Origin of the sequence: Bacillus sp. es.036, assembly GCF_002563635.1 — a bacterium.
In the GTDB taxonomy this organism is placed as follows: domain Bacteria; phylum Bacillota; class Bacilli; order Bacillales; family Guptibacillaceae; genus Guptibacillus.
The window spans coordinates 2,244,139-3,166,884 of the sequence record NZ_PDIZ01000001.1; the positions used below are offsets into that span (position 1 = coordinate 2,244,139).

882 protein-coding genes, 2 tRNA genes, 1 other RNA gene, 7 pseudogenes, 10 riboswitches and 5 other annotated features (2 of these 907 cut by a window edge) are annotated in these 922,746 nt (G+C 40.1%); of the genes and pseudogenes, 211 read left to right on the plus strand and 681 right to left on the minus strand.

All coding sequences use genetic code 11. The annotated features are described in order from the left end of the window. The 8 genes from ptsP to ATG70_RS11575 form a co-directional block, all read right to left on the minus strand. A protein-coding gene (gene ptsP / locus ATG70_RS11540; RefSeq protein ID WP_098444445.1) for a phosphoenolpyruvate--protein phosphotransferase crosses the window boundary here: on the minus strand, positions 1-1,345 show its 5' portion. The gene continues 383 nt to the left of window position 1, outside the view; 1,345 of the gene's 1,728 nt are visible here — the first part of the coding sequence; the start codon lies at positions 1,343-1,345; its stop codon lies beyond the left edge, outside the window. Then, the gene (locus tag ATG70_RS11545) at positions 1,345-1,611 is read right to left on the minus strand and encodes a phosphocarrier protein HPr (protein WP_098444446.1); all 267 of its coding nucleotides are present in this window, start codon (positions 1,609-1,611) and stop codon (positions 1,345-1,347) included. The genes ptsP and ATG70_RS11545 overlap by 1 nt, the downstream gene beginning before the upstream one ends. A gap of 31 nt (positions 1,612-1,642) precedes the next feature. Then, positions 1,643-3,679: a glucose-specific PTS transporter subunit IIBC gene (gene ptsG, locus ATG70_RS11550; protein ID WP_098444447.1), complete on the minus strand. Its 2,037-nt coding sequence runs from the start codon at positions 3,677-3,679 to the stop codon at positions 1,643-1,645. A gap of 165 nt (positions 3,680-3,844) precedes the next feature. After that, entirely contained in the window at positions 3,845-4,684 is an 840-nt protein-coding gene (gene glcT / locus ATG70_RS11555) for a glucose PTS transporter transcription antiterminator GlcT (RefSeq protein ID WP_098444448.1), read from the minus strand. A 341-nt stretch (positions 4,685-5,025) separates the two neighbouring features. Then, entirely contained in the window at positions 5,026-5,253 is a 228-nt protein-coding gene (locus ATG70_RS11560; protein ID WP_369810531.1) for a helix-turn-helix domain-containing protein, read from the minus strand. Between the two features lie 239 nt (positions 5,254-5,492). Further along, positions 5,493-6,251, minus strand: a complete 759-nt coding sequence (sdhB, locus tag ATG70_RS11565) for a succinate dehydrogenase iron-sulfur subunit (protein WP_098444449.1) — start codon at positions 6,249-6,251, stop codon at positions 5,493-5,495. Next, the gene (gene sdhA / locus ATG70_RS11570; RefSeq protein ID WP_098444450.1) at positions 6,251-8,014 is read right to left on the minus strand and encodes a succinate dehydrogenase flavoprotein subunit; all 1,764 of its coding nucleotides are present in this window, start codon (positions 8,012-8,014) and stop codon (positions 6,251-6,253) included. The genes sdhB and sdhA overlap by 1 nt, the downstream gene beginning before the upstream one ends. Before the next feature lie 75 nt (positions 8,015-8,089). Continuing rightward, a complete protein-coding gene (locus tag ATG70_RS11575) occupies positions 8,090-8,698 on the minus strand; it encodes a succinate dehydrogenase cytochrome b558 subunit (RefSeq protein ID WP_098444451.1) in 609 nt (202 codons plus the stop codon). A gap of 306 nt (positions 8,699-9,004) precedes the next feature. On the opposite strand from ATG70_RS11575, the gene ATG70_RS11580 reads away from it, so the two are divergent. Then, positions 9,005-9,445: a YslB family protein gene (locus ATG70_RS11580; protein ID WP_098444452.1), complete on the plus strand. Its 441-nt coding sequence runs from the start codon at positions 9,005-9,007 to the stop codon at positions 9,443-9,445. 38 nt (positions 9,446-9,483) lie between these two features. Here the strand turns inward: ATG70_RS11580 and ATG70_RS11585 are convergent, their stop codons facing one another. The 21 genes from ATG70_RS11585 to zapA all read right to left on the minus strand — a co-directional run bounded on the left by ATG70_RS11585 (position 9,484) and on the right by zapA (position 33,822). Further along, positions 9,484-10,719: an aspartate kinase gene (locus ATG70_RS11585; protein WP_098444453.1), complete on the minus strand. Its 1,236-nt coding sequence runs from the start codon at positions 10,717-10,719 to the stop codon at positions 9,484-9,486. A gap of 230 nt (positions 10,720-10,949) precedes the next feature. After that, positions 10,950-11,138, minus strand: a riboswitch (Lysine riboswitch). A 79-nt stretch (positions 11,139-11,217) separates the two neighbouring features. Beyond that, the gene (gene uvrC, locus ATG70_RS11590; protein WP_098444454.1) at positions 11,218-12,999 is read right to left on the minus strand and encodes an excinuclease ABC subunit UvrC; all 1,782 of its coding nucleotides are present in this window, start codon (positions 12,997-12,999) and stop codon (positions 11,218-11,220) included. Between the two features lie 77 nt (positions 13,000-13,076). Further along, a complete protein-coding gene (locus tag ATG70_RS11595; RefSeq protein WP_098444455.1) occupies positions 13,077-14,576 on the minus strand; it encodes a hypothetical protein in 1,500 nt (499 codons plus the stop codon). A 115-nt stretch (positions 14,577-14,691) separates the two neighbouring features. Beyond that, on the minus strand, positions 14,692-15,633 hold the full coding sequence (locus ATG70_RS11600; protein WP_098444456.1) for an FTR1 family iron permease: 942 nt from the start codon (positions 15,631-15,633) through the stop codon (positions 14,692-14,694). A 30-nt stretch (positions 15,634-15,663) separates the two neighbouring features. Then, positions 15,664-16,428, minus strand: a complete 765-nt coding sequence (locus ATG70_RS11605; RefSeq protein ID WP_098444457.1) for a hypothetical protein — start codon at positions 16,426-16,428, stop codon at positions 15,664-15,666. Positions 16,429-16,492: 64 nt separating this feature from the next. Next, the gene (locus tag ATG70_RS11610; protein WP_098444458.1) at positions 16,493-17,266 is read right to left on the minus strand and encodes a glycosyltransferase family 2 protein; all 774 of its coding nucleotides are present in this window, start codon (positions 17,264-17,266) and stop codon (positions 16,493-16,495) included. Beyond that, positions 17,263-18,726, minus strand: a complete 1,464-nt coding sequence (locus tag ATG70_RS11615) for an alkaline phosphatase family protein (RefSeq protein ID WP_098444459.1) — start codon at positions 18,724-18,726, stop codon at positions 17,263-17,265. The genes ATG70_RS11610 and ATG70_RS11615 overlap by 4 nt, the downstream gene beginning before the upstream one ends. Beyond that, a complete protein-coding gene (locus ATG70_RS11620; protein ID WP_098444460.1) occupies positions 18,723-19,664 on the minus strand; it encodes a lysylphosphatidylglycerol synthase transmembrane domain-containing protein in 942 nt (313 codons plus the stop codon). The genes ATG70_RS11615 and ATG70_RS11620 overlap by 4 nt, the downstream gene beginning before the upstream one ends. After that, entirely contained in the window at positions 19,637-20,584 is a 948-nt protein-coding gene (locus ATG70_RS11625) for a GDP-mannose 4,6-dehydratase (protein WP_098444461.1), read from the minus strand. Before ATG70_RS11625 ends, ATG70_RS11620 begins: the two co-directional genes overlap by 28 nt. A gap of 86 nt (positions 20,585-20,670) precedes the next feature. After that, positions 20,671-21,873: a hypothetical protein gene (locus ATG70_RS11630; RefSeq protein WP_098444462.1), complete on the minus strand. Its 1,203-nt coding sequence runs from the start codon at positions 21,871-21,873 to the stop codon at positions 20,671-20,673. A gap of 146 nt (positions 21,874-22,019) precedes the next feature. Then, positions 22,020-22,331 (minus strand): thioredoxin, encoded by a 312-nt coding sequence (trxA, locus tag ATG70_RS11635; RefSeq protein ID WP_098444463.1) that lies wholly within the window; start codon positions 22,329-22,331, stop codon positions 22,020-22,022. Positions 22,332-22,582: 251 nt separating this feature from the next. Continuing rightward, positions 22,583-23,560 carry an electron transfer flavoprotein subunit alpha/FixB family protein gene (locus tag ATG70_RS11640; RefSeq protein WP_098444464.1) on the minus strand — a complete coding sequence of 326 codons (978 nt, stop codon included), beginning with the start codon at positions 23,558-23,560 and terminating at the stop codon, positions 22,583-22,585. A gap of 13 nt (positions 23,561-23,573) precedes the next feature. Next, positions 23,574-24,344 (minus strand): electron transfer flavoprotein subunit beta/FixA family protein, encoded by a 771-nt coding sequence (locus ATG70_RS11645; protein ID WP_098444465.1) that lies wholly within the window; start codon positions 24,342-24,344, stop codon positions 23,574-23,576. A 29-nt stretch (positions 24,345-24,373) separates the two neighbouring features. Next, on the minus strand, positions 24,374-25,147 hold the full coding sequence (locus ATG70_RS11650; RefSeq protein ID WP_098444466.1) for an enoyl-CoA hydratase: 774 nt from the start codon (positions 25,145-25,147) through the stop codon (positions 24,374-24,376). Positions 25,148-25,199: 52 nt separating this feature from the next. Continuing rightward, positions 25,200-25,793 carry a TetR/AcrR family transcriptional regulator gene (locus ATG70_RS11655; RefSeq protein ID WP_098444467.1) on the minus strand — a complete coding sequence of 198 codons (594 nt, stop codon included), beginning with the start codon at positions 25,791-25,793 and terminating at the stop codon, positions 25,200-25,202. 242 nt (positions 25,794-26,035) lie between these two features. Next, positions 26,036-27,724: a long-chain-fatty-acid--CoA ligase gene (locus ATG70_RS11660; protein ID WP_373560783.1), complete on the minus strand. Its 1,689-nt coding sequence runs from the start codon at positions 27,722-27,724 to the stop codon at positions 26,036-26,038. A gap of 372 nt (positions 27,725-28,096) precedes the next feature. Then, positions 28,097-28,504, minus strand: coding sequence for a DUF350 domain-containing protein (locus ATG70_RS11665; RefSeq protein ID WP_098444469.1), 408 nt, complete (start codon positions 28,502-28,504; stop codon positions 28,097-28,099). Positions 28,505-28,521: 17 nt separating this feature from the next. Beyond that, positions 28,522-30,867, minus strand: coding sequence for an endonuclease MutS2 (locus tag ATG70_RS11670; protein ID WP_098444470.1), 2,346 nt, complete (start codon positions 30,865-30,867; stop codon positions 28,522-28,524). A 30-nt stretch (positions 30,868-30,897) separates the two neighbouring features. Continuing rightward, a complete protein-coding gene (polX, locus tag ATG70_RS11675) occupies positions 30,898-32,613 on the minus strand; it encodes a DNA polymerase/3'-5' exonuclease PolX (protein WP_098444471.1) in 1,716 nt (571 codons plus the stop codon). Between the two features lie 399 nt (positions 32,614-33,012). Then, positions 33,013-33,555, minus strand: a complete 543-nt coding sequence (locus ATG70_RS11680; protein ID WP_098444472.1) for a CvpA family protein — start codon at positions 33,553-33,555, stop codon at positions 33,013-33,015. A gap of 6 nt (positions 33,556-33,561) precedes the next feature. Further along, positions 33,562-33,822 (minus strand): cell division protein ZapA, encoded by a 261-nt coding sequence (zapA, locus tag ATG70_RS11685; RefSeq protein ID WP_098444473.1) that lies wholly within the window; start codon positions 33,820-33,822, stop codon positions 33,562-33,564. Positions 33,823-33,973: 151 nt separating this feature from the next. Between zapA and rnhC the strand changes: the two genes are divergently transcribed. After that, positions 33,974-34,924 carry a ribonuclease HIII gene (gene rnhC, locus ATG70_RS11690; RefSeq protein WP_098444474.1) on the plus strand — a complete coding sequence of 317 codons (951 nt, stop codon included), beginning with the start codon at positions 33,974-33,976 and terminating at the stop codon, positions 34,922-34,924. Positions 34,925-34,971: 47 nt separating this feature from the next. Here the strand turns inward: rnhC and ATG70_RS11695 are convergent, their stop codons facing one another. Next, entirely contained in the window at positions 34,972-35,946 is a 975-nt protein-coding gene (locus tag ATG70_RS11695) for a nucleoside hydrolase (RefSeq protein WP_098444475.1), read from the minus strand. Positions 35,947-36,007: 61 nt separating this feature from the next. Then, a riboswitch (purine riboswitch) is annotated at positions 36,008-36,107 on the minus strand. Positions 36,108-36,246: 139 nt separating this feature from the next. Continuing rightward, a riboswitch (purine riboswitch) is annotated at positions 36,247-36,349 on the plus strand. A gap of 138 nt (positions 36,350-36,487) precedes the next feature. Between ATG70_RS11695 and ATG70_RS11700 the strand changes: the two genes are divergently transcribed. After that, complete coding sequence (locus tag ATG70_RS11700) at positions 36,488-37,678, plus strand: NupC/NupG family nucleoside CNT transporter (protein ID WP_098445797.1); 1,191 nt, start codon at positions 36,488-36,490, stop codon at positions 37,676-37,678. Positions 37,679-37,721: 43 nt separating this feature from the next. Here the strand turns inward: ATG70_RS11700 and pheT are convergent, their stop codons facing one another. The 3 genes from pheT to ATG70_RS11715 form a co-directional block, all read right to left on the minus strand. Beyond that, positions 37,722-40,130: a phenylalanine--tRNA ligase subunit beta gene (gene pheT, locus ATG70_RS11705; RefSeq protein WP_098444476.1), complete on the minus strand. Its 2,409-nt coding sequence runs from the start codon at positions 40,128-40,130 to the stop codon at positions 37,722-37,724. Between the two features lie 28 nt (positions 40,131-40,158). Then, positions 40,159-41,193 (minus strand): phenylalanine--tRNA ligase subunit alpha, encoded by a 1,035-nt coding sequence (gene pheS, locus ATG70_RS11710; protein ID WP_098444477.1) that lies wholly within the window; start codon positions 41,191-41,193, stop codon positions 40,159-40,161. 65 nt (positions 41,194-41,258) lie between these two features. Next, positions 41,259-41,484, minus strand: a binding site (T-box leader). Positions 41,485-41,538: 54 nt separating this feature from the next. Further along, positions 41,539-42,291, minus strand: a complete 753-nt coding sequence (locus ATG70_RS11715; protein ID WP_098444478.1) for a TrmH family RNA methyltransferase — start codon at positions 42,289-42,291, stop codon at positions 41,539-41,541. Between the two features lie 138 nt (positions 42,292-42,429). On the opposite strand from ATG70_RS11715, the gene sspI reads away from it, so the two are divergent. Beyond that, positions 42,430-42,636, plus strand: a complete 207-nt coding sequence (gene sspI, locus ATG70_RS11720) for a small acid-soluble spore protein SspI (RefSeq protein WP_098444479.1) — start codon at positions 42,430-42,432, stop codon at positions 42,634-42,636. A gap of 39 nt (positions 42,637-42,675) precedes the next feature. Here sspI and ATG70_RS11725 read toward each other — a convergent pair whose 3' ends face one another. Then, positions 42,676-43,761 carry a M42 family metallopeptidase gene (locus tag ATG70_RS11725; RefSeq protein ID WP_098444480.1) on the minus strand — a complete coding sequence of 362 codons (1,086 nt, stop codon included), beginning with the start codon at positions 43,759-43,761 and terminating at the stop codon, positions 42,676-42,678. 80 nt (positions 43,762-43,841) lie between these two features. Next, complete coding sequence (locus ATG70_RS11730) at positions 43,842-44,324, minus strand: dUTP diphosphatase (protein ID WP_098444481.1); 483 nt, start codon at positions 44,322-44,324, stop codon at positions 43,842-43,844. Positions 44,325-44,420: 96 nt separating this feature from the next. Between ATG70_RS11730 and ATG70_RS11735 the strand changes: the two genes are divergently transcribed. Then, positions 44,421-44,816, plus strand: a complete 396-nt coding sequence (locus tag ATG70_RS11735; RefSeq protein ID WP_098444482.1) for a sigma-w pathway protein ysdB — start codon at positions 44,421-44,423, stop codon at positions 44,814-44,816. Between the two features lie 61 nt (positions 44,817-44,877). Here ATG70_RS11735 and ATG70_RS11740 read toward each other — a convergent pair whose 3' ends face one another. Then, positions 44,878-45,450 carry a TVP38/TMEM64 family protein gene (locus ATG70_RS11740; RefSeq protein ID WP_098444483.1) on the minus strand — a complete coding sequence of 191 codons (573 nt, stop codon included), beginning with the start codon at positions 45,448-45,450 and terminating at the stop codon, positions 44,878-44,880. A 140-nt stretch (positions 45,451-45,590) separates the two neighbouring features. On the opposite strand from ATG70_RS11740, the gene ATG70_RS11745 reads away from it, so the two are divergent. After that, complete coding sequence (locus tag ATG70_RS11745; RefSeq protein WP_098444484.1) at positions 45,591-46,913, plus strand: cytochrome ubiquinol oxidase subunit I; 1,323 nt, start codon at positions 45,591-45,593, stop codon at positions 46,911-46,913. A gap of 33 nt (positions 46,914-46,946) precedes the next feature. Then, complete coding sequence (locus ATG70_RS11750; protein WP_373560763.1) at positions 46,947-47,987, plus strand: cytochrome d ubiquinol oxidase subunit II; 1,041 nt, start codon at positions 46,947-46,949, stop codon at positions 47,985-47,987. 39 nt (positions 47,988-48,026) lie between these two features. Here the strand turns inward: ATG70_RS11750 and ATG70_RS11755 are convergent, their stop codons facing one another. From ATG70_RS11755 to ATG70_RS11865, 23 genes are all read right to left on the minus strand, one after another. Continuing rightward, complete coding sequence (locus tag ATG70_RS11755) at positions 48,027-48,305, minus strand: DUF1294 domain-containing protein (protein WP_373560764.1); 279 nt, start codon at positions 48,303-48,305, stop codon at positions 48,027-48,029. Positions 48,306-48,378: 73 nt separating this feature from the next. Next, complete coding sequence (gene rplT / locus ATG70_RS11760) at positions 48,379-48,735, minus strand: 50S ribosomal protein L20 (RefSeq protein ID WP_098444486.1); 357 nt, start codon at positions 48,733-48,735, stop codon at positions 48,379-48,381. Positions 48,736-48,780: 45 nt separating this feature from the next. Further along, positions 48,781-48,981, minus strand: coding sequence for a 50S ribosomal protein L35 (gene rpmI, locus ATG70_RS11765; RefSeq protein WP_048312400.1), 201 nt, complete (start codon positions 48,979-48,981; stop codon positions 48,781-48,783). Positions 48,982-49,003: 22 nt separating this feature from the next. Beyond that, positions 49,004-49,522: a translation initiation factor IF-3 gene (gene infC, locus ATG70_RS11770; RefSeq protein WP_373560784.1), complete on the minus strand. Its 519-nt coding sequence runs from the start codon at positions 49,520-49,522 to the stop codon at positions 49,004-49,006. Positions 49,523-49,596: 74 nt separating this feature from the next. Then, positions 49,597-49,718, minus strand: a sequence feature (ribosomal protein L20 leader region). Positions 49,719-49,895: 177 nt separating this feature from the next. Beyond that, positions 49,896-51,833 (minus strand): threonine--tRNA ligase, encoded by a 1,938-nt coding sequence (gene thrS, locus ATG70_RS11775; protein ID WP_098444488.1) that lies wholly within the window; start codon positions 51,831-51,833, stop codon positions 49,896-49,898. 41 nt (positions 51,834-51,874) lie between these two features. Further along, positions 51,875-52,090, minus strand: a binding site (T-box leader). A 56-nt stretch (positions 52,091-52,146) separates the two neighbouring features. Then, positions 52,147-52,983: a putative sporulation protein YtxC gene (locus ATG70_RS11780; RefSeq protein ID WP_179886255.1), complete on the minus strand. Its 837-nt coding sequence runs from the start codon at positions 52,981-52,983 to the stop codon at positions 52,147-52,149. Positions 52,984-53,079: 96 nt separating this feature from the next. Then, positions 53,080-54,012, minus strand: coding sequence for a primosomal protein DnaI (gene dnaI / locus ATG70_RS11785; RefSeq protein WP_098444490.1), 933 nt, complete (start codon positions 54,010-54,012; stop codon positions 53,080-53,082). Between the two features lie 15 nt (positions 54,013-54,027). Continuing rightward, positions 54,028-55,380: a replication initiation and membrane attachment family protein gene (locus ATG70_RS11790; protein ID WP_098444491.1), complete on the minus strand. Its 1,353-nt coding sequence runs from the start codon at positions 55,378-55,380 to the stop codon at positions 54,028-54,030. Between the two features lie 132 nt (positions 55,381-55,512). Then, a complete protein-coding gene (gene nrdR, locus ATG70_RS11795) occupies positions 55,513-55,971 on the minus strand; it encodes a transcriptional regulator NrdR (protein WP_098444492.1) in 459 nt (152 codons plus the stop codon). A gap of 74 nt (positions 55,972-56,045) precedes the next feature. Continuing rightward, a complete protein-coding gene (locus tag ATG70_RS11800; RefSeq protein ID WP_098444493.1) occupies positions 56,046-56,435 on the minus strand; it encodes a cytosolic protein in 390 nt (129 codons plus the stop codon). Positions 56,436-56,587: 152 nt separating this feature from the next. After that, the gene (gene speD / locus ATG70_RS11805) at positions 56,588-56,977 is read right to left on the minus strand and encodes an adenosylmethionine decarboxylase (RefSeq protein WP_098444494.1); all 390 of its coding nucleotides are present in this window, start codon (positions 56,975-56,977) and stop codon (positions 56,588-56,590) included. 361 nt (positions 56,978-57,338) lie between these two features. Next, complete coding sequence (locus ATG70_RS11810; protein WP_098444495.1) at positions 57,339-58,367, minus strand: glyceraldehyde-3-phosphate dehydrogenase; 1,029 nt, start codon at positions 58,365-58,367, stop codon at positions 57,339-57,341. Positions 58,368-58,540: 173 nt separating this feature from the next. After that, positions 58,541-59,140, minus strand: a complete 600-nt coding sequence (gene coaE / locus ATG70_RS11815) for a dephospho-CoA kinase (RefSeq protein ID WP_142329574.1) — start codon at positions 59,138-59,140, stop codon at positions 58,541-58,543. A 10-nt stretch (positions 59,141-59,150) separates the two neighbouring features. Further along, a complete protein-coding gene (ytaF, locus tag ATG70_RS11820) occupies positions 59,151-59,783 on the minus strand; it encodes a sporulation membrane protein YtaF (protein ID WP_098444497.1) in 633 nt (210 codons plus the stop codon). A 65-nt stretch (positions 59,784-59,848) separates the two neighbouring features. Next, a complete protein-coding gene (gene mutM / locus ATG70_RS11825) occupies positions 59,849-60,679 on the minus strand; it encodes a DNA-formamidopyrimidine glycosylase (RefSeq protein ID WP_098444498.1) in 831 nt (276 codons plus the stop codon). A gap of 20 nt (positions 60,680-60,699) precedes the next feature. Continuing rightward, entirely contained in the window at positions 60,700-63,327 is a 2,628-nt protein-coding gene (gene polA / locus ATG70_RS11830; RefSeq protein ID WP_098444499.1) for a DNA polymerase I, read from the minus strand. Positions 63,328-63,595: 268 nt separating this feature from the next. Then, on the minus strand, positions 63,596-65,014 hold the full coding sequence (pnpS, locus tag ATG70_RS11835) for a two-component system histidine kinase PnpS (RefSeq protein ID WP_098444500.1): 1,419 nt from the start codon (positions 65,012-65,014) through the stop codon (positions 63,596-63,598). Beyond that, entirely contained in the window at positions 65,011-65,730 is a 720-nt protein-coding gene (locus tag ATG70_RS11840; RefSeq protein WP_098444501.1) for a response regulator transcription factor, read from the minus strand. Before ATG70_RS11840 ends, pnpS begins: the two co-directional genes overlap by 4 nt. Positions 65,731-65,923: 193 nt before the next feature. Continuing rightward, positions 65,924-66,403 carry a MaoC family dehydratase gene (locus ATG70_RS11845; RefSeq protein WP_098444502.1) on the minus strand — a complete coding sequence of 160 codons (480 nt, stop codon included), beginning with the start codon at positions 66,401-66,403 and terminating at the stop codon, positions 65,924-65,926. A 77-nt stretch (positions 66,404-66,480) separates the two neighbouring features. Next, complete coding sequence (mdh, locus tag ATG70_RS11850; protein WP_098444503.1) at positions 66,481-67,419, minus strand: malate dehydrogenase; 939 nt, start codon at positions 67,417-67,419, stop codon at positions 66,481-66,483. Between the two features lie 44 nt (positions 67,420-67,463). Then, positions 67,464-68,735 carry an NADP-dependent isocitrate dehydrogenase gene (icd, locus tag ATG70_RS11855; protein ID WP_098444504.1) on the minus strand — a complete coding sequence of 424 codons (1,272 nt, stop codon included), beginning with the start codon at positions 68,733-68,735 and terminating at the stop codon, positions 67,464-67,466. 62 nt (positions 68,736-68,797) lie between these two features. Continuing rightward, entirely contained in the window at positions 68,798-69,913 is a 1,116-nt protein-coding gene (gene citZ / locus ATG70_RS11860; RefSeq protein ID WP_098444505.1) for a citrate synthase, read from the minus strand. A gap of 252 nt (positions 69,914-70,165) precedes the next feature. Further along, a complete protein-coding gene (locus ATG70_RS11865) occupies positions 70,166-70,633 on the minus strand; it encodes a DUF441 domain-containing protein (protein ID WP_373560765.1) in 468 nt (155 codons plus the stop codon). Positions 70,634-70,772: 139 nt separating this feature from the next. Here ATG70_RS11865 and ytvI point away from each other — a divergent pair, with 139 nt between their 5' ends. Further along, on the plus strand, positions 70,773-71,891 hold the full coding sequence (ytvI, locus tag ATG70_RS11870; protein ID WP_098444506.1) for a sporulation integral membrane protein YtvI: 1,119 nt from the start codon (positions 70,773-70,775) through the stop codon (positions 71,889-71,891). Positions 71,892-72,024: 133 nt separating this feature from the next. On the opposite strand, the gene ATG70_RS11875 is transcribed toward ytvI, so the two are convergent. The 11 genes from ATG70_RS11875 to ATG70_RS11925 all read right to left on the minus strand — a co-directional run bounded on the left by ATG70_RS11875 (position 72,025) and on the right by ATG70_RS11925 (position 84,602). Continuing rightward, positions 72,025-72,321 carry a putative quinol monooxygenase gene (locus tag ATG70_RS11875; RefSeq protein ID WP_098444507.1) on the minus strand — a complete coding sequence of 99 codons (297 nt, stop codon included), beginning with the start codon at positions 72,319-72,321 and terminating at the stop codon, positions 72,025-72,027. A gap of 29 nt (positions 72,322-72,350) precedes the next feature. Further along, on the minus strand, positions 72,351-72,986 hold the full coding sequence (locus ATG70_RS11880; protein WP_098444508.1) for a nitroreductase family protein: 636 nt from the start codon (positions 72,984-72,986) through the stop codon (positions 72,351-72,353). A gap of 27 nt (positions 72,987-73,013) precedes the next feature. Continuing rightward, positions 73,014-73,448, minus strand: a complete 435-nt coding sequence (locus ATG70_RS11885) for a MarR family winged helix-turn-helix transcriptional regulator (protein WP_179886256.1) — start codon at positions 73,446-73,448, stop codon at positions 73,014-73,016. Between the two features lie 259 nt (positions 73,449-73,707). Then, on the minus strand, positions 73,708-74,100 hold the full coding sequence (locus ATG70_RS11890; RefSeq protein WP_098444509.1) for an FxsA family protein: 393 nt from the start codon (positions 74,098-74,100) through the stop codon (positions 73,708-73,710). 180 nt (positions 74,101-74,280) lie between these two features. After that, complete coding sequence (gene pyk / locus ATG70_RS11895; RefSeq protein ID WP_098444510.1) at positions 74,281-76,035, minus strand: pyruvate kinase; 1,755 nt, start codon at positions 76,033-76,035, stop codon at positions 74,281-74,283. A 118-nt stretch (positions 76,036-76,153) separates the two neighbouring features. Continuing rightward, on the minus strand, positions 76,154-77,113 hold the full coding sequence (gene pfkA, locus ATG70_RS11900; RefSeq protein ID WP_098444511.1) for a 6-phosphofructokinase: 960 nt from the start codon (positions 77,111-77,113) through the stop codon (positions 76,154-76,156). A gap of 115 nt (positions 77,114-77,228) precedes the next feature. Beyond that, the gene (accA, locus tag ATG70_RS11905; RefSeq protein WP_098444512.1) at positions 77,229-78,206 is read right to left on the minus strand and encodes an acetyl-CoA carboxylase carboxyl transferase subunit alpha; all 978 of its coding nucleotides are present in this window, start codon (positions 78,204-78,206) and stop codon (positions 77,229-77,231) included. Beyond that, a complete protein-coding gene (accD, locus tag ATG70_RS11910; RefSeq protein WP_098444513.1) occupies positions 78,206-79,063 on the minus strand; it encodes an acetyl-CoA carboxylase, carboxyltransferase subunit beta in 858 nt (285 codons plus the stop codon). The genes accA and accD overlap by 1 nt, the downstream gene beginning before the upstream one ends. A 31-nt stretch (positions 79,064-79,094) precedes the next feature. Continuing rightward, the gene (locus ATG70_RS11915) at positions 79,095-79,742 is read right to left on the minus strand and encodes a FadR/GntR family transcriptional regulator (protein WP_098444514.1); all 648 of its coding nucleotides are present in this window, start codon (positions 79,740-79,742) and stop codon (positions 79,095-79,097) included. 140 nt (positions 79,743-79,882) lie between these two features. Then, positions 79,883-81,121, minus strand: coding sequence for an NAD(P)-dependent malic enzyme (locus ATG70_RS11920; RefSeq protein ID WP_373560785.1), 1,239 nt, complete (start codon positions 81,119-81,121; stop codon positions 79,883-79,885). 133 nt (positions 81,122-81,254) lie between these two features. Beyond that, positions 81,255-84,602 (minus strand): DNA polymerase III subunit alpha, encoded by a 3,348-nt coding sequence (locus tag ATG70_RS11925; RefSeq protein ID WP_098444516.1) that lies wholly within the window; start codon positions 84,600-84,602, stop codon positions 81,255-81,257. A 177-nt stretch (positions 84,603-84,779) separates the two neighbouring features. Between ATG70_RS11925 and ATG70_RS11930 the strand changes: the two genes are divergently transcribed. The 3 genes from ATG70_RS11930 (at position 84,780) to ATG70_RS11940 (ending at position 85,936) form a co-directional block, all read left to right on the plus strand. Next, positions 84,780-85,145 (plus strand): YtrH family sporulation protein, encoded by a 366-nt coding sequence (locus ATG70_RS11930; protein WP_224883343.1) that lies wholly within the window; start codon positions 84,780-84,782, stop codon positions 85,143-85,145. After that, positions 85,142-85,648, plus strand: coding sequence for a sporulation membrane protein YtrI (gene ytrI, locus ATG70_RS11935; protein WP_098444517.1), 507 nt, complete (start codon positions 85,142-85,144; stop codon positions 85,646-85,648). The genes ATG70_RS11930 and ytrI overlap by 4 nt, the downstream gene beginning before the upstream one ends. A 96-nt stretch (positions 85,649-85,744) precedes the next feature. Beyond that, complete coding sequence (locus ATG70_RS11940) at positions 85,745-85,936, plus strand: hypothetical protein (RefSeq protein WP_098444518.1); 192 nt, start codon at positions 85,745-85,747, stop codon at positions 85,934-85,936. A 53-nt stretch (positions 85,937-85,989) separates the two neighbouring features. Here ATG70_RS11940 and ATG70_RS11945 read toward each other — a convergent pair whose 3' ends face one another. After that, on the minus strand, positions 85,990-86,925 hold the full coding sequence (locus ATG70_RS11945) for a DHH family phosphoesterase (RefSeq protein WP_098444519.1): 936 nt from the start codon (positions 86,923-86,925) through the stop codon (positions 85,990-85,992). 108 nt (positions 86,926-87,033) lie between these two features. On the opposite strand from ATG70_RS11945, the gene ATG70_RS11950 reads away from it, so the two are divergent. Continuing rightward, a complete protein-coding gene (locus ATG70_RS11950) occupies positions 87,034-87,339 on the plus strand; it encodes a YtpI family protein (RefSeq protein ID WP_098444520.1) in 306 nt (101 codons plus the stop codon). A 44-nt stretch (positions 87,340-87,383) separates the two neighbouring features. On the opposite strand, the gene ATG70_RS11955 is transcribed toward ATG70_RS11950, so the two are convergent. The 13 genes from ATG70_RS11955 to ATG70_RS12015 form a co-directional block, all read right to left on the minus strand. Further along, a complete protein-coding gene (locus ATG70_RS11955; protein WP_098444521.1) occupies positions 87,384-88,694 on the minus strand; it encodes a DRTGG domain-containing protein in 1,311 nt (436 codons plus the stop codon). Positions 88,695-88,801: 107 nt separating this feature from the next. Continuing rightward, positions 88,802-89,038 (minus strand): hypothetical protein, encoded by a 237-nt coding sequence (locus tag ATG70_RS11960; protein WP_098444522.1) that lies wholly within the window; start codon positions 89,036-89,038, stop codon positions 88,802-88,804. Positions 89,039-89,142: 104 nt separating this feature from the next. After that, positions 89,143-89,823, minus strand: coding sequence for a metal-dependent hydrolase (locus ATG70_RS11965; protein WP_098444523.1), 681 nt, complete (start codon positions 89,821-89,823; stop codon positions 89,143-89,145). A gap of 98 nt (positions 89,824-89,921) precedes the next feature. After that, entirely contained in the window at positions 89,922-91,466 is a 1,545-nt protein-coding gene (locus ATG70_RS11970; protein WP_098444524.1) for a polyamine aminopropyltransferase, read from the minus strand. A 30-nt stretch (positions 91,467-91,496) separates the two neighbouring features. Beyond that, complete coding sequence (locus tag ATG70_RS11975; protein WP_098444525.1) at positions 91,497-91,892, minus strand: DUF350 domain-containing protein; 396 nt, start codon at positions 91,890-91,892, stop codon at positions 91,497-91,499. Positions 91,893-91,911: 19 nt separating this feature from the next. Then, a complete protein-coding gene (locus tag ATG70_RS11980; protein WP_098444526.1) occupies positions 91,912-92,472 on the minus strand; it encodes a DUF4247 domain-containing protein in 561 nt (186 codons plus the stop codon). 26 nt (positions 92,473-92,498) lie between these two features. Continuing rightward, a complete protein-coding gene (locus tag ATG70_RS11985; RefSeq protein ID WP_098444527.1) occupies positions 92,499-93,170 on the minus strand; it encodes a PspA/IM30 family protein in 672 nt (223 codons plus the stop codon). Positions 93,171-93,184: 14 nt separating this feature from the next. Beyond that, a complete protein-coding gene (locus ATG70_RS11990) occupies positions 93,185-93,691 on the minus strand; it encodes a DUF4178 domain-containing protein (RefSeq protein WP_098444528.1) in 507 nt (168 codons plus the stop codon). 56 nt (positions 93,692-93,747) lie between these two features. Then, positions 93,748-94,212, minus strand: coding sequence for a DUF3939 domain-containing protein (locus tag ATG70_RS11995; RefSeq protein WP_098444529.1), 465 nt, complete (start codon positions 94,210-94,212; stop codon positions 93,748-93,750). A gap of 133 nt (positions 94,213-94,345) precedes the next feature. After that, positions 94,346-95,464: an alanine dehydrogenase gene (gene ald / locus ATG70_RS12000; protein WP_098444530.1), complete on the minus strand. Its 1,119-nt coding sequence runs from the start codon at positions 95,462-95,464 to the stop codon at positions 94,346-94,348. Between the two features lie 120 nt (positions 95,465-95,584). Further along, entirely contained in the window at positions 95,585-95,923 is a 339-nt protein-coding gene (locus tag ATG70_RS12005; RefSeq protein WP_098444531.1) for a fluoride efflux transporter FluC, read from the minus strand. A 2-nt stretch (positions 95,924-95,925) separates the two neighbouring features. Further along, positions 95,926-96,294: a fluoride efflux transporter FluC gene (locus tag ATG70_RS12010; protein WP_179886257.1), complete on the minus strand. Its 369-nt coding sequence runs from the start codon at positions 96,292-96,294 to the stop codon at positions 95,926-95,928. A 56-nt stretch (positions 96,295-96,350) separates the two neighbouring features. Then, positions 96,351-96,725 (minus strand): hypothetical protein, encoded by a 375-nt coding sequence (locus ATG70_RS12015; protein WP_098444533.1) that lies wholly within the window; start codon positions 96,723-96,725, stop codon positions 96,351-96,353. A 125-nt stretch (positions 96,726-96,850) separates the two neighbouring features. Between ATG70_RS12015 and ATG70_RS12020 the strand changes: the two genes are divergently transcribed. Continuing rightward, positions 96,851-98,176 (plus strand): purine-cytosine permease family protein, encoded by a 1,326-nt coding sequence (locus ATG70_RS12020; protein ID WP_098444534.1) that lies wholly within the window; start codon positions 96,851-96,853, stop codon positions 98,174-98,176. A 50-nt stretch (positions 98,177-98,226) separates the two neighbouring features. Here the strand turns inward: ATG70_RS12020 and ATG70_RS22515 are convergent, their stop codons facing one another. From ATG70_RS22515 to sppA, 10 genes are all read right to left on the minus strand, one after another. Next, positions 98,227-98,385, minus strand: coding sequence for a hypothetical protein (locus ATG70_RS22515; protein ID WP_179886258.1), 159 nt, complete (start codon positions 98,383-98,385; stop codon positions 98,227-98,229). A gap of 157 nt (positions 98,386-98,542) precedes the next feature. Then, on the minus strand, positions 98,543-99,049 hold the full coding sequence (locus ATG70_RS12025; protein ID WP_098444535.1) for a MogA/MoaB family molybdenum cofactor biosynthesis protein: 507 nt from the start codon (positions 99,047-99,049) through the stop codon (positions 98,543-98,545). Next, positions 99,039-99,890: an EcsC family protein gene (locus tag ATG70_RS12030; RefSeq protein ID WP_257147777.1), complete on the minus strand. Its 852-nt coding sequence runs from the start codon at positions 99,888-99,890 to the stop codon at positions 99,039-99,041. Before ATG70_RS12030 ends, ATG70_RS12025 begins: the two co-directional genes overlap by 11 nt. A 118-nt stretch (positions 99,891-100,008) precedes the next feature. Beyond that, positions 100,009-101,196 carry an acetate kinase gene (locus ATG70_RS12035; RefSeq protein ID WP_098444537.1) on the minus strand — a complete coding sequence of 396 codons (1,188 nt, stop codon included), beginning with the start codon at positions 101,194-101,196 and terminating at the stop codon, positions 100,009-100,011. A gap of 175 nt (positions 101,197-101,371) precedes the next feature. Next, positions 101,372-102,364, minus strand: coding sequence for a class I SAM-dependent methyltransferase (locus tag ATG70_RS12040; RefSeq protein ID WP_098444538.1), 993 nt, complete (start codon positions 102,362-102,364; stop codon positions 101,372-101,374). 175 nt (positions 102,365-102,539) lie between these two features. Next, a complete protein-coding gene (gene tpx, locus ATG70_RS12045; protein ID WP_098444539.1) occupies positions 102,540-103,037 on the minus strand; it encodes a thiol peroxidase in 498 nt (165 codons plus the stop codon). Between the two features lie 119 nt (positions 103,038-103,156). Then, a complete protein-coding gene (gene ytfJ / locus ATG70_RS12050; RefSeq protein WP_098444540.1) occupies positions 103,157-103,693 on the minus strand; it encodes a GerW family sporulation protein in 537 nt (178 codons plus the stop codon). A gap of 28 nt (positions 103,694-103,721) precedes the next feature. After that, positions 103,722-104,321, minus strand: a complete 600-nt coding sequence (locus tag ATG70_RS12055) for a DUF2953 domain-containing protein (protein ID WP_098444541.1) — start codon at positions 104,319-104,321, stop codon at positions 103,722-103,724. Between the two features lie 98 nt (positions 104,322-104,419). Next, positions 104,420-104,893, minus strand: a complete 474-nt coding sequence (locus tag ATG70_RS12060) for an RDD family protein (RefSeq protein WP_098444542.1) — start codon at positions 104,891-104,893, stop codon at positions 104,420-104,422. 13 nt (positions 104,894-104,906) lie between these two features. Further along, on the minus strand, positions 104,907-105,902 hold the full coding sequence (gene sppA, locus ATG70_RS12065; RefSeq protein WP_098444543.1) for a signal peptide peptidase SppA: 996 nt from the start codon (positions 105,900-105,902) through the stop codon (positions 104,907-104,909). Between the two features lie 282 nt (positions 105,903-106,184). Here sppA and ATG70_RS12070 point away from each other — a divergent pair, with 282 nt between their 5' ends. Continuing rightward, a complete protein-coding gene (locus ATG70_RS12070; RefSeq protein ID WP_098444544.1) occupies positions 106,185-106,982 on the plus strand; it encodes an NAD kinase in 798 nt (265 codons plus the stop codon). 59 nt (positions 106,983-107,041) lie between these two features. Here ATG70_RS12070 and ATG70_RS12075 read toward each other — a convergent pair whose 3' ends face one another. Beyond that, the gene (locus ATG70_RS12075; RefSeq protein ID WP_098444545.1) at positions 107,042-108,634 is read right to left on the minus strand and encodes an amidohydrolase; all 1,593 of its coding nucleotides are present in this window, start codon (positions 108,632-108,634) and stop codon (positions 107,042-107,044) included. Between the two features lie 165 nt (positions 108,635-108,799). Between ATG70_RS12075 and ATG70_RS12080 the strand changes: the two genes are divergently transcribed. Continuing rightward, positions 108,800-109,867, plus strand: coding sequence for an undecaprenyldiphospho-muramoylpentapeptide beta-N-acetylglucosaminyltransferase (locus tag ATG70_RS12080; protein ID WP_098444546.1), 1,068 nt, complete (start codon positions 108,800-108,802; stop codon positions 109,865-109,867). A gap of 62 nt (positions 109,868-109,929) precedes the next feature. Here the strand turns inward: ATG70_RS12080 and mbcS are convergent, their stop codons facing one another. From mbcS to ATG70_RS12100, 4 genes are all read right to left on the minus strand, one after another. Beyond that, a complete protein-coding gene (gene mbcS, locus ATG70_RS12085; protein ID WP_098444547.1) occupies positions 109,930-111,507 on the minus strand; it encodes an acyl-CoA synthetase MbcS in 1,578 nt (525 codons plus the stop codon). Positions 111,508-111,663: 156 nt separating this feature from the next. Beyond that, entirely contained in the window at positions 111,664-111,864 is a 201-nt protein-coding gene (locus ATG70_RS12090) for an alpha/beta-type small acid-soluble spore protein (RefSeq protein WP_098444548.1), read from the minus strand. An 89-nt stretch (positions 111,865-111,953) separates the two neighbouring features. Next, positions 111,954-113,150 (minus strand): tRNA uracil 4-sulfurtransferase ThiI, encoded by a 1,197-nt coding sequence (gene thiI / locus ATG70_RS12095; protein ID WP_098444549.1) that lies wholly within the window; start codon positions 113,148-113,150, stop codon positions 111,954-111,956. A gap of 5 nt (positions 113,151-113,155) precedes the next feature. Beyond that, positions 113,156-114,295, minus strand: a complete 1,140-nt coding sequence (locus tag ATG70_RS12100; RefSeq protein ID WP_098444550.1) for a cysteine desulfurase family protein — start codon at positions 114,293-114,295, stop codon at positions 113,156-113,158. A 282-nt stretch (positions 114,296-114,577) separates the two neighbouring features. On the opposite strand from ATG70_RS12100, the gene brnQ reads away from it, so the two are divergent. Further along, positions 114,578-115,897, plus strand: coding sequence for a branched-chain amino acid transport system II carrier protein (brnQ, locus tag ATG70_RS12105; protein WP_098444551.1), 1,320 nt, complete (start codon positions 114,578-114,580; stop codon positions 115,895-115,897). A gap of 113 nt (positions 115,898-116,010) precedes the next feature. On the opposite strand, the gene ezrA is transcribed toward brnQ, so the two are convergent. Next, entirely contained in the window at positions 116,011-117,708 is a 1,698-nt protein-coding gene (gene ezrA / locus ATG70_RS12110) for a septation ring formation regulator EzrA (RefSeq protein WP_179886259.1), read from the minus strand. Between the two features lie 229 nt (positions 117,709-117,937). Here ezrA and hisJ point away from each other — a divergent pair, with 229 nt between their 5' ends. Further along, positions 117,938-118,765, plus strand: a complete 828-nt coding sequence (gene hisJ / locus ATG70_RS12115) for a histidinol-phosphatase HisJ (RefSeq protein WP_098445802.1) — start codon at positions 117,938-117,940, stop codon at positions 118,763-118,765. Here hisJ and refZ read toward each other — a convergent pair. After that, a complete protein-coding gene (refZ, locus tag ATG70_RS12120) occupies positions 118,752-119,405 on the minus strand; it encodes a forespore capture DNA-binding protein RefZ (protein WP_098444553.1) in 654 nt (217 codons plus the stop codon). The two genes, hisJ and refZ, sit on opposite strands and share 14 nt — an antisense overlap. A 150-nt stretch (positions 119,406-119,555) precedes the next feature. On the opposite strand from refZ, the gene ATG70_RS12125 reads away from it, so the two are divergent. Further along, positions 119,556-120,041: a GAF domain-containing protein gene (locus ATG70_RS12125; RefSeq protein WP_098444554.1), complete on the plus strand. Its 486-nt coding sequence runs from the start codon at positions 119,556-119,558 to the stop codon at positions 120,039-120,041. 80 nt (positions 120,042-120,121) lie between these two features. On the opposite strand, the gene megL is transcribed toward ATG70_RS12125, so the two are convergent. Then, positions 120,122-121,303 (minus strand): methionine gamma-lyase, encoded by a 1,182-nt coding sequence (gene megL, locus ATG70_RS12130; protein WP_098444555.1) that lies wholly within the window; start codon positions 121,301-121,303, stop codon positions 120,122-120,124. A 345-nt stretch (positions 121,304-121,648) separates the two neighbouring features. On the opposite strand from megL, the gene rpsD reads away from it, so the two are divergent. Further along, positions 121,649-122,251: a 30S ribosomal protein S4 gene (gene rpsD, locus ATG70_RS12135; RefSeq protein ID WP_048312305.1), complete on the plus strand. Its 603-nt coding sequence runs from the start codon at positions 121,649-121,651 to the stop codon at positions 122,249-122,251. Between the two features lie 108 nt (positions 122,252-122,359). Here rpsD and tyrS read toward each other — a convergent pair whose 3' ends face one another. Next, complete coding sequence (gene tyrS / locus ATG70_RS12140) at positions 122,360-123,625, minus strand: tyrosine--tRNA ligase (protein ID WP_098444556.1); 1,266 nt, start codon at positions 123,623-123,625, stop codon at positions 122,360-122,362. Positions 123,626-123,705: 80 nt separating this feature from the next. Then, positions 123,706-123,928: a binding site (T-box leader), on the minus strand. 139 nt (positions 123,929-124,067) lie between these two features. Between tyrS and ATG70_RS12145 the strand changes: the two genes are divergently transcribed. Further along, the gene (locus ATG70_RS12145) at positions 124,068-127,202 is read left to right on the plus strand and encodes a transglycosylase domain-containing protein (RefSeq protein ID WP_098444557.1); all 3,135 of its coding nucleotides are present in this window, start codon (positions 124,068-124,070) and stop codon (positions 127,200-127,202) included. A gap of 44 nt (positions 127,203-127,246) precedes the next feature. On the opposite strand, the gene acsA is transcribed toward ATG70_RS12145, so the two are convergent. Further along, on the minus strand, positions 127,247-128,962 hold the full coding sequence (gene acsA, locus ATG70_RS12150; RefSeq protein WP_098444558.1) for an acetate--CoA ligase: 1,716 nt from the start codon (positions 128,960-128,962) through the stop codon (positions 127,247-127,249). 165 nt (positions 128,963-129,127) lie between these two features. Here acsA and ATG70_RS12155 point away from each other — a divergent pair, with 165 nt between their 5' ends. The 3 genes from ATG70_RS12155 to ATG70_RS12165 are packed head-to-tail and all read left to right on the plus strand — an operon-like array spanning position 129,128 to position 131,578. Further along, entirely contained in the window at positions 129,128-129,760 is a 633-nt protein-coding gene (locus tag ATG70_RS12155; protein WP_098444559.1) for a GNAT family N-acetyltransferase, read from the plus strand. Positions 129,761-129,782: 22 nt separating this feature from the next. Next, on the plus strand, positions 129,783-130,430 hold the full coding sequence (locus ATG70_RS12160) for an acetoin utilization AcuB family protein (RefSeq protein ID WP_098444560.1): 648 nt from the start codon (positions 129,783-129,785) through the stop codon (positions 130,428-130,430). Then, a complete protein-coding gene (locus ATG70_RS12165; protein WP_098444561.1) occupies positions 130,427-131,578 on the plus strand; it encodes an acetoin utilization protein AcuC in 1,152 nt (383 codons plus the stop codon). Before ATG70_RS12160 ends, ATG70_RS12165 begins: the two co-directional genes overlap by 4 nt. 25 nt (positions 131,579-131,603) lie before the next feature. On the opposite strand, the gene ccpA is transcribed toward ATG70_RS12165, so the two are convergent. The 12 genes from ccpA to ATG70_RS12225 form a co-directional block, all read right to left on the minus strand. Further along, on the minus strand, positions 131,604-132,614 hold the full coding sequence (gene ccpA, locus ATG70_RS12170) for a catabolite control protein A (protein WP_098444562.1): 1,011 nt from the start codon (positions 132,612-132,614) through the stop codon (positions 131,604-131,606). A gap of 361 nt (positions 132,615-132,975) precedes the next feature. Beyond that, positions 132,976-134,076: a bifunctional 3-deoxy-7-phosphoheptulonate synthase/chorismate mutase gene (locus ATG70_RS12175; RefSeq protein WP_098444563.1), complete on the minus strand. Its 1,101-nt coding sequence runs from the start codon at positions 134,074-134,076 to the stop codon at positions 132,976-132,978. A 143-nt stretch (positions 134,077-134,219) separates the two neighbouring features. Further along, complete coding sequence (gene ytxJ / locus ATG70_RS12180; protein ID WP_098444564.1) at positions 134,220-134,555, minus strand: bacillithiol system redox-active protein YtxJ; 336 nt, start codon at positions 134,553-134,555, stop codon at positions 134,220-134,222. Between the two features lie 105 nt (positions 134,556-134,660). Next, complete coding sequence (locus ATG70_RS12185) at positions 134,661-135,077, minus strand: YtxH domain-containing protein (RefSeq protein WP_098444565.1); 417 nt, start codon at positions 135,075-135,077, stop codon at positions 134,661-134,663. 12 nt (positions 135,078-135,089) lie between these two features. Beyond that, positions 135,090-135,533: a DUF948 domain-containing protein gene (locus ATG70_RS12190; protein ID WP_098444566.1), complete on the minus strand. Its 444-nt coding sequence runs from the start codon at positions 135,531-135,533 to the stop codon at positions 135,090-135,092. A 234-nt stretch (positions 135,534-135,767) separates the two neighbouring features. Beyond that, entirely contained in the window at positions 135,768-137,072 is a 1,305-nt protein-coding gene (gene murC, locus ATG70_RS12195; protein WP_098444567.1) for a UDP-N-acetylmuramate--L-alanine ligase, read from the minus strand. Between the two features lie 195 nt (positions 137,073-137,267). Then, complete coding sequence (locus ATG70_RS12200) at positions 137,268-138,365, minus strand: nicotinate phosphoribosyltransferase (RefSeq protein WP_098444568.1); 1,098 nt, start codon at positions 138,363-138,365, stop codon at positions 137,268-137,270. Positions 138,366-138,510: 145 nt separating this feature from the next. Further along, positions 138,511-141,267: a DNA translocase FtsK gene (locus ATG70_RS12205; protein ID WP_098444569.1), complete on the minus strand. Its 2,757-nt coding sequence runs from the start codon at positions 141,265-141,267 to the stop codon at positions 138,511-138,513. Positions 141,268-141,462: 195 nt separating this feature from the next. Further along, positions 141,463-142,071, minus strand: coding sequence for a YtpR family tRNA-binding protein (gene ytpR / locus ATG70_RS12210; protein ID WP_098444570.1), 609 nt, complete (start codon positions 142,069-142,071; stop codon positions 141,463-141,465). A gap of 27 nt (positions 142,072-142,098) precedes the next feature. Further along, complete coding sequence (locus tag ATG70_RS12215; RefSeq protein WP_098444571.1) at positions 142,099-142,896, minus strand: DUF1444 domain-containing protein; 798 nt, start codon at positions 142,894-142,896, stop codon at positions 142,099-142,101. 103 nt (positions 142,897-142,999) lie between these two features. Then, complete coding sequence (locus ATG70_RS12220) at positions 143,000-143,314, minus strand: thioredoxin family protein (RefSeq protein WP_098444572.1); 315 nt, start codon at positions 143,312-143,314, stop codon at positions 143,000-143,002. A gap of 16 nt (positions 143,315-143,330) precedes the next feature. Next, complete coding sequence (locus ATG70_RS12225; RefSeq protein WP_098444573.1) at positions 143,331-144,344, minus strand: PTS transporter subunit IIC; 1,014 nt, start codon at positions 144,342-144,344, stop codon at positions 143,331-143,333. A gap of 168 nt (positions 144,345-144,512) precedes the next feature. Between ATG70_RS12225 and ATG70_RS12230 the strand changes: the two genes are divergently transcribed. Then, positions 144,513-144,959 (plus strand): YtoQ family protein, encoded by a 447-nt coding sequence (locus tag ATG70_RS12230; RefSeq protein ID WP_098444574.1) that lies wholly within the window; start codon positions 144,513-144,515, stop codon positions 144,957-144,959. On the opposite strand, the gene ATG70_RS12235 is transcribed toward ATG70_RS12230, so the two are convergent. Together ATG70_RS12235 and ATG70_RS12240 are read right to left on the minus strand one after the other, a co-directional pair. After that, positions 144,956-145,459 (minus strand): DUF84 family protein, encoded by a 504-nt coding sequence (locus ATG70_RS12235; protein ID WP_098444575.1) that lies wholly within the window; start codon positions 145,457-145,459, stop codon positions 144,956-144,958. The two genes, ATG70_RS12230 and ATG70_RS12235, sit on opposite strands and share 4 nt — an antisense overlap. 67 nt (positions 145,460-145,526) lie before the next feature. Beyond that, positions 145,527-146,594 (minus strand): M42 family metallopeptidase, encoded by a 1,068-nt coding sequence (locus ATG70_RS12240; RefSeq protein WP_098444576.1) that lies wholly within the window; start codon positions 146,592-146,594, stop codon positions 145,527-145,529. A gap of 162 nt (positions 146,595-146,756) precedes the next feature. On the opposite strand from ATG70_RS12240, the gene ATG70_RS12245 reads away from it, so the two are divergent. Then, the gene (locus ATG70_RS12245; RefSeq protein WP_098444577.1) at positions 146,757-147,071 is read left to right on the plus strand and encodes a PepSY domain-containing protein; all 315 of its coding nucleotides are present in this window, start codon (positions 146,757-146,759) and stop codon (positions 147,069-147,071) included. 78 nt (positions 147,072-147,149) lie between these two features. Here the strand turns inward: ATG70_RS12245 and ATG70_RS12250 are convergent, their stop codons facing one another. The 7 genes from ATG70_RS12250 to trmB form a co-directional block, all read right to left on the minus strand. Then, positions 147,150-147,689, minus strand: a complete 540-nt coding sequence (locus ATG70_RS12250; RefSeq protein WP_098444578.1) for a hypothetical protein — start codon at positions 147,687-147,689, stop codon at positions 147,150-147,152. Positions 147,690-147,883: 194 nt separating this feature from the next. After that, on the minus strand, positions 147,884-148,726 hold the full coding sequence (gene proC / locus ATG70_RS12255) for a pyrroline-5-carboxylate reductase (RefSeq protein ID WP_098444579.1): 843 nt from the start codon (positions 148,724-148,726) through the stop codon (positions 147,884-147,886). A gap of 316 nt (positions 148,727-149,042) precedes the next feature. Continuing rightward, positions 149,043-150,950, minus strand: coding sequence for a PTS fructose transporter subunit IIABC (locus ATG70_RS12260; protein WP_098444580.1), 1,908 nt, complete (start codon positions 150,948-150,950; stop codon positions 149,043-149,045). Next, on the minus strand, positions 150,947-151,879 hold the full coding sequence (gene pfkB / locus ATG70_RS12265; RefSeq protein WP_098444581.1) for a 1-phosphofructokinase: 933 nt from the start codon (positions 151,877-151,879) through the stop codon (positions 150,947-150,949). The genes ATG70_RS12260 and pfkB overlap by 4 nt, the downstream gene beginning before the upstream one ends. After that, on the minus strand, positions 151,876-152,628 hold the full coding sequence (locus ATG70_RS12270; RefSeq protein WP_098444582.1) for a DeoR/GlpR family DNA-binding transcription regulator: 753 nt from the start codon (positions 152,626-152,628) through the stop codon (positions 151,876-151,878). The genes pfkB and ATG70_RS12270 overlap by 4 nt, the downstream gene beginning before the upstream one ends. 196 nt (positions 152,629-152,824) lie before the next feature. After that, positions 152,825-153,667 carry a YtnP family quorum-quenching lactonase gene (locus ATG70_RS12275; protein ID WP_098444583.1) on the minus strand — a complete coding sequence of 281 codons (843 nt, stop codon included), beginning with the start codon at positions 153,665-153,667 and terminating at the stop codon, positions 152,825-152,827. 89 nt (positions 153,668-153,756) lie between these two features. Continuing rightward, the gene (gene trmB / locus ATG70_RS12280; RefSeq protein ID WP_098444584.1) at positions 153,757-154,398 is read right to left on the minus strand and encodes a tRNA (guanosine(46)-N7)-methyltransferase TrmB; all 642 of its coding nucleotides are present in this window, start codon (positions 154,396-154,398) and stop codon (positions 153,757-153,759) included. 175 nt (positions 154,399-154,573) lie between these two features. On the opposite strand from trmB, the gene cydS reads away from it, so the two are divergent. Both cydS and ATG70_RS12285 read left to right on the plus strand, forming a co-directional pair. Continuing rightward, entirely contained in the window at positions 154,574-154,669 is a 96-nt protein-coding gene (gene cydS / locus ATG70_RS22970) for a cytochrome bd oxidase small subunit CydS (RefSeq protein WP_373560766.1), read from the plus strand. Between the two features lie 101 nt (positions 154,670-154,770). Beyond that, the gene (locus ATG70_RS12285) at positions 154,771-155,049 is read left to right on the plus strand and encodes a YtzH-like family protein (RefSeq protein ID WP_098444585.1); all 279 of its coding nucleotides are present in this window, start codon (positions 154,771-154,773) and stop codon (positions 155,047-155,049) included. Here the strand turns inward: ATG70_RS12285 and ATG70_RS12290 are convergent. From ATG70_RS12290 to thpR, 5 genes are all read right to left on the minus strand, one after another. Further along, a complete protein-coding gene (locus ATG70_RS12290; RefSeq protein WP_098444586.1) occupies positions 155,030-155,830 on the minus strand; it encodes a phosphotransferase family protein in 801 nt (266 codons plus the stop codon). The genes ATG70_RS12285 and ATG70_RS12290 overlap by 20 nt on opposite strands. Before the next feature lie 133 nt (positions 155,831-155,963). Further along, positions 155,964-158,105 carry a type I pullulanase gene (pulA, locus tag ATG70_RS12295; protein ID WP_098444587.1) on the minus strand — a complete coding sequence of 714 codons (2,142 nt, stop codon included), beginning with the start codon at positions 158,103-158,105 and terminating at the stop codon, positions 155,964-155,966. Between the two features lie 94 nt (positions 158,106-158,199). Then, on the minus strand, positions 158,200-158,886 hold the full coding sequence (locus tag ATG70_RS12300; protein WP_098444588.1) for an LrgB family protein: 687 nt from the start codon (positions 158,884-158,886) through the stop codon (positions 158,200-158,202). Then, on the minus strand, positions 158,883-159,263 hold the full coding sequence (locus ATG70_RS12305) for a CidA/LrgA family protein (RefSeq protein ID WP_179886260.1): 381 nt from the start codon (positions 159,261-159,263) through the stop codon (positions 158,883-158,885). The genes ATG70_RS12300 and ATG70_RS12305 overlap by 4 nt, the downstream gene beginning before the upstream one ends. Continuing rightward, a complete protein-coding gene (gene thpR / locus ATG70_RS12310) occupies positions 159,247-159,795 on the minus strand; it encodes an RNA 2',3'-cyclic phosphodiesterase (protein WP_098444590.1) in 549 nt (182 codons plus the stop codon). The genes ATG70_RS12305 and thpR overlap by 17 nt, the downstream gene beginning before the upstream one ends. A 222-nt stretch (positions 159,796-160,017) precedes the next feature. On the opposite strand from thpR, the gene cysK reads away from it, so the two are divergent. Continuing rightward, positions 160,018-160,947 (plus strand): cysteine synthase A, encoded by a 930-nt coding sequence (gene cysK / locus ATG70_RS12315; RefSeq protein ID WP_098444591.1) that lies wholly within the window; start codon positions 160,018-160,020, stop codon positions 160,945-160,947. 73 nt (positions 160,948-161,020) lie between these two features. On the opposite strand, the gene pepV is transcribed toward cysK, so the two are convergent. Together pepV and ATG70_RS12325 are read right to left on the minus strand one after the other, a co-directional pair. Then, the gene (pepV, locus tag ATG70_RS12320; RefSeq protein WP_098444592.1) at positions 161,021-162,430 is read right to left on the minus strand and encodes a dipeptidase PepV; all 1,410 of its coding nucleotides are present in this window, start codon (positions 162,428-162,430) and stop codon (positions 161,021-161,023) included. A gap of 1 nt (position 162,431) precedes the next feature. Continuing rightward, complete coding sequence (locus tag ATG70_RS12325; RefSeq protein ID WP_306472705.1) at positions 162,432-163,442, minus strand: potassium channel family protein; 1,011 nt, start codon at positions 163,440-163,442, stop codon at positions 162,432-162,434. Between the two features lie 411 nt (positions 163,443-163,853). On the opposite strand from ATG70_RS12325, the gene ATG70_RS12330 reads away from it, so the two are divergent. After that, on the plus strand, positions 163,854-164,093 hold the full coding sequence (locus ATG70_RS12330) for a DeoR family transcriptional regulator (protein ID WP_098444594.1): 240 nt from the start codon (positions 163,854-163,856) through the stop codon (positions 164,091-164,093). A 124-nt stretch (positions 164,094-164,217) separates the two neighbouring features. Here the strand turns inward: ATG70_RS12330 and ATG70_RS12335 are convergent, their stop codons facing one another. Then, complete coding sequence (locus tag ATG70_RS12335) at positions 164,218-164,829, minus strand: PRC-barrel domain-containing protein (protein WP_098444595.1); 612 nt, start codon at positions 164,827-164,829, stop codon at positions 164,218-164,220. 68 nt (positions 164,830-164,897) lie between these two features. Next, positions 164,898-165,602, minus strand: a complete 705-nt coding sequence (locus ATG70_RS12340) for a pseudouridine synthase (RefSeq protein ID WP_098444596.1) — start codon at positions 165,600-165,602, stop codon at positions 164,898-164,900. A 116-nt stretch (positions 165,603-165,718) separates the two neighbouring features. Between ATG70_RS12340 and ATG70_RS12345 the strand changes: the two genes are divergently transcribed. Both ATG70_RS12345 and ATG70_RS22675 read left to right on the plus strand, forming a co-directional pair. After that, entirely contained in the window at positions 165,719-166,144 is a 426-nt protein-coding gene (locus ATG70_RS12345; RefSeq protein ID WP_098444597.1) for a DUF6884 domain-containing protein, read from the plus strand. A 75-nt stretch (positions 166,145-166,219) separates the two neighbouring features. Then, positions 166,220-166,435, plus strand: a complete 216-nt coding sequence (locus ATG70_RS22675) for a hypothetical protein (RefSeq protein WP_098444598.1) — start codon at positions 166,220-166,222, stop codon at positions 166,433-166,435. Between the two features lie 54 nt (positions 166,436-166,489). On the opposite strand, the gene ATG70_RS12355 is transcribed toward ATG70_RS22675, so the two are convergent. Further along, positions 166,490-168,127: a putative polysaccharide biosynthesis protein gene (locus ATG70_RS12355; protein WP_098444599.1), complete on the minus strand. Its 1,638-nt coding sequence runs from the start codon at positions 168,125-168,127 to the stop codon at positions 166,490-166,492. A gap of 194 nt (positions 168,128-168,321) precedes the next feature. Between ATG70_RS12355 and ATG70_RS12360 the strand changes: the two genes are divergently transcribed. After that, positions 168,322-169,596 (plus strand): NAD(P)/FAD-dependent oxidoreductase, encoded by a 1,275-nt coding sequence (locus tag ATG70_RS12360; RefSeq protein ID WP_098444600.1) that lies wholly within the window; start codon positions 168,322-168,324, stop codon positions 169,594-169,596. 66 nt (positions 169,597-169,662) lie between these two features. On the opposite strand, the gene ATG70_RS12365 is transcribed toward ATG70_RS12360, so the two are convergent. From ATG70_RS12365 to ATG70_RS12390, 6 genes are all read right to left on the minus strand, one after another. Then, positions 169,663-170,910, minus strand: coding sequence for a DEAD/DEAH box helicase (locus ATG70_RS12365; protein WP_373560767.1), 1,248 nt, complete (start codon positions 170,908-170,910; stop codon positions 169,663-169,665). A 178-nt stretch (positions 170,911-171,088) separates the two neighbouring features. Then, a complete protein-coding gene (locus ATG70_RS22935; protein WP_098444602.1) occupies positions 171,089-171,700 on the minus strand; it encodes a lytic transglycosylase domain-containing protein in 612 nt (203 codons plus the stop codon). A 186-nt stretch (positions 171,701-171,886) separates the two neighbouring features. Continuing rightward, positions 171,887-172,228, minus strand: coding sequence for a rhodanese-like domain-containing protein (locus tag ATG70_RS12375; RefSeq protein ID WP_098444603.1), 342 nt, complete (start codon positions 172,226-172,228; stop codon positions 171,887-171,889). A 25-nt stretch (positions 172,229-172,253) separates the two neighbouring features. Beyond that, positions 172,254-172,562 carry a rhodanese-like domain-containing protein gene (locus tag ATG70_RS12380; RefSeq protein ID WP_098444604.1) on the minus strand — a complete coding sequence of 103 codons (309 nt, stop codon included), beginning with the start codon at positions 172,560-172,562 and terminating at the stop codon, positions 172,254-172,256. Positions 172,563-172,788: 226 nt separating this feature from the next. Beyond that, entirely contained in the window at positions 172,789-175,203 is a 2,415-nt protein-coding gene (leuS, locus tag ATG70_RS12385; protein ID WP_098444605.1) for a leucine--tRNA ligase, read from the minus strand. A 63-nt stretch (positions 175,204-175,266) separates the two neighbouring features. Next, positions 175,267-175,496 (minus strand) — a binding site (T-box leader). Between the two features lie 162 nt (positions 175,497-175,658). After that, entirely contained in the window at positions 175,659-175,871 is a 213-nt protein-coding gene (locus tag ATG70_RS12390) for a hypothetical protein (RefSeq protein WP_098444606.1), read from the minus strand. A gap of 215 nt (positions 175,872-176,086) precedes the next feature. Between ATG70_RS12390 and ATG70_RS12395 the strand changes: the two genes are divergently transcribed. Beyond that, the gene (locus ATG70_RS12395) at positions 176,087-176,659 is read left to right on the plus strand and encodes a class I SAM-dependent methyltransferase (RefSeq protein WP_179886261.1); all 573 of its coding nucleotides are present in this window, start codon (positions 176,087-176,089) and stop codon (positions 176,657-176,659) included. 29 nt (positions 176,660-176,688) lie between these two features. On the opposite strand, the gene ATG70_RS12400 is transcribed toward ATG70_RS12395, so the two are convergent. The 3 genes from ATG70_RS12400 to ATG70_RS12410 all read right to left on the minus strand — a co-directional run bounded on the left by ATG70_RS12400 (position 176,689) and on the right by ATG70_RS12410 (position 178,958). Next, complete coding sequence (locus tag ATG70_RS12400) at positions 176,689-176,991, minus strand: hypothetical protein (RefSeq protein WP_098444608.1); 303 nt, start codon at positions 176,989-176,991, stop codon at positions 176,689-176,691. 66 nt (positions 176,992-177,057) lie between these two features. Continuing rightward, a complete protein-coding gene (locus ATG70_RS12405; RefSeq protein WP_098444609.1) occupies positions 177,058-178,128 on the minus strand; it encodes a tetraprenyl-beta-curcumene synthase family protein in 1,071 nt (356 codons plus the stop codon). A gap of 17 nt (positions 178,129-178,145) precedes the next feature. Then, positions 178,146-178,958 carry an alpha/beta hydrolase gene (locus tag ATG70_RS12410; RefSeq protein ID WP_098444610.1) on the minus strand — a complete coding sequence of 271 codons (813 nt, stop codon included), beginning with the start codon at positions 178,956-178,958 and terminating at the stop codon, positions 178,146-178,148. 91 nt (positions 178,959-179,049) lie between these two features. Between ATG70_RS12410 and ATG70_RS12415 the strand changes: the two genes are divergently transcribed. The 5 genes from ATG70_RS12415 (at position 179,050) to ATG70_RS12435 (ending at position 183,019) form a co-directional block, all read left to right on the plus strand. Next, positions 179,050-179,565, plus strand: a complete 516-nt coding sequence (locus ATG70_RS12415; protein ID WP_098445803.1) for a gamma carbonic anhydrase — start codon at positions 179,050-179,052, stop codon at positions 179,563-179,565. 71 nt (positions 179,566-179,636) lie between these two features. Further along, positions 179,637-179,855, plus strand: coding sequence for a hypothetical protein (locus tag ATG70_RS12420; protein ID WP_098444611.1), 219 nt, complete (start codon positions 179,637-179,639; stop codon positions 179,853-179,855). Between the two features lie 140 nt (positions 179,856-179,995). After that, the gene (locus ATG70_RS12425; protein ID WP_306472722.1) at positions 179,996-180,514 is read left to right on the plus strand and encodes a phosphatase PAP2 family protein; all 519 of its coding nucleotides are present in this window, start codon (positions 179,996-179,998) and stop codon (positions 180,512-180,514) included. A 16-nt stretch (positions 180,515-180,530) separates the two neighbouring features. Beyond that, positions 180,531-181,676 carry a glycosyltransferase family 4 protein gene (locus ATG70_RS12430; RefSeq protein ID WP_098444613.1) on the plus strand — a complete coding sequence of 382 codons (1,146 nt, stop codon included), beginning with the start codon at positions 180,531-180,533 and terminating at the stop codon, positions 181,674-181,676. A gap of 14 nt (positions 181,677-181,690) precedes the next feature. Beyond that, positions 181,691-183,019: a nucleotide sugar dehydrogenase gene (locus ATG70_RS12435; RefSeq protein ID WP_098444614.1), complete on the plus strand. Its 1,329-nt coding sequence runs from the start codon at positions 181,691-181,693 to the stop codon at positions 183,017-183,019. On the opposite strand, the gene ATG70_RS12440 is transcribed toward ATG70_RS12435, so the two are convergent. Together ATG70_RS12440 and metK are read right to left on the minus strand one after the other, a co-directional pair. After that, positions 183,013-183,663, minus strand: coding sequence for an MSMEG_1061 family FMN-dependent PPOX-type flavoprotein (locus tag ATG70_RS12440; RefSeq protein ID WP_257147679.1), 651 nt, complete (start codon positions 183,661-183,663; stop codon positions 183,013-183,015). The two genes, ATG70_RS12435 and ATG70_RS12440, sit on opposite strands and share 7 nt — an antisense overlap. Positions 183,664-183,749: 86 nt before the next feature. Continuing rightward, positions 183,750-184,946 carry a methionine adenosyltransferase gene (metK, locus tag ATG70_RS12445; RefSeq protein ID WP_098444615.1) on the minus strand — a complete coding sequence of 399 codons (1,197 nt, stop codon included), beginning with the start codon at positions 184,944-184,946 and terminating at the stop codon, positions 183,750-183,752. A gap of 209 nt (positions 184,947-185,155) precedes the next feature. Beyond that, a riboswitch (SAM riboswitch) is annotated at positions 185,156-185,265 on the minus strand. 884 nt (positions 185,266-186,149) lie between these two features. On the opposite strand from metK, the gene pckA reads away from it, so the two are divergent. The 5 genes from pckA to ATG70_RS12475 all read left to right on the plus strand — a co-directional run bounded on the left by pckA (position 186,150) and on the right by ATG70_RS12475 (position 191,565). Continuing rightward, complete coding sequence (gene pckA, locus ATG70_RS12455; protein ID WP_098444617.1) at positions 186,150-187,733, plus strand: phosphoenolpyruvate carboxykinase (ATP); 1,584 nt, start codon at positions 186,150-186,152, stop codon at positions 187,731-187,733. Positions 187,734-187,966: 233 nt separating this feature from the next. Beyond that, positions 187,967-188,962 carry an ABC transporter substrate-binding protein gene (locus tag ATG70_RS12460; RefSeq protein WP_098444618.1) on the plus strand — a complete coding sequence of 332 codons (996 nt, stop codon included), beginning with the start codon at positions 187,967-187,969 and terminating at the stop codon, positions 188,960-188,962. A gap of 11 nt (positions 188,963-188,973) precedes the next feature. Further along, positions 188,974-189,750, plus strand: a complete 777-nt coding sequence (locus tag ATG70_RS12465; protein ID WP_098444619.1) for an ABC transporter ATP-binding protein — start codon at positions 188,974-188,976, stop codon at positions 189,748-189,750. Then, a complete protein-coding gene (locus tag ATG70_RS12470) occupies positions 189,731-190,531 on the plus strand; it encodes an ABC transporter permease (protein ID WP_257147680.1) in 801 nt (266 codons plus the stop codon). Before ATG70_RS12465 ends, ATG70_RS12470 begins: the two co-directional genes overlap by 20 nt. A 179-nt stretch (positions 190,532-190,710) precedes the next feature. Next, positions 190,711-191,565, plus strand: a complete 855-nt coding sequence (locus ATG70_RS12475) for a cation diffusion facilitator family transporter (RefSeq protein ID WP_098444621.1) — start codon at positions 190,711-190,713, stop codon at positions 191,563-191,565. A gap of 66 nt (positions 191,566-191,631) precedes the next feature. On the opposite strand, the gene ytkD is transcribed toward ATG70_RS12475, so the two are convergent. Together ytkD and ATG70_RS12485 are read right to left on the minus strand one after the other, a co-directional pair. Beyond that, on the minus strand, positions 191,632-192,102 hold the full coding sequence (gene ytkD / locus ATG70_RS12480) for an RNA deprotection pyrophosphohydrolase (protein ID WP_098444622.1): 471 nt from the start codon (positions 192,100-192,102) through the stop codon (positions 191,632-191,634). A gap of 144 nt (positions 192,103-192,246) precedes the next feature. Beyond that, entirely contained in the window at positions 192,247-192,774 is a 528-nt protein-coding gene (locus ATG70_RS12485; protein ID WP_142329575.1) for a hypothetical protein, read from the minus strand. A 216-nt stretch (positions 192,775-192,990) separates the two neighbouring features. On the opposite strand from ATG70_RS12485, the gene ATG70_RS12490 reads away from it, so the two are divergent. Beyond that, a complete protein-coding gene (locus tag ATG70_RS12490; RefSeq protein ID WP_179886262.1) occupies positions 192,991-194,151 on the plus strand; it encodes an ABC transporter permease in 1,161 nt (386 codons plus the stop codon). Positions 194,152-194,242: 91 nt separating this feature from the next. On the opposite strand, the pseudogene ATG70_RS22795 reads toward ATG70_RS12490, so the two are convergent. The 3 genes and pseudogenes from ATG70_RS22795 to ATG70_RS12505 all read right to left on the minus strand — a co-directional run. Then, a pseudogene (locus ATG70_RS22795) lies at positions 194,243-194,338 on the minus strand (YjcZ family sporulation protein); the annotation flags it as partial. Positions 194,339-194,505: 167 nt separating this feature from the next. Continuing rightward, the gene (locus ATG70_RS12500) at positions 194,506-194,844 is read right to left on the minus strand and encodes a hypothetical protein (RefSeq protein WP_098444626.1); all 339 of its coding nucleotides are present in this window, start codon (positions 194,842-194,844) and stop codon (positions 194,506-194,508) included. Between the two features lie 22 nt (positions 194,845-194,866). Next, positions 194,867-195,091, minus strand: a complete 225-nt coding sequence (locus ATG70_RS12505; RefSeq protein ID WP_098444627.1) for a hypothetical protein — start codon at positions 195,089-195,091, stop codon at positions 194,867-194,869. 139 nt (positions 195,092-195,230) lie between these two features. On the opposite strand from ATG70_RS12505, the gene ATG70_RS12510 reads away from it, so the two are divergent. The 3 genes from ATG70_RS12510 (at position 195,231) to ATG70_RS12520 (ending at position 198,917) form a co-directional block, all read left to right on the plus strand. Beyond that, complete coding sequence (locus ATG70_RS12510) at positions 195,231-197,402, plus strand: UvrD-helicase domain-containing protein (protein ID WP_179886263.1); 2,172 nt, start codon at positions 195,231-195,233, stop codon at positions 197,400-197,402. Between the two features lie 129 nt (positions 197,403-197,531). Further along, the gene (locus ATG70_RS12515; protein ID WP_098444629.1) at positions 197,532-197,720 is read left to right on the plus strand and encodes a hypothetical protein; all 189 of its coding nucleotides are present in this window, start codon (positions 197,532-197,534) and stop codon (positions 197,718-197,720) included. Between the two features lie 900 nt (positions 197,721-198,620). Continuing rightward, a complete protein-coding gene (locus ATG70_RS12520; protein WP_098444630.1) occupies positions 198,621-198,917 on the plus strand; it encodes a DUF3817 domain-containing protein in 297 nt (98 codons plus the stop codon). 44 nt (positions 198,918-198,961) lie between these two features. On the opposite strand, the gene menC is transcribed toward ATG70_RS12520, so the two are convergent. The 6 genes from menC to ATG70_RS12550 all read right to left on the minus strand — a co-directional run bounded on the left by menC (position 198,962) and on the right by ATG70_RS12550 (position 206,389). Continuing rightward, positions 198,962-200,062 (minus strand): o-succinylbenzoate synthase, encoded by a 1,101-nt coding sequence (menC, locus tag ATG70_RS12525; RefSeq protein ID WP_098444631.1) that lies wholly within the window; start codon positions 200,060-200,062, stop codon positions 198,962-198,964. Beyond that, positions 200,059-201,519 carry an o-succinylbenzoate--CoA ligase gene (locus tag ATG70_RS12530; protein ID WP_098444632.1) on the minus strand — a complete coding sequence of 487 codons (1,461 nt, stop codon included), beginning with the start codon at positions 201,517-201,519 and terminating at the stop codon, positions 200,059-200,061. The genes menC and ATG70_RS12530 overlap by 4 nt, the downstream gene beginning before the upstream one ends. 72 nt (positions 201,520-201,591) lie before the next feature. Continuing rightward, positions 201,592-202,407, minus strand: a complete 816-nt coding sequence (gene menB, locus ATG70_RS12535; RefSeq protein WP_098444633.1) for a 1,4-dihydroxy-2-naphthoyl-CoA synthase — start codon at positions 202,405-202,407, stop codon at positions 201,592-201,594. A gap of 31 nt (positions 202,408-202,438) precedes the next feature. Beyond that, positions 202,439-203,263 (minus strand): 2-succinyl-6-hydroxy-2,4-cyclohexadiene-1-carboxylate synthase, encoded by an 825-nt coding sequence (gene menH / locus ATG70_RS12540; RefSeq protein WP_098444634.1) that lies wholly within the window; start codon positions 203,261-203,263, stop codon positions 202,439-202,441. After that, complete coding sequence (gene menD / locus ATG70_RS12545) at positions 203,260-204,993, minus strand: 2-succinyl-5-enolpyruvyl-6-hydroxy-3-cyclohexene-1-carboxylic-acid synthase (protein ID WP_098444635.1); 1,734 nt, start codon at positions 204,991-204,993, stop codon at positions 203,260-203,262. The genes menH and menD overlap by 4 nt, the downstream gene beginning before the upstream one ends. Then, a complete protein-coding gene (locus ATG70_RS12550) occupies positions 204,986-206,389 on the minus strand; it encodes an isochorismate synthase (protein WP_098444636.1) in 1,404 nt (467 codons plus the stop codon). The genes menD and ATG70_RS12550 overlap by 8 nt, the downstream gene beginning before the upstream one ends. 274 nt (positions 206,390-206,663) lie before the next feature. Here ATG70_RS12550 and ATG70_RS12555 point away from each other — a divergent pair, with 274 nt between their 5' ends. The 3 genes from ATG70_RS12555 (at position 206,664) to ATG70_RS12565 (ending at position 208,908) form a co-directional block, all read left to right on the plus strand. Next, on the plus strand, positions 206,664-206,942 hold the full coding sequence (locus ATG70_RS12555) for a hypothetical protein (protein ID WP_098444637.1): 279 nt from the start codon (positions 206,664-206,666) through the stop codon (positions 206,940-206,942). A 245-nt stretch (positions 206,943-207,187) separates the two neighbouring features. Continuing rightward, positions 207,188-208,120, plus strand: coding sequence for a 1,4-dihydroxy-2-naphthoate polyprenyltransferase (locus tag ATG70_RS12560; RefSeq protein ID WP_257147779.1), 933 nt, complete (start codon positions 207,188-207,190; stop codon positions 208,118-208,120). A gap of 407 nt (positions 208,121-208,527) precedes the next feature. Continuing rightward, on the plus strand, positions 208,528-208,908 hold the full coding sequence (locus ATG70_RS12565) for a hotdog fold thioesterase (RefSeq protein WP_098444639.1): 381 nt from the start codon (positions 208,528-208,530) through the stop codon (positions 208,906-208,908). A gap of 445 nt (positions 208,909-209,353) precedes the next feature. Here ATG70_RS12565 and ATG70_RS22520 read toward each other — a convergent pair whose 3' ends face one another. Then, the gene (locus ATG70_RS22520) at positions 209,354-209,512 is read right to left on the minus strand and encodes a hypothetical protein (RefSeq protein WP_159783968.1); all 159 of its coding nucleotides are present in this window, start codon (positions 209,510-209,512) and stop codon (positions 209,354-209,356) included. Between the two features lie 74 nt (positions 209,513-209,586). Here ATG70_RS22520 and ATG70_RS12570 point away from each other — a divergent pair, with 74 nt between their 5' ends. Beyond that, a complete protein-coding gene (locus tag ATG70_RS12570) occupies positions 209,587-210,303 on the plus strand; it encodes a thermonuclease family protein (protein WP_098444640.1) in 717 nt (238 codons plus the stop codon). 87 nt (positions 210,304-210,390) lie between these two features. After that, positions 210,391-210,945 carry a DUF3231 family protein gene (locus tag ATG70_RS12575; RefSeq protein ID WP_098444641.1) on the plus strand — a complete coding sequence of 185 codons (555 nt, stop codon included), beginning with the start codon at positions 210,391-210,393 and terminating at the stop codon, positions 210,943-210,945. 29 nt (positions 210,946-210,974) lie between these two features. On the opposite strand, the gene ATG70_RS12580 is transcribed toward ATG70_RS12575, so the two are convergent. The 5 genes from ATG70_RS12580 to ATG70_RS12600 form a co-directional block, all read right to left on the minus strand. After that, complete coding sequence (locus ATG70_RS12580) at positions 210,975-212,999, minus strand: ABC transporter ATP-binding protein (RefSeq protein ID WP_098444642.1); 2,025 nt, start codon at positions 212,997-212,999, stop codon at positions 210,975-210,977. After that, positions 213,000-214,751 carry an ABC transporter ATP-binding protein gene (locus ATG70_RS12585; protein WP_098444643.1) on the minus strand — a complete coding sequence of 584 codons (1,752 nt, stop codon included), beginning with the start codon at positions 214,749-214,751 and terminating at the stop codon, positions 213,000-213,002. Between the two features lie 352 nt (positions 214,752-215,103). Next, positions 215,104-216,150, minus strand: a complete 1,047-nt coding sequence (locus tag ATG70_RS12590; protein WP_098444644.1) for a M20/M25/M40 family metallo-hydrolase — start codon at positions 216,148-216,150, stop codon at positions 215,104-215,106. 130 nt (positions 216,151-216,280) lie between these two features. Further along, positions 216,281-217,237 carry an aminoimidazole riboside kinase gene (locus tag ATG70_RS12595; protein WP_098444645.1) on the minus strand — a complete coding sequence of 319 codons (957 nt, stop codon included), beginning with the start codon at positions 217,235-217,237 and terminating at the stop codon, positions 216,281-216,283. 102 nt (positions 217,238-217,339) lie between these two features. Beyond that, positions 217,340-218,710 carry an aldehyde dehydrogenase gene (locus ATG70_RS12600; protein ID WP_098444646.1) on the minus strand — a complete coding sequence of 457 codons (1,371 nt, stop codon included), beginning with the start codon at positions 218,708-218,710 and terminating at the stop codon, positions 217,340-217,342. A 178-nt stretch (positions 218,711-218,888) separates the two neighbouring features. On the opposite strand from ATG70_RS12600, the gene speD (ATG70_RS12605) reads away from it, so the two are divergent. Beyond that, the gene (gene speD, locus ATG70_RS12605) at positions 218,889-219,281 is read left to right on the plus strand and encodes an adenosylmethionine decarboxylase (protein ID WP_098444647.1); all 393 of its coding nucleotides are present in this window, start codon (positions 218,889-218,891) and stop codon (positions 219,279-219,281) included. Between the two features lie 45 nt (positions 219,282-219,326). Here speD (ATG70_RS12605) and ATG70_RS12610 read toward each other — a convergent pair whose 3' ends face one another. Then, positions 219,327-221,147, minus strand: coding sequence for a terpene cyclase/mutase family protein (locus tag ATG70_RS12610; protein ID WP_098444648.1), 1,821 nt, complete (start codon positions 221,145-221,147; stop codon positions 219,327-219,329). A 131-nt stretch (positions 221,148-221,278) separates the two neighbouring features. On the opposite strand from ATG70_RS12610, the gene ATG70_RS12615 reads away from it, so the two are divergent. Further along, positions 221,279-222,781, plus strand: a complete 1,503-nt coding sequence (locus ATG70_RS12615; RefSeq protein ID WP_098444649.1) for a hypothetical protein — start codon at positions 221,279-221,281, stop codon at positions 222,779-222,781. A gap of 41 nt (positions 222,782-222,822) precedes the next feature. On the opposite strand, the gene proC (ATG70_RS12620) is transcribed toward ATG70_RS12615, so the two are convergent. The 5 genes from proC (ATG70_RS12620) to ATG70_RS12640 form a co-directional block, all read right to left on the minus strand. Next, positions 222,823-223,620, minus strand: coding sequence for a pyrroline-5-carboxylate reductase (gene proC / locus ATG70_RS12620; protein WP_098444650.1), 798 nt, complete (start codon positions 223,618-223,620; stop codon positions 222,823-222,825). 74 nt (positions 223,621-223,694) lie between these two features. Further along, positions 223,695-225,341 carry a b(o/a)3-type cytochrome-c oxidase subunit 1 gene (locus ATG70_RS12625; RefSeq protein WP_257147681.1) on the minus strand — a complete coding sequence of 549 codons (1,647 nt, stop codon included), beginning with the start codon at positions 225,339-225,341 and terminating at the stop codon, positions 223,695-223,697. After that, complete coding sequence (locus ATG70_RS12630; RefSeq protein WP_098444651.1) at positions 225,338-225,811, minus strand: cytochrome c oxidase subunit II; 474 nt, start codon at positions 225,809-225,811, stop codon at positions 225,338-225,340. The genes ATG70_RS12625 and ATG70_RS12630 overlap by 4 nt, the downstream gene beginning before the upstream one ends. Before the next feature lie 21 nt (positions 225,812-225,832). Then, positions 225,833-225,991, minus strand: coding sequence for a cytochrome c oxidase subunit 2A (locus ATG70_RS12635; RefSeq protein ID WP_098444652.1), 159 nt, complete (start codon positions 225,989-225,991; stop codon positions 225,833-225,835). Positions 225,992-226,177: 186 nt separating this feature from the next. After that, complete coding sequence (locus tag ATG70_RS12640; RefSeq protein WP_257147682.1) at positions 226,178-226,903, minus strand: Crp/Fnr family transcriptional regulator; 726 nt, start codon at positions 226,901-226,903, stop codon at positions 226,178-226,180. Between the two features lie 175 nt (positions 226,904-227,078). Between ATG70_RS12640 and mobA the strand changes: the two genes are divergently transcribed. Together mobA and ATG70_RS12650 are read left to right on the plus strand one after the other, a co-directional pair. Beyond that, positions 227,079-227,612 carry a molybdenum cofactor guanylyltransferase gene (gene mobA, locus ATG70_RS12645; RefSeq protein ID WP_098444653.1) on the plus strand — a complete coding sequence of 178 codons (534 nt, stop codon included), beginning with the start codon at positions 227,079-227,081 and terminating at the stop codon, positions 227,610-227,612. Positions 227,613-227,781: 169 nt separating this feature from the next. Beyond that, complete coding sequence (locus ATG70_RS12650) at positions 227,782-228,909, plus strand: CapA family protein (protein ID WP_098444654.1); 1,128 nt, start codon at positions 227,782-227,784, stop codon at positions 228,907-228,909. A 60-nt stretch (positions 228,910-228,969) separates the two neighbouring features. Here ATG70_RS12650 and ATG70_RS12655 read toward each other — a convergent pair. Together ATG70_RS12655 and ATG70_RS12670 are read right to left on the minus strand one after the other, a co-directional pair. Then, positions 228,970-229,713: pseudogene (locus tag ATG70_RS12655) on the minus strand (SDR family NAD(P)-dependent oxidoreductase). Positions 229,714-230,065: 352 nt separating this feature from the next. Further along, on the minus strand, positions 230,066-230,251 hold the full coding sequence (locus ATG70_RS12670) for a hypothetical protein (RefSeq protein ID WP_098444657.1): 186 nt from the start codon (positions 230,249-230,251) through the stop codon (positions 230,066-230,068). Positions 230,252-230,333: 82 nt separating this feature from the next. Here ATG70_RS12670 and ATG70_RS12675 point away from each other — a divergent pair, with 82 nt between their 5' ends. Continuing rightward, entirely contained in the window at positions 230,334-230,798 is a 465-nt protein-coding gene (locus ATG70_RS12675; protein ID WP_098445807.1) for a divergent PAP2 family protein, read from the plus strand. A gap of 372 nt (positions 230,799-231,170) precedes the next feature. On the opposite strand, the gene ATG70_RS12680 is transcribed toward ATG70_RS12675, so the two are convergent. After that, a complete protein-coding gene (locus ATG70_RS12680; RefSeq protein ID WP_098444658.1) occupies positions 231,171-231,419 on the minus strand; it encodes a hypothetical protein in 249 nt (82 codons plus the stop codon). A 214-nt stretch (positions 231,420-231,633) separates the two neighbouring features. On the opposite strand from ATG70_RS12680, the gene ATG70_RS12685 reads away from it, so the two are divergent. Beyond that, positions 231,634-232,755, plus strand: coding sequence for a DEAD/DEAH box helicase (locus tag ATG70_RS12685; protein ID WP_098444659.1), 1,122 nt, complete (start codon positions 231,634-231,636; stop codon positions 232,753-232,755). A 77-nt stretch (positions 232,756-232,832) separates the two neighbouring features. Here ATG70_RS12685 and ATG70_RS12690 read toward each other — a convergent pair whose 3' ends face one another. Together ATG70_RS12690 and ATG70_RS12695 are read right to left on the minus strand one after the other, a co-directional pair. Further along, positions 232,833-233,624 carry a TIGR00266 family protein gene (locus ATG70_RS12690; RefSeq protein ID WP_098444660.1) on the minus strand — a complete coding sequence of 264 codons (792 nt, stop codon included), beginning with the start codon at positions 233,622-233,624 and terminating at the stop codon, positions 232,833-232,835. A 106-nt stretch (positions 233,625-233,730) separates the two neighbouring features. Further along, the gene (locus ATG70_RS12695; protein ID WP_098444661.1) at positions 233,731-234,117 is read right to left on the minus strand and encodes a response regulator; all 387 of its coding nucleotides are present in this window, start codon (positions 234,115-234,117) and stop codon (positions 233,731-233,733) included. A 282-nt stretch (positions 234,118-234,399) separates the two neighbouring features. Between ATG70_RS12695 and ATG70_RS22805 the strand changes: the two genes are divergently transcribed. Next, positions 234,400-234,528, plus strand: coding sequence for a hypothetical protein (locus ATG70_RS22805; protein ID WP_255461919.1), 129 nt, complete (start codon positions 234,400-234,402; stop codon positions 234,526-234,528). A gap of 97 nt (positions 234,529-234,625) precedes the next feature. Here ATG70_RS22805 and ATG70_RS12700 read toward each other — a convergent pair whose 3' ends face one another. From ATG70_RS12700 to ATG70_RS12725, 6 genes are all read right to left on the minus strand, one after another. Then, entirely contained in the window at positions 234,626-235,567 is a 942-nt protein-coding gene (locus ATG70_RS12700) for an IS3 family transposase (RefSeq protein WP_142329577.1), read from the minus strand. Continuing rightward, positions 235,453-236,016 carry a helix-turn-helix domain-containing protein gene (locus ATG70_RS12705; RefSeq protein ID WP_098443716.1) on the minus strand — a complete coding sequence of 188 codons (564 nt, stop codon included), beginning with the start codon at positions 236,014-236,016 and terminating at the stop codon, positions 235,453-235,455. Before ATG70_RS12705 ends, ATG70_RS12700 begins: the two co-directional genes overlap by 115 nt. A 67-nt stretch (positions 236,017-236,083) precedes the next feature. Then, positions 236,084-236,725 carry a YtxH domain-containing protein gene (locus ATG70_RS12710; RefSeq protein ID WP_098444663.1) on the minus strand — a complete coding sequence of 214 codons (642 nt, stop codon included), beginning with the start codon at positions 236,723-236,725 and terminating at the stop codon, positions 236,084-236,086. Then, complete coding sequence (locus tag ATG70_RS12715; RefSeq protein WP_098444664.1) at positions 236,712-237,167, minus strand: DUF948 domain-containing protein; 456 nt, start codon at positions 237,165-237,167, stop codon at positions 236,712-236,714. Before ATG70_RS12715 ends, ATG70_RS12710 begins: the two co-directional genes overlap by 14 nt. 88 nt (positions 237,168-237,255) lie before the next feature. Then, on the minus strand, positions 237,256-237,810 hold the full coding sequence (locus ATG70_RS12720; RefSeq protein WP_098444665.1) for an HD domain-containing protein: 555 nt from the start codon (positions 237,808-237,810) through the stop codon (positions 237,256-237,258). Further along, the gene (locus tag ATG70_RS12725; RefSeq protein WP_142329578.1) at positions 237,797-238,987 is read right to left on the minus strand and encodes a DUF418 domain-containing protein; all 1,191 of its coding nucleotides are present in this window, start codon (positions 238,985-238,987) and stop codon (positions 237,797-237,799) included. Before ATG70_RS12725 ends, ATG70_RS12720 begins: the two co-directional genes overlap by 14 nt. A 271-nt stretch (positions 238,988-239,258) precedes the next feature. On the opposite strand from ATG70_RS12725, the gene ATG70_RS12730 reads away from it, so the two are divergent. Both ATG70_RS12730 and ATG70_RS12735 read left to right on the plus strand, forming a co-directional pair. After that, positions 239,259-239,789 (plus strand): sigma-70 family RNA polymerase sigma factor, encoded by a 531-nt coding sequence (locus tag ATG70_RS12730; RefSeq protein ID WP_257147683.1) that lies wholly within the window; start codon positions 239,259-239,261, stop codon positions 239,787-239,789. A gap of 11 nt (positions 239,790-239,800) precedes the next feature. Continuing rightward, the gene (locus ATG70_RS12735) at positions 239,801-240,406 is read left to right on the plus strand and encodes a hypothetical protein (protein WP_098444668.1); all 606 of its coding nucleotides are present in this window, start codon (positions 239,801-239,803) and stop codon (positions 240,404-240,406) included. A gap of 34 nt (positions 240,407-240,440) precedes the next feature. On the opposite strand, the gene ATG70_RS12740 is transcribed toward ATG70_RS12735, so the two are convergent. Both ATG70_RS12740 and ATG70_RS12745 read right to left on the minus strand, forming a co-directional pair. After that, positions 240,441-241,733 (minus strand): DUF2254 domain-containing protein, encoded by a 1,293-nt coding sequence (locus ATG70_RS12740; protein ID WP_098444669.1) that lies wholly within the window; start codon positions 241,731-241,733, stop codon positions 240,441-240,443. 116 nt (positions 241,734-241,849) lie between these two features. Next, positions 241,850-242,410 (minus strand): methyltransferase family protein, encoded by a 561-nt coding sequence (locus ATG70_RS12745; protein ID WP_098444670.1) that lies wholly within the window; start codon positions 242,408-242,410, stop codon positions 241,850-241,852. 419 nt (positions 242,411-242,829) lie between these two features. On the opposite strand from ATG70_RS12745, the gene proB (ATG70_RS12750) reads away from it, so the two are divergent. The 4 genes from proB (ATG70_RS12750) (at position 242,830) to ATG70_RS12765 (ending at position 248,099) form a co-directional block, all read left to right on the plus strand. Then, positions 242,830-243,972: a glutamate 5-kinase gene (proB, locus tag ATG70_RS12750; RefSeq protein ID WP_098444671.1), complete on the plus strand. Its 1,143-nt coding sequence runs from the start codon at positions 242,830-242,832 to the stop codon at positions 243,970-243,972. Positions 243,973-244,005: 33 nt separating this feature from the next. Then, positions 244,006-245,271: a glutamate-5-semialdehyde dehydrogenase gene (locus ATG70_RS12755; protein ID WP_098444672.1), complete on the plus strand. Its 1,266-nt coding sequence runs from the start codon at positions 244,006-244,008 to the stop codon at positions 245,269-245,271. Between the two features lie 182 nt (positions 245,272-245,453). Then, a complete protein-coding gene (locus tag ATG70_RS12760; RefSeq protein WP_098444673.1) occupies positions 245,454-246,563 on the plus strand; it encodes an oxidoreductase in 1,110 nt (369 codons plus the stop codon). Between the two features lie 195 nt (positions 246,564-246,758). Further along, complete coding sequence (locus tag ATG70_RS12765) at positions 246,759-248,099, plus strand: DUF2252 domain-containing protein (protein WP_098444674.1); 1,341 nt, start codon at positions 246,759-246,761, stop codon at positions 248,097-248,099. 32 nt (positions 248,100-248,131) lie between these two features. On the opposite strand, the gene ATG70_RS12770 is transcribed toward ATG70_RS12765, so the two are convergent. From ATG70_RS12770 to ATG70_RS12795, 6 genes are all read right to left on the minus strand, one after another. Further along, positions 248,132-248,770: a YczE/YyaS/YitT family protein gene (locus tag ATG70_RS12770; RefSeq protein ID WP_098444675.1), complete on the minus strand. Its 639-nt coding sequence runs from the start codon at positions 248,768-248,770 to the stop codon at positions 248,132-248,134. Between the two features lie 216 nt (positions 248,771-248,986). Beyond that, positions 248,987-249,925 carry a peptidoglycan-binding protein gene (locus ATG70_RS12775; RefSeq protein ID WP_098444676.1) on the minus strand — a complete coding sequence of 313 codons (939 nt, stop codon included), beginning with the start codon at positions 249,923-249,925 and terminating at the stop codon, positions 248,987-248,989. Positions 249,926-250,237: 312 nt separating this feature from the next. Further along, the gene (cydC, locus tag ATG70_RS12780; RefSeq protein ID WP_098444677.1) at positions 250,238-251,992 is read right to left on the minus strand and encodes a thiol reductant ABC exporter subunit CydC; all 1,755 of its coding nucleotides are present in this window, start codon (positions 251,990-251,992) and stop codon (positions 250,238-250,240) included. Beyond that, on the minus strand, positions 251,992-253,707 hold the full coding sequence (cydD, locus tag ATG70_RS12785; protein WP_098444678.1) for a thiol reductant ABC exporter subunit CydD: 1,716 nt from the start codon (positions 253,705-253,707) through the stop codon (positions 251,992-251,994). The genes cydC and cydD overlap by 1 nt, the downstream gene beginning before the upstream one ends. Next, positions 253,707-254,720 carry a cytochrome d ubiquinol oxidase subunit II gene (cydB, locus tag ATG70_RS12790; protein ID WP_098444679.1) on the minus strand — a complete coding sequence of 338 codons (1,014 nt, stop codon included), beginning with the start codon at positions 254,718-254,720 and terminating at the stop codon, positions 253,707-253,709. Before cydB ends, cydD begins: the two co-directional genes overlap by 1 nt. Beyond that, the gene (locus ATG70_RS12795; protein WP_098444680.1) at positions 254,717-256,111 is read right to left on the minus strand and encodes a cytochrome ubiquinol oxidase subunit I; all 1,395 of its coding nucleotides are present in this window, start codon (positions 256,109-256,111) and stop codon (positions 254,717-254,719) included. The genes cydB and ATG70_RS12795 overlap by 4 nt, the downstream gene beginning before the upstream one ends. Before the next feature lie 430 nt (positions 256,112-256,541). Between ATG70_RS12795 and ATG70_RS12800 the strand changes: the two genes are divergently transcribed. Continuing rightward, complete coding sequence (locus ATG70_RS12800; protein ID WP_098445808.1) at positions 256,542-257,444, plus strand: EamA family transporter; 903 nt, start codon at positions 256,542-256,544, stop codon at positions 257,442-257,444. A 45-nt stretch (positions 257,445-257,489) separates the two neighbouring features. Here ATG70_RS12800 and ATG70_RS12805 read toward each other — a convergent pair. From ATG70_RS12805 to ATG70_RS12815, 3 genes and pseudogenes are all read right to left on the minus strand, one after another. Continuing rightward, positions 257,490-257,795 (minus strand): annotated as a pseudogene (locus ATG70_RS12805) (TerD family protein); the annotation flags it as partial. A gap of 127 nt (positions 257,796-257,922) precedes the next feature. After that, positions 257,923-258,153 (minus strand): hypothetical protein, encoded by a 231-nt coding sequence (locus tag ATG70_RS12810; protein WP_257147684.1) that lies wholly within the window; start codon positions 258,151-258,153, stop codon positions 257,923-257,925. Continuing rightward, positions 258,134-259,684 carry a sodium:solute symporter family protein gene (locus ATG70_RS12815; RefSeq protein ID WP_098444683.1) on the minus strand — a complete coding sequence of 517 codons (1,551 nt, stop codon included), beginning with the start codon at positions 259,682-259,684 and terminating at the stop codon, positions 258,134-258,136. The genes ATG70_RS12810 and ATG70_RS12815 overlap by 20 nt, the downstream gene beginning before the upstream one ends. 510 nt (positions 259,685-260,194) lie before the next feature. Here ATG70_RS12815 and ATG70_RS12820 point away from each other — a divergent pair. Genes ATG70_RS12820 through essA form a run of 6 tightly spaced genes read left to right on the plus strand, consistent with a single transcriptional unit; the run spans position 260,195 to position 270,035 of the window. Beyond that, complete coding sequence (locus tag ATG70_RS12820; protein WP_098444684.1) at positions 260,195-260,488, plus strand: WXG100 family type VII secretion target; 294 nt, start codon at positions 260,195-260,197, stop codon at positions 260,486-260,488. Positions 260,489-260,544: 56 nt separating this feature from the next. Continuing rightward, a complete protein-coding gene (locus ATG70_RS12825) occupies positions 260,545-260,787 on the plus strand; it encodes an EsaB/YukD family protein (RefSeq protein WP_098444685.1) in 243 nt (80 codons plus the stop codon). A gap of 14 nt (positions 260,788-260,801) precedes the next feature. Continuing rightward, on the plus strand, positions 260,802-262,064 hold the full coding sequence (gene essB / locus ATG70_RS12830) for a type VII secretion protein EssB (protein WP_098444686.1): 1,263 nt from the start codon (positions 260,802-260,804) through the stop codon (positions 262,062-262,064). 15 nt (positions 262,065-262,079) lie between these two features. Further along, positions 262,080-266,531, plus strand: coding sequence for a type VII secretion protein EssC (gene essC / locus ATG70_RS12835; protein ID WP_098444687.1), 4,452 nt, complete (start codon positions 262,080-262,082; stop codon positions 266,529-266,531). Then, positions 266,528-269,566: a type VII secretion protein EsaA gene (esaA, locus tag ATG70_RS12840; protein ID WP_098444688.1), complete on the plus strand. Its 3,039-nt coding sequence runs from the start codon at positions 266,528-266,530 to the stop codon at positions 269,564-269,566. The genes essC and esaA overlap by 4 nt, the downstream gene beginning before the upstream one ends. Then, positions 269,556-270,035, plus strand: coding sequence for a type VII secretion protein EssA (essA, locus tag ATG70_RS12845; protein WP_098444689.1), 480 nt, complete (start codon positions 269,556-269,558; stop codon positions 270,033-270,035). The genes esaA and essA overlap by 11 nt, the downstream gene beginning before the upstream one ends. Before the next feature lie 52 nt (positions 270,036-270,087). Here the strand turns inward: essA and ATG70_RS12850 are convergent, their stop codons facing one another. Next, positions 270,088-271,113 (minus strand): serine hydrolase domain-containing protein, encoded by a 1,026-nt coding sequence (locus tag ATG70_RS12850; protein WP_257147685.1) that lies wholly within the window; start codon positions 271,111-271,113, stop codon positions 270,088-270,090. A gap of 231 nt (positions 271,114-271,344) precedes the next feature. Between ATG70_RS12850 and ATG70_RS12855 the strand changes: the two genes are divergently transcribed. Continuing rightward, the gene (locus tag ATG70_RS12855) at positions 271,345-273,000 is read left to right on the plus strand and encodes a M4 family metallopeptidase (RefSeq protein WP_098444691.1); all 1,656 of its coding nucleotides are present in this window, start codon (positions 271,345-271,347) and stop codon (positions 272,998-273,000) included. A 201-nt stretch (positions 273,001-273,201) separates the two neighbouring features. Continuing rightward, entirely contained in the window at positions 273,202-274,356 is a 1,155-nt protein-coding gene (locus ATG70_RS12860) for an aminotransferase-like domain-containing protein (RefSeq protein WP_098444692.1), read from the plus strand. A gap of 133 nt (positions 274,357-274,489) precedes the next feature. Here ATG70_RS12860 and ATG70_RS12865 read toward each other — a convergent pair whose 3' ends face one another. Continuing rightward, the gene (locus tag ATG70_RS12865) at positions 274,490-274,984 is read right to left on the minus strand and encodes a lactoylglutathione lyase family protein (protein ID WP_098444693.1); all 495 of its coding nucleotides are present in this window, start codon (positions 274,982-274,984) and stop codon (positions 274,490-274,492) included. Positions 274,985-275,120: 136 nt separating this feature from the next. On the opposite strand from ATG70_RS12865, the gene ATG70_RS12870 reads away from it, so the two are divergent. Continuing rightward, positions 275,121-275,453, plus strand: coding sequence for a winged helix-turn-helix transcriptional regulator (locus tag ATG70_RS12870; RefSeq protein ID WP_306472709.1), 333 nt, complete (start codon positions 275,121-275,123; stop codon positions 275,451-275,453). A 59-nt stretch (positions 275,454-275,512) separates the two neighbouring features. Here ATG70_RS12870 and rpiA read toward each other — a convergent pair whose 3' ends face one another. Continuing rightward, positions 275,513-276,184, minus strand: coding sequence for a ribose 5-phosphate isomerase A (gene rpiA, locus ATG70_RS12875; RefSeq protein ID WP_098444694.1), 672 nt, complete (start codon positions 276,182-276,184; stop codon positions 275,513-275,515). Positions 276,185-276,351: 167 nt separating this feature from the next. Here rpiA and ATG70_RS12880 point away from each other — a divergent pair, with 167 nt between their 5' ends. Beyond that, a complete protein-coding gene (locus ATG70_RS12880) occupies positions 276,352-276,768 on the plus strand; it encodes a cytochrome-c oxidase (RefSeq protein WP_257147686.1) in 417 nt (138 codons plus the stop codon). A gap of 116 nt (positions 276,769-276,884) precedes the next feature. On the opposite strand, the gene ATG70_RS12885 is transcribed toward ATG70_RS12880, so the two are convergent. From ATG70_RS12885 to ATG70_RS12920, 8 genes are all read right to left on the minus strand, one after another. Next, positions 276,885-278,384, minus strand: a complete 1,500-nt coding sequence (locus tag ATG70_RS12885) for a glycoside hydrolase family 32 protein (RefSeq protein ID WP_257147687.1) — start codon at positions 278,382-278,384, stop codon at positions 276,885-276,887. A gap of 42 nt (positions 278,385-278,426) precedes the next feature. Beyond that, positions 278,427-279,023 (minus strand): YesL family protein, encoded by a 597-nt coding sequence (locus ATG70_RS12890; protein ID WP_098444695.1) that lies wholly within the window; start codon positions 279,021-279,023, stop codon positions 278,427-278,429. A 36-nt stretch (positions 279,024-279,059) separates the two neighbouring features. Then, positions 279,060-280,085, minus strand: coding sequence for a LacI family DNA-binding transcriptional regulator (locus ATG70_RS12895; protein WP_257147688.1), 1,026 nt, complete (start codon positions 280,083-280,085; stop codon positions 279,060-279,062). 214 nt (positions 280,086-280,299) lie between these two features. Next, on the minus strand, positions 280,300-286,212 hold the full coding sequence (locus ATG70_RS12900; protein ID WP_098444696.1) for a GH32 C-terminal domain-containing protein: 5,913 nt from the start codon (positions 286,210-286,212) through the stop codon (positions 280,300-280,302). A 166-nt stretch (positions 286,213-286,378) separates the two neighbouring features. Beyond that, a complete protein-coding gene (locus ATG70_RS12905; protein WP_098444697.1) occupies positions 286,379-288,598 on the minus strand; it encodes a GH32 C-terminal domain-containing protein in 2,220 nt (739 codons plus the stop codon). A gap of 70 nt (positions 288,599-288,668) precedes the next feature. Further along, the gene (locus ATG70_RS12910) at positions 288,669-290,267 is read right to left on the minus strand and encodes an ABC transporter substrate-binding protein (protein ID WP_257147689.1); all 1,599 of its coding nucleotides are present in this window, start codon (positions 290,265-290,267) and stop codon (positions 288,669-288,671) included. 99 nt (positions 290,268-290,366) lie between these two features. After that, positions 290,367-291,284, minus strand: coding sequence for a carbohydrate ABC transporter permease (locus ATG70_RS12915; protein ID WP_237438729.1), 918 nt, complete (start codon positions 291,282-291,284; stop codon positions 290,367-290,369). 13 nt (positions 291,285-291,297) lie between these two features. Next, the gene (locus tag ATG70_RS12920; protein WP_098444698.1) at positions 291,298-292,254 is read right to left on the minus strand and encodes an ABC transporter permease; all 957 of its coding nucleotides are present in this window, start codon (positions 292,252-292,254) and stop codon (positions 291,298-291,300) included. 359 nt (positions 292,255-292,613) lie between these two features. Between ATG70_RS12920 and ATG70_RS12925 the strand changes: the two genes are divergently transcribed. Further along, entirely contained in the window at positions 292,614-293,747 is a 1,134-nt protein-coding gene (locus tag ATG70_RS12925) for a zinc-dependent alcohol dehydrogenase (RefSeq protein WP_098444699.1), read from the plus strand. 112 nt (positions 293,748-293,859) lie between these two features. Here ATG70_RS12925 and ATG70_RS12930 read toward each other — a convergent pair whose 3' ends face one another. The 3 genes from ATG70_RS12930 to ATG70_RS12940 all read right to left on the minus strand — a co-directional run bounded on the left by ATG70_RS12930 (position 293,860) and on the right by ATG70_RS12940 (position 296,209). After that, the gene (locus tag ATG70_RS12930; protein ID WP_098444700.1) at positions 293,860-294,669 is read right to left on the minus strand and encodes a cytochrome c oxidase assembly protein; all 810 of its coding nucleotides are present in this window, start codon (positions 294,667-294,669) and stop codon (positions 293,860-293,862) included. Beyond that, positions 294,670-295,146 carry a DUF2243 domain-containing protein gene (locus ATG70_RS12935; RefSeq protein WP_098444701.1) on the minus strand — a complete coding sequence of 159 codons (477 nt, stop codon included), beginning with the start codon at positions 295,144-295,146 and terminating at the stop codon, positions 294,670-294,672. Positions 295,147-295,339: 193 nt separating this feature from the next. Further along, positions 295,340-296,209 carry an alpha/beta fold hydrolase gene (locus ATG70_RS12940; protein ID WP_098444702.1) on the minus strand — a complete coding sequence of 290 codons (870 nt, stop codon included), beginning with the start codon at positions 296,207-296,209 and terminating at the stop codon, positions 295,340-295,342. 290 nt (positions 296,210-296,499) lie between these two features. Between ATG70_RS12940 and ATG70_RS12945 the strand changes: the two genes are divergently transcribed. Next, positions 296,500-297,885, plus strand: coding sequence for a trypsin-like peptidase domain-containing protein (locus ATG70_RS12945; protein ID WP_098444703.1), 1,386 nt, complete (start codon positions 296,500-296,502; stop codon positions 297,883-297,885). 89 nt (positions 297,886-297,974) lie between these two features. Here the strand turns inward: ATG70_RS12945 and ATG70_RS12950 are convergent, their stop codons facing one another. Then, positions 297,975-298,562 carry a TetR/AcrR family transcriptional regulator gene (locus tag ATG70_RS12950; protein WP_179886264.1) on the minus strand — a complete coding sequence of 196 codons (588 nt, stop codon included), beginning with the start codon at positions 298,560-298,562 and terminating at the stop codon, positions 297,975-297,977. 706 nt (positions 298,563-299,268) lie between these two features. On the opposite strand from ATG70_RS12950, the gene ATG70_RS12955 reads away from it, so the two are divergent. Then, positions 299,269-300,837, plus strand: a complete 1,569-nt coding sequence (locus ATG70_RS12955) for a sodium:solute symporter family protein (RefSeq protein ID WP_098445815.1) — start codon at positions 299,269-299,271, stop codon at positions 300,835-300,837. 629 nt (positions 300,838-301,466) lie between these two features. Here ATG70_RS12955 and betA read toward each other — a convergent pair. After that, a complete protein-coding gene (gene betA, locus ATG70_RS12960; protein WP_098444705.1) occupies positions 301,467-303,146 on the minus strand; it encodes a choline dehydrogenase in 1,680 nt (559 codons plus the stop codon). Positions 303,147-303,317: 171 nt separating this feature from the next. Then, positions 303,318-304,790 carry a betaine-aldehyde dehydrogenase gene (betB, locus tag ATG70_RS12965; protein ID WP_098444706.1) on the minus strand — a complete coding sequence of 491 codons (1,473 nt, stop codon included), beginning with the start codon at positions 304,788-304,790 and terminating at the stop codon, positions 303,318-303,320. Positions 304,791-305,075: 285 nt separating this feature from the next. Here betB and cudC point away from each other — a divergent pair, with 285 nt between their 5' ends. From cudC to ATG70_RS12980, 3 genes are all read left to right on the plus strand, one after another. After that, positions 305,076-305,627: a choline uptake/conversion transcriptional regulator CudC gene (cudC, locus tag ATG70_RS12970; protein ID WP_098444707.1), complete on the plus strand. Its 552-nt coding sequence runs from the start codon at positions 305,076-305,078 to the stop codon at positions 305,625-305,627. Positions 305,628-305,800: 173 nt separating this feature from the next. Then, a complete protein-coding gene (locus ATG70_RS12975; protein WP_098444708.1) occupies positions 305,801-306,682 on the plus strand; it encodes a glycine betaine ABC transporter substrate-binding protein in 882 nt (293 codons plus the stop codon). Between the two features lie 268 nt (positions 306,683-306,950). Further along, a complete protein-coding gene (locus ATG70_RS12980; RefSeq protein ID WP_098444709.1) occupies positions 306,951-307,682 on the plus strand; it encodes a general stress protein in 732 nt (243 codons plus the stop codon). 159 nt (positions 307,683-307,841) lie between these two features. On the opposite strand, the gene ltaE is transcribed toward ATG70_RS12980, so the two are convergent. The 42 genes from ltaE to ATG70_RS13180 all read right to left on the minus strand — a co-directional run bounded on the left by ltaE (position 307,842) and on the right by ATG70_RS13180 (position 352,903). Next, positions 307,842-308,867 (minus strand): low-specificity L-threonine aldolase, encoded by a 1,026-nt coding sequence (ltaE, locus tag ATG70_RS12985; protein WP_098444710.1) that lies wholly within the window; start codon positions 308,865-308,867, stop codon positions 307,842-307,844. A gap of 77 nt (positions 308,868-308,944) precedes the next feature. Next, positions 308,945-311,104, minus strand: coding sequence for a GDYXXLXY domain-containing protein (locus ATG70_RS12990; protein ID WP_098444711.1), 2,160 nt, complete (start codon positions 311,102-311,104; stop codon positions 308,945-308,947). A 238-nt stretch (positions 311,105-311,342) separates the two neighbouring features. Beyond that, positions 311,343-311,774, minus strand: a complete 432-nt coding sequence (locus ATG70_RS12995) for a pyridoxamine 5'-phosphate oxidase family protein (protein WP_257147690.1) — start codon at positions 311,772-311,774, stop codon at positions 311,343-311,345. Between the two features lie 171 nt (positions 311,775-311,945). Next, on the minus strand, positions 311,946-312,695 hold the full coding sequence (locus tag ATG70_RS13000; protein ID WP_098444712.1) for an SDR family NAD(P)-dependent oxidoreductase: 750 nt from the start codon (positions 312,693-312,695) through the stop codon (positions 311,946-311,948). A gap of 668 nt (positions 312,696-313,363) precedes the next feature. Beyond that, on the minus strand, positions 313,364-314,458 hold the full coding sequence (locus ATG70_RS13005) for a GerAB/ArcD/ProY family transporter (RefSeq protein ID WP_179886265.1): 1,095 nt from the start codon (positions 314,456-314,458) through the stop codon (positions 313,364-313,366). Further along, on the minus strand, positions 314,458-314,628 hold the full coding sequence (locus tag ATG70_RS22525; protein ID WP_179886266.1) for a hypothetical protein: 171 nt from the start codon (positions 314,626-314,628) through the stop codon (positions 314,458-314,460). The genes ATG70_RS13005 and ATG70_RS22525 overlap by 1 nt, the downstream gene beginning before the upstream one ends. Next, entirely contained in the window at positions 314,615-315,820 is a 1,206-nt protein-coding gene (locus tag ATG70_RS13010; RefSeq protein ID WP_098444714.1) for a Ger(x)C family spore germination protein, read from the minus strand. Before ATG70_RS13010 ends, ATG70_RS22525 begins: the two co-directional genes overlap by 14 nt. A gap of 1 nt (position 315,821) precedes the next feature. Then, complete coding sequence (locus ATG70_RS13015) at positions 315,822-317,315, minus strand: spore germination protein (RefSeq protein ID WP_179886267.1); 1,494 nt, start codon at positions 317,313-317,315, stop codon at positions 315,822-315,824. Between the two features lie 427 nt (positions 317,316-317,742). Then, positions 317,743-318,039, minus strand: coding sequence for a hypothetical protein (locus tag ATG70_RS13020; RefSeq protein ID WP_098444716.1), 297 nt, complete (start codon positions 318,037-318,039; stop codon positions 317,743-317,745). Beyond that, a complete protein-coding gene (locus ATG70_RS13025) occupies positions 318,039-318,395 on the minus strand; it encodes a hypothetical protein (protein WP_098444717.1) in 357 nt (118 codons plus the stop codon). Before ATG70_RS13025 ends, ATG70_RS13020 begins: the two co-directional genes overlap by 1 nt. 49 nt (positions 318,396-318,444) lie before the next feature. Further along, a complete protein-coding gene (locus ATG70_RS13030; RefSeq protein WP_098444718.1) occupies positions 318,445-318,975 on the minus strand; it encodes a PadR family transcriptional regulator in 531 nt (176 codons plus the stop codon). Between the two features lie 119 nt (positions 318,976-319,094). Continuing rightward, positions 319,095-319,829 (minus strand): SDR family NAD(P)-dependent oxidoreductase, encoded by a 735-nt coding sequence (locus tag ATG70_RS13035; RefSeq protein ID WP_098444719.1) that lies wholly within the window; start codon positions 319,827-319,829, stop codon positions 319,095-319,097. A gap of 72 nt (positions 319,830-319,901) precedes the next feature. Continuing rightward, positions 319,902-321,080, minus strand: a complete 1,179-nt coding sequence (locus ATG70_RS13040) for a Ger(x)C family spore germination protein (protein WP_098444720.1) — start codon at positions 321,078-321,080, stop codon at positions 319,902-319,904. Next, the gene (locus ATG70_RS13045; RefSeq protein WP_098444721.1) at positions 321,077-322,543 is read right to left on the minus strand and encodes a spore germination protein; all 1,467 of its coding nucleotides are present in this window, start codon (positions 322,541-322,543) and stop codon (positions 321,077-321,079) included. The genes ATG70_RS13040 and ATG70_RS13045 overlap by 4 nt, the downstream gene beginning before the upstream one ends. Then, a complete protein-coding gene (locus tag ATG70_RS13050; RefSeq protein WP_098444722.1) occupies positions 322,540-323,619 on the minus strand; it encodes an endospore germination permease in 1,080 nt (359 codons plus the stop codon). The genes ATG70_RS13045 and ATG70_RS13050 overlap by 4 nt, the downstream gene beginning before the upstream one ends. 253 nt (positions 323,620-323,872) lie before the next feature. Then, positions 323,873-325,351, minus strand: a complete 1,479-nt coding sequence (gene argH / locus ATG70_RS13055; RefSeq protein ID WP_257147691.1) for an argininosuccinate lyase — start codon at positions 325,349-325,351, stop codon at positions 323,873-323,875. A gap of 213 nt (positions 325,352-325,564) precedes the next feature. Next, the gene (locus tag ATG70_RS13060) at positions 325,565-326,416 is read right to left on the minus strand and encodes a DegV family protein (RefSeq protein WP_098444724.1); all 852 of its coding nucleotides are present in this window, start codon (positions 326,414-326,416) and stop codon (positions 325,565-325,567) included. A gap of 424 nt (positions 326,417-326,840) precedes the next feature. Next, complete coding sequence (locus tag ATG70_RS13065; RefSeq protein WP_098444725.1) at positions 326,841-327,527, minus strand: DUF421 domain-containing protein; 687 nt, start codon at positions 327,525-327,527, stop codon at positions 326,841-326,843. Between the two features lie 353 nt (positions 327,528-327,880). Continuing rightward, positions 327,881-328,816 (minus strand): aldo/keto reductase, encoded by a 936-nt coding sequence (locus tag ATG70_RS13070; RefSeq protein ID WP_098444726.1) that lies wholly within the window; start codon positions 328,814-328,816, stop codon positions 327,881-327,883. A gap of 705 nt (positions 328,817-329,521) precedes the next feature. Next, the gene (locus ATG70_RS13075; protein WP_098444727.1) at positions 329,522-331,375 is read right to left on the minus strand and encodes a nuclease domain-containing protein; all 1,854 of its coding nucleotides are present in this window, start codon (positions 331,373-331,375) and stop codon (positions 329,522-329,524) included. Further along, positions 331,359-333,425, minus strand: coding sequence for an McrB family protein (locus ATG70_RS13080; protein ID WP_142329579.1), 2,067 nt, complete (start codon positions 333,423-333,425; stop codon positions 331,359-331,361). Before ATG70_RS13080 ends, ATG70_RS13075 begins: the two co-directional genes overlap by 17 nt. Beyond that, on the minus strand, positions 333,425-334,705 hold the full coding sequence (locus ATG70_RS13085; protein ID WP_142329580.1) for a hypothetical protein: 1,281 nt from the start codon (positions 334,703-334,705) through the stop codon (positions 333,425-333,427). Before ATG70_RS13085 ends, ATG70_RS13080 begins: the two co-directional genes overlap by 1 nt. A 685-nt stretch (positions 334,706-335,390) precedes the next feature. Continuing rightward, positions 335,391-336,857 (minus strand): ImmA/IrrE family metallo-endopeptidase, encoded by a 1,467-nt coding sequence (locus ATG70_RS13090; protein WP_098444730.1) that lies wholly within the window; start codon positions 336,855-336,857, stop codon positions 335,391-335,393. Then, on the minus strand, positions 336,844-337,125 hold the full coding sequence (locus ATG70_RS13095; protein ID WP_098444731.1) for a hypothetical protein: 282 nt from the start codon (positions 337,123-337,125) through the stop codon (positions 336,844-336,846). The genes ATG70_RS13090 and ATG70_RS13095 overlap by 14 nt, the downstream gene beginning before the upstream one ends. 68 nt (positions 337,126-337,193) lie before the next feature. Continuing rightward, positions 337,194-337,601: a hypothetical protein gene (locus ATG70_RS13100; RefSeq protein ID WP_098444732.1), complete on the minus strand. Its 408-nt coding sequence runs from the start codon at positions 337,599-337,601 to the stop codon at positions 337,194-337,196. Positions 337,602-337,611: 10 nt separating this feature from the next. Continuing rightward, a complete protein-coding gene (mobP2, locus tag ATG70_RS13105) occupies positions 337,612-338,787 on the minus strand; it encodes a MobP2 family relaxase (RefSeq protein WP_098444733.1) in 1,176 nt (391 codons plus the stop codon). Further along, positions 338,784-339,041, minus strand: a complete 258-nt coding sequence (locus ATG70_RS13110; RefSeq protein ID WP_098444734.1) for a hypothetical protein — start codon at positions 339,039-339,041, stop codon at positions 338,784-338,786. Before ATG70_RS13110 ends, mobP2 begins: the two co-directional genes overlap by 4 nt. 249 nt (positions 339,042-339,290) lie before the next feature. After that, positions 339,291-340,154: a hypothetical protein gene (locus ATG70_RS13115; RefSeq protein ID WP_098444735.1), complete on the minus strand. Its 864-nt coding sequence runs from the start codon at positions 340,152-340,154 to the stop codon at positions 339,291-339,293. A gap of 14 nt (positions 340,155-340,168) precedes the next feature. Next, entirely contained in the window at positions 340,169-340,729 is a 561-nt protein-coding gene (locus ATG70_RS13120) for a hypothetical protein (RefSeq protein WP_098444736.1), read from the minus strand. 14 nt (positions 340,730-340,743) lie between these two features. Beyond that, a complete protein-coding gene (locus tag ATG70_RS13125) occupies positions 340,744-341,844 on the minus strand; it encodes a lysozyme family protein (RefSeq protein WP_098444737.1) in 1,101 nt (366 codons plus the stop codon). A 2-nt stretch (positions 341,845-341,846) separates the two neighbouring features. Continuing rightward, positions 341,847-343,769 (minus strand): VirB4 family type IV secretion system protein, encoded by a 1,923-nt coding sequence (locus tag ATG70_RS13130; RefSeq protein WP_098444738.1) that lies wholly within the window; start codon positions 343,767-343,769, stop codon positions 341,847-341,849. Positions 343,770-343,786: 17 nt separating this feature from the next. Next, entirely contained in the window at positions 343,787-344,425 is a 639-nt protein-coding gene (locus ATG70_RS13135) for a hypothetical protein (RefSeq protein WP_098444739.1), read from the minus strand. After that, complete coding sequence (locus tag ATG70_RS13140; protein ID WP_242057247.1) at positions 344,426-344,737, minus strand: DUF5592 family protein; 312 nt, start codon at positions 344,735-344,737, stop codon at positions 344,426-344,428. Positions 344,738-344,772: 35 nt separating this feature from the next. Continuing rightward, the gene (locus ATG70_RS13145; protein ID WP_098444741.1) at positions 344,773-346,353 is read right to left on the minus strand and encodes a pLS20_p028 family conjugation system transmembrane protein; all 1,581 of its coding nucleotides are present in this window, start codon (positions 346,351-346,353) and stop codon (positions 344,773-344,775) included. A gap of 25 nt (positions 346,354-346,378) precedes the next feature. Further along, positions 346,379-348,901 (minus strand): VirD4-like conjugal transfer protein, CD1115 family, encoded by a 2,523-nt coding sequence (locus ATG70_RS13150; RefSeq protein WP_373560768.1) that lies wholly within the window; start codon positions 348,899-348,901, stop codon positions 346,379-346,381. A 6-nt stretch (positions 348,902-348,907) separates the two neighbouring features. Continuing rightward, positions 348,908-350,017: a hypothetical protein gene (locus tag ATG70_RS13155; RefSeq protein ID WP_098444743.1), complete on the minus strand. Its 1,110-nt coding sequence runs from the start codon at positions 350,015-350,017 to the stop codon at positions 348,908-348,910. Between the two features lie 14 nt (positions 350,018-350,031). Beyond that, positions 350,032-350,295: a hypothetical protein gene (locus ATG70_RS13160; protein WP_098444744.1), complete on the minus strand. Its 264-nt coding sequence runs from the start codon at positions 350,293-350,295 to the stop codon at positions 350,032-350,034. Between the two features lie 13 nt (positions 350,296-350,308). Next, a complete protein-coding gene (locus tag ATG70_RS22530; protein ID WP_179886268.1) occupies positions 350,309-350,482 on the minus strand; it encodes a hypothetical protein in 174 nt (57 codons plus the stop codon). A 66-nt stretch (positions 350,483-350,548) separates the two neighbouring features. Beyond that, positions 350,549-350,986: a hypothetical protein gene (locus ATG70_RS13165; protein ID WP_098444745.1), complete on the minus strand. Its 438-nt coding sequence runs from the start codon at positions 350,984-350,986 to the stop codon at positions 350,549-350,551. Between the two features lie 403 nt (positions 350,987-351,389). Next, positions 351,390-351,626, minus strand: coding sequence for a hypothetical protein (locus ATG70_RS13170; RefSeq protein ID WP_098444746.1), 237 nt, complete (start codon positions 351,624-351,626; stop codon positions 351,390-351,392). Between the two features lie 35 nt (positions 351,627-351,661). After that, positions 351,662-352,678 (minus strand): DnaD domain-containing protein, encoded by a 1,017-nt coding sequence (locus tag ATG70_RS13175; protein ID WP_098444747.1) that lies wholly within the window; start codon positions 352,676-352,678, stop codon positions 351,662-351,664. A gap of 39 nt (positions 352,679-352,717) precedes the next feature. After that, the gene (locus ATG70_RS13180) at positions 352,718-352,903 is read right to left on the minus strand and encodes a helix-turn-helix domain-containing protein (protein WP_098444748.1); all 186 of its coding nucleotides are present in this window, start codon (positions 352,901-352,903) and stop codon (positions 352,718-352,720) included. Between the two features lie 384 nt (positions 352,904-353,287). Between ATG70_RS13180 and ATG70_RS13185 the strand changes: the two genes are divergently transcribed. After that, positions 353,288-353,686, plus strand: a complete 399-nt coding sequence (locus tag ATG70_RS13185; protein WP_098444749.1) for a helix-turn-helix domain-containing protein — start codon at positions 353,288-353,290, stop codon at positions 353,684-353,686. Between the two features lie 132 nt (positions 353,687-353,818). Here the strand turns inward: ATG70_RS13185 and ATG70_RS13190 are convergent, their stop codons facing one another. Together ATG70_RS13190 and ATG70_RS13195 are read right to left on the minus strand one after the other, a co-directional pair. Then, entirely contained in the window at positions 353,819-354,784 is a 966-nt protein-coding gene (locus tag ATG70_RS13190; protein WP_098444750.1) for a hypothetical protein, read from the minus strand. Between the two features lie 180 nt (positions 354,785-354,964). After that, complete coding sequence (locus ATG70_RS13195; RefSeq protein ID WP_098444751.1) at positions 354,965-355,414, minus strand: hypothetical protein; 450 nt, start codon at positions 355,412-355,414, stop codon at positions 354,965-354,967. A gap of 578 nt (positions 355,415-355,992) precedes the next feature. Here ATG70_RS13195 and ATG70_RS13200 point away from each other — a divergent pair. Then, a complete protein-coding gene (locus ATG70_RS13200) occupies positions 355,993-356,718 on the plus strand; it encodes a hypothetical protein (RefSeq protein WP_098444752.1) in 726 nt (241 codons plus the stop codon). Positions 356,719-357,073: 355 nt separating this feature from the next. Here the strand turns inward: ATG70_RS13200 and ATG70_RS13205 are convergent, their stop codons facing one another. From ATG70_RS13205 to ATG70_RS13410, 40 genes are all read right to left on the minus strand, one after another. Continuing rightward, on the minus strand, positions 357,074-358,099 hold the full coding sequence (locus ATG70_RS13205) for an HNH endonuclease (RefSeq protein ID WP_098444753.1): 1,026 nt from the start codon (positions 358,097-358,099) through the stop codon (positions 357,074-357,076). Between the two features lie 411 nt (positions 358,100-358,510). Next, on the minus strand, positions 358,511-359,221 hold the full coding sequence (locus ATG70_RS13210) for a hypothetical protein (protein WP_098444754.1): 711 nt from the start codon (positions 359,219-359,221) through the stop codon (positions 358,511-358,513). 497 nt (positions 359,222-359,718) lie between these two features. Continuing rightward, on the minus strand, positions 359,719-360,330 hold the full coding sequence (locus ATG70_RS13215; protein ID WP_098444755.1) for a hypothetical protein: 612 nt from the start codon (positions 360,328-360,330) through the stop codon (positions 359,719-359,721). Between the two features lie 281 nt (positions 360,331-360,611). Beyond that, positions 360,612-361,436 (minus strand): S1 family peptidase, encoded by an 825-nt coding sequence (locus ATG70_RS13220; RefSeq protein ID WP_098444756.1) that lies wholly within the window; start codon positions 361,434-361,436, stop codon positions 360,612-360,614. 256 nt (positions 361,437-361,692) lie between these two features. Then, the gene (locus ATG70_RS13225; RefSeq protein WP_142329581.1) at positions 361,693-362,142 is read right to left on the minus strand and encodes a cupin domain-containing protein; all 450 of its coding nucleotides are present in this window, start codon (positions 362,140-362,142) and stop codon (positions 361,693-361,695) included. Positions 362,143-362,333: 191 nt separating this feature from the next. Next, entirely contained in the window at positions 362,334-362,507 is a 174-nt protein-coding gene (locus ATG70_RS13230) for a serine kinase (protein WP_098444758.1), read from the minus strand. 188 nt (positions 362,508-362,695) lie between these two features. Further along, complete coding sequence (locus tag ATG70_RS13235) at positions 362,696-363,334, minus strand: DUF1349 domain-containing protein (RefSeq protein ID WP_098444759.1); 639 nt, start codon at positions 363,332-363,334, stop codon at positions 362,696-362,698. Positions 363,335-363,418: 84 nt separating this feature from the next. Next, complete coding sequence (locus ATG70_RS13240) at positions 363,419-363,952, minus strand: GrpB family protein (RefSeq protein WP_098445816.1); 534 nt, start codon at positions 363,950-363,952, stop codon at positions 363,419-363,421. Between the two features lie 144 nt (positions 363,953-364,096). Further along, the gene (locus ATG70_RS13245) at positions 364,097-365,170 is read right to left on the minus strand and encodes a DUF4030 domain-containing protein (RefSeq protein WP_098444760.1); all 1,074 of its coding nucleotides are present in this window, start codon (positions 365,168-365,170) and stop codon (positions 364,097-364,099) included. Beyond that, positions 365,160-365,729, minus strand: coding sequence for a sigma-70 family RNA polymerase sigma factor (locus ATG70_RS13250; protein ID WP_098444761.1), 570 nt, complete (start codon positions 365,727-365,729; stop codon positions 365,160-365,162). The genes ATG70_RS13245 and ATG70_RS13250 overlap by 11 nt, the downstream gene beginning before the upstream one ends. A gap of 1,123 nt (positions 365,730-366,852) precedes the next feature. Further along, positions 366,853-367,923 carry a DUF4030 domain-containing protein gene (locus ATG70_RS13255; protein WP_098444762.1) on the minus strand — a complete coding sequence of 357 codons (1,071 nt, stop codon included), beginning with the start codon at positions 367,921-367,923 and terminating at the stop codon, positions 366,853-366,855. After that, positions 367,916-368,479: a sigma-70 family RNA polymerase sigma factor gene (locus ATG70_RS13260; protein WP_179886269.1), complete on the minus strand. Its 564-nt coding sequence runs from the start codon at positions 368,477-368,479 to the stop codon at positions 367,916-367,918. The genes ATG70_RS13255 and ATG70_RS13260 overlap by 8 nt, the downstream gene beginning before the upstream one ends. Positions 368,480-368,669: 190 nt before the next feature. Then, complete coding sequence (locus ATG70_RS13265) at positions 368,670-369,719, minus strand: DUF4030 domain-containing protein (protein WP_098444764.1); 1,050 nt, start codon at positions 369,717-369,719, stop codon at positions 368,670-368,672. Beyond that, positions 369,703-370,218 (minus strand): RNA polymerase sigma factor, encoded by a 516-nt coding sequence (locus tag ATG70_RS13270; RefSeq protein ID WP_257147692.1) that lies wholly within the window; start codon positions 370,216-370,218, stop codon positions 369,703-369,705. Before ATG70_RS13270 ends, ATG70_RS13265 begins: the two co-directional genes overlap by 17 nt. A gap of 483 nt (positions 370,219-370,701) precedes the next feature. After that, positions 370,702-371,151, minus strand: coding sequence for an ASCH domain-containing protein (locus ATG70_RS13275; RefSeq protein ID WP_098444765.1), 450 nt, complete (start codon positions 371,149-371,151; stop codon positions 370,702-370,704). A 606-nt stretch (positions 371,152-371,757) separates the two neighbouring features. Beyond that, positions 371,758-372,090, minus strand: coding sequence for a hypothetical protein (locus tag ATG70_RS13280; RefSeq protein ID WP_098444766.1), 333 nt, complete (start codon positions 372,088-372,090; stop codon positions 371,758-371,760). A gap of 645 nt (positions 372,091-372,735) precedes the next feature. Next, positions 372,736-373,197, minus strand: a complete 462-nt coding sequence (locus ATG70_RS13290) for a hypothetical protein (protein ID WP_098444768.1) — start codon at positions 373,195-373,197, stop codon at positions 372,736-372,738. Between the two features lie 39 nt (positions 373,198-373,236). Then, complete coding sequence (locus tag ATG70_RS13295; protein ID WP_098444769.1) at positions 373,237-375,243, minus strand: peptidoglycan D,D-transpeptidase FtsI family protein; 2,007 nt, start codon at positions 375,241-375,243, stop codon at positions 373,237-373,239. 25 nt (positions 375,244-375,268) lie between these two features. Then, on the minus strand, positions 375,269-376,834 hold the full coding sequence (locus ATG70_RS13300) for a hypothetical protein (protein ID WP_098444770.1): 1,566 nt from the start codon (positions 376,832-376,834) through the stop codon (positions 375,269-375,271). Next, positions 376,827-377,381 carry a sigma-70 family RNA polymerase sigma factor gene (locus tag ATG70_RS13305; RefSeq protein ID WP_257147693.1) on the minus strand — a complete coding sequence of 185 codons (555 nt, stop codon included), beginning with the start codon at positions 377,379-377,381 and terminating at the stop codon, positions 376,827-376,829. The genes ATG70_RS13300 and ATG70_RS13305 overlap by 8 nt, the downstream gene beginning before the upstream one ends. 602 nt (positions 377,382-377,983) lie before the next feature. Then, positions 377,984-379,123, minus strand: coding sequence for a VanZ family protein (locus ATG70_RS13310; protein WP_098444771.1), 1,140 nt, complete (start codon positions 379,121-379,123; stop codon positions 377,984-377,986). A gap of 125 nt (positions 379,124-379,248) precedes the next feature. Next, entirely contained in the window at positions 379,249-380,658 is a 1,410-nt protein-coding gene (locus ATG70_RS13315; protein ID WP_098444772.1) for a sensor histidine kinase, read from the minus strand. Between the two features lie 3 nt (positions 380,659-380,661). Continuing rightward, positions 380,662-381,363, minus strand: a complete 702-nt coding sequence (locus ATG70_RS13320) for a response regulator transcription factor (RefSeq protein WP_098444773.1) — start codon at positions 381,361-381,363, stop codon at positions 380,662-380,664. A 113-nt stretch (positions 381,364-381,476) separates the two neighbouring features. Then, positions 381,477-381,827 (minus strand): YxeA family protein, encoded by a 351-nt coding sequence (locus tag ATG70_RS13325; RefSeq protein ID WP_098444774.1) that lies wholly within the window; start codon positions 381,825-381,827, stop codon positions 381,477-381,479. A 15-nt stretch (positions 381,828-381,842) separates the two neighbouring features. Continuing rightward, positions 381,843-383,780, minus strand: coding sequence for an ABC transporter permease (locus tag ATG70_RS13330; RefSeq protein ID WP_098444775.1), 1,938 nt, complete (start codon positions 383,778-383,780; stop codon positions 381,843-381,845). Further along, positions 383,767-384,534, minus strand: a complete 768-nt coding sequence (locus tag ATG70_RS13335; protein WP_098444776.1) for an ABC transporter ATP-binding protein — start codon at positions 384,532-384,534, stop codon at positions 383,767-383,769. The genes ATG70_RS13330 and ATG70_RS13335 overlap by 14 nt, the downstream gene beginning before the upstream one ends. A gap of 472 nt (positions 384,535-385,006) precedes the next feature. Continuing rightward, the gene (locus ATG70_RS13340; protein ID WP_179886270.1) at positions 385,007-385,228 is read right to left on the minus strand and encodes a hypothetical protein; all 222 of its coding nucleotides are present in this window, start codon (positions 385,226-385,228) and stop codon (positions 385,007-385,009) included. 126 nt (positions 385,229-385,354) lie between these two features. Next, positions 385,355-385,543, minus strand: coding sequence for a hypothetical protein (locus tag ATG70_RS13345; RefSeq protein ID WP_098444778.1), 189 nt, complete (start codon positions 385,541-385,543; stop codon positions 385,355-385,357). A 488-nt stretch (positions 385,544-386,031) separates the two neighbouring features. Beyond that, the gene (locus tag ATG70_RS13350) at positions 386,032-386,580 is read right to left on the minus strand and encodes a DUF4269 domain-containing protein (protein WP_257147694.1); all 549 of its coding nucleotides are present in this window, start codon (positions 386,578-386,580) and stop codon (positions 386,032-386,034) included. A gap of 497 nt (positions 386,581-387,077) precedes the next feature. Next, on the minus strand, positions 387,078-387,509 hold the full coding sequence (locus tag ATG70_RS13360; protein WP_098444781.1) for an NUDIX hydrolase: 432 nt from the start codon (positions 387,507-387,509) through the stop codon (positions 387,078-387,080). A gap of 51 nt (positions 387,510-387,560) precedes the next feature. Further along, a complete protein-coding gene (locus ATG70_RS22975; protein WP_098444782.1) occupies positions 387,561-387,857 on the minus strand; it encodes a TIGR04104 family putative zinc finger protein in 297 nt (98 codons plus the stop codon). 489 nt (positions 387,858-388,346) lie between these two features. Continuing rightward, positions 388,347-388,577: a hypothetical protein gene (locus tag ATG70_RS13375; RefSeq protein ID WP_098444783.1), complete on the minus strand. Its 231-nt coding sequence runs from the start codon at positions 388,575-388,577 to the stop codon at positions 388,347-388,349. A 165-nt stretch (positions 388,578-388,742) separates the two neighbouring features. After that, a complete protein-coding gene (locus ATG70_RS13380) occupies positions 388,743-388,979 on the minus strand; it encodes a DUF3953 domain-containing protein (protein ID WP_098444784.1) in 237 nt (78 codons plus the stop codon). A gap of 560 nt (positions 388,980-389,539) precedes the next feature. Further along, the gene (locus tag ATG70_RS13390) at positions 389,540-390,559 is read right to left on the minus strand and encodes a DUF4179 domain-containing protein (RefSeq protein ID WP_098444786.1); all 1,020 of its coding nucleotides are present in this window, start codon (positions 390,557-390,559) and stop codon (positions 389,540-389,542) included. Beyond that, a complete protein-coding gene (locus ATG70_RS13395) occupies positions 390,549-391,079 on the minus strand; it encodes a sigma-70 family RNA polymerase sigma factor (RefSeq protein WP_098444787.1) in 531 nt (176 codons plus the stop codon). The genes ATG70_RS13390 and ATG70_RS13395 overlap by 11 nt, the downstream gene beginning before the upstream one ends. Positions 391,080-391,295: 216 nt before the next feature. Further along, positions 391,296-393,299, minus strand: a complete 2,004-nt coding sequence (locus tag ATG70_RS13400; protein WP_098444788.1) for an ABC transporter permease subunit — start codon at positions 393,297-393,299, stop codon at positions 391,296-391,298. 340 nt (positions 393,300-393,639) lie between these two features. After that, positions 393,640-395,412: a group II intron reverse transcriptase/maturase gene (gene ltrA, locus ATG70_RS13405; RefSeq protein ID WP_179886331.1), complete on the minus strand. Its 1,773-nt coding sequence runs from the start codon at positions 395,410-395,412 to the stop codon at positions 393,640-393,642. A gap of 884 nt (positions 395,413-396,296) precedes the next feature. Beyond that, on the minus strand, positions 396,297-396,464 hold the full coding sequence (locus ATG70_RS22980) for a UvrD-helicase domain-containing protein (RefSeq protein WP_179886271.1): 168 nt from the start codon (positions 396,462-396,464) through the stop codon (positions 396,297-396,299). Positions 396,465-396,929: 465 nt separating this feature from the next. Further along, complete coding sequence (locus ATG70_RS22535; protein WP_179886272.1) at positions 396,930-397,106, minus strand: hypothetical protein; 177 nt, start codon at positions 397,104-397,106, stop codon at positions 396,930-396,932. Positions 397,107-397,167: 61 nt separating this feature from the next. Beyond that, positions 397,168-398,049: a type II toxin-antitoxin system SpoIISA family toxin gene (locus ATG70_RS13410; RefSeq protein ID WP_098444789.1), complete on the minus strand. Its 882-nt coding sequence runs from the start codon at positions 398,047-398,049 to the stop codon at positions 397,168-397,170. Positions 398,050-398,820: 771 nt separating this feature from the next. Between ATG70_RS13410 and ATG70_RS13415 the strand changes: the two genes are divergently transcribed. Further along, on the plus strand, positions 398,821-400,047 hold the full coding sequence (locus tag ATG70_RS13415; protein ID WP_098444790.1) for a tyrosine-type recombinase/integrase: 1,227 nt from the start codon (positions 398,821-398,823) through the stop codon (positions 400,045-400,047). Positions 400,048-400,113: 66 nt separating this feature from the next. Here the strand turns inward: ATG70_RS13415 and ATG70_RS13420 are convergent. Continuing rightward, positions 400,114-400,186 (minus strand) — tRNA-Ala (locus ATG70_RS13420). A 186-nt stretch (positions 400,187-400,372) separates the two neighbouring features. After that, positions 400,373-400,552 carry a hypothetical protein gene (locus ATG70_RS13425; protein WP_098444791.1) on the minus strand — a complete coding sequence of 60 codons (180 nt, stop codon included), beginning with the start codon at positions 400,550-400,552 and terminating at the stop codon, positions 400,373-400,375. 159 nt (positions 400,553-400,711) lie between these two features. Here ATG70_RS13425 and ATG70_RS13430 point away from each other — a divergent pair, with 159 nt between their 5' ends. Beyond that, on the plus strand, positions 400,712-401,305 hold the full coding sequence (locus ATG70_RS13430; RefSeq protein WP_098444792.1) for a Crp/Fnr family transcriptional regulator: 594 nt from the start codon (positions 400,712-400,714) through the stop codon (positions 401,303-401,305). Here ATG70_RS13430 and ATG70_RS13435 read toward each other — a convergent pair. Next, on the minus strand, positions 401,302-402,009 hold the full coding sequence (locus ATG70_RS13435) for a DUF4386 domain-containing protein (protein ID WP_098444793.1): 708 nt from the start codon (positions 402,007-402,009) through the stop codon (positions 401,302-401,304). The genes ATG70_RS13430 and ATG70_RS13435 overlap by 4 nt on opposite strands. 346 nt (positions 402,010-402,355) lie before the next feature. On the opposite strand from ATG70_RS13435, the gene ATG70_RS13440 reads away from it, so the two are divergent. Continuing rightward, positions 402,356-403,138 (plus strand): carbonic anhydrase, encoded by a 783-nt coding sequence (locus tag ATG70_RS13440; RefSeq protein WP_098444794.1) that lies wholly within the window; start codon positions 402,356-402,358, stop codon positions 403,136-403,138. A 104-nt stretch (positions 403,139-403,242) separates the two neighbouring features. Here the strand turns inward: ATG70_RS13440 and ATG70_RS13445 are convergent, their stop codons facing one another. Continuing rightward, the gene (locus tag ATG70_RS13445) at positions 403,243-403,551 is read right to left on the minus strand and encodes a YggT family protein (RefSeq protein ID WP_098444795.1); all 309 of its coding nucleotides are present in this window, start codon (positions 403,549-403,551) and stop codon (positions 403,243-403,245) included. 122 nt (positions 403,552-403,673) lie between these two features. On the opposite strand from ATG70_RS13445, the gene ATG70_RS13450 reads away from it, so the two are divergent. After that, the gene (locus ATG70_RS13450; protein ID WP_098444796.1) at positions 403,674-404,666 is read left to right on the plus strand and encodes a potassium channel family protein; all 993 of its coding nucleotides are present in this window, start codon (positions 403,674-403,676) and stop codon (positions 404,664-404,666) included. On the opposite strand, the gene ATG70_RS13455 is transcribed toward ATG70_RS13450, so the two are convergent. From ATG70_RS13455 to ATG70_RS13465, 3 genes are all read right to left on the minus strand, one after another. Continuing rightward, a complete protein-coding gene (locus tag ATG70_RS13455; RefSeq protein ID WP_098444797.1) occupies positions 404,657-405,067 on the minus strand; it encodes a YugN-like family protein in 411 nt (136 codons plus the stop codon). The genes ATG70_RS13450 and ATG70_RS13455 overlap by 10 nt on opposite strands. A gap of 102 nt (positions 405,068-405,169) precedes the next feature. Next, the gene (locus ATG70_RS13460) at positions 405,170-406,531 is read right to left on the minus strand and encodes a glucose-6-phosphate isomerase (protein ID WP_098444798.1); all 1,362 of its coding nucleotides are present in this window, start codon (positions 406,529-406,531) and stop codon (positions 405,170-405,172) included. A gap of 369 nt (positions 406,532-406,900) precedes the next feature. After that, positions 406,901-408,064, minus strand: coding sequence for an iron-containing alcohol dehydrogenase (locus ATG70_RS13465; protein ID WP_098444799.1), 1,164 nt, complete (start codon positions 408,062-408,064; stop codon positions 406,901-406,903). A gap of 296 nt (positions 408,065-408,360) precedes the next feature. Between ATG70_RS13465 and ATG70_RS13470 the strand changes: the two genes are divergently transcribed. Continuing rightward, complete coding sequence (locus tag ATG70_RS13470; protein WP_098444800.1) at positions 408,361-408,591, plus strand: DUF378 domain-containing protein; 231 nt, start codon at positions 408,361-408,363, stop codon at positions 408,589-408,591. A 46-nt stretch (positions 408,592-408,637) separates the two neighbouring features. Here ATG70_RS13470 and yugI read toward each other — a convergent pair whose 3' ends face one another. Beyond that, a complete protein-coding gene (gene yugI / locus ATG70_RS13475; protein ID WP_098444801.1) occupies positions 408,638-409,054 on the minus strand; it encodes a S1 domain-containing post-transcriptional regulator GSP13 in 417 nt (138 codons plus the stop codon). Between the two features lie 313 nt (positions 409,055-409,367). Here yugI and ATG70_RS13480 point away from each other — a divergent pair, with 313 nt between their 5' ends. Together ATG70_RS13480 and ATG70_RS13485 are read left to right on the plus strand one after the other, a co-directional pair. Next, on the plus strand, positions 409,368-410,708 hold the full coding sequence (locus tag ATG70_RS13480) for a sodium-dependent transporter (protein WP_098444802.1): 1,341 nt from the start codon (positions 409,368-409,370) through the stop codon (positions 410,706-410,708). Between the two features lie 203 nt (positions 410,709-410,911). Then, positions 410,912-411,742: an alpha/beta fold hydrolase gene (locus ATG70_RS13485; protein WP_179886273.1), complete on the plus strand. Its 831-nt coding sequence runs from the start codon at positions 410,912-410,914 to the stop codon at positions 411,740-411,742. Positions 411,743-411,760: 18 nt separating this feature from the next. Here the strand turns inward: ATG70_RS13485 and ATG70_RS13490 are convergent, their stop codons facing one another. Beyond that, positions 411,761-412,090 carry a hypothetical protein gene (locus ATG70_RS13490; protein ID WP_098444804.1) on the minus strand — a complete coding sequence of 110 codons (330 nt, stop codon included), beginning with the start codon at positions 412,088-412,090 and terminating at the stop codon, positions 411,761-411,763. A gap of 394 nt (positions 412,091-412,484) precedes the next feature. Here ATG70_RS13490 and ATG70_RS13495 point away from each other — a divergent pair, with 394 nt between their 5' ends. From ATG70_RS13495 to modB, 6 genes are all read left to right on the plus strand, one after another. Continuing rightward, positions 412,485-413,204, plus strand: coding sequence for a cell wall-active antibiotics response protein (locus tag ATG70_RS13495; protein ID WP_098444805.1), 720 nt, complete (start codon positions 412,485-412,487; stop codon positions 413,202-413,204). Positions 413,205-413,221: 17 nt separating this feature from the next. Continuing rightward, complete coding sequence (locus ATG70_RS13500; RefSeq protein WP_257147696.1) at positions 413,222-414,250, plus strand: sensor histidine kinase; 1,029 nt, start codon at positions 413,222-413,224, stop codon at positions 414,248-414,250. A 2-nt stretch (positions 414,251-414,252) separates the two neighbouring features. Next, entirely contained in the window at positions 414,253-414,894 is a 642-nt protein-coding gene (locus ATG70_RS13505; RefSeq protein WP_098444807.1) for a response regulator, read from the plus strand. A gap of 81 nt (positions 414,895-414,975) precedes the next feature. Then, positions 414,976-415,857, plus strand: coding sequence for a vanadium-dependent haloperoxidase (locus ATG70_RS13510; protein WP_179886274.1), 882 nt, complete (start codon positions 414,976-414,978; stop codon positions 415,855-415,857). 134 nt (positions 415,858-415,991) lie between these two features. Then, on the plus strand, positions 415,992-416,750 hold the full coding sequence (modA, locus tag ATG70_RS13515) for a molybdate ABC transporter substrate-binding protein (protein ID WP_098444809.1): 759 nt from the start codon (positions 415,992-415,994) through the stop codon (positions 416,748-416,750). Next, positions 416,743-417,402, plus strand: coding sequence for a molybdate ABC transporter permease subunit (gene modB / locus ATG70_RS13520; RefSeq protein WP_098444810.1), 660 nt, complete (start codon positions 416,743-416,745; stop codon positions 417,400-417,402). Before modA ends, modB begins: the two co-directional genes overlap by 8 nt. Before the next feature lie 69 nt (positions 417,403-417,471). Here modB and ATG70_RS13525 read toward each other — a convergent pair whose 3' ends face one another. Next, positions 417,472-418,182 carry a hypothetical protein gene (locus ATG70_RS13525; RefSeq protein WP_098444811.1) on the minus strand — a complete coding sequence of 237 codons (711 nt, stop codon included), beginning with the start codon at positions 418,180-418,182 and terminating at the stop codon, positions 417,472-417,474. 169 nt (positions 418,183-418,351) lie between these two features. Between ATG70_RS13525 and ATG70_RS13530 the strand changes: the two genes are divergently transcribed. Continuing rightward, positions 418,352-418,936: a YiiX/YebB-like N1pC/P60 family cysteine hydrolase gene (locus ATG70_RS13530; protein WP_098444812.1), complete on the plus strand. Its 585-nt coding sequence runs from the start codon at positions 418,352-418,354 to the stop codon at positions 418,934-418,936. Positions 418,937-419,037: 101 nt separating this feature from the next. After that, positions 419,038-420,417: an N-acetylmuramoyl-L-alanine amidase gene (locus tag ATG70_RS13535; RefSeq protein ID WP_098444813.1), complete on the plus strand. Its 1,380-nt coding sequence runs from the start codon at positions 419,038-419,040 to the stop codon at positions 420,415-420,417. Between the two features lie 40 nt (positions 420,418-420,457). Here the strand turns inward: ATG70_RS13535 and ATG70_RS13540 are convergent, their stop codons facing one another. The 3 genes from ATG70_RS13540 to ATG70_RS13550 form a co-directional block, all read right to left on the minus strand. Beyond that, complete coding sequence (locus ATG70_RS13540) at positions 420,458-421,192, minus strand: STAS domain-containing protein (RefSeq protein ID WP_098444814.1); 735 nt, start codon at positions 421,190-421,192, stop codon at positions 420,458-420,460. A 233-nt stretch (positions 421,193-421,425) separates the two neighbouring features. Continuing rightward, positions 421,426-422,022, minus strand: a complete 597-nt coding sequence (locus ATG70_RS13545) for a sulfite oxidase-like oxidoreductase (RefSeq protein ID WP_098444815.1) — start codon at positions 422,020-422,022, stop codon at positions 421,426-421,428. Positions 422,023-422,148: 126 nt separating this feature from the next. Continuing rightward, the gene (locus tag ATG70_RS13550; RefSeq protein ID WP_098444816.1) at positions 422,149-423,471 is read right to left on the minus strand and encodes a Na+/H+ antiporter family protein; all 1,323 of its coding nucleotides are present in this window, start codon (positions 423,469-423,471) and stop codon (positions 422,149-422,151) included. Between the two features lie 296 nt (positions 423,472-423,767). On the opposite strand from ATG70_RS13550, the gene ATG70_RS13555 reads away from it, so the two are divergent. Both ATG70_RS13555 and ATG70_RS13560 read left to right on the plus strand, forming a co-directional pair. After that, entirely contained in the window at positions 423,768-424,250 is a 483-nt protein-coding gene (locus tag ATG70_RS13555) for a divergent PAP2 family protein (protein ID WP_098444817.1), read from the plus strand. Positions 424,251-424,265: 15 nt separating this feature from the next. After that, the gene (locus tag ATG70_RS13560; protein WP_098444818.1) at positions 424,266-425,069 is read left to right on the plus strand and encodes a cobalamin-binding protein; all 804 of its coding nucleotides are present in this window, start codon (positions 424,266-424,268) and stop codon (positions 425,067-425,069) included. A 48-nt stretch (positions 425,070-425,117) separates the two neighbouring features. On the opposite strand, the gene ATG70_RS13565 is transcribed toward ATG70_RS13560, so the two are convergent. The 5 genes from ATG70_RS13565 to ATG70_RS13580 all read right to left on the minus strand — a co-directional run bounded on the left by ATG70_RS13565 (position 425,118) and on the right by ATG70_RS13580 (position 428,705). Further along, positions 425,118-425,708, minus strand: a complete 591-nt coding sequence (locus ATG70_RS13565; RefSeq protein ID WP_257147780.1) for a 3D domain-containing protein — start codon at positions 425,706-425,708, stop codon at positions 425,118-425,120. A gap of 121 nt (positions 425,709-425,829) precedes the next feature. Continuing rightward, positions 425,830-426,147 (minus strand): YuiB family protein, encoded by a 318-nt coding sequence (locus ATG70_RS13570; RefSeq protein WP_098444820.1) that lies wholly within the window; start codon positions 426,145-426,147, stop codon positions 425,830-425,832. 325 nt (positions 426,148-426,472) lie between these two features. Beyond that, on the minus strand, positions 426,473-426,613 hold the full coding sequence (locus ATG70_RS22540) for a YuiA family protein (protein ID WP_160920744.1): 141 nt from the start codon (positions 426,611-426,613) through the stop codon (positions 426,473-426,475). Between the two features lie 188 nt (positions 426,614-426,801). Next, complete coding sequence (locus ATG70_RS13575; protein WP_179886275.1) at positions 426,802-427,278, minus strand: NUDIX domain-containing protein; 477 nt, start codon at positions 427,276-427,278, stop codon at positions 426,802-426,804. A 224-nt stretch (positions 427,279-427,502) separates the two neighbouring features. After that, complete coding sequence (locus ATG70_RS13580; protein ID WP_098444821.1) at positions 427,503-428,705, minus strand: NAD(P)/FAD-dependent oxidoreductase; 1,203 nt, start codon at positions 428,703-428,705, stop codon at positions 427,503-427,505. Between the two features lie 369 nt (positions 428,706-429,074). Here ATG70_RS13580 and ATG70_RS13585 point away from each other — a divergent pair, with 369 nt between their 5' ends. Further along, positions 429,075-430,082 carry an NAD(P)/FAD-dependent oxidoreductase gene (locus tag ATG70_RS13585; protein ID WP_098444822.1) on the plus strand — a complete coding sequence of 336 codons (1,008 nt, stop codon included), beginning with the start codon at positions 429,075-429,077 and terminating at the stop codon, positions 430,080-430,082. Positions 430,083-430,105: 23 nt separating this feature from the next. Next, positions 430,106-430,234, plus strand: a complete 129-nt coding sequence (locus ATG70_RS22810; RefSeq protein ID WP_257147698.1) for a hypothetical protein — start codon at positions 430,106-430,108, stop codon at positions 430,232-430,234. Positions 430,235-430,286: 52 nt separating this feature from the next. On the opposite strand, the gene ATG70_RS13590 is transcribed toward ATG70_RS22810, so the two are convergent. Further along, positions 430,287-430,481 carry a hypothetical protein gene (locus ATG70_RS13590; protein WP_098444823.1) on the minus strand — a complete coding sequence of 65 codons (195 nt, stop codon included), beginning with the start codon at positions 430,479-430,481 and terminating at the stop codon, positions 430,287-430,289. A gap of 188 nt (positions 430,482-430,669) precedes the next feature. On the opposite strand from ATG70_RS13590, the gene ATG70_RS13595 reads away from it, so the two are divergent. Next, complete coding sequence (locus ATG70_RS13595; protein WP_098444824.1) at positions 430,670-431,491, plus strand: SDR family oxidoreductase; 822 nt, start codon at positions 430,670-430,672, stop codon at positions 431,489-431,491. A 44-nt stretch (positions 431,492-431,535) separates the two neighbouring features. Here the strand turns inward: ATG70_RS13595 and ATG70_RS13600 are convergent, their stop codons facing one another. The 14 genes from ATG70_RS13600 to ATG70_RS13665 all read right to left on the minus strand — a co-directional run bounded on the left by ATG70_RS13600 (position 431,536) and on the right by ATG70_RS13665 (position 444,847). Next, the gene (locus tag ATG70_RS13600) at positions 431,536-432,504 is read right to left on the minus strand and encodes a sugar phosphate isomerase/epimerase family protein (RefSeq protein ID WP_098444825.1); all 969 of its coding nucleotides are present in this window, start codon (positions 432,502-432,504) and stop codon (positions 431,536-431,538) included. A 21-nt stretch (positions 432,505-432,525) separates the two neighbouring features. Then, a complete protein-coding gene (locus ATG70_RS13605) occupies positions 432,526-433,566 on the minus strand; it encodes a Gfo/Idh/MocA family protein (protein WP_098444826.1) in 1,041 nt (346 codons plus the stop codon). 4 nt (positions 433,567-433,570) lie between these two features. After that, complete coding sequence (locus ATG70_RS13610) at positions 433,571-434,599, minus strand: Gfo/Idh/MocA family protein (protein ID WP_098444827.1); 1,029 nt, start codon at positions 434,597-434,599, stop codon at positions 433,571-433,573. A 24-nt stretch (positions 434,600-434,623) separates the two neighbouring features. Beyond that, positions 434,624-435,343 (minus strand): ThuA domain-containing protein, encoded by a 720-nt coding sequence (locus tag ATG70_RS13615; RefSeq protein WP_098444828.1) that lies wholly within the window; start codon positions 435,341-435,343, stop codon positions 434,624-434,626. 21 nt (positions 435,344-435,364) lie between these two features. Beyond that, positions 435,365-436,192 (minus strand): carbohydrate ABC transporter permease, encoded by an 828-nt coding sequence (locus tag ATG70_RS13620; protein WP_098444829.1) that lies wholly within the window; start codon positions 436,190-436,192, stop codon positions 435,365-435,367. Positions 436,193-436,228: 36 nt separating this feature from the next. Beyond that, complete coding sequence (locus ATG70_RS13625) at positions 436,229-437,575, minus strand: carbohydrate ABC transporter permease (RefSeq protein ID WP_098444830.1); 1,347 nt, start codon at positions 437,573-437,575, stop codon at positions 436,229-436,231. Between the two features lie 153 nt (positions 437,576-437,728). Beyond that, the gene (locus ATG70_RS13630) at positions 437,729-439,045 is read right to left on the minus strand and encodes an ABC transporter substrate-binding protein (RefSeq protein ID WP_098444831.1); all 1,317 of its coding nucleotides are present in this window, start codon (positions 439,043-439,045) and stop codon (positions 437,729-437,731) included. 91 nt (positions 439,046-439,136) lie between these two features. Further along, the gene (locus tag ATG70_RS13635) at positions 439,137-440,126 is read right to left on the minus strand and encodes a LacI family DNA-binding transcriptional regulator (protein WP_098444832.1); all 990 of its coding nucleotides are present in this window, start codon (positions 440,124-440,126) and stop codon (positions 439,137-439,139) included. A 129-nt stretch (positions 440,127-440,255) separates the two neighbouring features. Then, the gene (locus ATG70_RS13640; RefSeq protein WP_098444833.1) at positions 440,256-441,008 is read right to left on the minus strand and encodes a sugar phosphate isomerase/epimerase family protein; all 753 of its coding nucleotides are present in this window, start codon (positions 441,006-441,008) and stop codon (positions 440,256-440,258) included. A gap of 388 nt (positions 441,009-441,396) precedes the next feature. Continuing rightward, a complete protein-coding gene (locus ATG70_RS13645; protein ID WP_098444834.1) occupies positions 441,397-441,753 on the minus strand; it encodes a HesB/IscA family protein in 357 nt (118 codons plus the stop codon). Between the two features lie 145 nt (positions 441,754-441,898). Next, the gene (gene dapF / locus ATG70_RS13650; protein ID WP_142329612.1) at positions 441,899-442,756 is read right to left on the minus strand and encodes a diaminopimelate epimerase; all 858 of its coding nucleotides are present in this window, start codon (positions 442,754-442,756) and stop codon (positions 441,899-441,901) included. A 22-nt stretch (positions 442,757-442,778) separates the two neighbouring features. Next, positions 442,779-443,018 carry a hypothetical protein gene (locus ATG70_RS13655; protein ID WP_098444836.1) on the minus strand — a complete coding sequence of 80 codons (240 nt, stop codon included), beginning with the start codon at positions 443,016-443,018 and terminating at the stop codon, positions 442,779-442,781. Between the two features lie 136 nt (positions 443,019-443,154). Then, entirely contained in the window at positions 443,155-444,378 is a 1,224-nt protein-coding gene (locus ATG70_RS13660) for a NupC/NupG family nucleoside CNT transporter (protein ID WP_098444837.1), read from the minus strand. Between the two features lie 238 nt (positions 444,379-444,616). Next, positions 444,617-444,847, minus strand: a complete 231-nt coding sequence (locus ATG70_RS13665; RefSeq protein ID WP_257147699.1) for a DUF1450 domain-containing protein — start codon at positions 444,845-444,847, stop codon at positions 444,617-444,619. 212 nt (positions 444,848-445,059) lie between these two features. Here ATG70_RS13665 and ATG70_RS13670 point away from each other — a divergent pair, with 212 nt between their 5' ends. Next, the gene (locus ATG70_RS13670; RefSeq protein WP_098444838.1) at positions 445,060-446,124 is read left to right on the plus strand and encodes an NAD(P)/FAD-dependent oxidoreductase; all 1,065 of its coding nucleotides are present in this window, start codon (positions 445,060-445,062) and stop codon (positions 446,122-446,124) included. A 45-nt stretch (positions 446,125-446,169) separates the two neighbouring features. On the opposite strand, the gene ATG70_RS13675 is transcribed toward ATG70_RS13670, so the two are convergent. Then, positions 446,170-446,478 carry a DUF1462 family protein gene (locus ATG70_RS13675; protein ID WP_098444839.1) on the minus strand — a complete coding sequence of 103 codons (309 nt, stop codon included), beginning with the start codon at positions 446,476-446,478 and terminating at the stop codon, positions 446,170-446,172. Between the two features lie 236 nt (positions 446,479-446,714). On the opposite strand from ATG70_RS13675, the pseudogene ATG70_RS13680 reads away from it, so the two are divergent. After that, positions 446,715-446,936, plus strand: a pseudogene (locus ATG70_RS13680) (NifU family protein); the annotation flags it as partial. A 46-nt stretch (positions 446,937-446,982) separates the two neighbouring features. Here the strand turns inward: ATG70_RS13680 and ATG70_RS13685 are convergent. Continuing rightward, the gene (locus tag ATG70_RS13685) at positions 446,983-447,978 is read right to left on the minus strand and encodes a hypothetical protein (protein ID WP_098444841.1); all 996 of its coding nucleotides are present in this window, start codon (positions 447,976-447,978) and stop codon (positions 446,983-446,985) included. Between the two features lie 169 nt (positions 447,979-448,147). On the opposite strand from ATG70_RS13685, the gene ATG70_RS13690 reads away from it, so the two are divergent. After that, positions 448,148-448,645, plus strand: a complete 498-nt coding sequence (locus ATG70_RS13690; protein ID WP_257147700.1) for a phosphatidylglycerophosphatase A family protein — start codon at positions 448,148-448,150, stop codon at positions 448,643-448,645. Between the two features lie 52 nt (positions 448,646-448,697). On the opposite strand, the gene ATG70_RS13695 is transcribed toward ATG70_RS13690, so the two are convergent. The 4 genes from ATG70_RS13695 to ATG70_RS13710 all read right to left on the minus strand — a co-directional run bounded on the left by ATG70_RS13695 (position 448,698) and on the right by ATG70_RS13710 (position 451,534). Further along, positions 448,698-449,639: an IS3 family transposase gene (locus ATG70_RS13695; protein WP_142329564.1), complete on the minus strand. Its 942-nt coding sequence runs from the start codon at positions 449,637-449,639 to the stop codon at positions 448,698-448,700. After that, positions 449,525-450,088: a helix-turn-helix domain-containing protein gene (locus tag ATG70_RS13700; protein ID WP_098443716.1), complete on the minus strand. Its 564-nt coding sequence runs from the start codon at positions 450,086-450,088 to the stop codon at positions 449,525-449,527. Before ATG70_RS13700 ends, ATG70_RS13695 begins: the two co-directional genes overlap by 115 nt. A 65-nt stretch (positions 450,089-450,153) precedes the next feature. Next, entirely contained in the window at positions 450,154-450,918 is a 765-nt protein-coding gene (locus tag ATG70_RS13705; RefSeq protein ID WP_098444842.1) for a TIGR01457 family HAD-type hydrolase, read from the minus strand. A 169-nt stretch (positions 450,919-451,087) separates the two neighbouring features. Continuing rightward, positions 451,088-451,534, minus strand: coding sequence for a DUF86 domain-containing protein (locus ATG70_RS13710; RefSeq protein ID WP_098444843.1), 447 nt, complete (start codon positions 451,532-451,534; stop codon positions 451,088-451,090). A 154-nt stretch (positions 451,535-451,688) separates the two neighbouring features. Between ATG70_RS13710 and ATG70_RS13715 the strand changes: the two genes are divergently transcribed. Both ATG70_RS13715 and ATG70_RS13720 read left to right on the plus strand, forming a co-directional pair. Further along, positions 451,689-451,961: a DUF3055 domain-containing protein gene (locus tag ATG70_RS13715; RefSeq protein ID WP_098444844.1), complete on the plus strand. Its 273-nt coding sequence runs from the start codon at positions 451,689-451,691 to the stop codon at positions 451,959-451,961. A 48-nt stretch (positions 451,962-452,009) separates the two neighbouring features. Further along, positions 452,010-452,279, plus strand: coding sequence for a hypothetical protein (locus ATG70_RS13720; protein ID WP_098444845.1), 270 nt, complete (start codon positions 452,010-452,012; stop codon positions 452,277-452,279). Positions 452,280-452,290: 11 nt separating this feature from the next. Here the strand turns inward: ATG70_RS13720 and ATG70_RS13725 are convergent, their stop codons facing one another. Further along, on the minus strand, positions 452,291-452,596 hold the full coding sequence (locus ATG70_RS13725; protein ID WP_098444846.1) for a YutD family protein: 306 nt from the start codon (positions 452,594-452,596) through the stop codon (positions 452,291-452,293). Between the two features lie 125 nt (positions 452,597-452,721). On the opposite strand from ATG70_RS13725, the gene ATG70_RS13730 reads away from it, so the two are divergent. Then, positions 452,722-453,381 carry a YhcN/YlaJ family sporulation lipoprotein gene (locus tag ATG70_RS13730; RefSeq protein WP_098444847.1) on the plus strand — a complete coding sequence of 220 codons (660 nt, stop codon included), beginning with the start codon at positions 452,722-452,724 and terminating at the stop codon, positions 453,379-453,381. A gap of 46 nt (positions 453,382-453,427) precedes the next feature. Here ATG70_RS13730 and lipA read toward each other — a convergent pair whose 3' ends face one another. Beyond that, the gene (gene lipA / locus ATG70_RS13735) at positions 453,428-454,315 is read right to left on the minus strand and encodes a lipoyl synthase (protein WP_098444848.1); all 888 of its coding nucleotides are present in this window, start codon (positions 454,313-454,315) and stop codon (positions 453,428-453,430) included. A gap of 183 nt (positions 454,316-454,498) precedes the next feature. On the opposite strand from lipA, the gene ATG70_RS13740 reads away from it, so the two are divergent. Continuing rightward, a complete protein-coding gene (locus tag ATG70_RS13740) occupies positions 454,499-455,485 on the plus strand; it encodes a M23 family metallopeptidase (protein WP_257147701.1) in 987 nt (328 codons plus the stop codon). A 37-nt stretch (positions 455,486-455,522) separates the two neighbouring features. On the opposite strand, the gene ATG70_RS13745 is transcribed toward ATG70_RS13740, so the two are convergent. The 14 genes from ATG70_RS13745 to ATG70_RS13810 all read right to left on the minus strand — a co-directional run bounded on the left by ATG70_RS13745 (position 455,523) and on the right by ATG70_RS13810 (position 470,315). Next, the gene (locus ATG70_RS13745) at positions 455,523-455,627 is read right to left on the minus strand and encodes a methionine/alanine import family NSS transporter small subunit (RefSeq protein WP_098444849.1); all 105 of its coding nucleotides are present in this window, start codon (positions 455,625-455,627) and stop codon (positions 455,523-455,525) included. 1 nt (position 455,628) lies between these two features. Beyond that, positions 455,629-457,155, minus strand: coding sequence for a sodium-dependent transporter (locus ATG70_RS13750; RefSeq protein WP_098444850.1), 1,527 nt, complete (start codon positions 457,153-457,155; stop codon positions 455,629-455,631). A gap of 236 nt (positions 457,156-457,391) precedes the next feature. After that, positions 457,392-458,966, minus strand: a complete 1,575-nt coding sequence (locus ATG70_RS13755; protein WP_098444851.1) for a Na+/H+ antiporter NhaC family protein — start codon at positions 458,964-458,966, stop codon at positions 457,392-457,394. 149 nt (positions 458,967-459,115) lie between these two features. Continuing rightward, a riboswitch (Lysine riboswitch) is annotated at positions 459,116-459,296 on the minus strand. Between the two features lie 71 nt (positions 459,297-459,367). Next, positions 459,368-460,147, minus strand: coding sequence for a sporulation protein YunB (gene yunB, locus ATG70_RS13760; RefSeq protein WP_159784581.1), 780 nt, complete (start codon positions 460,145-460,147; stop codon positions 459,368-459,370). A gap of 141 nt (positions 460,148-460,288) precedes the next feature. Continuing rightward, positions 460,289-460,591, minus strand: a complete 303-nt coding sequence (locus ATG70_RS13765; protein ID WP_098444853.1) for a YunC family protein — start codon at positions 460,589-460,591, stop codon at positions 460,289-460,291. Between the two features lie 83 nt (positions 460,592-460,674). After that, complete coding sequence (locus ATG70_RS13770) at positions 460,675-462,063, minus strand: bifunctional metallophosphatase/5'-nucleotidase (RefSeq protein ID WP_257147703.1); 1,389 nt, start codon at positions 462,061-462,063, stop codon at positions 460,675-460,677. A 15-nt stretch (positions 462,064-462,078) separates the two neighbouring features. Further along, the gene (locus ATG70_RS13775; RefSeq protein WP_224882420.1) at positions 462,079-462,900 is read right to left on the minus strand and encodes a sulfite exporter TauE/SafE family protein; all 822 of its coding nucleotides are present in this window, start codon (positions 462,898-462,900) and stop codon (positions 462,079-462,081) included. 11 nt (positions 462,901-462,911) lie between these two features. Then, a complete protein-coding gene (locus ATG70_RS13780) occupies positions 462,912-463,766 on the minus strand; it encodes a DUF72 domain-containing protein (protein WP_098444854.1) in 855 nt (284 codons plus the stop codon). 171 nt (positions 463,767-463,937) lie between these two features. Then, the gene (gene sufB, locus ATG70_RS13785; RefSeq protein ID WP_098444855.1) at positions 463,938-465,335 is read right to left on the minus strand and encodes a Fe-S cluster assembly protein SufB; all 1,398 of its coding nucleotides are present in this window, start codon (positions 465,333-465,335) and stop codon (positions 463,938-463,940) included. 101 nt (positions 465,336-465,436) lie between these two features. Continuing rightward, on the minus strand, positions 465,437-465,880 hold the full coding sequence (sufU, locus tag ATG70_RS13790; RefSeq protein ID WP_098444856.1) for a Fe-S cluster assembly sulfur transfer protein SufU: 444 nt from the start codon (positions 465,878-465,880) through the stop codon (positions 465,437-465,439). Next, a complete protein-coding gene (locus ATG70_RS13795; RefSeq protein ID WP_098445825.1) occupies positions 465,870-467,090 on the minus strand; it encodes a cysteine desulfurase in 1,221 nt (406 codons plus the stop codon). Before ATG70_RS13795 ends, sufU begins: the two co-directional genes overlap by 11 nt. Positions 467,091-467,093: 3 nt before the next feature. Next, positions 467,094-468,401, minus strand: coding sequence for a Fe-S cluster assembly protein SufD (sufD, locus tag ATG70_RS13800; protein ID WP_098444857.1), 1,308 nt, complete (start codon positions 468,399-468,401; stop codon positions 467,094-467,096). 18 nt (positions 468,402-468,419) lie between these two features. Then, on the minus strand, positions 468,420-469,205 hold the full coding sequence (gene sufC / locus ATG70_RS13805) for a Fe-S cluster assembly ATPase SufC (protein ID WP_098444858.1): 786 nt from the start codon (positions 469,203-469,205) through the stop codon (positions 468,420-468,422). A 738-nt stretch (positions 469,206-469,943) separates the two neighbouring features. Then, the gene (locus ATG70_RS13810) at positions 469,944-470,315 is read right to left on the minus strand and encodes a carboxymuconolactone decarboxylase family protein (protein WP_237438472.1); all 372 of its coding nucleotides are present in this window, start codon (positions 470,313-470,315) and stop codon (positions 469,944-469,946) included. Positions 470,316-470,494: 179 nt separating this feature from the next. On the opposite strand from ATG70_RS13810, the gene ATG70_RS13815 reads away from it, so the two are divergent. Next, a complete protein-coding gene (locus ATG70_RS13815; RefSeq protein ID WP_098444859.1) occupies positions 470,495-471,445 on the plus strand; it encodes an L-lactate dehydrogenase in 951 nt (316 codons plus the stop codon). A gap of 38 nt (positions 471,446-471,483) precedes the next feature. Here ATG70_RS13815 and ATG70_RS13820 read toward each other — a convergent pair whose 3' ends face one another. The 14 genes from ATG70_RS13820 to metX all read right to left on the minus strand — a co-directional run bounded on the left by ATG70_RS13820 (position 471,484) and on the right by metX (position 487,856). After that, positions 471,484-472,323: a MetQ/NlpA family ABC transporter substrate-binding protein gene (locus ATG70_RS13820; protein WP_098444860.1), complete on the minus strand. Its 840-nt coding sequence runs from the start codon at positions 472,321-472,323 to the stop codon at positions 471,484-471,486. 17 nt (positions 472,324-472,340) lie between these two features. Continuing rightward, positions 472,341-473,009, minus strand: a complete 669-nt coding sequence (locus ATG70_RS13825) for a methionine ABC transporter permease (RefSeq protein WP_098444861.1) — start codon at positions 473,007-473,009, stop codon at positions 472,341-472,343. Then, a complete protein-coding gene (locus ATG70_RS13830; RefSeq protein ID WP_098444862.1) occupies positions 473,002-474,024 on the minus strand; it encodes a methionine ABC transporter ATP-binding protein in 1,023 nt (340 codons plus the stop codon). Before ATG70_RS13830 ends, ATG70_RS13825 begins: the two co-directional genes overlap by 8 nt. Before the next feature lie 157 nt (positions 474,025-474,181). Further along, positions 474,182-474,291, minus strand: a riboswitch (SAM riboswitch). A gap of 135 nt (positions 474,292-474,426) precedes the next feature. Next, on the minus strand, positions 474,427-475,437 hold the full coding sequence (gene ilvA, locus ATG70_RS13835) for a threonine ammonia-lyase (RefSeq protein WP_257147704.1): 1,011 nt from the start codon (positions 475,435-475,437) through the stop codon (positions 474,427-474,429). Next, entirely contained in the window at positions 475,434-476,024 is a 591-nt protein-coding gene (leuD, locus tag ATG70_RS13840; RefSeq protein WP_098444863.1) for a 3-isopropylmalate dehydratase small subunit, read from the minus strand. The genes ilvA and leuD overlap by 4 nt, the downstream gene beginning before the upstream one ends. Before the next feature lie 16 nt (positions 476,025-476,040). Further along, the gene (leuC, locus tag ATG70_RS13845) at positions 476,041-477,453 is read right to left on the minus strand and encodes a 3-isopropylmalate dehydratase large subunit (protein WP_098444864.1); all 1,413 of its coding nucleotides are present in this window, start codon (positions 477,451-477,453) and stop codon (positions 476,041-476,043) included. Positions 477,454-477,480: 27 nt separating this feature from the next. Next, positions 477,481-478,587: a 3-isopropylmalate dehydrogenase gene (gene leuB, locus ATG70_RS13850; protein ID WP_098444865.1), complete on the minus strand. Its 1,107-nt coding sequence runs from the start codon at positions 478,585-478,587 to the stop codon at positions 477,481-477,483. Positions 478,588-478,603: 16 nt separating this feature from the next. Beyond that, positions 478,604-480,145, minus strand: coding sequence for a 2-isopropylmalate synthase (locus ATG70_RS13855; RefSeq protein ID WP_098444866.1), 1,542 nt, complete (start codon positions 480,143-480,145; stop codon positions 478,604-478,606). After that, positions 480,132-481,157 (minus strand): ketol-acid reductoisomerase, encoded by a 1,026-nt coding sequence (gene ilvC, locus ATG70_RS13860; protein ID WP_098444867.1) that lies wholly within the window; start codon positions 481,155-481,157, stop codon positions 480,132-480,134. Before ilvC ends, ATG70_RS13855 begins: the two co-directional genes overlap by 14 nt. Before the next feature lie 34 nt (positions 481,158-481,191). After that, positions 481,192-481,713 (minus strand): acetolactate synthase small subunit, encoded by a 522-nt coding sequence (gene ilvN, locus ATG70_RS13865; RefSeq protein ID WP_098444868.1) that lies wholly within the window; start codon positions 481,711-481,713, stop codon positions 481,192-481,194. After that, entirely contained in the window at positions 481,710-483,425 is a 1,716-nt protein-coding gene (gene ilvB / locus ATG70_RS13870) for an acetolactate synthase large subunit (protein ID WP_098444869.1), read from the minus strand. Before ilvB ends, ilvN begins: the two co-directional genes overlap by 4 nt. Positions 483,426-483,782: 357 nt before the next feature. Further along, the gene (ilvE, locus tag ATG70_RS13875) at positions 483,783-484,688 is read right to left on the minus strand and encodes a branched-chain-amino-acid transaminase (protein WP_098444870.1); all 906 of its coding nucleotides are present in this window, start codon (positions 484,686-484,688) and stop codon (positions 483,783-483,785) included. An 818-nt stretch (positions 484,689-485,506) separates the two neighbouring features. Further along, positions 485,507-486,769 (minus strand): O-acetylhomoserine aminocarboxypropyltransferase/cysteine synthase family protein, encoded by a 1,263-nt coding sequence (locus ATG70_RS13880; protein ID WP_098444871.1) that lies wholly within the window; start codon positions 486,767-486,769, stop codon positions 485,507-485,509. Between the two features lies 1 nt (position 486,770). Beyond that, positions 486,771-487,856, minus strand: a complete 1,086-nt coding sequence (metX, locus tag ATG70_RS13885; RefSeq protein WP_098444872.1) for a homoserine O-acetyltransferase MetX — start codon at positions 487,854-487,856, stop codon at positions 486,771-486,773. Between the two features lie 95 nt (positions 487,857-487,951). Then, a riboswitch (SAM riboswitch) is annotated at positions 487,952-488,062 on the minus strand. Positions 488,063-488,243: 181 nt separating this feature from the next. On the opposite strand from metX, the gene ATG70_RS13890 reads away from it, so the two are divergent. Next, complete coding sequence (locus ATG70_RS13890) at positions 488,244-488,663, plus strand: TlpA family protein disulfide reductase (protein ID WP_098444873.1); 420 nt, start codon at positions 488,244-488,246, stop codon at positions 488,661-488,663. Between the two features lie 63 nt (positions 488,664-488,726). Here the strand turns inward: ATG70_RS13890 and ATG70_RS13895 are convergent, their stop codons facing one another. The 5 genes from ATG70_RS13895 to ATG70_RS13915 all read right to left on the minus strand — a co-directional run bounded on the left by ATG70_RS13895 (position 488,727) and on the right by ATG70_RS13915 (position 492,576). Further along, positions 488,727-490,064 (minus strand): anti-sigma factor domain-containing protein, encoded by a 1,338-nt coding sequence (locus ATG70_RS13895; protein WP_098444874.1) that lies wholly within the window; start codon positions 490,062-490,064, stop codon positions 488,727-488,729. Between the two features lie 22 nt (positions 490,065-490,086). Then, positions 490,087-490,851, minus strand: coding sequence for an RNA polymerase sigma-I factor (sigI, locus tag ATG70_RS13900; RefSeq protein WP_224882387.1), 765 nt, complete (start codon positions 490,849-490,851; stop codon positions 490,087-490,089). A gap of 352 nt (positions 490,852-491,203) precedes the next feature. Then, positions 491,204-491,506: a thioredoxin domain-containing protein gene (locus ATG70_RS13905; protein ID WP_098444875.1), complete on the minus strand. Its 303-nt coding sequence runs from the start codon at positions 491,504-491,506 to the stop codon at positions 491,204-491,206. A 72-nt stretch (positions 491,507-491,578) separates the two neighbouring features. Beyond that, complete coding sequence (locus ATG70_RS13910) at positions 491,579-491,908, minus strand: toprim domain-containing protein (RefSeq protein ID WP_098444876.1); 330 nt, start codon at positions 491,906-491,908, stop codon at positions 491,579-491,581. 140 nt (positions 491,909-492,048) lie between these two features. Further along, positions 492,049-492,576: a TraR/DksA C4-type zinc finger protein gene (locus ATG70_RS13915; RefSeq protein WP_179886276.1), complete on the minus strand. Its 528-nt coding sequence runs from the start codon at positions 492,574-492,576 to the stop codon at positions 492,049-492,051. A gap of 139 nt (positions 492,577-492,715) precedes the next feature. On the opposite strand from ATG70_RS13915, the gene ATG70_RS13920 reads away from it, so the two are divergent. Further along, the gene (locus tag ATG70_RS13920; protein ID WP_098444878.1) at positions 492,716-493,219 is read left to right on the plus strand and encodes a peroxiredoxin family protein; all 504 of its coding nucleotides are present in this window, start codon (positions 492,716-492,718) and stop codon (positions 493,217-493,219) included. 202 nt (positions 493,220-493,421) lie between these two features. Here the strand turns inward: ATG70_RS13920 and ATG70_RS13930 are convergent, their stop codons facing one another. From ATG70_RS13930 to ATG70_RS13970, 9 genes are all read right to left on the minus strand, one after another. After that, positions 493,422-493,670 (minus strand): YusG family protein, encoded by a 249-nt coding sequence (locus ATG70_RS13930; protein WP_179886277.1) that lies wholly within the window; start codon positions 493,668-493,670, stop codon positions 493,422-493,424. A gap of 156 nt (positions 493,671-493,826) precedes the next feature. Further along, positions 493,827-494,216 carry a glycine cleavage system protein GcvH gene (gene gcvH / locus ATG70_RS13935; RefSeq protein ID WP_098444881.1) on the minus strand — a complete coding sequence of 130 codons (390 nt, stop codon included), beginning with the start codon at positions 494,214-494,216 and terminating at the stop codon, positions 493,827-493,829. A gap of 97 nt (positions 494,217-494,313) precedes the next feature. Continuing rightward, a complete protein-coding gene (locus ATG70_RS13940; protein ID WP_098444882.1) occupies positions 494,314-494,673 on the minus strand; it encodes an arsenate reductase family protein in 360 nt (119 codons plus the stop codon). A gap of 241 nt (positions 494,674-494,914) precedes the next feature. Next, positions 494,915-496,699, minus strand: coding sequence for an acyl-CoA dehydrogenase family protein (locus ATG70_RS13945; RefSeq protein WP_098444883.1), 1,785 nt, complete (start codon positions 496,697-496,699; stop codon positions 494,915-494,917). 26 nt (positions 496,700-496,725) lie between these two features. Next, positions 496,726-497,901 carry an acetyl-CoA C-acetyltransferase gene (locus ATG70_RS13950; protein WP_098444884.1) on the minus strand — a complete coding sequence of 392 codons (1,176 nt, stop codon included), beginning with the start codon at positions 497,899-497,901 and terminating at the stop codon, positions 496,726-496,728. A gap of 19 nt (positions 497,902-497,920) precedes the next feature. Further along, the gene (locus ATG70_RS13955) at positions 497,921-500,317 is read right to left on the minus strand and encodes a 3-hydroxyacyl-CoA dehydrogenase/enoyl-CoA hydratase family protein (protein ID WP_098444885.1); all 2,397 of its coding nucleotides are present in this window, start codon (positions 500,315-500,317) and stop codon (positions 497,921-497,923) included. Positions 500,318-500,508: 191 nt separating this feature from the next. Next, positions 500,509-501,423 carry a proline dehydrogenase family protein gene (locus ATG70_RS13960; RefSeq protein WP_098444886.1) on the minus strand — a complete coding sequence of 305 codons (915 nt, stop codon included), beginning with the start codon at positions 501,421-501,423 and terminating at the stop codon, positions 500,509-500,511. Between the two features lie 334 nt (positions 501,424-501,757). Next, positions 501,758-502,030 (minus strand): YusU family protein, encoded by a 273-nt coding sequence (locus tag ATG70_RS13965; protein WP_098444887.1) that lies wholly within the window; start codon positions 502,028-502,030, stop codon positions 501,758-501,760. A gap of 45 nt (positions 502,031-502,075) precedes the next feature. Beyond that, positions 502,076-502,408 (minus strand): hypothetical protein, encoded by a 333-nt coding sequence (locus ATG70_RS13970; RefSeq protein ID WP_098444888.1) that lies wholly within the window; start codon positions 502,406-502,408, stop codon positions 502,076-502,078. A 337-nt stretch (positions 502,409-502,745) separates the two neighbouring features. Here ATG70_RS13970 and ATG70_RS13975 point away from each other — a divergent pair, with 337 nt between their 5' ends. From ATG70_RS13975 to ATG70_RS14015, 9 genes are all read left to right on the plus strand, one after another. Then, positions 502,746-504,233 (plus strand): phytoene desaturase family protein, encoded by a 1,488-nt coding sequence (locus ATG70_RS13975; protein ID WP_098444889.1) that lies wholly within the window; start codon positions 502,746-502,748, stop codon positions 504,231-504,233. Between the two features lie 61 nt (positions 504,234-504,294). Continuing rightward, positions 504,295-504,474 (plus strand): hypothetical protein, encoded by a 180-nt coding sequence (locus ATG70_RS13980; RefSeq protein WP_098444890.1) that lies wholly within the window; start codon positions 504,295-504,297, stop codon positions 504,472-504,474. Between the two features lie 63 nt (positions 504,475-504,537). Then, a complete protein-coding gene (trhA, locus tag ATG70_RS13985; protein ID WP_098444891.1) occupies positions 504,538-505,188 on the plus strand; it encodes a PAQR family membrane homeostasis protein TrhA in 651 nt (216 codons plus the stop codon). Positions 505,189-505,302: 114 nt separating this feature from the next. After that, on the plus strand, positions 505,303-506,166 hold the full coding sequence (locus ATG70_RS13990; protein ID WP_098444892.1) for an ATP-binding cassette domain-containing protein: 864 nt from the start codon (positions 505,303-505,305) through the stop codon (positions 506,164-506,166). After that, positions 506,163-508,418 (plus strand): ABC transporter permease, encoded by a 2,256-nt coding sequence (locus tag ATG70_RS13995; protein ID WP_098444893.1) that lies wholly within the window; start codon positions 506,163-506,165, stop codon positions 508,416-508,418. Before ATG70_RS13990 ends, ATG70_RS13995 begins: the two co-directional genes overlap by 4 nt. After that, the gene (locus tag ATG70_RS14000) at positions 508,415-508,975 is read left to right on the plus strand and encodes an RNA polymerase sigma factor (RefSeq protein ID WP_098444894.1); all 561 of its coding nucleotides are present in this window, start codon (positions 508,415-508,417) and stop codon (positions 508,973-508,975) included. The genes ATG70_RS13995 and ATG70_RS14000 overlap by 4 nt, the downstream gene beginning before the upstream one ends. Continuing rightward, positions 508,962-509,762 carry a hypothetical protein gene (locus tag ATG70_RS14005; RefSeq protein ID WP_098444895.1) on the plus strand — a complete coding sequence of 267 codons (801 nt, stop codon included), beginning with the start codon at positions 508,962-508,964 and terminating at the stop codon, positions 509,760-509,762. Before ATG70_RS14000 ends, ATG70_RS14005 begins: the two co-directional genes overlap by 14 nt. 10 nt (positions 509,763-509,772) lie before the next feature. After that, a complete protein-coding gene (locus tag ATG70_RS14010; RefSeq protein WP_098444896.1) occupies positions 509,773-510,654 on the plus strand; it encodes an ATP-binding cassette domain-containing protein in 882 nt (293 codons plus the stop codon). Positions 510,655-510,750: 96 nt separating this feature from the next. Further along, positions 510,751-511,506 carry a potassium channel family protein gene (locus tag ATG70_RS14015; RefSeq protein ID WP_179886278.1) on the plus strand — a complete coding sequence of 252 codons (756 nt, stop codon included), beginning with the start codon at positions 510,751-510,753 and terminating at the stop codon, positions 511,504-511,506. A gap of 354 nt (positions 511,507-511,860) precedes the next feature. Here ATG70_RS14015 and ATG70_RS22815 read toward each other — a convergent pair. The 4 genes and pseudogenes from ATG70_RS22815 to ATG70_RS14035 all read right to left on the minus strand — a co-directional run. Then, positions 511,861-512,316: pseudogene (locus tag ATG70_RS22815) on the minus strand (cupin domain-containing protein); the annotation flags it as partial. Positions 512,317-512,481: 165 nt separating this feature from the next. Then, complete coding sequence (locus tag ATG70_RS14025; protein WP_098444899.1) at positions 512,482-513,486, minus strand: S8 family peptidase; 1,005 nt, start codon at positions 513,484-513,486, stop codon at positions 512,482-512,484. A gap of 111 nt (positions 513,487-513,597) precedes the next feature. Next, entirely contained in the window at positions 513,598-514,959 is a 1,362-nt protein-coding gene (locus tag ATG70_RS14030) for a PhoH family protein (protein WP_142329582.1), read from the minus strand. Positions 514,960-515,097: 138 nt separating this feature from the next. Continuing rightward, positions 515,098-515,865: a GNAT family N-acetyltransferase gene (locus ATG70_RS14035; protein ID WP_098444901.1), complete on the minus strand. Its 768-nt coding sequence runs from the start codon at positions 515,863-515,865 to the stop codon at positions 515,098-515,100. 152 nt (positions 515,866-516,017) lie between these two features. Between ATG70_RS14035 and ATG70_RS14040 the strand changes: the two genes are divergently transcribed. Further along, a complete protein-coding gene (locus ATG70_RS14040; protein WP_098444902.1) occupies positions 516,018-516,176 on the plus strand; it encodes a Fur-regulated basic protein FbpA in 159 nt (52 codons plus the stop codon). Between the two features lie 130 nt (positions 516,177-516,306). Next, positions 516,307-516,579 (plus strand): HU family DNA-binding protein, encoded by a 273-nt coding sequence (locus tag ATG70_RS14045; protein WP_098444903.1) that lies wholly within the window; start codon positions 516,307-516,309, stop codon positions 516,577-516,579. 151 nt (positions 516,580-516,730) lie between these two features. On the opposite strand, the gene ATG70_RS14050 is transcribed toward ATG70_RS14045, so the two are convergent. The 3 genes from ATG70_RS14050 to ATG70_RS14060 form a co-directional block, all read right to left on the minus strand. Continuing rightward, positions 516,731-517,375, minus strand: coding sequence for an MOSC domain-containing protein (locus ATG70_RS14050; protein ID WP_098444904.1), 645 nt, complete (start codon positions 517,373-517,375; stop codon positions 516,731-516,733). A gap of 88 nt (positions 517,376-517,463) precedes the next feature. Continuing rightward, positions 517,464-517,583 (minus strand): FbpB family small basic protein, encoded by a 120-nt coding sequence (locus ATG70_RS14055; RefSeq protein ID WP_370314259.1) that lies wholly within the window; start codon positions 517,581-517,583, stop codon positions 517,464-517,466. A 116-nt stretch (positions 517,584-517,699) separates the two neighbouring features. Next, positions 517,700-518,311 (minus strand): TetR/AcrR family transcriptional regulator, encoded by a 612-nt coding sequence (locus ATG70_RS14060; protein WP_179886279.1) that lies wholly within the window; start codon positions 518,309-518,311, stop codon positions 517,700-517,702. Positions 518,312-518,458: 147 nt separating this feature from the next. Here ATG70_RS14060 and ATG70_RS14065 point away from each other — a divergent pair, with 147 nt between their 5' ends. From ATG70_RS14065 to ATG70_RS14085, 5 genes are all read left to right on the plus strand, one after another. Next, positions 518,459-519,346 (plus strand): ABC transporter ATP-binding protein, encoded by an 888-nt coding sequence (locus ATG70_RS14065; protein ID WP_098444907.1) that lies wholly within the window; start codon positions 518,459-518,461, stop codon positions 519,344-519,346. Beyond that, positions 519,343-520,149, plus strand: coding sequence for an ABC transporter permease subunit (locus ATG70_RS14070; protein ID WP_098444908.1), 807 nt, complete (start codon positions 519,343-519,345; stop codon positions 520,147-520,149). Before ATG70_RS14065 ends, ATG70_RS14070 begins: the two co-directional genes overlap by 4 nt. 26 nt (positions 520,150-520,175) lie before the next feature. Further along, positions 520,176-520,637: an NUDIX hydrolase gene (locus ATG70_RS14075; protein WP_098444909.1), complete on the plus strand. Its 462-nt coding sequence runs from the start codon at positions 520,176-520,178 to the stop codon at positions 520,635-520,637. Positions 520,638-520,809: 172 nt separating this feature from the next. Beyond that, positions 520,810-521,925, plus strand: coding sequence for a hypothetical protein (locus ATG70_RS14080; protein ID WP_098444910.1), 1,116 nt, complete (start codon positions 520,810-520,812; stop codon positions 521,923-521,925). Between the two features lie 130 nt (positions 521,926-522,055). Then, positions 522,056-522,217, plus strand: coding sequence for a DUF4021 domain-containing protein (locus ATG70_RS14085; protein WP_098444911.1), 162 nt, complete (start codon positions 522,056-522,058; stop codon positions 522,215-522,217). Between the two features lie 55 nt (positions 522,218-522,272). On the opposite strand, the gene ATG70_RS14090 is transcribed toward ATG70_RS14085, so the two are convergent. From ATG70_RS14090 to ATG70_RS14100, 4 genes are all read right to left on the minus strand, one after another. Then, positions 522,273-522,821, minus strand: a complete 549-nt coding sequence (locus ATG70_RS14090) for a GNAT family N-acetyltransferase (protein ID WP_098444912.1) — start codon at positions 522,819-522,821, stop codon at positions 522,273-522,275. 61 nt (positions 522,822-522,882) lie between these two features. Beyond that, positions 522,883-523,194, minus strand: a complete 312-nt coding sequence (locus tag ATG70_RS22985) for a TIGR04104 family putative zinc finger protein (RefSeq protein WP_098444913.1) — start codon at positions 523,192-523,194, stop codon at positions 522,883-522,885. A 139-nt stretch (positions 523,195-523,333) separates the two neighbouring features. Then, positions 523,334-523,489, minus strand: a complete 156-nt coding sequence (locus ATG70_RS22545) for a hypothetical protein (protein ID WP_179886280.1) — start codon at positions 523,487-523,489, stop codon at positions 523,334-523,336. 49 nt (positions 523,490-523,538) lie between these two features. Further along, positions 523,539-523,928 (minus strand): hypothetical protein, encoded by a 390-nt coding sequence (locus ATG70_RS14100; RefSeq protein WP_098444914.1) that lies wholly within the window; start codon positions 523,926-523,928, stop codon positions 523,539-523,541. A 479-nt stretch (positions 523,929-524,407) separates the two neighbouring features. Here ATG70_RS14100 and ATG70_RS14105 point away from each other — a divergent pair, with 479 nt between their 5' ends. Beyond that, on the plus strand, positions 524,408-524,863 hold the full coding sequence (locus tag ATG70_RS14105) for a LytTR family DNA-binding domain-containing protein (RefSeq protein ID WP_098444915.1): 456 nt from the start codon (positions 524,408-524,410) through the stop codon (positions 524,861-524,863). Beyond that, positions 524,864-525,277, plus strand: a complete 414-nt coding sequence (locus ATG70_RS14110; protein WP_098444916.1) for a DUF3021 domain-containing protein — start codon at positions 524,864-524,866, stop codon at positions 525,275-525,277. It abuts the gene before it with no gap. Positions 525,278-525,326: 49 nt separating this feature from the next. On the opposite strand, the gene ATG70_RS14115 is transcribed toward ATG70_RS14110, so the two are convergent. The 8 genes from ATG70_RS14115 to ATG70_RS22550 all read right to left on the minus strand — a co-directional run bounded on the left by ATG70_RS14115 (position 525,327) and on the right by ATG70_RS22550 (position 529,623). Next, positions 525,327-526,169, minus strand: a complete 843-nt coding sequence (locus ATG70_RS14115; RefSeq protein WP_098444917.1) for a tyrosine-type recombinase/integrase — start codon at positions 526,167-526,169, stop codon at positions 525,327-525,329. Between the two features lie 202 nt (positions 526,170-526,371). Then, the gene (locus ATG70_RS14120) at positions 526,372-526,620 is read right to left on the minus strand and encodes a YuzF family protein (RefSeq protein WP_257147705.1); all 249 of its coding nucleotides are present in this window, start codon (positions 526,618-526,620) and stop codon (positions 526,372-526,374) included. A gap of 205 nt (positions 526,621-526,825) precedes the next feature. Further along, entirely contained in the window at positions 526,826-527,083 is a 258-nt protein-coding gene (locus ATG70_RS14125) for a hypothetical protein (RefSeq protein WP_098444918.1), read from the minus strand. Positions 527,084-527,085: 2 nt separating this feature from the next. Next, positions 527,086-528,192, minus strand: a complete 1,107-nt coding sequence (locus tag ATG70_RS14130; RefSeq protein WP_306472710.1) for a helix-turn-helix transcriptional regulator — start codon at positions 528,190-528,192, stop codon at positions 527,086-527,088. Between the two features lie 113 nt (positions 528,193-528,305). After that, positions 528,306-528,479, minus strand: coding sequence for a serine kinase (locus tag ATG70_RS14135; RefSeq protein ID WP_098444919.1), 174 nt, complete (start codon positions 528,477-528,479; stop codon positions 528,306-528,308). A gap of 131 nt (positions 528,480-528,610) precedes the next feature. Then, positions 528,611-528,802: a hypothetical protein gene (locus ATG70_RS14140; RefSeq protein ID WP_098444920.1), complete on the minus strand. Its 192-nt coding sequence runs from the start codon at positions 528,800-528,802 to the stop codon at positions 528,611-528,613. Between the two features lie 93 nt (positions 528,803-528,895). Continuing rightward, positions 528,896-529,348, minus strand: coding sequence for a hypothetical protein (locus tag ATG70_RS14145; protein WP_098444921.1), 453 nt, complete (start codon positions 529,346-529,348; stop codon positions 528,896-528,898). A 119-nt stretch (positions 529,349-529,467) separates the two neighbouring features. Continuing rightward, complete coding sequence (locus ATG70_RS22550) at positions 529,468-529,623, minus strand: hypothetical protein (RefSeq protein ID WP_179886281.1); 156 nt, start codon at positions 529,621-529,623, stop codon at positions 529,468-529,470. Positions 529,624-530,027: 404 nt separating this feature from the next. On the opposite strand from ATG70_RS22550, the gene ATG70_RS14150 reads away from it, so the two are divergent. Further along, positions 530,028-530,561, plus strand: coding sequence for a TlpA family protein disulfide reductase (locus ATG70_RS14150; RefSeq protein ID WP_098444922.1), 534 nt, complete (start codon positions 530,028-530,030; stop codon positions 530,559-530,561). A gap of 126 nt (positions 530,562-530,687) precedes the next feature. Here the strand turns inward: ATG70_RS14150 and ATG70_RS14155 are convergent, their stop codons facing one another. The 8 genes from ATG70_RS14155 to ltrA (ATG70_RS14195) form a co-directional block, all read right to left on the minus strand. Next, positions 530,688-530,921: a hypothetical protein gene (locus ATG70_RS14155; protein WP_098444923.1), complete on the minus strand. Its 234-nt coding sequence runs from the start codon at positions 530,919-530,921 to the stop codon at positions 530,688-530,690. 146 nt (positions 530,922-531,067) lie between these two features. Further along, positions 531,068-531,976, minus strand: a complete 909-nt coding sequence (locus ATG70_RS14160) for an alpha/beta fold hydrolase (protein WP_179886282.1) — start codon at positions 531,974-531,976, stop codon at positions 531,068-531,070. A gap of 145 nt (positions 531,977-532,121) precedes the next feature. Next, a complete protein-coding gene (locus ATG70_RS22990; RefSeq protein ID WP_098444925.1) occupies positions 532,122-532,412 on the minus strand; it encodes a TIGR04104 family putative zinc finger protein in 291 nt (96 codons plus the stop codon). Between the two features lie 329 nt (positions 532,413-532,741). Further along, positions 532,742-533,095 (minus strand): hypothetical protein, encoded by a 354-nt coding sequence (locus ATG70_RS14170; RefSeq protein ID WP_098444926.1) that lies wholly within the window; start codon positions 533,093-533,095, stop codon positions 532,742-532,744. 724 nt (positions 533,096-533,819) lie between these two features. After that, complete coding sequence (locus tag ATG70_RS14180; RefSeq protein WP_098444928.1) at positions 533,820-535,049, minus strand: GNAT family N-acetyltransferase; 1,230 nt, start codon at positions 535,047-535,049, stop codon at positions 533,820-533,822. A gap of 241 nt (positions 535,050-535,290) precedes the next feature. Further along, the gene (locus ATG70_RS14185) at positions 535,291-535,929 is read right to left on the minus strand and encodes a hypothetical protein (RefSeq protein ID WP_098444929.1); all 639 of its coding nucleotides are present in this window, start codon (positions 535,927-535,929) and stop codon (positions 535,291-535,293) included. 361 nt (positions 535,930-536,290) lie between these two features. Continuing rightward, a complete protein-coding gene (locus tag ATG70_RS22820; protein WP_098444930.1) occupies positions 536,291-536,776 on the minus strand; it encodes a group II intron maturase-specific domain-containing protein in 486 nt (161 codons plus the stop codon). Next, positions 536,659-537,582 carry a group II intron reverse transcriptase/maturase gene (ltrA, locus tag ATG70_RS14195; protein WP_257147706.1) on the minus strand — a complete coding sequence of 308 codons (924 nt, stop codon included), beginning with the start codon at positions 537,580-537,582 and terminating at the stop codon, positions 536,659-536,661. Before ltrA (ATG70_RS14195) ends, ATG70_RS22820 begins: the two co-directional genes overlap by 118 nt. A gap of 715 nt (positions 537,583-538,297) precedes the next feature. On the opposite strand from ltrA (ATG70_RS14195), the gene ATG70_RS14200 reads away from it, so the two are divergent. Both ATG70_RS14200 and ATG70_RS22825 read left to right on the plus strand, forming a co-directional pair. Then, a complete protein-coding gene (locus ATG70_RS14200) occupies positions 538,298-539,245 on the plus strand; it encodes a hypothetical protein (RefSeq protein ID WP_098444932.1) in 948 nt (315 codons plus the stop codon). A 20-nt stretch (positions 539,246-539,265) separates the two neighbouring features. Then, the gene (locus tag ATG70_RS22825; protein ID WP_257147707.1) at positions 539,266-539,394 is read left to right on the plus strand and encodes a hypothetical protein; all 129 of its coding nucleotides are present in this window, start codon (positions 539,266-539,268) and stop codon (positions 539,392-539,394) included. A gap of 444 nt (positions 539,395-539,838) precedes the next feature. On the opposite strand, the gene ATG70_RS14205 is transcribed toward ATG70_RS22825, so the two are convergent. The 3 genes from ATG70_RS14205 to ATG70_RS14215 form a co-directional block, all read right to left on the minus strand. Next, on the minus strand, positions 539,839-540,471 hold the full coding sequence (locus ATG70_RS14205) for a type 1 glutamine amidotransferase family protein (RefSeq protein ID WP_098443868.1): 633 nt from the start codon (positions 540,469-540,471) through the stop codon (positions 539,839-539,841). A 74-nt stretch (positions 540,472-540,545) separates the two neighbouring features. Continuing rightward, positions 540,546-541,508: a helix-turn-helix transcriptional regulator gene (locus ATG70_RS14210; RefSeq protein ID WP_098444933.1), complete on the minus strand. Its 963-nt coding sequence runs from the start codon at positions 541,506-541,508 to the stop codon at positions 540,546-540,548. A 660-nt stretch (positions 541,509-542,168) separates the two neighbouring features. Further along, positions 542,169-542,609, minus strand: a complete 441-nt coding sequence (locus tag ATG70_RS14215) for a hypothetical protein (protein WP_098444934.1) — start codon at positions 542,607-542,609, stop codon at positions 542,169-542,171. Between the two features lie 264 nt (positions 542,610-542,873). On the opposite strand from ATG70_RS14215, the gene ATG70_RS14220 reads away from it, so the two are divergent. After that, the gene (locus ATG70_RS14220; protein ID WP_179886283.1) at positions 542,874-543,479 is read left to right on the plus strand and encodes a TetR/AcrR family transcriptional regulator; all 606 of its coding nucleotides are present in this window, start codon (positions 542,874-542,876) and stop codon (positions 543,477-543,479) included. Between the two features lies 1 nt (position 543,480). Continuing rightward, a complete protein-coding gene (locus tag ATG70_RS14225; protein WP_257147708.1) occupies positions 543,481-544,080 on the plus strand; it encodes a hypothetical protein in 600 nt (199 codons plus the stop codon). Between the two features lie 68 nt (positions 544,081-544,148). Here the strand turns inward: ATG70_RS14225 and ATG70_RS14230 are convergent, their stop codons facing one another. The 4 genes from ATG70_RS14230 to ltrA (ATG70_RS14245) all read right to left on the minus strand — a co-directional run bounded on the left by ATG70_RS14230 (position 544,149) and on the right by ltrA (ATG70_RS14245) (position 548,407). After that, entirely contained in the window at positions 544,149-544,688 is a 540-nt protein-coding gene (locus ATG70_RS14230) for a 2'-5' RNA ligase family protein (RefSeq protein WP_098444936.1), read from the minus strand. Between the two features lie 923 nt (positions 544,689-545,611). Beyond that, positions 545,612-545,809: a hypothetical protein gene (locus ATG70_RS14235; protein ID WP_098444937.1), complete on the minus strand. Its 198-nt coding sequence runs from the start codon at positions 545,807-545,809 to the stop codon at positions 545,612-545,614. A gap of 381 nt (positions 545,810-546,190) precedes the next feature. Next, on the minus strand, positions 546,191-546,376 hold the full coding sequence (locus ATG70_RS14240; RefSeq protein ID WP_098445832.1) for a hypothetical protein: 186 nt from the start codon (positions 546,374-546,376) through the stop codon (positions 546,191-546,193). A gap of 258 nt (positions 546,377-546,634) precedes the next feature. Further along, positions 546,635-548,407 (minus strand): group II intron reverse transcriptase/maturase, encoded by a 1,773-nt coding sequence (gene ltrA / locus ATG70_RS14245; RefSeq protein ID WP_179886331.1) that lies wholly within the window; start codon positions 548,405-548,407, stop codon positions 546,635-546,637. Positions 548,408-549,385: 978 nt separating this feature from the next. Between ltrA (ATG70_RS14245) and ATG70_RS22830 the strand changes: the two genes are divergently transcribed. Next, entirely contained in the window at positions 549,386-549,682 is a 297-nt protein-coding gene (locus ATG70_RS22830) for a hypothetical protein (RefSeq protein WP_098444938.1), read from the plus strand. 63 nt (positions 549,683-549,745) lie between these two features. Here ATG70_RS22830 and ATG70_RS14255 read toward each other — a convergent pair whose 3' ends face one another. Next, positions 549,746-550,468 carry a YebC/PmpR family DNA-binding transcriptional regulator gene (locus ATG70_RS14255; RefSeq protein ID WP_098444939.1) on the minus strand — a complete coding sequence of 241 codons (723 nt, stop codon included), beginning with the start codon at positions 550,466-550,468 and terminating at the stop codon, positions 549,746-549,748. A gap of 191 nt (positions 550,469-550,659) precedes the next feature. Between ATG70_RS14255 and ATG70_RS14260 the strand changes: the two genes are divergently transcribed. Then, positions 550,660-551,676: a DmpA family aminopeptidase gene (locus ATG70_RS14260; protein ID WP_098445833.1), complete on the plus strand. Its 1,017-nt coding sequence runs from the start codon at positions 550,660-550,662 to the stop codon at positions 551,674-551,676. 40 nt (positions 551,677-551,716) lie between these two features. Here ATG70_RS14260 and ATG70_RS14265 read toward each other — a convergent pair whose 3' ends face one another. Further along, on the minus strand, positions 551,717-552,475 hold the full coding sequence (locus ATG70_RS14265) for an SDR family NAD(P)-dependent oxidoreductase (RefSeq protein ID WP_098444940.1): 759 nt from the start codon (positions 552,473-552,475) through the stop codon (positions 551,717-551,719). 94 nt (positions 552,476-552,569) lie between these two features. On the opposite strand from ATG70_RS14265, the gene ATG70_RS14270 reads away from it, so the two are divergent. After that, positions 552,570-552,935, plus strand: a complete 366-nt coding sequence (locus ATG70_RS14270; RefSeq protein WP_098444941.1) for a MerR family transcriptional regulator — start codon at positions 552,570-552,572, stop codon at positions 552,933-552,935. Between the two features lie 49 nt (positions 552,936-552,984). Here the strand turns inward: ATG70_RS14270 and ATG70_RS14275 are convergent, their stop codons facing one another. The 8 genes from ATG70_RS14275 to ATG70_RS14310 all read right to left on the minus strand — a co-directional run bounded on the left by ATG70_RS14275 (position 552,985) and on the right by ATG70_RS14310 (position 564,860). Then, on the minus strand, positions 552,985-554,088 hold the full coding sequence (locus ATG70_RS14275; protein WP_098444942.1) for a glycerate kinase family protein: 1,104 nt from the start codon (positions 554,086-554,088) through the stop codon (positions 552,985-552,987). Positions 554,089-554,105: 17 nt separating this feature from the next. Then, on the minus strand, positions 554,106-556,721 hold the full coding sequence (gene mngB / locus ATG70_RS14280) for a mannosylglycerate hydrolase (RefSeq protein ID WP_098444943.1): 2,616 nt from the start codon (positions 556,719-556,721) through the stop codon (positions 554,106-554,108). 22 nt (positions 556,722-556,743) lie between these two features. Beyond that, positions 556,744-558,687 carry a PTS 2-O-a-mannosyl-D-glycerate transporter subunit IIABC gene (gene mngA, locus ATG70_RS14285; RefSeq protein WP_098444944.1) on the minus strand — a complete coding sequence of 648 codons (1,944 nt, stop codon included), beginning with the start codon at positions 558,685-558,687 and terminating at the stop codon, positions 556,744-556,746. Between the two features lie 119 nt (positions 558,688-558,806). Then, positions 558,807-559,538 (minus strand): MurR/RpiR family transcriptional regulator, encoded by a 732-nt coding sequence (locus ATG70_RS14290; protein ID WP_098444945.1) that lies wholly within the window; start codon positions 559,536-559,538, stop codon positions 558,807-558,809. A gap of 154 nt (positions 559,539-559,692) precedes the next feature. After that, entirely contained in the window at positions 559,693-560,787 is a 1,095-nt protein-coding gene (gene proB, locus ATG70_RS14295; protein ID WP_098444946.1) for a glutamate 5-kinase, read from the minus strand. Between the two features lie 353 nt (positions 560,788-561,140). Beyond that, positions 561,141-561,455, minus strand: coding sequence for a hypothetical protein (locus ATG70_RS14300; RefSeq protein ID WP_098444947.1), 315 nt, complete (start codon positions 561,453-561,455; stop codon positions 561,141-561,143). A gap of 121 nt (positions 561,456-561,576) precedes the next feature. Next, positions 561,577-562,614: a ribonucleotide-diphosphate reductase subunit beta gene (locus ATG70_RS14305; protein WP_098444948.1), complete on the minus strand. Its 1,038-nt coding sequence runs from the start codon at positions 562,612-562,614 to the stop codon at positions 561,577-561,579. Positions 562,615-562,628: 14 nt separating this feature from the next. Further along, entirely contained in the window at positions 562,629-564,860 is a 2,232-nt protein-coding gene (locus tag ATG70_RS14310; RefSeq protein ID WP_098444949.1) for a ribonucleoside-diphosphate reductase subunit alpha, read from the minus strand. 136 nt (positions 564,861-564,996) lie between these two features. After that, positions 564,997-565,172: riboswitch (cobalamin riboswitch) on the minus strand. A gap of 221 nt (positions 565,173-565,393) precedes the next feature. Here ATG70_RS14310 and ATG70_RS22835 point away from each other — a divergent pair. Beyond that, a complete protein-coding gene (locus ATG70_RS22835) occupies positions 565,394-565,516 on the plus strand; it encodes a hypothetical protein (RefSeq protein WP_255639996.1) in 123 nt (40 codons plus the stop codon). Between the two features lie 5 nt (positions 565,517-565,521). On the opposite strand, the gene ATG70_RS14315 is transcribed toward ATG70_RS22835, so the two are convergent. The 4 genes from ATG70_RS14315 to ATG70_RS14330 all read right to left on the minus strand — a co-directional run bounded on the left by ATG70_RS14315 (position 565,522) and on the right by ATG70_RS14330 (position 569,364). Next, the gene (locus ATG70_RS14315) at positions 565,522-566,847 is read right to left on the minus strand and encodes a sensor histidine kinase (RefSeq protein ID WP_179886284.1); all 1,326 of its coding nucleotides are present in this window, start codon (positions 566,845-566,847) and stop codon (positions 565,522-565,524) included. After that, positions 566,834-567,514 (minus strand): response regulator transcription factor, encoded by a 681-nt coding sequence (locus ATG70_RS14320; protein WP_098444951.1) that lies wholly within the window; start codon positions 567,512-567,514, stop codon positions 566,834-566,836. Before ATG70_RS14320 ends, ATG70_RS14315 begins: the two co-directional genes overlap by 14 nt. 133 nt (positions 567,515-567,647) lie before the next feature. Then, positions 567,648-568,175 carry a hypothetical protein gene (locus ATG70_RS14325; RefSeq protein ID WP_098444952.1) on the minus strand — a complete coding sequence of 176 codons (528 nt, stop codon included), beginning with the start codon at positions 568,173-568,175 and terminating at the stop codon, positions 567,648-567,650. 103 nt (positions 568,176-568,278) lie between these two features. Next, complete coding sequence (locus tag ATG70_RS14330) at positions 568,279-569,364, minus strand: mechanosensitive ion channel family protein (RefSeq protein WP_257147709.1); 1,086 nt, start codon at positions 569,362-569,364, stop codon at positions 568,279-568,281. 110 nt (positions 569,365-569,474) lie between these two features. Here ATG70_RS14330 and ATG70_RS14335 point away from each other — a divergent pair, with 110 nt between their 5' ends. Further along, positions 569,475-570,365 carry a DUF4349 domain-containing protein gene (locus ATG70_RS14335; RefSeq protein ID WP_098444953.1) on the plus strand — a complete coding sequence of 297 codons (891 nt, stop codon included), beginning with the start codon at positions 569,475-569,477 and terminating at the stop codon, positions 570,363-570,365. 10 nt (positions 570,366-570,375) lie between these two features. Here the strand turns inward: ATG70_RS14335 and ATG70_RS14340 are convergent, their stop codons facing one another. From ATG70_RS14340 to ATG70_RS14360, 5 genes are read right to left on the minus strand one after another with little or no spacing between them, the layout of a single operon-like run. After that, on the minus strand, positions 570,376-571,317 hold the full coding sequence (locus tag ATG70_RS14340; protein WP_306472723.1) for an ABC transporter permease: 942 nt from the start codon (positions 571,315-571,317) through the stop codon (positions 570,376-570,378). A gap of 1 nt (position 571,318) precedes the next feature. Continuing rightward, on the minus strand, positions 571,319-572,245 hold the full coding sequence (locus tag ATG70_RS14345) for an ABC transporter ATP-binding protein (RefSeq protein WP_098444955.1): 927 nt from the start codon (positions 572,243-572,245) through the stop codon (positions 571,319-571,321). A 1-nt stretch (position 572,246) separates the two neighbouring features. Then, positions 572,247-572,945, minus strand: a complete 699-nt coding sequence (locus ATG70_RS14350) for an ABC transporter ATP-binding protein (protein WP_098444956.1) — start codon at positions 572,943-572,945, stop codon at positions 572,247-572,249. Then, positions 572,942-573,322 (minus strand): GntR family transcriptional regulator, encoded by a 381-nt coding sequence (locus ATG70_RS14355; protein ID WP_098444957.1) that lies wholly within the window; start codon positions 573,320-573,322, stop codon positions 572,942-572,944. The genes ATG70_RS14350 and ATG70_RS14355 overlap by 4 nt, the downstream gene beginning before the upstream one ends. A gap of 3 nt (positions 573,323-573,325) precedes the next feature. Beyond that, a complete protein-coding gene (locus tag ATG70_RS14360; RefSeq protein ID WP_098444958.1) occupies positions 573,326-574,096 on the minus strand; it encodes a hypothetical protein in 771 nt (256 codons plus the stop codon). Positions 574,097-574,284: 188 nt separating this feature from the next. Between ATG70_RS14360 and ATG70_RS14365 the strand changes: the two genes are divergently transcribed. Next, the gene (locus tag ATG70_RS14365) at positions 574,285-575,265 is read left to right on the plus strand and encodes a class F sortase (protein ID WP_142329584.1); all 981 of its coding nucleotides are present in this window, start codon (positions 574,285-574,287) and stop codon (positions 575,263-575,265) included. 51 nt (positions 575,266-575,316) lie between these two features. On the opposite strand, the gene ATG70_RS14370 is transcribed toward ATG70_RS14365, so the two are convergent. From ATG70_RS14370 to ATG70_RS14405, 8 genes are all read right to left on the minus strand, one after another. Next, positions 575,317-576,726, minus strand: a complete 1,410-nt coding sequence (locus ATG70_RS14370; protein ID WP_179886285.1) for an alanine/glycine:cation symporter family protein — start codon at positions 576,724-576,726, stop codon at positions 575,317-575,319. A gap of 204 nt (positions 576,727-576,930) precedes the next feature. Then, positions 576,931-577,569 carry an SDR family oxidoreductase gene (locus tag ATG70_RS14375; RefSeq protein WP_098444960.1) on the minus strand — a complete coding sequence of 213 codons (639 nt, stop codon included), beginning with the start codon at positions 577,567-577,569 and terminating at the stop codon, positions 576,931-576,933. Positions 577,570-577,651: 82 nt separating this feature from the next. Further along, on the minus strand, positions 577,652-578,698 hold the full coding sequence (locus tag ATG70_RS14380; protein WP_098444961.1) for a GGDEF domain-containing protein: 1,047 nt from the start codon (positions 578,696-578,698) through the stop codon (positions 577,652-577,654). A 201-nt stretch (positions 578,699-578,899) separates the two neighbouring features. Next, positions 578,900-580,003: an NADH:flavin oxidoreductase gene (locus ATG70_RS14385; protein ID WP_098444962.1), complete on the minus strand. Its 1,104-nt coding sequence runs from the start codon at positions 580,001-580,003 to the stop codon at positions 578,900-578,902. 241 nt (positions 580,004-580,244) lie between these two features. Next, positions 580,245-580,712: a divergent PAP2 family protein gene (locus tag ATG70_RS14390; protein WP_098444963.1), complete on the minus strand. Its 468-nt coding sequence runs from the start codon at positions 580,710-580,712 to the stop codon at positions 580,245-580,247. A gap of 118 nt (positions 580,713-580,830) precedes the next feature. Next, the gene (locus ATG70_RS14395; protein WP_098445836.1) at positions 580,831-581,202 is read right to left on the minus strand and encodes a VOC family protein; all 372 of its coding nucleotides are present in this window, start codon (positions 581,200-581,202) and stop codon (positions 580,831-580,833) included. Positions 581,203-581,306: 104 nt separating this feature from the next. Further along, entirely contained in the window at positions 581,307-583,229 is a 1,923-nt protein-coding gene (locus ATG70_RS14400) for an endonuclease MutS2 (RefSeq protein ID WP_098444964.1), read from the minus strand. A 413-nt stretch (positions 583,230-583,642) separates the two neighbouring features. Continuing rightward, positions 583,643-584,410 carry an SDR family NAD(P)-dependent oxidoreductase gene (locus ATG70_RS14405; protein ID WP_098444965.1) on the minus strand — a complete coding sequence of 256 codons (768 nt, stop codon included), beginning with the start codon at positions 584,408-584,410 and terminating at the stop codon, positions 583,643-583,645. A 198-nt stretch (positions 584,411-584,608) separates the two neighbouring features. On the opposite strand from ATG70_RS14405, the gene ATG70_RS14410 reads away from it, so the two are divergent. After that, on the plus strand, positions 584,609-585,961 hold the full coding sequence (locus ATG70_RS14410; RefSeq protein WP_159784818.1) for an alanine/glycine:cation symporter family protein: 1,353 nt from the start codon (positions 584,609-584,611) through the stop codon (positions 585,959-585,961). Positions 585,962-585,996: 35 nt separating this feature from the next. Here ATG70_RS14410 and ATG70_RS14415 read toward each other — a convergent pair whose 3' ends face one another. The 7 genes from ATG70_RS14415 to ATG70_RS14445 form a co-directional block, all read right to left on the minus strand. Continuing rightward, positions 585,997-587,751: an ABC transporter ATP-binding protein gene (locus ATG70_RS14415; protein ID WP_142329585.1), complete on the minus strand. Its 1,755-nt coding sequence runs from the start codon at positions 587,749-587,751 to the stop codon at positions 585,997-585,999. A gap of 149 nt (positions 587,752-587,900) precedes the next feature. Continuing rightward, a complete protein-coding gene (locus ATG70_RS14420; protein ID WP_098444968.1) occupies positions 587,901-588,536 on the minus strand; it encodes a nitroreductase family protein in 636 nt (211 codons plus the stop codon). A gap of 102 nt (positions 588,537-588,638) precedes the next feature. Further along, complete coding sequence (locus ATG70_RS14425) at positions 588,639-589,136, minus strand: Crp/Fnr family transcriptional regulator (protein ID WP_098444969.1); 498 nt, start codon at positions 589,134-589,136, stop codon at positions 588,639-588,641. Between the two features lie 70 nt (positions 589,137-589,206). After that, a complete protein-coding gene (locus ATG70_RS14430) occupies positions 589,207-589,623 on the minus strand; it encodes an RrF2 family transcriptional regulator (RefSeq protein WP_098444970.1) in 417 nt (138 codons plus the stop codon). A 70-nt stretch (positions 589,624-589,693) separates the two neighbouring features. Then, a complete protein-coding gene (locus ATG70_RS14435; protein WP_098444971.1) occupies positions 589,694-590,044 on the minus strand; it encodes an IDEAL domain-containing protein in 351 nt (116 codons plus the stop codon). Positions 590,045-590,129: 85 nt separating this feature from the next. Beyond that, positions 590,130-591,137 (minus strand): LLM class flavin-dependent oxidoreductase, encoded by a 1,008-nt coding sequence (locus ATG70_RS14440; protein ID WP_098444972.1) that lies wholly within the window; start codon positions 591,135-591,137, stop codon positions 590,130-590,132. 197 nt (positions 591,138-591,334) lie between these two features. Continuing rightward, positions 591,335-592,096, minus strand: a complete 762-nt coding sequence (locus ATG70_RS14445) for a DeoR/GlpR family DNA-binding transcription regulator (RefSeq protein ID WP_098444973.1) — start codon at positions 592,094-592,096, stop codon at positions 591,335-591,337. Positions 592,097-592,313: 217 nt separating this feature from the next. Here ATG70_RS14445 and purU point away from each other — a divergent pair, with 217 nt between their 5' ends. After that, positions 592,314-593,180 carry a formyltetrahydrofolate deformylase gene (gene purU, locus ATG70_RS14450; RefSeq protein WP_257147711.1) on the plus strand — a complete coding sequence of 289 codons (867 nt, stop codon included), beginning with the start codon at positions 592,314-592,316 and terminating at the stop codon, positions 593,178-593,180. 43 nt (positions 593,181-593,223) lie between these two features. On the opposite strand, the gene ATG70_RS14455 is transcribed toward purU, so the two are convergent. The 5 genes and pseudogenes from ATG70_RS14455 to ATG70_RS14475 all read right to left on the minus strand — a co-directional run bounded on the left by ATG70_RS14455 (position 593,224) and on the right by ATG70_RS14475 (position 595,642). Next, positions 593,224-593,328, minus strand: a complete 105-nt coding sequence (locus ATG70_RS14455; protein WP_098444975.1) for a YjcZ family sporulation protein — start codon at positions 593,326-593,328, stop codon at positions 593,224-593,226. 104 nt (positions 593,329-593,432) lie between these two features. After that, positions 593,433-593,531, minus strand: a pseudogene (locus ATG70_RS22840) (YjcZ family sporulation protein); the annotation flags it as partial. A 308-nt stretch (positions 593,532-593,839) separates the two neighbouring features. After that, positions 593,840-594,457 carry a flavodoxin family protein gene (locus tag ATG70_RS14465; protein ID WP_098444977.1) on the minus strand — a complete coding sequence of 206 codons (618 nt, stop codon included), beginning with the start codon at positions 594,455-594,457 and terminating at the stop codon, positions 593,840-593,842. 119 nt (positions 594,458-594,576) lie between these two features. Then, on the minus strand, positions 594,577-594,879 hold the full coding sequence (locus ATG70_RS14470) for an EthD family reductase (RefSeq protein ID WP_179886286.1): 303 nt from the start codon (positions 594,877-594,879) through the stop codon (positions 594,577-594,579). An 82-nt stretch (positions 594,880-594,961) separates the two neighbouring features. Next, positions 594,962-595,642 (minus strand): TVP38/TMEM64 family protein, encoded by a 681-nt coding sequence (locus ATG70_RS14475; RefSeq protein ID WP_098444979.1) that lies wholly within the window; start codon positions 595,640-595,642, stop codon positions 594,962-594,964. Between the two features lie 205 nt (positions 595,643-595,847). Between ATG70_RS14475 and ATG70_RS14480 the strand changes: the two genes are divergently transcribed. Next, entirely contained in the window at positions 595,848-597,134 is a 1,287-nt protein-coding gene (locus ATG70_RS14480; RefSeq protein ID WP_098444980.1) for a hemolysin family protein, read from the plus strand. Positions 597,135-597,182: 48 nt separating this feature from the next. Here the strand turns inward: ATG70_RS14480 and ATG70_RS14485 are convergent, their stop codons facing one another. The 10 genes from ATG70_RS14485 to msrB all read right to left on the minus strand — a co-directional run bounded on the left by ATG70_RS14485 (position 597,183) and on the right by msrB (position 603,270). Next, the gene (locus ATG70_RS14485) at positions 597,183-597,962 is read right to left on the minus strand and encodes a sulfite exporter TauE/SafE family protein (protein WP_098444981.1); all 780 of its coding nucleotides are present in this window, start codon (positions 597,960-597,962) and stop codon (positions 597,183-597,185) included. Between the two features lie 57 nt (positions 597,963-598,019). Beyond that, positions 598,020-598,247 (minus strand): sulfurtransferase TusA family protein, encoded by a 228-nt coding sequence (locus tag ATG70_RS14490; protein WP_098444982.1) that lies wholly within the window; start codon positions 598,245-598,247, stop codon positions 598,020-598,022. Positions 598,248-598,263: 16 nt separating this feature from the next. Then, positions 598,264-599,385, minus strand: a complete 1,122-nt coding sequence (locus ATG70_RS14495) for an MBL fold metallo-hydrolase (protein ID WP_098444983.1) — start codon at positions 599,383-599,385, stop codon at positions 598,264-598,266. Between the two features lie 77 nt (positions 599,386-599,462). Beyond that, on the minus strand, positions 599,463-600,026 hold the full coding sequence (locus ATG70_RS14500; protein ID WP_098444984.1) for a sulfurtransferase TusA family protein: 564 nt from the start codon (positions 600,024-600,026) through the stop codon (positions 599,463-599,465). 20 nt (positions 600,027-600,046) lie between these two features. Further along, complete coding sequence (locus tag ATG70_RS14505) at positions 600,047-600,355, minus strand: rhodanese-like domain-containing protein (RefSeq protein ID WP_098444985.1); 309 nt, start codon at positions 600,353-600,355, stop codon at positions 600,047-600,049. A 14-nt stretch (positions 600,356-600,369) separates the two neighbouring features. Next, the gene (locus ATG70_RS14510; protein ID WP_098444986.1) at positions 600,370-600,729 is read right to left on the minus strand and encodes a rhodanese-like domain-containing protein; all 360 of its coding nucleotides are present in this window, start codon (positions 600,727-600,729) and stop codon (positions 600,370-600,372) included. A gap of 12 nt (positions 600,730-600,741) precedes the next feature. Further along, positions 600,742-601,221: a DsrE/DsrF/DrsH-like family protein gene (locus tag ATG70_RS14515; protein WP_098444987.1), complete on the minus strand. Its 480-nt coding sequence runs from the start codon at positions 601,219-601,221 to the stop codon at positions 600,742-600,744. Positions 601,222-601,271: 50 nt separating this feature from the next. Continuing rightward, positions 601,272-601,532 (minus strand): metal-sensitive transcriptional regulator, encoded by a 261-nt coding sequence (locus tag ATG70_RS14520; protein WP_098444988.1) that lies wholly within the window; start codon positions 601,530-601,532, stop codon positions 601,272-601,274. A 137-nt stretch (positions 601,533-601,669) separates the two neighbouring features. Then, positions 601,670-602,038 carry a YidH family protein gene (locus ATG70_RS14525; protein ID WP_098444989.1) on the minus strand — a complete coding sequence of 123 codons (369 nt, stop codon included), beginning with the start codon at positions 602,036-602,038 and terminating at the stop codon, positions 601,670-601,672. 104 nt (positions 602,039-602,142) lie between these two features. Then, entirely contained in the window at positions 602,143-603,270 is a 1,128-nt protein-coding gene (gene msrB / locus ATG70_RS14530) for a peptide-methionine (R)-S-oxide reductase MsrB (protein WP_098444990.1), read from the minus strand. A 256-nt stretch (positions 603,271-603,526) separates the two neighbouring features. On the opposite strand from msrB, the gene ATG70_RS14535 reads away from it, so the two are divergent. Beyond that, entirely contained in the window at positions 603,527-603,895 is a 369-nt protein-coding gene (locus tag ATG70_RS14535; RefSeq protein WP_098444991.1) for a winged helix-turn-helix transcriptional regulator, read from the plus strand. A 41-nt stretch (positions 603,896-603,936) separates the two neighbouring features. Here the strand turns inward: ATG70_RS14535 and ATG70_RS14540 are convergent, their stop codons facing one another. Next, entirely contained in the window at positions 603,937-604,914 is a 978-nt protein-coding gene (locus ATG70_RS14540; protein ID WP_179886287.1) for an acyltransferase family protein, read from the minus strand. Positions 604,915-605,253: 339 nt separating this feature from the next. Here ATG70_RS14540 and ATG70_RS14545 point away from each other — a divergent pair, with 339 nt between their 5' ends. Further along, a complete protein-coding gene (locus ATG70_RS14545; protein WP_098444993.1) occupies positions 605,254-606,696 on the plus strand; it encodes a carbon starvation CstA family protein in 1,443 nt (480 codons plus the stop codon). Positions 606,697-606,719: 23 nt separating this feature from the next. Here the strand turns inward: ATG70_RS14545 and ATG70_RS14550 are convergent, their stop codons facing one another. The 3 genes from ATG70_RS14550 to ATG70_RS14560 all read right to left on the minus strand — a co-directional run bounded on the left by ATG70_RS14550 (position 606,720) and on the right by ATG70_RS14560 (position 609,086). Further along, on the minus strand, positions 606,720-607,316 hold the full coding sequence (locus tag ATG70_RS14550; RefSeq protein ID WP_098444994.1) for a nitroreductase family protein: 597 nt from the start codon (positions 607,314-607,316) through the stop codon (positions 606,720-606,722). A gap of 109 nt (positions 607,317-607,425) precedes the next feature. Beyond that, a complete protein-coding gene (locus tag ATG70_RS14555) occupies positions 607,426-608,421 on the minus strand; it encodes a Gfo/Idh/MocA family protein (RefSeq protein ID WP_098444995.1) in 996 nt (331 codons plus the stop codon). Beyond that, positions 608,418-609,086, minus strand: coding sequence for a GTP pyrophosphokinase (locus ATG70_RS14560; RefSeq protein WP_098444996.1), 669 nt, complete (start codon positions 609,084-609,086; stop codon positions 608,418-608,420). The genes ATG70_RS14555 and ATG70_RS14560 overlap by 4 nt, the downstream gene beginning before the upstream one ends. Positions 609,087-609,210: 124 nt before the next feature. On the opposite strand from ATG70_RS14560, the gene ATG70_RS14565 reads away from it, so the two are divergent. Further along, positions 609,211-609,414: a hypothetical protein gene (locus ATG70_RS14565; protein WP_098444997.1), complete on the plus strand. Its 204-nt coding sequence runs from the start codon at positions 609,211-609,213 to the stop codon at positions 609,412-609,414. Between the two features lie 69 nt (positions 609,415-609,483). Here the strand turns inward: ATG70_RS14565 and ATG70_RS14570 are convergent, their stop codons facing one another. Both ATG70_RS14570 and hpaB read right to left on the minus strand, forming a co-directional pair. Then, positions 609,484-610,809 (minus strand): short-chain fatty acid transporter, encoded by a 1,326-nt coding sequence (locus tag ATG70_RS14570; protein ID WP_098444998.1) that lies wholly within the window; start codon positions 610,807-610,809, stop codon positions 609,484-609,486. 134 nt (positions 610,810-610,943) lie between these two features. Further along, the gene (gene hpaB / locus ATG70_RS14575) at positions 610,944-612,386 is read right to left on the minus strand and encodes a 4-hydroxyphenylacetate 3-monooxygenase, oxygenase component (RefSeq protein WP_098444999.1); all 1,443 of its coding nucleotides are present in this window, start codon (positions 612,384-612,386) and stop codon (positions 610,944-610,946) included. Between the two features lie 188 nt (positions 612,387-612,574). On the opposite strand from hpaB, the gene ATG70_RS14580 reads away from it, so the two are divergent. Next, positions 612,575-613,303: a SurA N-terminal domain-containing protein gene (locus ATG70_RS14580; protein WP_179886288.1), complete on the plus strand. Its 729-nt coding sequence runs from the start codon at positions 612,575-612,577 to the stop codon at positions 613,301-613,303. A gap of 28 nt (positions 613,304-613,331) precedes the next feature. Here ATG70_RS14580 and ATG70_RS14585 read toward each other — a convergent pair whose 3' ends face one another. Beyond that, positions 613,332-613,745: an acyl-CoA thioesterase gene (locus ATG70_RS14585; RefSeq protein WP_098445001.1), complete on the minus strand. Its 414-nt coding sequence runs from the start codon at positions 613,743-613,745 to the stop codon at positions 613,332-613,334. Positions 613,746-613,936: 191 nt separating this feature from the next. Here ATG70_RS14585 and ATG70_RS14590 point away from each other — a divergent pair, with 191 nt between their 5' ends. Next, the gene (locus tag ATG70_RS14590; RefSeq protein ID WP_098445002.1) at positions 613,937-614,359 is read left to right on the plus strand and encodes a VOC family protein; all 423 of its coding nucleotides are present in this window, start codon (positions 613,937-613,939) and stop codon (positions 614,357-614,359) included. 206 nt (positions 614,360-614,565) lie between these two features. Here ATG70_RS14590 and ATG70_RS14595 read toward each other — a convergent pair whose 3' ends face one another. The 3 genes from ATG70_RS14595 to ATG70_RS14605 form a co-directional block, all read right to left on the minus strand. Beyond that, positions 614,566-615,549: a nuclease-related domain-containing protein gene (locus tag ATG70_RS14595; protein WP_098445003.1), complete on the minus strand. Its 984-nt coding sequence runs from the start codon at positions 615,547-615,549 to the stop codon at positions 614,566-614,568. 135 nt (positions 615,550-615,684) lie between these two features. Beyond that, positions 615,685-617,379, minus strand: a complete 1,695-nt coding sequence (gene ilvD, locus ATG70_RS14600) for a dihydroxy-acid dehydratase (protein ID WP_098445004.1) — start codon at positions 617,377-617,379, stop codon at positions 615,685-615,687. A 227-nt stretch (positions 617,380-617,606) separates the two neighbouring features. After that, entirely contained in the window at positions 617,607-617,765 is a 159-nt protein-coding gene (locus ATG70_RS14605; RefSeq protein ID WP_098445005.1) for a DUF1540 domain-containing protein, read from the minus strand. A 162-nt stretch (positions 617,766-617,927) separates the two neighbouring features. On the opposite strand from ATG70_RS14605, the gene ATG70_RS14610 reads away from it, so the two are divergent. After that, positions 617,928-619,130: an MFS transporter gene (locus ATG70_RS14610; protein WP_098445006.1), complete on the plus strand. Its 1,203-nt coding sequence runs from the start codon at positions 617,928-617,930 to the stop codon at positions 619,128-619,130. A 77-nt stretch (positions 619,131-619,207) separates the two neighbouring features. Further along, entirely contained in the window at positions 619,208-619,750 is a 543-nt protein-coding gene (locus tag ATG70_RS14615) for a DUF6944 family repetitive protein (RefSeq protein WP_098445007.1), read from the plus strand. Positions 619,751-619,790: 40 nt separating this feature from the next. On the opposite strand, the gene ATG70_RS14620 is transcribed toward ATG70_RS14615, so the two are convergent. Continuing rightward, the gene (locus ATG70_RS14620; protein WP_098445837.1) at positions 619,791-620,234 is read right to left on the minus strand and encodes a DJ-1/PfpI family protein; all 444 of its coding nucleotides are present in this window, start codon (positions 620,232-620,234) and stop codon (positions 619,791-619,793) included. A gap of 184 nt (positions 620,235-620,418) precedes the next feature. Between ATG70_RS14620 and ATG70_RS14625 the strand changes: the two genes are divergently transcribed. Genes ATG70_RS14625 through ATG70_RS14635 form a run of 3 tightly spaced genes read left to right on the plus strand, consistent with a single transcriptional unit; the run spans position 620,419 to position 622,331 of the window. Beyond that, complete coding sequence (locus ATG70_RS14625; RefSeq protein ID WP_098445008.1) at positions 620,419-621,297, plus strand: LysR family transcriptional regulator; 879 nt, start codon at positions 620,419-620,421, stop codon at positions 621,295-621,297. 16 nt (positions 621,298-621,313) lie between these two features. Continuing rightward, entirely contained in the window at positions 621,314-621,829 is a 516-nt protein-coding gene (locus ATG70_RS14630; protein WP_142329586.1) for a PadR family transcriptional regulator, read from the plus strand. Positions 621,830-621,833: 4 nt separating this feature from the next. Then, a complete protein-coding gene (locus ATG70_RS14635) occupies positions 621,834-622,331 on the plus strand; it encodes a DUF4188 domain-containing protein (protein ID WP_098445010.1) in 498 nt (165 codons plus the stop codon). Positions 622,332-622,417: 86 nt separating this feature from the next. On the opposite strand, the gene ssrA is transcribed toward ATG70_RS14635, so the two are convergent. From ssrA to rpoN, 13 genes are all read right to left on the minus strand, one after another. Then, positions 622,418-622,776: a transfer-messenger RNA gene (gene ssrA / locus ATG70_RS14640) on the minus strand. A 101-nt stretch (positions 622,777-622,877) separates the two neighbouring features. Next, positions 622,878-623,345, minus strand: coding sequence for an SsrA-binding protein SmpB (smpB, locus tag ATG70_RS14645; protein WP_048311765.1), 468 nt, complete (start codon positions 623,343-623,345; stop codon positions 622,878-622,880). Between the two features lie 94 nt (positions 623,346-623,439). Beyond that, the gene (gene rnr / locus ATG70_RS14650; RefSeq protein WP_098445011.1) at positions 623,440-625,767 is read right to left on the minus strand and encodes a ribonuclease R; all 2,328 of its coding nucleotides are present in this window, start codon (positions 625,765-625,767) and stop codon (positions 623,440-623,442) included. Positions 625,768-625,805: 38 nt separating this feature from the next. Next, positions 625,806-626,552, minus strand: a complete 747-nt coding sequence (locus ATG70_RS14655; protein ID WP_098445012.1) for an alpha/beta hydrolase — start codon at positions 626,550-626,552, stop codon at positions 625,806-625,808. A 319-nt stretch (positions 626,553-626,871) separates the two neighbouring features. Continuing rightward, positions 626,872-627,102, minus strand: a complete 231-nt coding sequence (gene secG / locus ATG70_RS14660; RefSeq protein WP_098445013.1) for a preprotein translocase subunit SecG — start codon at positions 627,100-627,102, stop codon at positions 626,872-626,874. 366 nt (positions 627,103-627,468) lie between these two features. Continuing rightward, positions 627,469-628,758 (minus strand): phosphopyruvate hydratase, encoded by a 1,290-nt coding sequence (gene eno / locus ATG70_RS14665; protein WP_098445014.1) that lies wholly within the window; start codon positions 628,756-628,758, stop codon positions 627,469-627,471. Positions 628,759-628,784: 26 nt separating this feature from the next. Further along, complete coding sequence (gene gpmI, locus ATG70_RS14670) at positions 628,785-630,317, minus strand: 2,3-bisphosphoglycerate-independent phosphoglycerate mutase (protein WP_098445015.1); 1,533 nt, start codon at positions 630,315-630,317, stop codon at positions 628,785-628,787. Further along, positions 630,310-631,071: a triose-phosphate isomerase gene (tpiA, locus tag ATG70_RS14675; RefSeq protein WP_098445016.1), complete on the minus strand. Its 762-nt coding sequence runs from the start codon at positions 631,069-631,071 to the stop codon at positions 630,310-630,312. The genes gpmI and tpiA overlap by 8 nt, the downstream gene beginning before the upstream one ends. Before the next feature lie 41 nt (positions 631,072-631,112). Further along, complete coding sequence (locus ATG70_RS14680; RefSeq protein WP_098445017.1) at positions 631,113-632,297, minus strand: phosphoglycerate kinase; 1,185 nt, start codon at positions 632,295-632,297, stop codon at positions 631,113-631,115. A 125-nt stretch (positions 632,298-632,422) separates the two neighbouring features. After that, positions 632,423-633,430, minus strand: a complete 1,008-nt coding sequence (gap, locus tag ATG70_RS14685) for a type I glyceraldehyde-3-phosphate dehydrogenase (protein ID WP_098445018.1) — start codon at positions 633,428-633,430, stop codon at positions 632,423-632,425. Between the two features lie 47 nt (positions 633,431-633,477). Further along, on the minus strand, positions 633,478-634,509 hold the full coding sequence (locus ATG70_RS14690; protein WP_098445838.1) for a sugar-binding transcriptional regulator: 1,032 nt from the start codon (positions 634,507-634,509) through the stop codon (positions 633,478-633,480). Between the two features lie 150 nt (positions 634,510-634,659). Beyond that, entirely contained in the window at positions 634,660-634,896 is a 237-nt protein-coding gene (locus ATG70_RS14695; protein ID WP_098445019.1) for a glutaredoxin family protein, read from the minus strand. An 84-nt stretch (positions 634,897-634,980) separates the two neighbouring features. Continuing rightward, entirely contained in the window at positions 634,981-636,276 is a 1,296-nt protein-coding gene (gene rpoN / locus ATG70_RS14700; RefSeq protein ID WP_098445020.1) for an RNA polymerase factor sigma-54, read from the minus strand. Between the two features lie 190 nt (positions 636,277-636,466). Between rpoN and ATG70_RS14705 the strand changes: the two genes are divergently transcribed. After that, positions 636,467-636,742 (plus strand): hypothetical protein, encoded by a 276-nt coding sequence (locus tag ATG70_RS14705; RefSeq protein WP_098445021.1) that lies wholly within the window; start codon positions 636,467-636,469, stop codon positions 636,740-636,742. A gap of 160 nt (positions 636,743-636,902) precedes the next feature. Here the strand turns inward: ATG70_RS14705 and ATG70_RS14710 are convergent. After that, positions 636,903-636,981, minus strand: a tRNA-Arg gene (locus tag ATG70_RS14710). A 174-nt stretch (positions 636,982-637,155) separates the two neighbouring features. Here ATG70_RS14710 and ATG70_RS14715 point away from each other — a divergent pair. Together ATG70_RS14715 and clpP are read left to right on the plus strand one after the other, a co-directional pair. Beyond that, on the plus strand, positions 637,156-637,542 hold the full coding sequence (locus ATG70_RS14715) for a hypothetical protein (RefSeq protein WP_098445022.1): 387 nt from the start codon (positions 637,156-637,158) through the stop codon (positions 637,540-637,542). Positions 637,543-637,706: 164 nt separating this feature from the next. Then, positions 637,707-638,291, plus strand: a complete 585-nt coding sequence (clpP, locus tag ATG70_RS14720) for an ATP-dependent Clp endopeptidase proteolytic subunit ClpP (protein WP_098445023.1) — start codon at positions 637,707-637,709, stop codon at positions 638,289-638,291. A 114-nt stretch (positions 638,292-638,405) separates the two neighbouring features. On the opposite strand, the gene ATG70_RS14725 is transcribed toward clpP, so the two are convergent. The 16 genes from ATG70_RS14725 to ATG70_RS14795 form a co-directional block, all read right to left on the minus strand. Further along, complete coding sequence (locus ATG70_RS14725; RefSeq protein WP_098445024.1) at positions 638,406-638,660, minus strand: HPr family phosphocarrier protein; 255 nt, start codon at positions 638,658-638,660, stop codon at positions 638,406-638,408. Positions 638,661-638,916: 256 nt separating this feature from the next. Further along, positions 638,917-639,858 carry a DNA-binding protein WhiA gene (whiA, locus tag ATG70_RS14730; protein ID WP_098445025.1) on the minus strand — a complete coding sequence of 314 codons (942 nt, stop codon included), beginning with the start codon at positions 639,856-639,858 and terminating at the stop codon, positions 638,917-638,919. 40 nt (positions 639,859-639,898) lie between these two features. Further along, a complete protein-coding gene (locus ATG70_RS14735; protein ID WP_098445026.1) occupies positions 639,899-640,867 on the minus strand; it encodes a gluconeogenesis factor YvcK family protein in 969 nt (322 codons plus the stop codon). Between the two features lies 1 nt (position 640,868). After that, positions 640,869-641,759: an RNase adapter RapZ gene (gene rapZ / locus ATG70_RS14740; RefSeq protein ID WP_098445027.1), complete on the minus strand. Its 891-nt coding sequence runs from the start codon at positions 641,757-641,759 to the stop codon at positions 640,869-640,871. Positions 641,760-641,804: 45 nt separating this feature from the next. Next, positions 641,805-642,278 carry an 8-oxo-dGTP diphosphatase gene (locus ATG70_RS14745; protein ID WP_224882158.1) on the minus strand — a complete coding sequence of 158 codons (474 nt, stop codon included), beginning with the start codon at positions 642,276-642,278 and terminating at the stop codon, positions 641,805-641,807. Positions 642,279-642,650: 372 nt separating this feature from the next. Continuing rightward, entirely contained in the window at positions 642,651-643,601 is a 951-nt protein-coding gene (gene trxB, locus ATG70_RS14750) for a thioredoxin-disulfide reductase (protein ID WP_098445028.1), read from the minus strand. 104 nt (positions 643,602-643,705) lie between these two features. After that, on the minus strand, positions 643,706-645,304 hold the full coding sequence (locus tag ATG70_RS14755) for a tetratricopeptide repeat protein (protein WP_098445029.1): 1,599 nt from the start codon (positions 645,302-645,304) through the stop codon (positions 643,706-643,708). A 183-nt stretch (positions 645,305-645,487) separates the two neighbouring features. Next, positions 645,488-645,625 carry a hypothetical protein gene (locus ATG70_RS22555; RefSeq protein WP_165994973.1) on the minus strand — a complete coding sequence of 46 codons (138 nt, stop codon included), beginning with the start codon at positions 645,623-645,625 and terminating at the stop codon, positions 645,488-645,490. A 68-nt stretch (positions 645,626-645,693) separates the two neighbouring features. Continuing rightward, entirely contained in the window at positions 645,694-646,317 is a 624-nt protein-coding gene (hisIE, locus tag ATG70_RS14760) for a bifunctional phosphoribosyl-AMP cyclohydrolase/phosphoribosyl-ATP diphosphatase HisIE (protein WP_098445030.1), read from the minus strand. Continuing rightward, the gene (gene hisF, locus ATG70_RS14765) at positions 646,314-647,072 is read right to left on the minus strand and encodes an imidazole glycerol phosphate synthase subunit HisF (protein WP_098445031.1); all 759 of its coding nucleotides are present in this window, start codon (positions 647,070-647,072) and stop codon (positions 646,314-646,316) included. Before hisF ends, hisIE begins: the two co-directional genes overlap by 4 nt. Positions 647,073-647,074: 2 nt before the next feature. Continuing rightward, positions 647,075-647,794 carry a 1-(5-phosphoribosyl)-5-[(5-phosphoribosylamino)methylideneamino]imidazole-4-carboxamide isomerase gene (gene hisA / locus ATG70_RS14770; protein WP_098445032.1) on the minus strand — a complete coding sequence of 240 codons (720 nt, stop codon included), beginning with the start codon at positions 647,792-647,794 and terminating at the stop codon, positions 647,075-647,077. A gap of 1 nt (position 647,795) precedes the next feature. Then, on the minus strand, positions 647,796-648,431 hold the full coding sequence (gene hisH, locus ATG70_RS14775) for an imidazole glycerol phosphate synthase subunit HisH (protein WP_098445033.1): 636 nt from the start codon (positions 648,429-648,431) through the stop codon (positions 647,796-647,798). Then, positions 648,432-649,025 carry an imidazoleglycerol-phosphate dehydratase HisB gene (gene hisB, locus ATG70_RS14780; protein ID WP_098445034.1) on the minus strand — a complete coding sequence of 198 codons (594 nt, stop codon included), beginning with the start codon at positions 649,023-649,025 and terminating at the stop codon, positions 648,432-648,434. It lies immediately after the preceding gene. After that, positions 649,022-650,296: a histidinol dehydrogenase gene (hisD, locus tag ATG70_RS14785; RefSeq protein ID WP_098445035.1), complete on the minus strand. Its 1,275-nt coding sequence runs from the start codon at positions 650,294-650,296 to the stop codon at positions 649,022-649,024. Before hisD ends, hisB begins: the two co-directional genes overlap by 4 nt. Next, on the minus strand, positions 650,283-650,924 hold the full coding sequence (gene hisG / locus ATG70_RS14790; RefSeq protein WP_098445036.1) for an ATP phosphoribosyltransferase: 642 nt from the start codon (positions 650,922-650,924) through the stop codon (positions 650,283-650,285). Before hisG ends, hisD begins: the two co-directional genes overlap by 14 nt. 2 nt (positions 650,925-650,926) lie before the next feature. Then, a complete protein-coding gene (locus tag ATG70_RS14795) occupies positions 650,927-652,105 on the minus strand; it encodes an ATP phosphoribosyltransferase regulatory subunit (protein ID WP_098445037.1) in 1,179 nt (392 codons plus the stop codon). A gap of 300 nt (positions 652,106-652,405) precedes the next feature. Here ATG70_RS14795 and cax point away from each other — a divergent pair, with 300 nt between their 5' ends. Together cax and map are read left to right on the plus strand one after the other, a co-directional pair. Next, positions 652,406-653,491, plus strand: a complete 1,086-nt coding sequence (gene cax / locus ATG70_RS14800; protein ID WP_179886337.1) for a calcium/proton exchanger — start codon at positions 652,406-652,408, stop codon at positions 653,489-653,491. A gap of 150 nt (positions 653,492-653,641) precedes the next feature. Beyond that, complete coding sequence (gene map / locus ATG70_RS14805; protein WP_098445039.1) at positions 653,642-654,397, plus strand: type I methionyl aminopeptidase; 756 nt, start codon at positions 653,642-653,644, stop codon at positions 654,395-654,397. A 34-nt stretch (positions 654,398-654,431) separates the two neighbouring features. Here the strand turns inward: map and ATG70_RS14810 are convergent, their stop codons facing one another. The 14 genes from ATG70_RS14810 to uvrB all read right to left on the minus strand — a co-directional run bounded on the left by ATG70_RS14810 (position 654,432) and on the right by uvrB (position 670,523). Next, positions 654,432-654,938 (minus strand): acyltransferase, encoded by a 507-nt coding sequence (locus tag ATG70_RS14810; protein ID WP_098445040.1) that lies wholly within the window; start codon positions 654,936-654,938, stop codon positions 654,432-654,434. Continuing rightward, positions 654,935-655,579: a pyrophosphatase PpaX gene (gene ppaX, locus ATG70_RS14815; RefSeq protein WP_098445041.1), complete on the minus strand. Its 645-nt coding sequence runs from the start codon at positions 655,577-655,579 to the stop codon at positions 654,935-654,937. The genes ATG70_RS14810 and ppaX overlap by 4 nt, the downstream gene beginning before the upstream one ends. Further along, positions 655,569-656,516, minus strand: a complete 948-nt coding sequence (locus ATG70_RS14820) for a nucleoside recognition domain-containing protein (RefSeq protein WP_098445042.1) — start codon at positions 656,514-656,516, stop codon at positions 655,569-655,571. The genes ppaX and ATG70_RS14820 overlap by 11 nt, the downstream gene beginning before the upstream one ends. A 13-nt stretch (positions 656,517-656,529) precedes the next feature. Next, positions 656,530-657,342, minus strand: coding sequence for a prolipoprotein diacylglyceryl transferase (gene lgt / locus ATG70_RS14825; protein ID WP_098445043.1), 813 nt, complete (start codon positions 657,340-657,342; stop codon positions 656,530-656,532). Between the two features lie 36 nt (positions 657,343-657,378). Beyond that, positions 657,379-658,317, minus strand: coding sequence for an HPr(Ser) kinase/phosphatase (hprK, locus tag ATG70_RS14830; protein ID WP_098445044.1), 939 nt, complete (start codon positions 658,315-658,317; stop codon positions 657,379-657,381). A 177-nt stretch (positions 658,318-658,494) separates the two neighbouring features. Continuing rightward, a complete protein-coding gene (locus ATG70_RS14835; protein ID WP_098445045.1) occupies positions 658,495-660,168 on the minus strand; it encodes a glycerol-3-phosphate dehydrogenase/oxidase in 1,674 nt (557 codons plus the stop codon). Positions 660,169-660,442: 274 nt separating this feature from the next. Beyond that, positions 660,443-661,939, minus strand: coding sequence for a glycerol kinase GlpK (gene glpK / locus ATG70_RS14840; protein WP_098445046.1), 1,497 nt, complete (start codon positions 661,937-661,939; stop codon positions 660,443-660,445). A gap of 30 nt (positions 661,940-661,969) precedes the next feature. Next, positions 661,970-662,797, minus strand: a complete 828-nt coding sequence (locus ATG70_RS14845) for an MIP/aquaporin family protein (RefSeq protein ID WP_098445047.1) — start codon at positions 662,795-662,797, stop codon at positions 661,970-661,972. 205 nt (positions 662,798-663,002) lie between these two features. Then, a complete protein-coding gene (locus ATG70_RS14850; protein ID WP_098445048.1) occupies positions 663,003-663,563 on the minus strand; it encodes a glycerol-3-phosphate responsive antiterminator in 561 nt (186 codons plus the stop codon). A 180-nt stretch (positions 663,564-663,743) separates the two neighbouring features. Then, a complete protein-coding gene (locus tag ATG70_RS14855) occupies positions 663,744-664,106 on the minus strand; it encodes a phage holin family protein (protein WP_098445049.1) in 363 nt (120 codons plus the stop codon). A gap of 63 nt (positions 664,107-664,169) precedes the next feature. Further along, complete coding sequence (locus ATG70_RS14860; RefSeq protein ID WP_098445050.1) at positions 664,170-665,222, minus strand: DUF4097 family beta strand repeat-containing protein; 1,053 nt, start codon at positions 665,220-665,222, stop codon at positions 664,170-664,172. Positions 665,223-665,267: 45 nt separating this feature from the next. Continuing rightward, entirely contained in the window at positions 665,268-665,561 is a 294-nt protein-coding gene (locus tag ATG70_RS14865; protein WP_098445051.1) for a DUF4870 domain-containing protein, read from the minus strand. A gap of 110 nt (positions 665,562-665,671) precedes the next feature. Further along, positions 665,672-668,539: an excinuclease ABC subunit UvrA gene (gene uvrA / locus ATG70_RS14870; protein WP_098445052.1), complete on the minus strand. Its 2,868-nt coding sequence runs from the start codon at positions 668,537-668,539 to the stop codon at positions 665,672-665,674. 7 nt (positions 668,540-668,546) lie between these two features. Further along, entirely contained in the window at positions 668,547-670,523 is a 1,977-nt protein-coding gene (uvrB, locus tag ATG70_RS14875; protein WP_098445840.1) for an excinuclease ABC subunit UvrB, read from the minus strand. A gap of 201 nt (positions 670,524-670,724) precedes the next feature. On the opposite strand from uvrB, the gene ATG70_RS14880 reads away from it, so the two are divergent. Then, on the plus strand, positions 670,725-671,597 hold the full coding sequence (locus tag ATG70_RS14880) for a sulfite exporter TauE/SafE family protein (protein WP_098445053.1): 873 nt from the start codon (positions 670,725-670,727) through the stop codon (positions 671,595-671,597). A 3-nt stretch (positions 671,598-671,600) separates the two neighbouring features. Here the strand turns inward: ATG70_RS14880 and ATG70_RS14885 are convergent, their stop codons facing one another. The 17 genes from ATG70_RS14885 to ATG70_RS14965 form a co-directional block, all read right to left on the minus strand. Beyond that, the gene (locus ATG70_RS14885) at positions 671,601-671,831 is read right to left on the minus strand and encodes a DUF2198 family protein (RefSeq protein ID WP_098445054.1); all 231 of its coding nucleotides are present in this window, start codon (positions 671,829-671,831) and stop codon (positions 671,601-671,603) included. 124 nt (positions 671,832-671,955) lie between these two features. Further along, positions 671,956-672,510: an acyl-CoA thioesterase gene (locus ATG70_RS14890; protein WP_224882113.1), complete on the minus strand. Its 555-nt coding sequence runs from the start codon at positions 672,508-672,510 to the stop codon at positions 671,956-671,958. A 73-nt stretch (positions 672,511-672,583) separates the two neighbouring features. Continuing rightward, on the minus strand, positions 672,584-672,928 hold the full coding sequence (locus ATG70_RS14895) for a hypothetical protein (RefSeq protein WP_098445055.1): 345 nt from the start codon (positions 672,926-672,928) through the stop codon (positions 672,584-672,586). A gap of 252 nt (positions 672,929-673,180) precedes the next feature. Beyond that, the gene (locus ATG70_RS14900; protein WP_098445056.1) at positions 673,181-674,266 is read right to left on the minus strand and encodes a PDZ domain-containing protein; all 1,086 of its coding nucleotides are present in this window, start codon (positions 674,264-674,266) and stop codon (positions 673,181-673,183) included. A 257-nt stretch (positions 674,267-674,523) separates the two neighbouring features. Then, positions 674,524-675,963, minus strand: a complete 1,440-nt coding sequence (locus ATG70_RS14905; protein ID WP_179886338.1) for a S41 family peptidase — start codon at positions 675,961-675,963, stop codon at positions 674,524-674,526. Between the two features lie 161 nt (positions 675,964-676,124). Next, the gene (locus ATG70_RS14910) at positions 676,125-677,498 is read right to left on the minus strand and encodes a murein hydrolase activator EnvC family protein (RefSeq protein WP_257147713.1); all 1,374 of its coding nucleotides are present in this window, start codon (positions 677,496-677,498) and stop codon (positions 676,125-676,127) included. 53 nt (positions 677,499-677,551) lie between these two features. After that, positions 677,552-678,445 carry a permease-like cell division protein FtsX gene (gene ftsX, locus ATG70_RS14915; protein ID WP_098445058.1) on the minus strand — a complete coding sequence of 298 codons (894 nt, stop codon included), beginning with the start codon at positions 678,443-678,445 and terminating at the stop codon, positions 677,552-677,554. Next, positions 678,435-679,121: a cell division ATP-binding protein FtsE gene (gene ftsE, locus ATG70_RS14920; RefSeq protein WP_098445059.1), complete on the minus strand. Its 687-nt coding sequence runs from the start codon at positions 679,119-679,121 to the stop codon at positions 678,435-678,437. Before ftsE ends, ftsX begins: the two co-directional genes overlap by 11 nt. A 331-nt stretch (positions 679,122-679,452) precedes the next feature. Then, on the minus strand, positions 679,453-679,833 hold the full coding sequence (locus ATG70_RS14925) for a c-type cytochrome (protein ID WP_179886289.1): 381 nt from the start codon (positions 679,831-679,833) through the stop codon (positions 679,453-679,455). 41 nt (positions 679,834-679,874) lie between these two features. Continuing rightward, positions 679,875-680,672, minus strand: coding sequence for a YitT family protein (locus tag ATG70_RS14930; protein ID WP_373560786.1), 798 nt, complete (start codon positions 680,670-680,672; stop codon positions 679,875-679,877). A 308-nt stretch (positions 680,673-680,980) separates the two neighbouring features. Next, positions 680,981-682,091, minus strand: a protein-coding gene (gene prfB, locus ATG70_RS14935; RefSeq protein ID WP_098445061.1) for a peptide chain release factor 2 whose coding sequence is annotated in 2 segments (ribosomal slippage) — positions 680,981-682,018 and positions 682,020-682,091 — 1,110 coding nt in all. Because the reading frame shifts where the segments join, the coding sequence is not laid out codon by codon here. Positions 682,092-682,163: 72 nt separating this feature from the next. Next, on the minus strand, positions 682,164-684,677 hold the full coding sequence (gene secA / locus ATG70_RS14940) for a preprotein translocase subunit SecA (protein ID WP_098445062.1): 2,514 nt from the start codon (positions 684,675-684,677) through the stop codon (positions 682,164-682,166). A 220-nt stretch (positions 684,678-684,897) separates the two neighbouring features. After that, positions 684,898-685,461, minus strand: a complete 564-nt coding sequence (gene hpf, locus ATG70_RS14945; RefSeq protein ID WP_098445844.1) for a ribosome hibernation-promoting factor, HPF/YfiA family — start codon at positions 685,459-685,461, stop codon at positions 684,898-684,900. A 242-nt stretch (positions 685,462-685,703) separates the two neighbouring features. Next, positions 685,704-685,904 carry a cold-shock protein CspD gene (gene cspD, locus ATG70_RS14950; RefSeq protein WP_098445063.1) on the minus strand — a complete coding sequence of 67 codons (201 nt, stop codon included), beginning with the start codon at positions 685,902-685,904 and terminating at the stop codon, positions 685,704-685,706. Positions 685,905-686,044: 140 nt separating this feature from the next. Beyond that, positions 686,045-686,767 (minus strand): ComF family protein, encoded by a 723-nt coding sequence (locus tag ATG70_RS14955; RefSeq protein WP_098445064.1) that lies wholly within the window; start codon positions 686,765-686,767, stop codon positions 686,045-686,047. Continuing rightward, positions 686,755-688,296 (minus strand): DEAD/DEAH box helicase, encoded by a 1,542-nt coding sequence (locus tag ATG70_RS14960; protein ID WP_257147715.1) that lies wholly within the window; start codon positions 688,294-688,296, stop codon positions 686,755-686,757. Before ATG70_RS14960 ends, ATG70_RS14955 begins: the two co-directional genes overlap by 13 nt. Continuing rightward, entirely contained in the window at positions 688,271-689,119 is an 849-nt protein-coding gene (locus tag ATG70_RS14965; RefSeq protein WP_098445065.1) for a DegV family protein, read from the minus strand. The genes ATG70_RS14960 and ATG70_RS14965 overlap by 26 nt, the downstream gene beginning before the upstream one ends. 309 nt (positions 689,120-689,428) lie before the next feature. Between ATG70_RS14965 and ATG70_RS14970 the strand changes: the two genes are divergently transcribed. Further along, positions 689,429-690,349 (plus strand): C40 family peptidase, encoded by a 921-nt coding sequence (locus ATG70_RS14970; protein WP_098445066.1) that lies wholly within the window; start codon positions 689,429-689,431, stop codon positions 690,347-690,349. Between the two features lie 71 nt (positions 690,350-690,420). Here ATG70_RS14970 and ATG70_RS14975 read toward each other — a convergent pair whose 3' ends face one another. Both ATG70_RS14975 and ATG70_RS14980 read right to left on the minus strand, forming a co-directional pair. Beyond that, the gene (locus ATG70_RS14975) at positions 690,421-691,125 is read right to left on the minus strand and encodes a response regulator (protein WP_098445067.1); all 705 of its coding nucleotides are present in this window, start codon (positions 691,123-691,125) and stop codon (positions 690,421-690,423) included. A gap of 3 nt (positions 691,126-691,128) precedes the next feature. Further along, the gene (locus ATG70_RS14980) at positions 691,129-692,280 is read right to left on the minus strand and encodes a sensor histidine kinase (RefSeq protein WP_098445068.1); all 1,152 of its coding nucleotides are present in this window, start codon (positions 692,278-692,280) and stop codon (positions 691,129-691,131) included. Positions 692,281-692,552: 272 nt separating this feature from the next. On the opposite strand from ATG70_RS14980, the gene ATG70_RS14985 reads away from it, so the two are divergent. Both ATG70_RS14985 and ATG70_RS14990 read left to right on the plus strand, forming a co-directional pair. Next, positions 692,553-693,185 (plus strand): YigZ family protein, encoded by a 633-nt coding sequence (locus ATG70_RS14985; RefSeq protein ID WP_098445069.1) that lies wholly within the window; start codon positions 692,553-692,555, stop codon positions 693,183-693,185. 222 nt (positions 693,186-693,407) lie between these two features. Beyond that, positions 693,408-694,466, plus strand: coding sequence for an MraY family glycosyltransferase (locus ATG70_RS14990; RefSeq protein ID WP_098445846.1), 1,059 nt, complete (start codon positions 693,408-693,410; stop codon positions 694,464-694,466). Between the two features lie 94 nt (positions 694,467-694,560). On the opposite strand, the gene ATG70_RS14995 is transcribed toward ATG70_RS14990, so the two are convergent. The 19 genes from ATG70_RS14995 to ATG70_RS22560 form a co-directional block, all read right to left on the minus strand. Beyond that, the gene (locus ATG70_RS14995; protein WP_098445070.1) at positions 694,561-695,529 is read right to left on the minus strand and encodes an LCP family glycopolymer transferase; all 969 of its coding nucleotides are present in this window, start codon (positions 695,527-695,529) and stop codon (positions 694,561-694,563) included. A 44-nt stretch (positions 695,530-695,573) separates the two neighbouring features. Continuing rightward, positions 695,574-696,689 (minus strand): glycosyltransferase family 4 protein, encoded by a 1,116-nt coding sequence (locus ATG70_RS15000; protein WP_098445071.1) that lies wholly within the window; start codon positions 696,687-696,689, stop codon positions 695,574-695,576. Further along, positions 696,686-697,912: a glycosyltransferase family 4 protein gene (locus tag ATG70_RS15005; protein ID WP_098445072.1), complete on the minus strand. Its 1,227-nt coding sequence runs from the start codon at positions 697,910-697,912 to the stop codon at positions 696,686-696,688. Before ATG70_RS15005 ends, ATG70_RS15000 begins: the two co-directional genes overlap by 4 nt. A gap of 189 nt (positions 697,913-698,101) precedes the next feature. Next, complete coding sequence (locus tag ATG70_RS15010) at positions 698,102-699,166, minus strand: glycosyltransferase family 4 protein (RefSeq protein WP_098445073.1); 1,065 nt, start codon at positions 699,164-699,166, stop codon at positions 698,102-698,104. Beyond that, positions 699,163-700,854 (minus strand): hypothetical protein, encoded by a 1,692-nt coding sequence (locus tag ATG70_RS15015; protein ID WP_098445074.1) that lies wholly within the window; start codon positions 700,852-700,854, stop codon positions 699,163-699,165. Before ATG70_RS15015 ends, ATG70_RS15010 begins: the two co-directional genes overlap by 4 nt. Positions 700,855-701,045: 191 nt before the next feature. Continuing rightward, positions 701,046-701,744, minus strand: a complete 699-nt coding sequence (locus ATG70_RS15020; RefSeq protein ID WP_179886290.1) for a glycosyltransferase — start codon at positions 701,742-701,744, stop codon at positions 701,046-701,048. Positions 701,745-701,769: 25 nt separating this feature from the next. Beyond that, positions 701,770-703,893, minus strand: coding sequence for a glycosyltransferase (locus ATG70_RS15025; protein WP_098445076.1), 2,124 nt, complete (start codon positions 703,891-703,893; stop codon positions 701,770-701,772). A 23-nt stretch (positions 703,894-703,916) separates the two neighbouring features. Then, a complete protein-coding gene (locus tag ATG70_RS15030) occupies positions 703,917-705,287 on the minus strand; it encodes a nucleotide sugar dehydrogenase (protein WP_098445077.1) in 1,371 nt (456 codons plus the stop codon). Positions 705,288-705,299: 12 nt separating this feature from the next. Then, on the minus strand, positions 705,300-706,583 hold the full coding sequence (locus tag ATG70_RS15035) for a nucleotide sugar dehydrogenase (protein WP_098445078.1): 1,284 nt from the start codon (positions 706,581-706,583) through the stop codon (positions 705,300-705,302). 63 nt (positions 706,584-706,646) lie between these two features. After that, positions 706,647-707,855 (minus strand): glycosyltransferase, encoded by a 1,209-nt coding sequence (locus ATG70_RS15040; RefSeq protein WP_098445079.1) that lies wholly within the window; start codon positions 707,853-707,855, stop codon positions 706,647-706,649. Then, positions 707,852-708,577 carry an ABC transporter ATP-binding protein gene (locus ATG70_RS15045; RefSeq protein ID WP_098445080.1) on the minus strand — a complete coding sequence of 242 codons (726 nt, stop codon included), beginning with the start codon at positions 708,575-708,577 and terminating at the stop codon, positions 707,852-707,854. Before ATG70_RS15045 ends, ATG70_RS15040 begins: the two co-directional genes overlap by 4 nt. Next, positions 708,578-709,357, minus strand: coding sequence for an ABC transporter permease (locus ATG70_RS15050; protein ID WP_098445081.1), 780 nt, complete (start codon positions 709,355-709,357; stop codon positions 708,578-708,580). A gap of 323 nt (positions 709,358-709,680) precedes the next feature. Then, positions 709,681-710,289 carry a hypothetical protein gene (locus ATG70_RS15055; protein ID WP_098445082.1) on the minus strand — a complete coding sequence of 203 codons (609 nt, stop codon included), beginning with the start codon at positions 710,287-710,289 and terminating at the stop codon, positions 709,681-709,683. Between the two features lie 31 nt (positions 710,290-710,320). Then, positions 710,321-712,402 (minus strand): cell wall-binding repeat-containing protein, encoded by a 2,082-nt coding sequence (locus ATG70_RS15060; RefSeq protein ID WP_098445083.1) that lies wholly within the window; start codon positions 712,400-712,402, stop codon positions 710,321-710,323. Between the two features lie 201 nt (positions 712,403-712,603). Then, positions 712,604-713,746, minus strand: a complete 1,143-nt coding sequence (gene wecB / locus ATG70_RS15065) for a non-hydrolyzing UDP-N-acetylglucosamine 2-epimerase (protein ID WP_098445084.1) — start codon at positions 713,744-713,746, stop codon at positions 712,604-712,606. Positions 713,747-713,850: 104 nt separating this feature from the next. Further along, positions 713,851-714,642 carry an SGNH/GDSL hydrolase family protein gene (locus tag ATG70_RS15070; protein ID WP_098445085.1) on the minus strand — a complete coding sequence of 264 codons (792 nt, stop codon included), beginning with the start codon at positions 714,640-714,642 and terminating at the stop codon, positions 713,851-713,853. A 120-nt stretch (positions 714,643-714,762) separates the two neighbouring features. Continuing rightward, the gene (locus ATG70_RS15075) at positions 714,763-718,911 is read right to left on the minus strand and encodes a cell wall-binding repeat-containing protein (protein ID WP_098445086.1); all 4,149 of its coding nucleotides are present in this window, start codon (positions 718,909-718,911) and stop codon (positions 714,763-714,765) included. Between the two features lie 279 nt (positions 718,912-719,190). Continuing rightward, positions 719,191-721,212: a cell wall-binding repeat-containing protein gene (locus ATG70_RS15080; protein ID WP_179886292.1), complete on the minus strand. Its 2,022-nt coding sequence runs from the start codon at positions 721,210-721,212 to the stop codon at positions 719,191-719,193. Positions 721,213-721,429: 217 nt separating this feature from the next. After that, a complete protein-coding gene (locus ATG70_RS22560; RefSeq protein WP_159785129.1) occupies positions 721,430-721,579 on the minus strand; it encodes a hypothetical protein in 150 nt (49 codons plus the stop codon). 215 nt (positions 721,580-721,794) lie between these two features. On the opposite strand from ATG70_RS22560, the gene ATG70_RS15085 reads away from it, so the two are divergent. Together ATG70_RS15085 and ATG70_RS15090 are read left to right on the plus strand one after the other, a co-directional pair. Continuing rightward, complete coding sequence (locus ATG70_RS15085; RefSeq protein WP_098445088.1) at positions 721,795-723,057, plus strand: helix-turn-helix domain-containing protein; 1,263 nt, start codon at positions 721,795-721,797, stop codon at positions 723,055-723,057. 253 nt (positions 723,058-723,310) lie between these two features. Beyond that, on the plus strand, positions 723,311-724,087 hold the full coding sequence (locus tag ATG70_RS15090; RefSeq protein ID WP_098445089.1) for an HAD family hydrolase: 777 nt from the start codon (positions 723,311-723,313) through the stop codon (positions 724,085-724,087). Positions 724,088-724,109: 22 nt separating this feature from the next. Here the strand turns inward: ATG70_RS15090 and ATG70_RS15095 are convergent, their stop codons facing one another. The 5 genes from ATG70_RS15095 to ATG70_RS15115 form a co-directional block, all read right to left on the minus strand. Further along, complete coding sequence (locus ATG70_RS15095; RefSeq protein ID WP_098445090.1) at positions 724,110-725,102, minus strand: Gfo/Idh/MocA family protein; 993 nt, start codon at positions 725,100-725,102, stop codon at positions 724,110-724,112. A 203-nt stretch (positions 725,103-725,305) separates the two neighbouring features. Continuing rightward, a complete protein-coding gene (locus ATG70_RS15100) occupies positions 725,306-725,593 on the minus strand; it encodes a hypothetical protein (RefSeq protein WP_098445091.1) in 288 nt (95 codons plus the stop codon). A gap of 142 nt (positions 725,594-725,735) precedes the next feature. Continuing rightward, positions 725,736-727,970, minus strand: coding sequence for a cell wall-binding repeat-containing protein (locus ATG70_RS15105; protein ID WP_098445092.1), 2,235 nt, complete (start codon positions 727,968-727,970; stop codon positions 725,736-725,738). 198 nt (positions 727,971-728,168) lie between these two features. Further along, complete coding sequence (locus tag ATG70_RS15110; RefSeq protein ID WP_098445093.1) at positions 728,169-728,654, minus strand: VanZ family protein; 486 nt, start codon at positions 728,652-728,654, stop codon at positions 728,169-728,171. Between the two features lie 52 nt (positions 728,655-728,706). Continuing rightward, positions 728,707-729,162: an SRPBCC family protein gene (locus ATG70_RS15115; protein WP_098445094.1), complete on the minus strand. Its 456-nt coding sequence runs from the start codon at positions 729,160-729,162 to the stop codon at positions 728,707-728,709. A gap of 746 nt (positions 729,163-729,908) precedes the next feature. Continuing rightward, positions 729,909-729,998: riboswitch (cyclic di-GMP riboswitch) on the plus strand. Positions 729,999-730,046: 48 nt separating this feature from the next. Between ATG70_RS15115 and ATG70_RS22565 the strand changes: the two genes are divergently transcribed. Beyond that, complete coding sequence (locus ATG70_RS22565) at positions 730,047-730,184, plus strand: hypothetical protein (protein ID WP_159785156.1); 138 nt, start codon at positions 730,047-730,049, stop codon at positions 730,182-730,184. A gap of 63 nt (positions 730,185-730,247) precedes the next feature. On the opposite strand, the gene ATG70_RS15120 is transcribed toward ATG70_RS22565, so the two are convergent. From ATG70_RS15120 to ATG70_RS15125, 3 genes are all read right to left on the minus strand, one after another. Then, positions 730,248-730,664, minus strand: a complete 417-nt coding sequence (locus ATG70_RS15120; protein ID WP_098445095.1) for a hypothetical protein — start codon at positions 730,662-730,664, stop codon at positions 730,248-730,250. A gap of 92 nt (positions 730,665-730,756) precedes the next feature. Continuing rightward, positions 730,757-730,909, minus strand: a complete 153-nt coding sequence (locus tag ATG70_RS22570) for a hypothetical protein (RefSeq protein WP_179886293.1) — start codon at positions 730,907-730,909, stop codon at positions 730,757-730,759. A gap of 179 nt (positions 730,910-731,088) precedes the next feature. Beyond that, positions 731,089-732,420 carry a UDP-glucose dehydrogenase family protein gene (locus tag ATG70_RS15125; RefSeq protein ID WP_098445096.1) on the minus strand — a complete coding sequence of 444 codons (1,332 nt, stop codon included), beginning with the start codon at positions 732,418-732,420 and terminating at the stop codon, positions 731,089-731,091. Positions 732,421-732,630: 210 nt separating this feature from the next. Here ATG70_RS15125 and ATG70_RS15130 point away from each other — a divergent pair, with 210 nt between their 5' ends. Then, a complete protein-coding gene (locus ATG70_RS15130; protein WP_179886294.1) occupies positions 732,631-733,089 on the plus strand; it encodes a VanZ family protein in 459 nt (152 codons plus the stop codon). Between the two features lie 24 nt (positions 733,090-733,113). On the opposite strand, the gene ATG70_RS15135 is transcribed toward ATG70_RS15130, so the two are convergent. The 8 genes from ATG70_RS15135 to ATG70_RS15170 all read right to left on the minus strand — a co-directional run bounded on the left by ATG70_RS15135 (position 733,114) and on the right by ATG70_RS15170 (position 743,332). Beyond that, the gene (locus tag ATG70_RS15135) at positions 733,114-733,644 is read right to left on the minus strand and encodes a DUF1641 domain-containing protein (protein WP_098445098.1); all 531 of its coding nucleotides are present in this window, start codon (positions 733,642-733,644) and stop codon (positions 733,114-733,116) included. Further along, positions 733,628-736,594: a formate dehydrogenase subunit alpha gene (gene fdhF, locus ATG70_RS15140; protein ID WP_098445099.1), complete on the minus strand. Its 2,967-nt coding sequence runs from the start codon at positions 736,592-736,594 to the stop codon at positions 733,628-733,630. The genes ATG70_RS15135 and fdhF overlap by 17 nt, the downstream gene beginning before the upstream one ends. A gap of 156 nt (positions 736,595-736,750) precedes the next feature. After that, the gene (locus ATG70_RS15145) at positions 736,751-737,617 is read right to left on the minus strand and encodes a transglutaminase family protein (protein ID WP_098445100.1); all 867 of its coding nucleotides are present in this window, start codon (positions 737,615-737,617) and stop codon (positions 736,751-736,753) included. Next, the gene (locus ATG70_RS15150; RefSeq protein WP_098445101.1) at positions 737,614-738,579 is read right to left on the minus strand and encodes an alpha-E domain-containing protein; all 966 of its coding nucleotides are present in this window, start codon (positions 738,577-738,579) and stop codon (positions 737,614-737,616) included. The genes ATG70_RS15145 and ATG70_RS15150 overlap by 4 nt, the downstream gene beginning before the upstream one ends. 20 nt (positions 738,580-738,599) lie before the next feature. Continuing rightward, positions 738,600-740,045: a circularly permuted type 2 ATP-grasp protein gene (locus ATG70_RS15155; RefSeq protein ID WP_098445102.1), complete on the minus strand. Its 1,446-nt coding sequence runs from the start codon at positions 740,043-740,045 to the stop codon at positions 738,600-738,602. A 157-nt stretch (positions 740,046-740,202) separates the two neighbouring features. Next, positions 740,203-740,955, minus strand: a complete 753-nt coding sequence (locus ATG70_RS15160; RefSeq protein WP_373560787.1) for a carbohydrate ABC transporter permease — start codon at positions 740,953-740,955, stop codon at positions 740,203-740,205. Between the two features lie 68 nt (positions 740,956-741,023). Beyond that, positions 741,024-741,965: a carbohydrate ABC transporter permease gene (locus tag ATG70_RS15165; protein WP_373560788.1), complete on the minus strand. Its 942-nt coding sequence runs from the start codon at positions 741,963-741,965 to the stop codon at positions 741,024-741,026. Between the two features lie 74 nt (positions 741,966-742,039). Then, positions 742,040-743,332, minus strand: a complete 1,293-nt coding sequence (locus tag ATG70_RS15170; protein ID WP_098445105.1) for an ABC transporter substrate-binding protein — start codon at positions 743,330-743,332, stop codon at positions 742,040-742,042. Positions 743,333-743,545: 213 nt separating this feature from the next. On the opposite strand from ATG70_RS15170, the gene ATG70_RS15175 reads away from it, so the two are divergent. After that, positions 743,546-744,148 (plus strand): YdcF family protein, encoded by a 603-nt coding sequence (locus ATG70_RS15175; protein ID WP_179886295.1) that lies wholly within the window; start codon positions 743,546-743,548, stop codon positions 744,146-744,148. A 107-nt stretch (positions 744,149-744,255) separates the two neighbouring features. Here the strand turns inward: ATG70_RS15175 and ATG70_RS15180 are convergent, their stop codons facing one another. The 9 genes from ATG70_RS15180 to ATG70_RS15220 form a co-directional block, all read right to left on the minus strand. Continuing rightward, on the minus strand, positions 744,256-745,062 hold the full coding sequence (locus ATG70_RS15180) for an alpha/beta fold hydrolase (protein ID WP_098445107.1): 807 nt from the start codon (positions 745,060-745,062) through the stop codon (positions 744,256-744,258). A gap of 177 nt (positions 745,063-745,239) precedes the next feature. Continuing rightward, positions 745,240-746,793, minus strand: a complete 1,554-nt coding sequence (locus ATG70_RS15185) for a helix-turn-helix domain-containing protein (protein WP_179886296.1) — start codon at positions 746,791-746,793, stop codon at positions 745,240-745,242. Next, the gene (locus ATG70_RS15190) at positions 746,786-748,234 is read right to left on the minus strand and encodes a sensor histidine kinase (RefSeq protein ID WP_098445109.1); all 1,449 of its coding nucleotides are present in this window, start codon (positions 748,232-748,234) and stop codon (positions 746,786-746,788) included. The genes ATG70_RS15185 and ATG70_RS15190 overlap by 8 nt, the downstream gene beginning before the upstream one ends. Continuing rightward, complete coding sequence (locus ATG70_RS15195) at positions 748,231-749,229, minus strand: sugar-binding protein (RefSeq protein WP_098445110.1); 999 nt, start codon at positions 749,227-749,229, stop codon at positions 748,231-748,233. The genes ATG70_RS15190 and ATG70_RS15195 overlap by 4 nt, the downstream gene beginning before the upstream one ends. 210 nt (positions 749,230-749,439) lie before the next feature. Further along, a complete protein-coding gene (locus tag ATG70_RS15200) occupies positions 749,440-752,826 on the minus strand; it encodes an SCO7613 C-terminal domain-containing membrane protein (RefSeq protein WP_098445111.1) in 3,387 nt (1,128 codons plus the stop codon). Between the two features lie 169 nt (positions 752,827-752,995). Next, positions 752,996-754,753, minus strand: coding sequence for an ABC transporter ATP-binding protein (locus tag ATG70_RS15205; RefSeq protein ID WP_098445112.1), 1,758 nt, complete (start codon positions 754,751-754,753; stop codon positions 752,996-752,998). Next, entirely contained in the window at positions 754,728-756,464 is a 1,737-nt protein-coding gene (locus ATG70_RS15210) for an ABC transporter ATP-binding protein (protein ID WP_098445113.1), read from the minus strand. Before ATG70_RS15210 ends, ATG70_RS15205 begins: the two co-directional genes overlap by 26 nt. A gap of 138 nt (positions 756,465-756,602) precedes the next feature. Continuing rightward, entirely contained in the window at positions 756,603-757,565 is a 963-nt protein-coding gene (gene manA / locus ATG70_RS15215) for a mannose-6-phosphate isomerase, class I (protein WP_098445114.1), read from the minus strand. Positions 757,566-757,576: 11 nt separating this feature from the next. After that, on the minus strand, positions 757,577-758,503 hold the full coding sequence (locus ATG70_RS15220; protein WP_098445115.1) for an ROK family protein: 927 nt from the start codon (positions 758,501-758,503) through the stop codon (positions 757,577-757,579). A 210-nt stretch (positions 758,504-758,713) separates the two neighbouring features. Here ATG70_RS15220 and ATG70_RS15225 point away from each other — a divergent pair, with 210 nt between their 5' ends. Together ATG70_RS15225 and ATG70_RS15230 are read left to right on the plus strand one after the other, a co-directional pair. Then, a complete protein-coding gene (locus tag ATG70_RS15225; protein WP_098445116.1) occupies positions 758,714-759,304 on the plus strand; it encodes a DUF5317 domain-containing protein in 591 nt (196 codons plus the stop codon). 178 nt (positions 759,305-759,482) lie between these two features. Further along, positions 759,483-761,312 (plus strand): bifunctional diguanylate cyclase/phosphohydrolase, encoded by a 1,830-nt coding sequence (locus ATG70_RS15230; RefSeq protein WP_098445117.1) that lies wholly within the window; start codon positions 759,483-759,485, stop codon positions 761,310-761,312. A gap of 150 nt (positions 761,313-761,462) precedes the next feature. On the opposite strand, the gene ATG70_RS15235 is transcribed toward ATG70_RS15230, so the two are convergent. Together ATG70_RS15235 and pcp are read right to left on the minus strand one after the other, a co-directional pair. Further along, entirely contained in the window at positions 761,463-761,762 is a 300-nt protein-coding gene (locus ATG70_RS15235; RefSeq protein WP_098445118.1) for a TIGR04104 family putative zinc finger protein, read from the minus strand. 96 nt (positions 761,763-761,858) lie between these two features. Beyond that, a complete protein-coding gene (pcp, locus tag ATG70_RS15240) occupies positions 761,859-762,485 on the minus strand; it encodes a pyroglutamyl-peptidase I (protein WP_098445119.1) in 627 nt (208 codons plus the stop codon). Between the two features lie 228 nt (positions 762,486-762,713). Here pcp and ATG70_RS15245 point away from each other — a divergent pair, with 228 nt between their 5' ends. Together ATG70_RS15245 and ATG70_RS22575 are read left to right on the plus strand one after the other, a co-directional pair. Then, entirely contained in the window at positions 762,714-763,916 is a 1,203-nt protein-coding gene (locus ATG70_RS15245) for an iron-containing alcohol dehydrogenase (RefSeq protein ID WP_098445120.1), read from the plus strand. Positions 763,917-764,013: 97 nt separating this feature from the next. Continuing rightward, entirely contained in the window at positions 764,014-764,181 is a 168-nt protein-coding gene (locus ATG70_RS22575) for a hypothetical protein (RefSeq protein WP_159785234.1), read from the plus strand. Positions 764,182-764,278: 97 nt separating this feature from the next. Here the strand turns inward: ATG70_RS22575 and ATG70_RS15250 are convergent, their stop codons facing one another. Beyond that, positions 764,279-765,682, minus strand: coding sequence for a zinc ribbon domain-containing protein (locus ATG70_RS15250; RefSeq protein ID WP_098445121.1), 1,404 nt, complete (start codon positions 765,680-765,682; stop codon positions 764,279-764,281). Between the two features lie 175 nt (positions 765,683-765,857). Here ATG70_RS15250 and ATG70_RS15255 point away from each other — a divergent pair, with 175 nt between their 5' ends. Then, entirely contained in the window at positions 765,858-766,340 is a 483-nt protein-coding gene (locus tag ATG70_RS15255) for a zinc ribbon domain-containing protein (RefSeq protein ID WP_098445122.1), read from the plus strand. Between the two features lie 330 nt (positions 766,341-766,670). Then, positions 766,671-767,903, plus strand: a complete 1,233-nt coding sequence (locus tag ATG70_RS15260) for a hypothetical protein (RefSeq protein WP_142329587.1) — start codon at positions 766,671-766,673, stop codon at positions 767,901-767,903. Between the two features lie 90 nt (positions 767,904-767,993). Here the strand turns inward: ATG70_RS15260 and ATG70_RS15265 are convergent, their stop codons facing one another. The 12 genes from ATG70_RS15265 to ATG70_RS15320 form a co-directional block, all read right to left on the minus strand. Beyond that, entirely contained in the window at positions 767,994-769,073 is a 1,080-nt protein-coding gene (locus ATG70_RS15265; protein ID WP_098445124.1) for a M24 family metallopeptidase, read from the minus strand. After that, the gene (galE, locus tag ATG70_RS15270) at positions 769,070-770,062 is read right to left on the minus strand and encodes a UDP-glucose 4-epimerase GalE (RefSeq protein ID WP_098445125.1); all 993 of its coding nucleotides are present in this window, start codon (positions 770,060-770,062) and stop codon (positions 769,070-769,072) included. The genes ATG70_RS15265 and galE (ATG70_RS15270) overlap by 4 nt, the downstream gene beginning before the upstream one ends. A 59-nt stretch (positions 770,063-770,121) precedes the next feature. Beyond that, the gene (locus ATG70_RS15275) at positions 770,122-772,131 is read right to left on the minus strand and encodes a beta-galactosidase (RefSeq protein ID WP_098445126.1); all 2,010 of its coding nucleotides are present in this window, start codon (positions 772,129-772,131) and stop codon (positions 770,122-770,124) included. A 72-nt stretch (positions 772,132-772,203) separates the two neighbouring features. After that, on the minus strand, positions 772,204-773,736 hold the full coding sequence (gene galT, locus ATG70_RS15280) for a UDP-glucose--hexose-1-phosphate uridylyltransferase (RefSeq protein WP_098445127.1): 1,533 nt from the start codon (positions 773,734-773,736) through the stop codon (positions 772,204-772,206). A 25-nt stretch (positions 773,737-773,761) separates the two neighbouring features. Beyond that, positions 773,762-774,940: a galactokinase gene (locus ATG70_RS15285; RefSeq protein ID WP_098445128.1), complete on the minus strand. Its 1,179-nt coding sequence runs from the start codon at positions 774,938-774,940 to the stop codon at positions 773,762-773,764. Positions 774,941-774,959: 19 nt separating this feature from the next. Then, entirely contained in the window at positions 774,960-775,943 is a 984-nt protein-coding gene (locus ATG70_RS15290; protein ID WP_098445129.1) for a LacI family DNA-binding transcriptional regulator, read from the minus strand. A 16-nt stretch (positions 775,944-775,959) separates the two neighbouring features. Further along, positions 775,960-778,158, minus strand: a complete 2,199-nt coding sequence (locus ATG70_RS15295) for an alpha-galactosidase (protein WP_098445847.1) — start codon at positions 778,156-778,158, stop codon at positions 775,960-775,962. 13 nt (positions 778,159-778,171) lie between these two features. Beyond that, positions 778,172-779,890 carry a glycoside hydrolase family 35 protein gene (locus ATG70_RS15300; protein WP_098445130.1) on the minus strand — a complete coding sequence of 573 codons (1,719 nt, stop codon included), beginning with the start codon at positions 779,888-779,890 and terminating at the stop codon, positions 778,172-778,174. 12 nt (positions 779,891-779,902) lie between these two features. Then, the gene (locus ATG70_RS15305) at positions 779,903-780,694 is read right to left on the minus strand and encodes a carbohydrate ABC transporter permease (protein WP_048312872.1); all 792 of its coding nucleotides are present in this window, start codon (positions 780,692-780,694) and stop codon (positions 779,903-779,905) included. A gap of 107 nt (positions 780,695-780,801) precedes the next feature. Beyond that, entirely contained in the window at positions 780,802-781,653 is an 852-nt protein-coding gene (locus tag ATG70_RS15310; RefSeq protein ID WP_098445132.1) for a carbohydrate ABC transporter permease, read from the minus strand. A 61-nt stretch (positions 781,654-781,714) separates the two neighbouring features. Continuing rightward, positions 781,715-782,995 (minus strand): ABC transporter substrate-binding protein, encoded by a 1,281-nt coding sequence (locus tag ATG70_RS15315; RefSeq protein WP_098445133.1) that lies wholly within the window; start codon positions 782,993-782,995, stop codon positions 781,715-781,717. Between the two features lie 237 nt (positions 782,996-783,232). Then, on the minus strand, positions 783,233-784,522 hold the full coding sequence (locus ATG70_RS15320) for an ABC transporter substrate-binding protein (protein ID WP_257147718.1): 1,290 nt from the start codon (positions 784,520-784,522) through the stop codon (positions 783,233-783,235). 336 nt (positions 784,523-784,858) lie between these two features. Here ATG70_RS15320 and ATG70_RS15325 point away from each other — a divergent pair, with 336 nt between their 5' ends. Together ATG70_RS15325 and ATG70_RS15330 are read left to right on the plus strand one after the other, a co-directional pair. After that, positions 784,859-786,283: an MBOAT family O-acyltransferase gene (locus ATG70_RS15325; protein WP_098445134.1), complete on the plus strand. Its 1,425-nt coding sequence runs from the start codon at positions 784,859-784,861 to the stop codon at positions 786,281-786,283. 21 nt (positions 786,284-786,304) lie between these two features. Then, positions 786,305-787,528, plus strand: coding sequence for a DHHW family protein (locus ATG70_RS15330; protein ID WP_098445135.1), 1,224 nt, complete (start codon positions 786,305-786,307; stop codon positions 787,526-787,528). A 131-nt stretch (positions 787,529-787,659) separates the two neighbouring features. Here ATG70_RS15330 and ATG70_RS15335 read toward each other — a convergent pair whose 3' ends face one another. From ATG70_RS15335 to ATG70_RS15375, 9 genes and pseudogenes are all read right to left on the minus strand, one after another. Then, positions 787,660-788,217: a class I SAM-dependent methyltransferase gene (locus ATG70_RS15335; protein WP_098445136.1), complete on the minus strand. Its 558-nt coding sequence runs from the start codon at positions 788,215-788,217 to the stop codon at positions 787,660-787,662. Between the two features lie 149 nt (positions 788,218-788,366). Continuing rightward, complete coding sequence (galE, locus tag ATG70_RS15340; RefSeq protein WP_098445137.1) at positions 788,367-789,410, minus strand: UDP-glucose 4-epimerase GalE; 1,044 nt, start codon at positions 789,408-789,410, stop codon at positions 788,367-788,369. A 204-nt stretch (positions 789,411-789,614) separates the two neighbouring features. Beyond that, a pseudogene (tagH, locus tag ATG70_RS15345) lies at positions 789,615-790,400 on the minus strand (teichoic acids export ABC transporter ATP-binding subunit TagH); the annotation flags it as partial. 15 nt (positions 790,401-790,415) lie between these two features. Continuing rightward, positions 790,416-791,219 carry an ABC transporter permease gene (locus tag ATG70_RS15350; protein WP_098445139.1) on the minus strand — a complete coding sequence of 268 codons (804 nt, stop codon included), beginning with the start codon at positions 791,217-791,219 and terminating at the stop codon, positions 790,416-790,418. Between the two features lie 2 nt (positions 791,220-791,221). Continuing rightward, positions 791,222-792,424: a CDP-glycerol glycerophosphotransferase family protein gene (locus ATG70_RS15355; RefSeq protein WP_179886297.1), complete on the minus strand. Its 1,203-nt coding sequence runs from the start codon at positions 792,422-792,424 to the stop codon at positions 791,222-791,224. 121 nt (positions 792,425-792,545) lie between these two features. Beyond that, positions 792,546-794,705: a bifunctional glycosyltransferase/CDP-glycerol:glycerophosphate glycerophosphotransferase gene (locus tag ATG70_RS15360; RefSeq protein WP_098445140.1), complete on the minus strand. Its 2,160-nt coding sequence runs from the start codon at positions 794,703-794,705 to the stop codon at positions 792,546-792,548. A gap of 47 nt (positions 794,706-794,752) precedes the next feature. Next, entirely contained in the window at positions 794,753-795,148 is a 396-nt protein-coding gene (gene tagD / locus ATG70_RS15365; RefSeq protein WP_098445141.1) for a glycerol-3-phosphate cytidylyltransferase, read from the minus strand. Between the two features lie 131 nt (positions 795,149-795,279). Then, a complete protein-coding gene (locus ATG70_RS15370; RefSeq protein ID WP_098445142.1) occupies positions 795,280-796,053 on the minus strand; it encodes a CDP-alcohol phosphatidyltransferase family protein in 774 nt (257 codons plus the stop codon). Next, positions 796,013-797,068: a glycosyltransferase family 2 protein gene (locus ATG70_RS15375; RefSeq protein ID WP_224881968.1), complete on the minus strand. Its 1,056-nt coding sequence runs from the start codon at positions 797,066-797,068 to the stop codon at positions 796,013-796,015. Before ATG70_RS15375 ends, ATG70_RS15370 begins: the two co-directional genes overlap by 41 nt. Positions 797,069-797,900: 832 nt before the next feature. On the opposite strand from ATG70_RS15375, the gene galU reads away from it, so the two are divergent. Next, complete coding sequence (gene galU, locus ATG70_RS15380; protein ID WP_098445143.1) at positions 797,901-798,791, plus strand: UTP--glucose-1-phosphate uridylyltransferase GalU; 891 nt, start codon at positions 797,901-797,903, stop codon at positions 798,789-798,791. Positions 798,792-798,868: 77 nt separating this feature from the next. Here galU and ATG70_RS15385 read toward each other — a convergent pair whose 3' ends face one another. Further along, positions 798,869-799,246 carry a DUF4870 domain-containing protein gene (locus ATG70_RS15385; RefSeq protein WP_257147721.1) on the minus strand — a complete coding sequence of 126 codons (378 nt, stop codon included), beginning with the start codon at positions 799,244-799,246 and terminating at the stop codon, positions 798,869-798,871. Positions 799,247-799,384: 138 nt separating this feature from the next. Here ATG70_RS15385 and ATG70_RS15390 point away from each other — a divergent pair, with 138 nt between their 5' ends. Continuing rightward, positions 799,385-801,358, plus strand: coding sequence for a LuxR C-terminal-related transcriptional regulator (locus tag ATG70_RS15390; protein WP_098445144.1), 1,974 nt, complete (start codon positions 799,385-799,387; stop codon positions 801,356-801,358). 57 nt (positions 801,359-801,415) lie between these two features. Beyond that, positions 801,416-801,982, plus strand: a complete 567-nt coding sequence (locus tag ATG70_RS15395) for a histidine phosphatase family protein (protein WP_098445145.1) — start codon at positions 801,416-801,418, stop codon at positions 801,980-801,982. 59 nt (positions 801,983-802,041) lie between these two features. On the opposite strand, the gene ATG70_RS15400 is transcribed toward ATG70_RS15395, so the two are convergent. Further along, positions 802,042-802,539 (minus strand): DUF6843 domain-containing protein, encoded by a 498-nt coding sequence (locus ATG70_RS15400; RefSeq protein WP_098445146.1) that lies wholly within the window; start codon positions 802,537-802,539, stop codon positions 802,042-802,044. A gap of 260 nt (positions 802,540-802,799) precedes the next feature. Here ATG70_RS15400 and ATG70_RS15405 point away from each other — a divergent pair, with 260 nt between their 5' ends. Genes ATG70_RS15405 through ATG70_RS15415 form a run of 3 tightly spaced genes read left to right on the plus strand, consistent with a single transcriptional unit; the run spans position 802,800 to position 804,186 of the window. Further along, positions 802,800-803,363, plus strand: coding sequence for a helix-turn-helix domain-containing protein (locus tag ATG70_RS15405; protein WP_098443716.1), 564 nt, complete (start codon positions 802,800-802,802; stop codon positions 803,361-803,363). An 8-nt stretch (positions 803,364-803,371) separates the two neighbouring features. After that, a complete protein-coding gene (locus tag ATG70_RS15410) occupies positions 803,372-803,713 on the plus strand; it encodes an IS3 family transposase (RefSeq protein WP_179886298.1) in 342 nt (113 codons plus the stop codon). Next, on the plus strand, positions 803,710-804,186 hold the full coding sequence (locus ATG70_RS15415; RefSeq protein WP_179886299.1) for an IS3 family transposase: 477 nt from the start codon (positions 803,710-803,712) through the stop codon (positions 804,184-804,186). The genes ATG70_RS15410 and ATG70_RS15415 overlap by 4 nt, the downstream gene beginning before the upstream one ends. A gap of 59 nt (positions 804,187-804,245) precedes the next feature. On the opposite strand, the gene ATG70_RS15420 is transcribed toward ATG70_RS15415, so the two are convergent. From ATG70_RS15420 to ATG70_RS15445, 6 genes are all read right to left on the minus strand, one after another. Then, positions 804,246-805,640 (minus strand): L-cystine transporter, encoded by a 1,395-nt coding sequence (locus tag ATG70_RS15420; RefSeq protein WP_098445149.1) that lies wholly within the window; start codon positions 805,638-805,640, stop codon positions 804,246-804,248. A 546-nt stretch (positions 805,641-806,186) separates the two neighbouring features. Next, positions 806,187-807,284 carry an iron-containing alcohol dehydrogenase family protein gene (locus ATG70_RS15425; RefSeq protein ID WP_098445150.1) on the minus strand — a complete coding sequence of 366 codons (1,098 nt, stop codon included), beginning with the start codon at positions 807,282-807,284 and terminating at the stop codon, positions 806,187-806,189. Between the two features lie 161 nt (positions 807,285-807,445). Continuing rightward, on the minus strand, positions 807,446-808,120 hold the full coding sequence (locus ATG70_RS15430; protein WP_098445151.1) for a methionine ABC transporter permease: 675 nt from the start codon (positions 808,118-808,120) through the stop codon (positions 807,446-807,448). Beyond that, entirely contained in the window at positions 808,110-809,144 is a 1,035-nt protein-coding gene (locus ATG70_RS15435; RefSeq protein WP_098445152.1) for a methionine ABC transporter ATP-binding protein, read from the minus strand. The genes ATG70_RS15430 and ATG70_RS15435 overlap by 11 nt, the downstream gene beginning before the upstream one ends. Positions 809,145-809,165: 21 nt before the next feature. Further along, complete coding sequence (locus ATG70_RS15440) at positions 809,166-809,975, minus strand: MetQ/NlpA family ABC transporter substrate-binding protein (RefSeq protein ID WP_098445153.1); 810 nt, start codon at positions 809,973-809,975, stop codon at positions 809,166-809,168. A 171-nt stretch (positions 809,976-810,146) separates the two neighbouring features. After that, positions 810,147-810,255: riboswitch (SAM riboswitch) on the minus strand. A 94-nt stretch (positions 810,256-810,349) separates the two neighbouring features. After that, positions 810,350-812,383 carry a S9 family peptidase gene (locus ATG70_RS15445; protein ID WP_218925492.1) on the minus strand — a complete coding sequence of 678 codons (2,034 nt, stop codon included), beginning with the start codon at positions 812,381-812,383 and terminating at the stop codon, positions 810,350-810,352. Between the two features lie 346 nt (positions 812,384-812,729). On the opposite strand from ATG70_RS15445, the gene ATG70_RS22200 reads away from it, so the two are divergent. Further along, positions 812,730-812,879, plus strand: a complete 150-nt coding sequence (locus ATG70_RS22200; RefSeq protein WP_142329588.1) for a BH0509 family protein — start codon at positions 812,730-812,732, stop codon at positions 812,877-812,879. A gap of 113 nt (positions 812,880-812,992) precedes the next feature. Here ATG70_RS22200 and murQ (ATG70_RS15450) read toward each other — a convergent pair whose 3' ends face one another. The 24 genes from murQ (ATG70_RS15450) to ATG70_RS15565 all read right to left on the minus strand — a co-directional run bounded on the left by murQ (ATG70_RS15450) (position 812,993) and on the right by ATG70_RS15565 (position 839,704). Continuing rightward, positions 812,993-813,895 (minus strand): N-acetylmuramic acid 6-phosphate etherase, encoded by a 903-nt coding sequence (murQ, locus tag ATG70_RS15450; protein WP_098445155.1) that lies wholly within the window; start codon positions 813,893-813,895, stop codon positions 812,993-812,995. Positions 813,896-813,913: 18 nt separating this feature from the next. Beyond that, the gene (locus tag ATG70_RS15455; protein ID WP_098445156.1) at positions 813,914-814,882 is read right to left on the minus strand and encodes an N-acetylglucosamine kinase; all 969 of its coding nucleotides are present in this window, start codon (positions 814,880-814,882) and stop codon (positions 813,914-813,916) included. Further along, positions 814,869-815,693, minus strand: coding sequence for a carbohydrate ABC transporter permease (locus tag ATG70_RS15460; protein ID WP_098445157.1), 825 nt, complete (start codon positions 815,691-815,693; stop codon positions 814,869-814,871). The genes ATG70_RS15455 and ATG70_RS15460 overlap by 14 nt, the downstream gene beginning before the upstream one ends. Positions 815,694-815,705: 12 nt before the next feature. After that, complete coding sequence (locus ATG70_RS15465; protein WP_098445158.1) at positions 815,706-816,662, minus strand: carbohydrate ABC transporter permease; 957 nt, start codon at positions 816,660-816,662, stop codon at positions 815,706-815,708. 12 nt (positions 816,663-816,674) lie between these two features. Beyond that, on the minus strand, positions 816,675-817,955 hold the full coding sequence (locus ATG70_RS15470) for an ABC transporter substrate-binding protein (RefSeq protein ID WP_257147722.1): 1,281 nt from the start codon (positions 817,953-817,955) through the stop codon (positions 816,675-816,677). Positions 817,956-817,971: 16 nt separating this feature from the next. Beyond that, a complete protein-coding gene (locus ATG70_RS15475) occupies positions 817,972-818,991 on the minus strand; it encodes a serine hydrolase domain-containing protein (protein WP_098445159.1) in 1,020 nt (339 codons plus the stop codon). Then, positions 818,984-819,835 carry a MurR/RpiR family transcriptional regulator gene (locus ATG70_RS15480; RefSeq protein WP_098445160.1) on the minus strand — a complete coding sequence of 284 codons (852 nt, stop codon included), beginning with the start codon at positions 819,833-819,835 and terminating at the stop codon, positions 818,984-818,986. Before ATG70_RS15480 ends, ATG70_RS15475 begins: the two co-directional genes overlap by 8 nt. A gap of 60 nt (positions 819,836-819,895) precedes the next feature. Then, positions 819,896-820,801 (minus strand): N-acetylmuramic acid 6-phosphate etherase, encoded by a 906-nt coding sequence (gene murQ, locus ATG70_RS15485; RefSeq protein ID WP_098445853.1) that lies wholly within the window; start codon positions 820,799-820,801, stop codon positions 819,896-819,898. A 4-nt stretch (positions 820,802-820,805) separates the two neighbouring features. Next, positions 820,806-821,861, minus strand: a complete 1,056-nt coding sequence (locus tag ATG70_RS15490; protein WP_257147782.1) for a DUF871 domain-containing protein — start codon at positions 821,859-821,861, stop codon at positions 820,806-820,808. Positions 821,862-821,883: 22 nt separating this feature from the next. Continuing rightward, positions 821,884-823,284, minus strand: a complete 1,401-nt coding sequence (locus ATG70_RS15495) for a PTS transporter subunit EIIC (protein ID WP_098445162.1) — start codon at positions 823,282-823,284, stop codon at positions 821,884-821,886. A gap of 234 nt (positions 823,285-823,518) precedes the next feature. Then, the gene (locus tag ATG70_RS15500) at positions 823,519-824,790 is read right to left on the minus strand and encodes an exo-beta-N-acetylmuramidase NamZ family protein (protein WP_098445163.1); all 1,272 of its coding nucleotides are present in this window, start codon (positions 824,788-824,790) and stop codon (positions 823,519-823,521) included. A 63-nt stretch (positions 824,791-824,853) separates the two neighbouring features. Continuing rightward, positions 824,854-826,944, minus strand: a complete 2,091-nt coding sequence (locus ATG70_RS15505; RefSeq protein ID WP_098445164.1) for a glycoside hydrolase family 3 protein — start codon at positions 826,942-826,944, stop codon at positions 824,854-824,856. Between the two features lie 24 nt (positions 826,945-826,968). Then, on the minus strand, positions 826,969-828,648 hold the full coding sequence (locus ATG70_RS15510) for a serine hydrolase domain-containing protein (RefSeq protein ID WP_098445165.1): 1,680 nt from the start codon (positions 828,646-828,648) through the stop codon (positions 826,969-826,971). A 376-nt stretch (positions 828,649-829,024) separates the two neighbouring features. Next, a complete protein-coding gene (locus ATG70_RS15515) occupies positions 829,025-829,951 on the minus strand; it encodes a nucleoside hydrolase (protein WP_098445166.1) in 927 nt (308 codons plus the stop codon). A 76-nt stretch (positions 829,952-830,027) separates the two neighbouring features. Continuing rightward, positions 830,028-831,305 carry a serine hydrolase gene (locus tag ATG70_RS15520; RefSeq protein ID WP_098445167.1) on the minus strand — a complete coding sequence of 426 codons (1,278 nt, stop codon included), beginning with the start codon at positions 831,303-831,305 and terminating at the stop codon, positions 830,028-830,030. Between the two features lie 12 nt (positions 831,306-831,317). After that, complete coding sequence (locus ATG70_RS15525) at positions 831,318-832,505, minus strand: phosphopentomutase (protein WP_098445168.1); 1,188 nt, start codon at positions 832,503-832,505, stop codon at positions 831,318-831,320. 1 nt (position 832,506) lies between these two features. Further along, positions 832,507-833,661, minus strand: coding sequence for a YhfX family PLP-dependent enzyme (locus ATG70_RS15530; RefSeq protein ID WP_098445169.1), 1,155 nt, complete (start codon positions 833,659-833,661; stop codon positions 832,507-832,509). A gap of 50 nt (positions 833,662-833,711) precedes the next feature. Further along, complete coding sequence (locus ATG70_RS15535) at positions 833,712-834,806, minus strand: aminotransferase class V-fold PLP-dependent enzyme (RefSeq protein ID WP_257147725.1); 1,095 nt, start codon at positions 834,804-834,806, stop codon at positions 833,712-833,714. A 2-nt stretch (positions 834,807-834,808) separates the two neighbouring features. Further along, the gene (locus ATG70_RS15540; RefSeq protein WP_098445170.1) at positions 834,809-835,726 is read right to left on the minus strand and encodes a phosphotriesterase family protein; all 918 of its coding nucleotides are present in this window, start codon (positions 835,724-835,726) and stop codon (positions 834,809-834,811) included. A gap of 14 nt (positions 835,727-835,740) precedes the next feature. Beyond that, complete coding sequence (locus tag ATG70_RS15545; RefSeq protein ID WP_098445171.1) at positions 835,741-837,036, minus strand: YhfT family protein; 1,296 nt, start codon at positions 837,034-837,036, stop codon at positions 835,741-835,743. A 20-nt stretch (positions 837,037-837,056) separates the two neighbouring features. Beyond that, a complete protein-coding gene (locus ATG70_RS15550; RefSeq protein WP_098445172.1) occupies positions 837,057-837,416 on the minus strand; it encodes a DUF2620 domain-containing protein in 360 nt (119 codons plus the stop codon). After that, the gene (locus ATG70_RS15555; RefSeq protein WP_098445173.1) at positions 837,417-837,791 is read right to left on the minus strand and encodes a PRD domain-containing protein; all 375 of its coding nucleotides are present in this window, start codon (positions 837,789-837,791) and stop codon (positions 837,417-837,419) included. Between the two features lie 56 nt (positions 837,792-837,847). Beyond that, positions 837,848-838,780 (minus strand): GntR family transcriptional regulator YhfZ, encoded by a 933-nt coding sequence (gene yhfZ / locus ATG70_RS15560; RefSeq protein ID WP_098445174.1) that lies wholly within the window; start codon positions 838,778-838,780, stop codon positions 837,848-837,850. A gap of 117 nt (positions 838,781-838,897) precedes the next feature. Beyond that, positions 838,898-839,704, minus strand: coding sequence for a histidinol-phosphatase (locus tag ATG70_RS15565; RefSeq protein ID WP_098445175.1), 807 nt, complete (start codon positions 839,702-839,704; stop codon positions 838,898-838,900). A 375-nt stretch (positions 839,705-840,079) separates the two neighbouring features. On the opposite strand from ATG70_RS15565, the gene ATG70_RS15570 reads away from it, so the two are divergent. Beyond that, positions 840,080-840,973, plus strand: coding sequence for a glycerophosphodiester phosphodiesterase (locus ATG70_RS15570; RefSeq protein ID WP_098445176.1), 894 nt, complete (start codon positions 840,080-840,082; stop codon positions 840,971-840,973). 57 nt (positions 840,974-841,030) lie between these two features. Here ATG70_RS15570 and ATG70_RS15575 read toward each other — a convergent pair whose 3' ends face one another. Beyond that, entirely contained in the window at positions 841,031-841,999 is a 969-nt protein-coding gene (locus tag ATG70_RS15575) for an ankyrin repeat domain-containing protein (RefSeq protein WP_098445177.1), read from the minus strand. Between the two features lie 154 nt (positions 842,000-842,153). Between ATG70_RS15575 and ATG70_RS15580 the strand changes: the two genes are divergently transcribed. After that, positions 842,154-842,630: a hypothetical protein gene (locus ATG70_RS15580; protein WP_098445178.1), complete on the plus strand. Its 477-nt coding sequence runs from the start codon at positions 842,154-842,156 to the stop codon at positions 842,628-842,630. Positions 842,631-842,699: 69 nt separating this feature from the next. On the opposite strand, the gene ATG70_RS15585 is transcribed toward ATG70_RS15580, so the two are convergent. Next, positions 842,700-843,326 carry a transposase gene (locus tag ATG70_RS15585; RefSeq protein ID WP_306472715.1) on the minus strand — a complete coding sequence of 209 codons (627 nt, stop codon included), beginning with the start codon at positions 843,324-843,326 and terminating at the stop codon, positions 842,700-842,702. Between the two features lie 222 nt (positions 843,327-843,548). Between ATG70_RS15585 and ATG70_RS15590 the strand changes: the two genes are divergently transcribed. Continuing rightward, positions 843,549-844,499 (plus strand): polysaccharide deacetylase family protein, encoded by a 951-nt coding sequence (locus tag ATG70_RS15590; RefSeq protein WP_098445179.1) that lies wholly within the window; start codon positions 843,549-843,551, stop codon positions 844,497-844,499. A 99-nt stretch (positions 844,500-844,598) separates the two neighbouring features. Here the strand turns inward: ATG70_RS15590 and ATG70_RS15595 are convergent, their stop codons facing one another. Continuing rightward, positions 844,599-845,561 carry a 2-hydroxyacid dehydrogenase gene (locus ATG70_RS15595; RefSeq protein ID WP_098445856.1) on the minus strand — a complete coding sequence of 321 codons (963 nt, stop codon included), beginning with the start codon at positions 845,559-845,561 and terminating at the stop codon, positions 844,599-844,601. Positions 845,562-845,729: 168 nt separating this feature from the next. Between ATG70_RS15595 and ATG70_RS15600 the strand changes: the two genes are divergently transcribed. After that, complete coding sequence (locus ATG70_RS15600; RefSeq protein ID WP_098445180.1) at positions 845,730-846,167, plus strand: acyl-CoA thioesterase; 438 nt, start codon at positions 845,730-845,732, stop codon at positions 846,165-846,167. A gap of 155 nt (positions 846,168-846,322) precedes the next feature. Here ATG70_RS15600 and ATG70_RS15605 read toward each other — a convergent pair whose 3' ends face one another. From ATG70_RS15605 to ATG70_RS22580, 6 genes are all read right to left on the minus strand, one after another. After that, positions 846,323-847,567 carry a M20 family metallo-hydrolase gene (locus tag ATG70_RS15605; protein ID WP_098445181.1) on the minus strand — a complete coding sequence of 415 codons (1,245 nt, stop codon included), beginning with the start codon at positions 847,565-847,567 and terminating at the stop codon, positions 846,323-846,325. A gap of 397 nt (positions 847,568-847,964) precedes the next feature. Then, entirely contained in the window at positions 847,965-848,057 is a 93-nt protein-coding gene (locus ATG70_RS22845; protein ID WP_224594651.1) for a putative holin-like toxin, read from the minus strand. Between the two features lie 186 nt (positions 848,058-848,243). Further along, on the minus strand, positions 848,244-849,617 hold the full coding sequence (locus ATG70_RS15610; protein WP_257147726.1) for a M28 family peptidase: 1,374 nt from the start codon (positions 849,615-849,617) through the stop codon (positions 848,244-848,246). A gap of 358 nt (positions 849,618-849,975) precedes the next feature. Further along, the gene (panF, locus tag ATG70_RS15615) at positions 849,976-851,442 is read right to left on the minus strand and encodes a sodium/pantothenate symporter (protein ID WP_098445182.1); all 1,467 of its coding nucleotides are present in this window, start codon (positions 851,440-851,442) and stop codon (positions 849,976-849,978) included. Continuing rightward, positions 851,439-851,723 (minus strand): YhdT family protein, encoded by a 285-nt coding sequence (locus ATG70_RS15620; protein WP_257147728.1) that lies wholly within the window; start codon positions 851,721-851,723, stop codon positions 851,439-851,441. Before ATG70_RS15620 ends, panF begins: the two co-directional genes overlap by 4 nt. A 171-nt stretch (positions 851,724-851,894) precedes the next feature. Next, positions 851,895-852,056, minus strand: coding sequence for a hypothetical protein (locus ATG70_RS22580; protein WP_168212306.1), 162 nt, complete (start codon positions 852,054-852,056; stop codon positions 851,895-851,897). 164 nt (positions 852,057-852,220) lie between these two features. On the opposite strand from ATG70_RS22580, the gene ATG70_RS15625 reads away from it, so the two are divergent. Together ATG70_RS15625 and ATG70_RS15630 are read left to right on the plus strand one after the other, a co-directional pair. Further along, positions 852,221-853,243, plus strand: coding sequence for a glycosyltransferase (locus ATG70_RS15625; protein WP_098445183.1), 1,023 nt, complete (start codon positions 852,221-852,223; stop codon positions 853,241-853,243). 13 nt (positions 853,244-853,256) lie between these two features. Further along, positions 853,257-853,865: a polysaccharide deacetylase family protein gene (locus ATG70_RS15630; RefSeq protein ID WP_098445184.1), complete on the plus strand. Its 609-nt coding sequence runs from the start codon at positions 853,257-853,259 to the stop codon at positions 853,863-853,865. A 63-nt stretch (positions 853,866-853,928) separates the two neighbouring features. On the opposite strand, the gene ATG70_RS15635 is transcribed toward ATG70_RS15630, so the two are convergent. The 4 genes from ATG70_RS15635 to ATG70_RS15650 all read right to left on the minus strand — a co-directional run bounded on the left by ATG70_RS15635 (position 853,929) and on the right by ATG70_RS15650 (position 857,111). Then, positions 853,929-854,603 (minus strand): MgtC/SapB family protein, encoded by a 675-nt coding sequence (locus ATG70_RS15635; RefSeq protein ID WP_098445185.1) that lies wholly within the window; start codon positions 854,601-854,603, stop codon positions 853,929-853,931. 160 nt (positions 854,604-854,763) lie between these two features. Then, entirely contained in the window at positions 854,764-855,438 is a 675-nt protein-coding gene (locus ATG70_RS15640) for an MgtC/SapB family protein (RefSeq protein ID WP_098445186.1), read from the minus strand. A gap of 153 nt (positions 855,439-855,591) precedes the next feature. Beyond that, positions 855,592-856,404: a YitT family protein gene (locus ATG70_RS15645; protein ID WP_098445859.1), complete on the minus strand. Its 813-nt coding sequence runs from the start codon at positions 856,402-856,404 to the stop codon at positions 855,592-855,594. 368 nt (positions 856,405-856,772) lie between these two features. Then, the gene (locus ATG70_RS15650) at positions 856,773-857,111 is read right to left on the minus strand and encodes a hypothetical protein (RefSeq protein WP_142329589.1); all 339 of its coding nucleotides are present in this window, start codon (positions 857,109-857,111) and stop codon (positions 856,773-856,775) included. A 431-nt stretch (positions 857,112-857,542) separates the two neighbouring features. Between ATG70_RS15650 and ATG70_RS15655 the strand changes: the two genes are divergently transcribed. Next, the gene (locus tag ATG70_RS15655; protein ID WP_098445188.1) at positions 857,543-858,964 is read left to right on the plus strand and encodes a peptide MFS transporter; all 1,422 of its coding nucleotides are present in this window, start codon (positions 857,543-857,545) and stop codon (positions 858,962-858,964) included. Positions 858,965-859,050: 86 nt separating this feature from the next. Here the strand turns inward: ATG70_RS15655 and ATG70_RS15660 are convergent, their stop codons facing one another. Then, positions 859,051-859,785 (minus strand): GntR family transcriptional regulator, encoded by a 735-nt coding sequence (locus ATG70_RS15660; RefSeq protein WP_098445189.1) that lies wholly within the window; start codon positions 859,783-859,785, stop codon positions 859,051-859,053. Positions 859,786-860,058: 273 nt separating this feature from the next. On the opposite strand from ATG70_RS15660, the gene ATG70_RS22850 reads away from it, so the two are divergent. Next, the gene (locus ATG70_RS22850; protein ID WP_257147729.1) at positions 860,059-860,781 is read left to right on the plus strand and encodes a hypothetical protein; all 723 of its coding nucleotides are present in this window, start codon (positions 860,059-860,061) and stop codon (positions 860,779-860,781) included. Between the two features lie 110 nt (positions 860,782-860,891). Here ATG70_RS22850 and ATG70_RS15670 read toward each other — a convergent pair whose 3' ends face one another. The 4 genes from ATG70_RS15670 to ATG70_RS15685 all read right to left on the minus strand — a co-directional run bounded on the left by ATG70_RS15670 (position 860,892) and on the right by ATG70_RS15685 (position 864,954). Then, positions 860,892-861,422 carry a chromate transporter gene (locus ATG70_RS15670; RefSeq protein WP_098445190.1) on the minus strand — a complete coding sequence of 177 codons (531 nt, stop codon included), beginning with the start codon at positions 861,420-861,422 and terminating at the stop codon, positions 860,892-860,894. Beyond that, positions 861,419-862,000 carry a chromate transporter gene (locus tag ATG70_RS15675; protein ID WP_098445191.1) on the minus strand — a complete coding sequence of 194 codons (582 nt, stop codon included), beginning with the start codon at positions 861,998-862,000 and terminating at the stop codon, positions 861,419-861,421. The genes ATG70_RS15670 and ATG70_RS15675 overlap by 4 nt, the downstream gene beginning before the upstream one ends. Positions 862,001-862,033: 33 nt before the next feature. Continuing rightward, entirely contained in the window at positions 862,034-863,644 is a 1,611-nt protein-coding gene (locus ATG70_RS15680) for a gamma-glutamyltransferase family protein (protein ID WP_098445192.1), read from the minus strand. Positions 863,645-863,838: 194 nt separating this feature from the next. Next, a complete protein-coding gene (locus ATG70_RS15685) occupies positions 863,839-864,954 on the minus strand; it encodes an NAD(P)/FAD-dependent oxidoreductase (RefSeq protein ID WP_098445193.1) in 1,116 nt (371 codons plus the stop codon). A 182-nt stretch (positions 864,955-865,136) separates the two neighbouring features. Between ATG70_RS15685 and ATG70_RS15690 the strand changes: the two genes are divergently transcribed. Next, positions 865,137-865,787: a cyclase family protein gene (locus tag ATG70_RS15690; RefSeq protein WP_098445194.1), complete on the plus strand. Its 651-nt coding sequence runs from the start codon at positions 865,137-865,139 to the stop codon at positions 865,785-865,787. Between the two features lie 144 nt (positions 865,788-865,931). Here ATG70_RS15690 and ATG70_RS15695 read toward each other — a convergent pair whose 3' ends face one another. Further along, on the minus strand, positions 865,932-867,365 hold the full coding sequence (locus tag ATG70_RS15695; protein WP_098445861.1) for an aldehyde dehydrogenase family protein: 1,434 nt from the start codon (positions 867,363-867,365) through the stop codon (positions 865,932-865,934). A gap of 19 nt (positions 867,366-867,384) precedes the next feature. After that, positions 867,385-868,746: a 4-aminobutyrate--2-oxoglutarate transaminase gene (gabT, locus tag ATG70_RS15700; RefSeq protein ID WP_098445195.1), complete on the minus strand. Its 1,362-nt coding sequence runs from the start codon at positions 868,744-868,746 to the stop codon at positions 867,385-867,387. A 148-nt stretch (positions 868,747-868,894) separates the two neighbouring features. Here gabT and ATG70_RS15705 point away from each other — a divergent pair, with 148 nt between their 5' ends. The 7 genes from ATG70_RS15705 (at position 868,895) to ATG70_RS15735 (ending at position 877,272) form a co-directional block, all read left to right on the plus strand. Then, positions 868,895-870,304, plus strand: a complete 1,410-nt coding sequence (locus ATG70_RS15705) for a sigma-54 interaction domain-containing protein (RefSeq protein ID WP_098445196.1) — start codon at positions 868,895-868,897, stop codon at positions 870,302-870,304. Positions 870,305-870,447: 143 nt separating this feature from the next. After that, positions 870,448-871,425: an agmatinase gene (gene speB, locus ATG70_RS15710; protein ID WP_098445197.1), complete on the plus strand. Its 978-nt coding sequence runs from the start codon at positions 870,448-870,450 to the stop codon at positions 871,423-871,425. Positions 871,426-871,502: 77 nt separating this feature from the next. Continuing rightward, positions 871,503-872,918, plus strand: coding sequence for a sodium:solute symporter (locus ATG70_RS15715; protein WP_306472716.1), 1,416 nt, complete (start codon positions 871,503-871,505; stop codon positions 872,916-872,918). Beyond that, on the plus strand, positions 872,915-874,369 hold the full coding sequence (locus ATG70_RS15720) for an aldehyde dehydrogenase family protein (protein ID WP_098445198.1): 1,455 nt from the start codon (positions 872,915-872,917) through the stop codon (positions 874,367-874,369). Before ATG70_RS15715 ends, ATG70_RS15720 begins: the two co-directional genes overlap by 4 nt. Before the next feature lie 71 nt (positions 874,370-874,440). Continuing rightward, a complete protein-coding gene (locus tag ATG70_RS15725) occupies positions 874,441-875,814 on the plus strand; it encodes a purine-cytosine permease family protein (protein ID WP_098445199.1) in 1,374 nt (457 codons plus the stop codon). Between the two features lie 3 nt (positions 875,815-875,817). Continuing rightward, positions 875,818-876,609 (plus strand): carbon-nitrogen hydrolase family protein, encoded by a 792-nt coding sequence (locus ATG70_RS15730; protein ID WP_098445200.1) that lies wholly within the window; start codon positions 875,818-875,820, stop codon positions 876,607-876,609. Between the two features lie 12 nt (positions 876,610-876,621). Further along, entirely contained in the window at positions 876,622-877,272 is a 651-nt protein-coding gene (locus ATG70_RS15735) for a cyclase family protein (protein WP_098445201.1), read from the plus strand. Between the two features lie 149 nt (positions 877,273-877,421). Here the strand turns inward: ATG70_RS15735 and ATG70_RS15740 are convergent, their stop codons facing one another. Both ATG70_RS15740 and ATG70_RS15745 read right to left on the minus strand, forming a co-directional pair. Beyond that, the gene (locus tag ATG70_RS15740; protein ID WP_098445202.1) at positions 877,422-878,867 is read right to left on the minus strand and encodes a sodium:solute symporter family protein; all 1,446 of its coding nucleotides are present in this window, start codon (positions 878,865-878,867) and stop codon (positions 877,422-877,424) included. A 21-nt stretch (positions 878,868-878,888) separates the two neighbouring features. Beyond that, on the minus strand, positions 878,889-879,989 hold the full coding sequence (locus ATG70_RS15745) for an NAD/NADP-dependent octopine/nopaline dehydrogenase family protein (protein ID WP_098445203.1): 1,101 nt from the start codon (positions 879,987-879,989) through the stop codon (positions 878,889-878,891). Positions 879,990-880,160: 171 nt separating this feature from the next. Between ATG70_RS15745 and ATG70_RS15750 the strand changes: the two genes are divergently transcribed. Then, positions 880,161-880,883, plus strand: coding sequence for a FadR/GntR family transcriptional regulator (locus ATG70_RS15750; RefSeq protein ID WP_098445204.1), 723 nt, complete (start codon positions 880,161-880,163; stop codon positions 880,881-880,883). Between the two features lie 130 nt (positions 880,884-881,013). On the opposite strand, the gene ATG70_RS15755 is transcribed toward ATG70_RS15750, so the two are convergent. Together ATG70_RS15755 and ATG70_RS15760 are read right to left on the minus strand one after the other, a co-directional pair. Then, positions 881,014-881,385 carry a hypothetical protein gene (locus tag ATG70_RS15755; protein WP_098445205.1) on the minus strand — a complete coding sequence of 124 codons (372 nt, stop codon included), beginning with the start codon at positions 881,383-881,385 and terminating at the stop codon, positions 881,014-881,016. 74 nt (positions 881,386-881,459) lie between these two features. Further along, positions 881,460-882,653, minus strand: coding sequence for a Ger(x)C family spore germination protein (locus tag ATG70_RS15760; protein ID WP_098445206.1), 1,194 nt, complete (start codon positions 882,651-882,653; stop codon positions 881,460-881,462). 140 nt (positions 882,654-882,793) lie between these two features. Between ATG70_RS15760 and ATG70_RS15765 the strand changes: the two genes are divergently transcribed. Genes ATG70_RS15765 through ATG70_RS15780 form a run of 4 tightly spaced genes read left to right on the plus strand, consistent with a single transcriptional unit; the run spans position 882,794 to position 886,834 of the window. Further along, positions 882,794-884,362, plus strand: a complete 1,569-nt coding sequence (locus ATG70_RS15765) for a spore germination protein (protein ID WP_098445207.1) — start codon at positions 882,794-882,796, stop codon at positions 884,360-884,362. A 30-nt stretch (positions 884,363-884,392) separates the two neighbouring features. Then, positions 884,393-884,608: a hypothetical protein gene (locus ATG70_RS15770; protein ID WP_098445208.1), complete on the plus strand. Its 216-nt coding sequence runs from the start codon at positions 884,393-884,395 to the stop codon at positions 884,606-884,608. A gap of 21 nt (positions 884,609-884,629) precedes the next feature. Next, positions 884,630-885,721 (plus strand): GerAB/ArcD/ProY family transporter, encoded by a 1,092-nt coding sequence (locus ATG70_RS15775; RefSeq protein WP_179886300.1) that lies wholly within the window; start codon positions 884,630-884,632, stop codon positions 885,719-885,721. Positions 885,722-885,736: 15 nt separating this feature from the next. Next, the gene (locus tag ATG70_RS15780) at positions 885,737-886,834 is read left to right on the plus strand and encodes a GerAB/ArcD/ProY family transporter (protein WP_098445210.1); all 1,098 of its coding nucleotides are present in this window, start codon (positions 885,737-885,739) and stop codon (positions 886,832-886,834) included. A 76-nt stretch (positions 886,835-886,910) separates the two neighbouring features. On the opposite strand, the gene ATG70_RS15785 is transcribed toward ATG70_RS15780, so the two are convergent. Next, positions 886,911-887,738: an alpha/beta fold hydrolase gene (locus ATG70_RS15785; protein ID WP_098445211.1), complete on the minus strand. Its 828-nt coding sequence runs from the start codon at positions 887,736-887,738 to the stop codon at positions 886,911-886,913. Positions 887,739-888,044: 306 nt separating this feature from the next. Here ATG70_RS15785 and ATG70_RS15790 point away from each other — a divergent pair, with 306 nt between their 5' ends. Further along, positions 888,045-889,388: an AMP-binding protein gene (locus tag ATG70_RS15790; protein WP_098445212.1), complete on the plus strand. Its 1,344-nt coding sequence runs from the start codon at positions 888,045-888,047 to the stop codon at positions 889,386-889,388. 121 nt (positions 889,389-889,509) lie between these two features. Here ATG70_RS15790 and ATG70_RS15795 read toward each other — a convergent pair whose 3' ends face one another. The 8 genes from ATG70_RS15795 to ATG70_RS15830 all read right to left on the minus strand — a co-directional run bounded on the left by ATG70_RS15795 (position 889,510) and on the right by ATG70_RS15830 (position 898,131). After that, positions 889,510-890,553 (minus strand): Gfo/Idh/MocA family protein, encoded by a 1,044-nt coding sequence (locus tag ATG70_RS15795; RefSeq protein ID WP_098445213.1) that lies wholly within the window; start codon positions 890,551-890,553, stop codon positions 889,510-889,512. Positions 890,554-890,577: 24 nt separating this feature from the next. Beyond that, positions 890,578-891,666 (minus strand): Gfo/Idh/MocA family protein, encoded by a 1,089-nt coding sequence (locus ATG70_RS15800; protein ID WP_098445214.1) that lies wholly within the window; start codon positions 891,664-891,666, stop codon positions 890,578-890,580. A 35-nt stretch (positions 891,667-891,701) separates the two neighbouring features. Next, positions 891,702-892,523 carry a carbohydrate ABC transporter permease gene (locus tag ATG70_RS15805; RefSeq protein ID WP_098445215.1) on the minus strand — a complete coding sequence of 274 codons (822 nt, stop codon included), beginning with the start codon at positions 892,521-892,523 and terminating at the stop codon, positions 891,702-891,704. Beyond that, entirely contained in the window at positions 892,523-893,458 is a 936-nt protein-coding gene (locus tag ATG70_RS15810; protein WP_098445216.1) for a carbohydrate ABC transporter permease, read from the minus strand. The genes ATG70_RS15805 and ATG70_RS15810 overlap by 1 nt, the downstream gene beginning before the upstream one ends. A gap of 52 nt (positions 893,459-893,510) precedes the next feature. Next, a complete protein-coding gene (locus ATG70_RS15815; protein ID WP_098445217.1) occupies positions 893,511-894,785 on the minus strand; it encodes an extracellular solute-binding protein in 1,275 nt (424 codons plus the stop codon). A 44-nt stretch (positions 894,786-894,829) separates the two neighbouring features. Next, positions 894,830-895,585 carry a sugar phosphate isomerase/epimerase family protein gene (locus tag ATG70_RS15820; RefSeq protein WP_098445218.1) on the minus strand — a complete coding sequence of 252 codons (756 nt, stop codon included), beginning with the start codon at positions 895,583-895,585 and terminating at the stop codon, positions 894,830-894,832. Between the two features lie 201 nt (positions 895,586-895,786). After that, complete coding sequence (locus ATG70_RS15825) at positions 895,787-896,788, minus strand: LacI family DNA-binding transcriptional regulator (protein WP_098445219.1); 1,002 nt, start codon at positions 896,786-896,788, stop codon at positions 895,787-895,789. A gap of 278 nt (positions 896,789-897,066) precedes the next feature. Further along, positions 897,067-898,131, minus strand: a complete 1,065-nt coding sequence (locus ATG70_RS15830; RefSeq protein ID WP_098445220.1) for an acyltransferase family protein — start codon at positions 898,129-898,131, stop codon at positions 897,067-897,069. 311 nt (positions 898,132-898,442) lie between these two features. Between ATG70_RS15830 and ATG70_RS15835 the strand changes: the two genes are divergently transcribed. Both ATG70_RS15835 and ATG70_RS15840 read left to right on the plus strand, forming a co-directional pair. Beyond that, on the plus strand, positions 898,443-898,661 hold the full coding sequence (locus ATG70_RS15835; protein ID WP_098445221.1) for a DUF1659 domain-containing protein: 219 nt from the start codon (positions 898,443-898,445) through the stop codon (positions 898,659-898,661). A 45-nt stretch (positions 898,662-898,706) separates the two neighbouring features. After that, positions 898,707-898,925 (plus strand): DUF2922 domain-containing protein, encoded by a 219-nt coding sequence (locus tag ATG70_RS15840; protein ID WP_098445222.1) that lies wholly within the window; start codon positions 898,707-898,709, stop codon positions 898,923-898,925. Between the two features lie 58 nt (positions 898,926-898,983). Here ATG70_RS15840 and ATG70_RS15845 read toward each other — a convergent pair whose 3' ends face one another. The 15 genes from ATG70_RS15845 to ATG70_RS15915 all read right to left on the minus strand — a co-directional run bounded on the left by ATG70_RS15845 (position 898,984) and on the right by ATG70_RS15915 (position 917,724). Continuing rightward, positions 898,984-899,253 (minus strand): hypothetical protein, encoded by a 270-nt coding sequence (locus ATG70_RS15845; protein ID WP_098445223.1) that lies wholly within the window; start codon positions 899,251-899,253, stop codon positions 898,984-898,986. Positions 899,254-899,415: 162 nt separating this feature from the next. Next, entirely contained in the window at positions 899,416-900,489 is a 1,074-nt protein-coding gene (locus tag ATG70_RS15850) for a plasmid pRiA4b ORF-3 family protein (protein ID WP_098445224.1), read from the minus strand. A gap of 25 nt (positions 900,490-900,514) precedes the next feature. Continuing rightward, entirely contained in the window at positions 900,515-902,677 is a 2,163-nt protein-coding gene (locus tag ATG70_RS15855; protein WP_098445225.1) for a PAS domain-containing sensor histidine kinase, read from the minus strand. 189 nt (positions 902,678-902,866) lie between these two features. Further along, positions 902,867-903,061 carry a hypothetical protein gene (locus tag ATG70_RS15860; protein WP_098445226.1) on the minus strand — a complete coding sequence of 65 codons (195 nt, stop codon included), beginning with the start codon at positions 903,059-903,061 and terminating at the stop codon, positions 902,867-902,869. Between the two features lie 26 nt (positions 903,062-903,087). Then, positions 903,088-903,624 (minus strand): DUF6241 domain-containing protein, encoded by a 537-nt coding sequence (locus tag ATG70_RS15865; RefSeq protein ID WP_098445227.1) that lies wholly within the window; start codon positions 903,622-903,624, stop codon positions 903,088-903,090. Between the two features lie 39 nt (positions 903,625-903,663). After that, positions 903,664-904,353 (minus strand): DUF6241 domain-containing protein, encoded by a 690-nt coding sequence (locus ATG70_RS15870; RefSeq protein ID WP_098445228.1) that lies wholly within the window; start codon positions 904,351-904,353, stop codon positions 903,664-903,666. Next, positions 904,354-904,881, minus strand: a complete 528-nt coding sequence (locus ATG70_RS15875; protein WP_179886301.1) for a sigma-70 family RNA polymerase sigma factor — start codon at positions 904,879-904,881, stop codon at positions 904,354-904,356. A 210-nt stretch (positions 904,882-905,091) separates the two neighbouring features. Continuing rightward, positions 905,092-906,360 carry a glycosyl hydrolase family 18 protein gene (locus tag ATG70_RS15880; RefSeq protein WP_098445230.1) on the minus strand — a complete coding sequence of 423 codons (1,269 nt, stop codon included), beginning with the start codon at positions 906,358-906,360 and terminating at the stop codon, positions 905,092-905,094. A 199-nt stretch (positions 906,361-906,559) separates the two neighbouring features. After that, complete coding sequence (locus ATG70_RS15885) at positions 906,560-910,168, minus strand: pullulanase (RefSeq protein ID WP_098445231.1); 3,609 nt, start codon at positions 910,166-910,168, stop codon at positions 906,560-906,562. Between the two features lie 372 nt (positions 910,169-910,540). Next, on the minus strand, positions 910,541-911,257 hold the full coding sequence (locus ATG70_RS15890) for a MurR/RpiR family transcriptional regulator (RefSeq protein WP_179886302.1): 717 nt from the start codon (positions 911,255-911,257) through the stop codon (positions 910,541-910,543). Between the two features lie 152 nt (positions 911,258-911,409). Beyond that, complete coding sequence (locus tag ATG70_RS15895; RefSeq protein WP_098445233.1) at positions 911,410-912,843, minus strand: FGGY-family carbohydrate kinase; 1,434 nt, start codon at positions 912,841-912,843, stop codon at positions 911,410-911,412. Positions 912,844-912,856: 13 nt separating this feature from the next. Beyond that, positions 912,857-914,329 (minus strand): FAD-binding oxidoreductase, encoded by a 1,473-nt coding sequence (locus tag ATG70_RS15900; protein WP_098445234.1) that lies wholly within the window; start codon positions 914,327-914,329, stop codon positions 912,857-912,859. Between the two features lie 39 nt (positions 914,330-914,368). Next, positions 914,369-915,163 carry an SDR family oxidoreductase gene (locus tag ATG70_RS15905; protein ID WP_098445235.1) on the minus strand — a complete coding sequence of 265 codons (795 nt, stop codon included), beginning with the start codon at positions 915,161-915,163 and terminating at the stop codon, positions 914,369-914,371. Between the two features lie 258 nt (positions 915,164-915,421). Then, positions 915,422-916,474 carry a M14 family metallopeptidase gene (locus ATG70_RS15910; RefSeq protein ID WP_098445236.1) on the minus strand — a complete coding sequence of 351 codons (1,053 nt, stop codon included), beginning with the start codon at positions 916,472-916,474 and terminating at the stop codon, positions 915,422-915,424. A gap of 62 nt (positions 916,475-916,536) precedes the next feature. After that, positions 916,537-917,724 (minus strand): M14 family zinc carboxypeptidase, encoded by a 1,188-nt coding sequence (locus ATG70_RS15915; protein WP_098445237.1) that lies wholly within the window; start codon positions 917,722-917,724, stop codon positions 916,537-916,539. Between the two features lie 525 nt (positions 917,725-918,249). Between ATG70_RS15915 and ATG70_RS15920 the strand changes: the two genes are divergently transcribed. Further along, complete coding sequence (locus ATG70_RS15920) at positions 918,250-919,821, plus strand: ATP-binding protein (RefSeq protein WP_098445238.1); 1,572 nt, start codon at positions 918,250-918,252, stop codon at positions 919,819-919,821. A gap of 82 nt (positions 919,822-919,903) precedes the next feature. Here the strand turns inward: ATG70_RS15920 and ATG70_RS15925 are convergent, their stop codons facing one another. Further along, positions 919,904-921,538: a DUF2207 domain-containing protein gene (locus tag ATG70_RS15925; protein WP_098445239.1), complete on the minus strand. Its 1,635-nt coding sequence runs from the start codon at positions 921,536-921,538 to the stop codon at positions 919,904-919,906. 405 nt (positions 921,539-921,943) lie between these two features. Here ATG70_RS15925 and ATG70_RS15930 point away from each other — a divergent pair, with 405 nt between their 5' ends. Continuing rightward, positions 921,944-922,746: the 5' portion of an SLC45 family MFS transporter gene (locus ATG70_RS15930; protein WP_098445240.1), read on the plus strand. The gene runs 556 nt beyond the window's last position; only the first 803 of its 1,359 coding nucleotides appear in the window; the start codon lies at positions 921,944-921,946; its stop codon lies off the right edge, out of view.

A 922,746-nucleotide genomic window follows, 5' to 3' on the forward strand; every position in this document is an offset into this window, starting at 1 on the left:
AGTCAACTTCTTTAGCAAAAACGTCTGCCATAGCAGCAGTTGCTGGAATTTCAACCATCATTCCAATTTCGATCTCCTCTGAAACTTGGATCCCTTCACCAATTAGCTCCTCTTTAACAGTAAGAAGCATTTCTTTCGCTTGACGGAATTCACCAACAGTGGCGATCATTGGGAACATCACTTTCAGATTTCCAAATACACTAGCACGAAGAAGTGCGCGAAGCTGCGTACGGAAAATCTCAGTCTCTTCCAAGCAAAGACGAATCGCACGGAACCCAAGGAAAGGATTCATTTCTTTTGGAAGATTTAAGTAAGGTAACTCTTTATCTCCACCAATATCAAGCGTACGAATGACAACGGGTTTGCCGTCCATTTTCTCAAGAACTTCTTTATAAGCATTGAACTGCTCTTCTTCTGAAGGCAATTCATTACGCCCCATATAAAGGAATTCAGTACGGTAAAGACCAACACCTTCGCCGCCATTTTCAAGAACTCCTTTAACGTCTTCAGGTGTTCCAATGTTCGCAGCTAGCTCAACATGTTTTTCATCTTTCGTAGTTGTAGGCTCATTAACAAGCTTAGCCCACTCTTGCTTTTTGGCTTCAAAGTGCTCTTTTTTCTTCGTATACTGTGCGATTTCTTCATCAGAAGGATCTACAATCACGTTACCATCGATTCCATCAATGATAACCATCTTCCCTTCCACATCTTCAGAAGTAATCGTTTTCGTTCCAACGACAGCTGGAATTTCCATTGATCGAGCCATGATTGCAGAGTGAGATGTTCTGCCGCCAATATCAGTAGCAAATCCTTTAACAAACTGCTTATTTAGTTGAGCAGTGTCAGAAGGTGTTAAGTCTTCAGCAAGCACAATCACTTCATCTGTAATCGCTCCAGGGGAAGTAAACGTAACGCCTAGTAAATGAGCAAGCACACGTTTAGATACGTCACGAATATCAGCAGCACGTTCTTTCATGTACTCGTTATCCATGTTCTCAAACATGCTAATAAACATATTCGAAACGTCGCTCATTGCACTTTCAGCATTTACGTTCTCGTTATTCACTTTATCTTTAACCGCATTCAACAACTCAGGATCAGATAAAACGAGAAGATGAGCAGCGAATATCGCTGCTTTATCTTCTCCGAGCTGTTCATTGGCGTGATTCTTAATAACTTCAAGTTCTTCTTTAGCGCGATGAACAGCTGCTTCAAAACGTTCGATTTCAGCTCCAGCATCAGTAATTGAAGTTTTTTCAATTTCTAGTGCTGGGTTTTCAAGTACGAATGCTTTCGCAATAGCTATTCCCGCAGAAGCGCCAATTCCAGTCAACTGATTTGACATTACTTGCCTAGACCTTCGTTTTCCATAACTTCTGTAAGTCCTGCAATCGCCTCGTCAGCATCTGATCCTTCTGCTTTGATAGTGATTTCAGAGTTTTGTTGAATGCCAAGGCTCATTACGCCCATAATTGATTTAAGGTTTACAGACTTTCCATTATAATCAAGCGTTACGTCAGAGCTATATTGACCTGCTTTGTTTACTAGTGCTGTTGCTGGACGTGCATGAATTCCTGATTCACTTGTTACTGTGAAATTTTTCTCTGCCATTTTAAATTCCCTCTTTCAATTGTTATATTTTTTATTTTGATATTGTGATAATATCTTTGTCTTCCCGAGAAACAGTACCTTCTTTTGAAAGGTCAATCGTTTCTCCCTCTTCAAGGTTTGTGAACACAATAGGCGTGATTGTTGAGGTTGCATTTTCTTTAATATAAGCGAGATCAACTTTCATTAGCTTTTGGCCCTGTTTAATTTCATCACCTTCGCTAATAAATACTTCGAAACCTTCACCTTTGAGATTAACCGTATCAATTCCAACGTGAATCAGAATTTCACGACCATTAACAGACTCAATACCAATTGCATGCTTCGTTGGGAACACATTCATTATTTTGCCATCAACCGGTGCAACAATCAAGCCATCAGTTGGTTCAATCGCAAAACCGTCACCCATCATCTTACCAGAGAAGACCTGATCAGGCACTTCCGTAATTGGCATGATTTTTCCTTCTAAAGGAGAGATGAGATGATCTTTTCCTTTAACACCAGAAGGTTTTTCAGACTCTTCTTCTTTCTTCTGATCCTGAAGTGGTTTTGGTGTTTTCCCACTAATAATGTCTCTAATCTGGCCTTTCAGCCCATCAGATTGTGTTCCAAAGATTGCCTGAATGTTATTTCCTACTTCCATAACACCTGAAGCACCAAGGCGTTTTAGACGTTTATTGTCAACTTCACCTTTATCTGCCACAGAAACACGTAGTCGCGTAATACAAGCATCCAAGTTCGTGATATTGCTTTCGCCACCAAGAGCTTGAAGCACATTGTAGGCTAGCGCAGTATTTTCTTGGCCGTCGTCTGCAATTTCATCTTCTTCATCTTCTTCACGTCCTGGCGTCATTAAGTTAAACTTACGAATCGCAAAACGGAAGCCGAAGTAGTAGATTAAAGCAAACACTAATCCTACTGGAATAACTAACCACCACGCTGTTCTACCTTGTAGAACTCCGAATAGAAGGAAGTCAATAACACCACCGGAGAAAGTCATACCAATTTTAACATCAAGTAATGCCATAGTCATAAAGGAAAGTCCTGCAAAAATAGCATGAATACCGAAAAGAACTGGTGCAACGAATAAGAATGAGAACTCAAGTGGCTCAGTAATTCCTGTTAAGAAAGATGTCAGCGCAGCTGACCCCATAATACCCGCTACAACCGCTTTCTTTTCAGGTCTAGCTTCATGGTACATTGCAAGTGCTGCTGCAGGAAGTCCAAACATCATAAACGGGAATTTACCGGTCATGAACGTTCCAGCTGTAAGCTCAGCACCATCTTTTAATTGTTCAAAGAAAATCTTTTGATCTCCACGGATTATCTCACCAGCAGCATTTGTGTACTGTCCAAACTCAAACCAGAAAGGTGAGTAGAAAATGTGGTGAAGACCGAATGGAATCAATGAACGTTCAATGACACCGAATACAAATGCTGCAAGAGCAGGATTCGCATCAAGCATGTTGTGAGAAAATGCATTTAGTCCTGATTGAATTGGCGGCCAAACAAAAATCATGATGACGCCAAGTATCAAAGCTGAAACCGCCGTAGCGATTGGAACAAAACGTTTCCCAGCGAAGAAGCCAAGATATTGAGGAAGTTGAATATTATAATACCGTTTATACATATAGGAGGCAAGAATACCGACAATTATTCCTCCAAATACCCCCGTTTGAAGAGTAGGTATTCCTAATACATTCGCATATGATGCGCTTTCAGCTACTTGATCAGCCGAAACGCCTTCAAGGACGCCCATCGTAATATTCATAACAAGGAAACCAACAATTGCGGCAATACCAGCAACTCCGTCTCCATCTGATAACCCAATCGCTACACCAACCGCAAATAGTAGAGCAAGGTTAGCGAATACAATCCCACCAGACTCTTCCATTACTGTAGCGAGAAGTTGAAACCATTCTGCGGACATGAATGGTAATTTTTCAAGCAATGTTGGATTTTGAAAAGCATTACCAAATCCAAGTAGAAGACCAGCAGCAGGTAATATCGCCACTGGCAGCATTAGTGCTTTACCAACGCGTTGTAAAACCCCGAAAGCTTGTTTAAACATTTGTTTTCCTCCTTTTATTTTTCCCCTAAAGAATATAAATATAAAAAAGGCATGAGTGACGGTACGACAATTCAATCAGGATATACTATACCCCAATCAATTTTTGTCATTCCGGTTTCACTCATGCCTGATCGTATCAGTAACACGTTACCGTTAAGTATTTAGTTATTTAGGAGAAAGCCTTTGCAAGTGCATTGTTAAGTAAACTGCTTCTGCATCAGGAAAATTCGTACGAAGTTCCTTTTGCATTATCTTAATCAACTTCCATGACAGATTATAGCACACAGGATATTCTTCTTTCAATACTTTTTCTAAACGTTCGTGAGCTTCAACTGGCTGATTCAATTCACTTCGTTCAATCGCATGTCTCAGATGACGAACAAGTCGTAAATAATCAATACCAGTTCGATCAATGACAAGATGTAGTGAGTCTTCAATCACATTTACCAATTGATTGATTAAAGCTGAATATTTATTAAGCTTTCCAACACTACGATTTGTAATGGCGCTATGGATATGCAGTGCAACAAAGCCGATTTCTCCATCTGGAAGAGCGACATCTAGCTTATGGTTAATGTGCTGAATCACTTCTTCAGCAACTGTATATTCTTTTGGATACATCGTTTGCGTTTCTACCAAAAAAGGATATTTTACATCTAGGCCTTGACGAAGACGTTTAATTGCAAAAGAAAGATGGTCTGTTAATGACACATGAATATGTTCATCAAGTTGAGAATCTAATTTATCTTCAATCAAAGATATCGAATCATTCATAATGGCAATAAAAGATTCCGAAACATTCGGTACCAATAATTTGTATTGTTCTTGCTCATGCTTATCGATAAGAACAAAATACTTGTCTACTTTTGATTCATCGAGCCTTTCGCCCTGTTTCTGATTAAATCCGATACCTTTCCCAGTTAATACTACCTCAGTATTTTGGTCAGAAATAGCAATAACGACGTTGTTATTCAGAATTTTTTTAATTTCAAATCCACCATTCATGTTCAAGTTCCCCTCATTAAACCGGTTTCATTTGTGATTATGAACGTACTAATGATAGTAAATTACAGGTATTTCGTCAATGAGAAAACGTTCCAATCGATCGTCTTCCCTCCATCATAAACGTTTTGGGAATATTTTTCACCTTTACGGATTATATTTCTTTTCTGTCGTTATTATTGCAGTCTCTATATTTACAAGTGCCTCTAAATCGATAAGCTACCTTTAGTTATTGAAAACGACCCACGAAAATTTATCTATACCGTTATCTTAGTATAGTTTAATAACAATCTAACAAATCTCTAAACTTAATAGGAAAAACCGGCTTTATTAAGCCGGTTCAACTAAATTTCTAACTCTCCCAGTCGAAGCAATTCAACAACAGCCTGAGAACGCCCCTTTACTCCAAGCTTTTGCATCGTGTTCGAAATGTGGTTTCGAACTGTTTTTTCGCTAATAAACAGTTCTTCTGCAATTTCTCTTGTTGTTTTGTCTTGAACAAGTAGTTCGAAAACTTCTCTTTCTCTTTTGGTTAATAGTGGCTTTGGTCGGTAGTGGTTCCCTTTCAACATTCCACCCTCCTCGATAGGGCAACAAAGCTACTTCAACTGAAATCATATAGTCCATACAATATATGAATTTCTATCATACGTGTTACATTTATTCACATTTTCAACCTGATATCTTTAATAAAACCAATATGACAACCTTCGCTCTTGTTCATCATTTCCTGAGAAATATCGTAAGTAAAAGGAGATGCATACATCCACAACTATCTTCATCAAAAAAGATCCCCAAAAGGGGATCTTTTTTAGTGATCACTTCCAAAGAAGTTTTTAAATGTTTGGAGTGAAGTCGCTCGATTCATTGCAGCAATAGAAGTTGTTAATGGAATGCCCTTCGGACAGGACTGCACACAGTTTTGCGAGTTACCGCAATTTGCGAGGCCCCCATCTCCCATTAAACCTTCAAGACGTTCCTCTTTGTTCATCGCACCTGTTGGGTGGGCGTTAAATAAGCGTACTTGAGATACAGCCGCCGGTCCAATAAATTCAGAACGGCTGTTTACGTTCGGACATGCTTCAAGGCAAACACCGCAAGTCATACATTTTGATAGCTCATAAGCCCACTGACGTTTGTTCTCTGGCATTCTTGGACCCGGACCAAGATCATAAGTTCCATCGATCGGAATCCAGGCTTTTACTTTCTTAAGCGCATCAAACATTCTACTTCGGTCGACTGCCAAATCACGCACGACAGGGAATGTTGTCATTGGAGCCAAACGAATCGGCTGTTCAAGTTGATCTAAAAGAGCTGTACAAGATTGGCGTGGTTTACCGTTAATCACCATTGAACAAGCTCCACAAACTTCTTCAAGACACCCCATTTCCCAAATAACTGGAGTTGTTTTCTCACCATTCGCATTAACAGGATTACGACGTATTTCCATTAAAGCAGAAATCACGTTCATGTTTTGACGATATGGAATTGTAAACGTTTCTTCATACGACGCAGAATCAGGGCCATCCTGCCTTTTTATTTTAAGAGTAACGGTTTTCTTTTCACTCATCATTTATTCCCCGCTTTCTTCTTAGAATAATCACGTTTACGAGGTGTAATTAATGATGTATCTACTTCTTCGTAGTAAAACTCTGGTTTGTTGTTAACTGCATCGTATTTCGCCATGGTTGTTTTCAACCACTCTTCATCATTACGTTCAGGGAAATCAGGCTTGTAATGTGCTCCACGACTTTCGTTACGATTTAAAGCACCGATTGTAATCACTCGTGCTAACTGCAGCATGTTTGAAAGCTGTCGAGTGAACGAAGCCCCTTGATTACTCCATTTGGACGTATCATTAATATTGATATTCTCGTAACGCTCCATCAATTCTTGGATCTTTTCATCCGTTTCTTTCAACTTATCATTATTACGCACTACTGTAACGTTGGCAGTCATCCATTCGCCAAGCTCTTTATGAATTTGATAAGCATTTTCTGTTCCATCCATCTTCATAATCGCATCTTGTTTAGCTTGCTCTTCTTGTTGGTGTTTCTCAAATAGAGAAGAAGAAAGATCTTCCACCGTTGATTCTAGTCCATTAATGTAATCAACTGCATTCGGACCTGCAACCATTCCACCATAAATAGATGATAGAAGAGAATTTGCTCCAAGACGATTACCACCATGTTGAGAATAGTCACATTCCCCAGCTGCAAACAATCCTGGAATATTTGTCTGCTGATTAAAATCAACCCATAGTCCACCCATTGAATAGTGAACAGCTGGGAATATTTTCATAGGTACTTTGCGTGGATCATCTCCCATGAATTTTTCATAGATTTCAATAATACCGCCAAGTTTAACATCTAGCTCTTTCGAATCTTTGTGAGAAAGATCAAGGTAAACCATGTTTTCCCCATTAATTCCAAGCTTTTGACTAACACAAACATCGAAGATTTCTCTTGTCGCAATATCTCGCGGAACAAGGTTACCATAAGCCGGGTACTTTTCTTCAAGGAAATACCATGGCTTCCCATCTTTATAAGTCCATACACGGCCACCTTCTCCACGTGCAGACTCACTCATGAGACGAAGTTTATCATCACCTGGGATTGCAGTTGGATGAATTTGAATAAATTCACCATTTGAATAAATCGCTCCTTGCTGATAGAGCGCTCCAGCTGCAGATCCAGTATTAATTACTGAGTTTGTACTCTTACCGAAAATAATACCCGGTCCACCTGTCGCCATAATAACCGCATCAGCTTCAAAGCTTCGGATTTCCGAAGTCGTTAAATTTTCACCAACCACACCGCGACAAACACCATCATCGTCGAGAATAGCTGATAAGAACTCCCATCCTTCATACTTCGTAACAAGTCCTGCTACTTCATGACGACGCACTTGTTCATCTAGCGCATAAAGAAGCTGCTGACCAGTCGTAGCACCCGCAAACGCAGTACGGTGATGCTGTGTACCACCAAAGCGGCGGAAATCAAGAAGACCTTCAGGTGTACGGTTGAACATAACACCCATTCGATCCATTAAATGAATAATACCTGGTGCCGCATCACACATTGCTTTTACAGGAGGCTGATTTGCAAGAAAGTCTCCTCCATAGACAGTGTCGTCAAAATGTTCCCAGGGAGAGTCACCTTCCCCTTTTGTATTAACAGCCCCATTTATCCCCCCCTGTGCACATACAGAGTGAGATCGTTTAACTGGAACGATGGAAAGTAGATCCACGTTCATTCCTGCTTCAGCAGCTTTGATGGTTGCCATTAATCCTGCTAGGCCGCCTCCAACTATCACTAATTTACCTTTACTCATAAGAACGGTTCCCCCTTAAATGCTGGCTCTGTCTGAAAAATTATGTATCAGACGTGGTGAAGACAGTTCACTTTCTTACACAAATGCAAACAATGCGCGCATGCCTACTACTGAAAGTGCAACGAAAATAATCATTGTGACATAAGTCATCACACGCTGTGATTTAGGTGTTACTGTAAAGCCCCAGCTTACGAAGAATGACCATAAGCCATTGGCGAAGTGGAATACTGTACCAAGTACACCGATAATATAAAAGATCATCATGGCTGGATTTGATAAGATATCAACCATCATTTGGTAGTTCACTTCAGCTCCCATTGCGGCCTGTAATCTCGTTTGCCAGACGTGCCATGTTACAAAGATTAATACGACCACGCCTGAGATCCGCTGCAAGTAAAACATCCAGTTACGTAGATAGCCGTAGCGACTAACGTTATTTTTGGATTGAAATGCGATATAAACACCGTAAATCGCATGAAATAAGAGCGGTAAGAAAATGACAAAAATTTCGAGCACATACCTGTATGGAAGACTCTCCATAAAGTGAGCTGCGTCATTAAATGCTTCGGGCCCTCTTGTTGCAAAATAGTTAACTGTTAAATGCTGAATAACGAAGAGTCCGAGTGGAATTACTCCTAGAAGCGAATGCAATTTTCGGCTTACAAAGTCTCGACTTGCGGCCATGTTTTGTGTGTCCCCCTTTTAAGTTGTTAAGCTACCATCTGCCAGTGCATTTTTTCTATTAAAGAAGTCTTTGCATGCACAGAAATCATCGCTTTCTGTCGATTATATTGTGACATACCCATTGTACTCCCATCATTTAGGACCGTCAAGAAAACGCGTACATTTTGAGTTTTCAAAATTGCTTTGCAAGACTTTTATTTCTATCTATTGAATACGCTTCCTTTGTTGTAAATTCTATCGTTTATGCTATGGAGGATTTTACTATTAAACGTTATAATAATTTAGTAGAAAAGCTGGGAGGAATTTATGTTTAAGAAGCGTACAAACTCGATTGATTACAGCCATGAACTAGAAACAACTGCTTTTGGGTATGAATTCTACCGAGAAATTCTTATTCCTGAACTTCTTGGAAGTGAGCAGCCTGCTGTTTTATATTGGACTGGAAAAGAAATGGCCAGACAGTTCCCTCTCTCCACACGAGAAGAGATTGAAGAGTTTTTTCAGCGTGCTGGTTGGGGGCGATTATCAATTGTACAAGAAAAAAAGAATGAAATAACGTTCGATCTTCATTCAGAACTCATCACAGAACGAAAAAAAACAAGTCGTATTGCCTGTTATCAACTAGAGGCAGGCTTTCTTGCTGAACAATATCAAAACATGCTCCATTGCATTGCTGAGGCCTATGAAATTGATAAAAAGAATGACATTCAATTCACAGTAAAATGGGACCCGAAAGATCAGATTTGATTGATAAAAAGGAGACCACGGCGTGGTCTCCTTTTCGATTACATTTGATTAACAGGTGTTCTCTCATCTAACTGGAATTTGTCATGTAGTGACTCAATTGCATAAATCATTTTTTCTTCTGGGACGATCGTTGATACTTTGATTTCTGATGTGCTTACCATCTTCATTTCAATTCCATGTTCAGCAAGCACCTCAAACATCTGTGCGGCAACGCCTGGATTTGAAATCATACCAGATCCGACTATTGATACTTTAGCTAGATCTGATTCATGATAAATATGTTCATAAGGAAGTTTCACTTTGATACGACGAAGGACATCTAGCGTTAACTCGAGAGAAGCAGTTTCAATTGAAAACGAGATGCTCGTTGTATTTTTCTCTCCTGTGCTTTGAATGATCACATCTACGTTAATGCCATTTGAAGCAAGGGATGAAAATAGAGATGGGAGCGTTGTAAGCTCATTCGGTAAACCTGAAATTGTTATTTTTGTAACATTACTTTCAAAAGCAAGACCTCTAACCACCAAATTTTGTTCCATTGATACGACCTCCTCAATTAGCGTTCCAGGTTCATTTGTAAAACTCGAGCGTACCTCGAGCAGAATATTGTAGTTTTTTGCGAATTCTACCGCTCTCGGATGCAGAACACCAGCTCCAAGATTGGCTAGCTCAAGCATTTCATCGTATGAAATGGTAGAAAGCTTTCTTGCACCTTTTACGTAGCGAGGATCGGTCGTATATACGCCATCTACATCCGTATAGATTTCACAACGATCTGCCTTAAGAGCGGCTGCAATTGCGACAGCTGTTGTATCAGAACCACCGCGGCCAAGCGTTGCAATGTCAGATGTATCTGTTAGTCCTTGGAATCCTGCAACAATCACGATTTTCCCTTCAGCAAGGTGTTGATTCATCCGGGAAGCATCTATATCAAGAATTCTTGCATTACCATGAAACGTTTCGGTTTTAATTCCAGCCTGCCAGCCTGTTAGTGAAATAGCATCGTATCCTTCTTCATTTAAGGCCATTGAAAGAAGTGCTGTTGTCACCTGTTCACCAGTCGTGAGGAGCATATCAAGCTCTCTTGGAGATGGTTTAGAAGTAATTCCTTTTGATAACCCCACAAGTTCATCCGTTGTTTTCCCCATCGCGGAAACAACTGCTACAACCTCGTCTCCATTGTTTACAGCTTCCATTAGTCTTTTGGAAACATTTTTAATTTTGTCTACATCTCCAACAGACGTACCTCCGAATTTCAATACACGTAGTCCCACTCTCTCCATCCTTTCTTTCATACAGCTTGGTTATCCCTATGCGTTTTACTCGCATCTTACTCATACTCACGAATTTAAGAGTCGAAATGGATAAATTGCTTCGCCAATAAAAAGCGATGCCTCTGTTTTTTTATATACTTTAATGTTTCTTTTCGCTATTAAAGTATAAAAAAACAACAATGAGAAAAACCTCACTGTTGTTTTCATAACAAATCCAAGAAAACGTCCCTATGTGAGATAGTTCTCCATCCAATTCCCGGGTAGGTATTGGATGACAGCTCTGCATTTATTCAATACAGATCCAGTTTCAGACGGATAAGCGCCTTTCCACTTCGGCAAATTCCCCTTTCAACTACGATCAACGAGTCTTAACACTCTCCCGTAAGCTTACTAATGGTTTTTGCGCCTCTACCATCACTTCAACTTTCGAAGTGTGGAACTATTAAATTTCACTCATTATAACGAACTTACGTGAATGCCGCAAGATGTTCTTGAAAATTAATTTGATTGATTTTCAAATCGAGCCACAACTTCCTCCGCTACATTCATTGGTAATCCGGCATTATGAAGATCTTCTGCAGTTGCTTCTTTCATCCTTTTAATGGATCCAAAATGATTCAACAACTTCTTTTTTCTTTTCTCGCCTATACCTGGGATGTCATCAAGGCTTGATTTAAGCATTGATTTACCTCGAAGCTGCCGATGAAATGTAATAGCAAACCGATGCACTTCATCCTGAATTCGCTGTAAAAGATAGAATTCTTGGCTATTTCTTGGCAAGAATACACCCTGTGGAGGATCACCAATAAGAAGGTGAGACGTTTTATGTTTCTCATCTTTAGTAAGAGAGCAAACCGGAATTTCAAGACTAAGCTCATTCTCAAGGACGTCTTTTGCTGCTTGTATTTGAGCAATACCGCCATCAATGATAATTAAATCAGGGAGTGGTCCACTTTCCTTTAACACTCTCGAATATCTTCTTCTAACAACTTCCTTCATTGATCCTACATCATTTGGACCATCAACCGTTCTTATTTTATACTTTCGATATTCATTTTTCTTTGGTTTTCCATCAATAAACACCACCATCGCTGAGACGGGGTTGGTTCCCTGGATATTTGAGTTATCAAAAGCTTCAATTCGAAGAGGTGCGTCTATACCGAGCTGATCGCCCAAATTTTCAATAGCATCAATCGTTCTCTTTTCATCCCGTTCGATTAATGAGAATTTCTCATTAAGTGCAATGGTTGCATTTTTCATCGTAAGCTCTACAAGCTCTTTTTTCTTTCCGCGCTTAGGTTGAAGAACAGGAATTTGAAGAAGTTCTTCAACCATCTGAGCATTTACCTGCTGAGGAAGTAAAACCTCTTTCGGTTTAGGATGATTTTGCTGAAGGTAGAACTGACCGATATAGGTTAAGAAATCTTCTTCAGCGTCATTATAGAAAGGAAAAAGCGAAACATCTCTTTCAATTAATTTCCCCTGTCGTACAAAGAAAACTTGGACACACATCCATCCTTTGTCAAAGCTATAGCCGAATATATCTCGATCGATGCCATCATTGGATTGGATTTTTTGAACTTCCATTACTTTATCGATATGAAACATTAAATCTCGGAACTCTTTTGCTCGCTCGAAATCCATGTTTTCTGAAGCAGTCATCATTTTTCGTTCGATATCTTCTTTTACTTCTTGATGACCACCGTTTAAAAAGCGGGTAATGCCTTCAATCATTTCTTTGTTTTGTTCCTTCGTAATGTCGTTAACGCAAGGTGCAAGACATTGTCCGATATGATAGTAAAGGCAGACCCGATCGGGCATCTTTCGACACTTCCGCAACGGATAGAGACGGTCCAATAATTTCTTTGTTGCACTAGCTGCATATGCGTTTGGATATGGACCAAAATATTTTCCTTTATCTTTTTTGATTTTGCGTGTAGTAATTAAGCGGGGCTGCTCTTCAGCCGTTATTTTAATATAAGGATAACTTTTGTCATCTTTAAGCATGACGTTATATTTTGGATCATGTTTTTTGATTAAATTAAGCTCTAAAATAAGAGCTTCAAGGTTTGTAGATGTAACGATATATTCAAAATCGCGTATTTCGCCTACTAGACGCTGTGTTTTCCCATCGTGTGATCCGCTAAAATACGAACGAACTCTATTTTTTAACACTTTCGCTTTCCCGACATAAATGATCGTTCCCTGGCGATCTTTCATCAAGTAACACCCGGGTTGGTCAGGAAGAATCGCTAGCTTATTTTTAAGATGTTGTTCCATACTGACTCACCTCTTTACTCCCTTTCAAGGCGTATCTATGTTCCCCTTTTATTGTATCATAGTCACTCTTCAACCGATTACTTTAGAAACTCATAAAACACAATGTCATGATAGACAGGGTCATATAGCTTTGAAGAATGAAATGTTTGGATTCGTTTCACTTGATCTTCAATCGGTATCCCTTGTTTTGCAAACCCTTCAACTACTTGCTCTGTTAAATATACACGATGATTTTCATAATAACGAAGATCTGCGAGAAAAGTTGAATAGGTGTAAATTTGTTCATGTTCAAATGAAACACGATTAAAAGACATTACCCTTGTTTCTTCCCAAGTATACACAATAAGCGGTTCACTCTCGTCTTCTAAGTAATCAATTAATTGATAAACAGCCGCTGGATCGTTTGCTTCCTTCATGGTTATATAAGAAACCGCTGACTGCACGCTAATAATGACGGCTAACAATAGCAACATTCTTTTCGACCCATCACATTGTTTTTTTAATCCAAACCATAGAAATCCAAGCAATACCATTCCTGGAAGCGGGAGAATATGTCGAGGCTTATCTATATTCTGTGCAAATAAAGCCCAAAGAAAATAACTAAAGATCATACTGGCAAACGCCCATCCAAACCAAGAGACTTCCGTAATCCTTATTGGTTTCTTCACTCGAACCATTGTTAAGTATACGAAGAGTGCTACGAGTAATAACAATACGAAAAGGTTTTGCCCACCAATCCCTGTCCATACAATATTATTTAGAAAAAGATGAGATAGACGCTCAATAAAAGAACTCGATGCGGAAACAGCTGTTCCTCCCCATTCTTCAAAGTGACCTTGAGAGAAGCCTAATGCTAGCTGAAGAAAAGCAGCGACCCCTCCTTCAGAAACAGCAAGGCCACCAACCCAAATGAACTGAAAAGCTGCAGCTACTAGCACTTGCATCATTAAAAAAGAGAGATATTCTTTAGCTGTGAATTTGTTTTTTCGATGAATTAATAGCAACACGAAACCAATTCCGAACGGTAAATACGATAATCGCACTCCTAGTAATAAACTAAAGAAAAATGAAGATATTACGATCCAAACAGTTGAATGTTTAGTAAAGGCATGTTGTAAACTCCACAAATACCACCAGAGCATTGCAACCGCTGAAGCTTCACTCATCGGTTGAACAGTTAGCACATTTATAAACACCATAGATTGAATAAGAGCAACTGCTACAATGCTAAACGTCTTTGAGAGAAACGATCGACTTATTATATACATTGGATATATGGCAAGTAGCATAAGAAGAGAATTCCAGGATGCAAGTGCCTCAGCTGGATTAGAAATCCATTTATTCAGCCAAATGCCTCCAAGAATAAAATAAGGATACCCTGGAAAATGTGGCTGCATTGCAAATAAATCAAAACGATCGAGGGCTAAAGTAAAATCAACCTGATCCCAGGAACGTGGTGACTCGATTGCATAGATAAATCTCCACCATACGAGTAATATAAGACTAATGAGTGACAAAACCCATACCAGGGTATGAATGGCATACCGTTCCTTTCGATTTCTAAAAGCTCGATTCATTTTGTATCATCCTTTTCAGTTTCAAACAGAGGCGCAAAGCTATCTAAACATCGTTTGCGGTACTAATGATGAAAAAAAGCACAAGACGATTTATTCCGCCTTGTACTTAGTGAGTTTATTTTACTGCAGATTCATTCATCTCGTTCGTTGTTTTAAAAACAGCTTTATTATTAGGTTCTTTTACTTCTGTTTTTACTGGCTCTTTCTGGTGATTGACGAGCAAGTAAATCACGGTAAAGTAACCGACATACGCTATAATTTCTTCAATGGAAGGCATTGAGGAATAACCAAACAATGCTTTAAAGAAGATACCGATATCACCAGAGAGTAACGGAGCTACCCCTTGATCTCGCACGTAATGGGCATAGTCAATTGGATGCTCAGGTAAAAACCATGTTAAGTCATACACATGAGGCATAACACTGCCAATTAATTTAATATCTTGCATCATTGATATTCCCTGTACAAATAACCCACCTGCAATGAGTACAATAAAAATACCAGTGATTTTAAAGAAGGATTTAAGTGGAATACGCATCGTACCTTTAAAGAAAAAGTATGAAACGGCTGAAGCAATTAAGACTCCAGTAATCGCTCCCCATCCTTCAAATCCTTTACCGATGTCTCCTCCAGTAATAGCTGCAAAGAAGAAAACAGTTTCGACACCTTCTCGTAGAACAACTAAGAAAGAGTGAATTACCATGCCAATAACATTACCTGTCGTAATGTATTCCGTCATCTTCCCCTCGGTTTTACTTTTAAGGTTACGGCTATGCGAAGCCATCCAGAATACCATTTGAGTTAATAAAACAGCTGAGATAAGCATAATGGAAATCTTCAGGTAGATCTCGCTTCCCATTGCAGCGAATCCTGTGAAAACAACCTGAAATAGCATGGCAACGCCAATACTTGCTACTACGGCAAGACCGGCTCCTAACCAGACAAACTTGTTATACTGGCACTGTCCCATTCGTTTCATATAAGTCGTTATGATTCCAATAATGAGAAGCGCTTCAAGTACTTCTCTGAACATGATCAGTAATGCCTGAATTTCCATTAAACTTTCCCCTTTCTACAAACAAATACTTTACGAGCGACGACGCTTTCTAGTTGTATAAATGACAACTCCAACAATTATTGCTACAAGAATGATGAGCGGGATCCAATTCGAGAGTTGACCTAAATCAGTCCAATCTGTTTTCCCACTCGACGTTTCTTCTTCAGTCGCACTTTCACCAAAGTGACCGATCTCAACCGATTTCATTTCAAAATGATCTTGTAATCCATCAAGAATAACTTTCTTGCTTTCAGCAAACTGTTCTTCATTCGATTCTTTCTCACCAACCCCAAACAAACCAGGATTACCGAGAGAATCAAGTATAACTTCAAACTCATTTTTTATTTTTTCGTCAAGTTCAGGATTTGTATCTTTCACTACTGGAGAGAGCGTTTTATATGTAGCATCTGCTTTTCCAACCAATTTTCTTGTCGTATCATACTCTTCAAAATCTTTCTCTACATTTTCAAGTCTTCTAGAGATATTAAGCACAAGAATTTGCTGCATATTTGTCATCACAGCTTCTTCATTCTCATTGTCTAATTCAGTTTGAACAGCCTGAACCGCATCATCACCCATATGTAATTGTATTTCTTCTTTTACAGAAGAAAATATTTCGTTGGCTTGATTAAAATTAGGAGGAGATTCATTTAATTTAGCAGACATTTCACTATAGGCTTCAGCTACTTTTTCTTCAGTAGGATCACCATAGGAATAAGCTTGAGCAAGATCTGGTACAGCAAGAGTACAAATTAGTGTTAGTAAAAAGAATGATGATAGAATGCGTTTTTTCATTAGAAATCCTCCTCATTGATAATGATAATGATTATCATCATTGAAGTCAATAACAGATCGGTAATTAGTGTGACTTTTCTGCCATGATTGCTTCCATCTTGTTAAGATCGAGATCATGGGCATGATAGTTGATCGCTACCTTCTGAACGGGGCGAGTCATTTCCTTAAAGATCGCTGGTAAAACGGAAGTTAAATACGCTTTAAATTTAATATAGGATTCACCAGTCGAGCGTACTTGATAAGTGATTGGCACTTCCTTAACTCTAAATCCTTTTCTAACAAGATTTAATGTTAATACCTGAGCATAGTTGTAATCATGAATAATTTCACTGTGCTCCATCGCCTGTCTTGAAAAAACCCTCATTCCTGATTGGCCATCATAGATCCACTTTTGCAAAAGGAGTGATTGAAGAAACGTAAAACAATAATTGCCCAGTCGCCGATGTAATCGCATGCCATCAATCGTTCCTTTAAACCGAGATCCCATCACATAGTCTGCTTCGCCATTAAAAACAGGTTCGAGTAGGTCTGGTAATTGCCATGCCGGGTATTCATTATCAGCATCAAGCATAACGCCAATGTCTGCGCCAAGTTCGACTGAGTGAGAAATTCCTTTTCGAACCGCGGCACCAAGTCCTTGATTTGTTTTAAAAGAATAAATGTAGTCTGCACCCGCTGATTTTGAAACTTCTACAGTTCGGTCCGTAGATCCATCGTCTATCACTAATACACTTACGCGAACGGTAGGATGAATATCTCTTGGGATTTGTTTGATTACTTCCCCAATGGAATCCTCTTCGTTGTGTGCAGGTAAAAAAACAATGACGTGTTGCTTCATTTTATTACTTCTTCCTTCCTATCTTGAAAAGCTTCCTCTAAAATTGCTCCCCTACTATGCGATGGAATTGGAGCTCCAAGTAAATGTGCCACAGTCGGTGCAACAGACGTAAGGCTATGTTTTTCTTCGACAATTTTTCCTTTAGCAATCGATGGGCCATTTAAGAAAAATGGCACGAACCGTTCCCCTTCATCAAGATGGCCATGTCCCCCGATTCCATCTGCCTGTCCATGATCCGCGCACACAATCAAAGTTGTGTTTTCCATAAATCCATTTTCATGTAAGAAGTGAACATAATCTTCTACTAATTTATCCGCTTCTTCAATTTTTTGAATGTAATCATCATACAGTACACCTCTTGCATGTCCTGTTTGATCAGTACCAATTAGCTGTACCGTAAAGAAGTCAGGGTTTTTATCTAGCATAATTTGACGAGCACCCTCCATAATTTTCGTATCCGCCACATCATTGTTCATAACAGCCGTTACAGTATCAACATCATCACCCATCGCATCAACAAGGTGAGCAATTCCGAGAAGCCTTCCTGTCTTTCCAACCTTTCGTAGTGAATCAAAAATCGTTTCTACTTTTACACCTAGATTCCAAACCATATTGGACTTGATACCGTGCTCAAGTGGATATGTACCTGTCATCATAGAAGAAAAGCAAACAACAGTACGAGCTGGATAAACAGTTTCCATTTGACTGTATTCTGTCCCATTTTTCTTTAAAGAATCAAGGAATGGCGTGTTCGCTTCCTGAAATCGTTCTTTCCGCATCCCATCAATCACGATCATAATGACTCGCTCGTTTGTAGGAGTAAATTTCACTGGTTTTGTGTAATCCGATTTCACCGCTGGTTTCCAGTCAAACAGGTAATGATGAAGAATAAAGCTAAACAACCATATTCCTGCATAAAAGAAAGCAAGTGTTGTCCAATCAAACGTACCTCTATTCGTGAGAGAAGTTTCAACAACCGCGATCCAGATCGATAAAATTAACAAAAATTTAGGGAGCTGTTCTTGTGCGTTACCGCTCGTGGAATCACTATTCTTAAGTACCAACTTCCAGAAGCGAGTGAAGTTCAGCCAAGTTGTCCCAATACGAAGATGATAGTAGAACGTGCCCCAAAAAAAGACAGTAAAGAAAAAATAAAGACCGATCCCGAGCATAGCCGCTGATAAGGAGAACTGATCAAAAATCAATAAATATCCTACGAGAGGAATCCACAAATAATTTCGTAAAAATAAAGGATAATCATAAACATAATAAAGTACGAGAAGTGGTAAGACAGCAACGAATCCTAGAAAAAACGCTCCCCAAAACGCGCCCGAAGTCCACTGCGTAATAAATAATAACAACATCGTCCCCGTTACAAAAATAGGGGTAAATGGTTTACCTTCATTTAGAAGATTCCAGCATCTAGCTGCTATCTTTTCAAATCCTGAAGCTTGTTTCATGATGTTTCTCCTTTCTTTTTCATAAACGACCTCAACTCCTGAAATCGAAGAGGGTAAAGATAAAAAGCAACTAAACCGGCGACAAAAGAATAAGCATATTTAAAAGCATGAGTAACAAGCGCAATTGAAAAGGCCTCTTCCCATCCAATACCAACCTGATGAAGTGAGAAGCTCATCACACTTTCATAAGTGGCAAAACCACCAGGAGCAAGCTGGAACACCCCTGATCCAACTGATAAAGCGGTTACCCACATAGCGTCCAAATAGGCAAAGTGATGGTTAAAGCCAGCAACGGAATAAACGACGATTCCTTCAGCTATCCAGCTGAGACATGAAATGAGGAAGATAAGAACCATGTAAGGCGAGTATACTAGTTTCTTCATCATAGCGAACTGTTTGTACAAAAAACCCGCATTAGCTTTCTTTCTTACATACAGGATAAGAATTAATACGCTCACTAAACAGAGAGTTATCATTCCTAATAAAAACGTTGTACTAACCGTAATCCCAAAAAGTTCTGCACCAATCATGGCAAAAATACCAAGCCAGAAAAGATCAATCGCACGTAGGATGACGACAGATTGAATAGAAGTTGTCCACTGTCCTTTTTGTTTATGCGCAAGAACCCCCATTCGTACAGCTTCTCCTCCCTTAAACGGTAAAAGGTGGTTAAAAAACAAGCTGTAAAAGATTCCTGCCAAATAAACTCTCATGGAAATGGTCCTGTCAACAAGTATTCTCCAACATAAACCCCGTAATAAAAAAGAGCACGTATACCCGATAACCATTGCAAACAACAAGCCCGGGTTGCTGATTAACTCTTTAGTAAGGGTGGTTAGCGTAGTAACATTAAATTCATTTAACAGTAGAAATGCAAAGAGAGAAAGTAGTAACAAGCCAAATACCCATTTTATAATTCGTGATAGCTTTTTGCCCATTCAATTGTCCTTCTTATCCCTTCTTCAAAGGTTACTTCAGGAGAATATCCCAGTTCATTTCGTGCCTTACTAATATCTCCCCACGTATGTCGAACATCTCCTCGCCGAAACGTATCTTCTCTCACCTTCGCACTTGGAAAATACTGAGTAAGCAATTGGATCAACTTTGTGAGATGCACAGGTGATCCCGAACCTAAATTATAAACTTCAGATAAACCGTCCTGCTTAAAGGCTAACGTTATGCCCTGAATAATATCATCAATATAAGTGAAATCTCTTGATTGCTCACGATCATACACGGTGATCTCCTCGCCTTTTATCAACTTCTCAATAAAGAGAGGAATCGCCATGTCTGGACGCCCCCACGGTCCATATACGGTAAAGAATCGCAGTATCGTTAACTTAAAGCCATAGAGCGATTGATAAGCATGACAAAACGATTCTGCTCCTGCCTTCGCCGCTGCATAAGGTGATTTCACCTTCCCACTTGCATGCTCTTCCTTCACTGGACCCTCTTCTCGACTTCCATATACAGAAGAAGATGATCCGAACAAAACATGAGGTATACCAGTTTCACCCGCTGCACTTAAAACATTAACGACTACTTTGATATCCTGATCGATATAATCTAATGGATTTTTTAATGAATATTGTACTCCAGGAAGGGCAGCAAGATGAATCACTTTATCATAAGTGTAGGCTTTGAAATGAGCCAATGTTTGATCAGCATCTAACAAATCAAACCTATGTACACTTATAGGTCCATTTTTCTTAATTTCCTCTAAATGTTCTACCTTTCGCTCTACATGATAATATGATGAAAAATGATCAATTAGCGACACGTCATGACCAGCTTTTAAGAGCGTTTTTGCAAGACTACTACCTATAAATCCTGCCCCTCCAGTAATTAATACCTTCATACTATGCACTCCCGCTATACACTTCAATCTATAAAAACTTAATAACAAGAGAAATGGCCGCAATTAGCGGCCATTTCAATCTAAAACTATTCTACTACACTTTCTAGTGTGGTCAAAATTTGTTCACTTAGTTTATTTGCCTCTTCAGCATCGTTATTTGACACAGCATCAAACCAACTTTGTGCATCTTCGTACACGGCATTTGTCTCATCTTCACCTAGTGCTTCCATTAACGGCATTTCGATAGCTTTTAAGAAAACGTTGGCTTCCATTGCAGCCTCTTTTCCTTCAGAAAGATTGTTTTCATCTAATTCAGCTACTTTTTCATGATAGCCTTTAATTTTTCCAGCAAACGCTTTTTCGAACAAGTTAGATACTTCATCCGCTTTAATGGCCTCCGGATCATTGCTAATATCGAATAGCTCGCTTAGCTTCTGTGCAGCTTCTTCATCTCCGCCTGAGAGAGATCCTTTAATAGCTTGATAAAATCCAAGTGCTTCCGTTTGCATAATTTGAAGCTCTTCTGTTTCACCAGAGCTTACGGCTTCTTCAATTTTCTCAGCATAAGAATTCGCTGCCAAGTAGTAGCTCTTATAAATTGATTTATCAGTTACCTGCTTTGTAACAGCAAAGTTTTCCATATCTCCTTCAGAAAGAGCGTCTTCCTGTGCTGAAAGACCATTATTGATGTTTTCTACAAGACTAGAATCTCCTTCAAGTTCATAATAGGAGTCGCGTTTTTCTGCAGTAGGAACGAATACTTTCTCAGTAAGTAATTTTACTTCTTCAAAATGAAGCATCGCTTCTTCATCTTTTTTCGCGTCCTTCGCATCAATTACCGCTTGTTGAAGAGACTTTTGTTTCTGATAAAAGTATGACTGTGTGCCTTTATCAATCATTTGTCGCGCAACGTTTTGATCAAGCTCACCTGATTTACCCGCTTGTATACCCGTCGTGATAAAGGTATCAAATTCATTATCGATTTCATTCACAGCGCTTTTCAATTCGCTTGAGTAGGTAGATTCAATAAGGTCCCAGTCCACTTCTTCGTTTTCTTTCATTTTGTTCAGCTCATCCAACATCTTTTGATACGCTTCCACTTGCTTTGTAGTAACAGCGTTTTCAATCGTCATATCATTTGATTGAGTTTCAGATGATTGTGAAGCGGAATTTGTTTGTTCCTGAGAATTGCTACCTGTATTTGCAGCATTTTCAGAATCATTACCACATGCAGCGAGAACCGTAGCTGCAAGCGTAATAGAAGTAAATAGCATAGTTGATTTTTTCATTATGTAAAACTCCTTTTCGTCAGGTCGTTTATCCAAGATGATTATATCGAGAACGATTATCAGTGTCAATAGCATTTCTTTTGAAGACCCCACAAAAAAAGCATTCGAATCTGATTTACAGATTCGAATGCTTTGATCATTTTTCCTTATTGATGCTTAGAAAGTGTTTGTGCAAGTGCTTCTTTTGGTTGGAAGCCGACAACCTGGTCAACAACCTCACCATTTTTGAAAACGAGAAGCGTTGGGATGCTCATTACACCAAATTTGCTTGCTGTTTCCTGATTTTCATCAACGTCAAGTTTTACTACTTTCACGTCGCTCATTTCAGCGTCAAGCTCTTCTAGTACAGGAGCGATCATTTTACAAGGGCCACACCATGGTGCCCAGAAGTCTGCAAGAACGAGACCTTCACTTGTTTCTTGTGCAAAACTTTGATCTGTTGCGTGTACGATAGCCATACTGTATCTTCCTCCTTAAACATTTATCACTTGAGAATACCAGGTTAAGGCCGGTTGCCTCAGTGTGCTCTGCCATCTTGATATTTCATCAACTGGCACAAAATGAGTATATCATTAATCGTCTTTCTGATTCCATTGTTTTGACTTACATTCATTCTTCCCTATCTTTTAGAGAATAAAACGCTCCCACTAAAAACACGATTCTTAATTAACTTCATCAAAAAAGCGAGCTGTATTAGCTCGCTTTTATCTTAGCTTGTTTGTAAAACTTTTTTGAATTCCTGTGTCAGAAGTGGCACCACTTCAAACAAATCTCCAACAATTCCATAGTCCGCTACACTGAAAATGCTTGCTTCAGGATCTTTATTAATCGCTACAATTACTTTTGAGTTAGACATACCTGCTAAGTGTTGGATCGCCCCAGAAATTCCACAAGCAATGTAAAGATCTGGCGTTACCACTTTACCTGTTTGCCCAATTTGAAGCGAGTAATCACAATAATCAGCATCACAAGCGCCGCGAGATGCTCCTACAGCAGCACCGAGAAGATCTGCAAGTTCCTGTAGCGGTTCAAATCCTTCTTCACTTTTAACACCTCGACCGCCAGCTACAATTACTTTGGCTTCTGAGAGGTCGACACCAGAAGTCGACTTACGAACGACTTCCTTCACAATCGTACGGAGGTCTTTGATCTCTACGCTTTCTTCAAAAACTTCTCCGGAACGTGATTCATCGATCTCAAGAGCAGCAATATTATTCGGACGAATTGTAGCAAGAACAATGCCTTCTTTTACTTTTTTCTTTTCGAATGCTTTACCCGAATAAATTGGTCGTGTAAAGACGACTGCTTCTCCATCAAGTTCAATACCAGTAGCATCTGAGATAAGACCAGCATCAAGCTTACTTGCAAGTCGTGGCGCTAAATCTTTCCCCATTGATGTATGTGGCATTAAAATAGCATCAGGATCGATGCTCTCAACGATCTGCAAAAATGCTTGACCATAACCATCACTTGTATAATTTTTTAGTTTTTCATCTTCCACTTTAATGACACGATCGGCTCCGTAATGAAAAAGTTGATCTGTTAAAGAGCTCACATTTTCTCCAGCAATGGCTGCAATTACTTCTCCACCGGCTGCAATTTCTTTCCCTGCACCAATTGCTTCAAATGAAACATTTCGTAATTCATTGTCACGCGCTTCTGCAAATACGAGAACTTTTTTGGCCATGGTTGATCCCCTCCTATATAACTTTCGCTTCCTGGCGAAGTAATTTCACTAATTCTTCCACTTGATCTCCAATTTCACCTTCAAGTACTTTTCCAGCTTCTTTTTTAGGTGGCAAATAGACTTCGATTGTTTCTGTTTTAGCTTCAATTTCATCCTCATCGACATCAAGATCATCATAATCAATTTCTTCTAGAGGCTTTTTCTTTGCTTTCATGATCCCTGGGAGCGATGGATAACGCGGTTCGTTTAGCCCCTGCTGAGCTGTAACAAGCAATGGGAGTTGCGCTTCAACAACTTCCATGTCCCCTTCTACATCACGTTCCATTGTAGCCGTTGTTCCATCAATATCGAGCTTCGTAATCGTGGTTACGTAAGCGATTCCAAGTTTTTCAGCAAGGCGTGGACCGATTTGACCGGTGCTGTTATCGTTTGATACATTTCCGCCAAGAATAATATCGTATTCTTTATCCTCGAAATAAGCTGCAAGAAGGGCGGTCGTCGTATACTGATCACTTTCATCAAGATCTTCATTGTTAATGAGGACGGCTTTATCTGCGCCCATTGCTAGAGCTGTACGTAGCTCTTTTTCAACTTCTTCATCCCCAATGCTAACCACTGTTACTTCTCCACCATGATCGTCGCGTAGTTGAATCGCTTCTTCTATCGCATACTCATCATATGGATTGATGATAAATTCAACGCCTTCTTCACTAATTTTCCCATTTTCAATAACGATTTTTTCCTCTGTATCAAATGTTCTTTTCATAATGACATAAATGTTCATATCTTTATCCCTCCCTGAAATAATTCACCTTATTTATCTTGAAAGTTTGGCTGACGCTTCTCGATGAACGCTTGAATTCCTTCTTGTCCATCTTCTGAAGCGAATGCTTTTCCAAAATACTCTCGTTCTTTTTGAACGCCTTCATCAAATTTTTCTGTTTTTGAATAAGTAAGTAGTTTAAGAGCATAGCTCACAGCTACAGCGCTTTTCTTAGCAATTTTTTCAGCGAATTCTTTCGCTTTTGGTAAAAGGTCTTCCTCGCTATATACCTGATTCGCTAAGCCCAGTTCTAATGCCTCGCGTCCTGAGATGGGTTCACTGGTTAGCAGCATTTCAGTTGCTTTTGCTTTTCCAACTAACGCGGGCAGCCGTTGTGTACCTGCAAATCCAGGGACTAAACCTAGCTGCAGCTCAGGTAGACCTAGCTTGGCATCTTCTGTTACGAAGCGAATATGACATGCCATTGCTAGTTCTAGCCCTCCTCCAAGCGCAGCACCATGAATAGCAGCGACAATCGGTTTTGAGAACGCTTCCATTTTGTCGAATAATTGTTGCCCATAGCTACCTAGATCCGCAAAGCCTTCTTCAGTGCTAACCGTTGTAAATTCTTTAATATCAGCACCTGCTGAGAAAAATCTTCCTTCACCAGAAATCAAAATCACCTTTGTCTTAGGGTCGTCTTCAATTAGAGTGAACGCCTCCGACAATTCTCGCAAAACGTCCGAAGCCACAGCGTTAGCTGGAGGACGATTCAACGTAATATGTGCTACTTTGTTTTCATTCGAAATGTTAATGAACTCCACTTCTCCACTCCTCTCAGAACTTTACTATCCCGGTCAAAGCCGGGATATCTATTTATTTGCTTAAGCCGTTAATCAAAAGGTGATGAAGCGGCTTAGCAAGTGGTTCCAATTCGAACTTGTGGTCTTTCATGACCCAGTTTGTGACGGTTTCATCAAGTGTTCCAAAGATCATTTGTCTAGCGAGGCGAATATCTAATTCCTCTATAAATAATCCTGACTTAATCCCCTCATGCAAGATGTGATCCACAAGCGTTAAGTATTTTTTTAATACTTCGCCGATTTGTGCGCGAAGAGCTTTGTTCGTCTGTCTTAATTCTAACTGAGTTACAATTGCAAGTTCATAGTCAGAACCAAGATGTTTGAAATGCATATCGATCAGCGTAAACAATTTATCCATTGCATTCTCTTTTTTCGCAATTTGTTCTTCTGTCTTATCGATAAAGCTTCCCATTTTTTTCTGAAATAACGAAATGAGCAGATCTTCTTTATTTTTAAAATAAAGATAAATCGTACCGTCTGCCACTCCAGCTTCACGCGCTATTTTAGATACCTGCGCCTGGTGATACCCATTCTGGGCAATGACTACAACGGCTGCATCAATAATCTTATCGTATTTCGGACCCCTTTTTTTCCCCTTTTCTACCATATGAAGTTCTCCTTTATTCTTTATCCGGCACTCACATAAAAATGAATGAGTGTTCATTCATAATCTTATTGTAGCGATATGATCACAACATTGTCAACATTAGATTTCTGAACGAGCGCTCGGTTGGAATCAGGAGCTTTTTCGCAAGTCAATCATACCACAAAAAAGCAGAAATGTGCGAATTTTTCCAGAATAATCGTAACTTTTTCTATCATTCTAAGGATATAAAAGAAAACCAACCGCTAAAGCGATTGGTTTTCTTTTGCTCTCTCTTCATCGACAAGCACTCGTCGCAAAATCTTCCCAACTGTCGTTTTAGGAAGCTCCTCCCTAAATTCATACAATCTTGGCACTTTATAAGCCGCTAAATAGCGACGGCAATGCTGATTTAACTCATCCTCTGTTACATGTGCAGTGTTCTTTAACACGACAAACGCTTTTACCGTTTCACCGCGATAAGCATCCGGTACACCAATAATCACAGCTTCTTGAACAGCAGGGTGCTCATATAAAATTTCTTCAACTTCTCTAGGATATATATTATAACCGCCAGCAATGATCATGTCTTTTTTTCGGTCCACGACATAGAAGTAACCTTTTTCATCTCGATAAGCCATATCTCCAGTGTATAGCCAACCATCTTTTAACACAGCTGATGTTTCATCTGGTCGATTCCAATAGCCCTTCATCACTTGAGGACCTTTTACAATAAGTTCTCCTATTTCCTTTATCTCAGCCTCTTCATCAGCTGCATTGACAATCTTCGCATCCGTATCAGGCCACGGAAGCCCTATGCTCCCAACGACTGTACCATCCAAAGGGTTGGAATGAGTAACAGGTGAGGATTCTGTTAACCCATAGCCCTCAACAAGGCGACCGCTTATTTTTTCTTGAAAATTTTGTTGAACTTCAATTGGAAGCGGAGCTGATCCACTTATACAAGCCTTGATTGATGATAAATCATATCGATCAATATCAGGATCATTCAGTAAAGATATATAGATAGTGGGGGCGCCGGGGAAAAGAGTCGGTTTTTGTTTTTGGATTGTTTTCAACGTATCCTTTGGCTCAAATTTAGGAAGAATGATCATTTTTGCCGCATACATAATTGATAAATTCATTACGCAAGTCATTCCATACACGTGGAAAAATGGGAGAATTCCTAGCACACGTTCTTCACCATACTTCGCATCATGAATCCAGTGCTTACATTGCATTGTATTAACCACAAGATTGAAGTGAGTGAGCATTACCCCTTTTGCAAGACCCGTTGTACCGCCGGTATATTGAAGAAGAGCAAGGTCTTCTTTTACATTAACATCTATCTCTATCTCTTCATCCTTACCAGATGCTACCCATTCTTGAAACGTATGAATTTGATTTGTAGAAGGCATTTCCACAAGCAATCCTTGTTTCTTCTGTTTTTGTACTAAAGGATAAAGCATATTCTTAGGAAATGGTAAGTAATCTTGGATTTTTGTTACAATAATATGCTGCAATACCGTTTGATCTTTTACCTTCAAAACCTTAGGTAAGACGAGGTCAAGGCATATCATCATATCTGCTTGAGAATCTTTTAGCTGATGTTCAAGCTCTCTTTCCATATAAAGAGGATTCGTTTGGACAACGACCCCTCCAGCCATCAGAACAGCATAATAACTAATAACTGCCTGAGGACAGTTTGGCAGCATAATCGAAACTCTACCACCCTTTTTGAGACCATTTTCACGCAATGAATTTGCGAGACGTCTTGAGCGCGTATGAAGTTCTTGATAAGTTAGTTCTTTTCCAAGGAAATGAACGGCTTTTTTGTTAGGATGCTTTGAAGCTGCATCAACAAGATAAGCATGAAGAGGCTTTTCCTCATATTCAATTGAGGTCGGTACTCCTTCTTGATAAAAATTAAACCACTCTTTTTCGGGCATGTTCATCATTTTTTCATCAACCTCCCTTTCACGTCTCCTTCCAACCAAAAATCTCTCTATATGATAATTATAATGAAAACGCTTCAATTATCCTATCTTTTTTTGATTTTTTTGAATACAATGGCATTTTCCGTCGTAAAAGGGAGACAAGTTTAGTAAAATAGTTTGGTTTCATACAAAGCGTTTCATAGCTTTAATCAAAAAGGATGATCTGTCCCAAGCCTCTTAATTGATCTATATCTAAAGAAAAGAAGAACAGGACCGGCCTGTTCTTCTTTTCAATCAAACAAAATAAATCAAATATATAATTCCCGCAATAAAAAAGATCCCTGATACGACCATTAGAACTTTCCATAATGTTTCCATAATGTGCTCCTCTTACGAAATCCCTGCACCAATGACAAAGGACAGTCCAATCGAAATAACCATTGATATAAATCCTACTGCCCGATTATCCGCTGCAATTTCTTTATCGATTCGAAATTTAGGTGTCAAAAATTCAAAAGTAAAATACCCAATTAACAATAAAACAAAACCAAAAACGCCCCATCCCATCATTGTGACGAGAGAATCGTTGTGCTCAATCGAAAAGCGAAAAATGTTGGCGATTCCAAAGATTTTCCCGCCTGTAGCCATAGATACGGCGAGGTTTCCTCTTTGGATTTCTTCCCAGTTACGATAAGATGTCACAAATTCAAAGACTGATAAAAACACGATCATGCAAACAATGACAACACTATAATTTGCTGCGGTTTGAAATGCTACACTATCCCAAAGTTGTTCCATCGTGTAAAATCCTTTCTCTACTTCAGTTCAACGACGGTCACACCACCGCCACCTTCATTCATACCACCCATACGAAGGTTTTTTACTCTCGAATGACGTTTCAACCATTCATGAACACCTTTTCTTAGGGCTCCAGTGCCTTTTCCGTGAATGATTGAAACCTGATGATATCCAGCAAGTAAGGCATCATCAATGTAGCGCTCTACTTCCATTTGTGCATCTTCGTATCTTTTGCCTCTTAAATCGAGCTCCGTTTTAACCTGGCTATTATTTCCTCGCACCGTAACGAACGGTTTTCGTTCTACTGCTGGCTTGGATTTAATTGCTTCAAGATCATTTGCTTTTACCGTCATTTTCATAATTCCTAGTTGAACCTGGTATTCGTTCTTTCCTACTTTTTCGACGATATGTCCTTTTTGATTAAAACTAATTACTTTTACTTCATCACCAGGTTCATAAGTTTTTGCCTGCGCTTTTTTCGGTTTCGGCTTTGAAGACCTCAATTCAGGCTTTGCATCCTCAAGCTGTTTCTGGGCATCAATTAACTGATGCTCTTTTACCGCGCCTTTTTGGAAAGTACGAAGATCGTGAATAATTCTCTTGGCCTGCTCCTGTGCTTTCTCTACTTCTTCGGCGGCTTTCTGTTCCGCTTCTTCAAAGAGTCGTTCACGCTGCTTTTCAAATTTCTCAAGCTGTGATTCCAGATCTTTTTTTAGTGATTCTGCTTCTTTTCTTAGATCAGACGCTCCCTGTCGATCCAATTCGGCCTGTTTCTGGCTATCTTCAAGGGAGGAAATCATTCGATCCACCTTATTGCTTTCGCTAGAAATTTGCGACTTAGCATCATCGATAATATCATCCATTAGGCCAAGGCGTCTTGAAATTTCAAATGCATTGCTTCGACCAGGTACGCCAATTAATAGTCGATAGGTAGGGCGTAACGTCTCTACATCAAATTCTACACTCGCATTCATAACACCTTCACGATTGTAAGCATACGCTTTTAATTCGCTATAATGGGTCGTTGCAATCACTCTCGATCCACGGTTATACACATAATCAAGGATTGAGATCGCTAGTGCAGCACCTTCCTGTGGATCAGTTCCCGCACCAAGCTCATCAAAAAGAACGAGACTATTGTGATCAATATTTTTTAAAATCTGAACAATGTTCGTCATGTGAGAAGAGAATGTGCTCAAGCTCTGTTCAATAGACTGTTCATCACCAATGTCTGCAAAGATATTCTGAAAAACTGCCATCGTGGAGCCTTCATCAGCCGGAATATGTAATCCGGATTGAGCCATAAGTGTAAGAAGACCAGCAGTTTTAAGCGTTACGGTTTTCCCTCCCGTGTTTGGCCCTGTGATGACGAGTGAAGAGTAATCTTTGCCAAGGTAAAGGGAAGAAGGTACAACTTGATCTTGAGGTAGAAGCGGATGACGGCCCTGCCTAATTTCAAGTTCGCCTTCATCATTCATCGAAGGGTTTGTTGCTTTTAATTCATTTGCATATAGAGCACGTGCAAATATAAAGTCAATATCGGCTAACACCTCGACATTGTGTCGAAGCGTATGAGAAGCTTCTGATACGCTTCCTGTTAGCTGAGTTAAGATCCGCTCGATTTCAAGCTTTTCTTTCACTTTTACTTCTTTCAACTGATTATTGATTGAAACAACCGATTGAGGTTCAATAAATAATGTTGCACCCGAAGATGATTGATCGTGAACCATTCCACCAAATGAACCTCTGTACTCCTGCTTCACTGGAATCACGTAGCGTTCATTTCGAATCGTAACGAGCGCATCAGAAAGCATTTTTCTTGTGCTTGACGAGCGAATGAGACTTTCTAACTTCTCTCGGACGCGTGACTCAAAACTTCGCAGCTGCGTTCTTAAGCGTCGTAATGCATCGCTCGCTGAATCGAGCACTTCTCCATCCTGATCGATACAGGCGTTAATTTCTTTTTCAAGATCCGTCTCTGGTATAATTTGGTGAACTAAACCTCCTAGAAGAGGTAGCTCAACACCATCATCAATCATATTTTCAAGAAAGGTTTTAAAACGACGTCCTCCATAAATAGTGCTGGAAATATCGAGTAATTCAGAAGGATTTAACGTGCCACCAATCTCAGCGCGCTTCACACTTTGTCTAATGTCACGTATTCCTCCTAGCGGAGCCTGTCCGCGAAGGCGAATCACTTTTCTTCCTTCTTCTGTCCCTTCCAACTGATGATTCACATCTTCAAGTGAAAATAAAGGCGTCAATTGTTCAACTTTCTGCTTACCTAATGAGGATGAAACGTGTTTCCCTAATCGTTCTTTTACTTTATCGTATTCAAGTAGCCGTAATACTCTTTTCTGCAATGGTCGTTCCTCCTAAAAAACGGAATATAATTAGTGATGCCGATGAAAGAAAGCTTCCAGATCTTTTGGCGTATACGTATTTAAGACGCTCTCTTTACGCAGCCATCCTCTTCTTCCAGCTGCTACACCAATTTCCATATGTTCAAGCATGTCCATATGATGGGCATCTGTATTTATCATTATTTTAACATGATTGTCTTGTGCTTTTTGAAGCCATTCAGCTGCAAGATCTAAACGGTTTGGATTCGCATTTAACTCAAGTGCAGTTCCCGTCTCTTTTGCAAGTTTAATTAGCTTATCATGATCCAGAGCATACCCGTTTCTTCTTCCAAGTAATCTCCCAGATGGGTGTGCGATAAGATCTACATGGTGGCTTCTGAGCGCTGTTTCAAGCCGCTTCATAATCGTATCTTCGTCTTGAGAAAAGGACGAATGAATTGAAGCGATGACGAAATCCATTTCAGCAAGCAGCTGATCGTCATAATCTAGTGTACCATCTGGCAAAATATCCATTTCGACTCCAGCAAATATTTTGAAGTCTGTCCATTTTTTGTTCAGTCGGTTAATTTCTTCTCTTTGTTCACGTAACCTCTCTGGTGTTAATCCATTTGCAACTTTTAAATACTGTGAATGATCCGTAATTGCGATATAAGAATAGCCCTTATCCCTAGCACGTTCAGCCATATCTTCTATCGTATATGCCCCATCGCTCCAGGTAGAGTGCATATGTAGGTCACCTTTAATATCTTGTAATTGCACGAGATCAATCTTGTTTTTCTCTGCTTCTTCAATTTCGCCACGATCTTCACGAATTTCTGGGGGAATATAAGCGAGCCCAAAATGACCATAAAATTCTTTCTCATTTTCAAACGTGATGACTTCGCCTGTTTCAACAGACTCTACTCCATATTCACTAATTTTCTCGCCTTTCTTCTTAGCAATTTGTCTCATCTTCACATTATGAGCTTGTGAACCAGTAAAATGGTGTAGGGTTGAAGCGAATTCTTCTGGCTTTACAAGTCTAAAATCTACCGAGACACCATATTCATCATCTAGCTCAAGCGTGATTTTCGTATCTCCTTTGACGATGATTTTTGAAATCCCTTCTAGTTCAAGGAGTTTTTCTGATACATCAGCAGAAGCAGTCGTAGCAATAATAAAGTCGAGGTCTTTAATGGTTTCCCTCACACGACGCAAACTGCCTGCCCGTGCAAACTTTTCGATTTGCTCCAATTCACTTAGTTGTCGTTCAATCTTTTCTGCAAGTGGAAGCATGTAAGCAATTGAAAGTCGCTCAGGTCGTTTTCCTGCTTCTTCGATCGCCTCTAAGATCTTCTCCTCACTTTTCTTTCCAAACCCAGGAAGTTCTTGAATTTGTTGCGCTTCACATGCGTTTTTTAATGTAGCCATATCAATAACACCAAGTTCTTTGTAGAGCTTAGCCAGTTTTTTTCCACCAAGACCTGGTAATTTCAATAAAGGTACAAGACCAGACGGCACTTCATTTTTCAAAGTCTCAAGCGTTTCTGACTCGCCATTTTCAAGAATCTCGTTTATGACCGCTGCCGTCCCTTTTCCAATTCCATTAAGCTCAGCCGGATCTTCAATTTGTTCCATGCTCCGATCATCCGTTTCCAGCGCACGTGCCGCCTTACGAAAAGCTGATATTTTAAAAGGATTTTCTCCTTTAAGTTCCATATAAACCGCAATATCTTCTAAAAAACGAATCACATTCTTCTTATTCATCCCATACTTACCTCCATAAAAAGATCATTACTACTATCGTATCCATAAACCCAAACAAATCCAATTATTTTTACTTGAAAAGCGGAAGCGCCTTGCTTATCCCCGACAAGCATAAGACGAGCCTATATGTGGCGCTCTTTGCCACAATTAGGATTGGCTTATGACCTCGAGGGGATAGGCGCTGCAGCTAGACATGAAAAGCGGAAGCGCCCCGTTTAGGTCCGACAAGCGCTGGAACCATTCGATTTGAACACGCTCTTTGTGTTCAGAGCGAAAGGTGAAGCGACTCGAGGACCTGGGCGCTGCAGCTAGACATTGAAAAGCGGAAGCGCCCCGTTTAGGTCCGACAAGCGCTGGAACCTTTGTATTTACAAACAAATAACCCTTCTAGTTGAAGGGTTATGCGACATGGGTACTCCATAAATCTTTTATTTGTTCCGTTAACACCGGGGTATGTTTAACGATGCTTTCTGCAAGAAACGAATTTGAAATAGCTGTTTGGACCGTTTCATTTGGTACAAGTGCTGCAATAAATAGAAACAAGAACACGACAATATATACTTCTACAAACCCTAGCACTCCTCCGAGCCAGCCGTTCACTGTTCTTAAGATAGGAAGATCAGCAAGAAAGTCGAGCATCGATCCGATAATTTGCATGAGGATTTTGGTACCAAAGAACAATAGCGCAAACGCAATACCACTATAATAGGTGGCTTCTAAATTAATCGCTTCAAATACCATCGCAGTTGAAGAAGCTTCGTTTCCAAAGGATGGATATGGGATCCACAGCTTCAGATGAGGCGCAAGATCTTTAAAATACAGATAGGCCACTATAAACGAAACGATGAATCCAACTAAATGAACAACTTGTAGGATCAGCCCTCTACGAAGACCAATAAGAAAACCTCCTACCAACACTATAAAAAGAATGAGATCAACCATCTATCGTTATTCCTCTTCTCTCAGTTTTTTCTTTAAATCTTCAAGCTCTTTCTTAATCATGACGTAATCATTCACAATATTCACCGCTGTTAATACAGCAAGTCGCTTTGTATCTAAATAAGTATTTATTCCTTTAATCTCATTCATCTTCTCATCGACTAATTTCGAGACTTCAAGGATATGTTGATGACTTTTATCACCGACGATTGTATATTGTTCACCATAGATTTCCACAGTTGTACGAACTTTACCACGACTGTCTGTCACCCCATAAGCCTCCTATCACGAGAAAGAATCCTAACTTGTATCATAGCACGAAAATAAGTGTTTTTGAAATACAGCGCTCCCCAACCATTCTTCTTGGTTAACAGATTCTGATATAATAGGATGCAAGCATAGTTCACAAAGGAGTTTTGTTATGTCACAGGTTGTATTAACTGTATCACCTACCATTATGAATGAAATTAAAAAGAAATACAACAGTCACTTAAGCGATAAACAACCGCCAGGGAGCGTCTTCGTAGCGAAAACGTCAGCCTGTACTATTACAGGCTATAAATCTGGAAAAGTCATGTTTCAAGGGGCAGCTGCAGAGCAAGAAGCCAAACAATGGCAATCGAGCGGAACAGTGAACCCCAAAAAGCCTACTGGATCAAAAAAGAAAACAGTTGGTGACCACCAATATGCCCCTCCGCCCACTATCTCAACACTATCAGCAATCGGAAGTGATGAAGTTGGTACAGGAGATTTCTTTGGTCCAATGACCGTCGTTGCAGCTTATGTTGATCAAAACCAAATTCCGCTTTTAAGAGAACTTGGTGTAAGAGATTCTAAGGGGATGAAAGATCCAGAAATTATAGAGATTGCACGAAATCTAATAAAAACGATCCCATATAGCCTTCTTATTCTTCCGAACGAAAAGTACAACAACATGCAAAGAAAAGGAATGAACCAGGGTAAGATGAAGGCTCTTCTACATAATCAGGCCATTCAGAATGTAATACGGAAAGTAGACGGCTACGATGCGATTTTAATCGATCAGTTTGCAAAACCAGAGATTTATTTTAATTACTTAAAAGGTCAATCAACGGTCATAAAAGAAAACGTCTATTTCGCCACAAAAGCAGAGGAAATCCATTTAGCTGTTGCAGCTGCTTCAATCATTGCTAGATACTCCTTTGTGATGGAAATCGATCGGCTTGGGAAAGAAAACAATGTGAAACTTCCGAAAGGAGCCGGACCGGCGGTAGACCTTGCAGCTGCTAAATTAATTCAAAAGAACGGCGATCAAGTACTTGAAAAAATAGCCAAGATGCATTTTGCCAATAGCTTAAAAGCGAAGAAAATCGCAGATCAAGCTCGGCATTAGAATATCCACAAAAAAGAGCTGGCTCAAAGTGAGCCAGCTCTTTCATATTACAAATAGAGTTGTGGTGCTTCTAACCCATCCTCAGCTAGGAGCATGACAGAAGTGAAATATTGAAAGAAAAGATCACGGTCTACATCGTCGACAACGATAACTTCACGGCCTGTTTTATCAAGTACCGTTCTCCCCTGGCTTACGCCGTCCTTTTCAACACGACAGTTTACTTTTCTCGAGTGAATGAAAGACTGAGGTGTGACAGAAACAGTTGTAAGCACGTCCCATAAGTAGTATGTCGAATTGGTTTCAACATGAACAAGCGGGGGACACATCGCATAACATTGCCCGATAAAATCGACCCCTATTTCTTTTCGCTGTGCTGCCCACATGTTTCTAATATCATTTGTTAATGGAACCTGATTCGTACTTTCAAGCGCCACCATTTCAATCGTAATTAACGTATCAAAGACAGTCGCAACAGCTTCTGGATCCCAGAACGCATTCCACTCTGCCGTCCCATCGTGCTCAGGTTCTTCCACATTTCCTGCTCCTAAAAATGTGCCACCCATCCACACTAACTTTTCAATTTTTTGTTCAATCGCTGGTGCTACTTCTAACGCTCTAGCAAGATCAGTTAAAGGACCAGTAAAAAGAAGCGTTATCGGGTCTGAACTGCTCTCAAGTACATCAATCAGATGCAGATGAGCAGTTCTTTCTGACATTGGCGTATTTACTTGATTTGATTCATTAAGAATCGGTAGTGCATCAACGTAGAAAGCATGCATACGCCACTCCTTAGGAAATGGGTTAATCCCTCTAGAGTTTGAAGCTGAAACATTTAAATCAATACCCTTTCCGAAACGGTCAATGATTTTTCTACTCGCTGAAACAGCCGGTTCTAAATAGCAATCAGCTGGAATAACTGAAACGCCTACAAGTTCAACCTCATCCATGTTCAGCAATAAAAAGAGTGATGCTAAGTCATCCACGCCACCGTCATGGTTAAAGTACACCTTTGTTTTCTCCATTTATATCCTCCTGTACCAAACTCTCATGTCCTTTACTACCGTCTCTACCAAACGCCATTTTTATGAAAATTCATTCACTCGTAGTCCTATTATTTCAGGTAACAGGGTAGAAACGTGCAGGCCAATTCCCGACATATATGAGTTTCCATTATTTAATCACTTTGTACTCTAACAGAGCGCGAATAAGGAAGCAACATGTATTATTTTGTCGAACGCTTACATATAGGAAGGGAATATTCAAAACATTGTTACTTTACTAATAGGTCTTGCTACCTATGAAATCTTCTGATAGATTGATGAATACAACTTCACATTTATCTCTATATAATTTTGGAAATAGGGTCCAAAGAGTATCTACCCGGCGACCGAGAATTGCTGGACTATAGGGAAAGTATGGCATCGTCGATTAGACAAGTATGTTTTGTTTTTTCGTGCCGGACTTCTTCCTGTAAACTCGGACTTTTCTATAAAGGACGGGTTTTTTATTTACCCAATTTTTATTTGTGAAGCAACAATTCTTTTTCAGGGGGAATCAGACATCATGAGTATTTTAACAGGACTACTCTCTATTATCGGCGTCCTTGCAATTGCATGGTTAATGAGTAACAAGAAAAAATCAGTAAAGTGGAGAACGATCGGGGTCGGTATTCTTATTGAAGGTCTTTTCGTTCTATTCGTATTAAAAGTTAATGCCGGGAAGGTTATGCTAGAAAAGGCTTCCGCTGCTGTACAAAACGTTATCAATTATAGTAACGAAGGGATTCAATTTGTATTTGGAGGATTATATGAACAAACAGATTTAACGTTTGTTTTTGCGATCAATGTCCTCGCCGTGATTATCTTCATTTCAGCTCTAGTATCAGCACTTTATTATATGCGCATCATTCCTTTAATCGTTCAAGTTATTGGTGTAACAATTGGGAAATTAATGGGTACAACAAAAGTTGAAACGTTCAATGCTGTCGGAAATTCGTTTCTAGGCCTAGCAGAAGCACCTTTACTTGTAAAACCTTATTTGAAGATGCTTACGAGATCAGAGATCTTTGCCATAATGGTAGGTGGTACAGCTTCTGCAAGTGGAGCCATTCTCGTCGGCTATTCGCTTATGGGAATTGAGCTAAAATATTTATTAATCTCCGTCTTTAGTGTTCCTTTCGTCTCGCTTGTTATCTCTAAAGTGATGGAACCTGAGACTGAAGTATCACAAACAAACGATAAAGTTAAAATGAAAAGATCTGAACACGCAAACGTTTTTGAAGCGATTGCGGAAGGTACGGTAAGTGGAGTCATGCTTGCCCTTAACATCGGTGGCCTTCTGATCGCTTTTATAAGTATCCTAGCTGTAGTTAACGGCATGTTAGGTGTAGTAGGAACAGACCTTAGCACCATATTAGGTTATATTTTCTATCCATTCTCACTACTTGTCGGTATTCCAGCAGATGAAGCCTTTCGCGCTGCCTCCATTATCGGCACAAAAATGTCGATTAATGAATTTGTTGCCTTTCAAAATTTAACGGCAATTCAAGATCAGCTCTCTGATAAAACAGTCGCCATTCTTTCTGTAGCGCTATGTAACTTTGCCAACTTCTCATCCATTGGTCAATTAATCATTGGGCTTGGCTCACTTGAACCTTCAAAGCGTTCACAAGTATCAAAGCTTGGATTAAAAGCGATCATTGGCGGAACTCTTGCCTCCTTTATTACTGCTATATTTGTTGGAATGTTTATGTAAAACATGCATTAGAAAAGCCTCCCTGTTAGGGAGGCTTTTCTTACTATTGACGAAGTGCAGCTCCAAACTGTTCTTCTACTGCTTTAAGAACACGGTCATGCGCTTTCTTTACTTCTTCTTCCGTTAACGTTTGTTCAGGATTGTAATATCTGAGAGAGAAAGCTAGTGATTTTTTCCCTTCATCAAGATGTTCCCCCTGATAGACATCAAACAATTGAATCTCAACAAGCTTGGATCCACCCGCTTCTTTAATGACGCGCTTCACTTCACCTGCTTCAAGTGACTCGTTTACAACGAGCGCAACATCTCTTGTAACCGATGGGAAACGAGGAAGCTTCTTGTATTTAAGATGAGTAACATCAGCTTTAAGTAATTTCTCAAGATTGATTTCAAAGACGTATGTTTCACTTAAATCAAGTTCTTTCTCTACTTCAGGATGTAGCTGGCCAATATATCCGATAAGCTCTTCATCGAGATAGACAGCTGCTGTGCGACCCGGATGAAGCTTAGGCTCTTCTGCACGTGCGAAGGTGAGACGATCTTCCACACCAAATTCTACAGCAAGTTCTTCAAGAATTCCCTTTACAACAAAGAAATCTGCCGCTTTCTTTTCTTTTTGCCACAGATGCTCTTGCCATAGTCCTGACACGACACCAGCAAGATGTTCTTGTTCAACCGGTAGCTCATCACCTGGTAAGAATACAGAAGCTGTTTCATAGAAAGCAATATTCTCTAACTGACGGTTTCGGTTATATTGAGCAACCTCTAATAAGTGAGGGATTAAACTCGTTCTAAGTTCACTTCTTTCTTCACTCATTGGCATCGCCAGACGAACAGCTTCTACTGACTCATCAGAGAAGAAATGGCGCTTTGATGGTGAAGTAAGTGAATACGTTACCGTTTGGTATAGACCTGCACCTTCAAGCGTACGTCGAACATGGCGGCGTTTCCCCTGATATTCTGACAACTGACCAGGTGTACTTTCTGTGAGGGGTAACGTTGCAGGAACATTATCATATCCGTAAAGACGTCCTACCTCTTCGATTAAGTCCTCTGAAATTGTAATATCCGGGCGACGTGGTGGTACTTGAACCGTAAACGTGCCACCAAAATTTTGATAAGAGAATTGCAAACGCTCAAAGATTGCAGCAACTTCTGTTTCAGTAATTTCCGTTCCTAGAACTTGATTAATTCGATTTACTTCAATGCTAACGTCAAGAGCTTCAATTGTACGAGCACCTTGCTCAGCAATGCCTTTTAGAACTGTACCTCCAGCAATTTCTTGAATAAGCTGAGCAGCACGTTCGCTTGCGCCAACAACGCGATTTCGGTCAATCCCTTTTTCGAAACGAGCACTTGAATCACTTCTGAGTCCGAGGTCTTTCGATGACTTTCTGACAAGCTTACTATTAAAATAAGCGGCTTCAAGTAGGATCGTTGTCGTATCCTCTTGCACTTCAGAGTCAGCCCCACCCATTACACCAGCAACGGCAACAGGTTTTGAACCATTTGTTATCACAAGATGTTCACTTGAAAGCGAACGTTCCACATCATCCAGAGTGACAATTTTTTCACCTTCAGTTGCTCGGCGGATAACGACTTCCTTTGATCCAAAGCGATCATAATCAAACGCATGAAGCGGCTGGCCATATTCAAGTAAAACGTAGTTTGTAATATCAACAACGTTATTAATTGGACGAATACCAGCAGAAACAAGACGGTTCACAAGCCACTGTGGCGAAGGTTTTATCGTTACGTCTTTCATAACGGTAGCCCCGTAATAAGGATTATCTCCTTCATTTTCTACACGAACTGACACATAGCCTTCTACGTCTTCATCCGAGCGAACAAGCTCTGGTGACGGAAGTTCAATCGAACGATTCAATACCGCACCCACTTCATAAGCGACACCAATCATGTTCATCGCATCCGCTCTGTTCGGTGTAAGACCCAGCTCAAGAACTTCATCATGAAGGTTTAAATATTCAAGGGCATCTTCCCCAGGTGTCACATCTTCACTAAACACAAAGATCCCATCAGCATATTCCTTCGAAACAAGTTTACTTTCAATTCCAAGTTCTTGTAATGAACAAATCATACCATGTGAGGCTTCACCGCGTAATTTTGCTTTTTTAATTTTAAAATTTCCCGGAAGGACTGCGCCAACCGTTGCAACAGCCACATATTGACCTTGCGCAATATTTGGTGCGCCGCAAATAATTTGGACTGGTTCTTCCTCACCAATCTCAACCTTACAAATATTCAGCTTATCAGCATCAGGATGTTGCTGACATTCAAGAACGTGACCAATCACCACTCCGCTAATTCCTTTATTAAGCTGTTCAACTGTCTCAACCTCTATACCACCTTTAGTGATCAGGTCTGCCAGTTCATCAGCTGAGTAACTATCTAAATCTACATACTGCTGTAGCCAATTCATTGATACAAGCATTTATTCTCCTCCTAACCTTCAAATCGTTCTATAGTGAGTTAAATTGTTTAATAAATCTACTGTCATTTGTATAGAAGTGACGGATATCATCAATGCCATATTTCAGCATTGCAATTCGCTCTGGACCCATTCCAAATGCAAAACCAGTCACTTTCTCCGGATCAAATCCCGACATACGTAGTACGTTAGGGTGCACCATGCCTCCACCAAGAATTTCAATCCATCCAGTTCCCTTACAGACAGAACAGCCGTTACCACCACAATTAAAGCAGGAAATATCCATCTCTACAGATGGTTCTGTAAATGGGAAGAAACTAGGACGAAGGCGAATTTCACGTTCTTCTCCGAACATTTTCTTCGCAAAGGATTGAAGAACACCCTTTAGGTCACTCATTCGAACATTTTCGCCAACCATTAACCCTTCAATCTGCATAAATTGGTGAGAATGAGTTGCGTCATCCGTATCACGTCGGTAAACTTTCCCCGGCACGATGATCTTTACTGGGCCTTCACCATTTAACTTCTCCATTGTTCTTGCTTGCATTGGTGATGTATGCGTACGTAGTAACGTTTCTTCAGTAATATAGAAGGAATCCTGCATATCACGAGCAGGATGATCTTTTGGAAGATTTAGCGCTTCAAAATTGTAATAGTCTGTTTCAACTTCTGGTCCCTCTGCAATTGAGAAGCCCATACCAAGAAACAAGTCTTCAATTTCTTCAATTACCCTTGTTAATGGATGATGGTTTCCTCTTTTCACTGGACGACCTGGAAGAGAAACATCGATCGTTTCCTTCTTTAATCTTTCTTCTACGGCTGCTTTTTCTAAACGAGCAATTTTCTCCTCAAGTTGATCCGAAATCGCATTTCGTATTTCATTAACGAGCTGCCCCATTTTAGGACGCTCTTCTTTTGACAATTTCCCCATACCTTTGGAAATTTCGGTAATCGGTCCTTTTTTCCCAAGAAACTTCACTTTGATATCCTGTACTTCCTTCATGGAAGAAGCTTGCTGTATTTCCGACAGCGCTTCTTCTTTTAACGCTTGTAAACGTTCTTGCATCGTTTCAACCTCCACTTCATATTCGTGTTACTCTCTTTTGACAATAAAAAAATCCTCGCTCCCCAGAAAGGGGCGAAGATTTGATTTCGCGGTACCACCCTAATTCACCGATAGGTTTCAACTATCAGCCTTAAGCAAAGAATAACGGCTTGTAAACCGATCCGCTTTCGAACGAACAAAGCGGCAACTCCAGAGTGAATTCGGCAACGTCCCTATAGAAATGCTTCCAGTCACGGCATTTCCTCCCTAAATAGGCAGTGGCAGCTTACTACTCTCTATCATTGTTTTTATCATATATAAGTTGCTTTTAATTATAGAAAAAAAATGCTATATCTGCAAGTGCAATTATGAAGGAAGTAGCCCATACATCAGAATTCCAGCAGCAACAGCAACATTAAGCGACTCCGCTTTTCCATAAATCGGGATATACACGTTCTCATCAGCAAGATTTTGAAGCTCTTCCGATACGCCATTTGCTTCATTCCCTAGAATAACTGCAAACTGAGAACGTCCTTTTAAATCATCATAAGGAGTTCCCCCACTCACTTCTGTGGCATAGATCGGCATGTTAAGCTCTTTGAACTTTTGCACTTCTTCTACAAGATCTGCTTTTTTTACAGGGAGGTGATAGATAGACCCCTGAGTAGAACGGAGCACTTTACTATTATAAGCATCTACTGTTCCATGCCCAAGTAGAATGCCGTCGTAGCCAGCACTATCCGCTGTACGGATCATTGTTCCTAAATTACCTGGATCCTGTATAGCATCAAGGAGTAAGAATCTCCCTGCACTTGGGAAATGAGGTTCCACCATTTCACATACAGCCATGATTCCCTGCGGCGTTTCGGTATCCGTTAATTCTTGCATCACTTTCTCAGTTACAGTATACACAACAGGACGTTCTTTAAACGGATAGATAGATACATCATTGCCTTCCGTTACAATCACTTCAATAATTGGCGCTTCAAACTTCGCCGCCTCTTCAACGATATGCGGTCCTTCAATGAGATAGCTTTGAGCTTTCTCTCTCCCCTTACGCGTTTGGAGCTTTTTCCAATCTTTCACTTTTTGATTTTTTGCGGATTCAATAATCATTATGCTCTCCTTCAGTTTTCAATGTTTCTATTATAAAGGGTTAAATGGGAAGATTCCAATAGTACTCATGAAATTTATTGCATTCGCTCATACTAATGATGCTTGATCCAACAAGCGAATGAGAAAGGTGAGGTGGAAAGCATGGACCTTAACTTACGAAAAGCAATTCTCGCCAATATTAATGGCAACAACGAGGAACAGATTGAAGCGACGATCCTCGATGCCATCCAAAGTGGCGAAGAGAAAATGCTCCCTGGACTAGGTGTTCTTTTTGAAATCCTATGGAAAGAAGCACCTGAAAATGAACGAGAGCAGATGCTCTCTTACATGGCTCAGGGTGTAAATTAACGAGCAAAATCCGGTGGCCAAGGCCACCGGATTTTGTGTTTAATTGAAAATAATTTCTTTTACTTTATCAGCGTCAAGTTTTTTAATCACTTCAACAATTAAATTAACCGCATTTTCAAAATCATCACGGTGGAGAATCGCTGCGTGTGTATGAATGTAGCGTGTTGCAATCGTGATCGAAAGAGCGGGTACACCGTTTGCTGTTAAGTGAATTTTCCCTGAATCCGTACCTCCACCTGCAATGGAGTCAAACTGATAAGGGATGTTATTCTCATCAGCAGTATCTGTAACAAAATCACGAAGTCCCTTATGACCAACCATTGAAGCATCGTACATAATAATTTGAGGACCTTTCCCCATTTTCGATTGAGCGTCTTTATCGCTCACGCCAGGAGTATCACCAGCAATACCAACGTCAACAGCAAAACCGATATCTGGCTTAATCATGTTTGTTGCGGTTGTTGCTCCACGAAGACCGACTTCCTCTTGGACTGTACCAACACCATATACCGTATTTGGATGTGCTTCACCTTTTAGTTTACGAAGTACTTCAATCGCAATTGCACAGCCAATACGATTGTCCCATGCTTTTGCCATAAGCATTTTTTCATTATTCATGACAGTGAATTCACAAATCGGAACAACGGAATCTCCTGGCTTTACGCCCCATTCCATTGCTTCTTCTCTGCTTGATGCACCGATATCAATAAACATATCTTTCTTATCAACTGATTTCTTACGCTGCTCAGCCGGCAGAATATGTGGTGGTTTCGAACCGATCACGCCCATAATATTGCCATTACGAGTCATCACATTCACACGTTGAGCAAGCATCACCTGTTCCCACCATCCGCCAACAGTTTGGAAATAAAGGAATCCTTTATCGTCGATGCGGGTAACCATAAAGCCAATTTCATCGAGATGTCCTGCAACCATGATTTTAGGACCTTCTGCATTACCTTTTTTAACAGCAATTAAACTGCCGAGGTTGTCATACATGATTTCATCAGAAAGAGATTCAATATGCTTCTTCATTACGTCGCGAGGTTCACGCTCGTTACCAGGTACACCATTCGCATCCGTAAGTTCTTTAAGCATCTGTAACGTTTCGTCTAGCTTTGCCATATGTATTGCCCCCTTAATATGTATTCACTGTTCATTATAACGGTTTCCGAAATATTTAACAATTCAGAGCAGTCTTGAACTTAATATCCCTGGTCCTGGCGATTATGATTCACTTTATTTTTTTTCAAATACGCCTCACCAATTTCTTTATACTCAAGTCCAATCGTTTGTCCCAAAGTTAGGTAACTCTCCATTAAATTGTAATAAGGTTCTTCTTTCTTACTTGCAAGTCGATCAATCGCGCGATAGACATCATGAAAGGCCTGAACTTCTGATGACGCCGTTTTTTCTGGCAGGCCTTCAAACGCAGTGATGCCTAACTCTAGTCCTAATGATAAAATAAAATGAATCCCATCAACATACTCCTCTAAAATCGTTTCTTTCGGTGAAGGTGCTTTTTTACTCCAATATTTAAAGCAGCGCGTTTCATTCGCAAGTTCTCCTAATTCAACTTTAAGAGCAAGAAGCTTATTTTCAAACAAATCAACATCATCTAGCCCGTGTTCTTGTACAATTCGATCATCTAATTGTTTTTGTAATGTAAATAATAACTCAAAATTCATTGAAATCGTCCCTTCAAAATCTTTTCATTTTATGAAACCTTTCTTTATCATATACGTATAGAGAATAGAAGCATAGTGAAAATGAGGTGCTGACTAATGATACTTATCCTATTTCGTCTTGTCATTCTCGTAGCCATGGTTTTGATTGCTTATTCTGTCATTCGCTTTTTTATGGATCCAAAACGCAAGCTCGAAAAAGCTCACGATCATAAAGAATACTATTTTTTCGATGACTCGTCCAATGTTCGAAAGAATTTTCTTGTCACTTACAAAGGAGCTCTCTTTGAAGGTGAAAAATACCTTGGAACAACCGAAAAGTCCTTTGATATTATTACGCTTTCTATAGGCGTAAAAAACGCTTCAGAACTTTATTTACTTGAGAAAGAAGATTTCTATTTTCTAGAGAAGGAAATGGACATCAGGTATCCAAGCGCTAAAATTGAATGGAAAAGCCCTGTGAAAGAATTTCTGCGTCACCGTGAAGATTCATAATGTCAAAAGCCCCCTCCTAGTTGGTGGGGGCTTTTATCTATCATCCTATTTTGAAATCGATTTACCTTGCAGGTTGAAAAAAATCCTCCCATTTCATAACCCATTCCTTTCTTTTAAGTAAAAAGAAAAGAATAACAAGGCCTAACAGCATTAATAGAATAAGTACCGGGTCAAAACCACTAATCGCTGTTCCAAAGAAGGAATAAAACAGTGCAAGAGGCAAGTTTGATATAAGAGACGAGCGAAGATAATCTGGAAAATCTTTTGACACCTCAATTAAGCAAAGCGAAATAAAATGAAAATGAACAAAGGGTACCAATCTTAGAATTGCAATCTGCCCAACTGACATAGGCATATGCTTTCGCGTCCATCTTTCCTTCATTCGAATGATTTTCTTGAACAAACCCGGTGTTTGTTTCACGACCAGATAAAAAACCGAACTTACAACGGTAATTCCAATCACCGAATAGATAGTTCCATATATAGCTCCAAACAATACACCGCCTGCCACACAGACCACACTAACTGGTACAAAAACAAACTGACGAATAAAATGAAAAATAATGAAATAGAACGGGGCGTAAATTCCGCTGTTCGACACAACCTCAACAAGCGGCAGGACGAGCTCATTCATGATGTTCCCCCCTTCCTTTTACCTTTATGACAAGAGACGAGCTGTTATGTCAAAAAGTGAAGCTCAAAGAGAATATTTTCTGGCAATACGTGGACAATAAGGGGAGATTTGATGAGAACGGTAATTGGAGGGGATATTAGATGGATGAACTCGTTATTGCTCGTTCATTGTTTGGCATGACAATGGGCGTACATATTATTTACGCTACTCTCGGAGTAGGGCTACCCTTAATGGTGCTTGTAGCTGAACTCATGTATCAAAAAACAAAAGATAAAGATTATGCACTCATGGCGAACAGGTGGACAAAAGGGTTTGCCGTATTACTCGGAGTCGCTATTCCAACAGGAACGATTGCAGGCGTGCAGCTTTCTCTGTTATGGCCAGGATTTATGGAGGTTGTAGGACGAGTCATTGCCCTACCATTCCAAATTGAAATTTATGCCTTTTTCCTCGAAGCACTCTTTATGTCGATTTATGTTTATGCCGCAGATCGACTTTCTCCGATTATGCGGATTGTTAGTGTTACACTCGTTGCCTTTGGCGCAAGTGCTTCAGCGATTTTAATTACGAATGTCCACGCTTTTGAAGGCACACCAGCTGGATTTGAAATAGTAGATGGGAAATTTGTTAATGTGGATCCGTGGGAAGCATTTTTTAATCCTTCCTTCATCGTTACAGCAGGACATGTCACAGTATCTGCTCTTATGACAGGTGCTTTTGTCATTGCTTCTATTGCTGCATATAAAATGATTCGTCAACGAGGGAATACGCGTGAATATAAATTTCATCACAAAGCTTTAATGATGGGACTCGTTATTGGAGGGATTTTTTCAATTTTAACGGCGTTAAATGGGCATGAATCCGCTCAGCAATTGTATCAATACCAGCCTGAAAAGCTGGCAGCTGCAGAGGGATTGTTTGAAACACAAACATACGCCCCGCTTGCCATAGGTGGCTACACAGATAAAGAGGAACGAGAAGTAAAGTGGGCGATCGAAGTTCCTTGGGCGCTCAGCTTTCTAGCTGACGATGCTTTTGATACAGAAGTGTTAGGACTTGAGGAATGGCCAGAAGATGAGTGGCCTCCCTTGTTTGTCCATACTCTATTTAATGCAATGGTTGGGATAGGCTCTTTATTGATGCTCCTATCCATCGTGGGGTTTACCTGGTACAAAATTCTGAAACGAAAAGAATTCCCACGCTGGCTGATGTGGGCGTTTATTGCCGCTGGTCCTCTTGCCATCACTGCAATTGAATTCGGATGGATCTTCGCTTGTACCGGAAGACAGCCATGGGTTATTTATCACGTGATGAAAACAGAAGAAGCGGTGACAACTTCTGGAAACATTGGACTGCTATTTGTTCTATTTCTCATTGTTTATATCATTCTTATGATTTCAACAGTGCTCGTGCTGCGTTATTATTTCAACCGTAATCCAATTAGTAAAGAACTTGATCAATAATCCAATGAATCGTACGTCTATTAAAAATAAGAGGTGAACAACATGTCAGAAGCATTCTACGCCATCACATTAATTTGGGGACTTGTTTTCATTTATGCGGTTATGGCGACAATCGATTTCGGTGCTGGATTTTGGTCGATGATTTATTTAAATCGAAATAACACGAAAGCAACGAACATAGCAAACCGCTACCTTTCTCCTTCCTGGGAAGTAACGAATGTTTTCATTGTAGCTATCGTTGTAGCGCTCTTTAGTTTCTTTCCTGGAGCGACATTTACTTTAGGGACAGTGCTACTTATTCCTGGCAGTTTGATTATTTTATTACTTGCGCTACGCAGTGCCTTTCTCGTATTTTCCCATTCAGCATCGGAGAATTACAAACGGATCTTAACACTCATTTCGGGAATTACTGGTTTCCTAATTCCAGCCCTTCTGATTTGTGTGTTACCGATTACGCACGGTGGGTTTATCAAAACGACAAACGGAGTAGAACGCTTGTTATTGAGTGAATTGTTTACAAGTCCAAGTGTCTACGCGTTTATGGCTTTTGCTATCTCAAGCACACTTTTTCTGTCATCACTTTTACTCTCTGATTATTCAAACGTATCAGCAGATCAAGAAGCTTATCAAACGTATAGAAGAGATGCCATACTCGTTGGGCCAATCTCACTTGCGATGGCAGGTTTGCTCGTTCTCACCATTCGAACAGAAGCACCATGGCTTTATGAAAGGCTTATGGACTATGTGCCATGGCTGATTGGTTCAATGATCACTTTTGCGATCGGGTATCTCGCTCTCTTTATTCCAAGAAAAACTGGAGTCGGCATACCAAGACTTGCTATGATTAGTATTGTCATTCAGTATTTACTCGCGAGCTATGCTTATGGATCAGCGCATCTGCCTTACATCGTTTATCCAAATGTTACGATTGAAACAGGCTTTACAGATCCCGCTACCTTTCGCGCACTAATTGTCACGTATATTGTCGCTTTCTTTATCTTAACACCAGGATTTATTTATTTCTGGCGCCTCTTCTTAAAAGATAAACGGTACCTTAAACAAAATGAATCTTAAACGCAAAAAAAAACGCAGCATATGCTGCGTTTTATCATTTTACTTATTCAAGTAAATAGAACCGCTTATCAAAAGGATATGTACAATGATAACTGCAGGAATACCGTAAATAAATTGAGAATGCTTCGTTTTATGTCTAAATCGTTTCATACCAAGATACCCTCCGATACTCCCTCCAATTACAATAAAAAGCCACAACGTCTTCTCTGAAATCCTTCGCGCACTCTTTTTCGCTCTTCGTTTGTCTACTCCCATTATAATAAAACTTCCACTATTAATAAGAACCAAATAAATAAAAAATATAATAAGACCGTTCACTTTTCATTTCCTCCTTACTTAAAGCTTTCTACAAAAAAACCATCCTCAACGTGTGAGAATGGTTTTTGAGAACTTATTTCAAGTTTTCTTTTGCTTTTGATGCTAGTTCAGCGAACGCTTTTTCGTCGTTAACTGCTAGCTCAGCAAGCATTTTACGGTTGATGTCGATACCAGCTGTTTTAAGACCAAACATCAAACGGCTGTAAGAAAGTCCGTTCAAACGAGCTGCCGCGTTGATACGAGTGATCCAAAGCTTACGGAAGTCGCGTTTTTTCTGACGACGGTCACGGTAAGCGTACATGTTTGATTTCATAACTTGCTGATTAGCAACTTTGAAAAGCAAAGACTTCGATCCGTAATATCCTTTTGCGAGTTTTAACGTTCTTTTACGTCTGCGACGTGTTACGTAGCCACCTTTTACTCTTGGCATACTAAACCCCTCCTAATTTCTGTGTCTAAATAATATGAAAACCGATTACTTCTTGTTGTAGATTAAAGTCTTAATGCGCTTGAAGTCACCTGCGGAAACAAGAGAAGCTTTACGAAGCTTACGCTTCTGCTTTTGAGACTTGTTACCGAACATATGGCTAGTGTAAGCACGGCTGCGCTTAAGTTTACCTGATCCAGTTTTCTTAAACCGTTTTGAAGCTCCACGGTGAGATTTCATTTTTGGCATGAGTGAGTTCCTCCTTCAAGAATTACTTTTCTGCGATAGGTGCCAAGATTAGGAACATGCTGCGTCCTTCCATTTTTGGTTTGGACTCAACAGTTGCAATATCTTTGCAATCTTCTGCTAGGTGCTCAAGCACCTTTTTACCGATATCAGAGTGTGTAATCATACGTCCGCGGAAACGGATCGATGCTTTCACTTTGTCGCCTTTTTCAAGAAACTTACGTGCATTACGAAGCTTCGTATTGAAGTCGTGTTCTTCAATATTCGGGCTCAAGCGAACTTCTTTAACGGTAACGATCTTTTGATTCTTACGCGCTTCTTTCTCTTTCTTCTGCTGCTCATAGCGGAACTTTCCGTAGTCCATAATGCGACAAACAGGAGGTTTCGCGTTTGGAGCAACCATCACAAGATCAAGATTTGCATTACGAGCCATATCTAATGCCTCAGTTTTGGATTTCACACCAATTTGGTTTCCGTCTGCACCAACTAGACGTACTTCCCGAGCACGAATGCCCTCATTGACGTTCATATCTCTACTAATAATCAGCCACCTCCATGGTTATTGTTCGATGATGATCATCTCACATGATGTCATTAAATGGTTTATATCCGGTTCAAAGCATAAAAAAAGCGTCGGCGCATACGACACCCACACATTACACAATTATAAAAACAGTGTACCTGCAAACTACCAATTACGGCGTCAATCAGGTGAGAAGCGGGCGCTTCTGCTTGCTTTGTTTCCGATATTTAATTACCTAAGACAGTATACCATGCTGACCAAATTTATGTCAAGGTGATAAGATTCGTTCGAAGTGCACTTGATTATCATAACGAATCTTTCCCTTTGTGACAAGTGTTTTTTGTGAATTTGTTTCATCTTAAATAAAAAAGCCGGCATCTACGCCGACTTTTCGTTACTTCTTGTCTTTAATTTCTTCTTCAATTCTAGCAGTAAATTCGTTTAGAGAAACAGTCTCTGAATTCTGCTGGCTGTAGCGACGAACATTAACCGCTTCACCTTCAACCTCTTTATCCCCTACTACGAGCATATAAGGGATTTTCTGCATTTGTGCTTCACGAATTTTGTACCCAATCTTTTCGTTGCGCTCGTCTACTTCAACTCGAATTCCAGCGCGTTGAAGTTTTTTCTGAACACTCTTCGCATATTCCAGGTGTACTTCCGAAACAGGAATAATTTCTGCCTGAATTGGAGCAAGCCATGTTGGAAACGCCCCTTTATATTCTTCAATCAAGAATGCCACAAAGCGTTCCATTGTAGAAACGACACCTCGGTGAATGACGACTGGACGATGATGGTTACCATCTTCACCGATGTAAGAAAGATCAAATCGCTCTGGAAGTAGGAAGTCAAGTTGAACAGTCGAAAGAGTTTCCTCTTTACCTAGAGCTGTTTTCACCTGAACATCCAATTTCGGACCATAAAATGCCGCTTCGCCTTCTGCTTCTACATATTCGACGTTAAGGTCATCCATGGCTTCTTTTAGCATTTTTTGTGCTTTTTCCCACATTTCGTCATTGTCGATATACTTTTTCTTATCTGCTGGGTCACGATAAGAAAGACGGAATGAGTAGTCACTAATATTGAAGTCTTTATAAACTTCCTGAATCAGCTCGACAACTTCAATAAATTCTTGCTTAATCTGATCCGGACGACAGAAAATGTGAGCATCATTTAGGGTCATTGAACGTACGCGCTGAAGTCCTGCTAGCGCACCAGACATTTCATAGCGGTGCATTGTTCCTAGCTCAGCCACACGGTACGGAAGACTGCGGTAGCTTTTCAGATCATTTTTGTAAATCATCATATGGTGCGGACAGTTCATCGGACGAAGAACCAATTCTTCTGTTTCATCCATTTTCATTGGCGGATACATATCGTCTTGATAGTGATCCCAATGACCACTTGTTTTATAAAGCTCTACGTTCGCGAGGTGAGGCGTATAAACATGGTTGTAACCAAGACGTTCCTCGAGGTCAACAATGTATCGTTCAATCGTACGGCGAATCGTCGCTCCTCTTGGCAACCAGATTGGAAGCCCTTGTCCAACTTCTTGAGAAATCGTAAATAGCTTTAGCTCTTTACCAAGTTTACGGTGATCTCGCTCTTTCGCTTCTTCTAAAAGGTGAAGGTACTCTTCTACCTGGGATTGCTTCGGAAATGCTGTACCATAAATGCGTTGTAGCATTTGATTTTCGCTATCTCCACGCCAGTAAGCACCTGCAATCGATAGTAGTTTAAAGGCTTTGATCTTACTAGTTGAAGGAACATGTGGTCCACGGCAAAGATCGAAGAATTCGCCTTGTTCATAAATTGTCACTTGTTCATCGTCAGGTATCGCTTCAAGCAATTCTAACTTAAGATCATCGCCAATTTCCTTAAACATTTTCTCTGCTTCAGCACGACTGACAACAATGCGCTTCACTTCAAGATTTTCATTAATAATTTTCTTCATTTCTTTTTCGATCTTCGGAAGATCTTCAGGTGTAATTGATACAGGGCAATCAATATCGTAGTAGAATCCACTATCAATGACTGGGCCAACGCCAAGTTTCACATCACTATAGAGACGTTTAATCGCCTGAGCCATTAAATGAGCCGTACTATGGCGAAGAACTTCAAGTCCGTCTTCACTTTCTGGTGTTACGATTTCAATCGATGCATCTTCTTCAATTTCCCGACGCAAATCGAAAAGAACGCCATTCACCTTTCCTGCAAGAGCTTTTTTCTTTAAGCCCGGACTAATTGAGCTTGCAATCTCTTCAGTTGTTGTTCCTTTATTAAATTCTTTCACAGAACCATCTGGGAACGTAATCTTTACCATTTCAGCCATGCTTCTTCACTCCTTTTTGCATATAAAAAACACTCATCCCAAAAAGGGACGAGTGTTTTATCTCGTGGTTCCACCCTGCTCCCCGTATAGAGAAAATCCTATACGGCTCAGATTGCTGTAACGTAGCAGAAACGCTACCCTATTTCCAGGGCAGAGTTCAAAGGTGGTAAGAATGCTTGTCTCGCTAGGAAGTTCACACCAATCCTTCCCTCTCTTAAAGCAGACAGAACATCTCATGTCCTTATCGTAACAATAACGTATATGCGTGTATGTAGGTATTATAAGTAGTGTACTTATGAAAATCAAGCTTATTTTAATGATTGCCAGAAAAAAAGTTTTTAACCCGTGACAACGGAAAAAAACATAGTCGTTCTTCAAAAACATTACGAATGGTTTGAGCTAACCCTTCTTCCGTGTCTTCTGTATATAAATAAATTTCTTTAGGAGCAAAAATCAGAAGCGGCAAAAGTATTTCAGAATCCATTTCTTCCAAAGAAAGTCCATTCGGAATGTTATCAAGTGGTTCATGAATCCCATTAAGCTTATGACCACTTAGATCATATAATCGGTAGCTACCATCAAAAACAAGCACAACTTTTTCTTGGAGAGCCTCTCTTGATTTAAGAAGAAGCCTTAATGCTTCAATAAAGTTCTGATATTCTTGCTCAAGTTTATACTCGTCAATCGCTTCGCCAATTAGCTCAGTTAACAGAGCTCGATAAGGACCGGTTCGAAACCGCAAATAAGAGTCAAACAAGATCGATCCACCCTGTTCAATACAAGAAAACGTTGATCGATGCAATAAATCAACCCGGTTTGTGTAGCGATCAGAGCGAGGGAGTTCTTCTTTGTCTCCCTCTCCAATACTTTTTGCAATTGCTGTAATTTCGTCAATTTCATCTCTATCTTGATAGTAGTATTTTGTTGTTAATATTTGTTTCATCCATTGCTTCTCATAGATAGTGCTAACACAGCGGACGATGCATTTGGAGATGTGATAACACAACTTTGCATTATATGGTTCCACTTGTACAGAGAGCGTTAATTCCGCTTCATTAACGGAGACTTTTTGTTGAACGTTCCTATCCTTTATCAAATGTTCATAAACAAATTGAAAATCTTCTTTTTGATCAAATGTTATTGAAACCAATATATTCCCCCCTGTCCACCTTCTTACTAAAATCTATATGGCTCCAGATTGGAAATGATGTATAGAACAATAAAAAAGCCTTCCCTAAGGAAGACTTTAGACTCGTCTATTTTTCCCCTGTAAAAAGACTGGGGTGGTAAAATGCTTTATTCTTTCCATGATTCGCTTCGCTTTTGTTTCTTCAATTCCACTTTTATGAGAATAAGCGAGATGCTCCTCTAACAAGGAATAATCCAAATTAGAAGAATAAAGGGTTGGTAATCCTTCTGTCATGCGATATTGGAGCAGAGCACCAAGTATGTCATCCCGTACCCAACTCGAAATATTTTCAGCCCCAATATCATCAAGGATTAATAAAGGAGTCTCTTTTAAGTAATTTAGCTTTTCATCAATCGATTGATCTTGTATGGCACTCTTCATTTGTCGAAAGAAATCAGGCGTATAAATAAACTGCGAACGAACGCCTTTTTCCTTCGCTAACTGATTTGCAATTGCCCCTAGAATAAATGTTTTGCCAACACCAAAACCACCATGAATATAGAGCCCTTTCTTCGTTTCACCCGGAACAAAGTCCTCGACGTATTGAATAGCTGTGCCAATCGCTTCAATTCGCACAGGATCTTCATCATCCAAATCTGCAAATGTCGCTTCAAGAATTTCTTTTGGAATATAGTAGCTCTGAATCATTTCATTACGCTTCTTATTCTTATCTTCTTCAATCCTTGTTGGACAGCGGTTATAACGAATATCGATGACTGAACGGTTAAGAAATAACTCCGGCTCGTACCCTTGCATCATATTAATACAGTTGGAGAGCCCCGAGCACCCCTCACACCGTTTAGACTGAGTCGTAAATTCATACAATCTTGCAAGACTTCGATCAATCATTTTTTCATCGACTTCATCTTGTTCCTCAATAAATGCTTGAATATCTTCATCTGCCATGATCGCTTTTTTCATTTCTTGATATTGCTGTTGGAACTTCTTGTTACCCGGCATTTTATTAAACGATTCTTGGATGGACTCCATACGTTTCACCCCGCTTTATTTTTTGTATTTGCTTAGCATTTTTTTGAGCTGATCTTGTTTTTCTGAGCGCTCTTCATGAGACATATCCGGTTCTTTTTGATCCGATATCCATTCAGGAACTTTGTCTTTTCGAGCTGAAGAACTTCCTTTTCCTCGAGATGCTGGATTCGCCTTTTTCTTGGGCTGCTGTAGTTCTTTTATAGCAAGATCCATGGCTTCTCTCACTGTCTTTACCCTGGCTCTTGCCCAGTGACTCGCAAATTTTTCTACGTAGTTTTTCGAGAGTTTTTTATCCTGTGTTTCAATAATAAAATCAAGAAGAACGTTCATTACACCAGGAGTTAGCTTCTGTTCATCCATAATACGCTCGACAAGTTTCATATCTGCTTCTGATGGCTTACCACCTTCTGCTGCACGTTGAAGAATATCATAAGGTGTCATTTGCTCATAACGCTGAGCGGCCTTCTCCTCTTCCGTTACAGGCTCTTTTGTATGGAATTCTTGCAGTGCAGCAGGCTGACGCCTATATTGAAGCGCAGGTACCTTTCCTCGATTTTCAAGAGCAAACCAGCTGCTCACTTCTTTTCGGAGAAGATCATCTGATAGCTCATCATGATGAATGGCTGCCTGTTCCACGATTCGCCCCATTTCATAAGGCTCAATCTTATAGACAAAAGCAAGTCGCTCAATTGTTTTCTTAACCGAATCAGTAAACATTTTCTCTGTTACAATCATATCAGAAATGTGCTGTTTCATCACATCAAAGTCAAATTCAGATGAAGTGAAAACAAGACCCTTATTATCATTTCGACTTGCGATCTCTCGAACATCATCTTCTTCCTCATAACTTGCCGTCATCTCAGAAGGATGCAGTGAATCGTATACTTCGTTAAACGAAGCAGTCATATCCTTATATTCTGACAAATCCGGCTTTTCAACAGAGAAATACTTCTTTAAATCCTGGTATCGATTACGCCCTAATCGATTGAACAAATAAATATTTAAAACACCGTCATTAAAAAAACGATCAGGTGTTAGCGGTGGCTGAAGCTCGTAAGTAAAGTGTCTCGGATCTTCTCCGTTTTTGAGGAAAGTATTTAATAAGCCGATCCCCTCTAGCTTTCGTCGCTCTTCAAGTAGTTTTTTTGTATCCCATCTCATCATCAGTAACAAATGATGATGAGTCATTTTTGTAACAAGACTGTCCTGTTGCTCATGGGCGCTCCACATCGTCATATAGAGACTGTATGCCCCTGCACCAATTAGAGGCTGATATAACAGGGTAAGGACATTCCTATCATAATCATGCAATAACCCGAACGCCTCAATTTGAAGCGTATCAACAGGAAGAAGTTCTTTCCAATGCATATGCTTCACCTTTATATTCCTTCATAGATTTTTCTAACTAACTGATCGCCTGAGTCATAACAACGTCTTGACTCATCATGGCATTTGTCTTATTAACGTACAAAAAAAGAGCTTACACTAAGCTCCTTTTCCTTACTCTGCTCTGTTAATTAATTCTTTAAGCTCACGAATAAAAACATTAATATCTTTAAACTGACGATAAACGGAAGCAAATCGAACGTAAGCGACTTCGTCAACTTTTGCCAGTTGATCCATCACAAGCTCACCGACAGTATCACTACTGATCTCGGAAGCTCCCTGATTACGAAGGTCGCGTTCTATTTCATTTACGATGGTTTCAAGTTTTTCGAGCGGCACGGGTCTTTTCTCGCAGGCTTTAATTAAACCTCTGAGAATTTTTTCCCGGCTAAACTCTTCCCTAGCTCCATCTTTTTTCACGACAATAAGCGGTATTTCTTCAACTGTTTCAAACGTTGTAAATCGATAGGTACACGATTCACATTCGCGGCGCCTGCGTATCGATCGGCCTTCATGAACCGGTCTGGAGTCAAGCACTCTTGTACCATTATGATTGCAGTTGGGACAGCGCATTAGATCATCTCCACTAAACGAACAAGATTTCTATCTCTTATTTTAGCATAAAATGTACGACGACACACATCCTACTAAATTTGCTCTGAAATGCCTGTTCCAATCAACGTTAGCTTTTTCTTCAAATCTGAATAAATCGTTTCAATTACTTTTTTGCTAAAACCGAAATCTACTGGTAAAGGAGTCTCTGTCGAAACGGAAAAATCTACCGCTGTTTTATAAGCGCGCACCGTCACGACGGTTACGACGATTAACGCTTTTTTAGGACCCTTCACTTGAAATACAAACTCTCCACGTTCGGGTGAATTGGTCACGATTTCACCTTTGTAGTGTTTTTGAAGGATCGCTTTCGCTTCTGTAAAAGCCTGTTCTTTTGTCGCTTTAAAATAATGCGTTTTCAATGCAGCATTTTGATGCCTTTCCCCTGTTTCAGAACGATTGCTAAAAAACTCTTTTATTCCCACCCCTAGTCCTCCTCTATTTTTTTTAAGAATAGCAATAAATGACTGATAAATCAATGAGGTCGCGCTGAATCCCCGTTCAACCCAAGCTATTATATTTCTTAGCTAAACTAAAAAAGGGCACCCAGGGTGCCCTTTTAATCGAAGTATTATTATTATGAAGTAAACGCTGACTGTTCTTCTCTAACTTTAGGTTTTACAGGTCCCATGCCTCGTGGAAGTTCGATGTTCTCACGCGTATCCGCTCCAAGTGCATCCGCAATGTAGTTTGCAGCTACGTTTGGATCAAGATCACCACAAGTATACACATCAATACTTGCATACCCATGTTCCGGGAAACTGTGAATTGTTAAATGTGATTCAGAAATAATAACAACACCACTTACACCCTGAGGTGCAAATTTATGAAATGCTACTTCCCGAACCTCTGCACCAGACTTAAGAGCAGCTTCAACAAACGTTTCTTCGATAAATTTCATGTTGTTTAATTTTTCAGTGTCACAGCCCCATAGTTCAGCAATGACGTGACGTCCCATTGTATCCATAGCAAAATTCCCCCTTTATTTTTACTCATGCCTAAAGCATGCGGTATTGAAAATCCACCACGGGGGAAAGTTAGTCCGATGAGGTCCTAACCCTTTAAGTAGTTTTCAATGCCAAATTGCTATAAAAGAAGTTCACGAAAAATAGTATAAGGCTTTTATTTTTTTTTTGCAAGAATAAATTAAATGCTGATTTCGCTTTTGTATCCTCAACCTCAAAAATTCAGTGTCCTTGCTAATTTTTCCGCGATAATTAAAACATGTCCAAAACTGTCGAGATTTATCCTTTATTTCAAAAGCCGTCATTAGTGATAACAAATCAAAAAAGAAGCGGGAGACGTTCTCCCACTTCTTTCCTTTTCACCTATACGCTTACTTTCAACCTTTCGGGAATTCTTTCCCCAACGTACTTCGCCATATCAACGACTCGACAAGAATATCCCCACTCATTGTCATACCAGGCAAGTACCTTTACTTTTTTATTCTCAACGACCATTGTCGATAGTCCATCTACTATAGAAGAATGAGCATTACCATTGTAGTCAATTGATACTAATGGTTCATCAGAGTAAGCAAGAATACCTCTTAGGGGCCCTTCAGAAGCAGCTTTTAAAGCATCATTAACTTCATCAATGGTCACTTCTTTCTTAAGATCAACCACCAGGTCGACTAATGACACATTTGGTGTCGGTACGCGAAGCGACATTCCGTTAAGTTTCCCTTCTAAATGAGGCAATACTTTTGAAATCGCTTTAGCTGCACCTGTCGACGTTGGAATAATTGATTGGCCACAGGCACGTGCTCTTCTTAAATCTTTATGCGGATTATCAATGTTTTTCTGATCATTCGTATATGCATGAACTGTTGTCATCATACCCGAAACAATTCCAAAGGACTTATCAAGCACTTGAACAACCGGGGCCAGACAATTGGTTGTACAAGATGCATTTGATAAAACATGATGTTTCTGATCATTGTATTCGCTTTCATTAATGCCCATCACAATTGTAAGATCTTCATTCTTACCAGGTGCTGTAATGATTACTTTCGTAGCTCCTGCATCAATATGATAACCGGCTTCTTCTCTCGTACGAAACTTGCCGGTAGCTTCAATCACAATGTCGATTCCCATCTCTTTCCATGGAAGAGTTTTTGGATCACGATTATTTAAAACAACCACTTTTTTATTGTTAATCTTTATCCCATTCTCAATTGGTGTAACCTCTCCATCAAATGTACCGTGAATGCTATCATATTTAATTAAATGGCTGAGCGTTTCTGGCGGATAGCTAGCGTTAATTGCTACAACTTCCAAACTATCTTCCATTATTGCCTTTCTAAATACCATTCGCCCAATTCTTCCAAAGCCATTAATTGCTACTCTTGATTTCATTCAGCGTTCCTCCCGCCACATATGTGTTATACTTATTTCCCCTATCACAAAATTAGTATAACATATAATATGCAAATGAAAAGATTAATTTACACTATTTTTGTAGAACGTCTTTATCTAAGCGCATGACGATTAAAAAACAAAAAACACGCCGTTTCAGACGTGTTTTTTGTTTATATTATTCCCCATTTTTTTAGAATGTTGTTAAGTTGTTCTTCCGTTTCTTCACGTGTTCCGGTGTTATCAATCACATCATCAGCCAGTTCTTTCTTTTCTTCAATTGGCATTTGCGATTGGATACGATCGAAAGCCTCTTCTTCCGTACTCCCATCCCTTTCAACTAATCTCGATAGCTGGGTTTTTGCATCGACATAAATGAGAAGGGTTTGATCAACCATATGAGTTAGCTGACTTTCAAATAAAAGCGGAATATCGAAAACAATATGCGCGCTTCCCTGTTCTTTTAGAGCTGCTGCTTGATCAAGCATTCCTTTCCGAATTGCAGGATGAAGAATACGATTTAATACTTTGCGCTTTTCCTCATCTTTAAAAATGACAGCTCCTAACTTCTTCCGATCAAGCCCGCCATCTTCTGCTTTCATGTCATCTCCAAATAATCGAAAGATGTCTTGAAGTGCTGGCTCACCAGGTTCAACTACTTTTCTTGCCATTACGTCTGCATCAATGATTGGTATGTCATAGCGGCGAATCATCTCTGCTACAGTACTTTTTCCACTAGCGATTCCACCGGTAAGTCCAATATCCATCGTCATCCTCCTTTCACTACATTCTAAGGAATCCTAAGATAATGAGTAGGCATCCCGGTAAGAGTGATAGTTTATCCATCCATTTAATGTTTGAAGTAAGGTTTCCGAACTTTAATCCTAAGAGCAAAAACAGCGAACTCATACAAGCAATCAAAAGTGACGTTTCAATAGGAGGAAAACCAACCATCGACGCACCTATGCCTGCTCCAAACGCATCAAGAGACAATGCAGCACCGAGCATAATTGCTTCAATACCTGTAATTGTACCAGAATCATCAAAGTCTGCCGTTGTCGGTTTTCTCAAAATGCTGATAACCACCCCGAGCGAGCGTATTTCATAATGAAGAAGAATTCGCTCAGAAACCGTTTTTTCAACCTCTTTGTTGTTACGAATCATTTGATACAAGACCCATCCACCTAGCGCAATAAGAATACCGCCACCAATTCGCTGAGCTACTATATCTGAAATCCATAACTGTAAAAGTGAGCCAAACCCCATTGCGATTAACATGGAGATCGCCGAACAAATCGAAATGATAAGAATCGACTTAAAAGGAATTTTCATCCTTCTTAGGCCATACGTTAAGCCAACTCCAAATCCATCTACGCTTACGGCAAATGCTAAGAAAAAAAGAGAAACCCAGTACATAGGCGAGCTCCTTCCATACTAAAATCTTAAATAGTATATGAAAGGAGCCCATCCAACGCTACGACTCACTCATTCACCTGACAGAGCGGACAAAACGTTGTTCCTCTTCCTCCAACAACGATTTTCTCGAGCTCAGTTTGACAGTTTTTACATCCCTGACCAACGCGTCCATAAACAAAGAGATTATCCTGATAAGTGCCTACTTTCCCCTGACTGTTTACATAGGAACGGATTGTACTACCGCCTTTATTCACAGCATCAGATAACGTATGAACGATCTGTTCTCTAAGTGTTTCAATTTCTCTGTTTGTGAGGGTCGATGCGATTCGCTCAGGGTGTATTCTAGCTTTAAACAGCGCTTCATCGACATAAATATTCCCCAGTCCAACAACGAGGGTTTGATCTAACAACACTGTTTTAACTTTTCGAGACGTTTTTTGAAACCCTTTTTGTAATACTTCAGAGGTAAATTGTTCTGAAAAAGGTTCATGCCCCAGCTGCACGAGTGGCAACTCATTTTCCTCTAATCCAATAGGAAAAAGATGCATCGTACCAAACTTCCGCACGTCATGATAACGAAGCTCCGTTCCATCTTCGAACGTAAAAAACACATGCGTATGATGATCAAATTCTTCATCGATAGCAGATAATTTATACTTTCCTTCCATACGAAGGTGAGAGACGATTACATCATCTTCAAGAACAAGTTTTAAAAACTTCCCTCTTCTTTCAACACCTGTAAAAGTCTGACCAATCACTTTCATTTTGAAGGCTTCAACATCATCTGGTTTCTTAATGATTTTAGGCCACTTTACAACAACATTTGTGACCTTCTTCCCTACAACCAAACCTTCTAGTGTGCGTTTTACCGTTTCTACTTCTGGTAATTCAGGCATATTTCCCTCTCCTTTAATGCCTACTTCGCATCATACCAGGTGGAGCCATACTCATAATCAACTTTCAGTGGGACGTCCAGTTTGATTGCAGATTCCATTACTTCAGGTACGATACGTTTTAACGTTTCAATCTCTTCTTGTGGTGCCTCAAAAATCAATTCATCATGTACTTGAAGCAACATACGTGTTTCTAACTTTTCTTCTTTTAAGCGTGTCTCCATTTGAACCATGGCGAGCTTAATAATATCTGCAGCCGTTCCCTGTATTGGTGTGTTCATTGCCGTTCTTTCAGCGAATCCACGCTGATTAAAATTACGAGAATTAATTTCAGGTAGATACCTTCTTCTCTGTAACAATGTTGAGACATATCCGTCTTCTTTAGCTTTTGTAACAACGTCTTCCATATAGTTTTTTACGCCAGGAAAGCTTTCTAAATAGCGGTCAATAAACTCTCCCGCTTCTTTTCTCGAAACGTCGATACTTTGTGACAAGCCATAATCACTAATGCCATAAACAATTCCAAAGTTAACAGCTTTCGCATGTCTGCGCATATTCGACGTAACATCTTCTTTGTCTACATTAAAAACGTTCATCGCTGTTTTTGTATGAATGTCTTCATCTTGCTGGAAAGCCTCTATCAAATTCTTATCTTGCGCGATATGTGCGAGAACGCGTAGCTCAATTTGAGAATAATCCGCTGCAAACATCACCCAATCTTTTCGAGATGGAATAAACGCTTTTCTGATTTTGCGACCTTCTTCAAGGCGAATTGGGATATTCTGCAAATTTGGGTCAGTTGAGCTAAGTCTTCCCGTCTGTGTAAGTGCTTGATTAAACCTTGTGTGTATTTTACCTGTATCTGAGTAAATAACTTTTAACAAACCTTCAATATAAGTCGAATTTAATTTACCGAGCTGACGATAAAGGAGGATTTCCGGAATTACCTCGTGTTTACTTTCAAGCTTTTCAAGCACATCAGCAGACGTTGAATAGCCAGTTTTTGTTTTCTTAATAACCGGAAGCTCCAACTTCTCAAATAAAACTTCCCCAAGCTGTTTAGGCGAGTTAATATTAAATTCAGTTCCCGCGAGTTCAAAAACCTTTGCTTCAATCTTACTCAATTTTTCATTTAACTCTTCGCCCATTTTTTCTAAGAATTTGGTATCAACGGAAACACCTTTTGTTTCCATTTCACCTAAAACAAGCGTAAGGGGCATTTCTAGGTCATGGAACAGCTCATACTGCTCATTGTTTCTTAACTGTTCTTCAAGCTTGTCTTTTAATTGATATACCGCATAGGCTTTTCGAACAAGGTGGTCCGCAAACTCTTCAACTTCTGGAAGCTTACGTTTCGCTCCCTTTCCATAAATGGACTCATCAGAAGAAACAATAGAAAAGCCTTCTCGTCTCGAAATAGCAGATAGGTCATGCGTCGATTCAGATGGATTTAGGAGATAGGAAGCAATCACTAAATCAAACGTAATCCCTTCTAATGAAATGCCCTTCCACCCTAAAGCCACAACGGCTCTTTTCGCATCAAAAACCCATTTCTTCTGAGTACGATCTTCTAGAAAATTTCGAAACAATTGAGACTGCAGAGCTAAATCTGTTGGGATAAAATAATTCCCGTTTTCATTTACAAGGGAAATCCCTTGTATGTCGGCATTATGGTAATTTTCATCCATCACTTCCACAATCATGGCAGATGGACTAACGAGATGCTTGGCTTCTATCTCGTTGATCGTCTCAAAATCTAAATCATCGATTTTCTCGTCTTCTACTTCTGTCCCCCCGATTCGATTAAGAAGAGACTTAAATCCAAGTTCACTAAACAGTGTAGCGACTGCTTCATGATTATAACCGCTGTAGCCTAAATCAGTTATCCCTAGTTCAAGTGGCGTTTCTTTAAAAATCGTTACAAGCTCTTTGCTCATCATGGCCTGCTCTTGATTTTCTTCCAATTTTTCTTTTAACTTTTTACCAGAAACATCATTAAGCGATTCAAAAACGGCATCCACCGTGCCAAATTGTTTTAATAATTTAAGAGCCGTTTTCTCTCCAACACCAGGTACACCAGGAATATTGTCCGAGTTATCACCCATAAGCGCCTTCATATCAATGATTTGATCAGGGCTAAGGCCATATTTTTCAAGAAGAAAGGCTGGGTCATATGTATCAATGTCGGTTATTCCTTTTTTCGTTAAGGCTACGTGAACGTTATCTGAAACAAGTTGGAGAAGATCTTTATCTCCGGAATAAATTTTCACTTCCCAATCTTCTTTACTCGCAAGATCCGATACGGTTCCAATGATATCATCTGCTTCATAATTCTTAATTTCATATCGCTTAATTTGAAATGCGTCCAGCACTTCACGTATAACAGGGAACTGTTCGCTTAATTCTGAAGGGGTTTTTTGTCGCCCGCCTTTATACTCTGTATACGTTTTATGGCGAAACGTTGTTTTACCGGCATCGAAAGCAACGAGCATATGTGTTGGCGATTCATTTTCTATAATTTTCAACAACATCGTTGTAAATCCTAGTACGGCATTTGTATAGACACCTTTATCATTATTTAACAACGGCAATGCAAAAAACGCACGATAGGCAATGCTATTTCCATCAATTAAAACTAACTTGTTCTTCAATAGAAGTCCTCCATTTCATTCATTACGCAATTTGTCGATCACTGTACATCCCAAAAGACGCCTGCTTCATATATTTTACCACGATGGTAAAAAGAATGAAAAACAAGCGTCCAACTGATTAATTCTGTTTTGATAATGAAAGACAAAAAAAGAGAGACGAGAAAATCTCGTCTCAAAAATGTGCTCTCGTCATGATGAAGGGGTCACTTGTTACTTTACAGAAATCATTTAAAGAACATATAAACAGACTGTAAAGAAATCGTAAAGATTAATATTGTCTCTCTTTATTTAAAGTGATGATAAAAGTTGTCCCTTCACCAGGTTGACTGTTAACTGCGATCTGACCCTGGTGAGCTTCGACGAGGTGTTTTACAATAGCAAGTCCAAGACCCGTCCCACCAGAATTTCTACTTCTTGCACGATCTACTCTGTAAAAGCGTTCAAAGATTCGGGGAAGCTCTTCTTGTCGTATTCCAATTCCATTATCCGAGATCGTAAACTGAACAGCATCTTTTTCCTCGTTAACGAAAATCGTAACGCTTCCTCCTTCTGGAGTGTACGTAATACTATTGGCAATTAAATTAAGAAACACCTGTTTTAAACGGTTTGCATCGCCTTTAATTTGAAGATCCCCATTATAGCTAATTTCCACTTCAATGCTTTTCTTATCTGCTTTACTTTTTGTCATTAGTAGGCAATCATCAATCACTTCTTTTAAATCTACATCCTGCCAATTTAACGCAAAGTGCTTTTGTTCCATCTTTGAGAGGTCGAGAAGATCCTGAATGAGGCTCTGAAGACGATCACTTTCATTTAAAATTATCGTAAGAAAACGAGTGCGAAAGGCTTTGTTTTCCATAGCTCCATCAAGTAATGTCTCTGCAAAGCCTTTCAACGAAGTGACAGGCGTCTTTAACTCATGAGATACGTTTGCTACAAAGTCCTTTCTCATTTGCTCGAGCTTTTTTAACTCTGTGATATCGTGGAAAACAAGAACAACACCTTTTAGCTTTTCATCGTGATTAAGGATCGGCGCACCTGAGACGTCAAAGTGGCGCATTTCGATCCCAACTTGCAACTCAACTTGTTTTCGAACAGTTTGCTCAACGAGTAGCGTCTCTTCCACTAATCGAATGATTTCCCTATACGGAAGTGCTTCATAATAGAGCAAATCTAAGTATTCTTCGGTTTTGATATGAAACGTTTCTTTATAAAAGCGATTAACAAGGTTAATATGACCTTTTGAATCAATCAGAATTAAGCCACTATCCATATTTTCAATTAATGTCATCAATCGATTTTGCTGAATTTCATAGGAATTGGTCATGTTCTGTAAATTACGAGCAAGAATGTTTAAGGCGTGACTAAGTTGCCCCGTCTCATCCAGCTTATATTCATAAGTTCGTGCTTTAAAATTCCCAGAAGCAAGCTCATTGGCAACATTCAATGCACCCTCTAAAGGTTTTGTTAACTGATTTGAGATGCGAAGACTAAGGTAAACAATAATGAAAAAAGCTCCTGTAAATGAAAGAATTAGGATTAGCCACATATTTGACAAAGCCTCTTCACTAGCATTATCGAATAGAATTCCTTCAAATAAATTACCTATGAAAACAACTAAGATTGAAAAGACAAGAAAAAGAATAACGAATTGAGCATTCAGAAAACGGGAGCGGAACCGCTTCATTTAACAGAAGGCTCCTCTAACTTATAGCCAAGTCCTCTAATTGTTTTAATGTATTCAGGTTTACGCGTATTTTGCTCAATTTTTTCTCTCAAATGACTAACGTGCACATCTACAATCCGGGTATCCCCAACAAAATCATAATTCCAAACCGCACTCAAAAGCTGCTCTCTCGTCAGAACTCGACCTTTATGACGTACGAGATACACTAATAATTCAAATTCTTTAGGAGTAACCTCCATTATTTCCCCCTGGAAAAATGATTCGTAATTATTTGGATAAACCTCTAGTTCACCTACCTGGATTTTCTCTGATTCTTCCATCTGGTTAGCTACTTTCGATTCTTCAAGCTGTTTTACCCGCCTAAGAATCGCCTTAACACGCGCAACGACTTCTCTAGGACTAAACGGCTTTGTCATATAATCATCAGCACCCAGTTCGAGACCAAGTACTTTATCAAATTCATCATCTTTGGCAGTCAGCATTAAAACAGGCGTATGAATGTGGCGTTGTCTCAATTCTTTACACACCTCTAACCCATCCATTTCAGGTAGCATAAGATCAAGAATAATGCAATTTGGCTTCTCAGCCTCAACTACTTTCAATGCTTCTGAACCATCTTCAGCCGTCACAACATCATAACCAGCTTGTTCCAGATTAAATTGAAGCAATGTTAAAATCGACATTTCGTCGTCTACAACTAGTATCTTTTGAGCCATCATAAAATCCCCCTAACGAATTTCCCCATTCATCAATGCCGATGCCAGGCTTTTCTTTTATTTTAGCCTGAATACCCTCATCATACTATTATTTTCATAAAGGCAAAAGAAAAACTTGACTTTTTTAGCAGTATGAAGCGCTTTTATCAAAAACAAATGTAAAATGCATAAAAAAAAGAGCCTAATTCAGGCTCTAAAAATTCTCAAAGGATGTTGACTTTGTTAATGGTTTTGCAGGATATGGGGGGCAGACAGTAAACAAACCGTCTAAGATAGCTTCTCCTGATTCATTTATGCCCTTAACGTTTATTTCAACTTCATGTTCTTTTGTAAAGACATTCATAACTTCAAACTGAAAATGAAGTGTCTCATAATGATGGACGGGATTCTCAAAAATGACTTCCTGTTTTTTAATACTACTCCCAGGTCCAGGCAAATACTTAGATATAGCACCTGTTATGATAGCAAGAAGCATAATTTGCGGGACAATCGGTTTTTTGAAAGGTGTCATCGAAGCATAATCATGCTGAATGAAAAGAGGATTATTGTCATTTGACAGCCCGAGATATAAAAGAAGGTCCCGATCCTCTATTTTTTCCGTCACTTCCAGCTTTTCACCTACTGACATTTCATCGATCATTCGTCCAAGTTTACGTTTTTTTCCTAGTAACATCGCTACTCCCCCTTTAGTGAAAGCGTTTTCTTTTTTGTTTTAAAAAGAGATCCGGTTCTCACACCGGATCTACGTTATTAACCTAATACCGTCATTACTTTACGAACGGAATCAGCTGATTTATCTAGCTCTTTCTTCTCTTCATTTGTTAAATCAAGTTCAATGATTTCTTCAATACCGCCACCGCCAAGAATTGTCGGTACACCGAGGTAAAGCCCGTCATAACCATACTCGCCTTCGAGATAGGCGATTGTTGGAAGAACACGACGCTGGTCTTTAAGGATTGCCTCTACCATCTCAACAAGTGATGCAGCAGGAGCATAGTATGCACTACCATTTCCTAGAAGACTTACAATTTCGCCGCCACCTTTGCGGGTTCGTTCCACAATTTCAGCAAGGCGCTCTTCAGAAATAAGGCTCTGAAGTGGAATGCCACCTGCAAACGAATAGCGAACAAGTGGAACCATATCATCACCATGCCCACCGAGGACGAATCCTGTAATATCTTTAACAGAAAGGTTCAACTCTTCAGCAATAAATGAACGGAATCGGGCAGAATCCAGAATTCCCGACTGACCAATTACGCGATTTTTAGGAAGCCCAGACTCCTTAAACACCGTATACGTCATGGCATCAACAGGATTCGTTAACACAACAATGGTCGTTTCAGGAGAATATTTCACAATATCCTGAGTCACACTTTTCATGATTTTCGCATTTGTATTCACAAGATCGTCCCGGCTCATTCCTGGTTTTCTAGCAATACCAGCTGTAATCACAACAATATCTGAACCTGCTGTATCTTCATAATTTGATGTACCGGTGATTTTAGAATCAAAACCCTGAACAGGGCTTGCTTCAAACATGTCAAGTGCTTTCCCTTTTGTTGGGCCCTCCTGATTTGGGATATCAACGAGTACAACGTCAGCAAGTTCTTTTTGAGCTAAAAGAAAAGCAGTTGTTGCCCCAGTAAAACCTGCTCCAATTACGGAAACTTTTTTACGTTTCACTGTCATTTAAATGCCACTCCTTTCATACAAGGAAATATAGTGATTTTATTTTAGTCCATATTATTGATGAGTTCATCACCAAATTCAGATGTTTTCACTTCCGTTGCGCCGTCCATAAGACGTGCGAAGTCATAAGTGACAACTTTATTCGCAATTGTTTTTTCCATAGAATCAAGTACAAGCTTCGCCGCTTCATTCCATCCGATATGCTCGAGCATAAGGACTCCTGAAAGAATAACGGAGGAAGGATTTACTTTATCAAGACCAGCGTATTTTGGAGCCGTACCATGTGTTGCTTCAAAAATAGCGTGTCCAGTTTCGTAGTTAATGTTTGCTCCAGGAGCGATTCCAATTCCACCAACCTGAGCTGCTAGAGCATCAGAAACATAGTCACCGTTCAAGTTCATTGTAGCAACTACGTCAAATTCAGCTGGACGAGTTAGAATTTGTTGCAAGAAGATATCAGCAATGGCATCTTTAACAATTAGCTTGCCTTCGCTTTCTGCCTTGGACTGCGCTTCGTTCGCAGCATCTTTCCCTTTTTCTTCAACGATGCGATCGTACTCAGACCAAGTGAAAACCTTGTCGCCAAATTCTTGCTCCGCTACTTCATAACCCCAGTTTTTGAAAGCTCCTTCAGTAAATTTCATAATATTCCCTTTATGAACGAGCGTTACATTTTTGCGGCCCTCATCAAGTGCGTACTGAATAGCTGCACGAACCAAGCGCTTAGTACCTTCTTCTGAAACAGGCTTAATTCCAATACCAGACGTTTCAGGGAAGCGGATATTTTTTGCACCCATTTCATCTTGAAGGAAAGAAATGATTTTCTTGACTTCATCAGTACCCTTTTGGAATTCAATTCCTGCATAAATATCTTCTGTATTTTCGCGAAAAATAACCATATCGGTATCCTCAGGACGCTTTACAGGTGAAGGAACGCCTTTAAAATAACGGACTGGACGAAGACAAGTAAATAAATCAAGCTCTTGTCGTAGGGCAACATTCAGCGAACGAATGCCTCCCCCAACTGGTGTAGTGAGTGGTCCTTTGATTGCAATTATGTATTCACGAATCGCATCAAGCGTATCTGCCGGTAGCCATTCACCTGTTTTATCAAATGCTTTCTGACCTGCATATACTTCTTTCCATACGATTTTTTTCTTACCACCATAAGCTTTATCAACTGCGCCTTCTAATACTTTCGAAGCGGCCGCCCAAATATCAGGTCCCGTTCCGTCGCCCTCAATGTATGGAATAATTGCATGATCTGGAACGTTTAGTACACCATTATTTACGGTAATCTTCTCTCCATTAGCCATTTTATATTCCTCCTAGTAAATGATTAACATTTAATAAAAGGGAAGAAACCTTCCCTTTTTTATTATCTATTTTCTACTTTTACATACGTTTGATTTGTCGCCCCTACGTATTCAGCACGCGGTCGGATTAAACGGTTATTGCTATACTGCTCAAGAATGTGAGCAATCCAACCGGATACACGACTGACCGCAAATAGCGGTGTGAACAAATCATGATCAATCCCTAGACTATGATAAACAGAAGCCGAATAAAAATCGACATTAGGCGGGAGACCCTTTTCACTTGTCACGATTTCTTCCATCTTCGTCGACATCTCGTACCACTTTGTTTCTCCAGTAAGTTCTGTTAGCTTGCGAGACATTTCACGCAAATGCTTTGCACGTGGATCACCCGTTTTATATACGCGATGTCCAAAGCCCATGATCTTTTCTTTGTTTTCAAACGCATTTTGCAAATATGGTTCCACGTTATCAACGCGATCGATTTCACTTAACATAGCCATAACACGTTCGTTTGCTCCACCATGAAGTGGCCCTTTCAGTGCACCAATAGCAGCCGTTACGCCTGAATACATATCTGAAAGTGTTGCAACACATACGCGTGCAGTAAATGTTGAAGCATTTAGCTCATGATCGGCATGGAGCACTAGCGCTTTATTGATTGCTGTAACAGCAACTTCTTCTGGAAGTTCTCCTGTTAACGTATATAAGAAGTTTGCAGCAAAGCTAAGATCTTTCTTAGGCTCTACTGGAGCTTTCCCTTCACGAATACGTGAAAAAGCGGTTACAACAGTTGGGATCTTTGCTTGAAGACGGATCGCTTTACGGTAATTCGCCTCTTCGCTCATATCGTCCGCTTCTTCATCATACAGTGCAAGTGTAGAAACCGCTGTACGAAGAGCCGCCATCGGGTGCACCTTATCAATTGGATACGATTTCATTTGATTCACAATCTCTTCAGGAATCGAAGCGTTACTAGCAAATTCTGCTGTGAATTCCTCAAGTTCAGTCTTATTAGGAAGTTTATCGTTCCATAATAGATAGATTACTTCTTCAAAACTAGCATTTTCAGCGAGGTCATCGATATTATATCCTCTGTATGTTAAGACATCATTTACAATAGAACTAATCGATGATGTTGTTGCAACTACGCCTTCTAATCCGCGAGTAGTCGTCATACGTCTCCCTCTCCTTTTCCATATTATTGGCTCTAATATTTTCTAAAAATTCTGCTTTGATAACGCTTTTAAAACGCTCCAAAAAAATAAGAACCTATGTACAAGATGGTGCGTCAGTTCTCATTATAAACAATTCTCTGATATTTGTGAATGAATATGCATGATTTCGTCGATTCCTTTTTTTCTCAAATGTTTGAAAAATGATAATAAAGAAGCGAATCATGCAAACGTTATGCCCTTCTGAGCAGACGTTCAGGTGAAAAATTCAACAACCTTCATCGCCATATAAGCAATGCCCGCTCCAATCAATGGACCAACGGCAATTCCTTGAAAAACAGCTACAGCAAGAATTGTACCAAATACAAGCGCTGTGGTAATATGCGGATCATTTTGTAGTAAAATAATCCCTTTTGAAGCGATAATCGCAACAAATATACCAGCTCCCATTGCAATCCATGCATAAGAAGATTTAACTGCTTCACCAAGTTGCTTAAAACCTATTTCTCCATTTGCAATTGGTACGAGCACGGCAATCGTAATGATTGTTACTCCCCAGGAGATTCCTTTTGATTGAAAGATCGGAAATACTTTATCACCAAGTCCCACCGTTTTCACAACCAGTAAGACCGCTACGGCAATAATGAGCGAGCTATTTTTCGCAATAAGCGCGATTGCAAATAAAATGAGTAGAAAAATAGTAGGCTGAGAAATAATTGACATAACGCTCCCTCTTTCACATTAGCAGAACTCTTTTAGCATAACAAACTTTTAGAAAATAAGCACGAAACTGGTTTACTACAATTGCTTGTTTTAAAGCAAGCAGTGTAAAATATAGGAAAGGGATCCTAGGAGGGTTGAAATGAATTGGAAATACATACATAGAGTTTTACGATTTTTCCTTGTCATCTTTCTTATTATTCTTTCCTTAATTGCCTTTTATTATATTTGGCATCTCGCTTACCCTTTTGTAATTGCTTTACTTCTTGCTTTTTTAATCAATCCAATGGTCGACTTACTAGAAAGAAGAGGAAAAATTCCAAGACCCTTTGCTGTAGCTCTTTCCATTTTATTCCTAATTGGAGTGCTTGCAGCTTTTATTGCCTTGCTCGTAAATGAGCTTGTCCAGGGCATCGTTTATATCGCTAGCGTATTACCAGGAAACTTTCAAGAAATCGTTAGTTTCATAGAAGAACTCTTCGTGTCACACGTCATGCCACTTTATAATCAATTAGAAGACCTGTTTAAAGATTTAAATAAAGATCAGCAAACGACTGTTCTTGACAATATTCAATCAATCGGGACAACTGTTACTACCGCTGTTACCGATATTCTTCAATCTCTTGTTGAAGGAATACGCTCAATTATCGTTAGTTTACCAACCATTTTAACTGTGCTTGTCTTCTCGATGTTGGCCACTTTTTTTATCAGTAAAGACTGGTATAAATTCATTAATTGGCTTAAAAAGAAAGTGCGTAGTGATATCCAAAAAAGTATTGGTACGGTCTATGTTGATTTAAGGCGGGCTTTGTTTGGCTTTCTTAAGGCACAGCTTACGCTGATCTCCATGACGGCTGTTATCGTCCTTATCGGTCTATTTATTTTGAGAGTTGATTATGCGATCACAATTGCGATTATTATTGGCCTAGTAGATCTCTTACCTTACCTTGGTACTGGAGCAATTTTTGTACCGTGGATGATTTATTCTTTTTTAACTGGTAATTATGCTCTAACAATTGGGCTTTCTATTCTTTACGGAGTCGTCGTCATCCAACGCCAAGTTATGGAGCCAAAAGTCCTATCTTCTAATATAGGACTTGATCCTCTCGCAACATTAATTGCGTTATTCGTAGGCTTTCAACTATTTGGATTCATCGGTCTGATTATCGGTCCAGTTCTTCTCGTAGTTCTTAAAACACTTTACCAAGCGAATGTATTTAAGGATATATGGGGTTATATAAAAGGGGCATCAGGTAAATAGCGAAAACAAGATCATAGATCAACAAAGCTTATTAAAGGCAAAAAAGCATTAAAAAACCATAGGAGCAACGTACAAATGATACGTTGCTCCTATGGTTTAATTTGTTACATTCATGAACCTTTCAGCTCAACCATTATTTTTGCACTTCAGTAGCGTCATACACTTTAACGTCTAATGGGGCCACCAAATATTCTGGTGCTTTTCCAACAAATGCTTGAAAATGAGCACTTTGATTGTGCTTTTCAACTGCAGCCATGTCTTCATAAGCTTCAATCATTTTATAAGTACTCTCTTTTTCAACCTCTTTCGTCAAAGTATAAGAAAGATTTCCTTCTTCTTTTCTAGCTTCTTCAATAAGAGTAGCTACTTCGTTAAGAAACGCTTCTTCCTTAGCCGGGTTAATTTGTAATCCTGCATGAATAATAATCATTCGTTATATCCTCTTTTCAATGTTTATTTTTATTTCCACTCTGTAATTGATTCAACAGGTAAGCGAACAGATTTGTATCCTTCGTTTGCTGCTTTACCAATTGAAATCAGCATCACTGGATAGTAGCGCTCTTTATCCATACCGTAAGCTTCAGCAATCTGCTCTTTCTCATATCCACCAATTGGATTTGTATCATATCCGTGTGCTCGAGCCGCTAACATCAATTGCATGGACACTAATCCACCATCAATGATATTCATTTCTCTAAATTGCTCATTTGACATACCTTCTAACAAGCCTTTTATCGCTGGAAGCTGTTGATCTCTTACTTCTGCAGGCATATACCCTTTTTGTACAGCAGTGTCATAAATTTCATCAGCATAGTCGAGGCTGTTCATATCTACAAATACCGCAATAACAGCTGCAGATGTTTCAACTTGTGATTGATTAAATTTAGCAAGTGGAGCTAAAGTTGTTTTTCCCTCCTCGCTATCGATAACGACAAAACGCCATGGTTGAAGATTGACTGAAGATGGTGCCAACGTAGCTTCAGTTAAAATTTCCGTCATCTCTTCTTTAGTAATTTTGACTGACGAATCGTAATGGCGAATTGAGCGTCGTCCTGTAATAATGTCATTAAAGTCATTTATTTTGGTTGCATTCATCGTTAAATCTCCTTATGTCATTTCTTGTTAGTATTGAATTTCTTCAATGTTATTTTGAATACGGCTAAGCATATCGGATAATTCGTATTGTTCCTTCTCACTAAAGTCTTTTAACACTTTACGAATGAACTCTTCTTTCTCTATTCGAAAAGAAGCAATTTTCTCTCTACCTTCTTCTGTTAACCTCACAAAGGTAAAGCGGTTATCATCTGGGTTCTTGCGTCGAGTAACCATTTCTTTTACCTCAAGCTGCTTTAAATGTCTTGTGACAGCAGCACTATCAATATTCACTTCTTTCTGCAAAGCTGTTTGGCTAATCTCCTCAACCTCAAACAATTTATGCAGGATCTCTAAGCGAGACTGACTGATGCCAGTACATCTTTCGAATTTCGGACTCATTTGTTTGTATATATTATTTAACTGGTATAATATTTTACCTTCATCTGAGCAAGAAGCTTTCAACGCATCCTCCTCCTTCAATCGTTTGATGGGTCAATCATTGACTCATCAACTAATATACTAGTTGTATTTCTGAATGTCAACTAGAAAACACTAATTAATTGACAGGTCAATCATTGACTGCTCAATTAAATTAGTATACGAATGGTTTTTATATCAACTAACCGCTCACTACTCCCATTAAAACAGGAGCTTGAATGTAGACTCAAGCTCCTTAAAGACTTATTTCTATGATGATTACATAAGCATATGGCACAATTCCTTACCTTCTAATAAACATAAACTGACCATTATTCATTCGACGTTCAAGGAATTTCTTAATCCATCTCTTAAATGGTTTTCTAGTTGCCGGTATAAGAAGCAAAAAGCCGACTGCATCTGTAATAAATCCCGGTGTGAGTAGAACGACACCACCTACAAGTATACACAAACCATCTAGAATAGCTTCACCGGGCATTTGACCAGTCTGCATTTGTCTGTTCACCTTCTGGATCGTCTCTGCTCCTTCTTTACGCGCAAGCCAGGCCCCGAGGATTCCAGTACCTATAATCAATAATACTGTTGGAATAAGCCCCAGTGTTCTTCCTGACAGAAGTAACAAAGCGATTTCTAGAGCCGGTACGATGATAATAAAAAGCAACAAAATACGAAACATGACATAGCTCCCTCAATTATAATCGGGAAAGTGTCCCGTTATCCCTATTATACGTGTTTTTCAATTTTTTTCGAACTCAATTGCCTCATTCGTTCATTATAAAGAATACCCACAAGAGGTTTTGGAGTATGGAAAAAGGCTGTCGATTTACTCGACAGCCTTTAAAAGCTTACATCATACTTATAGGATACTTGCTTTCCCGTTGTAAATAATTCCTGTTGTTGCATCTAACGTTACTTGTTGACCCTCTTCAAATAGCTCAGTAGCATTCTCAAGACCAACGACTACAGGCAGACCAAGACTTAAGCCGACAACAGCAGCATGGCACGTAAGACCGCCTTCTTCTGTAATAAGTCCAGCTGCTTTTTCTAGTGCTGGAACCATATCTTTATCAGAAGCAATCGTCACAAGGATTGTGTTAGCATCTGCTTTTTGAATCGCTTCTTCAGCTGTTTTTGCAATCGCAATGCGTCCTGAAGTAGATGTTTTGCCAATACCCTGTGCTTTTGCAAGAATATCACCGATCACGTGAACTTTCATCAAGTTTGTTGTACCAGATTCTCCAACCGGTACACCCGCTGTAATGACAACAGTATCTCCGTGATTAACAATACCAGATTGGATTGAAGCGTCTACAGCCACTTCTAGCATTTCATCCGTAGTTGAGACTTTATGTCCTTCTTGTGCGTGAACGCCCCATACAAGAGCAAGCTTGCGGCATACGCTAGCTGTATTTGTTACAGCAACAATTGGTGCCTTCGGACGATATTTAGAGATCATGCGAGCCGTATGACCGCTTTCTGTAGCTGTAATGATAGCAGGCACATTTAAGTTATAAGCTGTGTGTGCAACAGATTCACTGATCGCATTTGTTGTATTTGTTTCCGTTTCTTTACTTCTCACAGAAAGAAGATCACGGTAGTTTAGTGATTTTTCAGTGTATGATGCAATGTTATGCATCGTTTGTACAGCTTCGATTGGATATGATCCAGCTGCTGTTTCACCTGAGAGCATGATCGCATCTGTGCCATCTAGGATCGCATTGGCAACGTCACTTGCTTCCGCACGTGTTGGGCGTGGATTACGCTGCATAGAATCAAGCATTTGTGTTGCTGTAATTACTGGTTTACCAAGTGCATTACATTTCTTAATAAGCTGTTTTTGTACTAGAGGCACTTCTTCAGCTGGAATTTCAACACCAAGATCACCACGAGCAACCATTAAGCCGTCAGAGATCTCAAGAATGGAATCAATATTATCGACACCTTCACGGTTCTCAATTTTAGGGATGATTTGAATATCAGTAGCTTTATGCTTCTCTAGAAGTTTACGAATGTCAAGAACATCGGATACACGACGAACGAATGACGCAGCAATAAAGTCTACACCTTGCTCGATACCGAACTCGATATCTGCAGCATCCTTATCCGTAATACCAGGAAGGTTAACACTTACGTTCGGTACGTTAACACCTTTTTTATTTTTCAACGTTCCATTATTTAGAACCTCAGTATAAAGTTCATTCTTTTCGATTTGCTTTACTTCCAGTTCAATTAATCCATCGTCAAGTAGAATTTTAGATCCTACGTGAACATCGTTAACAAGTTCAGGATACGTAACAGAAATCTTTTCTGTTGTGCCTAGAACTTCTTCCATAGATACGATAAGCTGTTGACCTGCTTCAAGATCAATGCCGCCATTTTCCATATTATTCGTACGGATTTCTGGGCCTTTCGTATCTAAAAGAATCGCTACGTTTTTACCTAGCTTCTCAGCCACTGAACGAATTGACTTAATACGATTACCGTGTTCCTCAAAATCACCGTGTGAGAAATTCAAACGAGCAACATTCATTCCTGCATTAATCAATTTCTCTAATGTTTGTTCATTTTCACTTGCTGGTCCTATCGTACAGACAATCTTAGTTTTGCGCATGGGTCTGTCTCCTCCTAAAAGCTATGCTTCAATTAGTTTTCTTCATAACAGAAATGTTATGTATTTTTTCAGGCATTACGATACACCCCTTACCTATGAAGGGGTGCCCCGCATACTGCTAAATGGATAGCTCTTTTGCAAGCTGACACATTTTCTGGTTCACTTCGTGTGGAAGTGCAAGAGCTTCGTTAATATCTAGATCAACAATTTGGTTGTTTTGAATGCCAACTGTTCTACCTTCTGCTCCTTCAAGAAGAAGTTCGACTGCACGTGCTCCAAGACGACTTGCTAGAACGCGGTCAGCTGCTGTTGGTGAACCACCACGCTGAACATGGCCAAGAACTGTTACACGCGTTTCCATGTTCATTTCTTCTTGAATTTGCTTTCCAATTTCAACGCCGCTTCCAACACCTTCCGCAACAACAATAATGCTGTGGCGCTTCCCACGATCATGTCCACGCTTGAGACGGCTTAGAATGTCTGACATCTCGAACTTCTCCTCAGGGATAAGAATTGATTCAGCTCCATCGGCAAGTCCTGACCATAAAGCGATATCCCCAGCGTCGCGTCCCATTACTTCAATCACATATGTACGCTCATGAGAAGTGGCCGTGTCACGGATTTTGTCAATTGCTTGAATAACAGTATTTAATGCAGTGTCAAAGCCGATTGTGAAATCCGTTCCAGGAATATCATTATCAATTGTTCCCGGAATTCCAATCGTTGGGAAACCATGCCCAGTCAATTTCTGAGCACCTCGGTAAGAACCGTCTCCGCCAATAACGACTAGCCCTTCAATACCAAACTTCTTTAAGTTTTCAACACCTTTAAGCTGACCTTCAAGTGTCTTGAACTCTGGACAACGTGCAGAATAAAGCATCGTTCCTCCACGATGAATGATATCTGCTACAGAGCCGATTTCCATTTTCTCTATATTTCCATTCATTAACCCGGTATACCCGTGGTAGATCCCGTAAACTTCAATATCATGGTAAATTGCTTTTCGAACGACAGCACGAATAGCTGCGTTCATTCCTGGTGAGTCTCCTCCGCTGGTAAGTACACCAATACGTTTCATAACTGTTCACCTCATTAGTTCTTTGTGTTATTAAAATATCAAATACAGCCCCTTAATACAATAGCAAAGGTACATCGCAAAAAAGTGCTTTCTCTTTTGCGAGAAAGCACTTCCCTTATTTCAAGCCAATGGTATCGGTTACAAACGTATATTGTCCAATATTTCTGTATTTTTCATAACGATGATCCACCAGCTCTTCTTTGGTAAGTTGTGTCAGTTCTTCAAGAGATTTAGATAGGGCGCTCTGAATAGCGTTTGCCTGTTCTTCCACATTGCGATGCGCGCCACCTTTTACTTCAGGGATAATCTCATCAATGACATTTAACTCTTTCAAATCTGGCGCTGTAATTTTCATTGTATCTGCCGCTTGTTGTGCCAGACTTGAATCTTTCCACAAAAGAGCCGCAGCACCTTCAGGGGAAATAACGGAATACCATGAATTTTCGAGCATGTGCACATGGTTACCTACACCAATGGCAAGCGCTCCCCCACTCGCGCCTTCACCGATAACAATGCAGATAATTGGGACTGTTAATCCAGCCATCTCGATCAGGTTCCTAGCAATCGCTTCACTCTGGCCCCGTTCTTCTGCGGCTTTACCAGGAAATGCGCCTTTCGTGTCTAGTAAGAAAATAACCGGACGCTGAAATTTTTCAGCTTGCTTCATCAATCGAAGCGCTTTCCGATACCCCTCCGGATGCGGCATACCAAAGTTCCTTCTAAGATTCTCTTTTGTGTCCTTACCCCGCTGATGACCAATAACTGTAACAGGATTGCCTTCAAACGTAGCGATTCCCCCTACAATGGCTTCATCGTCTCCAAACAGACGGTCACCATGCAATTCAAGAAAATCATCAAAAATACGATCGATGTAATCTGATGTCGTTGGTCGCTCAGGGTGTCTTGCTAATTGAACACGGTTCCACGCGGTTAAATTCTCGTAAATTTCACCTTCCATTTTAGAAAGTCGTTTTTCAAGTCGTGAAACTTCATCAGTAAGGTCCACCTTCTTCTCTTCCATAAAAGCATGAAGTTCTTTGATTTTATCTTCTAACTCTTGAAGCGGTCGTTCAAAATCAAGCCTCTGCCCCATTATTTCTCACCTCTATTTCCATGAATCATTAAAATTTGGCTAAGCGTTTTCTTCATATCCGCTCTATGAATAACACGGTCCAATTGACCATGATGTAACAAAAACTCAGCTGTTTGAAAATCTTCTGGAAGATCTTCACGAATCGTTTGCTCAATAATTCTTCGCCCAGCAAAACCAATTAAAGCCTTAGGTTCAGCGAAATTAAAGTCACCTACAGAAGCAAAGCTCGCTGAAACTCCGCCAGTTGTAGGATGCGTCATAATAGATATGAACAATCCACCATCGTTGCTAAAGCGTTTAAGGGCTACGCTGGATTTCGCCATTTGCATTAAACTAAGCACACCCTCCTGCATTCTAGCTCCACCGGAGGCTGTAAAAATGATAAAAGGAATTTTTTCTTTATGTGCATGTTCAATCGTTCTTGTGATTTTTTCTCCTACAACAGACCCCATGCTACCCATTCGAAAACGTGCATCCATCACAGCAATAGCTGTTCGGTAACCGTCAATCGTTCCTTCACCTGTTACCACCGCTTCGTTCAATGAAGATTTCTTTTGATCCTTTTCCAAGCGCTCAACATAACCAGGGAAAGAGAGAGGGTTCTCGGAAATCATCTCTGCGTCCAGTTCTCTAAATGAACCTTGGTCAAGCGTATTTTTTAAGCGTTCAGGGGCAGACATCTGGTGATGATAGCCACATTTCACGCAAACCTTATGGGATTTTTCAAGTTCTTTCGTATAAATAATACTTTTGCACCCTGGGCACTTTGTCATGATGCCTTCAGGGACATCTTGTTTTATTTTATCTGAAGGAACTGTCGCATACTTTTTTTTCTTGTTGAACAAATCCTTTAACAATGTTGACCATTCCTTTCGCTTATCCTAATGGCTATTCTTCCGTTTTTTTCATTTCATACTTATCCAAAAGATTAATTGCCGCTTCTTGATTTCGAGAAACGAGCGCATGAATCATAGCCTCATAATAATGAGTTGGACGAAATGTCAATTGATTCCAAATTGTCTGGTGATAATCCGCAAGCTCTGCCCATAAGCGCATAAGCAAGTGATTATGTGTGGATGAAACAATGACACGGAAGAAAGCAGTATCAAACTCAGTCGAAAAAATGTCTCGATCTGAAGAGTTGTCCTTATGTTCCATCATAGTTCTTAATCGATCAATATATTCATCTGAAATCCGTTCACAAGCCACTCTTAGTATATCTTTTTCGATTAATTTCCTCGTTTCAAGCAAATCTTCTTTCGACTTGGTATCTTTTAAAATGAAAGATGCAATCACTTCTACAAGGCGATGATCTCTAGCATTGGCTATAAAAGTCCCTTCACCGCGTCGCGTTTCAATAAGACCTAGCATTTCCATTGATCTTAACGCTTCCCTTATAGAAGATCTTCCGGCATTTAAGCGATCAGAAAGCTCCCTTTCCGAAGGGAGCTTATCGCCGGTTTGTAAACCATCATTATAGATAATCGCCTTTATCTTCTGAAGAATATTCTGATAGACTTTCCCCTGGGTTGTCATTGGAAGTCAACACCCTTTCTTAGCTCTAAGAACAGGAGAACGTTAGAATAACCCGGCTTTTCACCAGGTATTCTCAAAATACAATCCGCGCTCATAAGTAAAATGCAAGAAAAAAGTGAGAAAGTCAAGCTCTTCCCCACTTATTCATTATCTGCTTCAATGATTGCAAGAGAACGCGTTTTTTCTTTAACAGCTTCAGGATCAACATTTATACGAGCTACTCCGGTTTCCATAGCAGCTTTCGCTACGCTTGCAGCAACAGCAGGTGCTACGCGCGGATCAAATGGAGCAGGAATCACGTAGTCTGCATTTAGATCTTCCTCAGCAACTAACTCTGCAATGGCTTGTACAGCAGCTACTTTCATATCTTCGTTAATGTGAGTCGCCCGAACATCAAGAGCACCTCTAAAGATACCAGGAAATGCAAGTACGTTATTAATTTGATTTGGGAAATCTGAACGACCTGTACCGATCACTTTAGCTCCCGCTTCTCTCGCATCGTCAGGCATGATTTCAGGATTTGGGTTCGCCATAGCAAAAATGGTAGGATCCTCATTCATTGATTCCACCATTTCTTTTGTCAAGGCGCCTTCAACGGATACCCCAATAAAAACATCCGTATTCACAATCACTTCTTTCAGGGATCCTTCAGCTTTATCACGATTTGTATATTTGGCTACTTCCGCTTTTACATCATTCATTCCGTAAGAACGACCTTCGTAAATAGCCCCTTTTGAATCACACATAATAATATCTTTTACACCGAAACGATTTAAAAGTTTAATAATGGCAATGCCCGCTGCTCCTGCACCATTAATGACAACTTTAATTTCACTCATCTTCTTATCTGATAGTTTCAGAGCATTAACTAGTCCCGCTACGGTTACAATCGCTGTACCATGTTGATCATCATGAAAGATGGGGATATTTGTTTCTTTTTTCAGTCTTTCTTCGATCACAAAACAGTTTGGAGCAGCAATATCTTCAAGGTTAATCCCACCAAAAGTAGGTTCCATTAACTTAACAGTTTGTACGATTTGATCGACATCTGTTGTGTTTAAACAAATTGGAAATGCATCAACCCCGGCAAAACTCTTGAAAAGAACGGCCTTTCCTTCCATTACAGGAAGAGCAGCTTCAGGTCCAATATTTCCAAGACCAAGGACTGCGGTACCATCTGATACAACAGCCACCATGTTTCCTTTCATCGTATATTCATATACTTTATTCTTGTCATCATAAATTTCCTTACATGGTTCTGCTACACCAGGTGAATAAGCCAGGCTTAAATCAGTGGCATTACGAACAGGTACTTTTGATTTTGATTCTAACTTTCCTTGCCTCACTCTGTGAATATGTAGGGCTTCTTCTCTTGTAATGGACAATCGTTCCACTCTCCTTTTTTCAGAAGCATTAGACTATGTTAACAATTCCCCTAGAACATTTGGGCAGTGGTCAGACCACTCTATTTTCACCATTATAACAAATCACCATTTGCTGTAAAGATTTTCATCACGGCTTTTTCACGACGTTGCGTTCACCAAGTAATTTTTTCAACGTGTGAACACAGTCTGGATCAGGGTTCACTAGCCATCCTTCACCTAATTTAACTGTTTTATCTGTTTTACTATAATAAATAACAACCTCTGTGTCGCCTGAGTGTTGGTGAAGCACTTTCTTCACTTCACTTAAGACGCTTTCGTGATGCGGTTCAATTTTAAGAAACAGGGTTTGTTTTGCTTTTTTCGGCTTAATATCCGCTAACTTCATGACCCTTGATATAATGATATTCGTCTGATCATTTCTCTTTTGTCCCACCCCATCAACATATAGAAATTCTCCTTTAGTCAATAGGCTCTCCATTTTCTCCCAAACGTCAGGAAAGGCCACCCCTTCAATTTCTCCTGTTTCATCACCAAGTGTTAGAAAGGCCATCATTTGACCTTTTTTCGTTCGAATACTTCGGACCTTCAATACCTCTACAGCCAACCTAAGCGGTGCACGATCCTCAGCCTCTATCGCATCTTTCGTAACGTTCCTTACATAACCTTTTAATTTGTCCAAATAAGGATCAAGCGGATGAGCCGTTAAGTAAAAACCAATCGCTTCTTTTTCAAAAGCGAGCATTTCCGCTTCATCAAAAGGGGGAACGCTTTCGTAAGCTGGTTCCGTTTCGCCATCTTGGAAGAAGCCTTCCTGACCACTTTGTTCAGATCCGTAATTCATTGCCCCCTCTAATGAGGCAAGCATAGAAGAACGACTTACCCCAAACTCATCCATTGCCCCAGCAAATATAAGTGATTCAAGAGCGCGCTTGTTCACCACTTTCAGCGAAATCCTCGCACATAGATCAAAAAGACTTTTGTAAGGATGAGTTCTTTTTTGCACGATCTCTTCAATCGCATTTCTCCCAACATTTTTTACCGGCAGAAGTCCGAATCGAATGGTATTCTTCTCCACCGTGAATGTCTCTTGACTACTATTAATCGATGGAGGTTGAACCATCATGCCTTTTTGTTTCGCTTCAGCTAAATACGTCGCAAGTCGATCCTGGTTTCCGACGGCAGAATTCAGAAGACTTGAAAAGAAATAGCGCGAATAGTTTGCTTTTAAATAAGCGAGCTGGTAAGCAATGACACTATAAGCAACCGCATGACTTCTGTTGAAACCATAATCCGCAAATCGAACAATATACTCATATACTTTAAGAGCTATATCTTTCGGATATCCCTTCTCAAGACATCCCCTTACAAAGTGCTCTCTTTCTGACTCAAGAACTTCACGCTTCTTTTTAGATACAGCTCTTCTCAATAGATCAGCTTCTCCCAGAGAGAAACCAGCTAACTTAGAAGCAATTTGCATAATTTGTTCTTGATAGACAATAACCCCATAGGTTGATTTAAGAATAGGTTCAAGGTCATGATGGAGATATTCAATTGTTCTTTCTTTGTGCTTACCAGAAATAAAAAGAGGTATATTCTCCATCGGTCCCGGACGATAAAGTGCATTAACAGCGACAATATCTTCAAACTCAGTTGGCTTTAGCTTTCTAAGTACTTGACGCATTCCATCAGATTCAAGTTGAAATACACCAGTCGTATCGGCTTTTTGTAGTAGAGAGAAAGTAGCTTCATCATCCATTGGTATCGTTGAAAGAGAAGGCCTTTGACCCATTTCCTCTTCAATGTCATTTAATATACCTTCAATTAAGGTTAAATTCCTAAGCCCCAGGAAATCCATCTTCAATAAACCAATCTCTTCTAAATCATTCATCGGAAATTGGGTTAAGTTAATGTGATGACCACCAAGCAAAGGAACATGCTGCGTGAGAGGCTCTGCTGAAATCACCACTCCAGCAGCATGGGTGGACGTATGTCGTGGAAGCCCCTCAATTGTACTAGCTATCTCAAAAACGCGTTTCCCTTCTTTTGATGAAGAGATGAGCTCCTTAAGAACCTTCGACTCTTCTTTCGCCTGATTTAACGTCAAGCCGGGGCGTGAGGGGATCGCTTTAGACATGGCATCAAGGAGCTTGTTATCTACCTCTAATACTCGCCCCACGTCTCGAATGGCTGCCTTTGCTGCAAGCGTACCAAACGTAACAATTTGAGCGACACGATCATGACCATATTTCTCATGTACATAATCAATCACTTCATCTCGTCTAACGTCAGGAAAATCAATATCAATATCAGGCATTGTGACGCGCTCTGGATTCAAGAATCGCTCAAATAAAAGGTTGTGTTCAATAGGGTCCACATCTGTTATATGCAATAAGTAAGCAACAAGAGAACCTGCCGCAGAGCCACGACCTGGACCAGTAATCATTTGATGCTCATGCGCATATTTCATGAAGTCCCAAACAATTAGAAAATAATCATTGAACCCCATTTTGTTAATAATAGAAAGTTCGTAATCCAACCGTTCAGTGACGCGTTCATCCTGATATGAATAGCGCTCAGAAAGATTGTCGAAACAAATTTTCTTTAAATAGTCAAAAGCCGTTACTCCATCAGGCACCGGATAAAGAGGCAAATGTGTTTGATTAAAATTTAATTCTACATTACACCTTGCCGCAATATCAGTTGTATTTATAAGAGCTGTCTCGTACCCTCTAAATCGCTGCGTCATTTCTTCCGAAGACGCTAAATAGTACTCATGGTTAGGTAGCGCAACGAGATTTTTGTCTTCAAACCGCTGTCCTGCGTCTATGCACCTCAAACAATCATGTGCTTCTCCATCTTCCCGGTTAATATAATGTGCAGCATTTGTCACCGTTAAGGGAAGATTGACCTTGTTTGCAAACGTGGAGAGCAATAAGTTGAGTTGCCTTTCTTCTCGTAACGAATGATCCTGCATCTCAAGATAAAACCCTTCCTTGAAGATACGCTGATACTCCATCGCCATTTCAAATGCGGTCGTTTCTTCACCATGTAAAAGTTCCTGTCCGATTTTGCTAGAAATAGACCCTGAAAGAGCGATAAGCCCGCTTGCATTTTCAACTAAATCTTCTTTTTCTATGTAAGGGATATTACCCGTTGCACACTGCATGTGTGTGCTGATCTTTAATAAATTATCGTACCCTACTTTATTAACAGCCAGTAAAACAAGATGGTCGAATTGATCGCGCGTATGAAGAGCAGTACGGTTTCCCACGCGGACATCCAGACCAATGATCGGTTTAATGCCCTTTGCTTTACATGCTCTGTAGAAAGGAATTGTTCCAAACATAGTTCCTTTATCCGTTAGGGCAAGCGACTGATACCCTTTTTGTTTTGCTGATTCTATCAGCGCTTCAATACGACTCGGACTGTCTAGAAGACTATATTCACTGTAGACACGAAGATGCACGAATTCCATAGATTATCCCACTCTCAATTTGCTGTTATCCTCTATTATAGATACTTCAAGCTTCTCAAACAAACATTATCAAGCATAACATTCTCTCATGGTTGCATAGGCTGTACTAAATGCAATCATTTGCCTCGCTTTAAATACGCCAAGTTATTTTTTCGTTCATTTATAAGAAGATCCTAAATGAAACTGATTAGAAAGAAGGAATCAAAAATGGAGAGAGTAACGCTCGTTACCTTGATTATTGCTTTTTTTGTAGCCTTTGGAGTGATTGTTGGAGGTTCTCTCATCGGAGGTATTGGAGCTTTTCTCTCTGGTGAACCTCCGCTACATTGGATGTTTATTGTGGCACAACGATTAAAAATCTGGGCGATCGCAGCAGCGATTGGAGGTACGTTCGACACAATCAATAATATGGAAAGAAGTTTTCTCAGCGGTTCACCAGACGAAATCATGCGTCAGTTTTTATGGATATTCTGTGCGCTCGGTGGCGCCCAAGCTGGAATGGAAATTATTAACTGGCTAACACAGGAACGTTCCACGTTATGAGAGTCCCCCCTCTTTATTCTAGAAAGGGCTGGCAGCGATTTCTAGCCGGCCTTTGTGTAGGGGTGATTTTTGGTTGGCTCTTCTTTCTTATGCTTTTTGGTATAATGTACGAAAAGCAGATTACGACAATCAAAGAGCAAAAAATTGAAATCTCTGATCTAAAAATGCAGAATCAAACCTTGCTCGACGATAAAGAAAATTACAATAGCACCGATATTGAGAAAACACTGCTTGTAAAAAAAATTGACGTGACTTTTGAAAAAGATAAGGAATTACCACTTAACTCCTTAACCCGTCATGAGCTCAAAAAAGAAATTCAAAGTGAATTGAACGATCTTCTCAACAAAGATCTTGGAGCGATATCGAGAACAAGAAGCTTTATCATCTCATCCCTCGAAAATAAAACGTTAATCATTGATGACGTAAAATATGGATTTGAAGTAAAACAATTTATTCTTTGGACAACAGTTGAAGTAGAGCTTGCAATCAAGCTCGTCCAATAGCGAAAATAGATCTATTTTGTGACCTTTTGTCAGACAAGTCGCAATTTTCACAAGCGTAGTATATGATAAGAGTATAGAAATTGTGGAGGTGGCGCGATGGTTATTGATCGCAAACAAATCGCGAGAGCAAAAATCGCTGATTTAATGAATGGACGATCCGCTTACGCAGAGTCCCATGAAATGACTGCCCTTATTAAAAAGGAGCTGCAATCACTTAACATCGACGTGCACGAAGACGTGACAAGCTTTGGTTCATGGTTTATTCCTAAGTCACACGATCAGGTGTAAACAAGGAAGACCGGAAATCCCTTTAAAAAGGAGATACCGGTCTTTTTTGTGACTTACTCGTTGCACGCCTTTTCAAGTTCAGCAAGAACCTCGTTCGCTTCTTCCCATGTATACACTGTGGCACCCGCAGCCATTGGATGTCCACCTCCGTTAAACTGTGCTGCAATTTGATTTACAACAGGACCTTTCGAACGAAGGCGAACGCGAATTTGGTCTGCCTCCTCAATAAAGAATACCCACGCTTTTAATCCCGCTACATTGGAGAAAGTATTCACTAGCTGGGATGCTTCGCTAGCGGTTACTCCGTATGAAGCAACGGTTTCTTTTGTGATTTTCATCCATCCTGCACCCGTTTCTGATGTTTCAAAATGTTGCAGAACATAGCCATTTAAACGGGCGATGTGCTGCTCTGTCCTGTATAGTTCTTTATAAAGAAAGCCCGTGTCAACACCAAACTTTAAAAGCTCCCCAGCATACATAAAGGTACGTTGAGTCGTATTAGAAAACATAAAACGCCCTGTATCCCCTACAATTCCTGCATACAGAAGAAAAGCTCCTTTTTCAGATAGCTCGTATCCTCGTTCCTTTGCTGTTAGATATAAATCAACAATCATTTCACTCACAGAACTTGAAGAGGTATCTACCCATAGAAGGTCACCGTAAGGATCTTCGTTTGGATGATGATCAATTTTAATGAGGAGCTTGCCATTTCGATAGCGCTCATCACTTACACGCGGCTGGTTAGCCGTATCACAAACAATGACAAGGGCATCTTCATAAGTCTCATTTGATACCTTGTCCATTCGATTTAGAAATGTGAGTGAAGGTTCTTCTTCACCGACAGTATAGACCTTCTTCTTAGGAAAAGAAGTTCGAATAAGCTCAGCAAGACCGCCTTGTGATCCTAATGCATCAGGATCTGGACGCACGTGGCGATGAATAATAATCGTTTCATATTGTTCGATAGCATCTAATATTTTTTCTTTCATGAAGCTTCTCCTTTCGACTGCGTTCCTAATTGTTATTGTTCTGACATAGATTTTCCCTATCATCTTCTATACAATAGAAAAGAACCTTGAATATGGAGGAAAGCAGCCATGCCTATCTTTGTTATTTTTATTGTTTTTTCAATTGTTTTCTATTTGTTCTACAAAGTGAAAGCTGTACGTCATAGCGGTGTAGCAACGACACAGTGGCTTCATTCAAAAGCAAGTATTGCATTAGGACTTTTCCTTATCTTTTTTGCGATTAATTCACTCACTGTTTCTTTATCAACTGTAACGTTTATCGTCGCTGCTGTCTTCATTTTACTCGGCCTTGCAAACGTTGTAGTCGGCTACAAAAAATACCGTCACTACCTTCCTTTTGCCATTGAAGAGGCAAATATGATGAAGCAAAATTAAGCACGATATGAATAATGAAACCGCCACAGTAATTGGCGGTTTTTTTATCGATCGATGAGCTGCGCCATCATGAGCGCCTTGCCTACAACTGACCCTTCATGATAAATTTCAACATCGACCTTCCCAAATTTACGTGAGACTTCGAGTACTTTAGGAACAATTTCAATTGTATGATCGATTTGAACGGGTTTTATAAAATAAAGCGTAATATTTTCAACAACCAAATCACCTTTTTTGTATTTCTTTAATACCCGGCTACCAGCTTCGGTTACAAGGGTAGTCACAACCCCATATGATAAAGTTCCAAGTAGGCTTGTCATTTGTGGCGTTATTTCACAGCTGTAGCGACTTTCTGATGGTGTTGACACATCTTTAATTTGACTCGTAATCAGGTCATCAAACGTTTCACCGATTTGAGGCTGTTGCTGAATCATTTGAAGCGCTTTTAACACATCTTGTCTACTAATAATTCCTATCAAACGGTGGTATTGATCGAGAACCGGCAGCATTTCGATTCCTTCCCAAATCATTGTATGGGCAGCAGATGCAACCGATGTTTGTTCATTTACTGTTAAAGGATGTTTCGTCATTACTTTTGAAATTGGTGTTTCGTTACGTTCTCCAAGAATATCTTTAGAAGTCACAATTCCCTGCACTTTCATATTAGGGTCCACAACAGGATAACGACTATGGAGCGTTTTCTCATTTAACTCGTGCCAACGACCTACGTTTTCCGTCGTCACAAGAAAACTTGTTTTCGTAAGTGGCGTTAAGATATCACTGACTAAAGCAATTTCCTTTTTTATCAACCGGTCATATATCGCTCGATTAATCATGGTTGCTACTGTAAAGGAATCGTAGGATGTTGAAATAATCGGTAAATCATAGGCATCTGCCATTTTTTTCACATCGTCCTGCGCGTCAAATCCACCCGTAATCAAAACGGCGGCGCCTGCTTCAAGCGCAATTTTGTGTACATTGTCTCGATTACCTACGATGAGTAAACTCCCAGGATCAACATAGCGCATCATTGCTTCCAATTTCATCGCTCCGATAACGAACTTGTGAAGGGTTTTATGTAGGCCGTTTCTCCCTCCAAGCACTTGTCCATCCACTACGTTCACCACTTCAGCATAAGTGAGTTTTTCGATGTTTTCTTTTTCTTTTTTTGTAATTCGGATTGTGCCCACACGTTCAATTGTGCTGACCGTACCTTTATTTTCAGCATCCTTGATCGCTCGATAGGCTGTCCCTTCACTCACTTTCAGCTCTCTTGCAATTTGACGCACAGATATTTTACTTCCCACTTCTAGCGTCTCAATATATTCGAGAATCTGTTCATGTTTCGTTGTCAATTTCTTTCACCATACTTTCTACGTTCACATCTGTATCAGTAGATATACTACTTCTGTTATAGTGGTGTTTGAATTGACTTCATTATACATAACTCATCCCTATAACTTCAACGACTGTATTGTTTTTTTCTTAAATCGACTGGTAAATCCTCTTCTGATATAAACTGAGTTTCTCTTCTCCCAAAGAACAAACCAGCAAGATTTCCACCAAGCGCCATGACAGCAAAGAGAAGCCAGAGACTAAAGAAAGCACCTTCAAGCGTTAAATCAATTTGAAAACGTGGTACAGCATCATACATTAAAAACAGAATACACAATACAGATAAAAACAATCGTTGTTTCACACCAATTCCCCCTTACAGCCTTTCTAAAAGGATATGTTTGAATTGGCTAATTTAATACGCTTATCCAACACAAAACCGATGCAGTGCATCGGTTTTGTGTTGGATTATAATTCGATTGTTTCGCCTGATTGTAAAAATTTACCCTTCGTTCCTTTAAGGCTATCTGCAAACGCCTCACCATCTTGTTCAATAAGTGGAAACGTATTGTAGTGAATTGGCACAGTTACGTCTGCGTTAATCCATTTCGCAGCAACAGCTGCGTCCTCTGGTCCCATTGTAAAATTATCACCAATCGGTAAGAACGCAAGATCAATTGACTTATCAGACAATAGCTTCATATCTGAAAAGAGTCCGGTATCACCAGCATGATAAACCGTCTTTCCTTCTGCACTAAACAGAATACCGGATGGCATGCCCGTGTAGATAATTTGCTGATTTTCTTCTTCTGTATAGCTCGAACCATGGAATGCTTGCGTTAGCTTCACCTTACCAAATTCAAATTCGTGAGCGCCACCAATGGCCATAGGGTGAGCATTAACCCCTTTAAATTCAAGGTATGTAGCCAGTTCAAATGGAGCTACGACTAAAGCATCATTTCGTTTCGCAATATCAACTGTATCTCCGACGTGATCATTATGTCCGTGTGTCAATAAAATAACGTCGCACTTCACTTCGTTAGCGTCTAACTTACATTGTCCATTACCTGAAATAAAAGGATCAATTAAAATTTTTGCTTTTTCCGTGACAATCTCAACAACTGAATGACCATGAAATGTAACTTTCATTTGGTATCGCTCCTTTAACGGTTGGAATTTTCAACCTCCATGAAAAATATAGAAGGATTGACTCTAGTCAGTAAGTTCCCTTTGAGTAATGATCTAAACTAGTAATACAACCATGCTCGTTCGTATTTTTCGATTAGATGAGGTTGAATAAGTGTATTCGGTTCAAATCGAACCTTCTTCCCTTCTCTCATCATCTGTTGATCTTCATCTTTCCCAAACACGCTAAGGGAGGGAATCATCTCACTTGATAGAAATTTGGTTTTTACAGCAAGCTTTAGCTTCTCTTGATCTACCGGCTCTCTCGTCCCCATCACAAAACCCCAGTTACCAAAGCTCGGAATGTCGACGTGGTAATTCGAAGTGATTAAACCAGTCTCTGCGATCGTGCGATCAATTGTCCAATAAGCTTCTCTTGCAAACAATGGACTTGTTGCTTGTACCATTAACGCTCCGTTGATTTCCAAATGATTACGTAACAACGAATAGAATTCCCACGTATACAACTTGTTTAACGATTCATTATTTGGATCAGGAAGATCAACAATGATCACATCAAATGCTTTTTCTTCTTGTTTAATATATTGAAAAGCATCTTCATTTTTAATTTGAACACGTTTATCTTCAAGCGCATGCTCGTTTAATTCCGTTAATAAGTGATGTTCTCTAGCGAGCTTCACCATTTCGGGATCTAAGTCTACTACTGTTATCGATTTCACGCGATCATATTTTAAAAGCTCTCGAACAGCTAGTCCATCTCCGCCTCCCAGTAATAATACATTTTCAGCATTTTGAACTGTCGCCATCGGGATATGAACGAGCGTTTCGTGGTATCGATGTTCATCACTTGAACTAAACTGAAGCTGTCCATTCAAAAAAAGTCTAAGATCTCCCTGTTCCCTCGTTAAGGTGATTTTTTGATAAGAAGTTTCTTCCGAGTAAATGATTGGATCTTTGTATAAACGCTGCTCAAAAGAGAAAGCCATTTCCTCACCAAAAATTGTACCGACAACCATTAGTAAAAACAAAAGCATTGCTATTCCAATATAAACAGCTCGATAAACCATCTCTTTTCGAAATGAATAAATCATCCAAAATGCGACGAGAATGTTCACGAGAGCGACAAGGAAAGCTGATTTTACAAGGCCAAATTCTGGTCGAAGGTAAAAGGCAAATAATAGTCCCCCTACAAGTCCTCCTGCATAGTCAGAAAAGAGAACTCTTGCTGTACTTTTATTAATTTCTACACCAATTTCATTCGCTTTTCGAATCAAAATTGGTAGTTCAAGGCCCGTTAATCCGCCTACAATAAGAATGGTCGTATAGAGTACAATAGTAGTTGCTTCTTCTCCTGCAATTGCCATAATTCCAAATACCGTAAAACTAGAAAACCCACCTATTAAACCAATAAGAAGTTCTATCGCAATAAATCTTGTAATTAAGTTTTTCACAACTTTTTCACTCAGGGATGCGCCAATCCCCATTCCAGTCAGAAAGAGCGAAATGGTTAACGTATATTGCTTTACACCATCACCTAGTATGTATGATCCTAGCGCGCCGAACAGCACTTCAAAAATAATTCCGCAGATCGATACAATTCCTGAAGCCCAGTACAACTGACTGCTTTTACTAAACGTCCTGCTCATGACTTTCACCTTCAGCTGTTCATTTCTTTTTTACGTGATTGATGCTCCTACTACTAAGCCAAGACCAATGGAAACGCACATGGAGAGTATACCTACTGATACAACACCTTCACTAAGCTTTTGTTCCACTGAGAAACGCCTTGTAAGAAAATCAAAGATATAATAAGCCACCAATTGAAGAACCACGCCATAGGCACCCCATATGACTGTATCGAGAACATCTGAACTATGATAAATGGCGAAAGCTAAGATAAGACAAATTCCAATAATCTTACCACCTATGGATAGCGCAACTGCCGTATTTCCGTTTTCAACCTGTTCCCAATCCTTGTATTTTGTCGTAATCAATTCAAAAATAATTAATCCAACAACTACAACAACAATCGCTGCAATAAAATAAATAAATGTTAATAAAAATGGTCCCATTATGATGATCCTCCTTCAATTATTTCCCTGTTCCCGGACCGCCGCCGCGACTCGATCCTCGAAAAGACGGAATCGTTGTCGGTCCTTTATATGTACCACCTGTGGTGCCATATCCTCCATAACAATTCCCGGTTGCGTTCAAACAACGGTTTTTTTGTTTTTTCCCCCAGTCATCTACATCCAGTATTTCATCTAGAATATAATAAGCTAGTAACCCATCAAAGAAATTAGGTTGGTAGTTATCTCGTACAAATCCAACTGTAGCGACTTCGACGAGGGTATTCGATGCGTCATCATTTTCTTGCAACGTAACGAGATAGTCATCATAAACGAGAATTTGTTTGCCTTCTTTTAATTCACTGACTTCATTCGGCTTTATTTGTTCCTGTAAGTAGGAGGCAACAGTAGGGATATCTTCCTCAGCATTGTAAACCTTTGAGACATCGCTTGAATCCACGCTGCTTTCAACGACATCTTCAAGCTGATAACGATCTTCGACGATTTCTTGAATATCCTTCGTAATCCCACATGCCGATAAGAGCAGAATGAATGCTGTCAGTAATCCAGTGAGCCATTTCATTCTTCCACCCCATTTAAGGGGAAAGCTTATTCTTTCCCCATTTTTTTCTTAAGATCTGCCAATTCATCATCGATACCGTCATTTTTGTCAAGTGCATCAAGCTCATCATCAAGAGAGCGACTTTTCGAACGCATATCTTCACTTGTCTCAGCTTCCGCCTCGTATTGAAGAACTTTTTCCTCCATCCGCTCAAAACCACGTTTAGAATCATCACCGCCAATATCAGACATGGCACGATTTATCTTCGTTTTCGTTTTGGCTGACTCTGCACGAGCCTTTAGACTATCTTTCTTCAGCTGCATTTGACGATACTCTTCTTTCATCTCATCTAACTTTGAACGAAGAGAATCTGCATCAGTCTTTGCTCTTTCATAAGATGTCTTCAGTGTTTCTGCTTTTGCTTCATGATCTTTTTTATCTTGAAGCGCTCTTCTGGCTAAATCATCATTATCAGATTCTAGCGCTTTCATCGCCTGATCCTGGCGCTTTGAAACCATGGCTTTAGCATCGTCCCATTTCTTTTTTAACATTTTTTCATTCGATATTTGTTTCGCTACAGCTGTTTCAGCATCTCGAATATCTGCTTCCATATCCCTCATAAACTGTTCTAGCATCTTTACCGGATCTTCTGCCTTATCAAGTGCAGCATTTAGTTCAGAAGACATGATCGTTTTAACTCGTTTAAACATATTAAACATTTGCTATCATCCTCTCATTTACTTCCAGCAAGAATTTTAATTTCATACTCTTCAATAGCATATCCTTTGCTTACTTCTACTTCAGAACCCCAAATTTCTATTGATAGAAAGTTTGTTTCATCTTCATTTGAAAAATCGTGGTATTCTACTTCCTGCCCATTTAAATTACTACCACGCCCAGTCCCTGACACTTTTGCTCGACCATGTTCTTCTCTATAATACGTAACATCGTCTATGGTTAGCTTTTTTGGTATGGGTCTTGCCAGCTTTTCCTTCACGTTACGATAAATGCCTAGCTCAAGTTCGTCATCCATTTCGGCACTTAGCCATACCGAGGATGCTCCCGATTTCAGCTGATAGGCGTACCACTTATAGCCATTATTCTGATACGTCAGTGATCCGACAACTTCATAATCCTCCAGATCATAAGTGACGATATCCCCAACTTGAATCGAAAAAACGGTCCTTTCTTTAATCGTGTTTTCTTCCTTCTTTCCGAATAATTTTGATAAAAAACTCATTTCCTCGCCTCCCATCCCTCATAGTTTTATACGAATCATCGCTAAAAAAGTTCCCTTTATTTTTCTGGTTTTCGATGAGAAACCATTCCCTCTTGCTCAGTATAATAGAAATCCAGTGGGGGTCGTTCTGTTAAGAGAGCTTTCTTTTCCAGTTTAAAGAAGCTGATTTTCCGAAACGGATCTCCTTCGATGACCGGAGCTTCTTTCTCAGAATGAATGTATAAGTCCACAGCTCTCTGAACTGTATCAATCCAAAATGGAATATGACGGTGTTGTTCTTCAAAAAGTTCAAACGTCTCTTTCGACATATAAAATGGTTTAGACGGAATACCTCCAAGGTGAGATATAAGAAAAGAAGCATCGAGTTCATTGTTATCCTTTACAAGAACTTTTAACGAAATACCATCACGTTTCTTTTCTGCGAATTTACCGACTGCCTGCCGTATTTCATGAAGGCTTGCTTCTATCATCGTTGGATGATCCACTTTACTCTTTTCATTCTTTTTTCTCCAAAATGCCATGTTTTCACCTCCCCATACACATGTTCCGTATTGAATGAAGAAAATCCTTTTCTACATTCACACTTCTTATAATAACGAGCCGTCATACAAGGCGTAAAAAAATAAAGCAGCTACTAGCTGCTTTATACCTCCTTTACTTTTCAAGGAGTGAACGAACACTTTTATAATCAAGCTGTTGCGCTTCAGCTACTGCTTCATACGTTACAAAACCATGCATCGTGTTAATCCCCTTTAACAAAGGTTCATTTTCAAGACAGGCTTTCTTGTATCCTTTATTCGCAAGCTGAACCGCATAAGGAACAGTCACATTCGTTAAGGCAATCGTGGATGTACGTGGCACAGCGCCAGGCATATTGGCTACAGCGTAATGCACAACACCGTGCTTCGTATAGGTTGGATTATCATGAGTTGTGATACGATCCGTTGTTTCGAATATACCTCCCTGATCAATCGCCACATCAACGATGACGGAACCCGGCTTCATTTCTTTAATCATCTCTTCCGTTACCAGTTTTGGCGCTTTTGCTCCTGGAATAAGAACAGCACCGATAACAAGATCTGATTCTTTTACCGCTTCTATTATATTTAGTGGATTGGACATCATCGTATTTATTTCAGTTCCAAAAATATCATCAAGCTGTCGCATTCGTTCTGGGCTTAAATCCATAATCGTTACGTCTGCTCCAAGTCCCATTGCAATTTTAGCTGCATTCGTACCAACAACTCCGCCGCCAATGACAGTAACTTTTCCTCTCTTTACGCCTGGAACGCCACCTAATAGAATGCCAAGTCCACCTTTGGGTTTCTCAAGAAATTGAGCACCGATCTGTGCAGCCATCCGGCCAGCCACTTCACTCATAGGAGTTAAAAGAGGTAATGAGCCATTTGGCAGCTGAACCGTTTCATACGCAATGCCAATCACTTTTTTTTCCACAAGCGCTCGTGTCAGCTCAGACTCCGCAGCTAGGTGTAAATATGTAAATAAAATTAGCCCCTCACGAAAATAACCATATTCCTGAGGAAGCGGCTCTTTTACTTTCATAACCATTTCCTTCGACCACGCTTCTGCGGCCGTTTCAACAAGATGAGCGCCAGCTTCTAGATACTGCTCATCTCCAAAACCAGAACCCACTCCCGCCCCTTTTTCGATATATACTTCATGGCCGAAGCCCGTTAAACTTAATACTCCAGCAGGTGTCATCGCTACTCGGTTCTCATTGTTTTTCACTTCCACAGGAATGCCAATATGCATGCATACTCCTCCTTCGTCTCTCTTTGGCCGTATAAAATCACCCAACCATTCTAAAAGTTACCAAAATCATTCAAAAGACGATTCTCTAAACGTAAAAACATAAGTTTATTTTCGTAATCTTCACACTATTATCATATACCCCACAGTTACCATTAACAACCCGCTAATTAAGCTAACAACGATGTAAACAACCGATAGCCAAAGCTTAGTTGTAGCTAGCTCAAATGCTTCATACATAAATGTCGAAAAGGTCGTCAACGCTCCGAGAAAACCTGTTGAGATCCCAGGCCCCCAATCTCCCGCTCCAAACGCCATCCCCATTAAGAAACTTCCTAATAGATTTACTAAAAGAGTTGCTAGCGGGAAATGAAATTGATTAAAGCGGTTTACCCCTAGTGCTGTGACATAACGAAGCCATGCCCCAACGCCGCCACCAATAGCAATCATCAACCAATCCATCCTTAGTCCCTCCCCACTTTTTTCGCTAAGGAAACCCCTATGATGACGCTTAAGATTCCAGCTAGAATACTACCGCCACCATACAAAGCTAATCCCCAAAAGTGACCATCTCTTATGTAAACGAACAAATCAAGAGAGTACGTGGAAAAGGTTGTAAATGATCCTAACAAACCAGTCGCAATAAATTTTTTCACTGAATCTGAAAGGCGAGGGTTCATACTTACAAATTGATAGAAAAAACCTAGAAGAATGGAGCCGACGATATTGACAATAAAGGTAGCGATCGGACTGCCATTCAGCACTGTACCAATTCCCCCTCTAAGAGAGGCTCCAATGGCTCCACCAGCTATGACAGCAAAACTATTTTTCACTTGAATGCGGCTCCTTTCACGTCTTTCCTCATCTTATCGAAACCGCTATTCAAAGTCTACTGATCGTTTTCATCCCATACCCAGGTGTATAACCTTCCGCTCGCATCCATCCACTTTAATTCAAATCGTTCCGCGTTTTGATAACCAAAGCTGTCCATTTTTTTCACAAGTTCTTCTACTCTTGCAATTTCGGTTACTTCTAGATGTTGAAACAAAGCTTCGACTTCCTTTTTTGCTCGCTCTCCCTTTTCAACAACATTTCCGTTCTCAACTTCAAATTCATTCGGACTAGAGAACTCCCATTCATGTTCAATTCCATTAGAAACAACCATACATTTAAATGAAAAACTGTTCTGGAGTGTAGAAGCTTCTGCTCGAATTGTAAACAGACATAAGTAAACAGCAAAAGTTATGATGGTAAGTTTCCTCATTATTCATCACCTCCTCCTTATGCTGACTGAAAGTGATGAATATTATTCCTAAACGCATCATTAGAATTGCTTCCGCTTAAGATCACAACTAAAATAAAACTATATTTGTTGTAAAAGGAGAGTCTATGAGCAGTTTACCGAAATCATCTAATTCTATTCAAATTGAAAGATATGGACTTGAATCCGTTCCAGAAACGTCGCGTACGACTCGCTGGTACGAATATACCATGATTCAAATGGCTGTATCCGTGAATGCCGGGAATTTCCTTGTGCCTGCTCTTGCCGTTCTCGAAGGAGGACTTAGCTTCATTTGGGCTGTGCTTGCGACCGTATTCGGAGCAACTGTCGCCTTTCTATTCGTCTCATTCCTATCCTTTCCAGGAGCAAGACGCGGAATCCCGTCTCAATATGCAGTGCGAGCATTTGTTGGTGTAAAGGGAGCCCAATACTTTGCTTCACCAGTTAGAACCATCACGTCACTATACTGGTTTTCCGTCCAAACCATTGGCGGTACTTATATGGTCGTTGAGTTAATGAAACGCGCTTTTTCAATAAAGCTTCTGTTTCTGCCGACGTCACTGTTACTTGCTACTATAATGGCGTTACTTGCGTTAGTCGGTTTCGATGCGGTTAAAAAAGTGACCAAGTATTTTCTTCCTCTTTTATTTGCTGGAGGCGTTGCAATGTTCTTTGTTTATTTCACTACTTCTATTAACGGCAGCAGCTACTCATCCGTTATCACATTTAATGGAGAACCAAACAGATCATTCTTTTTCTTCGCCAGCCTTGCATTTGTTCAGTATGTATCTGGAGTAAGCAGCTCTTCCGATATGGCAAGATACGCTAAATCTCCTCAGCATGCATTCTGGGGCATATTCTCTGGGAATACCTTTGGGTTTACATTAACCGCACTTCTCGGTGCCTATACCGCTACAGTAGCAGGAACATGGAACCCTTTTTTAATCACAAGTCAACAGACGCAATCTACTCTCCTGTTAATCCTAATCTTTGCATCCGCACTCTGTTCAATGATCATGATCAACATTAGCAATGCGTACACAGGAGGATATAGCCTTCTAAACACGTTTCCATCTCTCGGACGAGTGAAGAGTGCCCTTTTACTAGGTTTCGCTGCTGTAGCGTTAAGTGCATTTCCAGCCTTTGTGGATGAAGCGGAATCGTTTATTTCTTTGCTTGGTGCTTTTGTTATTCCATTATCTGCCGTAATTGTGACTGATTTTATGGTGATAAAAAAAGGAAGCTTCACATCTGCCATGCTCGAGACTTTATCAGAAAGAACATTAAACCGCTCAGGATTCCTCGCCATTTTATTGGGTGTTTTATTCTATCTTTTGCTTCCTACTGATTATTCACCAGGATTTTTATCTTTTCTATTAACAGGTATACTGTACCTTTTGTTCCACCGTTTTAAGAAAAAAAACGTTCACTGAATGGTACCATGAAAAAAGTTCATGCTCACGGCATGAACTTTTTTTCCTTATTAATAATAACTTTTCCGATCAGCTTTACGAGGAAGCTTCTTTGCTTCTTTTTGTTCTTCCTCATCGATCACACCGCTCTGATACGATTCACTTAGCTGTTGGTGAACAGCCATTTCACCACTTTCATCATAAATCAATTCCTTCTTCTTATCAGTCATCACGTAGCCTCCTGTCGTTTCAGTCTTGCTTTCGTATTCTTTCCAACAACAGGACGGTTTACTTATCGATTGAGGATTAATTCAAAACAAGTGAGGAAATTCATAACAAAAGATAACTTATGTATCGAGTCTGAGTGCAATTAGAAGGAATAAGCAGTTATTTACGAAGCTCTCGCACAATATGAGGAAGCTCTGGGATTAATAACTTAGACATCGCTAATTTCACAGCACCTGAAGAACCCGGCATAGCAAAGATGGCCGTTTCCTTTGCAACCCCTCCAATGGCTCTGCTTAGCATAGCTGGCGTGCCAATATCATCTGTATAGCTAATCATACGAAACAGCTCACCAAACCCAGCTAGCTCCTTCTCAAGCACTCCTTCAACAACTTCATAGGTGACATCTCTTTTAGAAATGCCCGTTCCTCCATTTAATAAAACAGCATCCACATCACTAGCAGCAATCCCTCGCTGAATAGCCGACCAAATTTCCTCTTGATCATCTTTTACAATGGTTCGCTCGATCACCTTATGACCTTTTTCTTCTAGTAAGGAGGAAATGATTTTTCCGCTTTTATCAGTTTCGTTTGTTCTTGTGTCACTGACAGTGATAATCAAACAGTGAATAACTGCCGGCGCACTGGATTTATGTTCACTAAAGCTCATTTCCATACTCCTCTCTAAGTTCATTTAGAAAACGTTTCTCATAGAACTTATGAGCGATTTCACTGACTGACCGAGTAAATCGATAGTTCACAGCTGCTCCAATCGCTATGCCAAGAATCGGAATTCCTTGAATCATTTTTTTCCGCAGCATCATTAGTACGGTACCTTTTATCATTTGCTTCATCGGACCCTGTAACCAGTTGGCATCAGCAATTCCTTCAGGACCTTCATAAAAATATGGATGTGCCTGCTCTTGCTTTACTTCTTGCTCTAATTCTCGCCAGGCTCGCTCTTGTAAACCTTTAGGAAGAGTAGCCATGTGGAAAACTTTAAGGGCTATCATCATTTCAGAAGGGTAATTGACAGGGTAACCATAAGTCATCGCAATAAGCTGTACCGTTCTTAGGTTAATGGCAAGCACCGCTGGTAAATCAAGACCTAATAATAAAAAACTTCCCGTACCTGCAAGTCCCCCTTGCGCAAATGAAACCATTCGCTGTCGCGCAATTTGTTGATCAGCAATATAGACAAGCTGATCAACAGTCAAGTTCTTCATATCCTGAATTTGTTCGATCTCTGGATGAAACAAGCGTGCATCGGTTAAGAGTCGATGACTGGCATCGACCTGAGATTGTGAATTTTGTATAAGCGAATGCATATGAAAAAGCGCCGAGTCCATTACGGCATACAAACGTGTTTTGGCTTTAGAATCCAGCTGATTGAGCTGGTGGTTATACAACTTGTGAAATGTTCGCTCTATGTCAGTTGCTTCATGCGCAAAATGCTCTTCTTCCCATAAATGAATGACCGTCATTCTTTTTTGTTCTCTTTCTGTCCACACCAATTGAAATCGCTCCCTTCAACCCCTTTCCTATATTGTATCTTTTCCCTTCAAAAACTTCCAACAAAGGTGAAAGAAGGATACAAAAAAAAGAGCACCCTTTTCGGGTGCTCTTGATTTATTTAGAAAGTCGAACAGTATCTCGCGCAATCACAACTTCTTCATTTGTTGGGATAATCATAACTTTTACAGGTGAGTGAGGATAGTTAATGAAAGCTTCTTTCCCTTTCACCTTGTTTAGAGCTGGATCCCAGTAAACGCCCATAAATTCAAGGCCACGTAACACACGTGCACGAACCGCGTCACTATTTTCACCGATACCTGCTGTGAAAATAATGGCATCTAGTCCTGACATACGCGCAGCGTAAGACCCAATGTATTTATGAATACGAGAAGTAAATACTTCAAGGGCAAGTTCAGCACGTTCGTTTCCAGCTTCGGCTTTACTTGTGATATCGCGAAGATCACTTGAGAAACCAGATACGCCAAGAAGACCACTTTTCTTATTTAATGTATTCATTACTTCTTCTGCTGTTTGACCAGTCTTATCCATAATAAATGGAATTAAGGCAGGGTCAATATTTCCAGAACGAGTTCCCATCGTCACACCAGCTAGTGGTGTAAAGCCCATGGAAGTATCGATTGACTTTCCACCTTCAATTGCTGCAATACTTGCTCCGTTACCAAGGTGACAAGAAAGAATACGTAATTGATCAAGCGGACGACCAAGCATTTCTGCAGCACGCTCTGAAACATACTTATGAGAAGTACCGTGGAAACCATACTTACGAACACCGTAATCTTCATAATATTCGTAAGGTAAGCTATATAAGAAAGATTGCTCTGGCATTGACTGGTGAAAAGCTGTATCAAATACAGCTACAGATGGAACTTCTGGCAAAATCTCACGGAACGCACGGATACCTACAAGGTTTGCAGGGTTATGCAATGGTGCAAGCTCTGATACTTCTTCAATTCCAGCAAGTACTTCATCTGTAATCATTGCAGAATCATTAAATTTCTCTCCACCATGAACAACGCGATGACCAACACCTTCAATTTCATCATAAGATGAAATAATAGAAAAGCTAATCAGCTTGTCCAAAAGCATTTTTACTGCTACTGCATGATCAGGGATATTAGTGATTTCTTCTTTTTTTTCACCGTGCACTTCTATTGTAAAAATGGCGTCATCAAGGCCGATTCTCTCCACGAGTCCTTTTGTGATAACAGTTTCTTCCGGCATATTTAAAAGTTGAAACTTCAACGAAGAACTACCGGCGTTGATTGCGATTATTTTCGCCATGTGTGACAGCTCCTTTATTTCAGTAAAATTAGAATACGACACGAAAATAGAAGGGTAAGACCCTTCTATCTTTAGCACTCTTATTATTTAAACACCGACCATTACTTTATTCAAGGTGAAAACCGCTTACATTCAAGTATTCCGTCAATTCAGATTTGTAAACGTTTCACTTCAGTTATGAAAGCTGTGAAAACCACCCATTGATCTGTTGCATCATGTTCAGCATCGCTTCACGATTTGAGAACGATGGGAGTTTTGCCATCATCACTTGCTTTGGTTTTAACGTATGTTCTCCTTTTTTCTGAGTAACGAGGATGCTTTTGGCCTGTGATTCATTCGCAAACAAGCTAGTTGGCAATTGAATAATTCCATGGATAACAGAGCGATCGTTGAGCAAATTCCTTACTTGCTTTGCGCCATCATCTCCAAAGAGAAAGTTTGGAATCATGAAGAAAAGCATACCAGAGTCTTCCGTCATGTTTAAACTTTGTTCGATCAAGAGATGATGAACATAAGACATTCCCTCTTCCGCTTTTAACTCATATTTCGCAGCTGCCTCTTCGTGTGGGTAATACCCGACAGGTAAATCTGTCACCACAGTATTTACTTGAGGAATGTAGAGTGGCTTCACACTATCCTGGTGAAGAAATTCCACTTGATGCTTTTGCAAGTTAGCATTAACAAATCCCAGGTGCAAGAGAAGATCGTCGGGTTCAACACCGTACGCTTCTACGTTCTCTCCATCCAATTGATTGAGGACTGACGTTAGCAAATTCCCAGTGCCAACAGCAGGATCAAGAATCTTCATGTTATCAAGATTTAGAACCTCTTTATATTTTTTCACAAGATACCCAATTAAATGCGCCACACTATCAGGTGTCATTGCATGGTGAGGTTGAATACCTTTTTTCATTCCTTTAAGCAGGGCCAGTTGGATCCCTTTCCGCACCGTTTCTTGTTCTGCTCCATCAAGACTACATGAGTCATACAGATTTTTTAGACGCACAACCGTATCAGCATCTAGTTCTTCTTGAAGGACTTTATTTTCAAATATATTTAAACCTGTCTCGACAAGTGCTTCAAGATAAGACATCTCTAACTTATTTTGAATGACAAGTGTTGATTCATCTAACACGTTATATAGATTTTCTACAGTTAATTCGGACATTAATCGGCCTCCTATCAGTTCGCCGTCTCTATTGTAAACAGTCTTGACTTCTTTCGCAACAATGATAGATGAGAAACCAACGTCTTCTTTCCTTGAAACTAGCTAAAACGTAATCGCCTAACGTGTAAAAAAGGACTTCGATGAAGTCATCGAAGTCCTTTTCATAGGAGATGTATTATTCCGCTTGTTTTGCAGCATTTAGAGCAGCATCATAATCAGGATGATTAGTCGCTTCACTCACGTACTCTGTGTGCACAACCTCACCGTTACGATTCACAACAAACACAGCTCTTGCTAGCAAACGCAGTTCCTGCATAGCTACGCCAAATGCTTTACCAAATGAAAGGTCTCGATGATCTGATAAGGTAATCGCATCTTCAATACCAGCCGCACCACACCAGCGTTTTTGAGCAAATGGAAGATCAGCACTAATAGTTAATACTTTTACGTTGTTAAGTTTTGCAGCTTCTTCATTGAATTTACGTGTTTGTGCATCACAAACACCTGTATCAAGAGATGGTACAACACTAATAAGACGAGTACCTGGATAATCTTCAAGCGTCTTTTCAGATAGATCATTTGCAAGCACAGTAAAATCAGGAGCCTTGTCACCAACTTTTACTTCTTCACCTAAAAGCGTCATTGGCGTTTCTTTAAATGTAATGTTAGCCATGTTCATACCTCCTTTATAATTGGTCGTATGTACGACTAACTTCATCATATAGGTGTAACCAGTAGATTTCAAGAAATCAGCAGTAGCTACAAAAAAAAGCTACCTCATTATAAAGTAGCTTAAAAATCGAGATCTTGCTTATTGTCATCTTGATGTCTTTGCTGTCCCCGAAAAAGATGTTTGGATTGAGAGCTTTGTCTTGATGATCCTGAAGCGTTTTGTTGACCTTGTTGACTTTTTTGGTTTTTATTTCCATCTGAGTTCTGATTCATATTTTGAAGGATGCTTTGTACCTTTTCAATAGCCTGCGGTGCAAGGTCAAGTAGTCTCTCGTAAAGATGAGTTGTATTGTCCAGATGAATCATTTTTATATCCCCTGCACTGACGATTAGAAAAGCAATGGGGGTAATGGAAACCCCTCCACCACTTCCGCCGCCAAATGGCTCCCCTTTACTTTGGCCCTGCTGGTTGGACTGTTGTTTCAACATGAATTCACTACCACCAGCAGCAAATCCAAATCCAACCTTTGAAACCGTCAAAATAACACTCCCATCTGGAGTTTCGACCGGATCACCAATAATGGTGTTTACATCGATCATATCTTTCAAATTTTCCATTGCCGTTTGCATTAATCCTTCAATTGGATGTTCAGACATGTGTTTTCCTCCTTCACTTCCTAAACCGCTAAGCCTCCTGTAACTTTTTCTGAGACTTCATCAATTTAATTACCGCGATCATAGCATGCCCCAGTTTGAACGTAATCATGCATTTCATATAAGTTTGAATTGTTTTCATTTCATAGATTGGCGTGACAATAAGTTGAGGAATTGTATGAAGGTTTGAGTAGTGTGATAGAAGCGTAAAAATCGCTACCTTCGCATTCATTACAATTTCAGCAAAGACAGCTGTATTGGCAGCATTCCCCGCCCCGAAATTGGTTTCCCATTGAACATTTTTAAAACGTACTCGTTTCAAGAAAAATAAGAACGACTTCCTAGCACGAAATGCTTTTTTTAATACCTGAACCAATTCCTTTGTTTCACCTTTAAGCCCTTTTTCTTTCTTCTTCTTTTTGACAGTTTCTTCCCCCTCTTCAAATAACTCGATTAAGGGAATAGTCGTTTCATAGACGACAAGTCCAAAAAGCGCTCTCACAGCTATCTGAAGTTCCTCCACCGTTGAAGAATGTTCCATAATCACCGTTACTCTTACAGTCGAAAAAATAATAAGAGGTAAGGATGCGATGATTAAGAGTAAAAGAATAGCAGCGATCGCAATAATCACTAAACATCTCTCTCCTTTTATTTTTTTGTAAGAGACCAAAAAAATTAGAGTATAAAATAAACCTGCCCAAAATGGGCAGGTTTATTCAATATGAGATTTTATTTTTCATGTACAACAGTCGTCTCAGCAAACAAATCATGAATGCCCTGTTTCTTTTTTGTGAAGGCCACGACAAGAAAACCTACAAATAAAATCGTCTTGCTTATAAAACGACCAATTCCTTCTCTAAAAATAACGGTTCCCCAGGTTAACTTCGTCTTATCAAGGGACGCTACCTTTAATCCGAAAAGCATTTTCCCAAGTGTCTGAGACAAAAATTTTGTCATTAAAATAAAATACATATAATAAACAATTCCTGTTAGAATGGCCTGTAAAGGTAAAATGGCCGGTTCTGTTGCTGGTAAGTCAAATCCTCTTATTAGAGGTGTGATCAGAATGCCATTCAAACTTGCTACCACTATAATATCAACTAAATATGCCCAAAAACGCATCCAGAAGCCCGCATAACGTACGTGCCTCGCCTCTGTGTCTACCGATGCGGGAGGGGCAGTCATACTCATTGTTTCGTCCATTCTGCCTGCCTCCTTATTCAGAATATAAATACATTAACTCAGGGGATTGCGGCGTTGATAGAAGCTGCTGAATGCCTAAAAGATCTTTGTCGGGCCCCATGAGTTTTGCAGCTGTCATTTCAAATAATGAATTAAAACCAAGGTTTTGCTTATATTGAACAACTTGTAGCTTGTTATCTCCAAGATCTTTCTTCATTCCTTCAATTGTATCTTCTAAATTACCAAGATCATCTACAAGGTTCACTTCTTTCGCTTGTCTTCCATCGTATATTCTACCGTCAGCAAGTTCACGGACTTTGCTTTCGTCTATTCCTCTACCTTCACTCACGATCCGAACAAACTGATCATATGAGTTATCAATCATTGATTGTAAAATTTCTCGCTCTTCTTCGGTCATTTCTCGGCTCGGTGACATGATATCTTTATGAGGACCGCTCTTAATCGTCTCCCACTTCACACCAACTTTTTCAGCTAATTCTGCATAATTCATTGATTGCATGATTACCCCAATTGAACCTGTAATTGTAGAAGGACTTGCTACAATTTTATCTGTCGGAGCAGAAATGTAATAACCCGCAGAAGCTGTCATACTTCCCATTGAAGCGTAGATCGGTTTATCCGTTTTTTCTTTGATCTCCAAAAGTTTATCGTGAATCTCTTCACTTTCTACAACACCACCGCCTGGCGTATTCAGCCTTAAGATAATCCCTTTGACGCTCTTATCTTCTGCAGCATGCTCTAACCGTTTCATAAATATATCGTGATTGTATCCTGCCTGCGGCAGAAAGCTAGTATTCGTTCCTGTATCTTGAATAACACCTTCCACATTAAGAACGGCGATTTTATTCGAGCTGCTCCCTTCTTCAATAACCGTCTCTGCAAATTGGTCTGTCGTATTCATTTCTTCTTGCCACCCGCCAAATGCCAGACTTGAAACAAAATTAAAACCAAGTGATACGATGATGAGAACTACTGTAATACCTAATGCAATCCATCGTTTTCCATTCATAGTAAGCCTCCTCTATATCCTGATGCTATCTTATGTACGATGAGACCAAGTTATTGGTTTCATATTTTTGAGAATACCATACAAAATAAGGAAGCGCACTTCCTAAACGTACGGAAACAAATTTAGTACAATTCTATTGGATAGAATAAGTACTGTTCATCTCACACCATTTTAAAATCGTTTTACGCGTTTTAAAGGGAACTAAATTCAATTTTTTCTTTTTTCTAAAAAGAGAGAGTGTTAAAGTAAAAAGGACTAACAGTAGGACAAGGAGGAATTCAAATGCCAAATCGACGTAATTTGTTTTTTTTCTACAAGCAGACAAAAGAAATCCAGGAAAAAGTAGAACCTTTGAAGGCACTTGCAGAAAAAAATGATTTTCATATTGTAGAAAGTCCTGAAGAGGCGAGCATTATCGCTAGTATCGGGGGAGACGGAGCTTTTCTTCAAGCGGTTAGAAAAACAGGCTTTCGTGAAGATTGTCTCTATGTCGGTATTTCTACGGGCGAGCTAGGGTTTTATTGTGATTTCCATATCGACAACATCCAAAATATGGTGGACGACATTTTATCAGAAGGTATTGAAGTACGTCGTTATCCGACAATAGAAGTAATGGTAAACAACGAATCCTCTTTCTATTGCTTGAATGAATGCACCATTCGATCATCAATTATTAAAACACTTGCTATGGAAGTATACGTAGAAGATTTTCACTTTGAAACGTTTCGGGGAGATGGCCTCATTGTTTCCACCCCAACGGGAAGTACGGCATATAATAAATCCGTTAATGGTGCTGTGGTAGATCCTAAACTTGCTTGTATGCAAGTAAGCGAACTTGCTTCACTTAACAATAATCATTACCGTACGCTTGGCTCTCCATTTTTATTAAGTGATGAGAGAACGCTTACGCTTCAAGTCATTCAAGATGGCAATGACTATCCAGTTATCGGTATCGATAATGAAGCGATGAGCATACAACATGCTAAAGAAATTCAAATCCATATCCCAGAAAAACGCATCAAAACTGTTAAGCTTAAAAACAATTCTTTTTGGCATAAAGTGCAAAGAAGTTTTCTTTAAGGAAAAGCGCCGCAAACTATGCGGCGCTTTTGTATTGATTTAAAGTCGATTAAGACAAATTAGATTTTTTCATATACAACCGTTTCATCCACAACTGTCATGACCGGTTTTGTTTCAAGTATAATGTCTGGATCACAGTGAAAAATATCACGATCTAAAACTGTAAAATCCGCAACAAAGTTCTCTTTAATCATACCTCTCTCATGCTCTCTTCCAATAGCAAACGCACTGCCTTTTGTAAAAAGAGAGACGCTCTCAAACACCGACAATTTTTGTTCAGGATAATACCCACCATGAGATTCTTCAGGACGTTTCCGTGTAACAGCTGCATGAATACCTAGTAATGGATTGACAGGTTCTATTGGCGCATCTGATCCACCTGCAATGGGAACTCCACTTTCAAGGAGGGTTTTCCATGCAAAGGACATTCCCATTCTACCTTCTCCAAGACGTTCAATAACCCACGGAAAGTCTGATGCGACAAATCTTGGCTGGATATCGAGAATAACTGAAAGCTCTTTTAATCGCTTTAACAAATCTTCTCGCATTACTTGAGTATGAATCAGACGATCTCTCAAACCGAATGGAGCAGGGTACTGTTCAATGGCTTCAATGGCATATTCAAGAGCCAGATCACCAATGACATGAATGGCCACAGGCATATCATGCGACCTCGCTTTCTTTACAAGTTCAGTCAGCCCTTCAATGCTGTGAATGGCAACTCCTGACGTGTCAGGGGAATCATTGTATGGATGGCTTAACAATGCCGTACGTCCTCCCAGTGCCCCATCAGCAAAGATCTTCATTGCTCCAAGTTCAACATAGTTCGTTCCATCGCCAAAGCCCAGCCCCTGTTTTCGCATGTCTTCGATAACTTCGTGATGAACGAGTAGATTCGCTCTGAATTTGCGCTGACCATTGATCACATTCAAAAACGTTTCGTACGTACGTGTAAATCCACCGTAATAGTTTAAATCTTCACTATGACCACCTGTCACTCCTTGTGCAACAAGATCATCTACTGAACACGAGAGTGCTTTTTCGAGAAACTCGATGCTTGCCTCAGGCATCGCATTCTTAACTAATTCCTGTGCACGGTCAAGTAAATATCCAGTTGCTCTGCCGTTACTATCACGCATAATCACGCCACCTTCAGGATCAGGCGTATCATCCGTAATTCCCGCAAGATCGAGCGCAATAGAGTTAGCAAGAATCGCATGTCGACATACTCTTGTTAGCATCATCGGATGATTTGGCGCAATCTCATCCAACTCGTCACGATGAAAGATTTTTCGATCCTGAAAGTTGTTTTCATTCCAACCTTCTCCAATCACCCACTCAAATGGGGCAATTTCCTCTACTTTTTTTTCAAGGAGACGTTTCATTTCTTCTGCAGAAGCAGCTTCCGATAAATTAAGGCGAAGGAGCTTTTCCCCGTGCCCAATCATATGAAGATGACTATCGACAAATCCAGGAATCATCACATTCCCTTTCAAATCATACTGTGCCGTCATTTCTTTTCCGAACATCGAGGTAAGTTCTGATTTAGACCCGACCTTTTTTATTCGGCCATTTTCTGTATAAACAGCTTCTACTGTTTCATTTTCATGTTCAAGCGTATAGATCTTTCCACCAAACCAAAGCGTTCCCACTGATGTTCTCCCCTTTATCCGATTTGTGAGCTTATTGTATCATTCCTATTATAAACTGTGAATCTTCTGGTTTTTCTTCAAACTCTTGGTTGATTTTTCAATCATGATACAATAAGAATATCTAAGAGAAAGTGCAAGACAATTGTTGAAGGTGAGGAAATCACGTTGAAGAAGAAGATTTTATTTACAGGCGGTGGATCAGCCGGACACGTTACCGTTAATTTAGCTCTTATCCCCCGTTTTTTAGAAGAAGATTGGGATATCCATTATATCGGATCTGAAAAAGGGATTGAACGTCAGCTTATTGAACCCGTTAAAGGCGTTACGTATCATCACGTTGCAACCGGAAAGTTAAGAAGATATTTTGACTGGAATAACTTTAAAGATCCTTTTAAAGTTATTAAAGGCGTTGGAGAAGCTTTCTCTATTATTAAACGAGAAAAACCATCTGTTATTTTCTCAAAAGGTGGATTTGTTTCTGTCCCGGTTGTGATTGCCGGTAAAATGAACGGAGTACCTGTCATTATTCACGAATCTGATTTAACTCCCGGCCTTGCTAACAAAGTAGCAATTCCTTTCGCATCAAAAGTGTGCACCACTTTTCCAGAAACTGTGAAACACCTTCCTGAAAATAAAGCAGAATACATTGGGGCTGTGGTCCGCGATGAATTAAAAAGCGGAAACCGGTCAAAAGGACTCTCATTCGCTGAATTTAGTGGAACAAAACCAGTAATGCTTATTATGGGAGGTAGTCTAGGAGCAAAGCGGATCAACGAATCGGTTCGTAACCAGCTCAATCAGTTGCTCCAAACATTCGATATCCTTCACCTTACAGGTAAAGGGCAGGTTGATGAGTCACTTCAAATGAAAGGTTACAAACAATTTGAATATGTAACAGATGAACTTCCTGATTTATTAGCAATGGCGGACTTAATCGTTTCTAGGGCTGGATCGAATTCAATCTTTGAATTTCTTGCGCTAAAGAAACCAATGCTGCTCATTCCACTATCGAGAGCAGCGAGTAGAGGTGACCAAATCTTAAATGCTCAATCATTTCAAAAATCGGGCTATGCTAACGTTTTGTTAGAAGAAGATTTAACCGACGCTTCTTTCTTAAGATTAGTACGCGAAACTTATGAGAAACGGTCAACTTACTTAAAAGCAATGGAGCAAGATAATGCCGGAGATCAAGCGAATAAAATCGAGTCATTGATTAAAAGCATCGCAAAATAAGAAGAAGAGGACCAAAAAATGGTCCTCTTCTTTTACTTACCTATAAGATCTGTTGTCTTATTTTATGAAGCTCCCTGCGTTTCTTTTTGTCGGAGTTCAATTCTTCTTATCTTTCCAGACGTGGTCTTTGGAAGTTCTTCAATAAATTCAATCTTACGGGGGTATTTGTACGGCGCCGTCAACTCTTTCACATGATCTTGAAGTTCACGAGTTAACGCATCACCTGCCTGACTCGCATCTTTTAATACAATATATGCTTTAACAATATTCCCTCTTACTTCATCCGGACTTGCCACCACGGCACACTCCTGAACAGCTGGATGCTTAACGAGAGCATCTTCCACTTCAAAAGGTCCAATGGTATATCCAGAACTAATAATAATATCATCACCTCTCCCCTCAAACCAGAAGTAGCCATCGTCATCTTTGGACGCCTTATCCCCTGTTAAATAATAATCCCCTCTATATGCCATCTGTGTACGCTCTTGATCTTGATAGTACTTTTTGAAAAGAGCTGGCACATCTTTATGCACGGCAATATCGCCAACTTCCCCAACTTGAACCGGCTCTCCCTCTTCATTGATAATTTCCACCTGGTTTCCAGGGGTTGGTTTCCCCATTGACCCTAGTTTTACTTCCATTCCTTTTAGAATACCAACAAGCAACGTATTTTCCGTTTGACCGTAACCGTCTCTTACATCGATTTTAAAATACTTTCTAAACGTATCAATAACCTCACGATTAAGAGGTTCTCCCGCTGAAACGGCACTTCGAAGCACGGGAAGGTTGTAGCGATCCAAACCATCTACTTTTGCCATTAATCGGTATTCTGTCGGAGTACAACAAAGAACATTTATGTCGTATTTGGAAAGGAAACCAAGATATGCTTCAGGATCAAATTTACCACTGTATAAGAATCCAGTAGCTCCACTGCCTAACGTAGCAACAAATGGACTCCATATCCACTTCTGCCAACCAGGTCCTGCTGTTGCCCAAACGTTATCACCTTCTTGAATATCAAGCCAGGATGCAGAAGTGGTTCTTAAATGAGCATACGCCCAACCATGACTATGCACAACGCCTTTTGGATTACCAGTGGTACCTGACGTATAGGAAAGGAATGCCATATCATCACGCAATGTGTTAACGCCCTCGAAAGAAGCGCTTTCATTTTCGGATTGTTGAAGTAATGGAAGCCACCCCTTTGTTTCTATCCCGACACTGAACTTATATTTCAGTGATGGCGCATCACTTTCTACCCCTGCAAATGCTTCAACTAATTGCGATTCACAAATAACCGCCTTTGCTTCTGCATGATTTATTCGGTATACCAGATCCTTTTTCCGTAACATTTCCGAGGAAGGAATTACGACAAGTCCAGCTTTAAGACATGCAATGTAGACAGCATAAGTATCAATAAGCCTAGGCATCATAATTAATACGCGATCTTGCGGTGCTAATCCTCCACTTGTTAAAGCACCGGCAATGCGGTTTGCCTTTTCAAATAATTGCTTATATGTAATTTCCTGCTCGTCACCTTGATCGCTTCGCCATTTTAAAGCAACCTTGTCTTCATTAGAAACAAATCGTTCCATTTCACTTGTTAAATTATAATATTCTGGTGCAATTAAATCTTGCATTGTGTGCCTCCTCTATTATGTAATAGTTACATTATACACAAAAGTATGAAAGTTTTGAATCTAATCTAACGAAAACATCCGCACATATAACGCTGCTATAGATCAACAAAAAAGAGGAAGATGCTGATGCATCTTCCTCTGAGCCAATTTATTCAATTATTTGGAATATCCTCCGAACTGTTGTTCAGACTGCTGAACAAGACGCTTTGTAATCTCGCCACCAACTGACCCGTTTGAACGTGAAGTTGAATCAGGACCAAGATTCACGCCAAATTCAGAAGCAATTTCATATTTCATTTGATCTAGAGCTTGCTGTACACCTGGAACTACAAGGTTGTTTGAACTGTTGTTTGCCATGAGTTAATCACCTCCTTACTCATATCATGTGATAGACAAGAAGGTGCTATCCTTAATAACTTATGGCATTGGGGTAAAATGCTGGAAGTCTAAAGCAATTCATCAAAAGAATCGTCTTTTTCTTTAATGAGGATCGTTTCAACACCATTTACCGCTTCCTCAACAAGTTCATCAATTGGCAAGTATTGTTCAAATTTATTCGCATGCTCACGTTTCGGCTTTGTTTTTGGAGCTTCAGGCAAGAATACCGTACAACAGTCTTCGTAAGGGCGAATCGAGATGTCATACAAATCAATCGCTCTTGAAATTCTCATAATTTCAATTTTATCCATCGAAATAAGTGGCCTTAATACCGGGTAGTTTGTTACCTCGTTAATCGTATTCATACTCTGAATCGTTTGACTCGCAACCTGGCCAAGACTTTCTCCCGTCGCAATGGCCAAAGCATTATTTTTCTCAGCAAGTTTTTCTGTAATGCGCATCATCATTCTTCTCATAATCGTCATGCTATAGTTATCTGGCATTTCCTTTTGAATCGCCTTTTGCGTATTTGTAAACGGAACGATATGAAGGCGAATATCCCCACCATAACGGGACAGAACTTTTACAAGATCCTCCACTTTTTGTCTCGAACGTTCACTTGTAAAAGGAGGACTGTGAAAATGAACAGCCTCAACTTTTACACCTCGTTTCATTGTAAGATAGCCTGCAACAGGACTATCAATGCCACCAGACAGCATTAGCATCACTTTATTGTCTTGTACAGTTGGCAACCCACCTGCACCTTCGGAATTATTGCAGCTAAGATAAGCGCCATCTTGCTTCACTTCTACTTTCAATTCCATATCAGGATGGTGTACATCAACAGTCAATTTCTCTGTGTTACTTAATACATATCCTCCAATATCACGGTTCATATCCTGCGATCGGTGCGGAAACTGTTTGAATGGCCTTCTAACCGTTACCTTAAACGTCATACTTTCGTTGCCCATTTGATCTTTCACTAGCTGTAAGGCTTTTTCTTTAATCAAATCAATATCGTGGTCTGTTTTTATTGCCACACTTAAAGAATGAATCCCAAAAATTGTTTTAAGTTTCATTAAAATTGGTTCTGGGTCCTCGTCGTTAAGTTTAACAATCATTCGATCAAAGGATTGATGTACTTCAATTGCCGGGTAATCCGACAATACTTGCTTCACTCTTTTTTTCAAAGATGTAATAAAACCTTTTCTATTTTTTCCTTTAAGAGAAATTTCACCGTAGCGAAGGATGATGTGATCATACATAGCTATTACCTCATTACTTGTTTTAGTTTTGGTACTTCAGTTTGCAATTCGTTTAGAAATATATCAATTTGTTCTTTAGTCGTTTCAAAAGAAAGACTAATTCGAATAGCAGATCTTGCTCGTATCGTGGTTAAACCAATTGCCGCTAATACATGGCTTATTTCAGCCGTTTTTGATGAACATGCGGAACGCGTAGAAACATAAATTTCTTTTTCCTCGAGCGCATGAATTAATACTTCAGGTTTAATACCTGGAACTGAAAAATTCACAATATGTGGAGCACCAGACATTGAACTATTTAGCTCAATTCCCTCGATTATTGATAGCTCTGCAAACACATGCGTTCTTAAAGTTTCCAGCATTCGTTTTTGAGTTTTTGCTCTATTTAAATACAAGCGAAGAGCCTTTGCCATCGCAACAATTCCCGGGCCATTTTCTGTACCGGAGCGAATTTCCCTTTCCTGCCCTCCACCAGAGAGGAGTGGAAGCAAAGTGATCTTCTCTCCTTTAATTAATAAACCATTTCCTTTAAGACCGTGAAATTTATGAGCTGAGTACGAAACCAAATCGGCCTGAACATCATTAAAATCAAGTGGTACTTTTCCAATCCCCTGGACATCATCAATATGAAAAAGGGCACGTGACTTCTGCTTAATAAGATGTCCGATCTCTTTAATAGGTTGAATTGAGCCCAGTTCATTATTCACATGCATAATGGAAACAAGAATGGTATCAGGAGTGAGTGCTTTTTTTAGCTCATCTAAAGATACCTTCCCATCTTGATCAACTGGCAAATAGGTTACTGAAAATCCTAATAATTCAAGTTGTCGAAATGCTTCTAAGGTAGAGGCATGTTCAATGCAACTAGTTATCAGGTGCTTCCCCTGATTCAAGTACTGAAATGCTGTTCCTTTGATAGCGAGATTATTACTTTCTGTTCCACCTGAAGTAAATATAACTTCATTTATTTTAACGTGCAATAACTCTGCAATGCTTGACCTTGCTTGGCGAAGTAACCTTTCTGCCTCTCCTCCTTTTCGGTGAAGAGAAGAAGGATTTGCGAAAAAATTTTCAGACGTTTTACGAAAAGCATCGAGCGCTTCGTTATACGGCTTCGTAGTAGCACTATTATCCAAATAAATCATATTATGACACCTTCAGTCATCTTTTATTTCCAACTAATAATCTTACCATAGGTTAAAGTAATTACCAAATCAACTATTCTATCTTGAAGAGAAGGATAGATAGGATTAAAACCTTTTCACCCATGGTTGATATTACCAAAGTCGCTTTATTCCATATGCGAACAGAAGAAGAATAGTCAGAATAATTAATCTTTAAAAGAAACGTTATGATTCGTCGATTAATTGTGTTAATATGAAGTCCGAAAATTAGGACATGTTAAACAGTTGATTCAGGAGGCAATTATGAAACTAAAATTATCAAATAAAGACACATTGACGATCGGATTAATGCTATTTGCGCTCTTCTTAGGAGCGGGAAATATGATCTTCCCTCCAGCGCTCGGAAACTCTGCAGGTGAAAACATTTGGATCGCCACAGCTGGCTTTCTTATTACAGGTGTCGGCTTACCACTTCTTGGCGTAACTGCTATTGGATTAACAGGTGGAAGTTTAAGGGATATCGCATCGAAAGTACATCCGCTATTTGGACTTATTTTTACTGCCATTCTCTACCTTGCAATCGGCCCATTCTTCGGAATACCGCGCACGGGTACTGTAGCTTTCGAGATCGGTGTTGTGCCATTTCTAAATGACTCTACAAACGTAAATGGATTGCCTTTATTTCTCTATACTCTCATTTTCTTCGGGTTAACATTCTGGTTATCATTAAACCCGACAAGGTTAGTGGATCGAGTCGGAAAAATACTAACCCCACTTTTAATTTTAGTTCTAGGTAGTCTTATTATTGGCGCATTTATAAATCCTCCTGGACCTTTATCTACGCCTGCACCTGAATATAAGAGTGGCGTGTTCTTTAAAGGCTTTATCGAAGGATATCTTACAATGGACGCTATTGCTGCCCTTGTATTCGGAATCGTTGTGATACAAGCTGTCAACGATAAAGGCGTCTCTGATCGTAAAAATGTTTCGATTGCTGTACTAAAAGCGGGCATTCTTGCAGCGATTGGATTAACCGCCATTTATCTTTCATTGGCGTATATCGGTGCAACAAGCACGAGCCTTGTTGGCTCCGCAAATAACGGGGGAGCGATATTATCAAGTATTGCTAGCTACTTATTTGGCTCATTAGGAACGCTTTTGCTTGGGGCAGCGATAACTTTCGCCTGCTTAACCACATCTGTAGGCCTCGTAACCGCCTGCGGAGAGTATTTTTCTAAAACATATCCAAAGCTTTCCTACAAAACCGTTATTCTAGTCGTTACGCTATTTAGTACATTCGTTGCGAATCTCGGTCTAACACAGCTTATTACGTTTACTTTACCTGTTTTAATCGCCATTTATCCGATCGCTATTGTTTTAATTTTTCTAACGTTTCTTGAGAATGCTTTTCCGATTCACCCCCATGTTTATAGGGGAGCGATTATCTTAACAGTCATCATTAGCGTGCCAAACGCTCTAGAAGGAGCGGGAATCACTTTGCCAGGTATGGGCATCATGCAAACCCTGCCGCTTTATAGCGAAGGCGTAGGATGGGTTATCCCGGCCATTGTAGGTGCTGTGATTGGCCTCTTACTCTCCAGAACAACTAAACAAGCGTCGTAATTTAAGAACGCAGGCTATCCGCCTGCGTTCTTTCTTTTTGTTAAACGACCATTCATTGAAACGAGTCATCAGGAAGATCTTGCCACACAAAAAAGCTCTCCTCGAAAGGAGAGCTACGATTCAACAGGTTCTCTTACATCATTTTTAAGAGTTTGAAGCACCTGCGGATCTACTTTTTCAATTGCAGCTTCAGCTGTAGATAAGGCATCATCATACTCATATTGTCTAAAGTGATTTTCTGCTTTTTGTAGCAATTCATCCACACTTCGATGCTTCCCACGATACCGATTGCCAAACTGGATTAAGCGTTCCGTTAAGACAGCGTCTTCGACAAGCTTCTTCGTAATTTCCGTGCTGTGCTCAACCGCACGTTCCGCGTCAGCTAACACTTCATTAATTTGATAGATATCAAGCGGTACGTCTGAAAGGCGTTCACTTAATTCGATAATAATGTCTTCAGCTAGTTCATAGCCATCAAGATAAGACTCAGGTATGCCTGGTAAATTACTTAATTTCATCATTCTTCTAGATTCAATTAACTTCCGCTTTAGATCTTTAATCGTATCAAGTGCTTTAAGCTCATCTCGCCTAAGCATGTGCAAGTTTTCTTTTTGAATCTGCATTTCGTGATCAATCGTTGCAAGATCTTCTTTTAAAGAAAGCACTGACTCAGCAAGACTCGTATAAGCTTGTTGATTACCATCTACCGCTTCCCGAACAGCATTAAAGCGAATATGCATATCTGAAATTTTCAGTTCGATATCTTTTATCATGTTTAGTTCTTGTTCTTCTAACCGATAGCTTAGTTGAACAACGTTCGTTTCTTCCTGTAAATCCTGAAGATAAGAATTTGTTTTGAACAATTCATGTTCAATCTCTTCTACTTTTTCAGTAACGAGGTGCCTTGCATCTACCTCGGCTTCTAATTGGTCATATAGTCCTTCAATACTTCTTCGTACCGAATCAATTTCTGTTTTCATTTCTTGAACTTCGGTCTTCTCGATAGCAGATTCAAAACGTACGAGGTCTGACTCTACCTGTTCGATGTGATCCTGAATTTCCAGGTGATCCAGGACATAGCCTTCAGATGCCATCGCAGAAGTACCATCTTCAAGCTCTTTCAACTGAGCAGGTATTTGCGTATGAACTAAAGCAATTAATTCGGGTGTTACAGCAATTTTATCCTGAACAACTGCTAACCGTTCTTGAATTTCCATTAGTACACTTCTTGCCTCAAGGTAATTTCCTTCTTCTGTCAGCTGTTCATAATGCTTAAGATTCTGCTTTAGCTCCTCAAGCTCTGCATCAAGCGTTGGATAAGCCTTTCCAAGCGAACGGTTCTGAGATAATAGGCGTTGCTTTGCTTCCCTAAACACTTCTTGGACAGAAATAATGTCCGTTCGGTTTTGCTCTTCACTGGAAACAAGTTCATTGATATCTTCCAACATTAATTCAATTCGCTTTTCAATTTGCTCTAACCGTTCGCGCGTTTCAACAAGAGTCGCTTTCGCTTTTCGAAAGCGATACTTCTCTGCTGCTTCTTCTGTATCCATGAGCTGTTCTTCTAGATTAGGAAGTTTAACGGCAACAATTTCGTCCCATTCTTCACGCCACTTCTCAAATTTCTCTTCCGTTTGTCCTGACATTGTTAATCCCTTTACTCTCGAGATCTCATCAGTTACAGGTCTATTCAATATATCAATCTTCCATTCTTCTAGACGATCGATCTCATTGTATATTTTTCTTCTAGCAAAAGTGCCATATAATATGACGGCAACCAGTAAAATAATCGCAATGACAATATACTCCAACGGAAGCACCCCTTCTTCCACATCATCAATTTATGTATACATGCTAATTAAGCAGTCTAAATCATCAGATATAGATCTTTTATAAACAAATATGTAGGAAATTCATTAATGTTTTTATGATACCATGTAATTACCTCTTTGACTAAATAAATTCAATATTCGACAGTTAAAATCCTTGATTATATTATAAACTTTTTCATTTTTTGAAAGAAGGTGCTTTAGAATGAATATTTCATACGATGGACACATCCACTCTCCTTTTTGTCCACACGGCTCCACTGATCAATTTGAAGAGTACGTAGAAGCAGCAATACAAGCAGGTTATAAAGGAATGACTTTTACGGAACATGCTCCCCTCCCTAAAACCTTTACCGATCCTGTTCCAGACAAAGACAGCGGGATGAATTGGGAGGACGTTCATAGTTACTTTAATTCCATTCAACAACTGAAAGAAAAGTATAAGGGTTTAATTGAAATTAATAGCGGACTTGAAGTTGATTATATTGAGGGTTATGAGGAAGAGACAAGACAATTACTTGATTCAGTTGGTCCATTTCTAGATGACGCCATTCTTTCCGTCCACTTTATCAAACACGGTGATTTCTATACATGCCTAGACTATAGCACAGAAGCATTCAATGACTTGATCCAAGCGTTGGGTTCGGTTGAAATGGTTCATAAAAAATATTATGAAACTGTGCTAAAGTCCATTAAATCCAATTTAGGAAATTACAAGCCTACTCGCATAGGACATATGACACTCGCAAATAAATTCCAGAAAAAATATCCGGTTAAAAATGATTTTCAAAGTGAAATAGCTACTATTCTTATTGCGATTAAAGATCACAACTATTCTCTTGACTACAATGGTGCTGGTACAGTGAAGCCACTTTGCGAAGAACCCTATCCAAGCGATCAAGTCGTCAAAGAAGCGTTAAAACGAGAAATCCCTCTCGTCTATGGTTCAGATGCCCATAGTGCAAAAGGGATTGGTCAGGGAGCAGATCGGCTGATCACTCCGTTACTTCAAAAGCCAAATAAATTCACCCATTCATAACAAGCGGGCGCTTGTCCCACTTCTTCTCCCTACAAACAGTTAATTGTATCCACTCATTTAACTGTTTGTTATATTTTTGAATAAAATAACGTTCATTCGGTTGAATATGATGCACTTCGAGAATATATTGAGGGTGTAAAAAAGGCATCGAAAGCATTCCTTTCAATTGCATCACAATATAATCAATGGGTTGAGGGCGGAACTCTTTTCTCGCAAAACCCACTTCTAAAATCCTAGTGAAATAATACTTTTCTTTCGCCAGATAAGTGGTCATAATTTCACGAACAAGAACAGAATCGAATGTGATCTCTCGGTGTACAAATCGAGCTAACTGTCTATTCAAATACTGATATTCCATCACACGCTCAATTGCGTCAATAAGACATGTTTTTGCTGAGTGCCCTTCAAGCTGTTGATATGCAGCTTCAATCTCTTTTACATATCCTTCAAGAAAAGAAGTCATTAAAAACTCAGCTAATCCCTTTTTTCCATTAAAGTAATAAGAGATTAGCGCAACGTTTACCTCTGCTTTACTCGCAATATCACGAACTGAAGTACCGTGGAATCCTTTGGTGTTAAAGAGTTGAATGGCGGCCTGGATGACACTTCGCTTCGATACTGTATCTCGCTCCTGTTTCACTAGGAACCACCTCCAAATAGTTCGTTCTTAGTAACTCATTCGTTAATTGCTCCTCCATTCCTTTAATAATCGTGCGACAAAATATGTGTGTTCCTCAACAAGATTTGATATGATTATCATAATTTCGAGTTAAGGAAGAGGTGTTTTGACATGTTTGAGGTCGAATCCTATTCAGGTAAAAGAGAAAAAGACTATCAAATGGTAATTAAACAATTAAGAGCACTGCTAGATGGCGAGACGAATCAGCTAGCCAACCTTGCAAATGCTTCTGCATTATTAAATCAGTTTTTATCAGATGTGAACTGGGTAGGTTTTTATTTATATGAAAAAGAAACCGATCAACTTGTTCTAGGTCCATTTCAGGGGCTACCCGCTTGTGTCAGAATTCAGAATGGAAAAGGCGTATGCGGCACCGCATCCAAGGAAGGCAAAACAATGAGAATTGAAAATGTCCATGAGTTCCCAGGACATATTGCCTGTGACGCTGCGTCTCAATCTGAAATTGTAGTGCCTATTTTTACGAATGGGGCACTTCTTGGCGTTCTTGATATTGACAGCCCAGAAGTTGGACGCTTTGATGAAGTGGATCAAGAGTATTTAGAAAAATTCACACTAGCATTGCAAGATTACCTTTAAGATCAGGTTTAATCTTCATCTATAAGAACTTTAAGTAATGATAAAAACCGTCCAATGGAAGTCTCCATTGGACGGTTTTTTTATTTTTCAAGCGCTTGTTCGATATCCCTCCAAATGTCTTCCCATGCTTCAAGTCCAATCGAAAGACGAATAAGCGATTCACTAATGCCCATCCGTTTTCGCTCATCTTCAGGAACCACTGCATGTGTCATCGTCGCTGGATGTTGAATAAGCGTTTCAGCATCTCCAAGACTAACTGCAATTTTTATCATTCCTAGCCGATTCATAAAATTTTGTGCTTCTAGTTTACCACCATTTATTTCAAAGCTAATTAATCCTCCCGGGCTTTTCATCTGCTTTTTTGCAATTAGATAAAAAGGCGATTCCTCTCTTCCTGGATACATCACATTCGTTACTGATGGATGCTCGATTAACTTTTGAACGATTTTATGAGCATTTGAGCAGTGACGATCCATCCGAATTGGGAGAGTCTTCAATCCCCGAAGGAGTAACCATGCATCAAACGGTGATAGAATTCCTCCGATATCTTTTTGTGTACTCTTTGCAATGGCAGTCATCGTCTTCTTATCACTTACAACCAGCCCCGCCACGACATCCCCATGCCCTCCGATATACTTCGTAGCGCTGTGCAAAACAATATCACAACCAAATTCTAGAGGGCGTTGTAGATACGGCGTAGAAAATGTATTATCTACTACAACCGTGATTCCTTTTTCCTTTGCTACAGAAGAAATCATTTCAAGATCAATTAATTTCAATGTTGGATTTATGGGCGTCTCTATATAGATAACCGTGGTATTTGGGCGAATAGCTTGTTGAATTTGTTCAAATGAATCAAGTGGAAGCAAGTCATGCTCGATCGCAAACTTCTCTTCTAACATTTTAAGTAATCCAAACGTGCAGCCGTACACTCCTTCAGAACAAAGGATATGGTCTCCCGACTTTACAAGATACATAAGAACAGCAGAAACAGCTGCCATGCCTGAACCAAAAGCTAAACCACCCTCCGCATTCTCAAGAGAAGCAATCCTCTCTTCCAACATTCGAACAGTAGGATTTCCAAGTCTTGAATAAATGTAGCCAGGCTCTTCACCAGCAAACCTTCTTTCACCAGCTTCTGCTGTTTCGAATGTAAAAGTGGATGTTTGATAGATCGGTGATGCTAAACTATTATGATGTGATTTAGAATCATATCCATCATGAATTGTTTTTGTCTCAAAACGTTGCTCTCCCAAAGTCATAACCCCCTGTTATAAAATCACACATTACACTTTCATTGTAAGCGTTTTCAATTATAAGGTGAAGAGGGAATTATCTATCTCAACAGATCATTGACATCTTTTTATCCATCAAATCCCTACTATAGTTGACATCTCAATCTGAAAGAGTTACAATTGCATTTGTGTAAAATAAGAATGGGCAGCAGCGTGACGGGCTGCGATTTCATTGTGTTCCTTTTAATAGGTACGCCGCGTACCCTCCGGCTGTCGAGGTGAAGGCGTGTGAAAACACAATGTGCGCAAACCGGAATCACGACACTGTTTTTATTTTATACCAATAATAATGGTATAAAGGAGGAGCTAAATATGGCTCGTTATACAGGACCAAGTTGGAAAATTTCTCGTCGTCTTGGTATTTCTCTAAGTGGAACAGGTAAAGAATTGGAAAAGCGTCCTTACGCTCCAGGTCAACACGGACCTAACCAGCGTAGAAAGCTTTCTGAATATGGACTTCAGCTTCAAGAGAAGCAAAAGCTTCGTCACATGTACGGCATGACTGAGCGTCAATTCCGTCGTCTTTTCGATGATGCTGGTAAAATGAAAGGTGTTCACGGTGAGAACTTCATGATTCTTCTTGAAGCTCGTCTTGATAACCTTGTTTATCGTATGGGTCTAGCTCGTACTCGCCGTCAGGCTCGTCAGCTAGTTAACCATGGCCACATCACTGTCGATGGCAAACGCGTTGACATCCCTTCTTACCGCGTAGCGACTGGTCAAGTGATCAGCGTTCGTGAGAAGTCAAACAACCTTGACATCATCAAAGAAGCAATCGAAGTAAACAACTTCGTTCCAGAATACCTTACTTTCGATGCTGATAAGCTTGAAGGTACGTTCTCTCGTCTTCCTGAGCGTTCTGAACTTCCTGCTGAAATCACTGAAGCTCTTATCGTTGAGTACTACTCTCGTTAAGCTGTTTCAACTCCCCGGAATTTATTCCGGGGTTTTTTTTATGTCCAAAAGCAAAATTGGTTTATACGAAAAAAGAGATGCTCCTATCGAGCATCTCTTCATTAACAATTAATATGTGAGAAGGAAGTATTTCTTTTTTCCTCTTCGAATAATAACGTATTTATTTTCAATTTGATCGCTTTCTGAAATCACCTTGTCTATTTCTTTACAGCGTTCACCATTAATATAAACGGCGCCATTCTTCACATCTTCTCTTGCCTGACGCTTGGAAGATGAAATTCCAGCTTCTACAAGTAAGTCAATTAATCCTTTTTCATGATCTTCTACGTGATAGGATGGCACATCTTTAAACCCTAAACGAATTTCTTCAGCTGTTAATTGCTTAATATCTCCACTAAAAAGAGCTTCCGAAATATTGATCGCCTGCTGAAGCTTTTCTTCTCCATGTACGAGCTTCGTTACGTTTTCAGCAAGTGTACGGTGTGCTTCTCTTTTTTCTGGTGCTTCTAAATGCTTCGACTCAATTTCTTTAATCTCTTCAATACTTAAAAATGTAAAGTAATTTAGGAACCTTACCACATCGCGATCATCTGTATTAATCCAGAACTGATAGAATTCATAAGGAGATGTTTTATCAGCATCTAACCAGATTGCGCCACCTTCTGACTTACCAAACTTGGAGCCGTCACTTTTCGTAACAAGTGGAAACGTTGCACCGTATGCTTTCGTCGATTCTTCGCTTCCTTCTTCTTTACGAATTAATTCAAGACCAGCCGTGATATTTCCCCACTGATCACTACCTCCAATTTGCAAGCGACAATTTTCTTTACGATAAAGTTGAAGAAAGTCATACGATTGAAGAATCATGTACGTAAACTCGGTAAAAGAAATTCCAGCTTCGAGACGTGATGTAACCGAATCTTTCGCAAGCATGTAGTTTAAACCAAAGTTCTTTCCTACATCGCGAAGAAATGGAATCACATTCAATTCGCCGATCCAGTCAAAGTTGTTTACAGCTTTTGCAGCATTCGCTTCTGTACCAAAATCTAAAAAGCGCGCTAGCTGACCCTGTAATTTATTGGTCCATTCTTTTACAATATCTTCGGAATTTAACGTACGCTCATTCGAACGGCCACTTGGGTCTCCAATAAGTCCGGTTGCCCCACCAACAAGCGCAATCGGCGTATGCCCTGCAAGCTGAAATCTACGAAGCGCAAGAACTGGCAACAAATGTCCAATATGAAGACTATCAGCTGTTGGATCAAATCCTGAATAAAGTGCGATTCGGTTGTTAGACAACTCTTTTTCAAGACCTTCTCTATCGGTCACCTGATTTAACAGGCCTCTTGCTTCTAATTCATCTAAAATGTGCATATCATCGTCTCCTCTAAATCATAGTAATTCCCTATTTCAAGCAATTTACAGTTCTACAAACATAAAAAAACCCGCCCCTAAAAAGGGACGAGATTAATCGCGGTACCACCCTTGTTGAAGAAAGCATACTTTCTTCCACTCAGTCAGAATAACGGTCTGAACCGTCTAATGCTACACAGACGTTGTCTTTCCCATTAGAAGCTCATGGAGGTAATTCACATTTTCCTTTATGCTAGTTCTCACCGACCACCAGCTCTCTGAAAAAGGGAGAAAAACGCTACTTTGTCCAATCAAAGCATGTCGTTCATAAAAAACACTATTTAAATTAATATCACAAACGGAAAACCATGTCAATTCTAAGCCTACTGAAATCCCTACCAGTTTATACAAATCTCGACGACATATGCTATAATAAATAGGATTAATTTGAGGGGGTATAGGAATGCGAGAGCTTTTTTCTACTATCAGGCAGAAGTGGAACGCGTTCATTGATAGATTACAAGAATACAACATATTATCCGGCTCTAGAATTGCCTATAAAGTTATTTGGAATCTTTTTCTGATCTTTATAGTAATTGGTCTTATGGGCACATTTTTCGCCGGTGGCGTTGGTGCTGGATATTTTGCATCGCTTGTAAAAGATGAACCGATTCGCTCTTACGATGAGATGAAGAGTGACGTTTATAACTACGAAGAAACCAGTGAGGTCTACTTTGCTGGAGACGTATTTCTTGGAAACTTCCGTTCTGATATTGAGCGAAAAGAAGTTGAGTTAAAAGACGTTTCTCCTCTTCTACAAAAGGCGGTCATTTCCACAGAAGATGAATACTTTTACGATCATGACGGCATTGTTCCTAAAGCAATCGGACGAGCTGTATTGCAAGAAGTTACAAATTCAGAAGACCGCAGTGGCGGGAGCACACTCACGCAACAGCTTGTTAAAAACCAGATTTTAACGAGAGAAGTTTCATTTGAACGGAAAGCAAAAGAAATGTTGCTCGCGCTTCGATTGGAAAACTTCTTTAATAAAGATGAAATTCTAGAAGCATACCTTAACATTGTTCCTTACGGACGTAATGCTTCTGGTAATAATATCGCAGGCGTTCAAGCAGCCTCACAAGGCATATTCGGAGTCAATGCAAGTGATTTAAACTTGCCACAAGCTGCTTTTATTGCAGGTATTCCCAAAAACCCTTATACATACACCCCTTTTACAAACTCGGGTGAGAAAAAGGAAGATCTTTCAGCTGGAATCGACCGGATGGAATTTGTTCTTTATCGCATGTATCAAGAAGAAACAATTACCGAAGATGAGTACAACAAGGCGCTTGAATACGATCTTGAAAAAAACCTAACTAAATCTTCCCCTTCGCCAGTTGAGAAATACCCATACCTTACATTTGAGATTGAAGATCGCGCGAAACGCGTTCTTGCAAAGCAGATCGCTGATGAAGAAGGATATGATGGAGAGAAGCTTGCGAAGAGTTTAGATTCATATAATCAAATAACATATGAAGCCAATATTTATGGAAAATCAGCGACAGAAGTGGCCAAACAAAAAGAAATTAAGTGGGCACAAATCAAAGAAGATTCCGAAGTATTTCTTGAATTTATGAGTAATGCTGAAATTGAATTGCGAAAAAATGGCTATAAAATCTATACGACAATCAACAAAGATATGTACGATAAAATGAATGAAGCAAAAGATAAAGCGCTTGGGAACCCAAACTATTTTCAGGCTGCTAAAACCGTCTCAGTTCAAGATCCTGAGACTGGTGAGCTAGTGAATAAAGAGCTTCCAATGGAAGTTGGAAGTATTTTGATAGAAAACAAATCAGGGAAAATATTATCTTTCATTGGCGGAAGCGACTTCAAAACAGAACAGTTAAATCATGCTACAGACGCTTATCGCTCTAATGGCTCTACGATGAAGCCAATACTAGACTATGCACCCGCTATGGAGATGGGGAAAGTTCAACCAGGATATATTATTCCAGACCTCCCTTCCGATGATATATGGCTACCTGATAATTACGGTAAAAACTTCCATGGACTTGTAACTGCTCGCAAAGCACTGCAGCAATCTTACAACGTTCCAGCTGCTAGAATTTATTCAAAGATGGATCATTATGAAGCCACGAATTTTCTAGTTAAAATGGGGTTCAATACGTTAACAGAGCCTGATCGCTCAAACCCTGCGACTTCAATTGGTTCTCTCGATAGAGGCGTCAGCGTCGAAGAAAACACTAATGCCTTTGGAACCTTCGCAAATGGTGGGAAATTCGTCGACGCTTATATGATTGATAAAATAGTCGACAGAGATGGCAATACGATTTTCGAACAAAAACCTGAACCAGTCGAAGTTTTTAGTCCTCAAACAGCGTACCTTACGATCGACATGATGCGCGATGTTATCAGTCAAGGGACGGCTCAAGATATTCCGAGCAAATTAAAATTTGCTTCTGATTGGGCAGGTAAGACTGGTACTGGACAAAACTATAAAGATGCCTGGTTTGTAGCCGTAAATCCAAACGTCTCACTGGGGGTTTGGACAGGATATGATCTCGAACTACCGATGAATTCAAATCTTTATTCGAAACGGAATAAAAACTTATGGGCCCTTTTTGCAAATGCAGCGTACGACGCTAGTCCAGAAATAATGGACCCAGAGAAATCTTTCAAAATGCCAACCGGTATTGTAAAACGTTCTTTCTGTGGAATTTCAGGGAAGCTTGCATCTGACCTTTGTCAGAAAGCTGGTCTTGTCCAAACTGACCTATTTAACGCCAAATACGTACCGACTGAAGTGGATGACAGCCTCACTGAAGGACGCTATGTAGTGATGAATGGTAATACGTATCAAGCGCTTAGCTCCACTCCAGAAGAGTTCGTGTCCAGCGGAGTGATGATTAAAGAAGATTATTTCTCTGGAGTCGATCTTGCATCCCTTTTACCATCTGAGTTTAAGAACCTGAATATTGTTTCCGAAGGCACTACTGCTTCTGAAAATGGAAAAAAACCAGGCGCAGTTGGTGGCCTTTCAATTAATGGATCAACATTAAATTGGGGTGCCTCAGGTGAAAGTGATATCGTTGGATACCGCATTTACCGAGCTTCGAACGGGAGCAGTTCCTTTACGAAGCTTGGAAGTGTAAAATCTTCTGATGGTAGCTCATTCAACATCCCTTCTGGTGCTTATGCTTATTACGTTACAGCGGTTGATGTTGCTGGTAACGAATCAGGAGCTTCCGCTAAAGTAACAAGTGGAGATTGGTCTGAAAAGCCGGAACCTAAAAAGAAACCTGAACCAAAGCCTGAATCAGACGACGGCGATGATCAAACTTCTGGAAACAGTAACACCGAGAATGAGGAAGCTACAGAGGATGAAGAAGATGAATCAAGCAATCCAGAAGATTCCTCTTCAAACGAAGATGGCGCTAATACTGAAAATAATGATAGTACCGAAGAAAATGAGAACAGCAACACCTCCAATAATAGTAGCAATAGCAATTCAAACGGCGCAAACAGCGAAAATAACGCTAATAGTTCCACTAATACAAGCAATGATTCGGAATAAAAAAACAGCCTGTAGCAAACTTTGCTACAGGCTGTTTTTATTCTTTAATCTTCCATCGTTGACAAATCTCCAGTAGGTAAATCAAGCTCCCACGCCTTTAGCACACGACGCATAATTTTACCACTTCTTGTTTTCGGAAGCTTGTCTCTAAATTCAATTTCTCGAGGTGCCGCATGAGCAGCGAGACCTTTTTTCACAAAGTTACGAATCTCCTCCATTAGCTCATCAGATGGCTCATGTCCATCTCTCAGTGCAATAAAGGCTTTAATGATTTCCCCTCGAACAGGATCTGGTTTACCAATAACACCTGCTTCAGCAACAGCCTTGTGTTCAACTAGTTTACTTTCAACTTCAAACGGACCGACCCGTTCACCAGAAGTCATTATGACATCATCCACACGTCCCTGGAACCAGAAGTAGCCATCTTCATCTTTATAAGCTGAATCGCCAGATACGTACCAGTCTCCTTTTAAGAAATAACTTTCATATTTCTCAGGACGATTCCAGATCGCACGCATCATCGATGGCCAGCCTTTCTTAATCGCTAGGTTCCCCATTCGATTAGCTGGTAGTTCATTCCCTTGATCATCGACGATCGCTGCGTGCACGCCTGGAATCGGTTTACCCATTGATCCTGGTTTTATTTCCATAGAAGGGTAATTGCTGATTAGCTGCGCGCCCGTTTCGGTCATCCACCAGTTGTCATGAATGCGAAGATCAAGCACTTGATTTCCCCACTTAATAACCTCTGGATTTAACGGTTCTCCGACACTTAAAACATGGCGTAGGGATGAAAGATCAAATTTCTTAACAATCTCATCTCCCGCTCCCATAAGCATACGGAATGCGGTAGGTGCACTATACCATACAGTTACTTCATATTTTTCGATTGTTCCGTACCAATCTTCTGGACTAAAGCGGCCACCACGAATGACGTTCGACGTTCCAGCGAGCCATGGAGCAAAAATACCATAAGAGGTTCCGGTTACCCAGCCAGGATCGGCTGTACACCAATAGACATCATCTTCTTTTAGATCAAGTACCCATTTCGCTGTTTGATAGTGTTGTACCATCGCATTATGAACATGAAGAACGCCTTTTGGCTTACCTGTCGACCCTGATGTATAATGAAGAATCATACCATCTTCACGGTCAACCCATTCTATTTTCAACTTCTTGTCTGCTGACTTAAAATGCTTGTAAAAATCGATATATGGTCCTTCTTCTTTTACGTTTTCTCCCACTAACACAACGCTTTCAAGGTTCGGAAGCTCATCAACTGGTACGCGTTCGAGTAATTCAGGAGTTGTGACGAGTACCTTTGCTTCACTATCCTCAAGCCGATCTCTCACCGCACCTTCCATAAAAGCTTCAAAAAGCGGTCCAGCAATCGCACCAAGTTTAAGCGTTCCCAGAAGAATGAAGTATAGCTCTGGAGATCTTGGCATGAAAATAAAGACCCGGTCCCCTTTTTCAACATTCACTTTTTTTAGAACGTTCCCAGCTTTGTTACTCATTGATTTCATTTCACTATACGTATACTTCTCATCGCGTGTTGGGTCAGAAAAATAAAGAGCTACTTTGTTTTTACGATCGGACTCAGCGTGCCTATCGATTGCTTCGTAGGCCATATTGACATTCCCTGTTTCACTCCAAGTAAATGTTTTCTCCACTTCTTTCCAATCAAAATTCCCGTATGTAGCTTCATAATCCTGTAAATTATGATTACCCAATGTAGCAGAAAGCGGTTTCAATTCCATAAGTAATCTCCTCCTTCTCCTTCATGTCTTTCCCTGTTAGTATAACATAAATTCCTAATTTTTTAACAAATGACAAAACTTCAAAAAATAACATTGAAACCCCTTACATTTATCTCGTTTCATGTATAATAAGAATTGAGACCATTATTAAAAGGTGGTGACTAGATGGAACATCATAAAACGTATAATGCAGTTGAGTGGAATACGCCACATGGAAAACTAATTATTGAAGGCCCAATCACCCCCGACCGCCTTGCATCCTATCATTTACATAAGGATCTTGTCGCATTTCGTCCCCCTGAGCAACAGCATAAAGCCCTAGTTGAAATAGCTGGACTTCCTGAAGGACGAATTATTGTAGCGAGAGAACGAGAAACAATCGTAGGCTATGTTACATTTCTTTATCCCGATCCCCTTGAACGCTGGTCAGAAGGGAAAATGGAAGATTTAATTGAATTAGGAGCGATTGAGGTTATCCCAAAATATCGTAATGCTAAAGTAGGCAAAAGCCTCCTTAAGACATCCTTCATGGATGATGCTATGAACGATTACATTGTGATTACGACCGAATATTATTGGCATTGGGATCTTAAAGGAACTGGATTATCTGTATGGGATTACCGTAAAGTCATGGAGAAAATGATGAATGCTGGAGGATTGGAATGGTATGCAACGGACGATCCTGAAATTAGCTCTCATCCAGCAAATTGTTTAATGGCTCGAATTGGGACGAGGATTAACCAGGACTCTATTCAAGCTTTTGATCGTCTCCGATTTCATAACCGCTTCATGTATTAAGTTTGCAAAGGAGTGAGTCAAGTTGGTCATAGAAGAAATTATGAATCGAAATGTTTTTTCACTTGAAGAGAATCAAACTATTGCAGATGCAATTAAACTAATGAGAGAAAAAAATATTCGTCACCTTCCGATCGTAAATAGCGCAGGAGAGCTAACTGGTATTGTTTCGGATCGAGATATTAAAGATGCTAGTCCATCTATTCTTGACTCAAGTCCGAACAAAGAAGTGTTACAATCACATCTTTCCTCTATTATGAAGAAAGATGTGATTACAGCTCACCCACTAGATTTCGTTGAAGAGATCTCGACAATTTTTTACGAACAGCGCATTAGTTCCATTCCCATTGTTGATAATCGAAAAGTAATCGGTATGGTAACTGAGACAGACATGTTACATACGCTTATCCTATTGACAGGTGCACATCAGCCGAGTTCACATATTGAAGTTCAGGTAGCTAACGTTTCTGGACAACTTGCCGATATCACCCAAATCATTAAAAAACGTAATGTTAACATCATCAGTGTGCTTGTTTATCCATGCAGTCATGATGAAAAATACAAAAATATCGTTTTTCGCATTCAGACAATGAATCCAACTTCGGTCATTAATGATATCAAAAAGGAAGGTTATGAGGTTCTTTGGCCGAGCATGCCGGGGGTTCAAAAATGACCTGCGATTCTGTTTTTGTTTACTCCTCAGATTATCTAAACTATAAATTTAGTGATGATCACCCTTTCAATCATATTCGTGTTAAACTCACTCAGGACCTTCTTACTGAAATGAAGGCTCTAAATGATTCAGATGTAATTGCGCCTCGAATAGCAACAGATGATGAAATTGCTCTAATCCACGATCCAGCGTATATCGACGCAGTGAAAAAAGCTGGGAAAGGAAGTTTAGCTTCGTCCATCGCAGCGAACTATGGGCTTGGTACTGAAGATACGCCCATCTTTTCAAATATGCATGAAGCGAGTGCTCTCATTGTTGGTGGTACGCTAACGGCTGTTGATGCCGTTATGACCGGAAAATCTGATCATGCGCTCAATGTAGGCGGTGGCCTGCATCACGGATTTAGAGGGAAAGCATCTGGATTTTGTATTTATAATGATAGCTCCATTGCTATTGAATATATGAAGAAGAAATACGGTGCTAAAGTGCTTTATGTCGATACGGATGCTCATCATGGTGATGGCGTTCAATGGGCTTTCTATGACGATCCTGAAGTTTGCACCCTGTCGATTCATGAAACTGGTCGCTATTTATTCCCTGGAACAGGAAACATTAATGAAAAAGGACAGGGAAAAGGATATGGGTTTTCCTTTAATGTTCCAATTGATGCATTTACTGAGGATGAATCATTCCAAGAAGTGTATGAAGCGTCTTTTCGTAAAGTAATCGACTTCTTCAAACCAGATGTGATTTTAACTCAAAATGGAGCTGATGCCCATTACTATGATCCATTAACACATCTTTCCGTTTCGATGAAAAGCTATGAATTCATTCCAAAGTTAGCTCATCAGCTTGCACACGAATATTGTGATGGTAAGTGGATTGCTGTTGGTGGCGGGGGATATGATATTTGGCGGGTAGTACCAAGAGCGTGGTCGAGGATTTGGCTTGAAATGAAAGGGCTATCAATAACAGGAAGATTACCACAACAGTGGTTAGATCGATGGAATCCCCTTTCTCCCCTTACTCTCCCTGAAAATTGGGATGATGGGACTAATTTATATGAGCCTATTCCAAGAAAACAAGAGATTACAGAGAAGAATAAACTCACTTGTGAGCGAGCGCTTTATCAAATTACGAATCAATAGAAAAAACGAGCCACAGGCTCGTTTTTTATTCTTCGTTATGAATTGTAGAATTGCGATGTTGCAAACGGTGTGGCAATACAACAGTTTGCTCTTCTACTGTTTCTTTATTCATTAATTTCGTTAGTAGACGCATCGCAACAGCACCGATATCGTACATTGGTTGAACTACTGTAGAAAGGGTAGGACGAACCATGGTAGCAAGCCTAGTGTTATCAAATCCAACTACTTCAAAATCTTCCGGAACGTTATATCCATTATCTTGCGCTGCATGAATAACGCCGAGAGCCATTTCATCTGTACCTGCAAAAATGGCAGTAGGTTTCTCGTCTAGCTCTAAGAATCCTTCCATCGCTTCAATACCAGAATCGTACGTATAGTCACCAATGGCTACACAGTTTTCATCAACCGCCATTCCTGCATCTTCAAGAGCTGTGCGGTACCCAAGAAACTTCTCTTCGCCATTAATTGGATCTTCCAAAGGTCCACTAACAAGACCAATATTTTTATGCCCTTTTTCAATAAAGCTAGCGACAAGCTCATAAGCCGCCTTCTGATAATTAATATTAACGGAAGGGATTTCTTGACTCTTTTCAAGCGTTGCAGCTAGCACAATTGGTACGGGAGAGCGCTTAAATTCTTCTACATGCTCTTCGGTAATTTTACCGCCCATGAAAACAATCCCATCCACCTGTTTACCAAGCATCGTATTAAGCAAGTGAATTTCTTTTTCTTTATTTTGATCTGAATTGCTCAAAATAATGTTGTATTTATACATTGTCGCAATGTCTTCAATACCACGAGCAAGCTCTGCAAAGAAAATACTAGAAATATCAGGGATAATAACGCCTACAGTAGTCGTTTTCTTACTAGCAAGTCCCCTTGCGACCGCATTTGGTCGATATCCTAGTCTTTCAATTGCTTCTAATACTTTTTTTCTGGTGGCAGGCTTTACGTTAGGATTGCCATTAACAACCCTCGATACAGTTGCCATCGATACTCCTGCTTCTTTCGCTACGTCATAAATCGTTGTATTCACGATGATCCTCCTTCATGCTCTTACGGACTTTAATTTACTTAATGATACGATACTATCCGTTTGACTGCAAACCAAATCCTTATATCGACTAACACTCATCCGTTGTTATGCTCCATGCAAAATTGTCTACATTTCGTATGTAGAATATTTCACAAGTAGATACTGTATTAAAGATAGCATATTTAACGCTTTTTTGCTTCATATAAGCATAAATTTAACACACAAAATCATAACAGGATACAATTACCCTTCATTATTACTTAGGATAACACTCTTACGCACTTTTATTCCCAATGAATCCCACTTATAAAGATAAACTAACTCTAAATTCATTAGAAAGAAAGATAAAAAAACCTTCTACTTAAATAGTAGAAGGCGTTACTTTAGCTGGATTGAATAAACCGCTAGCTTTCAAATCTTCAACAAATTGTTCGTACTGTGGAATATCTAACTGTTGAGCAGCATCTGAAAGCGCAACTGCAGGATCAGGATGAACTTCAACCATAATACCATCGGCACCGATCGCAAGACCTGCTTTTGCTGCTGGGAATAATAAATCTTTACGTCCAGTTGAATGCGTTACGTCAACTAGAACAGGTAAATGAGTTTCCTGCTTAAGAATCGGTACAGCTGTAATATCTAACGTGTTTCGTGTTGCTTTTTCATATGTTCTTATGCCTCTTTCGCAAAGCATCACTTGCGTATTTCCGTTTGAAACAATGTACTCTGCAGCATTAATGAATTCCTGAATTGTCGCAGATAAACCTCTCTTAAGTAGTACTGGCTTATCAACAGAACCTGCTGCTTTAAGCAATTCAAAGTTCTGCATATTACGTGCTCCAATTTGAATAACATCAACGTACTTTACTGCTGTTTCAATATCTGCTGGATTAACGATTTCACTCACAACTGCAAGATCGTACTCATCAGCAACTTGCTTAAGAATCTTCAACCCTTCTTCACCAAGTCCCTGGAAATCGTATGGTGATGTACGTGGCTTGAAAGCACCACCACGAAGCATTTTAAATCCTTGCTTCTTAACAGCTTTTGCCACTTCTGCAACTTGCTCATAGCTTTCAACAGCACATGGTCCTGAAATAAGGACTTGCCCGCCGTCTCCAACTTTTTCGCCTCTAATATCAATTACGGTGTTATCCGGCTGGCGTTTTCTTGAAACTAACAGCGCTTTACGGTGATCATCTTCCTGTAGCTCAAGGCTTGCCTTAAAAATTTCCTTGAAAATATGCTGAAGAGTGGAATTATCAAACGGCCCACCATTTTTCTCCGTAAGCTTATCAAGCATCTTACGCTCTCGAACAGGGTCAAAACGATTAATCCCCTGTGCTTTCTTTACTCTACCTATCTCTTTCGCCACTTCAGCACGCTCATTAATTAAATCAAGCAGCTGTAGGTTAATCTCGTCTAATTTCTCTCTCAACTCATCAATTTGGATATTAGCCATAATATCTCCACTCCTATCTGTTTAAGTGATTAGGGTTATTATATACGATGAAAAATAAAATGTCACTACTTTTCTTTTAATTCTTAAACGCTTTTAAGCATTAAACCATGTTAGTAAAAAAATAAACGGCTTCATGAAGCCGTTTATTTTAGAAATTGCTTTGCAGCATCGGTCAAAGAAGTATAAGTAATTCTCCAATGGGAGTCATTCCAAACCACTTCGTCTCCATTAAATACAAGCGCTTGAGGTGACTGATGCTTCACTCCGAACGTATCCGCAATTTCCGTCGATAATGGGCGTGATTCTTGCACATTCAAATAGTATACTTCTTCCGCCACATCCTCAGAGAACTTTTCAAATTCTTCAAATGCTTGAGCACTTATTGGACAAGTCGTACTATTTTTAAATACGATAAATTGTGAATGATCCTCTTTAACCCGCTTAAAATCATCAGATGTTGTTAGTTTTGTAATTGCCATCAAACTCTCTCCTTTCAAATAGCTATAGTTCCATTATAAAGAATTCGTTACAAAATGAAAAAGAAGAAGCACTATGCTTCTTCTTTTTCATTTTGTTATTTTCACTTATGGCTTTGTAGGGTTTTCCATTGAAGCTGGTTCTTCTTCAGAAAAGTGATCATTAAGATCCTGCTGGAAGCTCTCTACATCTGCATCTGCCTGAGTATGAAGTGCCTCGTTTTCTTCAGATTCAAGATTACGATCTTTAATCTTTGAAACGATGTTATTTGACTGATCAGATACCTGCTTGTAAATCGTTGAAGATTTCTCTTTAGCGCGATTAGCAAAGTCTGTGCTACGCTCTACTGCAGAGTCACGGAATTGTGACGTTTTTTCTTTTACTGCTCCTGCTTGTTGGTTAAGGTCGCTTCTAAGCTCTTTACCAGATTTAGGCGCTGAAAGTAGTGCAGCAGCTGCTCCTACAATTCCACCGATTAGTGAACCAATGATAAAATCTTTTGTGTTAATGTTGTTGTCAGACATTTAAATTACCTCCTATGATTTTGAATCAACATATTGATCAGTTGCTTTCTTTTTCACTTGCCATTTTTGCCAAATTTGCATAGCAGCATTTCCCCACTGAACCACTTTTGTAACCTGCTCAGATTGACGTTCTGCTTCATCGGTAACTTTACCGGTAATATTTTTTAGAGAATGATTCATTTTTCCAAGTGATGTTCCAACTTCTTTCACTTGCACAAAGACTGTGTCCAGAGCTTCAGATTTACCCTGAATATCCTCTGCAAGTAAATTTGTCTTATGTAGCAATGCTGTGGTTTCGGTTGTTAAACCATTCATTTGTTTTTCAAGACTATCAAGTGTTTTTGCTGTGTTACTTAGCGTATCTTTCAAAGATTTTAACGTTTGTGCTACGAAATAAACTAAAACTGCAAATGCAATCGCAATAATAGCAACGCTTAAGTAAAGAATAATCTCCATGTACTGGCACCTCCCTTTTCTCCATCTGTTCCCTTCATTTGTCTTTAGTAAACACAAGTTTGTCATTTCACATATGAGTGAAAAATGAGTCTACTTTACTACCCTACACCATAATAAATTCGTTACAAGTTTCATTATTCCTTTTTTATTTTTTTTTATAACACAATCTCCTTGATCTACTAAGCAAATTTGTGTATTTAAGTAAAAAAAGAAAAGGCATAAGTGCCTTTTCTTTTAGATAGAAGCTTTTTCTGTTTCATAAGCTGCTTGATACTTTTGTATATCGCCAGCTCCCATGAAAAGAAGGACGCCACTTTCATGCTCATTTAATTGCTGAATGGATTCTTCTGAGATCATATGCGCATTTGGAATTTTCTCAATCAGCTGATCAATCGATAATTGACCCGCATCTTCTCGTGCTGAACCGAATATATCGCATAAATAAACAACGTCTGCTTCTTTTAAAACATCCGCGAATTCATTTAAAAACGTTTTTGTTCTCGTAAAAGTGTGAGGCTGGAAAATGGCCACAACTTCACGATTCGGGTATTTCTGATGAGCAGATTCAATTGTCGCTTTAATTTCAGTTGGATGATGGGCGTAATCGTCAATGAGTACTTGGCCATCGACTACCTTTTCAGTAAATCTCCGCTTAACACCTTTGAAATTTGCTAGTTGAGCTGCCACGGTATCCCCAGAAAGATTTTCATAGTGACAGAGCGCTACTACAGATAAAGCGTTTAACACGTTGTGTTTCCCAAACATCGGAATCTGGAACGTACGATAATAATCATCACGAACATGAACGTCAAAGGTAGTACCGTTCTCATCTATTTTAATATTTGTCGCTTGAAAATCATTCTGATCATCAAAGCCGTAGAAGACAACTGGCACTTTTGTTTGAATCTGCTGCAGATAAGAGTCATCACCGTATGCAATAATGCCTTTCTTTACAAGCATAGCCATTTCTTGAAATGCCGAAAATACATCATCCACATCTGTAAAATAATCTGGATGGTCAAAATCAATATTCGTCATAATTGCATAATCAGGTTGATATGATAAGAAGTGACGACGGTATTCACATGCTTCAAAAACAAAATATTGGCTATCTTTCACGCCGCTACCAGTGCCATCTCCGATAAGGTACGATGTTGGTTCTGCTGCTCCAACCACGTGAGATAACAAACCAGTTGTTGATGTCTTACCATGAGAACCTGTTACAGCAATACTAGTGAACTTTTGAATAAAGTCGCCAAGGAATTTATGGTAACGATAGACAGGAAGGTTCATTTCTCTTGCTCGCACTAACTCTTCATGCTGATCATCAAAAGCATTACCAGCAATAATTGTCATGTTTTCTTTAATGTTTTCTTCTGCAAATGGAAGAATAGTAATCCCTTTTTGCTCTAAAGCCTCCTGTGTAAAGAATCTCTTCTCTACGTCTGAACCCTGTACACTGTATCCAATGTCGCTAAGGATTTGTGCAAGAGCGCTCATCCCGGATCCCTTAATGCCAACAAAGTGATATATAGTCATTTCAGAACCTCCACACTTTCATTTCTTCTCCGCTTAACCTTTTTTTAGTATATGATGGTATTACAAGTATGCGCTGCATTTCTTTTCAATACTACATTATAGCAGAAATAGAGACAGGTCTACAATAAATTTCATGAAACTAAATTGGTCCTACGGGCGCAAAAAAGACAGGACTGTGTTCCTGTCTCATATTGCTTATTCAACACGCTCTAAACGTGGATTATGTCGATATTTTCTGCCAGCTTTCGCTTCGGGTTCATCATCAAGAATAACATTATCTCCAGTAAACCCAATATCCACTTTAAGCAAACTGCTACCTACACCATAAATATCAACAGGAACATTCTGAGATTCGAACGTTCTGATTCTTTCTTCAGTAAATCCTCCGCTAACGACAATTTTGACATGATTAAATCCTTCATGATCAAGGGCTTCTCTTAGAGCAAAGATTAATTCAGCATTTACCCCTCTTGGATCAAATGTTCCTAAAACGTCAGGGTTTCTCCAGAAATACTGATCAACCATTGTACGGGAAGTATCGACTCGAACACCTTTTAATGTGTCACCAAATTCCCTTGCCACTTTTAATGAGTCTGTGATGACGTCATTGTTGTAATCCACCAGCGCAATTAATTCATCTTCAGGATATTTCGCATAGTATGCTTTCGAAGCTTCAACAACATCACCTTTGAACAGTTGAATAAGGGCATGTGGCATTGTCCCCATACCTCTTTTACCCCACCATTCATTCATCGCATGCGTTGCCTGAGCAGTAGAACCGCCAATATGGGATGCGTATCCATCACCAGCTTGTTGCGTATAGTGGTCATCACGATCACCCATAAAAATAACTGGTTTTTGGATCCCTGATGATCGAGCTGCTTTTACTACATGATAAACATTCGTCGCTACTGATGTTCTTCTGCCCAGAATACCATCAATAATTCCTTCTAGGAAACCAAAGCTTTGATAAGGTCCTTTAATTTTCAGTACCGTTTCAAACGGAGAAATTTTATCTCCATCTTTAAGAGAATCAATTTCAAGTGAATCAGGATCCTTTGCAAATGTTTTAATCAGAGCAATTGCTTCATCTGAACCACAAAGAACAGCATCATGCTTTTGAAAAAACTGCATCGTCACAATATTATCTGGTTTAAACTCTTCCACAATTTCGCATGTTTTAAGAAAGTAAACTGCGGAAAACCAGCCCTCACCTACGCGTTCATCAAATTTAAACGTGCGGTTTGTAAGTCTTTTTATTTTCCCTTGCATTTTAAGTTCAATTTCTTTCATAATGGGGCTCCTTCAAGTAGTTTCGTCATTCGAATGTGAGCTCTCTATGTTCAACCATTCACTTATCTGACTATAATTTAACATTAGCTTAACACTATTTATCATATAGAACCAGGCTACATAAAACAAGTAAAAAAGATATGCACTAGACGTGCATATCTTTTGAGAATGCTTCTTCAAAATCAGCTTTACTCATTAAAATACTTCGTGGCTTACTTCCCATTGCTTCAGAAACCAACCCGCGCTCTTCCATCATCTCAATGAGTCTTGCTGCGCGGTTGAATCCAATTCTAAAACGACGCTGCAGAGCAGAAGATGAAGCTTGACCTTGTTCAAGTGCCCACATACATGCCTCCTCAAACAAATCATCCTCTTGATCATCATACTGCTGTTTTTTCATTAAATCTTCTTTCTTAATTAAGTAGTTAGGCTTCCTTTGTTTACGTACAAAAGAAGTCACTCGCTCAATTTCTTCATCAGACACAAAGTTTCCTTGCAAACGGACAGGCTTTGATGAGCCGTTCTCTAGACAAAGCATGTCGCCTTTTCCAAGTAGCTTCTCCGCCCCACTCGTATCTAGGATGGTTCTTGAATCAATCTGAGATGATACTGAGAAAGCAATTCGAGTTGGAATGTTTGCTTTTATTAACCCTGTAATAACATCAACTGATGGCCTTTGGGTTGCAACTAGCAGATGAATCCCACATGCTCTTGCTTTTTGAGCAATACGACAAATGGCATCTTCTACATCCTGCGGGGATACCATCATTAAATCAGCTAGTTCATCGATCACGATAACGATGTATGGAAGTTTATGCTGAGGCTCACCGTGATTAATCGCACGCTCGTTGTAGCGCTTTATGTCACGAACACCTGCAGCTGCAAATTTTTCATATCGCTCTTCCATTTCATCGACTGCCCACTTCAGTGCAGTGGTCGCTTCTTTTACGTCATTAATTACTGGAGTAACCAGATGTGGAAGACCGTTATATGGTGCAAGCTCAACCATTTTTGGATCAATTAGCATCATTTTTACATCGTTAGGATTTGCTTTAAGTAACAAACTAACTAATATAGAGTTGATACATACACTTTTACCTGAACCTGTTGCGCCCGCAATAAGACCGTGTGGCATTTTCTGTATGTCTGTTATTTTTGCTTCCCCAGCAATATCAAAACCAAGTGCAGCATTTAATAAAGAACCTTCCGTTTGAAAAGCCCCGCTTCGCACAATTTCTCGAATAAAGACCGGCTTACTCGTAGGATTTGGAACTTCAATTCCAATGGCATTTTTCCCAGGAATAGGTGCCTCCATCCGGATGTCTCGTGCAGCTAGACTAAGTTTAATATCATCGCTTAAATTCGTAATTTTGTTCACTTTAACACCTGGACTTGGCTGAACTTCAAAACGAGTAACCGTTGGTCCCATCGTCGCTCCAACAACTTTTGCCTGAACGTTAAAATTGGCAAGCGTTGATTCTAATAACTCTCGCTGTTCTTCAAGCCACTGATCATCACTACCTTCATTTCGTGGAGGGATATCTAGAAGCGATATCGGAGGAAGTTTATAATCAGCACCTGTTACGGGCTTTTTCGTTACATGACGACGATCGTTTGCTAACATCATCACATTATAAGGCACCTGAGGTTTAGGACGACTTTCCTCTTGTCGATCTTGTTTATGAGATTGTTCTTGAACAGACATAGTTGGTTCCGGCGTCTCTTGTTTTTGTTCCACTTCTTGTTCTAACATACCATCTTTACTCTGCGACAACACTTCCTGCTGTTCCGAAACAATGTTTTCAGATACTCGTTCTTCCTCGAAGGCTGGCTCCTTCAGGCTTACCACTTCTTCATCATTTCCCTGAGCATCTTCATGCGTACCAGATTGTCTGAAACTAATAGAGTCATCCGCTTCTAGGACTTCATTTTCAGATCCACTTAGGGTAGGTTCTTCATTGATCTCTTCATTGATCTCTTCATTGATCTCAGCTTCAATTACTTTATCTTGTTTATTTACTGATTCGTTTACCTTTGAAGCGTCTTCGTGAATGCGGGAACTTTCTTGGACGTCCCTCATTAGAGACTCATCGTGGAATAGGTTCTCCTCTTCCATCTCCTGATCGTGGGATTTATCACTTTGCACTCCAAAGCCTGTCTTTACCTCTTCTTCTCGTATAACCGTCTCCTGCTGATCAATAGGCGTTTTTTCTACTGATGCTAACGCTTCGTTCACTTGAGGAGATTCTTGATCACTGTGCGCGTTTTCTAAGAGAGAGACCGTACTCTCCTCTTCAGTTAAAGAAAAAGGCACTGGTTCTTGGATAAGTTTGTCGATCACATCACTTTTGTCAAGAGACGTATATCGCGGATTAGGATTCGACTTCTTGGCTGCATCCTCCATTTTTTCAGCAACGGGGCGTTTACTAAACCCATAAATGGGCGAAGGAATTTCGGATGGTTTAAAATTGACGCCCGAAAATTTCTTATTAGCTACTGGCTCCGCTTTATCCGAAACGCCATCTCTCACTACTTTCCTAGCATTACCTTCTTTTTTGGACGGGGCTAAATTCTCATTCTTTTTTTCTGGCCTAGTCCTATTTGAGGTCCCCTGCTCTTTTTTCGGATAATTCGACTCTTTTCTATCTTCTTTTTTTGTTTGGTTATTTGACTGATCAGGAATTAATGGAAAACGGAAATTTCCCTCTCTCGGATATTGATGAACAATTCTAGCTTCATTTTTTCGATTCGCACTCTCCATCCGACCGATGGAATGTTTTCGATCAGTACGTTCTTTTAAAGGTTTCGTTTCTTTTACCTCAGCATCTCTTCGTCCAGTCTCCTCTTCCTCTTCAATATCAAATAGTTTACTCCATACTTTCTTAAACCAATTATTATCCAATTACAATCACCTTTTCTAATTAAGCCCTTTTAGATCGCGCTATTCTTCTATTTTATCGGAAAATCCCCTATCATTGTAAGGCTGTTTCTAAAATCTTTCGTAAAAAAAAGTGGTTCTTCGTCTAAAACAGTAAAAATAAGTTCAATATACCCTATACCCGATTTACGCGAAAGAAAAAACCTACTAGAAAATTTTCTAGTAGGCTTTGAATTCAGAACCAACTTCATAATCATCTGGAAGGATAAGAATCCCTTTTTCTTTCGGAGCATCTGGTAAATCAAGCTCTTTAGCAGAACAAATCATACCAGTTGATTCAATTCCACGTAAACTCGCATCTTTAATAATCATACCTGATGGCATCACAGCGCCAACTTTCGCTACAACGACCTTTTGGCCATGATCAACATTTGGAGCACCACAAACAATTTGAAGTTTCTCTTCTCCAACATTCACCTGACAAATATTCAATTTATCGGCATTTGGGTGTTTTTCCATTTCTTCTACATAACCAACTACAAATTTAGGAGAAGGATCAAAGACGAGTTCATCTTGAAAACCACTCTCTTTAATGGCATGATTAACTGCTGTTACAAGCTCTTCACTTTCGTCTACAACACCATTGCTTGATAGCTCATGAATGGAAGAAAAATGAAAAATATTATAGCCTATTGTCTGGTTTGTTTCTTTACTATAGATTCGGGCTACATTGTCGTTACGCTCAACAGCCTTATCTTCTCTTTCCGTACTGCCTAAAGTAACAATTAAAGTATCTCCAACGCCTTCTTTATTGTAAAACATATTCATTATACTGTACTCCTTTTTCAACAGTGATTATTTTTTAGGTTTGTTTTTAGCCATGATAAAGATTGGTTCTAACTTTCCATCTTCATACATGAACGGTAGACCGGTTACGGGAACTAGTCCACTTGAAAAAAAGTGCATGGTTAACTGAGCAAGAGCATCGTATCCGCGTTCATTCTCAATATCGGCAAATACTAAAACATCTTGATGAGGAACGGCTACAGCCAATTCACCCTTCGCTTTTTTAGCCATTCGTTCGAGTAAAGTATCATTTAAAATCCGACTTGCATCATAGCCATCGTTCGTATTCAAGAAGTAGAACGTATTACCGGCGACTGTATCTGATTTCACTTCGGTCGATAACCCTCTTAAATTAAACAACGAAACCTCGTGCAATGCTTCCTTTGTCCAACCTTCTTTCTCTAGCCATTCTTGATCAATGAGTCGATAGGAGTTCCCAAGATCAAGCGCATAATAAATCCGCGTTTCAGCAGTATGCTCTTCAATTACAAACGGAACCCCGCTTTCTGTCTCAGATGCAAATGAACCAGAGCGAATAACTGGAAAGATTTGATTTTCCTTACCTGTTAATTCGTGCTTTTCATTCATTACCTTGAGCGTCTCATCAACGTGATGGACCACTTCTTCAAGAACCTTCTCGCCACGTTCTTCATACTTAGCAGCGAGTCCTTTAAGTCCAAGACTCATTCCTTTTCCTGTGGAACGGTCTTCTACTCTTAGTTTTTCTTCTTTTTGATTGTATGTAAGCTCACGATCTTCTTGCTGAAGCCGTTTTTCGAGCAATTTTTTCAGATCTTTTGGTTCCATATTTTCACCACCCTATACGAAGATGTCACCTTATCATACCATGAAACGAACGAATTAAAAAACAAAGCTATGCGACGCATAGCTTTGTTCCATGGATCGTCCGTTACTTTACACTTGTAAGAAATTCTTCTATTTCTTCTTTACTTTTTCGCATCTTACTTACAAAGCGTCCAGTTTCTTCTCCATCTTTAAATGCAACAAAGCTCGGAATACCAAAGATGTCCATTTCCTGACATAGCTCAATATGATCGTCACGATCAACGTAATAAAAATCCATCTCGCTATATTCTTTTTCTAGCTCTGGTAGAAATGGTTCAATCACTCGGCAATCCGGGCACCAATCTGCAGAAAAAAGAAGTACCGATTCCCCTTCTTTAATTGCTTCTAAATATTCTTCATGTTTTTCAAATTTCTTCATGATGAACCTCCCTGTTTCAATCTGTTTGTATCTTCATATCTCCAGGACGAATAAGTCCTTTTTGCCTCATTACTTCGGATATTAACAGACTTATTATTGCTGGTCCAACAAAATGCAACATAACAATCGCTAGCCAAATTTCGCCACCAGTCCCCATCACGTTAAACGTCATAATTTGTCCAACGAAACCACTTGTTCCCATTCCAGCACCGGAAGAATTATTTAACAAAGAGAGCCAACCACTTCCAATTGGAGCAAGGATGGCGCCAGCTACCGTTGGCGGAAGCAAAATCCACGGATTACGAACAATATTTGCAACCTGTAGCATCGAAGTACCAATTCCCTGGGCAATTAAACCTCCTACCCCGTTTTCGCGATAGCTACTTACAGCAAAGCCGATCATCTGAGCGGCACACCCGATCGTCGCTGCACCGGCTGCAATGCCCTCTAATCCAAGCATGATGGCAATTGCAGCACTCGAAATAGGCGCAGTAAGAGCAAGTCCCATAAGCACTGCAACAATAATCCCCATAATAATCGGTCGTTGCTCCGTTGCCCACATGATCAGAGACCCAAAATTAGTAAGGAGTGATTGAATACCCGGTCCAATGAGAGTCGCCGTTCCATAACCAGCAAAAATTGTTATTAACGGCGTCACGATAATGTCTAACTTAGTTGACTTCGAAACAAGCTTTCCTGCTTCAGAAGCCACTAGGGCTGCAACGTAACTACCAGCAGGGCCACCAAGTTCGGATCCAGCTGCACCTGCAAGAATAGCTGCAAACAATACGAGTGGAGGTGCTCCTAAACCATAGGCAACCGCGACACCAATGGCAGGCCCCATTAAGCTCATTGCGAGTTCTCCCATTGGTGTTAAAAAAGAAAGCGCAGAGACTTGCCCACCAATTGTTTTAAGAATTAAGCCAATAATTAACGATGAAAAGAGGCCAAGCGCCATATAGCTAAGCGCGGTTATAAAATACACACGCGGAGAAAGCGTAATGCCTTTCTGATGTAAAAAATCTTTCATCTGTTTCTCCTTTCAAATGGATTATCCTGTTTTAGTATACACATATTTCTTCCACCACTTAATGAATAGGTTAAACGGTCAAACTTTTCCCCCTAATCTATTTACTGGGAATAAATGAAAAAACCATGCTACAATAATGGCGTAAACATTTTAAAGGAGGCACTACTGATGGAATTGACGGTTTATCTGGCTGGCCAAATTCACGATGATTGGCGAAATGAACTGAAAGAAAACGCTATTAAAATGGAATTGCCTATTCAATTTGTTGGACCTATGGAAAATCATGATCGTTCAGACAACATTGGTGAAGAAATTAAAGGCGAACAACTTAATAAAATTCTGAAGGATGAAGCTGCTTCAGAAATCAACAATCTTCGAACTCACGTTTTACTTCATAAATCAGACGTAGTCATTGCACTTTTTGGTGAGAACTATAAACAGTGGAACAGTGCGATGGATGCTGCTACGGCAATCGCTCTTCAGAAACCACTTATTCTGATTCGCCCTGAATCCCTTCATCACCCACTAAAAGAACTTTCAAACAAAGCTCAAGTTACTGTTGAAAACACAGACCAGGCTTTAAAAGCATTATCTTATATTTTCGAAACTAATTAACGCATTTGAAATTGGTATTGACCGAAAAGTAGAGATACAAGATGATCGTACATGTCGGTTCTTGAGACGGCGCCGTTGGTAAAAATCCCAATGGCGCCTTCTTTTTTGCTTACGTCCGCTCGACTTGCATACTCGGAAATAACAGGACCTAATTCTTTTCCTTCCTCCAGCATTTTTTTAATATTATCAGGAAGCGGAAACCTTGCCCCACCTGCAATTACTTCTGTGCCATTTTTATCAACAAGAGCTCCCCAATTGCAAACGTATAATTTCTCTTCAATGATTTGAACTCCACCTTCAAGACCGATCCCTATTTCACTCTGACTTGTTGCCAATGCGGCTCTCGCCCGTTGTTTTGCTCCAAGAAGCGTTTCTTCGTCTCCCCATGGTTGATCGGCAACACCAGAATCAACGTCCACCCCTCTGACCTCACCTACAAAATGGTTTCTTACTGCGTTTATTTTCACCGGGTTCGTAGATCCAACTACTAAATGATTCACTCAACATCCCTCCACCTACTTGATAAAAAATCCTCATAAGAAAAGGAGCCTCTTCGGCCCCTTGTACTTACACGTTGCTTTTAATACTATCTACCGTTGCCTGATCTGTTGATTTCACTAATTTTATGATTAATTCTTTTGCAGCTGCATAATCATCTATGTGGATCATTGAAGAAGAGGTATGAATATATCTTGAGCAAATTCCTACTACTGCGGAAGGAACGCCATTATTGGACAGATGAACGCGCCCCGCATCCGTTCCTCCTTGAGAAATGAAATACTGATAAGGAATTTCATTACTTTCAGCCGTATCCAAGATAAAATCTCTTAAACCTTGATGGGTCACCATCGAGCGATCATAGATCCGTAGAAGTGCTCCTTTACCAAGCTGACCAAATTCATTCTTATCTCCAGTCATATCATTAGCGGGACTTGCGTCCAGTGCATAGAAAATATCCGGATTTATCATATTTGCTGCGGTTTGTGCACCTCTTAAGCCCACTTCTTCTTGAACCGTAGCCCCAGAATACAACTCATTCGGTACCTCTTCATTTTGAAGTTCTTTCAATAGTTCTATCGCTAAACCTACCCCGTAACGATTATCCCAAGCTTTTGCCATGATTTTTTTCTCATTAGCCATGGGGGTGAAAGGGCATACCGGAACGATTTGCTGTCCTGGCTTAACGCCAATACGTTCGGCATCTTCCTTGTTGTCAGCACCAATATCGATAAGCATGTTTTTAATTGCCATTGGTTTATTACGAGTCGCATCATCAAGTAAATGCGGTGGGATTGATCCAATCACACCAGGAATTGGGCCGTTCTTCGTCATTACCTGGACACGCTGAGCGAGAAGAACTTGACTCCACCAACCTCCAAGGGTTTGAAAACGCAACATTCCATTTTCAGTAATGGATGTTACCATAAATCCAACTTCGTCCATATGACCAGCGACCATTACACGTGGCCCATCGTTTCGTTTAACCCCAAAAACACTTCCAAGATTATCTTGAATAATTTCATCTGTATACTTACTAATTTCACTTTTTACGAATTTTCTAACATCATGCTCAAAACCCGGTGCACCTTGTAGTTCCGTTAATGTTTTAAAAAGCGTCAACGTTTCTTTATTCATATGTATCCCCTTCCATGGTTCGTCTCTTCCTATTGTATCGAATCTGGTTGCTTGTTGCTAGTGTCGTGGATTTCGATAGAAACATTTGGTCCAAGTGAGAAATTCAGATATACTATAGATGGAAAACAAATTGCCCACTTGAAGAAGGGAGATTCGTAAGCAATGAGAACAAAAGATTTGTTAGTTGGAGCACTAATTGGTGCAGGAGCGGCAGCAATTACAGTGTCTACAATCGCTTCAAAAAAAACGTATATTTCACCTGAAAAAGCTTTAAAAGCAGTTAAAGGTGCTGTAAAACCCGTATATACTGTTAAAGGGTCATGGATTCATATGAAAACGGATTCAGTGGAGAAATTCAATCTTCCTTATACCGTTTATGCGGGAGGCTTAACCTGCGAAAAAGAAGGTGATCTTCAGCAGCTTGACTTTATGGTGGATGCAGAAACAGGTACATTAGTGGAATTACAGGCTCAGTAAAAAATCACTGTTTGCAAGAATCACACTAGAAATCCCCGTGCACCAGGCACGGGGATTTTGCTGTCTTATTTAAGTCAATTAAAAAGTAGTATTCGTGTCGTAAACGTTATTTTGCAATTTAAAACGAAGTGTTGAATACTTATTTTTAGTCCATAAATAGCCAAGAAGTGCTGGACCAACAAGCATAATCGCACTTAGAAAAAGAATGACGCTCATGTGGAGGTGTTCACCTGTAACATCTGCGTGACTATCTTTATATTCCTTCGCTTTTTCAATATCCAATACTTTGGAATCTGGGATGATTGCATTGGCTTCTGTATCATAGAAAAGGACCTGTGTATGATCTTCAAAGAAAATGTTGTCACGAACTGTTGTAAACTCTACAAGCATCATTGAGACTTTGCTAAATTCCTTATCTGCTGAGCTGTCCACTTCAAGATTTTCTGCGTCTACAACTTTAAGAGAACCTTTGTCATAGTCATAGTGTTCTTCCCCAAGATAACTAGCTACACCCTTCTTTACTTCATCACTAACATCCGCTTCAGCATGTGCTGCTGTTCCCGCGAAAGGAAATGCGATTAAAAATACAGCAAGAAGTGCAAAAATTCCTTTTTTCATCATTTTTTCCTCCTCTATCAAACAAATTATCCAATTCTTATCATATCATATTCCATCTATTATTCTACTAACATTTTGTAGAAAAAGACATCCAATAGGAGGAAATGACGGACAGATCATCCATCCTCGTTTAAATTACGTTTACCCTTCCCGATTCATTTCATAACAAAAAAAGAACCGGTATGCACCGGTTCTTACTGAGTTACTGGTTTTTTATTGAATTGAGTACTAATCTCTTTTGAGCGTGTAGCTGCATTTTCAACCGCTGCTACAAAAGCTTCTCCGCCGCCATTATCATACAAAGCTTCAAGACCAGCTTGAGTTGTACCGTTTGGTGAAGTTACTTTTTTTCTTAGTGCGGAAGGCGAATCTTCAGATTGCTCTGCCATCATTCCGGCACCTAGTACCGTTTGAACAGCCATTTTCCGAGCGGTTTCTGTTTCAATTCCACCTTCAATGGCAGCTTTCTCAAGGCTCTCTATTACATAATAAATATAAGCGGGTCCGCTTCCTGCAACGCCTGTAAATACGTCCATTTGCTCTTCTTCAATAACAACTGTCTCCCCAATAGAACGTATAAGGGCGCGAGCAATTGTAACCTGCTCATCACTTACATGTGTGCCTGCTGCTAAAGCAGAAATAGATTTCCCAATCATACTTGATGTGTTTGGCATAACGCGGATGACTGGTTGTTCTCCATCCAGTTGCTCCTCAATATAGGAGGATGGTACGCCAGCTAGAACAGATAAGAGAAGTTGATCATTCGTGATAAAGTTCTCGATCGCTTCTAGTGCACGTTCAACATCTTTAGGTTTCATTGCAAGGATTACAACATCAGCCTCACGAACGGCGAATTCTATGCTTTGCGTCGCCAATACGCCGTGGTTTTCCATTAGCTCCTGACGACGTTGTTCATTACTTCTGTTTGTCATAATAATACGTTCAGGTTCAATAGTACCTGACTCAATCATTCCTGCAGCCATTGCCTCTGCCATTGAACCCGCTCCGATAAACGTTACGGTTTTATTTTCTAGCATGATTGCCTCCTTTGGATTTCCGAAAAATCATCTACGGTCATTTATACTAACACTGCATCCTTAGACCTTCAACCTTTTAGCCACAAGAAATAAGCATAAGCGCAAGATACTAAGTGAAAACGCTATCATTCGAATCTCACTGGAAACTGTATGAATGAGATGGACATATTTCGGTTCTCACGCTCTCTCATCCCTTTTAATCGGCACTATACTTTTAACAAAAAGTGGAAAATTAAGCTACTACACCAACTTTACAAATGCACCGTTATTTAATAAATAAGAAAAAGAGACTCCCATACGGAGCCTCTTTCACTTATTATGCTTGTACTTGTGGTTTAGATTTTTTTAGTATACCAACCATCAAAGCTGTGATAATTGTACCAATGACGATAGCTAGGATATAGAGAAGAATATGAGTTAATGAGATGTTATTCACAGACCAGATAACAAACGCTCCGCCATGCGGTGCTGGTAAAGCTATATTAAATAACATTGTTAATGCGCCTGCTACAGATGATCCAACAATAATAGAAGGAATCACTCGTCCTGGATCTGCTGCTGCAAATGGGATTGCGCCTTCTGTTATGAAGGAAGCCCCCATCACATAAGCGACTTTACCTGCTTCACGCTCAGTTTTGTTGAAGCGATTTTTAAATAGCGTTGTTGCAAGAGCAAGCCCAAGTGGTGGCGTCATACCTCCTGCCATGATTGCTGCATGATACGTTAGATTACCTGCATCAATCATCGCAATACCGAATGTAAATGCTGCTTTATTGATTGGACCACCCATATCAACTGCCATCATACCACCAAGAATTAAGCCTAGTAGAAGCTTGTTTGTCGTACCCATTCCGCTCAACCAATTTTCTAGCCCTGTGTTTAAAGCTCCTACAGGTTCAATTACGACATACATCATAATGATTCCTGTGATAAAGATACCAAACAAAGGATATAAAAGAACCGGCTTTAACCCTTCTAGGGATTGTGGAAGTCCAGAGAAAAGCTTTTTCAAAAGAAGAACAGCGTAACCAGCAAGGAAACCTGCAATAAGTCCACCTAGAAAACCAGCGCCGTTCGTAGAAGCCATTAAACCACCAACGAGACCAGGAGCAAGACCAGGACGATCGGCAATACTCATTGCGATAAATCCTGCGAGGACTGGAATCATAAGAGCAAAGGCATTTCCACCGCCGATGGTGCTTAGTGCTGCTGCAAATGCATTGTAACTTGGATCATCTGGATTTGCAGCATTAATACCGAAGATAAATGAAAGGGCTATCAAAATACCGCCACCAACAACGAGCGGAAGCATATTCGAAACACCGTTCATTAAATGCTTATAGAATGCGGACTGCTTTCCTTTTCTTTCGTTTTTCTTCTCACTGATTTGATCTTCGTATGATCCAGAAGATTTATAAACCGGAGCATCACCGTTTGCTGCTTGCTTTAGTAAATCAGCAGGCTTTCGGATGGCTTCTGCTACTGGAACTTCGATTACTTTCTTCCCTTTAAATCGATCCATTTCTACTTTTGTATCTGCCGCAACAATAATACCTGGTGCCTTTTCAATCTCTTCATCAGTTAGACGATTTTTCACGCCCCCTGATCCATTTGTTTCAACTTTGACACTATAGCCCATTTCAGATGCTTTCGCTTTCAGTGCATCCGCAGCCATATAAGTGTGTGCAATACCCGTAGGACATGCTGTAACCGCTAATATTTTCCCAGTAACTTCAGTTGTTTCTTCCACTTCATCTTCATCAGCATTTTCTTCTTCTTTCTGATCAAATGCTTGCAACACCTCTTCTTCTGTTCTTGCTTCAAGAAGTCCTTTACGGAAATCGTTATCCATTAAAAATGAAGATAGTCTTGATAGCGCTTCTAAATGTGTTTGGTTTGCTCCTTCAGTCGCAGCAATCATAAAGAACAAGTGCGCCGGCTGACCGTCAAGAGACTGATAATCGATACCTGCATGAGAACGTCCAAAAACAATTGCCGGCGACTTTACGGCCGCTGTTTTGGCGTGAGGAATGGCGATGCCTTCTCCAATCCCAGTCGTACTCTCTTTCTCACGCGCATGAATCGCTTTTTTGAACGCGTTAAGGTCCTGCAATTTGCCTGCTCTCTCTAGTTTTTCAGACAGCTCATTAATAACACGATCTTTCGAATCCGCTTCAAGGTTTAGAATCATTGTTTCTTTTGTTAATAATTCTGTGATTCTCATATTCCCCGACCTCCCATATCATCATAAGTCTTAACCGTAATTTGTTTTCTTAACTCTTGAACTTCTTCTGCTGTACAGAAACCAGTTGAAAATGCGCTCGCGCTTCCTGCTGCGATCCCCGATTGGAATGCTTCTTTCAAGTTTTCAGTTTCGATGTATTTACTAAGAAAACCAGCTACTACTGAATCCCCTGCTCCAACTGAATTCTGTACTTTACCGATTGGAACGTTACCAAACAGAACATCTTCAGCTGTAATCAATACAGCTCCATCCCCTGCTAATGAAACAATCACGTTTTTTGCGCCCATTTCTTGAACTTTCTTACCGTATTTGACCGACTCCGCTACTGAAGTAATATCAACACCAAATAAATCGCCTAGTTCATGGTGATTCGGTTTTACTAGAAACGGTTTTGCTCTTACTACTTCCTTTAATGCTTCTCCTTTAGTATCAACAATCGCCTGTACGCCATCTGGTAGTGCCTGAAGAATTCGAGAATAGATTGTTTGATCAACACTCGAGGGAACGCTCCCTGCCATAACAACAATATCCCCTGCAACAGTTTGCGAAAGTTGAGTAAATAATTGCTCAATATCACTTTCTGTTATTTCTGGAGATAAACCATTAATTTCTGTTTCTTCTCCATTTTTTAACTTAATGTTAATGCGCGTATCACCATTTACATGAATAAAGTTAGGATGAAGAGCTTCCTCTTTCAGTGACTGTTCAATGAACTGACCTGTAAATCCGCCAACAAACCCTAATGCTGTTGATTCATGTCCAAGGCGTTTTAGAACTTTCGTCACATTAACACCTTTTCCCCCTGCGATTTTCATCTCTTCGTCTACCGTATTAACGAGTCCAGTTTTAAGGTTCTCCAGTCGTACAATATAGTCGACTGATGGATTTAACGTAATTGTATAGATCATATCTTCACCACTTCTACTGTTGTATGTTTGCTTACCTGATCATAATTTGTTTCAGGATGCTCATTTGTAATTATCGTACACGCTTCAATATCTGCAACTTTACTAAAAGCTGCTTCACCAATTTTCGAATAATCAGCTAGAATATAGGCATCGCGTGAAAGTTTAATCGCTGCTTGTTTAATGATGGCTTCATCTGGATCTGCCGTTGTATAGCCTAACGATTCATGAATACCATTAATCCCGATAAAACACTTATCGAAACGATACGTTTCAATACTTTCAAGTGCCTTAACTCCTGTCATCGCCCCTGTTCTTGATTTAAACTTCCCACCAATAACATAAGTTGTTATACCTTCTGCTAGAAGGCTTTCAATGACCTGGTAGCCATTTGTAACAACAATAACTTGTTTATGTTGTAAGAAAGGAGCCATCTTTTGGGTGGTTGTCCCTGGATCAAGGAAAATGCAGTCACCGTCTTTAACCAATTCAGCTGCATAAGATGCAATTTTCTCTTTTTCTGACATGTTCTGCGTGGATTTTTCACCAAGTGATGGTTCCGTTCCCTTTGAACGAAAAAGTGATGCGCCCCCATGAATTCGTTTTAACTGATTTTCTTCTTCGAGTTGAACAAGATCACGACGAATTGTTGAAACAGATGCCCCGGTTGCTTCACTTAACTCATGAACAGTTGCTGTTTCCTTTTCTTTAAGAACTTGTAAAATGATGAAATGACGTTCAGCATTTAACAAATCATCACCTACTTTCTACTCACAGTATAATGAAAGCACTTTCATAAGTCAATCATTTTCGTTCAATTTTATTCAAAAAAATTCAAAAGTGTTCAAATGCAGTCAAATAACACATCGCTTCAACAGCTCATTTCTCGTTTTCCATTCACCTGGACGTAAAAAAGGAAGACTGCCCGTTCGGCAGTCTTCCTTAAAATCAGCTATTTCGTTTTACTTCATGCGTTATTTCAAAAGAATCGTTCCATTTAAGAGCACGGTAACGAGCATCGTGATAAAAAATAAACCAGGCGTCTTGAGATACAGCATCAGTAATCCACTTTTCTTTCGCATAGATGGAGGTCATTGGATAATCATCATATGCAAGAACCCAAAGAGGGTTTTTGTGTGCGTGAGTTGGCATGAGGTCTGCCATGTGGATGAGATACTCGCCCCCTTCTTCCAGCGTGATAATCGCATGACCATCACTATGTCCACCAGTATGGTACAAATTTAAACCAGGAAGCACTTCATAGGCTTCTTTAAATGTTTGGACCTGATGTTGAATCGCTTCCCAGTTCTCTTTCCAATATGTATTTTTCGAACGAATGTTAGGTTCTCTCATTTCATTCCATTCTACTTCTGAGACGTAAATAGCGGCATTTGGAAAAGTTGACTTATACTCATTTCCATCCGGTTCAGTTAAGCCACTTGCATGATCAAAATGCAGGTGAGTCATAAGGATTATGTCAATGTCCTCCACTGACAACGATAGCTCTTCAAGAGAAGCATGAATATCAGACTCTTCCTCAACACCATAGTTCCTTCTTTGCTTCTCAGTCAACTTCCCTTTCCCAATCCCTGATTCAATTAAGATCTTTTTTCCTTGCCATTGAAGCAACAGCGGATCCGTTCGAAGCTCGATTTGGTTTTTCTCATTTACAGGGTATTTCTTGCTCCAGAGCGGTTTTGGCACAACTCCAAACATCGCGCCACCATCCATATGAGTAACCCCACCTCTAAGCCACGTAATTGATAGTGTACCTACTTGTAACTGTTCCATTACAAAACCCCTTTCTACGAATATGTCTATCTTCTCACTAAAAGAAATCGCTTTCAATGAGAATCAAAAAAAGAGTCGCGCTAAGCGACTCAAATTCTGAATTTTGCTTCACATCGATAAATCCGGCTTCCTTTTGATGAAAACTTTTCTTCATACTCAGTCATCACATTATCTTCCATACCACTTTGATGCAAATCAAGGCTTACATGATTTAACGTCATGCCGTATGCAGAGAAACTGTGAAGGGAATATTCAAATAAGCCCTGATTATCTGTCTTAAAATGAACTTCGCCTTTCGGGCTCATCACAACACGATACAAATCCAGAAACGTTTTATAGGTAAGTCTTCTTTTTTCATGGCGATTTTTTGGCCAAGGATCTGAAAAATTCAAATAAATGCGGCTTACTTCATTTTCTTCAAAAAGCGATTGAAGATCTTGTGCGTTTTCATTCAGCAGGCGAACATTCGGTACATCTTCTACGATTAACTTTTCTAAAGCAGACACCATAACACTTGACGATAATTCTAAACCAATGTAATTCACATCAGGATTCTGTTTCGCCATGCCAATTATAAATTGCCCTTTTCCCGTTCCCACTTCTAGATGAATGGGGTTGTTATTTTGAAAGACGTCTTTCCAGTTCCCTTTTCTTTCGGAAGGGGTGGTGGGTACGAATTGTGGGTGATCTGCAAACATTTCTTCTGCCCAGGGTTTATTGCGTTGACGCATATGTTCACTTCCTTATAGTCTAATTACCGTTTTTACACAATCGACATTTTACCATGAAATCATAAGAATAGAAAGGTGGTGGAAAGGGTATGAAATAGTAGTCAAATTGTAAAAAATGATGTGGTGAAATTCCCATCATATCAGTTATGATATGGAGAGAGAGGAGGGTGAAGAAGTGGAACACTTTCTTATCATGTGGGCACCATGGATTGTGATCATTGTTTCCATTGTTGCGCTTTTCGGATGGGGTGCAAAAGGCGATACAAAATAATGAGCATAACACGGAGAAATCCGTGTTTTTTCGTATAGCGAGAGCATAATTCCTCCTTACATGCACACGCTAATTAGTAGTACAAATAAGGAGGAAAATTCATGCCACTCTCACATCGAGATCAGCTTTTTATTCTGGCTGACATTCTTAAGAACCATCATATCGATTGCACAGGAACCTCTTCAGAATGTGAGCAAGTTCAGCGTTTGGCAACAGCTTTACAGCAAAACGAAGGTATTGCGCCAGAGATTAAGCAGGTACTTGGTCAGATTCAACAATATAGTGCTACTGGAGCAACAGAATCCAATTTATTAAACCATATAGAAACCCACCAGCCTCATCTTAGCCAGTGGGTTGATACTATTGATCGGTATCAATAAGTCGATAGTGGTTTAAATTCTCTAGGTCTTTTTTCCAGAATTCAACTTCACCGTTTAATCCTTTAAGATCGTACCAATAGATAGACAAGAGTGTCTGCGCTACCACATACCAGTACATGCGGTGGCGCAGGCTATCTGTATTTTCCAATCCGTAATGAGTGAGCCATTCTTCCCACTCCTCTTTTGGAAGGTACCAGTAAAGCAGCATTCCGATATCTAACGCAGGATCTGCCACAACCGCTCCGTCCCAATCGATTAAATATAGATTCCCTTCCTCACTAAACATCCAATTATTATGATTGACATCACAATGACAAACAACCTTTTCCACGTTCTCAAGATCATTTTTATTAGCAGCCAGGTAAGATAGGGCTCGAATCACTTCAACGTCTCTTCGATGATGATTCTCAAACTTTTGTAATAAATCTTGATAAATGACGTCTGGTGAAAGAGGTTTTTTCCCGAGACGATTTAGCATCCTTCGAAGTTCTGAAGAACGATGAATTTTATAAAGCATTTGCGCCACTCGCGGCTGCTTCATTTCATGGGACTTCAGTTCCCTCCCCGGCAACCACTTTTGGGCTGTAATAACGTCTCCATTCTCAAGTCGCTTGGTCCAGAGAAGTTTCGGTACAATTCCTTCCGCCGACAAAACAGCCAGAAAAGGCGAGGAGTTCCGTTTTAGGAATAATTTCTCGTCTCCATATTGAGCTAAGTATGCTTCGCCTGTCGCTCCGCCAGCGGGCGTAACCTGCCAGCCTTCGCCTAAAATGTTATCCAACAATTTCACCTTCGATTTCCGTTAGTTTGTAGATTCTGGAAGTTTTGCGTTTTTAGCGGTTTTTTCTCCGGACCTAGCTAAAAACCGTCTACGAATAAAAAATTATAACACACGTTGACGAAATCTTCATGTGTTAATCATTTGTTATTAAAATAATTGTGTTAAATGGCGCTACTGAGAGCAATTTATCTGATGTTTTTCTAATCGGTTCAACGCTTGCTACTTCACCATCGGCAAGAATCCATTTCTCACCATCACCGATATCGATAATATCGTCATGGAAGCCGCCGTTATGAATGACGACAATGGATTCAGACGAGTGCTGTTGATGAATGCGATAAGCAAGAATTGGACCTGGAGAATCGATAAAGGAAATCCGATTCATCTCATGTCGTTCAGCCATTCGAAAAGCATCAAAATGTTTTCTAATTGAAATTAACCCTCGAATATACTTGACGTTTGCTTGAACAGCTCTCATTCTTTGCCAATCAAAGCGATTAATTTTATCAGGAGATTTATAGCTATCTTCTACTCCATTTTTTGTACGGAAAAATTCCTGTCCCGCATGAATGAATGGGATCCCCTGCGAAAGAATGGTGATCGCCGTCGCGAGACGATGCATACGCTGTTTAACATCCTCACTCACTCCTGGATGACTCCGATTCAAGCGATCCCAAAGCGTATGGTTATCGTGACATTCTACATAATTAATGGACTGAGATGCTGTAATGAATTTATCCTCAACACTCCCCATTATACACTTCTTTACCTCTTCTTTAACTGAAAAGTTTCCATTTGCAAAGCCAGTGGAGCGTGTATCAAATAACTTTCCTTTAACAGAATCACGGAAATGGTCGTTAAAATAGCCTATTCTAGGGGTTTCTCGAGCATTGCCACTCATTGCTTTTCGATGGTCAGGTAGAATGGTGTTCATATGCCAGCCTTCACCAAACACAAGAATCGTTGGATCTATGCAATCAAGGGCATAGCGTACTTCGTTCATCGTTTCTTTATCATGAATTCCCATTAAGTCGAAGCGAAAGCCATCAATGCCATATTCTTTTGCCCAGTAAACAACCGAATCGACAATTAATTTCCTCATCATTCTTCTTTCAGAAGCTGTATCGTTTCCTACCCCCGTTCCATTCGAAGGTTTTCCACCATGATCAAACCGAAAATAGTAACCAGGTACAACCTTTTCTAATGGAGAAGCATGAAGTTGATAGACGTGATTAAACACGACGTCCATAATGACCCTTAAACCTTTTTCATGAAGCTTCTGAATCATTTCCTTCACTTCTCGAATACGCGTATACGGTTCATGAGAGTTTAGTGAATAGCTACCTTCTGGAACAAAATAATGAATTGGATCATATCCCCAATTATAGGATGGAGGGACTTTCATTTCATCAACACTACCGAAATCCTGAATAGGAAGAAGTTCAACGTGCGTAACCCCGAGCCATTTTATATAGTTAATCCCTGCTGGAATGCCATCTTTATCAGGCGGTTCTTCTGTAAATGCCTTATACTTCCCTCTATTTTTCAATCCACTTTTGGCTTGAACACTAAAGTCTCTAACGTGTAATTCGTATATGATCGCGTCAGAAGGCTTCGCAAAAGAAGGTTTACTGAAAGGGTTCCAGCCCTCTGGATTCGTATGGGAAGGATTGATCACCATTCCAAATTTGCAGTTTGAAGTAGCTGCTCTTGCATAGGGATCAATCGTTTCTCGACATTCACCATTAACATTCACACTGTAAGTATAGAGTGCCCCTTCTGAAACCTCAGCTGATGATCCTTCAAACACACCACGCTCTTGCTTCAACATCGGCAACTCTTTTATCTTTTGGAACGTATCATTATAGATGTTAACGATAACTTCGGTTGCTGTTGGTGCCCAAACTCGAAACACCGTCCCATTTTCAGTTAATAGGGCTCCTAATTCACCATCATAATAATAGCGGTCATCAAACATATCTGTTCTGACAACTTTTCCTGTAAAAACAAGACTGGTCTCACCACTTGAATGAATGAGGTAGTAATTATTCCCCGGCATGTACTCTCGATCGACTTGTAATGAAATTAATCTCTTCTTACCCATTTTTGAGTTTTCTTTTATTTCAAACGGAATGTCTAAATGGCCATCAGTAAGGGTGTAGGCATCCTTAACATCTAACGAGATATTAGCCATTACCGTAATGGTATGAAAGTCATCCCAATATGCTGTAAAAGCCTGGCTCACTTTTTTGTATGCAGAATAATCTCGTATCATATGAATCCCATCCTTTGCGGAGATGCTTACAACCTTTTTCCATTACCTATCTTATTTTCAAAAATTCATTTTGACATTTGTTTCATAAAAAAATTCAAGAAATCCATTTTAATAAAAGCGGTCCAAGGAGCGAAACGCATAGGGCACATAAACTTAAACCTATTGAACTTATTGCAGCTTCTCGCTCGCCATATTCGAGTGCCTTTGCTGTACCTATCGCATGTGATGCACCGCCGAAAGCCATACCGATTCCAAGAAAATTTGATATGCCCAGAAGTTGGAATAACCAAGGACCAGTTACTGCTCCACCTATTCCTGCAATCATTACGAATATAACGGCAAATGCTGGTTCTCCACCAGTCATACTAGCTACTTCCATCGCTACAGGAGTGGTTACATTTTTAGAAATAATTGTCGACACAATCATTTCGTTGTATCCGCTCACGACCGCTAACCAATATCCAGACAATATCCCTAGAAGACTTGCTGTTAAAACCGTTGCAAAAATTTCAACTTTAAACTTATTTAATAATTTTCTCTGCTTATATAGAGGAAAAGCAAGTGCGACGATAGCAGGACCTAGCAACGCGTCGATCCATTGACCTCCACTGAAATAAGTGTCATACGAAACATCAAATGACGTTAAAACCACTACCAGAACCACCGTACACGTTAATACAGGAATCATAAAAGGGTACGGTAATAACTGATAGAGTCGGCGGAAAACAACGTATAACAATAAAGTGACAAGTAGCCAAAAAAACATTTGCAGTAGCATCATCTATCCCACTCCTTTCGATTAGCAAGAAACTGACCAAGTAGCCCCGTCGCCCCCATGACGATCCACGTACTGACGAGAACGATTGGAACTAACCAGAGACTCTTCCCGCTAAAGAAGTCGAGATGTTGCATGATACCGACTGTGACTGGTACAAATAATAACGGTAAATGATTTAATAATGCGGATGCCCCGTGGGAAATCCATCGAATCGGAATCCATTTAAGATAAAGCCCGATTAGAAGAATTAGCATCCCTACGACACTCCCGGGAACAGGGAGTGCTAATGTTGTTTGAAGATAGCCCCCCACAAGATAAAACCCAAACAAAAAACCAATTTGTAATGAAATGATTAGGTATTTATTAATTCGCGAACTCATAAGTCGCAACACCTTTATACCTTGGGGTTTCATCGGGTGCTACTCGATATAACTTCACACTCGATACTTCCTGACTTTCACGTTTAAGTGTTGGCCAATTTGGTTTTATTTCTTTAGTAGGGTCATACCATTTCTTTGCAAGCGTCACGTGTGGGGAGTATTCCCTTTCTTTAAGTGAAAATCCTGCAAATTGACACAATTGGATTACTTCTTGATGGAGCTTTTCCAATTGGTTTGTGCGTATCACATCTGCATAAAGTACACGGGGTCTACTTTCGGAACCAAAATAATGTAACCCTTCCACTTCTAAATTAAAAGGTTGCATGACCTTTGCTACCCTCTGTAAACCTTCATGTAAATCTGACAGCTGCCTTGCATCCGCTCCGCCTAAAAAAGCCACCGTAATATGAAAATCTTCAGGATAAACAATATGCTTAAAAAATCCTAAATGAGTCTTCATTTGAATCTCTTGAAGTGTCTTTCTAAGATGTGGTTGGATGGGGAGGGCAATAAAGTAGTGAGTATTCAACATGTCCACTCCTTCTATCCTTTTTCTATTCTATCAAACAATCTGAATAATCTTTTATTTTTTTTTACTCATAAGCTTGATTTTATTACGAAAGATTTATCTTTTGCTATAATGGGGAACAGTATTAGAAAATATCGTTTAACGGGAGTGATCATCTCCTCACTTTCTATACTGACCAATAAATATGAAAATGACCCTTAACTTGTATGAAAAGGATGTGCTTACATGATCTATGAAAATATGGCCGATCTTATTGGAGATACGCCTCTACTCAAATTAAATCGAGTCCCGAATCCAAATGGCGCAAAAATATACGCAAAGCTGGAATACTTTAACCCAAGTCGGAGCGTAAAGGATCGCGCAGCGTATAATATGATTGTTAAAGCAGAAGAAGACGGCTTACTTAAAGCAGGCTCCACAATTATTGAGCCAACTTCGGGCAACACCGGCATTGGACTTGCCATGAACGCCGCGGCTAAAGGGTATCCTGCTATTATTGTCATGCCTGATAACGCAACACAAGAACGCATTAAACTTCTTAAAGCATACGGTGCAAAAGTTGTTCTCACGCCATCTTCTGAGAAAATGCCTGGTGCAATTAACAAAGCGAAAGAAATTGCCGAAACCATTAAAGATAGCTTTATCCCAATGCAATTCGAAAATGCTGCAAATCCAGATGCCCATCGTACTTCAACAGCACTTGAAATTGTAGAAGCAATGAAGGAACTCGGCGTCACCCCTGCTGCCTTCGTTTCAACAGCCGGAACGGGCGGAACTGTTACAGGGACAGGTGAAGTCTTAAAAGAACATTTCCCCGATCTTACCGTGCACGTGGTTGAACCTGAGGGATCACCCGTTTTATCTGGCGGTAAACCTGGAAAACATAAGCTCGTAGGAACAAGCCCTGGATTCATACCTGATATCCTGAACACCTCGGTCTATGATGATATTATCAAAATTACTGATGAGCAAGCCTATGAAGTGACACGTAAATTAGCTAGGGAAGAGGGATTACTTGTTGGTCCATCTTCAGGAGCTGCAGTCTATGCGGCGATGCAAGTTGCTGAGCGTTTATCACCGAACCAGGTTGTTGTTACAATGACATGTGATTCTGGCGAACGTTATTTATCAAGTGATTTATTCAGTTCTCTATAGAATTTCCAAAAGACAGTACATTTGAATAGTAACTAGTCAGCGCCATGCCGTTACCGGCATGGCGCTCATTCTATTATTTTGCGAGTTCATAAATCGCTTCAGCATAAATCGCTGCCGCTTTTAACAAATCCTCGATATCCACATATTCATCTTTTTGATGTGCTAATTGAGGCTTTCCTTCAAAAAGAGCTCCAAATGCTACTCCCGCATTTAGAGAGCGGGCATACGTTCCTCCACCTATCGATAGAAGCTTAGCTTCTTTGCCGGTTTGTTTTTCATAAACGTGTTGAAGCTTCTGAATAAGCTCATGATCTTGTGGCACATGATGCGGTGTCATGTGATCAATCACTTTCATCTCCACTGACATTGGACCGGTTACCTTTTCAAACGTTTGTTTCACATGATCAAACTGACACGTTACTGGATACCGAAGATTAATGCCAATTCGTCCGTGTTGGCTCGCTTGATACTCGAAAGTACCTGCATTCATCGTCAGTGACCCTGTAATATTATCTTTGAAAGAGACCCCAAGGCGCTCCCCAGTAAAATCATCCTGTAACCATTTGGTGATAAAGTTAATGTAGGCAGCTCCGTTTTGATCAAGGGACAGACCTTCCAAAAATTCCGCTAAACGAAACGCTGCGTTGACACCTTCATGAGGGGCAGATCCATGAACGGATACGCCGTGTATTTCCAGCGTTAATTGCTTATCGAGCGTCGCTTTTCCTTTAAGGTTTTTATCATTTAAAAATAGCTCAAATTCCTTTTTAACGTCAAGCAATTGGTCTTCACTACTCTGACATTTTGCTATTGCATGATCTGGAACCATATTCAAACGCTGTCCAGAACGAAAAGAGCAAAGAACGAACGTTTCCTTCTTTTCTTCATTAATAGGAAAAATCCATTCAAAGTCAGCAATCCCTTTTTCAGCGTGAATAATCGGGAAGACCGCATCAGGTGCAAAGCCCATTGTTGGCATTTCTTCATGGTTAAAATAGGTATCGACACATCGCCAAGAGCTTTCTTCATCTGTACCAACGATCATTCGAACTCGCTTTGAAAGCGCTGGATAAAGTTCCTTGACGATATTCATTGCCCAGTAAGCCGCAATTGTCGGTCCCTTGTCATCAATCGCTCCTCTTGCATAGACCTTTCCTTCTCGAACATCAGGAGTAAACGGAGGGGTTGTCCAATCATTCCCCGCCGGCACAACATCAACGTGGCACAAAATACCAATTATATCTTCACCCTGTCCAAATTCTAAATGTCCTGCAACCTGTTCGACATTCTTTGTTTGAAAACCATCACGCTTCCCTAGATTAAGCATATAATCAAGCGCCTTTTTCACTTCATAACCGAAGGGAGCATCCTCTGTACGATTCTCTTCATCTAAAACACTCTCAATTTTTAATAGACCTTCTAAGTCATTCATTAACGAGTGTTTTCGACTAAGCACTTCTTCCTTCCAATTTACATCATTCAATTTATTTCACCCCTTTTATTCTTTCATATACTTCGTGATCACAAATGACAAAGAGTTTTGCCCTCTCCGGAATCGACTCATCCAGTCGTCGATTAATATCCATCCGCTCTCCATCAGCTATAAGCGTAGCTCCTTGTTGCAGTAGACTCTGAAACGCATCCCCATATGTAACCCACTCTTGCTGTACACCGATTTCATATAAGTTATCACCATGCCCCCTACTTAACAGCTGCGAGTAGACACCTGATATTCCCTTAGTAAAAGCGGATCGAACAGCCATGCGAGATACAGCTTCATGTGAAAGAACGAACTCATCAACCTGAACATGTGTAAAGTTCTTTATATGCTCCTCCTTCATTACTTCAACCGTTGTATGAATATCGGTTGAAAGTCGTTCAATTGAGCTAGCAATGATGAGTGACTTTCCATCAGCGAGAAGAGCATCATGTATCGTATCATCCGAAAAGATAAGAACTGCTTTCGCATTCATAATATCAGCTTTGTTAAGCGTGGCTTCTTCTGCAGCATCACCTTGTATATAATGAATATTCTCTTCGATTAATGGAGCTTTTGTTAACTTGTCAATAATGACAATCTCGCATTGATCAGAATCCATAATTTCCGAAACCGCATATGCAGCTTTTTGCGACCATCCAATAATGACGATATGATCGTTTCCTTGATAGGGCATTTTCCCTTCCTCCTTTCGCTTTTTAATCTCTGAAAAGCCATCAACAAACTTTCCAATAACAACTCCAATTAATCCAATACCGACAATATAGAGAAACATCGCATACATTCTTCCAGCAATCGTGGTCGGGAAGTAATCTCCATATCCTACTGTCGTTACAGTTGTCATCACCCACCAGAGTGAATCGAATAGAGATGGAAACGTCTCTGGTTCAATGAGCCGCATGATCACTGTACTAACGACAACTAGGATGAAAGCGACAGCTAGCATAAAACGATTGTTTAATTTAATGGCATTTTTTAGAAAAATACGAAATAACAAATGAATCTCCCTCCTCTCTTAGTATTCGTACTTTAAGAATAGCAAAGGAATGTTCGTTAAGGAAGATTAAGCCAAACGAAATGAAATTTTTTGCCGAAATAACAGAATTATTGTAAAATAAACTTTAAAGAGGGGGTGTAAGTTGGCCCAAAAGAGGGAAATGGCAGTAGGAGTGGAATTAAATAATAATGCCAATCAATCGCTTATCTTATGAAAGTGGTACGACCTATTCGTCAATACACCAAGTTGGGAAACCCAACACATCCAGAAATCACTTCCAGTCTTAATCGGAGCAAATAGCCAAACTTTCATGAAAAATCGAAGGAATATGTAGAAATTAAGTATATCTTAACGTTTCCTTCATATGGTTTTAATAGTTACGTTTTATGCTAGGGATAAGGCATTGATTACATGTTAGGGAGTGGTTCTTTGAGTATTACTTCAACTGATCGTATGATGACCCGTATCAAGTCCATCTATTTATTTATTAGCAAGCATGGTACTGTCAGCACAAATGAGTTAGTTGAAGAGTTTGGGATTACCCAGCGAACAGTTCAAAGAGATTTAAATGTACTGGCCTACAATGAATTAGTCAAAAGCCCAAACCGAGGATTCTGGACAATAACAAGCAAGAGAGTTAAAGTTGGATAAGGTAGATAATAAGCTACACTTGGCTTTTCGTCGATCCAATCTGACGAAAGCCTTTATTTAGTTTGAAAGCATTGCTTTTTAAACTCATTAGAAAAGCCCTGCATCAATGCAGGGCTTTTCTATATCACGCTTTTTTTATTGTATGATGATAGTCTGTAGGGACAATAATTTTACCGTGCTGATACTTTACTGCTTCGTCCAATTTTAAAAAGGGTTGATCGCTTGAAAGAAAATCGGATAAAAAGCCTTCTGAAAGCTCAAATCCCTCGACCCTGCCGCTTTTGTCAATGACAATTTCCTTCACCTTGCCAAGCTCTTCTCCGCTTTCTGTTAAAATTTCAGCTTTATTTAACGATTTATTAGAACATTGATCAGCTAAAACCGTCGCTTGAATTTCATCCTGACTTTCACGAAGCAAATAGCCATCATTTTGCCAGGATAACTGACTAAATGAAACAATCATTGTTTCATTTGCATCTCGTTCTTTACGATCATCGTCTGTTACTGGATAATTATCAGGCGTGAATTGTCCTCCTGACGCTTGAATAGAGTGAAGCATTTCATCTGCGTGATGATCAGGAACGGCATCTTTCTCATTGGAGATCTCTTTTTTCTCAACCTCAACATATGTTGCTTGCCGAAGCGTCTGATCAAAGTAAACTTGTTTCACAACCAATTCAGCAGATGATTCATTTTTCAACTTATGATCTTGAATTTCTTTTCCAACCTTAATCATGAAAAATCCTCTCCTTCACAACTGACTACTCATGCTATTCCCCAAGTCAGTCGTAAAGAAACAAACCATTACTTTTGTAGAATGGTTACCTCTTCCTCAGTTAACTCTCTGTATTCCCCAGGTTCCAAGTCACCATCAAGATGAATATCTCCCATCTGAATGCGCTGTAAATAAACGACTTTCTTGCCTACCGCTTCAAACATTCGCTTTACTTGATGGAATTTCCCTTCATGAATTGTAAGCTCAATTTCGGATTCCTCAGCAGCACTTAAAATCGTTAACTCTCCAGGCTTTGTTACATATCCATCATCAAGCGTGACGCCTTTTTCAAAAGCCCGAATATCTTTTTCTGATACAACACCGCTAATTTTAGCATAATAAGTTTTCGGAACATGATGTTTTGGTGATGTTAAATGATGAGCTAGCTTACCATCATTCGTGATGATTAATAATCCTTCTGTATCTTTATCTAATCGTCCTACTGGAAATGGTTCGAAAACCTGATCCTCAGGAATGAGTATGTCAATGACAGTTTCTTCTTCATCTTCCGTTGCTGATATAACCCCAGCCGGTTTGTTCATCATAAGGTAAATGAATTCTCGATATTCTACGGTTTCTTCATAAACTGTTACGTGATTTTCTTCAGGATCGATATGTTGCTTCGCATCCTTAATCACCTCTTCATCAACACGAACCACGCCTGTTTTCAAAAGTTTTTTCACTTCTTTCCTTGTGCCGTAGCCCATATTTGCTAATAATTTATCTAAACGCATTTCAACCTCTCCTTTTCCATATTTTTTCCACTATTTATTTGTTTTTTTAGCATACTTTTTGGTTCGTAAGGGTATGTAAACGATAAATGCCAAAATGCACGTTTGGAGTGAATCGAATGACTGTGAAAGTTGGACTTTTAGCAACAGCACGCAAGAAAAGTAATAAGTCTGCACCTGTGACGGAATTTTACCAAAGTCCTTTATTTCAAAAAACGTTAGAATACGCATCTCAACATTATGACCGCATGTATTTCTATAATGCCAAAGATGGACTTTTATTACCAGAAGACATCATGGACCCCTATGACGTCTCAATTAAAACATTTTCCCATCATCAACGAGAAGAATGGGCTCAAAAAGTAATTGAGCAATTCTCTCAACATGAGACTTCTACGGATATTCTCGTGTGTTTACACGGTGGCTCAGTTTATCGAAAACACCTTGAGCCTCAGCTTAACCGATTCAACTATGTGTATGAAGTGCCTTTAAAAGGACTTGGAATCGGAGAGCAACTCAGTTGGTATCAGAAAAACTCAGTATAACACGGGTCACATGCCCAGCAACACTGCCCAGCCTTTACATACACTATCAAGTACCTACAAAAGGAGGCGTTGTGTATGTATGATTATGATCGGCAGCAAGGGCAGCAGTTTCAAATGTATCCTGGCTTTCCAGGATACCCAGGACAGCCCGGGTATCCCGGCCAACCAGGATATCCTGGAAATATTGAACAACAGCTCAGACAAATTGAGCGCCAGCTACGACGACAAGATCGAAGAATTACAAGAATTGAGAGACAGATCGGGATTCGTGATGAGGACTACGGCTATTAGCCTTCTCAATTATTCCACTTATAAAAAATGAAGGCCTCAGGAGGCCTTCATTTTTTAACGTCTTTTTAGAAATGAGAATCGTTCACCTAAAATTAATCCCGCTAGATTGGAACGATACGATAGCCATAGAAATACAATTCCTCCCACCGTAACGCCAATTAGTAAATTGATGATCGAATACAACATGCTTCCGCCTTCACTTGTTGAAAGGTATAAATCAGGCATAACCGATTCTAATGGAAGAATGGCTAGTTTGGAAGCAACCGCCATAATCACTACGAAAATTCCAATTAGGAGTAACCTTCTTGAGAGGAATCCAAACTCGTAATCTGTATATTTCTTAATCACAGCGATTATAATGATAACCGACGTTAGTAAACCAATATTTGTAGCAAGAATAGATCCTTTCCCCTCAAACATTGTGACAAAGGGATAAGTTAGTCCAGCTTTAAGTACAAGACCAGCGAGTAAACTATAAACGGCAAACTTCTGTTTATTAATTCCCTGTAAAATCGCAGCTGTTACAGAAAAGAGGGCAAATAATATAGCCGTTGGGGCATACCACATTAATAACCAGCTACCAAGATCTTGATTTACCGTTGGATAAAGAACTCTAAATATCGGTTCAGATAAAACGGCTAACCCTATTGCAGCGGGAGTCGTCAAGAATAATAAAATTTGGAACGTTTGCGTTAGCTGATTTTGCAATGATCCTTCACGATTCGCTGTAAATGATTTCGTAATAGCTGGGATAATCGTCATTGAAAGAGCAGTAGCAAGCGATACTGGGATCATAATCAACTTATGAGCAAGTCCCGTGATAATCGCAAACACTTCTTCATAGGCAGGTTTATCGTAACCAATACTCTTCAATGCTGGATTAATGAGCAACGTATCAATTTGCAAATATAAAGGAATCGCCAAACCGACTACAACAAACGGAAGAGCATACGTAATGATTTCTTTATACATATCTTTTAAGGATACATCATGATCCACCGTACTTTCAGCAAGGTGACGATCTAACGTTGGCTTTCGCTTTCTGTAATACCAGAAAACTACAAGCAATCCCCCAACCGCCCCAACAAATGCACCAAAAGTGGCGAAAGTAGCGGCCGTTGCTTCATCCCCGTCCATAAATTTAATAATAATAACACTGGAAACTAGGATAAATACAATACGGAAAATTTGTTCAACGACTTGTGAAACAGCTGTTGGTCCCATCGATTGTAGACCTTGGAAAAAACCGCGCGTTAGACTCATGATCGGCACAATTAATAGCGCCATACTCACGACCCTTATAACTAATGTTACATCGGCAATTGTATTCCCTTCTTTCCCCTCATCAATGACAATACGAGCAATTGGTTCTGCCAAAAGGAAAAGGGCAAGAAATGCTACAAATCCAGTAAGCGTCATTAAAAGAAGTCCTGACTTAAAAAGTCTTCGTCCCGTTCGGTAATCTCCAAGCGTGTGATATTTTGAAACAAACTTCGAGACTGCAAGCGGAATTCCCACCGTGGACAGGCTTAGCATTATCGTATATGGAGTATAAGCATATTGATAAAGGGCTACACCCTGCGTACCAACAAGAGCTGTAAAAGGAAACATATAAATCATACCAATTATTCTAGAAAAAAGGGTAGCTGCTGATAACAGCATCGTCCCTCTAATCACATTTGAATCAGACATTTCTCCATCTCCTACTTCTAACCATTCAACTAGATCCATTCGTCATCTATCAACAATTTTCAACAGTTCTTTAAATACACTTCTCCATTTTAAGCTATTTAGCTAGTAACAACAAATATAAATTTTTGTGAAACTTTATTAAGGGGAGTGAATTATGGTATGTTTGAGTGTAGCAAAATGAGAGAGGTGTAAGTATGAACTATGATGTCATTGTGATTGGCGGAGGTCCGTCCGGACTCATGGCGTCTGTATCAGCGGCTGAACATGGAGCAAAAGTGCTTCTCGTTGATAAAGGGAATAAGCTTGGACGAAAGCTAGCGATTTCTGGAGGCGGTCGTTGTAACGTAACAAACCGACTTCCACTTGATGAACTAATCAAATTCATTCCAGGAAACGGAAAATTCTTATACAGCGCATTTAACATTTTTGATAATGAAGACATTATCACATTCTTTGAAGACCTTGGCATTAAATTAAAAGAAGAAGATCATGGCAGAATGTTCCCCGTCACTGATGATGCAAAGTCTGTTGTAAATGCACTACTAGATAAAGTACGACACTTAAATGTGACAATACAAGTCAATACCCCCGTTGAGAAAGTTCTTTATGAAGACGGGGCCGTTTCAGGTATAAGACTTAAAACCAAAGAAGACATTCACTCATCGAACGTGGTTATTGCAGTTGGAGGGAAATCTGTCCCTCATACGGGTTCAACCGGAGATGGATATGCATGGGCGGAAGAAGGTGGTCATACGATCACAGATCTATACCCAACTGAAGTTCCCCTTACTTCTAGTGAAGCTTTTATTAAAAACAAGGAACTTCAGGGATTATCACTTCGAGATGTTGCGCTATCTGTTCTTAACCCAAAGGGCAAGGTCATTAAAACACATCGATGGGACATGATTTTTACACATATTGGACTTTCTGGCCCCGCCGTTCTTCGTTGCAGTCAATACGTTGTGAAAGCAATGAAAAAATTCAATGCGCAATACATTCCCCTGCAAATTGATGCCGTACCTGATCAAAACGAAGAACAATTGTTTCGCGAGCATATGAAGCTCGCAAAAGAAGAGCCTAAAAAAGCAATCAAAAACATCTGGAAAAGCAAAGTACCAGAACGATACATGCTCTTCTTATTTACTAAAGCAGACATATCACCTGAAACGACGTATGCTCACTTATCGAAGGAAAAAGTGCGTGAATACGTACGTTTATTAAAGCAATTCCAAGTGGCGATCGATGGTACCCTTCCAATTGATAAAGCCTTCGTAACAGGTGGGGGCGTATCTCTAAAAGAAATACATCCGAAAGAAATGGCTTCAAAATTCACCACAGGTCTTTACTTTTGTGGAGAAGTACTCGACATTCACGGGTATACCGGGGGCTATAACATCACTTCTGCCTTTGTAACAGGGTATACAGCAGGTAAATGCGCTGCTGAAAGAAGAACAACTTCTGCTATTTAAGTTGAGCATGATTCACTTGCCTAAAGAAAGAGAGGGATCGTCCATAGGACGATCCCTCTCTTTCTTTTATCGTTTGTTTCGGTTTCTTCCGCTATTTCGATTGCGATTGTTCGAAGAACCAGTCTTACGAGAAGAATGGCTGGATCTACTTCTTTGATCATTTCTTCTTTCATCATTACGCTCTTCACCATCAGGTAGTGCACCTTCAACGGTTTTTCTGGCAAGTTTCTTACCGATACCTTTTTCAATCATTTGAATAAATGATTGATCCTTGGCAGCTATAAACGTATACGATGCACCATCTCCACCAGCACGCCCCGTTCGACCAATCCGGTGGATATAACTTTCTGTATCTTGAGGAATGTCATAGTTGAAAACGTGCGTTACGCCTTCAATATCAAGCCCTCGTGCTGCCACATCTGTGGCAACAAGAAGCTGAATTTTCGCATCACGGAATCGTTTGATGACACTTTCACGCTTCGACTGAGATAAATCACCATGAAGCTCATCGGATAAATATCCTTTTGCTTTCAAATCACCATTTAATTTACTAACCCTTCGCTTCGTACGACAGAAAATAATTCCTAGGAACGGACGCACTTCGTCAATTGTTTCAGTAAGTGAGCCAAATTTTCTTCGGTCTGTTGTTTCAATCACAAATTGTTCAATTTCTTCAACGGTTTTGCCTTTCTCTTTCCCCCTAATTTTCTCAGGGGAGCGCATAAAACGCTTGGCAAGCTGTTTAATATCGCTCGACATAGTTGCTGAGAATAGGGCGGTTAGGCGGCTTTCAGGCGTTTCATTTATAATATCTTCTACTTCTCTAAGAAAACCTATATGAAGCATTTGATCGGCTTCATCTAACACCAGATAAGAAGTATGAGATAAATCGATAGTTTCTCTTCGTACGTGATCTAACAGGCGTCCAGGCGTTGCAACAACAATGTGTACTTGTTTATTAAGATGCTTGATCTGTCTTTCAACATCCTGACCACCATAAACAGCTAGAACATTGACGTCATCTCGCTCTTCAACTAACTTCATCAATTCTGAAGTAATCTGGATGGCAAGCTCACGAGTTGGAGTCACAATGAGAGCCTGTACCTCTGGTGCTTCTGTTTCTATTTTCTCAAGAATTGGCAGCAAGAAAGCGAATGTTTTTCCTGTACCCGTCTGAGCCTGCGCAATGACGTCTTTTCCCTGTAACATGACTGGAATCGTTTCTCTTTGAATGTCTGTTGGGGTATCGATGCCCTGAGCTTCAAGTTGCTTAATGAGACGTGAGTCCAGTCCCAATGTAGTAAATTCGTTCAAATTAGTCACCTCGTGTTTAGTATATCAATAATTTGTATCTTCTTTCAGACCTGCCCTTATTCTCTCGCTCCGAACATAACGAAGTCAAAAGAAATTCCATTATGAAATGAAACCTTAAAAAAAAGCTACCTCATTGACGACTGCTAAAGTGCGGTCGAGTGAGACAGCTTTAACTAATTTATGCTCGATAATTCCCCATTACTTTTGAAACATAATTTTGTGTTTCTTGAAACGGAGGTATTCCACCGTACCGATCCACATTTCCCGGTCCGGCATTATAAGCGGCTAGTGCAAGCTCAGTGTTTCCATTATATTTATTCATCATTTGTTTCATGTACTTTACGCCGCCTTCAATGTTTTGTCCAGGGTCAAAAGGATCTTTTACTCCTAATGAAGCGGCAGTAGCAGGCATTAATTGCATTAACCCCATAGCCCCAGCTCCGCTCACGCTATCTGACTTATAGCCTGATTCTTGTTTAATAATGGAATGAATGAGCTTAGGATCGACGTCATATTTCACCGATAATTCTTCTATATAGCCATCGATTTCAAGCGATGAAGACGAATAAGAAGGGTTAGACGAGATTGGAATTTGGGATGGCGCAGATAATTCCGCCGGGATTGAAGTAAGTGTTGATTCCGGATTGGTTTGTCCAGGATTCTCGTTAGAGAGAGCTTGTTCAAGCATATCAGTAAAGGAAAAGGTGGTCGTCTGCTTCACTGTATTTCCTATCTGCAATTGTTTAAGAGTCTGTAAGTCCATCATAGCACGTATTAGTTCTGCCTTCATTTCAACACCCCGGTCTAGTCTTTTCCATCATTATACCAGATTGAAGGCAGAAGTAGATTTCTTTCTTTAAGCAATCTATTTGGAACATGGGGAAAAAAGTGCTATGATTTATTAAACACATCAACTTACTTGGATTAACACTTCAGGAAAACGTCTTTTAGAGACCAACTCCAAAAGACGTTTTCATTACGAAACGGTCATGTAATAAATAGGTTGCTTGCGCTGTTTCATCAGGATCTTCACAGCGAGTCTTGCTGCTTTTCGATCCTCGGCAAGAACAATAATCTCTTTATCACACACTTCATTTTCTTTCGTCTGTCTTCCTAAATAAGAAAGCGGAATATTCTTTGCTTTTTCATAAGGCGTACGGTGCGAAAGAATATAATCTCTCACATCAATGAGACAGTACTTATCATCATCAAACCGATCTAAATGAATCGGCTTCATATAAGAATAAGGATAAACTACTCTCCATAATCCTAAAGTCAAGGCAGCCATTACTGCACCAGCCATTCCCCATATCGCCATTCAAACTCTCTCCTTTTTCGCAGGGTTATTTCAGTTTACCCTCCCATTTCATCATACCGCCAACCATATTTCTTACTTCATAACCAGCTTCTTGCATGTACTCGCAAGCACGCTCACTACGACGTCCAGAGCGACAAATCATAATATGCTCTTCTTCTTTGTTTATTTCATCAAGTCGTTCCGGAAGAGTACCAAGACGAATGTGCTTCGCTTCAGGGATCATACCTTCCTCTACTTCCTCGTCCTCACGTACATCAATTAACGAAACGTTCTTTCCATCATTGATTAGCTTTTCAACCTCTTCAGGTGTTACTGTCTTAATTTCATTACTCATAAAAAACATACCCCTTTCGTACAGTTCTCATATGATTTTTCGATTATATTCACTTTAACAAATTCAATCGTACATGATTTGTTTGTTCAATACAAGAAATCTATCTTCTTATCATCTTACTAATATTCTCAAATATAGGAAAAGGTTATGCAAAATGTTGTTTAATCATTTTCAGCAAAATTTTACATAGTTAAAACCCTCTCCATCAACTGGAGAGGGTTAGTTGTTAATTAGCTACGATATTCACTAACTTACCTGGAACAGCAATAACTTTGCGAAGTGTTTTGCCATCAAGTTGACCTTTAATTTTCTCATGCTTTAACGCAATTTCCTGCATCTCATCACGAGAGGCTTCTGTAGGAATGGATATTTTAGCACGAAGTTTGCCGTTAATTTGAACAACAATCTCAACTTCGTCTACTGTAAGTTTGCTTTCATCAAACATTGGCCAGTTCGCATACGCAAGTGATTCGCCATGTCCAAGCGCACTCCATAGTTCTTCCGCAAGGTGAGGCGCGATAGGTGAAAGTAACTTCACAAACCCTTCCATTAAAGTAACCGAAACCTTTTCCTGCTTATACGCTTCATTTACAAATACCATCATTTGAGACACAGCGGTGTTAAAGCGCAGTCCTTCCATATCTTCAGTTACTTTCTTAACTGTTTCATGATAAACGCGCTCCATCTCTTCTCCTGAATTTTCTTCAGAAATCGAAGACTTTGTTAGGTCACCTTCGCCAAACAAGCGCCATACACGATCAAGGAAACGACGAGCTCCATCAAGACCATTGTGTGACCATGCAATCGACCCTTCAAATGGTCCCATAAACATTTCATATAGACGAAGTGTGTCTGCACCGTGGCTTTCAACTATTTCATCTGGATTTACTACGTTTCCTTTTGACTTACTCATTTTTTCGTTGTTTTCACCAAGAATCATTCCCTGGTTGCGAAGGCGTTGGAATGGTTCTTTCGTTGGCACTACACCGATATCATACAGAACTTTATGCCAGAAACGAGCATAAAGCAAGTGAAGAACCGCATGCTCTGCACCACCGATATACATATCCACAGGTAGCCATTCATCAAGCTTTTTAGGATCCGCAAGCATCTCATCGTTATCAGGATCGATATAACGTAGATAGTACCAGCAGCTTCCAGCCCATTGTGGCATCGTGTTTGTTTCACGACGGCCTTTCATACCTGTTTTAGGATCGACAACGTTCAACCAATCCTCGATATTCGCAAGAGGGGATTCACCAGTTCCAGAGGGCTTAATTTCCGTTGTTTCTGGTAGAACGACCGGTAAATCTTCCTTAGGTACTGCACTCATTGAACCATCTTCCCAATGAATGATTGGAATTGGTTCGCCCCAGTAACGCTGACGGCTAAATAACCAATCGCGAAGACGATACGTTGTTTTTTTCTTCCCTTTACCGTTTTCCTCTAACCATTCAATGCTTTTCGTTATGGCTTCTTCTTTCTCAAGGCCGTTTAAGAAATCAGAGTTTACATGCTTCCCATCTTCTGTAAAGGCTTCTTTCGACACATCTCCACCAGCCACAACTTCTTGGATTGGAAGGTTAAAGGCAGTCGCAAACTCATAATCACGCTCGTCATGAGCAGGAACAGCCATGATCGCACCAGTTCCATAACTCATAAGCACGTAATCTGCTACCCAAATCGGAAGCTTTTCATTGTTTATTGGGTTAACTGCATAGGCGCCAGTAAATTCACCAGTCTTCTCTTTTGATAGCTCTGTTCGCTCAAGATCACTCTTTGTTTGAACTTTTGAACGATAGCTCTCAACTTTGGAAATTTGTTCACTCGTCGAAATTTTATCAACTAGAGGATGCTCAGGTGCCAGCACCATATAAGTTGCGCCAAACAGTGTATCTGGACGCGTCGTAAAGACATCAATTGACTCATCATAACCATCAATTGTAAAGGTCACTTCAGCGCCTTCGGACTTCCCAATCCAGTTTCGCTGCATTTCTTTAATGCTGTCAGACCAGTCAAGGTCTTCTAGATCTTCAAGCAAGCGATCCGCATATTCCGTAATTTTTAAGACCCATTGCTTCATTGGTTTACGAACAACAGGATGACCGCCGCGCTCACTCTTACCGTCAATGACTTCCTCATTCGCAAGAACAGTTCCTAGCGCTTCACACCAGTTCACAGCTACTTCGTCTACGTAGGCAAGACCTTTTTCATATAATTTCGTGAAAATCCACTGTGTCCATTTGTAATAATGCGGATCAGTTGTATTAATTTCTCGATCCCAATCGTATGAAAAACCAAGCTCTTTAATTTGTCGACGGAATGTATCGATGTTCTTTTGTGTAAAGTCACGTGGGTTGTTACCTGTATCAAGTGCATATTGTTCTGCTGGTAGTCCAAATGCATCCCATCCAATTGGATGAAGGACATTGTATCCCTGCATTCTTTTCATACGAGATAAAATATCTGTTGCCGTATAGCCTTCAGGGTGTCCAACGTGCAGACCCGCTCCAGATGGATAAGGGAACATATCGAGTATATAAACTTTCTCACCTTGTGCGTCATTCTCTGTTTTAAATGTTTTGTTTGTTTCCCAGAAGTGCTGCCACTTCTTTTCAATTGATTTGTGATCAAATGCCATTGCTACTCTCTCCTTCCAGTCCTTACAGAAAAAATAAAAAACCTCCCATCCCCGTTGTTTATCAACAGGGACGAGAGGTTGAGAATCTACTATTCACAATCACCCGCGGTACCACCCGGCTTAGTGCTAAAAAAAGCACTCACTTAAGGCCTTTAACGCAGGCATACGGGTCACCTTACTCCATTCAGGTTCCGATTCAAAGGTGAGTTCGCAAAGGTTCTATGTTAACTTCCACCAACCGTTAACTCTCTAGCAATAGAATCCTTGGTACTATTCCTTATCATTATCTTTAACTTCACAAATTACGTATATAATTTGTATTGTATGAAGACTTGTGATAAATGTCAAGAACATTATCAGAATAGCCGCTTTTTTCGTGATCTATACATCTCCAGATACAATTTGTTTTTCATTAAGTATAGAAAATATAAAAAAACGTACCCATACTGGGCACGTTATCCTTTGCGATGCTTTTTCTGACTCGCCGAATCGTCTTTTGAGTGCGGCTTATCTTTTTCTTCTCTCTGTTCTTCTTTTAAATCTTCTAATGGAATTGCATCCACATTCATTTCTGAAGTATCCTCATCCAATTGATTCTTTTCTTTATCAGGTAATTGCTCAGGGTTATTGGTTTCACCTTGTTTGTGTGCCTTTTCGTTCTTTGCCATATGATCACCTCATTTATTGTTTACTAGTTTGTACCACACTCCATATATTCCCAAACATTTATGAAAGTTAGTTGGAGAAAAAGATCGAACATGGTAAAGTCATAATTAGTTAAAACATCGCTTTCTAGACGTCTGCATTCACGATAAGTTGTTCAAGTCAGGCAGCAGACAAATGAAGCAAAGAATATTTTTACTGACAGAAAGGAATAGACATCATGACCCTTCAACGTATCTTACCTTTTACAAGAACGCTACTGGACTCAGTCTTAGCAGAAGGTGGCGTTGCTATTGACGGTACTTGTGGAAATGGACACGACACTCTCTTTCTAGCCGAATCGGTTGGTAAGTCAGGCAAAGTGTATGGATTTGATATCCAATCTGAAGCAATAAAATCGACCGAAAAAAGACTGCAAGAAGCTGACCAATATACCCAGGTCGCTCTATTCCAGGAGACTCACGCTTCCATTAATAACAACATTGAGAAGGAACATATAGGGAAAGTTTCTGCCGCAATCTTTAATCTTGGTTACCTGCCAGGAGGAGATAAATCCATTGTCACTAACGCTGAAGAAACAATTCAATCTGTAACAGATATCTTACGTTTGCTTCATTCAGGAGGACTTCTCATTCTAGTTGTCTATCCAGGGCATCCAGAAGGAAAAATTGAAAGTGAAAAGGTCACAAATTTCGCTACCGATCTTAATCAGTCACATTTTCAGGTTCTAAAATATCAATTTATTAACCAAATCAATGATCCCCCCTATATTCTTGCGATCAGCAAAAAATAAGGGCTGTGCTTCTGCACAGCCCTTATTTTTTATAGAATTCCCATTGATTCAATATGATCCCTTGTTTTTTTATTCCCTAATTTGTGTATCAGGCTATATATCTCTTTCATATGGTTATCATAGTCATCATTGTTTTTATCTTCATGATAACTCATGGCAGGGACATGAGCACGGTATAAGGAAAGTCGACTATCCTTATCTGTTAGATCAAAAAGCTCACTAAGCTCGTAAATATCTTCCTCATCTGCATCAATTTCAAAATGATAACTTGATGCTCCTTGATCTTCCAAAATTTCACCTGAACTAACCTCTACGTAATAACGCTTCTTCATCTTAAGAGCCCCTTTCAAAATCCTATAGGCTTCTTTTCTCACGAATGAGTGTTTTTTATACGCGTTTTACTGAGAAGCTTTGTGAAGTCTTCTATAAACCCATCCATTAAAGTAAAAGAAAATGCTCGATCGTCCACCAATACGAATGATTTTACGAGCTAACGAACGAACATCTTTCTGTTCCATTACTTTGCGATCGGCAAGGTATATTCCAAGTAATCCCTTATTAATTAAACGGTGGAAAGAAGAATGGGGAAGTCCCTCTACGCTTTTATCTGCTTCCTTAATAAAGTGCGCAACACGCTTGGCGAGCTCATCATTGTCTTTATAATAAAAACAAAAATTCAAATCTCCACCAGCTCGATCCTCTTCCTGATCAATAAAGTAATCCAACATAATATGAAGCCCCTGTACCCACGGAAAGTACCCATCTTTAATCATCGCTGTTCCACCTTGTGGGATTTCTTCACCTAGTGAGTACGAGACAAGACAAAATATACCCAACGTTGATCCTGCACAAGCAGAAAATTCGTTCCAAGTCATTTCTGGCATTTGCTTCTTATGCTGGTCAAACCAGCTCTTCAATCTTGGCACGCGTTCTTCCTCTTTCACATGTTTATGTACCTGAAGATCACAATAGTAATGACAGAGTTCTAGTAAGGCCGGCTGCACTTCGGATTGATTTGGCAACTCGCGAATTACCTTCTGACACGTCTGAACAAGTTCAACTAGATAACCGCCATCATCTTTTTCTTCCCGATACCGATAATAATGATTAGATGCTTCAACCTCAGGCGAAAGAGCCTCAATCATTGCCTCATGTAGAGCACTGAAGTCTTTTGGATCAAGTGAAGTACTTCGGTCACATAAGTTATCCAGGTAGTCGCTAATTGTCTGATAAGCAGCGATAAATGAAATCGAACGATCAATCTGCTTTCCAGCAAGTAACCCATAGATCCCTCCACCTTCACAGTGAAACGTTTTTGAATCAATGCTGTCTAGCGCCTGTTTTCTAAGTTCAGGATTTGGGATTTGTTCAGCCCGTCTCCTCCAATATTCTAATTCATGATGAACCCTCGGTAAGACGCGTCGATAGATACTATACATCAGCGTCCAGGGTTGACTCGGTACTTTCAAGTGACCCCACTCCTGTATTAATTATTTATCTTGTTTTCTTTGCGGTATAGTAATTCAAGTTTTAATTTAACAAACGATTTGGCTGTTTGAAATACATCTTCACGATCTGGTTCGTTGAACACCTCATGATAAAATCCATCCCATTCTTTATAGGCCTTCTCTTTCAAGGGAATACGGTTAAACCATGAAATAACGGCTTGTTTATCAACAATACGATCATCGCCACCCTGTACAACAAGCAATGGTAAATTGTGAAATGTTCTTGCACCTTCGTTTGCGATTTTCATTGCCTTAAGAAGTTCACGATACCATCTTACCGATACTTTTTGAACCATTAGCGGATCTTCTTGATCGCGTTTGTGAAATTCCGGATTCCTTGTCCCGATATTCGGCTCTAGCTTGGAATTTAACCTTAACGAAGGAACGATTGGATTTAATACTTTAGAGAGAATATCAACGCCTTTATTTGGAGGATTCACTAGACCAATACAAGGAGACGATAAAATCACTCCCGTCAGAGACGGTCGCTTTTCCATAATCGTTCGAATCGAAGCAAGACCTCCCATACTATGTCCTAATAAAAACACTGGTAGCTGAAATTCGTGAGCTCTTTTGATCCATTTGTCGATCGTTTCGATATATTGGTCAAACGAATCAATATGCCCTCGTCTTCTCGTACTCTCTCCTTGCCCTGGTAAATCACCAAGCACTACATGGTAACCTGCTTCAATCCACTTTGAAACGAGCCAATCATATCTACGATGATGTTCGTTCGCTCCATGAACTAATACAATAACTCCTTTTGGATATTCGGTTTCTTTTATGCGCATGAAAAATCAGCCCCCTTATGTAGGTCCGTTCTTTTTGATACACTACTTTTGAAAAGGATTTCATCTATACTAAATGAAGGTTGGGATTGCAATGCTGTATGCGTATCATGACAAAAAACCTCAGATTCATGAAACAGTCTATATTGCGGATTATACTACCATTACAGGGGATGTGACAATCGAAGAACATAGTAGCGTTTGGTTTAACACGACGATTCGCGGAGATGTTGCACCAACAGAAATTGGTAAAAAAGTGAATATACAAGATAATTGTGTTCTCCATCAGAGTCCAAATAAAAAACTCATTCTTGAAGATGGTGTGACGATCGGCCATCAGGTTATCCTCCATAGTAGTATTATTCGTAAGGACGCTCTTGTTGGAATGGGTTCCATCATTCTTGATGGAGCTGAGATTGGAGAAGGTTCTTTTATAGGTGCCGGAAGTCTTGTCCCACCCGGAAAGAAAATCCCGCCTCATTCCCTTGCATTCGGAAGGCCAGCTAAAGTGGTTAGAACATTAACAGAGGATGATCTGCAAGATATGAACCGCATTCGAAGAGAATACGTTGAAAAGGCAGCTTATTACAAAGAGCAAAAACCGCTCTAGAAAACACGCATATTTGTCGTTCGTTTGAGGAAGGTTACCAATACAATCCTAAATGGATCGAGGTGGCTTCCGTGTACAAAATGACAATGGTCTTGATCGTGCTCGTCGTCATCACCTTGCTAATAGGGGCTTTTATGACGTACAGGCTTGGACAAAATCAAAAAGGCGAATATGATAATCAAGGGAACGCCCGGGTCAAATCTTCTTTCTTTAGTAATCCGATTTTTCTTGTTTATATTATCGCAACAGCATTAGCCATTGGTTATGTAATCTATTTTACGTTAATTTGATGAAAAAGATCAGGAAGATCATTCCTGATCTTTTTTGTTTGGTCTTAACAATTCCTTAAGATTTCTTTAATAGTGGCATTAAAATTCTGCTATATGCTTGAGGTAACACATAGGTTGAAGGGGGATTCTTTTTGAGTAAAATGGTTGGATGGCTTTATGAGCGGGAGTGTACCGTATTTCGATTTGTGAATTTAACGTGTCATTCAAGATATCTCACATCTCTTTTTGGTTTTGTTACTCATGCAGGTGGTGCGAGAACAACGATTTTAAGCACACTTTTGTTACTGGCTTTGTTACCTGCTCCTATAAAAATATGGGGGTTACAAGCCGCCTTTGCTCTTGCTGCAAGTCATATACCTGTTCATTTAATTAAAAAGCATTATCCAAGGCACCGGCCATACCTGGCAATGCCAGAAACGAAGATGCTCGTCTACCCTCTTAAAGACCATTCTTTTCCTTCTGGACATACGACAGCTATATTTTCTGTTCTTACACCGTTTGTCTTTCATCTTCCTTCACTAGCTCTTCCCCTTCTTGCTCTTGGGAGTCTAGTTGCCTTATCGCGGATCTACTTAGGTCATCATTATCCTTCTGATGTTCTCGTTGGTGTCTTACTTGGTGGTGGATCAGGCATTCTTTCAACACTCATATTAGGCTAGAAGAGGAGGACCAGCCATGAAACTTGCACTCTTTACTGACACGTATTATCCACAGGTCAATGGGGTTTCTCGCACACTCGGTAAGTTAACCACATATATGGATCGTCAGCATGTCGATTATATGCTTTTCGCACCCGACTGTCAGGCTGATGAAGACCTGTTCACAAGTAATGTTCATCGGTTTACAAGTATGAAGTTTTTCTTATACCCCGAATGCCGCATTGCCCTTCCTAAATTAAGTCTTATCCGCAATCAGCTCCAGGGGTTCAACCCGGACCTCCTTCATGTTGCAACACCGTTTAATATCGGAATGTGCGGGTTGCACTACGGAAAAAAGAATAATGTGCCCATGGTTGCTTCCTATCATACGAATTTTGATGACTATCTAAAACATTACTACCTTGAATGGTTTTCCCCTGTCATGTGGAAATATTTAACGTGGTTTCATCAGCCATTCTCTAGCACCTTTGTTCCGTCTAACGAAACACGGCACCGGCTAAATGAAAAAGGTTTTGAGAACCTGAAACTTTGGAGAAGAGGCGTTAACTGTGAACACTTTTCTCCGCTAAAAAAAAATCAGTCACTACGAGAACGATACAATTTTCAGGAAAAGTATATTCTATTATTTGTTAGTCGACTAGCTCCAGAAAAAAATCTTGATACGTTACAAAAAATCATGTGGAAACTACCTGATGAATTAAAACGACAAACAAGATGGTTGGTAGTAGGAGACGGACCAGCCATGCCACATTTCAAAGAAAATGTACCTAGAAATGTGACATTCACCGGATACAAAGAAGGAGAAGAATTAGCAGAGCTATACGCAACTTCGGATCTTTTCATATTCCCATCTGCTACTGAAACATTTGGAAATGTCGCATTGGAGTCTCTCGCCTCAGGAACCCCTGTTGTAGCTGCAAATGCTGGAGGCTTAACTGACGTTGTGTCAGAAGAACGAAATGGACTTTTCTGCTCCCCTAATAAGGAGGAGGAATACATTAGCGCGATCAGACGACTCTTATCAGATCATACTGAACGGAGAATGATGGGGTATGAGGGTCGACGCTATGCACTTTCTCAATCTTGGGATGCCATTTTTGGTCGATTATTAGAGGACTACGAAAAAACAATTGGAGTTAAGAAGATTGCTCAATACGCTTAGAAAGGAGAAAAATAATGAAGCTTGCTGTATTTGGCACCAATGAAATTGGTTTAACCGCATCCGCTATCTTCGCTTCACATGGTCATCATGTCGTTTGTACCGATGAGGAACGAAGTCAAATTGTTGCACTCAATTCAGGCGAAGTTCCTGTGGATGAAGAAGGATTAACAGAAATGATGACAGAAGCGAAAAAGGCTGGTCAATTAAGCTTCTCTGTAAATCGATTAACAGCCGCTTCTGAAGCAGACATTCTTCTATTCACTGAACCGATTCCAGTTGACGAGAATAAACATCCTGATCTTACTTGTTTCTTTCGTTTCATAAGAAAAATTGCTCTTACAATTAAACAACATAAAACCTTCATTATTAAAAGTAATGTTCCCCCAGGAACAGCATCAAAAGTAGAAGACATTCTCATAGAACAGGGTGTGTCTGATCGCTCCTTCGATGTTGTGAGTAATCCAGATTTTATTCGAAAAGGCTCAGCAGTAAAGGATTTTATGTATCCTTCTCAAATCATTATCGGCACTTCTTCGCTTCGAGCTTGTCGTGCGATGGAAACGTTCTACGAGCCTATTACGTCGTCTCTTCAATATATGGACCATACTAGTGCAGAATTAATGAGGTACGCTTATCATACGTATCAATCATTACAAGTCTCGTGTCTAACGATGATCGCTGGGGTTGCAGAAAAATACGGGGGTGACGTTGAATTAATTCAAGGTGCATTACCGAAGACACCAAAATTTAGTGACCACTCTCTTCATCCCGGTTCTTCTTTTCTAGGTACTGACACGTTAGACGAACTTGCTTCATTTCGTTCAATGATCAAAGCATCTTCTTCTGCAAATCAAATGTTTAAGGCACTAGATGAAATTGATCAATATCAGCCTGAACTATTGATTCAGAAACTGAAAGATTTCCTTGGAACTCTCCTGGGAGCCAAAATTGCTATTTTCACTTCATCTACAGTAAAACCGATCCCAGCACTTCCACCTTATGAGTTAGTCATTAAGAAATTGAAAGAGGAAGGTGCTATTGTTCAACAGTTTGATACTGAAAAAACGAAAGGCAAAAAAGAAAACGAGATGAACGCGATTTACGAATCAGTGCAAGATTGCGATGCTCTTTTATTAATGAGTGAATTAATGTCTATTAAACAACTAAACTGGGGTAAAATCATTAAAGGACTCAATCTTCCATTAGTCGTAGACGGTCACAACTTATTCCCCCTGGATGAAATGCGAATCATTGCTAACACCTATGATTTAATTTACTGTTCAATTGGTCGACCAAACATCTATAAAGGATTAGGTTCCATTTCAGTACAATCAATTCAGTAAAGACGGTTTGTATAACTGTCCCTTAACGATTCCGCAACGTTTTCTTCCCCGATCTTCGTATGATCTGAAAGCATTCTAGTAGCCGGTGCGAGCCCTTCTATGTTTGGCCAACGCTCCGGTTCCCAGAGATGGGATCGTTTTAGTGCTTTTCCACAGTGAATGAAACATTCTTTTACTTCAACGCCAATTCCAAACAATGGCGTTTTCCCCTTGTACTCACATCGTGCAAGGAGGCTTTTATCTTTCACAATCGTCGCAAGCCCATTAATGCGCAACGTTTCATCTCGTCCTGGAATCATGAAAAGCAAACCAACCATTGGGTTTTCTACTATGTTCCTCATCGAGTCCATTCGTTTGTTTCCTAGTCTTTCTGGTATTAAAAGATGATAATCATCTAACGCTTGAATGAAGCCTGGCTTATCCCCTCTTGGAGAAACATCACTACCCGTACTTGAATGGGTTGCTATCGTGATAAAAGGTGTAAAGCGAATAAACTCTCTACAATGTTCATCAAGAAAAGAAATAACCTTATGTACAGCAAGCTGACTCGGATTTCCGGCCATCTCTTCAAGTTCTTGCAGCGTTGTAATTTCTTCACCAAAAATTCCCTTCATTCCTTTTCTCCCCCCTACATTTTCTTCCATTTTATCACACCCTATTTCTCATAAAGACTTTATATTCACTAAATAAAAACAAAAAAAAGAGACCAACGGCCTCTTTTCATCATTTATTAAATTCCTGCACCCTGTTTAAGGGATTCTGAACGATCCGTTTGTTCCCAAGGAAGTTCAATGTCCGTACGTCCAAAATGACCATACGCAGCCGTTTGCTTATAAATAGGACGGCGAAGATCAAGCATCTTAATAATGCCTGCAGGACGAAGGTCAAAGTTCTCTCTTACTAGCTCAACAAGTCGTTCCTCTGACACTTTTCCAGTACCAAATGTATCAATCGCAATCGATACCGGCTGAGCAACACCAATCGCGTAGGCAAGCTGAACTTCACAACGATCGGCAAGACCTGCAGCGACGAGGTTCTTAGCTACATAACGAGCAGCATATGCAGCAGAACGGTCGACTTTCGTAGCATCCTTACCAGAGAATGCACCACCACCGTGACGCGCATAACCACCATAAGTATCAACAATGATTTTTCTTCCTGTTAAACCTGCATCACCTTGTGGCCCACCAATCACAAAACGGCCAGTTGGGTTAATGAAGTATTTTGTTTCATCATCAATCAATTCAGCAGGAACAACTGGCTTCACAACATGTTCCTTAATGTTACGCTGAATTTGTTCAAGTGAAATTTCAGGGTGGTGTTGTGTTGAAACAACGATCGTATCAACGCGAACTGGCTTTCCAGATTCATCATATTCAACCGTAACCTGAGTCTTTCCGTCAGGACGAAGATAAGGAAGAATTTCTTCTTTTCTTACTTCACTCAATCGACGAGCTAGCTTATGCGCAAGAGAGATTGGTAGCGGCATTAATTCAGAAGTTTCATTACATGCGTAACCAAACATAAGACCCTGATCACCTGCACCAATTGAATCAATTTCACTTTCTGACATTGTGCCTTCACGCGCTTCAAGAGCAACGTTTACACCTGCTGCTATATCGGCAGACTGCTCATCAATAGATGAAAGCACCGCACATGTTTCAGCATCAAATCCGTATTTTGCACGTGTATAACCGATTGCTTGAATCGTTTCACGAACGACTTTTGGAATATCCACATAGTGCGAAGTTGTAATTTCACCGGAAACTAATACAAGCCCAGTTGTTACTGTAGTTTCACAGGCAACGCGCGCATTTGGGTCATGCGCAAGAATATCATCCAGAATGGCATCGGAAATCTGATCTGAAATTTTATCAGGATGCCCCTCTGTTACTGACTCAGAAGTAAACAAACGACGATTACTCACTCAAGTACCTCCTTAAGGATTGGATCCTATCTAGTTATAGTGTAATGGATACGGTACTCATTTCCCTATTATCCTGTGCCGAAACGAGAGAACGAATTCAGAATCTTATCGTCTTACCTTTTTTTATAGTGTCATCAACTTCAACGACATTAAAAAAGCCCTTTCCTTCTATTTAGAGGGAAAAGGAGCTGGTATCTCATGCCTTTCGCCTCTTATCTTCCAAGACTATTGTCTTGCAGGTTAGCACCTTAATCCTGTTGTATAGGAGTTGGTTGCTGAGCTTCATCGGGCCTGTCCCTCCGCCTGCTCGGGATAAGAGTATCCATTCTCGACATATAATAACGTAGATAAAAGGAAGTGTCAATAACGAAAAGCGGAAGCGCCCGTTTAGCCTCGACAAGCGCTGGAGCCCCATAAAAAGAACACGGTCTTTGTGTTCATTTTATGGGGTGAAGCGATCGAGAGGCTGGGCGCTGCAGCTAGACACGAAAAGCGGAAGCCTTCGGTTAGACCCGGCAGGCACTGGAGCCTTTCAATATGAACACGGTCTTTGTGTTCAGGTTGAAAGGTGAAGTGACCGAGGGTCTGGAGGCTGCAGCTGGACACGAAAAGCGGAAGTGGGCGTTTAGGGTCGACAAGTGCTGGAGCCCTACAAAAAGAACACGGTCTTTGTGTTCATTTTGTAGGGGGAAGCGATCGAGACCCTGCCCACTGCAGCTAGACATGAAAAGCGGAGTGGGCCTGCTTAAATCCGCAGGATGTTGGAACCCTTTCGACTGAGACGCTTTTTGTCTCAATCGAAAGGGTGAAACAGCCGGAGGATTTGGCCCGCGCAGCTAGACACGAAAAGCGGAGACGAGCGGTTAGAAACGGAGATATTGGAACTCCTGAACTGGAACACGCTTTTTGTGTTCCTGTGAAGGAGTGAAATATCGTAGTTTCTGCGAGTCGCAGCTAGACACGAAAAGCGGAACCCTGACTCGAAAGAACTGGATTATTTATTCATTACCTTCACAATAAAAAAAGCCTTCTTATATTAAAGAAGGGACCCCTCAAACCTAACCAAATCGTTATTCGCTCTTTTTTCACTCTTCAAGCAAAAAATACATAGATTAGTATAGAATAATCACGCAAATGTGTTATACTATTTTTGAGTTAAACGAGTCAGTCAACGAAATCTTTAATAAAGGATGGGTTTAACGTATGAAAACAGCTTCCTTCTCCTCACCGTTATTGGATGCTATCTTAAATAAGAACAATCCACATGTAAATTTATCAGTTTCTGAACTGGTTGAACATTCCTTATTTAAAAATGAAGGGACACTTTCTTCAACGGGCGCTCTTCGAGTTGAAACCGGAAAATACACCGGTCGTTCTCCCGGGGACAAGTTTATTGTAAACGAAGACTCCGTAAAGAACAAAGTAAATTGGGAAACAAATCAACCAATTTCTGAAAAAAGTTTTGAAAACCTTTACACGAAAGTGCTGAACTATCTTGGTGAGAAAAAGGATCTTTATGTATTTAAAGGATTTGCTGGTGCTGACCAGTCATCAAGACTACCCATCCAGGTTATTAACGAATATGCCTGGCATAACCTTTTTGCCCACCAACTTTTTATACGTCCAAATGAATCAGAGCTTCAAGATCATGAAGCAGGATTTACTGTTATTTCTGCTCCTGGTTTTCAAGCTGATCCTGACGTTGACGGGACAAATTCCGAAACGTTCATTATTATTTCCTTTGAAAAGCGCACCGTTTTAATTGGCGGTACAGAATATGCTGGCGAAATCAAAAAGTCAATTTTCACCGTAATGAACTACTTATTACCTGAGAGTAATATTCTTTCCATGCACTGCTCTGCAAACGTTGGTAAAGAAGGCGATGTAGCTCTATTTTTCGGTTTATCTGGAACAGGTAAAACGACGCTTTCTGCTGACGCTCACCGTTCGCTTATAGGTGATGATGAACATGGCTGGTCCATGAACGGCGTCTTTAATATTGAAGGCGGTTGCTACGCTAAATGCATCAACTTATCGAGAGAAAAAGAACCTGAAATTTGGGATGCAATCCGTTTTGGAACAGTTCTTGAGAACGTCATAATGGATACCAATTCACGTAAGCCTGATTACGATAACACGAGTCTAACTGAAAATACTCGAGCTGCTTATCCAATTGATGCCATCCCTAACATCGCTATTCCAAGCGTAGCCGGTCATCCTAATACGATTATCTTCTTAACCGCTGATGCCTTTGGAGTCCTTCCACCGATCAGTAAGCTTACGAAAGAGCAAGCGATGTTCCATTTTCTATCTGGCTATACAAGTAAACTAGCCGGAACCGAAAGAGGCGTAACTTCACCTGAAGCTACTTTCTCTACTTGCTTCGGCGCCCCGTTCTTACCGTTACCTGCTCACCGCTATGCCGAAATGCTTGGTGAGAAAATCATGGAACACGATGTTCAAGTTTTCCTTGTGAACACAGGTTGGTCTGGTGGCGGATATGGTGTTGGAAAGCGGATGAAGCTATCCTATACAAGAGCGATGATTCAAGCTGCTTTGAACGGAGAGCTTGATCGTATTGAAACAATAACAGATCCCATTTTTGGATTGCATATCCCTTCTCACTGTCCTGGCGTACCGGCAGATGTGCTGCAACCAAAACAAACATGGGAAAACAAAGAAAACTATGACGTAAAAGCAAAAGAACTTGCTACTCAATTTGTTAAGAATTTTGATAAATTTTCAAACGTAGCTGAAGAGATCAAAAAAGCTGGACCTAACGTTTAAAACCTTTCAAAAAGCACCTAAATGGTGCTTTTTATTTTGTAACACCGCTTCTTTTGGACTAACCGCCTCGAAATGAACAAATTCTAAAAAGCTCTTACCGCTAACCAACTAAAAGAAAACCTCCCCCTTAGCATCATCCTTTTTTATCTGCAAACACAAAATGTTACGAAATTCATAGGCTATAGTATCTTAAACATGAGCCTATCTCATGTGACAATGGTGGGGGCTAACTAATGAAAAAAAGTTGGGTATTTAAAAGCAGTCTTTTTATAGGTGTATTTCTTCTTATTCTTTCAGCATGTGGTACGAATAATGGAAATGACCAGGTGCGCGTAGCTGAGGTAACACGCTCTATTTTTTATGCACCACAATATGTGGCTCTCTCGGAAGGTATATTTGAAAAGCATGGAATTGATGTTGAGTTAACCACCACTTGGGGTGGCGACAAAACAATGACCACGTTGCTTTCAAATGGAGCAGATATCGCCTTAGTCGGTTCTGAGACATCTATTTATGTTTATGCGCAAGGCACAGATGATCCCGTCATTAATTTCGCTCAGCTCACACAAACAGATGGAACATTTCTTGTATCAAGAGAAAAAGTCGATCATTTTGCATGGGAAGATTTGAAAGGAAGCACTTTTCTTGGTCAGCGTAAAGGCGGAATGCCACAAATGGCAGGGGAATATGTTCTGAAACAAAAAGGCATTGATCCACAAAATGATTTAAACCTTATTCAAAATATTGATTTTGCAAACATCTCAAGTGCGTTTGCATCAGGTACTGGAGATTATGTTCAACTTTTCGAACCGACAGCAAGTGTTTTTGAAGAACAAGGTGTCGGATATATCGTGGCCTCGTTCGGTAAAGAATCAGGAAAGATACCATACACAAGCTATATGGCAAAAGACAGTTATTTAACTAAAAATGCGGATGTAGCAGAACGATTTACAGCAGCACTTTATGAAGCACAATTATGGGTAGATACCCACTCTTCTGAAGAAATCGCTAAATCTATTGAGTCATTTTTTCAGGACACTGATCTGGAGCTGATTACTACGGTAGTTGATCGTTATAAGAGTCAACATTCATTCGCTACAAATCCTACTCTTGATCAGGAAGAATGGGATAACCTACAAAATATTATGGATGAAGCTGGCGAACTTCCAAAACGTGTTGATTATAGCAAACTAGTGGATAACAGCTATGCAGAAGAAGCACAACAATAGGAGGAAATAGAATGTCTTTCCTTCAACTGAATGCCATCTCACATGTTTATTTAACAGAAAGTGCAGCAAAGGAAGCCCTATCTGACCTTTCGTTTTCCATTGCGGAAGGTGAATTCGTATCGCTGCTTGGTCCAAGTGGTTGTGGAAAATCCACATTGTTATCAATTATATCAGGGCTCTTACAGCCAACTGAAGGAAGCGTCTCTCTTCAGAACAAGATGATCCAATCACCGGGTGAGCGAATGGGCTATATGCTTCAACAAGACTATTTATTCCCCTGGAAGACCATTGAAGACAATTGTTATATCGGGTTAAAGCTCTTAAACAAATTAACTCCGGAGAAAAAAGAAATCACACTTGCATTACTTGATAGTATGGGGCTTTCGGACGTTCGTCACGCCTATCCTGATCAGCTTTCAGGGGGTATGAGACAGCGAGTTGCGCTCGTTCGAACGCTTGCAACTGATCCTGATCTTCTTTTATTAGATGAACCTTTCTCAGCTCTTGATTATCAAACAAAACTAAAGCTTGAAGATCTTGTCTTCCAAACGTTAAAAGCACATCAGAAAACAGCGATACTCGTAACGCATGATATCGGAGAAGCGATAGCGATGTCAGACCGAATCATTCTTTTATCACCGCGACCAGGTAAAATCGCAAAGATTTTTCAAGTTCCATCTCAACTTCAAACATTACTGCCTTTTGAAGCTAGAAATGATCCAGTTTTTCCCGAAAACTTCCAAACGATATGGAAGGAGCTTGATTCTCTTGAACAATCTCCAACTTGATAAACAGCATCAGCAGTATGTAAAGAAGTTGAAAAGAGAAAAGTATGAGATCGTAACCTGGCAAATCTTTATTCTTTTAGCATTTCTCTCCCTATGGGAGCTTGCAGGGCGACTTACGTGGATTGATCCTTTATTATTTAGTTACCCAACTAAGATCGCTTCGCTCTTTCTCACAAAACTTTATGACGGTTCTTTGTTGCTGCATACAAGCGTAACCCTACTTGAAACCATTGCAGGTTTTATGATCGGTACAATACTTGGCACAGCTTTCGCTGCGGTCCTTTGGTGGTCCCGAAAAGCGTCAAAAATTTCCGATCCTTATCTAGTCGTATTAAATTCAATGCCCAAAGTAGCGCTTGGCCCGATTATCATCGTGGCATTCGGACCAGGCTACCTTTCAATTATTACAATGGGAGCATCTATTTCGATCATCATCACAACACTTGTGATCTATCACGCTTTTCATACGGTAGAGCCAAATTATATTAAAGTAATTCGTTCCTTTGGCGGAAATAAGAAGCAGGTTTTTCGTGAGGTTATCCTACCCGCTTCTTTTCCAGCTATCATCTCGACACTCAAAGTAAATGTAGGGTTGTCTTGGGTAGGGGTCATTGTTGGAGAATTTCTTGTTTCGAAACAAGGTCTCGGTTACATGATCATTTATGGTTTTCAAGTATTTAATTTCACACTCGTTTTACTAAGCTTATTTATGATTGCGATTTTTTCGTCCATTATGTATCTTGGCGTTGAATGGCTTGAGCGGAAATTAATCAAACATTAGCTCCTCTTTCAGGGGGGCTTTTTTTGTTGTAAGTGGGCAAACTAGTTAGCCAGAGGTTACAAACGTGATCGAACCCTACACGTCTTACCGCTGGCAAAATGATTGCTATAGACCCACCCAAATGCCATCTGCTAGCATATAGAAGAACATATTTCTAATTTAAAAGACAGGTGAAGAAAATGAATGCTCTGAAAGGCGTATGGCTTAGCATTGCTGCATACCTAATACTTTCAATCATAAAATTAGGTGCTGGATACCTGTTAGGTTCCGAGGCTCTGTTAGCAGATGGTTGGAACAATGCATCGGACATTGTAGCATCAGTTGCCGTCTTAATTGGAATGAGGATTTCTCTCAAACCACCAGATCTTAATCATCCATACGGACATTCTCGAGCAGAAACGGTCTCTTCCTTATTTGCCTCTTTCGTGATGTTTGCAATTGGTATTCAGGTCCTCTTCCATACAGCGACCGTTTTAATAAACGGAACCGTTTCATCTCCTCCATTAACATCCGCATGGGTAGCTCTTCTAGGAATGCTTGTTATGGGGAGTGTCTATCTTTTTAATTCCAGACTCGCTAAAAAAACAGGCAGTCATGGACTAATGGCTGCAGCAAAAGACAACTTATCAGACGCACTTGTAAGCCTTGGAGCCTTTGTTGGAATTATCGGCGCACAATTTAACATGCACTGGTTGGATCCTTTAACAGGATTTATCGTAGGCCTTATCATCTGTAAAACCGCTTACGATATTTTTAGGGATTCTTCTCTCATGCTTACTGATGGTTTTGACAAAGAGAAACTAAATGATATCGAAGCAACGATTCAAGAGATTGACGGCGTTGAAACGCTTGTAGATATTAAAGCGAGGATGGCTGGAAATAAGATCATTGTTGATGCTGTCGTTGAAGTAGCGCCTTATTTAAACATTAAAGAAGGTCATAGTATTACAGATGAAATTGAAGCACAGCTCGAGAAAGAGCACGATATACGGAATGCAACCATTCATGTGGAGCCCGGAAAAGAAACCATCTAACTAAAACAAAAAGTCCAGTTCAACGAACTGGACTTTTTGTTTTAGCTACTATCGTTAGATTCTTCCCTACAAATAATTAAGATGCTTTAAACTATATGTAAGGACTTGATCCTTCATCATAAAACTATAATGCTCATTTAAGTGAAGGTCTTTCGGAAGTGTTTTTAGCTTGACGGGTCCTTTCGTTTCCATATAATCATCTTTTTTCACGAGATGATCAATGTCAGCATAGTAGACGTTTTTAATGATTGTACCGCCTTTTCCTTCTACCCGATACTGCCCTACGTACTTAAGACGCTTTACAACGCCTCCTGTTTCTTCGTAAACTTCACGAACAGCAGCTTCTTCCGCATTTTCACCCTCTTCCACCTTGCCACCAGGAAACTCAATGCCTCTTCTTGAATGTTCCGTTAACAACCATTGATTTTCGAGGCGACAAATAACCCAAACATGCTTCGGATCTGAGGAGTACGGGTGGTCCTGGAAGGAAAATGTTACCTGATTATGATAGTAATCTGTAAACATAAATTCGCTCATTTGATAACCTCGTCCTTTAGTTTCTTACTTTATTGTAAAAGAGTAGCCTGTCCTTGTCCAATCCCCCTATATAAAAAGTGAAAACAAGATCCTCCATTTCTGAAATCAATAATAAAACGCACGGCATTTAACCGTGCGTTTGTCTTATTTAATCTCAAAATTTTTAATGATCCAGTGATTGTTTTCATAAATAAAATCAATATCAATTGTATAAGTACCATAAAGATCCGATTGGTTTGATTGGGTTAGCTTGTATTCAAATTCACTTATTTGATCTAACTCATACGGCTTATCTGTATTTACCCATGGAAAGAGTTCAGTAGGAACAAGGTAAAGACCACCTTCTCGTTCCTCAAAGTAAACATCAGCGATTTGAGAAGAGAGCTCTTTTGACGCTATCTTCTGTAAATGCTGCTCAACTTCCTCGATTGACTGAAACTGTTTCACTTTATAATTAGCATCAGTTTCTTGAACAATACGGTCAATAAGGTCAGTTGATAGTTGTTCAACATTAGGTTTTTCTACTGCCATTGTCTTTGCTTCAGCTTTGTTTTCAATGGAAGACATCACCATTTGTGAATGCTCTTCCGCAACTTTTGATATTTCCGCACCACAGCCTGAAGTGAATGTAAGGGCACCTACCAACATGGCTATACTTATGTATTTTCTCAAGTTACTCATCCTTTTAATTATTGTAGTATTTCATCGTTACTAATCACTTTCCTCATGAAGTCAAGTGTCAAACAAACTAGTCGATAATTAAGTCTTTTTTACTATAATTTTTAGAAGAAAGATGCAAATTCAATAAAATCGATTACAATAATAATACGAATAAATAAACGAAATGTTTCGATTTTTTAGAATGCATTTCAGATAGGAGAACCTTCATTGACAGAGCTATGGAAAAAAAGATTCGACCATTATATACGCCATCGCTTAAGCTATTTAAGTTATATTTTTCAAGGTGGATTTCTCATAGCAGTACTTCTTGCAGGTGGCTTCGGGGCTGTCTACTATCGACGCTTACTGGATGCGATTCCAGAAAATTTCCCAACACTAATTGTCACGATCTTAATAATTAGTACTGTAATCAGTTCACTCAAAGTAAAGTTCTTTCTCTTGCCAGCTGACCGGGTTTTTCTATTAGCATATGAAGGGCGGATGGAGAAGTATATCCGATATAGCTCCTTTTATTCATACGTTCGCTCTCTTCCTATCATTATACTCACTGGTTTACTGACGACTCCTGTATTCATTCGATTAGGCTTTGAAAAGAACGACCTTATTGTCGGATGCATTACGCTATTCACGCTTAATTTCCTATCTTTCTTAGTTATTATCCGTTCCTACATAGTAAAGATAAAATGGTTTCGCTTTTATTTATTGGTTATGAATAGTGCGGTTCTTTACTTGACGATAAAAGGAACTGTTTGGATCGGCGTACTCCTTTCGATTGCGCTCATCACTCTTCCTTTTCTTTTGCGCAGGAAAAAAATGCTACAGTGGGAAAGATTGATCGAACTTGAAGCTTCACAAAAAAACCGCTTTGAGCAATTTGCTAACCTCTTCGTTGACGTTCCTTCATTACAAAATCAAGTACGGGCGCGAAGATACTTTGGATTTGTTCTTTCATTAATTCATGTTAATGATCCACGTCTTTATCTTTCAGTTCGAACTTTTTTACGTAAAGGCTCATATGTTTGGATGTACCTCAGGTTACTTGTGTTAGGAGCACTCATTCTTTCCTATTCGTCTAGTGAGATCATCACTTTTCTATTCGTTCCTCTTTGTCTGTGGGTAACTTACCAACAACTTATTGCAATAATAAAAGAACAGTACCGGGATACATTTCTCGTCATTCTTCAAGACAACTTGACATGTCATTCGATCGTTAAGATGATTTTCGGTTTATTGATCCTGCAGTCTTTCATCTATAGTTTTATTCAGCTTCCTGGATTACATGAAGCTTTCATTGTTCTTTTGGAAGGTTTACTATTTTCTTATGTACTCACGATGAAAAAAGAGACGAACGATAAAAAGAGGAACTGACTTAAATGAGTCAGTTCCTCTTGCTTTTTAACTAACAATAAGGATTGTAGTTTGCTCCGCCAACGCCTGGTCCGTGACCATAGCCGCCGCCAAATGCGCCAGCTCCTACAATAATTAATAAGATAAACAAGACAACAATTAACGCAAATCCTTTACCATATCCTCCGCTCATCTTTATCCCCCTCATTAAGATTCATTCACTACATTATTACTTTATGTCACTGAGATCATTTAGGAAGGGCAGGAGCGGAGTTCTTATAAAAAAAACAATCTTATTCTTTATTACTCTTGATTGCAGAACGGTTTAGTAACAAGCATTATGTATTGATAAACAAAAAAAAGAGGCATATGCCCCTAATTTCTTGTGTTATGGTTAAGTGCAGATAAAACACCCATTTGATCAATTTGCGCTTTTGTCTTATCTGTTCCTAATCGATAAATCATTTGATAAAGCTCATAAATCGCTTCATCTGTCCAGTCACGATGGCTGTCTACTTCATCTTCATTAAAATGGTTTAATGAAAAGAAATCATTTTGCTGCACATATTTCTGTGAGCGCAACTTCTCAATCGTGCGCTCGAGTTCCATTTTTTCTACTTTTGTGGCTCTAATTTCAAATGCATTCATTTGCATACCAACATTTGTCTCATGAAGCTCGCCTTTTGGTGTTACAAAATACGTCTCACGTACCATTGCTTCTCACCTCCATGAAGATTTAAACAGGACTAACTTCTGAGTGGCTATATCCTTTATACTCATGCTGAGCTGCATCAATTGTTTTTTCAACAGTGTCAAGTCTTGAATGAAAAGATCCAACGTCGCGCCCCTGTTTCTTCGCTTCCTCGACGCGCTCATCAAAATTTTTTTCCTTCGTTGCTTCTGCTTCAACATGAAATTGTTTCTTATCATGATCGACGATAACTTGAATAAATTTCTCCATTGCTCTTTCCTCCTCTTTATCTTATCGTGTTTGTCACTTTACCCGTTTCAGATGAAGATTAATCTTTTCATTAAAAACGAATACGCTCAAATTTGTGTTAAAATGAAGGGATGAATCCATAAGAACTCAGGTGATGATCATGAATTTTACAACAACACCGCATCAAGCAGTGACTGAATTGGACCTTTCTGCTCCTTTAACACCCCATTCGTCTATTAGGCCATTGGAAGATGAAGCAGAACAGGCTTTTTTTCATGAATTAGAAAAAAAAGGCATTTACCTTAATGAACCCCAAACAAAAGCAGTCAAACATACAGAAGGTCCTCTTTTAACAATTGCAGGAGCTGGTAGTGGGAAAACATCCGTTTTAACAACACGAACCGCGTTTCTAATTACAGTTAAGGAGAAAGACCCTTCTAGCATTCTACTTATTACTTTCACTAGAAAAGCATCTGAAGAAATGCGACAGCGTATTAGTCACTTACCAGGCGTTTCTCCACAAGACTCAGGGAGATTAACAGCAGGAACCTTTCACTCGATATTTCTGAAATTATTAAGAAGTCTCGGCTATAATCAAAAAATATTGAATAGCGATCGTCACAAACAAATTATTATGAAAAACATTTTAAAAAAGATGAAAAGTCCAGAAGCTTCTTTACCAGAAATTATGCTTTCATCCATTTCGTCTTGTAAAGTAAAGATGATGGAACCTTGCGATGTTCCCGATCATAAAGAAACGGAAGAACTGAAAAAAGCTTACACAGAATACGAAGAGTGGAAAACAGCTAATCACTATATGGACTTTGATGACATTCTTGTGTTTATGTATCGAGAATTTAATCAAAACCCAGCCCTTCTTCAAAAAATGCAAAATCGGTTTCAGTACATCTTAGTTGATGAATTTCAAGATACAAACCCAATTCAATACGAGTTGATAAAACAAATTGCTGCCCCGCAAAACAATCTATTTGTCGTCGGGGATGATGATCAGGTAATCTATTCCTTTAACGGAGCAAATAGTTCGATTATTTTAGAATTCGATCGCACTTATCCAGATGCGGCAGTTGTTACGCTCGACACAAATTATCGATCAGCACCTCCCATCGTAGGACTAGGTAATCACGTGATTAAACATAACACGTATCGAAGGGCGAAGACGATGAATGCAACAAACAAAGATGGAAAGCAACCTTTCTATCTTCGACCTGCAACAACAGAAGATGAAGCAGGATATGTTCTTCGTCATATTCGCGAGCAAAAAAGAGAATGGAAAGATATCGCCATTCTGACAAGAACTTATACAAATGCTCGAGCTCTTTTCGAACAATTGATTGAGCAGGATATCCCTTTTAATGCACAAGGAATGAAACAGGTCTTTTATGAACAATCCATCATCAAAGGTATGATGGAACATCTTCGTCTTGCGTATGAACATCAAAACCTTGACGCTACGGCCGCTATTCTTCCCTCTTTATTTATTAATCAAGAAGCTGGTATGCGTCATATCGAGATGGAAAATTTTGTTGACCCTGTTGATTTTCCTTTAGTTCATTTAAAATCATGGAAAACGCTTCGTGATTTCCAAAAGAAGTCGATTGATCGACGTATTCGTCTCATTCAGGAAGCAAAGCGTCACCAACCACAAAAGGCAATCCAATTATTGCGTGACGATTATATGAAACACCTTGATAGTGCGAATGATGAAGCTTTAACGGTTCACAAAACTACCCTTAAAGAAATGATGGACGAGCTAGAGTTCTCAAGCTCACGCTTTGAAACAATTCCTGAATTTCTAGCTTATGTTGATCGCATCATCCAACGCTTTAATGAGCACAAAAAAAAGGCAAGCGCTGCGAACGGACTATCCCTGTTATCCATTCATCAGTCAAAAGGACTGGAGTTCCCTGTCGTTTACGTGATTGGCGCTTCAGAAACAATATTGCCACACGTCTCAGCACTTAACTCTATGAAAGATAAAGAAGCTTCTCAGAAGGAGTTATATATAAAAAACCCAACTGCTGACCTTGAAGAGGAACGTCGGCTTTGTTACGTTGCGATTACACGGGCAAAAGAAGAGCTTTATATTTGTTCACCTGAAAAGCACCTTGGAAAACAAACGCCAGTCTCCCGTTTTTTAACAGACGCTTTTAAAAAGAAAATAAAGCAAGAAGGAAAATCAGTGAAAGCCTGGGTTTGTAGCAGTGAATTCTGCAAAGGATGGATGAAGGTTGAAGGGAATGAGCAACCTGCTCAAAAGTCATGTCCTCTCTGTGAAAAGCCGATGGTTATATCACAAAAGTTCGTTAAATAAGTCGTAATGATGTCATGGTATTAAGCATTGTTGCGCTTTGATTACAAATTATTTAAGAGACGTTTAACTTACGGATTTCCCCCTTCAAACGTGCTATAGTAGAAAAAAACGCGCAACAGGAGGGCTCCGATGAGCAGCATTCGTTACGAAACCATCTTTCAGAAACAGCTTGGCAACGGTACGATTATCGGAATAATGGATTACCTTGAAGGCAAGCTGATCAGACTGAACTTAAATGATAAGGAGCCGGAGTACCTTAACCCGGAGTTAAAGGAATTCTTTCAACAAGAGCGTATGAAAGTGAACCTTCATCAATAATAGTTACAATAAATCAAACGGCCTCCCGTGAATTATTTTGGGAGGCCGTTTTTTTGTATAGAGATGAAGGTGGATGACATCTTAATAACTAAGCTAACGTTTCATCACTTCCCTTTAAATACTAGTCTTTTTTACCTATTCTTCACAAAAAAAGGTTTGATATAAAAAGTGAAAAGGGTATACCAATAGTAGCAAAGAACATTGCTATATTGAAGGAGGAAGTCATAATGTTAAAACAAGTTCTAGTTATTGTCGGTATTGTTGTAGTCGTTGCATTTGTTGTCAGTGCTTTATTCTAGAAGACAACATAATTAAAGCTATGGATGAACTAAATTGACTTTATCAAGGAGGAATAGCAATGGTACGCACGATTCTTATGATTATTGGCGCAGTCGCTGTTATCGCAGCAATCATTTCATTTATTTAAAACCTTACATTTTATGATTCATTAAGCAATTGAAATTTTACTATTACTTATAATTTAAAGAAGTCGAGCCCACAAGAGGCTCGACTTCTTTTTAAGTTATCTATTAATCATTCTTTTTCATGTTTTTTTTGGCTTCATCAACTTTGGACTTTGGAATGTATATAAAGATCGCTTTTTTATTATTATTCATATAAATCTCCTTCAGAGTTGATTTAGTTTACCCTCATTCATTCTACTCGATAATGACGTCTATAAGCAATGATCCCTTCCAAAAGAAGTGAAAACACTGCGTTAGTACTAAATGTTCTGACAATCGTGATGCCTTTTATCGAAACTTGTGACTAAAACTGTCAAGAAATCGAGATAACTTCGACTTCTATTCTTGGACGAGGATTGATATACTGATTGTAAATTGTGTGATTCTGATCAATTAAAATGGGTCACAATAGCTTATTTAAAGGAGTGAACTCCATTTGTTGAAACAACCATTAAAACTATTCAGAGGGGTCGGCTATGCGGAAGGAATTTCGTTTCTATTGCTACTAGGAATTGCGATGCCTCTTAAATACTTGATGGACATTCCGATGGCCGTCACGATTGTTGGAGCCTTACACGGCGGATTATTCGTTCTCTATCTTGCCGTCATCCTTTACGTCACCATTGTTAAACGCTGGTCTTTTATTAAGGCGACGCTTGCCGTTGTCTCTTCCGTCATTCCATTCGGACCGTTTATCTTTGATGCACGTATTGTGAAAGATTCAGAAGCGTAAATGAAAGGCAGGACCTTTAACAGGCTCTGCCTTTTTGCATGCGCTCAATAAACTTCTTTCACGACTGTCACCCGTGATAGTTCTTTTCGGTTTAAGTCGTACCCAATACCATTACCTTCTGGTACGTTAATGTATCCTTTCTCTACGATCACTTCAGGATGAATGATATCCCGCTCCCAATATCGTGTAGAAGCCGAAATATCTCCTGGGATGACAAAGTTAGATAAGCTAGAAAGAGCTATATTATGCGCCCTTCCAATTCCTGATTCAAGCATACCACCGCACCAGACAGGGACACCGCGCTCATCGCATAAATCATGTATCATTTTACTAGCAGTTAACCCGCCTACGCGACCAGGCTTAATATTTATCACCTGGCAGCTATTTAAATCTAGCGCTCGGCGCGCATCATCGAAAGAAGCAATACTTTCATCCAAACAAATCGGTGTCTTTAATTCCCTTTGAAGTTTAGCATGGTCAACGATATCATCTGCCGCTAATGGTTGTTCAATCATCAGGAGATTAAAGCCATCCAACGCTTTCAATTGATCGATATCTCGAAGCGTATAGGCGGAATTAGCATCTGCCATTAAAGATAAATTTGGATAGCGTTCTCTTATTGCTTTTAGAATGGAAACATCTTGAGACGGCTTTATCTTTACCTTAATCCGCTCATACCCTTCCAAAATTCTGTTGCTTATTTCTTCTAACATCGTCTCCTGATCAGAAGCACCAACCGCAACGCCTGCTTTAATTTTCTTTAAAGTTCCGCCTAATGCTTTTGATAAACTAATGCCTTCTTTTTTGGCGTATAAATCCCATATCGCCCCTTCTATCGCATACTTTGCCATTGGGTTTCTTCTAATTCCTGACAACATGCCATTAACCTCAAACGGGTGTGCAATGAAACGTTTTTTTACTAGGGGTATCATGATATCCCTTAACATATGCCAGGACGTTTGGAGCGTTTCTTCAGTGTACCACGGGGTTGTAAATGCCACCCCTTCTCCAAAACCACTATTACCCTCAGCATCGTTCACCTCTACGATAATCAAATCTCGATCAGACACCGTTTCAAGGCTATTACCAAAAGGCGTTTTAAGGTTCATTTTAATATGATGGAGTGTTACCGACTCGATGATCATTCTGCTTCACTCGCTAACAAATTTCGCTGAAGTTTATTGGCTCCATTCCTTGGAAGAGCCTTAACAAAGGTAATCGACTTGGGCAATTTATACCGAGCCAGTCGATCTGAAAGATAATCGAGTAACTGATGATCGGTTAACATTGGGTTTTTACTTACCACGAAAGCCGCCGGTACTTCTCCCCAATGTGGATCTTGGACACCTGTTACGCCTGCATCTTCAATATCTATATGTTCAAGGATGGCGGCTTCAATTTCTGCCGGATACACATTTTCTCCTCCAGAAAGAATCAGGTCTTTTCTTCGATCTAATACAAAGAGAAAACCATCTTCATCAACAAAACCGATATCACCCGTATGAAGCCATCCATCTTCAAATGCCTCACTCGTCGCGCCTTCACGTTTCCAATATCCTTTCGTCACCGTGGGTCCTTTCACAAGAATTTCGCCATGCTCTCGTGGTGAAAGTTCTCTATGATTATGACTAATCTTTACTTCTGAAGGAAACAGAGCTTTCCCAGCAGAACCCTGTTTATTTAGCATATACTCAGGTGAAAGCGTCACAATTTGCGATGCTGTTTCCGTCATTCCAAATGTTTGGAAGACAGGAATTTGCTTTTCTTCACAAATCGTTAGGAGTGGATATGGAGCTGGGCCTCCGCCAAGCAGCATGCAGCGTAACGTAGCGGGATACTGATCGTCTCCAAGGTCATCAAGCATTTTCTTTAGCATAGCGCTTACTACCGATACAATTGTAATGTTTTCTTTTTGAATCGATTGATTAACGGCATGCGGATCGAATCGTTTTTGTATAACCATCGTAATCCCATAGATAACACTGCGTAATAATATTGAAAGGCCACTCATATGAAATAGCGGTACGGCACATAACCAGCGATCATGCATTTCTAAACCTATATTAAGGCTCGAGCTAATCGCACTCCACCAGTGGTTTCCATACGTTAACATCACGCCTTTCGGTTCCCCCGTCGTACCAGAAGTGTACATGATCGTATGAAGTTGGTTTAACTCAATTGAGGTTTGTAGATCCTCCAAACAATATGCTCCTGGACGAATATCCTCCCAAATAAAAAGGTCGATATATAGTAAACTTTCGCGAGCTTTATTCGCAAGAGATCGGTCCGTTATTACGTAAGAAAGCTCAGCATCATTTAATTGAAACGCTAATTCATGACCTGTCAATCGATGGTTCAGCGGTACAATAATAACCCCAATATACATGAGCGCATGCAAGCAGACTGCCGACTGTATTGCGTTCTCCATAAAAAAACCAACATGCTTCCCTTTAGCAATGCCCTTTGCTTTTAGAGCATTCGCCATTTCAACTGCCTGTTCTTGCAATTGCTTATAAGTTAACTGCTTATTCTTTTCAATCAGCGCCACTCGGTCAGGCGTCATGGAAGCGCGTTTGTGTAACCAATTTGGCATCGTGTCCATCTTTACCATCCTTTCTTTAGCCTGAAAAAACAGCTTGATGGATATCCATCAAGCTGTTTTCGTGCAATCGATTTATGGAAAACGTGGGAACTGTTTAAAGTCTGGTTTGCGTTTCTCTTTGAACGAATCGCGTCCTTCTTTCGCTTCTTCAGTTGTGTAATAAAGAAGCGTTGCATCTCCACCCATTTGTTGAAGTCCTGCAAGACCATCTGTATCAGCATTAAGTGAAGCTTTAAGGAAACGTAAAGCAGTTGGTGACTTATCAAGCATTTCCTGCGCCCACTGAACGGTTTCAGCTTCAAGCTGCTCAAGAGGGACAACCGTGTTAACTAGACCCATATCAAGGGCTTCTTGAGCGTTATATTGGCGGCAAAGGTACCAGATCTCACGGGCTTTCTTATGCCCTACGATTCGAGCAAGGTATCCAGCGCCGTATCCAGCATCAAAACTCCCTACTTTAGGACCTGTTTGTCCAAAGATTGCATTATCAGCAGCAATTGTAAGGTCACATACAACGTGTAGAACATGTCCTCCGCCAATCGCATAACCAGATACCATTGCAATAACCGGTTTAGGGATTACGCGAATAAGACGTTGAAGATCTAATACGTTGAGACGAGGAATTTCATCGTCGCCGACGTATCCACCATGCCCACGAACACTTTGATCTCCGCCAGAACAAAATGCTTTGTCTCCAGCACCTGCAAGAACAATAACCCCAATATTAGAATCATCTCTCGCAAATGAAAAAGCTGTAATTAATTCATTAACCGTTCTTGGTGTAAATGCATTGCGCACCTCTGGACGGTTAATTGTAATCTTAGCAATCCCATCATACGTTTCATAAAGAATATCTTCAAATTCACGTTCAGTCTTCCATTGAATCATTTAGAAATTCTCCTTTCCTATGTACCTAAATTTACAGATTAGAATCTGCATGCTTTTTTAGAAAAGCTACTACCATTTTAACAAAGATTTCAGGTTGTTCTACATGAATTGTATGCCCTGCGTCATTTATTTGCACAAAATCAGCTTGAGGGAGTAAATTTTCCATCTTCTTCCCAATAGAAACGAACTTTTGATCATGCTCACCTACTAAAAGAAGGACTGGAATTGACAAGTCATCTAGCATTTCCCAATATGAACGCTGTGCCCCTGTCCCCATTCCAATAAGACTGTTAGCTAGTCCTTTTTCAGTATTGCTCAAACGCTGTTTTCTTATTTCCTCTTTCTTGCGTAAAGGAAGTTTTTTCTGAGTAGAAAACAAAGGAACGCTTTCCCAAAAATCTACAAAAGATGCCATGCCTTCCTGTTCAATCCGTCTAGCAAGCCGATGATCATTTTGTATTCGTTCATCTCTTTCCTCTTTCGTGATAAGTCCTGGTGAACTACTCTCGAGGATGAGTGTTTTAACACAATCAGGATATTGTACAGTAAACGATAAGGCAAAACGACCACCCATTGAATAACCAAGTAAATGGATGCTATCAATTCGAAGAATCTGTAAGAGCTTTTTTAAATAACTTCCCATTGCTTCCATCGTATAGAGCGCAGAATCATCTGGTTTTCCACTTGCACCATGCCCTATTAAATCTATGGCGATTACTTTATAGAAATTTGATAGTTTTTTCATTAACGGCGTCCAACTTGCGCTTGCCCCTGTAAAGCCGTGCAATAAAAGAAGAGGTTCCCCCTCACCTTCTATTTTAACGTGAAACGGTTGTCCTTCAATTGTGTAAATCATGATTTTAGAGCCTTCGCTGTTTCGTGTGAAATCTTTGAGAATAACTTCCGATGGAGCATAAGATTTTCATCACGATTGGTCGGGACTTCAATAATGCTAAGTCCTTTATGCTTCTTGCTTTTCTCAAAAGCTAAGCTAAACTCTTCCCAATTCCCTATGCGATCAAAACTTCCACCGTAGAGCGCTGCGGCATGCTCGTAATCTAGTCCAAGCGGTGTTCCAAACAGTTGCTCGAAATGTTTATCCTCCTGGCGCTGCGGTAAAAAGGAGAAAATCCCACCCCCATCATTGTTCACAACAACAATGGTTAAATTGATTTCATATAACTTTGCTAGAAGGAGACCGTTCATATCATGATAAAAAGAGAGATCACCGATAACCAAAACGCCGGAAGAATAATCAGTACTAGCACCAAGAGCAGTTGAAATAATCCCATCAATTCCGTTCGCCCCGCGATTTCCCATTATGGTCGGTCGAGCTCCTTCAGGTAAAAAGAAGTTTTCCAAATCGCGTATCGGCATACTATTGCCTACAAACAAAAGATCGTCCTTATCCATTAATTGACCCAATTCTCTAAACACATATCCTTCAAAGAGTCCCTCTACCTCCAAATCCTCACGAAGCAGGTTAAGAGTGACCTCGTTTAACTCTTTCCACGCTTCTAGCCACTTGTTCTCACAATGTTCAAGCTGCTGTAAAGCAGGAAGAAGGCTCTTCACAAACTCTACTGGTGAAACATTTGGCATATCAGAGCTTGAAAGAGTTGGATCTCTCCATCCATTCTCATCTATTACGAGATGGAGAGGACTTTCGACTTTATTAACAAAAAGCGTATAAGCTTTTGATACAGGCATTGCCCCAAAACGAATAATCACATCAGGATACAGAGAGGAATCAACTTCACCTCTTAAAAAAGCATCATATCCTTCAATTAAATTGGGAGAATTCACATGTCGACACATGGACAGAGAATCAGCAAGAACAGGATACCCTAGTGCTTCCGCAAGAGCATACAATGGCTCAGCTAATTCTTCATTTTCCTGTGGACCTACAACGATAATTCCCTTCTTATTAGCCAACTTTTCGACATAACGCTTTACTGCTTTATCGTCTAAAATGCGTGCATAATCAGTAGATTGTACCCATGGCTCGTGATCATCTCTGCCGTCAGCAAAAAGACCTGAATATGAAAGATCAGGTGTTAAAGGATCTCTAAACGGAAAATTAAGATGAACAGGTCCAGCTGGTATACTCGAAGAAACAGCAACGGCTCTTGAAGCGACTGTCCTGATGTATCGCGTCAGAGAGGAGGATGGGAGCGCCATTTCCATAAACCACTTTGCATAGTCTCCATATAGCTTAATTTGGTCAATCGCCTGTGGCGCACCATTGTCACGAAGCTCATGAGGACGATCGGCCGTTAATACAATCAACGGAACATTGGATTGAGCAGCTTCGATGACTGCCGGATAGTAATTCGCTCCTGCTGTGCCTGATGAACAAAGAAGTGCGACCGGTTCATGATGTGACTTGGCCATGCCAAGCGCAAAAAAACCAGCAGACCGCTCATCAATATGCATCCAGACTTTCATTAAAGGGTGTTCGGCCATCATCATAGCAAGCGGGGTAGACCGCGATCCTGGACTAACCACAGCATGGTTTACGCCTGATCGCACAAGTTCATCTACAAACGAACCAACGTAGCTTGATAATATTTCTTGATCAGTCATATTTTTTACCCCCAAGCGCCGTTAACATCGGTTTAAACTTCATTTTGGTTTCTTCGTATTCACTATCGGGATCTGAATCTCCTACAATCCCGCACCCTGCATAGAGCGTTGCTTGATCGCCATTTAATAAACCTGAGCGAATCGCAACCGCAAATTCTCCATTCCCCTGGTAATCAACCCAGCCAACAGGTCCAGCATACCAGCCGCGATCCAAGTTTTCGATTCGCTTAATCTCATTAACCGCCTCTACTTGAGGATACCCACCGAGCGCTGGGGTAGGGTGTAACCGCTCAACCATCCGTAAAAGACTTGTTCTTTTGCTAGCTCTCGCTACAACAGGTGTAAACAAATGTTGAATATGCGGCGTTTTTAAAATTTCAGGCGTAGAGGGTACCTGAACAAATTCACACTCTTTTTCCATAGCGGTTCGAATCATCTGAACAACCAAATCGTGTTCGATTCGATTTTTTTGATCGTAAAGCAGTTCTTGTCCAAGAGCTTCATCTTGTTCTTCCGATACCCCTCGCTGAATCGAGCCAGCAAGACACGTTGAATAAACCTGTTGCCCCTCCCTTTTCACTAACCGTTCAGGTGAGGCACCAAGAAAACATTTCCCCCCGTATTCGAACGCAAATACGTAGCTATCGCTCTGCAGTTCTTTTAGATTTGATAGCGTTCGTGTAGAAGAGAAAGATTGAGTAGATTTGAGCTTGATTTCTCTAGCAAGAACAACTTTATCCAATTGCCCTTCTCGTATATTTTCGGCTGCACTTCTGACTGTTTCTTTCCATTGATCAGGGTTGATTTCTTCTATAGAAAAAGCTTCAACATCCGATGAATATACAGTCGTTATTTTATTTAAGAGGTTGGCATGTTGCTTTAGAAGTGCTTCGGAAAGTTTCTCTGGATCATCTTCTACACTCACGACAGCATTAATTGTTAACCATGCCTGATCAAGAGCGGAGGTTAGCATAATTTCCGGAAGTACCATACCGCCTTCAGGAAATGAACCCCATTCTCCGCTTTCTGGCGCAGAAGGGTCAAAAGAAAAACCACCGAGCAGCACAGGTCCGACACCTGGACGAGATGGCGCCCCCTCTATAATGGCATCTTCAAGAAAACGCTGCCACTCTTCTTCTATTGTACGAAACCGATCGGAATTGGCTTGAAATTGGTTCATCCGTCCAAGCCCTACAATCGTCGTATCATTCTCTGGGTCAGACCAAAATGTTCGATCATTTTTATAAGTAGACGAACCTGCTGCATAAAAGGAGAGGGGATCGACAGCAGCTACTGATAGCACCTGACTAACAAGTACAGACGTTCCCCGCTTTTCTGCCTTACTAACACCTTGATGAAGCAGGCTAAATAATTCTTGATGTTGTAATGTAGACACCGTCTTCTCCCCCCAACTTTCTGTCCATGCAAAAGCAGACCGAGTTAGCCTCGGCCACAGTTACTTAAAGGATACACCTGTGTAGCTAAGACTGTCAACGAAGCTGTTTTACCGTTTTTATCGCCTTCTTATGTATAGATTCCCTATCTCCTCAAAAAAAACCATTTTAATGCTCCGCAGATGCCCTTAGCAAAATAATTGATGAGCATACACTGATAAATGTAGACGACGGTGAACCGTTGTTTATACACTAAATGATAAGGGAGTGTCTCACATGTCCAGACACTATTATCATGGTGTTTGTCGTCAGCATATTGGACAATGTGTTGAAATCAAATGTCATGACGGTCAATTGCATAGAGGTCATATTGAAGATGTTGATGATGAGTTCGTCTACATTCGCCCTTTAAATCGCAATTGTGATGGACCACAACATCCCGAGGGACCAGGAATGTTTTTCTTCGGCGCTTTTGCAGGCGGCTTTCTTGGAGGACTATTAGGCGTAGGTTTGGGAAGTATCGCGTTTTTCAGGCCATATCCGTACTATTACTAATCACACAAATGCGATCACTAAAAGGTGATCGTTTTTGTTTTCACTACACTTTCTCTCTTCTTGAAAGAAATTAGGCGGATGTGATGCGAAAGCATGTAATTCGACTTTTTTCTATTGACAGAGACTTCTTGATATTGACAAAAGGATTGACACCCTTTATCCGTTTTTTTAAACTATAATGGTTACAAGCGGATTTTTAAGAAGTTTATTATTTAAGGGAGAGACACTATTCTATGGAAGAGCGTATGAACAACAGCAAAGATAAGCTGAACAAAGTGACGCCTTCAAAACCAACATGGCAGGTGTGGTGGCGACTATTAAGACCCCACACATTAACAGCTTCCTTCGTCCCGGTTTTTCTGGGCACAATGCTTGCCCTTCAAAGTCATACATTACATTTTGGATTGTTTATGGCGATGATGATCGCTTCTATCCTTATTCAATCAGCAACAAATATGTTTAATGAATACTATGATTTCAAAAGGGGTCTTGATCACGCAGGTAGCGTAGGAATTGGTGGCGCCATCGTAAGAGATGGAGTTAGTGCAAGAACAGTATTGAATCTTGCTTTTATTTTCTTTGGAATTGCCATTCTGTTAGGCGTTTACATCTGTATCCTGACGACATGGTGGATTGCGGTCATTGGTTCAATCTGTATGGCTGCAGGGTATTTCTATACTGGTGGCCCACACCCAATTGCCTATACACCATTTGGCGAAATTGCCGCTGGCGTCTTTATGGGACTCATTCTTGTCTTACTTTCTTTTTTCATTCAAACGGGCGTTATTACATTTGAAAGCATTCTCGTTTCGATCCCGATTTCCATTCTAGTTGGCGGTATCCTTATGGCGAACAATATCCGCGACCTAGAAGGCGACAAAGAAAAAGGACGAAAAACACTCGCAATACTTCTTGGACACGATAAAGCTGTGGCCCTTTTAGAGTGGATGTTTATCGTTTCTTACCTTTGGGTGGTGGCACTCATCATTACAATTGATTTATCACTTTGGTTGCTGTTAATTATTCTAAGCATCCCTAAAGCATTCAAAGCCATTCGCTTGTTTGAAGGGAAAACGCAGGCTGCTCAAATGATGCCCGCTATGCAAGCAACGGCTCAAATGCATACTCAGTTTGGACTGCTTATGGCCATTGGTTTATTGCTCGCGTATTTTATTTAATCTAGAGTCAGAGACGAATATAGTCTCTGGCTTTTTTACGTAGCTTTAGAGAGGAAAGCACTTTAGAGGGAAGCACTTCTTTTTAATCTAATTAGCGGAATTAATTAGATTTTCGAGGAATTATCTCTTAAGATCGCAGAATTAATTGGTTTTTCGTGGAAATATTGAGAATTTCGCGGAAATATAGCAAGAACCAGACATAAAAGGAAAAAAAGCTAGCTTCTTCCCCGCTAATTTTCCCTTTTTATAGCCAATTGCTCGTGTATACTGTAAATAAGTACATAGAAAAAAGCGGAAGCGTCCGATTAACCTCAACAAAATCTTGAACCTAAAAAAATTGTCCGGTGTTCATTTTATTGATGAAGGAATGATAAGTTTTGGCGCGACAGCTAAATTGGAGGAATGAGATGGAATTCGCAAATACAATGCTAGAGGCACTCGGAATCAAAGCCATTACACTAACACCTGAAAAAGTCGTTCTTGAAATGCCAGTTGGACCGAGCACTCATCAGCCACTCGGATATCTTCACGGAGGTGCATCCGTTGCACTTGCAGAGTCAGCCGCAAGTATCGGTGGCACACTTAACCTTAACTCAGAAAACGAAGCCACATTCGGAATGGAAATCAACGCTAATCATCTACGTAGCAAAAAAGACGGCGTTGTCCGAGCCATCGCTGAGCCGATCCACATTGGACGAAGAACAATGGTCTGGGAAATCAACATCGTCGACGAACAAGAAGAACTAATCTGCATATCCCGCTGCACCCTAGCCGTTAAAAGGTATTAAGAAAAGCGGAGCGGGCCAGCCTAAATCCGCAGGAAGTTGGAGCCCATGAGATTGAGACGCTTTTTGTCTCATTCGATTGGGCGAAACAGCCGGAGGATTTGGCCCGCGTAGCTGGACATGAAAAGCGGAGACGATCTCTTACAAACGGAGATATTGGAACTCTTGAACTAGAACACGCTTTTTGTGTTCTGGTGAAAGAGTGAAATATCGTAGTTTCTGCAAGTAACAGCTAGACACGAAAAGCGGAAGCGCCCGTTTAGCCTCGACAAGCGCTGGAGCCCCATAAAAAGAACACGGTCTTTGTGTTCATTTTATGGGGTGAAGCGATCGAGAGGCTGGGCGCTGCAGCTGGACACGAAAAGCGGAAGCGTACGAGTGTCTGACCACTTGCAGTTCAACATCACTACACTCATTTAAACCATAGAATCCAAAAAGAATCCCGTCACTATTGACGGGATTTCTGTTCTATTTTTCGTTCACCAATTTCTCGATAATCTTCATGATACGTGTCTGAAATCGCATAGTGACATTCATCGCACACCATCCTTCTTCTTTCCCACGGGAAGAGCAATTCTTTCTCACAGTAAATACATCCGTGATTCAATTGGATCACCCCCCTTTTAGATTATGACGAATCAGTATGTCTAAGACCTAAAAGCCAGGAAAGGAGAACTTAACTTGACACATAAACTAGTGCCTTACCTTTTTATATTACTCTTTTTATCTGCCTGTTCTTTCATCACTTCCAATAACGAAATTCCTGAAAACACAATTCCAGCAACAGTAGATCGGGTCGTAGATGGTGACACTCTAAAAATAACACTTGAAGAGCGAGAAGAAACAATCAGACTTCTACTTGTCGATACACCTGAAACGAAGCATCCTAGTAAACCTGTCCAACCATTTGGACCTGAAGCGTCAGATTTTGCGAAGGACCGGCTTGAAGGAGAGAAGGTTGGAATCGAGATCGATGTTTCAGAACGTGATAAGTACGGCAGACTTCTTGCATACGTCTGGATCGGTGATCAAATGTTCAACGAAATGCTTCTTGAAGAAGGGCTCGCGAGGGTCGCATACATTTATCAGCCTAACGTAAAATATGTTGATCAATTTCAAAAAATACAGCGACAAGCTCAAGAAGAAGGGAAAGGGATTTGGAGCATAGAAGACTATGTTCAAGAAGAAGGGTTTGACGAAGAAGCAGAAACAAATGATTCTCCTACTGAAGAAAAACTCGCTTCTGAGGAGTGCCAAATAAAAGGGAATATAAATTCAAAAGGCGAAAAAATCTATCATGTTCCTGAAGGATCCTACTACGAAATGACCAAAGCAGAAGAAATGTTTTGTACGAAAAACGAAGCAGAGGAAGCTGGTTTCCGTCCATCTTCCAGGTAATCGTCTTGCATTACTCTTTCTCTTTAGACAAACACACATAATTTGTTACCTTCTGTACCATCATAGGCTAGAGGAGGTAGCGAAACGATGAAAACAATTTTAAAATCAATGCTTGGCATTCTCCAATCTCACACTGATGGTGAGCCTAAATCCCCGTTACATGTCGGTGAAGTGATGAACTGTTGGACAGCTTTTGCGATTTTTAAAGAAGCTCAAGTTTTTTATCGAATGGCATTAAATACAACCGATGATGAACAACTCAAGAAAAAAACACAGGAGATTTTTGATGCATCTGTTAAAGACCAAAATAAATTAAAACAATTTTTAATAAAAGAAGGCGTTCCTCTCCCACCAACATCTCAAGCAAAGCCTGATTCATCCTCAGAAACGATCCCTATGGGGGTAAAGCTAACGGACGATGAAATTGCCAACGGGATTTCACTGAAGCTTGCCTCAGTGAATGTCCTCTGTGCAACGACCGTTTCTCAGTCGATTCGAACCGATGTTGGGTTAATGTTTCTTGAGTTTCAAACCCACATCCTACTATTTGCTGCGGATTTTAAAACGTTAATGGAAAAGAGAGGATGGCTGAAATCTCCACCACCTTATCTTCCACCTGGCGCTCCAACTCAAAAGCCGTAGCTGAAGAAGCTACGGCTTTTATCTTATTTCTACACGGCTTGCTCAATCTTTTTCCCTTGTTGAAGCTGATACATTTGAAAGTACCTTCCTTTTTTCTGCATCAATTGATCATGATCGCCTCGCTCAACGATTTCTCCCTGATGAAGAACGAGAATTTGATCTGCCTCTCTTATCGTTGAAAGTCTGTGGGCAATGATAAATGTGGTACGCCCCTTTTTCAAAATATCGAGAGCGTCTTGAATAATCATTTCCGTCTCAGTATCAACAGTTGAAGTCGCTTCATCAAGTATAAGGACAGCAGGATCAAACGCTAACGCTCTTGCAAATGAGATAAGCTGTCTTTGCCCGGAAGAAAGCGTGCTTCCTTTTTCTATAACTGGCTCATCATAACCGTTTGGAAGCGAACGGAGCAGCTGATCTGCTCCAACATCGTTTAAAGCTTTTTCTACTTTTTCTCTTGAAATAGAGGGGTCGTCAAGACTAACATTTGATGCAATCGTGCCTGTGAATAGAAATGGATCCTGAAGTACAATTGCCATATGCTGTCTCAGTTCTTGCTTTTTAATATCCTGAATGTTTTTCCCATCAATGGATATTGTTCCTTTTTGATTATCATAAAATCGAAATAATAAATTCATAATGGAGCTTTTTCCTGAGCCCGTGTGTCCAACGAGCGCAATAGTTTGACCTTTTTTTGCTTCAAAAGAAAGATTCTTTAACACATATTCATCTTCTTTATAAGCAAAGGAAACATGATCGAAAGAAACATTCCCTTCATACCGCGGGAAAATTCCATCCGCTACATCTTCTCCTTCTTCATCAAGAAGCTCAAAAACGCGGTCTGCAGCAACCAGTGCCTGCTCTAGATTGGCAAGTTGATTGACCATGTTTGTAACGGGTTGAAACAATCGATTTAAATAGTCGACGAAAGCATAGAGAACGCCAAGACTTATCACGGCACTTGATGTAAGAGAAGCTCCTCCGAAATACCAAATCAATGCTACAAATGAGATATTCCTTAAAATGTTAACCAGGTTATGAGACATTAAAGAATTTAAATGTAAAAGCTTGTTCTGATACGTAAAGTGGCTATCATTTAATTCTTCAAATTCTCGTTCTGTCATTTGCTGGCGTTTAAAAGCTCTTATGATTGACATTCCTTGAATGGACTCGTTAATCATAGCATTAATGTCACTCACTCTTGTCCGGATCACTTTATTAAATTTGGAAGCATATTTGCGATAAACAATGATCCAAACAAACAGCAGTGGAACAATGGTTAATGTAATAAACGCAAGCTTTACATCCAATAAGAACAAGGCAACAAAGATGCCTGTCATATAAAAGATGCTAGTGAAAAAAGTTGCGAGTACGGTTACATAAAGCTCACGTATCGCCTCTGTATCATTCGTAATTCTTGCCACTACTTTTCCAGCTGGCAAATTATCGAAGTAGTTGATGTGCAAACGCTGAATTTGCGCATAGACATCTGTTCTCATCTTTTGAATGATTCGGTTAGCTGAAGTTTGCAAAAGAAGTCCTTGCCCATATTCAAAAAATGAAGCGAAGACGAGAAGTCCGAAGTATAATGCAATGAGCCAGATCATCGGTTCAATCTGAGGTTGATAAAAGGCGAGCAGCTCTTCGTTGCTTATTTCTGATGCTCCGTAGGACTGTCGTTGCCCATCCTTTTCGATAGTGAGCGTATTTTCGTTAATTGATCTTTCACCGTCGAAAGCGATCGGTTCGTCAATGAAGTAATAATCACGCCCGATTTGAAGAATTCTTGCCTCTTCTCCTTTTGCTTCATTATTTTCAAAATGATCGCTTCGCTTATACCATCCACCATCATATTGAACAACGTCTTCCCCCTGATCTGATTCATACCATGGATACTCAATTCCAAGAATATGAACGTCGATCATCCGTTTAGCAATGAAAGGACCAGATAGTTCCGCTGTCACGGCAACTGTTAAAAGTAGAAGTGCAATTAAAATATTTTTCTTAAATCCAAGTGCATACTTTACTAAACGCTTTCCTACATGTCGGTTCATTTACAGCACCTCCTTTAGTGAATCTTCAAGTTGCTGTCTGTCATATTGCTCTCTGTACCATCCTTGTTGAGTAAGAAGCTCCTCATGTGTACCTTCTTCAATCACTTTGCCATCTTCTAGAACAAGAATACGATCAGCATGCTTTACACCTGAAAGCCGATGTGTGGCAATAAGCGTCGTTTTACCAGCACGTTCACTTCTTATATTTGCAAGAATTTGTGCCTCTGTTTTCCCATCCACTGCTGACATCGCATCATCAAGAATAAGAATTTCCGGATCAATCATGAGAGCTCTAGCAATCGAAACCCGCTGCTTTTGCCCACCAGATAGTGCTACCCCCTTTTCTCCTACAAGTGTTTCAAGCCCTTGAGGAAGAAGATTGACATCTTTCTTAAAATCAGATAAACGGAGGACTTGATCGACATCTTGGTCAGTTCCATCTTTCTTACCAAAAAGCAGGTTTTCTCGCACTGATCGAGAAAATAGCATTTGATCTTGCGGAACATACCCAATCCAGCTTTGAAGCGTTCCAAGCGAAAACTCTTCGATCGGTACATCAGAGATTTTTATTTTCCCTTCGCCTACTGGGTATTCTCTCAACAATTGCTTTAGCAAAGTGGTTTTTCCGCTACCAGTTCGCCCAACGATACCGAGCGTTTGACCTTTTTCAAGCGTAAATGAAACATCATTTAAATTTGTAACTGAAGAGGTTGGATACGTAAACTGAACATGTTCAAAGCAAATCGTACCAGGAGACTCGTGATGTTTCGGAGCATGATGTTCCTTCACATCTTCTTCGTGAGATAACGTATCCAATACCCGATTTAGTGAGGCACTTCCGCGCTGCATGACATTAATTAGCTCACCAACCGCAATCATCGGCCAAATCAGCATACCGAGATACACGTTAAATGACACGAGTTCGCCTAGTGTAAGTACATTGTGAAAAACAAGATAAGCCCCATATCCTAAACCAATTAAATAACTCATCCCTACGAGTACTTTAATCGTTGGTTCAAAAAGGACATCTATCTTTGCTACATCAATGTTCTTTCTGTAAACATCTTCTGTTAAGTTTTTGAATTTTTGCTGATCCGCTCTCTCTTGTACATAAGCACGCGTAACGCGAACACCTGCAATCGATTCAAGTACTTGATCATTCATATGACCGAAAGAATCCTGCGCAGCGGTAAAGCGCTTATGAATAACCTTTCCATAACGGTTCATGGCAAGAGCCATTAATGGAAGAGGCAGAATAGCCGCAAGAGTTAGTTTCCAGCTAATCAAAACACCCATCGTAACCAATATAAGTAACATAAAGATCGTTGAATCAACCAAAGTTAAAATACCGAAACCCGCTGTAAGCGACACGGCTTTTAAGTCGTTTGTTGCTCTTGCCATCAAGTCCCCAGTCCGATTTTTCTCGTAAAAAGACGGCGTCATTTTCAGAAGATGTTTCATGAATCTAGACCGAAGCATTCTCTCAACTAGAAATGCACCACCAAATAGTTGATACATCCATACATATGTGACGAGATAAACGACAATCAATAACGCACCATAAAAAAATAGATAATTCCGTAAGCTATCCCACGTTAAACTTCCTACATTGATCTCATCAATTGCCATCCCAATTAGCTTCGGCGGAATAACCTCAAGGATCCCACCTAAAATTAACAAACCGATGGCAATACTGTAGCGCTTCCAATGCTGCTTAAAAAACCAGCTTAACTTGTGTAAAATCGAGAACATTCTTTTCCCTCCAATCTTTTTCCGACCATTGTTTCATTAATTAAAAGCAACCATCACTTCCACCACCCTCAATAGGTTAACTCCTTTTTACCATATTTAGAAATCCAAAAAGACATAGCCGTATGCGGCTATGTCTCATCCAATCATTGGACATAAAAAAGGGCACACGTCTAAGACGCGTGCCGATTCCTTTTTGTGACAAAGGGGTTACTTCCCAGGCAAAGTGCGTCTATGAGTACATGAAATTGGTTGGATTATACCTGTTAAAACATGTCTCATCACACACACTCTCCTTTACCGTTATTTTTCACTTTGTCATCGTAGCATAATTGTCACAATTTTGTCAATATTATTATTTACTTAATGGATTTACACTTTCTTCACCAGTTAATTCCGCAATCATTTCAACTAACAAATCAATTTCTTCCTGCATGTCTTTTAGACTAACCGTTTCAACTGGCGCATGCATATAGCGAAGCGGCAAAGATACGAGCGAGATCGGCACGCCGTATCCTGTTAAGCGGAGCTTATCAGCATCGGTTCCTGTCATTCTTGGTGTTAATTCATATTGAAGTTTTAGATCAAGCTTTTTTGCAGCCTTTTCGAGTAGTTGATTAATTTTAATATTAATTGGAGCACCTTTCGCAAGAACAGGTCCGTCCCCGAGATTAACCTCCGTGTGTTTTCTTGCATCAATGCCAGGATAATCAGAAGAAAATGTCACATCACAGGCAATGGCCATCGTTGGCTGAATTCCTGCACCAGCAAAGTATGCTCCACCCATATTTGTTTCTTCGTTCACTGTACTAACCGCATATACACCTACTTTAGGATTTCGCTTAGCGAGCTTTCGTAGAACCTCTGCAACAATAAACGATCCCGTACGATTATCTAGGCCTCTGCCACTAATTCTGTCATTCAATAAGTGCTCAACTTCGCGTTTATAGACAGCTAGATCTCCGATTTGAACATACTTTTCAATCTCTTCTTTTGAAGTTGCACCACAGTCTATGTAAAGATCTTCGAAATTGAATTCTTTTGCTCCACCATGATGTTCAGCATTCACGCCAAATACTCCAGTTAAATTTCCATGCGTGCCAAGAATCGTTACTTTCATACCGATAGCAGGTTTATGACTAATACCGCCTAACTTTTCCACACGAATGAAGCCGTCTTGATCAATTTTCTTTACCATAAATCCAATTTCATCACAGTGGCCAGCAAGAAGAACTTTAAATTCTGCATTGGGATTAAGAACGCCAATTGCGTTTCCTGCATTGTCTGTTTTCATTTCGTCAGCAAATTCCTTCACATAGTCCATCCATTTATGCTGAATCTCCATTTCAGCTCCTGATGGTGAAGCAGTTGATAACAATTCAAGTAAAAATTCCTGATTCATACGAAGCACCTCCGAATAGTTGATTAGTTCCTTTTTCATTGTATCTTACAGCTAGTCTTCATTCTAGTTTTGGATGCTATGGATTCAGTTCAACACAAAAAAGCACCCCGCATTTAGACGGGGCACCTCACTATTTCGATTCTTTTAATAAAATTTCTTCCACTTCTTCTTTCGTTGGCAGGGCCGTCATAGCGCCTTTTGTTGCAGCTGCTAAAGCACCAGAAACGCTAGCAAATTGCGTCATTCGCTCGAGCTCTTCGCGCGATAGTTCGGTGAGAGAGCCAACGTATTCGTTAAAACCATGAAGAATGCCTGATACAAATGCATCGCCAGCACCTGTCGTATCAACCGCCTTTACTTTCATAGCAGGAACTCTGAGTGAATAGTTAGGAGTAAAAACAAGACTACCTTCTCCACCCATCGTAATGAAAATAACTGGTATACGATAGTGAGCCAATCTTTTAATTCCAGCTTCAACAGTTTCTTCACCAGTAATAAAAGTTAGTTCTTCTTCAGAAAGCTTAAGAATGTCTGCCTCAGATAGCATGGAAACAATCGTTTCTCTTGCTCGATCTTCACTCTCCCATAAACCAAGTCGTAAGTTCGGATCATAGGAAATGAGCAGTCCGTTCTCTTTTGCCTTTTCAACAGCTTTTTTAGTAGCTGTTCTAGAAGGTTCACTAATCATAGAAATGGATCCGAAGTGGAGAATGCGATGACGCTCAAATAACTGATCGCTTATTTCTTCCTCACTTAAGAAACGATCTGCACTTGGATTTATGTAAAAATCAAAGCTACGTTCACCATTTTCGGCATTGGTTACAAATACAACGCCGGTGCGTGCAGATTCAGTTAGAATCATCGTCGAAACATCTACACCATAGTTCTTTAACGTTTCTTGAAGAAAACGTCCAAGCACATCATCGCCTACTTTTCCAAGAAAAGTGGAATTTACGCCTAGACGGGCAAGTCCAACTGCTACATTTGCCGGAGCTCCACCAGGGCTTTTTTGATACGTTAAATTGTCTTTGTCAAGAGGTATAAAATCAATTAATGCCTCCCCTAAACTAATGACACCTTTACTCATATCTACATCCTCCTATGTCTACCAATTGTAGAGCTGCACCAAGGGTACAGCTTTTCCGTAATCATACCATGGCAAGGTAAAACACTAAAGAAGAAAACGACATTACCCCATAAGCTTCTTGATGATTTTCAGCCCATTTTTGGCTGAGGGGTATCGGAAGGCGAAATCAAACTTCGTTGTTTGTTTCACAATGCTCTTCTCATGCGAGAAGGCTTCAAAGCTTGCTTTCCCATGATAACTCCCCGTACCACTAGACCCAACGCCACCAAAAGGCAAGTAAGGAGAGACGATATGCATAAATGTGTCGTTCATACACCCTCCCCCAAATGAAATGGATAACGTTATTTCTTCTTGTTTTTCTTCGGATTCAGAGAAAAAGTAAAGTGCGAGCGGTTTTGGACGGCGACGTACTTCGTTAATAACCGTTTCAAGTTCTGTAAATTCAAGCACAGGTAAAATAGGACCAAAGATCTCCTCTTGCATCACTGGATCTTCCCATGAAACATTGTCCATAATCGTTGGAGCAATTACCCGATCACTTGCTTTATGCTGTCCACCAATTAATACGTCTCCATCGGCTAAAAACCTTTTTAATCGATCAAAGTGACGATCACTTACAATATGACCGTATTTTTCATCTGATAGTGGATCTTCTCCGTAGAATTCAATCAGCACATTGTTCATTTGTTCGATCAATGCCATTTTTACGTCACTGTGGACATACAAATAGTCAGGTGCGATACATGTTTGACCAGCGTTCGTGAATTTCCCCCACATAATTCGTTTTGCAGCTAGAGCTAAATTAGCGTCTTTGTCAACAATCGCTGGACTCTTCCCTCCCAATTCAAGCGTAACAGGGATAAGTTGCTTTGCAGCCGCCTCCATCACAATCTTTCCTACAGCAACACTTCCTGTGAAAAAGATGTGATCAACCGGTTGTTTCAAAAGTTCAGTACTCGTTTCAACGCCACCTTCAATAACCACAATGTACTTTTCAGGAAAAACTTCTCGAATCATTTTACTAATAAGAGTTGAGACAGCAGGTGTTAATTCTGATGGTTTTAAAACGGCACAGTTCCCCGATGCGATTGCTCCAATAAGTGGAGCTAACTGAAGTTGAAATGGATAGTTCCACGGCGCTATAATTAACGTTACCCCGAACGGCTCACGGTGAATGACGCTTTTAGAGCCAAAGTGAGTAACTGGTGACTTTACTTTCTCCGGTGTCATCCACTCTTTTAGGTGCTTAAGTGTGAACTTAATTTCCTCTAAAAGGAAACCAATTTCAGTTGTATAAGCTTCCCATTCTGATTTATGCAAATCATCTTTAAGCGCTTGTAAGATCTCAGGTTCATACTCTTTAATCACGTCTCTTAACGTTTCAAGCTGTTTTTTCCTAAACGAATAGGATTTTGTTTCCCCTGTATAAAAATATTCTTTTTGCAGGCTTACTTTATCAGCAATATGCTCCATCTTATACTCTCCTCTTAACGACTTTATTGTTCTTTAGTTTAAACATTTAAACGTAATATGTCAATCTTAAAACTCTTATATAGGTTTATTTCTTCCTGTTTGAGGGGAAAACCTGCATAAAAGCAATTCCTGTAATCAACACTATACAAGGATGTAGTTAAGAAGGAGGCAATTTACTATCGAAACGCTTGGTCATCATATCATCGCAGAGATGTGGAATTGTAACAAAGAAAAACTAAACGATTTAGTGTATATAGAAGAAACATTCGCTAGTGCGGCTCTTGAAGCTGGAGCAGAAATAAGAGATGTTGTTTTTCATCCATTTGAACCTCAAGGTATAAGTGGTGCGGTTATTATCGCTGAATCTCATCTAACCATCCACAGTTTCCCTGAACATGGCTATGCTTCTGTTGATGTCTATACATGCGGAGATAAAATTGATCCTTCCGAAGCAGCGAATGCAATCGCAAGGTCATTAGAAGCAAAAACCATTCACACAGTGAAAATCCCACGTGGCGCAGGAGAAATTACCGTAAAAGAAATTGAAAAAAGTGGTGTGGAATCACAATAATTGACTGTAGAGAGGTGGTTCCATACCGCCTCTCTATTATCGTTTTTATTGTTGCATTTGTAACTTTTTATAGTGTGAAAGCGCAAGTAGTGGCCATATCACTTCATAACTATGATATCTGATATAAAATCCTCCTGGTAATCCCGCCCCTGTTGGATAAGTGCGTTCTTCCATATCATATGATTTTTTGAGAAGGTAATCCACACCTCTATTTAATGATTCACCTGTTTCTTTACAAACGGATAAAGCATCAACGCCCCATGCTGTTTGTGATGGCGTGCTAACGTGTAAAGGAACGAATTTCTGTTGAATATCACTTTGACACGACTCTCCCCATCCCCCATCATATCTCTGTATTTTCTTAAGAAACTGTATTCCTTTTCGAACAGGAGTAAAATCAGATGGATAGCCAGCTGCCTTTAAAGCCGTTAGCGCCGCCCATGTACCATAAATGTAACAAATCCCCCATCTCCCTCTCCAAGAACCATCGCTCTCTTGATTCCGAATCAACCAGTTTGTTCCCTTTCTAATGGAAGGATGATTACGGTTTAGTTCAGCATAGTTACATAAAAACTCAACTGTTCTACCAGTTAAGTCCGCCGATGAATCATCTGGAAAAGATGACCTTGCCCCGTCAATGGGTAAGTCTTTTAATAGAAAAGCCTGACGATCCGGTTCGAAAGCTGGCCAACCTCCATCCTGATTTTGCATAGCTAGAAGCCAACTGACTCCGTCATGCCAACGACTTGACTCATTTTTCATATCCTTCAACGCTCTTAACGCAACAGTTGTATCGTCTACATCTGGATGAGTTGTATTCCCTTCAGAAAACCCCCATCCACCAGGGGCAATACCCTCTCTTGTAATCGCCCAATCCCCATACTTTGTCTGCTGATGTCTAACTAAATAATGGTTAGCCGCTCTAGTTGAAGGTACTGCATGAACTAAGCCAGCTTCTTGTATCGTATAGGACAGAAGGGCAGTATCCCAAATTGTTGAAGGCGAATTTTGAAGATGGGAATTAGAATCACAGAGCATTCCTTTCAGTCCATTAAAGGCACGTATAATAGAAGGAGCGTGTTTTTCATATCCTAGGGCCAACATCGCATAGATCATAAAAAATGTAGCCGTTGCATAGTTCATCAATGTCCCGTCTGATTCAATTCTTTGAAGCATGTATTGTTCCGCTCTCTTTCTTGCTTTATATAGCTGGTTTGATGGAAATTGACTCATAGCAGTCCATGCTTGTTTAATATCTTCTTTCATGGATCGATCTTCCATAATTAAATGTGTGAGATCTGGCGTCCATCTTGTTTTAATGGAATAACGAAGGTCCTGGCACAGAAGAATTGGTGCAAAATGCGCTCTTGCATAAGAACTTAAATCATTGAAAGAAACTGGTGAAGCCTTCGGAATAAGTAGAAAAAGCATTGGAATATGGAATAAGTGAGGCCAATTTAGATGACCGTTTAAAGCGAGAAAAATGGACGTCATCGAATCAACCCTTTCGATCCCACCCCATTTTTTAATATAGTGCTCTGCTTTTTTCATCTCACTATGTTTACAAGTCATCCTTCCTGAATACAGGAGACTATGGTAAGCCTGAACGGTAGCGGAAAGATTCCCTCGATCGTCTTCATATAATTTCCAGTATCCTTCTTTAGATTGTTTAAATAGAAGTCGTTTCACAAGAGCATCAAGCAATGATTTATCTGGAAGTTTAAGCATGCGTATTAATACAATCATCATCGCATCCGTTAATAAACTATTCTCAAAACAAAAGTTAAAGGCACCATTCCCATGTTGATGCCTTAATGCCTCACTTAATAGGTCTTCTATTTTTTCATCCACTTTCTTTTCTAGCATGGCGCTCCCTCCTCAAGTAGGCTACCGTATTGTATTCACTCTACCTTTCGGAGATTCTCACTAATAACTATTGTAAATTTTTTGAAACTTGTGTAAAATTCAAACGTATGTAAGGAACAAGGAGGAATAGAATGAAAAAAATAGGATTTCCCATTCTCACTGGTTTTATCATTTTACTTTTAGTTTATCTTCATCAGCTCTCCATTCTTCAAGAAAAACCGGCAACGGATTGGAGCAGGTCAGTCAATCTTGACGTAGCTGCAGAAGATAGCGAGATGTTTGTTCAACGTGAGGAAGATAGGAGCACTCTCTTTTTTAGCGGTGATCCCGTTCGAAAAGTGGTCGTGAATGAAAAGTTGGATACAACGACAGAAGAACTCAGCTACTCCATTCCAGACGGATATTCGTTTTATGTTGATGATCAACAAGCGATTTACAAGAAGAAGGATGAATTAATTTACGCAACAGACGAGAAAGAAACAAGCATTTTAAAGGAAATTGAAGGAATGAACGTATCAGAAAATGGCGTAATTGCGTGGTCACGGCACACCGCATACACCATTTCACCAGTAGGAAAAGTTAAGTCAGAAATCGAACTACCTCAATACATAAAAAGCGGTACTTTAACAGAAGAAGGTTTGGCATTTCTTTATGTTCAAACGGATGATGTGAACCAGTTTCTAACACTTGATGCAGGTAAAGACCCAGTTGTTCTATACGAGACTCCACTTACATCAGGAGAAATTTACAGCAATCTTCAAATGATTGAACTCGATAACAAACTTACGTTCACCTATACCATTAGTGCAACGAGACAGGGTACACGAGTTGTCAGTACGTACTTTGGAGAAAGTGTTGCTGGTAAGGAAGCTGACGTTCAGCTTTTGAAAATCCAAAATGCGGAAACTGGTGACAGGTTTGAGAAGCCAAACTACTTTTCATTAATTGAAAAAGACGGTGCGGCTCATCTTTTATTTAGTTCGAATGGAGAAATTTCACCAAAACGTTCCGTCATTAGTATCTATGAAGCTTCGCAACAGGATGGCGAGTGGGTTGCCTCTCGCCGGAGTACGACAGAAGAGTTATCTATCCGCCCCATTGCAATTACCGATCAGTCTTTAGTCTGGATGGATAAAGAGAAAAACGAACTCGTCTTGCACGGCGCATCAACAGATCCTACCGTTGTGAAAAGCAGTAGCTCCATCTCGAGCGATGACTTAACGTATGCCCTTTACTATACGTTCACAGCAATTGTCGGTATGTTTGCGATGTTAGCCTTCTCATTTGGTTTTCTCATCCTTCCTGCCGTTGCATTAATGTACTTCTATTTCGCCAATACAACAGCAATTGAACAAGACAAAAAATGGGTTGAATGGACGATCATTCTTTTATGTGTCGCCTCTCAAATTATTTTCCTTCCATCTATTCTTGATGGACCATTTCAATATCTCGCTCCATCTTACCTAACCTTTTCAGGAGCTGCATACGTTTGGCCGCTAATTATCTTTGTTGTATCTTATATGATTAGCCGCGTTGCTCAAGATCAAGAATGGACCATCATGCAGCGAACCTCCTATCAGCTTGGATTAAATCTCGGCATGCTAATCTTCCTATTAGGACCTTATATCCTCTAACAAATGAAAAAGCATGTCCTCTGGTGAGAGGACATGCTTTTTTACTTTGCTTGTTCTGAAGCTTTATGATTTACAGCTAGTACCGCCTTGTGTAAAAGTTGACTAAATTCAGCATTTTCTAGAACGTCAAGTCCTGCAGCTGTCGCGCCGCCTGGCGTTGTGACTTGATCCCGAAGTTCTCCTGCCTTCCGCCCATCTTTAAGCATCGAAGCTGAACCAAAGATCATTTGCATCACGAGCTTTCTCGCTACTTCCGATGATAAACCATAGGATTGCGCCGTCTTTTCTAACGCCTCAGCGAATTGGTAAACAAAAGCAGGTGCACTTCCCGTAACCGCTGTTAAGTCATGAATCTGTTCTTCTGATAGCTCTTCGGATTCACCAATAGCATCTAAAATTGTTTGTAGCACTTCTCGATGTTCTTCCTTTACCTCACTCCCGCAAGCAAACAGTGACATTGACTCGCCAATATCAGCTGCAGTGTTCGGCATAATCCACGCTGTTGGAACACCTGGCAAGGAAGCTTCTAAAATAGAAGGCCCAATCCCTGCAGCTACCGTAATCACAAATTGCTCGGTTACTTTACTGGAAAGTTCCTTGAGAACATTAGGATGAGCTGCAGGAGGCATTGCTAATATCACAACATCATGCGTCGAAATAACCTCTTGCCATATACCTGTTTCCACGTTATACGTTTCTTTCAAATGAGTCAATCTCGTTTGATCAGACTGATTTGAAATCGTAATTTTACCAATCGTATCTGACTGCTTAAGTCCAGAAAAAATAGCCTCAGCCATTCGTCCTGCACCAATAAACAAGATATTCGGTTTTTTCAACATAATCCCTCCTCAATTTCCTTCTTAACTATATCAAAAGGTGTCTAAATAGAAAAACGCCGGCTGATCGCCGGCGTTTACCAGAACTTATATCCAGGAGAACCTGGGGGAGCGTGTTCAATCATATGAATGACTGGTACGGTATAAGCGACAAGGATAAGCACAGTTGCGATGCCAAGCCACAGCCGCCAATTTTCTAAAATGACTGGTGTTTTCTCGGCCGCCTCCGCCACCTCTCCGATCGGAAAGTCTTCTTTGCCTTTTGGAGCGAAAAAAGCAAGATCAGTAATAATATACATTAAGAGTAAAATAGCAATAAAGAGAATGGAACCACCAACGGCCATTGTTACTTCATAAGGAATCCACCCTAGTGCATCAGGATGATCCTGGTATGTCGTATAAGCTGTTCGTCTCGGTGCACCAAGCAAGCCAACTGTATGCATAGCCCCCGACATAAAGAACATGCCAATCGCCCATAGGATCGTTTGTAGATTTGCAATTTGATGCATTCTTCCTGTTAGTACGCGACCGGTAAGATGCGGGATAAGCCAATAGGCTATTCCAAAAAACGTAAGCGCCACACTCGAAGCAACAGTAAGATGGAAATGCCCTGTAACCCACAATGTATTATGAACAATCTGGTTCATTTGGTTACTAGCATTAATGATTCCTCCTGCACCTGCAGGAATGAAGATGAGCATACCAACCATCGGTGCAAAGAATCTTGCATCCTTCCATGGTAATGCACGAAACCAACCAAATAATCCTTTTGCTCCTTTTTTCCGTCCTGCTATTTCAAAAGTAGCAAACAGTGAGAAGGCAGTCATCAGAGAAGGAACGATAACCATGAACGTTAACACAACCTGCAAATACTTCCAAAATGGAGAGATTCCTGATTCAAGTAACTGATGATGAAAACCAACAGGAATAGAAAACAGTAAGAAGAGCACGAAAGATAAACGAGCTAAAGAGTCACTGAAAATTTTCCCACCAATAATTTCTGGAATAATGACATACCAGCACACGTAGGCAGGTAAGAGCCAGAAGTACACGAGTGGGTGGCCAAAATACCAGAAAAGCGTTCGACTTAGTAGAATATTAATTTCATCAACCCATCCAAATGACCAAGGAATGAATTGAAAGATGACAGAAACGGCGACACCAATCGTAGCTACAAACCACAAAACCATTGTCATAACAGCCATAAAGCTAAACAAAGGAGAAATCTTTTTATGAGTTACCTTTTTCCAAATGTAATATTGATGACACATCGCGCCGCCCGCTAACCAGGTACCAACAATAAATAACGTAAGGCCAATATAGAACCACGGGGAAGCTTTTAAAGGTGCGTAAAAGGTATAAAGAACCGTACCTTCATTTAAAAGAACCATCACTGTTGTAAGCGCCGTTCCAATTGTCATTACAATGTAACCAAGCCATCCCATCCGATAAGGTTGGTCATAGAATTTCCCCATTGTTCTGCTCATGCCGGCATAGAAAAAACCAATAATAAAATAAGTTGTAAATACAAGTGCAAGTAAAATACCATGAGCGGTCAACAGCTGATAATAGCCTATCCCTGCAGGAAGTTGAATCGTTCCACTTCTAACAAGTGTTTGTAAAAGTCCTGCAATCCCACCTAATAGGACGGCTGCAAAAGCGATATACAAATGTGCCATACTAAGCTTTGCATCATTTCGATCGACTACTAATTCGTTTTTCATTTTATCACCTCCAGTGGCACACCCATGGCCTGGTGACCAACTCCACAATATTCATTACATAAAATGAGAAACTGTCCCGCTTCATCAAACGTATGAGTAATGGTATTGATATGACCTGGTGTAATCATCATATTCACATTCGTTTTCGGAATTTGAAATCCATGTACCACATCTTTACTCGTTACTTTAAAATGAACAGTTGCCCCTTCAGGTATTTTTATTTCATCGTTCGATTGAAATGTGAATGCTTGAGCAACTAGAACCAATTCATATTCATTCTCACCTATCTTTTTTAAGCCTGGATCATCGAAAGGTGCCGTTAAATCGACTTGAGTTGGATCAAGAATCTCACTATCACTTGGCGGTGTATGACCCATTGCGAAAGCGTTCACACCAATTACCAATAAAAAAAGAATCAGTGCTCCACTTCCAATCATGAGCCATAGCCTTTCTAATTTATGCATATGCATGCTACTTCCCCCTCTCTCTCTCTAAAGACGAACCATATACAACCAGTAGACGCTAAACCAGGACAGGACAATAAATCCCCCAAGCAACATGACAGCAATCATCGTTCCTTTCAGGTTTGGTCCTTCCTTTGTCGTAACGACTTTTCGCACCGTTTCCTTTTTCTCCTCAAGAACCCCCATTGTTCCTCCTCCTTTGTATGCTCGGTATAGGTTTAGTTTAGGAGAATAAAAGGGTTTATTCTGTGACTTTACTCACAAAACAACGGGCGGTTTTTGGTTTCACCAATAAAATTTAAAATTGGATAATATAGGTTTTTTTAGCCAATAAACCTCAAAAAAAAGTTCAGGACAACTGCTCCTGAACTTTTATAACCGACATATGTTTTTAGGACAGCCTTCACAATGACAAATTGCTTTTAGCTGTTCAAGATCTTTAATCATGATGGTGCCATTTTCGTAAGCAATGATGTTATCCTTCTTTAACTGATTTAACATGCGATTGACCGTTTCGCGCGTGGCGCCAATTAAATCAGCAATTTCCGTATTCGTGAACTTTGTAGTCATTCGAATGGTATTCCCTTCTTCAATACCGTAAGTGTTTGCGATTCGAATCAATGTTGAGGCAAGAGCTCCGTGCTTTCCAAAAAACATTAAATCACGAAGTTTCGTTTGCGTAAAACGCTGCATATACCCCATCCATTTCATAAATTCAACCGCCAGATCACCGTTTTGCCAGAGGATTGTTTCAAGGTCTTTTTGTTGAATGACGCCAAGACTGCAATCCGTCATGGCTTCTGCACTAAAGCTATTAAGAACGTGACTATCATCTCCAATTTCCCCAAAAAGATCGCCTGCCTGAAAGTGGTAGAGAACGAGGTCCTTCCCCTCATCTGAACTTTTCGTAAGTTTCACTGCTCCGCTTTTTAAATAATATAGATGATTGCAGTCGTTTCCTTCCCAGTAGATCTTTTCACCACGTTTCACCTGCTGTTCATACATTAACTCTTCTAATTTCACAAAATTTTGATTAGAAAAAGACTGTGTATTGTAACTCCCTTTATTCATCATCGCAACTGGACATGTAACCTTCATCGATTTCCCTCCTAGAACCCTTCTGTTGCTTTCATTATAAGAGTTCACTTCTAATTCAGGTGTGATAAACATCACATATCGCCCATTTTATTAAAAAAGATGTGACATTCCTTACAGTCTACTTTTCAAATACCGGTTACATTTAAACTAACAAACGAATTGGAAGGTGAAGAACATGCTAACAGGAGTTATTTTAGCCGGGGGACCAAATGATTATGTCTACGGTCGCCACAGATCCCTTCTACCACATCATGGTGAACCGCTTATTCAGTTTCAGATTAAAGAAATGCGTAAAATTGTTGATGAAATGATTGTCGTAACGAATACACCTAGAGACTTACTGCCCTTCGTACCACCAGATACACGCATCATTACAGATTTTTTTCAAAACAAAGGTCCTCTAGGTGGTTTACATGCCGGGATTTCACTCGCTAGGACGGATGTCGTATGGGTCATCGAATCAGATAATCTTGCCCCGTCTACTCGCATCGCAAGTAGATTGATAAAGAACTTGTTGAAATTTGATGTGGATGGTGCTCTTCCTGTTTTTAATGGAGTTCTAAAACCATTTGAAGGAGTTTACAGGACAAGCACAAAAACATGCCTAACAGGTTTACTTCAAGCGGGAGATACCACCACTTCCACTTTTCTAAAAAGCATTAATACTTCTTCAGTAGTCATTCAACCTGATATGCTCTCCCTCAAATAGACATGGTGAATTCACCATGTCTATTTGAATAGATCCTCTCTTTTTCAATGACCCCTTTACACAAAGCGAATGGTCCTTTTTTTCATCCACATGCTTTTCTTATAAAAAGGTGGTACGATAGCGATGATAACGCTTTAAGATAACTTACAAATGGATATAGGTGAAAACAATGAAAAGAAGGTCGCTATTACTCATCATTCTTTTGATTTTTGTTGGAGGTTTCGTCTTTTGGCTATCCAGTCAAAAGGAAGATCCAAAGAACACATCAGATCTCCTTGCTTATCGAAACGTAACACAACACTCTAATGATAGTACACTTGAAACTTCTTCTTTAACACTTGCAGCAATTGGAGATATTTTAATCCACGATCGCGTCTACGAAAAAGCAGTTGAAGCGGGGAAGTATAATTTTAATCCGATGCTTCAAAACGTACAAAACCAATTGCAAGATGCAGACATAACCATTGCCAATCAAGAAACAGTAATAGGCGGAACCTCAATTGGCCTTTCTTCCTATCCTTCTTTTAACAGTCCAACTGAAGTAGGCGATGCCCTAAAAATGTCCGGAGTCGATATCGTCTCAATGGCGAACAATCATACATTAGACCGAGGAGAAAAGGCCATCCAAAATGCGATTCAACATTGGAAAAAAATCGGTATACTTTATACAGGAAGCTACTTATCCAAAGAAGATAGGAATCAAATTCGAACGATCGAACATAATGGCATTTCGTTAGCTTTTCTTTCTTATACTTATGGAACGAACGGTATACGTCCTCCGGCTAATAAGCCGCACCTCGTTAACTACATTGATAAAAACGTGATGAGACAAGATATACAAAATGCCAAAAAGCAAGCAGATGGTGTCGTTGTAAGCGTACATTTTGGAACTGAATATGAACGCTACCCAAATAAAACACAATTGGAGCTAAGTTCATTTCTAGCTGAGGCAGGAGCTGACCTTATTTTGGGCCACCACCCTCACGTACTTCAACCACTTGAATGGATTGAAACAAAAGACAAGCGAAACGTACTCGTCGCTTATTCACTTGGTAACTTTTGGTCTGGCCAGAAGGATGATTACAAAGATATCGGTGGCATTTTGAAAGTGGAGTTTGCCAAAGAGCAATTTAGAGGAAAAACGACGTTTTCAGTCACCTCTCCCTCCTTCACACCAACGTTTGTTGATCAGAACTATCACGTTCATCCTCTTATAGAAGCCAAGCCTGAGCGACTAGAGGAAATAAACAATCATATGAAAAAATGGATCCCAAATCTAAAAGTCCCTAAACTCTAAAAATAATAGGACTACTCTCGTTAGAATAATGATTTAATGAGAGTAGTCCTATTATTGTTTTTACGAAAGCGTGTACCCACCGTCTACGACGAGATTGTGCCCATTAATATAACTTGCATCCTCGCTAGATAAAAAGTATACGGCTTTGGCGATTTCAAGTGGTGATCCAAATGAACCCCTTGGATGCTGTTTGAAAGCTCTCTGAAATACTTCTTCCGAACCATATAACTTTCTTGCAAGAGGAGTATCAATGGGGCCAGGAGAAATGACATTCACACGAATTTTTCGCTTCGCATAACGACTTGCCATTGATTTTGATAATGCTACTACCCCAGCTTTCGCAGCACTATATGCCGGAAGAGCTGAAGGGTATTTGAATGTTCCCACAATAGCAGCATTGTTTACAATCGCTGAATTTTTATTAAAAAGTCTTTCGCAATGATTCACCATATAATAGATTGACTTTAAGTTGGTCTGAAAAAGACGGTCCCATTCATCATCTGAAACACGACTCAGAGGTCCGATCGCGACATCTGCTACACCAGCATTATTAAAGAGAACGTCTACTTTCTCATAGGTTGTCTTAAATTCTTCAACGAATTTTTTTACTTCGTTTTCTTTCCCAACATCGACTTGATAGAAGGTAATGGAGCCCAATAGCTCTTAGCTACTTCGTTCTAGGCTTTCACCGCGTTCTTTTGAGCGTCCAAGCCCAAGAACACTAGCTCCTTTTTCTGCAAAATAGCGCGCTGTTTCTTGCCCAATTCCTGACGTTGCACCAGTAACAATCACAACTTTATCCATATGAACCAACCACCCCTTCTTTCTTTCCTACATTAAGCGTAATGGAAGAATGGGCACGGTCCTAATTTGAATCGGTTTTTAATGTGCATGGTACCAACCATAACGATCGTACGCTTCCATAAAATTAATCTTTCCAACCCAACAAAGTTCAACACCGATAGCTTTATCATTTGCATCACTGTTATAAAGGATATTATCAATTTCGGTGACATACCGAACGTGTCACGCTTTTTCGTTAATGGAATGATTTCCAGAGTGACCGAATGATCAATAAACGTATGAGCAAACAAGCACCAACTGGCTATTTTCTTTTTCCCCTCAAAAAAATTAGTCAGAAGCTGAAAACTTCTGACTAATTAGGAGTTTCACTACTATCTTTGAAGCCATTCATAAATCCGTCTAAATCACACAACTGATTCACAGACGGAGAAAGGGCCAATTTCTCTAATACTCCCGCATAATACTCCTGGTTTGAATCATCGATTAATGTCGCTAACGCGGAACGGATCACTTCAGCTTCTCGGTGCGTAATGTTCACAGACATTCCTCCTCTCATTGTTTTTCTTATTTTCTCCTTCAATCATCATAATCATGTGGTTTTTTGCCAGAATAACAATGAGGTGAAGAAAATGAATAAAGGTATGAACCTGGCACTTTCAGCAATTGTCCTTGCACAAGGACTAAAAATACTGACACACAAAGCAACATCAGGCAAGTGGGATTGGCGACCTCTCCTTCAAACAGGAGGAATGCCTAGTTCTCATTCTGCAGGTGTGTCAGCACTAGCTACTTACACAGCTTTAAAAACCGGAAAAGACTCGATCGAGACCGCTCTTGCGGTTGTTTTTGGAGTCATTGTTATGTACGATGCTCAAGGAATTAGACGACACACAGGTGAGATCGCTCGTCTTGTTAATGACCTTGATGAAGATTTTGAGCTCTTATCAGGTCAATACCCCGATCTGTTTCATGCAAGGCGCGATGTAGAACTGAATGAATTACTTGGTCATCAGCCCGCTGAGGTAGGCGGGGGTGCCTTACTCGGCATAGGACTTGGATTTTTCGGGTATTTTTCAAAAAAATAACAAAGTTGCATTTGACATATGTAATCTAGCGTGTATAATGTGTAGTTGGGGTATCAATAAACCCGATATTAACAACTAGCTCCTTTAAAATAAGGAGAACTAAAATTCATAACTGGAAAGGTATGAACAGCATGATTCTAATTGGCTTGTATCAAGTTAATGGCCATACTACAATTGCTGTTGATCCTCCTCACTCACACTGGCGCGGCTTCGGAGCCGTAAGGATGGAAGAGAGGTAGGGCTTTCGTTGTTTGAGAGATCAACAGATCTCTATGGTATGTTTACCGCGGCAATGAAGGAGTTACTGTTAATAAATAACGATCGTTATATATAATGAAAGAGCGCATCAAAGCGATGCGCTCTTTGTCAATTTCATGGAGAAATTTTTTCGTTTTTTTGTGCGATGATATCCGCTATAACACCACCTGTATAAAGAATAGATGAAATGATGCCACTGATTCCAAATGCTCCGATTCCAATCAGCCAACGCATTGGATAAGGCTCTTCAATCGTAGCGTAATTCGGTAAGTTTTCTCCAAGCGTAATGCCAATAAAGAGCGCGGCGATGATTCCTGTAAGTAATGTATACACTGCCATTCTTCTAAGTAAGTATCCATTCATGTCCGATTCCTCCCTCTTGCTTGCTTATTCCCTTTCATGACCCAATAAAACATAAAGAGACGCAAGGAAAGAAGCAAACGAAAAAGAGATGGTTAGCGTCCTGAGAAAATGACGACTATGTTAAAATAAAGATAACTTGATGAAATAGGCGTAGAAACCGAATATTTATCCTGCCTTGCAGGTTGAACGTATATGATAATAAAGGAGTAACAATATGACAATGTTTAATCAACACCCATTTCTTTCGGAAAACTGGCAAGCTGCCGGCTTTACAAATTTCTCAGATGTCCAAGAACAGGCAATTCCTCGTATCTTGAACGGTGAGGATTTACTTGTAGAAGCACCCACTGGTACCGGAAAGACGCTAGCTTACCTTTTACCTATTATGCAAAAGCTTGATCCAACCAAGAAAAATACACAGGCGATCGTACTTGCGCCAACTCGGGAACTTGCCATGCAAGTTTTTGAAGTCGCTCAAAAGTTTTTAAAAGGTAGTGAAATGACAGCTGCTTCGATGATCGGGGGAGCTGCGATTAAACGCCAATTAGAGAAACTCAAAAAACACCCGCAACTCATTGTTGGGACGCCAAACCGAGTGGCTGAATTGATCGATATGAAGAAACTTAAGATGAATGAAGTTACCAGCATCGTAGCCGATGAAGCCGATCAGGTGCTACACCCTTCTACAATGGAAGATGTTTCTTACATCTGTCAATCTGCCCTTAGAGACTGTCAGCTTCTTTTCTTCTCAGCTACTCTTAGCGATAAAGTACTCATGCAAGCGAAAAAGCTGTCTGATAATCCATCAGTATTAAGCATCAAAGCAACTGCTGAAGAGAAGAAAGCCATTGATCACAGTTATTACGTAACCAACCGTCGCGAAAAACCAGAACTACTTCGAAAGCTAGCACGTAAAGATGGTGTTAAAGCTCTAGCCTTTGTTAACAATAGCAACTATCTTTCGCGTTTAAAGGACATTCTTGCAACTAAAAAAATTTCATTCGATGTATTGGATAGTTCCACAAACAAGACTGAAAGAAAGAATGTTCTAAATCGTTTTCGAAACGATCAGATTCAACTTTTGTTAACGACTGACCTTGCTGCAAGAGGTTTGGATATTGATAACATTACCCATGTCTTCCACTACGATTTATCCGAGGACGCAAGAACTTATCTTCATCGTTCAGGACGAACAGGCCGAATGGGGAAAGAAGGATCGGTTGTCACTCTACTACTTCCTGGTGAAGAGAAATACCTCGAGAAAATCACCCAAAAACTAGATCTTGAATTAACAAGAAAGAATGCGCCAGCTCCTAAATCTCGCAAGCGTAAGTAACGCTTTACTACGCAATCTAAAAAAGCTGCTCTTCATCAATTAATTGATGAAGAGCAGCTTTTTAAATACAAAGTTTCTCAATCTCCATTGAACATATCAAAGAGTCCTTTTGCCATACTACCTTCCCCTTTACTACCACCTGGCGTTTGTGGCATTGCAGCAAACACGCGACTTGCTAAGCGACTAAACGGTAGCGATTGAACCCAAACCGTTCCTGGACCTCTAAGCGTTGCAAAAAACAAGCCTTCTCCACCAAACAAAGCCGTTTTCACCCCTTTTACAAATTCGATGTTATAATCCACATCGCCTGTCATGGCTACTAAACACCCTGTATCAAGACGGAGCGTTTCACCTGGTTGAAGTACTTTTTTATGTATCGTCCCCCCAGCATGAACGAATGCTAAACCGTCTCCTTCAAGCTTCTGCATAATAAACCCTTCTCCGCCAAAGAAACCTGTACCTAACTTCCTTTGAAGTTCAATTCCTACTGATACCCCTTTAGCTGCAGCAAGAAAAGCATCTTTTTGGCAAATGATTTTTCCTTCCCATTCACTTAAATCCATTGGAATGATCTTGCCCGGATAAGGCGACGCAAAGGCTACGTGTTTTTTCACTTTTCCTTCATTCGTAAAAGCGGTCATAAAGAGACTCTCGCCTGTAAGTACTCGTTTTCCTGCACTAAACAACTTACCTACTAAGCCACTTTGTCGTTCACTTCCATCCCCAAAAATCGTTTCCATTTCAATATGATCTTCCATCATCATCAGACTTCCCGCTTCGGCTACAACCGTCTCTCCTGGATCTAATTCTACTTCTACAAACTGCATATCATCCCCGTATAATTTAAAGTCAATTTCGTGATTATTCATTTCATAATCCTCCTTTTTAATCATTGATTATGATACGGATTGCTGCTAAATAGGTTTCAAAATTGATAGAAAAAAACCTGCTTTCTGAAGAAAGCAGGGGAAACAATTATTTGGTGCGTACCATTTCTTTTGTATCAAGTGGAACGACACGTTTAACGGTTCGACATACTTCTTCTATGTCAAACGGTTTTGCAAAATGAGTGATCGCACCAAGCTTCATAAACTCTTGTACAAGCTGTAACTCACCATAAGCCGTCATAAAGATAACTTGAACACCTTCATTAAGCTTTTTCAGGTTTTTAAATACTTCCAATCCGTCCATACCGGGCATTTTTAAATCGAGGATTACAAGGTCGGGACATTCTTGTTTCACAAGCTCAATGGCTGTCATACCGTTCGCAGCTTGGAGCGTTTGGTACCCTTCTTTCTTAAATAGTTCACTTAACAACACGCGAATGCCATACTGGTCGTCCACAATTAATATTTTCTTCATCGTATGCCCACCTTTTTTGCGATATAGTCTCATATCATGCGACTTCTTATCATTATTGTGCATCATCTAATCCCGAAAGAAAATAACTTCGTCGAAACTAGTCATGAGATTACAAATCTCGCACATTTTCGCCTCTCAAACTGTTCATTATTAAGAAATGTAAGCGTTTAATCAAAAACACAGGTTCTTTTTTACCATTTTATAACTTTTTTACCTTTAAGCTGTTTTATCTTTTAAAAGTGGGGAAAAGATAACTAGATTAAAATTAGGAGGGTTTAAAAAATGACTGGTCCCACGATACAGACCATAAAAGAAATCGAGAACAAAGCGAAGAAAGAACAACTTGAAGCGTCCAAAGCTAGAAGCGTTGTCCGAGAAGCTACAAAAGTAAACTCGATACACCCGTCCTAATTTCATTTTAGCGTAAAGCAGAGAGATCTTCTCTCTGCTTTTTCTATGGCTAAAAAAAAACCGCCAAGGTAGTGACCCCTAAAAGTTAGAGTTTTTATTATGCAGCTGTTTGGCTGGTTTGAGTTCGATATTGTATCGGGCTTAAACCAGCCAATTTTGCTTTTACGCGTTCATGGTTATAATAGTCCACGTATACCTCAAGTTTTCTTTTCAGTTCTTCATAAGAGACAAGCTCTTCTCCATAATACATTTCTTGTTTGAGAATCCCGAAGAAGTTCTCCATGGCCGCATTATCGGCACAGGTTGCTTTTCTGGACATACTCTGGAAGATTCGATTCTTCTTTAATGTCTTCACCCACGTGTTGTGCTGATAATGCCAGCCTTGATCTGAGTGGATGGTGGTCCGATATTTGGCTTCCGTTCGAATGGTTTCTAACGCTTCAGTCAAAGGCTTTAAAACAAGATTGAGTGCGGGTCGGTTGGAAATCCCAAAAGAAACAATTTCTCCATTAAATAAGTCCATCATCGGGCTCAAATAAAGCTTTTCATTTCCTCTACATTTAAATTCAGTCACATCTGTGACAATTTTTTGGAGACGGACGGACGTATTGAATCTGCGTTTCAATCGGTTTTGAGCCACTTTTCCAACCGTACCTTTGTACGATTTATACCGGGATTTCCGAGTGAATTTTTCACACTTCAATCCCAACTCACTCATCATTCGTTGCACTTTTTTGTGGTTGATGACATATCCCTGGTTTCGAAGCGCTAAGTAAATGCGGCGATATCCGTATTTTCCCTCGTGCTTATGGAAGAGTTCCTTGATCACTTCTTTCCACTCTTTATTTGGATCTTCGTTCTTTAATTGCGTTACCTGGTAATGATAGGTGGCCTCGGGAATGGCTACTCTCCGCAAAGCGTCCTTTAATTTGAATCCTTCTTTTTTGAGTTCGAATACCAGCGCTGCTTGTGCTTTTCGAGATAGGCATTCGGGTTCTCCTGAAAAGCTTTTAACTTTTTTAGATAGGAAATCTCTAATCGCAGAAGCTCATTTTCGCGTTCTAGTTGTTCTTCACGCGTTAACTCTTTTTCTGATTTCGATGATTGTTGTTTGTGATTTTTTGGCATAGGTGGCCGTCCTTTCGCTTTTTCTTGGAGGCCTCCGATTCCTTCCTTCCGTAATGTACTAGACCAATTCGCAATTAACGAAGGATTGTTCATTTTAAAGGCAATCGCAGTCTCCCGATAAGAAGCGCCTGTCTGTTTCATAAAGTTTAATACATTTAACTTAAATTGGACAGGGAAGACTTGTCTTGAACGCTTTCTCTTCAATCCCTCTTCTCCAAAGGTTTGATAAGCACGAACCCAACCAATGATGGGAGATTTATGAGGCATTCCATACTTTTTGGCTAATAAAGTGTATCCCAGAGATCCTTGGAGATACTCCATTACCACTTCTAATTTAAATTTTTCACTATACTTTGCCATACAAAAACACCCCGAAAGTTAGTTTTTAACTCTAACTTTCGGGGTGCACCACCCAAACGGCGGTTTTTTATTTTGAATCTTTATTATATGTTCTCTTTAGCTCCAATTCAGCAGCTTCGTCAAGGGTTTCAGGATGATCTGGATCTCTTTCAAGCGTACGTTCAACATCACGTTGAATCACATCGTTAAATGTTTCTGCACCTTCTGTTTCGACAATAATCTTTTCGATATCCTTATTCACCACTGTTGAAGTTGGGACTTCTGTCTCGTCAAGCTCAGCTGCTCGTTTGATCGAATATCCACTTACAAGTGCTTCTTCTTCTGGTTGTTCTGGTTGATTTGAATCACTTTTACGATTCTTTACTTTGCTCACAATATCATTCGACTTTGTTTTGACCGATTGTGCAAAAGCAGTGGACTTGTATTTCACATTACTAGACACTTCAACACTTTTGTCTTTCGCTTTGGTAACGCCGCCGCTAATATCATTTCTTAAGTCTTTCCCTGCTTTAGGAGCTAGCAATACGCCTGCAGCTGCACCTACGACACTACCAGCTAAGGCAGCAATCGCTGGACCTTTAAACTGACTTTCTGACTTGATCGGATCGGAAGAATCAATGCGAATCACTTCTCTTGTTGAGGATGAATACCCTTCTGGCGCTGGTTCGTGTTCAACCTTTACATCATGGCTTGATTTAGACTCTTTCATATTTACCTTCCTCCTTAACAGCTTGTATGTTTGATTTTTTGATGCGATACTTCTCCCACATACTCAAAGCAGTACTTCCCCAATTCGCCGCTTCAGCTGCTTTTCCCTGCCTAGCATCGACGCCTTTCTCAACTGATTTGCTTAATTTGGAAAAAGAACGGGATAGGTTTTGTAGAGATGCACCTGTTTCTTGAACAGATTTGAAAACGGGTGAGAATTGACCAACTTTCAATTGAACTTCATCTGCAAGTACATTTGTTTTGTGCAACATCATTGTTGTTTCTTTTGATAACCCATCAATCTGTCCCTGCAGAGAATCAATCATTTCTGCTGTGTTAGAAAGTGTTTTTTCGGTTGACTTTAACACTTTAATTAAAAAGATACTAAGTACTGCGAATACAATCGCGATAAGAGCCACTGCTAAATAAAGAATAAGTTCCATTACTATACCTCCTACTTCTATTCGAATATAATTACTAATACCCCCAAGTAGGAAATGTAATCATGAAATTCATATGACAAACGTTTCACTAATCCCCAAAAACCATTTCAATCATTTCATTTAACTTTAAAAACAAAGGAAATTCCGCTTCTTTTGCTGTAAGACCAGCTAACAAACTTAGATAGATCGATTCATAATACCAGCGCTGCATTTCTTTTCCACGATTAAATCGCTCCCAAATTCGTTCACCTTCTGTCTCGTAATCATAATTGATCGTCGTTAAGTTATGGAGTTTATCTGCACAAGCAATTTGTTTCACTTTAAACGAAGCTGTTCTTAACGTATCTATCGTATGACTTTTTCTTTTTTCCCAACTAAGACTTTTATCAGGCTCTGAGCACCCTTCAACTAGATCTGCAATGATTTTACCGAACTCTTCTTTAACGATGTCATAAGTCATGGCGGTATCTTCCACTACATCATGGAGTATTCCCGCTGCAATGACTTGTTCTGACGCTCCTGCCTCTATTAAATAGAACCCTACTGTTACAGGGTGAGAAAAGTATGGCAACGTTGAGCCTTTTCTATATTGCCCATCATGAGCGACTGCAGAAAATTCAACAGCTTTTTCAATTATTTTCATATAAAACCTCCTTTTCTTGATTTCTTTTTAATAAAAAACGACGTCTATATGTCACCATTCGCCACACCCATTCAATCGGACCGTAACGATATTTCAAAAGCCACCATCGACTAAATGCGATCTGAAATAAGAAAATACCGAGTAATAATAGAATGCCTGTCTTAACCTCAACTTCTCCGTATAAACTCAGACCATAGTTATAAAAAATGAGCGTGCTTACAATTGATTGGAACAAGTAATTTGTTAGCGCCATTTTCCCAACCCACTCAAGTGGCTTTAGCGTTTTTCCCGAATAGTAAATAAGAGCAATAGCCGACATATAAAAAAGAGAAACAAGCGGTCCACCAAGACTATCTTGAAGATGAGAAAATGCATAAGAATCAAACACATAAGGCGAAATCTTTACAAAAAAGCCGATTGCTCCAATAAAAAACAATTTTCTCACTAATAACAAATTATTCTGCTTCCCATTAAACCACCCTTCTTTCGCAAAAGCGGCACCTATTAGAAAGTAAGGGAAAATTGAAAATAAGAGAAGCACACCATTTATCCCACCATTCACATAAGTCCAATCACTCACACGTTGATTTAAAATTTCCATATAGCTACCTGATCCATAAATGAGAAGTGACTGTTGAATCGCCTCAGGATTATGCGATGTAAACTCATCTCCATTAAATGGCAATAGTAATAAAAAGAAAATAAGGGCATAAAACAGCCACATACCGATTCCAATTTGTAACAAATGCTTCCCCTTTAATTTGATAAAAAGAAGCAATAAGAAGCCACAAAGACTATAGGTAAATAATATATCGCCATGCCAGATCAATACGAAATGCATAACGCCAAGGATAAACAGGAAAACCAATCGCCTAACTATAACCGAATGAAATCGGGTACTACGAGCAATCAAACGATTTTGTAGAATAATAAATCCATAACCAAACAAAAACGAAAATAAGGGATAGAAACTTGCTTGTGCGAGTACATCAATCACATTCATGGAGAATTGATTCCATTGATCCCCCCAGTAGCTCAACTGATCGATGTACATCCATGGTGAATGGAAATCGATCATGTTCACAAAAAAGATACCGAGTAAAGCGAGGCCTCGCATCGCATCAATGGATTGAATCCTTTCATTCGTAGGTGTGGGAACTGCGGTTAATTTAGTCAACTTACGCCTCTTTTCATTCTGATGATATTCACTAATAACTCGTTCCACATTAATCAAACTTTATCCTTCTTTAGCCATTCTATAAATAAAGTCGACTTAGTCATGTGTTTACCACCGTACGTTATTTTTATATAATTCAAGGAAAATCTACCAAGTTTGGTTAAATCTATTCTATAATAGAAACAAACACAAATTATGGAAATTTAATATGAAACCCTTCGCGCACGTTACTCGTCTTTTATTTGAAGGGCCGAAGGAGGAAGACGCAACCTTGGGGAACAAAGAACCAACCAATTACCTTGATCTTACCAATAGGGAAGCGGTCCTTGAGACAATTATGGATGAATATGGCAATAGTGTTGTCTGGCTTGCTTTTAGCTACTTAAAAGATAAAGATAAGGCAGAAGATATTGCTCAAGAAGTGTTTATTATTTGCTATACGAAACTAGACACTTTTAATATGGAATCTTCTCTTAAATCTTGGGTCCTAACCATTACCGCAAATAAATGCAAGGATGTTCTTAAGAGCTGGGCTTATCGTAACATCACCTTCGCTCAATCACTTTTAAGTACATTTAAACACTCCGCTTCTGAACCTGACATGGTGCTCATTGGCTCAGAAGAGAATAATGAACTTGCATTAAACATCCTTAAGCTACCTACTAAATATCGCGAGGTTATCTTTCTTCATTATTTTGAAGATTTGAAAGTACAAGAAATCAGTGAACTGCTTTCCATTAATGAAAACTCCGTTAAAACTAGATTACGACGGGCAAGAATGCTTCTTAAAGAAATGTACTAGGGAGGGTCACGATGGAGAAATATTTTAAAAACCTTCGCACTAGGTTGCTTGATACAAAGGCTGTTACTTTTACTCATTCCCATAAGGACAATGTTTGGAAAACAGTTAAGAGAGATACTCGTCCAAAAAAGAAAAGTAGTTTTGGAACAGTCTTACATCAAAAAGTTCCTGCTCTTCTTACTTATCTTACTCTTTTATTGATGCTAGTAGGAACCGGATTATTTGTTGCATCTGAGATTGCCATTTTGCCAGAAAAGAATTCAGCTAGCGTCCACTCGCTTACGGAAGAAGACTTATATAATGTTGTCTTACACTCAGCATCTCTCATAAATAATGCAGATGATGAAGAAAAAATCCGCTCGATTGCCCTTTCTTACTTAGCTAACTATGATAATTGGAAAATCAGCAACCCAGAAGCTATCTATAAGGAAAAGCCTGCGATTCTTGCTCAAGGTAGAATTACAGAAGGGTATTTTGAGAAAATGACGTTTAGTATATGGATTGAACCAGCTACAGGTCTTCCTCTCAATTTTGTTATTCGGAACCAACAAAGCAGCGTTCTTGAAGAGTTCACATTACCAGGCGAAGCGCTCGCACAGGTTGAGCTACAAAAATAAAGGCATCCGATAATTTGTCGGATGCCTTTCTATGTTATTTACATACATCATTTAACACTTCTGAAGTATGGAGAAGAAACTCACGGTCAAGATCTGGTAGTTCGTTTAGATCAATGCTAGTTAATAAATATTGATGAAACCGCTGAACATCTGCTTTGATTTCCTTACGTTGCCCATCTGCGGTTAAAATGAGTGCATCAAGTATCCCATTTAACATGGATACATCATCTTTTCCATAATGACGTATTTGATAGAACGATTTATAAAGATATTGAAAAAATGGTTTTGGCGTTGATAGAACGCGAAGGTTTTTTTCTTTATCAAAAAAAGCTTCTTTTGGATCATAAGTATGGCCGATTTTTGAAAGGATCGTACCAATTCGGTTCGTACAGTTAACTGCTGTATGCGGATCATTCACTGATGGCGAGATCGCTCTAAGGGCGATGTCTACGAGTTTTTGTATTGAAAACTCTAGGTCCTGATCATTGATTCTTTCTGTTCCGATCGCAATTGAATTTAAGAAATTGTCAGCAGAAAAAGTGGAAGAACCTTTCATCCATACCGTTGCGATTCTAGAACCTTCCTTCACGTAATTCCCTACATCAGAATTAAGTCGAATTATGCTTTCATTTTGGGTGGCGAGATCGACTAATTTCGAGTAAGGGATTTGCTGAATATAGCCCATCTTATGACTATATATCGGCATACCATCTTCTTCTCTAAGTTCACTTTCTTCCCAGCGATCCCACTTCTCGAACGTCTCACCTTCGTAAAGTTCACTTTTCTTTTCAACAATATAAAGGGATCTTCTTGTGATTTTTTCAATTAAGTTATTTACCTGAACAAACGTGGCCGAATGATGAATAAATAAGATGAAGAACAGTAAACAAGTAATCGCAAGAATAACCGTTAAAAGTGGTGATAGGATAATCCGGCTGTCTTTACCTGTTAAAAGAAGCATGTTAACAAGTGCAAAAACAAATCCCGCCACAAAAACGCCTAGTACATGTTGTGTAAAACGATCCGAGATAAAATCCTGTAATGTTCTCGGAGAAAATTGTGATGAATAAGTCGTCAACACAACCATAATGGATGAGAATGAAATCGTCGTCATCGTTAAAATAGCTGTGACAAGCGGAGCATAGAGTGACTGTGCCAGTTTTTCAGTTGCAAGAAACAGCTTCGGTAACGTCCCTTGAAGCTGTGAAACATACATGATGTCTATCCATGTACTGAGTCCTACTACAGCCAAAGAAATAAGGCCGTATACGACTGGCAGAAACCAGAAACTATTACGCAGGTTAATTGAAGTTTTAGAATAATTCATTCATTAAAGTCCTCTTTCACTATTATGTCATCTAATTCTTGTTCCCTCTTTCGATCATCCTAATCACTTTATATGAAGATGGAGAACTTTTCCACGGAGAAATCGAACTCTTCATATTAGTAAATGAAAGGGAGCAGTCGGTATCTTTCCTTTCCCCATTCGTGATAAGTTTCCCCAACAGAATCGAAGAGCATTCTTTCTTCGATACGAATTCGATAAAGAAGAGCAGGAACAAGCAATAGAAATGATAATATCCCGCCTCCCCAGGTACCTATGTAGATTGGCAACCCAACTAAAGTAAGAAGCAACCCTGTGTATAAGGGATGACGCAATAAACGATAAGGACCTGAACTGACGAGGTCGACTTTATGCTCCACGATCACGTTTCTCGAAAAAAAGCGCCCCAGTTCTTGAATTCCCCAATACCTTAAGCCAATTCCACTGCCATATAGAAGTAGCCCTAGCAATTCAGTAAACGGTGATTCATTAAAAACGAAAAGATTACGTTCACTAAAGATAATGGAACCTACAATGGCTAAACTAATCATACTTAGAATCCAAACAAAAGATCGCTTTTCAGAAGATGATGATTCCGTACTCTTTTTCCCTCGTTTCATCACAAACTCGCTAATCCATAAAACAGTTAATAAAACGAATAGTACATCGATTATGATCATCCCATCACCCTTTCAACATCCTTTTATCAGCAGTATACCAGAGTTCTTTCCTTACTGACTGATACGTGTCTGTTTCTTTTTGCATAAAGCTTAACTTTTATGCACACCACCCTTATGTAAGCCCTTACACAACGGCCGATCCAATTAATCATTTCATACAACGAAACGCATAAAATGGATTAAATTGTAAATTTATTTTGTTTTACAGTCCTTATATACCGTGATAAGCAAGCCTCTCATCTTCTAAGCTTATGTGAAACGAGTTTAGAGCGAGCATCGTCCATATTCATAGTTATTCTCCTTGTATTCGGACTATTTGGGCATGTCGTGTTGTCACGATATATCCGTTTGTTATACTCGTAGAGTCAATTGATTAAAGCAATCACACATTTAACGGCAAGTTATATAGGAGTGAAATGATGAATCTAAACGACGAAAAGAAACGAATCGTAATTAAAATCGGAAGCAGCTCACTAACGAGTAGACTAGGTGACATTAGCCGAAGAAAACTAGAACGACTAGTAGATGATATTGTCATGTTAAAAGATGAAGGTCATGAAGTTCTTCTTGTTTCATCAGGAGCAGTAGCCGCTGGTTACCGCCGTCTTGGATGCCTTGAACGGCCGACATCACTTTCAGAAAAGCAGGCCGCTGCATCAATTGGTCAGGGACTGTTAATGGAAGCTTATTCAGAACGCTTCATATCTCACGGCTATACTGCTTCACAAATTCTGATTACGCGCAGTGACTTTTCTGATCGCAAAAGATACAATAACGCGCGCAACACCATTAATGTTCTATTAGAAAGAGGAATTGTTCCAATTGTCAATGAAAATGATACGGTAACAGTTGAACGTTTAAAATTCGGAGACAATGATACCCTTTCAGCTAAAGTTGCTGCACTTGTAAGTGCCGATCAACTTATTATTCTATCTGATATAGACGGTCTTTATAGTGATGATCCGAGAAAGAATCCAGATGCGAAACTATTAGAGCATGTTACTGAAATTACACCTGAAATCGAAGACTCTGCCGGTGAGCCTGGCAGCTCTGTGGGAACGGGCGGTATGAGATCCAAAATTGATGCTGTCAAAATTGCTATGGCATCAGGTACGCCGTCCTTCTTAGGTAACGCTACAACAAAAGGAATTATTTATAACGCCGTTCACCAAACCGCAACTGGAACGTACTTTACACCTGAAGGTCAAGCAGAGCTTGATAATAAGAAACAATGGATTGCCTTTAATTCCGGTCCTGAAGGTGAAGTGATCGTGACAGATAAAGCAAGTTCTGAGATCTCTGAACACGAACGTAGCTTACAACCTGTAGGCGTGCATTACGTTCACGGACACTTTAAGCCAGGAGCTGTTGTGAAACTAACAGACATGGATGGAGAAGAAATCGGTCTTGGCGTTACGAACTACTCTTCTAAGCATTTGAAAATGATTAAAGGACTTTCCACTGAAGAAATTTCCGAGCTTATCGATATTTCAGTGAAAGAAGCCGTTCATATTAATGACTTTGTTTATCACGATCAGCTAGCTATTCCACTCGGCTCGTAATAAAATAAGAATAAAAATTATAGGAGGCGTTTGATGACTACTCTAGATCCAATTAAAGTCAATGTAAAAGAACAAGCAAAGCAGGCACAGGGGGCTTCCAAAACCCTCTCCCTGCTAACAACCGAGGAAAAAAATCAAGCATTACTCATTATTGCAGACGAACTTGAGAAAGAAACGGACTATATTTTAAACGAAAATAAAAAAGATCTCGAGCGCGGAAAAGAAAAAGGATTTACAGAAGCTTTTATGGATCGCTTAAGTTTATCGAAAGAGCGTGTAAAAGACTTTGCGAACGGACTTCGTGAAGTAGCAGACCTTGAGGATCCAGTTGGAGAGGTTATTTCTGATTGGTCCCTTGAAAACGGTATGCAAGTAGAACAAGTTCGCGTTCCACTGGGCGTTATCGGTATGATCTATGAAGCGCGACCAAACGTAACCGTTGATGCCACTGGTCTTGCACTCAAATCAGGAAATTCGATTGTACTAAAAGGTGGATCCAACGCTCTTAATTCAAATAAAGGAATTGTTCGCGTCATTCATGCAGCACTTCCAAAAACGAAAATTCCTGTTGAAGCCGTTCAATTAATTGCAACAACTGATCGCGAAGCAACGAGCCAGCTCTTTACGATGAAAGAACACATTGATGTTCTCATTCCTCGTGGAGGCGGAGCCCTCATTAACACAGTTGTAAACAATGCAACTGTACCAGTACTTGAGACGGGTGTTGGAAACTGCCACATCTATTTTGATCAATCAGCAGAAGTTGACAAAGCCATCAACATTTTAATTAACGCGAAAACTGACCGACCTGCGGTTTGTAATGCGGTTGAAACGCTTATCGTTCATAAAAAATGGCTTGAAGAAAACCAGGAGACTCTTGAAAATGCATTAGCTGAAAATAACATTAGCGTTCACGGTGATGAATATATCGTAAACACGTTTAAAGATGCTGTCCTTGCTGACGAAGATGACTGGAGCAACGAATATCTTGGTCTTGAAATTGCAATCAAAACAGTTGAAAATACGCAAGAAGCTATTGATCATATTGAACAATATGGCACGAAGCATTCTGAAGCGATTATTACAGAAGATGCAAAATCAGCTTCTCTATTCCGAAATCTTGTAGACGCAGCTGCTGTTTATCATAATGCATCTACTCGCTTTACAGATGGTTCTGCTTTAGGCTTTGGCGCAGAAATCGGTATTTCGACACAAAAGCTACATGCTAGAGGTCCTATGGGACTACCATCTTTAACTACGATCAAATATTGCATGACAGGTACTGGTCAAACTAGATAATGTAACATCCACCACCCTTTCAATGAAAGGGTGGTTTTTTGATGGATGGAAATAAATCCCCTCTTCCTACTTAAATAAATAGTTCACTGTGCATGCTACCAAATTGAGCATAACTTTCGTTTATTCTATTGGTTCCCTTTATAATGATAACCATAAATGAGATCGTAGAGAGGATGACTGGAATGAACCACAACAAATTATTTACTTCAGAAAAACTTGGAAAGCTTTCACTAAAAAATCGGTTTATCGTCGCACCTATGACTCGCATTACCGCAACAGATGACGGAAGTGCCACCACGACCATGCGCGATTACTATGAACGTTTTGCGAAAGGAGGTTTCAGTGCCGTTATCACTGAAGGCATCTATACAGATGAGCTTTATAGCCAGGGCTATTTAAATCAGCCTGGTTTAACCAACCATAATCACATTGAAACGTGGAAAAACGTAACTTCATCTGTGCATGAATACGGAACTTCGATCATTGCTCAACTGATGCACGCCGGGGGCCAAAGTCAGGGAAATGCCTACACAGATGTCACAGTAGCTCCTTCAACTATCCCACCAAAAGGAGAGCAGCTTGGGTTTTATGGAGGATCAGGATCTTTCAAAACACCGAAGTCTCTTTCTTTAGATGAAATAAAGGAAATAAGGCACTCATTTAAAAAAGCAGCTCGTCATGCGAAAGAAGCAGGATTTGATGGTGTTGAAATTCATGGTGCAAACGGCTATTTGCTTGACCAATTTTTAACAGACTATTTAAATGAGCGTGAAGATGAATATGGTGGATCGCTTGAAAACCGACTTAAGCTTTTAGCGGAAGTGATCGAAGATGTTCGAAATGAAGTTGGAAAGAACTTTACTGTTGGAATCCGTTTATCTCAAATCAAAGTTGCTGACCCAGCCTATAAATGGCCTGAAGGAGAAAAATCAGCAAAGCTCATCTTTTCAACGTTAGAAAAAGATCTTGATTATATTCACGTAACTGAGCCTGATGGCACTCAACCTGCTTTTGGAGGCGGTACTAAATCATTAGCTGCTGCTGCGAAAGCCTATAGCTCTATTCCTGTCATTGCAAATGGACAGCTGGGTGATCCTGATAAAGCAAGTAATCTTATCGAAAAGCAAGAAGCTGATTTTATTAGTCTTGGTACAAGCGCTCTCGCTAACCCCGATTACCCAAATCGCCTTTTAAACGGAAAAGAATTAAACGTGTTTGATTTTGAGAGTACTCTCCTTCCTCTTGCTTATATTAAAGAACATGAAATGAAAGAGGATATTATAAGAGACTAACGACTAAGAGATCCTACTCCTTGCAATTAGAGTGGGATCTCTTAAATTATTCTTTTTTATTCCACTTACAACAATACGACTAATGATTGTCACTCTACTTCCATACAAACCGAAAAACTGTTATAACCTCTTTTACTTTGTTCGGACCTTTAACTAAAGTACACTAGAATTATGACGAACAAAGGAGGAAGTAACATGACATCCGTCTCAACAGAACATATCAAAAACACAAGAAACTATCTGCGTAAACAAACGCTACAAATGATTATTGACCAATTTGATTCTGCGTTAATGCAACTTACGAAATCTGAACGTAAAACGAAATATAGTAAGATGAGCGAAAGTCCTTTTAGCTTCTTTCGTGGGAGCGCGTATTTGTATTATTATGATGTTACACAAATACCTTTTCATTACCATACACCAGATGATAAACCAACCTGGTTAATGGGAGATCTTCACTTTGACAACTTTAGTGCTTTTCGCAATGAAGATGGTGAGAATGTCTTTGATGTAGATGATTTTGATGAAGGCTATCTCGGTTCTTATCTGTACGATTTACTTAGAATGACCGTTAGTGTTCGACTTTATGCGGAAGACTTAGGTTACTCAGATAGCGACCAATCAAAACTAGTCAGTACGTTTATTAAGAATTATGTGAAACAACTTCAAGCGTTCGAAAATGGAGAGGAAAAGCCTGTTGCGTTTCAATTCACAGACAAAAACACAAAGGGACCAATCAAGAAACGCCTAAAAAAACTTGAAGATCGTTCCCCTACGCACTCACTGAATAAACAAACTCATCTTAACAGTGATGGCGAACGAAAATTCATCCGTACCGGTACTAAATTAAATGCGATTGGTGAAGCAGAAAAGACCCAAGTAAGAAAAGCATGGAAAACATACACCAAAACATTGAAAGATGAGATTGACGAAAGCTTGAGACATTATGAAATAAAAGATATCGTTGAGAAAAAAGGAGCGGGTATTGGCTCTACTGGGCTAAAACGCTACCTTATCCTCGTTCACGGCGAAAGTGCTGAGGATCATTTAACTGATCTTATCCTTGAAATTAAGGAAGCTCGCACACCCATTCCAGCTTATTTCTTCCCATATGACCAGGCATTTTGGGAGACAAATAAACATGAAGGTTTGAGGGTAATTAAAACGCAACAAGCCATGCACCATAAGCAAGACCCTCACCTTGGTTACGTGACAATTGGCGATAAAGAATTCTATGTAAGAGAAAAATCGCCTTATACAAAGGAAATCGAGCCAAAACATATAAAAGAGTACAAAGATCTTAAGCAAACCGTTAAGACGATGGCTCAAATTTCTGCCAAAATTCATGCTCGAGCGGATTCTGACATTGATCACCATTATTTAACCTACCATAGTGAAACGGAAATTCTTAGCGTGATTGATGACTGGAAAAATCTACGTAATGAAGTGAATGAATGGGCCACATTTTATCAAAAACGTGTAAAAAAAGACTATGATATTTTCATAGAATGGTGCAAAGAGAAAAACTTTATTTAATTAAAAGCCTGCCGAATTCGGCAGGCTTTTCGTTAAGCAGATTCATTTGAGGACATTGGCTTTTGATAAGTTAAAACAGTTTCTAGCAATGCTTTACATTGAGGCATCGAAAATTGAATTATTTTACCGAGCATAAAAGCAATGATAATACTTCCAATCCCAACAGGCCCTCCAAGTAACCAACCCAAAATCAACACAGCGATTTCAATCCCATTTCTTACCCAATCGATGCGCCAGCCCGTTTTTTCTACAATCAAGAGCATAATTCCATCTCGTGGTCCTGCCCCAAGACCAGAGGTTACATATAAACCAATACCATATCCGAGCACAACAATACCGACTATAAATACAATTCCCTGAGAAAGCAGCGTCACTGGATCCGGGAGAATATATAGGAAGAAATCAATGAATAAACCGAGCAAAAGCATATTTAAAAAAGCGCCTAACTGCGGCATTGTTTTTGTGTACAGTGATGTGAATGCAAGTATAATAAATCCAGTAATGATAGACCAGCTACCAATCGTTAAACCAAATTGCTTAAATAATCCATAATGAAAGACGTCCCATGGACCAATTCCAAATGTTTTACCTTTAATTGTCATGGCGATGCCTAGACCAAGTACGGCGAGACCTACGAAGAAAAATCCCCACCGAATGATTTTATTTCGCACAAAAAAGCCCCTCTCAAACAGAACAATTTCAAACCTTTGAAACTATATCACAGGAACGAAAACATAAAAACCAATCGGTAAACTAGGGAATCTTTCACTTAAATCTTTTTCCATCACTCGAAGTGAAATGCACGTTTCAACGAAAAGAATTAAATAGATTACAAGACAAAAAAACTGCCTGATGAAATCATCAGGCAGTTGTGATCTTCAATTAAATTAGTCAAGTACTGTTACAGTAACTGTCTTACGACCAAAGTCTAGTGCATCTTGGCGATCAGCCATGAATAAATCAACTCGGTTACCCTGGATTGCGCCGCCAGTATCTCCAGCAACTGCTTCTCCGTAACCTTCTACATGTACTTTAGAACCTAGTGGAATAACATCAGGGTCAACAGCAATTACTTTTTGATTTGGATTAGCTCTCAAATCAATACCAGTAGCTGTTACACCAGAGCATCCTGTACAGAATGCAGTGTAAGCTGTTGCTTCCATTTGAATTTCTTGACCACTTGCCTGTGATGACTTACTTTCAGTGTTTGATTCTTTAGCAGGCGTGGAATTAGAAGTAGTAGATGTTTGAACTGCTTCCTTATTTGCAGCCTCTTTCTTAGCAGGTGCTTTTGGAGCAGGAGCACTACCACCGTTTAATACAGACCAAGTGTTCTTACCTGCAATACCGTCTACTGATAGACCGTTATCAGCCTGGAACGCACGAACAGCTTGTTCAGTGATTGGACCATAAATTCCGTCTACTGTATAGTTATAGTAACCACCAAGCTCTTCTTGTAGCGCTTGTACCTGATGACCGCGATCACCTTGAACGAGCGTACGCATAGCTTGTCCATTATTTACGCTTTGCATTGCTGAAAATGTATTTGGACCTGCGATGCCGTCAACTGCAAGACCGTGTTCTTTTTGGAATTGCTTTACAGCACCTTCAGTAATTGATCCGTAGTATCCTGTAGATTCATCATAGTTGAAATACCCTTTGGCAGACAGTACATCCTGTAACTCGACAACGTCGCCGTGTTTTTCACCATAAGAAAGTGTTTGATCTCCTAGTGCCGCCTCTGAAACTACCGGACTAGCAAACATCATTCCAGCTAGTGCTGTGGATGTAACCACGTTTCTTACAATGTTTTTACGAGCTACCATGTATACATTCCTCCTGAGAGTTTTAATATTGGTGTTGTTTTTTGTTTCTCTCAATCACCCATGTCCCACATGATAACAGGCAAATATAACACAACGATTTTAGTCCAATAACAAGTCGGTTACATAAATATGACAGATTAATACGGTTTTTATAAACTTTGCACAATATAGTACCATATACCTATTTACGTCATGTCTTTATTACAAATATGTCAAAAAACCAGTAAAAACCCTCGTTTTAGGTTCTTTACAAAGAACGAAACTCTATCTAATCTTTTAAAACAAACTATTGCATTCTAATGATTAGGTCTTTTAACCTATCATCTTTTCTGTTACATGAGAGTTCTTTAATTGAAAAGGAGCATCTAATTCATAAAGTCTTCTGTAGCGGTCGCTCGACATTAGCAGTTCATCATGCTTTCCTTCCATTACAATTTCACCATCTTCCATAAATGCAATATGGTCCATTCTTTTCATCCCTACAAGATGATGCGTTACCCAAACGACCGTTTTCTTCTCAAGCACTTGAAAGATCGTAGAGAGCAAAGCTTGCTCTGTTCGTGGGTCGAGCCCAACTGTTGGTTCATCTAGTAAAACAACAGCTGTCTCTTGTATAAGAATACGAGCAAGGGCAATTCGCTGACGCTCTCCTCCTGAGAATCGCATACCCGCTTCTTTCATAGACGTTTGATAGCCTTCAGGTAATGCAACAATAAAGTCATGAAGTTGGACGCTTTTCGCCACTTCATAGACCTCTTCATCCGAAGCAGATGGCTTCCCAAGTCGAATATTATTCAATACCGAAGTATCAAAAAGATACGGCTGTTGATTTAGCACACTTAAAAGCTGTTTATCCCCCTTAGACATAGAAGTCTCTACACCGTTTATCGATACACTCCCTTCAGAAGGAGAATAGATTCCTTTCATAAGCTTAAGCAGGGTCGTTTTACCGGAACCACTTGGACCAAGAATTGCAAGTTTTGTTCCCTGAGGGATTTCTAGATTGATGTCTTTGAGTATCCATTGCCCCTCTTTCGTTTGATAGCTAACCTTATCAAAGCGAAGATGAGTATTCTTCCATACGTTTTTCTCATCATCTTTTTCCCCATAAGGTTGCTCAAATGACAATCCTTTCAATCGATTAATCGAATCTTCATATCCTGGGATTTCACTCACAGCATCAGAGAGTGGAAGAAAGGCTTCTGTTAATGGAAAGAGAATAAGAACAAATGCAGCAATTAGCGTATGGGAAATCTGTCCATTCATACTTTGATTCCCTGTCCAAACAAGCATCGATAAAACAATAATGGCAACAATACACTGAGCAGCAAAATTTCGATAAGAAACAAAAGTAGAGAGACGCCTCTCTTCCTTATAAATCTCAGCATCCTCTTTTTCAACGTTTTCAATAAACGTTTTCTGATGACCGCTAAAGACCCAGTCTCCAATTCCAACGACACCATCTGTTAGCGTGCTGTATTGAGAGCTACGACAACTTTTTAGCTTTGCTACATTTTTACGCGTAACTAATAAGGACACTAAAGGAAAGAGAAAGACGAGAATAGCGCCATAAATAGCCATTAATCCTGCAAATACCCAGGAGAAAGCGCCAAGCAATGCTATCGCGACGGCATATAAAAAGATACCGGTGACAGAAGGAAAAATCGTCTTGACGTAAACATCCTGCAAATATTCAATGTCTTCAGCCATCACACCAAGAAGATCTCCTGTGTTTATACTGGATCCTTCTTTTAAAATTCTTGGTTCAATGGTTTCGTATAATCGAGAGCGCATATGTGAAAGAACCTTTAGAATAATGTGGTGACCTAGCAACTTCTCACTATACCTTGAAACGGCACGTAATATGCCAAATGTCCTTACCGCAACAATTGGCACATAGATTAGTAGAAGGTTTTCCGGTCTAGTGGCAGCTTTAGAAATGAGAAATCCGGATGTAAACATAAGAAAGGCTGCTGAGAAGGCAGTCAGTAAACCGAGTAGGATGACTAGCGAGAAGAGCTTTGCATTTTCTTTTAAATATGGAAGAATCCATTCCTTCTTCTCCATTATGAGACTCCCTCCATTTGCAAACACACCATTTGATAGTAGCTACCTTTTCGAGACATAAGCTCTTCATGAGTACCAACCTCAACCAATTTTCCTTTTTCAAGCATTAGAATCAAATCCATTTCCATCATCCAATGCAAACGGTGAGTGGCCATGAAAACAAGTTTATCTTCTAATAATGGAAGGATTTTTTTCTTTATCTCGTATTCTGTTTCAACATCAAGCTGGGCAGTTGGCTCATCAAGAAGCAGAATGGAGCGATCTTCAAGAAATGCGCGAGCTAACGCAATCCTCTGTGCCTGACCACCACTTAATTCTCTTCCACCTTCTCCAATCTTTTCATTTAAGCCATTAGGAAGTTGATCAATAACTTTCCTCAAACCAGCTGCTTCTGCTGCGCGTCCGACTTCTTCTAATGAAGCGTCGTGGTTATAGAAACGAATATTGTTTGCTAAAGTATCATGAAAAAGATGAGGGTGCTGCGGGATATAAAATAACTGCTTCTGCCATTCCTCATGCTTTAGATGGTTCAATTCCTGACCATTTATCTCAATGGTCCCTTCACTTCCTTCAAGAAACCCTCCCAATATGTCAATCAAGGTCGATTTACCAGAACCACTTTCTCCAATGATCCCTATTTTCTGCTTTCCTTTTACTGAAAAAGAGATATCTTGAAGAGCATTCCTTTCATTTCCATGATCTACGGAAAGATGCTGAATCGTTAATAGATCTATATCGGACCACTGAGGAAACGTTCCATTCTCTTCTTTGAAGTCTGGTGTTTGAATCATATCCAATAACCTTCTTCCTGCTTCTTGTCCATCCAACGTGGCATGATAATCATTCCCTAGCTCACGAACTGGAAGGAAAAATTCAGGAGAAAGAATTAAAATCGTAAGAGCTGGCATTAAAGATATCTCTCCTTCTACAAGTCGCAATCCAAGAAATACAGCGACTGTAGCGATTCCTAACATTGTAAAAAAGTCGAGAGCAAACGAAGAGAGAAAAGCTACTCGAAGCGTACTCATCGTCGATTTCCGATACTTCTCACTCACTTCTTGAATGCTTCTGGCGTGTTTTCTACTTAATCCAAGATACTTCAGCGTTTCAAGTCCACGAAGGGAATCAACAAAATGATTGGATAAAATGCGATGTGTGCTCCACTGCTTATCCGCCTTCTTCTTTGCAGCTAATCCAAGTAAGATCAGAAAGCCAATCAATATTGGTAGAGTGAGACTTAAAATAATGGCTGATGTCACATCAAAAGTCCAAACATAGATAAGGACAAGCGGAGCAACAATAAGCATGGTCGTTAATTTAGGAATAAATAACTCTAAATAAAGACGGAATTGTTTTGCCCCGTCAATTAGTAACGTAACAAGATTGCCCGTTCCCCATTTCGTTGCATAGCGTGGACCTAACGCAAACAATTTTGCAATGGCATCTTTCTTTAAAGAAGCAGCCGTTTGAGCAGCATAACGCTCGATCACTTTGGTCATAAGCAGCTTAACAAGATGCCTAATAATAAAAGCTATGAGGAAAAGCGAAACAACGGAATAAATTCGTTGCAGTGCTTCTCCATCAAAGAGTCTTGTTACTGCTTCCGCGAGCCATTTCGCCTGCAGGATAATCGCGATCCCTTGAAGAACGGTTAATAACGTTAGGATAAACAGCACCTTTTTGACGTTTTTTAATTGAAATAGAATTTTCCCCATTAGTAAATCATATCCTTACCATCTACACGCTTTCTGAAAACATAATAACTCCAGATTTGATAACCAAGGACAAAAGGAAGAAGTGTGAGCGCCACGATGGTCATCACCTTTAATGAATAGTTTCCAGAAGAAGCATTATAAACGGTTAAATTATAAGCGGCATCGATTGAGCTAATCATTACGCGTGGGAATAACGCTGCAAATATGGTGGAAATCGTTAATGCGATCCCTGCGCCAGTCATTCCAAATGCCCACCCATCACGCTGCTTTTTCAAAAATACGATCGCCAAAAAATAACTGAGTACAATCAGCGCAATAAGCGTTACACTTACAACACCGCGGTTGCTGAATAAATCCGTTTCAAAATAAGAAAGTCCAACAAAAGCAACTAATGAAGCCAGAACACCATAAATCACTTTGCTCGCTAATTGTCGCGCACGCTTCTGAAGATCTCCAACAGTTTTCAGAGTGAGAAATACAAGTCCATGTAAGAAACAAAGCATGGTCACTGTTACCCCACCCAATACCGTGTATACATTGACATAATCACTAAAACCCGCATGGATATTCATTTGTTCATCAATTGGCATTCCTCTTAAAATACTTGTAAAAAGAACCCCAAACAGAAATGGCGGCATGATACTTCCAACGAATACAACCCAGTCCCATGACTTGATCCACTTAGGGGTATCCACCTTTCCACGAAATTCAAAGGCAACTCCACGACCGATAAGCGCGAGAAGGACAAATACAAACGGTATATAATAACCGCTGAACATCGTTGCATACCAGTGTGGAAACGCCGCAAAGATGGCGCCTCCTCCTGTTAATAACCACACTTCATTCGCATCCCAAAATGGTCCAATCGTGTTCACCATTATTCGACGCTCTAGCTCATTTCTTCCGAGGAAACGACTGGCCATACCCACACCGAAATCAAACCCTTCGAGAAAGAAAAACCCAACAAACAAAACAGCAACGAGTATAAACCATAGTTCATTAAGTGCGATCATAAATAAGCCCCCTGATCAAACGGATCAACTGCCACCTCTTTGTCCTCATGAGCAGTATGTTCTGATCCCTTTTTAATTTCACGAACGAATAAGTAAACGAGTAAGATAGCGAGAATCGTATAAATCGCAGTAAACGATAGGAATGAGAAAAGCAAGGACGCCTTTGATACGTTTGGAGAGACAGACGCAGAAGTTGTCATTAATCCAAATACCGTCCATGGCTGACGTCCGATTTCCGTCATAATCCATCCAGCTGAGTTCGCAATAAATGGAAACGAAATGAGCCACACCATTCCTTTTAAGTAAAATTGACTACCCTCAAGCTTTTTGTAGAAATTTAGTAAAAGCCCGAGGAAGGATGTAAAAATCATCAGCATTCCTGCACCAACCATAATGCGAAAGCTCCAGAAAGTCGTTTTAACTGGAGGAATATAATTCCCCTCTCCGTATTTTTCTTCATACTCTTTTTGCAAGGTCTTCATACCCGGTACTTCACCACTGAATTCTTCATATGCAAGGTAACTAAGTGCATATGGTATGTTAATTTCAAATGAGTTTTCTTGATTTTTGGAGTCAATCAGCGCGAAAGCCGTCCAGGCTGCCGGATCGCCACTGTCTTCCCATAACGCTTCACTAGCCGCCATCTTCATTGGCTGAGATTCCATCAAATGCTTCGCTTGTGCATGACCACTGAACGCCACGCCCATCCCAGAAACAAAAGCAACGATCATCGCAATGTTAAACGACTTTTTAAAAAAGGCCACTTCCTGTTTACGGAGAATTTTATATGCACTAACACCTCCGATAAAGAAAGCTCCTGTAGCGAGTGCACCGAAGATTACGTGAGGGAACTCAACAAATAGCTGCGGGTTCGTAAGAAGTGCAAAAAAATCATTCATCTCTGCTCTTCCGTTTCGAATCACAAAACCTACTGGCTCCTGCATAAATGAATTTGCTGCAAGAATCCACAACGCTGACATCAACGTTCCTAGTGAGACGAGCCAAATACACATTAAATGAAGTTTCTTTGATAAGCGATCCCATCCAAAAATCCATAGACCAATAAACGTTGATTCCATAAAGAAGGCAAGCAACGCTTCAATCGCGAGCGGAGCTCCAAACACATCACCAACAAATCGAGAATACTCAGACCAGTTCATTCCAAACTGAAATTCCTGGATAATTCCCGTGACAACCCCAACAGCAAAGTTAATAAGAAACAAGTGTCCCCAAAACTTCGCCATCCGTTTATACATTTCGTCTCCTTTCACAACATAAAGCGTCTCCATAACTGCAACAAGAAACACAAGCCCGATGGACAACGGAACAAACAAAAAGTGAAAAATAGTCGTCGATCCGAATTGTAGTCTTGCTAAAAATAGTTCACTCATACAAGGTCCCCCTTCAATTCTTCCAAGTGATTGTTCATACATGCACAAGACAAGGTATATGCGCTCAATCACTATTTAGATAATTTCTCCTATGACAAAAGTCGCTTTCCGCTTCTCCCTTAGATTACATCAGGCGTAAAAATAAATGACGGAATGAATTTGAACGGTTTTTGTCAGTCCTGTGTGGGAATTTCGACAGTTGAAACAGAAAGAAGGAGAAATGTGAGGGATGTCACAGACGGAAGGAAAAAGAGTACTAATTCGACAAAAAAGCACATTATACGGGCGGTGACAGGCACTTTTCCTCAATTAACCATTGCTTTATTCATCGTATCTAAGCTATATTTGAATTTGTGTTTTTCAAATCAAAAGCGCTTTCAGCGAGATACAATAATGCAAGAGTTTAATTGGAGGCAAACGTTCAATGAAAATGTATTTATATCCGTTGCTAGTCATTATCGGGGCTAGCAGTTACGGTGTTGTTTCAACCATCATTAAATTAGCAATGGGTAGTGGCTTTACAGCATCTGAAGCTGTTACGAGTCAATTCTTTATCGGCTTTTTGATTGCCGTGCTGATCTTTCTCATCACTAACCGACAAAAGCTAAGTTTCTCTGGAATTAAAATCCTTATTTTCGCAGGGGTTTTTACAGGCTTAACGAATATTCTCTATGGACAATCATTAAATTATTTACCAGCATCCCTAGCTGTCGTCTTGCTCTTTCAATTCACATGGATTGGCATGCTGATCTCCAGTATTTCAAAACGCCAGCTTCCAACACGAATGGAAATGCTTTCACTTATTATCTTAATTGGTGGAACGATTCCTGCTGCAGGACTTATTGATGCTGATTTATCAAACATCCCTTTGCAAGGCTGGTTATGGGGGCTTGGAGCAGCACTTTGTTATTCACTCTTCCTCTATTTCAATGGGAAAGCAAACGCCAAAATGAATACATCAAACCAATTAGTCATCGTGTCGTTTTTTGCATTTTTGATGTCAGCGGTTTTTCAATCTCCAGAAATTATTTGGAATGGTACATTGCTCGCAGAAGGACTTTGGGTCTACGGAATTGCACTTGGCTTATTTGGAATGATCATTCCTGTTTTCCTATTTTCCATCGCGATTCCAAAGGTGGGCCTTGGAAAATCCTCCATTCTTAGTGCGATTGAACTTCCGATCGCTGTCATGGTTTCCGTCATCTTATTAAGTGAAACAGTATCCGTTCTGCAAGTCGCAGGTATTGTGATCATTATCATCGGAATGACGCTGCCAACTCTTTTCAGCGAAAACATAAGTCTCACACGGAGAAAAATAGTCGAACAGCAATAGAAAAACACCTCATCCTACTAGGATGAGGTGTTTTCGCTTATTCTTCTATTTAAACTCCATTTGTCCAACATTCATTTCTAACGATCCATCTTCATACAAAAGTGGCGATCGTTCCGTTCCACTTTTCGAATATTTCTCAACGTGACTAACGCTCATATCTTGTGGATTGGTAAAATCAATTTTTGCAATCGCAACCCAATAAGCAAAGTTATTCTTTTCAAAAAGAGGAGACGTCACTGTTTGCCTCATTTGGTTATCAACAACAGCCTTTGCCTTCATAGATTTAAAGCTTCCAATTCCATTTGAAACTGCACTATACACTGAAAAAAGCACGTATTTTAATTCAGAAGGTTTATGAACAATAACCATATCTTTCTCTGCTCCTTGAGCAAAAAGAAAAAGTATTCACCAAGTAACACATGGGAATACTTTCATTGAACACGACTATTCGTTCCATCTAATTTATTAATCTATAACCTTAAGACTCTTTCCCATCATTTATCATTTCCACAATTGGGCGAATGGCAATAAACAGTCCTGCGATAATGAGCCACCCTAGCGATACATACGTCCATCCTTTAAAGAAACTTAAACTGTATTCATAGCCAGTGATGAACATAATTCCTGGGAAGATGATGATGAAAACAGCGGTTAACCCTATGGCCCACCTTACGCAAAGTTTCGCATCCTTATCGAGCTGCTCGTTCAAGTCGAATCTCCTCCTCTTCCTCAAATTCTTCGTCATCAAAGCTTTTGAATTTATCTTTTAATGTATCAAAATCAAATTCTTGATTAGCCAATAGTCCGTGACCGACAGAAATAACACCACTTACGATAAAGACGGTAATATTCCCGAAAAACATCGATTCAAGCTGTCCGAGCGAACCAACACTCACTTCTCCGAACATCACATATGCAGACGTAATCCAGGCTGTTACTCCAAGAATAAATCCAGACAATGCCCCATAAAACGTTCCCTCATTTGTCGCTTTTTTCCATAATAATCCTAACGTTACTGGAATAACGGCTCCGCTTACGAAGATGCCCATTGCCATATACACAAACCCTAAACTTATCCCAACATAGAAAAGGAGAATAGACAGAAGCCCCATCATTAGTCCAAAGCTTAACGTTACTTTTCTAGATACGTTAAGTAATTTTTGACTGCTTGCTTTGGGATTGATCGAGTGACGGTAAATGTCTGTTACGACAATATTCGTAATAGCTGTTAATTCTGCTGCTCCAGTTGACATTACGGCCATAAATAGCATTGCGAGAAAAAGGATTGACCCTACACTACCAAGAAGATAGGAAGCCATTTCAGGCGCAACGGAATCTGGAGTACTAATCGGCACGCCAAGACCAGCTGCACTTACACCTAGGAAAGTGGCAATCGCAAAAGGAATAGAAAACCAGGCAATTCCGCCATATATGTATGCTCGTGAAGTTGCACTATCTTTACTAGCAATCGCTCGCTGCCAGTAGGCCTGATCAACGAAAACGGCCCCGAAGTTACCAATAATATTAATCATACCGAAAAAGAGTCCCGGAATAGATGCCATCGTAAGCATTGATGTAGAAGATGGAAGATCTTGAAGTCCTTCATAGATGGGGGTTGTTCCAAATTTCACATAGATCGCTACCGCGAAAATGGTAAGAATTAAAAAAATCATAATCGTATTGAAGTAATCAGCGACAAAGGAAGCTTTTAATCCGCCAATCATAGTGTAGATCGTGAAGGTAAGGGGAATGAGAAAGGCTGCTACAAACAAATTCATACCTGTCAGGGAGTTCAGGGCAATTGCGCCGCCGAGAATAACCATTGCTGTTACTAAAATATTGGTCATAAGCGCAAAGACCATAATCAGTCGGTGATTTTTCTTATCAAAACGCTGACCAATAAATTCAAGAAACGTATGTGCATTTGGTGCCCTACGCTTTAATTGAATGGCTACAATCGCAAACAGCAACACTTGAATACAAGCACCGGCAGCATACCAATAAGGTCCGCTTATCCCGTACTGATACCCAGTCGAAGAGGACATCATCAAGGTAGCCGCCCACGTCCATGCTGCAATAATTGACGCACTCGTTAACCCTACACCTACGCTACGACCAGCGGTACTATACTGTTCCGCCGTCATCGCCTGTTTTCGTCTTCGCTGCATGAAAAACGTAATACCTGTAAAAAACACTCCAAAGACTAAAAGCAACAGATAACCAACACTGGATGATAACATATGATTCCTCCAAATCGTTGAATTACGTCATACGTTAAAGCATCAGATTAACCGCTTCAACTGATTTGTTAAATTATGTAACAAAGTTTCATCAATCAAAATTAACTATGTCACTTTTCCTAACATCGATAACCTTTTAGATATTCCTTCAAGATCAGTTAGGCTATTCAAGCAATTTTGAAGAAGTGCTAGATTAATATAGTGAGCATTTAGTCTACACAACCACATGCTAGACTTATAACGGTCAAATTATACTGGAAAGCTATTTCATACTTAGGAATAACACTCAAATATTCCATTTATTATATTATCAATCCATATTTTTCATTTTTATGTTTATTAACTGGAAATTACCGGGTATTATGTCATAGTATATAAGTTTCATTTTTTGACAATGTGTGCGTTAAACCTATCAAGTTATTACAAATTATGCTAATTATATATAGGATAGACTGATGCAGTTCTGTAGGAATGATGCACACATTACTAATTTAAAAGGAGTGATTTTGAATGGCAGGTCAAATTCGCGTAACACCAGAAGAACTAGAGAGCATGTCACATCGTTATTCAGCAGAATCAGACAAAGTTGGAGAACAAGTGAATAGCTTGAATGACATCATGGGCCAACTTAAAGCTATGTGGGAAGGTGAATCAAGCCGTGCTTTCGAAGAGCAATACGAAGCGCTTAAACCTTCATTTTATCAAATGCAGCAATTATTAGAAGAAGTGTCTACACAGCTGAAGAGCACAGCTAGATCCCTTGATGAAGCTGATAATCAAATTGCTAACCAAATTCGCGGATAAGCGATAAAGAATTGATCAGGAGCGCTTAGGCGCTCCTTCCTTATGAGGTGAACAACATGTACATTGAAGTAACTGTCGATCTCCATCATTATAAAAAAGGTCGTTTTCTTGACCTCAGGCTATCAAACTACCATTCTGTCAAAAAACTCATTGAAATTGTGTGCCAAACAGAACAAATCCCAATTCCTCCTGATCAAACGCAGTGGGTTCGGTTAGCGAATAAGCACAAAGTTGTAGCCGCTAATGAGCGTTTAATTGATGCGGGAATTATGACAGGAGATCGCATTGAAATACTCTGAAGGAGATCACAACCATGGCAAATCAAGTGAAACCCTATCTTGAAACTCAAATAGATGCAAAGATTATGAACGATAAGGAAGCCATTACGTTTCTTTTTCAAAAAGAAAAAATCAAATTTGATGAGTTAACGGAAGTTCATTTTCTAAGTGAAATCGATACTGGCATCCCCAACACTATTGATATGAATGAAGATGAGATAAGAATACAGCACATGCTTCCACCTTCCGTTTCCGCTCTTCCAACAATCCTTAAGGAGATGACTGAAAGCGAGCGTCTCGCTAGTGCTTATCAACTAGTGCAAAAAGTAAAGGATCACCGCTTCAAGCGTCTCAACTTAATTATTTGTCCTGATAACCTTGTATTGGATCAAGGATTGACGCCATATTTTTTACATTATGGTGTAAAGGAAAGTCTTCCACCGTACGAGGAAAATTCTGATCGTATTCTTGAGGAAACACGAGCCACTGTCGCAGCTATGATGAATCCAGAGCAATCATTTGAACAATACCTATATTACTCTGACACGCTCACACTGTCATCAGAACTAAAACAGGTGCTTCAAGCGAAAACACTTCTTGATCTTCAGCCAATTATTCATTCCCAAATGAAACATTTACATAAGAAAGAAGCTGAATTCATTAAAGTAAATAAAAAGAAGTGGAAGATAAGTCGCTATGTTCTCCTCGGCGTTTCCATTTGTTTACTCCCAGCATTACTTTACTCCCTTTACTCTTTGTTTCTTCTTCAACCAAAACAAGAGAATATTGTTCAGGCACAGGAGAACTTTTTAACAAATGAATATAGTGAAGTTGTGAATTCGCTTCAATCTTATGAAATTGATGATATTCCAAAAGTGACACAATATCAGCTCGCCCTCTCTTATATCATCAATGAGTCTCTTACAGATGACCAAAAAGAAAGCGTGCGTAACACGATCTCCCTCCAATCTGATCCAAGGTATTATGAATATTGGATTCATATTGGACGCGGTGAAGCAGAACAAGCACTCGAAATCGCACGTTATTTAGAAGATCGCGATTTGTTAATGTACGGCATTTTAAAGCGTAAGGAACAGGTAAAAGCTGATTCTGAGCTAGAGAGCGAGAAGAAACAACAGATGATCAATGAGTTAGAGCAAGAATTTGAAGAATATGAGAGTGAAATAGAAGAACAGCAGAAAGAAGAGCAAGAGGCGCAAGATGCCCAGCCGGAAACAACTACTGAAGAAAAGCCAGAAGAGAAGCAGCAAGATGAGCAGAAAAAAGAAGAAAAATAGATCGGAGGTGAAATAATGGAGCAATTATGGGTGTTCTTTCGAGATACGTATCAAACGATTGAGCTTGATAAACAGTCTCTACTCATTACGATCGGAACAAGTATCAATCACTCTTTTACGATCCCTTCCTCTCATTCGGATGAACACGTATTTTCAATAAAGCGTAAAGAACAACACTACCAATTGTTTAAAAATGATGATGAGATCATGACAGTGCCTCTAAATAAACAATCCACTTTTCAATTAGGTTCTGAAGAAGTTGCCGTCATAATAACTTCTAAAGCAAAGAGGAACGTTTATTATGTTGGTAACCTGCAAGAAATAACTCTTTCCAAGGCCACAGCAGATATTCAAATGAAACGTCTAGCTGATGGCGTTGGTTTAACCCTCGTTCGCAAGAAGAAACATTGGACAGTTACAGCTACCAGTCCAACAACCGTTTACCTAAATGGTTCGCTTTTACATAGAAAATCACCGCTCCAAATCGGAGATATGCTTTTCCTACCGATGATGACACTGACACTAATTGCAGAAGATATGATTGAGATAACAAGCCCAGAAACATTTGAAACCTCTTTACCAGAAGCTACGATTCCGTCATCTGAGATGAAAAAAAAATACCCAAACTATCGTCGTACACCAAGGATGATGTATGAGTTACCTGAAGATAAAATCGATCTTTCCTTTCCTACGCAAGAGTCCGATCGAAACAATCGAAGCCTATGGCTTATTATCCTACCACCCTTAATGATGCTAATCGTAATGGGACTAGTGGCACTTCTTATTCCAAGGGGAATCTTTATCCTTATTTCTGTTGTGATGTTTGCGACAACGCTTGTTACATCAACAGTCCAATATTTCAAAGATAAAAGTTATCAAAAGAAATCAAAAGCACGTAAGAAAAGGATTTATAAAAGGTACCTTGAGGATAAGCGACAAGAACTTCATGAATTGGCTCAAAAGCAACGCAAAGTGCTAACGTTCCACTACCCTAGCTTTGAGCGAATGAAATACTTAACAGAGCAGGTTTCAGATCGTTTATGGGAACGTAGCCTTGAGAGTCCTGACTTCCTTCAATTTCGTTTGGGAACAGGAACGGTACCAGCAAGCTATAAAATTTCCGTCAATTCAGCTGACATGTCGACAAGAGAAATGGATGAGCTATTAGAAGAATCACAGAACCTGAAGCAAGTTTACAATGAACTACACTCTCTCCCGATTACTGCAAACCTATTCCAGGGAGCAATCGGTCTAATTGGTAAAGAAGCGGTTGTGAAGAATGAGCTCCATCAAATCATTGGACAGCTCGCTTTCTTCCACAGCTATCACGACGTTCGATTTGTCTTCGTTTTTGATGAAGAAGAATATGCCAATTGGGAATGGACGAAATGGTTACCTCATTTTCAAATGCCAGGTTCCTTTTCAAAAGGGTTTATTTACAATGAACAAACGCGAGATCAGCTCCTTTCTTCGATCTATGAAATGATTCGAGAACGTGACCTAGAAGAAGATAAAGAAAAGCTACGTTTCGCACCACACTATGTGTTTATTGTTTCGAATCACAACTTAATCTCAGACCATGTCATTTTAGAGTATTTAGAGAAAGAGCACACACATCTAGGGCTTTCAACGATTTTCGTTGCAGAAGCAAAGGAGAGTCTATCCGATAATATCCATACGCTTATTCGCTACATTAACAAAAACGAAGGAGATATTCTCATTCAAGAGAAAAAAGCCGCCGAAATCTCATTCGAACTTGATCAACACAAACAAAGCGGTAATGAACAGTTCTCTCGAATGCTCCGCACACTTAATCACCAACGTGGCATTACGAATTCGATTCCTGACAAAGTATCCTTCTTGCAGATGCTGAACATGGAAGATATTGATGAACTACCGATATCTCATAACTGGGTAACGAATCAATCGTCTAAGTCCCTTGCAGCACCTGTAGGACTGAAAGGACGACAGGACGTTGTTGAGTTGAACCTTCATGAGAAAGCTCACGGCCCCCACGGATTACTAGCTGGTACAACAGGATCCGGGAAGAGTGAATTTTTGCAAACGTATATTCTTTCACTCGCCGTTCACTACCATCCACATGAAGTGGCGTTTCTATTAATTGACTATAAAGGTGGTGGAATGGCTCAGCCATTTAAACAAATTCCTCACCTACTTGGAACGATTACAAATATCGAAGGTAGTGAAAATTTCAGTGCGCGTGCACTCGCTTCCATTAAAAGCGAATTAAAGAAACGACAAACCATCTTTGATCAGTATGAAGTGAGTCACATAAACGACTATACGATTCTTTATAAAAATGGAGTAGCAGCTGAACCAATGCCCCATCTCTTTTTAATTTCGGATGAATTTGCTGAGTTAAAAACGGAAGAACCAGAGTTCATTAAAGAACTTGTCAGCGCTGCAAGAATTGGTCGAAGTCTAGGTGTGCACCTCATACTTGCCACGCAAAAACCTGGTGGCGTCATTGATAATCAAATTTGGAGTAACGCTCGCTTCCGCGTCGCTCTAAAAGTACAAAATGTAGAGGATAGCCGTGAAATTTTAAAGAACGGTGATGCTGCATCACTAACCGTAACAGGGCGCGCCTACTTACAGGTTGGGAATAACGAAGTGTACGACTTATTCCAATCAGCCTATAGTCGAGCGACTTATATGGAAGATACTTCGGATATGGAAGATGAAATCGCTCTTGTGACTGACCTCGGTCTCGTTCCACTATCAGAGCTTTCCTCTTCAGAAGAAAGCAAGAAAAAGAAGCAAAGTGAAATCGAAGTAATCGTAGATAAAATTGTTGATGTCCAGCAGGAACTTGGCCTAAGAAGATTACCAAGCCCATGGCTACCACCACTCGAGAAACGATTATATCGCCATGATTTTGAATCCAAAAAGAAAAAAATGACGTTTGCCTTGCTGGATGAACCTGAAAAACAAGCCCAATCTCCATATCATTATGAGTTAATAAAAGATGGAAATATAGGCATATTTGGCTCATCAGGATTCGGGAAGACGCAAACCATTCTAACGTTACTTATGAGTATCGCATCAACAAACACGCCAGAAGAGGCGCAATTCTATCTACTCGATTTCGGTAACGGGGGCTTATTATCGATTAAGAATTTACCCCATACGGGAGATTATTTCTTAATTGATGAAGAACGTAAATTAAATAAATTATTGAAATTTATTCAGGAGGAATTTACGAAACGTAAACGACTTTTTCAGCGTGAAGAAGTGAGCTCTATTACGATGTACAATCGGTTAAATGAAAAACCTCTTCCCCTTCTCTTTATTACAATCGATAACTATGATCTTGTAAAAGAGGAGCTGATGGATTTTGATCCGATCTTCACTCAGTTTGCGCGAGATGGACAGTCGCTGGGAATTTATTTAATTGTCAGCGCCACCCGTTTAAATTCCATTCGACAAGCTCTTATGAATAACCTTAAAACAAAGATCGTTCATTATTTACTCGATAATTCTGAAGCTTACACCGTTCTTGGAAGAATCCCTTTTGCACCAGAACCCATCCCAGGCAGGGCCATTATGAAAAAGGAGAAAACACACTTCGGTCAAATCATCCTACCAGCTAAAGGAGAAGATGATTACGAACAGCTAGCTTCATTGAAAGAAGAAGTTCAAATGCTCCAAGAGAAATACCGTGATACGAGCAAACCTGAAGCGATTCCAATGCTACCGAGTGATCTTACATTTAAAACTTTCAAGACGTACATTCAAGCTTCCAAACCAAAAAATTCTTACCCAATTGGACTGCATGAAGAAACAGTGAAGCCCGTATCCCTCTCCTTTACGCAGACATCCCATTGTCTTGTACTAGGACAGGCTCAAAAAGGTAAAACCAATATCATGCGTCTTCTTACCCAGCAAGCGTTACAGCATGAAGGAGACCATATTGCCATATTTGATTCAATCGATCGCGGGTTATTTCATTTAAAAGATGAGGAAAAGACAACTTATTTAGAAACAAAAGAACAAATCGAAGAATGGCTTGAACAAATGACATCGGAATTCAAGTCACGTGAGATAAAGTACCACGAAAGTATGAATAGTGATGAAACACTTCCTGAATTCTCTAGAGTTCTCCTCTTTATCGATGGATATGGACGATTTTCTCAAACGCTCGGAAGTTTGCTACAGGATCGAATGACCACACTAATGAAAAACTATAGCCACCTTGGCTTAAGTATTGTTGCATCTGGCAGCAGCAATGAGCTAACGAAAGGCTATGACCCACTAACAGTTGAATTGAAACAAGTTCGTCAAATCATCTTATTAATGAAGAAATCCGATCAAACGCTCATTAACCTGCCTTTTGACAGGAAAGAACCCGATATTAAAGCCGGATTTGCTTATTATGTGCAAAGTGAAACCGCGCAAAAAATCCAAATTCCACTTCTTCAAATAGAAAGGAAGGTCCATGCGTGAAAGAAAAGAAAAGCATCCTTAAGCTCATTCTCGTAACAGCAATCATTTTAGTTCTCCCGCTCATTTACTTTACTTCCATTGGAGAAAATCCGATGAAAAAGAAGGAGAGCGCCACGAAAACGATCGCTGTCATCAATGAAGATACAGGAACCGAAGAAGACGAGGAACTCGTAAAGTTCGGAAATGACGTCCCTCCCCTTCTTAAATCTGAATCACAATACAATTGGGAAGTTGTTGGACGTAGTGCTGCAGAAAATGGATTAAACAATCAGAAGTACGATGCCGTTGTTTATATTCCCTCCACTTTCTCTGAGAAGATTCTAACGTACGACGAAAACCAACCGGAGCAAACAAAGTTAGCATTTACTGTACAGAATCAATTAAATGCCCTAAATAAAGAACAAGTTTTGCTTGAACTTGAACAAGCAACAAATCGCGTGAACACGAAGATGTCTTCTCTTTATTGGAACTATGTTTCAAATGACCTCGTCAACATCCAACAAGAGTTTGACCAAATTGTAGAGAAAGAGAAAGCATTCCAACAAACGATGCTTTCTTTCTATACACCAAGTTCGAAAGATTTGGCCGAGCAGATGGAGCAGCAAGTTTCGATGCTTGCGAACCTTCAATCAACTTCAGAAAATGCTGAGGAACGTGCGGCTGACCAAACAGATACGATGGAAGGGTTTCAAGAAAATCTAGCAAACTTTGTTACTTATACAAATGACTATCGTGAGTATCAGCAGAAGCAGCAAGAAGTTCTAGAACAAATCCAAGCCGATTCAGTCAATTCGATTTCACAAGCTACAGAAATGCCTCAACCGATGTTTATGAACAATAAAGAACTGTTCGAAGGGAAATCTGAGAGCGTACTTGAAAACATGTCTCAGGTAGAAAACCAAATGATTCAGCAGCAAGAAATGTTCGCTGGTCTAAAAGAAGTTCGGTACAATCAGGTCGAGCGTCAGGTTAACGATTTCTATACGCTTCAAGAACGGATTCTAAACTACTACCAGCAACTAAAAGATTCAATGATTTTAAATGAACTAGAAGGTGAAATCGCTACGCTTAGCAAGAAACTTGGTGATGGTGACGAGATCATTATTCCGGATGATCCCGAACTCCCTGAAGTGCCTGAAAATCCAGAAGAACCAGTTGAACCTAGTGAAGAAGAGGATCCAACGGAAGATCTTACAAAACTTCTAAAAAGCTTACAAGATGAAGAGCCTCCTGTGATCGATGAAGATGCTGAAACAAATGGTTCAACTCCTGTTGATCTAAGCGAAGAACGTAACGAGCTATTAGCGATCGCTCAGGAAGTCGTTGCGTTACAAGAAACATTGATCGCCCTAGAACAACCAAAAGTAGAAGATCTTCAAACCGCATCGACAACGTTGCTAACGCTTAACGATCGAATCAAGCAAACTGAACAACAGCTTTTAGCCAAAGAAGGCGGCGAAAACCCACTAGATGGCGAACTAGAAGAATTAAAGAAGCTTATAGAATCGCTCACAACAGAAAATAAAAGTTTACTTGAACAAATTGAAGAGTTAACAAAGGAACTGGAGAAGCTAACGAAAGAAAACGAAACGCTCTCTTCTCAAAAAGAAACGTTAATGGAACAGGTTGATGTGTTAAAAGAATCAAATACCGAGCTAAAAGACTTACTAGTGATGGTATCTGATAAAATCTATCGAATTTCATCAGGTATCAATGAGAAAGAAAATGCAATACTAGCATCTCCAGCTCTTTCACAAGCTAGAAAAGATACGCTATCCGTCTATTTCCAACGACCTATTAAAGGGACTAACTTAACAGATGTTCTTCAATACTATGCCTATTTGGATCGTTACGAAGCAACGCTTAATAGCATGCTTTCTAAAAACAACGTGCAGGAAACTGTTCTACAGGACAATGACCTTCGCGAAGAAGTGAACAGCATGTTAGAACTAACGAACAAAGAAGAAGGTCAATGGGACGCGGTTGGCTCACAAGTACCGAAGACGAGTGATGCCCTAACAACGTTACAAGATGATTTCACTGTCTTTTTAGCAGACTACAAAAACGTTCTCGATACCCAGCAAGCAAAATTACTTGAAAGCTTGAACGGAATTGAAGAAGAAGCAGATAACGTTCTAAATCAAATGCAACAATCTCAGCAGCAAACACCTGATAAAACAGCACAGGGCACAAATATCATAAGTAATCATGATCAGGTTAAGAGCCAGATGGGTTCTTTGTATGATTGGATGGATTCTATTGAAGATAGCCAATCTGAAATTCTTTCGTACACAGATGAACTCCAGTCTCGAGTAGCTGAAGTGCAGACAGATGCCAACACACTAAATAACAAGTGGGAAACGAACGTCGCTTCCACCCTTATGATTCGTGATGATGTTTTTAACGTTATGGGGAATGCGTTTGTAGATGGCCAATCTAATGAATACGTCTATGATTTCCTTGCTACTCCAATTGACGTAACAGGAAGCGTCTTTACTGATAAGAAAGATACGAATCTTCCACCAGTGGTCATTTTGTTTATTATTCTCTTAAGCAGCTTGTTGATTGGATATGCAAGTTACTACTTCCAACATGGTCCATGGTGGCTACAAAGTATTTTATTCTTAATGCTGACAAGTATCGTGGGGCTTGTGATTAGCCTCTACAGTTTATCGATTTATCCATTAGGAAACGATCGTTCTATGGAATGGACCATCTTTACGATCTTACTACTATTAAGTTGTGCGGCACTCATTCGCGTAGCCTTTATGAGTCACCATTTAATCGGATGGCTCGTTACCGTTGGCCTCGTCGCCTTGTTTGTAACACCTTTATTAGCTCTTTCAACACCAAACTTTAGCTTTACTGATCCAATGTCTCGCGTGTATATGTCAATCCAGAACAGTACACAAACGCTCTTTTCAGAAGGTGCGATGATTTTATCCGCCATTTTGATCGTCCTGATCATTCTTCAATATGCTTTAAACAAACGATCATGGACACAAATAAAAAAGGATAAGGCCCATGAAGCCTAAGATCATTTTCCTGTTCACTTTGATTTTTCTCTGCTGTCACAGCGTTCCAGTGGCAGCAGAGGGAAACACAGACATCAATGAGCTATTACCGAATGAATACAAAAAGAACAAATTCAAGAAAAACACTGACTTAATTTACGATTCATCGAATACGAAAGAAATGGAAGAAATATCGGAAGAACAGCAAAAGATTTCTTTTACTGGAGAAAAGGTTTTTAATCTTGCCAAAACTCAAAATGAGTTATTTCTTTCAATGAGTCATGAAAATAGTACGATTAAAGATAAAGCAGAGAATCTCAATCTTTTCTCTGCATCAGAGGCGGCAGCTTTTACATCGACTAACTCAGAAGGTAACGAAACGACATCAACCTCTTTTCAGCTCCTAATCGGAATTTTAATCGGTGTATGTCTCGTTGTTTTAATCATTGTATTAGTGATCTATAATCGTCTTTCTTCATCAAAAAGCTAATCGCACAAAAAAAACTACGGTTCCCCTTATTCGAGGACCGTAGTTTTTCTTTTTACGTATCTAATCGATGGAACATTTCTTCGAAGTCTTTCATTACATCAAATGCACCATCACCGTGGTTTGAAGGAATGGCGATCTTATATCCACTCTCTGGATAGTAAGCAGAATGGAAGCTCACTCCTGGATCATAGCCCATCACATGGTATTTAAAAACTTGGCTGTTCCGACTATTTATCCAAACACCGTAACCATAACCCACGCCTTCTTTCACATCCACATGGGTGGTTAATAATTCTTTTGTAAGACTCTCATTCAATAACTGAAAATCAATCAGCGCTTCCCAAAGTTTCACCATATCAGGTGCTGTCACATACGCACCCCCATCAGCTCCACCGACAACCGGGATAGCATACGTATTCGTCCGCCACGAGCCGTCATCTTCATCAATGTAGCCTAGTGCTGTATTTTGCGGGAGACGATCTAAAGAGAAATACCCTGAATCATTCATATGAGCAGGCTTAAAAACATTTTCTTCTATATAATGTTGAAAAGTCATTCCTGTTTGCTGCTCGATAATTAGACCTAGCACGATGTAACCGGCGTTATTATAACGAAATGCCTCTCCTGGCTGAGCTATCATTTCCGCATTTTGAAAAAGTGGCAGAAAGTCCTGAAGGCTTTTTAGAAGATACATTGGTGTCTGCTTCCAAAGATCCTCGTAATCTTCCATGACGTCCTCATCAAAATAGTCCGGTATACCTGAAGTGTGTGTTAAAAGCTGATGAATTGTAATGTTCGGATCGAAGTGAGGAAAAGACACATTCAAGCAATCTCTTAACTTCGTTTTGAACGATAATTGCTTTTTCTCTACTAACTGAGCGATCCCTATTGCCGTAAACAACTTGCAACCTGAGGCAATCCCAAATCTTGTATTCACCTTATTTAATCGCTCTTCCACTCGATTGGCATATCCGGAAGATAATTTGAATTCTTTTTCATCTTGTTTTACAAAGATAGAACCAGAAAAATCAACACCTTGTATAAGTTGATCAATAACACTTTCTTGAGAAAACTTCATGCACATACACCCCCTTCACTTTCATACCAATTGTCAATCTTCAACTTAAGTTTGCCATTTCCTTTTTACTTTAAGAAATGAGTTTAATAAAATTTTCCACACTAATAATCATAGTTCTAAATAACCATGAATTCTTACTATTCTATATTTTAAGATAATTACAACGACTCATGAGATTCGTTCATCTTCCTTATATAATTGTTAATAGATTACATATTAGGAGGAATTTATTTGAGAAAAAAGTTCATTGCCCCACTTGTTGTGACAACTGCTTTAATCACCGCCTCACTTCCGTATCATAATGTTCTAGCTGAACAGCCTGCTCAAGTGGAAAGTCATACCGTTAAGCAATGGAACGAGAAAGCAAACGTTCCCCTATTTGTGAAGGAAAAACAAGCGGTTAAACGTTCCTCTTCTACTACAGAGGATGCCCTAAACTACCTGCAACAAAATAAAGAAAAAGTAAACATTAAGAACCCAAAAGCAGACCTAAAAAAGAAAAAGTCAGTCAAAGATGAGCTTGGTATGACTCACGTTAGGTTTAATCAAACAAAGAACGGCGTACCCGTGGAAGGTGCTGAAATTATTGTTCACTACAATGCGGACAATGAAATTACAGTCGTAAACGGTGCTTATAATGAGGAAGTTGAATCAAGTAAGCTCAATACATCGCCTACCGTTTCTACAGAAGATGCTTTGCAAGTCGCAAAATCTTCGACCAATGCTCCTGCTACCTTAGATCAAGTTCCAACTTCTGAGTTAGTTATTTATCCATTCGAAGGTAAAAATCACCTTACCTATAAGGTGAATGTAAACTTCTTAGGAGATGAGCCTGGTAACTGGTTCGTGTTTGTTGACGCTAAGTCTGGTGAAGTTGTGGATCAAGACAATGCCATTATGGATGCAGGACATTACAAAACCCAAACGGGAACTGGTACCGGCGTACTAGGTGATCACCGTCTTCTACATGTCACAAAAAACAAGGTTGAAAATGAAGGAAGCACTTTTCAACTAGCAGATTACAGTCATGATGGGCTAGATGGAATCATTACCTATGATTACTCAAAAAACTACCTCGAGGTCTTTTCAAATAAAAGCGCGGCGTTCAAGTCTGAATTTGCTGAGCCTGCAGTGGATGCTCACTATAACTCTGAACAAGTCTATGATTATTATTTAAGTGAGCATGGACGGAACTCACTCGACGATAATGGTATGCCGATTCAATCCGTTGTTCACTATGGTGATAATTACAACAACGCTTTCTGGAACGGGACTTACATGGTATATGGAGATGGCGATGGTGAATTCTTTATTCCTCTTTCTGCTAGCCTGGATGTTGCAGCCCATGAAATGACTCATGGCGTAACCTCTAATTCAGCTAACCTTATTTACCGTTTCCAATCTGGTGCTTTGAATGAGGCCTTCTCGGATATCTTCGGGGCATTAATCGATGAATCGGATTGGGAGATTGGAGAAGACATTATGGCACCTGCTGCAGTAGCAGATGGACGCACTTCTCTTAGAAGCTTAAGTGATCCTAGTAAATACCCTGTTGCTGCTGCTTATGTGCCATATGGAAATGGGGATGGAAAATACCCTTCTCATATGGATGAATTCTACGATCTACCTGGTAAATTAGATAACGGCGGGGTTCACATCAATTCTTCCATTATTAATCACGCTGCTTACTTAACTGCACAGGATATTGGCCGTGAGAAGCTTGGACAAATCTATTATCGTGCTTTGACTCAATACCTCACACCTAACTCCGACTTCAGTGATGCCCGACAAGCAATCATACAGTCCGCTATTGACCTTTACGGTGAAGGCAGTCCAGAAGTTGAAGCAGCTGCAGGTGGATTTAATTCGGTAGGGATTCTAGAATAACAGACTAATTAAAGATAAAAGCATGAAGCAAATTAGCTTTATGCTTTTTCTCATTCTTTACTCATATTTCCGGCTATCGGTTTCAATTCCCCACTTTTACGCAATAGCTTTATTTCACACGAAACACACTAGCCTTTCACCGCATTAAAATGCTATAATAATAATATTTTAAATATTAAAACAAAGGAAGGCGTTTTAGTCATGAGGTACGGGTTTGCTAAAAGAGTACAGCATCTTCAATCATCAGCGGTACGAGATATACTAAAAATCACGAATAAAGGAGATGTTATTTCGTTTGCAGGGGGATTACCGGATGACGAACTGTTCCCTGTAGAAGCCGTACAAAATGCGTTCACAAAGACATTTGATTCTGGTGGAAAAGCATTTCAATACGACGCCACAGAGGGGTATGCCCCACTTCGTGAAGTGCTTGTGGATCGTATGGGTAAGAAAGGAATTGCTTCAAGCGTAGAAGACATTATGCTTACTACCGGCTCTCAACAAGCAATCGATTTATTTGCACGGGTCATGTTCAATCCCGGTGACATCGTTCTTACTGAAAACCCTACCTACCTAGCAGCTGTTCAGGTGTTTCAGTCCTATGAAGTAAAGATTATTCCGGTTAAAACAGATGAGCACGGGATGGTCCCTGAGGATCTAGATTATAAAATGAAAAAGTACAAGCCAAAGTGTGTGTACGTTGTCCCTACCTTCTCTAATCCAATGGGAAAAGTATGGTCGTTAGAAAGACGACAGCATTTATTAGAAACGGCCATTCGAAAGAAAGTCATTATTTTTGAAGATGATCCTTATGGTGAGATCAAATTTGATAGCAACCAAACGTATACACCAATCTCAGCGTTAGACGATGGATCGCACACCGTCTATACGAGTACCTTTTCGAAAACGGTGGTGGCGCAGGCAAAGCAAGCGGCCGATTTGCATTCAAACTCTCTAGCCCATCATGCGCTCTATCACCTTTGTACCGACTTTGATTTAAACGGTCATATCCAAAACTTAAGACGCACCTATTATGATCGCATGAAAGTAATGAAGCGTTTGCTTGATCAAGCGGAGCTACCTGGTCTTTCTTATACGGTTCCTAAAGGTGGGATGTTCTTTTGGGTAGAATTACCGGAAGATATTGATACGACCCTTTTATTAAATACAGCTGTAAAAAAAGGCGCTGCCTACGTTCCTGGCGCACCTTTTTATGTAGCAGACGCAAAGCAAAATACAATGCGATTGAATTTCACCCATTCAACTCAGGATAAAATTGAGAAAGGGATGGAGATTTTGGTTGAGGTGTTTCAAGAGGCAGCCTCTATGGAACACGAATATCAAAAGACCAACTAAAAAAGAGCCGCTAGGTAGTGTTCCCTCCCGTTTGGAGTGCAAGTGATTGTACAGCCAGTTAAAATAGGGAAATATCGAAACATCTAATCAAAAAAAGAACCAAGAGAATGATTCTCCTGGTTCACAGAATGATTTAGTAAGCTCCATCAGAATAAGTCAGCTCATAGCTATGAGAATAGATCTCGAAAATGTTACCAAACGGATCTTCTACATAAACCATGCGATATGGTTTTTCGCCAGGATAGTATTCACGGATTGGCATACGCTGTTTCCCACCGTGCTGTACGATTTTTTCAACCATTCCTTCGACATCAGGATCCTGAATACAGAAATGGAAAATGCCTGTCTTCCAGTATTCGAAGTTGTTTTCTGGCTTTTCATTTTCTGGAAACTCAAACATTTCAACACCAATTTTATCTCCAGTTGAAAGGTGAGCAATTCGGAACGTATCCCAGTCATCTCCAAAGACGTCACGGCACATTTGACCGATTGCTGAATCATCATTTTGTACATCAGATGGCTCCATCAAAATATACCAGCCGAATACTTCTTTATAAAATTTAATCGCCTCTTCAAGGTTTGGGACAGATAGTCCAATATGAGAAAAACTTCGTGGATATGGTAACATAGTTTTGTACTCCTCCTTAGTGATGGTTATGATTATGTTCTGTTAACACACGTTTATTATACTGAGAACAAAAACATCACGTAAGAACGCACTTTTTTGTGCGATACTAACCAAAAGGTAAGAAAGGAGTCGATCCATGATGACTTCTCCAGTCGATCAAAACGGAAAGTTAAAATGCTCGATTGAATATACGTTAAAGAAAATCGGTGGCAAATGGAAAACGGTCATCTTGTGGCACCTCTGTGTTGACGGCAGTTTTCGCTACAATGAATTACGCCAGTTGCTACCAGGCGTCACACACAAAGTGATGAGTCAGCAGTTAAAAGAATTAGAAGAAGAGGGCTTCATCGATCGCAAACAAGAAAATACCGTTCCTCCAAAAGTGGAATATTCCATAACGGAAAAAGGGAAAACGTTAATGCCAATTTTAGAGCAGATGCATTTGTGGGGGACAGAAAATCAAAAATAATAAGTGCCTCGTCCTCCTAGTTAGCAAGGAGTGACAGGCACCTTTTTCATTTAGGATCGTTAATCTTTTTTTGAAATCTCGTGAATTCCTCCTTCACTAGCCACTAATGCTTTTGACACTACCGTCGTAAAGAGCGACACATCAAGTACACCAGGTATTTCTTTCAGTTTTGTTTCAAGTTGCACAGCATTTTGCCCCTTCTCAAACCACACATCAATTAAAAAATTTCCATAGTCGGTAACGGTATAGCCATCCTTCGCAGAACTTGAACGCACTTCTGCCTTTCCACCTAACACGGCCACTTTTTTTCGCACAATTGCTAGAGAATCTTGCAAAATCTCCAACACGACTGGATGCCTATAAGTTAACTCTGGCACAACTTTCGAATCATCAACAAGTAATATATATTCTTTTGCCATATGAGCAATAAGTTTTTCCTGCGTATGAATGCCTCCTCCGCTCTTCAGTGCATGTAAATTCTCATCAACCTCATCACACCCATCAAATGCAACCTCTACTTCCTCAACGGTGCTTATTGGGAGCACTTCCAGTCCCTGATTTACGCATAGATGCTTCGTTTTGAGAGATGGCGTTACGACTTTTACATTTAACTTTTCTTCCTTAATAAAGTCAATTAAATATCCAATTGTGCTTCCACCACCAAGACCGATAATGGTTTCATCTGTTATGTATGCTAGCGCTGCTTTGGCACATGTTTGTTTAACATTCATTTTGACACCTTACCTTTTTTCAGAGTTTAACTTTTTGTAAGAAAGTTAGCTTTGGTTGGTTTTATTGTACCAAATGAGAAGTGAAAAAATTGAGAAGTACTCGTCATAATCTACCTTTTAGGTAGATATACTTAAACGGGCTATCAAACATGTAGAGGAGGGATTCAATGAAAATGGGCGTATGGTTTCTTAAATTGGCAGCTCTTTATTTCCTAATTGGAGTGAGTATGGGGTTAGTGATGGAGATGATCGAGGATCACAGTTTGGCAGGCGCTCACGCTCATATTAACTTATTAGGTTGGGTTTCAATGGGCTTGTTCGGTTTTATCTATATTCTATTCCCCAAAGCTAGTGAAACACTTTTAGCAAAACTTCATTTCTGGCTTTATAATGTATCACTCCCCTTATTTATGCTTGGGCTATCTTTCTTCCTTGCAGGCAATACATCCCTAACCGTTTTGCTCATGATCTTTCCTAACCTCCTTGTCTTAAGTGTCATCCTGTTCGTTATAAACATGTTTTTAAATTTGGAAGCAGAAGACATGACTCACTTAATTAAAAAAAATGAAAACTCGTCACTCTAATTCTATTAAGGCGTTTTAGAGAAAGCATAGGTAAAGGCCGAGTTTCCAATTAGAAACTCGGCCTTTACCTATAACGTATATACTTTCAAAGTCTCTCTCCTATTTCCGAATACAAGTTATTGATTAGACCAAACCGACTTCAATCGATTTATCTCCATCGAATGAATAAAACCTTCACCGCTACTGTATAACTCCAGACCATTACGATCCTCTTTCGGAAACACCAAATTTGTAAGGACCGTTTCCCCACCATCCCCAAAAATTTCAATGGAAGAGCGATCAATTAATACGGTCAACCGCAAACGTTTATGAAGAGATTCCATTTTCACTGTCTGTTTACACGCGAAAGAGGAATGAAAAGAACAATCTCCAGATCGACTTCGATCAAAGGTTAGTATTTCTGTTCCTGGATCATATTCGATGATCGTCTCTTCTTTATCAGATTTTAAGACCTTTAAGCCCACTACTTCTGATGAACCAGGATCAAGATCAATGGTTATTGCAAGGGTGTTTCCACGAATACCAGCTAGCACATTTTCTCCTGATTGTATTTTTTGTTCTTTGAACAGGGCTAAAGGCTCTTTAATATTATTAAGTTCTGTAACAGGAAGTTGGGTAAGTTTGACACCAGCAGAGGTGGATTTCAGGAAGAGTTCTCTTGGAATTGTCATCGCGCTTCGCCAACCTTCTGTAGGCGTTTCATTCGCATAGCGCCAGTTACTCATCCATCCAATTAAAATCCTTCTCCCATCATGATCTGGTAAGTCTGACCACGTTACACCTGCATAATTATCTCTTCCGTGATCAAGCCAGCACACATGATCTGGATGATGATCGTTTCGAAACGTTTCGCCATCAAATTCACCAATAAAATATTGTGTTTTTGAACCGCTCTCAACATCTGGATGGTCTCCAAGGCTAACGATTAAAATCCACTTTTGTTTGGATGGGTCGTGATCAACTGGTAGTTTAAATAAATCAGGGCACTCCCATACCCCCTGATGCGACCCTTCTTTCTCTCCAAACGTGCTCGCAAACTCCCAGTCGATTAAATTTAATGACGTGTAAATACTAATTGATTGCCCCGAAGCGATGACCATGACCCAGCGATTTGTTTCTTTGTGCCAGAAAACTTTAGGATCTCGAAAATCTAGAATTCGAGGTTCTGAAAGGACCGGATTCCCTTTATAAAATGTCCAGCTCCTCCCATTATCGCTGCTGTAAGCTAGACTCTGCCGTTGCCTTGGTCTCTCGGATCCAGGGTATGTATCCGCATGAGTGAAGATTGCTACGAGACCACTTTGCCCATTAAAGAAACCAGTTGTATCATCCCAGTCGACAACCGCACTTCCTGAGAAAATAGCCCCGTTTTGATCGGGCTTTAACGCAATAGGGAGGTGCTCCCAGTGAATGAAATCTTTACTCACCGCGTGTCCCCAATGCATCGGTCCCCACACGCTACTATAAGGATGGTATTGATAGAATAAATGATATTCTCCGTTAAAATAAACCATCCCATTTGGGTCGTTCATCCAATTTGATTCCGGAGTGAAATGAAACTGAGGTCTATGCTTCTCTGAATAGTTGCTTCGAGGAATCACTTGTTCAACATCCAATATTCAGCACCCTTTCCGTCAACAAAGTTTTTAACGAAACCATTAATTGATTTGTAGTTTACTAATTGCCTTCAGGAACCAATAACTAATAAAGTAAGCTAGAATACTTGTAATAAAAAACAGTCCTGCTGGATTATCTAACAAGAAATAGACTGTCCCGATGGTGACAACACCAATGATCATCGTTGAATACGGGCTTGCTACAACAAGAAAAAATGAATTTCTCACCAGTTCGTGCCACTTTGCTTTTACATGAACCATCATCGGAAATACGTATATGGTTATCAGAATAAAAATGATGCTTAGTAAAACACTCACAATAAAAATCACCATTTCAACCACTGAGCCAGTTAGAGATACGATTTGGAAATTAAGGTATAAAGAAAGTCCAACTAAACTCCAAATAAGGGATAAACCAAAGCTTTGTTTGAAATTCTCCTTAAATAACTTAAAGAATGTAATGAATACACCCGCTTCTCCTTTTTGAAGTTGCCACGTTCTAACAACACCGAACATAGCCGCTGTTGAAGGGAAAATCGTGATGATTGGAACGCACATAATCGCCCATATGAAACTGAGAAAGAGGAAATCCACTGCTTTTTCTAGAAAAGAAAATACCTTGTATTTATGATCTCCCAACTCACTCTCCTCCCGTCGTATCAATCTACTGTTCTCCTAACATGAACTTCGTATTTCTAAGCTGGATGGCAAGCTCACACAGGAAGATTCTTTCTGCGGATTTTCTAAACGAGCGAGCAACAATTCTGCTGCTCTTTCGCCTATCTCATGAATTGGCTGTTTAATAATGGTTAAAGGTGGATTGGTTGCTTCAGTCCATTCGTAGTTATCATAGCCAATGACAGCCATCTGTTCTGGTACTTGAATCTTGCTTTTATTTAACGTTACGACTGCTCCTAATGTTAGAATGTTGTTCCCAATCATAACCGCCGTGCATTTAGACTGCTCAAGTAGTAACGCCATGGCATTTTTGCCAGCTTCCAATGAGGCTTCATCAATCACAATCATTGATTCATCAACCTGGAGATTGTTTTCTAATAACGCATGCTTATATCCTCTAAGCCGTTCATCACTTGTCGTTAGGCCAAGTGGACCTGATATATATCCGATTTTTTGATATCCCTTCTCAATAAAGTGATTCATCGCCTCATACGTGCCTTTGAAGTTATCGACAAGCACACAGTCACAATCAATCCCCTCTGGCTTTCGATCAATGAATACAATGGGTAACTGATCTTCAAATTCTTTTAAATAGCTATGATCCCCGTAAGTTGGAGCCATAATTAACCCATCGATCATTTGATTTTTAAACATATTGATTTGTTGAATCTCATTTTCAATTTCTTCATTTGAATTACTTAGAATTAACTGATAGCCAATTTCCTTAAGCTTTTTCTCAATGCTGTGAGCAATTGACATAAAGAAAAAACCCGAGGTATCCATTTCTTTAGCAGGAATGATCAAACCGATCGTTTTTGAACTGCTGCTTCTAAGACTTCTAGCTACGAAGTTCGGACTGTAGTTAAGATCCCGCATAGCCTGATAGACCTTTTTCTTCGTATTTTCAGAAACATACCTCGTTCCGTTAATCACGTGAGAAACGGTGGCCGTTGAGACACCTGCTTTTTGAGCGACATCTTTCATTTTTGAACGCATATTGCTTCCATCTTTAACGGTGCCCATATCTTTTTCACCTACTTATCAAATTACTCGCTCCTTTAAAGCTGCTAATCACATAACGCGTAATCGATTACGTTACTTTTTATAAAAGAAGCTCTTAAAAAGAGCTTAAGTAAACGATTACGTATACTATAGCATTAATTATAGTTATTAAAGTAAGCGCTGTCAATTAACTTTTTATATTATATAAAAAGAGTATATTTCTACAAGAAACAGCTTAATTCTCGTTAATAATACTGGCTTTATTTAGCTGATAGATCGCTAAAGATTTCACGGTTACTTCACCATCGATTGCGTACAGCTCTAGCTGATCACTCGTTAGATTTGGAAAGATTTGATCTGAGAACACAACCTGACCATCATTCGCGAAAACTTCAATAGAAGATCGATCAACAAGTAAGTGGAGTTTTACTGAATCATTCGAAGGCATCATAACTGCTTCATGCTTCGCACCAAAAGACTGGCTAAAACTCGTATCACCAGACTTAGAACGATCTAACGATAACGTAGCATTTGTCATGTTGTAACTGACTTCTGTGAATTCGTCATGACCTACCCGAACTTTAAAACCAAATTCTTTCGCTGTTGATTGATCTGTTTGAAATTCAGCAACAATTTCTAACGTATCACCTTTTATATCCGATAATAGATTCTCGCCAGCTACCACAACTTCATTCGTCCAATTACGTTCTTCCCCTCTCAAACTTCGAAGCTCACTGACAGGAGTTTGAACGAGGCGAACACCTAAATTCGAAATACTTTTCAAATTTAATTCCTTTGGGATTGTCATTTTGCTTCGCCAAATAGAAGTTGGAATCGCTTGACCATACTCCCAATTATTCATCCATCCCATCGCAATTCGACGTCCATCAGGTACATGATTAAAAGTTAGCGGAGCATAATAGTCAGCCCCATGATCGGCATATAGTACGGTACTCGCTAGATTGTCATTACGAAAGGTCGTTCCATCAAAATCACCAATAAAATATTGCACACCTGATCCACCAGCAGGAGAACCTTTACTAAGACTTACCTGCATCACCCATTTGGTGTTGTTTGGATCACCATCCACTGGCAATGGGAAAAGATCTGGCACTTCCCAAACCCCTTCATGGTATCCTTGATTTTCACCAAAGTCGCTCGCAAATGTCCAATCTTTCATGTCCTCCGAATGGTAGATTCGAACAAATTGCTTTTGAAATTTATCTTCCACTGCAAGCAGCATCACCCATTGATTGGATTCTTCATGCCAGAATATTTTCGGATCTCTAAATACTGAAAATTGGTCGATGTTTGTTAAAACAGGGTTTCCGGCATACTTCTGCCATGTTCGACCGTTATCATTGCTGTAAGCGAGACTTTGACTTTGATTTCCGCCTTTTTCATGCGTAAACATCGCCACCATGGCTTCTTCCCCAAACCCGGCCGTATTGTCTTCATCCACAACAACGCTACCTGACCATATAAATCCGTTCTCATCTTCTTCTAGCGCAGTCGGTAGACGTTTCCAGTTTACCAAATCCTTACTAACCGCATGCCCCCAATTCATTGGTCCCCATGTGACGCCAGTTGGATTATACTGATAAAACACATGGTATTCTCCGTTATGATAAACAAGCCCATTAGGGTCATTCATCCAATTTTTCTCGGGAGTATAATGAAACTGTGAACGGTACTTTTCGTACCGCTCACTTGTTAAAAGATCCTCTTCTGTATTGAATACATGAAAGTCATCAACATTGATATGGCCCCATCCGCCGGTAGCCTTGTCCACCACCTTGATGAATACCTCTTCACCTATATAAGAAGAAGCGTCCCAGTAAACCCGCTTATACTGTTCACTCTCTGTACCGGTCGATTTAAAGAGCTCCTTCCCATCAGCTGCATTTACGAGAGAAACATATAAGTGATCACTACTTTTCCCTCCTCCAATCAAGAAGTCAATCCACCCACTTCCATAGAGTGTAAAGGGCTCTGATTGCATTTCACCTATTTGAGCGTCTCCACCATCTTTGAAGTTCCACAGGTGATAGGCGTCTTGATGATTGAAGCAACATTCCCACTCCCACTCTTCATCCTGTGTGACATCTTGGTCACTAAAGGCCTCCCCGGTAACCGTCCACCCGCTCAAGTCTCCCTTCTCAAAATTGGAGTTCGCTATCGTTACGTTATTCGGAGGCTTCACAGGAGCATTCACATCATCAATACTAATGTGCCCCCAAGAACCTTTGGAACGATCAACAACCTTTAGATAAACTTGCTCTCCGATGTAATGAGAAGCATCCCACTTAACTCGGGTATAGCCTTCCTGGTTCCCCCCACTTACTTTCATTAGCTCTTTCCCATCTGAACTTCTTACTAGTGCAACGTAAAGGTTATAAATATCGTTCCCTCCAGAAACGAGGAAATCGATTTGTCCATTTCCTCCAAGCGTGAATTTTTGAGAACGTATCGAACCAGTCTCTGCATCATCACCGTTATGAACACCATAAAGATGGTAGCGACCATTTTGATTAAATGGACCTCCCCAACCCCAATCATCAGCAGACGTTACATCAAGATCGCTAAAGGAATCGCCTTCCATAACGGTCCAACCCGTTAAGTTACCTTCTTCAAAATCATGATTCACTAACTCATCATGAGCGGGCTCGTCAACGACGGCAATCGCACTCGTTGCCGTATGACCTCCGTCTCTTGTTTCAGCTTTAATCGTAGTAGCACCTTCTGAATGAGCCGTAACTTTTCCATTCACAACAGTCGCAACGCTTGGATTACTTGAAGTCCATATCACCTCTTTATTCGTTGCTTGAGCTGGCGCCACTTCAGGTGTTAGCCGTTCTGTATCTCCAGCAATTAATTCTAGCGTATCTGGATTGAGTGATACCCCAGTAGCGTTCACCTTTTCATACGCAGAGTTCATCTCCCAAACCTGTAATGATTTTACAGTGACGGATTCACTTTGCTCATTCGCCCAGAGCTGCACACCTTTCGCATCGTCTCTTGTCGGGTAGGCTCTTGTGGTTAACCCTTTTTGTTCATTTAAATAGGCATTGATTTCAGAACGATCCACGTACACATGGAGATTGATCGTCTCTGAATCAGTATCTACCTCTCCACCTTGGTACCATTTTTCCACATCTGGATCGAGACTTGATTTCGTTCGGTTCACCCAAAATTCCTTGCTACTTTCTTTGTAATACACAATTGTTTCTTCTTCCCCATTCGGTGAACGTCTTAAGCTAATTCCCGCTTCATTAGCGGATCCAATGTCTAGTTCTAACTGGATTTCAAGCATGTCTCCTTCTATGTTAGATAGAAGTTGATTCGCTTCTTCCATGGACGTGTCCGATGTCAGATTAATAAGCTCTTCGCCTCGTAATTCGTCCAACTCTCGGATCGGCTTCATCCCTAACTTACCATCACCTCGATAAAAAACCTCTGTTGGTAAACCATAATTGTGAGCATATCCAGCATCATAATCGTCGTTTGCCGGACGCCTCCCCTGCGTAATACTATGAATAACGGTTCTTCCATCAGGCGTTACCATTCCAGCTGGTCCAGTAAAATGGTCTCCTACATCGAGTAATTGAGGCGCGTCATTATCTGGGGTAAACTTAGCTGTCTCAGGATTCCATGTCCCAATCCAATAGTACGTATACCTCGACTGATACTCTTCTCTTTCCATTTTGGCAGGGTTTATCAAGAAGATATGTTTTCCGCTATCTCCTAATGGCAGCAAAATCGGTAGCTCCCAAACGCGTCCAGTTTCTGGATAGGTTCCATAATCTCCAACAAATAAGTCTCCTTCGAAGGTCCAATCTTCAAAACTAGCATCCTTTGAAGAATACACCAGAGCGGTACCTCCAACGGCTGTTCCATCAGATCCTTCTTTACCAGAAGTAACTAGCATGTACCAGGTATCACCATCTTTAAAGACGTAAGGATCTCGAAATTCACCCATGATCCCCTGTCCTTCTTCTTGATCTAGAATCACTTCTGAATTCTTTTCCCAACGGTTAAGATCGTTATCCCCATCCTGCAAAAAAGTACTTCTTGCTAAATTAATGCGCTGATTAGGCTGATCACGATCATCACCCGCTGTGTAAAAGATGACAGGCACACCGTTATCATCGACAACAGTACCACCCGCCCACGCCCCCTCGGGATCAACATCATATCGCCCAGGGATAACGGCATCGTCAACATCTCTCCAATGAACCATGTCATCACTTACAATATGCCCCCATCGGATATGATTCCAGTATGGTCCTCTAGGATTACTCTGATAGAACACATGATATTGACCATTAAAATATATGGGACCACCTGGTTCATTTCCCCAATGATTTGGAGGAGACATGTGAAACTGGGGGCGATGTTGATCGTTAGCTAAAAGACTTCGATCGGTTTTTACATCAGCGGTTGGTAAATTACCATTTAAAGCGCTTACAAAATACTCGTAGGAATCTTTTACATTCCCAGCACTCAAGGCCTGATTGTAAATTTTCACTTCATCCATAAGCCCACTAAACATATTTAAATCAAAGCCATATAACCACATACCATCATTGTTTTTCCCAATCAACAAATCTCTTACACTCGGTTTAATCGCAGATCCAGCATCAAATTTTCGTGATGTTACCTTTTCACCATTCTGGTATAGAATAGCTTCTCCAGTTGTGCTATCGTACGTTGCGACGACGTAAGACCACTCATTTAAAGGGAGTAGTGTATCTGACATCACTTCATGCCAATCGTCTCCAGTACCAAACTGTAACCCCCACGTGCCATGTCGAAAATTCCCTAGTATGAATCCTTCTTTCTTTTCCCGGTTATGCTGATTCACGATTGCAGATAACCGACCTTCGTCTCCATGTTCAAAATTTCTTGGAGCTACCCAGGCTTCAACCGTTAGCGCTTCTTTAGGCGCTGGTAGTTTCGTAGGGCTATGCGTAATCCAGGTAGAGTACCCATCAAATAATAAAGCACCGTTTGAAATGCCGTCTTTCCACAGTGGATCCTTGGCCTCCTGAAAGGCTCCCTTACTAAGATGGTAATCAATTAAGTTGGTTTCACCTGTGACTTGCTCTACAGTATCCTGACCAGTACCTTCATCTAAACTCCAGTGAGCCATTAACCCATCAGTGAAAGGTGAACTGGTTGTTCGAAAGTCATCAACATTGATATGTCCAAACGCCCCTTTAGCATTATCGACGATTTTAATAACCACTTCTTCACCAATGTATTCTGAAACATCCCAATAAACGCGCTGGTACTTTTCCGTATCTCGTCCGGTTTCTTTTCGCAACTCTTTTCCATCAGACGTTCTTACGAGAGCAGCATATAGATTCTCCTCGTCATTCCCTCCTCCAATAAGAAAATCGATTCCGCCATTTTGATCGATCGTAAATGGCTCTGAGTGCAGCTCACCTACTTGATCGTCTCCACCATCGTTAAAATTCCATAAATGGTAGCGCCCCTCATGCAAAAATTCATCGCCTTCACTCCACTCTTCTTCATGAACAAGGCTCTCCGGACCAAACGCATCTCCGCTTACAATCTCCCATCCCCTTATTTCGTAAGGAGTTAGTGCCGTATATTCGAAATCATGATTATAAATAGAAGGCTCCACATGGTCATGTAAAGAAGGGGTCGCAGGAACATTCACATCATCAAGATTGATATGCCCCGTTGTCGTTGAATCAACAACTTTAATCCTAACGACTGTACCTATATGAGCAGAGGCATCCCAACTCTTCTTGGAATATGTATCTGTCCCAGTCCCTGTTTCCTTCATTAATTCTACTCCGTCTGATTCTCTAACGAGAGAGATCGATAAGTGATCCGCATCTGAATCTCCCCCTGTAAGAAAATGAATCTGACCATCTCCCCCAAGAGTAAAGGTTTCAGACTGCATGACCCCAACTTTTGAATCGTCCCCTTGCCCTCCCCATATATGCCAGAAGTTCTTTTGATTAAAGGTTTGTTTATCCCAATAGTGAGATTCATCTGTTACATCTTTCTCATTGAACGTGTTACCACTTACAATTTTCCAACCAGACAAATCCCCTGTTTCGAAACTTGGGTTTGCAATGGTCGTTTGGGCATGAACAGGGTTCGAAATACTCATTTGCAACATGCTACTTATGACTAATAAGAAAGTCAGAGAAACCAATTTCAACCTACAGCGATTGAGCATGAGTTTATAAAGCTCCCTTCAAAATAAGTGACTTATCCATTCGGGCAACTTGGGTTATTAGTTATTAGTTATTAGTTATTAGCACGAGCACAGAACATTAAAACCCAGGCTTCATCTCCCAAACTTCCATCGACTTCACTGTTACCGAATCATTCGCCCATATTTCTAATCCTAATGCTTCGATATCAGGGTATACTCTCGTCGTTATACTTTTTAATTCATTGGCATAGCACTCGACGATCGAACAATCAACATAAATATGAAGTTTTAACTGCTCTCCATTTAGAAGAAGCTTTCCACTTTGAGAGCGGGACTCGTTTGAGTCCTCTGTTTTCTTTTTAACATTTAACGTCTCTTCTGAACTGTTATAATAAAGGACCGTTTCGACATTCCCACCATCAGACTTTAAAACCTTTACACCATATTCACTCGCAACGTCACCTTGAAATTCAACATAGATTTCAAGCATATTTCCTTTCACATGAGCTAAGATGTCATTAGTTTCTTTAACGGATTGATCTTTTAACGAAACGAGTTTTTTCTTGCGTAACTTTATTAATTCTTCGATCGGCTTAACACCTAATCTTCCATCGTCTCGTAACCACAGTTGTACAGGAAGTCCCCCATTATGTGCCCATCCTGCTTCATATTCATCTTTAAGCGAACGCCTTCCTTGAGCGATCGTAAACAAAAGCAAGCGCCCCGTTTTAGGATCAACCATGGCACTTGGTCCTGTAAAATGAAAATCTCCTACATCAATAAGCTGCGGTTCTTTCTGATCTGGTATAAAGCGATAACGCTGTTTATCCCATGTCCCAATCCAATAGAACACTTCTACATCGGCATTTCTTCCAACAGGACTAATGATAAATAGATGCTTTCCCTTTCCAAGCGGAAGTAAAATCGGCAGTTCCCACACTTCACCTAAGAAAGGATACTCCTGATCTTTATCATCGTAAAGAAGACCTTTGCATTCCCAATCCACTAAATTATCAGAAGTGAAAAGAATCGCAGCTCCACTCACGCCTTCTATTCCAGTGCCGACGATTTGGTACCAGATCTCTCCTTCTTTCCATACAAAAGGGTCTCGAAATCCGTCATGATGCAGACCCATATGATTAGGCTGAATCGTTACGGGTACGGGATGTTTTCTCCATTTCTTTAAACCGATATCATGATTTTCCTTATACGTACTTCTCGCTAATCCTGTCATCTGATTTGGCTTCTTTGATGAATGGCCTGCTGTAAAAAACAAAACGGGTAATCCATCTTCATCATAAGCGGCATTTCCTGACCAAATGCCGTCTGGAGCTAAATCATCTGCTTCAGTTTCAATGGCAATAGGTAAGTCGCGCCAATGCACCAGATCATCACTAACCCAGTGTCCCCACTGAATATTGCCCCAATAAGGACCCTGTGGGTTATGCTGATAAAACAAATGGTATTTCCCTTTGAAATAAAGAGGCGCATGCGGCTCATTCATCCAATGACCAGGTGGTGTTAAATGAAATTTTGGGCGGTGCGGGTCACGATCATAAACGCTTCTGTCGATCGCAATGTCTCGATAAGGTAAGGGCGGAATCTCTCCTTTATAAGGTAAAAGGTGATCTTTAAAACTCTTTGTTATTTCTCCTTCACTTAGGGATCGGTTATAGATTTTAATATCATCTAGTAAACCACTAAACATGTTTAACGAAAACACGTTTTCAATCGTCAGCCCATCATTACTTTTACCGATCAAAAGCGCCTCATGACTAGCAGCCATCGACACATTTTTACCGATTGTTTTCTCGGAAACCTTTTCACCATTTAAATACAATGTGATTTGTCCTTCTTGACCGTTAAAACTTGCCGCTAAATGCGACCACTTTAACTTCGGTATCGGAGAATTCTCAGCCCACACTTCGACCCAGCCACCATCTATACCAATCTGAAATCCCCATTTCCCATGCCTATGAACACCTAAAATAAATCCTTCATTTAATCCTCGATTATGTTGATTCACAATACCCGTCAGTCGCTCATCCTCAATTCCACCAAATGAACGTGGAGCTAACCAAGTCTCAATGGTAAACGCTTGATCGATTGAACGAATGCCTTCTTTTCGTTCAATCCAAGTTGAATAACCATCAAATACAAGAGCATGTCCATTTAATCCGCTACGCCACTGTGGTTCATCTGCAGGTAAAGTGGACCGCCGCTCATTAAATACATAGTGAATGACATCTTGATTAGAACCGTCATGGACAATACTTCCACTCCCTTCTGAAAATGCCCAATGCGCTACCAATGATTTTTTTAACTTACTATTCGCCATCAATCACACTCCCAATTTGTAAAGAAAGTTAGAACACGAGTGTTCTAACTTTCTTTCCTGTTCCTATTTACTATTGATTTTCTTTAAAGCGATCCAAACCTTCCTGGTAGATTTCCATTAAGCGACTTAGACCCATATCTTCAAGTTGCTTCTGGTAGCTATCCCACTCTTCGTTTACGCCGCCTTCCATTAACCACTGAGCTTTCTTCTGATTCGTAAATTCTTTAATGTCTACTTCTAGACGGTTAATTTCATCTAGTTCATCAGGACTAAAGAAAATTTGCGGGTAATTCTCATCTTCAAGATAAGGCGCATAGATCGAATTCAAATCTTCCAAACGCTGTTTTGCACGAGGTTCCATTTCAACTGTTTCTTCAAAGTCTTCTTTCAAAATCGCAACCGGTCCATTTGGTGCAACTTTTTGTCTTAGTTCACCCATTACGACGTCGTCAGGCTGTTCTTTTAACACGAGTTTCCCATCTTTTTCTTCAAAAATAGTGCCAATTGGTCCCCAGTTAATTTGAGCTGACATCTTCGTTTCATATAACTGATCAACCCAACGCATCGTAATTTCTGGATTTGCATTTGCCGAAGTAATCGCAAACTCTCCACGAGAGTAATCAGAATAATTCGATCGACCGACAACCTGATCTCCATTCGGACCTTCAAGCGGTGGTAAAAGAACATAATCATCTTTCAATTCTGGGCCAACTACTTCTTCAGATTCCCACCAAATATAAGATCCGTATTTTTCGTTTTTTCCTTTAGCGAAGTACTGAGAGACATCTTGAGTAAATGATTCCTTATCAATCAAGCCTTCTTCCATCCACTGATGATAATAGTCGATGGCTTCTTTATACTCCGGCTGAATAGCTGTATAGATCACTTTTCCATCTCTTACAATGCGATGATCGACGTTATCTGGCATATTAAATGCTGCAAACATATCGCCGAAATTTCCAGTCCAGAAGTTGAACATGAAACTTAACGGAACTTCATCTTGTTTACCATTTCCATTTGGGTCTTTTTCTTTAAAGGCAACAAGAACATCATGATACTCATCAAGCGTCGAAGGCATTTCCAAGCCTAGCTCATCTAACCAGGTTTTATTAATGGACATAAAGTTTGGTACAGCTCCAAGTCCAGCTTCTTCAGCACGAGGTAACGTATAAATATGTCCATCAGGAGCGGTTACCATGCTCTTTAGTTCAGGGCGTTTCTCAAACAATTTTTGAATATTAGGAGCATGCTCTTCAATTAAATCTTCAAGAGGAATCAGCGTACCGTTTTGTCCATACTTCACAATGTCAAGATCTGTGAATTTAGCCGAATAAAACGCATCGGGCAAGTCACCGCTTGCAAGCATCAAGTTTTTCTTTTCTTCATAACCGTCATCTGGAATGTTACTCCATTCAATTTTCACATTCGTCTCATCTTCTAACGTATTGAAAATTTCCATCTCATCGTATTTTGGGGCAAGTGGTGCTTTTGGCGATACAAATTCCAGGGTAACTTGTTCGTCAACAATTGGAAGTCCTTCTTTATTAAACTCAGCTGATTCAGCCTTCCCATCAGAACTACTATCTTTCGAAGAACAAGCACTTAATACAAGAATAAAACAGAGCATTAAACATATGAACGGAAAAGCCCAACTTTTTCGTTTACCCATCTCTAAATTCCCCCCGAATGGTTTTAATTTACGGCAAGCTACTTCGGTAAAGCAATATGACTAGCGATCCACCTCCTATTAATGAAGTAAAACAAATGCTTATCCTTTAATACTTCCAATTAAAGCTCCTTTCACAAAGTACTTTTGGATGAAAGGATAGAGTACGAGTAGCGGGATCGCCGCAACAATAATGACACCATATTTGATTAAATCAGCAATTCTTTGCTGAGCAGCAAACGATTCTACATCGCCAACCATACTGGCAGAAGCTTCGTTTTGAATCAGGATGGATCTTAGAATCAGCTGTAACGGATATTTATCTTCGTTATTTAGATAAATTAAAGCATCAAAGAACGAGTTCCAGTGCGTGACGGCATAAAACAATACCATTACAGCAATAATCGGTTTAGATAGCGGCAAAACGATTTTTAAGAAGAATTTCGTATTTGAACACCCATCCATTTTGGCTGATTCTAACAATTCGTCTGGGATCGTCGATTGAAAGAATGTTCGTGCCACAATCAGATTCCAAACCGCAACCGCCTTAGGAATAATGAGGGCCCACATCGTATCAACCATCCCAAGGTTTTTAACAACTAAATAGGTTGGGATTAATCCCCCAGAGAAAAACATAGTAAAGACAAACAAGATCATGAAGAAATTTCTACCTACTAAATCTTTTCTCGAAAGCGCATAAGCTGCCATAAGTGTTAACGTAACATTCACTAATGTTCCAACCACGGTGTACAACACCGTATTTTTGTAACCTGTCCAGATCCGATTATCCTGGAAAATTCGTTCATATCCTTCAAACGTAATCCCCTGTGGCCAAAACCATACGTCACCGTTATAGACGCTATCAGGATTACTAATTGAAGCGATGATAATAAAATAAAGTGGGTACAACACAACGAGTGAAAGTGTCGTAAGAAAGAGAAGATTGATGAGATCAAATATCTTATCCTCTTTCGATTTTCTTGACCATAACTTTGATCGATTCATTACAAATTGAGTCATCTCTTACTCCCCCTTACCATAGGCCTGAACCGGATAATTTCTTGGCAGCCCTATTTACTGCCCATAACAAGATAAAGTTAATGACGGCATTAAACAGTCCAACCGCTGCAGCAAAGCTGTACTGAGCTCCCTGCAAACCGACTTTATACACATAAGTTGGAATAATTTCCCCTGCTGAAACGTTTAACGGCGTTTGCATTAAATACGCTTTTTCAAATCCAATGTTCATGAGATTTCCTACTGAGAGCACTAATAAAATCATCGCCGTAGGTAAGATCGCTGGAATATCAACATGAAGAATTCGCTGCCACTTATTAGCGCCATCCATAACCGCTGCTTCATGAACTTCAGGACTCACACCAGCTAATGCAGCAAGATAAATGATCGCTGCCCAACCTGTTTCTTGCCACAATCCTGAAGAAATATAAAGTGGTTTAAACCAACCTGCCTGTGACATAAAGTGAACTGGTTCGGCGCCAAAGATCATGAGGAAATTGTTAATTAAACCGTTTGGCGAGAAAAACACGTACACCATACCTACCAAAACAACAACCGAGATAAAGTGAGGGGCATAAATAACGGTTTGTACGAATTTTTTGTAACGTTGATTTTTTAACTGGTTTAAGAGAAGAGCAATCATGATGGGTAACGGGAAGCCAAATAATAACTGCAACACACTGAGCTCGAGGGTGTTCTCTAACAAAGTCCAGAACTGGAAGGAATTAAAGAAACGTTCAAAGTGTTCAAAACCGACCCATGGACTTCCTGAAACCCCCAATGTGGGCATGTAATCTTGAAAAGCAATGAGTACGCCATACATCGGAACGTAGTGAAAGACAATGAAGTAAATTAGAGTAGGAAGTAAAAATAAGTACAACTCATAGTTATGTAAAACCTTTTTCCAGGAGCTATTGACCTTTGGGACACTACGGACATTTCTTCTAGGTAACGCTTTAAGTTTCGTCTCCATAATCTCTCCTCACCTATAATTAATCGTTTACGTAATCGATTACTTTTTGTGATAAAAAAAATGAATTCCCAGTGGATTATTCATCGTATCAGTCTATGATCATGAATTGAAGAATTCATTTAATCGTTTACGTAGATGCTTTAATTGATTTTATTGTAAGCGGTTTCTTATTGCGTGTCAACTGGTTTTTAGAAAATTGAAAACAAATGTTTCGCAATTTTGGCCAGAATAAACAACAGGAGTAATTATGTACATCACAGGTCAACAATTCTACTCTAGAATATTTTCTATTTATTAGCTGAACCTATTGAAGATGTAAAACAAGAAAACAAGTCAAATGGTTTGAAAGGAATGTGATCATGAAAGCTGTTACTTACCAAGGAAAACAATCTATAAGTGTAAAAGAAGTAGAAGATCCTAAAATTCAGGATGCACAAGATGTCATTATTAAAGTGACATCAACGGCGATCTGTGGGTCAGACTTGCATCTCTACCAGGGAAACTTCCCCCTTCCGATCGGTTATGTCATTGGACATGAACCGATGGGAATTGTTGAGGAAACTGGTCCAAATGTAACGGCTGTAAAGAAGGGAGATCGCGTTGTCATTCCGTTTACAGTCGCTTGTGGACAGTGTCACTATTGCCATCGTCACCTAGAAAGCCAATGCGATAACTCAAATCCTCATTATGATTCTGGTGGATTATTAGGTTACTCCGAAAAGTTCGGTAACTATCCAGGTGGACAAGCTCAATACTTAAGAGTCCCATTCGGAAACTATACCCCTTTCCTTATTCCGCAAGATTGTGAACTAGAAGACGAGCAATTACTCTTTTTATCAGATGTTCTTCCAACTGCCTACTGGAGTGTTGAGCATGCAGGAGTAAAAAAAGGAGACACTGTTATCGTATTAGGGTGCGGACCCGTTGGGCTGATGGCACAACAATTTGCCTGGCAAAAAGGAGCTGAACGTGTAATCGCTGTCGATTATCTTACCTACAGGTTAAATCATTCTAAAAAAATGAATCGAACCGAGATCTTTGATTTCACACAATATGATGACATGGGAGAAACATTAAAGGAGATAACTAAAGGTGGGGCCGATGTTGTCATTGATTGCGTTGGAATGGATGGAAAGAAATCTCCTCTTGAATACGTGGAGCAAAAGTTAAAGTTACAAGGAGGAACGCTCGGAGCAATCCAAATCGCAACAAAGGCGGTAAGAAAATGCGGAACTGTTCAAATCACCGGTGTATACGGTGGCTTATACAACATGTTTCCATTAGGTTCCTTTTTTTCTAGGAACGTTACTTTAAAAATGGGTCAGGCACCCGCTAGAGGATATATGCCTGAAATTTACAAACAGATTGTGAAGGAAGAGATTGATCCTACCGCATTGATTACTCATAAGCTTCCATTAATAGAAGCTTCACACGGATATAAAATCTTTAATAACCGTGAAGAAGATTGTATAAAAGTTATACTTAAGCCATAAAAAAACGACCCCACAAAACTTTAGTTGATAAAACAATCTCTATTCATAGCTAAAAAAAGCCCCATTACTCGTGACGTTTGCGAGCATTAGGGCTTTTAAACTTGGTAGAGGTTTACTGGGTGGCTAGTTCACGTGGTCGAGTGGCTTTATACCAATGGAAACATAGAATAAAAATAAGCACGATGTCAATCGCATCTCCCCCATAATACATTAGCATCGCACCGCTTTTTGCCTGTTCTATTGAGACACCAATAGGTGGATGAGCATAGATATATTTTGATAGAATCCCATGACCAGCTAAAGCAATGGTGAATACAATCGAACGATACCAAAACGAAAGCCGATGTGGCCTTGGATCGATATAGATGATGGATACGGTAAACAGATAACCTGCAATAAATACATGAAGATGTACGATGAGATGAAGATATATGTTTTCATGCATAAGAGAATAGAGACTGGTCGTATACAATAACCAGAGTCCGCCTATATTGAGAATAGACGAAACGATAGGATTTGTAAGAAATCGTGACGGCGAGCTCTTTAGGATCTTAGAAACTTTTCTTGCGGTAGGGATTCGTAACGTTCGAAGGATAAGGGTAACAGGAGCAGCTAGCGCCATAAGTAACGGCGCTAACATCCCTAATAACAAATGGCCTACCATATGAGCGGTAAAGTTCACATGTGCAAATTTAGCCATTGGGCCCGCAACCGAAAAGATCGCCAACATCACGCCTAAAGTCCAACACACCGTTCGATACCTCGGCCATGGTTTGTACCACCTGTTGGAACGAACAACAGCCATCAAATACAGAACGAAAACAACCACAAAGGGCAAAGCTAACACTAACTGAGGCAAGATTCCCATCACTTCTAAATATGGTCCCACATCGCCGTGGGTCATCGGATGATGAGGGCTCATCTACGCTACCTTTTCTTTCGAAGTAACTTTCAATAGAAAGAAGCCAGCTAGGATCATGAAAACAGCTGAAGCGTTCCACACAAGATCATAGATCAGAATATTATCCACATAACGAATTTGGTGAAGTTGCATCCATTTGTGTTGAATCGTCCCATCATACAACTGAAAGCCACCTGCTCCTACTAGGACGCCACCCCACCATCTCTTCAGAAAGAATGCGCCCCTCCTTTTAAGATCAGCTAATAGAAACAGTCCGCCAATGGTGGCAAACCAACTGAACGCATGAAAAAGACCATCTGAGATCAGACCAATATCCGTAGTAGACTTATCATAGAAATGATGCCAACGAAGCAATTGATGAAAAATCACCTCATCTAAAAATGCAGCTAGACCAATTCCAAACAGGATGCCAGACCAAAGATTACGATTCTTACTAATTGATTTGCGATTTGATAAATTGGATTTAGACGTCATCATTAGTTTATTCTCCTTAGTATGTCATCATTTAACTCACTAATTTTTACCACGTACAAGAACTTAGTAAACAAAATGATTACTCATACAAAGAAGGAAAAGACGGAACATCACAAAATTCAACTCATGAGCCGCTTTTTTAAATTTATATAATTTCAAAAAGGCTGCCCCCATTAATCAGGAGCAGCCTGCTTCATCAGTTCTTTTTTTCTAAAAAGTTACGCATATACTGGTTAACCACGTGCGGTTTCTCATGATGCGGGGCATGACTTACCCCTTCCATTCGGTGAATCGTAAGGTCACGAACATAATCCTCTAACCCATCCAGATTACTGTTTTCAAAAGCTGGATCAGCATCGCCCCAGATGATTAGCGTTGGTGATTCAAACATTTGATACGGAAGTTCCAGCGGTTTTTGAACGTGCTCTTCAAACGGATAGAAAGAAATAGCACGGTAATAATTAAGCATGGACTTCATCGCATCCGGCTGCGTCCACGCCTCTATGTACTTCTCTTCATCCTCTTCAGTTAAATACCCTTTTTTCTTCCCAGGAATGGTCATCATTTTTCTTAATCGCTCTGCGTTATTCTCAAGCAGTGCTTCATGAGAATCTGGTCGCTGGAAGTATCCCATATAACTACTCGCTTCTCGCTGTCCTGGATTCTCTTCTAGCTCCCGTCTAAATGTATACGGATGAGGCGCATCAAACATAATCAACTTCTTCACGTATTCAGGTGCGGTGTAAGCTAACGTCCACGCGACCGCTCCGCCCCAGTCATGGGCGACTAAAACGCACTCCTTCTCCTCAAACGCTTCAATCAACTGTTTTACATCCTCGACAAGAATAGACATATCATAGGAAGAAATCCCTTCAGGCTTGTCAGAAACGTTGTATCCTCTCATATCCACAGCAACAACGCGATAATCCTTTGAAAACTCCTCCATTTGGTGATGCCAATTGTACCAGAAATAAGGGAAACCATGGAGAAACAGCATCAGTTCGCCTTCCCCTTCTGTCACATAATGAAGGTTCACATCATTCACTTTTACATAACCTTCGTTCATTTGTTCATTCACCCTTTCTTATAAAGACTGTTAACATCGAGACACTTTACTCCTCTTCCATTTCATCTGCAATGAGGAGATCTGGTTTTCTGGATAAATAGGAAATATAACCTAATCGTGGCGGAATAAAAATGTGATGAAATTCCTACTAATCAGAAGAAGTGCAAATAGGAAGGATCGTACGTTCATTTACCGTTTCTACATTTCTTCCTATATATACTTTTTTAACCCCTGTCAAGCATTGAGTTGAGGTATAATAATCATCAAAGAATATGAAGGAGGAGAGGGTTATGTTTTGTCCAAAGTGCGGGACGAAAAACATAGAAAATGCTCGGTTTTGCAGCCAGTGTGGTCACTCACATACGAGGTATCAGCGGAGAAATCAATGGTGGTTGACCGGTATCATCCTTACCTTTTTATTAATGAGCGGTGTCTTTATTTACGCTTTCGTTCTTGATAAAGAACAATCTAACGAAACAACAGTTGCAAAGACGCTTCAAGCGCCAGTGGAAAAAATCTCTGACTCTGCGAAACTAGAGGAAGAAGCAAAAGATGAAAAAGAAGCGAATGCCAGTACACCACAAAATGTTCCTAAGGAAAAAAGCACGACAGAACAGAAAGCTCCTTCCCCTCAAACATCCATAGAAAAAGATAAGAAAGAAATCATACGTGAAGCACAAACTAAAGTGTATACCATTTTAACGGAGGATAGTCTTGGATCTGGTTTTTTGTTTCAGGATAACGGAACAATCGTGACCAACGCTCATGTTGTAGCAGGCTATGTTGATGTCATCTTGCGGAACGAAGATGGTCAAGAAATGAATGGCAAGGTGATTGGCATCTCAAATCAGTATGATGTTGCTCTAATTGAAGTGCAGACTCTAAAGGGTACTTCTCCTTTGCAGATAGAAATGAAAGAATCAGAAGTTGGCACAGAAGTCATCGCACTTGGGAGCCCTCAAGGATTAGAAAATACAGCATCGATCGGATATCTAACCGGGCTAGACCGTTCATTTGAATCCGAGTTTCAATACGAAAACGTCTATCAAATCGATGCTCAAGTTTCACCAGGAAGCAGCGGCGGACCATTGTTAGATGGAAAGACAGGAAAAGTGATCGGCATTAACTCCGCACTGTTAACGAGCGATGAATCGATTGCCTTCTCCATCCCAATGTACACAATGACGGAATTATTAACGAACTGGTCGCAATCTCCAATGGATGAAAATGAAGTCGCCAGTACCTTTAACTTCTATAATGAGACTTCAGCGTATGATGAATATGCAGAAGAGGAAAAAGAAACTTATGATGTTCCATTTGATGAAGCAAGTCTTGCTAACTTTATTATTAATTTCAGAGGAAACTATGAAACGGCATTGCGAAATGAAGACTTTGGTTATATTGAAGACCAGCTTCTGTATGACAGTCAAGCCTATTATGAAATGGCTAACTACCTAGACGAGATAAGCGGTCAGGGCATGGTCTTTCAATTCACGTTAAATGATGTAACCAATATTGACATGCAGACCGATCAAGCGATCGTTAGCACCTATGAGGTTTTTGATTTCATGAATGCGGCTGGGGAATGGAGCGTGTATGAGCGAACCAAAGACTATTATGTTGTAACAGATGAATATGGGGATTATAAAATTAAGCACATTGAGATTTATCAGTAGCCATTGAAATTCTTACTGAGGATAGCGAAACCGGTCTAATCCAAAGGGTGAGACCGGTTTTCTAATTTATACTAAATCCGTCCGCCTACTTAACACCCTTGAATCCCTCTCCAGAAAATACGCCAGGCATTTTGGAGACGCTCTTCATGCTCTACTTCAGAATAATAAAAGAGCTGTTCAAATGTGCCATCTAGTAGACAGATATAAGCATCGATTACCTCATCAGAATCGCCTTGAATATCTCCCCTTCTTTTCCCCTCTTTCACTACACTTAGTAATACGTTCGTTAACGCTTCTTCTGATTGAATAAACTGTTCGTTAAATGTTTCTTTCAGTACTAACGGGGGAAAAAGCATGAACCTCTTAAAGAGAAGCCCAAGATCTTCATTTTCAAGATAGGTTGTATGGTCTTTCAATAAGCTATATAACTGTCTTTCCGTCGACAGTTCACGATACTGTTGAACTTGCATTTCTAGAAAATCACGATAATCTCGATTTACTTTTTGAAGAATCGCGAAGAAAAGATCTTCTTTACTTGCAAAATGAGCATATAATGAGGGTTTTTTTATGCCAACACATTTCGCAATTTTACTTAATGATGTACCTTCGAAACCTTTTCTCGCAAATAACGGGAGAGCTGCTCGTTCGATCCGCTCACTCATCGGTAGCTTGGACATCCTGGTCACTCCTAACATATTTCAGGCTTATAAGTTCCCCTACTCCATTACAAATTCGGTTCTTCCCCAGCACGAAAATATAATCTTCACTAACTCATAATTTATTTTGTTAAATATTTTCTTAACGTTTTCAACAACTTTAAATGCTATCATTTACGCTTAGATCTGTCAAAAAGGTTCCCAATCACCTTCTCTCATTTAAATTTACAGGGAGGGGGATTTCAAATTAAATATTAAAAAACAGCCTGATTTTACGGTAATTATCTCGATCTACCTCTTCTACTTATGAATGTTTCTAATAGATGAAAATAAGAACGATCTCTTTTCAATCAATCCAGGCGTATTTGACAAGGAAATCTAATCATGTAATATTTATTATTAAATACGTTAAGAAAATATTTAACACAGTTAATTTTTATGAAAGGGGTACAAGAATTTGAAAGTAACTAATAATGATATCCAGGAGCAACTTCCTTAAGTTTATCGAAAGAAAAGTGAACGCTGAAGTAGCGTAGAGTCGAACAATTGACGGCAAAGCAATAATAGCCGATGGCTTATGTACGAAAACAACACATTAGACGTATTCCTCAATCAGGATACGTTTTCAACAAGTTTTAACTTAAAAATTTTCAAGAGGTGAAGGTATTTGAGTGAAGGAAAAAGTAAATTATTAAAAATAGGTACATTTGTAGCAGCTATTTTAGTTATGTTTGTTTATTTAGGAACGACCAACTCGAATGTTAACTGGGGCTCCTTTATTGCCATGTTAGTATTCTACGGAATTATCTATTATATTGGAGCGTTTATGGCAAGTGGTAAATCGGAATCTGCATCAGATATGATGGTAGCGAAACGCTCTTTACCATTGTGGATCTCGATGTTTACAATGGCTGCCACATGGGTTGGTGGCGGTTACATATCAGGTACCGCAGAATCAACTTATTCACTTGGACTAGTATGGGCACAGGCGCCATGGGGGTATGCACTAAGTTTAATTGTTGGTGGTATCTTCTATGCGAGAAAAATGCGTCGCTATGAATTTATGACCATGATAGATCCACTCGAACAACGATTCGGAAAGAAAGTTGCTGGTGTCTTATACATCCCCGCTCTTTTAGGAGAGGTCTTCTGGAGTGGTGCAATCTTAACAGCTTTAGGAACAACTTTTGGGACAATTCTAGGTTTGGATTTTCAAACGTCTATTATTCTATCAGCCATTATTGCAGTGGCTTACACTGTCGTCGGTGGCATGTGGTCCGTTGCTTTTACTGATGTATTCCAAATGCTCGCTGTTATGATCGGACTGTTCTTAGTGCTTCCTTATGCACTATCAGAAGTAGGCGGGTTAAGTTCCGTTTGGAACCACTATCAAACCGATATGGGAAGCTATGCAAGTCTTTTCCCTCCATTAGACGGCTGGAAAGACCCTGAATGGGGAAACTATTATTGGAACTGGTGGGATTTTGCCTTACTACTCGTTTTTGGTGGAATCCCGTGGCAGGTCTACTTCCAGCGTGTTCTTTCAGCTAAATCGGAAAACACGGCGATGTGGCTTTCCATTATCGCTGGATTCATTTGTATAATTGCTGCGATTCCAGCCGTTATCATTGGGGCGATCGGATTAGATACAGATTGGGCAAGTCTTGGTATAAATGCTCCCGATAACCCATCTATGATTCTTCCTTATGTCTTACAATATTTAACGCCTGGAGTGATTGGCGCGATTGGATTGGGTGCTCTAGCAGCTGCTGTTATGTCATCAATGGATTCTTCCATTCTATCAGCATCATCTATGGCAGCCTGGAATGTGTACAGACCACTGTTCAAGCCCGATGCATCAAGCGATCAACTTAAGAAAATGATCAAGCGCTCGATCGTTTTGGTTGGAATTGCAGCCACGATCATTGCCCTGAACGTTCAAAGCGTTTACGCATTGTGGTATCTTGCTGCGGACCTTGTTTATGTGATTCTATTTCCTCAGTTAACAACCGCTTTGTTCTTGAAAGATGCGAATAAATACGGTTCAATTGCAGGATTAGTCGTTTCTTTCATCCTTCGAATAGGCGGTGGAGAACCAATTATCGGACTTCCAGTTTTCCTCCCTTATCCGATGATTGAAGATGGCATTGTCCTGTTCCCGTTCCGAACACTCGCAATGGTAGCAGGTTTGGTAACCATTATCGTGGTGTCTAAAGCGACCAAGAAAATGTGTCCACCTAAACCACTATTGATGCCAGCTGAGAGAGAAAACGGTAATGAAAAGATTGCCTCGTAGATAAATCAAGACGAATGAAAACGGCCTCCTACATCGATAGCGATGTAGGAGGCCGTTTGTTATTTACTAGTATTCTTATTGTATTCTAATGCACTTAGAATGGTGAATCTTAAAAGCGAGGATTTCACACCCTTTTGATAGCCTCTTATAATGACATGAGGCTGTTTAAATCGTATTTCAAGGAAATACCCTTCTCCTATAGCTTACTCTCTCAGAATTGGTTCTTAAGCCACTACAGTAATTCCAGAGAATTTCTTCTCACTAAGTACTTACCTATCCTAAAAATATAGCAGGTTTTATACTACTCTAATTGAACCTCTCATCCAACTTCATCATTAAAAAGACGTACCCTCATTCTTACTATCATTCACTAGAATAAACCATAAAGAAGACTAAATGTATTGTTTAAAAACTATTAGATAAGATTCAAAGATCGATTTTCTATCATTTATAACATCAAAAAAAGCATTCGTTGCCATCAGACATCGAATGCTTACGGTGAACTTAAAAACGTGAGCTCTATCAAAAGACAGAGTAGCCAAGGATAGAAGTAGAAAGCAAACACAAAAAGAGAAGGCGTCCTCTCAATCATACCTCAGGTTTTGAAAGGACACCTTCTCATAAAAGCTTTATTTTGTTACCGTACCTGCATCTGCCGGATGAACACCATGACGATAGAAGTCAGCATCAATTGGATCGAGTGGTTTACGTCCAAGAATCAGATCGGCTGCCTTTTCCGCTAACATCAAAACAGGCGCATGAATATTGCCGTTTGTTACGTAAGGCATAGCAGACGCATCGACTACACGTACATTATCCAGACCATGAACCTTCATCGTTTTCGGATCTACAACCGCCATTGGATCGGAAGCTGGTCCCATTTTTGCCGTACAAGACGGATGAAGGGCAGTTTCAGCATCGTTTCTTACCCATTCCAAAATCTCTTCGTCTGTTTGAACAGATGGACCTGGAGAAATTTCTCCTGAGTTATATGGTTTTATCGCTGGTTGCTTCATAATTTCACGAGAAACTCTTACTGCTTCCACCCACTCGCGTTTGTCCTGTTCCGTAGAAAGATAATTGTAAACCATGCTTGGATGCTCTTTCGGATCTGTCGAACGGATCTTTAATGAGCCACGAGCGTCAGAGTACATTGGTCCTACATGAACCTGGAATCCGTGAGCCGTATCCGCTTTTTGACCATCGTAACGGACGGCAACCGGAAGGAAGTGGAACATTAAGTTCGGATATTTAACATCCTCATTGGAACGAACGAAGCCTCCACCTTCAAAATGGTTTGTCGCTGCAGGACCCGTTCTGCCAAGCATCCACTGCAAACCAATCCATGGCATACGAGCTTTATTCAAGTTAGGCTGTTCGGAAACAGGCTGCGGACAAGCGTGCTGGATGTAGACTTCAAGGTGATCCTGAAGGTTTTCTCCGACACCTGGAAGGTCGACAACTGGTTTAATCCCTAGAGAGCGAAGGTGTTTTGCATCTCCTACACCTGACAGTTGAAGAAGCTGCGGCGTATTGATCGCCCCACCTGAAAGGATCACTTCACCAGCTTGAACTTGATGCATTTGTCCATTTTGTGAATAGGTCAATCCTTTAGCGCGCGTACCATCAAAATCGATACTAGCAACGAAAGCGCGCGTTTTTACTGTTAAGTTCTCTCGTTTCATGGCTGGGTGTAAATAAGCACGAGATGCAGACAAACGCTGTCCTTTGTATACATGCTTATCAAATGGACCAAATCCTTCCTGACGGAAACCGTTCACATCAGGAGTTCGTGAATATCCAGCCTCTACACCAGCATTAAAGAAAGCCTGGAACAAAGGATTTTTCGCTGGTCCACGCTCCAATTTGATCGGACCATCGTGACCGCGAAGCTCATCGTCTGGTGATCCTAAAGCATTCTCTAAACGCTTGAAGTAAGGAAGACAGTGTGCGAAATTCCACGTTTCCATCCCTTCATCTGCTCCCCAGCGTTCGTAGTCCAACGGGTTTCCTCGTTGATAAATCATACCGTTAATTGAACTTGATCCACCAAGTAGCTTTCCTCGTGCATGCTTAATACGACGCCCATTCATGTGTGGCTCAGGGTCAGATTCATATTTCCAATCGTAAAGGCTCTTTCCTGCTGGAAACGGTAGAGCTGCCGGCATTTGAATTAAGAGATCCCATGAATAATCTTTTCGTCCTGCTTCTAATACTAGGACACTTTTTGTACCATCTGCGCTTAGACGGTCGCCGAGTACAGAACCTGCACTACCGCCGCCAACTATGACAATATCGTACTTTTCCATATTGTTGTATTCCTCCTTGAAGTTTAAAAAGGGAATTTACCTGTAGGTCTCATCCCCTTCTTTTTTTCTAATAGATCATTTTTCTTCCTATATTTATCTCGAGTTTGAGCTTTTAAGGGAGAACCAAATCTCCCATTATTGTGATTCAGTAAGTAGGGGTGAACGACTCGATTAGAACCAATTAATCGTTTCAGGTTTAAGGTTTTGGAAGATATGCTTCGTTTCGGTATATTCTTCTAGACCTGCTTTACCAAGTTCACGGCCAATACCAGACTGCTTAAATCCACCCCAAGGTGCATGCGGGAAATAAAGGTTGAAATCATTGATCCAAACCGTACCCATGCGCATTTTTGCGGCACAGCGTTCTGCTTTTGCAATATCTTTTGTCCATACGCCGCCTGCGAGTCCGTAAATTGAGTCATTTGCAAGCTTGATCGCTTCTTCTTCAGCCTTGAATTTCTCAACTGTGATAATCGGACCAAAAGCTTCATCTTGAACAATACTCATATCGGTTGAGCAGTCTGTGAAAATCGTTGGCAAGTAGAAAAAACCTTGTTGTAGTTCTGGATCTTCTGGGCGCTTGCCACCAACGGCTACAGTAGCGCCTTCTTTAATTCCTGCTTCAACATACTTTTCTACTTTCGATAGGTGTTCAGCAGAAATAAGTGGACCCATTTGAGTCTCTTCATCAAATCCGCTTCCAAGTTTGAATTTTTTCACACGCTCGACAAGCGCATCAACGAATTCATCATGAATGCTTTCTTCTACAATAAGTCTTGTCCCAGCGGAACAAATTTGTCCTGCGTGGAAAAACACCCCGTTTAACGCTTGATCAACAGCGATATCAAAATCAGCATCAGCAAAAATAACATTCGGGTTTTTACCACCAAGCTCTAGCGCAAGGTTTTTCACATTCACGCTTGCTGCTTGCATAATTTTCTTCCCAGTCGCAATGCCGCCTGTGAAAGAAATAAGATCAACATCCGTGTTATTTGATAACTCCGCGCCAACTGTGTCTCCCGCACCAAGAACGAGGTTAGCTACCCCAGCAGGTACTCCCGCCTCTTCCATTAGTTCAAATACTTTGATATGCGTAAGCGGCGTAATTTCACTTGGCTTGATAATCAACGTATTTCCTGTTGCAAGTGCTGGAGCCAGTTTCCAAGACGCTTGAAGTAAAGGATAGTTCCAAGGCGTAATTTGACCACATACGCCGACTGGTTCATGTACGACTTTACTAATTGAATTTGCTACCGGAGCATCGATTAGCTCTCCGCCATCTTTATCTGCGAGTTCTGCAAAATAGCGGAACACACCTGCGATATCATCCATGTCTCCACGGCTTTCTTCAACTGTTTTACCAGTATCCAATGACTCAAGATGAGCAAGTTCTTCTTTATCTCGTTCAATTAATTCAGCAATCTTCCTTACGATTGCTCCCCGCTCAGTTGCAGGCGTAAATGCCCACTCGCCATTATCAAATGCTTCTCTTGCAGCCGCGATTGCTGCTTTCGCATCTGATTCGTCACCTTCTGGGACAGTTGCAATGATTTCTTGGTTATATGGGTTAATAACTTTACGCATACGTCCCGAGTTCGCGCCAACCCATTTACCGTTAATGTATTGTTGTAGTTTAAGATCCAAATTGATCAACTCCAATGCCGAAGTAAGTTAAGTTTATTAAGAATTTATTTAACACATTTAACGTTAACACGTCCTTTTAAGACTGTCAAAACAATTTCATTCGCAAATTTTAGAAAGGATTAAGTTCTTCTAAAATGGTTATACCTATTAATGTAGTTATGTTTTAGAGGGCAAAAATAAAAATCTTATATTTGACATTTCCCCTGAACAAGTTAACATTAAGTTCGTAAAGAAAATTTGATAATTACTTAACACGATTTACTTTTCTATCGAAGGAGCGACCTAATGAGTGAATATAATGAAAGACCCAGAATGAAAATAGAAGAAGCCAAAGATAAAGTGATTGGCGCCATTGCGGAGACGATGGATTTATATGGGGTAACACCCGCAGCCGCTAATTTATACGCGACGATGTACTTTAAAGACCAAATGACTCTTGATGAAATGCGCACGGAACTCGGAATGAGTAAACCAAGTATGAGTACGAGCGTCCGCAAGCTACAAGAAATTGAAATGGTCAAAAAAACGTTTACACGCGGCTCAAGAAAACATACTTACGTAGCTGAGAAGAATTTCTTTCGTTCCTTTATGGCGTTTTACTGCCAAATGTGGGAACGCGAAGTGAAAATGAATTTGGAAGCGATTGAGGAAGCCCAAGAAGATTTTATAGACGTGATCAAAGATTCCACAAGCACTCCAGAGATCGTAGCAACCGCAAAAAAACACTATGATCAATTAGAGGAATCGAAAAAATACTATCACTGGTTGGATGATTTAGTTGAAAGTATAAGAAGCGGTAAGATCTTTGAATTTTTGCCGAAGGATCAAGAGGATTAAAAGGAACCAGGTAGTTGATAGCTGACCTGCTATCAACTACCTGGCATTATTTATGATCCGTATGCACATAAAAAAGTAGGCTTTGTGCTGCGCTATTGTTAAAAAAATTCTTAATATATTAAACTTTTAAGTTGTGGATATGAATTATTATCATACAGGGGGAATGAAACAAGATGATACAAAGCAAAAAAGGACTTAGCGTGTTGATCACCATCTTAATGGTCGCTGTACTGGCCGCTTGCGGAAATAGTGGCGAATCAGGGGCAGAATCAGAGGGAAAAGATAAAACGATAGCAATTGGTCAAATTAATTGGGCTGAAAATATTGCTGTCACAAATATGTGGAAAGTGATTTTAGAAGATAAGGGATATGACGTAGAATTTAACTATTTGAACATGGGTTCTACCATGACGGCGTTAGATAGCGGCGATTTAGATGCTAGTTTAGAAGTATGGCTACCCGTTCAGGATGCGAATTATTTAGAGAAATATCAGGATACGGTTAACTTCTCAGAGGCTACCTGGTTTGACGATGCAAAAGTAGGACTCGTGGTTCCAACCTATTTAGAAGACATTAATAGCGTGAAAGACTTAAATGACCATAAGGAACTGTTCGATAGCGAAATTGTTGGTTTTGATCCTGGTGCAGGTACGATGGAAGTGACGGAACAATTAATAAAGGACTATGATCTCGATTTTGAACTAGTCCCAAGCTCCGAATCAGCCATGTTAGCAGAAATTAAAAAAGCAGTAAAAGATGAAGAACCAATCGTAGCCCCACTTTGGAGTCCACACTGGGTATTCTCCAAATATGACTTGAAATTCCTAGAAGATCCGAATAACACATTCGGTGGTGTCGAGAAAATTCACCATGCGACAAGACAAGGATTTGATGAAGATTATCCAGAGGTAAGCGAATGGTTTAAAAACTGGAAGATGAATGATCAACAAATCGGAGAGCTGATTGACTACGTAGAAAGTAGCGAAGAGCCTGTTGATGGTGCTAAGAAATGGGTTGAGGAAAATCAAGATTTGATTGATGAATGGGTAAAATAAAAGCATAAACGTAAAAAAGAAGCTAGTCTCTTGTTATTTTGGAGGCCAGCTTCTTTGTTTTAGGAAATTTTTTGTAGAAAAGTTACTTTTATAAATCAGTCATGTAAGAATCATCGAGACAGTTACTATTAATACTTTTATTTACTCAAATGTTAACCCAGTCACTCAGACTCACTATAGATATTTAGGTCATTCAACTTAAAGGATTACCCGACTAATTCTTCGGGTATTGTGTATTATTGGAAGACAATCATAGGAGGCTGAAGGTATGAATAACAAAATTATAGGTGGCGTTTTTTCTAATGTAGGAAGTGCAGAACAAGCCATAACGGAATTACAGCGTCATGGCTATGGTTCCAACGACATATCCGTTTTTGCTAAGGATAAAAGTAAAGTAAATGTCTTAGAAGAAGAAATGGAAACATCCGTCACATCTAATAAAGGTGGACGTGGAAAAAATGCTGGAAAAGGTGCTGGATTAGGAGCTTTATCTGGAGGAGCCTTAGGTGGGATTGGTGGTTTAATTGCAGGTTTAGGCCTTCTCGCGATCCCAGGCATCGGACCACTTGCTGCAGCAGGTCCAATTGCTGCTGCCCTTACTGGAGCTGGAGTAGGCGCTGGTGGTGGCGGAATCGTCGGCGCGCTTGTAGGTGCTGGAATACCGGAGAGAGACGCAGCACAGTATGAAAACCATTTGAAAGATGGAAAAATAATCGTAATCGTAGAAGCTTCAGACAAATTACAAGATAAGGTTTATCGCACCTTCCTATCGAATAAAGCCGAAAACAAATCCATGTATCCTGATCATTATCAAAACCATGAACATGAGAAGGATCACACTTTACACGACCGCACTACTACAAACAATCATGATGAAAAAACAAATTCATTAAAAGATAACACACATACTGAAAGTCCAAATACAAACATCACCAATAGAACGAATGAAACGCGTACAAGAACCTCAGAGAGACAGCACTCTTCTCGCACACGTGACTAACTTTTTTAGTTGATACTTGCAAGTACAAAGGAACTTCTCTACACAGGGAAGTTCCTTGTTTGATTCGGTATCCTTCACTTTTTTAGTTATCATCCGGGATTATGAAAGCTTTATTGACTTCGTTTCTTTATAAAGAAGTTGAAAAATAAATTAGATAAGTTAATTGTTTAGTATCTTATGAACGGATATCAATACTTGCTCAATATCCCCTTTAGTAATGCCGTTGTTCGTTACAAATCTAATAATATTTGGGCCGAATGGGCCTGCTAAAATAGAATTTTCTTTTAACTGATCTATGAAGTGCTCCGTGGTTTTGTTAGATTTAGTAATATCTACTAAAACAATATTTGTTTCTACTTTATTTCTAACGTCTAATCCATCAATATTTTGAAACCCTTCAGCTAGGTGCTTTGCATTTTCATGATCTTTCTCAAGTAGTTTGACGTTTTCTTCAAGTGCAATAATACCAGGTGCAGCTAGTACGCCAACCTGCCTAAGTCCGCCACCTAACCGCTTACGCCACTTTCTAGCTTGAGAAATGAAATCAGAAGAACCTGCAATCATTGAACCGACCGGGGCGCCCAATCCTTTCGATAAGCAAAATTGAACGGAATCTGTATACTTCGCAAACTCTTTAACTGAGGTTTGAGAAGCTACAGCAGCATTAAATAATCGTGCACCATCTAAATGAACAGAAATCCCTTGTTTTTTCGATATGTGATAGATTAACTCCATATTTTCAAGGGGAACAACTGCTCCGCCTGCTTTATTGTGAGTGTTTTCTATACAGATTAGTCCGGTTTCAGGCTGATGGATATCATCCCCTCGGATGGCAGGTTCTACATCACTCGGTTTCATAGCACCCTTCACACCATCTAAGGTTTTTATTTGAACACCTGCAAAAGCGGACAATGCTGCAGCTTCGTAAAGAAAGATATGGGCTTCGGCTTCCATGATCACTTCTTGACCAGGTTTACAGTGTACTAATCCTGCGATTTGATTTCCTTGGGTGCCACTTGTTACAAATAAGGCATCTTCTTTTCCAAGTATATGTGCAGCGAGTTCTTCAAGCTTATTTACAGTGGGATCTTCACCATAAACATCATCCCCTACTTCAGCCTCGTACATCGCTTTCCTCATCTTTTCACTTGGTTTTGTTACCGTATCACTCCGTAAATCTATCACAATTTCCCCTCCTTATATCGGCTAAAAAAAACAAATATGTAAGGAAGCCACCTTAAGACAAGGTGACCTTTCTCTTTTTATTCTAACTCTATGAGTAATGCATTACCATTCTCACTAACTTTAATGATGGCCATCGTTTTATCCTCAACCACTTGCTCATCTCCTTCTGGAATAAAGAAACTCTCTATGCCATATTGAACATCATGATCAGAATACGTGGTGCCATTCACGACAATAAGGTCATCCGAAGATTCATATGGTTTATTCCAATGACCTTCGAGTTTGTAATACCCTCCATACTCATACAATCCCTCCGAAGTAGGCGTGAGAACAACTTTTATCTTCTTATTAGCTGGAACTGCACCAGGCAACGTTGTAATATCGTAACGAAGCGTCACATAATCCCCTTGTAACATCGAGCGAGGATCAACAGGCGCAAGAGCAAGTCGAACCTCTTTCCCAGATTGAATTGCTACCTCATTTTTCACGCCATTATAGGTGATGAACGAAACCATTAGAATGACAACCAACCAGATTAATTTCCATCTACCTGCAACGAAAGTAGGTTCTTCAACAGCTATTTCTTTGTACTTTCGTGATACCATTCTTGTCATCCCTAATACAAGAAGACCCGCTACCAAAAGCGTGATCGATTTATGGACGAGCGACCATGCAATGTCATAGTATTTGTAGAACAGAAACGCATACCATAAAATGAGCCCCACCCAGTACCGAAATGGATTAGACTGCCATGGTTTGTAAAAGACAAGAAGGGTGGTTAGAAGAAGAAACACACTATTTAACAGCCAATATAACCACTGTCCTTCAAAGAAGAACGTTAAGATAAACAGTGGCACGATACTATAGACGAGTGCGTTGCGATTGAACCAACCGTCACGTCCAAGAATATGAATCAACCCGTTACCAAAAACAAGAACGAGCAACAGCAGCGATTCATAAGAATCCATCGAAAGTATTGATTCTTCAACTTTAAATAAAAATAAGAGAAGCACTCCGTTTGCAAGTAGATAGGCATACGAACCAACCCATGCGTTAGTAATGAGTTTAAGTACGACTCCAATCATACAAAAAGAGATGAGCATCACAACGACCGTTTCAGGTTGCAACCCATTGGAAAATGCGTCTATCAGGTTAGCTGATGATAGGATTGATAATCCAGACAGCAGGAGGATCGTTGATAAAAACGGTATTTTCTCTTTTAGTGCGAGACCTGGTAGTAATAATAGAAAAAGAGATGAAAACATGAAGGCAATTGCATTATCCCAGGTGAATATGAGAAACATGATCCCCGAAAAAGCTGAGATTAACATCACTGTACTGACTACGGTCACCACAAAGAGTAGAGATGATGTAAAGACGCGTTTCCACGTTTCCGAACCCTTATGACTAAGTTCCAATCGAGGAAGAAATTTTATGGTCAGATAAACAATTAAGCCTACAACAACTAGCAAGAAAAACGGCAGAAGGTCACCCAGTGCATCGCCTAATCCTTCTAACATTTTTCCGAATAGGAATAACCCTAGTGCAATTCCTGATAAGATAAACAGTTCCTTATGTTCACGATGTTTCCAAAGAAATACGCTGATTAATCCGTAGCCAACATAAATCCATGCCATTAGCGTACTGTATTCCCAGTAGCCAAAACTTGAAGCGATAAAGACAAGATGAATCAAACAAAAGCTGCCAAACATAATCCAATTTGAACGGAGCCATGAGGAGCGTGAGAGAAAAAACCACGCATGGGTGAATAGTAAATAGAAGAATACTAGAATCAGTGCTGTCTCAGGCTTCCATTCTGGAAAATAAGATGTCGGAAACACATAGAAATAATAAGTGAGCTGACTTAATAAAAAACCTAATACATAAAATGGTTTGTATCCCGTAAGAGCGCCGAAAACGATAGCTGGAATTAACCAAATCAGGTAAAGGAGATACGAATCCGCATGTGAATTATACGTTTGACCAATAAGCGCCACGCTAACCCCAAACGCAATTGTTCCAATTAACCAGAGCCATCTTTCTAGAAATCGATGTGAATGCTGGAAACGGGTAAGGACCGTAGCTACGACGAAGAACATCAACATTAGCCCAATCGCTAGCCCAATTTTTTCGACCCGCTCAATTCCTTGCCAATTTGATGCAAAAAAATAGATGACGCTACTGATTAGCAACGATAGGCCTAGTAAATACCCTGTATGAATACGCTTTACATTCATGAACTTCTCCCCCTTTATCTTACATTATGTCAGTAAGACCACGTTATATGGAGTATATGTTATCTAATTTGTTACTAACTCAAGTATACTAAAAATCTGCCAGTCTTTATCCTTACGTTACGAAAGAGACAAAGATCTCCGTCTTTTTCGATTAGTAGTGAACTTCCCTCCATCTTCTATATAAAAAACCCTCTTGCTGCCGCAAGAGGGTTTCCGTCCCTTTCATTTACTTAGTCGTTCAATTATTAAAGTGGACTGTATCTTTTAAACCGTTGCCTTCTTCTAATGATTTACTACTTGTCACCTTTTTTACAAACTCTTTGACCGTCTTCACATTCACTCCCGACTCCCAATATTCAGCGATTTCTGGAGTCACTTTAACCAGTACGACATCCGGATCATCAGCAGAAGTATTTAGCAGCTTTTCGACAATCTTGTTCATGTACTCATTCTTCTTCTCGCTATCCTGAACCAATTCAGCAGTGCCGCTAATCGATACATAAGATGAACCTGCGTATGCTAAGTTTACGGCAGGATTTAGCTTGATATCCTCATATTTATCGGTATCTTTTTTCGTAATGAACCAGATCTCTTCCCTATCCATTTCTACTTCCTGTGTTTGCATTGGCCGGGACATTAACTTGCCATCTGAAGAAATAGTAGTTAACATCGCCACCTTCTCATCTTAAATCAAATGTTTTATATTCTTAATGGTTTCCTGATTTTCTGAATTTTGGTTAGTCATTTGTATTTTCCTCCTTCGAATATTGAAACTTCATTTCAAAAAATAGCTTAGAGTCTCTCCTAATTTAGGCTTTATCCGCTACTCAACTAGGAAAAATCATACCCCAAAGGTATTTCCACCATTTACATTCATATTTTGTCCCGTTATAAAGTTAGCCTCGTCACTTGCTAAAAAACGCACCATATAGGCAATGTCTTCTGGCTTTCCCAACCGATTCAATGGAAGGCCTTCGATATAACTACCTGCACTTGTCTCTGTAACTTCCCCATGACGTTCAACCGGAGTAAAACCTGGATGCACCGCGTTAACTGTGATGTCATGTTTACCTAGCTCATTGGCCCAGGAGCGAGTCATTCCAATGATGGCCGATTTCGCCGTTACATAATTAGAAAAATCACTATTTCCTAACTCCACAACCTCGCTCCCAATATTAATTATGCGCCCCCACTGGTTTTCTTTCATGGGTTCGATAACCTCTTTCAAAAGTAATAAAGGAGCTTTCACGGTAAAATGCAGCTGATCCAAGTAATCTTCCCAGGTCACTTCTTCCAATGAAAGCTCCGGCTGTGGACCCGTTGCGTTATTGACAAGAATATCAATCGGTTGCTGGAAAGTCTGTCGTGAAACAGCCACCAATCTTTCTACATCCTTTTGATCTGTGATATCTGCTTGAATAGCGATGGCCTCTCCTCCAAGTTCTTTAATTTCACGAACCACCGCTTCTGCTTTATCTTGATTGCTACTGTAATTAATGATTACCTTTATTCCAGATTCAGCAAGTTTCTGTGCAATTACTTTGCCGAGTCCTTTTGAACTCCCTGTCACCAGGGCAACTTTTTTGGTCATAATCTCCTCCTATCACGCTAATTCACTTGTTTCTTTCCTGAAATGAGAAACAACTATAGGCCAGAAAGCTTTCCTTTTCTCTCTACCAATCACCTATACTTACGTTTCCCGCTTAGCCACAAAGTTACACGTTTTTCAACGATCAGTAGACTGAACAATGACTAATCTTATAAACAAATCGGCTACTTTAAGCGGATAGGGATATTAGGATATGCCTCAATATCTTGAATACTCGAATTTGGGATATTTCTTTGCTTCTGTCTGTTTAAAGCCTTTTAATATTCCACACTAAAAAAGCCCTTGTTTCCAAGGACTCTTGTAACCTGTAGGAGTGAAACATAGTGCAGATCGCCAACCTCTCTCCTGCTGTCATTACCCTAGGACTACAAGTAATAAGTTCTTATGCCCCTTTCGCTTCAACGGCTAATGGCTTGTAGCAAAGGTTTTCAGGGATAACCTTAGTAGGTTAGTTAGATTCCTTGTGACTAGCAGTGTAGAGGTTATTTAGCTTTTCTTACTCTAACTAACATAAATTAATTCAGTAAATCTATGATACAAAGTCATTTGAAGAAAATGAGCCTTTTGGTGATTAAGTCATTTATACGAGTCAGTGTAGTCTCATATATAAACTTATAATGCCTGTAGGATCTATGTGGATCCTGCAGGCATTATGAATTCAAGCTCTTTTGTTTTTTTCTTAACAAACCGATTAGAAAGACTAGAATAATCAAACAGTAAAGAGTAAACCAGTACATCGTCCAGCTCGTGATAACAAAGTTACTGAAGTCCATAACCGTTTTATGAAGGTGATTGCTCATTGCCCAAATCAGAATACCGATAGGGATAAGGTAGGGACGATAAGTTTTGGAACCTGATAAATGCTTCAGACCCATCATAACTACGAGGAAGCATACACAGATTTTGACGAACAACCCGATCATCCAGGCGACGGCAAGTAGGATTTCTACTCTTTCAAAAACAGTGATAAAATTAATATCCCTTAGTACAGAATACGTAGGGTACGTTTCTCTAGCCACTATATAGGTCCCCTCACCTCCAATGATTAAAAAGACCGTGATAACCAATAAGAGACCGCCTGCAGCGATACCAGACAAGTAGGCAAGCATGAGCTTTTCTTTTTTCTTAATGTATTGGAAAAAAGCTCCTATAATTAATACTTCAATGAAAGGATAGCCGAGTGTGGCATATGCGCCTTGGAAAATTGAGGGAGCTCCTACATGAAAGATAGGCTTTAATTCTATGAAGGAGAACTCTCTGGTCATCAAAACAAGAGAAAAAAGCGTGAGAACCATGACAATTGGGAACAATAAATCATTTAATAGAAATAAATTTTTCACGCCTAGAACTGCTGAATACATGACGATGATGATAATGAGTATTTGATATGTCCAGGGGTGTGAGTAGGGAACAACACTGGCTACCATAAAATTACTTAAATTTCTTACGACCATAGCTGCAAGGTGAAGAGCGTAAAATATAATTAATATATTCATCACAGTACCGAACCATTTCCCGGCTGCTCGATTCATCAGCTCAAATAAAGAAGGATAATTGTACTTTTTAAAAAGGAAAAGGTAAAGCATATTTAATACTAGCCCTATAACCAAGGCAAGCAGCATCGATATCCATCCATCCTGTTTAGCTGAAACTACAGTGATGGCAGGTGCCATGAGAATAGAGCTGAAAATCACGAAGTTAACAATGACCATAATTAATTGTCGATTTGTAATTTGAATATTCATCATGGACCCCCGAACATACCGTAGTAAATAGGTTGAAAGACAGCCTTCAGTCCTTTCGTCACAGGAAAAACCGGCTGATCATAAAGATATCCGAACATATAGACGATTGAGAAAAGCCATACGCCAGTGATGATCAGTTTTTCTTTTGGCTTCCGTTTATTCCCCTTCATTATTATCCACTCTCGAACCTGGAGACTCTAGATAGATGTTCACGTCTGTGTCAATCGACATGTTTTCATATAAACTACTCCAGTCGTCCTTCATTTCTTTCCATTCATCGGGTTGGTTCCGGGATAATTGGTTCTTAATCCCGTAGTAATCCAACTGGGATGCCTTAGCGTTTGTAAGCGCAGTTTGTAAATCATTCTCTATATGCTCGTTTACTATAGTTTGCAGCTCTTCAACTCCTTGGTCGGTAGATAGCTTGATGTTGCATGAAAGCCCTTGTAAATTAATTCGCCCATCTAACTGGACGGAATAATTCAATTTTTCATTAACGATCTTCGGTTCTGCTTTTACTTCCATTTCTTTGAGTAAGAAACCAATGGTTCCTTGATCATCGGGGCACTTTACCGTATAGGACATTACATTATCTGACTCTTTGGTAATAATGACCCAGGAAATTGAATCTTTGTAGGAGAGCCAGTCTACTAAAGAATTTTTATCAAATAAAGCAAATCCAGTTAATCGTAAAGCACCTTTGTTTCCTTCAATTTCATTCAAGGATTCTGTATTATTCGAAATGGCTTGTTTATCTACTTTTTCGACCCCCATTACCACTGGGTCTCGGTCATCTCCGTACCGCCATCGGATAAAATCCTCCAGTTTGGTGCCATTTTTGATGCCGAGTTTCCCTCCTCTAACCTTTGTCAGACTTTCTATATTTTTAGTAGACGAGTTATCAAGCGGTGTAAATGTATTCAATATAGTAGTTGCGGTTGTATCTTTAGTAATGAAGAGTAAGTAATTATCCCTGATTTCATAATGGCGTTCAACAAAATCGGAGATTTCCTGAATTCCACGTTTTCTGGCAAATTCTTCACTAACAAGAAGTGAAGAAATATGAGAGAAAAATAGCTTTCTTGATAATAAGCTCCTGGCGTTAAATACGGCCTCAATCATATCTTTACCTTCACTTTCAAATGTATAGCTTTGGGCTTGCCCCGCACTCCCGCCTCCCCCGGATTCCCCTCCAGCTTGAGCCTGAGGGTTTACTGCTTGAAACGTGATTTTCACTGTATCGTTTTCTCCTAGATCTACGCCTATCCCTGTTAAAATCAGCAGCTCGTTCAGTTCTTCCTGCCGGTTGCATCCTCCTAACAAAATAAGAATGACTAATAAGAGGACGGAATAAAACTTCATCTTAAAGCCTCCTCGTTCCTTCTTTTTTACGTTTGCTCCACCAAAAAGGAAACCGTAATAGAGTATCCTTCTGCTTTTTTAAAGAAAAAGGTGCGAAAGGAAACATATAGGGCTGTCCCAGTGATTTTAATGAAACGAGATGGATACAGATAATCATCGTAAAGATAAACATACCGAAAATTCCCGTAGCAGCTGCGAACAGCATCAATATAAAACGAAGCATACGGACAGAACCAGCAATGGAATAATAAGGGGTGGCGAAACTTGATATCGCTGTAAGTGATACAACGATAACGATGGCGGGAGAAACAAGTCCAGCCGAAACTGCAGCTTCTCCAATTACAATAGCACCAACGATCGATACTGCAGGTCCGATTGGCCTCGGCATGCGTAACCCGGCTTCTCTAAGAATTTCAAAAACAGTCTCCATTATCAGTGCTTCTACTAGGGCTGGAAAAGGCAGACCCTCTCTCTGTGCAGCTAAGCTGATTAACAGATCCTTCGGAATCAATTCTTGATGGAAGGTTGTTAACGCAACAAAAGTCGCCGGTAATGCAAAGGCTATCCAAAAAGCAATAAAACGAATGAGACGAAGGAAAGTCGATAAATCAAATCGATTGTAATAATCTTCTGCAGTCTGAAAATAGGTAATAAGAGTAGCAGGGCCGATTAAAGCAAAAGGAGTGCCTTCCATCATAATGGCTAACTTACCTTCTACAAGAGCAGAAGAAACGACATCCGGTCTTTCTGTATCGACCAGGGTAGGGAAAGGCGTATATCCTTTATCTTCAATTAATTCCTCCAGCATTCCCGTTTCGAATACCTCTCGTGCTTTACAGTCATTTATACGTTGACAGGCGATGTTCAGCGCATCTTCATTCACTAACCCTTCGATGTAAGTCACGATCACAGTCGTTTGCGTGACTTCTCCCACGATGAAACTTTTAAATCTTAATTTCGGATTGGTGATTCTTCTTCGTATCAACGTTGAATTAATAGAAAGCGTTTCTACAAACCCTTCTCTGGGGCCTCTTACCATCGTTTGGGAACTTGGTTCTTCAATGCCTCTTGTTTCCCAGCGCTGATCCGAAACCAAATAGGCTTCTGTTCCCTTCTTAACAAACAAAATGACGTTACCTCTCAGGAGGGCCTGCAGCACCTCTGAATATTCAGTTGTCGTTTTAAATTTTTTAGGAATTTGAATGTGTTGTATGAAATCTTTGATTACGTAATCTCTAGAGTAGTCATTCTCTTTAAACCAGTTCATCAGCGGAGGGATCACGTTCAGTTCAATGTCTTCCGTACTGATCAGTCCGTCAATATAACATAAAGCGAAAGCTGTATTTTTAAATGAATATATTTTACTGATAAAATCAAAAGGCTCTCCGAGAGATTGTTTGATTTGATTGATATTCTGTTCCACATCTTTAGAGATGACTAAGCTGTCGTCTGTATGATTAGGAGGGAAGGCGTTTTTCAAGCGGTTCCTTCTCATAGACATTCTCCTGACGCTTTTTTATACATTTTGGTCGAATCAAAAATATTTTATACTTTTTGATCAGACTACATGGAGTTGAAATTTTATATGCTCGATGTGAGCTGACACATGCGGGATCAGTGGGACAGATCTACTGATTTACTCACATACATAAAAAAAGAAACCCAGATGATCTATTAATGTGGTTAGATCACCCGGGTTTTCTTTGAGTATAATTGCGGAATATCTATTTCAAGCGAATCTTCAGTACCAAAATTCACACTAGTATGCTGCAATCTTTGATCTTGATACCACTTGATTCATTATAAATTCCTCAAATCCTCTTTTACAGACTCTATCTGAGTAGAAATGGTTTCTACCTTCACACCCAACTCTTCCCACCGTAATATTCTTTCCTTCACCATTCTTTGTACAACCTGGGGATTTAGCCCCCAGTAACGGACCTTCGCTCAATAAACTTCGATGGGTCACAAATGTTATTCCAGTCTTCTTCTGAAAGCTGGACAACACCGATCCACTCATTTACTTCAGAAAGGCTTACTTCATCCAACTCTTTCTTTTCCTCGTTTGCTTTCTTACTTACGAAGCTGGAAATTTGATGCGCTTTTCGAAATGGCACATCGTAATCTCTGGCAAGGACGTCAGCTAACTCAGTAATTGTAATTGTAATTGTGTTCGTTTTGGCTTGCTCCGCGTGTGCTCCCCAAGTCGACGTTAGCATTAAATTACTCTTTTAAAAATCAAATCATTATTGTCGAGTTGAATGAGTTTAAATAGGCGTTGTTTTTTTATAAAAATAGTTTTATATTTTTTCTTTCCTTCTTCATCAACAAAGAAAAGTATACGTTTAGCATCATCATCTTGAACAATTTTTATGTTAAATTCTTCTACGTTCATTTGATTAGGTATAGCACTAATTTCTTCAAATGAATTTTTATTAATTTGTGATTGGTCTGATGCATTTACATTTCCCATTATTCCTTCATTATTTTCTGTTTTTATCAGGTTTTGACTATTTTCATTATTACAGGCAATTAATAATGAGATGGTTACTATTATGAATATTTTTTTGTCCAATGACCCATCACCTATTTTTATAAAATAGTTTTAAATTACTTCAACTATATTAATCATCTTCATTAGCATGAGCTATTAAGCTTTCAATATGATTAATTACTTCTTGCAAAAAATTCTTATGGGCAATATTTATACTTTTATAATGTTTATGTATTAAGTTTGGTATCTGCATATCATACTTCATTTCAGACTCACTTTTATTATCGAGGTCTGTGATCCAGTCAATAATTAACGGCTTCATTTCAATTAAGTGGGATGGATGTATAAACAAGAGTGCAGGATAAAGTGAGCCAGGATCCATCGACTTTTGTTGAAACACTTCACCTATACTACTCGCAAGGTGATTTGTCCCTTCTTGAGTAATTCGATAAACGGTTCTACTTGGTCTATTATTTACTTCTTCTGTTTTTTGTTCTTCAATCCATTTGTTTGCTTTTAATTTTCGAATCGCATGATAAAGATTACCATCAGTTACAGAAAATAACTGATCCCATTTTTTCTCAATAATTACTTTTTTCATTTCATATGGATGATAAGGTTCTTTATTTAGTAGACCTAGAATGACAATTTGAATAGACATTGAATCACCTCTTCTTTTCCATTCATTATACTACACACTATAATTCACTTATTAAACTTCAAAACTAATTTAAACCTCAAAAAACTGCCCAGTAGTAACCTAGACAGTTTCATCAATAATTATTGAGCTGAATAGCCACCGTCTATAACTAATTCTGCACCGGTTATAAAAGCAGCATCCTCTGAAGCAAGGAATAGCACAGCTTTTGCTACATCTGTAGCTGTACCAAGTTTTTGTAAAGGTGTTGCTGCAATTAGTCTTTCCATTACCACACTCGTATCGTTCAATTTTTCTGTCATTGGAGTTTTAATAACACCTGGAAATACAGCGTTTACCCTTATGCCCTTTCGTCCATATTGTGCACTAGCAGCTTTTGAAATCGATCTTACCGCGCCTTTTGATGCTGTATACGTATTTGTTCCCATTCCAATCATAGCTGTGTAACTAGAAATGTTGACAATAGACCCATATTGCTGTTTAACCATATGCGGAAGAACATGTTTCATTCCAGCAAATGGACCGAAAGAATTTATCCTCATCATCTTATCCCAGTCTTCAATCGTAATATCTTCCATCTGTTTTTCACTTGAAATTCCAGCATTATTTACTAATATATCAATTCTACCGTGCTGAGAAATAACTTCCTCTATCGCTCTTTCCCAATCTTCTTCTGACGCAACATTTAAATATTTGCCTTCTGCAGAATTCGATTGATCAAATTCTTCTAACAGCTCTTTATTAATATCAGCCGCAATCACATAGGCACCTTCTTCTTGAAAAAGCTCTGTCATTCTTTTCCCCATACCTGAAGCTCCACCAGTAATGAACGCAATCTTATTATCTAATTTACCCAATATAATGACCTCCTTTGTTAATGATCATTATACACGTTGTATTACTTTGCGCAAAGTAATACAACTTTATTTCTAGTTCCTATCATCGATCTTTCTGTTCTTAAGCTCGCCTGTATGATTTAGCTTCACATTCACTTGTATGTCTTGTATCGATTTTTTATTTACAATAGAATAATTTTCCTTAATCATCCTTTTCCAATCCTTGTACTCTCTATGGTACAAGTTATACTCCAGTTCTAAAAAGTCCGTATTGTTTTCACGTCCTAATATAAATAACTCTTCTATTTCCTTCTCAATTTTTTCTGCGGTGCGATTTGTTATTTCGGAAATACTCTTATCAGTGCCTTCGTTCCGATTTGTTAGATAACCTTTGACGTCCATCTTCAAATCAAATTGCGTTATTTGATTTGATTTTTTTATTTCTTTTTTCAATGAGACATCGTCAATCACAATTAAGTATTGTGATTGGCCCTCTGATGATATGAGAATTGAAGTACGATCCGTTTCAGGCGTAATCCAACGCAAGCCACTTAAATCTCCCAAATCAAAAAAACCTTTGTATTGATCCTTTGTAAAAAAAAATGCCCCATCATAAGCTATTTTCGGATCATCCTGCATGTTTTTTTTCCATTGGTTTGAATTGATCGTCACTGAGGGGACATAAGTGGTGAAAGTTGGTTCGTAGTATTCTCTTGCTAACCTTTGCAATTTAACTGGCTTAATTAATGAACTTTGCTCATATATACTTGTAGGGTTGTGTAATAATGTGTCGAGAGCGGCTTGATTATAAAAACCAACTGTTGATAAAAGCTCTTTCATATCAGTTTGAGTTCCAAAAACCCAGGGTGTTAACCTAAACTCGTTATATCGAATCATTCCATCGAATATGGTTTCAAAACCTTCTTTCACTGCCCCTTCACCTAAAACAATAGAACTTACATGGGACCATATAATTCGCTCCTGAGCCGTATTATAAACATCGAATAAGGCATCATTGAAAGTCTTACCAGTTGCTTCTGAAACCCATACCTGTGGTTCATTCTCTCCACTACCTTCTGTTTTTGCAATGCTGTTTAAACCCACCATCTGAATATAACAGTGATATTGATCATCAAAATAATCAATACCAATGGCAGTAGCATAGTTTAATTTTTGAACCTCTTTTATGTCTGAACAGCTCGTAAGCAACATTAAAATGACTAACAAAGTAGATATGTTAAATATAGAATCAATCCTATATTTTCGCTTCAAATCTTTCCTCTCCCTTTTTTAAACATAGAAGTACTTAGATCCCTGCGTTTAAATGGATTAATGAGAAGAGCAGACAGAAACTGATTGAAACTTAGCGAAGCAAGAGGTTCAAGGTAAGCCATTTTGAAAGATTCTAATTTGGATAGATAAACAACAATACTGATCGCACTAAGGACAAATCCATAAACTCCTAAATACGAAGATACAAGGAGGATATAAATCCTTAAAATACTTACCGTTCCCGACAATGATTGATTAACTAATGTATAGGAAGCCACGGCTGTAATAGCAACGACAACTAGTAATGTTGGTGAAGCAAGCCCAGCCCGTATTGAAGCATCTCCAATAACTAGTCCTCCAACTATTGCGACAGTTTGTCCTACCGCCTTAGGCATTCTAATACCAGCTTCTTTTAATAATTCAAATAGTCCAAGAATGAAAATAAATTCAAATGTAATTGGAAGCGGTAATCCTTTTCGTCCTTCAACAACCGTTGCTAATAATGTAAAAGGAATTTGATCAATATTAACCGAAGCAATAGCGATCCAAAATCCCGGTAGAAAAACCGCAATGATAAGTCCGATAAATCTAAAAATCCTTTGGAATGCGATAATATGATAAGGAAAATGGACATCTTCTGGAGATTTAATTAACTCAAATAAATTAATAGGACCGATCAGAACCATTGGTGAACCATCAACAATGATAATAAATCTTCCTCGAAACAGACATTCAATCGTAAAGTCTGGACGTGATATGCTGTCATAAAGTGGGAATAAAGAGAAAGTTCGATCTGAAATCCATTGTTCAAGTTGACCACTGCTAATAACACATTCTCCTTCGAAAGAGGAGAGTCGATGACGAGCCTCAGTAATCATTTCCATGTTTGCTTTGTTCTTCAGATATAATAAAGAGACTTTTGTCTTGCTGATGCTACCTAACACAAAAGATTCATTGTATAAGTCTGGTGTTTTAATGCGCTTCCTAATTAAGGAGATATTTGTATGGATTTCTTCTGTAAATCCATCTTTTGGGCCCTTTAATGACACTTCAGCATTTGATTCAGAGGGAGGTCTTTGTGGTATCTTCGCTATATCAACCCCATGAATTGATCCTCTTCCTTCTTTATAAATAAGGAGATAGCCTGAGAATAGACTTTCCACAACCTTGTTCATTTGACTCAAGTAGTGTGTAGGAGGCAAATCGTCTTCCTCGCCGTTACGTCTAAGCATTTTGGATTTATCCATATTATCAAAAATGAGGTTTAAGTAGTCATTTAATTGAACTGTATCTACCATACCTTCACAATAAAAAGCACCAATGCTTGGATTATGTTTATTGGGAAGAAATTGAACATCCGCATAATCCGAAAAAAATACTTTTATATCTGCCAATTTTAGTTTCCCATCAGATAACATATTGTTCAATTCCTCTAATAACTTTTCCTTTGACGTACATTTCATATGGTTGCCCTTCCTTTTTTAAATGGTAAAATACTGATGACAAACAGAGTAATGGTCACGAACAGTCCAAACACTAATGTTCCAGGATAAAAATATTTACCAATAACAATTTGCATCCAATGATCACTTCCTGGAAGAAGCGCAAAAATAATTAATATAGTGGAATAGCTTATAATCATTCCCCATTTTATTTTTTTCGTTGGCCGAATCAAAATATCAAAAAACAAATAAATACATAAGGACACGCGAATAAATGCTCCACTTAACAACTGAAAAACAGCAAGGAAATCAAGATGTGAAATTTGATCACCTAATGCAACAAGACGCCATTGTTCAAAGGCAGGAAACCTAAATGTAGCGGCAACGTGTGGTCCAAATGACGCAATCGCTCCCATTGTCGGACCGATAACAAGACCAACTAAAAGGCTCATTAGAACAACAAGATTAAGAAAACTGAATGATTTATTGATACGATGCTGTAACAATAAAATAATTAACAAATCGATATTACCAGCAAGTACAATGATCGTTCCGTTAATTAAAGTTCCATTACCATTCGTATAAATGGGAAATAAGAGGGAATAGTCTTTAACATGAATTGTAGCAATCGCTACAAAATGCCCCAGCCCCCATACTAAAGGAAGCAGTATAATTGATACATATACTAACGTTTTCAAACTTGAGTAAGCTGCGCATATACAAAGAATAATAAAAGGGGCAATAATTGCCCACATTGGTGTTTGAGGTAGAAAGTAGATTTTCACCGTATTAACAAGGTCACTAAATGAAACGACGCCGATCACCACAATATAGATTAGAAATGAGAAAGATATGATTTCTGATATGTATTTTGAAGTTCTACCTTTCAACCAGATGTATAATTTCTGATGATTCATTCTGTTTGTAATAAAGCTCAATGCCAAAACCCAAATAATTAAAATAAAGTAGGCTATAATAGCACATACCCACGCATCACGTTTCGCGACCTCTAAAAGATGAGGTAATAAAATAACATGGTTTGATATTCCCAAAAACAAAATCAAGAGAATAGAAATTTGCAATCTTGAAAAGTCCATTTATTCATTCCTTTCATCTAGATTAAGTCCATTTATAGCTTCTTCCTTATTTGCAACTTTATTCAGCAACTACTGAGATATAAACTTAAAGTCCACCATTGTTTCTACTTGCTACCTTTTTGCTTATCCCAATTGACTTGAATAAGATTCACTTTGAATTCAAAAAAACCACAGCATATTAGCTGTGGTTTTTACTTTCCAAATTTATTGATTATTTTATGCTCTAACAAGTTAAGAACTAGCTTAAAACTTATTATGAATTTCTTAATTCCTCTTTCACAGACTTGAGCTGTGTAGAATAATTTTCTACCTTCTCACCGAACTCTTCCCAACGCACTTCACGGTCCCGCACCATCCGTTCAACAACTTGCGGATTCGGTCCGCCTGTGATGTTTCTTCTCTCAATAAACTTAGATGGGTCACAAATGTTTTCCCAATCATCTTCTGTAAGCTGCACGTCGCCAATCCACTCATTCACCTCTGAGATGGTCACTTCATACAACTCTTTCTTTGCCTCGTTTGCTTTCCTACTTACGAAGCTGGAAATCTGGTGAGCCTTTCTAAATGGCACATCATAATCTCTAGCAAGTACGTCAGCTAATTCAGTGATTGTAATCATGTTTGTTTTTGCTTGCTTGAGCGCTCGTTCCTTGTTAAACTTCATCGTCGTAATCACAGCTGTTAACAGCTTCGTTACGCGATTGGCTTTATGAAACCCGTTATATAGATGTGGCTGCAAATCATCCTCAGTATCCACAATATCTCCATAAGGCGTATTGTGGATCATTTGAATGACACTTAGTCCTTCGCCAACTGCGCTGCTAGCGAGGGCTCTTGAATGTTCCAATGATACTGGGTTTCTTTTTTGCGGCATAATGCTACTCACCTGCACATAAGCGTCAGAAACTTTTAGTAGGCCTACTTCATTGGATGCCATGCGGAGAAGCTCTTGAATCCACCTGCCCATGTTTGTCAACAGACTAACTAATGTAAGAGCTGTTTCAAGTAAATAGTCTCCTGTACCAATCGCATCATAGGAATTCTCCATCACCTCATCAAACCCTAGTAGCTCGACCATTCGTTCTCGACTGATTGGAAAACCAGTCGTTGTAATGGCTGCTGCGCCCATCGGGGAATGATTGACTGTATGATAAGCTTGCCACAAGCGGTCCACGTCTCTTGATAGATTATCCGATATGGCGAGGAGATAGTGACCAAACGTAGTTGGTTGAGCCGGTTGCGTGTGAGTGTGAGCAGGCATAATTGTATGAACATGCTCCTCAGCTTGTGAAACAAGCGAGCTTCCTAACTTTCTTACATTACTTAAGAGGTCGAGTATATGACCTCGAATCACGATGCGATACATCGCTTCACCCATGTCATTTCGACTTTTCGCGATATGCATCTTGCCTGCTAAATCGTCACCAATTAACTTCGCAACTTCAGCTTCAACAAGGAAAAAGAAATCTTCGTATTCCGGGACATAGTTTAGTAACTTCTTCTCCATCTTTGCCACTTCATTCACGCCGTCCAATATCTTCTTTGCCTCAACATCAGTGATAATTTGTTGTTCCTTCAGCATCGTCGTATGCGCGCGATGAATCATAAACATCGCTTCAAATAAGTAGTCACGCTGGTCTTTAAAAATCGGCTTAAGGAGCTCGTCTACGTAAGTTTTCCCGGGAAAACTAGCACCATCTTCTAACTCAAAATCTTCCTTTCTCATATTCATCGTTTCACCTCAATGTACTAGAACGTATTTTCTGATTTTACTCCAAAGAATGGTATCGTTATTGAATAATGCCAAATTAAAAAGAGCATAACCTAGTTTGGTTATACTCTTTATTAATTATATGTTGTTATGGCCAAATAGCAGCTTGAACAAGATGGATATCACTTAAACCATTGGGCTCATTAAGAATCTTCCCTCTCATTCTAGCTCATACTATTTCTCTAACCCTGCAATACCAAAGCCCCCGGCTCCAGAATGAGTCGATATCATACCGCCCGCTTGGATCCAACGTATATTCTGGAATCCATTTTCTTTGGCGACCTCATCCATCCGCTCCTTAATTTTTTCATCGAGTCCGATCGAATAAATAAAATAAAGCTGCTCTCTATCGATGTTGAATTCGTTTAAGTAATCTCTCAAAAGTTTTTCACTAGCTCCACTCATTTTCCCGCGGTACTTCTTTGTAGACATCAGCTTTCCATCCTTCAACTCGATGCATGGTTTTATTTTCAACAGAGCTCCAATCAGGGAAGCCATATTGCTTACCCGTCCTCCCGCTTTAAGGAAATCAAGGCTGCCTGGGATGAAAGCGAGCCTTGATTTAGGAACGATTGCCTCTATTTTTTCAACTAAGCGCTCCGGTTCCATGTCCGGTTCTTTTTGTAGAAACTTAGCTGCGTACAACACAATCGCAGCTAATCCTCCAGTAACGTTCAATGCATCAATGAGAAAAATGTCTTCAAATTCTTCCGCAGCAATGACGGCATTTTGAAAAGAAGAAGAAGCTTTTGATGTATAACCAATATGTACAATGATGCAATCTGGGAACTTCTCTCTTATAGTCGCAAAAAACTCTTGATACTCATGAGCATTTGTAGAGGTAGTAGAAGGGATTTTCTTCGTGCGTTCGTAATAGTCATAAATATCCTGGACCGGCAATGAACCGTCTAAATAATCCTTACCATCCATAATGATGTGCATGGGAACGACTTGAATATCGTACTTTTCAGCCAAGTCACCCGGTACGTCGGCGCCGCTTTCGGTCGATAAGATAATCCTTCGCATTCTATTTCCCCCTTGGTTATTTTTAGGTCCGTCTACACTTTTCCTGCATTATGCTTTAACTATACAGGAGAAACCGTATTAGCATTGTGATAACTTTTATTTTCCGGACTATTAATGCACAATTTGGGGATTTGAATACGACTGCTAGTGTTGAGGATCTGTGATAACAGGCTTCTATTAACTAAATCTAAAACCACTAAAGTTATATAAAAAAGACCCGATCCTCAAAATGGAGTCAGACCCTTCTGTTATTCAGCTATAAAGAATCGTGAGGGAGATTTCAGTGATGCTTCGCCCATTCATTTTTTGATGACTTACCCAGCATTTCAATATGAAAATAACTCCCAAGCTTCTTTTCCACTGATTCTGCTCGATAACTTTTACTTTAATTTAAAAACCTAAGGTGATGGTCGCTTATCCTTTACTATTTTAATGTTCCGATGTTTCCTTTACCATTGTCTACGGTTAAGGAGTAATCATCGTCTCTTACCGAAGCGTAAAAAATATGCTTTATATTTGAAACCCCAGCTGCTTTGATTTCTTTTAATAACCATTCTTTATCTTTATGAATGAGTACTAAATTTCTATATTGTATTTTCCCCTCAATGACAACTGCAATAGGAAGACCACTATAATCAACATGACAATTTAAAATTTTTGGTGTCACAGGCATGGACTCTTCCTTTGGAAGTACACTTATTTCTCCATTTGGTTCAAGAATAGCGTATTGAATATTGGTCACGTCAGCATAGCCTTTACTTCTTATACTTGATAATAGTTCTGACAAAGAAAAGCGACTTTTTTTCAGATTCATTTTAATTAACTTGCCATGCTTTATTAAAATCGTTGGTTCTCCAATTACAAATCGATTGAGGTGCTTGTAAAGACTTAATTTTGATAGTGATATATGTATGATAATGACAATCGCAATCCCAATTAATGCTTGAGTAATCCCTTCGACTTTGATTGCTTTAATCGCTATGGTTACAATAAAAAATAAGGCTGTTAAATCATGTGGGGTAAATTGAGCTAAGGCTGATTTCCCCATAGATCTTATAACCACAATGGTTACTAAAAACAATATGAGTACTGTTCCGATAAACGAGAGCATAGAGACACCTCTTTATATAAACCAGTTATTATAAAAGGAAACACATCAAATGATTCTACTACTAAAAACACTTTGGGTTTAATACGTCACACTGTTCAATTATTTTTAATGTTAGCTTCCATATATCGTACATGTCTCTCATATTGTTACCATCTTTGTCCACAAACTTTCCATTGTGGACAAAGATTCCCTTTAAAAAAGTTCTCAGGATTATTTTAATGTTGCTTGGAAGACGTTTTCCTGAATTAGACAACGCTACATGGAAAAAGGTGCCTGAGCCTCGATACGCTACTAAACTAACGTATCGGGCTCAGGCACCGAATTCACACAAATGGTTCTTTATATAGTTATATTTACCAGGGTAGCTTCGAATCCTTAATTTCTTCTGCCCAAATATCCTTTAACTCGTTGATTATTTCGATCGATAAGCTACCTTCTGATGCAGCTATATTCTGGTTGAATTGTTGAATATCTTTTGCTCCAGGAATAACGGTAGACACTTCTTGATAAGAAAGAATAAATTGCAGTGCTGCTTGTGCCATTGAAATATCATGTCCCAGAATACGTCGAACTTGTTCGGCTAACCTTCCTCTTCGTTCAATTTCTTCTGCACTCCATCTGCTTCTGATTCCGCTAAATCGACTAGTCCCATCATACTTTCCTGTCAGCCAGCCTGAATCGAGAGGCACCTTCGTAATCACGCCAACCCCTTGCTGTTCAGCTGATTGTATAGCAGCCGCTGGTTCTTGATGAAAGAGATTAAACATAACCTCAATAATCTGACTGTCCGTATTATTTAATAGTTCATCCATCTCTACTCCAGTATCTACCGAAGCTCCATATGCTCTGATCTTCCCTTGCTTCTTTAGTTTTTCCAGTACTTCAAACTGCGGGCTGTTTCCATTAAGAGTTGAGAAAGGCGGGTTATGAAGAAATAGACTATCAAGATAATCTGTATGTAACCTTCGTAAACTATCTTCTACTGAGCTCATCAACTGTTCAGGTTCGAAGTTTTGTTCACCATTCGAATGATGCCCACATTTACTGCTAATGACCACCTGATCTCTTTTTCCTTCAAAAGCTTTTCCAAGCAATTCTTCACTTTTCCCAGCTCCATAGTTAGGAGCAGTATCAAAGAACGTACACCCGGAATCCATCGCGTTCCTCACTAAATGAATAGCTTCATCCTCGGTCATCTTTCCCCAGTCTTTTTCATTACCTAGTTGCCATGCTCCAAATCCAACCTCGGACACTTGTATTCCTGTATTTCCTAAGTTCCGTTGTTTCATGAAATAGTTCCTCCTTCTTCTCATTCATACTTCTGTTGAAGGGTGAATGTTTACTATAGGTTTTAGTAGGTCTAACAAATAGTATATCGTGTGTGAGTGATTTTCCTATAAGATTCTAAGTTACTATTTTAACAATAATTCCCTAAGTTAAGCTAATGAGGACTGTTAATGACCGTATAAGAAAGAGCCTTCCATATGTTCACTTTGAACGATGAAAGGCCTCTATTATAGTGATTTTTCTTACAGAGTTTTATCGATGGAGCATAGCGGGCTCGAACCGCTGACCTCTACACTGCCAGTCACAATTTCTTAATAGTATTGATAATGATAAGGATTGAAGACTCCCGGTATAACTGAATTTTATAAATTAGGTATATGATTAATTATGATTGTAAAAAGTAGTTGTTGACGTATTCGGTCAACAATTCGTCAACAACTTTAATTAATGAATGTTCTGCTATTACCATCTTGCTAAATTGCTAACTATGGGTGAAATGCCGCCCATAGTTTCTTCTAAATAAATAGAATATATGAAACTGCTAAACAATTGGTGAATGAAGCTTTCGAGGGAATCGATTAAAATACCTTAACCTTTGAATGCTAAACACACATGAGTAATAGTATGCTAAAAAGTATGTTATTCAATCATGGCTAGCATCAGCGTGTTATTATATTTTCCAGTCATTATGACTAAGGAAATCTCATTTAAGAAGATAATTGTAGTATATTTCTCAACTCCTCTTCTCCAACTACGTAAGTACCTGTATCATCAAGCAATGGGTGTAATCTTAAATAGATAATGTTTTCATATCTTTTTTGAACATCACGGATTCCTTCACCTGCATATAAACACACCACTCTATCAACACATGGGCGATGTCCAGCCTCAGGGAGAACGCAGAAATAACTATAATAACCTAATAATTGCTCCGTAGTCCGGTTTCTATATTGATGGTTATAAATTGTTTTCAATTGACTAAATTTAGCATCCATCACTACTGAAGTATCAAATAATTGGCCATTATGTGTTTTAGTGAAGAAGTCAATTTTAAGATCAGGTTTTTTCTTAGGATTGGGTGTATAAAAAAGTTCTCCTTTATCAAGAGCTTCTTGTTCTGTATGAGCATGATAATGGTCATACCATATATGAACAACTTTATTTTCACTTTCTAAAACAAATTTAGTTCCTTCTTGGATTTTATCTTCAAAATATAGATTTAAAACATCTTCATCTATACCTTCAATTAGTGAGTAACCGGAATCTCTAAGTATTTTAACTACTTTAAACAAACAAAAGTACTCATAAATTTGCCAAGTTGGTTTTAAAATAGGGGTTAATTGATTATTTTCACCTTTATTTTCACGGATTCTTTTCAATTCTTCAAAAATAGAATCTACACGATAGTATTGATTCTTCTTCAAGAAAGGTTTTCTCATACCTCTTTCAACATTTTCTAAGAAGGTATTTTTCATAAAGTAAATTAACTTACTCTCCATTTTACTTAGAATATCTAACTTTCCTTTCAATATGGAGACTTTGGTTCTTGTATTATTCATATCTTTCTCAATCATTAACATTTGACTTTTGACATTTCTCTTTGTATATTCGCCTGGATCCCTCTTACTCATAAGAAATTCTTTTTCCTGATAAATACGATCATATTCCTCTTTCTGTTTCTTTAGTTTATTACTATAATTATTCAGATCACGCTTAATATAGGAGGCTACATTTAAGATGTCTCTTTTCCATATCAAAAGTATATTTTTTATCCACCGATTTTCCTTAGAATCATAATTTGTCATTTTTTTCTTATTTAGTTGGAAATTATTCTGGTGAATTCCTGCGTTCTTCTCCAAACCCTTATTTGATAGCGACCAACGGATACTTTTCTGATCAATTTTACCCGAACGAACCGAAGGCTTATACACCGATTCCATTCTTTCCTTAGGATTTTTCTCAATCGCTGTCATACAATACATAAACTCCTCATATACCTCAGCGATTTTCCTAGCATAATCGTAATACCAATACTTAGGTAGTACTGTTTCATCATTTTTTGAAAATGTCTTATTACTGTAAACAAAATCATAAATTATATCTTGAACCTGCTCATTCAGATAGTCGTGTATTTCTTTTACTTGTCTCTCGTTCAAATGATGAGGTAGGACATTAATCCCCCCCAGATATCTTTCACCTTTATAATAAACCTCCAGGAAATAGACCCCCATTCTCCATGGGAATTCCTCGTCATTTCCCCCTTGGTAAACCCATTCCTTATCTGTATCCCCTAATTTCAAGGAATGTTTTAATACGACTTGTTCATCCGATTCGTCGTACAAGTTCGTTTGAACACTGCAATACGATTGTGGATCATACATTACTTCTTCTTCAACATAAAACTGAAGACCAATAATGGAGTTCTCTTTTAAAATGGGAAAGTTAGAAACCTCCATATCCTCTTCACTCTTCCACAACTCCTTCACTTCATACTTGCGCTCAAACCGATCCTCGAAATAACAAGAAAACGGCATTTTTTTATCTTTATAACGTGTAACCATTTCTCATCAACTCTTTCGCTTTTTGCTCCAGATAAGCAATAGATTTCTCGCAATTTTGACGCTCTTCACTAGTGAGCACAATACTTATCCTTCCATCTGAGTACCCATTTTCTTCATCATACCGACCTACCAGTTTCTCAATTTGTTCTCTGTGACCTCTAATTTTTGATAAAATACGCTGTTTGATTTGGTAATCAAAAGCTGTGCCTCTAGATAGAAATGGAACACCATTTTCATCATTAGGGATATTCTCTAGATAATGACCGATTTGCTCTGCAATTCTGAAGGATACCCCTGTTTGAGAATCAAAGTTACTCATTTCCTCATGAAGTTTATCTAAGATAGATAATTCTCGTTCCTCCAAGGAGGCTAGTCGTTTCCCAGTATTAACAACCCATCCGTTATAATTGTCAGCAGTAATTTCAGCATCGGGATTTTTTATTTCATTCTTTTCTTGATTTGCATAATCATTAGGATTTTCGATATTTTCGTTTGTTTCGTGTTTATAAGCATCGGCAAATGTCGCCTTTTCCAAAATGATCACATTACTACGATCCAACATACGATTTGAGAAATCTCTTGTGGTTTCATCGAAGTTTGCTGTACCTACAAAAAGTATATTGTTTTTAATTAAAATTCCATCCCTTAGATGTTCTTGAACACACATAGTGCTTTTATTAAATAATCGCAAACGTTTCTGTTCACTCTCAAGTTCCAGTATTGATAAGAAGTCACTGAAATAATGCTCTACCTGTCCTAAGTTCATCTCATCGAACACAACCATATGCATTACTTCTGGCCTTTTACTTGCTTCGTACATAAAGGAAACCAAGCCTACATCGCTTTCAGTGTAAACTCCTGTCTGAGGGTTTAAAAACCCTAACAAATCACTAGGTTCAGTATAAGAAGGTTTTACTGGAACAAACAACAAATTATCTCCTTCTACCATCTTCATTGCTTCTGCATATAACATTGCCAACTGTGTTTTTCCAGTACCACTCATTCCTCCCAGAATAGTAAAGTTCGATGTCTTTAAAGATGTATGGAAGTTATAAAGGTCTTCAAGAGAGTACCTTAATTTTCTCTTACGTGCTAAATAATCCAGTCGAAGAATAAAGTCGCCCTCTGTCACCGTCTCTTTGAATTCTTTTTCATCTAGGTCCTCTGGATTTACATTGCCCCTTTCATTCTGTGCATTCTCTTCCTTCTCCTCTTTACTCGACTCCGCTTTCTTCCTCTCTTCTATTTCTTGAATTGAAATTCCCTCATCGTTAATCAGATCGATCCAACTTAACCTATTATCATTCGAAGTAAAAGCAATTTCTTTATGAACCATTCTCATATTCCGTTCATAATCCTCAGGAATTTCTATTCGCATAACTTGTTCTGGCTTTCTACAAATATACATATTGGAATTGACTGCATATTTTTCTAAAACAGATTCATCCGGGATTTGATAGATATATCCATCACATATGATGAACTCTGGAACTTCCAACGCATGATTATAACAACTAAGCTCTACAGGCTTCTCGTCCAACAACTTTCTTTCAAAACGTGTAGAAGGAACGGAGTTACTTAAAACAGGGACAGGAAGAAAGTCTTGATTCATCTCATCTGCTGATTCCATCTTTTCTACCAATAGGATCTCAAAATTATAGTGGTATCGCTCTTTTTTTATTTCATAATTTAGTACAGGTTTAAATAAAATCAACTTACCTCTAAAGTGTTCTCTTAGAAACTCTACTCGATTTTCTCCATCGAAATATCCAATTCTTTCTAGATATCGCTTATTTTTATTGTCGAAGGAAATGTAAACTTCGTCTTTGTCTTTTCCTAATAATCGTCTTAGCAACTCTGGCTCCCTAGATAAGGCAGTAAGGTAAAATACCACCCTGTCCTCTCCGTCCTTATGATAGGCTACAGCTTTGTCTAGTTCAGCACCGAGTCGAGGTAACGGACCATCGTCAGCAAGCCTTCCTAATATGTAACATTCCTCAATTTTTTGTCTATCCTCTTTACTAATCTCTTGATCTACGAATCCATTCATCAATATACCCGCATCCTTTCTTTATGGAGATTCTCAACAATTTGCTTAATATAATCGCTAATATCATATCCTGATAACTCAAAATAATGAATCTTGTTATTTTCAAAAAATCTCTTCGTCACGATCCATTCAGGTGTAGAAACAAAAGAAGCTCTAGAAATAAGAATTGTTTGATCCTGATAACGTTGTGCATTTTTTTTCTTGCGATGACAATGAAACTCTTGGATCCCTTCTACATAATCTATAATTTCTGTATTATGGAAAATTTCTGTGTCACTTGTTATAATCCTAGCTCGATGCTTTGACAACAAATTTTGAAAATATCTCAAAAAAGGTTCGTTAATCTCTTGTAACTCATATAATCTAGCAGCCCTCGTCACCAGTTTGTCATTGTATTCCTTTAATTCAGAGTATTGTTTTTTTAACCTATTATTATTTTTCTCAATCTCTTCAAACCTTTCTTTTTCTTCCTTTATTTTCTGGAATTCTTTCTCTTTTTTATCAACTTCTTCTTCTAATTCTTTGATAGTTCTAAACGCCACAGCCCTTTCTTTATCATCAAATATGCGTATTACATATTGAAGAAAGTAATTATAGTCAACTTCTAAATATCTATTTTTTTCAATTAAAAAAGCCAATATAGGGATATGTCGTAAATCCTTCGGCGTCAAAGATAACTCGTTCAAGAAACTTTCCTCTCCGCTTATATTTACTCTATGGTAAACTTTTTCGTAAAACTCTTTGCCCGCCTCTTCTTCCACTTGAGAAATATATTCTTTTAAACGATTAAATAAATCATCCTCTGAGAGTAATTCCCACTGTAATGTTTTCAATTTCTCTTCAATGGTTATTTTATTAACTATTCCGTTTAACAAAGGCTTGTTTTCTTCTACATTACTTGCCATGATCTCCTTGTATTCATCATAATCATCTCGGAAATTTGTATAAATCAGAGATAGAATCGCTCCTTGTGAGAATTTTAAATCAGTTTCCAACTTTAAGGCTAGGTCTTCGAGGGATAACTCTTCAACACTAGGATATTCTCTTAAAAATGAAAAGCTTATATATTCATATACTTCAGGAATAGTTGTATATTTCCGCCCTTTGCGTTTCAGTTTCAAACCTTGCTTTAACTCTTTCATTAAAAAAGAACGCAACATTTCAATAGGTACTCGCTCAAAATTCTTATGAAATCCATTCACTTTAATTCTGAAATTCCATACAACTGCTGCTATCTCATTTTTTGAAAGCGTATTCACCAACATCCTTATTTCATCCACTAAACTCACCTCATTCTTATGTGTTCAAGTCCTCTATCGTTTTAGCACCTACCACTGCAAAGTACATCATCCCCTTCAAATTAACTAGTAACTACTAATAAACAATCATGACAATATAATCATTTAATGTCAATTAATTACACAAAAACAGAAAAATATGTACTATTCATTAAATTCTTAATCACATTGTAACATCGCAACTTTAATAAAAAGTAATCCGATATTTTTTTGTTATACACTAACTTTTAAGTAGTATAGAGTTGAATATAACTCCTATAAAAGAAGTATTGATAAGGATTAGATAAAGAAAGTATTAGGTGGAATACTCCGAAACTTTCATTTAATTACACTATGAATTCAGCATATTTTTATGATAGAAATCGCTTCCTGACTCTCCCACCTTAAAACATTAGCCTAGTGTGGTGGAGATACCGACTTAATATTAAATTTAAAAATATCAAATCATTCATTTCATTATGTAATGGATATTGATATGCTCTCTTATGCATTTGCTCTTAAAAATTGGTCTTCTCTTACTAATCTAACATGCACTTGATGGAGCTAATAATTTGAAGATAGTCTAAATTACTAGCAACCTCCGCTTTGCTCTTACATGAGTGGCCATTCTACACTTCCTCTTCTCTAAAATTAGATATAAAAAAAAGACAGGGAGAAAACTCCCTGCCTAGCGTTCAATCTCTACTTTTTCTTTTTGTTTTTCCTTCATCTGAAAATACCCCTTGTTCCCCTTCCCATCCTTCACTTCCGAACTGGTGCTTTCTTTTCCTGTCCCTTCATGGAACTCTCGCTCCAGCTTATTTTCGATTCGAGATAGTCGCTTCTCTCCGCGATCCGTTAAAGGAATCTCTTTTAATTCTTTAAGAGAGTCCTTTTTAAGTTGGTACACCTCTTCTTTACTCTGAGTATCTTGAAAAACACGTATCTTTCTTAAACGTTCTTTCCAGTCATTGTTTTCTTCTTTATCTAATCCTTTTCCCACTATTGGTTCAAAATAGTTCATTACCTCTTTTTTATAAGCATCTTTGAAGTCTTGGTGAGAATAATGCTTTTCAAGTTTTTCCTCCTTATGCCGGCTCACTTGGCTTCGATACATTTTTGAGAGCTTTTCTGAAGTTACTCCCTCTCTTTCCTGTTTATCCTGCATTTCTTGTTTTTCTTCATTAAGACTCATAGTTTTCTCCCCTTCCTTTTCTTGTTCCATAGATTCTTCAATGGTCGCAATAAATTCTTTAGCTGTTATCTGAACTTCTTGTAACAGGCTTTCATAGTCTTTAAATTCATGCCCCTTCGTCCAGTTATGCAGATAATCTAACGAGTAGTCACTGGTATCAATATTGAAATAGGAAGCAACGGTATAAGCTGTCATTTCCGCCTGGAATTCTTTCTCAGGTTTTAAGTATGCGGTGAAATTGTCCTTTGTATGGAGTTTGGCGTGTGTAAGTTCATGGAGTAATGTCTTCGCATCCTGACGTTCTGAATTTCGAGGGTTAAGAGCCACCTCTCCTCTTTCTGTATAACTAACTCCTTTGGCCGCTCCTAACTCTTCATAAGGCTCGACGATTCGAATGTTATTGTTTTCTGCAATCGCCTCCATGCCGTTCCGCAACTGGCTGTAATTTTCAACTTCTCCATCCATCCACTTATTCGGAAAAATATTAGGCAAGTCCTTTTGCGTTGCGCTCGTTTGAGAAATATCAAATATACTTCCTTTAGAAAAAATAAGACGGCCATCTCGTTTATCGAGTTGGCCGTCTTTCACTAGTTGCTTTTCTTGTTTGGTTGCTTTTTTAAGAGGGATCCATTCCCCTTCTTTATTCTGAAATTGCTCTCCTAATCGATTTGGCACAAGTATTTTAATGCTTTTTTCTCCTTTATTCACTGGAAACCCTTTTTCCTTCCAAAAAGCATATGACCCAACAGCTTCAGCTCCTTGGAACTGAGATTCAATGAGTGCTGTATTTTGAGGAGAGTAGCGATAAAACTTTCCCATAAAGTCCAAATATTCTTTTAACTGCTCCGGCGAATGAAAGTGATTTGAAATACGTTCTTCCATTCCAGACGTGAGTTTTTCAATTTCCTCTTTGACTTGTTCAGGTGACTTTTTTTGATAGGATCGTTTACTCCTCGTCATGGTCATCAGCTCCCTCACTGATATTCATGAGCTCTTCCATTTCTTCTTCATCATAGTGTGGGTCAGAATTTAAAACCAACTGCTGCGTTTCTTTATTATAAGGAATGAGTAAGTTCTCATGATGCATTAAATGGTATACGACGTCAGCTATCTCTTCTTTGTTTAACTCAAGCACGTATTCCTGAGATCCTACTTCGATAACGAGTTCATTTCGATCACCAAAACCTTTAAATATACCCATCTCATAGTTTTGATCAAACAACAACATGATTCCAACTCCTCTCAATATTTGAAGGTAATGAAAAATAAAATAAGATAAGTTGATAATTCCTTCTCCTAGTCCCCACTAATTCTTTTTTGACGTTGATGACTAATCCTTTCTTCAACAGCTTCCCTCGCATCCTTCAATGCCTGACTCTCAAAAAGCTGTGTGGTGACACAGCTTTCCAAGTTTTGATCCATCGCAAATCCATTCATCAATTCGAGAAGCACTTGCGTATTTGTGTTGGTGCTATTTGCTGCTAACCGTAACCGTTTCATCTCTTCAGAAAAGACCTCTTGAAAACGACTCGCCATCAATCTCATCACATATTCTAACGAATGGTCCTTCGACTGTTGTGCTTCCCATTCCGCAACCATACGGTCCAAAGCTTCACCGGGATATCGAATATGATGTTGTTCCTGATACTCGTTTATTAAATCAATCGTTTCTTCATGTAATGTAACGTTTTGGCGTTTTCGCATCATTTCCACCCTACCTTTCTCGTTCAATTTCACGTTCCAATTTCTGATGATCCAGCTCGTTGATAAATTGTTCATAGGTCTGATCCATTGAGCGTTGAATTCTTATCAACGATCTCTGTAACTGAAAACCTGGTAACATAGAGCGAATGGAATTATGGTAGGGAGATGTAGAGTGTAATTCATGCTTTGAATTCTGTAGCCGGTCATAACCTTTCATTTCTTGAAGAAAAGCATTTCCCATCCTTTTATAGAGCTCATCAAGCTTGTTCTGTTTATAATGCTGATATCTCTTTTTGTCTTTTTCCCCATCTCCATAAGCACGCTTTAACACCTCAACTTCTTGATCAAGTTTCTGATGCAATTGGTTCATATCTTCTTTATGAAATTTGTTTAAATAACTGGTAGTAAGATCATCTATTTTCCCACGAATCGGATTGAGTTTTTGATAGCCATATTGCCACTGGGTCTTATTATTGGGTAACTGATGATAGACTTCTATGAATAACGGTTTAAATTCACGATTTTGCCATTCCAAGCTGCTCATTTCCTTTTTTGAATGAACCATATGATCTCGAATCAGAAAATTGATTTTATTCCGTTCTTGATCTCGATCGAGCAATCCGTTGACCACTTCACTCTTCATTGCATCTAACGTTTTCGGCTTGCGTTTGCCTCGCTCACGTGTGGGATTTGGTTCTACTGTTGCCACATGGATATGAATGTTATCGGTGTTATAATGGATAGCTGCGGACCAGATTGCGCTTTCCTGTAGTCCTTCTTTTTTCAACATGGTCTGCATCGATCTCCTGGTAACTTCCTTCAGCCGATTCTCATCAAGAGTATGCGATCGGTCATCGTATACGCCTTGTTGTTGAAGCCAATCATTATCAAACGTGATCACGTCCTGCCACATGATGCTATTATTCTCCTGAGCTAGTTTAAATAACGATTTGATTCCACTTTTCCCATCCATTGAAAGATGATTTGTTTGTTGGGTGAATAGGGATGAGGTTTTGGCTGGGTCATCCATATAGTCGTTATATAGATTGAATACGGAATGGTGCACTTCTCCTTTTCCTTTGGCTTCTTCACGATCCACATACTGAATGTAATCTTGGAATCCCTTTTGATTCGCAGTCACAAATTTTGTTTTTAAAACCACACCAGGTGTGACCGTTTCAATCATGGTTTTTCACTAGATTCTTCATAATGTAAAATGTCATACATTTCGCGTATCGCTGTGTAACAATGTGTCATCGTTTGAATGTTTCGATCAACCAATTGGTTTAACCGTTTTTCTCGTTCATTCTCTTCACGAAAGACGGCTAATTGATGTAATTGGGCGTGTAAAAACTCTTGGCGACTCATTCCTTTTTCCTTGGCAAGTTCATCAATTCTTTGAACCGTTCTAGGGTCCATATACCGAATCCGAATTTCCATTGAACACCCTCCAATTGATGTAGTCTGTAAACCAGTTCCTAGATAGAAAAGAGCATAAGGGGTTTTTGTTCCCACTTGGTGTGGGAATCCCGGCAGAGCCGGGCAAAACGTGGGAACAAGAAAACCGCCAGATGTGTCTTCAATGTGTTGCTAAAACAGCACTATACGTTCGCTTTCAAATGAACTGTGTGGCCATAACACAGGCTATGTGTCGCTAATGTGTTCATAAATGAAGCTCCTAACAGGACATTAACCCTCAACCATATCTCGTTTTTCTTTTAACATCGTGAGCTTTTCTCTTATCGTTTGTATGGCTAGTTCACCGTCCGAAGCTTCTCGGTTTAACTGATCTTTTTCATTTTCCAATTGATTGGTTTGCGCATTGATTTGTTCCTTCTCTTCCTCCGTTTCATAGAATTGTTCTGACTCTAATTCAACAACTTTTTGATCAATTTCTTTTAATCGCTCTTCGATCGTTTGAATCAGTTTCTCCTTCTCTTCAATTGTTTTTTTCGCTTGGTTGATCTTTTGTGATAGTGAAGCAACCTCATACTCCTGTTCCGTTTGAATACTCAATTGGGTGTCTACTTTCACTTTGCGTTCGTCTGTATAGATACGAGCTAAATCGTTGCTCTTTTCACCTCCTTTAGGAGGAGATGGTTCTCCTTGTATGAGTGCACCATTGCTGCTATCCCCTTTATTGATATCTAAAGCCATGACTTCAAATGAAGGACTCACCTGCTGGATACTAACGACATATCGATTTCCATCTTGATACTCTACTGAAGTTGGAAGATCTCGATTTGGATATTCTTTTTCCTGTGCTATAAAGCTCAAATTTCCCTCATAAATGGTAGATGATTTCTCAAGGTTCAATGTCACGATCATAAAATTCTTATCCGGATTATAGATCCACTCTTCAACAATCAATTCTCCATATCCACTAATCGTTAACGACTCTTTCAAAGGGGTCTGTTGTACTTTTGCATGATCGTTGTTTCCGAATACAAGCCCTGAAAACAAAAAGAATAGAAGTAACACAACGATCGCACTCAAGGCGATAAGATACTTCGTAGAAGTGTTTTCTGGAATCGAATCTGCTTGCCTTTTCATTCATCTCCACCTCTTTATATTTCAGTAAAATCCGTTACGATCCATAGTTCATTTTGACGTTGGGCATGTATCTCTATAAACACTGGGGAGACTTGTTTTTGTTCATTTTCCAATGAATAAAGAGTGTGTTTCAATCTCACTAACACCGTCGCATGATCATTTGTGAGAGTACTTGCTTCGATAAATACTTGGACATCATTAACACCTGTTCTGGTATCCCCCTTGTAGGTATCTGTTGGGAAGAATATATTCCGCAGTTCATCACTCATAATCTTTTCAGCTTGCTTTTTTCGTTCTGGATACGTCTCTTTGCTGTGAACAAAAGCGACTTTTACAAAGGTCGATATTTGTTTTAACAATGGATTATACTGTGTTTGAACTTCTACTGGTTCTTTTTGTTTAAGAAGCCGTTTTAGCTTGTTATTTTCTTCTGAAATAGTCTTGTTTTCATGTTGTAATTGTTGAATTTCAGCCTGTAAATCTTCATTCGAAGACACCTGAAAGTCATAGATGTTAAACGAGGTGATGACCAATAGAACAACTAGAAACAGCACAAAAATGATTTTTTTATTCATCCTATCAACGTCCTTTACAAGCCAAGATATGGGGCTGGATCGATATCCGAACGGTACTGATTTTTCGTCAATACTTCAAAATGCAAATGGGGAGCAGTTGAGTTTCCAGTGGTCCCGCACTTTCCAACAGCTTCCTTCAGTTGAACGACTTCCCCTTCTGTTACATGCAATGAATAGAGATGAGCATAGTGACTATATAAGCCAGTCTCATGCTTGATAATCACGCTATTCCCGTAGCCTGTATTGCCCTTTCTAACACTGACAACTTGGCCGTTATCAACAGCTCTGATCGGCGTCACGGCGTTCGTACAAGCAAAATCCATTCCACGATGCATGGTCTTTGTTCCATCAAACGGATCAATGCGCATACCATAGTCAGAAGTTTGGATGAATGACCCGGAGATGGGCATCACCCAATCGCCAGTTGGATCAATTTCTCCCTCGACAACGCCACCTTTCAGATAGCTTAAAACGGCCTCCACATACCCAATATCTCCGTAACAAGCACCGGTAGCTGCTGACTCAGGACGAATACAGGAATAGAGCCCGGTGTGTTTCAACTCCTGGTACTTCATTCTAGAAAACTCAATCGCTAATTCCTTGCTATATTCTCCATTGTTATGAGCATTGGCATAATCAATAAATCCGCCACCAAAGTTGTAGGCTTGCAAGGTGAGCTTCACATCTCCTTCAGCTTTTTCTAACATGTTTGAAAAATAGCGAACACCAACATTAATGCTCCGTTCAGGATCCTCAATACTGTTTGGTGGTAAGCCGAGTGACTCGCTCGATTGCATGACATCATCTAATAATCCACCTGATTCTTGCATCGTCTTAGCCATCAAAAGCTCTACATACTCTGAGACACCATATTTAGCTGCATATTCTTCAAACAGTGGTCGATATTGCTCCACGGCTGCTGACACTTGTGCCGTTCCATTTACCACATCGACTGACTGCACTTGGTCGTTGGAATGATTTTTTTGAAACCCAATTAACGTGGTAATCGCTGAAACAAACAGAACCATTTGTAAAAGAAAAAGAGCTATGGCGATTCCTATCAGCCATAGCCATACTTTCCGAGGTACTAGTTGTAATAATAGTGACCAGGGCATGGTTAAGCACCTCCCCCAAACAAAGCTATTTCTTCATCCGATACCTCCACTTTAAAACGAATATTTTCAACCGCCCTGATACTTAGCATTGTCTCACCTGTTTGGAGATACGGAATGTCCTGTAACTCACTCTGACTTAACTGCCCAGTGAAAATCTGCTGCATCATCTCAAGATTATTGCTATCCTGTTGCATAATGATTTTGTATTGCGTTAACTCAAACAACTTCTTAATCTCTTCTACCATGCTCTGATCCGAACCCTCTGGCACAAAGTCTCGGATCGTATGACTTGCGTAGAGTAATCCACCAAAATACTTCCGAGCTTCTCGGCTAAACTTCGAGAGAAAATCAAGCGCACTTTCGCTTTTCTTTTTCGTATTAATGATGTGGTGGGCTTCATCCATCAAAATCAAATAACGTACGGCGTCTTCAAATGCTAGCTCCCCTCGATCATAAGCTTCAAATTGAGGAGCCCCATTTGTTAACATCGAATCCCATAACAAGTTCAGCACATTAAATAACTGAGCTTGAAAGACTTCAGCTCTCATTTGAGACAAGCCACGTAACGTGAATGTGACGACTTGTTGTGAATCGAAGTGTTCCATCGTGGAGACCCCATTGAAGAGATTAGCGTATGTTTCAACGACATTTCGAATGTTCAACTCAATGTTTTCTAGCCGTCTCCTTCGTTCCAAACTGACATTCTCCCTTTGCTTTCCTTCTTTAGTATTTTCATAGAGTTGATCTTCCACAAACGCAAGGAAGTCCGAGAAAATCGGATAGTCCTGAACAGACTGCTTTGTAATGTTTGACTCTTCCTCTTCTTTCCAAAGACCAAGCTTTCCATAAAGTTTTCTTAAGAGATTCTCGTACTCTTTCAATTCACTATCCTTAGCTTCTGGAGCTAAAAACTTATAAAAGGTCGTCAACTTAGACAAGTGCTGCGTAAATGACGTGTATTCGTCCTCAGCTGTCCGATAGACTTGCAATGGATTAATGACTCCATCCGATCCATCTAATGCAATTTGCTTACCTCCCAGTGCCTCCGTTAATTCTGCAAATTCACCCGTAACGTCGAACGTTCGTACTTTGTACCCTTTGATTGCATTGTCTAGCATAATTTTCTTTAGAAAGGTCGATTTCCCAGCACCCATTGCGCCGACCATAACCCCATTGAAACTTTTTCGTTGATGGTCTCTGTGAAACAAGTCAAAAAGGACGTTTCCGCCCGTCATAGTCGTTCCGTAAAACGTGCCATAGGGGTCATTTAAACTAGTGAAATGAAATGGAAACCCTCCTGCTAATCCGATTGTTGGAATCGGTTGGCCTTCACGCTTGTTTAAGTAGTGAGTCTGATCACTGTAATTGGAGAGTAAAGCTTTCCATTCATATTCTTGCTCATTTAAAAAAATGGAACCTCTAAAGTTTGCATCTTGTAAGGTTGATAATACTACTTTCACTTTATCTTCTAATTCTGATTTTGTTGGGGCACTTACATAATGCCTCAGATGGATGCGTTTCACTACTTCCCCTTCCTCTGAGACCTGATTGTATAGCTCCTTTAAGTCGTCATAGTTGTTTTGGGCTTCAATGATTCCGGCGTTATCCCTTTCGTTCATGATTCTGGAACTCTGCTCTGCCATTCCTTTGTTTAAACTATCCCTTATTTTTAATCGATCGTCCGATATAACATCCATCGTCGTGATCACATGTTCCATATTAAAAATCGGTTCTAACCAAAAGTCCGATACCCTTTTTGGAAACGAATAGACATGAACGCACGCTTCATACCCATCTCCTTTTCTTATAAATGACTCCTGAAAGCTCATCCCACCTTGAGGTTGTATACTCGCAAGGAGATAAGGATTGTAACCAATCGACTTCGTTTTATCCTGGTCACTACTCTTGCTCCCTAATTTGATCAATTGTCACTCACCTTCCTTTATAATTTTGAATTCTGATTATAGAGCTTATAAATCAAATCAAGTTTTTTCTCTTCCGTTAATTCAATCAATGGAGCAACGCTTCCTAAGTAACGTCGACAGTTATTCCGATATTCCGATAGTTGCTTAAGGCTAGCCGCGTAGATAAATAAATAAAACTCTCTATTCGTCCGGTGCGTTTCTAAAAATTGAAGTTCCTGACGTTTTTTCAATAAAAACCTTTCATATAAAGGAGCTGAATTCTTCTCGATTTTATGGTCGATTGCACTCAATTGCTTCTGTATATCAACCGGGAAATTCATTGATACGATTTTAATGTCGTATGAATAAGACTGAAAAAATTTAGCCATCATCATGATGTCATATTCCGTCTCATGAGTAGAAGGGGAGTAAATGTCTTTACTTTGGAGCTGCATGATGTCCATAAAGCCCTTATTTTCTTGTAGTGTAAACGCCCCATCTGAAGTCATATCGCAAATTGAAAGGATGTCAGCAACGGAAGCTTTAACCTTTGCACGTTTTGTCTTACGTTTCTTCTTCCGTTTATGTTTTTTCAAATAGGTATTCTCATCAAAAAGGGTTGGTTGCTCTAGCCTGTCTTCACGAAATATTACTGGACGATTTTCTTCTAAAGCCACTTAAGATTCTCCTTTCTCATTTGCCTGAGTATCCATTGAGCAGTAAGTAACCCGGTTCCGAATTACAGCCAAAAACAGGGCTTTACCCATGCGCAACCCTGGGTTAGTTTTAGGTCTTATCAAACAGGACAGTGTCAAAATGATCCAAAAGAACGTGTAGTACCATACCAGGGAAGGATGTACCACATAACGGAAGGTAAAACCGAGTCCTCCAAGAATTAAAACCACCAGTAAGTCCTTAAGGTAAAAAAGACGGTTGAGCTTAAGCTCACTTCCTATTTCTAAAGGGATTTTATATTGCAAAACAATCATTCCTCCATTAGAAAAGCGTGAATAAAGGATAGACTTTATTCACGCTTCTTGAATTTATTTTTCCATTTTTCAGTTGTATTTCGTGATAAATCATAGGTGCATTTTGCTCCTATAACCTTTTCATTCTGTTTTATTCTCTTCTCCACATTATCTTTCAAATATTGTCCAACCGTGCGATTTTCGATATGTTGTTGCCGTGTTCGCTGTTGTCCTCCATTTACGGCAGAGGAAGATTGCTGGTTGTCTCTGCTTAAAGACTGCATAGGACTTGGCTCTTGCCTATCTTTTTGTTTATTTGCCTGAGTGGGCGTGCTTTTCATAGGACTAGGTGTTTGCTTGTTTTGTTGTGATCCAATGGACTTTCCTTTCCCTTGTCCTCCAGCTATTCCTGCAAAGGCACCTGTAGCACCAGCACTTGAATTCATCACGGCACTTGTGCCTCCACTCGCAATGGCGCCAACTGTTTTTTTCGTAACTGGACCAAGCGTTTTAGTAGCAAGGTACCCTCCCATCGCTACATGCCAGGCATTTTTTAATCCTGCATCAATACCGAATAGTTTCTGGACAATGTTCGGTCCATCGATAACGGCTAAACTTCCTGCAATGAGAGCGATCAAATATCCTATCCCCTCTAAATTTTCGCCTATAAATACGGTGTAATACATATACACTCGTAAACTGAGGAAAATCATAATAATTGAAGCAAAAATACTACCGATGTTCTTAATGATGGCTTTCAGGCGTTGCCCAGTTGAAATATCAGCGTAGGCCATAATAAGAGCCACTACATGATTGAATCCAAGTTCAAAACATAGTTTTGCTACCTTAATAGAAATCAAGACCATGGTAAAAGCCATTACACCAAGGGTAACCATGGCAGTTAACCAATCCACATGCCATCGATAATAATTTTCTGGTAGAAAATCAAATAAACCACTCTTACCTAACTCTACTATTCCTTCCTCTCCATTTGATTCTAAACCTACACTATTCATCACTAGTTTTTGTCCTTGATCAGATAAGCTATCACCATTCTCTTTCTCAAAACTATCATCAATGGTTTCATTAATTGAGATCATATCTAGACTATTTGGCTTAATATGATGCTGTTCTTCTACATCTGGCTTTTCCCAACCTGTTTCGTCATAGACTGCTATATCCGTAATGTAATCCTCCATTACGCGGTCAGAAGTGGTAAATGAATCAGTATTAACCTGAGCTACATCAACAGCATCATGGGTGAATTCATTGACTTTTCCCATTCCAAAAGCTAAAAGAGTGATCGTCATGATAGAAATAAATATATTCATTGGTATATCTGCTCGGTTCTTTTCTTTATTAAAAATTAATCGGAAACCAATCATCGCTAGTGAAAAAGCTAACAAGATGTAAAGTCCAGGCTGGATCGTATCCAGAAAATCTTGTACTGGTTCACTCATAAAAAAATCAGTCAGCGTTAATACGTTGTTTACCATACCTTCTAAACCATCAACGATCATTTTCAAGAATAATAGAATGCCCCATCCCATAATTCGTAAACCTGATATAAATATATTATTAGTGGTCAAGACATCAGAAAACTGAAGCAGTTTATCTAGGAGCTCTTCATCTGACATGTTTTCTCCTCCTTACCGGACTAAATTACAGATAATTCTCTTCTTCCTCCTTTTCCGTCTCAGTTTTCAACTTATCAATCTGCTTTTGAATATGGCTAAATACTTGACGACTAATTTCGTGACCTTCACCTAAGAGTTGCAAATGGAATTGAAATGCCTCCATGGGCTCCTCTTTCATCTCTTGTTCACTGTGTTCTAGGAGAGGCGCAATATGTTTTACTATCATATGGAGCGTGCTCTTATCAAAAAATTGGCCCACATTCTTTTCATTCCATTGATCTCTATTAATGCTCGTTACTTCTAATCTTGAAGTCTTTTGACTTTTCTTCTCTTCGTTTGCCTTTTCTCGATGAGATGCTCCATAAAAATCGATAACCAAATCTTTAGGGTTAATGTATCGATGGGGTGTATCAATTTCCTCTTCGGTGATAGATCGCTCCGTGTTAAAGTCAACATTCAAATACGTATGAGCATATTTCATGCTATGCTTGCCGGTATTGTAAATTGGAAATGCGCGTATCTTCCTCCCCTTTTTGTCCCGTCTCATCAACACGCGACGAACAACAGTATCACCTTCCTCCAATTCCTGTAGCTCATTGGCAGTTAGCAGATCTCTTCCTTCCGTACTCTCTGTTCTCGACTTCTCTAGGGAAAAGGTAGTGCCTGATCGCGTTTGTGTGTTTAGTGTCCTTTTACCTAACTTAGAAGAAAAGGAGGATGCGGAGTCGTAATCAGCACTTAAAATATAGATTTCATTTCCACAGTTCCCCCGGATCGTTGCCTGTCCATCTTCTCCATATAAATCTTTTAATTGAGCATATGATTGGATCACAAGATGAAATCGAATATTTCTTCCTAAACAGACAGTGATTTTATTATCCATGTCAGCAATAGCCGGCATATTGCCAAATTCATCTAATAGAAAAACAACTTCACGCATACATTTCTGTCCTTTAGCAATAGCTGCGTTTTTAGAAAGGATATAATACAACTGACTTACAAAAATTGATGGGATGGCATGGGTCGAGGTATCATAATCTGGCGTAACCATGAATAGGGCAATTGGCTTCGTAAAGTAACAAATCCGTTCCACTGTAAAGTCGTTTTTGCAATTTGAAGTATAGGAGAAGGTGACTTCCCCTTTTTGTTCATCGATTTCATTTATTTGAATCGATAGCTTCCTTTCTCTCTTTTCATAGTTGACCTTTTGCTCATTGGACTGATTTCTTTTTTGTTTCTCAGACAAAGGCACTTCATCTTGTACAATCGTGATGATATCTCCCGTAGCTAGTCGTGACGAAAAGTTAATAGTCCAAGTACCGCCTTCGCCCGATTGATTGGTTTCCTTTGCGCCATCAGGAAAGGTTACATACACTTTTGAGAAGGCACTACCCCTCCCTTTAATAAATTGACCAAAACCTACTTTTTTCAAGTCTAATGAATTTCTAGCTGTCATTTTAGCTGTTTCACTCATCGTAAATTTAGTAAGACCATTCATTGCTGTAGTAAAGATACTAGATCTCGTATTTCCTTTTGAAAAGTTACTAGTGGCATACTGTTCTTTGGCAATGTGGGATTGAGGCAACTGTTGAAAATACTGATCTAGTGCATTGTATTCTTGACCATTTTCATCCATCTCATTTTTGGTTCCCAACTCAGATAACATATTGGCAACAGTATACATCGTGATTTTTTCCTTTGTTCCTTCCATAATACATTTTTCAGTTATGGCAAGAATCATTGCATTGACGAGGGACTTTGCTGAGTCATCCCACATCGGCTCCTTAGCTTTAGGGTTATGGTAAAGCATATGGGTAATCGTTTCACAAAGCGTTTGAGCAGTGGAATAGTCCCCATCTAAATAAGCCTGTTTGACAAGTTCAAGTAAATTGAAACTCATGCTTTGCATTGGGTTCATTAAATTAAGAACTTCAACTTCATATCCACGTTTCATAAGAGTTTCCCGACTTGATGCAAAGAGCTCCCCTTTAGGATCATTGATCACGAGTGAAGGCTGCATCTCCGCCCGGGAATAAGCATCAATTGTAGGGATGACATACGTTTGTCCCTTCCCACTTCTTGTCGTACCGATAATTAAATTGCTCACCGGAGAAGGATCAATGTAAGCTTTTCGACCTTTTCTGGCTAATACTGGACCACCTTTTCCTTTATAAGCGTGCTTCCTATCTGGAATAATCTTGTATTGTTTTTGAATTTCCTTTCGTGTGGCAAAACGCTGGGAGCCCTTTTCATCGGTTCCAATCGCTTTAAAATTACTTTTAAGTTTATAAACCATCTGAGCGATACCTAATAAACTTATAAAAGCTAGTATGCCATAGGCTAATGGAAATTTTTTTATCTGAAACTCCGTAAAATACGAAAGGTGAATGACTAACGGTTGGCTAAATTCAGGAAAAGTTTGAATCGTATCCAACATGGCATATCCTAAATTCAAAATAAACGTACCGATTAACATCATCATAATAAAAAAACAGATGCTTAATGGTATAAGCACCCGTTTTCTAGCAAGGATCGCTTTCAAATTCATCGCTCCTTAGATATTATTTTGCTCTTCTATGATCGCGTTTCTTTGCTCCTTTATTGATTTAATTTTCTCCTCGTCTTTATCCTTTGATTTTTCTTCTTCCTCTAATTGGCTGTTAAGCTGCGTTAGTTGCTGATCGAGGTCTTCATAAGTTGTAATTTTCTTATTCAATACATCACTTTTTGCTTCACTGGCCATTTTCTTAGCTTGATCTAATTGATCTAAATTCAAATATGCCAATCCTTTTTCTTTATACCGTTCTGATGTCATAAGAACATCTTTTACCGCAACGGCCTTTTGGTAGTCTTCCGAATGATAAGCTATCTCAAATTCTCCTGCTGAACTCGGATAAGATTCTTGAAAGCTTTTCAGCTCCTCAATTCCATGGAGTTGCATAATCTGACTAGCTAGTATTGACACGTTTTCTTTTCCTGTCTCATTGACGGCTTCTTTATAGTTTTTGACCGACAAAAGAAAATGAATCAGAACTTCTTGTTCAGAGTCACTATGCTTTTCATTTGCCTGCAACTTACTAATGGCCTCATTCACATCTCCAGTGATACCCTTTTCATAGATAGTTTTTATTGCTTTCACTTCAGCAACTTCTACATTTGCTTCTTCAAGTGCGTTATTTTTACTGGTTGCAATAGTAGCTAGCACTATTGATGACAAAATAGCTACAACTAACAGACTTGCGAGAGTACAAGTGAAAATCTTCACGCGTTTACTTAATTGCTTCCAGCCTTTCGTTTTTACTGTATTCTGTTTTGCTAACTCAGTTAGATTCATTTGATAAGAAGCAGGGGTATTGGCATTTAAATTTTGAAGTAAAATATCACGCTCAGTTTCTTGTTGTTCATTCTCCATCGGTAGCTGCATGAGCTTCAAACAGATATGGTTATAAATATTCGTTGTATCATCAGATCCCAAAACATAAGTGCCGGAATACATCTTCTCACCTTTGTCATTTGAAATCATAAAATCAAGAGGAATCGGTTCAGAATTTTTCTTTTTCCATTTCTTATCTAACACAGCTGTTTTCTCTACAGCCTCTTGAAATGAGTAAGAATGAAAACTAGAAATCTCTCCTTCTATTTTCGAGGTAAAAAACACTTTCATTTTTTTCACTCCCTTTAAAAGACCACCTGGCTATCAATGTATTGAGCAATGGCAGTAGCTCCCATTAAAACAACTAATCCAGCTGCACCGCCGATAAACCACACGATTGAACTTTGTCGCCCTCGAACGCCTCCCCATATCAAATGATAGGCGCCAATACCAAAAGCGATAGCTGCAGATACAATACCGAGTAGTTGCATTGCAGTAAGAATTGCTGCACCCGTAGTTTTCAAATTACTTATTGCATCTAATAGAACCAAGTCTGTAAACACATTCATAACTAACACTCCTTTAATCATTTAGTTTTTTGTAATGGATAAGAGATTTCATAACAACCTGTTGATTTTCTTGAATGTACTCATGATGTTTATCATGTAACCAATCGTTATAGGATAGGTCCTGTATCGTAAGAAGCGTTTGAACAAGTTCTTTCGATTGTTTAAGCTCACGATTTGTAGCACCCATATTCATCACCTCCTGTTACGAGTTGTAAGCATAAAAAAAGAAGCGATCTATAAAAGATCACTCCAATTAGGACGATTCATTAATGAATTGAGATATGGCCTTCTTTCTATCATCAAGCGATTCATACTTTTGAGTTCGTAGAGAAATACGTTTTTGTAATTCTCCATTTTTATAGTAACTTAGGGATTGAAATAGCTGTGCACCTTCAAGACCAATTTCGCTTAGTTGCATTTCGTTTTCAAGTATCTCAGAATTTTGAGCATTAATTTCATAAACAGTGTCGTTCTCAATATTCTCTTCAACTAGATCAATATATTCTTGCCTTTCTTTTTCCTCTGATGAATCGGTGACTAGAACATAGACATCGTCATTATTAGCAATTGTCTCTTTCATTTCATCTGGTGGTAAAGACTCAACTTGACCCGTGGCTCCTTGCTCACCACAACTAACAAGAATGATGGCGATCATCGCAAAAACGAAACTGCCTATCCAACGTCTCTTCATCAGATCATTCCCTTCCAGAGTAGGTTATAAAGCAATTTTAACACCTACCCATACAAAGAACCATAATTACCCAATAGATTAAGCTACTAATCATTCAATAGTAACGATTGTTTTTGGCTAGAAACAATCAACCCTATGCAGACTGCAACAATGCTCTGCAATGCACATCGTTTTTAGCTTAAACGAAGAACTTTATGTATCTAGCAATACTAATTGAAAGCTTCATAGGTTCTTGCCTCACCCTCAAGAAGTACAACATCATCAATACAACGCTTATCCGGTCACTAGATGCGTTTTACGTCACACGCACCGAACGGTGGTCAACTACAAGGGAAGTGCGGTGACCATTCCTTTCCTTGCATGGATATAAAATTATCAAAGTACAATCGGTTATTATAGAGTGCTAATTAACAGATTTTAGTTCACAATTCGGGTTTTTACGTTTCGCAATCGTCTTAAATCCAATGTCTTTTACAGTTCGAATACGATAATAAATCGCTGACAGTTTTTCAGCTGCTCCCTCCTGATCAATCACCCATAAACCGCGTACGTTGTACTTTTTTCCTTCAAAAGTTTTAACATAAGCTGCCCGAGACGAGATATCATAAAAAGCAAGATGATTTCGATTAGATTTCCTCATAGCACAAGCTCCTTTTTTGGAATTGAATTCTAAACTCAAGAATCACCAACTACTTTTAATTTTGTCTTTGATCGTAGAATTTCCTCAGCAGTCTTTAGGTCCTCTCGGATGTTCCTAATATCGTCTTTAGATAAGTTATATCCGAAACAATTTGCCTGGATGATTTCATCTGGCTCTTTTTTGTACTTGATCCTTAACTTGATCATAGTGGCAACATCTTCAAGCCTAAGTGGTTTATTCACTGGCTGCGTGGACTGAGATTCTTTTTGTTTTAACCATTCTGGCGAAGAACTTTTTGAACGCCTTCTAGAAGATGGACCTCTAAATTGGTTATGACTATGCTGAGATTCTTCGACCTTTGCCTCCTCCAATGTGCCAACCCCTTTGTTTTTCCATGATTGGAGAATACTTTTCACATAACCCCAGTTAACTTTATTCCGATACAAAGACCTCTTCATCGCTTCTATAACCATTTCATCCCCACTATCAGTTATATAAAATACTATTTCCTTATGAATGTGAGGTGGTATTTGCCCAAAATTCTTTTCATAAAAACGAATGACTTCACTATTTGAATGCTCAGAGGTTGTTGTATCTATCGATTCTTTATCATTCTTTAGTTCTTTAAGTTCTAGATCATTATTGTATGTGGCTTTTTGTTGATTTTCTGAAGGTGAAGTGCTGTCGTTTTGTTGTTCGATTGCTGGTGTTTTGTTGTCGGTTACTTCAACATGAGATTGATAAACTGCCCAATTATTAACTGTTATAACACTAAATTTGTTGGTGGATTTAATAGTAATTACATTATCTTCCTGCAGTACTTTTAGATAATCTCGAACTGTTGATTCTTTCATATTTAACTCAGAAGAAGCTTTTTTCCTTCCGAAAACAAACTCCCCAGGTTCCAACTGAACTTTTTGCCTACCTAATCTACACTCAGTTCTTTTATGAGTTGATTTCGTTAAACAATAAATAAAAATCTTTAATAACTTTTCATTCTGAAATAGTTCACTATGAAGGATTTTACGATGAAGTTTTATCCAACCCTGCATCTTTTACATCCTTTCAAAATTCTTGATGTTAAATTAAAGTCAAATCACCTGATGGTTCATTTCTTGTTCTCGAACCCAAATATCTATTGTCTCTTTGGAGAAAAAAATTCGTCTTCTAATTCGAAAATGCGGAATTTCTTCTGTTCTAACCATTGTGTAGATGGTGTCATTGCATACACCTAAATAATCAGCTGCTTCATTTACAGTTAAGGTTCTTCTTTCCATTAAAATCCTCTCCTATTTTAGTTTTGATAAATTACTTATCATTATTGAGATAAAAAAATCCCATCAGTGGACTTATTCCATTAGCATCAACTAAATTTTGTGCCATAAATAAACTCTCGATTAGGATTGGTAGTGAATTATTATAATAGTAATCACTAGAGAATATGCTCTTGTCTCAGGTTAAAGCAACCTTGTTCATACGTTCTCAATAAATAATCGTGTTGTTTCTATCAAATCCCTCCCCACTGATAAATAATTTATCTAACTTAACTAAACCTTACACGATAAAAAACTTATCGTCAATGATTTTTGATAATTTTTTTATCAAAAATAGATAATGATAACTTTTTTATCTATACTAACGATAGAAGGGGTGTGAAAACCTTGTTAAGTAAACGTTTAAAAGTATTGAGAGGATCAAAGACTCAAAATGAAGTTGCTTATGCTCTTGGAATATCCAGGGCAAGATATTCTCACTATGAAAATGATCATGTTGAGCCGGATATTCAACTCCTAATAAAGATGGCTAATTATTTTAATACAACTATAGATGACCTTCTTGGGAATAAATCGGAATTGTATGTAGGAGAAATAAAAAAGCCATACAATACTACTGATAAAAATCCTATAAATGAAATCATGCAGTTTCTAAAAAAACACGATATTAATGCTGTAAGTTTCTTTGACATCAATAAATGGGAAGCCTTAAAACCTGAACAAATTCGAGAATTAGAAAATTATTTTAATTATTTAGTTCAACAAGCTAAAGAAAATGATGAATAAGAGACTATGTAGCATTTTTTAATTAATAAAGTAAACCCACCAGATCAAAGATTGGTGGGTTTACTTTATGTTTTTATAATACTAATAATTCTTTGACTGAGGAATATAGCCATATTAATTATCAATTAGATACTATAAGAATTCCAAATGGTCAATTGGGTTTCTAATTCTAATGCCCAAATTTTCTTGCGCAATAATGATACCTATTTTACTTACTGTTTTATCTTGTTCATGTCTATTAAAATAAATCAAGAGTTCTAAAATAGTTTTCTTTATTGGAAGAGGCAACCATTTAACCACGTTAAATAATTTCACAATTTTTAATGAATAATTATTTATTTCCACAAGTTTATTTTTCAAAAAACTAAGTGCATCAGTAATTTTTTCAAATTCATAATCATCTGTAACTACTTTGGAACAAGAAAAAAAATCTTCTTTCTTAAAATTAAAATATACATCAACTGCACTACCATTCTTAGCACCTATAAGATTTATCCCTTGGTAAGATATAAAAGATTCTTCTTCATCGTCAATTTCAATATGAAAGTTCAATTCACTTAACTTATTATCTAGTGAGAAAAACTCTTCTCTTAATTTGATATAGTTACTGTACTTATTTTGGTTGAATACATAGGTCGTTACCATCGCCTTTATAACCGGTACATTTGTTATCTTAGCAAAAATTGTTCTATGATTACCGTTATTTGTTTTATAAATATTGTTTCTTTCGTAGTATTCAAATTCAATTGGGTTCGCCTTTCGACAACGATCACTTGAAAAGAATTGATAATAAGTATGAAGGTCTAGACTTTCCGAAAAATGCTTAAAACAGTTCGACAACTTACTAGCCTCTAAATGTGCTTCTTTTGAATTTAGGGCTAGATCAAACCAAGGTATACCAGGCTTGGCTCTACTCGTCATTTTTATATTCTGCACGGGAATATCTTTGATAACACGATCACCATCTAAATCATAGTACACTTGAAACTCAGCTAAATCCAAAGTTTTTTCTGATTTCATATTATCAATATGTTCTTTGGAAACACCCTTTTTCAAAAGTGCATTCTCTAGTTTTATTGGTGAATAAAACTCTGTCATAAGTTCACTTCCCAAATCGAATTTCAAAATCCTTTAAATTAGTTTTTTTCCTTACTTCATTATCCAACTCCAATTATTTCAAAATTACTCATTAAATTCTATAGTTTTTTTATACATACAGTTCTATATAATAATAAGTCCAAACCGCTAGCAGCACTATACAAATACTTTTCCAAGTAGTTACGAGTGTTTCTTGAGTAAATCTATGTAATAAAAACAGTCGTGTTTTTCTACTTCTTTTATATATTGATTTAATTTTTGCCATTGGGAAACTAATTTTACAGCGCTCTCCAAGTAAATTTTATTTTTAGCAGCTTCTATAATTAAGTTGGTACAGATCTTTCTTTCCCATTGATCTCTAAAGCCTTCTTTATATAATTGAGCCTCTAAGCTTAAATTCAGTCCGTTTTCAATACTATGGTTGTTTCCATTAACTTCTACATCTTCTTTTCTTGGAAGACCTAACATATCCAGTACTGAATCAATTAACTCAAAAATTTCTTCATCAAACGTTTCGCCTACTTTTACCATAATCGATTGATTTGAAAATATGTTCTTAAAAGATTCTTGCTTTTTATAGTAATTTGATAACGTATTAATTACATTTGTAATCGTTGATTGGGTATTCATACAATTCAACTCCTAAATATTATTGTTGAATTGTATCACAGGGCACCTTTTTATAAGAAAACATATATACCCTTATCTGTTACCTTTTCGGAAATAATACAAGCAACCTAGTATATCAATTTGGTCTCACTTAGTATTCCTCTTCCCATTTCATAAAAGAAGCAATTAATGCTGGTGTTAAATTCTTAAAGGCTGCCGTTTTAAAGTGGTAAATACAAAATAGTAAAGATAATGGCATGCCAATTGAGAGGAATACCAGCGTGCCTTAATTATGTTTTTAATATTATGACATAGGTAACTATATGCACCTCTTATTAACGCAAAGCTCCGGATTACGGAAGGTAATAAACTCCTCTTTTAAATCCTTCTGACGCTTTTTTTACCTTATGTAATGACCTGCTTTTAAAATCTCAATAACTATAAAGTTAGAAAGCCAATAAATACAATAGCAACCAGGTTAGCTATTATTTACTGCCTTTTAACGTTGTGAATTGTCAAAAACTTGCTTGATAGATATAATAAAGAAATTAAATGAAAACGGGGGTAACTATAAAAGAAAATCGATTGGAGCGGAGTAAATGAAGAAGGTTTGGATAATAGGATGCATGATCTTATTTTTGGCAGCCTGTGGACAGGATAGGGTACAGGAGAATGTTTCGTCCGAACCGAAGAGAGGAACGAGCGAAACGATAACAAACCCCAAAAAAATGGACACCAATGAACATGAACCGGGTACGAAATCGGTGGAAGGTATAGATGAGAGCGGAGAACAAACCATTACTTATTATTTCCATGATGTAGATTCACTTCCAAGTACAGAGAGTTTCATTGAAGCAGTAGAAGCGATATTTGGTCCCGATCGCTATTACTATGAATACTCTAAAGAGTCGATTTCTGAGTTTGATGAGATGGTTACCTCCAATGATAGAAATGATTATGTGTTCAATTTTGATACTGAAAATGGAAATATTATTAAAGATTATGGCGGCGGGATTATTATAGATTTAGAGCTGGACCCAACCTACGACCCAAGAATGGAAATGATTGATTTAATCCATTACTTAAAATTAAGTGATTTAATCAGAGAATTTTGGCCAACAGATGAGAATTCCCAAACTGATTACTACTACACGATTAATTTATATAATGCACGAGAATCAGGTATGAATTATGAAAAGCCGGCTGTCATTTGGAAATTACGTGGTCGTACAATAAAAGAAATGGATTTCTCCAATAAAAAGGACATTCTAGCGTCTATTCACCGCTATGGTAAATATGAAGGCATGTTTCCTCCAGTCGACTAAGTTTTTTTGATTAACCATATATTATTAGTTCGGGTTGTTTTTTCTCTTAATCCACCTTTTAATAAGTTTGTGTAAAAACACCCTTTTTAGGTCTGTTTAGTAACAGAACCACATTAAGACGATGCGTCGATTAAGGGCCATCGTCTTGTAAATAATTTATTCTTATGAAACCAAGTGGCTTAAGTCACTCTTTCAGCAAATGGTGTAGCGTCAGGAAAATACGGATTTAAAATACAAATATGAATATGAAAAAGCCTAATTACTTGGTATTATAAATGAGAAATTAGGCTTTAGTTACTTCCACTATAGCTCCGACATTATTAAGCAAGACCACCGAATACTTATGTAAATACTTTTAACAAAGACTAGTATTTAAAATACGTGCTTTTAATTGTTCAATTGTTAAATACTCTCCATTTTCTTTACGATGAAGCATTGCATGGCAATTTGGACAAACAGGAATAAGATCATGGACCGGGTCAACAATATAGCAGTGTTGTATTTCGTGAAGTGGTTTAAGATGATGAACATGAATAAAATCTTTCCCTACTTCTCCATATGTTTTTTCAAAGTCTAATTCACAGACCTGACATTGGACCCCATAATGCTCCATACATTGTTTGCGAGCAATGGGGTTACGCTCATATACATTTACTGCAATGGTTTTAAGGTTTCCTTCTTCTAACGTTTCATGGACTTCCTCGGGGTAGTATTCTTTAGTTAAATCTTTTTCAAAGAAGGACATGATATAATGACCAAGTTCTCCAGTAAGTTTCATTGATCCTTGAATATTCCCTCTCAAACCATGGTTACGAAGTTTTTCAAGAGATAACTCAGTTGTTTCCACCTCATCTACAAAGCGAAATCGAGTCCACTCCCATTGTTTAGAGTCCTTTAATTTATCTTTATCGAGCCAAAACATTTTATTATATTCAACAGTATCAGGTCGTACTGTCCCTTCGATTACTTCAACTTTATAACGTACTCTTCTAACATTACCCGAAACGTACAAATATAAGATATCTCCATTTTCATAGTTAAACGAACGTTTCCATTCTAATGTTTCATATAGGCTAAATGCACTCTCTAAATCAAATTCACGGGGATTAGCTGGCACTAGCCAAATCCGTCTGGCATTATGATGACCTCTTTCTTCAAGTTCATATCGACGCTTCGATGCAATGTGATTAGGCGCAACAAATCGATACTCGTCTTTACCTTTAGTGTATGGGATGTTATATACATAGCCTCGTTCAATAGGGTCAAAGCATTTAGATATAGCTGTGCTAAGGTGCTCTGCTAGAAATCTAGCTGCTTCTTGAATACTTGTTGCTTCGAACAAAACCTGGTCATTTTTTAGAATAGTTATTGTACTAGCCATATATTTACCTCTTTCAATTATGATTTTCAAAAGAAAAATTAAGGTTATCAACAATTTCTCTTCCTAACATCTTGGTTATAAAACCTCTCTTAAATACTGTATTAGTCAGCTCGTTCGCACACTATTAGCTTAGCTTTTTAAATTCTGTCATTCTAAGCTACTGCTACTGGATCACTCCGCAGATAGTCCCTAAAAGCATATGCTTTGCTAGCTCTTTACTATATTTGTTACACACGTATAGATGTTGATCAATTCAATTTGTGCTGTTGTTATGCCATAGAGTTAAGTTAACTTAACTTATCTTTTCTCCCGAAATCTGTCTAAGCAGTCACATCTACCTTCAAAACTCCATCCTTCTTGGTGAAAGTACCCTATCTTTTCACGAGCTTGAATAACTTTAGATAGTCCTCTTTAAAAAACTGGACGTTTGGCATCGTTAAGTATATTTAGTAAGTCCACAGCTGCCTTCCTGCGTCTCTCAGAGTCCTCGGAGTTCATTTCTTCTTCCAATATTTCTAATGCTGTTAATCCAAGAGATTCCATTCGGCTCAGCAAATCTTTGTTATCTAAGGATGTTAAGTGCATGTTACTCTCATCACATAGTGTCGAACTTTGGAATGTTTGGTTAGGTTCATTAGTTTCTTCTTTCCAACCTAATATCTCAGGTATGCCAGAAGTTATAAAGGGGTGTGGAAACTTCGTAACTGTCGTCATATTTCTTAGTAATGATTTTACACTTTCATTCAATCTGTCTCTATTAACCATATCTACCCATACACAAGAGCGTCGATGAAACCATACCCCTTCGTTTACTTCTTCTGCAACGTATTCATCAACTATACCAATATGAATGAATCCATCCGTATTTATCAGGACTATATCTCCCTTTTTCATCACTTTTGAAAAAGTATTTAGGGTACCCAAGTTAGTTGACAAAGATCTGCCTTCATAACCATATTTATCTGCTAATTCAAGTCTGATTTCTTCTTTATCCAAATTGCTCATATCAGGTACTTTGCTCCATCCAATCTGTACATATCCTTTGTAAAGGAAATCTGACGCTCGCTCTTCATTTTCCGGTTTTGTTTTCATTTGAAAGAGATTAATGTTGTAAAGATCCATTCGAAAACCTCCAATTATTAATTTTTTTATTAACTTGATAATACAAGAGCGTAATCATTCGTGTCAATTCGTAATTAGTATCGTTTATAATTTTATTACGGAAAAATACAAATTAATACGTATAGTCTAATCCGAATAAATAGATATGCTTAACCTGAAAGGGACTGTTATAGAAGATTATTTATTTGGGGACGGCTTCCATGAATTTCAGCCATTATCCTATTATATTTATTAGCAACACCTAATCATCTTTTGGACTGAACAAATTTAAAACAGCACATCAATTCCTCTCGGATTGATGTGCCGTTTGTTGCTTGCAACTATATTCAACTTGTCCTCCGGGCATTTCCTACGCTCTCATAAGTCACTTAATTAAAAAAATTTCATTTTTTTAATTGAGGACTATTGCCCCCATTTGTTTAAGTACATTTTTTATAATATTAAACATAATATTTTCTAAAAATTCTTCTCTGTGTCTTTATCTAAAATCTCAATAATTATTTAAACATAAGCATTTTAGAAGCATTCTCTTGAACTGTTGAATATAATCGTTGGTCGTTATGTCTGTCACCATCTTTATATTCATTTATTGTTTCAATCCAATTGATAATACCTGATAATACAGCTATGCAATATTTTTCGGGATTTACATATGCAGTTTTACCTACTTGATTAAAAATGAGATTAGGGTCATTTTTAAACTCGACATTTTCTATATTTAAAATTTGATCTTTATATTTTTCATAATTACCTGTACCACTTTGAACAACTTGTGATGATAAATTTCCATTACCATCATGCAGAATTGCACATCGTAAAGCGTATGCGTTTACTCCTGAAAAAAAGACGTGTGTATGAAATTCAATATCTTCTGGTTTTAAAGGTGGTCTATTTATCCATTCTTCTAAGGTTTTAGCAATAAATCCCTTCCGACGACTGAGCGTAGGTTGATACTCTTTAACATATTTGTTAAACCATGTTATATAATTTGTACTACCTCTTTTACCTTCTAAGGATGTACAAATATCAGGTAACGTACAAGCACACATCACCGACAGAATCCAGTTTTTCTCTTCTATTCCAGATTCTAAAGCTTTAATTAAAGGCATGAAATGCTCCTCTAAGTTAATCTTCAATCACCACCCTGAAGTGTTGTATGTTATATTACATAACCTACTCTGGTTCAACATCGATTTTCAATTAGAACTAAGAAGCCAGTCATTTTGTTGTTTTAATAGCATATCCTCCATAAGTTATCAAAACCCCAATGGACACTTAACTTTTACCCTATTAACTAACTGCTATTGAGCTAACCAGCCCCGTTAGTTAAAAAGCGGTCGTCTAGATAGAACAGGTGTTTCGAGTTCACTGAATAAATATTTAACTTATATTAGTTGAATTCTTTTAAGATGGATTCAAAGTCATTAAGTATATAAGATTTAATGATTAAACCAAGATTGTTTGGAATTCTTGATATTGCAATAGGTTTTTCCACAGTTGGAACATTAATAACCTTAACTTCCCCCGAAGCAGTATGTTGTGGACCCGCATATAAAACTCCTAAAAGTTTTATTCTTGAACCAATGACCGTATTACCCTTTTTATCATTATAACTTGATGGATTATATAAAAAGACCGGAGAACCACTGGAGCCTGGGAAGCATGCTGCATCAATCATAAACTCTTGCTTTCCATTATAATTTAACCCTGGATGGGTAGCTGTAATTCCTCGTCTTATAATTGGCATATTGTTTATTGCATCCCATATTCCATTTGGATAACCTACCATTACAATTTCTTCAATTGAGTTTAATTCTTTTAATTGATCATTATCCATTAGAAGTGATTTGTCGACTGGAATATAAAATGGCTTTATCCCTAGTTCTTCAAATTTATATAATATCTGAGCAATAGGAAAAATACATAAATCAATTTCTGAATCAGGATGTTTTATCCAACTAGATTCAAAATTACTGATCACTACCTTATGATATCGTCCTTCAATAGGATCTCCGTTGTTATCTGCTAAATTAAAATGAATAATACCATCTTTAGAATCTTCGATTACATGTTTATTGGTTACTATAACTGGAATATACCTTTCTCCTTCGTTCATTGCATAAAAGAAACCTGTCCCCGTAGATTTACCTTCATCTGAAGTACACTCAATCCTCACTGTACTGTAAGTTAATTTTTCCGATAATGATAACCCCATAAACTCTCCCCTTCAAGTAAATATTTTTATGACTAATTGAACCGCGTATGCGTAACTTCTTGATTTAATCACCCTGCACGGATGTTTGAGCATCTGCCGAATTAATTTACTACATAACATGAATGCTGCATAAACCTCTAATACCAATTATTTCAAAACAATTCACATAACTCAATCTTTTATTTCAGATAAAAAGAGCCTATCTTATTAAAGATAAGCTCCGAGTTTGTGGAAGACTAGATTTCAAGACAAACTCCTACACTTTATGACTTTTAAAACTTTGGAATGCTTTCACAGCCTCGTTATTAGGATCTTTGCTTAAAATGAATGCACATACTTCTTTCAGTTCTTGATTTGAAATTAGTTTATTGGGAATTGAACCAAAGAATAATAACATCTCTCTATAAGCTAGATAATTAGGAGAAAGTTCTATTGCCCTTCTTGTATGGAATAATCCTGATTTGTATGCGCCTTTATAGTCTTTAAAAACATGACACATGAGGTTACAAGCTATACGATGTAACCTACTATCTTCTTCACTGCTTAGAAGGTAATAAATGAATGTATAAACACTAATATCTTTTTCTTCAAATGCTATTACCATTATTTCATTTGCAAATTCATCCATATCCATTTCGTGTTTAATAACCCTAGCTTCTTCAAAATCACCATTTGAAATAAGCTTGGCCAAGTTAGTTTTTTTCAAAATAAGTAAGCCCCCTTTCCTAATAAACCTACGATATCCATCCAATTTAGTTTCATACAAGCTAATGTTTTGAAACTGAGTCTTCAACAATCTTTTCCCCATTCTTTATTAAAGAAAAGGCGACTATTCTTAATGAATAATCGCTCCGATTTAAAGGAAGATCACGAATTTCCTTTGAAGGTATTGTCCGTCTAAGTTGAGTGCTTATTTCCTTTCTTATTTCGTCCAAATAAAATAGCAATGAAGAGAAATCCGAACCCTACTATGTTCATAATGGTATTACCTAAATTGCCTATGTCATTAATTTTTAAACCGACTAGAAAACCACCAAACAAAATAAGTGGAATAACTATAAAAAAGCTCAAAATTATTCCTCCGAACCTATATAGTGCGTTTTACTTTCACTTACTTCTTAAAAGCCATAAGATACTATGATTATTACAGATTAGCTCCGAGTTTCTGTAAAACTTGATTTCAAGATATTCTTGTGTTGATATAAGTATTTCGAGCGCGAAAGCCACTTTCCACTTTCCCTTAATTAAAGCTTTCGACTTTATAAGTAAGCCACGGCAGGGTCATCTCCAAGTTCTTCGATTTTAACGAAATTAAAACGAGCTTCTTGGCCTTTTCCTTGAGGACTACACGCATAAATGCCAGCTAAGATCTCTTCATCCACGGGATAGTCTAAATGTGCAATACGAATTTGATTCCAACTCTCTCCATCTCTTGAAAAATCAACATAACAGTTCTGACCGATTTTGGAGATCCTGTAATATAATTCGATGTCTTTGTCATCGACATATTGAGTGGACCAATCTGAATATCCTCTATTGGTTACAACAGCCCCCAGCTTACTTGCCCCACCTGGTATGTATTCAATAGAAGTTTTGACCCACACGTCTTCCGAAAATCGTATCATTAAACCTGCCTGGTCATATTTATTATTCGGTAATGCATGGACCTTTGTTGTCATTCTAAAATTACTGTTTGTTTTTGCATATAAAAAATGCCCATTGTCAGCACGGAATCCATAATGTGTGTTCTGCCAATAATCGGTTTTCTCATCTGATATGAAAACTAGTTGAGAAGATTCCTTATCTAAGAACCACGTTTGCGGTTCACAACGCCACTTAAGTAGATCACTGATGTTATCCCCAACAAAATTCTCTTTTACTATACACTTATTATCCATGTTTTGACCTCCAATAATAATAGTAGAACAAACCAATATTGAGTTATTAACTTTAAGCTCCGAGATAATAGAATAACAAGAAAGTCATTCACCATTTGCTCTTTCTAAGATTTTTGTTATAAAGTCAGTTTTACCGTATGTATAATCAGCTCTGTCTTTCGCCCTATTAGCTAAGTTTCTTTTGATTCTGTCATACTCAGCTACTGCTTCTGGATCGCTCCGCAGATAGTCCCTAAAAGCTATGTGCCTTGCCAGCTCATTACTATCTTTGTTGCACACGTATAGATGATGGTCCATCCAATTTGTATTGTTTCCATCCCACGGAGTTAAAGTATCTTTTCTACCAAATGCTTCTCTTCCTTTAAAACTCCATTCTTCTTGGTGAAAGTAACCTATCTTTTCAAGACCTTTAATAACGGCAGGGACTACTTCATAACTTTTCACCACTATATCGATGTCCAAAATTGGTTTCGCTCCAAGACCTTTTACAGCAGTGCTTCCAACATGCTCAACCTTTATTATCAAATCGGTCAGATTTATTTCGATCACTTGTTTCAATAACATAAATGTTTTTGACCATTGTTCGTCATGCTCATTAATCACAATTTCGGACAATATAACACCTCCAGATCTCTTGCTAGGTGAATAATTCAACATAGATTAATTGGAGTTCAATCCTCATGATCTTCCATTTTTGCTCCGAGATTGTGGAAGATTGGTAATGAATATTAAGCTACATCTAACTTGCATATATCCCATGATTTAATTTATTTTTTTACCGTCTTTGCTTTTAACAACAATCTGATATTCATCTCCATTTACAACTTTCTTTATCTCTTTTGAGTTAATAAATGTGTTCATCTCATCTTCAATCTCATTTGCTAGCATTGAAGCATTAGGATTAGACTTATCGATTGAAGTGTCAACTGATAATGTATAAGGATCTGAATAGAATGTAAAACCAACTAATTCAACTTTAAGCTCTCTTTTTCCAATTAATCCTTCTGTTAAAGTGTCGATAACAGGACTCCATCGTACTTGTGCTTCTTCTCTTATAGGATCAAATGTATAAACTTTTATTTTGAATTCACCTGATTCTTTTTCTTCTGCAACTTTCCTTACAAAATTCTTAATCTCTTCTATTCTTGTTTCAGAGACAGGGATTTCAAGTGATATAAACCTCTCTTTGTCATTAATTCGAACATCAGCTGATTGAACCTGATAGTTTTGCTCGTTTAGTTCACTCATGATTTTTTCGCTAAGACCCAGACTTCTCTTCTCATAATCATCGTACTTCTTTTGCATTTCTTCTGTAATGCCATCGTCGTATGGCTCTTGTTCTACTTGAGGATTGGTCACTTCAACAGTGTATGCTCCAAGACCATGCGCATCTAAAATGCTATTACTTTTTTCAATAATATCTTTTTGGTTTTTTTGATAATATTCGTTAGTACCTTCTATTCCTACGTAAATGGTTTTTTCCCTAAAATTAATATTTGTTCCCTGACTAACTTTAAAGTTTTCTTCTTTTAGTTCATGGATCAGGAGATCTCCGATGGAATCGACACCGATGGAATCTTCCTTCTCCATCAATTCATTTAGAAACGGTATTTTAGAAACAACAGAAGCCATTGATGGTGAAACGAATGATAAACTGACAACTAAACCAAATAACAAGACTGCAGCACAGGATATATAGATAACTTTATAATTGATATAGGGTGTATTATCACGTTCCCTAATCCTTTCTTTCACTCTTTCTCTAATTCTGTTTTCTCTTTCTAAAGAAAATTGCTCGTCAAATTCGATTTTCCCTTTTTGAACTTCACGTTTCATAGTTGCCTCCTTCCAAACCACTAATTTTTTCTTTTAAAAGAAGTCTCCCCCGAGATAATCTCGTTTTAACTGTATTCCTATTCAGTTTTAAAGCTAGCGCTATTTCTTCTGTATTGAAATCTTGAAAATAAAAAAGGATAATAACTTCTCGATATTTTGGCTGAAGAGACAGAACGATGTCCATCACACTTTGTCTATTCTCTTTCTCAAGAAACTCATCTTCTGAACTTTTCCTTTTAACAAGCACCTCCATAAGATGAGAGGGGGAATGAAATAAATTATTTTTTCGTTTTCTCAAAAAATCTTTTGAAGTATTTACTGTGATACGAGAAATCCAAGTTTTTATTGATGATTCTTTTCTAAATTTATGTAGGTTTTTGTAACACTTATAAAAAACTTCTTGGGCTATATCCTCGGCTAAAGAATGATCTTTCACATATGAATAAGCTAGAAGAAACACTTGTCTTGAATGTTCTTTAATCAACAAATCAATCTCCGTTTCACTAGCTGTTTCATCGTCAAATCCTTCCCTATCAAATAATGAATCTCTATTTTTCACTTTTCAACCTCCTTTCAACCTTCATCCTGCACCTTATAGACTATACATTTATCAAAGCAGTTTCATTTTCTTAAATATTTTTAATAAAGTAATATGACTTTAATTCAAGGACTAATTTACAAACCTCACACAAAAAAGCTCGGAGTTCAATAACTCTGAGCTTATCTGAAAATTGCTTGAGCTTATTTAATTTAGTTGCCTACTTAATTACGCAATTGCTCCGATTTTGTGGAAGAAGTAAAACAAAACTTCTTCTTCCACTACTCTGTTAGACCGAACCCCATAATATGATCAGTATAAAGAGCATAACTATCATACTCAATGACATTGTCAGGGTTAGCAGGGTTTAATTCATGACCTGTAAATTCAACTTTCAAAATACATTCCTCCATTTATTTATTCTTCCAATACCAATTATTTCAAAATAGTTCTGAAAAATCCATCTCTTATACAAAAAAAGAACATATCTATTTTGAGATATGCTCCGAGATACTGGAAGATGGTAAATTTCGTACAAAAACTTATGATACACTTAGATTAAGTAAGTTCAATATCTAACATTTCTTTTATCCTTGAACGGAAGGATTAGGGGAGTTTGACTGGGAAATTCTTAAATAAAGGTGGACTTTTATGCTTTGGCTTATGTTAATAGTTATATTTCTGCCTTTTATAGCAAGACGGATAGAAAGGCATTTTCAACGATTAAAAAAAGAAAAAAATGAAATGAAGGATATCTTCAGTGATTGAGAGAAAATGATATCCAACTTTATTAACCTATTGCTTTAGTTAACAAGCAAAATATACCACAGAGGAACTTCCACAAAACTGGAAGTTCCTATTTTTTGTGAAGTATCACATTAAACTTTAACATAGCCATTTAATTAAAAAGAAGCCTATGTTATTAAAGATAAGCTCCGAGATTGTTGAATACTTACTGAGCTGCAAGAGCGAGCTATTAACTTCAATAAACAGTCGCCCCCCTTAATACCAATTATTTCAAACCGAAACCATTTACTCAACCTTTAACCTTTTAAAAAATAGGAAAAGACGTAATTCCTTTCTAAGGATTTACGTCTGATAAGTAAATAGTGTTTTTCAAGTTTGTGATCTTTCTTCTTAAAAATTATTGACTATTCTTTCGGAAACTCTCTAAAAGAACCACTCCATCCTTATCTTCTACAATTAATTTATAAGGATCTTCCTGAACGTAAGGAGCTGCTTGTACCGAATCTATAAATTCTTCAATAGTGCTTACTATTTCATTTGCTTCATCTTTTTTACCAGGATCTGCGGAGTTAATCGACGTTTTAATATAGAGCGTTAAAGTGGATGAATTGTTTGAATAGGCAACCTCTGTCACATTTAGGTCGCTTTTCTTTTCCAGCCCGTCAGAGATGATACTAATTACGTCTGTCCATCGATCTGCCTGATCACGTTTCTCCATATCAATTATTGTTTCTTCAATTACAAGTTCCTCATGGTTGTGTTTCGTTAAAACATCTTTAATGTATGCTTTGATTTCTTTAATATCGTCCTTTGACTCACTGTTAGCAATATCGATTACAACTCTCTTTAACCCTATATCCACACCATAGGACAGTACTTCATATTTGTCTTCAAGTAAAAGTGACTCAAGTTCTTTTGAGATTTGATCCTCTTCTTTCTTAATGCGCTTCTCATTTTCACTTGGACTATAGCTATCATCGTATGGAATAAAGCGTTCGACGCGTATATCAAATCCAGTATAGTTATGTTGAGTTAATACCTCTTTCATTTCATGAACAATATCAGGCTTTACATTTTGAATGTAGGTTTCATCACCTCTTATTGAAACTGTAATTTGTTTGTTTTCGTAATCCGAATCCAGTCCTCCAATATTTGGTTCAATATCAAGTAGTGTTTCTTCTAGCTCTTTTGTTACTTCCATATCTGATTTCTCTTCTTCAAAAAAACCACTCAAGTATGGAAATTCAGCTAGGACTCCTGCTAATGAAGGAGAGAAAAATGCTGATCCAATAAATAAGATAATCATAATCATGGCAATGCTAATCGGATAGTAAACACGTTTAAACCACCGAAGTCGATGTTTATCTTCGTTGATTTTTGTGAGTACTCCTTCTTTGATTCTTAAACTATTTTCATAAGAAAATTGGTCTTCATAATTCACTTTAGCTTTCTTTAAATCCTCATCCATTGAAATTCTCCTCCTTCTGATCAAGCATGATTTTTTTCAACAAATTACGGGCTCTAGATAACCTCGTCTTAACGGTATTCAGATTTAAGTCTAGAGCCTGACTAACCTCTGTAACGGTCTGCTCATGAAAGTAGTGCAGCACAATGACTTCGCGATACTTTCTGGGGAGGTCATAAACATAGTCAAGTACCTCTCGATTCTCTTCACGCTCTATGTATAGTTGCTCAGAACTTTGAGATCTTAAGAAATTATCTAAAAAACTAGTCGGATTTTTCAAGAGTTGAAAACTTTTTTTGCGTAAATGATCCTTCGCTGTATTTACTGTGATTCTGTAAAGCCAGGTTTGTATGGACGCTTCTCCTCGAAACCTCTTGAGATTCTTATAGCATTTTAAGAAGACTTCTTGAGCTATATCTTCTGCTGATCCTTTATCTTGCACGTAAGAGTATGCAAGTAAATAGATTTTTTTGGAGTGCTCATCAACCAACTCAACTATTTGAACTTCTAGTTTGTCTTCATCCACTTCACCCGTTAAAGACGGGTCGTTCTTTTTCATCTTCAAAACCCCTTCCGATCCTCTTGCCACCTTTAGACTCTTATAGAAGTTAAATGGTTTCATCTATATCTAATAGACCTCAACTATTTTTCCTTTAATACACACGAAAAGGACCTCCTTACAAGGAAGTCCTGCTAACGTAAAATTCAAAGAATGATTGTTCAAAATGAATGATGTTAATAGCTTATATTTAACTCGATATCTCAATAAAATCCTTTCCGTTTTTCAACAAAAGGTGAATCGTATACTTGTCATTTTTTATATACTCTCTTGTTTCAGGTAAAGACAAGTATTCTTTAATCGACAATTCAATTTCTTGGATTATTTCTTGAGAAGGAGGTTCATTAAAATTAGTTTTAATGGATACATAGGAATGCCCATCCTTCACCTTGTATGATAATCCTGTCAGTTCATAAGTTGATTTCCCTACCATGCCTTCATAGATATCAGCTGAAATAAATGCCCAACGATTATCTTGTTTCCTATGTTGAAGATTAAACTTATTCACTTCAATGTCTTTTACATCTAACTCTTGTGATTCTATTTCTTTCTCGATCTCATTAATGATTTTATTAGACTCTTGAATATGGTCTGGCATCTCAAGTGTAATAATATTTGAAAACCAGGATTTCTTAAGACCAACCAACTCATTATCTGCTTCTTCAGCGTATCCATATGATGCAAAAACTTCTTTCACGATAGTTCTTACTTCGTCATAAAGAATGTCTGTTTCATCCTCATGATCATGAGAATATGCTTTATTTGTTTCTGAAATCTTTAGAACATATTTGTCGTATCCATTTTCACTTAAATAATTTTCAATCTTAGGTTCCAGATCTTCCGTTGCTTGTTTCAAGGTAGAATCCTTTAAATTGAGTGAGATTTCAATTGTATAGGGAGATGGCGTTAGACCTAAAGAATTAATGGCATACCCCTCATTTTCAACTAGTTCATAGAGTCGGGATGATAGCTGTGTATCTTCCCCTCCTGAAAAGCTTGGAGTGATTGAAATCGGTAGTATTTTCTCCATAACACTTGCCATTGTTGTGGAGTAAAAAGGCGAAGATAGTAAAAAAAGAAAGCTAACAGCTATGACAATCCACCCCATTTGTCTTTTCGGTTTACTTTTATTATTTTTATGGACAGTTTGTAAAATGTTACTTCTAAGTTGATATTTAGAAGCGTCATTTATTTTTAATTGTTTCTCTAAATCCTTAAACTGATTATCTGAAAATTTCATTGGTAACACCCCATTTCATTAATTCATTTTTAAGTTCAGCTAAAGCTCTCTTTAAAGTCATTTTCACTTTACTTTCTGACCACTTTAAAACAATGGCTGTTTCTGCTGTTGAAAGCTCTTTTAACTTTCGTAAAATGATGACATGCCTATAGGTAGGCTTTAATTGCTGAATCGCTTTATATAATTGCTCAGTCTGCCAATTTAAAGCTACAATTTGTTCAGGTATAGGATGGTAATCTTTCTCTTCCGACGTTAAATTCAAATAATGTTGTAATGGGTGTTTTTTTCGAAAATAATCTCTGGTCACATTGCGTGCAATGGAAAACAGCCATGTTTTTACAGACGATTTATGTTCAAACTTATGTTGATTTCTATAAGCTTTGATAAAGGTTTCTTGTGTTAAATCCTCAGCTCGTTGATAATCTTTAACAATCAAAAGTATGTAGGTTAAAATCGATTCACCGTACATATCAAACCATTCAGCTACTTCATCCTCCAAAATTTTTCCTCCTTTGCGCAATCTACTTACTTAGACGCAAATGAAATAAAATGGTCACAATTAAAAAATACACAAAAGAATAATACTAATTAAAAAAGCATTGATCCACAACAGAATCAACGCTTAAATCCCCATTAATTTTATACTTACTTGTAATCGCTCCGATTTTCTGTAATATGAAATAGTCAAACAAATGATTATTTCTTACCTCTAGTATCTTTTGAAGTGCCTGTAAAAGGGTTTGTCTCATAAGTTAAATCTTTTTCAGCTTCCTTTTCTTCCTTTGAAATTCTCTTTCCTAACGAGGCGTAATACCAAATGAACGCCCCCTAAACTGAATATACCACCTATACTAGATACCCAAAATACAGCATCATCCATACGCTCACCTCCCATTTAAAACTAACAAATTGCAGCTGCCCTAAACCTACATAGAGCGCTCACTTTTGTTCCGCAAATGCTCCGATATTGTTTAAAACTGAGTTATTCATCTTTTACATGGATCACTTCAAACCGTTCACAAACAAGGGGCATATCCTTTGAAAATTCACGTCCAATTGCGTTTAGTTCTTTTCTAAAGAATTTTTCATGTTCATCAAACCAATATCGATAGGTTCTGTTTCCTTCGCCTTCCGCAATAGCAAACCCTTCACTAACCTCATTCATTGGAGTTATAGTAACTTCTATTGTTTTAGTTATTGCTACAGGCTCATGATCACTGTTTAAAATAATATTGTAATCTTCCGTTGTTGGAAGGGGTTCATTCTCTAGTTCATAAAATATATGCCCTGAACATGTTGCAGTTTTAATACCATCTATCACTAATTGCGCAAGATTGTCAGGCTCGACTCCGAATTGCCACGCAGTAACTGATTTAGGCTTATTTTGGTTCTTCCAATATTCATTCCAATATATTTCGGCTGCTTGATTCATAATATATATATCTCCTTATTTTATTCAATTAAATGGCCTGTTACTAATTTAAACAAAAAGGGCATAATTCTTTTTAGATTAACGCTCCGATTATATTGAATAGAGCCAATTAACATTAATTAATTTAGAGTCTACTATGCAGACGACTCAATTATAAAAGTTATCCAACCTAAAAGAACTAGACCAGTAATAAATAAAAAGCGAATTACGATCTTTGGACCAGAATTCCAACTAAAATATATTCTTATCAGAACAAAATAAATGGTTGTTAATAAGAATATGAATATTATTCCTTCCATAATTTCTTGATTAGAATATTGATTTGAATATGTAAGAAAATGAACTAACCAAGAAGCTATTGATACAAATCCAATAAAATATAAAAACTTCTTTTCTCTCATAAGCACCTCACGAAAAACTGTTAAATTTTATCTCTCTCTTCTTTTTACGAACATAAAACAAAATTGTTTCACTATCACCATTAGAATTGTTATCTTTAAAGGAAATGATGCCCATAAAAATGAGCCTATCTTATTACAGATAAGCTCCGAGATTGCAGTAAAAGGTTGTATACGTTTACCATAAAACCCTACATTATTTGGACTTTTAATTACTTATGGTGTCACCCCTAACTTTTATTTTTATAGCCTCGTAATCTTCTTTTTCGAAACTGATCACTACTCTAGCCACTCTTTTTGAATTTGGATAAAGATATAATTGTTGATTGAATTTAACCCCTAGAGGTGAAATTATTTGATAGATAAAATTTAAAATATTAAAGCAATCTAAATCTACTCCATCTTCTAAATGGTTTTTTATACTGATAACCACCATATTATCAATGACTTCAAACCTCGGTTTCCGCGTAGAAATATTGTTAATTTTGCACATTAACTTTACAGTTTGTTTAAAAACATCTGTATCCTCATTACTTTTCACCAGTAATATCACCCTTTTATTTATTCTTTATTGCATTTTCAGGAAGCATTAAAGTGCATAACCCACAATAATTCTTTTGTAAGTGTCTATTCAGTTATCAAGCACTATATTGAAGAATAGCTCCGAGATACAGGAAGATCACTTTTAAAATTCAACTGCACCTAATCGTTTAACAACTATTACCTCTTAACCAAATGTCCAACTTTCAAGATGGTTTTACTCTTTTGTATTTCCTATACTGTATTATTGCAAATACACTAATAACTAAAATGAATGAAATGGTAATAGAATATCGTGAAATCATAAAAAAGAAATCCGGATATGAAATTTCCATAACTGAAGTCATTCCATTTACATCTGTGGTAGACTTCACTCTATTTAACCCTGCAAACAATATTAGAAAGGAAATAACCAATGAATATAATCCAGTTTTAACTAATGTCTTTTCCAAAATGAATTCCTCCAAAAATAAAAATAAGATTACAAAAGATGTTCACTACCAATTATTTCAAAACTATTTCATTTACACAACCAAATAAAATATGGAGCTTATCTTATTACAGATAAGCTCCGAGATTGTTGAAGACTCAAAGTTGAGATAAGTTTGTTTTCCATATCTTAATTAACCAATTTGATAAATTTAACTTAGTAAACGACCTCCCCATAAGGAGTGACAAGGAGACTTCTTTTTTGAATAACGACTTTAATAGTTTTATTGATATTTTCCTTATCACTTAGCTTTTGAGGTTTTGGTTTTATCCCCTCGTACCACTCTTTGCCTTTTTCCTCTTCCACCCACCAGTCAAAATATACTTCAATATCATCTTGGTTGTAGTAATTGAATATTTCTTGCTCACTGAGAGAAGATGATAATTTCATGAAAGCGACTACCGTTGGATATCCTCCATTACCCCTAGGCCCTCCTCCATAGTTGTAGGCAAAATCATAACCTTTCTCAATTAGTACTGTGTTTGGAGGAATTGAATACTCATATAGTTCATTCGCGAATTCTTTTGCGTATCTATATTCTTGTCCATATATATAGTATACAAAAACACTAAATACAAGAATTGATATTACAAGTAAATAAACTGATTTTTTTTGCACTGATTTCTCCTCGATTCAAGATTTGAAAAGAGATATGTTTTAGTCATTTCCTTTATCTTTCACTTCCATCTGATGTCCTGATTTTTTCATTTCAAAATACTTGTCCATTATCCGTTCGCTAATATCATGATTAATTTCATTAGTGTTATCGATATCTGGCACTACAACTGCAAAAGCAACTTCAGGCTCATCAGAAGGAGCATATCCAACAAGAGTTAAATTGTAGTTATCTTCTCCAAACTCTGCTGTTCCAGTTTTTGCGGAGGGGTTATAGGATTTATTACTAAAGAAATTTGCCGTACCTTGATTAGTATGTGTAACCATCCATAGTCCCTTTTTGACAACATCAAAGTACTTTTGATCAACATTTACAGTATTCATAACGTTAGGCGTATTCTGATATAAAATATTGTTGGAAAGTTCATCTCCATTATTAGCTTCATGAACTTCTTTCAGTAAATGTGCTTCCATCCTTCGTCCATCGTTTGCTACGGTTGAAATGTATTGAACCATTTGAATAGGGGTATAAGTGTCAAACTGACCAATACTGAGATCAAGCAAATTACCTAATATATTACTATTCCCTTCATAACCAGTTGCTTCAGAAGGGATATCCACTCCGGTGCTTACTCCTAAACCAAATCGAGAAAACACATTCCTCATTTTTGAATAAGCTTCTATATCGAAAGCCCCGCCTTGATTTTTTTCATACTTATGATTAGCTATTTCCATTGCAATATTAAACATATAGACATTGGATGAACGTTGAAGGGCAGTTAATTCATTAATACTCCCCATGTTCACATATGATTTCTTTGGTTCTGTTCCAGGAAAATATAGTGGAGTATCATAAAAATAAGTATTGGGTTGAATGGCCCTATAGTGAAAGCCCGTTAATACAGTAGCTGCTTTAACAGTAGATCCCATTGCATAAGCATCCATAAATGCTCCGTATGAACGATCTTCAAATCCCTTATTTGTTAGTTCTTGTCCTGAAGCTGCTAATACTTCTCCAGTTTTTGGCTCCATCATTACTGCATAAGCGCGTTCCAACGAATAATTTCCTTCTGAGCGTGCTTCTTGTATCTCTTCTTTTAAAATCTCATCTACAGATTGTTGAAGCTCCATATCTAAAGTTAACACTAGATCTCCGCCTCTGGAGCCCGGAATTTCTTCTGGATCTCCAATTGGATTTCCTTCTTTATCAGTTACAAATTTTGTTTTTGACGGTTGTCCCCTTAAATACTCTTCATATTGTCTTTCTAAGAAACTAATTCCCACACTATCATTTAATCCATAACCCTTTTGAAGATAAGCATCTACTTCCTCTTCGGCAATTTGTCCTGTATTTCCTAATAGAGTTTTTATTGTTTCATTATAAGGGTATTCACGAATCGCATCAGCTGCAACTTCTATCCCCGGGAGGTCACTCAGATGTTCGCTCACTTCAGCAATTTCATCTTTCGTCAAATCCTGTTTAATTGTTTGGGAAGATAATGCGTATCCACCATCCATTTCACGTTTAATGGCTGCAATTTCTAATTCTTTTTTTGAGATTTTATTTAGATCTGATTCTTTAATACGATCTAACTGTAACTGATACGCATCTTTGTCACTAAGATCTTTGGTTTCTTTATCGCTTAACTTCGATCTTGCCTCTTTTGGACGAGTAATAATCCAATAATCTTTCAAGTCTCTTTCAGTTAATTTTTCAGTCCCTTTCTCAATGTACTTTGAAAGATGTTCTGCCACTTCCAGTTTTTCTTGTTGAGTAGTCCCCTGTGTCTTAGTATAAGTAATAATAAAGGTAGGTTTATTATCTACTACAACTCTTCCGTAACGATCAAACATCATACCTCTAGGGGAAGTTGTTTTAGCCTCCACATTATCTGTTTCTTCTACTTGATTTTCAAAATCATCACCTTGAGCTAATTGGAGATATCCTAAACGAAAAATTAAAACAGAAAACAGTAAGAATACGAACAAAAACAATATATTTAGCCGGTATGGTAAATGACTCCTTTTTTCTTTCTTTATGCTATTCATGATGCCCCCTGTAAACTATCCTACTTCAATCATTCTTTTTGAATGAGGCTAATAATCGTTTCGTTACTTCTGCAGAAATATCCTGGGTTACGATTTCGTATTTGTAATCATCAGATTTTCCAATAAAATGAGATTCCGGAATATTGTTAAGTTTGTAGCTAACCCAATGAATCCCATTTAAATCAAACTCTTCATGCTTATCTTTCGCTCCTGTATCGAAATCTCCTATCGAACGAACAACCGCATCTTTATGATACTGACGAACGTATAAAAGTTTGGATCCTGAGCCATCTTCATCTTCATCCTTTTTATAGCTATAAGTTAGATAGGCCTGTTTATAGTCTTTATATTTTTCATAACTAGCAGAATAAAGTTCCAACTCCTTATTCTTGAATTCATATAAAAATGGTAGTTCTTTCTCAAGTCTCGTCAAGACGACATCGACTTCCTCTGGATAATAATCCGCGTGATCCACTACCTCTATATCTGCTTCTTTCGAATCTTCATAAGAAGGCTGATCTACTTCCATCTCACTATAATTTTCAAGATTGGGTATAAACTCTTTTGAGGAAATTGGTAGATTTATTTCTAAACGGTCTGGGTGTAGGTAGCTAGTCACCTCTCCATTTTGATCGTATACTTCATACTGCACGAGAATACCTGTGTCTTTATCTACCCAAAAACGAAATTGGTTACCTTTCATTCGATCTGTATCACTTTTTGGTATCTCGCCATATAAAACAATTGTATTATGGCCGAGTAGTTCTTCGTTTTGTTTTTCAATATCCCAAAGATTTTCTTCTCTTAAATAATAAGCTACTTTTTCATATGGAAACAAAGAGATATGGGCACTGCTATCCGGTGGACTTTGCCTGAATACGCCAGGAGAATCATAGAGCTTTCTTAACTCCACCTGGAATACTTCGTTTGGATAAACGGTTTGCTGTTTGCCGTTAACTTCAGGTTCATTCACATAATATTCCTCTCTATTGTTGTCAATTCTCCATACCTTTTGTCCATCATAAAATGTTTTATTTATATTGGACTTAACTCCCATTATCTCTTCATCATAAAAAGAGGTTGAGATCACAGATTCTCCAACATGTTCTTCCAAGCTAACCGTATACTTGATCCTTTCATTGCTTTCTGAGTTATCATCGTATACATTTTGTAATTCAAATTCTCCTGATGCTGTACTAAAATAATCAACAGTATTCAGCATTTTTGTAGACACATCTTCTTTTGACAAATCATCGTATAGTTCATCCTGAGCCGGGGGAGTGAAAGAGTTATCCTCATTGCCCGCCTTTATATCGCTTTTTAATTCACTTGTTTCATTTGTTGGAGATGCTTCATCAAGAGCCATGAACCCCAACTTATCCAGAGTTAAATAACCAATTCCAAACATAACAATTACCGTAAATCCTATACTTAACAAAAACCCTAATCTTTGCTGGATGTTGATTCTGGTCTTCTTTTGATTGTAATAAATGGCATTCTTGACGTTTCGTTTATGTTTATTGTCAAAATCAATATCTTTTAACACTGTTTCATTCATATCCTCTTTAAGATTCTTTAAGAAATCATCCATCTGTTTTACCTCCTTCGAGTCGTTTTTTTAACAAAATACGTCCTCTGTGTAAACGAGACTTCACTGTTTGCATTCGTATTTGCAACAACTCAACGATTTGGTTATAAGATAGTTCTTCATAATAATAGAGAATAATCACTTCTCGATACTTGACTGGTAACGACATAACCTGTTCAGAAAGCATTCTTTTACTTTCTAAATTTATCAATTCAGTTTCCGGAGTATCATATGTATGACGAGACTTTGAAAAGAAATCATTTAAAACGATATTTTTAAAGGACCAACTTCTCAGCTTATCCTTGCATAAATTTACAGTTATTCTGTAAATCCAAGTTTTATAAGTTGAATCATTTCGAAAACTATCTAGATTTTTATAGCATTTAATAAAAACTTCTTGTGCGATATCTTCAGCAAGCTGTTGTTGTTTTGTATAGGTAAATGCTAAGCGAGTGATATTTCTTCCGTACTCGTTCATTAACCATTCAACTCGCTCTTCTTTGCTGAGATCATCTTCATATTCATCATCCCGTTTTTTACTAGTAATCATCTTTCACACCCTTTCACCTATTAGACGGAACATAGCTCATTTGGTTGTATTTTTTTCTGAAGGTTATGATGAATTTTCTTTGCTGGACTTTGAAAGGATACTTAAAGTGAGGACCACACACGAAATCAATAGAAGTTAGATATGTATTGACCCTTAGATAAATGGATCGCTCTTATTCGGTAATGAGAAGAACAGAATTAAAAGTATAACACTATGCATAACCAATTCAATAATCATAGAAAGCAAGGAAAATTTCCATAGAAAAAGGAGCTTATCTTATTGAAGATAAGCTCCGAGTTTGTTGAACACTGAATTTATTAAACTTCAATGGTGATCTCACAATATGTGAAAACCTTATAACAACTGAAGGGATTGCTTATGTTAAATTTTCCGCTGACGTAGGAAAATAGCTGGATCTCTTTAAAGACAGAGAGGATGAATCAGAACGAGTGCTTTTCCTTAAAAGCCAACATAGAAGATAAAAAATTTGAGGATCATGCATTAAATCTTGATCTTCTCTTTTTATCTTAACCTTAGTCTGTTACCACTTTAGCAGCGTGTCGTCAGGCATCTGCACTCAGATAAATAACAATGACTGTTCTTTAGTATTTAATCTGTTTTATATTTGCAATCTTATCCGCATATAATCTTTCTTTCCGTATTCCTATCATGCAAAGGTGTACGAAAATAGCACTCCACATAATAAAAACAATCACGAAGATTCCAACGCTAATCCACACCTGCAAGGTGTAGAAAGGTCCTGAGAAATCAAGAGGCAAGGAATTAATTCTTTGAGCTATATACGTAAAGAACCAGGGGATATATAAAGAAGCCCCCCTTTTTATCAATGATTTCAAACCTGGATATTGTCCATTTTCCGCATATAAACGATACTTCAGTAGTCTTGTGCCTAACGTCATTCCGCTCCATATATAGGGAATAATGATATAAACTACAACAAATCCCATGGTTGTATAAAGAAATTCTATGAACGCCGATGAGACGTAAATAATTGTAATAACTATCCAACCAAGCTTTATGATTGTGTAATCAACTATGATTGCCAAAATTTGTTGAAGCAACCTTACTCGAGGTTCCCCTTCTACCACTTTTCTTTTATGCTCTATGGAACTTTTCGATGGCAGCAGTGACAAGAAAATAGGAGCAATAGTAAAACCACAAAGGGTTCCGAGGGTGTTCAACATAAGATCATCGACATCAAAGATGCGATAAGGACAGTTGTAAATCCCATAAATTCCCGTAAACTGTGTGACTTCAAAAAAAAGCGACACTGCAAATCCTGCAGCTAGTACTTTTTTCCAAGATTGATGAGTATTTCGAAAATAACGAAGGAATACCCCAAAAGGGAGTAACAAGATAAAGTTAAAAGCCGCTTGGTAGAAGGCTGGTTGTAAAAAGATTTGTGAATATGTGTGTAGTTGTGTCCATACCACATTCATATTCTTATATATATCAGATACAAATGTAAACGGTATGATGGAGTAATATACGGTGTCATTACTCTGTCCGGCACAAGTATCTTGTGTCACGGGTAATGGTAATAGAACTAAAAATAAAGCAGAAAGCATATAGAAACTAAAGGTGTAAATGATTAGTGAGTTCCAAATACTCACAAATCCGTACTTCCTATAATTATAGATCAGCCAAGGAATAGTAAAAATGAAACTTAGTAAAAAAAACGACAAAATGGCGATTTTAATCGGAATCATATAAACAGACAAAGCGACACCTCATTCTTATGACGATTATCATTAAGAGTATGACTCTTGAGTTGGATTCTTATGTAATCCAGTTACTTCATCCGTAATAATAAAAGTACGAATCATGTGATAGAGTCATTTCCTGTTTACAAGACAATGTTAATGTTTGTTCCAGAATCAATTCCAGTTTTACTATCAATGGTAATTTCTCCTTCATGGGTTTCGATCACTTCCTTTGCGATCGCCATACCTAGTCCCGATCCTTTATGAGATTGAGTTGTATTCGTTCCCCTAAAATGCCGATCAAATACACGATCGATCTCACTTTTACTTACCCCCTTCCCATTATCCTTAATTGTAATATGCGTACGTTCTCCTCTTTTCACTTCTATCTTAATGTTGACATTTTCATTGTTATGGACGATCGCATTATCGATTAAATTATTTATTGCTCGTCGCATTAACACTTGATCAACCTCTACTTCAATTTTTTCTTCGCTGGGATAGAATTCAATATCCCTGCATTCACCATCGTTAATCACATCTATTACAATAACCCGTATCAAAGAAACGATATTAACTTTTTCTATCTTTAGTAAGAGTTCCTTATTTTTTAAACGCGTAGATAAATGAAGGTCTTCAATAAGTTCTTTCATATAAATTGATTTTCGTTCAATAATTTCAGCATATTTTTGAATATCTTCTGGGGTAAAGTTATACTCTTTTTCCTTCAAAATTTCAGCAAATCCTAAAATAGAAGACAGCGGTGTTTTCATATCATGAGAAATATTGCTAATCCACTCTTCCTTCATTTGCGCTAACTTCTTTTGTTCTATCTCCGTCTTCCGAAGTTGGTTAGACAACTGATTCATGTTATGAAATACATCTTTATAAATACCTTTTCGTTCATAATTAATATTAAAATCTCTATCCGCAAGCCGTTTAATCCCTTCAATCAATTTATGAAGGGGACTAGTAAGTCGTTTACTAAATAAATAGCCTATAAATAAAGCCACAATCACGTCAATTAATAATAAAATGAAGCTTCCTTTCTGAATTAAATCAATTACTTCTCTTGAGTCATACGAATATACGAGCCGGTTTATATGGGGAGATTTAAAACCTATGATATAACTGTACCTATAATTAGACCGCTTCACTTCACTGACAAAGTTTGTAGAAAATACGTCCTTTTCTTTGTATTTATACATATTGACTAGATCAATAGGGGTATATTTTTCCTTTATGGCTTCAGGTGTGCCATACCCATAAATCTGAGTGCCATTTTCATCTAAAATTTGAATCCAAGCCTGTTTCTTATCTAGTTCTCGTTTCCCTTTACGGGTAATCATATCGTTCTCTGCTGAAAACCTGATTTCTTCTTGGAAATTTCTTGTGAATGATTCCAGAGAAGACCCCTCATTTTTTAAATTTTGATCAAAAGAATAATTTTGCGCAATAAACAAAGCAATAACTATAACGATATTAAAAATGATGACCAGGACAACAATAAATATAACAGAGACAAGAAACCTTCCAGTTATCCTCCATTTCATCAATTATTCATCCTTTATCACAAGTTTATAACCCAACCCTTTTACAGTTCGAAGGTAGTCTGGTTTAGACGGTTGAGATTCAATTTTTTCGCGTAACCTTCTGATATGTACCATGATGGTGTTATCAAATCCTATATAATCTTCTCCCCATACTTTTTTGCAAAGACTTTCTTTACTTATAATTTGGTTTTTGTGATTTAAAAAGTGAATCATCATTCGCATTTCTTTTGGCTTTAGTTCAATAACCTTTCCGTTCTTTTTTAATTCCATTGTTTGCTCATCCCACTCGAAAGGACCGGTCGTTACTGCTTCTTTGGTCTTCTCTGATTGAGAACTAGACCTTCTTAATTGTGCTTTTACACGGTAAGCCAATTCTTTTGGACTAAATGGTTTTGTAATATAGTCGTCTCCTCCCAAAGCGAATCCTAAAATGCGATCGATTTCTTCTGACTTCGCAGATAAAAACAAGATAGGAACATTTGAGGTGTGACGGATTTGTTTACATACATCATACCCCTCCCCATCAGGGAGCATAATATCTAATATCACAAGGTCAGGTTGCTCTTCTTGAAACTTTTTAACCCCCTCCAGTGCGTTAGATGCAGTAATAATAACTCCTACCCCTTCTTTTTTTAGGACGGTTTTTAGCAGAATTAAAATTTCTTCTTCATCATCAACAATTAATACTTTATTATTGACTGTCATTGTTTTCTGGCCTCCATATATAATTTAGGAACAAAAACGGACAAACCTTGGTGAAAGTTCTAGAAAAGATAAATAAGAACCCTTCTTTTCAGAAGGATTCTTTATTACTGAAATTACAATAATTGTTCTTTTGCCTTTTGAGGGATTTCTCTCTCATCTACCTCTTCATAGGAGGTAACACCTTTATCTCCTTTAATATACAAAAGGAGATAAGCATTTTCACGAAGCTCTCCTGGTGAAGTAAAAGTGAAAGATTGACTCTCACCAGCTTCGTTGTAGGCAGGTAATTCATATCTATAACGAATGTATATTTCTCCATTAGATGATGTTTCTTCCAATTCTCCATTGACATTAATTTTTGTGAAGTATGTGTCTGCACCTAAACGATTGAGGTTGGTATTTTGAAGAAATAATAGTCCTCCAATAAAAAAAGACGCTATAATAGGGATCCATATTCTTTTCATGTTTATTTCCTCCTTTTATTGAATAAATGATTTTGTAACGATCTTGTTATAGGCTTTAACGGTTATGACATAATAAATGAAATATATGACTGTATAACTACCAATACAAATGATAACTGGTAAGAATAAGTTTGCTTGTATTAGGTTTGACAAAGAGGCTAAAGCTACGACACAGTGCAGAATGCCCATGATCAATGGAAGAACAAAAATGAAACCTACTTGTTCGGCAATTGTTTTTTTCATTTCTTTCCTGGTCACACCAATTTTGTTCAAGATAACGTAGTTACCTTTGTCTGCATGTGCTTCTGTCATTTGCTTAAAGTAAATGATACTGCCTGTGGCTGCAAGAAATACCAGACCAAGAAATCCTGCCATAAAAATAATCAAGCCCGAGGATTCCATTGTGCTTGCATAGTCCTGAAAAAAACTCGAAAATTTTGCTTCATCAGGCAACGCAGCTTGTACGTCTTTGGTTAACTGTTCAGCTGTTTTTTCATCTGTTATCGTGTAGAGCTCTAATTTAATTGGTTTCATATCTTTCTGCAAATGTTCAAATAATTCTTTACTTACGACTAATGTTTTGTTGGCAGTTGCCGCATTTAGAACGCTGTATGTTCTTACCTCTTTAAAGGTAACTTGTTCCTCTCCTTTATTTACATTTATCGGGATAGTCTTCTCTGTATAATCAGGAGACAAATTTGCCATGTAACCTGGATCAAGCAAGACTACTTCCATCCCTTTCAACGAAAGAGAAGTATTTCTATCCTGTGAACTTGCTAGTCTAATAAAGGTATCATTTGAAATCAGAGTATACATTTGGTGTTCCGCAGAAAACATATCGTTAAGCTTTGAAACATCTGCTTTCACTTCCAAAGCTTCTATGCTTTTATGTTCTAAGACGTTATGCTTTTTGTTGTTGACAATTATATCGTTAGTCTTTTCTGTTATGGTATCATCGACGTTAATAAACATCATGCTGTTGGGATTGATGTTTTTCACATTAGTAACATTACTATAGTATAAGCTGAAAGCGGTACTGACTGCGGTTAAGGTTGTTGCACTTAAAACGGCGATGGCCGTTAGGGTGCGCGCGTTCCCTTTTATCCGATATAAAAGTTGTGATCGTCCGATCATATTTGTACCTTTCCAGTCGTACTTTTTATTGGTACCAAGAACCTTTAAAACATAGACAATAGATGTATTAAATAAGAAATACGTACCTAATACAACCGTTAACAAAATCAACACAGGTGTCCACAAAATCCCTATCGTACTCCATACCTTTGATGTCAAAATATTTTGAAGGGCAAGCCAGTAACTAAGTGAGATAGAGAAAACAGAGAATAAAGCAATGGATATAGAAGCTTTAGGGTTCTTTTCTCCTTCGTTTTCAGCTCGAAATAAATCAATCAATTCTGACTGATAAATTAGGCGATAGCCATGGAACGATGTAATCAACGTGATCACCATAAAGACGATCACTGTATTGACGACAGCATCCGTCGATATAGAAAAGTTCGTTATTGGTTGATATCCCATCAAGCTCATTAATAGAGAAACAAATAAATCAGAGAGCAACGCGCCAAATAGTATACCAATAACAAGAGCTAAAACACCCATTATGAAATTCTCATAAAACAGTAACAAGCCAATCATTCTTTTACGGACTCCAAGCAATGAATACAATGCAATTTCTTTTTTTCTTTGTCTTGTAAAAAAAGAATTTGAATACCAGATAAAGATGGCGACAAAGATCATTAACACAAATGATGCCCCACTAAAAACAGAGTTGATTTTCTGTGAAGTTTGAGAAGTGGCTTGTATCGTTTGATCATACTTTAATGAAGAAAACGAAAAGTAAATAACGATGCTGAAAATCATAGACGCGAAGTAGAGAAAATAATTTCTGAACTTCCTTTTCATATTTTTTATTCCGATGCTAAATAATGTCACGATCCTCACCCCCGAGATCAGCGATTACTTCTAAGATCTCCTCGAAAAATTCTTTCCGATTACGCGTACCTTTAAAAATTTCCTTAAATAGGCGACCGTCGTTAATGAATAATACTCGCGTACAAAAACTCGCAGCATAAGCATCGTGTGTTACCATCATTATGGTTGCCGTGTGTTCCTTATTCAACGAGCTTAAAACTTCAAGCAAGCTTGTAGCAGATTTTGAATCAAGTGCGCCTGTTGGTTCATCTGCAAAAATCAAGCTGGGATTGGAAGCAATTGCACGAGCTGCAGCTGTCCGTTGTTTTTGTCCTCCAGAAATATGATAGGGGTATTTGTTTAATATATCAGTAATCCCAAATAATTCCCCCAAATCATTTACACGCTGTTCAATGTCTGAAATAGACACCTTTGATAGTGCAAGCGGAAGAACAATATTTTCTTTCACAGTAAGAGGATCCAACAAATTATAATCCTGAAAAATAAAGCCAAGTTTATTTCTTCGAAAGTCAGAAAGCTGTTCATCTTTCATTGATAAAATATTTTGGTCATCAATGATAATTTCTCCTGAAGATGGCTTATCAATGGTGGAAAATATATTGAGCAAAGTAGACTTACCGGCACCTGATGGGCCCATTACGCCAATAAATTCTCCTTCTGTAATGTCAATATGAATGTCTTGTAAGGCTTTATAAATGTGGCCCTTCTCGCCAAAGTTTTTATCTATATGTCTTGCTTGTAATACTGTTCTCATGGTTTTCTTCCCCATTTCCTTTTTTAGCTACTTGTTCTATTGAGAGATAATATTTCCGATAAAGATCTTTTTATCCTAAAAGGTTACTTATTCACAAGGAGAGTATACAATGCCGAACTTACAGCAAGTTTGTTTAAACCTTACAGCAACCTTAAAAATACCTTTTTACTAAATAAAAAAAGGAACTTACCCATTAGGATAAGTTCTTTCTACTTTCATATTTATTAATTTTTTTCTGGAGCCATTTATCCAGGACAACAACAATGATATCTTGCTGATCTTTTACTGGCATCTCCACTTAGTTATCTCATTAACCTTCATTCCACCTTTTTATATTTTCAATTCACTCATATTCTTAAAACTTATTGCCGTTTTTTCAAAATGCCGCAAATAAACCAATCATTTATTTCACAAAAAAATTATCTTATTTTAGATAAGCTCCGAGATAATGGAATATGGTTATCTTAAGGTTTTAAATGAATAGGAAGAGTAATCCTATAACTATTAATACCAGTCCTCCCCCCATACGAAGACCTCCAGTTGCTACAGGATCACCTGATATTAGATCAAAAAAACTTAATAAATAAGCACTTACTTTATTAGCATTTTCACTTTCTTCCCAACGGGCTCTTAACCCCCAAATAAATAAGAATAGACCTACTAAAATGACTATGGCAGGTACTATATACCACATTACACTCATCATCTACTAATTCGTTTTCCTTTCTTTTTCAAATTTAAAGAAAGAGAGAACCACTACCTTTGCAATCTTCTATTCTCGCTCCGAGATAGTTAAGCAAGGCTAACTAAAGCAGCATACCTAAAAGCCTCCGTTAGTATTCCGATGTTTATTATCATTCTGTCGGAGTTCCTCTATTGACTTAGTTCTTTCAAGTGGATTTTTGCCTTCCCATTGCTTTTTCGTTTTTATTGATTTTTTGTACTTGTAAATAGTCACTATTGCAAACAAAACTAAAATTAATGAAATCCACATAATCGTTTGAAACATAAAAAACCTCCTTCAAGTCCTCCCCAACATATTTGATAATATTGTTTAAAATTACTCCAATCTCCTTTTACAAGTCTCTAATACCAATTATTTCAAATCTGCACACAGAACTCAATCTTTACTTCACATATAAAAGAGCTTATCTTATTACAGATAAGCTCCGAGATTGTTGAACAATCGCTTCTCTATGAATTAATAACTAATTTCGATTTACTTTTCTTAAAGTTATAATTATTGTTAATTGATACACTGTAAATGAAACCCCAAGCAAGGCTATAAATATTAGTGATAACAGTGAACTCGCGATACTATTACTTTTAAGCAATAATAGAGATACTCCGATCCAAAAAACTATTAACCTTATTATTCTATTTGTAACGTGTGACTTGAACATTTTACACTTCCTTTGTTTAATACTCCAACCCTAAACCTACATAGAGCGCTTACTTATTGTTAAGCAAAAGCTCCGATTAATTTAATAAAGTAATTCAATTCATTTTGGATATAATCCCCTCTTTAATTCCATAGCGTATGAGACCATAATATGGATCTTTAGTAATTCCGAGGATCTCACAAAATGCTGGTTCAGTTTTGTAACCTTGTTTTCTGAGTCCTAACACTTTGGATTTAAGTTCAGGAAATCTTTGCATCAACTTATATTCAATTATCATATGAAGATATGCGTTCTGATTATGTACAGGCTCATTTTGCCCGAATAACTCAAATTCAAAATTATTGAAAACAAAATTCGCTTTTACAACCTCTTTAAATCTAATGGTTGTTCGCTTTACCTTGAATTTTTCTTTATTCCCATAAAGAGTTATTAGCTGACTTTCGAATTCATCTAGTTTATTTACTTCCATAATAACGTCCAGATCGGAGTCCTCTACATCGATTCCAATTGGGATGGTTCCGCACAAGACTGGATGGTAGGTTCTTAATTCATTCATAATACGCAGTTCTTCAATTGCTATATAAGCTTTTTTCTGTTTATCACTACCAATTTTCATTGCTTCAAATAATTGAATGAATACCACCTTCCAACGTAAGATTATTTAATTTTAGAATGAAATGATGTATTCCAGATTTGCTCCGAGATTGCTTAATAACTTTTCATTTTCTTTTAGAATTACTTTATCGTCTCTTTTTTCTCTTTCCAATGACTTACAATAAGACTTGAAGAGAAAATTAACAATAGCAACATAAAAATTGAGGAGATTAGTGATATAATTCCTGCTTGATTACTAATGTCATTAAAGAATTCGAACAAAAAATAAGGCATTAACAGTATGCTTATTACAAATATAAGAACTTCAACTTTCACCTTTTATACCCCCCACTACAAATTTTTCCTTTTGATTATATCCATTCTACGGATGGGCAAGTAAATCGTTTCACTAAATGACCAAAATTTACAATGCCGATTTTTTCAAAAAAATCCGCATAACTCAATCTTTAATTCCAGCTAAAAGGAGCTTATCTTATTACAGATAAGCTCCGAGATTGTGGAAGATTAGTTCTAAGAGGATTGATACTATACAAGGGAGTCTTCATCAGAAAATAGTCTTTCTTTAACAAAATTGACCTGCTCTATCATATGACCAATATTTCCTTCTCCAGCATATAAGGACATATTAAAAAAGTTATTATCTAAATTAGACCAATAAAGAATATTTTCATCACCTGAAACTGATACATCCATTTTTAATCTACCAACATATACTTCAACGTAACAATCTTGAAGATAGTATTTAAAATCCATTAAATGATGAAGAGTTATGTCCATTTTAGAAATATTGGTTTCTTCAAGAAGCTCTCTATAAGCAGCATCTATACCTTTTTCTCCATCTTCAATTTTTCCGCCTACCAAATTACTTAGTCCTTTATAAGGATTCTTCAATCTTTCGCACATTAATAACTTGTCCATACTTTTGTTATAAATCATCAAAACATTATAACCCTGCACGCTATCCCATCCTTATTAAATAAACGCTCCGATTATCTTGAATAAGAGATACTACCACATCGGCTCCTCTTGATTCCTCAATTTATAGAAATAAGGAGCCACACCCAAGGAGATGACACAAAAAATGAGTTCTATAATTAAAACGTAATTATACGGTACACTGAACATAACTAACGGAAACCATATAAATGGGATAACTGTGAAGAAGGTTAATTGATTCTTGGATTGTTTAGATAAATATTGAAACCCCTCACAGTTAGGACATTTTAATTTTTGTCTTAATGTAAACATCCTTACGAAAGTTTCTCTCCAACTCCATTTATAACCACAGTTTTGACAAATCGGCATATTCTCCCCCCCTATTTTTCAATGCCTTAATTTACTCTATAAAACTCCATAAACCTACATAGAGCGCTTACTTTTATTAAGCAAACGCTCCGATTTAATGGAACAATAAACAAATTGTTATTACGAGCTACTGCTTAATAAATAATCCCAATAACTAGCGCTATTGCCATACAAATGATTGCTGCAAATTTCGATTGCTTAATTATACGTTCATCACCTTTTCGCAAGGATTCAAAAAATGTGAGTGTAAAGTAATAACATAAAACTATTAGTAAAATAAGAATGATGCTCATCCCAATTCCTTCTCTAGATACTTCCATACGTGACATCAAACCGCCAATCATTTATTATTTTGCAACTTACCCTTTTGAAAGAGTTTATATAATTCACCTATCCTAACAATAGTTGGAAGGTTTAATATTACTCCTACGAACTTCAATTCTCGCTCCGAGATAATTGAGTATGAGATAAAACTTATTTCTGTCGAATTCACCACTCAATATCTTCATAAATATCAGAGATAAATCTTCCATCAACTTTACCCTCTTGGAACAATTGTGTCGCTGTACTAAACTCTTGAGTAACTGAGCCTTTTACTTTTGTTAAGTAAAATCTCTCTTCATCTTGGCTAATCCAATATTCATTATTTCCATATTTGAAATTGTACTCTTCTCCAATTTGAATTCCATTTTGAAACTCTTTGAACTGATCTTTAGTCATTTCATCACTCCATTCAAGGGTTTCAACTAGAGCTTGTAAAAAGCTAAACGAAAAGGTTGAGAAATAGAGTTGATATTTCTGTTTTATCCAACATTAGCTCAGATTTACTTGAAGACTCGTATTCGAAGCAATCAGATATATTTTGCTGGAAATTCTTACTCAGGTTTACGCTAGATTACTTAAAAAAGTATAAATCCCAACGAAAATACTAAATCCAGCAACAAGGAATGATGTGAAAGCGACTGGTTTTCGTTTTTGAAATTCAGTAACCCCCATAACAAGAAACATTCCACCCATTAATAGCATTAAATAAGGCAATATAATTTCAGCTGTTCCAGTTATCAAACCATAAATAGATAGAGAAACTACAATAGTTGCCAAAATCATTCTAATTATTTTCACCAGCACTTCCCCCGCAATAATGAAATTAGGTCCTTTACTAAAATCCCCTGTAATTCAGTTAAAATGAGCACAAACCTCTCTAGATTAACGCTCCGAGATTACAGAACATTGATATTTGTTATGATTGTTTCCAACCACTGGTTTGTATCCTTAAAACAGAAGCCATTACTCCTATGAGGCAAAAGATAATTCCTACTGGCAAAATGAAGAATAGTATAAGGTCTGGAATTATTCCAAGGTACGGTAGAATTGTACATACCGGAACTGCAACGGTCAGGGTTAATAAGATAATCAAATTTAATTTTTTGGTATTCAAATAATAGTCCTCCTAAAACAATACAATAGTTTTATTAGCATCTTACCTTAGTCAAAATGCTTAATACCAATTATTTCAAAACGCTGCTAATAAATCCATCTTTTTCCCAAGAAAAAGAGCCTATCTTATTAAAGATAAGCTCCGATTATCTTGAAGACTCGAAGTTGAGATACTTCTAAGACCAATCTTTAATCCCCGGGTTACATTAAGTACAATTATTTTTTGTATAAACACTAATCCCTTGTTATTTTGATAAGTTGATGACAATTGGGTCTAGCTCAATTTCAACATGACCTTTTCCAGAATTAAGACTAGCAATTTGAACAGGCTGAATGATAAGCTTACTAGCTCCCTCTTGAATCGTACCGAAATCACTTGATCCTTTAAATGTTTTGCCATTATCAGGTGAAGTGCCACCACCACTGGTTCCATTCATATACACATTACCAAGGTCATCTGTTACATGGAAAACAGGTGTCACGCTTTCCCACTCTTGTAGAAGGTCAACCTTTATCACTTGTTCATAGCTAATGACAGTGGAAACATCCGTAAACTCAATCGATTGAAGTGTGAAACTCACATTTTCTTTCTGTACAGTTTCATTCACTAACTGTAAATCACCTTCTAAACGGTTGAGTGAAAAAGCGAAGGACCAATCCCCCTCCACTTCTAAGTCACTTGACAAACTATAAAAGGCTTCAGGCTTCCAAGTAACTTCTATTGTGTCTGGATATTCTTCATCTTTAAAATGTGGAGTGAAGGATGCTAATCCTACATAACGATCGTCGCTAACTTTTGTAATTTGATCACTTCCTCCCATACCGTTGGAACCAACAATGTTAAACCAACTTAATGCATTGATTTCCATCTCTTCTTTAATTTCACGTTCTGTTTCCAGTGCATATGAAATTGTAACATTCTTGCCATCATATACCGCATTGTCTATCATAACGGTCATACCATTGCTGGTCTGTGCAAGACCAATATCAGTTGAGAAGGTTTCAAAATTTTCGTAGCGATGTTCTTCGTCATTAAAATAACTAATGACATTATTCATAAAAGGAATTTGGGCAGCAACAGATGGGAAGGCAAAAGCAACCGAAGTAGTAAATAACCCTAAAATAAACACAGCCGCTAAAATTGGATTTTTAAATTTTCTTGTTTGTTGCTCTGTTTTCGCTTTTTTCACACCCATTATAGACCGATCATGTAATTCTTTTGGAATCTCTATTTTATGTATCTCTTGATTTATTTTATTGCCCACAAATATCACCCTCCTTAAATCCTTTCCGAAGCTTATTTAACGAACGGTACAATACTGTTTTAGTCGTTCCCAGCGGCATTTCCAATAACTCCGATATTTCCTTAAATGTATGATGATGATAAAACCTCAAAAGAACAATGCTCTTTTCATCCTCTTCCAACGTGTTTATCAACTCTTGTAACGTTATGGAAAGAGGTATATCTTCATCCTCTGTCCCTATAAATTCCTCATACTCTTGTTTTAACAGAACCACTTTGTTATTTACTCGAACTAGATTAGTTGCACAGTTTATTGTAATTTTTATTAACCATGTTTTGAAATACTCCGGCTTTTTTAATGTACCTATATTTTCAAATGATTGATAAGCTACTTCTTGAACAACATCTAAAGCATCATCTTTATTTTTTACATACACATAAGCCATTCGATAAATATCTTCTTCATATTGTTGGAATAGTTTTAAGAAGGCTTTATCATTTCCCTTTTGAGCTTTTTTTACTAAACGTGTACTAATGTAAATTCACCCTTTCTTTTTTTGTCCTACATCTATTAGACAAATAAAATGGCATTTTGGCTTTATTTATCTTAAATGTTTTCAAATAAAATAATCGTCCAAACTAAGGACGATTATTTTATGGATTTGAGATCCGTTATTTAACTCTACTTCTCAATGCTACACTGAAAAAGGAATATAGTTTTGAACAATCGCTCCGAGTTTGCTTAATATCATCTAAAATTAATTATTCATAAAAACAAACGACTCTTTGTTTAGTTCACTAATCCCAGAAGAAGATCTCTCGCCTTCAATATCCACTTGCTTTGTTTTCTTCTTACTTGAATAAATCCCAATCTTCTGCTGTTGAATGTCTATGATACTTTTTACAACTGCTTGTATCGAAAAAATGAGAAGAACATATAAAACAAGAACTGGTACAATCAGCCAGTATCGCTCAGTCATGATACCCATACGCATGGTTTCAAACATTCCAGTCCATTCGTAAGTTAATGACTGTGAAGCCCCACCTCCACTCCTTATCCCTCCTCCTAAAAGTATTCTAAACACACTTAAATGCATTAAAACTTGGAGAGCTTGAATCATTTGTTGTCCAAAAAGGTGGACTAACTTCGGAAAGAGATGAACTGTAATATGTCGAAATAAGAGTCTACTTTTACTTCCACCTAATAATATGGCTGCTTGTGCAAAGTCTCTTCTCAGAATTTCCTCAGCTTCACGACCAATTGTATTTAATACAACAGGAACAGCAAACAAAATGAGAATGCTAACTTCCAACATGATATTAGACGTCATAGAAGATTCAGCTAAAACCCTTTGGTCTTCATCAAAAATCAAAACATTCACTAACAAAATATACGCAATGAGAGAAAGAGGGAGAAATTGCATCCCATCAGCAATGTTATTAATGATTCTTTTAGATCGATTTCCTAACCAATATAGATAAGGTATTGCGAGCGCATATCCAATAACAATCCTTAAAAACGCAATCAATGCTGTAAGAAGAATAGTGTACTTCGCACCAACCATTAATTTACTTAAAATAGGATGACCATGCGTATCTGATCCTAACAGTAGCACTCCGTCTTCTGGCGGATGAGGTGGAGCGTGATAAGCGCCTTGTTCATCTTGAATTATTTTAATGGTAGTTACTGGAACTTCTGCAATATAGCTATACATAAAGCTTATGATTAAGATCCCCAGTAGATAGATCAACGCCATTACAAACTTTGGCTTTTTACACAGAGATACAAAAAAACGACCCATTTTGTTTATTAATGAAAAAATATGTATACCACGATTGGTTAGGCTTTTAGAACCCGTGGAGAATAGTTTCATACCATTCATGGAAACTCTTGAATCATTAAACTCCTCAGCTTGTTTCACATTAAAAATCCATTCTAGAATACTATAAATGATATAAAATGGTGTAAAAATTAGAATGAGAGTAATCGCTATGATAAACGGTCGAGTATCAAAAAAGATTAATCGAACGATACCATAAAAGTTATGTAAATACTCTATTACCAACAAGCTGGATAGTGTGATCCACACGATTGGCTTCGATTGAATCACCAGACTTATTTTAATATTCCTTAAGCAGTGCCATATCAAAACATGCATTCGACTAAACCCTTTACTTCTTACTAACTGAACATAATCTTTCTTCCATTCTTCCTCTAACAAAAGCAAAAATGCCCGATAAAATAAGACTGTTGGTAAGATACATAAAGATAAAATGGGAGACAAATAGATCTTCTCACCTAGATAAGCAAATTCAAACAGTAAAATATCAAAAGTCTTATAAATCCAGACTACAAGCATTTGCAGTAAAAAAATAAAAAGAATGTCAGGTAACGCTTCCAAACCATTTAACACAGTATGAATGGTATGTTTCATCTTATGAGGGAAACCAAAAGTTGATAGGGCAAACATTATTCCAAGAACAATGGCAATCACTAATGCAGCAAAAAGAATCGTCATGGAATAAAGGTAGTTGTCGAATATGTAGGAAAACAACGGCTTCTCTACTAATTGGTGACCGACATATTGTTGAAAGTACCAATCAGATGGAGTAATGATTGAACGGCAGACGTCCCATAGATTATGAACGTAGATACTCATATTCAGTTCAAATCCATCTGTAAAAAAAACAGGTATACAACTAATAAATATGATCCCTACAATGCCTAATATGTATTTATAGAATAGCTCAACAAACTTCATTTCCCACCACCTTAAAAAACACTCAACTTTGAATTTAACAGTTAAATATTCCTATATATGGTATACGTCTGATGATTAAGAAAAGTTTCATCTTATAATAAAGTCTTTTATTTAGATGTATAAAATGTGGATTTCTACTTAATAGTTACGAGAGACTATTCACACGTAAGTATATCGATTATCTCGAAACTGAGTCTTCATACAGATAGATAAGGGTTTGAAGTTATCGCCCCCTTTTCCCCCTGTTTGCACCGTATGGGCAACTTTCATCGCGTACGGCGCGCCAACTAATCCAATTCATTCTTTCGATGTAATGAATAAAGCCGATTTATATTAAATCTTAGATTGCTTGAAGATTGCACTGCCTTCGAAGATCATTTACCTTTTCTTTTTGAGTGTTTTCCAGCTTTAATTCTTTAAGGATCGCTTTAATTTTAAGTGGATCCTTTAAATGTACAAGCCGGTGAACGGGTTCATATAACACGATCAGGTTAGAGAATCGATCATCTTTTGAAAGATGATAAGGTCTCTTATGATGACAGTGCCAGTCTGATAATCCAAGCTCTGTTCCCGTTACAGCACACTTACCGTACTGAGCGATGAACTTACTAATGCGATTATCATTGTATTCAATCGTTCGATTTGGTATATAGTTTGACATGACATAGTTAAGTACATTTTTCTGAATCGCTTTTAGGTTCTGGTGAATTTTCGCCCTACCTTTCGCAGTATAGTTACAGGTTTCTTGCGAAAAACATAAGTTGGTTTTATGCCGTTGCGCATAAATCGGGACGAATACCATGTCTTGAATCTTATAATATTGGGGTTCATACCCTTTAAAGCGTTTTTGTAGCGTACTTGTCATGTCTTTAAACTCAGCTTCTTTTCTCACGTCTTTTAATCGGTTGTATAATGTCCTGCGAAGATAGAAGTTCAACTCATGTAAATTATTTGTGATATGAGTGGCGGCAGCGTAATAATTCTGGATCCCCATGACAACTGTATTGAAATGCCAGACGGTCTCAGCACAAGGCTTTTTATGGATTGCCTTGATGGATTCTTTCATTTTCCTTTTGGCATTTGCTTTGGCTTTTTTCGACATATTTGAATGAGCCACAAATCCTTTTCTCGTCTTTCCTTTCTTGACAGCTCGAAACGTAAATCCTAGAAACTCTGAAGAGTTTTTCTTTAGGTTTACTACTTTCGATTTTTCTTCACTTGCCTCAAGATGAAGTCTTGTATGGAGAAAATCCTTTATGGCATAATTCATTTTCATTGCTTGTGAGCGTGTACGACATAAGACTTTGAAATCGTCCGCATAACGGACGATGTAACATTCTTTTAAATTTGACCTCTTCAGCGCTTGTATTTTACTTCCATTATGTTTGTACTGATGGCTAGTCTCCAGAGTTTCCCATTGGTTACTAATCCACCAATCTAGTTCATTTAACACAATGTTGGATAGAAGTGGAGAAATGATACCGCCCTGTTGCGTTCCTCTGGTTGGTATGCCTTCTCCTTCAACCTCTGCCTTCAGAAGCTTTGAGATAATAGAAAGCAATGCTTTATCCTTTATACCAATAGACCAGATCTGTTTCAGTAATTTGCTGTGATTGACGTTATCGAAGAAGCCTTTAATATCAACGTCAATACAATGATAAAGTCCACTCAAATTGATAAGAGACTCGAATCTCGCTTTTGCGTGATGCGTACTTCGATTGGGTCTAAAACCATAGCTGTGTTTGTGGAATTTCGCCTCACAAATCGGTTCTAGGACTTGTAAAATACATTGTTGAAGAATTCGGTCCCAGATGGTGGGTATCCCCAACGGTCTCGTTTTGCCGTTGGCTTTTGGTATTAGAACACGTCTAACGACTTCAGGCTGGTAGGATTGAAGCGTGTTTTGAACTTTCTCAATGACTTCTTCTACAGACAGAGATCGAATGTCATCGATGGTTAATTTATTAACACCTGCCGTTTTACTTCCCGTATTTCGTTTGATATTTCGATAGGCAAGACGTATATTTTCGTTCGAACAGATAATATTCATTAAGTCATAGAAATTCTGACCATTAACACTTTGAGCGTACAGATTATCAAAGCAGTGCTCCATATTGTAATACTCAGAGTGTCTCAGTTTCTTCCGTTTCAACAAGTCGGTGACTCCCTTAGGAGTTGAACCTCTTTTAGTCTCACGAGAACCTTATTAATCGATAAAGAACTGTCTTACATGGTTGAATGATCTTCATTAGTCTAGTGGCGATCCCTCCATGTGAATTAGACATTTCATTGGTACTGTGCCACCACTTTCACTGATATTAAGGTAAGTTATACAGTTGTTATTCTCACAATTGTTTTCCTTATCACCATTTCATCGGAAGCAAGTCCTCCACGTTATCAGCTTACAACGTTGAATTATATCTATTATAGAAAGAAGTTAGGTGCTTCCTGTAAGCCTGTTAGTCGTTCATGCGCCTTTAACACACCGTGGACTTTCATATTTACGAGTTTTACTCATCCACTACTAACCTCACTCTTGGTGATATACACATTTCTATGTATTGCAGTTATAGACCTGTACCTTCAGAAGTTCGTCAGCTTAACCTCTATTCTTATAGGTTATACGCATTCTCACCATGTTCTTTCAACCCAAGCATTATGATTCACACCACCCCCGCAGGTAGGTTTTCGTCAGCCGATCCTGTTACGGTGAATTCTCACGCCTTTTCATCGAGCTTATAACACTCTTATCCTTGCTAATTCAAGTGCTATTCGACTAAGAGAGAGCCCTTCAAGACGTTACGCTATCATTTGACTCTTCGATATAATCCTTCAGTTCTGTAAAGAACTGTCTAACTTTTACCTGAGTAATGTGACCATTCTCAGTTTAATTAGAAACGTTTCGCACCACAAAACTGCCCGATTGCTGAAGATGCTTCTGTATCTATAATACCTTAAAAAGTTAATTTATCCTTGTCCATTTAAAAGCAACAATCTTTACGAAGAGAGCCTTATAAATACACCATTTTCAGTAGGGTATTGGTTCATTCTTTCCTCCAGGTTTTCTGTAGTTTTGTTCGTAAAGGAGATAACCAACACCTCGCTAGGATTGTAATTCAGTTCTTTAACTAAGTACTTCACTTTTTCGATAATTGTCTGGCTCAAATCGGAACCGGCGGGTTCCAGCTACAACAAGATTATTCCATACCTTTAGTCTTTTAATATGGCTTCGACTTGCTGTTCATCCAATTGATTTTACTATGTGTTCTGTGTATGTGTTTGTTGGTGGCAATAAAACACCCGCTCTTTGCTTAGCAGCAGAAGCGGGTTAACTATTTATTACATATCGATAACTTCCTTTAAGAATCGTTTTATACGCCTATGTACTAGATCATCTAAGTTTTTTAGATAGCTTACGAATCCAATCCTCATTTTCCTTTTGAACCGAAAAGGTGATATTTGTTGCCACACACGGTCGTTTGTTTGGATTCTGAGGCACTGATTTTTTCGTGTTTTTCTTCATATTAAAAACACACCTTTTTCGATAGTTTGTATAGTTTATGCAAATTACCGAAAAATATCATTAAAAAGAGGAAGCACATATAACATGCTTCCTCTTCTTCATTTATTTTATTTAGCGTGTCTAATTGCGTCCATGTCCTTGGCTCTCATACGTCCTATTGAACGCTTCATATTAATAGTTGTTGGCTTTTTGTTCGGGTTTCTAGGAGGCACATTACCGTGACGGGAAGTTTTGGTTGATTCTCTTTTTATTTGATTTCTTAATGGCGTCTCTTTTACTTTCATATCTTCCACTCTCCTTTCGTTCTTGATTCTATATTATCATAAGTACCTATCAATTTCCATCTCATTCTCTTGTCTCTGGTTCATCATCCGCTTCATCGTCATAGGACAATATTTCCTCCTCATTTGCTTGTAACCACAAATCGAACGTATATAACAGGTTTAGCATTAGAGAAGCGTCTGCCCCTGTCACTTCACTTTTCTTCCTCGAACTAACCAGAAATAGTAAATTGTAATACTCGCCAAAATAAGGGAATAACACAGATGAAGATTCGCTTTCGAGTATTTCGATATTCTCTCCTTCTAGGATTGTCTTAATGGCTTGTTTTTCTCTCATACCAACTTTCCTTAAGGTGAGATCATGGTCTTTCATAATTTCTTTATAAGCAGTTGTGACATTCATTTTGAATTCTTCTTCAACAGGAGAGGCTTCTACCATATAGGAATAAAGATCAAGTTGGAACGTTACTGTAAAATCACTTAGATAGGAGAGAGCGGCTTCTTCGTAATTTTCAGGACTAAATTCAAATTCATCCATGTGCCAGTCTAACATGTTCTTTGGCATCGTCTGATTTACTTTAATGAGTTTTTCGCTCAACTCAATAAACGTTCCTCGGTTTTTATTGATACTTTCAACTAAACCCTCTTGTTTTAATTCATTCGACATGAACTTTGTAATATCAGGTGTTTGAAAAACGAAAAGATCAATGACCACTACACTAATTACAAGGGCGATCAAGTGCTGCAGGTTCTCCCCAACATCCGGAAACTTATTGAATACCCAGAGAAAGAAAGATGAGAGGACTATCATGCCATAATATATCTTTCTAATAGCTACGCGATATTTCAGGTAAAACTCTCGACTCCATATGTATAGACCTATGCTAAATGCAATCCCAAGCAATAATATGCTCAATATTAAGATTGTGTACCAGGTTACTTCCATCGTATTCCTCCTTTCTTTCGCTATTATACTTCATGTTTTTTAATTCTTCATTATTGTAGAAAGTAACAAAAAAGCATTAACGAGGTATCCCGATCCTTGTTCCGAAACAGATTGACACATTTTCCACAATATAATATCTGATCAAACTAACCCTTGTATATATAAAGTTATTCATGCTTAATTAACTCAACTTTAGGATCCGCAGATTTATACCTACCAAATATATCTCCCCCATCCCATCCGGACGTTTGAAAAATTATTATACAACATTAAAGTATCTAGGAACTGAGTCTATCAGATAAGTGCTGCCCTATTCTGGAATAACATAGAAATTCAATATCCACCGTTTAAAACCCTTCCTTCATCACAATATCGTCCGTGATAATAGAATTTCTAATATGCCTTTAACTTAACATCTTTGATTTTTCCTTTTGCATTTTGATTACTACTTAGAATTACATTGAAGTGGATTATTCATTGATACCAAGAACTTTTGTTCGTATAATGATATAAAGAAGGAAAAATCCATAAACTTGTCATCTACAAAAAATGTTTTAGAAAATTAAAATTTCAGATTGTAGCTTAAGCTACAAAGTTAATAATGAATTAAAATGATAAATACTAAGGTAGCCATGCAACTTTAGTAAATGTGCTTCAATTCTATTACAAACTAAGTAACAATCGTTCTCAAATAGGGAAGGGAATTATTCGAAGCCAAAGCACCTATTATATTACTCTGTTCTATTAAAGTTTTAGTAGGAGGTATTTAATATGGGAAGTTACCAAAGACGGGGAGAGAATTCTTTTCTGTTGGTGGTAGAAGCAGGATATGATGCTAAAGGTAAACGTAAAAAACGTACCAAGACAATACGGATCACTGATCCACCTTTATTAAAAACGAAACGCAAACTAGAAAACTTCTTACAACAGGAGTTAGCAAAATTCCAGATTGAAATCGAAGCTGGTGAATACATTGCTCCTAACAAAAACTTGTTTAGTGACTTCGTTCAGGAATGGTACAAGCGTTACGCAATTAAAGAACTATCCCCCACTGTAGTTAAGAACTATATGAGCTCTTTACGAAGTCATATCCTCCCTATTTTTGGATCTAAACGAATTGGAGATATTAAAACAATTCAAATCATACGGTTTTTAGATGATAAAGCAACCGGTGAGAATGAAAGAAAAGACGGACGTCCAGGTAAACTCTCCTCTGATTCTATACGGAAACTTTATGATGCGCTTTGTAATGTATTTAATAGAGCATATGATTGGCGTATTATTAAAGACAATCCGATGACTGGTGTTAAAAAACCGGCAGTCAAACAAAGAGAAATGAGGTATTACACTAGTGATGATCTTGGAGAAGTATTTGAAGCATTGAACCAGGAACCACTGATGTGGCGTGTATATTTTTTAGGAGCTCTATTTGGTGGATTTAGAAGAGGAGAATTAACAGCTCTTGAGTGGTCAAACGTCTTATTTGATACTAATGAAATAGAGATTATAAATAACATTGTAGGTAGCGAAAACGGTCAACCTATTATTAAGGATCCCAAAACAAAATCATCTAAAGCCTCAGTCGTCATGCCTGAGTGGTACATGGAGTTATTAAAAGAGTACAAAGCTGAGTGGTTAAAGGAAAAAGAAAGCGCAGCTGAATACTGGGAAGGGAGCGATCACCAGTATCTTTTTCATAAAGGATTAGGAAGTCCACTCTATTTTACAACGCCTACAACAAAATGGAGTCGAATAGTTGAGAAATACAAATTGAAAAAAATTCGTCTTCATGACTTACGCCATAGCATGGTCGCACTTTTAATGGAAGAAGATAACGTGAATTTACCAGCCATTCAGAAACGAGCTCGTCATTCAAGTTCGAAAATCACTTCAGATATCTATGGACATATTTCTAAGAAAAGAGCTACGCAAACTGCAAGTCAATTTGATAAATATGCGCCAAATAATAATTTGGTCAACAAATCGTCAACAAACTGATAATTGCGATGTGTGTACAAACTTGCATTCACAAGAAAAACCCTTGATACACAAGGGTTTTTTAGATGGAGCATAGCGGGATCGAACCGCTGACCTCTACACTGCCAGTGTAGCGCTCTCCCAGCTGAGCTAATGCCCCGTATAATGACAGCGATTTCCTGTCGACAAGATTTATTTTATCATAGCTTTTATTGTGAGGGCAACTTATTTTTTGAAATATGCGAAAGTGCGCTACTTTGAAATCGCCTCCCCTTTATCAAAAACCCCTCAACACAATACCAATGTACAGAAGGTATATTGAGGGTCTTTTATCTATTGAAATCTTTTAAAACTTTCCTTCCCCTACTTCCTCTGCTTCTTCTTTTAATTCCAACCTCCTCTTTTCCAACTCCAGCTTCTTTTCCTCTACCTCTAACTTTTTCTTTTTCAAGTCAAAATTCATTACAAAATATAAAAAAATAAACGTCATTCCAACGATTACGGATATAAATAAAAATAGGTCCATGATCTCCTCCTAAGTGTTACTTGTTTTTAAATTATACGGGTGGGTAGTCACAACATATTCATTTTACTTTAGCGAGTAACTGGTTTTAAACGCCACTTCTCTCTTTTTTAATCATGCTATACTAAAGAATAATGAGAATTGGTAAGGGAGATGAATACGATGAAAGATGTCCTTATCCAGTATATGAAACGCTTCTCGGATCTCAGTGAATCCGAATTAAGAAAGCTAACAATCGATATTCCTGTTGCTACGTTTAAGAAAGGAACGGTCCTTTTGCATCAAGGTGAAGTCCCCAATAAATGCTATTTTGTTCTAAAAGGGTGTGTACGGCTTTACGGTGTCGATGAACATGGGAATGAGAATACGTACAATTTCTTTACGGAAGAACAGAGTGTGACGATCTTTAATCAGCATACTCCTGACAAAGTTTCTCCCTACTCTCTTAGCTGCTTGGAAGACTGTACGCTTATTGTTGGTGATTTATCGACTGAGCAGGAAGCTTACGACCTGCATCCGGTGTTAGAAGAACTGACTCGAAAAATGATGGAAGAAGATCTTGGTGCGATGAGGGATGAATTCTCCTCCTTCATTTCATCTACCCCAGAAGAGCGCTATCAGAACTTGGTGAAGAAAAGACCAGATTTAATTGATCGAGTTCCTCAGTATCAACTAGCAAGCTATCTGGGAATCAAGCCAGAATCTCTCAGCCGGATTAAGAAACGATCCATAGCTAACCTAAGGATTGTTGATTAGTCCATCGTTACTTTTCTTCCTTTTACTAATAACCAGATCCCAAATCCTAATTCACCGATCACCATGGGAACCATAAGGATTAATTCTAGTAGCTCAGTAACGTTTTCAAGTTGGGGGATAAAATGGTACATGAAATGAATAAGCGCGTAGCTGAAGCCTGCTAGAACGACAAGAAAGCTAACCACTTTTGGTATTTTGATTGTATTCCATGCTACCAGTCCGACTGCGATCAAATGAAGTCCAAAAATGATTAATCCAAATGACCACATGGCTTCAAAAGTTGTGATGGCATCCATTACTTGCTGTGCCACAGTATCCGACGTACCTCCCACTGAATTTTGAACAATCGTGTTCGTTACCACCAGATGTGAAACCGCAGTGGCTAGCATGGCTGTATAAAGGAAACGAAGCCAGCCCGCTAATAATGCGTAACCTGCATGAAACGGCTTTAGGAATAAGTAAAATCCCCATGATACAACTAAATCCATGATGATAATAATGAGCCATCCAAGTACCTCAAGGCGAAATCCTTGAGATGCCTGGATGTTTTTTAATGTCGTTGTCGCATCTCCGTCAACGACTAGTGAACTGTGGACATACCCATGAGCAAAAGCTGCTACAACCGCCATAATAAGTAGGGAAATGCCAGACAAGACTGCTGCTTTCTGCTGCATGTTTTGATTCGTTGTTCTCCCTAACCCCATATAAGAGCCTCCTAGACTTTGATGTTAAATCTATTGTATTTTGTCTGAGGAAGACTTTCATTGACTTAAATCAAGGATTTTGCGCTTTTAGAAATTTAAGCAAGTCCCATTCTTATCCACAATGAGATTACCTAAGTAAACCACACTAATTTCAATAAAGATCACGAATCACTTTTTTTATCCCATAGCTCTATCCTCCCAAGCCAATGGTGCTATTAAAAGGGTTAGCAAAGGAATTTGTGAAGATCTGTTTAGGTCGAAATCCTTTTGAACCATGTTAGGTGCTTTGAAATAATTGGAGTACGCGTTTGTTAATGAACTAAAATGAGGTTGGTGATGACGGTAAATGTTAAAAAAGATTAATCCCGCCGGAGTTTTATCAATAGCCATGCTAATGGGATGCTCCGCTGAAACGGAGAAAAAAATCGATGAGGATCAAGCAGAAGATGTGACATGGTCATATGAAGGAGAAACTGGGCCATCCAATTGGCATACGTTGCACCCTGAGTATGCAGCATGCGGTGAAGGAGAAAAGCAGTCTCCAATCAACATTGACGTTTCTACTGTTGAACTGAACGATGATTTAGAAGCACTTGATATCTCGTACCAATCCACTCCGTTTTCATTAGAAAACAACGGACACACGGTTCAACTGACAGATCCAACTGGGGAAAACAGCATTTCATTACAAGGAGAAAAATATACCTTACAACAACTCCACTTCCATACCCCAAGTGAAAATTCTTTGAACGGTGATCATTTTGAAATGGAAGGTCACCTTGTTCATAAGAATGAAGCGGGTGAGCTGGCCGTTCTCGCCTTCCTTATTGAAGAAGGTGAAGATAATCCAGTCTTAGCTGAAGCCTTTTCAAATATCCCTTCCGAACACAGTAAAGAAGAGCTCTCAAGTAAACTAAAGTTGGAATCATTACTGCCAGAAGACATGTCAACATTTCGGTACAGCGGTTCGTTAACGACTCCTCCTTGTTCTGAAGGTGTTAGCTGGGTTGTTCTAGAAGAACCCATCGAACTATCAGAACAGCAGATTGGGGCATTTTCGGAAAATTTTCCGCATGGGAATGCAAGAGAACCCCAACCGTTAAATAAGAGAGAAGTCTACGTCGAATAGTCTACTCCATCAAAAAAACCTCTTGCGGATGCAAGAGGTTTTTTTCGTGTTCCATAAAAGTCCAAACAACAAAAGAAACGCCGTCCGTCAGCGTTTCTCCTCTCTTACCTTCTCTCCCGACTCGTTAATCCCATCGCCACAAACCGTACGATCAATGACGCCACAATACTATACACAATCAGTGCGAACACCGCAGAGAATTCAACGACATACTGTCCAGCGAATTCTGTGGTTGGAAAGATGTTTCGGAATGGATATAACAGCGGCGCTGAAAAGTCATAGATCCACTGTACAAACGGAGCTGTTGGATTTGCGCTGAATAGTTTCAGCAATATGCGAATTCCGAGAATCGCTTCGATAATGCCAAAGATCAGGCGTACGAGCGATACGAGGAATGATGATAATGCTCTCATATTTCTTCACCCTTTTTGTCCTGTCATATCCTTTCTTTACCCTGTCGCGATGGATCACACACGTGTCGTTTTTTTCCAGTGATTGATGGGCATAATGGAAGTGGAGAAAGGAGCGTTTTGTTTTGAGATTACGTGACTTAGTTTATTATATATCGCGGTATCCCCCTGTATTACAACTCGGTGCGCTGATTGTTGTGATTCTAATCACGATGGGCTTTATTATGCACCTGGTAGAGCCAGAGATGTTTCCGACCGTTTTCGATGGGGTTTGGTTTGCGATTGTCACAGCTTCTACGATTGGGTACGGCGATACATCACCTGAGACTGTAAGAGGAAAAGCATTTGCGATGGTATTTATTATGTTTGGTGCTGGATTTATGACCTTTTATATGGCGAAGCTTGCCTCTTCTTTCGTGATAACGCAGGGAGCGCTTGGACGCGGAGAGCGCAGCTACGAACGGGCCAATCACGTCGTTGTTGTCGGGTGGAATTCGCGGAGCAGGCATACGATCAAAGCTCTTTTATCCAATCAGCCGGAGCGATCCATTGTACTCATTGATCATTCGCTTGCGGAAAATCCGCTTCAAAAAGAAGGCGTTCATTTTATTCGAGGTAATCCTGGTGAGGATCGTACATTACGAAAGGCAAAGGTAAGCGATGCGCATACTGTCTTGATTACAGCGGATCAGTATAAAAGTGAAATGGAAGTGGATATGCAGACGATCCTCACCCTTTTAACGGTAAAAGGGATCAATCCTTCTGTGTATACCATTGTAGAGATTTTATCGCCTGAGCAAATTGTGAATGCCGAGCGTGCGGGGGCGGATGAAATTATTGAAAGTGCGCATCTTCTAAGTACGGTGATGACGAATAGCGTCTTTTCACATGGGATTTCTACGACACTCCTCGAAATGCTTACTCATTTAAAGCCAAACCAACTCGATTTTATGAAGGCAGAGGCTTTTAGTGAAAATTCGTTTTGTGATGTCGCTCAGCAATTAAATGAAAAGGATATTCTGATGATTGGCGTAAAAAGAGGAAGCGATCTTGTCATGAATCCCTCCCCTTCGTTTGTTATCGAGTCAGATGATCTTTTACTTGTGATTCACACATAAGACGAGAGTGCTGCGTCAAACTCTTTCACGTAACGCTCTCCGTATTTCAACCACTTTTCATCAATTTCAGCATCTTTATCGGTTGGTTCCTGAAACTGGTTAAAGGACGCTGAGATATTCCCGATGTTTCCTTCAGGATCGACTCCTGCCTGGTACATATGAGAGAGCATGAACGGCTGCCCAATTTCTACAATCGCGCCATCCGCATCAAGCTCTTTTTTCACGGCTTTAATCGGCACTCGTAGAAAAAGATAACCGTCTTCGTCATCGATTTTATAGTCAAAATAGCCGTGATCATATTCCCAGCCGCCTCCGTAGCTATAGCCTAGTTGACGAAGCTTGTCCTCCATAATGCTAAGTTCAATCGTTTTCCCTTCGAGCTCCGAATTCATTGGAATCATGTGTACTTCCTCCCTGTTTACATAGTCTACGCTTATCGTGTCCAATGAGGGAGATTTCATGAATAAAAAAAGAGAGCGCCGCTGCGCTCTCTCTAGTTCGATCTATTCGTTTGTGTTAAGGCGATCTTCAAGCTCAGCTTTTTCTTTTTCGAATCCTGGTTTACCAAGAAGTGCGAACATGTTCGTTTTGTACGCCTCTACTCCTGGCTGATCGAACGGATTCACGCCAAGTAGGTAACCGGAAACGGCACATGCTTTTTCAAAGAAGTAAGCAAGATAACCAAAGTGGTAAGGCGTCATTTCAGGGATGTTCACGATTAAGTTCGGAACGTCACCATCTGTATGAGCAAGCATTGTACCTTCAAATGCTTTCTGGTTAACAAAGTCCATTGTTTCTCCAGCAAGGTAGTTCAGCTTATCAAGGTTTTTGTCGTCTTCTTCGATTGTGATCTCATGACGCGCTTTGCCAACGTTCAATACGGTTTCAAACAAGCTACGACGGCCGTCTTGAACGTATTGTCCCATTGAGTGAAGATCAGTTGAGAAGTCGACTGATGCTGGATAAAGACCTTTGTTGTCTTTTCCTTCACTTTCGCCAAAGAGCTGCTTCCACCACTCAGAGAAATAGTGTAGAGATGGCTCATAGTTCACAAGAAGCTCAATATTTTTGCCTTTGTTGTAAAGAGCATTTCGAACCGCTGCATACTGATAAGCCTGGTTAGATTCGATGTCAGATGTATTCAGGTCATCTTGCGCGTCCTGAGCACCTTTCATCATTTCTTCGATTGAGATTCCGCTTGCTGCGATTGGAAGAAGTCCAACAGCCGTAAGAACAGAATAACGTCCACCTACATCATCAGGAATGACGAAGCTTTCGTATCCTTCTTCGTCAGCAAGTGTTTTAAGTGCACCTTTTGACTTGTCTGTTGTTGCATAGATGCGACGACGAGCTTCTTCTACGCCGTATTTCTCTTCAAGGAACTTACGGAAAATACGGAACGCGATCGCAGGTTCTGTTGTTGTACCAGATTTTGAAATAACGTTAACGGAAACGTCTTTTCCTTCAAGTACGCTGAAGAGATCCTTCACGTAAGTTGAGCTAATGTTGTTTCCTACGAAGAAAACTTGTGGTGTTTTGCGCTCTTCTTTTGTTAGCACGTTATAGAAAGAATGGTTCAGCATTTCAATCGCTGCACGAGCGCCTAAATAAGAACCACCGATCCCAACAACAAGAAGTACGTCAGAATCTGATTTGATTTTCTCAGCTGATTTCTGAATGCGTGAGAATTCTTCTTTATCATAATCATGCGGAAGCGTTAGCCAGCCAAGAAAATCGCTGCCAGCCCCTGTTCCATTATGTAGCGCTTCGTGTGCAGCCTTCACTGCATCCGCCATGTATGTTACTTCATGTTCGCCAACAAACGACAATGCTTTTGAATAATCAAAACTTACTTTCGAAGTCATAGTTAGCCTCCAATTATCATTTTTTGTTCAGTACCCACATTTTACTTTAGCCCAAGACCTAATCGAAATCAAGAACGCCGATCCATGTAAGCGATTACCTGAGAAGATTTCTTTCTAATCTCTTTTGACCTTGTTCACTTATTCACTTCAGTATACAAATTTCTCCGCTCGATTTTTGACATATTCGATTGAAACCAGAGTTTCAATCGCCTTTAAGCGGAGCTTAAAGGTCGTTGTGTTCGGCAGCCCAGGTGAGCAAATTGATTTGCTCTAACCTGGGCTGCCGAACACAGCGTAAATGGGTCAAAAATCACACAAAATTAAACACCATAAAAAAAGAACCGCTCCAATCGGAACGGTTCTTATCGTTTATAGAGAAGCTTTCAAAATCGCCATCACGTCGTCGCGCTCAAGAGACTTGAAATTACCGAACGCGCCATTAGCCATCGCACGGTCAGCAATCAAATCAAGCTGGCTATCGTCGATGTCGTAATCAGCAAGACGGTTTGGTGCACCAAGGCTGCTCCAGAACGCGCTTAGCTTATCGATCCCTTCAAGCGCGATATCGCGGTCAGATTTGCCTTCTTCGCTTACGCCAAGAACTTTGACAGCAAGACGCTTGAATTTATCAACGTTCACGTCAAGGTTGTGTTTCATCAAGTTAGGGAAGAGAATCGCCAAACCACCAGCGTGTGGAATATCATACACAGCTGATACCGCGTGCTCGATGTTGTGAGAAGCCCAGTCACCGCGAACACCCATCTGTAGTGATTGGTTTAGCGCTACTGTACCACTCAACATAATTGTTGCACGGTGATTATAGTTCTGCATATCTTCAATCAATTTTGGAGCTGTGTTCATCACTGTTTCAAGTACAGAGAACTGCATGTTTTCTTGAAGCTCTGTATTTGATTCAGGGTGAAGGTATTGCTCAAGTACGTGAGACATCATGTCCACCATGCCGTAAACTGTATGGTTTTTTGGCACTGTGTACGTGTTCTCAGGATCTAGAATAGAGAATTTCGGGTGTACAAGTGGATGTCCCCAACCGTATTTCTCTTGCGTTTCCCAGTTAGTGATAACAGAACCTGGATTCATTTCTGAACCAGTTGCTGCTAGCGTTAGAACTGTACCGAATGGAAGAGCTGCTTCAGGGAATGCTTTCTTCGTTACGAAGTCCCAAACGTCTCCATCATATTTAGCTCCAGCAGAAATCGCTTTTGTGCAGTCAATCACACTACCGCCACCTACTGCTAGGATGAAATCAATATTATTTTCTTTACAAATGTCGACACCTTTATGAACAGTTGTTAAGCGTGGGTTTGGTTCAACGCCGCTAAGTTCAAATACTTCAGCACCGATTTCGTTTAATGTGTTCATTACGCTATCGTAAACACCATTTTTCTTGATGCTTCCTCCGCCATAAACAACGAGGACTTTTTTTCCGTATTGTGGAACTTCCGTTTTGAGCGCTTCAAGCTGCCCTTTACCGAAGATCAACTTTGTTGGATTTTGGAATGTGAAATTATTCATTGTTATGTCCTCCTTTATTTCAAATCAAGTTTATCCCAGCCTTAAGGCGCAGTAAACACTCACCTATAGCCTTTAGTAAAACCAGAGGTTAAGGTGAGAATAAACTGCCCCTAAAGGTCCGATTCGTTCAACTAACCGTCAGACGACGGAAGTTTCACTTTATTATGCCTCATCCCATTTTAAAAATAAAGCAATCTGCTTAAAGGAAGTAAGGGGAGATGAAATGTATAATATTGCGGAGTTTTTCTCATCTTATAAATGAATCATTATGTTTTCTAATAAAAGGAGGGTGTCTTTTGAGCACACTACAACGAGTCGCACTTGGGTTGGTTATCATTGGAGCGATCAATTGGGGACTCATTGGATTTTTCCAATTTGACCTTGTAGCAGCGATTTTCGGTGGACAAAATGCTGCACTAGCACGCATTGTCTATGGTCTTGTTGGGCTGAGTGGACTTTATTGCCTAACGCTACTATTCAAACCTACTGAAGAGCTTTCACATGACCCAGATCGTGCGACAACATAAATCAAAAAAAGAAGGCAGCCGATTGGCTGCCTTCTTTCGTCATTACTTACTTCTTAAGGCGCTTGTTCAATTGAGCTTGACGGTCGTTAGATTCTTTCAACCAGTCTTTAAGCTTATCTTCAAGCGTGTTGAAGCCTTGTGGAGAAGAAGTTTGTTGTGGTTTCTTGTTTCCACCGCTCGGTGCTGCCGGGCGAGGCTTTCTTTCCGGACGCTCAGGTTTAGGCTGAGTAGCACGGATTGAAAGAGAGATTTTACCGGAACCTTCTTCAATGTTAAGGATTTTAACCTTAACTTCGTCTCCTACAGTAAGTTGATCTTCGATATTTTTTACGTAGCCGTGAGAAATTTCAGAAATGTGAACTAGACCTTGCTTTTGGTCGTCAATTGCAACGAAAGCACCAAAAGGCTTAATACCAGTTACCTTCCCTTCTACGATATCACCGACGTTATATTGCTCTGCCATGAAAACACTCCTAACAAATTTTTTCAACTTAACTAGTATAACATAGATGTCGAATCTAGACAAAACATCATACTGGCCTTTTTTAAGAATCATACCCTTCCAGTGAAGGAATAGCAAGACATGTGAATATTATAAAGCATTTGTTTTCAAATTAAAATAATCAGATACCTAAGTGATCATGTCAATGATCGCAACGCTTCTAGCAGGTGGTAAATAAATACATGAATATTTGATATTGACTGAATTCTTTCCGCTCGCTATAGTGTTAAAATGCCAATCAATTGGACTTACTATATTGTATGAGGTGACAAGAATGAAATCAAATGATCAATGGTCGTCAAGATTCGGATTTATTCTGGCTTCAGCTGGATCAGCAATCGGGCTTGGTGCACTGTGGAAATTTCCATATATGGCAGGTACAAACGGTGGAGCAGCGTTTTTCCTTGTGTTTCTTCTTTTCACTGTTTTAGTCGGAGCACCGATGCTACTTGCTGAATTTGTCGTTGGTCGACATTCCCAACAAAACGCCGTTGCTTCTTATGAGTCGATTTCTGGTAGTACAAAATGGAAATGGCTCGGATATCTCGGCGTAACGGCATCCTTCATTATCTTATCCTTCTATAGTGTTATTGGTGGATGGGTGATAACGTACTTAACGAGAAGCTTCTCAGGATCTCTTACCGGACTTCCAAATAGCCGCTATGAAGAACTGTTCGGAGAAATTATCGGCAGTCCTTCAACAGCACTCCTGACGCAAGCATTATTCCTAGCGATAACCGTAGCGATCGTGCAATTTGGGGTTCAAAAAGGAATCGAAACAGCAAGCCGTTATATGATGCCAGCCCTTTTTATTCTTTTTCTAGTGCTTGTTGTTCGTTCTCTCTCTCTTGACGGTGCAATGGAGGGCGTTTCTTTCTTCCTGAAACCTGATTTCTCGATGCTATCAGCTGAAGGCGTTCTAGACGCGCTTGGTCAATCGTTCTTCGCCCTCAGTGTCGGTATATCCTTAATGGTGACGTACAGCTCTTACCTTGATAAAAAAGCTGACCTCACCGGTTCCGTTGTTTCAGTCGTTAGTCTAAACGTATTAATCTCATTTCTTGCTGGACTTGCAATCTTCCCTGCTGTCTTCGCATTTGGCTTTGAACCAACAGAAGGACCTGGACTTATTTTCACCGTTCTTCCTGCAGTGTTTAACCAAATGGCGTTTGGCGGATTGTTTTTTACCGTCTTTCTAGCGCTTTTGCTCTTTGCAACGTTAACTTCTGCTTTTTCTTTGATGGAGATTATCGTTTCTACGGTAACACGCGGTGAAGGAAAGCGTAAAAAAGCATCCTGGATCGCAGGATTATGCGTTTTCTTACTTGGAATTCCATCCGCTTTGTCATTCGGTGTTCTTGGAGACATTTCCGTATTTGGCAGAAGCATTTTTGATACGATGGACTTTCTAGCAAGTAACTTATTAATGCCGATCGGGGCTCTCTTGATTTCTGTCTTTGTTTCTCGAAAAATGAAGCGAGAGATCCTGGCGGATGAAGTGATGATGTCTTCCAAATTAGGACGCGTGATCTTCCCCATCTGGTACGGACTCATACGTTATTTTGTCCCAGCAGCCATTACGATCGTACTTATTACATCGTTACTTTCATATTAATTTTAAAAAAGAGGTATATTCTTCATATGATCTGGGAATAACAGAAGTAGTAAGCTATCTATATTCCCCCTTTTGAAAGACGAGGCCAACGCCTCGTCTCTTTTTTTGTCTTCGAACGATCTTCTCTCATACGTCAACTAGGATAAACTTCACCTAAGTAAGCCAAACTTTAAATAGCAAATGTAGGAGAGGAGATGAAGAGTGTGTTCGAAACCAGGAAAGAAAAAATACAGCTCGACAAAGTGACATTGTCTTATGAGTATTACAAACACCCGAACAAAAAAGCTCAAACACTGGTCTTCATCCATGGGTTCCTTTCCTCTTCTTATAGTTTCCGCAAACTTTTTCCTCTTCTTCATGATCATTACAGTTTATTGAGCTTTGATTTACCGGGATTTGGTGAGAGTGAAAAGAACTGTGACATCCATTACTCCCTACATGAGTATGCCGCTCTCACCAACCGCCTTTTAGAAAAAATGCAAATTTCTAAAGTGGTTTTGATTGGTCATTCGATGGGCGGTCAGATCGCGCTTCGTACTTGTATCCAACACCCGGAGCGCGTTGAGAAACTGATTCTTTTATGTAGCTCAAGCTATATTAAATCATCATCGCTAGGACTGAGAGTTTGTTCTTATCTTCCTTTTTTTCCGTACTGCCTCAGCTTATCAATGAACGCCATCAATTTAAGAAAAAACTTCGAACATCTTGTCTATGATCGGAAGCTTCTTACTCAACAAGTGATTGACGGCTATACGACAAGTTTTAATGAAAAAGGCTTTTTCTTGGCACTAAGTCGACTGATCAGGGATCGGGAAGAAGATTTAGCTTCAACAACGCTAAACAAAATCAACTTTCCAATATTACTAATTTGGGGAAGTGATGACCGTCTTGTTCCACTTCGGGTCGGAGAGCGGATGAAAAAAGACCTGCCGGACGCAGATCTCCTTGTTTTCTCTCATACTGGCCATTTAATACCGGAAGAAAGACCTCTCGAAACATCGAAGGCAATTCAACATTTCCTTCATGAAAAATAACGGCGCCTCGAGGCGCCGTTATTTATTTGGAACCAATTGTGGTTCTTCTTTTAATAAGATGCTTAAGAACCCAGAAGTTACGAGAAAGGCAGCTGGTATAATATAAAAGATCGACAAAAATATGATTCCGCCTGCTGCTGAAACAAGCAGACTGAAGCCTCCTATAATCGGTCTTGTTTTCACAAAATAACAGCCCAATACGGCAAATGCGGGAAAAATAAATGCAGTTAGAAATGAAATATCTTTGACTTGAATTAGAGGTATCACATTAAACCTTGAGAGCACTGCTGCGATAATGCCAAGAACACATCCTGCAACGGCCAGTTTAAACATGCGTTTTTGTTTCATTTTATTCCCTCTCTCATTTTAAACCTTACTCTTCTTAACAATCTATTCGAGTTAAAAGCGCTTCATCCTTCTATTATTCTATACTTTCCACTAATCGTTTCGATTTTAACATGAAATTTCAGTCTTAAGGCGGAGTAAACTTCAATCGGAAGCAACTCCCACTGTCCTTCATCTTGATATACACTAGAGTTAACAGGCTGCCATTATCGTATCAGTGTTTCATGCTAGAAACTAGTATCAAATGAGACCAGTCTATCTCAACATTCCCTAAAAAGGAAAGTATTTCTTTAAGATTATCGTAGTATAAAGACTTATTCAGAAATATGGCAGGAAATAAACATACTGCTGTCAAATATGTTCACTCATAGGAGACAGAAGGAATTGGGGAGATTACATGAAACGAATTCAAACAGGACGATTCCTTGTAGCAACTTTCTTTGTTAGTCTGGGAATTTTTCTTCTTCTTATAAATCTCGGCATTATTTCCATGGAAATGACGGAAGCAATTGTCTTTTTTTATCCGTTTTTGTTGCTTCTGCTCGGAGGAAAATATCTTTTGGAAGCATTGATGCCTTCCATGAAACGAAAGAAATGGACAACTGGCACTCTCTTATTCATCATTGGCCTACTTCTCGTTCTTGATCGTTTTGAAGTGATTCATTTTACCCTTTCGAGCATTTGGAAATTGTGGCCGCTCATTTTTGTGTTGATCGGTTTTAAGATCCTTGGACAATTCCGTAAAGTGCAAGGATTTAGTCTAGTTAGAGACCATTCCTACAACAAACCGAATTGGGAAGTTCGCTCGATGTATGACTGGAGCTTTGTATGCGACTACGACTTTGATTTTTCAACAACTTTCATCCCCGAAAAAGAAACGGTCATTCATCTCTCCGGTTTTGTTGGTGACATTAATGTGATTCTTCCAGAAGATCTTCCATTTCGGATCGATGGAAGTGCCAAGGTTTTATCCGCAACAATCGATAAACACAATCAGGATAATGTTGGAAGAGGACAGGCCATCACTTATGAAACGGATGATTTTAACGATGCTCTTCAGCGCATCGTATTTTACCTTGATTTTTCCGTGCTTGATTTACGAGTTGATCGGATTTAAAGGAAGGTGCAATCAATGTGAACAAATCCACTTTACGATGGAAGTTACTTAAGTCGATTCTTTTTACAGCTCTTTTTACAGGAATTCTTTATTTCCTCTTTGTCCAAATAGGGTTATTTCTTCATCCCGGGTTTGTATCGCTCTGGTTTAGCTTACTTTCTCCCCTCTTCGTCATGTTGCTAGTGATCGTATTGGGAAGTTACTTTAGCTACAAAGATACGCTCTCTATCCGAAACCGTCTTGAAGATATTTCCACGCAAATCATCACGTTATCGAGAGGAAGATTTACTGAAAAGATAAAACTTACGGAAGAGGATGAAATTGGACGGATTAGCTTCGAGTTAAATGAACTCACTGACAAACTACAGAAGCAGGTAACCTCGCTCCAAAATTTAGCTAATCAGAAAGCTGACTTAGCCGAAAAAGCGAGGGGGGCTGCCATTATTGAAGAACGTCAGCGCCTTGCTCGAGACCTTCACGATGCTGTTAGTCAACAGCTGTTTGCCTTAAATATGATGTCTTCTGCTTCTATTAAAATGATGGACCGCGACATCGAAACAGCCAAATCCCAAATGGTCGATGTGGCAGACCTCGCTAGTAAAGCACAAGTCGAAATGAGAGCGCTTCTCCTTCACCTTCGTCCGATTCATCTATCAGAAGATACTCTCTGTGTCGGCATCAGAAAGCTTGTGGATGAACTCGAAAAAAAATCTGGCGTCACTTTCCACCTTACACTTGATGAACTACCGGAACTTCCTGGTGGAATTGAAGAAAACTTATTCCGTATTGTTCAAGAAAGTCTCGGAAATGCTTTGCGCCACGCTGAAGCTTCTGTGATTCGAATTACTGTAAAACTTAAGAAAAAGCAATTTTCATTACATATCAAGGATAATGGAAAAGGGTTTGAAATGAATGAAAATAAAAAAGGCGCATACGGTCTCGATTCAATGCAAGAACGTAGTGATGAAATCGGTGGACAGTTTCGTGTCTCATCTCGTCCAGATGAAGGCACATTAGTCGAAGTGCGTGTGCCATTGGAGGGATAACCATGACAGATGAAATTAAAATGATGATCGTCGATGATCATGATATGGTACGTAAAGGGTTAAAAGCGTATCTTCTAACGGAGCCTGATTTCCAAATTATTGGCGAAGGTGCAAATGGCAAAGAAGCAGTATCGCTCGCAAATGAGCTTCATCCTGACGTGATTTTAATGGATCTCATTATGCCGGAAATGACGGGCATTGAAGCGACAAAAGAAATAATGGCCACTCTTCCAAATACAAAAATTATTATTATTACGAGCTTCTATGATGATGAACAAGTTTTTCCTGCCATTGAAGCAGGCGCTTTTAGCTACTTGCTTAAAACAGCCTCAGCGGATGAAATCATCGCTACGATTCGAAAAGCGATTCAAGATGAAAGCGTCATCGAGCAGAAAGTGGCGCAAAAAATGATGAATCAACTACGTTCGAAACCTAAAAAACCCCTACATGAAGAATTAACTAAAAGAGAAAAAGAAGTTCTTCTTTTAATTGGTGAAGGAAAAACGAATAGCCAAATTGCAGAAGAATTGTATATTGGATTAAAAACGGTTAAAACCCACGTTAGTAATATCCTTGGAAAACTCGGTGTAAATGATCGCACCCAGGCCGCTGTATACGCCATTCGAAACGGTATGGTTCGGTAAGCAAACCTGCTTGTTTTTGACACCTCTCTCAATCCCTAAGCATTTACTATAATGAGTAGCGATTTAAGGAGGAAACAAGCAATGGCAGACGATTATAAAAAATGGTCAGAACTTCCGTATGCTGGTGAACAAAAGCCCCCTCATAACCCAGAAGAACCATATGCGGGATCGTGGCCGGATTACTACCTTCGTAACCAACCACCAGGGCGTTTTGCTACCCTCAACGGAAGACCAATACGACTGGACATCCAACACCCTTCATCGATTGATTGGGATAAAGAACTAAAAAAGGTCAAGCGTGCCGAGAAGCACCTAACACCAAAAGAGGCGACGCTAGCGGAGTATTGGGGGACCGGGGTTGCAAGCAAGCAATGGACCCCTATTATCGACAAATTAATTGACACATATGGTGTGACAGCTCCACGCGCAGCAAGAATTCTAGCCGCTACTTCAGCAGGGATGAATGATGCATTTACAACAGCCTGGTATTTAAAGTACCGCTGGAATGTTGCAAGACCAAACCAGCTAGACCATGAGTTGAAGACGCTCCTATGTACACCGAGACATCCGACATACCCATCCGGCCACGCGACGATTAGCGGAGCAACAGCTGAGATTTTATCTTACTTCTTTCCTACCGAAAAGGAGCGATTAGTCGAGCTCGCCAAAGAGTGTGCTGACTCAAGATTGTACGCCGGTGTTCATTTCCCTGTTGATAATGAAGAGGGTCTTCGCCTTGGGAAGCAAATTGGTTCTATCGTAGCTTCAGAGCTAAAGAAAGAGGAGAATAGCCGTGGTCAATCGATTGACGTCCCATACCGAGAAAATCGCGACGCGAAATTAACCCCTCCACCATATAAACAGGTGATTGATTACGAATTTGATTCAACCTGTGATTCAAGTACAGAAAACCCATTTGCACATCAGCATGACACACAACCAAAACCTAAACTCTTTTTCTAATTGTTCAATTGACCATTTAAATCGAGTAAAGCTCGCAAAAAGAGCTTTACTCGATTTCTCTTTGTTCTTTCCGTACAAAATGAGATGGATTCGTTATAATAGATGGAAGATTAGCAGATGAAAGGACTTTACATATGAAACGCATATTTCTCTTGATCGCGTTGATCATTTCAGGATGTCAATCGCCTCAATCAGAGCCAGCTAGTATAACCGTTGCCGCAGCTGCAAGTTTAAGTGATGCGATGAACGAGCTTAATTCCCTTTATGAAAAAGAACATCCCAATACAAACATCACATTAAATCTTGCTTCTTCAGGAGTACTGGCCAACCAAATTAAACAGGGTGCTCCAATTGATGTATTTGTTTCTGCATCCGAATCTCATTTTAAGTCTGTGAAAAAGGAAGATTTACTAAACCCTGACTATCAGACTCCATTACTAAAGAATAAACTCGTACTTATTAAAAGCCGTTCATCTAACCTCGCAAATTTTGAACAATTAGCTTCCGGAAACGTGAAGCGAGTAGCGATTGGAATACCTGAAACTGTCCCTGCAGGAGCTTATGCGAAACAAGCACTAGAATTTGCGAACGTATGGGAGACTTTAAAAGAAGAGCTGATTTTTGGTAAGGATGTGCGTCAGGTATTAACATACGTTGAAACAGGCAATGCAGACGCAGGGATTGTGTATGAAACCGACTATCGTTCTTCTAAAAACGTAGACCTTGTAGAAGAAGTTCCTGAACAAGCGTATGCACCGATCATTTATCCAGCTGGCGTCGTCCGTGGTGCTAGTGAAGAAGCAACGAACTATTATACTTTCTTTCAAAGTAAAGAAGCAAAAGCGATTTTTGAATCATACGGTTTCCAAAGTGATGTGAGTGCCGATGACTGATTTCCTTGATCCTATTCTCATATCCTTGAAAATTTCGCTGGTGGCAAGCATCATCGTAACAGTGTTGGGTATTTCGGTAAGTCGTCTTATGGCTGGAAGAACGTTTCGTGGAAAAAGCATCATCGATACGATCATTATGCTACCACTCGTTCTTCCACCATCGGTCGTTGGGTTTATCTTACTCGTCCTTTTTGGCGCTTCAAGTCCGGTCGGTCAGTGGATTGAAACCATCTTTCAGCACCCGCTTATATTCACTTGGCAAGCCGGCGTAATCGCCGCAAGCGTCGTCGCGTTTCCTTTGATGTATCAATCTGCTAAAGTCGGTTTTGAAGCGGTGGATCTCGATATTGAAGACGCTGCTCGTGTAGATGGCGCAGGGAATTGGACCGTATTACGAATGATTTCTATTCCGCTCGCTTCTAATGCTCTTATTTCTGGCATCATCTTAAGTTTTGCCCGCGCTTTAGGAGAATTTGGGGCAACGTTAATGTTCGCGGGCAACCTTCCTGGAAAAACACAAACAATGCCAACAGCGATTTATGTGGCCATTGATTCAGGTCAAATGAACCTTGCCTGGTCATGGGTTTTGGTCACCATCTTTCTTTCAACCGTTATGCTTTTACTTTCTTATCGTGTAACCGTTAAAATGTAAAAACTCGCTCAGCTGAGCGAGTTTTTTATACCATATGAGAGGCTTCGTTTATACTACTAGCGCCAATCATTACTCTTCCGCTTCGGCATCCGTATCTCCTTGCGTCGAGTAGAATTCCTTCCTCAAGTAGATTTTTTCAATCAAGGCTTTCTCTCCACCATCTTCTGTACCATAGATTGTGACGTCTGAGAAACCTTCGATAAGGTAGAGCGTAACAGGCGTTTCAAATGGATTTGAACCTTTACGTAGCTCTTCTACCTCAAACCCCAAACTAGCAAGCAACAATCGATTATCTTCTAAGTATTGTAACCCTTCAGGAAAGTATGTCATTGAAATAGCGATATTATCCTTAAATAGTACTTCTCCGTTTTCAAACGTCATTTTCAGTGGGTCCTTTTCATCTACCTCAATGTTCTTAGGAAATTGAGAAACAAATTCTTCTCTGGATAAACCGAGCAAGGATTTTGCATCGACAATGAACTCAATCGAAGCAGGATCAAAGTCAATCTCTTCTTCAATCTGTGCTTCCTCTTCTTTTACCGCCTCAGGCGCTTCATCTTCATCTTTCTCCGCCTGTTCTGTCGTTTTATTGTCGGCAGTGCTCGATTCACCTGATGAAGAATCGACGAAAGCCGGAATGCCCCATACAACAATGTATAAAAGAAGCCAGAAACCAGCAAAAACTGCCGCTCTTTTCCTCGAAGATGTTACGAAGGGTTTGACTATGTTAGCGGCCATCAGCAAAAATGCGATAATTACCACTGCTTTCAAAAAATCCATGTTCCTTCACCTCACTATTAACTATAGAACCAATCGTTTCCCAAATACAATAGATTCTTCTTTAACTACAAAAACTTTTTCATGAGAATGAATTATTGGTAAAAAGAAGGAAAACCGTTCATTCTATCTAACTACAAAAGAGTAGTTATCATGAATAAGGAGGTTAATCATGAAAGCCGATCGCTACGTTAACTTAACCGTTAAAAACTATCAGTCTGTTCGCAACGCTATTCAAACGGGTGATCTACTCCTTTGTAGCGGATCTTATCCTGTTAGTAAAATCATTCAAAATGTATCCAATTCGAAATTCAGTCACGTCGCCCTCTTATTTCATTGGATGGACCGCTTAATGTTGCTTGAAAGTGTTGAAAGCTTTGGGGTCCGAATGGTTCCTCTCTCTCATTATTTTAATGATTATCGTAATTCTGGTCAGCCTTATAAAGGAAAACTGTATCTCATTCGCCATAACCAGGTAAAAGGCTTAGACGACATCAAACGAAATGCGATGTTAAGAAGAGGCGCCGATTTAACAGGGAAATTCTATGATATTGAAGAAATTCTTAAAATACTTGCTAGCGTCGTTATTGACGACCTGGAATCTATTCCAAATGATAAATACATTTGTTCCGAGTTTATCCAAGAATGCTACCAAAAAGCAGGGATCTCGTTCCCAGACGATGGTCGTGGATTCATTTATCCAGAGCATATTGCAAGTAATCCGGATGTGCGACCACTCTTCGAACTTGTCCCTTAAAACCCATTTTCATAAATCCCCTCGCATTTCTATGGTTTGTCCAGACAAAACCATTCGGGATAAATATACTATTATTATCCAACTGTAATGGAGGGAGCATCATGACATTAATTGTCATTGATCCAGGGCACGGCGGTTCAGATCCGGGTGCTACGTATAAAAACTTTCAAGAAAAAAATTTTAACCTAGCAATTTCTCGTATGGTGAGAGATCGTCTTGTTTCGAAGTACGAAGTTGATGTGGTATTAACGCGCGATAGGGATAAAACACTTTCACTAAAACAAAGAACTGATCTTTCAAATGCAATAAAGGCAGATTTCTTCCTAAGTATTCACAATAACGCATCTGGTGGAAGTGGATTTGAAACATTTATTTTTAATGGGACTGTCCCAAATGAGACGGTGCAACTTCAAACGAGCATTCACAATCGAATCGCTAAAGATATTTTAAAGAAATACAACATACTGGACCGTGGTAAGAAACGAGCAAATTTTCACGTGTTGCGTGAAACGAAGATGAACGCTTTACTTATTGAAGTTCTCTTTATTGATAATGAAAAAGACCTTAACCTTCTAACAAATCCTGCGTTTATCATGGATGTATCGACAGTTCTTGGGGACGCTACGGCTGAAACCTTGAAACTTCCATTAAAGGCCAAGCCGATTGAGGGTACATTGTATAAAGTGATTGCCGGATCCTTTAGTGATCGAGAAAATGCTGAAATCCATCTTGCTAAACTAATTCAAAACGGGTTTGGTGCATTTATTTCAACAACAGTCATTGACAAGAAAACATTTTATCGCGTTCAGACAGGCGCCTTCAGTGAAAAAGAAAATGCTGAAGCCTTAGTTGAAAAACTAACTAAAGCAGGATTTGACTCCTTTATTCTCATTGAAGGAGATGCGCCTCCATCTCCACCTCCTCCTGTGCCAGACAAAGGCTACAAAATCCAGGGAGATGGTGTATTAACAGCCAAACAAATGGATGCTTACGCAAGAAGCATTAATCCAGGTGCACCTGATTTAGCTGAACTGTATTTGTCACATAGTAAAAAGTACAACATTCGAGGCGATATCGCTTATGCGCAGGCGCTTCATGAAACAAACTTTTTCCGTTTTACAGGCGACGTGAAGCCTGAGCAAAATAACTTTGCTGGAATCGGTGCAACTGGGGGAGGAGCTCGTGGCGCAACTTTTCCTAATGCATCAACTGGCGTTCTCGCTCACATTCAACACCTTTTTGCTTATGCGTCGAAGTCACCACTTCCTGCTTTTGACCAAAAAGTGGATCCGCGCTTTGACCTCGTAACACGAGGCTCCGCAACAACGTGGCAAGCATTGAATGGAAAATGGGCTGTTCCGGGAACAACCTACGGTCAACTCATTCTCTCATTGTACAAAAAAATGGTGGAATCTGCTCTAAAAGCAGTTGAAAAAGAGCGTAACATTCTGAAGACTACAATCAAAAACCTGGAAATTTAATAACCAAAAGAAAGAGCGCTTCCTTTTCGGAACGCTCTTTTTATCTACTATTTTTATATGTCGAAAGAGCTGCCTGTACGTGAGGATGATAGGTTGTTTTTATGTAATCCGTACCTGATGACACCCACCTTAGTGCAGTCTCAGGCCTAACGCCAGTAATCATAATGTCCACCCCAAGCAGATTTAACGCACCGCAAAGCTTTGCAATCATCTCTGTAAAGTCGTCATTTAAATATGTAATAGATGATAAGTCCATAATAAGCGTATTGACCTTCATGTCCGCTACTTTTTGAAGTCCGATATCAAGTAGATAATGAAAGCCCACTTCTTCCACGACAGGTTGAATCGGTAACAGTCCAAGTTGATCCATGAGCGGAATAACGTTCACGGCCATATCTTCCATTCTTTCAATCAACTCTTCTTGCTTTTGATAAACGTGTGTCATATCTCGAAATTCCACCATTGCGCCATACATTTTGTTCGAATCCATTAACGCCTTCGTCTGGACGGTTAAATACATATTGAACTTCCCCCATTGGTAGGGCATAGCTTCAATAAAATATTCTTGTCCTGTTTGAACCGTTCGCTCCACATGACGCACTTCTTCTGGAGCCATGGGAAAGATATCGTACACACTTTCACCTAATATCTCGTTCCGATTCACTTTTAAAATCTTCTCCCCCACTTCATTCACCTGAATTACACGATAATCCAGATCAATCGCCAGAACGCCACATGATAAATGATTCATTATATGATCCTGCAATTTACTCAATTCATCACTCCTATTAATTTCTTCTCATGATTGATAAGGAGAGTGCATCAACCTATATCCTCTTTTGGCTCTTGTTCAGCTATGTGCCTACTCTTGCATCATTCATTCTAAATTATACTTTCTACATTTAAACGCATATCCCTGTTTCTTCAAATGAAACATTTTTTCATTTAAAGATAATGCTTGACGAGGAATTTCTTCAGAACTAAAAAACTGCCGAAATCGGCAGTTTTTTAGTCCCATGCAAAGCGCTGTTCTTTCCACGGATCTCCATACATATGATAACCATTTCGCTCCCAAAATCCCTGCTGGTTTTCCGAACGAAATTTAATGGCACGGATCCACTTTGCGCTTTTCCAAAAATACAGATGTGGAATAACTAGCCTAAATGGATATCCGTGTTCTGGGGTTAACACTTCTCCGTTATGTTTGTAGGCAAGTAAACTTGTTTCGGCAAGAAAGTCCTCAATCGGAAGGTTCGTTGTCCATCCTTCTTCTGCTTCGACCATAACAAATTTTGCTTCCTTTCGAATCCCTACATGCTCCGCAATAGTCCTTGTAGCAATCCCTTCCCACACATTATCAAATTTAGACCATCCTGTTACACAATGGATGTCATTTTTTTTTGATGCTTCGGGTAACGTAAGTAACTCCTGAAACGAAAACACAGTAGGACGATCCACTAGTCCTCCTATTCTTAAGTCCCAATTAGACAAATCTTTCTCATAATACGGAACGTTACCAACGTGAAGAACAGGCCATCCCGTCGTGACGCGCTGATTAGGCGGTGTGCGATCACTGTTCTGTTCCTTTTCTTTTCCAAAGTACATGCTGCACCTCTTTTCAACTTCTTTTCTATTAGTGTAACAGAATGTCTCCATTCACTTTTATAGAATGCACCATAATAGGGAGTATGATCGAAAAAAACACGAAGATCGCTCTCCGTGTTTTCTTACTTAAAATATCATCGCGGCTATCCAGCCAAATAGGATGAGTGGAATGTTGTAGTGTAAAAACGTTGGCACTACTGTGTCCCATATGTGATTATGTTGGCCGTCGGCGTTTAATCCTGACGTTGGTCCAAGTGTACTATCAGATGCAGGAGAACCAGCGTCACCGAGTGCGGCAGCTGTTCCTACAAGCGCAATCGTTGCCATCGGGCTAAACCCAAGTTCCATTGCGAGTGGAACGTAAATCGCTGCGATGATTGGAATCGTGGAGAACGATGACCCGATCCCCATTGTAATAAACAGTCCAACGATTAACATCAGAAGTGCAGCTAAGGCTTTATTGTCTCCAATTAATCCTGACGCCTGTGTCACAAGAGATTCAACTTCTCCCGTTTGTCTTAACACTTCAGCAAAACCATTCGCAGCAAGCATGACAAATCCGATAAACGCCATCATTTTCATTCCGTCAGTTAAAATGGCCTCTGACTCGGATAAGCGGATACTTCCTGTTACGTAAAGGACGATAATTCCTGATAGCGCGCCAAGGATCATGGACTCAGTTGGTATTTGAACGGCTAGTGTCACAAGAACAGCGATAGCCGCAAAGATGATCGACCTTTTTGAATAGGTATATGTTTCAGGTGAATCCTCCTGAGCAATGGAAAGCTGTTTATACGTTCTAGGCTTGCGGTACGAAACGAATACAGCAATTACGAGACCTACAACAAGGCCAGATATTGGCAAAAGCATCGCCGTTGGAATCGAAGAGAGTTCAATATCCATCCCGCTATCCGCCATATTTGACTGAAGGATTTCATGAAATATTTTCCCAAATCCAGCAGGCAAAAGAATATATGGTGCAGTTAAACCAAATGTTAGTACGGCTGCAACGGCCCGACGATCCAGTCCAAGTTCATTTAAGACTTGAAGAATGGGTGGAATCAGAATCGGGATGAAGGCAATGTGAACAGGAACAAGGTTTTGTGAGAAACAAGAAATCAAGAGAATGATAAAAAGAATAAGTACTTTTGCGAGCCCTTTCTTCCGATCGCCGCCCTGACGATTAACGAGTTTTAACGCACGTTCTACGATTAATTCAGGTAGTCCGGTGCGAGTAAGACCAACGGCAAAGCTTCCAAGTAATGCATAGCTCAATGCAACGGTAGCTCCGCCTCCAAGCCCAGAACTAAACGCTGTAATGGTATCATCAAGAGATAAACCTCCAAGTAGACCACCAGCGATTGCGCCGACAACAAGAGCGACGACAACATGTATACGAAATAGGCTAAGGCCTAGCATAATTAAAACAGCAAGAATAACGGCATTCATCGTGCAACAACCTTTCAACAAATCCTTTAGTTTGGTAAATCACTAATAAGTTAACACGAAAGAGTTTTTGTGTCAATGGAAGACGTTGCCGTTTGTAGCTGAACGCCAACTACAAATACAGTGTCATATGGTATAATAAACTGATCATTTACATATCAAAAGGCTTGTTTATCTCGCATTAAACAGTCCAATTCACACCTTAGTCAGCCTCTTTTTCACCATTCGTTCGATTTAACTTCTAATTCTTCGGGTACACCATTCATAGGAATCATGTAGAAAGGAAGATGTTGTCACTCATGGATATTTTGTTAAACTTTCCGCTCTGGGCAGCGCTATTCGGTGTTGTGTTTGCGCAGTTCTTAAAAGTACCGATCTACTTTATTGCTACAAAACAAATTAATTGGTCCTTATTTAATGCCACAGGTGGGATGCCAAGCTCTCACTCTGCTGCCACAACAGCGTTAGCGACTGGCGTTGGCCTTGAAACAGGGCTGGATTCACCTATTTTCGCCGTTGCTGCGATGTTCAGTATTATTGTCATGTTTGATTCCACAGGCGTTCGTAGGCAAACGGGGGAACAAGCGATTGTCTTAAACCAGCTTGTGATGAATTTTAATAGATTTGTATCTGAAGCCAAAAACTGGCAGCAAAAACAGGAGCGAGAAAAGATTGAAGAATTAAAAGAACTGCTTGGCCATAAGCCTATTGAAGTTCTTGTCGGTGGTTTACTTGGTATCATCTCAACTATAATTCTCTATTACATTTTTCAACTTGCTTAAAGAAGGAGGACTTTGATGCGCATTGTTTCGTTATGTCCTAGCAATACTGAATTGTGTGCCTATCTCGGCTTAACCGATCAGCTCGTTGGAGTTGATGACTTTTCGGACTGGCCCGAGCAAATCACTCGTCTACCACAGCTTGGTCCAGATCTTTCAATTGACTTAGAACGAGTGAAGGAGCTAGAGCCAGACCTCATCCTTGCTTCTCTAAGCGTACCTGGAATGGAAAAAAACATTGAAGGTCTCGACAAACTTGGACTTTCATACACCATCTTAAATCCCAATTCGCTTGAAGACATTTGCAACGATATCGTTACCCTCGGGGAACTTACGAATAAGGCGCGCAAAGCCGCTTCTCTTTCCAATCGTTTTAGAGATGTGATACAACAGTACAAAGAAATTAGTGAGCAGATCCCAGACAAACCAGAAATTTATTGGGAATGGTGGCCAAAACCGATTTTCACTCCAGGAAAAACAAACTGGCTAACTGAAATAAGCGAGCTAGCAGGTGCGAAGAACCTATTTCGAGATGTGGAACTCGCCTCCGTGCAAACAGACTGGGCAGACGTCATAGATCGTAAACCTGATCATATTTGTCTTGCATGGGTGGGTGTTCGTCAAAATAAAGTGAATCCAGCTCTCATAAAAAAACGATCAGACTGGGAGCAGCTTCAGGATCGGCCCATTCATGTCCTTGAAGAATGGTTATATTGTCGTCCATCTCCTCGTTTATTGACTGGGCTCGTGAAACTAGCTGCGATCCTTCATCCTGAACGCTATCCTGCTTTTGAAGGTGAAGACATGTTTCTAGAAAAATAGCACGATACAAAACGTCGGAGAAGCGCTTCTCCGACGTTTTGCTTTTTCCTATTCTTTTTCGCTCATTAACTCTTGTCTAAACACTTGCATCGATTCTTCTTCATTCAAGGTTTGGAGCATTTCTTCTGTTAACGTCCCCTCTCCTTTTTGAATGAGATAAACGTCCAGTTTTTTCTTTCCCCATTCCGTATAAACATCTTGAACGGTGTCGTAATACAGGTCGATACGATCCCCTATAATCTTACTTCCTGTATCTGCGACAACACCAAATCCGTATTCTGGAATAAATAGAACACTTCCAATTGGAAATACAGACGTATCAGCCGCAATCGTGGAATAAAGATCACGTTTCACTTTCACCCCTGAAAAGGTAATTCCATAAGCAGGATGATCAGGCGTTTTCCCCGTTGACTCTTCTCCCGCTGTATAACCAGTTGCCGTTACTGTGTGAACGGGATACTGCGACCAATCCTGGGACTTCGCAAGCGTCAAGCGATCCTCTTTACTGAATACGACCTGTTCAGGAAACAGCCATTTTGAGACATCATTAATCGAAAGACCAGATAATAATAAATAAGTTGATAGCAAAGCTGCTGCAAAAAGTCCGGTAAACGCGACACCTTTTGCGATCAGCAGAATGACTCGCACATCTTCCACTCCTCTCATGGTCTATTCATTTCCAGAGAAGTGAAAAGCTATTCATTCCGTTACTCGGATTCTATGACGCAAAAAAAGCTTCTGCCAACAAATGGCGAAGCTTTTAGAACATTTGATATCCTCTTACACGAAGCATTCGAATTGCAACACCTGCAAAGACTGCTCCAACAAGGCCAGCGGATAAAATAATCGCATCGGCACTTCCAAGAGAAAGAAGGTCAGTTCCTAACGCTTTAAAAGAAGAACCCGGTGACGAGAAATATTGAAAGAACGAAACGTTATCAATGATCATGATAACGATTACAGGATAAGCAACTGCCATGATCCAAGTTGAACGAAGGAGCATATTAAGCAGAAATCCAATCCCAAAGAAAAGAACAATAAACAACAGCATCGAAATAATCAGCTGTGGAATAGCCATTGTTTCACCCCCAAGTAATCATTGTTAGTTTACTGGATTGTCCCTTTTTAGTCAATGAACGGAGAGTGAACAAAGAAAAGCGGAAGCGGCCTGGTAGGTCCGACAATGAAAAGCGAAGACGAGCGTTTAGAAACGGAGATATTGGAACTCTTGAACTAGAACACGCTTTTTGTGTTCTGGTGAAAGAGTGAAATATCGGAGTTTCTGCGAGTCGTAGCTGGATCTTAAAAAGCGGAAGGCTTTCAATTGAACACTGAATCTAGACTTCCATGAGTGATATACCTTCTTATGTTGAACAAAAGAAAAGCTAAGCGCCTTTAAGCGCTTAGCTTGTTGGATTTTGTTTAGCTCCACTACCTCCACAATTATCACATGTTTCCGATCCACCAAGAAGCAGTTGAAAGTACCCCTTCCCCTGGCAATAAGGACAGTCTGTAGCTTTCGCCTTATTTTGTTGTCTTCTCACATCAACCACTCCTTTGTTGTAATTTTCTGATAATATATCAAGAATCGTTGAAAAAGAAAAACCTCAAATTTCTGCCTGACAGCCTGTGTAAGCGGATACATCTATTATTATCAGACTATTTCGTTAATTATCAAATCATTTCAGCTATTATGATAGAATCCAATTTTGCTCACTCTTGTTCACCTACGCTACTTAGGCGTATGATACATCAATTTATATGTGGTGTACTGAAACTGATTACCAGGATTCATTTCTGACATAAACTGATCCATTCCATTTAAGAAAGAGGGGATCATCGAAGAGGTTCGTGGATCTGCAAGAAGCTCTTCCTTTGTTAAAAAGGCACAAGTTGCAATTTCTGCCGTCTCCGATATTTCGGTCCCTCCTGTTCTTTTCATATGAAAAACAACTAAATTATCACTAATATCGTGATTAATCACACCGGAACGAATACCGGCAATGCCAATCGTTTCGGCTACAATACCTGTTTCTTCGTAAACTTCTCTTACAGCGGCTTCGTCCATCGTTTCTCCTGGATCAACAAACCCAGCCGGAAAGGACCACTTTCCTTTTAAGCCACCATATTTCTTCATCACAACAAGATACTTTCCTTCATACTCAACGATGCCTGCAGCGGCAAGCCACACTTTCCCTCGTTTACTCAAGACAACATCCCCCTAGGTATAAATAAAGTCGATCGCTCATAAGCTTTACCATAGCCCCTATTCGATTGAATAGATTAGAAAAACGTGGCTAGTCGTCCATTCCTTTAAGACGGCAGCCACCGTTTTTCTTCTAAAGAATGATTCATGCTATCGTTTTAAAAAACGACTTAATGATACGAAAAAAGGCAAAGACATCATGTCTTTGCCCTCTTTATCTGATGATCTTAAAATAACTTAAGCTTTCCTTTTTTCCAGACAAGCCCTGGTCCACCAAGCATGAACAGATAGCGATTATCAATCACTTTTTTCATAGCAGACGCTGTGCTTCCATAAAGTTTCTTGTTTCCAACTTTACCAATTGCTTCGCCTTTTCCAAGTGATGCCACTGTCCCTTTGATGTCCGGTGTAAAGCTTTCAAGCTCTTTACCACGTACAAGGTTTAATAAGTTCTTAGAAACAGCTCCAGCAGCTTGGATCGCAACTTGAGCCGTTGGAGGAAACGGACGATCAATTTCTTCATTAATCAGAAGCGCACAGTCTCCAACAACGAAAACATTATCGTAATCCGGTGTACGCTGATCTTTACGAACAGGCACGCGACCACGGTTTGTTTCGAAACCAGAATTAGCAACGATCGAATTTCCTTGAACGCCACCAGTCCAAACAACTGTAGCAGCTTTCACTTCTTCGTTCTCACCGAGGATGACACCGTCTTCAGTAACTTCTTTAATCATCGTACTCGTACGGAACTCTACTCCTTTTCGTTCAAGAAGGTTCATGCCGTATTCCACAAGTTCCTCGTCGAATCCTGGAAGAACAGTTGGAGAGGCTTCCACATTAATAATCTTAACGCGATCACGTGGGATATCGAACTCTTTACAAAGTTCAGGTACACGTTCGGCTAATTCACCGACAAACTCGATTCCAGTGAATCCAGCACCACCAACGATAATGGTTAGAAGATCATCACGACGATCTGACTCATTGTTGTAGCTCGCAAACTGATATTCAATATGCTCACGAATTTTACGAACAGAGTTTACGCTGCGAATACTGAAGGCGTTTTCTTTCAAGCCTTTAATACCAAACGTAGCTGGCTCAAAGCCTAGTGCTAACACAAGATAATCGTACTCAAGTTCACCATTTGAAAGGATAACGCGTTTTTCATCCGGCTTAACTTCTACAACCGTGTCTTTAATAAATTTAATTTTGTTCATATCAATAACGTCTTTAATCATAATACGCGTTTTGTCATGATGCATTGTACCTGCAGCTGGCTCATGAAGCCACGTCGTTTGGTAGTGATAGTCGTGCTTATTCACTAGCGTTACTTCCACTTCGTTTGATCCCATCTCTTTTTGAAGACGAGCTGCTGTCATAATTCCGCCGTACCCTGCACCTAGAATTGCTATTTTTGGCCTACTCACTTGAATCACATCCACCTTTTATCGGTATTTTTTTCGGACATATCGTTAATTTCCCTGCATAGTCCTATCGTGAAACGTCAATAAACGCTGATTATAAGGAATCTCTTGGTTCAAAATAAACAATCCTTCGTATAATCAAAAGAGATTGTTAAGTATTTCACGTTCCAGACCAAAAAAATGTTGATCCAGCACGCATTTTGTCATAAAATTTTCAAATCTGACGCTCCATTCTAATCATATTCTTTTTTATTTCCTTTTTCAACCTTTATAATAAAAGTTCTAGAGGTGTTTTCACCTTAGGGGTTTAGTTCCGTTTTCATTATGATTATAATAATGAAAGCAGAGTATTAAATTTTAGGGGGACTGACTATGACAGACCAACAAGAACTTTATGATATAACGATTATTGGTGGAGGTCCTGTTGGCTTATTCACCGCATTCTACGGTGGTATGCGCCAACTTAAGGTTAAAATAATTGAAAGTATGCCTCAACTTGGAGGGCAGCTCTCTGCACTCTATCCTGAAAAATACATTTATGACGTTGCCGGTTTTCCAAAGGTGCTCGCACAAGACCTTGTGGACAATCTTGTTGAACAGGCTAATCAATTTAATCCAGACGTTGTGTTAGAACAGTCTGTTGAAGAAGTGTCAACGCAAGAAGACGGTACACTCTATCTTCGTTCAAATACGGGTGATGAGCATTATACGCGCGCAGTGATCATTACTGCCGGTGTTGGCGCATTCCAACCACGACGTCTTAAAGTAGAAGGCGCCGATCTTTATGAAGGGAAAAACCTTCACTATTTTGTGAATGATCTTACTGCGTTTGCTGGTCAAAAGGTTCTGATTGCCGGTGGTGGAGATTCCGCTGTTGATTGGGCGAACATGCTTGAGCCAATTGCTGAAGAGGTAACGCTTATTCACCGTCGCGATAAATTCAGAGCACATGAGCATAGTGTGGAACAGCTTATGAACTCCTCTGTTAACATTCAAACGCCATATAACATTACCGAGTTTATTGGGGACGGAGACCGTATTAACCAAGTCGTACTCGAGCAGGTTAAAGGCGAAGGGGCAATTACGAAAGACGTTGACGCGGTTATCGTAAATTATGGCTTCATCTCTTCCCTTGGACCAATTAAAGAATGGGGTCTCGAGATCGAAAAGAATTCAATTGTGGTTAATTCCAAGATGGAAACAAACGTACCCGGCATTTACGCTGCTGGTGATGTGGCTACATACGATGGGAAAGTGAAGCTCATCGCATCTGGATTTGGTGAAGCTCCGACAGCTGTTAACAATGCCAAATCCTATATGGATCCTGATGCAAAGGTACAGCCGCTTCACAGCACAAGCCTCTTCGATAAGAAAAAATAAGTCCTACGAAATGGAGGATACACATGGATCAAATTCTTTTTATCATCGTTATGGTCGCAGGTCTTGGCTATTCTCTTTATACCAGTTTAAAAGAAACGCCAAAACCGAATTGGAAAACGGTTAAACAGAACCTCTTCCATTCTTCTCACTAAAACGTTAAAAACCCCGTACAAAGCGTACGGGGTTTTTAATATGTATGTGTTTTTACCATCCAAGCCCAACTTTAGTAACCAAAATTTCTTCACCTGAATCTTCTTTTAACGAAATTTCGTATCGACCTGTTTGATTTGAGTAAGCGAGCGTTTTTTCTTTAAAAACGACATTTGCCTGGTAGCGAACATCAAACGTTTCGGCCTCCAGATCTCCAGCTCCCTCTTCATGTATCTTTACTGTAAACAATCCAATCCCCTCCTTCTACAGTCATTTTATCACCGCTAGAAATCCTGAGATATGACAAATAGTTTACACCAGGACCATGTTTTTCCATGAAAATTATTTTCTTATCCACACATTCCAAATGATTATTTTCTTCTCGAAATGGGTAAACCCGAAGTAGACTTAAAATACAAGTGCAGGAGGATTTACTCATGAATCGATTACAAAATAAAACAGCAGTGATCACAGGAGCTGCGACTGGCATAGGACAAGCAACAGTCGAACTTTTCGCAAAAGAAGGTGCAACCGTATTATGTGCGGACGTGAATACGGAAGAAATGAACAAAACAGCTGATAAGCTGAATAGTGACGGCGGTAACGTAAAAACCTACCATGTTGACGTTTCAAGTGAGGATAGCGTGACAAGCTTCGCTAACAAAGTGAAAGAAGAATATGGCACGATCGATGTACTCTTTAATAACGCAGGAGTGGATCAGGAAGGCGGTAAAGTACACGAATATCCGGTTGAATTGTTTGATCGTATTATTTCTGTTGATCTACGCGGTACATTCTTAACAAGCAAATACTTACTACCGCTAATGATGGATAATGGCGGTTCAATTATTAACACGTCATCGATGTCAGGTCGAGCGGCTGACCTTGATCGTTCAGGCTATAATGCGGCTAAAGGCGGAATTACGAACTTTACGAAAGCCATGGCAATCGACTATGCAAGACAGGGAATTCGTGTGAACTCGCTCTCTCCTGGTACGATTGAAACGCCTTTAATCGATGAACTTGCAGGTACAAAAGAAGAAGAAATGGGTCAGAAATTTAGAGATGCCAACAAGTGGATTACACCGCTTGGAAGACTTGGACGTCCTGATGAAATGGCAAAGGTTGCTCTTTTCTTAGCATCAGACGATAGCTCGTATGTAACAGGTGAAGATATTACAGCCGATGGCGGCATTATGGCGTATACTTGGCCAGGTAAAATGCTTATTGATGAGCAGTGGAAAAAGGAAACGGAATAAGTGAGCAAAACCCCGATGCTGGTTGCATCGGGGTTTCTTTGTAGTTAAGCCCACCACATCTCCGTTGGCTGTTCAACAATTAAGACAGACTGAAGGTTCTTAACCGCCGTTTGGAACCCTTCGTTAATCGACATGAGCGGATCTTCGTGTTCAATGCTAACCACATGGTCATAGCCATATGTGCGGAGTGCACTCATCATATGGGACCATTCTTGATTGCTATGTCCACAGCCGACAGAACGGAACGTCCATGCGCGCGTTTTCACATCGCCATAAGGCTGCATGTCCGTTAAGCCGTGCATATTCACATTATCCTGATCAATATACGTATCTTTCGCATGGAAATGATGGATCGCATTTTCTTTCCCAAGAATTTTAATCGCTGCGACTGGATCGATTCCCTGCCACCACATATGACTTGGATCAAGGTTTGCACCAACAGCATCGCACGTTAACTCACGAAGCTTGAGCATTGTGTATGGCGTATGAACAAGAAAACCGCCGTGAAGTTCAAGACCAATTTTCACATTATGATCCTTCGCGAATTGCCCCCACTCTTTCCAATAAGGCACTAGCTTTTCTTCCCACTGCCACTTCAATATATCTGAGTACTCAGCTGGCCATGGCGTAACAGGCCAGTTTGGGTTTTTCGCGTCTTCACTATCTCCAGGCGTTCCCGAGAATGTATTCACAACTGGAACGTTCATGGCTGATGCTAATTTCACAGTCTTAACGAACGTATCATGGCACTCCTTAGCAAATTTCTTATCAGGGGAAATCGGATTTCCGTGACAGCTAAACGCACTAATCTCAAGTCCTCTTGAATGAACTTTATCAAGATATTCCGAGCGCTTTTCTTCACTTTCGAGCAATTCATCTAGATTGCAATGCGCATCACCTGGATAGCCCCCCGTACCAATTTCGACCGCTTTCAGTCCAGACGCTTTTGCATGATCGAGCATTTCTTCAAATGACTTATCTGAGAATAGAACGGTAAATACTCCTAGTTTCATAGGATCACTCCTCTTAAGTTATTAATCAAGTCGAATGCTTCTACCAGTGGAACAGCTTTCATAGATCGCTTCAATTACTTGTGAGACGCGTCTCGCTTCTTCTGATTTCACGATCGGTTGTTCGAGGCCAAGGCAGCTGTTAACGAAGTTTGCTGCTTGAGGCAATCCTGGATCTTCATTTCCAGGTGTCCACTGGCTACTCGTGTTTAATAGCATGCCGTGCTGTGCTTTATTTAATTGAAATGGAAAGACATCAATTCCTCCATCGCTTCCAGAAATACTCACCGCTTCTTTGTCCTCTGCAATGTTAGCGGACCAAGATGTTTCAAAAAGCATGGAGACGTTGTTATCAAAGCGAATGTATGCTGTTACATGATCATCTACATTAAATGTTTCATGATCAAACGTCCCCCACTGATTTACTTGCTGAGGCGTTTTGCTAAGACGATTATAGGTAGTGCCAGTCACTTCAACCGGTTTCGCATTCCCCATCAACCACATGCTTAAATCGAGGAAGTGACAGCCATAGTCAATTAAACTTCCACCGCCCTGAAGCTGTTTATTCGTAAACACGCCCCATCCTGGTACTTTTCGACGACGGAGAGCTTGTACTCTTGCGACCATTGGATCACCGATTTCATTCTCTTGAATGAGTTGACGTGCGGCACGCGGTTCTTTCATAAACCGATAATGATACGCAATTGATAAAATTTTGCCAGACGTTTTCTCAGCTGCAATCATACGATCACATTCTTCTACAGTCATGGCCATGGGTTTCTCACAGAGAACATGAACACCTGCAATAAGAGCCTGTTCAGCAAGGTCAGCATGAAATTTATTCGGTGTGCAAATCGTTACAGCATCTACTTCTTTAAATAGGGCTTGAACGTCATCATAGACATTCGGAATCGCAAACACGAGAGCTGCTTGCTTCGCTTTCTCATAATCGACATCATAAACACCAAACAACTCTACTTGTTCAGAGAGCTGTTGGTACGCTGGGATATGGCGGGACTGAGCGATGCCGCCAGACCCGATAATCCCCATACGTAATTTATTCACTTGATCACCTCAGGTTAATGATTTGCTTCGTTTCATTTGATTCTAGTGCTGCGAGAACAACTTGTAACGAGTTCATTCCTTCTGTACCGCTAACAGGAACTTCTTTGTCTTCTAGAATACTGTCTACAAATTGATCGATAACCTTGGAACTCGATTGACCGCCACGATCATTCGTTTGAATGCCGCCAAGTTCATATTTCACGACTTCACCTGTCTGATACTGAACAACAAGTGAATTCACTGGATCGTCTTCAAGTCTTAGGATTGCTTTCTCAGCATAGATAATCGTTGAATTATCCTCACTTGCTGTGTAAGCCCAGCTTGCAGCTAGCGTTCCAATAATACCGCTCTCAGACTTTAAGATGCAGACTGCATTATCATCAACAGTCGCAAACTCCTTCGCGCTTGTTTCAACAAATGAACCGACTTCTACAATTTCTTCATTTAACAAATAGCGAATAAGGTCTGTCTTATGAACACCAAGATCTCCCATTGCTCCAATAAATGCTTTATCCTTCTCAAAGAACCAGCTCTCTTTGCCATCTACGCTCCACCCTTCAGGTCCAGGATGGCCAAAAGCGGTTCGGAAGCTATACATTTTGCCGATTTCACCGCTGGCTAATATCTCCCTTGCTTTGGCATGAGACGGGACGAATCGTTGATTGTGCGCAATCATTAACTTCTTCCCACTCGTGCTAGCCGCTTCGATCATCTCTTTTGCATCTGCCCGTGACGTTGCCATTGGTTTTTCGCAAAGAACATGCTTTCCTGCTTTTAATGCAGCAATAGAAACCGGGGCATGCAGGTAGTTTGGCGTACAAACGCTTACTGCATCAACCTCACTATTTTGAAGCAACTCCTCATAGCTTTCATAGGATTTCGCACCATAAAGGACGGCCGTTTCATCCGCTCTTGATTTAACAATGTCACATACCGCAACAATTTTTATTTGTGTATTTGCTGCGTATTCTGGTAAATGACGGTGTTTCGCAATACTCCCACATCCGATAACACCAATTTTTAATTCATTCATGGTTTCTCCTCCTCAATTCATTTCTTATTTAGACGCTATAGTTTCAAGCGGTTCTGCATTTCCATAGACTGGCTTTGGAAGCGTTGTAGGCTTGGCCCAGGCAACCGCATTTTTCATGACGCGTTGAATATCTTTGTGGTAATAGGTTGGGTACGTTTCGTGCCCTGGTCTGAAATAGAAAACCTTTCCTTGACCTCGCTTATATGTACAGCCACTTCTGAAGACCTCTCCTCCTTCAAACCAGCTTACAAACACAAGCTCATCAGGTGCGGGGATATCGAAATGCTCGCCATACATTTCTTCTCGCTCAATCTCAATTTTCTCCCCAAGTCCTTCTGCGATCGGATGCGTTGGATCGACAATCCACATTCTTTCTTTCTCATCTGCTTCACGCCATTTCAAATCACAGCCGGTTCCCATCAATTTCTTGAAAATTTTCGAAAAGTGACCGGAATGAAGCACGATAAGTCCCATGCCATCTAGAACACGCTTATGAACGCGATTCACGATTTCATCTGATACTTCTTCATGAGCGATATGACCCCACCAGAGAAGAACGTCGGTGTTGTTTAGCACCTCTTCAGATAAGCCATGTTCAGGCTCGTCCAAAGTTGCTGTTTTTACATCAAAATCCTCTTTGAGAAATTCTGCAATCGCACCGTGAATTCCGTTTGGATACACGCTTCTTACTTCTTCACTGCTCTGTTCATGACGATTTTCATTCCATACAGTAACGTTAAGCATTCAAATCCACTCCTATTTTATCTATTCTTTTACTGAACCTGATGTTAAACCTGACACAATTCTTCTTTGGAAAATCAGTACCATAATGACAAGCGGCACCGTTACAACAACTGTCGCTGCAGAAATCTCGCCCCATGGGATCGTATACTGTCCCTGGAAAAGCGCAATTCCGACTGGTACGGTTTTAAACTTATCTGCCGTGTTAATCGTAAGAGCAAACAAGAACTCATTCCATGCGGCAATAAAGACTAGAATAGCTGTGGTAAAAATACCTGGCACGGCAAGTGGCATGATCACTTTCCAATACGTTTGCCATAATGAAGCGCCATCTATTTTCGCTGCTTCTTCAAGATCGAACGGAATTTTGCGGAAGAACGTAACGAGAAGCCAGATCGATAAAGGTAGCGTGATCGTCGTGTACGGGATAATTAGCCCAAGATAACTATTTGTAAGTCCTAAGTTCTTTAGAAAAATGTAGATTGGTGAAATCGTCGCCACTTGTGGAAACATGGATACAGATAAGACAATTCCCAATATAATCGGTTTCCCTTTAAAATTCAGCCGCGCGATGGAGTACGCCGCGAATGAGGCAACTAGCACGGTGTAAACAGTTGTGATCGTCGCAACAACGGTACTATTCCAAAGATAGCGAGGAAACGGATAGTCTACGAAAACGGATACATAGTTTTGTAGAGTAGGGTTATTCGTAAACGGATTGAACGCTTTTTCACCAAAGAGCTCTGTTAGCGGTTTAATCGAACTTGCGAGCATCCATAAGAACGGAAACATGACAACAAAGACAAACACAACTAGGAAAACGTAAAACATCGGTCCCGCTTTCTTATTCATCTGGCTGGCCCTCCTTCTTCATGATAAAATACATTCTCATTTCTTTCCAGTTCCGTCGTTTATTAATTCAGCACCAAGTAATTTAATAAAGATTCCAGAGATGATGGCAACACAGATGAACACAACAACTGAAATTGCTGAACCTTCACCAAAATTAGTCTGAGTAAACATCAACGTATAAGCGAGCATTGAGATCGTTTCGGTTGAGTTCGCTGGACCTCCACCAGTTAATACGTAAATTAAGTCAAACACACGGAACGCATCTAGCGTTCGGAATAAGAGAGCAACGAGAAGACTTGTTTTCAAAAGTGGTAAGGTAATTGTTACGAACTGTTTCCACTTGTTCGCTCCATCAATCGATGCCGCTTCATAAAGAGAAGATGGAATCGTTTGCAGACCAGCTAGTAGTAGCAATGCCATATAAGGTGTCGTTTTCCATACATCAGCAAAGATAACAGAGAACATGGCACCAGTATCAGTTGTAAGAAGCATGGCCATGCGATCAATTAAACCAACATCTTCAAACAGCTTCGCTACGATACCGTTTTGACCATCATAAAGGAACTTCCACATGAGGGCTGCAACAGCTGTTGGAATTGCCCATGGGATTAGGATACTTGCTCGAATCAATCCTCGCCCTAAGAAAGCTTTGTTAATAAGGAGGGCAATAGCTAGACCAAGAATGAGCTCAGCTAGAACAGAAATAAATGTAAACACAGTCGTGTTCCAAAGAGACTTCCACATCCGCTGATCAGTTAAATTGTCTTTGTAATGTTCAAATCCAATGAAGTTCGGTTCAACAACAATTTCAGTTAGTGCGGATGATAAACCAACAATCTTATCGCCTTTTTCCAAACTTCCATTTTCATTGATCGTCATTAAATCATTATTGATTGCTTTAACGGAAGACGTAAAATCCTCTGCTACGCTTTCATCAATTTCAACGTACTTCATATCGTCAGGAATATTTTCAAACTTGTCTAGCTTTTCATTAATCACATCATAATTTTCTGCTGCTTGCGGGTTTTCTTTAATACTGGCATCGAGATTTTCTAATGTTGTTTTCATCTCGGTCAGCTCTTCACTTGAATTTCCATTATCAATTTCAGAGTTAATTGCCCCGACTAGGAAGGGATAGTTTTGCAAATAGCGGTCCAGGTCAATTTGATAATCGAGATGGACTTCTGATTTTGTCGGTTCATTGAGACGAAGGTCGAAAAGACTAAAATAAAATGACTGGAAAACTGGCCAAATAGAAATCGCTAGAATTAGGATCAGTGCTGGGGCAAGAAGTAAATAACCGACAACCGCATCGTTTTTTTTCTTCTTTTTGGGCTGTTTCTCCACTTTAATAGGCTCTTTTGGATCGATATCTGTTTGCATACCAACGCTCCTCTCTTTAAGAAAAAGGTGTCTTATTGTTCCGTTACATTGCTAGACACCGCTTTTGATAATTCAAATTTTCTTATAGCCCTTTTCTCCAAAGTATGTAGGAAAGACATTAGCCTTCGTGTGGAAGGCTAATGAACTTTTCTATTATTTTTCTAGCTTTTCATTCATCTCTTTTTCCATCGCAGCTGCTGCTTCTTCAGGAGTTTCTTCTCCAGCAATTGCTTTAGAAATGTGAATTTGAATAATTTCAGAGATTTCAGGGTAGTTTGGAGCTACAGGACGGGAAACAGCTGCTTCAAGTGCTGTTTGGAATCCTTCTTCTCCAAAGAATGGGTTCGCTTCGATAATTTCTTCATCTTCAAAAAGAGCTGGTAGCGTTGGAGCATGAGAGCCTTCAATCGCATCAATCTTCTGTCCTTCTTCACCAGTCATAAACTTCAAGAACTCCCACGCTTCTTGAGGGTGTTCAGAGAAATTATTGATGGCTGCCATCCAACCGCCTAGCGCTGATGCTGATCCTGCATCACCTTCAGGAAGTGGAGCGACTTCAACATTTCCTACAATTTTTGACTGTTCTTCATCATTTGCTAGAGAGTACTGATATGGCCAGTTACGAATAAACGGAGACTGTCCTTCAATAAAAGCAGTGTGAGATTCTACTTCAGTGAACGTATTGATGTTACCTGGAACAAAATCAGAGTTTGCGATTTCAACCATTTTTGAAATACCTTTGATTGCTTCAGGGCTATTGATGACAACTTCTCCATTCTCATCAATAAATGCACCACCGTAAGATCCGACAAACTCAACTGCGTTTGTCACGAGACCTTCATATTGCTTCGCTTGCATGAGGTAACCAAACTTCGTACCGTCTTCACCTTTTAGCTCAGAAGCTTGAGTCATCAAGTCATCCCACGTTTTTGGTGCTTCAGATACTAAGTCAGAGCGGTAGAAAAGCATTCCAGTATCAATGAATTTCGGCATTGCCCACTGCTTACCATTAAATGTTGCAGCTGTTACCGGCCCCTGGTTGTAGTCATCCATGTTGATGCCGTCTTTTTCAATAAAACGGTCTAGAGGAAGAACATATCCTGCTTGAGCAAATTCTGCAGGCCAGATCACATCGATATCAAACACATCGATTTCAGATGATTCAGCGTTCAGCATTGTAACATATGCGTCATGCTGCGCTCCCGTATCCGTTGGCATTTCGCGGAATTCAATTTCAATATTAGGGTTTTGCTTTTCGAATTCCTCAACCATAACGTCGGTTGCACCTGTTGCATCTTTACCACGAGCATAAACGAGCGTTACTTTTTCTTCGTCACCTGAACTCGCATTTTCATCACTAGAATTGTTGCTAGTATTACTTGAAGAATTATTTGAAGAACTACATGCTGAAAGAACAAGGATAAGGGCCAAAACGATAAAAAGTAGTTTACTATTCTTCACTATTCGCATAATACGAAATCCCCCTTAAGTTTTGTTGAAATCGATACCAATTTTGAAATCGATTTCAATACAAAAAGATAGCGCTTACATAAATGGCAAGTTAAGTCGACTTTCGAATAACAAGCGATAACGGTAGCTCCATTACACTTTGTCTAACGCGTTCACGCTTTCCTTTTAAACAATCAATAAAAATAGTCATCGCTCGACTACCAATCTCGGCACCTGGTTGATAAATTGTCGTTAGCTCTGGTTCAATCATACTTGCAATTGGTTGATCATCAAATCCGAGAATCGCCATATCTCCCGGAACATCTAGCCCATTTCGCTTCGCTTCCTTCACCATTGCAGCTGCTACTTCGTCTCCACCAGTAAAAATGGCCGTTGGTCGTTCTGTTAACGTTAGAATTTGGTTAAATGTTTTTACACCGTCTTCCATCGTATATGTATCATGGAAGATCCATTCTGATTTCACTTCAAGACCAGCTTCATCCACTGCTTGAAAGAATCCTTTGCGGCGATCATTGGATAGTCCACTTGTTGATCCCATGCAGTAAGCGAGTCGCTGATGCCCTCGTTCAATCAGATGCTTTGTCCCTAAATAACTCCCCTGAACTTGATTCAATCGAACCATCGGTACTGTCGCATCGTGATGATACTCGTTGCATAGAATAATCGGTCCATGAGCGGTATATGGCTGAATTTGCTCCCAATCATTTTCTATTGAAGTGAAGATCACACCATCAACCTGCTTCGTTTGCAAGAGATTGAGGAATTCAAGTTCCTTCTTCTTACTTGATTTTGTCTGACAAATAATAAGCTGAAAGCCATTTTCCTCTGCAACTTTCTCAATGCCATCTAATATCAACGTGAAGAAGGGATTGGTTAACCTCGGGATCAAAACCGCTACAAGATTTGTTCTACGATTGCGCAGATTTCGAGCAGACGTGTTTGGAAAATAGCCGAGTTCCTTCATCGCCTCATGAACTAATTGACGCTTGTCTTTGGATACGTGCGGATAATCATTAATGACACGTGACACAGTCGCTCGTGATAATCCAGTATAGTCTGCGACGTCAGCAATTGTTGCCATGTTCCATCCTCCTCTGAAAGTACAAAAGACCCTCCCTTCTTTTGTAATCGATTTCATGAAATCGATTACAAACATCATAACGCAAGTTCACATAATGTTCAACGTTATTTTCAAAATATTATAACGCTTTTATTTTTTTAGCTGAATTTCACGTAAATATTTGTAACTCTGTGTCACACTTTCAATCGGATCGAAGTCACAGTCATCTTGTTCAACAACCCACCACTGCACACCGCAAGCTTGTCCCTGCTCAATCACTTCTTCAATAGCGATGTTTCCTGTCCCAAGGATAACCGTTGCTTCTCTTTCATCATCAGACCGGTCCTTCAAATGGATGATTGGTGTTCTTCCTACAAATTTTTGCATCCATTCTACAGGATCATGCCCAACTTGATTGAGCCAATAAATATCAAATTCAGCCTGGATAGCATCATGTGCATCTAAAATGGTATATAGGTTACTACCTTCAATACTACGACCAAGTTCAAAATCATGATGATGATAGGCAATTTCCATTCCCTGTTTACTACAAACGAGCGCTGCATATTTCATGATCTCTGCTACTTTCTTATAATCTTCAGGGCTTCTTCTTTCAGGAGGTAACCATGGACAAACAATCCGCGTATTCCCTAACACTTTTTGTTCCTCGATAACCGCTTCTAACTCATTTTCAATTCGTTCAATTGGCACATGATGTGCGATGACAGACAGACCAAGCTCATCTAACTTGTTCTTCACTTCTTGCGGTTTGTGACCATGAAGTCCAGCAAGCTCAACACCTTCATAACCGATGGCTTCTACCCTTACTAACGTTTCAAAAAAATCTTTTTCACATTCGTTTCGTAGGGTGTAAAGTTGTAATCCTACGCCAATTTCAATCATTTGTGACACTCCTTTTTTATAAAGAATAAATTAATAGTTTAATCCCATTGTTATGATATAAAAACCAAATGGTTCACTTTCTCCTTCTGAGATAAAACTTCTCCATCATTCACTAATTTTCGATAAAACGACGGAAAACCCTTTTTTGTGACAAAAAACAATTTTATCTTTCATAAAATTTCAAGTGTTTCTTCAGTTCTTGACCGAGTAAATGCAAGACGTTTCGTGATCCGTATACTCACATTGTTTACATCTCGTCTCTTCCCTTGGTGGTAAAGAAGACAACATTTCAGCTGTTTTCATAGAGATACTTCTTAAAACATATCATAAAAAAACTTCTCTATTCGTTCTATAAAAACAGAACAATAGAGAAGTTTCAAATTCATTCTTAACAATTCTCCGGCGTACCAGCGTTGGTCGCTGTTTTAAACGAAGAACCACAGCCGCATGATGCGATCGCGTTCGGATTGTCGATGGTGAACCCGCCGCCCATCATGTTTTGTTTATAATCAATCTTCACACCATCTAAAACCGGTGCGCTTTCGTTGTCCATAATAATCGTAACGCCATGCTGAGGATCTAGTGCTTGATCATCGGCTTTCATTGCAGTATCAAAACCCATACCGTAACTTAAACCAGTACAGCCGCCACCTTTTACACCGACACGCAAGTAAAGGTTGTCACCTTCTTCTTGCTTCATCATTTCTTTTACCTGTGCTGCTGCAGCTTCAGATAAATGGATCATTAAAATCCCTCCAATCACCGTAATGCTACTTCTAGTATACCGCGTGAGCGAACGAAGCTCAACAATTGAACCTCAGGTGCTCGCCCTATATCTCAATGTAAAAGTATCATATGCTTCTCACCAAGCTTTTGACTATAAGCAAACTCTATTTTACGAAGTATACCCCTGTAGAAATGGTGACGGCTGGACCCGTCATCCACACGTGGTCATCACTATCCCAAGTTATGTCCAGGTCACCACCAGCAAGATGAACCGTTACCTTTGTTCCTTTAGGCGTTTTATTATTTAATACACCTGCAACGACAGCGGCGCACGCCCCCGTTCCGCATGCTTGTGTGATACCTGAACCTCGTTCCCATACACGAAAATGATACTCACTGCTTGATACAACCTCAACGAATTCAACATTAATACTCTCTGGAAATAGCTCATGATCTGTAAAATAAGGTCCTGCCGTCGTAAGAGGTGCAGAATGAATATCTTCGACAAACATCACCATATGAGGATTTCCCATCGAAACTCCCGTCATACGTAGGGATTGATTTTCAAAACCAATCGGTTCATTAATTACTTTTTCTTCCGCATTCCCTTTCATCGGAAGACTCCCTCTTGTCCATTGAGGTTTTCCCATATCAATTGTTACCGTTTCAACCACATCATGAACGAGATGAACTTCTGCTTTCACGAGCCCTGCTAGCGTTTCAATCGCAAATTCCGTTTCAGTAACAAGCTTATTTTCATAAGCGTATTTGGCTACACAGCGTAATCCATTCCCACAGTTTTTACCTTCTGATCCATCTTTATTAAAAATCCTCATTTTCACTTCAGCTTTATCTGATGGACAAATCAAGATCATGCCGTCTGATCCGATGCCCGTGTAAACATCAGACACTTCTTTTGCATATTGAGGAAGGTTACTTTCGTTTAATGGTTGCTCGAATGTGTTGATGTAAATGTAGTTATTGCCAAGGCCGTGCATTTTTGTATACGTAATTTCCTGCAATGCTGTCACTCTTTCTCTCTTTTTATTGGTTTTTCCGAACGGCTTCTGTCGTCCAGAAATAATCGCCATCGATTTTTTCAATCACGAGCTTGCCGTTACAACAAGGCATCACGAGTCTTGTTTTTATTTCTTCACAGCCTTGTTGATAATCTCGTTCTGTCATCGGTGTTAATACATTCTCCGTCTCACAAAATGGGCATTCTGGAACGTAAACGTCGCCCATCATACGATCATACGGCAATGTATGTTCAAAGCTACTCATCAGTGATCCCTCCTGCCTTTTAATTTAACAAGTATATCGTAAAATTATAAAAATACAACAATGCTTTGCTTGAATGATCATAATATAATGATTAAACAACCATAAAAAAAAAGCCCCTTTAAAAGAGGCTTTCAACTTAGAAAATAAGCATACCCGCAATTGCTGCGTTTAATAGGTTTGCAAGCGTACCAGCTAAGATTGCGCGCATTCCCAACTTTGCAATTTCCGGACGACGTTTCGGTGCAAGACCGCCTAGTCCACCAAGTAGGATTGCAAGAGATGAGAAGTTTGCAAATCCACATAGAGCGAAGCTGATAATCGCAATTGATTTATCAGATAGGTTGCCAGCACTGATTTCCGGTCCGAAAGAAGAGAAAGCCACAAATTCGTTCAGAATCAACTTCTGTCCAATGTAGTTACCTGCTTGAACAGCATCTTGCCATGGAACACCAATTACAAACGCAAGCGGTGAGAAAACATAACCAAGAATTTGCTGAATGGTTAAGCCACCTGCACCAAACCAACCGCCAACTGCACCAAGCAAGCCATTTAAAAGCGCAATTAAAGCGATAAATGCAAGAAGCATAGCTCCAACGTTTAAAGCAAGTTTCAGTCCGTCTGATGCACCGTGTGCCGCAGCGTCAATCACGTTAACGTGATCTTCATTTCTTTCCATTTTAATTTCTTTAGCTGTTTCTGGTGTTTCTGTTTCAGGCATAATCAGCTTCGCCATTAATAGACCACCTGGCGCTGCCATGAAACTTGCCGCTAGGAGATACTCAAGCGGTACACCGAGCAGAGAATAACCAATTAATACAGAGCCGGCAACGGAAGCAAGTCCACCTGTCATAACGGCAAATAACTCAGATTTCGTCATTTTATCCAAGTAAGGTTTAATCACAAGCGGTGCTTCTGTTTGACCAACAAAGATATTCGCTGTTGCTGATAAAGATTCTGCTTTACTTGTTCCAAGTGCCCATGAAATCGCTCCACCAAGGATACGAATCACCCATTGCATGATACCTAGGTAATAAAGAACAGAAATAAGAGAAGAGAAGAAGATAATAATGGTAAGAACTTGAAAAGCAAAGATCATCCCAATGTCTTCATTTCCAATTAAGCCACCGAATAGGAAGCCAATTCCTTCATTGGCGTATCCAATAATATCTTGAACGAATAAGGATAGTTGTTTTAAAGCTGCCTTACCCGCTTCCCATTTAAGTACCACAAATGCAAATGCGACCTGAATCGCAAGTGCTCCTAGCACCGTACGAAGGTTAATCGCTTTGCGGTTTGTTGAAAAGATTAAGGCAATGGCAAAAAGTACAGCCATACCACCAAATCCCCATAGTATTTGCATATTTTACACCCCTCGTTAAATATTGTATCCGTTTATAAGCATAGGCTACCCCATTACCAGATTTAAAATAGAAATATTATAGCAGTCAGCTAAATACAGCGCTTACAAACAGTGTTTTTAGTCGTCTGAATATTCGACATTTTTCGCAGATAAGCGGAAAATAAAAAGTCTGCTCTCTCTCTATCAGACTTCAATGAACCTTTATCATTATAACACAGAATGTGACCAATGAAAGCCCTTAATTGTCTTCATTTAATTTTTGCGTAATTTTTTTAATTAGAGATTCAGACGTTTCAGCATTGATTAAGCGACCCTCAACAATCGCAAACGCCTTACTATAGCAGTTCCCACAATAACCAAGGCAACCATAATCAATTAATTCAACTCCTGGTACCTTTTCGAATACTTCCCATACCTTTTTATTTTCTCTTACATTACCAGCACAAAATTCGATTGTTTTCATTTTCATGCCACTCCCCCAGTTACGCATTTCAGAAATGTTATTGTACATAAGTCTCAGTTTCGCTATACTTTTAACTGTCATAAAAAATTCAAATGTATAAGTATAGTATAGCGCGTGTCGCTTCCTTATTTCTTCCTAAATCTTAACTTCTTCTTTAGCTTCTCTACTTTATATAGGAAGACGGCGTTATTGAATTTTATCAAAGGGGACCTCTTATCATGAAAAGGCTAGTGCTATTAGGCGGCGGGTACGGTGGTATGCGCATTCTACAGAAATTATTTTCATCTGATTTACCAGAAGACCTCACGATTACGCTTGTTGACCGAAATCCTTATCATAGTATGAAAACGGAATATTACGCACTTGCTGCCGGAACAGCAAGTGATCACCACATACGCGTTCAATTTCCAGTTCATCAAAAACTTGAAATCAAATATAGTGAAATTAATGGCATCGATCTAAACTCAAATGTGATTCACTTAAAAGATGATGACGACCTTGCATACGACACCCTCGTCATTGGTCTTGGTTGTGAAGACAAATATCATAATGTACCAGGCGCTGATGTTCATACACTAAGCATCCAAACCATTGATTCTTCAAGAAGAACGTATGAAACCTTGAACAACCTTGGTGCTAACTCAATTGTTGGGATCGTCGGAGCTGGTCTGAGTGGCGTTGAGCTCGCCAGTGAGCTTCATGAAAGCAGACCAGACCTTCAAGTCAAATTATTTGACCGTGGTCATACGATCCTCTCAGCCTTTCCTGAAAGACTCGGAAAATATGTACAGTCTTGGTTTGAAGAACGTGATGTTGAGGTTGTAAGTGAGTCCAACATAACAAAAGTAGAACCGCATACCCTTTTTAATCATGGGGAACCCGTTCACTGTGACTCAATTGTTTGGACGGCCGGCATTCAGCCAAACAAAATCGTTCGTGAGCTAGACGTAGAAAAAGATCCACAGCAGCGGATTATCCTGAATGATTACCACTCTATTCCAAATCACGACAATGCATTTGTTGTTGGCGACTGCGCAAGTTTGCCACATGCACCAAGTGCTCAGCTTGCTGAAGAACAGGCTGAACAAATTGCCCTTGTGCTACAAAAGCAATGGAAAAATGAAACACCGCCAGCCCTTCCACCGATTAAGATCAAAGGAACGCTTGGCTCACTCGGAAGCAAACATGGCTTTGGCGTGATGGCGAATCGACCACTCACTGGTCGAGTACCGCGTCTACTTAAGTCAGGGATCTTATGGATGTATAAGAATCATAATGGTTAAAAAAATAAAAGGGAACCCAGCGCAAATCGTCGCGGGTTCCTTTTATTATGCCGTAGCTGATTGATCTTCCAATACAGCATAGAGATCTTTCAACCTTGGATTTCCTTCTGAGACAATTTCATTTTGAACGACGATGACGGGATAAAATAGATCTTCATCAATTACTTTAGCGGCAAAAATCGCTTCTGCTCCTGAAAGTTGACTATGAATATCAATATATCGAACGGTAATTTGTCGATCCGGGTATTTCCGATCAAGGGCAGCTTTTAGCCATTCAGCCGTTTCTTCTGAAGAAGGCAGGTTCACACAGCTTGCACAACGTTCGCCTGCTCCATAGACAAGTACTTCCTCCATGATGAAAAACGTCCTTTCTATTCAATCCATTTACCTTTATTGTACCTTATTCCATTGAGACAGAAAAGAACCATTCGCCTTTTTTAGTACTCGCAATCATTTCCCTAGATGTTCCATCTTGAATCTGATTTCATACCATGATAAAGTAAGATGAGAATAATAATCATTCCACAATAACACATAGATTTTTTACATCATCATTAGTATAATGGAAGTATGAAGGGAGTCGATGAATGATGCAAGAGCAAGTACAAGATGTATTGAATAAACTGCGTCCATTCCTCCTGCGTGACGGCGGAGACGTAGAGCTTGTAGACATCGAAGACGGCGTAGTTAAAGTACGTCTAATGGGAGCGTGCGGCAGCTGCCCAAGTTCCACAATTACACTTAAAGCAGGAATCGAACGTGCACTACTTGAAGAAGTTCCTGGTGTAACAGAACTCGAGCAAGTATTTTAAACCAAACACATCCATCCCCTCTAGATTAGAGGGGATTTTTTATGTTTTAACTTAACCAATCCACTCGTCTCATTTGGCTCCCGTAATCCCCCATTAACTCTTGAAATAACAAACGATAAACTTCCTCTCGCTCGCCTTCTCTTCTCACAAATTTCTTTAAGTTTAGGAAGCTCCGTTCTTTCTCTTTCAAATTGCCATCACTATAATAATGCTCAACCGTCTCCACATAAGGTAGCGGAAAAAGCAAACGTGCATATAAGAGATTCCAGTCCATTTGATTCAGCGAACGACGTTCATGATAATCCCACAAGAACTGCCTGATTGTTTCAAAGTTCCCTTCGCCTTCTACCAACTCATATCGAATCCATTCGGCAAGATCTCTAGCTGGATGGTCTAATATAAAATCATTTGGAAACAGCCCTTCTGAATTCCGACGATATTTCGTTGTATACCGGTTAAACGCGAGCGTTCTAACTTGAAATGGATTCGTTCCTGTATCAATCCCGCAGTCTACGATGTACTGAATCGCATTTTCTGCTAAACCAGAATAATAAGGAAATGTTTCAATAAACCATTTATCAAATTCTCGATGAGGCTGCGCCTGATTTTTCAATTCTTCTCGAAAGGATTCAAGTTGATCCATTCTGAACTGCCATCTCATTTGCCATGGTTGAATATCCGGTAAATCATTATAAGCCACTAGAAGATTACCTGCTTTTCGATGAAACAGTGCTAGCCGACTGCCGTCACTATGATGAGTGTGACGTTGATACGGTTTTTGATAAAGAACGTGAGCTTCGTTTTGTATCGTCTCAATATACTTCCCTCTTCTTGAAGCAATCGGCAACATCGTCGGTTCATTCTGTTGATTAAAATAATTTGCCACCATAACATACCAAGGGAATTCACTTTCCTGCTCCAATTGCGCCCGTTTCAATATAAATTCTGATTGATCTGAACCCCTAAGTAAGTAGCCACCTTTTTCCTCATTCTGCTGATCCACAACAATCCCATATTGATGAAAAATCTCCCGCTCCAGCATGCTAACCCTCCGACATTTCGTCTTTGTATTTGTACTATATGCCTAAGGCGCCCAATCGGTGTAATCGATTCAACTGAACATCACTGTCATATTTCTCCGCCCTTCACCATATACTAATATAATCAACTCTATCCAATACCAATTTACTATAAAGTTAGGTGGGACAAGAATGGGCCAAGAACCTATGGACCTTGTAGAAAAAGCAGCGAGAAGTAAATTAAAAGAACGTGGAGTCGAGATCAAAGATATCGCAGACCTCGTCTTTTACCTTCAAGAAAAATATCACCCTAACCTTGAAATAGAAACATGTATCCAGAACGTAGAACGCGTGTTATCAAAAAGAGAAGTTCAAAATGCAGTATTAACAGGCATCCAGCTTGATGAATTAACGGAGAAAAAACTTCTTGATCAACCGCTCCAAGATATTTTAATGAAAGATGAAGGTTTATATGGTGTCGATGAAATTATTGCTTTATCAATCGTCAACGTGTATGGTTCGATTGGGTTTACGAATTATGGCTTTATCGATAAGCAAAAGCCAGGTATTCTAGAACGATTAAACGATAAGACGACAGGTGAATGTCACACGTACCTCGATGATATTGTTGGCGCGATTGCAGCAGCGGCCTCAAGTCGTCTTGCACATCGAGCACAAAAAACGGAATAAGCCAACATAAAAACGCCCTCTGGGTAGTGACCCCTAAAAGTTAGAGTTTTTATTATGCAGCTGTTTGGCTGGTTTGAGTTCGATATTGTATCGGGCTTAAACCAGCCAATTTTGCTTTTACGCGTTCATGGTTATAATAGTCCACGTATACCTCAAGTTTTCTTTTCAGTTCTTCATAAGAGACAAGCTCTTCTCCATAATACATTTCTTGTTTGAGAATCCCGAAGAAGTTCTCCATGGCCGCATTATCGGCACAGGTTGCTTTTCTGGACATACTCTGGAAGATTCGATTCTTCTTTAATGTCTTCACCCACGTGTTGTGCTGATAATGCCAGCCTTGATCTGAGTGGATGGTGGTCCGGTATTTGGCTTCCGTTCGAATGGTTTCTAACGCTTCAGTCAAAGGCTTTAAAACAAGATTGAGTGCGGGTCGGTTGGAAATCCCAAAAGAAACAATTTCTCCATTAAATAAGTCCATCATCGGGCTCAAATAAAGCTTTTCATTTCCTCTACATTTAAATTCAGTCACATCTGTGACGATTTTTTGGAGACGGACGGACGTATTGAATCTGCGTTTCAATCGGTTTTGAGCCACTTTTCCAACCGTACCTTTGTACGATTTATACCGGGATTTCCGAGTGAATTTTTCACACTTCAATCCCAACTCACTCATCATTCCTTGCACTTTTTTGTGGTTGATGACATATCCCTGGTTTCGAAGCGCTAAGTAAATGCGGCGATATCCGTATTTTCCCTCGTGCTTATGGAAGAGTTCCTTGATCACTTCTTTCCACTCTTTATTTGGATCTTCGTTCTTTAATTGCGTTACCTGGTAATGATAGGTGGCCTCGGGAATGGCTACTCTCCGCAAAGCGTCCTTTAATTTGAATCCTTTTTTTTTGAGTTCGAATACCAGCGCTGCTTGTGCTTTTCGAGATAGGCATTCGGGTTCTCCTGAAAAGCTTTTAACTTTTTTAGATAGGAAATCTCTAATCGCAGAAGCTCATTTTCGCGTTCTAGTTGTTCTTCACGCGTTAACTCTTTTTCTGATTTCGATGATTGTTGTTTGTGATTTTTTGGCATAGGTGGCCGTCCTTTCGCTTTTTCTTGGAGGCCTCCGATTCCTTCCTTCCGTAATGTACTAGACCAATTCGCAATTAACGAAGGATTGTTCATTTTAAAGGCAATCGCAGTCTCCCGATAAGAAGCGCCTGTCTGTTTCATAAAGTTTAATACATTTAACTTAAATTGGACAGGGAAGACTTGTCTTGAACGCTTTCTCTTCAATCCCTCTTCTCCAAAGGTTTGATAAGCACGAACCCAACCAATGATGGGGGATTTATGAGGCATTCCATACTTTTTGGCTAATAAAGTGTATCCCAGAGATCCTTGGAGATACTCCATTACCACTTCTAATTTAAATTTTTCACTATACTTTGCCATACAAAAACACCCCGAAAGTTAGTTTTTAACTCTAACTTTCGGGGTGCACTACCCTGAGGGCGTTTTTATGTGCTCCATTCATCTAATGTTTGAACGGTATACGTTGGGAGCTTTTCCACTGACTCCAAGTGTTCTTTCGTCGTGACACCCGTATGCACAAGCAGGGTATCTAACCCTGCGTTAATGCCTGCAAGGATATCTGTCCGGTAATTATCCCCTACCATTAACGTCTCTTCCTTAGATGTGCCGAGCTGTGCCAAAGCTTGTTCCATAATAATCGGTTCAGGCTTCCCAATAAAAATCGGATCCGTTTCTGTTGAAACAGAAACCACTGAAGTTAATGAACCATTACCAGGTAGCAATCCACGTTCTGTTGGAATCGCAATATCGCCATTAGTCGATATAAACGTAGCCCCGTTTCGAACGGCAATACAAGCTTTAGCAAATTTTTCATAAGTAATTGAGCGGTCAATGCCAACGACAACGTAATCTGGATGATCGTCTTGAAGGGTTAGTCCTTCATCCGTTAACGCATCACGAATCCCTTCTTCACCGATTACATACACCGATGCATCATTCTTCTTATGTGAGATATAGCTTGCTGTCGCCATGCTTGTTGTAAACACATGATCTGGCGTGCAAGGAACACCAAATGCCTCAAGCTTCTCAGACACTTGCTCTTTCCGTTTTGATGAATTGTTCGTCACAAATAAATAAGGAAGTTTCGCTTCCTTTAAACGCTTCACGAATTGAACTGCCTCATGAATCTTTTCAGTACCTCGGTACATGGTACCATCTAGATCAATTAAATATCCTTTATAGTTTTTCATTTTTTCTTCCTCCTTTTATTTATCCAACCCACAAGAAAACCGCTTTCATTTATCGAAAGCGGTTCCTCGGTCGTGTTTTTGAATGGATAACGTTAGCTGCTTTTCACGTTTTTTACTACCTCTCATCAAAAACACCCTTCTTTCTTTACATGCTTCGATTATTCAAGTTTTAATGATGATTGTCTGGAAGAAAAGCTGAGACTGCGCCCAATTCTTTCGTTAAGTACTTTCTAATATCAGCAGGAAATTGCTCAAGTGCACTGAGATTTTTCCGTAGGTTTTGCTCCAATGCTCCATGTTGAAGATTAACATACTCCTGCATAAGCGGTTTTCTCATACCCACTACTTCTTTTAACCGAACAGCATTCTCAGAGGAAATCACTTTTTCATCAGATAAAATTTCAATAATATCCTCATAACTACCCGGATCTCGCATAATAAAACCATCGATCATGCTGTTTCCGACATCGATCATGCTTTCAATAAAAACATGATGAAGTCTCTCTAATCCAAGCATGTGAAGTTCCGTCTGAAAAGAACTTTCTTTTAATATCCCAATCATTTTATCAAAATAAATGAGCTGTTCTTCAATTTTCTTACGATCCACAAAGTACATAGAAATACACCTGCCTCTAATCCAATCGATATAAATACTTTTCTTTAGTGTATCATATCCTAAAATGCAAAAGCTTACATTTTCTATCGAAGCTTGTATGACAACGCTTCATAAGATGGTATGATAGCGTTAACTAGAAAAGGAGGGTGCTATGATGGAAGATGAACGACTCATCTACGACGAACAGGAGGCTACTGAAGCAAGGTTCGTGTGCTTTATGGGAAGCAATCATCGGTTTGACCTTTGTATTGTAAAATCAGATCGCTTTTATGGAAAATCGTTAGTCCTCGATATTCAAGGAGGCAAATTTGCAATTATCGGCCACGATGATCTAAATGAGCCAGGAAACCTCGAGCATGCCTACTCTCTCAACGAGGAAGATGCCGAAGAACTTCGCAACTTCTTGAGAGAAGTTCTAAGTCACTAATATTTTAGTTAGCAATGAATACACTACCTCCTAAGGTGGTGTTTATTCATGTTTGATGATGAAGATTATCAAGACTTTGCTAACGTAGAAAAAGGAAGAAATTACGTCCTGCCAGAAGATACACCTGAGGGTCCATATGGTTCACCGGTAAATAAAAAGCTTGGTAAAACGACTCCATGGCGAGAAGGTCAGCGATCTTACAGTGCGTTTAACTATGAGAATAAAAACCTTCACCAACACTTACCTCGTCAGGACCCTGGTTCCCATCCACCACACGATGATCCAGACAAGGATTCTGAAAAACCATACAAAGCATAAGCCTACTCGGCTTATGCTTCTTGTTGTTGCTTCTTAGGATTTTCTTTCTTTTGCTTTCTTAATACAAAGTAAGGACAGCCAAAATTGCAGTATTCATATAAATAATCCAGTACCGTGCTGAATTTTGTATCAAATGTCGCTTTCTGATTGCGATCATCAAAAAATCCTTTTAATCGAAGCTGACCGTATCCCCAGTCTCCGACAATATAGTCGTATTTATCTAGAATCTCACTATATCGAGCAAGAAAAGCTTCTTCGTTCCAGCCTTCTCTTTCATCTTTCATCAACTCAAATGTATGTTGATTCACTTTTATCATGCTACTTCCCTCATTTCAAATGGGCTCATTAGTCTAATGATACCTTTTTTATTGGAATTGTCCAAGTAATACCAGGAAAAAAGAAGCTTAGTTCGGTCATGATAACAGTATGGAGGTGAAGACATTTGAAAAAACACATACTGCTTATCCTGCCACTTGCAATCGGAATTACGGCATGTCAGGGAGAAAATGCGACTGATTCCTTTGATCATGCAGATTTAACACCGGTCAAAACTGATCCAGAAGAGTATGGAATGAATACTGCAAACTCTCAGGAAAAGGCCAAAAAAGGCGGATTTGGTTACATTCGCCACACACGAAATACAAACAACATGAATTCTCAAAAGCAACCTGAAAACATTGCTTACCTCGATCGTGATCGTATGTCTGATATGATCGGTTCGATGGCCATCGTGCTTCCTTATGTGAATGATGTGGCAACGCTAGTGACAGATGAAGAAGTGTTAATCGCCTATAAATCCACTTCGAAAGACCGTGATGCAACTGCTGATCAAGTTAAGAAAACAGCCCTCTCCGTTATCCCAAGATATTACCATGTGTATGTTTCTGACGAAGAAGGAATGATTGCAGAAGTCGAGCGATATCAAAATGCCTCTACAGCAACCGCAGATTTAGACCAAAGCATTGAAGAAACCATTGCCAAAATGAAAAAAGCACCACAGGGCAAAAAAGTGAGTGATGGAGAGAATGAAAACGGTGAAATGAAAGGTGAAATGAATGAGGATTTAAACGATACAGGCGGAAAAGAAATGATGTCGAAGTAAAAAAATCGGCCCTCAGCAGGCCGATTTTCATTTATTTCAGAGTAGCTTAGTTAGTTGCTTGTTTTGCAGCATTGACTTGTTCATCAGCATGGTATGAAGAACGTACCATTGGACCTGATTCACAGTGCTTAAATCCTTTTTCCAATGCGATATCCTTTAACTCAAGAAATTCTTGTGGTGTCCAATATTTTTCAACTTTTAAATGCTTTTTCGAAGGTTGTAAGTATTGGCCAAGCGTAACAATATCAACGTCGTGTGCGCGAAGATCGTCCAATGTTTGAATAATTTCTTCTTTTGTTTCACCTAGTCCCAACATAATGCTTGATTTTGTAGGAATCTCAGGGTTCATTTCCTTGGCACGCTGAAGAAACTCGAGCGTACGACGATATTTTGCACGTGCACGCACTCTTGGCGTTAAACGCTCCACTGTTTCAATATTATGATTCATGATGTCCGGTTTTGCATCCATAAGGGTTTCAAGCGCTTCGTATTGACCACCCATGTCAGAAGGAAGAACTTCAATTGAGCAGAATGGATTTTTTCTACGAATAGCTCGAACCGTTTCAGCAAATACAGCTGCACCGCCATCTTTCAAATCATCTCGCGCTACTGCCGTGATGACGACGTGCTTTAAGCCCATTTGTTCAACCGAATCAGCAACACGCTCTGGTTCAGCCCAATCTAGTTCTGTTGGAAGACCTGTTTTAACCGCACAGAAACGGCATGCGCGCGTACAAACATCACCAAGAATCATAAATGTCGCTGTTTTACGTACAGCCCAGCACTCATGAATATTAGGACAACGCGCTTCTTCACAGACCGTATGTAGTTTCTTCTCGCGCATCATCTTCTTAAGACCTTTATAGTTCTCGTTCGTATTTAATTTTATTTTCAACCATTCGGGTTTTCTTAGATACTCTTCTTTCTTACTCAATACATTCACCTCACCTATCGCTTTTCTGTATTAAAGAATACCATAGATAACCCTTCGATTTCCATAAAAAGTGTGAATCTCGTGACGATTAAGACTTTAGACCTTCCATTATTTAGATCTAATGATTTACGATTTGAAATGCAAACTAAGTGTAATGACAAATAACGAAAGGAGAAGAAACGATTGAGAAAATACAGTTTTCTTATCCTTGTTCTTTTCTTTCTCATACCAGCTACTGTTTTTTCTGCTGAAGTAGATGAAGATAAATTAAGGAACGAACGCATGATGCTGTTTCATAAGATGGAAGCCGTCACGCAAGTTCCTTGGTATCTTTACGCCGGAATTGATCAATATGAACGAAGCATTAGGCGATCTCAAAAAGATATTCCTCGTGAAAAAGGAGCTGTAGCCATTTACATTGCCCCAGAAAAATGGACGGGCGCAGCAAATCCGAATAAGGAAGATACAAGCACAGAGTCGATTTCGTTTTTTGGCGGCATTGGACTTGATGGGAACGGTGATGGTAAAGCAGAGCGAACGAATGATGAAGATCTTCTTTATACGATTGGTGACTTCTTGCAAAAATACGGAACTTCGTTCGAAGACCTACAAATTGGATTATGGGACTTTTATCACCGCGATCAGGCGGTTCGAACCATTACAAGCAATAGTGCTGTTTACAAAAGATTCGAAACGCTAAAGCTAGATAAACATGCCTTTCCAGTCCCTCTGCACGCTAACTACAGCTATCGAAGCACGTGGGGTGACCGACGTGGTTGGGGAGGCCTTCGCATTCATGAAGGAACAGATATTTTTGCTTCTTATGGTGTTGGCGTTAAAGCCACAAGTTATGGAACTGTTGAAACAAAAGGATGGAATGAATACGGTGGTTGGCGGATTGGTATCCGGGACATTGATGGGAATTACCACTACTATGCACACCTAAACGGTTTTGAAAAAGGGATTGAGAAGGGAAGCGTTGTTCAGCCTGGTGAAATCATTGGCTACGTTGGTAGCTCAGGATATGGCCCTAAAGGAACAGCCGGGAAATTTCCACCGCACCTGCATTACGGCATTTATAAAGATAATGGAAGGACAGAATGGTCATATGATCCATATCCTTCTTTACGACTTTGGGAACGCCAGGAAAGAGCGCGAAAAAAATCCTAAAAAAAGAAGAACTAGCGCGCTAGTTCTTCTTTTAATTTTATTGTTTTTTTGAGACTCTAACAGCATTAAGAATACTTGCTGCAAGTCCTCCCCAGATAATGACCATTCCAACAATCATCATAAAGATCGCGCTACCCCCCATATTAGCTTACCTCCTTATACTTTTGCTGCTCTACTTTCGCATCCCATTTCTTTAGGCTGAATAGAATTCCAACCAGAATGGCGAACCCTGCGACAGCCCAGCCGCTATAAAGGATAAAGCCGTTTGAGTAACCTTCATAGTTACCAGTAGGCGTATCAAATTGACGAAGAAGATTCGTTTTAAACAGATCAAACATCATGTATCCAAGTACTAGCGGAGTAATGACACCAAGACAAGCTTTCCACCAGTACTTCAGCGAAATATCTGAAATGCCATTTGCATGTGATTCAAGCGTATTAAGCTCACGAAGCACCCAAGCCACTACAACTACTTCTACAAGACCAACAAATGCAATACCGAACTGGTTAATGAAGTAATCCGCTGCATCTAAGAAGAACAAGCCGCCTTGAGTCGCAAATAAAATTGAGATAATGGAAGAAATTCCTCCACCAATTAATACAGCTTTTGTACGAGAAATTCCAAACTTCTCGGAAACCCCTGCAACGTACGTTTCTGAAATGGAAATAAGTGAAGACAATCCAGCAAGAACAAGTGATGCAAAAAACAGGAATCCAAACAAACCGTTCAATGCTGGGAACTCATTAATAATTTGCGGGAAGACAACGAAAGCTAGTCCTACGCCACCGCTTACTACTTCACCAACGCTTAATCCTTGCTGTTGTGCCATAAAACCTAGTGCAGAGAACACACCAATACCAGCAAGTAGTTCGAACGCTGAGTTACCAAAACCAGTAATAAAGGCGTTATTCGTAATATCTGATTTCTTAGGTAAGTAACTAGAATAAGTAATCATAATAGCAAAAGCAATCGATAAACTAAAGAAGATTTGTCCATAGGCAGCAACCCATACACTACCAGATGTTATGCTGTCAAAATTCGGTGTAAAGAAAGCATTTAGCCCTTCAGCAGCACCAGGAAGCGTCACTGCTCGGATGACAATAATTAAGAAAAGAACAATTAAAGTAGGAATGAAAATTTTATTTGCACGCTCAATTCCTTTTTTAACACCGGCAAGAAGAACGCCTAATGTGATAATCCATACAGCAATTAACGGAAGAAATACGCCTGGTACGATACTACCTGTTTGTCCAGGATCAACCGTCAATTTCAAATAGTCATTAAAAAGGAACGCTTCTGTATCTGAACCCCAGCTCTGGTTAAAAGAAAAATAGCTATACGAGATCGCCCACGCAATAATAACGGCGTAGTATGTCGAGATAACAAAGGCAACAATAACGCCCCACCAGCCAAGCCATTCCATCTTTTTATTCATTCTAAAGAATGAAAGTGGCGCTGATCCACGGAACTTATGCCCTATTGTAAATTCAAGAATTAAAATTGGGATTCCAGCTGTTAGTAATGCAAATAAATAAGGTATAAAAAATGCCCCGCCACCATTGTCATAAGCAACAGCCGGAAATCTCCAAATGTTTCCTAGACCTATTGCTGATCCAACTGCGGCTAAAATAAATCCAGCCCTCGTTCCCCATTGCGCACGATTTTCCAAATGAATTACCCCCTTAAACAAATTAAACCCTTTTCACTATAAGCCCCCTTCCAGAAAAAGGTTAAGACTTTTAAGTAAATTCAGATTATTTTGTTTATAGTATATCTAGTACGTATGGCCTTGTCAAAACAATCTTTTTTCTTTTTTTGGTATGAATCGTTCAATTTTTCATGGAAATCTCTCTATTTTTGTGTAAAAACATAAAAAAACAGGAGGAAATACCTCCTGTTTCATTATTATTTTGCCGCTTCAACCGGTCTGTTGGCATATTTTGTTTTCAGGATAAAAGCGAGAATTCCAAAGAAAATGGCTGTTACAATGAATCCAATAATCACACTACCTGTAAATCCTAAAACAAGGTAGCCAAGCAATGATATTCCTGCTACGAGCAAGGCATAAGGCAACTGAGTCATCACATGATCGATATGATGGCTTCCTGCCCCTGTGGAAGAAAGAATGGTTGTATCTGAGATCGGTGAACAATGATCACCGAATACAGCTCCGGCAAGGACAGCTGCAAGAACTGGCAGCATGTAAGTAGGATCGGTTGCCGCAGCAATCTCCCCCGCGATTGGAAGCATGATGCCAAATGTTCCCCATGACGTACCTGTTGCAAAGGCCATTACTCCTGCAAGCAAGAATAATATGGCAGGCAAGAAGCCGATCATAATGTGGTCATTTACTAGACCTGCAAGATACTTTCCTGTTCCAAGACTTCCAATAATCTCAATTAGCGTCCACGCAAAGAAAAGAATGTATACCGCCGGAAGCATTGACTTAATTCCTTCCCATATTCCTTTACCAAGCACGGCACCGCCCATTCGTTTCATAAAGAAGAAAATGAGAGATGTTGCAAGCCCAATTAATCCACCATATAGAAGCGATGCGGCAACATCCGTGTTTTCAAAAATCGACAAAGCGGTTACTGCTGTATCTGTTCCGCTCACCGCCTGAATGCCTGTGATAATCATAAACGCCACAGTTCCTGCAATCAGCATGATGATCGGCCATGCAAGATCTGCTACTTTTCCTTTTTTACTTTCAGGAAGACCCGTTGTTTGACCAGGTACGGCACCTTGATTGGGATCGAGAACCTCTCCAGTCTTCTGGGCACGATCTTCATGAACCTTCATTGCTTTTAAGTTGATATCAAAATAACTCACAAAGAAAACCATGGCTAGAGCAAAGAGAGCGTATAAGTTCATTGGAATCATTCTGATAAACGCTTCTAATGCGCCAACGCCTGTAATACTATGTGTTGCTAGTACGCCACCAATAAGTGCGATAATATAAGCACCCCAGCTTGAAATCGGGGAAATAATACACATCGGTGCTGCTGTGGAGTCAATAATATAAGCAAGTTTTGCCCTTGATACATTATGCCTGTCCGTAATCGGTCGACTCACATTACCAACGGCTAGCGAATTAAAGTAATCATCAATAAAAATAATAATACCAAATACGGCTGTTACAAGCTGTGCGCCAACTCTTGTTTTGACGCGTTTCATCGCCCATTCACCAAAGGCACGACTTCCACCTGACATCGAGATAAAGGCTGTCATCATTCCTAATAAAAGTAAGAAGAAAATAATGTACATGTTCCAAGTATTTAAGCCACCGCTCTCGGAATCAATAAAAATCCCTTTCACGATTGTATAAATTTCATTTAATGATCCTGGCACACTCCAATTGTTGATCATAAGTGCACCAAGAATAATGCCCACTCCAAGTGAAGGAAGCACTTTCCTTGTCACCACTACCATTAGCAAAGCTATGAGCGGTGGAATAATGGATAGAATTGAATTCTCCATGAATATCCTCCTAATAAATAAATGATTGTTATGCAAACCGGAATGGACGCCTACCCCTCAGCCGCTTGTTTCTGAACGCAAAAAAGCGAGCAATGATAGGATTGGTCCTATCATTGCTCGCTTCACCGAGTCAATGTTAAGTGTCCACCCCGATCAGTAGTTCTCCATTACAAGTTAGACTCATAATGACAGTTCGACACTTTTTCAATGCCGCCCCAACATAAATAATGTGACCGTTATTTATGCTTCGGCAGATCTCCCTTTCGATGCTGATCATTGGTGTCATTCTCCCAACACGTACTCATGAGGATCTGCTCCTCTACCTCATCGTATAAGATAAGGAACAATATTAAGTTCAGTTTTAAAGTATACCTTACTTTCTCTCATCCTGCAATTGTAGATTATTCCATATCATCAATTTGAATAGATGGAGTAGGTAACCCACCTTCTGAACCATTGTTATAGAAGTTTGGTACTTCACCTGGAATAATCGTTAACAAAACGGGAATATCCGTCGTCACCACATCAGAATCCGTAGCAAATGGGATAACGATTTTTACTTTCACTTCAATGTGAACCCGAATGTCGACAGAAATATTATTAATACCAACTGGTTCAATTGTACTTTTATAATCAGACTTCACTTCACCGATCGCTGTGAAACGCACAGGAACTTTTGGTCCCATATTGGCAAGTAACGTGTTATCAAACGCCTGACCAATTGGAATATAATGAATGATCCCATTATCCAACGATGTTTGATCATCCACTTCAAGCTCCACACCATTTTGTTCCGCCCAGTAATCTAACGTTCCGTCTTCCACACTTTTTAGAAATCGCTGTACTTTTTCCGTTGATTGCGCAAGCACCTGAGTAACTGCCCTTTGATTGATCTGAACTCGCACCAACTTTCCTTCATTGTCAGTCACTTCTTTTATTAACGAATCTTGATAATTATCTACTTCTTCAGCCATCTTCTGATTAATGGCTTCGTTAATCGCTATTGTTGCGATCCGATTCGTCTCGGTACGGGCAATTTCAATCAGTGTAGGCTTTATTCCTTTTTCAACGATCCATAGCCCCTGGACCGTCATAAAAATGAATAGTAGGAAGGAGATGACAAACACATAACGAAAGGGAAGCGGCCCCTTTCTAAAGAATTTTCTACGAGTTCGAAACAACATGAACCCTCCCTTCTCTTCCTCATGTATATGCCATGAAAGAGAGAAGTATGGACAATTTCTCCAGAATGCTACTTCCCTAGTAATGTGATTTTTTTAATACCAAAGAAAAAAGCCTAAGCAAATTGGCTACGGCTTTTTTCACATCATCTTAAGCATGGCATCTCTGCCCTTTGTGCCGATCTTAATGCCTCGCGCTTCTGCTTCAAGCGTAACAGATTCAAGTGGGGCATCAAGCAGCTGATCAATCGACCTTACGCCTACAGCTCTTCCTGCAATAATCTTCCGGTCACTTAACTTCTCATTAAGCAAGGCAATATCCAGTGCGCCGCACATGATATAGCCATTTTCATTCATGACCGCTAGAAAATTTGTTTTTGGAAGCTGCATACTAACTGCTGTAAACGGATGACCATCAATCATGATTGGTGTCATAGTGATCACGTCATTCCCGCCTCCTGACCTGAATGAATATCACTATATCTATATGAAACCAACAGCATGTTTGACATCATACGTGCAAAGTTTTAATGCCTATTCTCAAGACGCCAGGCAAGAAGATCACGAAGCATTTCAGGAAGATAATACTTCTTCTTTGCGTGCTTCATTTGTGGATAGAATTTACCAAACGTGAACATATCAGCTGTGGCCACGGCATATTCTTGGTCAGATATGAGTGGATGACCATTATGAAGAACGTCAGTGACATGACGAAGTCCGTCTTCCATCTCAACCGTCGTCACTTCAAGACCGTCGAATGCCATGATCCCCATCACTTCTCCTCTGAATCCTAGTCCTTTAAAACTTAAGTTCACGATTTCATCTGACATGGCGTGGGAAATGATTTCGCGTAACTCACTTCCTCTTAAGATCACTTTACAAGGGTTTACGGGATGAGGACAAATACGGTGGAGATCTTCTCGTGAGACGTGACCTTCTGATAATCCATCAAGAAGCATACCTGCATTAATCATGCCAATATCTGCATGACACCATTCTCGAAGGGCAGCGGCTAATTCATCCGCTAAAACCGACCGTTGAAACCACTCAGATTCAAGAGGTTGCTCAAGTCGACAGACAACTTCTTCTAGCATCGATTGCGCTTCTATACTTAATCGTTGAATCATTTCAAAAGTTGGACGATCTTCTTTCCGATTTCGAACTGAAATCGCATAAGCCTCTTTATCCGTAATCTCCCTTGTGTCCATATCGATGCAAACGGTCACTTCTCCAACGTAATTCCCGTTTTTGCCTGCCTGTGTAATGAGCGTGTCCTCTACAAGCATCCCATGCTTCAATACATGATGGGTATGAGCACCGATAATAATATCAATGCCATTCATCTCTCGTGCCATTTGTTCGTCATTGCCTAGTCCCATATGAGACATCAGCACGACAACATCTGATTGTTGACGAACTTCATCAATCATAGCTTGTAGAAAATCATATGGCGAATCGATTTTCCAACCTAATAGCGAGTAAAATTGCTCATACGGAATCGTAACGCCAATGATCCCCACTTTCACACCATTTAACTCATGAATTTTATAAGGGGCCGCCCATGCGGGTCTTGTGCCATCTTGATGATAGAGATTCGCCACAAGCACCTCAAAACTAGCTTCAGTATACAGCGCTTCAAGCTCTTTTTTTGAAAACGTAATGCCCTCATTATTGCCAATTGTGGCGTAGTCGTATTGAAGATCATTCAACAGCTGAACGTTGCCCTTTCCAACCATTCCCTCAGTCATTGGATGCACCTTGTCAGAATGGTCCCCTAAATCGAGAAGGAGGTAGGGTGTGCCTTGAAGCTCGTGCATGCGCTTCTTCTCTTTGAGATAAGACGACACCTTGGACCAGTTTTCGAAATGACTGTGAAGATCGTTCGTATAATAAAATTGTAATGTTCTAGAAGTCAAGACACTCTTCCTTTCTTACCCCATCGTTCCCTGCCAGATAAGCCGGACACCGACTATAATTAACATCCATCTTAAAATCACAACGATGGTTTTGTCCGAAAGTTTCTGGTTAATAAACGAGCCGCACTTTGCTCCAATCCAGGCCCCTGGAATTAATCCGAGTAGTAAAAACCACTGAATGTTACCAAGCGCTAAATGCGTCAGGGTACCTGTTATACTTGAAAGAAATATCATAAACATCGAGGTCGCAACCGCAACTGTTGTCGGAAATCCAAATAAGAGAATCATCGCCGGTACCATGAGAGACCCGCCACCTATTCCAAAAAGACCGGAAATGACGCCAACAACGAACGAAACTATCACAGCTGCAAGAGCAGAAAAGGTATAGTTTACTTGCACTCCATCTGAATCCGTATACGAGCGTTGAAATTGCCCATTCAACTTCATCGGACGTAAACGGTTCCTTACCATTAATAATATGGAAACAAGCACCATAAATACCCCAAAATAAATGGAAAAATAATCAACCTGTATAAATTTATTCAGCCATGCCCCCAGAATCGCTCCTGGACCACTGCCTAGAAAAAAAAGAGCGCCACTTTTATAATCCACGCTTTTCTTTTTCATATATGCGAGGGTAGAAGAAAGGCCTATGGCGACGAGGACAACGATTGAGCTTCCGACAATTTTTTGTGGTGATAAGACTGGAAGCCAATTTGTGTACTGGTCAATAATGAGAAGCACAGGGACGATAATAATGCCCCCGCCAAGACCTACTAGGCTACCAATCGTACCAGCAGCTAGACCAATGATAAATAACAGTATCCACATCAGCATTGTATAGCTCCTTACAGGTCAAAAAGATCAAGTTGCTTAGGATTTAAATTCGTATACTCAATTCCAAGCATTTGAATCATCCACTTTGCATTATTAGCAGCGTGACCACCTGAGTTATTGTTAAATAAAATAAACACATCTTTGCATTCTTTTTCTAATTCTAGGATTCGCTCTTTCCATTCAAGCAATTCTTCTTCATTATAATCATACAGGTAACGCACTTCTCGCCAGTTATGACGATTCCCTGGGTTCGTCCATCCATTCGTATTTCTTCCGTGAAGACGCACAAGAACGTGATCCTTATGTATGGTTTCCATCACTAATGGAACGGATCCTTCTCCTGCCTGAGGTTCATCGCATATGGTATGAATAAATCCTTCCGCTTCTAGAAAGCTCAGCGTCTTCTCACGAAATGCTTCATGATACCAAGACTGATGCCGAAATTCGACAGCACATGGAATGTCTCCCATCCGCTCTTTGCAGTCTCTCAAGATGTTCACATTTTCTTTGTTCACGTCAAACCATGGTGGAAATTGAAATAGCACCATCGCAAGCTTTCCTGCTTTTTGAAGCGGGCGAAGCGATTCCTTATACGCTTGAAACATTTCATCACGCGACTCAAAAGGAATATCTCCTCTTTGATGACCCGTCATTCCCTGATAAGCTTTCACAACAAAACGAAAGCCCTCTGGCGTTTCATCAGCCCATTTTTGAAAGTTTCTAGCCGGTTGCACCGCATAAAAAGACGAATCGACTTCAACAGTAGGAAAGTGTGAACCATATATCGAAAGTTTTTCATTGCTTTTTACACCTGGTGGGTATAGATCATCATGATCGCCCCATCCTGTTACACCTATGTAAATCATGCAATACTTCCTCTCTTCATTGATTCTCTTACTTTATTCTCATATCATTACCCGAAAATAGCAAGGGAAAATCCCCTCTACTATTTCAAGATAACGTCAATCGTGCCCACTTTGAAGCCGATCTAATAGAAAAAAACGAACCGGAAAATCCGGTTCGTTGGGAATGGAATTTTAACCGATTGAACCTTCCATCTCAAATTTAATGAGACGGTTCATTTCAACAGCATATTCCATAGGTAGTTCTTTCGTAAATGGCTCGATGAAGCCCATTACGATCATTTCAGTTGCTTCTTCTTCAGATACACCACGACTCATAAGATAGAAGAGCTGCTCTTCAGAAACCTTCGATACTTTCGCTTCGTGTTCAAGTGAAATGTTATCGTTTAGGATTTCATTGTAAGGAATTGTATCAGAAGTCGACTCGTTATCCATGATGAGCGTATCACACTCAACGTTTGAACGAGCGCCTTCAGCTTTACGGCCAAAGTGTACGATACCACGGTACGTAACTTTACCGCCCTGCTTCGAAATCGACTTCGACACGATCGTTGAAGACGTGTTAGGTGCTAAATGAATCATTTTAGCGCCTGCATCCTGATGCTGCCCTTTACCTGCAAGAGCAATAGAAAGTGTCATACCGCGAGCACCTTCACCCTTCAAGATAACAGCTGGATACTTCATTGTAAGCTTAGATCCGATGTTACCATCGATCCATTCCATTGTTGCATTTTCTTCCGCAACGGCACGTTTCGTTACTAGGTTAAACACGTTATTCGCCCAGTTTTGAATCGTCGTATAACGGCAGTATGCATCTTTCTTAACGATAATCTCAACAACCGCACTGTGTAGAGAGTTTGTTGTATAAACAGGTGCTGTACACCCTTCAACGTAATGCACAGAAGAGCCTTCATCCGCAATAATAAGCGTACGCTCAAACTGTCCCATGTTCTCAGAGTTAATACGGAAATAGGCTTGTAGCGGTGTATCAACTTTCACGCCTTTAGGTACGTAAATAAACGATCCACCTGACCATACAGCCGAGTTAAGTGCAGAGAACTTGTTATCCGTTGGAGGAATTGTTTTCGCAAAGTATTCTCTGAAAAGATCTTCGTTTTCTTTAAGAGCCGTATCGGTATCTTTAAAGACAATCCCCATGTTCTCAAGGTCTTCTTGCATATTGTGATACACAACTTCAGATTCGTACTGTGCAGAAACACCCGCAAGGTATTTTTGCTCCGCTTCAGGAATACCAAGCTTATCAAATGTTGCTTTGATTTCTTCTGGTACTTCATCCCATGAACGTTCAGACTTCTCAGAAGGCTTTACGTAGTACGTAATTTCATCAAAATCAAGATCAGCAAGGTTTCCGCCCCATTGAGGCATTGGCATGCTGTAGAAATGCTCAAGTGATTTTAAGCGGAAATCAAGCATCCACTGAGGTTCATCCTTCATGCGAGAAATTTCTTTCACAATTTCAGGAGTCAGCCCGCGCTCTGAGCGGAAAATCGAAACGTCTTTATCACTAAAACCATATTGGTATTCGCCAACTTCAGGCATTTTTTTAGCCATTCTATTTCCCTCCTTGACATTACACATGTCAGTGTTTGGCTGTTGTTCTCTTTCCATCATTCTAGTATGAAAAAGAAGCGGTGACAACACCTGGAAGTGGGTTAAGCCTCATCCTGTTCCTTAAAACCCTTCTCCATTGCCTTCCAAGAGAGTGTTGCACATTTGATTCGAGCCGGGAACTTCGAAACACCTTGTAGTGCTTCAATGTCACCAAGATCGAAATCCTCTTCGTCATACTCTTTCCCCTGCATCATATCTGAGAAAATCCCCGATAGTTTTAAGGCCTGATCAACTTCAAGTCCTTTGACTGACTGTGTCATCATCGACGCTGATGCCAGGCTTATAGAGCAACCTTCTCCAATAAACTTCGCATCCGAAATCTTCCCATCATCTACTTTCAGCTGAAGCTGAATCGTATCTCCACATGTAGGGTTATTCATATTTATTTTAAGGGCGCCTTCTTCAAGCTCCCCTTTATTTCTTGGGTTTTTATAATGATCCATAATGACCTGTCGATATAACTGGTCTAGATTATTAAAAGACATTACCGAAAAACTCCTTTGCTTTTCGTAATCCGGCTACAAACGTATCCACGTCTTCTTCAGTATTGTATAAATAGAAGCTAGCACGCGCAGTAGCCGATACCTCTAGCCACTTCATTAGCGGCTGAGCACAATGGTGTCCAGCACGGACAGCGATGCCTTCTGTGTCAAGTACGGTTGCCACATCGTGTGGGTGAACTTCATCACTATTGAAAGTGACAACCCCAGCACGTTTTTCAGGTCCGTAAATGGATACGCCTTCGATTGTTGATAACTGCTGCATAGCATATTTTGCAAGATGAGTCTCATGCTGTTGGATGTTATCCATGCCAATTTCATTTAAGAAATCAATCGCAGCTCCAAGACCAACCGCACCTGCAATAATAGGTGTGCCACCTTCAAATTTCCAAGGGAGCTCTTTCCATGTCGAATCATACAGACCAACAAAATCGATCATTTCTCCACCGAATTCAAAAGGCTCCATGTTTTCGAGCAGCTTTTTCTTCCCGTAAAGGACGCCTATCCCAGTTGGTCCGCACATCTTATGACCAGAAAATGCAAAGAAATCGCAGTCGAGATCCTGAACGTCAATGTTCATATGAGGGGTGCTTTGTGCTCCATCGACAACCATAACAGCACCATTTTGGTGTGCAATCGCAGCAATTTCTTTAATCGGGTTAATTGTTCCGAGTACGTTCGAAACTTGCATAACAGAAACAATTTTCGTGTTTGCTGTTACTGTTTTCTCGACGTCTTCTAGCGCAATTGTTCCGTCTGGTTGAAGGGGAATATATTTTAGAGTGGCTCCAGTTGCTTTTACAACCTGTTGCCATGGAATGATGTTGCTGTGATGCTCCATCGGTGTGATGACAACTTCATCACCTTCTTGAAGATTTGCACGTCCATAGCTTGATGCGACCATATTAAGCGCTGTAGTCGTTCCGCGAGTAAAAATCACTTCTTCTGTGGAAGAAGCATGAATAAATTCACGAACCTTTTCACGTGCGCCTTCATAAGCATCTGTTGCATGTGTTCCAAGCGTATGAACACCACGGTGAACGTTTGAGTTAATTTCCTTGTAGTAACGCTCCACTGCGTCAATGACTTGAGTTGGTTTCTGAGACGTTGCTGCACTATCAAGGTAAACAAGAGGTTTCCCATTTACCTCTTGATGTAAAATGGGAAACTGCTTGCGAATGTCCTGGACATTCATCATTTAATTAACTTTCCCTTCAGTAACCTCTACCGCACGTTTACGAACGCCTTCAATCGGAAGTTCGTTAATAACTGGAGCAAGGAAACCGTGGATGATCAAACGCTCAGCTTCTTGACGGGAAATCCCGCGGCTTTGCAAGTAATAAAGCTGAATTGGATCAACTTTACCAACTGATGCAGCGTGGCCTGCCATAACATCATCTTCGTCAATAAGAAGGATTGGGTTTGCATCCCCACGCGCTTTCTCGTTCATCATGAGAACACGCTGTGTTTGCTCACCATTTGATTTCTTCGCACCATGTTCAATCTTCGTTACGCCGTTAAAGATCGCGCTCGCACTATCTTTTTGAACACCGTGCACTAGAAGAACACCTTCAGAATTTTGACCATGATGGAAAATCTGATTCGTGAAGTTCTGGCTCTGGCTTCCGCGACCAATCGTTACGGTCTTAGAATCAGCATAAGAACCATCACCAATAAGGTGTGTTGTATTTGTAGAAACCGTGTTGCCGTCGTTCATTTGAGCAAGAGCCCAGTCAACTTTCCCATCACGTGCCACATTCGCACGGCGGTTCACGTAAGTTGTCACACCTTTTGCAAGGTTATCAACAGAACCAAACGTAACGCGCGCATTCTGTCCAACATGAACTTCAGCGATAATATTTGCAACTGACTCAACATCGTGTCCATATGATAAGAAGTTCTCCACATATGTGACCGAGCTATTGTCTTCGGCTACGATGATCACGTGGTTGAACAAACCAGCTTCAGGGTCTTCTTGCCAATAAAGAGCTTGAATTGGCACTTCCACTTCTACATTACGAGGAACGTACAAGAAAGTACCACTATTAAGAAGAGCTGCGTGAACGGCAGTTAGGCGGTTCTCATCAACCTTCATAACATCTTTCATGAAATACTTCTCAACAAGATCCCCGTGATTTTGAAGAGCTGTTTGAATATCTGTGAAAATCACACCTTGTTCTTTTAGCTCATTCGATAGCTGACTAAAAACAGGCGTTGTGTTACGGTGCACAAGAAGATTTCCTGACTCTTGATCTTTAGCAACAAGATCGCGCACATCTTCAGGAAGATCATCAAGTGATGAAATCGCTTCTCCAGCTACATCATGTTTAAATGAAGTGAAGTTCCACTTATCGATTTTTGTTTTATCAGGCTTTGGCATTGGAAGGTTCTCAGACTTCTCTAATGCCTTCAAACGTAGGGCAGCCATCCATTTCGGCTCCTGACGCTTTTCTGAATAAGCTTTAATGTATTCTTGATCGAATGCAATTTTCGTATCCACTGACATTGTCATCCTCCTTACTGCTTACGCTTCTTGACCAACTGTTTCGTCTTTAATTCCGAGTTCTTCTTTAATCCAATCATAACCTTCTTCTTCAAGACGCTGTGCTAGTTCTGCGCCACCAGATTTTACAATACGACCTTGCATCATAACGTGTACTTTGTCAGGTGTAATGTAGTTCAATAGACGCTGATAGTGAGTGATAATTAAGCAACCGAAGCTCTCATTGCGCATTGCATTAACACCTTTAGACACAACTTTAAGCGCATCGATATCTAGACCGGAGTCAATTTCATCCAGAACAGCGATCTTTGGTTCAAGCATCATAAGCTGAAGAATTTCGTTACGCTTCTTCTCACCACCAGAGAAACCTTCGTTAAGGTAACGCTGTGCAAATTCTTCACCCATATCAAGCTCAGCCATTTTACCGTCTAGCTTTTTGATGAATTTCATTAGAGAAATTTCATCGCCTTCTTCACGACGAGCATTGATTGCAGAGCGAAGGAAATCAGCGTTCGTTACGCCGCTTACTTCACTTGGGTATTGCATTGCAAGGAAGAGTCCAGCTTTTGCACGCTCATCAACTTCCATTTCAAGTACATCTTCATTATCAAGGAAGACACTGCCTTCAGTGATTTTGTATTTCGGATGGCCCATGATTGCTGAAGCAAGGGTAGATTTACCTGTACCGTTCGGCCCCATTACTGCGTGAATTTCTCCACCATTTATTTCAAGGTTTAATCCTTTGATAATCTCTTTTCCCTCAATGGAAACATGAAGATTCTCAATCTTTAGAGTTGATGCTGCCATTTGTGAATACCTCCAATAACGTTTATACTATTCCTTCCTTATTGTAGTACCTATAAGGTGTATGTCAAGGAATGTGTGCTGAGTCATTCTCAATCTATTTTCATTCTTATTTTATAACAAATCCAAACTAATATCAAGGAACGCAGGGATCATACTTTATAGCGTTCGCTACGAATTCGATTGCTATTCAAAATGAGAATGAATCGTTGATTTTTTCGTTTCATACCCTTCTAAGCCTACCATTTAATCCGGACACCTACAACGGAATCCTCATACAAAAAACCAGTCACAGTGGACTGGTTTTCATTATATCTGGCTATTTTGGATGCTGATTCATCTAGATAGTTTACGGTCGAATTCACTAACCATTTTGAGACTCCGACGGTGATCCATCTCACGCTCTTTTTCTACTTGCATACGCTTGTTGAAATTTTGGCTATATTCTGCATAACCTACTCCGTGAGACTGGTACATCGCCTTTTCCATTTCAGGTGTGTGGTTTAACCGCATGGGGCTAATAATGAATCAATCCTTTCAATATCGTTTTACTTACAAGGAATACTTTACCACGTTACATTAACAGTCCACAAACAGCATATGAAGGGATGAGAGCGAGTGAAAGAGGATGAACCTTGTTCTGAATAGTTAAAAAACATCGATTCTTATCTTTACTTCCAAATCCACCCTCATTCACTAGAATAAAAAAACAGCCTATATATAGGAAGAAACTTAATTTATTTAGTGCTTCGGTTGATCCAAATCTTTTATGCATTCTTGCACAAGTGTAACAGCCTGACTCATGGCAGCTCCACCGCCGAAAGCTGCTGTTACCCCTATCGTTTCAAGAATTTCCTGTTCGGAACAGCCTTGATCAAGGCAACCTTTTGTATGATAAATGATGCAGTATTCATCTTGTGAAAAAATCGAAATCCCAAGCGCAATCATCTGCTTCTCTTTTTGACTAACTTCCCCTTCTTTAAAGCATGCTTCTGTAAATGCCGAATACTTTTTAGCAAGCTGGGGCATTTTCTCGGTAAATGTGCCTAATCCTTCTTTATAATCATGTAATGCTGCTTCTGCGAAATTGTTAAATTCCTGTTCCTGTTTCAAAACACAGGCCTCCTTTTATCTTAATTGTCCATACTAGTATGAGAAGCGGTTAAGCATGCTATCCATTCTTTTCTATAGAAATGTTTTTTGTATCGCTTACATGTGATGTATGTCACACTAATAACGATCGGGATACGTTATGATGCTTATGAAGACAATATCTACTAGCAGAGGTGAAGATGATGTACGAAGGAAAAACAACACGCGTTGCATTAATTGGAACAGGATTTGTCGGGACAAGCTACGCCTTCTCGTTATTGAATCAAGAACTAGTAAATGAACTTGTATTAATTGATGTAAACAAAGAAAAGGCAGAAGGAGAAGCACGTGATTTAAATCACGGTCTACCTTTTGGCGCTCCGATGAAAATTTGGGCCGGCGACTACCAGGACTGTAAAACCGCTGATATCGTCGTGATCGCAGCAGGTGCGAATCAAGCGCCAGGGGAAACACGCTTAGACCTTATCGATAAAAATACAGCCATTTTTAAAACGATCGTATCAAGCGTAATGGAAAGTGGATTTGATGGTATTTTTATCGTCGCAACGAATCCAGTAGACGTACTTACTTACGCAACATGGAAGTTCTCCGGGTTACCGAAAGAACGCGTCATTGGCTCAGGTACGATTCTTGATACAGCTCGATTCCGTTATTTACTAAGTGATTATTTTAATGTCGATTCTAGAAATGTACATGGTTATATTCTTGGTGAGCACGGCGACACCGAACTTCCAGTTTGGAGTCATGCCTCTATTGGTAGTCGACCAATCATGTCACTCATTAAAGATAAACCAGAGGCAAAAGAAGACCTTGAGGAACTCTTTGTTAATGTGCGCGATGCCGCTTATCATATTATTAATCGTAAGGGAGCGACATACTACGGCATTGCAATGGGGCTTGTAAGGTTAACGCGAGCGATTATTCGAAATGAAAACTCAATCCTTACTGTGTCTACGCTCCTTGAAGGTGAGTATGGTTTAGATGATTTGTATATCGGCGTACCTGCGATTGTGAACAACAACGGCATACGCGAAATTATTGAACTTGATCTTGATCAAACTGAGTTAGATCAATTGCACCACTCTGCCAAAACGTTAAAAGAAGCAATGAAGCCAGTATTCCAGCATTAAAAAAAGGTTCTCCGTCAAATGACGGAGAACCTTTTTTCTTATTCGTCTACTGGTACGACAGCACCATCATATTCTTCTTCAATAAAGCTCTGAATTTCATCAGAATGTAGAACCTCAACTAATGCTTGAATCGCTTCGTTATCTTCATCACCTTTATTGACAGTAATCACGTTCACGTAAGGTGAGTCGGAATCTTCAAGAGCAATCGCATCTTCTTGAGGGTTTAGACCCGCATCGATCGCATAGTTTGTGTTGATCATAACCGCATCGCCTTCACCTTGCTGGTAGATCTGCGGAAGAAGTGAAGCTTCTACGTCTGTTTTAAAATCAATGTTTTTAGGATTTTCTGCAATATCTTCTACTGTTGCATCAGAAGCCTTCACGCCTTCTTTTAGTGTGATAAGTCCTTGAGCTTCAAGTAAAGAAAGCATACGTCCATGGTCAGAAACAGAGTTACTCATAATGATCTGAGCACCATCCGGAAGCTCATCTAAGCTCTTATAATCTTGTGAATAAACACCGATTGGTTCAATGTGAATGCCTCCAGCGTTAACAAAATCATAATTATCGTTTTCTTCCATTTGCAACTCCATATAAGGAATGGTTTGGAAGTAGTTTGCATCTAATTCACCGTTCGCTAGCGTCTTATTCGGTAGAATGTAATCCTGGAACGTTTTAACTTCTAGCTCTACACCTTTTTCTTCAAGCATCGGTTTTGCTTCTTCAAGAATTTCAGCATGTGGAATGTTTGAAGCACCTACTACGATTTTCTTTGAATCTTCAGCTTCTCCAGATCCTTCACTGTTCCCACCATTGTTGCCACACGCTGCAAGCACTGCAAGAGTAAGTACTGCAAATAGGGATAAAAATTTCTTCATGTTATTCTCTCCTTTTATTATCGTTTATCTATCACTCTTGTTGCTAAATCTCCAGCAATTTGAAGAATCGCAACTATAACCAATATTAAAACTGTCGCAACGAGCGTCACGTCAGGATTATTTCTTTGGAAACCTTCAAGGTAAGCGAGGTTCCCAAGTCCCCCTGCACCAACCACACCAGCCATTGCGGTGTAGCTTACAAGTGCAATCGCCGTTACGGTAATACCCGAAATGAGGGCTGGCATTGCTTCAGGAAGGAGAACTTTAAATATAATCTCCCCGTTTGATGCCCCCATTGACTGAGATGCTTCAATCACTCCTTTATCCACTTCCCGAAGAGCAATTTCAACCATTCGCGCATAAAATGGTGCCGCACCTGCAATAAGGGCTGGAAGAGCTGCATTCGCTCCAAGCATCGTTCCAATAATGTAAACAGAAAGCGGAATGAGTAGAATGATTAAAATGATAAACGGGATCGAGCGGAATAAGTTTACGATTCCAGCAATAATGCTATTAACAAACTTGTTCTCCCATATGTTTCCCCTTCCGGTTAGAAACAATAGTAGTCCAAGAAGAATACCGAGAATAAACGTTGCTAGCACGGAAATTGCCGTCATGTAAGCTGTTTGAATAGTAGCTTCCCACATCGATTCCCAGTTCACATTAGGAAATAGTGATTCAACCATTCGTAATCACCTCCGCTTCTACTCCTTGCTCACGAACATACTTCAGTGCACTTTCAACGACAGTCGGTTCACCTTTAAGAAAGACAGATAACTTACCATAAGGGCCATCTTGCGTATGAGAGATTTTTCCTTGAATAATGTTTACTTCAATATCAAACTGACGAATTAACTCTGTTACAAGTGGTGATCCCGTTTTACCTTTGAGGAACGTAAACTGGACGAGTTCACCCTCCTGGCTTGCTGCTAGATGTGCAATCGATTCCTTCATTTCTTCAGGCTCACTTAACTGATTCACGAAATCTTTTGTTATTTCTTCTTGCGGATGATGAAAGACTTCAAGTACTGAACCGTTCTCAACTACTCTACCGTTCTCCATCACTGCCACTCGGTGACAAATTTTGCGAATAACGTGCATTTCATGGGTAATCAAGACAATAGTTAAACCAAGTTTCTGGTTAATTTCTGTCAGAAGTTCGAGAATGCTATCCGTTGTTTTAGGATCTAGAGCAGATGTTGCTTCATCACAAAGCAATACCTTAGGGTTATTCGCAAGCGCTCGCGCAATACCAACACGCTGCTTTTGTCCCCCACTTAGCTGTGATGGATAAGCCGCTTCTCGTCCTTCAAGTCCAACAAGCTTAATTAATTCATCGACACGCTTCATTCGTTTCTCTTTGGAAACACCTGATATTTCGAGTGGAAACGCGATGTTATCACGTACCGTTCTTGACCAAAGAATATTAAAGTGCTGGAAGATCATTCCGATTTCCTGTCTTGCCGCACGTAGATCTTTTCCTTTAAGAGAGGATAAATTATTTCCTGCCACCGTGACCGTACCGTCCGTCGGTCTCTCAAGCAGGTTGAGCATCCGAATTAGCGTACTTTTTCCGGCACCGCTGTATCCGATAACACCGAATATTTCCCCTTTTTTCACTGAAAGGTTAACATCCTTAACGGCCTCTACCTTTCCAGACTTCGAAAAGAAGGTTTTATTAATGCCTTTAAGCTCAATCACATGTCTCACATCCTTTATGCATTTGCATGTTGTACCAGCTTCCTGAAAAAGGACTTTAGTCCCATGCTTTTATTCTTTACCTCGAAACACTTAAAAAATGATTCTAAAAATGCCCTTCTACTTTGAGTAGAAAGGCATGTCATCAATCAATGTCTTCCTCTCATTTCTCAAAGCAATCGCTTTGCAGGAATTGGCACCTTTTCAAACGAGTCGTTTGACGGTTGCCGGGCTTCATAGGGCCAGTCCCTCCACCTCTCTGAATAAGAGATTATAAAATTAAAATTACTTTACTGTGGTTAAGTGCTAAATTGAATTCTAGCATGGTACTTTATGAGTGTCAATTACTGAGCAAAAAGTCACAATAATCAAACATATTCACTATCATTAGCCAAGAGAAAACCATCAGCTGATTCGCCTGATGGTTTTTGCTCGCTCAGAAAGTTGTTTGTAGAGAGCTAATTTCTCAAGATCAGCATTTCCCCCACTCACAACAGCCCCAATTTTGCTACCTTCCAACCGGCTTGATTTACACAAGACAGCAGCGACAGATGCCGCACCAGCGCCTTCAACAAGTGTCTTATGTCTTTCAAGCATAAAGACGATTGCAGCAGCAATTTCTTCTTCAGAAACAGTCATCATATCGTCAACGAGTTCTTCGATAATTGGATACGTTCGTTTTCCTGCTTCCTTCACAGAGATGCCATCGGCAATCGATTTTACTGATTGAAGAACGAGAGGACCAGTACCTTTAAATCGATTCCATGTCGCAGATGCTTCCGAAGCCTGGATTCCAATGATTTTGACGTGAGGAAAGAACGACTTGATTGCCAGCGCAATTCCTGCTAATAATCCTCCTCCTCCAACGGGAACAAGAATCGTATCTAAGTCAGGACATTGTTGCATCATTTCAAGTGCAACGGTTCCTTGTCCTGCCATCACAACAGGGTCGTCAAACGCATGAACAAATGTTGCCCCTTTTTCAACACGCTCTCGATCAGCTCCACTAAACGCTTCGTTATAGGATTCGCCTTCAAGGACAACCTCTGCGCCATAAGATCGGGTCGCTTCAATTTTACTTGTTGGCGTATGAATCGGCATATAGATCTTTGCCTTGATTCCTCGCTCCATCGCAGATAGCGCTACTCCCTGAGCATGGTTACCTGCTGAAGCGGCAACGATTCCTCTAGCGGCTTCGATTTCCGTTAGAGAGGCAACCTTATTGTAAGCACCGCGTAGTTTAAACGACCCCGTTCGCTGGAGGTTCTCCATCTTTAAGAAGACATCTTTATTTGTAAATCCATTGAGCGTTGTAGATTGCTGAAGCGGGGTACGATGAACCGCCTCCAGCAAATTCTCCATTGCTTCTACGACATGAACGTTATATTTCTCCTGGTAATTCCCAACGTCATTCACTCTCCTACAAGTTGTTTTTCTTCATACAATTTAATCTTTTCTTCAAGGGACAACGTACGAGATACTTCATCCCAACCATTTAGCAGCATTTCTTTCCAATAAGGATCAATTTTGAAAGAAGCATGAATGCTTTCTCCATCACGAACTTCTTGTTTTCGCAAGTCGACTTGAAGTTCGTATCCGTCTTTTGCCTTTTGAAAAAGCTCAGCGATAACTTCTTGATCAAGCGCAATCGGAAGAATACCATTTTTTACACAGTTGTTATAAAAAATATCAGCAAAACTTGTCGCTATGATGACGCGAAAGCCATAATCAAGCAATGCCCACGGAGCGTGTTCTCTTGAAGATCCACACCCAAAGTTTTTTCCAGCTACGAGAATAGAGGCATGCTGGTATTGCGCTTCATTTAAGCTAAAATCTTCACGAGGCTTTCCATCATCATCAAAGCGCCAGTTATAGAAAAGAAATTGGCCGAAGCCTTTTCGCTCAATTCTTTTCAAAAATTGCTTTGGAATAATTTGATCGGTATCGACGTTCACTTGATCAAGGGGATAAACAATCCCTTTGTATTCATTAATCGGTTCCAGGGCGTCTCACTCCTTTTTACATCACAAGTGGTTTTATTTTTCTAGCATCAGTAAATCGTCCTTCAATAGCAGCAGCTGCAGCCATCGCTGGGCTTACAAGGTGTGTTCGGGAACCGTTGCCCTGGCGACCTTCAAAATTTCGATTAGAGGTAGACGCGCAGCGCTCTCCCGGAGGAACAATATCATCATTCATCGCAAGACACATACTACACCCTGCTTCTCGCCACTCAAATCCAGCTTCTTTGAAGATCGTATCTAACCCTTCTGCTTCAGCCGCATCCTTCACTGATTTAGAACCAGGTACTACGAGCGCCTTTACACTTTCATGAACTTTACGACCACGAACAATTTCAGCCGCAGCTCGCAAATCACTTAATCGTGAATTCGTACAGGATCCGATAAAAACATATTGAATCGCAATGTTTTGAATCTGGGTACCAGGTTTAAGATCCATATAAGCAAGGGCCTGTTTGATTGCTTTTTGATCACCTGGATCTTCGTAATCTTCAGGGAAAGGTACTCGAGCATAGACAGAAGAGCCCATCGAAGGATTCGTTCCCCACGTCACTTGTGGTTCAATTTCTTCAGCGCCAATTTCAAGCACTTCATCATACGTTGCACCTGGATCAGTTGCAAGCTCTTTCCACTCAGCCACTGCTTCATTGAACGCTTCGTTTGCTGGAACATGTCTTTTTCCTTTTAAATAAGAAAAAGTCGTTTCATCAGGACTAATGAGTCCCGCTTTTGCACCAGCTTCAATGGACATGTTACAAACGGTCATCCGCTCTTCCATTGACATGTTTCGAATCGCTTCACCCGTATACTCAACAACTGCTCCCGTCCCTGCATTCACACCAAACTTGGCAATAACGGCAAGAATTAAGTCTTTAGCCGTTACTCCAGAACCAAGACGGCCGTTTACACGTATTTCAATGGTTTTTGGACGCGATTGCCAGAGCGTTTGTGTTGAAAGAACATGCTCTACTTCGCTCGTTCCGATCCCAAAGGCTAGAGCACCAAACGCGCCATGTGTTGAAGTATGGCTATCTCCACAAACAATGGTTTTTCCTGGCTGTGTTAAGCCAAGCTCAGGACCGATGACGTGCACAATTCCCTGATCAGGGTGATTAATATCTGCAATTTCCACACCAAACTCGTTGCAATTCTCTTCTAGCTTCTCCATTTGCACTTTGGATACCGGATCATTAATAATATGACGTGCAATCGTAGGCACGTTATGGTCCATCGTCGCAAAGGTTAAATCCGGTCTTCTGACACGTCTATTGTTCATCCGCAGACCTTCAAAGGCCTGCGGAGAAGTGACTTCATGCACAAGATGTAAATCTATATACAGGAGATCCGGGCTACCCTCTTCTTCATGCACAACATGTTTATCCCAAATTTTCTCAATAATTGTTTTTGGCTCCACACTGATCCCCCTTTTACCTATTTGTCATTAAGCGTATGCTTCCATGATGCCTGCCGTAGCACCCGCTTCTTCTAATTGATAAATCACTTTCTTCACCATTGCGTCTGTTCCGAGTGCATTCGTTCGACTACTTGCTAAATCACTCGTATAATAGCCCGCATCTAGAACTTCCTTCACGGCCTTTTCGATGGCATCTGCTTCTTCCTTCATATCAAATGAATACTTCAGCATCATCGCTCCTGATAACATCATCGCAAGTGGATTCGCAATGTTCTTCCCAGCGATATCCGGTGCAGAACCGTGAACTGGCTCATACATGCCAAATCCATCACTGCGAAGACTTGCTGACGGTAGCATGCCAAGTGATCCTGTAATCATGGATGCTTCATCGCTTAAAATATCGCCAAATAGATTTTCTGTTACAATCACATCAAAATGAGCTGGGTTTTGAACCATCTTCATTGCTGCCGCATCGACCAGCATATGTTCCACTTCAACATCCGGATAAGCTAGTGCTTTTTCTTCTACAACTTCTCTCCACATTCGGCTTGACTCTAGAACGTTTGCTTTATCGACGCTTGTTAGCTTCTTCTTTCGCTTCCGTGCTGCCTCGAACCCTTGATCAACAATTCGCTCAATTTCATTCCTTGTATAATGAAGCGTATCAACCACTTCTTTCCCGTTGTTACGACGCTCGCTTGGTGTACCAAAATACAATCCACCTGTTAATTCACGAACAATCAACATGTCCACGCCCCTGATTCGATCGGGTTTAAGAGGAGAAGCATCGAGTAAACTTTCAAATGCTGTTACAGGACGAAGGTTTGCAAACAAGCCTAGCTCTTTACGAATTCCAAGAAGACCTCGTTCAGGACGAAGATGACCGGAAAGGTTTTCCCACTTAGGCCCACCGACTGCACCAAGAAGAACAGCATCACTCTTTTTACAGATGCTTAAAGTTTCTTCGGGTAAAGGCATACCTTCTTGATCAATGGCCGCCCCTCCGATTCTTGCAAAGTGAAATTCAAACGTATGGCCAAATCGATCTGCCACGGCATTTAGAACTTTCATCGTTCCTTCCATTACTTCTTTGCCAATGCCATCACCTGGTAATACCGCAACTTTTCTCTTCATCCTTCTAACCTCCCCGTTAGACGTGCGCTTGTTTTTTTACTTGATAGCTTTCTCGAGCAAGAACACGATTCACTGCGTTTAAGTAAGCAATTGCTGAGGACTCTAGAACATCTTGAGCAGTGCCTCGACCATTCGATTCAATTCCGTTGTACATAACACGAACATGAACTTCAGCAAGAGCATCTCTGCCACCGCCAACCGAATTAATCCGATAATCTTGAAGTTGAAGCGTGCCTGGGATCATTTCTTCAAGCGTGTTGTAAATGGCTTCCACACTACCAGAACCCGTTCCAGCTTGCTGAATCATCGTTCCATCAGGCTTCTCGATGGAAATCGTAGCCGTGGGGATATTTGCTGTCCCATATTGAACTTGAATGCTATGAATCTCATATTTATCAACAAATTCATCTGTTTGAATATCCGTTAATAGTGCGAACAGATCATCTTCTGTTACTTGCTTTTTCTTATCAGCCAAGTCTTTAAAATCAGCAAATGCTTCATTAATCTTTGCTTCATCTAATTCAAAACCAAGTTCTTTCACCTTATCTCTGAAGGCATGTCGACCAGAATGTTTTCCAAGAACGAGGCTGTTGGACTGTACTCCGATCAGCTGTGGACTAATAATTTCATAGGTCGTTTTCTCTTTTAATACACCATCCTGGTGAATACCAGATTCATGAGCAAATGCATTGGCGCCAACAACCGCTTTATTGCCTGGCACTGCCATGCCAGTAAGTTTGCTGACAAGGTTGCTTGTGCGCTTAATTTCATCTAGTTTCAATCCAGTTTCTGCCTGGTAAAAGTCATTCCGGATTCGAAGTGCAACAGCTATTTCCTCAATGGCGGCATTACCTGCCCGCTCTCCAATACCATTAATCGTTCCTTCTATTTGAGTTGCTCCACATTCAATTGCAGCTAAGGAATTTGCTACCGCCATGCCAAGGTCGTTATGGCAATGAGCAGATAAATCAACACCTTCAATGTTCGGAACATTGTTTCGCAAATACGTGAAAAGCTCCCCATATTCCTGTGGACTTCTATATCCGACCGTGTCTGGGATATTAATGACAGATGCACCAGCATCGATAACTTCTTTAATAATTCTGGCTAGAAAAGTTCGATCAGATCGACAAGCATCTTCAGCCGACCACTGCACTTTCGGAAAGAATTTCTTCGCGTATTTTACTGCACCAACAGCCGTTTCTACGACTTCTTCTGGCGTTTTCTTCAGCTTATGAGTCATATGAATAGGGGAAGTGGCTAGAAAAACATGAAGTCTTGGATCGGCACCACCCTTAAGGGCTTCCCAGGCTGCATCAATGTCTTTCATGTTTGCTCTCGCAAGACCTGTTACAGAAACATTTCTTACAGTTTCAGCAATGTTTTTCACACCTTGAAAGTCACCTTTGGAAGCAGCAGGAAAGCCTGCTTCCATGATGTCTACCCCAAGACGCTCAAGTTGCTTTGCGATTTCCAGTTTTTCTAATGCATTCAGATTGACTCCGGCTGACTGTTCTCCGTCACGAAGCGTTGTATCGAATACATTAATCTTTTGCACTGGTAACCACTTCCTTCTTTGATTTTGGTTTCACAAATGGCATCATCGCACGAAGCTCTTTTCCTACTTGTTCGATTGGATGATTCTTCTCTTTCTCGTTGATCGCGTGGAATTCTGGACGATTTAGTTTATTTTCTAGGATCCAGCCCTTCGCGAATTTACCCGTTTGGATATCTTCAAGGATATCTTTCATGCGTGCTTTTGTATCAGCATCAACGACACGCGGACCTGATACAAAATCACCCCACTGAGCTGTGTCAGAGATGGAATAACGCATTCCAGCAATACCATCTTCATACATCAAATCAACAATAAGCTTTAGTTCGTGCAAACATTCAAAGTACGCGACTTCTGGTTGATAGCCTGCTTCAGTCAATGTTTCGAACCCGGCTTTTACAAGTGATGACAATCCGCCGCAAAGAACGGCCTGTTCACCGAAGAGATCTGTTTCGGTTTCTTCTTTAAAGGATGTTTCAAGAACACCTGCACGAGCACCGCCAATTCCTTTTGCGTAAGCAAGGGCTAGTTCTTTTGCGTCACCAGATACGTCCTGATATACACCGAATAGAGCTGGAACGCCTGCACCATCTTCAAATGTTCTTCTTACAAGGTGTCCTGGCCCTTTAGGAGCAACAAGGAAAACATCTACATCGGATGGAGGAACAACCTGGTTGAAATGAACGTTAAAGCCATGAGCAAAAACAAGTGCATTACCAGCACGAAGACCCGGCTCGATTTCTTTTTTGTACACTTCCGGCTGATACTCATCTGGAAGAAGAATCATGATTACATCGGCTTCATCACTTGCGTCTTTTACTGTTTTCACTGCAAAGCCATCTTCTTCTGCTTGATTCCAGGAGCGTCCTTTTCTTAAGCCAACCGTTACATCAAATCCGCTTTCACGAAGATTTAAAGCATGAGCGTGACCTTGAGATCCATACCCAATTACCGCGATTTTTTTCCCTTTTAGCGTTCCCTCGTTGATATCACCGTTATAATATACTTTTGCCATTTTCATTCATCCCTTCATAATTAGGTTTATTTTTTTAATTTAAGATGGAATACTGCTTCAAATCTGTTACAGATTTTTGACTTCCGCGAGGGAAAGCCGTGATGCCTGTTCGAACCATTTCCTTTATGCCATATGGCCTGAGAAGATCTAAGATTGCTTCAATCTTATCGGAATTACCTGTTACCTGAACCGTGATGCTTTCACGACTTACATCAATAATTGAAGCCCGAAACGGTTCAATTATGCCGGAAATTTCACTTCGTATTTGAGCATTACTAATGACCTTAATTAAGGCTAACTCCCGGACCACAATCGCCTGGTCCGTTATATCAGTTACTTTCAACACATCGACTTGCTTATTGAGCTGTTTGATGAGCTGCTCAATTTTGGCATTGTCATCGACATTAACGACAAAGGTCATTTTTGAAACTCCTTCTTTTTCGGTATGACCAACCGTGATGCTTTCAATGTTAAATTGCCGTTTTGTCATGAGGCCTGTGATGCGATTTAGCACCCCACTTTGGTTAATGACCGTTGCGGTTACGATTCGTTTCATGGTTTCACCCCAATCATCTGATGCAGCCCTTTACCAGGGGCAATCATTGGATAGACATTTTCCTTTCCACTTACGCGACAATCAATTAAGACCGGCTCGCGGTGAGAAAAAGCTTCTTCAAAAACAGCTTTCGCTTCTTCTTCATTCGTAACTTTAAATGATTTAATTCCATACGCCTCACCTAGCTTTACAAAATCAGGCTGTACAGGGATTAGTGACTGGGAATAGCGTTCCTCGTAGAAAGCTTCCTGCCACTGTCTCACCATTCCAAGCGTCTGGTTATTCATAATGACGACTTTTACAGGAAGATTAAGTTCTTGAAGTGTGGAAAGCTCCTGCAACGTCATTTGGAATCCTCCATCACCTGTTAGTGAAACAACCGTTTGTTCTGGAAAAGCAAGCTGGGCTCCTATAGCGGAAGGGAAGCCAAATCCCATTGTGCCAAGTCCTCCAGATGTTACCCACCGATTTGCATCCGCAAATGCATAATATTGGGCTGCCCACATCTGATGCTGACCGACATCGGTCGTAATAATGGCATCTCCCTTCGTATATTCGTGTACGAGTTCTACGACACGCTGTGGGAGAAATTCAGTCGTTGATACTTTCTTCCACAGCGGAAAATCTTCACTATTTTGTGTTAGCTTCTTACGCCATTCTTCTGTATCAGGAAGAGGGGATTCAATCTCTAGAAGCTTCTTCAATGCCTCTCTAGCATCAGATACGATTGGAATTTGCGTTGGAACGTTTTTCCCGATTTCGGCAGGATCAACATCGATATGAGCCACCGTTGCATGAATAGCAAAATGATCAAGGTTACCAGTTAATCGATCGTCAAACCGTGCCCCAATACTAATTAACAAGTCACATTCATATAGAGCCATGTTCGCTGTGTACGTTCCGTGCATACCTCCCATCCCCAGGAATAGTGGATGATTGCCAGGATAACTTCCTAGGCCAAGCAATGTATTAATCACCGGAATGCGATGTTTCTCAGAAAAAGCAACGAGTTCTTTTCCCGCATTCGCATGAAGGACACCTGCTCCGGCTAAGATCACCGGCTTCTTTGCTGCACCAACCGCATCTGCTAGTTTCTTAATTTGCAAAATGTTAGGCGAAAAGGTTGGCTGATAGCCTGGTAAATGGATAGTCGAATCATAGTCGGGTGAAATGGTTTTGTTCGCCACATCCTTAGGGATATCAACGAGAACGGGACCGGGACGCCCCGTTGTTGCAATATGGAACGCTTCTTTAATAATTCTTGGTAGGTCCTGAACATCACGCACCTGGTAATTATGTTTGGTGATTGGTGCCGTGATCCCCATAATATCCGCTTCTTGAAAAGCATCTGTTCCGATTACCGTACTGGCCACCTGACCTGTGAAGATCACAAGTGGCAGGGAATCCATCATTGCATCCGTAATTCCTGTTACGAGATTGGTCGCACCCGGTCCTGAAGTGGCAATGACAACGCCCGGCTTTCCGCTCACTCTTGCGTAGCCTTCAGCCGCATGAATTGAGCCCTGTTCATGCTTTGACAGAATGTGCTTAATCGGTGATCGATATAATGCATCATAGATTGGAAGTACTGCTCCTCCTGGATACCCGAAGAGAACTTCAACATTTTCTTTTTTTAAAGAATGGATTAATACATCTGCCCCGGTCATTTCCGCTGTTACCGCTTCGGCTTCTGGTTTTGCCTTCGCCCGCATATTCATACCCTCCAATGCTTATTTGCCCGCTTCCGTCTTAACGGTGAAGCGTTACTAACTATTAATAAAAAAAAGCCTTCTCATCCCTACGCCGCTTTTTACGGTCCATAGGGGCGAAAAGACTTCACGGTACCACCCTACTTTTACGACAATAAACTGCCGCCTTATGAGCAAATTGCTCGTTTTGATAACAAGTGTTTAAAGAACACTTGGTTGATCCTATGTTACTAAGTTCAGATCAACACTCGGAGGGGATGTCGATACAGGGGGTAATACCGGCTTCCACCACTACCGGCTCTCTGGTTATTACCAATTCCTGTTTCTTTTGCCTCGTCATCGATTATAAATATTTACTTTTCACCCTGCCTGCACATCACGTTTTGAAGGATAAACAGTGACACCATCCACTGTGACAATATCTCTGAACGCTTCAAGAAGGTCATTTGTCGTTTTACCTGGCTTCCCTTCTCCAATCTCGCGACCGTCTACTTTCACAACGGCAATGACTTCAGCAGCCGTTCCAGTTAAAAAGACTTCATCTGCTACATAGACGTCGTGACGCGTAAACGTTTCTTCGCGCATGTCATACCCTTTTTGTCTCGCGAGTTCCATAATGGCATTTCGCGTAATGCCTTCTAGCGCACCGACATAGCCGGGCGGTGTTTTAATAACGTTACCTTTCACGATAAATATATTATCAGCCGAACCTTCAGCGACATATCCCTGATCATTTAACATCAGTGCTTCACTGACACCAGCTAAATTGGCTTCAATTTTGACAAGAATATTATTTAAGTAGTTTAATGATTTCACCTTAGGACTTAATACATCCGAGCGGTTCCGTCTGCTTGCTACCGTGACAATTTCAATTCCTGTTTCATATAATCGCTTAGGGAACAAGGCCAGTGATTCTGCAATAACGATCACTTGTGGTTCCTTACATGTGAAAGGATCGAGTCCTAGATTCCCTACACCGCGAGATACAACGATGCGAATATAGGCATCTTGAAGGTTATTTTTTTTCAGCGTCTGCACAATAATGTCAGTCATTTCCTCCATCGTGTGCGTTATTTTTAGCATAATTGAATGAGCTGAATCATAGAGGCGCTGAAGATGATGTTCTAACCTGAAGACATTCCCATCATACATGCGAATTCCTTCGAACACCCCGTCGCCATAGAGGAAGCCATGATCGTACACCGATACTTTGGCATCTTCTTTTTTCACAAATTCTCCGTTAAGGTAGATCCACTGTTCACTCACCTTGTTCACTCCTTTCTATGTGTTAAGTAGACGCAGTAAAGCGTTATTGTCTAATGATAGGACCAATCATTTTCAAGGTCCCAGTTGTTGTTTTTGTTTGATTTATTAGAATACTTAGTTTGTTTAATTGAGGATTATATTACGCCGGTTTGGACGTAAGGTCAACACCTAAAAGTTAAGTTTTTTGATAATTATGATATATCAGTTTATTTGTAAACGCTTACAATCCTATCGTGCGTGAGATTTGGTCACACGAAATTTTTTATTGTAAAATTAATAAAAGCGCTTACATAAGGTCATTCACATAAACCAGCGTTGCGTTGGTGAATTTCATACCTTTCTCAGTTAAGTGAAAGAACTCCCTTTACTACTGCTAATCGTCAGTTCTTATCTAGCTGACGACAATAGACAGCTACCATTGCATAATTATTTAACCCCTCTTGTTTTTCTACTTAAACCATTACACTTGAATGATGCCAACATCTTAGCAAAAATTGATCGATTTTATAATCCCTCCATTGAAAATACATGCTTGGTTCCAACTTACTCAACGATCGATCTTTTCTTTCTATAGAAACCTTACGAATTTTGTTCATTTATGCAGAAGCATATTTATCAAATTCCATTATTAAAGTTGCATAGTTAATAGCTTACGTTATCTTTAAAGATGTTTATGAACATTTACAGTTGTCGTGTAATAGGCAACCTTTACTTGAACAAAAAATAGGAAACATGCAAAAAACCCTCTTCTAAATGAGAAAAGGGCTTTCCACTAATATTTCTTAGACGCTAGCTTCGACTTTTGCTTTTGCGATCGCTTAATCTAAATCATCAATTAAATCATCAATGTGTTCAATCCCGACAGAGAGTCGAATCAGATCGTCTCTTACACCAGATGCCACTAGTTCATCAGCACTTAGTTGCTGATGAGTGGTACTTGCTGGATGGATAATTAAGCTTTTCGCATCACCAACATTTGCAACGTGAGACCAGAGATCAACGGCATTGATAATCCCTGCACCTGTTTCACGACCTCCTTTAATGCCGAATACAACAACAGCACCGGCACCTTTCGGAAGATATTTGTGAACAAGTTGATGTGAAGGATGATCCTCTTCCTCAGGATAGCTCACCCATTCAACGGCCGGATTGTCTTTCAAATAAGAAACTAGCTTTCGCGTGTTAGCAATGTGCTCTTTCATGCGAACGTGTAGCGTTTCCACACCAAGAGCAATTTGAAAAGCGTTAAATGGACTAAGCGCAGCACCCGTATCTCTTAGCAGCTGCACTCTTGCTTTTACAATGTACGCAGCTTCTGGGAGTGCTTCAGCAAAAACGATGCCGTGATACGTATGATCCGGCTCTGTGAATCCAGGAAATTTAGAGGAGTTCCAATCGAACTTTCCTCCATCAACGATGATGCCTCCCATCGTTGAGCCATTTCCACCAAGCCACTTTGTCGCAGAATGAACGACGATATCTGCTCCGTGTTCAATTGGTCGGCACAGATAAGGTGTTGCAAACGTATTGTCAATAATCAGTGGTATGCCCGCTTCATGTGCAATTTCAGCAACTTTTTCGATATCCAATACGTGAAGGCCTGGATTCCCAATCGTTTCAGCAAAAATGGCTTTCGTGTTTGGTGTAATGGCTTGCCTAAAAGATTCCACATTTTCCGGGTCAACAAAGTTGGTTTTTATCCCATATTTCGGAAGTGTAGCAGAAAAGAGATTGTACGTTCCACCGTATAAAGTCGATGCTGAAACAATTTCATCTCCGCTATTTGCAACATTTAATATCGCCGTAGTAATGGCTGCCATACCACTTGCTAGTGCAAGCGCTCCAACGCCACCTTCAAGCTGAGCAATTCGTTCTTCAAGTGCTCCGACAGTTGGATTTCCAATCCTTGAATAGATAAACCCTTCTTCTTTTAATGCAAATAAATCAGCGGCATGGTCAGTATTGTCAAATCGATAAGCATTAGATTGATAGATTGGTAGTGCTCTAGCTCCCGTAGCAGGATCTGCTTGTAACCCTCCATGAATGCCAATCGTCTCTAAATGATATTTTTTATCTGCCATTTCACTTCACTCCTTCGATTTTGTTTATCATTGTAAGTTGTTCTTTTATAAGCGGTCCCCATTTATCAAACTCAACGAGAAACCCATCGTGACCAAATTTAGTATCGACAAGATAAAACTGAGAGGATGAATCTTGTTGAAAAAGCTTTTCTAATTCATCTGGTGGATAAATCAGATCTCCTTTGAACCCAATTGCGAGGATGTTTGCTTTGAATCTTTTGTTTACTAAGGTAAGATTGCCTCTTTCAATGCCAATATCGTGGTTATCCATCGCCTTTAACAAATATAAGTAGCTATTTGCATCAAATCGGCTTACAAGCTTATTTCCTTGATAATGAAGATAGGATTCGACATCGTATTGTGGTTCTTTATGGCTAACTGAAGCCCCTTTAACGCCTCGACCGAATTTTTTTTGGAACATTTCATCCGTTCGATAGGAGACCATTCCAATCATTCTTGCGGTTGCAAGCCCAGATGTTGGAGTTTGATCACTACTATAGTAACCATTCCTCCAGTTCGGATCATTCGTAATCGCAAATCGAGAAATGGCATTATAAGCAATTCCATAGGCGTTCAGGGTTGGTGTGACGGCAAGTGGGATAAGATGATCCATCCAATCTGGATAGAGGAGCCCCCATTCTAGTACCTGCATCCCTCCAAGAGATCCACCAATGACAGCATGCAGGTGGTGGATACCAAGTTCCTCTAGCGCTTTTTTCTGAGAATGCACCATGTCTCTTACAGAAACAAACGGAAAATCGGCTTGGTAACGCTTTTGCGTAACTGGGTTGATCGATTGTGGTCCTGTCGAGCCATTACATCCCCCAAGGACATTGAATGTAATAACTTGAAAATCAGAAGTATCGATAGAAGCACCTTTCCCAATTAATCCTTTCCACCAGCCAGCTTCTTCATGACCGACTGTATACTGATTTCCAGTTAAAGCATGACAGACAAGAATCACCGGCGCTCCCCTAGGGCCTACACGTTCATAGGCAAGTTCGACGTCATGAAGTTCATTGCCAGATTCCAGCATTAACGAACCAATCGATACCGTCCGATCTTCGTATATCGTCTCTCTATCCAAACCCCTATCACTCCTTTCAAACAAAAACTGCTTGTTTTTACTTAAAATAAAAAGCCTCTCTGAAAGACAGAGAGGCTTGATTTATTCATCAGCTCCGCTTATCTTTCAGGATTTCTCCTGCAGGATTTGGCACCTTTTCAAACCAGGATTGGTTTGACGGTTGCCGGGCTTCATAGGGCCAGTCCCTCCGCCTCTCTAGATAAGTAAGAATATTTCGTTTTTAATTAATTGTGTTTATTTTAGCAAGGTGGCGCATTAGTGTCAAACATTTTTCGGAATTTTTATTCTTTTGAACTCAGGGATAAAACAGTCTATGACCAGAAATCTTTCGTTAGAATGAACTTTTTGATAAGGTAACGATAGACCATTTAAAAGAGGTGAACAACTATGGAAGCACCCTTCTTTGCATTAGAGGATATGAATAGTGGCGACGTTATTCGCCTTACTGACTTTGTTGGAAAACCAGTGATGATAACGTTCTGGACATCCTGGTGTCCTGACTGTATGAAAGATATGCCGATGAAAGAACAATTTTACCACCATGCTGATCTTGAAGAGCTGGCCTTCTTAACAATAAATGTAACTGGACGAGAACGATCAGAGGAAGCCGGAAAAGAATTTACGATAAAAAACGACCTTCCTTTTCCTGTATTACGTGACAATGGTCGAGAAACGTATGATGATTACGGATGTACTGGAGTTCCAACAACGGTTCTACTCGATAAAGATCATCAAATTGTTAACGTTTTTAATGATCAATCTTCTTTCCTCGATATTGCGAAAGCTCTTCCATCCATCATGAAGTAAAAAAAGCCAGAGGAATCCCTCTGGCTTAAATAATGGATATAAAATGAATAATAGCATGATGCTTCACGAATCTTTTTTCTTTTCTTCAGACTTGCCTTTATTATCTTTTGGGTCTTCTTTCTTTGGAGCTTTTTCGCTCTTCTTTTCCTCTTTGTCTTGCGCTTTTTCGTCTTTCTTCTCAGACTTTTCTTGAGCCTTATCGCTTTTTCTTTCAGCTTTTTCTTGTGCCTTCTCATCCTTCTTTTCAGCTTTTTCTTGAGCTTTATCTGTTTTACTATTTTGTTTTTCAGCCTGCTTTTTTTCTTTCTCTTGTTCTTTTTCTACTTTAGTTTCCGTTTTTTTTTCTGCTTTATCTTGTTTATCTTTTTCATTTTGATCTTCTTTGTCATCTTTTTGTGTCTGCGTGCCACTAGATGAATTGGTTTTCTTTGACTCATTGGAATTAACATTATTCGATTGATTGTCTTTTGATTCAGGAACAGATTTTTGTTCAGGTTGTTTGAGGATAAGTTCTCCGTTTTCATCCTCTTGATCAGGTACTACTTTTTTGTCGTTTAATTGGACAACAGAGTCTTCAATAGGTGTTGGTGTATCTTTCACTTTGAATTCATCAGGATCTTCAGATTCTTTCGCCTCAACAGCGGTCATACTTTCGGGTTGCATTTCATCCATTTTTTTCACAGATAAATTACGTACTTCGTCCATTGACAAAGAAGCTCCCCGATCAATGGCTGCGAGGTATGCCATATATTTCCCTTGAGATATCCCATGTTCTATTGCTTTTTCGCGCATACTGTAATCAGCATCAAGAATGGTTGTAATGGCAACCGCTTGATTAACAAGTGCGTTATTCTTTTCTATACCTTGGATAACGGCTTCTAAATCTCCGCTGATTCCTTTACTTTCTTTTGCTTCAACGTTCGAAGCGACAATGAGTAATTCCCGATTTTCTTCTAGATAGCCTTCGTTATCGAGTTTCGAGACAAGTAATCCTCCAAATTCGCTAAGTGGCATATTCATTGTATCCCGTTCTAAGTTCAACCCTTCACCGTCTGAATTCCATGCTTGATATTGAATAACTTCAAGATCAGAATTAACTCCAACCTCAATACTTGGATTGATATCAAAGCTTACATAGGCTGCAACCACATCATTTTGTCTAACAGGAATAACGCCTGTTACGATAACGACTAACAATAGAATTGCTGCCAAACCGGCCAGGGTGGGCATAGAGGGGGTAAAATAACCTTTTTTCTTATTTAGTGGTTTTGGTGCAAGTTTAATTTCAGAGCCGATTGTTAACTCATGATTTCGCTTCAGATTGATCGTTGAAAATTCTCCATCAGGAGTTAGTACAACTGCCTTTCTTCCGCGAATGTCCATAATGACCCCTTTTTTCATCCCCTGGCCCCCTTTTTTCCAACTACTGTATATAAGATTTCAGAGCATTAAATCCACCCAAATGAATTAATGCAACTGCTATTATATACTTTCGATTACGTTCAATCGTTTTGCGACTGCATGTAACGAGCGCCAGCAAATCTTTTATAGGGAGCTGCTTTTTCTCTAATAAATATCCTGAAAGAACGTGATCATCCGCGATTAATTTTGCAATCATCTTGGCATTTTCTCTTGCATCAATATGTTTCGGACAGTTTTTGCTAAGAACCTTAAACGTAATACTAAATTTCTTCAGCAACTGCTCATATTCCTCAATTTCAAACATTCGTACTTCACGTTGTTTATCAATCTCATATACATCAAGTGCGGCTTTTTGTTCTGCAAAGCTATCTTCTAGCCGACCTTCCTCATCAAGTTCCTCAGGTTCAAGGTAAATATACTTATTCTGTCGCGCTTCTTTTCGAATATAATCGATCACTCTTCTTCTAATCACCATATCAGCAAATGTTAAAAATCTGCTTCCCTGGCCTTTTCGATACTGATCCATAGCTTCATTAAAAGCGGATAGTCCTATACTGAACTCATCCATCGAATGATTTATATAGCGATTGCAAACTTTAGACGTGATTTTCTTAATAAAAGGTTGATAGTCTTCTAAAAGCTGATTGCGTAACGCCTGATTTCCATTCTGTATACGATCAACTTTATCTTCTAAAGTAATAGTCTCTTTTTTGTTTTCATTTTTATTAGCGAAATTTCCCATTGCGCTGATTGAAATGGTTGTCATGTTATACACCTCTCATATTGCAGTCAATCTCAACTAGACCGCTTTTCGGGTTGAATTCTTAGATGTTTTTAAGTTTTGGAAATTCTATAATAGGTTAGAAAATGAAATGCGCCACCATCCGTACAAAACAGTGGAATGGTGACTCTATTCAGTTATACCACTCAATCAGCATCAACGAAAATACAATTTTATGACAATGTTACTGTTTCTTTACTTCCTGTTATATTATCTTATCATTATTAATCTTGCTTAATTTTCAGCAAATTAAATATTCATTTTTTCCTTTGCAGACAGGATTTTTGCAACTTATAAAAAACGAGTAGATGGTCAAAATTCATCAAACGAATTTACTTTAATTAAGAAATTTATCGATTGTTACCACGGATTCAAATGCAAAAAGGATCCGATTTTCATCATTTCCACCAATAACTGTTAATGCAGGAACACTTTGTATTCCGAGCACTTCTGCAACCCAAGGAAAATAATTCAAGTTGCACGTATATACAACAGCGTTCATCTCTTTTGCTTCTGTAACAATATGTAACATTCGCTCTGCTATTTTACATGTCTGACAAAAGGGAGTATAGAAGAATATAACACTACCTTCTTTTTCTAAAAGCTCTTTAATCAAAGCTTCGTCAGTAATCTCTTGCATCCGTATGCCTCAATTCCTTTAAGACCAAAAGGAAGCTACTTAAAGCTTCCCTTCGTTAATCTTTTACTTGCATTATACAGTTAATACTTTAAACTTAGCTGCTCTTAAAATTCTTGTTAAATAATTTAGCGGTGTCTCTGCTACTTCACGATGAAGCATTGTGATATAAAGATGTTCTGCGTGGGGAATTTCCTGCGTTAATTGTCGCCTTAATTTCTCACCTGCATCATCTGCATCAACTAGTACAAACACGTCTTTCTCTTCAAGTTCTTCACTTAATTCCTCAAGTCGCTCAAAGCTAATTGTTCCATAGGTGCAAATAATATGAACAGGTTCATCCAACACTCTCATTAACTGCTGTTTATCTGTTTTTCCTTCGACAATAATTACTTTATCATTCATGGCACAACGCTCCATTTCAAGCTGTCGTATCAATGCATTGCTATAGCATATGGTGGTTGAAAGCAAATCGTTTCACTTTAGAAGTAGATTAGCTAACGAGATATGATTACACAACAGCTATTGAGCCAGGTAACCGTCTATTACTCCGTTTCTTTATCCGGATCTTCTTCTTCTAGATACGTTTCAGAAGTCGAATTACCGTGTTCTCTTTGAAGATCATCAACTGTACGTAGACGATCATCTTCTCTATTACCTGCGGTCTCAAAAGTAGCTTCATCATCTGGTCGGCTATCTTCTTTCGCCTTTTCTAATTTATCCTGTGCTTCTTTCGTACGAATAGCATAAGGAATGGCTTCAAGGCGTTCCTTATCAATCTCTTCTCCAGTATCCACACAAATGCCATAGTTTCCTTCACGAATACGATCAAGTGCTGTATTAATTAAACTCAATCGTTCTCTTGCTGCATCTTCTAAAGTAATATCCTTCTCACGTTGGTCCAACTCAGAAGCCATATCAGCAAAATGATTATCGTACGATGTTAATTCTCCAGTCTCATCGGATAATGCCGCATTTTCATCACGATGACTAGCACCACTATCTAAAAGCTCTTTCTTTAAATTAAGTAACTGTTTTTTAAATTGCTGTAATTCTTCCTTCGACAAAGCCATTATCATTACCTCCATAGGTGATTTTCTTTTCCAATACCTATTTTCCCTTAACCACCGTGCAGTTAAACCATGCAATTATGTTTTATCATGCTCAACTCGTGGAAATAAATGAATATGATTAAAGAATGGAGTGGTAATAATGGCTAAATTAAAACTTGGAGACCAGGCACCCTCTTTTTCACTTATTAACACAGAAGGTGAACTGTTCCAATTTGAACAGCACCAACAAGAAGATAACCGCTGGCATATGCTCGTCTTCTTTAGAGGTGAATGGTGTCCTGTGTGTAACGAACAGTTAGAAGAACTACAAGAACATCTAGGCGCTTTTCAAAAACTAGACGTACACCCAATTGCAATCGCGAAAGACGAATTAGAATCGCTTCGAAAAATGAAAGAAAAACACAGCCTTGAGTTCCCAGTTTTAAGCGACAACGAAAACGCTGCAATCGACTCTTATGGCGTTATGATGCATCGCGAAGACGACCCTTATGAAGATCATGGTGAACATGGGGAACCAGCTATTTTCTTAATCGATGAGAATGGTAAACTGATGGCACAGTTTCTCCAATCCAGCCCTTTCGGAAGACCTTCAGCTGATGGATTGATTACGACCATTAAATACATTCGTAAAAATAAAGCATAAAAATTAAAAAAAAACGGCCAATTGGCCGTTTTTTTTGAAGACATTAAGCTTGTCGGGGATAAACAGGCGCATTCGCTTTTCTTGTCCAGCTACTGCGCTCAGGCCCTCGATCACTTCACCTTTCAATCGGAACACAAAGAACGTGTTCCTTTTGAAAGCTTCCAGTGCTTCTCGGTCCTTTCGAGCGCATTCGCTTTTCTTACTAACACCAGCCGAGGTCGCAGTCTTCGACATACTTTGCCTTTTGCTCTAAAACTTGTTCATAGTGGTAAATTTTATCTTGATCAAATTCGTATCCATCTGATAATTCGTAGCGATTGCCCTGATCAGAGAATAAAATACGGCCGATTTTTTCTTTGTTCAGATACAAATTCATTGCTTTTTGATCAAATTTACCATAAATCTTGTTCGTGACATCAATTCTTACCATAGGACGAGAAGTATCAATCATTTGGATCATCTCCTCTATATCGTTTCTTTCCATAAAGCCTCTATGTGACTAGTAGATGACTAAAACAAAAAAGAACCACTAATTAGAGTGTATGATGAACCGTTCCATCTCATCATTTATTTTGTAAACGGGTGATGCCACAACACATTAAGTTTATTATTCGTCTTCGCTTACCATTTTTTCGTAAGCTTCTGCAGTCATCAATTCTTCAATTTGAGAAGGCTCAGAAGGTTCTACAACAACCATCCATGCTTTTTCATATGGAGAATCATTAACAAATTCAGGGCTGTCTTCTAAATCTTCATTGACAGAAAGAACTTTGCCTGAGATTGGTGCGTACAACTCGGATACAGTTTTTACAGACTCAACGCTACCAAATGGCTCGTCGGATTCGATTGTGTCGCCTTCTTCTGGAAGCTCAACAAATACGATGTCTCCAAGTTCTGATTGAGCGAAATCTGTAATACCGATTCGGATGTTTCCGTCTTCTTGTACTTGTACCCATTCGTGTTCTTCTGAGTAGCGAAAATCTTTTGGTAAGTTCATTGGTAATTCCTCCCTGAAATAATTCCTCTTAATTAAGGTCAATTATATTAATTACAATAACTATCGTATAATAGTTATTATTAATTAAGCAACTATTTTATCGTTTCCACATTTCCTCAAAAACATCTTCTTTAAATCCGACTGTCACATTCTCTCCATCTGTTACTAATGGGCGCTTTATTAACATCCCGTCAGATGAAAGGATATCGAGCAATTCATCTTGAGAAGATGAGGCAACTTTATCTTTTAAACCAAGCTCTCGATACTTCTGACCACTTGTGTTAAAAAATTTCTTGATTGGTAATCCACTCTGATTAACCATTGTAGCTAATTCATCTTTCGACGGCGGATTTTCTACGATATGAATTTCATTTACTTCTACATCGTTTTGCTCAAACCATTTTTTGGCTTTACGGCATGTCCCGCATTTAGGATAGGCATAAAATGTAATGGGCAAATCTGTTCCTCCTTAAAGGCATCATGTGATTCTATGGATAGTTTACCACATGACAGGATGAGGACAAATACAGACGCTTCTCTAAAAAGTAGCTTTCGGCATAAAAAACTAAAATCCTTTAATAAATTCACTCTTTATATTTCCTAATAAGGAGAAAAAAATCCCCCCATTGTTGGAGGGATAAAAAGAGAGTTTGGTTTGGAAGTGATTTTAAATCATTGAATGACATAACCTTAGACAATTAAACAGTAAAGCGTTGTTGTTCCAGTACGGTAGCTGCAATTTCACGTTTCTTTGCAATTACGTTGATTGGCGTGTAGCGCGACAGTTTACGAAGAGCAGAAATCATCATACGTAGAGAATCGCCAGTTTCAACAGCCACTAACGTTTCTTTCGCATGTGCCTCAATGCGATTGAACGCTTCCTGACAGAAAACTTGTGTAAGAAGAAGCTTTTGGTTCTGCTTTTCTACACTCGTTTTGTTGATCGCTTTTTCAGTGCGTAGGACAGCGGATTCCATTGAGTAGATTTCACTTACGATATCTGCAATGTTTGATAAAACTTCTTGCTCTTTATCAAGCGCTTTGCCATACTTTTGCACCGCTGTTCCAGCAGCCAATAACATGATTTTCTTCGCCATCGTAACAAGATGCTTTTCTTGTTCAAGTGGCGCATCCCCAATTTCTTGAGGTGTAAGCATCATGAGTTCTTCTTGAAGAGCTGTTGCTTTTTCAAGAAGTGGTAATTCACCTTTCATTGTTTTGCGAATTAGCGTTCCAGGAACAAGAAGGCGGTTAATTTCATTCGTTCCTTCAAAAATACGGTTTATTCGAGAGTCACGATACATCTTCTCAACTTCGTATTCCGACATGAAGCCATAACCACCGTGGATCTGTAACGCTTCATCAGCAACATAATCAAGTGATTCAGAAGCAAAAACTTTGTTTAAAGAACACTCAACTGCGTATTCAGCGATTGCTTCAGCTACTTTAGCCCCGTTTTTCTGATCTTCATCAGAAAGTTTTCCTAACTTTTGCTCGAAAAGGCCTCCTGTACGGTATGTCGAACTTTCAGTTGCATAAGTGGCAACAGCCATGTTAGCTAATTTTTCCTGAATAAGAGAGAATTTTGCAATTGGCGTGTTGAATTGCTTACGCTCGTTAGCATATTTAGCTGCAAGTTCAATCCCTCTCTTCATGGCACCAATTGTACCTACTGCAAGCTTATATCTACCCACATTAAGAATGTTAAATGCAATCACATGACCTTTCCCTGCTTCACCAAGGAGATTTTCTTTCGGCACCATCACATCATCAAGAATCAATGTTCTTGTAGAAGAAGCTTTAATTCCCATTTTCTTTTCTTCTGGACCTGTCGAAAGTCCTTTAGAATCACGTTCCACGATAAAAGCAGTGAACTTCTCACCGTCAATTTTCGCATATACAATGAATACATCTGCAAAAGCTGAGTTTGTAATCCATTGCTTTTCACCATTTAGAACATAGTGCGTACCTTCTTCATTAAGTTTCGCTACCGTTTTCGCTCCAAGAGCATCCGAGCCCGATCCAGGCTCTGTTAGGGCATAAGCAGCAATCTTCTCGCCTGTTGCTAAACCAGGAAGATATTTTTTCTTTTGATCTTCATTGCCGAAAAATACGATTGGAAGGGACCCAATTCCCACATGCGCACCATAGCTAACTGAGAAACCACCAGCACGAGAAAATTTTTCTGTTATAACAGATGAACTAATTTTATCAAGTCCTAGGCCACCATACTCCTCAGGAACATCCGCTCCAAGAAGACCAATGTCACCTGCTTTTTCAAGCAGCTTACGTGAAATGTCGAATTCATGATTTTCAAGCTTCTCAAGCTGAGGAACGACTTCTTTCAGTACGAAGTCTTCCGTTGTTTTCCCCATCATGACATGCTCATCAGAAAAATCCTCCGGTGTAAAAATATCTTCAGCTGTTTGATCCTCTACCAGAAAGCTCGCACCTTTGATTGTTTTATTCATTGTATTCGACATGCTGATCATTCCTCCATTTTCATTGTTTATAGGATTTCAAACACACCAGCAGCACCCATGCCGCCTCCGATACACATTGTCACAACACCAAACTGCTCACCGCGACGCTTCATCTCATGAATTAAACTAAGGGTTAGTTTCGTTCCTGTGCAACCAAGAGGGTGCCCTAGAGCAATGGCGCCTCCGTTCACATTCACTTTATCTTCATCAAGACCAAGCTTACGAATAACGCGCAGTGACTGAGAAGCAAAAGCCTCATTCAGTTCAAACAATCCAATATCTGAAAGCTCAAGACCTGCAAGGCGAAGTGCTTTAGGAATGGCTTCAATTGGGCCAACTCCCATGATTTCTGGTGCTACACCTGCCACAGCAAACGATCGGAATTTTGCCATTGGCGCTAATCCTTCGCTCTCCGCTTTTTCACGATCCATGACGAGGACGCTCGCCGCTCCGTCACTTGTTTGTGAAGAGTTCCCTGCTGTAACAGAACCTCTTACATTAAAGACCGGTCGCAATTTTCCTAGAACGTCTAGAGATGTATCCGCACGTACTCCTTCATCCTGAGAAAAAAGAAATTTCTTTTCTTGTAGCTTGTTTTTCTCATCAATCCACTTCTTCGTCACTTCAACCGGGACAATTTCATCCTGGAATTTACCGTCTTTGATTGCTTGAGCAGCACGCTGATGACTTCTTAGCGCAAAAGCATCCTGATCTTCCCGGCTAATTTCAAAGCGACGAGCCACTTCTTCAGCAGTGTGACCCATTCCCATAATGTATTCCGGCTTTTCTTCTACAAGTGCCGGGTTGGGCTTGATGACGTGTCCTCCCATTGGTACAAGACTCATAGACTCTACGCCGCCAGCTAGAATTGCGCCTGATTGCCCGAGCATAATTCGCTCAGCTGCATAGGCAATACTTTGCAAGCCAGAGGAGCAATAGCGATTGATCGTAATCGCTGGAACCGTTTCTGAAAGTCCCGCTCTTGCACCGACCATTCTCGCTACGTTTAGCCCCTGTTCCGCTTCAGGTATGGCACATCCAATAATTAAGTCATCTATTTCACCATCATAACCGCCTGCCCGCTTAAGCGTTTCCGCCACGGTGATCGCCCCAAGATCATCAGGACGCATATTTGCAAGCGTGCCACGATTAGCTTTTCCTACAGGTGTTCTAGCTCCAGATACAATAACTGCTTCTCTCATCAAACTTCCCTCCTCCATACTAGTTACGCAGCGGCTTTCCTTTTACTAACATGTGCTGCATTCTTGCTTGCGTTTTTGGCTCTCCTAGCAGGCTGAGGAACGCTTCACGCTCAAGATCAAGTAGATACTGCTCATCAACAAGTGTTCCTTCTTTTACTTTTCCGCCTGCAATAACGTGAGCAAGCTTCGATGCAATCGTCAAATCATGATCGGACAAGTAGCCGCTCCACTTCATCGTTTTTGCTCCCATTAGCATTGCAGCATAACCTGCTTCTCCTGCAACTGGGATCTTTTTAGAGACAGGCGGCTGATAGCCCTGTTCAGCAAGGAATAGCACCTTTTCCTTCGCATCATGAAGGACATGATCTGCATTCGCACTGATCCCATCCTGAGGGCGAATAAATCCTCGTTCCATTGCTTCATGTGCAGATGTTGACACTTTCGCCATTGCAATTGTTTCAAACACATTCGCCGCAATATCGGTAAGATTCACATTAACTCCAGGAGGTGTTTGTTCTAACTGGCGAAGATAAAGCTCTTTGTTTCCGCCTCCGCCTGGAATCAAGCCAACCCCTACTTCTACAAGACCCATATAGGTTTCAAATGAAGCTTGAATGGAAGCGGCAGGCATACATACTTCCGCTCCACCACCTAGTGTCATTTGGAAAGGCGCTGCAACAACAGGTTTCTTTGAATAACGGATACGCCCCATCGACTGCTGGAACTTTCTTGCAACCATTTCAATTTCAAAGAAATTATCATCCTGCGCTTCCATTAACATGTAAGCAACATTGGCACCAACACAGAAATTTTTACCCTGGTTTCCAATCACAAGACCTTCAAAGTTTTTCTCTGTTTCATCAACGGCTTCATTAATCATCTGGAGGATATCCATCCCGATCGCATTGTTTTGGGAGTGAAACTCAAGCCCTGCCACCCCATCACCTAGATCAAGAAGCGTTGCGCCAGTATTTTTCTTAATCACGCGATTCTGAGCTTTTAGTCCTTTAAGATGAATAATTTTCTTGCTTTCTTCAACTACTTTCTGATCACCTTTATGATAGAAAGATTGAGTGGCGCCTTCCTGCTTATAGAAAGACGTTTGCCCTGAGGCAAGCATCTGATCAACCCACTCAGGAATCGTTTCACCTTCTTCTTTCATTCGAGCGACTGACTTCTCTACTCCAAGTGCGTCCCACGTTTCGAACGGACCCATCTCCCAGCCAAATCCCCATTTCATCGCGCGGTCGACGGCATCAATATCGTCTGCAATTTCATAGGCTTTCTCTGCAGAATAAAGAAGGACAGGTTTCATAATGTTCCAGATTAACTCACCGGCGCGATCATTCGCATAAGCAAGCGCTTTCAGTTTATCCGCTTTCGATTTTGCTTGTTTGCTTGCCTCAACAGAAGCGGTTTTTAATTTCTGTCTTGGCTCATAATCAAGCGTTTTAGGATTTAGCTCTAAAATTTCGCTACCTTTTGCACCTTTTTGCTTTACGAAAAAGCCCTGGCCTGCTTTTGCTCCAATCCAGCCTTTTTCTTTCATCTGCTGCATAAATTCAGGGATGCGGAAAACTTCTTTTTCATCGCCTTCAACCTGTTCAAAAACATTGTTTGCTACGTGAATAAACGTATCAAGCCCCACAACGTCAAGTGTTCTGAACGTTGCGCTTTTCGGACGGCCAATTGCTGGACCCGTTACAGAATCTACTTCACCAACTGAAAAACCTCGGTTTAGCATTTCTCTCACTGTTACAAGAAGTCCATAAGTACCGATGCGATTCGCAATAAAGTTTGGTGTATCTTTTGTTTCCACTACCCCTTTACCAAGAGTATCCTCACCAAATGTCTTCATATAGGAGAGAACTTCTGGATCAGTATCTTTTGTTGGAATTACTTCAAGAAGCTTTAAGTATCTTGGTGGGTTAAAGAAATGAGTACCAAGGAAGTGTTTTCTAAAATCGTCTGATCTTTCTTCAGCCATCGCTTCTACTGAAATTCCCGACGTATTCGAGCTAACAATCGTCCCAGGTCGTCTAAATTGATCTACTTTTTCATATACTTTTTTCTTAATTTCAAGGTTCTCAACAACCACTTCAATGATCCAATCAACTTCCTCCAAGCGTTCCATATCATCTTCCATATTTCCTGCTTCAATTAATTGAATGTGATCTTTTTTCGAAAGTGGTGCAGGCTTTTGTTTCTTTAACTTCTCAATCGCTTCTGATGCAAGTCTATTTCTAACCGAGCGATCAGCTAGCGTAAGTCCTTTTGCTTTTTCTTTCTCATTCGGTTCTTTTGGTGCAATATCCAATAATAAACTTGGAATTCCTACATTCGCCAGGTGGGCGGCAATGCCTGATCCCATTACTCCTGCTCCTAATACAGCTACTTTATGAATGCTACGTGTCATAGCGAACCTCCCCTGTTGAATGAATGCTCATTCATTTTTGTCTCAAAAAAAAGAGCGAGATCATTTCCTCTGTCTATACTATAAAATATATTCTGAAATTTAGCAATATACCACGTGTATTTTTTTAACAAAATTAAATTTTTACGAATTTAGTCACAACTTGTTGAAAGCGGACGATTGTCCGCTTTCTTCTATTTCATCATTCCTTTTAACACAAAAGCCACGTTTGCCGGCCGCTCTGCAAGTCTTCTCATAAAGTAGCCGTACCAGTCCTTACCATAAGGTACATAGACGCGCATCTTATAACCTTCTTTAAGAAGCTCCTCTTGTTTTTCCACACAGATCCCATAAAGCATTTGAAACTCAAATTGTGTGTGTGGAATAGTGTATTCTTCAACAAGTTTCTTTGTGTATTCAATAATCTGGTTATCGTGAGTGGCAATCGCAGTATAATTTCCATTTAATAAATGCATTTTAATAATCTTTTTAAAATTTTCATCGACGTCTTTTTTGTCTGGGAATGCTACTTTATGGGACTCTTTATAAGCCCCTTTCACAAGTCTAAGATTAGGAGACAGCTCATTTAACTTCTCAATATCTTCAGCTACCCGGTACAAATAGGCTTGAAGAACAGTACCTATGTTTGCGAATTCTTTCTTAAGTTCAGTGAAGATTTCAATGGTTTTACCACACCTCTCAAAATCTTCCATATCGATCGTGACAAACACGTCGTGGCGATCAGCGGCTTCGAGAATACGACGCATATTCTTTATTGTCATCTGATCATCAATATCGAGACCCATAGATGTTAGTTTAAGAGAAAGCTGAGAATCAAGGTTTTCTGCTGCAATACGCTCAATCGCTTCAATACAATGATTTGTCATTTCATCAGCCTCAGCGGCATTATCAACAAATTCACCGAGATGATCGATTGTAACGGATAATCCTTTTTGATTTAACTTTTTTATCGCGTTCACGGAACTATCAAGAGACGCACCGGCTACAAAGCGGCTTGCTCCAAAACGCATACCATATCGCTTCGCTACTTTCGTTGCTACCCTATTCTTCCCCATGTATAAAAAGAAATTACGCATTACTTGTTCCATCATAACCCCTCCATGAAAACGCATACAAAGCGCTATAAAAAATATATTCTGGAGAAAATCGGCATATAGTATCAAATACCGCCATATTTCGCCTTCAATGCTATTTTACCATGACATGCTATAGATTAATCTAGTTTTGATAGATTTTCTCTCGAATTAATCCTGTTAAATTTTAACTATCACCTTACTCTATACCCCTCTAAACAGAAAGTAAAAGTCATACACTAGTATATTTCCGATCGTCTCTTTCGGATACTTTACTTTTGTTGATTTGTTGCTACACTTATCAAAATTTGTCTATGCAAAAAAAATGAAACCAGAAGAAATCCTGGTTTCATTGATCAGTGTCTTTATTTGACGCTTGAGCTTTTCGGTGCTCTTCGTTCAAGGTTTTAATTTCAGCCACTAACTCTTTCATGGCATCTTTTGCATCAGGATATGTTTGGTTCCAGTGCTTCGCTAGTGGAGGCATCGTTTTTGAGAGATGCGTGTACATCGCCCACAGCTTTACTTTCTCCTTGAGCTCAGGGCTTGTATCTCCAAGGAGAAGCTCTGTGTATTTATCCATCAACCCATCGACTTGTTCCTGAAGTGTTTCAAGACTCATTTTACTCACTCCAATCACACGCAGAATACCCCAATTATAGCATATTTAATGCGATACCCGACCATTCATCTGTACATCTCTTAATCTTCCATAATCGATGCGTTCCTGGTTTTCTTTGATCGCTTTTATTAACTCGTCTATCAGTACCTTTTCATCCGTCACAATAAAGAAACGACAGGATATCATCGCGAAGTCTCCAAAAAATGCTCGACAACCCTCATACCGTTTTGCATCACGAAGTGGCTGATATGGAAAAATAAAATTTCCGCTTTCTTCAAAAGCTGGATCAAGAGGATGTTCTTCAAGCTTCTTAATAAGCTCTCGAATCGTCAGCTCTCGTCCATGCTCATTTTTTCCGATTTCAATTATTTCAAGCAAGGCTAATTCCCCCTTCTTTACAAGGTTCGAACACAAACGGCTCTGATAGAGGGCCGTTGAAAGAAACAACTCGTTTACTAAAATAAAAAAAGAGTCAGAATAAATTCTGACTCAAACTTATGGGTCACAAAGAGTGAGTATTTACAAAGGGGGGACCTGACCTCACTCTTTACCTTATCTTATGTCGATTTAATCAAGTTGGCTGGACAAGTACCACGGTACAAACATGGAATTTTCCTACGCTTGTATAGCAAAAGACACACTCATACATGATTTGAACTTCGATCACCATTATAATAGAAAGAAATGGCATTCGGAGCATCATGGAGGGAATAAGATGGAGATCATTGTAATTGGTGGAGGTATTGGCGGTCTGACAACTGCTGCCCTGCTCACAAAAGACGGCTATCATGTAACAATTCTAGAAGCTTCGAATGAATGGGGAGGATCTGCTGGAAAATTCAGCAGAGGAAAATTTCTTTTTCCAGTTGGTGCAACGATGGGAATGGGGTTTGAGGAAGACGGACTACACCACCGAATTTTAAGAGAGTTGGGACGATCCTTTCCGGCCATCGCAATGGATGAAATTATGCGAATATACCAGGGAAGTCGTGTAATGCCATACTATTCTGATCGAAATCGTCATTTATCAGAATGTGCCACCCAATTCCCCGATTATGCAACCAAAATCGTTTCCTTTTATAAAGAGGTATGGAAAATCGGGGCAGAAATTCGAAAGTTAATTGAACCTCTTCCAGTTGTTCCACCGGTAACTTTATCAGAATGGAAAGGGCTACTTCTATCTCTAAAACCCGGTACACCTCTCCTTTTGCCTTATTTAAGGAAAACAATGGGAGATCTCCTTATGAAACATAACCTTACAGAAGCAACTGATTTTAAGCATTTTATAGATGGACAATTAATCGATAGTATGCAAACAACTAGTGAAAATTGTTCAGCGTTAATGGGCTCCCTCGCTCTCGATATTTATCATGAAGGTGCTTACTATACGGAAGGCGGATTATATCGTATTGCTGAAATACTTCAGCAATATATTGAGGAGAACGGTGGAAAAACCTACCGCAGAAAACAAGTCCAAACGATTCGTCGCGAAAATAACCGCTGGGTAGCCATTGATCAAAAAGGAGAGCATTGGAAAGCAGATCACCTTGTTAGTAACCTACCTGTCCAGGCATTTGTGCCACTTCTACCAGAACCGCTCCAAAAACAACTGCCTCCAAAATTAAGAAGCAGAAGTCAACTTGCACAGTGGGGAGCGTTTACGATGTATCTAGGTTTGAATGAAATGGTGATCCCTGACTATACCGCTCTGTTTAGCCAGGTCCTCTCCACGGATGGAGACATGACGGAGGGGAATCACCTCTTCTTATCCCTGTCGAAGTCCAACGATCTTAATCGTGCACCCGCTGGCTTTCGCACGTTGACCGTTAGTACACATACAGAACTCCATCACTGGGATACAAAAGAGAAATACGATCAATATAAAAAGAAACTTACTGAAAAAATGCTAACAGGGATCGAACGCGTCATTCCAAATGTAAGAAGCGGAATTGAAATACAGGTGACTGGAGCTCCTCGAGCATGGGAACGCTTTACGAAAAGACCAAAAGGTATGGTAGGCGGCTTTCCCCAAACAAACGAATATAGTCTTTTTAACAGCCTTTCCCATCGCACCGGGCTAGATGGATTATGGCTTTGTGGCGACAGCGTATTTCCAGGTGCTGGTACGATTGGGGTATCGACGAGCGGTTACCATGTCTACCGATCAATTTTGAAAGATAACAAGAAAACAAAGCTTTTTTAGAATAAATTCAGCTTTCTTAGGCAGAATGATACTATCATTTATGTTGAAGGAGCGAATGACTATGAACGAAAAGAATAAATTAGTAACTTCCGATAGTGAAAAACTTCTCACTTCTATGCGAGAAGAAATTGCCGAAGAATTCCTTGTGATGGAAGCTGTCACCGAGCAAGTAGAGGAAAAAGATTTTTATACGTATCATCTTTTAAAAGAAGCTGAAAAGCTTCGTGATCAAAAGAAATAGTCCTTTCACAACAATGACGTATGGAGAATCCTGTAGTATACTTCTAGTAATTGATTTAAAGGAATGGTGCTTATGACAACTCATACGTTTACGGTTGGTGAAGAACGTGCAAATTATATCACCCATGGAATCGGAGCAATTATTAGTCTTGCTGCTCTCGTCATATTAATTGTCTTTGCATCTCTTTACGGAACAGCATGGCATATTGTCAGCTTTACGCTTTTTGGCGCAACGATGCTACTGCTTTATACAGCTTCTACCCTTGTGCATAGCTTTCCCGCAGGAAAAGCAAAAGACTTTTTTGAAATACTTGATCACTCTTCCATCTATTTTTTTATCGCAGGAACGTACACCCCCTTTTTATTTATAGTCATTGAGGGCTGGCTTGGCTGGACATTGTTTGGAATTGTATGGGGCCTCGCGATTATTGGAACAGTTTTCAAAGCTTATTTTGTCAAAAAGTTTCTCTTTATCTCAACGATTCTTTACGTTTTAATGGGCTGGCTCATCGTTCTTGCCTGGAATCCACTTACCCAGAACCTGCACCCAAATGGAATGATGCTACTAGTGATTGGGGGAATCCTCTATACAATAGGTGCTGTGTTCTATGTATGGAGAGCTTTTAAATACCATCATGCTGTTTGGCATTTATTTGTTGTAGGTGGAACGCTCGCTCACTTTTTCTGTGTTCTGTTATACGTTTTACCATTGTAAAGCTATTCCTCTGCACGAATCGTGCAGAGGTTTTTTTATTTTAAATCGAGGCGAAAACTTTTTATCAACACCATTCGTCATAGCAGTAGAATAATGTTAAAAGGATGAACGTTTGTGATTGAAGTATCTCATCTTACAAAACAATTTAAGAAAAAGAAAGTTCTCCATGATCTCAATTTATCTGTTGAGGGTGGTATGGTTGGACTAGTAGGCCCTAACGGTGCTGGAAAAACGACGTTTATGAGAATGCTGGCTGCTGTATCGAAACCTTCTTCTGGAGATATCATCGTTAATGGGTATTCTATTCAAAAAGAAGCTTCAAGCGTTCGCAAAGAAATTGGCTACCTCCCTCAGCACTTTCAGCTTTATCCGCAGCTTACTGCATCAGAGTTTCTCGATTATACCGGACAGCTTAAGCAAGATCGGGACTATGATCATGAAATGGAAAAGAACCGCTTGCTTGATGCTCTTAACTTAAGAAGTCAACAAAATCAGAAAATCAAGACGTACTCGAATGGGATGAAACAGCGCCTTGGTATTGCACAGGCCCTCTACGGGGAACCTTCGCTTATGATCTTTGATGAACCTTCTGCAGGATTAGACCCTGAAGAACGCTTACGCTTTCGAAACATCATGGCAGATGTTTCAAGTAGAAGGACGGTCATTTTATCCACACACATCGTAGAAGATATTGAATCAAGCTGTGACACGTTAATCGTTTTAAATAAAGGCGAGATTTTATTTATCGGAACGCCTTTTGATCTACAATGCAAAGGAAACGGACTTGTTTGGGAATTTGATCTTGAAGATGATGACTGGAATCAACTTGCTGGACTGCAAATGACGCTAACAAAAAGAAAGGCCAACGGATTACATTGTCGTGCCATTTCACCTGTAGCTCCGTTTGACTTCGCAGAAGCCGTCAATCCCACACTTGAAGAGGGCTACATGGCTTTGATTGGGCGTGATGGTACATGAGAAAATGGCTCGTTCAATTTAAACTTGAATTATCGTTTTTGTTTAAAAGCTGGATTTTTACGCCTCTTCCGTTTGTTTACTTGATTTGGTTACTTTTTAGCATGAATACCAATCAGGATGGCATTCATGGGAATCTCTATCGAACGACCTATGAAACCACCCACTCGCTTATTTTCATTCTTGTTACCGGCTTATGTATTCTTATCGGAGTTTATCTCATACGTCGTGATGTTGGAAATGAATCTTTTGAATGGCATCAATCCTTCCCTGTGTCTAATTTCATTTTCATATCGGCTAAATTTGGTTCGGCTCTTCTCTATATGACGATCTTTACGATTCTCATGACGACTACTTACTTTATATTTGCTACAAATGAGAACATTGCTATACCAGAAACGCTGACGATTTTACGGTTCTTTTTCGTTCAATATGAAGTAACCTTCTTTATTAGCTTATCTCTTGGCATGCTTTTATCTGTGTTAATAAAAAATCGATTTGTCTATTTAATTGCGTTCTGTGCCTGGATGTTTGGAACGCTTTTCATGGAAATTTTCATTATTAATCAAGGAGAACTTTTCTATCTAAAAGCGTTTCACCTCACCTACTTATTTGTTGATTCAGTACTAATTAACGGGACGTGGGGCATTCAATTGATGAAAGAAGAAATAGCATTGCAGCGTCTTTTTGTTACGACAGTAGCCGGCTTTCTTCTTGTCCTCATTATCTTTATTCTTAATATTCGTAGACCTCACCAATACGACAAACTTTGGAGAGGTATGCTGATTCTAAGTGCTGGAATCGTTATTGTTTCTTACCTTCCATACGCTTCTTTATGGAGTGAACGAATGAGGGAATTTAGCGAGATAAAAGAACAATCACCTTTTATTACAAGTGGCGAAGACGGTGAACATCGCTACATGACATTTCCGCCGCTTCCTCACCCAGATGGACTTTTGGATGGCGAAGGTGAGCTCTATCAACCAGAACGCTTTAACATTGAAAAGTACGACATTTCGATCGATCAACAAAAAGAGAATTCTCTTTCAATTGAAGCCAGCCTCACGCTTCCGGAAGATGAATTTTCAACGAACGAGGTGATTAAATTCACACTGAATCAAACATTTACTGTAAAAGATGTGATAATCGATCATCAGACGGTTCCGTTTACAAGAGAAAATGATTTTATAACGATTTCATTACCTGATCATACTCACTCACCCGTTATTCAGTTGAACTATGAGGGAACTTATGAACTCTGGGCATCTAATTACGGGCAAGAATACTATCCAGGATACGTTGGTGGAGATCAGATGATCATGCCTTCTCAATCAGCATGGTACCCGTTGCCTGGCCATCAATATCTTTACGATATGAATGGCCAGTCTCAGACGAATGTAGAACTAGACAATCGAGCGCTCTTTAACGTTACGGTGAACATGACTTCACCCATATATGGAACAATTGAAGAACATCAGTTAGCGAACGGCTCGTATCAACTTAAAGGAAAAACTTCCAAGCTCGACCTCTATTCAGGGGATCTTGTAGAAGTTCCATCGGATTATTTTCCATTTACGATTGTCACAAATAGCTATAATCAGTCACGCGCTCAATCGTTCATGTCCGAATTAGACAAACGACTTCTTTATACCGATCGATACCTTACGAAAGAGATTGAACCAATGAGTCATCTCTTTCTATTACCTGTCGAAAATATTCGCTGGGCAAATTATATGAGACAACAGGGGTTTATTGACCAAAATTATCTTCTAAGTGAGTCGTCCTTCTATCAACTAGATGAGGCATACTTACTGAAGCTGTTTCTTCAAATTAACCTTTTGCATGACAGTACAGAAATATATGGATACGACGAAGGGGAGTTAGTGACTAGCGCCATTCTAAGTGCTTACGCTTACCTCTATGAAATAGAAAATGGAAATGAAGAAAAAGCCTCCGCTACTAGAGGATTAGTTATTACACTTAATGACGACATTCCAATTGAGAACTATAGTGAAGAAGAGATTAAAGCAAATCGAATTTTCACTATGATTAAAACGGCAGTAGAATCTGGAAAAGAAAAGCAAGTAAAAGAGGTACTAAACCGGATTTATAGCGAAGAATGGATTGATCCGGGATTCCCTTCCGATTTCTCTTTATTCCGTGAACCATCGACACTTCTCTCCTTTGAAGATTGGCAGCGAATATGGGACGAAGTGATGCAAGAAAGTCAGAAACGAAAGGAGAAGGTTTCATGACAGATGAAGAATTAGTACTGGCAATGGCTCGTGGAAATCAAGCTGCTTTTGAAGCTTTCGTTCATCGCTACCACGCACCGCTTCTTGGCTACCTTGAGCGAATGTTGCGCGATCGAAAAAAGGCAGAAGATGTCGTCCAGGATACTTTTCTAAAATTAATCAAACAGCTGAAATCAAATAAAATTCCTGAAAAAATAAAGCCGTGGCTCTATCAAGTCGCCACAAACCAATGCAGAGACTACTGGAAAAGCGCAGGGTTTAGATCGGAAAAACAAATCCTCGACTTTATACCTGATCAGCCTGATAAAGAGCCATCAGTCGTTGAGTTATTTGAGCGTCAGGAATCACGAGTAGAATTTCTTAAAAAGCTTGATACCTTATCAGAAACACAAAGAGAAATTGTTTATTTACGTTTTTATCAGGAGTTAAAATATCAAGAGATAGCAGAAACATTAGAACTGCCGCTTGGCACGGTAAAATCAAACTTATTTCATGCCTTAAAGAAACTAAAAGCATCTTTAGCTCGAAAGGAGGAAGTTAACCATGCAAAACATTGATCTTGAGTTAGAAAAGCTAGAAGAAGATTTAGAGCAGCCTCTCAAGTCCTATCTGGCTACGTCACCCCGTTCAGAGGATACGCAGAAACTTCTTTTGTCCTTACAGGATTCTTTTGACGAACTAAAACCGTCTCAGGTCGAATTTCAATTCGATCAAGATGCGGAACCAGCAAAGCCTTCACTCGCAAAACAATGTCTCAATCAATTAAGCTCTTATCACTGGGCTTACTGGTTAATAAGCTTTCTCATTTTTGCCATGCTAACGGTTATCTCTTCTGGCAGTATGGAATCAGATAGTTTATTCCCGATTGTTGTACCAATTTATTTACTATTTGGCGTTCTTTATAGTTACAAAACGTGGAATAAGGAAATGCGCATGGTCGAATCGATTACCCCATTCCCACCAGCTCTCTTATTATTAAGCAAATTACTTGTGGTTCTCGTAGTAAACATCGGCCTTTCGCTGTTATCCACGCTTTATATTGTCTCAGATAATACGATGATTAATCCCAGTACTTTTCTGTTGCATTGGTTTGCACCGCTTCTCTTCTTAACGGGCTTGCTTGCTTTCGTAATGTTTCATAAAGGTGTCATCGCAGGATTTATCGCAGCGCTGTTCGGATGGGTTTTGACATTCCTTGTTTTACCTTATACGGTGTTCGCACTTTCGGGTGAGGCGTTTCAACAGAACTTCTTATTTGTTGTCTCTTACCTCGTTATTCTAGGTCTAGGTGTAGGTATGCTTTTCTTATCATATCGGAAAAGTTTACGCCTTTCCTACTTATGAGGTGGTGTGAATGATCAAAGTAAAGAACGTCAAACATGACCGAAAACACTTTTCTCTTTCCATTCCAGAATTAGCTTTGGGTAAAGGCATTACTATTTTAGTTGGCAAGAACGGGGCTGGTAAATCAACGTTACTTCAACTAATTGCAACCGCCTTAAAGCCTCACAGAGGTACCATTCAATACGGTGGGAAAACCATTGATGACGCCCTCCCCTTCATTCGTAAAAATATCGGATTTCTTCCAACCGGTATTGAACTATATGAAGAAATGAGAGTAAAACGATTTCTGCGCTACATGAGTGAATTAAAAGGTGTTGTGAATGAAGATGCTGTTGCACGATCGCTTGTTGGCCTGCACCTTCAAGACGTGAAACGTGCCAAAATCAAAACCCTCTCACAGGGGATGAAACAAAGAGTTGGAATTGCCCAGGCAATTCTGGACTGTCCGCCTATCTTGCTACTTGATGAACCATTAAACTACCTGGATAGTCGTGAACGAAAAAACGTCGTCTCGCTTTTAACAAGATATGCACAATCAAGACTTGTCCTCATTGCCACACATGAGTTAAATGAATGGGAAGATATGGCGGACGAGGTGATCTGGCTTCAAGAAGGAAAAGTTCTTTTTAAAGGACCAATCAACCTGTGGAAAACACATCTACCTTTACGTGTGTATAAAGGTCAAATTCCTCTCTCTAAAATCAAAGATCTTGACCAAGAACGAATCATTCATATGAAGCGAGGACATGATCATTATTTGATTAAATATATCGATGTAACAAAACCATTTGAGCATTTTAAAGAAGCCGAAGTTACGATCGAAGATGCTTACTTTATACGAAAGAAATCTAGAGATCAAGGAACCATCCCTCCTCATCATCTGATATTCTAAAAAAGTAGCCCTTATTTATCAGGGGCTACTTTTTTTAGCAGGTGCTTTCCTCTCTATAGCGAACTAATGGTTAACCGAGTAAAGAAGGTGATTTCCTTGCAAAAGCAATCTCTAGGTATGATCTATGAATTTATTCTCGCCCTTCTTCTTATCTATTCACTCGTCGTTGATTTGCCAGATCCTGAAGGGGCGGCACTCGATTTCTTTATTTGGATCCTATTTTTGATTGATTACGCGACACGGCTTTTCTTAAGCGAAAACAAGTGGACTTTCATTAAACAGCATCCGCTTGATTTAATTGCCATTATCCCTCTCGATCAGTTGTTTCGAACTGCAAGATTTGTTCGATTCATACGCGTTATTCGTTTAGTGGCCCTTATCAATCACCGCACTTCTATGTTTGAACTATTTTTCACAAAATACAAGATTGATCGCGCCTTTGTCTATGTGATTTCGCTTCTATTTATTTCTGCTCTTTCAATGAAATGGATCGAACCGGAGTTTGAAACCTATGGGGATGCACTCTGGTGGGCAGTTGTCACAACGACGACTGTCGGCTATGGTGACTTATATCCTGAAACAACGGTCGGAAAAATTGTGGCAGGCGTTTTAATGATTGTCGGCATCGGGACGATTGGGGTGATTACAGGGACGGTTGCAGCGATGTTTTCAAATAATAACCGAAATAACCTACCGTCTGAATTAGAAGATATAAGAAGAAAGATTAACAGCTATCCAAACATTAACCAGCTCGACTACAAGCATATGATCGAAAAACTTGAAGAAATCCAAAAAAGAGAAGCGAGAAAGGATACTGATGAACAGAGGGAAACGAAACATCAAACATCTTAATACGCTTAACCAAATAAAATTCCCCTAAAAGGCGTTTGAAAGAACAAACGCCTTTTAAGGGAATGAGCCAAAAATATTCCGTTCAAATCAACTTACTCGCTACTATAGTTTCTTACTTTCTTGAAGAAGTTTCGATTCTCCCGTCCGTTCCCATTCTTCCACGACTTCGTACGCTTTCTCAGGTGAATAGCCCTTTCCAACTAGCACTCCCATTAAGATGAATTCTTGCAAAATGTGCGTCGCATTTATACCTCTTTTCACATCTTCTAGGCCTTCATTTACGAGGTATTCCGTATACTCCACCCACTCATCTGGCGTTTTACCAAACACCTTTTCAGCTCGATTATTCTCAGCTTCTTCCGCTGCTATCGCATCTGCTTTGGTTTCATGAACGGTTCCAAACGGATGATTTGGAGGCGCATAAATGGAGTAAAGCTTTATTGGAACATCACCGGTATTGGTGAGATTATGCCAGGTTCCAGCGGGTATAAAAACTGCAAAGTCATCGTAAACCTCTCTCTGATAATTCAAAGCATCTTTTCGTTTCCCCATTTGAACTTTTCCCTGACCCTGTTCAATCCGCAAAAACTGATCTAAATTAGGATGATTCTCGAGGCCGATGTCTTCCCCAACGTCAATACTCATTAAAGTTAACTGTAAGTAGTCTCCCGTCCACAAAGCAGTTCGAAACGTATCGTTTTGTAATGTAGCCGCATTTATATTTGCTACAAAAGGGTTCGGTCCATAATCTTTGAATTCTCTACTCCCCTTACTACCTTGTGATCCAAAAGAATTAGCATTTGTGTCCATTATTTTCAATCCCTTCACAAATCATAAAATATCCTATGCATTTGTGCTGGGTGTGTACGTCAAAAAAATTTTAAAGTTCATTTTTCTCCTACTATAAAAAGGCAATCGCACTGTTACTATTCCGTGCGATTGCCAATAACAAGAACGCTTTTTTTACCGCTACTCTTATTTAACCACTTTTTCCGATTTTACTTCAGTTTGACTCCATGCTGTTGTATAAACATTGAAGAGCGATTCCAACTGATTGACCAAATCGAGGGCAAGGAGCCCATTTCCCTCAGCTTGCTTCGAACATCCAATCGGAACGGTCCTCTTTATCAACTGTGAATAAATTTCTGCTTCACTGAGCGTTCGCTTAAATTCCTTTTCTGCCACGTTCATTAGAAGAGCAAGTGCACCAGATACGTGCGGAGCAGCCATAGACGTACCAGAAAGTACGGCATAATCTCCACCTGGATAGGTCGATAGAATATCAACTCCTGGTGCAATTAAATCAATTTCGTTATTCGTATTCGAAAACGGCGCAAGCGTACGTTGGAAAGAAGCTGCTCCTACTTCAATAACCTCATTATACGCGCCTGGATAAGCGTATTCTGACGTATCTTCTCTACCGTCACCTTCATTTCCAGCAGCGCACACAACCGAAATGTTTTGACTCACCGCATCTTTAATTGCTTCGTAAAGTTCAGGGACATTAGATGGTCCACCGAGTGACATCGACATGACATTTACCCGCTCACCATCTGGTCCCCGCCAATCGATCGCATAGCGGATACCATTTATGATCGATTGATAAGAACCGCTCCCCGCTTCGTTCAGTACTTTTACAATTAATAACTTCGAATCTGGCGCCACACCTTGAACACCTTTTTCTCCGTTTGTCGCTGCAATTGTTCCGGCTACATGCGTGCCGTGCCCATTATTATCTTCGTAACGATCTGCATCTCCACCGAAATCTTGCGTGAAATTCTTACCACCGATGATGCGGGATTGTAGATCAGGATGATCCATTTGACAACCGGTGTCAATAACGGCAATGATTCTTCCCTTTCCTTTTCCTGATTCCTCCCATATGGCTGGAGCTTGGACCATTTCCACTCCGTCGGGCAGGATTCCAGCTTCTTGAACGATCGCCTTTACTTCGAATGGGATTAGTCTAACTTCGCTCATGTACAACGCCCCTCTCTTTTACCTGAATTATCTGATAAAACCTCGAGGTTTGTCTAGTTCCATATGGTCTATTTTCCCATTTTTATTTTATAGAGAAATCGTTCTTTCGTACTAGAGAAGTCTTGCCGCTATTTCTGCAAGCTTACTTCGCTCTGTACTCGTTAAATGAATAATGCCAACTTCATCCTCTTGCTTTAACCGCTCAACCGCATAAGTTAAGCCATTGTTTACAGAATCAAGGTAAGGATGATCAATTTGTTCAGGATCACCAATTAGAACGATTTTTGTCCCTTCTCCAACACGTGTTAGAATCGTTTTCACTTCATGTGGTGATAAGTTTTGTACTTCATCAATAATCACAAATTGATTTGGAATGCTTCTCCCTCTTATGTATGTTAATGCTTCAACCTTTAGAGTCCTCAGTCCTGATAAAATATGATTTAATTCCTCTTCGTTTTTTGCATCGAATAAAAATTCCAAATTGTCATAGATTGGCTGAATCCACGGCCTAAGCTTTTCTTCTTTTTCACCTGGTAAAAAGCCAATATCATTGCCAACTGGTACGACAGGCTTTGAGACTAGGAGCTTTTGGTAATGTTGTTCATCCTCTGTCTGGCTAAGTCCAGCAGCAAGGGCAAGCAAGGTTTTCCCCGTACCAGCTTTTCCTGTCGCACAGACGAGCGATACATTTTTGTCCATCAATAGCTCCATGAGCATGCGCTGCTGGACATTTTTTGGCAGCACTCCCCAAATATGTTCACTTTCTCGATTCAGTCCTTGTATCACTAATTTCTGATTGTGAATCACCACTCTTCCAATTCCAGAATGGTTGCTGCCAAACAGATCTTTTAAAAGGATAAAGTCTTGACTGTAAACTTCTTCGGTCGAATACTCTCGCAAAATCTCTATCGAAAGTTCCCCGCTCTTGTAAAGAGAGTCAATCACTTCTGGAGGCACAAGGATTTCATGGTATCCTCGATGAAGTCTCTCTACATGATCAATGAGTCGATCATTCTCATATAGTTCTGGAAAAAATGCAGGTAAATCAAGTGATTTCTTTAGCGCATCTGCTTTTGCAATCATTAACGTATCATTTGAAACGAGGACGACATCGCCTATTGAATCCGTGCTTAAATTAATCGCTACTGCAATAATGCGGTTATCGTTTGATTCTTCACTAAATTCATTTCGTAATTTGTCAAAAGAGCGATGATTCAACTCAATTCGAAATGTTCCTCCGGAGTCAAGCGGAATCGGTTCATCGAGCTTTCCTTTGTTTGTGTCTCGCAGTTTCTTATACATTCTGCTAAATTCTCGCGCATTTCGACCTACCTCATTCATTAATCGCTTCTTAGAATCGATTTCTTCAATGACAATTGCTGGGACGACAACATGGTTGTCTCCAAACTGAAAGAGTGAATGGGCATCATGCAAAAGAATATTGGTGTCTAGAACAAAGGTTTTCAACAACAGAACAGCTCCTTTTAACGAGAGTATAAGAAGGCGAAGGGATGTCCCTTCACCTTGAGCTATTCCCGATTTTTTCTTTCGGATCCTTCCTTTTTACACAAACACAATCTGATTTACAGTTTCTTCATAATTTGTGGTTTTCTATTCTCGCACATATTGTTTATAAGTCGTATATTCACGAAAACCAGATTTACGGAGAATGGGTTCCGACGTTCCAAGTCTTGCCTGCGTCACCGCTAGCTCACATCCTCTTTTTCTCGCTTCAATTAGACGATCTGCTAACAAACTACGATAGATGCCTTTCCCTCTATTTTCAGGTAGAACACCCGCTCCGTTTAAATAGAGTACCTTCCCATCCTTGCTATAGCGATAATTCGAATAACCTACGGGCTTATTGTTATCGAGGGCAATCGTGTATCCGCCTCTTCGATCAGGGAATTGAAGGTAAGATGCTCGCTCAGTAACGGCAGCCTGAATCGCTTCATCATCATATCCCCAGATCTTCGCTGCTACTTCAACATGCGCTTGCACGTCTTCTTCCGTATTCACTTCTCTAAACGTAAATTCCGATATAGGGGCTTCTTCTGTTAGCTTCTTCGCTAAACCTCTATATGTATCGTAATACTGAAAGCCTAATGTGAGAAGTTGCTTTTCAAGTTCACTAGAATCCGAGCTTGATCGCACCCACCACGACAATGGACTTCCTTCAAAATAAGCGATGACATCTTTTACTTCGTGGATGGTTCGATGATATCGAACAACCTTATTCGCATAGACGCTAGTTGATTTTTCATTTTTTATCATCACAAGGTCATCATTTTGAATATAGTGAATAGATTCAGGTACAAGAGCTTCTTCGTAATCCCATTGAATGGCTTCAATTGCACGTATGGTTTGTTCTTCATCCATTGCATATCATCTCTTTTCTCCATTACTCACCTTGATTGATTACAAAGCCGTTCCCTCGCATCTTTTATCAATAATCTGTCACATCTGATTGTGATTAAAACGCGTAGCACCCGGACATACTGGGAATAAAAAATGTTAAGGAGGGTGTGCTGATGGAAACCAATCAGCTTAGAAAAGCATTAGAGCAGCGAAGAAACTACTACATCTCAAAGCTTATTGAGGCAGGAGCCTATTCCACCGCTGATCACCATCTCTATCACTGTACACTAACGGATCTTGAAAAAGAGTACAAACAACTATCCAACTATTAAAATGTTAGATCAACATGAGATTCGATGAGAATCTCTTTTTTATTTGATTGTAGACGTATAAAACAGCTATAGACTGGTAAAAATAGAGCCATAGCATTAAAACTAGCAAAATAAGAAAGGATGAAACATGATGAATAAAGCGGAACTTTTATCGACTGTTGCGGAACGTGCAGCGATGTCAAAGAAAGATACTGCCAGAGTGGTAGACACCTTAATGGATACGATTGCCGAAGCACTTGCTAAAGGTGAAAAGGTGCAGCTTGTTGGATTTGGTAACTTTGAAGTGAGAGAACGCTCTGCTCGTAAAGGTCGCAATCCACAGACTGGCGAAGAAATTCAAATTCAAGCATCTAAGACACCTGCGTTTAAACCAGGAAAAGCATTAAAAGAAAAAGTTGTTTAACATTCAGAAGAGCTGGATCCATTTGGTTCCGGCTTTTTAATTGAGGAGAAATCGATGGAATTTATGCAGATAATCAAATACACGGTTACCTTCGTTACGATCATTATGCTGATCGTTTTTTACTACCGGATGGCTAAAAAGTAAAAGCGCGCTAATTGAGCGCGCTTAGCTGTTTGCTTAATTTATGATACCAGCTCTCATTAAGTTCTTTCGCAAGTAGCGCCTTCTCAAGTCCTTCGCGATCGGTTCGATCCTTATACGTAACGCGGTTAATCAATGAAACCGTCACATCATGGTCAGGTCGATGTTCAAGTATAATGTCATCCTGAACAGTGACGTGCCCCTCTTCTAATACTCTTAGATAATACCCACTGTACCCATTTTCCATCACAAATAAATGCATATTCTCAACTTCAAACTTTTTTGCGAGCTTAAAGCAAGGCTGTCTTGGTAAACTTACTTGAGCTTTTATACCACCGATTTGATAAATATCTCCAATCCGTGCTTCTTTCTCATCTAGCCCTGACACTGTGAAGTTCTCACCAAATGCGCCTGCCTTTAATTCACATCCAAGTTTCTTTTCCCAATACTCATAATGTTCAACGGGATAAACACAAATCGCTTTCTCTGATCCACCATGATGGACGAGATCTGCCTGGCCATCGCCTTCTATCTGAATATTTGAAACATATACAGATTCACGAACAGGCTGTTTGTAGATACCAGTAGAAATCGGCTTTCCTTTATAAGTCGCTTCAACGGGTTTACCAACATTTACGCTAATTAATTTCCCCATCTAATCCCTCCTTCCCTAAGTTTAGCATAAGAAAGGGCCTTCCCTTGCAACGCAAAAAAACAGCCGCATGACGACTGTTTTCTTTCATTTATACGTGGCGATTATCAATTCGTTTTTCTATCTCAGCAAGTTCTTTTTCATTTTTAAGAAGTTCTGCTTTATTTTGATCAACGAGCTGTTTAAAAGTTAATTTTTTCAGCTTTTTCAACAAAATTCACCAACTTTCCCTCTGCATGATCTCATTATACAACAGGAACACGTTAGATAAGTTAACAAACTATTAAAATTTTGTGAAAATTAACACACATTTCAGTTTATGAATGATTATTCAGATTCATTCCTATCGGATGGAGGGCCACCACTTAAACCATAAAAGAATAATTGCAGGACGTCGTCCAAAAAGTCTTTTCGCTCTGACCAGGTTTTCGCTGGAACTTGCTGCACCTCTGTTTTCAGGGCATTGAGATAAAACATGATCGCTTCCATTGAAAGTGAAGCATTAATCTCCCCTCGCTCACGTGCCCTTTCAAGAAGCTGAACGAACAGTGGAAGGGTTTGTGTTCGGTAGAAATGGTCTACATACTCTTTCAACTCTTCGTCTGTCGTTAACATCTCTTGAAGTAGCGATGGGTCGAGACTCTGAACAGCTTTATGTTTTTCAAAAACAATTAACTCAACCAATTCAGGGAACGTATGCTCTTCCTCAACACTCTCTTTAAATATCTGAAACTGTTGATGCATGTATTCCTTCATCACCGCTCGCACAAGCTCTTCTTTACTAGTGAAGTGATTGTAAATCGTTACTTGAGAAACTCCTGCAAATCGCGCAATGTCACTGATTTTCACTTTCTTAATGCCCTCTTTATTAAATAACGTAAAAGCAGCATTCATAATATCTTTACGCTTTTGTTGTTTTCGCAATTCAAATCCATTCATTTTCATCACCACTCTTAGTATAGCATTTATTGAACTATTTATTAAATTTAAGTTCAATAAATATTGATTATTTCCTTGCAGTCATTTATGATAAAAATGAAATATATATTAAATAATAGTTCAAAATTTGACTGAGGGGGAACCTCAATGATCGAATTAAACGGCTTAACCAAAAAATTTTCAAATGGAAAAGGAATTTTTGACGTTACTTTCTCCATTCCAAAAGGAGAAGTATTTGGATTTCTCGGACCGAACGGTGCTGGGAAATCCACAACCATTCGTCACCTGATGGGATTTATGAAACCTTCAAAAGGCTCAGCATCGATAAATGGGATGGATACATGGAAAGATGCGGCTAAGATCCAAGAAAAGATTGGTTATCTTCCTGGTGAAATTTCTTTTCTTGATGGCATGGATGGAATGGAATTTCTTAAACTTCTCGGTGGCATGAGAGGAATGAAGCAAACAGACTATCGCGACGAGCTCATTCATCGCCTTCAGTTCGATGTGAAAACACCGATTCGTAAGATGTCGAAAGGAATGAAGCAAAAAGTCGGTATCGTGGCAGCTTTTATGCATGAACCAGAAGTCATTATTCTAGATGAACCGACATCAGGCCTCGATCCACTTATGCAGCGTATTTTCATTGAAATTGTGATGGAACAGAAGGAAAAAGGGACCACATTTCTCATGTCTTCTCATAGTTTTTCAGAAATTGAACGTACGTGTGATCGAGCTGCGATTATTAAAGATGGCAAAATTGTTGTCGTCGAAAATATTCATGACCTCCAGCAAAAACAGCGTCGACTCTTTGATGTGACGTTTGCAAGTGAGGAAGAAGCTAAGCTCGTAAAAGAAAGTAAACTTGACGTTGTTTCAGTCACCGAGAACCGTGCAGAAATTGCCGTACAGGGAGATTACAATCAATTTATTCAGGCTTTAGGAGATTATCAAATTCGAAATATTGATATTCATGAACAAAATCTCGAAGAAGTCTTTCTTAACTATTACGACAGGGAGGCGAACCCATCATGAACATCACGTTATATGCAAAGATGTTAAAGGTTCATGCCAAATCAATCTCTAGCTATGCGATTGGTTCTGCTCTCTATCTTCTATTAATCATCGGCATTTATCCTTCGATTGCGGATGCACCTGGATTGAATGAATTAATGGAGTCGATGCCTGAAAGCTTTCTTGCGGCTTTCGGAATGGAGGGCGGCTTTCAACATGTAAGCGACTTTATTGCAGGGGAATACTATGGGTTACTGTATGTGGTGATTTTGTCGATTTTTTGCTTAATGACAGCGTCTCAGCTAATGGCTCGTCACATTGATCGAGGCTCAATGGCTTATATTCTTGCCACGCCGAACTCTAGAAAGAAAATCGCCTTTACTCAGGCACTTGTGCTTATCACAGGACTTCTCATTATCGGATTAACGACTGCTTTAGCAGGAGTCATTGGGACTGAGATCTTAATTGAGGATAAACCTTTTGAAGCAATGACGTTTATGAATGTTAACCTTGTCGGCATTCTATTATTCTACGTCATTTCAGGATACTCGTTTTTATTCTCTTCAATGTTAAATGATGAGCGACAGGCTCTTGGGATTTCCGGTTTACTCACAATCGTCTTCTATGGGATGGATTTAGTTGGAAAAATGAGTGATAAGCTCGATTGGATGGTACACCTTTCTCTCTTCTCAACGTTTCGCCCTGTTGAGATCGCGAGAGGTTCTGTTGACGTCTGGCCAACAGCCACGTTCTTATTTTTACTAGGTACAGTGCTCTATGCTGTTGCCATACTCATTTTCTCAAAAAGAGACCTTCCTTTATAATAGGAAGAAAAGAAGGAGTGATCGAATTGAATTATGTGAAAGAACTCCGCGAACTCGTTGGTCAACGACCTCTTATATTAGTTGGCGCTGTCGCCATAATTTTGAACGATAAAGATGAAGTTCTTCTTCAGCAACGGAATGAACGAAGGAAGCGATGGGGATTACCAGGCGGATTAATGGATCCTGGTGAATCGACAGAGGAAACCGCCATAAGAGAGTCTTTAGAGGAAACGGGCTTAACGATTCGAAACCTCGCGCTTTTCAAGCTTTATTCTGGTAAGGAATTTTTCACAAAAGCGGATAATGGGGATGAATTCTATTCCGTCACAACCGCTTATGTTACGAAGGAATACGAAGGAAAGCTTACCTTAACGCAGGAAAGCTTAGCATTTGATACGTTCTCTTCAACTAATCTCCCATGTCATATGGTTGAGAGTCATAGAAGAATGATTATGGATTATTTTAACGAAAAAAACGAGTTACCTTGAAGCAATGGAAACCTCTCCATTGCTTCTTTTTTTGCAATAAACTAGTACTGATTACCTCTTTTTACCTTTTCATTGTCTCATATCACTCGATCATTCTTTTCTTATGTTAGAATGAGAAAGTCATTTTGACAAAACTATGAATCTCATTAACTTACATAAGGAAGTGAACACCATGAGGAAATTATTCCTTTTCCTTCTCGTTGCTTTAGTCGCTTTGGTTACAGCTTGTTCGAACTCCGCATCCACAAACGAGCAGACCGATGAAAAGACAGATCAGCAAGCAACTAATGAAGATGAAAGCAAAGAATCAGATAAAAAGGCTGAAAAAAAGAATGAAGAAAAAGAAGTGGCTCAACCTTTTGAAGCACTGGCCCCGTCTGAAGATGCGAAACCACTTAAGGAAACAATGACCGAAGAAGAATTAGCGAAAATGCCTGTTGTCGAAGCACACGGCGAAGATCGTACAAGAAAGACACCCGTTGGCGAAACGTTAATGGAAGGCACAACTGATGAGACAGACGGTATTCTAAAAGATTATCGCCTCGTTGCTTACTATGGTCAACCAAACTCTACCAAAATGGGGATTTTGGGTGAGATGGAACCTGAAGCATTAATGACGAAATTAAAAGAACAGACTCAAGCTTATTCTGATGCTGATCCAGACCGTCCTGCCATTCCAACGATTGAGTTAATCACTACAATCGCTCAGCGTGACCCAGGTCCAAACGGAAAGTACTATCACATGACTTCTGAAGAGGATATCGATGAATACGCTGAGCTTGCAAAGAAACATAATGCCATTCTCATGTTAGATGTTCAGCTAGGTCGTGATACCGCTCTTCATCAAGTGAAGCTATTGGAAAAATGGTTAAAGCTTCCTTACGTGCATGTCGCGATTGATACCGAGTTCCACGTCAAAGAAGGCCAAACGCCTGGAATCGACCTTGGAAGTGTCGATGGTTCTGAAGTTCAGGAAGTTGTTGACTATGTTTCTAAGTTTGTAGAAGAAAATAACTTACCTGACAAAATCGTACTTGTTCACCAGTTTACAGACCATGCTGTTACAAACAAGCAGGCAATCAAGCCCACTGACAACGTAGAAGTTGCCCTTAATTTCGATGGGTATGGTGATTATGGAACGAAAATGTCACTCTATCGTAAATTTGTGCGAAATGAGCCTGTTCAATACGGCGGATTTAAAATTTTCTATAATAAAGATAAACCGGTTTTAACACCTGCTGAAGTCCTTCAGCTTGATCCGAATCCAGCGATCATAAATTATCAATAATCCGTAGCGCTTTTCCCTTTCCTTTTAGGGGTAAGGCGCTTTTTTTGTTTAATAATAAAACTTCCACTCCCACCTTCTTTACGCATACTTTTTCCATGATAAGCCAACCTAATCATTGGAGGTGAGGATCATGGAAAAAAAGACACCAAACAAAAATGAAATCAAACAGAACAATTTGAACAAATTCACGAATGAATATGGTGCTGATTTAGATGAACAGGCAATGAACGGCGATTACGGCATGCTAGAGACTGAGGAAGAAGATCGAGCAAACAAAAAAGCGAAGAAATAGTAATAGCCACCTTGTCTATTAGTGATAAGGTGGCCTTCGTTTAATGTAAATGATGCTACTCGCTTTGTACACGTCCCATTATAATCGTATTGATGTATTGGTCATTAGACAAGCGTTTATCTCTTTTCAAAATCCCTTCTACTTCAAACCCATGATCTTGATAAAGGTTAACGGCTTTTGTATTCGTCTCTGATACATATAACGCGATTTTCTTGACATTGTTACGATCAGCCCAGGTGATGCTGTTCTTTAATAAGCTGCTTCCAATTCCATAGCCCCAATAGTCTCTTAAGACACCAACCCCGAAAGTTACTTTATGCGAAAACCTCTTCAACTGAGTCCCTTCGCATCTCGCGTAGCCAACGATCTTGCTATTTACTTCTGCTACTAAAAAGAGGTTCGTTGGGGCTTCTTCATCTTTAAGAATGATTTGTTTAAACATAGCACCGTCTAGAAGCGCTTCTCCTTTCTCTCGGTCCAAAAAGTCTGTCTCCGCATCAATCTGCCTTCTCACGTTAGAAAGCTGATGGGCATCTTCTAATTCGGCAGAGCGAATGACGTAACATAAACTTTCCACCCTATATTCTCTTTGAGTAACCTTCATAACTCCTCCTCAACATGAAAACTCTTTCTAACATACCTTTTATAAAAGATGTAGTTTTCACTTATAAATCTGGGTGTTTTCCATAGCTCAGTTTGATCATAAATGGATAAAAGAGAACCAGCATGATAAAAAATGCCACACACCCTCCAATAAGAATAGACAAAGGGATGACTGCTCCATATAAAATAATGACTATCATATAGACCTGAAAAAGGAGAAAAAATGGGATAAATCGTGATTTTCTCAATTGAAGATAATGTGGGGCTGAACAACTTGGACAAAAGATACCGGAAATCAGATGATTTATCCCCAACATCTTCATAATAAGTTCATTCCACTTAAATGAATAACCACAGTTTTTACATTTAGGCATCTCTAATCTCCTTTTGATGTTAACCTATACCAGGGTATAAGAGCATATAAGCGACCAATAATGAATAAAATAAGGATTTCATTTGCTCAACTACTTCGGTACCCTTCCTCTTTTCGCTTCACGTTATGGAGCGTTAAAGCTAGGAACCCTCATCATTTTTTGCTTCTAGTTTACTTTCTACTTTTCTTAGCAAGTCGTTTTGCATCTGTAGTTGATCTGTTATTTTCAATCCTACTTTTTCTATGGTTTTCGTTAAAGACCAAAATAAAATAAATATAAAAACAATCAAAATCATACCTGTACTCCCCCTTCTCTCTTTTTCTAATGGTCTTAGCCGTATCAATTTACGTGCCTTGTCTGGAAGATTGACGAAACGATTTTCTGACGTATATGGTATAAATCAAAACAACGATTGAAAAAATGACATTTCCGAGAAAAGGCTGCTGAGATATATTGGATATGAGGAGAGCACTAATGCACCCAAAGATTATGGAATAGGCGATCATGAACCAGTAGCCCCAGTTTGTTAACCTGATATATCCATATACCATTACAAAAGAAAGAAGAGCGACGAGGATTCTCATCAACCTTTCTGGAGCATTTGGTAATCCAAACCGTTCCGCAATCCCAATCGTATTGGCCCCTGCGTCATAAAAGATGGCGGTAATGAGCAATACCACCGCTCCAAACAAATAGAAGTAGCTAATGAGCGTTACGCCTAACGGTCTTTTCAACTGTCTTTTCCCCCCTCGAAAACTGAAAGCTTCTCTCTCTACTAGTTTTTATTTATGAACCTTTATTTTAATTCTTTTCGTTTTTCTTGATATCTTCTTTCTTAAAAAAGAGATACAGATGCATATGACCTCCAAATGCAATAAGGCCCAGCCCCAACTCTTGAAACCACATGAGATAAAACCCATCAAATTAAAATAAGTAAACGAGTATAAAAGAAAGCCTAGTGTTACATAAATGGCCGTTACACCGTGTCCCATTATTTACAGCTGCCTATTCGTTCGACTATCCCAATTATTTCAAAACGTTGACTTGCTGGCAATCTTTTCTTTCATCGCAGGAACGGAACAACCGGCAACAAAAAAGGCAATAGATGCAATATACCCTTTCGAAATGACGTCTTACCTTTATTCGAATGACTTCCTGCTTTTCCAGATCTATACTAATCTTAAGAAAGCCGCAAAACAAAGGATGTGAACAAGTGAAAATTTCACTCGATGTTAATCGGAAGTATGACGAAACGAGCGTAACGATTCACTGTAGAGAAATGGATGATTCGATTAAAGAGATATTGGATTATCTTAATACTGAAAAAACGGAATTCATTGTCGGTAAACGAGGCGAAGGGCAGCACATTTTAAAACCAAATCAAGTTCATTCTTTCCATTCAGAAGGCGATCAAGTAATGGCAACGACAGCTCAAGGCGTTTTTAAAGTGAAAGAGAAATTGTATGAGCTAGAAGAAAGTTTGCCGATGAATACATTTATCCGGCTCTCCAAGTCCGTCATTGCTAATCTGCATGAGATCAGTCATTTTGAACCATCATTTAATGGCACGCTCGCTGTACACTTTCAATCTGGTAAAAAAGAATATGCTTCAAGACATTATGTAGGCAAAATACGAGAGATTCTAAAAATGAATAGGAGGTCAAAGTAAATGAAAACATTTTTATTTAGGAGTATGGTTGGGTTATTTTTTGGAGGGTTTCTAGCTGTATTACTAACCTATGGGATTATTTTCTTAGGTGATCAAGCGACGCTTGATTCCAACCTTTTTGTAACAAACTCGTTAGGAGCGATTTTCTGTGGATGGTTGTTTACGGTTACACCGCTTTACTTTGAAATTCATTCTCTAAAACTCCCTCAACAAACAGCATTGCACTTTTTCACTGTAATGGTTGTCTATTTTATTTTGGCGTATGGGATTGGTTGGATCCAGCCAGATCTAGTAAATATATTACTCTTTATTGCTATTGCGCTTGTATTCTACAGCATCATGTGGACGGCTTTCTACTTATATTTTAAGCATCAATCTAAGAAATTAAATGAAGATCTTCAACAAACCAAGTAGCCTTCCCTTTATTATAAATGGCAGAAGCGCATTCAACTGGAATGCGCTTCTAAAAGTATTTTGTATAGAAGTCGTGACGGAGTTTTCCACTAAGCTGAGCATATAGCTTTGTTGTTTCGCTCTTCTCATGCCCCATCAAACTTTGAATCACTTCAAGAGGAGCTCCGTTATTAATCATATGCGTTGCGTAACTATGTCTTAATTGATGAGGGTGAATCACTTTATCAAGTTCTGCACGTCTAGAAATTCGTTTAATGATATAGCGGACAAGATCAATACTCATCCTTCTTTTTGGCCTTCTCTCCGTTATGAATAAGCAAGGTTCAAGGTCTTTACGCTCATCAAGATAGCGTTTTAACCAGATAGAACACCGCGTGTTAAAGTACACTTCTCTTTCCTTATCTCCTTTTCCATGAACAATAACAGAATTTGAATGAAAGTTAACATCCTCACGATTAAGCTTCACAACTTCACCAATACGACAACCAGTTGAGTAAAAGAATTCAAACAACGCTTTTTCCATCGTATTCTGACAGGCTTCTCTCAAGTGTTCAATTTCAATTTCATTTAGAAACTTTGGAATTCTCTTACCAAGCTTAGGTTCTTTCAATTTAGCGGCTGGATTTTTCTGAATAAGTCCCTCATCATAAGACCATTTAAACAGTGAGCGGATGCAGCGAACACGATGTCCTAAACTAGAAGGCTTTAAATGACTCCCCATTTTCACTAAATAAGCTTTAAGATGATCTGTCGTAATCCCATTTATATCAACATTGCCAAAATGACGTAAGAGCTGATTGTACTGAAAATTGTAAGTCTTGAGCGTTAACGGAGAATAGCCCTCAATTTGCTTATCAAGATTATATTTTTCCCAAACAAGTGATAACAACATTCATTCCACTCCCTAAGGTTACGAATCTAGTAATCTTGAAACTATTATGTCCAGGAAATGTAGAGTTTATGCTTGAGTTATTTTATAATCTCTGCTCGATCCTTAAACCGCCAAATAGAATTTTATAGTAAGACTTTAGTAAAATGATGAATAATAAAAAACCCTAAATTATAGGGTTTCCTAAGGAATTTACTTTTTAAACTTAGGACTCTGGCATAATCCAAATAATTTCGCCTATGCGAACAAAGAAAGTTGAATCATGTTCTTTAACCACAACATGATCTGGTTTGGCATCAATCACTGTTCCATTTACTGGACCACGTGATGTATCAATAACCACTCTATTTCCAATAAGGCTGCGAAGAGCTGCATATACGTAAGGCTCTACGACCACAACTTGCATAGGGACATTGGGTGACATCTGGGAATACATCATTCCACCGGGATTCATCTTTCCCCCTCCTAGTATGTTACTCTACATGTTCATTTTATTACATACTAGCTTGACTCGTTCCCTCCTAACATTTTACCCTTCAATTCCCATTGCTTGTTAGCTCTTCATTTAAAGAGGGTTGCTAGGTATTATGGTTGTTTCCAACCACACCTTCATACCCTCATGACAGATTTGCTTAACACCAATTATTTCACAGTAATCTTTAATCAAACTTCTCTTTAACTACTTTCAGAAATTGTTCCACTTCGACTTCTTTTTTTAGATTTAATGCGAGTAGATCTCTACTTAAATAAGTTTCACCTTCAAACTCTTTTTGGAATTTTTTATAGTAATTCTTCAGACAAGGATGTGCTTTAGATATCTTTTCTACCTTTAAATTAATTTTGTATTCTTTAGTTCCAATCCCTAGTGAAGTATATACTCCTATTATAATATCAAGCAAAAGATCTAAGATAAGCATATTTAATTACTGAAATCTAGGTTTCCAGGACTTTCTGGTAGAGGATTTACTTCAAGGATATTTGTTGATTGAACATTTTTTGAAACCTCCTGAAATTGGAATCCATCTATCCACACCTTCCCAGAACCATGAAGCAATACTCCAAAATGAATAGCCTCACTGTCTTCTTCGACATCAAGAATAACCGAATAGTAGTTCCAATCAGTTGTTCCCTCAATTTGTCTATTTTCCATATTATCAAATTGCAATACATCCCCAGTCTTATTATCAACACGCATCCAGGCACCACACTTATAAACTTTCTCTGTCTTTAGGAAACATGACATCTTCAATCTCTTTCCTTTGTATGTATTAGATTGAAAACCTTGCATGATTGTAGCAAAATGATTTTGATTTGTTTCTTTTTTTCCATATAGTAATCCTGATTGTTTACCTGTATGAAATTGTGATGGATCTAATTTAATCTCATATATTTCTGGATTTGAGCCACTTAAAGTCCATTTTTCTACTTTATTACGATCATCCACACTATCTTCCTCCTTTTTTATTAAAAGCGTTCTCATTATTTTTCTATACTTTGACGGTGGCAAATTATAAATATCTTTAAATGCCCGAGTAAATGCTTCTTGCGATTGAAACCCCCAAATAATGCCTATAGATAGAATTGACTCATCACTGTCTAATAACATTAAGGATGCCATAGCCATCCTCCGATGCCTAATATACTCACCAATTGTCTTGCCAGTTTCCTGCTTAAAAACGCGAAGTAAATGGTATTTTGAATAACCAATAAGAGAAGGCAATTCATCAATAACTATGTCATCATCTAAGTTCTCTTCGATATAAGAAATCGTTTTTTGTGTAGTATTGCTATAGTTCACATCATCCACCTCATATTTAGCATAGCTTAAATCACCAATAATTTTTTGATCATAATTGCTAATATTAAAAACAAAACGAAAAAATAAGCTTATCTTATTACAGATAAGCTCCGAGATTATGGAAGAATTGATTTCTAGATATTCTCCTTTGATTAGATAAAAGTATATTATATGTACTACTTTAAAAGAAGCCATATCACTACTAAGATGATAGCTATTATCCCCCATAACAAAACTTGCTTATTTCTCAATCTTTTACCTCCCTTCAATAGGTTCTGATTATTGAGCATTCGCTCCGATTTAAAGGAAGATCACGAATTTCCTTTGAAGGTATTGCCCGTCTAAGTTGAGTGCTTATTTCCTTTCTTATTTCGTCCAATTAAAATAGCAATGAAGAGAAATCCGAACCCTACTATGTTCATAATGGTATTACCTAAATTGCCTATGTCACTAATTTTTAAACCGATTAGAAAACCACCAAACAAAATAAGTGGAATAACTATAACAAATCTCAAAATTATTCCTCCGAACCTATATAGTGCGTTTTACTTTCACTTACTTCTTAAAAGCCATAAGATACTATGATTATTACAGATTAGCTCCGAGATACTGGAAGATGGTAAAAAACGATCCTTCTGTCTTAAGGTTAAGACTTTTCTTCTTTTGATAACAGTCCAACAATGAACATGACAATAGCATATATAATAATCGTAGTTATTAATAAAGTTAATGGATTAAAATGATCATGCAAAAATGGGGACAAAACTATTACTATCACCAATAGTATTGCACCAGTTATTTTTTGGTTTTTCTTCTTTTTTGCAACTTCCATTTTCAATGATAACCTCCCTTTATTCCTGGGTTGCTCTTAAATAATGAAATAGCTGCAAAGACACCTTACTCAACATTCGCTCCGAGATTATGGAGTAAGCTATTTACAGCTTAAAATATCATTATTCAGAACCACTGGTCCCAACTTTCCAGTTTTAGAATTGGAAGCTCTCACTTGAACTTTAGCATTGTTTAATTTTGCAGTGATCAAGTCAAACCTTCCCGACCAGGTAGGACTATCTTCTTCTGGAGTAGGATAAAGTCTGAACCTCCAGCTTATTTCACCAGGTATAAAAGCAAATCCCTCATAAATATCATATTCGCCGTATGTAGAGGGTTCAGGTAGATGAACACTTAAGATACTGATATTAGTTCTGGCAAAGCTTGGTGGAATCAATTGAACTTTATAAATTAGTGCACTTCCTCTTGCATTAGTAAGACCTTCATCGATTGGGTCTAACACCATACTGCAAGGCATTGAGATAGCAATTGATTCTTTAGGAAAAAGAACTACTGAAGCCAGAAGGGATGTAATCAATAGAGTTTTTTTCATATGTATACCTCTCTTTTTTTGATTAGCTTTCCCTAATGACTACTCAATATATGAATTAGCTGCTTGATATACTTCAGCAAACGCTCCGACGTTAATTGAATAACAGTACACTAATTAACTTAAAACATTAGATTTCGTAGGAATAAAACACCATATAGTAAAGCTCCTCCAATAAAAACTAACAGTCCGACCATTACAAAACCATAGATATATCCTTTCCCCATTGCAAATAAGTCTGAAATAATATTCTTAACAGTATTGAATAGTATTTGCATAGTACCCCCTCTAACATAACAATTGTTACTCTAGCTATCTTAATTATTAATACGAAACATTCTCTTGAATGCTTTCATATCTCTTCAACGGAAAACTTTTTAAACCTACATAGGGAGTTCATTTTTTATTAAGCAAGCGCTCCGAGATTGTTGAAGACTCGATATCAAGATAATTAAAACCCAAAAAACAGAATTTAGACGATTCAACTTGGATAAAACTATCTTACGACTAATTTAGTTATGAATTGAACTAGCCAGAAAACATTCTATATAGATAAATCAAAAAGGGTACAATATGTTTAGTGAAACAAAAAATAATATATCGTTTATCTTAGAGCTATGAAATAATTCATTCAAAAGATTTCAATTTCAGATCTACAACAATCAAGTTTAAGGAGTATAGGATGAAAAAAACTCTACTTTCAGGTGCACTATTAATATTCATAATAGTTATTGTAAATCATCTTTCTGCCTCAGATTTTGAAGAGAAGAAAGCATTGGAAGTATCAAATTCTAACTTACAGGCAGCTGATTTCAACTTAAGTAATTTTAATGGTGAAAACTACTCATTAGAAGTTCTTCAAGAAAAACCGTTGATAATTAATTTTTGGGCATCCTGGTGTGGACCGTGCAATAATGAAGCACCACTTCTCGTTGATTTATACGAACAATATGGAGAAAATATTGAGTTTTACGGCATTAACACCACTGATGGAGAACTAAAAATCAAAGATGCCAAAGGATTTATGGAGAAATTCAACATTAATTTTCCTGTATTATTAGATATTGAAGGTAGTGTATCCAAAGAATATGGAGTCATAGCGTTACCGACTACCTACTTTATTGATCAAAATGGAGTTATAGTTGATAAAATTCTAGGTGAAGCCTCAAAAGAAGAGCTTGAAATGAAAATAAAAAAATTAATAAATGAAACATAAATCTGATAATGTTCAATATTCAATTAGATGGCATTTGAAAAGTTGGAATTAGTGACCTCTATGAATTTAGATTGATTTTACAAACTCTAGATAACCTTTTCTTTCCTCGTCCTCCTGTTTTTTTATTTAAGCTCTTTTCTTTTCAATTAATGTCCAAACTCCATAAATCAATATGGAAGCAGCCATCATTATTAAGAAGGCATTAGTAATTAAATTAAAATCTAATTCATTAATTGTTTTAGTAATTTCACCGTTCTTTCCGGTTTGGTGAATTGTCCAGCCATTGTAGCCCAGAAAAAAATACGAAAGCGTAAATGCGATTATTAAACCGCCTAATAAAGAAAACCAAGTTTTCATCATAGACCAACCCCTTTTTACACTCTATGTCCTTAATGGCTCTTCAGTATTATCTTCAATAATTCTTATACAAAACTACATAGAGCGCTTCCTTTTTATTGCGGAAACGCTCCGAGATTGTTGAAGTCTCGATTTCATAACATAGGGATTTATTCTTTCACTTTTATACTATTAAAAATGGAGTCTACAGCTCTCTTTATAACTTCAGGATTTTCAAGATGAACCCTATGTCCGGACTCTTTTGCCAAAATATATTTAGTGTTGGAGTTTAACTTTGTTTGATTGCGAATTAAATTTTGCCATATATTTTCTATGTCTTCGGCTTCTGACTTATGTAACCCTTCACTTTCTACCATTTCTATAATTGAAGCCTTTGGATCCCTACCTATCACTATAGTAAAAGTATCAGGGAAGGCTTTGTAATAATTCGTTTCCCTGGACAATAGGTCAAATTCTAGTTCTTCACTTAGAGATTCGAACATGGTCGGGTTACTCATAAATTTCTCTACTTCTTTATGACTGATGCTTGGTAATATCTCTTTAAGCTCATTAACCCAATCTGCCATCTCCAGTTGTAGATGTTTTTTTGAAAGACCGGAATATGTTTTACATTTTTCTATCCAAGCTTCTGTACTATTGCCGTCCTCTCCCTCGATCTCAACTTCATCAAGCCTATAAGCATCAAATGAAGTTGAGTCGACTAAAACAAACCCACTAGCCACGTTCGGATACTCCTGAGCAAATTGCTGAAGAATGAGTCCTCCGTATGAATGACCTATGATAATAGGTGAAGTAATACTAAGTTTCTTAATTAGTGCATTTAGATCCTTTGCGTTTTCCCTGCGATTTCTTGTTGTTATCCCTTTATCACTCTTGCCGCAGCCAGCTCTATTGTAAATAATAACTCTTGCGTGTCTTGAAAGATCTTCCCACAAAGCATTCCATTCAGATAAAGGACTTATCATACCTGGTTGGATGATTATAGTTCTACCATTGCCTTTCATCCATACCTCGAGCTCTTTGTCACCGATATCGACGAGTTTCTTAATATTAATCACCTCCAAGTGTCCCATTTACTTCTGATATATCTCGTTTCATAGGGAAGTGAAGGACACTTAACTATTATTAGATAATCGCTCCGATTATCAGGAATAAGCGAGGATCTTCTATTAAATAGTTTTATCTAGTATCAAACCATTTCTGTTAGTGATAGGATTCATATTTTATAAAGAAGGGGATGAACGTAGAAATACATATGCCCATCAAAACCATATAAATCAACCTAACACCAATAGAATAGCTGGATAAATAGAACCCAAAAATCAACATCGGAAGAATAATTGATAGAGACACTAAAACTCTTGATAAATATGTAATCTTATTTTTCGTCCCGCAATTATTACAAGTGATTGGTCTGTAAATTCCCCAGATATTTTTTATTATGGTTCTCCATTTAAAAGGTTTCCCACATCTATTACACTTTGGTAACCCCATCCAATTCACTCCTCATACATTTCCTTTATATCACCCTTTACCGTTTACTCTGCTATGATATTGCATAATCGCTCGGAGATAATGGAATATCGTCATATTCCAGCTACTGAATTAATATACCGATGGTAACGCTTCCCATTGAGAGAGCATTTTCTATAAGAGTAATCTTCCACAATCTTCGTTCTAACTTGTTCGGGGGTTAAGTACAGTTTTCGGTTTTCATAATTTCTACTGGCAATTTAATTCCCCCTATAATTTTTTCTGATATGTTAACGACTGTTCAATATATAAAGGGGAATTTTATAAAACAAAGTAAACCATTTTTAAAATTAGTTAGTTTTTTTCCTGAATTTCATCATTATTAAAAATGCTAATATGAGGTAAGCGACCAAACCTACCAACATAGGAAGTAATGCTTGTTCTTCACGGAGGAAATCAAAGTTTCTCAGTACCCCTGCAGCTAGAATAGCAAAAGCGATGACAATTAATCCCAAGATTAATTTGTATTGTTTTCTTGAGGGGGAATCACTTAATGGATAAATCATTAATATAACTACCAAAGAACCTACAAAGTAATAGTTTAAAGAAATCATTTCCGCACTTAGCGATTCTGCATTCATCAAGATAGCCATTTCTGTAGCTGATGCAGCTATTATTAAAAGAAACCATTTAAAATATTTCATAACGCCTCTCTTTCCAATATTAATATCTTTGGAACCTTATTTAAGATTTCTTTCTTCATATTAAACCACTTAATTCATTAAAATATCTCGGTATTAAAGACTTCACCTATGCTGCGCATACCTCTAATACCAATTATTTCAAATCCACCTACATAACTCAATCTTTTATTTCAAATTAAAAGGAGCCTATCCTATTACAGATAAGCTCCGATTATATTGAATAAGAAGTATAACTATTGTAATGTATAATCGATATGGTAATTTCCATCCAAAAGGAGGTAGATCTTGAAAAAATCTCATATTTTTAATATCTTTTCAGGCATTCTTATTACTATCATATGGATTTATCAGATTGTAGCAAATGGAGCCTACCCTTTGTTACCACTAGTGATGATTGTATTGGTCCTGATATTATACATAATGGAACGAAAGGGCGTAGACACTGTTTATTGGGCTGCACCAACTATTGTATTGCTTCTAATTAGCTTATGGACTATGGTTCCAGAATTCTTTTTTGGACCTTAAAAAATTTTTTCGTAACAACAAATTCTGTTCAGGATTACCGACTATAAATCAAAAGACAAACAGCAGTAAAAATTAAATGTGTTACTCGCTTATATCTCAAAAAAGAGCTTGGTACGACTTTTTTGGTTCCAAGCTCTAAAAACGTTTTTTTTCTCCGTAAAAGCTCCGAGATTGTTGAATATGGTTTCTTGTATATCATTTATACTTCTCTCTTATATACCTTATTGCTTTCAACGATAGTACACCCACTATTTTGAAATGTCTTTAACATAGGTATGTTATCTTTTCCCGTACTCCCGATATAATAGGCAGCATCAAAATCATTTTTCAATATATCCAATGCTTGCTTATGAAGCTGCTTACTCTTTCCCTTACCTCTCTCACTTCGAACCAGTCCAAAGTAAAAAAGTCGACCTTCGTTAGTAGTGCCAGGTTCTATGTGTGGCATTACTACACCTAAAAGACGATTACTTTCATATGCTACAAGACAGGATGCTTTATAGGTTGAACCTAGCTCCACCTCTACACTTCGCATTTGTTCATCCACATTTAATGAAGAAGGCGCATTTAACGAGTTAACCATTGATTCTTTCCAAACCCTCTTAAAATCACTCTTGGAAATTTCATTTAAAGATTTAAATGAAATGGGAACATCTTCTTTTGGTGAAATGGTATCTAAATCTCTCCGTACAGTAATATTATCTGCACGTAACTCAAATCCATTGTTTTCCAAAAGCGCCTCAATTTCACTGTTAAACTTAGAGTTAACAAGGACGATGACATTTTTTACGCTTCTAATGGAAGGATCTATTCTCAAATGACCAATAAGTTCAACCATTTCCGAATGAGTAAGATTCTTCGTTTCTTCAATTGTTAAAAATGTTTCCCCTTCAACAAATTTCACTTTTTCATAAAGGTCCATCCTTTTGGAAAGTTGCTCATATTCTTTTGTGGAAAGAATATGAGCGATAAAAGAAGATTTCTCGTTTCTGTACTCCTCCATATCTTCGCCTTCAAACTTCATCTTCAAATGATTGTAGGCTTCTGTATATGATGGATGTTCGAAGAAAAATTGAGTTACTTTGCGAAAATTATCTACTGAAGAACCATTAACTGTGAGCTGGATACCAAGAGGTAGTATTTCATCTTCCTTTTCAAATGCACAAAAAAAGGAAGTTTGGTCACTACCCGTGTTTAAACTATACATTGCCATCAATGATTCTTTTGCTTCGGGGAAATCTTCTTGAGTCACTCGAACTTGAAGATCAACATCTCCTTTTGTCAAAGAACCTATAACTCCTGTACTACCAACGTGGTAAACCTGTGATTCAGGCAATACTTGTTTAATCAACCCTGAATGTTTTTGAAAGACTGTTTCTGCATTTATTCGAAACTCCTTTTCAGGAGCGAATGTAACTATCTCTGTCATAACCGCAGTACCTCCTGAGTTTTATAATATCGATGTTGTACAACTCAGAAATCACATTGGAATCCCTCGCTTTTCGTTTAATTTTATCCAGCAACATCTTTAACCTACCAGACATTTAGGATGCATCTCTAATACCAATTATTTCAAACCAATCCACATAACTCAATCTTTTATTTCAAATTAAAAGAGCTTATCTTATTTAAAGATAAGCTCCCTTTAACAAAAGAGTAAATAGTTTTGGTCAGGCATCCTCTAAATTACTCAGTAATCTCTTTAATAATATACTTGCGATTACTAGAACGCCTACAATAATAATAAGCAGAAGAGGGAAAGTGTAAGTTGCAAAAACCGAAATAACCATCACAATCCCTACGATAAGTATAAAAAGTAGATTAGTCCATTGCTCATTTAAGCCTTTAAGAAGAGCGTAAAGTGAAGCTACAAAAGCAGCTGGTGCATAAAAGAGTAAGCTAAGAAATATTACTAGGAAGTAATGAACTTGATAAAGAAAGGGGAGCGTACTACTTAAGTAAGCTTCGCTCTCGGGGCTAATATAAAAAGTTACTATCAATCCCGTAACAATTAAGACTGCTGCAATAAAGTAGTGAACAAGACTCACAAAGAACTTAGCGAAAACAAGTTCACTTCCATTAGCTAATGGATTTTTCCAAATAACTTTCGCTTGAGAGTTTGGCACTTTTACAATTAATGCAGCGTGTTGCATTGGTAAGATGTACAAAGATAGAAATAAGTAAAAAGCCCAATGGAATCCATTATTTGATATGTATGGAACTCCTATTATCAAAACAACAAATAATATTGTTAGTTTTAATAAACTAAATTTGATCTTTTTTAATTCATTTTTAACTAGTTCAGACAATTAGTACCTCCAGAATTGTTTCGTGTTATGTCTTCACAAGAGATTTTACACGACTACATTAACTTAATAAAGGGAATAACTCAATCTTTTCTTTCATAAAAGGAATCCTATCTTATTACTGATAAGCTCCGAGATTCTGGAATAAGGCGCTGATTTCTAATTAATTATTATTACTCTTGAAAATGAGTAATCATATTTCTCTTTAAAAGTTTATGTTTCCACATCTTTATTCTCATTCCATTGGAATTCTGGACCTGCTACTTACGAATTAGCCGTACCAAGTTATACAATCGAGTAGGAGGGGAAATATAATTCCCCCGACCTCTCACACCACCGTACGTACCGTTCGGTATACGGCTGTTCAACCTTTTGAGTAACGTGACTCATAAATTGTAGAGATTTCTTTTAATCCCCATTTTATGAGTCTCTTTTTTGTAAGTGCGCGTTGAAGAATTTCCGATCGTGTAATCCTCCAGTATCCCTTACGGGAGTTAGCCAATTTCATGGCATCCTCATGATCGATGCCATATTTGCGAAGCATTTTAAATTTCGTCTTAACTTTCTTCCACCTTTTCCAGATGATCTGTCTGAGTCGATGGTTTAACCTTCCTTCGATATCCTTAATGAACGCCTTCATTCTCGCGATACCGTAATAGTTAATCCATCCCACCGTTATCCGATTGATATCTGTGATAATCTGTTCCCATGGGCCGGCTCTTTTCCGACTGGTTAGCTTTTTGAGTTTGTTTTTGAATCGTTGTTTCGCCGACCTGCTTGGTCGGCTTCCAACCTTCCCATGAGATTTTGGATATTGAACCCAAGGAAAGTGGCTGAAGTAGCGCCGCAAACCTGGCTTTTCTTTTGATTAATGGTTAACCCAAGATCTTTCTCAATGTATTCCGAGATACTTTCCATCACTCTTTCACCTGCCCGGGGGCTCTTTACGTAGATGACGAAGTCAACTGCGTAGCGGACAAATCGATGGCCACGTTCTTCTAGTTTTCGATCCAGCTTATTTAAGTAGATGTTTGCGAGAAGAGGTGAAAGCGGACCACCTTGTGGTGTCCCTTCCGACGTCTTGATATAGATGTCTTTATCAAGAATACCGGAACGCAAGAGTTTCCATATCAGTTTTAGGATGACTTTGTCCGAGACAAACTCCTCTAAGTAGGCGTGAATCCTCTGATGGTGGATGGTGTCGAAATAGCTTTTCAGGTCACAATCTACTACGGTGCGATATCCGTCCTTATAGTATTGTTGCGCAACCTTGATTGCCTGATGGCCGTTTCTTCCTTTTCTGAATCCGAAACTGTTGTCAGAAAAGTGAGGATCTATTTTGGGTTCGATAACCTGTAGGATAGCCTGTTGTACGACTCGATCCAGTACACATGGGATTCCGAGGTATCGTTTGGTACCATCCTTTTTCGGGATGGCGACTCTTTTCCCTGGTTGTGGTTGATAAGTTCCATTTAAAAGCTTTGATTTCAGCGATTGGTAGAATGTCTGCATATGTGCTTTAAGTTCATAGACGGTGATCCCATCAATGCCCGGATTACCTTTGTTTTTCCTACCCTTCTCATATGCATTCCATAGGTTTTCATCGCGAATCACCTGTTTGATTAGTTCGTTACCATCTTGTGCTTTCATCTCCATGTCGGCATCCCTACACACTCTTATGTACCTTTCAGTTTCCAACCTATTTCTCCATAAGTAGTCATCTCTCTGGTCATTACCACGATGTTTTCTGTGCTTAGGCGGTGATGCCTACACCTCCTTGTTTTCCAAGATTTAAGATTGTTCAGCCCTTCGTTTCATAGAAACTACTATGGCTTATGCTGACTTCTTATGATTCATCCACTTATCCCTAAGTAGATTGTTACGTAAATAACCCTTATGAGATCTCCCCGGGTAAGGGTGATAACCTTCCTCCCATGTAACTGTTGTATTTACTGTATGGAATTCGGGCAGTATTGGACTTTATTTTGTGTTGCAAACTCGTCCATTCCAATTCAGCCTTTGTATACAATTTCTATTCGCAAACTCGGGATTTTGCCGCCGACTTCCTTCAGATTCCACTTCACAATGGACACCCTTGCCTTTGGCTAACAGTTCCTACTGCCAAGCCTGTAGCGGACTTTCACCGCCTAGTTATCACCCATGCCGGGCACACAACGATAAATCTATTAAATCATTTAATAGATAGTCGTTCCATTAGCTTTTCCTGGGGGAATAAACATTAAAGCTATCAGCTTTAAACAAACAAGTTCTATAAAATAAAGATAGACTAATTATATTCAAATATATATAATGAATTTTATGGTAAATAATTAAAAATTTTACCAATAATTAAACAGAGGAGATTATGAAATTGAAAAAATTGTTGGTCTTTGGAATTGTTGGACTTTTAACGTTTGGAGGAATAATTGACTCCAATTATGTTAGCGCTTCAAAAAATGAGGAAATTATTAAAGATGAATTTATACAATCTTCTGAAATTATCAGTAAGAAAGAATTAATTGAGGTAATTAAAGAAGTTAACGAAAGTACAGAAGTTTCTAAACTTCCTAAGGATGACATTATAGAAATCTTTGATTCTATTGACGAAAATACTACTAAAGAAGCTAAAATTGAATATCGTGATCAAATGAAGGAAGAACTAAATCACAAGCTCAATAATTTGAATAATTCCAAGTTAAATACGGAAGGTTTCGTTGAGGAACAAATCACTTTATCTGATGGAAGTGAAGTTAACATAGAAACTAGTGACCTTCCAGAAGAAGTAGATGAAAACGAATTACCCGAGGAATATATTGTAGAGGAAGAAGAAGATAGTGATTTACCAGCTGAAGATTTTGTAGAAATATATGAAGGTGAAGGTATAGAAATTAATAGAGCACCAGTATTTAGTGGGATAATGTATTCTCCTTATAGAAGTGAAAAGAAAGATTATGGAGCAAGGCGTTACAGCTCTATTATTACTTTTAGAGCAAGTGGATTAAATGTAGGAAAATTGTATCTTCGTAGTCATTATTCTGTTGGGGATTACGGGCTAAAAATGAGGTACTCCTCTAAGTCTGGTACACGTAGTTATTTACCTAAATTCGACATTTCAAGAGCTACGGCAAAAACAACTGACTCAAAAGCACCCGTAGAAGGTCATGATATCAACAGCTATGGTGAATATACTGTAAAAATTGATTTATTGGGATGGTTAGGTGGAAGTAGGTATTATGATATAAGAAGTCAAATAAAATTAAAAAAGTTGGATAAAAAAGAAAAATATGCTTACGTAGCACAAAGTTATGTATTTAATTGAGGTTAAAGGAGAGAAATTAAATGGATGATTGGTGGGCAATTCAATCTGTATTTTTACTAGTGGGCCTAGTTGTAACAATTTTAGGATCGGTTGCGATAATTGCTTTAGTTTTATATATTATAAAATTTTTGAAAAACAACTCCCAATAATACATTAGCACTCATAGGGGAATTTCCTTATGGTGTACTATGCTAGTAAATTATTACAATACATCATCGTTATTCAATAATAAAGCGCCATGTATAAGTAAAAGAACTCATTAGAAAACTATTCTTTTCCGCTTCTATTTAATTTCCAGAAGGTCACCTCTCATGCTTATATGAAGAATGGCCTTCTGGTTTCTTTTGTAAGTCGGAAGTATTACTGGTTACAATATATGTTAGAGGCAACATAATTTAAAATAGATAACGAAAAGTACTCTAATCGAGTCAATTCACTTTCTCCTTTGTTTAGAAAAACCTCTCATTCTTTACTCCATTAAGCTGTCCTATACCTACATTGATCGCAACTTTCGTTAAGTAAACGCTCCGAGATAACGGAACTATAACGAAATGATTTTAACTAATATAAAACTGCTAAGTTGATTTTTCAGCTCAGTTATTTATTGAATTCATTAACTGAAAGAAGTATTCAGGTTTATGAGTCTTATTTAGGTTATACCATGAATGTAATGTATCTGGTGCAAATACATCTAATTTTTTCAGTACTTCCATCGCAAATTCCAGAGGAGCTATTCCTGATGCAGTAATTAAATTCGCATCAGTTACGGCAGATCCCAACTCATAAAACTTTTCTCCTTTATAGTTAGGACATACCATTTTAGTATATTCTAAGTTATTACTTGTATGCTTTCTAGTATCTAAGTATCCCATATTCGCGAGGCCCTCAGTTGCACCACAAATTGAAGCAACAATAGTGCCAAGCTTTAAAGCTTGGCCAATACTTTCCAAGATAGGTTGATGAATTTCTTCACTCCAAGTAGTCCCTCCTGGTAAAATTAAAAGATCTTTACTCTCAAGAGTACATTCATTAAGGGAAATATCTGGTATTATGTTCAGTCCTCCCATAGTAGTAATCATTTCTTTATTAGCTCCTACTGTAATGACTTTTAAAGGTGCTAAATCTTTTTTGAAATATCTTCCTGAGTTTAGTTCAGCAATTAAATATCCATATTCCCAGTCTGACATTGTATTAAATACATATAAAACAACCTTTTTTGTTTGCATCCAATAACACTCCAATCACATTTGATATAGTCAGTATAATAAAACTTCCCTGACAGTTAGCGTCAGGGAAGTGATTATACTTCATGAAATTTTATTAATTCCGACAGAACTTCAATAAGTCTTTTCTTAAGACTTATTGGCTCAATAACTTTAATAGATTTGTTGTACGGTAAAAGTAAATAAGGTACATATGTATGGATCACATCTTTTTCAAGAAGAAAAACGGCTCGATTTGAAGACCGTTCTTTTAAATAATGTCCTAAAAACCAATGCTGACAAATATCATCCAATACACTCTTATCCCCACTAATGACGAAAGATATTCCCTCTTCCTTATCTTCTACAGTTGGAAGAAGACTTTTTATAAAAAAGTCATGTGCTGAAAAATTTTCTGGCCGGTTAAACTTATTTTCGGTTAGCATTAGACTTTCTATTCGATCTACTCTAAAACTACGGATATCATTCCTAAGATGACAAAAGCCAATCACATACCACTTATTATTCCAATAGATAATTCTGTATGGATCGACCAATCTATCATTTAATTGCTTTTCACTACTTTTATGGTAAAGAATTTTTACTGAGTACCCGTCAGCTACGGCCTGCTCCAACTCTTTCAAAAGAGGTTCAATAGAGAGTGAGCTTAATCGACTTATTACTTCAAGACTAGTTAAATGTTGGTTTATCTTTGTTTCCTGCTCTTGATTTGAGTATTTACTTAGTTTTGAAATGGCCCTATTCAGTGCTTCACCTCCATAATATCCGGCTTCTTCTGCAAAAACAGCAGCGTGATACAATGAAGTTTGTTCCTCAAAATCAAAGAAAAGAGGAGCCTCAATAAAATTATTCAGTAAAGTGTATCCACCGTTATGTCCTGGTTCTGAAATGATAGGTACGCCACTTGTTGAAATGGTATCAATATAACGATACACAGTTCTTATATTCATCTCTAACTTTTCTGAAATTTGTTTTGCAGTAATTTTTTCACCTGAACGAAGCATCCATAGAATTGCTAACATATTGTCAATTTTAGGCATATAATTCCACCTCTATATGAAATTTATTTCCTATTATGTATTTCCGATTTTGGTGTTCCGATAGCTTTCTATATTATGTGGCCCTTACAGGAGCAGTATCTAAATTAGTTAGGGGTACCGTTAGAAATATGCGGACTTATAACGCTAAGCCTATTTTCCTATCGCCCACACATCTGCAATACCAATTATTTCAAATTAGTACAAATAACTCAATCTATTCTTTCACACTAAAAGGAGCCTATCTTGTTACAGATAAGCTCCGAAGATAATCGAACAAGTGCTTCTCTAGGAATGAATAACTAATTTCGATTTACTTTTCTTAAAGTTATAATTATTATCAATTGATACACTGTAAATGAAACCCCTAGCAAGGCTATAAATACTAGTGATAACAGTGAATTCGCGATACTATTACTTTTAAGCAATAAAAAAGATACTCCAATCCAAAAAACTATTAACCTTATTATTCTATTTGTTACGTGTGATTTGAACATTTTACACTTCCTTTAATTAACACTCCAGCCCTAAACCTACTACGTAGAGCGCTTACTTAATGTTAAGCAAACGCTCCGAGATTGCTTAATAAACAAATCTCCAAGAAAAGAAGATAATGATAAGTAAAATTTTTCATTATTCATAAATAATCCCTGTTTAAAAATACTATGCATTAACAGAAGAACGCATTGATTTCATCTTTTCCTTTTCATCAAACTTCCAAAATAATGAAGCAGAAGCGATCACTACTAACAACCAGGGGCTAGTACTTATTAGATAATCTAGAGTGTTTACTAACTTTGAATTAGAAAAAACAAACAAGAACAGCAATATCCCAACCCCGTTATGTACGATATAAGAGTAAAACTTCCGATGGTTTTTTTCGGCAGTAAGTTGATCAGCTGTCACCGAAATTGGAATACCAATGATTATAATTGCTGGAATTAGATATATAATCATTAAAAATGAGCCGCCAATCGCAACAGATATTTCCCCGTCTCCTCCAGTCAACTTATAGATAATCCCCCCTACAGTCATAATAACGATACAGAACAACCAAGTCAGAATGGAAGTTATCAACGCTGTTTTGAGTTTGCTAAATAGCATAGTAATTAACTCCTTATTTGTGTGTTTTGTACACCCCATTTTCGAAATAACGTTTTAGAGAATCTTGCCTAAAACTCATAGAGCGATTCCTTTTTATTAAGCAAACGCTCCGAGATAATTGAAGATTCAGTTTCAAGAAAAACATTACCATTTCTAGTTTAATCCTTTGTTCCATGATCAGATAAATCTTGACATGATTTCTTCGCTGTTCTAAAATGACTTATAAGTCATTTTTGACCTATGCGTCAAAAAAAGGAGGCCTTTATGTCTGATAGAATGGCTAAAAAATTTTTAAAAAGAAACAAACTAATTCTAGAAACAGCTGAAGAGTTAATTAGAGATCATGGTTACCATCAGGTAAAAATGAGTGATATATCTGAGAAACTAGATATAGCGAAAGGAACCCTCTATTCTCACTACCAATCAAAAGAGCAACTTGTCTTTTCCATTGTAAAACCTAAGATTGACAGTTTCTTAATTACTATGGAAAAAATAGACACGAGCGACCTTTCTGAAAGCAAAAAAGTTCTATCCTTTATTGAGATGGGATTTCGTAGTGACTTTTTCCATTTCGTTTTATCAAGCTTTCCTGATATGGGAGCTATCTTCAGTGAAGATCATAACTCAGAACTTAACCAAATCCAGAAAAAAATCATTGTTATTTTTGAACGTGTAATAGTCAAAGGAACAAAAAACAAAACTTTTCAAACGAATATGTCCTCAAACTTTTTAGCGCTACAGTTAATGCAGATGTTTGATCCTCTTATTTATAAAACACTAGTATCCTCAGGTACAATGAGTTCTAATGAATTTGTAAATCAGTCTATTACATTTTTTATGACAGTAATCAATAGTAAAGGGGAATTTTAAGATGGATTATTCTAAACTGAGAACTAAAAAATTTGAAGAAGTGTTTACTGAAAGTGAGTACTCAAGCTTAAGGGAATTTTTGATACAGGCCTACTTGTTTCTTGACGAATCAAATAAAATTGAAGCTAGAAGACTCTTAGTGAATACATTTGGACTTAGTGAAGAAGAGCTCAATGAAAGATCTACAGCGTTTATACATCATAGTTCAATTAAAGCTACCCTTCTTACCACGATAAAAACCGCAGAAAACTGGGTCGAAAACTCAAATCAAAAAGATATCCCTGGATTACTCAATTTATCTCATTCAGACATAGAAATAATGGGGCCAAAAGGTTCTATTAGTGGAAGTCAACATTTAGGTGATTGGATAGACCGCGCCAACCTCCACCTTCATACCATTCGGCGCTTTGCAAAAGGTCACAATATTGTTCTTGAGCAGCAAGGTACTTGGTATGAAGAAAGTGATCAAGTAAAAGGTCAGAATATCGTTTACACGTTCATGAGAGTTATTGACGGAAAGGTTGCTTTCTTAGGAAGATACGACAATAAGATTAAAGCTTTTCAAGTTAGTGAATTAAATGAGGGGAACCTGATTGAATAAAATAAAGTGCCTCTTACAAAGAGCCACTTTATTTTAGATTTGCTCCGATTATGTGGAGTAGTGCGATTCTACGAAACCAATTTTTTTGAGTGGATAATTGGGGCTCTATCTTTATTTGATACATCAATTAAAGCAACCTCTACCATCTGTCCAAGAATGGTGTCATTTCTTCTAGAACAATAATTAAATGCTTCAGATAATTTTTCTGCTGTTAATCTATTAGCTATTGTACAGTGAGGTATCCAGCTATCAGGTGAATACAATGAGCTAGGGTCATCATTAAAATGTCTGAAGTTTTTATGATGATTATTATGAAAGTCAATTAAGTCTTTAGTGACGGTGGGCGTATAGAATAAAGCTCCCGAATTCAAGAACGAACCAATTGTGTTAAAAGAAATATCAATTACTGTCTTTCCATTGTAGTAATCATCCATTTGTTTCATAAAATCAAATTGGTTTAGGTCATTATAACTTGCCAATGTAATGTGTGGCTTTCTACTCTCCACTTCATATGCATAAGAAGAAATTGACTTTTGGTTTAACTCTTTCCAAATATCCTTTATTATGTGATCTGTTTTTTCATCGAAAGTAGCTATAAATCCATACACAAGACGCCCACCTTTAAATTCTGATATTGAAATTGCCTCTGTAATTAACTTAAACAACAAAGAGCGTAATACTTTCTAAATTAACGCCATCGTTTCGTTAACTCTTGGTTTCAAGACTCTCGCAGAAACAGTTACCTATATTTATTCCCACTCACTAAAACATCTTGAACAATATATAATTTGTTCAGGGCCCCAGGCTTTTAAAAGAGTCCACCCATTTAGCTTTTTCAGTGTAGCAATAATTGCCATCTTCTCATCTTTTTCTACTTCTCTTCCGCAATTTTTGCAAGTAACTTATCGCCAATAATAAGTATCCACCCTCTCGATAAACTTCTAATTTAGTAACTTATTAGCTTCACCTTTTAAATACGTTTGAATAAAAAATACGTTTCACGATTCAAACTATCTCGAAACTGAGTATTCAACTAACCTTCCAAAATTTCTAATACCAATTATTTCGAATAAATCCGCATAACTGCGTCTTTAATTCCAGTTAAAGGAGCCTATCTTATTACAGATAAGCTCCGAGATTATGGAATACCGTTATGCTTCTAATATGTGCTGGTAAACCTTTAAAATGGATTATAGAAAATACACTAAGGCACAAGCGAACCCTGTGACAAAGTAAGTTATTAATCCTCTGACCCTATATTTTTTTTCAACACCTGTTCTCTTCTCTAACCCTCGTATGTAGTCATAAATAACCATAAGACATACTAGAATGGCAATACCAAAGAAATCATCGCCTTCAACTATTAACACCATCGAAAAAACAGTAGATATAGCAAATGCAATATTGGTAACTATTGTTTTAATGGTAACCTTCCTCCCAATCCCACATAGTCTATTTTCTTTTTTTCTTTCTCTGAGCTAAGCACTTACACTTTATTAAGTAAATGCTCCGAGATTGTAGAGTAATGTATTCACTCCACTTTCTTATCTACATATACTCCTACGAGAAAACGAAGCAATAGATATAACAAAATAGTGACCCCACCCACTATGAATACGTTATAATCATCAAATAATACCGTTGCCAAAATGATTGCGATAACTAAATAAATAACTGCAAACCCTTGCTGATATCTCCTCTTTTTAGATAACTCATTTGGATACCTCAATTCATTCACTCCAGTCCTAAATCTGAAAGTCAACCTACATAAAGAGCAGACTTTTTATTCTGTAAATGCTCCGATTTTATGGAGTAAGTTCAGTTCAATTTCCTTCAAATAATCCGAACAACATCGACTAATTATTTGTAGTTTGCTTTTTAAGTCGTATTACTTCGGCAATAATACTCACTATTGCTCCAACTAATAATACCAAGAAAGTCCAAGATGTTATGTTCATCCCATTATCATTAACAGAATGACTACGATAAAATCCATTAGCTGCTAATAGGATTACAATTAAATTGAAACCTATGTAAAATCTTCCTCCACGCTTAATTGGAATTCCTCCTTTTCTATTGGATATAATTACAATTCGTTTATTGCTCCGATTTAATCAAATAGAAAATTACCCACTAATCCAATTAAAAGCATTAGTATAAAACTCCCAAACAGAAAGTATCCGATTAACTTAATGGGTAAAGGAAGTCTTCCTCCACGTGTTTTTGGAAACCCTTCGATGTTTTGTTTATGTGCTATGGCATCATTGAAAGGCTTATTTTCATTTCCATTGTTCATAGACAATTTGGTACCTCCAATATTTCTGGTCTTCTCTAACAAAAAGTCTCCTATTATACTTACGAAGTAGCCCCTGATTTAGTTTCAAATCGTTCATTATCTCGAATTCAAGTCTTCATACAGATAGATAAGGGTTTGAAGTTATCGCCCCCTTTTCCCCCTGTTTGCACCGTATGGGCAACTTTCATCGCGTACGGCGCGCCAACTAATCCAATTCATTCTTTCGATGTAATGAATAAAGCCGATTTATATTAAATCTTAGATTGCTTGAAGATTGCACTGCCTTCGAAGATCATTTACCTTTTCTTTTTGAGTGTTTTCCAGCTTTAATTCTTTAAGGATCGCTTTAATTTTAAGTGGATCCTTTAAATGTACAAGCCGGTGAACGGGTTCATATAACACGATCAGGTTAGAGAATCGATCATCTTTTGAAAGATGATAAGGTCTCTTATGATGACAGTGCCAGTCTGATAATCCAAGCTCTGTTCCCGTTACAGCACACTTACCGTACTGAGCGATGAACTTACTAATGCGATTATCATTGTATTCAATCGTTCGATTTGGTATATAGTTTGACATGACATAGTTAAGTACATTTTTCTGAATCGCTTTTAGGTTCTGGTGAATTTTCGCCCTACCTTTCGCAGTATAGTTACAGGTTTCTTGCGAAAAACATAAGTTGGTTTTATGCCGTTGCGCATAAATCGGGACGAATACCATGTCTTGAATCTTATAATATTGGGGTTCATACCCTTTAAAGCGTTTTTGTAGCGTACTTGTCATGTCTTTAAACTCAGCTTCTTTTCTCACGTCTTTTAATCGGTTGTATAATGTCCTGCGAAGATAGAAGTTCAACTCATGTAAATTATTTGTGATATGAGTGGCGGCAGCGTAATAATTCTGGATCCCCATGACAACTGTATTGAAATGCCAGACGGTCTCAGCACAAGGCTTTTTATGGATTGCCTTGATGGATTCTTTCATTTTCCTTTTGGCATTTGCTTTGGCTTTTTTCGACATATTTGAATGAGCCACAAATCCTTTTCTCGTCTTTCCTTTCTTGACAGCTCGAAACGTAAATCCTAGAAACTCTGAAGAGTTTTTCTTTAGGTTTACTACTTTCGATTTTTCTTCACTTGCCTCAAGATGAAGTCTTGTATGGAGAAAATCCTTTATGGCATAATTCATTTTCATTGCTTGTGAGCGTGTACGACATAAGACTTTGAAATCGTCCGCATAACGGACGATGTAACATTCTTTTAAATTTGACCTCTTCAGCGCTTGTATTTTACTTCCATTATGTTTGTACTGATGGCTAGTCTCCAGAGTTTCCCATTGGTTACTAATCCACCAATCTAGTTCATTTAACACAATGTTGGATAGAAGTGGAGAAATGATACCGCCCTGTTGCGTTCCTCTGGTTGGTATGCCTTCTCCTTCAACCTCTGCCTTCAGAAGCTTTGAGATAATAGAAAGCAATGCTTTATCCTTTATACCAATAGACCAGATCTGTTTCAGTAATTTGCTGTGATTGACGTTATCGAAGAAGCCTTTAATATCAACGTCAATACAATGATAAAGTCCACTCAAATTGATAAGAGACTCGAATCTCGCTTTTGCGTGATGCGTACTTCGATTGGGTCTAAAACCATAGCTGTGTTTGTGGAATTTCGCCTCACAAATCGGTTCTAGGACTTGTAAAATACATTGTTGAAGAATTCGGTCCCAGATGGTGGGTATCCCCAACGGTCTCGTTTTGCCGTTGGCTTTTGGTATTAGAACACGTCTAACGACTTCAGGCTGGTAGGATTGAAGCGTGTTTTGAACTTTCTCAATGACTTCTTCTACAGACAGAGATCGAATGTCATCGATGGTTAATTTATTAACACCTGCCGTTTTACTTCCCGTATTTCGTTTGATATTTCGATAGGCAAGACGTATATTTTCGTTCGAACAGATAATATTCATTAAGTCATAGAAATTCTGACCATTAACACTTTGAGCGTACAGATTATCAAAGCAGTGCTCCATATTGTAATACTCAGAGTGTCTCAGTTTCTTCCGTTTCAACAAGTCGGTGACTCCCTTAGGAGTTGAACCTCTTTTAGTCTCACGAGAACCTTATTAATCGATAAAGAACTGTCTTACATGGTTGAATGATCTTCATTAGTCTAGTGGCGATCCCTCCATGTGAATTAGACATTTCATTGGTACTGTGCCACCACTTTCACTGATATTAAGGTAAGTTATACAGTTGTTATTCTCACAATTGTTTTCCTTATCACCATTTCATCGGAAGCAAGTCCTCCACGTTATCAGCTTACAACGTTGAATTATATCTATTATAGAAAGAAGTTAGGTGCTTCCTGTAAGCCTGTTAGTCGTTCATGCGCCTTTAACACACCGTGGACTTTCATATTTACGAGTTTTACTCATCCACTACTAACCTCACTCTTGGTGATATACACATTTCTATGTATTGCAGTTATAGACCTGTACCTTCAGAAGTTCGTCAGCTTAACCTCTATTCTTATAGGTTATACGCATTCTCACCATGTTCTTTCAACCCAAGCATTATGATTCACACCACCCCCGCAGGTAGGTTTTCGTCAGCCGATCCTGTTACGGTGAATTCTCACGCCTTTTCATCGAGCTTATAACACTCTTATCCTTGCTAATTCAAGTGCTATTCGACTAAGAGAGAGCCCTTCAAGACGTTACGCTATCATTTGACTCTTCGATATAATCCTTCAGTTCTGTAAAGAACTGTCTAACTTTTACCTGAGTAATGTGACCATTCTCAGTTTAATTAGAAACGTTTCGCACCATAAAACTGCCCTTTAATTGAACAACTACTTCTTTTATCCTCACTACCAACATTAACATAATATTCCATAAAATCACTAAACTCACCAACCTATAAACTGTATTTCCCTATGTATATCAGTTTAAGAAATTCAGAAGTGCCAATACTAAGAGAAAACCCTTAAACTGGAAAGGAATTCACCCATGACATTTCCTGTTATCCATACAAACTTTTGGGACGCTGTTCTTGCGGTCCCTTTAGTCATGATACTCACACAGTTAATCAAAATATTCACCCCTATACCTCGGACCTTTGTTCCAACACTAGCGATTATTTTAGGACTTCTCATATCAGTGTTTTATAGTCATCGTCATCACTTTGTTGCCGGTTTGTTTATGGGGTACTTTTACGGATATGCCGCGATTGGAAACTATGCATCGTTGAAGACATCATTTTTAGCATTACAGAAGAAAAGAAGAAAAAAGGAACATTTTTCATAAGTGAATTTCGTTTTATTTTAAAAAGGGGACTTCCGATATCCGGAAGCCCCCTTTTTGACTTTTTTATTCTTCACCAAGATCTACATTATGATAAACCTGCTGTACATCTTCTAACTCTTCAAGTGCATCGATCATTTTCAAGAACTGCTCTTGATCTTCTCCTGAAAGCTCAACGTCATTTTGTGCAAGCATCGTAAGTTCAGCTACGGTAAACTCAGTAATCCCTGCATTTTTAAATGCTTCCTGTACCGCATGGAACTGATCTGGTTCAGCATAGACAATCACGACGTCATCCTCTTCCATAATGTCACGTACATCAAGATCTGCTTCCATTAACAGTTCAAGAACTTCATCTGCTGATTTGCCTTCAATGCCGAATACAGCTGTTGCATCAAACATGTAAGCAACAGAACCGTTCACACCCATGTTTCCACCGTTTTTACCAAAAGTAGAGCGGACATCAGAAGCTGTACGGTTTACGTTGTTTGTTAATGTATCAACGATCACCATAGATCCGCTTGGACCAAATCCTTCGTATCGAAGCGTATCGTAATTTTCATCTGCTCCGCCCTTCGCTTTTTCAATCGCACGGTCAATGATTGCTTTTGGTACGTTGTATGTTTTCGCCCGTTCAAGAACTAAGCGCAGCGCCTGGTTCGCTACTGGATCTGGTTCACCTTGCTTTGCCGCTACATAAATTTCACGACCAAACTTAGCATAAATTCGACTTGTATTCGCATCCTTAGATGCTTTCTTTTCCTTAATATTATTCCATTTACGGCCCATTCAATTTCACTCTTTTCTACTAGTTATCTGTTTACACATTCTCTATACGTCTCGTCAATTATACCATATTTTACAGTTACCATTTGCTTGAGGGACTTGGATTCACTAGAAATAATAGTAAACTAGTAAAAAAGAGGAGTGATCATGTGAGTCAGAAAAGGTTGCAAGATTACGGCGTTACTATCGGAGAAATGGAGCCCGGTGCAAAAAATGCGATTACGGATGTCGAAGGAGTAACCGTCGGACATACTACTCTGAATAACGGTGAAGTTCAAACAGGCGTAACAGCGATCCTTCCGCATCAAGGGAATCTGTTTCAGCAGAAAGTAATTGCATCGAGCTATATTCTTAACGGGTTTGGTAAAACAATGGGAACCATTCAGCTGGATGAGCTTGGTACGCTTGAAACACCAATTATTTTAACGAATACGTTAAGTATTGGAACGGCTGCAGATGCGGTGTTTGATTATATGTTAGAACAAAACCATGAAATTGGCGATACAACTGGAACGGTTAATCCGGTTATTGGCGAATGCAACGACATGTTTTTAAACGATATTCGAGGACGACACGTTCAAAAGCATCATGTTCATGAAGCGATCGCAAACGCTTCGACTACTTTTGAAGAAGGTTCCGTTGGGGCTGGAAGGGGTATGCTTTGCTATTCATTAAAAGGTGGAATTGGAACGGCTTCCAGAAAAGTAAAGCTTCAGCATGGGAGCTATACCCTGGGTGTGCTTGTTGTGACGAATTTTGGTATCCTTCGTGACCTTAATGTAAACGGAAAGAAAGTGGGCAAGACATTAAAAGAAGCCCTTCTTCATTCCTGGGAAGAAAAAGATAAGGGTTCTGTTATGGTGATCGTTGCAACAGATCTTCCCGTTTCAGAACGACAGCTTCATCGAATTATTAAACGCGCGTCTACAGGGCTCTCCAGAACGGGATCCATTATCACAACAGGTAGCGGCAAGATTATCATAGGTTTTTCCACCGCTAACAAAGTCGCCCATCAATATACTCCGCAAACTCAAACACTAGAAACCATCCATGAGGAAGAAATCGATACCGCTTTTCGTGCAGTTGGTGAAGCGACAGAAGAAGCGGTACTTAATTCTTTAGTAGCCGCTACTCACGTGATCGGCCGTGATGGAAATGAGAGACCGACGTTAATGCATTTACTCCAAAAATTTAGTATGAAGCTTAAATGAAAAATCCTCCTGTCACGACGACAGGAGGATTTTTATATGATTAGCGATTACGGGCTACATAAGGATAAATTGGATTTTTCAATTGAAACTCGTATGTGTTGCCATCAACGATGCCAACGACTTTATTGCTATCGTAAAGATCTAGCATGAAGTCTGCCATTTCCTTAGCTGTATGGAACTGCGGAACAGTTCCTTCATATTCGAAGTTATCAACGTCCATTGAACGGTTCGCAAATTCGGTTTCTGTTGCTGCAGGTGCCAAAACTTTTGCCTGCATTTTCGCGCCTTGTCCTTGGAGCTCCTGAGCAAGTCCTTCTGTAAAGGCACTGACAAAGAATTTCGTAGCACAATATGTCACAGCATCTGCAACGATTGTATAGCCTCCGCCTGAGGAAACGTTAATTAACTGCGTTCCCTCGACATTCGCATAATCGCGAACAAACAAGGATGACAAAATCGTTAAAGCCTCATTGTTCAGACGAAGCATCGTTTCAATTTTTGGAAGTTTTTGTTCGCCAACTGGATCAAAATTACCGAATCCAGCATTATTGATAAATGTTTCAATTTCAATATTTTCAAGACTCTCATAGAAAGCATAGACGTTTTCGTTAAGTGATAGATCTGCTTCACGAATGATCACATCAAGATCAGAATTAATCTTCTGTACTTCGCTTTTCAGCTCTTCCAATTTCTGAGTTCGACGTGCAGCGATTACAAGGTTCTTTCCGCGAGCCGCAAATGCGAGTGCTGATTCATACCCAATACCTGAACTTGCTCCTGTAATAACCGTGTACTTCATGTTAATCCCTCCACTTATTCATTATGTTACAATCTTATTGTAGACGTTTGAGTGCACTCTAAGTCAAACAAAACGAAAAAGCAAGGGGGATTGAATGTACTCGATAAGTGAAATAGCCGAAATGGTAGATATAAGTGCCCATACCCTCCGCTATTACGAAAAGGAAGGGATTATTGAACCGATTCGAAACGATCATGGCGTGAGACAATTTGACGAAAAGCATCTAAAGTGGTTGCAGTTCGTCAAAAAATTAAGAGAAACTCAAATGCCCGTCTCTCAAATCAAAGCATATACGCATTTATTTCTTGAAGGAGAGCACACCGCGAACGCTCGCCTAAAACTTCTTGAGGATCATCAGCAGTTTATTCGTGATCAAATCGAGACATTGCTTGCAACGGACGAAATGCTAACGAAGAAAATTTCAACATATAAAGAACAGATGGAGAAATCATTGATGTAATAACGAAAAGTCCCATTCCTTTATGGAACGGGACTTTTGTGATTTTGCTCTACTTGTCTCTTCCGCTACTCCAGATACGTATCACTTGTTCCGCTGAAAAGGCCAGCTGAGATTTAGTTACGTCTGGGTTAAGCGCATGTTCTAATGAATGACACCCTTGTTGAATCGAAAGTATTCCCGATAATGTTTCATACAAGTTATCCACCGGTTCAACAACCTGCCCTGCTAATGCAAAGCATGGAACATGATGTTTTTTCGCAAGTTTTCCAACTCCAGACGGAACTTTCCCATAAGCAGTTTGACGATCCATTTTCCCTTCCCCAGTAAAAGCGATGTCAGCCACTGCAAGCTTTTCTTCTACTTTTAGCAGTTCAAGCATCCACTCAATTCCAGGGACATAAGTCGCCCCTAGAGAATAGAGTGCTCCACCAATCCCTCCTGCCGCTCCAGCTCCTTTTTGAGTCGATAGAGAAAGAAGATTTGCTACACGATGAAGAGCAGCATCATAAGTCGGAATTTCTTCTTTCTTCATACCTTTTTGCGGTCCAAAAACAGCAGCAGCTCCACGTTCACCTGCATAAGGGTTGTCCACATCCGTCACGATATAAAGATTCGCATTTAGCTTACTACTACTTTCACGGATGGATGCGGTGTCTAGTAAAGGATTCTGGTGGAGAGGAAGTTCTTCGCATGAATGATCAAAACACGTATACCCTAGGGCTTGTAACATTCCTAGCCCTCCATCGGTGGTCCCCGTCCCTCCCAGGAAGACGTATATGTCTTTGGCGCCTTTTTCTTCAGCATCCTGGATCAGCTCACCAACACCATAGCTTGTTAAACGTGAAGGTTCTAAGTTGTCTGATGAAATCAAATGCAGCCCCACCGCTTCAGCCGATTCAATGTACGCGGCTTGCTCTGTTCGATAATAACGAGCGCTTCGTTTTTTTCCGTCTAGCTGGTGGATCGGCACTGTTACAAAGTGTCCCGGCAATGTTTGGATCGCTTCCAATGACCCTTCTCCTCCGTCTGCTACCGGAATAACGTCAACAACACTATCAGGGAATACTCGCTTAATCCCAGACTTAACCGCCTCACCTGCATCCTTCGAGGATAAAGAACCTTTGAACGAGTCCATCGCAATTAATACATTCATTTCTCCACCTCCTTTTGCTATTGAATTAAGAAGCTTCTCACCTGGCTTGGTGACAGTTCAACAGATGCTTCAATTGGAGATGCATTCGTTTTCACTTCATTTAAATTCACTTCATTCACTTTCTGAATAGCTTCATGCTCCAACTGTACCATTTCCTCACGAACTGTTGGATTATAATAGCGAATCAATAGTCCTTCATCCAACTCTGCTTTCTTCAATGTACTCATGACCAAATTCGTTTCTTCAAATGAAAATAGAGTAAAGGTAGATGGGACCAGGATATGTTCTTGATTTAATTTCATCGCATTATGAGGAATCTTGTTATATGAAATGAAAGGACTAACATACCGTTTTGCAAGCTGAGCTATTTTGGCCTCATCTCGATTGCCCTTTACATAAGCGAAGCCAAAATCAAATTGGTACTCGCCAATCATTTGTGAATCTGGCGTCGGTAATTTAATTCCAGACGGACGTCCTGGACGTCGAACAAGCTCTTCCTTACCAAGAACACCAACGCTTCTAAAGAGCGTTACCGCAATTGTATCAAAGCGATCTCCAATAATTTCATATTCTCTCACACTATTTGTCATGACAACCGCTGACTTTTCTTCATCTTCTAGGCCAACATAACTAAGGAAAGGATAAATTGCATCTGGTCGTTCATCCCAATCTTCTTTCTCCCAAACACTCATCCCATCATCAATAACCTTGCGTTCAATCGTTCCAAACTGTTGATCTGCAAAGGAAAATGAGCTAGCCATTTGTGTTGGGAGTAAGACGCGGATGCGGTGATCCTTCACGTTATTGATCACATTACAGGAAACCTCAATCACATTACCTTTTGCTGGAATTGTAAGTTCATAATGAAAATCAACCGTCTCAAAACGTTTACCATTCAGCTTCCTCGCTTCAAGATCTTCTGGTAAAGTCCATTGATAAGTGATTGTAGCACGATGAGTCTGTTGGGTTGACTGTAAGCTGATTTGAGCATCTGTTATTTCATCGACACTAAAGCGTGGTTTTTCTCCCTCTAAAGGCGAGAAATCATATTCATCTCCATCATCACCAACATTCTCAAGTCCAAGAACACCTTTATGAGTTCGGCCAGTTTCTTTGTCAGTTAGTGATAGTGTACCGTTTTGTTCAAACTGAATGAAGTAAGCAGACGTTTCAACAGTACGACGGTCTTCACTTGGAAGAATGGGCTGATGATCGGTCGTTTCCACCACATAATACGTTTGATAACCGATGCCAGAAAGTTGGGTTTTCACTTCAATTGTAAATTCCACAAATGGATCATAGTTTCCGTAATGCACGATTTGTCGGTCAATTAAACCGGGATCGATAATTTTTGTAGAAAGAATTTCGTATTCGAGTTCTTTTCCATCGTCGTCTATTAGTTTAAATGAACTAAACTTTGTAGTAACCGTTGTTGTTGTTACTTCTTCTCGCTCCACAGGAAGAAGATTGAAGAAAACAAGACGATCCTCTTTTCGATCCGTATTGATATGATCTGTGATTTTACGTTTATAGAAATCGATTAAACGATCTGTCCGTTCTTCAGCATTCTGGAAACGTGCCATAATCTCCGCATGAACTTTGTCAGAGCAGCAGCAACCGATACTATCATGTGCATGGTTTTTCATCATTTCCTTCCAGATCGGCTCAATTAAACCATGATGATATTCAAACCCTAATTTGTAAGCAAGTGAAGCCAGTGGCTCTAGATGATTGGTAAGTTTATTCTCAATTCGTGTATTGGCTGCTTTAATATCTGCCCTAGTTGAGTAAATGCTACGATGGACACGCTGGTATTTACCGTGAAGAAACTCACCGTAAATCTCATCAAGACCTTCATTTTTCTCGATTCTCTCGAGCAAGTCTTCATAACGGCTTAAGAAAAACTCTCTTTCTGGATAAAGCTTTTCAAGTACGGAAATGACTTCATATATATTTTGCTGAATGGGCATCTGGTCATGTCCATTTGGTAGCAGAACGTCATCGCCAGTAGCACCTCGATCGAGCACCGTAAAGTATTTATCCATTCTCTTCTGCAGTGCTTCCTCTTCTTCTGGTAGGTACTTTCCAATGGCGTACCCGAGCGGCATGAGTTGAACAAGAACTTTTGAGTCGCCAGGAGCTGTCCAGTAGAATTCAGTTTTATCAGTTCCGTGATGTTCAGAAGTTCCTCTCCAGAAAATCGAATATTTAATGTCAAATCCGTTCAGAATTTGTGGCATTTGCGCAGATTGCCCAAACGAATCAGGAAGGTAGCCAATTTTCATTGGCTCACCAAATTCTGCACTGTCTTTCATACCGTAATATAGATTTCGTACAATGGATTCTCCACCTACGACCATCTCATCTGTTTGCGTGTACCACGGTCCAATGACCAACTTATCCGCTTGAACAAGTTTCTTCACGCGTTCTCTTTGCTCCGGGTGAATTTCAAAGAAATCTTCTAGAATCGCTGTTTGTCCATCTAGTACATAATAAGGATAATCAGGATCGTTTTCTAACCTTGTTAAAATCTCTTCCATATTATTCACGAGTAAAATGCGTGATTCTTCTGTTGAAAAGTACCATTCTCGATCCCAATGCATGTGAGGGACGATGTGGACGTTTTTTGTCATAGCTGCTCACCTCATTCAAAAATTATGCTGCTTGTTGCTTTAATGCTTTTTCATATCCATATTTTTTGATCTTTTGTTTTCTCGTTAAGATAAGAAGGATCGTTGAAATGGCTGCACCAATCACTGCGGCACCAAACCAAATGACTGCATTCATAACCCCGCCCATTCCTCCTTGAAGGAGAGCAAGTGAGAAGATACCTGCGCCAGGTACGTTTAACCCAATATTCGCTACAGAAATAATCGCTCCGGTCACTGCTGATCCCGCTACAAGTGAAGGAATAACGCGTAATGGGTCATTAATCATAAACGGAATGGCTCCTTCCGTAATTCCTGCTAAACCAAGAATCCACGTCTGTTTCCCAACTGCTTTTTCACTTTGACTAAACGATTTATTTGCAATGATGGTAGCTGCTGTAACGGAGAAAGCGGAAACCATTTTTACTGAAGCGAAAGTGGCATAAGGAATAAAGTTACCGCTCGCCATGGCTCCGATACAGAATGTGTATGCGGCTTTATTTACTGGACCGCCTAAATCAAAGGATACAAATCCTCCAATTAAAGCTCCTAGAATAATTGCATTCGTTCCTGTCATACCATCAAGCCAGTTAAGTAGCGTTTCATTTAGCCACGTAACAGGTTCACCAACGACAAATAGCATAATTAGGATGGTAATAAGAGAACCAAGAACCGGATATACCCAAAAGCTTACAAATCCTGCAAAAGTACCACTAGGTTTAATTTTTTGCTTCATGTATTTCAGGAGATAACCAGCAAGGAAACCACCAAGCATCCCGCCAAGGAATCCACTGCCAATCATATTTGCTGCAACACCAGCTGCAAATCCAGGTCCAAGACCAGGTTTATCCGCAATGGAGTATGCCATGTATGCAGCAAGAATTGGAACCATTAGTGTGCTTAATAATAATCCGCCTAACGTTTTAACCTGGAATAACCATGATCCTTCTGTTGCTAGCACATCTTCTAATCCGAATCCTTGCGCAATAAGCGTAGCAAAAGCCGAGATCATTCCACCTGCAACAATAATCGGAATAATGTACGAGATTCCTGTAAGGATCGAATCTTTTATTTCGGTCTTAAAAGGCTTGTGGTCTTCATCTTCACTCATTTCGTCTAGATGCTCCATGTTTGAAACGGTAGATTGTTTCTTTTGAAGTACTTTTTCAATTAACCCTTTACCATTTTTCATTGGTGACGCAACATTTGTTTTCACTGTTGGTAAGTGCTTGAAGCGCTCTTGATCTTTCACTGCTACATCATTCGCGAAAATTACGCCAATTGCTTCACTTAAATCTTTCTTTGAATGACGACCTTCAATACCATTCGCACCTTGTTTCTCTACTTTCATTCTTACATTCATTTCTTTTGCAGCCTTCATTAAAGCCTCCGCTGCCATATAAGTATGGGCAATCCCCGCTGGACAGGCTGTAACACCTAACACAAGCGGCCGAGTTTCCTCACCTGCATCTTCTTTCTCTGCCGGTTTATCTTCAGCGTCACCAAGAGCCTCATATAACTCGCTTGCTGTTTTCATTTTGACTAATTGATCTTTATAAGTTGAATCAGATAGGCGTGTGACTAACTCTGCTAAGAGAGACACATGTGTTGAGCCTGCTTCCGCTTCAGGGATAGCCAGTAGAAAAACCAAATCAACCTGATTTGTCGGATCCACACTTTCCCAATCTTCTATTGGCTTTTTAACCGTTGCTACAGCGAAGGCTGCCTCTTTAACACCTTTTGATTTACCGTGCGGAATTGCAAGTCCACCTTCAAAACCTGTAGGTGAAAGCTTTTCTCGATCTAAGACTGCATTGAAGTATTGATCTTTATCTGATAGTTTACCTGCTACTTCTAGCGCTTCCGTTAATGATTCAATCGCTTCACGTTTTGTAGCGTAATGTTGATTAATCTTTATTAAATCGAGAGAAGTGACATTCTGTAGATTCATTTTTTTACCTCCCCATCAAGTAATCGCTTACAACCTCATCTTAAATGTATTTAAGGCTTGAACGCTCATTTTGTTAGCGCATTCACAAAAATAATAAAAAATAGATAAGCTCTGTGTATTTATACACAGAGCTTACGGTAAGACTCAACTAATAACCGCGCGATCATGGCCATTGGCACAAAGTTTGTTGTGTTATAGCCATTTGTTTCCTCTTTTGGCGCATAACAATATAACATCAAATCTGCTACCTCACTGAGTCGACTTTCTCCAATATGACTCATACCAATAATTTTTGCGCCTTGCTTATGCGCATATTCACCAAGATCAAGGGTCTGCCGCGTTTCTCCAGATTGACTCAGCAAAATGACAACATCTTTCTTAGTGAAATGCTGCAACGCTGCCATATTCTCATGACGATGTTCAGAAAAAGTAACGTCTTTATGAAAAGGCTTGATGTTCATTACAATTAATTCACTTATATATGAATGTGCTCCTGCACCAAACACTAGAAGACGTTGAGATTGATGAATCCACTCACCAGCTAATTGTATCAATCGCTTATCCGTTAGTTCCATCGTTCGTTCCAATTCATATTGAAAAGACCTGCTTTTTGTTTCTTTCGTTGCCATTTCATCTTTCAACCTAAGTTTCAATTGCGTAAATCCTTCATACTCCAATTTCTTCATAAGTCTCATTATAGAATTCGGGACTGTATGAGTTTGCTGTGCAAGGTGTTGCACCGACATATTCACAACATCCGCTTTATTTTGAAGAATATATTGAATGATTTGATCTTCGAGATCTGTTAACTGAAATTCAAATTTACGATATCGATCTTCTAAAGATAGCATGCTATACCAGTCCTTCAATTAGATTCATGGTTCTATTCTACCATCGTTTTGTTTTTGGTTCTAAATCCATAAGAATTTTTTATAGTGGATTTAAACTACGAAGAAAGAGATGCGCCCAAATTCCATCTTAAGGCACATCTCTTCTTTTGATTTCTTATGACTTCAACATCTCTGACACCCATTGATCTCGATGAATCACTTCACCTGTGGGACTCTTACTCTCCTGGTTTTTAATAACGTTCTCCAAGAAAGTAGAAGAATATCTCACCTGTCCTTTACCTAGCTTTCCATTTATTCCAAATACTTCAACTACGTCACCTACATCAAAAGAGCCAACCACATGATGAATACCGTTATATAGCAAGCTTCTCCCGTTTAAAACAATCGCCTTTTCCGCCCCTTCATCAATATAAAGCTGACCTGCTACGTGAGAATGCATCGCAATCCATTGTTTTTTAATCGGAAAAGATGTTGCTTTCTCTCGACTGATATACGTCCCATCTCCAACGCCTGAAAGAATACGAAGCAACTTTTCACTACCAGTTTCATGACCGATAAAGACGCGAACGCTCAGGTTTAAAGCAGTCTGCGCTGCGATTAACTTTGACTTCATGCCTCCTGTTCCAGCGCTCGATCCAGCGCCGCCGGCTTGTTCAATCATCTTATCATCAATCTCTGTCAGCGAGTGATATTTGACTGCATCAGGATTTGTGGCCGGATTCGAATCATAAATGCCGTTCACATCCGTTAAAATAATGAGCTCATCTACATGAACAAGGCCGCTTACAAGAGCTGAAAGCATGTCGTTATCTCCAAACTTTAACTCTTCCGTTGAGACCGTATCATTTTCATTAATAATCGGCATGACACCTCTTGCCAGTAATTCAGACAGCGTATCGAACGCATTTTTGTATCGTTCTTGATTTGAAAAATCAGGGCGTGTTAACAGAATTTGAGCGACTGAAATGTTCCGCTGATTGAATTCCTCAATATAAGATTTAATGAGTAAACTTTGTCCAAGAGCAGCTGCAGCCTGCTTACCTTTTAACGTAACTGGTCTTGAAGGATAGCCTAACTGTTTAAATCCCGCTGCGACTGCGCCTGAGGAAACAAGAACCACCTCATGGCCTTCTTGTCGAAGCAACGTAAGTGCATCCACGTGATCCAATAACTTATTTAAATCGATCTCACCGCGCCCATTTGTCAGTGAACTACTCCCAATTTTGACAACAATCCGCTTCTTCCCCATACTCTCTCTCCTTATATAACCACGTTCATAAACGTTGATGAAATTTCTAAAATTTTAACACAAAAAAAGAAAATTGTATTGCTTTACGTCACTAAAAACAAAAAGAGTCTCACTATATAGAGATAACGGTGAAAAGAAACCTACAAAAGAAAAGGAACGCTTTGTCACTTACTAAACAAAGCGTTCCTTTTCTCAAGCATCGTTAAAAACCTCAACAGCGAGAAGGTTCAATCAAAGGTGTGCCTAAAAGCGCCCAAGTGTGGGTAGTATGCTCAGGTAGATAATCCTGATCAACAGACACCTTTTCTCTAAGACGCTTTTGATCTTCAAAAGAGATCCATTCCTCCAACTTATCAGGGACAGCAGCCCCTATTTCGGTAGCCATATTGTCTCATACATTGATAGACACACGCTTGGTACATCTGATCATTTTGTGCATAACTTTGATAGCAGTTATTCAAACACTGTTGATAAAGATTGTGCTGGGTTGGCGGCAGTCCACCAGGTCCAAGCCATGGCTGTTGATGTGGATATGGCTGTATCCAACCTCCTCCATTGTATCCTGGTGGAAGACCTCCAGGGCCTAACCACTGTTGCTGTGGAAAATCCCATCCACCTGGACTCATAGAGCCACCGCCATAAATAATTCGTTGATGATCGTTTGGCAACATCAATCTTCCTTTCTTCATTAGTCACTCGCTTCATAATTAATTTAGTAGGAGGACAGCTTAACCGTGCTTGGATTAAAATAAAAAGGAGGGAACTCGACTCCCTCCTTTTTCGCTCTATTTATAAATCATCAAACCCATTATCATCAGACACTTTCGTATATTGGCGTGACTTCTGTTCAAAGAAATCACTTTTACCAGCATTCACATCGGCATACGCTTTGATCCACCTCATTGGATTCTCACGATGCCCTTCAAAAGGACGCTCGATTCCAAGCTGGTTCACGCGCGTATTGGCCATGAATTTAATATAAGCACTTAATTCGTTCATTGTAATACCAGGAAAGCGATCACCGATAATGTACTCTCCCCATTTGATTTCAAGCTCAGCTGCTTCTCGGAAGGTGTTTGTAATAAAAGCATGGTTCTCTTTGTTATTAAGCTCAGGATGCTCTTTGAAAAGTTCCTTCACGATGTTTACGAATAACGTGACGTGAAGCTGTTCATCACGATTAATGTAGTTAATCATCGTTGAAGTCGACACCATTTTTTGATTTCGAGCAAGGTTATAAAAGAAAGCAAAGCCAGCATAGAAGAATAGTCCTTCAAGGATAATGTCATATACGATCGATTCAAAAAACGTTTGCGGTGATGGATTCTGAACAAATGCTTCATATCCAGATGCAATAAATTGATTACGTTCTAAGAGCACGTCATCATGCTTCCAATATTCAAAAATTCGATCCTGCTCATGTTTATTGACAATCGAAGAAAGCACATAGCTATAGGACTGATTGTGCACAACTTCCTGAAAGGAGAGCACTTGCATGAGCGCAGATAGGCTTGAATCTGTTAAATAATCTGCTACTTTGCTCGAATAGTCAGTTTGAATTGAGTCTAGAAAAGCGAGAAGCCCAATGATTTTCTTAAACGTATCTTGCTCGTCTTTACTTAGTGCTTCCCATTGCTTTACGTCGTTTGACATATTGATCTCAAACGGGGTCCAAAAGTTTCCTAGCATATTTTTATACATCGGATAGGCCCAGCTAAACCGGACATCATCCCAGTTTAGAACGTTTGAGCTCTTACCGTTAATAATCCCTGTTGAGCTATTCGGTGCAGACACGTCATAGAGCTTTCTTTTCTGTATCGTTTCCACTTTGATCTCCTCCTTTAACTTGCGCAGCTTTCACAGTCATCGATCTCGACTGAAGTACTTCTTGTGTAATACGTTGTCTTTAACCCTTTTCTCCACGCCGTCATATGAATGTTGAGCAAGTCCCTTGCTTTCACCGTGCTCTGCACATAAATATTAAATGAAATGGACTGATCGACGTGGCGCTGTCTTGCCGCATTCTGTTCAATACTCCACAGCTGATCGATATGATAGGCAGACTTATAATACCAGGTTGTTTCTGGTGATAGATCAGGTGCCGTTACCGGAATTTTGTAATTCTTTTTTTCCTCTGAATATTCTTTTTGAAAAATTGGATCAATCGAGGCTGTCGATCCGGCTATTAAACTCGTTGAACTGTTTGGCGCTACAGCTAGTAGATAAGCATTCCTGACACCACTTTTATGAACCTTCCCTTTCAGGGCGCTCCATTTATCGTTCGTATAACCACGTTGTGTAAAGTACTCCCCATTTTGCCAATCAGAGCCTTCAAAAAGAGAATAACTCCCTTTTTCAACCGCAAGTTCATGACTCGCCTGTATGGATAAATAATTAATTGTTTCATATAGTTCATCTGCATAGTTTGCTGCTTCATGACTTTCCCAAACGATCCCCTTTTTCGCCAGTAAGTGATGCCAACCAAACGTTCCAAGCCCAATGCTTCGGTATTTCTCATTTGTTAACTGCGCTTGAGGTACTTCAATCGTATTAATATCAATGACGTTATCAAGCATTCTTACTTGAATCGGGATTAATCGCTCTAGGGCATTGGCTGTAACCGCACGTCCAAGATTTATACTTGATAGATTACAAACGACGTAATCACCAGGCGTTTTCGTAATGATTATCTTACCGTCTTTCGTAATCTCCTCTTCAACGGTCGTCGCACTCATATTTTGCATAATCTCAGTACAAAGGTTTGAAGCATAGATCATCCCAGCATGCTTATTTGGATTTGCACGATTAACCGTGTCACGATAGAACATGTACGGCGTACCTGTTTCCAATTGAGATTTCATGACTCGCTTCATAATCTCAATCGCTGGTACCGTTTTTCTGGAAAGCTCAGGATGGTTCACACACTGCGTATATTTCATACGAAACTCTCCTGATCTTTTTTCTTTGTCATAAGCATCTTCAAGAGAGAATCCCATCACCTGACGGACTTCATGCGGATCAAACAAATGCCAGTCTGCACGGTCTTCTACAGCTTCCATAAAGACGTCTGGAATACACAAACCAGTAAAAAGATCATGCGTCCTCATGCGTTCGTCCCCGTTATTAAGCTTGGCATCAAGAAATTCAAAAACATCTTTGTGCCAGACATCGAGATAAACCGCAACAGCGCCCTGGCGTTGACCTAATTGATCCACACTAACGGCTGTATTGTTTAGTTGCTTCATCCAAGGTAAAACTCCTGATGAATTCCCTTTAAACCCTTTGATATCACTTCCACGCGAACGAATTTTCCCAAGGTATGCGCCAATTCCTCCACCATTTTTCGATACAGTAGCGACGTCCGTATTGCTGTCATAAATGCCGCGGAGGCTGTCATCCACTGTATCAATAAAGCACGAGCTAAGCTGTCCATAACTTTTACCGGCATTGGAAAGCGTCGGTGTCGCTACGGTCATGTAGAGATTTGATAGTGCCCAATAAGCTTCTTTAATGAATTCCAGTCGCTTTTCTTTCGGTTCATTCATCATCAGTGTCATCGCAATGACAAGAAAGCGTTCTTGCGGTAATTCAAACACATTTTTTTCATGATCGGTAGCAAGATAGCGGTCTGCAAGTGTGCGAAGGCCAATGTATGTAAAAAGACGATCTCGTGTTGGAGCGATGAACGTCGCTACCTGATCCACTTCGTTTTTCGAATAAGATTGAAGAAGTGCTTCGTTATAAATCCCTTCCTCCGTTAGTTGTTGTAGAAGCCGATAAAAGTTTCCTTTCCCGTATACTTCCTTTTCATTTCGGTTACGAAGAGAATTCCGATAAAGCGTACGCAGATGAAAAGCAGCTGCCACATAAGTCCAATCAGGTTCCTCTGCCGTAATTCGTTCCAATGCATTTAAGACAAGGATATTGTCAATCTCGTTTTGCGTAGCGTTTTCTGTTAGGCCATCTATTGTTTTCGTAAGAAAGCTTGCACGACTCAGTAAAGTATACTCATTTAGAATGGCTTTTACTTCCTCCAACATCGTAGTTAACTTCGTATCAACAACTGTGCTCATTAACCTCTCTCCTTTATGAATCCATTATAAAAGGCTCACTCTTAGAAGAGTGAGCCTGGAGAAAACGACAAGTTAGACGTGCACATCCGTGCACATTTCCGATGCCATCTCTCACCCTCAATCCCCGAAGAATAGAAACGTTTTTGAGTACACGGCAGGTCTACTGGCTTGTGCTTCGTCCTCGGCAAACCTTCCCAGATTATTCTCCAGTGGTTTCTTGCCTCGTCCACACGACAGTTGCGGGGACAGCTCCGGATTCAGACCGGATTCCCTTTTAAGTCGTTCTACGACACCGCATACTCAACTATTTAATTATTTAAGATTTACCCCATATATAGTATGCAAATCACTTTTATACTACTAAATATTGATAACACCATCTTACATGACCCATCGTTTTTGCACAAGCTCTATTGTTACATTGACGAGAATTTATTTCAACTTTAAAGACAAACACCTATCACAATCACTTCGTTTAAGCATATATTGTTAACACCTAAAAAAGTTTCCTTAAGGAAAGAAAGGTGAGTGTGATGAAAAAAACGACATGCTTTAAGAAGCTTGCTGGCTACACACAGCTCTGTCAGAAATTCGGTCTTCTAAGCGAAGAAGAAAGCAAAGAAATTCTACAAAAATTATATGAACACAAAACTTAATACCTTCATCCTGGTGGTAAAGGAAGCGTGATGATAACCCTTCCTCCCTTTTTAAGATTTTCTGCGTAAATTTCACCATGATGCTTTTCTACAATTGTTTTCGTAATTGCCAATCCGATTCCAGAGCCTGACTGATCTCCTGTATAAAACCGTTCAAAAACACGATCGGGATTTTCTCCAAATCCAGTACCATCATCTTGAATTTCGATCGCAACCTGATTTTCCTCTTTCCGCATACGAATTTCGATGAGAGATGAGGCGAATCGTAGGGTATTCCCAATTATATTCAAGAAAGCTTGCTTCATTTTATCTGCGTCTACCTCTACATGAACCGCAAAATCACCATCATATTTTAGCTTTAACCCGTTCTGGTAAGCTAATGGTTTTACTGCCGTCACCGCTTCTTTCATAATAAGTTGCATGTCAACTACTTCGTAGGTGAAAGCCTCTTCTACTGTTTCCAGTCTTGTTAAATAAGAAATATCTTGCACGATTTTCTTGAGTCGCTGCGTTTCATTTACGATTACTTCAAGACTATCCCCCACTTCTTCTCCGACAATCACGTCGTCTAGAATCCCTTCCGCATTCCCTTGGATTGCCATTAACGGGGTTTTGAGTTCATGAGAGGCATTTTGAAGAAATTCTTTTTGGTCGAAATCATTCTTTCGTAGCTGATCCGTTAGTTCTTCGAAGGTTTCCGCTAGTTCATTAATTTCATCTTTTGACTTAAGTTTTAGTGGAAGCTGTGGCTTTCGCATACTAAATCGTCTCATGTGATCTGCCAGGAGACGAATCGGTCCTGTTATGCCTCTTTGCATCCAGGCAGCTAGGAGTACCGCAACCGCCGCAGAAACGAAGAGGCTGACCGCCTGGGCCTGTTCGATGATTCGATTAAAGCCTTCCAAACTCTCTACCTTTGTAAAAAGGACAAGACGGCCAATTTGCTCACGAGAGGCATTGATTGGCACTTCCTCTGTAACAAATAGCTTCCCCTTATTTTCTTCATACTCCATTTGAACGTCTTCATCGACATTTGAATAAATCGTCCTGTCATTCTGGTTATAAATAATGAATTGAGAAGAAATTAAATTCCCCGCCATTTCAATCCTTCTACGATCCAATAAACTATTCGGCGGCTGATTGCCTTTCCAATTTCGATCTTCAAGCATATGACTAATTTGAAGGCCTTCTTTTTGAAGCTGATCCCTCGCTTCACGAACAAGGTATTCTTGAAAAAGGTAGCGAAATGAGACCGTCGTAATAACAAGAATAACCACGATTAAAATCACGTAGCTTAGAAATAATTTCGTGCCGATCTTAAGCTTCTTCATCGATTTTATAACCATACCCCCAGACCGTCACGATTTGATAATCCGCATCTTCCATTTTTTTACGTAGCCGCTTCACTAGATCATCAATCAACCTTCCATCACCTGCATAGTGATATCCCCAAATGGTTTCAATTAGTTTTTCTCTTGTGAATGGTTGCCCGTGGTTCTGAATAAGAAAAGCAAGTACATCATATTCTTTTGGTGTTAATGCTAATTCCTGATCATCTATTTTTACTTGTCGTTTTTTCTTATTCAAATGGACATTTTTCAAATGAATTTGTATGGAAGATTGCCCCTGTTCTACTCGATCGATCCGTTTAAATATATTTTTAATCCGTACAACCAGTTCACGCGGACTAAACGGTTTTGTTAAATAATCATCCGCCCCCAGTTCGAGCCCCAGGATCCGATCTAGTTCTTCATCCCTTGCAGAAACGACGATAACTGGTGTAAAAGACTGCTTCCTTAACCGTCGAAGCAGTTCAAGTCCATCGACATTAGGCATCATAATATCCAATACGAATAAATCGGGTTCACTCGTTTTAAGAGCACTTAACACTTCAGCTCCATCCTGAAAGGTTGACACCGTAAACCCTTCTTTCTTTAAATACTTTTCTAAAATATCACGTATGTTTTGTTCATCATCGATCACAAAAACGTGTGGCATTTCTTCACTCCGTTCTTTCGTCCACCATACTTTCTTCCTATTTTATCCTACGCTTCTCACACAGTAAATCCATCTATATAGTAGCAACAACGTAAATAAAAGAGATAGGGAAGCTCCCTATCTCTCATGATGACTAGCTAAGCTTTTCAATTAGCTGATCAAGCACCTCATTTTTTTGTTTAACCAGTTCGGAAGCCTGTTCTCTGTTTGCTTTCATTTCTTCATGGGCCTCTTCACGTGCAGCTTTCTCTTCTTCCGTTAACTCCGGACGTTCTCCACTATCTTTCCACTCTTGCATCTTCGCTTCTTTTTCTTCATGGGCAGCTGTGAATTTCTCTTTTAGAGCATCCAACTGAGTATTTAGATCGGCAAGCTCTTTTTGAAGCTCATCAACGCCGTCAACGCTTGCATCTTGATCAAGTAAGAGATCAATTAACTGATCTTTCTTTTCGGCCGTTTCCATTCGCAATTTGCGCTCTTCAGAGTGACCTTTAAAGTGACCTCTTTTTCCATGATGACCATCACGTCCCGCCATTTCCTCCTGCCCCATTACTACTGCTTCGTCTATTTCAGTTGATTCGTCATCTGCTGCATAAACATTAGCTCCAGCAATTCCTCCCGCAAGCATAACCGATGCAACTCCAATCATCCATTTGTTCAATTTCATCAATCTCCCTTCGAAGGTATGTTCTTACACTACCTATTATGGACAACAATCTACGAAGAAATTTGTAAGAATGATGTGAAAACGATGTGAGTTTCCGCTATCGCTTTGTTAATTGCTGGATCACTTTTTCATCTAAGCTACGTACATGTAAATCTCGCTGTGGAAATGGAATTTCAACATTGTTTTCTGCGAGAATCCGATTGATGCGGAAATTCAAACTGCTTTTTGTTTCTACTGCTGCTTTGGGGGACGAGATCCAAATAAACAATTGAAAATCTAGCGATGAATCACCAAACCCAAGAAAATTCACAAAAGGCGGCGGTGTTTCAAGAACATACATCGAGTGTTCCTTTTCTTCTTCAGCTACTTGTAAAAGAAGTGATCGAACAAGCTCGACATCCGATCCGTATGCGACACCAATTGGTAAGACAAGTCGCAATCGAGAATCGCCATAGGAATGATTGACAACCTGTTCTTCGATGAAGTAGGAATTTGGCATTATAATTCGTTCATTATCTAACGTGCGAATAATGGTTGCACGCATATTGATTTTCTCAATGTCACCAATAATGTCGTTAATAATGACACGATCGCCTACTTTAATTGGCCGTTCAAATAAAATGATTAAACCAGAAATAAAGTTATTTGCGATATTTTGCATGCCAAAACCAATTCCTACACCTAGAACACCTGCAAATACGGTTAATGCACTAAGATCAATCCCTACTGTCGTTAAACTAATAACGACTGCTACGACCATTAACGTATAGTGAAAAATCCGATTAAACGTAAATTGCAATCCTGTATCTAAGCTATACCGATCATAAACAGGGGGCATCAGAAAAGAAGTAGCGATTTTTGAAATTCGATTCGCAAGCGTAATAATGAATAAAGCAATTAAAATAAGAAAGAGAGAAATTTCTACCTTTCCAATGGCAAACAAAGGGCTAAACATCCAACTGTTATTGGAATAATAAAGTAATACAAATAGTAGAATTGCGTAACCTGTAGTCCAATTGATAAAAGACAAGAAGGCTGGACGAATCCCATTTGGATACTCCTCTTCTGTTTCTCTTTTTGTAAGCCATAATTTGATTAAAAATCGAATAAGAAAAAGACCTAGTATGACAGAAACGGTTATCATTAAATCAACAACATTCGCATTTTCAAAGATTGAAAGCACAAAAGGCAACTCCTTTTTGAGTCAGTTACCTTTTATCATATCACGGAAACTGTAACCGAGGCAGTTTCGGTCTCGTCTAACATATAAATAACTGAAGTGGGGGCTCAGCTATGAAAAAATGGCTTTCTCTGATCTTTGCTTCTATCTTTATACTAGCTGGATGCAATTCAAATGAAGGAAGCAACTCTACAGAAAGTAGTGATCGGGTTACTTCTATTGATCAATCCACTGAACAGAATAAAGGGAGTGATGTAGCAAAAGGAAACAGTTCATCCGCTGAAGCGACATCGGAATTGCCTGAATTGCAACAGGAACGCAAAGTTATTTTTAATGCTACCCTTTCCTTAAGCGTGGAAGATTTAACACTAGCGATGAATGAAATTAAGGAATCGACTAAAGTATTTGAAGGTTATGTTGTGGAAGAAAGCACTTTTTCAGAGGACAACGCCTTTATTGGCTCAATGACCATTCGTATTCCTCAATCTCAATTTGACGCTTATCTACGCAAGGTAGAAACTCTCGCAAAAGGAGAACGGCAAAAGTCCATTACTAGTAAGGATGTAACAGAAAATTACGTCGATCTTTCTTCACGATTAAAAGCAAAGGAAGCTGTGCAACAGAGACTTGAATCATTTCTAAACGAAGCAACGAAAACAGACGACCTGTTAGCCATATCAAATGAACTTTCTCGTGTACAGGAAGAGGTCGAACAGCTGAAAGGGCAAATCAATTATCTCGATAATCAAAGCGACTATTCTACTGTAACAATCTCGCTTGAACAAAAGAAACAACCAGTTCCATCAATTGGGGGAAGAGATTTCGAAACAATTTCTGAAGCCAAACATCTCTTTATAACCACATCAAACGGACTGCTTGCTTTTTTCTCCAAAACAATCGTTCTATTCATTGGTCTTTCTCCAATTCTTTTACCACTTCTGATCATCGGTTTATTTTTCTTATACCGCTTTCGAAAAAAGACATCGAAAAAGCCGGCCAAATGACCGGCTTTTACTATGCAGCTACATCTCGTTTTGTGAACAGTAGCCATGATAATAATAAGAAAACAATAAAATAGACAAGTAAGGTCATTAAGGAAAAGCCAAGCGTCATGCTTTCGATAATGGGAGATCCATCGAAATAAACACTTAAATCCGTATTGGCAAATAAGATATATTTCACCCAATCGTACTGACTTAAAATATACGTAAGCTGACTTCCTGTAAACATTAAGAAAATCGCTAGCCCTATCGCAAGGGATGAACTTCTGAAAACACTTGATAGCATGAAAGCAAACGTCACCATCATAAGCAAGTTCACACTTGCAAGCGCGTATTCAACGATATAATGAATCGCCATACTCGTTTCTGCCACATTACCACCTGAATAAGTCAGGTATGGTTGATCGACGGCATTAAAACCAAGGAATAACCCACCTATTATAAAAGAAGAAATGTATAAAATGACGAGAGAAAAAAGGGCAAATAATAGCGTTGCTATGAATTTAGAAGCTAGAATTTTCGTCCGTGATGCTGGACGAATTAACAAGAGCTTAATCGTTCCCCACGAATATTCACTCGCAATCACGCCCGCCCCGATAATGATTGTGAATATGGAGATTAAACTCACCACGCCAGTCGAGCTATCCATAAAACTCCAAATGGAATCACTTTCTAAAGGGGGAATATCATTCTCCAATCGGTATTCATTAATCGCAATCGAACGTTCCTGACTGTCTTTAAAGGCTTTTGGCATTCCTTCTGAATTATTTAACGTTTCTTCCGCTTGTTGGATCGCATTTTCAGAATTCGCACGCCAGTTTCCTGTCTCATCACTTGCATTCATATTGGTGAAAATAGCTGCTACAAGAACGGCCGCCACCACAAGTCCGATCATCACCCACGTTCCAACTCTTCTATAAATCTTCATGTTTTCATTTTGAATTAAATGTAGCATACTAGACAACCTGCTCACCTCCAGTTACTTCAAGGAACACATCTTCTAACGTTTTCACAGAGGATTGAATACCATAAACGCGGACGCCCTTTTCCACCAGAACGGCTGTTACCTCTGGAATAAGCTCATGCTCGATTTTAATCGTCAACTTACGATCCGCCTGTTCAATCTCACAATCAGGGAAATTCGCTTTAACAGCATGAACCGCGTGTTCCACTGGATCAACTTCAAATGAAACCATTACTGCTTGATCATTTTGAACAAAGTCGTTTACCCGCTGCACATCGATCATTTTACCAGCCTGAATAATGCCAATTCGATCACACATGAGCTCGATTTCGGATAACAAATGACTTGAAACAACTACGGCGACGTTTTCTTCTCTGGCAAGCGTTCGTAAGTATTGTCTGATTTCTCGAATGCCAGCGGGATCAAGACCGTTTGTTGGCTCGTCTAGAATGAGTAGCTTAGGTCGATGTAGAAGTGCCTGCGCAAGTCCAAGACGCTGCCTCATTCCGAGAGAATATCCCTTCACTTTTTCGTGAATACGTCCTTGTAGTCCGACGAGCTGAATCACTTCTTTAATCCGTTCTTTAGAAACCCCCTTCACCATACGAGCATAATGCACGAGATTTTGATAACCCGTTAGAAATTTGTACATTTCAGGGTTTTCAACAATCGCCCCTACTTTAACTATCGCATTCTCGTAATCTGTTTTAATACTGCTTCCATCAATGAGAACTTCGCCTTCTGTCATTCTCATTAGCCCAACCATCATCCGAATCGTTGTTGTTTTTCCTGCTCCATTCGGTCCCAGAAAACCAAACACTTCCCCTGGATAGACATCAAATGAAAGCTGATCAATGATTGTTTTCTTTCCAATTACCTTTGTTAAGTCTCGAATTTGAACAACTGGTTTTACAGCCATGTTACGCCTCCTCTTGGTAAATCTTCTTCAACCAATCCACTATTCTCATACGATCTCGCTCGCGAATGGTTTCAACATCTTCGAGAGCCAGTACCTTACCATTTCGAATCGCAATAACCGTTTCAAGCAAAGGTTCGATTTCTGTTACTTCATGTGTCGTAATGATCACCGTTTGTTTTTCTAAATCAATAAATGAAAGCAAACCTTTCACAATTGAATCTCGCACCATCGGATCAAGTCCTGATAATGGCTCATCCATCAAAATAACCGGCACTTCTCTTGCCAGGGTGAGCGCAATCTTTAACCTCCCCCGATTTCCTTTCGATAAATGCTTTACCTTTTGACTCGAATCTACCTCCATAAAGTCAACAATATCGTTCGCTTTTTCTATATCAAAATCCTGAAATTGTGAAGCAAAGAAATCGATTGTCTCTTTCACTGAAAAGAATGAATAATACGCATCCAATTCAGAAAGATAAGCCACTTTATTGGCTGTTCGCCTAGAAACCGGTTCTTGGTCAATCATTACTTTCCCTTCAGAAGGCGCTACAAGACCTGCGATCATTTTCATGAACGTCGATTTCCCGCTACCGTTTGACCCTACAAGACCTATGATCTTCCCTTCTGGAATCGTGACATTCACTTCTGATAGGGCATGTTTTGTAAGATATCGCTTTGATACATTCTCAAATGTAATCATGATTGATTCTCCTTTTCGTTCGTAACGTAAGTTCGAATACCTTCAATCATATCTTCTGATGAAAAGCCCATCTGCTTCATATCTTCAATAAAATTCTGGATGTGGTTAATCTTAAGCTGTTCTCGAAGTTCGACCAGTTTTTCTTTTTGCTCTGTTACAAACGTTCCTTGTCCTCGCTTCGTCTCCACGATTTCCATCCTCTCCAGTTCATTGTAAGTTCTCGATACTGTATTAGGATTTACTCCTGATTGAATGGCCATTTCCCTCACAGAAGGAAGCTTTTCACCAGTTTTTCGTTCACCTTTAATAATTTCCCAGCTAATGCGATCCACTAGCTGCAGGTAAATCGGCTTTGAGGGATTAAATTCTTCTCCCATCCGTTACACCTCCACTTTTCGATCAAGTAACCAGCAAGTAATCAAGAATATAACGACTAAAGTGATGATATCGAAAACCACGTTACCAACCGGAAATGGAAAGATTGAAACAGTTAAATCAAACTCCTGCTGACTAACTTCCATATTTAACGGTGAAGGTAGTTGCACATACCCCCACTCCACAAGCACTTCTGAAAGACGGGTTCCACTAAACCACGAACCTAGCCAACTAATGAAAGCAACAAGTACGAGAACAAGGAGAAGCGCCCATTTGCCAATATAGGTTTTCAATACTTGATAAAACGTCCAATAGAAGATAAGCCAAATTCCCATGTAAATAGCCCCTGTTACAATGACGGCTAAAAAGTAAAACCCGAACAACCATACGTTGTCAATTGGAAGCTCCAAAGCAGTTGTCTCTAAGTTGTAAGCTAGAAGTGATAAGCTACTTACAAGACCAATCGAAATTAGTATTGCTAATAAACCATTCAGGAATTTAGCCCCAAGTAAGCGAGCTCCAGATTGAGGATTGTGGAGCCAGAGATGCAGGTTTCTTCCTTCTGTGTTAAGACTAATCAATAAGTACAGGGGTAGAAAGAAAACATGTATCGCTGTTAAGACACCACCAATAATGGCGGTTAAATAAGGGAATTCCCACCTTTCTGATGCTAAGAAGAAACCGATCATTACCAGTAAATCAAATGTTAGGACGCCTAAAAGAAGGGTTCTTGTTACACGAAACTCTTTTCGTAACAACCCGCTCCAATTCATCATTTCATCACTCCTCATATTGTGTTTGTGTATTAGTTACATAGTACACCGATACTTTAGAAAGGTCAATCTTTTTTAGATAAAATTTTTTCTTAAAAAATGATCTAAATTGACGTTTTTTTCGTTAGCTTTGTAAGACTATTGTCAGTAAATGCTTATATGATAGAAATTAACTAAAAGAGGTGAAGAATGTGAGGAAGATCTTGTTGCTTGTCGTTGGCGCAATTATCTGGCTTGTTCTTGCTGGTTATAACAATAATTATGTTGAGCCTGAAACGGCGAAGGAAATGGCGACGAACACCACAGAAGAAAACCAATCTGAGTTAGAAGTAGAAGAAATTGAAAAACCGGATGTCTTATCGGATGAATTTTTACTTCTAGATGATCAGAAGAAAAAAATTGAGAAAGCAAAAGAATCTCAGGACGTTCAAGAAGGAATTGAACCAGTGCAACTTGAAATACCCGCCATTGATGTGACAGCCGATATCGAGAATGTAGGCGTTTTAGATAACGGGCAAATGGGTGTACCAGAGGATATCAACAAAGTTGGCTGGTTTGAGCCCGGCTTTAAGCCAGGTACAAAAGGAAATGCTGTCCTTGCCGGGCACGTCGATAGTAAAACGGGACCAGCGATCTTCTTTTATCTCGAAAAACTTTCAAAAGGAGACGAAATTATTTTAACTGGTCAAGATGGTGAAACAATGACCTTCGTTGTAACCGGTAAAGAAAGATACCCATATGATGATTCTCCAATTGAGAAGATTTTTGGACCAACTGATTCACGTACATTGAATCTCATTACATGTGTTGGCACATTTAATCGGTCGAAAGGGACACATGAAGAAAGACTTGTTGTGTCTACCGAATTAAAAGAGGACGATGCTGATAAAAAGGAACAAGTAAATCCTGACGAAGTACCTGATGCACCAACAAACCTTAGTGTTAGCGGCAACTTTCTTTCGTGGCACGCTGTTCGTGATGAAAATGTGGTAGGTTATCGGATTTATAAAGCCGATGCGTACGGAGTATACAAACAAATTGAGAGTGTATCAAATCTTGAACGAAAGAGCTTTACCGATCCAGATGCCTCAAGCTCTTCCTACTATGTTACAGCGGTTAATATTTTTGGAAATGAATCGGCGCCTTCTAAAAAAATAACTTCAGACGAATAAGAAAGAGCCCAGCTGAAATTTTCAGCAGGGCTCTTTTTTGGCTATCTAGAACTAACTCGCTTTCTTCATTTCAAATTCAACAAGATAACGGTTAAAGTAGTCGTCTGTTTCACTCTTAATCACTTTATAAAGCAACAATAGCGCAATTAAGTTTGGAATCATCATTAAGGCATTGGCCATATCTGCAAAGGCCCACACGGTTGTTAAGTTCGCAACTGTTCCAACAAAGCACGCTAGTATATATACGGCACCATAATAAATCGTTATTTTTGTACCAACAAGGTATTCAAAACATTTATACCCATACACGTACCAGCCGATAATGGTCGAGAAACCAAAGAAAATAACAGAGAACGTGACGATATATTCACCAACCATACCGAGACTTGATCCAAAGGCAGCAGTCGTTAAAGCACCCGCTTCCAGGTTTGGATCATGCACAACTCCTGAAAGCTCTCCTCCTGTTGGATCCCAAAATCCTGTAATGAGGAGCACGAGCGCCGTCATTGTACAAACAATAATTGTTACAATAAACGTACCCGTCATCGCAACGAGCGCTTGTTTTACAGGGTGATCCGCTTTTGCATTTCCTGCAATTAGCGCTGCTGTACCCAGGCCTGCTTCATTAGAAAAAATCCCTTTGGAAACGCCGGATTTCACTGCTTCCATTACAATTACACCAGAAAATCCTCCCACAGCCGATAGAGGAGAGAAAGCATACGTGAAGATTAACTTCATTGCTGGAATAACCGCGTCGAAGTTTAGGATGATGATAATGACCGCTCCTACTATGTAGAGTACTGCCATAATTGGAACAAAGAAACCTGCGACAGAACTAATCCGTTTCACACCACCAAAAATAATAAGTGCTGTAAGCGCAGCAAGGATAACCCCCGTTACCCATCCATCAATGTTAAAACTTTCATCAACAACACTTGCGATCGTATTCGATTGAACGCTATTCCCGATGCCAAGTGAAGCGATAGCACCAAATAACGCAAACGAGATCGCGAGCCACTTCCATTTTGGACCGAGTCCCTTTTCAACATAATACATTGGTCCACCTGCATACTCACCATTATCATTTTTCACTCGGTATTTCATAGCAAGCAGGGCTTCACCATATTTGGTCGCCATACCGACGAGACCAACGACCCACATCCAGAAGATAGCGCCTGGTCCACCAATCGTAATGGCCGTCGCAACACCCGCAATGTTTCCATTTCCGATCGTTGCCGCAAGGGCTGTCATCAAAGCTTTATAGTTACTAACATCACCTTCAGCACTGCTGTCCTCTTCTTTTTCTTTTGAAAATGCCAACTTAAACGCATACCCAAGTTTCCGAAACTGCAGTCCTTTTAAAATTAACGTGAGAAAGACACCTGTTCCAAATAACAAAATTAGACTTGGTGCTCCCCAAAGAACGCCGTTAATTTTCTGTAGCCATTCTAAGATGTTCATTCTCTCTACTCCTTTATGTTAACGCTTTCATGCACTGACCTATACCACATTATCATTAGTTCGCCTTCATCGCAATTTTTTCGTCGAAAAATGATGAAAAAGTCACTAATTATTTTTCTATAACGATGTAATAAATACAAGGAGTAACATTATCCAACAGAAAAAAGAGACTTAACGGATGTTAAGTCTCCCATGGAATAAACTCTATAGCTGACCAATCGCATCACTGATGCTATGGTCACCGTCTAGAACCTCAAATGAACGATTAAACGTATGCTCATTCTCTAGAACTTCAGCTAGAACAGCCGCTACATCTTCGCGTGGAATTTGACCAGATTTATCTTCTAATGTTTCAGAAGCTCTAACCTTTCCTGTACCAGGGTCATTTGAAAGACGGCCCGGGCGAAGGATCGTGTACGTTAAGTTTGTAGCTTTTAAGTGCTCATCAGCACGTTTTTTCGCATATAAGTAAGGCTTCATTTCATCTGGTCCTTTTTCTGGGTAATCGGACCCAACCGTGCTTAGCATTACAAAGCGCTTAATGCCCTGTTGCTTCGCTTCATCAACGGCTTTAATTGCACCTTCTTGGTCAATCATGATCGTTTTATCCGCACCAGTGTGTGGGCCTGAACCTGCAGCGAAGATCACCGCTTCACAGCCATACAACGCTTGTGAGAAATCTTTCTCAAGATCACCGAGTACTGTTTTGCCTCCAGCATCTTCAATCGCCTTGACTTGGTCTGTATCGCGAATCATACCAACTGGTTCGTGACCGCGTTCAGCTAATTTCGAAATTAAATGTGTTCCTACTTGTCCATTTGCTCCAATAACGAGTACTTTCATGACAATTCGTCCTCCTTTAAAAACCTTCACACTTGTTATATTCCGCAAATTCATCTTTTTAAACCAACGAATGTGCAAAGTGCTAAAAGCAGACCTGGTTTCGCCCATTTTTCTTCGCTTTATAAAGACACTTGTCTGCTCGTTCCACTGATGTCATGAGAGGTTTTTGTTGGTCGAGTTCAGCTAGTCCAATGGAAACCGAAACATTTTGTATTTCTTCTCCCATTTCAGTAATGAATTGCTGTTTACTCAAACTTCGCTGCAAGGTTTTCATCCGATTGTAAGCCTCGTCCTTCGTAGCCGCTTCGAGCATAACAATAAATTCCTCTCCTCCGTATCGTCCAACAAGCCAATCATCCTGTTCTGAAAGAAAAGCGGCAAAATCAGCAAGAACACGATCGCCATTCAAATGACCGTATGTGTCATTAATTTGTTTGAAAAAATCAAGGTCAAGCATGGCCACCACTTTCAATAAATGACTCTCATGGTCTCTCGCTTTTTTAAGAAAACTTCTAAGGTTTAAAAGGCCTGTCAAAGAGTCGTGTTCAGCATAAAAACGAAGTTGCTCACTCATCTCAAGATTTTTTGTACTCATTTGTATAAAGAAATACATGATTAGCGCAGATAACTGAAAGGAAATAAACCGCATTAAATACGAATAGACGGTAATGTCTTCTGAAATAATATGGCCAACGATCGCATCCGAAATAAACCAGATGCCAATAAAATAAAAAAACAGCTTTAAATATGTAAGGTTTTGAACAAGCTTCCTTCGTACTAGCATGGTTACAAAGGTCGGGATTAACAAGGTGAAAAAGAGTTCGAGGTAAATAAATTCACCTGGAAAAGCAAACCGAGCTAAGATAATGATGATAAGAACGGGAATGCCAAATTGGTAGCCATGATACAAAACGAGTATCACCATTGGAATGGTTCGCAAATCGAACAGATAACCGTCTAACGAAACCGGAAGCATATAGAGGCAGATAATACCGATTGCCACAATCAGGATATGCGAGACTGCAACAACGTAATTGGGCCACCGTTTTTGAAAGGCGAGATAGTATAAGCTTTGAATGCAAAGATGCATAAACAATAAGATTGAGAAATTAGCTAATAAAGATTGCATCGGGCCGTGTCACATCCATAATGATTATTTTTATTGTTTCTTACTTAAAGATTCTACACCTTGATTCTACACCTATTTTATCGTTTTTGGAAAATAATAGCATGTCCTTATTCTATCTGTTATGAAAAAACCAAGTATCACTCCTTCCGGAGAAATACTTGGTTTCATAATAAGCAGTCGGGGGATGACCTCTTCACTTATTTAGTATAATTTTTGCAAAGCTTCTTTATCAAATGGTAAAAGGTCATCTGCACGCCCATCGCGTACTTTGCTTACCCATTCAGGATCCATTAATAAAGAGCGACCAATGGCAACAAGATCAAATTCCTCATTTTCTAGCTTTCCAATCAAGCCATCAAGACTCGTTGTATTGGCACCTGAGAAGCTTGTAAATTCGCCATCAAGTCCAACAGATCCTACTGAAATAACTGGCTTACCAGTCAGTTTCTTCGTCCAACCTGCTAAATTCAATTCGGAACCTTCAAATTCAGGCTCCCAAAAACGACGTGTTGAACAGTGGAAAATATCCACTCCAGCTTCAACGAGCGGCGCTAGGAACTGTTCTAATTCCTCCGGTGTAGTGGCAAGCTTCGCTTTAAAATCGTGCATTTTCCATTGAGAAAAACGGAAAATAATCGGGAAGTCTGGACCAACTTTCCGACGGCACGCTTCAATGATCTCAACTGCGAACTGTGTTCTCCCTACAAGATCGCCACCGTAGCGGTCAGTGCGCTGATTTGTTTGTTCATAGAAAAACTGGTCAATTAAATAACCGTGTGCTCCGTGAAGTTCAATCGCATCAAAACCGAGTCGCTTAGCATCTGCTGCCGCCTGAGCGTAAGCTTCAACGAGCTGTTCAACTTCTTCTGTAGTTAAAGGCTCGTTTACTTTCTCACCGGATAGTGCTAGACCTGATGGGCCAACTGGTTGTGCTTCTTCGTTTGGCAGTTCACCCATTTTTCGAGTCATTCCAACGTGCCAAAGCTGAGGGGCAATTTTACCGCCAGCTTTATGCACTTCTTTGACGACATTCTCCCAGCCATTAAGTGCTTCTTCACCATGAAATACTGGAATACTTGCACCTGAAACAGAAGAAGGATGGTTAATACCTGTCCCTTCTGTGACGATTAATCCAACACCATTTTCAGCTCTACGGCGATAATAGGCAGCTACATCTTCACCTGGTACATTTCCTGGTGAAAAACCTCTCGTCATTGGAGCCATAACCGTACGATTTTCTAAAGTTAATTTCTCACTATTGAACGTTTTGAATAACGCTTCGGTTGTTTTTGTTGTGTGTGTCAATTTGGTTTCCTCCTCTATCCTTCGTGCACTTTATATTATTTCAAAGTCACATTTTAAATGAAAGCAATCTGTTTGTGTGATGTGCTCGTGACGTTATTGTTCATGAAAAATGCTGTTAATTCCGCGCTACTCACCATAATTACGCGAAAAGTCGATTATTTCCGCGATTTTTAAATTAATTCCGCGATCTGCCAAATCACAAAAAAATCATAGGCAAAGCACCTATGATTTCCTGTCTCAACTACTTATTCTCATATTTAGCTGAAAGAAAGCCTAAAGTTGCCCCCAATATGGCTCCACCCAGAACCTCAACAGGTTGATGTCCAAGAAGCTCTTTCAACTCTTTTTCTCTTTCCACGAATTGCATACTGGGGTAATCACCAGAGATTGTCGCCAGGTTATCTTCTAAGTCGTTTACTAGAGCAGCAATTTCTCCAGTATGACGCCTAACTCCCTGAGCATCATACATCACAATCACCCCGAAAATAGTCGCAAGAGCCGTTTCTGTATGACGAGACCCTTTGTGTGATGCAATGTAAGAAGTAAGGGCTGCAACACCAGCGGAATGCGAACTCGGCATTCCACCGGTTGTCGCGACCTGTTTCAAATCCCATTCTCCTGATAACTTCTTATGCGTTAGGATCTTCAATCCTTGAGCAATCGCAATTGACGAAACCGCCGTTAAAATTCCTCTGTTCATTTTTTGCATCTCTCTCATCCTCCACTTTGCTATCTTTTCTGCCCGAGCAGAATGTTCTATTAGACGCATTACCCTTTTCAGAGGAATTCTACGCAGAGAGAGTGCTAATTTAGAAAACAAGTTGCTTTTATCTATGCTGATCAACAAGAATAGGATTGCCATCAGGGTCTTCTATTGTAAAACTCGCTGGCCCTTCACTTGATTCATCCGCTTCAGAAAGGATTTTTACACCGTTTTCTTTTAGCTTATTTTGAAGGATTCGGACGTCCGTAAACGACTCAAGGTTTTCAGCGTTCTCATCCCAACCAGGATTAAACGTAAGCATATTTTTCTCAAACATTCCTTGGAAAAGGCCAATAACTGTACTTCCATTCTTCATAATCAGCCAATTATGAGAGATATCTCCCCCTAACGATTGGAAACCTAATTTTTCATAAAAATTCTTTGACGCTTCAATATCCTTCACACTTAAACTGACAGAAAAAGCCCCTAAATTCATCATTTCTACCTCCTCCTACTAGTTGCTACAAACGTTCTTCTACATTTCCACGTTTCTTACCTTCTTTCAAACATGAAGTAAGATTTCCGCTTGTAGGGTTTTCACTACTCTTCATAATCAATTTTCAAGCCATCCACATGCTTTCGATTCATCAATTTCTTTTTCTTTCTGTTCTCAACCGATTCAAAAAGGATATCAAAATCATAATTCTCAGGGTAAAGTTCGCTTGCAGGCAGAAGGAGTTTTAATCGCTTCGCATGAATCGTCTCTTTTTTGCCATTCATCATGACAATCACGTTCCCAAACTCATCAATCGGTTTGTAAACAATTCCTTTTTCCTCCATAGAAGGTATCGCCACGCTGTCTCCAATGGCAAACTGTTCAAAGTGCTTTTCAACCTGTACTTTTTGCCGTCGCGGTTGATCATCGACCTTTTTACTTTTCAACTGTTGTTCATAGTGCCAATCGCGCTGATCTCGCTTATCGTAAGTTTGCTTCTCCTGATACGTAATCTCATGTGCCCGTTCAATGATGGCAGGATGCATGCCAAGCCGAAGTGCAATTGCGAATGCCTGACTTTCACCGGGTATGCCTATGCGAAGCTTAAACGTTGGCCGCAAGGATTCTGGATCAAACTCCATGGATCCATTCTCGAAATCAGGATGGGCAGATGCAAAATTCTTCATCTCGCTATAATGCGTCGTAGAAAGAATGGTTGCGCCAAGGCGATTTAATTGTTCTAAAATCGATACAGCAATTCCCATCCCTTCACCAGGGTCTGTGCCTGAACCAAGTTCATCTAGAATGACAAGAGCATCAGGTCCAGCATCTTGTAAAATGGTAATGATATTCGAAATTCGTGAAGAGAAGGTACTTAACGATTGTTCAATACTCTGTCCATCGCCAATATCAACGAGAATGGCACCAAACATTCCAAACAAAGAAGACTTTTCAGCCGGAATGTGTAAGCCACATTGCACCATCATCGCAAGAAGACCGACTGTTTTAATGGCAACGGTTTTCCCTCCTGTATTAGGGCCTGTAATGACTAAACCTTTATACCCTTTCCCAAGTTCAAGAGTTAGAGGAACTGCTTCTTTTGCTAATAAAGGATGACGACCATTGCGTAGTTCAATCATCGGCTCAGGTGATAGCTGAACTTGACTGCCATCAATCGCTACACTATATTTAGCTTTGGCAAAAATATAATCATAGTGCGTCATCGTTTCAATGTTAATGGAGATCTCCTGTGCATATCGCTCCACTTCTCCAGTTAGCCTGCTCAGAATGCGCTGTTCCTCTAGGTATTCATCTGCTTTTAATTCATTTAAATCTACTTGAACTTTCCGAACTTCTTCTGGCTCAATGTATACGGTCGACCCACTTGACGATTGGTCATGTACCGTTCCTTTGATTTGTTTACGATATTCCTTTTTCACTGCTACAACATAATGACCGTTACGATCACTAATAATGGTATCCTGGAGAGCTTTTCGTTTCGATGATGAGCGCAAAATTTGGTTGAGTTTCTCCTTCACCCTTTCTTCATATACAGTTATTTTCTTTCTTATTCTACCTAACTCTTTACTCGCTAGATCGTCAATTTCTCCATTTCGTATCGCTCGTTTCAACTCTTCTTCTAGATCCGTCAGTTCATAAAGAGAATGCACATAGCTTGAAATCGTAGGAGCTAACCACTCTTTCCCTGCCATAAACTGCTTCATTTTCCGCCCACTTTCAATCAAATCAAGTACGGTTGTGAGCTGGTCAGGTCGTAATGCAACTCCCTTGTTTAGTTGCTTCATCACTTGAATAATGCCATGAAGACCATGAAGAGGAACGCTTGAACTCTTTTGGATAATGCCTTTTGCCTCGGTTGTTTCATTTAATCTGTTTTGTACCACATGCTTATCATGTGAGGGTTTCATTTTCTGAATCTCACCTTTCGCTTCTTCAGAAAGCGCATAGTAGGCGATCTCGCTCCGAATTTTATCAAATTCAAGTGTTTTCATCGTTTGTTCGTTCAATTTTCTTCCTCCTAGATTGTTCTTTATTTCTCCGATAAAGCATTTGTTCAATTAACATACATACACACCCTTTCTCCTTCAACGAAAAAAAGAGCTACAAATGAACACAGGTTCACTCGTAGCTCTTTTATAAAAGGGTAGACTTCCCCATTCCCATGCTTAAAAAAGCATATAAAAAGCCGCGCACAGAGGCGCAGCTGGAATGGTCGTCATCATTCATGAGCTTAATCTGTGTTCTTAACTAAATTGACAGAAGGCATAATTAAATAAGCATAGTATTTATGCGTCTTTAAAAACCATACTGTCTATAAAATTACGTTAGTTAAGAATCACCGATAACATAAACTTTTCCCCTTTTTCTTTTCAGGTTACACTTATTATAAGGGAGGGTGTCACTTCTTTCAAGCCCAGATTTAAAAGGCGTGAGAAGTTGTCCCACCATCAATGATAAGATTCTGCCCTGTTGTATAGCTAGAATAAGGTGAAGCGAGATAAAGAACAGCAGGAATTAGCTCCTCCAATTGACCAATACGATGCATCGGATTACTGTTCTTAATTTTATTTAAAAGGATCGGGTTCTCAAGCGCTTTTTCGTTAAATGGTGTTTTTATGAAACCAGGACTAATCGCATTCACGGTAATGCCAAGCGGAGATAGCTCTTGTGCTAGCTGTTTCGACAATTGTGCAACTGCCGCTTTGCTTGGGCCATAAGGTGTGGAAAATGGCAGGCCAACTTCACTTGCCATCGATGCAATGTTAATAATTCGTGATCCTTGTTGTTCTTTCAAATCAGGGAGAACTGCTCTTGTCATCATATAAACAGATTTCACATTTGTTTCCATCACGTCATCCCATTCACTAGGTTCCAACTCTTCGATCGATTTACGCACCGTTTTACCTGCATTATTAATAAGAATAGTAATCGAACCAAGCTTCTCATGGATATCAGTTACGAATTCTTTAATACTCTCTTCCTTTGTAACATCATAAGCAAATGGAAGAACTGTTCCATTTGTTTCTTTGCTTAATTCTTCTGCCGTTTCTTCAAGTATATTTGAGGTTCGTCCTACTATAGCAACTTTAGCACCAGCTTCAGAGAGAGCACGAGCCATTGCTTTTCCAATCCCTCTTGCTCCACCCGTAACGACGGCTAGCTTGTTTGATAGATCAAAATACTTCATTTTCAACCTCCTCCTCTACTTTCTCTACCATACAAAAGAAATTTATTTTCTTCGACTCAAATGCATTACATCGAACAAGAAAGCGCTTTTTTTCTATCATTCGACAATTTTCAGAAAAAAATTATTTTGTATTATAAAGGTTATTGTGGTAATTTGTTAGAATATTTAGTATTAACATACATAAAGGAGGAGTTCTTATTGGAAGCAGCATTAAATAGTATTAGTGGATTCGTGTGGGGGTGGCCCTTGCTCATCCTGCTCGTTGGAACGGGTATTTACCTCACGATCCGTCTTGGTTTTCTCCAATTCACCATGCTTCCATATGCGTTGAAGCAAGCCTTCACGAAGAAGCAAGATAAAACATCTGAAGGGGATATTTCTCATTTCCAGGCTTTAATGACAGCCCTTGCTGCTACAATCGGAACAGGTAATATCGCCGGTGTTGCAACAGCGGTTTTCGTGGGGGGACCTGGTGCTGTTCTTTGGATGTGGATCAGCGCGCTCTTCGGAATGGCCACAAAATATGCAGAAGCCATTCTCGCAGTTAAATACCGCTCTGTGAACGCAAAAGGTGAAATGTCAGGTGGACCGATGTACTACCTTGATAAAGGCCTTAATATGAAATGGCTTGGTATGATCTTTGCATTCTTTGGTGCTTTTGCTGCATTTGGTATTGGTAATATGGTGCAATCCAACTCAGTTGCTGATGCAGTGGCTACTTTTGGTATTGCACCTTGGATTACCGGTCTTGTCTTAATGTTTTTCACTGGAATGGTTATTCTTGGTGGAATAAAAAGCATTGGTAAAGTAACAGCTTACTTCGTTCCTGTCATGGCCTTATTTTATGTTATCGGAGGACTAGTTGTTATTTTCATGAACCTTGAGCTTGTGCCTGCTGCTGTATCGCTTATTTTCTCAGATGCCTTTACAGGTGAAGCTGCTGCTGGTGGTGCGATTGGTGCCGTTATTCGTTACGGTGTAGCGCGTGGTGTATTCTCGAATGAAGCTGGGCTTGGTTCCGCTCCAATTGCTGCTGCAGCTGCGAAAACCGATTATCCAGGTCGTCAGGCTCTTGTATCAATGACCCAGGTTTTCATTGATACGATTGTTGTCTGTTCCATCACTGGAATCGCGCTCGTTATGGGAGACCTTTACGGAGGCGACTTGAATGGTGCTGCGTTAACAACGGCAACATTTGAAAAGTTCCTTGGCGTTCCTGGTGCACTTATTGTTACGATTGGTCTTATTCTTTTTGCTTATTCTACTGTTCTTGGCTGGTCGTATTACGGAGAAAAGTGCTTCTCATATCTGTTTGGAGACGCATCGATCAAATATTATCGCTTCGTTTTCGTATTAGCCGTTTTTGTAGGAACAACGTTAAAACTAAACGTTGTTTGGTTACTTGCAGATATCTTCAATGGCTTAATGGCACTACCAAACTTAATTGGCCTACTCGGTCTATCTGGGGTTGTGGTTGCTGAGACAAAACGTTTCCTTGAGAAAGTAAAGGAAGAAAAACGTGAGGCGCATTCCACAGGCGTTTCAAATTAAAAAGGTGTCGGGGGAAATGCCCCCGACACCTTTTCTTATGAGCTTTCTTCCATTTGAAACTGTTGTTGCGCGAGTTCCTTATACAGATTGCTGTTCATAAACAATTCTTCATGAGTACCTTGAGCGGATACTTTTCCATTTTCCATTACCAATATTTGATCTGCATGGACAACCGTTGAAAGACGATGAGCAATCACAATTGTCGTTCGATCTTTCATTAAATTGTTTAAGGCACGTTGCACTTGAACTTCTGACGTACTATCAAGACTAGACGTCGCTTCGTCTAACAAAAGGATAGATGGATTTCGTACAATTGCTCGAGCAATGGCGATCCGCTGGCGTTGACCACCTGAAAGCTTGATTCCTCTTTCGCCAATTTCAGTATCAAGTCCATTCGGAAGATCCTGTATGAAAGGAAGGGCATATGCCTGGCTGGCTGCGACTTCAATATCCTGATCCGAAACCTCTTTCTCCAACCCATATACAATATTTTTTTTAATCGTTCCGGCTATGAGTGGACTCTCCTGTGAGACATAGCCGATTTGCTTCCGCCAGGACACAAGTGAAAAGCGACTGATCTCATTATCTCCTAGTTTAATTTCTCCTTCTTGTGGTCGATAAAAGCGTTCAATCAAAGAAAAAGTCGTTGTTTTTCCGCTACCGCTAGGCCCAACAATAGCTGTAACCTTACCTGGTGGCACTTCAAAAGATGCTTTTTTCAAGACCATTTCTTTCCCATATGAAAATTCAACATTATTAAATGAAAGGACTTGTGCCGGGTTTTTGACTTCTTCTCCATTTAGTCGCTCTTCACTCTCATGATCAAGTAAGAATTGGAGACGTTCTGTTGCGCCCATCGCTTTTTGAATGGCTGTTAGAAAACGCGCCATCGAACTAAACGGAATAATGATTTGAAACAAGTATAAAAGAAAGGCAACGAGTTCTCCTGCCGTTAATTCTCCTGTCGACACACGTACGCCGCCATATCCAACAATAATGACGAGCACCCCCATCAACAGTAGTGTCATAAGAGGCATGAGGAGCGCATAAATTTTTGCTTCTTTCATACTATAGCCAAAAACATTTTTTATGCCATTCTTTCCGTTCTCCTCTTCCACATTTTCTGCCATGGAGAATTTCACGAGCCGAACTTCTGATAACACTTGAGTAATCGTTGCCGTGAATTTGGCCGTTTCTTCCTGCAAACCTTTTGATACTTTATACATTCTCTTTCCGATAAAACGAATGCCAATCATCATAATTGGAACGACAGCAAGTAAGATCGCCGTTAATTTCCAATCTAAGTAAAGTAAAATCCCTATCGAACCGACAATGGAGAGCGTGCTCGTTAACAAACTAATCAAATGATTTGATACGAGATCTTTGATAACCCCTGTATCGTTTACAATCCGACTCGTCGTATCGCCCACACGATTTTGATCAAAGTACTCAACTTGAAGAGAAAGCACTTTCTTCATTAAACGCTCCCTTAAACGAGCCACGACTGTTTCACCGATATATAAGAGCAAATACATGGATAAACCCGAAAAAATCGCTTGAACGATAAAAGCAGCAATTAATAACGTAATAACCCCTGATGAAAGCGTGCTTCCTGAAAGCTGATCCACTAGATTTTTCGTAAAAAATGGAACAATTAATCCAGCGATCGTTCCAATCGTACTCATCGCAATGGCTGCTGCTACGAGAGGTTTCGACGGGTTTGTATCTCGGATTAGTTTTGAAAGCCCACGCCAGTTCATCTTTTTATCTTGATCGACTACCTTTGCCATTCTCATCCCCCTTGTACTCTCTTCTTAGTATACCGTCTTTACAAATAAAATCATGAAGATAAATTCGTTTTAGATGTACCGTCACGCATCTACTATTCCCCAATAGAAAAAGGAAGGGACGCTGCCCTTCCTTTTTCATTCATCTTCAATTAGAAACTTTCTTTCACTACCATGCGCTCAATTGGGAAACGTCCTGTTCCATGCGCTTCAGCAGCGGCTTTCCCAACAGAAATAAGCATCGTCGGAACATACCGTGCAGGGATGTTAAATTCTTCAACAAGTGCAACTGGATTAAATCCGCCCATTGCAACTGTGTCATAATCTTTTGCTTTTGCAGCTAGCATCAACTGCATAGCAGCTAGTGAACTATTTTTGATCGCTTCACTTAATGCAAATCCTTCTCGCTCATATGCACGGTTTATTTGACCAACTAGCGTTTCCTTCACAGCGTTGTCCATATAACCTAATTCAACAGCCTGGCCATATATTTCTTCTGCATGCAAGTTAGCTTCAAGGTCACCAAGGATCACAATGGTAGCTGAGCTATCAACAATTTGTTGTTGATTAAAAGCAATCGGTAGAAGCTTTTCTTTCTGTTCGTCACTTTCAATAACAAGGAATTTCCAATGTTGTAGATTCCATGAAGACGGTGCTTCAATCGTAGCATTTAGCATTTCATTCATCACATCTTCAGGAATCTTGACACCTTTTTCAAACTTTCGTACAGAATGACGATCTTTCATTACATCTAAAACACTTTGATTTTCCTGTACACTTACCGACATGTTTGTTTCTCTCCTTTGAACCTATCAATAATTTTCTCTTTGTCTACTTTCTTCACCATTTATACAGTAACACATTTATTTACAGTTAGAAAACAGAAATTGCTAGCAGTTGTGGCAGTATCTACCCTTCTTGCCATTGTTTTTATTTACCCAGTTTTGAACCCCACTCTTCACATGTTGGATAAACGAAGGTGCTTTTCTTTCTGGAAAATCCAGCGTTAGTTTTAGCTTAGATAATTCAGCTGTTAACTTGATTGCTAATTCAGGATAAGCTAAATATAGTGCACGGTAAGACGTTTGATCTAATTGAATGAGCTCAACATCAGTAACCGTTTTGGCATACAAATTTTGATGTACAAAAATCGAGCGGTTTCCGAGAACATCATTTGCCCCAAGAACGGCAAGCGGCTCTTCCATATTATCAGCATGATAAATTGCAATGCTTCCACTTCTAATAATGTAGACATCACGATTTGTATGCTCTGGCTTAATCAAAAACCTACTTTTGTTTCGCTTCATTAACTGACCCGATCTCTCTAATCGATTCCAATCTTTCATATTAAGCTTACTTTCGTTTTTTGCCACCAGACTTGTACTCATGTCTGCTCACCCCCATTAGGTTATTGGAATATTTTTTATTACAGTTACAATATAAAACAAAAACAATCGTTTATAATTGTTTTTGCTTCAGGCTTTGGATAATATCACGAATCGTATATTGTTTCAAGAATGCTGTTAAGTGGTTCTCAGCATCTGTAAAAATATCGCCAAGTACATTTGACAAGTTCGCTCCAACAAGACAGTACTCATTCGAATCAGGGCACCTTGGTTGAAGTGAACCGATAGAAGTGAGGTTATAGATCTTATCAAGCGTTACTTCTTCCACTCGGCAAGATAACGTAAAACCTCCACCAGCACCTTCTTTTGAAACGATATATCCGTTTTTCTTGAGTAAACTAAGAATTTTCCTCATACGAACGGGATGGACCGAAGCACTTCCGGCAAGATAATCACTTGTTGCCATCTGCCCTGGCTTAATTGCGAGTAAAGCCAGACTGTGTACGGCGAGAGTAAAATCACTATTCATTTGCAGCGCCTCCCAACACTTTCTTCCACTTCCATCCTATCGTATTTCATTTATTGCTGGCAAGAAAATTTTAACAGGGAACTACTTCCTCCGACTCATTTCGAAGTTCTTTTAGTTGTGTCGAAAGTTCCATAAACCATTCCTTGTCTTTCGTGATCAAGGCAACTTCAATAAGATTTAACAAGAAGGATTCATCCTGCTCTAAATCAGGTTCTTCCAGCTGCGAAATACGATTCTGGAAAGTTTCAATTACTTTTCCAACAGTTTCTGGATTATCACATTCTAGAACAAATACTTTAATCGTTCCAAGATAATTATTAACAGATTCAACGTAGCCATGAATGAGTTCATCATGGACTGACTTTCCTTTTACCCAATCACCTTTTTGGTATTGTGTTTGTTGATGTAGTTGATTCATCATTTTATTACCTCCTTATTTGGAAGACTAGTTTGTGTTCCAACTGAGTCAAGGTATAGTGTAATTTTAAATATTACAGTTCGTTTTGTCAAGAAGAGACGCTTTCAGTTAATTGAAATGCTTCTGCAAGTAGTTTATACGACTTCAGTCGGGCTTGAAAATCATGTGTAATGGTATTAATGATCACTTCATCCGTCTGGTATTGATTAGCCAATTCCTCTATTTGCTGTTTCACCTGGGTCGGATTACCTACAATCATTCTTTTTCTGTTTTCCCGAATCCGCTCTTTATCAAACACGGTATATGGAAAGCTTCGTGCTTCATCAGGGGATGGAAATCCGTCTCCTGATTTCCCTTGTTCAATTAATAAAATCGATAAATCCAAACTAGAAGCAAGATATTCTGCTTCTTCTTCTGTTTCACCACAAATGACGAAGATCGCAACGTTTGTTTTAGGCTCCTCGTTAAATTCAGATGGTACAAAACGAGAACGGTATTTGTCAACCACGTTCGCCCCACCATATCCATTAATGAAATGCGCAAAGGTAAACGCTAGTCCTCGCTGGGCAGCCATCATTCCACTAGCCCCACTTGACCCTAATAACCACATTTCAGGTGTCGTACTGCCAAGGGGTGTTGCCCGTACGTTCATTCTCTGTGGGTCTTCCCCATTTAGATAGGCGGCTAACTCATTAACCTGCTCTAAATAGTTGTCCATCCCCATACTGTTTCCCCCAGCCAGGGCTTTTGTAACATTCGGCATACCTCCTGGGGCACGTCCAAGCCCAATGTCAATGCGGTTTGGATTTAAGGTTTCAAGCATTCGAAAGTTTTCCGCTACCTTATACGGACTATAATGTGGTAACAATACACCTCCAGAACCGATCCTCATCTGCTCTGTATTCGCTGCCAGGTGAGAAATAAGGACTTCAGGACTAGATCCAGCAAGGCTTTTCGTGCTGTGATGTTCAGATACCCAAAAACGGTGATAGCCTAGCTTTTCTGTTTCTTTGGCAAGTGTCGTTGTTTCTCTAAGTGCTTCAGTAGGCGTATTGCCTCTTGAAACAGGTGATTGATCAAGTACACTCAATTTCATATTTCGTCACTCCTTTAATGTAAAAAATATCATTACAGTTAATCTTATCAAAAGAAAAAAGGTAGACCAATTAATTTGCTTGCCCGTTATTAGTTGTTACCCTTTTTGCAAACAAAAAAACGGACTGTCACGCCCAAATGGTTACGCCAGTCCGTTTTTAACTAAATAAGCTATATTTGAGGTTGTTACAAAAAAACTTACTCTTCTGCAACAACAAGCTTAACTTGGTGATTGCGAAGCATTGTTTGAATGTTCTCTTCTGGAAGTTCGTCCGTAATAATCAAATCAATGTCTTCCAGCTGTGCAAATGTAAAAAATTCCGAACGGTAAAACTTTGAATTATCAGCAAGAGCGATCACATAGTGAGATTGTTGAATCATCTTTCTTTTCACCATGCCGTCTTCTTCATGAGCAATTGTTAATCCATTATCTGATATGCCGATGACACCAATAAAAGCAATGTCGGCATTATACGAGCCGACTTTTTCGACGACTGCAGATCCATAAAGAAAACGATGATCCTTCTCTAGTTTTCCCCCGAGAAGATGAATATCGAGGTACGCTCCATTTGATAATATATCCGCCTGGTGAATAGAGTTTGTGATAACAGTAGCTTGCTTTTCCACAAGAAATTCGGCACATGCTTGAACCGTCGTAGATGCATCAAGAATAACAACGTCTCCCGGATTCACATAGTTTGAAGCCATCTTTCCGATTCGCTGTTTTTCTTCAGAAACCACTTTCAGCCGATCGTGATAAGACTGGATCTCATGACGTAACTCAGGAAGCACAGCGCCACCCCTTGTCCTCGTGACCGCTCCTTCTTCTTCTAGCTTTACTAAATCACGTCTAGCCGTATCTCTTGATACGAGAAATAGCTCGCAAATACGTTCTACTGAAATCCGTTCATATTGTTTTAAATAATCCAGAATCGCTAGCATTCTTTCTTCTTGATACATCAGTACACCCCCATTTCCATCCACTTACATTGTAAGTTTTTATAAGTTTATTATCAATAGTAAATAAGTATTATTAATTATATTTACTCATGAATAAGTAAATGTAAGTAATAAGTTCTTTTCTCCTCTCTTAATCCCAGCTTCGAAATATCCTTTTGCGCTTTACATCGAAATAATGTATTATTTTAAATATTTACAAGATAACTGGAGGCAAATCATGAAGGAAAACTTAGAAAAAGGCATTTTATTAATTTCCTGTCCGGATAAAGAAGGAATCGTTGCAGCAGTCTCAACGTTTTTATTTTCAAATGGTGCAAATATTATACACTCTGATCAGCATTCCACTGATCCTGTGCTCGGGCACTTTTTTATGCGGATTGAATTTAGTCACCCTCACTTGAATCATCAGCTATACGAGTTGAAACAATCTTTTGAAGAAACGGCAAAGCCCTTTGAGATGGAATGGTCCATTACGGCTTCTTCTAAAAAATCACGCCTCGCTATTTTTGCGACAAAAGAAGACCATTGCTTACAAGAATTACTCTGGCGATGGCAATTAGGGGAATTGCATGCAGACATTGCTATGGTCATTAGTAATCACCCCAACTTTAAAGAGCTAACTGAGAACGCGGGTATCCCTTTTTATCACGTACCGGTGACAAAAGAGTCAAAACCAAAGGCAACCGCCGAGCATGTTCGCCTCCTTGACGAGCACGATGTCGATACGGTTATTCTCGCTAGGTATATGCAAATCATTCCTGAAGAGCTTATTCACCTCTATCACAACGAAATGATTAATATTCATCACTCCTTTCTCCCAGCCTTTATCGGAGGTAATCCATACCAACAGGCGTTTGATCGAGGAGTCAAACTGATTGGAGCGACGGCGCATTATGTGAATGCTCAGCTAGATGAGGGCCCAATCATTGAACAGGATATCACTCGGATCACTCACCGCTATAATGTGACTGATTTAAAAAGACATGGAAAGGATATTGAACGCATTGTGCTCTACCGGGCCGTGAAATGGCACCTTGAAAAGCGCGTGATTGTTCACGGAAACAAAACAATCGTCTTTCAATAAGCTTCCAAAAGAAAAAGCACCCCATTCGGGTGCTTTGCTTATTTTAGTAAGCCCATACTGCGCCAACGATAATCAAAAGAATGAACAATACAACGATTAGCGCGAAGCCTTGACCATAACCGTAACTCATGCGTATCCCTCCCTTCATGTTAATTTAACAAGAAAGGTTTAGTAGCCACATCCGCCGTAACCGCCGTAGCCACCTTTTCCGTAACCACCACATTGACCGCCGTAATTAGCTCCGCCAACTGCAGCAGCTCCAACGATAATCAAAAGAATGAACAATACAACGATTAACGCAAAGCCTTTACCGTAGCCTCCGCCACGTACTTGCTCTTTTCCACCACTCATTAGAAAACCCCCTTTCCTGGAAGGTTACTAACACTATATGTCGCAAAGGAAAGGAAGGATTAGGCTGGTGTCCATAGTTCTGTAGAAATATCATTTCAACTTATCTGTCACGTTCAAATAATGCCTGCTACAGCTAGTAAAATAATCACAAGAAGAATGAAAAGGATAAGAAACAAAATCAATTCATCCATTGAGATCCCCCCGAAATCGGTCATTTACTATTTTATGTCACGCTGGGCACCTAGGTGAATGAAACCTTACTGACGCAAAAAAAGAAGCCTCTTCCGAAGAAGAGGCTTCCTGAATGTTTATTCCATTGTATTCCCTTTCGCAGGAATCGGGTTTTCATTAAAATTACGCGCAAAATGAATTAAATTATAAGCCATTGTTTTGGCATGACCTGTCGAAAAATCATTTTTCTGTCCATTCGCTTCGATATAGGAATCGCCTGGTCCAGCTTCTCCCACCCAATAGGCATCCACATTTGGTGGTACTGTTATGCCGATGTGAGAAAACCCATATAGGATTGAAGCGGCAGCGTGTTTAGCACCATCTTCATTACCTGTAATCACAACGCCGCCTACCTTATTATAATAGAGGGACTGGCCTTTCTCGTTTGTTAAGCTACTTCCTCCGTATAAGCGTTCAATGGCAAGTGTCGCAATGCTACTTTTTTCACCTAGCCAGAGAGGTGTTCCTACTATAAGAATATCAGCAACCTTCACCTTTTCAAAAATCGCCGGCCACTCATCTCCATGACCTTCATCATCCGAAACTCCGTAAGCGATCTTATAATCAGCTAACCGAATACTTTCAGACTCAATTCCTTCTTGTTGAAAAATCGCTTCCGCTTCCTTGTAGAGAGCATCCGTATTTGATGCCGTTTCACTTGTTTTAAGGGAACAATTTAAAAATAATGCTTTCATCTTCTAACTCCTCTCCAACCTATGGTTATTCCTACCATCTTTTTACCTCTTCTAGAATTATTTAAACAAATCGTTATGCAAAAAACACTTGAACGAAACTTCAAGTGTTTTTTTTACTTTTATTCTGTTATAAGCAATTGCGGTGGCTCATTTAAAAACTTCATCATGTTTTGGCCATCTTCCGATACTTTTGCCCATGCCGGTGACTGCATGGCGTCTTCCAACTGCTCTTTGGATTCAAACGCAATCGTTGCAGTTAAGAAATACTTTTTATCGGTGTTCATTGCAGCTGTAACGTAATTCACTTCTGCGTGAGTGACATTAGGAACATCTTTTACTAAAGCCATATGATTCTTTTCATAATAGCTCTTAAATTCTTCTACGTGTTTCGGTTCCTCATAAAGGACAACAATTTTAGCCAAGATTCATCGCTCCATTCATTTCATTTCTTATACCATAAGCTAAGTTGAGCTGATTAGAAAGTAATATGCACTTGGTGTTCACTCATTTCTTTTTACGGCTAGCCGCTACTTTACCAGTAATAATAAATAGAACAATGATGATACTTGTCCAAAGAAAACGGGTTTGATATTCGTCCAAATTAGCAACGTCATGTCCAACAATCGTGTAAAGGATCGTTCCAGGAATTTGTCCAAGAGCCGTCGCTACAAAAAAAGAGCGAAACGAAATCTGACTAAGCCCTGCAAGAAAGCTTATAAAATCAAACGAAACAATTGGAATCAATCTTGCGACAAAAATTAAAAAGAAACCGTTTTTTCCGCTGTACCGATTTGCTTGATGTAGGAGATGATTCTGTTTCGTAACTTTCTCAACAAAGCCAGCACCTAGAAGTCTTGCGAGCCAGAACATCACAATGGCAGCTGCCATTCCTCCTGTCCAGCTGATTAAGAACCCAAATGGAATGCCAAATGCAAGCCCATTTGCTGCGGTAATTACGAATGAAGGCAGCGGCGCCAGTATGCCCTGAGCAATCATTAACGCTATGCTAATGATCGGTGCCCACACTCCCAAAGAGCGAAAGTAATCAGCTAGGAGAGAAAGTGATTCAAGTGAAAGCATGGAGCGAACTCTCGCCAACCACGGTGGATTGATTAGAAAGATCATTAAGATTGTAAGTAAAAGGGCTATTCCTATCCATAGGAAAGGATTTACGGACTTTTTCATAAATAACTCCTCTTTTGAAAAAACTATAGCATATATGCTCTTAACAAGAATGTTCCATTGACGAAATCAAGTGACAATCATATCCATTGAGTATGCTGTAAGAAAAATAATAGTTGTTTTACGTTCCCCCAAAAAAGGAAAGCATCGATATAATAAGACAACTATTACATAGGAGGTGAACCCTTACAACTCTGTAAGGGCCTTATTGGAACTAATTAAAGTAATTGCTGTTCTATTGTTAATCGTCTTAACGGCATTTTTCGTAGCATCTGAATTTGCCATCGTGAAAATTCGAAGGACAAGAATAGATGCGCTCGCAAGCGAAGGGAATAAAAAGGCAAAATCGGTTCAAAAAGTATTAGGTAACTTGGATGGCTATCTTTCAGCCTGTCAGCTAGGAATCACAATTACTGCACTTGCTTTAGGTTGGCTCGGAGAAGAAACCGTGGAGCAGCTTTTGCACCCGCTGTTTGAGGTCATCAATTTACCTGACTCCATTGCTACACCAGTTACCATAGCGCTAGCTTTTGCGATTATTACGTTTCTTCACGTTGTTCTTGGTGAGCTTGCTCCGAAAACTTTTGCCATTCAGAAAGCAGAAAGTGTTAGTTTACTTCTTGCTGGACCACTTATCTGGTTCTACCGTATCATGTACCCATTTATTTGGGCATTGAATGGCTCAGCTCGTGGTATCGTAAGGTTATTCGGACTTAAATCAGCGAATGAGCATGAACAAGCCCACTCTGAAGATGAGCTTCGCCTCATTTTATCCGAAAGCTACAAAAGTGGGGAAATTAATAAATCCGAGATGGAATTCGTGAATAATATCTTTGAATTTGATGAGCGGATGGCTAGAGAAATCATGATCCCAAGAACAGAAATGACATGTCTCTTTTTAGATAATACAACGGAAGAAAACCTTGAGATCATGAAAAACGGTAAGTATACACGCTATCCTGTTGCAGATGGAGATAAAGATAAAATCATTGGCGTCGTCAACATTAAAGAAATTTTAACACAGTATAAATGGGGTGAAGAGCTTTTACTGAGAGAATACATTCACCCGATTAATCACGTTATTGAGACAGCTCATATCAAAACACTTTTAGCCAACATGCAAAAGAGCCATAATCATATTGCCATTGTTGTGGATGAGTACGGAGGTACGGCAGGACTCGTCACTGTTGAGGATATTCTTGAAGAAATCGTTGGTGAGATTCAAGATGAATTTGATTTTGATGAAAAGCTTCCCATTCGTGAAACAGAAAATGGCCAAACGATCGTTGATGGAAAAGCACTCATTAGTGATATTAACGAATTGCTTGGCACATCAATTGACCATACAGATGTGGATACAATTGGTGGTTGGATCCTTACGCATGACATTGAACCTAAACAGGGAACCTCGTTTACAGTAGATAACTATCAGTTCACAGTTCTAGAAGTAGACGGACATCAAATCAAAGAACTTGAAATAAAGCAAAAATCATAAATAAAAAAAGCTGTCTCGATGTGAACCACATCAAGACAGCTTTTTCGCTTAAGATAAGAGATCAATCCAAATCTTAATGGACGTTCCAAGAATAAGGGCAGCAAGTACCCACTGAAGAATTTTCGTATTGATTTTCTTACCAGCATTGGCACCAAGCGGTGAAGCAATTAAGCTTGCGACAATCATAACTGCGGCAGGGAGTAAAAGAACTTGGCCAGTTGCCAGTTTACCAACCGTTGAACCGATTGAGGAAATAAACGTAATCGCAAGAGAAGAAGCAATTGTCATCCGTGTCGGAATTTTTAATACGACGAGCATGATCGGAACGAGAAGAAATGCTCCGGCCGCGCCAACGATTCCTGCACCAATCCCCACGATAAAGGCAAGAGCAGCTGAAAGAAATTTATTAAATTTCACCTGATCAAGTGGAATATCATCGATGCCTTTTTTCGGTATAAACATCATAACCGCTGCAATGGCTGCAAGCAGACCATACACGACATTAATTCCTTGCTCTGACATAATGGTGGACCCATATCCTCCGATGAAACTACCGATCAGAATGCTGACACCCATGTAGAGGATCAGCTGCTTATTCAGATAACCGCCTTTCCGATAAGCCCATACACCACCGATGGTTGCAAAGAATACTTGAACCGCACTAATGCCAGAAACTTCATGAGCACTAAAGGCAGCAAAACCGAGTAGTGGTGGGATATAAAGCAGCATTGGGTATTTAATGATCGAGCCACCAATCCCAACCATTCCAGAAATAAAAGATCCTATAAATCCAATTGCAAAAATTGTTATAATAAAGCTAAAATCCATCTTGTTCACCCCTTACATTAAAAAGGAGGTACTTATTCAGTACCCCCTATCATTTTACTAAGCTTTTTTAATCCAGAAATAGAACACGCCGTCTGTTTCTTCAGACTTCATTAGTTCATGACCGCCTGATTTTGCCCATGCAGCTAGATCACTCTGTGCACCTTTATCCGTTGCTTGCACTTCAAGTACTTCACCTGACTCCATATCCTTCATTGCTTTTTTTGTTTTAACGATTGGCATTGGGCATGCTAGCCCTTTTGTGTCTAGTGTTTTTTGTGCATCCATTTGTAATTCCTCCTTATTAGTTAACCGCACAGCGGTTTGGTCCAATTTCCATTTCTCTTTTTGTTTCTTCATCAGGAGTGATTTTCCCCATGTTTGTTTCACGAATTTCTTGATAAGCATTTGGCTGTGGTGGAAGATTTTCCGTCACCATTTTTCTAAAATCTTCTTCTTTTTCTACGTTAAGACCATCATTCTTTTGGTAAAGATCTTGCAGCTTTGCAGAGACGATTCCTTTTTCATCAAGCTCTGCCATTTTTGAAAAGTGAGCTGGAAGAACAACTAATTCTCCGGTCATTTCTTTGTAACGGTTGTAGAGTGTTGTGCGTAGGTCTTGAACCCAGTCTTCAGCCTTACCAGCTAAATCTGGTCGTCCAATGGACTCTACAAATAGAATGTCACCTGTTAGAAGGTAAGCATCATGAATCATAAGTGACGTACTTCCAATTGTGTGTCCTGGAGAGTAGATCGGTTCAATCGTAACCTCTCCAACCGTTACTGTGCTTCCTTCTTTCAATGCCGTATAGTCGAACGTTACTTCACCAGCATCCTCTTCAGGAAGATAATACGTTCCATTCACGCTGTCAGCTAACGTCTTACCGCCAGAAATATGATCAGCATGAAGATGGGTATCAAACGTTGCTTTTATTGTAAGACCTTTGTTTTCCGCAAACGTTGTGTAATTCTCAATCATGCGGTTAGCATCCACTATGGCCGCTTCTCCATTTGATTCGATCAAATAAGAGAGGCATCCTTTTCCAAGGCGAACAAATTGATAAAGAGCTCCTCCTGGAAGGTCACCAACCTTAACTGGCTCAAGGTATTCACTCCATGCTTTCATTCCACCTGAAAGATAAGAGACGTTCTCAAGTCCTGCTTCAACGAGTTCTTCACCTACAAAGATCGATGAACCTTCTTTCGCACATACAACAAGAATTTCTTTATCCCTCGGAAGCTTCGGCAGAATTTCTTCTACCCCGTCAATTAAATCGAAGTAAGGAACATTCATTGACGTAACGGATGCACCTTCGATTTTCCAATCACCGTATGCTTCTTCATTTCTTACATCGAGAATAAAAAGTTCATCCTGATTGATCACTTTTGTTGCAACTTCACTTGCCTGTTTTTGTTTCAAACTCACTTCATATACCCCCGTCCGTATTAGTTTATCTAAAAAAATTTAGTCATACTGCGGGAAAAATCCCCGCCCTTTATTTTCTAAAGATCAGACGTTGTAGGACCATCCCATTCGGACATTCCTGGTACAACATTGATCACATCATAGCCATTCTCAGCTAGCTTTTGCGCAGCAAGATCACTTCTTGTACCTGTACGACAAACAACATAGATTTTCTTCTCTTTATCTAACTCTGCCATACGATTTTCTAGCTCACCCAGTGGCAAAGAGATCGCATTTGGAAGGTGGCTGAACGCATATTCCGCTGGCTCTCTTACATCCACGACCGCCATATCTTCTTCTGCTAGTTTAGCGGTAAGATCTTCATTTGAAATAACATGTGGATGACTCTTTTCAAGCGTTGTTTCCCCATCTGAAGCCTTACGAAGATAATGTTTTAGTACATCGCCTTCTTCGACAGTTCCAAGATAATGATGCCCAACTTTGTCAGCCCACGCTTTAAGGTCAGCTTTAGAGCCTTTGTCTGTAGCCAGAATTTCTAGAACGACTCCAGCTTCAAGATCCTTCATCATTTTCTTCGTTTTTACAATTGGCATCGGGCAAGCTAGCCCTTTTGCATCAAGTACATGATCAGTTTGTATCATAAGTCTACCTCCTGTAGGGTTTATTCTGTTTCTCCAGTCCATTCAAGCATGCCGCCTGTCATATTTAAAACGGAATACCCGTTTGATTTTAAAACCATTGAAGCCATACTACTTCTGCCACCTGATCGGCAGACAATGATATGCTCTCTATCCTTATCAAGTTCATTCATTCTGTCCTGTAGCTCATTGACTGGGAGATTATAGGCACCAGGAATTTTACCTTCGGCTACCTCTTCTGGTCCTCGAACATCGACAATACTAATGGTTTTATTGCTCTTTAACAGTTCATTTACCTCACTTGGTGTTACATCTTTTACATAACCAGACATTCTTTTTCCTCCTCTTATTTCCACATATTCATTCCGCCGCGTACATTCGACACAGACGTGAATCCCTGTCTCCTCAATTCACCACAAGCTTTTGAACTTCTCATACCACTTTGACAGATCACAACAACTTCTTTATTTGGATCAAGTTCTTTTGCACGTTTGCTTAGTTGATGAAGCGGCATATTTTTAAATTGCTTTACTTTTTGTCCTTTATATTCATCCGGAGTACGCACATCAATAAATTGGACATTGCGATCATTAAACTTTGCTTTCGCCTGTTCAGAAGTTATCGTGGCTACACCTTTTCCAGGTCCGAATTTTTTATAAATGAACCATGCAGCTATCACGATGATAGCAATTAGGATGAGTTCCATTCTTATCGCTCCTTAAATAAAGAGATTGACGTTACCATCTTCAGCATCACCAAGGTAAGCGGCCACACCTGCATAGTCGATTTCTTCTAGCAGTTCATCTTTTTGTAGACCAAGTAGATCCATCGTCATCGTACAAGCAACAAGCTTCACTTCCTGTTCTTGTGCAAGCTCAATTAGCTGCGGAAGTTCTGTTACATTATGCTTTTTAATCACGTTCTTAATCATTTTTTTACCCATTCCACCGTAATTCATTTTGGAAAGGCCCATTTTGTCTGCGCCGCGTGGCATCATTTTCCCAAACATTTTCTCTAGAAAACCTTTATTAACGTCTACTTGCTGATCCTTACGAAGAGCGTTCAAGCCCCAAAATGTATGGAAAATCGTTACCTCATGATCATAAGCAGCAGCACCATTTGCGATAATGTAAGCGGCCATTGCTTTGTCATAATCTCCACTAAATAACACAATCGTTGTTTTCTTTTGTTCACTCATTTTATATCCTCCTCTTATACACCCTAGGGTATATAACATGTTAAAATTTTTTATCGACTTCTTACTAAAAGGTTAACAGCTTCTTTGACAACATCATCAGTAGATTCTCCCTGCTCAATCTGTTGGTGAAGACACTGTTCAAGATTCGAACTTACGATTAATCCAATGGAACGATCAATCCCAGAACGCGTTGCGGAGAGTTGCGTTACAATATCTTCACAGCTCTTCTCTTGCTCCATCATCTGGATGACGCCGCGTAATTGACCTTCAATACGCTTCAATCGATTCGTAACGGCTTTATCGTATTTCATTTGATACCCTCCCCACTATATACCCCTTAGGGTATAAAATCAAGTAAAAAAATTTATCGGCAAATCAATTACGTTTGTTTTTTAAATACCTATAGGGGTATTATAACGTATCTGTATAGAATGTCAACACCCTGGATTTAAGAAAGCCAATTGATTTGAATAATAAAATACGTAGCAATTAAAGCAATCATTAACAATACGACTACTAGTAGAAACACGACGATCCATGAAGAGGAAGGTACCTCGAATTTTAAAATGCGTTTTTTCGTGCGATAGAACTGCACAGCTCCGCCTGCGATCGTCAACAATCCAAAAAATAACGAGGAAAAACTAATGAAGACCGCTACCTGGTCATCTGCACGTTCTCCCGCGGCTCTTGTAAAATGTAAGCTTGCTGTTAGAAAACCAATACCAATGATAGCAATCGAAGTGCGAACCCACGCTAGAAACGTTCGTTCATTTGCTAAAAGCTGCTGCACTCGTCCATCTGCTTTCTTGTTTTCCAAGTTTCTTCACCTCACATGATTTGAATTATATACCCCATAGCGTATATACGCAACTGTTGACTACTGTTATTGTATCCTTCTAAAAACAAAAAAAGCAGAATCGCTTACGATTCTGCCTGTTCATCAAAAATGTTTATAAATTCCCCGTATCCTCTCTCTTCCATTTCCTCTTTTGGGATGAAATCAAGAGCAGCGGAGTTCAAGCAATAGCGAAGACCTGTCGGCTCAGGACCATCTTCAAACACATGGCCAAGATGAGAGTCTGCTCCTTTACTTCTTACTTCCGTTCGAACGGTAAACCAACTTTTATCTTCTTTTTCTACAATGTTTTCTGATACTAGCGGCTTAGTGAAACTTGGCCAGCCAGTACCGGATTCATATTTATCGATCGAGCTAAAAAGCGGCTCGCCTGAAACAATATCAACATAAATTCCTTGTTTTTTATTATCCCAGTATTCATTATCAAATGCTTTTTCCGTATCATCTTCCTGCGTCACACTGTATTGAATCGGCGTGAGCATTTCTTTTAATTCTTCATCAGTATACGTAACAGCTGATTTTGTTTCTGGCACGTCTACCTCACGATCATCTCCCCATGCTTTCTCAAGAAACTGATCTCGCCCTGAATTTTCACGATAAAATTTATAGCGAAATTCATTTTCTTTATAATAATCTTGATGGTAATCCTCCGCTACGTAAAAGGTCGTTGCTTCTTCAATCGGAGTAACAATCGCTTTATCGAACCGTCCTGAGTCCTCAATCTCCTGTTTCGACTTCACCGCAGCCGATTTTTGCTCTTCGTTATGATAAAAAACACCCGATAAATATTGATCACCACGATCGACAAACTGTCCTTCATCATCTGTCGGGTCAATTTGTCGCCAAAATACATCTAAGAGTGTCTCATAGCTAACAATAGAAGGATCATAGTACACCTGAACGGCTTCAACATGACCGGTCCCTCCTGAAGATACTTCTTTATAGGAAGGGTTTTCTGTTTCTCCACCAATATAACCAGAGACAGCTTCTCGAACGCCATCTAGCTTTTCACATGGTGGTTCCATGCACCAAAAACATCCTCCCGCAAAAGTAGCGATCGCTTCATTATCCTGGACAGCCTGTGCCGGCTCACTCCCATATGAACGTTTAAAGATCACATCATATAATTTCGGCAATGTGAAAACTAAGACAGCCGCTATCCCAACTAACAAAATCCACCTTGTTGCTTTCATACGTTATTCCTCCTTTATTTCTAATGGAAGCATAAACCAAAATTCACAGCCTAACACTACATCTATTAATTGACTCTTCACCATCTTCATCGATTCACTCTTCTTTAGTTTAACTCATTTAGGATAATTCGTTGAATTTGGATCGGTTTTCACAAAAACACCCGGGTGTATCATCATATTTCTGGTTAAATAATGTCAGAGGTGATAGGCTATAAATATAGAAGAAATTATTATTGAATGGTTAGGAGTATATACGATGAAAAAATATAATATCCCTGTCGAAGCTGCCCTCGAAGTGATTGGAGGAAAGTGGAAGGTCGTCATACTCTGTCACCTAATCGAAGGCACGAAGCGCACGGGTGGACTAAAAAAATTAATGCCTGGCATTACGCAAAAGATGCTAACACAACAGCTCCGTGAATTAGAAGATGATGGTGTGATTTTAAGAAAGGTGTACAATCAGATTCCACCAAAAGTTGAATATTCACTGACTGACTACGGATGGTCTTTAAAAGAAATACTTGATTCACTTTGCTCATGGGGAGAGCAGCACATCGAAAAAACTTATCCTTGCAAAGAAGATGTGCTCTTACAACCTGAAGAACGAGATACAATGAAAGCTTAATTCAAAAAACGGTCGGCACGTACAAACGTGCCGACCGTTTTTTATCTTCGAGCTGATGTCAATTTATCTGGTGAAGGTAACCATCGATCGAATGCCAGCAGTTTCGAGAAAAACGGCATGGCGAATACTGTAGAAACGAACAGCGTAAAGATCAAGATAAATGGTATCCCCCACATAGTCGCAATGACTTCAGATGACTGTTGTTCAAGGAACCATTTAATGACAAATCCATGGAACAAATAAATCGCAAACGTTCTGGATCCTAATGGTGTAAAGACAATTGGTCCTTCTGGAATCACCGAAAAGAACAAAAACATAACAATCGCCGTTCCAATATAATAGGTGAGGCGAATCAACAAGTCTGTGCTTGATTCATACACATACGTACCGTAAAGGAGATCAGCTAGTCCTTCAATTTTGTATAAATAAAACAGTAAAAACAATCCGCCAAGTACCACGGGAGCAATCCATTTCATATATGGGAAGCGGATCGGCTTCTTTTTACGCCCCATTACCATGCCAAGTACGAAGAACGGTAAGAAAACGAAGAGTCGGTCAAGTGATAGAAATCTTTCAACATCAAAGTAACCAACAACGAGGCCAGCCCCGATACTTAAAGGTAGCAAAACACTTGTCTTCATTTTAAGCAATATAGGTGATATCAGCTTATATGCAGCGATACATAATAAAAACCACATGGCCCATCTTGGGGTTAAAAACTCAATTGCAAATGATTTTTGATACAGGTTTGTGTAATAAATTGAATAAACGACCTGGAAAATGACATAAGGAAGCAAAAACGTCGTGAACACTTTCCAAAAATATTTTGTGCCAGATGCCTTTCTAGTGAAATAGCCAGCTAAAAAAATAAAAGCAGGCATGTGAAAAATAAAGATGACATGATACAAACTGTAAATAAAACGAGAGTCATTAATAAATGGCGTTAGCAGGTGACCACCGACTACTAACAATATTAAGATAGCTTTACTATTATCGAAGTATGCAATACGTTCTGACACGAAAAACAACCTCCTCAAAGGATTGAAAGACCATATCGTCCTTCTCTATATACCCTCATTTTCATATTTTCATCCTTTATATTGGTTAGTTATTCGCACCTTGACCGCATAATTCTGTCAATCTCACCAAAAGAAAGAATATTCCAACACTATTTTTGGTCATAAACACAACCTTTTTACTACCTAAATCCAGGTCTATTGACTCAAATTAGTATGAAAACGGTTGAATTAATAGAAAAATATATTTTTTCTGAATAATCCCATTGTTTTTTTGTGCCCAGATGAGTAGAATGAATGTTATATTTTCACACATACAAAAGGAAAAAGGAGGCGGGAGACATGATCACATTTGTCGGAGCCATTTGTTTATTGATTGTTGGGTATTACGTTTATTCTAAGGTGGTTGAACGAATTTTCGGCATTGACGATGATCGTGAGACGCCTGCATATACAAAGCAAGATGGCATGGATTATATGCCGATGAGCTGGTGGAAAGGAAGTTTGATTCAACTTTTAAATATCGCTGGTCTTGGTCCAATCTTTGGTGCAGTGCTTGGAGCACTATACGGGCCTGTTGCTTTCATCTGGATTGTCGTTGGCTCAATCTTCGCAGGAGCTGTTCACGATTATTTCTCAGGTATGATGTCACTTAGGCATAATGGGGAACAGTATCCTTCACTAGTAGGACGCTACCTTGGAAAAGGGGCAAAAGGAACGATTAATATTATTTCGATCGTTTTGATGATTCTTGTTGCTGCTGCTTTTACAGCTGGTCCTGCCCAGCTAATGGCGCAAGTAACGCCACTTAGTTTTACGATGAGCTTGATACTCATTTTTGCTTATTTTGTACTGGCAGCCATTTTACCTGTAAATAAAATCATCGGTCGAATTTATCCGATTTTCGGGGTTATTCTTATCGTGATGGCTGTATCTATCGCAATTGGATTATTCTTTATGGACAATCCTATTCCAAATTTAACTTTTTCAAACTTGCATCCGGATAATTTGCCGCTATGGCCACTCTTAATGATTACCGTATCGTGCGGAGCAATCTCAGGATTCCATTCGACTCAAAGTCCAATCATTGCAAGAACAATGAAACGTGAAAGCGATGGAAAGAAAGTCTTTTATGGAGCGATGATTGCAGAAGGAGTAATTGCTCTTATCTGGGCGGCGGCCGGAATGACTTTCTTTGGAAGTACAGGTGGACTTCAGGGAGCCCTTGCGGCTGGAGGACCGTCCGGAGTCGTAAACGAAATAAGTTCTTCCTTACTTGGTACATTTGGTGGCGTTCTTGCGATTGTGGGTGTTATTATTCTTCCAATCACAACTGGCGATACGTCCCTTCGGTCTTCTCGTATGATGCTTGCTGATTTATTTACTAAAAAAGAGACATCAAAAGCTGCTGATGGCAAAGGAAAGACGCTTCTTTTAACAGCAGCTGTTGCAACACCGACATTTCTATTAACGCAGATTGATTATACGTTTTTATGGCGATACGTTGGTTTTACAAATCAACTCGTGGCTACTGTCATGCTTTGGACAGCAGCGATGTACCTTGTAAAAAAACAAAAGTTCCATTGGATTTGTAGTTTGCCTGCACTCTTCATGACAATGACGGTATCAACATATCTTTTCCTTGCACCAGAAGGGTTTCAACTTCCATACAACATCTCAATGGTCTTTGGTGGCATCATTACTTGTTTTACAGCGGGATGGTTTGGTTATCAATTATGGAAAGCCCGCAAAAGAAAAATGGTTACAATCGAACAAGTGGCATAGAGAAAAGCAGCCTTCCTTTTCAGCTAGAAAAAGGAAGGCTGCTTTTTTGGTTGCGTATCGTAAATGGTAAGTTTGTTCTTAATAGATTTACGTTCTTTCGGATTGGGGATAAACGCTGGCTTCCCAATATGAAGCATCCCAACGATCACGTCACCAGGCTCAAGTCCCATCGCTTCTCGAAAGATAGGATCGAAAATAAATCCGTTTGTTTTCCATACAACGCCTAATCCTTTCGCCCAGGACAGTAGCTGTATATTTTGAATGAATGCACACGTAGCCGCAAAATCTTCATGACGCTCTTTTTCAGTCGTAGCCGCTTTCACCGTCACAAGAAGATGAATCGGTATGTTACGAATGAATTGATTGATCTTTTCCTTTTTCTTTTCCGCTTTTTCTTCATCAAATTCTGTGCGGGCAATACTTTCTTGGATATGCTCAATGAGGTGTCCTTTGCCGTCACCCTTATATAACATCACTTCCCACGGTTCTCTTAGTTTATGGTTTGGCGCCCATTTCGCATCTTCCAGAATGTCTACGATTGTATGTAATGGGATATCGTCGGGTTGAAATTTGCGAATCGTTCTTCTTGAAACAATTGTATGTTGAATCGTATCATTCATTTTTTATAAGCACCCTTTCTTAAGACAAATGGTAGACCCGTGCCTTTTAAACTCATCATACCTCCATTCTATTGATAATGATTATCAATGTCAAACAAAAAAAGAAAGCCTATGAGAGACTTTTCTTTTCTTGATGATAATTTGCAACGAGCTGATCCATTACTCTACTCGTTCTAATGGCCGTGTTTCCAGTGCTTGGTGTTTGTCCTATACCGTTTAGCTCATTGACAATAGTCTGAATTAACGGCTGTTGAACATGTTCAGGATACACCACTTCAATTTCACGTTCACCTGACTCAGTTTTGAGAATGATTGGACGTTCTTGAAGTGTTGAATAAACGATTGATCCTTTATCACCAACGATTTCATTTAAATCTTCATTTTTGTAAGATTGAAAACACCACTGCCCTGTGCCGTGTACACCTGATTGAAAAACATAAGTGCCTGATACGATGTCTTCTGCTTCATAAAGACCGCCTTGATTACTCGCAAAACCATCCGCTTGTTCAATAGGACCAAACAGATAGTCAAGAAAATCAAGCGTATGACTGGCCAGGTCGAAAAAGTGACCCCCACCTGAAATTTCCGGTTTCACTCGCCAGGGAAGATCACCTTGTAATTCTTGTTCAGAAGCTTTCTTATGATGCACGGTCCTTACAAATCGAACATTACCGATCTCCTCATTCTCCAACAACTCTTTTACTTTCAAAAGAGCAGGCATCGCTCGACGATAAAAGGCAACGAATAAAGGCACATCGTTGGAACGGCATGTGTCGATCATCTCCTGACATTCTGCTGTGTTTAATGCCATTGGTTTCTCAACATACACCGGCTTCCCAGCTTGGGCTGCAAGAAGCGTATATTCTTTATGAGTCGACGGTGGTGTCGCGATGTAGACAGCGTCCACTTCGTCATCCTGAATCAATTGTCCCGCATTTGTATACCACTTTGGCACTTCGTGTCTCCTAGCATAATCTTGAGCTAGCTCTGAATCACGGCGCATAACCGCCACAAGCTCTGAATACTCTGCTTTTTGGAACCCCGGTCCGCTTTTCTTTTCAGTAACATTCCCGCAACCAATGATCCCCCAACGAATGGTTTTCATGTAAGCCCCCTAGCTAAAAGTTTTTTCTCCTCAATTTCATGCTCCTTAAATTCGTTTACTTCATCTTTAATTCGCATCATTTTCGCATCAAGGTAATGAACGATTTCTGCCGCTTCTTTTAATTCATTGCTTAATTTATCCGGGATCTCCCCTTCAAACTTATAGTAAATCTTGTGCTCTAAACTTGCCCAGAAATCCATGGCGATGGTACGCAATTGAATTTCCACTCTCACAAGTTCTGGTCCTTTCGATAAGAAAACGGGAATTTCAACGATCAAATGCAAGCTTTTGTATCCATTTGGTTTTGGATTTTTCACGTAATCTTTTACATCAATCAGTCGGATATCGTCCTGACTTTCAATCATGTCATAAATACGATAAATATCATTAGTAAAAGAACAGGTTACGCGCACGCCTGCAATATCATTAATATGTTGCTTTACATTTTCAGTCGTAACTTCTAGTCCTTTACGTTCTAGCTTTGCCATAATGCTTTCTGGTGATTTTATTCGTGATTTCACGTGTTCAATTGGATTATGCTGATGAACAAATTGAAATTCATCATTTAAAATTGTTAGTTTAGTGTTAATTTCATCGAGCGCAAATTTATAAATGAACAAAAAATTCTTCCATTCTTCTATTCGTTCTTGGAATTCCTTCTTCATGTTCAAATCATCCTTTCACCTGTTACCGTACCATACTTTTATGAACGGCGTATGAACGGACTTTGACGAACTCGGAACAAATGCCAACGTTGATATGGTAAGATATAATGAAGGGAGGTAAATAATGGATAAACCAAAATTTCATTTTCTAATTATCATAAACCTTTTCATAAGCGCGCTTGCCATGGCCTTGTATGCATTCACTATGTATCAGGATCAAAAGGTAGGATATTCCTTCACCTTTGTCACCCTTTGCTTTTTTTTCATTGTATTGGCGATTTATGGCGTGATAAGAAATCAAAAGCTTCGCGCGAACGATAACCATTAAGGCTTCATTGACAATAAAGAACAGAAGCTTTGTAAAAATAAGCTTCTGTTCTACTTATACTCACCGCTCCTAGCCGATAAAGACAAGGCCAAGCGAAATCGCCACACCGCTTACAATCAATACGATGAAGCAATACCCCATAATGTCCTTTGCCTTTAACCCTGCAATTGCAAGGGCTGGTAAAGCCCAAAACGGTTGGATCATATTTGTCCACGCGTCTCCCCATGCTACAGCCATCGCTGTTTTTGGAATCGATACCCCTAATTCCTTTGCGGCATCAAGCATGATCGGTGCTTGGACCGCCCATTGCCCTCCACCAGACGGTACAAAGAAATTCACAATGCCCGCGCTTAAAAACGCAAAGAACGGAAACGTAAATTCATTTGAAATCGAAACAAAGCCCTGTGAAAGCTGAGCAGCTAGTCCAGAAGCCACCATCATTCCCATAATACCTGCGTAGAAAGGAAACTGAATGATGATCCCACTCGCTCCCTTCACCGCATCACTTACAGCTTCTAGAAAATGGCGGGGTGTTCCATGAAATAGGATTCCTAGAAAAAGAAAACCAAAATTGACGATGTTCAGATTCAATTCAAATCCTGCATTCACAAAATAATAAACCAAATAGGCGAGCCCAACAATTGAAATAACCAAAGAAATGATGCGACTATTCTCAAGTCTTTCGGCTGGCGTTAATTCTTCTTCAAGACTCGCCGCCTCTACGTGCCCTTTTTCAAGCAAGTTTGGATCAATATGTACACGCTCATCTTCTGAAGGTGACATGAAATAATTGATAATAGGTAAAAGAAGAAAGAGAGACGCTACAATCATTAAATTAAACAAAGAAAAAATCGTTTCATTCGTTGATACAATGCCGATCAAATCAGCTGTAAAATGATCAGGCGTGGCAATGGTAAGTGGGATGGAACCAGCAAGCCCGCCATGCCACACAAGAAAACCACTATAAGCACTCGCAATCAGCAAACGGTAATCGACCTTCTTCACCTGTCTCGCAAGTTCTTTCGCATAGAGCGCTCCAATAACAAGACCAAATCCCCAGTTGATCCAGCTTGCAAGCAGAGATACGAGTGTGACGTATACGATCGCTTGCCCCGGTGTTTTCGCTCTTTTTGCAAGAAAATGTAGACCCTTCTTAAAAAGTGGACTACTTGCGAGTACATAACCAGTGACAAGAACAAGCACCATTTGCATGGAAAAAGCAAGTAAACTCCAAAAACCTTCTCCAAAGTATTGAACCATCTGAACTGGTGAACTTCCGGTAAAAATCATTCCGAGAGCAAATACAACGAACGTTAGAATGATCACAAACAAAAACGGATCTGGCAAATACCGTTGCATGATCCGATTTGATAATGAGATGGAAGCTTTAAGCATACATTCAACTCCTTTATGTAATAAGGTACTTCAACTTCATTCGGTAACAATTCTCCTGTTTCCTCCCAAAAAAGAAAACGTTTTCAAAATAAAAATTTCTTATAAATAAAAGAAAGAGCCGCAGTATTGCGACTTTACTTTTCCCTTTCCTCCAAAAAAGCTTGAACCATATCAACATAAGGTTGAGTGAAATAACGGTTGTAATGAATCGTTGAAAGTCGTATTGGATCTCCAAAGAAAAAACGTTCAAATTGCGTTTGTCGGGAGCCAAATGCACTCATCCCAAAATCCCACGCCATTCGAAATAGCTGCACGCGTTCTTTTGCATTGATGTTCGCGCCTTGAAGATATTTCGCCAAATCTTCTTGAATGCCTGAATTAAAGTCCTTCTCCGTAGGAATTGAAATCAGCCCACTGGCACCAAGTAGTTGTATGATCTCAATTAATCTTGGATAAACACCGGAAAAATATTGAATGGCAGCCTTCAATGGCTGACTCTCCGGAACAAGCGTACCATATTGATTTAACCGACTATTGACTTCAGAAGCGACTAGCAGTGCTTTCATAATTTCAAGCGTCGTGATAATTTCACTCATTTTTAACTTAATATGCTCGTACTCTTGAATTTGAATGGCTTCTCCCATTAACTCACATAGTCCAAGAATATATTCTACCTTTACTACCTGCCTGCACACAGCTTGAAATTGTAAGAACGTGTACATACCAGTCGCTTCTTCCATCTCTCCGACAATTTGAGCATCTTTATAAAGAAAGACACATTCCCAGGGGACTAAAACATCCTCAAATACGACGATTGAATCAATTTCCTCAAATTGTGAAGCGAGAGGATGATCAAATCGGGAATCACGATAGCAAAACGATTCCCTACAGATGAATTTCAGTCCTTCGGTGTCAGAAGGAATCATAAAACCGAATAAATAAGCATCATCCAATGTGTAGCCTCCTGCAGGTAGAACGAGTAGTTCATCTGTTAATCCCCCCTGGGTAGCTAACAATCTCGCACCTTTAATGACGATTCCTTCTTCTTTTTCCTCAACTACTTTGGCTGCTGTGACATTCGTATCATCAAAGTACTGACCAGCCGATCGATTAACCTGTGGATTAATAAACGTATGTGTGATGGACAAATCTTTCTCTCTTGCTTTTTCATATAATCTCTTAATGTTATCTCCAAAAGCTTTCTGATCTCGTGCAAAATGCGGTGCTGCATACCCAAGCGTCATAAGTAGTGTATTCATATAATCCGGTGACCTTCCCATCAGTCCTGCACTTAATCTTGCCCACTCCTGAGTTGCCAAGCGGCGATTCGTGAGATCTTCAACCGACGTAGGCTGATGATAAGAAAAACTATAGTCTCCTTTACAATCAAGTGTTGAATATCGAAACAACTTTTGATTAGCAGGCTGACATTGATAATCATAAAGAGCGGCTTTGCTTTTTAAAATGCCTTTAAAAGGCGCCAGTTCCGATAATTTGCCTGAACACCGTCCTCCTTCAATCCATACTTCATTTTGGAGCGCGTCAATTCGTTCAATATACTCTTTTCCGTTAATCATGCCGTCTCCCCTTTTCATAAAACTACTTATTAAACTATGCAACAGTTGCATAAGAATGTAGTGCTTATGCCTTCTTCATGAAAGATTGTAATAAGAATGTGGTTTTTATCCCATACTTACTGATAGGGGTTTTCAAGTCGACTCTTTTGTGGAACAATAGACACAGCCTTTTGAAAGGAGCATGTGAATTGCGTAAATTAACTTACCTATTTATAACAGGTTTATTAATCGTAGTATTAGCAGCCTGTGGAGGAAATGAAGAGAGCAGTAATGACAAAAAACAAGAAGATACAAAGACAGAAGAAAAAGCCGGTGAGCAAGAGCAACCGGAAGTTGATGAAATCGATGCAGACAAAGTAGTAGCGACCGTCAACGATAAAGAAATTAAAGGGGAAGAATTTAATGCCCTTTATACTCAAAGCCAAATGCAATATGTGCAAATGGGTCAGGAAGTACCAAAAGATCAGCTAGATCAAATGAAAAAACAAGTCGCTGAAAGCATGGTTGGTCAGGAACTGATCCTTCAAGCGGCTCAAGAAGAAGGCATTAAAGCTTCCGATGATAAAGTTAAGGAAGAGCTTGAGAATGTCAAAAAAGGCTTTGAAGATGAGAAAAAATTCGAAGCAGCACTTAAAGAAAGTGACATGACGATGGAAGATCTTGAAAAAGAAATCGCGAAAAACATTCAATATACGAAGTACATTGATCAAGAAATTAAAGTTGATGAAGTAAGCGAAGAAGAAATGAAAGAATACTATGAGAAGGCAAAAGAACAGGGTAGTTCTGAAGAAATGCCAGCTTATGAAGATGTGAAACCTCAGATCAAAGAAGGTCTAGAAGGTGAACAGAAAAATAAGAAAACGCAAGAACTGATCGACAAACTTAAAAAAGATGCTGATGTTAAAATCAACATTTAAGTTCCTCGGTGAAAAGCCACTAGCGAAATTACTCGCTGGTGGCTTTTTGATTGTCGTAAAGATGGTCTTCAAGCTGACTTCGAATCTCATCTGGAATCGGCATGCTTTTTTGGACATCAAAATGATAGTTCACGTAAGTCGCGCTTCCTTTCACACAAATGCTCTCGTTCTGATGAATTTCCTCATAGACTTCAAAGCTTGTTCGACCAATTCGCTTAATCCATGTGTAAACAGTTATCGGCGTTCCATAATAAATTTGAGACATGTACTCTGCATTCATTTTTAAAAGAACGCAGTGCCAGTCATGGAAACTTAAATCTGGGTTAAACAAACGAAAGATCGGATCGCGACCAGATTCAAACCATACCGGAATGACCGTATTATTAATGTGTCCTGCTCCGTCTGTTTCTGAGACTCTTGGATCGATTACTTTCTGATACATAAAGCACCTCCTATTGTTTGACTAATTCGCTACGTTGAAGTGCTCTTCCTTTTTATAAGTAGGATGTTCATACGATTAAGAAGAAATGTGGCATTTCATGACGAACGACCGTTCTTTGTTATTCCTCCTCATGCCGTTATACTAGACGTAGATAGACAAGTACTGACTTACTTTAAAGGAGAGTGAAAGCTATGAAGCACCACCCGATTCCTTATTTCTCATTTGAAGGCACAGCGCGTGAGGCTTTGGAATACTACAAGGAAGTCTTCGAAGGCGAAATAACCGATGTTCAAACGTTTGGAGAAGCAAACTTCGAAACGCCACCAGAACTGGACGATCACATCATGCATGCACGCTTTAAAAAAGATGACCTATTTTTCATGGTTTCCGATGTTTTTTTGAATCAAAACGTAACTGTAGGGAATAACATCTCTCTTGCACTCGAACTGGATAGCGCTGAAGAAATAGAGTCGCTCTATGCCCGCCTGAAAGAAAAAGGAACTGTATATATGGAGCTTCAAGATACCTTCTGGGGAGCAACGTTTGCGAAAGTAAAGGATGCCTATGGGGTGATTTGGGATCTTAATTTTGAGAAACCTGGGTCTTCTAACTAGTGATGGAGGTCCGCCATGGGTGTGTGGCGGGCTTTTTGTTGTTGTCGGAACTTTTTTAGAGAGTTGGGCGGGTTTTGCAAGATGCCAGGGGTGTCGCGGAAGGCCCAGACGTGGCTTGGAAAGGGTTTATTGGCCAAATTACTATTTTATTGGCTAAATCCAGAATATATTGTCCAAATCTGAGTTTTATTGGCCAAAATCGAAATTTATTGGCTAAACCTGTTCAAATCCACTTCTAAAAAGTACTTTCTCCCTTTTTTGATACCCTCACACTGAAGGTTCATCGCTCTTAACATTTTTGATGTAGCAGAGACGGAATCCATCCTCAAAAACCGCCTCGCCTCTTGATTCGTAATTTCTCTAGACACAAGTAGCGCATATTCTTGAAGCGCTCTTAAGTGGGCATTCCTAGAATAAGCACCGCAAGTTTCGCAAAACCACCTCCCGTGCAATCTCTGCATAGCCAGACGAGCACACGCTGGACAAGCAACACCAACAATCAATTCGTCCGGAGAAATTGAAAATCGCTTCAGCACGTCTCGGTCAAGGGGCTCATGTAACTTAACAAGAATACGCCCTAACTTTCGTACATCCTTCACCATCAATCGCTCATCACCATACCTCTTATCCAGTAGCTTCACTTTTGTCGGAAGAAACTCACCCCGAATCACTTTTGAAGAAATGAACTGAACCTCCTCTGTCGCTTTAAGGACCGCTCTGCGGTTAGCGACAACAATAAGCGTTTCAATCGGTACTTCTGGGATATTCATTTTTTGAAGCAAAGCTCGAAGTTGGGCGCGCTGCCGCTCCACCTGAGTGAGGGGGTTAGGAAAGGCTTCTTCTTTTGTGTCGGAAATGCGAATCAGCTGGTTGAAGATGGGATCAAACATAAGAGTGCCTGAGATATTTTTCACTTCAAGAATGAGAAGATAGTGCTGAGTCACAACAAGCGTATCTATTTGAAAATAATGGACGCCGTCAAATAGACGCAAGTCATGATAGATCGAAAACCGCTTATCGTCTAAAAAACTTAGCGGGAAATTTAGAGATTTCTCACCTGAAATTCCTGCATGGTACATGGCAATTTGCTCCTTCACTTCTTCAATGCGCGAATGATAGGATGGAAGCCGGTTTAGTAAAAGGCTTAATTTGTGGAGATGATGCGGGGGATCATGATCTTTCTTAATCAAAGGGAGACACTCTCCTCTGGATTTTATTTTCTACCTATACGAATTCATTCTCCACTAATTCATTATTTCCTTTGCTCAATAAAATGAAAAAGCCAGTTCCTCCACATAGAAGGAAGCTGGCTTTCGCACTACCATTTACTCAAGATCAAGATCTGTTACTGCACCTTTTGCGGATGAAGAAACGAGTCTTGCATATTTACCGAGAATACCTGTCTTATATCGAAGTTCAGGGCGTACCCATTCAGCACGGCGACGCTCGAGCTCTTCGTCTGTTACATCAAAATTGATTTGTTGCTTGTCACTATCAATGGTAATCGTGTCGCCTTCTTTCAAGAGGCCGATCGGTCCACCAACAAACGCTTCTGGTGAGACATGACCGATCACAAACCCGTGCGATCCGCCTGAGAAGCGTCCGTCTGTCATAAGAGCAACTTTCCCATTCAATCCTTTACCAACAATCATGGAAGTAATGGAAAGCATTTCCGGCATACCAGGTCCGCCTTTAGGACCTACATTACGAATAACGACAACGTCACCTTCTTTAATATCATCCGCTTCGATTGCTGCCGTTGCTTCTGCTTCGTTATTATAAACACGAGCTGGGCCTTCAAATTGACTAATTTTCTGACCGGACATTTTTGCAACAGAACCTTCAGGAGCTAGATTCCCTCGTAGAACAACAAGTGGACCACTTGCTTTAATCGGATCATTTAGAGAGCGGATAATTTCTTGTCCTTCTTTTAGCGATGGGGCTTCGGCCAAGTTTTCTGCGACCGTTTTTCCAGTTACTGTGAGACAATCGCCGTGAAGCAAGCCATGCTCATGAAGAAGTTTCATGACAGCAGGTACACCGCCAATTTCATATAGATCTTGCATCACATATTTACCGCTCGGCTTCATGTCTGCAATGTATGGAACACGTTCGCGAACGCGTTCGAAATCATCCAATGATAAGTCGACACCAGCTGAGTGGGCCATTGCCGTTAGATGCAAGAACGCATTTGTTGAACCACCAAGAGCCATGACAACCGTAATCGCATTTTCGAATGCTTCTTTTGTCATAATGTCACGAGGATAGATGTCTTTTTCAAGAAGGGAAACCACTAGTTCTCCAGCTTGACGACATTCAGTTTCTTTATAATCATTCACTGCAGGCGTTGAGGATGATCCTGGGATACTCATTCCTAGTGCTTCAACCGCAGATGCCATTGTGTTTGCCGTATACATTCCGCCACACGCGCCAGCTCCAGGACAAGCAGAACATTCAACTTTGTGCAACTCTTCGTCGTTAATTGTTCCAGCTTGATATTGTCCAACCGCTTCAAATGACGAAACGATGTCAATATCATTTCCATTCAGTTTACCTGGCTGAATCGTACCACCGTACACGTAGACGGACGGAATGTTCATACGACCAATTGCGATTAAGCAACCTGGCGTTGTTTTGTCACAGCCGCCAATTGCAACAATGCCATCAAGACGTTCTGCATTTGTGACCGTTTCAATTGAATCCGCGATGATTTCGCGACTAGGCAAAGAATAGAACATTCCCTCATGACCCATCGCAATACCATCAGAAACGGTAATCGTGTTAAAAATCATTGGCGCGCCGCCGTTATCCTTAGCGCCCGCTTTCGCCTCACGCGCAAGAGAATCAATATGTACGTTACAAGGTGTAACTTCACTCCAGGTACTCGCTACACCTATCATTGGTTTTTTAAAATCTTCATCTGTAAAACCGACTGCTCGAAGCATGGAGCGGTTAGGTACTCGATTAACACCTTCACTGATTACTTTACTTCTGATTCGAAGATCTTTTTTGCCTTCCATTCCAATCACCCTTCCACTTCACATATAAAATTAGACAATTTATTTAATTCAAAATTTATATTCTTTGATGATACTAGTTTTCGCACTTTAACGCAAACAATTATCTGAATTTAATTGTAAACTTTTCGCGAACGCTATCTTCCTATAAGGACCATAGCTTCAAAAACAATGAGAAGCCGCCCTCTGAGGAGGACGGCTTCATTTTTTATCGTAACGCTTGGAAGAGTTTAAAGGGTACCAGGCTCAAATGTTTTACAATCAGTTTCTTCACTATTACGTGCTTTATTCCCCTGATGACTGACAACATAGATTTCGTCTGCTCCACAGCTTTTTCCATTACGATTGTGAACGCAGTTTGCGACTTCGCACAACACATCTAATGCCATTCCCTTCACCTCCTTCTTTCTAGCATGAACAGAAAGGGGGGCTGACATACCGGTGAAAAAGAGATATCTCTTTTTTCATAAAAAGTTCTTTCGAGATTCGTAATTTCCAACCGCAAACTCATGGTATGATGATAAAAAACAAGAAAAATTGAGGTCGGCATGATGTGGCAAAATAAAAATGTGTGGATTTTACTAACGGGTGAGTTCGTGGCCGGGTTAGGTTTATGGCTCGGGATTATTGGCAACTTAGAATTTATGCAGGAAAAAGTACCATCTGATTTTATGAAAGCCGTTATTCTGGCGATTGGACTCCTTGCCGGGGTTGCGATTGGTCCGTATGCTGGACGCGTGACAGATCAGATGAAGAAGAAAACCGTGATGATCGTTGCTGGACTTGCCAGAGCGATTAGCGTCATTTTCATGCTGCTCGCTATTCAAACTGGCTCTGTACTCTGGATGGTTATTTTTCTGATTCTCATTCAATCGGCTGCTGCTTTTTACTTTCCTGCTCTACAGGCTGCTATTCCTCTCGTCGTAAAGGAAAAAGAGCTTCTGCAAATGAATGGGATTCATATGAATGTAGCCACGTTATCTAGAGTACTTGGCACCGCCATTGCAGGAATCTTCCTAGTGATCATGTCACTATCAACGATGTATCTTCTTTCTTTAGGGGCATATCTTCTTCTTGTCATATTTACATTCTTCCTTACTATTGAAGAAAATGACGTTTCTGAAACGAAGCGTTCAAAAGCAGAAAGTAGCTTTACGCTTTTGTTTCCAATAATAAAAGAGCTACCAATTGTGATGATGACACTGATTATGACGTTAGTTCCACTCTTATTTATCGGTGGATTTAATTTGCTTGTGATTAGTATCAGTGAGCTTCAAGACAATTCGCTCATTAAAAGCTGGATTTATACAGCTGAAGGGCTTTCGTTTATGGTCGGGGCTTTGGCTGTTAAGAGAATTTCAAGAAAACAATCGCCTTACACCATTTTATTTTTATTTTCCTTTATTATCGGACTTTCCCAGCTATTGCTCTTTTTTGCAAACAGTCCTGTTCTATCGGTCATTGCCTTTGTTGTATTCGGTTTCTCAGTTGGCTGTTTTTTCCCAACGGCCGCTACCATTTTTCAAACAAGAGTACCAAAAGAATTTCACGGACGATTTTTTTCATTTCGAAATATGCTGGATCGGATCATTTTTCAAATTGTACTGCTTTTAACAGGGTTAATGTTAGACCTGATCGGTCTTCAAATGATGTCTGTCATTTTTGGCATTATGTCGATTACAATAACAAGTATCTTTTTCCTGAAATATCGTCAGAGCAATTCTACGTCTGTAAACATGGATGTGCGTTCATAACCACGGTCGTTGCATTAACGTATTTTTCTTTTTTGTATAGAATACGGTAGGACGACTTTTGAAGAAGGCGATACATCATGGATAATGAAGTAAAAGGTGTATTTGGCTCTTGGATTCAAGCGATTGGAACGATCTTAGCCGCTATTGGTAGTACACCTATTAAAGAAATCCCCTCCTCAATACTTGATAGTTTAAATCTTATTGGAAATGTGATGCAGGGAACAGGAAACGCTCTTATCGCTGATACCATTAATCCGCCCTCACTGGATAAATTAGGGAATCAACTTCAGGCAATCGGAAACTCCACAGTCGTAACTGGAATTTTGATCGACTTTGATGATAAAGTGAAACAAATTTTAGATATTGACGGAAACTGGCTTCAAGCTCTTGGTGGAGGGGTATCTCTTGCAGATGCATTAGACGGAGAAGTCTCGGCTTCAGCGTTGTATAGCATTTATGGGAACTTCCTTCAGGCGGTCGGTAATTCACTTCAAGCGATTTCAGGAATTAAAGAGCTTAAGAATGAAGAAGCAACAAATATTAATGTCGTAGGAAGCTGGATTCAGGCGGTTGGTTCTGTTATTTCAGCTATTGGTCAAACGAAATATCCCTCTTCTTAAAGAACCCCCCTGATCGGACAATCAGGGGGTTCGCGTGTCATTATTTTAATAAACGGAGAAATTCTTTCATAAATCCTGGTAAGTCAGGCCACGCCTGTCCTGAGACGAGGTTATCAGCTGTATGGACCTTTTCATCAATGTATGTAGCCCCACATGCGGTTACATCGGGTTTACAAGCTGGATAAGCGGTATACTCGCGATCTTTCATCATATCAGGAACCACATTAAGAACCTGTGCCGCATGACAAATCGCACCTACCGGTTTAATTTCTGCAAACGAAGTATGTGATTCAATTCCGTAGGCTTGCTTCTCAACAAATGTTTCCATTTCATCTGTAAAGTCGTGGCATACCGTTTGTAGTTTCTTAGCGGTCGGGGATGCGATCGTGACGTTAAATCCTTCCTCAAGACAACGATAGTAAGGGTAGAAAATCTCAAGTGCTTCAACAGCATCACCGGAAATGATTAATACGTTTTTACTCAAAACGAGCACCTCCATAAGAATTTTGATTCCCTTTTTCATTACCCCTCTTTTTTACATCTCTAACAGATCTCTCAAAAAATACGTCTAGAATTTCCGTCTATGGTTGAATTCGTGGATGACTTGCGACTACAATAAATCATAATGCATTTCCCATTCTGATGGGAATAGAGACAGGAGCTTTCATATGGACATTAAGCAATTAGCCTATTTCGTTGAAGTCGCCAAGCAAAAAAGCTTCACGAAAGCCTCACACTCCCTCTACATCTCACAGCCAACGTTAAGTAAAATGGTGAAAAGTTTAGAAGCTGAGTTAGATGTTGAACTACTCGATCGCTCGGCACGATCGAGTGAACTAACCGATGCAGGAAAAATCGTATATTTGCAGGGTGAGAAAATATTAAATATGGTCGACGATCTTTCTTCTCACTTATATGACATGATGAATTTAAAGAAAGGACACATCAAAGTCGGCCTCCCGCCACTCATCGGCGCCCTCTACTTTCCTAGTATCTTAAAAGGGTTCCAAGAACTCTATCCTGATATTACGATCGAACTAATGGAGCATGGAGCCAACATTGCGCAACAAAAAATTCTCGACGGTGAATTGGATTTTGCAGTTGGACTTTTGCCTGTCGATGAAACAAAATTCGAAACTCTCCCTTTCAAAAAGGAAGAATTAATGCTGTTTGTGCACAGTTCACATCCATTCGCAGAAAAAAATTCGGTCTCAATTAGTGAGTTACGAAATGAGCAGATCATCCTATTTAGTGAAGACTTTATGTTACATGACCAAATGATTGAACAGTGTCGTCAGGCTGGATTTGAACCGCACATTTCTTACGTGAGCTCTCAGTGGGACTTTATTAGCGATATGGTTAGTCACAATCTCGGCGTCACCTTTTTCCCAAAATCGATTCTTACTAAAATCAACCAGAACAACGTGATCTCCATTCCACTGGTGAATCCTGAGATCCCATGGGACCTTGGCATTATTTTAAGAAAAGAAAAATACATTTCTTATGCTTCCCGTGCGTTTATTAACTACATTAAGTCTGCAATTTAATTAGCTTAATCTCGAGGTGAAAGTAACATTAAAATGTTTAACAAAACAAGCCGTCCTTATGATGGACGAAAGTTTAAATCATTTCTGGAAGATCAGTTACGGGCAAATTTACCCTACGCTAAAAAGCCTACTCGAGGAAAAACTGATTACGGTTCAGGAGCAGAGTGAGTCTGGAAAGCCTGATAAAAAGAAATATGAATTAACCTCTTTAGGTTGGCAGGTCCTTTACGATTGGATGGAAAGCCCCATTAAGGAAATTGGAGTAGAAAAGAATGAGTTGTTGCTTAAACTTTTTTTCAGCCATCATCAGAGTAACCAAAAAACTTTAAAACAATTGGATCACTACCAATCAAAACTCCAGGAACGTTTGAATACTTATCAGGCGATTGAAGAAATGATACGAGGAACGTATGGCGATCAAGACGATGCGAAATTCTGGCTTTTAACATTAGATTATGGGAAACGAACAACGCAAGCAGCTAGTGAATGGGCTAACGAAGCCAAACTGAAACTAACTCTAAGGAGGGAATAGGAATATGGCGAATCAAGTTTTTCCCGGACGCTACACGGTAGATAAAGGACAGGACGTTGTTGTATTTCTCATTGGGATGCGAATCAACCAATGGTGGGCTGTGCACAAATGGCTTCCTGTCTTTCTAGCGATGCCTGGCATGATTCGTGAGCTTAGTATCAATAAAAAGTTAGGATGTCTCTCTATGGAAAACTTCTTTAGCTTTCGGACAACGCTACTCCTTCAATACTGGCGTTCAGCAGAAGATCTTCGTCAATATGCTCATGGTAAAGCCCATCTAAAAGCGTGGAAAAAATTTAATCAAAAGATCGGAAACAATCGTGCTGTCGGCATCTACCATGAAACATACGTCCTTTCGAGCTCTCACTACGAAAGTCTCTATGGCAATATGCCCGTTTTTGGATTAGGGAAGGCGCTCGGAAATATTGAGGTTACTCCTCAAGCTGATTCTTTTAATAAACGTCTTCATGGAAAGCATACCGAAAAGATGAACGAACACTAAAAAAAGCCCGGATCGTGAAAATTCACGTTCCGGGCCTCTTTCATGAGATGATTTTTTTGCAAATAAAAAACCACCAAATATGTATTTGGTGGAGACGGTGGGAGTCGAACCCACGTCCAGAAGTATCGGCACTTAAGCTTCTACGAGTGTAGTCGTTATATTAGTGTTTCACTACAATTCAGCCCAACGACAGGCTTCCTTGTAGCTAGTCTGATTAATCTCTTCCAACTTTCCTCAGACGGTGGATTGTTGGCGTATCCCACTTAAGTTGAGTCCCTTACCCTACCACATGGGCGATGGAGGGAGGAACCGCAAAACAGCTTACGCTGCTAGTGCGAAGTTGTTGTTTTCTTTGCCAGTTATAGGCATGGCGTTTTTAACGTAGCTCGCCAACTCGACTCGCGACTTAAGCTCGACCTACCCCTGTCGAATCCGTAACGTCCCCATGTAAGAAAATGAGAACCGAAAACGGGTAAGCAGTTAAGCTTAATATGTTGTTTCGGTAATTTTAATTATAACATAGATCAGCTTCCATTCAAATGGAAACTATATCCGCTGACGTTCTTTCAATGCTTTGTCCACTTCACGTTTCATCGTCTTATCTTTGAGATCTTGGCGCTTATCATACTTCTTCTTACCCTTAGCAAGGCCTAGAAGTACTTTCGCATAGCCATTCTTGATATAGACTTTCAGTGGAATTACCGTATAGCCCTGTTCTTTCGTTAGGCCAATGAGCTTATCAATCTCTTTCCGCTTCATCAATAGCTTACGAGTACGGGTTGGATCGTGGTTAAAACGATTCCCCTGCTCATATTCATTAATGTGCATATTCAGAAGAAAGATTTCTCCCTTACGAATAATGGCGTGAGAGTCTTTCAGGTTTACGCGTCTTGCCCTGATGGATTTGATTTCAGTTCCTTGTAGAACTAGTCCTGCTTCATATGTCTCAATAACGGAATAATCGTGTCTTGCTTTCTTATTTTGTGCAATGAGTCCACCATCACCTTTTGGCATGACCGTCCCCCTCTCAAACGTCGAACTCCAGTATATCAATTTGGTCAGAATAAGTCAAGGTGACTTACTCTGACCAAATGATTAGTAACGCAAATTACGAATTGTTATTGCGACGTTTTTTCTTTTTGTTTTTCGGTTTCTTTTTTGTTCCCTGACCATCTTTTGGCGGCGAAAACTTGCGCTTTTTCTGTCCAGCATCCGTTGTTTTGTTAGATGACTTCCCGCGTTTTTTTCGCTTGCCGCCTTCAATGACTTTCGGACTTTCTCTTCTGCGACGTTCTTTTGGCGGTTTCATGCCAACAATTTCAAAGTCGATCGAACGTTCATCAATATTAACATTCAAGACGCGAATGGCGATTTCATCACCGATACGATAGACGTTACCAGTACGTTCACCAATCATCGCGTAAGCACCTTCGTCGTAGTGGTAGTAGTCATCGGTTAAATAACTAACGTGAACGAGACCTTCGATCGTGTTCGGCAATTCAACAAACAAACCGAAGTTCGTTACACCACTAATCACACCTTCGAACTCTTCCCCGATTTTATCTTTCATAAACTCAGCTTTTTTCAGGTCATCGGTTTCACGTTCAGCGTCAACCGCACGGCGTTCCATCGCAGAAGCGTGCTGAGCGATTTCACCAAGCGCTTCGCTCCATTTGGAAGTTGTTTGGTTATCAACTTTTTTCTCAAATAGATACGTACGGATCAAACGGTGCACGATTAAGTCAGGATAACGACGAATTGGTGACGTAAAGTGCGTATAGAAGTCTGTCGATAAGCCGAAGTGACCGAGACTTTCAGGGAAGTACTTTGCCTGTTGCATCGAACGAAGCATCACCTTACTAATGACCGCTTCTTCTGGCTCTCCCTTTACTTCTTCAAGAAGCTTTTGTAGCGCACGAGGGTGTACCGTGTTCGCATTCCCGCGTACAACGTAACCAAAGTTCGTAATAAATTCGAAGAACGTATTTAATTTATCTGCATCCGGATCTTCGTGAATACGGTACATGAACGGTACTTCCATAAAGTGAAAATGCTGCGCAACGGTTTCGTTTGCGACAAGCATAAATTCTTCAATTAAGCGTTCAGCTACTGAGCGTTCTCGTTGCACGATCTCTTGCGGCGTCCCTTCATCATCAACAAGTACTTTTGCTTCTGCAAAATCAAAGTCAATAGCACCTCGTTCGAAACGACCTTTTCTTAAAATTTCAGCCAATTCACCCATGCTATCGAAGAATGGTACGAGAGATTTGTAACGTTCTAGCACTTCATCGTCTTCACGCTGAAGAATTTTGCGTACATCTGTATACGTCATACGCTCATTTGTACGAATCACACTTGGGAAAATCTCATGGTTTACCACTTCACCCTGTGTAGTAATTTCCATCTCACAAGAAATCGTTAATCGATCCACTTGAGGATTCAAACTACAAATTCCGTTTGATAAACGGTGTGGAATCATCGGAATCACTCGGTCGACAAGATACACACTCGTCCCACGATCAAGCGCTTCTTGATCAATCGGAGAGTTTTCCGTCACATAATACGTTACGTCTGCGATGTGAACACCGAGCTTATAGTTTCCATTCGGAAGTTTGACAACATTAACTGCGTCATCTAGATCCTTCGCGTCTGCCCCATCAATCGTGACAATGGTCTCTTCACGAAGGTCACGTCTTCCTTCAATTTCTTTCTCGTCGATTTGATCCGGTGTTTTATGAGCTTGCTCCATTGCAGCGTCAGGAAACTCGCCTGGAAGCTCATGCTTATAAATGATCGACAGAATATCGACGCCTGGATCGTTTTTATGACCTAAAATTTCAGTGATGCGTCCTTCCGCACTCATACGCCCTTCAGGATACTTCGTAATTTCAACTACGACTTTATGGCCGTCAACGGCACCGGCAGTAGCTCCTTTTGGAATGAAAATATCGTGTGGAATTCTCTTATCGTCGGCAATCACAAATCCAAAGTGCTTGCTATCAGAATATGTACCAACTGTGCGTTTTACACCACGCTCAATGATACGGATAACGGTACCTTCTGGACGAGTGCCAGATGATTTTTGGTGCAGTCTTACAATGACGCGATCTCCGTTCATTGCTCCTTCTAGATCACCCTGATTGATGTAGACATCTTTCTCGCCCGTATCACTATCCGAAATAAGGAAAGCAAATCCTTTTGCGTGTACTTGTAACTTTCCGCGTACAAGGTTCATTTTCTCAGGAATACCATAGCGATTGCTTCTTGTGCGAACGATTAATCCTTCATCTTCCATGCTGTTTAACGTTTTCACAAACTCCTTAAATTCACTGGAATCTTTCACACCAAATACTTCTTCAAGCTCCTGAACGGTAAGCGGTTTGTACGCTTCGTCCTTCATGAAGCTCAATATTTTTTGTTCATGTTCTTCTGCCATTGTCTTCCACCTTCCTTCTACTTAAATAAGTTCTTTGTTTATTCTGACCAGTCAAGGCTATCAAGAAAAGCATGAACGTCTTTATGAAGCTCGTCTTTTTCCTTGCCTAGCGTAATCGCATGCGTTGAGTTTTCGTACCATTTCAAACTTTTCTCATCAGATTCAATGTTATCGTGAATGACGTTGGCACTTTCTGTATTAATCATTTCATCATGTCTCGCTTGTGCAACAAATGTAGGAGCATAAATCATATCCACGTTATCACGCACATCATAGATCAAATCGCGAAGTTCACCAAGTGTATTCATCGGTGTTTCTTTAAAGGCTTCCATTTCCTCTTCAATTTGTTCAGGTGATTTCCGCTCAAATTTCTTGTATTCCTTCGCATAGGAAAGGACGCCCTGATACATCGTTTCTTCATCTTTCATATCCATTGGGGCGCACATGGGCACGATTCCCTTTACAGGAACAGTATAACCGAGCTTTAATGAAAATACGCCTCCAAGTGATAAGCCGACTACTGCAATTTCGTCATGACCCATGCTTTTAAGCTTTTCATACCCTTCAGTGACGTTTTTCCACCAATCTTTTGGCCCAGTATGTACAAGCTCCTCAGGCGGAACGCCATGTCCTTCATATTGTGGCGCATGACACGTATAGCCTCTTTCCTGCAAGTAACGTCCCATCATTCGTACATCTGCTGAATTTCCTGTAAAACCATGCAACATTAATACCGCGCGATTGCCTCCCTCGAATGTAAATGGCTTTGGTGCTACTACTTTCATGATGTGATCCTCCTCTAAATCTAAATCAACTACCAGTTAGTTTGACCTGCAAAAAACGAATTATCCTGTTCATTGAGGTCTTTAACTGCATTTTACCTGTTTCGAGCGGAAGGCAAAAGGAATTCGTTCTTTTAGCTTATTTCCCTCTTCCATTCGACAAAAAACTTCCTTTTCACTTCTTCTTAGAAAAGCTTGCCGCCAAGTACTAGCGGAAGCCATCGTTTTTCTTATACTTTAGTCCTTTAAAAAGGTTAAATATCCTTAAAGTACAATAAAAAAAGCAGCAAGTGACTCAACACCTGCTGCTTTCTTGATCACGTTACACGAGATACGCAACGAGAATTGAAAGAACAAAGAACAATACGGCAAGTACTACCGTTACTTTATTTAAAACCGCTTCAAAACCGCGGGCTTTCTGCTTACCGAATAATTGTTCAGCTCCACCCGTAATGGCTCCTGATAAACCAGCGCTTTTACCTGACTGAAGCAATACAACAGTAATAAGTAAGATTGAAACGATAACTAATGCAATTGTAGCTGCAAGATGCATGATTCCACCTCCCGGACTATAGCCTTTCCAATACTATAAATTTACCATAAATTTTTCAATAAAAGCAATCTATTTCGGTAATACTCGACATTCTCATTATTATCTTAACAAGTGTTAACACTTTTTAAACGGTATCGGCTGTTTTCGTAGACATTGTTGCGATAAGAGTGGTGGCTGATTTCCGCTCCAGGATACTCGCTTTCCGCGGCGCGGGCGGTGAGCCTCCTCCCGCTCCAATCAACTATGAAGTGTGGATCTTAGTACAATCCACCTTTAAAACAGCCGGTCTTTAGAAAAAAAATCCATAAATAATTTAGTAATAGAATTAAAAAAGCCCCCGCGTTTTCACGCGGGGGTCATCAAAACTTACTTTTTATCTAAGTTATAGAAGCTCTTACGTCCACCGTAGATTGCAAGGTGCTCAAGCTCATCTTCGATACGAAGAAGTTGGTTGTATTTAGCAACGCGATCCGTACGAGACGGTGCGCCTGTTTTAATTTGTCCAGCATTAGTCGCAACAGCGATGTCAGCGATTGTTGTATCTTCTGTTTCACCAGAACGGTGAGAGATAACAGCTGTGTAACCAGCGCGCTTCGCCATTTCAACAGCATCAAATGTTTCAGTTAGTGTACCAATTTGGTTCACTTTGATTAGGATTGAGTTACCTACGCTACGCTCAATTCCTTCAGAAAGTTTGTTTGTGTTTGTAACGAAAAGATCGTCACCAACAAGCTGAACTTTCTCACCAAGAGCTTGGGTAAGTTTCTCCCAACCTTCCCAGTCGTTTTCGTCAAGACCATCTTCAATTGAGATGATTGGGTATTTTTCACATAGCTGGCTGTAGAATTCGATCATCTCTTCAGAAGTCTTCACTACGCCTTCACCAGCAAGGTTGTATTTACCGTCACTGTAGATTTCAGAAGATGCTACGTCAAGTGCGATCATAACTTCTTCGCCAGGCTTGTATCCAGCTTTTTCGATTGCTTCAATAATCGTTTGAATTGCTTCTTCGTTTGAACCAAGGTTAGGAGCGAATCCACCTTCGTCACCAACAGAAGTGTTAAGACCTTTTTCTTTTAGAACGCCTTTAAGGCTGTGGAAAATTTCAGCGCCAGTGCGTAGTGCTTCTTTGAAAGAAGGTGCACCAACAGGCATTACCATAAATTCTTGAATGTCTACGTTGTTATCAGCGTGCTCTCCACCATTAAGAATGTTCATCATTGGTGTTGGAAGAGTTTTTGCGTTAAATCCACCAAGGTATACGTAAAGTGGAAGTTCAAGTTCTTCAGCAGCAGCGCGGGCAACAGCCATAGATACACCAAGAATAGCGTTAGCACCAAGCTTGCCTTTGTTGTCAGTACCATCAAGGTCGATCATCATATGATCAATTCCAAGCTGGTCATAAACACTCATACCTACTAGTTCTGGAGCAATTGTTTCGTTGATGTTAGCTACTGCTTTTTCAACGCCTTTGCCAAGATAGCGATCTTTGTCACCGTCACGAAGCTCTACTGCTTCGTATTCACCAGTGGATGCACCAGATGGTACCATTGCACGTGCTTTAACACCTGCATCTGTAAATACTTCTACTTCAACTGTTGGATTGCCGCGGGAGTCAAGGACCTCGCGTGCATAAACGTCAGTAATGATTGGCATAACGTGTCATCTCCTTTAAATGTAAGTTATTTAATTAATGATTTTCCTGTCATTTCTTTCGGTTGCTTGCCGCCAAGCAAATCGAGAAGCGTTGGTGAAAGGTCCGCAAGAATTCCATCTGTACGAAGCTCTGCACCTTCTTTTGTTACGATAACAGGTACTGGGTTCGTCGTATGAGCCGTCATCGCATCGCCATCAAGCGTTGTGACTTCATCCGAATTTCCGTGGTCAGCGGTAATGATGGCATGTCCGCCTTTTTCAGTAATTTTATCAACGATCTTACCAAGACATTCGTCAACGGCCTCAATGGCTTTGACTGTTGGCTCAAGCATTCCGGAATGCCCAACCATGTCAGGGTTCGCAAAGTTTAAGATTATCGCGTCGTGCTTATCGGCATCGAGTTCTTTCAGTAACGCGTCCGTCACTTCATAGGCACTCATCTCCGGCTGCAAGTCATAGGTTGCAACTTTCGGAGAGTCGATAAGAATGCGTTCTTCCCCAGGAAACTCTTCTTCGCGTCCACCGCTAAAGAAGAACGTAACGTGTGGGTATTTCTCTGTCTCAGCAATACGCAGCTGCTTGTAATCCTGCTGAGCGAGTACTTCACCAAGCGTGTTATCAAGGTTTGTTGGTTTGAAAGCAACGTCGCCTCCAACTGTTTCACTAAAACGAGTAAGTGAGACAAAGTGAAGATTTTTAGGACGTTCTTCTCCACGATCGAAACCGCGGAAATCATCATTTGTAAAGACTTGTGAAATCTGGATTGCTCGGTCAGGACGGAAGTTAAAGAAGATAACTGCATCTTCATCATCAACCGTCGCAATCGGTGAACCGTCTTCTTCTGTCATAACTGAAGGAAGAACGAACTCATCATAGATTTCATTTTTGTAATTATCATCAACTAGCTCGTATGGGTCTTTGTAAGAAGGACCTTCACCGTATGCCAGGGCACGGTAAGACTTCTCAACGCGATCCCAACGCTTATCGCGGTCCATGGAATAATAGCGGCCTGAGAGCGTCGCAAGGCGACCAACTCCGACTTCTTCCATCTTATCCTCTAACTGCTGAATGTAGGTTTTCGCAGATTGCTGGCCAACATCACGACCATCAAGGAAACCGTGAACGTACACATCTTCAAGGCCTTGCTTTGCAGCAAGTTCAAGAAGAGCGAAAAGATGTTTAATGTGGCTATGAATTCCACCGTCAGAAAGAAGTCCAAACAAGTGTAGGCTTGTTCCTTTTTTCTTCACGTGGTCAATTGCCTCTAGAAATGTTTCATTTTCAAAGAAGTCACCTTCTTCAATTGCAAGATTAACTCTTGTTAAGCTTTGATACACGATGCGTCCTGCACCGATATTCAAGTGGCCTACTTCAGAGTTCCCCATTTGCCCGTCTGGAAGACCAACTGCTTTTCCACTCGCTTGTAGGGTAGCATGTGGGTAGTTGTTCCAGTAACGATCAAAATTCGGTTTATTTGCATGTGCTACGGCATTTCCTTTTTCCTCATCTCGAAGACCAAAGCCATCTAAGATGATTAAAGCTTCTGGCTTTTTAGGCATTCTGACCAGCCTCCAAAAGCTGTAGGAAAGATTTCGCATCAAGGCTAGCGCCGCCGACTAAAGCTCCATCAATGTCGGATTTACCCATAAGCTCGTCAATGTTACCAGGTTTAACACTGCCGCCATATTGGATACGGACCGCATTAGCTGTTTCGTCAGTCGTTTCGTCTTTAAGGACGCCGCGGATAAATGCACATACATCATTTGCTTGATCGCTTGTTGCTGTTTTACCAGTTCCAATTGCCCAGATTGGCTCATATGCGATAACAGATTGAGCTACCTGTTCATTTGTTAAACCAGCAATTGCTTTTTGGACTTGTGCTTTTACAATATCTTCTGTTACGTCGCTTTCACGCTGTTCAAGCGTTTCACCGACACAGATGATTGGCGTTAGGTTATGTTTGAACGCTGCATGAGTTTTTTGATTTACAATCTCATCCGTTTCACCAAATAGCTCACGACGTTCAGAGTGACCAAGAATGACATAGCCTACTCCAAGGTCGTTAAGTGCTACAGGGCTAATTTCACCTGTAAACGCGCCGTTTTCTTCAAAGTGCATATTTTGAGCACCAACTTGAAGTGCTGTACCTTCTAGCTCATCCGTTAAATAATCAAGGAAAAGAGCAGGAGCACAGACAACGGAATCTACGCGATTGCCATCAGGAATAAGTCCTTTCACTTCGTCAACAAAGCTTTTTGTTTCCGTAAGTGTTTTGTTCATCTTCCAGTTACCTGCGATGATTGGTTTGCGCATGTTCACTCACCATCCTTTATAAGATTAAAAACATAAGTATTTTATTTGTCGTTAAGTGCGACAACACCCGGAAGTTCTTTACCTTCCATGAACTCAAGAGAAGCACCGCCACCAGTAGAGATGTGGCTCATTTGATCAGCATAGCCAAATTTCTCAACCGCTGCTGCAGAGTCACCGCCACCAATAACTGAATACGTATCTTCTGCGTTCGCAAGTGCTTCAGCTACTGCTTTCGTACCATTAGCATAAACGTCTAGTTCAAATACACCCATTGGTCCGTTCCAGATAACGAGTTTAGAGTCAGCGATCACTTTGCTGTACGTTTCTCTCGTTTTCGGTCCGATATCAAGTGCTTCCCAATCGGATGGAATTTCTTCAATGCTTACCACTTTCGTGTTTGCATCATTTGAGAAATCATCACCAATCACAACGTCTTCTGGCATATAGAAATTAACGCCTTTTTCTTTTGCTTTATCCATGAATGATTTCGCTAGATCGATTTTATCTTCCTCAAGAAGAGACAAACCAACTTCATGTCCAAGTGCTTTTACAAATGTATAAGCAAGACCGCCACCGATGATCAAGTTATCTACTTTATCAAGTAGGTGATCAATCACACCGATTTTATCTTTTACTTTTGCTCCACCAACAATAGCTGTGAATGGACGGGAAGGTTCTGTTAGAGCACTTCCAAGAACTTCAAGTTCTTTCTCCATAAGAAAACCAGCTACAGCAGGAATATGATGAGCGATACCTTCTGTTGAAGCGTGAGCACGGTGTGCTGCGCCAAAAGCATCATTTACGTAAAGATCTGCCATTGCAGCAAATTTCTTCGCAAGGTCTTCATCATTCTTCTCTTCTCCAGCCTCAAAACGAACATTCTCAATAAGAAGAAGGTCGCCATCTTCTAGACCTGCAATCGCACGGTCAACTTCTTCACCATACACTGCATCTGTTTTTGTAACGGTTTTGCCAATGAGGTCGCTTAAACGGTCTGCAACCGGATCAAGACGTAGCTCATCAACAGCTTCACCTTTTGGACGTCCAAGGTGGCTTGCAAGAATGACTTTCGCTCCCTGATCAGACAAATGCTTGATCGTAGGAAGTGCTGCTTTAATACGCGTTTCATCTGTTACCTTACCATCTTCCATAGGTACATTGAAATCCACGCGGCAGAATACCTTTTTGCCTTTTAACTCAACGTCACGAATTGATTTTTTGTTCATCACGCACGTCCTCCTCTGCACAAAGTTTTAAAAGGTTCACCTTTTAAATAAAGCTATATCGTTAGTAATGACAATGGAAAAGGAGGAAGGCCCAAGACTTCCTCCTCCTCTATTAACAATTCTTATTATAGCCCTTTTGCAGCGATGTAGTCGACTAGATCTACTACGCGGTTAGAATAGCCCCACTCGTTGTCATACCAAGAGATAACTTTAACCATGTTTCCATCGATACCCATTGTAGAAAGACCATCTACGATTGAAGAGTTCGGGTTACCGTTGTAGTCTTTTGATACTAGTGGCTCGTCGCTGTAACCAAGGTATCCTTTAAGATCGCCTTCAGCAGCTTCTTTAAGAGCAGCGTTTACTTCATCAACTGAAACGTCTTGATCAAGTTCAGCTACAAGGTCAACGATTGATACGTTTGGTGTAGGTACACGCATAGCCATACCATTCAACTTACCATCAAGCTCTGGAAGTACAAGAGATACTGCTTTAGCAGCGCCTGTAGATGTTGGAATGATGTTTTCAGCTGCTGCACGAGCACGACGGTAGTCTTTGTGTGGAAGATCAAGAATTTGCTGATCGTTTGTATATGAGTGAGTTGTTGTCATAAGACCACGCTTAATACCGAACTTGTCGTTCAATACTTTAGCTACTGGTGCAAGACAGTTTGTCGTACAAGATGCGTTAGAGATAACGTGATGGCTAGCTGCATCGTACTTGTCTTCGTTAACACCTAGAACAACTGTAATGTCTTCGTCTTTAGCTGGTGCGGAGATGACAACTTTCTTAGCTCCTGCTTCAAGGTGCTTCGCAGCATCGTCACGGTTTGTGAAACGGCCAGTGGATTCGATTACCACTTCAACACCAAGATCTCCCCATCCAAGTTGTGCTGGGTCGCGCTCAGAAAGAACTTTGATTTCAGTTCCGTTAACAACAAGATTCTCGCCGTTAACTTCAACTTCTACATTAAGTTCTCCATGTACGGAATCGTATTTAAGAAGATGTGCAAGCATGTTTGCATCTGTAAGATCGTTTACAGCTACAATATCAACACCAGGGTTGTTTAATGCTGCACGGAATACGTTACGTCCAATACGTCCAAAACCGTTAATACCTACTTTTGTTGCCATTGTGTAGTTCCTCCTTGAATTTCCTCGTTTCCCGAGGTGTGTTTTATTTAATAAAGGGAATCTCCCTCTAATAACGCTTTAGCGGCACCTTCATCTGTAACAAGAATACTTTGAATCCCTGTCTTTAGATAAGCTGCGATGGCTTTTGCTTTCGAACGGCCGCCGGCTACCGCAATGACTAATTCACTACGCTCTAAATCTTCGAGTTGCAGTCCGATCGTCTTCACTTTGTGAACGACTTCTCCTGACTGATTGAAGTAATACCCAAACGCTTCAGCAACAGCATGTTCGCGCTCGATTTTTTCAACAACATCAAGCGTCGACTTACGTCTCTGTGCCATCGTTCTAGCTTCCCCAATCCCATGAACCACAATACCGGCTGACTTAATAATCTCAAGGATATCTTTGACGCCCGGTTCTTCGATAAGAGATTGGTATGCTTCTTCACTCAACTGATCTGGAACATGTAGTAAACGATAGTCAGTATGGGCTTTTCTTGCCATCTTCGCACAAATCGTGTTCGCCTGATTTTCTACCTGTTCACCAAGACCTCCTCGGGCTGGGACAAACAGCGTTCCTTCCATTTCTGAAGAAGGAATCATCATATCGGCTACACCTGCGAGCGTGGTACCGCCCGTTACAGCAATTACTCTATCTTTTAGCTGAAACTTTTTCAAGCGTCCCACAGCGGCTCGACCCATTTCTTTTTTTACCCAGGGTGTATCATCACTATCACCAGGGACAATAAATACTTCCGGTATGCCAAGCTTATCTTTCAGACGCTTTTCAAGGTTATCGAGACCGGACACTTCATTCATAACCGGTTCAAGTTCCAACAAAAGCTGTTCACCCTCTTCTGTCAGGTGCATACCTTGTATCGACATATGTAGTAGCCCCTGATCTTTCAAGAACGTTACTTCGCTTCTCAGAACCCGCTCGGTGATATCCAAACTGTTCGCAAGACTTCTACGTCCAATAGGCTGCATAAGTCTTAATTGTCTCAATACCCGATAGCGCTTATTCATAACTTCTAGCATGTCCGGCAATAATTTTTGTTGAAGTGACAATAATGAGCGCATAATTCGTCTCCCCTGCTGTTCTTCTTTTTTCCTGAGACGTAATATGTCCCGCTTAGACATTTTCAGTCCCACCTGGATCAAAAAGAACTTCTTACAATTTTCATTGTAGCAGTTGCCAAAAGCATGGGCAACTATGTTATACTGAAAATTTTAAAGTAAGCGTTTTCTTATTGTTTTTTTTGAAATTCGACCATAATCAACGATTTCACCTTCGATTTCGACAACTGGAATCATAAGCATAAACTTTTCCAAGAGCGCCTCATCGCTATAAATATCAACCGTTTGTACTGAGAACGTAACTTCCTCCTGTAACTCTTCAAGAAGATAAGCTGCTTCATCACAAAGTGGACATGCCGCCTTCGAATATAAAGTAACCGATTTACTCATCAATTAAACCTCCCTTCTTTCAATTTCCTAGTTTACTTAACAAGGTATTCAAACGCAAAAAAAGAGCCACCTTCCCGGCAGCTGTTACGTAAATCGCTTTCGCTTTGATGAACTTAAGATCTTTAATTCGTCTCGATATTTTGCAATTGTTCGTCTTGATACTTCAATTCCACGCTGGATATGAAGAGCTTCTACAATTTTTTGGTCTGATAACGGTTTGAGTTTATTCTCATTCTCCACAAGTTCTTTAATAAAGAGCTTAACACTGGAAGAAGAAGCCCCTTCCCCAGATTCACTCGCTAGCTTTGAAGTGAACAAATCTTTTAGTGGGTACAAACCATGTGGTGTTTGAACATATTTACTTTTAATGGCCCGACTTACTGTCGATTCATGAACATGAGCTTCATTAGCTACTTCTTTCAATGTGATCGGTACAAGGTCACTCATGCCATTTCTTAAAAATCCTTGTTGATGGACGATCACAACGCCCATAATTGCCCTTAACGTCTGCTTCCTTTGTTCAATGCTTTTCATTAACCAGCTGACTTGCTGGTATTTGTCTTTCAAATAGTCAGCCGCTTCGTTATGTTTAAATGAACGATACGTGTTGCTCACTTTCATTGCCGGCAAATCATCATCAAGCAATGTAACAGTAAATCGTCCATTTTTCTCTTGGATCATAACATCTGGTACGATGTATGTTGTTTTCTCAGTAAACCACTTCGTTCCTGGACGGGGGTCAAGGTCTGCTACCAAATCTGCTGCCTGTTGAATTTGTTCGACAGGTACGTGATACTGCTTCGAAAGCTCACGATATTTCTTTTCTGCTAACGCTTTCAAATGATCAGATACGAGCAATCGAGCAAGTTCAAAGACCTCCCCCTCCTGATTTAGCTGTAAAGAAAGACATTCCGATAAAGAGCGAGCCCCTATACCTGAGGGGTCGAGTAACTGAACCTGTCGAATCGCTTCAGTTAATTCAAATTCGTCACAGTCTAAATAACTCATCACTTCTGTTTCATTGATTCGTAAGTAGCCACTTTCATCGATGCTATCAATTAAATAATGGACAATGCCGGTTATTTTTTTGGGAAGGTTTATACACCTCGTCTGCTCGTGAAGTTCATCGTGCAGACTCCTTCTTGTTTCCGCATATTCCAGCGGATCTTGTCTAGTCCCATTCTCGTAGGAACGTTTTGAAGAACGAACACCTCCGTCCCATGATGGTGACTGTAATTCAATAAGTGGATTTTCAAGAGCCTGTTCTTTCACGTACTCCAGTAATTCAGCCGTAGAATATTGGAGTATAGAAATCGCTTGATGCAACTGGGTTGTCATGACTAGTTTCGTTGTCTGCTTTTGTATCAATCCTAATTCCATCGCAATCCCTCCACCTTCATCATACTATATCGTTTCATTTTATGGTATGAAAAAACGAAAATGAGCAGAATTTTCTGTTTTTTAAAGACGGTTTTTGACACCATTTTTAATAAAATTGATGAAATCGCCCGTCCCTCAGTCAAATTTCAACATAAACTGTGTTATAGAGAGAAAAAAGGAGGCAAATACCATGGATTTAGCAGTATATGGAATTGCTTTGCTTCCAGTCATCATTGGAGTAGTACATCTCTTCAAGGTGTTTGGTTTTCCGGTAAGATTTTTACCCATCCTTTCAATCGTCATCGGAATTGTGATGAGTCATATTTACGTCGAACCGGAAGATTTCAAAAAAGCCTTCTTTATCGGATTATGGCTCGGACTATGCGCTACAGGTATGCACTCAGGCTTTAAACACACGATGAGTGGAGCAGGCAGCAAAAGACATGATGATGATCGTGATTGTTAGAAGGCACGACGGATAGCAGAAAGAGTGGACGAGTTCTACTCTTTTTTTCTTTGTTCTTATTTAAGAAATCAATCAACAACCGATATCGTTATCGTGAAATTTGGCTACCCTACATAAAAAATCCCTCTCGCATCAGCGAAAGGGATTGGAATTATGTATATGGTGCGCCCGGAGGGATTCGAACCCCCGACTGACGCGGTACCGGAAACCACCGCTCTATCCGACTGAGCTACGGGCGCGCTTTATTAGCGCAAAGATTATTATACGGGATCGCCTATTTTTTTGCAAGGTGATTTTCTCCGTGCCGCTCTTTCATTTGAATGACTTCGTTACTTAAGTCTTAAGCTCTTGACGGCTCAATTAACTCATAGTAAAGTAAAACCAAACACATGTTCTGTTAGGCGGTGGCGATCGTGTTCCAATTAAGTAAAGAAGAAACGAAGGCATTAAGAAACTACCTCTTACTTCCTTACGTAAAAAGAGTGCTGGAAATGGATATGAAATGGCTACAACATTCTAGAATAAAGCTTCCGCGCCCTTACCTGGTACTAATCCGGTCTGCTATGTCGCTTGCGTCAACTGATTTAAAATGGGCAAAAGCAATTCTCCATGAAAGAGGAATTCGCGTCTACATTGAAGAAACTAAAGAAGAAGTCATCATTTGCAAAGTCTTCTGCCGTGGCTACAATCAAACATACCGATATTCATCTATTCAACTTCGTAACCAGGTAGAGAGAAGAATTCTAACTTATTTTGTAGCAGATGAGCGCCTCAAAAAAAGGAGCACGTGGTCTGTTTAAAATAAGGTGATGCGGGGAAAATGGATGTAGATAGAGAAAGAAAAACGTCTTTACCTTACCCTTTTCAAAAATAGCACAGCACTTTATTTGACCTATATTGACCTTTTAGGTATGATGAACGTACAGCAACTACATATTCCATAAAAATAAAGGAGGAATTTTAAATGGTTTTAATTCCAACGGTAATTGAACAAACAAACCGCGGTGAAAGAGCGTACGACATTTATTCTCGTCTTCTTAAGGATCGCATTATCATGCTAGGAACAGCAATTGACGACAACGTTTCAAACGCTGTAGTCGCTCAGCTTCTTTTCCTTGCTGCAGAAGATCCTGATAAAGATATCTCACTTTACATTAACAGCCCTGGTGGTTCGATCACAGCAGGTATGGCAATTTACGATACAATGCAATTCATCAAGCCGAAAGTATCAACAATCTGTATCGGTATGGCTGCATCCATGGGTGCTTTCCTTCTTGCAGCTGGTGAGCCTGGAAAGCGTTATGCGCTCCCAAACAGTGAAGTAATGATTCACCAACCGCTCGGTGGTACGCAAGGTCAGGCTTCTGACATTGAAATTCACGCAAAACGTATTATTCAAATGCGCGAAAAGCTGAACAAAATTCTTTCTGAACGTACTGGTCAACCACTTGAAACAATTGATCGCGACACGGATCGTGACCGTTTCATGGAAGCAACAGAAGCGAAAGAATACGGCTTAATTGATGAAGTAATGGAAAAGAAAGCATAACTTGTTTGAATCGAGCCTTTCCTCACCGAGGAAAGGCTCTTTTTTACGCAAAAGTTCTTTCCTACAACAAAAAACGAAGGCTACCGCTTGCACTTAGCGGTATGCCTTCGTTTATTAATCTTTTTGCACAAAATCCATGAGTGATGACATAGCATCCTCTTCGTCATTACCATCAACAGTTAAAATAACAGAAGCCCCTGTTCCAACCGCAAGGCTCATGATACCCATAATGCTTTTGGCGTTCACTTTCTTTCCATCTTTTTCGAGGAAAATATCCGCGTTAAATCGGTTGGCTTCCTGCACGAAAAGGGCCGCAGGTCGAGCTTGTAATCCTGTCTCTAATGTCACAACAACTTCTTTTTGAACCACTTGTTCATTCCTCCCCTTATTTATAACTGCTGATAAGAAAAACGGATCGAGGACTCTTATTTAGCGAGTGTTAAAAACGGGTATCAGCAGAGTCGTTTTTTATCCCCAATTTAAGTAAGCGCTATCTCAGACTGTGAAAAATTTAGAAAAACCCCATTCCCTGCGCTATGAGGGAATGAATGTTTTTCTTTAACTCTGCTTTCCATCTAGTCGGAAAGCTACTGTCCACCAGGAGTCAAGCCTTTGGTGAGGACGACTATGAAATTGGCTTACCATTACGAAGCTTATCAGCAATTTGATCAATTTTTCTCAACCTGTGATTGATTCCGGATTTGCTAATCGCTCCACCCGTGACCATCTCGCCAAGTTCTTTTAACGTTACATCCTGGTGTTTCACTCGAAGTTCCGCAATCTCCCTTAGTTTATCAGGAAGAATTTCAAGCCCAACTTCTTTTTGGATAAAGCGGATGTTCTCAACCTGCCGAAAAGCTGCACCGACTGTCTTATTCAAATTGGCTGTTTCACAATTTACAATCCGATTAACAGAATTTCGCATATCTTTCATGATGCGAACATCTTCAAAGTAAAGCAGCGCCTGATGGGCCCCGACAACACTTAAAAACTCTGTAATCTTTTCACCTTCTTTGATATAGACGATGTAACCTTTCTTTCGCTCAAGCATCTTCGCATTTAAACCAAATTCATTCATTAAGTTACAAAGTGACTCTGTATGCTCTTCATACATGGAGAAAATCTCGAGATGATAAGAGGTTTCAGGGTGATTAATTGAACCCCCAGCAAGAAATGCTCCTCTTAGATAAGAGCGTTTGCAACAGGCCTTCTTTGTAAAATCAATCGAAATCGTTCTAGTAAACGTAAATGCATTATCCATAATACCGAGATCCTCAAGAAGCTCTCTCGCTTTCGCTGAGACACGAACAATGTAAACATTGTTTTTCTTCAATCTCATCTTCTTACGGACAAGCAGTTCAACATCATAATTGTAAATCCGCTTAATAAGTGTATAAATCCTTCTTGCAATGGCAGCATGTTCTGTCGGAATGTTTAAAATCAATTGTCTGTTTCCAAACGAAATGGATCCATTCATTCGTATAAGAGCTGCTAGTTCTGATCTTGCACAACAAGGTTTGCTTTCTAACTGCGTTAATTCTTTCTTTGTATCAGCAGCAAATGACATTGCCATCCCCCCTTTTTCATGCAGGGGCCCCACTGACCCATCATGCTCTTCTATCGTCTAATAAAGATAGAAGAATCGATGATATTTTTTTCGCATCATGGCGTACATATTTCTCATCGTATTGGATAATTTTATCACTGATTACATGAAAACCAAAGCTCTTCAGACGATTTTCGTCATATTGCACAACCTCTGCTCGTTCTTGTGCATAACGTTTTTCGTAAAAAGAGGGAATCATTTCTTCATTTACAATAATCGTATCCATAAGTTTATAGCCAATGTGATCAATGAGTGCCTGCACGTGGTCACTCGCCGTATAATTTTCTGTTTCACCTAACTGAGTCATAACATTACAAACATATACTTTTCTTGCTTTTGCCTGCTGAATTTCTTTCGCGATACCTGGCACAAGTAAATTCGGTAAAATGCTTGTATACAAACTACCTGGTCCAAGTACAATTAAATCTGCTTCACGAATGGCTCGAATCGATTCGGGTAGCGCTTTGATGCCTGGTGGTGAAAGAAATACTCGCTTAATTGCTTTGTTTACCTTTGGAATTTGGGATTCACCTTGTACAAACGTTCCATCACGCATTTCCGCATGTAAAACAATGCTTTGATTCGATGCAGGGAGAACTTCACCTCGCACGTTCAAGACGCGACACATTTCTCTTACGCCTTTTACAAAGTCTCCGGTAATATCGGTCATGGCAGCGAGCATTAAGTTGCCAAGAGAATGACCAGATAAGCCATTTCCGTTTTTAAAGCGATGCTGCATCAATCCCTCTAATAAAGGTTCAACTTCAGATAAAGCTGTAATGACATTTCGCACATCGCCTGGAGGAGGAATATCAAACTCGTCACGCAATCGACCTGAACTTCCTCCATCGTCGGCTACTGTTACAATGGCAGTGATGTCGACAGGAAACTTTTTAAGTCCACGTAGAAGTACCGATAGGCCTGTTCCTCCGCCAATGACGACGGCCTTTGGCAGATTAGTCTCATCCATATTATTTGTGACCCTTCCCTTTTTCAATATCCCGATGCGTAATATTTGTTCGATATTCTGATTCAAAGTGATGGCCGATGTGTTCTGCAAAAGCGACAGAACGATGCTTACCGCCCGTACAGCCAATGCCGATGACTAGCTGACTCTTCCCTTCTCTCTTATATTGAGGGAGCATATAGGCAAGCATATCGATTAACTTCTCAAGAAAGATTTGTGTTTCCTTCCACTTAAATACATAGTTCGCGACTTCTTCTTCCACACCTGTTTTTGGACGCAAATGCTCCACATAATGAGGGTTTGGAAGAAAGCGAATATCAAATACAAGGTCAGCATCAATCGGAATGCCGTATTTAAAGCCAAATGACATCACGTTTACGCCAAAGTTTTCTTTTTCATTGTTCGAAAAGCGATCCATGATTTTCTCTCGAAGTTGCACCGGTTTAATATCGCTTGTATCAATAATTTGTTGGGAGCGGCCTTTCAGCTCTTCCAACATTTCACGTTCTTTTTGGATACCTTCAAGCGGCAAACCTTCTGGTGCAAGCGGATGAGAGCGCCTTGTTTCTTTATAGCGTCTGACAAGCGTGGAGTCTTTTGAATCAAGGAAGAGCACTTCTGCATCTAAGCCATCATGTGAATCCAAATGATCAACGGCTTCCACTAGATGATCAAAGAAATCTCCGCCGCGTAAGTCCATCACGAGCGCAACTTTATTTAACTTTCCTTCTGATCCGTCAACCATTTCAACGAACTTCGGTAAGAGGGCTGGCGGCAGGTTATCAATACAGAAGTAGCCAATATCTTCAAAACACTGCATCGCAACCGTTTTACCCGCACCACTCATTCCTGTAATAATGACCATATGAATGCGTTTATCGATTAAATCGGTCATTTTCCCCACTCCGTTTCTCAATTTCTCTTATTGGTACACTTCTCATTAAGACGGGTCTAGTCGATAAGAAAGTAGTTTGAAATCGGGGGTATAGGTGAACGTTCCATAAATTATTCCATGGCCTTTCATCATATAGTCAAGAATATGATAATCTCCCGGAGCCATTGGAAGGTCACTCACATCATCTGTTTTAACCCAAGCTACTTTTCCTTCTGCTGACTTTTCTACTGATTCCCCATCGTATTCCGTTGCAAGAAACGTAAACATCATCCATTCAGACTTAGTTACTTCATTTTCTTTAATAATGAATGTGAAAATCCCCTTAAGTTTGGGGTTCTTTAAATAGACACCAGTCTCTTCTCGGAACTCGCGAATCACCGAATCACGGATGGATTCTTCCGATTCCATCTTTCCACCTGGTGCAACCCACCAACCTCGGCGCGGCTTTTGTAGTAAGAGTACGCGATCATTTGCTTCGTCGTTTAAAATGCAGTTTGTTACTCGTTGCACAATTGTCACCTCAATTCAATCATCCTGTTAGTATACGAAAGCCTGAAAGAAGCTCAGACTTCAAGATTTTCTACCCATAGTATACTATGATTGCTGACCATGAACAATGAGAGCGGTTTGGATCAGCCCTGAAGATTTGTCTCATTCAGGCAAAAAAAGAGCACGGCGCATAAATGCCCGTGCAAAAGAGTGAATCTATTTAAAGGGGGTTAAATCTACTAATAGTTTACCCCATTTGTGTTTCACCGCTGTTACAGCCAAATTAAAAGGGAATGACGCGGTGACAGGCACCACCCGATACCGCTCGAAGGCTGTCGAAATGTGGTTTTACTGCGAGCTATAAAGAAAAAGCAGAGGATCACCCTCTGCTTTTATACCGAATTAGACCAGCGCTTCTTTTCCAGCATCTTCGAGTGATTCAATGTAGTGCTGAACAGATTGCGCAGCGATACTACCATCGCCAGTTGCTGTTACGATTTGACGAAGCATTTTGTCACGAATGTCACCTGCTGCATAGATGCCAGGAACTTTCGTCGCCATGTTTTCGTCTGTCACGATATAGCCCTCTTCGTTCGTAATATCAAGGCCACTTACAGCTTGGTTTAATGGAAGCATACCGATGTAAATAAAGACACCATCTGCGCTGAATTCACGCTCTTCACCAGTTACCGTGTTAACAAGAAGCGTTTTATTCACTTTGCCATTTTCACCTAGAATTTCTTTCACCGTATGGTTCCAGATGAAATCAATTTTTTCGTTATCAAACGCGCGCTGTTGAAGAATTTTCTGTGCTCGTAGCTGATCACGTCTGTGTACAATGGTTACTTTAGAAGCAAACCGTGTAAGATACACGCCTTCCTCAACGGCTGAATCTCCACCGCCAACGACAACAAGCTCTTTGTTCTTAAAGAAAGCTCCGTCACAAACCGCGCAATAGGAAACACCACGGCCACTATACTCTGCTTCGCCAGGAACACCAATCTTCTTGTATTCTGCGCCACTCGTTACAATAATAGCCTTTGCATGAAATTCTTGATTCCCTGATACGACTGTCTTGTAGTCACCGTTATCACGAATTTCTTTCACATCACCATATTGATATTGAGCGCCAAATTTCTTCGCGTGCTCAAACATTTTCGTAGAAAGATCTGGACCAAGAATGCTATCAAAACCTGGATAGTTTTCTACATCTTCTGTATTTGCCATTTGTCCGCCCGGAATCCCGCGTTCAATCATAAGAACGTCGAGATTAGCACGAGAAGTGTATACAGCTGCAGTCATACCTGCAGGCCCGGCACCGACAATAATGACATCATAAATTTTTTCACTCATCTGCTTCACTTCCTTCACGTTTTGCTAAATTACATTAATTATTAAAGGATAATGTTTCTTATTTAAAATATATCTGATTGTTGTTAAAAAGTCTACCAGCCTGCTCAGAGGTCATTCGTCTCCAGTAAGCGCGTTAACTTTTTACGGTAAGCATATATGGTCGATCCAGATACACCGAACGCGTTTGCGACTTCAATTTGAGTGATGTTTGTTTGTTTTACTTTATGCCACATGTAAAACATCGTAGCAGCAGTTGCCTTTACATTCTGAAAAGCTTCGCTACTATTTGAAAGTTTAACATAACAAGGCAACCAGATCATCGCAATTAGCTCATGCAGTTCTGAGTCACTAATATCAGCCTGCTCTAGCTCAGCAATAACACGCATTCCTGATCGTACATATTCAGGGAAATCTGTCTGTGTACGTACAGTATACGTCCCTTCATCATCTACGATTTGGACCGATTCATCAGCAAGTGTGACCGCAATATACGCTGAAAGCTCTTTAACAAGAAGAGGTTCATCTTTTCGTTTACAATAGGTTTGTAAAATCGAAGCACCTTCTGGATCGCGTCTTGTATAGAGAAGCATCAGATGCGTCATTCTAGCATGATAATCGTGTTTCCCTTCAGACTCTTCCACTTCTTGGGGCATCTGTGACCGGTAGCTAACCTGGTTTTTATGAAGCGTACCCGCTTCGAGTTCTGCCAGATAATGCTCTGCCATTTCATTCTTTGCATCTACCGTTTGAACCTTTTTCCAGTAACGCTTTGCAAGATCAGGACGATTCAGTTGATATGCAGAAACGGCTAACCAGTGATAGAACGGCACGTCCCACACGTGTCGGGTACTCTCAACCTTACGTAGCCAGTGAAAGGCAAGCTCATGTTCACCCAAAAAACCAAACGTACTTCCTAATTTATACGAATGATCTGGATGAATCGGGTAGACATTCTTAAGCCTCTCAAGCATCACATCACGTTTAACATGTTGACCGAGGAAATCATAGAAAAGCGTTAAGTTACAAACCGCATTTAGATTGCCTTCATTTTTCGTTAAGACGTCATCGAGTACTTCGACGGCTTCCTCATACTGCTCACTATAAAAATAAGCGAGGGCAAGGTTATTGTACGCAGGCCAAAACTCAGAATAAACTTCTGTCATCCGCTCAAGTAACTCAATCGCTTCAAGAAAATGCCCAGCTTCAATCGCTTTACGAGCGGCTTCATGCTCTTGAATCAACTGTTCTTCTTCGCCAATCTCCTGAGGTAAGTGCTCGGATTGCTCGAACAAGATGAGGTCGACAAGCTCCTCGGCATCTTCCATAAATTCACCTTCTGGCTCATGCTTAAGGTAAATTCTTGCATGCTCTTCCGTTTGTTTAAACAGACCCATATGTGCAAAGTTGTTCGCAAGGAAAAAGTAGCAATCATAGTATTCAGGATCAAGATCGTCAAGAACAAATTTCAGCCATTCATTTGATGCTTCATATTCGCCTAATTCCGACAGGACCGCTGCAAGTTGACATATATAATCGACTTCTTCGGGGACAAGTTTAACCGCACGTTCAAGATGCTGTCTTGCTTTATCCAAATTCCGTTGCTGATAGGCTCTCATAGCCTTTTTATAAAAATAATCTCCGTCCTGAACGAACGGAATCAGTCGGCCTTTCATTTCCGAAGAAGCATGAAGTTCTTTCCTCATGTTTCCCCCCAATAATCTTTCTTCAAGTAATTCTATTACCAGTCATATCCGTTCAAAAGTATAACATACATCTACTTCCAATCGTAAAAGAAAATAAGTAGAAAAAACTGGCTAAATGCTCACATGCGCTCTTCGAATCGTTTTGATCTGGTGCAAAATAAAAACGAGCTCATCGGCTCGTTTTTATTTCCACATATCTTTTTTGCGCTTTGAGATTTCTTGCGCAATAAATCCAATTCCCATTCCAAGCAGCACACCAGGCCCTGGTTGACCAAGAAAAAGTCCAATAGCAAGTCCCACAAACATGAACCCTACAAACATGTAACCTCTCTCCATTTCTCGTAATTGAATTTACTCTAGTCTACGAAATGGAAGAGAAAGAAGTTTCATTATTTTGAAGCGTGTCGTTCCTCAAGTACCTGAAGAACATCATCGAGCGCACATTCCTGCTCTCTTAACAGCACCATCAAATGAAAAATCAAGTCGGCTGATTCCCACGTAAGTTCTTGGTGGTCGCGGTTTTTCGCTGCAATGATGACTTCGGAAGCTTCTTCGCCAACCTTCTTTAGAATCTTATCAACACCTTCATTAAAGAGATAAGTTGTATAAGCTCCCTCAGGACGCTCAGCTTCTCTTTTAGCAATGATTTGTTCAAGTGTATTGAGGATAGCAAAACGATCCGCATTTGGCTTTGCTTCAAGCAAAGAATCACTGAAACAAGAATAAGTCCCTTTATGACAGGCTGGTCCTTCGGGATTTACAAGTACAAGCACTGCGTCTTGATCACAGTCATAGCGAAGATCAAGAACTTGCTGTGTATTGCCTGAAGTCTCTCCCTTATGCCATAGTTCTTCACGCGAACGGCTGTAAAACCACGTTTCCTTTGTTTCGATTGTTTTCGTTAGAGACTCTTTGTTCATATAAGCTAGTGTTAACACTTCTTTACTCGTTGCATCCTGTACAATCGCTGGCACAAGGCCTTTTTCATCAAATTGAATCATTTCGGTATTCATCGAATCGCCACCCCGTTTTGTTTTAAGTAATCTTTCACATGTGATAGTGAGGTTTCTTTATAGTGGAAGATCGATGCGGCAAGAGCAGCATCCGCTGAAGCTTCGTGGAAGACTTCGAGGAAGTCTTCAGAAGACCCTGCTCCTCCTGATGCAATGACAGGAATGGAGACAGCTTCGCCAATCGCTTTCGTTAGAGGAACATCAAACCCATCTTTACTTCCGTCCGCATTCATACTTGTTAATAAAATTTCGCCTGCACCCATTTCGTGAGCTTTGATCGCCCACTCAACAGCGTCCCATTCAGTCGCCGTGCGACCGCCGTGCGTATAAACGCGCCATGAATCTGTATCTTCTTCCCACTTCGCATCAATCGCAACGACCATACACTGTGTTCCAAAATAATCAGCGCCTTCACGAATCAATTCCGGTCGTAGAACAGCGGCGGTATTCATCGATACTTTATCCGCTCCGGCTCGAAGCACACGCTTCATATCTTCAAGCTTATTAATTCCGCCTCCGACGGTAAAAGGAATAGCAAGTTCCGCTGCCACCTGCCGTACCACGTCTACCATCGTTTCTCTTCCTTCGTGTGAAGCAGAGATATCTAAGAAAACAAGCTCGTCTGCTCCTTCTTCATCGTACACTCTCGCTAACTCAACGGGATCGCCGGCATCTCTAAGACCTACAAACTGGATGCCTTTCACAACGCGGCCGTCTTTTACATCAAGGCACGGGATAATTCGTTTCGTCAGCATCCCTAGACCTCCAGCGCCTGTTTTAATGTAAATTGATTCGTGTAGAGAGCTTTTCCGATAATTGCACCGCTAATCGAGTCACTTCTTTGTTCAAGACTTTTCACATCATCAAGGTTGCTTATCCCACCTGAAGCAATCACTTCTTTACCCGTAGCCTCACCAAGTTCAGCAATCGCTTCAACGTTTGGACCTGATAGCGTTCCGTCTTTTGAAATATCCGTAAAAATGAAAACCTCTGCTCCGTGTTCAGCAAGTTCTTTTCCGAGATCAACAGCTTTAATTTCGGAAGTTTTTAGCCAACCTTCAACTGCAACATACCCATCTCTTGCATCGATTCCGATCGCGATCTTTTCCTTATATTTCGAAAGCATTCTTTTCACAAAGTCCGGGTCAGATATGGCACTGCTACCGAGAATAATCCGATCAACCCCGTTTTCAAGGTAATAAGCAACGTCTTCTTCCGTTCGAATTCCTCCCCCAACTTGTACACGCGCCGATAAGTTGTTGGCCACCTCAAGAACGTGGCGATCATTCACACGCTTTCCCACTCTTGCCCCGTCAAGATCAACCATATGGATCCACTCGGCTCCGTCATCAGCAAATTGCTTTGCCATATCAAAAGGCGAATCGCCGTAAATGGTTTCTTTGTTGTAATCACCTTGCAAAAGGCGTACACATTTGCCGCCTCTCATATCAATAGCAGGATAAATGGTAATTGGCATCTTATGCGTCATTCCTTTCTACGTATTGGGCATAGTTTTTTAAAATCGTAAGACCGGCATGACTGCTTTTCTCAGGGTGGAACTGGGTGCCAAACACGTTACCTTTTCCTACAACAGCCGGAACTTCCTCAGCATAATCAGCTGTTGAAATTAAAACATCATGATCATCCGTATCAACATAATAGGAGTGAACAAAATACACGTGCTCATCTCCGACATCACTCATTAAAAAGGAATCTGGCTGATGAATCACTAGTTTGTTCCATCCCATATGAGGGACTTTGTAGGCATTACCAAACGCATCCTTACCAGGAAATTTCTTTACGGTTCCCGGTAAAAAAGAAAAGCCTTCCGCATACCCATTTTCATCACTTTCTTCAAAAAGAAGCTGCATGCCAAGACAAATGCCAAGTAACGGTTTACCTGCTTCCACTTCTTTTTCAATAAAAGCTTTTAAGCCCGTTTCAGTTAAGATCGCCATCGCATCACGAAAAGAACCAACTCCAGGAAGGAGAAGTCCAGTCGCTTTGGCGAGCTCCTTCTCATCCTCTGAAACAAAATAGTCATAACCGAGACGCTCTAGTGCCTTACTTACGCTGTATAAATTCCCCATGCCATAATCAATAATTCCGATCATTTACAGCATTCCTTTCGTTGAGGGCACACCTTTTACTCGAGGGTCGATCAGCGTTGCCTCATCTAGAGCACGTCCGAGCGCTTTAAAAATGGCTTCAATGATGTGGTGTGTATTGTGTCCGTAATGAACGATCACATGTAAGTTCATTCTTGCTTCAATCGCAAGTTTCCATAAAAACTCATGAACCAACTCAGTATCAAATGTTCCAACGCGCGTCGATGGCAACTCTACACGATATTCAAGATGAGGACGATTGCTTAAATCCACGACAACCTGAGCAAGTGCGTCATCCATCGGAACAAACGCATTGCCATATCGCTTAATGCCTTCTTTTGACCCAAGCGCCTGTTTTAGTGCTTCACCAAGGCAAATTCCAATGTCTTCTGTTGTGTGGTGATCGTCAACTTCCGTGTCCCCATTTGCCGCGATCGCTAAATCAAACTTGCCATGCTTAGTGAACAAATCAAGCATGTGAGTAAGAAAAGGGACACCGGTTTGCAAATCAGTTTTTCCGCTTCCGTCCACCCCAAAGGATAGGTTAATCGATGTTTCAGAGGTTTCTCTTGAAATGGAACTTTTTCTTTCTTCGCTCATTCTAAATCCTCCAATCGAAGTTCAACGGCTCTAGCATGAGCATCAAGCCCTTCAAGCTTAGCGAGCGCTGCGATGCTGTTACCGTTCTTTCTCAATGCTTCTTTACTATAAGAAATAACGCTTGATTTTTTAATAAAATCATCTACTGACAATGGACTTGAAAATCGTGCGGTTCCGTTCGTTGGGAGCACGTGATTAGGTCCAGCAAAATAATCCCCAACAGGTTCGGAGCTATAAGGACCAAGAAAAATCGCTCCTGCATGACGAATTTTTCCGAGAAGCGTCATCGGTTCATCAACCATGATTTCAAGGTGCTCAGGAGCAAGCTCATTCACTGCTTCAACCGCTTCCGCAAGGTGATCAACAACATAAATCATGCCATAATCCTCAATCGACGCTGCAGCAATTTCGGCGCGCGGAAGTTCAACTAGTTGTTGCTTCACCTCTTCTTGAACGCGCTCCGCTAGAGTAGCTGATGTTGTTACAAGAACGGCGCTTGCCCGTTCATCATGCTCAGCTTGTGATAAAAGATCTGCTGCAACATAAGCCGGATTCGCATGTTCATCCGCTAACACAACAATTTCGCTCGGTCCAGCGATCATATCAATATCAACGATCCCAAATACTTCTCGTTTCGCAAGAGCAACGAAAATATTACCCGGTCCTACAATTTTATCGACAGGAGCAATTGTTTCTGTACCATATGCGAGTGCTGCAACTGCTTGAGCGCCGCCAACTTTAAAGATTTCCGTGACGCCTACTTCTTTTGCTGCAACAAGAACACCAGAAGGGACATTTCCGTTTGAGTCAGGCGGTGTGACCATCGCAATTCGTTGTACACCTGCTGCGATGGCAGGGATTACGTTCATTAGTACTGAAGAGGGATAAGCGGCTTTTCCACCAGGAACATAAACACCAATAGAATCAAGCGGCGTCACTTTTTGTCCTAGCATTGTGCCGTCTTCAGCAGTCGTAAACCATGACTGGCGGCGCTGACGCTCGTGAAACGTCTGAATGTTCTTTGCAGCCTTTCTAATCGTTGTGATGAGTTCATCAGATATATCGCGATAGGCTTTTTCGATTTCTTCAGTTGAAACGCGAAGTTCTGTTAAGTCTGCTCCATCAAACTTCTTTGTGTTTTCCTTAACCGCTTGATCACCAGTTGCTTTCACTTGTGAAAGAATCGAAAGAACAGCCTGACGCTGCTCTTCCGTCCCTTGCTCAATCGAGCGCTTAATTGAAATGCCTTCGTTCCGATTAACGATTTTCATCTGCACTCTCTCCTTCCACAACCGCAGAAAGACGTTGGACCATATCGTCAATAATGGCATCTTTCGTTCGATAACTTACTGGGTTCACAATAAAACGAGATGTGATCGGCTCAATAAATGCCGTTTCCATTAAGCCGTTTTCCGTTAGTGTTCGACCTGTTGAGACAATATCAACAATGCGATCCGCTAGACCAATCAGTGGCGCAAGCTCAATCGATCCGTTTAGCTTAATGATTTCAACTTGCTCTCCCTGCTGACGGAAGTAATTTGACGCAACGTTCGGATATTTTGTTGCGATCTTCGGAGCCACCCCTTTGATTGGTCCGTCCGAAAGTCCAGCAACGGCAAGGTAACAGCCACTAATTTTCAGATCAAGCACTTCATAAACATTTCGTTCCTCTTCAAGCATGACGTCTTTACCCGCAATTCCAACATCCGCTACTCCGTGCTCAACGTATGTTGGAACATCCATTGGTTTCGCTAAAATAAACCGAAGATTTTCTTCTTCTATATCGATAATTAACTTCCGTGAATCATCAAACTCAGGGGGAAGTTGATAACCTGCATTTCGAAGCAATTCAACCGCTTCTTCAAAAATACGCCCTTTCGGCATGGCCATCGTTAGCATCACTACATCCCCTTTCCGTTTTTACCGATTAAATATGTTACGTTATCAAATCGCTCAGAATAAGCGTCAAGATTCGTTATACCGCTTAACTCCTGCACAACAACTTTCTCGCCCTCAGTTCGTCGTTCTGACGCCTGTTGAATGGCTTCTTCTCTTCGTTCAGGGCTGAAAATAATGGCATTTGGAAGGCGCTCATTATCCGTTACTCCAAGCGCTTCCGCAAGGTGATCGAGGCGGATCCCGAATCCCGTTGCCTGCGCAGGACGATCAAAGCGCTCGAGCAACTCATCGTAACGTCCTCCATTACTTAGAGGTACGCCAAGGTTGTTCGCATAACCTTCGAATACAACGCCTGTGTAATAACTCATATGACTCACAAGTGTAAAATCAAATTTCACTTGATCTGCTACACCATAAGCCTTGAGCGTATGTAATAGCGTGCGGAGCTCATCAAGAACTCGTTCACCAGCTTCATTTGGAAGAAGTTCAATCGCTTCTTCTAATTTTGATCCATCACCACGAAGCGTGAGCAGGTCCATTAATCTTTTTTGATCAATTGTCGATAGCGGCATCTCCCGAACATGCTGACGATAGCCCACGTAATTTTTTTCATATAAATAGCGGCGAAGCACAGCCGCGCGTTCTTCATTTCCAACGATCGATAGAAACAGCTCTTGAATAAAGCCAACGTGTCCAATAGCGATTTGGAAATCTTCAAGGCCAGCTTCTTCTAAAACAGCAGCCATTAACGCAATCACTTCCGCATCAGCACTAGTTGTCCGATCTCCGATTAACTCGACGCCGATTTGTTCAAATTCCGCTGGCTTGCCTCCTTCGTCTTCCTGTGCGCGAAACACGTTCGAATCATAAGCTAGACGAAGAGGGAAGGGCTCGTTCTTAAGACTTGAAGCTGCGACACGAGCAATCGGCGCCGTCATATCTGGTCTTAGGACAAGCGTATTGCCGCGCTGGTCAAGCAGTTTAAAAAGCTGCTGATCAAGAATAGCAGAAGCTTCTCCGACCGTTTCATAATATTCAAGTGTAGGAGTATTCATAAAACGATAGCCCCACCCTTCCGTAACACGCTGAATCTTTTCTCGAATGCTTGTTTTTAAGTCATATAGGACCGGTAGCGTATCGCGCATACCGAGTGGCTTCTCAAATACGAATGGTCTTGTCATTTTGTGCACCTCACATTTCCTTTAGTTCGCTAACATACTAACAAGATGAAGTTATTTGTAGTTTACACGCCTTTATTTTTTTCGTCAACCAATAAGGGGCATTATTCCCTTTACTCCTTTTCTGTACTCCAATGTGAATTACCTTTATTTTTTAGGTGATCTTAAAGAATGATGTCGATTTTTGGGTTTCTGTCTCATAATCGTGATGACTTCTTCGTAGATTGGGGTAATGACTATGAAAGAAACTTTCTTTTCCAATTAAGGAAATCTATAATGAGGAAAAGATTACAAAAAGAGAGGATGTGCCACGTGGTTAATAAAATTTTCTTTTTCCTCGTGATCATCGGCGTTCCCCTATCCGTTGCAGGAAGCCTTCTTCATTGGTCGCAAATTCTAATGTTTGTAGTCTACTGCTTAACCATTGTTTCTCTTGCCGCTTATATGGGAAGAGCAACCGAAAGTCTTGCCGTGATTTCAGGACCGCGGATTGGTGGATTGCTTAACGCTACCTTTGGAAATGCGGTTGAACTCATCATTTCCATTTTTGCATTAAGAGAAGGTTTAATTGAAATTGTGCTTGCTTCACTAACAGGATCAGTTCTAGGAAACCTGCTCCTTGTCGCTGGTTTGTCATTCTTCGTTGGAGGATTGAAGTTTAAAAGACAAAAGTTCAACGTCTATGATGCCAGGCACAACTCCGGACTGTTAATGTTTGGGGTGATCGTGGCCTTTGTTATTCCTGAAGTGTTCTCAATGGACATGAGTGACGCAGAAGCGATTTCATTAAGTACCGGCATATCCGTCATTCTTATCGTTCTTTACCTTGCTGCACTTTTCTTTAAGCTCGTGACCCATCGAGGTGTCTACCAGCACGTTTCTGATCAAGAAGGGAGCGATGGCGGCGGCAAACACGCCCACGAAGAACCTGAGTGGAGTCGTAAAAAAGCGATGCTTGTGCTAGCTCTGTCGACTGCTGCAGTGGCCTATGTATCAGAAAGTCTTGTGCATACGTTTGAAACAGTTGGCGATACATTTGGCTGGAGTGAATTATTCATCGGTGTGATCATTGTGGCCATTGTAGGAAATGCGGCTGAGCACGCTTCCGCTATCATCATGGCTTATAAAAATAAAATGGATGTGGCAGTTGAAATCGCAGTCGGTTCAACCCTACAAATCGCCATGTTTGTTGCGCCACTACTCGTCCTTCTCTCCCTGTTCTTTCCAGTTCAAATGCCACTTGTCTTTACGTTACCTGAGCTTGTGACAATGGTAACGGCCGTGCTGCTCACGATTGTCATCAGTAACGATGGCGAAACGAACTGGTTTGAAGGAGCGACGTTACTCGCTGCTTACTTAATTATGGGAATAGGATTTTATCTTCTTTAAACAAGAAGCCTGCAATTTGCGGGCTTTTTTGTTACAGTAACTGAGGGAAGATCTTCCGCATAACGTGTTAGAAATTGGACTTCACCCTCTTTTGGCTGATGGAATGTCCACCTAACGGATCGAACGAAAACGCAGAAAGTAGGCGAAAACATGATTCACCGTAAAACAAGTCGAGAAATTCAATTAATGAAAGAAGCTGGAGAGGTTCTTGCTGACTGCCACAAAGAACTTCGTAGCATTATTAAACCAGGTGTTACAACGAAACAAATTGATGATTTTGTTGAACTCTTTTTAGAGGAGCGCGGTGCGACACCAGAGCAAAAAGGCTATCAAGATTACCCATACGCCACATGTGCTTCTGTTAATGATGTCATTTGTCACGGATTCCCAGGATCAAGAAAACTTAAAGAAGGCGATATCGTTACAATCGACATGGTTGTGAACTTAAATGGCGCACTTGCTGATTCTGCATGGACGTATGCTGTTGGAGCGATCTCAGAAGAGAAGCAACATTTGCTTGAAGCGACGAAAAAGTCTCTTTACCTTGGCATTGAGCAAGCTGTCATTGGCAATCGCATTGGGGATATTGGCCATGCGATTCAAAAATATGCAGAAGCAGAAGGGTTTGGCGTTGTTCGAGATTTCACTGGACACGGCATTGGACCGACTCTTCACGAAGAACCGATGATTCCACATTTCGGTCAGCCCGGTACAGGCGCCAGACTGAAAGAAGGTATGGTGATTACAATTGAACCGATGCTAAACATTGGTAAACCATACAGCACGATTGACGAAGATGGCTGGACAGCTCGCACAGTGGATGGCTCTACATCCGCTCAGTATGAACATACGCTTGCAATTACAAAAGATGGCCCAGTTATTCTAACGGATCAGGGTGACGAGTAATCACAAGAAAGCCCGCAGCATCTGCTGCGGGCTTTTATATATCGTGCTTTGCTCGTTCTTCTTTCGTATAGATGACCTGCATCGGATTTCCACCAACAAAAGCCCCTGGTGGCACACTTTTATGAACAAGCGTCCCCGCTGATACGATGGCCCCATCACCAATCGTAATGCCTGGCAACAATGTACTATTCGCCCCAATCATCACCCGATCACCAATGACAACATCACCAAGGCGGTACTCATCAATCAAATATTCATGAGCTAATATCGTTGTATTGTAGCCAATAATGGAATTTTTTCCGACTGAAATCTTTTCCGGAAACATAATGTCCAGCATCACCATAAGGGCAAATGCCGTTTGGTCACCAATTTTCACACCTAGGAAGGTTTTATACAACCAATTCTTCATAGGAATAAAAGGAGTATATCGAGCGAGCTGGATCACAATAAAGTTCTTCACGACCTTCCAAAACGGAACGGTTTTATAAATTTGCCAGAGAGCATTGCTACCAGTAACGGGGTAACGCTCCGTGTTTCTCACTTGTCGGCTCCAGCAATCGAAAGAATTTCTCCCATATGATCAACCAGGTAATCTGGCTTAAATGAGGCAAGAAAGTCGCATCCTTTAATCGTCCAGGACACACCAACTGTCGTTACACCCGCATTTTGTCCAGCTAGAATATCATATTGGCTATCACCAACCATCAGCGTTTCTTCACGAACAGATCCTAGTTTGTTCATGGCAATTTCAAGTTGCTCTGGATGTGGTTTAGGATTTTCAACTTCATCAACTGTGATAACTACAGGAAAGAATTGATCAAGCTTTGTTAGCTTTAATCCCATTTCTACCGTGTTTCTCATTTTTGAAGTTACGATTGCTAGTTTATATCCTTTTTCAAATAACGTCTTCACTGTTTCAAACACGCCATCGAATTCCGTGACAAGGTGGTCGTGATTCGTAATATTATGATCACGATAAAAAGCGACCATTTCTTCTGCACGACTTTCATCATGCTTTGCAAATGTTAAGTAAAGCGGCTCTCCAATAAACTGTTTCAACTCTTCGTCACCATAACGGCCAGGATAAAAATGGTCAAATGTATGTCGAAATGAGGCCATAATTAAATCATTTGTATTAATCAATGTTCCGTCTAAATCAAATAAAAGAGTGTTAATACTCATACGATGGATCCTTTCTTTTTGAAGCATTTAGTTCACGACGTTTCCATATTACTGAGATGATTACCGTTAAAAGAATGGCTGTTACTAACCGAACGAGAAGCAACCAGATGACCGGTATCCCAAGTGGAATAAAAATAAGTGTATCCTCAATGACAGCATGACACGCCACGAGAAAAATAAACGCTAAATAAAGATCTCTCTTCTCAACACCATCTTCTTTTGCAGCCTGAATCATAACACCTGCTCCGTATGCAAGGCCAAATACAAGTCCTGCGGCAAGCGTTGTCGATGTGTTTTCTTTCATGCCAAGACTTCTCGTCACAGGAGCCATCCACCTTGAGAAAGTCGTAAGCCATGACAAATCTTTCATCACCTGGATAAAAATCATCAGTGGAATGACAATTAAAGCAAGCTGAAGAACGCCTAAAGACGCTTTTTCTAACCCCTGTAGTATAATAGGTCCCCAGCCGCTCACCGTTTCATTCGTTTGAGAAACAAGTCCATAAGCTGCCTGCTCGCTCCCACCTTGCCAAATAAGATTGATAACAAAAGCCGATACGATGGCAAGTCCAATTCTTACAGCAAGAATAACCCAGAGCTTTACACCAACTCTTGCGGCTACGCCTGATTCAATCAGCAAATTATGTGAAAAGGATAGCATAACGGCTAAAATGAAAACCTCTTTAACCGTTAAGTCTAGTGTTAATATTGCCCCAATACCAGCATAAAGATTTAAGAAATTCCCTATTACTAGAGGAATGGCTGCGTCCCCTGACAAACCGATCCATTTCATTACAGGAGCGATCAGCGCAACGATCCATTCGAGGACAGGAGTATAACGAAGGAGGGTCATCACTAACGTAATCGGAAAAATGATTTTTCCAAGTTCCCATGTTGTCACCAGTCCTGCTTTTAAACCACGTCGCAAAATCCCCACACTGACACGCCTCCTAGCTTTTTTCGTTATATGGCTTAGCTTTCATCACCTTGCGTCGATAAATAACAAGGGCAACCGATACAATGATCAATACGACTGAGATCACCTGTGCCACTCGAAGCGATTCGGTTAACATCAGGCTGTCTGTTCGTAAGCCCTCAATAAAGTAGCGTCCAAATGAATACCAAATAACGTAAGAAAGGAAAACTTCGCCTTTCTTCACTGACGTTCGTTGAAGAATCACAAGCAACACAACGCCAGCTAAGTTCCAAAGGGATTCATATAAAAACGTCGGGTGATAATACGTACCGTCAATATACATTTGATTAATAATAAATTCTGGCAGCATCAGGTTCTCAAGAAACGCTCTTGTCACAGGTCCCCCATGTGCTTCCTGGTTCATAAAGTTTCCCCAGCGACCAATTGCTTGTCCAAGAAGGATACTTGGTGCAGCGATATCAGCAATTTTCCAGAAAGAGAGACCACGCTTTCTTGTGAAAATGATTGCGGTAATAACGGAACCAATCAGAGCACCGTGAATCGCAATTCCGCCTTCCCAAATCGCAAAGATATCACCTGGATTATCTTTATAATAGCTCCATTGGAACGTTACGTAGTAAATACGGGCAGAAACAATTGCAATTGGCACAGCCCATAAGATTAAATCAACAAACGTTTCTTTCGGCAATCCCTGTCTTTGCGTTTCCCTGATGGCTAAAAGCAAACCAAGGTAAGCACCTAATGCAATGATGATGCCATACCAGTAGATTGAGATCGGTCCAAGCTCTAGCGCGACACGATCAAGTGGCTGTATTGAGGCTAACATGTCGTTGTCTCTCCTTTATCAATATCCTACTTAAGATTAGATGCTATCGTGTTCGTCACCATCTTCAATTTCTCGCGTCAATCGTTCTGAAAATTGTTTCGCCGCATTCATCCCCATATTTTTCAAACGGAAGTTCATCGCAGCTACTTCAATAATAATGGCAAGGTTTCGTCCAGGTCGAACAGGTACGACAAGTCTGGGTACATTTGTATCAATGATTTTCATGTACTCTTCTTCAAGCCCAAGGCGATCATACACTTTTTTAGAATCCCAAAGTTCAAGATTCATAACTAGAGAAATCTTCTTGTAGTTTCGGATCGCACCTGCACCAAATAACGTCATAACGTTAATGATTCCAAGGCCTCGAATTTCAAGAAGGTGCTGAATTAATTCAGGAGCACTTCCAACAAGCGTATTTTCTGCTTCTTGGCGGATTTCAACAGAATCATCAGCTACGAGCCGATGGCCACGTTTTACAAGTTCAAGAGCCGTCTCACTTTTTCCGACACCACTTGAACCCGAAATTAAAACTCCGACACCATAAATATCAACAAGCACGCCGTGAATAGCCGTGTTCGGCGCAAGCTGACTTTCAAGATAGTTTGTTAAACGACTGCTCAAACGAGTCGTCGTCATCGTTGATCGTATAATCGGAACATCCTTTTCTTTCGATGCCTGAATCAGTTCTTTAGGAACGTCCATATCTCTCGAAAGTACAATACCTGGTGTCTCGTCTGTACAAAGCTTCTGCATTCGTTCCATCTTCTGTTCCTCAGTGAGACCATGAAAGAAGGACATCTCCGTTTTTCCAAGTAGCTGCAAACGCTCCGCTGGATAATAAGTGAAAAAACCTGCCATTTCAAGTCCCGGGCGTGAGATATCACTCGTCGTGATCGGTCGATGGATCCCTTCTTCACCACTCACTAACTCTAAATTGAACTTTTCAATCACATCTTTCATACGAACTTTAACCATTCGTAAACCTCCTATGTATGAACCAAAGCAACGGTTCCAATTCAACTTCCCCTATTGTACCATTTCCTATTTCAAAGCACATATAGATTAAAACCATTTTTGTGATGGGGAATACGCAGCTCCCCCTCCCCATCACAACAAAAAAACCGAAGCATTTGCTCCGGTTTTTTCAAGGCTTTATTTTACTTTCAACGGTACAACCGCATCATGCATTTGCTTCTCGAGTTCCTGAATGTGTGCTTGCTTCATTTCGTTTGACCAGTTAAGTCGCTTCGCCATGTACTCAATGACTGGCTCTTTCCAGCGACGGACCCAATCAATATCAAAGTAAAGTGCACTTGTTCTACGGTTGAAGTAATCAAGCGGCGTTGCCACCATCTCTTCTTCGATCCCATAAATAAGGGTTGAGAACACTTCAAGACTTAAGTGATGGAAACTTGCCTCTGTTCCGACCGTTTCAATGATTTGATAGATTCGTTCAATATTAGAACCGTAACGCTGTACGAGCGTTTCTGCTTCTTTCACGCTTAAACCAAGCGTAGTTCCACGTCGTACTTGTTCCGTTGCATATTCTTTAAAACCTTTGCTTCCGCCAACGTAACCGCCTGATAGCACCATGTTTTTCGTTGTCGAAGCTGGGAACTTTTTATATTTTTCTTCTTTAAATTGATCTGTAATCAGATTGACCACTTTCTCAGCCATTTTACGGTAGCCCGTGAGTTTACCACCGGCAATTGTAATTAAGCCAGAGTCAGAAAGGAAGATTTCATCTTTACGAGAAATTTCAGAAGGATCTTTTCCTTCTTCGTGAATCAATGGACGAACACCAGACCAGCTTGATTCCACATCTTCTTTCGTTACATTAATCCCAGGGAACATGAAGTTCGCTGCATCAACAATATAATCTCTATCTTCGACCGTCATCTGTGGATGTACAGGGTTTTTAGTATATTGTGTATCCGTTGTACCGATGTACGTCTTACCAGCACGTGGGATCGCAAACATCATCCGACCATCATCAAACGGTGTATCGAAATACACGGCTTGCTGGAGCGGGAATTTAGACTGATCAAAAACAAGGTGAACACCTTTCGTTAGGAACATGTGCTTTCCTTTTTTAGATTGATCGAGCTCACGAATTTCATCTACCCATGGTCCCGCTGCGTTTACGACTTTTTTCGCGCGGATTTCACGCGTTTCACCCGTTACAACGTCTTTCGCGCGAACGCCAACTACTTTCCCATCTTCATATAAAAGCTGTTCCGCTTTCACATAGTTAACCGCTTTTCCACCGCGATGAACAGCTTCCTTCATAATTTCTAGCGTTAGACGGGCATCGTCCGTGCGGTATTCTACGTAATATCCGCCACCTTTTATATCACTTTTACGAAGAAGCGGTTCTTTATCTAATGTCTCTTTCTTTGACAGCATGCTTCTTCTTTCTTTTCGTTTCACACCAGCTAATCTGTCATAAAGAGCCAAACCTGCTCCAGTAGAGAACTTCCCAAACGTACCGCCTTTAATAATTGGTAGTAGCATCCACTCTGGCGTTGTTACGTGCGGTGCGTTTTCATACACAATCGCTCGCTCTTTCCCCACTTCGGCAACTAGCCCTACTTCGAAATTTTTAAGGTAACGAAGACCACCGTGTACGAGCTTCGTTGAACGACTTGACGTACCAGCAGCGAAATCCTGCATTTCGATAACGGCTGCGTTCATTCCTCTCGAAGCTGAGTCAAGTAAAATTCCTGCACCGGTAATTCCTCCACCTACAACGAGGACATCTAGCTCCTCTGAGACGATTTGATCAAGTACTACGCTTCTTTGCAATCCTGAAAATGGTTTAACCAAGATGAACACTCCCTTTTGTTATATGAACAATTACTTAATTAACATCAGTTTCTATAATTCTTCTCTTCAGTACTTTACCCCTAATAGAGGGTTTCTTAAGCATTGGTTTAAACATTCCTACAAAAACTCGTTTAAAGAACAAAAAAAGACCACAACACACCAGAGCATGACAATCCATGCTTGGGCACTGTGGTCTTCTCCTATTCTCCGACCAGAACACTATTAACTTAAGTTCATTGTAGCATAACCTGTATGCTATGCCTAGAAAAATGGATTATTTAAAAGCCATTGTTGCATTTACAGCTTTTTTCCATCCTCCATATAGCTCTTCTCGCTCTTCTTCTTTCATTTTAGGGTCAAACGTTTTGTCGATCATCCACTGTTTCTTAATTTCTTCTTTATCTTTCCAATATCCAGTCGCGAGTCCTGCAAGATAAGCTGCACCAAGTGCTGTTGTCTCACTAACCGTTGGACGTTCAACAGGGACACCAATAATATCGCTCTGGAATTGCATAAGGAAGTTGTTATTTACAACACCTCCATCAACGCGGAGTGTTTTAAGGTCAATGCCAGAATCAGCGGTCATCGCATCAAGCACATCTCTCGTTTGATACGCAAGGGATTCAAGCGTTGCGCGTACAAAGTGCTCTTTACTCGTTCCTCTTGTTAAACCAAAGACAGATCCCTTTACATCACTATCCCAATATGGCGTTCCTAGTCCAACAAACGCTGGCACCATATAAACGCCATCAGTGGACTCAACACGTTCTGCATAACGCTCACTTTCAGGTGCTTCGTTAAACATGCGTAAACCGTCACGTAGCCATTGGATTGCAGATCCTGCAACAAAGATACTACCTTCTAAAGCGTATTCCACTTTACCATCAACGCCCCACGCGATCGTTGTAAGAAGACCATTTTCAGACTTAACCGCTTTTTCACCAGTATTCATGAGCATAAAGCAGCCCGTACCATACGTATTTTTTGCCATTCCTTTGTCATAACAAGCCTGTCCGAATAAAGCTGCTTGTTGGTCACCTGCCACACCCGCAATTGGAACATTTTGACCAAAGAAATGATAATCAACTGTTTTTGCGTAGACTTCAGATGAAGGACGAACTTCAGGAAGCATCGATTTCGGAACGTTTAACATTTCAAGCAACTCTTCGTCCCACTTTAAGTCATAAATGTTATACATCATCGTACGTGAAGCATTTGTGTAATCAGTCACGTGTGCTTCTCCGCCGGAAAGTTTCCAGATCAACCACGAATCAATTGTTCCGAAAAGAAGGTCACCATTTTCCGCCTTCTCGCGCGCTCCATCTACATTGTCCAAAATCCACTTAACCTTTGTTCCAGAGAAATAAGCATCAATTAAAAGACCAGTCTTGTTTCGAACCATGTCTTCATGACCCTGATCTTTTAGCTCCTTAACGATACCAGCCGTTTGACGAGACTGCCACACAATCGCGTTGTAAATCGGTTTTCCGGTATTTTTGTCCCAAACCACTGTTGTTTCACGCTGATTCGTAATTCCGATCGCTTCAATATCTTTGGCAGATAGATCAGAAGCAGAAGAGAGAACCTGTGCCATTACGGAAAGAATCGAGCTCCAGATTTCTTGAGCATCGTGTTCAACCCAACCAGATTTAGGAAAATGCTGCTTGAATTCTTTTTGAGCAACGTTTACAATTTCACCCTTCTTATTAAAAAGAATCGCACGTGAGCTTGTCGTTCCTTGATCCAATGATAAAATGTACTTTTTTGACATGTTGTTTCCTCCCTAAATAGAATTAAATGATTAATTTTTCGCTTCAGACGAAGCATGAACTGTATCTTGAAGCTTATCACTAAGTTGATAAAGAATCGCAAATAAAATCGCTACTACGACAGTAGATACCCAAAAAACAGTGCTATAAGTTGCTTCTGTTACCGCTTTAAAAAGAATGGCACCATACATTCCGCCACAAGCAGGACCTATAACTGGGATCCAGGCATATCGCCAATTCGAATCCCCTTTACCTGGGATAGGCAAGAAAAAGTGAGCGATTCTCGGGCCAAGATCTCGAGCAGGGTTAATCGCATACCCCGTCGTACCACCAAGAGAAAGTCCGATTGCTACAATAAGAAAACCTACGATGAAGGGGTTCAACCCATCAGTAAAATCATTCGAACCAATCGCGAGAAGTCCGATCAACAGCATCGCTGTTCCAATAAACTCACTTAAAAAGTTACTAAACGTATGCGGAATAGCAGGATCGGTAGAAAATACAGCCAATTTAAGCGCTTTATCGTCTTCTCTACGAAAATGAGGAAGAAAATGAAAGTACACGATACATCCACCGAGAAATGCACCAATCATTTGTGCCAATATGTAGCCTGGTACATCACTCCACGGAAAATCGCCAACAGCTGCTAACCCTAACGATACAGCAGGATTTAAATGAGCGCCACTTACCTGACCAACTGCATAAACCCCCATAGCAACACCAAGGCCCCATCCTAGGGCAACGACAATCCATCCCCCGCCTTGAGCTTTCGAATCTTTTAAGTTAACGTTTGCAACAACGCCACCACCAAATATAATTAGAATCATTGTACCTAATATTTCACCTATAAATGGAGACAAATTGGAACACCTTCTTCCTGAGTTTAGTTAAAACTCCTCTCTGAGTCTATTCCCTTTTTCTATCATTCTAAAAGGGGAATTAAAAAAAACCACAACAATCTCTCCTATCAACTGACAGGATTTGTGTGTGGTTCTCCTCATCTCAGGCACGAGCTATTAACCTAACACCTATTTAACCAGACATATGTAAGCGATGTCAAGTGGTTCAATCCGGTTGAAAATGTTTCCATAACTCTTTTTTCGAAGTAGTGACCGCCGCCGCTCCTCCACTTAACGCTGCCTCTACGTCTTCAATTGTCCGAATAAATCCTCCTGCGAAGATAGGTACTTTGATTTGTTCATGAAGTTCTTCAAACACCTGAGGAATAATACCTGGCAACACTTCTACACAGTCTGGTTTCGTATTTCTCACCATACTATAGCTCGTATCGAGCGCCATCGAGTCGAGCATGAACAAGCGTTGTACAGAGAGAATGCCTCTTCTTTTGGCTACTCCAAGCACACTCGATCTTGTCGAGATAAGGCCCGCTGGCTTAATTTCTTGACATAAAAACTCAGCACCATGTTCATCATTCCGTAAGCCTTGAACAAGATCCGCATGCAATAGAATCTTTTTCCCGGCTCGATTTCCCTCCCGTATAACTGATTTTAATTGGCCGATATGCGTATCTAACAGGACTATATATGTATACTTACTATTTAATAATATTTCAAAATCGCGCATTTTCCTCACTGCCGGTAGGATGCTTTGGTTATGAAACGACATGACTCATCCCTCCTTTTCTTTTCATCATACCAGAATAACGAGAAACTTCCATCTGATAGAAGGGCTTTCATATCCAAACAGCTTAACTGGACCCAATCTTGGACAGAGTTCTACTTACTCCTTCCTCTGTCTGACCTTCCTCTACGAGAAAAAGCACGCCCTCAAGAAGAGAGCGTGCTTTTATGCTTTACGACGAATCGGTTCCATTATGAACTTCTCAATCAATAAATTTAACAATCCGATTACTATGGCAGCAAGAATCGCCATTCCAAAGCCATCAATGACGAATGCATCTCCCATTAGCGACGCCGTAATCATAAGGGTGATCGCATTTATCACAACAAGAAACAAACCTAGCGTAAGGATGGTCACAGGAAGGGTAAGCAGGATAAGGAACGGCTTAATAAACACATTCACAAGCGAAAGGATAACGCTCGCGAGAATAGCCGATCCGAGCCCTTGAATAAAAAATCCATCAAAATAACCTGCTACTACCATTAACACCACACTATTTACAAGTAAACTTAAAAACCAGTGTCGCATCATACCCCTCCCTATCCATCGACCTTTTTAGTATAGGCGTTTCTTTATCCCTTATTCGATCTTCTAAAGATAAGAAACTGAAATTGAACCAGCTGTTGAATTCGCTTCGATGCGATAGCTGTGTTCAGACTCTTCTTCTGTTCTAAACTTTTTCAAGCGATGTGAAATCTCTTTTTTCTCGCGAAGAATACTCATGTTATTAAGATCCGTTGTAATCGCTCCGATTGTCGACTTAAGATCTCCTTTTATATTCATGCCTTTAGGGATAACAATTTGTATTGTACCGTTAACCGTTTTAAAATCCGCACTACCATTAACAGCATTTTGAAGCGTATGGCGAATGGCTCCATTCATTGATTGCGCATCTGTTTCAACAAATGTGCCATCAATCGTAATTGGACCATTTGCCGTTTCAAGTTCACAAACTTCACCAGTTGACTCTTCTACCACAATCGCGCCATTTCCTGTTTCAGCTTCAAGTACTTTTACGTTCGATTTTCGAATACCGATTTTCCCGTTAGCTGTTTTTAACTTAGCTTTTGCTGATGTGATACTCTCACCTGTTACATCACCATTAAACGTCGTGATCCACACTCCCTCATAGTTAGAGGCAGGGACATAAATCACTAGATTCACCTTGACATCAGCACGTTCTGATTTGAACGTCATTTTTCCATTATCGACTGAAAAGTAAGTATCTCGTAACAGCTTATCCATTGCATCCTGTTGATTCGATACCCGGTATACATTGGCACGACAATCGATTTTCACATCGTTTCGTTCCCACGTCTGAAACGTAATTTCACCATTTCGAACATGCACATCAAGCGTCTCTGGTGTAGCTTCGAGTTGTTCATAAACGTGAGTCACCTCTTCAGATGAACCAAAATTAAAATCGAGATCCATATCTTTTACTTTTTGAATAAGAGATTCGACAAACTGCCCTACCTTATAGCTAGGAGCGGTTCGATCAGTGTGAGTATCTGTCGACTTCTCAAATTTCCTTTCCTCTGACCCTTCATTTGTTCCGACAGCTTTTAATAGCTTAGCACCTTCATCAGCCGAAATTTTACCGTCTTCAATCATTTTAAGAATCATTCTACGTTCTTCATTCATTCAAAACATCTCCTTTTTGTTTATTCGTTTAAACTATTTGAACAATTACCACCGGAGAACCTGAATTCCTTTTACAATGTTCCAGATAAAGACCACAACATTAAGTAAACTAAACAAGATAAAACCTAAAATGATCACCACACCTACATCCATCACAAATACAGCTAAAAGCGCCAGAATGATCGTAAGAAATGGAAGGAGGTGAGAGACAATCGAGCGCTTCGCATGATAGGACACTTCTTCATCCCTCACAACAAAATAAACAATGATCGGAAAAAGAAACGGTGCGAAAAATACGCTAAAATAGCAAAGGGAGGACATTACTTTTTCTACAGACATAATTGCTTCCCCTTTCAATATTCTCTACCTAACTATACGATTCGTCAAAAAGAAAGTTTCAAAAAGAAATAAGAAAAAACGAAAAGACAGCGATTCGCTGTCTTAACAGTTTATACTGACTGAGTTTGCTCTAATTTCTTCTTCATCCGGTTTTTATCTCGCTCAAGAATTGGCGCAAGATAGTTTCCTGTGTAAGAACGTTCTTCTTTAACAATTTTTTCAGGTGTTCCTGTTGCAATAACTTCACCGCCACCATCGCCACCTTCAGGACCTAGATCAATGAGATAGTCCGCTGTTTTAATGACATCCAAATTATGCTCAATAATGAGCACGGAGTCACCATTTTCAACGAGACGTTGAAGAACTTCCAATAAACGAGAGATATCATCAACATGCAATCCAGTTGTCGGTTCATCAAGAATATAAAGTGTCTTTCCAGTTGACCGTTTGTAAAGCTGTGAGGCAAGCTTCACACGCTGCGCTTCCCCGCCCGAAACAGTCGTAGCTGGCTGGCCAAGTTTAATATAACTTAAGCCTACATCGAAAAGGGTTTGAAGCTTACGGTTAATCTTTGGAATGTTTTTAAAGAAATCAAGTCCATCTTCTACCGTCATCTCCAGAATATCAGCAATATTCATACCTTTATACTCAATTTCTAGCGTTTCTCGGTTATAGCGTTTCCCATGACATACTTCACAAGGAACGTAGACATCAGGCAAAAAGTGCATTTCAATCTTAATGATTCCATCACCGCGACATGCTTCACAACGACCGCCTTTAACATTAAAGCTAAACCTTCCTTTTTTATACCCTCGTACTTTTGCTTCATTTGTCTGAGCAAAAACATCACGGATATCATCGAAAACACCTGTATACGTTGCTGGATTTGACCGAGGCGTTCGCCCAATAGGAGATTGGTCGATATCAATAACTTTATCGACATGCTCAAGACCATTGATTTTTTTATGCTCTCCAGGCTTATCCTTTGCTTTATGAAGCTTCTGAGCAAGCGCTTTGTACAAGATTTCATTGATAAGCGTACTTTTTCCTGAACCAGAAACGCCTGTTACACAAGTAAATAAACCAATCGGAATTTTTGCTTTCGTATTTTTAAGGTTATTTTCTTTTGCCCCAATGATTTCAATGTACCTGCCATCAGGCTTCCGACGCTCCGTCGGTACAGGAATGAACTTCTTACCAGAGAGATATTCTCCAGTTAAAGATTCTTCATCATCCATAATTTCAGCCGGGGATCCTTCAGATGTAATATAGCCACCATGTGCTCCCGCTCCTGGACCGATATCAATGATATGATCAGCAGCTAGCATTGTATCCTCATCATGCTCCACGACAATAAGCGTATTGCCGAGGTCACGCATATTTTGAAGGGTTGAAATTAACCGATCGTTGTCACGTTGGTGAAGACCAATTGATGGTTCATCTAAAATATACAACACACCCATTAATCGTGAGCCTACTTGAGTAGCGAGTCGAATGCGCTGGGCCTCCCCACCCGATAGCGTACCAGCGGAACGATTGAGCGTTAAATAATCTAAGCCAACGTTAACAAGGAAGCCAAGGCGATCCTGAATTTCGCGTAAAATCATTTTACCAATTGTCGCTTCTTTTGCAGTTAGTTCCAATTGGTCGAAAAATCCTGCTGCATCTTTAATCGCATATTCAGTCGCTTCTCCAATATGCTTTCCGTTAATTAAAACAGAACGAGCTTCCTTCTTTAAACGGTAGCCTTTACATGTGGGACATGGTTTTTGAGCCATATAAGCTTCCATTTGTTCACGAATGTAGTCAGAACTTGTCTCACGATAGCGACGCTCAACGTTTGGAATAACACCCTCAAATGGCACATTATTCTCGCGAACCTGTCCAAAATCATTTTCATATCGGAAATATACTTTTTCTCCATCGCTGCCATAAAGCACTTTATCAAGCTGCGCTCTTGGGATTTTGTTTACCGGAGTATCCATGTCGATACCGAAATGATTGCACACACTTTCAAGTAATTGCGGATAATAGTTTGAACTAACGGGCTCCCACGGAGCAAGTGCATGCTCACGAAGAGACTTATCCCAATCCGGGATAACTAAATCAAGGTCCACCTCAAGCTTCAGACCTAAACCATCACAAGAGGGGCAAGCACCGAAAGGACTATTAAATGAAAACAGTCTCGGTTCTAGCTCTCCAATCGAGAAACCGCAATAGGGACACGAATGGTGCTGATTAAAGAGCAATTCTTCTTGTCCCATTACATCAACGATTACTTGACCACCACCGAGATTAAGAGCCGTTTCCAAGGAATCTGCTAGTCTTGATTGAACGCCATCTTTTACAACAATCCGGTCAATAACAACTTCGATTGAATGCTTCTTGTTTTTTTCTAATGTGATTTCGTCAGCTACTTCCATCATTTCACCGTCGACACGAACGCGAACATAGCCCTGCTTCTTAATATCTTCAAGCACTTTCACATGTTCACCTTTACGTCCTGAGACGACAGGCGATAGGATTTGTAGCTTCGTACGCTCTTCATAAGCAAGGATACGATCGACCATTTGCTCAATGGTTTGTGATGTGATTTCAACGCCGTGACGGGGACAAACTGGTCGACCAATTCTTGCAAATAACAGGCGAAGGTAATCATAGATTTCGGTTACCGTTCCTACTGTTGATCGCGGGTTACGACTTGTGGTTTTCTGATCAATTGAAATCGCTGGTGAAAGCCCTTCAATGGCGTCTACGTCCGGCTTATCCATTTGACCAAGAAACTGCCTTGCATAAGCTGATAAAGATTCAACATAGCGACGCTGTCCCTCTGCATAAATTGTATCGAAAGCAAGGGAGGATTTTCCCGATCCTGATAAACCTGTAACCACCACAAGTTTATCTCTCGGAATCGTCACATCAATGTTTTTTAAATTATGGGCTCTGGCCCCTTTGACGACGATCTCATCGTTTGCCATTTGTTCGTCATCCTTCCGCTTTAAGCTCTAATAATAGGTCACGAAGTTCAGCAGCGCGCTCGAAATTAAGGTCTCGCGCAGCATCCTTCATTTCTTTTTCTACATTTTCAATCACTTTTGCACGTTCTTGCTTGTTCATCTTACCTGGCTTAGGTACTGTATATTCTTCGCCTTCTTCAGCCGTAATAGTGGCTCGGATACCTTCACGAACTTTTTTCTTAATTGTCGTTGGAGTAATACCGTACTTGGTGTTGTATTCTTGTTGAATTTCGCGACGGCGACTTGTTTCATTCATCGCAATTTCCATCGAATTCGTCACTTTATTAGCATATAAAATAACATGTCCGCTGGAATTACGAGCGGCACGGCCAATCGTTTGAATTAAGGAACGTTCCGATCTCAAGAAACCTTCCTTATCCGCATCCAAAATGGCGACAAGTGACACTTCAGGAATATCGAGTCCCTCTCTAAGAAGGTTAATTCCCACTAATACATCAAATACCCCTAAGCGTAAATCACGTATAATCTCAATTCGTTCAAGCGTTTTTATTTCAGAGTGCAGGTAACGAACCTTTACCCCCATTTCAAGTAAATAATCCGTTAAGTCTTCTGACATCTTTTTCGTGAGGGTGGTAACAAGCACACGTTCATTACGGGCCGACCGCTGATTAATTTCATCTAGTAGATCATCAATCTGACCTTCGATTGGACGCATTTCAATCGTAGGATCAAGAAGCCCAGTTGGACGAATAATCTGTTCCACAACTTGCGTCGAATGCTCGCCTTCATATGGACCGGGCGTTGCTGATACATAGACAAACTGATGAGCTTTCTCTTCAAACTCTTCAAATCGAAGGGGGCGGTTATCTTTCGCAGAAGGTAGTCGGAAGCCGTGATCGACCAGCACACCTTTTCTCGCCTGGTCACCGTTATACATGCCTCTTACTTGAGGAAGCGTAACATGAGACTCATCGACCATAATTAAGAAGTCTTCTGGGAAGTAGTCCATCAACGTATATGGCGTTGCTCCCGCTTCACGAAGCGTTAAATGTCTTGAATAGTTTTCAATTCCTGAACAGAATCCCATTTCCGCCATCATTTCAATATCATACCTTGTTCGCTGCTCTAGACGCTGTGCTTCCAGAAGTTTTCCTTCGTCATTTAGAACTTTAAGCCTTTCTTCAAGCTCAGCTTCAATTCGCTGGATAGCGATTTTTAACTTTTCTTCACGGGTTACGAAGTGAGATGCTGGGAAAATCGCTACGTGCTCTCGCTCCCCAAGAATCTCACCCGTTAACGAATTCACTTCCGTAATACGATCAATTTCGTCCCCAAAAAATTCAATGCGAATGCAGTGCTCATCACGCGATGCTGGGAAAATTTCTACAACGTCTCCTCGAACGCGAAATGTCCCGCGTGTAAAATTAATATCATTGCGTGCATATTGAATATCGACCATATCCCGCAGTAACTGATCGCGATCTTTCTCCATTCCTTTTCGAAGGGATAGCACTAAGCTCTTGTATTCTTCTGGATTACCGAGACCATAAATACAAGAAACACTCGCTACGATAATAACATCATTTCGCTCAAATAAACTGGATGTTGCTGAGTGGCGAAGCTTATCAATTTCATCATTAATACTTGCATCTTTTTCAATAAATGTATCGGATTGAGGTATGTAAGCTTCCGGCTGATAGTAATCATAATAGCTGACGAAGTATTCCACTGCATTATGTGGGAAGTACTCTTTAAATTCGCTATATAACTGTCCCGCCAGCGTTTTATTGTGCGCAATAATAAGGGTAGGTTTATTCACCTCTTGAATCACGTTTGACATCGTAAACGTTTTACCAGTTCCGGTTGCACCAAGCAACGTTTGATGACGTTCATTTTGTTGAACACCTTTCACGAGCTTCTTGATTGCTTCTGGCTGGTCACCTTGAGGCTCATAATCCGATACCAACTCAAACTTTTTCTCCACCATCTTCGCCTCCGTTCCTATCTTTCCTGTGATTTATTATAACACAGATGTTAGGCAAAACTTCAATTAAAGCGAACTGACATTCGCGTTTTTTCACTAACTTTCTCTTGAGATGAAACTCCTGTATGCTGTTAAAGGTGGACAGAGTGATTCAGCTTCTGTCTACTGTTTAACTAGCTTTACTAAAAAGGGGTTTTATCATTGTTATTGCTGCTTTTATGGGCTTTACCAACAGGCTTAGCCATTGGAGCGATCTCGGGATTTTTCGGGGTGGGCGGTGGATTTCTTCTTACGCCTATCCTTCTACTTCTTGGGTATTCGCCTTCAACCGCCATCACAATCAGTTTACTTTACAGTATGAGTACATCGATTTCTGGAGCTTTAACCTATATACAAAGTAAGAAATTCATATTAAAAACTACACTATTTCTATCAATTAGTGGCATGATTGGAACTCAGCTCGCTAAGCCACTTGTCCTCTATCTCACTAAAGAAGGACTAGATGATGCGGCTATCTCCCTATTATATATCCTTCTTTTAGGGTATTTTTCAATATCCATGCTGTTCGAAGCTAACAAAAACGCTGAAAATAGAAGTACTACTACCTTTTCCCCTCTTGGACCAATTCTAATCGGCTTACTAGGCGGATTTGTTTCTTCAATTCTTGGCGTTGGAGGTGGCTTCGTGATGGTACCGTTATTAATAAGTGTATTAGGTATACCAGCCCAACTAGCCGTTGGTACATCGCTTACGTCAATCTTCTTCATTGTATCGACAGGTTTTTTCTCTTACATACAAACGGTCTCGATCCCGATTACGCTTGCTACTATTCTTGTGATTGGGGCATTAATTGGGGCGCGATTTGGCGCAAGCGTAACAGCTTCTTTTCCTGAAAAAATGATGAAGAAATTACTTGGCGTACTTTATTTTTTTACAATGATTAGTATTGTATTAAAGCTACTTCACCAAACAATTCCTGGCCTCCTCATTCTTATCGGATACATTATGACGTTAATGGGTCTATTTCTTTACCAGTATTGGACGAAAAAGAAGCGCCTATTCTTTTTTGAATAGACGCTACTTCATTTTTTTCTTATTCTTTTTTTGGGTTTGCATCGAAAAATAAAAACCTACGAGCGAAGACAGTACGGTTAATAAAATAAGGTGAATGGGATGGTCAATACCACCGAATACAGCCCACATAAATAAAATGGTTAATCCAAAGCTAACGTATGTGTTATATGTTACTCGTGTAAACACGACCATAATTATCGATGGAACTAATAAAGCAATTAATATTCCTTGCATATGGATGAGTTCCCCTCTCTCTAAACACTTCTCTCCCCATCTTACAACAAGATAGGGAGAGAAAGCTATGATGAGTAAGGAATTCTCTCTTTTAACTCGATGAGGCTGATTCGCGTTTTAGTCTTTACACCCCAGTAAATTGAGTAGCATCCCACGGTTTTGGCGTTCCGAATTCACGCGCTAATTTTCGACTTTCGCCCTTTCTTCCTCTACGAAGTTCTTTACGTTCAGCAGCTGTTTCATTCAAGAATTTTTCTTCTTCCGTTTCAGGATAAACACCAGGTACTTCAACCGGGTTCCCTTCTTCATCAAGAGCAACAAATGTTAGAAGCGCTGTTGCACAAACATGACGTTCACCGGTGAACATTTTCTCCGCAATAGCTTTCACAAAAACTTCCATTGATGTTTTATGTGTCCACGTTACCATTGATTCAAGACATACGATGTCTCCCTGGTGAATTGGGTGAAGAAAATCAACCGAATCGGTTGAAGCTGTCACACAAGGTCTTCTTGAATGACGAGTTGCTGAAATAAGAGCAACATCATCAATAAACGCCATTAATTGACCTCCAAATAACGTTCCGTGAATATTCGTATGAGTTGGGTTAACGACTGTCGCTTTCGCCGTCCTAGACTCATTCGTTGACTTCATGTGGCTATTTTCTAATTCATTGTTCATTCTAATCACCTTTTCTTTCTTTATAAAGCCGCTCTTTTTTTGAAAAAGATAATTGGAAAAGACCGCTTTATGACTAAATGACTTTGGTATTATATTTAAAGCATTTTTCGCTAATACGACTAATTGGGTATTCTGTAGATTCAGCTAACATCATGAGAATGTTAAAAAGTGATGACTTTGAAATCGTAATCCCATAATGCTTTTCGAGTAAATCCGAGAGGTAAAGAGGTCCCATACCGACTTGAGACCGTTCCAAGATTTTCACGACTTCCTTTGTTGGGGCTTCTGTTACTACCGAAGTGCTGCCGTTCATTTGACTCATAATCGTTTCACGCTCTATTTCAAACTTTTGAAGCAACTTCATTTCTCTCGCATTGAGATCCATCAATTGTTGCTGTAGCTGAGTTTCTCCAGTCATTGTGACATGCTCCTTTACGTTAAGAATGATCAAATTGTAGCAAGTGATTTCTGAACAAACAAGACTGTCGAAATCGGTGTAAACGCAACCATGCAGGTGTTCAGTCGATTCTGACTCTTCCATATATTTCTTGAATAGACCCTATAACAAAATGGCATAGTTAATCAGACTTTTTTTCAAAAAGGAGGTTTAGCTTACGTTTTGCAGAAAAAAAAAGAAGAAGGCAGATGCCTTCTTCTTTTTCAATCAATGTTATTGAGCTTCTTCCTGATCCTCAAAGCGATTTTCTTTTACGAACAATAAACCAAGTTCATGATGCGTATTGTTATAAAGTGCTTTTTGTTCGAACCTTATCTCTCCATTAATGTCGAGAACCTCTAATTTACAAAAAGCGGCATTCCGTTGAAGTGCTGTATAAAAGTCGACGCCTTTCCCTAATGAAAGACCATTTACTTTTGAAATCACTTCACCAACCTGTAAACTCATTTGATCGGCTGGAGACCCAGGAAGGATTCCTAAAATGACTAATCCTTCATTTCGCTCATTAAAATAGGCGGGCTTGTTTTTACCACGATGAAGAAGTAATATGCCAGCTCGTCCTACCATGACTAAGCCAATCGCAGTTAAAGCGACCCACTCGTTGTCCAGAAAATAACTGATCATACCAAGGATCACCGTTCCAGCGCCAAGAAGAGCAACTTGTCTACCGTTAGTTTTCATTTCAGGAAGCGGTAGCGCATGGTGAATAAGTTTTCGAAAACCAATTGGGAACGGAAGGAGAAGAAAGGCATAGGTCTCGTTACCGAAATCCAGAAGCGGCCACCAAGAAAGAGATTCAACATTACCTACCGGAAGAAAAAGAAACAATGGTAAAAGCCATAATCTCTGCATTTCATGTGATCCTACAATCTTACCACGCTTACTTTCAACAAGTCTTGGAGATGTCTGCTTCCCGGCGTTCGTAGCAATTAAGTACCCTTCGATAAAGACTAGAAGCCCAACTAAAAGGGCGAGCGCTACAAGAGAAACAGACCCAATCCCTTCTTGCATCCTATTCAGGGTGCTGTTACCAAGATCACGTGGCGTATAAAACAACGCCGCAAAAACCGGAAGAATCATAACAAAAGCTGGAGACAAAAACCGAATTTGTCCTGTTATTAAAAGTAACAATGCAGCGATGCTCATGGCGATCGTCGTACTGAAAGGAACTGTTAGACCTAAGAAAAGATTAAGGATGAAAAATGCAGCTCCAATGATTAAACAAGGTACAACAGCAAACACGACGTCATCCAGCACATCGTGCACTCTCGTATGAAAATCTCTGCGGTCACGTTTCACTCGTGACCTCCCAAGAAAAAATGCTCCGATGATTGTGATATACGTGAGGGGATGTAGAAAAAAGCTTATTATCCCTTTAAGTATAGATAGGCCAAAAGTGTCCATTTAGTAATCCTCCATGCGTAAGTTCCTATTTATCTAGAAGTCATAAATCAATATGCAGAGCAAAGCGACTGCAAACCGAGAAATTCGAAAAAAATTCCGCAGGTTTTCCTGCGGAATAGCTTCGACATCAACCGTTCAATTCCTTCTTACGATTATTTCGTAAGAAGCTCAACTGCTGTTTCGAGCTGCACATCGTTATCAGGATTGCGAATGGAATCAATAATATTCTCCTGAAGTTTTTGAGCCGTCTTTTCGTCTATTTTACCCGATACATTTATATCGTTCGAACGTTGAAAAGCTTTTACAGCTGTAACTGTTTTATCACTGAAGTATCCATCTGTTCGACCTGGTTCAAACCCAAGTCCTTTTAACATCACTTGAGCAGATTCCACTTGTTCATTGTTCTGATCAAACGATAGTGTTTTTTCAGAAGATAATGGATTAACATAGAAGTAATCAGGCTGTTTCGCCTCAACTGTAGGCTCAATTCCTTCTTTATGAATCCAATTACCATCAGGCGTTAACCATTTAAACATCGTTAATTTAATGTTGCTACCATCTCCAAGGTCGACCGTCGATTGAACCGTTCCTTTACCAAATGAAGACTCACCGACCAAATCATAGCCACCCGCTTCTTTCAGCGCACCAGCAAGTATTTCAGCAGCTGAAGCACTACCACGATCAATAAGTCCTACGATTGGATAGTCTTTTTTCTCTTCAAGAGAAGAAACAGATCCCTGCTTCTCACCCTCTCGATCTTCTATTTGAACATATGGTTTATCATTCGGAATAAGCTCCTCAGCCATATCCGAAACGACATTCAAAAGACCACCCGGATTATTTCGAACATCCAGGACAAGACCGTCGATTCCCTGATCTTCGAGCTTTTCTAATTCTTTAGAGAAACTTTTAGCAGTATCTTCTGAAAAGGACGTTACTTGTAACACACCGATTGTCTTACCATTTTCTTTGATGGTGTCCGCATGGACTGTTTCGATTGGAATTTCGTCACGAGTCACTTCCACCGTCATCACTTCTGAAGCCCCAGGACGTAGAACACCAAGTGTAACGACCGTTCCTTTTTCACCACGTATTTTTAAAACAGCATCATATAAATCCAGTCCTTCAGTGCTTTCGCCATCAATTGTCATAATTTTATCGTTTGGACGAAGACCTGCTTTTTCTGCTGGAGAGTCCTTATAAGGGGATACAATGGTGACTCTTCCATCCGTCATATTCACTTCTGCTCCAATTCCTTCAAAAGAGGAACCAAGCGATTGACTAAATTGCTCAGCTGTCTTTGGATCCATATAAACAGAATAAGGATCTTCTAGCGTATCCACCATTCCTTTAATGGCCCCATCTAACAGATCTTTCTGATCAATATCGCTCACATAGCGATCTTTAATCAACTCATAAGCTTTATTAATTTTCTTTAGCTCTTCTGACTCTATTTCATTTCCTGATCCAAGCGTTAAAGATTTGGCGCTTCCTTCAGGCTCGTCCTGAAATAGCGTAAAGGCTGCATATGTACCACCTGAACCGATAACCAGGGCGATCAAGACAAGTAAAGCCACAACTTTCCCCTGTATATTCATTGTACTCACCTCTTCTGATTTGAAGGAAAAGGCACCCCATCATAACGATGCGATGCCTTTTCATCTTATTGTACTATATGATTCAGTTGTTTTCATTATGTTTCCATCTCAGAATGTGAGGGGGAAAGAAAAATGGATAAAACAAGATAATCAGTTTAGCGAATGTAGTTCATTGGGTCAACGGCATTTGACTTACTAGAATTCCATGAACCTTTGTGAATTTCAAAGTGTAAATGTTGTCCAGTAGAATGTCCGGAGTTACCCATTGTACCAAGATATGTTCCCTGACTTACAGATTGACCAGTCGATACGGCACGATTTTGCATATGAGCGTAAACAGTCGTGTACATTTGTCCGTTAATGCTATGTGTAATGAACACTACATTACCGTATGAATCTGAGTGATAAGATCTCAAGACAGTTCCATCTGCCGCAGCTGAGACTGGATTTTGACCACCTTGTGCAATATCAATTCCTGCATGATAAGTGCCCCAACGTTGTCCTAGTCCAGATGTAATTGGACCTGCAGCAGGCTTAATGAATGATGCGTTACTTGATGGTGCTGGTGCCGGTTCTGGTGCTGGTGTTGGCGCCGGTGCAGAGTTAGAACTGCTTGAGTTACTTGAACTGCTGGAATTACTTGAGCTTGAAGCAGCTTCTTTTTTAGCTTTTGCAGCGGCCGCTGCTTCTGCTTCAGCCTTTTCTTTTGCCGCTTTAGCAGCTGCTTTACGTTCTTCTTCAGCTTTACGAGCTGCTTCTTCAGCACGTTTGATTTCTTGTTTCACAGCTGTTTCTTGGGCAGAAAGAATTTCAGCCGTTTCATTTAAGTCCATCATGTGGTTATGAAGTTCGCCTTCTTCTTCTTCAAGCGACTTCATAAGCTTATCTTTTTGTGCTTTTTTAGAATCAAGCTCTGCTTTAAGATCCTCAAGCTCTGCTTTATTTTCTTCAAGAGAAGCTAACTTATCTTCCACTTGAGCTTTCTTTTCTTCAACGGCTTCCTTGTCTGCTTTATGCTCTTCAAGAATTTTCTTATCTTGATCTGCAATCGTATTTAGAGCAAGAACGCGCTCTACTAAATCACTGAAATCTGTTGCTCCAAGAAGCACTTCCATATAGTCAACCGTTCCGCCACCGTTTTGTTGCATGGAACGAACGCGGTCTTTCAGAAGTTTATCACGTTCAGCAATACGTTCTTCCAATGCTTTAATTTCCTCTTTTAATTGATCAATTTCAGTATTTGTATCTTTAATCTCTTGCTCTTTCGCTGAGATTTTCTCGTCAGTTTCAGCGACTTCTTTGTTAAGCTTCTCAATTTCCGCTTGAACGTCTTCTTGCTCTGCTTTTACATCAGCAAGTTCAGATTCCTTTTTCTGCAACTCTTTTTCATTTGACGACTGCTTTTCTTTAACATTATTAAGTTGATCATCGAGATTTTCCGCACTAGCTGTTTGTGGAAGTGCAGCAGTTGATAGTCCACTTAATCCTAGCGTTATTGTTAGAGCTGTTGCCATTATTTTATGCTTCAATCTTTGTTCCTCCCCCAAAATAGATCAATCTATTTATCTGTTACTCTTTTCATTTAAACTTTTAAGAATTTACGCATTGACGTAAGACTTCCCCACACGCCGATTATGACACCTAGGACAATTAACAACCCAGATAGCTGATATACAAACGGTGTTACCGGTAGTAAATCGATAAATAAAGTCGGAAAACGATTCGCTATTAACTCAATTAAATAGTAATACCCATAGATTAAAATGCCTATTGGGATAATTGAACCGAAGATCCCGATTAAAATACCTTCTACCAGAAACGGCCAGCGTATGAACCAATTGGTAGCCCCTACTAGTTTCATAATTTCAATTTCATGACTTCTGGCAACAATTGTTAGTTTAATTGTGTTAGAAATGAGGAACATGGCTGTAAATAGTAATCCAACGACAAGCGCTAGTCCAACATTTCGTGCAATTTCAAGTACTTTAAATAGTCGAGTAACCGTGTCTTCAGCAAATTCAACGTCTTGTACATTATCTAGCTGTTGAATTTGTTCTGCCACATCATTGACGTCTTGAGGATCTGTGGTTTTGACTAAGAATGCATCGCTTAGAGGATTTTCATCTTTTAGCGATTCAAATACTTCCCCATTATCTCCGAGGTTGTCAATTAAATTATCCAATCCTTCTTCTTTGGATTGAAAGGTTACCGATTCAACTCCCGAAATGTTTTCGATCCTCGTCTTTAGTTCATCCTGCTGGTCTTGCTTCGCAGTTAAATCAATGAACGCACTGATTTCGACATCGCTTTCGAGTTGATCTCCAAATGCATTTAAATTTAGAAGCAGCGCGAGACATACCCCAACGAGAAGGAGCGTAACGGTCACTGCAGAAATAGAAGCGAAAGTCATCCAGCCATTTCGTCCAAGGTTCTTAAAACCTTCTTTTCCGTGTCGACCAAACGTTTTAATTTTCATACCCGTATTCACCTCTTGCTTCATCACGGGTTACTAAACCACCATCAATTGCAATAACACGTTTTCTGAATGTATTCACAATATCTTTATTATGGGTTGCCATAATAACAGTTGTACCGCGATTGTTGATTTGATCAAGTATATCCATAATGCCCCATGCTGTTTCTGGATCCAGATTCCCCGTTGGTTCATCTGTAAGCAGAATGTGAGGGTTATTGACGATCGCTCTTGCTATTGAAACCCTCTGCTGTTCTCCTCCAGAAAGTTCGTCCGGAAGGAATCTTGCTTTGTTTTTCAAATTAACGAGACTCAACGTTTCCATGACTCTCTTGCGCGTATTTGCTTTGCTTTCTTCGATGACTTCAAGAGCAAAAGCGACGTTCTCATAAACCGTTAGCCTTGGTAAAAGCTTGAAATCCTGAAAAACAACGCCGATTTCGCGGCGTAGCTTAGGCACATGCTTATTCTTTAATTTGCCAACGTCTTTTCCATTAATAACGATTGTTCCACTTGTAGCCTTTTCTTCCCGGTACATCATTCTCATAAAGGTTGATTTACCAGCACCACTTGGCCCAACTATGTAAACAAACTCGCCTTTATCAATCTTAATATCAATTCCGTTAATCGCTTTAATGCCATTGTTATACGTTTTCCAAACATCTTTCATTTCGATCAAATTGTACCACTTCCTACTTGCTTAAATTCTCGATGCAAATTCTTAGGAGTAAGGTTCTTATTGATAGTTCGTTTTTTGAATTAGTTCCTTTACATCTGAAGATATTATAACAAACAAATTCGCTATTTTAAGACAAATTTTTATTACATTTTTGTTTCAAGAACGCTCAATATGACATCTTCTGCAATAATGCATTAATAATCAATAGAATCTCACACAATTTTGCTCCGTATTTCGGGTGATTATAGATGGATGGTTGTATGTAAAAAAAAGGTTATTATTTGGCATTATAGCGTATTAAAAAAGCACTCTATTCGAGTGCTTTTTACCATTATTTCATATCCGCTAGCCAAGAAGCTAAATTTTCTTCTTGTTCTGTATCTCCTCTTAGAATGTTTCCTGGCATTTGGCCTTTCCCATTCTGTATCACGGCTAGGATTTCATCTTTTGATAACCGAGAGCCTATGTCTGAAAGCTTTGGCCCTACTTTCCCTTGAAGGTTTTCACCATGACAACTCAAGCAATTCGTTTGATAGGTAGCTTCTGCAGCTGTTGCATCATATTCCCCTGACGACTCTTCTGCATTTTCATTTTCTGAGGTGTTGTTTGAAGAACTGTCATTACTGCTTTCATTTTCACTGTTTCCTCCACCACACGCTGCAAGGCTAAAAAGTAAGACAACTGCAAATAAAATCCCGATCCATTTCTTCATAATTCCACCCTTTTCCATTCGTTTTCTACACTATTACCGGGTTATTCTCTTTTAAAACCTTCTCCTAACACTTCCGTTGCATTCGAAACAATCACAAACGCTGAAGGATCAACACCTTTTACTAGCTCTTTTAGTTTTGTAACTTCATTTTGCGCTACAACCACCATAAGAATTGGTCGTTTATCGTTTGTGTAACCACCCTGACCAGATATTCTCGTTACTCCTCGATCAATGACAGTAATGATTCCTTCTCGCAACTCTTCTTCTTTATCTGAAATAATGAGGGCCATTTTTGAGTAACCAAGGCCCAGCTGAACAACATCAATCGTTTTACCTGTTAAGTACATCGCAATCAGGGCATAAAGAGCTTCTTCAAGGCTAAAGACAAATGCTGATGCTACAACGATCAGTCCATCAATCATAAAGACACACGTACCAAGTGAAACTCCCGTATACTTATTCACGATCTGAGCGGCAAGATCTGTCCCACCTGTTGAAGCTTTTCCTCTAAACACAATTCCTAAACCAACACCAACACCTAAACCACCGAACAGAGCACCTAATAAGGGATCGGTTGTCGCTGGTTCAACATTTTCAGTTAACTTCACGATAAAAGGAAGAAAGAGTGTTCCCACCAATGTTTTTGGACCATATTTTTTACCAAGAAAAATCAAGCCGCTAATAAACAAAGGGATGTTAAATGCCCACTGGACATAAGCTGGTTTCCAATCAAAAACTCCTTTTGTAATTGTACTGATTCCACTCACTCCACCAGAAGCAATACTGTTAGGAAGAAGGAAAAGATTAAAGGCGATCGCTACGATCGCGGATCCAACCATAACGCTTACATATTCCAGTATCTTATGATAAGGTGAAACTTTTCTCGCTGTAAACTTCGCTAACGTTGCTATCATAACTCTACTCACTCACTTACTTCTATGATTTTCGTCACTGCTTATCCATAAGCCAAAGCCTTTCGTAGTATATCACCGGGTTTATAGGGTGTAAACCGCATTGTAGCAGCGCGTTATCAGGTTGAAGTGCTCTTCTATTCTCTCTTACTTTGCCCCATTTCCTTCAAATCATCATTGCAAGTACTCCCTGTTAAAATAGGAAAAAGCCCTTCTTTCGGCAGAAGGGCTTTTCCTTAATTTTGATCATTTAAACGAGATCGCAAGAACGCATCAATAAACGGATCAAGATCCCCATCCATGACAGATTGAGTGTTTCCGACTTCCATATTTGTACGATGGTCTTTCACCATACTATAGGGGTGGAAAACATATGAACGAATTTGACTACCCCAACCAATTTCTTTTTGCTCGCCTCGAATTTCGTCAAGCTCCGCTTCTTGTTCTTCAATTTTTAATTGATATAGCTTTGCTTTCAACATTTTCATCGCTTGTTCGCGGTTTTTTATTTGTGAGCGTTCTCCCTGACAACTCACAACAACATTTGTTGGAAGATGCGTAATTCGAACCGCGGAGTCTGTCGTATTAATGTGCTGTCCACCAGCTCCACTTGCACGATACGTATCGACTTTTAAATCTTCTGTACGAATATCAATTTCAATTTCATCGTTAAACTCAGGCATCACTTCACATGAAACAAATGACGTGTGACGTCGACCACTTGAGTCAAACGGTGAAATACGAACAAGGCGATGAACGCCTTTTTCAGCTTTTAAATAGCCGTAAGCATTATGGCCTTTAAAGTTTAGCGTGACGCTTTTCACACCCGCTTCATCGCCCGGAAGATAATCAAGTGTCTCCACTTTAAACCCTTTTTTCTCACCATAACGTGTGTACATCCGAAGGAGCATTGATGCCCAGTCCTGAGATTCTGTTCCACCAGCGCCCGGGTGAAGTTCAAGAATAGCATTATTTTTATCATGCTCTTCACTCAAGAGAAGCGTTAATTCAAATTGATTCACGGCTTTTTTTAGATCTTTAATTTCTACTTCAAGATCTTCAAAAAGCTCCTGATCGTTCTCTTCCTTCACTAATTCATAAGAAACTTCAAGGTTCTCATAATTTTCTTGAAGAGAATCGAATTCATTCACTGCTTCTTTTAACGTATTGGATTCGTTGATCACTTTTTGAGCAGCATTCTGGTCATTCCAGAAGTCTGGATCTGTCATCTGAATATCTAGTTCATCAATGCGGGCTCTCTTATTTTCGAGGTCAAAGAGACCCCCTAAAATCATTTAGTCGTGTTTCGATTGTATTTAGTTCGCTTCTAATTTCATGCATTTCCATCGTTTGCACCTCAAGTTTTTCGTTATTTTACATAGAATAGGCAGGTGTTCAGCTTTGAACACCTGCCCGGCATTATTCTGCTTTGCCGTGACAATTCTTATATTTCTTGCCACTTCCACAAGGGCAAGGGTCGTTTCGGCCAATGTCCTGTTTTTTCTTCACAGGTTTTGGCTTCGAACTTGCTTCTTCTTTTGGATTTACGGCTTTTCCTTCTGCTACTTTTTCTCGCTTCAAATTGCTTTCAATTTGAGCTCTCATGATATAGGTCGATACTTCTTCTTCGATCTCAGTAACCATATCTTCGAACATTTCGTATCCTTCGAATTGGTATTCACGAAGGGGATCGTTCTGTCCGTAAGCTCTTAGGTGGATACCCTGGCGCAATTGATCCATCGCATCAATGTGATCCATCCATTTGCGATCCACACTGCGAAGAAGAATCACTTTTTCGAATTCACGCATGCGTTCAGGTTCAAACTCCGCTTCTTTCTCATCGTAGTTTACTTTCATTTTCTCAACGAGAAGTTCTACGATTTCTTCCTTATCAAGGCCTTTAATATCTTTCACCGTCACTTGACCTTCCTGAAGGAAAATTCCTTTCGCATGATCAAGAATAGCCTGGTGATCCCACTCTTCTTGAATGTCTTCATCACCCGTGTGAGCATCTACAATTCGCGAAATGACAGAAGTTAGCATTGTTTCAACAATCTCACGTAAATTATCTGATTCAAGTACTTCAGCACGCTGAGCATAAATAATCTCACGCTGCTGTCTCATGACATCATCGTATTGAAGAAGCTGTTTACGTGCATCATAGTTGTTTCCTTCAACGCGTTTTTGAGCTGATTCGACAGCTCTCGATACGAGCTTCGATTCAATCGGCTGGTCCTCTTCCATTCCGAGGCGGTTCATCATGTTCATCATATTATCTGAACCGAATCTTCTCATCAGTTCATCTTCCATTGAAATGTAGAACCGAGATTCACCAGGGTCACCTTGACGACCTGAACGTCCACGCAGCTGGTTATCAATTCTACGACTTTCATGACGTTCTGTACCTAGAATGAAAAGACCACCAAGATCTAATACGCCAGCACCAAGCTTGATGTCTGTTCCTCGCCCCGCCATGTTCGTTGCAATCGTAACAGAACCTTTTTGGCCTGCAGACTCAATAATCTCCGCTTCTCGCGCATGGTTCTTTGCGTTTAAGATGTTATGTGGAATCCCACGTTTCTTTAAAAATTGTGAGATTAACTCTGATGTTTCAACTGCAACTGTACCAACTAGAATAGGTTGTCCCTTTTTATGGCGCTCCTCAATTTCTCTAGCAAGGGCCTGGAACTTACCATTCGTTGATTTGTATACAAGATCTGGATAATCCATTCGAGCAATTGGTTTATTTGTCGGTATTGCAATAACATTCATATTGTAAATGTTACGGAATTCTTCTTCCTCCGTTTTGGCTGTACCAGTCATACCAGAAAGCTTCTCATACATTCTAAAGTAGTTTTGGAATGTAATTGTTGCAAGCGTCATACTTTCACGCTGAATGACTAAACCTTCTTTTGCTTCAATCGCCTGATGAAGCCCATCACTATAGCGGCGGCCCGCCATCAAACGTCCAGTAAAGGAATCAACGATCACCACTTCTTCATCCTGAACGACATAATCCATATCAAGCTGCATAATAAAGTTCGCTTTCATCGCCTGGTTAATGTGATGATTCAATTGAACATGTTTGTAATCATAGAGGTTTTCAATTGAGAAGAATTTCTCTGCTTTTGTAATCCCATCTTCGGTTAATTGGACATTCTTTGTTTTAATATCGACATTATAGTCATCTTCTTCTTTTAACGTTCTAACAAATTGATTAGCCTGAATGTATAGCGTTGTGGATTTCTCCGCACTACCAGAAATAATCAGCGGTGTTCTCGCTTCATCTATTAAGACAGAGTCAACTTCATCGATAATGGAATAATGAAGAGGGCGCTGTACCATCTCTTCTTTGTATAGGACCATGTTGTCTCGTAAATAGTCAAATCCAAATTCATTATTTGTTCCATACGTAATATCCGCAGCATACGCTTCTGCTTTCTCTTCTTTTGAAAGACCGCTAATGTTTAATCCTACTGTTAAACCAAGGAAATGGTAAAGTTCACCCATCTCTTCAGCGTCACGCTTCGCAAGGTATTCGTTGACCGTAATAACGTGAACGCCTTTACCAGTTAACGCGTTAAGGTAGACAGGCATTGTCGCACTTAGCGTTTTACCTTCACCTGTTTTCATTTCAGCAATGTTTCCTTCATGAAGGGCGGCTGCCCCCATGATTTGTACAGGGAACGGGCGCATACCTAGAACGCGATCTGATGCTTCGCGTACAGTGGCATACACTTCTGGTAACATTTTATCGAGCTTTTCACCTTTTTCAATTCGTTCTTTATATTCTTCCGTTTTGTTACGAAGCTGATCGTCTGATAACTGCTTAATTTGATCTGAAAATGCTTCCACTTGATCTGCAATCTTTTGCAGGCGGGTTAACTGACGCTCATTGCCGTTTGGTATAATCTTGCGTAATAAACCTTTCATAGAAACGCTCCTCTTTTGTTGTCAGTAGAGTGCTATCATATAACTATACTTAGAATTTTATATACTATGTAGCTATTTTAACAATTAGTTGCGGGAGGCACAAGAAAGTAAAAAAGCTCACGGTCTGAAATACTATATTAATGAAGGAAAAAACAAATTTAATTTTCTTACATAAGTAAAGGGCAGAGGTTATCCCCCTGCCCTGGTTTATATTTATTCGTTAGTCTTGTTCGATTAGGCCGTATTTTCCATCTTTACGGCGATAGACAACACCAGTGCTTCCAGTCACTGCGTTTGAGAAGACGAAGAAGCTATGACCGAGCATGTCCATTTGAAGAATGGCTTCTTCAACGTCCATTGGTTTAAATGTAAAGCGCTTCGTTTTGACAACTTGCAGATCGTCATCCTCATCCATGTCAGCTTCAGCGACACTAGTCATTGTTGGGTTAAGTTCATCGCGGAACATATATTTTACGCTACCTTCCTGACGGAATTTGCGATTAACTTTCGTTTTATGTTTGCGAATTTGACGCTCAAGTTTCTCAACAACCAAATCAATTGCTGCATACATATCCTGATGCTCTTCTTCTGCGCGAAGTAGAAGGTTTGGCATCGGAATCGTAACTTCGATCATTTGCTGATCGTTGTAAACCTTCATATTTACATGAACATCAGAATTAGGTGGAGTATCGAAATACCTTTCAAGTTTACTTACCTTCTTCTCAGTGTATTCTCTCATTGCAGGTGTAACTTTAATGTTTTCACCACGGATGTTGAAATTCATCATGTGGCACTCCTCCTTCCATGCTATACCTCTATTATTCGTTATACCCTTATCATTCCCCTCTATAAACTTTAAAAAAACTCATTTATTTTTACGTTTTTTTCACAAAACATCCTAAAATACGACAATTTTTAACAACAATACTCTATAGTTCCTTTTTTATCTCACATTCAGATACAGAAAACGGAAAAAATAAAAAGCCCTTATCCAATTGGATAGGGGCTTTAAGCGTTTGTTTAAATTTAAGATACTTTTTCTACATTAGCAGCTTGTGGCCCACGAGCGCCTTCAACAATCTCGAATTCAACTGTCTGACCTTCTTCTAGAGACTTGAATCCTTCACCAGTGATTGCTGAGAAATGTACAAAAACGTCGTCGCCATCTTCTCTTTCAATAAACCCAAAACCTTTTTCATTGTTAAACCATTTTACTTTTCCCTGCATCTTGTTCAACATTCCCTTCAAAAATCTTCATGGCAGTGCCATACATTTACTATACGTGCGAGCCTAAACCCTGTCAAAGGGGTTTTTTTGTTGATTAAACTCGAATGAAGGCGCTTTCTATAAAAGTTCTCGACACAACCTTATCCCCTGCTCAAAGTAAGAGAATAAACGTTAGATGCCCCCGCATTTTTAAGCGTAAATGCTGCATAATGGATCGTCGTTCCTGTCGTATAAATATCATCCAGTAAAAGAAGCTTTTTACCCACTACATTTGCCCCTTCTACGATTTGGAACATTTCTTCTTCACGGTTTATCCTCTTTTCTCTCGTTCGTTTACTCTGCTTCTCTTCATTTTTCGTTCTCATTAATGGAGAGTCTTGGACAAATCTCGTGCCCTCGATCCACACCTCACATTGATTAAATCCTCTTTCATACATCCTCTCCTGACTAGCGGGCATTGGGATGACTTGATCTATAAACGAATAAGACCCTTTTAACTCACGAAGAATTAAACTTGAGAATACTCTTCCTACTTCAACATCTCCTCTAAATTTATATAGCGCAAGAATCTTTTTCAAAAAATCATTGTACTCGAAGGATGATTTGTTATGAGTAAGGACCTCACCCCATCCCCTTTCTCCCCATCTCACACAGTCAGAACATTGTTTTCCTTCCACAAACCTAGAATCGATTTGTTGAAGTGAACGCCCACATTTTAAACAAAGTGGCCCTACAATAGGAAGAAGTTGATTTCGACACGTTTCACAGCATGGAAGATTGTTTTTCATTCCAAACAAAAGCTGCCATGAAAGTTGATTGCTGGTATCCTCTCCACACAATGGGCACCGATCTAGTGTAGCCACCCTTTCTCCTCCGCTTCCTGATTCATTTTTCGAATATGCCGAATTGCCGCTATCATCGCATTTGTTTTACCGTAATGAAAAAATGCAACATCTCCTTCTGGATAAGAAGCGCTTCTTCCGGCTCTTCCGGCAATTTGTACGAGAGCACTTTCCGTAAAAACACCATCCTCCGCTCCTAATACAGCTACCGCAATATTCTCAATCGTTATCCCACGTTCAAGTATTGTAGAAGATAGTAAAATCGGAATTTCTCTCCTTCGAAACTGAAGGACCTTTTCAGCACGGTTTGGATCCTCTGAGTGAACGGCTTCACAAAAAAGTTGCTGTTCGTCAAAAACGCATTTTACTTTTTCAATGGTTTTGATGGAAGGAAAAAACAGCAATACTGGTTTTTGAGCATCCATTTGTTTTTTAATCCAATCTATCAGAATAGAAGGAATCTGCCCTTTTTCAATTTTCTTTCGCCAATTCCCACTCCATTGTAAAGTAGGAACAGGTAATGGATAGCCGTGATACCGAGAAGGAATTCGCACCACATTTAGTGTTTCTTGATTTAGAAAGCTTTCAGATGGTGTTGCTGTTAGATAAATGAGTGATCCACTTTGTTTTCGTGCTTTGTTTACATGAAAGTGGAGAGATGGATCGACGCTATATGGAAAAGCATCTACTTCATCAATAACCATGACATCAAAACAGTCCTTAAAGCGAATGAGCTGGTGAGTGGTTGAAATAACAAAAGAAGAATTGGGGTCTGAATGTCCAGCATAGAGCGGAGAAACCGTGAGTCCTGGGAAGACTCTTTGCAATCGTGGTGCCAACTCTAAAACAACATCTGTCCTAGGAGTGGCTATGCATACCGATTTATGTTGAGAAAGGGCATATGCCAATCCATGAAAGAGCACTTCTGTTTTACCACTGCCACAAACGGCCCAAATAAGAACCGAATGATTGTTTTGAATAGCACTAATAACTTCATTAGATGCCTCTTGTTGCCCTTCCGATAGCTTTCCGAACCACTGTAACGTTATGTTTTCTATTGCTTCATACTGGCGGCTCAGTGCGGAATATAAGGGAGAACAAGAGGTAACTTTCCCCATTATGATGCAATTTCGACAATATTGGCAGCTCGCGCTTTGACACCTTGCACAAGAAAATGAGGAAAATGTGTGATTCCCACATCGCATACACATCTCTCTTCCATGAAGTGTTTGAATGCCAGGCTCTAATTGAAGATAGCCATTAACATAGTGGGCATGAAGTTCTTGGAGGGAAAAGGGGATTTCATCTCGCAACAAATGTCTTCCTGAAAGAAAATGAATGATCTTCATATTCGGTTTAAACCGCTGATTGATTGGTAGTTGAGGGAGTGAAGTATAGTGGCTAATCGGAAAAAATTCGGGGAGCTTTGAAGACTGATAAAGAAATTCAGGTACGATAATTTTTTTATTGTTGAATAGATCGGAAGCAAATCTCATTGATTTGCTTCCATATTCAATTTCATGATCATACGCGGTACCAGCCCAGGCCAAGCGCACCTTCCCCAAGGTGAGTTGCTATAACAGGTCCAAAGTAACTTAAAATGATGTTTACATTCGTATATTTTTCTTCTAGTTCAGCTTTTAGATTTTCTGCTTCATCCTTGTTTGTCGAATAAATTAATGTCGCATTTATCAGGTCGCCGCCTTTTGCCGCCTCATCAAATAGTGTCATGATTTTATTGAGCGCTTTTTTTCGCGTTCTAATTTTTTCATACGGTACGATTTGTTTATCCTCGAAGGTTAGCACTGGCTTTATTTGGAGAAGACTCCCGACAACGAGCTGCGCTGCATTTAACCGTCCGCCTCTATGCAAATGACTAAGATCATCGACAAGAAAATAGGCGTTCGTCCCCTGGCTCTTAATTTTTTTAAGTCTGCTTAAGATCTCTTTACTCCCAAATCCATCTTGAGCCATACGGGCCGCTTCCAAAACATAAAATCCTTGCATCATGCAGCTAATTTCAGAATCAAAAACGTATACGTCTGCCCCTTCAATCATATTGCCAGCTGAATTGGCGGACTGGTACGTTCCGCTAATTCCACTCGATAACGTAATTGTGATTATTTCATCGTGTGTACGCGCCAATGTTTCATACGTTTCAACAAAACTTCCGATCGAAGGCTGTGAAGTTTTAGGTAGAATATTTTCTTTCTTCACCTTTTCAAAAAAATCATCTGCTTGAATTTCTTTTTCTTCTAAATAAGATTCGTTATCAAATATCACGCTAAGTGGAACCATTGTTATTTCGTACTCGGTTAACATCGATTCAGGTATATAAGCGGTACTATCCGTTACAATAGCAACTGTTTTCATATGAACGCCTCTTTTCAATCTATTAAATACATCAACTAATTTTCATTAAACCCATTCAAGTTAATGATAGAGCATTTCCCCCTTATTGCCAACAAGAGCTTATAGTATTTTTCACATATTTTGTCAACCATTATCCCCCATATTTTTTAATATAAATGTCGTAAAATGAATGTTTTAGTAAATTAGGCAGGGTTTCTGTTACATGATTGTAATCTTATATTCATCGTCCTGTTATCTCAATCATGTAAACTAGCAATCGTGATAGAGAAAATAAAAGGTTTAAACTTATAAATCAGGGGGAATTACAATATGTTTAAGAAAGTCGTGATCACTACTACACTCGCAGGTACTCTTTTGCTAGCACCAAACGTAAGTGAAGCAGCTTTAGGCGACCGTACCCTATACAATGGCATGAGCAACTCTGACGTAACTGAACTTCAAAACGTTCTTGACGATAAAGGTTATTTTGACTACCATACAGCAACTGGATATTTTGGCAACATTACTGAAGATGGCGTTCGTGACTTCCAGCGCAGTGCAGGAATTGGCGTTGATGGCGTTGTTGGACCTCAAACAGTAAGCGCATTAAAAGGAGCAGCAGTTTCTAAATCAAGTAGTTCTTCTAATACATACAGCGGAACACTTCGTTATGGTGACCGCGGATCAAGTGTAACAAGCCTACAAAACCAACTTAAATCTAAAGGTTATTACAGCTATTCTGTAGACGGCATTTATGGTTCCATTACAAAACAAGCTGTTCGTAATTTCCAAAGTGCTAACGGTCTTAGCGTAGATGGAATTGCTGGATCAAACACATTTGCAGCTCTTAATGGTGCTTCTGTTAGCTCATCTTCACAAGTAAAGAGTGCATCAACATCTAACTCTTCTGTTGTGTCAATCGCGAAGCAATACATGGGTGTTCCTTATGTTTGGGCAGGAACGTCTCCATCAGGATTCGACTGCAGCGGCTTCTTACAATACGTGTATAATAAAGCTGGAACTTCGATTCCACGTACTGTAGCTAGCATTTGGAACGGAACAGATAAAGTTTCTTCTCCTTCTGTTGGGGATCTTGTGTTCTTTGAAACATACAAATCTGGCCCATCTCACGCTGGGATTTACATCGGTAACGGTCAGTTCATTCACTCTTCTTCTTCTTACGGAGTAACAATTAGTAGCATGGATAACTCTTACTGGGCACCACGTTACCTTGGAGCAAAACGCGTATAATGCATACAAAAAGAACCTCAAAGTGAGGTTCTTTTTTTGTCTTCTTTTTCATTTATAAAAAAAGGCGCGCTTCAGCGCACCTTTACCCAGCCTTTTTTGATTGCCTCTACGACAGCTTGCGTTCGGTCATTTACGTTCATTTTCTGCAAAATATTCGATACGTGGTTTTTTACTGTTTTTTCACTAATGTAAAGATCTTCACCGATCGAGCGATTGCTTTTTCCATCTGTAAGTAACTGGAGCACTTCACATTCTCGTCGTGTCAAAATGTGTAGCGGTTTGCGGTACTCCACTTCCTTATAACCAATTTGTGTAGATGGTCTTTTTCCTTCCGTAGCGAGTCGACGGTATTCATTCACAAGATTATGCGTCACTTTTGGATGAATGTAAGCTCCTCCAGAAGCGACAACTTTAACGGCTTCAACTAACGAATTTGCATCCATCTCTTTTAATAAATAACCCGCAGCACCGGTCTTTACCGCATGGGTTACGTAAGTTTCGTCATCATGGATCGATAAAATAATTACCTTAGTCTCAGGCACTTGTTCGATCAGCTGTCTCGTAGCTTCAACGCCGTTTACATGTGGCATATTAATATCCATTAAAACAACATCAGGCTTATTTTCTTCAACAAGACGAAGCGCTTCGTCTCCATCATCACCTTCAGCAATCACTTCGAAATCATCTTCCATATCCAAAATACGCTTAACACCTTCGCGGAACAAGCGATGGTCATCTATAATAACAATTTTAGTTTTGGTCTTTGCTGCATACATCTCTTACACGCCCTCCTGTTCATGTATCGGGATTCTTATCAGTATATATGTACCCTTGTTTGGCGTTGATTGAACCTGAATCGTCCCATTTAATAATCCAACACGTTCTTTCATTCCGATTAATCCAAATGATTGATCTTTACGTATGTTCACATCAAAACCGATTCCATTATCTTGAATGGTTACCACAATCTTATCACCATCAAGTTTCAGGTCAACACTTATTTCAGTTGCTTCAGCATGCTTAAGGGCATTTTGAACAGCTTCTTGAACAAGTCGAAAAATAGCCGCTTCAAGGCGAACGTGAAGCCTCTGGATCCCCTCATCATAATCAAAGTAAATGGTTGCCTCTGATCGATCATTAACTTTATTTAAATACTTTAACAATGTTGGCACTAAACCAAGGTCATCGAGCGCCATTGGACGAAGGTCATAAATAAGACGCCTAACTTCTTTTAAGGCATCCTCAATCAAAGATTTCATATCTTTGATCTCTTTGAACGCTTCATCCTTCCCCTTTTTCTCATAAATCCGTTCAATTAACTGTGATCGTAATAGGACATTTGCAAGTACCTGGGCAGGTCCATCATGAATTTCTCGTGATAGGCGCTTTCTTTCTTCTTCCTGTGCTTCAATAATTTTAAGTCCATATTCTTGTTTTCGCCTAGCGTCCTCGATCACCTCACCGTACTGCCTCAGTTCTCCTCCGAGATAACTAAGAACGGTTGAAATTTGGCTCATAAATGATTCCGCTTTATCCGAGGTGTTTTGAAGAGAAGAAATACGTTGTTCGAGATCCGAAATTTGATCTTTTAGTCGCGTTTCCTTTTCCATGCTAACCGAAAGCTTTATTTGAGCTTCTGAGGCCTTTTCATAGGCATTACGAATCTCCGGCTCTTTATAGTCCTGAAAGTTCTTACTGATCTTTACAAGCTCTGCACGGGCCACACGATCCATTTGTAATCTTTCTTGCCTTAGACGATGAACGGTTTCCAGTTCTTCTTTTAATAATTGAAGTTGATTATTAACCTTTTGACACTCGTCATGAGAAAGCTCTCCAATTTCGAACAGTTTTGATTTACTACTATTAATACTCTCCATTGTCCTGTCAAGAATGACATCTAATGAATTTGGATCAAGCCTTTGAAAATCCATGCTCTTACCCCTCCATTCCTTCAAGGGACGGACGTTAAGTAAAGATAGTCCAAAAGTACTTCTTTTACAAAATTCGTATGTGACCGTCTGTTTATGACTTGAGGATATATATTTGATGGATTAATTTAAGAAACCTATAATAAGAAGGACGTATACCGTACTTCTCATTTTTCACTCTTAAATAACAATGTTTCCCTATGTACTATTCGATGATAAGATACAAATCCCTTTCATTCACAGGAATGTGCAAGGAATATCTGGAGGTTACTTCTATGCTTAATTCATATTATACCGTTAAAGTTGAGGGAGAAAACGAAATTGTGATACAAAAATCACGATTTATCGCTCACGTCAAACGAACACCAACAGAAGAAGAAGCTCAAGCATTTATTCAATCCATCAAAAAAAGACACGCTAGTGCCACACACAATTGCTCTGCCTACTTAATTGGTGAGCAGGATTTGATTCAGAAAGCGAACGACGATGGTGAACCATCCGGCACGGCTGGTGTGCCAATGCTTGAAGTGCTAAAAAAACGCAAACTAAAAGACACGACTGTAGTCGTTACCCGTTACTTTGGTGGCATTAAACTTGGTGCAGGCGGTTTAATTCGTGCGTATGGCCAATCCGTCTCAGAAGGGCTAAACGCAACGGGAATCGTCGAGCGAAAGTTGATGACGAAAATAACGACTCAAATTGATTATACTTTATTAGGTAAAGTCGAAAACGAAATCCGTTCATCGAATTATTTATTAGATGAGATTGCGTATTTGGAGAATGTGCAAGTTCGAACCCTTGTTGAAAGTGGAATGGAAGAAAGCTTTACTGAATGGATGACCGATATTTCAAATGGACAAGCAACGATAACAACGGGGGAACAGTTATATAAAGAGTATGATGTATAAAATGATTACTTGTTTAAACAAAAGGGTATTGGTAAATAAATATTCTCCCATCAATCAACATGAAAAATCCTCATTCGGGGAAGATAATTTTAGCAGGGAAAATTTCTAAAAACCTTAATGAGAAACCTCTTGCAATACACACCTGTTTTGATATGATATGAAAGGAATGAATTACTATTCCTCAGTTAGAGGGGGATTTTCTTGTATTCGTTAACAGAGTATATGATCGCGTTTTTAATCTCTATAAGTGTCGCTATCATTGCCACACCGATCGTTAAATTCTTATCACTTAAATTTAAAATAGCTGATAAACCAAATCAACGCAAAGTGCACAAAGGACTTATGCCATCTGCCGGTGGACTTGCTATCTTTGCTGGAACAGTTGCAGGTTTTTTATATCTTAGTCCCTACTCCCCTTATATGACCGAAATTATCGTTGCTGGAACACTCATTATTGTTTTAGGCGTCTTCGATGATCGGTTTGCAGTCTCGCCTAAAGTGAAGTTAATTGGTCAAATTATTGCTGCAATAATCGTTGCGTCATCCGGACTACAAGTAGAGTTCATTTCACTACCATTTGTTGGTCGAATTGAATTTGGATTTCTTAGCTTCTATATCACAGTTTTGTGGATCGTGGGCGTTACCAATTCAATTAACTTAATTGATGGGCTTGATGGCCTTGCTGCAGGTGTTTCTACAATTGCCTTAGGTTCAATCTTAACAATGGCAATTCTAGACCAACAACTTGTTGTCATAGCTTTGGCAGTGATTTTAATCGGTAGTACACTAGGTTTTCTTTTCTTCAATTTTCATCCAGCGAGCATTTTTATGGGAGATACAGGTGCTCTCTTTCTTGGATTCGCTATTTCAGTAATGTCAATGCTAGGGCTGTTTAAAAGTGTGACAGTGTTTAGTTTGATTATTCCCGTTATTATTCTAGCAGTCCCCATTTTTGATACATTCTTTGCAATTGTTAGGCGCGTCTTAAGAAAACAAAAAATATCAACACCTGACAAGTTTCATATCCACCACTGCTTACTAGCCATTGGATTTTCACATCAATCAACCGTTATCATTATTTACCTTCTCAGCTTTTTCTTCGGTATTACGGCTATATTATTCTCAGCATCTACTTTGTGGGGTTCCCTTTTCTTACTAATTTTAGTCTTACTTGTCATTCAGTTCACAGCAGAACTTATTGGACTAATCGGAAATCAACGAAAACCCCTTATTAATACGTTAAAGAAATTATTAGTTTTTACTAGTACCATGAAACGTTAAAAAAGCATCCGCTGAGAGCGGATGCTTTTTTGTTGGCTATATCTCTGTCAAAACATAGAACAATTCCTTCATATGATAACCCGATTTTCAGTATTTATTTCGTCGTATTTAATATGGCATTTAATTTCTGGCTTAGCGTAGCTACGCTTTCTTCATCAGGCTTAAAGTAATACACATCATTAATCCGTTCATCCGTTCCATCAATTGATAGACTTTCTATATCAGAAGAACTTACATCGGAGTATGCTTTTTGAAGAGCAAATAACTCAGTTGGCTTTAGGTTAGTCTCAATGTTATTGCCAACGTGTTGCGCAATATCATCTAACTTCATCAGTCCTGATGCAGTCGAAACTTCATTCATGGCTGCTTTAATAACTTGCTTTTGTCGTTCACTTCGACCAAAATCACCACGAGGATCATCCTTACGCATTCGTGCATAAGCTAGGGCTTCTGTTCCATCTAGGTTCATTGGACCTTCTGTGAAAGTTGCTCTTCCCCCCGATACGTCTGTATGGGCAACAAAATCGAATGGAACATCCACCGTAATTCCACCAATTTCATTGATGACATCTTTAAATCCTTCAAAGTTTACTTTTACATAATAGTCAATTGGTATGTTTAAAAAGTTCTCAACTGTATTAATCGTCATTTCTGTACCACCATAAGCATGCGCATGAGTAATTTTATCCTCAATGCCTTTTCCGACAATTTCAACACGTGAGTCTCTTGGAATGCTAAGTAAATTAACTTTCTTCGTATCTGGATCAACTGTCGCTATCATTAGCGTATCTGTTCGACCATTTTCTCCACCAGTTGAGTAATCTTCTATTCCCATTATTAAAATGGAGATAGGGTCTTTTGTAACAGCTACTTCAGCGTCACGAAGCTCAGATTTTTCTCCTCTGGAAAGTCCTTGATAAGACCCCGAGGCTGCATCATAAGCATTGTACGCAAGGTAAGCACCATACCCGATCAGGATAAGGACAATTAACAGGACAAAAGTTAAAAGTCTGCGAAATATACTTTTCTTTCGCCGTCTTCTAATTCTTGATTGTTTTTTCATTCTATTTCCCCGCTTCTTTCAAGCTTCTTTATTTACACCGCTACTTATTTTAGTACGTTGCGGTAAAATTCGAGCAGTTTTTTTTCTTCACAAGTCCAGTTGTATTTCGTTTCAAATGCTTTTCTTGCATTACGACCAAGTTCTTTTGTTTGAATCGGATTGCATAAGAGTTGGCTCATCTTCGTTCGTATATCCTCAGGATCTTCTGGATTAACAACAAGACCTCCTTGACTATCCTCAATCACGTTAGCGTAGTGCGGAAAATTTGAAGAGATAATGGCATTGTTAGCAGCCATATACTCAAATAATTTGTTAGGAAGTGCAACTAGATGGTTTGGATATGGTAAATAGGGAAGAATGCCAACAGATGACCGCTCCACATATGCTGATATTTGTTCGTAGGGTACCCTACTGATAAAAGTTACATTCTCTTTTAGTTTAAGCTGGTCAATAAGCTGGTAGACTTCTTCTCTAAATTGATCAGATTCAAAACTACCAAGGAAGAGCAACTTTGCTTGAGGTGCACTTTTTACTGCCAAACCAAATCCTTTAATAAGCTGTAAAACACCTCTTATCTTTGTTATACCGCCTAAATAAATAATTTGATTCTCATCTTTTTCATTCGATGGTTCTGGGAACATTTCCTTTAAAGGATAATTTTCAATTTTGCAACCATTATAGTTACGATAGCGTCGCCCAATTTCCTCGGTTGTATAAATGACGCCACTAATTTTGATAAGGGCTAGTTTTTCAATAGCTATATAAGCAAGCTTCATAGGAAATTTGACTACAGAAGGAATATAATCTCTTCCCATTATTGTATTTGGATAATGTTCATGCACATCATAGATAACGGGCTTTTTAAGCAACAACTCAATCATAACCCCTACTATCATCAGTTCTGGATCATGAAAGTGATAAAGATCAGCATTTTCTTTTTTAGCAAGCTTATATAAATGGAAAATCGATTGAAGACGCTTCTTTATTCCGTTTGGCCGGTTAAATGTAATGAGCGGGATTTCATTTGACTCAACCACATCGGGCTTAGGTGCAATTAGCACAACATCATATCCCGCTTTTTTTAAACTTTTACATTGCTTATGGTAAATACGCCCGTCGTAGGGTGAATGAATGGACGTGATAACACACACTTTTGTCATTGGGACCAACCTTTTACATTATCCTGAGTAGATTCCAGTAAACGCGCTAAATTCTTCGATAATTCCTGTCGATTATATTTTAATAACATTTTGCTTCGAACATCTTTTTCTAAATGCTCCATAATTTCAGGAGTAGAAGCAGCCTCTAATACAACGTTCGCTAAAGATTCCGCATTCTCTGGTTCAAAAAAGAGACCTGCATTTAAGCTTTTAACAATTTCTTTTGATTCTCCCCCGATTCCGAGAAGTATCGGTTTGTTCATTGCAAGGCAATCAAATAATTTTGATGGAATTGTAATATCAAAAAGAGGATGATTTTTCAAAATAACAAGACAAAGGTCAGCGGCAGCATAGAAGCCATTCAACTCCTGCTTCGCTCGACTATCCAGAATTAAAACATTGTGTAAATCCTTCTCTTTTTGATACCTTAGAAGCCTTTCTTTTTCAGCACCTTCACCTATAAGCACAAAAGTAATCGTAGGAACATCTTTTAAACGATAAGCTGCTTCTAACACCGTTTGAAGTCCCTGAGCTATCCCCATATTACCAGCATACAGAATTAGAAATTGATCTTCTAGATAATGTTCTTTACGGACCCTCACACCTTCTTCAGGGACAAGCATTCCCATTTCAGTTGGATTAACACCATTTGTGATAACATCAATTTTATTTTCAGGTATCCCTTTTTCTATGAGATAGTCTTTATATCCATGTGTCACCACAATGATATGGTCCGCCTTTTTATAAAGGAACCACTCTAATTTCCGAGCCATCGTTAATAGCTTTTTATTATTAATTTGATTTAAAACTTCAGCAAAATCCACCCATAAATCTCGCACTTCAATAACAAACTTGGCACGTTTCAGTTTACTCAATACGTAACCTGATAAGCCTACGAAAAGCTGTGGTGTTGTTGCAAAAACTACGTCAGGTTTTTTCGCAAATATTCCCGCAATAATAGAAGTTGTCATAAACGAGAAATAATTTAACATTCTTCTTACCGTACTCTTTTTTGTGTCCTGTACAACAAAAGAACGTATCACATTCAAACCAAGGTGCGCACTGGAATGAAATAACTTTTTGGAAGAAACATGATTAGGAAAAGCCGTAACAACCGTAACTTCACAGCCTTCTTCTACCAAATTCATTGACATATCATAGGCACGTGCCTGCGCAGCACCTATCTCGGGCGGGAAATGTTGAGATAGATATAAAATCTTCATAATGAATCCTTTCCCTCTTAACCAGAATACGACATAAAAACACTTCTTTCATTATACTTCGTAATGAATCGAAAGAAAAGTTGATTAAGAAAAGCATTGGAAGTGTAAACGAAATTTTACAATTAGTTAATAAACTTATTTTATTTAGTGATAACATTCCCTTTTGCACATGCAAAAAGTCCGGTAAACTCACCAGACTTTCTGAAACTTGGATAAATTTTGTAGTAGTTCAAAATATTGTTTAACTACATGTTGAATGGAATAGTCTCTTTTTACTTTTTTAATACCGCTGTTGATTTGTATTTTTCTCTCCTCTTTATTATCAAGAAGACGATGAACAATCGATTCACATGAGTCTAAATCATGTAACTTGTACGTTAGCCTTTGAAGAGTTCCTTCATAAATTTCAGGGATCGCTCCAACTGTTGGGGCAACCGCTGGACATCCGCAGGCCATGGCTTCAATGAGGCTCATTCCAAAGGATTCACCTTTTGATGTACTTACGGTACAACCGCCGCTATCGGCCACCAATGAATAAAGATCTGGCATTTCGTTATATTCCATGCGATCAATCCATTGGATATGAAGATTCCGCTTATTTATCTCTTCAAAAAGATGCCTTGTTGCTTTAATTGAAGCGGTTTCTCCGCCGATAATCCAAAACACACAGTCATCACGTTGTGTAGAGATTTTTTCAGCAAGGGTTAAAAAACCTTGCCAATTTTTATGATCGTTTAATTTCCCAACCCAACAAATAATTTTTTTATTTGTAAGAGGCTCAACTTGTTTAGGTGAGAATAATGATGTATCCAGGCAATTAGGAATAACATACGTTTGTTCTTCAGGAGCCGAATAGTCTGCAACGATTCGTTCCTTACTATAATTCGAAGGAACAATATATCCACGAAAATGACGCTGCTCATCTTCTACCAAATAGTTCAGCTTATAGGAAATGCCATGAACCTCTTGAATGATAGGAACCTCACAGTGTACGTCTATTAGGTAATCTGTCATTTCCTTTGTATCAATAGCAATAATTAAATCAAACTGATGCTTTTTCACATAATCATGAACACTAGCAGGGTCATCTGTCACTTTGATTTGATCGAAGTCTCCAAAGGCGGTCCTACCTCCATGATCAGAAAGAAAGATAAAGTGAGGATCACTGACAGATCTGAGAAATTCGAGTCTATTTGCCAACTGAGTGGTTACGCCACCTAATAACAAGTAGCGATAAATATATAGGATTTTCATTGTATTTCTCTCCCCTCCCACACGCCAATCGCTTCCTCTAAAAATCCACTTAATGTCTCCTCTTCATCAAGTGACCATACTTTCTGATCTTGTATAGAAGCACTCCAATCATTAGTAACTAATAGTGGAATACCTATGGTTTTCATCATCTTAATGGATACGATTGGCTCACTTTGTCGAAATGGCAGAAAGCCAAATGTCCATTTTCCCACTCTTTTCCTTAACTCATCTTCATTTGTATACTCTTTTATCATAAGTCTTTTTGTGTTGATTGGAATAGCATCTGGAAGATTATAACCGATAAGTTCCACCGCCACCTTTTGGTTAGCTACCAACATTTCCTTAATGGCACGATAATCTACTCGTTCCAGGTTTCCAACGTAGCCTATAACAATTCGCTTTTCTTCATCAGCTATAGGCATTTCCTTTAATTCCCTTTCCTTCTTTTCAAATGGAAGATAGCTGTTCATTCTAGTAATAAAGCTATCAGGGTTAAGACTGCCAACTAAAAAGCTATGAATCTCTTGGTCTGCTATTTCATTTGGAAAATAATAGACACTCCACTTTTTCCACTGTAATCGGCCAAGCCTTTTAGCTAGCTGATGATCTTGAACGGTTACAAACATTTCAGGAGAGTCGAATAAGTGAAGATGTTCATAAAATTCTGTACGACTAATTTGGAATAAGTTTGAACCTGCCCAATAAATAGGAGCAAATCTCTGAAACTCGTCTCCATTTACATAAACAACATTTTTCCCCTTATTATGAGAGAGCACATCTACTAGCTGATGTGAAAAAACAAGGCTATTTTTTCGATATAAATGATTTTCTCCAAATATAATCGTTATGTTTCCAACTGTTAGAAAGCGACTAAGCTGGTCATGCAGGTCACATTTTTTCGTATGTATCACGGTTTCATTAGATTTTTGAGATAGTTCCTTTTTTTCTTCAGATGAAAGTTCCAATTGAGCAATAAGAGCTTCATGTTTCTTTCTTATAAAAGGAATGCTGTTCACTAATTTATTCTTTTCTTGAAGTCGTGCTAGTTCTTCTGTTTTTTTCTCTTCAAGCTTTTCCTGTATCGCCTTAACGTAATCTTTGTTTATTCTGTCAATTATTTCTTGCATCTCATTTAATAAAATTTCTACTGCGTTTTCTGAATGATCAGGTGCTTTTGTTATATTTCTTAGTACGACATTAACATAGTGTTCATCGACACGGTGATCAATATTTTCATTGCTTGAGAAAATAGCTCCCCACTCATCTTTTAATTGGATCGCCTGTCTAAGTTTTTCCGTTACGATGATTTTTCCATTCGGCTTAATAAGTCTTTGCACTTCATCATTATAGGCAGGCAGAATTTCAGCTAAAGCATCTTCAATAATAAGCACATCGAAGTAATTTGTTGGAAATGGAATTTCTTCTGAAAGATCTCCTGTCCAAAATGAGCTTGTACTATTTACCATTGACGGATGATCGAGAATAGAAAAATTATCACTAGAAACAATAAGGTTTACCATATCTAATTGAGTATCTTCATTAACAATGGAAAGAATCCCGGGTGTTTGGCTTATATGAAGAATGTGTTTTCCTGATGCTCTAGAGCCACACCATCTTAATCTCGACCGTTGAGGTTCAGGAATGGATAAAGTTTCACTTTGTAAATGCACTAACTGATTTTTTAACATGCCACTCTCCTGATTCTACTGCACAGGCAGCTAATGAATTGGATACCATTTATTTGCATTATAGCTGATTCCACACATTCAAAAAAGGATTGTGGGCCATTTCCTGATAGAATTACGGATTTATAATAAGTTAGAGATGATCCTTTGTAAAAAAAGCTGCCGGACAATCCGACAGCTTTTCATTCGTACGTTTAACCCCAAAAATTACTAAGAATTTGGTTCTTTTCGTTTTCATCTTCAATTAATCCATCGATATAACGGTTTTCAAAAGATGTAGACATGTTATTCGAGTGAATGACTTGAACGTAGTTTCTTGGCTCTAATAATTCATGGTTAAGGCTGTGGACGGATAGATGACCTTTAACCGGGTGACGCTTACCATCAAGATACTCTGCCACATTATAAATGAGCGTATAAAAAGGTGGTGATTTGATTTTAGCTGTTGCCACCTTATCTGAATACTCATCATAAAAGTAGCCGTACTGATTAATAAGCGCTTCAGTACCTTCTGCAGGTTGATGGTTTTTTAGAAATTCAAAGTAGCCTTTATGGTACATATCGTCAGAATCAATTCGTGCAAAGTATACTTCATCGTAATCCTGAATTTCACGCTCTAACGTTTTATTATAAGCATTCTTAGGCACAAATTTAATGTTTTCCGAAAGTGGATCGTGCTGGTTCAGCGCATTCATTACGTGCTCTTCAGAACGCTGATCATATTGAAGAATCGTTGTGAAATCTTGATTTGTTTGTGCTTTAAGGCTTCTACATGTGTATTTCATGAAAATCCCCATACGATGATCGATCCATTCCTTCGTTAAACGATTATCATTCACATCAGTTAACGCCCAATTATTAAATGCGATTGGTACCAAGATTTTTCGTTTCATCTTCATCACTCTCCCATTTTAATTTCTACTGATTCACTGTTGCGTTTTGTACAATCATTTCCGCCATTTGTTGTGCCCCATTTTCTTTCATTAATGAAAGAGCACTTCTTCTCATGTTTTGATTGTTTTCTTCATCAAGCGCTTCTTTAATGGCTTTTTCAAAATCAGCTGCACCAGGATCTCTTAAAACGATCGCAGCTCCAGCGTTTCCAGCAATCATAGCTCTTGCCACTTGATCATCCGTTTTTGTATTTTCATTCGGAATTAAGATTGATGGCACTCCGAAATACATGACTTCGTGGAAAGTGTTGTAACCAGTAGCTGTTACGATCAAATCAAATGCGTTGAAATAAATGGAATTTGGATAGTCTCTCAATGTAAGAACACGATCCATTTTTAAATCCATTCGATTCCCAATAATGGATTCTCCAATGACGACGAAGACATCGTCTCTTTTTAACAACTCATTCAATAGGATGGAAATCGTTGAGTGAATATCATTGATTTTCCCAGCGCCAAGCTGAACGTATACCATTTTCATACCTTCTGGAATGTTCCACTGGCGACGGACACTTTCACGGTCTTTCAGTTCTTGTCGGTCTAGATATAAAACTGGTTCACAGAATGTTTTTATTCCTTCTTTTCTCATACTGTTTTCCCCACCAGCTTCACCCGGCACATACACTTCATCGAATTCTGCTTCTTTGGTTTCCACCAACTCAGCCTTACCTTCCTTATGCTGACCACGCTTTACCCAAATCTTTCTTAATCCGTCTTTTTTTCGCATCGAAGCAACCAGACCGGCATATGGAAAGGCGCCATCAAACACAATTGTTTCAGGTTGGTGAATGCCAATGACCGTTTCAAGATGATCACGTAACATTGCATTCCACTGTTTGGCACTCATTTCTTTTGGAAACAGCATCTTAGATGGTAAGTGGTAGCCAAGAAAACCTTCCTGCAAAATCAAATGCATTGCTGAGCTGGTCGTATGGAAAATAATTTTTTTCGAGGGATCAATCCGCTTCACTCGTCTCGCAATCGCAAGTAGTCTTGTTAAATGGCCAAGGCCCGCACCGTTAGTTGGCACAAAAAGAATAGCATTCCCATCATTAATTGGTTCAATTTCAAACGAGCCAGACCCATTTTTGATCCGTCCAATTTTCCCACTTTTAGCATCTCGGTAAATGCGAAGTAACCTTTTTGGTAACCGAATGGCTCGTCCAAATGACTTCGTTGATCCCATTACCGCATCACCAATCAAATACCGGGTAGATGCATTTGAATCCATATGGTTTACGATGTGTTGAGCGCGATTATATTTTCTTGTCACTTGAGACAGTTGCTTTTCCTTCTTATTTGAATCACGTTTTAGATTTTTAAGTTGTTCGTTCAAATCTCTAATTTGGAACTGTTGCTGAATCATTTGCTCCATGTTTTGATTCGCTACTGCTGTGGCAATCGCGTCATCTGTATCTTCACTACTTGGCTTACTTTCCACCAGAACTGCGGTCAACTTCTGATGAGCTTTTTCAAGCTTTAATATAGCTGCTAACAGCCCACTTGTCACTTCTTGTTTAATTCGGTCTTCAGGAAGTGCGGTCCGAGGTTCACCGATGAAGAATAAATAGCCGTCTTCAAATCCCATTGAAGTGGCAATAAAGAATTGATTTAAACTTAGAACAACTTCCGAAATATCTTCTGTAATTTCTTCGTTAATCGGAAATTTCACCGCCAGGCTGCCATTCAATTCTTCTGACAAAATACGATGAAGTGCCAAAAGAAAGCCTTCCTCGTAAAACCTTCGTGTAAAATTCCCTTCAAGAAGAACCATTTCAGAATGGTACGCTTCCAGTTCTGCTGCACGATAGTAATTCACTTTTTGAAGGTTTATATTCTCTTGAAGCTCCTGAGGTAAGGAGCTAACCATTTTTCTTTTCTTTTGTAAATCCTCATCAAAACGAACAAGTTCTGTCACACGTTGATCTACTCTTGCTAGTTCTAATGAAGCTTGTGTTTCCCCATCACCAGAAAGAATAAGAAGGGAATTTGCTTTTCTTCCGTTTGCAATCAGTCTGTTATTTAAGCAACCCTCATTGATCAGTACCTCAATATTTTCTGTATAAAATGGGCTAACATCAAATTTCATGTAGAATTCTCCTTTTACATCAATTACTTAGGGTTTACACTTGAATTTTCTTCAACATTCGTAGGTAAATCAAAGTTTTGCTGGCCACCAAGTAGCGTCACTTTACCTTTCGAATCTTTGTAGTTCTTCGTTACATTCCGCGTGTCATAAATTAGTTTCGAGCGATCAATGACATAATCATAATCCACTGTGGTATGATCAGTTGCAATCACAACAAGATCAGCGTCATCAAGATTCTGGTCATTTAACTCAACGGAATAAACAACTTCTTCACCATTCTTAAAGCTTGAAACAAACGGATCATGGTAATACACATGTGCTCCCTTATCTTCAAGAAGGCGATAAATTTCAAGTGCTGGAGATTCGCGAAGATCATCGATGTTCTTCTTATAAGCCATACCTAAAATAAAGATTTTAGATCCTTTAATGGATTTCTCATTATCATTTAAAATATCTGCAGCCTGATTCAGCGCATAGCGCGGCATGTTTCCATTCACGTCACTCGCAAGCTCAATAAATCGGTTATAGAAGTTAAACATTTTCGCTTTCCAAGAGAGATATGCTGGATCAAGTGGGATGCAGTGACCGCCAATTCCTGGTCCCGGATAGAAAGGCATATACCCGAATGGCTTTGTAGCAGCAGCATCAATCACTTCCCATGCATTGATTCCCATACGATCGCACATCATCGTTAGTTCGTTTACGAGGCCAATGTTAACGCTCCGGAACGTGTTCTCAAGAAGCTTCACCATTTCAGCAACGCTTGTTGAACTAACTGGAACAATATTTTCTAGGAATGAACTATAAAGAGATACGCCTAGCTCAAGACACGGTTTCGTTGCACCGCCAAGTACTTTAGGTGTATTTTTTGTATTAAATTGCTGGTTACCTGGGTCAACACGCTCTGGTGAGAAACAAAGGAAGAAGTCTTCTCCTGCACGGAAAGAAGTCTTTTCTTCAATGACAGCTTTAATTAATTCATCTGTTGTACCTGGATAAGTTGTACTTTCCAGAACAACAAGCGTACCTTCTGTCATATAATCAACTAACTTTTCAACGACAGCATTGATATAAGAAACGTCCGGTTCTTTTGTTTTGGCAAGTGGTGTCGGAACACAAATACTAACAGCATCTAATTTAGAGATAACTGAAAAGTCATCTCCTGGGAAAAAGTTCTTTCCGATAATGGATTCTACCTGTTCATCGGAAATATCCATCACATAACTCTTCCCGTTATTTAGAATGTCCATTTTTTCTTTAGATACATCGATTCCATATACTTCAAAACCCTTTTGTGCCATTTCAACCGCAAGGGGAAGTCCTACATAGCCAAGTCCAATAACTCCTACACGTGCATTACCTGTTTCAAACTTTGTTAACAATGCTTCCTTCATCTCATTCATCCTTTATAAATGTAATAAATTCGTGTTGATTTGGGATTTCCCCACTTTTTCATATTGAAAGCCAGCTTCTTCTGCCTGTTGTTTACTTATTATATTCTTCGTATCATAAAGCAACGTATGGCGCATTAACGCTGCTAATGTTTCAAGTTTCAAATCTTTATATTCATTATGATCTGTTAAAATCACCAGACAATCTGAATGTCGTACCGTATCTTCAATCGTATCTAATTGATTCGCAATCCTCTTATCCACGACATAAGGATCATGAACCGCACATTCAATCCCCATATCTTCGAGTTCTTGCAATATGGTAAGGGAAGGACTTTCACGTGCATCACCAATATTTCCTTTGTAGGCAAGTCCAAGCAGAGAAACTTTCGGGTTCGAAAGCCCTTCTGTTCGTTCCTTAATTTGATTCGCAATCTTTTTGGGAACTCCATCATTAATGGCTCTTGCTGTTTGAATGAGCTTTGCATCCCCTGGACTTGCTTCTACTAGAAACCATGGATCAACAGCTATGCAATGCCCACCAACTCCAGGTCCTGGGGAATGTACATTCACCCTTGGATGGCAGTTCGCTAATTCAACAGCTTTCCAAATATCGCACCCTACCTGTTCTGCAATACGTGCCAATTCGTTAGCTAACGCAATATTTACATCACGGTACGTATTCTCCATTAATTTTACCATTTCTGCAGTCGTGGCATCAGTCTGGTGAATCATTCCTTTTACAAAGATTTTGTAAATTCCCTCTGTTCTGATACTAGAGGCCGCATTCACTCCACCAACAATACGATTATTATTCACAAGTTCATCAAGCAGCTTACCAGGTAAAACACGTTCAGGAGAATAGGCAACATACAGGTCTTTCCCCACCTTAAGGCCTGATGATTCTAGAATAGGTGAAAGCACCTTCAACGTTGTGCCGGGAGGACTTGTCGATTCAAGAATAACGATATTTCCTTCCTTTAATAAAGGCTGAATCATTTCAGCAGCAGAGCGTACATAATTTAAGTTTGCTGTTTTATCTGGATTGACAGGAGTAGGCACCGCGATAATGAATCCATCTGCCGCGATCGGCTCTGTGCCGAACGTTAAGCGGCCAGAGTCGACTGCTTCAACAAGCATATCCCCTAAGCCTGGTTCTTCAATATGCAGTGTTTTATTCTTTAACGTCTCAATCACTTGCTCATTAATATCCACACCATGCACTTGAACGCCGTGCCTTGCAAACATAACAGCTGTCGGTAACCCGATGTATCCAAGGCCCATTACGACAAGTTTCATAATCACAACTCCTCACTCACAGTAACTTCAGAAATAAATGTGGTAACCACATTTCCTTGTTGTTTAAGAAAATAATTCATTGTACAAGTGAATTAACTTTTTTGATTCATTTGGCCAATTTAGTACTTTGCTTGCCTCTTCACATTTTTGAACATAATAATTACTTCTTTGCTGGATAGCTTCAATTCCTTTTACAATCGCCTTTTCATTCTCATCCACTGCTACCCCAAAATCATACTCTTCTAATAGATAAGCTTTCCCTGGATGATTAGAAGATACTACCGGAAGTCCCATCAACATATACTCAAAAATTTTATTCGGCGTTGAATAATAATTATTTTCACTCACATTCTCATACATCACTAGCCCAATATCAGCTTCCTTGGTTAGGGATAATATTTCTGAAGGAGGTACCTTCGGATGAAAATGAACCCTGGAAGTAAGCTTTTCTCCTTCAACTAATTGCATAAGAGCTTCTTTTATATCACCATCTCCAAGCAAAACAAGATGATAGTGATCAGGCAATTGATTCATCGATTTAACACATAGCTCAATACCCCTGTTTTTTGAGAATCCCCCTTGATACAAAAGAATGATTCGATCAGTTGGTATTCCATAAAGATGATGAAAATAATGAGCACTTTTCCGCTCTTGCTCAAGACCAAGAAGAGGTATATTCTGCAAATAAATCGAAGGTGGCAATTTCCCATACCGCTTACTAAATTTATCGATTAAATAAGGATTTACAGTTATAAATCGATCAACATGCCTCATTAACTTTGCCTCTAATGCATAACCAAAACGACGATCAACGGCATTTCGACCAGTCATTTCATTAAAAAGTTCATGCGAGTCATAAATCAACTTACTCTGAAAATGTTCCTTTAAGCGTTTTCCAGTATCAAGCGTGTTTAAATCGTGACAGTGTACGGCATGAATGGTTTCAGATCCCATCGTTATCTTTACTTTTTTATAAAATTCGTAGCTCGCATATTGATCCTTCGCAAGTTTAATGATTGGATGCCGAACCATTTTCGCTAGTACTGTTGGTTTTCGCGATGAGCCACTAGCGATCCCTTTCTTTGCTTGCTTTGTTGAAATGGAGAGCTTATAAATCTTGATCAAGTTATGCAAAAAGGGAGGATCAGTATCAAATTCATTCAGGCAACAAATCGTCACCTGATAACCAGCCTCTGCAAGAGCAATCGCTTCTCGTTGTACTCTAGCATCGTAATCAATGTCTTTAAAAAGAACCATTAGAATATGCTTCATTTTTTCTTCGCCTTCATAAACTCATCGTACTGTTCAACGATTTCTTTCGTATCGCCAACCGCTTTTTGTTCACCGCGATGAATCCAGACAACACGATCACAGATCTGTTTCACAAGGCCTGAAGAGTGTGTAACCAGAATCACTGTACGATCTTGCTGGATCTTTTCAAGGATCGCATCTTTACATTTCTTTTGAAACGCTGAGTCTCCAACACCTAATACCTCATCAATTAATAGAATTTCTGGATCAAGCATGATCGCAGTTGAAAAAGCTAGCCTTGCTTTCATTCCAGATGAATACGTTCTAACAGGCTTATAAATAAAATCATCCAGCTCAGAAAATTCAATAATCGCTTCAAGGTTTTCATCAATTTTCTTCTTACGGTTCCCAAGTAGAAGGGCATTCAAATAAATATTTTCAATACCAGAAAGTTCAGGCTGAAACCCGGCTCCAAGAGAAAGTAACATCGGACGCTTTCCTTCGACCTGGTAAGACCCCTGATCTGGTTCAATTAAACCGCTCATAAGCTTCAAAAGAGTACTTTTTCCTGATCCATTCCGGCCAATAATTCCGAGAACTTCACCTTTTTTAACAGTAAAATCCAGGCCTTTCAATGCCCAGAACTGCTTTTTATCCTTACTAAGCAATTGCTTCAATGGATTATCAGAATGCTCAGGATACGAGACCCAAATATCTTTTAGTTCAATGATGTCCTTTTTCAATTAAATCACCTTAGCATATTGTTTGTCGTATTTGTTCAAAATGCGTAGTCCAATGAACAACAGGACTAGTGAGAGCGCTAAAATAATGAAGAGGTTATCCCATAGTGGCTGTCCTTGATAAAGAAAGATGTTACGGTACGAAACGAGAAAGTTAGTGAAAGGATTAAGATAAAGAAGATCTCTAATGTTTGCAGGTACCGACTCCATTCGAAAAAGTACTGGCGACAGATAAAGCAATGTCCGTGAAATGTATTGCATCATGTTTTTAATATCTTTTAAATACACACCAATATGAGCCATGATGATCATGATTGGGAGCAATAGAAGAAGGTTAAGTATGATTAAGATAAAGAAATTCAATGCATTTACGGTTAAGTCAACACCACTAAAGTAGAGAAATAAAACCATAATGACTGAACTTACAAGAAACTTAAATGTATTCACACCAAGTCTCACAAGAATAAAAGTAAGCTTTGGCACATAAACCTGTTGAAGAATACGAGCTTTTGATGAAATAGCCGTAGTGGCATCAACCATACAAGCAGTTGCCCATTTTAACGGGATCAGGCCTGTAAAAAGATAAACAGCATAGTCGTCTCCGCCACGATCTAAAACGATTCCTACTAGAAAATAATAAATCGCCATATACAAAATCGGATCGACAATCCACCATAATGTTCCAAGGTACGTTCTAGCAGTATTCGATTTCAGTTCGGATACGGTTAGGTGGTAAAGCAAATCTTTGTTATTTCGCCAATCGTTGAGTAATTTTTTAAACATTCGCTTGTTAACTCCTAATCTCACTGCATTTATATTTTCAACGTCATATTATATTTTATATAATTCCGCTTCTGTCGTCTACCAGTATCAGAAGCCTGTCATTTTGGGTACTAACCCTTGATAAGTCGCCTTTTCTCTACATTTTTTCGCTAATCTCCCCCTTTATTCAACCGTAATTTACAAAATCTTAACGTTTCTCATGAATTTAGAAACGATTAACTTATTCTTTCATAATTCAACCTGAATTGCCATCTTTTGTCGAATAACATTTTTTGAGATATCCAACACGAAAAAAGCAACCAGGATGGCTGCTTTTTCGTGTTTTATAGAATTTTAACTAATTCTGCTACTTCTTTTTCTGAGTTCTCTGTTGTTTCATATACTTGCTTGATCATACCTACTCCCTTTGCATAAAAGATTGTCATGATCATTTGGTCTTCCTTCTTTGTCACCTTTATAACGTCATGAAAACTTCCATAAGGAACCTCTACAGTATCCAACTTAGTCATCTCTAGCCCTTCTTGTTTCTGGGAGAGATCCAAAAGTGCTTCCACTTCTTCTACAGATTTATATCCTTTAAGTATACTTTCTTTACTACTTGATTGACTTTCTTCTACAACGGCAGCTCGGTCTTCTGTCCATTTGACAATCTGGGTCGTTTGCATATCTCCAAGTGTAATAATTCTTTGAAGATATTCAGCATTCTGATCAACAATATATTCGGTAAACAACTGCTTTCCTTGAGATGTAAATGTCTTTGTGACACCAGTTTCAGGTCTGTAGTTAATCAAATCCACTTCATTAATTGTGCTTATTTCGTTAGTACCTGCTTTCGCTTCGGTTACTTCACTAGAGCTATTCTCTGTTGAACCTGTACCACACCCAGTCGCTACAAGTAACATTAAAAGTAAACTTATTGTGGTTTTTTTCATATTTGCCTCCAAGTTAATGGTTAATATGTGTCTAATATAATCTGTTAGCTACCTGACTTTTCGGTTTGTCCTGAACTTTTCCACCAACTGTGAACAAGGTGGTTACACGGTTTTCCATACCATATTCAAAAAGAACGTCCTGCACGGATGAGTTCAATTCATCATGTACGAGAATTAGTGGTGCACCAGTTTGAACGGCTAATGAGGAAGAAACAAGAGCATCAGGAAAATTCTGACCAATGGAAAGAAGCACAGTATCTGATACCATTTCGTCGCTGTATTCATTTAAAATAGCAGCAAGCGTTTCATATCGTGTCTCCCCAGCCAAACGCTTCACATTAGAACCATTGGAACTTTTCAGCTGCTCTTCTAGATTTGAAGAAATAACCGCTTCTCCGCCAAGTATCGCTGTCTCTTTCCCTTTTACATACGAAAGAGCTTCCGCTGATAATTCTTTCTTATCCGTTAGGAGTATCGCCCTATCGGATGCTGAAGCGATTGGCGAGCTTGCTAGCGCATCAGCATAACTTAAGCCGTTCGCTACAAACACTCCCTCAACATGATCAAGCCTTTCGTTAATCATTAAGTTTGTTTCATATCGATTGGCTCCACCCAGTCTTTCTGCTACTACCCCTAATCCCTTGACTTGCTTTTCAACCGTTGTAGAAATGGCACTCTTTCCACCAATCAATAAGACTTTGTCAGCACCTAATCGCTTGATTTCTTGCTCAGCAAAAGGATCAAGTGACGAGCCTCTAGTTAAAAGAATAGGCGCATTTCCTAGTTGAGCAGCAAGAGGACCTACAGATAGAGCATCTGCATAACCTAATCCATTTGTAAGTACAACTGTTTTTTCATTTTTATTATCTTTAAAACCTTGAGGATAAATTTCTTTTGAAATCTTAACGGCTGTTTCAAATCGATCGCTTCCAGCAAGAGCTTTCACGTTAAGCGTCTTTGTCACTTGTTCTCCAGAAATATTTGTCCAAAGCGTATCAGCAGACGTTCGATTGACAACTTTTACATCCTTCATAGCTTTAGCCGCTGAAATCGCCTGGTTTTTTTCGAAGTAACTCCCTTTACTTGAGCCATCTTTACTCCGAATTTGATAAGGACGCGTTAAATAATTCGACCACTCAATTGTGCCTTTCTTCTTATCAATGACTTTTGTATTTTTACGATCTTTTGCATAATTGATCGCATCCGAAAGCTCTGTAAAAGAAACAGCTTTACTATTTCCTTTAATATAAACATCATAGTTTACTTTAGTAGAGTCATAGATCGTTTCCTGCTTATCTTTATCAAATACCGTCACGTTGTTAAGGTTTTTTGCGAATGTAATCGCGTCATCTCGTGAAGTGAATTGCTTAATTTCTTTCCCACTACTATCCTTCACTTCAAACACTTTAAAGAAGTTAGTAGCAGCTTGCGCAAGCGCTTCTGCGGCATCGTTTTGGAAACGACTTGTTTTAATTAAGCTTTCTTCTGAGGGATTAGACATATAACCAAGCTCCACGAGTACAGACGGCATCTGTGCATTTCGAATGACAAAGAAAGCCTGATCATTTTGAATTCCCTTATCGAGCAATCCAGTTTTATTCAGCACCTGCGGATGAACGATGCTAGCAAGTCGGCGGCTTTCTGATTCGAAATTAACCTGCATTGGATCTGGCGGATATTCTTCATCCCACGCCGCGGCTTTACTATAATAATACGTTTCATATCCTTTAACGAGCGTGCTAAAAGGGTACGCATTATGATGAATGGAAACAAAAAGTGAATTGTCATTATTTCCCTTCACGTATCCATTCGCAACTTTCATTCTTTCAATAAGATCCTCTTTTGAGTCATTCGCAAAATCACGATCCGTTTGTCTTGTCATAAAAACTTTAATATCCGTTTCTTCTAACTTTTCCTTTAGCTTTAAACCGATTTCAAGCGTTCCAACTTTTTCATAAAAGCCGGTTTCTGCTCCAGAATAACCAGAGGTTCCAGTAAATTTCCCTCCGTGCCCTGGATCAATCACTATGTATTTTTCTGCTGAAGCAAAAGACGGACTGTGTATCATAACGACCATGAAAATAAAAAAACTAACAAGTAAACTCTTTTTCATACCCCACTCTCCTTTCTTGGCAATCTATTACATTTTATTATAGGTGAGTGAGAACTTCTACGTTCATTAGCTAATTCTTCTAAGATAAGAAAATAAGACTATTCATTCAGCTTCCTTTTCCCTTTTTCCTCCATTTTTAATAATGAGTCGATAACGCAAAAAAAACCTTTCCACTTTTGCAGAAAGGTTTTTGAACGGTTGTTATTCAATAAACGGATCTGGTTTAATAGTTGAAGCACCAAAGTAATATAAGATCGCTTTAACAATTCGGTTTGATGCTTCTCCATCTCCATAAGGATTAGCAGCTTGGGACATTTTATGATACTCCTCCTTATTTGTGAGAAGAGTTGATGCAGTAGAATAGATTGCTTCTTCATCTGTCCCTACAAGCTTAAGTGTTCCAGCTGAAACGCCTTCAGGTCTCTCAGTATTCTCTCTTAAAACAAGAACAGGTGACCCAAGTGAAGGTGCTTCTTCTTGAACACCACCAGAATCGGTTAAAATCAATGTTGCTTTTGAAGCAAAATTATGAAAATCAATGACATCAAGAGGTTCAATTAAATGAACACGAGAATGCGTTCCAAGTACTTTATCAGCCAGATCTCTTATTAGTGGATTTAAATGAACAGGAAAAACCACATGAACATCCTCATGTTCGTTAACAATCCGCTTAACAGCTTGGAATATACGTGTCATTGGTTCACCATGATTTTCTCGTCGGTGAGATGTGAGTAAAATCATTCGTTTCCCCTTAATTTTCGATAATAGAGAATGATCGTAGTCTTCTTGGACCGTATTTTTCAATGCATCAATCGCTGTATTTCCAGTTATATAAATACGATCTGCCTTTTTTCCTTCATTTAATAAATTTTCCGAGGCTTGAATGGTAGGTGCAAAGTGCAGATCAGCAAGATTTCCAGTTAGCATTCGGTTCATTTCTTCAGGGAAAGGAGACCATTTATCATATGATCGTAGCCCCGCTTCTACATGTCCTACTGAAATTTGATTATAAAATGCTGCAAGACTTGCAGCAAAGGTTGTTGTCGTATCCCCATGGACTAGCACAAGATCAGGCTTTTCTTCCTTCATAATTGTATCAAGACCATTCAGCACTCTTGTAGTAATGTCAGCAAGTGACTGTTTGCTTTTCATAATATTTAAATCATAATCTGGCTCGATCTCAAAAATAGATAATACTTGATCAAGCATTTCTCGATGCTGGGCTGTTACAGCAACAAGCGGCGTAATGTGTTGCGGAAATTTCTTTAACTCATTCACAAGCGGCGCCATTTTTATTGCTTCAGGTCTTGTCCCAAAAACACTCATTACTTTAACAGGTGCCATGTTGACTCTCCTTTTGTTCAAATGGTGAAACACATTCCATTACATCTTATTAAAACACCCAATAAAAAGCAAAAAGCTTCCCTACATAACAGAAAGGCTACTATTTAGTTACCGCTTAAATAATCGACGATGAAATCGCCCCATACTGCAAATCCTTGTTCATTCGGTCTAGAATCTACTAAAAAGTCGCTCATTTTTTCACTATCAACGGCTGGCCATTCTTTCCAATGATCCAAATATATGAGGTCATTTGCTTCCGCATATTTTTCAAGAGCACTGATTTGAAGTGCGTAATAGCCCGGATCAGCAATCGGATTTGACGGCATCATCATGATACTAACACTCGGGATCGCTTCTTTTAATTCCGACATGAAGATAGAAAGATTTTGGTGCCCCTCATCAATAACCACAACACCATTATCATTTAACGTAAACGCTTCTAATAGAACAATATCGGGTTTTTCTTCAATGACGTTTTCATACAATTCGTCCTCAACGATTGACTTGGTTGTGGCGTCTTTAAAAGTAAATTGTTTAACTTTAAAAGCCCCATTCCAATAGGATTCTTCTAACCCCTTTTCAATATTTTGCTTGAGTCCTTTTGTACTTGTACCGATTGATTCCGAGCCGACAATGGCAACAGAAATCGGTTCTTCGAAAGACATCATCTTCTCTTGAAGGTGCTCTGGGAAATTGGTAACTAGCTTTTTAAGTTTCTTATTACTTACCGGTATTTCCTTAATTCCTTCACTTTGCTTTGTGGACCCTGATGCAGAATCAACTTCTGCACTTACAGTCTCACCTGTTTGTTCAAGCTTATCATCCCAATGAATCTTCCCAGCAACAACCACTGCAAGGCATCCAATAAAAGCAATCAAAAAGAGTACTTTTTTCATAACTTCCCCCCTGGAAATCTGTCGAATAATGGTATTTAATAATATTATTGTAATAAAGGGAAAATGATTGCAAGTAAAAATTAAAAAGCCGCTCACTTTACGGAGCGGCTTTTTGGCATCTTACTTATTTAACCATTTGTTAAGCTGATCTTTCACATCTTTGTTTACAGCACTGTCACCACCAAGAACTTTCGCTCCTGATACATCTGTTGTTGTAAAGTACTTAACAAGATAAGATTCAATCTCTTTCGGGATTTCATCGCTCTTCACAAGGAACATGCTACCTTTATCTTTCACAACAAGTGGTGCAGCTGCAAGGGCATCCGGGAAGTTCATTCCGTTAGCTACAAACAGTTGATCAGTATTTGTACCAAGCTCTTTATGAATTTCTACAAGGGTACCGAATCGGTTTGCTCCAGCAAGGCGTTTGGTTGTAAGCGATAATTCATCAGCCATATCGACAACCTCATCAGAAATGACCGCATCTCCACCAAGAACGTAAACCTGCTTTCCAGTCATTAGTTTCTTCGCATCTTTTGTAAGTGTTTTGCCGTCAGTTAATACAATTGGCATATCATTTGCACCAGCAATAGAGGCAGCACTTAATGCATCAGCAAAGTTTTTACCAGTTGCAAGGAAAACAGCTTCACTAGTTGAGCCTTTTTCAGCAAGCTTGTTAATAATTTGAACGTTTGTATCATAACGAGTGTCTCCGCTTAGGCGCTCAATATCAGCTGTACTGACGCCAATGTTTGCAAGTTGTGTATTGACTTTCTTTGAGATGGCATTTTCACCACCAAGAATCATGACATTCTTAGCTTTAAGGCGAGAAATCTCGTTAAGAACCTCATCAGAAAGCATACCGTCTTTATTAGCAAGTAGGATCGGTGCATCATAAGCACTTGCTAAAGGTCCAGCAGATAGTGCATCTGGGAAGTTAAAACCAGTTGCGATAAATACCGTATCAGCAGTAGTTCCTTCTGGATACATTTGCTTGGATACTTCAATAGCTGTTTCAAAACGATTGTCTCCAGCTACCACTTCTACCATATCTCCATCTGTCTCAACAGGCACGATTGAAAGCACTTCGCCTGTTGCTTTATCTTTCAAGAAAATTCCAGCTGTATACTTACCACTATTTTCTGGTGTCGTAATTTTCACATCCGTAGTTGCTTTCTTACCTACACCTAAATCAAAGCTAGACTTACCAGTAACTTCAATCTTACCAGCACCTTCTTCTCCAGCTGCGAGCACTTTCGCTTCTGTAACGGAAAGATCGAAATCTGTAGTCTTTTCAACTGTTGAATAACCATCGACCCGAATTGTATATTCACCATCTGGAAGGTTCTTTACAGTGAATGATTCTTCAGAGTCACCATCTGCATCAATGGCAATATAATCTCCAATAATTTTTCCATCTTTTGAGCGATAGAGGTATAGGTCAAGATCATCGCCAGCATCGCTTGTATTACCAATGGCTACATCAAGAGAGATGTTATTCTTGAGGTTGATTGTTTTATCATATACATTTCCACCTGTTACAGTTTCACGAGATTTTTCCGTTTCAGGCTTACTAAACGCGCCACCCACTACTTCTACTGAACGTTTCGTAGATAAGTAGTTTTCAAATGTGACAGATTTGGATACTTCGCTTCCCGGCATAGCACTACCAAGTGCAATTCTTCCTGGGCTAGATACAACATCCTGAACGAATGCTTCTAGTTTAAATTTGTTCATAGCAACGCCGTCTTTTGGAGCCGCAGTACCATAGACCGCTACTTCCCAAACACCAGATTTAGGACTTTTTGCAACATAGTCTTCTACGCCAATACCATCATAACCAGCATAGCCCTGGAATGCGTTAACTTGATCACCATCAGGATTCATAACAAGCATCCTGACGCGCCCCTGGAATTCATCGTTTTCTTTAAGAGCTTCTAATGCAAAGCGAACTTCCTGCGCGCCTTCTTCTACATTAAAGAAATAGCTCTTTGTTTTCGAAGACTGAACTTCATCTTCATGCGTTAAGCGGAAACGATCTTCAGATGTAAATTCTTCTCCAAGAACGATCGTCTGAAATGAGCGAGCTTCCGCATAAGCCGTATCTGGATCATCAATTAATAGAGTACCTGCGTTAACGCCAATATCCATCTTGCTCTTATCATATTTAACAGTCATTTCCTTAAATTCACCCGGTGCAAGTTTGATGCTCTTTACAGAAGGAGTAAACCAATCAGAATTCGAAGAAATGTTAAGGTTCTTCGTTTCATCCGTTGGGTTTTCAACCATAACCGTTACTTCTTCAGGAACTTCTTTGTTGCGAACATAAAGTCCTGGTCCACCAGAAACTTTCTCACCGTGGTACACCGTTACATTGACTTCTTTTACTTCATTGATGTAGTGCTTACGAATATATTCATAAGCTGCGGGTACATCAATTAAGCCAGCTCCTTCTTGAACACGAGTGTATCCGTCCACATGAACAGCTGTTTGGATAAGGGCTTCACGAGCAAGCTCATAGTCAAACGGGATGCGATCTTTAAGTGCAGCTTGCTTTAATGTTGCGACAGCTCCAGCTACATATGGAGAAGACATGCTTGTACCTTGAAGAACTTCGTAATTACCCAAATGCTCAGGGAAAGAAGCATAAGCAGATCCCGGTGCTACGAAGTCTGGTTTTTGTTGCCCATCTTCTGTTGGACCATTTGCAGAGAAGTACCAGAGACCTTCACCTTGAACTGGAGAACCATCTGCATTTTTGCCATACGGATAATATCCATATTCTGTAGCCCACATTTTACTGTTAATGTATGCTCCAATTGAAAGAGCTTTCACTCCATCACCGGGAGCACCTACGGAATCCACGCCTGGTCCATCATTACCAGCAGAAGTGACATAAATCGTATCGAATAGCTCGCCCATGTCTTCAATGATTTTCGCATAAGCGCCTGATCCGTCATTAAGGTCTGGTGAGGAACCTAGACTCATGTTGACAACATCTGTTCCAAATCCACCTAATTCTTCAGGTACTGCTGCAAGATACATTGCATTCGCGATACTCCACCCATATGTTCTACCAGCAGAGTCAAATACTTTTAAACCATATAAATCTGCACCTGGTGCCACTCCTTCAGCAGATACAGCTCCAGTATCATTTTCTCTTTCAGGTCCATTTGCAGCTGTAATACCAGATACGTGTGTACCATGACCGTCCCCATCAAAGAAAACTGTCGCAACTGGGAATGGATACAATGTTGTATTCGGGAATTGATGCCCTTGATAAGTAGGACTAGGACTTGCAATTCTAAAGTTAGCACCAGCAACTTCGTCCTCCTGGTTAAGATCCATGTTATCAACGTCGCCTTCACCATATGCTTTTTCGTCGGTGAAATCTTTGTCCTGATCAATATCAATATAGACTTGATCATCTACAAGAAGAACATCAAATTGAGCGTCGCCTTTACCATCACCATTTAAATCACGGTAGACAGGCTTACCTTTAGCATCTACATCATAAGAAGCTGGAAGCAACGAACCGAAATAATATGTATCGTCTTCCGCATCAATACCTTCTGTTTTATATGTCCCTTCTTCTACAGTAATTGAGTCGCCTTCAGCCACTTCTTGCTGGAACCAAACGTCCCCTTCTCCAACTGTATCAACGACGCCTTTAATTTTAGAAGAAACAACTTCGCCTTCTTTATTATATTGAGTGAAGGCTTCGTGACCAGGATCGACACCTGTGTCTATAATACCTACTTTGATTCCTGTTCCATCGTATTTATCGTGAAACTCATCAACACCAGTTGCCGAATGAGTTTCTTCGGTTGCAGGTTTAACCACATCTTCAGGGTTTTTGACTTTTGGTTTAAGATCAGTGTCTTCACTTGGTCCTTCATCAAGAACGATTTCATTATTCGCTCCTAGCATGCCAACAGAATCTAGGCGATAGACTTGAAGAACTTTACTTGTTGGTACCTCAGCAAGATACAAGTAGTTGTTTGTATTTTTCTTTACTTTCACGCCAAGTTTTTCAAGTTCTTTTGTAAGGTCAGGTCCACCGTGTTTTTTTGCAACAATAATTAATTCTTGTTTTGATTGTTCACTTGCAGCAAGTGAGGCAATCTCTTGCGTAACAGGAAGCTTAAATTTCTTCGTTTCTGATAAAGCTGCCTCAGCTTTTTCTGGATTATACGTCATACCCGCGAATGAAGAAGCAACAAGAGAAGCGCCTGCAACAATAGTCAGGACTTTTTTCTTAAACGTCATTTAGTAAAATCCCCCTTAATAGTTTGTGAAATCCCTACAATCGATCCCCCTTTACTCGAAATAATTATAATAATTCACTATTTTCAGTTTAATTATAAAGAGATTAAGAGTCAATCTTTAACTGTTAAAATTGTGAAATTTTTTGATAATTTGTAGATATTTTAGGACTTTTGTCCATAAAAGCGAAATAATGCCGTAATGATAAAATGCAATGGTTGAATAAAATGTGATTAGTAAAAAAACAATATAAAAAAACGCAGCGTCAACGACGCTACGTTTTTAATCATCAAGAAGTTGATCGATATGCCATGCTTTTGTCTCACTAATCGCAGCTGGCCCACCTAAAATACGGTAGTTACTCACTCCTTGATTATTTAAATATAAGATAGACTTATTTAATGCTTCATTTTCTCTATTAGGATGAACGAGAATGATAGATTGACCTGATCTTGATGCAGCTGCTCCACCTGTGAGAGCATCTGGAAACTTAAGCCCTGTGGCAAAATAAATCCCATCACTTTCGTCTATCCCAAACCTTAACAAGACTTTAAAGTTTGTATCAAATCGATCTTCTCCACCGATTCGCTCTGAGTCCAAGGATGGAATTTCAGAGACCACACTTTTACCGATAACTGTTTCGCCGCCGATCACATATGCTTTTTTGGGACCTAGCTCGTTTAAATAGGTTTTCGTATCATCAGGTAAAGAATCACTTTTCGTAAAAAGAACAGGTGATTCAAACCTTGACGCAAAAGAGGAAATAGACAAAGCATCCGGGAAATTTTCTCCTGAAACGATAAAGGTTTCCGTTGTATTTTCATTTTCAATGATCTTTGCAATTTCAGTAGCCGTTTCATAACGATTATCTCCAGCGATTCTCGTTGTTTCTATGCCTTCTGATTTCAACTGATCTACAACACCTTCAGGAAGGGCATCTTCCCCACCAATTAATAGAACATGATTGGCAGAAAGGCGATTTAATTCATCTAGCAAGCTCTGCGACAAACCACTTTTTTTCGATAATAATATAGGACTTCCTAGTTTAGAAGCAAGAGGCGAGGCTGCTAAACTATCTGGAAATTCATCAGACCGAGCGAGCACAACGAATTTACCAGTTATACTCTTCCCATTAATTGAAATAGTTTGCTGATCTACTGTATTCCAACTTTTTTTGGAAATATCAATGGCAGTTTCGATTGATGTCTCACCATATATACGATTGTACTCTGTCACGCCATTAAATGCAGCTTCCACATCTAAGATACCACTGCCAAAATCATCAGACCCATTAATGGGTGCTGCTGTTTCTTCTAATAATTTAAACACTTGTTTGTTTGTTAAGTATGATGCGTAGTCTTTTAGTAAAACTCCTGAGGAAGCTACAATTGGCGACGACATACTTGTACCTTTGTCAAAAGTATATTCTCCATTCAACGTAGTACTATAGATGTCCGTTCCAGGAGCAGCTAGATCAACAAGAGGGCCATAATTTGAAAAAGGTGCCTTTTCTTTTGTACCTGTCTGAACAGAAGCGACTGCTATTACTTCCGGATAGGCTGCTGGAAAAACAACTGCCGAATCGTTGTCGTTACCCGCAGCACCAACCATCAGGATGTCTTTCGCTGCCGCTTCCTCAATTACTGTTCTTAAAGCAAATGAATTATTATAATTACCAAGACTTAAATTAATTACATCTGCATTATGATCAATCGCATAGCGTATCCCTTCTACAACTGTTGATAGATTTCCAGTACCGTTCTCCGTCACTTTTATCGGCATAATCGAAACCCCACGTGCCGGAGAAGCAATCCCGATTTGGTTGTTTGTTACTGCTCCAATAAGCCCAGCAACTTTTGTGCCATGCCCATCTAAATCTTGAACCGATTGACTTCCATTTACAAGGTTAACCCCAGAAATGAGATTGGCTTTTAGGTCTGGATGAGTAAGATCAACCCCCGAATCTATTACTGCAACCTTTGAAGAACTTTTTTGATTACTGAGAAGCTCCCATGCATTCAGTAAATTGATTTGATCCATCCACGGGTTTTGATATGAAAGCAATGCATCGTCTGGGAGACCCTCTCCCATTAAATACACTGGTTGATCTTTTTCTACATACTTCACTTCACGGTTAGACTTCAAACGATCAATCGTTTCGTCGACTTCCTGTTTTGGAACTTCAATCACTTCCACTTTTGTGGAATATTCGGATTGCCTTGAGGGACTTTTCGCTTCACCATATGTAACAAGGATACGCTCTGTTTCTTGATCAGATTGAGCTTCAGAGACTATGGGACCCAAAGAAAATAACAGAATAAAGAACATGAAAAGAATAATAGTTTTACTTTTCAGTTGTGACACCTCTTCCATGATTGATTGTTATACGCTTTACTTTCACAAGTTTATAACGAATCTTTCGACAAATCACTAGAATAGTATCACATTAATAGTTTGAAAAAAATGGTTTTAAGTGGGGAGGAAGTCTCATTTTTTTAGAGGTTGCTTGGAAAAAGAGGGGTTACACGCGTTCATGGAGAAGGTTCTGGTGCTGTTGTTGAAGCGTTTGAAGTTTTTCCTCTAGGTTATGCTGCTCTTTTCTCATACTGCCTATGATTTGAATTAAACTCGTAATCATCGTTTCTACACGTTCAATTCGATCTTCTTGCAATTTCGACACCTCCTTTTCATTTTCATCATTTTACCATATAATGGTCAGTAGAGTTCTAAAATTCTTTCGACATTTTTATGTTGGGAAAGTAATCTCAAAAACTGGCGATTAAACGCTATAAATTCGTCCATATTTCCCAACCTCAAAACTATTCTCTTTTCTGAGAATTTTTAGTAAACTGTAATCAAATAGTTCTAGGAGAAAGGAAGCAAAGAATGATTGGAGCAAAAATCCGATACTTCAGGCAGATGAAAGGCATCACACAGGAACAACTCGCTTCCGGAATCTGTTCTATTCCGTATTTAAGTAAGATTGAACACGGTCTTGCCCAGCCAAGTGAAGAACTTGTTGGACATCTTTGTAAAGAGTTAGGCGTCTCCCTAGATCAGGTTGATGATGAGGATAAAATGAATAAACTTCACAATGATCTAGATTCCTGGTACAAAGAAATGCGTCTAAGAAACTTTGATGAAGTTGTTAGTTACAAAAAGCTGATAGACGAAGAAATTGATGGCGTGGAAGATCCTGATATGCTCACGAAATATCTTCTTTTATCGTTTAGGTATCATATTTTATTTAGAGAAACTGATAAAGCAAATGATATTCTTGAGAGATTGTATCATGTACAAGAAAGACTATCTGAGCAACTTGAATTCTATTATTTTTACTTTCTAGGATTATACTACTACCAAAATAGTAAATTTAAAGAAGCTGGTGAACAGTACAAAAAAGCTCATTTTCTTCTTACTTCGATGAAATCAAATTCTGCAGAATGGGCGGAATTTTATTATCAACAAGCGCTTGTACACAATCGTCTTAGTCAAATTACTATATCTAATAATCTTGCAATAAAATGCCTTGAAATGTTTAATAAAGAATACAATTTCAAAAGAGCATCAGACACTGAAATTCTTTTAGGAGTAAACAATAGAGTTATCTTAAATTATGGAGAAGCCGAACATCACTTTCAAAACGCTCAAAAATATGCGGAATCTTTTAATGATAAACGACTTAAGAGTATTATTTATCATGACCTTGGTTATGTATACTCCTGCCAAAACGAATCGGATTTGGCTTTAAAATACTATCAATTAGCTTTACAAAATAGTGAAGTTCACGAAATTGAAGATCGAGCTAAGACATTATATTTAATTGCTTCAGAGTATATTAAAAGTGGTAACTTTGATCTCGCTCGTAAATCAATTGATGATGGTATGGAGCTAGTTACAAAAACAGAGTACCTAGAATATATCCACCATTTTAAAATCTTGATTTTAAAACTTAGTAGCAAGCAGAGTGAAAATCAAGAGGTAATCCTTAAAGATGCAGTTGAATACTTTGAGGAAAAAACACGTTGGTACTATGTTTCAGAGTACGGTGAAATGCTGGCAGACCATTATTTTAATAATGGCCAATATAAAAATTCAAGTTTTTATTTTAGGTTAGCGAACGATGCCAGGAAAAAAATCATGAATTAGAAAGGGAGAAAAACATGAAAAAGTTAATTGTAAATGCACTACTTATTACTAGCTTAGTAGGAGTTGTTACTCTAGGTAACCACGACAGAGTACCTGATTCTCACGACAGAGTGCCTGACTCAAGCCCATCAAAAACTGAAATTCATATCTAATACTCTAAACCCGGCTCATTTTAGCCGGGTTTTTTATTTGCCCCACCTCCACTCACAACGCTATACTTATCATAGTTTAACTAGAATAGGAGTGTGCTAAGATGGCTTTTTATATGTTTGATGTTGACGGCGTTTTAACAGATGAAAACGCTAGACCTGATAAAGATGTTGTAAAAATGATTGAACAATTAGCAAAAGATGAGCACATCCTATCTTTTGTGACCGGTCGTTCGAGAGGATGGCTTTCTGATCATCTTTTTCCACTCTTTGATGATGACATTGACTGGTCTTCCCTTTATTGCGTATCTGAACACGGTGCCATAAAAGGACGTGGAACAGATATTTCTTCATGGGATCTAGATGAAGAATATGTGATCTCTGATGAAGTAAAAGACAAGTTATACAAAGTGAGTCAAAAAGAGAAGTATGAAGATCTGATTCAATGGGACCAAACGAAAGAATCCATGGGTACGGTTGAGGCCGTTCACGGTGATCCTGGAGATAAGGAGCATTTAAAGAAAACACGCGAATCGCTTCAGGAATACGCAGATGACGTACAATCGATTTCTTCTGAATCGGGTAATAAAACAGCTGTATCTACTTATGGAGTTGATGTGATTCATCCCGATTTATCCAAGAAAATTGGAGCTACGTGGATCCTTGATGAAATTCAATCAGCTGAGGAAGTATTTGTTTTTGGAGATAGTAGTGGTGATATAGTGATGGCTGTTACCGCAAGAGAACATGAATTAGAGAACATTACGTTTTATTGGGTTGGCGAAGGTGAGACGCCAGAAGAAGAAAATATCACCTCTATTTCAAGTGAAGCTTCCTATTCAGAGGGAACGAAAGAAATACTAGAAAAGCACATTGGCTAATCCAATGTGCTTTCTTTCTGTATTAAACTAGTTCTACTGGGCGATTTTGTTTAATCGACTCATAGCAAGCTTCAATCGCTTTTAAGTTATTCACTGTCGCCTCACCGGAATAAGACGGCGTTTGATTGTTTTGAACACAGTGTGCGAAATGTTCGATCATGAGCGTATACTGCTCACCTTCAGCCGTTTCTTCTCTCACCTTACCTTCGCTATTCTTAATTTGAATCGTACCACTCGCTCCTTGAGCGTCAGGACGGTAAGCGTACGGTAGACGAATGCTTCCTTTTGTACCAAGAATCTCATAAGAATTGCTCATCTGGCGTTCGAAACTACAATCAAACGAAGCGGTAACGCCGTTTGCAAATGTTAAGATGCCTGAAGCGGAAAGGTCAACGCCTCCACCTTCCGGAATAGCTGCTTCAGCGTAGACCTTAAGAGGTTCGTTGCCAAGGATGAAGCGAGACGAATGAATGCAATAACATCCCACGTCCCAAATGCTTCCCCCACCTAGTTCACTGCTGAGGCGAATGTTATTTGGTTTGTCTCCAAGGTAGAATGAAAAATTCGCACGCATATGCTTTACATCACCAATTTCACCGGACGCGATTACATCCCTTACAACTTCGTGCTGAGGGTGGAATTGATACATAAAGGCTTCCATAAATATAACGCCATTTTCTTCACAAGCTTCCACCATCTCCATTGCGTCACGAGCCGTAATCGCCGCTGGTTTTTCACAGAGAACATGTTTCCCTTTCTTGGCAGCTGCAATGGTCCACTTTTTGTGAAGCGTGTTTGGGAGTGGAATATAAACCGCATCAATTGTTTCATCTTCCAACATCGCTTCATAGCTATCATGATAATGTGGAATGCTCATTTCTTCTGCAAATTCTTTCGCTTTTCCACTGCCACTCGCTACACTAATAACTTCAGCACCTGTAGCATTCTGGATCGCAGGTATAACGGCTTTTCTTGCAATATTCGCAGACCCCATTATTCCAAATCTCAGTCCCATTTCATGCACTTCCCTTCTATGTATTCATTACTTATTTTACCATTCTATCGAGTTAACTTCCCTGATGATGTTTCCTTATTTACCTTTCATCTACCCCCAACGTACCATGCTATAAACCGAAACATTAAGTAATCCCTTTAATCCCCCCTTTTGATTATAAGGAAAACAAGAGCCGCCCTCGTAGACGAGGGCGGCTCTTTTCATCAATCAACAAATCTTCGAATCACTTCAATGAGCTCTGGACGAATACTTTTCTCCAAATCCTTAATTTGTGATTGATTACGATATTTTTTCTCAATAATATCGCGCTGTTTACTATTTTCAAGCATCCAATGCAACCATTTACTGTCAGCCGTTTCAGTGAATGTTTCATCGTTTTCATATTTCCCATGTAAGTCTTTTAATAATTGCCCCATGTTTTTTTCAGGATGCTCATTCCAATAAGTTCTTAACGCATCACAAAGAATTTCAATTTCCTTTTCTCCATGCATCCAATCACATCCTTTTTAAGGTTCATTTCTTTTTTATATTCATACGCGATCGCTACATTTCAACCATTAGATAGGTAAACTAAAGTCATTTTATTTATCATAACACAAAACCACCTCCCATTTAATGAGAGGTGGTTTTGTGTTATTTTGAAAGTTTATTTACCGTTTCTTCCACTGGTTTACTAATAGCTGCCTCACCACCAAGGAAGTAGTATTCTCTACTCATTGAGGTCTCTACATACCGCTCAGCTTCACTGGAAAGTGAGCTTTGTTTTGTTAAAATAACCGGAGCACCCATAGCTGCCGCATAAGGGGACCCAGGAAGAGCATCAATAAACACATCTCCATTCGCGAAAAAAACACTTTTGCTTTCAAAAGCAAAGGTTTCAGCGATTTTCACGCTTGTTTCATAACGATTACTTCCAGCTACGCGCTTAACTGTTGAAGTGCTATTAAGGTTTTCCTCTACCATACTTGATACAGCATTTTCTCCTCCAATGATGGTAGCTGCAACTGGTTTTACGGTAGTCATGTAAGTTGAAGTAGCTTCACTTAATTCTTTACTGCTCGTTAACAAAATAGGAATTTGTTTAGACGCGGCGTATGGCGCGATTGAAAGAGCATCAGGTGAAGTATCATCTCCAGTTGTAACAATCACTTGATTGCTGTTCCCAACTTCTTCAGCAACAGCAATTGACGTTTCATATCGATTATCCCCACTAATTCTTTCTACATCTGAAAGATAACCTTTTATCGACAGCTGGTTAACTACTTTCTCCGAAATTGCTGCTGGTCCGCCAAGAATATATATTTTTTCTGGCTGCAATCGATTGATCTCGTCCTCAACGACTGACGGAAGTTCATCACTCTTCGTTAAAAGGAGTGGGGCATTGTACTTCTTAGCCAGAACACTACCTGTAAGTGCATCGACAGAAAGATCTCCTCTTCCCAGAACAACCACATCTGAAGATTCCTTCCATGCGTTTTGAGAAATTGCCACGCTCGTTTCATAACGGTTGTTTCCAGCAAGTCTGGTAATCAGACCTGATTCACTAGATTTAACTAAATCAGTACCCGGATAATAGAATGATAGAATTTGATCATAATTGCGCCCCTCTTTAGACTGCTGATAGGCTCCATATTGACTCATGCCAATTCCATGTCCGAAGCCACTTCCTGAAACAACGTAAGAATCTTTCGTATCGTTTATTTCTTTCACATAAGGGCTTTTCATAATAGTCGTACCAATCATAAATCGAATATTGTAGGAAGTATCATCCACTTTCATTGTATTTGTTTTGATCTGTCCATTTGAGTTTTTCACAAAACCATCTCTGGTTTTTAAAAAATAGTCAAATTCTATACTACCTTTTAACACTTGATCAGATTGAAAAGGTGGAACAGTAAAATCAATATCCTTAATATTCGTGATTTTTATTTCATCAGATGACTTAACTTTCCCTTTTGAAACAAGCCAAGATTTCATATTTTTGATTTCTGTTACATTTGAACTTAATTCTGACACGTTCGACCACCATGATTCAGGCTTTTTAAGGTCCAATTTCTCTATATCAATTTGCTGTTTTCCAAGCGTGTAATCCCAGTAGTCGTAGCTTGTTATCATTCTCTCATCGTAAGGATCGACTTTCGTCTGCAAGTATGGGATCCAGCTACTACCCCAAGAATTTGTATTTGACATCACCATTCCACCATTCGTGGAAGAATAGAAGGCACCTATGTATTCTCCATCAAACATCAATGCTCTTCCAGCTGTTTCCTCAACAGCTTCATTCGTCGTTTGATACCAATCATAGCCTTTATAAACTTGACTAGACTGGCTATCCGTCAAGTTATCTTTTCGAGGAAATGCAAATGTCCTCGCTGCAACTGCTTGTGCTTTTAAAGCTTCCATGCCTCCGTTCGTTCCCCAATAAGCTGGCATTTCACTAGGCACTACGCCTTTTAAATACTCTTCCATCGGAAGTGTATTAACGGGACGAATGTATTTCCCATCAACCGTAAATTTCATTTCACCTAGATACCTTTTATCACCGATTGCGACAAAGCTATCCATCGCATTTGTGATGGTTGGTACAAGGGTCATTGCACTCCCAAAATTAGTTAACTTTGTGTTTCCTCGGTAGAGCACCACATCGCCTGATTCAGCTTTGACACTGTACTCCCCCACGTTTGAACTTTCAATTTCAATCTCACTACCTTGAATTTGATAACTTCCTGTTACATTGAACTTTAAAACCGTCGTATCTTTCACATAGTTTACTAGTTTAACGGTAACTGTTTCTCCCGCTGCCTGCACACCATGCATCGACAAAGAAAATGCTAAAATGCCAACCAAAAGTGACGTCAAAAGTTTCAAATCTTTTCCCCCTAAGATTTTTTAAGAAAATATTAGTACTATTCTCCCTTTTTAACACTTTAGCATAATTTTTACATTAAAATAGTCACTCTATGACGAATCTTACAAAAATAACATAGAATACCTATAATTAGTGTCGAAAATATAGGTAATTCTTACTACAAAACCGTATATTTTTACTCACGAAAAAAGCCCTCACTAGACGAGAGCTTTTCGTAAACGGCATAAATACCATAATTTCATGAGGAAAATACTATGTAGGCACCCCGTTATATCAACGAATACGTCTGTTAAAAGCGCAGTACGATTTGGAATAAATGCTTGAATAAATTCATCTGTCACAGCGATAGTCGTAACGACTAGAAGGACAAGGATCAGTCTATAAATGGAGTCTCTCGCTTTAAATAAGTGAAACAAGCAAATTGCGATAAAACTATAAACAAAAAAATGACCAATTTTTCGTATCACAAAATGGGCAAGGCCACTTTCACCATTGTTTAATAAACTCACTGTTAACGGACCATACTGAAGTTCTCTTGTTTGAATAACTTGTGCAATTCCCTTAACAATATATGGCGCAGGCTCTTGTCCGAGTAATGTAAGCGAGGATATACACGAAAGAACAAATCCGATACCGAACCAGCACTGGATACTGACAATCATAATTGTACGAGAGAAAGTCATATCCTCCGCCTCCTTTTCAAGCACGTTACAGTATCGCCTGAATTGAAGTCGCTTATACGGCTGCTTCTACCATTTTCTTCAACTCCATGGCTCTTTTCTCTAGTAAATTTTTCATATAATTTTTAAGAAAAAGTACGTTAGCGATGTTACCCAAAATACCGAGAGGCGCTTTATATACAAATTGATCAACCATTAACGTTACACCATTCAGATCTTCAAATCGATGGGTATGAACAAACGATTTAAATGCACCATTTGTCATTTCGTCAATAAACCAGTGGGGTTCATTCATCCCTGTAATTTTAGCTGTTAACCGTTGCTTCATTCCAAAATGAGTGGCTTCCCATGTAACGGTATCCCCTGCCTGCATCAAGCCTTCAGTTACTCCATCAATCGCTTTTTCGTTTGTTTGTTCTGTACTTTTCATATGAGCATCGACATTTCTAGCATAATCAAAACACGTTTGAATAGGGGCATCAATAAGCGTTTCTAAATAGATTACAGGCATCGCGAGCTTCTCCCTCCAACTTTAAACCTAAGTAACAACCTAAATTATTGAAAAAAAGTAGGTCATAACGATTATTTCTTATAAATCGACAAATTATCCTAAAATCGTTAGACCTTTGAGCCGATAACTTAATTAAACAGTTCTATGACATAGTCTACTTTATTTACCTAATATTTTGTAGAGATAATAGATCGGGCTCATATGAATCGGAAATGGAAAGCACCTGAAGAAATTCTCTATCAAAAAAAGCGCAAGGAAAAGATGCTTTTCCTTGCCCTTCCTCTGATAACGATTTTATTAGGAATAAGCATTGCTGTTCTAACAAAGAGATAATATTAATCAGCTTTCCTTTTTTCGTGATCGTTTAGGAGCTTCAGGATTTGGGATACTCTCTTTAGGAGTTTGATTATTCGTTAACGCAGCGTTCGATTGTGCTTTGCGCTTTTTCATTTAGACCAACCTCCCTTCCACCTCTAGTCTTGTCTATCTTGATTTTTTAATGCGTAAATGGGTAAAAAAGCAGATCGTATTTACTGTAAAACGATTATTATTTTAATCCAGACGGTTCCATCCGACATTGGGAAACCTGCTTCACAAAATCTTAATAAAGGAAAGCAGTTTATCAGTATTTTCCCAATATACACGATAAACAGAATAGGTTATACTTAGAATTGAAGTCATTTTTCGACAATTTTTACTTTTTCATGACATCGTTTACTTTATGACTACTTATAAATGTTCGAATCGTACGAGAATGGCAAAATCATTGAAAAGTGATGACGCAAAGCTATAGGGACTTCACGGACTGTTTATCCGACAGTCAGCCAGCTGCCGAATACGGCCTCCGCTGCGATTTCAGCAAGAACCCAGGGGGAGATTTAATTATGAAAGAATCATGGCTAACGCCTGAAGAAATCCAATATCGTAGACAGCGTAAGGAGAAGATGATTTATCTTTTGCTACCTGTGTCTGCTATCGTCATTGGAGCGGCTATTGCTTTTCTCACGCAAATGACTTACTAATCTCGAAAGAAGAGAGCGATTGTTCTCTTCTTTTTATTATGAAAAAAAGATAACCCCTTCAGGTTATCTACTTCGTGTGTTCTTATTGGTGTTTGGTTTATGTAACCTTTTTACACCCATGACCAGAAGGCGAATGGCTAAATAGACGAGGAACAAAACGACAAATCCCTGCAATCCTACTACTGCATCGGCAAATTCCATATTTCCTCTGCCAGTGATTTTCTGCTGAATCTCAATGGCAAAGACGATCACGAGCAATACCGTTATTGTATAAATGAATGAAATGGCTGTGATGCTCCATTTTGAAAGCAATCGAAATAAAAATTGGACAACGACAAATCCTCCCATTCCCATTAAACCGATGACCCAGAAATGGAGATCCTTATCAGTGACCGAAAAACCCATCCCGTTCATTATACCAATGACAATGTCATGTAGCTCATTAACAATCGCCACAATCAACTTAATAAATTCTCCCATATCACACAATCCTTTTCGAGCAACTTTAATCTAGTCATATCAAGGACCAGTGATTCGCCTCTGTTTAGTTAAATACCATTTTAAAATAAAAATTATTTCTTTATTGTTTCTGCACTATAAAGATAATCCTCATTATTTGCAAGGATTTTTGTAAGATCTTTTCCGCAATAAGGACAAATCCACTCTCCTTGATAATTACTACTATACGAAGGCTTTTGACATTTGTCACACGTTTTCTCTACCATCTTATCACTCCATTCATTCGCACTTTGAAAAATGCTAGTTGTTATCCTACTAAGCATACCAACAAACATATTTTACCAAAGTAAATGATTTTTTCAAGTATTAATATTCTGAACTCGAGACATTTAACTGTGGACATACAAAAAAATAATGAGATAAGCAGCATAAGCTGTTAACCTCATTATTTAATAGAAAAAGACATTTTTCGTTGATTCATTGTAGGACGGCCGATTGACACATAGTGAATGGGATATTTCTCTACTTCATCTAACGAATAACAATTTCGACCATCAACAATAATGGGAGAAGCCATCCACTTCACATAGTTACTTAAGTCGAGTGTCTTGATTTCATTCCATTCGGTTAAAATCAGCGCCACGTCTGCTTCTTCTAACGCGTCGATTAACGAAGCTTTATAGAGGACATCTTCTGGTAAATGTTTTTTTGCATTCGCCATGGCAATCGGATCATAAGCAACGATTTCAGCACCGTGCTTCTTTAAAGCATGCGCAATCGGAATAGACGCTGCTTCCCGCATGTCGTCAGTGTTAGGTTTAAAAGCGAGACCTAGTAGGGCTACTTTTTTCCCTTGTAGTTCTCCCACTGCCTCAAGTGTTTTTTCAATTAATTTCTTTTGCTGAGTATGGTTCACCTCAATCACTGACTTAAGCAATTTAAAGTTGTGCTGATTGTTGCCAGCTAATTGCACGAGCGCATTCGTATCTTTTGGAAAACAGGAGCCACCATAGCCAATTCCCGCTTTAAGAAACTGCTCACCAATTCGACGATCTTTTCCCATGCCAAGCGCAACATCTTCAACGTTTGCCCCCACCTTTTCACAAATTGCAGAGATTTCATTAATAAAGCTAATCTTTGTAGCAAGAAACGCATTGGACGCATACTTAATCATTTCCGCACTATTGAGATCGGTGTGATAAATTGGAAGTTCAAATGGTTCGTTGATTCGTTCTAGGACACTAGCTGCTTCCTGATTATCTGCTCCAATGACAATGCGATCCCCATGAAACGTATCGGAAACAGCTGAACCTTCCCGAAGAAATTCAGGATTAGAGACGATGTCTACTCTTCTTTCGTTCATTGACATCTCGTCAATTAATGCTTTAATACGGGCATTTGTTCCAACAGGGACCGTACTTTTTGTGACGACAATAATATCATTTTGGAATGAAGTTGCAATATCGTAGGCAGCCTTTTCAATGTATTGTAAATCAGCTGTTCCATCAGGAAGCTGGGGAGTTCCTACAGCAATGTAGATCACTTCCACTCCGTCAAAACCCTCCTGATGAGAAGTCGTGAATTGGAGCCGACCCTTTCGCAAATTCCTTCTCATCATATTTTCTAAGTAGGGTTCGTAGATTGGTGAATGACCATCTGCCATCATCTCTACTTTCTTATGGTCCATATCAATGCACGTTACACGATGTCCTATTTCAGCAAGACTAACGCCTGTGACTAAACCGACATAGCCAGCACCAATTACAGCGATTTTCATCACAAATCTCCTTTTCATTATGATTTCCTTTTTAGTATAAGTGCGCATGAATCATTTCAGGCCACATTCACTTGATCAACACAAAAAGTTAACATTTTTTCTATAAACCACTCCCTATTATGCATGATTTTCGGTATGATAGGGATTAAATTGCTTAAGAAAGAAAGTGGAAAATAGATGAAATTCATAACAAAGAGGAAGTTTTCTTTTTTGGCCATTGCGATGATGGTTATTCTTTTCATATCGTCCCATACCCCTTATCAAAAGCAAGATATGAAACCCTTTTTCAAGGGAATGGTCTCGATTCAAGAGGAGGACTTGCCTCCGATTGCATTCACTTATGATGGGGCGCTTGTTACACCGTCAGCGCCTTATGAATACGTCGAGTTTTTTCTTAGAAAAGGTGCTCATGTCGCCTCGTTCGGTCTGCTCGCATTTTTATGTATCATGGCATTAAAAGAGCAGAATAAAAAAGCACCGATTTTCCTTGGCTCAATCCTGGCCTTTCTTTATGCGCTGTTTGATGAATTTCATCAAAGTCTCGTTGAAGGAAGAACGGGTCATTTAATTGATGTTTTTGTGCCAGACTTGCTCGGTATCATGCTTACCCTCATGCTTTTTCTGATTTTCTCACAAAAGAAAAAACACGTTCAAAAGCCCCGCCAATGAGAGCGGGGCTTTTGAAGCAATAGGCTAAATATCTTGTCTCATTTCAGATGTGCGTGACTTATCATTAACCTTCTCTTCGTTCTCCGTATCTTTCCCCATCCCTTTTAAAAAGGTCATCAGAATGGTTAGAGATCGGTTAATTTCAGGATCCTTTAGGGCACGAAGTAGATCAAAGTACCCTGTTTTCTCCATTCCCTCTGAATGCTCTGCAACATTCTCAATCCCCGCATTCACCTTTAATAATAAGGGCTCCAGATCCTGCACGTTAATTTTACCAGCTGCCCCAAAGAGAAGCATAAGATTTTTTAATGCAGTTGTATTCTCAGGAACATTTAATAAATCAACGATAACTTTTAAAACGCGATCTCCTTCACCAAACATACCATTTAAGAGAGTGAGTATACCACGTTCCTTCATTCCACCTACAACATTTAATGTTTCAAGAAGGGCATCTTTGTTTTCAATCAACGCATCTTCAATTTCCTTAAGATCATTCGCTCGCTTCTCTTCTTCTGAAACTTGGATACGCTTGATTTGCTTAATGGCTTTTGCCATAATTAATGCCCTCCTTTTTCACCATTTCTCCAGGGAAGAGATAATCTTTCCTTGCCCATTTTCGCTCAACCATGACACCTTTTTGCGGCTGTGGATTTCCAAAGCGATGATTCACCTTAGGAAGGGGCGAAGTGCCTTTATCTTTCAAAATTTCCATCTTTGCTTTTACTTCTTTGTATACAGGAGTATCTGTATCTTTATCCGCATAACTACTCGTTAATAAATTAATTGCCGCATCATCCTGATCATTTAGTGGAATGTAAACTTCTTTCCCCTGAACGCGATCCGTCACAAGGCACTTAATTTTCACGGCGCCATACGGCGAAGACAATCTTACCAACGTTCCGTCAGTTAGCCCTCTTTCTTCTGCCAATTCAGGAGAAACTTCAACAAACGTATTAGGTGTTTTCGCTTTAATGCCTTCGTTTTGGTACGTCATATTTCCTTCATGGAAATGTTCCAACAGACGACCGTTATTCACATGAAGATCGTACTGCTCATCGTATTCAATTGGCTTCGTCCACTCAACAGGGAATAGTCTTGCTTTTCCATCTGGAAACGGAAAATCCTCTGTAAATAGAAGCGGTGAATCTGTGCCATCTGCTGCAACTGGCCACTGCTGACTCTTATAACCTTCGAGTCGCTCATAAGAAACGCCTGCAAACATATCTGCAAGTTGAACAGCTTCAGCCATAATGTCACTCGGGCTGTCATAATCCCAGCCTGCTCCCATTTCATTAGCAATCTCCATAATAATTTGCCAATCCGGCTTCGAATCTCCAAGTGGCACTAGAGCCTGATAAAGACGTTGGAAGCGACGTTCCGTGTTCGTAAAGGTTCCTTCCTTCTCAAGACTAGGACTTGCCGGTAACACAACATCTGCGAATTGAGCCGTTTTTGTAAGGAACAGATCCTGGACAACGAAGAATTCAAGCTTCTCAAAAGCAGCATGGACATGGTTGATGTTTGAATCCACGATTCCCATGTCTTCTCCTTTTAAGTACATTGCTTTTAGTTTTCCTTCATGAATGTGGTCAACCATTTCATGATTATTTAAGCCGATTTCTTCAGGAAGTGGCGTACCCCATGCTTTTTCATATTTATCACGAACTTTTTCATCTGTCACATTCTCATAACCAGGCATTTTATCCGGCATGCTTCCAAAATCACTTGCACCCTGAACGTTATTATGTCCGCGTAGTGGATAAGCACCTGTACCAGGTTTTCCATAGTTACCAGTAACAAGAAGGAGGTTTGAGATCGCCGTACTCGTATCAGAGCCACCGCCATGCTGTGTTACACCCATCGCCCAAAGCGCAACCGTAGTCTTGGCTTCGTGAATCATTTCCGCGATTTGAATTAATTCCGCCTCATCGATACCGGTTACTTCAGATGCATAGCTCATTGTGTATTTCTCGAGACTAGCAATGTAGTCATCAAGACCGTTAACGCGATCTTTTAAGAAAGCTTCATCTGCCCAGCCTTGATCAATAATATACTTCGTTACAGCAGAGAGCCAGACAAGATCGGAGCCTGAAGATGGACGAATGAAAAGATCAGATCGCTCGGCCATTTCATGTTTTCGAAGATCGGAAACAATGAGCTTCTGACCGTACAATTTGTTCGCACGCTTCACGCGCGTTGAAAGGACTGGATGAGATTCCGACGTATTTGATCCGATGACAATAACAAGCTCAGACATTTCGATATCTTTAATCGACCCAGCATCACCACCGTGTCCAACAGTACGGAATAACCCAACTGTTGCCGGCGTTTGGCAATAGCGCGAGCAGTTATCGATGTTGTTCGTACCGATCACACTTCTTCCAAACTTCTGCATTAAGTAGGATTCCTCATTCGTACACTTAGATGAACTTATAAAAGAAAGAGCATTCGCACCATGATTTTCCTTCACATCAGAAAACTTTTGACTAATCAGTTTCAGTGCTTCTTCCCATTCCGCTTCTCTAAATGAATCTCCTTCACGAATCAATGGCTTTGTTAAACGTTCTTCACTGTTCACATAATCCCAGCCAAATTTCCCTTTGATACACGTGGAGATTCCATTAGCAGGGGCTTCTACCTGTGGCTCAACTTTTAAAATGTCTCGCCCTTTTGTCCAAACATCAAAGCTACAGCCTACACCACAATAGGTGCAAACGGTTTTTGTTTTCTTGATCTCATTTTCACGCATGGCGGATTCCATATCAGAGATGGCAAGGATTGAATTATAGCCTGTTTCAACATTTTTCGTTAGCTCAATCATCGGACGAAGCGTATCCTGTTGAATGCTTGTTAATAATCCAGCTTCTCCTTCCATTCCCTTTTCCATCATCGCATTACATGGACAAACGGTTGAGCAATGGCCACAAGAAACACATGAAGATTCGTTAATGGGCACATCATTGTCCCAAATGACGCGCGGGCGTTCTCTTTCCCAGTCAATCGTTAACGTTTCTGTCACCTGAACATCCTGACATGCTTCGACGCAGCGTCCGCAAAGAATACATTGATCTGGATCATAACGATAGAAAGAATTCGAGCTATCCACTGGGTCCGGTTTTTGTTCAAACGGGATCGACTGGTGATTCATTTTCATTTGTTTTACTGTATTATGTACTTCACATGTCCCGTTATTGTAATCACAAACGGTGCAATAGAGTTCGTGATTGTGAAGGATGCGATCCATGGCGATCGTTTGGGCTTCTTTCACGTGCGTGGCTGTTGTATTGATGCTATCGCCATTTGAAATAGCCGTTGAACAGCCTCTAACAATTTCACCGTTCACTTCCACCATACAAGTATCACATGTTTCAATTGCCCCTAGACTTGGATGGTAGCATACGCTAGGCAAATCAAGGCTATTTTCATTAAGTGCTTCAAGCACGCTTTTTTCACTTGATACGGCTACACTCTCGCCGTTAATCGTTACGTGGATGGAATCCGACAAATGACATCACCCTTTTTGTTATTTTTCAAATGATCTACTAGTTCCAATACCCTAATTCAAATTAGCTTAGACACTATTCTGAAAAAAATTAACACTTCAAAAAAAGATACTCTATTTACATTTTTTAAAATCTCTATAAAAAAAACGGGCAGCTCCTTACCCGCTGACCCGCTCTTCTAAGTTTTTTACTCCAACACTTACGTTAAGCGTCTGAGCACCGCCGATATAGACCCCTTTTAACGGAGAAATATCGCGATAGTCTCGTCCTACTGCTATGCGAATATGCTGCTCTCTAGCAATCGCATTATTCGTTGGATCGAGGCCAATCCATGCTAATCCCGGAACTTTCACCTCAAGCCACGCGTGCGTTGCTGCATCGCCGCGATAAGCGGAGTTTTCTCCGATGTAAATGTACCCACTCACATACCGTGCAGGAATCCCTCGATGTCGACAAAGAGCAAGCATTAAATGGGTGTAATCCTGACAAACACCCGTACGATGAGTTAAGATTTTCTCTGCTGTTGTCTCCACGTTCGTTGCTCCAGACACATACTCCATCGAATTATAAATATGTTCATTTAACTTCACTGCAAAATCAAGCTCATCTTGCGCATTTGCCCAGAGTTCTCGCGTTTCTTCTTCCATTACATGCTTTGAAATCGTCGTATAATCCGTCTCAATCATATATTCGGTATAAGCCTGTTTAAACGATTCTGAATGAAGTTCCGTTCGCTGCTGATCCGTCAATGGCAACGTAACATCTAAGCGTAGCGGATGAACTTCAACCGTTGAAACGGTTTCAATCTCAAGACCCTGATGCTCGCCCCAAAGATAAAACGTCTCGACATAGTTGCCCCAATAATCCGTATGGCCGTAAGTTTTGCTATTAGGTTGGATGCGAACGTGATAATCATGAAGCGTTTGTTGCACATCATGCAGCGGACGCAATCTGAACTGATTGATACTCTGTCTTACTGGCAACTCATATTCATAAGTGTTCGTTTGGGTAACTTCGTATTTCATGGTATCACAACTTCCCCCAGATAATAGGTTTTCGTAATGTGCATGCCGATCGTCATACAACGGTGTTGAAAACTTTGAAGAAACGCATGGGCACCTTGATTGAGAATTTCTTCAATCGAAAAATCGTAAAGGTCATTGGAAAGATGTTCGAGCTCCTGTGCAAGTGACTCTGAATAATGTTCAACATGTCCATCTTCGAGCGCTACGAAGGCGTTTCGTACTTTTTGGATACAGTACATCATTGACCTTGGAAACTCAGCATTTAGAATGAAGAACTCAGCCACATTCCGACTTTTAATTAACGGACGATACGTTTTAATATAAGCTTCGTGTCCACTGACTGACTGAAGAACAGACCACCAATGATGATACTCCACAATTTCTTTGTTCTGGTAAGACGCTAAATTCTTGTGATAATACACATCCAGGATACGGGCGGCTTTTTCAGCCCTTTCCAAGTGTTTACCCATTTCCATGAAAAGGTAAGCATCCCCTCGTGGCATTGTTGCTTCAACAATGCCTTGAAAGAGAAGAGAATCCTTTTTTACAAACTCACAAATGTCACTAATTTCTTCCATTGTCCAGGGGGTATGACTCTGCTTCTTTAATTTTAAATAAAATGAATTGATGCTCTCCCATAATTCATTCGGAATAATTTCTCGAACGGCTCTAGCATTTTCTCTTGCGATCGTAATGGTATTTAGAATAGAATTCGGATTTTTTAATGAGAACAACAAAAACTCCATCACATTTCGATCGATTGGATGTTGATATTCTTCATCAAACACCTCTTGAAAACCGCTAATTTCAATGAGCTCGTACCAGTTTTGATTCGTTTCATCAATCGGATTGGCATTTTCAAGACGGCTCGTTAACTTTACCGCTATTAATCGCGAATTATTTTCTGCTCTCTCCACATTCCTGGCTAACCAATACAATGAATCAGCTACTCTGCTTAGCATCGAAAGTGCTCCCTCCTCTTTTAAATATGAATTGGATTTTCTTCAAGCACCCATGTATCTTTCGCGCCCCCACCTTGTGACGAATTGACGACAAGGGAACCTTCTTTTAGCGCGACACGTGTTAAACCTCCAGGGAAAACGTGCGTCTTTTCTCCTCCAAAAATAAAAACGCGAAGATCAACGTGACAAGCGGCAAAGCGGTCTTCTTTAAAAGCTGGCAAGCGAGATAGCTTGATTGTTGGCTGAGCGATAAATTCAGATGGGTTTTTAAGAATTTGTTGTCGATATGCTTCAATCTCTTCCTTAGAAGCATGAGGGCCAATTAGCATATTGTAGCCACCTGAAGCGTTCGTATGTTTTACGACTAGCTCTGACAGATGATCAAGGACATATTCTAGCTGATCGTCATATCGTAAAAGATATGTATCAACATTTTTGACTAGTGGCTCTTCCTTTAAGTAATAACGAATCATGTCAGGAACAAAATGATAGATCGCTTTATCATCAGCAACCCCGTTGCCAATTCCATTTAAAATCGATACATTTCCTGCACGGTAGACGTCGATCAAGCCCGGCACGCCAAGTAAGGAATCTTCACGAAATTCAAGTGGATCCAGAAACTCATCATCGATCCGTCGATAAATAACATCCACTTTTTTCAAACCTCGAGCGGTTTTCATATAGACTTGTCGTTCCCTTACAACAAGATCTCTTCCCTCAACAAGTTCAATGCCCGTTCGCTGAGCGATAAAAGAATGATCATAGTAAGCTGAATTATGAACGCCAGGTGTTAAGAGGACAATTGTCGGTGAAGAACTGCCTTCTGGAGCAAGCGAAGCCATCGCGGAATGAAGATAAGAAAACTGTTGCTCAAGTGATTGAACAGAATATTGATTAAAAAATTCTGGGTACACTTTTCGCATCACATAACGGTTCTGGAAAACATAGGAGAGGCCCGAGGGGTTCCGAAGGTTATCTTCTAAAACGCGATACTCGCCGTTATCGTCTCGAATTAAATCAATGCCAGCCATAAAAATGTGCTGCCTTCTTGGAAGATCGATCCCTGCTACCTGCTGAAAGAAATGCTGACAATTCACGATGAGATCACGGGGAATAATGCCGTCTTTTAGGATGTGTTGTTCGTGATAGACATCATCTAAAAATGCATTTAAAGCATCGAAGCGCTGCATGAGGCCACGCTCAAGCTCCTGCCATTCATCTGGAGGAATAATTTTTGGAACAAAATCAAACGGCATCGTTCGTTCCGTTCCTTCGTTATCACTATAAACCGTAAATGTAATGCCCTGCCTGAGAAAATCACTTTGCGCCAGCTCATAGCGCGATTGCAATTCTTCAGGCGCTACTTCGTTTAATTTTTCATGGAACGGTTTGCAATGTCCTCTCGGCTCCTTGCCTTTCTGAAGCATTTCGTCAAAGTAACCATCTACATGATAAGAATGAAACATCGGCACTCCCCCTCCATTTAAGTACGTTCACATATCAATTTTACCATTTTTCTAACTATTCTAACAAATTTTAAGATAAAAAGGCGAAATTCCTCTATTTGTAGAACCTCTATTTTTATTAAACAAAAAAGAACAGCATAAGCTGCTCTTTCAGGCGTTATCCTTTTACTGATCCTGCAAGTAATCCTTTCACAAAAAACTTTCCGAGAAAAATGTACACGAGAAGAGTAGGAAGTGCGGCTAAAAGCGCCCCGGCCATTTGGACGTTCCATTGCACAATTTGACTTCCTGATAAATTCTGTAGCGCTACCATGACGGGCTGCTGATCCGATGTCGTAATCGTGACGGCAAATAAGAATTCATTCCATATGTTCGTAAACTGCCAGATCGCAACAACCACAAACCCCGTAATTGATAGGGGAATCATAATAAAACGGTAGACTCCTAGAAAGCCAGCGCCATCGATTTTCGCAGATTCAATCATTGAATCTGGAATGCTTGCATAGAAGTTTCGAAACATGAGTGTTGTAATCGGAATGCCATACACAACGTGAACAAACACAAGTCCTGCGATCGAATTATACAATCCGATTTCTCTCAGAAACTGAATTAGCGGGATAAGGATACTTTGATAAGGGATGAACATCCCAAATAAAATGACAGTAAACAGCGTATTGGCGCCTTTGAATTTCCATTTAGAAAGAACATATCCATTCAGTGAACCTAAGAGAGCCGAAAGAAGCGTAGCCGGTATGACGAGATAAAAACTATTTAATAAATTCGGTGCTAGTTTCGTAAATGCCTCGGAATAGCTACTAAAATCTAAAGATGTTGGCAGCTGCCACATTTGACTTAATGTCACTTCTTCAAGTGGCTTCAGACTCGTAATGATCATCACGTAAACTGGCATAAGGTAAAAGCAAGAAAGGGCAATAAGTAGAACGTAGAGAATGGGACGTGTGAACGATCGTATAGCCACTAGGCTTCCTCCTTCCGACTCGACCAGAGGTAAGGAACGATAAAGATCGCAACCGCTAAAAGCATGATGACAGCAATCGCTGCGCCGTTCGCGTAATAATTTCCTCTGAACGTCGTTTCATACATATACACACCAGGTACGTCTGTGACAAAGTTTGCACCCGGCCCCGTCATCGCATATATTAAATCGAAAATTTTAAGCGAAATGTGCGCCATAATAATAATCACGCTAACGGTAATTGGACGAAGGATCGGCATAATGATTTTCCAATACACCTGAAATTCATTTGCACCATCCATCCGAGCCGCTTCCCTTACTTCTTCCGGAACGCCTCTTAACCCAGCAAGATACATAGCTACTGAAAAACCGGTCATTTGCCAGACGGCCGCGATGACAACAGCGATCATCGCAATCGGGATTCCGAATTCGATTTTCCCCCAGCCAATCGCCGGAAAAATCGTTGTATCGGTATACCATTTTGAATCAAGACCAAGTTTGCCAAGGAATAAATTAACCCCTGTGGAAGGATTCAATAGCCATTGCCAGACCACCCCTGTGACGACAAAAGAAAGTGCCATTGGAAAGAAAAAAATGTTTCGAAACAGCGACTCTTGCTGGATCTTTTGGTCTAAAAGAACTGCCAGAAACTGTCCGACCACGATTACCGCTAAAATAAACATAATTGTAAAAAAGAGCGTATTTCGTAAGTCAGCTTGAAAGCGAAAATCACTAAACAGATAAAGATAATTTTTCAATCCGACAAAAGAAAAGTCTGGGACCAGCGAATTCCAATTGCTTAACGATACATAGCCCGTCCATCCGATAAACCCATAAACGAAAACCCCAACTAAAAGAATCGATGGAATAAGAAAGCCGATCGCAAGCATGTGATCCTTTGTAAGCGATCGTTTTTTTCGCGTTGATACTGTGACCGATCTCATCGCTGTTTCTGTCTTCATCATCATCCCCCTTACCATTCAAAAAGGGAGAAGAGCCATTCTTCTCCCAACTCATTTTACTTAAGATCACCCGAAGCATCTTCAAGAGAACCAATTAATTGATCAACATCCTGTTGCGTCACAAAAATATTAATCGCCTGGTTTACTTTCGTAACAAAACCTTCAGGTGCAGCTGATCCGTGCGCAAGACTCGGTGCGAGACTCGCACTCTTGAAATCTTCAATCGTTTCTTTTCCATATTCATCATAGTTTGAAAGATTAGCATCTACACGAGCTGGAATGGAACCTTTTAAAGGATTAAATGCATCCTGCCCTTCAACAGAGCCAAGAACAGATAAGAATTTCTTAACGTCTTCAGGATTTGCTACACCCTTTGGCAAGCCGAACGTATCGGTAATCACCATAAACATCCCTTTAGTACCTGGCGTTGCCACCCAACCAAAATCTTCTTTTACTTTCAGGTTAAGATCGTTTACAAAGTAACCCTTAGCCCAATCTCCCATGACGTTCATCGCGGCTTCTCCATCTGCAACGAGCTGAGATGCATCTTGCCAGTTACGAGAGCTATGGTCTTCGTTTACGTAGCTTAGCATTTTTTTATAATTCTCAGCCGCTTCCTTCACTTTAGGGTCGCTAAACGCCAGTTCTCCTGTGAAAAGCTTTTTGTAATCATCAGCCCCAAGCGTCCCTAATAGCGCTGTTTCAAATAGGTGTGTCGCTGTCCAGGGCTCTTTGTCACCGAGGGCAAGTGGTGTAACGCCAGCTTCCTGTAGCTGGTCCGCTGCAGTAAAAAACTCATCGAACGTAGTCGGCGGCTCAACGTCATTTTCTTCAAAAACGCTCGTGTTATACCAGAGAACGTTTCCACGATGAATATTCACTGGAACAGAGTAAATATCGCCGTCTTTACTAACAAGATCAATTAGATCTTCTGGAAACTTATCTTCCCAACCTTCCGACTCATAAAGATCGTTAAGCGTTTCCATTTTTCCTGCTGCAACCCATCCGTCATTTAACTCAGAACCACCATGAACTTGAAACGTTGCAGGAGGATCATCACCCTGCATACGACTTGCAAGTACAGCCTTTGCATTCGTTCCTGCGCCGCCAGCAACGGCTGCGTTTTCGACTTCAATGTCAGGGTATTCTTCTTTAAATAAATCAATGAGCGCATTCAACCCATCTTCTTCCCCAGCACCTGTCCACCAGCTGAAAATATCAAGCGTTTCTTCGTTACTTGACCCGCTACTGCCGTTTGTTTCCCCAGAACTCGAACAAGCAGAAAGTGGTCCTAGAGCTAAGACTAGAATTAAAAACCAACCCGTAAATGATTTAAGCCTTCCCTTCATACGATCGATCCCCCCATATCTTTTGTTACTCTTACTCTATCAAAATAAATCCTCACAAAATCATGTAAGCGTCTTCATAATATTGTGGTTACCTTCACTTTTTTGTGGTTGTTTTCATAAGCTAGTACAAGATAAATGAAAGAAGGGTCTTCTCATGCAAAGAGAGAATGATAAGATATGCAGATATTTCTGTTCGATCGAGGTGAAAATGAAGTGAAGTTATCCGAATTAAATCCGGACACTCTCTCAAGAGAAGAAATTACAACGTTAATGTTTCATGACACCATAGATGATCAGCAAACCGGGGAATGTATTCTCGTGTTTGGTGCCAAAACAATTCACCGCGTCATAAAAGCAGCAGACCTCTATCATGATAAGCGCGCCCCTAAAATTCTCGTATCTGGTTCCGCAGCAAGATGGGGAGAAAATGAAGAACCTGAAGCCATATGGATGAGAGATCGGTTAGTCGAGCTTGGTGTACCGTCTGAAGATATCCTTCTGGAGCTCGAAGCTGCAAATACAACAGAGAATGTACTCGCCTCGCTTATGGTGCTACAACGCTCCATCGGTCTTAATCAGATTCATCGACTCCTGATCGTCAGCTCTCCCTATCATATGAAAAGGTGCCACCTCACACTTACAACGTATATGCCAGACTGGATCACCTATAGCTTTTGTAGTGACGATCGAGAATCAGGACAGCGAAACAACTGGTGGAAAGATGAACGAGAGAAGGCGCGAGTGATGAAAGAGCTCCATTCGATTCAGCGGTATGTAAAGAACGGTATATTGAAAGATGGGGATGTGCGTAGATAAACAAAGATAGGATTCTATTATTTCAATGAATAGCTAAACGCCCAGCCACATATTGGCTAGGCGTTTTTTATTGAAGAATCACTTTCGCATTAAGTCATTTTTTATATTTATAAAGCAGGAGAAATGCTTGTCCGTGCACGATTTCTCTTAAAAAACGCCATGGAAGCAACATTGAATTCTCTAGGTTTTTCTACATTACAAACGTGACCGCACTGCTCTAGAATGAAATGGTTTGCCTGTTCATCACTACTAGTATCTTCTAGCAAAGGCTTCAGAAAAAGGTGATCCTGTTCACCTGAAATGTATAGTTTCGGGATGTTTCCACTATTTTCTTGGACATCCATGTAAGTTTCTTTTACGTGAGGAGCCAGTTTATACCATGCAAGAAAATCGCTTCGATTCATTTTCAGGGCTTCTCTAATAAAGAGCTTTCGTGAACGTGCGTGATTCGATTTTGGCATCATGACATAAGCAAACAATTTGTATAACCACATATATGGAATAAAAGATTTCACTGCATTTCCAGCCATCAGCAAGAAGGAAGCTAAGGGATTGAATCGCGTAATCGCTCCACCAAGCACAGCACTTTGAACACGTTCAGGTGCCTGTTGTAGCAAGTGATGTACCGCAACTGAACCTAGTGAAATCCCCACTAAATGAGCTTTCATAATGTTCAGTTGATCGAGAAGAGCGAGAATTTCATTAGCAATTAATTCACTAGTAAAAGGTTTCCCATAGCTAGACGTACTTGGTGATTGGCCATGACCGGGTAAGTTTATCGCTAACACATGATACTTCTTTTTGTATGTCCCTATTTGGTGACAGAAGATCCCATAGTTTCCTCCAAGACCATGTAGCAAGACGATCGTTTCACTGCCACTGGCCTTGTTTTTGTAAAGCTTATAATCAAGCATGATGATAATTCCTCTCTGTTTAAGGGATGTTGCGTCCCATAGTTGCGTCTCAAGACAGTATAACTTTAGAATGGTGGAGAAGGAAATAGGTAAATGGGTAATGACAAGAAACCGTCAATAGCTTGCTACAAATCAACGAGAAGACGCTAAGCACCCACTTCCCTTTCTATACTAGTTTCACACCAACAACTTCTCACGATATTGCGAAGGCGATAAGCCGGCTTTTCGTTTAAATACTCGACTGAAATAATTCGGATCTTTATATCCGACGTTGAAACAAATCTCTTTTAAACTTTTGGAGGCATCCAGCATTTCTCGTTTTGCTTCGCCAATCCGAACTTCTGTAACGTAATCAATGAATGTCATGCCGCTCTTATCTTTAAATAATTTACTGACGTAATAGGGGCTAAGCTCAACGTGCTCCGCTGCTTCTTCAAGGGTGAGCTGTTTATGAAAATGGGCTCGAATGTATTGCTTGACCTGTTCAAGACGATCCCCGCCATGGAGCGCACGCCATTCATGGACATGCACACTCAACTTTCGTAGCTTTTCTCGCGCTAGACTGCTAGCTTCATACTCATTTTCCGCACGGATGTATGCATAAGAAGATAAGACGATTCCATTGTTTTGAAGAATACGCTCAGCGACAAGAAAGAGTTCATTCAGTTTTTGAACATAAGTGGAAGTTGGTTCAACTGCAATCATTTCTACATACACATCAAGTTCTTTCATCGCTCTTGTGAAGTCACCATTGTTGATCGCATTAATCACAATCGACTCCTGCTCCTGTGTGCGATCATGCCGAGGTACGTTAGCACTTTTCCCTTCATGATAAAAGGCATAAGTGACATCTTGTTCAACATCTAGATCACGAACAGTATGAAGAGCTTCCCGATAAGATGCGACAAATTGCTCGGCTTCCTTATATGGCCTCCCTACCCCAATACAAACCGCTACGCCAAAATATTGATTGAATTCATAAAGAAGGTTTCGTAACATAGGCAGTAATTTCGCCTTTAGCCGCTTGTCTTTCTCCTGAAGGCTGTCACTGAAAAGAAAGCAGGGTAAATAGTATTCATCTCTTACTCCTATTAAAGCTTCACCAGGAAGGGCGCTTTTCACTTTCTTTTTGATCCACTGAACCATTTCATTGAAGCGATCCTGTTTGTTTGGAAATTTAAAAACAAGGGCATAACCTGCTGTCGTTTGAAAGCCAAGCAGTTCGCTCCATTCAGCAGGACTGAACTCTGTTACTTGATTCATTAAGATCGCATTCATCCACTCACCTTCAAGTAAGTGAACGGCTTTTGCAAGCTGTGCTTGAACATGGTTTTTTTTTGCAGCTTCTTCTCGCTCTATTTCAAGTTCTTTAGAGACACGTGAAAGGGCAGCTAAAATTTCACTCTTACGCCCTGGCTTTAACAAATATTCTTTCACCCCTTGCTGCATCACGTCTCTTGCATAGTTAAATGTGTCAAAGGCAGAAAGCATAATAAATCGAATGTTCGGATGGTTGAGCTTAATCGTTCGAACTGCCTTTACCCCATCGATCCCGGGCATTTTAATGTCCATAAAAACAATATGCGGTTGAAATTCGCCTACAAACGAAATTGCTTCTCTCCCATTTTTCGCTTTTACTATCTTTACCTTATCGCCATATTCTCGTGTTATCATCATTTCGATTGCATCCCGCTCTAGCTGCTCGTCATCGACAATCATGATTTTAAGCAAATTGTTCATCTCCTTTTGGTTTTCTATAAGGTAAATTCAGTCGGACCGTTGTTCCAACTTCTTTAGAAGAATGAACGGTCATGGAACCGGCCTGTTGGGAGAACAATTCGATTCGTTTCTTCACATTTTGCATGCCAAGACCCGTAGAATGTCCCTGTCTATTATCTATAGGCGAATGTTCATCATTAGAAAATAATTGTGACAGCCTTGTCGTTTCCATTCCTACTCCGTTGTCTGCCACCTCAATAATGACATCGTCTTGTTCCGCATAAATGCGTATCATAATTTTTCCGCCTTCTTCATACGTTTCCACACCGTGTATAAAGGCATTTTCAACAATCGGCTGAAGCGTTAGCACAGGGATTTTGCAGTCTAGCACGTTCTCGTCTGCAATCACATCAAATTTCACTCGTTCACCAAACCGCGACTTCTGAATAAAAAAATATTCCCTCACAATCGTTAATTCATCTTTTAATGTCACGTCTTTTGCTAGATTACCAAGATTGTAACGTAGAAGAGCCGCTACCGATTCAATGAGCTCACTCGTTTGTTCAGCCCCTTCAATATAAGCACGTCTTGAAATCGTATTAAGGGTATTAAAAAGAAAGTGAGGATTCATCTGACTTTGAAGACTTTTTAACTCCATTTCTTTCAAAAGCTGATCAAGCTCTGATTTTTGCTTCATTTCAATAATTAATCCTTGTATATTTTCCTGCATGCGGTAAAAGGTTTCTGCCAATAACCGCAGTTCACTTCTCGACTTTACGACAACTTTATTTGCCGTAAAATCTCCCTTTGCTAGTTTTTTAGCTGCAGCAGCAAGTTCATGAATCGGTTTTGTAATGCCACGCGAAAACCAGAAGGCCATTAAGAGGCTAAAGATAATCATGGAAACGAATAACGAAATCCCCATCCACTGAAGGTAGGAACTTTTTTGATCCATTTCATTGTAAAAGATGCGGTAATCCGTTAATTCAGAATTAATAAGCGTTAAGGTCGTTTCCTGAATAAACGCAGAGATTTGCGCCGCTTCGTTTAAGTGACCTGAATATTGATTAATTTCCTGCCTCTGAAAAGCCTGCACGGTAATGTCGCATTCAAGTAAAAAGCTTTCGATCATGTTTTCATAGTTTGTGACGATTTGATCGTTTCCTTCATTTTTCACTGTATCGAGGAGCTCTTCTTTTTCTTGCGAAAGAATTTTTCGTTCAGTGGCATAAGCGGTTAATTCCGTTTGCGTTCGTGCCGTTAAATACGTATTCATCGCTTCATAGACCGTATTGGTTTGTTGCGAGATTTCATTTAAGACGATAAACCGCTCAAAACTCGTGTGATAATCATCAATCGTACGCTGACTGTTATGAAACAAGTAAAACGCGACACCGTTCATCAAAATCACAAGCAATGTAAAAAAGAGAATAAATCTCGCTTGAATTTTCATTGTTGTTTCATCCCTCCCGGCGTCATTGTTTCTGTTTCGGTCAAGTCTTTCTGCCGCACTACATCTGTCATCGTGTGGTGATAGGTGGAAACCTTATCACCTTCAAGCACTTGAATCATCAATTCTACCGCGTCGTATCCCATCTCATATGGTTTTTGTTCAACAGTCGCTTCAAGCTTTCCCTCTTTAAGAAGTTGAAGGGTTTCCGGGAGAACATCAAACCCAATCACATAGACGCGATCAGTCATGCCAATACTTTCAAGAACTTGAACGATGCCGATCGCATCAAGGGCACTCGTTCCGTAAAAGGCATTAACGTCAGGGTAATCTTTTATCATCTCATACGTTTTTTCGGCTGCTTGGATTCGTGTAATTTGAGATTCAGCGATAGCAACGACGTTCACGCGATCGCTCCCTTTAATCGCATCTTTAAATCCCTCGACCCGAAGCTTTTGATTTGCTGAATCATAACGGCCCGTAATGATGCCGACCTTTACCTCACCTTCTGTATCTTTTAGTAACGCTTGTCCTGCTAGAAACCCAGCATAATAATTATCCGTTCCAACGTACGCCACGCGCTTACTTTCAGGAGCATCCGTATCTATAGTTAGAAAAGGAATCCCTTTTTCTGATACGCGATTAATAATCGTAGGTGACACCTCTTGATTCAATCCCTGCGCGATGATGCCATCCACTTTTGATGCAGCCGCCATTTCAATCATTTTCATATGTTCATCAAGGTTAGCTTGTTTGGGGCCGGTATACTGTAACGACACATGATGCTTCTCAGCTGCAGCGCGTGCTCCTTTTTCGACAAGTCGCCAGTAATCATTATCAACCTCTTCCGTAACAAGAACGAAGCGATAATCCGGAGCTTTATAAGAAGCAGAAGGGCGGTCTGGGGTTAAGTTGAAAGCCCTTACAGAACAGAAGAGAAAAAAAGAAAATGTTACCGTTACTAGCAAACCACCAATCACATATATCCAGCGCGCCATTGATTTACCTCCTTTTTGGAGTCATCGCTACCGGTGACGTCACCGGTAGCGACGACCCCCTCCACAGACACTTGTCCTCCCTCAGAGGACTTCCCTAATGTCATTATATATCGAACGCTCCAAACGGAATCAACTTGTTTTTTTGATAAGCTAAAAAAGACTGTCCGCCGAACGATGATCAACCCTCGTTCAGCGAGACAGCTTTTTCCTTTAACGCCATTGCTTCCATTTCGCTAAAAGCTGCTGTTTCTTCACTTGTAACAGCGTATCTCCTTTTTCATTTTTATTCTGCTTCTGCCACTCGTAGAAACTGGCTACAGAAATCAAAGTCGCGCCTGCGATTAAGAGGTAAGCCCACCACGGCATGTTGCCCCAGTAAGGCCTCGTTTGCAATAGAAGATTTAAAAGCAACACGCTACAACCGATCAGGAAGTAAGATTTGATTCGATAGAAAAAGCCTGCAAGTACTGAAGCAAGGGAAAGCCCTCCAGCAATGAGCGCATCATAAATAGTATTACTACTAAGCGCATCGAATACAAGAATTGCGGCTACGACCAAAAGAACGCCCCATTCAATAATACTCATGATTTGTTTGTTTTGATCCCACGTCCGCTTTGATAAATAAATACTAACCGCAAGACACGGCAATACATAGACTTCCGTTACAATGTATTCGTTGATTTCAAGGTGATGAAGAAGCGTGTAATACGGGACAAATAGCGAGAGCGCCGCAGCGGTTTTCATCACTTTTGCAGGAATTCCAGCTGGAACCCTTTTTATTTGTAACATGAAAAAAGCAACGATAAAGAGAGCTCTTAGCTCATCCGCCCAAAGAGAGGCAAACGTTAAGTCTTGATAGAGGTTCAACACCAATAAAAAGGCAATGATTGCGTACCAATCGATATACTTTTCATTCATCGGGTTTGCCCGAAGTGAATAGAGTGTTTGATGAATGAAGTAACCAGCCGTAAGTAGAACGGCTGCTGCGCCAACATATACCAATGTTTTCATCAAGGTCGTCTCGATTGGCAGAAGGAAGATCATCGATTGCACGAAAAGAAGAGGAACAACCGTGAACAGCTGCCAACCGGATTGATGGATCATGTATAAGGCCATAGTGGCATACAAGAAACCAACAGCTAAAGGGACCAACTGAATTTCCTCGTAAGTGTTGATAAAAGGGAATAGTCCAAGTACGGCAAACGGCACTGCATACCATTTAATCCGTTCTTTCCATGTTTCACCAAGAAAGAACCATAAACCAAACATCACGATACTCGGTACAAACCCTGTATACGTATACGCCTCGCTTTGCATTTCTAAAAAATCAAGGATCGCTATATAAAGAAAAGGAAGAACCGTAAACGCTGCATATAAAAAGGTGCGAATTTCCCATTCGATCTGCCTCGTAAGCACAGAATAAACATAAACAAAAAGCGCGACGACATATAAAACCGCCTCGTTACCTTGTTCAAAAACGGTGTAAAGGAGAGCGGCAGGTAAATAGAGATGACCAAGATAGAAATAACCCTGCTGGATTACGATATCTTTTTTCCCAAGCGTATCGGCAATCAGGATCAGGAAGACTGCTCCTGGGAGCCACTGAAACATTCCTTGAAAAGGGAAAGCTTCCGCAATCGAAAGATAGGTCCCTAGTGTAAAAAGACTTAGTAGCGGCCATAACGTTTCTTCTTTCGTACGCTTGAAAATAAGATAAAGCATACCAACGCCACCGAGCAACAGTCCTGAACGAACAAACAATTCATTTACCGTCCCTGCAAGCAAGAGAAGTAACGATAATCCATAAAAGCTGACACCCGTCCAAAAGGCCATCTCTTCCAATACTTGCATGCCTTTTTTTCGCCAATAATAGTGAACGCCGAGGATTAAGATTGCTGCGATTGCTGTATGAAACGGTGCTCCAAAAGCACTTTCATAAAAATCGTTTCTCGCAAATTGGGGATAAAGTGCAAGTAATGCGAGTCCCCACGTAATCGGATACAGTAGCGCTCCAGTATCGCGAAGCCACTTCCACTTCCCTTTTTGATAGATTGATAAATACAAAAAGCCAAGTACGAGTAATAAGCTACTTTCCAACCACCATCGACCGCTAACGAGTCCAAGTAAAAGCGACAAGAGGATGGGGCCAAACGAAATGGCGAGTGCCCCCGTCTTTATTCTTTTCGTGACTGCCCAATCATTCCAGTAAAAGCCACCTGCATATAAAAGGACCCCTGTTGCAAACATGTGGATCATCACCATTTCGGTTGAGGGTTCCGTGTACAGCAAGCTCATCGAGTAAAGGCCAGCTGCAGCAAGAAATAATGGGGCTAAAAATCCAAAAATCCGATAACGGGTTACATTTGCAAGAGCGATATAATTGATGCTAATGATCACATAACCGAGCACAAGAAGCCATGACGGATCATCATAACGTAAGAATAATCCTTTATACGTAATAAAGAGAAAGGCGCAGAGCGATACGGCACCACTCGTTAGCTGAAATACTTTTTTCATATACGGATTTTGAAGACGATCGACCGACTGTAGCCCAATAAAAATAAACCCTACAAGCGCATATAGCATAACGTCTGCCGATTCAAGGACAGAATGCTCGATTAGCTGATAGATTCCATAGACGAGCAAAAGCGTAAACACAAAATGATATTCTTTTTGTTTGCCAATATAGATCATGGCAAGATATAAAAATGCTGTCACAATGACATTAAAACTATAAAAAACTTCGCTTTCGTAAAAGAACAGAAGAAGCAAGGTTGAGAGAATCAGATTCCCTTGCGCATAAATCGGAAGTTCTTTCGTGAAAAGAACGAGATGCTCATACTTCTTTGCTCGCGCATAGGTTAGCAACAGCAATCCGTTAAACAACACGATTCCAAGATAAAACAGATCCACTGTCGGCTGAAACACTTGAATAAAAAAAGCTGCGCCGATGCTCAATGTCACAAATGAAAACCAAACAAATAACCGCGATTGCTGACGCTTAGCTTGGATGAAATAAAGCGGTAAACAAATCAAGACACCAATCAAACCAAGCACTTCATTCCCCGCGCCACGGACGGATAGCCATTCACCAAAGAGCTGAAAGTATCCTGCTGAAAAAACAACGATCGGAAGAAAAAGACTTCCTAGAACTAAAAATGAAAAAGCCGTTTTTTCGATGCGGAGCTTATGACCACTCAGCCAGCTAATCCCAAAGAAAACAGCCGCAATTCCTCCAATAAGTGCGGTCTTCATGATGGACGTCATGACATCCCACGTACTTGTAGCAAGAACAAGTGCCCCCAGTAGCAAAAACACAACGCCAATAATTAAGATCCACGTTAAATTTCGATCCCTAAGCTCCTGCGTGGATTTCGTTTTCTTCTCTGTTACTGGCGCCACCTTAGCGGGAACCTTTTCTGGTGGAGTAAGTACTTGCTCGTTCTCTTCCACTGCTTCAACCACTTCAATAGAAGGATGAACCATTTTTTCATAAGCACTAGACACGATCTCGTATGTTTGATCAGTTATGTAATCTTTTAGCCTAAGCCGCTTTAGTTCAGAGCGAAACACCTCTTCCCTTTCTTCCTCATTCATGTTTCCCACCTCCAGTTATTAACAACATTTTCCTTATTTTCTTCTTGCTCTTAGTTTACTCATACTCGTTTCCCCCTTGCAATATGATTTCTGTAATCTGCTGTTTCTTCGTAAAAAAGCGATTGTCCGCCTGTGGTGGACAATCGCTTTGTTTTGTCTTTGGAGGGGGTCAGGTTCCGACCTGACCCCACAAATAACCTTTTTGCTCTAATAATTGTTCATGAGTGCCTTTTTCAATAATCTTCCCTTGATCGAGAGCGATAATTTGATCGGCTCGTTGGATCGTATTTAAACGGTGGGCGATAATAAAGCTCGTTCTACCTTCCATTAACGACCAGAGCGCTTTTTGGATTTGAATTTCCGTTCGCGTATCAATGCTACTTGTTGCTTCGTCGAGGATCAAAATCGCAGGATCGGCAAGTACCGCTCTAGCAATGGAAAGAAGCTGTCTTTGACCGTAACTAATCCCTCCCCCGTCTTGATTCAGCACTGTATCATATCCTTTAGATAATCTTGAAATAAACGTGTGCGCATTGGCTACTCGCGCCGCTTCTTCTACTTCTTCATCCGTTGCATCCAGTCGTCCATAGCGAATGTTTTCACGAACGGTTCCGTTAAACAAAAAGGTATCTTGAAGAACAAAACCCATGTTTTGTCTCAGACTTTCACGCTTCACTTTCGTAACGTCGTGATCATCCACTTCGATTGTGCCCCCATTCAGTTCGTAGAAGCGCATGAGCAGGTTCACAATCGTTGTTTTCCCTGCTCCGGTTGGGCCAATAATCGCAACCGATTCACCTGCTTTTGCTTCAAACGAGAGATTCGTAAGCGTTGCACCATCTTTTTCATAACCAAACGATACGTTTCGAAAGGCAACTTTCCCTTTCACCTGTTGGAGTGACACCGCATCCCCTTCATCCGGCCGCTCTTCTTTCTCATCCAAAATGTTAAAGACGCGCTCCGCACCAGCTACAGCGGATAATATCGTATTAAATTGGTTTGCCAGATCATTCAGCGGTCTTGTAAAAAGACGCGAGTACTGAATGAACGCCACGATGACACCAATTGAAACCAAACCTTTAAGTGACAGCAAACCTCCAGCCGCCGCAATAAGCAAGAAACTAACGTTATTCAGTACGTTCATCAATTTCGGAATAAATCCAGAATACGTCATTGCCCAGAACCCCGACGTTCGTAGCGCTTCATTTTTTTCATCTAATTGTGTTAAGACACGCTTTTCTTGAGAAAAGGATTTAATAATTTGCTGTCCTGATAGCGTCTCCTCAATGACGCTATTCATTTCTCCAAGGTTTCGCTGCTGTTCTTTAAAATAATGCCCAGTTCGATTCGTAATCCACTTCATCCCGAGAAACATAAGGGGAATGATCGTGAACGTGATTAACGTTAAAAGCGGACTTAACCACAACATCAGCCCTACTGTACCAACCAGTGTTAGGACACTAGAGAAGATCTGGATGACCGAACTATTTAACGTACGACTAACATTTTCAATATCGTTTGTTAGTCGACTCATAAGTTCACCGTGCGTTTTCTTATCAAAAAAAGGAATGGGCAGGCGATGAAGATGATGAAACAAATCTTTTCTCATGCGATAAACCGTTTTCTGTGCAATGCCGATCATCCAGAAGTTCTGAAAAAAGGTTGCTGCTGATTGCAACACATAGACGGCGACAAGCCAACCCAGAATCAACGGCAGACCTTCTAACTTACCTGGCACAAGATAGTTATCAATCACTACGCTTGTTAAATAAGGACCAAGCAAACTAAATCCTGAACTAAACACGACCATCACAATGACAAGAAAAAGCCAGCCTTTTTGGATGGATAAATAGCGCCAAATTCGTGCAACTGTTCCCTTCAAATCATCCGGTCGTTTTCGTTTAGAGGGTTTTTTGTTTGAGCTCATGGGCCGCCTCCTCTCCGTACTGAGAAACGTAGATCTCGCGATAAACATCACTTTTTTCAAGAAGATGATCATGGGTTCCTTCTCCGATAATCGCCCCATCCTCGAGGAGAATGATCTTATCCGCTTCTTTAATCGAACTGATTTTCTGAGCAATTAATAAAATCATACTTTCCTGATCCTTAAGTGCTTGTTGCAACTTTGCCTCAGTATTCAGATCAAGAGCACTTGTACTGTCATCGAGAATTAATATTTCCGGATTTCGAATGAGAGCTCTGGCAATGGATAAACGCTGTTTCTGGCCTCCAGAAAGGTTAATTCCTTTTTGTCCAAGAACCGTATCGTACTGATTTGGAAGCGTCAGAATAAACGAATGAATTTGAGCTGCTTTAGCCGCTGTTTCCACTTCTTCTCTGCTTGCATTCTCTTTCCCCCAGCGAATATTATCACCAATGGTACCACTAAAAAGAACCACTTCCTGCGGAACAACGCCAATTCGACTTCTGAGTTCATCCAGGTGAATGGCTGTTTCGTTAACACCATTGAACAAAACGTTTCCTTCAGTCGGTTCATACAACCTTGGAATAAGCTGAATCATGGAAGATTTTCCAGATCCCGTGGCCCCCATGACCCCAATCAGCTGACCTTTTTCTGCCGTAAAATTAAGATCTCTAAGAATATCTTCTTCTGTACCAGGATAGCGGAAGCTGACGTGCTGAAATTCAAGCTTTTCTAATGCGGCTGGCTTAACGCCTGATTCTTTTTCAACATACGTCTCTGTCTGTAACACTTCCTGCATCCGATAAGCAGAAGCTCTTGCTCGTGAGAGAAGCATAAGAATAAACGAAAACATTGTAAGCGCCACTGTAATCCGCGTACCGTATGTAATGATCGCTGAAATTTCACCAACCTGCGCTGTGCCAGCAACAACTTTCACGCCGCCAAACCAGAGGACAGCAACGATCGCAACATTCATAAGAATTAAGAGAACCGGCGTAGCAAGTTCAATTAAACGAAGTGACGTTACCGTTTGACTCATTAAGTTTTCATTGACCTGCTTAAATCTTTGCTGCTCATGCTTACTTCGAAGGTAAGCTTTAATTAGTCTCACCCCAACTAAATTTTCTCTCATCACGCCGTTAACTCGGTCTAGCTTTTCCTGAACTGAACTGAAAAGTGGAACGCCTTTTTTCATGACAAAATAAAGAAAGACAATGACGAGTGGAATCGCAGCGGTTAATAGAAGAGCGAGCTGAACATCTACAACAAAAGCCATAACGACACCACCAACGACAAGCAATGGTGCACGGACCATGATGCGAAGGCCCATAAAAACGACAAGTTGCACCTGGTTGACATCGTTCGTTAGCCTCGTTAACAGAGATGATGTTGGAAAGCGATTAAAGTCTGCAAAAGCAAACGACTGTACTTTTTCAAAAAGCGCTTTTCGTAAATCAAATCCAAAATGCTGACTCACGTAAGAAGCAAGATACGTGTTAATAATTGAAGCGACAAAAGAAATAACGGTAAGAACGATCATCCAAATCCCTAATTCAGTAATCACACTGAGGTTTTCTTTTGCAATTCCGTTATCAATAATATCTGCCATAAACAGCGGCAACCAGAGCTCAACGGCCAATTCAACAAGCATTAAAAGGGCCGCTACAATCGCCGCCACTTTGTAAGGTTTCATAAAGGTTACTACTTTTCGCATGGGATCCTCCCTCTTTGTCCTTCCTTTTCTCTTATTTTTACATTATACAGGATATTTAGGGGCTCGAACAAAAATGAGCTTTTTCACAAAAATGTTAAAAACAATAAAAGCCAGCTCACATCCTGAGCTGGCTACAACCTATGCTTTTTCGCTTTTTGAAACGATCATTTCAAGATCGCCTTCTAATTTACATACTTTCATGGTTGCCGGGATGATCAGATGATCGCCCTGCTTTACAGCATGCGACGATTCGCTAGATGCAATAACGCCTTCTCCACTTAACACACTTACAAGCAAATAACCGTGGTCTTCCTGAAGAGAATATTCCCCATCAAGTTCCCACTTGTATACTGTGAAATACTCCGAAGACACAAGCTCTACCTGCTTCAATCCGTCTTCTTCTGTTACAACAGGTGAAAATGGCGGATCTTCATGGGGAATCGTCGATACGTCAATCGAACGTTCAATATGAAGCTCGCGTGTATTTCCATTCGCGTCGGTTCGATCATAATCATACACACGGTACGTTGTATCTGAACTTTGCTGCGTTTCAAGAATCATCGTTCCTGCACCGATTGCATGGATGGTTCCACTTGGTACAAAATAAAATTCACCTGGTTCAATTGAAATGCGGCGCAGCAAGTTATCCCAATCCCCAGCTGCAATCATCTCTTTGAACGATTCTTTTGACTGTGCGTGATGGCCAAAAATTAATTCAGAGCCCGGATCACAATCAATAATGTACCAGCATTCTGTTTTTCCGTAAGCCTCTCCCTCGACTTCTCTCGCATACGAATCATCAGGATGAACTTGAACGGAAAGATCCTGATCAGCATCAAGAATTTTAACTAAAAGTGGAAAGTGTTCGCCCTCTTCATGGCCAAATAGTTCACGATGACTTTCCCAAACCTCACTTAATTTCTTTCCAGCAAGCGGACCATTACGCACTTCACTTGCACCATTTTGGTGAGCTGAAATCCCCCAGCATTCACCAGTCGTTTCAGTTGGAATCGTATACCCAAAAACATCTCGTAGCTTCGTTCCACCCCAAAGACGATCCTTAAATTCGGGTGTTAGAAAAAGTGGTTCATGTTGATACATGTATCTTCCTCCTACTCTTTTTTCAGTTTCTCATCATCAAATTTTTGCCGTCCATGCATCGCCGCCCCAATAATGCCAGCTTTATCATGGAGCTGAACGGGTTCGATCGCGATTTTCCCACGGAGTTCTTCATATACATAGGCATCGACTTTTTTTCGTAACATCGGTAAAATCATGTCTTTTGCCTGCATCACGCCGCCGCCGAGAATAAAGATTGACGGATCAACAGTATGAACAAGATTCGCAATCCCGATGGCCAGGGCATCCACTGCTTCTTCTATAATCGCGAGGGCTTCCTCATTCTCTTCTTTAGCAAGTTGAAACACATCTTCTGCTCCTAAAGTTTTGCCTAGTCTCGCCTTTCCTTCTCGTGCAATTGATGTACCTGAAGCAAGCGCTTCAAGGGATCCAGCGTTCATATTCGCATGCTTCTGACCACCAGGCTGGATAATCATATTACCAATCTCCGCGCTATAACCATGTTCGCCTTGCATCAGGCGATTATTTTGCACGTAGCCGCCACCAACGCCAGTGCTTACTGTTATGTAAAAAGTGCTTTCTCTACCCTTTCCCCCGCCATATAATGCTTCACCGAGCGCAGCGGCATCAGCGTCATTGACGAGATATGCGGGGATGCCGATTGCTTCTTCAATCATTGCGGTAATAGGCACATCTTTCCATCCAGGGAGATTAGGTGGGGACACCACGATTCCATCAAATGGATTTAAAGGTCCTGGTGAACCAATCCCAATGGAAACCGCTGAATACGCTTTTTTCACTTCTTTTATTAAATTAGTCATTCGCTCAATAATGAATTCATAACCTTGATCGGCTTCTGTCGCTATTTGTTTCACTTGCAGAATCCGTCCGTTCTCATCGACAATCCCAACACGAAGATTTGTACCGCCAAGGTCTACTCCGATATACACGTTTTCCATTTCTCTACCTCCCTATCATTCTTTCTTATATCCTACCACGAATCCTTTTGTTAGAAGGAGTTGAACAAAAAAAGTGATAGAATCTACAAGTTTTCTTATGAAAGAACAAATAAAATCTAATGCGATTATTGTCATTTTTAAGAAAATTCTTCCTAATCTCCCAACCCTCTGCTAAACTAAGAATAAAACGACACAAATCGGGTGACTTCAATGGTTTTTGACGGCATTTTAGTAGCAATTCTCGTCGGGTATTTAAGAAAAGGAAGTTTAAAAGGCTTTGCTTATCTCTCATTTCGAGCTGGATGGATCTTTCCATTGCTGCTTGTCATTGAGGTTCTTATCTTTTCCTTTCAATCTACCTACGCATGGATTGGAAAACTAAGCGCACCGCTCTTTATGCTGATTTACATCGTCGGACTAACATTTCTTTGGTTAAATCGAAAAATGAACATTGGGATCATGATTCTTTTCATCGGTGTTCTATTAAATTTCATCGTAATGGCTCTAAACGGAGGAAGAATGCCTGTATCTCTCGAATCAGCGAATATTCTTGATCCTGCTTACGCAGAAGCTATCAAAAATGGTCTTTACGGAAAACATGCTGTGTTGACCGATCGCACTGCCCTCTGGTTTCTCGGTGACGTAATTCCAATTACGGACCCTTATCCAAAAGATCAAGTGATTAGTATTGGTGACGTTATCATGAATATTGGTATTTTTATTTTCATCCAGCGCGTTATGGTTAAGACCAAACATCCAGAAACCCTCATCCAAACGCCAGCGCCTCAAAAAGGAACTTGAAAGGAGGTGGACATTAATGGAACGGAAAGAGGGAATTAAACTAACAGGCATCCTTACGAATATTGCAATTATTACTACTGCTGTTATCGCACTAACTTCTGGATTTAAATTGGTTTAATCACAAAGGAGAGGCACTGCTTCTCCTAAAAAACTAAATTTAAATGAGAGTGATCGAGACATGAAGGGCATCTTTCAGAAATTAACTAATGTTGTAAGCGTATATCTTGCACTCGTTTCTATCGCGGGAAGTTCACTCTTCCTCACTCAGTACTTACTGACATTTCATTCGATTAACTGGAGTCTGGCCTTCACGTTCGTAGCGGCAATCTTATTATTGAATCATTATACGATCCTGTTGCCACCAAGCGGTAACTCGTTATCGATGGATTCAGCGATCTACCTGGCAGTCCTATTTGTATTCGGTCTCCACATGACGCTATCCCTTTTGCTTGTCACTTCGATCATCTATGCTTTATACAACAAAAACGTTGTCTGGTGGAAACACCTATTTAATTTTGCGATTTATAGCATCATGATCATCGGTGCATATGAAGTTTTTATGCTCTCCGGTGAATTAAGCGGCATGCTAACATTCTTCAACGTTGCCTCTTATATGTTTTCTCTGGTCGTGTACTTTAGTTTAAATGTGCTCTTAATCGGGGTTTTCTTCCTTTTATCCGCATCTGAAAACTTATATCAAATTGTGCAAGGCATGTTGAAAGAAACGATATCAAGTTATTTCATTACGCTTGGTCTTTCCTTGATTCTCGTTTTATTAATGCAACAACAGGTCATTCTTGGCATGCTATTGTTTTTATCCGTAGCTGTCGTGCTATCCGTTTCGTTTAAACAGTATTTTGAACTTTATCAAGAAGTTTCACAGAAAGCAGATATCGATCATCTCACTGAGCTATACAATCACGGTTATTTCAAGTCACTTTTAGAGGATGAAATAAAAACTGCAAAAGCCACAGGACAACCTTTATCCATCGGTTTAATCGACCTTGATGATTTCAAAAAATACAATGATCAGCACGGTCATTTACAGGGCGACAGACTGTTAAAACACTTCGGTGCCGAACTAAAAAGGAATGCGAAAGACGTGTTTACAGCCGCTCGATATGGCGGAGAAGAATTTGCGCTATTAATGCCGGGAAAAACAGAACGGGAAGCGTATCACATCATCAACCATCTTCGAAAAGAAGTAAACGACCACTATTTTGAAGGTGTTGAAGTTCTTCCACACGGCTGCTTATCTTTCTCAGCGGGCGTTATTCAGTACAATCGGGACATGTATGATTCGTCGGAAGTTCTTGAGAAGGCAGATCAAGCGATGTATTTTTCTAAAACAAAAGGGAAAAACAACGTTTGTATTTATGATGCGAATCACGTTCTTTCCAAAACGTTTTACAACCATAAAGAAATGGAACTTCTAGAGCAACAATTGAAAATTTTTCTATCCAAAGATGTTTATACGTACAAACATAGTAAACGAGTTCATGAGTATGCAATTGAGTTCAGCAATCGTTTGAATTTGAATGCAAATGATCAGAAAACCCTCGTAATGGGTGCCTTAATTCACGATATCGGGAAGCTTGAAATTCCTCGTGAAATTATCAACAAAAAAGGCAAGCTGACGAAAGACGAATGGGAAATGGTTCAGAAGCACGTTACCTGGGGCAGAGAAATTGTGTCGACAAATCGCCAACTCCACGACCTTCTCCCGCTCGTCGAACTGCACCACGAACGTTTTGATGGAAAAGGTTATCCTTATGGATTAAGCGGTGAAGAGCTTCCAAAACTTGTACGCATGTTAACGATTATTGATTCGTTTGATGCCATGACAACCGAACGTCCTTACCAAAAAACAAAATCGATCAGCGAAGCGATTGATGAGCTAGAAAAATGTGCGGGTACTCAGTTTGATCCCGAACTCGTCCATGAATTTATCAAAGTCATTAATGAGAATCCCGCTCTTAATGAGAAGCCGATTCAGATTACGATTTAAATAAGCGAATGCCGAGGCATTCGCTTATGTTTACTGCTGAAAAGGCATTAACTGTTACCTAATACCTACCTTTCATGCTTGTCTTAACTAATTGAGAAAGGAAAGCAGCCTGCTCCCCTTTGCAACAAATATGTAACCATAACGAGGCCATTACCACATAGGCTCGTCACAATCAGTAACATGATAAAAGAACGGTAAAATACCGATCGTAACAACTGCCATTGCAAGCTCAACCGCCAAAATAACGAAAAGCGAAACGTCAAATGCTAGCATCGGTAGCCAGAGTACCGCCACAATACTCGGAATCACAGCCAGGTTATTCCGAGTCCTGCAAGTAGGGTACTGTTTACTTCCACAAGACGGACAGCAATCGTATTTTTTAAAGTTAACGACTGCTCGAAAGGTTTCTTTCCACGTCCATTTTGTTTGACATTGCTGACAGGTAGCCATCTCTAATCCCCCCTACTCTTTATACGAGTATCGCTTATAATGGGTTTCAAGTTGGAAAAAAGCTGACCGAATGGGCTCAGCTTTTTGCGAATAATATTAGTTTTGTACATCCTCTTCTAACTCAGCAAGGGTATGAATCATAATTTTAATGGCATCTCGAATACTCGTAAACGGAAAACCGGTGTGTGCCGAATGATGAAGCGTCATCTCAAAAGTAGGTGGCACATGAACAAATCCTGCAGGAATCGTAAGGTCTTTTTGTTCAAGCGCATACAGCACGCTATACATGACGTTATTGCAAAGGTAGGTTCCAGCAGTATTGGAAATTTCGGCAGGGATGCCATTTTGCATGAGCGCATCCGTCATCTTTTTAATAGGAAGCGTGGAAAAATAAGCGGCTGGACCTCCCTCAACAATCGGTTGGTCTTCAGGGGCGTGTCCCGTGTTATCTTCTACACTGTCATTCACGTTAATCGCAATACGTTCTGGTGTAATTTTTGTCCGATCCGCAGCGAGTCCAAGCATAATCACTGCAACCGGATCACACTGTTCAACATACTCAATCAGCATTTCTGCCGCTCGTTCATAATCGACAGGCAGCACGCGCGAAATAATTTCAAACCCACCAATCGTTTCTTCATCCAATTCCATGACAATCTGTTCGGTTGGGTTATGACGATGCTCAAGAAAAGGTTCAAATCCAGTTAACAATAAAGGTTTCACTCCACTCTCCCCTTTCGCTTTAAACCAGTCTTGGTGAAGATACAAAACTTCTACATTACCTTTCTATAACCTTATTTCAAGAGATTTAACCTAGAAATTTTAGTAAATTTTTACCATCACCACCACAAGTGATATTGAAAAGTTCTTTACGTTCTAAAAAGGGATTTAATATAAAATCACGAACCTCTGTCGTATAGAGCTTATCTAAACAAAAGGAGGCAACACCGTATGTCTTTTTCAAAACTTGTTTTCACGCCACTCAGTTACACCGGCTGGGGGGCACTTGAACAGCTTTTACCTGAAGTAGAGAAGCACTCTCCGGAGCGTATTCTTGTTGTTACTGATCCGGTTTTAAACGATATCGGTCTTGCTGATCGTGTTCGGATACCATTGGAAGAGATAGGATATTCAGTACATATTTATACCGAAACTGTACCAGAGCCACCGCTTGCCATCGGTGAAAAGCTCGTCAATTATACGCGAGAAAATGCATATGATCTCGTTATCGGCCTTGGCGGAGGAAGTGCATTAGATCTCGCCAAATTAACGGCCGTTTTATCGGCACATGAAGGTTCTGTTGGAGATTATCTCAATTTATCAGGAAACCGAGAGATTACAGACAAAGGCCTCCCTAAAATACTAATCCCTACAACGGCAGGAACTGGTTCTGAAGTAACCAATATCGCGGTGCTCTCTCTTGAAAGCTCAAAAGATGTCGTTACACACGACTATCTACTTGCAGATGCAGCGATTGTTGACCCTGAACTAACCATTTCCGTTCCTGCAAAGGTAACCGCGGCAACAGGTGTTGATGCCCTTACCCATGCGGTTGAAGCTTACGTCTCGGTCAACGCAAGTCCGACGACAGATGGACTTGCGCTACAAGCAATCCGGCTAATTAGCCGCTCCATTAGACGTGCTGTTACGAATGGAGAAGATCGAGAAGCACGTATCGATATGAGTAACGGAAGCTATATGGCCGGTCTTGCTTTTTTTAATGCAGGAGTGGCAGGCGTCCATGCACTCGCCTATCCACTTGGCGGTCAGTTTCACATTGCTCATGGAGATTCCAATGCGGTGTTGCTTCCATATGTGATGGGATATATTCGAAAAAGCTGTACAAAGCGAATGGGAGACATTTTGAACGCGCTGGGCGGTAATTCTCAATTTCTTTCAGAAGAGGAAGCTTCCTATGAATGCGTTCGCCAATTAGAAAGACTCGTTCAAGATGTCGGCATTCCAAGTACACTTAGCGGGTTTGATATTCCAAGTTCAGCACTTGAATCACTCACTGAAGACGGTCTGAAACAGAAAAGACTTCTTGCCAGAAGCCCGCTTCCTCTTTACGAAGCCGATATTCGCGCGATCTATCAATCTGCTTTCAATGGGAAGGTTGTAGAAGCGTCACTTGCCAATATTCAACACCCTTAATATCAATCATGAAAGCCCGCTACTTAAGCGGGCTTTCATGATTGATAATCCTATTGTTAGGGAACATCACTTAAAACGGAAATAGGTGGTGTCATACTTGGGTTACTTCTTATTACTTATTCTTTCTCTTGCGATCATGATCTTTCTTATAAGAGTTCCGCTAACCGATCGCTTTCCTCCAGCGATTCGCAAAATGGGCGTGATCTTCCTTGCGTTAATCTCGCTTGTCTTTCTCGCCTTATTAATTGCTTCTTTTATAGGTTGATCGAAAAGGCGAAAGTGTCCGCTTGAGGTGGACACTTTCGCCTTTTTTGTTTGTGAGAGGGGTCAGGTTCGAACCTGACCCCCTCTACGCTACCACTTTAATAGACTACAGCATTCGTTAAATCAACGTAATCCACTTCTTCTCGGCTGTCAATCAACCATTTCCCTCCGCTTTTCACAAGTTTATAGTGAAAACCACTTGAGGTAACTTCCGTCTTTACGTTGCTTTCACCTCTCTCATGATTCGCTGAATCCATCGTAACAAGAACGTCGATTTCTGCTTTCTTTCCAGATGAATCGATAAATAGGCTGTCGAGATCAAAGGCTGCCTCCACAACCTCTCCAGTAAAAGCGGCATTATTTTCTTTCACTGATCGGAAGCGTTCGTCAAAATACGATTGAAGCTCTGGGGTTAGGTTTGAAAAGTAATCTGTTTCAAGATTTTCATAGGCATAGACCCAGTCATTTAAGTACGTATTAACAGCGGAAATGATCAGATCTGTTTCATCTTGATTCTGCACCACTTCTGGCTGATCAGCAGCTACTTCCTTTTCGATCACGGCAGGTTCGCGATAGTCGATCGAAAAGAACGGAGCTTCTCCTTCAAAATGAACGGAAGGGCTTTTCACGACGCCTGCTTCAAACGTTTTCTCTGCATGCATAACAACAGATCCGTCCGTTGGATAAGGACCAATTTCTCCGGTATCACCTACCGCGATGCCCGTGTCTTTTCCATTTATAAATAAGCGAGCATCTTCGTAGTTCGAATCTGGCATCACAAACGCGCCATTAACAGGCAAATCAACCTGCACAGTTTCCTCAGATGGAACGAGTTCGATCTCCGCTTCTCCACGCATCGTGTACCCTTCATTTTCTAATTTTGTTTCAAAATGATAGCTCCCTGGCAGAAATGGCCCGATTTTTTTACCATCTTCTCCAATCGTTCCGCTCTCTTCTTTATTAATGAAAAGCGTTGTTTTATTGAATTGTGTTCCTACCTCTACATAGATCGGTGTAGGAGCGATTCCATAATCCTTAAATAGATAAAAAACCTTCCCATCTTCCATTAACGTCATTTGAAGGAGCAAGCTTTCGTTCGGTTTGATAAGCGTATGATCGCTTAAGCTTCTAGCCTGTCTCTCCAAATCTTGAACAAGAAGCGTTCGTTGGTCAGGGTGATCTTTCAAAAGCGAAACAAAACTCGCAAGTTCAGCTTCCTGGGAAAGCAATGGATTTGTGTCAGGAATGAACTTCCCGATCGCCTCGTAATCCTCTTCCAAAAGCGCATCGCGAAACCGCTCCACTGTTCGCTCAGGAGATGTTACCCATTTTAACGTTAGAAAACTACCAATTAAGACAAGGAGTATCCCTCCAATGATTGCTCCCCATAAAAGACCTCTCGATTTGTTTAATGGCGTTTCCCTCGTTCTTGCGACTTTCTGTCCGCACTTGACGCAAAACGTTCCGGCCTCGCTCCTCTTACACTGATTGCACCAATTCATCTTCCCACCTCCGCCCATTATTCCAAATCATATGGGAGAGATTTCTATTTATGACTGCTATTCCAAATCGATTTTTAACATGATTTAGAACTTTTATCATATCTATGAAAAGGTCGAGAAAAGCACTCGTTCGCCTCTGTCCTATAAAGAGCGAACAGCTGAAGGAGGAGAAGGCATGTCAGATCTACAAACGAAAATAGGCGGAGGTTTGTCAAAACTTCAAGATGGCCTAAACCAAGGAAAAACGAAACTCCAAACGGCACAGGAAGTTTCACAGTTAAAGAAGCATGCAAGTGATGCTGCTTCAAATCGCATGAAAGTCATTAACCAGCTTGGAGAGCTAACTTATCGCCTCCTTCGAAAAGGAGAAATCCAGCATTCTGATTTAACAGAACAAGTTGAGCGCCTTCTTCCATACGACCTGGAACTTTATCAAGCGAATCGTGCCCTCAGCCAAATGAAAAAAGAAGCAAGTGAACACGTTTGCGAATGCGGAGCCCCCATTCAAGTAGAGGATACGTTTTGTGGAAGCTGTGGAAGCAAAGTCCTGATAGCAGAACCCCCTCAAGCGCTCGCAACGCAACCGTGTGAAATGTGTAAGGAAGAAGTACTTGAGTCTGCTCAATTCTGCGGTTGTTGCGGTTTAAAAAACGGCTAGGAGGTGGTAATCATCACGTACTGTACAACATGTGGCAACGAGGTTAGCGACAATTACTGTCCTTTTGATGGGACTTTTCAGCTTCATGCAGAGACTCCAAGCATTACTTCGGGCGCCAAACCAAAATTTTGTTCAGATTGCGGTACAGAGAATAGCAATCACGAGCAATATTGTTTGCAGTGTGGTTCTTTTCAACTTCCCCTCGTCCCTTTTAAAGCGGAACGCACCCAGGAAAAGGTGGCGACGTCTCATACGATTCCCGATCTCAGCAGTATCAATAAAAGATTGGCCATACTCTGCGCCTTTCTTGCCTTTCTAGCGGTTGGCATCATGTCTTTCGTGGTATCAGAAGGGTTTCAGCAGCAAGCCGCTTCCTTTCAACAAACCCTAAATGAGCTCGAGGTTGGGCCGACAGAAGTCGTAAACGATTTTTATTATAACTACGGTACTGAAAACCCGCCATTAACCGATCCCTTCGTTGGAATGACCGATTATTGGATGGCAGCTCATCTCCTTAATTCAACACTTTCCTTCAATTTAACAGAAGCTGGTGAGCGATTTGGAGGAGACCTCGAGCTTCAGTCTGGCCTGCTAATCCTGCTTTTACTGCCCCTTATTTCGCTACTGATTGCGGGATACTTGTATGGGCGTAGAGCTTCAGGAACGTTTCAACACTATTGGGTATCTTCGCTTTTAATCGGACTTGTTTATGGCGTGCTAACGGCACTGATCGCTCTAATCGCAGGATTCCAATTCGATGCTTCAGCACAAGATAGCGGTATGGTTGCAAGTTTGGCGATCGAAAACAACTATCCGTTCATAAAAGCTTTCTTTGCTGCATTTTTCCTAGGGACAATCTTTTCGTTTATTGGTAGTTTGTATGGAAGTGGTACGATGAAACAACTAACTTCTTCTCCACTAAAAGAAGGCATCAGAACGATCACATTCGGAATCATGCTCTCCTCTACAGTGATTATTCTGTTACTCTATCGTTTCATGTCTGACGCTAACCCTTTTCTTAGCTTTGATGATATTCCTGGAACCTATTTTCTAATCATCGCGTTTCAAGGCGGTTTTCTTCTATGGAATACGCTCAACCTTTCTTCTCTTACGTTAGATATGAACATACTAGATGAGAAACTGCAGGTGATGTATTCTGCTCTTGGCGGGATAAAAATGGAAACAAATGATCCTTTTTCACTCTTTAGCTTCCTATCAAGTAATCCAGGTAACTTAAAACTCTATATGATCATCGGGTTGCTCATCCCAATTGGTTTATTCATATGGGCAGGATACAGGCTAAATCAGGGAGGCACTATTCAGCTTCATCGGATTGTCGTCTTTGGTTTGCTATACGCTTTTATGATGTCTTTACTAACTGCTGGTTTAAATACTGGATTCACATTTAAATTAGATTTCTCAGCTAGGGAATTTCAAGACATGACAGACGTACCATTTCTTTTTATTGGTTCCTCCGCCATCGCGACATTCTTCAAATGCTTTATCTTCTCAACACTTCTCGCCATTTGTGGCGCTTATTTGAAGAAACGGAAAGTGGGTTGAGCGAGCGTCCGCTGTGGGTGGACTTTTGAGGTTTTTTGTTTGCGAAGGGGGTCAGGCTCGAGCCTGACCCCCTTCACTCCTTTCACTTCTCTACCTCACCAACACCGCGTTCCGCACATACGTAACGCCTTCTACCTCAACTTCCTGATACACCCATTCATCTGTATATGTCATAAATTCGAGGCCTTCTTCAGTGAGAAGCACCGTGTCTTCTGACTTTACACCAGGCAATGAAGGATTCCATGCGTAGGCTTGATTCACGACAATCTTGTTTGGTGTGTCTGGATTCGCGAGAAATTCGCGCGAATTAAATCCGGTTAATCCACCCTGATGAAGAAGTTTCCAATCTTCCGGGAAGCCTTGCTTATCGTACTCCGCAATTCCGGCTTGGATCACTTCCCCTGCCGTTGCGCCCACTTTCGTCGCATGATTCATCACGCTATCAATCCTTGCAACCGCAGCGCTATGCTGACGCAATTCTTCTGGCTGTTCGCCAAAGTAAACGAGTCTCGTAACGTTTGCGACAAGGCCTGCTTCTTCCGCACAAATGACAATCATCGCATGACGTTCAAGCTTCTTCTGAGTTGGAATCGGGTGGCGATAGCGATAGATCCGCTCATCTGTCGCAACGAGAAGCACCTGAATCGACATCCCACCTGCAAGTATTTTCGCTGCAAGATGCGCTTCAATTTCTTTTTCCGTTTGACCTGGCTCAATTTCACGGCACGTCTCTTCTACCGCTTTTGCAGCTTTTTGACAGAGATTACGGTACAGTTCACGCTCATCAGCCGACAAGATCGAGCGATACTTTCCAAGCACTTCATCCACTACATCCCAGTCGCCATAAGGCATGTCAGCTGCCATCCGCAGTCCAGCCGTTACCGATTCAATTAAATCTTCAGCTGGTTTGTACCAATCATCAGACAGCACTTCAAAAGAAAACGAAAGATCGGCACATTCTTCTTCCACAATACGGCGCTCTTCCATTTTCGACGTAACAAGATACGCCTGCTCACGCGTAATAATCCAGTCAGCCACACCTGCTTCCATCGTCTGAACGATGTAATTCGTATTCCCTCCTGTGATCCAAGAGAAATTGTTCCGCCTTCTAAGTAAGACCCCATCATAACCCTGTTCTTCTAAAAATAAACGTACCTTCTCAATACTCATGACTGATCTCCATACCCTTCAGGATGATTTTGATGCCAGCTCCACGCGTGCGCCACAATTTGCGAAAGCTCTGGATAGACCGGCTTCCACCCAAGTACATTCATCGCTTTGGAAGAAGAAGCAATCAACGTTGCTGGATCTCCAGCGCGACGCGGCGCTACTTCTGCTTTAATGGATTTCTCCGTCACACTACGACACGTATCAATCACTTCTTTCACCGTAAATCCTTTGCCATTGCCAAGGTTATAAACACCGCTCTCATTCGTTTCTTTCATCTTTTTCAACGCAAGATAGTGAGCCTGCGCAAGGTCAAGCACGTGAATATAATCACGGACACATGTGCCATCTTTCGTATCATAGTCATTACCGAAAATCGATACTTTCTCACGCTGACCAAGCGCCGCCTGAAGGACGATTGGAATGAGATGAGACTCCGGTTGATGATCTTCCCCAATTTTCCCTTCTGGATCTGCACCAGCTGCATTAAAGTAGCGAAGCGAAGTTGATTTTAAGCCGTAAGCATCGTCACACCAGCGCAACATTTTCTCAATCGCAAGCTTCGTCTCTCCATACGGATTTGTTGGATTCGTCACATCTTCCTCTTCAATCGGCGTTCTTTCTGGATTTCCGTAAGTGGCCGCTGTTGATGAGAACACGATGTATTTCACATCATGTTCAACGAGTTTTGATACAAGTGCATGAGAACCCGCTACGTTGTTTCGATAGTATTCAAGCGGATTTGTCACGCTTTCTCCAACAAGTGAACTCGCAGCAAAGTGAATCACAGAATCAATGTCGTGATCCGCGAAGATTTGATCGATCACTTTTCCATCTGTTAAATCTCCTTTATACAAAGGAACGTTAAGCACAGCTTGTTCATGTCCTTTTGTTAAATTATCGAGTACGACAACATCTTCATTTTGCTCTCTTAAATACATAACCGTATGGCTACCGATATATCCGGCACCACCAGTGACTAAAATCGCCATATTTTCCCCTCCGTATCAATCATTAATCGTCGAATGCTATCGTTATTTCCCGGAAAATACTAATTAAGCTTTAACACATATGAACCAAGCGGTGCAATTGTCATTTCTCCACGATATTCCTCGTGTGAAACCGCATCGATCCACGTACCGTCTGGAAGTGTGAGCGTACCATCATGATCAGTCGAATGGTTTACAACAGATAAAAATATCGCTCCATCTTCTCCAGTACGCGTAACAGCTTCCACGTTTTCACTTGAACGAATCGTCGTTACATCATTTGCTTTGAAAACTTCTCCATAAAGAGCATCCATCATCTCTTCTTCAAGAGCCGATCCGATGTAGTACACCGTACCTTTTCCATACTGATTTTTCGTAATAGCCGCTGTTTTTTCATAGAAACAGTCGCGATATTCAGCAAGAACTTCCGCGGTTTTCGGCTCAACGAGATCGCACCAGATGGAAGCGACAGAGTTCACACCTTTCAGCGCTCCCTGCACCCCTTCAACCTCATTGTTTTGACCAAGCTGAAGCGATTCATATTCATTAATTTCAACACCCGCGAGCTCACGTAGTGCGCCTGGAAGCGTATCTTCTACGACAAAATTGTTCTGTTCTTTCACCCCTGCGCGATAAGAAAGAATCACGGTGCCACCTTGCTCCGCAAAGCGTGAGATTTTCTCATTAACTGCTGGATCGGTTAGGAAATAAACCGGTACAACAAGCACTTTATATCCGTCAAGATTGCTTTCTTTTGTTACGATGTCCGTCATCGCGTTCATGCGATGGGCAGGACTGTAGAACCGAAGGAACTCTTGCTTGTATTCAAACGCATTGCTTTGTGGCTGAATGCCCCACGCCCAGGCGTTTTCAACATCATAATAAACCGCTACATTCGCACCATATTTCGATGCAATCCACTCATCTCCAAACACGCTCAGGGAATCGATCACTTCTTTTACTTCATTGTATTTGCGCTTTGGTTTTCCATCATGGTCAAGAACGCCGTGACAAAACTCTTCCGTTCCAAAACGAGCGGCGCGCCAGCGGAAGTACACAATTGCTTCAGCTCCGCGAGCAATCGCCTGATACGTCCAAAGCTTAATATGGCCTGGACGAGGCAAGTAACCGATGCGGCTCCAACCTTGCGCTCCTGAAAGTTCTTCCATCACCCAGAAGCCTTTCCCATCTTTTGAAGAGCGACAAAGATCATGCTGATGCGCAATTGCAGCTGGCGCAATTGGTTCAGGTAAGCCGCCCCACACCGGATAGTTATCGAACGAAATAAAATCAAGCTCTTTTGACATATCCCACTGATTAATGGCCTGATCGGTGTACACAAAGTTATGCGTAATCCACTGATCAGAGCGAATATGCTTTCGAAGAAGATCAGTTTGAAGCTTATTGTAAGATGTATACGCATCTGCACAGAAACGATCAAAATCGAGAAGCAAGCTTGGATTATGCTCCTGGAACACTTTACGTGGCACAGGAATTTGCGACCACGATGTATAGGTTTGACTCCAGAAGACGGTGCCCCACGCTTCGTTTAACGCATCTAACGTTTCATATTTTTGCTGTAGCCAAATTTGAAAAGCCTGCTGATCGACATCGCCATAGCTACGATCCGATTTTTCATGACCGTATTCATTGTCTACTTGCCAACCGATAATCCCTTCATGCCGACCGTAGCGCTTCGCCATTTCATCTACAATTTTCGCAGAAAACTGACGGTACACTTCACTGTTTACTGTATAGTGACGTCTTGCTCCAAAGGAAATAACGGTACCATTCGGATCGACAGGTAAAATTTCTGGATACGTTTCACACATCCAGGCAGGTGGTGTCGCTGTCGGTGTTCCAAGCACCACCTTAATCCCGTTCTTAGTCATCAAGTCAATCGCTTCATCATAAAGCGCGAAATCATACATCCCTTCCTCAGGTTCCATCAGTTGCCAACCGAATTCAGCGATGCGCACAACATTCACACCAAGTTCTTTCATTAATCGCACGTCTTCTGTCCAGCGCTCTTTCGGCCACTGTTCCGGGTAATAATCGACACCTACATACATTGTGTTAGCTCCTTTTGCCGTTTTGTAGTTTAGATTTAATGTGAAAAGAAGCTCGCCAGAATCGGCAAGCTCTTATTGGTTTAAATGAGTGTTAAGCGCGTCCGTAAATCGGTCAAATGCTTCCTGACCTGATGCCGTTCGTTTAAAGACCCCAGCATGACTTAAAATATCTGAGAAGATCAGTCCAATCTCATCACGCAACCGCCTCTGTACATTGGAAGAGTCCAGGTCCGGATATTTTTCAAGAAGGGTTTTCGCCCATTCAACATGCTTGTTAATCCGCTCATCACGTTCGATTTGGTTTAACGGATTTTCACCGCTGAGAGATTCACCAAGTAAATAAAGTTCTTCTTGTAGTCGACCTGGAAGCACAGCAAGTCCCATCACTTCAATTAAACCGATGTTTTCTTTCTTAATATGATGCACCTCCGCATGTGGATGAAAAAGTCCCATCGGGTGCTCTTTTGTTGTGCGGTTGTTTCGTAGCACAAGATCAAGCTCATAGAAGTCGCCATTCCGTCGAGCGATCGGAGTGATTGTGTTATGCGGCTCTTCGTCTGTAAACGCAAGAACTTCAGCACGCTCATCGCTATATCCCTTCCAGAATTGAAGAATCGCATGGGCAACTTCACCAAGCTCTTCGCGATCGGTGCTTTGGAGACGTAATACCGACATCGGCCACTTTACAATGCCAGCTGTGACATTCGGATAAGCTGACAAGACAACTGAGCGCTCCATCTCTGCTTTTGCCATCGGGAAGTCATGCTTTCCTCCCTGAAAATGATCATGACTTAAAATCGAACCGCCAACGATTGGCAGATCCGCGTTTGAGCCAATAAAATAGTGTGGAAACTTACCAACAAATTCAAGCAGGCGATCAAACGTGCCTCGAGAAATCTTCATTGGTTCATGTTCACCATACAAAACTATCGCATGCTCGTTGTAATAAACGTATGGAGAATACTGCAAATACCACTGCTTCTCTTCAAGCGTGACAGGAATCATCCGAAGGTTTTGCCGGGCTGGATGATTGATTCGCCCCGCGTAGCCTACGTTCTCTTTACAAAGCAAGCATTCAGGATAGCCGCTTGACTTCATCGTTTTCGCAGCCGCAATGGCTTTCGGATCCTTCTCTGGTTTGGAAAGGTTAATAGTGATTTCCAACTCACCATATGCCGTTTTCGTTAGCCATTCCTCGTTTTTCGCAATGCGATCCGTACGAATGTAGTGCACATCTTTTGAATAGTGATAAAAGTTAGCCGTTGCTGCTTCAGGGCCATCATGTTTATAAGTGGTTTCAAATTTCTCAATCACGCCTGATGGTCTCTCTGTTAAGCAACCCATGATTTTCGTATCCAACAAATCACGATAAGTCACCGTATTTTCAACGAGTCTTCCGTTTTCATAAGCCCACTCTAAAATTTCATCTAAAATGGTAACGGGGCTGTCAGGGATTTGCGAAGGAACGGCGCTTGGATCGCTCTCTTCAAGTTGTAGCACTTCAAGAATTTGATTTCGTACGTATGATAAATCCCACTCATGAATCAGATGCTTATTCAATCCATATTGGAGGAGACGGTTAATCTCTTTGTCGATGCTTCTCATGGTTTCTCTCCACTCCTCTCCAGACTTAAAACGCTTCCGAAAGCTGATTGATTTCTCTTGCTCCTGCACCTATTTCCACAACGTAAAATTCAGGTGTTAAACCCGTTTTCTCTTTATAGGTTTTCGCAACATTTGTTTGGAACGAATCCAAAAATTGATTTTCCACAATGCTAATTGTACAGCCGCCAAACCCTGCTCCTGTCATCCGCGAGCCGATGACACCTTCTTCTGCCCACGCAGCTTCAACTAAAGCATCAAGCTCAAGACCCGTTACTTCATAATCATCACGCAAGGAAACGTGCGACTCATTCATTAATTGACCGAATGCGTCAAATTCGCCAGCTTTTAGCCTTTTGGCTGCTTCAATCGTACGAACGTTTTCATAAACCGCATGCTTCGCTCGTTTCTGATCAATCGGATTTGTAATGTGCTGCTTATTTGCTTCAAATGTTTCAACCGTCAGATCACCAAGTGACTCAATCTGAAGATGCTCCTGAAGCTGACTCAATGCACGTTCACATTCAGAACGGCGCTCATTATATTTTGAATCCGCTAGCCCTCTTCGTTTATTTGTATTCGAGATAACAAGCGAAGCATTTTCAAGAACAACCGGGCTGTAGGTATATTCAAGCGTGTTGCAATCAAGAAGGACAGCCGCATCTTCTTTCCCCATCCCAATTGCAAATTGGTCCATAATCCCACAGTTCACGCCAACAAACTCATTTTCCGCACGCTGACTCATTTTCACCATTTCAACCATCTCAAGATGAAGGTCATTTAATTCATTTAATAAGACGGCCGTCGCTAGTTCGATGGATGCCGATGAAGATAATCCAGCTCCATTTGGAATATTGCCAAAGTAAAGCACGTCAAATCCGCTCACCGCATATCCTGAATCTTTCATAATTGAGACAACGCCTTTTGGATAGTTCGCCCAGTCATCTTTCTCATCATAGATGAGCTCTTTCAGATCGACGGTTATGACGCCCTGATTTTCAAAATTCATGGAATAAAAACGAACGAAGGAATCTTCTCGTTTTCTTGCAACTGCATAAGTCCCAATACTAAGCGAGCACGGAAAAACGTGGCCCCCATTATAATCCGTATGTTCGCCAATTAAATTGACGCGCCCTGGCGAGAAGAAGCTTCTAATCTCGCCACCTTCTCCATACACCTTACGAAATTGTGCATTTAGCGATTTCATTTTTTTCACCCGGCCTCGTTTATTTACTGCTTTTTCGCAGTTTTAATTTTGTCGACATCGTTACTTTTTTAGCTACTTTTCTTCTCAGAAGACGCTCCATTAAGAGTCCCACTGCCGTTTCACCCATTAATTCGGTATAAACTTTTACAGTACTTAAAGCGGGATAAACGTATTTTGAAACGCTAATGTCGTTTACGCCAATTAAGCTAACGCGATCTGGAACAGCTACTCCATTTTCATGAAGAGCGCGGAGGCACCCAATCGCCATCGTGTCATTCCCTACAAAGAATGCGGTGGGAAGCTCTTCACCAAGTTCTTCAATCGCTCGATTCATAAGTGAATAGCCGTCATCCACCGTAAAGGAACCCGTAAATACGTACGACTCATCATCTCGTTCTTTCATATATTGTTTAAACGTGATCTCACGTTCATCCACAATTTCAGCACTAGCATCCCGAAACGTTTCTCTTCCACCAATGTAACCAATTCGCTCATGACCTTTACTCGTAAAATAGTCGAGTACTTTTTTTGTTGCCTTTTCAAAGTCAACGACAACTGCATCGTAACGTTCGTTATCTGGATCATAGTCAACAAAAACGATGTTTGGCGTTACTTTATTTAATGAAGCAATTTCTTCGCTACTAAACTTACCTACGGCAATCATGCCCTGAATGTTTTCTTTTTCTAGCTCATCATAGTTATCTTTAAAAATTTTCACGAGTTCAAGTCGCTCTTCCTGACAGCGTTGCTCAACGCCAAGTCGAATCGACATGTAATACAGGTCATTCAACTCTTCCTTTTCCGTATACCAGTGAATGATTGCGATTTTTGGTGTAAGTGACTTCTTTCCGCGCTTCTTACTGTAAGAGAGCTCTTCCGCCACTTCAAAAATCCGCTTTTTCGTATCATCTGAAACAGATAACGTTTCATCATAGTTGAGGACGCGTGAAACGGTCGATGTCGAACATTTCACTTTTTGTGCGATGTCCTTAATCGTTGCCATGGCCATCATCCTTTTTTTATTCTGCTTTTAAGTAAAACACCTTCGATTGAAAGTCCCCACCGCGCTCAGCTTGCTCGCCGTTCGCTCCGTTAAATTCAATTGGAAGTGGAAGGCCGTGTTGCATCAGTTCATCTCCGAAATAAACTACTCCATCAACATCGTAAGCGCGATCTTTTCCTAAGCCTCTCACTTTCAAAAATTGATTCGTACGTGGGTTTGGCGTGCTTGATGCTTTATACCAGCCTACAAGTGCTTCTTTTTGGTCGGCTGACACGATCATCCAAGCCGTTTCATTGCTTTCAAACGGACTTTGCAACCTGATAAACTCTCCATCACGAACCAAGTGACGCAGTGACTGATAGCGTTTAATTTGCGCTTTCACAATTTCTTTCTCTTCATCAGAAAGACTAGAAGGATCCAGCTCATACCCAAACGTCCCAAAGTACGCCACATCCGCTCTCATAGAAAGAGGTGTTTCTCGAAGCGTTTGGTGATTCGGAACGGCTGAGACATGAGAGCCCATACTATAAATCGGATAAGCCATGGATGTGCCGTACTGAATTTTCAACCGCTCCACTGCATCTGTATCATCACTTGCCCAAGCTTGTGGTGCATAGTAGAGGAGAGCCGGATCAAAACGTCCTCCGCCGCCAGCACACGATTCAAACAATACATTTGGAAACTCTGATGTTAAGCGTTCATAAAGATCATAGACACCTAGAATGTATCGATGGAAAAACTCTCCCTGGTGCTCTAAACCTGCAGAGTAGGCCTCCGTAATGTTTCGATTCATATCCCACTTTATATAATCCAGGTTTGTAGCCTCAATGATTCCTTTCATTCGTTCAAAAATGTAGTCAACAACTTCCGCTCGCGTATAATCAAGCACGCGCTGATTGCGTCCAAGCGTAACGTGTTCACCAGGAATGCCTACTGCCCATTCAGGGTGCTCTCTGAACAGATCACTGTCAGGACTAATCATTTCCGGCTCAAACCATAATCCAAATTGAAGTCCAGTGCTCTTTACTTTTTCAGCAAGAGACGCGATGCCATCCGGTAGCTTTTCTAAATCAACCGTCCAATCTCCGAGCGACGATTGGTCATTATTCCGCTTTCCAAACCAACCATCATCTAGAACGAAAAGTTCAACCCCAAGCTCTTTCGCTTCGTTTGCAAAATGAAGCAACTTCTCTTCATTAAAATCAAAATATGTCGCTTCCCAGTTATTAATCAGGACAGGACGTTCTTTGTTCTTCCACTGCTCACTAATAAGCTGATGGCGATACAGACGATGGAACGTTTGGCTCATTCCGTTCATTCCTTGATCCGAATAAACCATGAGCGCTTCAGGAGTTTGAAATGCCTCGCCTGGGCTTAAATGCCATTGAAAGCCTAAAGGATGAATCCCAAGCTGCACGCGCGTCACATCGTAGTGATCGACTTCTGCTTGCGCAAGAAAATTCCCGCTGTACACGAACTGAAAACCAAGTACTTCTCCCGTATGCTCTGTCGCATCTGGAGTTTTTAAAGCAAGAAACGGGTTATGGTGATGAGAACTTGCTCCTCGTATGCTCGAAATCGACTGGATTCCTTGCTCTAACTTTCTCGTCTTCACATGACGTTCGCGTGCCCATGTACCTGAGAGGTGCACCATTTCCATATCCGCATGAGGCAAATCAACAGACAGCGACATCATTCGATCAATGGAAATTTCAACATCCGTTTTGTTTATCAGGCGAGCGTTTCGAGCGACCACCGCTTCATTTTCAAAAATCGTATAGCTAAGTTCGAGCTCTACCTGCTGAAACGAATCTTCCAACACAACGAGGAGCGTCTCTGCTTCGTCTGCATTCGCGTACGTTGCCGGCAAATCTTTTAAACGAGGTTTTCCTTTCACCACTTCATGGGATTTGTACACAAAGTTCGCAATCGGCTTCTGGCCGGATACCATAAAGGCAGGTTCTCTAAAATCCCCTTTTCCATAGACAGGATACTCCTGTTGAATCGTTTCAAGCGAAAAAGCTGCATCGTCCTCATACGTATGACAGCTAGCCGGTGTTGGGTTGTTTGTTCTCTGAAAATGACGATAATCGCGCTCACGAAGCGCTTTTCCGAAATACAAATGACCTAACTGCCCATTTTTTAAAACGTGAAAGATGTAGCTGATTTTTCCATTTGTAAGATGAAACTGCTGTTGATTAACGAGAATGCTCATTGCCATCGATCCTTTATCCAAGTTTAGGTTCGTTCATTAATTTAATGCTACTTGCCGTATTCCCCTCTAATTCGAGAACGACAATTTCATTTTCACCTTCATTTAAAAGTGGTCCAGGTAAGTAAAGACGCTGCTGAGGACCCATCGTTTGCCAGTAGCGGCCAAGGTTAAATCCGTTAATATACACGTTACCTTTTGTAAACCCTTCCAAATCCACAAATGTATCATAGCATTGATCAACCGTGAATGTGCCCTTCAGATATTTAGGATAACGCTCGCCTGCTGTATACGTCTTAGGTAGGCGAGCGCCTTCAATCTTCATCATTTCCCAGTCGAACCAATATTGATTGTTTAACCAGAGGTTCTGCACAATCCCTTTCTGATCAGACAAGTGCTTGCCGTAATTCACTCGACCCAGGTTTTCAACAAGAATTTCAAATGTGTTTTCCTCATCCGGGAAAGGGATCATCACCGATTTTGTCTCATCATTTACGGAAACTGTTGCTTCATGTTTTCCATTCACATAAAGAAAAGCTCTGTCACGAATTGGCGTTGTATCAAGCTCTAATGTTCCCGTCTCATGAATCGTCGTACGATAAAGCGTATACCCAAAGTTCTGGTCAAGCTTTTCCATGCTAAGTGGTGTCACATATTCTACTTTCGTCCCTACATCTTGAAGGGTGTCGAAAAGGCTGACACTCTCCGTTAGCTGCACTTCACCATAGCTTTTCGTCTCAACTTTCGAAACACCTTCTACCGAAACGTCCGCTACGTTTTTCAACACATCTGCCATGGCGAGATATTTGTCTGTTACATCTCCCCATTCTGTTAAAAGGGAATCATAGTCATAGCTCGTAATCGTTGGGGCATATTGCTCATAATGATTGGCTCCATTATAGAACCCAAAGTTCGTGCCACCATGGAACATATAGAAATTAACTGAAGCCCCCATGTCCATCAGTTTCTGGAATACCTCAGCTGCTTCCTTCGCATCACGTGTATGATGTTCGCCGCTCCAGTGATCAAACCAACCGATCCAGAATTCCGCCACCATTTTAGGTGAATCAGGTTTCATGGATTCAAGAGCTGCAAACGCTTCTTCTGGTCTTGATCCGAAATTGAGCGTCGTCACGACATTCTCCATTGAACCTTGCTTAATGAAATCTGGTCCGTCTGAAGTGAAGTAAAACGTATCAATGCCATGCTTCTCATATTGTTCTTTATGGAAAGCAAGGTAATTTTGATCATTGCCATAGGCCCCATATTCATTTTCAATTTGAAACGCGATGACCGGACCACCATTTTTTTGTAAAAATGGCTTCAGTCGCGGAAGTAGTTCATTGAAATAATCTTCTACGTGGTTTAGAAAAGCAGGATGACTACAGCGAAGTGCCATATCATCCTGTTTTAGTAACCATGAAGGGAGACCCCCCATTTCCCACTCGGCGCAAATATAAGGAGACGGCCTTAGAATGACGTAAAGTCCGATTTCTTGTGCTTCAGCTATGAACCGCTCCACGTCAGCCATTCCTTCAAAATGAAACTGACCTTTCTTCGGTTCATGAAAGTTCCATGGAATATACGTTTCTACTGTATTCAACCCGAGGGCCTTCAGCTTTTGAAGGCGATCTCTCCAATACTGAGGGACAACCCTGAAATAATGGAGACCTCCTGAAAGGATTTGAAATGGTTCGTCGTTTAGGTAAAATTGGTTCTTTCTCGCTTCCAGCATAACAGCCTCCTCCTATTTCAAGGCGCTTCCGAGCATACCTGAAATGAATTGTTTTTGTAGTGTTAAGAAGAATGCGATGATCGGAACAGTTGCTAACGTAACGCCCATCATCACTTGACCATAGTCGATATAAGACAGTCCCATTAAGCTAGAAAGCGCAACAGGGAATGTGTACATGTCGTTCGTGTTCAACACAACGAGCGGCCACATAAAGTTGTTCCATTGCGTCATGAATAGGAAGATCGATGCAGCTGCTAGAGCTGGTCGCATCGACGGAATCACGATTGAGATAAAGATGCGTGTTTCACTCGCACCGTCAAGACGCGCTGACTCCATCAATTCCGTTGGGAAAGCAAGGAAGTTCTGTCTTAACAAGAAAATCGCAAATGGGAAACAAAGTTGCGGTGCAATAACCGCGAAGTACGTGTTTAATAGATTAAAGTCAGACATCATTTGGAACAAAGGAATCAATGTTGCCTGGTAAGGAATCATCATCGAAAGCAAGAATGCGGTAAAGATGAATTTTTTCCCTTTGAAATTGTACTTCGCTAGAACGTAGGCTGCGCTCGCACAGACAGCAAGGGCAATGACTACATAAAGTCCTGAGACAAATAGTGAGTTAAATAGAACTCTGAATATACCAATCGATTCATTTAAGTTCGTTAAATTCGTCATAAACTGATCGCCAGGTAAAAGCGTTGGCGGGTTCGTAAACATTTTACTAGAGTCATTCGTTGCCCCGATAAACATCCAGTAGAATGGGAAGATCGAAACAACTAGGAAAATACTAAGAAGCGTGTACATCCAAACAGCTTTTAGCTTATTCTTCTTTTTCTTCGGTTTCTTTTGTTGCCTTTCAGCAAGGGTGAGTTTATTTGTCGACTGTTCAATTACCTCTAGGTTCTTAGCCATTATTCATCACCTGCTATCTTGAATTGGATAATGGAGAGAATACCTACCATGACAACAACCGCGTATGCAATGGCGGAAGCATAGCCAAAGTCAAAGTATTCGAATCCACTTTGATAAATATAAAGTCCAAGGGTCATCGTTGAATCTGCTGGTCCACCACCTGTTAAGTTGAACGGTTCGTCGAAAAGCTGAAGCGTTCCGATTGTCGATAGGATACCTGCAAAAAGAATAACTGGTTTTAGTTGTGGAACGGTAATATAGAAAAATTGCTTAAACTTATTCGCGCCATCAAGAGAAGCGGCTTCATATAAATCTTCTGGAATGTTTTGAAGAGCTGCTAGGAAAATAACCATGTTATATCCCGTCCATCTCCACGTCATGGCGATAATGATCGAAGCTTTCGCCCAAAATGGGTCAGACAACCAAGGAATCGCAGTGATTCCAATGTAGCTTAATGCCGTGTTAATAATTCCCTCTTCTTGAAGCATGATCGAAAACAAGATCGAGTAGGCTACAAGCGACGTGACAGCCGGTAGAAAGAAGGAAACGCGGAAAAATCCTTTTAGCTTTAACAGCTGGTTGTTCAATACATTGGCTAGTACCATTGCAAGAATGATCATAACTGGGACTTGAACAACAAAGATAATGAATGTGTTCTGCATCGCCGTCCAGAAAATATCATCGTTCCAGAGACGTGTATAGTTTTTCAATCCTGCAAAAACGTATTCTCCACCCACTCGTTCCTGAAAACTAAGAACGAAGGACGCGATAATCGGATAGACGGTAAATGCTAGGAAAAGCAGAATGGCCGGAGCTGCGAATAAATATGGAAAACGTTTCGCTCGATTCATGAATATCCCACCTTAGCATGACAGGGGTTGAAATGAATCAACCCCTGATGATTTCTGTAGCTTATTGAATACGGTTTTTCAAACGATCTTCTGAAGCTTTTAACGCTTCTTCAATCCCTTTGCCATTTGCGATTTCAGACTGTGCTTTCACAGCTTCATCTTTCGCTACGGCATAGTCTCCTGTGTAGTTAACAGAAGGAATACTATCCATTTCGTCAGCAAGTAGGCTCCAGATTTGCTGATTGTTAAAGAACTCAACTTCTTTTGTGAAAGCTTCGTTATCGTAAATCGTGTTCAATGAAGGGAACAAGCCGTCTTCCATTGCGGATAATTGAACATCTTTATTTGTCGAGAAGAATTCCATAAAGTCATAAGCAAGATCCGCATTGTTACTTGCACTAGGAATCATGTAGTTACTTCCACCAAGGTTCGATGCACGATTTCCGCCTTCTTCAAATGCTGGAAGTTCAATTAATCCCCATTTACCTGATGTATCTTTGCCCTGTTGTGTAATGGATCCGTATAACCATGCACCTGATGGAGCAGTAGCCACATCGCCGCTGGTCATCGCACTGATCCATGCATCCCAACCAACTGTTTCTTTGACAAGACCTTCTTCATTAAGCGCCTTTTGGACTTCCATTGCCTTTTTTGATTCTTCTGAAGTAAGAGCAACGTTCTTCTCATCGTCAAAGTAGAATGTACCCTGCTGATTGAGCATCATGCGATAAAGACCGTCATCGCCATTAAGATCCAAACCAATCATGGCTTTATCTGTTTTTTCTTTAATGGTTTTACCAGCTTCAATGTAGTCATCCCACGTTTTAATATCTTCCGCGTTTACACCAGCTTCTTCAAAAATATCGGTGCGGTAGAATACGCCAGTTGGTCCACCGTCAAACGGGAAGCCATACATTGCGCCATCTTTTGAAACAAGCTCAGTTTTATAAGACGGGAAGCTATCTTTCATTTCATCAAAGCCTTTATCGGAAACGTTTACAAAAGCATCCGGAAAAGCACTCATATAACCTTGAACGCGATCATCTTCCACAAGAACGATATCTGGTAAACCTTTACCTCCTGCTTGAAGACCGGTTGTTAGTTTCGAGTAAACATCATCAGTACCCATTTCAACAACTTCAAGTTCAAAGTCTGGATTTTCTTCTTTAAATTTTTCGGCCGCTTTTTCAAGCACCGGTACGTTAATATTCCAAGCCCAAGCTGTTACTTTATTGCTGTCACCTGAACCTTCGTCCTCGCTTCCACCATTCCCACACGCCGCAAGAAACAGACTTAACACAAGCATCATACTTATACTAACTAGTCCCGTTACCTTCTTCATCGACTACCCCTCCAATTAATTACTGAAAACTTTCAAAATTCGTAATGAAAGCGTCTACACTTATTAGAATAGTCGATGAGGTAAACAGAGTCAAGTAAATGTTTACTAAAAGTTTACTATATTATTTACCTGCCAATTAATGGAGGTTTATACAAAGAAGAAAGTGTCCATCTGTGACGGACACTTTCTTGCTTTTGTCTTTATGAGGGGTCTGGCTCGAACCTGACCCCCGCACCATTATTGAATGCGATTCTTCAATCGATCTGCCGCTGCTTTATACGCCTCTTCAATCGATTTCTTATCGTTCATCACTTCAGATTGCGCTTTAATGGACTCATCGCTCGCAAGCGCATAATTCCCTGTGTAGTTAACAGAAGGAATGTCATTCATTTCACTCGCAAATAGCTCCCAGATCGGCTGATTACTAAAGAATTCCACATCTTTCGTGAAAGCTTCACTTTCATAAATCGTGTTCAGCGTTGGGAACAAACCGTTATCCATCGCCGTTAACTGAACGTCTTCACTAGTCGTAAAGAATTCCATGAAATCATACGCCATGTCCTGGTTTTTACTCGCACTTGTAATCACATAGTTACTACCACCAAGGTTTGCTGCGCGATTTCCGTCTTCTTCAAATGCAGGAAGCTTAAACACACCCCAGTTACCTTCTGTGTCTTTCGCCTGTTGTGTAATTGACCCACTTAACCATGCGCCAGATGGAGCTGTTGCCACATCGCCTTGAGCCATTGCACTAATCCAGGCATCCCAGCCCACTGTATCTTTCACTAGGCCTTCTTCTTTCATCATTTTCACTTTCTCTGCTGCCATCTTTGATTCTTCAGAAGCGAAATTCACGTTCTTCTCATCATCAAAATAGAACGTTCCTTGCTGCGTCATCATCATCCGATAAAGACCATCATCACCATTCAAATCAAGTCCAAGCATCGCTTTTCCAGTCGCTTCTTTGATTTTTTTACCAGCATCAATAAAGTCATCCCATGTCTTAATATCGTCAGGATTTACACCAGCTTCTTCAAAATAATCAGTGCGGTAAAAAACGCCTGTTGGCCCACCGTCAAACGGGAAACCATACATTGCTCCGTCTTTAGACAGAAGGTCTGTTTTATAAGTAGGAAAACTCTCTTTGCTATCATCAAATCCCTTATCCGATACATTTACAAATGCATCAGGGAAAGTTTCCATATAACCCTGGATCCGATCATCCTCTACAAGAACAATATCCGGCAATCCTTTCCCTCCAGCTTGCAACCCAGTCGTTAATTTCGAGTAAACGTCTTCACGACCAAGTTCCACAACTTCTAGTTCAAAATCAGGGTTTTCTTCTTTAAACTTCTCAGCCGCTTCTTCTAGAACCGGAACATTAATGTTCCATGCCCATGCCGTAACTTTCTTTCCGCCGCTCTCTCCATCGCCTGACCCTTCACTCGAGCTATTGTTACTAGAACAAGCACCGAGAACCAACATTAGAATGAGTAAAATACTTACTCGACCCATTACCTTTCTCACCTTAACCCCTCCTGTTTGTTTACTAAACAATACCGAAAAAGAAAATGAAAGCGCATTCATATTTTTAGATTAAGGTACAAAGGCCTAATAGTCAAGTAAATATTTACTGATAAGTTTACTTTTATAGTTACTATAAACTTCTCTTGTTGCTTGCTTATATTCTCACTTGCTTTTTATAAGCTACATCAATAGATGAAAGCGCGGTAAAACGATTAGTATATCACCAAATCACCTCAACATATTTAAAGATTTTGTAAAATATTGAAAACAAACCAAATAAAATGACATAAATGCTATAGTTATAGATGGATTCTATTTAATAGTTGGAGGAACTATATGGTTTTTAGTAATCTCGTTTTCTTATTTGCTTTTCTGCCAATTGTCCTATTTTCTTATTTTTTCGCTCGAAGAAGCTTTCGAAACATCGTATTACTTATTGCTAGCCTAATCTTCTATGCGTGGGGAGAACCACAGTACGTCTTCCTGATGCTCTTCTCAATCCTAATGAACTATGGGTTTGGTAGAGGAATCGATTATTTTCAAAATCAGGTGCGACTGAAAAAAATTCTACTAACTTTATCAATCATCGGGAACATTGCGATTCTTGGGTACTTCAAATACGGTGGTTTCTTTTTAACAAACGTTAACACTTTGTTAGGCACAAGTTTTGAACTCGGAGAGCTCCCTCTTCCCATTGGAATTTCGTTTTTTACATTCCAAGCGATGAGCTATGTCATCGATATTTATCGAAAAGACGCACCCGTACAGAAAAATGTTTTTTCACTGGCTTTGTATATAGCTCTTTTTCCTCAGCTTGTTGCGGGACCAATTGTTCGGTATAACACGGTTGATCAACAAATTCACTCTCGCACCATTACGGCTGATAAAGTCCATGAAGGAATTAAGCGCTTTATTATTGGACTTTCAAAAAAAGTGCTGCTGGCTAATAGTTTTGCCCTAGTAGCAGACCAGGCGTTCAGCACCCCCGCCGGAGAAATGAGTGTGATGATGGCGTGGATTGGTGTAATTGCCTATACACTGCAAATTTATTTCGATTTCTCTGGTTACAGTGACATGGCAATTGGTCTTGGGAAAATGTTTGGCTTTGATTTTCTGGAGAACTTTAGATACCCATACATATCAAAAAGCATTTCAGAGTTCTGGAGAAGGTGGCATATTTCTCTTGGAACCTGGTTCAAAGACTATGTCTATATCCCGCTTGGAGGTAATCGCCATGGAAAGATGATTCAGGTGCGTAATCTCTTGATTGTTTGGACAATTACTGGGTTCTGGCACGGAGCAAGCTGGACATTTATGGCATGGGGATTTTACTACGGGGCGATTATTGTTATTGAAAGTCTCGGGTTTGGCAAGTGGTTAAGTCGACAATGGTCACCTCTTCAACATATCTATGTCCTACTTCTTGTTATGATCGGCTGGGTCTTTTTCCGTGCCGATAACTTTACCTATTCATTTGACTATTTGCAAACGATGTTCCGCTTAAATCAAGCTGCATTTATAGACTCCATGTTCCTTTTGCAATTGAATGATAACTGGGTGTTATTCTTAGCTGGCGCTCTATTTAGCACACCCTTCATCGCTAACATAGGTCGAATTTACAATCGTGTTGCGATGAGAATAAAGGGTCTGCAGTTCGTCACGCTTTTCTCAGAACCAGCGATCTATATGACACTAATGATTTTCGCTATGGTTCGACTTGTAAACTCCAGCTATAACCCATTTATTTATTTCAGATTTTAACGCTAATAAAGGAGCTTTGCTATGATTCGGCATATTGAAAAAGCACGAAAATGGATACTCATTATATTATTTTTCGCGTTTATCTTTATTGTTTTCTTCTATCTTACAGCTTCAGCCGATATTGAAGTATCTGATGTAGAAAAAAGAGAACTTGCTCAAAATCCAGACCTTTCGATTGAAAATGTTTCGAGCGGAGAATACATGGACGATTTCGAATCCTATTTTCTCGATCAGTTTCCAGGTCGAAACATCTGGTTGAAATCCTATCTTCAATATCAGCAAATGACGAATAAAACGTATATTTTTGATTACTATGTATCTGACGCTAACTGGATTATTCCTAAACCAAGCTACAGCAAGCCTTCTAGTCATATTGATGATGCGGTAAAGAACTTGAACGAATTTGCGTCAACGATGAAAAGTGAAGGAAAGGAAGTTTATTTTGCTTCACTCCCTCATAAAGTAAATACGATTGATATTTTACCCTCTTATATCGAAGAAGGAAAAGGGATAGAAAAGAAAGACTATTTCTTTTCTAATTTTGATCACGAAAACATACCAACGGTAGACGTAGGGAAAGAATTTAAAGAAGAATATACGGATGAAGAGTTAAAGGAGCGGTACTTTAAAACGGATCATCATTGGAACATGTATGGTGCTTTTGAAGGATATCAAAAAGTGGCCTCACTTCTCTCTAACAATTCCGCTTACTACACACCAATAAATGAAGATGAGAGTGACTATGAATTAACTTGTCAAAACGATAAACAATTTATAGGAAGCTATAACAATCAGCTTTATTTAACCGTAGATACAACCGGAGAAAAAATCTGTCACATGCTTCCAAAAGACGATCTATTTGATCGCTATCAAATTACTTGGAATGGTAAAGACCGCTCATTTAAACAGGTCTATGGCACAGACATCTTTAGAGACAACAACCCAGTTGATTTTGGTGGACTTTACATGAACAACACAGCTGAAATTAACATTGAAAATCCTGCAGTGAAAGATGACAGTCGACTATTGATTTTAAAAGACTCTTACGCTAACCCAATTGCGTTTCACATCGCTCAACATTTTTCTAATACGACTGTTTATGATATCCGTTACAATGATGATCAGATTCTAACCGAATATATTGCGGATAAAGATTTTGATGTTGTTTTATTTCTTTACAATGACGCCATGCTCCAGGGTGAATCATTTCGCTTTTCGACACCAATGAAAGAAGAAACAAAGTAACCGTTGATGTAGAAATATTATCAGAAAAGCCATCTCTCTAATTTAATGAGAGATGGCTTTTTTGTTCGCACTACGAGAACGATTGTCTTTAGAAGGGGTCAGGTTCGAACCTGACCCCTTCTAAAAAACCGCTACACTACCGTTGTTACCCCATAAACTGCCTCATGAAAATGATGTACCTCTGCCTCAAGACCATTCTCTTCAAATATCTCCTTCATTTTCTGTGAAGAAATCCGCTCATGAAGGGGAGGGCCCATTTCCATTTCAATGGCTTCCCATTCGAGCACAAGTATTTTCTTCCCCGGCTTAACAATTCGCTTAAATTCTTGAAAAGCTTTCTTAAGGTCAGGTACTTCATGAATGACAAAAGCAGCAACAGCTTTATCCGCTACTTGATCGGCCAGGTTAATTTGTTCAAGACTACTAACAATGTAATCGATATTCTCCACTTCTATCGCACGTTTTTTAAGAAGATCTAACATCTGCTTCTCAATATCAACCGCATAGACCTTTTCAGCCACTACCGCTAGAGGTAAGGTGAAATATCCATTCCCAGCACCAAAATCAGCTACATGATCGGTCGTCGTTACTTCAAGATAAGCTATAACTTGTTCAGGTGAGATTATTTCCTTTCGCTTCGGATCAAGAAGTCGATCCGCCTTTCCCGGTTTAAATCGTTTCCCTGCCATGGTGAAAACCTCCTTAGAATTTCTGCACATATTTAAATACCACTATAGGTATTATAACAAGAATGCTTCATCCACACACAAATGCCCGCTCTATGAAAGAGCGAGCTTTACAGTGTCCTTTATAGAGGGACAGTTGTTTGTGTTGGGGGTCAGGTTCGAACCTGACCCCTTTCGATGCGACCCTCTTGATACCCATCAGGATTCTCCGACTGCCAGCGCCACGTGTCGCGGCACATTTCTTCAATGCCTTTCGCTGCTTTCCAGCCTAGCTCTTTTTCAGCCTTTGTAGGATCGGCGTAGCATTCTCCGATATCACCAGGACGGCGTGGTGCAATCGAATACTTCACTTCTTTTCCTGTTGCTTCTTCAAAAGCCTTTACCATTTGAAGCACGCTATAGCCGTTACCCGTCCCAAGGTTATACGCCTCAACACCTGTCGTACCTAGAATATGCTCAAGGGCTTTTAGATGGCCATTCGCTAGATCTTCAACATGAATGTAATCACGTACGCCTGTACCATCAGCTGTGTCATAATCATCCCCAAACACGCTAAGCTGTTCAAGCTTTCCAACAGCTACCTGACTAATATATGGCATCAAGTTGTTAGGAATCCCGTTCGGATCTTCTCCAATACGCCCGCTGATGTGAGCACCGATTGGATTGAAATAGCGAAGTAGGGCAATGCTCCAGTTTGAATCTGCCACGTGAAGATCACGAAGAATTTGTTCAATCATAAGCTTCGTTTGGCCATAAGGATTCGTCGCACTTAGCGGCGCTTCTTCTGTAATCGGCATCACGTCTGGTATCCCATATACAGTTGCCGAAGAGCTGAAGACAATATTCCTTACGTTGTATTTCTCCATCACTTCACACAGAACGAACGTCCCTGTTAAGTTATTGTGATAATAATGAAGCGGCATGGAAACTGATTCACCGACCGCTTTCAAGCCTGCAAAATGAATAACCGCTTCAATCTCATTTTCTTCAAATACCTTTTCTAACGAAGCACGATCAAGGAGATCTACCTCATATATAGGAAAATCTCTCACTGTTAATTCTTTCACACGATCAAGCGACTCCATCTTACTATTTGAAAAGTTATCAACGACAACAATATCAGAACCGTGATCAAGCAACTGCACACATGTATGACTTCCGATGTACCCAGCACCGCCTGTTACTAAAATAGCCATTCTTAATCCCCCACTTCTCGTAATGTCTCCAAAAAATTCCTTCTAATCATATCACAATCAATCGAAGAATTTCAGGGCGTATAATGAAAAAATCGCTCTCAGTGAGAGCGATTCTGTTATAGGGTAGCAAATCGATTAAAACAGGATCCAGGATTTCTTTCGTTTTCCCTTCTCTGCTTTCTGTTCTGAATCAGCAGCTAAAAGGCCTTCCTGCTTCTTCATTCCCTCTTCTTTAAAACGGCGTTTTTCTTCCTTTGACCACGATTTGTATTCTTTAATAAAGGCTTCATACTTCGGCATGATATCCTTCATCGGTCCATACTCACGGATCGTGCCATGTTCAAGCCAGATTGCTTTATTACAGAACTTCTTCATCTGGCCATTCGAATGACTAACGAAGAAAATCGTCTTGCCTCGTTCTTTAAACTCTTCCATCTTCACAAGACATTTATCAGCAAATGTTTTGTCACCAACGGAAAGTGCTTCATCGACAATCAGAACATCCGGATCTACGCTAATTGAGATCGAAAATCCGAGACGTGATTTCATACCGCTTGAGTATTTTTTAACAGGCATATCAATAAATTTACCAATATCGGCAAACTCAATAATATCAGGCTTCATTTTTTCAATTACGTCTTTTTTATAGCCCATCATAAGAAGCTTTAACTCAATGTTCTCACGACCTGTTAATTCTTTATTTAATCCAGCAGAAACGGCGATTAGAGAGACATCACCTTTAACGTCAATTTCCCCGCTCGTTGGTGGAGTAATGTTGGCAACAAGATTAGAGAACGTTGATTTCCCTGATCCGTTAACCCCAATAATGCCAACAACGTCGCCTTCTCCTGCTTCAAAAGTTAAGTCACGAATGGCGTAAAAATCCTCACCGTAACCTCCAGGAAGAAGGATGTCCTTCAGCTTATCGGAGTTCTGCCTGTGCATTTTATATTTTTTCGTAATCCCATTTAATTTAACTGAATAGCTCATAAACGACAGTCCTTATTAAATATAGTCTACGAAATGACTCTTGAACTTCATATGCAGGTAGGAACCAATCATCAATAACAGCACAACAACCACCCAATAATAAAGTGTGTATTGAAGCGTCTGATGAACCCAGCCCATGCCGAGAAGTGCATCTCTGTAGCCTTCCACTATATAGTATAGCGGATTAAGTTTCATCCCAACCTGGATAAATCCAGGTAAATCATCAATTGTCCAAAGAATCGGTGTTAAATAAAGGAACATTCGTATAAATGACTGAAGCATTTTGTGTACATCTCTCACAATTGTCGATAATGTTGACGTAATAAGAGAGATCGCAAAGATTAAAATAATTAATGAAAACATGTAATAAGGCAATTGAATTAAGTGCCACGATAAACCCTGACCGGTTAGTAACACGGCTGCAAAATAAATACCGAGAAGAATCAAGTGCTGGTAAAAGACCGACATGATCACAAAACTTGGAATTGTACTCATAGGGAAGTTCATTTTCGATACCATCGAAATCCTGGTATAAATCGATTTTGACCCTTGAATAACAGCTGGATTAAAGAAGAACCAAACTACAAGACCAGCAGACATCCATAGCACAAAGGGGACACCGTCGACAGGATTACCATTACGGATCCCAAATCCAAATACAAACCAGTAAATACTCATTTGAAACAGAGGATTGAGAATTTCCCAGACCATACCAAGATAGTTGTTGCTATTTGTACTTTTCACTTGATAAACCGAAAGTCGATTTATTAAGTAAAAGTTACTTACTTGTTCTTTTAAAACTGCAATCATCGAATTCATGCTTATTTTGCCTCACTAACAAAAATTTGGTCAACAACCTTTTTGGTAGCAGATCCTCCTTCGAGGTAACAATACGTATTATAGAAATCGTTATACTTCTCCTCGAATGCGCCAAAACCTTCATTCTCAAACGTTTGAATGGCCTTTAACACTTCTGCCGTTGTTGTCACTACAGGACCCGGTGCTTCAACTTCTAAATCAAAGTAGAAGCCACGCAATTTGTCTCGATATGAAGCGAGATCGTAGGTAAAGAAAATGATCGGTCTTCTTAAATTTGCATAATCGAAAAAGACTGAAGAATAATCCGTGATTAAGACGTCTGACATTAAGTAAAGGTCGTTTACGTCGACACCTACAGATAAATCATAGACAAAACCCTCATATGGAGAAAGGTCAAATTGCTCTGCAATCAAGTAGTGCATCCTTAATACAATAACATAATCATCGCCGATTTCGCGTCTTAACATATCTAAATCCAATTTTAGCTCATGTTTGTATTTGCCCGGCTGATAGAATTCATTATCTCGCCAAGTCGGTGCATAAAGAACCACTTTTTTATGCGTTGGAATGCTGTACTCCGCTTTTAATGCGGCAATTCCGTTTTCATCATTTTCAAGATGCAGGCGATCATTACGGGGATAACCCGATTCAATCATGTTTTTCTTAAAGCCAAACGCTCGCTCAAAAATTTCTGTTGAGTAGCGGTTAGGTGAAATAAGATAATCCCACTTCGCCGCTTCCTTATAAAAATTATCTTTATAAGAAAGCGTATTTGTTCCGGGCATGTGTACCTCGTCCATATCTCCCGCAAGCTTCTTAAGGGGCGTGCCGTGCCATGTTTGCACGTAAACGGTGTGCGATGGCTTTGGAATCCAAAGGGACATTCGACTATTCGTTACCCAATAACGAGCACGAGCCATCAGGTAAAACCACTTTAGTGAAAAACGCCTTACAGTAGGTATACCCTTTTTGCGGAATAAATCAGCATGTGACTCTTCAACGCTCCAAATCATTTCAAGGTTATAATTGTGCTCGATAAGATATTCGTAGATCGCTCTTGGATTACAGCTATACTGTTTTCCAGAAAAGCTTTCGAATATCACGAGTCGCTTATTTGCAGGAAACCGACCTAATGCCACGAAAAGAAGTCGACTAAATGCCTTCATCAATGGATATATTTTCATCATCTTCAATAGCTTTTTCATGAAATCGACACCTTACTCCCGACAAATAGTATATTCATTTGAAATGCCCTCTCGCTTTAAAAAACAGGATAGTGCCATTTCGCCTTTATCAGCGGCAGTACCCTGTTTCTTAAATGTGCATCTACACTTCAGCTTTTTCGGGTTCAAACACCCTGTTAATCACTTTCTTAGCTGCATTCCCATCATCAAGATGGCAATATTTATCGTAAAATGCATTAAATTTACTTTCGTACTCGATCTCAATTCTTTCAAGATTTCCAATCGCATCAATAACGCCCTCTGATGTTTTCAACAATGGGCCAGGTGCTTCATTTTCAAAATCCATATAAAATCCGCGAAGTGAATCGCGATATTTTTCGATGTCATAAGTGAAGAAAAGAATAGGACGGCGCAGGTTTGCGTAATCAAAGAATACGGAAGAATAATCGGTAATCAACACATCTGATAGCAAATAAAGCTCCGCAATATCGCCATAGTCAGAAAGGTTGTAAACAAAATCACTCATACCCGTTGTATCGATGTGCTCAGCAACTAAATAGTGCATTCGGAGAGCAATCACATACTGATCTCCTAAGCGCTCCTGCATTTCTTTTAGATTCAGCTTTAAATCAAATTTATACTGACCTTTCCCGTGAAACTCATCATCACGCCACGTTGGCGCATAAAGAATAACCTTCTTATCTGCCGGAATACCAAGCTTTGTTTTGATTTCCTGCTGTCGGTTTTTCTTTTCTTCTTCTGGAAGGTAAAGAATATCATTTCTCGGATAACCAACATCAAGCATTTCTTTTCCAAACTTGAACGCTCTTCTAAAGATCTGCGAAGAATAATCATTCGGCGAAACAAGGTAATCCCACTTTTGGGCTTCGTTATAAAAATTCCGCTTATACTTTTCTGTTGTTGTACCCGGCATACGGACTTCTTTCATATCAGCCGCAAGCTTCTTAAGTGGCGTACCGTGCCACGTTTGCAAGTACACCGTTTCAGGGCGTTTAATAGCAAAATTCGGCATTCTGGCGTTCGAAACCCAGTATTTCGCCGTTGCCAGATGATAATAATACGCTGGACTTAAACGACGCACCTGCTTCGGATTTCCAGGGATGTCCTTTTTCTGCTTATCATAAACCCATAGATAGTCGTATTTCTGGTTGCTTTTCAACAGCTCTTCATAAATGTAGCGAGGACTATCAGAGTAGCCTTTGCCGCCAAAGCTTTCAAGCAACACTTTTCGCTCTTTCATTGGCATTTTCACAAGGACAGTTCGGTAGAGCTGACGCATGAGTAAGTGCTTTTTCCTTAACGCTCTTCGCCACTGTCTTAAACGAACGCGAAACTTCATTGACTTCAGAACAGCTTCCTTCTTACCTTTCTGGATGAGGCGATGTTCTCTTCGCTCAACTAAATTCCTGCGCTTTATTCTTCCTGGGGCCACGAGGGCAAGACAGTTTTTTAAAGCAGTAAAATGATCAAATAAAACAGATGGTTCTTTCGTTGCTTTATTTGTAATACTTCTTGAGTAATAGTTCAACAAAAGCAAGTCCAAGTAGCGGCTAATGCTTTTCGTTTCGCCATAAGAGAGTTTCATCTTATGATAAATATAAAATAAGTCAGGCAGCTTTTCTTCGACCGAATGCAACATTAGAGTTGGATGATCAATTGGATCGTAACATTCCCCTTTTAAATATGTGGGAACTCCTGAAATCATCGGAATCTCTTCAGAATTCACAATCGCAGGTATGGAAAATGATAAATCCGTGTAAAACGTCGCTTCTTCATCGAAACGAAGCTGGTGATATTCAACAAAGTCTTTTCGAATCAACAAGTTTGTGGCACTTCTGCGGCGAAGTGCTTTAATCTTCCTACCGCCTCTTAATCTTCTTAAATGGTAAGAATCTTCTCCGATTTCTGTTGGGATCCCAATTTTACCAGCTTTAAAAATAGACGCGCCAATAAGATGGTCTTCTCCAATATTGCTTAGAAGAAGCTCCAGTGTATATGGGGCCAGGTAATCGTCACCGTCCATAAAATAAATGAACTCATTTGAAGCATGGTCAATTCCCATATTGCGTGCTTTTGAGACACCAACATTTATGTCTAAATGATAGCAGCTTAATCTTGGGTCATGATAACGCTCGATGATTTCTTTACTACGATCAGTTGAAGCGTCATTGATCAGGATGATTTCAAACTTCTGATACGATTGCTGAAGCAAAGAATCAAGGCATTTTTGAATATAATCTTCTTTATTATAAACGGTTACTATTACACTAATTTGTCCCATCACAATCCCTAGCACCCCAACTATTTATTCTCGAATTCTCTTACTGCTTAGCCGTTAGATACAAGCAGCTCTTTCTTAATTTTTGTTGTTGAAATCCCTGCCGTACGAGGAAGATAAACAACTTCACAATGATCTTTCAAGAAGTCAAATTTCCCTTCCCAATCATCGCCCATTACGAAAATATCAACATCGTTATTTTTAACATCGTCTACTTTTTGTTCCCAATGTTCTTCAGGAATCACTTCATCTACGTAGCGAATCGCTTCTAAAATCACTTTGCGATTTTCGTAGCTATGATACGCTTTTTTATTTTTGAGTTCGTTAAATTCATCAGTTGAAATGGCTACAATCAGATAGTCGCCAAGATCCTTTGCTCTCTTTAATAAATTAATATGTCCCCAATGCAATAAATCAAACGTACCGTAAGTCAAAACCTTCGTCATTTCGACCCCTCCAGTTATTAGTGTTTAATAGTTTTTTTAACGAGACACGAATTAACATACAATTTACAATTTTTAATAATACTTAACATCACGCGTGCTTAATTTGTTTTATAATAGATTTGTACCCAAGTCTATCCTTTATCAAATGAGCGTGATGTAATAATGACACGCAGGCCTGTCTTTATCACAAGCATGGCGAGGAAAAAGGATATATAGTAAAGTAGAAACTCTGCGCCTGTTACCTGTTCAATAAAAACAATGAACACAGCTGTAACATAAAAGCCAGGTAGGCCAAGCAGAACAGCTACAATATCAAAAAATAGTGAACCATCTCGAATCGAATTTACAGGATCCTGAGTGGTCGATTGCGACATCGTTAACTTCGTTAGCTGGTAGGCAATTGGAACGAGTAATGCCATGATAATCGCTACAATCGTCACATAGATCATTGTCATTTCGAGTAGATTTACATCAAGCATCCCAGCTTGTCTTAAGACAGTTAAAATCATCGATAAAAAGACCGGCAATGCTGCAGCTTGTATAATAATGTCAATATAATACCCTTTTGATGACGTTTGTTTCGTAATTCTAGCAACTTCACCATCAACACAATCAAAGAGATAGCCAATATTATAAAACAGCGCGGCAAAAACAATCGATAAAGGTGTAGCAAGCATTAGCGATAAGCCTGAGATAATCATAAAGAATGCACTCATCCAGCTTACCGTATTTGGTTTTATCCGCATTTTAATAAACAAAATGGTAATATAAATCGAAATTCGCCGCAGTACATACCATGACCATAAATCTTCTTTATAACTTAAAGTTTGAGACTGCTTTCGATAAGAAAGAATCGTCTCATTATCAAGAAATGTGGTCGGTAGTAATTCTTGCCCATTTTTCATGACCGGTCTTCACCTTCCAGTATTGTTTGCTAAAGTATCCGCCTACTAGTCCGAGGCCCCTCGAAAAGTGGAGCAGAAAGAACTGCATCACCGTAGGAAAGTATGCGCGGAAACCATGTTGTTTAATAACGCCTAGTGAAGAAACACCGATCATCATCAGATAAATTGCAACTAATGAGAGTAACCCGATTAAAAAAGCATCATTAAAGAGTGCTCCAATTCCAAGACCTGTCCCAGTAAGAAATGCCATCAAGGGAGCAAGCTGTCGAAATCTCATTACACCTTTTGTACTTCTAGAAGCAATAATACCCCATTTTCCATCTGCGTAAGACTTTTGAACAAATGTCTTCACACTATCTCTAGCAAAATAAGTGGAAGCAATATCACTAGACAAATAAAACTTTCCGCCTCGATTTCTAACCCTCGCATGAAATTCTATATCTTCACTTCTTCTTAAGTTTTCGTTGAACAATCCGGCTTTTTGGAATACTTCACGCTTGTAAGCACCATACGGAACTGTGTCTACAAGTCCTTCCCATTTGCTGGAGCTTTTTGTAATGCGGAACATTGAGTTCCCGACTCCCATTGGATGTGAGTAAACATACGCATTAATTGTTCCCCAAAATCCTTTTCCTTCCGTTCGAATAACGCCTCCTACGCAGTCCATATTTGGCTTGCGTTGAATTAAGTCATAGTAACCTTTAAGGAAATCTTTAGGAATCATCGTATGCCCGTCTACCCTTAAAATGTACTTTCCTTTTGCATTCTGGATAGCAAGATTCCATCCTGTAGGTAAGGTTTCTTTCGGATTTTCAAATAGTCGAATTCTTCCCGGATTCTTAAGACTAACATCTTCTATAATATCTTTCGTTCGATCGGACGACATTCCATCAACTACTAGAATTTCATATGAATGCTGAGGAAACTCCTGTTGCAAGACACCTTCCAGCAACTTTCGTATATACCTCTCTTCATTCTTCACGACGAGAAGCACGGAAAAGAACAATTCTTTCATTTCTTTTCATCCCTTCACAACTTCGCCTTATCTCTTTTTTCTCTCTATGAGACTATTTTTTCAATAAATCTTTTCAATCTAATACTTAAGTATACATGAATTCGATTGAATAATCATTGTAAAAATAAGGGAAAAGCAGTTTATTTTCTTTCAATTGTGTGAACAATCTCTGCTAGATTCTTCACGTTCTCACGTCAAAAAAAGCTAAGACTGATCGTGGATTTAATGAGAAAACTAGGTTCATTACGTTAAAACGATCCTGTCGCTATAACTTCATCGCAACATATGACACCCTTCGTCACATCCCGGTAAATTGTGGCCCTTAATTCGCTTGTAATAAATGCCTGTTTAGTGAATACGATCTTGCCTATAGACAAACATAAAGCCAACGCATACTTTTAAACCAAAATGGGAATAGGGTCATTTAGAATAATAAGTTCAATCGTTTAGACAGACTACTCATCAAAACAATTGAGCTTACTTCTTTAATCAACCTCATTAAATAATTTACGAACACGCAGTTATCCTCCATTACCCTTCTTGTATGAAATAAAACTATACATAGGCGTACTAGCAAGGTTTTCGCGTAAAACGGGATTTAGTGTGTTTCATCTTAACATTTCAGGATTGAGAAGGATACCGACTATTGTTGTCGAAAATTCTGTAATAGAGGCATTCACGATAATCAAAACGTATCTGAAGCCTCTAAGCACGTCGTACTACGTGCATTTTGCTACGTTGTGAAAAAGCAGGAAAAAAGTCGGGAAATATGTTAATATTAGTAAGCACTTATATGGATTTTGAAATCAATTAGTTACTGGGAGGATTCAACATGAGAGTAAGGAAGGCTATTATACCTGCCGCTGGTCTTGGAACAAGGTTCTTACCGGCAACTAAGGCACAGCCAAAAGAAATGCTACCAATCGTGGACAAGCCAACGATTCAATATATTGTAGAAGAGGCTGTTGCCGCTGGAATTGAAGATATTATCATCGTTAGTGGTCGCGGAAAGCGCGCAATTGAAGACCATTTTGACAAATCCTATGAGCTTGAAGAAACACTTATTAAGAAGCAAAAAGAAGCGATGTTAAAAGAAGTTCAGCAAATATCTAATTTAGCTAACATTCACTATATCCGTCAAAAAGAACCAAAAGGCCTTGGACATGCGATTAACTGCGCAAGTCGTTTTATTGGTAATGAGCCTTTCGCAGTTCTCCTTGGAGACGACATTGTCAAATCAGAACAGCCGTGTATCGGCCAGCTCATGGATAGCTACAATCGTTACCGTACTTCTATTGTTGGTGTTCAACAGGTAGCTGACGAAGCCGTTTCAAAATACGGGATTATCGCTCCAAAAGGAGAACAAATCGACAATGGTATTATTCCCATTAAATCTCTTGTTGAGAAACCTTCCCTTGAAGAAGCACCGTCTAACTATGCGATTTTAGGACGTTACATTCTAACTCCTGAAATATTCTCCATTCTTGAAAACCTACCTAAAGGCGCTGGTGGAGAAATTCAGCTGACAGATGCGATTAAAGTATTGAATGAACAGCAAGCCGTTTTTGCTCATGAATTCGAAGGTCACCGCTATGATGTTGGAGATAAATTCGGCTTTATTAAAGCAACCGTCGACTTTGCTTTAACTCGTCCAGATTTACAAAAAGATGTGATGAACTACCTGAAACAAGTGGTTGATCAAGAATTAACGACCAAAAAATAAAGAAGTCTTCTTGAGCCCTTTAGGCTCTGATTCAATTAAAAGCCGCGATTTTCTCCAAAAGAGAATCGCGGCTTTTATTATTTCATTTTCGCTAACTGATTTTCCGAGAAGTCGCCAGCGATTGGAAGCTTATATTGTTTCCTCTGATAGGCTTTTACCATTAAAACAATCCAAACAATTAAGCTAAGAGGAGGTAAAATCACAACAGAAACGATTGTGCCAATAACCGGAACAACATTTAACACAAGACTTATAACGAAGAAAGCTCCGAACACAACTATTGATTGCATGGCGTGAAATCGAACGAACTTGTTTTCTTTTTCGATTAACAAAAAAATAATTCCAGTGACAAACCCTAACACATAGGTCAACAGTCCTGCGACGTTTTCCTCCAATCCGCTTGAAGTTTTTCGTGGGGTTGGCGTCATTTTTTCTGGATTATTCCCTGCCTCCACAGCGATTCCTCCCTTATCTTTTAAATTCAGAATATTGTATAAATTAATTTTATCAAAAGCAGGAATTTGGGGGTAGTATACGAAAGTATACTACTTAGACAAAATTCGAGTAATCTTTTATAGCGGAGTGTGATACGGATGGTCCTTCCAGATAACCCCAATCATGATCAAAGTCAGATGAAGGCTTTTCCATTTAATATTACGAGAGAAAAAGAATTAGCTAGCTTCTCTCGCTTACTAGACCATAGTGGAAGTGGTATTCTTTCAGTCTATGGCCAACCAGGTACCGGGAAAAGCGAATTAATGACTCACTATCAACAAGAAGCCACGGATCGAGGCGTCGTTTTTTATCTTGTTAATGCGCAATATTCAAAAGCCGAGCCATCTGCTTTTCTTCAATTATTGCTTGACCAGATGGGCGCCTCTAACGTATACATTTCACCACTTGAAGCCATTCATATGCACATCCAACATCTAGAGAAACAAGGAATTCGCTTTGTCATTGCGATTGATTCCTACGAACGATTTGAAAAGTTAGATGAATGGTTTAGACAGTCCTTTCTTCCTACGCTACCCTCTTCCAGCATTCTCATTTTCTGCGGTCGTAAGCAGCTTAATGCGTCCTGGAGAGCGTCAATCTGGTATCCCTTTATCACATCGATCGAGTTAAAAGGATTTAGTATGGGGCAATTCGATTCCGTGTTCCAAACATTGGATCCGGAGCTCATACAGCTAGCCTGGCAATTTTCAAGCGGTAATCCTTATGCCTTATCGCTCTGCGTGCAGAAATTAAATGAAACACAAGAGTGGAATGAAAGAGATGAACAAAAAATTTATCGTACTGTTGTAAAGGAATGGCTCAGTGAACTTGAAGATGATCAGCTCCTTCCTTACATAGAGGTGGCATCAATCGGCCGCTACATTCAGCAGGAAAAACTTGAGGTAATGCTTGATCAATCGATATCACGAAAAGATTTTGAAGCGCTCATCTCTCTCTCCTTTTTTGAAGAAACGGAAGCCGGCTGGCAGTTAAATACACTTTTCCAACGCGCAATGCGAGATGACCTTAGAAGAAGGAAGCCCTCTTATTATCATCAGCTCTGGAAGCGTGCTTTGCTCTATTGTCGTTCCTTTTTCGATCATAATCGAATAGTAGATTCTACGGAAATTAGTGAGTTTTTTTATTTGCTAGGTGAACCTATGATGCGAGCCTCGTTATTTGATCATGAAACGTTATCAACGTACACGATGACTTCAGCGAATCAAGATGACTGGAGGGAGATCCTTCCTTATTTAGAAGAGAATGCCCTTGTCAAAAAAGACTTGAATGCTTCGTTTGTGAATGATCAAAGTGAGCAAACGTTCAAGTACTTCATTTCTAAAAATAACAACCAGGAATCGGCTTTTATGACAAAAGAAATGATCGAGTCCGTAGGTATTCACCACGTGAAGTTGCTTCGACAAAGAGATGGAATCGTCAAGGGAATTGCTTTCTTGCTGCCCATTCAGTCAAACACGCTTAGAAAATTGCAGAGCAGTCCTGTGACAAGAAGTTATTTTAAGAGAATCTCTCCCGCTGAAGAAAAGCGTATTCTTTCACAAGATACACCATCAGGCTGGGTCATTCGATACCTAGGCGTGAAAAACCCAAAACAGATGGAAGATCGAAAAGCACTTCTTTACCACCTTCTTCCGCTTGTGTTAACCGAAGGGATCCTCGTTGCTTCAACGCCCCTTCCTTTTTATCAAGATTTATTAGAACAGTTTCGATTTAATGAAATTCCAGAAGCGATGCATTTTGATTATGGGCCTGATCGACCTTCTAAAACATATGAGCTTGATTTACGAAATGCTCGGCTCTCTCACTATCTTGAAACGTTCGCAAATGCCCTTGGAGTTAATCTATCTGAGACGCCGCAACACCGCTTTCAATTCACTGCTCGTGAGCAAGAAGTAGTTTCACTTGTGATACAAGGATATTCTAATGCCAAACTTGCACAGACTCTTTCTTTAAGCGAAGTTACAATTAAAAAACACCTTAGCCGTATTTATGAAAAAACCGGTGTAAAAAACCGGACTCAGCTTACCCGTGTGATGCTTGAGAGAAAATAGTGGCGGTATGGGGGTCAGGTACGTACCTGACCCCCGCTGCTTTAAAGAGGTGAATTAATGAAGCAAACAGAAATCTATCTTGTCCGCCATGCGCACTCGACCTATTCACCAGATGAGTACGGTCGTGGATTATCGTCCAATGGCCACCACCATCAGAAATTGCTCACGCACCAGATGGCTGAAAACCACGTCGATGTGATCCTTTCTAGTCCATATAAGCGAGCAATTCAAACAGTTGAAGGCATCGCTCTACAGCACAATAAGGACATTCAACTGATCGAAGCATTTAAAGAAAGAACGCTCGCCGGAAAGTCGGTTGAAAATTTCCAGGAAGCAATAGAAACCGTTTGGCTTAATGAATCCTATGCACATCCAGGTGGTGAATCAAACGAAAAAGCCCGTAATCGCGGCATTGATGCACTGAAGGACGTGCTAAAAACATATGAAGGAAAAAGCATTGTCATTGGAACTCATGGAAATATGCTTGCATTAATCATGAGTCATTTCGATCAGAAGTACGATGTCACCTTCTGGCGTAACCTTGATATGCCTGATGTGTATTGCCTGACGTTTGAAGAAGAAACCTTGATGAACGTCGAGAGAATATGGGAAAGAGCAAACTAAAATGACGGCGAAGGTGGTGACCCCACCGAACTCGCCGTCGTTTTCTTATCGTTATGTGGTTACTCCAATAACCCTTCTTCCTTAAGCTTCTCTTCTACACTGCCTGTAATATTTCGGTTGCTCGCATTTTCCGGACCCTTTCCGTGAAAGTCGTCACTGCAGTGTGACTGTGTTAAGTAAAAAGCATTATAAAGCAAGCGCCGATCCGCTATAGTAATGCCGCTATTCGGGAAAAGATACGTGCAATTTGTCTCGATGGGGGTACGCTTATCTTTTTGATCAACGTAATAAAACTCATCTGTTACTCCCCCATATTCCATATCTTCCGTTGATGTTAAATACGTGCCATCCTGATCATAAGGGACCACCGTAAAACCTTTTTCTTTTTTTAACTTAGGTGCGCCTTCTACGTTATAAATAACGATCAATTTCCCTTCAAAACCTTCCGGAACGAGATGAATTGTATCGGTTGTTTCATGTTGAACCGATGCCTGTGATGAACAAGAAGCCGTCACGACGATCACTAGACTTAAAACAAGCAGCCTGTGCCAATACATTCGCTTCCCCCCTGACCATTTATACCCTTATTTCTTTTCGACGGTGACTGCCGCACTTCCTTCAATTGCAGGATTTCACAAGAGGAGCGAATCAGAAATGAGTCGCTTAGTCTTGTGACCTTATAATGGAAATTCTTCAATTTTATTGCATTACGAAACGAATCTTACCGAGCGAAGAGTACTGAAGAAATTAAAAAACCCCGCTTCGGTGGTGCACCCCGAAAGTTAGAGTTAAAAACTAACTTTCGGGGTGTTTTTGTATGGCAAAGTATAGTGAAAAATTTAAATTAGAAGTGGTAATGGAGTATCTCCAAGGATCTCTGGGATACACTTTATTAGCCAAAAAGTATGGAATGCCTCATAAATCTCCCATCATTGGTTGGGTTCGTGCTTATCAAACCTTTGGAGAAGAGGGATTGAAGAGAAAGCGTTCAAGACAAGTCTTCCCTGTCCAATTTAAGTTAAATGTATTAAACTTTATGAAACAGACAGGCGCTTCTTATCGGGAGACTGCGATTGCCTTTAAAATGAACAATCCTTCGTTAATTGCGAATTGGTCTAGTACATTACGGAAGGAAGGAATCGGAGGCCTCCAAGAAAAAGCGAAAGGACGGCCACCTATGCCAAAAAATCACAAACAACAATCATCGAAATCAGAAAAAGAGTTAACGCGTGAAGAACAACTAGAACGCGAAAATGAGCTTCTGCGATTAGAGATTTCCTATCTAAAAAAGTTAAAAGCTTTTCAGGAGAACCCGAATGCCTATCTCGAAAAGCACAAGCAGCGCTGGTATTCGAACTCAAAAAAGAAGGATTCAAATTAAAGGACGCTTTGCGGAGAGTAGCCATTCCCGAGGCCACCTATCATTACCAGGTAACGCAATTAAAGAACGAAGATCCAAATAAAGAGTGGAAAGAAGTGATCAAGGAACTCTTCCATAAGCACGAGGGAAAATACGGATATCGCCGCATTTACTTAGCGCTTCGAAACCAGGGATATGTCATCAACCACAAAAAAGTGCAACGAATGATGAGTGAGTTGGGATTGAAGTGTGAAAAATTCACTCGGAAATCCCGGTATAAATCGTACAAAGGTACGGTTGGAAAAGTGGCTCAAAACCGATTGAAACGCAGATTCAATACGTCCGTCTCCAAAAAATTGTCACAGATGTGACTGAATTTAAATGTAGAGGAAATGAAAAGCTTTATTTGAGCCCGATGATGGACTTATTTAATGGAGAAATTGTTTCTTTTGGGATTTCCAACCGACCCGCACTCAATCTTGTTTTAAAGCCTTTGACTGAAGCGTTAGAAACCATTCGAACGGAAGCCAAATATCGGACCACCATCCACTCAGATCAAGGCTGGCATTATCAGCACAACACGTGGGTGAAGACATTAAAGAAGAATCGAATCTTCCAGAGTATGTCCAGAAAAGCAACCTGTGCCGATAATGCGGCCATGGAGAACTTCTTCGGGATTCTCAAACAAGAAATGTATTATGGAGAAGAGCTTGTCTCTTATGAAGAACTGAAAAGAAAACTTGAGGTATACGTGGACTATTATAACCATGAACGCGTAAAAGCAAAATTGGCTGGTTTAAGCCCGATACAATATCGAACTCAAACCAGCCAAACAGCTGCATAATAAAAACTCTAACTTTTAGGGGTCACTACCTTCCTATTCGAAGCGGGGTTCCTTTTTCTTTATACGGCAATATCTTTTTCAATTGCGTTCGAATCGTTAAATTTATCATGATTAAATTTCCCAAGAATGCGGGAAGTGAGCGTTCCTGATGTCATTGCACCGTTTACGTTAAGAGCCGTACGTCCCATATCAATGAGAGGCTCCACAGAAATAAGAAGTCCTGCTAAATAAACCGGTAAGTTCATTGAAGAAAGGACGATCAATGCTGCAAAAGTGGCTCCGCCGCCAACACCAGCGACACCAAATGAACTAATGCCTACGATTAGCACAAGCTGAATTAAAAATCCTGGGCTAAGCGGATCGATGCCAACTGTTGGCGCGATCATCACTGCAAGCATCGCAGGATAAATGCCTGCGCAACCATTTTGACCGATCGTAGCGCCAAACGAAGCTGACATATTCGCTGTTCCTTCATCAACACCAAGGCTATTTTTCTGTGCAGAAATATTCAACGGAATTGTCCCTGCGCTTGAACGTGATGTAAAAGCAAATGTAAGAACAGGTAGAACCTTTTTCAAATAAGTAAGTGGATTTAATCCACCAGTTGCAATCAAAATTAAATGAATGATAAACATTACAAGTAAGGCGAGATATGATGCGAGAACGAATTTTCCAAGTTCAAGAATTCCAGCTACGTTCGTCTGAGCTACTGTTGTTGCCATTAAGCCCATGATGCCAAAAGGCGTTAACCGAAGAACAAGCGTAACGATACGCATCACGATTGCATAAACGGCATTAACACCGTTCGTGAAAACGGCCGCTTGCTCAGGATTTTTCCGGCGTACGCCAAGTGCCGCAATCCCTACGATCGCTGAGAAAATAACGACGGCAATCGTGGAGGTTGGACGAGCTCCAGTCATATCTTCAAACGGATTGGCTGGAATAAAAGCAAGAATCTTATCTGGAGTACTCATATCCTTTACGCTACCAAGCGTTTCTTCAAGATAACTTCCTCGGTCCTGCTCTGCCTGACCTGCTTCAATTTGCTCGGCATTCAAGTCAAAAATAAGCGAGCTTCCGACTCCAACGATTGCCGCAACCATTGCAGTGGAAACAAGAATACCAATGATCCAACCTGACATCTTTCCAAGCTCTGACGTCTTCTCAAGATTTGTAATCGATTGAATGATCGAAACCATAACGAGCGGAATAACAATCATCATTAGCAAGCGAACGTATCCGCTTCCTACAATGCTATACCAATCGGATGTTTGACTAACAATCTCCGAACTAGCACCAAATGCAATTTGTAAGTAAACCCCTAGCGCGACACCGAAACCTAATCCGGCAAAAACCCGCTTACTAAATGATACATGCTTCTGCTGCATCTTAATTAATACACCAATAAGAACAAGTAAAATAGCAATATTCACAATAACGATAAATGTATCCATACTGAATTCCCCCTCTTTAATATTATCTTGAGACTAAACTTTATAATCCTTATAAGTTTAGTCGGCATTAATCTAAAATACTACCATATTGTGGCACTGTCAAGCAGAACCGTCGGAACGGTGCCTGTGGAACGGTTGGAACGGTGCCTGTCACTCCCCGTTATTTGTCGAATGGGGAGAAGGCTGAGAAAACCTCCTTCTTAAGGATGAGATAAAAACCGTACCGGTGGCCGGTTTATTTCATTTCGTTGCGGCGTAGAATGAAAGTAACAAAAGAAACGAAGGAGGTACTTCTGATGGAAAACATATATGTGCTGGAACAAGAAATTATCAACCGCCGCTAACATCTAAATCCTATAAGGAGGAATTTCTATGACGATCTTATTGCTTATCAAGAACGTCTTTAAAACAAACCATCATGAACAGCAGCACCTACGCGATCACCATAATCGACACCTTGATCTGCTCGCAAGGTCCCCTTACCATAGCTAGCCCCCTGGATGTTGAACGCAGCCAGGGGACTTTTTCTTGCATTTAGCTATCAGCTCAGCTTAACGTCAGTTGCAAAGCTTCTAAGCCCAGGATCGCTTCAACGACATCACTTTTCGAAACAGGTAAAGCCGTTGGAAAGTGAATCGACTCTCCTTCTTTCGTCGCGTATTCAGCAATCACATCACCGACGCCTTCCACATTTGCAGACGCAACCCCAAGTGACTCTAATGAGAGCGGCAAACCAATTTGCTCATAGAAAGAAAACAACCCTCTTACTTCCGCCCACTCCCCTTCTAGTACAAGCTGTACTAAAATACCGTACGCAACTTTTTCACCATGAAGAAAAGAATGTGCTTCCGCAACATGCGTTAACCCATTATGAATGGAGTGCGCTCCAGCAATTCGTCCATAACGATCACCAAGCCCGCCTACCATTCCTCCAGATAAAAGATTCGTTTCAACGACGCGGATAAACGCATCACTCAAATAACCCTTTTGCTGATCTTTAACCGCTTGATCACCATCCTTCACAAGCACATCGCGGCAGCTTTTAGCAACCTCGTATGCTAATTGTACAGACACAGGCGTAGAAGGTAGCCCTTCAATTAATGCTCTCGCTTCGTACCATTTGGCCAGCGTATCACCAATCCCGGCTCGTAAATAAGCGATTGGCGACTGTAAAAGAATTTCGGGCTCTACAAGAACAAGATATGTACTTCTTGGAAAAATAGTATACGTAATAAATTCGCCTTCATCTGAATACTTCACGCTAAGGGGCGTGGTCGCTGCGCATGTAGAAGCAAGCGTGGGTACGAGTGCCACGTCTTTATTCACTTCATTTCCAACCGCTTTTGCTACATCGAGCACTTTTCCTCCGCCTACTCCAAGTATGACATCGGCATGATGAATCCGCGCTAATTCCGCTTGCCTTGCAATTTCTGATTCAGAGCACTCCCCACTATACGTGGAATAAGCCGTATGAAATTCAGACAAATCCGGAAAGTAATCTTGAGCCGCTTCCCAGGATCGATTTCCTGAAATAACAAACACTTTTTGAAATCGTCCTTCCTGAAGCAGCCGTGGTAATTCCTGAAGAACTCCCGGTCGACATTCATAATGTCCTGGGGTTGCTCTAACTTGTATTGGTTCCATTTTTCATTCCTCCTAAGCTTGCTGAATCCACTTTTTGTTTCTTTTATTTAATGTAGAAACACCTGCATCTATCACACGCTTTACTCCAATCCCCTTTTATATAGAAGAAAGTGCATCAAAAAAAGGAAAAACATCAGGAATTGCACCCCTGTTCACACAACCTAATCTTTTTTCAATCGAGCGGAAAGAATGTTACCAAACGACTGCAGCCCCTGAACGAGGACAATGAGCAAAAAGACCGTCACGTACATCACATCAACTTCATACCGCAAATGCCCATAGCGGTAAGCAAGGTCTCCAAGTCCACCTGCGCCAACTAGTCCAGCCATGGCCGTTGCCCCAATGAGTCCGATGGTAGCAATCGTTAACCCGAGCACAATCGAGGATCGCGATTCTCTGACTAGAACGTGCCAAATAATGTGTCTCGTTTTAACACCCATCGCTTCATATGCTTCAACAACTCCGCGATCTACTTCAAGTAAGGCGGATTCCATCAGCCTCGCAATGTACGGAGCTGTAAAAACAACGAGCGGCACAATCACGCCTTTCACACCGATTGTTGTACCTGCGATCATTTTCGTAAAAGGTAAAATGAAAAAGAGTAGAATAATGAATGGAATCGACCTGATCACATTAATAACCGCATTTAGTAAGCGGAAAAGAACCTTGTTTTCAAGTGCTTTTTCAGGTCGTGTTAAAACGAGTAACACACCTAGCGGAAGCCCTATTAATACCGAGATCAGGAGGGAAATCCCAACCATCTGAAACGTTTCTATAATAGCACTCCAAATATCTGCTCCCCAAAGGTCGAGGAATTCCGAAATCTTAGCTGACATGGGCTTCCACCTCCTGAACATATCCTTCGACGACAACGCCGCTTTCTTCTAAAAAGGTGACAGCTCGATCCGTTTCATCTGCATTACCTTCCAAATGAACGACAAGTCTCCCAAACGGCTGATCCTTTAGCTGCGTAATATTTCCGGCTAAAATCGACGGATACACGTCGAACTTTTTACTAACATGCGCAAGAGCCGGACTTTCGGAACGCTCGCCAATAAAGGAAAGGTTCACGATCTGACCGCTTTCTTTCAAACGCGTAACGAGCGACTCTGGAAGCTCATCTTGGAAGAGCGACTGCACAAACCGTTTTGCCGTGGATGTCGCTGGTTGACTAAAGATATCAACAACTCTGCCTTGCTCAATGACCTTCCCATTCTCCATCACAGCGACTTCATGACAAATCTTCTGCACAACATGCATTTCGTGAGTAATGAGTAAAATGGTAATGCCAAAATCGCGATTAATTTGTTCCACCAGTGCTAAAATCGATTCCGTCGTATCAGGGTCAAGGGCACTTGTTGCTTCGTCACATAAAAGAACTTCAGGCTCATGAGCAAGCGCACGCGCAATCGCAACTCGCTGCTTCTGTCCTCCAGAGAGCTGAGAAGGATAAGCATCGCGCTTGTCCGATAACCCAACGATCTCTAAGTATTTATCCACCCGATTTTCGATTTCTTTTTTGGGTACGCCCGTTAGCTTAAGTGGAATCGCAATGTTCTGGTGAACAGTCCCCGTTTTCAACAAATTAAAGGATTGAAAGATCATGCCAATTCGCTGTCTTGTTTTTTGAAGCTTTCCCGTAGACAAAGAGGTGAGCTCAATGCCATTAATATATACCTTTCCCTCAGTCGGTCTCTCTAGCAGATTCGCCATTCGAACGAGCGTGCTTTTTCCAGCCCCACTATAGCCAATGACGCCATAGATGCTTCCTTTTTCAACTTCGATCGAAACATCATCAACCGCATTAGTGATCTTGTCACCATTCTTATACGTTTTCGTTATATTTTCTAAACGAATCATCGTGCTCACTCCTCTTTCAAATTACCAGGATGGGACTACTGACTTTGCAAATTCTTCTTGAACAAACTCTTTCACTTCATCCGTATGATAATAGTTCACTAGTTTTTGAATACGTTCATCTTCTGTATTCTCTGTTTTCGTCGCGATAACATTTACCCACGGGGAATCATCAGCCTCCATCTCAAGTGAATCTTCTTTCGGTACGCGTCCGCTTTCCATCGCGTAGTTTGTATTAATCGCCGCGATCGCAAGCTCTTCCAACTGTCTAGGAATTTGAGAAGCTTCTAGTGGAATGAATTCAAGATTCAATGGGTTTTTTTCAATATCCTTAATCGTTGCTTCCACTCCAACACCTTTTTTTAACTCAATAAGGCCAGCTTTTTCAAAGAGCTGTAATGCTCTTGGCTCTCCGGTGGAATGGTTTGGTAAACCGACTTTATCTCCATCTTTCAATTCATCAAGACTTTTGTATTGATCGGAGTATATCCCCATTGGGAAATTAATCGTGGACGCAACTTTCGTTAGATCCAGGCCTCTTTCTTGTACAAAGTCATTTAAATACGGTTCTGTTTGAAACACGTTTGCATCAAGTTCCCCTTCATCAAGCGCTGTGTTCGGCATTACGTAATCATTGAATGCCATCACTTCGATCTCAAACCCATCTTCCGCTGCCACTTCCTTTACTTTGTTCATCACATCTTCGTGCGGACCAGCCGTGACCCCAACCTTAAGTGGACCATCTTCTTCAGAGCCTCCAGAAGCCTCGTTCCCTGAACAGGCTGCCAAAAAGACTAATAGTAGTGCTCCTAGTAAATAAAATGATTTCTTCATCTTTGAATCTCCTCCTGAAATATGTAGTATTGTAAAGCGTTCTAGCACTAAAACTTAAAAGCGAAAAAGGTCCTTTTTCTGTTAAAATCCCACCCAATAAAAAAACTCCCTCTGTAAAGTACAGAGAGAGTTGAGTGATTTCGGATAACAAATCAGCCGTGCTTGAACTCCCTCTCATCTTTCAAACGATTGCTCGTTTGCTGGATTTAGCACCTTTCTCACGAACTGAGATGGTTGCCGGGCGTCATAGGGCCAGTCCCTCTGCCACTCTTGATAAGAGTTTTCAATATTATTTAACTATTTTCAATAGTATAGTACCTTTCTCGAAAGGCGTCAAGGGCAGATCGAGAAAAAACGCGAGCCGGGAGTGCCTGTCACTCCCCGGTATTTGTCGAATCGCGCCCTCCGCGTTGATCAAACCAGTTTACGAGATGCTTCAGCCTCGCCACTCTTAACTCTGGATGCCCACTGCGAGATAAATTATGATCTGAATCTGGGAATCTCACAAACATCGTATCTTTGCCACGATGTTTTAAGGCAATATACAACTGCTCTCCCTGCTCAATAGGACAGCGGTAATCATGTTCGCTATGCATAATAAGAAGTGGCGTCTGAATTTGATCGACATACTTCAAAGGAGAATGGTGCCACAGTTTATCAGGGTTCTCATCAAGATCACTTCCAACTTCCCACTTAGTAAAGAAATAGCCGATGTCACTTACCCCATAGAAGCTCTTCCAGTTTGAAATCGAGCGCTGCGTGACGGCTGCTTTAAAGCGATCCGTTTTTCCAACGATCCAGTTCGTCATAAATCCACCGTAGCTTCCTCCTGTTACGTAGAGTCGATCTTCATCAATAAAGGAATAACTCTTCAATGAAGCATCAACACCCGCCATCACATCCTCATAATCGCCACCACCATAGTCCCCTCGGCAGCCATTTACAAACTCTTGACCGTACCCTTGGCTTCCGCGTGGATTTGTGTATATAACAGCATACCCCTTTGAAGCGAGAAACTGAAATTCATGCATAAACGAATTTCCGTACATCATATGTGGGCCACCATGAATTTCGAGAATGAGAGGGTATCTTTGTTCATCTTTAAACCCAGCCGGTCGCATCATCCATCCTTGAATTTCTAAACCGTCTTTCCCAGTGTATGTAAAGCTCTCTGGAGACGAAAGCTCCATTCGTTGAAGAACCTCCTCATTAGAGTGAGAAATACGCTCCTCATTGACTCGGTCACCATGAAACGAAAGCGTATAGATATCACCAATGTTCAGAGGATCACTAACTGCAACCGCCGCTTCATTTGTCTTCGGTAAGTAGTGAAAAGCGTAGAAGTGCCTGTCACCACCCGTTATTTGTCGAACCGTGCAATCGACGTTAGCGCAGTAAATGCCAGTATTTCCTTTTTCGCTTGCAAGGAAATAGATGTCCGTTCCATCCTCATTCCACACTGCCCCTGGCGAAGCGCCTCCCCAGTGCATATCTGAAATCAACACATCCGAGCACTCCAGATCGTCGGAATCTGTTAAACAAGTAAACTCCCTTTTGTCTACATCAACGGTCCACACCTTATTTAATGTAGCTCCTTCGTGGAGAAAGAAGTGTCCGATAAACGAAAGCTTCTTACCATCTGGAGACCATTGAGGTGTTTCAAAGCTACCGCCTTCCCTGTTTAGTTGTTCAGGTTCGACCTCCCCTTCTTCTAAGCGCTGTACGAATAAATCCGACCGCATATACGAACCATGTTCCGCATCCTCATTGCGGCTTCTCACATAAGTAATCGATTGACCATCTGGTGACCAACTAGGGCTTGAATGGTTAAACGGCGCATCCGTCAGCCATTTGATCTTCTCTCCTCCTGAGGATACGTCGATCATGACAATCTGCAGGTGATCTCCATCCAAAAATCCAACACCATCTGATTTATACTGCAAGTCCGTTACGACAAGAGGCTTTCGTACCTCCCCCTTTTCTTCTTCCTTTTTATTTTTACTTAAAATGAGTAAAGATGTACCATCCGGCCTCCAAACCGGTGCTGATACACCGCTCTTCAAATTGGTTAGCTTACGCGCCTCACCACCATCCGTGGAGATTAGCCATATTTGATCTTCTCCTGATCGATCGGAAACGAAAGCAATCGTCTTACCGTCTGGGGACCAGCGTGGAGAGCGGTCCTTCTTTTCTCCTTCTAAAGCTGTCCAATCATGCTCAATCCCAGTATCTCGGTTCACTAGTACGAGGTTTGAAGTATATTCTTTTTCCTCATTTATCACTTTTTTCACATAAACGACATAGGTTCCATCAGGCGAAAGCTGAGGATCACCTACAAAGGTGAAATCATATAAAAGCTCTTCCGTCTGCTCGCTCTTTTCCAGTTCCTTTTCAACTTCTTTCTTCAAACTATCCACTTCCCTTCTTCTCTTATGTCTCTACTTCCATTAAATAGGTAGAATTCCTGCTTAGATACTCTTGCGCAAACGATTCATTTTCCATTACTCTCCCAACCTGCTTTCTCTTTTCTCTCCATAATGAGCCCACAATCTTAAAAACAAGAACATACATTCCTATTTCACCTCTTTTTCTCCGAACATCCGCTCACTTTCATACCAAAACCACATCGGTTTCAGGTGATATATCTCAAAACGGTATTTGAATGATCTCATTATGAGATATATAATGGAATTAACAAATTGAAAGCGGTTACCAAAATCAGAAAGCCGCTTAAAATACTAGGGAGGATTTACAATGAGCCAGCAAGCACGAAACCAATTTATTGATCTTTTGTGCGACAAAACGACGATGAATAGAGAAGAAGTTCTCAAAATGTCTGATGCAGAAGTAGAATATTTTCACTGGCTCTACTTTGATGAATCACCAGCGGACTTAATGATGTAAATATACGTTCACAGCCCCTGCAGGAAATTCCTGCAGGGGCTGTTTTGGTATGTGAATGTGTCTTTTTTGGGTGGACATTTGTACTTTATAGGGGTCAGGCTCGAACCTGACCCCTATCCTTTCCCTCCTTCCATCACCGCTACAAAATCCCCATCCTTCTCCTCTAACATCTGCCTCGCTCTTTCCCCATCCAGCTTCAACAAAATCATCAACACCGCAACCCGCGCATCCCCTTCCGCCTGTTCACTATAACGCGCTGCCTCCCCTTCACTAACTCCGGTTAACTCCTGAATAATCGAAACAGTCCGCTTCCGTAACTTTTCATTCGAAGCCTGAACATTCACCATTAAATTGCGGTACACCTTTCCAAGCTTCACCATGGAAGCAGTCGTAATCATATTTAACACCATCTTCTGCGCCGTTCCTGCTTTTAATCGGGTTGAACCTGTCACCACTTCTGGTCCAACTGGTAGTTCAATCGAGTATGTAACGATTTTAGAAAGCGGAGCATTCGTATTGCATGAAACCCCCGCCGTCTTCGCACCTATTTCATTTGCCGCTTCCATCGCCCCAAGCACGTAAGGCGTTCTCCCACTAGACGCAATGCCAATCACGAAATCACGCGCGCTTACATGCTTTCGTACATCTTCAATTCCAAGTTCCTGACGATCTTCTGCTCCCTCAATTGGATAACGTAGCGCCTGGTCACCTCCCGCAATCACACCGTTCACAAGATCAGCCGCAACGCCGAAAGTAGGTGGGCACTCCGAAGCATCTAATACGCCGAGACGTCCGCTCGTACCAGCACCGAAATAATAGAGTTTCCCGCCATTTCTTATCACACCAACAACCTCATCAATCACTTTCTCAATCTGGGGGAGAGCGATTTTCACAACGCCAGCAACGCTCGCATCCTCCTCATTCATTAGCTCGATAATCTCAAGTGTTGAAAACTGATGAAGATTTTCCGACTTTGCATTTCTCATTTCCGTTTTCGCATTGTTTTCATCAGCCATTTGCATCTCTCCTATTCGTTAGCCGCTCATGACATGATAAGACGACAGTAGATTCGCTTTTCGTTCTTTTGTGATCGGTTCTCCATTCACAATCAAGGCACAAATACATGCGCCTACCGCTGGAGAAAGTGTAGGAAAAAACACGTTATTGACGCCTAATTTTCTCACTTCTTCAAGAAATCCATCCCGGAAAAAAGACGACTCCATCAATCCTCCACAAATCACGAGCCTACCGCTCCGCACCTCAATCGCATCAATTAACTCGCTCAACTTCCGATAAGCGTGCTGAATGAGACCCAAAGCTGTCGGATTTTGCTTCTCTGCTAGGTCAATCACCACTTCTGCCACAGAAGCGATTTTCATACGCGCATATGGATCCTCATAAATCGCCGTAATCATGTCGGGGGCACTGGTTAACTTCAAGAAGGAAAGAAGTCCGTCACAAAAGGCTTTATCTATGATCGCTCTCCCATCATGCATCATCGCAACGGTGCGAAGCGCATGCTGTCCAATATCATAGCCGCTCCCTTCATCCCCAAACAAATAGCCCCAGCCGCCGACACGCCTTGAATCAACGCGGTCTAAAGCATAAGCAATCGAACCCGTTCCAGCGATCAAAACCGTTCCTTCCATGGAAAAGGTTCCGCTTGCTAGCGCACCGTAAGCATCGTTTCGAACCTCGAGTACTCCTTCATATCCTGACAGGACCTCCAACACCCACTTTTTCCAGCGCAGCTGATCTTCTTCTCGGTCACCACCGGCTGTGGAGACAAACACACTACAAAGTTCTCCCTCTTTTACACCAGACATTAATTCAGTCGTTACCTGATGAATCGCCGCTCGAACTTCTACTTCTGGGCGCGATTTCACATTCGTGGATCCGACTATACTTTTTGAGAGAATCACACCATCCTGATTACAAATGAGGCCAACCGTTTTCGTGCCACCGCCGTCTATGCCCATATACACTTTCTTATTTAATGGCACCCTGAGTCAGTCCTTCCATAAATTGTTTCGATGCGATGAAGAAAAGCACAATCATCGGCAGTGAGGCTAACGTTAGCCCTGCGAAAAGCGCGCCCCAGTCTGCAGAGTATTCACCGAAAAGTGAAAGCATGCCAACTGGAATCGTCTTTTTCAGATCATCTGTTATGAAAATAAGCGGGAAAAAGAAGTCGTTCCATGATTGGATAAACTGAATAATCATCACGGTTCCGAGCGCTGGACGCATTAAAGGAAGGACAACATTCCATAAAATACGCAGGTTTCCTGCGCCATCGATTCGTGCGGCTTCTTCAAGCTCACGTGGCATCGTTCGGAAGAATCCGGTCAAAATAAGAATCGACAGCGGAATTCCTGTTGCCACATACATAAAAATCAGCGACCATAGCGAGTTTAATAGATTCAAATCTTTCATTAAAATAAACAACGGAACGATGCCTAGTTTAATCGGAAGCATCATCCCCATCAGGAAGAAAAAGAAAATGATGTTATTCCAGACGAATGTGAAGCGCGCAATATAGAAAGCAGCGAGTGAAGATGTGATCAGAATTAATAACACAGATACAACACTCACAAAAACGCTGTTCATAAAATACGTCGTAAATGGGATCATTTCAAGTAAGTTCCGGTACGTATCAAGGTTGAACGTCTTCGGCAATGAGAGTGGACTTGTGAAAATCTCTGCGCTCGTTTTGAAAGACGAAAGGATCATTAATAAAATCGGATAGATGCTGATTGATGCGATAAGAAAAGCAAATACATAGTAAAACGGTCTCGTCCAGATTGTATGGTTCATATCATCGCCTCCTTACATGTCCACTTGTTTTTTCTGCATGTAGCGTAAATAAAGTGCGGTAAAGAATGAGATAAAGAGAAAGAGCACAACCGCCAGTGCGGATCCTAATCCGACTGCCGTCGTTGACCCACCTGCGGAGCCGCCGAATGCGAGTCGATAAAAGTAAATCGCAAGCGTATCCGTCGAATGATAAGGTTCTCCTTGTGATCCTTGCATCGCATAGACAAGTTCAAATGCTTCGAACGACTGAATAAACGTCAGGACCGTCATAATCATGAACGAAGGAACCATTAACGGAAGGACGATTTTACGAATCATAGAAAGGCCGTCTGCGCCGTCGAGCTTGGCTGCTTCGAACAGTTCTTTTGGAATCGATTGAAGACCGGCTAGGAAAATCAGCACCCCGAATCCGATCCCATACCAGCAGTTAACGAGAATAATCGAAATAAGAGCTGTATCTGGATCACCAAGCCACGCTTTTTGGAGCTGTTCCAAACCGATTTTTTCAAGAATGACATTTAGCGCACCGTAGTTTGGATTTAAAATCAGCTTCCATAAAAATCCAACAACGATCACGGATAACAGCCGTGGCAGGAAGTAAGCAATTTTAAGAAACTCCGACCCTTTTACTTTTTTATAGATAATATAAGCAAGAATAAAAGCAAGACCGTTTTGGAAAATCATCTGTAGCACGAAATAAAGAATGTTGTGACCAAAAGCATTCCAGAAAAGTCCTGAAAACGGCTCAAGTGTAAAGAGATCCTTGAAATTCTTTAAGCCGACAAACTCTCCGCGCACAATCCCTTTCCAATCAAAAAAACTGTACGTTAATGCGGCAAATAGTGGATAAACAATAAACAGCCCGTAGATGAGAAGAGCAGGAATAGGAAAAAGGTGGATGGTCCACCTTTTCCAGTTCCTCTCCTTCTTAATTTTGACGACTGAATTTGAATTCGTAGCTGGTTTCATACTCTCCGCCCCTTATTTCTGTAGTGGCTCATACCATGACTGCGCGCTTTCCTGAACCGTCTTCGCTACTTCCTCCGGCGTGCGTTCACCAAGGTACATCCCTTGTAGCTCTGTTTCAATCGTCGCTTTTGTGGACGGATTTCCACCAGCAAAGTGAACAAGCATCATGTAAGGTGTTGACTGCTCTTCTGCTGCTTTTCCAAGCGCATTCACAAGCTCATCCTCTGACTCAATCCCTGGAATCGCGCTAATCATTTTAAATTCTTCTGTAAACATCGTGCCAAACTCTTCCGTGGTCATAAACTGAAGAAATTTCTTTGCGGCATCTTTATGCTCAGAACTCGCATTGATCGCATATGAGCCATCCACCCATGTTGTAATCGTCGGCTCTTTTCCAACAGCAGACGGAATTGGGAAGAAACCGAGTTCAAGGTCAGGATTCATTTCACGTAGCACTTCAATTTCCCAGCTTCCTAGCGGGAACATCGCTGCGTCACCTGTAAAGAACATCGTGCGAATATCTTCCATCCCAAGTCCTTCATAATTTTCAGGGAAAAACTGTTTTAGTTCATCCATTGCGTCAATCGAGCTTTGAAATTCGTCGCTTGTAAAATCGGTTTCGCCTGCTGTAATTTGATCGACGAACTCATTACCACCATAATGAGCCGGCCCAATGATGCCATGTGACAATGACAACAGCCAGCCTTCTTTAGTACCAAGGGCGATCGGTGTCGTACCTTCTTTCTTAATTTTTTCATTTAGCGCCATGAACTCATCCCACGTTTGTGGTTCTTCAAGACCCATTTCTTCAAACATTTTTTTGTTGTAAAACATTTGTGTCGTACTCATATTAAGCGGTACACCATATTGCTTATCATCCGATCCTTTTGAAGCGGCAAGCGTTTCGTCTGAATATTGATCGAGTCCTTCTAAATCATCAAGCGGTTCAAGGTATCCTGCATCCGCAAGCTCGATCCCAGGCGTATAAGGACGAAGGTGAATGATATCAGGTCCTTCTCCACTTTGAAGGGCCGTGTTTAAAATCGTGTTATACTCCGTATTTTTTGAAGGTTTAAACTCTACGTTAATGTCCGGGTTTTCTTCATTAAATTTATCAATGATTTTTTGATAGCTTGCTTTATCTTCTGTTCGCCAGCTGCCAATCGTTAGCGTGACGCTGTCTTCACTAGCTTCAGAATCTCCTGAATTGCCACCACTTTCAGAGCTACATGCGGATAAGACTAAGATAAATGCTAAAAAACCCGTTAAAGTAAACGCTTTCATTTTATTCATTACTTTTCCCCCTCGTTTAGTTAGTAAAATGAGCGTAAATCAAAGAATGAAGATCAGGACGAATGTGTTTCATCTTGTGCTTCCTTCCATACTGAACAACATTCGTTAAAAACGTAACAATCAGCTCTTTCTGCGGATCAACCCATAAACTCGTTCCAGTAAATCCCGTGTGGCCGAAGCTTCCTGCTGACCACCCCCTTCCGCATGATAAAGTAGTGCCTTTCCCGCTCCACACTTCAAACCCCATACCGCGATTTTCAGCAACGTGATTTCGTGCTTTTTTCATCAGAGTTTGTGATAGCACCTTTTGCGTTTCTGGGTAAAGAAAATAAGAGCCAAATTTGCCAACATCACTCGCAGTAGAAAAGAGACCAGCACTTCCGCTTGCGCCGCCAAGATGGAGCGCTTTTTCATCGTGAACCTCGCCTTGGATGTAGTGATTTTTATACCATTCTGTTGAAGCGATTTGATGATGCTCTTCCGGATGAAAGGTAGTATGAGTTAATCCCAAAGGTTGATAGAGCGTTCTATCTGCAAAAGTTGAAAGCGTCAGGCCAGTCACCTTTTCAATGACTGCCCCTAATAAAATCATGCCAAGATCGCTATACTTTACAACTGTTCCAGGCTTAGAATTAAGTTCAGCATTCACCACTTCGTTAAAAACATCACGTGTCTCGAAACGTTGTACGGGTGGCGTAAGGTCGGCCGGAAGTCCTGTCGTATGGGTAAGCGCCTGACGAATCGTAATCTCTCGGTGTACGAATTCTGGGATGTAGGTTTGAATCGTATGATCAAGTTCAACAGAAGTGTTGTCAACAAGCCATAGGATCGACGGAAGGGTTGCCATCACTTTAGTTAAGGAAGCAAGGTCAAATCGCGTTGTTGTTTTCATGGTGTGGGGGTGATTGTTCGAATCGATAAAGCCACCGTATGCACGATGGAAAACGGTGCTCCCTTTCTGTTGAACGTGAAGAACAGCGCCAGGGAGCTCCTTTTTGACAATAAGATCGCGGAGATAGGCGTCAATTTTAACCATGCTTTTTCGCAACCTCCACCGCTTTTCGCGTGCGTTCAAGCGCCGCTACGCTTTCCTCGTAGTTTCGGCTCGTCATACCAACATATAAAATATCAATCACGTTAAGCTGAGAAATACGTGAGCTCATCGCACCACTTCGAATGCTTTTCTCAAGCGAGCTTGTGAACAGCTTAATATCAGCAAGATCTGATACCGGGTTCGTACCGTATTTGGTTAATGTTATAACGGTGGCGCCGTTATCCTTTGCGATTTTAAGCGATTCAATGATATCGTTCGTTTGACCTGAGTAGGAGATACCGAAAACAACATCCTGCTCCTCGAGATTCGCGCTAATCGTACCTTGCGTATCATAATCAACGCCCGCTTCACACCAGCGATTGATCCGAGAAAGCTTTTGTTTAAAATCCTGAGCAATTAAGCCGGATGCCCCAATGCCAAACAGGGCAATTTTGCGCGCCTGACTAAGGGCAGCGATCGCTTTCTCCACTTCCTCTTTTGAAAGAACCGAGATCGTATCATTGATTGATTGAATGTTGTTGTTGGAGACATTTTCAATAAACGAATCCACTGTACCATCAATCGATATTTCTTGATAAGACTTACTCGTTTGCTTTGTCGCAAGGTCCCCTGCAATCCGAAGCTTCAGTTCTTGAAATCCTTTGTAATTTAGCGTACGAGCCAGACGGATAATCGTCGCTTCGCTTACCTCTGTTCGTTTGGAGAGCTTCTGGATTGAGAGATTGATCACTTCTTCCGGGTAATGAATAATGTATTCCGCCACTTTTCGTTCTGAAGGTTTTAATGAAGTGATTGATTCCTGAAGACTGATCAGGCCACCGTTCATAACTAGCCCACCTTTATCTTATAAATTTTCAATCATTTCATTTTAGCATATCCTCTCAGCCTAGCTTGGCACAACAGCAGATTCAATTGCTTTTCTTAAGTGACCGTCATACCTTTCTAACGTAGCATGAACCGTTTCACCTGTTAATCCTGTTAGTAATGAAAGAATAGCCGCTTTCGTTGAGCCATATTGTTCTAACGATTTTTCAGCCTCTTCGATCGATACCCCTGCGATTTCAGCGACAATGTTCTTCCCGCGCTGCACGAGTTTCCGATTCGTTGGCACAACATCAACCATTAAATTGCTGTAAACCTTCCCAATTTTAATCATGGAAGCAGTTGTCAGCATGTTCAGGACAAGCTTCTGAGCCGTTCCCGCTTTCATACGCGTTGATCCTGTTACGACTTCTGGCCCGACATCCGCAACAATACTGTAATGGGCCACTTCCTCCATTTTCGAACGACGACTACAAGTCACCGCACCAACCGTGGCACCTACTGTTTTTGCGTACGCCATGGCCGCCACTGTATAAGGTGTTCTTCCACTTGCGGCAATCCCGACAATGACATCGCTAGAAGTAAGGTTAAGCTTTTTCATATCCACTACGGCCTGTTCTTCATCGTCTTCTGCTCCTTCAAGAGCATATTGAAGCGCCTGATCTCCTCCTGCAATGACGCCGATCACCTGTTCAGACCTGGTGCCGAACGTAGGTGGACATTCTGAAGCATCAAGAACACCAAGCCTTCCACTCGTTCCTGCCCCAACGTAAATTAAGCGACCGTCCTTCTGGAAAGCCTCGACAATCTGATCAACGAGTTGTTCAATGATAGGCAACGATGCTTTAACGGCTTCTGGTATCACATGATCTTCTTGATTTATCACGTGAAGAATTTCATACGTTGTCATTTGATCAATCGTGAGTGTGTTTTGATTTCTTCGCTCAGTCTGGATGTTCGTTAAATTCATTTCATTAATTCCTTTCATCTGTAGCATCATTTTTCAAACGTAAGTCAAAGGGCTGCGACGCCCCGATCCATTGTAAAAGCGGCAAATCGTTTGGTGCTACATTTCCAATTACGTTCACCCGATCATCTGAAGGAAGATCGCGTTTTGTTAGCTGGATTTCACCGGCATAGCGGCCATAGTTCTCGTTATCAATCGTCACCGCCCCACATTTTCGTTCCATTGAAATCATGGGCTCAGGACGATCATGAAAACGTCTGGAAGCCGCGGAACGAATCACATCTCGGGCTGGATCAGGTCGATTTTCATGCCGACCTGCGACCTGGAATCTTTCAAACTGTTCATTTGAATTCTCCACATCAAGTGGAATCACGCCCTCTGAAAGAAGTGATAGTTTACGAAGCTGATCGTCGCTAATCGAAATATCCCCAACCAGCACGTGGTCCACATTGTAGTGATAAAGAAGATCAGCGCAGGCGATGTGCGGAGGAACGTTGCGATGTTTCTCAAGCGTTGGTAAGCCCGCATAAACAGGCCCTCTCAGCTGTTCATCTCCAGGAATAAATGCCATCGTTTGAATGCCGTATTCTTTAAATAATCGATTTCTCTCAGAAAAGAAATCCTCATCAAGTCCCGTATCAGGACGAGGGTAATAGTTATGCCACGCTTCGAGATTCCCAGTGTTTGCACCTAATTCAATCCATCGCTCGATGTCTTCTCTTGTCACGGTGCTCGCATTAAGACCAACTTTCATCTTTTGAGACAGCGATACAATTAAATCATCGGTATACCCGTAATCAGGACGGATCCCGCTCAATCCCCACTGAAGTAAATCTTCATAGTTTTCAATTCCTAAAAAGGTGATGGAGTGAGGCGAGACGTCCGCCACTAACTCCATCTTAAATTCTTTCGCCAAACGACCAAGCTCTTTTAAACGAGTTTGATAGATCGTGTGATCATCTTCTGGTATATGTAAGGAAGTGAAAAGCACCTTCACTCCGAAAGACTGCGCTTTTTCTAACTTCCCTTCCATATCACCATCACTTCCTAGATAGATAGACATTCCGAGCACCTTGGTACCTCCTCTATGCAGCTGTCGTCTTTGAGACTCCTTTATCAATCGCCACGGTCATCTCTTCTTTAAATCCGAACAGATACGTGAAGACAAAGCCAAAGAAGTACGCAACGACAAGGGAAATAATGTAATAAAGGATTTGATTTGAATTCACAAGGAAAATGAGCGGCAATCCTGATACGCCAATCGCGATGGTTGCAACTTTAAAGAATGCGGCAAAAGCGCCTCCAATCGCTGCACCGAGACACGCTGTGACAAATGGTCTGCCAAGCGGCAATGTTACCCCAAAGATTAGCGGCTCTCCGATACCTAAAATCCCAACTGGTAATCCTGCTTTAATGACTTTTCGAAGCTTCTTATTTTTTGTTTTAAAATAAATGGCGAAAGCTGCTCCAACTTGACCAGCCCCACCCATTGCAAGAATCGGAAGCAACGGATCATCACCAATCGTGTTAATTAATTCCATATGAACGGGCGTTAGTCCTTGATGGAGCCCCGTTACGACAAGTGGCAAGAACGTTCCTGCAAGAATTAATCCGGAGAAAATACCTCCAGCGTCAATTAACCCTAATAGTCCTTGTGTAATCAAATCTGAAACGAATCCGCCGATTGGCTGAAGCACGATTAACGTCGCAAATCCTGTAATTAACACCGAAATCGTTGGCGTTACGATAATATCAAGAGAAGAAGGAACGAAGCGACGCACGCGACGCTCTGTCCAGGCCATGAAAAAGGCAGCGAGCATCACACCGACTAAACCACCGCGACCAGGAACGAGCTGTTCACCAAAGAGCGTAATATCCGCAAGGGCCGGGTTAATGATCAGGATACCTGCAATTCCACCTAGTGCAGGGGTTCCACCAAATTCCTTAGCAGCGTTAATCCCAACGAAAATACCAAGATACCCAAACAGTCCCCAACCAATGAAATTAAGAATCGATACGATTGACGTTTCAGGATCGACACCTGATCGAATGACGATGTTCGTAATTCCGGCAATTAACCCTGAGGCTACGATCGCTGGAATAAGCGGAATAAAGATGCTGGCTATTTTTCTTAAAAACAATTTAAAAGGCGTAGCGTTTTTTTGCTTCAAATCTGATTTCGTTTGAGCTGCAAGTCCTTCAAAAATGTCACCCTCATCATCCAAATCCTCTGCTTCAACGCCACTCATCTTAGAAACTTCTTCTGCTACCTTCGTCACAATGCCTGGTCCTAAAATAACCTGAACCGTTTCAGCTTCCACAACCCCAAGTACCCCGTCAATTTCTTTTAACTGTTCAAGATCTACTTTTGACGAATCAATTGGCGTTACGCGAAGTCTCGTCATACAACTTGTTAATGATTGAATATTCGATGGTCCACCGAGAAGAGGTAAAATGTCACTAGCTAAGCGTTCTTCTTTTCTCACAAGCTTTCCCCATTTCTTCTGATGATTTCATGAAACGATTCAATATCCTTCTAAGATTTTCTGCTATGTAATCGGCTCACTGCTTCCTAATGCGTAAGTGCTCCTCCCCTCTCAAGGTTTATATTGAATTTTCTAATAATTTTAGTTTAACAAGTTTTATTTAATAATGTAAGTGCTTTTGTGAAGTTTTATTACATAAAAGCACTCGCCATTTTCACGAGTGCTTTTAACCCCTTAGTAAAGCAAGTAATCTTCTCTTACTTCTTTAAACTCTTCAAGATCCGCTTCCCACTTTTGCTGCATCTCTTCAACGCTTTCTCCTTCTTCAATCGCTTCTCGAATCCATCCGTTTCCTACTAGAAGGTCAAAGAACGAAACCCCAGCGCTGTTTTCTGCGCGGAATTCGAAATCTTCTGGGTAAAGATCATGAATCGTTTTCACAAGACTAAGCCCTGTTGTAACTGGTTCAAATGCTTCCTTATCCGTTACGTGAATTTGCACGCCGTGCGTTAACTTCCCAGCGTGCTTCGAGAAAGATGGTGTGAAAGAAGCGGCTCGAAAATCAACGCCTGGAAGTTCAAGACCATTTAATTCATTAGCAAGTTCCGTTGCGTTAATAAAAGGCGCGCCGATTAATTCAAATGGTTTTGTCGTTCCGCGACCTTCCGATACGTTCGTTCCTTCAATTAAAGCGGCACCTGGATAGACGAGTGCTGTATCAAGCGTTGGCATATTTGGTGATGGAAGGACCCATTCGAGAGGCGTGTCATCATAGTACATTTCCCGCTTCCACTTATCCATTTCAACAACAGTCAAATTAGCGCCAATTTCAAATTCTTCATTAAAAAGTTGAGCAAGCTCTCCTACCGTCATGCCGTGGCGAAGTGGAATTTCATATTTTCCAACGAAAGAAGAATATTCATCATTGAGTACCGGCCCTTCGACTGCTTCCCCACCAAGAGGATTCGGTCGATCTAGTACGATAAATTCAATGTCATTCTCAGCAGCGGCTTCCATTGCGTAAGCCATCGTGTAAATATACGTGTAGAATCGCGTTCCAACGTCTTGAATATCAAAGAGGAGCACGTCTATTCCTTCTAGCATTTCAGGAGTGGGCTTTTTCGTAGCGCCATACAGACTATAAACGGGTAGACCTGTTTCTTCATCGATATAATACTCCACGTATTCTCCGGCCTGCGCGCTGCCTCGCACGCCATGTTCAGGACCGTACAGAGCCTTTAAATCAACATCCGAATCATTATGAAGTAAATCTACGATACTATTAAGCTCTTGATCAACACCCGTTGGATTTGTAATGAGTCCAACGCTTTTCCCCTCGATTAACTCTTTCTGATCTTCAAGGAGAACTTCCACACCAAGCTTGAATTTCTTCTTATTTTTATCATGACCATACGCATTTCCTTTTCCATTGTTATCAGCGAGCGCGACTGACAAAGATGATAGAACGAGCATCATCGTAACAAGCATAATCATCCACTTTTTCATATTCCGAACGCCTCCCCATTTTTTAAATCGGGGAGAAGGAGCGCTTCTCCCCGATCACAATTGTTAGTACGTTAACCCATGTCCAAAGTTATAAAGGATGCCACCTGTTTCCCCTGGAATCGTAATCGGTAGCTTTCCTGTTGGTGCATTTTCACCAAAAATAGTGGCAGCTGTTGCTTTAAAACTTGCCGTTCTAAAACCATACTGTGTCAGGTAGCTATCAACGTCCGGATACGCCATAATGTCATATGGATTCCGAATCCCAACGGCTATAACAGGTGCATCTGTTGCATTCATAATGGCTTTAACCATCAGCATTTGTGGATGCTCAGGTGAACGCGTTCCAACACTGTACGTGTACGTTCCTACAATAATTTGATCAGCGGATACAATCGTTTCACGCTGTTCGTCCGTTAACGTGTAGCTGGAATTTGCTTCAATCACGGTCGTATTCGCATGCTGCGCTTTTACGGCGTCACCTAGCGTAGACACGAAACTTCTCCCAACCACGACAACGTGATCATCACTATTTGCATCAAGTGGTAAAACATCCTCATTTTTCACAAGTGTGATCGACTTGTCGGCAGCTTCTTTCTCAACCGCCTTATGCTCAGCTGATCCAACTGTCTGAAGTGCTTCTTGAATTTGGTCTTCTACATCAATAGGTTGCTCAGACTTGATGATTCCTCTGTTCACTTTTAACGTTAAAATGCGTTCAACGGAAGCTTCAATGCGTTCCTCAGAAATGTCACCAGATTCCACAGCTCCATATAGTCCTTCCGCAACTTCTGGAAGACCAACAGGCATCAAAACGATATCCGTTCCTGCTTTCACTGCGCGAATCGCTGCATCGACCGATCCGAAATGATCTTGAATCGCGCCCATGTTCATCGCATCTGTTGTAATGACGCCCTCATACCCCATCTCATCGCGCATTAATTCGGTTAACACTTTGTGAGAGAGCGTGGCAGGTAGTGAAATTTCCGTTCCGTCTTTTTTCGAAATCACTTTTGTATCATCAATTTTCGGGAACGTCACGTGAGCGGTCATGATCGCGTCGATCCCCGCTTCCATCGCCTTTTGGAACGGATAAAGCTCTACTTCCATGAGGCGGTCTTTGTCATAAGGAACTTCAGGAAGTCCCAGATGAGAATCAACGGCCGTATCTCCGTGACCAGGGAAATGCTTCGCTGTTGCTGCAACGCCAGTTTCTTGAAGTCCTTTCGTATAAGCAATCCCAAGATCAGCGACAAGCTCAGGATCTTCTCCAAATGAACGAACGCCAATAACAGGATTATCCGGATTGTTATTCACATCCATATCGGGAGCAAAGTTCATGTTGATCCCAAGAGAAGCAAGCTCCTCTCCGATCGCATGCCCGACGTTCTCCGAAAGCTCCGGTGAACGTGTTGCGCCAAGCGCCATGTTTCCAGGCATGTCCGTTCCAGACTGAAGGCGCGTAACAATTCCGCCTTCTTGGTCAATTGTCATTAGCATGCCGTATTTTTCAGAAGCCTCTTGATATTGAGCGACTAACTTCGTTGTTTGTTCGGTTGTTACGACATTTTCTCGAAATAAAATCACACCGCCAAGATGATACTGTTTGATCTGTGCTTCGATTTCTGGAAGCATCTCAGTCACATTTTGACCATCCCAGTTTCGATAATCTGGCATCAGCATTTGACCAACTTTTTCTTCCATCGTCATGCCAGCAATCGCATTTTCAATCAGGTTGTACTGCTTTCCTTTTTGCTTAACGATCGCTGGAGCTGACGCTTTTTTATCTGATTTACTCACTTTGTAATCAATCGCAATGCGATCGCTGCTTTGTCCATCAGAAACGCTTATGAATGTGCGGCCACGCTTTCCTGTTAAAGTAACCTGCCCATCCTTATCTACTTTCGCCACATTTTTATTCGATGACTTCCACGTAAGATTCTGCTCTGTTTTCATAAAATGACCGTCTTCATAAATGTGTAGCGGATGAAGCGTCATTGTCTTTCCATCAAACGCCGCGCTCACTTCAGGAACGTTTTCCATTAAAATTAAGTGTGGCGCACCACTTTCTGCACCAGCCTTTGGCAGCCATACTTGTGAAAACATCATCACGAACGCCAATATCCCTACAACGATCCGTTTACTTCGTGCTTTCATTTTATCCCTCCTGTTTGTTTAAAATTAATAAGCTCGCTTCACCCATTCATTGCTTGTGAACGAGATTTTTTCTTGATCTAGTTTAACTGCATCAACGTACCATCCGCGCTTATTCGTTGATCCGTCTGTATGATAAGTAAACCGAATTTGTGTCGTATTAGCAGGAATCGTAACTTCTTCTCTTTCCCAACTTTCGCTTGCGCCAGTTAGCGAAGCTACCTCTGTCCACTTCTCGCCATCCTCTGAAACCTCAACTGTTCCTATATCATAGCCTTCCTCCATTTGATACCACGTATCAAACGAAAGTGTCGTTGCTTCGTCCACATCAACTTCAGCCGTTAAATGTTTTGACTCGTTATTGCCATAGCCTGCAAACCACGGATCTGCCTTTTTATCCATCGCAACTGGAATCGCATCCGCTACTTGTCTCGCAAATGCTCGTCTCGTTGGTGACGTCGAAACCGTTTCACGCGTAGGATGCACGCGGTTCGTTAACAGAATCGCAATCGTTTGATTTGTTGGGCTCACAACGATCGATGTTCCAGTATACCCGGTATGTCCGAGCGTAGTGCTTTCAGATAAAGCATCCATGAACCAGCCCTGTTGAAGCTCCCAGCCAAGCCCATGATCGTCTCCAGGAAACTCTGGAATCCGATTTTCAGTTAAAAGTTTGACAGTTGCCGGCTCAAGAATCCGCGTTCCGCCGTAGCGTCCTTCCATCAAGTACATATGCGCAAATTTCGCAAGGTCAGATGCTGTTGAAAATACACCGGCATGACCAGCAACTCCGTCAAGTGACCAGGCGCTTTCATCATGCACCTCGCCCCAAACGAGTCCTCTGTTCGTCCACGGCTGGTATTCGGTTGCCGCGATTCGTACTTTTAATTCAGCAGGTGGATTATACATCGTATCGTCCATGCCAAGTGGTTCTGTGATTTCCTGCTTTACATACTCATCGAGTCGCATGCCTGACAACCGTTCAATCAAAGCACCAAGCGTAATCATGTTAAGGTCGCTGTATGTATAGTTTGTGCCTGGCGCTGATTGAAGTGGATATTGAAACACATACTCTAAGCGATCCTCTCGATCTTCTCCGATTGTGTAGAGGGGAATCCACGGTTTAAATCCAGAGGTGTGGGTCATGAGCTGTTCGATCGTAACGTTTTCTTTTCCATTTGCCGCAAATTCAGGAATGTACTTCGCAACGTCATCATCTAACTGAAAAGCCCCATCCTCATAAAGCGTCATCGCCGCCGTCGTCGTAAACAGCTTACTAATAGAAGCAAGATCAAAAATGGTATCCTCGCTCATCGGAATCGGGTTGTCCATTTCAGTAAAGTCACCATTTGTGTATTGAGCCGAATAACCGTATGCTTCCTCCTTCACGATATGTCCTCTTCTTGCAACAAAAGCTACAGCGCCAGGCATTACCTCGTCATCAATGGCATTTTGGAGTAAACCGTCAATCTCTTGAAGCGGTTCTTCACGCATTCCTGCTCCTTTGTATGAGCCAGGGTGAAGAACAGGAGAGGTTGGTCCCGGGTTGTCCCAAGAAAAAGTAGGGTGAGCTTTTCTCGATTGATGCATGTTAACCTTTCCCTCTTTTTCGATTGTCGGACCTGGTGCAGCTAATCCTGATCCAGGGGCTAAAAGTGACGTTCCGAGTGCCGTAGTTAGAAGCAGCGACAGCGTTTTTCTTCTCATAGTGCCCTCCTCTTTTTAATTGAATACAGCTAAATGAATGACTCCTCCCTTTCTAAATGAACTAACATTCAGAATATTCTATTCAAATCGTAACCTCTTCCTTTATAGTCGTCTATACCACTTAAGTCATGGATTACCAAAAAACAGCGTCATTTATAGACCATTCCGCATAGGTCATTGGAATGAATTTGAAGTATTGTAACAACCAATTCAAGTTTATTTCGTAGCTTTATTTCAAAATTTGAGAGGATTCGGGTGGTGACAGGCACTTGCGGTTTTTTCAGTCCTTCGAGGAGAGACTTTTATGTGATTTTGTCTTTTTTGGGGGTCAGGTACGTCACCGGTGACGTACCTGACCCCCTATAAATAACCTCTTTCACTTCAACGCACTAAGCAATAACCCCCAAAACTTCTCCTGATCAATACCACGTGCAAACTTCACGTTAGCCTCTCTTCCCGTTACATGAAGAAGATCCACACACGTTGTACCATATGTAAATTCTCCCTTGGTCTCAATATCCACACGCACCGTCTCGAATTCAAAGATCGATTCATCAATTAAATACGCAACTGTGCACGCATCATGAATCGGGGCTCCTTCAAAACCAAAAACATCTTTATAGGTTTTGGTGAAATAAGCAAGAAGTTCTCCTACAAATTGAGAAATGGGACTGCCAATTGAAGCGATTTGCTCAAGTATAGCTGGGGTTGTGATCGCCTGGTGTGTCACATCAAGACCAAACATGGTAACGGGAACGCCGCTGTTAAAGACCAGTTCAGCCGCCTCTGCATCAACATAAATATTAAACTCAGCCGTAGGCGTCCAATTACCAAACGTACCCCCGCCCATCAGAACGATTTCTTGAATTTTTTCAACGATCGCAGGTTCTTTTTGAAGAGCTAATGCGATATTTGTGAGCGGACCTGTCGGAACAAGCGAGATGTCACCATCTGAAGCCAACAAACGCTCGATGATAAAATCGACCGCATGCTGATCAATCGCCTTTTTTTGTGGGACTTTAGGTAGCTGAGGTCCATCTAGTCCGGAGTCACCGTGAATATCGGGCGCAAATTCACGCACTTTTACAAGTGGTTGCTCGGCCCCTCGTGCAACAGGAACATCCAGTCCTAGTAAATCACACACTTTCAGCGCATTCAGCGTCGTTTTCTCAACTTCAACATTTCCCGCTACCGTTGTAATGCCTTTAAGTTGGATTCGGTCACTTGAAGCTGCGAGGATAATCGATATTGCGTCATCATGACCAGGGTCACAGTCTAAAATCACTTTTCTTTTTTCGCTCATAAAGCATTGCTCCTTTTAGGTAAAATGAAAGAACCCTGATTAGCCCCAATTTTGGAGGGGAGTCAGGGTTCGTTTGTTATTGGATTGAATCATATACAGTATTCGCGATTTGTTTTGAAAGTCCTCCAGTACTTGGATAAGAACCAGTCTCAAGAGGGCCATTGTTTTGCTTATTTGTTAAAACAATAATTTGAAGATCATAAACAGGATCAAAAATCACTTGTGTTCCTGTAAAACCTGTATGCCCGAAAGCTTTTTCTGAATGCTTTTCCCCCATATACCAGCTTTTATTGAGTTCCCATCCATAACCTTGTCCAAAACGCTGGGGAGTTATAAAGTCTTTGATAACCTCCTGATCATAGAGCTTCACTTTTCCGTAACTCCCACCATTCAACATTGCCTGTCCAAGTACGGCAAGATCTTGTGCCGTGGAGAATAAGCCAGCGTGTCCAGCAATACCTTCGTTTGCATAAAAACTATTGCCATCATTAACTTCTCCAATAAGTGTATAATTTCTCCACCTTTCGAAATCCTCAGCCCGCTCTGGAACGTTGTAGCCGAAATTTGGATCATCGACCATTTTATATTCAAAAGGATTTCCCCATGAGGTAGCTGCTATTTTACGATCAAGGTGGTCTGAAGGAGTAAATATCGTATCTTTCATTTTCAGTGGCTCATAAATATTTTTCTGAAGATAATCATCAAGCTTCTCTCCACTTATTTCCTCAATGATAAACCCTAGCGTCATAAAGCTAAAATCACTATAGCGACGATCGGTCCCGGTTTCGTATTCGAGTGGGAGGGCATTGATATAGTTTAGAACTTCTTTTGAATTCTCAGCATGAAAATAAGTCGGCTGCCATGGAGTTAAACCAGACGTGTGTGTTAATAGATCGACAATTGTGACGTCACCTTTGCCATTTGAAGCGAAATTAGGGATATATTTTGCTACACGATCATTTACTGATAATTCCCCCTCACTAACAAGCTTCATAATCCCTTGTGTAGTTCCCATAACCTTAGTTAAGGATGCAAGATCAAAGATCGTTTTCCTTTTCATTTTCCTTGGTTTTTCTAAAAGAGCACCCATATCATATTTCTGTGCATCTCCATAAGCGGACTCCTTGACGATTCTCCCATCCTTCGCTACTAGCACAACTACACCAGGAGTAATATTATTTTCTATTGCGCCTTTAACTGCGCTATCAATATCTTCGAGAGTTGTAGAATCCATGCCAACACTTTTCGGACTGCCGTGACTTAGTTTCTGTCCTTTGGCAGCAGTCGCTGTGGAAAAAAGTGGCGTCGTCAATAGAAGAAGTATTGCCATCAATACAACAATTTGTTTTTTCATTTTTCTTCCTCCTTAGCCTTCAAGAATTTGATTAAGAAAGCTCGTACCTGCTTCAGTGGATTCAATACGAAAATAATCACTCAAGGTTGCGCCTATATCTGCCATAGTATTTCTCGTCCCAATTGATACCGCTTTCACTTTAGGACCAGTAATCATTAAAGGAGTATACTCTCTTGTATGTTTGGAGTGTCCGATCGTAGGGTCATTCCCATGATCAGCCGTTACGATTAAAATATCATCCTCGTTAAGCAAAGGAATAAACTCTTCCAGCCAATTATCTACTTCTTCAAGAAGTGATGCGTACCAATTCGTATCTTCTGCATGACCAGCAAGGTCCGTTTCTTGTACATTTACTAGAAAAGCCCCATGCTTTTCTTTACTAAATGCTTCTTTTAGTTGTTGAAGCACCTCCGCTGTATTCACAATAGAATAGGCTAGATCCTTTCCTTCGAGCACATCTGCCGTTTTTCCAATTCGATAAACTGGAATTTTAGATTCAGCTAGGGTTTGGAATTGTCTTTGTACATTCACACCATATCCCATGTGACGAACGTGATAGTCTTCCCCATATACTCCTGCTTTAGGGCTGTCAATTCCCCACTGTCCCGCTTCCCCTTTTTTTACTACTGCTAAAAGTCTCTCGACCGAAGTATGAGGACCGCCTAATGTAATAACTCGACTTGTATCAACCACTTCCCTTACCACGCTTCCTACTTTAAGCGCATACTCAAACGAAACTTTTGTAAGGTCTGCCGTAACATTAATAATATTCCCAGGCGTCGATTCAATGTTATCAGCAACAATGATTGCATCGTCAACTAACAATATTGGTAAATCTTCAAAAGGATAAGTTACTTTGAAATTTTTCCTTAGAAGACTCGTAACTATATCCTTATGAACATCTTTCATCAAACGTTTGGCGGGACGTTTTGGAAGACTTCCTACGATCTCCTGATGTCCCATGTAAGTATCAGCACCGTGATGCGCAAGTCTTGATTTTCCATAAGCTCCTTTTGGTATCCCTGTTCCATCGACTAGCTGATTAAGACCCAATGAGTACATGGTTGGAATGGAAATCGCAACTTTATTTCGAATATGCTCATACGTATTTGCTACACAGTCCCCTGGTTCATACTCACCACAATCCTCCATCGCGCCAATTCCAAAACTATCAAGAATGAGCACTACCATACGTCCCATCCTATCCTCTCCTTTCGAAATGTACGATTTCTGGAACACCATCATGTAACCCACGCACAAGAGCGACGTTCGCCCTAGTCACAAACACTTGTGTCCGAAAAGCATAGATTGCTGTATCACCGATTGATACGGGCAATCCTTGTTCGAGTCTTCCATAGTAATCAATGTACTGAGAATTAAGAGACTTTCCTTTCAAAAAAGTATCAAAAATATGTTCAGGAGAGCTTCCGACATAGGCACCGGTCATATTTCCTCGTTCATAAAACCCTCCTCCAATCACATAGACGTTTTCCTTGTCTTCATGAGAGATTTCAGAGACATAAATAATAGCAGGATCCTCAGGAAGTGAACGCACCGCATGAAGGGGTGTAGTACCTGTCAGAGCATGGCCCGGTTCCCCATGCGTAATCCCTGCTTTTTGGAGCATTGGAATGGTTGCTGTACTCGTTGCACTCGGCCCATTAACCTGTCGAATCTGAAATCCGGATGCTTCAAGTATTTCTTTTGCTGAAAGAATGGTTTTCAGATTTTCTGTAAATCGTAACTCTTCCCGCTCCTTATCCATAAGCAATAATGGAAAAGAAGTAACTCCCATCACTTCAATTCCTTCGAGTTTCTTAAGCTCCGGAATAGCTGATTGAAGTTCTTCTAACTGAAAGCCTCCCCACTGCCCAGGATAAATAGTATCGGATGGATGAATAACTCTCAGAATAACATCCTGTTTTTTTCCTAGTTTCATAGCTGCCTCTGACACCTGTCTTGCTCGCTCAATCGAAAAAACTGTCACAACCTCTGGTTCGAAGCCGAGAATTTCCCCCCACTGATGTTTGCCAGGTTGAACGAGATGACCCACATTACCAATTTTGACACCTGACTGATGTAATCGGAAAGCTTCTTCAAATTCAACAGCAACTGCTTTTTCGATGCCATGTTCTGCAATCCAATTTCCAAGTTCACCAATACGGCCAAGCTGTTTACTCATAAAATACAAAACAAAATCATTCTCTTTCGCAGCCTTTGCCATGCTCCTAACATTTTTTGCTAGTGTATCGAGATCGAGAACATAGGTATTAGGGGGAATAAGCCCAGATTGGTGAAGGTGTACTCCCGCTTTTATGAGCTCTGGATTTCTCTTCTTTGTTAGTGAAAGAAACAATGTAGTAGCCTCCTAAACGACAGCGTATAGATCTTTTCTTAACTGTTTCATTATTCTCCTCGCAAAGCTTTTTGAAGAATACGGATAACGGTCTCTGCTCCAGCTTTCATTGGGTTAATACGTAACCCGTAGTCAAATAATTCTGGTGTACTCTCAAGGAAACTACCAGATACTCGATAAATCATTGGAACGAGTTCAAACCGTGATTCAGCACCAACTGGATAGGTTGCTGCTCCAAAAGTCTTACTGCGCTCAATTACTTCTTGAGCAACTGGCTCCTTCAATTCAACAATGACATTCTTTGATTGAGAGTTTGTAATATATGCCTCTTTCACTCCATACACTTTACCTTTGTTTAACAACTCACACAAAATTTCAACTTGCTGACTCTGAATAGCTAACGAGACCGGGGCAAAAGGTAAAGCCCTAAGCAACTCCATCGCTTCTGGCCCTTGAACCTGGCTACCTCCAGAATAATTTCGCTGCTGAATGGTTTCGATTGCACTCTCTCCTACCACCACTCCAATCCCTTCAGGACCTAGTAGCTTAAATCCGGAAAAAGTAGAGTAATCCGCACCGGCTTGGACCCCAATGCAAGGCATTTTCAAGGCACAATAATTGTCATCAACAATCACGAGCATTTCAGGTTTGATTGATTTCACTATCTGAATGACTTCTTTAAGCTGATACGTATCGATTGGTTGCTGTCTTGCGTGTTGGATATAGAAAACCTTTGCTTCTGAACGTGTAACATTCTGTTTAAGGGCATCGAAATCATTAAAATCTACTTCTTCAGTTCGTAATCCAAGCATTCTAATCGTTTCTTTAGTTGTCATATAAATAGGTGCAGAGTGAATGATCATGGATTCTCCCGGTTCGAGGAGGGCACTTAAAAGCGAGCGAATGGCACCAGTACCCGATCCTCGAACAAGTACCGCTTGATTAGCTCCAAAAACATTCGCCATCACTTTTTCAACTTTCGCAGTTGTTCTAGGACGCTTATAGATCGGATGCACACCTCGATCACCATCTTGGAACATTTCATTATCCTTAAATTCTTTCGTAATAAAATCGACAATTTCAAACTGCTTTTTTGTTGCTTCTTCAACCGACATCTGAGGTATGACAGATTCCTGATATCTCAATGTTATGCGCTCCCCTTTCGACTGAAAGCATGAGCTGGATTATCAATTAGCATCATTCGGATATCCTCATCAGACAAACCAGCTTCTTTTAAACGAGGAACAAATTCATTGAGAACATAGTCATATCCAATACCTCCGTGCTTATGCCAATGTGACTTTCTTGTTAAATCAGCAGATAATAAAATCTGCTCACCATATCCTCTTTCAATTAGATGACAAATCGTTTTAATTCGCTCTTCATCAGGTCGATAATTAATTTTGCCAATCGTATCAAATCCTACAAACGCCCCTGCTTCCACAACAGCAAGTACTCGTTCGTCATCTTGATTAAGGTCTTGATGCCCCACAATCAATTGGTTCATTGGCAATCCAAGAGCAGAATAAAGTTCAACTTGCTCGACTCCCATCGTTCCGAGCGTTGTATGTGTAGTGAGCGGAAGCCCCGTTTCCATTGCTGCGATTCCTGCCCCAGTTAAAAGTTCTTCTTCAATAGGCTTGATCTCATAATGACTGCTACCGATTTCTCCAATAACGCCAGGATAAACGTCTGTTCCATCAATACCATTTTTTATTTCATCGATCATGTGTTGTGCAAACTGATCACGACTCCATTTCGTTGCTTGATCTGGGAGGAATGGATCTTTATAAAATCCTGTACTTGCGATGAGATGCACACCGGTTGTTTCGCTTAACTTCCTAAGGAGAGTGGCATTACGTCCCATTCCGTCGTTCGTAACTTCAACCATCGCCTGTCCACCTGAAGCTTTAAAGTAGCGAAGTTCTTCTTCCATTCCACCTATATCATCAAGAATAGTGTCGGGATCTTTTTTGATTCGTGATAGGTCAATACAAAGGTGTTCATGAGCTGAACAAACCCCGAGCTCATTAGGATCAATTTGTCCTCTAACCGTTTGAATCATCTTAGCTCCTCCTTCTACTGTGGTATTTGCATAAGTCCCAGAACGACAAGAATGTTCGCCAAAATCCCAACTGCGATCGCGCCAATCGGTCCTATAGCCATTCGCACAATTGGTCGACCCGCAATCTCATTTAACAAATACAATCCTGCAATGATAAAGAACCCGAGACCAGGAGCAATAGCATTAGCTGCGTTTGCACCACCAATCAAAAGAGCAACTTCTAGAATTCGACTCATCGCTGTACGAATATTTTCTCCTGATTGACGTACACCAGGATATTTATCAAGAAAACGAGCAATCTGGCTTAGTAGCATAACCTCTAGAAAAACAGTAATAGTACCGATAATAGCTGCAACCCATACATTTGGAACAAGCAAACCTACGACGAAAATGATTGTAAATCCAACTGGACTATAAACACCTGTTGCAATCGCCGTACTAGCAACTAGAGGGATAAATCCAAGTGCACGAGCTCCAGCAGCAATAGCAGCATCTGTTATTTTTCCGTCTGCAATTAAATTTAAAGATATTGGATCTCCAGCCATAATTAAAAGGTTCGTAGCCGCAGCAATAAGCCCACCCATAATCATGAAATAAACGACATGCTTTTTAATGCGATCGACTCTCTCACTGAAAACCGAAGCAAGATCAATCCCGCTTCCGTCCCCTTCAGGTTTTTGACGCACAGCATATGTAATTAAGAAAATCATTCCAGTAATAAGAGCCATTCCTTCTTGATTTAACGTAACCGTCGTATCACCGAAAGTCATGGTACCGCTTTCATTTAACCATACAGCTAACTGTCGGATAATGGCTGAAGTGATAAACGTCAGAACACCTTTTTTAACACTGAATTGCAATGCCACAGCTAAAGCTGGAAATGCCATGAAGGTTACCACGACCGGCGATCCCACTTGGCCCATTGCATCTAAAAAATTTAATGGTAGTTTTTCAAATAAAGTGACAAATCCTTCTAGTCCAACTAATAAGCCTGCACCATATGCTCCACCTACAATTGCTGCAACAGGCGTACCCCATTTATTTCGCGGAGTGATCAATCCAATAATATCTGTTCCTAGCAAAATGCTATGGATAAGGATAATGCTTGCTGTAATGGTAAACGGAATCCCAAAACCAACAACAAGTCCAAAACTCATAGCAAAAGCAGTTAAACCAAGCTCTTTACGTCCCATTCGCCCTTCAGTATTTTCAGGTACAATTGGTCGTAAGCCATCGTTAAAGACAGCCAAATTCAAATTCGCAAGAACAGCTGCCATAGCCCCTATTAAAATGACGAGAACCATTTCCATGTAATGAACCCCCTTCCAAATTATAAAGCTTTAATTGCCCTCATGATCATCGGCACGGCAGTTTCCATATGATCTGCAGTAAAGCCAAATGCTTTTTTTCCGTCCTTAACAGCCTGTAAAATTTTCTCTTCATTCGGTTTCCTTCCCGGCATTGAAACTGTTTCACAGCTAGGCTTTCCAATTATAGCAATCGCCATTGCTAGTGCACCGCCACCCCCAGTGTGACACGCTCCAACATAGTAATCTGCCTGACCAGTTTTCACTGCCATGGCGGCTTCTACATCTGATTTAACTAAGGTTTCCACTCCATCTGGTCCATGTTCCTTCACAAGGGCTTCAACTTCTTTTTTATCGACCTGACCACCTACAACGATTTTCATTTAAATCTCCTCCTTTTTGATTTCTTGAAAAATAGATACATAGTGTATTTTCAAAAACGCGATTTCAGATTGTGGAATTTCCTCAGCCCAATTGGATTGAATCCAGCTAATCTCCCTTTTTGCTACTTGTAATAGATCGGATTTCTCTATTTCCGAAATGAGCTCACCCGGGGGCGCATCGATCGAATTTCTACGAGAGATACGCGTTAAAGCGGATGCAAGATGAGTCACAAACATTTCTACTTTATTTTGAGGAAGCGGCTTTTGCGTCTGACTGCTTAATCTTTGAACGGCTTGCTCGGCGATAGTTGAAGCTTCTGAACTAATCACATCACCTGCTTTCAGAATATCTAATCGTTCTTTAATCGTCGTCATAAAATCAATCCTCCAATATACAGTATTTAGTATATTAATTTCATAGGAAATCCTATCTAATAATGTGGATAAATTTCTCCTTTTTCAACTTGAATTTGCAAACCTTGAACGTCAATGACAGATAGATCTAGTAAGGCATCTCTGAGTTCTACTCTCTCCCTATTTAAGAGCATAGTAGCCTCATTTACTTTCCTACTTAGTTCCTGAGCTTTAATCGAGCGGAATGATCCTTTTCCCATTTCTTCTGAATGAATGATCTCATCCTTATTCCAAACTGCAGCATCAATTTCATTGTTCTTGAGCATCTCCATCAACTGCATGTAGTTTACTTCAATTAATTGAACGTCAACACCTTCTGTTTCATACTCCGTAAGAAGATGCTGATCTGCTGAAGAATAGTCAATCCCTACACGCATACCGCTTTGAATAGATTTAGTTTTAGGGTTGGAAAAAACAATTTCATGTCCTGAAACGTAGGAGTTATTTCCAAAATTTTTCACCATCTCGATACTACCATCATTCTCAATAGCAAGCTCCGCTGCAAGCCTTGAAACAATCACAAAATCATACCTTCCAGCTTTCAACGCTTCAATTCGATTTGATGATCCTCTCATAAATGCAAGATTAAAAGGAATTTTCATTCTTTCAAGCACCTGAACTAAACCAGTAGCAAGGCCTTCATACTTTCTCGAATATGGCAAAGGCATGGCACCCATAACAGATCCAAGTCCTGCAATATCCCAAAGTAACTGTCGATTAGTTCTAACAAGAAACGTACCAAGGTGTCCCCTCGCTTCAAGAACAATGGCTCCTATTTCTTCAAGTAGACGTAACGCTCCCTGAATTGTCCCCCTTCCAAGTGATGTTTCTGTAACAAAATCACTTACGCGAGGAATACGGCTTCCCGGCTCGATCGCTAGTAGATTAGCAGCAATTCTCCTAGCTGCGAGCCCATTCTTGCTGTATAATTTCTCCCATTTGTCTTCCATATCCTCACCTCAATATACAATTTTTCGTATTTTCACTATATAGGATAACTCAAAACAACAATATGATCAATGAATATTCTGAAAAAAATAAAAAGAGGGAGATACTCTTCCTTCCCCCTACAACCCAACAAACTCTTTCTTACGCTCCCGAAACACCGTCCAATTCTTAAATCCAATCTCTTTCAGCTTTGCGCGAACTTCTTCAAACTCTTCGCCAACACGCGATGGCCAATGAGCGTCCGAACCAAACGTTACACCTACACCGTAATGGCACGCCATTTCAAGCATATCATTCGCAGGATACCAGCCACCGCAGTCTTTATGCTTACCGGATGTGTTAATTTCAATCGTTGATTCGAGCTCACCGAGTCGCTTGATCGCTTTCTCTACCTCAGGCGTTTCCACATTCGTGAAATCAGGATAAAAGCCTTTCATAGCATCAATATGAGCTAAAATGTCAAAAACGCCGCTTTCAGCTGATTCCACAATTAACTTGTAATAATGTTCTTTCTCGTGACGAATGTCTTCTTCGGTTAAATTATCCCAGCGGCTTTTATCAAAGATGTTGTTTCCATTACTAAAATGAACGGAGCCGATAATGTAATCAAATGGATACTGGTCATAAATGCTTTTATATAATGGATAATGCTCTTGAAAGAAATCAGATTCTACCCCGAGTAAGACGTCAATCTTACCTCGATACTTTTCTTTTAAGGTGAGTACCTCCTCGACATAAGAAGCAAACTCGCTTTTGGCCATTGCAATGCGTGGCAACGCTCGGTCCTTTTCACTTGCAAAAAACGGAGAATGATCCGATATCCCAATAATCTGTAGATCTTTTTGAATCGCTGCTTTTATGTACTCTTCAATCGTAGCCTCCGCATGCCCGCACCGTTCATGATGAGTATGGTAATCAAATTTCATCCTTATGCTCCTTCCAAATAACAGTAAGTATTTATATCATAATCCTATCATAGTTCTTCTACTATAAAAGACTATTTTCCTCTCGACATCAACTGACAAATAGCGGGTGGTGACAGGCACTCTATATTTAGAAATGATGAACTTTCTTATGAGAAAGGTCCTGATATGGATCGTAGGCTCTATCGGTATAAGTTCCTAATCGACAACATTATTCGAAGCTTTCAAGAGACCTCTCTCTTATTTCTAAGGGCATTTCTCCTCATTAGCACTTATCCTCCACAGCCCGATTCTCTTCTACTTCCTCTTTATGTAAATCAGAGTTTACATGAAACAAATATACTATCAGTTGTAGTGAATTTTGAAAGGATGATAATAATGAAGCGGAAAAAGAAGATTGCGGCGCTCACGATGAGTATGGCTCTGATTGGAAGTTTACTTTCAACAGGGGCTGTCTCAGCAAGTGCAAATGAAAAAACACCAAGCATGAATACTAGCAAACTACTAAACGTTGCACATAGAGGGGCTTCAGGACATGCTCCTGAACACACAATTCCATCCTATGAACTTGGTGAAGAAATGAAAGGTGACTACATTGAAGTAGACCTCCAGATGACAAAAGATGGAACGCTTATCGCGATGCATGATGAGTCAGTTGATCGGACCACAAACGGGACAGGCCTCGTCAAAGACTATACGGTCGAACAGATAAAAGAATTAGATGCTGGCAGCTGGTTTAATGAAAAATATCCTAAGAAAGCTGATCCAGCTTACGAAGGCATTCAAGTACCTACGCTTGAAGAAGTGATTCAAACGTTTGGGACAGGCGCTCGCTATTATATTGAAACAAAATCTCCTGATGTTTATCCTGGTATGGAAGAAGAATTACTTCGCATTCTGAACAAATATCATTTAACTGGTGTTAATGAACGTTCTAGCAAAGTGTTCATCCAATCATTCAGTCAAGAAAGTTTATTAAAAATACATAACCTGAATCCGAATTTGCCACTCATTCAACTCATTTCATATAAAGAGCCTGCTACGATTTCAGAGAATGAACTACAAGAGCTCTCTGAATACGCTGTTGGTGTTGGCATGTCTGCTTCTAAAATTGACGAAACGTACGTCCAAAGAGTGAGAAATGCAGGATTTCTCATCCACCCTTATACGGTAAATGACAAAGAAGAAATGACGCGTTTATTGGACTGGGGCGTTACAGGAATGTTTACGAACTATCCGGATGTTTTGAATGATGTACTACATGCTAAATAAAATCTTCAATAAAAGAGGGTCCTCGTTGCTCATTGGCAACAAGGACCCTTTTAACATTCACCATCCATATTGCTGAAGGAGCTCTGCCACCGCAGTATGATCGCTCTCTTCAGCTATCGCAAATGCCTCTTCACTTTCCTCAATGGAAGAAGGAAGCGCTCCAGCTACGAGGAATGCTTCAACAAGAGAAGTGTTGTCTTGTTTGATTGCTTCAAACAGCAATGGTTTCCCTTCGTAACGAGTATTCGCATCGCCGCCTCTACCTAATAGCAAGGAAACTAGTTCAGTAGACTTTTCTTCAGTAACTGCAATAGCTAGCGCACTTTCCTCATTTTTTTCAACCGTAAAGTTTGGATTTGCTCCAGAATCAAGAAGTAGCGTAATTATTTCTTCATTTCCTTGAACGATGGAATAAGTTAATAGAGTATAATGTTCGCCTTCCACTTCTATTTCAAGGTTAGGATTATAACCATTGTGTAATAAAATTTTGATGAGCTCGATGTTTTCTTCCTTTACAGCTTTGACTAACATTTCCTCATTTCCGATTTCAAAATGAGCACCCATTTTTAATAGCAAGTCAACAATTTCGTTATTTTCTTGTTCGACTGCTACTTCTAGAAGGTTCTCATTTTTCTCATGGTTCACTTCAGCATCCCCATCGTGATCCGATTCTTCATGATCATGTACTTCTACCCCGTTCAGAAGCAGGAACTCGACGAGCTTGCTGTCTCCTTCCATGACCGCGTAAGTAATTGGTGATACGCCATCATTATTTACTGTATCCGGTGATACGCCATCATGAAAAAGATCTTCCATTTCCTTTAATGTCGTTTCATCTGAACGATTCTGATAGAGAAGTTGCCACAATTGGTCTTCTTCCGTAAGAACGTCGGTGTCTGTTCCTTGGTTTTCTGCACTAGCTTCTTTATGTGATTCAGACGTCGTTTTATCTCGATTTAATTCAGAACATGCCGCTATCACAATCAACATGGGCATAAGGAGCATCCAAAGTAACTTTCGCTTCATTATTTCCCTCCAACTGTCTAAAAAGTCAATTCCTAAACCATTATATCGTGAATCATTGTGAGGAAAGATTAATATTTAGTGAAATTTGTCTTCGAATGGGACAACTTCCGCTCGTCATACACTTTAATAGTCAAGCTTCAGGGAGGACGAGACGTTGTCATATTTTAAAACGAGGAGGAAGAGCGGAGGTTCAGGAAAAGTGATTTTTAGCTTAATCGTCTTGCTGCTTCTCGGTGGCAGCATCGCTATTTGGATCTGGCAACAACCAAAAACACAAGCTGTAGCAACTGTAAAAGAGTTTTATTTATATGAACAAAGCGGTGATTTCAAGAAATCCTGGTCCCTCTTTCACTCTGAAATCAAGAACCGTTTTTCAGATGAACAATACAGCCAGTTACGCTCCCAACTGATCACGCAGGACATTGGGGCAACGTCATTTACTTTTGATGTTGGCAAAGTAAAGACAAAAAAGAACTGGCGCTCCGGAGTAAACGGCGTCATTATGAAAAAAGTTTATGCGATAAAAGTAACCCAGCATTTTCAAAATCAGTTCGGGAAGTTTGATCTCGTTCAGGAAGTGTTCGTCATCAAAGAAGAAGGAGAATTCAGAGTTTTGTGGGACTATAAATAACGAGGAATTCAACTAAATAAACGTTTGTTTAAGAAAAAGGTGCTGGAAGAAGCATCTTTTTTATTTGCTTTATTTTGATAAGGGAGATGCCGTAATGAGTTCCTCTCTTGCGGACACATAATCACAGTAGTGTTTTTTCTTTTGAAAGAGTGTCCCTGGGTAGCCTTCTACTAATGGAAGTATGTTGAGGTAAGATTTTTTCAAGGGAGCTTTCACACCATAATAGCGATAGCTGGACCATGGATAATCTGCTGGTTGTAAGACGAGCTTTGCTTTCACTGGGTTTAGATGAATATAGCGACTAACTTCTAACATATTCGCAGGGGTGTTGAGCGGCTCATCAAAATAACGTTTCTCAAAAACGTGACCGGTCAACTCATACCTTCCATTAAAATAGGTTGCATAACGCTTATTCACAAGAGACATGATTTTTGAAATTGGCTGTTCTTTAGATCGAAGTTGGAGGTGATAGTGATTATTCATTAAACAATAAGAAGCTAATTCAAATGGGTGTGTTTCGAAGACTTGCTGAAGGATATACAAAAACGTGCGGTAATCTCTCTCGTCTTTAAACAGGAGCTCTTTTCGGTTTCCTCGACTTACGATGTGATAAAAATGGTTCGGGAGCCAGGTTCTCGGTTTTCTCACCATCTCGTGAATGTTGCTACGTGAGAATAGAATGGCCACTTGCCCCATAGAAACTTCGTCAAAGTTCTTCCTCCTCTACTTATTTTCTACTCTTTCTCCAAGAATAATCTCCCTTTCCTTAATCGTCAATCGAATCTCTTCGACAAATACCGGGCGGTGACAGGCACTCGTCAAGCCCACTGAAATCTTTGAAATATAATTGTAAAAAAACCCAAATTAACCCAATTTAGTGGTAGGATAGGAAAGTATTGGGTAAAAAGGGGGATACATATGAGGAAAATACACCTAATTTTGTTTGTTTTACTTGCTGTTTTCGGGAGTTTAGTAGGATCAGGCTGGAATGAGATAGGCGGGACTGAACTTATACCTTCACAAGAAGAAAGCAGTTCGACCGTTGAAGCATCTATTTCCGAAGATAGTGATGCAGAAGAACGACTAAACGAGAAAAAGCTTAGAGATGAAAGATTTACAGAATCCGTTAAGATCGCTTCCGCTAAGCAAATTCCTGTCTTAACCTACCATCATGTTCTTAAAAAAAATGAATTGAAAGACCGACATTATGATCAAGAAGGAAACTTATCCAGTACAATTGTTTTATTGGAAGACTTTAAAAAACAAATGAAAGTTCTGCATGATAATGGATACTTTACGTTGACATTAGATGAATTCGAGAGATACATCATTAATAAAATGGATGTTCCTAAAAATAGTGTTTTGCTAACGTTTGATGATGGCCATAAAAATAACTACATAGAGGCTTATCCAGTACTTAAAGAATATGGGTTTCATGCAGTTGAGTTTTTGATTACTAGTCGGAACAATGATCAAACCGAACCCTATGATTCAATAACCAATCAATATTTGAGTTATGAGGAAATTGAGGCATCGAGCGATGTTTATGAGTTTGCTAGTCATACTAATCGTTTTCATAATCACGAAGAGGATGGGACCGCGTTTTTAATTTCAAAATCGCTTCCTGAAATCGAAGAAGATGTCGAAACAAGTATTGAACAAATAGGAGATACAAACGCACTCGCATATCCGTACGGAGCTTATGATGAAGAAACCATGGAAGCTATAAGTCTTGTAGGAATAGATTTAGCTTTCACCGTACAAGCAGGCTACGTCGCCCCAGGAGATGATATATTCCAAATTCATCGTAATTCGGTTAGACCTTATCACTCGATTGAAGATTTCAAGGAACTACTTCAACCAAGCTAAGCAAAGAAATAGATAGAGAATATCCATTCGACAAATACCGGGCGGTGACAGGTACTCGCTACTTCGCCACTCGCCCGTAATATCCTAGCAATCAGCCCCTCATTCAACCTGATGAGGGGGTTTTTCGCCGTTCAACACTTTTAACAAATTCATCATAGCCATTTCTGCCATCTTAAGCCTTGTTTTCCTACTCGCACTTCCGATATGTGGCAGGGTAACTACGTTTGATAAGCTTAAAAGAGGATGATTGAGGGATACGGGCTCTTCTACGAAAACATCTAAACCAGCAGCCCAAATATCACCGTCCTTAAGCGCATGATATAGAGCTTCCTCGTTAACAATTCCCCCTCTTGCTGTGTTGATTAAAATAGCGGTTTCTTTCATCATCCTTAGTTCTTTCACTCCAATTAAGTTCTTCGTCTCAGAGGTTAACGGTGTTAAGACGCAGACAAAATCAGATTCTTTTAAGAGCTGCTCGAGTTCAGCAAATTGAAGATCCATTTTTTCTTCAGCTTCTTGATTTCTACGACGGTTATGATAGAGAACGTTCATATCGAATCCTTTCGCTCTTTTCGCCACGGATTCTCCGATTCTTCCCATACCAACAATTCCAAGCGTTGCTCCGTGTATGTCTTGACCTGTTAGCTGCATGGGCGTCCAGGCTTCCCATTTCCCTTCACGCAAATAGGTGGAAGCTTCTGGTATTCTTCGAGCTGTTGCCATCAATAAAGCAAAAGTTAAGTCAGCTGTCGTTTCCGTCAGCACACCTGGTGTATTCGTCACAACAACTCCCTTTTCTTTAGCTGTTTTAATATCGATATTGTTATAACCTACTGCCATATTCGCTACTACTTTTAATTTAGATGCCTTTTCTAAAAGCGAGCGATCAATTTCCTCTGTTAACATACAAAAAAGTCCATCCACCTCTTGTATTTCTTGCTCAAGAACATCATGAGGTACAGGTTCTTCCTCTGACTCCCACATCCGCAACTCACATTTCTCACGTAGACAATTAGCAATTTCATCTGGTAATTTTCGCGTCAGATAGACTTTAGGTTTCAACACTTTTCTCCACTCCCAGCTGTTATTTTTCCCTATGCTACACTTTTCACGAATAAAGGCCAAATCCCTTTTCCACATAGAGACATTACCCGGGAAATTTCGTAATAACGCCCCTTCATAAACTGAATATTGTGTTAATATGAAGAAAAAAGGAATTTGAGGTGAATCATGTCTCAAAACGAGCATTTTTCTTATCCCATACGCGTTCGCTATTCTGAGATTGACGGTCAAAAAATAGTTTTTAATGCCCATTATTCCACTTACATCGACATTGCTACGACCGAGTATTTCCGACATGTTCTTGGTGATCGGTTACAACAGCTTGCTGACGATCACTCATTTGATCCAGTATTAAGAAACATCACCCTTGAGTTCATAAAACCGGCGAAGTTAGATGACGTTCTTGACGTGTCTTGTCGCGTTACGAAGCTTGGGAAATCTAGTTTTGAACTGAGACATACGATTATGCGAAATAGTGAGCTACTAGTAAAGGCAGAAGTTGTACAAGTAAATTATGATATAAATAGTGGTAAAGCGCAGGTGATTCCTCGGAAAATTAAAGAAACACTGAGTCATTTTGAAAAGTTGGATTTCTCTTCATTTTAGAGTTACTAATGGCAAAAAGGCGGCATTTGCTATCAGCATGCCGCCTTTTTGTTATTCAATTTTTCGATATTCACCTGCCAATCGCATACTTTTTGGTTGAGTGATGCTTGAAATCATGAGAAAAATGCTACTCATCCAAGGTTTACTTTCGTGAATCAACCCTTCTCATCCATCGCAATCCGCACTGCTGTCTGATAAAGCAATTGAACCCCCTTCTCAATATCATCCATTTCCGCAAATTCAAGCGGATTATGACTGATCCCTTTCTCACATCGAACGAAAATCATTCCGTAGTCACTGATATACGACATAAAAAGAGCATCATGGAATGGACCGCTCATTAAAACGGGCGATTCGTAACCGAGTTCTTTATCTTCTTCGCTCATGATTGCTTTGATCCAATCTGCACAATAGCGTGGTTCACTCCTGGTGTCTTCCGTAATCGTGTACGTGAGCTTGTAAGTGAATGCAGCTTCTTCAATAATCGTGTAGAGCTTTTTTTCGAGCATCGTGCGATGTTCAAGGTCGATATCACGTAAATCCATCGTAAATTCCACTTTCTCCGGAATAATGTTACGAGAGTTGGGAAATACCTGGACACTTCCAACGGTTCCGACGGTTGTTTCTTGCCCTTCTTCTTTAATGAGTTGATCAAATTTTGTAATAATCTCACTCGCTCCGACCATGGCATCTTGCCGTAATGGCATCGGAACGGAGCCAGCATGGCCAGCAAATCCTTCAAGCGTGACGGTTAGCCAGATTGGTCCTGAAATTCCTGAAACAATTCCAACAGGTTTATTTTTAGTTTCTAAGACAGGTCCTTGCTCAATATGAAGCTCTAAGAATGCCTCAATGTCTCCATTTTTGTAGACGGGACTTTCTGTGAGATCAGGTTCGACACCGAATTCTTTCAGTGCTTCTTTTCGCGTCATTCCATTCTTATCTTTCCTCTCAAGTTCACCTTCCTCTAGCAGGCCAGCAAGTGCTCTCACACCGAAGACACCTTTGTTAAAACGGGAACCTTCTTCATCTGAAAAACAAATCACCTCAATCGTTCGTTTCGGTGTGATGCCGTTATCTTTCATCGTATGTACAACCTCAATTGCGCCAAGTGCGCCGGCTGTTCCGTCAAAGCGCCCGCCATACGGCTGAGAGTCGATGTGAGATCCGAGCATAAGAATTGGCTTGTCCTTTTCAGAGCCATCTATCCTTCCTATTAAATTCCCAAAACCATCGATTCTTGCTTCCAAACCAGCCGCTTCCATCCACCCCTTCACGACCTCAACTGCTTTTCGATCTTCCTTCGAATGCGCTAGACGACAAACACCTGTTTCACCAATCTTTCCGATCTTAGCTAATTCTTCAAGATGACTCTGTAAACGATCGCGGTTAATCCCCATTCACACTCATCCTTTTCATCATTTTTATTCACTATAGCAAAGCCGGCTTGATTGATCATTGTACACAATGTCGTTTAATCATTGAATATTATATATATTTCGTCTATTTCATCTGCAGCATGACGCAAATGACCTGCCATTCGTTCGACAAAATCACCCAAAAACCGGGTGGTGACAGGCACCGCTCGAACCGCTCGACTGCTCGATCAACCACTTCCCAAACGATCTCCTCTTGCCACACTCACCCTAATTGCATATAATAAAGCTAGAGAACATAAGGTATAAAAAAGAACGCCGGTGCTTTCGCACCAGCGTCCATACAGCTGCTCCGCATGACGAGCGGCGGCTCAAAAGGCAAAAAGCAACTCACCTTAATCCTTGGCCGGGGCAGGGTGGGTTACTTCTTTTTATTACTAGAAACCGTAATAATTGTGACCACGAGAGAAGCAAAACTAATCATCAAAACAAGCGCCTCAAATGTGCTCATCATTATAGGCAGCACCCCCTTTCATCAACGGGGTACCGCCGCCCACCCTGCTTTGCAGCTGATACATATTATCTTATCATAGACCGCTACCTTAATTGGATAGACCATTTACCTATGTTAGTCTCAAAACTTCATCTGCTAACATCCTAAATAAAGCAAAAAGAGGTGGGATTTCTCACCTCTTTTCTCTTACAATGGCCTGTCATCAAAATCATAGTCTGCTGGATTTGGTGCCACGCGTGCTTTTTCAAGAGCTGGCGTATCTGGTCGTGCCACTTGATAGACGGCGGCTCCAACAATTTCCGCTACATTCTGAAGCTTCTCTTTGCTAATTTTATCAATTGTATCTTCAGGAGTATGGTACCACGGCTCAAGCGGAGCGTGAATAAAGAGAGCCGCTGGAATTCCTTTTAGAAAGAAAGGCACGTGATCGCTTCGACCGAGCTCACCATAATCAACTGCGCCTGAAATCCTCGCTCCAGCTGAAGCACCAAGATCAGTGACGAGATTCTTCTCTCCATCAGGAGTGAACATGATTAGTTCTCCTGCATCGCGACTCCCTACCATATCCATTTGGAAATGAGCGACTGTATTTTCAATCTCCTCATCTGTTAATGAGTCCGCATAGTAATAAGAGCCGATTAACCCTTTTTCTTCCGCACCAAATGTGACAAATCGAAGTTCCGTATCCGTAGGCGTTTTCGCCATAATTCTCGCTAGCTCTAGCGTAGCAGCTACTCCTGAAGCATCATCGTTTGCTCCAGGTCCATTTGGAACAGAATCGTGATGGGCGCCAACTGTCACAATTTGCCCGGTGTCTTTATTCGGATGAGGCTCTTTTTTCGCAATCACGTTATAGGATGTCTTATCAACAGTCCCAGCGTTTTCTACACTTACAGTGGCTTGTACGTCTTCCTTATTCAGCTGTTCCACAAGTTGAAGACCCGCTTCTCTTGTAATTCCTACAGCTGGAATATCTTGTCCTTCATAAGCATAGCCAAATGAATTCCCAGAGCGTCCTTCGCCATTAAACATAATAACGCCAATCGCTCCTTTATCGTAGACGTTCTGGATTTTTTCATAAAAACTATAAGAACCGCGCTCAATTAATGCAATCTTCCCCGCAACGTCATCACCCACTTCATCCTTAGAGCCAAGTCCGACATAGACGAGCGATCCTGAGACACGATCGTTGATTGAACCTTCAAACGTATGAACATCGCCAGCAAAGACTTGATCATTAATGGCAAGCGATGAAGATCCACCATCCCACTCTTGAATGGTAAACGGCTGCAATTCAGTCTCATACCCATAGCGCTCAAACTCGCTTTTTATGTACTGAACAGCTTGGTACTCCCCTTCCGTACCAGCTGCACGAGGTTGCTTTGATAAGAGGGCAATGTTGTTATACATGTTTTCACTACTGATTTTTTTAATCACTTTGTTGTCAAACGCATGGTCAGCTTGTTCATTCGGAGCAGGCTTCGCCGCATCAACTGAGAAAGACATTGGACTGAGAACCAACCCCGTCGCCAGTGCTACTGTAATCGCTTTCTTTTGCAATCAAAATTCCTCCTTAAGGTTATGTGATCAGCATAATTATTCCATTAATTGAATGTTTAGTAAATTAGGAGGTCAGTTCTAAATAGAGGTAGTTCTATAAAATCTGGACTTTTAACCTATATGAAATGACACTAATTCACTCTAGTTCAGTCGAAATTTGGATTTAAATGTAGAGAAAATGAGCATTCTCGGTCATCTTTTAGTCTTTTAAATTTTGTGATCGCCTTGTCCACTTAGGAAATCATCATTTAAACAAATCAACAAAGAGCCCTTCAAAAATGAAGAGCTCTTAAACGATAACTCCTTAGCTTTCATTCGACAAATTCTCTCAAAAAGCGGGCGGTGACAGGCACTGTTCTCACGCTCTCCACAATCTCAAGAGCACTTCCTTCTGCACCGCCGCATGCTTCTTCGTCGTTAGCAAACTGACGCTCACATAACCAAAAAGCGACAGCAACACCGGCAACACTACAGTGTGCATCCCGAACGCATTTGGCATAAACGTATGAAAGCCAATATAACTGCCAACACCAACAAGAATGGATGCCATTGCACCACTCGCATTTCCTTGCTTCCAGTAGAGTCCCATAACCACTGGCCAAATAAAGGCCGCTTCAAGTCCCCCAAACGAAAACAAATTTAACCAGATAAGAAGTTCAGGTGGATTTACGGCCATCGCAAATACCAATACGCCTAATACTGCGGTCACTCCTACGCTAAATCGCTTGATCGTTTGATCACTGGCTTCAGGCTTCACATAATTCAAGTAAATGTCTTTCACGATCGCAGAACTAACGAGAAGTAACAGAGAGTCGACTGTCGACATGATTGCAGCCATTGGAGCTGCTAGAACAATCCCAGCAAGCCAGGATGGTAGCACCTCTAGTGCAATTCTCGGCATTACCGTATCGCCAACTTCAATTCCAGGTAAAACGGCACGTGCAAATACGCCGGTGAGGTGCATTCCAAGCATGATCACACCTACGACGATTGTTCCGATAATGAGAGCGCGATGCATACCTTTTGAACTTTTATAAGACATGGCTCGGACAGCCACTTGTGGCAACCCAACAACACCGACACCTACCAAAATCCAAAAAGATGAGACGTAGAGCGGCGTCAGAGATTGATCAGCGCCAAATGGAGAGATCAAATCCGGATTTTCAGCCCCTAGCGTCGTGATGATATTTTCAACACCTCCGCCAGCAACGACTGTTCCGATAAGAATGACTAGTGTTCCACCGAACATCACAACGCCCTGAACTGTATCCGTAATCGCTACCGCCCTAAATCCACCGATAATAACGTAGACAAGAACCGAGGCGGCAAAAAGAAACAGCGCTCCCGTATAAGGTAGGCCCGTTAACGATTCAATGAGCCGCGCACCACCAATCCACTGAGCAGCCATCGCAGAAAACAAGAAAATGATAATGCTAAGCGCAGATAAAATAACCACGCCTTTACTCTGATAACGCTCCTTTAGGAAATCAATTAACGTAACCGCTCGAATTTTCCGAGCCATAATGGCAAACTTTTTCCCGAGCACGGATAATACAAAATAACCAGTGGCGAGCTGAGTCATCGATAAGAGGACCCAGCCAAGTCCCATTGTATAAGCAACACCAGGACCACCAATGAAGCTACTTGCACTTCCATATGTAGAAACCATCGTCATTGCAAGGATAAATCCACCAAGCTCACGGCTTCCAAGAAAATACTCCTGTAAAAAGTTCGATGTTGATTTCAAATGGGTAGAAGCATAGAACCCGATCAAAAAAATGATAACGAGAAAGATAAGGAGTGGAATCACGACGTCCCAGTTCATTCGCCTTCCTCCTCATCAAACGGAACTTCTTTAAACAAGAAGACAACCGCCAAAACCACGAGGACAATCACAATCCCCGTTCCGAGCACACAGCTGTAGAAAAACCACGCTGGCAGCCCCCATATATAATGATAGTCTTCTACTGGTTTTGATCCAAAACCGTAAGCAAACCCATACCATAAAATAAAATTAATGATAACAAGAACGACGCCGATGAGCGCTTCACGATTGGCGATTCGATAGCGTGGATCATCTTTTGGCATCTTATCGTGTTGCTCCATGCTTTTCCTCCTTTAAGACAAACCTCGTTCTATTATAACCAGAAGAAAGCTTCAACCATAGTGATAAGATTTTATCGTGATTGATCAGTTGGTAAAACATTAAAAAAACGCCGATCATGGACCGGCGCTTTGGTTTATTTCCTTTTTAAACAAACGTTTATTTAAGCACAACTACGCCTTCCGATAAGCCCTTCTCTCAGCATAAGAAACACATTTATAACAAACCGGCTTCCGGTTGCCCTCATCATCTAAATAATACTGTGGACGTACAGGCTTCTTCTTACAAATCATACACTTCTCTAACCCCATCAATCTTCCGAAAAACCCCTTCATTTCTGTCACCCTCCTTACCTTTAATAAACTAAATTAAAGCAATATGAAACACAATACCCGCGCATCACCATAAATCCTGTTAAACTAATAAGACAACATACGACAAATACCGGGTGGTGACAGGCACTACTGGCCACCCGTCTACCAAAAGGATGAGCCTATACATGAAAGTGATTCTTGCCACGCCTTTCTATCATCAGCTCCGTGGTAATACCATTACCGTCCGGCGTATCGCCAGGGGTTTAAACGAAGCAGATGTTAAGACAGAAGTGATCTCTATAACAGAACAAGTGAATTCGATCACAGCTCTGAAAGAAGCTGATTTAATTCACGGCTTTAATGCTTATCGTTTTTATCAGTTTATGAAAACCTTAAGCATTCCGATCACCAAATATACGATTACGCTCACCGGAACGGATTTGAATCATGATTTAACAAATCCAAACAGACAGCATGATGTGATCGCCTGTTTGAAAGATGCGCTCGCGGTGCACGTTTTTGATGAAAAAGCGAAGCGTCGTATCCTAGAGGTTTTACCAGATCTAGAAAGAAAGTTGTTTATAATTGCACAGGGAACGAGTTCCTCAAGTAGTAAACGCTCACCTAAAAAGACTTCTGATTTATTCCATTTTCTCCTTCCAGCAGGCATTCGAGAAGTTAAAAACATTCCCTTCGCGATCAAGAGTTTGCAGAAATTGCGCCAAACTCACCCCGAGGTTAGGTTAACGATTGTCGGACCGGTTATTGAAAAGAAGGAGGGAGAACTCGTTCAGGAATTAATACTCCATAGCGAGTGGGTGAATTATAAAGGCGCTATCCCTCACAGTGAAATGGAAGCGTTGTACAGTCGTGCCGACGTCGTGCTGAACACCTCACATAGTGAAGGTCAATCCTCCGCTATACTTGAAGCGATGAGCTACGGACTACCGGTTCTTGTGTCAAAAAACAAAGGGAATTTGAGCCTTGTCACTCATAACAAAACAGGACTTGTTTATGAAGGCGTCGAGCAATTTATTACTTATGCACTTCGCCTCGTTGAGCAGGAAACTCTTCGCCAAGCACTCGGCCAACAAGCGGCGGAGTACGTAGAAAAACATCACTCCGCAACACAAGAAATAACCGCCATACTTAACATGTACGCGTTCAGCTTAAACCTTTTAAAGAAAGGGGATAACTCGAATGATTAAAAGTCCTTGAGTAGTGGATCACACAAGGGTCGTGTACGACTCTCCTAATCATGATGTGATAACGCATAAAAACTCAGCTGAGAAAAAAGTGATTTTAACCTTTGATGACGGTCCCGGCCGCGTTCTCCCAGAGCTACTTGATATTCTAAAAACAGAGAAGGTACCAGCTATGTTCTTCTGGCAGTCACGGCTACTTTATCAAGCTAGGCCCTGGAAAAGGGTGCTCGATGAAGGGCATATCATTGGCACTCATTCGTGTAAACATCTTAATTTAAGCAATCTCGGTTATGCCGAACAATTTGAAGATCTCGAAAGAAGCAAACGAAAAATTGAGGCAATCACCGGTACCCCTGTGACTTATTTCAGACCGCCATTCGGGCGCTACGATCTTGCCACAACGAAAGCTGCTAGAGATCTTGGATTAAAGACGGTCATGTGGCGCATCAGCTCAATGGATTGGGAACACGCTTATCATCCGGAAGAAATTTTAAGTAATGTCGTTCCAAACCTTGAAGATGGAGCGATTATTCTTCTGCACGAGCTGAAGCAAACGGTTCAAATATTGCCCGATCTTATTGAACGAATACGTTCAGAGGGCTATGGATTTACCGTACTTTCGTAGAAAAAAGGAGATGGCTAATTTTTTAGCCACCTCCTCTTTTGCGTTGTACTTAAAACGTCTTATTTACCCCTCCACCTCAACTTCATTCACACCGTCCACTTTTCGAAGCAGTTCATAAATGTCTGTCGTATGATTTTTCTCAAACGTCATTAGTTTAAGCTCAATCTGTGGATTTTTTTCTTTCGTATCACGAACACGTACGTGACGAATTTCAAAGTCATTCGCCACAATGGCTTTCATAAAATGACTCACGTTAACGCTTTTTTTCAGCGTTAACTTCGCCCGCATTTCACGCTGCCTTAGGGCTTTTGGACCGATGCGCTTTATAATCCAGGGGAGGATGTTAACGCTGAACAGAATAAGGCCAGCCCCAACGAATGCTTCATAGTAAAAACCGGCACCAGCCGCGATGCCTAATCCCGAGGCTCCCCAAATAATAGCAGCTGTCGTTAACCCTGAAATAGCGTCATTGTTTCGTCTTAAGATGACACCAGCACCGATAAAACCAATCCCAGAAACAATTTGAGCCGCTAACCGCATCGGATCGGTTCGGATATTCGGAGAAAGCTCAGCGAATGTTTCGGCTGATTCAATTGACACAATCGTTAACAAACAGCTGCTAACTGCAATCACAATACACGTCTTTAATCCAAGGGGCTTATGCTTTAATTCTCGCTCAATTCCAATCAATAATCCAAGTAAAGCAGAAACACATAATTTAATTAGAACAATCACCATCGTTCGTCATCTCCACCGTTGGAATATAGAAGGACCTCATCTCTCTATTACATTATTCACTTGAAGGAAATATTAGAATGAGGCGAAAGGCCATGGGTAGTAATTCGACAAATTGTGAGCAAAACCGGGCGGTGACAGGCACCGCTACGACCGCTACGGACTATCCTTCTACCTCAACAACAATAGCTCCATCGAGGTCTCTTAGTTGCTGATAAATACTTGTAGTATGGTTCGCTTCGAAGGTAAGCAAACGAAGATCCACTTGATGGTCTTTTTCCTTCGTATCGCGCACCCGAACGTGCTTGATTTCAAAATCTTTCGCCTGGATTGTTTGCATAAACGCGGTGATGTCTGTCCCTTTTTGAAGCGTAATTTTGGCCCTCATCTCACGTTGCCTTAATTGACTTGGACCGATTTTTTTTATGACCCACGGCAGGATATTCACACTAAATAGGATTAAGCTCGCCCCAACGAACGCTTCAAAGTAAAACCCAGCACCCGCTGCAATCCCGAGTCCAGACGCGCCCCAGATAATGGCCGCTGTTGTTAGTCCTGAAATGGCATCGTTATTTCGTCTTAAAATAACCCCAGCTCCAATAAAACCAATCCCTGAAACAACCTGGGCTGCTAGCCGCATTGGATCGGTTCGGATGTTTGGAGATATTTCAGAGAAAGTTTCGGCAGATTCAATTGAAACAATCGTTAATAAACAGCTGCTAACTGCGATGACCATACACGTCTTTAAACCGAGGGGTTTATGCTTTAATTCTCTTTCAATCCCGATCATAAGTCCTAGACAAGCTGATATACATAGTTTTACAACGACAACCACCATACGACAACCGCCCTCCAACAGATATTTCTATTATTTTACCAGTAATAGGATCTATGAATCAAAAAGAATGGCTACTATTGTGTTTTTTGATCCAAATACGCAAAAAAGAGCCGCTAGAGGGAACTCCGCGACTCTTAATCTATTTTTCTTCCATTAATGAATATCTTTTTTCTTGAAACGACCGCCTCGAACTTCTGCGATATCTGCCATCGCAAGGAACGCGGAATCGTCGTGGTCAGCCACAATATCTTTCAATTTCGCTTCTTCTAGTCGAGTGATCACGCAGAAAATCACTTTTTTGTCATCACCCGAAAAAGCGCCTTCCCCATGCAAATACGTTACGCCTCTGCCTAGACGACTCAAAATCGCATCACCAAGTTCTTTATGGTTATCACTAATAATCCATACCGACTTCGACTCATCGAGACCTTTGATTGTAATATCAATCATTTTATAAGCAACATAGTATGCTAGAAGAGAATACATCGCACGATCAAAGCTAAATACAAACCCTGCGCTACCAAGAATAAAGAGGTTCGCAAACATGATGATTTCCCCTACTGAAAACGGAAGCTTTTTACTCGCAAGTATCGCAAGAATTTCTGTTCCATCAAGAGAACCACCAAAGCGAATCACAATCCCGACCCCAATTCCGAGAACAACCCCGCCAAATAAAGTGGCTAAAAGAATGTCATCTGTAAAAGCAGGCACGGGATGCAACAAAGCAGTCGAAATCGATAAAATCACAATGCCGTAAAGCGTTGAAAATGCAAAGGTTTTTCCAATTTGTTTGTAGCCTATATAAATGAACGGAAGGTTTAGAACGAATAAGAAAATACCAAGGCTAATGCCACTTAAATGGGAGAGCATAATGGAAATACCAACAATTCCTCCATCAATAACTTGGTTCGGTACTAGAAAAACTTCAAGCCCTACAGCCATAATAATGGCACCTAATGTAATCATGAATGTTCTTTTCGCTTTTTCTTGAAGCGGTGTTTTTTTATGAATTTTTGTTTCATTTATTAAATCTTCTAACGGCTTACTTTCACTCAAAATAGTGCCTCCTCTATTTTCCATCAATTTGTTCTTATTTAAAATAAGACACAATGTGGTCCACCACATGGTTGCCTAGCTCCGATGAGAGTAGGATCAATCCCCAAAATGGGAGCAGTAAAAGAACACCCCATCCAAAACATTCTAGCGCATTTTTCCACCGTGATGTTTCTCTATCACTTTTTCCACCTCAACTATGAGTATGATCTGATTCAAGCACGAGTAAAATCGTGCGAACGAAATGATAATGACAAAGCTATTGCCAGTTAGTTGTGCTTTTAAAAGAAGGTGATGAGGTAATTAGAGTGGACAGCAAAGACATTCAGAAAGCCTCTGGCATCCGGAAAAATCTCGATTTTCATCAAATTTTTCTGAGGGTAAATAAGATGCGGCTGTATATCATGCTCACCCGTAAAAGGAACAAAAGTGCCAAACACCTTCTGCTTCTGAAGAGATACTGAGGAAGGATAAGAAATCATTTTTGCATCTGGAAGATAAGCGAATTGCGAGATTGTCGGTTTATCAGCCGAATGATAATCATATTGACTTAACTCCTGTGCTGGATAAATAAACACAAGAAAGCCGAACAAAACCACTAACAGTAAATATCTCATCACATTCTCCCCTCCCCACCAGACTTATCCACATCTTATTAATTTTATCACTGTATGAAAATAATTGTCCACAAGGAGACAAAGGCGTTACAGCTCGAATCGACAAAACCTGCGTTTATTCGGGTGGTGACAGGCACTAAGCGAACTAAGCGACTAGGCCGTTCTCCTTATTTTTATTAATCCAATCGTAATCGTTAGAATGCTTCGTCTATTTTTCTACACGCCTTCTCGACTTCTAAACTGTCCTCAAACTATTGCTTTGCAAGGGTTTATGATGAGTAAAACCAACAAAATTCGACACGAACTGTTTGATACCTATCTGTAATTTTTACAAATTTACAAACATTTGAAAAAGGCGCACTTTTTCTATTACGCTTTAAATTGACAAATAATTTGCTAAAATGGTGAAGTTATTAAAAATTGGAGGTTTGATGATGGACACGACCATAGACGAAAAGCCGACGAAAAAAGGGAAGTTAAAACACCCTCCTGGCTTGTATCTTTTGTTTATCACAGAAATGTGGGAACGCTATAGCTTTTATGGTATGCGTTCAATACTCATTCTTTATTTAACTGCTGAGCTAATTAGCGGTGGTCTGGGTATGGAGCAGGATAAAGCATTACTACTTTACGGTATGTACACTGGTCTTGTTTATTTCACGCCATTAATTGGTGGTTATTTAACCGATAAATTCATCGGTTTACGCACAGCCATCACAATCGGCGGTATTACAATGGCCATCGGTGATTTTACACTGTTTGCTGTCCAAGAACAATGGGGCCTTTATACCGGGTTATTGTTACTGATTATCGGTAATGGGTTTTTCAAACCGAACATTTCCACTCTTGTTGGAGAGCTATACAGTAAGAACGATAAGCGAAAAGATTCAGCGTTTACCATTTTCTATATGGGAATTAACCTTGGTGGCTTAATTTCACCATTGATCGCAGGTCTTTTATATGCGAACATTTTTTATTCAAATACAGGTGGCGTCGAGACATTTGGTTTCAAATATGCGTTCCTAGCTTCATCAATCGGAATGATTATTGGACAGGTTACCTTTAATCTTCTTTCTAAAAAATATCTTGGTGATATCGGAATAACACCATCTTCAAACCGTGTGATTCCAACATCAGAAGGTAAAGCAAAGCCGCTTACTAAAATCGAAAAGCAGCGTACTGCAGTCATTTTAATCCTAGCCGTGTTCACAGTGACGTTCTGGGCTGGATTCGAACAAGCAGGTGCTTCCTTTACGCTCTATACGAGAGATTTCTTAGATAGAACGGTCTTTGGTTATGAAGTACCCGTTTCCTTCTTCCAGTCATTAAACCCAATGTTTGTACTATTGCTAGCACCGATTGTATCAGCTATCTGGTTGAAATTAGCAAAATCAAAACGTGGTGACTTTGCCATCCCTACCAAAATGGCATTTGGTTTAATCTTACTTGGTGTCGGATTTATGGTTATGGTTCCTGCCGTCATGATGACAGGAAGTGATGAAGGAAATATTGCGATGAAAGCAAGCATGCTATTTATGGTTGTTACGTACTTCTTCCATACACTTGGTGAGCTATCCTTATCACCAATTGGACTTTCTCTCGTGAGTAAAATGTCACCAGTGAAAATCGCTTCTTTATTAATGGGTGTTTGGTTCCTAAGTAACGCTGCTGCAAACTACCTTGCAGGTTACATTGCTTCACTCACAACATCAGCAGGATACCTTGAAATCTTCATCTATTTAGGTATAGCTGCTCTAAGTCTAGGCGTCATCTTACTTCTACTTTCTAAGAAGCTACAAAAACTTATGCATCTTGAAGAATTTGATGAGGACCATGTTGCGAAGCAGATGAACTAATCAAAAAAATATATTACTAACGAAAAAAGGTTTGCGCTTCAATTGAAGCGCAAACCCTTTTTTTAATAGTCCCATGCGCCCACAATCTACCGCTCAAGCTCAATATTATAATGATACTGATCGCTACGATACTTCGTTTTCGTATACTCGATCGGATGATCATTAATGCCAAGACTAAGGCGCCTCATCTCAAGGAGGGCTTCCCCTGGTCGAATGCCGAGCGAATCCGCTTCATTGATCGTCGCGTTAATCGCCGTAATCCGTTCATTCGCTTTATTTAGATAAAATTGATGCTGCTCAAGTACTTCATAATACATCGCCTGGTTGAGATCATACTTCATTAAAATCTCACCAATTTCTTTTGGCCAGCACGTGCGCTCAAGGGCAATCGGCACCTCATCTGCGAAGCGAATCCGCTCGACAAGTAAGATGGGTTCTCCTTCCGTAACCTTCAGCATATCGTTCTCATGATAAAGATCATCACGAAATTCCGCTCGCAGCACCTTCGAATGCGGCGTTTGCCCACGCTCGAGCACTTCTTCTGCGAAACCTTTGAGCTTACCGAGGTTCCCGATCAAATTCTGAGGTTTTACGACCGTTCCACGCCCTTGCTTTTTCTCTAATAAGCCATTCTGCACGAGAATGGAAATCGCCTGCCTGATTGTCGTTCGACTCACATCAAACTCTTTAATCAAGTCCTGTTCAGTAGGAATAAGCGTATTCGGTTTCCAGGCACCAGTTTGAATTCGTTTGATTAAAACATCTTTTATTTGAAGGTATAGCGCTTCCCCTTTATTATGGTTCAGTTTATCTAATGACATATAAGTCTCTCCTCTTGAGCCGCCAACTGTTTGGCTCGCTTCATACTCTTATTATAGCGAAAAAGAATCAAGCTTTAAAAGGGTAGTAACATTCTCAATAGCCAGTGAATTCTTCTAACGCAGCACCTCGTTACTCTTACAACTGAGAACAATTCGACATATAAGGACAAATATCGGGAGGTGCCTGTCACCGCGCGATTTTCACATAAATGACCTATCCACACAATATACATAAGATGGTAGCTTACTAAGACATGTTCGGAGGAATGTGTGATGAAAAAAGGCCTTATTGTTACCCTTTCAATCATAGGGGCACTCGCAGCGATTCTAGTCAGCGTCCTAATCGGCGTGTTGATCGGTAATGCAGACCTTGAAGAAAACTACACCGAAGATCTGAAGAAAATCAAGACAGAAATCACTTCTGCTGAGAAGGAAGCAAAAAACGAAGGAGAGAAGCTTTTATCCATTCAAGAAGAAATCAGTACGGTAAAAGAACAACTTGAGACTGAAGCTGAAAAGTTGGAAGAAGTGGAAGCGAAAGCTGAGGAAGTAAAGAAATTAATTGATGAGAAAGATAGTGTTTCAGCTGACATTGATAAGCTTAAAAAAGAACGTGAAACCGCAAAAAAGGAGCTTAGTGAGCTTAAAGATGACGTAAAAGCGAAAAAAGATGACGTTAGCAAACTCGATGATACGATCAATGCGAAGAAAAAGGAAATTGATCAGCTTGAAGATACGATCGTAAAGAAGAACGAAGAACCGATTAAACTTACCGCAGGTCAATACATCGTCGGTAGTGATATCCCTGAAGGACGGTACCAGGTAACAAACATTGGTGAAGGCACAAACTTCTTCGTCTATGATCCAAGCGGACTACCAACAGTAAATACGATACTAGGCGACAGCATTGTTGGTACAGGAGATTTCGTTTTCTTCACCTCTGATGGGGATATGATTGAAACACTGGGGCCGGTTAAGTTGATTCCGGTGGAATAAACAAAACAAGTGAAAGGCCCGCGCTCATACGAGCGCGGGCCTTTCACTTTCGACAATATGTGCGCTAGTTCGGGCGGTGACAGGCACCCGCGAATCCGCGAAACCCGCTACTACCCCAAAAACACGGCCCCATAAGCCAGCGCCCCGACAATCACAAACGCAGGATGCACCTTCATCTTCTCCATCAGCACAAAACTAGCCACAATCAGAAAGATCGTTTGAACTAGCCCTGCTCCTTCATAGGAACTCGCAAAGAACTGATACGCCATCACACCAAGTAAGATCGCAATCGTTGGCCGAATAAGAGCCGTCATTTTCTTCACTTTCGGCGAGTTCTTAAATCGATTCAAAAGACTCAACAGCACAATCATCAATACGAGCGAGGGTGCGACTGTCGCAAACACACCAACGAACGCGCCTAGAACGCCACCCTGCTGAAATCCGATGTATCCGGCCATTTTCGTCGCAATTGGCCCTGGTAGGGCATTCGCCATCGCGAGCATTTCACTAAATTCATTTACGCTCATCCAGCCGAATCGACCGACCACTTCATTTTCGACAAGTGGAATGGATGCAGGTCCACCGCCGTAACCGACGATACCTGGTATGAAAAAAGCAACAAAAATATCCCAATAAATCATGAGGACGGCTCCTTTCTCGCCTCTGCCTCTTCATGCTTTCCATCTTTACCAATCGGTTTAAGCAGAGCGTAAAGCAGCAAACATCCAATAACAATCCCCGGATGAACACCAGCCATTTCAATAAATACAAAAGAAACAACCGTCAACGCGATCGTCAAAATCCATCCTAAATTCCCTTGTGCTTTTCTAAAAAAATCATACGTCAACACGGCTAACATAACCCCAACCACTGGAACGACCGCCTGCGTCATCCCCTGTACCCATGCTTTTTCTCGAAACGTGGAAAGAAACGTTAGTAAGAAAATCATAATCGCGATCGTCGGCACAATCGTTGCCAGCACAGCATTCACCATCCCCGTAATTCCTGCCACTCGATGGCCAATATACCCAGCCATTTTCGTCGCAATTGGTCCTGGAAGTGAATTCCCCAATGCCAAAACATCTGCAAATTCATCATCGTTCATCCATTTGTATTTCTCGACAACTTCTTTATGTACTAACGGGATAGAAGAAGGCCCTCCTCCGTACCCAAGCATTCCCACTCTAAAAAAAGCGAGAAAAAGATGCCACTGTTGCATGACCCACCACCTTCCGAAACCTCACGTCACTTCTTAATAAGCGGCGATCGTTCCGTCTGTTCTTGATTCTGTCCCCCCGAAAAAAGTGCCTGACTGCTGATCGCGCCAAATAATTTGTCCGCGGCCGAACGCCCCTTTTTCCAATTGAACTTCAATCTCATGTCCTTTTCGACTAAGCGCCTCAGCAAGATAAGGAGGGAACGTCGATTCAACCCAAACTCGCTTCCCATCCACCCACTGCCATCTAGGCGCATCAAGCGCTGATTGCGGGTTTAAATGAAAATCGATCATATTCGTAATCACCTGTAAGTGTCCCTGTGGCTGCATAAAGCCACCCATAACGCCAAACGGACCAACCGCATCGCCACCTTTACTTAGGAACCCCGGAATGATCGTATGATACGTTCGCTTTCCACCTTTTAACGCATTGTCATGCTCAGGATCCATCGAAAAATTATGACCGCGATTTTGCAGCGCGATCCCGGTGCCAGGCACCACAAGTCCTGAACCAAACCCCATATAATTACTCTGAATAAACGAGACCATATTTCCTTCGTCATCCGCCGTCGCTAAATAAACGGTGCCCCCTTTAGGAGGTTGTCCTGGTGACGGCACTAGCGCTTCATCACCAATTAACTGCCGGCGACTTTCCCCATAGGCAGGCGAGAGGAGATCCCGAACAGCAACTGACATTTCCTTCTCATCGGTAATGTACTTCTGTCCATCCGCAAAAGCGAGCTTCATCGCTTCAATTTGCTTATGATAGGTATCAACAGAATCTTTATGATCAAAGTTAAATCCATTTAAAATATTCAGCGCAGACAACGCAATGAGCCCCTGTCCATTCGGCGGAATCTCCCATACGTCATACCCGCGATACTGAACCGAAATCGGATCAACCCACTCAGGCTTAAATGCCGAAAGATCTTCCTTCGTCAAATACCCATTATACCTTTTTGAAAAAGCATCAATTTGATCGGCGATTTCTCCCTGATAAAAAGCTGCAGCGTCGGTTTCAGCGATTTTTCGTAACGTTTCCGCGTGTCCCTTCGACTTCCAAACCTCGCCCACTTCAGGCGCATGACCGTGCGGCGCAAACGTTTCAAACCAGTGCTGAAACTCCTCGTCCCTTAACTCTTCTTCAAATTTAACGTAAGCATCTTTCCAAAACTTACTCAAAGTCGGCGAAACCGGGAATCCCTCTTCCGCATAATGAATCGCAGGCGCCAGCGCTTCTTTTAACGAAAGCTTTCCAAATCGTTTCGACAATGCCGCCCAAGATGCAGGAACACCTGGCACGGTAACAGGAATCCAGCCGTATTTCGGAATTTCATTATACCCACGTTCGTTGATTGAATCAATGGAGATCGACTTCGGTGATGGCCCACTTCCATTCAAGCCGTGCAACTCACCCTGTGTCCAAACAAGAGCAAACGCATCTCCACCAATCCCGTTTGAAGTCGGCTCAACAACCGTGAGTACTGCTGCTGTTGCGATCGCCGCGTCGATCGCATTCCCTCCATTTTTCAAAAGATCTAGTCCTGCCTGTGCCGCTAACGGCTGGGATGTTGCCACCATTCCTTTGTTCGCTACCGTTGTCATCCGTTGAGAAGCATAGGGATAGTGTAAGTAATCCGTCGTCATGGAAAAAAACTCCTTTCAATTTATGTAGTGTTGAATAGATAAAGCACCGCATTCTGAACCTGAAACTGCAAAAAAAGAAACCTTTTCATACCTCAGAGATTTTCCCATTATATAGGAAGCCTTCTTGAATGAAAAGGTTTTCTTTAGAATATTTTCATTTTTCGATCATTATTTAAAGCTTATCCTCTATCGACTTACCCAAACGCACTCCCAGGATCATACTCCCCCAGATCAAGCTCATTCCGCGCTCCAAGCACCAACCGCGCAAGCTCAGCTCCAAGAAACGGTCCACTCGTTAAGCCTGAAGCCCCAAGCCCATTTGCCACAAAAAGTCCTTTCACGCGAGGAACTGCACCAGCAATCGGGACATTACCAGGTGTAAAAGGCCTAAATCCTACCTTTGTTTGGACGTACGTACTATCTGAAAATCCTGGCGCAACTTTCAGCGCGCGATCAATAATATGGTGAACGCCACCCATCGTTACACGCAAATCAAAACCAGCATGATCTTCCTGCGTTGCACCGACGACAATCCGTCCATTTTCAAATGGAAGGAAATATTGAACGAAAGGCGGCATCACAATTGGCCATTTTCCGGTATCTGTGTCAGGTAGATCGAGATGAACAATTTGCGCTTTTTGGGGTGAAACGAGGAACTTCATCCCTACTGGCTGAAGTAATTCTCGCGCCCAAGCGCCTCCGGTGACAATCACTTCATTCGCATAAAAACTTTCATTATTCACGGCAACGCCACTGACGTTTGAACCATTCCATAATAATGAGCCATCTCCACGAATCACCTTCGCACCATGCTTTTCCGCTCCACGAATGAGTGCATTTCGTAATGCGTTTCCATTCACACGCGCCGCGCCGCTCACATGAACCGCCGCATAATGATCGGACAGCGGAGGAAACAGCGCATTCGTTTCAACAGCGGAAAGCCGCGAAACCTCACCCATCTCTGGTGTATCCTTCCGCCGCTCCATCGCAAGCGCAAGCTTTCGCTCAAGCTTCGTTTCACCAGAGTAAATGTTAATCGCACCAACGCGCGAGTATCCCGTCTCCATCTCTCCGTCCTTTTTCAGCGCTTCAATTAACTCAGGATAATACCGAGCCCCCGCTTCTACGAGTCGATAAAAAGCGCCTCCCCGTCGATTCGTTAGCCACGGACACACAATCCCAGCCGCCGCTTCTGTCGCCTGGCCCGCGTCTTTTCGATCGACTAGCAACACATCCGCTCCTTGCTTGGCGAGATGGTAAGCTGTCGACGCTCCTAAAATACCTGATCCGATTACTATTATTGATTTCATATCTTACACCTTTTCGTCGTTTGTCTGATTAGGTATTTTACATGAATTTGGGGGGAGACTCAATTGTAGGTTAGGTTATGAGCAAACAATGTTCATGACTAATTGAAATTTGGATAGACTGAGGATGTATTCCACCATTAGCAAGTTTAATCAAACGTTTGTTTAAAAAGGAGAACCACCTTATGAATTTTAAAAAAGTGATTGACCTCTCTATTCCGGTTAGCAACCAAACGCCGGTTTACCCGGGTGACCCGAAACCAAACATCTATCCAATTGCCATGCACGACAAAGATGGCTATCAAGTTACACAAGTTAATATAGGGACCCATACTGGCACGCACCTTGACGCTCCCTTCCACTTTCAAAAGGAAGGCGAATGCGTCGATGAGTCGAAATTAACCAAAGTGATGGCACCAGGACACGTAATCCATGTAACGGGAAAAAATCCAGGTGAGGTGATCACTTTAGAAGAAATATCGCATGCAATCGAAAGCATCGCTCCAGGAACAATTGCACTTTTTCATACGGGGTGGTCCAAGTATATTGGAACCGAGACCTATTTCAACTTCCCTTATTTGTCTGTCGAGATTGTAAATTCCCTTCTAGAAAAAGGAATCACAACCTTCTTCATTGATGCTTTTAGCATTGATGCTCCTGGTGCCACATCTTTTCCAGCACACGAAGCGATCACATCAAAGAACGGCATTATTGGAGAGTGCTTCTCTAACTTCGATCAGATCGATTTCGAGAATCCACTAATCATTGCACTGCCGCTAAAACTTCAGGGGCTAGATGCATCACCAGTTAGGGCAATCGCGGTGGAGGTTGAATAAATTTCCAGTAAATAAAATAAGAAATAAAGAAGGTAACCGCTCATTTCTGAGCAGTCGCCTTCTTTATACTCTATTGCATTATTTTCAATCGACAAATTCCTTCAACAATCGGGTGGTGACAGGCACCAACCGACCACCCACCAACTACCTCTTAAACACCACTAGCTTCATCTCCGTCATTTCCTCTACAGCGTACTTTATTCCTTCTCTTCCTGTTCCACTTTCCTTCACACCACCATACGGCATGTTATCTACACGGAACGTAGGAATATCATTGATTAGCACACCACCAACATGAAGACGATCTGCCGCATCAAGCGCAGTATGAACATTCTCCGTATAAATACCCGCCTGTAACCCATAGGCAGAGTCATTCACTAGATCATACGCTTCTTCAATCGATTGAAACTTATTAATCAAGACAATTGGCGCAAACACTTCCTGACAAGAAACTTTCATATCCGAAGCGGCATTTAAGATCACAGTTGGCTCTAACACATTTCCATCAGAACCCCCACCTGTAGCTACCGTAGCTCCGCCGCTCTTCGCTTCCTCAACCCAGGAAACCGCTCGCTCAACATCAGATCCAGAAATCAACGCCGATACATCTGTCTCTTCATCCAATGGATGTCCGCACCTTAGCGTCTTCGTCTTCTCTACAAATGCCTCCACAAAAGCGTCATAGTTCGATTCATGAACATACACCCTTTGAAGTGAAATACACACCTGCCCCTGATAAGCGAACGCGCCCATCACACTTCGATCAACAATTTCACTTACATCAACACCTTCATCCACAATCAAAGCCGAATTCGAACCTAGCTCTAGCGTCACTTTTTTCAAACCCACCTTATTTCGAATACCAATGCCAACTGCTGGACTTCCAGTGAAGGTAACCATGTTCACTCTCACATCTGTGACGATCCGATCACCAACCGTCTTTCCACTTCCCGTAATCACATTCAGTGCACCTTTTGGCAGTCCAGCCTCCTCAAATAGCTCGGCGATAAAATAAGCAGAGAGTGGCGTCTGACTTGCCGGTTTTAGCACAATCGTATTGCCCGCTGCAATAGCAGGACCGACTTTATGTGCAACAAGATTCATTGGAAAATTAAATGGCGTAATCGCTCCAATAACGCCAAGCGGTTCACGCACCGTATAGCCTACTCTTCCTTCACCACCAACGGCTGCATCAAACGGAATCGTCTCCCCTTGTATTCGCTTTGCTTCCTCAGCAGCGAATTTATACGTCGCAATCGTACGCGCCACTTCGCCTTTTGCCGTCACGATCGGCTTGGCTGCTTCTAGCGCAATGATTTCTGCCGCCTCATCCGCGCGTTCGCTTAACTTTTGAACAAACCGCTCTAGTATCGAAGCTCGTTCGTGTGCAGGTAGTTTCCTCATCACTTGCTTCGCACGGTAAGCCGCTTCGATTGCGCTATCGACATCAGCTTCATTCGCCATCGGTATTTCAGCCAGAACGTCACCTGAATATGGGGAGATTAACTCCTTATAAGACACACCCTCTAGCCATTCACCATCAATATAAAATTTCTTCTTCTGAATCGTCGTCTGCATACCCATCCCTCATTTCCTTTTATTGATGAACTGGAGCTAACGCTGACACTACGTCTTGAATCACATCAAGCGCTTCATTTAACTGATCGTCCGTAATCACGAGCGGTGATAAAAGACGAATGACGTTCCCATATAAACCCGCTCCCATCACGATCACACCGCGGTTATGGCACTCTTTTAAAATTTGTCCCGTTAATTCTTTATCCGGCTCCTTTGTAACTGGATCTTTCACAATTTCAATCGCTAACATAGCACCAAGTCCACGAACTTCTCCAATAGAAGGGTGCAATTTCTGCATATCCTTAAACCTTGACACCGCGATATCTCCAATGTGATTCGCTCGCTCCACCAGCCCTTCTTCCTCCATCATCTCGATGACTTCAAGCGCCGCAACACACCCGAGCGGACTACCACCATATGTGCCACCAATTTCTCCTGGATTCGGTGCTTCCATAACCTCAGCTCTTCCTGTGACCGCACTGATTGGCAACCCTGCCGCGATCGATTTGGACATAACCATTAAATCAGGCTCAATGTCAAAGTGCTCAATCGCAAACATTTTTCCCGTTCGTCCAAAACCGGTTTGTACTTCATCTGCTATAAAAAGAATGCCATACTTTTCACAGATCGCTTTCACGCCTTGTACGAATCCTTTTGACGGTACAACAAATCCGCCTTCTCCTTGCACCGGTTCCATAATGATCGCTGCTACTTCATCTGACGGAACTTCACCAAGAAAGAAATCCTCCAAACGCTTTAGCACTTCTTGATCCAGCTCCTCCTCCGTCATACTCGCATGCTTCCGGTAATAGTACGGATAAGCCATTTTATACGTATCAGGGGCAAATGGCCCGAACCCATATTTATACGGTTTTACCTTGCTCGTTAACGACATCGCTAGCAAGGTTCTCCCATGATAGCCTCGCTCAAACGAAATAATCGATTTCCGTCCTGTATACTTTCGTGCGATCTTCACAGCGTTTTCCACTGCTTCAGCACCACTATTTAAGAAAAAGGTTTTCTTCTCACTATTGCCAGGTGACATTTCATTCAATTTCTTCGCAAGTTGAATATACGGCTCATACATCATGACGTGAAAACACGTATGAAGGTATTGATCCACCTGTGTCTTAAGCGCTTCGACAACCTTCGGAGGACAGTGCCCGGCGTTCATACTACCAATCGCACCGGCAAGGTCGATAAATGTATTCCCATCGACATCCGTCAGTAGGGCACCTTCTCCTTTTTCTGCAAAAGTCATCATTGTATTAAAAGGACCTCTCGGCACGTGCTTTTCTTTTAGCTCCAATAACTCTGACGCTTTTGGCCCAGGTATCGCTGTTTTCAACTCAATACTTTTTTTACACTGTTTTGTTTTCATGTAACTGCCTCCCTCTGTCATTTTCACTTTCTATTCATGCAAGCTTCATACCAACTTTTTCAGAAAAATGGTTTTGAAGGTTAATTTTGCGATATGATAACCTTAGAAAATAGTCAGATTTGCGCGAACATTAAAAGGGGGATTCAGCATGTCTTCATTAGATTATTTAGAGTATGAATTAAATGCCATCTTACATGCATCGAAAGATAACATTGTCATCGCGGATGGGGATGGCGTTATTTTACGGGTTAGCCAAACCTGTGAAGTCGTCTACGGAAGGAAAGCTTCCTTTTTGATCGGAAAATCAGTAAAAGAGCTTGAAGAAGATGGAATCTTTTCACCATCCATTACAAGACGTGTTCTAGCAGAAAAGAAAGACCTTCAAATTATGCAAAAAACGCCCACAGGCCGCGTCGTCATGGCAACGGGGTTACCGGTTTATGATGTAAGTGGCACGATTATTCGTGTTATCAGCTTCTCCCATGACTTAACAGAGCTTCAGCATTTAAAAGAAGACTATGAGGAATTGCGTACCCAGATGGAAGTCTATGAAACTGAAATTCAAGAACTTCGCGACAAGGAGAAAGTTCCAGAGGAGTTTGTCATTAAAAGCAGAGCGATTCAGCTGATCTGGCAACTTGTCGAGCGCGTGGCGAATTCTGATGCATCTGTTGTTTTTCTTGGTGAATCTGGCGTAGGAAAAAACGTATTTGCACGTGCGTTACATAAAGGTAGTGAACGCCGAAATGATAGTTTTATAGAAGTAAATTGCGGGGCTATACCAGAAACTCTTTTTGAATCAGAAATGTTTGGCTACGAGCCAGGATCGTTTACAGGCGCAGGTAAGAAAGGAAAAGCCGGCATGATTGAACTTGCTAATCAGGGCACACTTTTTCTTGATGAGGTGGGGGAGCTTCCACTTGCTGTTCAAGCCAAGCTTCTAAAAGCGATCCAAGAAAAAACGATTACGAGAGTTGGAGGAACAAAGCCAAAAACGATTGACTTCAGATTGATTGCTTCCACAAACCAGAACCTTGAGGACATGGTGAAAAAGGGTACATTTCGAGAAGATCTTTTCTATCGATTAAACGTCATCCCAATTACTATCCCGCCCCTTCGCGAACGAAAAGAAGATATCGCGACACTCGCAGCACATTTTCTCAAAGGATTAAATGAGAAATATCGAACGAATAAGTTCTTCCACGCAGCAACAATTGAAAGCTTGTCAGAATATACGTGGCCAGGAAATGTGCGTGAACTTCAGAATATCGTCGAACGCCTTGTGATTACAGCTGATGCAAGAACAATTTATCCAGATGCACTTCCCTCCTACATTCAACAGGATGCGGCCCAGAAACTGACAAGCTTTTTACCAGGTGCTGAAGAGGAAACGGGGACAACACTGAAGGAAGCTTTAGAAGCAGTGGAAATCAGATGGTTGAAGAGAGCCTTCAAACAATACAAAACAACTTACGAAATGGCGGATTACCTCGGAATGAATCAATCTACAGTCGTGCGTAAGCTTAAAAAGCACAAAATCAATGCAAAATCGCATTAATTATGCATTTTAGCATCAAAAGAAAGCGCACCGATGCATTAACGCATGAGAAAAGTGTCAAAAGTGTCGCTCCCCTGCCCTTAAAGTTGGCATGGAACTTGCAATATTTATCTGTGAGACTAACATTCACAGGAGGTTCCAATATGTATCAACCTAAAGACTCTTCCAAATCCCCGCGATTTTGCGGTGTGAGAACGTTTATGAGATTAGAACAAGTCCAAACGACAGAAAATGTTAACTTTGCCGTCCTTGGCGTTCCCTTTGATACGGCTGCTTCAAATCGAACTGGTCAGCGCCTCGGACCACAGCATATCCGTAATTTCTCAACGCTACTTCGTCCATACAATCCAGATATGGAGATTAACATTTTCGATTATTGCTCTGGCGTTGACTATGGCGACATTGATGTCATTCCAGGAAACATCCACCGTACATACGACAATATGGTGGAAGGATTGACTCCGCTTCTCGATGCAGATGTTACACCTGTCATTATGGGCGGCGACCATTCCATTTCATTAGGAAACCTGCGTGCTTTCCACAAGAAGTACGGTCCAGTAGCCCTCGTTCACTTCGATTCACACGGCGATACGTGGGACAACTATTACGGCGAGAAATACATGCACGGCACACCGTTTCGACGCGCAGTAGAAGAAGGATTAATTGATACTGACCACTCCATCCAGGTCGGAATGAGAGGTCCGTTGTACGGTCCAAGTGACATTGAAGACGCACGCGATCTTGGATTTGAAGTCATTCCAATGAAAGATGTTCGTAAACTTGGATTTAATGAAGTAATTTCACGCATCCATCAGCGAACTGGAGATCGACCAGTATTTGTTTCATATGACATCGACTTTGTAGATCCGGCTTTTGCACCAGGAACAGGAACGCCAGAAGTCGCAGGACCGAACAGCTATGAAGCGCTTGAATATGTTCGAGGACTCGATGGACTGAACCTTGTTGGTTTTGACTTGGTCGAGGTACTTCCGACATACGACCACAATGAAATTACAGCTGCACTAGCATCATCGATTATGTATGAAATGATTACGCTGATTGCGCTAAAGAAAAGACATGCCCTTCTTACAACCAGCGAAGAAACAGCAAGTCAGTCTTAGATTAACAGAGGCACCCGATTATTTTTCTGAATTTTGAATCGATAGAGTCCTAATCGCTACTTGTAAGGAGGAGTTTCGTGTTATTTCTAGATATTATTATCATCATCGTCTATTTCATGATCGTCATCGGAATAGGCGTCATTGGCTCTCGTAAAGCGAAAACGATCGAAGACTATGCGCTTGCTGGTCGTAATCTTGGTTTCTTTATGTATTTTGGCTGCTTATCAGCCGTCATTCTTGGAGGCGCATCTACGATTGGGACAACGAAGCTTGGATATGAATTTGGCGTATCCGGCATGTGGCTCGTCTTTATGCTTGGACTTGGAATTATGGGACTCGGGATCTTTTTTCTCATGAAGATCGCTGGTTTTAAAGTGCTCACCATTAGTGAGTTTCTCGGAAAACGTTTTGGAAATGAAGCCCGCCTTTTGAGCGCTTTAGTAGCTTCGATCTATGCCTTAATGGTTGCCGTTACGCAAGTTATCGGGATTGGAACCGTCATGAACGTACTGCTAGGTTGGAATCTCACAAGCTCCATGCTGCTTGGTGGTGGGATTGTCCTATTCTATACGATACTTGGTGGGATGTGGTCGGTTACGATGACGGATATTGTCCAGTTTGTCATCATGACAATTGGCGTGTTTTTCATCATGCTTCCTTTGAGTCTATCGAAAGCAGGGGGTTGGAGTTCTTTAACGCAACAGCTCCCAGACAGTTACTTTTCGTTCACAGGAATTGGCGGTAGTCAGGTATTTCAATATTTTCTTCTTTTCTGCCTCGGTATGATCGTTGCACAGGATATTTGGCAGCGGATCTTTACAGCCAGAACGAACAAAACTGCTCGTCTCGGCACAATTATCGCAGGCGTCTACAGCCTCCTATATGGACTGGCTGTTAGCATTATCGGTATGTGCGCATTTATCGTGCTTCCGAATTTAGGAGATTCACAGAATGCCTTTGCCAGTATGGCGATCGAAACCGTACCAACCGGTGTACTTGGTCTTGTTCTTGCAGGCGTTATCGCTGCCCTCATGTCCACGGCTTCAGGGACACTTCTGGCTTCATCAACATTGCTCTCAAACGACATTGTGAAGCGTTATTTCATCAAAGAAGCAAGTGAAAAGCAAAGTCTCATCATCTCTCGTTTGACTACAACAATTATTGGTGCCATTACAATTATTTTCGCTATATGGATTCAAGACGTTCTTGTTGCACTTGATGTCGCATACGCCATTTTATCTGGAGCGATCTTTGTACCCATTCTACTCGGTTTCTTTTGGAAAAAAGCAACGTCAAAAGCGGCGTTTTACTCAATCATCAGTAGCATTCTCGTTATTACCGGCGGTCTTGCGATCGAAGGGCTTCACTCAACGAATCCGATTATGTATGGCATATTGACCAGCTTCATTGTAATGATCGGCGTATCACTTATAACAGAAAATGATGCTACTGAAATGACAGACACGATTCAAGAAAGGAGCCATATTTCATGACGAATCAGCACCTCTACATTAATGGCGCCTGGCAGCAAGGTGAAGGATATGAGCGTGAACTCATTAACCCAGCAACAGCAGAAACGATGATGAAGATAAAAGAAGCTTCCCGGGAGCAGGCATCCACCTCAGTCGATGCAGCTCGAACTGCATTTAACGAAAGTGACTGGGCAACGAATTCAAAAATACGCGTGATCGCTCTGCATAAACTAGCAGATTTGCTAGAACAGAATGAAAAAGAGTTTGCAGCTGCGGAAACAGAGAATACCGGGAAGCCTATTCGTGAAGCAACGCTAGATATCGGTGACTCCGTCGCCTGTCTACGTTACTACGCGAATCTGATTGCTGAGCGAGAACCGGCCACAATCGAGATGTCGAATGGAACGACTAGTAAAATCATTGATGAACCGATCGGGGTTTGTGCTCTCATTGTTCCATGGAACTTCCCTCTTCTTCTCGGCATGTGGAAGATCGCTCCGGCACTCGCTGCTGGTAATACTGTTGTGTTTAAACCTTCTGAACTGACACCAGTCACGGCTATCAAGCTAGCAGACTTAATTCATCAGTGTGGATTCCCTCCGGGTGTTTTCAACCTCGTCCCAGGTGCAGGCGATCCTGTTGGCGAAACGCTTGTCGCGCATCCCGAAGTAGATAAAGTTTCGTTCACAGGCGGTTCAGAAACCGGAAAGCATATTAACCAGCAGTGTGCCAAGGATCTGAAGCGTGTCTCACTTGAACTTGGTGGCAAATCACCACTCATTATTTTAGAAGATGCGGACCTTGAGTCTGCAGTTGAATGGACAATCTTCGGTGGGTTCTTTAACCAGGGAGAAGTGTGTGTGGCTTCGTCTCGTATTCTTGTTCATGAGTCTATCTATGAAGCTTTTATAGACAAACTTGTCAATGTGTCATCTCGAATAAAAATCGGTGACCCCACGCTGGAGGAAACGGAAATGGGTCCTCTGGTTAGCAGAACTCACCTTCAGAAAGTAAAGAGTTACATCGATCTAGGCAAGGAAGAAGGAGCCTCCATTCACTCTGGTGGCAAGTATCCTGCTGATAAGGGCTTTTATCAATCCCCTGTTATTTTTACGAATGTTCACCAAGAGATGCGAATTGTTCAAGATGAGATATTTGGACCTGTTATTACGGTTCAACCTTTTCGAGATCAGAAGGAAGCTGTTCAACAAGCGAACGGTACGAAATATGGTCTTGCGGCAGGTGTTCTTTCAACGAATATTTCTGAAGCAGAACAAGTGGCATCGCAACTAAAAGCAGGTACGATTTGGATCAACTCCTATCACACACCGTATGTAGAAGCGCCATGGGGAGGGTATAAAGAAAGCGGTATTGGTCGTGAACTTGGACCACATGGTCTTGCCGGTTTTACTGAAGTGAAGCACGTAAACACCTCTCAACAGCTCCAAAAAGCTGGCTGGTACACGCATTGAGCTCCCCCTGGTAGGAGCTCAGTGCATCAATAATTTTCGGAATATTGAAAACAAAAATAGGGGGAAATAACATGAGTCAACTTACTGAACGCTTAGGTAATGACACGATTAGCCCGACCCCAAAGGACAAGCGAAGCATGAATTTCTTCTCAACATTTGCTCTCTGGCTTGCAGCGAATGTCGTCATTACGTCCGTTATGACAAGCATGATGTTCGTACCTGATATTTCAATTGAAAAAGCCATGCTCGCCATTCTAATTGGCTCAGCAATTGGGGCAATTCCACTGGCTCTAACAGGTAACATTGGAACACGAACTGGACTTCCAACGATGGTCATGACAAGAGCGGCTTTTGGTCAAAAAGGCGCCATTCTTCCCGCACTCGTAAACACGATCGTCCTTATTGGTTGGAGTTGGATTCAGGCCTATATGGCCGGTCTTTCTCTTAACTACGCCATCAGTTACACAACTGGCTACAGCAACATCAATTTATTTGTCATTCTTACTGAAATTCTTGTTGTGGCGATTACGATTTACGGTCACCGCGGTGTGGAAAGCATTGAGAAATGGGTCTCTGTTGCCATGCTCATCCTATCTGCCCTTGTGTTCTATAAGCTATTTACGACTTACAGCGTTTCTTCGCTTATTGAATTGAAGGTCAGTGAAAATCCTGCAATATCGGGTATTATTGCTTTTGATATCGTTGTTGCGACAGCCTTCTCCTGGATGTCGAGCGTCTGCGACTTTAATCGCCATAGCAAATCAGAAAAAAGCGGCATGCTTGGCACCTATCTCGGCTATATCGTTGCCTCTCTTATTGCAATGGGACTAGGAGCCGTTGTCAGCGGATTTAGTATTCTAAATAACATGGAGCAAACCTACGACCCAACGGTTCTTCTTTCCGCTTACGGATTTGGATTCATCGCTTCAATCGTCGTCTTTTTCTCTGTTCTATCCACGAATGTGATGGCACTATACAGCGCAACGATGTCATTTATGAACGTCTTCCCGAAGTCAGGATTTTGGAAACCCGTTCTTGCACTAGGAATCGTTTGTACGCTTGGGGCACTATTAAAAGAAGCGTTAATGGTGAACTTTTTTAACTTTATTCTCTTGATTGCAACGCTATTTATACCCGTTTTTGCGATCGTACTTGTCGACTATTTTCTTGTTAAAAAAGCGTACTATGATGCAGAAGATGTGGCATTCGACCATAAAGGACTCTATCGATATCAGCGTGGTGTAAACATTGTTGCTGTCGTGACTTATGTGGCTGGAGCTCTTTTCGCTTATTACTTCACCTACGTTCAACCGTTATCTATAGGAGCAACAATCCTTACCTTTGTATTGTCTGGTGGCTGTTACTTTGGTTTAATGGCAGCAACAAAACAACTCGGTGTAAAAAAAGCAACAACCGAAGAAATTGACGTAAAATTGGAGGCATAAAAAGTGAGACATACCATTTCCGCTGTCCAGGGAAGTTTTCAAAACGGGGCGGTCGCTACAAATCTCTCAAAAATGGAAACCATTGTTGAAAGTGTCCTCAAGAAGGAGCCTGACACAAAACTGGTTACTTTTCCGGAGTTGTGTACGACAGGGTACTTTTTGTCTGAAGGCATCAAAGACCTAGCAGAAAAAGCGGACGGACCGATTTTTCAAGCTATGAAAACGATGGCTGTATCAAACCTTGTTTCGATCGTATACGGCTACGTTGAGACTGACAATGAGGGAAACATCTATAATTCCATCCAATACATTGATGCAAACGGAAAAAACACCGCAAATTATAGAAAAATACACCTCACTCCGCTGGAGAGAGGTGTATTCATAGCCGGTTCAGAGCCAGTTACTGTTGAAACAGATTTCGGGACGGTCGGACTAATGATCTGCTGGGACCTGGCTTTCCCAGAGCTAGCTCGAATGCTTACGTTAAATGGGGCCGATATTTTACTTGTCCCATCTGCGTGGGAAGAACCTTACGATGCTCCATTCCTTCAGTTTAGCGGAGCCCGTGCGCTCGACAACTCAGTCTATCTGATAGCTTCTAACCATACTGGCAAATCAGAAGATCTCACCTTTTTCGGCAAGTCTTCCATCTTTTCTCCAGACGGTCATCTTATAGCAAAAGCAGAGAAACAGTATGATATGATTACGGCAACCATTGATTTCGACTGGCGGAACGAAATAAAACAATCATTCTTCTCGATGTTAGAAGAACGAAGAACCGATATTTACAGCTAAGGAGGCTATCTTTTGAATTTCAAACAAATTATCGATCTATCCATTCCTATTACATCGGCAACACCAATTTATCCTGGCGATCCAAAGCCAGATATCCATCCCGCTGCAGAGCTAGATAAAGACGGCTACCAGGTGACGCAGCTTAACATTGGTTCACATACAGGCACACATGTGGATGCTCCCTTTCACTTTCAAAAAGAAGGAGAGCGAATTGATCAATCAAACTTAACGAAATTTATGGCTCCAGGACTCGTGATTGATGTGACGGGAAAAGAACCTGGAGAAGAAATTACAATGTCAGACGTGCAGGACCAAATCGAACAAGTTATTCCAGGCACCATCGTGTTATTTCACACAGGTTGGTCAAAGTATGCAGAATCAGAGCTATACTTCAGGCATCCCTACCTATCTGTGGATATCATCAACGACTTGCTTGAAAAAGGTGTAACTACATTTTTCATAGATGCATTGAACGTCGATACACCAGATGGATCAGCCTTTCCAGTTCATGAAGCCATCACGTCGGTAAATGGCATCATTGGGGAAAACTTCTGCAACTTTGAAAAGATCGATTTTGAAAACCCTCTCATTATTGCACTACCGCTAAAGCTGGAAGGATTGGATGGATCTCCGGTTAGAGCAGTTGCCGTGGAGGTTGTATAGGGGTAAACCTTCTTCACCACCTCATTTCTTTTTTTAGTCAATGATCTATCAGTAAAGAGCCCTCCTCTCTCAAAGAGCGGGCTCTTTTCCCTTTCGACAAATAATTACAGGGATCGGACGGTGACAGGCACCGTGCCCAACCGCGCTACTTATGATCCTACCTGATCCACCTCTTTCACTGCTGCTTCACCTTTCATAGCTGACTCATTATTTTTCGTAAAGAAACTAACTACAAGTAAACTCACCAAAGATAATCCAATTCCAAATACAACATATGGAATGGTTGTGTTCATTGCGTGTGCAATACCCGTTCCAAGTAACCCCATAATCATACTTGCCATTCCGCCTTGAACGGTTAGAAAGGCTTTATTACGTAGGAGATAACCTACAAAAATTGGTACCAATAAAGCACCTGCAGAGTAAGCGTATGTAGCAACAAGCCAATTCAGCGTTCCAGAGAATTGCGTTGCCATAACATAAGCAACTGCGATTACGGCAACTGAGAGCCATCTTGAAAGTGATAATAATTTCTTTTCGCCAACTTCAGGGTTAATGTAACCCTGGTAAAAATCTCGGGTTAAATTGACAACGACCGATTGAACGCCACTGTTCACTGTCGACATAATCGTAGCAATGATAAATCCTGCATACAAAGCTAGAAACCACGTTGGCACTTGTTGCAAAAACCACCCCGCAGCTTGTTCAGGATTAGCTAACCCGGGATTCATTGAATAAATCGACATTCCCGTTATAGCCGCCCACACCTCGACAAGCAAAATAATAACGGCAGTAGATAACAGCGATATCCGTATATTTTTCAAGTTTTTCGACGCATAAATGCGCTGATAATACATTTGGTTTGTCAGTGTTCCAGGTAAAATAGCGAGCGTCCAGAGGACGATTGTGACACTTCCGACGGCACCAAGTCCACCAGGGAAAGACCAAGAAGCTTCTGGTACGTTCGCTACCACTTCTCCCATTCCCCCCGCCATATTGATGACAAGGAAAACGGATATAACCGTCATGATCAGCATGCCCACACCAAAAACAAAATCTGTCCAAGCGATAGAAGTTAATCCTGAAGGGAGGATGTAAATGAGACTTAGTATGGCCAACACGAACATTAACAAGGAAGGTGAGACGCCTGTAATGTTGCCTAACAAACTCCCAAATGCAACAAGCTGCGTAGCTACCCAACCAAACGGCACGATAATCGTCATAATAACGGTCAGACCACTTAATAAAGGGTGTGCACCAAAGATCTTTTTAATCACATCGGGTAGAGTGGTAAACCCCTGTTCACGAAGCCAACCTGAAATCAACACAAGAATCAGTAAACCCATTCCAAGAATTAATCCATAAGTGATGGTTGACCAACCTGAAGCATAACCGATTCCTACATGAGCAACGAGCATCCCACCACCCATTGCTGTAGCAAATTGCGTTCCGATCACTACATAGACTGGAAGTGATCGTCCCCCAACGGCCCACTCTTCATTACTTCCCCCGTGTTTTCTACCAATATACAAGGCAAAAGTTCCAGAAATCAGGATTACCAACAAACTACTAATCGTGATTGGAATTAATGGATTCATTATCCTCACCCTCTCTGTTTTTTATTTTGATAATTGATAGTTCATCCCAGTTTCCATAAAGAAGTTAACCGAGTCTACGTCCATGCCGTCAAGGCCCAGCTTCCTCAACGTACGCGCATGTACAAATGCTTCACTTCCAACTAATGATTCAACTAAATGAATAATCGCATCCATCATCGGCGTTTGAACCCCAGCTATTTTGCCTAATTCCCTCATCGGAATGAGTCCCATTGGCACATCTTCTAAAAAATAGCGGTTTGTTAAGGAAGAGGCACCTGTGATTGTGTCATACGCTTTGTTGCTCTGTACCATTTCAGAAAGCGTTTCTCCTTTAACATCATAGAACTTTTTCAAACTTTCTTTTGTGGTAGGTATCGTTAATCCATAAGCTGATCCAATCTCAACTCGTTCACGATCTAATTTTTCAAGTACAGCCTCTACAGATGAAGTGATTCCCTCTTTATAATGCAAAAATGGTTTTGTGGTCGCAATATGAGTCAAACTAAATAGAGACGGCGCCGGATGAAGAACAGCGTTAATATTACCAAGGCTAATCTCTAAAACGTTCTTTCCAACGGTCCATTCTGGAAAAATGGGACGCAACAATTCGTAAGCGCTTTCAGATTGGTTGGATGGGATAGCGGAAAAAGGCAATTCCTTCTTAATCCCATAGATGGACACATAACCAGGACGATTTAAGCGGCAAGCAAACAGTAACGATTGTGTCTCTACGATGGTAACCTGAGCAGTGCAGTTTTGATCTTGAAAAATTTTATGGAATTCTAAAGCTCCTCCAGTCGAGCCTGGATTAAGAATAACGATTTGATCTTCTCTTAAATAAGGTGCAATGTTGCTCGCAATGATCCGATGCGCATTTGAAGGTGTGACAACCATAATAATATCAGAACACTGCACTAACTCTTCTAAATTCCCCGTTGCTTTCTCAATAGGAAAAAAACCTTCAATTTCTCCATCTGCCTGAATGCCACCCTGATCATTAATTTTCTCAATGACACTCTCATCAATATCGTACATGTATACTGACTGGCCCTTCTTCCCTAAATAAGCGGCAAATGCATGTCCACCATTCCCAGCACCTATAATACCAAACCGTTTACTCATTCTAAAACCTCCAGTTAAATGTTTTAATATCCTATTGTCCTACATTTTATCACAACTATTTTAAAAATAAAGTGTTTTCTGAAATTTAATAAATCATACTATCACGCAGTGCAGTCTCATCTGATTAACGTTATAATTAATGTAGGATATTTAACCATTAGAGGTGAGAGAATGTTTAAACCCGTTGTCAAAAACACGCTTTATCGTGAAGTCGTTGATCAATTACTAGATGAAATAAAAAAAGGAACCTGGGGGCCAGGTGAGAAATTCCCAGGAGAAATGGAGCTTTCTTCTCAATTTGAGGTCGGTCGAAATTCCATTCGAGAAGCGTTGAAAGCTCTTCAGTTAATGGGACTCATTGAATCTTATCCAGGGCGCGGAACCTTTGTAACAAAAGAAGCTTCGAGAAAAATTCAAAACACGGAATTAGTAAGTCTACTAAGCGATGACAATACGTCTTATATTGATTTATTAGAAGTTCGAATGGGCATTGAAGTACAAGCAGCAGCACTCGCTGCTGAACGAACCGACCAAAATGGAGCTGCCAAACTGGAAGAAAGCTTAAATCAGTTAAAAGAAAAAATGACCACCAACCAGGATTACTCCATAGAAGGATTTAATTTTCACATGTGTATCGCTGAATTATCGCAAAACCCTTTCATGATCAAATTCTTTCAAACCATCGCCGATGAGCTTATGGCCCAACGAAACCCTCAATTCCAAAATAAAATCGATAAAAAAAGAAGCCTAAATGACCACACCAAAATTTATAAGGCGATTCAAGCAAACAACCCTGCCAAAGCAAGAGATGCTATGTATGAACACTTTGCTCATGCTATGGATGATCTTAAGCAAATCCAAAACATTTCGCTAGAAAACAGAGAAGATCAATAATAATTTCATCACCCTCCCTAATTCAGAATGAACCAAAAACAGAGCCCTTCTCTCTTAGAGAGCGGGCTCTGTTTCCATTCGACAAATAGTTACACAGATCGGGCGGTGACAGGCACCATTAACCGCCGCCTTAAAACAAATCAAACTCCTCAGCGACCTCTGCCATTTGATGCGGCATTGTTTCATCATTCAGTACGTTCTTTGCGTTCTTAAACCGAGTTGGATTCACTTTACGAATCGGTGTTGTTTTACCCGCTGTTTCAGTTAATCCCTTACTTGTTTCATAACCAACATAGGGAGGGTATCTCACTTCGCCGCCCTCTACACTAGCTGGTTTACCCACTTTTGATCCATTCCCTCTTAATTGATTGGTAAGATCAATGGTCGCCCCTGTCCCTTTCATAATCGCTTGTTTGGCGCCCGTTCTCGCTCTTGAGGAGAAAGTGAGTAACAGAATCGCTGCTATTACTACACTCCAACCACTTGTTAGCTTTTTCCACATATAGATTACCCTCCCGACAAGTTTCCTTACTATTGATCTAGTATGGGACAAGAAACGTAAAGTTATTCAATCTCCTACTCCTCCATCCGTTTAAGAGGAGAATTGCCAATGGTGCCTGTTCTTCGAATCGTAACCTCTACAGTGACGTCTACTGGCATATCTTTAAATTGTCGATCCCAATTCTTTTCAACTGTTTTCCAATAAGCTGGACTCGACCGGTGAATCGCCTTTCCGAATCCAAAAACATCAGACTTATACTCCCCTTGCGTAACGGCTAATGCATCGTGGATCTTACCCTCAATATCTTTTTCCGTTTTCTTTTCTAGTTCAGAAATGGTTTTCTTTTTCGATAAATCAAGCTGCCGACATTCAACGTCAGAAACCTTCCCTTCTACTTGAACTTTGATTGTTCCGTAAGGTTGATCATTGATCGCCTTTGCTTTTAATTCGGCGTCTGTACCAATTAATTCAATCCCCGCTTTTCCGCCATTCTCACATGGCACAACAACAATTGTGCTTTTCACTCGATTCTGGGCATAGTGAACACCTTTGCTCTCAGGATCATTTAACCAACCTATCAGCTTGTCTTCTTTAAAAACTGCGGTTCCATGATACTGTAGCTGTGTTTGAGGCTTAATATGAGCAACGTTTTCTTTATTTTCACCCGTCGAGATTTTTCCTTTCACTTCAACCCCAGTTAACATCGCCTCCATTCCTCCCTCCATTAAATGCGCTGAGAGCTGATCGAGCGTTACTGTTAAGGTTGGTGCCCAATTTTTTTCAGACGTTTCTAACGCCGCATATAGTTTATTAGCCGGTATATCTTCAAGTGAAGTTAACACTTGAAGCGTGTCACCAGCCTTCACATCTCTGGACACGACGATATAAAAATCATTGCGAATCTCCGGGTCTCGTGACAACAAATCAATGACATCTCCAATGCCTTCTTTCGCAAGTTCTTCTCCAATCACTAGGATACGTAAATGCGATCCATAGATTCTTCTTGGTGCAATGGTTGTCAATCTTCTAGCTGCCTCTAGTAAGGTGCCGGCACTTTCTTGATAGACTGTTACTGGTGTTGTGATGCCTGGCTGTTCAATTTCGCCTGGATTCACAACTTGCGCAGTGACAAGATAATCGTCGTCAACTTTATCAATTCCATAAGCGACTGCAATCGCTAACTCATTTAATTCATACGCATCCCAACAGCCACTAAGTAGAAAAAGAATCAAACTCCCACTAATGATTTTATAAAGGGTTCTTTTCATTTAATTTCTCCTCATAAGCTTGCTTTAAAGATTATCTTCTTCTAAAAGGGTTTTTTCCATTCATTTCATGGTTTGCCTGAATAAAATGAACACGGAAGTTGAAAAATAGAGCGAAGAGAGCAATCGAGGAGTTTTTCACAATGAGATATGCACGTAAATTAACAGATATGAAGAAAAAGAGATCGAACACACAAGAAAAGCCTGAGCAGCCAAATAAATTGTCGATTAGCCTTAAAGAAAACATAAAAGAAGTCAATAAAACGTTAGGGGAAAGCACTGATATTGTGATTCGAGAGATTGTCGCAGGAACTGATAGTACCATTTCTCTCGGCATTATCTATACTGAAGGCTTGGCTGATAAAAACTTCGTGCAGGACTTTATCATCAAACCTTTGATGCTTACGATTAGAGAGACTGAGATTTCCGATCAGGGTAATTTAGACTCAATGACTATTTTGAAAAATTTCGCTCTTGCAAATGGGGAAATAAACGAAATCGACGACTTTGATTCACTTTATCAACACATTCTCTCTGGCGACACAGTTCTCATTTTAGAAGGGTATACAAAAGGATTTTCGATTGGATCAAAAGGGTGGGAAGATCGAGGAATAAACGAACCTTCTTCACAAACGGTTATTCGTGGTCCTAAAGATGGTTTTTCTGAAACACTTCGCACAAATACAGCACTGGTGCGTCGTAAAATCAAGGATCCAAATCTTTGGATCGAAACAAAACCAATTGGAAAAAAGACAAGAACGGATGTCGCACTCATTTATTTAAATGGGGTAGCCGATGATAAAATCGTCGAAGAAGTTCGGCACCGCTTAAAGCAAATTGACATCGATGCCATTCTGGAAAGTGGGTATATTGAAGAACTCATTCAAGAAAAGGCTTATTCCCCCTTTCCTACAATCTTTAATACCGAGCGTCCTGATACACTAGCTGCTGGAATATTAGAGGGACGTATTGCGCTTATTATTGATGGCACACCGTTCGCTCTCCTGGTACCCGCGGTTTTTGTGCAGTTTTTTCAATCGAGCGAAGATTATTATCAGCGTTTCGACGTTAGCTTTCTTATTCGAATGCTACGCTACCTTTCCTTTTTCCTTGCTTTAATTACACCATCTGCCTATATTGCAGTAACCACTTTTCATCAAGAAATGTTACCTACCCAGCTTCTCATTAGTCTCGCCGCTCAAAGAGAAGGAACGCCATTTCCAGCATTAGTTGAAGCTCTCTTAATGGAGCTAACCTTTGAAATTTTACGTGAAGCTGGCGTAAGGATGCCGCGAGCGGTTGGCTCTGCAATCTCAATTGTTGGTGCGCTTGTACTTGGACAAGCAGCCGTGGAAGCCGGAATCGTCTCATCCGCAATGATTATCGTTGTTTCCATAACGGCCATCAGTAATTTCGTTATGCCTGCGATTAATATGGCGATTTCGATACGAATGCTGCGCTTTCCACTCATGTTTCTAGCTGCAACTTTCGGGCTATTCGGTATGATTATTGGCATAATCGCCATTATCCTTCACTTATGTAGCCTTCGTTCATTCGGCGTGCCTTATATGTCTCCAATGGCACCATTCAAGTTAAAAGACCAAAAAGATGTCATTTTTCGTACGCCCATTTCTCGGATGTTTACGCGCCCTACCTTTCTAAAACCTAAAGACAAAGTTCGGGAAAAGCAGCCTAATCCTGAATCAAATTAAGTAAGCTACTATTTGGTAAGGAGAGATAAAATGTGGCCGATCATCGGTATTTGCATCTCCATCGTGGCGATCGTATTGTTCGAACGCCCTCTATTAAAAAAACACAAGAAGGATACGTACATATTTTCGATTCTTCTTTTCATGGCATTCGGGTTATCGATTGCTCAGAGCCTCGACTATCATCTCCCAACACCATTCGACTTCATTACGTTTCTTTATAAACCAGTGCAATTTCTTTTTCAATAATCAATGAAGGGCGGGAATCCAATGGAACCTCCAAAAATATCATCCACGCAATTCACGATTATTGTGATTCTATTTACGATCGGAAGTTCCATTCTAATCATCCCTTCAGGTCTAGCCGAAGCATCCGAACAAGATGCATGGATCTCAGGTATCGTAGGGCTAGCTGGTGGACTTCTCGTCATCATCTTGTTTAATGTTCTCGGCAAACAGGATCCCTCGTTAACATTACTTGAAAATTGTGAAGTCATTTTAGGAAAAGTGCTCGGAAAAGGGCTTTCATTCGTCTTTATTAGCTTCTTTTTTCTTCTTGCTGCTACTGTAGTCTGGGATTTAGTAAACTTCTTAACAACTCATATTTTAATCAAATCCCCTATCGAAGTCATTAGCATTCTTTTCATCAGTCTCGTTATTTTTGCAACGCGTCTTGGTCTTGAAACTGTCGTTCGATGCGGAGAAATTTTCTTCCCCTGGGTCATCGGGCTATTTTGTCTTTGGATCCTTTTCGCTTTACCGGATGCTAAATTCACAAATTTATTACCAATTATGGAAGATGGTCTAAGGCCCATTTGGAAAGGAGCCACCCTTTCAATGAGCATTCCTTATTTGCAGCTCCTTGTCTTCTTAATGATTTATCCTGCGGTTCATACAAAAAAAACAGGAAAAAGCCTATTTATTGGCACACTAATCGGAGGACTTTTCTTAATTACAATCATCATTGCCTGCTTGCTCGTTCTTGGGGTGAACGGAACCATTATTCAATCGCATCCAAGTTACATTCTTGGAAAAAAAATCAGTTTCGGCAACTTTATCCAACGAATTGAAGTCATTGTTGCGATTATTTGGATGCTGACGATTTTCTTTAAACTGGTTGTTATTTTCTATGCCACAACGATAGGATTTGCACAGGTACTTGGTGTGAGAGATTACCGCATCCTTACCTTTCCACTCGGCATCATCCTGCTCGTTCTGTCATTAATCGTCTTTCCGAACGATACATATGCGAATGAATTTGCAACAACCTCCTGGATTCCTTATTCCTTTACAATCTGTATCATACTTCCACTCTTGTTAATCCTTATCGCCAAAATTAGAAATAAAGCACATAAAGCGTAAGGAAGGAGGATCATCATGGAAACTGTGAAATTATCATCCAAACAATTATTTTCCATAATGGTGTTATTTGAACTCGGGAGTTCAGTTGTCGTGGGTCTTGGGATGGAAGCGGAACAAGATGCCTGGATTACCATTTTATTAGGGATGTGCGGAGGATTTATCTTATTTTTTGTATACGCTTCGTTATTTAAACGTTATCCAGACCTCCCCTTATCAGAGTACGCACAAAAGATTCTCGGGAAATGGCCTGGGAAAATCATCGCTGTGCTTTATAGCCTATATTTTATTTATATTGGAGCAAGAGTCCTAAGAGACTTTGGGGAATTAATTGTCACCTCCACATTGAGCGAAACCCCCTTATTTGTGATAAACCTTCTGATTAGCGGAGTAATCCTTTATGGAGCATTGCTAGGTGTTGAAGTGATTGGACGATCTTCAGAAATTTTCTTCGTTATCGTGATGTTTTTAGGCGTTATCTTTATTGGGTTAATCTTACTATCAAACTTGTTTCACATCGAAAATCTACAACCTGTTCTTGAAAATGGATGGCGCCCTGTTTTCCAAACGGCTTTTCCATTAGTTCTCACGTTTCCATTTGGCGAAATGGTTGTGTTCACGATGTTTCTACCCTTTTTACCCAAAAAGAAAGAGGGTCAAAAAACGGGCATGTATGCCATTCTTCTAAGCGGCATCATTCTTACTGTTACCATTATCTTTCAAATTGGTGTAATGGGCGCCTATCAAGCAAAAACTTCTACTTTTCCATTATTAGAGACCATTGGCAGAATAAACATTCAAGACATTATTCAACGTCTTGACCCCATCGCGATTCTGATTCTGATGATTGGCGGATTTATCAAAATCATAATTTTCTTATTTGGATCAGCCATCAGTCTTTCCACAGCCTTTTCTATAAAAAGTTGGAAGACGCTAACGGTCATCATTACGTGCGCCGCGCTCATTACCTCCATTCTAATAGAACGAAACTACCTGGAGCATATCCAGATCGGATTAAATGTGGTTCCATATTATGTTCATCCTCCCTTTCAAATTGGGATTCCCCTTCTTCTTTTTCTAGTGATGCACTATAAAAAATGGCGGGCACAAGAATGAATAACTGGAATTGCAAAAAGCCTCCTATCCTAACGAGATAGAAGGCTTTAAACAGGCTATTTCACCAGGTCGATTATCAGATTCTAGCTCTTCGTTCGAGCTTGGATTTCATCCTTACAAAATGCCTTTCCAGACGTTTGTTCACTTCTTCATGCTTCTCAAGTGCTACGGAGTGGCCCGCTTTCCCAACAACTTCACAGCGTCCATTCTCGGCTTTCTTCGCAATGTTTTCAGAAAGCTCAATCGAATAAGCGTGATCCTGTTCTCCTGCAATCGCCAGGACGGGTACCGTGACGCCTTCTAATTCTTCAAGGACGCTCTTTCGGTGGATAACCTGGTGAGCCGCATCTCCGATTGAAGGCTCAAGCTTCTTCATGTAATCACGCCAGACGTTTCGTTCCCTTTCGAACGTCATTGAACCAAGGGAGGCATCACCAAACATGATGTACATCAATGTATCGATTACTTCTTCCGCCCCGTTCTTCTGAAGCTGAGTAACGAGCGGTTGGAACTCTTCTTTCTTGTACTCTGCTTCCCCAGAGCTTCCAAGTACCACGCACGAATGGAGAAGATCTGGCCTTCGAGCCGCAAGCCGAAGCGCAATAAAGCCTCCCATCGAATTTCCGATAAAATGACACTTCTCAATACCAAGTCCTTCAATCAACGCCGCTGCATCATTTGTAAGCGTATCTATATTAAGGTTTTCTAAAGAAGACCGACCGCTATTCCCCTGACCGCGGTGATCATAACAAATCACTCGATAATCTTTTGAAAAGTGTTCCACCTGATGTTGAAACATATCCGAATTAAAAAACAGCGAATGACTAAAAACCAAAACCGGTGCATCCTTTGGACCATAATCTTCATAATAGAGCGGTGTTTCGTTCACTTCAATAAACGACACGGGTAACCCTCTCCTTTAATATGAATTTTGATATGGTATGACTCTACAAAGTTCGCTACCAGTTTGCAAATCCCTCTTTTGAAATGAACCGCGCTCAAAATATTCGTATATGAGCAAACTATTCGACAAATAGTTCCAAATATCGGGCGGTGACAGGCACTCGCGAACTCGCGAACTAATTGCAAACTCCCGACCAAAGACACAATTCTCCCAAATCTCATTGACCTCCCTTCCATAAAAAGGTACCTTTGATATGACACTAATTCTCACAGTCGTTTAATTTGTATCATACAAGGAGGCAACCGTATGGCAATTTATTCAGAACGAGAAACGTGGAATACGAAGCAAATGCTTACCCACCAATTAGAAGGCTTAAAACGCACCGTGACAAACGCCTATCACAACGTCCCTTTCTATCATGAAGCTTTTAAAGACGTACATATCACTCCTGATGAGATCCAGTCACTTGACGACCTGCCCCGCCTTCCTTTCACCCAAAAACAACACTTAAGAGAGAACTACCCCTTCAATATGCTCGCATGCCCCATGGAAGACATCATTCGTATTCATGCTTCATCTGGAACGAGTGGAAAACCAACTGTGGTCGCTTACACAAAGAATGACATTGAACATTGGGCAGACATCGTCGCAAGGTCAATCGCACTCGCAGGCGGACAAAAGGGTGATATTCTTCATAACGCCTATGGTTATGGTCTTTTTACAGGAGGACTAGGACTCCATGGCGGATCTGAAAAGCTCGGCTGTGCGACGGTTCCTATTTCAGGTGGTAACACCGCCAATCAAATCACCCTCATCCAAGATTTCAAACCTAAGATCATATGCTCTACGCCTTCTTATCTCCTAAATATAGGTGAAGCGATGATGCTCCAAGGGATTGACCCAGGCACTACTTCTTTAAAATATGCCATACTCGGTGCCGAACCTTGGTCCGAAGAAATGAGGTTCCAAATCGAAAAATTGTTCCAGCTTAAAGCATCTGATATTTATGGGCTAAGTGAGGTAATGGGACCTGGTATCGCGATGGAATGCGTGGAATGTCAGGACGGCCTCCACATTGCAGATGATCATTTTCTAGTTGAGGTGATTGACCCCGATACCCTCGAAAACGTAGATGACGGACAATATGGCGAACTTGTTTTCACTAGTCTTACGAAAGAAGCCCTCCCAACGATCCGCTATCGCACAGGTGACATCGCCTCCATTACAAGAGAAAGGTGTCTCTGCGGGAGGACAACAACAAGAATGAGTCGAGTAAAAGGACGAATTGATGACATGCTCATTATTCGTGGCGTCAATGTGTTCCCTTCTGAGATTGAACGATATATTTGTGACCTAGAAGAACTTGTACCTCATTATCAAATTCACCTGCAGAAAAAAGGACACCTGGATCATGTGACGTTGCACGTCGAGGTATGTGAAGAATTCTATGGAGGATTGCCGGATAAAGAGGACTTCACACATCCCCTGGCCATCGACCTCACGAATCGTATTCGCAGAACACTAAAAATGAAAGCGCTTATATCTGTAGAGGTGAACTTGAAACCACCAAAATCCATCCCTCGTTCTGAAGGAAAAGCAAAGCGCATTGTTGACCAACGAACTTCTGTGTCACCTCACTTCACTCTCTAGAAAAAAAACACCCAAAAAAAAGGCTGACGATTAATCTCGCCAGCCTGTTCGACATTTATTGACATATACCGGGTGGTGACAGGCACCACGCATACGAACCACGCATACCACGCCTCACGCATTACTTAATCGCTCGTTCAACTCCTACCTCAACCACCCGCTTCGTTTCGTTCGCTTCCAACGCAGCTAATATCACCTGCAACGACTTCATCCCTTCTTCCCCGCTAACGGCTGGAATGGTATCGTTCATCAGACATTCCACAAATTTCTCGATCACGTGAGTTGATTGCTGTCCGCCTGCTTCATTCGTTTGGATTTTCTGAAGTTCATATTTTACCACGTCACCATTCTTATACTGAACAACCAGTGAATGTTGCGGATCATCTTCTAGACGAAGCACCGCATTCTCCCCATAGATCACGGTTGAGTTATCACCCCCAGAGACGTAAGACCAGCTTGCAGTCAAGGTCCCGATTACTCCATTTTCCGTCTTAAGAATACAGACCGCGTTATCATCCAAATCTGTGTTTTCCTTCGCATTCGTTTCTACAAACGCGCCTACCTCAACAATTTCTCCCAGTAAGTAGCGCATGAGATCTGACTTATGTACACCAAGGTCTCCCATCGCACCAATAAACGCTCGCTCTTTATCAAAGAACCAGCTTCCCGCTCCATCAATACTCCACTGCTCTGGACCTGGATGACCAAATGTTGTGCGGAAGCTGTAGATCTTCCCAACCTCACCACTTTCAATTAACTCCTTCGCTTTTACGTGTGAGGCAACGAATCGCTGATTATGTGCAATCATCAGCTTCTTGCCGTTTACTTCAGCTGCCCAATTCATCGCTTCCGCCTCCTCACGCGAAGTGGCCATCGGCTTTTCACAGAGAACGTGTTTTCCAGCATTTAATGCCGCAATAGAGACAGGCGCGTGCAATGCGTTCGGTAAACACACACTTACTGCATCAATCGCTTCATCCTCAAGTAAAGAATGATAATCCGTATAAGCTGTACCACCATATAAACTCACCATTTCATCTGCTCGTTCCTTCACCACGTCACAAACCGCAACAATTTCCACATTCTTCTCCGCATTGTACTCTGGCAAATGACGACGCCTCGCAATACTTCCACATCCGATAACCGCTACTTTCAACTTTTTCATTTTCTCATTCCCTTCCACGTCTTTTTAAGATAAAATCTCACTCGGCAGCGCTTCAGGTTGTTTGCATGTACTTGTCATCTCATAACGCACACCCTTCCCTGAAGACTCATGAATGCCATGCATGATTTCAAGAACATGATAAGCGAGCTCGCCACTTGCCCTCGGTTCACGTCCAGAGTGTAAAGCGTCCACCATATCCAACACACCAATACCACGGCTATTTTCAAGAGATCCGTGGGTGAAAGCAACTTCCGCCCATTCCGTCTCACCAGGTTTTCGCAAAAGCACCGGCCCGCCAAACGTATTCGGATCTGGTACACTCAGCGAGCCATTTGTTCCATAGATTTCTAGAAAAGGGGTTTTCGATCCCCATACGTCAAAGCTCGTAATCATTGTGCCAATGGCACCATTTTCAAAATCAAGAATTCCCGCAACATGCGTTGGCGTTTCAACGTTTATTTTCTGGCCGTACTTCGGTTCGCTTGTAATTGTCCGTTCAGGTGACGTGATCCGCGCTGAGCCTGTTAAGCGATGAACTGGTCCAATTAAATTGATTAGCGCCGTTAAATAATAAGGGCCCATATCAAACATCGGACCTGCACCTGCACGATAGAAAAATTCCGGGTCAGGATGCCAACTTTCCGGCCCATGTCCCATCATAAAGGCCGTTGCAGCAACAGGTTCACCAATCGCACCGTCCTCAATCAGCTTCTTGCATGTCTGAAGTCCACCACCGAGAAACGTATCCGGCGCCACACCGACGAAAAGGCCCTTTTCCTTCGCTTTAGCTAACACCTTCGCCCCATCCTCAAGCGTAATCGCGAGCGGTTTTTCTGAATACACATGCTTTCCTGCTTCTAATACTCGTAGACTTACTTCCGCATGTGCTTCCGGTATGGTTAAATTTAGCACGAGATCAATGGCTTCAGTTTCCAAAAGTTCATCCACGCTTAGAACATGAGGAATGCTATATTTCTCTGCTTTTTCCACTGCTTTAACATGGTTCAAATCGGCCACTGCAACGACTTCGAGACTTTCCATCTCACGAAGATTCGTTAAATAAATATCGCTAATATTGCCACAACCAATGACACCTATGTGAATCTTTTTCATTCTCTCTCACTCCTTAACTAGTTCGCTAAAACCTATTATCCTTTAACAGCACCGCCTGTTAGTCCCTTCACCACTTTTTCTTGCGAGAACAGATATACGACGAGCATTGGTAGACTAGCAAGTGTTAATGCCGCCATTAAACCAGGCACATTAACTGAGAACTCCCCGTAGAAATCTTGTAATCCAAGTGGAAGTGTCATATTTTCAGGACTCGAAATGAGGACTAGCGCAAAGATAAATTCGTTCCAAAGATGGATAAAGTTATAAATAAAAACCGTCATGAGGGCGGGGGTTAACATCGGAAGAATAATGCGCCAGAAGATACCGAAATGAGAGCATCCATCGATCTTCGCTGCTTCTTCCAATGACTTCGGAATTTCCTGCATAAACTGCGTTAAAATAAAAATAGAAATGGGTAGACTGAAGGCAATGTACGGACCAAGCAACGCTAGTAATGAATCATATAACCCCATATTTTGAGAGAGTTTGAAGATTGGAATCAGCGTCGCATGAATCGGAAGCATCATTCCCGAGATGAAGAGGAGAAAGAGGCCACGATTAAAACGAAAATTCATTCTGCTTAATGGATAGCTTGCAAGCGCTGCAATCAACATCACAGCCACGACTGCTGCTACCGACACCATAATACTGTTCAAGAAATAACGCGTTAAGCCCATCTGAAAAACGTCCGCGTAGTTTCCCCATTCAATCGATGTAAAAATGGCAAACGGTCTCTCAAAGAATGTGCTCTGATCTTTTAACGAAGTCGAAATCATATAAACAAACGGATAGCCGGTGAATACGAGTAGCACCAAACCGATTAAATATAAAGGCACCTTTCTGAGTGATTGGACCATTAGAAAGCTCCTTTCTTCTTGCGATTATAATCAACAACTTGGATCAGGATTGTAACGACGAGCGCGATCAAAAACATAATAAACGCAATCGCACTTGCATAGCCCATATTAAAGTTGATAAAAGCCTGTTTGAACATGTAAGTTCCCATTAACTCCGTCGCATGGTTTGGTCCACCGCCGGTCATAATGTAGAAGATATCGAATGCTTTCAATGAACCTACTATCGCCAGGATGGATGAACTAACAATGGTCGGCATAAGTAGCGGCAAAGTAATATGAAAAAACTTCTGCCACGAATTCGCTCCATCAATTTCCGCAGATTCATAGAGTTCTTCTCCAATCCCAACCATAGCGGCTTTGAAAAGAATCATATAGAAAGGCGAGAATTGCCAGACAACAACGAGTAGAATCGCAATTAAGGCCGTATTTTCATCACTCAGCCATGCCACATTCTCAAATCCAAGAAAATTAATAAGCTGATTAATAATGCCGTTAATCGGGTCGAACATATAAACCCACAGCAAACCGATCGCTACCGTCGACATCAAGAACGGGAGGAAATACACACTGCTAAATAGCCGAATTCCTCGAATTGGTGCAAATAACATTAAAGCCATGATCATCCCAAGTGGAATTTGAACAAAAACAGATGTAATGATTACCCATGCATTGTTCGTAAGTGAGGTCCAAAAAATTGCATCGTGAAATAATTGGACATAATTATCAAGACCAATGAACGTCTTATCACTTGTGCCATCCCAACTGTAAAAGCTATAGCTCAAGGTAGATAGAATCGGGTAGACGACATAGACCAAGTAAACAATTAGCGCTGGTGCAGTGAACAGACTTATCGTGACCGCTTTCCTCATATTCTTCTTCTTTACTTGACGGACAGCCGTCGTCTCGCTGCTTCTCGTCACCTCAACTGTTTCCATGCTTCATGTTCTCCCTTCTGTAGATAAGAAAGAGGGGAGCCCCCTCTTTCACTTATTCAAGCAGCTCTTCCGCCTTTGCTTCCATTTTGTTAGCAGCTTCTTCTGGCGTCATCGATAGGCCGAATAGTGCCTGAGTTGTATCTTTATGAAGTTCTGCAAGCTCTGGAGGAAGCGTTTGATCATAAGGCATTTGAATATGGGAGGCATTTTGCGCGACATCATAGAACTGTTTAACAAATTCATCCTCTGGCACAACATCCTTCACGGCAGCAAGCGTTCCTGTACGATCCGTGAATTTCTGTGCTGCTTCTTTACTAGTTAGCGCCTGAATAAATTCAGCAGCTAAATCAGGATTTTTAGATTCTTTTGCTACTGACCAAACAGGCCCTGTAGCTCCACCGACCTGTGTTTCATTTCCTTCCCCACCAGCAATTGTTGGGAACACAAAGAAACCAAGTTGATCTTCGAACTGCGGCGCTTCTTCTCTGACGTTATTTAGAAAAGAAATCGTCATATCCATCATAGCAGCCTGACCAGAATACATGAGCTGACGACCGCGACCTTCATCATAAGGAATACCATTAAAGCCCTCGTTAAAAGCATCCATTTTGACGAGTTCTTGAATGTATTCGCCCGCTTCCACATAAGCTGGATCATCAAACCCGCGTCCCTCTCGATTGAATGCGCTTTCAAATAAGTCAGGACCACCAATACGACTGGCAAAGTTCATTAAATAATACGCTCCCGGCCACTTTGTTTTATTCGTTAAAGCAAGCGGTGTAACGTCATTTTCTTTCAATGTCTTGATAATTTCAGTAAATTCTTCATATGTTTTTGGTTCCTCAAGATTATACTTTTCAAAGATTTCTTTGTTATAAAAAATCACATCCAGTGATAACCCTAGGGGAACACCATACACCTTGTCATCGAAAGTTCCATTATTTAACGCCATTTCTAAGTAATGATCTTGATCCACATTTTCTGTAATATCTTGCACATTTCCTTGATCAACGAAATGCTTCAACCAACCGCCACCCCAGCTCTGGAATACGTCCGGCGGGTTGCCCCCTGACATTGAAACAGCCAGTTTTTGTTTATACGCATCATTAGGCGTTTGAAGCAACTTTACCTTTACGCCATCATGATCTTCTTCAAACTGTTTCGCGACTTCCTGAAAAAGTTTTTCCCGTTCACCTGTTTCAATGTGCCAAACCTCAATGACTTTCTCATCTCCACTATCCGCATTTCCTGAAGCACCTTGATTTCCCCCACACGCGGCTAACAGCAACAACACCATAACCGATAATAAAGCCGTTACTTTCTTCATGCTTTATCCCCCTTATTTAGTAGTCATGATTAGTAAGAAACAATTTATGAATGCTTGCTAAGGAAATAGTTCAAACTCATTTCAATACTTTCAAAAGGAGAGCGTTTACATTTATCCTGTTCAACAATCCACCAGTCAACATTCGACTGATCACCTTGATGAAGAACGGCATTAAGATCAACCCCACCTGTCCCAAGTTCAGCGAAGAACTGCTCGCCATCCGTTGTCATATCCTTTAGATGAACAAGAGGTGTGCGATCTTGATATCGCTTCATCCAATCAACCGGATTCTCGCCAGCACGTGTTAGCCAATAAATATCAAATTCTGCATTTACCCATTCCGGATTCGTTTCATCAAAAATCGTTTCAAGGGCTGTTTTCCCGCTCGAAAAACGCTCTAATTCAAAATCATGATTGTGATAGCATAACGAAAGACCTTCTTTCGCGCATTCCTTTCCAACATCATTCAAAGTTTGAATCAGCTCTGCATACCCTTTTTCATTACGTAGCTCAGGTGCTAGAAATGGACAAACAACTTTGTGACTCCCGAGATCATGCTGAGCCTTTATGACCTGACTCAAATCGCTCTTTAACGCATCAAGAGGAATATGGCTTGATGCCGCTTTAAGTCCAAGACTATCAATCAGCTTTCTCAATTCCTTCGGAGTCATATCATAATATCCAGCAAACTCTACGCCTTGATAACCAATGTCGGCCACCCTTTTCAAAGTCCCCGCAAAATCTTTCTCACTTTCCTCTCTCAACGTGTACATCTGTACTGCAACAGGTATATTTGCCATGCTATTCTCCCCTTTTTAAAATTGAATGAACTTACTGAACTGAACGGCTAGCCCCTTCACCTCCTGAAAATAGTTAATTGTAAAATGTAATGGATTACATTTTTTAATAGATAGCTTGGTTAAAACATTCATAAAACAAGCAATAAGCTTCCCCTAAAAATGTAAACGATATCATTTTAGTGCATAGGTTCGTCGTTACGACTAAACCTCTTTCGCACCACACGAATCTCGAACAATCAGTTTTGTATCTAGAACGAGCTGTTTCTTCGTTAACGGTTCACCTTTAATTTGTTTCAATAGAAGCTCCATTGATCGTTTTCCCATTTCCATTAAAGGCTGCGCAATTGTAGTAAGCGCTGGTTCAAAGATTTTTGAGAACTGTATGTTATCAAAACCCACAACCGCAACATCTTCCGGTACTTTCATGTTCTGGTCTTTTACTGCCTTGATCGCCCCCATCGCCATACTATCATTCGCAGCAAAAATAGCAGTCGGCGGGTCCTCCAATGCCAGAAACTTATTCATCTGGTTATATCCTGACTCATACGTGTGGTCCCCTTCCTGGATCAGCACGCCTTCAATCGCGATTTCATTCGCAAAAAGCGCTTGTCGATAACCTTTTAAACGATCTCTACTAAGCAAACTGTTTAGCGGTCCGGTAATCATTCCGATTCGACTATGGCCGAGTTGAACTAAATGTTCCACTGCTTCACGAGAACTACTAATATTATCGATCGCTACTGTCGGAACATTTAATCCTTCAATAAAATCTGAAGTTAGCACAACGGGATAGCGTTCAGCAATGTCTGTAATCACGTCATTATCAAGCCTTGTCGTTAATAAAATCATGCCATCCACTTGTTTCTGCTTTAGCTCTTCAATGTAACTGTATGCTTTTTCAGGATCTTGATAGGTATTGCCAAGCAAAACCTTGTATCCATACTGATTTGCAACAAGGTCTATACCTGCAATCATTTGCGGAAAAACATTATTCGCAATTGAGGGCACCACTACAAGAATGGTTTTCGTTTCAGTCCTTCTAAAATAACGCGCTAAAATATTCGGCTGATAATTAAGCTCTTCAATTGCCTGAAGCACCTTTACTCGTGTCTTCTCTTTCACGGCTTCAGGGTTCTGAATCACTCTCGACACAGTCGCTGTCGAAACACTTGCAAGTTTTGCCACGTCTGTCATATTTGCCATTTCAATTATCTCCTAATGTTTAAAATAAATATACTTGTCTTATTTCAAACTATAAATGGCTTTGGCAAAGAATACAAGCTAAAATGTAATGGATTACATTTTCATTAGTCGATTACTTTCGTTGATGCTCATTATAGAGAAGATTTTGATGAATTTCAATGTTTTTTGAAAATTATTTATTTTTAGATTTTTCAACAGAGAAAGACAACATAGAAAAGAGTCCATTAAGTAAAACGCAATGGACTCCCTTTAATTATTCTATTTCATTAATCAAACGTTTAATTAATTCGAAGTTCCTGCTGACTCATCATTTTCGTTTTAGCAAAGGGACTTTTCATCCCTCTAATGTTGAATAAAAATAGCTTTGCTGCCTTACTAACGAAAACAGAAGTTCCGAGCACTAATGTGAAAACAAGAACAAAATATTCTTTATGCCACATAGCATCTGGTAAGATGCTCGAATAAGTGAAAATAATCAGTGGGTAGACAAAGTAGAGTCCTACAGTGTTTTCACCGATAGAATGAAAGAAAATATCAAGCAGTACCACTTTTCTAACGGAATGATAGATTCCGAGTAATGACATCATGATGATCGGCACTGTGATCATCAGAGACCATTCTTGCTGAAAAATAGAGCCATACATGAAATAATACAAAGTCTGGAAACCAATGAATCCAATTAATGTGATAAATCCTAATTGATTAAACTTATTCAGAAAGCTCTGTACACCATCCCAGTGACGAGCTAAGAGACCTCCAAATACAAAGAAGAAAATCCACTTCAACAGCAAACCCTCTTGTGCAAAAAATTCATTTTCTCCAGTTAATTCAGGAGATAGAAAATAGTAATGAATCACTCCAGAAAGAACCACTAAAAGCGACCAACCGAGTTTAGATTGAACAAGTTTCAGCACAGGAAAAATGAGAAGAAATTGCAGAACGACTGAAATAAAAAACAAATGGTAAAAGGAATTACCCATCGCAATATGAAAGAAAGAATCTTTCCACCCGGTAAACATCTCTGCATTCATTACGATTTTTAAAAGAACAAGATAGAAAAGGCTCCAGAGAGCGAATAAAAGAACAACTTTTGAAACCTCAAAAGAATTTAACGGCTTCTCTCTTTTCTTATTCCCCGATTTTTCAAATAAATATAACCCAACGATCACCGCAAACATCGCGATGCCAATTTGAGTGAGTTGATATGGAATGGAACTAATTTCATTCAACGGCTGTTTTTCTCCGAAGAAAAACTGTTCCGAAACATGAACGAGTATTAGAAACAAACAAGTAATCGCACTTAGAAAAATGATTTCTTTATGACCTCGATTCGCTTTCTGCATGAGCTCACATCCCGTTTTGGTTTGGTTTGATACTTCTATTATAAGGATGTCCTTCTCTCTGTGGAGTGAGAATGGCTATTCTTTACAAAAGATTAATAGAGCTAACATGATCCTTACAAAGAATTCATTTCCCCAAAATAACATGAGCAAGCCACGAACAAATTCCCTTCGACAATTACCGGGGAGTTACCGGGAGTGACAGGCACTCGCTAACAAATACCGACAAGTGACAGGCACCACTAATTTTTTCTCCTACAATGCCCCTTTTCGCTCTTTCCAATCGATATATAGAGTGAAAGGAGGTAATAAACATGGCAACAGCATCTCTCATGGATACGCAGCTTCGCCTTGTTCTTGAAGTAGGCGTTGATGAAAACGGCAAGTCAATCTTTCGTAGTAAGAACTTCAACAACGTGAAAACATCCGCTACGCCTGATGCGCTCTTCGCGATCGCATTAGCGCTAGCGCCGCTTCAACAGCACAACTTATTTGCAGTCGAACGCAATGACTCATCGGATCTTCAGGCATAGGCAAAAAAAGAGCAGTTCCATTACTAAGAAAGGAGGTACCCCACTATGGCGAAAACACTTGAACTTCAATTCAATACTCGTGACAACAAACCATTTTCCATCACACTGGCTGATCCAGTTGAACCCGTCAATCCAGTAACCATTGCCGCAGCAATGGATGCGATCATCATGCAAAACTGCTTCACAACAAGCGGCGGTGATGTTGTGGCTAAGAAAGGCGCGCGCATCATTGAACGAAACGAAAACGACATTATCATTGGCTAATTGATACTGAGGAAGGGCAATTGTCCTTCCTCTTTCGTCCGTGCAAAAAAGGAAGAGATCAGCTGGCCCCCTCATTCTTAGTACGCTCTTTCACAATAATTTTTAGTTCTTCCATTTCATCTAATTGCAGTTCTTGATAAGTCATGATTTGAGACAGTCCAAGGAGGATGACTTCAAAGAAAAAACTAGTCATGATCATAACAAAACCATTAGACCAGGATAAAGAAATATTCCAAACAATGATGCCGGCGATCGTTCCAAAGATAAGGATGAACCAGCCTACCAGGAAAGCAGCAACTTTAATCCCACTGTCTCGTTTTATTTTCATATGCCCCCCTCACTCTCTATTAACATTAACATAATATGGAAATAACTACACTACTAAAGGGCGCTTTTATCATTTATAAAAAGCATCACTAGAAATTCCCCAGTGATGCTCTAAACAGTGTGTTAATTAAATACCTACGGACATTGTTCTTGCTCTAATGATTTATTTCTTCAACCAAAAATTAACTTCATCCCGATCAAACGGCTCATACCCTTGGGCGGCACCCCAGCTCACCATATGCTCATAGTCAGAATGAATAGGATCACGAATAATATGGAGAAATTCCTCAAAGCCGCCTTCTCCACCAACATCTTCTGGAGGGGCACTACCTTCTCCATCAAGACAGACTGGAACATTCGAATGAGCGGTTTCAATAATTTTTTCAACCTCAATCCTATGCACCCAGTAATCGCCATAGTCATACGTATACACCATTTGCGAAGGCAAGTAATCCGAAAGTTTCTTCCCTGACTCTAGAACCATTGTTGTCTCTCCTTGAAATTCAAAGGCATGGGTACTGCTGACTAAGTTCACGAGTGGCAGCTCATTTTCAGTCGAGTAAATCATAAAATCATGAAGATGGCTATCCATCCATCCGAATGCAGCTTGTAGGATGCGATGAAAGTGGGAGAAAGTCGTATTCGTCGGAATCCTTAACCTTCGCCAAATCGTATAATCCCTAAGTTCGAGTGTTACTTTTAATTCAACGGCCTCCGTATTAAAAATCGGGGCTCCAGAAAGTTTCTCTAGATCCTTATATAATTCCTCATTTGGATGAATGTAGCTATTTTTTCCGTCGCCATACATCATACTACTAACCCACTGACTCAACTCCTCTTGAAACAGCGAGTCAGGATCAATCATATCTTCACCAAATTCAACATTTTCACAAGCTTTGTTTAAACGGGCAACCGTTGTCGGATTTTTTGTTTTTGCATAAGAGGTCTTTCCTGCGTTCTGAATCAATTGATCAATGATCTCCTGCTTAATCCCTTCTGCTTCAAACGCTCGTTCCATTCCTTCTAGCAGCAGTTCGTCCAACTTCTTCAGATCTTTTGCTTTAACACCGTATAGCACAATCGCATAGCGGTTTTGGTCATTCGTAAAAACCACAACCTTCTTACGACCAAGTTTAATCAAGTTAGCATGCCAGGAATGTAGCGGATCTTCATCCACCTCCGTCACAACATCAACCTTTAATTCTTGCAATAATTTCTTAGTGCATTGAATTAACATAGTTAGCTCCTTTATCGACAAATACTTACAAATCCCGGGTGGTGACAGGCACCTTTAAAGGCTTTAAAGGCAACAACACACTAACAGTTGTTCCCACTCCTAGTTCACTATCGAACTCAATCCGTCCACCGTGCTCGTGAACGATTTTATAGCAAACCACTAATCCTAATCCTGTGCCAGCTTCCTTATTCGAGAAGAAGGGATCACCTAGATGTTTTAGACGTTCTTTCGAAATGCCTACACCCTGATCGGAGATAGCTATCCGAAATGTCTCGCCTTCTTGACTCGTTTGAATCGTTAACTCTCCTCCATCAGGCATCGATTCAATTCCATTTTTAATCAGATTAATTAAGACCTGTTTGATTTGATTCACTTCACACTCCACAAGATCAAGTGCTTCTTGAAGGTCTTTCTTAATACATACATTGTTTATACGCGCTTGCGAGTTCATAATCGATAACGTATCACAAATAAGTGTTGTGACATTTGCCTGCTGATAGGTGACAGCTTGAGGCTTTGCAAGGGATAAAAACTCTGAAATGATGTTCTCGATTCGATTCATCTCAGACAGCATCAACTCGTGAATCTTCCCATCAATTTTCCCTTTGTATAGTTGAATAAATCCTTTCACTGCCGTTAATGGATTCCGAACCTCATGGGCCACTGCGGCTGCGAGTTGTCCAATAACCGAAAGCTTTTCGGAACGAATCAACAACTCTTCTGTTCGTTTTCGATCACCGATATACCGCGTAAACGCTGAGATCGCGAGTACATTTCCCTCCTGATCTCTAAGCGGAGAGTACGTTACGCTAACCTCCAATAACCTGCCATCTTTATGCTTTCGAACGGCTTCATAACCAATGATCTCTTTGCCACTTGTCACCGTATCACAAATAGACTTTGCTTCATCGCGATTTCCATCAGGATAGAGCTCAATCATTTGACGGGGCATTTCCTCTTCAGAATACCCATAAAGTCGTTGAAATGCCAAATTCGTTTTTAACACTTCTCCATTTAAGGTAATTACAGAAATTCCGTCTGCACTATTTGAAAAAATTGACTCCAAAAGCTCTTTCGTTTCAATTAAATCTTCTTCTACCTTCTTCCGATGTGTGCTATCCCGACCAATCGAAATCAGATAACCTCGTTCTCCTTCGCCTAAAGGACCGGTTGCTTTGACAATATCAAACGTTCGTTCTTCTCCATTATGTAAAAGCTGATGTTCGAATTGAATATTAGATGCATTGTCCTTTGTCAGCTCAGAAGGAAACGCCTCTTTTAAAAGGGGAATCGCATCCCACTTCGCACTCCCAATTTCAGCAAACGTTTTGCCTACTACATCCTGTCCTTCTAAGTTAAAAAGTTTCTTCGCATATTGGTTCATCTCTAGTATCTGGCCATCATGATCTTGATAAACAACAAATTCCGGCATAGAGTTGATGAGAGAACGAAGAAGTTCTTCTTGTTTAAACGCTTCTTGCTGTGCCGATTTGTAAGCAGTAATATCTTTTAAAATGTTATAGGCACCGATGTACGACTGATGAATTTTAATTGGAATCGTTTTAACTTCGATATAGATTAGATCCCCATTTTTATGAGTAATGCTTGTTTCATAGACTTGTGCTTTTCCTCGTAATGCTTTGTTCGTATAATATTTTATTCTTTTTAATTCTTGAAATGAAATATTCTGTTCATATGTATGGATGATTTCACATCTTTCATAACCAATCATAAATTGAAGAGATTGATTAATATCGGTAATATGTCCATCCTGGTCAACAAAAATAATACCGTCCGGGTTTTCAGCAATTAGAAAATCATGTTTAAAGTGTAGTTCACTCAACTCTTGCTTCATATTTTCTTCATGATTCGAGGTTAATGTTTTGATACAAACGAAAAGCATAAGATTTTCTTCCAAATAGGAAATTTCAATAAGATGCGCTTCCTCGTCCAAAACCGAAGTGAAGGTGACTTCGACCGAGTTTTCTATTGAAGAACAATTGAGTTCATTCATAAATTGTCGAGCAGAATGTTCAATCATCCATATCTGATCAATACGATAACTTTCTTTATCATCATGTTTCGGAAGAATCTTTTTCCCTTCTTCGTTACAGTAAATCACAGCGCCCTCTAAATCTACTACGAATAACGGGAGGGGAATTCTACCATAATATTTTTCATAACTCACAGCGCCCACACCCTCCAAAATTTGGATTTCATTCCTTTTATTATCTCATATTTTATAATTGATGTAAGGCTTCACAAAAGAAATAAACCGCTGACTAAAGCGGTTTACTTTTTCCTTCTATTAACTTAGAGATAGCGGGCACTCTGCCTACATACGAAGCGATTAATCAAACGTTTGTTTAACGTCAACTTAACGGTCTGTATCAGAAACTCGCTTAACCTCTTTAAGCAATGGCTCATAGAGATCCGAACCTTTTTTCACGTAATGAAGTTCCTTCACTCCTGGAACTTTCAAGTGAATGGCACCGCTTTGTTTGTTATACCACAATCGTAATCCATCTAAAAAAACGGACTTCTCTGTTTCGGCAACTTCTAATTTCATCATTATTCGCTCAATCCTTTCATACGCTTTTAGTAGTGCTCCTCAACAAATGCCTGCTCTTCATCTGCAGACAATAACCGACTCGCCTTTCCAATTGATCCGTTTTTCAAGCTCCAGAGCTCGTTATGAACGTAAACTGCGTTTTCAAAATTTCCGTTTTTCCATTTCATTAACGCTTGCTCATATAAATCGTAATGTTCATACTCTCCCGTACCTTCGACTTGATCCAGAATGGCAAGCATGTCGGCAATACGCGCATCGGTCATTTCAACGAGCGTCCATTTCTCTTCTGCATAAACTTTTTGATGCGTCATTCCGTGAAGCGTGTTCATAAAATGTTTCTCACTCGGAATATCCTCATTCGCTGTGGAATTTGACCCCTCATCAATATAGCGTTCCTGATCAATTCCCTCTGCCGCCTCATCTGAGCCCTCATCGGACGCTTCACTTACGTCTTTTTCTTCTAGTAAACTCGTATTCATATCTGAGATAAACCAATAGCCAAGCCCAAGAGTTAAAAGGACAATGGATAGGATTGAAATGAGTATTGTTTTAATAGATGGCATGTTTTGGACAGCTCCTTATATTTTTAATTAATGTGATATTTACTTATAATACTGTGATATAAATTCTTGTTCCTCTTCATCAGTCAACAACCTTGTTGCTTTTCCAGTTGATCCGCCACTCCATCTCCAGATTTTGTTGTGTACATCTACAGCGTTTTCGAAATTTCCTTTCTTCCATTGAATTAGTGTCTCGTAATAGAAATCATAATGTTCATAAGTTTGCTGATCCTTGATTTTTTCTAAAGTATTCAACAAATTGGAGATGTTCTTATCATTCATTTCATAAAGGCTCCACTTTTCTTCAGCCTGTACTTTTTGATGGGTCATCCCGTGAATATAATTCATGAACTGCAATTCTGTTGGAATTGACTCAGGATTGTGAGTTGGTTCTTTTTCTGATGGAAACAACGGCAACCGTTCTCCGTCAAGTGTTTCACTTTTTTCAGGATCAATAACTTCACTCATTCCAGTCTTCTTTTCGTTGCTTCCCTTAACACTAATATTGCTTTTCATGACATAATTTGAATACCCATAGGCAGAGAAGAGAACAAGCAGAATAAAGCAAGAGACGATAGATAGGACTGGTACCAGTCGATTTGTCTTTTTCTTAGTTTCACTATTTTTAATTACCTTATAATAAATCCGCTCCTTCTCCTCCTCACTCACCTCACCCTTCTTCAAAACCGTCTCATTCATATCCTTACGAAGATTTTTCAGCTTGTCCTCCATCTACTCAACCTCCTTATAAAGCTCACGAAGTTGCAATTTAGCACGCCTTAATCTCGTTTTGATCGTCTCTGTTTTAATCCCTGTTAGCTCTTCTATTTCTTGAAGACTTAAATCTTCATAATAAAATAAAATGATCACTTCTCGATATTTTACTGATAGCGAAAGCACCTTCTGGGAAATCTCTTGCCCTTCGCTTTTTTGCACGAGAATCTCATCAAGTCCAGTGCCTACCTTCAAATTTTCGTCCCCGCGAAAAGGAATCATCGACCTGAACCACTTACTCTTCAAATAATCTTTGCACCGATTGACGGTAATTTTAAATAACCAAGTTTTATAACTGCTGTCTCCCCTAAAACGGTCGATGTTTTTAAAACAAGAAATAAATACTTCCTGGGTAATGTCATCAGCCACCGTCCAATTTTTCACATATGTAAAAGCAAGGCGCTTGATCGGCTCTGCAAAATCATCGATCAACTCCCTGATTAATTCATTTCTTTCAAACTCATTCTCTCTAATTTTCTCCCCCAACGAGCTCCCCCCTGGATTTCCCTGTATGATAGACGACCTACTTCCCACAATCGGTTCAAAAAGTTTATTTTATAATGGATAACAACCAAATTTACCGTAAAATGGTTTAGCTTCAAAACTATAACACAAAAAAGAATCACAGAAAGCACGAGCGCTTTTTGTGATTTTTCGCGTGTGATCATACTTATAGGATATTAATCAAACGTTTGTTTAACCTTTCAAAACCTGCATGTTCTTCTCCACATACGCCCAGTTCTGCGGAAACGGAAACCGCAATCGCCAATAAGTAGCCCCCAGCAAATCATAGGCTTGCATTTGTTTGTATTTCTCCTTGATGCTTTGAATGTCTTCAAACCACACCACGTGTTCCTTACCGCTCAAGTTATAGCTGTAAGTTGGCGCTTGGGCTATCTCGTTGTATTGAATAGGAAGCCACCCGTTAATCGCACGATTTTGCGCATTTTGCACCGAAATCATTTCAGCTGGCTTCTCCTGCGCTGGCAGTGACCAATCATAGCCGTAAAGACTCATTGCCATCATTACTTTGCGATGGTTTATCTGACTCGTCGCATACATTAACATCTCTTCCACCCACCAGACGGGGGCAATCGGATCCGGTGGACCAATCGCATAGCCATAGTCAATCGTCATCACCGAAACGATGTCCACGATCTCACCTACGGCTCGATAATCTAGAAAGCCAACCAGTCGATTTGTTGGCAAATCGCTGCTTTTCGCGTGCGCATTAAGTTGGAGCGTCAGATTGCCAAGCTCCTTCTTTAGCTCTTTTAAAAATGACGTAAAATCACTTCGCCTCTCTGGTGGCACAAATTCGAAATCAACGCTAACCCCTGCATATCCTTTTTCCTTTACTGTTCTTACGAGATTTTGAACGAGCGTTGCTCTTCTTTCCTTATTTTGAAGCACACTATCAGCTAACTCAGCACTGAACATTTGAACGTCATAATTACTGATAACTAGTAGAGGCTTGATGTCCAGCGCTTTTGCTTGTTTTAAAATCGCGTCATCATTGATTGGAAGTAGCTCTCCTTCTTCCGTAAAAGAATACGTGAACACTGCTAAATAAGTAATCGAATCGCTCAGGTTGTTCAATGTTTCTACATAAGGAGAACCTTCAATCGCATCAAAAAAGACGAGCGTTTCCATCTGATATTTTTGCATAGTTGGAATCCTAATTCTCGCGCCGACCAGGAGAGCCGTCGGATTCAACGCCGGGTTAGCTTCAACAATTGCTTGAACGGAAGTCTTATACTGTTGAGAGAGATTCCAAAACGTGTCGCCCTGTTTAAGCTGATAAAATCGTTCAGGTAGAGCCTGATCCGGGATATACAGGTTTAATCCTAGAACAAGTCGATCAGACACAAGTCCGTTCACCTTCTGTATTATTGAAATCGGCACACCATAGGCCAATGAAATACGCCAGAGATTATCCCCACTTACCACCGTATGAACCGCCATCGAATCTCCTCCCAAATATGCAGCAGGCTTTACTGTTAGTGTATTTGGGGATAGAGGTGTTCATGAATAAGCCAGAAACCTAATTGATTATAAACCCTATCACCCCTTCGACAAATAGTTACACAGATCGGGTGGTGACAGGCACTATCCAAACTATCCAACCAAAAAAGCCCAGGTCGCCCTGAGCTTCTCTACCATTCTACTTCTCCAATAACTGCTTCTTCACTTTCTCACTTACCGCTGACTCTCCACCAAGCACATAAAGCTGATTAATTCCTAACTCATCATATACTTTCTCAGTAGCAGCAGGCACTTCGTCAGACATCACTAACAACGACACCGCATCACGTTTCGCTGCAAGAACAGAACCAGCTAGCGCATCGGCAAACTCCATTCCTGTGGAGACGAAAGCCGTATTTGAGGATTCATTTAATAAGGCGACATTAGCAGCCGTTTCAAATCGGTCCGCTCCACCAATTCGATCAGCACCAGGAAGTTGATCCATTACTTCTTCTGTCACAACTGCCTTGCCCCCTACAACGATACTGTCATCAAAGCCTTCTAGAACGTGTTTTGTATCGTTTGGTAACTCATCTTTTTCTGTTAAAAGAATAGGATAGCCATTTTTCGCCGCATAAGGCGCAATGGCAAGTGCGTCAGGAAAACTAAGTCCATTTGCGACAATGGCTTTCTTAGGATCGCCATCGAGACGAGCCGCGATATTCGCAGCCGTTTCGAAACGGTCCTCTCCACTAATACGCTCTACCTTCAATCCTAGACCCTTCAACTGATAGTTCACATAACTTGAGATAGCGCTGTTACCCCCGAGAACAATGGCTTTGGAGGCGCCAAGTCTCTTAATCTCTTTCTGAATATCGCGATTCATAGTATGACTTTCTGTCAGTAGAATTGGGGCATCATATTTATAGGCAAGCGGTGCTCCCGCAAGTGCATCAGCAAAACCATCGCCACGTGTGATGACCACTGTATCTGCCTGCTCCCAGCCTTCTTTTGAAATCTCGATGGCAGTTTCATAACGATCCTTACCAGAAAGGCGCTTATCAACTACCTTTTCACTATCGACTTTTACAATCACAGTCGTTAATGGATCAAGCTGAATGCTATTCTTTGTTAACTCATATCCAGAAGGGTCTGAAACCTTCTTCACACCAGCTTCATCATCGTCAACAAGCACTTGACCTTTCGTTATATCTTCTTCAAGCGTTAGCGTTCTTTTCTCGTCATCAGCATTCACAAACACGTAGTACGTGCCGGTTTTATCTGTTGAAACGTTTTTATACCCAATTGTTAAGTCGGTGTCTTTCATCTCAGGCGCATCGACTAGTTGAACATTCGCATCGACTAACTCTTTTGTACCAAGTCGGAAAGCGTCTGTTGATTTTCTTAAGTCGATTAACCCACTCGTATAAGTCATTGTTTCCTTCTGAATGCCGTCTTCTGTTACGGCGCTCCAGTCAAACATGTTAATCGCGTCAGTGGAATCATAAGAATCGTGAATAAAATAGGGATGCTCGAACGGCTCGCCGTCCTCATCTACCATATACGTTTCTTTTGCTTCTGGCTTCCCTTCGCCTTTCCACTGCTTCGTTCGACCGTATTCCTGCCCTGCATGTAAGAAAGATACACCCTGACTCGTCATAATCATTGCATTCCCAAGACGGATCCGCTCCTGAATTTCTTCCTCATGATCAGCAGGGTCTTTCTTAATCGACTGCGCAATGACATCATGAAGCGTTAAGTTATCGTGTGCTGCAATATATTGGACCACGTCACCAGGATCATCAGCTACAAAATTCCCTGGCTGTCCTTTAATGTTATTAAAAATTGTCTCGATATCGCGGGCACCGCCGGTTAAGAAACGGGGTTCGCCTTCACTTCCGAAGCCTGATTTTAATTCGTTACGAATTTCATCTGAAAAGACGCTTGCGCTGTCCGTATGGTCCATCCAATCCTGATCAGCTGGCATCACTTCATTTTCATCGTTTCCATCCCCAACGAACGTTCTCCACCCTTCGCCAAGCATAATTAAATTCGGATTCAATTTTTTCGCTTCATCGTAAGCGATTTGAACACTTTCAGCATCAAGGTCACCCATCAAATCAAAGCGAAAACCATCCACTTTAAATTCATCTACCCAGTACGTGATTGAATCGATCATCATTTTTCTCGTCATTTCATGTGTTGTGCCAAGCTTTCCACCGCCATATCCGGTTTTCGGATTGCCTTCTTCATCCATGAAATGATAATAGCCAGGCATCAAATCTTCAAAAATGCTAACGAGCGCCGTGTGGTTATACACAACATCAAGCACAACACCCATATCACGCTTATGAATTTCATTAATAAGCGCTTTTAATTCAGCAATGCGCGCTTCTGGATCCTCTGGACGCTCGGAATACATGCCTGATGGAGAAAAATAACTATGCGGGTCATATCCCCAGTTATAGTTGTTTCCTTCAGAAGAGTAGTCAAGTTCTCTCTCGTCGTTTTCGAGCTCATCTCCAAAGTAATACTTCATCACTGGAAGTAGCTGAACGTGCGTAACACCAAGCTCTTTCAAGTAATCCAGCTTTTCAGCAAAAGAGCTAAATGTGCCAAACTGAGCATCAAGTTCAGATTCAAGATCTGGGTCAGATGTAAAATCTCTCACGTGCGCTTCCCAAATAATCGCATCTTCCCGCTTCTCAAATCCTGGAATGGAAGCAAAATCAAGCTTCGGACCAATTGTTGCAGGATTAATAATCGCCGCTTTTCCAACGGTATCTTCATCATCGTCTGTGGAAGCAGCCATCGATTTCGCATAAGGATCAAGTCCAATCGCTGTCTCACCATAAACATCGATCTCAAACTGATAATAATAGCCTGTTAAATCGTCAATTCCAGTGTTCGACTGATCAAGCTTAACCTCCCAAACACCTTTCTCGTCCTTCGTCATCGCAAGATCTTTCTTGATTAATTTTGACTGATCGTCTTTGTCATATAGAAGCACAGAAACAGAACTTGCTGGTGGTGACCAGAATTTAATCGTCGCCTCCCCATTATCATGGAGCGTGACACCAAGATCATTTCCATCATAAACAAACTCTTTATCTACCAGTTTCCAATCAACTAGAGCCTGCTGTTCTTTTTCGTTGTAAACGACTTTATAAGCTTGCGTTAGATCGAGTTCAGAACCCATAGTAAGAACAAACTTCTGCCCCTCACTTTCAAGCTTTTCAACCTCAACACGCTTTCCATCTCCGTCAATCACTTTTACATCGTCTACGGTTAGGCTTTCAGGCTTACGATTCAGCAATCCAGTAATCTCATTTTGGGCTGTAATGGTTGCACTTGAAATCTGAGTGCTCAATTCAGGTTCTTCTAAATAAACTTCTTCCTGTCCTTGAACTAACCAAAATTCTCTCTCACCAGAAGTGGGGAAAGTTCGATCATCAGACGTATCTTTTTGATCACCTTTATGTACAATAAAATTCAAGCCATTCGTAATTTCATTGACTGGAACATCAACGTACATCCCATAGCTTGTTTCCTGTTCAAATGCGACGGGATTTCCCCAATCAACTCTATAGTCAATTGCAGGATTTTCATCATCCGCATTCCATAAATGCAATCCCCATCCCTCATAGTTATCATCGGCTCGCTGGTAATGCACACGAATATGATCTTCAGGTATGGCTGCCTCATCTGATACAGATGTCTCTGCTTTCGAGTACTGTGGCGTAGCAAATACTCCTAAGACCATTAACATGACAGTGAGCAATTTCATTAATCGACTTGCATTCAACATAGATCTCCTCCTCTGGATTAAAAAATCTCTACTAGGTAAGTAGTGAAAACGTTTGCACAAAAGACTAAAAAAGAGACGGCTTAATTAAAGCGCTTTCTTCTTTTACCATAACACAATATTTTCATTTTTTTCATTTGATTTCCTCATTTAAAATAAATAGTTATTATGTACTAGGTACTAGCTAATCAAAATGGAATGGTTTTATGAATTGGCTTAAAAAGCCGAGGAGTTTGGTCAGGGGATTTTTAAAACAGGGTACATATCTATTACATAAGAAAAGGAAGCGGTGCACTTAAACAAACGTTTGATTAAGTGAACTGCTTCCTCTTAATGATTGTATGTTTTGAGATCATAACAAGATTTATCGCCAAGTCACTGCGATCTTCCCCCACTAATCCTCGCAATCACTTCTTCAATAAAAATAAAAAACACTGTTCTCGTTTTTTCAAACGGCAGCAAGCTGTTATCTTGATTAAACTTTGATAAATAAAAAATATAATCTGCCATCGAGTTTAATGTGTTCACATACTCCTCTAATACCAGCATGATCGTTGCACCATTCTTCTTCGTTTCAGTAAACAACTTTTCAAAAGAAGAAAACTTTCCTGTCACAGATAGAACGATCAAAAGCGTATCTTCATCCGCCAGGCGACTCGCAAAGTCCTCGCTTTGCGCCACCGTTACATTTTTATCGGAAGAAATGGTTAGCTTGTACCCAAAATACTCCGCACTAATAAAAGACGGGCCCAAACCGTAGATAATAATCTTCTTATACTTTTGAAAAACCGAAACAAAATCATCAACAAGGACAGGATCAAAGTTTTCTAGAAACTGCATCAAGCGCTCGATTTCACTTGATTTCGTTTTCTTTTCTGTATGAATCTGCTGGCCGCTAAAATAGAGCTTATACTGCTTAAAGTTATCAAAGCCTAATTTCCGAACGAGCTTCGATACTTTTGACGGAGAGACGTCACAGAGGTCGGCGGCATCGATAATTTTTAACTTATCATTTGTAGCGACAACATCCGCTAGCTTGCTGTGCACTTGTTCTTCTAATTTTGTGAGATGATTCGTATCTAATTTAATCATAACTCTTCCATTCCTTTCACCTTGCTCCTTGACTCGCGCAGCGAAAACAAGCAACCGCCATTTCCTATTCGAAAATAACGATTGCTTTTCTCTCGAACTGATCATGTCACCATGATCAATAGGTCTACCATAACATGATTCCCAAAGAATGCTTACTTAAAAATCGGATAAGAAAGCTTCAATATTTCATCCGTATGCTTTCTAACATTTTTCACAACAGTTTCATTCACCTTGTTATAAAAATCATGATGATCAGAGACCGGTTTGAACGTTTTTTCTGTTTTCACCATTTGCTCAATCGCTTCAGAAAAATCATCGTAAACACCTAAGTACTGAGAAGCACTAATCGCAGCACCTAAACAGGCACTACTGCTCCCCTTCCGTCGATGCACCGGCAAACCAAACAAATCGGCCATGATTTGCATGATCACATCACTCTTCGAACCTCCGCCAATAACGACAACTTCATTCAGCTCCACATCGATTTCTTCTAACATATCTTCAATATTGTTTTTAATATTAAACGCAATCGCTTCCAATATTGAACGGTAGATATGATACCTGGAGTGACGTTGATCAAAGCCAATCATCATTCCTTTTCGGTAAGGTTTATCCGGTGAAGCCAACCAATCCAAAATCGTAATCAACCCATCACTACCAACAGGAACTTCTTCTGCCTTACGATTCAGAAACTCTTCCTCCGAAACCTCTAACTTCTTTGCTTCCGTTACGAGTTCTTCGCCAATTAATTTCTTAAACCAGCTAACTGTCCATAATCCCCGTCGAATCCCATTTGATTCATAAACATATTTGAATGGAATCGATGCGAACGTGGGGAAAAAGTTTTTCGCACCCTCGTAATAGTTATCTCTCAATAACATCGAAGAAATAAACGTTCCGAGCGAAATCATAATGGAGTTTTCATTTTGAATTCCAGAACCGAGCACTTCCACCGCTTTATCGTTTGACGTTGCGACAACTGGAATGCCTTCACTTAAACCAAACACTTCCGCAAGCTCTCTACGAATTGAACCAAGCTTTTCACCAGGCTTCACAAGGTTAAATAACATCTCTCTCCGCAGACCGTTTTCATGAATCACGTCATCATCGCGAGACCAATCCAACGTTTCCCGATCAACTGGCCAAAAAACTTCACAGTTACCAGCTGTATCGTTGTATTCTCCCGTTAACCGAAGTCCTAAGTAACCTGACGTGGTCGTCACATACTGCACGCGATCATCTTCGTGCTCATACGGTTTTGATAATCGAGCATCCATCCAGCTAATGGCTGGATGGGCTAGATTACCATCTTCATTCAATAACACACGGCAGCAACGGATCGTACATAACCCAATCGCTTCAATTTCTTTCGGGTCACCGTTGAAATTCGCTAAACAGTTTTTCATACCATGATAAACACTGTCCCATAAGTCATCGTCCGGATGAATAACGACGCCTGGTTCAGGTGTTAAGGTTTCCCTTAACGCTTGTGAACCGTAGGCGACTTCATTCCCTTCTAGATCAAAGATCACTACTTTTGTACTTTGTGAACCATTATCAATCCCCATGATGTATCGATTCGCCATGGTTTCCCTCCTCTTAGCTTCTAATATACTTTTTCACTTCGCTAGGTTGAGGGAAAATCGTTCCGTGATTCATGATTCCTTTTGGATCAAACGCTTCTTTAAGTTTTTCTAACATATAGTACGCAGAGCCGTGCTCTTCTTTTGTCCATTCAGAACGGTACTTCCCAATACCATGGTGGTGACACATCGAGCCGCCTAGCTTCAACGTTTCTTCAATAATAATCTCGTGAATTGGGTGGTGATAAATGCGCATTTCATCTTCTGGTGCACAGTTAATCGTATAGTTGTAGACGAAATACATATTTGTACCATTTAAATAGCTGTGAGAGGAATGACCACCAAGCATTGTGAGCTCATCTGCGCGATCAAACTCATTCTTAATCCGTTCGATGACGTTATTATAAAGCTTCGGAATCGTTTCCCAATCAGCCGACACTTCTGTTGTAAAGCCATCATGCGTATTGTGATCGACCATGTCTTGAATTTCACGCTCGATGCGGCTTTCATCCCAGTTCAAGTTGTTAAACCATGATTCAATTAACGAAGAATCAACCTTTTCAACAATACCGGACTGAAACTTCTCAACCGCTTCTTCAATACCAGCGTTTGTTGCTTCTACGATTCCTTTAGGACCTTCTGCCATAAAAATCAACACGCACTTATCTTTATAAAAGTGCTCAAAATGCTGTCTAGCATCTTCTTCAGAATACACGCGTGCAACAGATGGACGGTAACCGTTCACCATTACTTCACGTAGCACTTTAATTCCTGTTTCTACATCTTTAATCAAGTAGCCGTGGAACGCATTATTCTCTGGATTGTGTTTAAAAATCTTCACCGTTACTTCAGTGATATAACAAAGTGCCCCTTCGTTTCCAATCGCAATGTGGCGAATATCAGGGCCACCAGAACGTCTCGGAACGTTCTTAATCTTTGAAACTTGTCCTTCTGGGAACACACACTCAAGACCAACAACCATATCTTCAATTGCACCATATAAAGTGGAAAGCTGCCCGATACTTCTTGTTGAAACAAGACCACCATATTGCGCTACTGGCTTGGACTGTGGAGAGTGACCCGTTGTATAGCCTAGTTTACGTAGCTCATCTTCAAGCGTTTGAAGTTTTACGCCAGACTGAACCGTCGCCTGCATGTTATACGTATCCATTTTAATAATTTCATTCATCTTAGATCCATCGATGACAATGGTGGTTTCTTTCCAGTTCTCAAGACCACCCTCAGTACCAGTCTTTCCGCTTCTTGGAATCACGTTAATATTGTTTTCGTTACAGAACATAAGAAGTGTTTTCACTTCTTCCGTGGAATGTGGGAACACAATTGCAATTGGAGCTGGGACGTCGAGTACGTTTTTCGTTTTCGCATACTTTTTGTAGCGATCCGCCGAAGCATCGTATAGCGCCTCTTCCTTTGTCACGATTTGATCCTCAGAAAGTAGAGACTTCAACTCTTCTAATAGGTTTTTCATCATTTATTCTCCTTTATCAATATCATATTTTTGTAGAATTTATCGTACGAGATAGCCGCCGTCGACATTTAGTAGTGTACCGTTCACATAGTTTGACGCGTCAGATGCTAAGAAAACAACCGCCCCCATCAGATCTTGGATGTTCCCCCATCTATTGGCGGGAATGTGATCGAGGACGCGCTGGTTGCTTTCAAGGTTCTCCCTTGTCGCCTTCGTCACGTCTGTAGCAAAATAACCAGGTGCTATTCCATTCACTTGAATGTTATATTGAGCAAGTTCATCACAATATGCTTTCGTGAAACCGGCTAAACCATGTTTTGTTGCTGCATAAGCTGGAGACCATTGGCCACCAAGATACGAAAACAAGGAACATGTGTTAATGATTTTTCCACTTCGTTGCGGAATCATCTGTTTTGCCACTTCATGTGACAATTCAAACGGTGCGTCCAAATTCACTGAAACCATCTTATCCCAATGCAATCTCGTAAACTTTGTAACATCAGGTTCATAGATGCCAATGCCTGCATTATTAATCAAAATATCGATCTTTCCATAAACACTTACGCATTCATCAACAATCGCTTTACAAAAACCGTCTTCTGTCAGATTGCCAACCATTAAATAATAGTGAACGCCTTCTGCTTCAATTAGCTCCCTCGTCTGATCATCGTCTTCCGTCATACTAACGGCAAAAATATTTGCCCCAGCCTTCGCAAGCGCAAGGGCAAACCCCTGACCAATTCCTGAATTACCACCAGTAATAATAGCTACTTTTCCCTTCAAGCTAAAAAAGTTCATATTAAAATCCGTAATGTCATTTACTTCGGGGTTCATCCTCAACCTTGCCACCTTTCAGAATGGATTAACTAGGTTTATTCTAATCTTTCAGAAAATAAAAGGCAAGGATTTATAGAGAAATTTCTCTAAAAAAGCTATATATAATTTAATAAAAGAAAATTTTCCTTCTGCAATTAAAAAACACTAATCTAACTTCCTTTCTAAAACTCCCTACTTAAAATTAAAAAAGCAGCTACTCTATTAAATAGAGTAGCTGCTTTCAGTTAATATCCTTAATGGAGTATCGCTTCTCCCTTACTCCCCATCATAATTGCTATCAGGAAGCGTATCCCAGAAAGACGTATCCGCTGAATCAATGGAATCGTCGGCAAGCGCATTGAGACTTGCCTTCATCGCCGTTACAGCCTGTTGAATCAAGTAGCCATTACTCTTCTGTCCGAGAACATAGTCATCGCGATAATGATCGGCCATGCCGCGCATTTCAAAAAGAAGCGTTGCAATGCCATATTCCATCGCCAGTCCGTTTCTGCTAATCGTCGGTGCACTGCCGCCTGGATACTTGGAAAGCAGTCCATAGCCTTTGGCTTCTACCGCGTTATACACGACAGCACCAAGTTCCTTCGACTGTTCCACGACTTCCGGATCGACTGTCTCATTTGTTGGATACAAAATCGATCCAGACACCAATTCGCCCGTGTCACCGAGTGTTGTTTGTGTTCCTTGATGATGCAGGTCAATCATGTAATCCGGAGAATATTTTTGTAGCACATTTTCATGAAGCGCCTTCGTTTCAGGCTGCTCGCGATCGACGTGGTCACGATTCAGATCCACTTCGTTGGCATTATAGCGCGTATGCGTGCCAGAAACATAGTCTTCTAATGAAAAATTCACATCGCCTTCTGCCCCGTCGACATTTAATCGTGGCGCGATCAACACATTCACGTTATCAAGAATGTTCTGCACGTCTTTTCCGTTCGATGATAAATACTTAATCACCTCAAGGGCACCTTCCGTTGTTAACGTTTCATTCCCATGCTGCTGCGTTAGAAATAGAATCGTTGGGTTATCTGGATCCATGTTGCCAAACTTCGCAAGGTAAAGGTCTCTTCCTTTAACGGACTGACCGTACACCTCGAGCTCCAGCGCCTCAGAACGCTGCTCAATTTTTTCTAAAAAGCTCACCATCTCTTCATAAGAATGCAGACGCTCATTCTTAATCGTTTCATTGCCGCCATAATTAGGTCCATTCGGTCCATTCTCTCCGGCTAGCGCGGTATTCCCTGTTAAAAAGGATCCAGACACCAGCATTGTTCCTGCTACTGTTAACGTTAGAATTTGTTTTTTCACTATTATCCTCCTAAAAATCACATTCGCTATTTTTGTTTTCGCTTACATTTTGTCAAAAGCTCTTACCGCTCTGTTAATGGAATCTCATCATATTCATTAGGATTAATCTCATAAACATCTCCGCTCGTCACACCATCAATAATTCCATAAAGCCCAATTTCAACGGCTTTAATAAGTCTTCCTTTTTCCTTCTGACCGTAGCTTTGCGTTTGTCCCGTCACTTCAAACAGCACCGCGCCGCTTCCATTAAGGGCGAATGAACCAAGTGCCGTCCCAGGTAAATCCAAACCTTGCGGATACAGCGTAATATTGTCGAATGGTGAATCGCCTCGCTCCTGCAGGGCGTTATAAACCGAAACATTTAACTGCTTTGAGAAATCACCATCGTATGTATCGGCATACTCACGATATTCCACGCCCTCTTCACTGTCTGGATCTGGAACAAAATCTCCTGAAATCGAGAGCGTCACTTTATCATCCGTTCCCTCAACGAAATATTCACCTTGATGATGCAAGTCAACAAACACATCGACTTTGCCAAATTCATTCATTAGCCCTTTATACACATCACGAACGGTTTGCGCTTCAGGGGTAATGTACCAGCCAGGATTCGAAGAGTTACTCGGAAAATCTTCAGGTTGTGGCACATAATCAAGATCCGGATTGAAGTCCCGATTGACATCAAAACCTGGATTTGATGCGTAGTCCCAATATTGATTCGTATACGTGTAGTAGTTCCATGATGGGGACGCACTAGCGAGCTGAGGAAAATCAGTTACGACCTCACTCCACGACATGTCATTGCCACGACGATTTAACTCTGTCGCATCCGGATTTACCATTGGCATCGCGACAATGGTGACTTCCTCACGTATTTTCTTAGCTTCTGGCGAATTCGAGCCGAGCTGCTGCAATAAATTCAATAGTGCTGCCGTACCTGTTTTTTCGTTTCCATGAATCTCACTTTGGACGAGGATCACTTTATCTCCTGAACCAACCGTTGCTGTATAAATTTCACGATCGAGGTTTGAGTAGCCAGCAACTTGAACTTGAACATTTCCCTGACTGCTCTTTTCAATCTGCATGAGCTTCTTACTCAATTCTGCATGACTAATAAAACCAGAGATCGCGTATTCCTGACTTTGCGCTTGAACAGGTTTGTCGTTCGGTGCTGCCATCGTCGGACTTGCAAAGACGGATGAAAGTAAAAGCGTGCTACATAAGACGGTTAACTTCTTTTTTCGACTCATTTCATTCCTCCTCGATTTTAATAGACTGTACAAAGTAGTCATTCTCTTTACGTTACCTGAAGCCCTGTTGTTTGCGCGTAAAACCAATCGTTTGAACTAAGGTGGATTTACGAAATAGTTCCTTTTACATAGGAATAAGAAATCCAAATCTAAAAAGAAAAAGGACGTTAGATGGAGATCATGGTTTCTAATTTACAAATTTTCGATTCAAGAAACCTAATAAGTTTATAAAAAATGTCGATATAGAGAGTAGAAAAGAAGGAAGATCATGCCTGATTGTGGTATTCTGGTAAAATATTCATATTAAGGTTCTGAATGGATATCGATAAAATAGAGAAGTAGCCATTCAGATACTACAACAAATGGATACAAGCTAAGAGAATATTTTCCGTTGGTTGTTTTCATCAGTCAATTTCTTGCTTGTCCATTTTAGTAAGATCAAAAACCTTCACTAATAGAGAGAGCGCGGTAAAGGTCGACTAACATTCTGGTATGGGTAAGGGCGTTTGAAAGGGGAAAGTCTTGATGAAATTTGAAACATATATACAAAAATCAAAAGAGAATTGTGCAAACATATACGGTTTGAAGCCTGAGGAGATTCCTTTTTTAAAGGTTTCTCTTACGACAAAACAACTCGAGGCTCGAAAACGTCAATTTGAACCAATTCGAATTATACTTCAACAATTTATGCAAAAGTTATTAGTTTACACTTCACAAACACCTACGCTTATCGTTGCGACCGACGGTGAAGGATATGTTCTTGATATTCATGGAGATCAGCAGATAAATGAGATCGTGGAAGTGCTAGGAATTACGAAAGGAGTTCGTTATGCTGAAAAGGACGTTGGAACGAACTCCATTTCGCTTGCGCTAACTTACGAAGAACCGATTCAACTAATTGGAAACGACCATTATCATCACTACTTTAAAGAACTTGCGTGTTTTTCAGCTCCGTTTTCGTATGGAGAAGAAAAAGGTACTCTCTCTCTTATGACAACAAAAGAACATGCAACCCACTTTTATCTCGGATTATTGTCTTCAGCAGTCGATGCCATTGAGAGAGAAATAAAAGTTCAGCTTCAAAATGAACGCTTTCACCTTATGAATCAGGTCTTAATGAATGCTACTCCACTTGGCATTGTGATGACGAATCAATTCGGAGAAATTCAAGAAATGAATGATAGCGCCGAAAGAATCACCGGGTGGCTCGAGACAGAATCAATAGGCAAAGACATTGAGATGATTCCGGAATTAGAATCATTTATTCGGCAAGTCTTAAATGACAAAAGCAAGTTGGAAAATATAGAAGTGATCTTTTCACAAGGTGAAAAAGCTTGCCTGTTGGATGTAACGCCTCTCTTTGACCAGCTGAATCAATTTATTGGCTTTTTCGCACAGTTCCGAGATATGCAATCCTATTACGACCTACAAAAAAGGGTCATTCAGTCGGAGAAACTATCTGCTATTGGAAAATTAGGGGCAGGGTTTGCTCATGAAATTCGTAACCCATTAACCTCTATTATTGGATTGACGCAATTAATGGATGAACTTCCAGACGAGAAACAGCGGGGGCATCGCAAAATCATTATGTCAGAGCTTGAACGCATGCGTCATCTCGTCGACCAATTTGTGATGCTAGGAAAAGCACAGGTAAGTCAAAAAAAGCCAGAAAACCTACAGAATATCATACAAGATACGGTATGCCTGATGAAGAGCTATGCCCGTACACACCAAGTAACTCTTCATTTTGAACCCGCTATTTCGAATCCTATCCTTTCGATCGATGGTTCTCAAATCAAACAGGTTCTGATCAACTTTATCAAGAATGCCATTGAAGCCCAGCCAGATGGTGGAAACGTTCGGATCTCATCATTCCCTAACACTTCGGCTGTGACAGTGAAGATCATAGACGAAGGGCACGGCATGTCACCACAAATGCTGGATCAGCTAGGTTCGCCTTTTATGAGTACAAAAGAAGATGGACTCGGAATGGGGCTAGCGATTAGCCTTGATCTCATTAAAGCCCATCAAGGGACATATACAATTCACTCCACAGAAGGTGAAGGAACGATGATAGAGTTTACACTTCCGCTGTAATGTAAAAAGGGTGATGTTGCCTATCTTTAACATAGCGAAAAACCAGGTGGGCTAGCTCACCTGGTTTTTTTCGGGTTCTTTTTTAAAAAGCCCCAGAACCTCCTCCCCCACCACCTGCGCCTGATCCACCGCCTCCGCCTGCGGTACCAGCGGCTGATACCGCAGTTTGGTGATCGGCTTTCTCAAAGCCTGATTGAAATGTTTCCGCTAATAGAAGGTAAATCATCCATTCATTACTTTGCGATGAAGTAGCGAAACTAGCGGACATTTTTCGCTTTCCTGCTCCGATTTGATAGAGAAAAGCTGGAACTTGTTCATCTTCATCCCACGATTTCCATTCATCGCTCAACTTCAGCGGTGTCAGTGTTTCCATGATTCTTCTTCCCTTTTCATTTAATGGTCGGTACGCTACGGCAAAGATGAGGAAGAATAGAAATAGCAAGACAACCGCAAACATCCAGAGAAAGAGACTATGATAAGCAAACAAAAAGATACTGGTGAAAGACAGGAGTGCGGATAACCCTGAAATCCAGCGGATCTTCCCTGCTTTTTCTGTTAAATTATTTTGTTTAACTTCTCTCCTTACCGCTTCCTTCCATGCGGAGAAGCTTCCTTGGAATTTTTCGTGGTTCTTCTTCTCTTTCACATAGCTGTCCAGATCATCAACATGAAAAGTCGTATCATCGGCTATTTCATCAAATAACCATTCCATTAATCTCGTTTCATGCCTAAAATCTGTCTCCCTACTTACAAGTTCAAATTCTTCATCTGAAACTTTCTTGATGTTCCCTTTTCGAACGAGTTCAAGCAATGAAGCGATAATCGCTGATGCTTTAAGATTTCCGCCTGTAAATAAAAGAGTCGCGGGCAAGCTCATTTCCGTATCTGGAAAGCGTCCATTTCCGCTAAGCTGCCGTTTAATTTCAATCCCTGTCATTCTCTTTTTTCTGATGGCTTGAACGATCAACCCAACTGCAATTAGAAGCAATCCACCAACAATCACAGGTGCAACTCCACCCCATTGCTCTCTCGCTTCTATTTTTGCCGCCACTTCTGCATCCATTTTCTCTTTTTCCAAAAGAATATTATCGAGCATCGGCTTTTCGGCCGTCAGAGGGGCTTCTGAAAAAAGAGAGGCATCGTATGCAACACGTATATCTCCGTTCTCCTCACTCGGTACTTCCCCCAAGTTGAAAACGACCGTCCCCTTATCAATTGTTTCGACAGTCTCATAGGCTTCATCATATCCATATGCTGCCTTCACATCAGTAGGTTTGGGCGGGACAACCGTAATCCGCATATTTTCATAGGTTGTTTCATTGCTATCATCGAAAAAAGGATAATAGAACTGGGCAACATCTTCAAACCGTTCCACACCTTGACTGACGGTGTATTTAATGTTGACCGTGACAGTTTCATCTGATCCTCCACGATAAACCTTGTACAGATTCCCCTCCTTCTTCACTTTAAGCTTTTCACCATCTTCAGAAGCTTGGAAGTTATGAATAGTCGTATTCTCTTTCGGTATGAGTGTCCTTGTAATGCCGTTAAAATCTCCTTCAAATTCATAAGTGTGGCTTTCTGTTACATCTACCTGACCGTCCTGGCGCAGTTGAGCTTCGATATCGGTCGATTCAATCGAAAACTCAACAGCCCATACATGCGTTGGAATGAACAAAATTAGAAGTAAGACACATACACTTAGCACCTTTTTCATAGGATCAACCTTCTTTCGAGTACATTTACAACTTTATATACGATTAAAAAAGGTAAAAGTTACAAGTGAATGACTTACGGACAGAAAATCTGTTTTAACGTGATCGTCACAATAATTTTAATGCAAACGGTTGCGTAAACGTTATCAGCTAGTATATACTATTCAAGGAAAACGCTTTATTGGTTTAACGAAGTATCCCTTTAGTACTTCACTTGAAAATTCACAGTTTTAGAGCGAAATCATTGCCAGTAAAGTATTCCTATTATGAAACATGTCGATCAAAAGCTGTTTGCAACGACTTGCGAGTGCAGCATTTATTTTTTCATTTATGTGCAAGCGATTGCATTGTTTTCAATTTTTCATAGCTTATCAACTTTAAAATCTATCCATACATAGGAGGAAATGATGTTACAAGAACAAGTTGCCACATCCAGTGAAAAACGATATCAGAAAGAACTACCCGCTCTGCCTCTCACAACAATTTGGTTAATTAGTTTCGGTTTTTTAGGTGTCCAGATGGCCTTTTCATTGCAAAGTGCAAACATGGGACGAATTTTCCAAACGCTTGGAGCCGATCCTCATAATCTCGGATTGTTCTTTATCCTACCTCCACTGGCTGGACTAATCGTCCAACCTTTAGTTGGTTATTTCTCAGACCGGACCTGGATGCCGAGGCTTGGTCGTCGAATTCCTTATCTACTCGTTGGCGCTGTTGTTGCCGTTATTGTCATGTGTCTATTGCCGAACTCAGGTAGTTTCGGATTTACTGCAGTGACAGCGATGACGTTTGGCGCCATTGCCATCCTATTTATGGATGTTTCATCAAACATGGCGATGCAGCCGTTTAAAATGATGGTAGGAGATATGGTAAACAAAGAACAAAAAGGATTCGCCTATTCGATCCAAAGCTTTCTATCTAATAGCGGTGCTGTCTTAGCTAGTATTTTTCCTTTTGCGTTAACACTTCTTGGTGTATCAAATAGTGCACCAAAAGGGGTTATCCCACAATCCGTCGTTATTTCTTTTTATGCCGGCGCAGGTGTTTTAATCATTTGTAGTCTCGTTACCGTATTGAAAGTAAAAGAGTATACACCAGATGAATTTGCCGTCTATCACGGCATTTCAAAAGAATCGACGAAAGAAAAAGTAAACATTTTTAAATTACTTGGAAGCGCTCCGAAAGTATTTTGGACCGTTACCCTCGTTCA

Coding starts and splice junctions, on each gene's coding strand:
- ATG70_RS11545 (WP_098444446.1), bottom strand. CDS start 1,611: ATGGCAGAGAAAAATTTCACAGTAACAAGTGAATCAGGAATTCATGCA.
- ptsG (WP_098444447.1), bottom strand. CDS start 3,679: ATGTTTAAACAAGCTTTCGGGGTTTTACAACGCGTTGGTAAAGCACTA.
- glcT (WP_098444448.1), bottom strand. CDS start 4,684: ATGAATGGTGGATTTGAAATTAAAAAAATTCTGAATAACAACGTCGTT.
- ATG70_RS11560 (WP_369810531.1), bottom strand. CDS start 5,253: ATGTTGAAAGGGAACCACTACCGACCAAAGCCACTATTAACCAAAAGA.
- sdhB (WP_098444449.1), bottom strand. CDS start 6,251: ATGAGTGAAAAGAAAACCGTTACTCTTAAAATAAAAAGGCAGGATGGC.
- sdhA (WP_098444450.1), bottom strand. CDS start 8,014: ATGAGTAAAGGTAAATTAGTGATAGTTGGAGGCGGCCTAGCAGGATTA.
- ATG70_RS11575 (WP_098444451.1), bottom strand. CDS start 8,698: ATGGCCGCAAGTCGAGACTTTGTAAGCCGAAAATTGCATTCGCTTCTA.
- ATG70_RS11580 (WP_098444452.1), top strand. CDS start 9,005: ATGTTTAAGAAGCGTACAAACTCGATTGATTACAGCCATGAACTAGAA.
- uvrC (WP_098444454.1), bottom strand. CDS start 12,999: ATGGAACAACATCTTAAAAATAAGCTAGCGATTCTTCCTGACCAACCC.
- ATG70_RS11595 (WP_098444455.1), bottom strand. CDS start 14,576: ATGAATCGAGCTTTTAGAAATCGAAAGGAACGGTATGCCATTCATACC.
- ATG70_RS11600 (WP_098444456.1), bottom strand. CDS start 15,633: ATGGAAATTCAGGCATTACTGATCATGTTCAGAGAAGTACTTGAAGCG.
- ATG70_RS11605 (WP_098444457.1), bottom strand. CDS start 16,428: ATGAAAAAACGCATTCTATCATCATTCTTTTTACTAACACTAATTTGT.
- ATG70_RS11610 (WP_098444458.1), bottom strand. CDS start 17,266: ATGAAGCAACACGTCATTGTTTTTTTACCTGCACACAACGAAGAGGAT.
- ATG70_RS11615 (WP_098444459.1), bottom strand. CDS start 18,726: ATGAAACAAGCTTCAGGATTTGAAAAGATAGCAGCTAGATGCTGGAAT.
- ATG70_RS11620 (WP_098444460.1), bottom strand. CDS start 19,664: ATGGGCAAAAAGCTATCACGAATTATAAAATGGGTATTTGGCTTGTTA.
- ATG70_RS11625 (WP_098444461.1), bottom strand. CDS start 20,584: ATGAAGGTATTAATTACTGGAGGGGCAGGATTTATAGGTAGTAGTCTT.
- ATG70_RS11630 (WP_098444462.1), bottom strand. CDS start 21,873: ATGAAAAAATCAACTATGCTATTTACTTCTATTACGCTTGCAGCTACG.
- trxA (WP_098444463.1), bottom strand. CDS start 22,331: ATGGCTATCGTACACGCAACAGATCAAAGTTTTGCACAAGAAACAAGT.
- ATG70_RS11640 (WP_098444464.1), bottom strand. CDS start 23,560: ATGGCCAAAAAAGTTCTCGTATTTGCAGAAGCGCGTGACAATGAATTA.
- ATG70_RS11645 (WP_098444465.1), bottom strand. CDS start 24,344: ATGAACATTTATGTCATTATGAAAAGAACATTTGATACAGAGGAAAAA.
- ATG70_RS11655 (WP_098444467.1), bottom strand. CDS start 25,793: ATGGTAGAAAAGGGGAAAAAAAGGGGTCCGAAATACGATAAGATTATT.
- ATG70_RS11660 (WP_373560783.1), bottom strand. CDS start 27,724: ATGAACATGCCCGAAAAAGAGTGGTTTAATTTTTATCAAGAAGGAGTA.
- ATG70_RS11665 (WP_098444469.1), bottom strand. CDS start 28,504: ATGGAACAACTTTGGGATAGTGTAGCATTTCAAACCGCAGCAAATTAT.
- polX (WP_098444471.1), bottom strand. CDS start 32,613: ATGAATAAGAAGAATGTGATTCGTTTTTTAGAAGATATTGCGGTTTAT.
- ATG70_RS11680 (WP_098444472.1), bottom strand. CDS start 33,555: ATGGTTGATCTCATTCTTTTTATAGTGTTGGTAGGAGGTTTTCTTATT.
- rnhC (WP_098444474.1), top strand. CDS start 33,974: ATGTCACAGGTTGTATTAACTGTATCACCTACCATTATGAATGAAATT.
- ATG70_RS11695 (WP_098444475.1), bottom strand. CDS start 35,946: ATGGAGAAAACAAAGGTGTACTTTAACCATGACGGTGGCGTGGATGAC.
- ATG70_RS11700 (WP_098445797.1), top strand. CDS start 36,488: ATGAGTATTTTAACAGGACTACTCTCTATTATCGGCGTCCTTGCAATT.
- pheT (WP_098444476.1), bottom strand. CDS start 40,130: ATGCTTGTATCAATGAATTGGCTACAGCAGTATGTAGATTTAGATAGT.
- pheS (WP_098444477.1), bottom strand. CDS start 41,193: ATGCAAGAACGTTTACAAGCGTTAAAAGAAGAAGCGCTGTCGGAAATA.
- sspI (WP_098444479.1), top strand. CDS start 42,430: ATGGACCTTAACTTACGAAAAGCAATTCTCGCCAATATTAATGGCAAC.
- ATG70_RS11725 (WP_098444480.1), bottom strand. CDS start 43,761: ATGGCAAAGCTAGACGAAACGTTACAGATGCTTAAAGAACTTACGGAT.
- ATG70_RS11730 (WP_098444481.1), bottom strand. CDS start 44,324: ATGAATTTTGAGTTATTATTTACATTACAAAAACAATTAGATGATCGA.
- ATG70_RS11735 (WP_098444482.1), top strand. CDS start 44,421: ATGATACTTATCCTATTTCGTCTTGTCATTCTCGTAGCCATGGTTTTG.
- ATG70_RS11740 (WP_098444483.1), bottom strand. CDS start 45,450: ATGAATGAGCTCGTCCTGCCGCTTGTTGAGGTTGTGTCGAACAGCGGA.
- ATG70_RS11745 (WP_098444484.1), top strand. CDS start 45,591: ATGGATGAACTCGTTATTGCTCGTTCATTGTTTGGCATGACAATGGGC.
- rplT (WP_098444486.1), bottom strand. CDS start 48,735: ATGCCAAGAGTAAAAGGTGGCTACGTAACACGTCGCAGACGTAAAAGA.
- rpmI (WP_048312400.1), bottom strand. CDS start 48,981: ATGCCAAAAATGAAATCTCACCGTGGAGCTTCAAAACGGTTTAAGAAA.
- thrS (WP_098444488.1), bottom strand. CDS start 51,833: ATGGCTGAAATGGTAAAGATTACGTTCCCAGATGGTTCTGTGAAAGAA.
- dnaI (WP_098444490.1), bottom strand. CDS start 54,012: ATGGAGTCCATCCAAGAATCGTTTAATAAAATGCCGGGTAACAAGAAG.
- ATG70_RS11790 (WP_098444491.1), bottom strand. CDS start 55,380: ATGCATTGGAAAGAACTTCTTCCTGTTGATACGCTTCAAATTGAGGCG.
- nrdR (WP_098444492.1), bottom strand. CDS start 55,971: ATGCGCTGTCCCAACTGCAATCATAATGGTACAAGAGTGCTTGACTCC.
- speD (WP_098444494.1), bottom strand. CDS start 56,977: ATGGATACAATGGGACGTCACGTCATTGCTGAACTATGGGGCTGTGAC.
- ATG70_RS11810 (WP_098444495.1), bottom strand. CDS start 58,367: ATGAAATCAAGAGTAGCAATTAATGGCTTTGGAAGAATTGGGCGAATG.
- coaE (WP_142329574.1), bottom strand. CDS start 59,140: ATGACGATGGATATTGGACTTACCGGTGGAATCGCTAGTGGAAAAAGT.
- ytaF (WP_098444497.1), bottom strand. CDS start 59,783: ATGTACTGGGTTTCTCTTTTTTTCTTAGCATTTGCCGTAAGCGTAGAT.
- mutM (WP_098444498.1), bottom strand. CDS start 60,679: ATGCCTGAATTACCAGAAGTAGAAACGGTAAAACGCACACTAGAAGGT.
- pnpS (WP_098444500.1), bottom strand. CDS start 65,014: ATGAAGCGGTTCCGCTCCCGTTTTCTGAATGCTCAATTCGTTATTCTT.
- ATG70_RS11840 (WP_098444501.1), bottom strand. CDS start 65,730: ATGGCTCAAAAGATACTAGTTGTAGACGACGAAATGTCGATTTTAACA.
- ATG70_RS11845 (WP_098444502.1), bottom strand. CDS start 66,403: ATGTTACTAGGAAAAAAACGTAAACTTGGACGAATGATCGATGAAATG.
- mdh (WP_098444503.1), bottom strand. CDS start 67,419: ATGACAGTGAAACGTAAAAAAGTTTCCGTAATTGGAGCAGGTTTTACT.
- icd (WP_098444504.1), bottom strand. CDS start 68,735: ATGGCTAATGGAGAGAAGATTACCGTAAATAATGGTGTACTAAACGTT.
- citZ (WP_098444505.1), bottom strand. CDS start 69,913: ATGACGACTACTCGCGGATTAGAAGGCGTAGTTGCAACAACATCATCG.
- ATG70_RS11865 (WP_373560765.1), bottom strand. CDS start 70,633: ATGTCAATTATTTCTCAGCCTACTATTTTTCTACTCATTTTATTTGCA.
- ytvI (WP_098444506.1), top strand. CDS start 70,773: ATGAATTGGAAATACATACATAGAGTTTTACGATTTTTCCTTGTCATC.
- ATG70_RS11875 (WP_098444507.1), bottom strand. CDS start 72,321: ATGATTATTATTCATGCAGGATTACAAATTAACCCGGCTAAGGAAGAA.
- ATG70_RS11880 (WP_098444508.1), bottom strand. CDS start 72,986: ATGAATGCAACCAAAATAAATGACTTTAATGACATTATTACAGGACGA.
- ATG70_RS11890 (WP_098444509.1), bottom strand. CDS start 74,100: ATGTTTCGTATTTTGTTGCTTTTTATTATCATCGTACCGGCTCTAGAA.
- pyk (WP_098444510.1), bottom strand. CDS start 76,035: ATGCGCAAAACTAAGATTGTCTGTACGATAGGACCAGCAAGTGAAAAT.
- pfkA (WP_098444511.1), bottom strand. CDS start 77,113: ATGAAACGTATTGGTGTACTTACCAGCGGAGGAGACTCACCAGGAATG.
- accA (WP_098444512.1), bottom strand. CDS start 78,206: ATGGGGCAGAGGCTTGATTTTGAACGACCGCTTCAAGAGTTAGAAGAT.
- ATG70_RS11915 (WP_098444514.1), bottom strand. CDS start 79,742: ATGACAACCCAGGGGAAAGTCTATCAGAATATTCTTCAGAAGATAAAG.
- ATG70_RS11925 (WP_098444516.1), bottom strand. CDS start 84,602: ATGGAATTCGTGCATCTTCGTGTCTACAGTGAATATAGTCTTCTAGAC.
- ATG70_RS11930 (WP_224883343.1), top strand. CDS start 84,780: ATGAAACTGATTAGAAAGAAGGAATCAAAAATGGAGAGAGTAACGCTC.
- ytrI (WP_098444517.1), top strand. CDS start 85,142: ATGAGAGTCCCCCCTCTTTATTCTAGAAAGGGCTGGCAGCGATTTCTA.
- ATG70_RS11940 (WP_098444518.1), top strand. CDS start 85,745: ATGGTTATTGATCGCAAACAAATCGCGAGAGCAAAAATCGCTGATTTA.
- ATG70_RS11945 (WP_098444519.1), bottom strand. CDS start 86,925: ATGAAAGAAAAAATATTAGATGCTATCGAACAATATGAAACGATTATT.
- ATG70_RS11950 (WP_098444520.1), top strand. CDS start 87,034: ATGCCTATCTTTGTTATTTTTATTGTTTTTTCAATTGTTTTCTATTTG.
- ATG70_RS11965 (WP_098444523.1), bottom strand. CDS start 89,823: ATGAAAGTTACATTTCATGGTCATTCAGTTGTTGAGATTGTCACGGAA.
- ATG70_RS11970 (WP_098444524.1), bottom strand. CDS start 91,466: ATGAGCAGGACGTTTAGTAAAAGCAGTCAGTTGTACTGGGCTTCAGGA.
- ATG70_RS11975 (WP_098444525.1), bottom strand. CDS start 91,892: ATGGGACCATTTTTATTAACATTTATTTATTTTATTGCAGCGATTGTT.
- ATG70_RS11980 (WP_098444526.1), bottom strand. CDS start 92,472: ATGAAATGGCTCACTGGATTACTGACAGCATTCATTCTGCTCTTATCG.
- ATG70_RS11985 (WP_098444527.1), bottom strand. CDS start 93,170: ATGTTTAATATGTTTAAACGAGTTAAAACGATCATGTCTTCTGAACTA.
- ATG70_RS11990 (WP_098444528.1), bottom strand. CDS start 93,691: ATGAGTTTTTTATCAAAATTATTCGGAAAGAAGGAAGAAAACACGATT.
- ATG70_RS11995 (WP_098444529.1), bottom strand. CDS start 94,212: ATGGCATTTTGGAGAAAAAAGAATGAAAAGAGTAAAGTGGATCATCCA.
- ald (WP_098444530.1), bottom strand. CDS start 95,464: ATGCATATTGGCATTCCTGTGGAAGTGAAAAACAATGAGAACCGAGTA.
- ATG70_RS12005 (WP_098444531.1), bottom strand. CDS start 95,923: ATGGATTGGTTGATGATTGCTATTGGTGGCGGCGTTGGGGCATGGCTT.
- ATG70_RS12015 (WP_098444533.1), bottom strand. CDS start 96,725: ATGAGGAAACTTACCATCATAACTTTTGCTGTTTACTTATGTCTGTTT.
- ATG70_RS12020 (WP_098444534.1), top strand. CDS start 96,851: ATGAGCAGTTTACCGAAATCATCTAATTCTATTCAAATTGAAAGATAT.
- ATG70_RS22515 (WP_179886258.1), bottom strand. CDS start 98,385: ATGACTGATAAGAAGAAGGAATTGATTTATGATGAAAGTGGTGAAATG.
- ATG70_RS12025 (WP_098444535.1), bottom strand. CDS start 99,049: ATGAGCTTTAGTGAACATAAATCCAGTGCGCCGGCAGTTATTCACTGT.
- ATG70_RS12035 (WP_098444537.1), bottom strand. CDS start 101,196: ATGGCGAAAATAATCGCAATCAACGCCGGTAGTTCTTCGTTGAAGTTT.
- ATG70_RS12040 (WP_098444538.1), bottom strand. CDS start 102,364: ATGTCCGAATTAACTGTAGAAAATCTATATAACGTGTTAGATGAATCA.
- tpx (WP_098444539.1), bottom strand. CDS start 103,037: ATGGCTAACATTACATTTAAAGAAACGCCAATGACGCTTTTAGGTGAA.
- ytfJ (WP_098444540.1), bottom strand. CDS start 103,693: ATGTCTGAACATCCAATTGAAGGATTAATGCAAACGGCAATGGAAAAT.
- ATG70_RS12060 (WP_098444542.1), bottom strand. CDS start 104,893: ATGGACGAAACAATGAGTATGACTGCCCCTCCCGCATCGGTAGACACA.
- sppA (WP_098444543.1), bottom strand. CDS start 105,902: ATGAATGGAAAACGATGGATTGCATTAGGTATTACAGTAGTTCTCATC.
- ATG70_RS12070 (WP_098444544.1), top strand. CDS start 106,185: ATGCCAAATCGACGTAATTTGTTTTTTTTCTACAAGCAGACAAAAGAA.
- mbcS (WP_098444547.1), bottom strand. CDS start 111,507: ATGCAAGATTTAATTGCACCAGAATATTATAATTTAACAAGTGAAATG.
- ATG70_RS12090 (WP_098444548.1), bottom strand. CDS start 111,864: ATGGCAAACAACAGTTCAAACAACCTTGTAGTTCCAGGTGTACAGCAA.
- thiI (WP_098444549.1), bottom strand. CDS start 113,150: ATGTATGATCACATCATCCTTCGCTACGGTGAAATTTCTCTTAAAGGA.
- ATG70_RS12100 (WP_098444550.1), bottom strand. CDS start 114,295: ATGATTTATTTGGATAATAGTGCTACTACGAAGCCGTATAACGAAGCG.
- brnQ (WP_098444551.1), top strand. CDS start 114,578: ATGAAACTAAAATTATCAAATAAAGACACATTGACGATCGGATTAATG.
- ATG70_RS12125 (WP_098444554.1), top strand. CDS start 119,556: ATGTTTGAGGTCGAATCCTATTCAGGTAAAAGAGAAAAAGACTATCAA.
- megL (WP_098444555.1), bottom strand. CDS start 121,303: ATGACTTTGGGAGAGCAACGTTTTGAGACAAAAACAATTCATGATGGA.
- rpsD (WP_048312305.1), top strand. CDS start 121,649: ATGGCTCGTTATACAGGACCAAGTTGGAAAATTTCTCGTCGTCTTGGT.
- tyrS (WP_098444556.1), bottom strand. CDS start 123,625: ATGCACATTTTAGATGAATTAGAAGCAAGAGGCCTGTTAAATCAGGTG.
- ATG70_RS12145 (WP_098444557.1), top strand. CDS start 124,068: ATGCGAGAGCTTTTTTCTACTATCAGGCAGAAGTGGAACGCGTTCATT.
- acsA (WP_098444558.1), bottom strand. CDS start 128,962: ATGGAATTGAAACCGCTTTCTGCTACATTGGGTAATCATAATTTACAG.
- ATG70_RS12155 (WP_098444559.1), top strand. CDS start 129,128: ATGGAACATCATAAAACGTATAATGCAGTTGAGTGGAATACGCCACAT.
- ATG70_RS12165 (WP_098444561.1), top strand. CDS start 130,427: ATGACCTGCGATTCTGTTTTTGTTTACTCCTCAGATTATCTAAACTAT.
- ATG70_RS12175 (WP_098444563.1), bottom strand. CDS start 134,076: ATGGCTAATATCCAAATTGATGAGTTGAGAGAGAAATTAGACGAGATT.
- ytxJ (WP_098444564.1), bottom strand. CDS start 134,555: ATGGCAATTACAAAACTAACAACATCTGATGATTTTAAGCGGGTTAAA.
- ATG70_RS12185 (WP_098444565.1), bottom strand. CDS start 135,077: ATGTCTGACAACAACATTAACACAAAAGATTTTATCATTGGTTCACTA.
- ATG70_RS12190 (WP_098444566.1), bottom strand. CDS start 135,533: ATGGAGATTATTCTTTACTTAAGCGTTGCTATTATTGCGATTGCATTT.
- murC (WP_098444567.1), bottom strand. CDS start 137,072: ATGACTATATATCACTTTGTTGGCATTAAGGGATCCGGGATGAGCGCT.
- ATG70_RS12200 (WP_098444568.1), bottom strand. CDS start 138,365: ATGAAAGAAATTGAACTTAAAATGCAAGGGAAAATAAAAAGACTTACA.
- ytpR (WP_098444570.1), bottom strand. CDS start 142,071: ATGAATATGTTTTACAATAAAGAAGGCGTTGGAGATACTTTAATTGTT.
- ATG70_RS12215 (WP_098444571.1), bottom strand. CDS start 142,896: ATGGAACCAAAAGATCTGAAAAAATTGCTCGAAAAACGGCTTCAGCAA.
- ATG70_RS12220 (WP_098444572.1), bottom strand. CDS start 143,314: ATGAAGAAATTTGAAAAACATGAAGAATATTTAGAAGCAATTAAAGAA.
- ATG70_RS12225 (WP_098444573.1), bottom strand. CDS start 144,344: ATGAAAGATTTTTTACATCAGAAAGGCATTACGCTTTCTCCGCGTGTG.
- ATG70_RS12230 (WP_098444574.1), top strand. CDS start 144,513: ATGGAATTGACGGTTTATCTGGCTGGCCAAATTCACGATGATTGGCGA.
- ATG70_RS12240 (WP_098444576.1), bottom strand. CDS start 146,594: ATGAATAAAGAAACGTTGACGCTTTTTAAAACATTAACGGAACTACAA.
- ATG70_RS12245 (WP_098444577.1), top strand. CDS start 146,757: ATGAGAACAAAAGATTTGTTAGTTGGAGCACTAATTGGTGCAGGAGCG.
- ATG70_RS12250 (WP_098444578.1), bottom strand. CDS start 147,689: ATGAAAAAAGGAATTTTTGCACTTCTTGCTGTATTTTTAATCGCATTT.
- proC (WP_098444579.1), bottom strand. CDS start 148,726: ATGCTAGAAAATAAAACCGTAACGTTTATCGGAGCGGGTTCAATGGCA.
- ATG70_RS12260 (WP_098444580.1), bottom strand. CDS start 150,950: ATGAGAATCACAGAATTATTAACAAAAGAAACAATGATTCTAAACCTT.
- pfkB (WP_098444581.1), bottom strand. CDS start 151,879: ATGATCTATACAATTACGTTAAATCCATCAGTCGACTATATTGTACGA.
- ATG70_RS12275 (WP_098444583.1), bottom strand. CDS start 153,667: ATGGAACAGTTACAAGTAGGTACACTATCAATTACGTGGCTTAGAGGT.
- trmB (WP_098444584.1), bottom strand. CDS start 154,398: ATGCGTCAACGCAATAAACCCTGGGCAGAAGAAATGTTTGCAGATCAC.
- ATG70_RS12285 (WP_098444585.1), top strand. CDS start 154,771: ATGCCACTCTCACATCGAGATCAGCTTTTTATTCTGGCTGACATTCTT.
- pulA (WP_098444587.1), bottom strand. CDS start 158,105: ATGATACGAGATTATTCTGCATACAAAAAAGTGAGCCAGGCTTTTACA.
- ATG70_RS12300 (WP_098444588.1), bottom strand. CDS start 158,886: ATGATGCTACTGCAAATGTTTTTTTGGCTACTTGTCACTTTATTGTTA.
- ATG70_RS12305 (WP_179886260.1), bottom strand. CDS start 159,263: ATGAGTTCGCGAATTAATAAATACCTAATCATTTCATTACAAATTGGT.
- thpR (WP_098444590.1), bottom strand. CDS start 159,795: ATGTTGAATACTCACTACTTTATTGCCCTCCCCATCCAACCACATCTT.
- cysK (WP_098444591.1), top strand. CDS start 160,018: ATGATCTATGAAAATATGGCCGATCTTATTGGAGATACGCCTCTACTC.
- ATG70_RS12330 (WP_098444594.1), top strand. CDS start 163,854: ATGTTAGGGAGTGGTTCTTTGAGTATTACTTCAACTGATCGTATGATG.
- ATG70_RS12335 (WP_098444595.1), bottom strand. CDS start 164,829: ATGATTAAGGTTGGAAAAGAAATTCAAGATCATAAGTTGAAAAATGAA.
- ATG70_RS12340 (WP_098444596.1), bottom strand. CDS start 165,602: ATGCGTTTAGATAAATTATTAGCAAATATGGGCTACGGCACAAGGAAA.
- ATG70_RS12345 (WP_098444597.1), top strand. CDS start 165,719: ATGACTGTGAAAGTTGGACTTTTAGCAACAGCACGCAAGAAAAGTAAT.
- ATG70_RS22675 (WP_098444598.1), top strand. CDS start 166,220: ATGTATGATTATGATCGGCAGCAAGGGCAGCAGTTTCAAATGTATCCT.
- ATG70_RS12355 (WP_098444599.1), bottom strand. CDS start 168,127: ATGTCTGATTCAAATGTGATTAGAGGGACGATGCTGTTATCAGCAGCT.
- ATG70_RS12360 (WP_098444600.1), top strand. CDS start 168,322: ATGAACTATGATGTCATTGTGATTGGCGGAGGTCCGTCCGGACTCATG.
- ATG70_RS22935 (WP_098444602.1), bottom strand. CDS start 171,700: ATGAAGGCAGAACTAATACGTGCTATGATGGACTTACAGACTCTTAAA.
- ATG70_RS12375 (WP_098444603.1), bottom strand. CDS start 172,228: ATGGCGATATGGGGAATGGCTGGTGCAGTAATGGCTGCCTTGACTTTA.
- ATG70_RS12380 (WP_098444604.1), bottom strand. CDS start 172,562: ATGAGTAATGAAATTAAGACAGTAACACCTGAAGAGGTTGAAAAGCTA.
- leuS (WP_098444605.1), bottom strand. CDS start 175,203: ATGGCATTTGATCACAAATCAATTGAAAAGAAGTGGCAGCACTTCTGG.
- ATG70_RS12390 (WP_098444606.1), bottom strand. CDS start 175,871: ATGGCAAAGAACGAAAAGGCACACAAACAAGGTGAAACCAATAACCCT.
- ATG70_RS12395 (WP_179886261.1), top strand. CDS start 176,087: ATGACCCTTCAACGTATCTTACCTTTTACAAGAACGCTACTGGACTCA.
- ATG70_RS12400 (WP_098444608.1), bottom strand. CDS start 176,991: ATGAAGAAGCGTTATTACGTAGAGGTTAGTTCAGGTGAAATTTTGGAA.
- ATG70_RS12410 (WP_098444610.1), bottom strand. CDS start 178,958: ATGCGCATAAAAGAAACCGAATATCCAAAAGGAGTTATTGTATTAGTT.
- ATG70_RS12415 (WP_098445803.1), top strand. CDS start 179,050: ATGCTGTATGCGTATCATGACAAAAAACCTCAGATTCATGAAACAGTC.
- ATG70_RS12425 (WP_306472722.1), top strand. CDS start 179,996: ATGGTTGGATGGCTTTATGAGCGGGAGTGTACCGTATTTCGATTTGTG.
- ATG70_RS12430 (WP_098444613.1), top strand. CDS start 180,531: ATGAAACTTGCACTCTTTACTGACACGTATTATCCACAGGTCAATGGG.
- ATG70_RS12435 (WP_098444614.1), top strand. CDS start 181,691: ATGAAGCTTGCTGTATTTGGCACCAATGAAATTGGTTTAACCGCATCC.
- ATG70_RS12440 (WP_257147679.1), bottom strand. CDS start 183,663: ATGGAAGAAAATGTAGGGGGGAGAAAAGGAATGAAGGGAATTTTTGGT.
- pckA (WP_098444617.1), top strand. CDS start 186,150: ATGAAAACAGCTTCCTTCTCCTCACCGTTATTGGATGCTATCTTAAAT.
- ATG70_RS12460 (WP_098444618.1), top strand. CDS start 187,967: ATGAAAAAAAGTTGGGTATTTAAAAGCAGTCTTTTTATAGGTGTATTT.
- ATG70_RS12465 (WP_098444619.1), top strand. CDS start 188,974: ATGTCTTTCCTTCAACTGAATGCCATCTCACATGTTTATTTAACAGAA.
- ATG70_RS12475 (WP_098444621.1), top strand. CDS start 190,711: ATGAATGCTCTGAAAGGCGTATGGCTTAGCATTGCTGCATACCTAATA.
- ytkD (WP_098444622.1), bottom strand. CDS start 192,102: ATGAGCGAATTTATGTTTACAGATTACTATCATAATCAGGTAACATTT.
- ATG70_RS12500 (WP_098444626.1), bottom strand. CDS start 194,844: ATGGTACGTGAGACGTATTTTGTAACACCAAAAGGCGAGCTTCATGAG.
- ATG70_RS12505 (WP_098444627.1), bottom strand. CDS start 195,091: ATGGAGAAATTTATTCAAGTTATCGTCGATCATGATAAGAAACAATTT.
- ATG70_RS12510 (WP_179886263.1), top strand. CDS start 195,231: ATGAATTTTACAACAACACCGCATCAAGCAGTGACTGAATTGGACCTT.
- ATG70_RS12515 (WP_098444629.1), top strand. CDS start 197,532: ATGAGCAGCATTCGTTACGAAACCATCTTTCAGAAACAGCTTGGCAAC.
- menC (WP_098444631.1), bottom strand. CDS start 200,062: ATGATCATCGAGTCGGTAACACTCCATCATATTAAAATGAACCTTAAA.
- ATG70_RS12530 (WP_098444632.1), bottom strand. CDS start 201,519: ATGGACACGATGCCAAATTGGTTACACAAACGCGCTTCCATGACGCCT.
- menB (WP_098444633.1), bottom strand. CDS start 202,407: ATGATTCAATGGAAGACTGAACGTGAATTTGAAGATATTCTTTATGAA.
- menH (WP_098444634.1), bottom strand. CDS start 203,263: ATGATTTACACAATTGAAGGACAACCGTTTCACGTTAAAATAGAAGGT.
- menD (WP_098444635.1), bottom strand. CDS start 204,993: ATGACTGATCAAGAAATATTATCAAGCTACGTTGGTTCGTTTGTAGAT.
- ATG70_RS12555 (WP_098444637.1), top strand. CDS start 206,664: ATGTCCAGACACTATTATCATGGTGTTTGTCGTCAGCATATTGGACAA.
- ATG70_RS12560 (WP_257147779.1), top strand. CDS start 207,188: ATGAACAACAGCAAAGATAAGCTGAACAAAGTGACGCCTTCAAAACCA.
- ATG70_RS12565 (WP_098444639.1), top strand. CDS start 208,528: ATGGAATTCGCAAATACAATGCTAGAGGCACTCGGAATCAAAGCCATT.
- ATG70_RS12575 (WP_098444641.1), top strand. CDS start 210,391: ATGAAAACAATTTTAAAATCAATGCTTGGCATTCTCCAATCTCACACT.
- ATG70_RS12580 (WP_098444642.1), bottom strand. CDS start 212,999: ATGAACCGACATGTAGGAAAGCGTTTAGTAAAGTATGCACTTGGATTT.
- ATG70_RS12585 (WP_098444643.1), bottom strand. CDS start 214,751: ATGTTCTCGATTTTACACAAGTTAAGCTGGTTTTTTAAGCAGCATTGG.
- ATG70_RS12590 (WP_098444644.1), bottom strand. CDS start 216,150: ATGAATCAGGAATTTTTACTTGAATTGTTATCAACTGCTTCACCATCA.
- ATG70_RS12595 (WP_098444645.1), bottom strand. CDS start 217,237: ATGAGTAAAGGTGTCATTAGTTTAGGGGAGGCATTAATTGATTTTATA.
- ATG70_RS12600 (WP_098444646.1), bottom strand. CDS start 218,710: ATGGAGCATATTGCTGATAAAGTAAGCCTGCAAAAAGAATATTTTTAT.
- ATG70_RS12610 (WP_098444648.1), bottom strand. CDS start 221,147: ATGCTAGAAAAGAAAGTGGATGAAAAAATAGAAGACCTATTAAGTGAG.
- ATG70_RS12615 (WP_098444649.1), top strand. CDS start 221,279: ATGAAAAAAATAGGATTTCCCATTCTCACTGGTTTTATCATTTTACTT.
- proC (WP_098444650.1), bottom strand. CDS start 223,620: ATGTTGAAAAAACCGAATATCTTGTTTATTGGTGCAGGACGAATGGCT.
- ATG70_RS12625 (WP_257147681.1), bottom strand. CDS start 225,341: ATGAAAAACGAATTAGTAGTCGATCGAAATGATGCAAAGCTTAGTATG.
- ATG70_RS12630 (WP_098444651.1), bottom strand. CDS start 225,811: ATGCATATGCATAAATTAGAAAGGCTATGGCTCATGATTGGAAGTGGA.
- ATG70_RS12635 (WP_098444652.1), bottom strand. CDS start 225,991: ATGGGGGTTCTTGAGGAGAAAAAGGAAACGGTGCGAAAAGTCGTTACG.
- ATG70_RS12640 (WP_257147682.1), bottom strand. CDS start 226,903: ATGAAGGTTACATGTCCAGTTGCGATGATGAATAAAGGGAGTTACAAT.
- mobA (WP_098444653.1), top strand. CDS start 227,079: ATGCTAACAGGAGTTATTTTAGCCGGGGGACCAAATGATTATGTCTAC.
- ATG70_RS12650 (WP_098444654.1), top strand. CDS start 227,782: ATGAAAAGAAGGTCGCTATTACTCATCATTCTTTTGATTTTTGTTGGA.
- ATG70_RS12680 (WP_098444658.1), bottom strand. CDS start 231,419: ATGAATGGATACTTACTTAGAAGAATGGCAGTGTATACATTACTTACA.
- ATG70_RS12685 (WP_098444659.1), top strand. CDS start 231,634: ATGACAATGTTTAATCAACACCCATTTCTTTCGGAAAACTGGCAAGCT.
- ATG70_RS12690 (WP_098444660.1), bottom strand. CDS start 233,624: ATGAATAATCACGAAATTGACTTTAAATTATACGGGGATGATATGCAG.
- ATG70_RS12695 (WP_098444661.1), bottom strand. CDS start 234,117: ATGAAGAAAATATTAATTGTGGACGACCAGTATGGCATTCGCGTGTTG.
- ATG70_RS22805 (WP_255461919.1), top strand. CDS start 234,400: ATGACTGGTCCCACGATACAGACCATAAAAGAAATCGAGAACAAAGCG.
- ATG70_RS12705 (WP_098443716.1), bottom strand. CDS start 236,016: ATGGCAAAGTATAGTGAAAAATTTAAATTAGAAGTGGTAATGGAGTAT.
- ATG70_RS12710 (WP_098444663.1), bottom strand. CDS start 236,725: ATGAAAGAGTCTAAATCAAGCCATGATGTAAAGGTTGAACACGAACCA.
- ATG70_RS12715 (WP_098444664.1), bottom strand. CDS start 237,167: ATGGAACTTATTCTTTATTTAGCAGTGGCTCTTATCGCGATTGTATTC.
- ATG70_RS12720 (WP_098444665.1), bottom strand. CDS start 237,810: ATGAAAATAATTGAAAAAGCTGTTGAATTTTCTGCAGTCGCTCATGAT.
- ATG70_RS12735 (WP_098444668.1), top strand. CDS start 239,801: ATGGAGAAATATTTTAAAAACCTTCGCACTAGGTTGCTTGATACAAAG.
- ATG70_RS12740 (WP_098444669.1), bottom strand. CDS start 241,733: ATGAATTATTCTAAAACTTCAATTAACCTGCGTAATAGTTTCTGGTTT.
- ATG70_RS12745 (WP_098444670.1), bottom strand. CDS start 242,410: ATGATCATAATCGATGTACTATTCGTTTTATTAACTGTTTTATGGATT.
- proB (WP_098444671.1), top strand. CDS start 242,830: ATGAATCTAAACGACGAAAAGAAACGAATCGTAATTAAAATCGGAAGC.
- ATG70_RS12755 (WP_098444672.1), top strand. CDS start 244,006: ATGACTACTCTAGATCCAATTAAAGTCAATGTAAAAGAACAAGCAAAG.
- ATG70_RS12760 (WP_098444673.1), top strand. CDS start 245,454: ATGAACCACAACAAATTATTTACTTCAGAAAAACTTGGAAAGCTTTCA.
- ATG70_RS12765 (WP_098444674.1), top strand. CDS start 246,759: ATGACATCCGTCTCAACAGAACATATCAAAAACACAAGAAACTATCTG.
- ATG70_RS12775 (WP_098444676.1), bottom strand. CDS start 249,925: ATGGTAGCTCGTAAAAACATTGTAAGAAACGTGGTTACATCCACAGCA.
- cydC (WP_098444677.1), bottom strand. CDS start 251,992: ATGGAGAAGAAGGAATGGATTCTTCCATATTTAAAAGAAAATGCAAAG.
- cydD (WP_098444678.1), bottom strand. CDS start 253,707: ATGGGGAAAATTCTATTTCAATTAAAAAACGTCAAAAAGGTGCTGTTT.
- cydB (WP_098444679.1), bottom strand. CDS start 254,720: ATGATCGCACTTAATGAACTATGGTTTATACTCGTTGCTGTTTTGTTT.
- ATG70_RS12795 (WP_098444680.1), bottom strand. CDS start 256,111: ATGAGTGAACTATTTTTAGCAAGACTACAATTCGGATCGACGACTATT.
- ATG70_RS12800 (WP_098445808.1), top strand. CDS start 256,542: ATGTATTTATATCCGTTGCTAGTCATTATCGGGGCTAGCAGTTACGGT.
- ATG70_RS12815 (WP_098444683.1), bottom strand. CDS start 259,684: ATGTTATCATCCAGTGTTGGTTATCTGTTGCTTTTAGTCTTTGGAGTG.
- ATG70_RS12820 (WP_098444684.1), top strand. CDS start 260,195: ATGGCAGGTCAAATTCGCGTAACACCAGAAGAACTAGAGAGCATGTCA.
- ATG70_RS12825 (WP_098444685.1), top strand. CDS start 260,545: ATGTACATTGAAGTAACTGTCGATCTCCATCATTATAAAAAAGGTCGT.
- essB (WP_098444686.1), top strand. CDS start 260,802: ATGGCAAATCAAGTGAAACCCTATCTTGAAACTCAAATAGATGCAAAG.
- essC (WP_098444687.1), top strand. CDS start 262,080: ATGGAGCAATTATGGGTGTTCTTTCGAGATACGTATCAAACGATTGAG.
- essA (WP_098444689.1), top strand. CDS start 269,556: ATGAAGCCTAAGATCATTTTCCTGTTCACTTTGATTTTTCTCTGCTGT.
- ATG70_RS12850 (WP_257147685.1), bottom strand. CDS start 271,113: ATGAAGTTTTCTCAAGAAAGTGTTATTGATCAACTTATACAAGGTGTT.
- ATG70_RS12860 (WP_098444692.1), top strand. CDS start 273,202: ATGAGGTACGGGTTTGCTAAAAGAGTACAGCATCTTCAATCATCAGCG.
- ATG70_RS12865 (WP_098444693.1), bottom strand. CDS start 274,984: ATGTTACCATATCCACGAAGTTTTTCTCATATTGGACTATCTGTCCCA.
- ATG70_RS12870 (WP_306472709.1), top strand. CDS start 275,121: ATGATGACTTCTCCAGTCGATCAAAACGGAAAGTTAAAATGCTCGATT.
- rpiA (WP_098444694.1), bottom strand. CDS start 276,184: ATGAATGTTAAACAAACATGTGCCAAAGCAGCGCTAGCATACATAACA.
- ATG70_RS12880 (WP_257147686.1), top strand. CDS start 276,352: ATGAAAATGGGCGTATGGTTTCTTAAATTGGCAGCTCTTTATTTCCTA.
- ATG70_RS12895 (WP_257147688.1), bottom strand. CDS start 280,085: ATGGGCACCGTTAAAGATGGAAGCAATATGCGTTCAAAAATGAAAGAT.
- ATG70_RS12900 (WP_098444696.1), bottom strand. CDS start 286,212: ATGAGTATTTCGAACCCTGTTCATGCCCAAACGACCATTGCAAACCCA.
- ATG70_RS12905 (WP_098444697.1), bottom strand. CDS start 288,598: ATGGCGAATAGTAAGTTAAAAAAATCATTGGTAGCGCATTGGGCATTT.
- ATG70_RS12910 (WP_257147689.1), bottom strand. CDS start 290,267: ATGGGTAAACGAAAAAGTTGGGCTTTTCCGTTCATATGTTTAATGCTC.
- ATG70_RS12915 (WP_237438729.1), bottom strand. CDS start 291,284: ATGACTCAATTTGTAATGAATCGATCAAAGTTATGGTCAAGAAAATCG.
- ATG70_RS12920 (WP_098444698.1), bottom strand. CDS start 292,254: ATGGAGACGAAACTTAAAGCGTTACCTAGAAGAAATGTCCGTAGTGTC.
- ATG70_RS12925 (WP_098444699.1), top strand. CDS start 292,614: ATGAAAGCTGTTACTTACCAAGGAAAACAATCTATAAGTGTAAAAGAA.
- ATG70_RS12930 (WP_098444700.1), bottom strand. CDS start 294,669: ATGAGCCCTCATCATCCGATGACCCACGGCGATGTGGGACCATATTTA.
- ATG70_RS12935 (WP_098444701.1), bottom strand. CDS start 295,146: ATGATGACGTCTAAATCCAATTTATCAAATCGCAAATCAATTAGTAAG.
- ATG70_RS12940 (WP_098444702.1), bottom strand. CDS start 296,209: ATGAACGAAGGTTATGTAAAAGTGAATGATGTGAACCTTCATTATGTG.
- ATG70_RS12945 (WP_098444703.1), top strand. CDS start 296,500: ATGTTTTGTCCAAAGTGCGGGACGAAAAACATAGAAAATGCTCGGTTT.
- ATG70_RS12950 (WP_179886264.1), bottom strand. CDS start 298,562: ATGTCCAAGCTACCGATGAGTGAGCGGATCGAACGAGCAGCTCTCCCG.
- ATG70_RS12955 (WP_098445815.1), top strand. CDS start 299,269: ATGTTTGTTTATTTAGGAACGACCAACTCGAATGTTAACTGGGGCTCC.
- betA (WP_098444705.1), bottom strand. CDS start 303,146: ATGGAAAAGTACGATATTGTCATAGTTGGCGGCGGTAGTGCAGGTTCT.
- cudC (WP_098444707.1), top strand. CDS start 305,076: ATGAGTGAATATAATGAAAGACCCAGAATGAAAATAGAAGAAGCCAAA.
- ATG70_RS12975 (WP_098444708.1), top strand. CDS start 305,801: ATGATACAAAGCAAAAAAGGACTTAGCGTGTTGATCACCATCTTAATG.
- ATG70_RS12980 (WP_098444709.1), top strand. CDS start 306,951: ATGAATAACAAAATTATAGGTGGCGTTTTTTCTAATGTAGGAAGTGCA.
- ATG70_RS12990 (WP_098444711.1), bottom strand. CDS start 311,104: ATGAATGTAAAGCGTATTCATACAGGGTATTTACTAGGCCTATCGTTG.
- ATG70_RS12995 (WP_257147690.1), bottom strand. CDS start 311,774: ATGTTAACTACTATTTCTTCAGATGGCAAGTTAATGTCCCGGCCAATG.
- ATG70_RS13000 (WP_098444712.1), bottom strand. CDS start 312,695: ATGACCAAAAAAGTTGCCCTGGTGACAGGGAGTTCAAAAGGACTCGGC.
- ATG70_RS13005 (WP_179886265.1), bottom strand. CDS start 314,458: ATGAATATTCAAATTACAAATCGACAATTAATTATGGTCATTGTTAAC.
- ATG70_RS22525 (WP_179886266.1), bottom strand. CDS start 314,628: ATGAAGGGGAATAAACGGAAGCCAAAAGAAAAACTGATCATCACTGGC.
- ATG70_RS13010 (WP_098444714.1), bottom strand. CDS start 315,820: ATGAAGTTTTATTCCGTCCTCTTATTAGTCATTCTTATTTTGTTAGGA.
- ATG70_RS13015 (WP_179886267.1), bottom strand. CDS start 317,315: ATGAGAAGGAACCGCTTGAAAAACGCCTTCCCTCCTAATCATACAGAC.
- ATG70_RS13020 (WP_098444716.1), bottom strand. CDS start 318,039: ATGCTAACGTCGACTTGGGGAGCACACGCGGAGCAAGCCAAAACGAAC.
- ATG70_RS13030 (WP_098444718.1), bottom strand. CDS start 318,975: ATGTCTATTCAAATTGTCATTCTAGGTCTACTAAATAAAGAACCTTAT.
- ATG70_RS13045 (WP_098444721.1), bottom strand. CDS start 322,543: ATGAAATGTACGTCAAAGGAAAAGTTATTAGAGGAATTGAACAATATG.
- ATG70_RS13050 (WP_098444722.1), bottom strand. CDS start 323,619: ATGGACTTTTCAAGATTGCAAATTTCTATTCTCTTGATTTTGTTTTTG.
- argH (WP_257147691.1), bottom strand. CDS start 325,351: ATGAATATGAGAAAGGAAGATTTTGAGTTAGAAGATGGTGCTAGTTTT.
- ATG70_RS13060 (WP_098444724.1), bottom strand. CDS start 326,416: ATGCGAAGGATTATCTTATCGACCGAAAGCGGCGCCGACGTACCGGGT.
- ATG70_RS13065 (WP_098444725.1), bottom strand. CDS start 327,527: ATGCTCTCGTTTATCGGAACAGTACTCATATTGTTTTTAGTAACCATT.
- ATG70_RS13070 (WP_098444726.1), bottom strand. CDS start 328,816: ATGAAACAACGGAACTTAGGAAATACAGGAATACAAGTGTCCGAGGTT.
- ATG70_RS13075 (WP_098444727.1), bottom strand. CDS start 331,375: ATGGTTACACGTTATAAAGATAAAAAAATGCCGTTTTCTTGTTATTTC.
- ATG70_RS13080 (WP_142329579.1), bottom strand. CDS start 333,425: ATGAATGGATTCGTAGATCAAGAGATTAGTAAAGAGGATAGACAAAAA.
- ATG70_RS13090 (WP_098444730.1), bottom strand. CDS start 336,857: ATGACGAGGAGTAAACGATCCTATCAAAAAAAGTCACCTGAACAAGTC.
- ATG70_RS13095 (WP_098444731.1), bottom strand. CDS start 337,125: ATGTTGTTGTTTGATCAAAACTATGAGATGGGTATATTTAAAGGTTTT.
- ATG70_RS13100 (WP_098444732.1), bottom strand. CDS start 337,601: ATGCGAAAACGCCAAAACGTTACATTACATGAAGAAACGATTGATTTA.
- mobP2 (WP_098444733.1), bottom strand. CDS start 338,787: ATGATTGAAACGGTCACACCTGGTGTGGTTTTAAAAACAAAATTTGTG.
- ATG70_RS13110 (WP_098444734.1), bottom strand. CDS start 339,041: ATGGAAATTCGGATTCGGTATATGGACCCTAGAACGGTTCAAAGAATT.
- ATG70_RS13115 (WP_098444735.1), bottom strand. CDS start 340,154: ATGAAAAGGCAAGCAGATTCGATTCCAGAAAACACTTCTACGAAGTAT.
- ATG70_RS13120 (WP_098444736.1), bottom strand. CDS start 340,729: ATGAATAAAAAAATCATTTTTGTGCTGTTTCTAGTTGTTCTATTGGTC.
- ATG70_RS13125 (WP_098444737.1), bottom strand. CDS start 341,844: ATGCCCTGGTCACTATTATTACAACTAGTACCTCGGAAAGTATGGCTA.
- ATG70_RS13140 (WP_242057247.1), bottom strand. CDS start 344,737: ATGATTGTTTTGCAATATAAAATCCCTTTAGAAATAGGAAGTGAGCTT.
- ATG70_RS13145 (WP_098444741.1), bottom strand. CDS start 346,353: ATGTCAGATGAAGAGCTCCTAGATAAACTGCTTCAGTTTTCTGATGTC.
- ATG70_RS13150 (WP_373560768.1), bottom strand. CDS start 348,901: ATGAATTTGAAAGCGATCCTTGCTAGAAAACGGGTGCTTATACCATTA.
- ATG70_RS13155 (WP_098444743.1), bottom strand. CDS start 350,017: ATGAAAGTGTTTTTTACCTCGAAAATAGAAGGAGAGATTTCTAGTTTT.
- ATG70_RS13160 (WP_098444744.1), bottom strand. CDS start 350,295: ATGAATGTGTTTACAGACTTGGTTCTATTAGATGCAATAAGTAATTTG.
- ATG70_RS22530 (WP_179886268.1), bottom strand. CDS start 350,482: ATGGGTGCTACAAATCGTGAGCTTAAACAATCGAAAGAACTTGTTCAA.
- ATG70_RS13165 (WP_098444745.1), bottom strand. CDS start 350,986: ATGAAGAGACGTTGGATAGGCAGTTTCGTTTTTGCGATGATCGCCATC.
- ATG70_RS13170 (WP_098444746.1), bottom strand. CDS start 351,626: ATGAGGAAATCTAATCGAAATCATCTTGCTTTTTATGATATCTCGTCT.
- ATG70_RS13175 (WP_098444747.1), bottom strand. CDS start 352,678: ATGCAGGGTTGGATAAAACTTCATCGTAAAATCCTTCATAGTGAACTA.
- ATG70_RS13180 (WP_098444748.1), bottom strand. CDS start 352,903: ATGGAAAGAAGAACCTTAACTGTAAATGAAGCAGCTGATTATTTAGGT.
- ATG70_RS13190 (WP_098444750.1), bottom strand. CDS start 354,784: ATGACAGAGTTTTATTCACCAATAAAACTAGAGAATGCACTTTTGAAA.
- ATG70_RS13195 (WP_098444751.1), bottom strand. CDS start 355,414: ATGAATACCCAATCAACGATTACAAATGTAATTAATACGTTATCAAAT.
- ATG70_RS13200 (WP_098444752.1), top strand. CDS start 355,993: ATGAAGAAGGTTTGGATAATAGGATGCATGATCTTATTTTTGGCAGCC.
- ATG70_RS13205 (WP_098444753.1), bottom strand. CDS start 358,099: ATGGCTAGTACAATAACTATTCTAAAAAATGACCAGGTTTTGTTCGAA.
- ATG70_RS13210 (WP_098444754.1), bottom strand. CDS start 359,221: ATGGATCTTTACAACATTAATCTCTTTCAAATGAAAACAAAACCGGAA.
- ATG70_RS13215 (WP_098444755.1), bottom strand. CDS start 360,330: ATGCCTTTAATTAAAGCTTTAGAATCTGGAATAGAAGAGAAAAACTGG.
- ATG70_RS13220 (WP_098444756.1), bottom strand. CDS start 361,436: ATGGGGTTATCATTATCGGAAAAATTAACTTACAGTACAGTGAGGATT.
- ATG70_RS13235 (WP_098444759.1), bottom strand. CDS start 363,334: ATGGATAATAAGTGTATAGTAAAAGAGAATTTTGTTGGGGATAACATC.
- ATG70_RS13245 (WP_098444760.1), bottom strand. CDS start 365,170: ATGAAACGTGAAGTTCAAAAAGGGAAAATCGAATTTGACGAGCAATTT.
- ATG70_RS13255 (WP_098444762.1), bottom strand. CDS start 367,923: ATGGATGAGGATTTAAAGAAAGCTAAAGTGAATTATGAAGACCAATTT.
- ATG70_RS13260 (WP_179886269.1), bottom strand. CDS start 368,479: ATGAAAAAGAACGACCCGTCTTTAACGGGTGAAGTGGATGAAGACAAA.
- ATG70_RS13265 (WP_098444764.1), bottom strand. CDS start 369,719: ATGAAATTTTCAGATAATCAGTTTAAGGATTTAGAGAAACAATTAAAA.
- ATG70_RS13275 (WP_098444765.1), bottom strand. CDS start 371,151: ATGAATCAAGCAGCCGAAATATATTGGAATGAATATTGGAAGAACCAA.
- ATG70_RS13295 (WP_098444769.1), bottom strand. CDS start 375,243: ATGAATAGCATAAAGAAAGAAAAAAGGAGTCATTTACCATACCGGCTA.
- ATG70_RS13300 (WP_098444770.1), bottom strand. CDS start 376,834: ATGGATGATTTCTTAAAGAATCTTAAAGAGGATATGAATGAAACAGTG.
- ATG70_RS13305 (WP_257147693.1), bottom strand. CDS start 377,381: ATGATTACTAGTAAAAAACGGGATGATGAATATGAAGATGATCTCAGC.
- ATG70_RS13315 (WP_098444772.1), bottom strand. CDS start 380,658: ATGAAATGGAGGATAACTGGAAGGTTTCTTGTCTCTGTTATATTTATT.
- ATG70_RS13320 (WP_098444773.1), bottom strand. CDS start 381,363: ATGACAGTCAATAATAAAGTATTAATTGTTGATGATGAAGAAGAAATT.
- ATG70_RS13325 (WP_098444774.1), bottom strand. CDS start 381,827: ATGAAAAGAATATGGATCCCTATTATAGCGTCTTTTTTTATTGGAGGA.
- ATG70_RS13335 (WP_098444776.1), bottom strand. CDS start 384,534: ATGAGAACAGTATTACAAGCAAGACATATAGATAAAAACTTTGGCGAG.
- ATG70_RS13340 (WP_179886270.1), bottom strand. CDS start 385,228: ATGTGGTATATAGTACCTGCCATAGTCATTTTAGTAGGTCTATTCTTA.
- ATG70_RS13345 (WP_098444778.1), bottom strand. CDS start 385,543: ATGTTTCAAACGATTATGTGGATTTCATTAATTTTAGTTTTGTTTGCA.
- ATG70_RS22975 (WP_098444782.1), bottom strand. CDS start 387,857: ATGCCGATTTGTCAAAACTGTGGTTATAAATGGAGTTGGAGAGAAACT.
- ATG70_RS13375 (WP_098444783.1), bottom strand. CDS start 388,577: ATGACTAAAGATCAGTTCAAAGAGTTTCAAAATGGAATTCAAATTGGA.
- ATG70_RS13400 (WP_098444788.1), bottom strand. CDS start 393,299: ATGAAGTTTGTTGAGCTATTCTATAAATACATATTAGGCATTGTAGGG.
- ltrA (WP_179886331.1), bottom strand. CDS start 395,412: ATGGAGCACTGCTTTGATAATCTGTACGCTCAAAGTGTTAATGGTCAG.
- ATG70_RS22535 (WP_179886272.1), bottom strand. CDS start 397,106: ATGAAAGTAAAAGAGACGCCATTAAGAAATCAAATAAAAAGAGAATCA.
- ATG70_RS13410 (WP_098444789.1), bottom strand. CDS start 398,049: ATGGAAGTAACCTGGTACACAATCTTAATATTGAGCATATTATTGCTT.
- ATG70_RS13415 (WP_098444790.1), top strand. CDS start 398,821: ATGGGAAGTTACCAAAGACGGGGAGAGAATTCTTTTCTGTTGGTGGTA.
- ATG70_RS13425 (WP_098444791.1), bottom strand. CDS start 400,552: ATGGACCTATTTTTATTTATATCCGTAATCGTTGGAATGACGTTTATT.
- ATG70_RS13430 (WP_098444792.1), top strand. CDS start 400,712: ATGAAAGATGTCCTTATCCAGTATATGAAACGCTTCTCGGATCTCAGT.
- ATG70_RS13435 (WP_098444793.1), bottom strand. CDS start 402,009: ATGGGGTTAGGGAGAACAACGAATCAAAACATGCAGCAGAAAGCAGCA.
- ATG70_RS13440 (WP_098444794.1), top strand. CDS start 402,356: ATGTTAAAAAAGATTAATCCCGCCGGAGTTTTATCAATAGCCATGCTA.
- ATG70_RS13445 (WP_098444795.1), bottom strand. CDS start 403,551: ATGAGAGCATTATCATCATTCCTCGTATCGCTCGTACGCCTGATCTTT.
- ATG70_RS13455 (WP_098444797.1), bottom strand. CDS start 405,067: ATGATTCCAATGAATTCGGAGCTCGAAGGGAAAACGATTGAACTTAGC.
- ATG70_RS13460 (WP_098444798.1), bottom strand. CDS start 406,531: ATGACTTCGAAAGTAAGTTTTGATTATTCAAAAGCATTGTCGTTTGTT.
- ATG70_RS13465 (WP_098444799.1), bottom strand. CDS start 408,064: ATGAATAATTTCACATTCCAAAATCCAACAAAGTTGATCTTCGGTAAA.
- yugI (WP_098444801.1), bottom strand. CDS start 409,054: ATGGCAGAGCAATATAACGTCGGTGATATCGTAGAAGGGAAGGTAACT.
- ATG70_RS13480 (WP_098444802.1), top strand. CDS start 409,368: ATGAAATCAAATGATCAATGGTCGTCAAGATTCGGATTTATTCTGGCT.
- ATG70_RS13490 (WP_098444804.1), bottom strand. CDS start 412,090: ATGAAACAAAAACGCATGTTTAAACTGGCCGTTGCAGGATGTGTTCTT.
- ATG70_RS13495 (WP_098444805.1), top strand. CDS start 412,485: ATGAAACGAATTCAAACAGGACGATTCCTTGTAGCAACTTTCTTTGTT.
- ATG70_RS13505 (WP_098444807.1), top strand. CDS start 414,253: ATGACAGATGAAATTAAAATGATGATCGTCGATGATCATGATATGGTA.
- ATG70_RS13510 (WP_179886274.1), top strand. CDS start 414,976: ATGGCAGACGATTATAAAAAATGGTCAGAACTTCCGTATGCTGGTGAA.
- modA (WP_098444809.1), top strand. CDS start 415,992: ATGAAACGCATATTTCTCTTGATCGCGTTGATCATTTCAGGATGTCAA.
- modB (WP_098444810.1), top strand. CDS start 416,743: ATGACTGATTTCCTTGATCCTATTCTCATATCCTTGAAAATTTCGCTG.
- ATG70_RS13525 (WP_098444811.1), bottom strand. CDS start 418,182: ATGGATTTTTTGAAAGCAGTGGTAATTATCGCATTTTTGCTGATGGCC.
- ATG70_RS13530 (WP_098444812.1), top strand. CDS start 418,352: ATGAAAGCCGATCGCTACGTTAACTTAACCGTTAAAAACTATCAGTCT.
- ATG70_RS13535 (WP_098444813.1), top strand. CDS start 419,038: ATGACATTAATTGTCATTGATCCAGGGCACGGCGGTTCAGATCCGGGT.
- ATG70_RS13545 (WP_098444815.1), bottom strand. CDS start 422,022: ATGTACTTTGGAAAAGAAAAGGAACAGAACAGTGATCGCACACCGCCT.
- ATG70_RS13550 (WP_098444816.1), bottom strand. CDS start 423,471: ATGAATGCCGTTATTCTTGCTGTTTTAATTATGCTAGGCCTTAGCCTA.
- ATG70_RS13555 (WP_098444817.1), top strand. CDS start 423,768: ATGGATATTTTGTTAAACTTTCCGCTCTGGGCAGCGCTATTCGGTGTT.
- ATG70_RS13560 (WP_098444818.1), top strand. CDS start 424,266: ATGCGCATTGTTTCGTTATGTCCTAGCAATACTGAATTGTGTGCCTAT.
- ATG70_RS13570 (WP_098444820.1), bottom strand. CDS start 426,147: ATGGCTATTCCACAGCTGATTATTTCGATGCTGTTGTTTATTGTTCTT.
- ATG70_RS13585 (WP_098444822.1), top strand. CDS start 429,075: ATGACAGACCAACAAGAACTTTATGATATAACGATTATTGGTGGAGGT.
- ATG70_RS22810 (WP_257147698.1), top strand. CDS start 430,106: ATGGATCAAATTCTTTTTATCATCGTTATGGTCGCAGGTCTTGGCTAT.
- ATG70_RS13595 (WP_098444824.1), top strand. CDS start 430,670: ATGAATCGATTACAAAATAAAACAGCAGTGATCACAGGAGCTGCGACT.
- ATG70_RS13600 (WP_098444825.1), bottom strand. CDS start 432,504: ATGAAACTAGGAGTATTTACCGTTCTATTCTCAGATAAGTCATTTGAA.
- ATG70_RS13610 (WP_098444827.1), bottom strand. CDS start 434,599: ATGAATGAATTAAAAATTGGTGTTATCGGATGTGGGAGTATTGCGAAA.
- ATG70_RS13615 (WP_098444828.1), bottom strand. CDS start 435,343: ATGCTTAACGTTACTGTATGGAATGAAAATCGTCATGAACAGAGCAGT.
- ATG70_RS13620 (WP_098444829.1), bottom strand. CDS start 436,192: ATGAATAAGAAAGCGGGACCGATGTTTTACGTTTTCCTAGTTGTGTTT.
- ATG70_RS13625 (WP_098444830.1), bottom strand. CDS start 437,575: ATGCAAACAGATATCGATCCAAAAGAGCCTATTAAAGTGGAGAAACAG.
- ATG70_RS13630 (WP_098444831.1), bottom strand. CDS start 439,045: ATGCGAATAGTGAAGAATAGTAAACTACTTTTTATCGTTTTGGCCCTT.
- ATG70_RS13635 (WP_098444832.1), bottom strand. CDS start 440,126: ATGGCAACAATTGCTGACGTCGCAGACTATACTGGATTATCACGAGCG.
- ATG70_RS13640 (WP_098444833.1), bottom strand. CDS start 441,008: ATGATTGAAATTGGCGTAGGATTACAACTTTACACCCTACGAAACGAA.
- ATG70_RS13645 (WP_098444834.1), bottom strand. CDS start 441,753: ATGATCCATTTATCTGAAGCTGCAGCAGCACAGGTAAAAGAAATGATG.
- ATG70_RS13655 (WP_098444836.1), bottom strand. CDS start 443,018: ATGAGTAGCTTTGAACATACATTGCCGTATGATCGTATGATGGGCGAC.
- ATG70_RS13660 (WP_098444837.1), bottom strand. CDS start 444,378: ATGCAAATACTATGGGGATTTGGTGGTATGGCTGTACTTTTTGCCATT.
- ATG70_RS13665 (WP_257147699.1), bottom strand. CDS start 444,847: ATGAAAATGAAAACAATCGAATTTTGTGCTGGTAATGTAAGAGAAAAT.
- ATG70_RS13670 (WP_098444838.1), top strand. CDS start 445,060: ATGAAAAGGCTAGTGCTATTAGGCGGCGGGTACGGTGGTATGCGCATT.
- ATG70_RS13675 (WP_098444839.1), bottom strand. CDS start 446,478: ATGGAGGAAGTACTTGTCTATGGAGCAGGCGAACGTTGTGCAAGCTGT.
- ATG70_RS13685 (WP_098444841.1), bottom strand. CDS start 447,978: ATGCTGGAGCGGGAGATTTTTCATCAATATGGGATTGTTGTGGATCAG.
- ATG70_RS13690 (WP_257147700.1), top strand. CDS start 448,148: ATGGGCCAAGAACCTATGGACCTTGTAGAAAAAGCAGCGAGAAGTAAA.
- ATG70_RS13700 (WP_098443716.1), bottom strand. CDS start 450,088: ATGGCAAAGTATAGTGAAAAATTTAAATTAGAAGTGGTAATGGAGTAT.
- ATG70_RS13705 (WP_098444842.1), bottom strand. CDS start 450,918: ATGAAAAACTATAAAGGATATTTAATTGATCTAGATGGTACCATGTAC.
- ATG70_RS13710 (WP_098444843.1), bottom strand. CDS start 451,534: ATGTACTTTGTGGATCGTAAGAAAATTGAAGAACAGCTCATTTATTTT.
- ATG70_RS13715 (WP_098444844.1), top strand. CDS start 451,689: ATGGAAGATGAACGACTCATCTACGACGAACAGGAGGCTACTGAAGCA.
- ATG70_RS13720 (WP_098444845.1), top strand. CDS start 452,010: ATGTTTGATGATGAAGATTATCAAGACTTTGCTAACGTAGAAAAAGGA.
- ATG70_RS13725 (WP_098444846.1), bottom strand. CDS start 452,596: ATGATAAAAGTGAATCAACATACATTTGAGTTGATGAAAGATGAAAGA.
- ATG70_RS13745 (WP_098444849.1), bottom strand. CDS start 455,627: ATGGGGGGTAGCGCGATCTTTATGATGATTGTTGGAATGGTCATTATC.
- ATG70_RS13755 (WP_098444851.1), bottom strand. CDS start 458,966: ATGGAGAATTCAATTCTATCCATTATTCCACCGCTCATAGCTTTGCTA.
- ATG70_RS13775 (WP_224882420.1), bottom strand. CDS start 462,900: ATGCTGATGTGGATACTGTTATTTATCATTGGTCTAGCTGCTGGTACG.
- ATG70_RS13780 (WP_098444854.1), bottom strand. CDS start 463,766: ATGATTTACATAGGTGTAACAGGATGGGGCGATCATGATGATCTATAC.
- sufB (WP_098444855.1), bottom strand. CDS start 465,335: ATGGCTAAAAAAATGCCTGAAGTTGGCGAATACCAATATGGTTTTAGT.
- sufU (WP_098444856.1), bottom strand. CDS start 465,880: ATGTCTTTTAATAATCTAGACCAGTTATATCGACAGGTCATTATGGAT.
- ATG70_RS13795 (WP_098445825.1), bottom strand. CDS start 467,090: ATGAATGTCCAGGACATTCGCAAGCAGTTTCCCATTTTACATCAAGAG.
- sufD (WP_098444857.1), bottom strand. CDS start 468,401: ATGTCAGTGGATACGAAAATTGCATTCGATCAAGAATACATTAAAGCT.
- sufC (WP_098444858.1), bottom strand. CDS start 469,205: ATGGCAGCATCAACTCTAAAGATTGAGAATCTTCATGTTTCCATTGAG.
- ATG70_RS13815 (WP_098444859.1), top strand. CDS start 470,495: ATGATGTACGAAGGAAAAACAACACGCGTTGCATTAATTGGAACAGGA.
- ATG70_RS13820 (WP_098444860.1), bottom strand. CDS start 472,323: ATGAAGAAATTTTTATCCCTATTTGCAGTACTTACTCTTGCAGTGCTT.
- ATG70_RS13825 (WP_098444861.1), bottom strand. CDS start 473,009: ATGGTTGAATCACTATTTCCTAATGTGAACTGGGAATCGATGTGGGAA.
- leuB (WP_098444865.1), bottom strand. CDS start 478,587: ATGAAGAGAAAAGTTGCGGTATTACCAGGTGATGGCATTGGCAAAGAA.
- ilvC (WP_098444867.1), bottom strand. CDS start 481,157: ATGGCAAAAGTATATTATAACGGTGATATCAACGAGGGAACGCTAAAA.
- ilvN (WP_098444868.1), bottom strand. CDS start 481,713: ATGAAACGAATCGTAACCGCAACGGTCATTAACCAAAGTGGGGTGCTA.
- ilvB (WP_098444869.1), bottom strand. CDS start 483,425: ATGCGGGCGAAGGCAAAACCAGAAGCCGAAGCGGTAACAGCGGAAATG.
- ATG70_RS13880 (WP_098444871.1), bottom strand. CDS start 486,769: ATGGCAGATAAAAAATATCATTTAGAGACGATTGGCATTCATGGAGGG.
- ATG70_RS13890 (WP_098444873.1), top strand. CDS start 488,244: ATGGAAGCACCCTTCTTTGCATTAGAGGATATGAATAGTGGCGACGTT.
- ATG70_RS13895 (WP_098444874.1), bottom strand. CDS start 490,064: ATGAAAAAAGGGGTCATTATGGACATTCGCGGAAGAAAGGCAGTTGTA.
- sigI (WP_224882387.1), bottom strand. CDS start 490,851: ATGACAACCATTTCAATCAGCGCAATGGGAAATTTCGCTAATAAAAAT.
- ATG70_RS13905 (WP_098444875.1), bottom strand. CDS start 491,506: ATGCAAGAGATTACTGACGAAGCTTTGATTAAAGAGCTTTTAGAAAAA.
- ATG70_RS13910 (WP_098444876.1), bottom strand. CDS start 491,908: ATGAATGATAAAGTAATTATTGTCGAAGGAAAAACAGATAAACAGCAG.
- ATG70_RS13915 (WP_179886276.1), bottom strand. CDS start 492,576: ATGGCTTTGTCGAAGGAAGAATTACAGCAATTTAAAAAACAGTTACTT.
- ATG70_RS13920 (WP_098444878.1), top strand. CDS start 492,716: ATGGCTAAATTAAAACTTGGAGACCAGGCACCCTCTTTTTCACTTATT.
- ATG70_RS13930 (WP_179886277.1), bottom strand. CDS start 493,670: ATGATTGATACTTCTCGTCCTATGGTAAGAATTGATGTCACGAACAAG.
- gcvH (WP_098444881.1), bottom strand. CDS start 494,216: ATGAACTTACCAAAAGATTTTCGCTACTCAGAAGAACACGAATGGGTA.
- ATG70_RS13945 (WP_098444883.1), bottom strand. CDS start 496,699: ATGTCGAATACAATGAATAAAACAATCAAAGGTGCGAGCTTTCTGGTA.
- ATG70_RS13950 (WP_098444884.1), bottom strand. CDS start 497,901: ATGAGAGAAGCAGTTATTGTATCTGGAGCTAGAACACCTGTAGGAAAA.
- ATG70_RS13955 (WP_098444885.1), bottom strand. CDS start 500,317: ATGACACGTAGCATTCATAAAGTAGCTGTATTAGGAGCAGGAGTAATG.
- ATG70_RS13960 (WP_098444886.1), bottom strand. CDS start 501,423: ATGGAACAAGTAATGCGTAATTTCTTTTTATACATGGGGAAGAATAGG.
- ATG70_RS13965 (WP_098444887.1), bottom strand. CDS start 502,030: ATGAGTCTTGAAACACTTCAGGAACAAGTCGATGGGTTGATGGATAAA.
- ATG70_RS13975 (WP_098444889.1), top strand. CDS start 502,746: ATGGAGATCATTGTAATTGGTGGAGGTATTGGCGGTCTGACAACTGCT.
- ATG70_RS13980 (WP_098444890.1), top strand. CDS start 504,295: ATGAACGAAAAGAATAAATTAGTAACTTCCGATAGTGAAAAACTTCTC.
- trhA (WP_098444891.1), top strand. CDS start 504,538: ATGGTGCTTATGACAACTCATACGTTTACGGTTGGTGAAGAACGTGCA.
- ATG70_RS13995 (WP_098444893.1), top strand. CDS start 506,163: ATGAGAAAATGGCTCGTTCAATTTAAACTTGAATTATCGTTTTTGTTT.
- ATG70_RS14000 (WP_098444894.1), top strand. CDS start 508,415: ATGACAGATGAAGAATTAGTACTGGCAATGGCTCGTGGAAATCAAGCT.
- ATG70_RS14005 (WP_098444895.1), top strand. CDS start 508,962: ATGCAAAACATTGATCTTGAGTTAGAAAAGCTAGAAGAAGATTTAGAG.
- ATG70_RS14010 (WP_098444896.1), top strand. CDS start 509,773: ATGATCAAAGTAAAGAACGTCAAACATGACCGAAAACACTTTTCTCTT.
- ATG70_RS14025 (WP_098444899.1), bottom strand. CDS start 513,486: ATGAGCGAAGTTAGACTAATCCCATTCGAAGTAAAGGCGATCGTTCAA.
- ATG70_RS14035 (WP_098444901.1), bottom strand. CDS start 515,865: ATGGATGAAGAACAAACCATACGTGCAATTGAAGCCATTCAATGGGAT.
- ATG70_RS14040 (WP_098444902.1), top strand. CDS start 516,018: ATGGAAACCAATCAGCTTAGAAAAGCATTAGAGCAGCGAAGAAACTAC.
- ATG70_RS14045 (WP_098444903.1), top strand. CDS start 516,307: ATGAATAAAGCGGAACTTTTATCGACTGTTGCGGAACGTGCAGCGATG.
- ATG70_RS14050 (WP_098444904.1), bottom strand. CDS start 517,375: ATGGGGAAATTAATTAGCGTAAATGTTGGTAAACCCGTTGAAGCGACT.
- ATG70_RS14060 (WP_179886279.1), bottom strand. CDS start 518,311: ATGAATGGATTTGAATTGCGAAAACAACAAAAGCGTAAAGATATTATG.
- ATG70_RS14065 (WP_098444907.1), top strand. CDS start 518,459: ATGATCGAATTAAACGGCTTAACCAAAAAATTTTCAAATGGAAAAGGA.
- ATG70_RS14070 (WP_098444908.1), top strand. CDS start 519,343: ATGAACATCACGTTATATGCAAAGATGTTAAAGGTTCATGCCAAATCA.
- ATG70_RS14080 (WP_098444910.1), top strand. CDS start 520,810: ATGAGGAAATTATTCCTTTTCCTTCTCGTTGCTTTAGTCGCTTTGGTT.
- ATG70_RS14085 (WP_098444911.1), top strand. CDS start 522,056: ATGGAAAAAAAGACACCAAACAAAAATGAAATCAAACAGAACAATTTG.
- ATG70_RS14090 (WP_098444912.1), bottom strand. CDS start 522,821: ATGAAGGTTACTCAAAGAGAATATAGGGTGGAAAGTTTATGTTACGTC.
- ATG70_RS22985 (WP_098444913.1), bottom strand. CDS start 523,194: ATGCCTAAATGTAAAAACTGTGGTTATTCATTTAAGTGGAATGAACTT.
- ATG70_RS22545 (WP_179886280.1), bottom strand. CDS start 523,489: ATGATTTTGATTGTTTTTATATTTATTTTATTTTGGTCTTTAACGAAA.
- ATG70_RS14110 (WP_098444916.1), top strand. CDS start 524,864: ATGAAAACATTTTTATTTAGGAGTATGGTTGGGTTATTTTTTGGAGGG.
- ATG70_RS14115 (WP_098444917.1), bottom strand. CDS start 526,169: ATGTTGTTATCACTTGTTTGGGAAAAATATAATCTTGATAAGCAAATT.
- ATG70_RS14120 (WP_257147705.1), bottom strand. CDS start 526,620: ATGAATCCCGGTGGAATGATGTATTCCCAGATGTCACCCAATGTCCCT.
- ATG70_RS14125 (WP_098444918.1), bottom strand. CDS start 527,083: ATGCTTATCTTAGATCTTTTGCTTGATATTATAATAGGAGTATATACT.
- ATG70_RS14130 (WP_306472710.1), bottom strand. CDS start 528,192: ATGGGGGATAATAGCTATCATCTTAGTAGTGATATGGCTTCTTTTAAA.
- ATG70_RS14145 (WP_098444921.1), bottom strand. CDS start 529,348: ATGAAAAAAACTCTATTGATTACATCCCTTCTGGCTTCAGTAGTTCTT.
- ATG70_RS22550 (WP_179886281.1), bottom strand. CDS start 529,623: ATGCAAATACTATTCAATACTGTTAAGAATATTATTTCAGACTTATTT.
- ATG70_RS14150 (WP_098444922.1), top strand. CDS start 530,028: ATGAAAAAAACTCTACTTTCAGGTGCACTATTAATATTCATAATAGTT.
- ATG70_RS14155 (WP_098444923.1), bottom strand. CDS start 530,921: ATGATGAAAACTTGGTTTTCTTTATTAGGCGGTTTAATAATCGCATTT.
- ATG70_RS22990 (WP_098444925.1), bottom strand. CDS start 532,412: ATGGGGTTACCAAAGTGTAATAGATGTGGGAAACCTTTTAAATGGAGA.
- ATG70_RS14170 (WP_098444926.1), bottom strand. CDS start 533,095: ATGAAATATTTTAAATGGTTTCTTTTAATAATAGCTGCATCAGCTACA.
- ATG70_RS14180 (WP_098444928.1), bottom strand. CDS start 535,049: ATGACAGAGATAGTTACATTCGCTCCTGAAAAGGAGTTTCGAATAAAT.
- ltrA (WP_257147706.1), bottom strand. CDS start 537,582: ATGGAGATGAAAGCACAAGATGGTAACGAACTAATCAAACAGGTGATT.
- ATG70_RS22825 (WP_257147707.1), top strand. CDS start 539,266: ATGGATGATTGGTGGGCAATTCAATCTGTATTTTTACTAGTGGGCCTA.
- ATG70_RS14205 (WP_098443868.1), bottom strand. CDS start 540,471: ATGCAAACAAAAAAGGTTGTTTTATATGTATTTAATACAATGTCAGAC.
- ATG70_RS14210 (WP_098444933.1), bottom strand. CDS start 541,508: ATGCCTAAAATTGACAATATGTTAGCAATTCTATGGATGCTTCGTTCA.
- ATG70_RS14215 (WP_098444934.1), bottom strand. CDS start 542,609: ATGCTATTTAGCAAACTCAAAACAGCGTTGATAACTTCCATTCTGACT.
- ATG70_RS14220 (WP_179886283.1), top strand. CDS start 542,874: ATGTCTGATAGAATGGCTAAAAAATTTTTAAAAAGAAACAAACTAATT.
- ATG70_RS14225 (WP_257147708.1), top strand. CDS start 543,481: ATGGATTATTCTAAACTGAGAACTAAAAAATTTGAAGAAGTGTTTACT.
- ATG70_RS14240 (WP_098445832.1), bottom strand. CDS start 546,376: ATGAACAATGGAAATGAAAATAAGCCTTTCAATGATGCCATAGCACAT.
- ltrA (WP_179886331.1), bottom strand. CDS start 548,407: ATGGAGCACTGCTTTGATAATCTGTACGCTCAAAGTGTTAATGGTCAG.
- ATG70_RS22830 (WP_098444938.1), top strand. CDS start 549,386: ATGACATTTCCTGTTATCCATACAAACTTTTGGGACGCTGTTCTTGCG.
- ATG70_RS14255 (WP_098444939.1), bottom strand. CDS start 550,468: ATGGGCCGTAAATGGAATAATATTAAGGAAAAGAAAGCATCTAAGGAT.
- ATG70_RS14260 (WP_098445833.1), top strand. CDS start 550,660: ATGGAGCCCGGTGCAAAAAATGCGATTACGGATGTCGAAGGAGTAACC.
- ATG70_RS14265 (WP_098444940.1), bottom strand. CDS start 552,475: ATGAAGTACACGGTTATTACAGGAGCAAGTTCAGGTATTGGGTATGAA.
- ATG70_RS14270 (WP_098444941.1), top strand. CDS start 552,570: ATGTACTCGATAAGTGAAATAGCCGAAATGGTAGATATAAGTGCCCAT.
- ATG70_RS14275 (WP_098444942.1), bottom strand. CDS start 554,088: ATGAATGTATTAATTGCGATGGACTCGTTCAAAGGTTCTTTATCCTCG.
- mngB (WP_098444943.1), bottom strand. CDS start 556,721: ATGACAAAAAACGTCCACATCGTCCCTCACATGCATTGGGATCGAGAA.
- mngA (WP_098444944.1), bottom strand. CDS start 558,687: ATGAATCTACAGAATGTCACTTCTCTCGATTTAATAAAGATTAATCAA.
- ATG70_RS14290 (WP_098444945.1), bottom strand. CDS start 559,538: ATGCTATCTTTAGAAGATCGATATCGTAAATTTGAATTTCAGTTAACA.
- proB (WP_098444946.1), bottom strand. CDS start 560,787: ATGGGGAAGAAGCGGATTGTTGTCAAAATTGGGAGTAGTTCACTGACA.
- ATG70_RS14310 (WP_098444949.1), bottom strand. CDS start 564,860: ATGAGCACAGTTGTTGATACGAAGTTAACTACGATGTTGGAGGAAGTA.
- ATG70_RS22835 (WP_255639996.1), top strand. CDS start 565,394: ATGAAAAAAACGACATGCTTTAAGAAGCTTGCTGGCTACACACAGCTC.
- ATG70_RS14315 (WP_179886284.1), bottom strand. CDS start 566,847: ATGAAGAAGCTTAAGATCGGCACGAAATTATTTCTAAGCTACGTGATT.
- ATG70_RS14320 (WP_098444951.1), bottom strand. CDS start 567,514: ATGCCACACGTTTTTGTGATCGATGATGAACAAAACATACGTGATATT.
- ATG70_RS14335 (WP_098444953.1), top strand. CDS start 569,475: ATGAAAAAATGGCTTTCTCTGATCTTTGCTTCTATCTTTATACTAGCT.
- ATG70_RS14340 (WP_306472723.1), bottom strand. CDS start 571,317: ATGCTACATTTAATTCAAAATGAAAACATGAAGATTTATAGAAGAGTT.
- ATG70_RS14345 (WP_098444955.1), bottom strand. CDS start 572,245: ATGGCTGTAAAACCAGTTGTTCAAATTCGAGACTTAACAAAGGTAATT.
- ATG70_RS14350 (WP_098444956.1), bottom strand. CDS start 572,945: ATGATTACATTTGAGAATGTATCAAAGCGATATCTTACAAAACATGCC.
- ATG70_RS14355 (WP_098444957.1), bottom strand. CDS start 573,322: ATGGGAGAAGAATTTAATCCCTCAAAGCCGATTTACCTGCAGCTAGTG.
- ATG70_RS14360 (WP_098444958.1), bottom strand. CDS start 574,096: ATGATGAATTGGAGCGGGTTGTTACGAAAAGAGTTTCGTGTAACAAGA.
- ATG70_RS14370 (WP_179886285.1), bottom strand. CDS start 576,726: ATGAACATCTTAGAATGGCTACAGAAAATTAACGGCGTTCTTTGGGGA.
- ATG70_RS14375 (WP_098444960.1), bottom strand. CDS start 577,569: ATGAAAGTACTCGTTATTGGAGCAAATGGACAAGTAGGAACACATTTA.
- ATG70_RS14380 (WP_098444961.1), bottom strand. CDS start 578,698: ATGCAATCTTTATTAGCTAATTTCTCAATCTTATTGTTTATGCATCTT.
- ATG70_RS14390 (WP_098444963.1), bottom strand. CDS start 580,712: ATGCAAAAAATGAACAGAGGAATTTTAACGGCGGTTTCGTCAATTGCG.
- ATG70_RS14395 (WP_098445836.1), bottom strand. CDS start 581,202: ATGAATTTAGGGGCTTTTTCTGTCAGTTTAAGTGTGAAGGATATTGAA.
- ATG70_RS14405 (WP_098444965.1), bottom strand. CDS start 584,410: ATGAAGTATTTTGATCTATCAAACAAGCTAGCCGTCGTTACGGGTGGA.
- ATG70_RS14415 (WP_142329585.1), bottom strand. CDS start 587,751: ATGGCAAAGGTAGTCGATCAAGATAAAAAGATGAACTGGCGTGGGCTT.
- ATG70_RS14420 (WP_098444968.1), bottom strand. CDS start 588,536: ATGTCGGTAAGTGTACAGGAAAATCAAAGTGTTTTAGATGTAATGAAA.
- ATG70_RS14425 (WP_098444969.1), bottom strand. CDS start 589,136: ATGAGTACAAGTCTGGTGGCAAAAAACGAAAGTAAGCTTAATATGAAA.
- ATG70_RS14430 (WP_098444970.1), bottom strand. CDS start 589,623: ATGAATAGTGATTTTACTCTCGCCGTACACAGTCTGGCTTTACTCGCA.
- ATG70_RS14435 (WP_098444971.1), bottom strand. CDS start 590,044: ATGATGAATCAACTACATCAACAAACACAATACCAAAAAGGTGATTGG.
- ATG70_RS14440 (WP_098444972.1), bottom strand. CDS start 591,137: ATGAAATTGAGTGTACTTGATCAATCACCTGTTTCAAGAGGCAATACG.
- ATG70_RS14445 (WP_098444973.1), bottom strand. CDS start 592,096: ATGTATCAAGAAGAAAGAATGCTAGCGATTCTGGATTATTTAAAACAA.
- purU (WP_257147711.1), top strand. CDS start 592,314: ATGAAGGAAAACTTAGAAAAAGGCATTTTATTAATTTCCTGTCCGGAT.
- ATG70_RS14455 (WP_098444975.1), bottom strand. CDS start 593,328: ATGAAGGGAGGGATACGCATGAGTTACGGTTATGGTCAAGGCTTCGCG.
- ATG70_RS14465 (WP_098444977.1), bottom strand. CDS start 594,457: ATGAAAGCATTATTTTTAAATTGTTCCCTTAAAACAAGTGAAACGGCA.
- ATG70_RS14475 (WP_098444979.1), bottom strand. CDS start 595,642: ATGAAAAAGTCCGTAAATCCTTTCCTATGGATAGGAATAGCCCTTTTA.
- ATG70_RS14485 (WP_098444981.1), bottom strand. CDS start 597,962: ATGGATTTTAGCTTTATTATAACAATTTTTGCAATTGGATTTATAGGA.
- ATG70_RS14490 (WP_098444982.1), bottom strand. CDS start 598,247: ATGGATGCACAAAAAACACTAGACACAAAAGGGCTAGCATGCCCAATG.
- ATG70_RS14500 (WP_098444984.1), bottom strand. CDS start 600,026: ATGATACAAACTGATCATGTACTTGATGCAAAAGGGCTAGCTTGCCCG.
- ATG70_RS14505 (WP_098444985.1), bottom strand. CDS start 600,355: ATGTCTGGTTATGTAAAAGATGTAACACCAAGTGAGGTAAATGAACTG.
- ATG70_RS14510 (WP_098444986.1), bottom strand. CDS start 600,729: ATGGAACTCATCCTAATTGCTATCATCGTGATAGCTGCATGGTTCATT.
- ATG70_RS14515 (WP_098444987.1), bottom strand. CDS start 601,221: ATGAGTGAACAAAAGAAAACAACGATTGTGTTATTTAGTGGAGATTAT.
- ATG70_RS14520 (WP_098444988.1), bottom strand. CDS start 601,532: ATGAAATACGATAAAGCCGTTACGAATCGATTGAAGCGTATTGAAGGT.
- msrB (WP_098444990.1), bottom strand. CDS start 603,270: ATGAAAGCAACAAGGTGGATTTTGTTAGTTGGGATAGCGGCTGTCTTA.
- ATG70_RS14535 (WP_098444991.1), top strand. CDS start 603,527: ATGAAAAAATATAATATCCCTGTCGAAGCTGCCCTCGAAGTGATTGGA.
- ATG70_RS14545 (WP_098444993.1), top strand. CDS start 605,254: ATGATCACATTTGTCGGAGCCATTTGTTTATTGATTGTTGGGTATTAC.
- ATG70_RS14550 (WP_098444994.1), bottom strand. CDS start 607,316: ATGAATGATACGATTCAACATACAATTGTTTCAAGAAGAACGATTCGC.
- ATG70_RS14555 (WP_098444995.1), bottom strand. CDS start 608,421: ATGAAAACCATTCGTTGGGGGATCATTGGTTGCGGGAATGTTACTGAA.
- ATG70_RS14560 (WP_098444996.1), bottom strand. CDS start 609,086: ATGAAGAAGGAATTCCAAGAACGAATAGAAGAATGGAAGAATTTTTTG.
- ATG70_RS14565 (WP_098444997.1), top strand. CDS start 609,211: ATGGATAAACCAAAATTTCATTTTCTAATTATCATAAACCTTTTCATA.
- ATG70_RS14570 (WP_098444998.1), bottom strand. CDS start 610,809: ATGCTTAAAGCTTCCATCTCATTATCAAATCGGATCATGCAACGGTAT.
- hpaB (WP_098444999.1), bottom strand. CDS start 612,386: ATGATTAACGGAAAAGAGTATATTGAACGAATTGACGCGCTCCAAAAT.
- ATG70_RS14585 (WP_098445001.1), bottom strand. CDS start 613,745: ATGTATCAGAAAGTAATCGATCCAAGAGTCTCAGAAACAGACGGAGCA.
- ATG70_RS14590 (WP_098445002.1), top strand. CDS start 613,937: ATGAAGCACCACCCGATTCCTTATTTCTCATTTGAAGGCACAGCGCGT.
- ilvD (WP_098445004.1), bottom strand. CDS start 617,379: ATGGAAGGCAAAAAAGATCTTCGAATCAGAAGTAAAGTAATCAGTGAA.
- ATG70_RS14605 (WP_098445005.1), bottom strand. CDS start 617,765: ATGGCATTAGATGTGTTGTGCGAAGTCGCAAACTGCGTTCACAATCGT.
- ATG70_RS14610 (WP_098445006.1), top strand. CDS start 617,928: ATGTGGCAAAATAAAAATGTGTGGATTTTACTAACGGGTGAGTTCGTG.
- ATG70_RS14615 (WP_098445007.1), top strand. CDS start 619,208: ATGGATAATGAAGTAAAAGGTGTATTTGGCTCTTGGATTCAAGCGATT.
- ATG70_RS14625 (WP_098445008.1), top strand. CDS start 620,419: ATGGACATTAAGCAATTAGCCTATTTCGTTGAAGTCGCCAAGCAAAAA.
- ATG70_RS14635 (WP_098445010.1), top strand. CDS start 621,834: ATGGCGAATCAAGTTTTTCCCGGACGCTACACGGTAGATAAAGGACAG.
- smpB (WP_048311765.1), bottom strand. CDS start 623,345: ATGCCAAAAGGTGATGGTGGACTCATTGCACAAAATAAGAAAGCAAGA.
- rnr (WP_098445011.1), bottom strand. CDS start 625,767: ATGGCAGAAGAACATGAACAAAAAATATTGAGCTTCATGAAGGACGAA.
- ATG70_RS14655 (WP_098445012.1), bottom strand. CDS start 626,552: ATGAAAGTAGTAGCACCAAAGCCATTTACATTCGAGGGAGGCAATCGC.
- secG (WP_098445013.1), bottom strand. CDS start 627,102: ATGCATCTTGCAGCTACAATTGCATTAGTTATCGTTTCAATCTTACTT.
- eno (WP_098445014.1), bottom strand. CDS start 628,758: ATGCCAATCATTACTGACGTTTATGCACGCGAGGTCCTTGACTCCCGC.
- gpmI (WP_098445015.1), bottom strand. CDS start 630,317: ATGCCTAAAAAGCCAGAAGCTTTAATCATCTTAGATGGCTTTGGTCTT.
- tpiA (WP_098445016.1), bottom strand. CDS start 631,071: ATGCGCAAACCAATCATCGCAGGTAACTGGAAGATGAACAAAACACTT.
- ATG70_RS14680 (WP_098445017.1), bottom strand. CDS start 632,297: ATGAACAAAAAATCAATTCGTGACGTTGAGTTAAAAGGCAAAAAGGTA.
- gap (WP_098445018.1), bottom strand. CDS start 633,430: ATGGCAACAAAAGTAGGTATTAACGGTTTTGGACGTATTGGACGTAAC.
- ATG70_RS14690 (WP_098445838.1), bottom strand. CDS start 634,509: ATGCGCTCATTATTGTCACTTCAACAAAAATTATTGCCGGACATGCTA.
- ATG70_RS14695 (WP_098445019.1), bottom strand. CDS start 634,896: ATGAGTAAATCGGTTACTTTATATTCGAAGGCGGCATGTCCACTTTGT.
- rpoN (WP_098445020.1), bottom strand. CDS start 636,276: ATGGAATTAGGATTGATACAAAAGCAGACAACGAAACTAGTCATGACA.
- ATG70_RS14705 (WP_098445021.1), top strand. CDS start 636,467: ATGGATTTAGCAGTATATGGAATTGCTTTGCTTCCAGTCATCATTGGA.
- clpP (WP_098445023.1), top strand. CDS start 637,707: ATGGTTTTAATTCCAACGGTAATTGAACAAACAAACCGCGGTGAAAGA.
- whiA (WP_098445025.1), bottom strand. CDS start 639,858: ATGTCATTTGCTGCTGATACAAAGAAAGAATTAACGCAGTTAGAAAGC.
- ATG70_RS14735 (WP_098445026.1), bottom strand. CDS start 640,867: ATGGATGAGACTAATCTGCCAAAGGCCGTCGTCATTGGCGGAGGAACA.
- rapZ (WP_098445027.1), bottom strand. CDS start 641,759: ATGACCGATTTAATCGATAAACGCATTCATATGGTCATTATTACAGGA.
- trxB (WP_098445028.1), bottom strand. CDS start 643,601: ATGAGTGAAAAAATTTATGATGTCATTATTGTCGGTGCCGGGCCTGCA.
- ATG70_RS14755 (WP_098445029.1), bottom strand. CDS start 645,304: ATGAGGAAAGAACTTCATGCTTCTTCGGAAATGAAAGGCCGACTGATT.
- ATG70_RS22555 (WP_165994973.1), bottom strand. CDS start 645,625: ATGTTTGTAGGGTTCATGTTTGTGGGACTTGCTATTGGACTTTTTCTT.
- hisIE (WP_098445030.1), bottom strand. CDS start 646,317: ATGAATACCGAAATGATTCAATTTGATGAAAAAGGCCTTGTGCCAGCG.
- hisF (WP_098445031.1), bottom strand. CDS start 647,072: ATGCTGACGAAACGAATTATCCCGTGCCTTGATGTAAAAGACGGCCGC.
- hisA (WP_098445032.1), bottom strand. CDS start 647,794: ATGCCAATTACCATTTATCCTGCTATTGATATGAGAGGCGGCAAATGT.
- hisH (WP_098445033.1), bottom strand. CDS start 648,431: ATGATCGGAATTATTGATTATGGCATGGGGAATTTATACAGCGTAAGT.
- hisB (WP_098445034.1), bottom strand. CDS start 649,025: ATGAGCGAAGAAAGAAAAAGTTCCATTTCAAGAGAAACCTCTGAAACA.
- hisD (WP_098445035.1), bottom strand. CDS start 650,296: ATGAAAATCGTTAATCGGAACGAAGGCATTTCAATTAAGCGCTCGATT.
- hisG (WP_098445036.1), bottom strand. CDS start 650,924: ATGCTAACGATGGCCATGCCGAAAGGGCGTATTTTTGAAGAAGCGGTT.
- ATG70_RS14795 (WP_098445037.1), bottom strand. CDS start 652,105: ATGACAAGACCATTCGTATTTGAGAAGCCACTCGGTATGCGCGATACG.
- cax (WP_179886337.1), top strand. CDS start 652,406: ATGTGCCACGTGGTTAATAAAATTTTCTTTTTCCTCGTGATCATCGGC.
- map (WP_098445039.1), top strand. CDS start 653,642: ATGATTCACCGTAAAACAAGTCGAGAAATTCAATTAATGAAAGAAGCT.
- ppaX (WP_098445041.1), bottom strand. CDS start 655,579: ATGAGTATTAACACTCTTTTATTTGATTTAGACGGAACATTGATTAAT.
- lgt (WP_098445043.1), bottom strand. CDS start 657,342: ATGTTAGCCTCAATACAGCCACTTGATCGTGTCGCGCTAGAGCTTGGA.
- hprK (WP_098445044.1), bottom strand. CDS start 658,317: ATGGTTAAAGTTCGTATGAAAGATGTGATTGAAAAGTTCAATTTAGAG.
- glpK (WP_098445046.1), bottom strand. CDS start 661,939: ATGTCAAAAAAGTACATTTTATCATTGGATCAAGGAACGACAAGCTCA.
- ATG70_RS14850 (WP_098445048.1), bottom strand. CDS start 663,563: ATGTCGTTTCATAACCAAAGCATCCTACCGGCAGTGAGGAAAATGCGC.
- ATG70_RS14855 (WP_098445049.1), bottom strand. CDS start 664,106: ATGCGACACTGGTTTTTAAGTTTACTTGTAAATAGTGTGGTGTTAATG.
- ATG70_RS14860 (WP_098445050.1), bottom strand. CDS start 665,222: ATGAATGAAGAACGTAGAATGATTCTTAAAATGATTGAAGACGGTAAA.
- ATG70_RS14865 (WP_098445051.1), bottom strand. CDS start 665,561: ATGTCTGTAGAAAAAGTAATGTCCTCCCTTTGCTATTTTAGCGTATTT.
- uvrA (WP_098445052.1), bottom strand. CDS start 668,539: ATGGCAAACGATGAGATCGTCGTCAAAGGGGCCAGAGCCCATAATTTA.
- ATG70_RS14885 (WP_098445054.1), bottom strand. CDS start 671,831: ATGCAAGGAATATTAATTGCTTTATTAGTTCCATCGATAATTATGGTC.
- ATG70_RS14890 (WP_224882113.1), bottom strand. CDS start 672,510: ATGAACAATGAATTAGAAAATAGCCACATGAAGTCAACGAATGAGTCT.
- ATG70_RS14895 (WP_098445055.1), bottom strand. CDS start 672,928: ATGACTGGAGAAACTCAGCTACAGCAACAATTGATGGATCTCAATGCG.
- ftsX (WP_098445058.1), bottom strand. CDS start 678,445: ATGAAAATTAAAACGTTTGGTCGACACGGAAAAGAAGGTTTTAAGAAC.
- ATG70_RS14925 (WP_179886289.1), bottom strand. CDS start 679,833: ATGAAGAAATGGATCGGGATTTTATTTGCAGTTGTCTTACTTTTTAGC.
- ATG70_RS14930 (WP_373560786.1), bottom strand. CDS start 680,672: ATGGTTGGATCCGCGATCGTAGCGATCGCCTTTAATCTTTTCCTTCTT.
- secA (WP_098445062.1), bottom strand. CDS start 684,677: ATGAAAGGTTTATTACGCAAGATTATACCAAACGGCAATGAGCGTCAG.
- hpf (WP_098445844.1), bottom strand. CDS start 685,461: ATGAATTTCAACATCCGTGGTGAAAACATTAAAGTTACACCTGCAATG.
- cspD (WP_098445063.1), bottom strand. CDS start 685,904: ATGCAGGGAAAAGTAAAATGGTTTAACAATGAAAAAGGTTTTGGGTTT.
- ATG70_RS14965 (WP_098445065.1), bottom strand. CDS start 689,119: ATGAAAACAGTTGCTATTGTAACGGATAGTACCGCTTATATACCTGAA.
- ATG70_RS14970 (WP_098445066.1), top strand. CDS start 689,429: ATGTTTAAGAAAGTCGTGATCACTACTACACTCGCAGGTACTCTTTTG.
- ATG70_RS14975 (WP_098445067.1), bottom strand. CDS start 691,125: ATGTATGCAGCAAAGACCAAAACTAAAATTGTTATTATAGATGACCAT.
- ATG70_RS14980 (WP_098445068.1), bottom strand. CDS start 692,280: ATGGATTTTCAAAGGCTTGATCCAAATTCATTAGATGTCATTCTTGAC.
- ATG70_RS14985 (WP_098445069.1), top strand. CDS start 692,553: ATGCTTAATTCATATTATACCGTTAAAGTTGAGGGAGAAAACGAAATT.
- ATG70_RS14990 (WP_098445846.1), top strand. CDS start 693,408: ATGATCGCGTTTTTAATCTCTATAAGTGTCGCTATCATTGCCACACCG.
- ATG70_RS14995 (WP_098445070.1), bottom strand. CDS start 695,529: ATGAAAAAACAATCAAGAATTAGAAGACGGCGAAAGAAAAGTATATTT.
- ATG70_RS15000 (WP_098445071.1), bottom strand. CDS start 696,689: ATGACAAAAGTGTGTGTTATCACGTCCATTCATTCACCCTACGACGGG.
- ATG70_RS15005 (WP_098445072.1), bottom strand. CDS start 697,912: ATGAAGATTTTATATCTATCTCAACATTTCCCGCCCGAGATAGGTGCT.
- ATG70_RS15010 (WP_098445073.1), bottom strand. CDS start 699,166: ATGAAAATCCTATATATTTATCGCTACTTGTTATTAGGTGGCGTAACC.
- ATG70_RS15015 (WP_098445074.1), bottom strand. CDS start 700,854: ATGTTAAAAAATCAGTTAGTGCATTTACAAAGTGAAACTTTATCCATT.
- ATG70_RS15020 (WP_179886290.1), bottom strand. CDS start 701,744: ATGAAACGAAAAATCTTGGTACCAATCGCATTTAATAATTGGGCGTTA.
- ATG70_RS15025 (WP_098445076.1), bottom strand. CDS start 703,893: ATGAAATTTGATGTTAGCCCATTTTATACAGAAAATATTGAGGTACTG.
- ATG70_RS15030 (WP_098445077.1), bottom strand. CDS start 705,287: ATGAAGGAAGCATTGTTAACAAAGTTTGAAACAGGTAATGCACGTGTA.
- ATG70_RS15035 (WP_098445078.1), bottom strand. CDS start 706,583: ATGAAACTTGTCGTAATGGGCCTTGGATACATCGGGTTACCGACAGCT.
- ATG70_RS15040 (WP_098445079.1), bottom strand. CDS start 707,855: ATGAAGCATATTCTAATGGTTCTTTTTAAAGACATTGATTACGATGCT.
- ATG70_RS15050 (WP_098445081.1), bottom strand. CDS start 709,357: ATGTTTAAAAAATTACTCAACGATTGGCGAAATAACAAAGATTTGCTT.
- ATG70_RS15055 (WP_098445082.1), bottom strand. CDS start 710,289: ATGAAAAAAACCACAATAAGTTTACTTTTAATGTTACTTGTAGCGACT.
- ATG70_RS15060 (WP_098445083.1), bottom strand. CDS start 712,402: ATGAAAAAGAGTTTACTTGTTAGTTTTTTTATTTTCATGGTCGTTATG.
- wecB (WP_098445084.1), bottom strand. CDS start 713,746: ATGGCACCTGTTAAAGTAATGAGTGTTTTTGGGACAAGACCTGAAGCA.
- ATG70_RS15070 (WP_098445085.1), bottom strand. CDS start 714,642: ATGAAAAAAGTACTCTTTTTGATTGCTTTTATTGGATGCCTTGCAGTG.
- ATG70_RS15075 (WP_098445086.1), bottom strand. CDS start 718,911: ATGACGTTTAAGAAAAAAGTCCTGACTATTGTTGCAGGCGCTTCTCTT.
- ATG70_RS15085 (WP_098445088.1), top strand. CDS start 721,795: ATGATTGGAGCAAAAATCCGATACTTCAGGCAGATGAAAGGCATCACA.
- ATG70_RS15090 (WP_098445089.1), top strand. CDS start 723,311: ATGGCTTTTTATATGTTTGATGTTGACGGCGTTTTAACAGATGAAAAC.
- ATG70_RS15095 (WP_098445090.1), bottom strand. CDS start 725,102: ATGGGACTGAGATTTGGAATAATGGGGTCTGCGAATATTGCAAGAAAA.
- ATG70_RS15100 (WP_098445091.1), bottom strand. CDS start 725,593: ATGCATGGAGAAAAGGAAATTGAAATTCTTTGTGATGCGTTAAGAACT.
- ATG70_RS15110 (WP_098445093.1), bottom strand. CDS start 728,654: ATGACTTTCTCTCGTACAATTATGATTGTCAGTATCCAGTGCTGGTTC.
- ATG70_RS15115 (WP_098445094.1), bottom strand. CDS start 729,162: ATGCCTGTAATCTATTTAGAAACGCTTATTGATGCCCCTATTCAAACG.
- ATG70_RS22565 (WP_159785156.1), top strand. CDS start 730,047: ATGAAAGAATCATGGCTAACGCCTGAAGAAATCCAATATCGTAGACAG.
- ATG70_RS15120 (WP_098445095.1), bottom strand. CDS start 730,664: ATGGGAGAATTTATTAAGTTGATTGTGGCGATTGTTAATGAGCTACAT.
- ATG70_RS22570 (WP_179886293.1), bottom strand. CDS start 730,909: ATGGTAGAGAAAACGTGTGACAAATGTCAAAAGCCTTCGTATAGTAGT.
- ATG70_RS15125 (WP_098445096.1), bottom strand. CDS start 732,420: ATGAAAATCGCTGTAATTGGTGCTGGCTATGTCGGTTTAGTCACAGGC.
- ATG70_RS15135 (WP_098445098.1), bottom strand. CDS start 733,644: ATGGCAAAAGCCATTAAGCAAATCAAGCGTATCCAAGTTTCAGAAGAA.
- ATG70_RS15145 (WP_098445100.1), bottom strand. CDS start 737,617: ATGAAATACGAAGTTACCCAAACGAACACTTATGAATATGAGTTGCCA.
- ATG70_RS15150 (WP_098445101.1), bottom strand. CDS start 738,579: ATGCTAAGCAGAGTAGCTGATTCATTGTATTGGTTAGCCAGGAATGTG.
- ATG70_RS15155 (WP_098445102.1), bottom strand. CDS start 740,045: ATGTTTCATTCTTATCATGTAGATGGTTACTTTGACGAAATGCTTCAG.
- ATG70_RS15160 (WP_373560787.1), bottom strand. CDS start 740,955: ATGCCAGTTTACGTGATGATCATTACGAGTCTGAAGCCACTTGAAGAA.
- ATG70_RS15165 (WP_373560788.1), bottom strand. CDS start 741,965: ATGAGATCGGTCACAGTATCAACGCGAAAAAAACGATCGCTTACAAAG.
- ATG70_RS15170 (WP_098445105.1), bottom strand. CDS start 743,332: ATGAAGGGAAGGCTTAAATCATTTACGGGTTGGTTTTTAATTCTAGTC.
- ATG70_RS15180 (WP_098445107.1), bottom strand. CDS start 745,062: ATGCTTGATTATAAGCTTTACAAAAACAAGGCCAGTGGCAGTGAAACG.
- ATG70_RS15190 (WP_098445109.1), bottom strand. CDS start 748,234: ATGAAAATTCAAGCGAGATTTATTCTCTTTTTTACATTGCTTGTGATT.
- ATG70_RS15195 (WP_098445110.1), bottom strand. CDS start 749,229: ATGGCGCGCTGGATATATGTGATTGGTGGTTTGCTAGTAACGGTAACA.
- ATG70_RS15200 (WP_098445111.1), bottom strand. CDS start 752,826: ATGAATGAGGAAGAAAGGGAAGAGGTGTTTCGCTCTGAACTAAAGCGG.
- ATG70_RS15205 (WP_098445112.1), bottom strand. CDS start 754,753: ATGAGCTCAAACAAAAAACCCTCTAAACGAAAACGACCGGATGATTTG.
- ATG70_RS15210 (WP_098445113.1), bottom strand. CDS start 756,464: ATGCGAAAAGTAGTAACCTTTATGAAACCTTACAAAGTGGCGGCGATT.
- manA (WP_098445114.1), bottom strand. CDS start 757,565: ATGTATCAACATGAACCACTTTTTCTAACACCCGAATTTAAGGATCGT.
- ATG70_RS15220 (WP_098445115.1), bottom strand. CDS start 758,503: ATGGAAAACGTGTATATCGGAGTAGACCTTGGCGGTACAAATCTTCGT.
- ATG70_RS15225 (WP_098445116.1), top strand. CDS start 758,714: ATGGTTTTTGACGGCATTTTAGTAGCAATTCTCGTCGGGTATTTAAGA.
- ATG70_RS15230 (WP_098445117.1), top strand. CDS start 759,483: ATGAAGGGCATCTTTCAGAAATTAACTAATGTTGTAAGCGTATATCTT.
- ATG70_RS15235 (WP_098445118.1), bottom strand. CDS start 761,762: ATGGCTACCTGTCAGCAATGTCAAACAAAATGGACGTGGAAAGAAACC.
- ATG70_RS15245 (WP_098445120.1), top strand. CDS start 762,714: ATGTCTTTTTCAAAACTTGTTTTCACGCCACTCAGTTACACCGGCTGG.
- ATG70_RS15250 (WP_098445121.1), bottom strand. CDS start 765,682: ATGAATTGGTGCAATCAGTGTAAGAGGAGCGAGGCCGGAACGTTTTGC.
- ATG70_RS15255 (WP_098445122.1), top strand. CDS start 765,858: ATGTCAGATCTACAAACGAAAATAGGCGGAGGTTTGTCAAAACTTCAA.
- ATG70_RS15260 (WP_142329587.1), top strand. CDS start 766,671: ATGTCTTTCGTGGTATCAGAAGGGTTTCAGCAGCAAGCCGCTTCCTTT.
- ATG70_RS15265 (WP_098445124.1), bottom strand. CDS start 769,073: ATGAGTATTGAGAAGGTACGTTTATTTTTAGAAGAACAGGGTTATGAT.
- galE (WP_098445125.1), bottom strand. CDS start 770,062: ATGGCGATTTTAGTCACTGGTGGTGCCGGATATATCGGTAGCCATACG.
- ATG70_RS15275 (WP_098445126.1), bottom strand. CDS start 772,131: ATGTATGTAGGTGTCGATTATTACCCGGAACAGTGGCCGAAAGAGCGC.
- galT (WP_098445127.1), bottom strand. CDS start 773,736: ATGAGAAGCATCGACAAAGAGATTAACCGTCTCCTCCAATATGGATTG.
- ATG70_RS15285 (WP_098445128.1), bottom strand. CDS start 774,940: ATGAAATCGCTAAATGCACAATTTCGTAAGGTGTATGGAGAAGGTGGC.
- ATG70_RS15290 (WP_098445129.1), bottom strand. CDS start 775,943: ATGGCAACGATTAAGGACATCGCACAAAAAGTGAAATGTTCGACATCG.
- ATG70_RS15295 (WP_098445847.1), bottom strand. CDS start 778,158: ATGAGCATTCTCGTTAATCAACAGCAGTTTCATCTTACAAATGGAAAA.
- ATG70_RS15300 (WP_098445130.1), bottom strand. CDS start 779,890: ATGCTGGAAGCGAGAAAGAACCAATTTTACCTAAACGACGAACCATTT.
- ATG70_RS15305 (WP_048312872.1), bottom strand. CDS start 780,694: ATGTACACGCTTCTTAGTATTTTCCTAGTTGTTTCGATCTTCCCATTC.
- ATG70_RS15310 (WP_098445132.1), bottom strand. CDS start 781,653: ATGAATCGAGCGAAACGTTTTCCATATTTATTCGCAGCTCCGGCCATT.
- ATG70_RS15315 (WP_098445133.1), bottom strand. CDS start 782,995: ATGAAGAAGGTAACGGGACTAGTTAGTATAAGTATGATGCTTGTGTTA.
- ATG70_RS15325 (WP_098445134.1), top strand. CDS start 784,859: ATGGTTTTTAGTAATCTCGTTTTCTTATTTGCTTTTCTGCCAATTGTC.
- ATG70_RS15330 (WP_098445135.1), top strand. CDS start 786,305: ATGATTCGGCATATTGAAAAAGCACGAAAATGGATACTCATTATATTA.
- ATG70_RS15335 (WP_098445136.1), bottom strand. CDS start 788,217: ATGGCAGGGAAACGATTTAAACCGGGAAAGGCGGATCGACTTCTTGAT.
- galE (WP_098445137.1), bottom strand. CDS start 789,410: ATGGCTATTTTAGTAACAGGCGGTGCTGGGTACATCGGAAGTCATACA.
- ATG70_RS15350 (WP_098445139.1), bottom strand. CDS start 791,219: ATGAATTCGATGATTGCAGTTTTAAAAGAACAAGTAAGTAACTTTTAC.
- ATG70_RS15355 (WP_179886297.1), bottom strand. CDS start 792,424: ATGAAAAAGCTATTGAAGATGATGAAAATATATCCATTGATGAAGGCA.
- ATG70_RS15360 (WP_098445140.1), bottom strand. CDS start 794,705: ATGGGACAAATTAGTGTAATAGTAACCGTTTATAATAAAGAAGATTAT.
- tagD (WP_098445141.1), bottom strand. CDS start 795,148: ATGACGAAGGTTTTGACTTACGGTACGTTTGATTTATTGCATTGGGGA.
- ATG70_RS15370 (WP_098445142.1), bottom strand. CDS start 796,053: ATGAAAAATGGGCAAGAATTACTACCGACCACATTTCTTGATAATGAG.
- ATG70_RS15375 (WP_224881968.1), bottom strand. CDS start 797,068: ATGAAAGAATTGTTCTTTTCCGTGCTTCTCGTCGTGAAGAATGAAGAG.
- galU (WP_098445143.1), top strand. CDS start 797,901: ATGAGAGTAAGGAAGGCTATTATACCTGCCGCTGGTCTTGGAACAAGG.
- ATG70_RS15390 (WP_098445144.1), top strand. CDS start 799,385: ATGGTCCTTCCAGATAACCCCAATCATGATCAAAGTCAGATGAAGGCT.
- ATG70_RS15395 (WP_098445145.1), top strand. CDS start 801,416: ATGAAGCAAACAGAAATCTATCTTGTCCGCCATGCGCACTCGACCTAT.
- ATG70_RS15400 (WP_098445146.1), bottom strand. CDS start 802,539: ATGTATTGGCACAGGCTGCTTGTTTTAAGTCTAGTGATCGTCGTGACG.
- ATG70_RS15405 (WP_098443716.1), top strand. CDS start 802,800: ATGGCAAAGTATAGTGAAAAATTTAAATTAGAAGTGGTAATGGAGTAT.
- ATG70_RS15420 (WP_098445149.1), bottom strand. CDS start 805,640: ATGGATACATTTATCGTTATTGTGAATATTGCTATTTTACTTGTTCTT.
- ATG70_RS15425 (WP_098445150.1), bottom strand. CDS start 807,284: ATGGAACCAATACAAGTTAGAGCAACCCCAGGACATTATGAATGTCGA.
- ATG70_RS15430 (WP_098445151.1), bottom strand. CDS start 808,120: ATGTCAGCTAAGATTTCGGAATTCCTCGACCTTTGGGGAGCAGATATT.
- ATG70_RS15435 (WP_098445152.1), bottom strand. CDS start 809,144: ATGATTCGTTTAGAAAATATAACGAAAACGTATAAGAATGGTGACAAG.
- ATG70_RS15440 (WP_098445153.1), bottom strand. CDS start 809,975: ATGAAGAAATCATTTTATTTACTAGGAGCACTACTATTAGTCTTTTTG.
- ATG70_RS22200 (WP_142329588.1), top strand. CDS start 812,730: ATGAGCCAGCAAGCACGAAACCAATTTATTGATCTTTTGTGCGACAAA.
- murQ (WP_098445155.1), bottom strand. CDS start 813,895: ATGGCTGATGAAAACAATGCGAAAACGGAAATGAGAAATGCAAAGTCG.
- ATG70_RS15460 (WP_098445157.1), bottom strand. CDS start 815,693: ATGAACCATACAATCTGGACGAGACCGTTTTACTATGTATTTGCTTTT.
- ATG70_RS15465 (WP_098445158.1), bottom strand. CDS start 816,662: ATGAAACCAGCTACGAATTCAAATTCAGTCGTCAAAATTAAGAAGGAG.
- ATG70_RS15470 (WP_257147722.1), bottom strand. CDS start 817,955: ATGAATAAAATGAAAGCGTTTACTTTAACGGGTTTTTTAGCATTTATC.
- ATG70_RS15475 (WP_098445159.1), bottom strand. CDS start 818,991: ATGGTTAAAATTGACGCCTATCTCCGCGATCTTATTGTCAAAAAGGAG.
- ATG70_RS15480 (WP_098445160.1), bottom strand. CDS start 819,835: ATGAACGGTGGCCTGATCAGTCTTCAGGAATCAATCACTTCATTAAAA.
- murQ (WP_098445853.1), bottom strand. CDS start 820,801: ATGAATTTAACGAACATCCAGACTGAGCGAAGAAATCAAAACACACTC.
- ATG70_RS15490 (WP_257147782.1), bottom strand. CDS start 821,861: ATGTCTATCTATCTAGGAAGTGATGGTGATATGGAAGGGAAGTTAGAA.
- ATG70_RS15500 (WP_098445163.1), bottom strand. CDS start 824,790: ATGAAAAAGTGGATGATTATGCTTGTTACGATGATGCTCGTTCTATCA.
- ATG70_RS15505 (WP_098445164.1), bottom strand. CDS start 826,944: ATGAAAGCACGAAGTAAACGGATCGTTGTAGGGATATTGGCGTTCGTG.
- ATG70_RS15510 (WP_098445165.1), bottom strand. CDS start 828,648: ATGAGAAGAAAAACGCTGTCGCTGCTTCTAACTACGGCACTCGGAACG.
- ATG70_RS15515 (WP_098445166.1), bottom strand. CDS start 829,951: ATGAGCGAAAAAAGAAAAGTGATTTTAGACTGTGACCCTGGTCATGAT.
- ATG70_RS15520 (WP_098445167.1), bottom strand. CDS start 831,305: ATGAAAAAACAAATTGTTGTATTGATGGCAATACTTCTTCTATTGACG.
- ATG70_RS15525 (WP_098445168.1), bottom strand. CDS start 832,505: ATGGGACGTATGGTAGTGCTCATTCTTGATAGTTTTGGAATTGGCGCG.
- ATG70_RS15540 (WP_098445170.1), bottom strand. CDS start 835,726: ATGATTCAAACGGTTAGAGGACAAATTGATCCTAATGAGCTCGGGGTT.
- ATG70_RS15545 (WP_098445171.1), bottom strand. CDS start 837,036: ATGGAAATGGTTCTCGTCATTTTAATAGGGGCTATGGCAGCTGTTCTT.
- ATG70_RS15550 (WP_098445172.1), bottom strand. CDS start 837,416: ATGAAAATCGTTGTAGGTGGTCAGGTCGATAAAAAAGAAGTTGAAGCC.
- ATG70_RS15555 (WP_098445173.1), bottom strand. CDS start 837,791: ATGACGACGATTAAAGAACGATTAGATATTCTGAAAGCAGGTGATGTG.
- yhfZ (WP_098445174.1), bottom strand. CDS start 838,780: ATGGAAGACAAATGGGAGAAATTATACAGCAAGAATGGGCTCGCAGCT.
- ATG70_RS15565 (WP_098445175.1), bottom strand. CDS start 839,704: ATGAAATTTGATTACCATACTCATCATGAACGGTGCGGGCATGCGGAG.
- ATG70_RS15570 (WP_098445176.1), top strand. CDS start 840,080: ATGAAGCGGAAAAAGAAGATTGCGGCGCTCACGATGAGTATGGCTCTG.
- ATG70_RS15575 (WP_098445177.1), bottom strand. CDS start 841,999: ATGAAGCGAAAGTTACTTTGGATGCTCCTTATGCCCATGTTGATTGTG.
- ATG70_RS15585 (WP_306472715.1), bottom strand. CDS start 843,326: ATGGGGCAAGTGGCCATTCTATTCTCACGTAGCAACATTCACGAGATG.
- ATG70_RS15590 (WP_098445179.1), top strand. CDS start 843,549: ATGAGGAAAATACACCTAATTTTGTTTGTTTTACTTGCTGTTTTCGGG.
- ATG70_RS15600 (WP_098445180.1), top strand. CDS start 845,730: ATGTCTCAAAACGAGCATTTTTCTTATCCCATACGCGTTCGCTATTCT.
- ATG70_RS15605 (WP_098445181.1), bottom strand. CDS start 847,567: ATGGGGATTAACCGCGATCGTTTACAGAGTCATCTTGAAGAATTAGCT.
- ATG70_RS22845 (WP_224594651.1), bottom strand. CDS start 848,057: ATGATGAGCACATTTGAGGCGCTTGTTTTGATGATTAGTTTTGCTTCT.
- panF (WP_098445182.1), bottom strand. CDS start 851,442: ATGAACTGGGACGTCGTGATTCCACTCCTTATCTTTCTCGTTATCATT.
- ATG70_RS15620 (WP_257147728.1), bottom strand. CDS start 851,723: ATGGAGCAACACGATAAGATGCCAAAAGATGATCCACGCTATCGAATC.
- ATG70_RS22580 (WP_168212306.1), bottom strand. CDS start 852,056: ATGAAGGGGTTTTTCGGAAGATTGATGGGGTTAGAGAAGTGTATGATT.
- ATG70_RS15625 (WP_098445183.1), top strand. CDS start 852,221: ATGAAAGTGATTCTTGCCACGCCTTTCTATCATCAGCTCCGTGGTAAT.
- ATG70_RS15635 (WP_098445185.1), bottom strand. CDS start 854,603: ATGGTGATTGTTCTAATTAAATTATGTGTTTCTGCTTTACTTGGATTA.
- ATG70_RS15640 (WP_098445186.1), bottom strand. CDS start 855,438: ATGGTGGTTGTCGTTGTAAAACTATGTATATCAGCTTGTCTAGGACTT.
- ATG70_RS15645 (WP_098445859.1), bottom strand. CDS start 856,404: ATGATTACATTAGGTGCCATTATTATGGCTGTAGGGCTTGAAGTTTTT.
- ATG70_RS15655 (WP_098445188.1), top strand. CDS start 857,543: ATGGACACGACCATAGACGAAAAGCCGACGAAAAAAGGGAAGTTAAAA.
- ATG70_RS15660 (WP_098445189.1), bottom strand. CDS start 859,785: ATGTCATTAGATAAACTGAACCATAATAAAGGGGAAGCGCTATACCTT.
- ATG70_RS22850 (WP_257147729.1), top strand. CDS start 860,059: ATGAAAAAAGGCCTTATTGTTACCCTTTCAATCATAGGGGCACTCGCA.
- ATG70_RS15670 (WP_098445190.1), bottom strand. CDS start 861,422: ATGATTTATTGGGATATTTTTGTTGCTTTTTTCATACCAGGTATCGTC.
- ATG70_RS15675 (WP_098445191.1), bottom strand. CDS start 862,000: ATGCAACAGTGGCATCTTTTTCTCGCTTTTTTTAGAGTGGGAATGCTT.
- ATG70_RS15680 (WP_098445192.1), bottom strand. CDS start 863,644: ATGACGACGGATTACTTACACTATCCCTATGCTTCTCAACGGATGACA.
- ATG70_RS15685 (WP_098445193.1), bottom strand. CDS start 864,954: ATGAAATCAATAATAGTAATCGGATCAGGTATTTTAGGAGCGTCGACA.
- ATG70_RS15690 (WP_098445194.1), top strand. CDS start 865,137: ATGAATTTTAAAAAAGTGATTGACCTCTCTATTCCGGTTAGCAACCAA.
- ATG70_RS15695 (WP_098445861.1), bottom strand. CDS start 867,365: ATGCAGACGACGATTCAGAAGAAGAAATTTTATATTGATGGTGAATGG.
- gabT (WP_098445195.1), bottom strand. CDS start 868,746: ATGAAAACAAAACAGTGTAAAAAAAGTATTGAGTTGAAAACAGCGATA.
- ATG70_RS15705 (WP_098445196.1), top strand. CDS start 868,895: ATGTCTTCATTAGATTATTTAGAGTATGAATTAAATGCCATCTTACAT.
- speB (WP_098445197.1), top strand. CDS start 870,448: ATGTATCAACCTAAAGACTCTTCCAAATCCCCGCGATTTTGCGGTGTG.
- ATG70_RS15720 (WP_098445198.1), top strand. CDS start 872,915: ATGACGAATCAGCACCTCTACATTAATGGCGCCTGGCAGCAAGGTGAA.
- ATG70_RS15725 (WP_098445199.1), top strand. CDS start 874,441: ATGAGTCAACTTACTGAACGCTTAGGTAATGACACGATTAGCCCGACC.
- ATG70_RS15740 (WP_098445202.1), bottom strand. CDS start 878,867: ATGAATCCATTAATTCCAATCACGATTAGTAGTTTGTTGGTAATCCTG.
- ATG70_RS15745 (WP_098445203.1), bottom strand. CDS start 879,989: ATGAGTAAACGGTTTGGTATTATAGGTGCTGGGAATGGTGGACATGCA.
- ATG70_RS15750 (WP_098445204.1), top strand. CDS start 880,161: ATGTTTAAACCCGTTGTCAAAAACACGCTTTATCGTGAAGTCGTTGAT.
- ATG70_RS15755 (WP_098445205.1), bottom strand. CDS start 881,385: ATGTGGAAAAAGCTAACAAGTGGTTGGAGTGTAGTAATAGCAGCGATT.
- ATG70_RS15760 (WP_098445206.1), bottom strand. CDS start 882,653: ATGAAAAGAACCCTTTATAAAATCATTAGTGGGAGTTTGATTCTTTTT.
- ATG70_RS15765 (WP_098445207.1), top strand. CDS start 882,794: ATGAGATATGCACGTAAATTAACAGATATGAAGAAAAAGAGATCGAAC.
- ATG70_RS15770 (WP_098445208.1), top strand. CDS start 884,393: ATGTGGCCGATCATCGGTATTTGCATCTCCATCGTGGCGATCGTATTG.
- ATG70_RS15775 (WP_179886300.1), top strand. CDS start 884,630: ATGGAACCTCCAAAAATATCATCCACGCAATTCACGATTATTGTGATT.
- ATG70_RS15780 (WP_098445210.1), top strand. CDS start 885,737: ATGGAAACTGTGAAATTATCATCCAAACAATTATTTTCCATAATGGTG.
- ATG70_RS15790 (WP_098445212.1), top strand. CDS start 888,045: ATGGCAATTTATTCAGAACGAGAAACGTGGAATACGAAGCAAATGCTT.
- ATG70_RS15795 (WP_098445213.1), bottom strand. CDS start 890,553: ATGAAAAAGTTGAAAGTAGCGGTTATCGGATGTGGAAGTATTGCGAGG.
- ATG70_RS15800 (WP_098445214.1), bottom strand. CDS start 891,666: ATGAAAAAGATTCACATAGGTGTCATTGGTTGTGGCAATATTAGCGAT.
- ATG70_RS15805 (WP_098445215.1), bottom strand. CDS start 892,523: ATGGTCCAATCACTCAGAAAGGTGCCTTTATATTTAATCGGTTTGGTG.
- ATG70_RS15810 (WP_098445216.1), bottom strand. CDS start 893,458: ATGGAAACAGTTGAGGTGACGAGAAGCAGCGAGACGACGGCTGTCCGT.
- ATG70_RS15815 (WP_098445217.1), bottom strand. CDS start 894,785: ATGAAGAAAGTAACGGCTTTATTATCGGTTATGGTGTTGTTGCTGTTA.
- ATG70_RS15820 (WP_098445218.1), bottom strand. CDS start 895,585: ATGGCAAATATACCTGTTGCAGTACAGATGTACACGTTGAGAGAGGAA.
- ATG70_RS15825 (WP_098445219.1), bottom strand. CDS start 896,788: ATGGCAAATATGACAGACGTGGCAAAACTTGCAAGTGTTTCGACAGCG.
- ATG70_RS15830 (WP_098445220.1), bottom strand. CDS start 898,131: ATGCAGAAAGCGAATCGAGGTCATAAAGAAATCATTTTTCTAAGTGCG.
- ATG70_RS15835 (WP_098445221.1), top strand. CDS start 898,443: ATGGCAACAGCATCTCTCATGGATACGCAGCTTCGCCTTGTTCTTGAA.
- ATG70_RS15840 (WP_098445222.1), top strand. CDS start 898,707: ATGGCGAAAACACTTGAACTTCAATTCAATACTCGTGACAACAAACCA.
- ATG70_RS15845 (WP_098445223.1), bottom strand. CDS start 899,253: ATGAAAATAAAACGAGACAGTGGGATTAAAGTTGCTGCTTTCCTGGTA.
- ATG70_RS15850 (WP_098445224.1), bottom strand. CDS start 900,489: ATGTTAATTCAATGCACTAAGAAATTATTGCAAGAATTAAAGGTTGAT.
- ATG70_RS15860 (WP_098445226.1), bottom strand. CDS start 903,061: ATGATGAAATTAGAAGTTGCCGAAACAGAGAAGTCCGTTTTTTTAGAT.
- ATG70_RS15865 (WP_098445227.1), bottom strand. CDS start 903,624: ATGCCATCTATTAAAACAATACTCATTTCAATCCTATCCATTGTCCTT.
- ATG70_RS15870 (WP_098445228.1), bottom strand. CDS start 904,353: ATGGAGGACAAGCTGAAAAATCTTCGTAAGGATATGAATGAGACGGTT.
- ATG70_RS15880 (WP_098445230.1), bottom strand. CDS start 906,360: ATGGCGGTTCATACGGTGGTAAGTGGGGATAATCTCTGGCGTATTTCA.
- ATG70_RS15885 (WP_098445231.1), bottom strand. CDS start 910,168: ATGTTGAATGCAAGTCGATTAATGAAATTGCTCACTGTCATGTTAATG.
- ATG70_RS15890 (WP_179886302.1), bottom strand. CDS start 911,257: ATGATTAAATTAGATACGAATCATCTCACAAAATTAGAAGAACAAGTG.
- ATG70_RS15895 (WP_098445233.1), bottom strand. CDS start 912,843: ATGGCGAATCGATACATCATGGGGATTGATAATGGTTCACAAAGTACA.
- ATG70_RS15900 (WP_098445234.1), bottom strand. CDS start 914,329: ATGAAAAACCTATTAGAAGAGTTGAAGTCTCTACTTTCTGAGGATCAA.
- ATG70_RS15905 (WP_098445235.1), bottom strand. CDS start 915,163: ATGAACCCCGAAGTAAATGACATTACGGATTTTAATATGAACTTTTTT.
- ATG70_RS15915 (WP_098445237.1), bottom strand. CDS start 917,724: ATGAGTCGAAAAAAGAAGTTAACCGTCTTATGTAGCACGCTTTTACTT.
- ATG70_RS15920 (WP_098445238.1), top strand. CDS start 918,250: ATGAAATTTGAAACATATATACAAAAATCAAAAGAGAATTGTGCAAAC.
- ATG70_RS15925 (WP_098445239.1), bottom strand. CDS start 921,538: ATGAAAAAGGTGCTAAGTGTATGTGTCTTACTTCTAATTTTGTTCATT.